793 protein-coding genes, 10 tRNA genes, 2 pseudogenes and 3 riboswitches (2 of these 808 only partly in view) are annotated in these 922746 nt (G+C 58.8%); of the genes and pseudogenes, 352 read left to right on the forward strand and 453 right to left on the reverse strand.

The features are described 5' to 3' along the window. From HSW_RS16245 to HSW_RS16290, 10 genes are all read left to right on the forward strand, one after another. Positions 1 to 3502, forward strand: the 3' portion of a protein-coding gene (locus HSW_RS16245) for a translocation/assembly module TamB domain-containing protein (RefSeq protein WP_044002793.1). It extends 1070 nt beyond the left edge of the window; 3502 of the gene's 4572 nt are visible here — the last part of the coding sequence; its start codon lies beyond the left edge, outside the window; the stop codon is at positions 3500 to 3502. A gap of 86 nt (positions 3503 to 3588) precedes the next feature. Further along, positions 3589 to 4476 carry a cell division protein FtsX gene (locus HSW_RS16250; protein WP_044002794.1) on the forward strand — a complete coding sequence of 296 codons (888 nt, stop codon included), beginning with the start codon at positions 3589 to 3591 and terminating at the stop codon, positions 4474 to 4476. Positions 4477 to 4539: 63 nt separating this feature from the next. Continuing rightward, complete coding sequence (locus HSW_RS16255) at positions 4540 to 4848, forward strand: DUF3098 domain-containing protein (protein ID WP_071883130.1); 309 nt, start codon at positions 4540 to 4542, stop codon at positions 4846 to 4848. A 121-nt stretch (positions 4849 to 4969) separates the two neighbouring features. Beyond that, positions 4970 to 5758 (forward strand): undecaprenyl-diphosphate phosphatase, encoded by a 789-nt coding sequence (locus HSW_RS16260; protein WP_044002795.1) that lies wholly within the window; start codon positions 4970 to 4972, stop codon positions 5756 to 5758. A gap of 144 nt (positions 5759 to 5902) precedes the next feature. Next, positions 5903 to 6727 (forward strand): tRNA pseudouridine(55) synthase TruB, encoded by an 825-nt coding sequence (gene truB, locus HSW_RS16265; protein ID WP_052346530.1) that lies wholly within the window; start codon positions 5903 to 5905, stop codon positions 6725 to 6727. A gap of 50 nt (positions 6728 to 6777) precedes the next feature. Further along, positions 6778 to 7725, forward strand: coding sequence for a bifunctional riboflavin kinase/FAD synthetase (locus tag HSW_RS16270; protein ID WP_052346531.1), 948 nt, complete (start codon positions 6778 to 6780; stop codon positions 7723 to 7725). Positions 7726 to 7841: 116 nt separating this feature from the next. Beyond that, complete coding sequence (locus HSW_RS16275) at positions 7842 to 9275, forward strand: T9SS type A sorting domain-containing protein (RefSeq protein ID WP_081768454.1); 1434 nt, start codon at positions 7842 to 7844, stop codon at positions 9273 to 9275. A 285-nt stretch (positions 9276 to 9560) separates the two neighbouring features. After that, a complete protein-coding gene (locus HSW_RS16280) occupies positions 9561 to 10982 on the forward strand; it encodes a T9SS type A sorting domain-containing protein (protein ID WP_044002797.1) in 1422 nt (473 codons plus the stop codon). Positions 10983 to 11049: 67 nt separating this feature from the next. Next, positions 11050 to 11745: a CoA transferase subunit A gene (locus tag HSW_RS16285; protein ID WP_044002798.1), complete on the forward strand. Its 696-nt coding sequence runs from the start codon at positions 11050 to 11052 to the stop codon at positions 11743 to 11745. Positions 11746 to 11866: 121 nt separating this feature from the next. Beyond that, entirely contained in the window at positions 11867 to 12526 is a 660-nt protein-coding gene (locus HSW_RS16290; RefSeq protein WP_044002799.1) for a CoA transferase subunit B, read from the forward strand. A 96-nt stretch (positions 12527 to 12622) separates the two neighbouring features. Here the strand turns inward: HSW_RS16290 and HSW_RS16295 are convergent, their stop codons facing one another. Then, positions 12623 to 13075 carry a hypothetical protein gene (locus HSW_RS16295; protein ID WP_044002800.1) on the reverse strand — a complete coding sequence of 151 codons (453 nt, stop codon included), beginning with the start codon at positions 13073 to 13075 and terminating at the stop codon, positions 12623 to 12625. A gap of 117 nt (positions 13076 to 13192) precedes the next feature. On the opposite strand from HSW_RS16295, the gene HSW_RS16300 reads away from it, so the two are divergent. From HSW_RS16300 to HSW_RS16310, 3 genes are all read left to right on the forward strand, one after another. Next, positions 13193 to 14323: a T9SS type A sorting domain-containing protein gene (locus tag HSW_RS16300; protein ID WP_155833011.1), complete on the forward strand. Its 1131-nt coding sequence runs from the start codon at positions 13193 to 13195 to the stop codon at positions 14321 to 14323. Between the two features lie 217 nt (positions 14324 to 14540). Further along, positions 14541 to 16163 (forward strand): bifunctional GNAT family N-acetyltransferase/carbon-nitrogen hydrolase family protein, encoded by a 1623-nt coding sequence (locus HSW_RS16305; protein ID WP_081768605.1) that lies wholly within the window; start codon positions 14541 to 14543, stop codon positions 16161 to 16163. Between the two features lie 222 nt (positions 16164 to 16385). Beyond that, positions 16386 to 18359 carry a DUF4394 domain-containing protein gene (locus HSW_RS16310; RefSeq protein ID WP_155833012.1) on the forward strand — a complete coding sequence of 658 codons (1974 nt, stop codon included), beginning with the start codon at positions 16386 to 16388 and terminating at the stop codon, positions 18357 to 18359. A 91-nt stretch (positions 18360 to 18450) separates the two neighbouring features. Here HSW_RS16310 and HSW_RS16315 read toward each other — a convergent pair whose 3' ends face one another. Beyond that, positions 18451 to 19188 (reverse strand): RDD family protein, encoded by a 738-nt coding sequence (locus tag HSW_RS16315; protein WP_044002803.1) that lies wholly within the window; start codon positions 19186 to 19188, stop codon positions 18451 to 18453. Positions 19189 to 19296: 108 nt separating this feature from the next. Here HSW_RS16315 and HSW_RS16320 point away from each other — a divergent pair, with 108 nt between their 5' ends. From HSW_RS16320 to HSW_RS16355, 8 genes are all read left to right on the forward strand, one after another. After that, positions 19297 to 20253, forward strand: a complete 957-nt coding sequence (locus HSW_RS16320) for a stage II sporulation protein M (protein WP_044002804.1) — start codon at positions 19297 to 19299, stop codon at positions 20251 to 20253. A 60-nt stretch (positions 20254 to 20313) separates the two neighbouring features. Then, complete coding sequence (locus tag HSW_RS16325; protein WP_044002805.1) at positions 20314 to 21345, forward strand: hypothetical protein; 1032 nt, start codon at positions 20314 to 20316, stop codon at positions 21343 to 21345. Positions 21346 to 21361: 16 nt separating this feature from the next. Continuing rightward, positions 21362 to 22141, forward strand: a complete 780-nt coding sequence (locus HSW_RS16330; protein ID WP_052346534.1) for a DUF4129 domain-containing protein — start codon at positions 21362 to 21364, stop codon at positions 22139 to 22141. A gap of 16 nt (positions 22142 to 22157) precedes the next feature. Beyond that, positions 22158 to 23441, forward strand: a complete 1284-nt coding sequence (locus HSW_RS16335; protein WP_044002806.1) for a DUF4350 domain-containing protein — start codon at positions 22158 to 22160, stop codon at positions 23439 to 23441. A gap of 331 nt (positions 23442 to 23772) precedes the next feature. Next, positions 23773 to 24666, forward strand: a complete 894-nt coding sequence (locus tag HSW_RS16340; RefSeq protein ID WP_044004924.1) for an AAA family ATPase — start codon at positions 23773 to 23775, stop codon at positions 24664 to 24666. Between the two features lie 157 nt (positions 24667 to 24823). Further along, positions 24824 to 26167, forward strand: coding sequence for a DUF58 domain-containing protein (locus HSW_RS16345; protein WP_044002808.1), 1344 nt, complete (start codon positions 24824 to 24826; stop codon positions 26165 to 26167). A gap of 209 nt (positions 26168 to 26376) precedes the next feature. Beyond that, a complete protein-coding gene (locus HSW_RS16350) occupies positions 26377 to 28476 on the forward strand; it encodes a beta-N-acetylhexosaminidase (RefSeq protein WP_044002809.1) in 2100 nt (699 codons plus the stop codon). 9 nt (positions 28477 to 28485) lie between these two features. Further along, positions 28486 to 28857, forward strand: coding sequence for a hypothetical protein (locus tag HSW_RS16355; protein WP_044002810.1), 372 nt, complete (start codon positions 28486 to 28488; stop codon positions 28855 to 28857). Here HSW_RS16355 and HSW_RS16360 read toward each other — a convergent pair. From HSW_RS16360 to HSW_RS16450, 19 genes are all read right to left on the reverse strand, one after another. Continuing rightward, entirely contained in the window at positions 28854 to 32675 is a 3822-nt protein-coding gene (locus tag HSW_RS16360) for a hypothetical protein (RefSeq protein ID WP_044002811.1), read from the reverse strand. The two genes, HSW_RS16355 and HSW_RS16360, sit on opposite strands and share 4 nt — an antisense overlap. 142 nt (positions 32676 to 32817) lie before the next feature. Further along, positions 32818 to 36555 carry a sensor histidine kinase gene (locus HSW_RS16365; RefSeq protein WP_052346535.1) on the reverse strand — a complete coding sequence of 1246 codons (3738 nt, stop codon included), beginning with the start codon at positions 36553 to 36555 and terminating at the stop codon, positions 32818 to 32820. A 101-nt stretch (positions 36556 to 36656) separates the two neighbouring features. Then, entirely contained in the window at positions 36657 to 37040 is a 384-nt protein-coding gene (locus tag HSW_RS16370) for a DUF983 domain-containing protein (protein WP_071883131.1), read from the reverse strand. A 1-nt stretch (position 37041) separates the two neighbouring features. After that, positions 37042 to 37308: a hypothetical protein gene (locus tag HSW_RS24345; protein WP_044002814.1), complete on the reverse strand. Its 267-nt coding sequence runs from the start codon at positions 37306 to 37308 to the stop codon at positions 37042 to 37044. 86 nt (positions 37309 to 37394) lie between these two features. Beyond that, the gene (locus HSW_RS16380; RefSeq protein ID WP_044002815.1) at positions 37395 to 37949 is read right to left on the reverse strand and encodes a DUF420 domain-containing protein; all 555 of its coding nucleotides are present in this window, start codon (positions 37947 to 37949) and stop codon (positions 37395 to 37397) included. Next, positions 37936 to 38601, reverse strand: a complete 666-nt coding sequence (locus tag HSW_RS16385; RefSeq protein WP_044002816.1) for an SCO family protein — start codon at positions 38599 to 38601, stop codon at positions 37936 to 37938. Before HSW_RS16385 ends, HSW_RS16380 begins: the two co-directional genes overlap by 14 nt. A 3-nt stretch (positions 38602 to 38604) precedes the next feature. Further along, positions 38605 to 38934 (reverse strand): cytochrome C oxidase subunit IV family protein, encoded by a 330-nt coding sequence (locus HSW_RS16390; RefSeq protein WP_044004928.1) that lies wholly within the window; start codon positions 38932 to 38934, stop codon positions 38605 to 38607. 99 nt (positions 38935 to 39033) lie between these two features. After that, the gene (locus HSW_RS16395) at positions 39034 to 39804 is read right to left on the reverse strand and encodes a cytochrome c oxidase subunit 3 (RefSeq protein ID WP_044002817.1); all 771 of its coding nucleotides are present in this window, start codon (positions 39802 to 39804) and stop codon (positions 39034 to 39036) included. Positions 39805 to 39827: 23 nt separating this feature from the next. Continuing rightward, the gene (locus HSW_RS16400) at positions 39828 to 40415 is read right to left on the reverse strand and encodes a cytochrome c oxidase subunit 3 (protein ID WP_044002819.1); all 588 of its coding nucleotides are present in this window, start codon (positions 40413 to 40415) and stop codon (positions 39828 to 39830) included. Between the two features lie 111 nt (positions 40416 to 40526). Further along, positions 40527 to 41378, reverse strand: coding sequence for a heme o synthase (cyoE, locus tag HSW_RS16405; protein ID WP_052346536.1), 852 nt, complete (start codon positions 41376 to 41378; stop codon positions 40527 to 40529). Between the two features lie 55 nt (positions 41379 to 41433). After that, on the reverse strand, positions 41434 to 42516 hold the full coding sequence (locus tag HSW_RS16410) for a COX15/CtaA family protein (protein WP_044002821.1): 1083 nt from the start codon (positions 42514 to 42516) through the stop codon (positions 41434 to 41436). Positions 42517 to 42693: 177 nt separating this feature from the next. Next, positions 42694 to 44553, reverse strand: a complete 1860-nt coding sequence (locus tag HSW_RS16415) for a cytochrome c oxidase subunit I (protein ID WP_231501309.1) — start codon at positions 44551 to 44553, stop codon at positions 42694 to 42696. Positions 44554 to 44578: 25 nt separating this feature from the next. After that, positions 44579 to 45652 carry a cytochrome c oxidase subunit II gene (locus HSW_RS16420; RefSeq protein ID WP_044002823.1) on the reverse strand — a complete coding sequence of 358 codons (1074 nt, stop codon included), beginning with the start codon at positions 45650 to 45652 and terminating at the stop codon, positions 44579 to 44581. A 95-nt stretch (positions 45653 to 45747) separates the two neighbouring features. Next, positions 45748 to 47061, reverse strand: coding sequence for a hypothetical protein (locus tag HSW_RS16425; RefSeq protein ID WP_044002824.1), 1314 nt, complete (start codon positions 47059 to 47061; stop codon positions 45748 to 45750). Positions 47062 to 47070: 9 nt separating this feature from the next. Then, complete coding sequence (locus HSW_RS16430) at positions 47071 to 47814, reverse strand: c-type cytochrome (protein WP_044002826.1); 744 nt, start codon at positions 47812 to 47814, stop codon at positions 47071 to 47073. Continuing rightward, positions 47814 to 48338, reverse strand: coding sequence for a DUF3341 domain-containing protein (locus HSW_RS16435; protein ID WP_044002828.1), 525 nt, complete (start codon positions 48336 to 48338; stop codon positions 47814 to 47816). Before HSW_RS16435 ends, HSW_RS16430 begins: the two co-directional genes overlap by 1 nt. Further along, positions 48331 to 49788, reverse strand: a complete 1458-nt coding sequence (gene nrfD / locus HSW_RS16440) for an NrfD/PsrC family molybdoenzyme membrane anchor subunit (RefSeq protein ID WP_081768456.1) — start codon at positions 49786 to 49788, stop codon at positions 48331 to 48333. Before nrfD ends, HSW_RS16435 begins: the two co-directional genes overlap by 8 nt. Positions 49789 to 49863: 75 nt before the next feature. Beyond that, positions 49864 to 52905 (reverse strand): TAT-variant-translocated molybdopterin oxidoreductase, encoded by a 3042-nt coding sequence (locus HSW_RS16445; RefSeq protein ID WP_044002829.1) that lies wholly within the window; start codon positions 52903 to 52905, stop codon positions 49864 to 49866. Positions 52906 to 53061: 156 nt separating this feature from the next. Continuing rightward, positions 53062 to 54393, reverse strand: coding sequence for a cytochrome c3 family protein (locus HSW_RS16450; RefSeq protein WP_044002830.1), 1332 nt, complete (start codon positions 54391 to 54393; stop codon positions 53062 to 53064). A gap of 402 nt (positions 54394 to 54795) precedes the next feature. Between HSW_RS16450 and rpsF the strand changes: the two genes are divergently transcribed. The 5 genes from rpsF to priA all read left to right on the forward strand — a co-directional run bounded on the left by rpsF (position 54796) and on the right by priA (position 61495). Continuing rightward, on the forward strand, positions 54796 to 55170 hold the full coding sequence (rpsF, locus tag HSW_RS16455; RefSeq protein ID WP_044002831.1) for a 30S ribosomal protein S6: 375 nt from the start codon (positions 54796 to 54798) through the stop codon (positions 55168 to 55170). 4 nt (positions 55171 to 55174) lie between these two features. Continuing rightward, positions 55175 to 55426, forward strand: coding sequence for a 30S ribosomal protein S18 (rpsR, locus tag HSW_RS16460; RefSeq protein ID WP_044002832.1), 252 nt, complete (start codon positions 55175 to 55177; stop codon positions 55424 to 55426). Positions 55427 to 55541: 115 nt separating this feature from the next. After that, positions 55542 to 55985, forward strand: coding sequence for a 50S ribosomal protein L9 (rplI, locus tag HSW_RS16465; protein ID WP_044002833.1), 444 nt, complete (start codon positions 55542 to 55544; stop codon positions 55983 to 55985). Between the two features lie 289 nt (positions 55986 to 56274). Continuing rightward, positions 56275 to 58665 (forward strand): GSCFA domain-containing protein, encoded by a 2391-nt coding sequence (locus HSW_RS23000; RefSeq protein WP_052346537.1) that lies wholly within the window; start codon positions 56275 to 56277, stop codon positions 58663 to 58665. A 283-nt stretch (positions 58666 to 58948) separates the two neighbouring features. After that, positions 58949 to 61495, forward strand: a complete 2547-nt coding sequence (gene priA / locus HSW_RS16475) for a replication restart helicase PriA (protein WP_044002834.1) — start codon at positions 58949 to 58951, stop codon at positions 61493 to 61495. Between the two features lie 17 nt (positions 61496 to 61512). Here priA and HSW_RS16480 read toward each other — a convergent pair whose 3' ends face one another. Further along, complete coding sequence (locus tag HSW_RS16480) at positions 61513 to 61821, reverse strand: hypothetical protein (RefSeq protein ID WP_044002835.1); 309 nt, start codon at positions 61819 to 61821, stop codon at positions 61513 to 61515. Between the two features lie 626 nt (positions 61822 to 62447). Continuing rightward, positions 62448 to 63008: a hypothetical protein gene (locus HSW_RS24590; RefSeq protein ID WP_044002836.1), complete on the reverse strand. Its 561-nt coding sequence runs from the start codon at positions 63006 to 63008 to the stop codon at positions 62448 to 62450. A 222-nt stretch (positions 63009 to 63230) separates the two neighbouring features. Here HSW_RS24590 and HSW_RS16490 point away from each other — a divergent pair, with 222 nt between their 5' ends. The 3 genes from HSW_RS16490 (at position 63231) to HSW_RS16500 (ending at position 65805) form a co-directional block, all read left to right on the forward strand. Continuing rightward, positions 63231 to 64004: a class I SAM-dependent methyltransferase gene (locus HSW_RS16490; RefSeq protein WP_052346847.1), complete on the forward strand. Its 774-nt coding sequence runs from the start codon at positions 63231 to 63233 to the stop codon at positions 64002 to 64004. 55 nt (positions 64005 to 64059) lie between these two features. Beyond that, complete coding sequence (locus tag HSW_RS16495) at positions 64060 to 65292, forward strand: S-adenosylmethionine:tRNA ribosyltransferase-isomerase (protein ID WP_044004938.1); 1233 nt, start codon at positions 64060 to 64062, stop codon at positions 65290 to 65292. A 195-nt stretch (positions 65293 to 65487) separates the two neighbouring features. Then, positions 65488 to 65805, forward strand: a complete 318-nt coding sequence (locus HSW_RS16500) for a hypothetical protein (protein ID WP_044002837.1) — start codon at positions 65488 to 65490, stop codon at positions 65803 to 65805. A 74-nt stretch (positions 65806 to 65879) separates the two neighbouring features. On the opposite strand, the gene HSW_RS16505 is transcribed toward HSW_RS16500, so the two are convergent. Together HSW_RS16505 and HSW_RS16510 are read right to left on the reverse strand one after the other, a co-directional pair. After that, positions 65880 to 68450 carry a M14 family metallopeptidase gene (locus HSW_RS16505; RefSeq protein WP_044002838.1) on the reverse strand — a complete coding sequence of 857 codons (2571 nt, stop codon included), beginning with the start codon at positions 68448 to 68450 and terminating at the stop codon, positions 65880 to 65882. A 375-nt stretch (positions 68451 to 68825) separates the two neighbouring features. Continuing rightward, a complete protein-coding gene (locus HSW_RS16510; RefSeq protein ID WP_052346538.1) occupies positions 68826 to 69086 on the reverse strand; it encodes a hypothetical protein in 261 nt (86 codons plus the stop codon). A 164-nt stretch (positions 69087 to 69250) separates the two neighbouring features. On the opposite strand from HSW_RS16510, the gene HSW_RS16515 reads away from it, so the two are divergent. Continuing rightward, on the forward strand, positions 69251 to 69730 hold the full coding sequence (locus HSW_RS16515; protein ID WP_052346539.1) for a hypothetical protein: 480 nt from the start codon (positions 69251 to 69253) through the stop codon (positions 69728 to 69730). A gap of 88 nt (positions 69731 to 69818) precedes the next feature. Here the strand turns inward: HSW_RS16515 and HSW_RS16520 are convergent, their stop codons facing one another. Together HSW_RS16520 and HSW_RS16525 are read right to left on the reverse strand one after the other, a co-directional pair. After that, positions 69819 to 71144, reverse strand: coding sequence for a RagB/SusD family nutrient uptake outer membrane protein (locus HSW_RS16520; protein WP_044002840.1), 1326 nt, complete (start codon positions 71142 to 71144; stop codon positions 69819 to 69821). Positions 71145 to 71187: 43 nt separating this feature from the next. Further along, positions 71188 to 74280, reverse strand: coding sequence for a SusC/RagA family TonB-linked outer membrane protein (locus HSW_RS16525; protein ID WP_044002841.1), 3093 nt, complete (start codon positions 74278 to 74280; stop codon positions 71188 to 71190). Positions 74281 to 74586: 306 nt separating this feature from the next. Between HSW_RS16525 and HSW_RS16530 the strand changes: the two genes are divergently transcribed. After that, positions 74587 to 75762: a ribonuclease D gene (locus tag HSW_RS16530; protein WP_044002842.1), complete on the forward strand. Its 1176-nt coding sequence runs from the start codon at positions 74587 to 74589 to the stop codon at positions 75760 to 75762. A gap of 73 nt (positions 75763 to 75835) precedes the next feature. Here HSW_RS16530 and HSW_RS16535 read toward each other — a convergent pair whose 3' ends face one another. Together HSW_RS16535 and dtd are read right to left on the reverse strand one after the other, a co-directional pair. Continuing rightward, on the reverse strand, positions 75836 to 76162 hold the full coding sequence (locus HSW_RS16535) for a nucleotide pyrophosphohydrolase (RefSeq protein ID WP_044002843.1): 327 nt from the start codon (positions 76160 to 76162) through the stop codon (positions 75836 to 75838). 54 nt (positions 76163 to 76216) lie between these two features. Beyond that, the gene (dtd, locus tag HSW_RS16540) at positions 76217 to 76669 is read right to left on the reverse strand and encodes a D-aminoacyl-tRNA deacylase (protein WP_044002844.1); all 453 of its coding nucleotides are present in this window, start codon (positions 76667 to 76669) and stop codon (positions 76217 to 76219) included. A 140-nt stretch (positions 76670 to 76809) separates the two neighbouring features. On the opposite strand from dtd, the gene HSW_RS16545 reads away from it, so the two are divergent. Continuing rightward, positions 76810 to 78297, forward strand: coding sequence for a hypothetical protein (locus HSW_RS16545; protein WP_044002845.1), 1488 nt, complete (start codon positions 76810 to 76812; stop codon positions 78295 to 78297). A gap of 75 nt (positions 78298 to 78372) precedes the next feature. On the opposite strand, the gene HSW_RS16550 is transcribed toward HSW_RS16545, so the two are convergent. From HSW_RS16550 to HSW_RS16565, 4 genes are all read right to left on the reverse strand, one after another. Continuing rightward, positions 78373 to 79779 carry a hypothetical protein gene (locus HSW_RS16550; RefSeq protein ID WP_155833014.1) on the reverse strand — a complete coding sequence of 469 codons (1407 nt, stop codon included), beginning with the start codon at positions 79777 to 79779 and terminating at the stop codon, positions 78373 to 78375. 18 nt (positions 79780 to 79797) lie between these two features. Further along, complete coding sequence (locus HSW_RS16555; protein ID WP_052346540.1) at positions 79798 to 81003, reverse strand: OmpP1/FadL family transporter; 1206 nt, start codon at positions 81001 to 81003, stop codon at positions 79798 to 79800. 170 nt (positions 81004 to 81173) lie between these two features. Next, complete coding sequence (gene mltG, locus HSW_RS16560; RefSeq protein WP_197031892.1) at positions 81174 to 82208, reverse strand: endolytic transglycosylase MltG; 1035 nt, start codon at positions 82206 to 82208, stop codon at positions 81174 to 81176. A gap of 147 nt (positions 82209 to 82355) precedes the next feature. Further along, on the reverse strand, positions 82356 to 83843 hold the full coding sequence (locus HSW_RS16565) for a helix-turn-helix domain-containing protein (protein WP_044002849.1): 1488 nt from the start codon (positions 83841 to 83843) through the stop codon (positions 82356 to 82358). A gap of 234 nt (positions 83844 to 84077) precedes the next feature. Here HSW_RS16565 and aceB point away from each other — a divergent pair, with 234 nt between their 5' ends. Next, on the forward strand, positions 84078 to 85709 hold the full coding sequence (gene aceB / locus HSW_RS16570; protein ID WP_081768459.1) for a malate synthase A: 1632 nt from the start codon (positions 84078 to 84080) through the stop codon (positions 85707 to 85709). 251 nt (positions 85710 to 85960) lie between these two features. Then, positions 85961 to 87247: an isocitrate lyase gene (gene aceA / locus HSW_RS16575; protein ID WP_044002851.1), complete on the forward strand. Its 1287-nt coding sequence runs from the start codon at positions 85961 to 85963 to the stop codon at positions 87245 to 87247. A 201-nt stretch (positions 87248 to 87448) separates the two neighbouring features. On the opposite strand, the gene HSW_RS16580 is transcribed toward aceA, so the two are convergent. Beyond that, positions 87449 to 88183, reverse strand: a complete 735-nt coding sequence (locus HSW_RS16580) for a 2-phosphosulfolactate phosphatase (protein ID WP_044002852.1) — start codon at positions 88181 to 88183, stop codon at positions 87449 to 87451. A gap of 143 nt (positions 88184 to 88326) precedes the next feature. Further along, positions 88327 to 89433, reverse strand: a complete 1107-nt coding sequence (gene gcvT, locus HSW_RS16585; RefSeq protein WP_044002854.1) for a glycine cleavage system aminomethyltransferase GcvT — start codon at positions 89431 to 89433, stop codon at positions 88327 to 88329. A gap of 197 nt (positions 89434 to 89630) precedes the next feature. On the opposite strand from gcvT, the gene HSW_RS16590 reads away from it, so the two are divergent. From HSW_RS16590 to HSW_RS16600, 3 genes are read left to right on the forward strand one after another with little or no spacing between them, the layout of a single operon-like run. Then, positions 89631 to 89996 carry a CZB domain-containing protein gene (locus HSW_RS16590; protein WP_044002855.1) on the forward strand — a complete coding sequence of 122 codons (366 nt, stop codon included), beginning with the start codon at positions 89631 to 89633 and terminating at the stop codon, positions 89994 to 89996. A gap of 29 nt (positions 89997 to 90025) precedes the next feature. Then, positions 90026 to 91567: a sensor histidine kinase gene (locus HSW_RS16595; RefSeq protein ID WP_071883132.1), complete on the forward strand. Its 1542-nt coding sequence runs from the start codon at positions 90026 to 90028 to the stop codon at positions 91565 to 91567. Between the two features lie 50 nt (positions 91568 to 91617). Then, positions 91618 to 92061, forward strand: a complete 444-nt coding sequence (locus tag HSW_RS16600) for a response regulator (RefSeq protein ID WP_044002856.1) — start codon at positions 91618 to 91620, stop codon at positions 92059 to 92061. A gap of 87 nt (positions 92062 to 92148) precedes the next feature. On the opposite strand, the gene HSW_RS16605 is transcribed toward HSW_RS16600, so the two are convergent. Further along, complete coding sequence (locus tag HSW_RS16605) at positions 92149 to 92724, reverse strand: ribonuclease HII (protein WP_044002857.1); 576 nt, start codon at positions 92722 to 92724, stop codon at positions 92149 to 92151. A gap of 134 nt (positions 92725 to 92858) precedes the next feature. Then, positions 92859 to 93101 (reverse strand): hypothetical protein, encoded by a 243-nt coding sequence (locus HSW_RS16610; protein WP_044002858.1) that lies wholly within the window; start codon positions 93099 to 93101, stop codon positions 92859 to 92861. Between the two features lie 463 nt (positions 93102 to 93564). Between HSW_RS16610 and HSW_RS16615 the strand changes: the two genes are divergently transcribed. The 8 genes from HSW_RS16615 (at position 93565) to prfB (ending at position 102317) form a co-directional block, all read left to right on the forward strand. After that, positions 93565 to 94137: an NUDIX domain-containing protein gene (locus HSW_RS16615; RefSeq protein ID WP_052346542.1), complete on the forward strand. Its 573-nt coding sequence runs from the start codon at positions 93565 to 93567 to the stop codon at positions 94135 to 94137. Between the two features lie 125 nt (positions 94138 to 94262). After that, positions 94263 to 95066 carry a lysophospholipid acyltransferase family protein gene (locus HSW_RS16620; protein ID WP_081768460.1) on the forward strand — a complete coding sequence of 268 codons (804 nt, stop codon included), beginning with the start codon at positions 94263 to 94265 and terminating at the stop codon, positions 95064 to 95066. Between the two features lie 54 nt (positions 95067 to 95120). After that, entirely contained in the window at positions 95121 to 95408 is a 288-nt protein-coding gene (gatC, locus tag HSW_RS16625; RefSeq protein WP_044002860.1) for an Asp-tRNA(Asn)/Glu-tRNA(Gln) amidotransferase subunit GatC, read from the forward strand. Positions 95409 to 95414: 6 nt separating this feature from the next. Next, a complete protein-coding gene (locus HSW_RS16630; RefSeq protein ID WP_044002862.1) occupies positions 95415 to 98471 on the forward strand; it encodes a tetratricopeptide repeat protein in 3057 nt (1018 codons plus the stop codon). Positions 98472 to 98487: 16 nt separating this feature from the next. Next, a complete protein-coding gene (locus HSW_RS16635) occupies positions 98488 to 99207 on the forward strand; it encodes an ABC transporter ATP-binding protein (RefSeq protein WP_044002863.1) in 720 nt (239 codons plus the stop codon). A 71-nt stretch (positions 99208 to 99278) separates the two neighbouring features. Continuing rightward, positions 99279 to 99827 (forward strand): cob(I)yrinic acid a,c-diamide adenosyltransferase, encoded by a 549-nt coding sequence (locus HSW_RS16640; protein WP_044002864.1) that lies wholly within the window; start codon positions 99279 to 99281, stop codon positions 99825 to 99827. A 170-nt stretch (positions 99828 to 99997) separates the two neighbouring features. Next, a complete protein-coding gene (locus HSW_RS16645) occupies positions 99998 to 101068 on the forward strand; it encodes a branched-chain amino acid aminotransferase (protein ID WP_044002866.1) in 1071 nt (356 codons plus the stop codon). 171 nt (positions 101069 to 101239) lie between these two features. Next, positions 101240 to 102317 (forward strand): peptide chain release factor 2 gene (gene prfB, locus HSW_RS16650; RefSeq protein WP_197031893.1). Its coding sequence is split into 2 segments (ribosomal slippage): positions 101240 to 101299 and positions 101301 to 102317, totalling 1077 coding nucleotides; the frame shifts between segments, so codons are not numbered across the junction. 77 nt (positions 102318 to 102394) lie between these two features. Here prfB and HSW_RS16655 read toward each other — a convergent pair. Together HSW_RS16655 and HSW_RS16660 are read right to left on the reverse strand one after the other, a co-directional pair. After that, positions 102395 to 104011, reverse strand: a complete 1617-nt coding sequence (locus tag HSW_RS16655) for a SusD/RagB family nutrient-binding outer membrane lipoprotein (RefSeq protein ID WP_044002868.1) — start codon at positions 104009 to 104011, stop codon at positions 102395 to 102397. Positions 104012 to 104024: 13 nt separating this feature from the next. Next, entirely contained in the window at positions 104025 to 107294 is a 3270-nt protein-coding gene (locus HSW_RS16660; RefSeq protein WP_044002869.1) for a SusC/RagA family TonB-linked outer membrane protein, read from the reverse strand. A gap of 765 nt (positions 107295 to 108059) precedes the next feature. Between HSW_RS16660 and HSW_RS16670 the strand changes: the two genes are divergently transcribed. Both HSW_RS16670 and HSW_RS16675 read left to right on the forward strand, forming a co-directional pair. Continuing rightward, complete coding sequence (locus tag HSW_RS16670; protein WP_081768461.1) at positions 108060 to 111251, forward strand: SusC/RagA family TonB-linked outer membrane protein; 3192 nt, start codon at positions 108060 to 108062, stop codon at positions 111249 to 111251. Positions 111252 to 111271: 20 nt separating this feature from the next. Then, positions 111272 to 112714, forward strand: a complete 1443-nt coding sequence (locus HSW_RS16675; RefSeq protein ID WP_044002873.1) for a RagB/SusD family nutrient uptake outer membrane protein — start codon at positions 111272 to 111274, stop codon at positions 112712 to 112714. A gap of 53 nt (positions 112715 to 112767) precedes the next feature. Here the strand turns inward: HSW_RS16675 and HSW_RS16680 are convergent, their stop codons facing one another. From HSW_RS16680 to lon, 4 genes are all read right to left on the reverse strand, one after another. Then, positions 112768 to 113562, reverse strand: a complete 795-nt coding sequence (locus HSW_RS16680) for an SDR family NAD(P)-dependent oxidoreductase (RefSeq protein WP_231501310.1) — start codon at positions 113560 to 113562, stop codon at positions 112768 to 112770. Positions 113563 to 113619: 57 nt separating this feature from the next. After that, positions 113620 to 115035, reverse strand: a complete 1416-nt coding sequence (gene hslU, locus HSW_RS16685) for an ATP-dependent protease ATPase subunit HslU (protein WP_044002876.1) — start codon at positions 115033 to 115035, stop codon at positions 113620 to 113622. Between the two features lie 92 nt (positions 115036 to 115127). Then, the gene (gene porQ, locus HSW_RS16690) at positions 115128 to 116183 is read right to left on the reverse strand and encodes a type IX secretion system protein PorQ (RefSeq protein ID WP_044002877.1); all 1056 of its coding nucleotides are present in this window, start codon (positions 116181 to 116183) and stop codon (positions 115128 to 115130) included. A 155-nt stretch (positions 116184 to 116338) separates the two neighbouring features. Further along, on the reverse strand, positions 116339 to 118795 hold the full coding sequence (gene lon, locus HSW_RS16695) for an endopeptidase La (protein ID WP_081768607.1): 2457 nt from the start codon (positions 118793 to 118795) through the stop codon (positions 116339 to 116341). 374 nt (positions 118796 to 119169) lie between these two features. On the opposite strand from lon, the gene HSW_RS16700 reads away from it, so the two are divergent. Next, entirely contained in the window at positions 119170 to 121239 is a 2070-nt protein-coding gene (locus HSW_RS16700) for an OmpA family protein (RefSeq protein WP_081768462.1), read from the forward strand. Positions 121240 to 121474: 235 nt separating this feature from the next. On the opposite strand, the gene HSW_RS16710 is transcribed toward HSW_RS16700, so the two are convergent. The 3 genes from HSW_RS16710 to HSW_RS16720 all read right to left on the reverse strand — a co-directional run bounded on the left by HSW_RS16710 (position 121475) and on the right by HSW_RS16720 (position 124744). After that, positions 121475 to 121978, reverse strand: coding sequence for a DUF6702 family protein (locus HSW_RS16710; RefSeq protein ID WP_044002882.1), 504 nt, complete (start codon positions 121976 to 121978; stop codon positions 121475 to 121477). Positions 121979 to 122131: 153 nt separating this feature from the next. Continuing rightward, a complete protein-coding gene (gene rseP, locus HSW_RS16715; RefSeq protein WP_155833016.1) occupies positions 122132 to 123475 on the reverse strand; it encodes an RIP metalloprotease RseP in 1344 nt (447 codons plus the stop codon). A gap of 93 nt (positions 123476 to 123568) precedes the next feature. Continuing rightward, the gene (locus HSW_RS16720; protein ID WP_044002884.1) at positions 123569 to 124744 is read right to left on the reverse strand and encodes a 1-deoxy-D-xylulose-5-phosphate reductoisomerase; all 1176 of its coding nucleotides are present in this window, start codon (positions 124742 to 124744) and stop codon (positions 123569 to 123571) included. Between the two features lie 159 nt (positions 124745 to 124903). Here HSW_RS16720 and HSW_RS16725 point away from each other — a divergent pair, with 159 nt between their 5' ends. Then, positions 124904 to 125383, forward strand: coding sequence for a hypothetical protein (locus HSW_RS16725; protein ID WP_044002885.1), 480 nt, complete (start codon positions 124904 to 124906; stop codon positions 125381 to 125383). On the opposite strand, the gene HSW_RS16730 is transcribed toward HSW_RS16725, so the two are convergent. The 6 genes from HSW_RS16730 to HSW_RS16755 all read right to left on the reverse strand — a co-directional run bounded on the left by HSW_RS16730 (position 125384) and on the right by HSW_RS16755 (position 129669). Next, complete coding sequence (locus HSW_RS16730; protein ID WP_044002886.1) at positions 125384 to 125830, reverse strand: hypothetical protein; 447 nt, start codon at positions 125828 to 125830, stop codon at positions 125384 to 125386. After that, a complete protein-coding gene (locus HSW_RS24595) occupies positions 125830 to 126207 on the reverse strand; it encodes a hypothetical protein (protein ID WP_197031894.1) in 378 nt (125 codons plus the stop codon). Before HSW_RS24595 ends, HSW_RS16730 begins: the two co-directional genes overlap by 1 nt. Positions 126208 to 126281: 74 nt before the next feature. After that, positions 126282 to 127127 (reverse strand): endonuclease/exonuclease/phosphatase family protein, encoded by an 846-nt coding sequence (locus tag HSW_RS16740; RefSeq protein WP_044002888.1) that lies wholly within the window; start codon positions 127125 to 127127, stop codon positions 126282 to 126284. Between the two features lie 31 nt (positions 127128 to 127158). Beyond that, complete coding sequence (locus HSW_RS16745; RefSeq protein WP_052346544.1) at positions 127159 to 127635, reverse strand: hypothetical protein; 477 nt, start codon at positions 127633 to 127635, stop codon at positions 127159 to 127161. Between the two features lie 14 nt (positions 127636 to 127649). Next, a complete protein-coding gene (locus HSW_RS16750) occupies positions 127650 to 128084 on the reverse strand; it encodes a hypothetical protein (protein WP_155833017.1) in 435 nt (144 codons plus the stop codon). 91 nt (positions 128085 to 128175) lie between these two features. After that, on the reverse strand, positions 128176 to 129669 hold the full coding sequence (locus HSW_RS16755; protein ID WP_044002892.1) for a GH3 family domain-containing protein: 1494 nt from the start codon (positions 129667 to 129669) through the stop codon (positions 128176 to 128178). A gap of 168 nt (positions 129670 to 129837) precedes the next feature. Between HSW_RS16755 and HSW_RS16760 the strand changes: the two genes are divergently transcribed. Together HSW_RS16760 and HSW_RS16765 are read left to right on the forward strand one after the other, a co-directional pair. After that, positions 129838 to 130266, forward strand: a complete 429-nt coding sequence (locus tag HSW_RS16760) for an OsmC family peroxiredoxin (protein WP_052346545.1) — start codon at positions 129838 to 129840, stop codon at positions 130264 to 130266. Positions 130267 to 130457: 191 nt separating this feature from the next. Continuing rightward, positions 130458 to 130937 carry a hypothetical protein gene (locus HSW_RS16765; RefSeq protein WP_044002893.1) on the forward strand — a complete coding sequence of 160 codons (480 nt, stop codon included), beginning with the start codon at positions 130458 to 130460 and terminating at the stop codon, positions 130935 to 130937. Positions 130938 to 131120: 183 nt separating this feature from the next. Here HSW_RS16765 and dnaA read toward each other — a convergent pair whose 3' ends face one another. The 4 genes from dnaA to HSW_RS16785 form a co-directional block, all read right to left on the reverse strand. Next, a complete protein-coding gene (dnaA, locus tag HSW_RS16770) occupies positions 131121 to 132620 on the reverse strand; it encodes a chromosomal replication initiator protein DnaA (protein WP_044002894.1) in 1500 nt (499 codons plus the stop codon). 211 nt (positions 132621 to 132831) lie between these two features. Continuing rightward, entirely contained in the window at positions 132832 to 133758 is a 927-nt protein-coding gene (locus HSW_RS16775) for a bifunctional metallophosphatase/5'-nucleotidase (protein ID WP_044002896.1), read from the reverse strand. 126 nt (positions 133759 to 133884) lie between these two features. After that, positions 133885 to 134643 carry a 5'-nucleotidase C-terminal domain-containing protein gene (locus HSW_RS16780; protein WP_052346546.1) on the reverse strand — a complete coding sequence of 253 codons (759 nt, stop codon included), beginning with the start codon at positions 134641 to 134643 and terminating at the stop codon, positions 133885 to 133887. Positions 134644 to 134786: 143 nt separating this feature from the next. Then, a complete protein-coding gene (locus HSW_RS16785; RefSeq protein ID WP_044002898.1) occupies positions 134787 to 136058 on the reverse strand; it encodes an outer membrane beta-barrel protein in 1272 nt (423 codons plus the stop codon). A 176-nt stretch (positions 136059 to 136234) separates the two neighbouring features. On the opposite strand from HSW_RS16785, the gene HSW_RS16790 reads away from it, so the two are divergent. From HSW_RS16790 to HSW_RS16800, 3 genes are all read left to right on the forward strand, one after another. After that, entirely contained in the window at positions 136235 to 138010 is a 1776-nt protein-coding gene (locus tag HSW_RS16790; protein ID WP_044002899.1) for a methylmalonyl-CoA mutase family protein, read from the forward strand. Between the two features lie 126 nt (positions 138011 to 138136). Continuing rightward, entirely contained in the window at positions 138137 to 140260 is a 2124-nt protein-coding gene (scpA, locus tag HSW_RS16795; RefSeq protein ID WP_044002901.1) for a methylmalonyl-CoA mutase, read from the forward strand. 869 nt (positions 140261 to 141129) lie between these two features. Next, positions 141130 to 141567, forward strand: coding sequence for a hypothetical protein (locus tag HSW_RS16800; RefSeq protein WP_044002903.1), 438 nt, complete (start codon positions 141130 to 141132; stop codon positions 141565 to 141567). Between the two features lie 189 nt (positions 141568 to 141756). Here the strand turns inward: HSW_RS16800 and HSW_RS16805 are convergent, their stop codons facing one another. Next, the gene (locus tag HSW_RS16805) at positions 141757 to 142878 is read right to left on the reverse strand and encodes an MBL fold metallo-hydrolase (protein WP_044002904.1); all 1122 of its coding nucleotides are present in this window, start codon (positions 142876 to 142878) and stop codon (positions 141757 to 141759) included. A 270-nt stretch (positions 142879 to 143148) separates the two neighbouring features. After that, positions 143149 to 143622, reverse strand: coding sequence for a hypothetical protein (locus tag HSW_RS16810; RefSeq protein ID WP_044002906.1), 474 nt, complete (start codon positions 143620 to 143622; stop codon positions 143149 to 143151). A gap of 237 nt (positions 143623 to 143859) precedes the next feature. Between HSW_RS16810 and HSW_RS16815 the strand changes: the two genes are divergently transcribed. Further along, a complete protein-coding gene (locus tag HSW_RS16815; RefSeq protein WP_044002908.1) occupies positions 143860 to 144591 on the forward strand; it encodes a metal-dependent hydrolase in 732 nt (243 codons plus the stop codon). 154 nt (positions 144592 to 144745) lie between these two features. Here the strand turns inward: HSW_RS16815 and HSW_RS16820 are convergent, their stop codons facing one another. Further along, complete coding sequence (locus HSW_RS16820) at positions 144746 to 146422, reverse strand: SBBP repeat-containing protein (protein ID WP_044002910.1); 1677 nt, start codon at positions 146420 to 146422, stop codon at positions 144746 to 144748. Between the two features lie 228 nt (positions 146423 to 146650). Further along, positions 146651 to 147136: an ankyrin repeat domain-containing protein gene (locus HSW_RS16825; protein WP_044002911.1), complete on the reverse strand. Its 486-nt coding sequence runs from the start codon at positions 147134 to 147136 to the stop codon at positions 146651 to 146653. 171 nt (positions 147137 to 147307) lie between these two features. Between HSW_RS16825 and HSW_RS16830 the strand changes: the two genes are divergently transcribed. Continuing rightward, positions 147308 to 148099, forward strand: a complete 792-nt coding sequence (locus tag HSW_RS16830) for an SDR family NAD(P)-dependent oxidoreductase (RefSeq protein ID WP_044002912.1) — start codon at positions 147308 to 147310, stop codon at positions 148097 to 148099. Positions 148100 to 148171: 72 nt separating this feature from the next. On the opposite strand, the gene HSW_RS16835 is transcribed toward HSW_RS16830, so the two are convergent. The 3 genes from HSW_RS16835 to HSW_RS16845 are packed head-to-tail and all read right to left on the reverse strand — an operon-like array spanning position 148172 to position 150816. Beyond that, the gene (locus tag HSW_RS16835) at positions 148172 to 149329 is read right to left on the reverse strand and encodes an NAD(P)/FAD-dependent oxidoreductase (protein WP_052346547.1); all 1158 of its coding nucleotides are present in this window, start codon (positions 149327 to 149329) and stop codon (positions 148172 to 148174) included. A gap of 42 nt (positions 149330 to 149371) precedes the next feature. Next, positions 149372 to 149806 (reverse strand): DUF4174 domain-containing protein, encoded by a 435-nt coding sequence (locus tag HSW_RS16840; RefSeq protein ID WP_197031895.1) that lies wholly within the window; start codon positions 149804 to 149806, stop codon positions 149372 to 149374. A 32-nt stretch (positions 149807 to 149838) separates the two neighbouring features. Further along, the gene (locus tag HSW_RS16845; RefSeq protein WP_044002913.1) at positions 149839 to 150816 is read right to left on the reverse strand and encodes an alpha/beta hydrolase; all 978 of its coding nucleotides are present in this window, start codon (positions 150814 to 150816) and stop codon (positions 149839 to 149841) included. Between the two features lie 133 nt (positions 150817 to 150949). On the opposite strand from HSW_RS16845, the gene HSW_RS16850 reads away from it, so the two are divergent. The 5 genes from HSW_RS16850 (at position 150950) to HSW_RS16870 (ending at position 157852) form a co-directional block, all read left to right on the forward strand. Beyond that, positions 150950 to 151705 carry a L,D-transpeptidase family protein gene (locus HSW_RS16850; protein ID WP_052346549.1) on the forward strand — a complete coding sequence of 252 codons (756 nt, stop codon included), beginning with the start codon at positions 150950 to 150952 and terminating at the stop codon, positions 151703 to 151705. Between the two features lie 93 nt (positions 151706 to 151798). Continuing rightward, positions 151799 to 152596, forward strand: coding sequence for a M57 family metalloprotease (locus HSW_RS16855; protein ID WP_044002916.1), 798 nt, complete (start codon positions 151799 to 151801; stop codon positions 152594 to 152596). Between the two features lie 94 nt (positions 152597 to 152690). Further along, positions 152691 to 153233, forward strand: coding sequence for an NUDIX hydrolase (locus HSW_RS16860; protein ID WP_052346550.1), 543 nt, complete (start codon positions 152691 to 152693; stop codon positions 153231 to 153233). Positions 153234 to 153377: 144 nt separating this feature from the next. Further along, complete coding sequence (locus HSW_RS16865; protein ID WP_044002918.1) at positions 153378 to 156638, forward strand: M12 family metallo-peptidase; 3261 nt, start codon at positions 153378 to 153380, stop codon at positions 156636 to 156638. A 113-nt stretch (positions 156639 to 156751) separates the two neighbouring features. Continuing rightward, positions 156752 to 157852: a YncE family protein gene (locus HSW_RS16870; protein ID WP_044002919.1), complete on the forward strand. Its 1101-nt coding sequence runs from the start codon at positions 156752 to 156754 to the stop codon at positions 157850 to 157852. 155 nt (positions 157853 to 158007) lie between these two features. Here the strand turns inward: HSW_RS16870 and HSW_RS16875 are convergent, their stop codons facing one another. Beyond that, positions 158008 to 159405, reverse strand: a complete 1398-nt coding sequence (locus HSW_RS16875; RefSeq protein ID WP_044002920.1) for a DUF5723 family protein — start codon at positions 159403 to 159405, stop codon at positions 158008 to 158010. Between the two features lie 129 nt (positions 159406 to 159534). On the opposite strand from HSW_RS16875, the gene meaB reads away from it, so the two are divergent. Next, positions 159535 to 160512: a methylmalonyl Co-A mutase-associated GTPase MeaB gene (gene meaB, locus HSW_RS16880; RefSeq protein ID WP_044004966.1), complete on the forward strand. Its 978-nt coding sequence runs from the start codon at positions 159535 to 159537 to the stop codon at positions 160510 to 160512. A gap of 21 nt (positions 160513 to 160533) precedes the next feature. On the opposite strand, the gene HSW_RS16885 is transcribed toward meaB, so the two are convergent. The 11 genes from HSW_RS16885 to HSW_RS16935 all read right to left on the reverse strand — a co-directional run bounded on the left by HSW_RS16885 (position 160534) and on the right by HSW_RS16935 (position 173160). Then, on the reverse strand, positions 160534 to 161232 hold the full coding sequence (locus tag HSW_RS16885) for a pirin family protein (protein ID WP_044002922.1): 699 nt from the start codon (positions 161230 to 161232) through the stop codon (positions 160534 to 160536). Beyond that, on the reverse strand, positions 161229 to 161738 hold the full coding sequence (locus HSW_RS16890) for a hypothetical protein (protein ID WP_044002924.1): 510 nt from the start codon (positions 161736 to 161738) through the stop codon (positions 161229 to 161231). Before HSW_RS16890 ends, HSW_RS16885 begins: the two co-directional genes overlap by 4 nt. A gap of 105 nt (positions 161739 to 161843) precedes the next feature. Next, on the reverse strand, positions 161844 to 162572 hold the full coding sequence (locus HSW_RS16895) for a dioxygenase family protein (protein WP_044002925.1): 729 nt from the start codon (positions 162570 to 162572) through the stop codon (positions 161844 to 161846). Between the two features lie 173 nt (positions 162573 to 162745). Continuing rightward, positions 162746 to 163252 carry a hypothetical protein gene (locus tag HSW_RS16900; RefSeq protein WP_155833018.1) on the reverse strand — a complete coding sequence of 169 codons (507 nt, stop codon included), beginning with the start codon at positions 163250 to 163252 and terminating at the stop codon, positions 162746 to 162748. Next, positions 163231 to 164214 (reverse strand): alpha/beta hydrolase-fold protein, encoded by a 984-nt coding sequence (locus HSW_RS16905; RefSeq protein ID WP_044002928.1) that lies wholly within the window; start codon positions 164212 to 164214, stop codon positions 163231 to 163233. The genes HSW_RS16900 and HSW_RS16905 overlap by 22 nt, the downstream gene beginning before the upstream one ends. A 174-nt stretch (positions 164215 to 164388) precedes the next feature. Continuing rightward, a complete protein-coding gene (locus HSW_RS16910; RefSeq protein WP_197031896.1) occupies positions 164389 to 167058 on the reverse strand; it encodes a DUF5916 domain-containing protein in 2670 nt (889 codons plus the stop codon). A gap of 181 nt (positions 167059 to 167239) precedes the next feature. Further along, positions 167240 to 169867, reverse strand: a complete 2628-nt coding sequence (locus tag HSW_RS23005; protein ID WP_052346551.1) for a M56 family metallopeptidase — start codon at positions 169865 to 169867, stop codon at positions 167240 to 167242. Then, positions 169864 to 170283 carry a BlaI/MecI/CopY family transcriptional regulator gene (locus HSW_RS16920; RefSeq protein WP_044002930.1) on the reverse strand — a complete coding sequence of 140 codons (420 nt, stop codon included), beginning with the start codon at positions 170281 to 170283 and terminating at the stop codon, positions 169864 to 169866. Before HSW_RS16920 ends, HSW_RS23005 begins: the two co-directional genes overlap by 4 nt. Before the next feature lie 282 nt (positions 170284 to 170565). Further along, the gene (gene folB, locus HSW_RS16925; protein ID WP_044002931.1) at positions 170566 to 170922 is read right to left on the reverse strand and encodes a dihydroneopterin aldolase; all 357 of its coding nucleotides are present in this window, start codon (positions 170920 to 170922) and stop codon (positions 170566 to 170568) included. A 161-nt stretch (positions 170923 to 171083) separates the two neighbouring features. After that, a complete protein-coding gene (locus HSW_RS16930) occupies positions 171084 to 172121 on the reverse strand; it encodes a DivIVA domain-containing protein (protein ID WP_044002933.1) in 1038 nt (345 codons plus the stop codon). A 112-nt stretch (positions 172122 to 172233) separates the two neighbouring features. Then, positions 172234 to 173160 carry a WD40 repeat domain-containing protein gene (locus HSW_RS16935; protein ID WP_044002935.1) on the reverse strand — a complete coding sequence of 309 codons (927 nt, stop codon included), beginning with the start codon at positions 173158 to 173160 and terminating at the stop codon, positions 172234 to 172236. Between the two features lie 135 nt (positions 173161 to 173295). Here HSW_RS16935 and HSW_RS16940 point away from each other — a divergent pair, with 135 nt between their 5' ends. Together HSW_RS16940 and HSW_RS16945 are read left to right on the forward strand one after the other, a co-directional pair. Further along, positions 173296 to 173952: a 4'-phosphopantetheinyl transferase family protein gene (locus HSW_RS16940; RefSeq protein WP_071883135.1), complete on the forward strand. Its 657-nt coding sequence runs from the start codon at positions 173296 to 173298 to the stop codon at positions 173950 to 173952. A 98-nt stretch (positions 173953 to 174050) separates the two neighbouring features. Further along, positions 174051 to 174659: a redoxin domain-containing protein gene (locus HSW_RS16945; protein WP_052346553.1), complete on the forward strand. Its 609-nt coding sequence runs from the start codon at positions 174051 to 174053 to the stop codon at positions 174657 to 174659. A 67-nt stretch (positions 174660 to 174726) separates the two neighbouring features. Here HSW_RS16945 and HSW_RS16950 read toward each other — a convergent pair whose 3' ends face one another. From HSW_RS16950 to HSW_RS16985, 8 genes are all read right to left on the reverse strand, one after another. Next, a complete protein-coding gene (locus tag HSW_RS16950; RefSeq protein ID WP_044002936.1) occupies positions 174727 to 175602 on the reverse strand; it encodes a transglutaminase-like domain-containing protein in 876 nt (291 codons plus the stop codon). Between the two features lie 189 nt (positions 175603 to 175791). Continuing rightward, a complete protein-coding gene (poxB, locus tag HSW_RS16955; RefSeq protein WP_044002938.1) occupies positions 175792 to 177519 on the reverse strand; it encodes a ubiquinone-dependent pyruvate dehydrogenase in 1728 nt (575 codons plus the stop codon). Between the two features lie 88 nt (positions 177520 to 177607). Beyond that, a complete protein-coding gene (locus tag HSW_RS16960; protein WP_044002940.1) occupies positions 177608 to 178180 on the reverse strand; it encodes a DUF1572 domain-containing protein in 573 nt (190 codons plus the stop codon). 302 nt (positions 178181 to 178482) lie between these two features. Then, positions 178483 to 179379 (reverse strand): DUF5694 domain-containing protein, encoded by an 897-nt coding sequence (locus HSW_RS16965; RefSeq protein WP_155833019.1) that lies wholly within the window; start codon positions 179377 to 179379, stop codon positions 178483 to 178485. Between the two features lie 287 nt (positions 179380 to 179666). Then, positions 179667 to 180188 carry a hypothetical protein gene (locus HSW_RS16970; RefSeq protein ID WP_044002943.1) on the reverse strand — a complete coding sequence of 174 codons (522 nt, stop codon included), beginning with the start codon at positions 180186 to 180188 and terminating at the stop codon, positions 179667 to 179669. Beyond that, positions 180188 to 181816: an acyl-CoA carboxylase subunit beta gene (locus HSW_RS16975; protein WP_044002944.1), complete on the reverse strand. Its 1629-nt coding sequence runs from the start codon at positions 181814 to 181816 to the stop codon at positions 180188 to 180190. Before HSW_RS16975 ends, HSW_RS16970 begins: the two co-directional genes overlap by 1 nt. 223 nt (positions 181817 to 182039) lie before the next feature. After that, positions 182040 to 183044 (reverse strand): MlaD family protein, encoded by a 1005-nt coding sequence (locus tag HSW_RS16980; RefSeq protein WP_052346554.1) that lies wholly within the window; start codon positions 183042 to 183044, stop codon positions 182040 to 182042. 66 nt (positions 183045 to 183110) lie between these two features. Further along, positions 183111 to 183917 carry an N-acetylmuramoyl-L-alanine amidase family protein gene (locus HSW_RS16985; RefSeq protein WP_071883136.1) on the reverse strand — a complete coding sequence of 269 codons (807 nt, stop codon included), beginning with the start codon at positions 183915 to 183917 and terminating at the stop codon, positions 183111 to 183113. An 87-nt stretch (positions 183918 to 184004) separates the two neighbouring features. On the opposite strand from HSW_RS16985, the gene HSW_RS16990 reads away from it, so the two are divergent. The 8 genes from HSW_RS16990 (at position 184005) to rplS (ending at position 192409) form a co-directional block, all read left to right on the forward strand. Continuing rightward, complete coding sequence (locus HSW_RS16990) at positions 184005 to 186866, forward strand: putative LPS assembly protein LptD (RefSeq protein WP_155833020.1); 2862 nt, start codon at positions 184005 to 184007, stop codon at positions 186864 to 186866. A gap of 153 nt (positions 186867 to 187019) precedes the next feature. Continuing rightward, positions 187020 to 187835 (forward strand): 3-methyl-2-oxobutanoate hydroxymethyltransferase, encoded by an 816-nt coding sequence (gene panB / locus HSW_RS16995; protein WP_044002947.1) that lies wholly within the window; start codon positions 187020 to 187022, stop codon positions 187833 to 187835. A 117-nt stretch (positions 187836 to 187952) separates the two neighbouring features. After that, entirely contained in the window at positions 187953 to 188660 is a 708-nt protein-coding gene (locus HSW_RS17000) for an RluA family pseudouridine synthase (protein WP_044002949.1), read from the forward strand. Between the two features lie 238 nt (positions 188661 to 188898). Then, entirely contained in the window at positions 188899 to 189654 is a 756-nt protein-coding gene (locus HSW_RS17005) for an acyl-CoA desaturase (protein WP_044002950.1), read from the forward strand. Between the two features lie 255 nt (positions 189655 to 189909). Continuing rightward, the gene (locus tag HSW_RS17010) at positions 189910 to 190467 is read left to right on the forward strand and encodes a 30S ribosomal protein S16 (RefSeq protein ID WP_044002952.1); all 558 of its coding nucleotides are present in this window, start codon (positions 189910 to 189912) and stop codon (positions 190465 to 190467) included. A gap of 95 nt (positions 190468 to 190562) precedes the next feature. After that, positions 190563 to 191165, forward strand: coding sequence for a ribosome maturation factor RimM (gene rimM / locus HSW_RS17015; protein ID WP_231501311.1), 603 nt, complete (start codon positions 190563 to 190565; stop codon positions 191163 to 191165). A gap of 9 nt (positions 191166 to 191174) precedes the next feature. Further along, the gene (gene trmD / locus HSW_RS17020) at positions 191175 to 191852 is read left to right on the forward strand and encodes a tRNA (guanosine(37)-N1)-methyltransferase TrmD (protein ID WP_044002954.1); all 678 of its coding nucleotides are present in this window, start codon (positions 191175 to 191177) and stop codon (positions 191850 to 191852) included. A gap of 182 nt (positions 191853 to 192034) precedes the next feature. After that, positions 192035 to 192409, forward strand: coding sequence for a 50S ribosomal protein L19 (gene rplS / locus HSW_RS17025; protein WP_044002956.1), 375 nt, complete (start codon positions 192035 to 192037; stop codon positions 192407 to 192409). A gap of 179 nt (positions 192410 to 192588) precedes the next feature. Here rplS and HSW_RS17030 read toward each other — a convergent pair whose 3' ends face one another. Next, the gene (locus tag HSW_RS17030; RefSeq protein WP_044002957.1) at positions 192589 to 192957 is read right to left on the reverse strand and encodes a hypothetical protein; all 369 of its coding nucleotides are present in this window, start codon (positions 192955 to 192957) and stop codon (positions 192589 to 192591) included. A 151-nt stretch (positions 192958 to 193108) separates the two neighbouring features. Between HSW_RS17030 and HSW_RS23010 the strand changes: the two genes are divergently transcribed. Together HSW_RS23010 and HSW_RS17040 are read left to right on the forward strand one after the other, a co-directional pair. Further along, entirely contained in the window at positions 193109 to 196060 is a 2952-nt protein-coding gene (locus HSW_RS23010; RefSeq protein WP_052346555.1) for a M1 family metallopeptidase, read from the forward strand. A gap of 109 nt (positions 196061 to 196169) precedes the next feature. After that, entirely contained in the window at positions 196170 to 196763 is a 594-nt protein-coding gene (locus HSW_RS17040; RefSeq protein ID WP_044002959.1) for an inorganic diphosphatase, read from the forward strand. Positions 196764 to 196824: 61 nt separating this feature from the next. On the opposite strand, the gene HSW_RS17045 is transcribed toward HSW_RS17040, so the two are convergent. Next, on the reverse strand, positions 196825 to 197535 hold the full coding sequence (locus tag HSW_RS17045) for a hypothetical protein (protein WP_052346557.1): 711 nt from the start codon (positions 197533 to 197535) through the stop codon (positions 196825 to 196827). 272 nt (positions 197536 to 197807) lie between these two features. Between HSW_RS17045 and HSW_RS17050 the strand changes: the two genes are divergently transcribed. The 3 genes from HSW_RS17050 to HSW_RS17060 all read left to right on the forward strand — a co-directional run bounded on the left by HSW_RS17050 (position 197808) and on the right by HSW_RS17060 (position 199890). Beyond that, entirely contained in the window at positions 197808 to 198215 is a 408-nt protein-coding gene (locus tag HSW_RS17050) for a 6-pyruvoyl trahydropterin synthase family protein (protein WP_044002961.1), read from the forward strand. Positions 198216 to 198237: 22 nt separating this feature from the next. Next, positions 198238 to 198894 carry a GTP cyclohydrolase I FolE gene (gene folE, locus HSW_RS17055; RefSeq protein ID WP_044004982.1) on the forward strand — a complete coding sequence of 219 codons (657 nt, stop codon included), beginning with the start codon at positions 198238 to 198240 and terminating at the stop codon, positions 198892 to 198894. 81 nt (positions 198895 to 198975) lie between these two features. Continuing rightward, positions 198976 to 199890 carry a TIGR01777 family oxidoreductase gene (locus HSW_RS17060; protein WP_044002962.1) on the forward strand — a complete coding sequence of 305 codons (915 nt, stop codon included), beginning with the start codon at positions 198976 to 198978 and terminating at the stop codon, positions 199888 to 199890. Between the two features lie 77 nt (positions 199891 to 199967). Here HSW_RS17060 and HSW_RS17065 read toward each other — a convergent pair whose 3' ends face one another. From HSW_RS17065 to HSW_RS17095, 7 genes are all read right to left on the reverse strand, one after another. Then, entirely contained in the window at positions 199968 to 202355 is a 2388-nt protein-coding gene (locus HSW_RS17065) for a transglycosylase domain-containing protein (protein WP_081768468.1), read from the reverse strand. A 276-nt stretch (positions 202356 to 202631) separates the two neighbouring features. After that, positions 202632 to 203012 (reverse strand): hypothetical protein, encoded by a 381-nt coding sequence (locus HSW_RS17070; protein WP_044002964.1) that lies wholly within the window; start codon positions 203010 to 203012, stop codon positions 202632 to 202634. Continuing rightward, a complete protein-coding gene (locus HSW_RS17075; RefSeq protein WP_155833021.1) occupies positions 203000 to 203383 on the reverse strand; it encodes a hypothetical protein in 384 nt (127 codons plus the stop codon). The genes HSW_RS17070 and HSW_RS17075 overlap by 13 nt, the downstream gene beginning before the upstream one ends. Positions 203384 to 203395: 12 nt before the next feature. Next, on the reverse strand, positions 203396 to 203602 hold the full coding sequence (locus HSW_RS17080) for a hypothetical protein (protein WP_044002966.1): 207 nt from the start codon (positions 203600 to 203602) through the stop codon (positions 203396 to 203398). Positions 203603 to 203685: 83 nt separating this feature from the next. Continuing rightward, positions 203686 to 205299, reverse strand: a complete 1614-nt coding sequence (locus HSW_RS17085) for a DUF4153 domain-containing protein (RefSeq protein WP_044002967.1) — start codon at positions 205297 to 205299, stop codon at positions 203686 to 203688. Positions 205300 to 205357: 58 nt separating this feature from the next. After that, positions 205358 to 205651: a winged helix-turn-helix domain-containing protein gene (locus HSW_RS17090; RefSeq protein WP_044002968.1), complete on the reverse strand. Its 294-nt coding sequence runs from the start codon at positions 205649 to 205651 to the stop codon at positions 205358 to 205360. Between the two features lie 77 nt (positions 205652 to 205728). Next, the gene (locus HSW_RS17095) at positions 205729 to 206400 is read right to left on the reverse strand and encodes a hypothetical protein (RefSeq protein ID WP_044002969.1); all 672 of its coding nucleotides are present in this window, start codon (positions 206398 to 206400) and stop codon (positions 205729 to 205731) included. Positions 206401 to 206750: 350 nt separating this feature from the next. Here HSW_RS17095 and HSW_RS17100 point away from each other — a divergent pair, with 350 nt between their 5' ends. The 4 genes from HSW_RS17100 (at position 206751) to HSW_RS17115 (ending at position 209674) form a co-directional block, all read left to right on the forward strand. Further along, entirely contained in the window at positions 206751 to 207173 is a 423-nt protein-coding gene (locus HSW_RS17100) for a hypothetical protein (RefSeq protein WP_044002970.1), read from the forward strand. Positions 207174 to 207239: 66 nt separating this feature from the next. Continuing rightward, complete coding sequence (locus HSW_RS17105; protein WP_044002971.1) at positions 207240 to 208034, forward strand: hypothetical protein; 795 nt, start codon at positions 207240 to 207242, stop codon at positions 208032 to 208034. A gap of 65 nt (positions 208035 to 208099) precedes the next feature. Beyond that, positions 208100 to 208972 carry a UbiA family prenyltransferase gene (locus tag HSW_RS17110; protein ID WP_044002972.1) on the forward strand — a complete coding sequence of 291 codons (873 nt, stop codon included), beginning with the start codon at positions 208100 to 208102 and terminating at the stop codon, positions 208970 to 208972. 72 nt (positions 208973 to 209044) lie between these two features. Next, positions 209045 to 209674, forward strand: a complete 630-nt coding sequence (locus tag HSW_RS17115; RefSeq protein WP_044002973.1) for a hypothetical protein — start codon at positions 209045 to 209047, stop codon at positions 209672 to 209674. A gap of 80 nt (positions 209675 to 209754) precedes the next feature. Here the strand turns inward: HSW_RS17115 and HSW_RS17120 are convergent, their stop codons facing one another. After that, positions 209755 to 210411: a DsbA family protein gene (locus HSW_RS17120; protein ID WP_081768469.1), complete on the reverse strand. Its 657-nt coding sequence runs from the start codon at positions 210409 to 210411 to the stop codon at positions 209755 to 209757. 249 nt (positions 210412 to 210660) lie between these two features. Between HSW_RS17120 and HSW_RS23015 the strand changes: the two genes are divergently transcribed. After that, positions 210661 to 212934, forward strand: a complete 2274-nt coding sequence (locus tag HSW_RS23015; protein ID WP_197031897.1) for a T9SS type A sorting domain-containing protein — start codon at positions 210661 to 210663, stop codon at positions 212932 to 212934. Positions 212935 to 213010: 76 nt separating this feature from the next. Here HSW_RS23015 and rho read toward each other — a convergent pair whose 3' ends face one another. Continuing rightward, positions 213011 to 215239 carry a transcription termination factor Rho gene (gene rho / locus HSW_RS17130; protein ID WP_044002975.1) on the reverse strand — a complete coding sequence of 743 codons (2229 nt, stop codon included), beginning with the start codon at positions 215237 to 215239 and terminating at the stop codon, positions 213011 to 213013. A 521-nt stretch (positions 215240 to 215760) separates the two neighbouring features. Here rho and serS point away from each other — a divergent pair. Further along, positions 215761 to 217035, forward strand: a complete 1275-nt coding sequence (gene serS, locus HSW_RS17135) for a serine--tRNA ligase (protein WP_044002976.1) — start codon at positions 215761 to 215763, stop codon at positions 217033 to 217035. A gap of 73 nt (positions 217036 to 217108) precedes the next feature. Here the strand turns inward: serS and HSW_RS23020 are convergent, their stop codons facing one another. The 6 genes from HSW_RS23020 to HSW_RS17165 form a co-directional block, all read right to left on the reverse strand. After that, positions 217109 to 218320, reverse strand: a complete 1212-nt coding sequence (locus HSW_RS23020) for a sensor histidine kinase (RefSeq protein ID WP_052346559.1) — start codon at positions 218318 to 218320, stop codon at positions 217109 to 217111. Positions 218321 to 218330: 10 nt separating this feature from the next. After that, a complete protein-coding gene (locus tag HSW_RS17145; RefSeq protein WP_044002977.1) occupies positions 218331 to 218774 on the reverse strand; it encodes a response regulator in 444 nt (147 codons plus the stop codon). Beyond that, positions 218771 to 221089 (reverse strand): ATP-binding protein, encoded by a 2319-nt coding sequence (locus HSW_RS17150; RefSeq protein ID WP_052346560.1) that lies wholly within the window; start codon positions 221087 to 221089, stop codon positions 218771 to 218773. Before HSW_RS17150 ends, HSW_RS17145 begins: the two co-directional genes overlap by 4 nt. Next, entirely contained in the window at positions 221071 to 221640 is a 570-nt protein-coding gene (locus HSW_RS23025; protein ID WP_052346561.1) for a biliverdin-producing heme oxygenase, read from the reverse strand. The genes HSW_RS17150 and HSW_RS23025 overlap by 19 nt, the downstream gene beginning before the upstream one ends. Before the next feature lie 132 nt (positions 221641 to 221772). Continuing rightward, positions 221773 to 222039 (reverse strand): UBP-type zinc finger domain-containing protein, encoded by a 267-nt coding sequence (locus HSW_RS23585; protein WP_071883137.1) that lies wholly within the window; start codon positions 222037 to 222039, stop codon positions 221773 to 221775. Positions 222040 to 222070: 31 nt separating this feature from the next. Continuing rightward, a complete protein-coding gene (locus tag HSW_RS17165) occupies positions 222071 to 222517 on the reverse strand; it encodes an OsmC family protein (RefSeq protein ID WP_044002979.1) in 447 nt (148 codons plus the stop codon). Between the two features lie 174 nt (positions 222518 to 222691). Between HSW_RS17165 and HSW_RS17170 the strand changes: the two genes are divergently transcribed. After that, complete coding sequence (locus tag HSW_RS17170; RefSeq protein WP_155833022.1) at positions 222692 to 224437, forward strand: hypothetical protein; 1746 nt, start codon at positions 222692 to 222694, stop codon at positions 224435 to 224437. 114 nt (positions 224438 to 224551) lie between these two features. On the opposite strand, the gene HSW_RS17175 is transcribed toward HSW_RS17170, so the two are convergent. The 3 genes from HSW_RS17175 to HSW_RS17185 all read right to left on the reverse strand — a co-directional run bounded on the left by HSW_RS17175 (position 224552) and on the right by HSW_RS17185 (position 228256). After that, entirely contained in the window at positions 224552 to 225205 is a 654-nt protein-coding gene (locus tag HSW_RS17175) for a hypothetical protein (RefSeq protein ID WP_044002981.1), read from the reverse strand. A gap of 115 nt (positions 225206 to 225320) precedes the next feature. Beyond that, complete coding sequence (locus HSW_RS17180; RefSeq protein ID WP_044002982.1) at positions 225321 to 226385, reverse strand: glycosyltransferase family 9 protein; 1065 nt, start codon at positions 226383 to 226385, stop codon at positions 225321 to 225323. 116 nt (positions 226386 to 226501) lie between these two features. Next, positions 226502 to 228256, reverse strand: coding sequence for a helix-hairpin-helix domain-containing protein (locus HSW_RS17185; protein ID WP_044002983.1), 1755 nt, complete (start codon positions 228254 to 228256; stop codon positions 226502 to 226504). 212 nt (positions 228257 to 228468) lie between these two features. Here HSW_RS17185 and HSW_RS17190 point away from each other — a divergent pair, with 212 nt between their 5' ends. From HSW_RS17190 to HSW_RS17205, 4 genes are all read left to right on the forward strand, one after another. After that, the gene (locus HSW_RS17190) at positions 228469 to 228864 is read left to right on the forward strand and encodes a hypothetical protein (protein ID WP_044002984.1); all 396 of its coding nucleotides are present in this window, start codon (positions 228469 to 228471) and stop codon (positions 228862 to 228864) included. A gap of 96 nt (positions 228865 to 228960) precedes the next feature. After that, positions 228961 to 229332, forward strand: a complete 372-nt coding sequence (locus tag HSW_RS17195; protein ID WP_044002985.1) for a hypothetical protein — start codon at positions 228961 to 228963, stop codon at positions 229330 to 229332. Between the two features lie 115 nt (positions 229333 to 229447). Then, a complete protein-coding gene (locus tag HSW_RS17200; RefSeq protein ID WP_044002986.1) occupies positions 229448 to 229855 on the forward strand; it encodes an EVE domain-containing protein in 408 nt (135 codons plus the stop codon). 167 nt (positions 229856 to 230022) lie between these two features. Next, entirely contained in the window at positions 230023 to 231597 is a 1575-nt protein-coding gene (locus tag HSW_RS17205) for a hypothetical protein (RefSeq protein WP_044002987.1), read from the forward strand. A gap of 205 nt (positions 231598 to 231802) precedes the next feature. Here the strand turns inward: HSW_RS17205 and HSW_RS17210 are convergent, their stop codons facing one another. The 3 genes from HSW_RS17210 to HSW_RS17220 form a co-directional block, all read right to left on the reverse strand. After that, positions 231803 to 232357, reverse strand: coding sequence for a DUF4252 domain-containing protein (locus HSW_RS17210; RefSeq protein ID WP_044002988.1), 555 nt, complete (start codon positions 232355 to 232357; stop codon positions 231803 to 231805). Between the two features lie 144 nt (positions 232358 to 232501). Then, a complete protein-coding gene (locus tag HSW_RS25105) occupies positions 232502 to 233968 on the reverse strand; it encodes an OmpA family protein (protein WP_052346562.1) in 1467 nt (488 codons plus the stop codon). Between the two features lie 326 nt (positions 233969 to 234294). Further along, positions 234295 to 235584, reverse strand: coding sequence for an aminopeptidase P N-terminal domain-containing protein (locus HSW_RS17220; protein WP_044002989.1), 1290 nt, complete (start codon positions 235582 to 235584; stop codon positions 234295 to 234297). A 194-nt stretch (positions 235585 to 235778) separates the two neighbouring features. On the opposite strand from HSW_RS17220, the gene HSW_RS17225 reads away from it, so the two are divergent. The 6 genes from HSW_RS17225 (at position 235779) to HSW_RS17250 (ending at position 243469) form a co-directional block, all read left to right on the forward strand. Further along, positions 235779 to 236825 (forward strand): glycosyltransferase family 9 protein, encoded by a 1047-nt coding sequence (locus HSW_RS17225; protein ID WP_052346563.1) that lies wholly within the window; start codon positions 235779 to 235781, stop codon positions 236823 to 236825. Between the two features lie 244 nt (positions 236826 to 237069). Next, a complete protein-coding gene (locus HSW_RS17230) occupies positions 237070 to 238323 on the forward strand; it encodes a M16 family metallopeptidase (RefSeq protein ID WP_044002990.1) in 1254 nt (417 codons plus the stop codon). A 62-nt stretch (positions 238324 to 238385) separates the two neighbouring features. Further along, positions 238386 to 238850, forward strand: coding sequence for a YDG/SRA domain-containing protein (locus HSW_RS17235; protein WP_231501312.1), 465 nt, complete (start codon positions 238386 to 238388; stop codon positions 238848 to 238850). Next, positions 238847 to 239731 carry a YDG/SRA domain-containing protein gene (locus HSW_RS17240; RefSeq protein WP_044002991.1) on the forward strand — a complete coding sequence of 295 codons (885 nt, stop codon included), beginning with the start codon at positions 238847 to 238849 and terminating at the stop codon, positions 239729 to 239731. Before HSW_RS17235 ends, HSW_RS17240 begins: the two co-directional genes overlap by 4 nt. A gap of 7 nt (positions 239732 to 239738) precedes the next feature. After that, positions 239739 to 240383: an O-methyltransferase gene (locus HSW_RS17245; RefSeq protein ID WP_044002992.1), complete on the forward strand. Its 645-nt coding sequence runs from the start codon at positions 239739 to 239741 to the stop codon at positions 240381 to 240383. 125 nt (positions 240384 to 240508) lie between these two features. Next, positions 240509 to 243469 (forward strand): TonB-dependent receptor, encoded by a 2961-nt coding sequence (locus tag HSW_RS17250; protein WP_052346565.1) that lies wholly within the window; start codon positions 240509 to 240511, stop codon positions 243467 to 243469. Between the two features lie 225 nt (positions 243470 to 243694). Here the strand turns inward: HSW_RS17250 and HSW_RS24830 are convergent, their stop codons facing one another. Together HSW_RS24830 and HSW_RS17265 are read right to left on the reverse strand one after the other, a co-directional pair. Then, positions 243695 to 245542, reverse strand: a complete 1848-nt coding sequence (locus HSW_RS24830; protein WP_081768473.1) for an alpha/beta fold hydrolase — start codon at positions 245540 to 245542, stop codon at positions 243695 to 243697. A gap of 132 nt (positions 245543 to 245674) precedes the next feature. Next, positions 245675 to 246529 carry a helix-turn-helix transcriptional regulator gene (locus HSW_RS17265; RefSeq protein ID WP_044002993.1) on the reverse strand — a complete coding sequence of 285 codons (855 nt, stop codon included), beginning with the start codon at positions 246527 to 246529 and terminating at the stop codon, positions 245675 to 245677. A gap of 445 nt (positions 246530 to 246974) precedes the next feature. On the opposite strand from HSW_RS17265, the gene HSW_RS17270 reads away from it, so the two are divergent. Both HSW_RS17270 and HSW_RS17275 read left to right on the forward strand, forming a co-directional pair. Beyond that, complete coding sequence (locus HSW_RS17270) at positions 246975 to 249113, forward strand: lytic transglycosylase domain-containing protein (RefSeq protein ID WP_044002994.1); 2139 nt, start codon at positions 246975 to 246977, stop codon at positions 249111 to 249113. A 45-nt stretch (positions 249114 to 249158) separates the two neighbouring features. Then, positions 249159 to 249932: a LysM peptidoglycan-binding domain-containing protein gene (locus HSW_RS17275; protein ID WP_044002995.1), complete on the forward strand. Its 774-nt coding sequence runs from the start codon at positions 249159 to 249161 to the stop codon at positions 249930 to 249932. Positions 249933 to 250039: 107 nt separating this feature from the next. On the opposite strand, the gene HSW_RS17280 is transcribed toward HSW_RS17275, so the two are convergent. From HSW_RS17280 to HSW_RS17290, 3 genes are all read right to left on the reverse strand, one after another. After that, positions 250040 to 251212 (reverse strand): DUF4249 domain-containing protein, encoded by a 1173-nt coding sequence (locus HSW_RS17280; protein WP_044002996.1) that lies wholly within the window; start codon positions 251210 to 251212, stop codon positions 250040 to 250042. 68 nt (positions 251213 to 251280) lie between these two features. Next, positions 251281 to 252423 carry a DUF4249 domain-containing protein gene (locus tag HSW_RS17285; RefSeq protein ID WP_052346566.1) on the reverse strand — a complete coding sequence of 381 codons (1143 nt, stop codon included), beginning with the start codon at positions 252421 to 252423 and terminating at the stop codon, positions 251281 to 251283. A 123-nt stretch (positions 252424 to 252546) separates the two neighbouring features. After that, the gene (locus HSW_RS17290; RefSeq protein ID WP_052346567.1) at positions 252547 to 253683 is read right to left on the reverse strand and encodes a DUF4249 domain-containing protein; all 1137 of its coding nucleotides are present in this window, start codon (positions 253681 to 253683) and stop codon (positions 252547 to 252549) included. 293 nt (positions 253684 to 253976) lie between these two features. Between HSW_RS17290 and dnaE the strand changes: the two genes are divergently transcribed. From dnaE to HSW_RS17335, 9 genes are all read left to right on the forward strand, one after another. Continuing rightward, positions 253977 to 257660 (forward strand): DNA polymerase III subunit alpha, encoded by a 3684-nt coding sequence (dnaE, locus tag HSW_RS17295; RefSeq protein WP_044002998.1) that lies wholly within the window; start codon positions 253977 to 253979, stop codon positions 257658 to 257660. A 143-nt stretch (positions 257661 to 257803) separates the two neighbouring features. Then, the gene (locus HSW_RS17300; protein WP_155833024.1) at positions 257804 to 259234 is read left to right on the forward strand and encodes a hypothetical protein; all 1431 of its coding nucleotides are present in this window, start codon (positions 257804 to 257806) and stop codon (positions 259232 to 259234) included. A gap of 34 nt (positions 259235 to 259268) precedes the next feature. After that, complete coding sequence (locus tag HSW_RS17305) at positions 259269 to 259454, forward strand: hypothetical protein (RefSeq protein WP_044003000.1); 186 nt, start codon at positions 259269 to 259271, stop codon at positions 259452 to 259454. A 121-nt stretch (positions 259455 to 259575) separates the two neighbouring features. Next, entirely contained in the window at positions 259576 to 260094 is a 519-nt protein-coding gene (locus HSW_RS17310) for a hypothetical protein (protein WP_044003001.1), read from the forward strand. 125 nt (positions 260095 to 260219) lie between these two features. Next, complete coding sequence (locus HSW_RS17315) at positions 260220 to 260741, forward strand: GbsR/MarR family transcriptional regulator (RefSeq protein ID WP_044003002.1); 522 nt, start codon at positions 260220 to 260222, stop codon at positions 260739 to 260741. Between the two features lie 116 nt (positions 260742 to 260857). After that, complete coding sequence (locus HSW_RS17320; protein WP_044003003.1) at positions 260858 to 261778, forward strand: TIGR01777 family oxidoreductase; 921 nt, start codon at positions 260858 to 260860, stop codon at positions 261776 to 261778. Between the two features lie 65 nt (positions 261779 to 261843). Next, positions 261844 to 262212, forward strand: coding sequence for a hypothetical protein (locus HSW_RS17325; protein WP_044003004.1), 369 nt, complete (start codon positions 261844 to 261846; stop codon positions 262210 to 262212). Positions 262213 to 262427: 215 nt separating this feature from the next. Then, the gene (gene trxA / locus HSW_RS17330) at positions 262428 to 262757 is read left to right on the forward strand and encodes a thioredoxin (protein WP_044003005.1); all 330 of its coding nucleotides are present in this window, start codon (positions 262428 to 262430) and stop codon (positions 262755 to 262757) included. Positions 262758 to 262848: 91 nt separating this feature from the next. Next, positions 262849 to 263154 (forward strand): hypothetical protein, encoded by a 306-nt coding sequence (locus HSW_RS17335; RefSeq protein WP_155833026.1) that lies wholly within the window; start codon positions 262849 to 262851, stop codon positions 263152 to 263154. Positions 263155 to 263293: 139 nt separating this feature from the next. Here HSW_RS17335 and HSW_RS23035 read toward each other — a convergent pair whose 3' ends face one another. The 4 genes from HSW_RS23035 to HSW_RS17355 form a co-directional block, all read right to left on the reverse strand. Further along, positions 263294 to 264259, reverse strand: a complete 966-nt coding sequence (locus HSW_RS23035) for an energy transducer TonB (RefSeq protein WP_052346568.1) — start codon at positions 264257 to 264259, stop codon at positions 263294 to 263296. A gap of 228 nt (positions 264260 to 264487) precedes the next feature. Beyond that, on the reverse strand, positions 264488 to 264973 hold the full coding sequence (locus tag HSW_RS17345; RefSeq protein WP_044003007.1) for an AsnC family transcriptional regulator: 486 nt from the start codon (positions 264971 to 264973) through the stop codon (positions 264488 to 264490). A 546-nt stretch (positions 264974 to 265519) separates the two neighbouring features. Further along, positions 265520 to 266644, reverse strand: coding sequence for an isoaspartyl peptidase/L-asparaginase family protein (locus HSW_RS17350; RefSeq protein WP_052346569.1), 1125 nt, complete (start codon positions 266642 to 266644; stop codon positions 265520 to 265522). 91 nt (positions 266645 to 266735) lie between these two features. After that, complete coding sequence (locus HSW_RS17355) at positions 266736 to 268937, reverse strand: protein-disulfide reductase DsbD family protein (protein WP_044003008.1); 2202 nt, start codon at positions 268935 to 268937, stop codon at positions 266736 to 266738. 201 nt (positions 268938 to 269138) lie between these two features. Between HSW_RS17355 and HSW_RS17360 the strand changes: the two genes are divergently transcribed. Continuing rightward, positions 269139 to 270443: a hemolysin family protein gene (locus tag HSW_RS17360; protein WP_052346570.1), complete on the forward strand. Its 1305-nt coding sequence runs from the start codon at positions 269139 to 269141 to the stop codon at positions 270441 to 270443. 173 nt (positions 270444 to 270616) lie between these two features. Here the strand turns inward: HSW_RS17360 and HSW_RS17365 are convergent, their stop codons facing one another. The 6 genes from HSW_RS17365 to accD form a co-directional block, all read right to left on the reverse strand. After that, positions 270617 to 271069, reverse strand: a complete 453-nt coding sequence (locus tag HSW_RS17365) for a gamma carbonic anhydrase family protein (protein WP_052346571.1) — start codon at positions 271067 to 271069, stop codon at positions 270617 to 270619. A 101-nt stretch (positions 271070 to 271170) separates the two neighbouring features. Continuing rightward, complete coding sequence (locus HSW_RS17370) at positions 271171 to 272154, reverse strand: radical SAM protein (protein WP_044003009.1); 984 nt, start codon at positions 272152 to 272154, stop codon at positions 271171 to 271173. Between the two features lie 98 nt (positions 272155 to 272252). After that, entirely contained in the window at positions 272253 to 273014 is a 762-nt protein-coding gene (locus tag HSW_RS17375; protein ID WP_044003010.1) for an endonuclease III domain-containing protein, read from the reverse strand. A 90-nt stretch (positions 273015 to 273104) separates the two neighbouring features. After that, a complete protein-coding gene (locus HSW_RS17380; RefSeq protein WP_044003011.1) occupies positions 273105 to 273809 on the reverse strand; it encodes an OmpA family protein in 705 nt (234 codons plus the stop codon). 363 nt (positions 273810 to 274172) lie between these two features. After that, positions 274173 to 274877 carry an OmpA family protein gene (locus HSW_RS17385; RefSeq protein ID WP_044005008.1) on the reverse strand — a complete coding sequence of 235 codons (705 nt, stop codon included), beginning with the start codon at positions 274875 to 274877 and terminating at the stop codon, positions 274173 to 274175. Positions 274878 to 275141: 264 nt separating this feature from the next. Further along, the gene (gene accD, locus HSW_RS17390) at positions 275142 to 276029 is read right to left on the reverse strand and encodes an acetyl-CoA carboxylase, carboxyltransferase subunit beta (protein ID WP_044003012.1); all 888 of its coding nucleotides are present in this window, start codon (positions 276027 to 276029) and stop codon (positions 275142 to 275144) included. Positions 276030 to 276290: 261 nt separating this feature from the next. Here accD and HSW_RS17395 point away from each other — a divergent pair, with 261 nt between their 5' ends. Then, positions 276291 to 277298 carry an OmpA/MotB family protein gene (locus HSW_RS17395; protein ID WP_052346572.1) on the forward strand — a complete coding sequence of 336 codons (1008 nt, stop codon included), beginning with the start codon at positions 276291 to 276293 and terminating at the stop codon, positions 277296 to 277298. A 40-nt stretch (positions 277299 to 277338) separates the two neighbouring features. Continuing rightward, positions 277339 to 278802: a hypothetical protein gene (locus HSW_RS17400; protein WP_155833027.1), complete on the forward strand. Its 1464-nt coding sequence runs from the start codon at positions 277339 to 277341 to the stop codon at positions 278800 to 278802. An 81-nt stretch (positions 278803 to 278883) separates the two neighbouring features. Here the strand turns inward: HSW_RS17400 and HSW_RS17405 are convergent, their stop codons facing one another. Both HSW_RS17405 and HSW_RS17410 read right to left on the reverse strand, forming a co-directional pair. Next, positions 278884 to 279591, reverse strand: coding sequence for an SGNH/GDSL hydrolase family protein (locus tag HSW_RS17405; RefSeq protein WP_081768475.1), 708 nt, complete (start codon positions 279589 to 279591; stop codon positions 278884 to 278886). Positions 279592 to 279726: 135 nt separating this feature from the next. Beyond that, the gene (locus HSW_RS17410; RefSeq protein WP_044003014.1) at positions 279727 to 280866 is read right to left on the reverse strand and encodes a cystathionine gamma-synthase; all 1140 of its coding nucleotides are present in this window, start codon (positions 280864 to 280866) and stop codon (positions 279727 to 279729) included. Positions 280867 to 281076: 210 nt separating this feature from the next. Here HSW_RS17410 and HSW_RS17415 point away from each other — a divergent pair, with 210 nt between their 5' ends. The 4 genes from HSW_RS17415 to HSW_RS17430 all read left to right on the forward strand — a co-directional run bounded on the left by HSW_RS17415 (position 281077) and on the right by HSW_RS17430 (position 283847). Further along, positions 281077 to 282012 (forward strand): DUF2167 domain-containing protein, encoded by a 936-nt coding sequence (locus tag HSW_RS17415; protein ID WP_231501313.1) that lies wholly within the window; start codon positions 281077 to 281079, stop codon positions 282010 to 282012. 71 nt (positions 282013 to 282083) lie between these two features. Beyond that, positions 282084 to 282809 carry a TVP38/TMEM64 family protein gene (locus tag HSW_RS17420; RefSeq protein ID WP_044003015.1) on the forward strand — a complete coding sequence of 242 codons (726 nt, stop codon included), beginning with the start codon at positions 282084 to 282086 and terminating at the stop codon, positions 282807 to 282809. A 131-nt stretch (positions 282810 to 282940) separates the two neighbouring features. Further along, positions 282941 to 283014 (forward strand) — tRNA-Arg (locus HSW_RS17425). 266 nt (positions 283015 to 283280) lie between these two features. Further along, positions 283281 to 283847 carry a hypothetical protein gene (locus tag HSW_RS17430; protein WP_044003017.1) on the forward strand — a complete coding sequence of 189 codons (567 nt, stop codon included), beginning with the start codon at positions 283281 to 283283 and terminating at the stop codon, positions 283845 to 283847. A 24-nt stretch (positions 283848 to 283871) separates the two neighbouring features. Here HSW_RS17430 and HSW_RS17435 read toward each other — a convergent pair whose 3' ends face one another. Both HSW_RS17435 and HSW_RS24360 read right to left on the reverse strand, forming a co-directional pair. Beyond that, a complete protein-coding gene (locus HSW_RS17435; protein WP_044003018.1) occupies positions 283872 to 284126 on the reverse strand; it encodes a hypothetical protein in 255 nt (84 codons plus the stop codon). 1 nt (position 284127) lies between these two features. Continuing rightward, positions 284128 to 284280, reverse strand: a complete 153-nt coding sequence (locus HSW_RS24360; RefSeq protein WP_155833028.1) for a hypothetical protein — start codon at positions 284278 to 284280, stop codon at positions 284128 to 284130. A 190-nt stretch (positions 284281 to 284470) separates the two neighbouring features. On the opposite strand from HSW_RS24360, the gene HSW_RS24365 reads away from it, so the two are divergent. Next, positions 284471 to 285568 carry a hypothetical protein gene (locus HSW_RS24365; RefSeq protein ID WP_155833029.1) on the forward strand — a complete coding sequence of 366 codons (1098 nt, stop codon included), beginning with the start codon at positions 284471 to 284473 and terminating at the stop codon, positions 285566 to 285568. 33 nt (positions 285569 to 285601) lie between these two features. Here HSW_RS24365 and HSW_RS17440 read toward each other — a convergent pair whose 3' ends face one another. Genes HSW_RS17440 through HSW_RS17450 form a run of 3 tightly spaced genes read right to left on the reverse strand, consistent with a single transcriptional unit; the run spans position 285602 to position 287801 of the window. Then, the gene (locus tag HSW_RS17440) at positions 285602 to 286480 is read right to left on the reverse strand and encodes a hypothetical protein (protein ID WP_044003019.1); all 879 of its coding nucleotides are present in this window, start codon (positions 286478 to 286480) and stop codon (positions 285602 to 285604) included. Beyond that, positions 286481 to 286990, reverse strand: a complete 510-nt coding sequence (locus tag HSW_RS23040; protein WP_052346574.1) for a hypothetical protein — start codon at positions 286988 to 286990, stop codon at positions 286481 to 286483. Next, positions 286977 to 287801, reverse strand: a complete 825-nt coding sequence (locus HSW_RS17450) for a baseplate J/gp47 family protein (protein WP_044003020.1) — start codon at positions 287799 to 287801, stop codon at positions 286977 to 286979. Before HSW_RS17450 ends, HSW_RS23040 begins: the two co-directional genes overlap by 14 nt. Positions 287802 to 287907: 106 nt before the next feature. Here HSW_RS17450 and HSW_RS17455 point away from each other — a divergent pair, with 106 nt between their 5' ends. Continuing rightward, complete coding sequence (locus tag HSW_RS17455; protein WP_071883139.1) at positions 287908 to 289029, forward strand: acyltransferase family protein; 1122 nt, start codon at positions 287908 to 287910, stop codon at positions 289027 to 289029. 250 nt (positions 289030 to 289279) lie between these two features. On the opposite strand, the gene HSW_RS17460 is transcribed toward HSW_RS17455, so the two are convergent. The 8 genes from HSW_RS17460 to HSW_RS17495 are packed head-to-tail and all read right to left on the reverse strand — an operon-like array spanning position 289280 to position 296990. Further along, complete coding sequence (locus HSW_RS17460) at positions 289280 to 292453, reverse strand: sialate O-acetylesterase (RefSeq protein WP_044003022.1); 3174 nt, start codon at positions 292451 to 292453, stop codon at positions 289280 to 289282. Then, a complete protein-coding gene (locus HSW_RS23045) occupies positions 292446 to 292739 on the reverse strand; it encodes a hypothetical protein (protein WP_052346575.1) in 294 nt (97 codons plus the stop codon). Before HSW_RS23045 ends, HSW_RS17460 begins: the two co-directional genes overlap by 8 nt. Continuing rightward, the gene (locus tag HSW_RS17470; protein ID WP_044003023.1) at positions 292736 to 293041 is read right to left on the reverse strand and encodes a hypothetical protein; all 306 of its coding nucleotides are present in this window, start codon (positions 293039 to 293041) and stop codon (positions 292736 to 292738) included. Before HSW_RS17470 ends, HSW_RS23045 begins: the two co-directional genes overlap by 4 nt. After that, positions 293038 to 293232, reverse strand: a complete 195-nt coding sequence (locus HSW_RS17475; protein ID WP_044003025.1) for a hypothetical protein — start codon at positions 293230 to 293232, stop codon at positions 293038 to 293040. Before HSW_RS17475 ends, HSW_RS17470 begins: the two co-directional genes overlap by 4 nt. A gap of 2 nt (positions 293233 to 293234) precedes the next feature. Further along, on the reverse strand, positions 293235 to 293657 hold the full coding sequence (locus HSW_RS17480; RefSeq protein ID WP_044003026.1) for a hypothetical protein: 423 nt from the start codon (positions 293655 to 293657) through the stop codon (positions 293235 to 293237). Next, positions 293654 to 294622, reverse strand: a complete 969-nt coding sequence (locus HSW_RS17485) for a hypothetical protein (protein ID WP_044003029.1) — start codon at positions 294620 to 294622, stop codon at positions 293654 to 293656. Before HSW_RS17485 ends, HSW_RS17480 begins: the two co-directional genes overlap by 4 nt. Beyond that, positions 294622 to 295209 carry a DUF6046 domain-containing protein gene (locus tag HSW_RS23050; protein WP_052346576.1) on the reverse strand — a complete coding sequence of 196 codons (588 nt, stop codon included), beginning with the start codon at positions 295207 to 295209 and terminating at the stop codon, positions 294622 to 294624. Before HSW_RS23050 ends, HSW_RS17485 begins: the two co-directional genes overlap by 1 nt. Further along, positions 295209 to 296990 carry a tape measure protein gene (locus HSW_RS17495; protein WP_044003031.1) on the reverse strand — a complete coding sequence of 594 codons (1782 nt, stop codon included), beginning with the start codon at positions 296988 to 296990 and terminating at the stop codon, positions 295209 to 295211. Before HSW_RS17495 ends, HSW_RS23050 begins: the two co-directional genes overlap by 1 nt. 70 nt (positions 296991 to 297060) lie before the next feature. Between HSW_RS17495 and HSW_RS24370 the strand changes: the two genes are divergently transcribed. Then, on the forward strand, positions 297061 to 297210 hold the full coding sequence (locus tag HSW_RS24370; protein WP_155833030.1) for a hypothetical protein: 150 nt from the start codon (positions 297061 to 297063) through the stop codon (positions 297208 to 297210). On the opposite strand, the gene HSW_RS17500 is transcribed toward HSW_RS24370, so the two are convergent. The 11 genes from HSW_RS17500 to HSW_RS17545 form a co-directional block, all read right to left on the reverse strand. Then, entirely contained in the window at positions 297207 to 297509 is a 303-nt protein-coding gene (locus HSW_RS17500; RefSeq protein WP_044003033.1) for a DNA binding protein, read from the reverse strand. The genes HSW_RS24370 and HSW_RS17500 overlap by 4 nt on opposite strands. Then, complete coding sequence (locus tag HSW_RS17505) at positions 297500 to 297934, reverse strand: hypothetical protein (protein WP_044003034.1); 435 nt, start codon at positions 297932 to 297934, stop codon at positions 297500 to 297502. The genes HSW_RS17500 and HSW_RS17505 overlap by 10 nt, the downstream gene beginning before the upstream one ends. 2 nt (positions 297935 to 297936) lie before the next feature. Next, positions 297937 to 299133, reverse strand: coding sequence for a DUF2586 family protein (locus HSW_RS17510; protein WP_044003035.1), 1197 nt, complete (start codon positions 299131 to 299133; stop codon positions 297937 to 297939). Continuing rightward, entirely contained in the window at positions 299134 to 299259 is a 126-nt protein-coding gene (locus HSW_RS24985) for a hypothetical protein (RefSeq protein ID WP_262489387.1), read from the reverse strand. 28 nt (positions 299260 to 299287) lie between these two features. Continuing rightward, on the reverse strand, positions 299288 to 299518 hold the full coding sequence (locus HSW_RS17515) for a hypothetical protein (protein WP_044003036.1): 231 nt from the start codon (positions 299516 to 299518) through the stop codon (positions 299288 to 299290). Continuing rightward, on the reverse strand, positions 299475 to 299687 hold the full coding sequence (locus HSW_RS17520; RefSeq protein WP_197031899.1) for a hypothetical protein: 213 nt from the start codon (positions 299685 to 299687) through the stop codon (positions 299475 to 299477). Before HSW_RS17520 ends, HSW_RS17515 begins: the two co-directional genes overlap by 44 nt. A 29-nt stretch (positions 299688 to 299716) precedes the next feature. Continuing rightward, the gene (locus HSW_RS17525; RefSeq protein ID WP_044003038.1) at positions 299717 to 300316 is read right to left on the reverse strand and encodes a hypothetical protein; all 600 of its coding nucleotides are present in this window, start codon (positions 300314 to 300316) and stop codon (positions 299717 to 299719) included. Next, a complete protein-coding gene (locus HSW_RS17530; RefSeq protein WP_155833031.1) occupies positions 300313 to 300627 on the reverse strand; it encodes a hypothetical protein in 315 nt (104 codons plus the stop codon). Before HSW_RS17530 ends, HSW_RS17525 begins: the two co-directional genes overlap by 4 nt. Then, on the reverse strand, positions 300624 to 301028 hold the full coding sequence (locus HSW_RS17535; RefSeq protein WP_044003040.1) for a DUF5675 family protein: 405 nt from the start codon (positions 301026 to 301028) through the stop codon (positions 300624 to 300626). Before HSW_RS17535 ends, HSW_RS17530 begins: the two co-directional genes overlap by 4 nt. A 78-nt stretch (positions 301029 to 301106) precedes the next feature. Beyond that, positions 301107 to 302192, reverse strand: a complete 1086-nt coding sequence (locus tag HSW_RS17540; RefSeq protein ID WP_044003041.1) for a hypothetical protein — start codon at positions 302190 to 302192, stop codon at positions 301107 to 301109. A gap of 34 nt (positions 302193 to 302226) precedes the next feature. Beyond that, positions 302227 to 303336, reverse strand: a complete 1110-nt coding sequence (locus HSW_RS17545; RefSeq protein ID WP_044003042.1) for a Clp protease ClpP — start codon at positions 303334 to 303336, stop codon at positions 302227 to 302229. Positions 303337 to 303487: 151 nt separating this feature from the next. Between HSW_RS17545 and HSW_RS17550 the strand changes: the two genes are divergently transcribed. The 8 genes from HSW_RS17550 to HSW_RS17585 all read left to right on the forward strand — a co-directional run bounded on the left by HSW_RS17550 (position 303488) and on the right by HSW_RS17585 (position 309949). Continuing rightward, a complete protein-coding gene (locus HSW_RS17550; RefSeq protein ID WP_044003043.1) occupies positions 303488 to 303973 on the forward strand; it encodes a winged helix-turn-helix domain-containing protein in 486 nt (161 codons plus the stop codon). Beyond that, positions 303963 to 305453 carry a hypothetical protein gene (locus tag HSW_RS23055; RefSeq protein WP_052346577.1) on the forward strand — a complete coding sequence of 497 codons (1491 nt, stop codon included), beginning with the start codon at positions 303963 to 303965 and terminating at the stop codon, positions 305451 to 305453. The genes HSW_RS17550 and HSW_RS23055 overlap by 11 nt, the downstream gene beginning before the upstream one ends. Before the next feature lie 3 nt (positions 305454 to 305456). Next, positions 305457 to 305870: a phage protein Gp36 family protein gene (locus HSW_RS17560; RefSeq protein WP_044003044.1), complete on the forward strand. Its 414-nt coding sequence runs from the start codon at positions 305457 to 305459 to the stop codon at positions 305868 to 305870. A gap of 2 nt (positions 305871 to 305872) precedes the next feature. After that, positions 305873 to 307126 (forward strand): phage portal protein family protein, encoded by a 1254-nt coding sequence (locus HSW_RS17565; protein ID WP_044003045.1) that lies wholly within the window; start codon positions 305873 to 305875, stop codon positions 307124 to 307126. Positions 307127 to 307263: 137 nt separating this feature from the next. Beyond that, positions 307264 to 307944, forward strand: a complete 681-nt coding sequence (locus tag HSW_RS23060) for a phage head morphogenesis protein (protein WP_052346578.1) — start codon at positions 307264 to 307266, stop codon at positions 307942 to 307944. Between the two features lie 169 nt (positions 307945 to 308113). Further along, positions 308114 to 308917 carry a hypothetical protein gene (locus tag HSW_RS17575; RefSeq protein WP_044003046.1) on the forward strand — a complete coding sequence of 268 codons (804 nt, stop codon included), beginning with the start codon at positions 308114 to 308116 and terminating at the stop codon, positions 308915 to 308917. Positions 308918 to 308936: 19 nt separating this feature from the next. After that, positions 308937 to 309413, forward strand: coding sequence for a phage virion morphogenesis protein (locus HSW_RS17580; RefSeq protein WP_044003047.1), 477 nt, complete (start codon positions 308937 to 308939; stop codon positions 309411 to 309413). Further along, positions 309413 to 309949, forward strand: coding sequence for a hypothetical protein (locus HSW_RS17585; RefSeq protein WP_044003048.1), 537 nt, complete (start codon positions 309413 to 309415; stop codon positions 309947 to 309949). Before HSW_RS17580 ends, HSW_RS17585 begins: the two co-directional genes overlap by 1 nt. 207 nt (positions 309950 to 310156) lie before the next feature. Here HSW_RS17585 and HSW_RS25220 read toward each other — a convergent pair whose 3' ends face one another. The 16 genes from HSW_RS25220 to HSW_RS17660 all read right to left on the reverse strand — a co-directional run bounded on the left by HSW_RS25220 (position 310157) and on the right by HSW_RS17660 (position 318699). Beyond that, positions 310157 to 310381 carry a DUF551 domain-containing protein gene (locus HSW_RS25220; RefSeq protein ID WP_071883140.1) on the reverse strand — a complete coding sequence of 75 codons (225 nt, stop codon included), beginning with the start codon at positions 310379 to 310381 and terminating at the stop codon, positions 310157 to 310159. Between the two features lie 381 nt (positions 310382 to 310762). Next, positions 310763 to 310969, reverse strand: coding sequence for a hypothetical protein (locus HSW_RS17590; protein ID WP_044003050.1), 207 nt, complete (start codon positions 310967 to 310969; stop codon positions 310763 to 310765). Beyond that, positions 310966 to 311442 (reverse strand): hypothetical protein, encoded by a 477-nt coding sequence (locus HSW_RS17595; RefSeq protein WP_044003051.1) that lies wholly within the window; start codon positions 311440 to 311442, stop codon positions 310966 to 310968. Before HSW_RS17595 ends, HSW_RS17590 begins: the two co-directional genes overlap by 4 nt. Then, the gene (locus HSW_RS17600; RefSeq protein ID WP_044003054.1) at positions 311439 to 311663 is read right to left on the reverse strand and encodes a hypothetical protein; all 225 of its coding nucleotides are present in this window, start codon (positions 311661 to 311663) and stop codon (positions 311439 to 311441) included. The genes HSW_RS17595 and HSW_RS17600 overlap by 4 nt, the downstream gene beginning before the upstream one ends. A gap of 136 nt (positions 311664 to 311799) precedes the next feature. Next, positions 311800 to 312060 carry a hypothetical protein gene (locus HSW_RS17605; RefSeq protein ID WP_044003056.1) on the reverse strand — a complete coding sequence of 87 codons (261 nt, stop codon included), beginning with the start codon at positions 312058 to 312060 and terminating at the stop codon, positions 311800 to 311802. Positions 312061 to 312354: 294 nt separating this feature from the next. After that, a complete protein-coding gene (locus tag HSW_RS17610) occupies positions 312355 to 312645 on the reverse strand; it encodes a hypothetical protein (RefSeq protein ID WP_044003058.1) in 291 nt (96 codons plus the stop codon). Next, positions 312645 to 312914 (reverse strand): hypothetical protein, encoded by a 270-nt coding sequence (locus tag HSW_RS17615; protein ID WP_044003059.1) that lies wholly within the window; start codon positions 312912 to 312914, stop codon positions 312645 to 312647. Before HSW_RS17615 ends, HSW_RS17610 begins: the two co-directional genes overlap by 1 nt. A gap of 148 nt (positions 312915 to 313062) precedes the next feature. After that, positions 313063 to 313866: a hypothetical protein gene (locus HSW_RS17620; RefSeq protein WP_155833032.1), complete on the reverse strand. Its 804-nt coding sequence runs from the start codon at positions 313864 to 313866 to the stop codon at positions 313063 to 313065. Then, a complete protein-coding gene (locus HSW_RS17625) occupies positions 313790 to 314992 on the reverse strand; it encodes a helix-turn-helix domain-containing protein (RefSeq protein WP_155833033.1) in 1203 nt (400 codons plus the stop codon). The genes HSW_RS17620 and HSW_RS17625 overlap by 77 nt, the downstream gene beginning before the upstream one ends. A 24-nt stretch (positions 314993 to 315016) precedes the next feature. After that, on the reverse strand, positions 315017 to 315700 hold the full coding sequence (locus HSW_RS17630) for a hypothetical protein (protein ID WP_044003062.1): 684 nt from the start codon (positions 315698 to 315700) through the stop codon (positions 315017 to 315019). Positions 315701 to 315702: 2 nt separating this feature from the next. Beyond that, positions 315703 to 316665 (reverse strand): hypothetical protein, encoded by a 963-nt coding sequence (locus tag HSW_RS17635; protein WP_044003063.1) that lies wholly within the window; start codon positions 316663 to 316665, stop codon positions 315703 to 315705. Beyond that, positions 316655 to 317365 carry a hypothetical protein gene (locus tag HSW_RS17640; RefSeq protein ID WP_044003065.1) on the reverse strand — a complete coding sequence of 237 codons (711 nt, stop codon included), beginning with the start codon at positions 317363 to 317365 and terminating at the stop codon, positions 316655 to 316657. Before HSW_RS17640 ends, HSW_RS17635 begins: the two co-directional genes overlap by 11 nt. Positions 317366 to 317431: 66 nt before the next feature. Continuing rightward, the gene (locus HSW_RS17645; protein WP_044003067.1) at positions 317432 to 317662 is read right to left on the reverse strand and encodes a hypothetical protein; all 231 of its coding nucleotides are present in this window, start codon (positions 317660 to 317662) and stop codon (positions 317432 to 317434) included. A gap of 32 nt (positions 317663 to 317694) precedes the next feature. Beyond that, on the reverse strand, positions 317695 to 318102 hold the full coding sequence (locus tag HSW_RS17650) for a hypothetical protein (RefSeq protein ID WP_044003068.1): 408 nt from the start codon (positions 318100 to 318102) through the stop codon (positions 317695 to 317697). Between the two features lie 2 nt (positions 318103 to 318104). Next, complete coding sequence (locus tag HSW_RS17655; RefSeq protein WP_044003070.1) at positions 318105 to 318449, reverse strand: hypothetical protein; 345 nt, start codon at positions 318447 to 318449, stop codon at positions 318105 to 318107. Between the two features lie 70 nt (positions 318450 to 318519). Continuing rightward, positions 318520 to 318699, reverse strand: a complete 180-nt coding sequence (locus HSW_RS17660; protein WP_044003072.1) for a hypothetical protein — start codon at positions 318697 to 318699, stop codon at positions 318520 to 318522. 134 nt (positions 318700 to 318833) lie between these two features. Here HSW_RS17660 and HSW_RS17665 point away from each other — a divergent pair, with 134 nt between their 5' ends. From HSW_RS17665 to HSW_RS17680, 4 genes are read left to right on the forward strand one after another with little or no spacing between them, the layout of a single operon-like run. After that, complete coding sequence (locus tag HSW_RS17665; RefSeq protein ID WP_071883141.1) at positions 318834 to 319586, forward strand: XRE family transcriptional regulator; 753 nt, start codon at positions 318834 to 318836, stop codon at positions 319584 to 319586. Positions 319587 to 319638: 52 nt separating this feature from the next. Continuing rightward, positions 319639 to 320511, forward strand: coding sequence for a hypothetical protein (locus tag HSW_RS17670; protein ID WP_044003074.1), 873 nt, complete (start codon positions 319639 to 319641; stop codon positions 320509 to 320511). Then, positions 320504 to 321001, forward strand: a complete 498-nt coding sequence (locus HSW_RS17675; protein ID WP_044003076.1) for a hypothetical protein — start codon at positions 320504 to 320506, stop codon at positions 320999 to 321001. Before HSW_RS17670 ends, HSW_RS17675 begins: the two co-directional genes overlap by 8 nt. Before the next feature lie 50 nt (positions 321002 to 321051). Further along, positions 321052 to 322380 (forward strand): site-specific integrase, encoded by a 1329-nt coding sequence (locus HSW_RS17680; protein ID WP_044003078.1) that lies wholly within the window; start codon positions 321052 to 321054, stop codon positions 322378 to 322380. A 278-nt stretch (positions 322381 to 322658) separates the two neighbouring features. On the opposite strand, the gene HSW_RS17685 is transcribed toward HSW_RS17680, so the two are convergent. From HSW_RS17685 to HSW_RS24835, 4 genes and pseudogenes are all read right to left on the reverse strand, one after another. Further along, positions 322659 to 322919, reverse strand: a complete 261-nt coding sequence (locus tag HSW_RS17685) for a hypothetical protein (protein WP_044003080.1) — start codon at positions 322917 to 322919, stop codon at positions 322659 to 322661. Between the two features lie 81 nt (positions 322920 to 323000). Then, on the reverse strand, positions 323001 to 323126 hold the full coding sequence (locus HSW_RS24990; protein ID WP_262489388.1) for a hypothetical protein: 126 nt from the start codon (positions 323124 to 323126) through the stop codon (positions 323001 to 323003). Between the two features lie 192 nt (positions 323127 to 323318). Further along, complete coding sequence (locus HSW_RS24995) at positions 323319 to 323447, reverse strand: hypothetical protein (RefSeq protein WP_262489389.1); 129 nt, start codon at positions 323445 to 323447, stop codon at positions 323319 to 323321. A gap of 926 nt (positions 323448 to 324373) precedes the next feature. After that, positions 324374 to 325484 (reverse strand): annotated as a pseudogene (locus HSW_RS24835) (IS3 family transposase). Between HSW_RS24835 and HSW_RS24385 the strand changes: the two are divergent. The 10 genes from HSW_RS24385 (at position 325483) to HSW_RS17755 (ending at position 333069) form a co-directional block, all read left to right on the forward strand. After that, positions 325483 to 325731, forward strand: coding sequence for an efflux RND transporter permease subunit (locus HSW_RS24385; protein WP_197031902.1), 249 nt, complete (start codon positions 325483 to 325485; stop codon positions 325729 to 325731). The pseudogene HSW_RS24835 and the gene HSW_RS24385 sit on opposite strands and share 2 nt — an antisense overlap. Positions 325732 to 325863: 132 nt before the next feature. Next, positions 325864 to 326133 carry a hypothetical protein gene (locus HSW_RS17715; protein WP_155833036.1) on the forward strand — a complete coding sequence of 90 codons (270 nt, stop codon included), beginning with the start codon at positions 325864 to 325866 and terminating at the stop codon, positions 326131 to 326133. Then, on the forward strand, positions 326120 to 326470 hold the full coding sequence (locus HSW_RS17720) for an ArsR/SmtB family transcription factor (RefSeq protein ID WP_044003088.1): 351 nt from the start codon (positions 326120 to 326122) through the stop codon (positions 326468 to 326470). Before HSW_RS17715 ends, HSW_RS17720 begins: the two co-directional genes overlap by 14 nt. Before the next feature lie 50 nt (positions 326471 to 326520). Then, on the forward strand, positions 326521 to 326982 hold the full coding sequence (locus HSW_RS17725; RefSeq protein ID WP_044003089.1) for a DUF6428 family protein: 462 nt from the start codon (positions 326521 to 326523) through the stop codon (positions 326980 to 326982). Positions 326983 to 327061: 79 nt separating this feature from the next. After that, positions 327062 to 327835 (forward strand): metallophosphoesterase family protein, encoded by a 774-nt coding sequence (locus tag HSW_RS17730; protein WP_044003090.1) that lies wholly within the window; start codon positions 327062 to 327064, stop codon positions 327833 to 327835. A 154-nt stretch (positions 327836 to 327989) separates the two neighbouring features. After that, positions 327990 to 329120 carry an ACR3 family arsenite efflux transporter gene (arsB, locus tag HSW_RS17735; RefSeq protein ID WP_081768477.1) on the forward strand — a complete coding sequence of 377 codons (1131 nt, stop codon included), beginning with the start codon at positions 327990 to 327992 and terminating at the stop codon, positions 329118 to 329120. A 142-nt stretch (positions 329121 to 329262) separates the two neighbouring features. Further along, positions 329263 to 330345 (forward strand): ArsO family NAD(P)H-dependent flavin-containing monooxygenase, encoded by a 1083-nt coding sequence (locus HSW_RS17740; RefSeq protein ID WP_044003091.1) that lies wholly within the window; start codon positions 329263 to 329265, stop codon positions 330343 to 330345. A gap of 292 nt (positions 330346 to 330637) precedes the next feature. Continuing rightward, a complete protein-coding gene (locus tag HSW_RS17745) occupies positions 330638 to 331654 on the forward strand; it encodes an NAD(P)/FAD-dependent oxidoreductase (RefSeq protein WP_044003092.1) in 1017 nt (338 codons plus the stop codon). 104 nt (positions 331655 to 331758) lie between these two features. Further along, entirely contained in the window at positions 331759 to 332085 is a 327-nt protein-coding gene (locus HSW_RS17750) for a 2Fe-2S iron-sulfur cluster-binding protein (protein WP_044003093.1), read from the forward strand. A 144-nt stretch (positions 332086 to 332229) separates the two neighbouring features. Next, positions 332230 to 333069, forward strand: coding sequence for a hypothetical protein (locus HSW_RS17755; protein WP_044003094.1), 840 nt, complete (start codon positions 332230 to 332232; stop codon positions 333067 to 333069). A 104-nt stretch (positions 333070 to 333173) separates the two neighbouring features. On the opposite strand, the gene HSW_RS17760 is transcribed toward HSW_RS17755, so the two are convergent. From HSW_RS17760 to HSW_RS17770, 3 genes are all read right to left on the reverse strand, one after another. Next, positions 333174 to 333614 (reverse strand): hypothetical protein, encoded by a 441-nt coding sequence (locus HSW_RS17760; RefSeq protein WP_044003095.1) that lies wholly within the window; start codon positions 333612 to 333614, stop codon positions 333174 to 333176. A 190-nt stretch (positions 333615 to 333804) separates the two neighbouring features. Then, entirely contained in the window at positions 333805 to 340086 is a 6282-nt protein-coding gene (locus HSW_RS17765; RefSeq protein WP_044003096.1) for an alpha-2-macroglobulin family protein, read from the reverse strand. A gap of 172 nt (positions 340087 to 340258) precedes the next feature. Continuing rightward, complete coding sequence (locus HSW_RS17770; RefSeq protein ID WP_044003097.1) at positions 340259 to 340834, reverse strand: DinB family protein; 576 nt, start codon at positions 340832 to 340834, stop codon at positions 340259 to 340261. A 128-nt stretch (positions 340835 to 340962) separates the two neighbouring features. Between HSW_RS17770 and HSW_RS17775 the strand changes: the two genes are divergently transcribed. The 4 genes from HSW_RS17775 to HSW_RS17785 all read left to right on the forward strand — a co-directional run bounded on the left by HSW_RS17775 (position 340963) and on the right by HSW_RS17785 (position 344348). Beyond that, positions 340963 to 341940 (forward strand): hypothetical protein, encoded by a 978-nt coding sequence (locus tag HSW_RS17775; protein WP_044005023.1) that lies wholly within the window; start codon positions 340963 to 340965, stop codon positions 341938 to 341940. A gap of 116 nt (positions 341941 to 342056) precedes the next feature. Continuing rightward, positions 342057 to 342707 carry a ComEA family DNA-binding protein gene (locus HSW_RS23065; RefSeq protein WP_052346579.1) on the forward strand — a complete coding sequence of 217 codons (651 nt, stop codon included), beginning with the start codon at positions 342057 to 342059 and terminating at the stop codon, positions 342705 to 342707. A gap of 23 nt (positions 342708 to 342730) precedes the next feature. Then, positions 342731 to 343099: a ComEA family DNA-binding protein gene (locus tag HSW_RS23840; RefSeq protein ID WP_155833125.1), complete on the forward strand. Its 369-nt coding sequence runs from the start codon at positions 342731 to 342733 to the stop codon at positions 343097 to 343099. A 391-nt stretch (positions 343100 to 343490) separates the two neighbouring features. Next, positions 343491 to 344348 carry a hypothetical protein gene (locus tag HSW_RS17785; RefSeq protein ID WP_044003098.1) on the forward strand — a complete coding sequence of 286 codons (858 nt, stop codon included), beginning with the start codon at positions 343491 to 343493 and terminating at the stop codon, positions 344346 to 344348. A 74-nt stretch (positions 344349 to 344422) separates the two neighbouring features. On the opposite strand, the gene HSW_RS17790 is transcribed toward HSW_RS17785, so the two are convergent. Further along, on the reverse strand, positions 344423 to 345331 hold the full coding sequence (locus tag HSW_RS17790) for a hypothetical protein (RefSeq protein ID WP_044003099.1): 909 nt from the start codon (positions 345329 to 345331) through the stop codon (positions 344423 to 344425). A 138-nt stretch (positions 345332 to 345469) separates the two neighbouring features. Here HSW_RS17790 and HSW_RS17795 point away from each other — a divergent pair, with 138 nt between their 5' ends. After that, on the forward strand, positions 345470 to 345661 hold the full coding sequence (locus tag HSW_RS17795; protein ID WP_044003100.1) for a cold-shock protein: 192 nt from the start codon (positions 345470 to 345472) through the stop codon (positions 345659 to 345661). 69 nt (positions 345662 to 345730) lie between these two features. Here HSW_RS17795 and HSW_RS17800 read toward each other — a convergent pair whose 3' ends face one another. Continuing rightward, complete coding sequence (locus tag HSW_RS17800; protein ID WP_044003101.1) at positions 345731 to 346234, reverse strand: gliding motility lipoprotein GldH; 504 nt, start codon at positions 346232 to 346234, stop codon at positions 345731 to 345733. Positions 346235 to 346243: 9 nt separating this feature from the next. Then, positions 346244 to 347824: a PSP1 domain-containing protein gene (ricT, locus tag HSW_RS17805; RefSeq protein WP_316931391.1), complete on the reverse strand. Its 1581-nt coding sequence runs from the start codon at positions 347822 to 347824 to the stop codon at positions 346244 to 346246. A gap of 408 nt (positions 347825 to 348232) precedes the next feature. Here ricT and HSW_RS17810 point away from each other — a divergent pair, with 408 nt between their 5' ends. After that, the gene (locus HSW_RS17810) at positions 348233 to 349036 is read left to right on the forward strand and encodes a M57 family metalloprotease (protein ID WP_044003102.1); all 804 of its coding nucleotides are present in this window, start codon (positions 348233 to 348235) and stop codon (positions 349034 to 349036) included. Positions 349037 to 349360: 324 nt separating this feature from the next. Here HSW_RS17810 and HSW_RS17815 read toward each other — a convergent pair whose 3' ends face one another. The 5 genes from HSW_RS17815 to HSW_RS17835 all read right to left on the reverse strand — a co-directional run bounded on the left by HSW_RS17815 (position 349361) and on the right by HSW_RS17835 (position 355917). Beyond that, the gene (locus HSW_RS17815) at positions 349361 to 351985 is read right to left on the reverse strand and encodes a S8 family serine peptidase (RefSeq protein WP_044003103.1); all 2625 of its coding nucleotides are present in this window, start codon (positions 351983 to 351985) and stop codon (positions 349361 to 349363) included. A gap of 214 nt (positions 351986 to 352199) precedes the next feature. Next, positions 352200 to 353363 carry a zinc-dependent alcohol dehydrogenase gene (locus tag HSW_RS17820; RefSeq protein ID WP_044003104.1) on the reverse strand — a complete coding sequence of 388 codons (1164 nt, stop codon included), beginning with the start codon at positions 353361 to 353363 and terminating at the stop codon, positions 352200 to 352202. Positions 353364 to 353557: 194 nt separating this feature from the next. After that, positions 353558 to 354418 carry a hypothetical protein gene (locus HSW_RS17825; protein ID WP_052346582.1) on the reverse strand — a complete coding sequence of 287 codons (861 nt, stop codon included), beginning with the start codon at positions 354416 to 354418 and terminating at the stop codon, positions 353558 to 353560. 79 nt (positions 354419 to 354497) lie between these two features. Continuing rightward, positions 354498 to 355280, reverse strand: coding sequence for a UDP-2,3-diacylglucosamine diphosphatase (locus HSW_RS17830; protein WP_044003105.1), 783 nt, complete (start codon positions 355278 to 355280; stop codon positions 354498 to 354500). Further along, positions 355255 to 355917 (reverse strand): LutC/YkgG family protein, encoded by a 663-nt coding sequence (locus HSW_RS17835; protein ID WP_044003106.1) that lies wholly within the window; start codon positions 355915 to 355917, stop codon positions 355255 to 355257. The genes HSW_RS17830 and HSW_RS17835 overlap by 26 nt, the downstream gene beginning before the upstream one ends. Before the next feature lie 118 nt (positions 355918 to 356035). On the opposite strand from HSW_RS17835, the gene HSW_RS17840 reads away from it, so the two are divergent. Continuing rightward, positions 356036 to 356485, forward strand: a complete 450-nt coding sequence (locus HSW_RS17840) for a hypothetical protein (RefSeq protein ID WP_155833037.1) — start codon at positions 356036 to 356038, stop codon at positions 356483 to 356485. Between the two features lie 82 nt (positions 356486 to 356567). Here the strand turns inward: HSW_RS17840 and ftsH are convergent, their stop codons facing one another. Further along, complete coding sequence (gene ftsH / locus HSW_RS17845) at positions 356568 to 358685, reverse strand: ATP-dependent zinc metalloprotease FtsH (protein ID WP_044003108.1); 2118 nt, start codon at positions 358683 to 358685, stop codon at positions 356568 to 356570. 99 nt (positions 358686 to 358784) lie between these two features. Beyond that, entirely contained in the window at positions 358785 to 359180 is a 396-nt protein-coding gene (rsfS, locus tag HSW_RS17850; protein ID WP_044003109.1) for a ribosome silencing factor, read from the reverse strand. 42 nt (positions 359181 to 359222) lie between these two features. On the opposite strand from rsfS, the gene HSW_RS17855 reads away from it, so the two are divergent. The 6 genes from HSW_RS17855 (at position 359223) to HSW_RS24600 (ending at position 366679) form a co-directional block, all read left to right on the forward strand. After that, positions 359223 to 359987, forward strand: coding sequence for a biotin--[acetyl-CoA-carboxylase] ligase (locus HSW_RS17855; RefSeq protein ID WP_044005027.1), 765 nt, complete (start codon positions 359223 to 359225; stop codon positions 359985 to 359987). 209 nt (positions 359988 to 360196) lie between these two features. Continuing rightward, positions 360197 to 360649: a T9SS type A sorting domain-containing protein gene (locus tag HSW_RS23070; protein ID WP_052346584.1), complete on the forward strand. Its 453-nt coding sequence runs from the start codon at positions 360197 to 360199 to the stop codon at positions 360647 to 360649. Positions 360650 to 360905: 256 nt separating this feature from the next. Continuing rightward, on the forward strand, positions 360906 to 363899 hold the full coding sequence (locus tag HSW_RS17865) for a glycosyltransferase family 117 protein (protein WP_044003110.1): 2994 nt from the start codon (positions 360906 to 360908) through the stop codon (positions 363897 to 363899). Between the two features lie 227 nt (positions 363900 to 364126). Next, a complete protein-coding gene (locus HSW_RS23075) occupies positions 364127 to 365341 on the forward strand; it encodes a GWxTD domain-containing protein (protein ID WP_052346585.1) in 1215 nt (404 codons plus the stop codon). A 38-nt stretch (positions 365342 to 365379) separates the two neighbouring features. After that, positions 365380 to 366324 (forward strand): 23S rRNA (guanosine(2251)-2'-O)-methyltransferase RlmB, encoded by a 945-nt coding sequence (gene rlmB / locus HSW_RS17875; protein ID WP_044005030.1) that lies wholly within the window; start codon positions 365380 to 365382, stop codon positions 366322 to 366324. Between the two features lie 4 nt (positions 366325 to 366328). Then, positions 366329 to 366679, forward strand: coding sequence for a hypothetical protein (locus tag HSW_RS24600; protein ID WP_197031903.1), 351 nt, complete (start codon positions 366329 to 366331; stop codon positions 366677 to 366679). Between the two features lie 61 nt (positions 366680 to 366740). Here the strand turns inward: HSW_RS24600 and HSW_RS17885 are convergent, their stop codons facing one another. Together HSW_RS17885 and HSW_RS17890 are read right to left on the reverse strand one after the other, a co-directional pair. Next, positions 366741 to 367868, reverse strand: a complete 1128-nt coding sequence (locus HSW_RS17885; protein ID WP_044003112.1) for a mannose-1-phosphate guanylyltransferase — start codon at positions 367866 to 367868, stop codon at positions 366741 to 366743. Between the two features lie 194 nt (positions 367869 to 368062). Further along, a complete protein-coding gene (locus HSW_RS17890) occupies positions 368063 to 369040 on the reverse strand; it encodes a KpsF/GutQ family sugar-phosphate isomerase (RefSeq protein WP_044003113.1) in 978 nt (325 codons plus the stop codon). Positions 369041 to 369216: 176 nt separating this feature from the next. Between HSW_RS17890 and recQ the strand changes: the two genes are divergently transcribed. Next, positions 369217 to 371415 carry a DNA helicase RecQ gene (gene recQ / locus HSW_RS17895; protein WP_044005032.1) on the forward strand — a complete coding sequence of 733 codons (2199 nt, stop codon included), beginning with the start codon at positions 369217 to 369219 and terminating at the stop codon, positions 371413 to 371415. A 106-nt stretch (positions 371416 to 371521) separates the two neighbouring features. Here recQ and HSW_RS17900 read toward each other — a convergent pair whose 3' ends face one another. Together HSW_RS17900 and HSW_RS17905 are read right to left on the reverse strand one after the other, a co-directional pair. Beyond that, the gene (locus tag HSW_RS17900; protein WP_044003114.1) at positions 371522 to 372250 is read right to left on the reverse strand and encodes a GNAT family N-acetyltransferase; all 729 of its coding nucleotides are present in this window, start codon (positions 372248 to 372250) and stop codon (positions 371522 to 371524) included. A 98-nt stretch (positions 372251 to 372348) separates the two neighbouring features. After that, the gene (locus HSW_RS17905; protein ID WP_044003115.1) at positions 372349 to 372771 is read right to left on the reverse strand and encodes a BrxA/BrxB family bacilliredoxin; all 423 of its coding nucleotides are present in this window, start codon (positions 372769 to 372771) and stop codon (positions 372349 to 372351) included. 174 nt (positions 372772 to 372945) lie between these two features. Here HSW_RS17905 and HSW_RS17910 point away from each other — a divergent pair, with 174 nt between their 5' ends. The 8 genes from HSW_RS17910 to HSW_RS17945 all read left to right on the forward strand — a co-directional run bounded on the left by HSW_RS17910 (position 372946) and on the right by HSW_RS17945 (position 383471). Further along, a complete protein-coding gene (locus tag HSW_RS17910) occupies positions 372946 to 373239 on the forward strand; it encodes a hypothetical protein (protein WP_044003116.1) in 294 nt (97 codons plus the stop codon). Between the two features lie 135 nt (positions 373240 to 373374). Next, a complete protein-coding gene (locus HSW_RS17915; protein ID WP_052346586.1) occupies positions 373375 to 374448 on the forward strand; it encodes a tetratricopeptide repeat protein in 1074 nt (357 codons plus the stop codon). 144 nt (positions 374449 to 374592) lie between these two features. Beyond that, entirely contained in the window at positions 374593 to 376635 is a 2043-nt protein-coding gene (locus HSW_RS17920) for an OmpA family protein (protein ID WP_197031904.1), read from the forward strand. A gap of 67 nt (positions 376636 to 376702) precedes the next feature. Next, positions 376703 to 377776 (forward strand): NHL repeat-containing protein, encoded by a 1074-nt coding sequence (locus HSW_RS17925; protein WP_081768482.1) that lies wholly within the window; start codon positions 376703 to 376705, stop codon positions 377774 to 377776. Between the two features lie 140 nt (positions 377777 to 377916). After that, positions 377917 to 381567, forward strand: a complete 3651-nt coding sequence (locus HSW_RS23080) for a hybrid sensor histidine kinase/response regulator (RefSeq protein WP_052346588.1) — start codon at positions 377917 to 377919, stop codon at positions 381565 to 381567. A 36-nt stretch (positions 381568 to 381603) separates the two neighbouring features. Beyond that, a complete protein-coding gene (locus HSW_RS17935) occupies positions 381604 to 382332 on the forward strand; it encodes a LytR/AlgR family response regulator transcription factor (protein ID WP_044003119.1) in 729 nt (242 codons plus the stop codon). Positions 382333 to 382379: 47 nt separating this feature from the next. After that, on the forward strand, positions 382380 to 382970 hold the full coding sequence (locus HSW_RS17940) for a PKD domain-containing protein (protein ID WP_155833038.1): 591 nt from the start codon (positions 382380 to 382382) through the stop codon (positions 382968 to 382970). 144 nt (positions 382971 to 383114) lie between these two features. Then, positions 383115 to 383471 carry a hypothetical protein gene (locus HSW_RS17945; RefSeq protein WP_044003121.1) on the forward strand — a complete coding sequence of 119 codons (357 nt, stop codon included), beginning with the start codon at positions 383115 to 383117 and terminating at the stop codon, positions 383469 to 383471. Between the two features lie 260 nt (positions 383472 to 383731). Here HSW_RS17945 and HSW_RS24390 read toward each other — a convergent pair whose 3' ends face one another. Continuing rightward, on the reverse strand, positions 383732 to 385270 hold the full coding sequence (locus tag HSW_RS24390) for a hypothetical protein (RefSeq protein WP_155833039.1): 1539 nt from the start codon (positions 385268 to 385270) through the stop codon (positions 383732 to 383734). A 360-nt stretch (positions 385271 to 385630) separates the two neighbouring features. Between HSW_RS24390 and HSW_RS17955 the strand changes: the two genes are divergently transcribed. From HSW_RS17955 to HSW_RS17975, 5 genes are all read left to right on the forward strand, one after another. Beyond that, complete coding sequence (locus HSW_RS17955) at positions 385631 to 385789, forward strand: hypothetical protein (protein ID WP_155833040.1); 159 nt, start codon at positions 385631 to 385633, stop codon at positions 385787 to 385789. 216 nt (positions 385790 to 386005) lie between these two features. After that, positions 386006 to 387595 (forward strand): ABC transporter substrate-binding protein, encoded by a 1590-nt coding sequence (locus HSW_RS17960; RefSeq protein ID WP_197031905.1) that lies wholly within the window; start codon positions 386006 to 386008, stop codon positions 387593 to 387595. A 72-nt stretch (positions 387596 to 387667) separates the two neighbouring features. Beyond that, positions 387668 to 388642, forward strand: coding sequence for an ABC transporter permease (locus tag HSW_RS17965; RefSeq protein ID WP_052346589.1), 975 nt, complete (start codon positions 387668 to 387670; stop codon positions 388640 to 388642). Then, positions 388639 to 389604: an ABC transporter permease gene (locus HSW_RS23085; protein WP_052346590.1), complete on the forward strand. Its 966-nt coding sequence runs from the start codon at positions 388639 to 388641 to the stop codon at positions 389602 to 389604. Before HSW_RS17965 ends, HSW_RS23085 begins: the two co-directional genes overlap by 4 nt. 275 nt (positions 389605 to 389879) lie before the next feature. Next, positions 389880 to 390092 (forward strand): hypothetical protein, encoded by a 213-nt coding sequence (locus HSW_RS17975; protein ID WP_155833041.1) that lies wholly within the window; start codon positions 389880 to 389882, stop codon positions 390090 to 390092. Positions 390093 to 390235: 143 nt separating this feature from the next. Here the strand turns inward: HSW_RS17975 and HSW_RS17980 are convergent, their stop codons facing one another. Together HSW_RS17980 and HSW_RS17985 are read right to left on the reverse strand one after the other, a co-directional pair. After that, a complete protein-coding gene (locus tag HSW_RS17980; RefSeq protein ID WP_044003126.1) occupies positions 390236 to 391144 on the reverse strand; it encodes an SDR family oxidoreductase in 909 nt (302 codons plus the stop codon). Between the two features lie 2 nt (positions 391145 to 391146). Then, a complete protein-coding gene (locus HSW_RS17985) occupies positions 391147 to 391788 on the reverse strand; it encodes a peptidylprolyl isomerase (RefSeq protein WP_044003127.1) in 642 nt (213 codons plus the stop codon). Between the two features lie 282 nt (positions 391789 to 392070). On the opposite strand from HSW_RS17985, the gene HSW_RS17990 reads away from it, so the two are divergent. Then, the gene (locus HSW_RS17990) at positions 392071 to 392688 is read left to right on the forward strand and encodes a DUF2238 domain-containing protein (protein WP_044003128.1); all 618 of its coding nucleotides are present in this window, start codon (positions 392071 to 392073) and stop codon (positions 392686 to 392688) included. Here HSW_RS17990 and HSW_RS24395 read toward each other — a convergent pair. The 6 genes from HSW_RS24395 to HSW_RS18020 all read right to left on the reverse strand — a co-directional run bounded on the left by HSW_RS24395 (position 392685) and on the right by HSW_RS18020 (position 397547). After that, positions 392685 to 393170 (reverse strand): tetratricopeptide repeat protein, encoded by a 486-nt coding sequence (locus HSW_RS24395; protein WP_044003129.1) that lies wholly within the window; start codon positions 393168 to 393170, stop codon positions 392685 to 392687. The genes HSW_RS17990 and HSW_RS24395 overlap by 4 nt on opposite strands. Positions 393171 to 393314: 144 nt before the next feature. Further along, the gene (gene hemC, locus HSW_RS18000; RefSeq protein WP_044005043.1) at positions 393315 to 394250 is read right to left on the reverse strand and encodes a hydroxymethylbilane synthase; all 936 of its coding nucleotides are present in this window, start codon (positions 394248 to 394250) and stop codon (positions 393315 to 393317) included. Positions 394251 to 394428: 178 nt separating this feature from the next. Then, positions 394429 to 395565 carry a DNA polymerase III subunit gene (locus HSW_RS18005; protein ID WP_044003130.1) on the reverse strand — a complete coding sequence of 379 codons (1137 nt, stop codon included), beginning with the start codon at positions 395563 to 395565 and terminating at the stop codon, positions 394429 to 394431. Continuing rightward, positions 395566 to 395847 (reverse strand): hypothetical protein, encoded by a 282-nt coding sequence (locus HSW_RS18010; protein ID WP_044003131.1) that lies wholly within the window; start codon positions 395845 to 395847, stop codon positions 395566 to 395568. It lies immediately after the preceding gene. Between the two features lie 41 nt (positions 395848 to 395888). After that, positions 395889 to 397127 carry a GlmU family protein gene (locus HSW_RS18015; RefSeq protein ID WP_197031906.1) on the reverse strand — a complete coding sequence of 413 codons (1239 nt, stop codon included), beginning with the start codon at positions 397125 to 397127 and terminating at the stop codon, positions 395889 to 395891. A 174-nt stretch (positions 397128 to 397301) separates the two neighbouring features. Then, entirely contained in the window at positions 397302 to 397547 is a 246-nt protein-coding gene (locus HSW_RS18020) for a type B 50S ribosomal protein L31 (RefSeq protein WP_044005045.1), read from the reverse strand. A gap of 198 nt (positions 397548 to 397745) precedes the next feature. On the opposite strand from HSW_RS18020, the gene HSW_RS18025 reads away from it, so the two are divergent. The 11 genes from HSW_RS18025 to HSW_RS18075 all read left to right on the forward strand — a co-directional run bounded on the left by HSW_RS18025 (position 397746) and on the right by HSW_RS18075 (position 408387). After that, the gene (locus HSW_RS18025) at positions 397746 to 398138 is read left to right on the forward strand and encodes a hypothetical protein (RefSeq protein ID WP_155833042.1); all 393 of its coding nucleotides are present in this window, start codon (positions 397746 to 397748) and stop codon (positions 398136 to 398138) included. A 143-nt stretch (positions 398139 to 398281) separates the two neighbouring features. Further along, the gene (gene rdgB, locus HSW_RS18030) at positions 398282 to 398872 is read left to right on the forward strand and encodes an RdgB/HAM1 family non-canonical purine NTP pyrophosphatase (protein ID WP_044003134.1); all 591 of its coding nucleotides are present in this window, start codon (positions 398282 to 398284) and stop codon (positions 398870 to 398872) included. A 152-nt stretch (positions 398873 to 399024) separates the two neighbouring features. Next, complete coding sequence (locus tag HSW_RS18035) at positions 399025 to 399651, forward strand: uridine kinase family protein (RefSeq protein WP_044005047.1); 627 nt, start codon at positions 399025 to 399027, stop codon at positions 399649 to 399651. A gap of 169 nt (positions 399652 to 399820) precedes the next feature. Continuing rightward, positions 399821 to 400168 (forward strand): hypothetical protein, encoded by a 348-nt coding sequence (locus HSW_RS18040; protein ID WP_155833043.1) that lies wholly within the window; start codon positions 399821 to 399823, stop codon positions 400166 to 400168. Positions 400169 to 400332: 164 nt separating this feature from the next. Then, positions 400333 to 403305 (forward strand): protein translocase subunit SecDF, encoded by a 2973-nt coding sequence (gene secDF / locus HSW_RS18045; protein ID WP_044003136.1) that lies wholly within the window; start codon positions 400333 to 400335, stop codon positions 403303 to 403305. A gap of 165 nt (positions 403306 to 403470) precedes the next feature. Further along, positions 403471 to 404073, forward strand: a complete 603-nt coding sequence (locus HSW_RS18050; RefSeq protein ID WP_231501316.1) for an RNA polymerase sigma factor — start codon at positions 403471 to 403473, stop codon at positions 404071 to 404073. Beyond that, positions 404048 to 405460 (forward strand): porin family protein, encoded by a 1413-nt coding sequence (locus HSW_RS18055; RefSeq protein WP_155833044.1) that lies wholly within the window; start codon positions 404048 to 404050, stop codon positions 405458 to 405460. The genes HSW_RS18050 and HSW_RS18055 overlap by 26 nt, the downstream gene beginning before the upstream one ends. A 98-nt stretch (positions 405461 to 405558) precedes the next feature. Next, positions 405559 to 406440, forward strand: coding sequence for a COG4315 family predicted lipoprotein (locus tag HSW_RS18060; RefSeq protein ID WP_052346592.1), 882 nt, complete (start codon positions 405559 to 405561; stop codon positions 406438 to 406440). After that, positions 406419 to 406892, forward strand: coding sequence for a hypothetical protein (locus HSW_RS18065; protein ID WP_197031907.1), 474 nt, complete (start codon positions 406419 to 406421; stop codon positions 406890 to 406892). Before HSW_RS18060 ends, HSW_RS18065 begins: the two co-directional genes overlap by 22 nt. A 3-nt stretch (positions 406893 to 406895) precedes the next feature. Next, on the forward strand, positions 406896 to 407480 hold the full coding sequence (locus HSW_RS18070) for a YceI family protein (RefSeq protein ID WP_044003139.1): 585 nt from the start codon (positions 406896 to 406898) through the stop codon (positions 407478 to 407480). Between the two features lie 7 nt (positions 407481 to 407487). After that, positions 407488 to 408387 (forward strand): DUF5777 family beta-barrel protein, encoded by a 900-nt coding sequence (locus tag HSW_RS18075; protein ID WP_044003140.1) that lies wholly within the window; start codon positions 407488 to 407490, stop codon positions 408385 to 408387. A gap of 161 nt (positions 408388 to 408548) precedes the next feature. Here the strand turns inward: HSW_RS18075 and HSW_RS18080 are convergent, their stop codons facing one another. The 4 genes from HSW_RS18080 to HSW_RS18095 form a co-directional block, all read right to left on the reverse strand. Further along, positions 408549 to 409187: a NifU family protein gene (locus HSW_RS18080; protein ID WP_044003141.1), complete on the reverse strand. Its 639-nt coding sequence runs from the start codon at positions 409185 to 409187 to the stop codon at positions 408549 to 408551. A 130-nt stretch (positions 409188 to 409317) separates the two neighbouring features. Beyond that, complete coding sequence (gene nhaA / locus HSW_RS18085; RefSeq protein ID WP_044003142.1) at positions 409318 to 410637, reverse strand: Na+/H+ antiporter NhaA; 1320 nt, start codon at positions 410635 to 410637, stop codon at positions 409318 to 409320. 129 nt (positions 410638 to 410766) lie between these two features. Beyond that, positions 410767 to 411843 carry a chorismate synthase gene (aroC, locus tag HSW_RS18090; protein WP_044003143.1) on the reverse strand — a complete coding sequence of 359 codons (1077 nt, stop codon included), beginning with the start codon at positions 411841 to 411843 and terminating at the stop codon, positions 410767 to 410769. Between the two features lie 102 nt (positions 411844 to 411945). Beyond that, positions 411946 to 413433, reverse strand: coding sequence for a BatD family protein (locus tag HSW_RS18095; protein ID WP_044003144.1), 1488 nt, complete (start codon positions 413431 to 413433; stop codon positions 411946 to 411948). Positions 413434 to 413694: 261 nt separating this feature from the next. On the opposite strand from HSW_RS18095, the gene HSW_RS18100 reads away from it, so the two are divergent. The 5 genes from HSW_RS18100 (at position 413695) to HSW_RS18120 (ending at position 417716) form a co-directional block, all read left to right on the forward strand. Next, positions 413695 to 414438, forward strand: a complete 744-nt coding sequence (locus HSW_RS18100; protein WP_044003145.1) for a ferritin-like domain-containing protein — start codon at positions 413695 to 413697, stop codon at positions 414436 to 414438. A gap of 45 nt (positions 414439 to 414483) precedes the next feature. After that, complete coding sequence (locus HSW_RS18105; RefSeq protein ID WP_044003146.1) at positions 414484 to 415401, forward strand: ferritin-like domain-containing protein; 918 nt, start codon at positions 414484 to 414486, stop codon at positions 415399 to 415401. A 191-nt stretch (positions 415402 to 415592) separates the two neighbouring features. After that, on the forward strand, positions 415593 to 416312 hold the full coding sequence (locus HSW_RS18110; RefSeq protein WP_044003147.1) for a ferritin-like domain-containing protein: 720 nt from the start codon (positions 415593 to 415595) through the stop codon (positions 416310 to 416312). Positions 416313 to 416334: 22 nt separating this feature from the next. Then, on the forward strand, positions 416335 to 417249 hold the full coding sequence (locus HSW_RS23095) for a ferritin-like domain-containing protein (protein WP_052346594.1): 915 nt from the start codon (positions 416335 to 416337) through the stop codon (positions 417247 to 417249). Between the two features lie 269 nt (positions 417250 to 417518). After that, complete coding sequence (locus tag HSW_RS18120; protein WP_044003148.1) at positions 417519 to 417716, forward strand: hypothetical protein; 198 nt, start codon at positions 417519 to 417521, stop codon at positions 417714 to 417716. A gap of 88 nt (positions 417717 to 417804) precedes the next feature. Here HSW_RS18120 and queG read toward each other — a convergent pair whose 3' ends face one another. After that, a complete protein-coding gene (queG, locus tag HSW_RS18125) occupies positions 417805 to 418785 on the reverse strand; it encodes a tRNA epoxyqueuosine(34) reductase QueG (RefSeq protein WP_052346595.1) in 981 nt (326 codons plus the stop codon). Between the two features lie 130 nt (positions 418786 to 418915). Then, on the reverse strand, positions 418916 to 419959 hold the full coding sequence (gene ruvB / locus HSW_RS18130) for a Holliday junction branch migration DNA helicase RuvB (RefSeq protein WP_044003149.1): 1044 nt from the start codon (positions 419957 to 419959) through the stop codon (positions 418916 to 418918). A 211-nt stretch (positions 419960 to 420170) separates the two neighbouring features. On the opposite strand from ruvB, the gene HSW_RS18135 reads away from it, so the two are divergent. Beyond that, positions 420171 to 421145, forward strand: a complete 975-nt coding sequence (locus tag HSW_RS18135; protein WP_044003150.1) for a hypothetical protein — start codon at positions 420171 to 420173, stop codon at positions 421143 to 421145. Positions 421146 to 421261: 116 nt separating this feature from the next. Here the strand turns inward: HSW_RS18135 and HSW_RS18140 are convergent, their stop codons facing one another. Continuing rightward, positions 421262 to 421594, reverse strand: a complete 333-nt coding sequence (locus HSW_RS18140) for an HIRAN domain-containing protein (protein ID WP_081768485.1) — start codon at positions 421592 to 421594, stop codon at positions 421262 to 421264. A 116-nt stretch (positions 421595 to 421710) separates the two neighbouring features. On the opposite strand from HSW_RS18140, the gene HSW_RS18145 reads away from it, so the two are divergent. Further along, positions 421711 to 422172, forward strand: coding sequence for a DUF4268 domain-containing protein (locus tag HSW_RS18145; RefSeq protein WP_044003151.1), 462 nt, complete (start codon positions 421711 to 421713; stop codon positions 422170 to 422172). A gap of 99 nt (positions 422173 to 422271) precedes the next feature. Next, complete coding sequence (locus HSW_RS18150) at positions 422272 to 422667, forward strand: hypothetical protein (protein WP_044003152.1); 396 nt, start codon at positions 422272 to 422274, stop codon at positions 422665 to 422667. A gap of 64 nt (positions 422668 to 422731) precedes the next feature. Here HSW_RS18150 and HSW_RS25000 read toward each other — a convergent pair whose 3' ends face one another. The 4 genes from HSW_RS25000 to HSW_RS18165 form a co-directional block, all read right to left on the reverse strand. After that, positions 422732 to 423331, reverse strand: coding sequence for an acyl carrier protein (locus HSW_RS25000; RefSeq protein WP_044003153.1), 600 nt, complete (start codon positions 423329 to 423331; stop codon positions 422732 to 422734). 405 nt (positions 423332 to 423736) lie between these two features. Further along, a complete protein-coding gene (locus HSW_RS24400; RefSeq protein WP_155833046.1) occupies positions 423737 to 424105 on the reverse strand; it encodes a hypothetical protein in 369 nt (122 codons plus the stop codon). Positions 424106 to 424177: 72 nt separating this feature from the next. Then, a complete protein-coding gene (locus HSW_RS18160) occupies positions 424178 to 425410 on the reverse strand; it encodes an acyl-CoA dehydrogenase family protein (protein WP_044003154.1) in 1233 nt (410 codons plus the stop codon). Between the two features lie 332 nt (positions 425411 to 425742). Further along, a complete protein-coding gene (locus tag HSW_RS18165) occupies positions 425743 to 428220 on the reverse strand; it encodes a TonB-dependent receptor (protein WP_052346597.1) in 2478 nt (825 codons plus the stop codon). A 62-nt stretch (positions 428221 to 428282) separates the two neighbouring features. Beyond that, positions 428283 to 428381: riboswitch (TPP riboswitch) on the reverse strand. Positions 428382 to 428729: 348 nt separating this feature from the next. Here HSW_RS18165 and HSW_RS18175 point away from each other — a divergent pair. Then, complete coding sequence (locus tag HSW_RS18175; protein ID WP_052346598.1) at positions 428730 to 428960, forward strand: hypothetical protein; 231 nt, start codon at positions 428730 to 428732, stop codon at positions 428958 to 428960. 191 nt (positions 428961 to 429151) lie between these two features. On the opposite strand, the gene HSW_RS18180 is transcribed toward HSW_RS18175, so the two are convergent. The 4 genes from HSW_RS18180 to pnuC form a co-directional block, all read right to left on the reverse strand. Beyond that, entirely contained in the window at positions 429152 to 429568 is a 417-nt protein-coding gene (locus HSW_RS18180; RefSeq protein ID WP_044003156.1) for a GNAT family N-acetyltransferase, read from the reverse strand. Positions 429569 to 429575: 7 nt separating this feature from the next. Next, a complete protein-coding gene (locus tag HSW_RS18185) occupies positions 429576 to 430451 on the reverse strand; it encodes an aldose 1-epimerase family protein (protein ID WP_044003157.1) in 876 nt (291 codons plus the stop codon). Positions 430452 to 430520: 69 nt separating this feature from the next. Beyond that, positions 430521 to 431078, reverse strand: coding sequence for an AAA family ATPase (locus HSW_RS18190; protein ID WP_044003158.1), 558 nt, complete (start codon positions 431076 to 431078; stop codon positions 430521 to 430523). 2 nt (positions 431079 to 431080) lie between these two features. Further along, entirely contained in the window at positions 431081 to 431713 is a 633-nt protein-coding gene (gene pnuC / locus HSW_RS18195) for a nicotinamide riboside transporter PnuC (protein WP_197031908.1), read from the reverse strand. Positions 431714 to 431838: 125 nt separating this feature from the next. On the opposite strand from pnuC, the gene HSW_RS18200 reads away from it, so the two are divergent. Further along, entirely contained in the window at positions 431839 to 432162 is a 324-nt protein-coding gene (locus tag HSW_RS18200; protein WP_044003159.1) for a rhodanese-like domain-containing protein, read from the forward strand. Between the two features lie 126 nt (positions 432163 to 432288). Here the strand turns inward: HSW_RS18200 and HSW_RS18205 are convergent, their stop codons facing one another. Beyond that, positions 432289 to 433560 carry a DUF6799 domain-containing protein gene (locus HSW_RS18205; RefSeq protein WP_155833047.1) on the reverse strand — a complete coding sequence of 424 codons (1272 nt, stop codon included), beginning with the start codon at positions 433558 to 433560 and terminating at the stop codon, positions 432289 to 432291. A gap of 250 nt (positions 433561 to 433810) precedes the next feature. Here HSW_RS18205 and hrpB point away from each other — a divergent pair, with 250 nt between their 5' ends. The 3 genes from hrpB to HSW_RS18220 all read left to right on the forward strand — a co-directional run bounded on the left by hrpB (position 433811) and on the right by HSW_RS18220 (position 438151). Then, positions 433811 to 436369 carry an ATP-dependent helicase HrpB gene (gene hrpB / locus HSW_RS18210; RefSeq protein ID WP_052346601.1) on the forward strand — a complete coding sequence of 853 codons (2559 nt, stop codon included), beginning with the start codon at positions 433811 to 433813 and terminating at the stop codon, positions 436367 to 436369. 181 nt (positions 436370 to 436550) lie between these two features. Further along, positions 436551 to 437327, forward strand: coding sequence for a DUF2490 domain-containing protein (locus tag HSW_RS18215; protein WP_081768488.1), 777 nt, complete (start codon positions 436551 to 436553; stop codon positions 437325 to 437327). 128 nt (positions 437328 to 437455) lie between these two features. Then, a complete protein-coding gene (locus tag HSW_RS18220; RefSeq protein WP_044003161.1) occupies positions 437456 to 438151 on the forward strand; it encodes a hypothetical protein in 696 nt (231 codons plus the stop codon). Positions 438152 to 438237: 86 nt separating this feature from the next. Here the strand turns inward: HSW_RS18220 and HSW_RS18225 are convergent, their stop codons facing one another. Continuing rightward, a complete protein-coding gene (locus HSW_RS18225) occupies positions 438238 to 439083 on the reverse strand; it encodes an oxidoreductase (protein WP_044003162.1) in 846 nt (281 codons plus the stop codon). 239 nt (positions 439084 to 439322) lie between these two features. Between HSW_RS18225 and guaB the strand changes: the two genes are divergently transcribed. From guaB to HSW_RS18265, 8 genes are all read left to right on the forward strand, one after another. Continuing rightward, positions 439323 to 440795: an IMP dehydrogenase gene (guaB, locus tag HSW_RS18230; RefSeq protein WP_044003163.1), complete on the forward strand. Its 1473-nt coding sequence runs from the start codon at positions 439323 to 439325 to the stop codon at positions 440793 to 440795. Between the two features lie 204 nt (positions 440796 to 440999). Then, positions 441000 to 443096, forward strand: coding sequence for a PP2C family protein-serine/threonine phosphatase (locus HSW_RS18235; protein ID WP_052346602.1), 2097 nt, complete (start codon positions 441000 to 441002; stop codon positions 443094 to 443096). Between the two features lie 14 nt (positions 443097 to 443110). Then, positions 443111 to 443440, forward strand: coding sequence for an STAS domain-containing protein (locus HSW_RS18240; protein ID WP_044003164.1), 330 nt, complete (start codon positions 443111 to 443113; stop codon positions 443438 to 443440). Positions 443441 to 443464: 24 nt separating this feature from the next. Continuing rightward, the gene (locus HSW_RS18245) at positions 443465 to 443878 is read left to right on the forward strand and encodes an ATP-binding protein (protein WP_044003165.1); all 414 of its coding nucleotides are present in this window, start codon (positions 443465 to 443467) and stop codon (positions 443876 to 443878) included. A gap of 188 nt (positions 443879 to 444066) precedes the next feature. Continuing rightward, a complete protein-coding gene (locus HSW_RS18250) occupies positions 444067 to 446439 on the forward strand; it encodes a peptidylprolyl isomerase (protein WP_044003166.1) in 2373 nt (790 codons plus the stop codon). Between the two features lie 273 nt (positions 446440 to 446712). Then, complete coding sequence (locus tag HSW_RS18255) at positions 446713 to 448101, forward strand: peptidylprolyl isomerase (protein WP_071883142.1); 1389 nt, start codon at positions 446713 to 446715, stop codon at positions 448099 to 448101. 90 nt (positions 448102 to 448191) lie between these two features. Further along, complete coding sequence (locus tag HSW_RS18260) at positions 448192 to 449154, forward strand: AAA family ATPase (RefSeq protein WP_044003167.1); 963 nt, start codon at positions 448192 to 448194, stop codon at positions 449152 to 449154. 118 nt (positions 449155 to 449272) lie between these two features. Then, positions 449273 to 449716 (forward strand): hypothetical protein, encoded by a 444-nt coding sequence (locus HSW_RS18265; protein ID WP_052346603.1) that lies wholly within the window; start codon positions 449273 to 449275, stop codon positions 449714 to 449716. A gap of 205 nt (positions 449717 to 449921) precedes the next feature. Here HSW_RS18265 and HSW_RS18270 read toward each other — a convergent pair whose 3' ends face one another. Then, positions 449922 to 450806 (reverse strand): SDR family NAD(P)-dependent oxidoreductase, encoded by an 885-nt coding sequence (locus HSW_RS18270; RefSeq protein ID WP_044005083.1) that lies wholly within the window; start codon positions 450804 to 450806, stop codon positions 449922 to 449924. A gap of 197 nt (positions 450807 to 451003) precedes the next feature. Here HSW_RS18270 and HSW_RS18275 point away from each other — a divergent pair, with 197 nt between their 5' ends. Next, the gene (locus tag HSW_RS18275; protein ID WP_044003168.1) at positions 451004 to 451579 is read left to right on the forward strand and encodes a GNAT family N-acetyltransferase; all 576 of its coding nucleotides are present in this window, start codon (positions 451004 to 451006) and stop codon (positions 451577 to 451579) included. Positions 451580 to 451599: 20 nt separating this feature from the next. Here the strand turns inward: HSW_RS18275 and HSW_RS18280 are convergent, their stop codons facing one another. Next, positions 451600 to 452763: a hypothetical protein gene (locus tag HSW_RS18280; protein ID WP_197031909.1), complete on the reverse strand. Its 1164-nt coding sequence runs from the start codon at positions 452761 to 452763 to the stop codon at positions 451600 to 451602. 194 nt (positions 452764 to 452957) lie between these two features. On the opposite strand from HSW_RS18280, the gene recA reads away from it, so the two are divergent. From recA to HSW_RS18305, 5 genes are all read left to right on the forward strand, one after another. Next, entirely contained in the window at positions 452958 to 454067 is a 1110-nt protein-coding gene (gene recA / locus HSW_RS18285) for a recombinase RecA (protein ID WP_044003169.1), read from the forward strand. A gap of 242 nt (positions 454068 to 454309) precedes the next feature. Continuing rightward, positions 454310 to 455140, forward strand: coding sequence for a DUF3108 domain-containing protein (locus HSW_RS18290; RefSeq protein ID WP_044003170.1), 831 nt, complete (start codon positions 454310 to 454312; stop codon positions 455138 to 455140). A gap of 330 nt (positions 455141 to 455470) precedes the next feature. Further along, a complete protein-coding gene (locus HSW_RS18295) occupies positions 455471 to 456172 on the forward strand; it encodes a response regulator transcription factor (RefSeq protein WP_044005087.1) in 702 nt (233 codons plus the stop codon). A 108-nt stretch (positions 456173 to 456280) separates the two neighbouring features. Beyond that, entirely contained in the window at positions 456281 to 457360 is a 1080-nt protein-coding gene (locus HSW_RS18300) for a sensor histidine kinase (RefSeq protein WP_044003171.1), read from the forward strand. Positions 457361 to 457447: 87 nt separating this feature from the next. Then, positions 457448 to 458161: an RluA family pseudouridine synthase gene (locus HSW_RS18305; protein WP_044003172.1), complete on the forward strand. Its 714-nt coding sequence runs from the start codon at positions 457448 to 457450 to the stop codon at positions 458159 to 458161. A 62-nt stretch (positions 458162 to 458223) separates the two neighbouring features. On the opposite strand, the gene HSW_RS18310 is transcribed toward HSW_RS18305, so the two are convergent. Then, positions 458224 to 459681, reverse strand: a complete 1458-nt coding sequence (locus tag HSW_RS18310) for a hypothetical protein (RefSeq protein ID WP_044003173.1) — start codon at positions 459679 to 459681, stop codon at positions 458224 to 458226. Between the two features lie 169 nt (positions 459682 to 459850). Between HSW_RS18310 and rplM the strand changes: the two genes are divergently transcribed. The 5 genes from rplM to HSW_RS24405 all read left to right on the forward strand — a co-directional run bounded on the left by rplM (position 459851) and on the right by HSW_RS24405 (position 462906). After that, on the forward strand, positions 459851 to 460303 hold the full coding sequence (rplM, locus tag HSW_RS18315; protein ID WP_044003174.1) for a 50S ribosomal protein L13: 453 nt from the start codon (positions 459851 to 459853) through the stop codon (positions 460301 to 460303). A gap of 34 nt (positions 460304 to 460337) precedes the next feature. Continuing rightward, on the forward strand, positions 460338 to 460724 hold the full coding sequence (rpsI, locus tag HSW_RS18320; RefSeq protein WP_044003175.1) for a 30S ribosomal protein S9: 387 nt from the start codon (positions 460338 to 460340) through the stop codon (positions 460722 to 460724). 20 nt (positions 460725 to 460744) lie between these two features. After that, a complete protein-coding gene (gene rpsB / locus HSW_RS18325) occupies positions 460745 to 461512 on the forward strand; it encodes a 30S ribosomal protein S2 (protein WP_044003176.1) in 768 nt (255 codons plus the stop codon). Positions 461513 to 461671: 159 nt separating this feature from the next. Continuing rightward, on the forward strand, positions 461672 to 462511 hold the full coding sequence (gene tsf / locus HSW_RS18330; protein ID WP_044003177.1) for a translation elongation factor Ts: 840 nt from the start codon (positions 461672 to 461674) through the stop codon (positions 462509 to 462511). 74 nt (positions 462512 to 462585) lie between these two features. Continuing rightward, positions 462586 to 462906, forward strand: coding sequence for a hypothetical protein (locus tag HSW_RS24405; protein ID WP_155833048.1), 321 nt, complete (start codon positions 462586 to 462588; stop codon positions 462904 to 462906). Positions 462907 to 462935: 29 nt separating this feature from the next. Here HSW_RS24405 and HSW_RS18335 read toward each other — a convergent pair whose 3' ends face one another. The 4 genes from HSW_RS18335 to HSW_RS18350 form a co-directional block, all read right to left on the reverse strand. Then, the gene (locus HSW_RS18335; RefSeq protein ID WP_044003178.1) at positions 462936 to 463982 is read right to left on the reverse strand and encodes a DUF3089 domain-containing protein; all 1047 of its coding nucleotides are present in this window, start codon (positions 463980 to 463982) and stop codon (positions 462936 to 462938) included. Between the two features lie 92 nt (positions 463983 to 464074). Further along, the gene (locus HSW_RS18340; protein WP_044003179.1) at positions 464075 to 465253 is read right to left on the reverse strand and encodes an SHOCT domain-containing protein; all 1179 of its coding nucleotides are present in this window, start codon (positions 465251 to 465253) and stop codon (positions 464075 to 464077) included. A 37-nt stretch (positions 465254 to 465290) separates the two neighbouring features. Continuing rightward, positions 465291 to 466019 carry a hypothetical protein gene (locus HSW_RS18345; RefSeq protein WP_044003180.1) on the reverse strand — a complete coding sequence of 243 codons (729 nt, stop codon included), beginning with the start codon at positions 466017 to 466019 and terminating at the stop codon, positions 465291 to 465293. Between the two features lie 58 nt (positions 466020 to 466077). Beyond that, positions 466078 to 466323: a hypothetical protein gene (locus tag HSW_RS18350; RefSeq protein ID WP_044003181.1), complete on the reverse strand. Its 246-nt coding sequence runs from the start codon at positions 466321 to 466323 to the stop codon at positions 466078 to 466080. A 141-nt stretch (positions 466324 to 466464) separates the two neighbouring features. Here HSW_RS18350 and HSW_RS24605 point away from each other — a divergent pair, with 141 nt between their 5' ends. Then, complete coding sequence (locus HSW_RS24605) at positions 466465 to 466641, forward strand: hypothetical protein (protein ID WP_044003182.1); 177 nt, start codon at positions 466465 to 466467, stop codon at positions 466639 to 466641. Positions 466642 to 466725: 84 nt separating this feature from the next. Here HSW_RS24605 and HSW_RS18360 read toward each other — a convergent pair whose 3' ends face one another. Then, complete coding sequence (locus HSW_RS18360; RefSeq protein ID WP_231501317.1) at positions 466726 to 467730, reverse strand: YeiH family protein; 1005 nt, start codon at positions 467728 to 467730, stop codon at positions 466726 to 466728. Positions 467731 to 467802: 72 nt separating this feature from the next. Continuing rightward, positions 467803 to 468714, reverse strand: a complete 912-nt coding sequence (locus HSW_RS18365) for a LysR substrate-binding domain-containing protein (RefSeq protein WP_052346605.1) — start codon at positions 468712 to 468714, stop codon at positions 467803 to 467805. Positions 468715 to 468857: 143 nt separating this feature from the next. On the opposite strand from HSW_RS18365, the gene HSW_RS18370 reads away from it, so the two are divergent. The 3 genes from HSW_RS18370 to HSW_RS18380 all read left to right on the forward strand — a co-directional run bounded on the left by HSW_RS18370 (position 468858) and on the right by HSW_RS18380 (position 475381). Further along, entirely contained in the window at positions 468858 to 470912 is a 2055-nt protein-coding gene (locus HSW_RS18370; protein WP_044005093.1) for a S9 family peptidase, read from the forward strand. Positions 470913 to 471075: 163 nt separating this feature from the next. After that, on the forward strand, positions 471076 to 472545 hold the full coding sequence (locus tag HSW_RS18375) for a M28 family metallopeptidase (protein WP_231501318.1): 1470 nt from the start codon (positions 471076 to 471078) through the stop codon (positions 472543 to 472545). Positions 472546 to 472888: 343 nt separating this feature from the next. Beyond that, complete coding sequence (locus HSW_RS18380; RefSeq protein WP_044003184.1) at positions 472889 to 475381, forward strand: TonB-dependent receptor domain-containing protein; 2493 nt, start codon at positions 472889 to 472891, stop codon at positions 475379 to 475381. 108 nt (positions 475382 to 475489) lie between these two features. On the opposite strand, the gene HSW_RS18385 is transcribed toward HSW_RS18380, so the two are convergent. The 6 genes from HSW_RS18385 to HSW_RS18410 all read right to left on the reverse strand — a co-directional run bounded on the left by HSW_RS18385 (position 475490) and on the right by HSW_RS18410 (position 483685). Next, entirely contained in the window at positions 475490 to 477616 is a 2127-nt protein-coding gene (locus HSW_RS18385) for an FUSC family protein (RefSeq protein ID WP_044003185.1), read from the reverse strand. 281 nt (positions 477617 to 477897) lie between these two features. After that, the gene (locus HSW_RS18390) at positions 477898 to 478866 is read right to left on the reverse strand and encodes a bestrophin family protein (RefSeq protein ID WP_044003186.1); all 969 of its coding nucleotides are present in this window, start codon (positions 478864 to 478866) and stop codon (positions 477898 to 477900) included. A 158-nt stretch (positions 478867 to 479024) separates the two neighbouring features. Further along, the gene (locus HSW_RS18395) at positions 479025 to 480881 is read right to left on the reverse strand and encodes a MutS-related protein (RefSeq protein ID WP_052346606.1); all 1857 of its coding nucleotides are present in this window, start codon (positions 480879 to 480881) and stop codon (positions 479025 to 479027) included. An 84-nt stretch (positions 480882 to 480965) separates the two neighbouring features. Further along, entirely contained in the window at positions 480966 to 482114 is a 1149-nt protein-coding gene (locus tag HSW_RS18400; protein WP_155833050.1) for a hypothetical protein, read from the reverse strand. Positions 482115 to 482127: 13 nt separating this feature from the next. Further along, positions 482128 to 483225 (reverse strand): hypothetical protein, encoded by a 1098-nt coding sequence (locus HSW_RS18405; RefSeq protein ID WP_044003188.1) that lies wholly within the window; start codon positions 483223 to 483225, stop codon positions 482128 to 482130. A 25-nt stretch (positions 483226 to 483250) separates the two neighbouring features. Continuing rightward, positions 483251 to 483685 carry a RidA family protein gene (locus HSW_RS18410; RefSeq protein WP_044003189.1) on the reverse strand — a complete coding sequence of 145 codons (435 nt, stop codon included), beginning with the start codon at positions 483683 to 483685 and terminating at the stop codon, positions 483251 to 483253. Between the two features lie 113 nt (positions 483686 to 483798). On the opposite strand from HSW_RS18410, the gene HSW_RS18415 reads away from it, so the two are divergent. Then, on the forward strand, positions 483799 to 484590 hold the full coding sequence (locus HSW_RS18415; RefSeq protein WP_044003190.1) for an energy transducer TonB: 792 nt from the start codon (positions 483799 to 483801) through the stop codon (positions 484588 to 484590). A gap of 97 nt (positions 484591 to 484687) precedes the next feature. Then, positions 484688 to 486265, forward strand: coding sequence for a diadenylate cyclase (locus HSW_RS18425; protein WP_052346607.1), 1578 nt, complete (start codon positions 484688 to 484690; stop codon positions 486263 to 486265). 7 nt (positions 486266 to 486272) lie between these two features. Here the strand turns inward: HSW_RS18425 and HSW_RS18430 are convergent, their stop codons facing one another. The 9 genes from HSW_RS18430 to HSW_RS18470 all read right to left on the reverse strand — a co-directional run bounded on the left by HSW_RS18430 (position 486273) and on the right by HSW_RS18470 (position 498438). Further along, positions 486273 to 486800: a hypothetical protein gene (locus HSW_RS18430; RefSeq protein ID WP_155833051.1), complete on the reverse strand. Its 528-nt coding sequence runs from the start codon at positions 486798 to 486800 to the stop codon at positions 486273 to 486275. A 165-nt stretch (positions 486801 to 486965) separates the two neighbouring features. After that, positions 486966 to 487463 (reverse strand): PaaI family thioesterase, encoded by a 498-nt coding sequence (locus HSW_RS18435; protein WP_052346608.1) that lies wholly within the window; start codon positions 487461 to 487463, stop codon positions 486966 to 486968. A 144-nt stretch (positions 487464 to 487607) separates the two neighbouring features. Then, positions 487608 to 489587 (reverse strand): DUF3857 domain-containing protein, encoded by a 1980-nt coding sequence (locus HSW_RS18440; RefSeq protein WP_044003193.1) that lies wholly within the window; start codon positions 489585 to 489587, stop codon positions 487608 to 487610. A gap of 97 nt (positions 489588 to 489684) precedes the next feature. Further along, positions 489685 to 491649, reverse strand: a complete 1965-nt coding sequence (locus tag HSW_RS18445; RefSeq protein ID WP_044003194.1) for a DUF3857 domain-containing protein — start codon at positions 491647 to 491649, stop codon at positions 489685 to 489687. Beyond that, complete coding sequence (locus HSW_RS18450; protein WP_044003195.1) at positions 491630 to 494938, reverse strand: toxin-antitoxin system YwqK family antitoxin; 3309 nt, start codon at positions 494936 to 494938, stop codon at positions 491630 to 491632. The genes HSW_RS18445 and HSW_RS18450 overlap by 20 nt, the downstream gene beginning before the upstream one ends. A 120-nt stretch (positions 494939 to 495058) precedes the next feature. Further along, positions 495059 to 495547, reverse strand: a complete 489-nt coding sequence (locus HSW_RS18455) for a PPC domain-containing DNA-binding protein (protein WP_231501319.1) — start codon at positions 495545 to 495547, stop codon at positions 495059 to 495061. Positions 495548 to 495730: 183 nt separating this feature from the next. Beyond that, on the reverse strand, positions 495731 to 496987 hold the full coding sequence (locus tag HSW_RS18460; protein WP_155833052.1) for a DUF4097 family beta strand repeat-containing protein: 1257 nt from the start codon (positions 496985 to 496987) through the stop codon (positions 495731 to 495733). A gap of 3 nt (positions 496988 to 496990) precedes the next feature. Further along, positions 496991 to 497743, reverse strand: a complete 753-nt coding sequence (locus tag HSW_RS18465; RefSeq protein WP_044003198.1) for a hypothetical protein — start codon at positions 497741 to 497743, stop codon at positions 496991 to 496993. Between the two features lie 125 nt (positions 497744 to 497868). Beyond that, positions 497869 to 498438, reverse strand: coding sequence for an RNA polymerase sigma factor (locus HSW_RS18470; protein WP_044003199.1), 570 nt, complete (start codon positions 498436 to 498438; stop codon positions 497869 to 497871). Between the two features lie 290 nt (positions 498439 to 498728). On the opposite strand from HSW_RS18470, the gene HSW_RS18475 reads away from it, so the two are divergent. Next, positions 498729 to 499262, forward strand: coding sequence for a membrane lipoprotein lipid attachment site-containing protein (locus tag HSW_RS18475; protein ID WP_044003200.1), 534 nt, complete (start codon positions 498729 to 498731; stop codon positions 499260 to 499262). Positions 499263 to 499349: 87 nt separating this feature from the next. On the opposite strand, the gene amaB is transcribed toward HSW_RS18475, so the two are convergent. After that, positions 499350 to 500948, reverse strand: a complete 1599-nt coding sequence (gene amaB, locus HSW_RS18480; protein ID WP_081768491.1) for an L-piperidine-6-carboxylate dehydrogenase — start codon at positions 500946 to 500948, stop codon at positions 499350 to 499352. A 317-nt stretch (positions 500949 to 501265) separates the two neighbouring features. On the opposite strand from amaB, the gene HSW_RS18485 reads away from it, so the two are divergent. Continuing rightward, positions 501266 to 501673: a hypothetical protein gene (locus HSW_RS18485; protein ID WP_044003201.1), complete on the forward strand. Its 408-nt coding sequence runs from the start codon at positions 501266 to 501268 to the stop codon at positions 501671 to 501673. Between the two features lie 76 nt (positions 501674 to 501749). Here HSW_RS18485 and HSW_RS18490 read toward each other — a convergent pair whose 3' ends face one another. The 15 genes from HSW_RS18490 to dapF form a co-directional block, all read right to left on the reverse strand. Beyond that, positions 501750 to 503258 (reverse strand): Do family serine endopeptidase, encoded by a 1509-nt coding sequence (locus HSW_RS18490; RefSeq protein WP_044003202.1) that lies wholly within the window; start codon positions 503256 to 503258, stop codon positions 501750 to 501752. A 274-nt stretch (positions 503259 to 503532) separates the two neighbouring features. Further along, the gene (locus HSW_RS23100) at positions 503533 to 503967 is read right to left on the reverse strand and encodes an Hsp20/alpha crystallin family protein (RefSeq protein ID WP_155833053.1); all 435 of its coding nucleotides are present in this window, start codon (positions 503965 to 503967) and stop codon (positions 503533 to 503535) included. Positions 503968 to 504176: 209 nt separating this feature from the next. Further along, complete coding sequence (locus tag HSW_RS24410; RefSeq protein ID WP_155833054.1) at positions 504177 to 504959, reverse strand: hypothetical protein; 783 nt, start codon at positions 504957 to 504959, stop codon at positions 504177 to 504179. Positions 504960 to 505040: 81 nt separating this feature from the next. Beyond that, complete coding sequence (locus HSW_RS18505) at positions 505041 to 506240, reverse strand: M20 metallopeptidase family protein (protein WP_044003204.1); 1200 nt, start codon at positions 506238 to 506240, stop codon at positions 505041 to 505043. A 20-nt stretch (positions 506241 to 506260) separates the two neighbouring features. Further along, entirely contained in the window at positions 506261 to 506650 is a 390-nt protein-coding gene (locus HSW_RS18510) for a hypothetical protein (RefSeq protein ID WP_044003205.1), read from the reverse strand. 70 nt (positions 506651 to 506720) lie between these two features. Next, positions 506721 to 507266, reverse strand: a complete 546-nt coding sequence (locus HSW_RS18515; RefSeq protein ID WP_044003206.1) for a hypothetical protein — start codon at positions 507264 to 507266, stop codon at positions 506721 to 506723. Beyond that, positions 507247 to 507918 (reverse strand): deoxyribose-phosphate aldolase, encoded by a 672-nt coding sequence (gene deoC, locus HSW_RS18520; protein ID WP_044003207.1) that lies wholly within the window; start codon positions 507916 to 507918, stop codon positions 507247 to 507249. Before deoC ends, HSW_RS18515 begins: the two co-directional genes overlap by 20 nt. Before the next feature lie 72 nt (positions 507919 to 507990). Further along, positions 507991 to 508311: a hypothetical protein gene (locus HSW_RS18525; RefSeq protein WP_044003208.1), complete on the reverse strand. Its 321-nt coding sequence runs from the start codon at positions 508309 to 508311 to the stop codon at positions 507991 to 507993. Between the two features lie 76 nt (positions 508312 to 508387). Further along, complete coding sequence (gene secA, locus HSW_RS18530; protein ID WP_044003209.1) at positions 508388 to 511798, reverse strand: preprotein translocase subunit SecA; 3411 nt, start codon at positions 511796 to 511798, stop codon at positions 508388 to 508390. Positions 511799 to 511990: 192 nt separating this feature from the next. Next, complete coding sequence (locus tag HSW_RS18535; protein ID WP_044003210.1) at positions 511991 to 512635, reverse strand: hypothetical protein; 645 nt, start codon at positions 512633 to 512635, stop codon at positions 511991 to 511993. Positions 512636 to 512921: 286 nt separating this feature from the next. Next, entirely contained in the window at positions 512922 to 514100 is a 1179-nt protein-coding gene (glf, locus tag HSW_RS18540) for a UDP-galactopyranose mutase (RefSeq protein WP_044003211.1), read from the reverse strand. 74 nt (positions 514101 to 514174) lie between these two features. Beyond that, positions 514175 to 515380 (reverse strand): glycosyltransferase family 1 protein, encoded by a 1206-nt coding sequence (locus tag HSW_RS18545; RefSeq protein WP_231501320.1) that lies wholly within the window; start codon positions 515378 to 515380, stop codon positions 514175 to 514177. A gap of 226 nt (positions 515381 to 515606) precedes the next feature. Then, complete coding sequence (locus tag HSW_RS18550) at positions 515607 to 516125, reverse strand: GNAT family N-acetyltransferase (protein ID WP_044003212.1); 519 nt, start codon at positions 516123 to 516125, stop codon at positions 515607 to 515609. 117 nt (positions 516126 to 516242) lie between these two features. Beyond that, on the reverse strand, positions 516243 to 517250 hold the full coding sequence (locus HSW_RS18555; RefSeq protein ID WP_044003213.1) for an ABC transporter ATP-binding protein: 1008 nt from the start codon (positions 517248 to 517250) through the stop codon (positions 516243 to 516245). 152 nt (positions 517251 to 517402) lie between these two features. Then, positions 517403 to 518203: a diaminopimelate epimerase gene (gene dapF / locus HSW_RS18560; RefSeq protein WP_044005107.1), complete on the reverse strand. Its 801-nt coding sequence runs from the start codon at positions 518201 to 518203 to the stop codon at positions 517403 to 517405. A 269-nt stretch (positions 518204 to 518472) separates the two neighbouring features. Between dapF and HSW_RS18565 the strand changes: the two genes are divergently transcribed. The 3 genes from HSW_RS18565 to HSW_RS18575 all read left to right on the forward strand — a co-directional run bounded on the left by HSW_RS18565 (position 518473) and on the right by HSW_RS18575 (position 521633). Beyond that, positions 518473 to 519357, forward strand: a complete 885-nt coding sequence (locus HSW_RS18565) for a class I SAM-dependent methyltransferase (RefSeq protein ID WP_044003214.1) — start codon at positions 518473 to 518475, stop codon at positions 519355 to 519357. Positions 519358 to 519454: 97 nt separating this feature from the next. After that, positions 519455 to 520405 (forward strand): Ppx/GppA phosphatase family protein, encoded by a 951-nt coding sequence (locus HSW_RS18570; RefSeq protein WP_231501321.1) that lies wholly within the window; start codon positions 519455 to 519457, stop codon positions 520403 to 520405. Between the two features lie 157 nt (positions 520406 to 520562). Further along, positions 520563 to 521633 (forward strand): Ldh family oxidoreductase, encoded by a 1071-nt coding sequence (locus HSW_RS18575; RefSeq protein ID WP_044003216.1) that lies wholly within the window; start codon positions 520563 to 520565, stop codon positions 521631 to 521633. Positions 521634 to 521718: 85 nt separating this feature from the next. Here HSW_RS18575 and HSW_RS18580 read toward each other — a convergent pair whose 3' ends face one another. Further along, a complete protein-coding gene (locus HSW_RS18580) occupies positions 521719 to 522552 on the reverse strand; it encodes a murein L,D-transpeptidase catalytic domain family protein (protein ID WP_044003217.1) in 834 nt (277 codons plus the stop codon). Between the two features lie 306 nt (positions 522553 to 522858). Between HSW_RS18580 and HSW_RS18585 the strand changes: the two genes are divergently transcribed. Next, positions 522859 to 525225: an alpha-amylase family glycosyl hydrolase gene (locus HSW_RS18585; RefSeq protein ID WP_044003218.1), complete on the forward strand. Its 2367-nt coding sequence runs from the start codon at positions 522859 to 522861 to the stop codon at positions 525223 to 525225. Between the two features lie 442 nt (positions 525226 to 525667). Here HSW_RS18585 and HSW_RS23105 read toward each other — a convergent pair whose 3' ends face one another. The 7 genes from HSW_RS23105 to HSW_RS18615 all read right to left on the reverse strand — a co-directional run bounded on the left by HSW_RS23105 (position 525668) and on the right by HSW_RS18615 (position 534383). Then, entirely contained in the window at positions 525668 to 526525 is an 858-nt protein-coding gene (locus tag HSW_RS23105) for a murein L,D-transpeptidase catalytic domain family protein (RefSeq protein ID WP_197031910.1), read from the reverse strand. A gap of 134 nt (positions 526526 to 526659) precedes the next feature. Continuing rightward, on the reverse strand, positions 526660 to 526854 hold the full coding sequence (locus HSW_RS24415) for a hypothetical protein (RefSeq protein WP_155833055.1): 195 nt from the start codon (positions 526852 to 526854) through the stop codon (positions 526660 to 526662). A 180-nt stretch (positions 526855 to 527034) separates the two neighbouring features. Then, the gene (locus HSW_RS18595) at positions 527035 to 529323 is read right to left on the reverse strand and encodes a TonB-dependent receptor (protein WP_052346611.1); all 2289 of its coding nucleotides are present in this window, start codon (positions 529321 to 529323) and stop codon (positions 527035 to 527037) included. A 137-nt stretch (positions 529324 to 529460) separates the two neighbouring features. After that, positions 529461 to 529847: a hypothetical protein gene (locus HSW_RS18600; RefSeq protein ID WP_044003219.1), complete on the reverse strand. Its 387-nt coding sequence runs from the start codon at positions 529845 to 529847 to the stop codon at positions 529461 to 529463. Positions 529848 to 530021: 174 nt separating this feature from the next. Then, positions 530022 to 530684, reverse strand: a complete 663-nt coding sequence (locus HSW_RS18605; RefSeq protein WP_231501322.1) for a HupE/UreJ family protein — start codon at positions 530682 to 530684, stop codon at positions 530022 to 530024. A gap of 31 nt (positions 530685 to 530715) precedes the next feature. Continuing rightward, the gene (locus HSW_RS18610) at positions 530716 to 532041 is read right to left on the reverse strand and encodes a tetratricopeptide repeat protein (RefSeq protein ID WP_081768493.1); all 1326 of its coding nucleotides are present in this window, start codon (positions 532039 to 532041) and stop codon (positions 530716 to 530718) included. A gap of 260 nt (positions 532042 to 532301) precedes the next feature. Beyond that, entirely contained in the window at positions 532302 to 534383 is a 2082-nt protein-coding gene (locus HSW_RS18615) for a DUF4331 family protein (RefSeq protein ID WP_071883143.1), read from the reverse strand. A 475-nt stretch (positions 534384 to 534858) separates the two neighbouring features. Here HSW_RS18615 and hscA point away from each other — a divergent pair, with 475 nt between their 5' ends. Both hscA and HSW_RS18625 read left to right on the forward strand, forming a co-directional pair. Beyond that, positions 534859 to 536721 (forward strand): Fe-S protein assembly chaperone HscA, encoded by a 1863-nt coding sequence (gene hscA, locus HSW_RS18620; protein WP_044003220.1) that lies wholly within the window; start codon positions 534859 to 534861, stop codon positions 536719 to 536721. A gap of 203 nt (positions 536722 to 536924) precedes the next feature. Continuing rightward, positions 536925 to 538136, forward strand: coding sequence for an anhydro-N-acetylmuramic acid kinase (locus HSW_RS18625; protein WP_044003221.1), 1212 nt, complete (start codon positions 536925 to 536927; stop codon positions 538134 to 538136). Between the two features lie 7 nt (positions 538137 to 538143). Here the strand turns inward: HSW_RS18625 and HSW_RS18630 are convergent, their stop codons facing one another. From HSW_RS18630 to HSW_RS18905, 56 genes and pseudogenes are all read right to left on the reverse strand, one after another. Further along, a complete protein-coding gene (locus tag HSW_RS18630) occupies positions 538144 to 538584 on the reverse strand; it encodes a hypothetical protein (protein WP_155833056.1) in 441 nt (146 codons plus the stop codon). A 72-nt stretch (positions 538585 to 538656) separates the two neighbouring features. After that, positions 538657 to 539724 carry a CARDB domain-containing protein gene (locus HSW_RS18635; protein WP_197031911.1) on the reverse strand — a complete coding sequence of 356 codons (1068 nt, stop codon included), beginning with the start codon at positions 539722 to 539724 and terminating at the stop codon, positions 538657 to 538659. Positions 539725 to 539793: 69 nt separating this feature from the next. After that, positions 539794 to 540099, reverse strand: coding sequence for an FtsB family cell division protein (locus HSW_RS18640; RefSeq protein ID WP_394332376.1), 306 nt, complete (start codon positions 540097 to 540099; stop codon positions 539794 to 539796). Between the two features lie 211 nt (positions 540100 to 540310). Then, positions 540311 to 541582, reverse strand: coding sequence for a phosphopyruvate hydratase (gene eno, locus HSW_RS18645; RefSeq protein ID WP_044003225.1), 1272 nt, complete (start codon positions 541580 to 541582; stop codon positions 540311 to 540313). Positions 541583 to 541747: 165 nt separating this feature from the next. Next, positions 541748 to 542542, reverse strand: coding sequence for a LytR/AlgR family response regulator transcription factor (locus tag HSW_RS18650; RefSeq protein WP_044003226.1), 795 nt, complete (start codon positions 542540 to 542542; stop codon positions 541748 to 541750). 11 nt (positions 542543 to 542553) lie between these two features. Next, positions 542554 to 543585: a sensor histidine kinase gene (locus HSW_RS23110; protein WP_155833057.1), complete on the reverse strand. Its 1032-nt coding sequence runs from the start codon at positions 543583 to 543585 to the stop codon at positions 542554 to 542556. A 50-nt stretch (positions 543586 to 543635) separates the two neighbouring features. Beyond that, a complete protein-coding gene (locus tag HSW_RS18660; RefSeq protein WP_044003227.1) occupies positions 543636 to 544835 on the reverse strand; it encodes an erythromycin esterase family protein in 1200 nt (399 codons plus the stop codon). 276 nt (positions 544836 to 545111) lie between these two features. Continuing rightward, complete coding sequence (gene rplQ / locus HSW_RS18665; RefSeq protein WP_044003228.1) at positions 545112 to 545699, reverse strand: 50S ribosomal protein L17; 588 nt, start codon at positions 545697 to 545699, stop codon at positions 545112 to 545114. Between the two features lie 223 nt (positions 545700 to 545922). Further along, entirely contained in the window at positions 545923 to 546912 is a 990-nt protein-coding gene (locus HSW_RS18670) for a DNA-directed RNA polymerase subunit alpha (RefSeq protein ID WP_044003229.1), read from the reverse strand. A 140-nt stretch (positions 546913 to 547052) separates the two neighbouring features. Further along, positions 547053 to 547658 carry a 30S ribosomal protein S4 gene (rpsD, locus tag HSW_RS18675; protein WP_044003230.1) on the reverse strand — a complete coding sequence of 202 codons (606 nt, stop codon included), beginning with the start codon at positions 547656 to 547658 and terminating at the stop codon, positions 547053 to 547055. A 116-nt stretch (positions 547659 to 547774) separates the two neighbouring features. Next, complete coding sequence (gene rpsK / locus HSW_RS18680) at positions 547775 to 548167, reverse strand: 30S ribosomal protein S11 (RefSeq protein ID WP_044003231.1); 393 nt, start codon at positions 548165 to 548167, stop codon at positions 547775 to 547777. Between the two features lie 80 nt (positions 548168 to 548247). Continuing rightward, the gene (rpsM, locus tag HSW_RS18685) at positions 548248 to 548625 is read right to left on the reverse strand and encodes a 30S ribosomal protein S13 (RefSeq protein WP_044003232.1); all 378 of its coding nucleotides are present in this window, start codon (positions 548623 to 548625) and stop codon (positions 548248 to 548250) included. 113 nt (positions 548626 to 548738) lie between these two features. Beyond that, entirely contained in the window at positions 548739 to 548855 is a 117-nt protein-coding gene (gene rpmJ / locus HSW_RS18690; protein ID WP_044003233.1) for a 50S ribosomal protein L36, read from the reverse strand. 9 nt (positions 548856 to 548864) lie between these two features. Then, a complete protein-coding gene (infA, locus tag HSW_RS18695; protein ID WP_022822146.1) occupies positions 548865 to 549083 on the reverse strand; it encodes a translation initiation factor IF-1 in 219 nt (72 codons plus the stop codon). Between the two features lie 4 nt (positions 549084 to 549087). After that, positions 549088 to 549858, reverse strand: coding sequence for a type I methionyl aminopeptidase (gene map, locus HSW_RS18700; protein ID WP_044003234.1), 771 nt, complete (start codon positions 549856 to 549858; stop codon positions 549088 to 549090). A gap of 5 nt (positions 549859 to 549863) precedes the next feature. Beyond that, positions 549864 to 551180 (reverse strand): preprotein translocase subunit SecY, encoded by a 1317-nt coding sequence (gene secY, locus HSW_RS18705; protein ID WP_044003235.1) that lies wholly within the window; start codon positions 551178 to 551180, stop codon positions 549864 to 549866. A gap of 12 nt (positions 551181 to 551192) precedes the next feature. Further along, positions 551193 to 551636, reverse strand: a complete 444-nt coding sequence (gene rplO, locus HSW_RS18710) for a 50S ribosomal protein L15 (RefSeq protein ID WP_044003236.1) — start codon at positions 551634 to 551636, stop codon at positions 551193 to 551195. A gap of 13 nt (positions 551637 to 551649) precedes the next feature. Beyond that, complete coding sequence (rpmD, locus tag HSW_RS18715) at positions 551650 to 551829, reverse strand: 50S ribosomal protein L30 (protein ID WP_044003237.1); 180 nt, start codon at positions 551827 to 551829, stop codon at positions 551650 to 551652. 6 nt (positions 551830 to 551835) lie between these two features. Beyond that, positions 551836 to 552441, reverse strand: a complete 606-nt coding sequence (gene rpsE / locus HSW_RS18720; protein ID WP_044003238.1) for a 30S ribosomal protein S5 — start codon at positions 552439 to 552441, stop codon at positions 551836 to 551838. 6 nt (positions 552442 to 552447) lie between these two features. Next, a complete protein-coding gene (gene rplR / locus HSW_RS23850; protein ID WP_044003239.1) occupies positions 552448 to 552798 on the reverse strand; it encodes a 50S ribosomal protein L18 in 351 nt (116 codons plus the stop codon). Positions 552799 to 552807: 9 nt separating this feature from the next. Then, entirely contained in the window at positions 552808 to 553362 is a 555-nt protein-coding gene (gene rplF / locus HSW_RS23855; RefSeq protein ID WP_044003240.1) for a 50S ribosomal protein L6, read from the reverse strand. 20 nt (positions 553363 to 553382) lie between these two features. After that, complete coding sequence (rpsH, locus tag HSW_RS18735) at positions 553383 to 553781, reverse strand: 30S ribosomal protein S8 (RefSeq protein WP_044003241.1); 399 nt, start codon at positions 553779 to 553781, stop codon at positions 553383 to 553385. A 199-nt stretch (positions 553782 to 553980) separates the two neighbouring features. Then, on the reverse strand, positions 553981 to 554250 hold the full coding sequence (gene rpsN, locus HSW_RS18740; RefSeq protein ID WP_044003242.1) for a 30S ribosomal protein S14: 270 nt from the start codon (positions 554248 to 554250) through the stop codon (positions 553981 to 553983). After that, a complete protein-coding gene (rplE, locus tag HSW_RS18745) occupies positions 554243 to 554803 on the reverse strand; it encodes a 50S ribosomal protein L5 (protein ID WP_044003243.1) in 561 nt (186 codons plus the stop codon). The genes rpsN and rplE overlap by 8 nt, the downstream gene beginning before the upstream one ends. A gap of 29 nt (positions 554804 to 554832) precedes the next feature. Further along, a pseudogene (gene rplX / locus HSW_RS18750) lies at positions 554833 to 555081 on the reverse strand (50S ribosomal protein L24); the annotation flags it as partial. Positions 555082 to 555084: 3 nt separating this feature from the next. Then, a complete protein-coding gene (rplN, locus tag HSW_RS18755) occupies positions 555085 to 555453 on the reverse strand; it encodes a 50S ribosomal protein L14 (protein ID WP_044003245.1) in 369 nt (122 codons plus the stop codon). Position 555454: 1 nt separating this feature from the next. Continuing rightward, positions 555455 to 555745, reverse strand: coding sequence for a 30S ribosomal protein S17 (rpsQ, locus tag HSW_RS18760; RefSeq protein WP_052346614.1), 291 nt, complete (start codon positions 555743 to 555745; stop codon positions 555455 to 555457). A 2-nt stretch (positions 555746 to 555747) separates the two neighbouring features. After that, on the reverse strand, positions 555748 to 555960 hold the full coding sequence (gene rpmC, locus HSW_RS18765; protein ID WP_044003246.1) for a 50S ribosomal protein L29: 213 nt from the start codon (positions 555958 to 555960) through the stop codon (positions 555748 to 555750). A gap of 1 nt (position 555961) precedes the next feature. Beyond that, positions 555962 to 556387, reverse strand: a complete 426-nt coding sequence (gene rplP / locus HSW_RS18770; protein WP_044003247.1) for a 50S ribosomal protein L16 — start codon at positions 556385 to 556387, stop codon at positions 555962 to 555964. Between the two features lie 38 nt (positions 556388 to 556425). Then, a complete protein-coding gene (rpsC, locus tag HSW_RS18775; protein WP_044003248.1) occupies positions 556426 to 557310 on the reverse strand; it encodes a 30S ribosomal protein S3 in 885 nt (294 codons plus the stop codon). A gap of 5 nt (positions 557311 to 557315) precedes the next feature. Then, the gene (gene rplV / locus HSW_RS18780) at positions 557316 to 557795 is read right to left on the reverse strand and encodes a 50S ribosomal protein L22 (protein WP_044003250.1); all 480 of its coding nucleotides are present in this window, start codon (positions 557793 to 557795) and stop codon (positions 557316 to 557318) included. Between the two features lie 2 nt (positions 557796 to 557797). Next, on the reverse strand, positions 557798 to 558076 hold the full coding sequence (rpsS, locus tag HSW_RS18785; RefSeq protein WP_044003251.1) for a 30S ribosomal protein S19: 279 nt from the start codon (positions 558074 to 558076) through the stop codon (positions 557798 to 557800). 3 nt (positions 558077 to 558079) lie between these two features. Then, positions 558080 to 558907 carry a 50S ribosomal protein L2 gene (gene rplB / locus HSW_RS18790; RefSeq protein WP_044003252.1) on the reverse strand — a complete coding sequence of 276 codons (828 nt, stop codon included), beginning with the start codon at positions 558905 to 558907 and terminating at the stop codon, positions 558080 to 558082. Between the two features lie 40 nt (positions 558908 to 558947). Continuing rightward, positions 558948 to 559235: a 50S ribosomal protein L23 gene (rplW, locus tag HSW_RS18795; RefSeq protein WP_044003253.1), complete on the reverse strand. Its 288-nt coding sequence runs from the start codon at positions 559233 to 559235 to the stop codon at positions 558948 to 558950. Beyond that, entirely contained in the window at positions 559235 to 559873 is a 639-nt protein-coding gene (gene rplD, locus HSW_RS18800) for a 50S ribosomal protein L4 (RefSeq protein WP_044003254.1), read from the reverse strand. Before rplD ends, rplW begins: the two co-directional genes overlap by 1 nt. Positions 559874 to 559882: 9 nt before the next feature. Next, on the reverse strand, positions 559883 to 560503 hold the full coding sequence (gene rplC / locus HSW_RS18805; RefSeq protein ID WP_044003255.1) for a 50S ribosomal protein L3: 621 nt from the start codon (positions 560501 to 560503) through the stop codon (positions 559883 to 559885). Positions 560504 to 560772: 269 nt separating this feature from the next. Then, positions 560773 to 562053 carry an O-antigen ligase family protein gene (locus HSW_RS18810; protein WP_081768496.1) on the reverse strand — a complete coding sequence of 427 codons (1281 nt, stop codon included), beginning with the start codon at positions 562051 to 562053 and terminating at the stop codon, positions 560773 to 560775. A gap of 172 nt (positions 562054 to 562225) precedes the next feature. After that, entirely contained in the window at positions 562226 to 562531 is a 306-nt protein-coding gene (gene rpsJ, locus HSW_RS18815) for a 30S ribosomal protein S10 (protein WP_022822123.1), read from the reverse strand. Between the two features lie 21 nt (positions 562532 to 562552). Then, entirely contained in the window at positions 562553 to 564697 is a 2145-nt protein-coding gene (gene fusA / locus HSW_RS18820; RefSeq protein ID WP_044003257.1) for an elongation factor G, read from the reverse strand. A gap of 105 nt (positions 564698 to 564802) precedes the next feature. After that, the gene (gene rpsG / locus HSW_RS18825) at positions 564803 to 565270 is read right to left on the reverse strand and encodes a 30S ribosomal protein S7 (protein WP_044003258.1); all 468 of its coding nucleotides are present in this window, start codon (positions 565268 to 565270) and stop codon (positions 564803 to 564805) included. An 86-nt stretch (positions 565271 to 565356) separates the two neighbouring features. Then, positions 565357 to 565779: a 30S ribosomal protein S12 gene (gene rpsL / locus HSW_RS18830; protein ID WP_044003259.1), complete on the reverse strand. Its 423-nt coding sequence runs from the start codon at positions 565777 to 565779 to the stop codon at positions 565357 to 565359. Positions 565780 to 566057: 278 nt separating this feature from the next. Then, positions 566058 to 566405, reverse strand: coding sequence for a DUF3467 domain-containing protein (locus tag HSW_RS18835; protein ID WP_044003260.1), 348 nt, complete (start codon positions 566403 to 566405; stop codon positions 566058 to 566060). A gap of 121 nt (positions 566406 to 566526) precedes the next feature. Next, positions 566527 to 570879: a DNA-directed RNA polymerase subunit beta' gene (gene rpoC / locus HSW_RS18840; RefSeq protein WP_044003261.1), complete on the reverse strand. Its 4353-nt coding sequence runs from the start codon at positions 570877 to 570879 to the stop codon at positions 566527 to 566529. Positions 570880 to 571223: 344 nt separating this feature from the next. Then, on the reverse strand, positions 571224 to 575099 hold the full coding sequence (gene rpoB / locus HSW_RS18845; protein ID WP_197032010.1) for a DNA-directed RNA polymerase subunit beta: 3876 nt from the start codon (positions 575097 to 575099) through the stop codon (positions 571224 to 571226). Positions 575100 to 575390: 291 nt separating this feature from the next. Then, the gene (rplL, locus tag HSW_RS18850) at positions 575391 to 575768 is read right to left on the reverse strand and encodes a 50S ribosomal protein L7/L12 (protein ID WP_044003262.1); all 378 of its coding nucleotides are present in this window, start codon (positions 575766 to 575768) and stop codon (positions 575391 to 575393) included. 63 nt (positions 575769 to 575831) lie between these two features. Continuing rightward, complete coding sequence (gene rplJ, locus HSW_RS18855; protein WP_044003264.1) at positions 575832 to 576386, reverse strand: 50S ribosomal protein L10; 555 nt, start codon at positions 576384 to 576386, stop codon at positions 575832 to 575834. A gap of 19 nt (positions 576387 to 576405) precedes the next feature. Continuing rightward, positions 576406 to 577098, reverse strand: coding sequence for a 50S ribosomal protein L1 (rplA, locus tag HSW_RS18860; RefSeq protein ID WP_044003265.1), 693 nt, complete (start codon positions 577096 to 577098; stop codon positions 576406 to 576408). 18 nt (positions 577099 to 577116) lie between these two features. Beyond that, positions 577117 to 577560, reverse strand: coding sequence for a 50S ribosomal protein L11 (gene rplK / locus HSW_RS18865; RefSeq protein WP_044003266.1), 444 nt, complete (start codon positions 577558 to 577560; stop codon positions 577117 to 577119). Between the two features lie 177 nt (positions 577561 to 577737). Continuing rightward, a complete protein-coding gene (nusG, locus tag HSW_RS18870; RefSeq protein ID WP_044003267.1) occupies positions 577738 to 578304 on the reverse strand; it encodes a transcription termination/antitermination protein NusG in 567 nt (188 codons plus the stop codon). Positions 578305 to 578325: 21 nt separating this feature from the next. Next, the gene (gene secE / locus HSW_RS18875) at positions 578326 to 578520 is read right to left on the reverse strand and encodes a preprotein translocase subunit SecE (RefSeq protein ID WP_044003268.1); all 195 of its coding nucleotides are present in this window, start codon (positions 578518 to 578520) and stop codon (positions 578326 to 578328) included. 62 nt (positions 578521 to 578582) lie between these two features. After that, a tRNA-Trp gene (locus HSW_RS18880) sits at positions 578583 to 578653 on the reverse strand. Positions 578654 to 578781: 128 nt separating this feature from the next. Next, positions 578782 to 579969: an elongation factor Tu gene (gene tuf / locus HSW_RS18885; RefSeq protein WP_044003269.1), complete on the reverse strand. Its 1188-nt coding sequence runs from the start codon at positions 579967 to 579969 to the stop codon at positions 578782 to 578784. 166 nt (positions 579970 to 580135) lie between these two features. Further along, a tRNA-Thr gene (locus HSW_RS18890) sits at positions 580136 to 580207 on the reverse strand. Between the two features lie 87 nt (positions 580208 to 580294). Then, positions 580295 to 580367: transfer RNA gene (locus tag HSW_RS18895), tRNA-Gly, on the reverse strand. Positions 580368 to 580431: 64 nt separating this feature from the next. Next, positions 580432 to 580514 (reverse strand) — tRNA-Tyr (locus tag HSW_RS18900). A 255-nt stretch (positions 580515 to 580769) separates the two neighbouring features. Continuing rightward, positions 580770 to 583367: a M1 family metallopeptidase gene (locus HSW_RS18905; RefSeq protein ID WP_044003270.1), complete on the reverse strand. Its 2598-nt coding sequence runs from the start codon at positions 583365 to 583367 to the stop codon at positions 580770 to 580772. Positions 583368 to 583466: 99 nt separating this feature from the next. Here HSW_RS18905 and HSW_RS18910 point away from each other — a divergent pair, with 99 nt between their 5' ends. The 3 genes from HSW_RS18910 to frr all read left to right on the forward strand — a co-directional run bounded on the left by HSW_RS18910 (position 583467) and on the right by frr (position 585527). Continuing rightward, entirely contained in the window at positions 583467 to 583976 is a 510-nt protein-coding gene (locus HSW_RS18910; protein ID WP_044003271.1) for a biotin/lipoyl-containing protein, read from the forward strand. Between the two features lie 115 nt (positions 583977 to 584091). Continuing rightward, positions 584092 to 584877, forward strand: coding sequence for a UMP kinase (gene pyrH / locus HSW_RS18915; protein WP_044003272.1), 786 nt, complete (start codon positions 584092 to 584094; stop codon positions 584875 to 584877). 86 nt (positions 584878 to 584963) lie between these two features. Further along, a complete protein-coding gene (frr, locus tag HSW_RS18920; RefSeq protein ID WP_044003273.1) occupies positions 584964 to 585527 on the forward strand; it encodes a ribosome recycling factor in 564 nt (187 codons plus the stop codon). Positions 585528 to 585632: 105 nt separating this feature from the next. Here frr and nadD read toward each other — a convergent pair whose 3' ends face one another. From nadD to HSW_RS18950, 6 genes are all read right to left on the reverse strand, one after another. After that, complete coding sequence (gene nadD, locus HSW_RS18925; RefSeq protein WP_052346615.1) at positions 585633 to 586238, reverse strand: nicotinate (nicotinamide) nucleotide adenylyltransferase; 606 nt, start codon at positions 586236 to 586238, stop codon at positions 585633 to 585635. After that, the gene (gene gmk, locus HSW_RS18930) at positions 586235 to 586819 is read right to left on the reverse strand and encodes a guanylate kinase (protein ID WP_044003274.1); all 585 of its coding nucleotides are present in this window, start codon (positions 586817 to 586819) and stop codon (positions 586235 to 586237) included. Before gmk ends, nadD begins: the two co-directional genes overlap by 4 nt. 9 nt (positions 586820 to 586828) lie before the next feature. Further along, positions 586829 to 587119 carry a hypothetical protein gene (locus HSW_RS18935; protein ID WP_044003275.1) on the reverse strand — a complete coding sequence of 97 codons (291 nt, stop codon included), beginning with the start codon at positions 587117 to 587119 and terminating at the stop codon, positions 586829 to 586831. A 24-nt stretch (positions 587120 to 587143) separates the two neighbouring features. Then, positions 587144 to 587797: a sigma-70 family RNA polymerase sigma factor gene (locus tag HSW_RS18940; RefSeq protein ID WP_044003276.1), complete on the reverse strand. Its 654-nt coding sequence runs from the start codon at positions 587795 to 587797 to the stop codon at positions 587144 to 587146. Between the two features lie 337 nt (positions 587798 to 588134). After that, on the reverse strand, positions 588135 to 589178 hold the full coding sequence (locus tag HSW_RS18945; RefSeq protein ID WP_052346616.1) for a glycosyltransferase family 9 protein: 1044 nt from the start codon (positions 589176 to 589178) through the stop codon (positions 588135 to 588137). Then, positions 589175 to 589939: a glycosyltransferase family 2 protein gene (locus HSW_RS18950; RefSeq protein ID WP_044003277.1), complete on the reverse strand. Its 765-nt coding sequence runs from the start codon at positions 589937 to 589939 to the stop codon at positions 589175 to 589177. The genes HSW_RS18945 and HSW_RS18950 overlap by 4 nt, the downstream gene beginning before the upstream one ends. Before the next feature lie 204 nt (positions 589940 to 590143). Between HSW_RS18950 and HSW_RS18955 the strand changes: the two genes are divergently transcribed. Both HSW_RS18955 and HSW_RS18960 read left to right on the forward strand, forming a co-directional pair. After that, positions 590144 to 590848 carry a T9SS type A sorting domain-containing protein gene (locus HSW_RS18955; RefSeq protein WP_197031912.1) on the forward strand — a complete coding sequence of 235 codons (705 nt, stop codon included), beginning with the start codon at positions 590144 to 590146 and terminating at the stop codon, positions 590846 to 590848. Between the two features lie 65 nt (positions 590849 to 590913). After that, positions 590914 to 591789, forward strand: coding sequence for an SDR family oxidoreductase (locus HSW_RS18960; protein ID WP_044003279.1), 876 nt, complete (start codon positions 590914 to 590916; stop codon positions 591787 to 591789). Between the two features lie 100 nt (positions 591790 to 591889). On the opposite strand, the gene ahcY is transcribed toward HSW_RS18960, so the two are convergent. Together ahcY and HSW_RS18970 are read right to left on the reverse strand one after the other, a co-directional pair. After that, positions 591890 to 593209: an adenosylhomocysteinase gene (ahcY, locus tag HSW_RS18965; protein WP_044003281.1), complete on the reverse strand. Its 1320-nt coding sequence runs from the start codon at positions 593207 to 593209 to the stop codon at positions 591890 to 591892. A gap of 155 nt (positions 593210 to 593364) precedes the next feature. Then, positions 593365 to 594087: a DUF4397 domain-containing protein gene (locus tag HSW_RS18970; protein WP_044003282.1), complete on the reverse strand. Its 723-nt coding sequence runs from the start codon at positions 594085 to 594087 to the stop codon at positions 593365 to 593367. A 182-nt stretch (positions 594088 to 594269) separates the two neighbouring features. Between HSW_RS18970 and HSW_RS18975 the strand changes: the two genes are divergently transcribed. Beyond that, positions 594270 to 594857, forward strand: a complete 588-nt coding sequence (locus tag HSW_RS18975) for a hypothetical protein (protein ID WP_155833058.1) — start codon at positions 594270 to 594272, stop codon at positions 594855 to 594857. Between the two features lie 230 nt (positions 594858 to 595087). After that, entirely contained in the window at positions 595088 to 596275 is a 1188-nt protein-coding gene (locus tag HSW_RS18980; RefSeq protein ID WP_044003284.1) for a THUMP-like domain-containing protein, read from the forward strand. A 79-nt stretch (positions 596276 to 596354) separates the two neighbouring features. On the opposite strand, the gene HSW_RS18985 is transcribed toward HSW_RS18980, so the two are convergent. Continuing rightward, positions 596355 to 596963 carry a DNA-3-methyladenine glycosylase gene (locus tag HSW_RS18985; protein ID WP_044003285.1) on the reverse strand — a complete coding sequence of 203 codons (609 nt, stop codon included), beginning with the start codon at positions 596961 to 596963 and terminating at the stop codon, positions 596355 to 596357. Between the two features lie 81 nt (positions 596964 to 597044). Next, a riboswitch (cobalamin riboswitch) is annotated at positions 597045 to 597260 on the forward strand. A 164-nt stretch (positions 597261 to 597424) separates the two neighbouring features. Here HSW_RS18985 and HSW_RS18990 point away from each other — a divergent pair. Together HSW_RS18990 and HSW_RS18995 are read left to right on the forward strand one after the other, a co-directional pair. Continuing rightward, the gene (locus HSW_RS18990) at positions 597425 to 599371 is read left to right on the forward strand and encodes a TonB-dependent receptor plug domain-containing protein (RefSeq protein WP_044003286.1); all 1947 of its coding nucleotides are present in this window, start codon (positions 597425 to 597427) and stop codon (positions 599369 to 599371) included. A gap of 34 nt (positions 599372 to 599405) precedes the next feature. Continuing rightward, positions 599406 to 600497 (forward strand): DUF5074 domain-containing protein, encoded by a 1092-nt coding sequence (locus HSW_RS18995; protein ID WP_044003288.1) that lies wholly within the window; start codon positions 599406 to 599408, stop codon positions 600495 to 600497. A 179-nt stretch (positions 600498 to 600676) separates the two neighbouring features. Here the strand turns inward: HSW_RS18995 and HSW_RS19000 are convergent, their stop codons facing one another. Beyond that, positions 600677 to 600952 (reverse strand): hypothetical protein, encoded by a 276-nt coding sequence (locus tag HSW_RS19000; protein ID WP_155833059.1) that lies wholly within the window; start codon positions 600950 to 600952, stop codon positions 600677 to 600679. A 227-nt stretch (positions 600953 to 601179) separates the two neighbouring features. Between HSW_RS19000 and HSW_RS19005 the strand changes: the two genes are divergently transcribed. After that, entirely contained in the window at positions 601180 to 601533 is a 354-nt protein-coding gene (locus tag HSW_RS19005) for a hypothetical protein (RefSeq protein ID WP_044003291.1), read from the forward strand. Beyond that, on the forward strand, positions 601530 to 602102 hold the full coding sequence (locus HSW_RS19010) for a helix-turn-helix domain-containing protein (RefSeq protein WP_052346617.1): 573 nt from the start codon (positions 601530 to 601532) through the stop codon (positions 602100 to 602102). The genes HSW_RS19005 and HSW_RS19010 overlap by 4 nt, the downstream gene beginning before the upstream one ends. A gap of 69 nt (positions 602103 to 602171) precedes the next feature. Here the strand turns inward: HSW_RS19010 and HSW_RS19015 are convergent, their stop codons facing one another. After that, complete coding sequence (locus HSW_RS19015) at positions 602172 to 602708, reverse strand: hypothetical protein (protein WP_155833060.1); 537 nt, start codon at positions 602706 to 602708, stop codon at positions 602172 to 602174. A gap of 83 nt (positions 602709 to 602791) precedes the next feature. On the opposite strand from HSW_RS19015, the gene HSW_RS19020 reads away from it, so the two are divergent. After that, positions 602792 to 605104, forward strand: a complete 2313-nt coding sequence (locus HSW_RS19020; protein WP_044003293.1) for a B12-binding domain-containing radical SAM protein — start codon at positions 602792 to 602794, stop codon at positions 605102 to 605104. 7 nt (positions 605105 to 605111) lie between these two features. Here the strand turns inward: HSW_RS19020 and HSW_RS19025 are convergent, their stop codons facing one another. The 3 genes from HSW_RS19025 to HSW_RS19035 form a co-directional block, all read right to left on the reverse strand. Next, positions 605112 to 606197: a dienelactone hydrolase family protein gene (locus HSW_RS19025; protein WP_197031913.1), complete on the reverse strand. Its 1086-nt coding sequence runs from the start codon at positions 606195 to 606197 to the stop codon at positions 605112 to 605114. Between the two features lie 67 nt (positions 606198 to 606264). Beyond that, a complete protein-coding gene (locus HSW_RS19030) occupies positions 606265 to 606801 on the reverse strand; it encodes a GNAT family N-acetyltransferase (RefSeq protein ID WP_052346618.1) in 537 nt (178 codons plus the stop codon). A gap of 45 nt (positions 606802 to 606846) precedes the next feature. After that, entirely contained in the window at positions 606847 to 607089 is a 243-nt protein-coding gene (locus HSW_RS19035; RefSeq protein ID WP_044003295.1) for a hypothetical protein, read from the reverse strand. A gap of 180 nt (positions 607090 to 607269) precedes the next feature. On the opposite strand from HSW_RS19035, the gene HSW_RS19040 reads away from it, so the two are divergent. After that, a tRNA-Gly gene (locus HSW_RS19040) sits at positions 607270 to 607342 on the forward strand. 58 nt (positions 607343 to 607400) lie between these two features. Here the strand turns inward: HSW_RS19040 and HSW_RS19045 are convergent. Then, positions 607401 to 608045, reverse strand: a complete 645-nt coding sequence (locus HSW_RS19045) for a chloramphenicol acetyltransferase (protein ID WP_044003297.1) — start codon at positions 608043 to 608045, stop codon at positions 607401 to 607403. 20 nt (positions 608046 to 608065) lie between these two features. Here HSW_RS19045 and HSW_RS19050 point away from each other — a divergent pair, with 20 nt between their 5' ends. Further along, positions 608066 to 608791 carry an HAD family hydrolase gene (locus HSW_RS19050; RefSeq protein ID WP_316931393.1) on the forward strand — a complete coding sequence of 242 codons (726 nt, stop codon included), beginning with the start codon at positions 608066 to 608068 and terminating at the stop codon, positions 608789 to 608791. Between the two features lie 153 nt (positions 608792 to 608944). Here the strand turns inward: HSW_RS19050 and uvrB are convergent, their stop codons facing one another. Continuing rightward, the gene (gene uvrB, locus HSW_RS19055) at positions 608945 to 610981 is read right to left on the reverse strand and encodes an excinuclease ABC subunit UvrB (protein ID WP_044003299.1); all 2037 of its coding nucleotides are present in this window, start codon (positions 610979 to 610981) and stop codon (positions 608945 to 608947) included. Between the two features lie 188 nt (positions 610982 to 611169). Here uvrB and HSW_RS23115 point away from each other — a divergent pair, with 188 nt between their 5' ends. Further along, positions 611170 to 614649 carry an RCC1 domain-containing protein gene (locus HSW_RS23115; RefSeq protein WP_081768497.1) on the forward strand — a complete coding sequence of 1160 codons (3480 nt, stop codon included), beginning with the start codon at positions 611170 to 611172 and terminating at the stop codon, positions 614647 to 614649. Between the two features lie 95 nt (positions 614650 to 614744). On the opposite strand, the gene HSW_RS19065 is transcribed toward HSW_RS23115, so the two are convergent. Genes HSW_RS19065 through HSW_RS19075 form a run of 3 tightly spaced genes read right to left on the reverse strand, consistent with a single transcriptional unit; the run spans position 614745 to position 617416 of the window. Then, entirely contained in the window at positions 614745 to 615110 is a 366-nt protein-coding gene (locus HSW_RS19065) for a DUF6970 domain-containing protein (RefSeq protein ID WP_155833061.1), read from the reverse strand. A 25-nt stretch (positions 615111 to 615135) separates the two neighbouring features. Next, positions 615136 to 616746, reverse strand: a complete 1611-nt coding sequence (locus tag HSW_RS19070; RefSeq protein WP_044003300.1) for an outer membrane beta-barrel protein — start codon at positions 616744 to 616746, stop codon at positions 615136 to 615138. Continuing rightward, positions 616727 to 617416: an RNA polymerase sigma factor gene (locus HSW_RS19075; RefSeq protein WP_052346621.1), complete on the reverse strand. Its 690-nt coding sequence runs from the start codon at positions 617414 to 617416 to the stop codon at positions 616727 to 616729. Before HSW_RS19075 ends, HSW_RS19070 begins: the two co-directional genes overlap by 20 nt. Before the next feature lie 335 nt (positions 617417 to 617751). On the opposite strand from HSW_RS19075, the gene wrbA reads away from it, so the two are divergent. Continuing rightward, positions 617752 to 618366: an NAD(P)H:quinone oxidoreductase gene (gene wrbA, locus HSW_RS19080; protein WP_044003303.1), complete on the forward strand. Its 615-nt coding sequence runs from the start codon at positions 617752 to 617754 to the stop codon at positions 618364 to 618366. Positions 618367 to 618450: 84 nt separating this feature from the next. On the opposite strand, the gene HSW_RS19085 is transcribed toward wrbA, so the two are convergent. Together HSW_RS19085 and HSW_RS23120 are read right to left on the reverse strand one after the other, a co-directional pair. Beyond that, complete coding sequence (locus tag HSW_RS19085; protein WP_044003304.1) at positions 618451 to 619185, reverse strand: LytR/AlgR family response regulator transcription factor; 735 nt, start codon at positions 619183 to 619185, stop codon at positions 618451 to 618453. A gap of 140 nt (positions 619186 to 619325) precedes the next feature. Beyond that, the gene (locus tag HSW_RS23120) at positions 619326 to 620594 is read right to left on the reverse strand and encodes a sensor histidine kinase (protein WP_052346622.1); all 1269 of its coding nucleotides are present in this window, start codon (positions 620592 to 620594) and stop codon (positions 619326 to 619328) included. A gap of 240 nt (positions 620595 to 620834) precedes the next feature. Here HSW_RS23120 and HSW_RS19095 point away from each other — a divergent pair, with 240 nt between their 5' ends. The 3 genes from HSW_RS19095 (at position 620835) to HSW_RS19105 (ending at position 625386) form a co-directional block, all read left to right on the forward strand. Further along, entirely contained in the window at positions 620835 to 621767 is a 933-nt protein-coding gene (locus HSW_RS19095; protein ID WP_044003305.1) for an ABC transporter ATP-binding protein, read from the forward strand. Positions 621768 to 621818: 51 nt separating this feature from the next. Beyond that, positions 621819 to 622661, forward strand: a complete 843-nt coding sequence (locus tag HSW_RS19100; protein WP_044003306.1) for an ABC transporter permease — start codon at positions 621819 to 621821, stop codon at positions 622659 to 622661. Between the two features lie 127 nt (positions 622662 to 622788). Next, positions 622789 to 625386, forward strand: coding sequence for a TonB-dependent receptor domain-containing protein (locus tag HSW_RS19105; RefSeq protein ID WP_044003307.1), 2598 nt, complete (start codon positions 622789 to 622791; stop codon positions 625384 to 625386). Between the two features lie 101 nt (positions 625387 to 625487). Here HSW_RS19105 and HSW_RS19110 read toward each other — a convergent pair whose 3' ends face one another. Together HSW_RS19110 and HSW_RS19115 are read right to left on the reverse strand one after the other, a co-directional pair. Next, entirely contained in the window at positions 625488 to 626243 is a 756-nt protein-coding gene (locus HSW_RS19110; RefSeq protein WP_044003308.1) for a LytR/AlgR family response regulator transcription factor, read from the reverse strand. Positions 626244 to 626396: 153 nt separating this feature from the next. Then, positions 626397 to 627503, reverse strand: a complete 1107-nt coding sequence (locus HSW_RS19115; RefSeq protein ID WP_081768499.1) for a sensor histidine kinase — start codon at positions 627501 to 627503, stop codon at positions 626397 to 626399. Positions 627504 to 627824: 321 nt separating this feature from the next. Between HSW_RS19115 and HSW_RS19120 the strand changes: the two genes are divergently transcribed. After that, on the forward strand, positions 627825 to 630314 hold the full coding sequence (locus HSW_RS19120; RefSeq protein ID WP_044003310.1) for a TonB-dependent receptor domain-containing protein: 2490 nt from the start codon (positions 627825 to 627827) through the stop codon (positions 630312 to 630314). Positions 630315 to 630393: 79 nt separating this feature from the next. Here the strand turns inward: HSW_RS19120 and HSW_RS19125 are convergent, their stop codons facing one another. From HSW_RS19125 to HSW_RS19170, 10 genes are all read right to left on the reverse strand, one after another. Continuing rightward, complete coding sequence (locus tag HSW_RS19125) at positions 630394 to 631137, reverse strand: shikimate dehydrogenase family protein (RefSeq protein ID WP_044003311.1); 744 nt, start codon at positions 631135 to 631137, stop codon at positions 630394 to 630396. 95 nt (positions 631138 to 631232) lie between these two features. After that, complete coding sequence (locus tag HSW_RS19130) at positions 631233 to 631889, reverse strand: DedA family protein (RefSeq protein WP_044003313.1); 657 nt, start codon at positions 631887 to 631889, stop codon at positions 631233 to 631235. Positions 631890 to 631948: 59 nt separating this feature from the next. Continuing rightward, positions 631949 to 632620, reverse strand: coding sequence for a spermidine synthase (locus HSW_RS19135; RefSeq protein WP_052346624.1), 672 nt, complete (start codon positions 632618 to 632620; stop codon positions 631949 to 631951). Positions 632621 to 632732: 112 nt separating this feature from the next. Continuing rightward, a complete protein-coding gene (locus HSW_RS19140; protein ID WP_044003314.1) occupies positions 632733 to 634070 on the reverse strand; it encodes a PQQ-dependent sugar dehydrogenase in 1338 nt (445 codons plus the stop codon). A 114-nt stretch (positions 634071 to 634184) separates the two neighbouring features. After that, a complete protein-coding gene (locus HSW_RS19145) occupies positions 634185 to 635018 on the reverse strand; it encodes a phosphosulfolactate synthase (protein ID WP_044005142.1) in 834 nt (277 codons plus the stop codon). 214 nt (positions 635019 to 635232) lie between these two features. Beyond that, on the reverse strand, positions 635233 to 636630 hold the full coding sequence (locus tag HSW_RS19150) for a tetratricopeptide repeat protein (protein WP_044003316.1): 1398 nt from the start codon (positions 636628 to 636630) through the stop codon (positions 635233 to 635235). 208 nt (positions 636631 to 636838) lie between these two features. Further along, on the reverse strand, positions 636839 to 637831 hold the full coding sequence (locus HSW_RS19155) for an NAD-dependent epimerase/dehydratase family protein (RefSeq protein ID WP_044003318.1): 993 nt from the start codon (positions 637829 to 637831) through the stop codon (positions 636839 to 636841). Between the two features lie 31 nt (positions 637832 to 637862). Continuing rightward, positions 637863 to 638621, reverse strand: a complete 759-nt coding sequence (locus HSW_RS19160; protein ID WP_044003320.1) for a tyrosine-protein phosphatase — start codon at positions 638619 to 638621, stop codon at positions 637863 to 637865. 18 nt (positions 638622 to 638639) lie between these two features. Beyond that, entirely contained in the window at positions 638640 to 641090 is a 2451-nt protein-coding gene (locus HSW_RS19165; RefSeq protein WP_044003321.1) for a polysaccharide biosynthesis tyrosine autokinase, read from the reverse strand. Between the two features lie 51 nt (positions 641091 to 641141). Further along, the gene (locus HSW_RS19170; protein ID WP_071883144.1) at positions 641142 to 642080 is read right to left on the reverse strand and encodes a polysaccharide biosynthesis/export family protein; all 939 of its coding nucleotides are present in this window, start codon (positions 642078 to 642080) and stop codon (positions 641142 to 641144) included. A 252-nt stretch (positions 642081 to 642332) separates the two neighbouring features. Between HSW_RS19170 and HSW_RS19175 the strand changes: the two genes are divergently transcribed. The 4 genes from HSW_RS19175 to hpf all read left to right on the forward strand — a co-directional run bounded on the left by HSW_RS19175 (position 642333) and on the right by hpf (position 645209). After that, complete coding sequence (locus tag HSW_RS19175; RefSeq protein WP_044003322.1) at positions 642333 to 643472, forward strand: acyl-CoA dehydrogenase; 1140 nt, start codon at positions 642333 to 642335, stop codon at positions 643470 to 643472. A 158-nt stretch (positions 643473 to 643630) separates the two neighbouring features. Further along, a complete protein-coding gene (gene rpsU / locus HSW_RS19180) occupies positions 643631 to 643831 on the forward strand; it encodes a 30S ribosomal protein S21 (protein WP_044003323.1) in 201 nt (66 codons plus the stop codon). Between the two features lie 155 nt (positions 643832 to 643986). Continuing rightward, positions 643987 to 644874 carry a tyrosine-type recombinase/integrase gene (locus tag HSW_RS19185; RefSeq protein ID WP_044003324.1) on the forward strand — a complete coding sequence of 296 codons (888 nt, stop codon included), beginning with the start codon at positions 643987 to 643989 and terminating at the stop codon, positions 644872 to 644874. 35 nt (positions 644875 to 644909) lie between these two features. Next, a complete protein-coding gene (gene hpf, locus HSW_RS19190; protein ID WP_044003325.1) occupies positions 644910 to 645209 on the forward strand; it encodes a ribosome hibernation-promoting factor, HPF/YfiA family in 300 nt (99 codons plus the stop codon). 72 nt (positions 645210 to 645281) lie between these two features. Here the strand turns inward: hpf and metK are convergent, their stop codons facing one another. Continuing rightward, complete coding sequence (metK, locus tag HSW_RS19195; RefSeq protein ID WP_044003327.1) at positions 645282 to 646544, reverse strand: methionine adenosyltransferase; 1263 nt, start codon at positions 646542 to 646544, stop codon at positions 645282 to 645284. Positions 646545 to 646758: 214 nt separating this feature from the next. Here metK and HSW_RS19200 point away from each other — a divergent pair, with 214 nt between their 5' ends. After that, the gene (locus HSW_RS19200; RefSeq protein WP_044003328.1) at positions 646759 to 647577 is read left to right on the forward strand and encodes a phosphatase PAP2 family protein; all 819 of its coding nucleotides are present in this window, start codon (positions 646759 to 646761) and stop codon (positions 647575 to 647577) included. 111 nt (positions 647578 to 647688) lie between these two features. Here HSW_RS19200 and HSW_RS19205 read toward each other — a convergent pair whose 3' ends face one another. The 5 genes from HSW_RS19205 to HSW_RS19230 all read right to left on the reverse strand — a co-directional run bounded on the left by HSW_RS19205 (position 647689) and on the right by HSW_RS19230 (position 654271). Beyond that, complete coding sequence (locus HSW_RS19205) at positions 647689 to 648606, reverse strand: hypothetical protein (RefSeq protein ID WP_044003330.1); 918 nt, start codon at positions 648604 to 648606, stop codon at positions 647689 to 647691. An 80-nt stretch (positions 648607 to 648686) separates the two neighbouring features. Next, the gene (locus HSW_RS19210; RefSeq protein ID WP_044003332.1) at positions 648687 to 649967 is read right to left on the reverse strand and encodes a hypothetical protein; all 1281 of its coding nucleotides are present in this window, start codon (positions 649965 to 649967) and stop codon (positions 648687 to 648689) included. Continuing rightward, on the reverse strand, positions 649957 to 652413 hold the full coding sequence (locus HSW_RS19215) for a S9 family peptidase (RefSeq protein WP_044003333.1): 2457 nt from the start codon (positions 652411 to 652413) through the stop codon (positions 649957 to 649959). The genes HSW_RS19210 and HSW_RS19215 overlap by 11 nt, the downstream gene beginning before the upstream one ends. A gap of 628 nt (positions 652414 to 653041) precedes the next feature. Further along, positions 653042 to 653692, reverse strand: a complete 651-nt coding sequence (locus tag HSW_RS19225; RefSeq protein ID WP_155833062.1) for an HD domain-containing protein — start codon at positions 653690 to 653692, stop codon at positions 653042 to 653044. A 144-nt stretch (positions 653693 to 653836) separates the two neighbouring features. Then, the gene (locus HSW_RS19230; RefSeq protein WP_044003336.1) at positions 653837 to 654271 is read right to left on the reverse strand and encodes a GNAT family N-acetyltransferase; all 435 of its coding nucleotides are present in this window, start codon (positions 654269 to 654271) and stop codon (positions 653837 to 653839) included. Between the two features lie 123 nt (positions 654272 to 654394). On the opposite strand from HSW_RS19230, the gene HSW_RS19235 reads away from it, so the two are divergent. Further along, positions 654395 to 655792: a PQQ-dependent sugar dehydrogenase gene (locus tag HSW_RS19235; RefSeq protein ID WP_052346627.1), complete on the forward strand. Its 1398-nt coding sequence runs from the start codon at positions 654395 to 654397 to the stop codon at positions 655790 to 655792. A 231-nt stretch (positions 655793 to 656023) separates the two neighbouring features. On the opposite strand, the gene HSW_RS19240 is transcribed toward HSW_RS19235, so the two are convergent. Continuing rightward, complete coding sequence (locus HSW_RS19240; protein WP_044003337.1) at positions 656024 to 657019, reverse strand: cation diffusion facilitator family transporter; 996 nt, start codon at positions 657017 to 657019, stop codon at positions 656024 to 656026. 188 nt (positions 657020 to 657207) lie between these two features. Between HSW_RS19240 and HSW_RS19245 the strand changes: the two genes are divergently transcribed. The 3 genes from HSW_RS19245 (at position 657208) to HSW_RS19255 (ending at position 662122) form a co-directional block, all read left to right on the forward strand. Next, positions 657208 to 658575, forward strand: coding sequence for an Nramp family divalent metal transporter (locus HSW_RS19245; RefSeq protein ID WP_052346628.1), 1368 nt, complete (start codon positions 657208 to 657210; stop codon positions 658573 to 658575). A gap of 175 nt (positions 658576 to 658750) precedes the next feature. Then, positions 658751 to 661219, forward strand: a complete 2469-nt coding sequence (locus HSW_RS19250; RefSeq protein ID WP_044003338.1) for a TonB-dependent receptor — start codon at positions 658751 to 658753, stop codon at positions 661217 to 661219. A gap of 60 nt (positions 661220 to 661279) precedes the next feature. Continuing rightward, positions 661280 to 662122, forward strand: a complete 843-nt coding sequence (locus tag HSW_RS19255) for a transporter (RefSeq protein WP_044003339.1) — start codon at positions 661280 to 661282, stop codon at positions 662120 to 662122. Positions 662123 to 662200: 78 nt separating this feature from the next. Here the strand turns inward: HSW_RS19255 and HSW_RS19260 are convergent, their stop codons facing one another. From HSW_RS19260 to HSW_RS19270, 3 genes are all read right to left on the reverse strand, one after another. Beyond that, the gene (locus HSW_RS19260) at positions 662201 to 663409 is read right to left on the reverse strand and encodes a DUF1501 domain-containing protein (protein ID WP_044003341.1); all 1209 of its coding nucleotides are present in this window, start codon (positions 663407 to 663409) and stop codon (positions 662201 to 662203) included. Between the two features lie 151 nt (positions 663410 to 663560). Further along, positions 663561 to 665123, reverse strand: a complete 1563-nt coding sequence (locus HSW_RS19265; protein ID WP_044003342.1) for a DUF1800 domain-containing protein — start codon at positions 665121 to 665123, stop codon at positions 663561 to 663563. Between the two features lie 87 nt (positions 665124 to 665210). Continuing rightward, positions 665211 to 667820 (reverse strand): lamin tail domain-containing protein, encoded by a 2610-nt coding sequence (locus HSW_RS19270; protein ID WP_052346630.1) that lies wholly within the window; start codon positions 667818 to 667820, stop codon positions 665211 to 665213. A gap of 118 nt (positions 667821 to 667938) precedes the next feature. Here HSW_RS19270 and HSW_RS19275 point away from each other — a divergent pair, with 118 nt between their 5' ends. Beyond that, positions 667939 to 668934: an aspartate-semialdehyde dehydrogenase gene (locus HSW_RS19275; protein ID WP_044005152.1), complete on the forward strand. Its 996-nt coding sequence runs from the start codon at positions 667939 to 667941 to the stop codon at positions 668932 to 668934. Positions 668935 to 669011: 77 nt separating this feature from the next. On the opposite strand, the gene HSW_RS19280 is transcribed toward HSW_RS19275, so the two are convergent. After that, positions 669012 to 669767: an alpha/beta fold hydrolase gene (locus HSW_RS19280; RefSeq protein ID WP_044003345.1), complete on the reverse strand. Its 756-nt coding sequence runs from the start codon at positions 669765 to 669767 to the stop codon at positions 669012 to 669014. A 101-nt stretch (positions 669768 to 669868) separates the two neighbouring features. On the opposite strand from HSW_RS19280, the gene HSW_RS19285 reads away from it, so the two are divergent. Beyond that, positions 669869 to 670879 carry an SRPBCC family protein gene (locus HSW_RS19285; protein ID WP_052346631.1) on the forward strand — a complete coding sequence of 337 codons (1011 nt, stop codon included), beginning with the start codon at positions 669869 to 669871 and terminating at the stop codon, positions 670877 to 670879. A 94-nt stretch (positions 670880 to 670973) separates the two neighbouring features. Here HSW_RS19285 and HSW_RS19290 read toward each other — a convergent pair whose 3' ends face one another. Beyond that, entirely contained in the window at positions 670974 to 671507 is a 534-nt protein-coding gene (locus tag HSW_RS19290; RefSeq protein ID WP_044003346.1) for a YceI family protein, read from the reverse strand. A gap of 221 nt (positions 671508 to 671728) precedes the next feature. Next, positions 671729 to 673672 (reverse strand): 1-deoxy-D-xylulose-5-phosphate synthase, encoded by a 1944-nt coding sequence (gene dxs, locus HSW_RS19295; RefSeq protein ID WP_044003347.1) that lies wholly within the window; start codon positions 673670 to 673672, stop codon positions 671729 to 671731. Positions 673673 to 673964: 292 nt separating this feature from the next. On the opposite strand from dxs, the gene HSW_RS19300 reads away from it, so the two are divergent. Then, complete coding sequence (locus HSW_RS19300) at positions 673965 to 675050, forward strand: lysylphosphatidylglycerol synthase transmembrane domain-containing protein (protein ID WP_044003350.1); 1086 nt, start codon at positions 673965 to 673967, stop codon at positions 675048 to 675050. Between the two features lie 86 nt (positions 675051 to 675136). Here HSW_RS19300 and HSW_RS19305 read toward each other — a convergent pair whose 3' ends face one another. Continuing rightward, entirely contained in the window at positions 675137 to 677728 is a 2592-nt protein-coding gene (locus HSW_RS19305; RefSeq protein ID WP_044003353.1) for an erythromycin esterase family protein, read from the reverse strand. A gap of 178 nt (positions 677729 to 677906) precedes the next feature. Beyond that, the gene (locus HSW_RS19310) at positions 677907 to 678326 is read right to left on the reverse strand and encodes a lipocalin family protein (RefSeq protein WP_044003354.1); all 420 of its coding nucleotides are present in this window, start codon (positions 678324 to 678326) and stop codon (positions 677907 to 677909) included. Positions 678327 to 678567: 241 nt separating this feature from the next. On the opposite strand from HSW_RS19310, the gene HSW_RS19315 reads away from it, so the two are divergent. From HSW_RS19315 to HSW_RS19330, 4 genes are all read left to right on the forward strand, one after another. Further along, positions 678568 to 678861 carry a LysM peptidoglycan-binding domain-containing protein gene (locus HSW_RS19315; RefSeq protein ID WP_044003355.1) on the forward strand — a complete coding sequence of 98 codons (294 nt, stop codon included), beginning with the start codon at positions 678568 to 678570 and terminating at the stop codon, positions 678859 to 678861. Between the two features lie 344 nt (positions 678862 to 679205). After that, positions 679206 to 679319, forward strand: a riboswitch (SAM riboswitch). Positions 679320 to 679710: 391 nt separating this feature from the next. Beyond that, complete coding sequence (locus tag HSW_RS19320; RefSeq protein WP_044003356.1) at positions 679711 to 681093, forward strand: O-acetylhomoserine aminocarboxypropyltransferase/cysteine synthase family protein; 1383 nt, start codon at positions 679711 to 679713, stop codon at positions 681091 to 681093. 253 nt (positions 681094 to 681346) lie between these two features. Continuing rightward, positions 681347 to 682384, forward strand: a complete 1038-nt coding sequence (gene metX / locus HSW_RS19325; protein ID WP_052346632.1) for a homoserine O-acetyltransferase MetX — start codon at positions 681347 to 681349, stop codon at positions 682382 to 682384. Further along, entirely contained in the window at positions 682374 to 683642 is a 1269-nt protein-coding gene (locus tag HSW_RS19330) for a homoserine dehydrogenase (RefSeq protein ID WP_052346633.1), read from the forward strand. Before metX ends, HSW_RS19330 begins: the two co-directional genes overlap by 11 nt. A 197-nt stretch (positions 683643 to 683839) precedes the next feature. Here HSW_RS19330 and HSW_RS23125 read toward each other — a convergent pair whose 3' ends face one another. Beyond that, complete coding sequence (locus HSW_RS23125) at positions 683840 to 685000, reverse strand: alpha/beta hydrolase (protein ID WP_052346634.1); 1161 nt, start codon at positions 684998 to 685000, stop codon at positions 683840 to 683842. A gap of 77 nt (positions 685001 to 685077) precedes the next feature. After that, positions 685078 to 686304, reverse strand: a complete 1227-nt coding sequence (locus HSW_RS23130) for an alpha/beta hydrolase (RefSeq protein ID WP_052346635.1) — start codon at positions 686302 to 686304, stop codon at positions 685078 to 685080. Positions 686305 to 686442: 138 nt separating this feature from the next. Between HSW_RS23130 and HSW_RS19345 the strand changes: the two genes are divergently transcribed. Both HSW_RS19345 and HSW_RS19350 read left to right on the forward strand, forming a co-directional pair. Continuing rightward, positions 686443 to 687345, forward strand: coding sequence for a S66 peptidase family protein (locus tag HSW_RS19345; protein ID WP_044003359.1), 903 nt, complete (start codon positions 686443 to 686445; stop codon positions 687343 to 687345). A gap of 13 nt (positions 687346 to 687358) precedes the next feature. Then, positions 687359 to 687880 carry a GNAT family N-acetyltransferase gene (locus tag HSW_RS19350; protein ID WP_052346636.1) on the forward strand — a complete coding sequence of 174 codons (522 nt, stop codon included), beginning with the start codon at positions 687359 to 687361 and terminating at the stop codon, positions 687878 to 687880. 143 nt (positions 687881 to 688023) lie between these two features. Here the strand turns inward: HSW_RS19350 and HSW_RS19355 are convergent, their stop codons facing one another. The 3 genes from HSW_RS19355 to HSW_RS19365 form a co-directional block, all read right to left on the reverse strand. Continuing rightward, positions 688024 to 689031, reverse strand: coding sequence for a M28 family peptidase (locus HSW_RS19355; protein WP_044003360.1), 1008 nt, complete (start codon positions 689029 to 689031; stop codon positions 688024 to 688026). Positions 689032 to 689171: 140 nt separating this feature from the next. Continuing rightward, positions 689172 to 690719 carry a cysteine--tRNA ligase gene (cysS, locus tag HSW_RS19360; RefSeq protein ID WP_044003361.1) on the reverse strand — a complete coding sequence of 516 codons (1548 nt, stop codon included), beginning with the start codon at positions 690717 to 690719 and terminating at the stop codon, positions 689172 to 689174. Between the two features lie 248 nt (positions 690720 to 690967). Continuing rightward, complete coding sequence (locus HSW_RS19365; RefSeq protein ID WP_044005162.1) at positions 690968 to 692101, reverse strand: endonuclease/exonuclease/phosphatase family protein; 1134 nt, start codon at positions 692099 to 692101, stop codon at positions 690968 to 690970. A 133-nt stretch (positions 692102 to 692234) separates the two neighbouring features. Between HSW_RS19365 and HSW_RS23135 the strand changes: the two genes are divergently transcribed. From HSW_RS23135 to HSW_RS25005, 6 genes are all read left to right on the forward strand, one after another. After that, positions 692235 to 695717 (forward strand): DUF7948 domain-containing protein, encoded by a 3483-nt coding sequence (locus HSW_RS23135; protein ID WP_052346638.1) that lies wholly within the window; start codon positions 692235 to 692237, stop codon positions 695715 to 695717. A gap of 88 nt (positions 695718 to 695805) precedes the next feature. Next, positions 695806 to 699693: a DUF7948 domain-containing protein gene (locus HSW_RS23140; protein WP_052346639.1), complete on the forward strand. Its 3888-nt coding sequence runs from the start codon at positions 695806 to 695808 to the stop codon at positions 699691 to 699693. 114 nt (positions 699694 to 699807) lie between these two features. Continuing rightward, entirely contained in the window at positions 699808 to 700281 is a 474-nt protein-coding gene (locus tag HSW_RS19380) for a ribosome maturation factor RimP (protein WP_052346640.1), read from the forward strand. Between the two features lie 143 nt (positions 700282 to 700424). After that, entirely contained in the window at positions 700425 to 701717 is a 1293-nt protein-coding gene (nusA, locus tag HSW_RS19385; protein ID WP_052346641.1) for a transcription termination factor NusA, read from the forward strand. 124 nt (positions 701718 to 701841) lie between these two features. Next, positions 701842 to 704946 carry a translation initiation factor IF-2 gene (gene infB, locus HSW_RS19390; RefSeq protein WP_044003363.1) on the forward strand — a complete coding sequence of 1035 codons (3105 nt, stop codon included), beginning with the start codon at positions 701842 to 701844 and terminating at the stop codon, positions 704944 to 704946. Between the two features lie 213 nt (positions 704947 to 705159). After that, positions 705160 to 705930 carry a hypothetical protein gene (locus HSW_RS25005; RefSeq protein WP_155833063.1) on the forward strand — a complete coding sequence of 257 codons (771 nt, stop codon included), beginning with the start codon at positions 705160 to 705162 and terminating at the stop codon, positions 705928 to 705930. Positions 705931 to 706360: 430 nt separating this feature from the next. Here the strand turns inward: HSW_RS25005 and HSW_RS19400 are convergent, their stop codons facing one another. The 3 genes from HSW_RS19400 to mscL form a co-directional block, all read right to left on the reverse strand. Then, entirely contained in the window at positions 706361 to 706822 is a 462-nt protein-coding gene (locus HSW_RS19400; RefSeq protein WP_044003366.1) for a hypothetical protein, read from the reverse strand. 108 nt (positions 706823 to 706930) lie between these two features. Then, complete coding sequence (locus tag HSW_RS19405) at positions 706931 to 707926, reverse strand: DUF3078 domain-containing protein (RefSeq protein WP_081768501.1); 996 nt, start codon at positions 707924 to 707926, stop codon at positions 706931 to 706933. Between the two features lie 81 nt (positions 707927 to 708007). Further along, complete coding sequence (gene mscL, locus HSW_RS19410; RefSeq protein WP_044005174.1) at positions 708008 to 708430, reverse strand: large conductance mechanosensitive channel protein MscL; 423 nt, start codon at positions 708428 to 708430, stop codon at positions 708008 to 708010. Between the two features lie 252 nt (positions 708431 to 708682). Here mscL and HSW_RS19415 point away from each other — a divergent pair, with 252 nt between their 5' ends. From HSW_RS19415 to HSW_RS19445, 7 genes are all read left to right on the forward strand, one after another. Next, on the forward strand, positions 708683 to 709471 hold the full coding sequence (locus tag HSW_RS19415) for an enoyl-CoA hydratase/isomerase family protein (RefSeq protein ID WP_044003368.1): 789 nt from the start codon (positions 708683 to 708685) through the stop codon (positions 709469 to 709471). Positions 709472 to 709599: 128 nt separating this feature from the next. Next, a complete protein-coding gene (locus HSW_RS19420; protein ID WP_044003370.1) occupies positions 709600 to 711099 on the forward strand; it encodes a polysaccharide biosynthesis C-terminal domain-containing protein in 1500 nt (499 codons plus the stop codon). Positions 711100 to 711270: 171 nt separating this feature from the next. Further along, positions 711271 to 711705 (forward strand): dUTP diphosphatase, encoded by a 435-nt coding sequence (dut, locus tag HSW_RS19425; protein WP_044003371.1) that lies wholly within the window; start codon positions 711271 to 711273, stop codon positions 711703 to 711705. 124 nt (positions 711706 to 711829) lie between these two features. Then, complete coding sequence (locus tag HSW_RS19430) at positions 711830 to 712840, forward strand: sugar phosphate nucleotidyltransferase (protein WP_044003373.1); 1011 nt, start codon at positions 711830 to 711832, stop codon at positions 712838 to 712840. Positions 712841 to 712956: 116 nt separating this feature from the next. Beyond that, positions 712957 to 714780, forward strand: a complete 1824-nt coding sequence (locus HSW_RS19435; RefSeq protein ID WP_081768502.1) for a tetratricopeptide repeat protein — start codon at positions 712957 to 712959, stop codon at positions 714778 to 714780. Continuing rightward, the gene (locus HSW_RS19440; protein WP_044003374.1) at positions 714773 to 715531 is read left to right on the forward strand and encodes a DUF4292 domain-containing protein; all 759 of its coding nucleotides are present in this window, start codon (positions 714773 to 714775) and stop codon (positions 715529 to 715531) included. Before HSW_RS19435 ends, HSW_RS19440 begins: the two co-directional genes overlap by 8 nt. Continuing rightward, complete coding sequence (locus HSW_RS19445; RefSeq protein WP_044003376.1) at positions 715515 to 716873, forward strand: murein hydrolase activator EnvC family protein; 1359 nt, start codon at positions 715515 to 715517, stop codon at positions 716871 to 716873. Before HSW_RS19440 ends, HSW_RS19445 begins: the two co-directional genes overlap by 17 nt. Positions 716874 to 717148: 275 nt before the next feature. On the opposite strand, the gene HSW_RS23145 is transcribed toward HSW_RS19445, so the two are convergent. Beyond that, complete coding sequence (locus HSW_RS23145) at positions 717149 to 718033, reverse strand: GAF domain-containing DNA-binding protein (RefSeq protein WP_052346642.1); 885 nt, start codon at positions 718031 to 718033, stop codon at positions 717149 to 717151. A 395-nt stretch (positions 718034 to 718428) separates the two neighbouring features. Between HSW_RS23145 and HSW_RS19455 the strand changes: the two genes are divergently transcribed. From HSW_RS19455 to HSW_RS19505, 11 genes are all read left to right on the forward strand, one after another. Next, a complete protein-coding gene (locus tag HSW_RS19455; RefSeq protein ID WP_155833065.1) occupies positions 718429 to 718653 on the forward strand; it encodes a Sec-independent protein translocase subunit TatA/TatB in 225 nt (74 codons plus the stop codon). Positions 718654 to 718665: 12 nt separating this feature from the next. Beyond that, a complete protein-coding gene (locus HSW_RS25110; RefSeq protein ID WP_081768504.1) occupies positions 718666 to 719046 on the forward strand; it encodes a Sec-independent protein translocase subunit TatA/TatB in 381 nt (126 codons plus the stop codon). Positions 719047 to 719058: 12 nt separating this feature from the next. Beyond that, a complete protein-coding gene (gene gatA, locus HSW_RS19465; protein WP_044003378.1) occupies positions 719059 to 720498 on the forward strand; it encodes an Asp-tRNA(Asn)/Glu-tRNA(Gln) amidotransferase subunit GatA in 1440 nt (479 codons plus the stop codon). A gap of 203 nt (positions 720499 to 720701) precedes the next feature. Continuing rightward, positions 720702 to 722663, forward strand: a complete 1962-nt coding sequence (locus HSW_RS23150; RefSeq protein ID WP_081768505.1) for a LysM peptidoglycan-binding domain-containing protein — start codon at positions 720702 to 720704, stop codon at positions 722661 to 722663. A gap of 153 nt (positions 722664 to 722816) precedes the next feature. Further along, entirely contained in the window at positions 722817 to 723410 is a 594-nt protein-coding gene (locus tag HSW_RS19475) for an outer membrane protein assembly factor BamD (protein WP_044003379.1), read from the forward strand. A 154-nt stretch (positions 723411 to 723564) separates the two neighbouring features. Continuing rightward, a complete protein-coding gene (locus tag HSW_RS19480) occupies positions 723565 to 725841 on the forward strand; it encodes an NADP-dependent malic enzyme (protein WP_197031914.1) in 2277 nt (758 codons plus the stop codon). Positions 725842 to 726076: 235 nt separating this feature from the next. Then, on the forward strand, positions 726077 to 726682 hold the full coding sequence (gene ruvA / locus HSW_RS19485) for a Holliday junction branch migration protein RuvA (protein ID WP_044003381.1): 606 nt from the start codon (positions 726077 to 726079) through the stop codon (positions 726680 to 726682). Between the two features lie 245 nt (positions 726683 to 726927). After that, positions 726928 to 734319: a T9SS outer membrane translocon Sov/SprA gene (gene sov / locus HSW_RS19490; RefSeq protein WP_231501323.1), complete on the forward strand. Its 7392-nt coding sequence runs from the start codon at positions 726928 to 726930 to the stop codon at positions 734317 to 734319. A 205-nt stretch (positions 734320 to 734524) separates the two neighbouring features. Continuing rightward, a complete protein-coding gene (gene gcvH / locus HSW_RS19495) occupies positions 734525 to 734905 on the forward strand; it encodes a glycine cleavage system protein GcvH (RefSeq protein ID WP_044003382.1) in 381 nt (126 codons plus the stop codon). A gap of 30 nt (positions 734906 to 734935) precedes the next feature. Then, positions 734936 to 735343, forward strand: a complete 408-nt coding sequence (locus tag HSW_RS23155) for a VanZ family protein (RefSeq protein WP_052346644.1) — start codon at positions 734936 to 734938, stop codon at positions 735341 to 735343. Next, on the forward strand, positions 735340 to 736638 hold the full coding sequence (locus tag HSW_RS19505; protein WP_081768506.1) for a M28 family metallopeptidase: 1299 nt from the start codon (positions 735340 to 735342) through the stop codon (positions 736636 to 736638). The genes HSW_RS23155 and HSW_RS19505 overlap by 4 nt, the downstream gene beginning before the upstream one ends. A 128-nt stretch (positions 736639 to 736766) precedes the next feature. Here the strand turns inward: HSW_RS19505 and HSW_RS19510 are convergent, their stop codons facing one another. After that, entirely contained in the window at positions 736767 to 737312 is a 546-nt protein-coding gene (locus HSW_RS19510) for a hypothetical protein (RefSeq protein ID WP_052346646.1), read from the reverse strand. 335 nt (positions 737313 to 737647) lie between these two features. Continuing rightward, positions 737648 to 738544, reverse strand: a complete 897-nt coding sequence (locus HSW_RS19515) for a YicC/YloC family endoribonuclease (RefSeq protein ID WP_044003383.1) — start codon at positions 738542 to 738544, stop codon at positions 737648 to 737650. A gap of 148 nt (positions 738545 to 738692) precedes the next feature. On the opposite strand from HSW_RS19515, the gene HSW_RS19520 reads away from it, so the two are divergent. Then, entirely contained in the window at positions 738693 to 741518 is a 2826-nt protein-coding gene (locus HSW_RS19520; protein ID WP_044003386.1) for a TonB-dependent receptor, read from the forward strand. A gap of 116 nt (positions 741519 to 741634) precedes the next feature. Further along, positions 741635 to 743284 (forward strand): T9SS type A sorting domain-containing protein, encoded by a 1650-nt coding sequence (locus HSW_RS19525; protein WP_044005196.1) that lies wholly within the window; start codon positions 741635 to 741637, stop codon positions 743282 to 743284. Between the two features lie 66 nt (positions 743285 to 743350). On the opposite strand, the gene HSW_RS19530 is transcribed toward HSW_RS19525, so the two are convergent. From HSW_RS19530 to HSW_RS19540, 3 genes are all read right to left on the reverse strand, one after another. Further along, the gene (locus tag HSW_RS19530) at positions 743351 to 744778 is read right to left on the reverse strand and encodes a polysaccharide biosynthesis protein (RefSeq protein ID WP_155833066.1); all 1428 of its coding nucleotides are present in this window, start codon (positions 744776 to 744778) and stop codon (positions 743351 to 743353) included. Continuing rightward, complete coding sequence (locus HSW_RS23160; protein ID WP_155833067.1) at positions 744714 to 745217, reverse strand: acyltransferase; 504 nt, start codon at positions 745215 to 745217, stop codon at positions 744714 to 744716. The genes HSW_RS19530 and HSW_RS23160 overlap by 65 nt, the downstream gene beginning before the upstream one ends. A 172-nt stretch (positions 745218 to 745389) precedes the next feature. Continuing rightward, positions 745390 to 746373 carry an AAA family ATPase gene (locus HSW_RS19540; protein WP_052346648.1) on the reverse strand — a complete coding sequence of 328 codons (984 nt, stop codon included), beginning with the start codon at positions 746371 to 746373 and terminating at the stop codon, positions 745390 to 745392. Between the two features lie 347 nt (positions 746374 to 746720). Here HSW_RS19540 and HSW_RS19545 point away from each other — a divergent pair, with 347 nt between their 5' ends. Continuing rightward, complete coding sequence (locus tag HSW_RS19545; RefSeq protein ID WP_044003390.1) at positions 746721 to 748397, forward strand: SBBP repeat-containing protein; 1677 nt, start codon at positions 746721 to 746723, stop codon at positions 748395 to 748397. 55 nt (positions 748398 to 748452) lie between these two features. Here the strand turns inward: HSW_RS19545 and HSW_RS19550 are convergent. From HSW_RS19550 to mutS, 3 genes are all read right to left on the reverse strand, one after another. Next, positions 748453 to 748535: transfer RNA gene (locus tag HSW_RS19550), tRNA-Leu, on the reverse strand. A 199-nt stretch (positions 748536 to 748734) separates the two neighbouring features. After that, positions 748735 to 748807, reverse strand: a tRNA-Gly gene (locus tag HSW_RS19555). Between the two features lie 277 nt (positions 748808 to 749084). Beyond that, a complete protein-coding gene (mutS, locus tag HSW_RS19560; protein WP_044005202.1) occupies positions 749085 to 751802 on the reverse strand; it encodes a DNA mismatch repair protein MutS in 2718 nt (905 codons plus the stop codon). Positions 751803 to 752132: 330 nt separating this feature from the next. On the opposite strand from mutS, the gene HSW_RS19565 reads away from it, so the two are divergent. The 3 genes from HSW_RS19565 to HSW_RS19575 all read left to right on the forward strand — a co-directional run bounded on the left by HSW_RS19565 (position 752133) and on the right by HSW_RS19575 (position 756058). Beyond that, complete coding sequence (locus tag HSW_RS19565) at positions 752133 to 752675, forward strand: RNA methyltransferase (RefSeq protein ID WP_044003392.1); 543 nt, start codon at positions 752133 to 752135, stop codon at positions 752673 to 752675. A gap of 182 nt (positions 752676 to 752857) precedes the next feature. Next, positions 752858 to 755545 carry a T9SS-dependent M36 family metallopeptidase gene (locus HSW_RS19570; RefSeq protein WP_052346649.1) on the forward strand — a complete coding sequence of 896 codons (2688 nt, stop codon included), beginning with the start codon at positions 752858 to 752860 and terminating at the stop codon, positions 755543 to 755545. Between the two features lie 93 nt (positions 755546 to 755638). Continuing rightward, positions 755639 to 756058 (forward strand): hypothetical protein, encoded by a 420-nt coding sequence (locus HSW_RS19575; protein WP_044003393.1) that lies wholly within the window; start codon positions 755639 to 755641, stop codon positions 756056 to 756058. Between the two features lie 79 nt (positions 756059 to 756137). Here HSW_RS19575 and HSW_RS19580 read toward each other — a convergent pair whose 3' ends face one another. Together HSW_RS19580 and HSW_RS19585 are read right to left on the reverse strand one after the other, a co-directional pair. Continuing rightward, a complete protein-coding gene (locus HSW_RS19580; RefSeq protein WP_044003395.1) occupies positions 756138 to 756908 on the reverse strand; it encodes a TerC family protein in 771 nt (256 codons plus the stop codon). 136 nt (positions 756909 to 757044) lie between these two features. Continuing rightward, a complete protein-coding gene (locus tag HSW_RS19585; RefSeq protein WP_044003396.1) occupies positions 757045 to 757536 on the reverse strand; it encodes a YajQ family cyclic di-GMP-binding protein in 492 nt (163 codons plus the stop codon). Positions 757537 to 757670: 134 nt separating this feature from the next. On the opposite strand from HSW_RS19585, the gene HSW_RS19590 reads away from it, so the two are divergent. Both HSW_RS19590 and HSW_RS19595 read left to right on the forward strand, forming a co-directional pair. Beyond that, positions 757671 to 758132, forward strand: a complete 462-nt coding sequence (locus HSW_RS19590; protein WP_044003397.1) for a GNAT family N-acetyltransferase — start codon at positions 757671 to 757673, stop codon at positions 758130 to 758132. A 48-nt stretch (positions 758133 to 758180) separates the two neighbouring features. Next, a complete protein-coding gene (locus HSW_RS19595) occupies positions 758181 to 758654 on the forward strand; it encodes a PaaI family thioesterase (RefSeq protein WP_044003398.1) in 474 nt (157 codons plus the stop codon). A gap of 82 nt (positions 758655 to 758736) precedes the next feature. On the opposite strand, the gene HSW_RS19600 is transcribed toward HSW_RS19595, so the two are convergent. The 3 genes from HSW_RS19600 to HSW_RS19610 all read right to left on the reverse strand — a co-directional run bounded on the left by HSW_RS19600 (position 758737) and on the right by HSW_RS19610 (position 761412). Beyond that, on the reverse strand, positions 758737 to 759744 hold the full coding sequence (locus tag HSW_RS19600) for an NYN domain-containing protein (RefSeq protein ID WP_044003399.1): 1008 nt from the start codon (positions 759742 to 759744) through the stop codon (positions 758737 to 758739). Between the two features lie 631 nt (positions 759745 to 760375). Next, positions 760376 to 761116 carry a metal-dependent hydrolase gene (locus tag HSW_RS19605; protein ID WP_044003401.1) on the reverse strand — a complete coding sequence of 247 codons (741 nt, stop codon included), beginning with the start codon at positions 761114 to 761116 and terminating at the stop codon, positions 760376 to 760378. A gap of 83 nt (positions 761117 to 761199) precedes the next feature. After that, on the reverse strand, positions 761200 to 761412 hold the full coding sequence (locus HSW_RS19610) for a hypothetical protein (RefSeq protein ID WP_044003403.1): 213 nt from the start codon (positions 761410 to 761412) through the stop codon (positions 761200 to 761202). Between the two features lie 298 nt (positions 761413 to 761710). On the opposite strand from HSW_RS19610, the gene mfd reads away from it, so the two are divergent. Then, positions 761711 to 765205 carry a transcription-repair coupling factor gene (mfd, locus tag HSW_RS19615; RefSeq protein ID WP_316931395.1) on the forward strand — a complete coding sequence of 1165 codons (3495 nt, stop codon included), beginning with the start codon at positions 761711 to 761713 and terminating at the stop codon, positions 765203 to 765205. Between the two features lie 103 nt (positions 765206 to 765308). On the opposite strand, the gene HSW_RS24425 is transcribed toward mfd, so the two are convergent. Beyond that, positions 765309 to 768278 carry an NACHT domain-containing protein gene (locus HSW_RS24425; RefSeq protein ID WP_071883145.1) on the reverse strand — a complete coding sequence of 990 codons (2970 nt, stop codon included), beginning with the start codon at positions 768276 to 768278 and terminating at the stop codon, positions 765309 to 765311. 593 nt (positions 768279 to 768871) lie between these two features. On the opposite strand from HSW_RS24425, the gene HSW_RS19625 reads away from it, so the two are divergent. The 4 genes from HSW_RS19625 (at position 768872) to HSW_RS19640 (ending at position 774109) form a co-directional block, all read left to right on the forward strand. Next, on the forward strand, positions 768872 to 769576 hold the full coding sequence (locus HSW_RS19625) for a hypothetical protein (protein WP_044003407.1): 705 nt from the start codon (positions 768872 to 768874) through the stop codon (positions 769574 to 769576). A 458-nt stretch (positions 769577 to 770034) separates the two neighbouring features. After that, entirely contained in the window at positions 770035 to 771534 is a 1500-nt protein-coding gene (locus tag HSW_RS19630) for a tail fiber domain-containing protein (protein WP_044003408.1), read from the forward strand. Between the two features lie 418 nt (positions 771535 to 771952). Beyond that, positions 771953 to 773539 (forward strand): DUF6377 domain-containing protein, encoded by a 1587-nt coding sequence (locus HSW_RS19635; RefSeq protein ID WP_052346650.1) that lies wholly within the window; start codon positions 771953 to 771955, stop codon positions 773537 to 773539. A 126-nt stretch (positions 773540 to 773665) separates the two neighbouring features. Further along, on the forward strand, positions 773666 to 774109 hold the full coding sequence (locus HSW_RS19640; protein ID WP_081768509.1) for an META domain-containing protein: 444 nt from the start codon (positions 773666 to 773668) through the stop codon (positions 774107 to 774109). Between the two features lie 78 nt (positions 774110 to 774187). On the opposite strand, the gene HSW_RS19645 is transcribed toward HSW_RS19640, so the two are convergent. Beyond that, complete coding sequence (locus HSW_RS19645) at positions 774188 to 774889, reverse strand: DsbA family oxidoreductase (protein WP_044003411.1); 702 nt, start codon at positions 774887 to 774889, stop codon at positions 774188 to 774190. Between the two features lie 110 nt (positions 774890 to 774999). Between HSW_RS19645 and HSW_RS19650 the strand changes: the two genes are divergently transcribed. Then, positions 775000 to 775482 (forward strand): YdeI/OmpD-associated family protein, encoded by a 483-nt coding sequence (locus HSW_RS19650; RefSeq protein ID WP_044003413.1) that lies wholly within the window; start codon positions 775000 to 775002, stop codon positions 775480 to 775482. A gap of 5 nt (positions 775483 to 775487) precedes the next feature. On the opposite strand, the gene HSW_RS23165 is transcribed toward HSW_RS19650, so the two are convergent. The 3 genes from HSW_RS23165 to HSW_RS19665 all read right to left on the reverse strand — a co-directional run bounded on the left by HSW_RS23165 (position 775488) and on the right by HSW_RS19665 (position 777021). Beyond that, complete coding sequence (locus HSW_RS23165) at positions 775488 to 775934, reverse strand: DUF2141 domain-containing protein (protein ID WP_081768510.1); 447 nt, start codon at positions 775932 to 775934, stop codon at positions 775488 to 775490. Between the two features lie 90 nt (positions 775935 to 776024). After that, positions 776025 to 776438, reverse strand: a complete 414-nt coding sequence (locus HSW_RS19660) for a hypothetical protein (RefSeq protein WP_155833069.1) — start codon at positions 776436 to 776438, stop codon at positions 776025 to 776027. 151 nt (positions 776439 to 776589) lie between these two features. Continuing rightward, positions 776590 to 777021: a hypothetical protein gene (locus HSW_RS19665; protein ID WP_155833070.1), complete on the reverse strand. Its 432-nt coding sequence runs from the start codon at positions 777019 to 777021 to the stop codon at positions 776590 to 776592. Positions 777022 to 777333: 312 nt separating this feature from the next. On the opposite strand from HSW_RS19665, the gene HSW_RS19670 reads away from it, so the two are divergent. Then, positions 777334 to 777768, forward strand: coding sequence for an META domain-containing protein (locus tag HSW_RS19670; protein WP_044003416.1), 435 nt, complete (start codon positions 777334 to 777336; stop codon positions 777766 to 777768). A gap of 211 nt (positions 777769 to 777979) precedes the next feature. On the opposite strand, the gene HSW_RS19675 is transcribed toward HSW_RS19670, so the two are convergent. Then, the gene (locus HSW_RS19675) at positions 777980 to 780871 is read right to left on the reverse strand and encodes a TolB-like translocation protein (protein WP_044003417.1); all 2892 of its coding nucleotides are present in this window, start codon (positions 780869 to 780871) and stop codon (positions 777980 to 777982) included. Between the two features lie 122 nt (positions 780872 to 780993). Here HSW_RS19675 and msrA point away from each other — a divergent pair, with 122 nt between their 5' ends. The 4 genes from msrA to HSW_RS19695 all read left to right on the forward strand — a co-directional run bounded on the left by msrA (position 780994) and on the right by HSW_RS19695 (position 784881). Further along, positions 780994 to 781677: a peptide-methionine (S)-S-oxide reductase MsrA gene (msrA, locus tag HSW_RS19680; RefSeq protein WP_044003419.1), complete on the forward strand. Its 684-nt coding sequence runs from the start codon at positions 780994 to 780996 to the stop codon at positions 781675 to 781677. A 351-nt stretch (positions 781678 to 782028) separates the two neighbouring features. Beyond that, positions 782029 to 782685, forward strand: a complete 657-nt coding sequence (locus tag HSW_RS19685) for a hypothetical protein (RefSeq protein ID WP_044003420.1) — start codon at positions 782029 to 782031, stop codon at positions 782683 to 782685. Between the two features lie 143 nt (positions 782686 to 782828). After that, entirely contained in the window at positions 782829 to 784013 is a 1185-nt protein-coding gene (locus HSW_RS19690) for a methionine aminotransferase (protein WP_044003422.1), read from the forward strand. 73 nt (positions 784014 to 784086) lie between these two features. Further along, complete coding sequence (locus tag HSW_RS19695) at positions 784087 to 784881, forward strand: amidohydrolase (protein ID WP_044003424.1); 795 nt, start codon at positions 784087 to 784089, stop codon at positions 784879 to 784881. A gap of 75 nt (positions 784882 to 784956) precedes the next feature. Here the strand turns inward: HSW_RS19695 and HSW_RS19700 are convergent, their stop codons facing one another. Continuing rightward, the gene (locus tag HSW_RS19700; RefSeq protein ID WP_081768512.1) at positions 784957 to 787257 is read right to left on the reverse strand and encodes an FG-GAP-like repeat-containing protein; all 2301 of its coding nucleotides are present in this window, start codon (positions 787255 to 787257) and stop codon (positions 784957 to 784959) included. Positions 787258 to 787320: 63 nt separating this feature from the next. Here HSW_RS19700 and HSW_RS19705 point away from each other — a divergent pair, with 63 nt between their 5' ends. Beyond that, the gene (locus tag HSW_RS19705; protein WP_044003427.1) at positions 787321 to 788622 is read left to right on the forward strand and encodes a UDP-N-acetylmuramoyl-tripeptide--D-alanyl-D-alanine ligase; all 1302 of its coding nucleotides are present in this window, start codon (positions 787321 to 787323) and stop codon (positions 788620 to 788622) included. A gap of 84 nt (positions 788623 to 788706) precedes the next feature. Here the strand turns inward: HSW_RS19705 and rfbC are convergent, their stop codons facing one another. Both rfbC and HSW_RS19715 read right to left on the reverse strand, forming a co-directional pair. Continuing rightward, a complete protein-coding gene (gene rfbC / locus HSW_RS19710; protein ID WP_044003428.1) occupies positions 788707 to 789249 on the reverse strand; it encodes a dTDP-4-dehydrorhamnose 3,5-epimerase in 543 nt (180 codons plus the stop codon). 50 nt (positions 789250 to 789299) lie between these two features. Further along, positions 789300 to 790430, reverse strand: a complete 1131-nt coding sequence (locus HSW_RS19715; protein ID WP_044003430.1) for a glycosyltransferase family 4 protein — start codon at positions 790428 to 790430, stop codon at positions 789300 to 789302. Positions 790431 to 790593: 163 nt separating this feature from the next. Here HSW_RS19715 and HSW_RS23870 point away from each other — a divergent pair, with 163 nt between their 5' ends. The 6 genes from HSW_RS23870 to ppk1 all read left to right on the forward strand — a co-directional run bounded on the left by HSW_RS23870 (position 790594) and on the right by ppk1 (position 799316). Next, complete coding sequence (locus tag HSW_RS23870; RefSeq protein ID WP_052346653.1) at positions 790594 to 791352, forward strand: c-type cytochrome; 759 nt, start codon at positions 790594 to 790596, stop codon at positions 791350 to 791352. Positions 791353 to 791621: 269 nt separating this feature from the next. Further along, entirely contained in the window at positions 791622 to 792878 is a 1257-nt protein-coding gene (gene hflX, locus HSW_RS19725; RefSeq protein WP_044005212.1) for a GTPase HflX, read from the forward strand. Between the two features lie 200 nt (positions 792879 to 793078). Further along, positions 793079 to 794362 carry a M43 family zinc metalloprotease gene (locus HSW_RS19730; RefSeq protein ID WP_197031915.1) on the forward strand — a complete coding sequence of 428 codons (1284 nt, stop codon included), beginning with the start codon at positions 793079 to 793081 and terminating at the stop codon, positions 794360 to 794362. A gap of 253 nt (positions 794363 to 794615) precedes the next feature. Further along, the gene (locus HSW_RS24610; protein WP_071883146.1) at positions 794616 to 796319 is read left to right on the forward strand and encodes a GEVED domain-containing protein; all 1704 of its coding nucleotides are present in this window, start codon (positions 794616 to 794618) and stop codon (positions 796317 to 796319) included. 262 nt (positions 796320 to 796581) lie between these two features. Then, positions 796582 to 797073, forward strand: coding sequence for a SixA phosphatase family protein (locus tag HSW_RS19740; RefSeq protein WP_044003432.1), 492 nt, complete (start codon positions 796582 to 796584; stop codon positions 797071 to 797073). A 128-nt stretch (positions 797074 to 797201) separates the two neighbouring features. Then, on the forward strand, positions 797202 to 799316 hold the full coding sequence (gene ppk1, locus HSW_RS19745) for a polyphosphate kinase 1 (protein WP_044003434.1): 2115 nt from the start codon (positions 797202 to 797204) through the stop codon (positions 799314 to 799316). A 95-nt stretch (positions 799317 to 799411) separates the two neighbouring features. On the opposite strand, the gene HSW_RS19750 is transcribed toward ppk1, so the two are convergent. Together HSW_RS19750 and HSW_RS19755 are read right to left on the reverse strand one after the other, a co-directional pair. Beyond that, positions 799412 to 799762, reverse strand: a complete 351-nt coding sequence (locus HSW_RS19750) for a carboxypeptidase regulatory-like domain-containing protein (protein ID WP_044003435.1) — start codon at positions 799760 to 799762, stop codon at positions 799412 to 799414. 7 nt (positions 799763 to 799769) lie between these two features. After that, on the reverse strand, positions 799770 to 800189 hold the full coding sequence (locus tag HSW_RS19755) for a hypothetical protein (protein ID WP_044003437.1): 420 nt from the start codon (positions 800187 to 800189) through the stop codon (positions 799770 to 799772). Positions 800190 to 800507: 318 nt separating this feature from the next. Between HSW_RS19755 and HSW_RS19760 the strand changes: the two genes are divergently transcribed. Next, positions 800508 to 800846, forward strand: coding sequence for an ASCH/PUA domain-containing protein (locus HSW_RS19760; RefSeq protein ID WP_052346655.1), 339 nt, complete (start codon positions 800508 to 800510; stop codon positions 800844 to 800846). Positions 800847 to 801044: 198 nt separating this feature from the next. After that, positions 801045 to 801479 (forward strand): hypothetical protein, encoded by a 435-nt coding sequence (locus HSW_RS19765; RefSeq protein ID WP_044003438.1) that lies wholly within the window; start codon positions 801045 to 801047, stop codon positions 801477 to 801479. A gap of 136 nt (positions 801480 to 801615) precedes the next feature. On the opposite strand, the gene HSW_RS19770 is transcribed toward HSW_RS19765, so the two are convergent. Together HSW_RS19770 and HSW_RS19775 are read right to left on the reverse strand one after the other, a co-directional pair. Continuing rightward, positions 801616 to 802743 (reverse strand): DUF6268 family outer membrane beta-barrel protein, encoded by a 1128-nt coding sequence (locus tag HSW_RS19770; RefSeq protein ID WP_044003440.1) that lies wholly within the window; start codon positions 802741 to 802743, stop codon positions 801616 to 801618. Positions 802744 to 802926: 183 nt separating this feature from the next. After that, complete coding sequence (locus HSW_RS19775) at positions 802927 to 806829, reverse strand: BamA/TamA family outer membrane protein (protein WP_231501324.1); 3903 nt, start codon at positions 806827 to 806829, stop codon at positions 802927 to 802929. A 327-nt stretch (positions 806830 to 807156) separates the two neighbouring features. Here HSW_RS19775 and HSW_RS19780 point away from each other — a divergent pair, with 327 nt between their 5' ends. After that, entirely contained in the window at positions 807157 to 808398 is a 1242-nt protein-coding gene (locus HSW_RS19780; protein ID WP_044003441.1) for a Pycsar system effector family protein, read from the forward strand. Between the two features lie 202 nt (positions 808399 to 808600). On the opposite strand, the gene HSW_RS23175 is transcribed toward HSW_RS19780, so the two are convergent. After that, positions 808601 to 809752: a DUF2652 domain-containing protein gene (locus tag HSW_RS23175; protein ID WP_052346656.1), complete on the reverse strand. Its 1152-nt coding sequence runs from the start codon at positions 809750 to 809752 to the stop codon at positions 808601 to 808603. 320 nt (positions 809753 to 810072) lie between these two features. Here HSW_RS23175 and HSW_RS19790 point away from each other — a divergent pair. Then, positions 810073 to 810144: transfer RNA gene (locus HSW_RS19790), tRNA-Arg, on the forward strand. A gap of 305 nt (positions 810145 to 810449) precedes the next feature. On the opposite strand, the gene HSW_RS19795 is transcribed toward HSW_RS19790, so the two are convergent. Next, entirely contained in the window at positions 810450 to 813893 is a 3444-nt protein-coding gene (locus HSW_RS19795) for a class I SAM-dependent DNA methyltransferase (RefSeq protein WP_044003443.1), read from the reverse strand. A gap of 279 nt (positions 813894 to 814172) precedes the next feature. Beyond that, positions 814173 to 814847, reverse strand: coding sequence for a response regulator (locus tag HSW_RS19800; RefSeq protein WP_044003445.1), 675 nt, complete (start codon positions 814845 to 814847; stop codon positions 814173 to 814175). A 141-nt stretch (positions 814848 to 814988) separates the two neighbouring features. Here HSW_RS19800 and HSW_RS19805 point away from each other — a divergent pair, with 141 nt between their 5' ends. Together HSW_RS19805 and HSW_RS19810 are read left to right on the forward strand one after the other, a co-directional pair. Beyond that, entirely contained in the window at positions 814989 to 817208 is a 2220-nt protein-coding gene (locus HSW_RS19805) for a sensor histidine kinase (RefSeq protein ID WP_044003447.1), read from the forward strand. Between the two features lie 143 nt (positions 817209 to 817351). Continuing rightward, complete coding sequence (locus tag HSW_RS19810; protein WP_044003448.1) at positions 817352 to 817726, forward strand: STAS domain-containing protein; 375 nt, start codon at positions 817352 to 817354, stop codon at positions 817724 to 817726. Here HSW_RS19810 and HSW_RS19815 read toward each other — a convergent pair. Continuing rightward, the gene (locus HSW_RS19815; protein ID WP_052346657.1) at positions 817721 to 818410 is read right to left on the reverse strand and encodes a DUF1345 domain-containing protein; all 690 of its coding nucleotides are present in this window, start codon (positions 818408 to 818410) and stop codon (positions 817721 to 817723) included. The genes HSW_RS19810 and HSW_RS19815 overlap by 6 nt on opposite strands. A 57-nt stretch (positions 818411 to 818467) precedes the next feature. Between HSW_RS19815 and HSW_RS19820 the strand changes: the two genes are divergently transcribed. After that, entirely contained in the window at positions 818468 to 819955 is a 1488-nt protein-coding gene (locus tag HSW_RS19820; protein ID WP_044003449.1) for a nicotinate phosphoribosyltransferase, read from the forward strand. A gap of 117 nt (positions 819956 to 820072) precedes the next feature. On the opposite strand, the gene HSW_RS19825 is transcribed toward HSW_RS19820, so the two are convergent. Then, complete coding sequence (locus HSW_RS19825; protein ID WP_052346658.1) at positions 820073 to 820606, reverse strand: DUF4240 domain-containing protein; 534 nt, start codon at positions 820604 to 820606, stop codon at positions 820073 to 820075. Between the two features lie 72 nt (positions 820607 to 820678). Further along, a complete protein-coding gene (locus HSW_RS23880) occupies positions 820679 to 821380 on the reverse strand; it encodes a DUF4240 domain-containing protein (protein ID WP_052346659.1) in 702 nt (233 codons plus the stop codon). 172 nt (positions 821381 to 821552) lie between these two features. Between HSW_RS23880 and HSW_RS19835 the strand changes: the two genes are divergently transcribed. Both HSW_RS19835 and HSW_RS19840 read left to right on the forward strand, forming a co-directional pair. Next, positions 821553 to 821765 carry a heavy-metal-associated domain-containing protein gene (locus HSW_RS19835; protein WP_044003450.1) on the forward strand — a complete coding sequence of 71 codons (213 nt, stop codon included), beginning with the start codon at positions 821553 to 821555 and terminating at the stop codon, positions 821763 to 821765. A gap of 183 nt (positions 821766 to 821948) precedes the next feature. Next, entirely contained in the window at positions 821949 to 822494 is a 546-nt protein-coding gene (locus HSW_RS19840) for a hypothetical protein (RefSeq protein ID WP_044003451.1), read from the forward strand. Between the two features lie 113 nt (positions 822495 to 822607). On the opposite strand, the gene HSW_RS19845 is transcribed toward HSW_RS19840, so the two are convergent. From HSW_RS19845 to HSW_RS24430, 14 genes are all read right to left on the reverse strand, one after another. Beyond that, positions 822608 to 823990, reverse strand: coding sequence for an ammonium transporter (locus HSW_RS19845; protein WP_071883147.1), 1383 nt, complete (start codon positions 823988 to 823990; stop codon positions 822608 to 822610). A gap of 69 nt (positions 823991 to 824059) precedes the next feature. Continuing rightward, entirely contained in the window at positions 824060 to 825112 is a 1053-nt protein-coding gene (locus HSW_RS19850; RefSeq protein ID WP_044003454.1) for an outer membrane beta-barrel protein, read from the reverse strand. 620 nt (positions 825113 to 825732) lie between these two features. Then, the gene (locus tag HSW_RS19855; RefSeq protein WP_052346660.1) at positions 825733 to 826878 is read right to left on the reverse strand and encodes an AIR synthase-related protein; all 1146 of its coding nucleotides are present in this window, start codon (positions 826876 to 826878) and stop codon (positions 825733 to 825735) included. Between the two features lie 193 nt (positions 826879 to 827071). Further along, on the reverse strand, positions 827072 to 828577 hold the full coding sequence (purF, locus tag HSW_RS19860) for an amidophosphoribosyltransferase (protein WP_044003455.1): 1506 nt from the start codon (positions 828575 to 828577) through the stop codon (positions 827072 to 827074). A gap of 67 nt (positions 828578 to 828644) precedes the next feature. Continuing rightward, positions 828645 to 829358 (reverse strand): phosphoribosylglycinamide formyltransferase, encoded by a 714-nt coding sequence (gene purN, locus HSW_RS19865; protein ID WP_231501325.1) that lies wholly within the window; start codon positions 829356 to 829358, stop codon positions 828645 to 828647. Next, positions 829342 to 830625 carry a phosphoribosylamine--glycine ligase gene (purD, locus tag HSW_RS19870; RefSeq protein WP_197031916.1) on the reverse strand — a complete coding sequence of 428 codons (1284 nt, stop codon included), beginning with the start codon at positions 830623 to 830625 and terminating at the stop codon, positions 829342 to 829344. The genes purN and purD overlap by 17 nt, the downstream gene beginning before the upstream one ends. A 44-nt stretch (positions 830626 to 830669) precedes the next feature. After that, complete coding sequence (locus tag HSW_RS19875; RefSeq protein WP_044003456.1) at positions 830670 to 831053, reverse strand: nuclear transport factor 2 family protein; 384 nt, start codon at positions 831051 to 831053, stop codon at positions 830670 to 830672. Position 831054: 1 nt separating this feature from the next. Then, positions 831055 to 831990 (reverse strand): phosphoribosylaminoimidazolesuccinocarboxamide synthase, encoded by a 936-nt coding sequence (locus tag HSW_RS19880; protein ID WP_044003458.1) that lies wholly within the window; start codon positions 831988 to 831990, stop codon positions 831055 to 831057. A 39-nt stretch (positions 831991 to 832029) separates the two neighbouring features. Then, positions 832030 to 833091, reverse strand: coding sequence for a phosphoribosylformylglycinamidine synthase subunit PurQ (locus HSW_RS19885; RefSeq protein ID WP_081768514.1), 1062 nt, complete (start codon positions 833089 to 833091; stop codon positions 832030 to 832032). A gap of 2 nt (positions 833092 to 833093) precedes the next feature. After that, on the reverse strand, positions 833094 to 836120 hold the full coding sequence (locus HSW_RS19890; RefSeq protein WP_044003459.1) for a phosphoribosylformylglycinamidine synthase subunit PurL: 3027 nt from the start codon (positions 836118 to 836120) through the stop codon (positions 833094 to 833096). Positions 836121 to 836246: 126 nt separating this feature from the next. After that, positions 836247 to 836861 carry an orotate phosphoribosyltransferase gene (pyrE, locus tag HSW_RS19895; RefSeq protein WP_081768515.1) on the reverse strand — a complete coding sequence of 205 codons (615 nt, stop codon included), beginning with the start codon at positions 836859 to 836861 and terminating at the stop codon, positions 836247 to 836249. A gap of 194 nt (positions 836862 to 837055) precedes the next feature. Further along, positions 837056 to 837817 (reverse strand): orotidine-5'-phosphate decarboxylase, encoded by a 762-nt coding sequence (gene pyrF / locus HSW_RS19900; protein WP_044003460.1) that lies wholly within the window; start codon positions 837815 to 837817, stop codon positions 837056 to 837058. Positions 837818 to 837944: 127 nt separating this feature from the next. Continuing rightward, a complete protein-coding gene (locus HSW_RS19905; RefSeq protein ID WP_044003462.1) occupies positions 837945 to 838790 on the reverse strand; it encodes a dihydroorotate dehydrogenase in 846 nt (281 codons plus the stop codon). Positions 838791 to 839068: 278 nt separating this feature from the next. Further along, complete coding sequence (locus HSW_RS24430) at positions 839069 to 839392, reverse strand: hypothetical protein (RefSeq protein ID WP_155833074.1); 324 nt, start codon at positions 839390 to 839392, stop codon at positions 839069 to 839071. A 551-nt stretch (positions 839393 to 839943) separates the two neighbouring features. Here HSW_RS24430 and HSW_RS19910 point away from each other — a divergent pair. Next, positions 839944 to 840453 (forward strand): DUF4468 domain-containing protein, encoded by a 510-nt coding sequence (locus tag HSW_RS19910; RefSeq protein ID WP_044003463.1) that lies wholly within the window; start codon positions 839944 to 839946, stop codon positions 840451 to 840453. A gap of 65 nt (positions 840454 to 840518) precedes the next feature. Here the strand turns inward: HSW_RS19910 and HSW_RS19915 are convergent, their stop codons facing one another. From HSW_RS19915 to HSW_RS19925, 3 genes are all read right to left on the reverse strand, one after another. Beyond that, entirely contained in the window at positions 840519 to 842279 is a 1761-nt protein-coding gene (locus HSW_RS19915; RefSeq protein WP_197031917.1) for a lysophospholipid acyltransferase family protein, read from the reverse strand. Positions 842280 to 842652: 373 nt separating this feature from the next. Beyond that, positions 842653 to 843540: a DNA/RNA non-specific endonuclease gene (locus HSW_RS19920; RefSeq protein WP_044003464.1), complete on the reverse strand. Its 888-nt coding sequence runs from the start codon at positions 843538 to 843540 to the stop codon at positions 842653 to 842655. A gap of 452 nt (positions 843541 to 843992) precedes the next feature. Next, entirely contained in the window at positions 843993 to 846221 is a 2229-nt protein-coding gene (locus tag HSW_RS19925) for a T9SS type A sorting domain-containing protein (protein WP_044003465.1), read from the reverse strand. A 318-nt stretch (positions 846222 to 846539) separates the two neighbouring features. On the opposite strand from HSW_RS19925, the gene HSW_RS19930 reads away from it, so the two are divergent. The 3 genes from HSW_RS19930 to HSW_RS19940 are packed head-to-tail and all read left to right on the forward strand — an operon-like array spanning position 846540 to position 852622. Next, positions 846540 to 847907, forward strand: coding sequence for a sigma-54-dependent transcriptional regulator (locus HSW_RS19930; protein WP_044003466.1), 1368 nt, complete (start codon positions 846540 to 846542; stop codon positions 847905 to 847907). A 22-nt stretch (positions 847908 to 847929) separates the two neighbouring features. Next, a complete protein-coding gene (locus HSW_RS19935; protein WP_044003468.1) occupies positions 847930 to 851508 on the forward strand; it encodes a PAS domain S-box protein in 3579 nt (1192 codons plus the stop codon). A 28-nt stretch (positions 851509 to 851536) separates the two neighbouring features. Next, positions 851537 to 852622 carry a flavin-containing monooxygenase gene (locus HSW_RS19940; RefSeq protein WP_052346663.1) on the forward strand — a complete coding sequence of 362 codons (1086 nt, stop codon included), beginning with the start codon at positions 851537 to 851539 and terminating at the stop codon, positions 852620 to 852622. Positions 852623 to 853051: 429 nt separating this feature from the next. Here the strand turns inward: HSW_RS19940 and HSW_RS19945 are convergent, their stop codons facing one another. After that, complete coding sequence (locus HSW_RS19945) at positions 853052 to 853432, reverse strand: T9SS type A sorting domain-containing protein (RefSeq protein WP_081768518.1); 381 nt, start codon at positions 853430 to 853432, stop codon at positions 853052 to 853054. Positions 853433 to 853604: 172 nt separating this feature from the next. Here HSW_RS19945 and HSW_RS19950 point away from each other — a divergent pair, with 172 nt between their 5' ends. The 3 genes from HSW_RS19950 (at position 853605) to HSW_RS19960 (ending at position 856679) form a co-directional block, all read left to right on the forward strand. Then, positions 853605 to 854723, forward strand: coding sequence for an NAD(P)/FAD-dependent oxidoreductase (locus HSW_RS19950; RefSeq protein ID WP_044003469.1), 1119 nt, complete (start codon positions 853605 to 853607; stop codon positions 854721 to 854723). 89 nt (positions 854724 to 854812) lie between these two features. Beyond that, a complete protein-coding gene (locus HSW_RS19955; RefSeq protein ID WP_044003471.1) occupies positions 854813 to 855979 on the forward strand; it encodes a type III polyketide synthase in 1167 nt (388 codons plus the stop codon). Beyond that, positions 855972 to 856679: a methyltransferase domain-containing protein gene (locus HSW_RS19960; RefSeq protein WP_044005239.1), complete on the forward strand. Its 708-nt coding sequence runs from the start codon at positions 855972 to 855974 to the stop codon at positions 856677 to 856679. Before HSW_RS19955 ends, HSW_RS19960 begins: the two co-directional genes overlap by 8 nt. A 96-nt stretch (positions 856680 to 856775) precedes the next feature. Here HSW_RS19960 and HSW_RS19965 read toward each other — a convergent pair whose 3' ends face one another. Next, a complete protein-coding gene (locus HSW_RS19965) occupies positions 856776 to 857681 on the reverse strand; it encodes a histone deacetylase family protein (protein WP_044005240.1) in 906 nt (301 codons plus the stop codon). 97 nt (positions 857682 to 857778) lie between these two features. Continuing rightward, positions 857779 to 857856: transfer RNA gene (locus tag HSW_RS19970), tRNA-Val, on the reverse strand. Positions 857857 to 858061: 205 nt separating this feature from the next. Here HSW_RS19970 and HSW_RS19975 point away from each other — a divergent pair. Beyond that, a complete protein-coding gene (locus HSW_RS19975) occupies positions 858062 to 858751 on the forward strand; it encodes a porin family protein (RefSeq protein WP_052346665.1) in 690 nt (229 codons plus the stop codon). 75 nt (positions 858752 to 858826) lie between these two features. Next, on the forward strand, positions 858827 to 859324 hold the full coding sequence (locus tag HSW_RS19980; protein WP_052346666.1) for a DUF6992 family protein: 498 nt from the start codon (positions 858827 to 858829) through the stop codon (positions 859322 to 859324). 187 nt (positions 859325 to 859511) lie between these two features. Here the strand turns inward: HSW_RS19980 and HSW_RS19985 are convergent, their stop codons facing one another. From HSW_RS19985 to HSW_RS20010, 6 genes are all read right to left on the reverse strand, one after another. Further along, entirely contained in the window at positions 859512 to 860069 is a 558-nt protein-coding gene (locus tag HSW_RS19985) for a type 1 glutamine amidotransferase domain-containing protein (protein ID WP_044003473.1), read from the reverse strand. A 125-nt stretch (positions 860070 to 860194) separates the two neighbouring features. Continuing rightward, the gene (locus tag HSW_RS19990; RefSeq protein WP_044003475.1) at positions 860195 to 860713 is read right to left on the reverse strand and encodes an acyl-CoA thioesterase; all 519 of its coding nucleotides are present in this window, start codon (positions 860711 to 860713) and stop codon (positions 860195 to 860197) included. A 45-nt stretch (positions 860714 to 860758) separates the two neighbouring features. Further along, positions 860759 to 861886, reverse strand: a complete 1128-nt coding sequence (locus tag HSW_RS19995; protein ID WP_044003476.1) for a DUF3616 domain-containing protein — start codon at positions 861884 to 861886, stop codon at positions 860759 to 860761. Positions 861887 to 861957: 71 nt separating this feature from the next. Then, on the reverse strand, positions 861958 to 862374 hold the full coding sequence (locus HSW_RS20000; RefSeq protein WP_044003477.1) for a hypothetical protein: 417 nt from the start codon (positions 862372 to 862374) through the stop codon (positions 861958 to 861960). 65 nt (positions 862375 to 862439) lie between these two features. Then, complete coding sequence (locus HSW_RS20005; RefSeq protein WP_231501326.1) at positions 862440 to 864482, reverse strand: FAD-dependent oxidoreductase; 2043 nt, start codon at positions 864480 to 864482, stop codon at positions 862440 to 862442. A gap of 173 nt (positions 864483 to 864655) precedes the next feature. Continuing rightward, positions 864656 to 866104 (reverse strand): aldehyde dehydrogenase family protein, encoded by a 1449-nt coding sequence (locus HSW_RS20010; RefSeq protein ID WP_044003478.1) that lies wholly within the window; start codon positions 866102 to 866104, stop codon positions 864656 to 864658. Positions 866105 to 866262: 158 nt separating this feature from the next. Here HSW_RS20010 and HSW_RS20015 point away from each other — a divergent pair, with 158 nt between their 5' ends. The 3 genes from HSW_RS20015 to HSW_RS20025 all read left to right on the forward strand — a co-directional run bounded on the left by HSW_RS20015 (position 866263) and on the right by HSW_RS20025 (position 868267). Continuing rightward, positions 866263 to 866718, forward strand: coding sequence for a DinB family protein (locus HSW_RS20015; RefSeq protein ID WP_044003480.1), 456 nt, complete (start codon positions 866263 to 866265; stop codon positions 866716 to 866718). A 57-nt stretch (positions 866719 to 866775) separates the two neighbouring features. Next, positions 866776 to 867588, forward strand: a complete 813-nt coding sequence (locus tag HSW_RS20020) for an MBL fold metallo-hydrolase (RefSeq protein WP_052346669.1) — start codon at positions 866776 to 866778, stop codon at positions 867586 to 867588. A 91-nt stretch (positions 867589 to 867679) separates the two neighbouring features. Next, the gene (locus HSW_RS20025) at positions 867680 to 868267 is read left to right on the forward strand and encodes a phospholipid scramblase-related protein (protein WP_044003481.1); all 588 of its coding nucleotides are present in this window, start codon (positions 867680 to 867682) and stop codon (positions 868265 to 868267) included. Between the two features lie 83 nt (positions 868268 to 868350). Here the strand turns inward: HSW_RS20025 and HSW_RS20030 are convergent, their stop codons facing one another. The 3 genes from HSW_RS20030 to HSW_RS20040 all read right to left on the reverse strand — a co-directional run bounded on the left by HSW_RS20030 (position 868351) and on the right by HSW_RS20040 (position 870866). Beyond that, positions 868351 to 868887, reverse strand: a complete 537-nt coding sequence (locus HSW_RS20030; protein WP_155833076.1) for a hypothetical protein — start codon at positions 868885 to 868887, stop codon at positions 868351 to 868353. Between the two features lie 143 nt (positions 868888 to 869030). After that, positions 869031 to 870263 carry a tetratricopeptide repeat protein gene (locus HSW_RS20035; RefSeq protein ID WP_044003484.1) on the reverse strand — a complete coding sequence of 411 codons (1233 nt, stop codon included), beginning with the start codon at positions 870261 to 870263 and terminating at the stop codon, positions 869031 to 869033. 201 nt (positions 870264 to 870464) lie between these two features. Next, on the reverse strand, positions 870465 to 870866 hold the full coding sequence (locus HSW_RS20040; protein ID WP_044003486.1) for a hypothetical protein: 402 nt from the start codon (positions 870864 to 870866) through the stop codon (positions 870465 to 870467). Between the two features lie 139 nt (positions 870867 to 871005). On the opposite strand from HSW_RS20040, the gene HSW_RS20045 reads away from it, so the two are divergent. Then, positions 871006 to 871875 (forward strand): AraC family transcriptional regulator, encoded by an 870-nt coding sequence (locus tag HSW_RS20045; RefSeq protein ID WP_044005248.1) that lies wholly within the window; start codon positions 871006 to 871008, stop codon positions 871873 to 871875. Positions 871876 to 871968: 93 nt separating this feature from the next. Further along, a complete protein-coding gene (locus HSW_RS20050) occupies positions 871969 to 873087 on the forward strand; it encodes a hypothetical protein (protein ID WP_071883148.1) in 1119 nt (372 codons plus the stop codon). A gap of 104 nt (positions 873088 to 873191) precedes the next feature. Here HSW_RS20050 and HSW_RS20055 read toward each other — a convergent pair whose 3' ends face one another. Beyond that, entirely contained in the window at positions 873192 to 874514 is a 1323-nt protein-coding gene (locus HSW_RS20055) for an erythromycin esterase family protein (RefSeq protein WP_044003490.1), read from the reverse strand. Between the two features lie 228 nt (positions 874515 to 874742). Between HSW_RS20055 and HSW_RS23185 the strand changes: the two genes are divergently transcribed. Genes HSW_RS23185 through HSW_RS20070 form a run of 3 tightly spaced genes read left to right on the forward strand, consistent with a single transcriptional unit; the run spans position 874743 to position 877988 of the window. After that, positions 874743 to 875852, forward strand: a complete 1110-nt coding sequence (locus HSW_RS23185) for a sensor histidine kinase (RefSeq protein ID WP_081768520.1) — start codon at positions 874743 to 874745, stop codon at positions 875850 to 875852. Between the two features lie 44 nt (positions 875853 to 875896). Then, positions 875897 to 876601 carry a LytR/AlgR family response regulator transcription factor gene (locus HSW_RS20065; protein ID WP_044003492.1) on the forward strand — a complete coding sequence of 235 codons (705 nt, stop codon included), beginning with the start codon at positions 875897 to 875899 and terminating at the stop codon, positions 876599 to 876601. Positions 876602 to 876650: 49 nt separating this feature from the next. Further along, positions 876651 to 877988: a serine hydrolase domain-containing protein gene (locus HSW_RS20070; protein WP_044003494.1), complete on the forward strand. Its 1338-nt coding sequence runs from the start codon at positions 876651 to 876653 to the stop codon at positions 877986 to 877988. Between the two features lie 84 nt (positions 877989 to 878072). On the opposite strand, the gene HSW_RS20075 is transcribed toward HSW_RS20070, so the two are convergent. Further along, the gene (locus HSW_RS20075) at positions 878073 to 878726 is read right to left on the reverse strand and encodes a T-complex 10 C-terminal domain-containing protein (protein ID WP_044003496.1); all 654 of its coding nucleotides are present in this window, start codon (positions 878724 to 878726) and stop codon (positions 878073 to 878075) included. Positions 878727 to 878921: 195 nt separating this feature from the next. Between HSW_RS20075 and HSW_RS20080 the strand changes: the two genes are divergently transcribed. Then, positions 878922 to 879587: a head GIN domain-containing protein gene (locus HSW_RS20080; RefSeq protein WP_052346671.1), complete on the forward strand. Its 666-nt coding sequence runs from the start codon at positions 878922 to 878924 to the stop codon at positions 879585 to 879587. An 87-nt stretch (positions 879588 to 879674) separates the two neighbouring features. On the opposite strand, the gene HSW_RS23190 is transcribed toward HSW_RS20080, so the two are convergent. Together HSW_RS23190 and HSW_RS20090 are read right to left on the reverse strand one after the other, a co-directional pair. Then, on the reverse strand, positions 879675 to 882275 hold the full coding sequence (locus HSW_RS23190; protein ID WP_052346672.1) for a pectinesterase family protein: 2601 nt from the start codon (positions 882273 to 882275) through the stop codon (positions 879675 to 879677). Between the two features lie 49 nt (positions 882276 to 882324). After that, the gene (locus HSW_RS20090; RefSeq protein WP_155833077.1) at positions 882325 to 884073 is read right to left on the reverse strand and encodes a T9SS type A sorting domain-containing protein; all 1749 of its coding nucleotides are present in this window, start codon (positions 884071 to 884073) and stop codon (positions 882325 to 882327) included. Positions 884074 to 884346: 273 nt separating this feature from the next. Here HSW_RS20090 and HSW_RS20095 point away from each other — a divergent pair, with 273 nt between their 5' ends. The 4 genes from HSW_RS20095 to HSW_RS23195 all read left to right on the forward strand — a co-directional run bounded on the left by HSW_RS20095 (position 884347) and on the right by HSW_RS23195 (position 890753). After that, complete coding sequence (locus HSW_RS20095; protein ID WP_044003498.1) at positions 884347 to 885786, forward strand: WGR domain-containing protein; 1440 nt, start codon at positions 884347 to 884349, stop codon at positions 885784 to 885786. A 111-nt stretch (positions 885787 to 885897) separates the two neighbouring features. Further along, a complete protein-coding gene (locus tag HSW_RS20100; protein WP_052346673.1) occupies positions 885898 to 886512 on the forward strand; it encodes a pseudouridine synthase in 615 nt (204 codons plus the stop codon). Positions 886513 to 886587: 75 nt separating this feature from the next. Further along, positions 886588 to 889206 carry a T9SS type B sorting domain-containing protein gene (locus tag HSW_RS20105; protein WP_044003501.1) on the forward strand — a complete coding sequence of 873 codons (2619 nt, stop codon included), beginning with the start codon at positions 886588 to 886590 and terminating at the stop codon, positions 889204 to 889206. 53 nt (positions 889207 to 889259) lie between these two features. Next, the gene (locus HSW_RS23195; protein WP_052346674.1) at positions 889260 to 890753 is read left to right on the forward strand and encodes a TPM domain-containing protein; all 1494 of its coding nucleotides are present in this window, start codon (positions 889260 to 889262) and stop codon (positions 890751 to 890753) included. 119 nt (positions 890754 to 890872) lie between these two features. On the opposite strand, the gene HSW_RS20115 is transcribed toward HSW_RS23195, so the two are convergent. Next, a complete protein-coding gene (locus HSW_RS20115; protein ID WP_044003503.1) occupies positions 890873 to 892009 on the reverse strand; it encodes a putative sensor domain DACNV-containing protein in 1137 nt (378 codons plus the stop codon). Between the two features lie 470 nt (positions 892010 to 892479). Between HSW_RS20115 and HSW_RS20120 the strand changes: the two genes are divergently transcribed. Next, positions 892480 to 892947: a cold-shock protein gene (locus HSW_RS20120; RefSeq protein ID WP_044003505.1), complete on the forward strand. Its 468-nt coding sequence runs from the start codon at positions 892480 to 892482 to the stop codon at positions 892945 to 892947. 128 nt (positions 892948 to 893075) lie between these two features. On the opposite strand, the gene HSW_RS20125 is transcribed toward HSW_RS20120, so the two are convergent. Further along, positions 893076 to 893537 carry a hypothetical protein gene (locus HSW_RS20125; protein WP_155833078.1) on the reverse strand — a complete coding sequence of 154 codons (462 nt, stop codon included), beginning with the start codon at positions 893535 to 893537 and terminating at the stop codon, positions 893076 to 893078. A gap of 278 nt (positions 893538 to 893815) precedes the next feature. Here HSW_RS20125 and HSW_RS20130 point away from each other — a divergent pair, with 278 nt between their 5' ends. Together HSW_RS20130 and HSW_RS20135 are read left to right on the forward strand one after the other, a co-directional pair. Continuing rightward, positions 893816 to 895486: a hypothetical protein gene (locus tag HSW_RS20130; RefSeq protein ID WP_044003510.1), complete on the forward strand. Its 1671-nt coding sequence runs from the start codon at positions 893816 to 893818 to the stop codon at positions 895484 to 895486. A 100-nt stretch (positions 895487 to 895586) separates the two neighbouring features. Next, positions 895587 to 896345: a suppressor of fused domain protein gene (locus tag HSW_RS20135; protein WP_044003513.1), complete on the forward strand. Its 759-nt coding sequence runs from the start codon at positions 895587 to 895589 to the stop codon at positions 896343 to 896345. A gap of 561 nt (positions 896346 to 896906) precedes the next feature. Here the strand turns inward: HSW_RS20135 and lpdA are convergent. The 7 genes from lpdA to HSW_RS20175 form a co-directional block, all read right to left on the reverse strand. Then, entirely contained in the window at positions 896907 to 898313 is a 1407-nt protein-coding gene (gene lpdA / locus HSW_RS20145; protein WP_044003517.1) for a dihydrolipoyl dehydrogenase, read from the reverse strand. 516 nt (positions 898314 to 898829) lie between these two features. Further along, positions 898830 to 899288, reverse strand: coding sequence for a hypothetical protein (locus tag HSW_RS20150; RefSeq protein ID WP_052346675.1), 459 nt, complete (start codon positions 899286 to 899288; stop codon positions 898830 to 898832). A 94-nt stretch (positions 899289 to 899382) separates the two neighbouring features. Then, entirely contained in the window at positions 899383 to 900093 is a 711-nt protein-coding gene (locus HSW_RS20155) for a carboxypeptidase-like regulatory domain-containing protein (protein ID WP_044003519.1), read from the reverse strand. Between the two features lie 78 nt (positions 900094 to 900171). Then, positions 900172 to 900618 (reverse strand): hypothetical protein, encoded by a 447-nt coding sequence (locus HSW_RS20160; RefSeq protein ID WP_052346676.1) that lies wholly within the window; start codon positions 900616 to 900618, stop codon positions 900172 to 900174. Between the two features lie 164 nt (positions 900619 to 900782). Further along, positions 900783 to 901160: a hypothetical protein gene (locus HSW_RS20165; RefSeq protein WP_044003522.1), complete on the reverse strand. Its 378-nt coding sequence runs from the start codon at positions 901158 to 901160 to the stop codon at positions 900783 to 900785. 420 nt (positions 901161 to 901580) lie between these two features. Next, positions 901581 to 902204, reverse strand: a complete 624-nt coding sequence (locus HSW_RS20170) for a Crp/Fnr family transcriptional regulator (RefSeq protein ID WP_044005262.1) — start codon at positions 902202 to 902204, stop codon at positions 901581 to 901583. Between the two features lie 376 nt (positions 902205 to 902580). Further along, the gene (locus tag HSW_RS20175; RefSeq protein WP_231501327.1) at positions 902581 to 904245 is read right to left on the reverse strand and encodes a M1 family metallopeptidase; all 1665 of its coding nucleotides are present in this window, start codon (positions 904243 to 904245) and stop codon (positions 902581 to 902583) included. Positions 904246 to 904373: 128 nt separating this feature from the next. Here HSW_RS20175 and HSW_RS20180 point away from each other — a divergent pair, with 128 nt between their 5' ends. The 5 genes from HSW_RS20180 (at position 904374) to HSW_RS20200 (ending at position 909913) form a co-directional block, all read left to right on the forward strand. Beyond that, positions 904374 to 905291 (forward strand): EamA family transporter, encoded by a 918-nt coding sequence (locus HSW_RS20180; protein WP_052346678.1) that lies wholly within the window; start codon positions 904374 to 904376, stop codon positions 905289 to 905291. Between the two features lie 209 nt (positions 905292 to 905500). Beyond that, positions 905501 to 906409 carry an alpha/beta hydrolase gene (locus HSW_RS20185; protein ID WP_044003524.1) on the forward strand — a complete coding sequence of 303 codons (909 nt, stop codon included), beginning with the start codon at positions 905501 to 905503 and terminating at the stop codon, positions 906407 to 906409. Positions 906410 to 906440: 31 nt separating this feature from the next. Beyond that, the gene (locus HSW_RS23200; protein ID WP_052346679.1) at positions 906441 to 908765 is read left to right on the forward strand and encodes an amylo-alpha-1,6-glucosidase; all 2325 of its coding nucleotides are present in this window, start codon (positions 906441 to 906443) and stop codon (positions 908763 to 908765) included. A 206-nt stretch (positions 908766 to 908971) separates the two neighbouring features. Then, positions 908972 to 909379, forward strand: a complete 408-nt coding sequence (locus tag HSW_RS20195) for a group III truncated hemoglobin (protein ID WP_052346862.1) — start codon at positions 908972 to 908974, stop codon at positions 909377 to 909379. 165 nt (positions 909380 to 909544) lie between these two features. After that, positions 909545 to 909913, forward strand: a complete 369-nt coding sequence (locus HSW_RS20200) for a group III truncated hemoglobin (protein ID WP_044003525.1) — start codon at positions 909545 to 909547, stop codon at positions 909911 to 909913. A 123-nt stretch (positions 909914 to 910036) separates the two neighbouring features. On the opposite strand, the gene HSW_RS20205 is transcribed toward HSW_RS20200, so the two are convergent. The 4 genes from HSW_RS20205 to HSW_RS20220 all read right to left on the reverse strand — a co-directional run bounded on the left by HSW_RS20205 (position 910037) and on the right by HSW_RS20220 (position 916716). Next, the gene (locus HSW_RS20205; RefSeq protein WP_044003527.1) at positions 910037 to 910507 is read right to left on the reverse strand and encodes a hypothetical protein; all 471 of its coding nucleotides are present in this window, start codon (positions 910505 to 910507) and stop codon (positions 910037 to 910039) included. A 66-nt stretch (positions 910508 to 910573) separates the two neighbouring features. Beyond that, a complete protein-coding gene (odhB, locus tag HSW_RS20210; RefSeq protein ID WP_044003530.1) occupies positions 910574 to 912247 on the reverse strand; it encodes a 2-oxoglutarate dehydrogenase complex dihydrolipoyllysine-residue succinyltransferase in 1674 nt (557 codons plus the stop codon). A 128-nt stretch (positions 912248 to 912375) separates the two neighbouring features. Next, a complete protein-coding gene (locus HSW_RS20215; protein WP_044003533.1) occupies positions 912376 to 915225 on the reverse strand; it encodes a 2-oxoglutarate dehydrogenase E1 component in 2850 nt (949 codons plus the stop codon). Positions 915226 to 915516: 291 nt separating this feature from the next. Next, positions 915517 to 916716 carry an SMP-30/gluconolactonase/LRE family protein gene (locus HSW_RS20220; protein ID WP_081768522.1) on the reverse strand — a complete coding sequence of 400 codons (1200 nt, stop codon included), beginning with the start codon at positions 916714 to 916716 and terminating at the stop codon, positions 915517 to 915519. Between the two features lie 460 nt (positions 916717 to 917176). On the opposite strand from HSW_RS20220, the gene HSW_RS20225 reads away from it, so the two are divergent. Continuing rightward, on the forward strand, positions 917177 to 917698 hold the full coding sequence (locus HSW_RS20225) for an RlpA-like double-psi beta-barrel domain-containing protein (protein WP_052346681.1): 522 nt from the start codon (positions 917177 to 917179) through the stop codon (positions 917696 to 917698). A 44-nt stretch (positions 917699 to 917742) separates the two neighbouring features. Here the strand turns inward: HSW_RS20225 and HSW_RS20230 are convergent, their stop codons facing one another. Beyond that, a complete protein-coding gene (locus HSW_RS20230) occupies positions 917743 to 918756 on the reverse strand; it encodes a hypothetical protein (RefSeq protein WP_044003535.1) in 1014 nt (337 codons plus the stop codon). A 174-nt stretch (positions 918757 to 918930) separates the two neighbouring features. Further along, complete coding sequence (locus HSW_RS23885) at positions 918931 to 919332, reverse strand: hypothetical protein (RefSeq protein ID WP_044003537.1); 402 nt, start codon at positions 919330 to 919332, stop codon at positions 918931 to 918933. Positions 919333 to 919491: 159 nt separating this feature from the next. On the opposite strand from HSW_RS23885, the gene HSW_RS20240 reads away from it, so the two are divergent. Then, entirely contained in the window at positions 919492 to 921549 is a 2058-nt protein-coding gene (locus HSW_RS20240; RefSeq protein ID WP_044003539.1) for a WG repeat-containing protein, read from the forward strand. A gap of 17 nt (positions 921550 to 921566) precedes the next feature. Here HSW_RS20240 and HSW_RS20245 read toward each other — a convergent pair whose 3' ends face one another. Continuing rightward, positions 921567 to 921989: a DUF6799 domain-containing protein gene (locus tag HSW_RS20245; RefSeq protein WP_044003542.1), complete on the reverse strand. Its 423-nt coding sequence runs from the start codon at positions 921987 to 921989 to the stop codon at positions 921567 to 921569. 191 nt (positions 921990 to 922180) lie between these two features. Between HSW_RS20245 and HSW_RS23205 the strand changes: the two genes are divergently transcribed. Next, a complete protein-coding gene (locus tag HSW_RS23205; RefSeq protein WP_052346682.1) occupies positions 922181 to 922528 on the forward strand; it encodes a hypothetical protein in 348 nt (115 codons plus the stop codon). 69 nt (positions 922529 to 922597) lie between these two features. On the opposite strand, the gene HSW_RS20255 is transcribed toward HSW_RS23205, so the two are convergent. Beyond that, positions 922598 to 922746, reverse strand: the final stretch of a protein-coding gene (locus tag HSW_RS20255) for a hypothetical protein (protein WP_052346683.1). The gene runs 1408 nt beyond the window's last position; only the last 149 of its 1557 coding nucleotides appear in the window; its start codon lies beyond the right edge, outside the window; its stop codon occupies positions 922598 to 922600.

Raw genomic sequence — 922746 nt, forward strand, 5'->3', positions numbered from 1 at the left:
ACCGTCCGTGGTGGATGGGCGCGACATCCGGCGCTACATTCCGGCTTCGGGCTGGCCCTACGTGCAGCGGCTGGGCACGGTGCGGCTGAAAGGCCAGTTCTTAGGCTTCTACAACGACTTTGTGGCCAACGGCTCGTTCCAGACGGCGCTGGGCTCGGTGGTGAGTGACGTAAACCTCAAGTTCAAGACCGACCCGCGCTACAGCAGCTACGAGGGCCAGGTGCGCACCACCGGCTTTCAGTTGGGCAAGCTGCTGGGCGATGAGCGCACCGTGCGCGACGTGACGATGAACGGCAAGGTGCAGGGCGTGGGCTTCGATTTGCGCACGGCCCGCCTCACGGCCAACGCCACCGTGCAAAGCATCTGGCTCAATGGCTACCGCTACCGCAACATCACCACCAACGGCCGTTTCAGCCGCGAATCCTTCACCGGCAAACTGGCCGCCAACGACCCCAGCCTGCAGTTTGATGCCGACGGCACCATCGACCTGAATAAGGCGCGCCAAGCCTTCGACCTGCGGGCCCGCGTGCGCAAGGCCGATTTGCGGGCCCTGGGCCTCACCAACCAGAGCGTCACCATTGCCACCACCGCCGACGTGAAGTTCAAGGGCCTGCAGCTGGATAAGTTGCTGGGCTATGCCCGCCTGCGTAACTCCCGTATCTCCTATGCCGGCCGCACCGTGCCCGTCGATACGCTGGACGTGGTGAGCCAGTACAGTGAGGGCCAGCGCCAACTCACGGTCCGCTCAGAAGTGCTGAACTTAGCCCTAGCCGGCAACTTCACGCCCAGCACCGCCATCCGCGACGTGACGACGCTGGTAGAGGAATACCGCCTCAACTTCGCCAGCAACGATGCCGCCACAGCCGACTACTACCGCCGCAAACGGCAACGGCCGCTGCCCAACTACCAGATTGGCCTGAGCATGCTGCTGAAGAAGCCCAACCCGGTGCTGCACCTGTTCATGCCCCAACTCACGGTATCCGATTCGACTTTCATTGAGGGCTCTTTCCGCAACGGGCAGACCTCCATTTTCCAGTTGGGCGGGTTGGTAGCCGACTTGCGCTACGACAGCCTGCGCCTGCAAAGCAGCGAGTTCGACTTCATTACTTCCAAGCTGCCGTACCAACCCGAAGTGCTGGCGCAGGCCAGCGTAACCTCGGAGCGGCAGCGGGTACCGGGGCTGGGTGCCACCGAGAAATTCTACGTGGAAGGCGTGTGGGACCAGGAGCGCATTAACTTCTCCACCTCTCTGGCCCAGACCGGCACGACCAACAAGGCCCAGATTAATGGGGCCCTGGCGTTTCTGGAAGATGCAGTGCAGGTGACCTTCCGACAGTCGGGCGTGAACCTGCTGGGCAAGGACTGGACCATTGCGCCTGACAACTCCCTGGTTATATCGGGCGGCGGCCGGGAGTTCGATTTTCAGAACGTAACGCTCAGCAATGGCGGCCAGAGCATCAGCGCGCAGGGTTTTCTGTCGGAGAATCCCAACAAGCCGCTAGCCCTGACGGTAAAGGATTTTGAGCTGGCCACGCTGAATGGCCTGACCGGCAGTCAGAAGTTTGCGGGCCGGGTAAATGCCCTGGGTACCATCAGCGGCGTGTATGGTCCGCTGGTTATTAACTCTACCCTGCAGGTCGATTCGCTGCAGATGGGGAATGTACTCATCGGCAACGTGGAAGGTCGAGGCGACTGGGACAATGCCGCCAAGCGCCTGGCCGTGAACCTGGATGTGGCCCGGGACCAGCAGCGCGTGCTGGCCGTTACAGGCTACTACGCCCCCGGCGAGGAACGCCAGCAGCTCAACCTCACCGGTGTACTTGACAAAGCCCCCATCAAACTGGCGGAGCCCTTCCTCAACACGCTGTTTCGGGACCTGAATGGCACCGGCGTGGGGACGCTGCGCGTCACCGGCCCGCTTTCGGCCCCGGTCCTGACGGGCAATATTGATGTAACCGACGGGCAACTCACCTTTATCTACCTGGGCACCACCTACACCTTTTCCGACCGTATCCGGTTTCTGGAAGACCGGATTGCGCTGCAGAACATCACGGTGCGCGACCCTCAGGGCAATACCGGGACCATCAACGGCAATATTTATGAGCAGGGCTTCCAGAACATGCGCCTGGACCTGAACGCCTCCTTCCGGAAGCTGCAGGTGCTGAACACCACCCGCAAAGACAACGAGCTGTACTTCGGGCAGGCCTATGCCACCGGAACGGCAGTGGTGCGCGGCCCTTCCGATAACCTGTTTATGAACGTAACGGCGCGCTCCGAGCCGGGTACCCGCGTGTCGTTGCCCTTCGATAATGCGGCCAAGGCCGAGCAGGCCAAGTACATCAAGTTCGTAAACCGGAACCTGCCCGATACCGCCCGCACAAAAGCCGTGCAGGTGGCCGGTACCACCGACCTTTCGGGCATCCGCCTGAACATGAACCTCGACATCACGCCGGATGCCTACGTGGAGCTGCTGCTGGATGAAAGCACCGGTGACATTATCCGGGGCACGGCCACCGGGCAGTTGCGCCTCAATATTGATACGCGCGGTGACTTTAATATGTACGGGCAGGTGGAAATTGTGCGTGGGGCCTACAATTTTACGCTTCAGGGACTCGTGAACAAGGAATTTGTGGTGCGGCCCGGCGGCGTTATTTCCTGGAACGGCGACCCGCTAGCCGGTGAGATGAACGTGACGGCCACCTACACCCAGCGCACCTCCCTGGCTCCCATTCTGGCCACCAACACGGCCGTGGTACCCGTGACGGCCGTTATGAACCTGACGGGCCCGCTACTGCAGCCCATCATCCGCCTGAACCTGGAGTTCAACGATATTCCATCCTCGCTGGAAGGTGACTTGGCGCCGTTCCTCTCGTCGTTGCGTAATGATGAGCAGGAACTGAACCGTCAGGTTTTCAGCCTGGTAGTATTCCGGCAGCTGACGCCCATTGGTTCACTGGCCGTTACGCGCCTGCAGGGGGAGAATAACGCCATCGGCAATAGCCTGGGCCAGATTATTTCAACCCAGCTGGGTCTGCTTACCTCCCAGATTGACCCCAATCTGGAAATCAGCTTCAACCTGAATGGGCTGACGTCCGAGGATTTGCAGGCCTTGCAGCTGCGCCTCAGCTACTCTTTTCTGAATGGTCGCCTGCGCATCACCCGCGAAGGCAGCATCGGGGGCAATGCCGTAGGTAGTTCAGTTGCGGGGCCCCAACCCATTGCCACTGCGCAAAGCTCTGTAATCGGTGATTTGAGCCTGGAATACTACCTACGCCCCGATGGAAAGTTCCGGGCCAAGCTGCGCTACGAAACTACCCCGCGCGACTTAACCGGCCTGAGCCAGAACGTAAACCAGGCCCGCGCCGGCGTTTCGCTGCTGCACACGGAGCAGTTTGATACGTTCCGGGAGCTGTTCTCGCGCAAACGCCTGCGCCGCCGCGACCAGAACGCCCGCAAGGCCCGCGAACTACAAATCGACGACGACCCCCGCACCGTGATGTAAAGGTGAAATGGTGAAGGGTGAAGTTGTGAATAAGCAGCTTGGGCCTTCGCGCTATTTCACAACTTCACCCTTCACCATTTCGCCTCATGAACCAACCGACCCGCAAGAAGAAGCTAGGCAGCTACCCACACCTAATGGTAGTATTCAGCATTACGCTGGCACTGCTGATAATCGGGCTGTTCGGGCTGCTGCTGATTCATGCCCAGAAAGTGTCGACGCTGGTGAAGGAGAACCTGGAAATGCAGGTGTATCTGGAGCGGGGCCTGCCCGAAACCCAGCTGCTGCGGCTGCAGCAGGATTTCGCCCGCAAGCCCTACGTGGCCGTGAAGAACGGGCAGGGCCAGGTTCGATTCCTCTCCAAGGAAGAAGGTGCCAAGCAGCTCATCGACCAGACCGGGGAGGATTTTCAGCAGTTTCTGGGCGACAACCCGTTGCGCGACGCCTATCTCATCAAAATCAACGCTGACTTTGCCGACGCCAAAAACCTGGTCCGCATCAAACAGGAGCTGGCGCAGGAAGAAGGCGTGTTTGAGGTGGAGTACGTGGAAAGCCTGATTACCTCCGTGAATGAGAACCTGCGCAATGTGAGCCTGGTACTGCTGGGCTTTGCGGCGGTGCTCACGTTTGTGGTGGTGGTCCTCATCAACAATACCATTAAGCTGGCCTTGTTCTCGCAGCGGTTTCTCATCCGGAGCATGCAGCTGGTGGGTGCCACGCCGTCGTTTATTCAGTGGCCGTTTCTGCGGCGGGCGGTGTGGCAGGGGCTGGTAAGCGGCCTGCTGGCCGGGCTGCTGCTGCTGGCGCTGCTGCAATACGCGTATCTGCAGCTGGCTGAGCTGCGCCTGCTGCAGGATGTTCGCCTGTTCGGGGCCCTGGCCGTGGCGCTGGTACTACTGGGCATGGGCATCGGGTTTCTCAGCTCCTGGCGCGCCGTACGCAAGTACCTGAGCATGTCGCTGGACGAATTGTATTGAGCCCAAGCCCCCGTTGGTTGAATTTACGCGGTGCGTTGCCGCATCCCTCCTACCTTTGCCTGTATGGAACCGAACACTCCCCGCTTCGCCTTCGGGCCGCGTAACTACCGCCTGATGTTCATCGGGCTGGCCGTGCTGGCTGCCGGCTTCATCACCATGACGCTTGACTCCGAAGATTACGGCGAAGGGTTTCTGGGCATTACGCTCGGCCCGATTCTGCTGGCCGTAGGCTTTGTAATTGAGTTCTGGGCCATCATGACGCGCTCCGGCGCGGCGGCTCCCATTGCCCGTGACGCGGCTACCGTAACCACGGTTCCTTCGCAGCCCGCTCCGGCTACGCCCGTCATCACCACGCCTACTTACAAGCGGTAGGCATTTCTGATTTCTGTTTTTTCGCGGCCATCCTGAGCGGAACGAGGTTTCAGCCACTTACGGCCGATACTCCGTTCTGCTCAGGATGCTGGCTGTTTTTTAGTACCCTACTTCCCTGCTTATGTCGTACTGGCACGCCTTTTTACTGGCTATTGTCGAAGGTCTGACCGAATTTCTACCGGTTTCCAGCACCGGCCACATGATTATCGTGGCCAACCTGCTGGGCATTGGGCAATTGCCGTTTACTGACACGTTTATCACCTCCATTCAGTTCGGGGCCATTCTATCAGTGGTGGTACTTTATTGGCGGCGGTTCCTGCAGAGCTTCGATTTTTACCTGAAGCTGGCGGCGGCCTTTATTCCGTTCGGGATTCTGGGTTTCCTGCTCAAGGATGTGATTGAAGCCCTGCTCAAAAACGTGGCCGTAGTAGCCTGGTCGCTTATGCTGGGCGGGGTGGTACTGGTGTTTATTGACAAGCTTTTTACCTCGGAACGCAAGCAGGTGACCACGCCTAGTTTCGCGCAGGCTGTCAAAATCGGACTGTTTCAATGCGTGGCCCTCATTCCGGGCGTATCCCGCTCGGCGGCTACCATCGTGGGCGGTTTGGCGCAGGGTTTTGACCGTCGCTCGGCCGCCGACTTCTCCTTCTTGCTGGCCGTGCCCACCATGGCCGTCATTACGGCCTATCAGCTCTACAAAACGTTCAAGGTAGCCGCTCCCGGCACCGACGACATTAAGATTCTGCTGTTTGGTAACGTGGTGGCCTTCATTGTGGCCTTGCTGGCCGTGAAGTCGTTCGTGGATTTTGTGTCCCGTTTTGGCTTCCGCGCCTTCGGGCTGTACCGCATTGCGGTGGGCATGATCATCCTGATAATGCTGGCCCTGGGCATTCCACTGCAGATTATTTAGGCCAGCCTGCCGGTTTGTTTTGCCAACTAAAAGAACGCGCCTCGGTGCGTTCTTTTGGTTATATGCCGGCGTGAGACCCCACAACCACGTACTTTTGCTAAACTATGCCGCCCGCCATGCAGGCGTGGCGGCGGGCATTGCCTTATGGAACACGCTGATTTGACTCCGGCTCCGGCCCCCGCCTTCGATTTTGAAGCCGGTGAAGTATTATTGGTAGATAAACCGCTCACCTGGTCGTCGTTTGACGTGGTGCGCAAGGTAAAGAACACCTTACGTATCAAAAAAATCGGCCATGCCGGTACCCTTGATCCGCTGGCGACCGGCCTACTCATTCTCTGTACCGGCAAGAAAACCAAGGAAATCGACCAGATCCAAGCCCAGGAAAAGGAATACACCGGCACCTTCCGCCTCGGCCAGACGACGGCCAGTTTCGACCTGGAAACGCCTGTGGATGCGGAGCTACCGTACGCGCATCTTACCGAAGAAGAAATTCGGGCGGCTACGGCGCAGTTTCTGGGTTTGATTACACAGACGCCCCCGCTGTTTTCGGCGGTGAAGGTGAACGGCGAGCGGGCCTACGAAGTGGCCCGCCGTGGGGGTGAAGCCGAAATCAAGAGCAAGCAGATTACTATCCGGGAGTTCGAGCTGACCCGTATTGCCCTACCGGAAGTAGATTTCCGCGTGAGTTGCACCAAGGGCACTTACATCCGTAGTCTGGCCCGCGACTTTGGCGCGGCCCTGGGCTGCGGGGCGCACCTCACCAAACTAGTGCGCACCCGCATTGGTGAATACCAACTGGCCGATGCGCTGACGATGCAGGCAGTGGAAGCGCTACGCCCGCCCCGCCCTGAGGGGGAAGCCGAGCAACCCCGCCGTCAGCGCCGGGAACGGCTGCCTGAGCGCCGCGCCGGCCTGGAGTATTTCAACGCCACGCACGCTACCTCTGAGTCACCCGCTTCCGAAGCCTAGCCGGCTTTTCGGTTCGCCTCCTCCTTTCGTTGTTTCGTTTCCCTTTTCCTATGCACGTCATCCACGACCCGGCGCAGTTTCCTCACCTTGGTAATGCAGTGGTAACCAGTGGCACGTTTGATGGCGTACATATCGGCCACCAGCAGATTCTGCGGCGGCTGCGGGAAGCCGCCCGTCAGAGCCACGGCCCGGCCGTCGTCATTACCTACTGGCCCCATCCGCGCCTGGTGCTGGCCCCTCCTCCTACCCACCCCGAGCCCCAGGACCTTTACCTGCTCAATACGCTGGAAGAACGTGCCGCCAAGCTGGCCGAATTTGGGGTGGATTACTTACTGATTGTGCCCTTCACCCGCGAGTTTGCGGCGTGGTCGTCGGAGGAATTTATCCAGCAGATTCTGCTGCAGACGGTGGGCACCAGCAAGCTGGTAATTGGCTATGACCACCGTTTTGGCCGCAACCGGGAAGGCGGTTTCGAGTACCTGAGCCAGCATTCGGGCCGCTACGGTATGACCGTAGAGGAAATTCCGCGCGAAGATGTGGACGCCGTGGGCGTGAGCAGCACCCGCATCCGCCGGGCCCTCGATGCTGGTGACGTAGCCACCGCCAACCGCTACTTGGGCTATGCCTACCCCCTCACCGGCACTGTGGTAAAGGGCCAGCAGCTGGGCCGCACCATTGGGTGGCCAACGGCCAATGTGGTATGTTCGGAGCCGTTGAAGCTGGTGCCGGCCCGGGGCGTGTACGCCGTACGGGCTACCACTGCTACCGGCGAAACCTGGCCAGCCATGCTCAACATTGGAGTGCGCCCCACCGTGGGCGGCAGTCTGGCCCAGACGACGGAAGCGCACCTGTTGGGCTTTGAAGGCGACCTGTACGACCAGAATCTGACCATCGAATTCGTGGCCCGACTGCGCGATGAGCAGAAGTTTGCCGGCCTGGATGAGCTAAAAGCCCAGTTGACCCTGGATGCCCAGGACGCGGGCAATGCGTTGCGGTAAACTTTTTCCAAGTCCGGAAAACGCCCACACTATCTACGGCTTATCTATCGGCTTGTGTTATATATCTTTAGCATAACTGACTGATTTCTGCTGGTTACCCTATTCCCTCCTACCCTATGAAAAGAACGTGTACTATCTTTTTCGTCCTGCTTTGCGTGGCGTTTTTTCCTTCTGCGGTGCTCAGCCAGGTAATCTGGACGCACCAGTATGAATTACCCACCAATGATAGGTTCGGGGCTTCGGCTCAGCTGCGTGATGGTGGATTTTTGCTGAGCGGCACCAACTTTCCGGTTCTGGGCGGGCAGTATCCGCGCACGCCTACTATCCTGCTGGTACGCACCGATACGCAGGGCGACACGCTCTGGACCCGGAAGCAGCGCATCCGCAAGTATGCCGATGTGCGCTCCACTTTCTTATGTGAGAATACCACGGGCCATGTGCTGATGGGCGGCTATACGGTTGCTACCACGACTTACCCCAACCTGGATTACAATTCTTTCCTGACCCTGTTCACCCCAACCGGTGACACGCTCTGGACCAAGGAGCTACCACTTTCCTACACCAACACTTACAAAGGCATCACCCTCGGTCCCGACGGCAATTTTGTAATTGCAGCCAATGTGCAGGGACATCCGCAGCTTCAGAGCCTGGGTGTGAACGGGCAGGTTGTGTGGCAGACGACGCTGGACTTCAGCGCGACGGAAGCCGGCAGGCTAACGGCCATGACGCCCGTTCCGAATGGCTACCTGGTGGTACTGCAGGCGGCCGATAACAGCAAGAAGTTTGTGTACGTGAGCCACAGTGGCGTACGCGGAGCGGAATATCTCAACGCGAACAGCCTCGATGAGCTGGCTCCCAACCGGCTGGTTGCGGTGGAGGACGGCAACATTGCAGTTGTACAGGGTACTACCGTACGGAAGTTTTCGCCGGACTTTACGCTGCTGTGGTCAGCCACTACGCCTTCCAATCAGCTTTCTACTATAGGAATGGCTATTGTGCGTAATACCAGCGGGCAGTACGTAGTAACGGGCAATGCGTCTTCTTCCTCCCACAATGTTTCCCTGGTGGCGTCTACGTACTCCGCTCAGGGGCAGTATCTGAGCACCAGAACCTTTTATTCGACCCTGAATCTGGGCACTAACAACCTGTTGGGAAACCTGCACATTGACCGGGCCACGGGCGAATACGTGGTAGCTGGCAGCGGCAACATATCGAACGGCACGTCATCTTCTATCGACTACTTCCTGACCAAAGTAACCGGCGCGCCGGTTCTAGCTTCATTAGCTGCCGCCCGCCGCCCTGTGGCCGACGCCTATCCGAACCCGGTGACCAGTACCCGACAGCTGACGGTAGTTGCACCCGGCCCGCTTAGCGGGCAGTTGTTGCTCATCAATCCGCAGGGCCAAGTGGTACGGCAATGGCCGATTGGAGCAGCCAGCCCCGGAAACCGCTATACTCTTTCACTGGCCGGATTGCCAGCCGGGTTGTACTTCCTACGGCTGACAGACGCTTCGCAGCAAAGCAGCACGGTGAAGATTGTGGTACCCTAGCCACCCGGACTGACTGTTACGCACCAGGGAGGTCTATCAGCTACTTAAAGACTGGTTTTCTGGCTTGACGGAACCGGTTAGTTCTGCACATACGCCAGGCCGGAAAGTACGGCAATGGCCCTATTCGGTCGGTCATGGCCCTTATACGTTGTCTGATTTACCGGCCAAGCGTGCAGATTCCATGGCAAAACCAGCGTACCAGCCGCGTTGGATTAGTTGCCGCAGCAGTCAGACGAGGACCTACATCAGAGAAAACCACACAATAGTAACCGGATCCATTTGCCGATGAAACAGCTATATGCTTCCATTTTTGCTGTTTTTCTGCTTCTGAGCGGAGCTTTATCAGCTGCTGCACAGGCTATCTGGAGCAACCGGTATGGTACCAGTTCGGTTGATGTACTGAAGACAATGCAACCGATGCGGGCCGGCGGTTACCTCCTCAGCGGAATTCAGGGCAACTCGTTCGGAGGGCCAGCCTTCTTTTTAGTGCGTACTACGGCCACGGGGGATACTATCTGGACGAGAAAGCAGCGTATCCGGCAGTTCACCCGCGTGGCAGCTACTGATTTGCTCTGTGAAGACAATACCGGACATGTACTGCTCATCGGGAGCGGGCAAGCGCCGGCCCCCGGTGGCACAGTGTTGCTGCTGCTTAACCAGGCCACCGGCGACACGCTCTGGACCAAAACCATAACCGGTCCTGCGGCGCCTGATTTCGTAGACCTAGTGTGGAGCCCCGCCCAGGATTTTGTGCTGACTGCCAATGTGCAGGGACACCCCTATCTGCTGCGCATTTCATCCAGTGGGCAGATTACGCAACAAGTCCTGCTCGATTACAGCCCTACTCAGACTGGGGGCATTAGTAGGCTGGCACGCGGCACCAACGGCTACTGGGTGATGCTAAGCCCTACGATAACCAACAGTTCTACCACTCCGAAAGCAGTGTTCGTGAGTGACACTGGCGTGCGCGGCGCTGAACATGCTACGGCCCTCACCCTGTATTACAACGCGTTATCACCGGGCAGAGGCATCTATAGCTTTGTACCGGTAGAGGGCGGCAATTTTTTGGTGGTAACATCCGGTTCTGTCACCAAACTCTCCCCTACGTTCACCACGCTCTGGTCGCAGGGCAGCAGTACCTACAGTATATCGGGGGCACTGGGGTTCCTGCAGGCACAGCGCAGCACGAGCGGCAATTACGTAGTGGCCGGAATTAGCCGGGCGTCGCACACCATGAGCGTTGCCACCTTTAGCTTCGATCCGCAGGGCGCGTACATAGGTTCCAAAGCTTGTTTCGGCGGCCTGGACTATGGCAGCGACCAGAACGCCTGTTTGCAGATTGACCCTGTTACCGGCCATTTCGTAGTAGGGGCCAGCTTAGGAGCAGACTATCACCTTATGGCCCTGGCCGGCGACCCGGTACTAGCGGCCACTCCACCAGCCAGATCAGCCGAGGGGCATCTATACCCAAATCCCTTGAGCGAGCAGGAACTGTTGACGGTAGCCGTGCCGGTGCCTCTGGCTGGGCTGATTACCCTCACCGATGCCCAGGGCCGGGTACTGCGCACTTGGAACGCTACGCTGGTTGCTAAACCCACCAACTCCTCATTCCAGGTATCGTTGCAGGGGTTGGCGGCAGGTATGTACTATCTCTGCTTGGAGGATGCCATAAAAAGCCAGCAGATACTGTGCGTGGAGAAGCGGTAGACCCGCGTATAGGGCCGTTTCAGCAGCCAATTGATAACTTGCCGGCCCAAATACCCACCCATTCCCCATGATCAACAAAGTAGTAAGTGGCCCTCAGGAAGCCCTGCTGGGCCTCACCGACGGCATGACGCTCATGCTGGGCGGCTTCGGCCTGTGCGGCATCCCGGAAAACTCCATTGAGGAGATTTTGCGCCTGGGCGTGAAGAATCTCACCTGCATCAGCAACAACGCTGGCGTCGATGACTTCGGCATCGGGCGGTTGCTGCAGACTAAGCAGGTGAGCAAGATGATTTCCAGCTACGTGGGCGAAAACGCCGAGTTTGAGCGGCAGTTGCTGTCGGGTGAGCTGGAAGTGGAGCTGATTCCGCAGGGCACGCTGGCCGAGCGGTGCCGGGCCGGTGGCGCGGGCATTCCGGCCTTCTACACGCCGGCCGGCTACGGTACGGAGGTAGGTGAAGGCAAGGAAAGCCGGGAGTTCAATGGCAAGATGTACCTGCTGGAAACCGCTCTGCACGCCGATTTTGCCTTCGTGAAAGCCTGGAAGGGCGACACGGCCGGCAACCTCATCTTCAAGGGCACTGCCCGTAACTTCAACCCGATGATGGCCACGGCCGGCAAAATCACAGTAGCGGAAGTGGAGGAGCTGGTACCGGCCGGCGAGCTGGACCCCAACCAGATCCACACGCCTGGCATCTTCGTGCAGCGCATTTTCGAGGGTAAAAACTACGAGAAGCGCATTGAGCAACGGACGGTGCGCTCCTAAAATCAGCACGTCATTCCGAGCTTGCCGAGGAATCTCGCGTGCTGATGTTGCGATACTATTCATCCGGCAGCACGCGTCATTCCTCGGCGAGCTAGGAATGACGCCCCCCTAAAAACCCACTATGGCACTCGACAAACACGGCATTGCGAAACGCATTGCGCAGGAAGTACAGAACAACTCCTACGTTAACCTCGGTATTGGCATCCCGACGCTGGTGGCCAACTACATTCCTGAAGGTATCAACGTGGAGCTGCAGAGCGAAAACGGCCTGCTGGGCATGGGCCCCTTCCCCACCGAAGACCAGGTAGACCCTGACCTCATCAACGCCGGCAAGCAGACCGTCACGACCTTGCCCGGCTCCAGCATTTTCAGCTCTGCCGACTCGTTTGGCATGATCCGGGGCGAACATGTGGACCTGACAATTCTGGGGGCCATGGAGGTTTCCGAAAACGGGGACATTGCCAACTGGAAGATTCCGGGCAAGATGGTAAAGGGTATGGGCGGCGCCATGGACCTAGTGGCTTCGGCCAAGAACATCATCGTGGCTATGCAGCACGTTGCCCGTGACGGTAGCAGCAAGCTGCTGCCAGCCTGCACGCTGCCCATTACCGGCCTGCGCTGCGTGAAGAAAATCGTGACCGAGCTGGCTGTGCTGGAGGTAACGCCCGATGGCTTCGTTTTGCGTGAGCGGGCTCCCGGCGTAACGGTAGAGCAAATAAAAGCCGCTACGGCGGGCAAGCTGGTTATTCCGGCCGAGGTACCGGAAATGACGGGCGTTTAGTTTGCGCAATAGCGTAACGTGTCATTCGGAGTGGGGCGAAGAATCTGAGGTGAGTTAATAACCCGGATTCTTCGCCCCACTCTGAATGACACGTTTTTATTTTAGTCGCCGGAAGGCCTGGGCCATGATTCGCTCGGCGGCTTCCGGAGTGAAGTGGGAGAAATAGCGCAGCAGCTGGGCTACGGCTCCCGGCAGACTCAGCCCGCCGGCCTGCACTGCTTCAGCCAAGTACTCGGCCAGCGTGTCGGGGTGGCCGGTGAGGGCCGGGAACTCGTGGTGGGTTTTGTAGCGGACCAGAATATTAACGCGCAGCCAGGCCGGGGCGCCGGGTACCTGGGCCAGCAGGCGCTCCATCACCAGCTGCACTTCATCCATAAACAACGTGCGCACCAGGCCGTGGGGCGTGGGCACGGGCTGTCCGGCAGCGGCCACCAGCAGCACGGCGGCTGGCATATCGGGCTGCCAGCCGCGCACGTCGGGCGGGGCGCACAGCCAGGCTGTGGGCGGAAACTGCTCCGGTACCTGGAGTACGGCTGCCAGGGTTTGCATACGTCGTTCTTCCGGCGGTAGCATACGGCAAGGTACAACCATACGGGCGGATGCGGACGGTTTTACCCGTCCGGCATGTATCTTGGGACCTTCGTCAACTCTTACGCCTTGGTTCTCATGCAACACCGCTACGCCCTGTTACTTTCCGGTCTGTTTGCCGGCCTGAGCTTCCCGAGTCAGGCGCAAACCTCCCCCACCATCACCCGGGCCGATATGCCGGTGCCCACTGATACGTTGCGCCAGAGCACTGCCCTCCCCGCCCTACCCGCCAGCGCGCCGCCCCTCAGCCGCAACGGGGCCAACCAGACGTGGAATTACGCGGCCCTGACAGCCACGGCCCAGAACGTAGCCCGTTTCACCACAGTGCCTGCCGAACCGCTGTACACGTTCACGTTCAACTCGGCGCTGAGTGGCAGCAACCGGGCCACCGTGGCCTCGCCCCATGCCGTGCCGCTGCCGCCCGGGCTGGCCCTGCCCATCACCGAGCCGTACCAGTTCTTCAATGCTTCCAACGCTGATTTTCGCTCCGTAGGCTACGGCGGGAAGCTGGGCACCACGGCCGTACCGGCTACCTATGCTTCGGCTGCTGAGCAGGACGTCATCTACCGCTTTCCACTGAGCTACGCCAGCGCCCCCGATTCGAGCCGCTCGTTTTTCAGCCTCACCGTTCCCGGCACCGGCTACCTCAGTCAACGACGCAAGCGCGTAAACCGCCCCGATGCCTGGGGCAGCCTCACTACTCCCTTCGGGACGTTCCAGACGGTGCGTGTAGTGACCCGCATTGAAGACCACGACAGCATTGCGGCCGGCGGCATCAATCAAGGGTTTGATCTGCCGGTTACCCGGGAATACAAATGGCTGGCCCCGGGGCAGCATGTGCCCTTGCTTACCATCACCACCACCCAGATAGCCGGTCAGGAAACCGTTTCCCGCGTGGAATACCGCGACGTATACCGGCGGATTACGGGCCCGCTAAGCACCGCTACTGCCCTTCCGGCTGCTGCGGTAGCGGTATACCCAAATCCAGTTGCCGGCACCCAGCCGCTCCGGTTGCGCTTAGTCACCACCGGCCCCGTCACGCTTACGGGCACTGATCTGGCCGGCCGGCAGCTGTTTGAGCAGGTAACCGTCCTGGAAAATGGTGAAGCCGAAGTACCAGCCGAAGCATTCGGCCGCTTCCAGGGCGTGCTGCTGCTGCGAGTGCAAACGGCCGCCGGTGTGGCCGTGCGGCGGGTAGTGCGGGAATAATCCGCTATGCTTCCGGGGGCACTACTGAGCCTTTTTGCTACCGAAGTTGTTGTGCAGCCGTACTAGCAGCTACCGGCCCGCCGGAGCTGGTACCTTTGCTCCATTCTTCCGAATTTCATTTTTCCGCATCGATATGCCCACGAGTTCCAATGGGAAAGCTGGCGGTGGTTCCGCCAAAAAACAGACGCTGCCCGGCATGCCGGCCGCTCCTGAGCTGATGACGCCCACGGCTGTACCGGCCCACAAGCTGGTACTGCGCGCCCTTAAACGTACTGACTTTAAAGCCGTGAAGGAAATCATGGACAAGGTGTACTCCAATATGGAGGGTGCCTGGGCCCAGGATGAGTACAACGCGCTGCTGAAGAAGTTTCCTGAGGGCCAGATCTGCATCGAGGACAACGGCCAGGTGGTGGCCGCCGCACTGGCCATCATTGTGCAGTACTCCGACTTCGGTGACCGGCACACCTATTCCAAAATCACCGGCCACGGCAAGTTCGACACTCACAATGCCGACGGCGACACGCTCTACGGCGTAGACGTATTTGTAGACCCGGAATACCGCAGCCTGCGCCTGGGTCGCCGCCTGTATGATGCCCGCAAGGAGTTGTGTGAGAACCTGAACCTGCGCGCCATGGTGGCCGGGGGCCGTATCCCCGGCTACGCGGCTTACGCCAACGAAATGACGCCGGCCAAATACGTGGAAATGGTGCGCAACAAGGAACTCACCGACCCCATCCTCACCTTTCAGCTTTCCAACGACTTCTACGTCCGTAAGCTCATCCGGGGGTATTTGCCCTACGATTCCGAAAGCAAGGCCTACGCCACGTTGCTGGAGTGGATTAACGTGTACTACGACGAGGAATTCGACAAGCTGATCGGTAACCAGAAGTCGAACGTACGCATTGGCATTGTGCAGTGGCAGATGCGCGCCACCAAAAACCTGGAGGACTTTTTCCAGCAGATGGAGTTCTTCGTGGATACTGTGTCGGGCTACAAGGCCGACTGCGTGCTGTTCCCCGAGTTCTTCAACGCGCCCATGATGGCCCTCACCAACGAAGAGTCGCCTTCCGTGGCCATTCGCTCAATGGCGGCCTTCACTGAGCCCATCAAGACCAAGATGATGGAGCTGGCCGTGAGCTACAACATCAATGTCATTGCCGGTTCCATGCCGCTCTACGACGACGGCAAGCTCTACAATGTAAGCTACCTCTGCCGCCGCGACGGCACCGTGGACGAGCAGTACAAGCTGCACGTGACGCCCGACGAGGCCAGCTACTGGGGCATGCGCGGCGGTGACAAGCTGCGCTGCTTCGACACGGATTTTGGCAAAATCGGCATCCTGATCTGCTACGATGTGGAGTTCCCCGAACTCTCGCGCATCCTGTCGGAGGAAGGCATGAAAATCCTGTTCGTACCCTTCTGGACCGATACCAAGAACGCCTACCAGCGCGTGCGCCTCTGTGCCCAGGCCCGAGCCATCGAAAACGAGTGCTACGTGGCCATTACCGGCTCGGTGGGCAACCTGCCACGCGTGGAAAACATGGATATTCAGTACTCGCAGTCAGCCGTGTTCAGCCCTTCCGACTTCGCCTTTCCTCACGATGCCATCGTGGCGGAGGCCACGCCGAACACGGAAATGACCCTCATTGCTGACCTCGACCTGGATTTGCTCAAAGACCTGAACACCGGCGGCGCCGTACGCAACCTGCGCGACCGGCGCAAGGACCTGTACTCTTTGAGCTGGTCGAAGAAAACCGAGCGCGACGACGAATTGCTGGCTCAGGGCGAGGAGCGCGCCCCTAAAACCGCCAGTCGCCGCAAGGCCGTATCAGCGGGGTAAATCCGGTCCCCACGTAACCGATAGTAACAACGACCTGCCAGCCTTCTGGCAGGTCGTTTTGTGTGATGAAGTGTGCAGTTTTTTGGCTTTCCGGCCTCAAAAAGGCCTTACAAGATTAAAATAGTATTAACCGCCGACTATTTGCCAAAAGGTCCCGTAGATACGGCCAGCATTTCGCTACTCATCAACTTTTTCTTCATTCACCAACTACTACTTTTTTTCATGTTTACACTATCTACTCGCCGTGGCGGTCTGCTGCTGGGTGCATTGGGTTTGCTGGGTTTGTCTTCCGCTTCGGCCCAGACGGTTTATGGGCTATCCAGCACCAACTCACCAGCCGTAGTTAATCTGGTTTCGTTTAACGCTGCTGCCCCGAGCAACCTTGCCTCGTCGGTGGCTATTACTGGCTTCACGGCAGGTCAGGCTATTGTTGGTATTGACTTCCGGCCAAATACGGGTGAGTTGTTTGCTTTAGGCTACAACCCCACTGGCACACAAGCCCAGCTATACACCATCAACCGTACCACCGGCGCAGTTACAGCAGTGGGCAACGCGCTGACCCTAGATTTGGGTACTAATATTCTGCGTATTGGGTTTGACTTTAACCCCACCGTAGACCGCATTCGGGTGACTGGGGGAAACCGGGCTAATTTCCGCCTAAACCCCAACAATGGAGCTCTGGCTGCTACCGATGGCACCCTGACTTACGCCACCACCGACGCAAACGCGGCCCAGACGCCGGGTGTGGGCGCCTCGGCTTATACCAACAGCTATATCGGAGCTACAGGCACCACGCTTTACAACCTGGACGAAGCCAACAACCGCCTTGTAAGTCAAATCCCTCCGAATGATGGGACGCTGAACACCCTTGGTACGCTAAGCATACCCATCAACAGCCAGAGCCAGCTTCAGGCTACTGATCTGGACATCTACTTCAATGCCACCACCGGCACGAATACGGCTTATTTGTCAGTAGCTACTGCATCTAGCCTTACTACGCTCTACACCATCAACCTCGCAAACGGTGCTACGACTCAAGTAGGCGACATCGGTGTAGGCTCTTTTGTGGCCATAACGGATATTGCATTTGCCATTGACCGCCCGGCTACGCTGCCGGCTATTACGGGTCAGTTGGCTTACGCGCTGGCCGGCACCAACCTGCTCACGTTTGACACCAACGCCCCCGGCACCATCCGTACCTCGGTGGGCCTGACGGGCGTGGCAGCTACGCAAACTGTGGTGGGCATGGATGTACGGCCGCTGAACGGCGCGCTGTACGCGCTGGGCTACAATGCCACGGCTCAGACTGGGCAGCTCTACACTATCAACGCCACCACTGGGGCCGCCACGGCCATCAGCAACTCGCTGAGTTTGCCGCTGGGTACGGGCAGCATCGGGTTTGACTTCAACCCGACGGTGGACCGCATCCGGATAGTGGGCGTAAACCGCGCCAACTTCCGCATCAACCCCAACGACGGCACCGCGGCTCCTCTCGTGGATGGCACCATTACCTACGCCACCACCGATGCCAACGCCGCCGCTACGCCGGCCCTGGGCTCAGTAGCCTACACCAATAGCTTTCCCGGCGCCGCCGATGCAGCCCGTACCACTACGCTGTTTGGCTACGATGAAGCCCTGAACGTCCTGGTGCGCCAAGACCCGCCTAATGCGGGTACGCTCAACACCATCGGCGCTTCGGGTGTGACGGCAACGGCCGGCCCGAATGTGGACATTGATATTTTCAGTCCCGCCGCCGGCACCAACACGGCGTATCTGGTAGCTGCTTCGGGTACTTCGGCCAGCTCCAGCCTGTACTCTCTGAACCTGACTACCGGCGCCGCTACCGCGCCAGTCCTGATTGGCAACGGCATTGCCGTGCGCGACATTGCCGTGGCACCGGCTTCCGGCGTTACCACCGGCGTCCGTCAGCCCGACGTGGCCACCGGCTTCAGCCTCTACCCGAACCCCGTAACCGACGCTGCCCGAGTAACTTTCCGCTTGCCCCGCGCCGGACGCACCGAACTCACCCTGACTGATGCGCTGGGCCGGATCGTGGAGCAGAAAGCCCCCGGCAGCCTCTCTGCTGGTTCGCATACGCTCGACTGGCAGCCTGCCAACCGCCGGGCCGGCGTGTACTTCCTGCGCCTGACGGTAGATGGGGAGTCGGCTGGTACGCAGCGCGTGCTGGTGCAATAGTCCTCACCTTACCACCGACGGGCAATAGAAAAGGCCGCGCTGCTCCATGCAGCGCGGCCTTTTCTATTGCCTGAGAGTATGGACTGACGACTTAGGCGTAGGCACTGTCCTGCAGAGCAAAGTATGCCTGGTCGCGCAGAATGGTGCGCAGAAAGGGTTCATCCGGCAGCTCGGTCTGGATACCGGTGAGGCCTTTTATTTTACCGGCTACCTCATTAAGCAGCACAAAATCGTGACGCCGCTGTGCCCGGTGCAGCAGTTGCCGCACAATGTTTACGTCGTGGTCGGTGAGCAGGGCGGCCTGGGCAAATACCGGTTGGTAGCCTTCGGGGACGCGGGTTTGCGAGGCCACGGCCTGTACCTCGGGCGCGGGCGGGCGCAGGCTTACCACGGTAGTACCGGCAGCCATGTCGCCGAGGCGCTGGCCCCGGCCGTTGAGCAACGTCGCCACCAGGGCCAGGGAACCTACGGTCAGCCCGATTTCCACCAGCCCGATCAGCCAGCGCAGCAGATAATCCCCCAGGCCGGGACGGGTGCCATCGAGGCGCGTGACCTTGATGCGGCGCACCTGCTTACCCAGGCTCTGGCCGTTGAAGAAGATTTCGCAAAGCGGGTGGTAGACCAGCAGCGGAGCCGTAATGAGCGCATACTGCAGAATCCGTTGCTCATTGTAGGAGCCGGCGAGCCGCTCAATGAGGAAGCTCAGCCCTACCGACCACAGCACCATGACCAGCGCATCCAACAACTGCGCCAGCATCCGGTCGCCCACACTGGCGGCCTCATATTCCAGTACCACGTTCTGAGTGGTGTGAATGCGAATTGTACTCATAAAAAAACCTGGTAAAACTGCCCGAAGCGGGCCAATGGAAACCTGTATATTTAGCCCGGCGGGCCGGAGTCAGCCGCCAAACTATCTGGCCTTCGGCTTTTGTTAACGATGCGCGAAACTATCTTTTTACAGCTTAATCAGGCTAGGTGGCAGCAGTACGAGGCGCAGCCCGCCACCGGCCCCGACGAGCTGGCCCAGCGCTACATTGCCCTCACCGATGATTTGGCCTACGCCCAGACGTTTTATCCGGGCTCGACCACGACGGCATACCTCAATAACCTGACGGGCAAGCTACACCAGGCCCTCTATAAAAACAAAAAGCAGGAATCCGGGCGTTTTCTGCGGTTCTGGCAGCTGGAGCTACCGATGCTGCTCATCCGGCACCGCCGGGTGCTGCTGGGGGCGCTGGCGTTTTTCCTGCTCACGGCCTTCATCGGGGCCCTGTCGGCCGCCTACGACGACTCGTTTGTGCGGGTAGTCATGGGCGACACCTATGTGAACCAGACGCTGGCCAACATCGAGAAGGGCGACCCGATGGCCGTGTACAAGGGCGAAGAAGAAACCCTCATGTTCCTGCACATCACGCTCAACAACATCCGGGTGTCGTTGTACGCCTTTGCGGGCGGCATTACGGGTGGGGTCCTGACGCTGTTCATGCTATTCCGCAACGGGGTGATGCTGGGCGCGTTCCAGTATTTCTTTCATCAGAAAGGCTTGCTGCTGCCGTCCGTACTTACCATCTGGATTCACGGTACGCTGGAAATATCGGCCATTGTGCTGGCCGGCGGCGCGGGCTGGGTGATGGCCAAAAGCCTGCTGTTTCCCGGCACCTATTCGCGGCGCGACTCGCTGCGCCAGGGGGCCCGTGACGGCATGAAGCTGGTTATGGCCCTGGTACCCATTTTCGTGGTGGCTGGTTTTCTGGAAGGCTTCGTAACGCGCCACACCGACATGCCACTGGCCGCCAGCCTGGGCATCATTGGTACATCGGCCGCCCTCATTGGCGGCTATTTCGTGGTCTATCCGTGGTGGCTGGTACGCAGCGGCCGCGTGGCAGCCGAGTAGCCGAACCGGACTTCTAGCCACATTTCCCCTGCATATCGACTTTTGCTTTACTTATAGCTCATGCGTCACCTTTCCTTCACTCAGCCCGGCGATTTTCTACGCGAGCGGAGTTTCAGTCAGAAAATAGAGGCTTCCTTTGATTTTATCCGGGCCCACGCCACCCCATTGGCCCGGGTGCTGGTTACGCTGGTGCTGCCGCTGGCTCTGCTCACGGGCATCGGGCTGGGCCTGATGCAGGGCGAAATTCTTTCCAGCGTCGGCAGCATGGCCCGCCGCAGCCGCCTGGGCCGCTACTCCGATTCGCTGCCGGAAGTTTTCACCTCCCCCAGCCTGTGGCTCACTTTGCTGGGCGGCGCGCTGCTGTTTGCGGTGCTGCACCTAGTGGTGTACGGCTACGTTGTGTTGCAGGCCGACCGCACCCGCCCCGAGCCGGTGACGCCCGCCGAAGTCTGGCAGCTGGTCAAGGCCCGTATCCTGGGCCTGATCGGCTCTTACCTGGGCCTGGTGGCGTTGTTCGTACTCAGCATGGTCGTCATTGGCATGACCATGGGGCTAATTTCCGCGTTTTTCGGTGCCGTGCTGGGAGCCGCCTGGGCCGGTATTATCATGATTCTGGGGCTATATGCGGTAATGGGTTACGTGATGGTGGCCCTGAGCCTCTATTTTGTGGTATGGCTGCGGGAGCGACGGGGGTTCTTCGGCAGTATCAAACGGTGCTTTGAGCTGATCTGGGGCAAATGGTGGTCTACCTTCGGGCTGCTGATGGTCATGTTCGTGATGATGTGGCTGATTCTGCTGCTGATGATGGGGGCACTTTCTCTGCTGGGCCTGCCCTTTGCGGAGCTGATGAGCGGGCGGGTAACCGAAATTTCACCGCTCACTCGGGTGCTGTTTATTGTGTATTCGGGCCTGCAAACGCTGCTTTCGCTAGCCTTTTATCCCCTGCTGATGATTGCTATCAGCTTCCAGTACTTCAACTTGGTAGAGCGCCGCGACGGTGAGGGAACCCGCCTGCTCCTCGATTCGCTGGGCCAGGCAGCCCCCGCCGCTGCGCCAATGTCCTTGCGCCCTGATGATGAGGGAGAATACTAATCCTCGGCGTGCAGCTATGTTGGCCGGAGCAACGGTGCTGCTGTGGCTGGCAGCCCCGGCGCTGGCTCAGCAGCCCGTTCCGCCCCTGCTACCCGTGCCTGATTCGGCCGCGTCGGCCGACGCGCCGCAGTACGTACGCCTCCGCCCCGAGGCTGCAGCTCCCCCTGCACTACGGCCACCAGCTGCCAAGCGGCTGCGGGAGCTCCGCGGGCAGCGGGAGTTTCAGTATGTGGAGCCAGAGGTAGCTCCCAGCAGCGGCAGCAGTGCCTGGACGCGTTTCTGGTGGCAGCTGATGCGGTGGCTGGAACAGTTGTTTTCAGGGCCCGGCTACGAAAACCGGGGCCGTTACCTGGTTTATGCGTTGTTTGGAGCGGCCTTCGTATATGTAGTGCTGCGGCTGTTGAAACTGGACCTCACTAGCCTGTTCGGCCGCCGTGGCCGGACGCTACCATTGCCCTACGAAAGCGCCCCGGAAGACATTCACGGCATTGATTTCGATGCGGCCCTCGCGCAGGCGGAGGAAGCCGGCAACCATCGGCTGGCCGTCCGGTTGGGCTACCTGCTGACCTTGCGGCACCTGACGGAGCAAGGCCTCATCCGCTGGCAACCCGACAAAACCAACCAACACTACGTGCAGGAACTGGCGGGTACGAGCTGGGTCGCCAGCTTCCGCGACCTGACCCGGCAGTTTGAGTACGTGTGGTACGGCGAGGTGCCGCTCACCGCCGCCGATTATCCCGCACTGCGGGCAGCCCGTCAGGAATTTATTCGCACCTTAACCCGTCGCGCCGCCTGAGGCTGCCTCTGTTGCTATGTCCCGTTTTCGTGCTTTTCTAGGGGTTCTGGTAGTGCTGTTTGCCGCGTTTGTGGCCGTGGAGTATTTCCGTCCGCAGCCTACCAACTGGCGGCCGACGTTCATCAACCGGGACAAAATCCCGTACGGCACCTACGTGCTGTTCGACCAGCTGCCGCAGCTATTTCCGGGCCAGCCCATCAGTACGGTACGCGTGCCCATTGCCAGCCAGCTGCTGCCGGGGCTGGGAGCCGATGTCAACCAGGACTCCGCCCTGAGCCGGACCGGACCGGCCCTGCGAGCTGGCAAAGGCACGTATCTGTTTGTGAACGACGCCTTTTCCTGCTCCCGCCTTGACCGGGACGCGCTGCTGCGCTACCTGAGCAAGGGCAATACGGCCCTCATAGCCGCCGAGCAGATAGACCAGGAACTATTGAACTCCCTGAAGCTGGATGTGCAGCCGCTGCTGGATATGCAGGATCTGCTGGCACAGCGCCGCACTCGTGGCACCAACCGTCGCCAGCAAGCGCAGGCGCAGCTCCTCACGCTGGTAAATCAGCCGTTGGGCAGCCAGCGCACCGTGCGCCTCACCGAGGACGAGGTGCCAGCGTATTTCCGGGCCCGGGCCGGCAGTCGGGCCCGCGTGCTGGCGTATGAGAGACGCCGCCGGCCGGTGCTGGTGCGCGTGCCGGTGGGTCGGGGCTTTCTGCTGCTAAGCACTACGCCCGGCACCTTCAGCAATCTGCTGCTGCTGCGCCCGGCTACGGCCGGTTTTGCGTTTGCCGCTCTCTCCTGGCTGCCCGCCAACCAGCCGGTTTTCTGGGATGAGTATCAGAAGCAGGGCCCCCTAGGCGAGCAGTCGTTACTGCGGGTACTGACGGGCCACACGGCGCTTCGTTGGGCTCTGGTAACGGGCCTGCTGACGGGGCTGCTATTCGTGGTGGTGGAAGCGCGGCGGCGGCAGCGTATTATTCCGGTGCTTAAATCGTTGCCCAACACGACCCTGCTTTTCACACGTACCGTGGCCAGCCTGTACCAGCAGGGTAGCAACCACAGCCTCATTGCCGAAAAGAAAATCGGGCTCTTCCTAGAACACCTGCGCACCCGCTACCACGAGCCCACGCTGGACCTCGGCGACGCCGCCAACCGGGAGCGGCTGGCGCAGAAATCCGGCATTTCCCGCCCGGAAGTCGACGCGCTAGCCAAACGCATCAACCTGGTTCTGACGGCCCCGCAGGTTTCTGATGCGGAGCTACTGGTACTCAACAGAGCCATTACCGCATTCCGGCGGACTGCCGCATAAAATTGCATTCATCCTTAAAATTGACTTTAAACAATATATAACTATTCCTACAAATGCACTTGCAGACCATAGCCAGCATTTAGCATCAAACATAGATAATACACAATTAAATTATTCTCTTCTTTCACCGACCTCATTCCCCTATTTCTTGATGGATTCCAATTTCCCCCAATCATCGGAGTTACCGGAGAACCAACATCAGTCCGTTACCTCTCCTCCAACTGCTACCGCCCCCGCTGCCGCATCAAGTCCCACTGCCGCCTTTACGCCGCGCACCGATCTTAGCCACCTGAGCCGCCACGCTGAGGCCATACGTCAAGAGTTGGGCAAGGTGATTGTGGGCCAGCAGGCGCTGGCCGAGTTGCTGCTGGTAGCCTTGCTGGCTGATGGCCATGTGTTGCTCGAAGGCGTGCCCGGTGTGGCCAAAACCCTTACGGCCAAACTTCTTGCCCGCACCCTGAGCGTTCCGTTCAGCCGCCTGCAGTTCACCCCCGACCTGATGCCTTCCGACGTGCTGGGCACTTCGGTGTTCCGGCCCCAGCGCGGCGAGTTTGAGTTTCGGCCCGGTCCTATCTTCGCCAGCGTAGTGCTGATTGACGAAATAAACCGGGCGCCGGCCAAAACGCAGTCGGCCCTGTTTGAGGTGATGGAGGAGCGGCAGATTACCCAGGATGGCACCCGCTACCCTATGCCCGCGCCGTTCGTGGTACTGGCCACCCAGAACCCGATTGAGCAGGAAGGCACCTACCGTCTGCCCGAAGCTCAGCTCGACCGATTCCTGTTCAAGCTCAGCGTCGGTTACCCCAGCGTGGAGGAAGAAGTGGGTATCCTGCAGGGCCACCACGCCGGTTTTGGCGGCGCACCTCTGGATGCGGTGCAAGCCGTGGTATCAGCCGAGGATTTGCGGCAACTGCGGGAACAGGTACAACGGCAGCATGTGGAGCCCAAACTGCTGGAATATATTGCCCAGCTGGTGGGCCAGACGCGCGCCCATAAAGGGCTGTACCTAGGCGCCTCGCCCCGCGCCTCTCTAGCGTTGCTCAACGGTGCCAAAGCCCTGGCCGCCCTACGTGGCCGCGACTTCGTGACGCCCGAGGATATCCAGTATCTGTGCCCGATGGTATTGCGCCACCGCATCCAGCTCACCCCGGAGCGCGAAATGGAAGGCGGCACCCCCGACGACGTAGTGAAGCAGATTCTGCAACAGATTGAAGTGCCGCGGTAAGCCAGCTGTCATTGCGAGGAGGTACGACGAAGCAATCCGTCCTTTTCAAGGCAGAAACCTTCTTTAATTCAATACCCTTCTTTTTGCCTGTGGAGAAGGTGACGCTTTTAATCTTGGAAAGGAAGGATTGCTTCGCTCCGCTCGCAATAACAGATTTATGAAATCCTTCTTCCTCACCCGTCGCTTTTTCCTGCTGATGACTGCCCTGATTGCCGGGCTGGTGGTGGCGTTTTTTCTGCCGGGCTGGCTGGTTCCGTTGCAGCTGGCTCTGGGCCTGACGGTGGCGCTGACGGTGGTGGATGTCGTGTTGCTGTACGCGGGTGGTGGGGGCGTATTCGGGCGGCGGGTGCTGGGCGACAAGCTCGCTAACGGCTCCGACAACGATATTGCTATCTACCTCGAAAATCAGTACCGCTTTCCCATCCGCACCGAAACCATTGACGAGATTCCGCACCAGTTTCAGCGGCGCAACGTGCTGTTCCGGAGCAGCATCAAGCCCGGCGAAACCAGTATCATCCGCTACCAGCTGCGACCCACCAGGCGCGGCGAGTACGAGTTTGGGGCCGTAAACGTGTACGCAGCCTCGCCCTTGGGCTTGGTGCGGCGGCGGTTCCGGTTCGATGACAGCCGGGTGGTGCCGGTATATCCGTCGTTTCTGCAGATGCGACAATATGAGCTACTGGCCATTCATAACCGCCTCACCGAAGTAGGTGTGAAGCGTATCCGGCGGGTGGGCCAGAGCCTGGAATTTGAGCAGATTCGGCCCTACGTAGCCGGCGACGACCCGCGCAACATCAACTGGAAAGCCACCGCCCGCCGCGCCACCACGCCGGAGGCCGCCGATTCGCTGGTGGTAAACCATTACCAGGACGAGCGGGCCCAGCAGGTGTACTGCCTCATTGATAAGGGCCGGGTGATGCGCATGCCCTTCGAGGGCCTGAGTCTGCTCGATTACGCCATCAACGCCACGCTGGTCGTCAGCAATATTGCCCTCCTCAAACATGATAAGGCCGGGCTGCTCACCTTCTCGCACCAGCCCGGGGCCATGGTGGCCGCCGACCGGCGCAGCGGCCACCTGCGCAAGCTGCTGGAGGTGCTCTACCGCCAGAAAACCAAGTACCTCGAAACCGACTACGAGCGGCTCTATGTGTCGGTGCGCAGCCATATCCGGCAGCGCAGCCTGCTCATCCTGTTCACCAACTTCGAGACACTCTACGGCATGCAGCGCCAGCTGCCCTACCTGCGCCGCATGGCCAAAGACCACCTGCTGCTGGTGGTGTTCTTTGAAAACACCGAGCTCCGCTCCTACCTCGACGGCCCTACCGAAACCACGCAGGATGTGTATAACCAAACGGTAGCCGAGAAATTCGCCCAGGAAAAGCGGCAGATTGTACGGGAGTTGAACCGCTACGGCATCCACGCGTTGCTTACAGCTCCGCAAAATCTGACGGCTAACACCATCAACAAGTACCTGGAGTTCAAAGCCCGCGGGCTGATCTGAGGAGAGAAATCAAGCTGGCCTAAAAGCCGCGTCGGCTTGAGTCTGCGCCGGAGCTTACCATGGGTGCACGAGTCGTTGGTACGATTATCGTTCACTCGCTGATAGATCCGGCGTTTTGCTCCGGCTGACGCGGCTTCTGCTTGTTTGCTCCTCTGGGTCTTTCCAACCGGCTACCTTCGTAGTTCCGCCCTGCTTGCCTTTCTGTGCCTATGCGTTTCTTCCTGTTGCTGCTGGCGTGCCTGCTCACGCGCCCGGTTTTCGCTCTGCCCACCGTTCCGCCAGATACCCGCATGCTGCTGCCGGTACCCACCCGCGCCAATTGGGGCCAGGGCCGCTTCTTGGTGAAGACTGACTTTACCTGGCAGGTGTTTACGCCCCAGCAGACGCCCGCCACCCTGGCCGCCGACTCGGCCGTGGCGGAGGCAGTTGAGCGGCTGGTGCTGCCCGTACTGCTGCCGGGCAAAGTTGGCTCGGCCTCCAGGCGGCGCACCTCGCCGCTGCCCACGGCTGCCCTGGTGCTGCAGTACGGCCGCCCTGGCAACCTGCTGACGGTGGGCGAGGATGAGTCCTACACGCTGCGCGTGACGCCGATGGGCGTGGCCCTGAACGCGCCGACGCACTTGGGCCTGCTGCGCGGCCTGGCCACCCTACGCCAGCTACCCGATACCGAGCGGCTGCGCCAGAAGCGCGCGGCTCTGCTGCCGGAAGTAGACGTGGCCGACGCCCCGCGCTTTCCCTGGCGCGGCCTGCTCATTGACGCGGCCCGCCATTTTATGCCCGTGGGCGTCGTCAAGCGTAACCTCGACGGTATGTGGGCTACCAAGCTCAACGTGTTGCACTGGCACCTCAGTGACGACCAGGGCTTTCGGGTGGAAAGCCGCACGCTGCCGCGCCTCTCGCAGGTAAGCGGCCAGTTTTATTCGCAGCGGCAGGTACGCGACGTTATCCGTTACGCCGCCCGCCGCGGCATCCGGGTGGTACCGGAGTTCGATGTGCCGGGTCATACCATTGCCTGGCAGGCGGCTTATCCCGAGCTATCATCCAACGACTCCACGTACACCGTGTACCAGAGCTGGCGGCTGGCCAACGTGGCCTTCGACCCCACCAAGGAAACCACCTACACCCTACTTGACACGCTATTCGGGGAGATGACGCGGCTTTTTCCCGACCCCTACTTCCACATTGGGGGCGACGAAAACGACGGGCGGCAGTGGCGGCGCAGTGCGCGCATTATGGCCTTCGCCCGCACCAACGGCATGCTCAAGGCCGATGGCAAAACCCTCGACAAGCATGCGCTACAGACCTATTTCAACCGCCGCGTGCTGGGCATCGTGACCAAATACGGCAAGACGATAGTAGGCTGGGACGAGATTCTGGGGCCGGGCCTGCCCACCAACGCCGTCATTCAGAGCTGGCGGGGCAAGAAGGGTGTGCTCGATGCCGTGAAGGCCGGCAACCCGGCCCTGCTCTCCAGCGGCTACTACATCGACCTGAACCAGTCGGCCGCCTTTCACTACGCTACCGACCCGCTGCCCGACGCCACTGGCCTTACCCTGGCCCAGCAACAGTTGGTGCTGGGTGGCGAAGCCACCATGTGGGCTGAATTCGCCGATTCCGTCATTGTCGATTCGCGCATCTGGCCCCGGACGGCTGCGGTGGCGGAGCGCCTCTGGAGTGCCGCCACCGTCCGCGACGCGCCCGATATGTACCGGCGGCTGGCCTTACTGAGTCCACAGCTGGAAACGCTGGGGCTGCAGCACCGCCGGGCCCCGGAGCAGTTGTTGCGGCAGCTGGCCGGCTCGGCGGCGGCCATGCTCCCGCTGCGCACCCTGGCCCAGGTACTGGAGCCAGTGAAGGAATACAAGCGCCACTTCCAGGGCTTCACCTACACCACCCAAACTCCGCTTAACCGCCTCGTGGACGCCGCCCCCGCCGAATCGGACGTGGCGCGGACGTTCGGGCAGTTGGTGGATAGTCTGCTGGCGGCCCGCACCGCCGCGCCGGCTACCCTGCGCCGCTACCTGCCACAGCTCCGCACTCAGCTGCAGCTTTGGCAAAATAACGATGCGCTGGTGCAGCCCACGCTGCAGCAAAATCCGCTGCTAAAGGAGTACGCCCCGCTTTCCACCCACCTGAAAACCGCCGCCACTCTGGCTCTGGACCGCCTCGCCCTCTTAGAGAAAAACCAGCCGCTCACGCCTGCCGCGCAAGCCGCTGCACTCAAACAGCTTGATGCGTTGAAAGTGCCCGTTGGTCAGACGGAACTGGCCGTGCTGCCACATCTGCGTCGTTTGGTGGAGGCCAAATAGATATTGCCGATGAATATCAATTTAGTGCTGGACCTTGCCTTTGGGGACAAGTTATTGTTGCTGCATCCTGCAGAGCCTGCCTGGGTTGTGGCCAGTGTACTAAACGAGCCGTTAGTACGGCAACAATGGCAAGCATCAGCACCGCAGCCTAGAGACATTACCCTTTTCCAACCTAGTACAGGGCTTGATTTCGAATCATTACTGGATACAGTGAATCAGCACCATGGAGAAGACAGTCATGGGCCGGCGTATACCAGTCTGACTGTTTTTGGGCTTGATGCAACAGATCCTATTGTAGAAATACTCGCCGGGTTTGCCTTCCATGTTGCGCAAACCACACGCTTCGGGTTTATTGCTCACCGGATACCGCATGGCCACTAAAACAGCACCGCCACCTGCATGCGGCCGGTGTGGATGGCGTTGAGGCCGTTGGCTTTGCGGCCGTCGTAGGCCAGCGTGACGTTGAGGCCGTTGCTGAGGCGCTGCTCCAGGTTCAGATTCCAGGTGAAGTTGCTGCCGGGGCGCAGGGCGTTCAGGATTTCTAGGCCCACGAGGCTGGCCTGGTTGCCCTCGAAGCCGACGCGCACATAGCGCGTGGTGAGGGCCAAGGTGCGCTTGCCTACCTGACTGACGCGCGTTTCCAGGCCCAGGTCGTCGAAGGTGCCACGGGTGTCTTCATCGGGGCCGTTGGTGTTGTTTTTGGTGGTGCGCAGGTAGCTGGTGGTCAGGCGCAGCACTTGGTTGGGCTGGTAGCTGATTTCAGGGGCCAGCTCGTACTGCAACACCCGGAAGTTGCGGTTGCTGTTGACGATGGTGGAGAGGTTTTCGCGGATGCTGCGGGTGGTGGTGAACCGGCCCGTGAACGACTGCGCCAGCGTGCGGCGTAGTAGCAGGCTCTGGCTGGCCAGGTTGCGCGTATCGGAGCCCTGCGTGAGCAGCACTTTCTGCTGGGTTTGCTGCACCGTGAATTCAGCCCCGAAAATGGGATTCGAGCGGTTGAAGTACACGGTGTTGCGCAGCAGCTTATTTAGGCTCAGCAGCAGGGTATCGGCCGTTTGAAACGCAAACGGGTTGAGCCGAGAAGACAGCGTGTTTTCCGTGGTGCGGCGGTCCAGCGTCACGGTGCTCAGCACCGAGAAGCGGCCCACGAACCCGCGCCAGCCCGGCAGCTCCCGCCAGCCCCGGGGCGCGTTGGTGGTGAGGCGGTAGCTGAACCGGTTCGAAAACGCGGAGATATATACGTCCGAAGGCAGAAACAGCTTGATGTAGGTGCGGTACTGGGCATCGGGCGTCTGGGCCTCAAAAAACTCGTTACGCTCCTGCTGCCCGTCGTTGTCCAGGTCGTCCCAGTAGTGGGTGCCCTGGCCGGCATTCACGGCCAGGAAGGTGTAGTCGCGGCGGGGCTCCCGGCCGGTACCCACGGCGTAGCTCAGCTCCGAGCGCAGCACATTCTGCAGAAACGTGGCGTTCCAGTCAAGCTTGCCCAGCACGGTGCGCTGCCGCGCCGAGTCGCGCACGGCCAGGTCGCGGTAGGTGGCCAGGATGGCCAAGTCCTGGTTGGGGCTAAAGCGGGAGGCGAAGGTGCCCTGCCAGGTCTGGGCGCGGCCCCGCTCGCGCAGCGTGGTCTGGTCGGGGCTGGGCGTCTGGTCGCGGCGGTAGCTGTAATCGAGGCGGAAGCGGGTGCGGGCCGAGTCGCGGCTCTGCACGAACACGGCGTGCTCGTCGTAGTAATTGGCCGAGCTGATGGAGTCGCCGGCGGGACGGGCCACCCGGTTCTTATCGAAGCGGTACACGTAGCCGGGCACCACCGGGCCGGCCACGTAGCGCGCCGCCGCCTCACCCCGCGCCCACCGCGACTCCCGCCGGCCGGCCTCGGAGTTCAGCAGAAACAGGTTGCCGCGCAGCTGCACCTGCCCCAGCTGCCGGGCCGCCTCCAGCCAGTGCTGGGTGCCGTTCACCTCGCCCGCCCGGTAACGACGGCTGAGGCGGTAGCCCAAGGCGTTGTCGGCGTCCTTCACCAGGCCCACGGCCGCGTTCAGAATGTTTTCCTCGCGCGGGCGCTGATTGTTGGTGATGAGCGTATTATCGGTGCTCCAGTTGCGGTCGAACTCGATGTCCCGGTACCGGTCGATGGGCGCGAAGCGGCGGCTGGTGTATTCGTAATCGAGGGCGCTGCGCAGCTTGTAGCCCGCCAGCCCCGGAATCCGCACCGGGCGGTCCTGCACGGCGTAGCCCACCCGCATGGCCCGGCCCTGGGCCGACTCAGGCGAAAAGCGGTTCAAATCGAGGTCGGAGGCCGCCAGATCCACGAATACGGTGGCCGTGGAATCGAGGCGGTAGCTGGTGCCTACCGTGAGGAGCTGTTTTTGCAGAGGCGTGGGCAGCAGCCGGATGGGCGCGTAGTCGCCCTGACCCTGGCCCGCAAACTCGTACACCCGGCCGTTGGCGTTGCCGTACTGCGTACTGATGCGGTAACTGCCCTGGCCGGCGCCCACATTGGTAAAGCGCACCGTGTAGGCTCCCTGCAGCGTGTCGCGCAACGGAAACACGAATACCGGCACGGGCTGGCCCGTTACGGGGTCGGGCAGCACCACGCGGCTGTACTGCAGCTGGTCACGTTTGTACTCCACGGAATCGGCCCCGGGCAGCAGGGCCAGGCTCTCGTTGCCGCGCAGGCGGCGCAGGCGTAACTGGGTGGAGTCGTCGAGAGTGAGGTTAGGCGAGTTGTCGGGGTTGTCGGCTTCGCGGTAGAAGTTGGCGTGCATCTGCAGGCGGCCCAGCTGCTGGTAGTGGCTGGCCTGCACCAGCGAACGGGCGTAGTTGAAGTCGGAATACTCGAAATCGACCTTGATGCGGGTGTTGCTGGTGATGAGGTGGCGGGGCGAGAACGTCAGCTCGGCCTGGTTGTAGTCGATAACGTAGTCGAAATCGAAGCCCCGCGTCAGCAGCCGGCCATCTAGGTACACCCGCTCGGAGTTGGCCAGAATGATGATGAACTGCTCGCCGTTGGGCCCGCGCAGCCGGTACGGGCCCTGCACGTTCTCAATGGGCGCAATATCCACGCTGGCAAATTTGCCCTTGGCTACGCCTGCTGCCACCGAGGTAGTAGCAAAGGCCTCGCCGCGTTTAAGGGACAAGAGTGGCCCGTTGCGCCGTCCGGTGGTCGTTACGGTCTGGCTCACCCCATTGGGCCCGGTGCTGTTGGGGCTGAGGCCAGGGCGAGTAGGGTCAGCGGGTGGCCCGTTCTGGGGCTGGCCGGGCGGTGTGGGTACCGTGGGCGGGGCCGTCACGAAGGTACCTGTACTGGTGCCGGCCGCATTTGGGTATTGAATCAGCTGCGGGTTACTTACACCCGGCCCGCTACCGCCGCCAAAACCACCCACCGGCAGCTGCCCGAAGTTTACCTCCCCCGCCCCGCCCTGAATGTTCTTGTAGAAGCGCAGAAAGTAATCGGGCTTGTTGCGCAGCACCACGTCGCCCGCCGTCAGGTTCCAGCGCGGGTGGGTGAGGGTGATGTAAATCCGGTCAAATTCCTGGAGCTGCTGGGTATTGCCCTCGGGCTGAAACGGCACGTTCTGGTCGCTGATGGCGGCCGTCAGGTTGATCTGGTCTGTGAGTTTGCCTTCCAGCTGCAGGTTAAGCGAGGAATTGACAAATACGTTCTGGGAGTTGCCGAACGAGACACCCCGCGACAGGTTGCCGCTTTTGTTGATGCCCGGCGTGCTCAGAATCTGCTCCTTCACCGCAAAGTCCTCCATCCCGAACGAAGGCCGCCGCCAGAATTCCAGACTATCCATCAGTCGGCGCGGCCGCAGGTAGCGCGCCGCCGAGAGCTGCAGCGGCAGCACCCGGTAGCACACCTGCACCGAATCGGGGCCGCCGGGCAGCACGAGGTCGGGCTGGCCTGGCTCCGGGCTGGGCACCCGCCGCCCCGGCAGCACCAGCCGGTACCGGTCGAGGCGCGCATCATACCCTACCGAGCGGCCAGCCACGCTCACCGAAGCCGGTACAATGGTCAGAGTATCGCGCAGGGCAAACTCCGTGGTATCCCGGTCCGGCGCAAGGCGCACCCAAGCGCACCGGCGAGTACTGGGCGGGGCGTCGGGGCGTTGTTGGGCCCGGGCTGTTCCCACAACCAGCATTAGCCACCCCAGCAGTACGCACAAGCGCAGGAAGGAAGGCGTAGAGTTGCTGGTCATTCAGTAAAAATACGGAGCAGAAAAGCCGGGGCCGCTATAACGCCGAAAGGCCAAGAAAAGTCAGCCGCGGCGGAGATAAAAGTGAAGGTGTGCCGCCACTGGCTTTTCCCGGCTTTTCGCCCTGTCAGCGACTTCCTCACTCCTACCCGGCTAGCGGCAACTCAATGAAGAACTGCGTGCCTTGGCTTTCCTCGGTTTCAAACCAGATGTGGCCGCCAGCGCTTTCGATGCCGCGCCGGGCCACGGCCAGCCCAATGCCGGAGCCGGTTTCCTTGGTGGTAAAGTTGGGTACAAACACCTTGCTCTGCACGTCCTCCGGAATGCCGGTGCCATTGTCCTGAATGCCGATCCGCACCCGGTCGTGGCCTATGGCTTCCAGCGTAGCCACAATTTCAGGTGTGCGGCCCACGGGCATAGCCTGTAGAGCATTAATGAGTAGGTTGTTGAAGGTGCGTACTAACAGGCTTTCATCAGCAAATACCACGTAGCGGCCGGCATCGGCATCGGTGGGCAGCTCCAGCCTGATGTTATGGCCCTGACTACCCTGGTGCAGGCCTACGCAGCGCCGCAGAATAGGGGCCACATCAAGCCGCTCGGGGCGCATGGCGGGCAGGTTGGTGAAGTTGCTGAATGAGGTGGCAATGTCCGTGAGCACATCAATCTGGGTGATGAGTGTCTGGGATACCTTATTGATCAGCTCATCCAGGTTGGGGCGCTGGTCCTGCATGGCACGCTGCAGAAACTGTAGGCTCAGCTTCATGGGCGTGAGCGGGTTCTTGATTTCGTGGGCTACCTGCCGGGCCATTTCGCGCCAGGCGGCCTCTTTCTCCTGAGTGGCCAGCTCCAGCTTGCTCTCTTCCAGCTTCAGCAGCATCTGGTTGTACTCGCGCACCAGCAGCCCGATTTCGTCCTCCGATTCGTAGGCCAGCATCTCGTTCTGACCCGTTAGGGTGGTTTGCCGGAGCTTTTCGGTGATGAGCTTGAGCGGCTCCGTCAGAACCCGGGAGGCCACGAAGGCCAGCAGCAGAAACAGGATGAACATCAGGGTGAAGATGTTCAGGATAGTGGAAATCAGCTCCGTGAGCTTGTTATCCAGGTCTTTCTCGGAATCGAAGAACGGGATACCCACGTAGCCCACCACGGCCCCAGGCCGGCCCTGCCGTACGGTGCCGGCCCGCAACGGCAGATACAGCGCATTAAACGGCAACGTACCAGCCCGCTCCGTCAGCAGCACGCGCGGCTGCCCCTCTTCCGCCAGCGCCGACACAGCCTGCGGGTTCATGAGTGTACTAAGCAGACTGGCTTCGAAGATGAGCGGCTGGCTGCTTACCAGCAGTTCGCCGTGAGCATCGTAGAGGTTGAGGTCGGTTTCGGTGAGGGCGGCCACGTTTTCGGCCAGATCTACTAGGTCGGCCCGGTTGGCGTCATCGGTGAGCAGGGCCCGGTTTTTCAGCAGATTCTCCTGCACGGCCTGGCCCCGGCGCTGGTAGGAACGCAGCAGGTCACGCTTGTAGGAATTGGTGACCTGGCTGGCAATGGCCACGCTCACCACAATGAGGGGTACCAAAACGCCGAAGTTGAGGAACAGCTGAATTTTGGTACTGAAGTTGGTGCGCAATACCTCCCGGTAGTGCCCCCGTACCAGCAGCACAACCCCCATCAGCAGTAGCCAGCAGAAGCTGTAGAGCAAAAACAGGAACGAGAAATTGGCCAGCCAGTCAGAGAAAGAGTACATGGCCGTCGTCACGACTACCAGCCGGCCCGACCGGTCTGTACTGCGGACGGCCAGATGATGGTAGCCGTTCAGGGCCAGCCCCGTGGTGTAAAAACGCGCATCCCGGAACAGGGAGGGTGGCAACCGGTTCACGTAGTCGAAGTCTCCTTCGCTGTACACCATTCGGCCGTTTTCGTAGCCGGCGTAGCTCAGCTCAGTACCCAGCCGGGGCTGAAAGAACGCCTGGTCGATCAGCAACTCGGGCACTACACTATTGGCCGTGAGCTTTTTGAGCGTCAGCTCCAGCACAATGGTACTCGGGCGGGCAGTTTCGTCGGGGGCGGGCACGGTGATGAAGGCCACGTACCGCCGCGAGCTGAACGAGCGGCCCCCATCGCGCACCAAGTAGATGTTAGGATGGTCGGTAGGACGGGCGTTGCGCAGCAAATACTCGCGGGTAAGCGGCAGCGTTCCGCCAATAGCCACGCCCCGGCCCTCCGGGTTGAACAGCATCACCCGCACCTCGTACTTATCAAAATAGTCGCGCAGATAATACTTACCTACTTTCTGGCGAATCAGGTCGAGGTTGACGAACGGACTGGCCAGCATAGTGCGCAACACCGGGTCCCGGGCCATTTCCTGGCTGCGTTCCACCAGCAGATACTCCCCCTGCAGGTCGTTATCAGTGAGCAGGTTTCCGGCCAGGTTCTGCTTGTTGAGTTGCAGCTGTCGGTTAAAGTGCTCGTATTGTGCCAGAGCCCCTACTGCTGAGCTCACGCCCAGCATCAGGAAGATGAACAAGTATACCTGGTACGGCAGCACTGCTCCCGCCGATTTCAGGCCCGTTAGCCGCAATACCAGAAAAAACACCAGCGCAATGCCCAGCAACGTCAAGTGCACCTGCTCCAACCCCAACCCAACACTCAGAAAACACACCGTGCTGAGCAGCAGCAGCAGAATGCCTACCCGCCGCGTAGAGGGCCGCACAATGCCCGTAAACAGCTGTGACAACAGATAAAACCCGACCAAGTAGCTGCCGACGTGCAGGATAATAGCTACCCCGAGCAGCAGTTTGAAGCCGTTTACCTGGATATCCTGGGTGATATCGAGAATCAGCTGGGAATTGCTAAAGCTGCTGGTATAAAAGTCGAAAAGCAGCTCCAGCAGCCCGTAAAACGTCAGCACCGTTATGGCTCCTACCAGCACGCGCTGCCGCCAGCCACTCACCCGCTGCACCAGACGCAGCACACCATACCGCCGAAACAGTAGCAGCCCGTACCAGGCCAGCACCGCAAATAGCAGGGCATTCAGGAGCAGGTCGCCAAGTGAAGGCGAAAGCCAGGAGGCCGCATATACCCGCGGGTCGAACAGCTTCACTTCCAGAAAGGAAAAGGGCAGCCCCAGGTAGAGCATGGCTCCCCGGAAGAACAGCAGCGGCAATATCACCAGCGCCACTCCCTGCAGCACTAGGCCCTGGCCAAAACGATGGCCGGCCAGCAGCAGCCACCCTGCCACATATAGGCCAAAACCTAGTAGCAACAGGGCCAACGGCAGGTATTTGCCGGTAATGGGATCGGCCTGCAGACTCTCGATGGAGAACAGGTAGTTGCCTTCATTCGATACCAGTCGGGGCAGATTGGTGGGTTTCGCCAACTTCTCCACTACCAGCCGCACGTTCTGCCCCTGAAAGATACCCTGCCCGTTACCGTCGCGCAGGTACCGGTTGCTGATGCCGTAGCTGATTTCCAGCGGAATATAGGTCAGTACCGTATACGGGCCTTCTACGTGGCGCAACGCCAGAAACTTCCCGAACCGGGTTTCCAGCAGCCGCTCGTGGAAGCGTTGCAAGGCTTGCTCCGCGTCAGGGCGGATAGTGTGGTCGGACCAGTACACCACTTCCTCACCCCGGAAAATAAACGTGGGATACGTAGTATGGCTGGTGAGGCTGCGGAAGCTCACGCGGCCCGTGGCCAGCCGTTGCAGCAAATCCGTTGATTCCCGCTCGCCCGTCAGCTCTGCCTCCATCAGCACCTCCTGCAGCCGGGTAGCCGACGCCTGCAACACTACTTCCGGGTTCTGACTGTACCGGTTGCTGAAATATGCGCCGGCAAAGCACAACATGGCCAGCAGCAACAGCAGAACCGGAGTCAGGCGAAGGAATTTCAAATGAATAGACGACTGATGAACCCGGGACACTACAACCTTAGTACCAAACAAAAATGCCGCCCTGCGGCGGCATTTCCTAACCAATTAGTAAGCAGGCCCCGTCAGGTCCTATTGGCGTACCGTTTATCGTAGCGCACACCGCCAAACAGATACAGCATCAAAGTACGGGAATAGCGCAAACTGAGCGGGGTAAACAACAGGGCCACAACGGCTACTGCTGTAGTATATACCCATGTATCCGGGTCGCCGAGCAGGTAGTATACCGCCAGTCCCACCACCAGCATAATTCCGGTGGAGAAGGCAAAGCTGATGTACATGGCTCCCCAATAAAATCCGGGTTCCGGCTCGTACGCCTGGCCGCATATGGGGCAGGCCGGCGGCATTTCCGTGAAATGAGCCAGGTTAAGTGCCGAATGCGTGAATAGCTGCCCTTGGCGGCAACGCGGGCACCGTTGGTTGAGAATACCCGTCAGCGTAGAATCCATATCAGGCCTGAACCGTGGCTTTTTTCTTCTGTTGCTGGCTGTGCCGGTACCAGAAGAAGCCCACTGTCCCGATCAGTACGTAAGGAATTGTCATCAGGTACAGAATACCTTTGTTAAGGCCCGTGGTATCATAGCCGTCCTTTTCCTGACGCGAGGCTTCCACCTGCGTTTTGCACATCGTGCACTGAGCCCGAGACGTGAGCGGAAGAGCGCTGAGCAGCAGCGCAATTATCAACGTCAGAAACCCTCCAAATGCTGCCTTTTTCATGGTACTCGGCTGAATGTGATATATATGTAACCCTAAACCGACAGCCAGGGTTCGACCCATGACAGTAGGTTTATGAGAGAAACTGATCAGTTGTAATAGGGCGAAATCATGAAATACACGATAACGCCCGTTACCGACACATATAGCCACACCGGATACGTCCAGCGGGCAATGCGGCGGTGCTTCTGAAACTGCTCGGTAAGTGCGAAATACAGTGTGAACAACACAAGGCCTACTGTTATAGCCGCCAGTAGAATGTGCGTCAGCAGGATGAAGTAGTAGATACCTTTTATCAGGCCTTCTCCTCCAAACTTAGTGCTAGCCACCTGCGAATGATAGGCTACATACGACACCAAGAACAACGAGCCCAGCAGAAACGCCAGTCCCATCATGGCCCGATGCTTCGCTACGTCTTTGCGGCGTATGAAGTAGTACCCGATGACCAGGAATACCGCCGTCAGCGAGTTCAGTACCGCGTTGACAGCAGGCAGAGCCTTCACATTCAGGCCCGGAATCACAAACACGCCCGGCAAAAAATACAGGATAGCCACCGCCACCGGAATGATGGCGGCTAGGGCCCCCATCAGGATTTTGTACTTGGTAAACCCGGCAGGGTTAGTGGTTGGCTCAGGGGTGCTCATAGGTGTAAAGCAAAACTTCGATTTCGGTGATAAGACGGTTCACATCCCGCTCCTTGATGCCATCATAGCGGCCCCGTACGTTGCCGTTGCGGTCTACCAGAAAGAGCGTCTGGCTGTGAACAAGCGAAGAGCCGCTATCCTCCGAGGACGGCAATCGAAACTCCTCCGTAGCTAACCGGGAAAGGGCCGTTTTGTCACCGGTTAGGAAAAACCACTTGCCGGCTATGGCTCCGTACTGCTCTGCGTACCGGGCCAGTACTGCGGCCGAGTCGCGGGCGGGGTCTACTGTGAAAGAAGCCAGCCGTACCCGTGGATCCTGCCGAAACTTCTCCTGTACCCGTACCAGTTGGCTATTCAGGCGCGGGCAGGCTCCGGGGCAGCTGGTAAAAAAGAAGCTGGCCACGTACAGGCCCTCACTGCGTAGCTCCGCCCCCGTTACCTGCCGTCCCGACTGGGACACAAACTGGAAATCACCAATTCGGTGAAAAACAGTATCGCGCTGCCACTTCCCGTCAACCTGCATGGAGTCCACACGGTCGGGCAGGTAAGTTGGCAGCGCGTAACGGTTGGTACCAAAGCTTTTCAGGAACAGAAAAGCCAGAACCGGAACTAGCAGGATAAGGCCCAACAGCAAAATTTGTTGGGGCCGCATCCGTTAGAATATGGCGTTGTGGATGGCGTTGCCTTCCGTGATAAGGGCAACCAGCAGCCAGATTAGCAACGACATTGGAATCAGAATTGTCCAGATCAACCCTTTGGTTTCATGCTTCAGGTGCATGAATTCGGCCACGATGAAGAAGGCCTTGCAAATGGTGAGGATGATAAAGATGGAGTTGCGCAGCGTGCTGGCAGGCATCACAAAGGCAATAACAAATTCCAAAGCCGTAATGGCCGTGATAACCCAGAAGGTTTTCCAGATCCAGGCCGTATTAGGCTTGGCAATTTCGCCGGTATGGGCGGGATGTTCAGGCGCGTGGTGAGCCATGATGGTAGAGAGTAGCTGAATGAAGGAGTAACCGGGCCGAAAAAGCCGGTAGCTGAACACCCTCGGCGGGCACTCAGCTACTGTAGTTACGCCGAAAAGTTAAACGAGGTAGAAGAAGGTGAAAACAAACACCCACACCAAATCCACAAAGTGCCAGTACAGGCCAATTTTCTCTACCATCTCGTAGTGACCACGCTTCTCGAACGTGCCATTGGTGGTAGCAATGAAGCAGTAAATCAACAGGCAGATGCCGGAGAATACGTGGGTACCATGGAAACCGGTAATGAAAAAGAACAGGTCGGCGAATAGCACCGGGCCGTACTGATTCACGGCTAGGTTGGCGCCGAAGAACCGCGTACCGTCGTTCATCAGGGTGCCTTCATCGGTGCCACCAATAAAGTGGCTCCACTCCCAAGCCTGGCAGCTTACGAAAATAGTACCGAACAGAATCGTCCACAGCAGCCATTTCTGCACGTCTTTCTTGTCGAAACGGTGACCAGCTTCTACGGCCAGTACCATCGTTACCGACGAGAAAATCAAGATCATCGTCATCAAGGCCACAAACGCCAGTGGCAGATCTACGCCATGCAGGCCTGGGAAGGAGTTAAATACCTTCTCCGGTATGGGCCAGTAATTTGACGAGAACTTGAATGCCTCGGCAGTGCCTTCATAGGCCAGATGGCGGTGACGGATCAGGCCGTAGGTGGTCAGGAAGGCGGCGAATGTAAAGGCATCCGACAGCAGGAAGAACCACATCATCAGCTTGCCGTAGCTGGCGTTGAAAGGCTCGTTCCCGCCGTCCCAGGTGCCGGTACGCGGCTTATCCAGGGCGGAGTCAGAAATTACCTGCGTCGTGGAAATGGTGGACATAGCGTGCGGGGGGTTGACAAAAATCAATGATTCAAAAGTAGGAACAAATACAGGTACAACCAAAGCACGCCCAAGAAGTGCCAGTAGATGGTCACGTTGCCGATGGAGAGCATCTGGCGAGAATGCACCTGATAATGAAAGCTTTTACGCAATACGATGGCCAAAAAGATAAGCCCCGTAATCAAGTGAAAACCGTGGACACCAGTCAATACATACAGAAATGAGCCGGAAGGGTTGGCATCGGTGCCTGCAAAAAAGATCCGCTGGCTTACTAGCTGGTTCCACATGAGCCATTGACCGGCTAAAAAAGCCAGCCCCAATCCCAGCGTGGCAACCAACGCTATACGCACCTGGGCCAAGTTGTCTTTGCGGGCAGCCAGCCATGCCCACTGCACCGTGACGGAGCTGAGCGCAATAACAAGAGTAGTATACAGGAAGCCGGCCGGCAAGGTGAATTCCAGCCAGTTGCCCTCATTGCGGCGCACAATGTAAGCACTAGTGTAAGCTGCGAAAATCATGAAGACGCTGACCATCATCAGCATCAGCAGGAAACGAGCCGGATGAATTCCGGTAGCGGGCTGCTTGGTATTTAAAGCTTCTGAAGGATGCATATTTTTCTAAAGAAGTGAGAAGGGAAACAGGAGAAGTGAGTTGAATTCTAACAGACCGAAGGAGGCTTTTGTCTCGCCTTCTGATGCTTATTTCTCACTTCTGGCAAAACGCTACATTTTATCCAGCACCAGAGCAATCTGCACGATGGGCAGATACAGGAAAGAGCCGAACATAATACTCATGGCCGCTTTCTTACTCACCGTGCGCATGAGGTAAAATGTCTGCATCAGGAACAAAACGCCGCAGATGGCGGCCACCATTGGGTACACCGTGCCCGTCATACCAAAATAAAACGGTAGCAGGCTCAGCGGAATCAGGACCAGCGTATAGGTCATAATCTGGAAAGCTGTACGCAGGTCTTTTTTACCGGGGGTAGGTAGCATTTTGAAGCCGGCCTTCTTGTAGTCATCGTCAAGCACCCAGGCAATTGCCCAGAAATGGGGGAATTGCCACATAAACTGAATACCGAACAGAATCCAGCCCTGCGGTCCTAACAGCCCCGTGGCGGCCACCCAACCGATAAGCGGTGGTAACCCACCCGGAATGGCTCCTACAGCCACACAAATCGGGGAAATAGTTTTAAGCGGCGTGTACACAAACCCATATAGGATCAGGGAAACCAACGCTAGGGCTGCCGCCAGCGGATTAAAGAAATAGGTTAGAATCCCCAACCCTGCAACACCAAGCACCACCACAAATACCCAAGCATCCGAAGGTGTGATGATTCCCAGCGGCAAGGGCCGCTGGGCCGTCCGTTTCATCTGCCGGTCTAAGTCAATTTCGAAAATCTGGTTGATGGTATTGGCTGAACCGGTAACGGCCAGGCCGCCCAGCATCACCAACAAGGCCCGGCCCCAATCCAGTTCGTGCGCGCCCAACAGGTACCCAATGGCACTGGAAAAGGCTACTGTGAGAGCCAGCCTGAACTTGAGTAACTGAAAAAAAGCCTTGGCCTTGCTCATCAACTGTTGAAAACAGATTGCGCGGCGAAAAAGTCCGCCAAACGGGGCCGCAAAGTTACGCAACAACGGCCGGAGTAGCCGCCTGCCGCTGCAACTTAGTGGCCTGATTGTAGGCTACCACCGTTAGTACTTGTGCACCGAACAACAGCGTAGCTAATGTCAGGTGGATTGGTTGCACAGCTGCCGGGAAAGCCAGATAAGCTAGAATGATGCCGGCCAATATTTCCCCTCCTATCAGTCCCAGAATAGCCGTAGCAAGCCTGTGCAAGCGCCGGGAAGGCATTCGGTATAGTTGATAGGCGACATACAGGTTCACGAGTAACAACACCGCCGAGAACGTCCGATGGAAGCGGAACACGCCGCCTACCTGTTCTACCCAATCTGCTCGGTTCAGATAGTTGGCGGCGGAGGCCACTAGGTCTATCTGCTCACGGACCTGAGTACCCAGTACAATCTGTCCAAAGGTAAGCAGCACCGCTACCCATAGCCATGCTACCAACCCAGGTACCGAACTCAATGGTTGTGGCTCCACCTCGGTACCACGCTGTGAGCGGTCCACGGCGTACAGCAGCATGGCCACAATTACCAAAGCCAGCCCCATATGGATAGTCACCATAATGGGCAGCAGATTGGTGGAAACCACTAGAGAGCCTAACCAGCCCTGCACCCCAGTTAACAGGAAAGCCCCGAAAGCCAGCCAGAATACCGGCCTGTCACGCTGCCAATACGGCAGCGCGAATACTACCGTCCCGAACACAAACAAGCCAATCAGTGCGCCTATCAGTCTGTTGATGTACTCAATCCACGTCTTTACCGGATTGAAATCAGTCTCGATGTACTGCGTGGGATGAGCAAAAATCTCCCCCGCTACCTGCTGAAAACCCATACGCTCCAGCTTAGCTGCCAACTTCTTGTTCTTCTCAACCCGCTGGGCAGTATAGATTTCCTTGTAATTAGGGGGCAGCTGATTGATGTTCGTGGGAGGAATCCAAGTACCGAAACACTTGGGCCAATCGGGACAGCCCATGCCGGAACCGGTACTCCTTACTACACCTCCCACCAAGATCAGAACATACACCGCCGCTACCGTCAGGAAGCCCACGAATCGAAAGCGGCGCACGAATGCAGGAATTACCATGCTGTTTGTCTATGCAAATGAATTCATCATACAGACCACTGAATCGGCAGACTGTTTAAAAAATAAGGGAAATTCAAAGCCGGCACGGCCGGTCCGAATTTCCCTCTGAGAACTAATAAAGACGGGCCGCCGTGAATACAGCGGCCCGTTTTCAGGTAGGCTAATGTGCAGTGCACATTATTCCATTTCTTTCTCGTACGGCAGGTTTGATGACTGCGTCTGCGAGTACGGAATATTTTGCGGGATGAAATCTTCGGCAGCACCAGGCTTGCTGTAGTCGTACGGCCAGCGGTGAACGGCCGGAATAGCACCGGGCCAGTTGCCGTGTACGGGCTCTACAGGCGTAGTCCACTCCAAAGTCGTCGAGTTCCAGGGGTTCTCAGTAGCGCGACGGCCACGGAAGATGCTGTAGAAGAAGTTGAAGATGAAGATGAACTGACCAACAAAGGCAATAATAGCCGCTATCGAAATGAACTTATTTAGGTCAGCAAACTGGCTGAACGTATCGAAACCAGTCCAAGCATAATAACGACGGGGGAAACCGGCAATACCAACATAGTGCATCGGCAGGAATACTAGGTACACGCCGATGAAAGTTAACCAGAAGTGGATGTATCCCAGTTTCTCGTCCATCATCCGACCAAACATCTTGGGGAACCAGTGGTAAACACCAGCCCACAAACCGAAGAAAGCCGAGGAACCCATTACCAAGTGGAAGTGAGCTACCACAAAGTATGTATTGTGCATCTGGATGTCCAACGCGGCGTTACCTAGAACGATACCCGTCAGACCACCAGCAATGAACAACGACACGAAGCCGATGGAAAACAACATGGCCGTAGTGAAGCGGATGTTACCGCGCCACAAAGTAGCCAGCCAGTTGAAGGTTTTCACTGCTGAAGGAACAGCAATGATTAGCGTCAGGAACATGAACACTGAGCCCAAAAATGGGTTCATGCCGGTTACGAACATGTGGTGAGCCCACACGATGAAAGACAGCAGAGAAATACCAAGCAGTGAGCCAATCATAGCACGATAACCAAAGATCGGCTTACGGGCATTGGTAGCCAGGATTTCCGATACCATACCCATAGCGGGCATGATTACGATATATACCTCAGGGTGACCCAGGAACCAGAACAAGTGCTGGAACAAAATGGGCGAACCACCCGTGTTAGGCAGAGCCTGACCAGCGATGTAGATATCGGAGAGGAAGAACGAGGTACCGAAAGAACGATCGAAAATCAGCAGCAAGGCTGCCGAGAACAATACCGGAAACGAGAGCAGACCCAAGATAGCCGTCAAAAAGAACGACCAAATAGTTAGGGGTAGCTTGCTCATGCTCATACCCTGGGTACGCAGGTTGATCACCGTAGTTATGTAGTTAACACCACCTAGTAATTGAGATACGATGAACAAAGCCATCGATACCAACCACAAGGTCTGCCCGGCACCTGAACCCGAAATTGCCTGAGGCAACGCCGAAAGCGGTGGGTAAATTGTCCAGCCAGCCGCCGCCGGACCGGTTTCAATAAACAGTGAACTGAACATCACTACGCTGGAAGCAAAGAAGAACCAGTACGAAAGCATGTTCATGAAGCCCGAAGCCATATCACGGGCACCAATCTGCAACGGAATCAAGAAGTTTGAGAACGTGCCAGACAGACCAGCTGTCAGCACGAAGAACACCATAATGGTACCGTGCATCGTCACCAAAGCAAGGTAGAACTCGGGGTTCAGCTTGCCAGCTTCAATCCATTTACCCAAGAAAGGCTTAAGCCATTCCATGGTAGCATCGGGCCAGCCGAGCTGCAAACGGAAGAGGCTTGAGAGCGTACCACCAATAATTGCCCAAAAAATGCCTGTAATCAGGAATTGTTTCGCAATGTATTTATGGTCGGTACTGAAAACGTATTTCGACAAAAAGCCCTGCTCGTGGTGCTCGTGCTCGTCGTGGTGCGCATGCTCATCGTGCTGAACACCGGGCTGAATAGCGCCAATGCCGCCTTGCACTTGAGTTGGTAGGTTAGCAGCCATAAAGGAAGCGTGCAGTTTAGTTAGATTAGAGCGAAGCCTTGGCAGCAACAGGTACTACAGTAGCAGCGGCTGGAGTTGCTGATACCTTCTCAACCATTTTATCCGACTTCTGTTTGAAGCTGGCCAATACATCAGGGTTTTGCTCCGAGAATGATTTTTGCTGGGCAAACCAAGCAACGTAATCATCCGGCTCATCCACCACGATGTTTAGCTTCATAGCGAAGTGTCCACGGCCACAGATTTGATTGCAAGCCAATTCGTAATTGAATTTTGGGTTGCCCGTCTGCGCACGCATCTCGTCGGTAGTTTTGATCGGCGTAAACCAGAATTTGGTTGGCATGCCAGGTACCGCATACATCTGCACGCGGAAATGTGGCATGTACACGGCGTGCAGTACGTCACGTGAACGAATCTTCAATAGTACCGGGTGGCCTTTAGGCACATGTATCTCAGGTGCTACAAAATCATCAACGCCATTCTGGTCACTTAGATCGAAACCGAATTCGTTAGTAGCATCAATCAGGCGGTAATTGACAACGCCTAATTTCAGGTCGCGGCCAGGGTAACGTACCAGCCAGTTAAACTGCTTGCCCATTACTTCCAGTACCACAGCGTCTTTGGGGGCAGGCCCTGTGATACGGGTCCATTCCTTCCAACCGGCGAATACTAAGCCAGCCATTACAATGGCCGGAATCAGCGTCCAGATAACCTCTATTTTGTTGTTGTGCGGGAAGAAGAAAGCCCGACGACCTTCCTTATGCTGATACTTATATGAATACACGAACAGCAGGACTTGTGTCAGGGTAAACACAATACCCAGAATGATCATCGTGGTCCAGAACATGCGCTCAGTGGCAATACCATGTACCGAGGCAATCGGGGGGTTCATCTTGTCATAGTTATCGATGAACGACCACGCGAAGGCCGCACCACCAACTACCAAGAAAACGATACACAGGATGGCGTTTACACGGTTGCTCACCCCTACTTCACGGGTTGAACTGCCCGAAAAAATGGAGGTCAGAATCTGGAGACGGAACAGCAGGCCGAATACGACCAACAGCAACGCCAACACCAGAACAATACCAAGAGTAGTCATTAGCGGAATGTAGAAGTGAGAGTTGAGAGGTTAGAAGTGAGAGTCTGTTATCCTATCCAGTCTAACTTCTCACTCCTCACTACTCATGTCTGAAATTAAGTGGTGTGGTGAATGCTTTCATCCAAGAACGGATGATGAATCGGCACCAGGGAAGCCTGCGACAGGCGTTTGGTCATCAAAGTCAGGAAGGCACCCAGAAAAATAAGGGCTACGCCAATCTCAATTACAAACCCGTTTTCGGCCTTCATTGTTCCGGGCATAATGGCCAGGTAGAAATCAGACCAGTGACCAATCAGGATGGCAATACTCACAATTTTGAGCATGATCATCTGACGCTTGGCATCCCGGGTCATCAGCACTAAGAAAGGGAATACAAAGTTGATGGCCAAGTTGCCGAAGAACATCCACGTGTACTGGCCGTTGAAGCCACCCAAGCGCTGATTGAAGTACACAGATTCTTCAGGAATGTTAGCGTACCAAATCAGCATGAACTGGGAGAACCACACGTAGGTCCAGAAGATGCTGAAGCCGAACATGAACTTGCCCAGATCATGCAGGTGACCTTCTTTCACCCACCGCAGGTAGCCGGCCTGCTTGAGCAGAATTGTGCACAGCGTAATAGCCGCCAGACCCGATACCCACCAAGAGGCGAAGATGTACCAGCCGAACATGGTCGAGAACCAATGCGTGTCAACCGACATCACCCAGTCCCAAGCTGCAATGGGCGAAGAAACTGCGTAGATTACCAAGAACAAAGCGGCTACGTTGATGCTTTTGTGAAAGTACTCAGTGCCGCCGTTCAGATCTTCGGCCAATGACAGGTCGCGCAGCTTCTTGGTGAAGAAAGCCCACAGACCAAGGAACAGAACCATGCGAATCAGATAGAATGGCATGTTCAGGAAACCCGATTTGCCGGCAATGATTTCGTCGTAGTTCTCGTTGCCTTTTTCCATGATGCCCGGGAGCGTCCAATGGAAGATATCATGGTTGATCAGGCTAACGCCGAATACCACAATCATGATAACTAAGCCGGGCAGCAGCCAAGCGCTGAGAGCCTCAGCCACCCGCTTCACCAACACCGACCAACCAGCGTAGGCAACGTACTGGATGGCAACGAACACCGTACCAATGGAAGCTACCCCAGTGAAGAATACATTGTTGTGCCACAGGCTCACGATAAGCCGTTTGAGCCAAGGTGCACTGCCATGATGTTCGGCTCCCCCATGAGCAGCACCATGGGCAGCAGCTCCAGCTTCGTGGTGCGCGCCAATGCCCATCATGGACATGATGATACCAACCACGAGCAGAACAACGCCTGCTACTATGATCAGCATGAAGTTTTTACGGGTACCCGGCGTAACCTCCAGATATTCAGCCGTAACGCTTTCTTGATGCGTCAGAGTTGCCATAGAAGTAGATTAAATCGCCGTTCCGTTGTTTGCTTTATCACCCTGCCCGGGGGTCTCCGATGCTTTATCGGAACCAGCCTGAGTAGGGTTTTCTTTCATCTGCCCCGATGTTGTAGTGGAGTCAGCCGTAGGCACGTTAGCTTGTGCACCGCCGGTTTTCACCATATCAGCCAGACCATCGGCCCCTTTACCGAGCTGAAGGGCCCGTACATACATGGCAATCTTCCACCGCTCTTCTGGGTTCACCTGTGAGCCGTGTGGCATCATGCGGTTACGGCCCCACTGAATTACGTGATAGATGTGGCCATCGTTCATGGTCTTGTACGCTCCGGCCGAATAGTTTGGAACGCCTTTGAACTTAGCACCTACTGGTCCATCACCGGCCCCACCTTCGCCGTGACAATGCTGGCAATTACGCGAATACAGCACTTTGCCTTCCTCTAGGTTCGCCTTGGTGTATGGGAACGGGTTGCGTAGTGTGGTTTCAGCTGTAGCCACATCGTCTTTCGCAATGTGGGTGTAGTATGTGGCTTTACCCCTGGCTACCGTGCCTACTGCCGGGGTACGCTCGTTAATACCCATCGGGTTGATGGTATTAGCTCCTACCTGGCGCAGGGGATCGTACGGGATACCTTCGTACATCTCTGGAGCGTACTCCAGACCGGGGTCATCGGCGCGGTTGCAGGCGGTGGTGAACACCGATGCCAGCAGAACCGCCGACGCTTGCAGAGTTAGTTTCAGCGAATGCGTCATTAGAACTTGGACATTTCTTTTTGGTTCACCTCCGAAGCCCCGTTGTCGCGCAGGAGCTGAGTCAGCTTGGTCATATCAGTGTTTTCGTTCACTTCAATGGCCACTACAAACTTGTCGTCAGTAGAGCGGACATCCAGTACCGGCGTTTTCCAGCGCGGATAGAGTTTGCTAATGGTATAGAAGGTAATGACCATACCATGACAGCAGAAAAGTACCGTTAGCTCGAACGATACCGGAATAAACGCTGGCAACGCAATGTGCGGCTTACCACCGATGATCATCGGCCAGTCGAAGCCCAGCGTATAGATCTGGAGCCACAAAGCAAAGCACAGACCCGTCAGACCAAAGAAGAAAGCCGCAATTGGCAGACGGGAACGTTCTATACCAAGAGCATCATCCATTCCGTGAATTGGGAACGGGGTGAATACTTCGTAGATCTTAACGCCCGCTTCGCGGACGTTTTCAACGGCGTGCAGCAGCACGTCTTCGTCGTCGAAGATGCCGAGGGCGAAGCGCTTAGTCATGCTTATCGTAGTTTACAGAGGCCGAGGCGGGTACTCCGTGGGTGGTAGCAGGCTGATGAGCGTGGTGGGCAGCGTCATGACCGGTATAGGTCGGGCCGTTATCCACCGTGTACTTCAGTACCGACTTCACTTCTGCCATATTGATTACCGGGAAGAACTTGGCAAACAACAGGAACAAGGTGAAGAATAGGCCGATAGTACCAACATAGATGCCGATGTCGATAATGGTGGGCGAGAACATAGCCCAGCTCGACGGCAGGTAGTCGCGGTGCAGCGAGGTTACGATGATTACGAAACGCTCGAACCACATCCCGATGTTCACGATGATCGACAGGATGAAAGTCAGCGGAATGCTATAGCGCACCCGACGGAACCACACCAGCTGTGGGGTAATTACGTTGCAGGTCATCATCGACCAGTAAGCCCACCAGTAAGGACCAGTAGCACGGTTGATGAAGGCATACTGTTCGAATTCTACACCGGAATACCAGGCAATGAAGAATTCCGTGATGTAAGCCACACCTACAATCGAGCCCGTAATCATCATGATTTTATTCATGAGGGCAATGTGCTCGATGGTGATGTAATCTTCTAGCTTAAATACAACGCGGGTAATAAGCATCAGCGTCAGTACCATGGCGAAGCCCGAGAAGATAGCACCTGCCACAAAGTAAGGAGGGAAGATGGTAGTGTGCCAGCCCGGTACTACCGAGGTAGCAAAGTCCATCGATACAATGGTGTGTACCGAGAGTACCAGCGGCGTCGAAACACCGGCCAGAATCAGCGAAACCGTTTCGTAACGGCTCCAGTGCTTAGCCGAGCCTTTCCAGCCGAAGCTCAGCAGCGAGTAAGCTACTTTGGCAATAGGGCCTTTGGCACGGTCACGAATGGTAGCGAAGTCAGGCACCAGACCAGTGTACCAGAACACCAGCGACACCGAGAAGTAAGTCGAAATAGCAAATACGTCCCACAACAGCGGCGAATTGAAGTTTACCCACAGCGACCCGAAAGTGTTTTGCAGCGGGAAAACCCAGAAAGCCAGCCACGGACGGCCCATGTGCAGAACCGGAAACATGGCGGCGCAGATTACAGCGAAAATCGTCATAGCTTCTGCGGCGCGGTTGATGGAGGTCCGCCACTTCTGACGGAACAGCAGCAGAACTGCTGAAATCAGCGTGCCGGCGTGACCGATACCTACCCACCACACGAAGTTGGTAATGTCCCAGGCCCAGCCAACGGTTTTGTTCAGACCCCACTCTCCGATACCGTACCATAAGGTGCGGTATACCGAGTAGAAGAAGACGCCGAGGAGCAGAAGGGCGACGCTCAGGGCCGCCATCCACCGAACATTCGGGGCGGCTTCTACCTGGCGGCACACGTCCTGGGTGACGTCGTGGTACGTTTTCCCCCCGGTAACGAGCGGCTCCCGTACAGGCGATACGTGCTGCATAGTTTTTGGACTTAAAGGAGTAAAGGGAGAAGGTAGTAGTGCTTTGGGCGCTCCTGCCCTCTCCCGGCTCGGTTTCTAGGCGTTGAATTCTGACTTATCCGTATTGCGGATTTTAGTCAGGTAGGCGATGTTCGGCTGCACGTTGATTTCGTCGAGTACGTGGAAAGCACGCTCCCCATCTTCGCGACGCAGCAGTTGCGAAATACGCGACTCGGGGTCACGCATATCACCAAATACGATGGCCTGCGTGGGGCAGGACTGAGCGCAAGCCGAAACAATCTCGCCATCCTTCGGACGACGCTTCTGCTTCTTGGCTTCGAGCTTACCGAGCTGGATACGCTGCACGCAGAGCGAGCACTTCTCCATCACACCGCGAGCCCGAACTGTTACGTCGGGATTCAGCACCATGCGGCCTAGGTCGGTGAACATGTGGCCGTTTACAGTTTCGAATTTCTCATTAGTGTAGTATGAGAACCAGTTAAAGCGACGAACCTTGTACGGACAGTTGTTGGCGCAGTAGCGAGTACCTACACAACGGTTGTACGTCATCTGGTTCAAGCCTTCCGAGCTGTGTGTGGTAGCCAGTACCGGGCACACTGTTTCGCAGGGAGCATGGTTGCAGTGCTGGCACATCATTGGCTGGAAAATTACCGAGGGATTCTCGGAGGGGTCTTCCATAGCAGCATAAGTGCTCAGTTTGCCTTTGGTTTCGAAGTCAGACTTGTGGGCATCGGAGCTGTAGTACCGGTCGATCCGCATCCAATGCATTTCCCGACGGTTAATTACTTCCTGCTTGCCTACTACCGCCACGTTGTTTTCTGCCTGACACCCAACTACGCACGAGCCGCAGCCGATGCAGGAATTGAGGTCAATGGCCATACCCCAGTGGTGGTTCTTGTACTCGTAATCCTGCCACAACGAAACCTTGCTGGGTTTCTGCAAACCATCAGGAGTTGAGATCTTAGCGTATTCCGTTACCTCTTTGGGGTCTTTAATGTACTGAGCTAACGTAGCTTCCTGCACCACCGGCTTGCGGTCCATGATGGTGTGGTGGGTCTGCGTCTGAGCAATCGGCTCCTGCGTACCAGTAGGAGTCAGCGTAGCCGCGGCTGTGTAGCTGATAGCGTCGTTGCGCATGGCCAGCAGAGGCAGTACGTTTGCGCCAAGGCCGTTGCCAACCTTACCGGCCTTCACCCGACCGTAGCCCAAGGCAATACCGATGGTACCGGCTGCCTGACCCGGCTGGATCAGGATGGGTAATTCAACTGATTTGCCATTCACCGTTACTTTTACCACGTCCCCCTGCTCCCACTTCTGAGCCACAGCATAAGCGCGGGGTACGGTTACGTAGTTGCCCCATGTAGCCTTGGTAATCGGATCAGGCAACTCCTGGAGCCAGGGGTTGTTGGCGTCAGCACCGCTACCGATGCCCACTTTCTCGTACACGGCCAGTTCCAAGCCCGAAGGCTTGGGAGCCGATTTGATGGCGGCAATAGCCGCGTTTACATCGAGGGCGGGAGCAGCTTGTACGGGAGCAGCCGGAGCGGCCGAACCCATGGCTACGCCATCATGCACGGCTTTATCCCAAGCTTTGTTGAAGTCGCCACCCAGAACACCTTTCCACTGAGTGCGGAGGTAGTTGTAGTAAGTAGTTGGGTTGCCGGCCCAGGTCAGGAGCGAATCCTGTGCCTGACGGGTAGCAAACAAAGGCGTGATAACCGGCTGCGCCAGGCTCAGGTAGCCACGCTTAGGCTCGTAGTCATTCCACGACTCCAGGAAATGGTGGTCGGGAGCAGCGTAAGTGCACAGTTCGCCGGTTTCGTCCAGACGGTCGTTCAGCGAAATAGTGGTGCGAACTTTTCCGGCTTTCAGCGCGGCTGCCAATTCGGCACCCATCGGGTGGTCGAACACGGGGTTGGCGTTGTAGAAGATAACTGCACCAACCTGTCCGGCGCTGATGGCTTTGAGCAGGTTGCTCATCTTGGCGTCGTCGCCCTGACGGATCAGTGAGGGATTGGCTACGTCAACGGCAACCGAACCCAAACTCTGGTTAATAGCAGCAACCAGTGCCTGCACAGCCGGATCATTCGAGCCCGATACCACGAGGCCGCGCGAACCAGCTTTCTGCAGAGCAGCTGCAGCCGCAGCTACTTTTTTCGATTTATCAGCGTAAGCCGAAGCACTACCACCGCCAACTACCACGTTGTACACGGTTAGCACGGCTTCGCCCAGTTCCGAGGGTTTCAACGGCTCGCGTACATCGGCGTTGGAGCCAGTCAGCGACATGTTGGTTTCGAACTGATAATGGCGCGACATGCTGCGCTTCTCGCTCGAAACCTTGCGGTTGGTTACGTATTGACGGGCAAACTCAACGGGCGACAACCAGGTACCTAGGAAGTCGGCGTCGAAGCTGACAATCGTATCGGCTTTGCTGAAGTCGTACGCGGGCAGCACACCACCATTGGCACGCAGCAGGCCCGAAGCCGAATTCACATCATACATCACGTGTTCGGTACCCGCGAAGCGGCCAGCGAATTCCGCCACCACTTTTTTGGTGGAAGGGCTGATGATGGTATGGGAAACAATGGCGATACGACCGGCGCCAGCCAGTGCGTTGCGCACTTCCTGGTCAAGCTGGTCCTTATCAACCTTGGCACCCTTCTTGGCGAAGTGCTGCAGACGAGCGCCATCGTACAGGCCCAGAACGGCCGCCTGAGCGCGGGCTGACAAACCACCACGGGTGATGGGCGACTCGGGGTTACCTTCCAGCTTGATCGGACGGCCCTCGCGGGTTTTCACCAGTATACTGTTGTAATCCTGGCCGTTGAAGAAAGTGGAAGCGTAGAAGTTGGCAATACCCGGATCTACCTCTTCGGGCTTGTTGAGGTAGGGAATAGCCTTTTTGATCGGGGTTTCGCAGCTGGCGAGGGTAGCGGCAGCTAAGCCGAAACCCATGAGCTTAAGGAAGTCGCGGCGAGGAGCTACCGTGGCATCCGAGGTGCCATGGGTTTCCTTCACCGGCAGGAAGTCTGCAAACTCTGTGAGTGCGTTCTTCACGAACTCCGGTGAGTTCTCCAGTTCCTCAATTCCCTTCCAGTACTTAGGCGACTCTTGCATCGTGTTTTTGGAACTTAGGGTCTTAGGGACTTAGCGACTTGGATTCTGAGGCCCGGTAAGTCTCTAAGCAGGCTATTTGTAAAGGTAGGTGGAGCCTTGGGGGCCTCTGCTACCGAAAACCAGTTTCGGAGCGGAAGCCCCCAAGGCCCTAGCTTACTAGTAGTGGCACTTCGAGCACTCCGTGCCGCCGTTCGACGATACCGTAAAGGGCACTGCACCGTTCTCGGTGTCATGCAGTTTCACGAGGTTGTCGTAGTATCCGTTGCCCTTGGTGTTAAGCGGAGTTTCGCGGTGGCAGTTGATGCACCAACCCATCGTGAGGGGCGAGTACTGATATACCACTTCCATATTCTGGATAGGACCGTGGCAGGTCTGGCACTCTATGCCGCCCACCTGCGTGTGCTGCGAGTGGTTGAAGTAGGCCAGATCGGGCAGGTTGTGAATACGCACCCACTGGATCGGCTGCTTCCGCTCAATAGCACGGTAGATTTTCTTGATTTCCGGCGACTCCGTCTTGATCTGCGAGTGGCAGTTCATGCAGATGTTCGGGGAAGGGATGTTGGCTGACTTACTCTTGTACACCGAGGTGTGGCAATAGGCGCAGTTGATCTGGTTTTCACCGGCGTGCAGCTTGTGCGAGAAGGCAATCGGCTGAGTGGGCTGGTAGCCCTGCTGCAGGCCCACGCCCATAGCACCCTGAATGGTCTCGTACAATACAGCCAGCACGAATACGACACCTACAATAGCCCGAACAGCCGTCGATTTGTAGATTTTCGAGAAATCGAAGCGTTGCTCCATCACCTCCCGGTCACGGCCGTCGAGGTCCTTGCGGCCACGCAGCACATCCTTCATGATGTTGGCAATGATAACCAGTGTTACCACCAGTACAATCAGTACTACCACCAACACAATGAGCAAAATATTCATGGCTTTGCCACCATCTACTTCATCACCTGCACTAGCAGTTGCACCGTCAGCAGTTGCTGCACCATCTGTTTTTGCACCATCAGCTACTTTCACACCAACACCTTCCTGCGAAGTAGTGTAGGCAATAATCGAGGTGATTTCAGCGTCCGACAGCTGAAAGCTGGGCATCTGCTGCTTCTGGTATTGGTTGAAGATCTTCACTGCGTACTCGTCGCCACTGGCTACCAGTTTGCTGGAGTTCTTGATCCATGGAATAATCCAGGACATCGGGCGGCGCTTGGTGATACCGGCCAGAGCCGGACCCACTACCACCTCGTTCACGGCGTGGCATTGGGCGCAATTGCCTTTGAAAAGGGCGTCGCCGGCAGCAATTGCGGCGGGGTCACCGGTGGTAGCGCCAGCAGCAGCGGCGGGGGCAGCGGCCGCCGTAGCGCCGGGTGCCACGCCAGCTTTGCTCGGATCAGCAGCCGTGCCTTGAGCGAAGGACGAGCCTACGCTGACAAAGAACAGAAACAGAGCGAGAAAGAGGCGGGAAAAGGGACGTAGTCGGATGCTATCCATAGCACAAGTTGACTGAAAAAAAGAAACGCGGGGGTGCTTCAAGGCCACAAATGTAGGTTGGGAAACCCAGAGAACAAACCAGCCCGGGCTAATTTTCGCCCTTTGCCGGAAGCTTAGAATCATTCTAAAAACTGTAAAATCCGTATTTTTCATGGTTCCCTTTCGTGCATTTCTCGGCGGGCTACCATCGGTTAGTCTCTAATTTATTAAGTATTCCGAATGGCTTACCGTTTGCCTTCCAGATGAATACCACCTAACGCCCAATAGGTTTGCCAACTGACTACCAAATGCTTACAATCTGGGTATTTATAGATAAAGTATGGTGAGTCGGTAGCAGGTGGAGTAATTCCTGTTATCTTTGCCCCTCATTTAGTTTTTCACGTCAAATTTCACCCCGTCGTAATGGCAGTAAGAAATTACGAGACGGTCTTCATTCTGACTCCCGTATTGAACGAGAGCCAAGTGCAAGAGACGGTCGAGAAGTTCTCGCAGGTGCTTAAGGAAAATAGCGCCGACATCATCAACACTGAAGCTTGGGGCCTCAAAAAGCTGGCGTACCCAATTCAGAAAAAGAACACCGGTTATTACTTCCTCGTGGAGTTCACTGGTGAAGGTAACGTCGTAGACACGCTGGAACTCGCGTTCCGTCGTGACGAGCGGGTTATCCGTTTCCTCACTACTGTTCTGGACAAGCACGCCGTGGCTTACGGTACGCGTCGCCGTAAAGGCGAAATGAACCAGCAGAAAGTTAAACAATCGGAAGCCGTAGCCCAATAATACGATGAGCCTCGCCAACGAAAAGATCCACAAGCAGGATACCCGCAAGAAGTATTGCCGCTTCCAGAAGAACGGCATTAAGTACGTTGATTACAAGGACCCGAACTTCCTGCTGAAGTTTGTGAACGAGCAGGGCCGTATTCTGCCCCGCCGCATCACCGGCACCAGCCTCAAGTTCCAGCGCAAAGTAGCTCAGGCCGTGGCTAAAGCCCGTCACCTGGCCCTGATGCCCTACGTAACCGACTCGTTGAAATAGATTGTAGACCTGAGACAGTTAGAAGTGAGAAGTGAGACTGTATTCTATTCAGCCTTAAGGCAGTCAGAACATAGTCTCACTTCTTATCTCTCTCAGTCTCACTTCTCATAAAGACATGGAAGTAATTCTGAAAGACGACGTTAAAGGTCTGGGTTACAAGAACGACATCGTTGCTGTAAAGCCCGGCTACGGCCGTAACTATCTGCTCCCGCAGGGTCTGGCCGTTCTGGCTGACAAGACCAACAAGAAAATCGTAGCCGAAAACGTACGCCAGGCAGCCCACAAGGCTGACAAGGTGAAAGGTGACGCCCAGGGCGTAGCTGATCAGATCGGTGACATGGTGCTGGACATTCCGGCTAAAGTGGGTGAAAGCGGCCGTATTTTCGGTCGGGTAACCACGCTGCAGCTGGCGGACGCTCTGAAAGCCAAAGGCATCGACGTAGACCGTAAGCGTCTGTCGTTCGACTCGGAGCCCAGCGCTGTTGGCGAGTACACTGCTACTGCTGATTTGCACCGTGAGGTGAAGCACAAAGTTCGCTTCAACGTAGTAGCCGAATAAGCTGCTGCCTGCGAACAGGTTATTTTTCAAAACGCCCGGTTGCTTTGGCAACCGGGCGTTTTGTTTGGCCGTCCTTCGTTGCGAAGCCGTACTATTGCGACCTTTACACGTAGAACCTATGGCTACCGCCGACAACTGGTCTGGCCAGCTCACACTCCGTCATTTTATTCCGGTGGTAACCTCATTCGCGTCTGGTAGGCGCGCGCTTGCAGAGGAAGTCGTTTGGCTGAACGCAAGATGTTAAGTAGGTTGCCCGTCCGTTGGCCCGCCGAGGGCCGTATTACATCCAATGTTTCGAACTGAACTACCGCTTACGCCTCATCCCCAACAGCTGCCGCATTCGGCCCGGGTGCTGACGATAGGCTCCTGCTTTTCGGATTCCATCGGCTCGCGCCTGACCGAGTTCAAAGTCGCGACGATGGCCAATCCGTTTGGCAACGTTTTCAACCCCATTTCGGCTTGTAAGCTATTGCGCGCCGCCGCCGGTGAAGACATGGACTGGCAGCAGCACCTGGTCGAAGCCAGGGGCCGCTGGCAGAGCCACGACCTGCACGCCGAGCTGGGGGCCGACTCCCCGGTGGAGTTGCTCCAGCGCATCCAGACGCTGACGCGGGAAGCCGGCGTGTTTCTAGCTACCGCCGACGCCGTGGTGCTCACGCTGGGCTCGGCGTTTGCGTATCGCCTGCGCGAAACCGATGAGCTAATCAACAACTGTCATAAGCTGCCCGCTGACAAGTTCGATAAGGAGCTTTTGACGGCCGATGACATTATTGCGGCCGTGGCGGAAACCCACGCGTATCTGCGCCGCATAAATCCGCGCCTACGCTTTATTCTGACGGTGAGTCCGGTTCGGCACCTGAAGGATACCCTGGTGCTGAATTCGGCCAGCAAGTCGATGCTGCGCGTAGCCTGTCATTACCTGAGCGAGCTGCTGCCCGATGTGACGTACTTCCCGGCCTACGAGTTGTTGATGGACGATTTGCGGGATTACCGCTTCTATGCCTCCGACATGCTGCACCCCTCAGAAGTGGCGGAAAACTACATCTGGGAGCGATTTACCCGTACGTATTTCGACGCAGCTTTCGGGCGCTTCAAGAAGGAATGGGAGAGCCTGCGCCAGGCGCTGGGCCACCGGCCACTATATGCCGGCGCACCGGAACACCGGCAGTTTTTGGAAGCTACGCTGGAGCGGTTACGCAAGATCGGCTCCCAAACTGATGTGCGCATGGAAACGCTGCATGTGGAGCGGGAATTGGCTGCGTTACCCCTTCCAGTTATCCCCTCGGTACAAGAGCCCGAGTACGAAGACGACGGAGAGGAGCGCATTGATATTGGCACATACGCCGAAGAAACACCCGTTACTCCGACAGCGGAGGTTACCACTGCTGCACCGATAACCACTATTCATTCGATAGAAGCTCGCTCTTACTCACGGGCTACGCTGCTGGGCAAAGGTGCTGGCGTGCTGCTGGAAACAGACGAGCCGGACGTTGATGACGAGTCTGAGGAAGAGGGAAATATTCTTCCCGCACCCATTGCTACTGTACCGGCATCGGCTGAGGTGGCGTACGAACACGCATACGCCGCCGGCATGGCTGACGAGCAGGAAGCAGACGAAGAGGAGGACGAGGCCGAAGCAGGACTGGAAGAAGCCGGACGGCGCAAGAAGCGTCGTTCCCGTGGCGGAGCCAAGCGGACCAAGCGTAAGCACGCGCGTTTGGCGGCGGAAGCAGCCGCCAACGGTATTGCCACCACGCAGGACGAGCCAGCAGTTTCTGTTTCATTAGAGCCGGTAGCCCTGCCAGCGGCCGAAACCTCAGTAACGGAGCCAGCTTCGGAAGTGGTGTACATCACCGAAGAGCAGTTACGGCAGCCGACAGCGACGGTTTCCGAAGAAGCTCCCGAAGCGTCCTCAACGGAAGAAACACCAGTGGAGGAACCCACCCGTCGTGCCCGTAACAACCGCCGCGACAAGCGGGAAAGGCCATCGCGCGACAACGCACGGTCGGGCCGCCAGCCCTTGTACGCGGAATCTGATGCAGATACAACACCAGTAGCGGCCGAGTTTGAAGTTTCCGCTTCCGTTATCGACTTGCCGGAAGCCCCTGCTTTACAGCCGGTAGCTGCTACGTTGCCCGAAGCCGTGGAAATTCAGGCTATTGAGCCGCAGACAGCGGAGGTGGTTGCTTCAGTGAGGCTCAAAGCTCCCGCGAAACCGCGCGTCCGGAAAGCTCCGGTTCGGCAAAAGCCCGTTGCAACAACGCCGGAGGAAACACCGGTTGTGGAAACGCCCGTAGCAGCTATTATAGAAGCTGCGCCCAAGGTAACTCCGGAAGCTCCCGCTGCACCCAAGCCGCGCCGCCGGGCCGCGCCAAAGAAACCGGTGGTTGCCCCCGAAGCAGTTACGGAAACACCAGCGGTTATACAAACAGTTGAGCCACTGGCCCCGGCTGTTGCGGAGCCAGTACCCTCTAAGCCGGCTGCTCCGGCGCCTACCGCACGGAAACGGGCGCCCCGTAAGACTAAGGCCGCTGCCAATGCGGCCGTTCCGGTTGTGGAGCCAGCACCGGCACCGCAGCCTGCAACTCCGGAACCAGATACCGAGGCCAGACCCGCCGCGAAGCGCAAGCCGCGTCCACCTCGCCGTAAGCCCTCGGCTGATGCGCCTGAAACTACCTGAGGTAAAACCCGGCCCCTATCGGCCGGGTTTTATTTTTAACGGGTAACGGCAGAGCCGAACTGAATTTTCTGTTTCGGGAGAATTATGGCCTAGCCGATACAGGTTGTAAGCGGCCCCGTGCGGCGGCCGGTTTCTAATTTTCCGGTGGGCTTCTCTCACGGCCCCGGGCGGCGTATCTTTACTAATTGTTGCCGACGCTGCTGCCAACGGTTGGGCCGGTTTTGCGCGGGTCTTTTGGCATCCTCTGTCTGGCCGTGCGTCCACCTCTTGCTTTTGCTTTCCTTTGAGTCTTACGTTTGATTTTGTTCAGCCCCAACCGGAACCCGCTGCCGACCGCCTTACGCTGTTTGCGGACGTAATTCTGCCGTTGCCGCTACCCAAGCTGTACACCTACCGCGTGCCCTTCGAGCTGAACGACCAAGTGGTGGTAGGCGGCCGCGTAATTGTACAGTTCGGGGCCAAACGGACACTCAGCTGCATTGTGGCGGCCGTGCATGAGCACCCACCCAAGGAGTATCAGGCCAAGTACATCCTGGAATTCATTGATGATGCGCCGGTCGTGACGCAGCCCCAGCTCAAGCTATTCCGCTGGATAGCGGAGTACTACCTCTGCACGCTGGGTGAGGTAATCAACGCCGCCTTACCGGCCGCCCTTAAGCTCAGCTCCGAGAGTCGCGTGCAGCTTCATCCGGCTTTCGAGGCAGAAACCAACCCGTATCCGCTCAGCGAGCAGGAGCAGAAGGTAGTGGATGCCCTCAGCACCGGCGAGGAGGGCAAATCCATGACGTTTACAGAGGTGGGCGAGCTGCTGGGCATTGCTTCCTTCCACAAGTACATCAAGTCCCTGATGCAGAAGGACGTGGTGTTTCTGTTCGAGCATCTCCAGGATAAGTACTCGCCCAAGGTGCTGAAGAAGGTTCGGCTGGCGCACCAGTACATTTCGGAGGCAGCCATTGAGCAGCTGTTTGCCCAATTGGCCAGCAAGAGCAAGCAGCTGGACGTGGTGATGCGCTACCTCCAGCGGGTGCCCGTGTACCAGAACGAGCACGCCAACCACAAAGGCCTGGAAAAGGCGGCCCTTACCTCAGCGCCCCACCTCTCCCCTTCCGCCGTGAATACGCTCATCAAAAACGGCGTATTAGAACAGTTCGACCAGATTGTGTCACGCTTCCCGCTGGATGAGGACGATGCCGAAGCCAAAATCCACTTTACCCTGAGCGAGGCCCAGCAGACGGCCCGCCAGGACATCATGCGCCAGTTCCAAGACAAGGACATTGTGCTGTTGCACGGCGTGACGGGCGCCGGCAAAACGGAAATCTACATCGACCTGATCAAGCAGGCCCTCGACGGCGGCGGGCAGGTGCTGTACCTGCTGCCCGAAATTGCCCTTACCGCCCAGATTGTCACCCGGCTGATGCGCGTGTTTGGCTCGCGGCTGGGCGTGTACCACTCTAAGTTCTCGGATAATGAGCGGGTGGAAGTCTGGAACGGGGTGCTGTCGGGCCGCTTTCAAGTGGTGGTAGGCGTGCGGTCGGCCATTTTCCTGCCCTTCGATAACCTGGCGCTTACCATTGTGGACGAGGAGCACGAATCGAGCTATAAACAGTATGACCCGGCCCCGCGCTACAACGCCCGCGAGGTGGCGCTGATGATGGCCAACTTCCAGGGCTCCAAGACCCTGCTGGGTTCGGCTACACCGGCGGTAGAAACCTATTACCAGACGCGCACCGGCCGCTACGGGCTGGTGGAGCTGACCAAGCGGTTCGGCGAAGCCGGCCTGCCCGAAATCGAGCTGGTAGACACGCGTAAAAGCCGGGAGCAGAAAACCATGCTTAACCACTTCACGCCCGAGTTAATGGCGGAAATGGAGCGTAAGTTGGCCCTGCAGGAGCAGATTATCCTCTTCCAGAACCGGCGGGGCTACGCGCCATTCATCAACTGCCTGGATTGCGGCTGGATTCCGAAGTGCCAGAGCTGCGCCGTAAGCCTGAGCTACCACAAGCACAGTCACGAACTGCGCTGCCACTACTGCGGCTACCACGAGCGGATGGTAGCCCAGTGTCCGGCCTGCGGCTCACGCAACGTAAAAACCGTGGGTTTCGGCACCGAGAAGTTGGAAGACGACCTCAAAGTGATGCTGCCGGCCGCCAACGTGCAGCGCATGGACCTGGATACCACGCGGGCCAAAAATGCCTACCAGCAGATTATTTCGGAGTTCGAAAAGCAGAACACCAATATTCTGGTAGGTACGCAGATGGTAACTAAGGGCTTGGACTTCGCCAACGTGAGCCTGGTGGGTATCATCAACGCCGACAGTATTATTCACTACCCCGATTTCCGGGCCCACGAGCGGGCATTTCAGATGTTCGTGCAGGTGAGCGGGCGAGCGGGCCGCAAGGGTAAGAAAGGCAAAGTCATCATCCAGACTGGCGACCCGGAACAGGTGATTTTCGACAAGGTGATTCGCAACGATTACCTGGAGTTCTACGAGTATGAGATTCTGCAGCGACGCGAGCATGGTTATCCGCCGTTTATGCGCATCATTCGCCTCACGGTAAAGCACATGGACGTGAGCGTGGGCGAACGGGCGGCCCTGCAGCTTACTCAGGAACTGGTGGACCGGCTGGGCCGCGAGGCTGTGCTGGGGCCGGAAGCGCCGTACATCTTCCGTATCCGCAACTTCTACCTGCAGGAAATCACCATCAAGCTGAGCCGGGAACACACCGTACTGCGTGCTGCCAAAGCAGATGTACTGGCCGCCATCGATCTGCTCCGCGACCAGAAAGAGTTCAAGCAGGTGCGCTTTGCCGTGGACGTGGACCCGATGTAACTATAGCTGTTGAGCCACTATATCGCGCTAACGCTTACAATCAGGCCGGCAATGAGGAGTATCAGGCCGGGCAGCCCGAAGAACAGGAGCCCATACGGTGACAGTAGCGCCCCAACGGCCAGTAATACAGCCCCGCCCAGCAGCAGACCGATACCAATTCTCCGCAAGGGCCGGTCACTAGGGCCAGATTCAGAAGAGGCCGGGGCGGCGGTAGCGTCCGGAACAGTGCCTTTGCGCGCCTGCCGCCGAGCTTCCCGCTTCAGCCGCTGCCGGCCGTTTTTACCCTGATAAAGCAACAGTGCTACCCCAATAGGAATGGCGGACAAGGCAATGAGACCCAAAAACAGACGTCCCCAGTCAGTGCCCGAGCCAGAATCCGAATCTGCATTGACTACAAGTGTTACGAGCCCGGCAGCCACCAGCGTCCCGCCAATTACGTTTACGGTGGTAGTAGCAGGATCAGGAACTGACGAGTCGGTTTTGGGAAATACATCCGGGGTTGAAGCAGCTTGCGGCCACCCTCGCCCTACCGGCCGGCCATACAGCGTATCGGGGGCAGTAACTGCTGCCGATTTTTGCTCTGCGGGTAAAGCTGCGGTTGTCCGCTTACGGAGTGAAACCGATGGAGGCATTTCCGCCATGAAAGTCCCACTATTGGTAGTGGCTTCAAGCACCGCCGGCTCGGCAGCTACTACCGGAGCAGGTTGGGATGACGTAGGCACATGATAGGTCGGCGCATCGGGCCGAAAAGCGGCAAATCGGCTACTTTGGCAACCACTCACCAGCACAGTGAGCAATAGAATACTCCACGAAACAAAGCGCATGAGTAGAATTACGACGAAGTGAATAAAAACAAGTGGCTAACGAGCGGCAAACAACGCATAAGTAGGGAATAAAAAAAACGCCCCGGTTTTCACCGAGGCGTTTTGTATTGCTAGCGGTAAGATTCAGCTTACACTTCGTCAAGCAGACCAAGTACGATGAACACGATACCGATAATGGCAATAACGGTACCCAGAATGCCACTAATCAGACCTACCAGAATACCAATCAGCAGCAGGATGATGCCGAGCTTGATGTTACGGCTGATGGCGTTGGCATCTTCCTTGGCAGCAACTTCCGACTTCTTGTTCACCTGTGCTTTAGCCGACAGCTTGTTAGCCTGTTTTGTCAGTTTGGCAACCAAGGCCTTCTGAGCGAAGTTCAGCTTGGGAGCAGGAGCAGCAGCTTTGGCCGGAGCGGCAGCTACAGCAGACTTTTCAGCAGCTACTGGGGCAGCCTGGGCAGCAGCAGCGGGTACAGGAACGGCCGGAGTGCTTACTTCCGTAGTTACCGGAGTAACAGTAGTTTCAGTGATTGGAGCGGGCGTTACGGCCACGGCGCGCTGAGTGCCATGATAAGCCGATGACGTTTTGGGCAGCATGGCGTACTCGGCGCGGTTGCAGCTGCTGAGGGCTACGGCTACGGCGGCAACGGCCGTAAGCTTGTGGAGGAGACCGGACAGGTGCTTCATAGGGAAAGGAGGGTTAGTGAATGGTATGCAAACGGGACTTGTACGGGCCAAATTAGGAAAAGGCGGCAAAAAAACAGGATTTATTCTTTTTACAGTCCAGCTTTTTCCAGCGGCCAGAATGGGTACGTTGCTGTATATGCCTGGGTTACTATGCTCAACGTTTGCTCCGCCCGAACCCTTATCGGCAGGTAAATGTTGAGCCTGCACCGTTACTTTGTGCCTATGCCGTTCCATCCCAAGTCCCTGTTACTGGTAAGCGCCGCTGGTCTGCTGCTCGGGCCCCTGGCCTGTACCCAGCCGCTCACTGAAAGTACCGCCGCCCAGCTTACTGAGGCGCGCCGCCAGATCGTACCCGATACCAGCGGCTATGAGCGGCGCCCTCCGCAGGACCTCAATGGCATTGGCAAATACTACCTGGGCCGCCAGATTGCGCACGTAATGGGCCACGAAGGAGCCTCCTGGCTGGAACGCGCCGACCGGCAACAGGAAGAAGGCACTGATATTCTACTGCGCGAGCTGAAGCTGAAGCCCACCGATGTAGTAGCGGATATTGGAGCCGGTACTGGCTTTTTCACCTTCCGGATAAGTCCGCTGGTGCCCCGGGGTCGGGTGCTGGCCGTGGATATTCAGCCGGAGATGCTGACGGCTTTGCGCGAAACCAAGGACCGGATCCGCGCCAACAATGTGGTACCGGTACGCGGCACTACCGATAACCCCAATCTGCCTGCCAAAGGTGTGGATGTGGTGCTCATTGTGGATGCGTATCACGAGTTTGACCATCCCCGGGAAATGATGCGTGCCATTCGTAACTCCCTTGCCCCGGCTGGGCGGGTAGCACTGGTGGAATACCGGGCGGAAGACGCTGAGGTACCCATCAAGCGTATTCACAAGATGAGCATCGCCCAGGCCCGACGCGAAATGGCGGCTCTGGGGTTACGCCTCACGGATTCCATTGAATCGTTACCGCAGCAGCATCTGCTGATTTTCCAGCGCTGATCTTGGCCTGGTTGGTCAGGTGGCCGGGTGGTACGGGGGCATTACCTTTGTGGCCATGTCAGTTTTGCCCCCCGACCCCCGTCAGCTTTCCATTCATGACTTCACCTACCAGCTGCCCCCCGAGCGAATTGCGCCGGAGCCGCTGCCCAACCGCGACCAGTCGAAGTTATTGCTGTACAAGCAGGGCAGTATAACTGACCAGCAGTTTCAGGAACTGCCCGCGCTGCTGCCAACCGGTAGCCTCCTGGTTTTCAACGACACCAAAGTGGTGCGGGCCCGCCTGTTCGTGCGGCGGCCAACAGGTGGTATGGTGGAGCTGTTTTGCCTGGAGCCGGTAGCGCCCCACCAAGCCATCGAGCCCGCTATGCAGCAAACGGGCAGCTGCGTGTGGAAATGCCTGGTGGGCAATGGGCGGCGATGGAAAAAAGGCCCTGTAACGCTGGAGTTTGAAGCCCTCGGCCAGCCGGCGGTGTTGACTGCCGAACGGATTGAACAACACGACGGTTATGCTCTGATTCGATTCAGTTGGGAGCCGGCAACCCTGCCATTTGCCGAAGTACTGCATGGAGCGGGCCACTTGCCGCTTCCCCCCTACCTCAACCGCGCCGATACTGACGTGGATGCCGTGCGGTACCAAACGGTATACGCGGCCCACGAGGGAGCTGTGGCCGCTCCTACGGCCGGCCTGCACTTCTCCGAGGCGGTATTGGCGGAGCTGAAGGAGCGGCAAATTTCAGCTGCCCGCGTAACGCTACACGTTGGCGCAGGTACTTTTCAGCCCGTTAAGGCGGAGCATATGGCCGCCCATGCCATGCACGGGGAGCCCATCAGTGTAACCGCGGCTACGTTGCGGCAGCTTCAGGCCCATTTGCCCCAGCCAATTATTCCGGTGGGTACCACCAGCCTGCGCACGTTGGAAAGCCTGTACTGGCTGGGCGCACGTCTGGTGCAACATCCGGAAGCGGTGCCCATCTGGCACGTCAGTCAATGGCAGCCGTATGAAGAACAGCGGGAAGTAACGCTGGAGGATGCCCTGGCCGCGCTGCTTCGCCAGTTGGAAATAACAGGCTCCGATACGCTTCATGCCACTACCCAGCTATTGATTGCGCCCGGTTACCGGTTCCGGATGGTGCGCGGCCTGATTACTAATTTTCATCAGCCGGAAAGTACCCTGTTACTGCTGGTAGCGGCTTTGCTCGGCCCTGCCTGGCGGCAGGTATACCAGCATGCACTGGCAAACAACTACCGCTTTCTGAGCTACGGCGACTCTTCTCTGCTGCTTCCGTAATTTGGTTGTCGGCAGCATAGTGGTTTCAACCGAAGGCTCAAATAGAATACAAGAAGCAGTAAATCAACTGGGTATTTTTATTTCTGGCATTGAGGAAGCACTGGTAATCGTTTGGTATCATGAGGGTAAGTAAAACTATTTTTTGTAGGACCGTATAAGGACACAAATCCTAGTTTCTCCAATCAGACTCTCCTCATGAAAAAGATAATGCTCCTGGCCGCCGCCGTAGTTTTCTCGACGGCCGCCTTCGCCCAGGGTGATAAAACAACCGTACGTGACGAAACTACCGGTGCCAAAACCACCGTTTCGGAGCGCGACAACGGTACGGTAAAAGTAGAGTCCCGCACGGGCCGCACGAAAGCCGGTCAGAAAGCCTACAATACCAAAGAAGACGTAAAGTACGCCGGCAAGAAAACGGGTAACGCCGTAGAGCGGGGCGCCAAGAAAACCGGTAGTGCCGTGAAAAAAGGTGCTAAAGCCGTTAAGAACAAAACGGAAGACGTAGTAGACTAATCTATTTCGTGACCAAGCAAAAAGCCCCGCCAACTGAGTTGGCGGGGCTTTTTGCCTGGTCACAGTTGTCGATTCTATTGCCCGACGATAAACACGGCGTTACCGAATAGCAACTTACCGCCCTGCCAGAACGCCCGGAACAGCGGATTGTCGCCGAGGTAAACGACCTGGCCCCGACCCATATCCTGGGTACCGAGTACGAAGCTGTCGGTGAGGGCGCGCTGGGCGCGGCGGCCGGCGAAACCGGATGCGTAGCTGTCCTTTTTCAGTACGCCCACGTTCCAGCCGCCTTTGGGCAGAAAACGGTAGTTGGGAATATCCCGCAGCAAGGCATAATAGGTTTCGCCGTAGCCAAACGCCAGGGGGTGCGAGTTATCGAGCTGGACGCGGTAAACACTGCCCTGCACCCGCTCCCCGATTTCCTCCCGCTCGGCATCGGCGTAGCGGCGCAGGGCGGTGTATGGGTTGGCTTTTTTGCCGGTGGCCGCCGTATCGGCCGGCTTGGTTTTGAGCAGGAAGTCCTTGTTGCCAGCCAGGAAACGGGATGCTCCTTCGAGGGCAATAAGACGACCACCGCCGCGCACCCATGTTTTCACGTTTTCGAGGCCGCGCTCTGTTAGTATATCATCGTAGCGGCCATCAGGCAGCACTAGCACATCAAACTTGCTTAGCGGAACACTGTTGAAATAGTCCGTTCCCAGCACCGTTACGGGGTAGCCCACCTGCTGCTCAAAGAAGTGCCAGACTTCTCCGAAAGCAGTAGCATCAATGCCGGGGCCAGCCAGAATAGCTACACTAGGCATCTTAAGGGGCCGTACGGAGCGGGAGCCCAGGTCGCCGCCGGTGGTAGACAAACCCGATTGTACGGCCTGTACCATCACACCTGCCGAGTCGGCCTGGGCGTGTACCAGTTGGTCGAAGCGCGTGCCCAGCCGCTCGTTGCCGGTGCGCGGAATAATCAGGGTGCCACGCTGGTACTTCTGCCCTTCCGTTTCAAAAGGCTCATCGGCTACTCTCATTTTCACGCCCTGCTGCATCAGCCGGCTCAGGAACCGGACATCCTGGAGGTTGTTCCAACGCGCCAGATACGCATAGGGCCGGTCGGCGGCGGGTTGGGCCTCGGTTGGGGTTGGAGCGGCCTTCCCGCCTTTCTCCACCACTGTAGCCACCGTAGGCGGCGTGCTGGCCGTAGCCACCTGGCCTTTCAGGGCATAGCCTTTCAGCCCGAAAGCATAGGGCAATGACCAGGCTGTGAGGTCGTAGGTAAGCGAATCTTCCAACTGAGCCTGAGGCTCGAACAGCACCTTTACCAATGTCGATTTGGGCTGGTACATGCTGATGACCACGTCGCGGGGCTCAAGCTGCACGGCTTCGGTTTTGCCGGTGGTATAGTTGTAGCCACTCTGGCGGCTGCGTTTGGCGGCAAAGCCGTAGCTGATCTGCTGCCGGTCGAGGTACTGAGTCAGGGCACGCACCTGGCCGGGGTCGGAGGAACCCGCCAGCACGTAGGATTTGTACTCGCCCTTCGGCTTGGTGCGGGCGTCGGTATAGAACTTCCGGAATTGCTGAATCAACTCCTGATGGCGGTCGGAGGCGGCCTGCATGGTGGCCAGACTGGTGGCGTGGTGGTGCTCAATGCGTTGCGTCAGCGTTAGGGTGTCGCCATCGGCTTTGGCGTAGCTCACGCCAGCGGGGCCGCCGCCGCCCTGTTCGTAGGTCATGCCAATGGCCCCGTTGAAGCTGGGCCAAGTGTCGCCGTAGAAGGGGGCGAACAGGTCGTAGGTTTCGCGGGTGAAATAGAGCCAGTTGTTCTTATCGAAGACTTTGCGGTTGTAGTCGCCGATGATGTTCTGGAATTTGCGCTGCCACTCCGTGAGGTCGGCGTGAAAGGGCTTAGCCGCCGGCGAGAAGTAATAAGGCGCCGAAGGGCCCATTTCGTGGTAATCGGCGTGTACCTGCGGCAGCCATTGGTTATACACGGCAATCCGCTGGCGGCTTTCCTGCTGGGTTTGCCAGGCCCAGTCGCGGTTCAGGTCGAAATAGTAGTGGTTGTAGCGACCACCGGGCCAGGGCTCATGGTGCTCCCAGCTCAGGGGCGAGGAGTTGGGCCGCTGGTTGGCTACTCGGTTGTACCACTGTGCATACCGGTCACGGCCATCGGGGTTCACGCAGGGGTCCACAATGACCACTAGGTTTTGCAGCCATTGCTGTACCTGCTGGTTCTCGGGGTTGGCCAAATCATAGAGCACCTGCATCACCGCCTCGGAAGACACTGCCTCGTTGCCATGCACGTTGTAGCTGAGCCACACTACGGCTGGCTGCTTAGTGGCAGCCGTACCCGTTTCCAACCCCGCCAGCCGCAGGTTATTGCGCCGGATGTCCTCCAGGTTGGTCATGTTCTCGGCTGAAGCCACGTACACCAGCTCCAGCGGACGGTTTTCATAGGTCCGGCCGTAACGCTGCTGTTTCATGCGGCCGGGGCTATGCTGCACCACATGGTCGACGTAGCGCAACAGTTCGGCGTGGGGCGTGAAGCGCGTACCCAACTCATAGCCCAGAAACTGCCGGGGCGTAAGCAGCGGCCCATCGGCTAGAACGGCCTGAGCAAATGCGCCCGGGGCCAGCAGCAACCCAAACAGGAACATACAGATAATCCGGGAGTAGTTTTTTCTCACAGAGCAGACGATAGGGCCACCAGAACCGGCGACGTGAAACAGAAGGTCAGCCCCAAAGAAAACGGAACTGACGGAGCAAAAGACGCAATTCTACGCTTTCGAATGCATCTTTCTTTTTGTCAATCGACATTCTGTTTCCTCCACTCCCACTTTCCGTCTGCTTGTCTGCTTTGATCCACGACTTATCTGTACTTCGCCGTGCTCATGGCCGGGCTACCTACTTACACCGGCTGCACCTATTTCAGTCAGCAGTGCAGGTACTGAGAACGAGCGTGCGAAGTGTAGCATTCAATGCGAGTTATCAGCCCGAATGAACGCTCCACCTCGCACATTGCTGCCTTCAGCTTATAACCGGGCTACGTTGGCGTAGTCCAGCTCGAATGGTTTGATTTCTATTTCGTGCCGCATTTTCTCTACCACTCCCCGCCCGAACAGGCTGATACCAGCATTAAATACCACTAGTGCCACGGTGCCAGCAGCTACCCACTCAGAAGTAGGATGACCGTTGCGTTTCTTATCGGCGGCCCATTGTACTAGGCAACTGCCCAGGCCAATCGTCATCAGGCCGGCCGGGGCGAAAGTCAACCATTTTTCCTTGTGCGTCATCGGGAATTCGGGAGAGTAAGTAGAAGAGAATGGGAGGTTGGGAGTCCGGGACCTATTGCGGCGGCCGCTTCACCTTATACAATCGTACCTTTGCGCCGTGGGGTTACGTCAGATCTCAACTATATTTTGCCAGACCACCCTGGGCTGGCCTATTTGGCCTTTTCATGCTTGTTCCTCCTTACCAGCGGCTGCTTCAACTGGCTTTCCCGCAGGAAGCCGATGCTACCCGTTACCTCCATCCAACCACCACGGCCGCCTATCGCACCTTCGAGCAGGCCAGCCCCACCGATATTGCCTACCGCTTCGAGCGGGTGCGCCTGGGAGTAGCCATGTCTCTAATGAAGCTGCTCTCCGACCTGGGCGACCTGCAGGAAGCCCGCGCGGTACTGGATGTGCTGTACAAGGCTCTAAAGGCTCCCTCCGTAGCCGCCATCGATGCCAGCATTCATAAAGAAGCTACTACCTTCGAGAAGCTCTACACCAATCTGTACGTGAATGAGGACGGCGAGCAGCTCCTGAACCTCTTCGAGCGCACCCTCGATGCTGATTCTCAGCCTTTGATGGATGATGTAATCCGGGAGGCCCTACGCTTGGCTCCCCAACTCGATTTCACGCATCTGACCGAAGAAGACGAGGACGAATAAGTTGCCCAGAGTCATACAGCAAAAAGGCCGCTCCGGAATCCGAAGCGGCCTTTTTGTTTAGTTCAGGAGGGCTATAGTCAGCTAGCGTTTAGTTGTAGCCAGGGTTCTGCACTAGCGTCGGATTCACATCCCGCTCACGTTGCGGAATGGGTAACACCAGTCGGTCATCGGTGGCGGCCAGTGTCCCAACGGTTTCGTTGTTGCGTTTGGCATCCCACAACCGGAAACCTTCGAATGCCAGTTCCAGCCGCCGCTCCTTCAGAATATCAACCAGGGTTACGGATGTGAGGGCCGATAAACCAGCCCGCGCCCGAATACGGTTGACGTCGGCCAGAGGCGTAGCACCTAGTGTGGTACCGGCGCGCAGGTTGGCTTCGGCGCGGGTCAGGTACAGTTCGGCCAGCCGCATGACCTTCACATTGCCGTACTGGTTGTCGAATTTGAGCGTGTACACATCATCGAAAAATGCTCCCCGCTCGTCATCGGCCTCGTACAGGTTGAGATGGTCTTCCTGTACTTCAATATCGCCGCGCTGGGCGGGCGAGAAGTAGGTATTCAGGTCGTTGATGCCGTCCTGCGAGGTAATCTGGATGGCAAATATATCCTCCGACGTGTTGGTCGTCGTCGTAAACTCTTCGGCGTAGGTGCCCGTCAGAGAGTAGCGGTTGGAGGTAATAACACGGTTGGCTGCCTGGGCTGCCTCCGCGTAGCGGCGCTGCTGCAGATACACTCGGGAAAGCATGCCGGCCGCTGCCCCCCGGGTGGCGAAGAAGCCGTTGGTTACAGGTAGTTTGGCTTCGGCAGTGGTCAGGTCACTTAGTACTTGGGTGTACACTTCGGCCACTGTGTTGCGGGCCACCTGGTTGGTTGCACCCAATGTCAGTGTCGGGCTCAGAACCAGGGGCACTCCGGGGTTAGCCTGCGGGCTGCCGTTGCTCCAGTCTTTGGCGTAGAGCCGCACCAACTCAAAGTACAGAGCCGCCCGGATGAAACGCGCTTCGCCCTCTACCCGGTCGCGCCGCGCCGTCGACACTTTGTCGATGTTGGCCAGCACGTTGTTAGCAATATTAATGGTCTGGTAGGCATCCAGCCAGGTACCCGCCGCAAAGGTGTTGTTGGTAATGACGGTTTTCTGAATGTACTCGCGGGGCTGGGTAAATGTACCGACGAAGCTGATTTCGCCCGCGTCGCCCAGTAGCTCAGAGGTGAACTGAATATAGCCCGCGTAGAGGCGGTTGCTGCTGAGTGCACTGTAAGCGCCCACCAGCGCGGCCTCCACATCGGCGGAGGTATTGAGTGCTTTGGCAGAATCAATACGGTCAACGGGCTCAATATCGAGCTTATCGTTACAACCGGTCAGCGTGGCGGTTGCCAGCAGGGCCGTCAGCGTCAGGAAGCGGAAAGTATTTTTCATGATTTTTCTTCAGGAAGGCAAAAAGTAGATAACCCGGCAGGTGTTAGAAGCCGATGTTTACACCAAACGTGAGCGTTTTCGCCTGGGGGGCCGAGTAGAAATCGTTGCCCTGGGAAATGTTGCCCGTGTTTGCATCCGACGACAGGTAATCGGCATTTACCTCCGGGTCCCAGCCTTTATAATCTGTGAACGTGAGCAGATTTACGCCGCTCACGTACAGGCGGGCCGTACTGAGGTGCGCCAGCTTGAGTACCGAGGCGGGCAGCGTGTAGCCCAGCGTTACGGTTTTCAGTCGCACATACGAGCCGTCGGACAGGAAGCGGGACGATTCACCGGCCCCACCAGTGGAAAAGTCGTTGCCGGTCCGGGGAATGTCGAACAGTACGGCACGGGGCACGTTGGTAATGTCGCCGGGGTTCTGCCAGCGGTCCAGTTGGTCGGTGGTCAGGTTATCGAAGCCGCCGGTAGCATTGGCCGACTGGAATTTGCCGCCGCCGTCGTAAATCTGGTTGCCAAATACGCCCTGAAACGTCACGCCCAGGTCAATGCCTTTAAATGTAAATGTGTTCGTGACGCCGCCCGTCCAGTCGGGGTTAGGGTTGCCGATGTACACGCGCACGGCATCGTCGTACACATTGGTGGTGTTGCGGTTGGTGCTACCGTCGGTATTGGTGGTGTTCAGGTAGTACAGCGCGTCACCATTGGCGGGGTCCACGCCGGCGTATTCTACCCCGAAGAAGGCCCCGATGGGCCGGCCTTCGATGGCCCGGTTCAGGAAGCCACCATCAATTACTTGGCCCTGCAGGTCAGTAAGCTTATTGCGGTTGATGGAAAAGTTCAGGCTGGTGTTCCAGGTGAAGGCTCCTTCCAGATTCCGCGTGTTGAGGGCAACCTCCAGCCCTTTGTTTTCCAGCTTGCCCACGTTGCGGAACTGTCGGGCAAAGCCGGAAGTGCCGGGCACGTTTACGTTAAGAGCGAGGTCATCCGTCTTTTTCTGGTACACATCCACTTCCCCACTGATTTTCCCTTCTAGGAAGCCGAACTCCAGGCCCAGGTCGGCCTGCCGAGTTGATTCCCACTTAAAATCGGGATTCTCAATCTGGAAAGGCCGCTGTCCGGGCACTCCGGCGTAGCCGGCATCCCCGGCCCAGAGGCCACGCGGCCCGAAATCGGGGAAGTCCTGGTTACCGGTCAGACCGTAGCTGAAGCGCGGCTTCAGGAAGCTCAGCACCTTCTGGTCGCTCAGGAAGGATTCCTCCGTGAGTACCCAACCGACGGACGCGGCCGGGAAGTAGCCAAAGCGGTTGTTGGCCCCGAAGCGCGACGAGCCATCGGCGCGCAGGCTGGCACTCACCAAGTACTTGTTGGCAAAGGAGTAGTTGGCCCGGCCGAAGTAGGATACCAGGGAGCTGCCCGTTTCACGCGAGGAGCCTGCCGTAATCAGCGCCGAGTTGAAAATCGTGCGGTACGAGTCGCTGGGAAACTGCTGCCCCGAGACGCTGTTGGACTTGATTTTGCGCTCCTCATAAGCCGTACCTGCTACTACTTCCAGTGTGTGGTTTTCGTTGAAGGTGTTGCGGTACGTGAGGAAGTTGTTGGTAGTGAAGCGGGCATTGGTCACGCGCCGGTTAAACCCGTCGCCGTTGTTGGGGCCGCTGTTGCGGGCCGTTACGCGGCCGGCAAACTGGTCTTCTTCCTGATTGAGAATGTCCACCCCAATTTCGGTCCGGAAGGTCAGGCCCTTGATGAATTCATACTGCGCGTATACGTTGCCCAAATTGCGGTACACCAATGCCACGTACGACGACCCGATTTTGCTCAGAACGGGATTGTAATACGTGGGGTAGTTGGTGTTCGGATTGCCCGTAGCGGGGTCCAGCTGCCCGCTGACGAGGTTGGTACGCGGATCAATGAGTGGCGTGATGGGTGCCAGCGCCACAATCTGCATGGGGTTGCTGAAGGCGTTATCGTTGGCAATCCGGTTGTTGCGCGTGCGCGTCAGGTTGAAGTTCAGGCCCAGCGAGAACTTATCCGATACCTTATGGTCGAGGTTGGTGCGAGCACTGATTTTCTCAAACTTGTTCCCAATCAGAATCCCCGACTGGTCGCTGTACAGGCCCGAAACAAAGAAGCGCGTCTTCTCCGAGCCCCCGCTCACGCTCAGATCATACTGACTGAAGGGCGCGTCTTGGAACGCTTCTTCCTGCCAGTCGGTATTTACTGCGGCGGTCTGGTAATCGTTGTTGCCGGCTGAGTAGCGCTGCAGTCGGCTTTCCGTGAAGTCCACCAGATCGGCATTCACCCCCGCCTCCCGGAAGTAATCCACGTATTGCTGCGCGTTAAGGAAGTCCTTTTTGTTGGTGGGCGTACTACGGCCGGTCTGGTAGCCGAGCGTGAAGCGAGTGTCGCCGCTTTTACCGCGTTTGGTGGTGATGAGCACGACGCCGTTGGATGCCCGTGAGCCATAAATAGCCGACGCCGACGCATCTTTCAGAATGCTGATGCTCTCAATGTCGTTGGGATTGAGGTCGGCAATGGGGTTGGTGGCAGCGGCAGTAGCCGACTGGTCCTCCGAAATAATGGGAATACCATCAATTACGTATAGCGGCTGGGTACCGCCGCTCACGGAGCTGGTCCCGCGCACACGCACCTTAATGCCTTGCCCCAGCTTACCGCTGGAATTTTCAATGAACACCCCGGCCGCTTTACCCTGAATGGCCTGCTCAAAGCTGGGTACCGGTGCATTCTGCACTTCCCGGCCGCCCAGTTGCGTAATAGCCCCCGTCAGATCCTGCTTCGACTGCGTGCCGTACCCCACTACCACGGCCTCCCCGAGTTCGTTAGCTGCGGTTTTCAGGGTAGCCGTCACGCTGGTCCGGTCCCCAACCACTAGGTTCTGGGTATCAAACCCGATGGAGCTCAGTACCAGCGTGGCACCGGGTTGTACGCTCAATGTAAAGCTTCCGTCGGTTCCAGTGCTGGTGCCGTTGGAAGTACCCCGCTCCAGTACCGTGACACCGGGCAGGCCCGTGCCCGCCGCATCCGTCACCCGGCCGCTTACAGTGCGCGTTTGAGCCGAGGCAGTGGTAGCCAAAATCAGTCCACAGCCAAGTGGAATCAAGTATTTGTGTTTCATACAACCAAGCCCTCCTTGAGGCCGATTAGAGTGAAAAAAAATCCGGGGCAGCCCCCCGGTAAAAGAAATCTAAGTCCGTAAGGTAATATAGTTTCATTGTCTTCCCTGAATATTCCCTCCGACAATGTATTCGAATAAACGCATTTTATAGGCAATTAGGGTCTTTTAGGTGGGCTTTTCCCATCTTCCCAACCAGCTCGCCACCATGCTCAGGGCGGTCAGGTGGTTTCAGACTTGCTCACTCCCTACCTTTACTCCAACCTGCCGGGCAGTTTCCGGCACTTCACATTCCGACCTGTACTATTAATGCCTGATATCCAGTATATCACCGAAGCCGCCGCGGTTGCCCAGGCAGCTGAGGCCCTGCAGCAAAAGCCCCGCGTGGGCATCGACCTGGAGTTTGACGACATGCGCCACCGCTACGGCCGCAACCTCGCTCTGATTCAGATTTTTGACGGCGAAATCGTTTACCTGATTGATCCGCTGCCCCTCACCAACCCGGCGCACGACCTAGAGCCGCTGTGGGCTATTCTGCGTGACCCGGCCGTGGAAAAGGTCTTCCATAGCTGCAAATCCGATATTCTACTCCTCGATGAGCTGTACGATGTGCATGTGCGCAACATCATCGACACGAGCGTACAGTACACGCTGCTGGCCGAAGCCGATAACAACATTTCCCTGGGCCGCCTGATTCAGCAGGAGCTGGGCTTGGAGGTGGACAAAGGCGAGCAGAAATCGAACTGGCTGAAACGGCCCCTTACGGAAGGCCAGAAGCACTATGCCGCCAACGACGTGCTGTACCTGTTCGAGTTGACGGACCGGCTGCAGGCCAAACTGGCCGCGCTGGGCCGCACGACGTGGTCGGAGCAGGAAAACCAGGCGCTGGAGGAAGTGCGCTACAGCCGCGACGAGCGGCCTTATCTGCGTCTGGCAGGCAAGTACCGGATTCAGCCCCAGGAGCTGCCTATGTTCCGCGACCTGTTTCTGCTGCGCGACGAGGTAGCTCGCCACATTGACCGGCCCTCATACATGGTAGCTAGCAACGACCGGCTGGCTGAACTGACCCGGCTGCCCGTAACCAGCTCCGGCCACTTACGCAACGCCCCCGGCCTGCACCCCGAGCTTAAGCGCAGCCCCTTTGCCGAGCGGCTGGTAGAGCTGGCCAACGAAGACCGCCCCGCCGAGCCAGTCCTCCCGGCCGAGCAGCGCCGCTTCCCGTTCCGCCGTCGGCTTACCGGGGCCAAAGCCGCCCAGGCCGATGCCCGCGAGGCTCTGCTACTGGCCCTGAAAAACCACCTGGCCGAAGACCAAAGCCCTATTATGGCGAATCTGGTCCTCAGCAACCGCCTCATTGCCGATATAATTGAGCAGGGGGCCGACCAAACGCTGCGGCCCTGGCAGCATGCCTTGCTGCAGGAAACGGCCCAAAAGCACGAGCTGGACTTTCAGCAGATTGCCCGCCCCTTCGACCTGCAGGGGTAACGGCAGCAGAACAACCAGAAACGGCCGCCCGATACAGTATCGGGCGGCCGTTTTGCTGCATGGCATGTCGTGCTTACTTCAGCTTTTCGTTCTGCTGATGGCGGGTAGCGTCGCGCTGGGTTTTCTTGAGGAGGTTGCTTTCCAGGGCTTCGGTCAGGTTAACGCCGGTTTGATTGGCTAGGCAGATGACCACGAATAATACGTCGGCCAGCTCATCGGCCAGCACTTTGTCTTTATCTGATTCTTTGAACGACTGCTCCCCGTACTGCCGGGCAATAATGCGAGCCACTTCTCCCACTTCCTCGGTCAGCATGGCCATATTGGTCAGCTCGTTGAAATATCGGACCCCGGTAGTCTGAATCCAGTGGTCGACGGTTTGCTGGGCTTCTTCGATAGTCATAAGGAGCAGAGATGATGCGAAACGAAGACGAAAGGTACGGGCAGAACGGTTTGCTCATTGCTTCTCCGAAGAGTCCAGCACAATCGTCACGGGGCCGTCGTTGAGCAACTCCACCTGCATATCGGCCCCAAACTCGCCGGTGGCTACGGCGCGCCCCAGCAGGTCACTGACCAGCTGCACAAACTGCTCATACAGCGGAATGGCAACAGGCGGCGGGGCGGCTCCGGTGTAGCTGGGCCGGTTACCCTTGCGGGCATCGGCGAGCAGGGTAAACTGGCTCACCACCAGAACTTCTCCACCAACATCCTGCACCGAGCGGTTCATCTTCCCTTCCTCATCGGAGAAGATGCGCATCTGTACCAGTTTGCGGGCCATCCAGTCCAGGCGGGCGGCATCGTCATCAGGAGCGAAGCCGGCCAGCACCAGCAGCCCGGGGCCAATCTGGCCGGTAATCCGGCCTTCCACGGTCACGCTGGCCTGCCGGACACGTTGGAGCACAATGCGCATACGTAAATCTGGGTAATTTGCGGGAGAATAAGAAAGCTGCAAGTACGGTGGTATCAGCCATAATCAGCACTGATCCGGTCCGACAACCTTTCCCGGTCAACAGTTTTGGCCTGTCTTTTCCTATCCTCTCTACCTCGTACGTGCTGTCCCGGCCTTCCCGTTTCCTTACTCAGCATCAGCTGCTCTGGCTAGTAGCGGCGCTATTGCTCCTGCTGCCCATCCGGCTGCACGGGCTGGCAGCGGCAGCCCTGCCCGACTATGACTCGGTGCGCAACTGGCAGATTGTGCAGGAAATAGCCCGGGGCCAGTTGCAGCACCTGTTTCACCACGGCAGCCCCGCTTTTGCATTAGTGTATGCGCCCGTGGCGTGGCTTACCACCGATTACCGTGTTTTCCAGCATCTGAACGCCGTGGTGGCCGTGGCAGCGGTGGGGCTGCTGGCCCGGTATATAGCCCGGAATGCCCAGTTAAGCGGCTGGCAAACCGGCCTGCTGGTGTTACTGATGGGAACCAGTGTGTTTCTCACCTTTTCCGGCCGCGACTTCACCATGAGTTCCTGGAGCCTGCTGTGTTTCGCCGGGTTGCTGGGGGCCTATTACCAACGGCTGCACTTTCCGGCGGCTGGCACGCTTTACCGCGCCGGTATCTGGCTGATGCTGGGCCTGTGCTTCAACTACAAATTTCTGTTAACGTTACCCATTCTGGCCGTGCTGGAATGGTGGCGGGCTGATGGCTTATTGTGGCGGAACGGGCACTGGTGGCGTATAGCGGCGTTGTTAGCACTGCCTTATCTGGTGCTGGGCGCGGTGGGCGTAGCGGCCGGCTTACCCTGGTATCTGTGGCCGGCTATTTACTACAAAGTGGCCTTTCCGGATGCCGCCAACGCCGCCGGACGCGCCGCTACTCTCCACCCCGATTTTTTGTATTATCTGCGTTACCTCCGGGACTTTGAGTCGGGGCTGGTCTGGATAGGGCTGCTGGGGCCGGTACTGCTGCTGCGCCAGCTGCGGCGGGGCACGCCGCCGGGTCTGGAACTGTATCTGGCGGTGTGGGGATGGTGCCTGCTGGCGGGTATGTCGTTACTGGTAAAGGCCCCCCGGGGCTTGCTGTGGGCTTATGGGTTGTGGTACGCCCTTGGTCTACTGCAGCTGCGGCGGTTACCGGTCCTGGCCCTGGCCGGCGTATTACTGGCTGCCATCAGCCTCAACCTCTTCCGGATTCAGCAAGAAGTCTACGCCTATTCGCCTACCAGTTACCCGGCCGTAGCCGCTTGGCTCAGGACCCATGCGGCCGGTCCGGTGGCCAGCTCTGTGGGCCTGGGCCTGGCTCCCTTTCGCACCCCTAACGATACGGTGCGGGTGCTGATGCAGGAACAGGACCTGTCCGCATTACGCCGGCAGGGGTACCACTATGTGCTGCTTGATGCGTACTGGCGCGTCACCAACGTGCAGCAGTTCCAGCAATTGCAGCAGCAGCCGGCCGTGGCGGCGTGGCCGGAGCCGCTGCTGACGTCGCCCTTGCTGTTTCTGGAACACTCCGAGTTTACTGGCTTAGGCTACGAGGAAACCTTACGCCTGCAACGGGCTGCCCAACAGGACACCGTACAGCTACGCCTGCTCAAACTCTGAAACGGGATAGGTATAAACGCAAACCGGCTCCGCTGAGCGGAGCCGGTTTCTACATGTAGTTATCTGACAGACCAGCTACTGCGGCCGCGCGGTAGTAGGCAGACTATTCGGATCAACGAACGGAATATTCGCTTGGTAGCTGCTGTTGATGGTTTTGATGAACGCGTTAGCCAGCAGGGCGTTACCCCGGGGCGTGAGGGAATACAGGTCGAGCGAGAAGAAATTACCCCGTACCGGCTCCGAGGAATACTCCACCCCGTTCACTGAAATACGCTTGTTTACCTGGAAGAACAGCTCGTTTTCCAGATCCACGGTGGGCAGCAGGTACACCTTATCGGCTAAACGTTTCAGCTCCGTATTGAGGGCCAGTAGTGGCGAGTTTACCCGGCTGAATTCGGTATAGTCGAGCACGTCGCGGCGCACGATGGGGTTACGTTTGCTCAGGCCGTAGCGGGCCGTAACAACAGTGCCGTTGGGCAGCGTTACTTGCTCCGCCGTGCCCAACCGGCTAAGACCTGTGGGCAGAATAAAGTCACCGGCATCAATCGGCCGTACAATGTTGGCAATAGAGGACCGCACATAAATGGAGTCGGGGCTGTTGCCTTGGGTCAAAGTTCCCCGGATACCGTCTTTGCCGCCCAGCCGTAGTACGGGCAGGTTCTGAATAGTTGGTAGCAGGGCAATTACGCCCTTTCGGCCATTGGCCGTGAGGCGGTCCAGCACCTTTTTGGCATTGGCATTCAGCAATGAGCTGCTGGGAGCCGTGCCACACTCGCCACCATTCAGGATGTAAGGCAGCGCATCACCTAACCCCATAAAGAAGGTAAAGAACGTGGCATTAGCCGAAGCATCCGTCACCGTTTGCAGGTAAGTGCGGTTGTCATTGGTAGGCAGCAGGCGCTCAAAATACGGATTGAAAGTACCCGTGCGCGACTGATTAGCCGTGTTGCCCAATCCCACCACTTCCACCTGTGTCAGGCCCAGGCCCGGTACTCCCAGGTTCTGGCTGAGCGCCGAAGCGGGAGCCTGCGCGTACAGAAACGTCGTATCGGCACCGCCGCAGGCAGCTGGGTTGGCAATGTAGTTACCCCGCACGGCCCGGCCTTTCGTTACGCGGGCGGTCTGGGGCAGGCCCAGGGCATCAATCCCGCGCAGGGTGAGGTAGCCCGTGCCGGTACCAATCGGCAGCAACCCTTGGGTGAAAGTAGCTGGGGGATTAATACGGATGAATTGCTGCGCCAGCAGCGCCGGATACGCATACTGCTGACTAGTGGCCGTCAGACCACCGTCGCTGATACCGGCCGTGTAGCCGTCGCCGACAGCCAGATACTTCGCCACGTCCAAGGTGCCGGCAGTTGGCGTGGGCTCTGCTTGATCGGGCGTGCAGCCGGCCAGCAGGCCACCGAAAGCCAACGGCAGAACAGCATACCGCATCGACTGGCGAAACGTCAGCCCCGAAAAGTGAAGATGAAAGCGTTGCATGAGGAAGGTCGGTAGCAGTTATTTCTTGGAGCCGAACGAATACGATACCCCGGCGGCCAGGGTGTGCACCATGGTACGGTAGGTACCGGCAATATTGGGCGACTGGTACTGGGTGCGGTTCACGCGTGCGGTACGGTTGCCGGCCATATCCAGACTGTAGCCCAGGTCCAGCATCACTTTGCTCAGACGCAGACTCACGCCCAGTGCGCCCCCGAGGCGGTTGCCGTCGGGCAACTCCGGCGAAATGTACTCGTCGCGCACCGGTGACTCGTCGTAGCTCACGCCGGCCCGCAGCAGCAGGTCTTTCGAGACTTCGTACTCCCCCCCTACCCGGAAGGCCATGGCATCTTCGTAGCGGCGGCCGTTGCGCACGCGCGGGCCGGTCTGGGCTTCGAAGTTAAGCGAGTCGTAGCTGCTCCAGCCGGTTAGGGCAAAATCGAACGTAACCAGCAGCTTGTCGGTCATCTGGTCGGCCAGACCTACCGCCAACGACGACGGTAGCTTTACTTCCGTATTGAAGCCAGAGCTGGCCGGATACCGGTCGGCATCCAGGGCCGGCACGTTCCGGTAGTCGGCGGTGCCGTTGTTCACTTTCAACGTTACCGGTCCCCGGAAGCTGATACCAAACGACAAATCGTCGCCGGTACGGCCGTACATGCCCAGGTTGTAGCCCAGGCCGCTGCCGCTGCCTTCGTAACGGGCCGTGGCCTCCAGGTCGTCATACTGACCCAGGCTCCGCTCCCGCTTGAGGCGGCCGTGGGCGTAAATGACGCCGGCCCCCAGGCTGAAGTTGTCATTCACCTTGAAAGCGGCCGTGGGCTGCACAAACACCGTCTGCATGCTGGCCGAGCGCACTATGCTGCTGCCTTCCCAGAAGGACGGCCACTTGGTATCGTAGCCGAAGGGCGTGTTAATACTCAGGCCCACTTTCACCCGGTCGTTAATGGGGTGCGTGGCGTAGAAATACCCGCCGGGCATAACCACAAAATCCTGCTTGGTCTGGAGCCGGGAATCGGTACCCAGAAACGACGTGGTGCGGGCCGTGCCCATACCACCGAAGCTTAGGTGCGTGAGCGAATCCAAGTGGCCCAGGATACCGGGGTTGTAGAAAATACCCGACGCGTCGCGGGAGTAGGCCGTGGCGGCCCCGCCCAAACCCAATAGACGGGCATTCTGGGGGCCATTCTGAAAGCCACCAGCCGAAGCCGCGTACGAAAGAAACAAGAAACCAACAGGGAGGAAACGTCGCGTCATGCAGGCAGTTTTTCGGATAATAGGCTGCAAAGGTAGCTGGAATTCAGCTGAGTTGAGAGCCGAATATTGCACGCGGAAGATTGACCACGGAGCGTTTTTTTGCTTTCTGTCGCCGAATTATCACACCAGTATTTTGCCTCCTACCGCTTGATGCCCAAGCTGTCGAGGCGCTGCTGGTAGCGGCGGGCATTCTGCCTGTGCTCGGCGTACGTGGCCGCAAAATCGGAAAAGCCGCTGCCGTCGGGGCGGGCACAGAAGAATACGTAATCGTGTCGTGCAGGCTTGAGCACCGCGTCCAGGGTCTGGCGGTTGGCGGAGGTGATAGGACCGGGCGGCAGGCCCTTGTGCTTGTAGGTATTGTAGGGTGAATCCACCAGCTTATCCTTATTCAGCACCCGCTTTACGCCAAAGTTGCCGATGGCCCAGAGCAGCGTAGGGTCGGCCTGCAGGCGCATCCCTCGGCGGAGTCGGTTGAGGTAGGCCCCGGCAATGAGGGGCTTATCGGTTTTCTGGGCGGTTTCGCGCTGCACGATGCTGGCCAGCACGTGTACTTCAGTAGGGCTGAGCTGCAGGGAATCGGCACGGCGGCGGCGCTCGGGCGTCCAGAAGCGGCGGTGTGTGGCGGCGGCCGAGTCGAGAAACTGCCGGGCCGTGGTGTTCCAGAGCAGGCGGTAGGGTCCGGGCAGAAATATGGTCAGCACGGTAGTAGTATCAAGCTGATACCGCCGCTGCAAGTCAGCATTATCCTGCAACAGGCGGCGCAGGCTCATGGAGTCGGTTTCGAGCTGCCGCGCCACCTGCCGGGCCAGTTGGGGCTTGTACTTAAAAGCATCAAGGGTGAAGGCCACCGTATCCTGCTCGCCCCGGCTCAGCATTTCCACCAAGGCGCGGTTGCCCAGCCCCGGCCGCAGCAGGTAGCGGCCCGGCTGCACCCGGGCCGGGTAGTTCTGCCAGCGCGCCACCCTATCGAAGTTCACCTCGTCGTGCAACAGCTCGTATTTGCGCAAGGAATCCAGCACCGACCCGTAGTCGGCCCCAGTGCGGATGTACAGGTAGGCCGGCCCAAACGCTGAGTACCGCACGTTGGGCTTCCAGAGCACGTACCACGCGCCGCCCAGCCCCGCTAGCACGGCCACGCTTAACGTCAGCAGGAAAATCAGCCAGAATCTACGCAAGATGATAAGTATTTAAAACTGTAATCCTGAGCTTACGAAGGACCTTACAGCACTTGAACAAGTCATTCAACAGGCTTCAGGCGTGTATAAGGTCGTTCGCAAGCTCAGGATGACCGTGGTTTTCTTTTCAGCTTAACCCCAAGCCACCTACCGCTCGTTCACCAGCGCCGCTACGGCAGCTTCCAGTTCCTGCTGGCGCTGGCGGCGCTCCACTTCTACCGGGGCGGCGGCACGAACTTCGCAGTCGGGGATGGTACACCGCTCGCAGGTCTCGTTTACTTGCTTCTGCACGATGGCCGCGTCGTCGAGAAAGCGGATTTTCTGGCGCAGGTTGTCGTCGCAGAGCAGGCCCACAGTCACGCTTACGGCAGGCTCGGTGGCCGAGCCAGCGCGGGCCAGCGTCAGGCACAGGTACTCGTCGCCGTTGGGGTAGTGGGAGCGTTGGGCACCCAGCGTATAGTTGGGCGCGTCGGGGGTGGCGGGCTGCTGGCGCAGTTCGGCTATCAGGCGCAGTGAAATCCAGCGGCGGCAATAATGCTCGTGCAGCTCATTGCCGTGCGGGTTGTGCAGGCGCGAGAGGTGCAGCTCCTTGGTGAGCTTAAAGGCGGCCGAGGAGTTGGCTTGGTCAAAGCGCAGGAAAAACAGGCTCTGGATGCCGAAATGGCGCGGCAGCAGGTTGGTGATGCGCTGCATGAACATCTCTGGCGACACATCGTACTTGGCCAGCAACTCCAGTAGCAGGGCCGGCTCCCACTTCTTGGCGTTGAAAAAGCGTGTCAGGTCGCGCACCAGCGTTTCTTCCTCCATCAGCAAGGCTCCGGCGAAGTAGCTGGCCTTGAAATTATTGAGCACCTCCTCGAAGGAACGCACTGGGAAGGAGGCATTTACATAAGGCCGCTCTTTAAGGCCTACGTAGTTGAAGGCCACTTCCCGGCCCAGCACGAAGCCTTCCTGCGCCCCGCTCAGCCCCTGCCGCAACAGCAGCCGCCGCGACTTGGGCTGAAACACCGACCGCAGCCGCCCCAGGTGCACATACTCATCCAGCCCGGCGCGGTCGATGGTGTAGCCGTATTTCTCCATCAGCACGCGCTCCAGCTGGGCACGGTCCAAGGGCGCGGCGGCCGGCAGCTTGTGCTCCACCGCAAACGTGCGTACGTCCTGCTCCAGCTCCTCGAAGTAGTTGTCGTGCATCTCCTGGAAGGAGCGCAGCGCGGCCAGAAAAAAGTGTTCCTGGCGCATCTCGTAGTTGCGGGCAATTTCGAAGAGCGTGCTGATGAAGGCGTTCATCTTGGCCGGGGCGTCGGCAATCAGCTCCACGATGCGCAACGGGTCCAGCCCGAACATATCCAGCGGAAACTCCTTCAGCAAATCCGACTGCAGCAGCTCGGAAATGGGCTCCAGGCGGCGGCTCAAGGTCAGCGACGTGAGCTGGTCGTAGGTCACGCCCAGCACCTTGCTCAGGCTCAGAATCTTATCGGCCTTGGGGTACTTCTTGCCCTTCTCAATCTCATTGAGGTACGACACCGATACGTCGCAGGCGCGGGCCAGCTCGGCGGGCGTGAAGCCGCGCTCCTGGCGCAACTCGCGCAGTTTCAGGCCGAAAATTAACCGGACAACTTGGCCGTGACTCAGCATATGAATAGGGTGGTGAAGTACAAAGGGGAGCAGAATAGCACAACTGAGGAGCCGAAAGCATGCTGTATTTGCACGTCAGTCAAATTTTCCAGCACTACTCCGCAAATCTACGCCTTTGCACTTGTTCTGAAAAATTAGCGAATATTCGCTTGTTTAATAAAATTCGCTTTTGTACGTTTGACATGTTCATTCGGAACCTCTTTTCTATCTGCCACTTACCTAACCGCCTAGCCTATGTCGCCCTTCGCCGAACCGCAGACGCTAGTACCGCCGCTCACCTTCCTCACTCCCGAGCGGGTGAAGGTGCTGGGCGCCTACTCGCCCGAATACGCCGAAATTCTGACGCCCTCAGCCCTAGCCTTCGTGGCCGAACTGCACCGCCGCTTCGATCACACCCGGCAAGCGCTGCTGAAGCGGCGTGAAGAGCGGCAGCAGGAGTTTGCGGCCGGCAAGCTGCCCGACTTTCTGCCCGAAACCCGCCTCATCCGGGAAAAGCCTTGGACGGTGGCTCCCCTACCGGCTGACCTGCTGGACCGCCGGGTGGAAATTACCGGGCCGGTGGAGCGCAAAATGATCCTCAACGCCCTGAACTCGGGGGCCAAGGTGTTTATGGCCGACCTAGAGGACTCCAACTCGCCCACCTGGGCCAACGTGGTGGAGGGCCAGCGCAACCTGCGCGACGCCGTGCGCCGCACCATCTCGCTGAGTACACCCACCAAAGAGTACCACCTGAACGAGCAGACCGCCGTGCTGATGGTGCGCCCCCGGGGCTGGCATTTGCTGGAAAAGCACATGCTGGTAGACGGGGAGCCAGTCAGCGCCTCATTATTCGACTTCGGGCTTTACTACTTCCACAACGCCCACGAGCTGTGCGCCCGGGGCACGGCCCCCTACTTCTACCTGCCCAAGATTGAAAGCCACCTCGAAGCCCGCCTCTGGAACGACGTGTTTGGGTTTGCGCAATGGTCGTTGAAGCAGCCCAAGTGCACCATCAAGGCTACCGTGCTGATTGAAACGCTGCCGGCCGCCTTCGAGCTGCACGAGATTCTGTGGGAGCTGCGGGAGCACTCGGCGGGCCTGAACTGCGGACGGTGGGATTACATCTTCAGCTACATTAAGCGGCTGGGGCTGAACCCCGAGTTCCGGCTGCCCAACCGCGCCGAAGTCACCATGACAGTACCCTTCATGGCGGCTTACTCGCAGCTGGTTATCCAGACCTGCCACCGCCGGGGCGTGCACGCCATGGGCGGGATGGCCGCCCAGATTCCCATCAAAAACGACCCCGAAGCCAATGAAACCGCTTTGGAGAAAGTGCGCCAGGACAAAATCCGGGAGGCCCGTAACGGCCACGATGGTACCTGGGTGGCCCACCCCGGCCTGGTGCCGGTGGCCTTGGACGTATTCAACGAGTTGATGCCCCAGCCCAACCAGATTGACAACAAGCGCGACGACGTGCACGTGACGGCCCAGGATTTGGTACAGGCACCGGAAGGCCATATAACCGAAGCCGGCCTGCGCCTCAATATTGATGTAGCCGTGCAGTACCTGGAATCGTGGCTGCGGGGCAACGGCTGCGTGCCGATTTACAACCTGATGGAGGACGCCGCCACCGCCGAAATCAGCCGGGCCCAGGTGTGGCAGTGGCTACACACGCCCGGCACCACCCTCGACGACGGCCGTCCCGTTACGCTGGAGCTGTACCGCCAGCTGCTGCCCGACCAGTTGGAGCGCATAAAGGCAGCGCTGGGTCCCGAGCAGTACACGGCCGGCCGCTACCTGGAAGCCGCCCGCCTCTTCGACCGCCTCGTAACCAGTGAGAAATTCATCGAATTCCTCACCGTGCCGGCCTACGAGCAGCTGGCCTAGAACGAGCAACTCCCCTCCTCAGCTGAGGAGGGGACGCTGTGCCGAAGGCGCGGCTGGGGTGGTTGACCCACGTGCTGATGTTGTTTAGTTGAACGACCCAAGCGGCACCGTTCAACGAATCAACCACCCCTGCCCCCTCCTTTTTTAAGGAGGGGCACTAAACCCTAATCCTAGCCTAAAAAAGCCGCTTTGCCAGCCGGCCGGGCCACGCTTTTGCCTTCACTTTCCCTACCTACTAACCATTTACTGCCATGAACAACCAAGACCGCATTGCCGCCTTACAACAGGATTGGGCCACAAATCCGCGCTGGCGGGGTATTGAGCGGCCGTATTCGGCCGAGGACGTGCTGAAGCTGCGCGGCTCGGTACAGATTGAGTACTCGCTGGCCCGCCAGGGTGCCGAGCGGTTGTGGCAGCAGTTGCACTCCGAGGAGTACGTGGCCGGGTTGGGCGCCCTTACTGGCAACCAGGCCGTGCAGGAAGTGCAGGCCGGCCTCAAGGCCATTTACCTCAGTGGCTGGCAGGTGGCCGCTGATGCCAACGGCGCCGGCCAGATGTACCCCGACCAGAGCCTCTACCCCGCCGACTCGGTGCCAAACGTGGTGCGCCGCATCAACAACGCCCTGCTCCGTGCCGACCAGATTCAGAGCGTATCAGGTGAGGGCGCGGTGCATTGGCTGGTGCCTATTGTGGCCGATGCGGAGGCCGGGTTCGGGGGCAACCTCAACGCGTTTGAGCTGATGAAGATGATGATTGAGGCCGGGGCCGCCGGCGTGCATTTCGAGGACCAGCTGTCATCGGCCAAGAAGTGTGGTCATTTGGGCGGCAAGGTGCTGGTGCCCACGCAGGAGGCCATCAACAAGCTGGTGGCCGCCCGCCTGGCCGCCGATGTGCAGGGCGTGCCCACCCTGGTAGTAGCCCGCACCGACGCCGACGCCGCCGACCTCATCACCTCCGACGTGGACCCGCGCGACCAGCCGTTCATTCTGCAGGAAGCTGAGCGCACGTCCGAAGGCTTCTACCGGGTACGCTGCGGCGTGGAGGCCGGCATTGCCCGCGGCCTGGCCTACGCCCCCTACGCCGACCTCATCTGGATGGAAACCTCCCACCCCGATCTGGAGCAGGCTCGCCAGTTTGCCGAGGGCATTCACGCGCAGTTCCCCGGCAAGCTGCTGGCCTACAACTGCTCGCCCTCGTTCAACTGGGCGGCCAAGCTGAGCCAGCAGGAGATGAGCACCTTCCGGGAGGAGCTGGCCGCCATGGGCTACAAGTTCCAGTTCATCACCCTAGCCGGCTTCCACGCCCTCAACACCAGCATGTTCGAGCTGGCCGTGGCCTACCGCGACCGGGGCATGGCCGGCTACTCGGAGCTGCAGCAGCGCGAGTTTGCCCTCCAGCCTCACGGTTTCAAGGCCGTGAAGCACCAGGCTTTTGTGGGCACAGGCTATTTCGATGCCGTGCAGAATGTGGTAACCAGCGGCCTCAGCAGCACCGGCGCCCTGGTCGGCAGCACCGAGGAAGCCCAGTTCAACCACTAATCACGGATTTAGACGGGTTTTTGAAATTGCGCGGATGCAGACGTCCTCTGACGGATGTATAGTGGCAGAAAAAATAATCGAGCACTATACAGCGGTTGTATAGTGCCCGATTATTTTTTCTGCCACTATACCGTTTCGTTACGGCGCGCAAGCGCCGTCGGCTTGGATTCGCATAGAGCGGGTTGCAAAACGAATCCGTAGTTATCCAACTGCGGCCGTAATGCGGCCGTTTTGGAACACGGGCACCAGGTCGTATTCGTCCTGGCGAATGCAGAATTCCATGTCTTTGTGGGCCTCGAGGTGGTTGAGGCGGCGTACGTGGGCCGACTGCAACAGGTAGCTGGCCAGATCCGGGGCGGCGGCGCGCCACAGGTCGAGGGCGGCCAGGGTAGCGTCGGAGCTGGTGGTGTCGAAATCGGTTTGGAGGCGGGCGGCCAGCGCCCCGCCGAACAGGGTATCTTCGAGGCAAAACAGGCCTTTCCAGCCGGCGCACACTACCACCACGTCCTTCTGCAGGCGGCGCAGGTGCTCCGCCACGGCTCCCAGATTCAGGAACGCACCCACCACTATCTCATCGGCGGCGGCGGAAAGGTGTAGCGCGCGGGTGCCGTTGGTGGTGGTAATGGCCACCGCTCGGCCCCGCACCGGCACCACGCCATCCAAGTAACCAAAGGGCGAGTTGCCCAGGTCCACACCCTCCGCTTGGCGGCCGTCCCGCTCGGCGGCGGTGAGGTAGCCAGCCGCTGCCTGCGCCCGGCAGTCGGCCAGCTCACTGAACGGTACTAGGTGCGTGACGCCCTGCGCCAGGGCCGTGACGATGCTACTGGTGGCCCGCAGTACGTCCACCACCACGGCTACTTTGCCGCGCAGGTCATACAGCGGCAGCAGTTCGGGCGAAAAACAGATATCAAGAGTGGGGAGTTGGGAAGATGACATGACAGACAGTAAGGAAACAGAACGTCATTCCGAGCGGAGCGAGGAATCTCGCGTGCTGACGTCAGAAAGGTACTTCTGCAACGTCAGCACGCGAGATTCCTCGCTCCGCTCGGAATGACGTTCTACTGTGCTTTAGTTTGTAATTAGACCTCCTCGGTGCCGGGCACGAAGGGGAGCTTGGTGACGGTGGCGGGCAGATTCTTGCCGCGCACCTGCACGAAAATCTGGCTACCGGGCTTGCTCAGCTCGGTTTGCACGTAGCCCAGCCCCACGCCCTTACCCAGGCTCGGCGACTGAGTACCGCTGGTTACTTCGCCAATCGACTCGCCGGCCTCGTTCACCAGCGGGTAGTGGCCGCGCGGGATGCCGGGGCCGTCCATCAGAAAGCCCACCAGCTTGCGCTCCACGCCGGCTTCCTTCTGGGCCTTCAGGCTCTCGGAGTTAGTGAAGTCCTTGGTGAACTTGGTAATCCAGCCCAGACCGGCTTCCAGGGGCGAGGTGGTGTCGGTGATGTCGTTGCCGTAGAGGCAGTAGCCCATTTCCAGGCGCAGCGTGTCGCGGGCCCCCAGGCCGATGGGCTTGAGGCCGTAGGGCTGGCCGGCCGTCATCACGGCGTCCCATACCTGCTTGGCATGCGCGTTGGGCACGTACAGCTCGAAGCCGCCCGCGCCAGTGTAGCCAGTGGCCGAAATAATCACGTTGGGTGCGCCGGCAAAGGTGCCTTGCACGAAGGAGTAGTACGGGATGGCCGAGAGGTCGGCGTCGGTGAGGCTCTGCAGAGCGGCCGTGGCCTTGGGCCCCTGCACCGCGAACAGGCTCATCTGCTCCGAAATGTTTTCCATCTCGGCCCCGGCGGTATTGAACTGCTGAATCCAGGCCCAGTCCTTGTCGATGTTGGAGGCGTTTACGACCAATAGATAGTCTTCCTCGGCCAGCATGTACACCAGTAAGTCATCCACGATGCCGCCCTGTTGGTTGGGCAGGCAGCTGTACTGGGCCTTGCCGGGCGCGAGCTTGCTGGCGTCGTTGGTGGTCACGCGCTGAATCAAGTCGAGGGCCTGGGGGCCTCGCACCCGGAACTCGCCCATGTGCGACACGTCGAATATACCCACGGCCCGGCGCACGGTGTGGTGCTCATCCAAGTCGGAGGAATAGCGCACGGGCATGTTGTAGCCCGCGAAGGGCACCATTTTGGCACCCAGCTGCTGGTGCACATCATTGAGTGGAACGGTTTTGAGCGTGTCGGACATGGGGTGGAGTGGAAGGTAAAAACTGAGGATACCAAGCAAGCCACCAGCGCCCGACGCGCCGGCCGGCCCGTGGTGGTGGCGCGAAAGTAGCCAATTATGGCCGGGCGGACGCGCCCGGGTTTCGTTATCTTTGTCCGCATACGACGCCCGGACCAGCCCGCAACCAGCCGAACCGGCGCTTTCCGCTCCCTCCCCTCATGTCCGACGACCTCAAGCAGGAATTTGATGCTGCCCGCATCAAGCACATGCTGTTCAAATCCAAGCTCCGCTCCGCCCTGTTCGGCAGCCAGACCGCCGAAGGTCCCATCCGCGACCCGCAGCAGTGCGCCTTTGGCCATTGGCTAACCCAGCGCGTGCTCCCCGATTTTGGCCACCTGTCCGAAAGCCGGGAGCTGGACCGCCTCCACACCCAGATTCACCGCGAAGCCAGCCGCCTGCTCGATATGCACCACGCCGGCCAGCAGGACGCGGCCATCGCCGAACTGACAGAAATCAACCGGCTGGCTGACCAAATTACCAGGCTGTTGCGTACGATGGAAGATTCTGTCCGCAGCGGCCGTTAACTAGCCGCGCCCGTCGCATTTCCTGCTGCATGAAGCTGAAACTCTCTACCAAACTATTCGCGGGCTTTCTGGTCATTTCGGCGCTGTTTGCGGCAGTAGTGGTCATCAACTACCAACTCTCGCGGGCGGTATTGCGCAACTCCCAGCGCGTGGAACGCTCCCAGCGGATTACCGGCGAGGCCACTACGCTGCTGCGCAATATTATTGATATGGAAACCGGTTTCCGGGGCTATCTGCTCATCGGCAACGAAACCGTCCTGTCGCCTTACTACGAAGGGGAACGGAACCTATTGGGCCGCTTTGCCGAGCTGCGTAATGAACTCACGCTTGGCACCCCACAGTATGAGCGCCTGGTTCGGGCCCAATACCTGTTTCAGCAGTGGGCCGCGTATTCGCACCTGCTCATTGGCGAAAAGCGAGAAGCACTGCGGCGCAACCCCAACCAAACCGGCCTCGATGGCCTGGAGCACCGCAACCTTACCACCGACCTCACCGGCAAAATCCTGATGGATCAGATTCGGGTGCTGTTCGGGGTGTTCGATAAGGAAGAAACCGAAATCCGGGTGAAGCAGCGCGTGAAACTGCAGGACAGCATCCGCGAAACCCGGATTCTGTCGGTGAGCATTACGCTGGTGACTATTTTTCTGGGGCTGCTGTATGCTTCGTACCTAGTGCGGCAGTTTTCGCGGCGCATCAGCGGTATGGTGGTGCAGGCGCAGCGCATTGCTGGCGGCGACTACTCGACCCAGATGCAGGATACGGCCGATGATGAGCTGACGGAGCTGACGGCTTCGCTCAACACCATGACCGATACCATCAACACCAACATCCGGCAGCTGGAGCGGCGCAATCAGGAGCTGGATCAGTTTGCCTACGTGGTGTCGCACGATTTAAAAGCGCCGCTGCGGGGCATCGAAACGGCTTCGCGCTGGATTGAGGAAGACCTGGGCCAGGGCCTGCCGGAGCACATCAAGGAGTTTTTGGTGCTGATGCGAACCCGTGTGCGGCGCATGGAAAACCTCATCACCGGCATTCTGGACCTAGCCCGCATCGGCCGCACACCGCAGGCCGACGAGGCTGTATTCGTGCGCCAACTGCTGCGTGAAATCGTCGATTCGCTGGAGTTGCCGGCCGGCTTTGAGGTGGAGCTGCCGTTTTATCTTCCCACCATTCAGACCAACCGCGTGCAGTTGCAGCAGGTGTTCACCAACCTCATCAGCAACGCCGTTAAGTACCACCATCGGCTCGAAAACGCGCTGGTCCGCATCGGCTGCGTGGAAGGGCCTAAGTTTTATACCTTTTCCGTAGCCGACAACGGCCCCGGCATTGCGGCGGAATACCACGAGCGGATTTTCATCATTTTTCAGACGCTTACGGAGCGGGATACGCTGGAAAGCACCGGTGTAGGCCTAGCTATCGTGAAGAAGATTGTGGAGCGCCAGGGCGGCTCCATCCACGTTGAATCAATTGAAGGACAGGGGGCCACCTTCATTTTTACCTGGCCGAAGGAGCCACCCCGCCGTCGGGTAGAGCCAACCATTTCCACAACAAATTCCACCCTTGCGCGGTAACTGCCGTATAAATGCCCACCCTAGGTGGCCTTTACTACGCGTTTTCACTTATGAACCTTGAAGCGGAACAACCGAGCATCCTGCTGGTAGAAGATGACCAGATGGATATCATGAATGTCCAGCGTGAGTTGCGCAAGCACAACGTAAACGTACCCCTGCACATTGCTCGCAACGGTCGCGAAGCCCTGAATATGTTGCGCGGCGAAGGCGGCCAGGACCAGATTCCGAAGCCCAGCGTGGTAATGCTCGATCTGAATATGCCCCGTATGAACGGCCTGGAGTTGCTCGAAATTCTGCGCTCCGACCACGATTTTGTGGGCCTGAACGTGTTCATCACTACCACCTCCGACCTGGAAACCGACCGCCTGAAAGCCCAGGACTTAGCCGTGAGTGGATACATCATTAAGCCCCTTAGCTTCGATAGTTTTGGGGAAGGTGGTACCACTGTTGACGGTTTCAGCCTATTTCTGGATCTGTTGCGGCTGAAGGACTAGGGCTGGCAACAACCTTTTTTTCGTAGTCTGCACCGGCCCGGCAACCAGCAGTTGCCGGGCCGGTGTGCGTTTGAGGGAGTTTTAAGTTTACAACAACCGGAAACCCATACGGTGGTGTTTGGTAGGGCCAAAAGCACGAATTGCGGCGCGGTGCAGGGCCGTTGGGTACCCGGCGTTCTGCTGCCAGCCGTATTCCGGATACTGCACGGCTAATTCGCTCATCCGCTCATCACGAAACGTTTTGGCCAGCACTGAGGCCGCCGCAATACTGCGGTAGAGGCCGTCGCCCCCGATGATGCAGGTGTGTGGCAGCGTAGCGTGCGCTTTGAACCGGTTACCATCCACGAGCAGATGCGTGGGCGTTACATCCAGTTGGGCTACTGCCCGGTGCATGGCCAAGTAGCTAGCCTGCGCAATATTGATGCTGGCAATTTCTTCCGGTGAGGCTTCGGCAACGGCCCAGGCTATGGCCTCCCGGCAGATTTCAGTCCGAACTAATTCTCGCCGTTTGGCGGTCATCTGCTTGGAGTCGTTGAGAAATTGAGGCGCAAAATTAGCGGGCAGAATAACGGCGGCGGCGAATACCGGGCCGGCCAGGCAGCCCCGGCCGGCTTCGTCAAGGCCAGCTTCCAGCGGCTCGCCGGTATGGGAAATAAGTAGCATAGGCCGCAAAAATACGCGCCCAATTCCTGGGCCGGGCTATTGAGGCAGCAAAAAGCCTCCGCAGTGGCCGGAGCACCTGCGGAGGCTTTTCTTTGGGATAATGATACAACTATGCGTTGCGCGCGGGGCGAGAGCTAGTGGCTGCCAGCCGTGGAGCCGGCTTCTGGAGCTGCCGATTCGCCACGGCGGAAGCCTTGCTTGTCGCGGGGACCTTCGTCCAGGTCCTCTTCTTCGTCGGTGGTTGTGTAGACGTTGGTGGTGGGGCCAAGGCCGCCGGTATTCTGAACTAATGCCGATTCGGCTTCGGCGTGTTTCAGGTTGAATAGCGGGTCGCCGGGTTGGGGTTGAGCTGCCTGGTTTTTCGATTGGTTCGCCATAGTAAAACAAGACACCGGCCGGAAAGTGAACGGTCGGTAAAGGCTAGTTACGCGGCCGTTTCGTGCGGGGTTGGCTTTCGGAGCTTACAGGATTTGGGCCGACTCACGGGGCAGCTAGGCTAAATCCTATTCCGGCGGTGGCAAAAAAATAAAAAAGCCGCTGCCCGAGGCAGCGGCCTTTTCCGTCGCATTGGCCGGCAAAATGTCATTCATCCACCCTACTCCTTTTGCCAGGCACCAACACTACGCGGTCAGAGTCTTCCTTTCCATGAACCCTACGCGCGCTGAATAATTAGTAAGTCAAATGTAGTGGATGAAGGGGCGGACGTCCAGCCTTATTTGATCAACAGGGCACGCTACCCGGCCAACGGCGGCTTCCGCCCGGCGAGAGAAAATCTTCCCTGAGCCAAGCTGCCTGGCCTCCTATCTTTACGGCCGTTCCGCACTGTTTATCCTACCGCATATGTCCACTTTTCCCGGCCCTGATTTCGACGAAAACCATAACCCCTGGCAAGTGCAGGGCACCGACTTAAAGTACCAGAATCTCTGGATTCGGGTGCGCGAGGACCGCATCATCAACCCGGCCGGCAACCCGGGTATTTATGGGGTTGTATCCATGAAAAACAAGGCCCTGGGCATTATTCCGGTAGATGCCGACGGCAATACGTGGCTGGTAGGCCAGTACCGCTATACCCTGAATGAGTACAGCTGGGAAATTCCGATGGGCGGCGGCCCCGTGGAGCTGGATATTCTGGAGTCGGCCCAGCGGGAGCTGCGCGAGGAAACCGGGCTGCTGGCTGGCCGTTGGACCAACATCATGCGCCTGCACACTTCCAACTCGGTGACGGATGAGGAAGGCTTCGTCTTTCTGGCCCAGGACCTGACCCAGGGCGAAACCGAGCCGGAAGAAACCGAGGACCTGCGCTTGTGGAAGCTTCCCCTAAGCGAGGCCGTGCAGTTGGTAATGGATAACCGCATTACCGATGCCATCAGCGTGGCCGGACTGCTGAAAGCAGCGCGGCTGCTGGGTAGCTGAAGTGGTTTCAGCGCAGCATCGCCCGGCCGACCAAAGTGGCCGGGTAGTTCATCGGTTGTTCACGCGGACGGGCGGTTCTTGCCGGCTTCGCCACATTCCTCGCTTAACACCGTACTTTTGTGCTTATGTCGCGCCTGTTTCGTTATATCGGTCATCGGTTGTACACCACCTGGGCTACGTTCTGGTTCGTGCTGCCTTTTGTGCTGACGTACCCGCTGCAACTAGTACTGAGCCGCCGGCCGCAATGGCACCGGCATCTGCATACGCTTAACCGGACCTGGAGCCGGCTGTCTATTTTCATGTGGGGTGTACCGGTTAAAACAGTGCGTGCTTCCCCGCTGCCGGTGCAGCAGCCGTATGTGTACGTAGCCAATCATAGCTCCTACATTGATATTCTGCTGCTATTCCGTACTATTCCGGGCTGGCTCAATATTATGGGTAAAAGCTCCCTGGCCAAAGTGCCCGCTTGGGGGCCTATTTTCGGCAGTGCGTATATCACCGTCGACCGGGACAGTGCCGTGAGTCGGGGCAGGGCCATGGTGCAGGCCCGCCGCACGCTGGAAGCGGGCCGCTCGGTGGTTATTTTTCCCGAAGGCCGCATTGGCAAGCAGCCAGGGCAGTTGCTGGACGAGTTCAAGGACGGCGCGTTTCAGCTGGCTATTGCGGCGGGCGTACCGGTTGTACCCATTACCATGCCGCTGAACCACCGCTTCATGCCCGATGTTCCTGGAGGGCTGCGGGTGCGCTACTCGCCTTTGGCCATCATCGTGCACGAGCCGATTGCCACCACCGGCCTCACAGCCGCCGATGCGCCACGTATCAAGCAACGTGCTTACGACGTTATTGCCAGTGCCCTTCAACCGGAAGCTGGCGGCGTGCCGGAACCCAGCATTTGGCGCCAGCCGGCCCGCCAACGCATGCCGGCCTAGCTTTGTCGGCCGCCTTTTACTTTTGACTTTTCCTCTTTTACTTTTCTTCTCCCTGTGAGTACCGACCTTGCCACCCTCCGCGGCCTGGCCCATCTGGCCCGCCTCGAATTCGACGATACCAAAGAGCAGCAGATGCTCGGCGACCTGAACAAGATTCTGGATTGGGTAGACCAGCTCCGCCAACTCAATACCGATGACGTGGAGCCTCTCGTGCACCTCTCCCAGGAAATCAATGTGCTGCGCCCCGATGAGGCGTATAATTCGGTAAGCCACCAGGACGGCCTGCGCAACGCCCCGCGCAAGGATTCCGATTATTTCCGCGTACCCAAAGTGCTGGAATAGCTGCCGGTGCCTGCTCCTGCCCTGCTCCCCGCCCCCGGCCGTCCCAACTTTTGGCGCGGCCCGCTCCTGGTTCTGGCTTTGTGCGCGGCGGTGGCCGTAGTGCTGGCAGGCTGGCATTATTTCACCGCCGAAGACACGGTGCTGCCCGTGCAGGCAGTGGCACAATTGACGCCGGTACCAGCTACCGTAGCGCAAGTAACCATCGGGACCGAAAATCTGCCCGTACAGGCCAACGGCTACCTCATTACCCAGACCTACGACGTAGCCGGTCCCTTCCTGCGGCCCGATGCGGCCTTTGCCTTGGTTGCCTTGCTGGGAGTGGCCCTGGTGTATTTTCTGGCTACGGCCAGCAGTCTGGCGCGGCCGGCTTTTATTGCCGGTATGGCGCTGGTCATTTTCCTGCTGATGTCGCTCAACGCGGATTTGCTGGGCATTTTCGATGGGCAGAAACAGTATTTTTTGCTGCTGGCGCTGGCAGGTCTGGGTCTTCCAGCCTACTACTTCCACGCCTTCCGCCCCGATACTTCGTTCGGACTACGCCTGGGGGTGTTTGCCGCGCTGGTGGCCGGGCTTGGGGCCCTGCTGTTCCTGCATAGCCCCGGTCCGGCGGAAGTTACGGCCTTGCATCTGAGTGCCTTTTTCACGGCCAGCGGAGCCGTTGCTTTCGCCTTGTTGGTAGTATGGGTAGCGTTTGAGAACCTTCACGGGCTGCTCTGGCTCAATACCCAGGCCGAAACGCCGGCCGGCCGCTACGGGCTGCTGCCTTTTCTGCTGGCAAGCGGATTGTACCTGGGCATGCTGCTGCTGTATTACCTGAACCAAAGCGAGCTACTGGTACTGCCCGGCCTGCACCTCGACCCTTTCGTGCTGCTGATTCCGGCCGTTTTGATTGGCTGGCTGGGCCTGCGCCGCCGGGCCGTTACGTTCGCCGATTGGGTGCCTGCTCAGCTGGCCACACCTACAGTATACCTCGTGCTGGTATTGCTGGCGGCAGCGGTGCTGGGCTATGCCCTGGCCACCGCCAATGACCCCATGCTACAGGCCGGCCGCGACTTCACGGCCCTGGCATTTTTGTGCGTAGGTGGATCCTTCTTCCTGTACGTGCTGCTGAATTTTGCTCCCTTACTGCGCAAAAAGCTGCCCGTGCACCGGGTGGTCTTCGAGCCGCGCCGCTTTCCGTTCTATGCCATGTACATCCTAGGCTTGGCAGTGCTGGCAGCGGTGGAAATGCGCAATAACTTCTTTGTGCTGGATCAGGTACAGGCAGCATCCTTCAATAATCTGGGCGACCTGTCGCGCCTGGAAAGCGAGTACGCACCCGATGATATGGCACAGGCCTTGCTGGCTGAGCGGTACTATGCAGAGAGTGACGTGCTCGATCAGCACAACCACAAAGCCAGCTTGGGGCGGGCGGCCCTTTACCGGTTCCGTTTGCAACGCCAGAACGAAATCAACATTCTGCGCCGCGCCTTGTCCCGCCGCCCTTCCGAAAAGATTTCCCTGCGGCTGGCAGCTCTCTACAATGAGCCGAGCGACTTTTTCGACCGCTTGGCCGTATTGCGCCAGGCCCTGAAAAGCACTCCCAATAGCGCCGTCCTCAACAGCGACCTGGCCCAACTCTACTCCCGCTCCAGCCTAACCGATTCGGTAGCGTTCTATCAGGACCGCGCTGAGGCAGCCTCTCCTGACAACCCCACGTTCCGGGCCAATCAGCTGGCCTACCTCATTAGCAAACAGCAGTGGCCCGAGGCCACCAAACTGGCACAAGCGTCTGCCACCAGCCCTGATGATGCCGTGCAAAGCAATGTCTTGCTGTTGGCCCAACTCACGGGTCAGCCGGCTACCCTTACTGCTTCGCCCGACACTGCGACTGTACTTTTCCCCGCCCGTTTCGCCCGGCTATACCATGAGGGCCTGTCCCGCGCGTTACGTCACGACACTACGCTGCTGCCCTTGCTGCCCCGTCTGGCGGCTCGTCCGGTTAATGAGGGCTACCTCGACCAGCTGACGTTCCTGCGGGCTTTTACCCAGCACTACGGCGGCCGCCCCGTGGCAGCTCAGACGACTATTGTGCCGCTGGCCACCGGCTCCAGTCCGGCTACGGCATATTACCAGCAACTGCAGGGCTTGTGGCTGCTTGACCAGGGCCTTACAGTACCGGCCGCTGCCCGCCTTAACGAGGCCCGGCAAAACGGCTCCGCACTGGCGGCCTTACCGGAAGCCTATGCGCTGGCACTCATCAACCAGCCCGACTCTGCCCGCCGAGTTGCCGCCAGGGCCCTCACGGGTGCCACGCCCGCTGAGGCAGTTTCCATCCAGCGGTTGCTTACCATTCTGGAACCGGATTTCCGTTCCCGTTACCTCCAGGCCCCGGACTCGTTACGGGCGCAATACCTAGTAGTGCGTGGCGACGAGCTACCGGCGGCCCAGCAGGTGCCAGTTGCTTTGTCTATTACGAATGAGGCGTTGCGCACTACTGCGTTGCTGGCCCAGCTGCCCCGGGCTTTGCAGACGGGGCAGCTGCCCGCTGTACAACAGGCGGTGAAGCAGTACGCGCCGGCCATAACTGCTACCGGTGCATCGCCTTGGAATGTGCTCCGCGGGGAATTATATGTGCGCGGCCGACAAGTACCAGAGTTGCGTCAATTGGTACAGAAGGGCCGTTTCATAGGCTTCGACCAGTTTCAGCGCCTGTACTTCCAGGCGATTCTCGCCGAAGCTGCCAAGCAGCCTCAGGAGTCAGCCCGCCTGTATGCGCAGCTGGTTCAGGAAGCTCCCTTTGCCGAAAATGCGCTGGTAGCGGCGGCGGCTTTCCATACCGCCCGGCGCGACTATAATGCAGCCTACAACACGTTGCTCCGTGGCATCGAGGTAAACCCCGTCTCCATTCCGCTATTGAAAGCCTACGTGCTGGCCTCAGTACCGGTAGGCCTCACGGAGTACGCCCAGTCACCGCTCTACCGGCTGGGCACATTGCTTTCCCCCGCAGATTACGCTACCTTTCGTACAGAGTATGAGGCGCGCCGCACGGTTAAGGCGGCCGCCACCGCCCCCTGGAACTAACCCCGGCCCTTTGGTTATGCTGCCTCCCGTCATCGAAACCACTGATATTTCCAAGGTCTACCGGATGGGGACGGAGGAAATTCACGCCCTGCAATCGGTATCCATTACCATTCAGCGCGGCGAGTATGTTGCTTTTATGGGCCCCTCGGGCTCAGGCAAATCCACCCTCATGAACATCGTAGGCTGCCTCGATACGCCTTCGGGCGGCAGCTACATCCTCAACGGCAAAGACGTCAGCAACATGACGGACAACCAGTTGGCCGATGTTCGTAACCGGGAAATCGGCTTCGTGTTTCAGTCCTTCAACCTGCTGCCCCGCGCTACGGCCCTCGACAACGTAGCCCTACCACTTATCTACGCCGGCTATGGCAAGAGCGAGCGGCAGGAAATGGCTCGGGAGGCGTTACGTAGCGTTGGACTGGCAGAGCGTGCTCTGCACAAGCCCAATGAGCTTTCGGGTGGGCAGCGACAGCGCGTCGCCATTGCGCGGGCCCTCGTCAACAACCCCAGCATTATCCTGGCCGACGAACCAACCGGTGCCCTCGACACCCGTACCAGCCATGAAATCATGGAGCTGTTTGAGGCGTTGTACGTGCGTGGCAACACCATTATTATGGTCACCCACGAAGAGGATATTGCCCGGCACGCGCACCGTATCGTGCGCCTGCGTGACGGTCTCGTGGAATCTGATGTGTTCAACCAGGACATGGCTGCGCATCAGCTGGCCAGCCATTAGCCAGTCCTCCAGAACCTTTTGGGGCGTTGCGGGTAGTAGGATTTATCCTTCACCTTTTTTCTGCTTCTCGTTTGAAAATCTATACCAAAACCGGCGACAAGGGCCTGACTTCCCTCATCGGCGGCACGCGTGTGCCCAAGTCCAGCCTGCGTATTGAGTGCTATGGGACGGTGGATGAGCTGAATTCCTATATCGGCCTAGTGCGCGACCAAGAGGTAAATGCCGCCCGTCGCCCGTTGCTCAAAGAAATTCAGGATCGGCTATTCACCATCGGTGCATCGCTAGCTTCCGACCCCGAGAAGTCGAAAATGAAGATTCCTGACCTGCACGCGGAGGACATTGCGTTGCTGGAACAGGAAATGGACCGTATGAATGATGGCTTGCCGGAGTTGCGCGTGTTCATTCTGCCCGGCGGGCACCAGTCTGTATCATTCGCTCATCTTGCCAGGTGCGTCTGCCGACGTACCGAACGGCTGGCCATTCAGCTCCAGGAAGACTCTTTCGTGGCTGAGTTAGTTATCATGTACCTCAACCGCCTCTCTGATTTTCTCTTCGTCCTCAGCCGCCAGATGGCCCATGAGTTAAATGCCGAAGAAGTAAAATGGGAACCTCGCATGTGAGGTCCGGCACTATGCCAGACTAACAAGTGTTCGGAAGAAATTCTGCACCTTTACTCTCCGCTCTGTCCCCTCTTTTTGCCCCACCCGCCCCGCACAATGGGTGCTCCTCGCCTGTTTTCACAGGTTGATCAGCCGTTGTGTTTCCTTCATTTTCTCCCACCCCACTCCTCATGATTGACACCCTCACGATTCCAACGCAGCGCACCACTGCCTCCCGCCTGCCCGAAGTAGATTTCGACCAGCTCGAGTTCGGCAAAACTTTTGCTGACCATATGCTGGTAGTAGATTACCAGAATGGCGAGTGGCAGGAGCCTCAGATTGTTCCTTACGGCGACATGACTGTAAGCCCTGCCAACTCAGCGCTGCATTATGGCCAGGCTATCTTCGAAGGCATGAAAGCCTACAAGAATCAGGACGGCGAAATCTTTATTTTCCGCCCCCAGGATAATCTTAGCCGCCTCAATGCCTCCGCTGAACGCATGTGCATGCCAGCGGTTCCGGAGGAAATTTTTATGCAGGGCCTGAGCCAGCTGATTCGGCTGGACGCGGAGTGGGTACCCAACTTTACGGGTAGCGCCCTCTACATTCGACCTTTCATGTTTGCCACCGATGGAATGCTGGGCGTGCGTCCCTCAGATTCCTACCGCTTCATGATTATTACCTGCCCGGTAGGCCTGTACTATAACAAACCGTTGCGGGTGCGCTTCGAGGAGAAATACGTGCGCTCGGCCGAAGGTGGCGCAGGCTTCGCCAAAAATGCCGGCAATTACGGTGCCGCCATGTACCCCACCAAGCTGGCCCAAGAGGAAGGCTACAACCAGCTCATCTGGACCGACGCCTCGGAGCACAAATACGTGGAAGAGTCCGGCACGATGAACGCCATGTTCGTTATCGACGGCCGCTTGATAACGCCTGCGCTTAGCACCTCCATTCTGGATGGGATTACTCGCCGCAGTGTGCTACAACTGGCTCACGACTGGGGCATGCCGGTTGAGGAGCGCAAAGTATCCGCACTGGAAATTCTGGCGGCTCACGCTGCGGGCACATTGCAGGAAGCATTCGGTGTTGGTACCGCCGCTACCATCGCGCCTATTTCCGTTATCGGTTACCAAGGCGAGGACTTCACATTGCCAACTGCCCCGGCCGACGCCTTCTCGCACCGCGTAACGGCCGCGCTGGCCGCCATTCGCAGCGGTGAGGCTACCGATACCCATGGTTGGATGGTACGTGTGCAGAGTTAGCCTGCCTTATTAAAACACTAGGACCGGGTGCTACCTGTGGCTGACCAGCCATAAGTAGCACCCGGCCCTAGTTACCGGCTATTTTCTTCCGACCTTTACCCAGGCTGCACTTTTCTATTTGCAGATAATCTGTAGCCTATTCTCATTTTATCCATCCACGCATTTTTTTCCATGACCCAAGATCAGGTGAAGGAGTTGAAGGGCCGCGCTGAGGCCCTGAGGAGGTATCTTTGACTACGATAGTCGCAAAGCTCAGGTCTTAGAAACCGAGCAACAGACCACAGCTCCGGGCTTCTGGGATGATTCCAAGAAAGCAGAGGCCGTGATGAAGGAAATCAAGGCTATTAAAGTCTGGACTGACGACTACGAAGCCGTTGAGAAGCTGGTCGGTGACGTCGAAGTTCTCTACGATTTCTACCGTGAAGGTGACGTGGAAGAAGCCGAAATTCAGCAGGAGTTCAACGTAGCCCAATTGGCGGTAGAACGGCTGGAGTTCAAACGGATGCTCTCCAATGAGGAAGATCAGCTTTCCGCTATCATCGACATCAACCCCGGGGCCGGTGGCACTGAAAGCCAGGACTGGGCCGAGATGCTGATGCGCATGTACATCATGTGGGGCGAAAAGCAGGGTTTTACCGTGCGCCAGGTTAGCTACCAGCCTGGCGAAGGAGCCGGTATCAAGTCCGCTTCCCTGGAAATAGATGGCCCGTTTGCCTACGGCTACCTCAAGAGTGAAATAGGGGTTCACCGCCTCGTACGCATGTCGCCCTTCGACAGCAGTGGTCGACGCCATACTTCCTTCGCGTCGGTTTTCGCCTATCCGGTTATTGATGATACCATCAAAATTGAGATAAACCCCTCCGACATCAGTTGGGATACTTTCCGGGCGGGCGGTGCTGGTGGCCAGAATGTAAACAAAGTGGAAACGGCTGTACGCCTTACGCACGCCCCCTCAGGTATCATCATTGCCGTGCAGATTGAGCGCAGCCAGCTCATGAACAAGGAGCATGCCCTCCGCATGCTCAAGTCGCGGCTGCACCAGATTGAAATGGACAAGCGCAACGCTGCCCGCGACGCTGTAGAAGCCGGCAAGCGTCGCATCGACTTCGGCTCCCAGATCCGTAACTACGTTCTCCATCCCTATAAACTCATTAAAGATCTCCGTACTGGTATTGAGCGCACAGATGTGCAGAACGTACTGGATGGAGATTTGGAGGAGTACATCAAGGGGTATCTGATGCAGAACTGATAAGCTTCCTGTAAAAATTTGACAAAAAAAGGGCTGCCCGATTGGGCAGCCCTTTTTTAATAGATCTACTGGGCTGACTAGTCCACAACATCCCAGAAGATGGGCGTGAACTGAGTGATGCCGGTAGGAATGTTCGACTGGTTCGTGCTAACCTCAGTCTGCGGATACAGCAGGCGGGTAGGCAACTTGTCAGCGCGAGGCGAAGCCGACTGCAGCGACACTTTGAACTTAGGCTGTGCGCTACGGCGATAATCAGCCCAGGCTTCAGTGCTGGCAACCGTATTCTCTGCAATGTATTTCTGGTAGAGAATAACCGCTTGCTTACCCAACGAACCTGCCGAAGGAGCAAGATCGAAGTTCACATTGGGGTTAGCAGCGTTGGCAGCAATGTACGTGTTGTACTGCGCGACACCAGGAGTAGCAGGAGAAGAAGTGGCCAATGACGCGCCAACAATTACGGCGAGGCTGGTTTCTGTGCGGTACGTGTGGATAAACGAAGCCTTGATACCATCCAGGAAGTCGGTTTTGGCAGCGGCATTACCACCGGTGAACAGACCACGGGTTTCAGCTTCAGCTTTCGAGAACAAGTGTTCTGACAGCAGCATCAGTACCGTTGGCGCATTGGCACCACGCAGGAAAGTACCACCCTGCAGGAAACGCGAAGCAATGGTAGCACCTGAGAAGCCGGGAGGGTTAGCCTCACCCAAATCGGTACCAACGTAGCCAGCCACTTCAACATTGTTGATAGTGCGCTTACCTACCCGGTACAGCTGCGTAACACGCGGGTCATTGTTGTCCACGTACTGCGCAATGATGTAGTTCGTAGGCAGTACAAAGCTGTATTCCGACGTGGCATTAACAGCACCAGCGGCGAAACCGTAGCGGTTATAGAACGGGTTCTGCTGGTTGGAGTTGGCAGCATAGCCGGGCTGTACTACCACATCGTTCGTGATAAAACCATCAGTTGCGGTCTGCAGAGTAGCCATCTCCGACTGCACGTAAGTGTTCAGCGCAGCATCGTTGGTCTGCGATTCACGCAACAGGATACGCAGACGCAGACTGTTGGCGAACTGCTTCCACTTGGTCATGTTGCCCCGGAAGACAATATCTTCCGAAGCGCTAACCGCTGTGCCGGCAGTTGCCGCGTCGATATCAGCAACGGCACCCTTCAGCTGCACGATGAAATCTTTGTAGATATCAGCGGCATTGTCGTAAGCAGGAGCAGTATTGGTGGCCGCCTGCAGTGCCTGCGAATAAGGGATATTTCCGTACTGGTCAACCAGCAGCAGGAAGTTATACACCTTCATGATCCGGGCAATGGCGGCGTGGTTAGGATACACGGCGCTTTGCTTCTGAATGAGGTTATAGTCATTCAGGTTATCATAGGTGTTATTCCACAGGTTTTGCTGCGTGTTGGTGGAATAGTTGTAGGTACGCTCCTCAGAGAAGCCACTAACAGTACCCGATTTGCCCCAGTAGCCGGTAGCAAAGCTCGTGTAGCTGTTATAGTTGGTGCCGGCGGCAATACCACCCGTGTAATTGGCAGCGGTGGTAGCCAAAGCGGAGGCTAACAAAGCGTTACCGTTTACCCGGGTCAGCTGGTTGGGGTTATCGTTAATGTCCAGAAACGAGTCGCAACCAGTTGTAGCTGTAGCCAGTGCTGCGGCTACAAAAACTTTGAAAAGTGGTTTCATATAATAAGTCAGCTTAGAGGGTTACGTTGAGAGTAGCCCCGTAGAACTTCGTAGGAGGAGTCTGCAGTACGCTGTTGATACCGATAGCATTGCTGCCGATAGCAGTACCGCTGAATTCCGGGTCGGTATAGATGTTCTCTTTGGGCACCCACGTAAAAATGTTACGACCGAAAAAGTTCACCGAAGCGCCTTTTACCAGACCAATTTTGGATACTAGAGCAGCAGGAATTGCATAGCTCAGCGACACCTCACGAATCTTGAAGAATTTACCCGAAGTAACGTAGTTCTCAGCTACCCCTGTATTCCAGGTGGGAGTGTTTGCCCAGAACTCCGAGCCACCCGGCGTCAGACCACCCGTGTTAGCAACGTAAGTAACGTTACCGGCACCATCAACCTGCGGAATAGCAGAGTTAGGATATACGAAATCCTGACGACCGTACTTTACGCTACGCTCACCGCTACCCGTGAAGTCAAGGTTTTCACCGATGGTGTTGTACACTACATATCCCGTGCGGTATTCACCCTGGCCAGCCAGAGTCAGACCTTTGAAGGAAATGCTAGTGTTGAAACCGTACTTGTATTTAGGTTGCGTGTTACCAAAAATCTTGGTGTCGCTGGCAATGAGTGGGGCGTAACGAACCAGCGTAGGATCGTTCGGGTCAGCCACCTGCTGCATTTTCACCTTGCCATCTTCCGTGCGCTGGTAGTACGTACCCTGCAGCACTGGGAAAGGCTGTCCTTTAATAGCGAACAGATCAGCGTTGGTGCTCTGACGGCCACTACCGGTCAGGTTCAGCTGAGTCAGACCGGGAGGCAGCGAAATTACTTCGTTGTTGTTGTAGTTGAAGTTACCACCAATCGTAACGCTCAGGCTGTTATCCAGACGTACGGGAGTGATGTTCAGATCGACTTCAACACCATTATTCTCTACTTCGCCAGCATTCAGCAACAGGGTCTGGGAACCAGTAGCACCGGAGATGCTGGTGGTAACTGTCTGGTTATTGCTTCGCTGAGCGTAATAGGTAACAGCACCAGCAACCCGACGCTTCAGGAAGCTGAGTTCGATACCGGTTTCAATGGAGCGGGTATCTTCCGGCTTCAGCCCTTCCTGCACCAAGCCACCATTGGCCGTGAAGGAAGCAATGTTACCGAAGGGGAAACCAGTGCCGAGGCCGTAGGTAGACTCCAGACGGTAAGCACCACCATTGTTGTACACCCCGTTAGCCGTCGCGCCACCCAGGTTTACTTGGCTTACCTTGGTGATACCACCCCGGATTTTACCGTAGTCCAGGAACGAGAGGTCTTTCAGAGCCGGAACAGCATTCGTGAACACGAACGATGCATCAACGCCGGGATAATAGAAGCTACGGTTGTCCGCATCAAGGATGGAGATGTTATCGTTCCGCAGCGAGCCGTGCAGATAGAAGAAATCCTTGTAACCCAAAGTCAGGTCACCGTAGAAAGCATACACACGAGTCTGCGCACGTGCATCAGCACCGTCGAGGTTACCGATGCGGTTTGACAGGTTGAAGTTGTCGCCTTCAACAGGAACTGCCAGTGCAGTAGACGCTACGTAGTTGAAGCGGCTATCCAATTGCTGGATGTTGTTACCTAGAATGGCTTGTACGCTGATGTCACCAAACGTTTTATCCATGCTTGCGAACAGGTCGGAATTGATCCGCGTCTGGTTGCTGCTCAGATCCTGCACGAAGCCCGTGTAGCTGGCAATCGACTTAGGCGAGTTAGCGTCCAGCGAGAACTTGTTCTGCGTCGTCAGGTTGGACTGGCCGATGCTGGTAGTACCCAAACGGTAATTCAGACGCAGCCAGTCGAACACCTTATAGCCCAGGTCAATGTTGCCCTGAACAGTGTTACGACGGTCCTTCGTGCGGTTAGCGTCGAGGATGAAGTACGGGTTGTAGTAGTAGGCGTTGTAGTAACCGTAGTTAGGCTCCGCGAACTTATCGTTCTGGTAGTCCTTGTAGGCCGTAAGCGGAGCCATTACCGTGGTGTTGAACACGTTCCAGTACACCGAAGTGTTACGGTCCAGGTTCGAGGTTACGTCGGCTATCTGCTGCGAGTACGAAACGTTGAAACCAACGTTCAAACGACCCATTTCCCGCGAAGCATTGAAACGGAACGAGTTCCGGTCAAACTTATCTTTAGGGATGATACCGTTGTTGTGAACGTTCTGGTACGAGGTGAAGAACTTGGTCTTCTCGTCACCGCCCGAGAACGAAACGCCGTTCTGCATCTGGTAACCCGTATCGAAGAATTTCTTCTTCTCATCCGGACGAGCCTCATAGCTCAGCTGCTGCACGCTGCCATCAGCCAGCGTCTGGCCAAAGGGGCGGATGGAGCCGTCGAAGCGAGGGCCGTACTGCTGGTTTTCAAAACCCTGGTACTGATAGTGGTACGACTCGTCAGGCTCGTTGGTCGGATCAAAGAAGATACCGGCTTTAGCCTGGTCTGAGTTGTTATACCAGTCGGGCGAGCCTGGACCGAACTGCTCCTGGAACTTGGGCAGGAAGGAAATAGACTCGAACTGCGAGGTATGCGAGAAGGTAACCTGCGAAACCCCACCTTTCTTGGTGGTGATGATCAGAGCGCCGTTGGAAGCCTGCGAACCGTACAGAGCGGCAGCGTTGGCACCCTTCAGTACGTCAATGGAAGCTACGTCATCCGGGTTAAGAGAGCCGAGCACATCGTTGGTGGAGATAACACCATCAATTACGATCAGAGCTTCGTTGTTACCCGTCAAAGAGCGGCTACCGCGCAGCGTTACGCGAGGCGTGGGGTTTACCCCGTTGTTGAGGGTCTGGATTTGCAGACCGGATACTTTACCAGTTAGACCGTTTGCTACGTTAGTAACGCGGGCCTGGGTCAGTTCCTTGGTGTCGAGGGAAGCCGTGGCATAACCCACCTGCTGCTGCTGGCGCTGGATACCCAGAGCACCCGTTACAACTACTTCTCCCAACTGCTTGGAATCAGCACCCAGTCCGATGTCAATAGTAGATGCGTCGCCGATGGCACGCTCAACTGCCACAAACCCAATAGAGGAGAAGGACAGCGTGGTTGCAGTAGCAGGGGCACTGATGGTATAGGTACCATCGGAGTTAGTGGATACACCAATAGTTGTACCCTTCACAAGTACCGTAACTCCTGGCAGACCCTGACCGGAAGCGCGGTCAGTGACCCGCCCAGAGATTTGTCGGTTCTGTGCGGCCGCCTGCTGCAACAGTACGGGCGCGACCAGAGCCGCCGTCAATAAAATTTTCCGCATGTGAGTGAAAAAGGTTTGGTGAGTTAAACTGAGCTCCAAGGTAGGATTTGATGATCAAAACTGAAAAATTTCAACCATTGCTCTTTATTCTTCGCTAAAAGTAATCAACTACATGAACATTTATTGAAACTCTAATCTGCGTGGCTGTATAATGTAAGCATATCTGCATCAATTATTGATTTAATCCTATAAAAAATACATAAAACAATAATTTATCATTGTATCGTACATGCCCTTCCTACTCTGCAGTGTATGGATAGCCTACCTTATGCTTGAGGCATATCAGCGCATTATGGCAGCCCGGCACGCATATATCTCTCTTTAACCACTGATGTTCAGCGGCGGACTTTAGCTGGTAAGATCGGAAGCAGTCGTATTGCTCGCATCACCTATCTCGAAGTAATCAGCGACGCGGGGCGATGTGAGCTCAATTGTATACGAGCCACTATAGCTACACTTGTGCAAAGGACCTATAAATGAATAGTCATATAAAAAAATTATTTTATACATTTTATTAGAGCATATGAATATTATACTACGTCCGACATCTCTTTTTATGAATGCAAAAGCCTCATTGCTTAAACCATTGTTCTTGCTTTTACAGCGGGCAAACGGGCACATTCACAGTGTAAAAGTATGCGTTCAGCCAGAACAGCACATATTGAGAGCTAAATAGCAATTCTATTAAATATCCGGGTAGTATTTTAGCAGTATTTCAACTAAAGAAGCAATACACACACACCTTCCTAAATTTTCTCGCTCTTCATGAAAAAACTTCTGCTCACAACATTGCCTTTAGTTGCATTGGTAGCGACTCAGGCAACTGCACAGACCCGGTCCATCTCCGGCCGGGTTACAGACCGCACCACTGGTGACGGTCTGCCGGGTGTGACGGTACTGGTTAAGGGTACAACCAACGGGGTATCCACTAATTCGGATGGTACATTCACTTTAACTGTACCTACGTCGGCTACTACTATTTCCATTAGTTCAGTTGGCTACACTTCTATTGATCTACCTATAGCTGACGGTCCGATTAACATAGGCTTAGCACCTGATACTAAGTCTTTGAGTGAAGTAGTAGTTACTGGTTACGGTGGATCGCAAGATGTGAAAGACATCACCGGTTCTGTAGCGCAGGTGAAAGAAGAAAAGCTGTTGCTCCAACCAGTACAAAGTGTTGACCAAGCACTTCAAGGCCGTATGGCCGGTGTAAATGCCAACATTACTGGTGGTACTTTGGGTGATCGGGTTGCCGTGCGCGTTCGTGGAGCCAACTCCATCAGTGGTAGTTCGGAGCCCCTTTATGTTTTGGACGGTGTCCCCCTTAACACTGCACCCCAAGGTAACGTCCTTTCCACGCGCTACAACCCTTTAGCAGACATTAACCCTAACGATATCCAATCGGTAGATGTGCTGAAAGATGCCTCTGCTGCGGCTATTTATGGCTCGCGTGCTGCTAACGGGGTCATTATCATTACTACCAAACGTGGCAAATCTGGTCAAAACCGCGTTTCAATCAATTCTTTCTACGGATTTCAGCAAGCTATTCGTACGCCTGATTTGCTGAATGCCGCTGACTTTCAGACGATAAGCAACGAGAAAGCTAACAACAGCCGCTTCGGCAGCTCGAATGGTGTAGTTAATACCACGTTTCCCATCAATATAGCACAGCCTGTTGATGTAAACGGTGATGGTATCAATGATGAAACCGACTGGATCAAGGAAATTTTCCAAGATGGTACGCAACAGAATTACCAAGTAGCCCTATCGGGCGGCAATGAGTTTGCAAGCTATTATGGCTCCGGCGACTGGAATGATCAAAAGGGTATCATTATGAACAACCGCTTGCGGCGGGGTTCGGGACGATTAAATCTAGATTTGACGCCTAAAAAATGGCTTAAATCAGGTGTCAGCCTTAGTTACTCAAAAGCATTCAACCAAGGTATTAACGGTGAAAACGCACTTGCGGGTGCAACTGTATCGGGCTACACGGCCCCACCTAACGTGCCAGCGTACAACCCAGATGGTTCCTACTATCTGAATAGCGTATTCAACATTGGCAATGGTAACAACCTACTGCCAAATGCTTCTTACGCTCCCAATGCTTTCAACCATATTCCGGCAGTACTCAATCTCAACAAAAATGAGAATACGTCGCAACGGATTTTGGGCAACGGTTATTTAACTGTAGAGCCTATCAAAGGACTGCAGCTAACCACCCGATATGGTGTCGATTACACGACTAACTTCGAAGAACAGTATAGCGACCCACGCATTTCTGGTCTAGGCCGGTTCGCCTTAGGCCCAGGACAGCTAGGCTTGGTACAGGATTACAATACGGACCGCACCCAATTCAACTGGCAGAACTACGCTAACTACAGCCATATTTTCGCTGAAAATCACGCAGTTGATGTTACTGCTGGTGTAGAATATCAGGAAACTAAAGTGCGGCAGATATATACTGTTGCGGGTGGCTTCTCTGACACTAAATTTCAGTCAATCATTGATAACGTTTTCACGTCGCAGGCACCTGGTGGAGGTGGTTTAGCAGCCAATGGCTTCCAATCTTACTTCGGGCGGGCTAATTACACCTTCTCGAACAAGTATTACGCTTCGTTCTCGCTGCGCAGAGATGCTTCTTCTGTATTCGGATCGAATAACCAAAGCGGTATTTTCCCTGGTGGTGGTATCGGCTGGCGTATTTCCGAGGAAGGATTCATGGATGGCATTTCGGTCATCAATGACCTGAAACTCCGCGCCAGCTACGGATCGGTAGGTAACTCCAATGGTATCGGCAACTACGCCTCCCGTACCCTTGTTGGGGGTGGTCTCTACGCCGATCTGAACGGCTTTACAATCACTCAGGTAGGCAACCCTTCGTTACAGTGGGAAAAGTCAACGAAACTGGATATTGGTTTTGATGCTTCCTTGCTGAACAACCGGGTGAACGTTGTATTTGACTTCTTCAACAACGACATCAGTGACCTATTGCTGCTGGCGCCTACGTTGCGGACTACTGGTGTGCCCAATACCTCCATCAGCCGCAACATCGGCTCAATGTATAACCGGGGTGTAGAATTGACGTTGAACACGACGAACGTGCAGTTAGAGAATGGCTTCTCTTGGACTTCCTCTATCAACGGTTCCATCATCAAAAACAGGGTAACCAGTCTATCGACTCCTAACGACATCATTCAGGCCAACCAGCGCGCCAGCGTAGGCAGAAGCCTAGGTGTTTATTTCCTGCCAGTATGGGCCGGAGTAAATCCGGATAATGGTAACGCTCAGTTCTATGATAAGGACGGTAACATCAAGCAGTATGATGCTGCCTGGGCAACTCCAGCTGGCAACGGCTTCTCTATCGGCCGCTGGTTGGATGCTAACGGAGAACCCACTACAGCTATCAACGCGGGTGATTTCAAATACACGAAAGAAAGCGGGTATCCAACTTTCTTCGGTGGATTTGATAACACCTTTGCCTTCAAAGGTATTGAATTAGGCGTTTTCCTGCAGTACAGCGGTGGCAACAAGGTTTACAATGGCTACCGTCAGGCGTTGCTCAGCAGCAATTTCCAGAACAACACCAACGAAATCAAAGACCGCTGGACCGCTCCTGGTCAAAACACGGACATTCCGAAACAAGTGTTGCGTGATGCGCAATCCAACATAGCCTCCACCCGCTGGCTAGAAAACGGTGATTTCCTGCGCTTGCGTCAGTTAAGCCTAGGATATAACCTGCCATCGGACATAGCTAAGCGTATTGGTTTGAACAATGTGCGCGTGTACACCTTGGTGCAGAATGTATACACCTTCACCAAATACAAAGGCCTTGATCCAGAAGTAAACTCCAACGTTAATGCGGCAAACACCGGTGCTAACGTAGCTTATGGAGTAGATGGTCGCTCAGTTCCTCCAACACGTAGCTTCACTTTCGGCGTCAACCTGGGTATTTAATCTTGCTTTCTCTTCCTGATATGTTCCGTACTTCCACTCTGCGCCAATTTGTACTGTGCGCACTACTGATGGCCACAGCAACCAGCTGTGATGACGTCCTAGACCAAGATCCACCCGCAGCTTTGACCCAAGAAGATGCGTTTGCTAATGCTGACCGCATCCAAAAGACGGCCATTGGCATGTATGACCAGCTTCAAAATCCGGAGTTCTTGGGTGGCCGTGCGCTGATCTATAGCGACGTTCGCAGTGATGACACCAACCCTGCTTCCTTTTTCGGGGGTATTGGCACGTTCACGGCATTGGCCAATGATCCAACCGTAACCGCCGCTTGGACGGGCGGCTACCGCTCTTTGTACGGTGCCAATTTCTTCCTGCAGGAAATGCCTAAGAACACGGGCAAAGTATCTGCCGAGTTGGAGGCACAATATACTGGTGAGGCAAAATTCATCCGGGCTTTGCTTTATTTCCACTTGGTAAACCTGTTCGCTCAACCGTACAACTTCACGGCCGATGCCTCGCACCCAGGCGTGGTATTGCAGTTGACCGCACCTGATGCCAGCAATGCGTTCGACGCAACTCAGGCTAAGCCTCGTTCTACGGTTCGGGAAGTATACACTCAGATTGAGACTGATCTGAACGACGCTATTGCTAGTTTGCCTGAAACGTATCCTACTCCTTTCGAAAAAACGGCACGGGCTACCAAAGATGCAGCACGTACTCTGTTATCCCGCGTATATCTATACGAGGGTAAGTATAGTGAGGCAGCTGCCCTGGCAGGGACGGTAATCACTGGCGGACGCCATTCATTAGCAGCAACGCCGGCCGTACCATTTACACTTGCTACGTTCCAGAACCCCGAGTCGATTTTCTCGGTAGCCAATAACGTGAGTGACAACCCTAACACCAACAACGCACTTGGCCAGCACTATCGCAGCCGGGCCGGTAGCGGAGACATCAGCGTAAATCCTTACGCGCTGATTCCAGTTGCGCAGTTTCCGGCAGATGACCGTCGCCGTCTGTTGCTGCTCTCGCCAACTGCCATTCCTGGCGCAGCTAACAGCCCGTTAGTGCTGACGCAGAAGTACAAAGAGGCTTCTGCTGACTATGCGCCAATTGCTCGTTACGCAGAAACCTTACTGAACCGTGCCGAAGGTTTGGCGCAGGTGGCAACCGGGATAAGCAGCGAAGCCGTTACGTTGCTCAATCAAGTGCGTGACCGGTCTAAGCCAGCAGCAACTGCTTCCTACACTGTAGCTAGCTTTGCTACGAAACAAGCGCTTATTGATGCTATTCTCCTAGAGCGTCGTCTGGAATTGGCCTTCGAAGGACACCGTTACTACGACCTAATGCGCTACAAGCGTAACTCCAGCCGAGTCACCTACGGTGCCGACAGAGCTATTCTGCCAATTCCATTGGTTGACATCCAGCAGAACCCTAATTTGGTTCAGAACCCCGGTTATTAATCGGAGATCTTCACTAACTAAAAAAGGCCGACTGTTCAGTCGGCCTTTTTTAGTTAGTGAAGATCTATTACACGCAACACTACCGGTTCGTCAGAAGTTATGGGCCGCTGAAGCCACTGAATAATTTGGCTGGCAGCTTTATCAGGTACCACCAAGTTTCTACTTTGCTTTAAGTCTGTAAACTGTTCGGCTTCGCTGAAATTCGCTGTATCCGCCGAGCGGATATGCTCCTGCATGGCCGTATCGAGCACTCCGGGGGAAAGGCTGCGGATGCGGACGTCGGTGCCGCGCAGGTCCTGCTCCTTTTGAGCCGTGCGGGAAATAGCATCGAGAGCGGCTTTGGATGCTGAGTAAGCGGCCCAGCCATCTACGGCACGCTGGGCGGCTCCGCTGCTGATATTAAGGATAGTCCGGGGAACGGTAAAGCTGGCGTATGTGCTCAAGAAAGTGTTCATAAGCATAGCTGGCGCAATCAAGTTCACATCGAACACGAACTCAAAATGCTCGTTGGACAGCTCCCCGATATACCCGATATCCCCCAGCACGCCAGCGTTGTTGATCAGGGTGATACTGACGGCGTCTGGTAACGGAGGAAACACTTTGTGCAGGTTGTTCTGTACGGCCAGCATATCGGAAAGGTCGAGCGGCTGGTGACGGTAACAAGCGTGCTCGATGGTGGCGTGGCGTGATACGCCGATGACTTGGGTATCAGGTTGCTGCAGGAGCGTTTCGGCCAAGGCTTTACCTAAGCCACGGCTGGCTCCGGTAATGATGTAATAATGCATTGCATTTCGGGTAAGATGAGGTAATCTGGAATACGGGATAAAACAAAAAGAGGCAGTATACACTGCCTCTTTTTGTTGCTGATATAGCCCAAAGTGCGCGACAACAGAGTGTGTGACAACTCAGAGAATATACTGACTCAGGTCCCGGTTACGCACCATGTCCCGCAGCCGCTCTTCTACCAGCTCCAGCGTGATGAGAATGTGCGCATTAGGGCCAATGCGGTCCGGTACGTCGAATAGGATGTCGTTCAGCAGGCGGCTCATGACCGTATGCAGCCGGCGCGCCCCGATGTTTTCGACCTCACTGTTGACCTCAAAGGCTATTTCGGCCAGCCGTTCCAACGCGGCATCGTCGAAGGTCAGCACAACGCCTTCCGCCTGCAACAGGGCTTCATACTGTTTGGTGAGGGCGTTTTTGGGGTCTTTCAGGATGCGGAAGAAATCCTCCTTGGTCAGACTCTGCAGTTCCACCCGGATGGGGAAGCGGCCCTGCAGCTCCGGAATCAGATCAGAGGGTTTGGCAACGTGAAAGGCTCCGGCGGCAATAAATAGGATGTGGTCGGTCTGGATGATGCCGTACTTGGTATTCACAGCTGAGCCTTCCACAATGGGCAGCAGGTCACGCTGCACGCCTTCCCGGCTTACGTCGGGGCCACTGCCGCCTTTGCCGCTACGGCTGGCTACCTTATCTATTTCGTCAATGAAGATGATACCGGCGTTTTCGGCCTGCCGGATGGCTTCGTCCTTCACCTCATCCATATCAATGAGCTTGGCGGCTTCCTCGTCGAGCAGGATTTTGCGGGCCTCCGCCACGGTGACTTTGCGCTTGCGGGTCTTCTTGGGCAGCATAGAGCCCAACATATCTTGGATACCGGCCATACTGGCTTCATCCATTCCGCCGGGGCCGCCCATTACGCTGATGCCGGGGCCGCTGGTATGCTGCACCCGGATTTCAATTTTGCGCTCATCCAGCTCCCCGTTGCGGATTTTCTCCCGAAACCGCTCCCGGGTCCGCTCGTTCAACTCGTGGTCAGAGTCGGGCATTTCGCACGGGGCAGCTACCGGAAAGCCCAAGGTCGGCTTGGCAGCCGGCTGGGCCGCGTTGGTTACGGGCGGAATCAGAATATCCAGAATAAGGTCTTCCACGGCCTGGGCGGCCTGCGCTTTCACCTCTTCTTTGCGGCGCAGCTTTACCATATTTACCGACTGCTCCACCAGGTCGCGCACCATGCTTTCCACGTCGCGGCCCACGTAGCCTACTTCGGTGAACTTGGAGGCTTCCACTTTGGTGAATGGGGCCCCGGAAATGCTGGCCAGACGGCGGGCAATTTCGGTTTTACCCACGCCCGTGGAGCCAATCATGAGGATGTTGTTGGGCACAATTTCACGCTGCATGTCGGGAGCAGCATGTAAGCGGCGCCACCGGTTGCGCAGGGCAATAGCCACGTAGCGCTTGGCCTCGTGCTGGCCAATGATATACTTATCGAGCTCGGCCACAATTTGGGCCGGCGTCAGAAACTCAGCGGAATCGAGCATAAGGCAATAGGAAGAAGCAGGCTGTCTGGTATACCGAAGGAATACTACTACGGCCGGATGCTAAAAGTTTGTGTTTCGCCCGCACTGGTGTGCTAAAGCTGTTTTTTGAACAACGAATCGATGTTCCGGGCAATGGTGAAGTAGTTGGCCCCACCCGACGCGTGGTAGCCCGCGTGAGTGTAATCAAGCTGGAACTGACTTACGCGCAGCATCACCCCAAAGGAGAAACCGGCCCCGCCCGCAGTGTTCTCCAGGCGCAGCTCCCGGCGCTGCAAATGGTTGTAGCCCACCCGCACGTTCAGGTTCTTGCTCAGCAGCAGCTCCCCTCCTACCACAAAATGCCGGGCAATTTTATCACCGAGGCTCTTTTTAGGTTTCACCTCTTCTCCATTCTCGTCCAGCTGACCGCGCTGATTCGGGTCGAGGTACACGATATCAAGCTGCTGGAGGTGGTGAGCCGTGAAGGAGAAGCGCAACGGCAGGTGCTCGGGTTTGAAGGACGTACCCAGCTGCACATCCAGCGGCATTGGCTCCCGGTCGGCCCCGTCGTAAGGCTTGAGCTGAATACCAGCGTTGCGGACTACTAATCCTACTGTAAAATCCTGGTCGGGGTGCTTAAAAAGCCCGCCTACATCGGCTAAAGCGGCAAAAGAGTGGTTACCAGCAATACCTGAACCCGCCAGCTTCAGCGTGCCCCCGATGGTAAAGACACCGGTAGTATAGGAGTCGGCAACGCTCAGCGCGTACTCATTCACCGAAAACTGCCCCAGCGAGTTGCCGGCCACGTCAAACTGCTCAAAGTTACCGTAGCTCAAATAGGTCAGGCCCACGCCGAAACGGCCCGCTTTCTGGGTATTGAACACGTATGCGGCCGTGCTTTGCTTGATATCGGCCAGGTAATCAACGTAGCCCAACGCCAGGCGGCCATCCATTTCACTGTTGAGCAGGGCCGGGTTGCCGTAGAGCATAGTGGCATCCGCGTCGCGGGCTGATACGTTGGCCCCACCCAGGCCAGCCAGCTTGGCACTGGTAGGCAGGTTCAGAAAAGAAAAGGCCTGCTGTCCGCCAATCTGGGCCTGCACGGCGGGAACGAGGCCCAACAGGAGCAGACCGGAAACAGCAACGGCGCGGCGTAAGGGTAGATTCATCAGCAACTAAGATAATGCAGGTTACCCGTTAGGACGCTGCAAGCCGCTGTTTTATTGCGCGGCAACAGTTTGTCACTCCAAGGGCAGTAAAGAATCTAAGCAGACATTACACAATGCCTCCGGATTCTTCATGGCCCTTGAAATGACAGCTTTTTTCAGCTTACCTCCACGCTGGGCGAGGCCGGGACCGGGTTTTCGTCGCGCACCACCAGCTTCATGGGGTGCGCTACCTTTTCCTCCAGCAACGCCACGCGCAACACATCGTCCACCCGGTCGGCGTAGTGAATGGTAAGATCCTTGAGGTACTCAGCCGAAATTTCGTCGATATCCTTCTTGTTCTTAGGGCAGAGGATGATATCACGCACGCCGGCCCGCTTGGCAGCCAGAATTTTTTCCTTGATACCGCCTACTGGCAGCACCTTACCGCGCAGCGTGATTTCGCCCGTCATGGCCAGATGGCTGCGAATTTTGCGCTGCGTAAATACCGAGGCAATACTGGTGAAAATGGCAATACCTGCGCTGGGCCCGTCTTTGGGCACAGCACCTTCGGGGAAGTGAATGTGCAGGTCGTACTGGTCGAAGAGGCGGTAGTCGATGTCCAACTCCTCGGCCCGGCTGCGCAGGTAGCTCAAGGCCGTCACGGCCGACTCCTTCATCACGTCGCCGAGTTGGCCGGAAAGGGTGAGTTTGCCCCGACCCCGGCTCAGCAGGCTTTCGATGAACAGGATATCCCCGCCCACGCTGGTCCAGGCTAGGCCCGTTACCACACCGGCAGTTTCGTTGTCCTGGTACTGGTCCCGGTCGAAGATGGGTGCGCCCAGAATCCGGCGCACGTCCTTTGGCTCCAGCGTGGCCGGAAAATCCTCCTTGAGGGCCTTGCTTTTGGCTAGGTTGCGGGTTACCGCCCCCAGCTTCCGCTCTAGGCTACGCACACCACTCTCGCGGGTGTAGTCGTCAATCACGCGCTGCAAAGCGGCGTTGGTGATGCCCGCGTCTTTTATTGTCAGGCCGTGATCGTGGAGCATTTTGGGCCAGAGGTGCTTTTTGGCAATTTGGGTTTTCTCCTCCAGCGTGTAGCCCGTCAGGTCAATGATTTCCATCCGGTCGCGCAGAGCGGGCTGAATTGTTTCCAGCGAGTTGGCCGTGGCAATGAACAGCACCTTCGACAAGTCGTACTCCACCTCTAGGTAGTTGTCGGTGAAGGTAGAGTTCTGCTCAGGGTCGAGCACCTCCAGCAGTGCCGACGACGGGTCACCCCGGAAGTCGGAGGCCAGCTTATCGATTTCGTCGAGCACGATGACCGGGTTGGAGGCCCCGGACTTCTTTATCTGGGAGATGATGCGGCCGGGCATGGCCCCCACGTAGGTTTTGCGGTGCCCCCGGATTTCGGCCTCGTCGCGCACACCACCCAAGCTCATGCGCACATACTGGCGGCCCAGGGCCTTAGCAATGGAACGGCCCAGGCTGGTTTTACCCACGCCGGGCGGGCCGTATAGGCACAGAATCGGAGCTTTCAGGTCGTTCTTGAGCTTGAGCACGGCCAAGTACTCAATGATGCGCGCCTTCACCTTTTCCATGCCGTAGTGGTCCTGGTCGAGGATTTTCTGGGTGCGCTTCAGGTTGAAGTTGTCCTTGGTGTACTCCGCCCAGGGCAGATCCAGCAGAAACTCCACATAGTTCAGGCTCACCGGATACTCGGCAGCCTGTGGGTTAATGCGCGTGAGCTTGTCCAGCTCTTTCAGAAAGTGCTTGCCCACGCTTTCGGGCCACTTTTTGGTTTTGGCACGCTGGCGCAGCTTGTCCACTTCCTGATCGGGGCCATCGAAGCCCAGCTCGTCCTGCAGCACCTTGATCTGCTGACGCAGGAAGTAGTCGCGCTGCTGCTGGTCGATGTCGGTATGGACTTTGGTCTGGATTTCGCGCTTGATTTCCAACAGCTGAATCTCCTTCATCATCAGCTCCAGCAGGTGCGTACCGCGCTCCACGCCGTCGTTGATTTCCAAGAGCTTCTGCTTGATGCTGACCTCTACGTTGATGTTGGAGGAGAGGAAATGCGTCAGGAAGGAAGGCGACTCGATATTATCCAGCGCCACCTGAGCCTCCTGCGGAATTTCGGGGTTGAGCTTGAGCATCTTGGCCGCCGCTTCTTTCAGTGACGACACCAGCGCCTTTACTTCCTTGGACGTTTTGCCGGGGAAGGTTTCGGGGGCGTAGCTCACGCGGGCCGTGAGGTAGGGCGTACTCTGAATTTCCTCCTCAATTTTGAAGCGCGACTGGCCCTGAATAATGATGGTAGTATTGCCGTCGGGCAGCACCAGCAGCTTCAGGATTTTGGCCATCGTCCCCACCGGGTACAGGTCGGCCAGGGTAGGGTCGTCGCTCTGACCATTTTTCTGCGCTACTACGCCCACAATTTTGTTGCCCCGGTAGGCTTTGCGTACCAGCCGGATGCTCTTTTTGCGCGTGACCGTAACGGGCAGCACCACGCCGGGAAACAGTACCGTATTGCGCACGGGCAGCAGCGGCAGCACTTCCGGCGACTCATCGGGGCCCAAGGGCTGATCGGGGTCGGTGGCCACAATGGATACCATTTCGGCGGGATCTTCAGTCATCAGCAGCAAGGAAGAATAAGGCGACTTGGGCGGAGTATAACGGCTCATGCGAGGAAAGGCAGGCAAAACGAAACCGGATGCCACAATGACAGGCAATCGGTTCAGCTTCGGCCCCTAAGCGGCGGGGCATTTTCGAAGGTACGGATTCGGCAAGCGCCGTGCCACCGCCGCAAGCCGCCACATCGGCAGGTGAATGGGTGAAGTGTTGAATAGTTAAACTGGTGAAGTGATGATCATCCTGAGCATTCCGCGCATCAAGCAATTCACCTATCCATCGGTTCAACAATTCACCGGTTCACTTATCAACTTCACATCCAAATTTTCCTATTTTTGATGCTTGCCGGTTCCCACCGCCTTTGTGCTTTATAATTGCTATGTTTTCCATTGCCCGTCTGCTGACTTTGTGTGCGTTGCTGCTTGCCCTGGGCCAGCCCATTACGCTTCGTGCTCAACAAAAAAGCGGCCTCCCCACTGCCCAACGGAAGCTCTCCGCCAAGGTTATCCGCCAGGCCCGGGCTCGTACCGACGATACCCCGGACTTCCCGAACATCAACCGCGTAGCCTATTTTCAGGACAAGAAGCTGCTGCGCGAGATTCAAAAGGCCGAAAAGCGCAAAAACTGGGCGGCTTCCCGTAATCTGCTGGATGCCTATGTAAGCCAGTTTGGCATCGAGAACTTTTACAAGGACACCAATATGCTCTGGCGTCTGGGCCAGCTCTGGGAAAAGGCCGGCAACGAAGGCCGCGCCAAGGCATACTACCGCCTCGCCCTCAAGCACCGCCGCCAGAGCCTGACGAAGGTGCAGATGTATTATGACTCGCTGGAGCAGAAGGATACCGACCTGTACGTACCGCTGCGCACGTACTACGACATTGTGGAGTACCGGAAAAACATTGCCACGTTCCGCCCTCCCAAAGGCGTGTACACCAGCATGGGCGACGCCATCAACTCGCCGCGCGAGGATTACGGCCCCACACTGAATGCCGATGCCGACCTGCTGATCTTCTCCTCTAAGCGCAAAATGCGCGGCCTGCACAGCGTTATTGATGAGGATTTGTACACGGCCCGCCGTGAAAACGGCGTCTGGACGGAGGCTGAACCACTACCCAAGCCCATCAACTCCGCGTATAACGAGGGCTCAGCCTGCATCAGCAAAGACGGCAAAACGCTGTTCTTTGCCCGCTGTGAGTGTCCCACCTGCCACGGCAACTGCGACCTGTATACGGCTTCCTTCCAGGATGGCAAATGGACCATGCCCAAAAGCCTGGGCACTGGCGTCAACTCCACGGCCTGGGACTCGCAGCCCACCCTTTCGCCCGGCGAGGATACGCTGTATTTTGCCTCTGACCGGTTGGGTGGCTTCGGGCTGTCGGACATCTGGTACACGGTGAAGGGCAAGAATGGCCAGTGGGGCCGCGCCCAGAACATGGGGCCGGTGGTGAATACCCGCGAGAGTGAAGTCAGCCCTTTTTATCACCCCCTCTACCACGTGCTGTATTTCAGCTCCCGGGGGCAGCTGCTCAACTTCGGCGACTTCGATATCTACAAAACCTACCGGGTGCGCAGCCGCTGGCAGGAGCCCATCAACATCGGCCCACTGGTGAACGGCAAGGGCTCGGAGTACTACTTTACCATCGACGCCGATTCCAAGAGCCTGTATTATGCCCGCTCGGAGGAAAAGGAGATGAAGAACCTCGACCTGTTCTCGTTCCCGTTACCGATGGAAGCCCAGCCCCTGGCCACCACGCACGTAGAAGGCTCGCTGGTCGATTCCGTGAGCCAGAAACCACTCAATGGCATCGTGAGCATCATTGATACCGACAACGGCATTGAGGTAGCCAGCAAATACCTGCGCGACGACGGCTCGTTTGATTTCGACCTGATTGAGGGTTCGCACTACGTGATGCTGATTCAGAGCCCCGACTTTTTCAGTGTGGAGAAGAAGTTTGCTTTGGCCGGCGACACGGTGATGAAACTCATGACCAACTCCATCGACTACAAGCTGCCGCTGGTGTTCAAAAACATTGAGTTCGACCAGGACAAGGCCCACATCCGGCCCAGCATGCACGCCGTGCTCGACCGCATTGCCGTGTTCATGGTCGACCATCCGGAGTTTCGGCTGAGCGTGAGCGGCCACACCGACGGCAAGGGCGACCCGGATTTTAACGAGCAGCTCTCGCAGGAGCGGGCCGAATCCATCCGGCGCTACATTGAGCAGAAAGGCAAGCTCAAGCCCAACCGCATTGATAGTTTCGGCTACGGCTCCACGCGCCCGCTCAAGGATGAGGTAACGCCGGAAGACGCCAAGACCAACCGCCGCGTGGAGTTCCGCCTCATTAAGCCCGAGAAAGACGACGAACCCTTTAAAGCCGACCCACTACCCGGCAAGAAGCCCGAACCCAAGCCAGCTACCGGTGAAAAAGATGGCAAGCTGGAGTGGTAAATAGCAATGGAGCGTTCATTTCACCGATTACTGTGGGCAGAAATAGGCTTGCTCCTGCTGTCAACCATTCCGTGGGGTTTCGTCTTTACACTTCCGGTTTATACGATTATAGCTACCCAATTCTTTTTTCTTCGCAAACCTTTGTGGCTGAAGACAGCTGCCAGCATTGGGCCTATTATAGTATGGATCATAAGCATAACGCTTTATAAGCAGTATAAACACCCCTTCTAACACTTTACCACTTCAGTTGCTGCTGCTCCTCCCCTTCCCGGAACAGCAGGCTTTGCTTGCGGCCCCGGGCCTCCAGATTCACGATATTCATCTGGTCGGGGAAGATGTCGAGCAGGAGCTGGTGGCGCAGCGTGATGCCGGTGGCTGTGGCCGGGAGCGGGGCTGTAAAGTACACCCAGTAGGCGTCGGTTTCCTTCTGCAGGCCCACCAGCATGAGCGGCAGCGGCTTGCCGGCCGTGCGGCTGAGCTGCACCGAGCGACGCAGTAGATCCTGGAGCAGCGGATTAAGCTGGGCCCGGCTGAGCTGGTCGGTGCGGACGGGGGTGGTCTTGCCTTTGGAAAGGTCTTTTTCCAGGTCGTCGATGAAGATTTTCAGGGCCATTTCCAGCCGCTGCTTTTCCGGGTTGAAGCGCAGCTCCAGGATGCTGGCGTGGTAGGTATGGGCCCAGGCCGCCACGCTCAGCGTAAGCAGTAACAGCGGAAGCAGGAAGAAACGGGCAGTTCTCATGAGGCAAAAGGTGTAATTCGGCCGCTATGGTTGCAGCCGCTGACATGGCGGGCAGGCGGCACCACGGGCCGGAGCCGGGAAAGACAGGGAGTATAAAAGCCGTGCCACCCTTACAGGCAACACGGCTTTCACGAGGCGGATAAGCGCTAACGCTTACAAACCGAATTTCTTCAGGAGCGGATTTAGGAACACGAATACCATCAGGCCCAGAATCAGGACCATACCTACTTTCTGAGCGTTTTCCAGGAATTTATCGGAGGGCTTGCGGCCGGCAATCATCTCGTAGAGCAGGAATACTACGTGGCCGCCGTCGAGGGCCGGGATAGGCAGCAGGTTCATAAAGGCCAGCACCATAGAAAGCATGCCCGTAAGCGTCCAGAACCGGAACCAGTCCCACTTACCGCCGTACTGCTGGGCAATTTCGATGGGGCCGCCAATGGATTTGCGGAAAGAGGCTTCGCCGCTGAAAATCTTACCGAAGGCTTTGATCTGGGTGGTAATCACCCCGAAGGCCTGCTTGGTGCCCACCGGAATGGCTTCGAGCAAGCCGTATTCGCGGGTACCGAATTTCAGCAGCGACTTGGGCTTGAAGCCGATTTTTCCATCGGTATCAACGGCTACCTTGAGCGTAACGGGCTGGCTAGCGCGCTCCACCTGCACGGCAGTGGGTTTGCCGGCGTTGTCCTTCAGCGCCTTCTGCAGCTCAGGGAAGAACTGAATAGGCGTACCGGCTACCTGCATAATCCGGTCGTTGGCTTGCAGGCCAGCCTTGTCGGCGGGGCTACCGGGGGTTACTTCCTCCACCACGAAGGGGTCGAGGGGCTGCACGAAGCGCTGCTCGCCCTCATCGGCGAGGCGGTCCATGAAGTTGTTGGGGACGGGCACGTCAATCAACTGCCCGGCGCGGTCCACAGTGTAGTAGGCATCGTTGCCCAGAATCACGTCGGGGCTGTACACGTCGCTGAAATCATCGAACGGCCGGCCGTTGATCTTCACAATTTTATCGCCCTGGCGGAAGCCCATCTCCTTGCCCAGCGCGTTCGGAATCACGCCAAAACGGGCTTCCGAGGCCGGCAGGTAGCTTTCACCGTAGCTGAAGGTCATCAGCGAGAAGATGACGATGCCGGTAATCACGTTCATGATGATGCCGCCCAGCATTACAATCAGGCGCTGCCAGGCCGGCTTGGCCCGGAACTCGTTGGGCTGGGGCTCGGCGGCGAGGCTGTCGGCGTCCTGGGTTTCGTCGATCATGCCGTGGATGGCCACATAGCCGCCCAGCGGGAACCAGCCCAGGCCGTACTCCGTCTCCCCAATTTTCTTTTTGAACAGAGCGAAGTTCATCACCCCGGGCAGGGGAAACAGGAAGTCGAAGAAGATGTAAAACTTATCGACCCGTATTTTGAAGTATTTGGCGGTAGCAAAGTGCCCGAATTCGTGCAAGCCAACCAGTATGGAGAGGCCCAGCAGCATTTGCCCGGCCATGATAAGTCCTGTCAAGAGAAGTAAGTAATGAGGTGATGAACGGTACGGGTTCCACCGCCGCAAACAACGCACCGAAGCCGAAAGTTGCTACCGGGGTCCGTCAAGGTGTCAGGCGCGGAGGCCGGCCACCTCCCGGGCCACCCGGCGCGTTTCCTGGTCGGTGAGCACGTAATCCTGCAGCGAGGGAGCGGCAAGGTACGAAACCCGGGCGAGGCTGGACTCCACCACATCAGACATTTCAAGGAAGCCTATTTCGTCGCGCAGGAAGGCGGCCACGGCAATTTCGTTGGCTGCGTTGAGGATGCAGGGTGCGTTACCACTGCGCTGCATAGCCTCAAACGCCAGGGCTAGGTTGCGGAAGGCCGCTGTATCAGCCTCCTCAAACGTGAGCTGGGGGTAATCGAGGAAACGGAAGCGCGGGAAGTCGTTAGCCAGCCGCTGCGGGTAGCCCAGCGCGTACTGGATGGGCAGCTTCATATCGGGCAGCCCGAGCTGGGCCTTCAGGGAGCCGTCCTCGAACTGCACCAAGGAGTGAATGATGCTCTGCGGATGCACCACCACCTCAATCTGCTCGTTACGCAGTCTGAAAAGCCACTTGGCCTCAATTACCTCCAGCCCTTTGTTCATGAGTGAGGCCGAGTCGATGGTGATTTTAGCACCCATGTCCCAGTTGGGATGCTTGAGGGCCTGGGCCTTGGTTACCTGGGCCAGCTGCTCGCGGGTACGCCCCCGGAACGGCCCGCCCGAGGCCGTGAGAATGATTTTCTCGATGGGGTTCTGCTCCTCCCCTACCAGGCACTGAAAGATGGCGGAGTGCTCGGAATCAACGGGCAGCAGGCGCACGCCGTATTCCTGCACCAGCCCGGTAATGAGCTGGCCGGCCACTACCAGGGTTTCCTTGTTGGCCAGGGCAATGTCTTTGCCGGCCCGGATGGCGGCCACCGTAGGCAGCAAACCGGCGTAGCCCACCATGGCCGTCAGTACCACGTCGGTATCGGGGCGGGCGGCTACCTCGGCAAGAGCGGCGGCCCCGGCCAGCACCTCGGTTTCGGGCTGAGAGGCTAGGGCTTCGCGCACCTGCTGGTACTTGGCTTCGTCGCCGATAACCACGGCGGCGGGCCGGAACTCGCGGGCCTGCTGCACCAGCAGCTCGGCGTTGGACTGCGCCGACAGGGCCGCGACGATAAACCGCCCGGGCTGGGCGCGCACCACCTCGAGGGCCTGGGTGCCGATGGAACCGGTGGAGCCCAGCAGGCTGACACGTTTGGGGAATTCAGTGGGCATCAAGAACGGAAGGTCAGGAGCGGGAATACTTGCGGATAGTTACGCGGCAAAAGTACGGTGAAGTTTGGCTTGCTGCGGCGGGCCCCGGATTTCACGGGAGTTGGCCTTACGGCTTGAAAACCGCGTACTTTGGCTTTTCCGCCCTTTCTTACTGCTCCCATGACCGATCCTGCCGCCGCTTCCGCCGCCTTCGATAAAGCCCGCAATGGTCTGTGGGCCAGCCTGCAGAAGCATCTGAGCACCGTGTACGCCGCCGAAAAGGACTTCCGGGCCGCCACGCGCTTCACCGATACCTTTCCCTTTTCCGCTGCCAGCCTGGAGCCCCAGCAGTTGCTCGATTATCAGCACCAGCGGGCAGTACTGCGCGACCTGTACGTGGACGAAACCTCCCAGCTCGACAGTTTGGTGAAAGCCGTGCGCCTGAAAAGCTACCAGGAAGACGACAAGAAGCTGCTGTTTCTGATGATTCTGGGCTACATGGACCTGGCCGAAACCGTCTTCGCCCTGCTCGATACCCACCGCCCCACCAAACTGGAGCCCGACGAGGAGCTGGAAGAAGCCGCCGCCCGCTTCGAGCGGGTACGCAACTTCACGCGCCTCAACATCCGGGGCTTGGGCAGCCTGTTGCCGCGCCTGTAACTACTCGATACCCATAATCTGGACCGACTTGCCGTTGAACACGGCTGACTCCCCGGCCCGCTTGCCGGCCAGCGCCGCCGCCACCGGCGCGGCTGCCGATACAGCGAAGTAGTCCTTCCCACCCAAGGTAAGCTTGCCGGCGCTGATACCGAGGTAAAACGTGCCCATGCTGGTGTGCACCAGCGCCCCGGGCCGCACCGTGTCGCAGGGCAGCTCGGGGCTGATGCGCTGCAGCTCGCCCTGAAGCTGTTGGGCCTGCCGCAGCTGCACGGTGTTTCGGTCCCGCTCGTTCTGGGCCATGGCGCGGCCGGTTTCGTACTTGTCGCCGGCGCTGCTCTTGGTTTCGGAGTTGGCCGATTCCTGGGCGGTGCGGATGGCGGCTTGGCAGGCATCAATGCGTTCCTGTACGTAGGCCAGGCAGAGGGTGTGGAGTTGGGATTTGAGCATTAGCTGGTTTGAGCTTGCCAGTGAATTTCGGAGTCGTTCGTTACTTCCCAAGTGGCTAATAATCGACCAAGCTGGTTAAGGGAGGCTACCTCGGTGGGAATAGAGAAATGAATACGAAAATCGTTGGGTGGCTCTTTCTGGTGGTCAATGTTCACGGTTAGAGCAGCATGTCCGAAACTGTCATAGCAGTATGACTTTAGTAGCAGCTTCTCTTCTGCATAGCTGCCAATACCCGATTGGAAGAATAGGTAATCGGTCGTTTTTGTCGGAAAAGCAATTAGCGCATTCCCGAATCCCTTCCAGTTGTTAGCATCTCCGTAAAAGTGCGTTTGTACCTCAAGCGCACCTTTTTGCACAGTTACGAAAAACGTACACATACCGTAAACGTCATACTCATCAGCGCTGGCCCTGATCCGAATACTTCCTTGTATCATATAGATCTATTCCTTACCTATCGCTGCACCACATTCACCAGCACCGGAAAATGGTCGGAGGGGTACAGGCCGCGCATGGAATCGGTGAGGACGGCGTAGTCGAGGACGGAGAACTGCCGGCTCACGAAGATGTAGTCGATACGGTCAGTCAACGGAGCGTCGAGCTTGAAGCCGTTAAACGTGCCCACGGGGCCGTAGGGCGGCTGCCGGGTGACGCGGAAAGCATCCTGCAGCAACGCTTGCATCGTCTGGATTTGCTCGGTCTCGGGGGTGGAGTTGAAGTCGCCAACGCAGATAACGGGAGCATCTTTGGCAATTTCCTTAATCTTCTTCACCATCAGCAGCCCCGATTGGCGGCGGGCCTCCACGCCCTCGTGGTCGAAGTGGACGCTGAAGAAGAACAGCTCTTTTTTGGTGGCAAGGTCGCGGAACCGGGCCCAGCTACAGATGCGGTTGCAGCATTTGGCGTCCCAGCCTCTCGAGGGCTGATCGGGCGTCTGGCTCAACCAGAAGTCGCCGGACTGCAGCAGCTGCAGGCGGCTTTTCCGGTAGAAGATGGCCGAGTGCTCCCCAGCCTCCTTGCCGTCGTCGCGGCCGTGGCCCACGAAGCTGTAGTCCGTTAGCTCGGCCACGTCGGTGAGCTGGCCACGGAAACCTTCCTGGGTGCCAAATACGTCGAAGCCGTGGTAGCGCACCAGGTTTTTAACCAGCTCCTTGCGGTTGGGCCAGGCATTTACCCCGTCGCTGGCCACGTTGAGGCGCAGGTTGTAGGTAGCTACCCGCAGGGGTTGGGCGGGCTTCTGGGCGACGATGGGGCGGCTCCCGAGCAGGCAGCTCAGCAACATCAAAACAAGCAGGCGCATGTAGGAAGCAGTAAGTGGAAGACGGAGCAAATTACGGGTTCTGGCTTACCCCGAAGCTTTCTACCGAGCCAGGCCGTACGGCAGCCCGCACGGCGGCCACCCAATCCAAGTAGCCAGGCGATATTACCACTACCCGAAAGCCATGCCGTTCGCCTTCCAGCCGCACGCCTTCGGAGTCATCTACCAGCAAGTCGATCCTAAACGTGGGCGGGTGCTTGGTGCAGCGGGCCTGCACCTCCCGATTGTGCCGTTGCTGGTTAACAACGCCATCCAGCCAGATGCCATGCAACCAAAACAGCCGCCGGATGTGCCACGTGCTGCGGTACGAGGTGGTGTACACCCACACTTCCCAGTCCTGTGCCCGACAAAAGCTGGCCGCTTGTACTATCCCCTGCCGTAGTCCTTCGCCCCCGAGTACCCGAGCCAGCAGCGGCCAGCGGGGCTGTTCCAATGGAAACGGGTAGTTATTGCGGATGAGCGTGTTGTCGAGGTCGAAGGCGATTCGCATGACGTTTTGGTAAACTAGGTGCTGTGTTCGTCACCTACGAGTTCATCGTAAAGTTGATGTAGCTGCGCCGGCGTGAAACCGTCGGTGGTGCTCAACAGAAAGCGGGCCGTGCCGCACGTCAGATAGAGGTGGTGTATTCCGAATAGCTCCAACATATATGTTGGCTCCCGGGGGTCGGTGACGTGTGTGTCAGCAATAGGCAACGTAGCCTTCTGGCGGTGGAACCGCTTGTAGTAATGCACGGTAATATCGTCAGCGGTAAGCTTTACCTGCGTCACAAAGCATTCCCGCGCCATGCGCCACGCATACAGGAGCAAGGTTACCAGCATCAGCCCGCCTGCCACCGGCTGCCCGAGCTGAATATAACCGCCGACCCCTACCCCCACTATCAGCAGAACAGGCCACCGCCGCAGCCAGGACTGCCGGTAAGTGCGCGCATTTCGGAACATAGATACTCCGGAGTGCTCGTATGCCGGAATTAGTATCGTGTTGTTTGGAACTGTTTCCATTAGAAATATGCAGGGATGCGGCTAATCACAGTTAACTATCCAACAGCCCCTCAGCCAGCGTCCGGTCGTTGCTGAGGCGGGGCACTTTGTTCTGGCCGCCGAGTTTGCCCTGGCTTTTCATGTAGCGCTGAAACGCGCCGGCCGGTAGCGGCGTGAGGAGCAGCGGCGCCAGAATATGGCCGCGCAGCAAATCGTCGTAGTACACATTGCGCTGGCGAAGGCCGGCGTCGAGGGCGGTGGCGAAGGCGGCAGTGTCGTGGGGCGGGCGGGCGAATTCGATGAGCCACTCGTGCCGGGACGGCACGGTGGGGTCGTCGCTCACGCGGGGCGCGACGGTGAATTCCACCACGTCCACCTCGGGGTGCTGGCGCATGGCTTCGCGCAGGGTCTGCTCCACTTCCTCGCCGATAACATGCTCGCCAAAGGCCGACAGAAAGTGCTTGATGCGGCCCGACACTACCACCCGGAAGGGGTAGCGGCTCACGAAGCGCACCGTATCGCCTAGGCTGTAGCCCCACAGGCCGGCGTTGCTGTTCAGGACCACCGCGTACTGGCGGCCCAACTCCACGTCGGCCAGGGTGCAACGGGGCGGGTTTTTCTCGAAAAACCGCTCGGCCGGCACGAACTCGTAGAAGATACCGGCGTCCAGCAGCAACAACAAGCCCGGGTTGCCGGGCTCGTCCTGGAAGGCCAGAAAGCCCTCGGAAGCCGGGAATAGCTCCACACTGTCCACGGGCCGGCCAATTGTATCGAACAGCTTCTTGCGGTATGGCTCGAAGTTGACGCCGCCGTACACGAACAGGTCGAACTCCGGGAACACCTCCCCCACCGGCCGGCCCGTGCGCTGCACAATCCGGTCAAAATACATCTGTACCCAGGGCGGAATCCCCGAAATCAGGGTCATGGGGGCCTGAATGGTTTCGTCTACAATCCGGTCGAGCTTGGTTTCCCAGTCCTCGATGACATTGGTGGCGTAACTGGGCAGTTGGTTGCGACGCAGGTAGGCGGGCACGTGGTGGTTCACGATGCCCGAGAGCCGGCCGGTATGGATGCCGCCCACCGTTTCCAACTCCGGTGAGCCCGACAAAAACATCAGCTTACCATCCAGAAACCGCCTTTTACCCGTTTTATGCACATAATGAAGCAGCGCGTCACGTGCGCCGTTGATGTGGTTCGGGATGCTCTCACGGGTAAGCGGAATATACTTGGCCCCGGAGGTAGTGCCCGAGGTTTTGGCCAGGTACAGCGGCTTGCCGGGCCAGAGCACATCGGCCTCCCCAGCCTTCACCCGCTCGAAGTAGGGCTTCAGGGCCTCGTAGTCGCGCACGGGCACCTGCCAGGCCAGATCCTGGGCCGTGCGGGCGTTGTGAAGGCAATGGTCGCGCCCGAAGGCCGTGCGGGCACCCTGCGCCAGCAACACGCGCAACACCCGCTGCTGGGTCCCGATAGGGTCCTGCTGCCACTGGGCGTACTGGCGGGCAACGTAGGCGGCCAGCGGCCGGCTCAGGGTAGATTTCAGGCCCATGGGTGGTAAAATTGTGAAAGGTGAAGTTGTGCAGAGAATAGCGTACTATTCCAACTTCATCTTTCAAAGGTACACCGCCGGATATTTCTCCGGAGTACGGCGGTGCTACCTTTTCTGTCCAGCTTCCGTACCCCTCTTTTCACAACTTCACATTTCACAACTTTACTCATGATCAACCAACGTGGCACGGCCGTCTGGAACGGCGACATTAAAGGCAGCGGCGAAATTTCCACCCAAAGCGGTACTGTACAGGCCCCTTACTCGGTAGGCGCGCGCTTCGAAGGGCAGAAAGGCACCAACCCCGAAGAGCTCATCGGCGCGGCCCACGCTGGCTGCTACACGATGTTCCTGACCAGCATTTTAACTAAAGACGGCAAACAGGTAAAGCAGATTCGTACTGAATCGAAAGTAACGCTGAATACTTCCGGCGAGGTACCGAAAATCGTAAAAATCAGCCTGAAAACCGAGGGTGAAGTAGAAGGTCTGTCACAGGAAGAGTTTCAGACGTACGCGGAAACCGCCAAGAAGAACTGCCCCATTTCGCAGGTTCTGAGTGCCGTTCCCGAAATGGAACTGGCCTCAGCGGAGCTGAAGTAGTCAATCGTAAGTTACGAGGTGAACGTCATTCCAAGCCTGCGAGGAATCTCGCAGGCTGGCGTTGCAATGGTACTCCTGACATCAGCACACGAGATTCCTCGCAAGCCCAGACTGACGTTCCGTCGGCCACCCGCAACTTATAACCGGTAACTGCTTACTTTTGCGGGTCAAAGCGACTCTCCTTGTCTTCTATGCATCCTGACTCTACCCGCATTCGTCTGCAACCCGCCAACACGCAGCGCATCCCGTTCTGGGGCCAACTATTCCTGGGCTTCCTCTGGATAGGCTACACGGTGGCACTCATTGTAACGGGTGCGGGGGCCAGCGACTTTCACTTTCTGCACTACCTGTTCCTGCTGTTCAGCTTGGTGTACGTAGGCTACGTGCTGGTGCATAATGCACCCATTTTTGGTACCCAGAGCTATTTGGAGTTCACGCCCGCCTACATTGTGCACAAGGACGGCCTGTTCCGCCCCAAGCAGGCCCTGGCCGCCGAGGAAATCAGCGGTCTGGAACTGGCTCCTCAGCAACTTCGGGTACAGCTAAAGGAAGGAAATACCCTGAACCTGAGCCTACGCCAGGTAAAAGGAACCAAGCGCAAGCGGCTCCTCCGCGAGCAGGTGCGCGCCTTTGCTGCCAAGCACAGTATAGCCCTCCGCGACGCGCAGTAAGTAGTATTGAGTACTGAGTCTTTGGTATTGAGTACTCAGTACTCAAATTCGTATTCAAAAGAGGAGAGCTGGGATTTTCGTTCTGCACGCACTGTGCCTGAACGGAAATCCCAGCTTTCCTTTTCTACCCCTATAAGTATCTGCTACTCAGCATTCACTACCTACTACTTAACTCACTCCCCGCTACCGTCCCGCGAACTTCTTGCGCAGTTCTATAATGGTGCTGCGGAAGCTTTTGTCGGAGTCAATCAGGTCCGAAACGGTCTGGACGGAGTGGATGACGGTGCTATGGTCGCGGCCGCCGAAGTGGTGGCCGATGCTTTTGAGTGAGTGGCTGGTGTGCTCCTTGGCGAAGTACATGGCCACCTGCCGGGCCGTCACCACCTCTTTCTTGCGGGTTTTGGCTTTCAGCAAATCCAGCGGCACGCTGAAATATTCGGCGCAGGTTTTCTGAATGAAGTCGATGTTGACCTCGGCCTCCACTTCCTCAATGATGTGGCGCAGGGCCTGCTTGGCCATTTCCAGATCAATCTCGCGGCGGTTGAGGCTACTCTGGGCCACCAGCGAAATCAGCACGCCTTCCAACTCCCGCACGTTGGTATTCACCGAGTGGGCCAGGTACTCCACCACCTGCGGCGGAATATCAATGCCATCCTGCTGCATCTTGTTCTGGATGATGGCCATGCGCGTCTCGAAGTCGGGACTCTGCAAATCGGCCGTCAGGCCCCACTTGAAGCGCGAGAGCAGGCGGTCTTCCAGCCCCACCAGGTCACGCGGCGGACGGTCGGAAGTCATCACAATCTGCTTACCGGCCTGGTGCAGGTGGTTGAAGATGTGGAAGAACATTTCCTGGGTCTTGTCCTTGCCCGATAGGAACTGCACGTCGTCCAGAATCAGGATGTCCACCAGCAGGTAGAAGTTGGCAAAATCCTGCACCTGGTTGGAGCGCAGGCTTTCGATAAACTGGTTCGTGAACTTCTCAGCCGACACGTAGAGCACGAACTTATCGGTGTTCGTGGCTTTGATGTGGTTGCCGATGGCCTGCACCAAATGGGTTTTGCCCAGTCCCACGCCGCCGTAAATCATGAGCGGGTTGAAGCTGGTAGTGCCCGGCTTGTTGGCCACGGCCAGCCCGGCTGAGCGTGAAAGCCGGTTACAGTCGCCCTCGATGTAGTTCTCGAAGGTATATGTGGTATTCAGCTGCGACTTAAGGTAGTCCCGCTCAATGGTTTTGCTGGCCTCGAACGGGTTACGCAAGGTGGCCGGCGTAGGGGCCGGGGCCACCGAGGCCGCCGCCACGTTGCGGGCCGAGGCCGTCATGGCACTGTTGGCCATGGCCGTGGCCGCCGGCGTAGCGGAAGCAGCCGGCCCCGCCGATTTGCGGGCCGTGGGCAGGTTCAGAGTGCGGGGCTTCTGCTGGGCGTTGCCCTGGTCCACCACGATACTATACTCCAAACGGCCATCGGGGCCCAACTCCTGGTGGATGGCGCGTTTGAGCTCCTCCACATAGTGTTCCTCCAGGAACTCGTAGAAGTAGGTACTCGGTACCTGAATCAATAAAATATTATTGTGGAGCTGTACCGGCACGATGGGTTGGAACCACGTTCGGAAACTCTGCTCACCAATCGTTGCCTTGATGACGCGAAGACAGTTGGCCCATACGGTTCGACAATCCTTCAGCATCAATCAGATAGGGCAAAAGCAACGGGGGTGCAAGTGAGGGAGAGGACAGGTCGGCGCAGGCCTTCAGGAGGCCCGTTTTTTCCAGGGGGAGACAAAAATGTGGAAAACTCAGGAGACAAAAAAACCGGTAGTTTCTTGCATTTTCCACCCTTTTACCAAGGGAGTTGGGAATATTGAATTCGGAATGATGAGTGATGAATTCATCATTCCCCTACACTACCGTGATGGGCACTACGGCGGTGGCAGCTACCGTGGGGCGGCTGCCACGCTCGAAGGTATAATCGAGGCGGCCGAGGTTGATGCCCGACCAACCTACTTGGTTTACCAGCGTGGGGTGGCCGTTGGGGCTGGCAATGGGCTCGGGCTGTTCCAGGAACGTGTGGGTGTGTCCGCCTAGTATCAAATCAATACCGCTAACCTGGGCCGCCAGCTTCCGGTCATCGATTTTGGCCGACTCGTATTTGTAGCCCAGGTGCGAGAGGCAGATAACCAGGTCGCACTTCTCGGCTCCGCGCAGCTTCGTTACCATGTCTTTAGCCACGGCTACGGGGTCGAGGTACTTGGTGGCTCCAAAGTTCTTATCGGCGACCAATCCGGCCATTTCAATGCCCAGCCCGAATACCCCGATGCGGATACCCTGCTTCTCGAATACCTTATAAGGCTGAAACTTGCCGGCCAGCATGGTGCCCGTGAAGTCGTAGTTGGCAATCAGGAAGGGGAAGGTGGCGTTGGGCAACTGCTTGTGCAGGCCCTCCAGGCCGTTATCGAAGTCGTGGTTGCCGAGGGTGCTGGCGTCGTAGGCCATCTGGCTCATGAGCTTATACTCCAGCTCGCCCTGAAAGAAGTTGAAGTAGGGCGTCCCCTGCCAGATGTCGCCGGAATCCAGCAGCAGCACGTTGGGTTCCTGCTTCCGGACCTGCTCAATCAGCGTGGCGCGCCGGGCCATACCTCCCATGCCGGCCCACTGGGCAGCATTATCGGGGAAGGGCTCGATGCGGGAGTGCATATCGTTGGTATGCAGAATGGTGAGGCGCACGGCCTTTTTATCGGCAGCAGCGGCGGGCAGCGCAGCCGCGCCCATCAGGCCTAGGGAAGCGGCCCCGAGGCCGGAATATTTCAGAAATTCGCGACGGTCCACGGTTGGAATGTGCTGAATGTGATGGAATGTGAGAAATGCGAAAATGGCGTGGGGTGAGGATAAAAGGACAGGAGCAGCGGAGCATGTATGCCGCCCATTTCTCTCATTCCACTCACATTTCTCACCTTAAAATTTCACCCGGCCTTCTACTTTAGCCTCGATAGGTTTGCCTTGCTTGGTTTGCTCCTGAATATACTCAGCAATGGCGGAGCGCAGCAGTACGCCGGTCCCGCGCGGCTTAATGGGCTTAAAGAACACCATATTGTCGCCGCCGCCGGCCAGATAGTCGGAAATGGCAATGGTGTAAGTACGGCCGGCATCGAATGGCTGGCCGTTGAGGAGGATGTTCTGCGGCTTGCCATCGGCCCCTATCGTGTAGGTAGCACCCGAAACGGCCATTTTGATACGGGCCGCGTAGTCGAACAGTTGCTGCACCACGGCTCCGGAAGCATCCAGTACTACTAGCTCATTCTCAAAGGGCATCAGCTCAAACACCGAGCCCATGGTCACGGTACCGGCCGGAATAGGAGCCCGCAAGCCGCCGTTCGACATCACGCCCAAGTCTACGGGCTGGCCTAGCTCCCGGCTGGCGCGCACTCGCTGAATATCGCCCACGAAGTTGGCTAAGGGCGACTCGCCGCTGTTTTTGGTGATGGCCACCGGCGCCTGGCCTATTACAGCCGTCATCTGGTCGGTTACGCGCTGGCGGTAGGGCGCGATGGTAGCGGCGGCTTGGGCGTTATCGGTCAGGGCTTTGCCTACGGGCTGGGCCGTTACGGGGGCCAGCTGGGCCTTGGGCAGGTAGCCGCCACGCTGACAGGCAGGTGCCAAAGCCACAGCAGCCAGCAGGCCAAAAGCCGCTACGCGGGAACGAAGAAACTGCATCGGTTCAGGAAAAGAAGAAAAGCAAGGCGGCAAAGGTACGGCAGCGCGGCCGGAGTTGGAGCAGTAACCCTAGCCAAAGCCAACGCCGGCCGCTGAAGTTCAGGAACTCCCACAGCCGGCGTTAGTTGATAAGCCTTCTTCTCTTATTTCGTCAGATCATAGCTCAGCAGCAGGTACAGGCGGTTGATGCGGCTACCAACGCCTATACTCTCACTGAATCCATCGGAACGCTCGTAGCGGGCTTCCAGGGCCAGATTACGCTTGTCTTCCCAGGCCGTAGTCAAGCCCAGGCCACCAAGTACTCCCTGCTCCAGCTTGCGCGGCGCAATGAAGGGCCGCCAGGCAGCATAGTCGTAGCCGCCCGTTGTGTTACGGTATACTTCCCGCACTTCATTGTCGGCCCGTGATAAATGAGAGAAGCTGTAGCCAACCTGCGCAAAAGGCCGAATATTGCCTTTAGGATACGTGTAGCGAACCAGCAACGGCAGCCGGATACTGGTCAGAGCAATTCGGAACTCCCGGCCCTGCGTGATATTGGCCGGGATGACAGGTCCTGACTCGTAGCGCTGCTTTTCATACAGGGCTTCAAGCCGGGCCGATATATTCTTGTTTAGTCCGGTAAGACGGATATTAAACGTCAATCCCACTACCGGCTGGGCATCCCCCTGCATATTGATGGTCATCGGCAAGCCCAGGTAGTTGTAGTTGAGCTCCATCCGGCTACTTTCGGCGCCGGCCACTACTCCCAGCCGTATGTGGTTTTTGCGCGAAGCACTGGCCGGCAGTGCGGAAACCCCACCCACGCATTCATTGTAATGACGCACCACGCGCATCAGCCCGGCCTGGTCGTAGCGCACGGTGGTAATAACCGGCTGCACCGCCATACACTGTTGCATGGAAGCCGCCAGCGTCCGTCGGAACTCATCCGACTTGCGCTGGTATGTAACGCCGGCGTCCACTACCTGGCGGGTGGTCTGTACCAACTCCTGCACGGGCTGGCCCTGCATTTTCAGGTAGTAGTGGTCGTTGTTACGCTCATCGCGCAAATAAAGCAGACTGGCGGGCCCCTGCACCAGCACTTCCAGGAAGGAGGGCCGACGGAGCGTATCCGCCGTCACGTTGAGCAGCGTCTGACGCTGCAGGGAATCGGTCAGGACAACTGTTTCCGTCTGGTACAGCCGGTCGCCGGTCAAGCCGTACCCGCGCAGCTGGCGGGGGCTGTACTCCGTAACCGCCGCTCCGGGGGCGGGCCGGAAGCGGGCCAGCCGGGCGTTGCGCTGGGCCCCGCGCGAGTCTACTTCACCGCGCAGTGTATCGCCGACAAGCGGCAGCACATATCCGGGGCGGAAATTAGTCTGGGCAACAACTGGGGCCGCTGCCAGCAGCAGCGGCAGAAATAGTACATGTTTATTCACTCAACAGGCAAAATAAAAGGACGTAAATAGTCGGGCTGACGTGCTATACCCGGGAAACAAGCCTGCAAAGGTACCGAGTTGGCTCAAGCGAGCCTAAAACAACATTCCAATCCTGAACCGGTATCTTTAGCCCGCCCCCTAGGGTCTCCGTTCACCCCATCCCACCCCGCCGCCTTATGGCCGATTCGCCGCGCCCCGCGCCTGTTTCGTTTTCTGAATTTGACGCCCTTTCCACCACCCAGTGGCAGGAGCGCATCACCCGCGACCTGAAAGGCAAAGACCCCGCCTCCCTTACCTGGCCCACGCCGGACGGGTTCGTGGTGCAGCCGTTTTACCACCAGGAAGCCCTAGACGCATTGGGCGGCAGCCCGGCTCCGCAGGTGCGGCCGGCCCGCTGGCGCAACGTGCCCACCTACCAGGTGCCGGCCCTGGAGCGCGGCCACGCCACCATCAACCGGGCCGCCGACGCCCTCACCCGTGGAGCCGATGGCGCGCATTTCGTACTGGGCCACGCCGAAGGCTTCGATGTGGAGTATCTGCAGCAGCACCTGACGCTGGCCGACACCTACGTGGGCTACACAGTGCGCGGGGGTAGCAGCGCGCTGCTGGCGCGCTTGGCCGCTCTGGACACGGCTCCACGCGGCTTCCTGGTTACTGACCCCATCACCCGCCACTCGCCCAACCTGCCGGCCCAGCTGGAGGAAGTGCGGACAGCCGTGCGGCTGGCCCGCTCCTGGCCCGGGTTCAAGGCGTTGGGCCTGGATGTGGCGTTTTACAGCAACCGGGGCGCTACCGTCAGCCAGCAGCTGGCCTTCGCGCTGAGCACGGCCGCCGCCTACCTGACCCAGCTGCCCGATGCTGACCTGTCGGTGGCCGACGTGGCCGCCGCCATGCAGGTGCAGATTGCCGTAGGGCCCAACTACTTCTTCGAAATTGCCAAGCTGCGGGCGTTGCGCCGGTTGTGGGCCACGCTGCTACACGCCTACGGCCTGCCCGCCGAGCTGGCCGCCGAGCTGCCCATCTTCGCCAGCACGGCCACCTGGAGCCAGACCACCCTCGACCCGCACACCAACCTGCTGCGCACCACCACCGAGGCCATGAGCGCCGTGCTGGCCGGGGCCGATGCCATCAGCGTGGGCGCGTACGATTGCCTGTTTCACGCCCCCAACGAGTTTGCTGAGCGCCTGGCCCGCAACCTGCCGGTGCTGCTGCGCGAAGAAGCCGGCCTCGACAACGTGCAGGACCCGGCCGCCGGCTCCTACTACCTCGAAACCCTTACTGACCAGCTGGCCCGCGAAGGCTGGGCCTTGTTCCAGAAAGTGCAGGCCCAGGGCGGACTGCCGGCCGCTACCGGGATGGTGATGCAGGAGCTGCACGCCTCGGCCCAGGTGCAGTTCCGGCGCATTGCCACCGGCGAGCAGGTGGTGGTGGGCACCAACAAGTTTCAGAACCCCAACGAAACCTTCGACTACAACCCCAAACGCCTGCTGCGCAGCCGGGACTTCGACAGCACCCGCGCCACCTACCCGGCCGAAGTGCTGCGCCTGGCCACGGCCCTGCACTTTGAGCGCCGCGAGAAGAAGAAGAAACGGGCGGCGCTGGTGTTGCTGGGGGCCCACACCAACCAGATTATTCTGGAATCCTTCCTGCTCACGCTGCCGGAAATAGAGCGCCCCGAGCTGCGCGAGTCGCACCCGGAGGGTACGTTGTCGGTGCTGTTTTCCTCGGCTGAGGAAGCCACGCTGATGTACGCCACCCCCGAGCAGTTCGGCCGCCTGGCCCGGGCCATCAGCCGCGTCCCCATCGACGAGCCGAACTTCACCCCGCAGCCCCTGCTCACCGCCGACCTGGCCACCATGCAGGAAGCCGTGCAGCTGTTCGGCTTCAAGGAATTCTCGGTGGAAGGCTACACCACCGAAGCCGTCCTGGCCCGTTTGCAGGGGAAAAAGTGATTTAGTGAAATGGTGAATTAGTGAGTTTGATGTGCTTCTGCCCTGGCCAATACTATCGGTACCAGCAAAGCTTTCAACTTCCTGTTTTCTCCACTCGCTAAATCGCTAAATCACTAAATCACACCCATGAAGCCCGACTTCTCTACCATATCCTACGACGCGGCCCAGTTGCCCGCGCCGGCCCCGGCCGCCGAGGCCACTACCGCTACGCCCGAGGGCATTGCGCTCAAGCCCTTCTATACCGCCCACGACGTGCAGCACCTCACCCACCTCGGGTTTGGGGCAGGCCAGGCGCCCTACCTGCGTGGGCCCTACAGCACCATGTACGTGCAGAACCCCTGGACCATCCGCCAGTACGCGGGCTTCAGCACGGCCGAGGAAAGCAACGCCTTCTACCGCCGCAACCTGGCCGGCGGCCAGAAGGGCCTGTCGGTAGCCTTTGACCTGGCCACGCACCGGGGCTACGACTCCGACCACCCGCGCGTGGTGGGCGACGTGGGCAAGGCCGGCGTGGCCATTGATTCGGTGGAGGATATGAAGGTGCTGTTCGACCAGATTCCGCTGGACCAGATGTCGGTGTCGATGACCATGAACGGGGCCGTACTGCCCATTATGGCCTTCTACATTGTGGCGGCCGAGGAGCAGGGCGTGAGCCCCGAAAAGCTCACGGGCACCATTCAGAACGATATTCTGAAGGAGTTCATGGTGCGCAACACCTACATCTACCCGCCCGAGCCGAGCATGCGCATCATTGCCGACATCTTCGCCTACACGGCGCGGTACATGCCCAAGTTCAACAGCATCAGCATCTCGGGCTACCACATGCAGGAGGCCGGGGCCACCGCCGATATCGAGCTGGCCTACACCCTGGCCGACGGCGTGGAATACGTGCGCGCCGGCCTGCAGGCGGGCATGACCATCGACCAGTTTGCGCCCCGACTGTCGTTTTTCTGGGCCATTGGCATGAACCACTTCATGGAAATTGCCAAGCTGCGCGCCGGCCGGCTGCTGTGGGCCAAGCTCATCAAGCAGTTCGGGGCCGAAAACCCCAAGAGCCTGGCCCTGCGTACCCATTGCCAAACCTCGGGCTACTCGCTCACCGAGCAGGATCCGTTCAACAACGTGGCCCGCACCGCCATTGAGGCCCTGGCCGCGGCCCTGGGCGGCACCCAGAGCCTGCACACCAACGCCCTCGACGAGGCCATTGCCCTGCCCACCGACTTCTCGGCCCGCATTGCCCGCAACACCCAGCTCTACCTCCAGCACGAGACGGACATTACCCGCGTGGTGGACCCCTGGGGCGGCTCCTACTACGTGGAAACCCTCACCCACGAGCTGGCCGACAAAGCCTGGGCCCTGATTCAGGAAGTGGAGGAGTTGGGCGGCATGGCCAAGGCCATTGAAACCGGCCTGCCCAAAATGCGCATCGAGGAAGCCGCCGCCCGCAAGCAGGCCCGCATCGACTCGGGCAAGGAAACGGTGGTGGGCGTGAACAAGTACCGCGTGGACGAGGTGAGCAACATCGAGGTGCTCGACATCGACAACGACGCCGTGCGCGAGTCGCAAATCACCCGCCTCAACCACATCAAAGCCACCCGCGACAACGACGCCGTGCAAGCCGCCCTGGCGGCCCTGACCGAAGCCGCCCGCTCCGGCGCCGATAACCTACTGGCTCTGGCCATACACGCGGCGCGGCTACGGGCTACGTTGGGCGAAATTTCGGACGCGCTGGAGGCCGTGTACGGCCGCCACCAGGCTACTATCCGCGCCATTTCGGGCGTGTACTCGCAGGAAATGAACTACGACGAGGAATTTGCCAAGGCCCGCCAGGCCGCCGACGACTTTGCCGCCCAGGAAGGCCGCCGCCCCCGCATGATGGTAGCCAAAATGGGCCAGGACGGCCACGACCGGGGCTCCAAAATCATTGCCACCAGCTTCGCCGACGTGGGCTTCGACGTGGATATTGCACCCCTGTTCCAGACGCCCGCCGAGGTAGCCCGCCAGGCGGCCGAGAACGACGTGCACGTAGTGGGCGTGAGCAGCCTCGCCGCCGGCCACAAAACCCTGATTCCGCAGTTGATTGGGGAGCTGCAGCAGCTCGGCCGCGAGGATATCCTCGTCATTGCCGGCGGCGTCATCCCCGCCCAGGACTACGACTTCCTCTACAACGCCGGCGTGGCCGGCGTGTACGGCCCCGGGACGGTTATTGCCGTAGCCGCGCAGGAGATTTTGGGGAAGTTGGGGGAGTAAGTACGGGCACCTAATAAGTGGTCATCCACATCTGTCAGCTACAGATATATGCAATACAGAAATCCTGATGACAGACGCAAAGACCAACGCTTCGTGCTCATCTGCAAAATCTTGTTCTTCGGGCTCATTAGCGGTGTTGTAGGCGTACTGTGTTTTGCATTGGCTGACTCAATGTGGCTACACTTCGATTTATATGGTTCAATTCTATATGCTATGATTGTGGGAGGTATTGCAGTAACTTTCACAATAACTTCCATTTTAAGAAATAGACATAAGGAGTCCATTGATTAGACACCTTACCATTTCCCACAATGTGTATTCACGACATCGACCAGAAAGCCGCCAGTATATGACTGAGAGCTATTATATACATATCGATATAAAAATGGAGCTATATATCAATGATATTCAATCCATGATATTCAACACCATACGACTTTCGATGACCAAATCGTCGACATGTATTTGGGCATATGAAGAAGCGTTAAATAGCACAAGCGACAATATTAAGGATGATTTTTATTCATATTACAATAAAATCAATTTTGATTACACAGGAAATGAACACAGTATACCAGCCAGTGTATTTGTGAATTTTTATAGCAATTCACTCAATAATAAGTCAAGGCAATTCTGTATATCTGGTTTTAATAAACCTGGATCAGATTTTATCAACGCCAAGTACAAGGTCATATCTAACCATTTATTTAAAATATTTACCGAAGAAAATCTTTTACCAAAAATCATTCACACATTCGATAGTGCATACCAAACACCAGAACTATTTAGAATATATAATCATATAAAATCTAAAACAGGGATACGAGATATTGTCACATAGTTGATTTCAAAACCAATTCTCGCTCCTAATGCGCATTCACGACATCGACCAGGAAGACGCTGATATTGATTACTTCGCCACCGATGCGGCCGGGCACATTGTGCACGTTGCGTCCGGGGGCGGGGTACTGCCGGAATCGGTGGCGGCGGATGAGGTGGCGCTGCTGGAGCTGCACCAGTATTTCCTGACGCGGCCGGAAACCGATTCGCCGGTGGCGGCCGCGCCGGCTCTGGCCCAGGACGGGGCCTACCCGGGTGCCGCTCGCTACGCCCGGCGCGGGCTGTTTTCCTTCGCCAAAACCCGCCTGCACGAGCGCGCCGATACCCGCTACTACGCGGTGGCCCGCCCCCTGCAGCCCCTCACCCTGGCCGAGCTGCCGCCGCCGCTGGCGGAGCTGCTGCGCCGCACCCAGCTGCCCGGCTCTGTAGCCGAGCTGGAAACGCTGGACATAGCCAGCATTGCCTGAAACGAAAACCGGCCCGCTGCAGCAGCGGGCCGGTTTTCGTTTCAGATGATACTAGCACGGTCATGCTGAGCTTGTCGAAGCATCTCGCGTGCTAACGTTGTCAGAGTAATCCAACGTCAGCACGCGAGATGCTTCGACAAGCTCAGCATGACGTTCTAGTGGTTGCCGTTTGTCAATTGTTCTGGCTTTCTACTCCCACCACCGCAGCTGCGGCAGGGGCTGGCCGAGGGTGATGGGCTGGCCCAGCTCGGGGGTGGTGATGGGGAGCTGGTGGAGGGCGGCAGCGGCGGTGGCGCGGCGCACCGGCTCGTTCCAGGCGTGGTGAGCCTCGGTGAAAGCGCCCCAATGCACCGGCAGCATGGTCCGGGCCCGCACGTCGAGGGCGGCCTGCACGCTTTGCTCGGGCAGCATGTGAATCTGGGCCCAGTTGGCGTCGTACTGCCCGCATTCCAGCAGGGCCAGGTCGAAGGGGCCGTGCTGCTGGCCGATGGCGCGGAAGTGCTGGCCGTAGCCCCCGTCGCCGCTGTAGAACACGCGGTGGGTGGGCGTTTTCAGCACCCAGGAGCTCCAGGAGGTAGAGTTGCGGTTGGTGAGGCCCCGCCCCGAGAAGTGCCGGGCCGGCGTGCTCACGATGGTCAGGCTCGGCAGCTGCACCGAGTCCTGCCAGTTGAGCTCCTGCACACGGGAGGCCTCTACGCCCCAGGCCCGCAGGTGCGCACCCACACCCAGCGGCACGTAAAAGTGCGCCACCTTATCCTTGAGCCGCAGAATAGTCTGGTAGTCGAGGTGGTCGTAGTGGTCGTGGGAGATGAGCACCGCGTCAATAGCCGGCAGCTGCTCGGCCGTAATGGCGAGGCTGGGATTGTACCGCTTAGGCGTCACCCACGACAGCGGCCCCATCTTCACGCTCAGCATAGGGTCGAACAGGATGTTTTTGCCCCCGATTTCCACCAGTGACGCCGAGTGCCCAAACCACGTCACGCGCACCAGATCGGGCGTTTTGCGGGTGATACTGAGCGAATCGAGCGGTTGGGTGGGCAGGGGCGCGGCCGGGGCGGCGTTGGGTACTTTGGTGAACAAAAAGCTCCACAGCACCGAAAACGTGCTGCCGCCGGTCATCACCTCGGTGGGCTCCAGGTTGCGGAACTCACCATCCACGTAACGGCCGGTGCGGGCGTAGGCGGCCCGCTCGGCCTTGGTGGGCTTGCCGCCCAGCTCGGGGCTGAGGTTGGCGAAGGCCACGCCCGCCACCACCAGCACGGCCAGCAGCACCAGGGCCAGCCGGCCGGTTAGTTTTACTAATCTGCGCATTCGTTTTGAGTAAAGTCAGCCGAAAACAGCCGTCGGCAAGGTAGTCGGATTGGGGCGGAAAATATTGCAGCGGCGCTCTGCCCAAACAGAATACGACCGTCATGCTGAGCTTGTCGAAGCATCTCTACCGCTTCGTTGCGGTGGTAATTCAATAAAGCGGTAGAGATGCTTCGACAAGCTCAGCATGACCGTTCAATACTTACCCAAAACGAAATTACCCCGCCTGGTTGCCCGGGCGGGGTAAAGTCGCGAACGAAGTACGAGCCGAAATTAGCCGCGGCTGCCGGCGTCGCGCCGCTCGGGGCCGCCGCGTTGCTTGCCGCCCTGACGGTTGCCCATCTGGCGCATCCGCTCCTGGCGCTTGGCCTCAAACTGGGCGTACTGCTTTTTCGACAGCACGTCTTTCAGCTTCTTGTCGGTGCTTTGACGGATGCTCTGGGCCTGGGCTTTGTGCTGGCTACGGTCTGGGCCCGACTGGCCGCGCAACGCCTGTATCTGCTGCTGCTGCTCCTGGAAAATCCGGGCGACTTTGTCTTTCTGCTTGCTGCTCAGATCCAGTTCTTTGGCCATGGCATCCAGGCGTTTCTGCGGATCGTGGGCGGCGCGTTGGCCTTTGCGATGGTCTTTATCGTGGTCATCCTGGCGCTGCTCTTGGCCACTAATGGCACGGGCGGCGAGAGAAGGCTCGGCGGCGGCAGCAACCAAACCGAGGAAAAGGGCGAAACTCAACAAGTGCTTTTTCATGGGAAAAGGAAATTGGAAGGTGAAACTCAGTGGAAGTTGAAACGGGGTGTGCTGCCTCCCTCCTTTCAAACCAAGTGCCGCGTCCGGCCCCAACGAAGCCGGAATCCAGCAAGCCCGCAGAAACACCGACCAACCGGCTGATTTATTCGCCCACGCGCTGCTGTCCCGTTGGGTCGGCAAGGGGAGAGCAGCCGGCCGCTTACCTTTCGACTTCCTATTCTCCAACTCCACCCTGCCATGTCCACCACGCAGCTACAGCTACTCGGCCACGCCAGTTTCCGCATCACCACGCCCGAAGGCCACAGTATCCTCCTGGATCCGTGGCTGACGAACAACCCGTTCGTGCCGGACAACCTGCGCAACCCCGAGCGCGTCGACCTCGTCCTGCTCACCCACGGCCACGACGACCACCTCGACGCCGAGCTGCCCCCCCTGCTGACCCGCACCGGAGCCAAAGTAGCGGCCCCCGCCCCCGTCCGGTTTTATCTGCAGGAACAGGGCGTGCCGGCCGCGCAGTGCGAGGCCATGAACGTGGGCGGCAGCATTGAGGTGCTGAACCTGCGCTTGACCATGACCATCGCCCACCATGCAGCTCACGTTGATTTGCCGGGCGGCGGCACCAGCCACCAGCACGAGGGCGTGGGCTTTATCCTATGCTTCTCCGACGATACGGTGCTCTATGCCGCCGGCGACACGGCCCTGTTCGGGGATATGCGCCTGCTGGCCGACATTTACGCCCCCACCGTGGCCCTGCTGCCCATCGGCGACCGGTACACGATGGGGCCACGCGAAGCCGCCCATGCGGCCCGGCTGTTGCGGGTGCCGCACGTAGTACCGTTTCACTACGGCACGTTTCCCTCACTGGTGGGCACACCGGACCAGCTGCGCAGCCACCTCTCCCCCGCCGATGCGGTGATGGTGCACGAGTTGCAGGCGGGCGAAACACTGGCCGTAGGAGAACTGCGGTAACCCTTTAACGCCTATGAGGCCAGGGAGACAGAACCGTGTGTTCTGCCTCCCTGGCCCCACAGTATCAGTGAAGTCTCTGGCAATACTCCTGTCTAAAAGCCAAGGAAACTTATCAGTCGCCGTTTTTTGCGGCTTCTGACTTCAACTGCCCGCGTTAGCGCACTTCCAAGCGCGTGATGGCCACTTGCCCGTTACCCAACGTGGCGTGCAGATGGTACATGCCGGGTGTGAGGCCTGCCACAGAAACGCTGTAAGAGCCTGCTGAGGCCGGCAACGCCTGCCGGCGTACCTGACGGCCCAGCGCATCAAGGAGCGTGAGCTGACCACCACCGACTGGCAGCACCAGCGTAGTGTGTTCCGACGCCGGGTTGGGATAGGCAGCTAGGGCCAGGGCTGCCGGAGCACGGTTCGCCGTTACCACACCGCCCGCGTTCAGCTTGGCAATAAACGCATCGGCTCCGGAACCGGTAGTGGCAATAGAGCCGAATGACACGTTACCCAGCACGCCACCGACTATGTAGGCATTGCCGCTGGCATCAGTAGTAACATCAAAGAAAATGGACGCATCATTGGAGGTTGGGTGCGTAGCTGCATCTGCCCACAGTGGAGTACCCTGCCCATCAAAACGGGCCACGAAAGAGGTTTCCTCGTTGGTGGTGAGCGTGGAAGGACCCAGCGTAAGCGTGCCATCGTAGGAGCTGACCGCGTAGATGCCGCCCCGGCCGTCGTACGCAACACTGCCGATGCCATATTCGCTGGGGGTGCTGGCCGTAATCTGCCGCGACCAAAGCAGCGGCCCCGGCGCACTGAAACGGGCCAGATACCCGGCGCTTTCATAGGAAGTGCCCACTTGCCTCCCGTTGGCGTAACCACCCACTACTACCTGACCAGCCGCATCCACCGCAATATCCAGACCCTGGTCTTCATTGGCAGTAGCCTCCCGTTGCGCCCACAGGGCAGTACCCTGCGCATCGTATTTCACTACGTACAGGTCTTCGTCAGTGGTGGTTGAGGCCAGCGTTATCGAGCCGAAGGTGGCCGAGCCGCTGATGCTGCCGGTGAGGTACGCGTTGCCGGTGGCATCCACGGCCAGGCCGTAGTTGTAGTCGCCGTTGGTGCCACCGGCCTGCCGCGTCCAGAGGGGCACGCCGGCCGCCGAGAACTTGTAGAGAAAGATATCCTCCGAGGCAGCGGTAAGCTGGTTGGCACTACTCCCGCCGAAATCCACTGTGCCGGTAAAATCACCGGCCACGTACACATTGCCGGCCGCATCGGTGCCAATACCGTCTAAGTACACATTGTCGGTGGTAGCTCCGCCGGTTTTCGACCACAGCGGCTGGCCCTGCGCGTCAAACTTTACGATGAAGGCATCCACTACATCACGGTTCGAGGTAGTGAGCGTAACAGCACCGAAGGAAAAGCTACCGGTAAAATAGCCCGCCATGTACACGTTACCGGCCGCATCAACGGCCAGAGAGGCTGCATATTCCTCCTCGGTTCCCTCAATTTGGCGCACCCATGCCATGGAGCCATCGGCATTTAGCTTGGCCAGAAACAGGTGTGCATCACCAGTACCGGCGGTCAGCGTAGTTCCCGCAAACGTAATAGTACCCTCATAGATACCGTAGATGATCTGGCTGCCATCGGCGGCTACCAGAATTTTCTGGGCATTGCTGCCGTTGCTGGTAATAGGCCCTGAACTGGTGGCCCGGCGCACAGACGCCCAGGTAGGTGTTGGAGTTTGGGCCTGCACCGCAACGGTGGTTAGTGCCAACGCGGCCGTCAGTCCCAGGCGTGGGAAAAGGGATTGGAACGAAGTAGTAATACGCATACGCAGCGAAAAAATGGGTTAATAATGTGCCGTGAAAATAGAGAGGCTATCTATTGCAAAGGCTGTTTTTAGGTAACAGATAGCGTGGTCCTTTCTCCGCCTACAAGGTAAGAGCCAGGCATCAATGTCACCCTAAAAAAGTAGGGCCCCGGCGGGCACTGGCAAGTGGTAGACCTGCCAGTGCCCGCCGGGGCTCCACTACATACTGTTCAGCGCAACCGATTCCGATTATTCCGGCAGCACCTTGAGGGCTTCCTCATTGCCCTGCTGCATGGCCAGGTCGCGGGCGGAAAGGCCCCGGGTGTCGCGCAGGGTAGTATCGGCCCCGGCTTGGAGCAGAATGGGCACGATGTTGTGGCGGCCGAACAAGGTGGCGAACATCAGGGCAGTGCCGGCGTTGCCGTTGCGGGCGTTGAGGTCGGCCCCGTTATCAATAAGGAGCTGGGCAATTTCGGGGTACCCTTTGAAGGAAACGCCCATCAGGGCCGTGTTACCGCTGGCGTCGTGCAGGTTGGGGTTGGCGCCGGCCGCGAGCAGGGCCCGGGTGGCTTCCGGATGGTTATCATAGGCGGCCAGAATGAGGGCCGTAAAGCCCCGGCCATCCTGGGCATTAACGTCAACACCTTCCTGCAGCAGGCGCTGGATGGTGGCGACATCACCCTGACGGGCAGCATTAAACAGCAAATCTTCGGGACGGGAGGAAGTAAAATCCATGAAAAGCGTGGTTGGGTAGAGGTGATTTTGGGGAGGCCGGACCAGGACAGAGTGTTGCCGCTACCTAAGCTGGCCGCCCGGCTTGTCAGTACGGCGGCGGCCTGAAATGGATAACCCGGCAGACAAAATAGCGCTGGCCGGGTTATGGAGGTTCACTTTCTGGCTTTGCTCATGGATTTGCAACTCACTGATAAACTTGCCCTCGTAACGGGCTCCACGGCCGGCATCGGACTGGCCATTGCCCGCCGGCTGGCGGCGGAAGGAGCCGAGGTTATCCTGACGGGCCGTACCGAAGCCCGCCTTAACGAAGCCCGCACTACCATTCTGCAGGAAACTCCCACTGCCCGGCTACGCGGCGTAGCTGTAGATTTTGGTCGGGCCGAGCAGGTGCAGCGGCTGCTGGACGAGGTTCCCGCCGTGGATATTCTGGTAAACAATGTGGGCATCTTCGAGCCCAAGCCTTTTACGGAAATTTCGGATGCGGACTGGCTGCGTTTCTTTGAGGTGAACGTGCTGAGCGGCGTGCGCCTCTCACGTCAGTATTTCCCCCTGATGCTGGAAAAAAAATGGGGCCGCATCCTGTTCATCTCCAGCGAATCGGGCCTGCAGATTCCGCAGGAAATGATTCATTACGGCACCACCAAAACGGCCCAGCTGGCCGTGGCCCGTGGCCTAGCCGAACTGACTACCGGCACGGAAGTAACTGTCAACTCCGTGCTGCCCGGCCCCACTGCTTCCGAGGGAGTGGAAGAATTCCTGAAGCAGCTGGCCGGTGACGGTAAAACCCGGGCGGAAGCCGAGCACGATTTTTTCCGCGACGCCAGGCCCTCGTCCCTGCTCAAGCGCTTCATTACGCCGGAGGAAATTGCCAACATGGTAGCCTACCTCGCCAGTCCGCTGGCCGTGGCCACCAACGGGGCCTCGGTGCGGGTAGATGGCGGCGTTATTCGCAGCATTGGATAAACCAGCATGGGTGCGTTTGCTACTTATGTGACCCCAATAAGGTCGCCTGAGCGGCAAACGCACCTTTTGCTATTACCCCACCGCCCGGATTAGCCACCGCCGTAGCCACGGCCACTGGCCCAGCCTGAAAGCGGCTTCAACCAGCCCCGGAGCCCGGGCCAGCAGCCGCATAAGGCGGTAGCGGCGGCGCAGGTCCCGGCCCAGCCGTTGCTGCACGGCCTGCTCATATTGCTGCAGGGAAGCCCGGCTGAAATTCTGGGTTTCGCAACAGCGGCGGGCGTGCTCAGCCGCCAGAATGCCGCTGATAACTGCTTTATCAATGCCGTGGCCCTGGAGCGGGTCGATGAGGGCGGCCGCGTCGCCGCACAGCAGGGCGCGCAGCCCCGCCAGCGGCCGTCCGGAGCCGCCCAACGGCAAGCCGAAACCCTGTACCGGCCCCAGCTGCTGGGCTTCCCGGAAGCGTGGGGCCAGCGCTGGATGTGTAGCCAGCAGCTCCGCCAGTACCTGTTTCAGGTCTATCTTTTCGCGGGCAATATCCTCTGAGAGCATGCCGAAGCCGACGTTATACGAGCCATTGCCCACCGGAAACACCCAGCAATACCCGGCCCGGTGCCGCCGCAGAAACAGAAAGTCACTGGTGGTGGCCGGAGCATCCGTTACGCCCCGGTAGTACGCCCGCACGGCAGCGCAGTGCCGGGCCCGATCAAGCGGCCGGGGGAGCAGGCAGCGCCCCACCACCGAGTTGGCCCCGTCGCACCCGATGACCAAATGCGCCGTGAGTTCCCGGCCGCCGGCCAACGTGGCCGTTACGCCGGCAGCAGTGGCCGCCACCGTTTTCACCGGGCTGTCTTCCAGAATTTCAGTGGCGGTATGGCGGCGCACCAGCGTGAGCAGCACTTCATCGAAGTGCAGCCGGGGCGAGTTGAAAGCCGGCGCCTGCCACTCCACGCTCAGCTCCCGCCCGCCCGGTGACACCAGCCGGCTACGGCGTACATCGGTGCGGTGGGGCTCGGTAAGCTGGCGTAATTCTGCCGCATATGCGGGGCGCAGGCGGGCCAGGGCTTTCAACGTCGGGCCCGGAATAGCGTCGCCGCACACTTTATCCCGCGGGAAACGGGCCTTATCCAGCAGCCCGACGCGTAGCCCGCTCCCAGCCAGTGCCAGCGCACAGGCAGCTCCGGCCGGACCGGCTCCCACAATCAGTACATCATACTCCGGAGCTACAGCCACGCCCGAAAGTACGCACCCGGCTTCAGTTACACGGCCGGCTGCTTAGTTGGGCCGCCGCATTTCCTGTTGCCGCATGGGCATGGCATCAATAGTGGAAAAGAGTTGCGCGGGCGGCAGCGGAGAGGTTTCGCGCCGCTTTACCCCACCATCTTTCCCTATCAGAATCACAACAAAGCCGTTGGCGGGGACTTTCAACTGTTCGCGCGCGTAGCGTTGGTCGGCGGGTGGGAGCTGGCTGGTAAACACTTCGCGCACCAGCAAGTCGCGGGTATTCAGTTCTGCCCGGACCGGCGCCAGCAGCTGTTGCTGACGGCGCAAATCGGCATTATCGGCGTTGGGTGCGCACAGCAGCAGGACGCGCTTTTGCCATTTGCTGGCTTTGAGCGTAGCTGCCAGGGAAGCAGCAGGGGCCGTTTGGGCCAGCGCTGCACAGTGCAGCAGCAAAGTCAGCAACAGCAGAGAAACGGTGATTTTCATAGTCATGGCAGCAGCACTGGTGAGCTTTTCCTTCAACGGCCAACGCTACCTTCCAGCCACTCGAACACGTAGTCATAAGCAGCAGCCCGCACGACCGGCTCCGAGAGGAATACGTCGTGAATGGCCCCGGGCACGGCCTGCGTGGTCACATTGGAGCCCAGCCGGGGGGCCAGCTGCTGAATGTGCGTGACGTTGAGCACGATGTCGGTACGCTGAAAATCGTCCTGCCACTGCCGCCCACCCAGGGTGCGGTCGGAGTGCAGCACCAGTACAGGTTGGCGCAATCCGAGACCCTGGCGCACCCGCCGCTGGCCGCGCCGGATAGCCCGCAGCCACCCGGCATTCACGGTAAATACGTGGTTGGGTTTCCAGGCCAGATTATACTCCCACTGGCCTCGGTACGCGCGGTGCAGACTTTGCCCGTACGTATCGGGCAGGCCGGCGGGCAGCGGCAGATTAGGCCACCGCGCCCCCACCGCCGCCGCTACCGGCACGGCCACCTGCCGCCGCAGCCACGACTGGTGCAGCTCCAGAAACGGACTATTCAGCACCAGCGCCATTACCAGCGGCGGCTGACGCTGGGCCAGATACACCGCCGTGATTAGCCCACCCGTGGAGTGCCCGCTCAGCACTATTTCCTGGTAGCCTTCCACCTGCACCTGCGCCAAGGCTGCGTCCAGGTCAGCGAAATATTCGGCCAGGTCCCGCATGTTGTTGGGCCGTTGCTGCGGCAGTAGTGCCCGGCCGTATTTGCGCAGGTCGAGGGCGTAGAAACGGTAGCCGTGCGCCGTGTATTCGGCAGCCATTTCGCGCTGGAAGAAATAGTCGTTGAAGCCGTGCACGTACAGCACGGCCCGCCGGACGGGCCCAGCCGGGGCCGCCCGGCAGCGCACCAGCACCGCCCGGACGGGGCCTTCGTAATCGGCCGGCTGGGCTAGGATGAGCTGTTCGAAATCAGGACCCAACGGGTCGGGCTGGTAGGAAACGGGAACGGAGGAAGCAGGAGGCATAACGGCTCTACGCAAAAGCCGATGGAATGATAAACGGCAGCAGGTAGCTATATAGTAACCGACCGATACGAAAGCCCAGGCAGCTTCCGTTATTTGGCAGCGGGCCCGGGTTGGGGCCGCCTTCCCTCCTCCTATGCGCCTGTTTCTCCTGCTCGCCGCCGCGCTGCTGGCGGCTCTGTACGCCCGCTCTTCTGCCCGCACTCCCGAGCCCAATCCGTCCTTTAGGGCCAATCAGCTACTATTCCCGAAAGTACGGACGGCTTACGCGGCCCACGAAACAACGGTGCAGACTCTGCTCCGTAGCAACGGCCTAGCTCCTGAAAAGCTGGAGCTGTTTCTGCGGGCGTTTAAGGTAGGTCGGCGGCTGGAAGCCTGGGGCCGCAACCAGGGCACCGGGCAGTTCGTGCTGCTACGCACGTTTCGGCTGGCCGGTACCTCGGGCACTTTGGGGCCCAAGCGGCGGGCCGGCGACGGCCAGATTCCGGAGGGCTTCTACACCATCAACCGCTTCAACCCCGACAGCAAATACTACCTCTCCCTGGGCCTGGACTACCCCAACACGGCCGATACATTTCGCGCCGGTACGCTAGACCCTGGCAACGACATTTTTATTCACGGCTCCCACGAAACCATCGGCTGCCTGCCCATTACCGACGAGGGCGTCCGGGAGTTGTACGTGCTGGCTGTGGAAGCCCGGGCAGCCGGCCAGACCAGTATTCCGGTGCATATTTTCCCGTTTGAACTGACGGCCGATAACTTGGCGCGACGCATGGCCAGCCCGCATCTGGCGTTCTGGCAACAGCTGGCTCCGGGTTACCAGGTGTTTGAGGACTCCCACGAGTTGCCAACAGTAACGGTGACTGGCGCCGGAACCTACGCAGTACGGTGAACCTATAATCGGAATTAAAATTTGATTAAAATAACCATACTATTACTTTAATAAGTACATTAACTTCATCTACTCACCACAACCAAACACCTTATGAACTTCACCTCTTACTTGTGCACTGCCAGCTTGATAGCCCTGACTGTTTTGGGCGGCTGCTCAGAAAAGGAAGCTGTGGTAAACACCAAACAGGATATCAGTGCCGACGCGCTGAGCCAGATCCGACAGTTGGGCTTCAGTGCCGCCGATGTGCAGCGCGATGAAGATGGCAACTACGTAGTAGAAGGCGACATTGTGCTTTCGGCCAGCGACTTGAGCAAGCGCGACGCTGTGCAGCTGCTGCGCGTCGGCCAGGATGAGCAGTACCGCACAACTAACCTGGTAACGGGCCTGCCCCGGGTAATTACCGTGAGCATTTCCAGCCAGTTACCCAGCTCTTACGTGGCCGGGCTGGATGAAGCCATTGCCCGCTACAACGCCCAGAATCTGCAGCTCACCTTTGCGCGGGTTTCGTCGGGGGCTACCATCAGCATTGTACGCGCCAACGGCAGCTACCTGGCCTCGGCCGGCTTTCCCAGCGGTGGTGCTCCGTATAACCAGGTGAAGGTAAACTCCCGCGCCATTGGCACTAACCCGGTTACTGGTTACCTCGCCACCATTCTGGCCCACGAAATCGGGCACTGCATTGGCTTCCGACACACCGACTATATGGACCGGAGCTATAGCTGCGGTGGCTCCACCACTAACGAAGGGGCCAGTACGGTAGGTGCTATTCTGATTCCGGGTACTCCTTCCGCTGCCGACCCCAATTCCTGGATGCTGGCCTGCATTGGCTCAGGCCAGAGCCGCCCCTTCAACGCCAATGACCGCACGGCCCTCGGCTACCTCTACTAGCTTTTACGGCTCCGGCAGGCAGCCACATGCAGCCTGATTCCGTACTTTACCAGCGCCGACGCGGACTTACCCGCGTCGGCGCTGTTGCGTTATTATGCTTGATTTCCCGATTCCCCAAAACCTGCGCGCCTCGGCTGTACTGGTACCCGTATTTCGGGACGCAGCCGGTGAACTGCAGGTAGTGATGGTACGCCGGGCCGCGTTTGGCGTGCACGGCGGGCAGTTGGCCTTCCCCGGCGGCAAGCCTGAACCTACCGATGTCGATTTGCAAGCCACTGCCCTGCGGGAGGCCCACGAGGAAGTATTTCTGCCGCCCTCGGAGGTAGCAATACTGGCCGCGCTGCCCACCGTGCCGGTGCTCACGGGTTTCCGCATCAGTCCGTTTCTAGGCCGCATCCGGCGGCCGGCCGCGTGGCAGTGGCAAACGCAAGAGGTAGCGGAGGTACTGGAAATTCCGCTCCGTTTTCTGGCCGACGCCGCCAACCACACCGAGGAAAGCTGGGAGCTGCCTGGCTGGCCCGGTCCGCGCCGCATCCCGTTTTACCGGCTGGCCGGCGGCCACCCGCTGTGGGGAGCCAGCTATCAGATCATCAGGCCCCTGATTCCGCGCCTGCTGGCTGGGGAGTGGCTGGTATAAGCATGATATCTACTTATATATACACCTTTGATAATAATTGCATAATACAAATAAAAAGCACTAATTAACCTATTAAAATAAGAATAATTATACTTATAGCGGGTAGCTTGGCGTTTCTTCCTTTCGCGCCCTGCTTACCTGACTATGCCACAACCATTCCTTTCCATCCTGCGCGGCCTGCTTTTGGGCTGCGTCGTAGTACTATTGCCGGGTCACCCGACCCTCGCCCAGAAAAACCCAACGGCCCAGGTTGTCAGCCTCGATGTGCCGCTGCTACGGCGGCAGCTGACGCCCCCAGCCGCCCGGGGCTCTCAGCCCACTTACCGCCTGCAGCTGCCCACTTTGCGTGGCTCCCGGCCCTTCGTGCTCACCGAATCGTTTGTGCTGCCCGCCACTGATACGGTGGCCCAGCAGCGGCTACGCACGTTTGTGGGCTACGAGGACGGTGCCCCCGACCACCGCGCTTCAGTAGTACTCACGCCCCGGGCACTGACGCTGGATGTGCTGGCCGGCGCGGAGTCGGCGAGCCTGCGGCCGGCCGGGGCGGGCCGCTACGAGCTGCGCCCCGAGCGCGCCACTCAGGGCCCCTGCGCCACGCTGGCCCCGGCCGGCGAGCTGCTGCGGCCGGGCAGCTTTAGCACCCTGCCTGCCCCGTTCAGCTTCGGAACTCAGTTGCACCGACTGCGCTACGCCATTTTGGTGACGCAGGAATTCTACACCAGTAACGGCAACACCGACGTGGCCGTGGAGCAGGCCGTGGTGACGGCCATGAATCAGATGTCGGCGCTGTACCTGCAGGAGGTGGCCCTGAGCTACGAGTTGACCCGGCCCACCAGCGGCAGCTACTACTTCTCGGCCATGACTTCCGCCACCCTGCCCAACACTGACCCGGCCACGCTCGGCCGCCTGCGCGACCAGAACCTGGGCGAAGTGGGCAGCTTTATCAACAGCCGCTTTGCCAGCTCCAACTTCGACCTGGGCCACTGTTTCCACAACACTGGTGGCGGGGTGGCTTACGTGGGCGTCGTCTGTGATGCTATCTACAAGGCCCAGGCCTGGTCGGGGGTGGGCAACCGGGGCGGCTTTCAGGGCATTCTGGCCCACGAAATGGGGCATCAGCACGGGGCCGCCCACACCTTCGCCGGCCTATGCGGCTCCCGCTCGTTGGGTAGCAACCTGGAGCCCGGCGGCGGGGCCACCATCATGGCCTACACCGACGTGTGCGGCAGCCAAACTCTGCAGAGCGTGACGGGCACCGAGGCCGACCACTTCAGTACCCGCTCCCTGGCCCAGATGCGCGCCGAGCTGCTGAGCGTGAACTGCCCCACCATCACCGCCAACACCAACCGCCCGCCCACCGTGAATGCCGGCCCCGACTACGTGATTCCGCGCAACACGCCCTTCATCCTCACCGCCAGCGGCACTGACCCCGACGGCCACCCGCTGGCTTACACCTGGACGCAATTCGATTACACGGCCACCAACCACGGAGCGCTGGGCAGCATTGCCGGCGAGGCCGGTCTGGCTGCCATCGACGACCCCGAGGCCCCGTTGTTCCGGCCCCGTCCGCCCCGTACCACGCTCAGCCGCACCTTCCCCGACCTGCGCTACGTGCTGGCCAACGCCAACCGTCCGCCCGACCTGATTGGCGAAGCCCTGCCCAATGTGGGCCGCGATCTGCATTTCACCGTAACGGCCCGCGACCAGCAGGCCGCCGGCGGCACCTTCACCACCGACAATGTGACACTGACCGTGGCCCCCGGCACCGGCCCCTTCGCCGTGACTACCCAGAACGAGCCGGCTTTGTGGATTGGCGGCCAGCAGGCTACCGTAACGTGGTCGGTGAATGGCACTGATCAGGCCCCCATCGGGGTGCAGCAGGTGCGCATCAGCCTTTCTGCCGACGGCGGGCAGACCTTCCCAACGGTGCTGGCGGCCAGCGTGCCCAACACCGGCTCGGTCACCGTAACGGTGCCCAACCTCACCACCCAGCAGGCCCGGGTGCGGGTAGAAGCCGTGGGCAACGTGTTCTTCGACATCAACGACGCCAACTTCCCGATTGCGCCCTGCTCGCCGGTAGCTTCGCAGACACTGCCCGCCACCGACCTCACCGCCACCCCTGGCGACGCCGCGCTGAACCTGGACCAGCAGGGCTACAGCCTCACGGAGTACACCGGGGCCAGTCAGCTCAGCGGTACCATTGCCGCCTCCGACCCCACCACCAACCTTACCAACTACGAAGGCCCCAACAACTGCACGCGCTACGGCAACGTGACGTATTACGATGCTCACGTGTTCGTGCCCTCGGCCACAGCCACTTACCGTATCAGCACACCCACTGGCTTCAGCAACATGGTGCTGCGCCTGTACAACAGCGCGGGCTTCGACCCAGCCAACCCCTGCCAGAACGTGGTGGTAGACAACATGCAGTCGGGCTTTCTGCCCCGCGACGTGACGGCCTCGCTCACGGCCGGCCAGCCTTACACGCTGGTGGTATCGAACTTCAACGGCACACCCTCGGGCAATACCAGTTATACCATCAGCTTCAGCACCACGCCTGTGGGCGGCACGGCCTACGCCTCCCTGGCGGCCCTGGGCTACGACTACCAGTACGCGGTGGTGAACACGACCAACGACCAAGTGGTGCGCCTGGCTCCCACCGCCGACCTGCGCACCCTGCCCGCCGGCATCTACGACGTGTACGGCCTGCTGTTCCAGCGCGGCTACCCCACTACCAACCTGCAGCGCGGCACCCTGAGCCAGTTGCAGACGGCCTTGAGCAGCGTGGCGCCCTGCGGCCAGCTTAGCCGCAACGCCCGCCGGATAACCATCACGGGGAGCTCGGCCCCGCTGCCGGTGGTGGTCACGCGCTTCAGCGGCCGCCGCGAAGCCACCGGCAACCAGCTGCAGTGGGTAACGGCCTCCGAAAACCAAGTGGCGCACTTTGCGGTACAGTACAGCCCCGACGGGCAGCAGTTCACGGTCCTGGGCCAGGTCCCGGCCACGAATGCCCCGCACGCTTACGCCTTTACGGATGCGCGGGCCACTACCGGTCCGGCCTACTACCGCTTGGCCGTGCAGAACCTGGATGGCACGGTGGCTTACTCGGGCGTAGTAGCCTTGCTGGCCACTGCCGAGCCCTGGCCGCTACGCGTGGCGGTGGCTCCCAACCCCGTGCCGGGCGGCCAGCCGCTGCGTCTGGAGTTGGAAGCCGACGCGGCCCAGCCCGCCGAGCTGCGCCTCACCGACCTGACCGGGCGCGTGCTGCTGCGCCTGACGGTGGCGCTGCCGATGGGCCACACTACCCTCAGCCTGCCCGAAACCCGGGCCTGGCACGGCCTGTACCTACTCACGGTGCAGCCCATCACCGGCCCCGCCCGGCAGCAGCGGGTGGTGCTGGAGTAGGCCGTAAGGGCCGGTAGCCGCACCGTTTTGGCGGGTGTTGCGTAATCTGGCACGAAATTGCATCCGGACGTATGGTCTGCTTTTTCGGCTTCCTCTTTCATTCCTACTCTCTGATGAAACGACTTTCTCTTCTGCCTTTGCTATTGGCGCTGCTACTGCCCGGCGTGGCCCTGGCCCAGCGCGAGCAGTCCGTGTGGCTATTCGGGCAGCAGGCCGGGCTGCAGTTCCCGGAAGGCGGCGGCACGCCTACGCCGCTGCTCACCAGCAAAATGACCACCTACGAGGGCTCGGCCGTGGCTACCAACCAGCAGGGCCAGCTACTCTTCTACACCAACGGGGAGTTCGTTTTTAACCGCCAGCACCAAGTAATGCCCAACGGCAAAAAGCTGATGGGTTCCAACTCCAGCACCCAGAGCGCCCTTATCGTGCCCGACCCGGGCTCCGGCAACGTGTTCTACGTGTTTACGGTGGGGGCCCAGGGAGGCCCCAACGGGCTGCGCTACTCCATCGTGGATATGACCCGCGACAATGGCCTCGGCGACGTGCCCCGCTCTAATGCGCTGCTTATTTCACCCGTGGCAGAGAAACTGGCCGCCGTGCGCCACCAGAACGGCCGCGACGTCTGGATTGTGGCGCACCGCTGGAATTCCAACGCCTTTGTGAGCTTCCTGGTAACGGCCGACGGGGTGCAGAGTAAGCCCATCATGAGCAACGTGGGCAGCATGCACGCCGGCCCCGGCCGCAACGCCATCGGTGCCATGAAGTTCTCACCCGATGGCCGTAAGCTGGCCGTGGCGCTGTGGCGGGAGGCGAATAAATATGAGGTATTCGACTTTGACCGAACTACCGGCCAAGTGCGGAACGCCAAAACCTTTGCCCCCTACCCCGAGGCTTACGGTGTAGAATTTTCCCCCGATGGCAGCAAACTCTACGGCTCCAGCAACGGCGAGGGCGGCGGCCAGGCTCAGGTGTTTCAGTTTGATCTGAAAACCGGTAAAGCCACCGTCATCGGCAAATCCGCCAACCGCAAAGTCGGCTCCCTGCAGCGCGCCCCCGATGGCAACATCTACGTGGCCCGCGAAGACAACCTGTACCTCGGCCTCATCCAGAACCCCAACTCCGACGCCGCCAAATATGTGGACGACGGCCTCAAGCTCGGTGGCCGCCGCAGCAAGCTCGGCCTTCCCAACTTCATCACGGAGCCAGGAAAGTAGGCGGTGTTATTGCGAAGGGGAGCCGAAGCAATCTGTCCTTCGCGGAGCCCAAAATCTGGAGTAACACAAAGCCCCCGACGCCAGCACGGACGTCAGGGGCTTTCTGCTTGTCAAGACCTACAAGGAATGACACCTCACCATCACAAATTCGCCGTTTATTGCGTTTTACCGCCCAGCTTAAAGCGCAGGAAGCCACCCGCAACGGAGAGGTAAGGGTTTTCGGAGGTGAGCAGGCCGGCTACGTCGCGGGTGCTGAGGCCGGCTTCGTAGATGGAGGTGACCAGGGTAAAGCCCAGCGGTACGCTCACGCCGTAGCCCGCGCCGCCGGTAAGGCCGCTGCTCAGGCGCAGCCACTTCACGGGCTTATAGTCGAGGCCGGCCCCGATGAAAGGTGAGGGCAGGTTGCCGGCCACGCTGTTGAGCGGCAAGGTCACGTCGAGGCCAGCCTCAAAATACTCGCTGATGCGCAGGCCAGCCCCGGCCCGCAACTTGGTAGGTAGGTCGGCGCGGCGTTCCTGACCGGTCTGATACTGAAACAGGCTGTCGGAGCCGGAAGCAAAAATTTCGGCGGCTTCCTTAATGAAATTATAGCTCCCCACGCCTTCCGACTTGAGCCGTTTCAGCTTCTGGTCGTTAGCCGTGAGCAGGTTGCCTTCCCAGGTCATGCGGCCGATATCCGTCACGGCCAGACCCAGGCGCACGGCCTTGCCCACTTCAGCGGCCAGCCCCACATCAAAGCCGTGCCCTTTGCCTACCGGGCTCAAGCCACTGCCCGTTTTCAGGTTGAAGCTGGGGTTGTTCACCAAGTCGCCGTAATCGACATTGAACACCGGCGACATGGAGCTATACGCCTGCAGGTTGCCGGGCTGCACCTTGATATCCACGATGCCGATGCCCTGAATGTAGCGGTAGCCCGCGCCGGCCGAGAGTTGGAACAGCGGCAGGTCGACTATCTGCGTCCCCCAGGCCAGGTTAAACTCGTTCATCACCGCAAACTGCATATCCGTCCCGGCCAACGCCTCCGATACCAGCGGAACATTGCCGGCGGCGGTACTGGTGTAAATGGGCGCGTCGCGGCCCAGAAACAGGATGTCAGCGGCATTTTTGTTCAGCCCGACGTGGCCGGCCGTGCGTACCCGGTTGCTCACCGCAATACCGCCTACTACCGGCAGCTGCACGGCCAGCGCGAACGTGGTAGCATCGGCGTTGAAGTTGGCCGCGTTATCGGAATTGAAGGCCGTAGCCAGCGCCTGCTTTTCGGCCAGGGTAAGGTTCTGGTTGGTATCGTAGATAAACCGGCGCAGCTGCTGCCGCGTGAGCGACTGGGAGCTGACGCCCGCTCCTACCTCGCCAATGGTGAAGGCTACCCGAGCCGTGCCCACCCGGCCCAGGTTAGCCGGATTGATGCCGATGGACTGGTAATCGGTGGCGAAGGTGGTGGCCACGCCGCCCCGGCCGGTGGCCGTGAAATTGCTCAGCTCATTCTGGGCGTGCAGGGCGGTGGGCAGCGCCAGCACGAGGCCCAGCACGGAAGCAAGTCGGGAGAAGTTCATGGCGAAAATGTAGCGTAAGCTTTAGCTTGCGGCGATAGTCGCCGGCAGTCCTGTTGCCGGTTGATGAAGTTACTTCTTTTCCCGGCGCACGGCGCAAGCTAAAACTTGCGCCACATTTTCCTACGCCTCGTGCCCAAACGCTTTTCCGCTTCCGAATACATCGACGGCATTCTGGCCGGCAACCGCGTGCTGCTCAGCCGGGCCATCACCTTGGTAGAAAGCACGCTACCCTCCGATCAGGCCCTGGCCCAGCAGGTGCTCGACGCGGTACTGCCCCACGCCGGCCGCTCGGTGCGGGTGGGCATTACAGGCGTACCGGGCGTGGGCAAAAGCACGTTTATTGAAGCCCTAGGACTGCATTTGGTGCGCGAGCAGGACAAGCGGCTGGCGGTGCTGGCCGTAGACCCCAGCAGCCAGCGTAGCGGCGGCAGTATCCTCGGCGACAAAACCCGCATGAACGAGCTGGCTGCCCACCCGCAGGCGTTTATCCGGCCCTCGCCGGCCGGCCGCAGCCTGGGCGGCGTTACGCGCAGCACCCGCGAGGCCCTGGTACTCTGCGAAGCAGCCGGCCACGATGTTATTTTTGTGGAAACCGTGGGCGTGGGCCAGAGCGAAACGGCCGTGCATGGCATGGTCGACTTCTTCCTGCTACTGATGCTGGCCGGGGCCGGCGACGAGCTGCAGGGCATTAAGAAGGGCATCATGGAAATGGCCGATGCCGTGACCATCACCAAGGCCGATGGCGGCAATGAGCTGGCTGCTCGCCGCGCCCGGGCCGAGTACCAGAACGCGCTACATCTGTTCCCTTTGGCTCCTTCGCAGTGGAATCCGGTGGTGACGACCAGCTCGGCGGTTACCGGAGCGGGCGTGCCGGCGGTGTGGGAGATAATTGGGCAGTACGTGCAGCAAACGCAGGAAAGCGGCTATTTCCAGCGCCGCCGCCAGGAGCAGAACCTGCACTGGCTCCACGAAACCATTCGGGAGGCGCTGGAAACCCGCTTCTACCAGCGCCCCGCCGTAGCCCAGCGCCTGCCCGACATTCGCCAACAGGTAATGGATGGCCGCAAGTCGGCGTTTGGGGCAGCCGAGGAGTTGCTGGGGCTGTAACGCAACAGGACCGGTTTCGCGCTACGGTGCTACTTCCAGCACCACCACCAGCGCATTATTGCTGAGTGCTTCCAGTTCGGTTTCGGCTACTTGCCAGAGGGCTAGGCCATCTTTGGCGTGCAGCAGGCGGCCTTCAATTTCAAAGGCTCCGGCCAGTACGTAAGCAAAGAAAAGCGAATCAGGCCGGCGCGGCTGGTAGATGGCCTCTTGGCGGCCTGTGAACCGGCCGAGGCTGAGGGCAAACGGCAGCTGCACGCTACCGCCTGTTACTTCCAGTAAGCCGCTTTCCAACTGCTGAAACGTGTACTGAAACAACTCGGCGCGGGCGGCGACAGGAGCGGCAGCGTCTGCCAGCCAAATGTGCAGAAAGCTCACGGCCGCGTCCGGATACGGGTTGGTGAGCACCACTGCCCGACCGGCCGGCACCCGCGCCACCCATACTTCCTCCACCTGCACCACCTCCTGACTAAGCGCGTCGCCGCAGCCAATTCCGCCGGTAAGCGGCACTACCACGCAGTACGCGGCCAGGGAGTTGGGCAATGTCAGCTGCTGGCCGCCACTCAGCGTTTCTTCGTTAAACGCCAGCAGCCGCCCTTCCGCCGGGCGCTGCACATCGGCAAACGCGCCGAAGGAAAACACGCTGCTCCGGCTCGATTGAGCCGTGGTAAGCGTGCCGTGCTGCTCCGCAAGGTAGAGGCGGCCGGGCGTTTGCTTAATCATAGCGCAGAAGGCTTGTGGAGGGAATACACACTCAGAAAAGGCTGCAACTGCACCAGATGCGTCAGCACCTCCTCTCCTTCCGCTGCCGCCTCAGAAACCAGCAACAGGTTTTCGATGGTGGTGTGCCAGGTCAGCGGGTCAGAGTAGAAGTTGATGGCCACTTGGTGCCGGCTTTTGTCCAGCAGGTCGGAGTTGATGATTTCAAACTGAAACCGACTAAACTTCAGAAAGTGTCGACCCAGATTATCCACCACGTCCGGCACCAAGCCCTGCAGCTGCGGCAGATATCCCCGGGCCACTCCGCTCACCAGAAACGGCAGCTGGCCGGCCCCGGACGCATGGTGCAGCAACTCTGCATACGTACGAAAGCGCCGCTCCGGATTGTATAGCTGGGCCTGCAGACGTAATTCGGCGTACGTGTCCTCAAACACCAGCTTATCCCAGGGCCGGGTGGAGGTGGCATCAATAATTTTCCGGTAGCATAGCGTAATGATGCGCTCAGTCATGACAGATGGGCTTCTTTCTCTTGCTGGATACGCCGTAACCACTACCGCGCCAGAACCCGAAGCTCTGACGCGGCAGTGGTTACAAAAAGGCAGCTGGCCCCATTTTTAGGCGGGTACGGCCAGGTTGATGCTCAGCTCGAAGCCGGCTGAAGTGCTGCCCGTAACGGTAGCCAACTCCAGGGAAACCCCGTCGCTGAACACATTGTCGCTGGCGTTGATGGTATAGCCGCTCAGGCCTTTGGTGTAGCCATTCACGGCGGCTACCGCTGAGCCGGTGCCTTCGGGAAAGGCAATCTGGGTGACTTTGAGCGAGGTGCCGTTGGCCGAATAGACGTGGACGTGAATGTGGGTGGCGCGGCCCGAGTACCAGCCGGGAAAGATGGATGTGAACGTCACCAGCCCGTTGGCATCGGTGGTCTGGCGGCCCCGCAGAAAATGAACGGCCTGGTAGTTGGTGCTTTGCATGCCCGTGCCACCATACTCTGAGTAGTTACCTGCCGCGTCGCAGTGCCAGATATCTACCAACGCGCCGGCCAGCGCGGCGCAGCTGTTGTTGCTGTTGAGAATGGTGATTCTGGCCGTTAGCTTGTGGCCCGTGCGGCCATCGGTGATGTCGGAGCGCACGTACGAGGACGGCACTTTGGTGGGGAACGGGCCCTCGGTTTCGGTGGGGGCTACTGAGCAGTTGCCGGAGGTAGTACCGCCGGTGGTGCCGGTGGTGCCGGTAGTGTCGGGGGTTACGGCGTCGGCGTCGTCCGTGCTGCAGGCGGCCAGCACCACCGGGGCCGAAAGAGCACCCACAAACAGGCTTTTCAGAAAATTCTTGCGTTCCATAAGGCAATCCGGATTAGAGCGTTGGCTGATTTCTATTCCGAATTTCCTCCATCCTGACGCAGGCGCCAATTTCAATCTACCAGCAGCCGTTAGTTATCGACAAGTTCGATAAATACCCAGACCATAGCACAAGACTCAGGTAATCCGCCGGCGGCTTCTGCCGGAACTTCGTGCTACAGGAGGCTTGCCGGCTGCTGGTTGAGCCAACGCAGATAAGTAGTTTTCAGCCATTGGGTTTCGGCCTGTTTATACGCCGGCGTCATCACGCTGAAATGGTCACCAGGATAGTAGGCGAAGGGCATACTGGCTCCCAGCTTCTTCATTTGCTGCTCCATCAGCATCACGGAAAAGTTGAGAAAATAGGTATCCTCGTTACCGGTAGCAATGCGCAGCTTCCCGTCCAGATCCGGCCTGAGGTGGCCCCAGTGGTGGCTGACATACCGCGTCAGATCGTATTGCTGCCAGCAGCGGACCACTTTTCGGTCCAGTTTGCCGGTGGCGGAGTTAAACAACGGCCGGGGCTGACCATCCTTCTCGCGCGGGCTGAATACGGCATTGAACGATACTTCCTGCTCGCCCCGATAGATGATGTCTTCCAGCCGGTGCATGATGGCAGGCCGGTCGTAGGCTGCTGCTACCGGTAACAGTTCCCCATAGGTCAGCGAGTCCGGAAAATCCACCCACCGGGCATCCCGGTACAAATTGGTTTTCTCGAAGCGTGAAAGTCCACCGGATCGGGGGAACTGGCGTTGGCACCGGCAAACAGCTTCGGGTAGTGCGTCATCAGGTACACCACCGTGTAGCCGCCGCTGCTGTGCCCACGCAGCACACGCCCGCCGTTGGTACGGTACTGCTGGTCGAGTAGCGGCAGAAACTCCGTAGTAAAAGCGTCGCCGACGGGGCCGTTGTTGGCGCTGTTGGCGTACACGGTGTGCCCCAACGAGCTGGCTCCATCCAGATACACCCGAATGCAGGCAATGGTATCAATAGGCGTGGCTGGCAGCGTGTCGGTGCTTTCGGAACGCGAGTAGTGGTGATAGTCGCCGCCGAAGCCGCCCACCGTAAACAGCACTGGGTAGCGGCGTTGCGGGTGCCGGTAGTAATCGGCGGGCAAAATAACGGCGGCATCCAACGACGTGGGCTTGCGGTGAAACCGGCTGAGCAGCGCTGAGGGGGCCTTTATTTCCTTGCAGAACGTGGTGGCGACGAACACCGGCGCGGGTACCACTTGGCTGCATACCAGCGTAAACGTTTCGTCGGGAGCCTGGAGTGACACCCTGCGCGCCACACTATACGGGTTGCCGGTGCTCTGCCCGATTATCCGCCCTCCGAGGTTCAAATCCCACACGGCCTGCACGTAGTAGTCGCCGCGCCCGATGCGCGAGAGTAACGTGGGAAACGACAGCGCCGAATCGGAAAAGACGATGATTTCGCCGGGCTGCACGTTGCGCACGGCCAGCCGGTAGCACGGCCAGCCGGGCTGGTTTTTGGGCTGTGCATTCTTCTGCGACAAATACAGCAGCACGTTACCGGTGAACGGACCCGCGTAGGCGGCGGCCGTGTAGGAAACCCGGAACTGCTGGGCTTGCGCTGAAAGCAACGACAACATCCACAGCAGCAGAACAGTGACGTATTTCTTCATTGCGCTATACCTGGTTAGTCCCTGATATAGACGACACTCGCTGCTGCCTGGACGCGCCGCGCCCGGGCAGCAGCGAGTGTCGTTGCCAGAGGTGTTTATCGAAAGAATAAGGGAAGACAGCCAGACTCCCGTTCGCCGGCTAGGCTCAAAGCTCCGGCCAGTTGGCAGCCGCTGCTACGCCCGCCGACGCTTCAGCATCAGGTAATCCAGGTAGTACAGAATTTTGATGCTCACGTTGTTGTTGTGGGGCGTGTTGATGGTGGTGCTCAGGTTGTCGAAATACAGCGGCGTGGCCTCGTTGGCTTCCAGAAAGGAGGAGCTGGCGTTTTTCCAGACGATGCTCACCTGCGAGCCGGGCGCAAACCACCAGGAGTACACCGCATCCACGTTGAAGGCATTGAACGTGTTGTCGCGGTTACGGCGGTAGTCCACCAGCTGCTCCTCGCCGCCCTTGCCCAGGCGGGCAAAGTCGCGGTAATTCACGGTGCTGGTGTAGTGACGCGTGCGGATCGTAAGCGACATGCGGTTGTTGAACGTGTACGCCCCCGACACGGTATTGGTCACCGTCAGCACCCGGCGGCGGCCCAGCAGCACGTCATCGGGGTGGTTGTCGCGGAACCGGGCATCATCGGGCAGGCTGGTATCGAGGCCGCCGTTTACGTAGCCAATCTGGTTTTCGCGCAGGTTCCAGTCGAGGCTATAGCGGAAATTGAGCTGGTTGCTCACGCGGTAGCGCGGCGAAACGCCCCAGCCGTAGCCCATGCGGCGGGCGCGGGGCAGCCGGTCGTCCTGGGCGTACCAGCGCACCCCGGCGTTCAGGTCCCAGGCCAGCTTTTTGCGGTAATCGGTGGAAAGAAAGCCGCCCACGTTGGCATTCACCGGCACCCGCACGTAGTAGTCGCCCAACGGGTACTGCCGGGGCTCGAAGTAGTCGTGCGTTACGGGGTTGGCATCGACGTTCATGCCCGTGGTCAGGAAGCTCTTGGTAAAGGTGGTGTTGAAGCCCCCGTACACGTTCACGCCCTGGTAGCGCGTGGGTTTGTACAGTAGCGTATGATCGAGACCCCAGAACGAATACAGGTTATTGACTTTCCAGAAAGGCTTGTACTTGTTGTAGCTGAAGTTGACGCTCTGGTTGATGTTGTTGTTGCCGAACAGAATACCCAAATCGTTGGGGTTGTATGTATTGGACTCGATACCCTGGCTCAGGCTCCAGGTAAAGTTGCCGCTGATTTTGCTCAGCCCCACCCGGTACTTGTAGCCATTCTGGTCGTCGATGCGCTCCTCCGAGCCAAACGCGTTGCCCCGGCGGCGCGAGTACACCACGCGGCCATCAATGGCATAGGAGTTCTTCTTGTTGGCGAAGCGGAACAGGCCGCCCGTCACGTTGGCATCGTACGTACTGCCCCAGCGCGTCACGTTGGTGTTGATGAGCGAGACGTAGCTGTTGTTTTTGAGGCTCTGGTCCAGCACCATAATGCTGTAGTTGCTGAACGGCTGCGTCAGCACGTCCCGCTGCCGGCCGTCCAACGAGTCGCGCACGGTGGCGTATACGTCGTTGCTGAGGGCGTTGAATATGCCCACGCCCAGCCCCTTGCTGGTGCGCCCCGATACCTTGGTGGCGTTGAGCAGGCGCGTCACGCCAGGGTTGCTGACCACGGCCTCGCCCGGCCGCCGCTGGCCGTCGGGGCCCATTTCGCCGGCCCGCAGCTGGTCGCTCACGTTACCAAAGCCGATGGGCGTGGCCCCCACCCGCCGCGAGTAGAACAGGTTGCCCTTGTTGAACAGCTCGGTGCCCTCAGTAAAGAACTGGCGGTTTTCCTGAAACTGCACCTCGAAGGGCGAGAGGTTGAGCACCTGGTTGTCGCTCTGCACCTGCCCGAAATCGGGCACCAGCGTAGCATCCAGCGTGAAGCTCTCGTTGATGCCCCACTTCACATCGGCCCCGCCGTTGAAGCTGGTGCTGGAGTTGCGGGTGCCCTGCTCGTTATACGGGAAGTGATTCACGTAGCCCGATACGTAGGGCGTGAGCGAGAGGCGCAGTGGCGGCTGAATGTTCTTCAGGCCCTGCAGCTCGCCCCACTGGTTCACGAAACCATCCACGGCGGGCTTCACCTCGTTCCAGAAAAAGCCCTGGTTGTCGCGCTTGCGCTGGCGCATGAAGTTCACGCCCCACAGCTGCTCGGCCGCTTTGCTGAAACGGATGGCCGAGTACGGAATTCGCACTTCGGCCACCCAATCGGTGCCGCGCAGCGCCGTGCGCGAGTCCCACACGGCGTTCCAGTTGAAATCCTCGCCCCCGGCCGGCGAGTAGCGGGCATCGGCCTGCACGCCACCGGTGGTGATGAAGAAGCCGTAGCCGTTGATTTTATCGTGGTAGGTATCGAGAAAAATGCCGAAAAAATCGGTGTTACCCATGTTGTCGCGCTCCGACAGCTCCCGCATAATCGAGTCCTGCGACACATCGTGCATCACGGCTCCAATGTAGAGGTTGGCGTCGTCGTACAGAATGCGGACTTCGGTGGGGTGCTTTTCGCGGGGTCCGGGGTTGGGCCGGTTCTGAATAAATTCGGTGGCAATGGGGGCCTGCTGCCAGATGGCTTCGTTCAGGTCGCCATCCAGCTTAATGGCATCGGTAATACGCAGGGCCTGGAGCTGGCGCTTGGGGGCCGGTACGGCGGCAGCGGCCGTAACCGCCGCCTCGGAGGCGGGTTGAGACTGAGCCTGCCCGGCTACGGTGGTCAGCAACACGCTCACCAGCAGTAGGAACACACGGATATACTTCACGGCGCAAAGACGAGAGGAGAGGTAGAACAAGCGGTAGGTGGTAGAGAGGTGAAACACCCGACAACCAGAGCAGTAAAGACCAGGCGGCGTCGGGACAACGGGCGGGATAATTGCCGCCAGCGGGGCGGAACGCTGCAATAGATGCAGGCCTCCGGGCAACCGTTGCCTCACTTCACAAATACTTCATAAGATAACCGGCCGCCGTTGCAGCGGCGGCCGGTTGAGGCCCCGCAGGACCTTACTCACTCACAGAAATCTGGATGGTTTGGTTGGTATTGCGCCCGTTAGTATCGGGTGCATCCAGCAGTTTGCGGTATTTCTCGGTCAGCGCGGCCGACTGCTTTTTGCCATTCACGGTCAGGCCGTCTTTGGTGAGCTGCAGCTGGAAGGCTTTCTCGTTGGCTCCCAGCAGGCCGTCGCGGCGCAGTTCGGCGCGCACCTCGTCCGAATCGACGCGTGGCGCGGCCGGCGGAGCGGGCGGCAGTGGTACGCGCGGGGCGCGGGGCAACCGGGGCGCTACTGGAGCAGCCGGCGGCGCGGGCGGCGTGGGCATATTCGCGTCGGTGATGGTAGTGGTACCGTTTGTCTGGCGGTTCATCACGAAGGAGCCTTTGGTGAGCTTGCGCCCATCCCGCTGCTCCACCATTTTCAGGTATTTGGCGTGCACGGCGGCCGACTGCTTTTTGCCGTTGACGGTAAGCGCCGTGGGCGTAAGCGTAAGCTGCACGTTACCGGTGCTCTTGACAAGACCATCTTTGCGCAGTTCCCGCAGCAGGGCTTCATCGGCCACACGGTGGCGCTCCGCACGGCGCATGTCCTCTTCGTGGCGGCGCATACTCATGTCATGGCGGCGCATTTCTTCCTCGTGGCGGCGCATGTCCATGTCCACGTCCACGTCTACTTTAATTTCCTGCTGTTCCCGCTGTGCCTCTGCCTCGTCGCGGCGGGCCTCGGCTTCATCCTGGCGGTCCTGGGCTTCTTCGCGGGCGTCCTGCTGCTGGTCCCGAATGTCGCTGAGGCGGTCCTGAATTTCCTCGCGCTGCTCCTCGGTCAGCTTCTCATCCTGCAGGGTGTTGCGCAAAGAGCGTTCGGCACTTTGCAGGGCCTGCAACCGAATGGATAGGGATTTGTCGGCCGAAAAGGTGTTCCGACCCATTTCGGCGCGCCACTGCGGGTTGTCGCTGAATTGGCGGCGGGCTTCGGCGGCGGCGCGCTGGGCCTCAGCCCGGATGCGGGCGGCCTCGGCTTTGCTCAGGCCCGGGCCTTGGAAGCGGAAGTTCTGGTTGAAATTCTTATCGAAGGCCTTGTCGAAGGTCTGGTCGAAATTGAAGCTGAAGTTATCGGAACCGTTCCACGGCCCCCGACGGCCGGGCAGCTGCACTACTTCCACCTGCGGATCACCGCTCTTACTTTTTTTCTTGCCGGTGGTGGCGGCTTCCACCCGCTGGCCATCCACGGTGAAGTTGGTTACGCGGCCCTTTTTGTCCTTCTCCAGGACAATAGTTCCGGGCCGGTTCCGACCGGGCTGGGGCACTACCACAATCTGCTGGCGGGTTCGCTTGCGGCGCTTTTCTTCCTCGTCGCCGCCAGCGGCAGCACTTGCCGACGCGGGCTCCAATGCTTCGGGCGTTTCGGTTACCTCAGCTATGTTGGCAGGTGCGGCGGGTGCTTCAACCGGGGCTTCAGCGGGCTTGCGGGTAGTGTCCGTTTCTTCACTTAGGAAAGGTAGCCGCGAGAGGGCACCCCGGCCGGCCGTTGGGCTGGGGTCGGCAATGGCCACGGCCGAAGTCAGCAGCACCAGGCCGCCCAGTACTACGCAGGCTGCCATGAAGCCCTCCGTAAAAGTAGGGGCCGTACGGCCCTGCACCAGCCGCCGGATGCGGCCCAGTACCGAGCCATCGGGCCCCAGGGCCGACAATGCCAGGCGGCCGTTGGCAGTTTCAGGTTGGGCGGTTAGCTCCGTGAGGGCGGCCAAAGCGCGGGCCACCGTGAGGGGGTTGCCACCCACCAGAGCCGTAGCCACGTCGTCGCAGCAGTTTTCGCGCTCGGTGCGCAGGCAGGCCGTGATAAACCACACGGCCGGATGGTAGAAGAACACGGTTTCGGCCACCGACTGCAGCAGGTTCATCAGGTAGTCGCGGCGCTGTACGTGGGCCAACTCGTGGGCCAGAATAGCCTCCAGATACGTCAGGCTCAGGCCCGTGACGGTACCCAGCGGCAGCAGCACCACCGGCCGCAGATGCCCCACCACCACCGGCGTCCGCACCAGGGCCGACTCCAGCAGCTGAATGGGCTGTTTCAGGCCGGCTTTATCGGCCAGGGCCAACAGGCGGGCCTGCCACTCCTCGGCCAGGGGCTGCACCCGGTAGCGACGCAGGCGCTGCACATAGGCCAGCCCCCCCAGCAGGCGGAGCGTCATGGCCAGCAACCCCAGCAACCAGGCAGCCACCAGCACCGGAATGTTCTCATCGAAATACACCACCCAGGCAGCCATGCCAGTAGGCGCGGCCGGAGCCAGGGCCGCCTCTGTGGCGGGCGTAACCTGCACCGGCTCGGTGGCGGCCAGGGTACTGCCAGCGGCAGCCCCAACGGCGCTGTTTTCCGAACGGAACCCAGCCGTAGCGGCCGTAGAAGCGGAAGGCGCAGCCGTGTAGTAGCGCCCAAACGTAATGACCGACAGCGTCAGGAGCAGCAGCAGGCCCACGGCCGCCGTGCGGTAGCGCACCTCTGCGCTGTGCTGGCGCAGCAGCAGCAGCAGGCCGGCCAAAGCCAGCGCTACTACCGCGCCCTGCCACAGGGAATGCACCAGAGTCCAGCCCAGGGCCCGCACCAGGGCGGAGGGCAGCAGTTGTTCAAGCCAGTTCATCGGGCGTCGTCGGTTGAGGGTGAGGTGGTGTCGTTCTGAATCTCAATGTCGTTGAGCAGGCGGCGGATCTGGGCCAGCTCCTCGCGGGAGGTGCGGCGGTTACCAAGGGCCTGCATCACCAGCTTCATGGCCGATCCTCCGAAGGCCGCGTCCACAAACCGGTCGAGCAGCAGGCCCTGGGTTTCCTCCTCCCGCACGGCGGCGCGGTACACGTGAGTCTTGCTGTCGTCGTCGCGCAGCACTAGCCCTTTGTCGAGCATGAGCTGCAGCAGCTTCAGGGCGGTGGTGTAGCCCACTTCACGGCGGCGGTTCAGCTCGTCGTTCACGAAGCGGACGGTGCTGGGGCCGTGCTGCCAGAGCACCTGCAGAATCTCCAGCTCCGCCTCGGTGGGCTTGGGAAGGGGTTGTTTACTCATCAGAAAAGCGGCTATAAAGTACCCGGAATGATTTCGAACCCAGTGGGGCAGACAAGCCGGCCGCCGCCGCTCCGGGCCCGGAACGCAACGACCATCCGAACTACGAACTGGTTCGTACATCAAACATATACGAAACATGTCGTACGTCCAAGATATATCTACGATTTATTTCGTACAATATTTTATCTACCTGATTTCAAGGCCACAAGATAACAAAAAGCCCCTGACCGCAGGACATCTGCAGTCAGGGGCCTGGGCCGCGGCGTTGGCGCGGAGCGGCCGTTACCGCCGCCGCTCCAGCGTGATGCGGGCGCGGTGGCAAATGCCGCCCAGCGGCGGGTTGAACTTCGAAACGCTTACCCGCACGCCGGCTACGTAGGGGAATTCCTCCAGCACCCGGTCGAGTACGCGGTGGCCCAGGTGTTCGAGCAAGCGGGCAGGAGCCTGCATCTCCTCGCGCACCACCCGGTACAGTACCTCGTAGTTCACGGTTTCGCGCAGCTGGTCGGAAGTCCCAGCCGCGTGCAGGTCGGTGTCGATGTACAGATCCACGCCGTACTTATTGCCGATCTTCTGTTCCTCGTCGTAGTATCCGTGGAAGGCAAAAAACTCCATGCCTTCGAGTGCAATCTGGCCCATGTGGTGAGTAGTGAGTGGTGAGTGGTGAGCTAAAAGAACGTCATTCCAAGCTTGCGAGGAATGACGTTCTCCTGAAATCAACGCTCTGGTGGTTGAGAGCAAACAAAAAAAGCCTGCCCCGGGAGGCAGGCTTTCTGGAACCGCGAAACTACGCGCTCCGCTTAGATTTCATCGAAGAAGGATTTCTCCCCGAGAGCCGCGGCGGCCATGCCCGGCTGGCCGGGGTGCATGGGCGGAACCGGCTGGTTGATTTCGGGATGGTTGGGGACGATGGGCTGGATGTCCGGGGCCGGGGGCTCTACGCGGGGCGGGGTCGGGTCGGGCACCTGCGATGGGGCGGGCGGGTCGATGTGCGGGGCGGGCGAGATGCCGGGGTTTTCAGCCGGGGCACCAGGGCGCTCAATCTCGGGGCCGGGCTGCTGGGCCGGGGCACCGGGGTCGGGCTGCTGGCCGGGCTTGGGGTTGTAGCCGGTGGTAGTGGCCGGGCGGGCCTGGGGTTCAAGCACCACGGAAGAACCGCCGTGGTAAGCCGGAGCCGTTGTGCCACCTATGGCAGCGGCCGAAGAGGTAGAGGCAGTATGTACGTGCATGGCAGCGTCGGATTTAGGTGAATCATCCGCAGAGCGCGGGCGGTTCACTTTTACGCTTGCTGCCCGAGAAAGGATGGCCGCCGTGCCGGCTTTTGGCCGGGCACGCGCTTTTTCCACCTTATCCAGCGCATCGGAGGCCAAGTGGTGCAGGTCGCGGGTAAGCCCGTCGAGCAGGCTTTCCAGACGCTGGCACTCCTGTCCTAGGCCGCTTACCTCCTTCTGCATTTCGGCTACGGTGCGCTCGGCCTGCTGGTAGGCGTCGTCCACCACGGCGCGGGCTTTCTGGCGGGCATCGTTGAGCAGCTGCTCGGCCTGCAGCTGGGCTTCCCGGATGCGCAGCTGGGCGTCGCGCTGGGCCTGCTCCGTGATGCTATTGCCAGTATCCTCGGCCGTTTTGAGGGTGCGGTAGAGGCTGGTTTCCACCTCGCGCATCTTGCTCACGTCCTGGTTGGCGTGGTCGAGCTTGAGGCGCAGTTCCCGGTTTTCGTCGCCCATCCGCTCCCATTGCTGGGAAAGAGTCTGCAAAAAGGCCTGAACTTCATCCTTATCCAGTCCCCGGAAGGCTTTTTCAAAGGTTTTCTGCCGGATATCGAGGGCGGTAATTTTCATAGGGAGTACTGAGAATGTAGTAGCGGGTACGTGGCTGATAAGGATGGGAATGCCTATGCGCAGTGGCTGAACCAGTCGGCTGCCTATTTTACTTCCTGCTGCTTACTGCCACCTATTCGCTACTGAGTTGCCAAACGGCCAGGCTACGGTCGTCGCTACACGAAACTAGCCGATTCCCGCTGCCCGGCCAAATTACCTTGTTCACGGAAGTACCGTGGCCGGCGTGGCGGGCTCGGTCTACCACGCGCAGCAGCTGCCAAGTCTGGGTATCCCAGAGCTTGATGCTTTTATCCATGCTGCAGGTAGCCAGCAAGCGGGCATCGGGCGAGAAAGCCAGATGGTTGATGGTAAACATGTGGGCCACGATGCTCTGTTGCACCTGGTAGCCGGCTTTTACGTCCCAGATGCGCAGGTGGGCGTCGCGGCCGGCCGTGAGCAGGTGGCGGCCATCGGGCGAGTAGGCGCAGGTGAACACCGAGTTGGTAGCGCCCGTGAGCGTGTGTTTGAGGTCGAGCGAATCGGCAGCCAGCACCCGCACCAAGTGGTCGGAGCTACCTACGGCCAGTTCCCCCCGCTCCTCGTGCAGGGCCAGGCAGCGGAGGCTCTTATCCGAAATGCGCACCAGAGTCTCCAGCCGAAAATCAGAGGCGCGCAGTACAGCCAGCGTGCCATCGGCCAAGGCCACATATAAGCGCTGCCGCTGCTCGGAGTAAGCCAGGTCGAAAATGGCTACTGGCGGCAGGGCTGTGGCGTGGAGCAGGGTTTTACTGCGGAGGTCAATCACCTGCACACCCTGGAAATTATGGCCCAGTACCAGCAGGTTACGCGCCGGCAGGTGCAGCAGCGCGTACACCGAGTTTTCCACCTTCGCAATCAACTCGCCGTCCTGCTCCGGCGCATCGGCCTGCCAGGCCACCACCAGCCCATCGGCCCCCGCCGAGTACACGGTTTCCTGCCCGGCCGTGCCGGCCAAAGCGTACACACAGTCGCGGTGACCAGTGAGAGAAGCAAGCTTATAAACCTGAGGGCGGGAGGTCAAGGGTGAAACGGTGAAGGGTGAACTTGTAAAATGGAGGGCGAAGATACCGCCCCGCTGCTACTAAGCCCACCGTCAGGCTATTTAGCCGCTGGTTTCCCTCGTACCTTTCATCTTTCACCTTTCACCTTTCACCGCTTGCCCCTCCATTCCCTCTCCCCCGTTTCGCAAACTGCTGTGCTGGGCCTGTGGCAGCTTACCGAGCCAGCCGAAGAGCTATGGCGCCTGCTGCCGGCCCAGGCGCATTACCTGAGCCGTTTCCCTGATGGCCGCGACGAGCTGCGGGCGCGACAATGGCTGGCGGGTCGGGTACTGGCCCACCAATTGCTGCGGGAGCTGAACGATACGCCCGCCACACTGCACAACGACGCTAACGGCCGCCCGTTTTTCCTGGAGTTACCAGCCTACGGCGTGTCGTTGTCCCATTCCGGTGAGTGGGTAGCAGCTTTACTTTCTACCACTGAGCCCGTTGGCACAGATATTGAACTGATCCGTCCCAAAGCCAAACAGTTGGCCCGCCGGGTTCTATCGGAAACCGAGCTGGCCGACGCCGGCGACGATGCTGTGAAGTATTGTTTCTATTGGAGTGCCAAGGAAACGCTTTACAAGTTGCACAGCCGCCGGGGCCTGGTGTTTAAAGAGCAGTTACTGCTCAGTCCGTTTGTGCTGCGGGAGGCAGGTGTTTTGACGGGACACCTGCTCCTCGAAAACTCCCGCAGCCAACACCAGATTCATTACCTGCACCCAAGTCCGGGTTACGTTCTAACTTACACCATCGGTGAGATGATGAGTTAGTGAAATGGTGCGTTTGGCGTTCTGCCTGCGCGGATTGAACAGTAAACTCACTAAATCACCACCTCACTAACTCACCGCTTCACCATTTCACCTCTGCCATGTCTTTCCGCCGAATTTCCATTGTTGCCGCTGTGGCGCTGCTGTTATGTACGGTAGCGGTGGGCACAGCCCGCGCCCAAGGCGGCCGCTCCGTGGCGGATTTCAGCCTCAAAAATGCCTCCAATGCCGAGGTGGCCCTAAAAAGCTATGCCGGCAGCAAAGCTGTGGTGGTAGTATTCATTAACCCCACCTGCGCCTTCTCCAAGCTCTACCAGAACCGGCTTTCAGCCCTGAGCGCGGAATACGGGGCCAAAGGCGTGCAGTTTTTGTTCGTGAATGCGCCCATCAATCTGGAAGCCAGCGCCGACACCGGTGACGCCGAGAAGCTGAAGGTAAAAGCCACCGGTGCCGACCTGCCTCTGCTCACCGATGAAGGCCAGAAAGTCAGCAACCTGCTGGGCGCCACCAAAACGCCCGAGGCAGTGGTATTGCAGCCCGCAGGCGACGGTTTTGCCGTTCGCTACAAGGGAGCCATCGATGATAACCCGCAAGTAGAGGCCTACGTGAAGGAAAAATACCTGGAGCAGGCCCTTAACAATCTACTTGCCGGTCGCCCCGTTGGTGTAGCCGATAAACGTGCTGCCGGCTGTCTGATCAAAAAGTTTTAGGCAGCCTGACAGATACAGAAAAGGCCCCGACGCATATGCGTCGGGGCCTTTTCTGTTATCCGGTTGTTTATTCTTCGTCCGAGGCGGAATCAGCCGAATCAGTTTGCATTTCCTCGGTCAGGATAGCCAGCAGTTGGGCTACTTCGGTAGCCTTGGCTGGTTCCTGCATCTTCTCGAAGCTGAACTGCAGGTTGCGCAAGGCCCGCCGTACAATATCTAGGTGCGAGCAAGGCTCGAAGAAAATTTCGTTGGGTGTAAGGTTGAGCTGCCCGATATAGTGCTCAATATCGGTACGGGAAAGCACCAGACCACGGTTGTAGCAGTTAATGTAGAACGGCTCCAGCGGCGGCTCCATACGGTAAGTAAGCACGAACAGGTTGGGCAGATTTACGCCGAAGACCGGCAGTTTGAGCCGTTGTGCCACCAGCAGATAAATCACGCATAACGTGAGCGGGTTGCCGCGCCGAGTTTCCAGTACCAGGTGCAGCATGGAGTTGGCCGGCGAGTGGAAGTTTTGGGTGTTGGCCGCGAATTTGTGCGCCCGGAATAGCACATGGTTGAGCGTCTGCACTTGGTCGGCGGGGTGCATTTCGGGCTGCAGCAGCGTCCAGACTTCAAACCGCAGCTGCTCAATGGCCCGGTTCAGCACCTGGAAATCTGCATCGGGATATTGGTAGCTATTGAGCAGCCACATACCTTCCAGCAGATTTTCGCCGCCCGAGTCGCGCCACACGCGTAGCCGTTGTTTCAGGCCCTCAAACTGCAGATGGTGAATAAGGTCTTCCAGCCGCTGCTGCTGCAGAGAGTCCAGGGTTTCTTCCCAGCTTTCTTCCAGAAACGGAATGATAGTTTCGCCCAGCGTCTGGATTTTCTCCTGAATCTGCGGGGCAATTTCCGGATCGTCGAGCAGGGAGATGAGGGCTTTGATTTCGCGGTTAGTCATGGAGCAGCGGGGCTGCGGCCGGAGCCGCAGGAGTCAGAAAGGGCAAATAAACACATCCGGCGCGGGAGTGCCGCAGCCGGCCAGTGAGATTTAACAGGTAGACGGGGCTGATTTGTTCAGTCGTAGTCGTTTTACACCGTCACCTCAGCCGAGTATACTGCGTGCCCCAAGCACAGATAGCGCCTGGCTTTACCGCAGCAGATTGGTTTTGGCCAGCTCCAGGATTTCGTCGCCGCGCCCGCTCATGATGGCCTTGAGGGTATAGAGGCTGAAGCCTTTCACCTGGGCCGCTTCGATGGTGGGCGGCATGGAAAGCTCAGCCCGCTTCACCACGGCATCCAGAACCACGGGGCCGGGGTGGGCCAGCATGGCGGCAATGGCGGCGGGCAGTTCTGCGGGGTCCGAAACGCGGATACCGCGCACGCCGGCAGCTTCGGCCAGGGCCGCGAAGTTGGGGTTTTCCAGCTCGGTGCCATATTCCAGAATGCCGGCCGCCTTCATTTCCAGCTCCACAAAGCCCAAACTGTTGTTGTTGAAGATGACGATTTTAACCGGCGTTTTCAGCTGTTTGAGCGTCAGCAGCTCTCCCATCAGCATGGCGAAGCCCCCGTCGCCGGCCAGCGCAATTACCTGCCGACCGGGGTACGTAAGCTGGGCACCCAGTGCCTGCGGCATGGCGTTAGCCATACTGCCGTGGTTGAAGGAGCCAATCAACCGCCGCCGGCCGTTGAAGCGCAGGTAGCGCGCCGCCCAGATGGTAGGCGTGCCCACGTCGCAGGTGAAAATGGCGTCTTCGGCGGCCTGCTCGTTCAGTAGCCGCGCCACGTACTGCGGGTGCAGACTGGTGTCGCCGGCCTCGCCGGTGGCCAAGTCGTCGAGGTCTTGGCGGGCTTCGCGGTAGTTTTGCTGGGCTTTCTCTAAATGCGCCCGGTCGCGCTTGTGGTTGAGCAGTGGCAGCAGAGCTTGCAACGTAGCCGCCACATCGCCCACCAGCCCCACCTCCACCCGTGCCCGCCGCCCGATATGCTCGCCGCGCAGATCAATCTGCACGGTGCGGGCCTCCTGGGGCAGAAACTGCTGGTACGGGAAGTCGGTGCCGAGCATGAGCAGCGCGTCGGCGTCCATGAGGGCGTGGTAACCGGAAGTAAAACCCAGCAGGCCGCTCATGCCCACGTCGTAGGGGTTGTTGGGCTCCACATATTCCTTGCCGCGTAGCGCGTGTACCACCGGCGCGCCTAGGGCTTCGGCAGTTTGCAGCAGCTCGGCGTGGGCCTCGGCGCACCCGGCCCCGGCCATAATCGTCACGCGGCTGCAGGTGTTAAGCAAATCGGCGGCGGCGCGCAGTTCCTCCAGATCAGGCACCAGCCGGGCTCGGTTGCGCAACACTGGCAGGCGCGGCTCCGGGGCTTCGGTTTTTTCGTGGCTGATATCGCCGGGAATCACCAGCACGGCCACGCCGCGCTGCGTGAGGGCCGTCTGAATGCCGATTTCGATGCAGCGCACGGCCTGGTCGGGGTGGGCAATCAGCTCACAATAGGCGCTGCACTCCTTGAACGTATTTTCGGGGTGAGTTTCCTGAAAATACTGGCTGCCGATTTCCGCACTCGGAATCTGGGCGGCCAGGGCCAGCACCGGCACGCGGCTGCGGTGGCAGTCGTAGAGGCCGTTGAGCAGGTGGGTGTTGCCGGGGCCGCAGCTGCCAGCGCATACGGCCAGCGCGCCCGTGAGGTGGGCCTCGGCGCCGGCCGCAAACGCACCGGCTTCCTCGTTGCGAACGTGTATCCATTCGATACCTTCCCGCTTGCGAATTTCTTCGGTGATGCCGTTGAGCGAGTCGCCCACTACGCCGTACACGCGGGTCACGCCGGCGGCTAGCAGGGTATCTACCAGTATTTCAGAGACGGTTTTCTTCGCCATAGTCTTCAGAATTGGGTCCGAAGGCTATACGGCAGATTCCGTGAACGGGCCGGGCCACCGAACGCAAGTTGCCGATTATAGGACTGGCTTATTCAGGTTTGCGGCCCAGATACTCGTCGGTGAAATGCGCCCGGTGCGGCTCCTGCGCAAACTTCTCGGCGTTGTAGGTAGCCGAGGTGCCGCGCGGAATCGACAATGACTGCCACTGCCCCGCCCGCACCAGCTTCCCGATAAACACGATTTGCCCCACGTGGTACGGGTAGTGCGCCAGCTGCCGGTTGATGGCCTCCGTGACGGTGTGCCCCTGGTTACGGATGTATACCGGCTGGTCCCAGTTCTCGGGCGTGAGCGAGTTGAGGGCGGCCAGCAAACAGCTCCACCCCGCTTCCCAGTGCGCCAACACCTCGGCCCGCGTACTCAGGTCGTTGTCGAACTCGGCTTCGCGCTGCCGCCAGGGCTTCTCGCCGTCGGTGGTCAGGAAATCGGTCCAGCGGGAAAGCATATTGCCCCACAGATGCTTTACGATGGTAGCTACACTGTTGCTTTCGGCATTGGGCTGCCAGAACAGGGCTTCGTCGGGCAGCTGGGCAAACGTCTGGTCGCCGAGCAGCTTGTAGTATTCAAACTGCTTGCGGGCGCTGGTGAGGTAGTCGGTATCCATACGGGGAGTTCACTGATTAGCACTTAACACCATGTAGAAACGCCTGCTTGCATCTGACTTACCGTTCGCACAGCCTGCATTGTCTACCCGATAGAAAGAACGTCATTTCAAGCATGTGGCGCATCAGGCCAGTGCCGAGGAATTTCGCGGGCTAAGGCTGTCGTCGTGGTGCCCTTTACTACTCAATAGAACGGTATCACGCTTTCGCCCGGCTCCTGAATACGGCCTTCGGCTTAGGGGCGCACCTTGGCATCCGTTCTACCCACTGCGGGCTGCTTTCCGCGGTGGGCTGTATGAACCGGCTACTTCAGGTATTTGCTCAGGGGCACCACTTTGTAGAGTGGATCATTAGCAAAAATTTTGGGCAGTATGGCCGCGTGGCGCTGGCCCATAATTACCAGCACCCGTTGGCCCTGCTCGCGGGCCTGGATGGTTACAATGTTCGAATATACCTTCAGGTCGCGCTCCAGAAACAGCGAAATGTACTCGGCCCCGATGTATCGTTTGCTGACGTAAGCGGTGTCGACGTACTCCGCGGGCGGGTTGGTAAACCGACCGTTTTGTACCCGGGCGGGGTTCACAAACATCACGCGGTAGGTGAAGTCGAGCACGGCGGGGTCGTTGAGGAATACCAGGAAGTCTTTCAACGGCAGGTTACGCTCCCGAAAGCTTGCCTGGGGCTCCCGTCCCAACTCCGAGAAGTCATTTGTGGCCTTCAGAAAGCCATCGATGTTGTCGCCGTGCGTGAGGATGCGGTTGGATACGCTCTCGTAGCAGTCGACGCCGAAAATGCGCGGGTGGCCGAGGGCCTTGGCCAACTGGTGGCCGAACTGATACCGCTCGGACCGGCCGGATGGCACATCCTTGAGCTGCACCGCACCAGATTTATACAGCGCGTACAGACTATCGACACTGGCCTGGTCCTCGGGCGCGGTTTCGATCATGATCAGGTCGGGCTTGAACCTGAGCAACTGCCGGTTGATATCGGCTATTTCACGCTGCCGCGACTCGCTCAGCAAATCTCCGGTCGGCGCACTCGTGAAGTTCGACTGCCCAAAGTGCGCGCTGCCCAGCACCATAATTTCTACCTGCGGTTTGGGCTTGGCCGCAGCTACCTCTTTGGCAGCTTTTTTCAGATCCTGGGCGTGGCTGGAAACGGCCAACAGGCTCAGAACGGATAATAATAGGATTGCTTTCATCCGGGCTAAGGTAGGAGACGCAGCGGATTTCGGGCTTGCAGTGGTCTGAAGCGGAACCGGTCCGAAGCGGAAGTGTATCAGTCGAGATAAACATCGACTGATACAAGATGACACCGCCGCAAGCAACCCTTCACGCTCACTGTTTCAGGCTGAAACGGCGAGAGGCCCCGCACAATTTCATCGGCATTCATGAACTCCCGGCATCCTGACAGCAGCGGCAGCAGCGCGTACGCAGTGATGGTTTTGCCTGCGCCGTTGCAGCCGCCTAGGGGCAGAGGTTTTCATAGTTACTGTTGATAGGGTTGAGAGGATTTTAACATATCATCAGGGCTCTGCACGATTCTGCCGCTAGGGAATGCCTCCAAGAATTGACGGCTTAAGCTTTCATCCCGAAACCTCACCAGTGTAAAACTGCTATCAAAGGCTACTATTTCGATTTCAGAAGCTGCCAATTGAAACGACTCTGGCTCAGTCCATAGCTCTCTATTTCCGTCAGCGTAGGGCACTTCATCTTTTGATAGATCTGGCACACTGCCCGCTACACCGCAGAAAACACCCCACACCGCCTGCATATCTGTGTCAGCCATGGCGTCATAAAGCGTTTTACCAGATACTACCGTGTAAGAGTAATAGTGCTCCATCTGCTCTTCCCAGGCAGCAACTTTCGGGATTAAGCCCCCAAAGTGCAAGCATTGCAGATTCGAAATAACCCAAGTCAATTCCTCAACCTGCTGACGAATTGCCGGTAGCAATCGGCCCAAATCTGTTTGCCAGCGAAACTGTGGCACATCCTCCAGCAGAATCGTCATTACACCTGAATCACGCCCACGTTGTACGCCTTTTCAATGGGCGCATGGTTGGCCATGCTGATGCCTTGGGAAATGACTTTGCGGGTTTCCAGCGGGTCGATGATGGCATCCACCCAAAGGCGGGCGGCGGCGTAGTAGGGCGAGAGCTGCTCGTCGTAGCGGGCTTTGATGCGGTCCAGCAGCTCCTTCTCGGCTTCGGGCGTGATGACTTCGCCTTTGGCTTTGAGCGAGGCTACCTGAATCTGGAGGAGCGTGTTGGCGGCGGCGGCTCCGCTCATCACGGCCAGCTGGGCCGTGGGCCAGGCCACAATGAGGCGCGGGTCGTAGGCCTTGCCGCACATGGCGTAGTTGCCGGCCCCGTAGCTGTTGCCAATGACCACCGAAAACTTGGGCACCACGGAGTTGGCCATGGCATTCACCATCTTGGCGCCGTCCTTGATGATGCCGCCGTGCTCACTCTGCGAGCCTACCATGAAGCCCGACACGTCGTGCAGGAACACTAGCGGAATGCGCTTCTGGTTGCAGTTCATGATGAAGCGCGCCGCCTTGTCGGCCGAATCGGAGTAGATGACGCCGCCCATCTGCATGGCGCCCTTCTTGGTCTTCACGATTTTGCGCTGGTTGGCCACGATGCCCACGGCCCAGCCATCGATGCGGGCGAGGCCGCAGAGTAGCGTCTGACCGTAGAGGTCCTTGTAGGGCTCGAACTCCGAGTTATCGACCAGCCGGTTGATGATGTCCATCATGTCGTAGGGCTTGGCGCGGTCGGCGGGCAACAGGCCCAGGATTTCGGCCGGGTTTTCCTTGGGCGCGGTGGGCGTTTTGCGCGAGAAGCCGGCCGTGGCCTGGCCGCCCAGCTTATCGAAGATGTTGCGGATGTGCTCCAGGCACTCCTCGTCGGTGGCAAACTTGTAGTCCGTGACGCCCGAAATTTCGGAGTGCGTGGTAGCGCCGCCCAGCGTCTCGTTGTCGATGGATTCGCCGATGGCTGACTTCACCAGGTAGGAGCCCGCCAGGAACACCGAGCCGGTGCCGTCCACAATCATGGCCTCGTCGCTCATAATCGGCAGGTAGGCCCCGCCGGCCACGCACGGGCCCATGATGGCGGCCAGCTGCACAATGCCCATGCTGCTCATCACGGCATTGTTGCGGAAGATTCGGCCGAAGTGCTCCTTATCGGGGAAAATTTCGTCCTGCATCGGCAGGTACACGCCCGCCGAATCCACCAGATAAATGATGGGCAGCTTGTTTTCGATGCTGATTTCCTGGGCCCGCAGGTTTTTTTTGGCCGTAATTGGGAACCAGGCGCCGGCCTTCACGGTGGCGTCGTTGGCTACTACCACGCACTGCCGGCCCTGCACCCAGCCAATGACTACTACTACGCCGCCACCGGGGCAGCCGCCTTCCTCCTGGTACATACCCTCCCCCGCAAACGCCCCGATTTCCACGGTTTCCGAGTCCTTGTCGAGCAGGTACTCGATTCGCTCCCGGGCCGTGAGCTTGCCTTTGGCCTTGTGCGCGGCAATGCGCTTCTCGCCGCCGCCGAGGGCCACTTTCTCCAGCCGCTTTTTCAGCTGAAAGTTGAGTTGCTTGATGCTGTCTTCGTTTTTGTTGAATTCGAGGTTCATTGGGGGTGGGTGGGAATGGGTGGGAGCGGTGAAATAGTGAGATGGTGAAATGGTGAGTTTGCCGTTTCGGCAGCGTATGCCGGGCCATTCGCGCCGCGTAAGCCATCAGGACGCCAAACTCACCATTTCACACCTTCACAAATTCACCATTGGGTAGAAGCAAAAAATCCGCCCCTCACGGGGCGGATTCAAAGGTAAGAGGATTGCCGTTTGTGGCCGATACCTACTTGATGGTCGTTTTGGTTTCGGTTTCCGTTGTGGTGCCGTTGGGCTTCACGGTCGTGGTTTCTACCTCTTTCTTGGCTTTGTCCTTGCCGCCACCGAATACCGAGAAGTGCACGTAGCGCTTGGGGTTGGCCTGGAAGTCGGTGAGCAGCGTGTTAGTGCTGGCAGCCGTGGCGTTGAGGTTGTTATAGAGCGTAGTGTCGTTCATCAGCTTGCCCAACGAGCCTTTTTGGTCCGACAGGGAGCGGTTGAGCGTGGTCATGGTGCCTTGTGCCTCCGTCATGGTAGCGTTGAGCTTACGCATGGCTGGGCCGACGGGGGCATTCTTCAACGAGTCGCTGAGGGTGGAAAAGTTGGTGGCAATCCGGTCGAACTTGGCGCTGGTTTTATTCAGCTCCGAAGTCAGGCGGGCCATGTTGGTGGTAATCTGGTTGATGTTGCGCTGGTTCATCAGCAGCAGGTTTTTCAGGGCCTCGGTGCTGCCCTGGGCGTTGAGCAGCGTGGCCTGAAGGCTCACGCGGGCGTCCTTGTTCAGAAAACCATTCACCTTAATCAGCGTGGAGTCCACGGTACCGAGCACCGGCAGGGCCTTGGCCTGGAAGGCATCGGTGATGCTGGCCACAGTGTAGGATTTCAGCTCCTGGCCGCCGTCGTACACCTTGCTGTCCTTACCCAGAAACAGGGTAATGGTTTTGGAGCCAAGCAGCGAGCCGCTGAGCGAGGCCACCGTGGAGTCGCCTACGGTTACGCCCTTCTGCAGCTCCACGGCCACTTTTACTCGGTTGCCTTCTTCGGGCACCAGCGTCATTTCCTTTACCTGGCCTACTTTAATTCCGTTCAGAATGACGGGATTGCCTACGTTCAGGCCGTCCACATTATCGTACTTGGCATAGTACGTGCGGTCCGACGACAGGATATTGCTCCCCTTCAGGAACTGAAAACCTACAATAAGCAGGGCAACAGCGACGATGCCCAGCAGGGCCACTTTAATTTCTTTCGACACGGGGGTCAGTGGTTGGTTGGAGGGAGAGTCAGGAAGACAGAAGACCGGATTGCGCCTCTGACGAGATTATTCACCCGAGGTTGCTTCCAGCTCATTCTTGTAGTCGCGGAACGCTCGGTAAATACCTGAGGCCATATACGACTGATTAGCCTTATCGTTCAGATACAGTTCCTCCTGCCGGTTGGTCAGGAAGCCCGACTCGATGAGCACGGCCGGCATCGTGGATTTCCAGAGCACCAGAAAACCCGCCTGCTTTACCCCGCGCGAGGGGCGGTTAACAGTGGTACGCAGCTGCCGATCCACCTTCTGGGCAAATCGGATGCTGTTCACCATGTGGGCACTTTGGTAGAGCGAAAACAGGATATGGCTCTGGGGAGAAGTGGGGTCGAAGCCGTTGTAGCGCTCCTGATAGTTGTCTTCCTGCAGAATTACGGCGTTTTCACGCTTGGCCACCGAGAGGTTGGCGTCGGTTTTGTGCGGCCCCATCGTCCAGACTTCGGTGCCGTTGGCAGCCGGCGCACTGGCGTTGCAATGCACCGAGATGAATAGGTCGGCGTTGTTTTTATTGGCGATGCCCGCCCGGTCGGCCAGCTCCACAAACACGTCGGTTTTGCGGGTGTATACAACCTTTACGTCGGGCATGGACTCCTCAATCTGATGCCCCAGCGCCAGAATAATTTTCAGGGCCACATCGGCCTCGCGGGCCTTCACGCCCGCGCACCCACGGTCCTTGCCGCCGTGGCCCGCATCGAGCACAACCGTACGCAGCCGATACCGCGCAGGCGGCTGGGCTGTAGGGGCCGAAGCCCGGGGAACTGAAAAGCCGGCGAACAGTAACAGGGCCGCCGTGCCCAGAGCGACAATATTCCGCACGGTGTTCGTTAGTTGGGGCAGCGACCCGCTACCTTTGCAAACCGCCACAAAATAAACGATAAAAACTACGTGGCCTCATCCGCGCCTGTGTTCCATCCTGTATTGCGTGCGTTCCGGCCGCTGCGGCGGCTTTCCGGCCTGCTCATTTTATTTTTGAGCCTAGGTCAGCTCATGCCCGCCCACGCCCAGCAGCGCCCCCGCACCACCAACGCACCGGCCGATGTGCGGCCCGCGCCTAAGGTGCTCAACCCACCCGCTCCCGTCGCGCCGGTGCGCGACACAACGGGCTTGGTTTCCGGCTCGCCCGACTCGCTGCGCGTGGCAGCCGGGGGCCGCAAAGGCGCGGTGGAAACCACCGTAAAGTACAAGGCCCAGGATTCCATCCGCTTCGAGGTGCAGAACAAGCGCGCCATTCTCTACGACAAGGCCGACGTGGAGTACGGCGAAATGAACCTGAAAGCCGCCCTCATCACGGTGGACTACAGCAAAAACCTGGTAACGGCCGAAGGAGCCGCCGACTCAACCGGCCGCATGCGCGACCGGCCGGTGTTCAAGCAGGGAGCCGAAAACTACCAGGCCGGCCGCATCGACTATAACCTCAAGAGCAAGCGGGGCCGCATTACCGATGTGGTGACCCAGCAAGGCGAAGGCTACATCCACGCCGAAACCATCAAGAAGAACAGCTATAACGAGCTATTCGGGGTGCACGGCCGCTACACCACCTGCAACCTGGAGCACCCGCACTTCTTCATCAACGCCTCCAAGATGAAGGTGATACCGGGCCAGAGCGTGGTAACCGGCCCGTTTAATTTGGTTATCGGGGATATTCCTACGCCGCTGGGCTTTCTGTTCGGGTATTTTCCGAGTCCCAAATCCAACAAGCGGGCCTCGGGCCTGATTATTCCCACCTTCGGGCAGGCCGCCGACCGGGGGTTTTTCCTGCGTAACGGCGGCTACTACTGGGCCGCAAACGACCACATTGGGGTGCGCCTCACGGGTGATATTTACAGCGGCAACGCCGAAGATTTTGGGGGCTGGCGGGGCACGGCAGAAATGCAGTACATCACCCGCTACCGCTATCAGGGCCTGTTCACGTTCAACTACAGCTCCCAGCCCACCGAGCGGCTGCTGGGTACCACCGACGCCAATACCAACCCCGCTTTCAATATTCCGCGCTCCTCCCAAACGTTTGCGCTCATGTGGACGCACACGCCGGTGCCGCGCCCTAACGGCGGCCGGTTCTCGGCCAATGTGAACGTGAGCAGCAACAACTACTTCCGGCAGAACTCCTACAACGTCCGCAACTACCTTACGTCGGCGTTCCAGTCAAACATCAGCTACTCCAAGCAGCTGCGCAACGCGCCCATCAACTACAGCGTGAACCTGAGCCAGAGCCAGAACACGCAGACCGGCACGATGGACTTCACCCTGCCCGACGTGACGGCCCAGTTGGCCCGTCAGTACGTGTATGATATTCTGGGGCTGCAGCCACGCAAGTTCTACGAGCAGCTGGCCTTCTCCTACGACCTGACTTTCCAGAACAAGCTCTCCAACTCCATTCCGGCCCGGCAAATCAACGGCGGCGCTATTCCATTGATTGGAGGAGCCAACACGGCCTTCGTTATGCCCGTGAAGCTGGATAACATCGATAAGCTGCTGCGCAACTCCCAGACCGGGATGCGCCACAACTTCGGCATTACGCTGGGCAGCTACAACTTCGCCCACATTAACATCAGCCCCAGCGTTTCCTACAACGAAATCTGGTATTTCAAGCGGTTGGACTATACCTTTAGTGAAACTGCCAAGGCTGTTCGCGTGGACACTACGGCCAGTTTCAACCGATTGTACACCGTATCGGGCGGCGTGAGCCTTAGCACCAACTTCTACGGTACCATCGTGCGGAAAGGCACCCACAAGATTCAGGCTTTGCGCCATAAGGTGACGCCCAATCTGAACTTCAATTATGCGCCCGGCACCAGCAAAAACGACCCCGCCTTCCAGTTGGTTAAGGTAGCTGGCCTGCGCGACCCTACCACTGGCCGCCTCTATGAGGAGGGCCAGACATATAGAACCAACGAAGGCTTCCTATTTCCCCGCTACAACGGCTTCCTGTTCGGGGCACCTACTACCACCGAAGTACGACAGCTCAGCTTCTCGCTGCAGAACGCCGTGGAAATGAAGGTGCGTAACTCCAACGACACCACTGGTGCTACCCCATTCAACAAAGTGAGCCTGATTGACGGGTTGGATTTCAGCACCGGCTACAGCTTCGAGAAGAATGATAGTTTTCGGCTGGCCCCATTGTCGGCCACGTTCCGGACGCAAGTTGCGCGCAAGCTCCAGATTACGATTAACGGCAACTTCGACTTCTACCAGCGCGACTCTACCGGCCTCGCCATTGATAGATTTCTCTGGCAGCAGGATAAAATTAAACTGGCCCGCCTGAGCACGGCCAACGCTTCACTGTCCTACCAGTTCAATCCCAGTCAAGGCCAGAAAAAATCCACCATCCGCCGTGACGCGGCCCCGGTGAACGACCCACAGCTGGGCTCCCCCCGCCAGCTGAACCCATATGAGGATTACGTGGATTTCAGCATTCCGTGGGAGTTGAGCACCAGCTTCACGGCCTCCTACGCCAACCAGGGCCCGCTGCCGGAACTGCCCAGCCGCCCGCGCAAATCGGCGTATACGGCCGCCACACTCAACCTCAATGGCTCGGTAAAGCTCACCGAAACGCTGCGTTTCGGGTTCAGCACCAACTACGACTTCATCAACAAGACCCCCGCCTTTACCACCCTCGATTTTACCAAAGACCTGCACTGCTGGCAGATCAACGGCAACTGGCGGCCTTTTGGCCCCACCCGCGGCTATTTTGTGACCATTGCCGCCAAATCGGCCCTGCTTCAGGACCTAAAGCTGAGCCGCAACCGCACCTTCCTGAACTACTAACGGCTGCTCCTGTGAAGCGCAGGCAAACAGTAGTCAGGAACAGCGTTACCCAGGACATTAGCGACAGGCAGGACGGATTGGAAGAAATTAGGCACTTTTGCCCCACTTCCGGCTTCTGGTGCCGGACTCTGTCTTACTTCACTTTCCTTTCCCATGTCCCAGCATAAAGAAGTCAAGCTCGTGACCACGCATCAACTGCTGGCAATGAAGCAACGCGGCGAGAAAATTTCCATGCTCACCGCCTACGACTTCTCGATGGCGCAGATCCTGGACGGCGCTGGCATCGACGTGTTGCTCGTCGGCGACTCAGCCTCCAACGTTATGGCCGGCCACGAAACCACCCTGCCCATTACCCTCGACCAGATGATTTACCATGCCCAGAGCGTGGTGCGGGCCGTGAAACGGGCCTTCGTGGTAGTGGATATGCCCTTCGGCTCCTACCAAGGAAATTCGTCGGAGGCGTTGCGTTCAGCCATCCGCATTATGAAAGAGTCGGGCGGGCACGGCATCAAGCTGGAAGGCGGTGCCGAAATCAAGGACAGTATCACCCGAATTCTGACCGCTGGTATTCCCGTGATGGGCCACTTGGGACTTACTCCCCAAAGTATTTATAAATTTGGCACCTACACCGTGCGGGCCAAGGAAGAAGCCGAGGCGCAAAAGCTAATTGAAGACGCACTGCTGCTCCAGGAAATCGGGTGTTTTGCGCTGGTGCTGGAGAAAATTCCGTCAAGCTTGGCCAAGCAGGTGGCCGAGAAGCTGGATATTCCGGTTATCGGTATCGGAGCCGGCCCCGATGTGGACGGACAGGTGCTGGTCGTGCACGATATGCTGGGTATCACAAAGGAGTTCAAACCCCGCTTCCTGCGCCGCTACGCCGAGCTGGGCGACCTAATGCATGACGCCGTGCAACGCTACATCCAGGATGTAAAAGCCAACGACTTCCCCACCCCGGACGAAGCGTACTGAGTTGAATTATGAATACTGAATTATGAATGCTGAATTAATCGGATGGACTGCTCCAGGAAATTGGATTGTGCAGTATCAACTCAACATTCAGCATTTATAATTCATAATTAACCCAAAGTGAATCGTCCGAATCTGTGGTCGGAGCGGAAGGAAATTCTGTTCGAAGACAATCATCTGCTCATCATCAACAAGCCCGCCGGCCTGCTCGTGCAGGGCGATGCCACCGGGGATGAGCCGCTTTCGGCCAAGGCCGAGGAATACCTGCGCTTCAAGTACAAGAAGCCTGGCGCGGCGTTCGTGGGCGTGGCCCACCGCCTCGACCGGCCCGTGAGCGGCGTGGTGGCTTTGGCCAAAACCAGCAAAGCCCTGAGCCGCCTCAACGAGCTGTTCCGCGACAACAAAGTGCACAAAACCTACTGGGCCCTCACCGGCAAGTGTCCCGAGCCCACCCAAGGACACCTCACGCACTGGCTGGTAAAGGACCCCATCCGTAACACCACCAAAGCCTATACCGAGCGCCACGGCCAGGGTCTGAAAGCCGACCTAGACTACCAGGTGCTGGGGCAGGCCGGCAACCGCTGGCTGGTGCAGGTGAACCCCATCACGGGCCGCCCCCACCAGATTCGGGTGCAGCTTAGCTCCGGCCTCGGCACGCCCATCGTCGGCGACGTGAAGTACGGCTTCCTGGCCCCGTTGCCCGACGTGAGTATTGCCTTGCACGCACGTCAGCTGGAGTTTCAACATCCCGTCACCAAAGAAGCCATGTGCTTCAAGGCTCCCCTGCCCGATATTGCTCACTGGGAAGCTGCGGAGGCGTACTATTAATTGAGTGAAATAAAGCAAGAGCGGTGAGCCGGAGGCATCGTCTAACGAGGTCGTCCGGCTCACCGCTCCTGTTTTACCTTGCCTGGCGAATAACATTTTGGCCTTTTGGGGAGGAAATTGCACTTGGCGCAGGCCCGGCAGTAGTTTTGTAAAACGGCTCTTGAACTTTAGTCACAGGTTTAGGCTTGTGCCCTCAAATGGGCCGTCCCCGGTTTCGACCTCTAATCATTTCTGCCCCATGGCAATACTCGTTTTCTTCGTAGCGCACTACTACCTGTCGCTCTTTACCCAGACGTTTTACCTGCACCGGTACGCGGCCCACAAGATGTTTACGATGAACAAGTTTTGGGAGAAGTTCTTCTTCCTGTTCACGTACATCTGCCAGGGTTCTTCGTTCCTGTCGCCGCGGGCGTACGCGCTGCTGCACCGCATGCACCACGCCTACTCCGATACGGAACTGGACCCCCACTCGCCCCACTTCTCTTCTAATGCCTTCAGCATGATGTGGAAAACCAAGGTGATTTATGGCGAGGTAGTAGAAAACCGTTACGAGGAAGCCAAGCGTTTTGAAGGCGACACTCCGGAATGGAAGTCGCTGGAGGCTTTCGGCGGCACGGCTTACTCCCGCATTGGCTGGGGCGCGCTGTATGTGCTGTTCTACGTGCAGTTTGCCACGGCCTGGTGGCAGTTCCTGCTGCTGCCCATCCACTTCCTGATGGGCCCCATCCACGGCGCCATTGTGAACTGGGGCGGCCACAAGTACGGCTACCAGAACTTCGATAACCACGACAAATCCAAGAACACGCTGCCCTTCGACTTTCTGGCGTTTGGTGAGCTGTTCCAGAACAACCACCATAAGCTGCCCATGCGCGTCAACTTCGGCGTAAAGAAATGGGAACTGGACCCCACCTACGCGTTCATCTGGGTGTTGGATAAAGTGGGCATCGTGAAAGTAAAACGTAAGTGGCAGGAAGCCGTCCAGATGGCCGCTTAGCCGATTTGTGAAATTGTGAAAGGTGAAGTTGTGAAATTAGGCTTCACTATTCCGCCAAAGTATAAAGCCTTTCTGCTTCGGCAGGAGGGCTTTTTCTTTGGCTGATTTTCAGGCTGCAACAGCGGCGGCCTTCTATTTCTGGAAAGCTTACTTCTCGATTCACAAATTCACCTTTCACAACTTCACCATTTCTCGTACCTTTGCACCTCATTTTCAACCAGACGCACGGGATGCGTCGCTTAACCAAACCGGTTTATGGCAGTTAAAATCCGCCTCGCCCGTCGTGGCCGCAAGAAGGCCGCACAGTTCGACATCGTTGTTGCTGACTCCCGCTCGCCCCGCGACGGCCGCTTCATCGAGAAAATCGGTACCTACAACCCCCAGACCAACCCCGCTACCATCAACTTCGATGGTGACAAGGCGTTCGACTGGATCATGAAAGGTGCCCAGCCCACCGATACCGTTCGGGCTATGCTCTCTTACCGTGGCGTGCTGTACCGCAAGCACCTGCAACTTGGCGTAATCAAAGGCGCTATTTCGCAGGATGTGGCTGATCAGCGCTTTACCGACTGGAAAGAGCAGAAAGACGCTAAAATCGAAGGCAAGCGCACTTCGCTTGGCACTGCCAAGGATGAAGCTCGTCAGCAGCGTCTGGCCGCCGAAACCAAAGTAAAAGAGGCCCGTGCTGAAGCTCAGCGCGCTAAGCAAGCTGCTCTGGAGGCTGCCAATGCTCCGGCTCCGGCCGCTGCTGCTGAAGGCGAAACCACCGAGGCAGAAGCTTCGGCCGACACCACTGAGGAAGCCGGCGCTTAATTTCAGGTCCTGAGTTGAGGAGTTCAAAAGGAAAAAGTTGCCGGCCGGCAGTATCCTGCTGCGGCCCCCAGCGTTTCGCCTTTTGAACTCCTCACTTGCATACCCACCTCCTGCTCATGACCCTCGACGACTGCTACCAACTGGGCTCCCTCGGGAAGCCGCACGGCCTCAAAGGCTTCGTGGTGGCTTTTTTCGATGTGGACGACCTCAACGACTACCGTCAGCTCAAATCGGTGCTGCTGGAAATGCCTACGGCCCCGGGTAAGCTGGTACCGTACGGCGTGGAAAAGTTTCAGCCCCAGGCCGAAAGCCGGGTGCTGCTGAAACTGCAGGGCATTGACCGGATTGAGGAGGCGGAGCCGTTGCGTAATGCCAAGCTGTGGCGTCCCCTGGCCGAGTTGCCGGCCCTGCAGGACGACCAGTTCTACTTCCATGATGTAGTAGGCTACACGGTGGTCGATCAGCAAATGGGCCCGCTGGGCCTCGTGGAAACCTTCTACGAACTGCCCCAGCAGGATGTGCTAGCCATGCGCTACCAGGGCCAGGAGGTGTTGATTCCGGTAGTAGATGAGCTGATTCTGAACGCCGACCAGGCTGCCCGGAAACTGTTCGTGAATCTGCCGGAAGGTCTGCTCGACGTGTATCTTTCGCCTTCCTCCCCAAAGCCGGAAGACGCCGACGAGGAAACCGCCGCTTAGGCTTTACCCATGCGGATCGACATCGTGACGTGTCAGCCGGAGTTACTGACCAGCCCTTTCGCCGTTTCCATTGTGAAGCGGGCGCAAGAGAAAGGACTGGCCGAAATTCATCTGCACGACCTTCGCCGGTACGCCATCAACAAGCACGGTCAGATTGATGACTACGTGTTTGGTGGGGGTGCCGGCATGGTGTTGCGCGTGGAGCCGATTGCCGCCTGCTTCGACGAGCTGCTAGCCCAGCGCGCCTACGATGCGGTCATTTATATGACGCCCGACGGCGAAACGCTACGCCAGCCTTTGGTTAACCGGTTGTCGTTGGCGGGTAATCTGCTTATCCTCTGCGGCCACTACAAGGGCGTGGATGAGCGCATCCGGCAAGCCTACATCACTCACGAAATCAGCGTAGGCGACTACGTACTGAGTGGAGGTGAGTTGGGCGCGGCCATTCTGGTGGATGCCGTAGTTCGGCTGTTACCCGGCGTGCTGGGTAACGAGGAATCAGCCCTGAGCGACTCGTTTCAGGACAACCTGCTGGCTCCGCCCGTGTACACCCGCCCGGCCGAGTGGCGGGGCCTTGCGGTACCGGACATTCTGCTTTCGGGCAACACCCCGAAAATTGACGTCTGGCGCCACGAACAAGCCCTGGCCCGCACCGAACAGCGCCGGCCGGACTTATTACAAGAGTGAAATGGCAAAGTTGTGCAAGGTGAATTTGCTGCTCTGAATACGCTAACAAGCGCAGTAAGAACACGAAACTCACAATTTCACAAACCCACAATTTCACAATTCAAAAACAGAGGGCTATATTTGCGCCTCTTTACCTGAAACCCTTCAGGGCGGCGCGGCCGTCCTTCACAGTTTTTCCAGCCATGAGCGTACTACTCGATTTTATCCAGCAGGAATCCCAGGAGCGCCGCGCCAGCTTCCCCCAGTTTGCCGCCGGTGATACCGTCATCGTCCACGTGAAAATTCGCGAGGGCAACAAGGAGCGCGTTCAGCAGTTCCAGGGCGTCGTTATCCAGCGCAAAAACACGAACTCGAACGGCGAAACCTTTACCGTTCGTAAGATTTCGAACCAGATCGGTACCGAGCGTATCTTCCCCCTCCTGTCGCCCAACATCGACAAGATCGAAGTAATCCGTCGCGGTAAAGTACGTCGTGCTCGTCTGTTCTATCTGCGTGGTCTGTCGGGCAAAGCGGCTCGTATCAAAGAAAAGCGTCGCGTAATCGTTGCTGCTGCTTAAGCACGCACCGTACCCGCCCTTTCAATACAACGGCCGGCTTCCTTCACAGGGAGCCGGCCGTTGGCGTTTACAGCCGCCGGTCCTGAGCAGCTACCAATCAGAACGCCCCGGCTCCTGCGAAAGGAACCGGGGCGTTTCGGCAGACAGGCAAAACAGAACCTGCCGTATTTATCGTGAGCTTACTTTACCTGAGCAGCGGCGGCGGTCAGGGCAGCGCCCAGTTTCTCCACGCGCTCAGCCGTGTTCGGGTTTTCGGCGAATACGGCAGCCTTGGTGGTGTTTTCGCCGAGGCGCCCCAGTAGCTGGGCTACTTTATCCTTGTCGATACTGCCGCCGTTGAAGTGGGCTTTCAGGTCCTGCAGGTCGGTTACCAACTGGTGCAGCTCGGGGTTATTGACGTCTTTCAGATCCTCAATCCAGCGCTGGAAGTGGTTATCGAGGCCGGAACGCTCGGCTTCTTCCTGCAGGTCGAGGCCCAGCAGCTTGGCCGTGCCGTCTAGGTGGTTCTGGTGTTGGGTATCGTCTTTTGGTTGCTTGTGGAAGGACATCGGTAGCAAAGATTAATCCGCCGGGTACAGCGGAGGTTGGGAATAGGCTTCCAAACGCAGGCAACGGGTAAAGGTTGTGGCGCATCTTCCCGGCCGAAGGGCTACTTTCGTGGCCGTTACCGTCGTTTTTTCTCTCCCCTATTCTTTCCGCATGAAGAAATTTCTAGTCCTGGGCCCGCTACTGGCCGGACCGCTGCTGGGCCTAGCCCAGTCAGCTACCTGGCAGCAGCAGGTCAACTATTCTATCGACGTGACGCTGGATGACCGCCAGCATACGCTCAGCGGCCGCGAGGAGCTTATCTATACCAACAACTCCCCCGATGTGCTGCCTTACCTCTGGTTTCACCTCTGGCCCAACGCATACCGCGACAACAACACGGCCTTTGCCCGGCAGCAACTGCGCAACGGCAGCCGCAAGTTTCAATTTGCCCGGCCCGAGCAGCGCGGCTTCATCGACGGACTTGATTTCCAGGTAAACGGCCAGCCGGCCCGCCTGGAGTACGACGCCAGCAGCCCCGACATGGCCAAGCTCATCCTGACCCAGCCGCTGGCTCCGGGGGCCAGCGTGACCATTACCACGCCGTTCAAGGTCAAAATCCCAGATTCGTTCTCGCGTTTCGGCCACGTCGGGCAGGGCTACCAGATTACCCAGTGGTACCCCAAGCCCGCCGTGTACGACCAGAAGGGCTGGCACCAGATGCCTTATCTGGACCAAGGTGAGTTTTACTCTGAGTTCGGAGCGTTTGACGTGCGCATTACGCTGCCCGCCAACTACGTGGTAGGTGCTACCGGCGTACTGCAAAACCCCGACGAACAGCAGCGCCTTGATCAGTTGGCCGCCACGGCCGCCATCAAAAAAACGGCCAAGGACTTCGGCAACGACTTGAGCTTTCCGGCCTCGGCCACCGAAACCAAAACCCTGCGCTACGTGCAGGACAAAGTGCACGACTTTGCCTGGTTTGCCGACAAACGCTTCAACGTGCTGAAAAGTGGCGTGACGCTGCCTTCGGGCCGGCAGGTGACCTCCTGGGTTATGTTCACCAACAAGGATGCGCAGAGGTGGATTAAAGGTCTGCAGGACGTGAATACGGCGCTTACCTACTACTCGCAATGGGTGGGCGAATACCCGTACGCCTCCGCTACGGCCGTTGATGGGGCCCTAAGTGCTGGTTCCGGCATGGAATACCCGATGGTGACCGTCACCCAGCCGTCGGCCATTGTCCACGAAGTGGGTCACAACTGGTTTTACGGCATTCTGGGTTCCAACGAGCGGGATTTTCCGTGGCTGGATGAAGGGGTGAACTCCTACGTGGAAAACCGCATTGCCGCGCAGGACAGCAGTAAAGGCCCCAGCGGCTTCTTGTTAAAGATGCCCAAACTGGCCGCGGCCGTTGGCCTCGACAACCTGCCCGCCGCCGCCCTCGACCAAGTGCAGTACGCCGCCGTTGCCTCCCGGGGCCTCGACCAGCCAGTGAGCGGACCCAACTCGGCCGAATACGGCAAGCTGAACTACGGCCTCATCGTGTACGGCAAAACGGCTGCGGCCCTGAAATACCTGGCCGGCTATCTGGGGCAGGAGAAGTTTGACGCAGCCATGCAGACCTATTACCAGCGCTGGCAGTTCCGTCACCCCTACCCGGCCGATATGGAGGCCGTATTTGAGGAAGTGAGCGGCCAGAACCTCGACTGGTTTTTCCGGGATATGCTCACGACCCAGAACCACTACGAAGCCGCCGCTTCCGATATGCTGGTGCAGGGCGACGCCGTGAAAGTGCTGGTGCGCAACGATTCGCCGGCCCCGTTTGCTGTGCCCGTCGCCACCGTTGATGCCCAGGGCCGGGTGCTGGAAACCAAGTGGACGCCCGTGTTCGGCGGTACCGAGGACGATGAGCAGGACGAAACCCAGCTCAACTTCCGGCGGCAGAACGTGGCGGCCGTGGTAGTAGACCCCGGCTACCTCACGCCCCAACTAAACCGCCACGACGACCGGCTGAAAACCACCGGCTCGTTCCGCAGTTGGGAGCCGCTGCAACTGAAGCCCCTGGCCAGTCTGGAGCGCTGGGACCGGCACTTCATCAACTGGGTTCCCGTAGTGGGCGCGAATACCTCCGATAAGTTCATGCTGGGGGCCGCGTTCTACAACAACCTGCTGGCACCGAAGCGGCTGAACTTTCTGGCCATGCCCATGTACAGCTTCAACCGCAACGAGCTGAATGGCATCGGGAGCCTGACGCTGAACGTGCTGCCCCGCACCCGCGCCCGGCAGCTGCTCACCAGCATCCAGTTCACCCGCTTCGAGCGGTTCCGCAAAACTGAGCCGAGCCTCACATTGCTCCTGCCTCACTCGGCCTTCAACCAAGCCCAGCATTTGGTGCGCGTGGCTAACACCACCGTGCGCAACCAAGATCTGGACCGCACCAGCAGCTTTCAGACGCTGGAATATGTGGTGCGCGACGGTAACGCGCTGCAAAACTGGTCGGCCAACGTGGAGTTGAACTACCTCACGGCTGATGCCGACGTGGATAATTCCAGCCGGGAAGCTGCCCTGCTGCGCGCCACGGCCACCTACGGCCGCTACTACAGCGCCAAAAAGCAGATTCGCGCCCGACTGTTCGGGGGCACGTTCCTGAAATCGAGCCCCGATTTCCAGATGGGCCTGAGCGGCAGCTTCGACTACCGCCGCCAGACCGCGTTCCTGGACCGCCAGCAGATTTCCGACACCTTCACGGCCCAGCAGCACCAGACCGATGACCGGGACGGCGCGTTCAAATCGTATCAGCCCGTGGCCAGCAACCACTGGCTAACCACCCTGGGCCTGGAAGCCGACCTGCCGGTAACGCCTCTGGCCGTCTTTGCCGACCTGGGTGCCACCCGGGAGTTTTACCAAACGGAAGGCCGGGGTCCGCACCGCTTCTACTACGATGCCGGCCTGGTACTGCCGGTAGCCAAGAATATCCTGCGTCTCTACGTGCCCCTTGCCGGTACGCAGTACGCCAACGGCCTGCCCAGCAGCCGCAAGAATTTCACCGACCAGATTCGCTTCGTGCTGCACCTGGAGGAGCTGAACCCGTTCCGAATTCTGAATCAGCAGCTGGCGCAGTAGTTCGTTCTGCTATTTGCAGGAAGCCCGGCTGGCATTTCAGATGCTGGCCGGGCTTCTTACCTTTCCGGGGATTTCACGCAGTTGTTCGTTCCCTCTTTTCCCGGCTTGTATGCGCGTATCTGTTTCTCTTTCGGCAGTTCTGCTGGGGGCTGGTTTGGTAAGCTGTGGGACGGATTACGCCGATTTGCCCACCTTTTCGACGGAGCGGAAGCTACTGCAGGTGGTGGTGGAAATGCCCGCCGGCACCAACTATGTGCAGCACGTCAACCCCGCTACCAACAAGCTGGAGCGCAGCCAGCAGGCCGGCTCCGATGAGCTTATTGAGTTTTTGCCTGTGCCCGGCAACCTAGGCTTTGTGCCCGGCACCCGGTCGCCGGACCGTAGCCCAAACCCGGCGGGGCCACTGCCTACTCTGGTACTGGCCGAAAGTCAGCCGGCGGGCACCGTGCTGGAAGTGTTGCCGGTGGCCTTGCTCACGCTGGATGTAAACGGCACGCTCCAGAACGTGCTGCTCAGCGTGCCCGCTCGCCCGGCCCGGCGTATCCTGCCCGACGCCACCGACTGGACCACGCTCAACCGCCGCTACCCGGGTGTGCGAGCTTCCCTAAGCCTGTGGTTTCAGCACCGCACCCGTGAAACGCGTATTGTGGGCTGGAAGGATGAGAAAGCCGCCGAAAAGGAAGTGCGCAACTGGATGAAATAAAAAGCAAAAGCCCCGCCGACAGTTGTCAGCGGGGCTTTTGCGAAGCAGCAGGCGAGCCTGACTACTCAATTTTGTTCATACGCTCCTTTACGGCTTCCAACGCAACACGCATGTTCACAATGTCGGCGCGGGCAGCTTCCTGCTCCTTCAGGTTCAGATCAACCTGGTTGTTGAACTGCTGCAGTTCAGCGGCGTTCTGGGCCAGCTGCTGCTGAATTTCAACTTTACGTACCTTATTCTTTTCGATGTCCTTCTTGATGGCATCGGCTTTGGCAATTACGGCCATGTGGTTATCCTGCGACTTCACCAGCGCGTTTTCGGCGGAGGAAACCTGCAAAGCCAAGTCTTCACGGTAGAGTTTGCGAGCGAAGTCCTTCAGGTAGCCTTCGGCAGCCTTCCACTGCACGGGGGTAGCATCTTTGCTCAGGTAGGCGTTACCCAGGTCAATTGACCACCACACGGTAGTACCCGTTGGCACGGCATCCACTTTGCTGATAACGCGCACCGGCGTTTTAGCAACGGCTTCAATTACAACGCCGTCCATGGTGTAAACACCCTTATCGGCCTTTACTTTGCTGCCGAACTGCTCGTCCAACTGCTTTTTCCAAGAATCTTCTACGCGTTTGCTGTCAAGCTGCATAGAAACACGCTGCCCCTTACGCGGAATGCCTTTGATGGCCATATCCGTTTCGTCAACGGGCGACTTTTGCGCGAAGCTAGTCACCGTCGTTGCCAACATCAGCAGCAGAGAGAAGAGTACGCCTCGTTTCATAGGGGAATGAAATAGAGTGAGAAGAAATGATTTGCAGGAAGTAGATGCCGGCTTACTGTATCCGGCTCATCAAATTTAACCAGACTGCCCGCATCTTTCTATGCCCCCGATTGTTTTTTTTGAAGAAACCTGCCTTTTGTCAGAAAATTACCATCCAACATTACTTAGGTACCATAAAAACATCGTCATATAGGTATACTGGCCCATTGTAGTTAGTTGATAATCTTTATATACCCTGAACAAAAGCAACTCATCCGGGTTCAATGCCGACTATGACTGTTACCATCTGCCGCAAAGAGCACTTCAACGCTGCCCACCGCCTCCATAACTCAGCTTGGAGCGACGCGCAGAACCAGGACACGTTTGGCAAGTGCAACAACCCTCATTATCACGGCCATAACTACGAGCTTATCGTGCGTCTGACCGGAAGCATTGACCCGGAAACGGGCTATGTGTATGATATGAAACTGCTGAGCGACCTGATCAAACGCGAGATTCTGGATACCTTTGACCACCGGAATCTAAATCTGGACACGGTGGAGTTTCGCCACCTCAACCCCACGGCCGAAAATATTGCCGTGGTTATCTGGAACCGCCTGCGCCCTCACTTGGAGGAACGTCTGGCCTTGTCGGTCACGCTGTACGAGACTGAACGCAATTTTGTAGAATACCATGGATAACTCCGTGCCTGCGGCGTCCGCCATGGACGGTGCCGCCGCCCGCCCTGCCATTGATACCCACCTCCCGGCGGACCTGCGCACCCCCCTTCGCCCCGATGCCTTTGCCCTCAGCGACGACGAGAAGATTGCGGCTATTGCGGCTCACTTCCGCGAAATCATGCAGGTGCTGGGCCTCGACCTCACCGACGACAGCCTGAGCGGCACGCCCAAGCGGGTGGCCAAAATGTATGTGCAGGAGTGGTTTAAAGGCCTGGACCCGAAACACCGCCCCGACGTCCGCTTGTTTGAGAACCGCTACCAGTACCACAACATGCTGGTGGAGCGGGACATCACGCTTTTTTCATGCTGTGAGCACCATTTTGTACCCATCATCGGGAAGGCACACGTTGCGTATCTACCGGGGGAACATGTGGTAGGCCTGAGCAAGCTGAACCGCGTGGTACAGTATTTCGCCCGCCGCCCCCAGGTACAGGAGCGCCTCACCCGCCAGATTGCCGAGGAACTCAAGAACGCGCTACATACAGAAGACGTAGCCGTGCTGATTGAAGCTGACCACCTCTGCGTGATGAGTCGGGGCGTCAATGATACGAATAGCAGCACCATCACGGCCGAGTACGGCGGCGCTTTTGGCCGCGACGAAGCCCTACGGCGCGAGTTCCTGCGGTTAATTGGAAAATAAACCGGCAAGCTGCTAGCTTTCCGATCCGGTTTCTTCGTATTCTGCCCGGCAACTCGTTTCCCGACTACAGTTCTCCTTAGAATGTCCCGTAAAGTTCTGATTACCGGCGGTACCGGCATGATCGGCACCCGCCTCGCCGAAATGCTGATTGATGCGGGTTACGAAGTGGCGCTACTCAGCCGTACGCCCGGCAGTGGCCGCTACCGCAGCTTCCGCTGGGACCCGCTGGCCGGTACCATTGATGAAGCGGCCGTGCCCTACGCTGATTACATCATCAACCTAGCCGGCAGCAGTGTATCGGACGGCAAATGGACGCAGGAGCGCAAGCGTGAAATTCTGTCGAGCCGCCTGGCCGGGACGCAACTGGTGGCGAAACAGCTGGCAAAGAATAACCACCACGTCCGGGCGTTTCTTTCGGCTTCGGCCATCGGTATCTACGGCGACCGGGACGACCAGATAGTGCATGAGGAAACACTGCCTGCCGCCGATGATTTCCTGGCGGAGGTATGCCGGCAATGGGAAGCCGCCGCGCAGAGCGTAGCGACTCAGGGTACCATCCGGACGGCTATTATCCGCATCGGCATTGTGCTGAGCCCCGAGGGTGGCGCATTGGTGCCCCTGGCCCGCACCGTGAAGCTGATGGCCGGTGCGCCATTGGGCTCGGGCAAGCAGTACATGTCCTGGATCCACCTCGACGACCTGTGCCGCCTGTTCATTCAGGCCCTGGAGGATGCCAAGTGGGAAGGCACCTACAACGCTGTGGCCCCCAATCCCGTCACCAACCAACAGTTCACCAAAATTCTGGCCGATGTACTGCACCGCCCACTGGTGCTGCCCAAAGTGCCTGAGTTTGGCCTCAAGCTGATGATGGGCGAGATGAGCGAGATTGTGCTGGCCTCGCAGCGCGTGAGTGCCGAGAAAGTTCTGCGCAACGGCTTCACCTTCGAGCATCCGCAGTTGCGCGGGGCGCTGGAGTCGTTCTACGGCGAGGAGTAGGACCATTACCGCTAACAAACGAGAAAGGGCCAACCGCACTTGCGGTTGGCCCTTTCTCGTTTGTTTGGTCTGTCGGATTACTGCTGGCCACCCAGGCTATCGGGCAGGGGCACGGTGCCGTTGTTGAGGTTTTCCAGCAGGTTATCGACCACAATAGTGTCCACTACCTCCTCGCGTCGGCGGCGGGGTTCGGCCGTTACGCAGGTATACTTCTTGTTAATTTTGACAGTAGGCTGCGGAAATGGCCCCATTCGGATGTCGAGGTCGGGGTCCTGGTAAAGCTTCTCCATGTAGGTTCCAAAGATGGGCAGTGCCATGCGGCCGCCTTCGCCCTGCTGGGAGTTTAGGAAGTGGATGCTCCGGTCTTCGCCGCCCACCCACACGCCGGTTACCAGGTCTTTAGTGATGCCCATGTACCAGCCGTCGGAGTAGTTGCTGGTGGTGCCGGTTTTGCCGCCAATCTGGTTGTTCTTTTTCCACAGCTCATAGTCCCAAAGTGCCTGCGAGGTACCGCCGGGCTCCTCCATGCCGCCACGCAGCATGTATGTCATCAGCCAGGCAGTTTCGGCCGGAATTACGCGCTTCTGCTGCGGGTCGAACTGGGCCAGCACGTTGCCGTTGGCATCTTCAATGCGAGTAATCAGCATGGGTTCGGTCCGGAAGCCCTGGTTGACGAAGGTGCTGTAGGCATTCACCATCTCAAACACGCTCACATCACCACCCGAGCCTAGGCCGATACTGGGCACCGGCAGCAGCTTGCTCCGGATGCCCACTTTGTTGGCGTATTTGGCCACGTTTTCCCAGCCTACTTTCTCGGTGAGCTGGGCCGTGACGGAGTTAACAGAACGGGCCATAGCGTAGCGTAGCGTCATGTTCATGCCGGTGTACTCGCGCGTTACGTTATCGGGCTGCCACTCCATGGGCTTGCCGTCTTCCACATACTTGATGGTTACCCGCTCATCCCGGATCCGGTCGCAGGGTGAGTAGCCATTGTCGAGGGCGGTGAGGTACACGAAGGGCTTAAAGGTAGAGCCGGCCTGGCGCTTGCCCTGCTTTACATGGTCGTACTGGAAGAAGCGGTAGTTGAGGCCGCCCACCCAGGCCTTGATCTGGCCAGTGAAGGGATCCATCGTCATCATGCCCGCGTGCAGAAAGTGCTTGTAGTAGGCCAGCGAATCGAGCGGGGACAACATGAGAGTCGTGTCGCCGTCGCCTTTCCAAGTAAATACCTTGGTGGGATGCTTGCGGTGCAGGGCCGAATCGAGCAGATCGGGACGGCCTTTGTACTGGGCAGCCAAGGCCTTGTACTGCTCGGTACGCTTCATCTGGGTTTCGATGAAGTTGGGAATCTCCTTGCCATCCTCGTCTACCCAGGGGTTGGAGTCACGGTTGCGCCAGAAGTTATCGAAGGAGCGTTGCAGGGTCTTCATTTTCTTCTGCACAGCTTCCTCGGCGTATTCCTGCATCCGCGAGTCGATGGTAGTGTACACCCGCAGCCCGTCGCGGTACAAATCGTAGCCATTCTGCTTGCACCACGCGTTGGCAGCCTGGCTAATAGCGCCCCGGAAGTAGGTTTCGGGGCCATCGACGTGCTTTTCTACCTGATACCGGAGCACGATAGGCGTAGCCTGCTCGGCCTGCACTTGGGCAGCCGACAGCACGCCCGCCTGGCCCATGCGCGTGAGCACCAAGTCGCGGCGGGTTTTGGCCCGTTCGGGGTGAAATTTGGGGTTGAAGGCAGTAGGGTTGTTGAGCATGCCCACCAGCATGGCAGCCTGCTCCACCGTCAGGCTATCGGGCGAGGTGCTGTAGAAGGTTTTAGCGGCTACTTTCACCCCGTAGGCCTGCGAGCCGTACTCCACGGTGTTGAAGTACAGGGCCAGAATCTCATCCTTGGTGTAGCGGCGCTCCAGTTCCACGGCCGTCAGCCACTCCTTGGTTTTGCTGATGAGCGTACCCACCAGCGGCACGTGGCCCAGCAGGCCGGTATTTTCCTGCCGACGGGTTTTATAGAGGTTTTTGGCCAACTGCTGGGTGATGGTGGAGCCGCCGCCCCCGCTGCCGCCGGTAGCGGCCCCGGCCACGGCCCGGGCAATGGCAATGGGGTCGATGCCCGCGTGGTCCTGGTAGCGCACGTCTTCGGTGGAAATCAGGGCCTTAATTAGCCAAGGCGACATTTTGCTGAGCGGTACCGGAGAGCGGTTTTCGCGGAAGTAGCGACCCAGCAGTACGCCATCGGCCGTAAAAACCTGGGAAGGCTGTTCTACGCGCGGATTTTCCAGTTCCTCCAGGCTCGGCGACTTCCCAAACAGGAACAGGAAGTTCATGCTTACCAGAATCGGGTAGAGCAGAAATGTGCCAACGCCCACGGTAAATAGCGCCCACAAGGCCCGCGAAACACGATTGGGCCACCGGCGGGCGGGCACGGCGGAAGCAGGAATATTCGGCGACTTGGGAGCGGGCATGCAGAGCGCAGTGAGGCGAAGTAAACCAGCCGGGCCGGTTTCGGAGCCGCAAATATACCAGTTGCGGGCGGGCCGAAAGCTACGGTTGGGCCTAAGCTCCGATTAGCAGTCGGCGGGCGGCGTATCGAATGCTTATTAATTGCATCTAACCAGGAATAATTTACCAGCTCCCTCCACCCGGATACGGCAGCAATCCGGCGGTGCCGCCAGTAGCCGCGCCGCCGGATTGCCGGGGATAGTACACTTTATGTAGGCACTAACAATCACCTCGGCTTTTCACCGAAATACCTTCATCAGACATAGAATAAAACCGATAAGCGCCGGAATAGAAACCAGCACAGCAGCGGCGTAGCTCATCCAGGCCAACAACTGCCACAGCAGCTGCCAGCTGCCGACCACAACCTGCGAAACTCGCCGGGCCGTAGCGGCCGATTGCCAGGGCAGCATCAGCCCACAGCTGCACAATAACAGCCCGAACCATATGTCCGCCTGCGGGTGGTGCGGCCAGATTTCCCGCTCGAACCCTAGGTTTAGCAGCCCGAAGCCAAACAGGCCCACCACCAGCCAGCCGCTGCGAGGCACGGCCGGTAGTACCGTATGGCAGCCAAAGCGCCAGAGGCGGGCAACCTGTGCATCCAGCCAGCTTACCGCGGCCATAACGGTTGCAGCGTAAGCCAGCCCGTAGCCAGCAGCACTAGCCCCGCGAGGCTGAGCAGGTGAAACCCCACGCACAGCCAGAACACAAGCCCGGGCAGCAACCGCCCCGTATCCAGCAGGCTGCCCGGCGACGAGGGCAGCGCCAGTGGCAGCGTGGCCCGGTACAGGACCACGGCGTTGGCTCCCGTTACCCACAGGGCCAGCAGCCACGGCTGCTGCCACAGTTGTACTAAGGCCGTGAGTTGCCGGGCATCAACAGCACCCAGCCGGTACCAGTTCGGAATCTGCCACCACGTCCAGAGCAGGGCGCCGGCAGCCAGCAGCACCGCCAGGCTGCGGCCGGCGGAATGCGTGGAAGAAGATGCGGACATCGGACACATACTTTACCGGAGTGCCACGGCTGCCGGCGCGTTCTGGCCCCACAGCAGCATTACATGGAGCAGCACCCACAGCACCGAACCCAGCAGCACCGTGGCACAGGGCAATACTACCATCACCAGCCGCTGGCTGCGGGCTATGAAGGTGGCGGCCCGCTCGCGCCAGGTGAGCAGGGCGGCCAGCGCGGCTACGCTACCGGCGCACCACAGCATTCCTAAAAACGAAAGTGCTATTGATAGAACAGGCATGGTCGATTTAGCTTGAAAATGAGTTTTCGGTTTGGGTTTACTGTCTATTAATCACGCAGAGTCTCGTACGCCGCCGATTCGGCGTGCGTCCAGCTTTGCCAGTGGTGGTACTGCGGGTAGTTCTGCTGCCACTGCTGAATGCGCAGGCGGATAGCCGCACGGGCCTCGGTGGGCGTGGCGGTGGTTTCGGTGTAGGCCCCGGGCGGACTGATGATGATGCGCGTCATGCCATCGAGCACCGTTTGGCGGGCGGCCAGTTCGGGCAGCACCCGCTCGGGCATAGCCAGCAGGAAGCCCAGGTTCAGCGTCTGGAAGCGTGGGCTGAGGTTGTAGCGGGCAATCCAGATTTCCCAGTTGCCCAACGCCAGCAGCAGCAGCAGCCCGTACGCGGCCAGCCCGTTGAGGCGCACCAACGAGTAAGCGGAGCGGCGCTGCCAGATTTTGAGCAGCACCGTGAGCAGGCCAAACAAAGTCAGCAACAGAAATCCGTACACCCCGATGCGCTTGTAGGCTAGCTCGGTATGCAGGATATAGTAGTAGTTGCGCAGCCCCACCGATACCGCCAGCACCGCGTTCTGCAGTACCCACACCGTAGCCCCCCAGCGCAGGGCTGGAAGCCCCTGCTGGTAGAAGTTGAGGTTACGCCGGAAAAACCACAGCACAATTCCCATGGCTACCAGAATACTCAGGATCAGCACATAAGTACCCTCGTGCACAAACTGTGTGAGGTCGAAGCCGGGCTCGGGCCGGAAGCCAAACCAGATCCAGCGAATATCAATCACATTCACTACCAGCAGCAGCACGTTCACTAACCCAAACACGGCCAGCGCCGCCAGATACTCCTTGCGCAAATCGAGCGTCCGCCGGTCACGGGACCGAAAATCCGGCCGACGTACCCCGAAGGACGCCACCTGGTCACGCTGCCGCCGCACAAACTCCCCAAAGCGCGACTCATGGTCGAGTAAGAAGTGAAACGGCACCACCACCAGCGCCCCGGCCGTGAGGGCCAGTCCCAGTAGAAAAAACAGCAGATGCGGCACCGAAATAGCCGGCAGCAGCGCCGCCAGCCACTCGCCCAGATGTAGCAGCACAGTATCGGTCAGGCGGGCATACACCGGGTTGGCCAGCACGAACAGCACATGAAATACGCCCAGCACCACCAGCGGCAGCACCAGCAGCCGGCCGTAGAAACGGGTGCGCCCCCAGCCAGCGCTTTTGGGCATACTCAGATAAGGCACCAACCCTGGCAGCACCCGCGCCGCCCCGGCTACCGCTGTCAGCAGGGCATATACCACCAGCTTCAGGTGTGGCTGGTTCAGGTAGCCCAGCAGCATTGCCAGGGAAGCTACGCAGGCCAAGCAGGCTGCCCCGGAACCGTACCATACCACACAGCCCGCGCTCAGCAGCGTGCCGGCCAGCATCAGGCGGAAATAGCCGGAGCGCCACGCCGCCGCGTGCCGGGGCAGGCCCGCCAGCGTGGCTCCTACCACAAATACCGTGTACAAAGCCAGATTCAGCCCGGTTTCCTGGTTCCAGAACAGGAGGTCGAACAGGACTGCGCCCATTGGAATCAGCAGCTTTTGCAGGGCCGTGAGCGGCAGCGGAACCCGGCGTACTACCGGGCCGGAACTGGCGGCTAAGGAGGCAGAAATAGTGTTCATGATTTATTATTTAAAAGAACTTTGTATTTCAAAGTATTTGGGCAAAAAAAGGGCTCGACTATCCGCGCAATAACTTTTCCAATGCTGTCAGATGCTCCTGAAAAGCTATTTTCCCTTCTTTTGAAGCGGCGTACGTTGTGTTGGGCTTCTTACCGATGAACTGCTTGGTAACGGCCACATACCCGGCCTTTTCCAGCGCGGCAACGTGACTGGCCAGGTTGCCGTCGGTCAGGTCCAGGGCTTCCTTCAACTCGTTAAAGCTCACCGATTCATTGGCCATGAGCACGGCCATCACGCCCAACCGTACGCGGTTGTCGAAAGCTTTATTGAGCGTGTGAATAAGGTGTTTCAAAGGAGAAGGCAGGAGGTAAAAATCAGAATGGACAGCCGGCCGGAGGCGGAAGCGAACAGGCTTTCCCGCCCAGCTTTTCACTTTTGGCTTCCGGTTCCCCTTTCGTAGCGGTTGTACATAAGCAGGCCGTAACCAATGTGGCCCAGGCCGAAGCCGAGTGCAAAGAACGCCAGCCCAAACCCGGGGAACAACACGGCCACCAGTCCCAGCCCAATTTCCGTGAGCCCCAGCCACCGGATTTCATCGAGGGTGTATTTGCTGCCGTTGAGCAAAGCCAAGCCGTAGAATAACAGCATCCCCGGCACCACCAGCCCCACGGCTCCCTGCACAAACAACGCAAGGCAAAACAGGCCGCCCGCTACCAGCGGAATAGCCAGACTAATGGCCAGCCGCCGCCCCAGCGCACTCCACACCGGCTGCCCGTCTCGCCGCGCCCGGCGCACCGTGAAGAACGTGGCTACGGCCAACGCCGCGCCCACAATACCGGCCGCCAGCACCAGCAGAAACGGCAGCACCAGCAGCCGCTCTTCGGCGGTGCTTTGCAGCAGGCGCATGAAGCCCCCGTACGAATAGCCCTCCTGCGCGTAGCGCTGCTGCAGATACCAGTGCCCGATGCCGGCTCCTACTAACGCCACCACCCCGGCCCCTACCCCAGAGAGGCCACTAAGCGAAATAAAGCGCGACGACCGTTCCATGATGGAGCGAATCTCGGTGAGTTGGGCTAATGGGTCGATAATAGGCTTGGCCATGTTTTAAAGCACTTTGCGTTACAAAGCAAGCATAAATTGGACGCCTTTACAACTCCCGGGCGCAATTTAATTTGAGCCGACAACTCGTAGGCCCTGCTTTACCGTCCGTTGCGGCAGGCCTACTGCCACTGTCATTACGGGACAGGTTGCTTACCGAGAAAGTATGCCAGCCTGTTGTGTTGCGGGTTTCCTTAACGCTGCACACGCCTTCATCACGCCCCATTTTGAAACCAGTGTTTCCCAACAAAAACATACTATACATCAAACTAGTACTGTTTTATAGCTCGTAAATCACCTCAGCACTACCTAGGTGCAAGGCCATTTTCCTTTCACTTCTTTAGCCTCACGATATGCTTCATTACTACGCCGCCACCAGCCAATCTACTATTACCCGTACGCTTATTCTGTGGCTGCTCAGCAATGTGGGCGGTACGCTGTGGCTGGCCTTCGATTTCGCCTCCGACCGCCTGGAGGACTATTCCATTGCCCTGATGTCGGGGTTGGTAGCGGCGCTGGTTTCGTTGGCTATGGTGCCGTTGGTCGTGCCTTTCTTCACGCTGATGAGCGGCTTGCGGGCCAACTGGTCGCGCCGTACGCTGGCCCTGAGTGGTGTCACGCTTTTTTTCCTCCTGGCCAACCAGTTGCTGCTGTTACTGCTGCCCATCAACTCACTCTGGGGCCTGCTGCCCATGTCACTGCCGTACTGGGTAGCGGCGGTGCTAGCCGTATTGTGGCTGTATGGGCCGGCACGGCGGGTGGTGGCAGTTGGTTAACGTCATCTCCCGGCTATCCTCTCAGATCAGGCAGCTTATACGCCTGCTGTTGCGTAAGAGGCTGGTATGAAGCTTCGCCTCCAGCTGTTTGAGTTTGAAGACCTGCCATGGTTTCCGGGCATGATTCGGGCGGGCATGATGGATTATCTGCGGTTCATGATTTCAACGCTGGGCACGTACCAGCCCATTGTGCCGCTGCTGCGTGCGGCCCTGCTCCAAACCGGCCAGACTCAACTGCTGGAGCTGTGCGCGGGCGCAGGTGGGGGCACGGCCGGCATCCTGCACCGCCTGCATACCACCGGCCTGCCCGCAGCGCAGGTCTGCCTCACCGATCTGTATCCGCAGCCGTCCGCCTGGCGGCTTTTGCAGCAAACCACTTCGGGGCTGACGTTCGCAGAAGCCCCGGTAGATGCTACGGCCGTGCCGACTAACATGCCAGGCCTGCGCACCGTCTTCTCGGCGTTTCACCACTTCCCGCCCGCTGCGGCCGAGGCATTACTGGCCGATGCGGTGCGCCAGAAAACCGGCATTGGCGTATTTGAGGGCGCAGGGAAACACTGGTTGGAGCTGCTGCTGGCCTGCACCGTGCTGCCGGTGGTACAACTGCTCATTACACCCTTTATCCGGCCGTTCAGCCTCAGCCGGCTGGTTTTCACCTACCTCATCCCCCTGATTCCGGTATTCACTATCTGGGATGGGTGCGTGAGTATCCTGCGCATGTACCCGCCGCCGCAGCTGCTGGCTCTAGCCCACTGTGCCGATCCGGAGGGTACTTTTCACTGGCAGGCGGGAGTAGTGCGGCATTGGTGGGGGCCGCAGGTCACGTATCTGATAGGAACTCCGGCGGAAACCGGGGCGTAAGCTTTAGCTTGCGACACGCACCGGTTTCCGGTGGGTCGTCGTCCTTTTTCTGCCCTGCTTCCCTCATGCCGCTCACCGCCTACCGTCGGGCCCTGCCCCTGCTGCGCATTCCGTTTTCCGTGTATCTCATGCCGGTGTTCTGGTTTGGGCTGAGCGCGCTCCGGGAGCCATTCAGCCCGTGGCGGGCAGCCGGCGTGTTTGTGGTGCTGCATCTGCTGGCATACCCGGCGTCCAATGGCTACAACAGTTACTACGACCGGGACGAGGGCAGTATTGGTGGGCTGCGCCGGCCGCCGAAAGTATCCCGCGAACTGCTGCATCTGGTATGGCTGTTCGATGTGCTGGCCGTGGTGGGCGCGGGGCTGCTGAGCCTGTGGTTTGCGGCGCTGGTAGCCGTGTACCTGCTGGTATCCAAGGCATATAGCTACGAAGGAATTCGCCTGAAAAAGTATCCGCTGCTGAGTACAGTCGTGGTGGTGGTATTTCAGGGGGCTTACACGTTTTTGATGACGCAGGTGGGCGTGGCAGCCGGTAGTGCCCAGTTATCAGCCCCCGATAATTTGGTGCTGGCGCTGGTGAGCAGCCTGTTTCTGTGCGGTTCCTATCCGCTTACGCAGGTGTATCAGCACGAGGAAGATGCGCGGTGCGGCGACCGGACGCTGAGCATGCGGCTGGGCATTCGGGGCACGTTTGTGTTTGCGGGCCTGGCCCTGGCGGCCGGGGCGGCTCTGCTGGCGGCCACCTACCTATACCGGCAGGAGGAGCGGCATCTGCTGCTGTTTCTGGTGGCTACCGGGCCGGTCGTGTTCCTGTTTGGGCAATGGGCACGGGCCGTGTGGCAGCAGGAAGCCGCCGCCGACTTCGACCACACGATGCGCATGAATCAGGTTTCTTCGCTGTGTATGAGCGTAGCATTTGCCCTAATGCTGCTCTGGTAGCCAAGCCAACGGCCGGGGCGTCACCTGCGTATCAGGAAATTCTTACCTCTCCCACGTACTCCCAACTGCCGTATGCGTCTGTCTCTGTTGCTTTCCCTGCTGGCTTTGGCGGTGGCCTGTTCGTCACCTGAGCAAACGGCTACCTCCACCACTTCCGCACCCCTCCCCGACTCGGCAACCACCCGGCTCGAGCCGATGGATACCACCCGCCCGGCCACGGTAGACGCGCAGGCCGATACTCTACTCACCGCCCGCAGCCGTCACCTGTTCTCCTCCGCCGCTTCGCCCGATGTGTTTTCACTGGTGTTGCGCGGTTCTTCTGTGTTGAGCGGTGAGGCAACCCTGACCGTTACCAACGCTTCGGGAGAGGTAATCTTCCGCGAAGTCCTGTCGTCCCCTGATCTGGAAGCAGCTATGGTATATGAGATGAAAGGCCCCACGGCTACCCAGGCGGAGCGCGAAGCCTACGTGCGCCAACGCATCAGAGAGTTCTTCGCCGAAAGGAACTTCCACCGCCCGGCAGTGCCCAAAGCAGCTACCTACCCGGCCGCAGCCGAAGCGCCTGCCGGCCTCGACCAAGCTGCCTGGCAAGACCTCCAGCGGCGCCCCGACGCTGTCAGCTTTCATTATCTGGTGGGTAAGGAAGACCGCCGTGCCATTGCCTGGTCGCCACTCCGCAAGCAGGTGGTGCATCTGCCGTAACCGGCGTTTGCGTCCATATATGATAACAAAAAAGCCGAAGCACAGGATGCTTCGGCTTTTTTGCTGCTATTTTCTGGCATTTACACTTTGTCAGGCTGAGTAAGGGCTTCTTCCAGACGAGCGGCAAAGGCATCGTAGGGCTGATAGCCCCGGGCCAGTACGTAGCCCTGCGAGCCAAGCCGCAAAATAGTAGTCGGGAACCCCTGCACGCCGATTTTACCCACGGCGGCAAACTCCAGGATGGTCCCCCGGATAACCTCCCGGCTCGTCAGGCGGCCCCGGAAGTCGGCCGCATCAAGGCCATAGGGGGCTACCAGCGCGTCGTATGTGGCGGGGTCATTGAGGTCGGCTCCGTGCTGAAAGTGAGCTTGCTGCACCTCGTGGGCGAACTGAGCGGCTTCGTCCTGGCGCAACTGGCGGAAAGCGTGAATGGCCCGGCTGGGTGGCTCTGAATCCTGGAGGCGGCTGCCCTCCTGCCCTACCGCCTGGAAAGCGGTACCGAATTCCACGCCGGCGACGCGGGCCACCTGCGTCAGTGCGCCGGTCAAGTCGTGCCAGTTCTCCCCGATGGGCCCCACCTGCTCGCCGGTTATCATACCACCGCACAGCACCGATACGACTACCCGCCCGGCAAACTCCCGCTGCACCCGCTGGATGATGGGGCTCATGCCGTAGCACCAACCACACAATGGGTCAGAGAGATAAAGCAGTTCGGGCAGGTCGGGTTGTTGTTCCATTTTGGCAAAAGTAACGGATGAGAATAATACAATGAAGCCCAATAGAGCTGTTGCCTTGCTTTTCTGAACTAAATCAAGCAGTATTTGCAAGTATTTAATTTGCAATTGTATGATACTATCTTTTATACCTATTTTACCTGTCAAATCCTTTTGCCCGTCCACTTCACAGCCTTTGCAACAATGTTAGAAACATACTCTTGGTCTTCCCTTGTCAGGAAGAGTGCTGCCATTTTTCCCGTTTTGGTGTCAGTGTCTACCTCCTTCTCGTTCGGTGAAACACTTAAGTGGATTGGAGCAACTAATGCCACCATCACTGCCAGCACAAACTGGGTAATCGTAGATCCGGTTACTTATCAGCCCACCGGAGCTGGGAACAAGGCCCCTGCCGCCGCCGATGCCCTCGTATTCGATGGCGCCCAGACGCCGACGGTGAGCGTGCAAACAGTAGCTGCTGATTTCAACATCAGCCAGCTGTTGCTTGTCAACAATGTCAACGTTTCCTTCATTGCTCCCTCCACAGGCAATGCAGATGGCCCTATTATCCTAACAAACAACTTGGCCGGGGATGATTTTGTCGTGACAGCCGGCTCCAGCCTAACGCTTCTAACTACTGCTGCCACCACTAACCGCTATACTACACTCCGCCTGAATGCCGGAGCTACCGCAGCCGTAGCAGGTACTATTACACTGACGGGTAACGGAAACGGCACTCCCTTACCACAACGCCTGATTGCAGCCAGCGCCGGAGCTATTCAGGTACAGAGCGGCGGCTCCATTGTAGCCCAAAATGTTGTGGGCTATCCGTTCGGCACCACTGGTACCGTGGCTGGTGGAAGTCAGGATGTAGCCTCCACTGCTGGTTCCGTAGTATTCAATGCTGGGGCTACTTTCCAGCAGTTTTCCGGTGGAGAACCCTTCAGCAACGGGACCAATGGTATTACTGTCTTCAATAGTGGCAGCACCTACATTTATTCAGGCGGCACCTTTTCGTCGGTGGGCCGCCAGTATGGCAATCTGCAGCTGCTAAGCGGTGCAACTGTTGCGGGAACCAACAATATGGTGATTCTTAATAACCTCACCGTTACGGGAGCAGTAGCGAATCTTAACTCAGTGGGCAACGGCACTTCAGCGGGTACCAGTATCGGGGGCAGCATTTTCATCAACAGCAACTCCACACCTACGGCTGGCAGCCTGAGTTTCACTCCGGCCACTGCCAGTAATGTTATCCTCAATGGAAGCGGGGCACAGTCAGTAGGAGGTATTGGCACGGGCACAGGGTCCGGAACTCTCGCGTTCGGAACTGCGGCGCGTCTGGTCATCAATAATTCTTCGGCGGCGGGTGTAACGATGCTCAAGCCAGTTACGGTGCAGGGCCTCACTCTTACCAACGGCGTACTAACGACCCTGGCCACAGCTACTGGCAGCAATGCCATTACCGTTCCGTTTGACGTAACCGCTGGCTCGGACACACGCCTAACTGGTGGCAGCAGCAACAGCTTTGTAAATGGCCCGCTCACGCGCTCTACCAGCGTTACGGCTAGCGGCCGGCCAAACATAGTGTACCCGATTGGCTCTTTCCGCGGTACCACCCCGGTATATCGGCCAGTTACTTTTTCTCCAAATCAACCGTCAGCCAACACTTATACAGCCCAACTATTTGAAGGTGGCCCCACGGCCCGCACCTTTCCAACTGAATCCCCCAATAGCATCAAGCGGGTATCCCGCATCCGATATGCCAATCTTTCAGCCGGGGCTGGGGCTACTTTTAACAACGGCGCCGTAACGCTTAGCTTTGGCCCCGATGACCAGGTAGATAATGGCAACACGTTGCGCATTGCCCAGAGTGTTGGCGCTACCTGGGCCGATGTGGGTGGCAACGCTAGTTTCACGTCTACTGCTCCTCCCTATTTCACTGGCACTATTACTTCGAGCGTACCATTCAGCACATTGGGTGACTTCGTATTGGCCAGCACTCAACTCAGCCAGGCCTCCGGTAATAATCCGCTACCCGTTACGCTCACCCGCTTTGCGGCAAGCCGCCAGGAGCAAAACGTAACCGTCACCTGGGCTACCGCCGCCGAAATCCAGAACGCCTATTTTGAGGTTCAGCGCAGCACGGATGGAATTCACTTCGACGCCCTGGGTCAGGTAGCCGGCAACGGCACGACCACCACGGGAGCTGCCTATTCTTTCCTCGACCAACACCCCCTGAGCACAGTAGCATATTACCGTCTTAAGCAGGTGGATGTTGATGGGACCAGTGTCTTCTCCTCAGTTGTCACCGTTGCGGGCCGTAAGCTCAATGCCTCTTTCTATCCGAACCCCAGCAGTCAATACATCAGTCTGCCGGTTACCAGTAGCTTGGTTCAGTACCGGGTCTACTCATCTACTGGCAAGACCGTAGCCACCGGGGAGGCGCAGGGCGGTGCAACCGTAGATTTGCAGCGTGTACCCACCGGCATCTACTTCTTGGAGTTGATAACGGAGGGGCAGCGAAACGTGCAACGCTTCGTACGACAGTAAGCAAGTGGTTTTTCAGCCAAAAAAGGGGGCTACCGCATTTGCGGTAGCCCCCTTTTTTGGCTGAAAAACCACTTACCTAGCCGTTCATGGCCAGCAGGAACTCGTTGTTGTCACGGGTGCCTTTCATGCGGTCCTTAAGGAACTCCATAGCTTCGGCAGCCGTCATGTCCGACATGAACTTGCGCAGTACCCAGATGCGGTTCAGTTCGTCCTTGCTCATGAGCAGATCTTCGCGGCGGGTACCGGAAGCCGGCACGTCGATGGCCGGGAAGATGCGCTTGTTGGCCAGCTTGCGGTCCAGCTGCAGTTCCATGTTACCGGTGCCTTTGAATTCCTCAAAGATAACCTCGTCCATTTTGGAGCCGGTTTCGATGAGGGCCGTAGCCACGATGGTCAGGGAGCCACCGTTTTCCACGTTACGGGCGGCCCCGAAGAAGCGCTTGGGTTTGTGCAGTGCGTTGGCATCTACACCACCCGAGAGAATTTTGCCCGAAGCCGGCTGCACCGTGTTGTAGGCACGGGCCAGGCGGGTAATCGAGTCGAGCAGAATCACCACGTCGTGGCCACACTCCACGAGGCGCTTGGCCTTCTCCATGGCAATGGTGGCAATTTTTACGTGGCGGTCAGCTGTTTCATCGAAGGTAGAGCTCAGCACTTCAGCTTTCACCGAGCGGGCCATGTCCGTTACCTCTTCCGGGCGTTCATCAATGAGCAGAATCATCAGGTACACCTCCGGATGGTTCTCGCTGATGGCGTTGGCAATTTCCTGGAGCAGCACGGTTTTACCCGTTTTGGGCTGCGCCACAATCAGACCGCGCTGGCCTTTGCCAATGGGCGCAAACAGATCCATGATCCGGGTGCTGTACTGGGCCGATTTGGTGGTGAGCTTCAGACGTTCCTCAGCAAACAGCGGCGTGAGGTTGCTGAACGGAATCCGGTCCCGGGCGTCTTCCACCGAGCGACCATTGATGCCATCCACGCCTACCAGCGCAAAGTATTTCTCCCCGTCGCGCGGGGGCCGGATGGTGCATTTCACCGTGTCGCCGGCTTTCAGGCCGAATTGCTTCACCTGCTGTGGCGCCACATAAATATCGTCGGGGGAAGCGAGGTAGTTATAGAAAGGGCTGCGCAGGAAACCATAGCCGCCGTCGGGCATCATTTCCAGCGTTCCGTCCCCGGGAATGGTAATATCGAAATCCTGACGTGCCGGCCGCTGCTCCGCCCGCTCGACACGGGTCGGCTGCTCGGCAGTACCGTTCTGGCGCTCGGTGAGGCGTTGCTCCTGGCGCTGCTGGCGTTGCAGCTCCCGGGCCGCATACCGTTCCTCGCGGCGCTGCTCCCGCTGGTCGCGGGCATCGGGGCGGCCTCCCTCGCGCAGGTTGCGGGGCTGCTCGGGGCGGCTGCCGTCGCGCAGGGCACCCTCCTGACGGCCATCAGTGCGGGGCTGATCATTGCGCAGGTCCCGGGGCTGCTCAGAGCGGCTGCTACTGTCGGGCCGGATTTCGGCGCGGGCAGCGTCCGTACGCGCTTCCCGGGGAATGTACTCCCGGCCGTCGCGGAAAATACGCGGCTGCTCGGGGCGGCCTTCACGCAGGGGGGCAGGCGCAGTGGGGTCGATGGGACGGGGGTCACGCATCGGAGCTACGGGAGTTTCCACGACCGTTTCAGCAGCCGGAGCAGCTTCCTCTTCTGTTGCTGTGGCCTCAGCACCTGCTACAATAGGCCGACCGGCCCGGTCAGTGCGCGTACGGCGCTCCGGCCGCTGATACAGCTTCACGGGACGCTCGATGCTGGCTGTATCCTCAGCCGGAGCTGCTTCGGCGGGAGCCGTACCAGTTGGTTCAGCCACCACAACTTCGGCGGCAACCGGAGTTGGTTCAGTGGCCACCACCGGAGCGTCCGGGGCAACGGGCCCAGCAATGGCTACGGGGGCAGCTTCGGTTTCACTGGTGGTTACTTCGGCGGGGGCGGCGGCGGCTTTGCCGCGAGCCGGGCGAGCCGCCGCCGGGCGGGCAGCGCGCGTACCGGTGGTTTTGGCAGCAGGAGCCGCTTTGACAGCAGGCGTTTTAGCAGCAGCGGCTTCCACCGGTTCCGTATAGGGCGCGGCGGACACAGCGGGCGCGGCAACTTCGCCGGATTTCACTTTTTGGGGAAGCTTATCAGTGGGCGTAATAGCCTGCTGGTCGAGAATCTTATAGATAAGATCCTGTTTGCTGAGTTTTTTGAAATTACCAACCTTTAGGGTCTCAGCAACTTCTTTTAGTTCGGACAGCAAACGGTCCTTTAACTCGTCAATAGTGTACATAGGTAGCGGTGAAGCAAAAAAGGGGCGGGGCGGCGAAAAGCCTAAAATGGGGCAGCACAGGCCAGTCTGGGCACAAAAGACAGCCGCAACGCGGCGCCCAACGCAGAAAGAAGCGAGAAGTAAAAACCGTGGGTGGAGCCAACTGGCGCGAAAAGCGGAGTGCAGGCCAGGCGCGGTAAAAATGCCATCGGGCCCGCCAACCAGGGTCGGCTTGTATGTGCAATGTTAGCGGAATGCGGGGGAACTGCCAAATCGGATGGTGGATTTTGCAGTTTGGGTAGCGTACGCAGGTTTTGCCCCAAAGGATACAGCCGCCCAACTACTTAAATGGTGGCCCGGATCGGTAACGACGCAGGCCGGCAGAACAGTTCCCAGCGGCCCGGGGTGGGAGCCACAGGCCATATTCTGGCCTGTTCAACAGCACGGCAAGGACTTCACCGGCCGGGGTGGCCGATGGAATTCTGCTTCATCGGCCGCAAACTTCTACTTTTGTTTAATTCCAATCCGCGTTTTCTGCCGTTATGCTGCAAGTTTCCGTCCTGAAAGAACATACCGCCGCCGTGCTGGCCGGCCTGGCCAAACGAAACTATAAAACTGCCGAAGCCGACGTGCAGGCCATTCTGGCGCTGGATCAGCGACGGAAGGATCTGCAAACTGCCCACGACCAGGCGCAGGCTGAGGCGAATGAGCTGGCCCGCCAGATTGGGGGACTGATGAAAGCCGGTAATAAGGCCGAAGCCGACACGCTGAAAGCCCGTACCGCTGAGCTCAAGCAGCAGAACAAGGCCCACGCCGAAGAGCTGACGGAGGTAGAAAAAGAGCTGCAGCAAACCCTCTACAAGCTGCCCAACGTGCCCCACAGCAGCGTGCCGGCTGGCCGCTCGGCTGACGACAACGAGGTGGTGCGCGAAGTAGGCACCAAGCCTGAGCTACCCGCCGATGCCAAACCCCACTGGGACCTGATTGAGCAGTACGACATCATTGACTTCGCGCTGGGCAACAAGATTACGGGAGCCGGTTTTCCGGTGTATAAGGGTCAGGGTGCGCGGTTGCAGCGGGCCCTCATCAACTTTTTCCTGGATGAGGCCCGAGCCGCCGGCTACACGGAAATTCAGCCCCCGATTCTGGTGAACGAGGCCAGCGGCTACGGTACCGGCCAGCTCCCCGACAAGGAAGGCCAGATGTACCATTCCACCGCCGACGACCTGTACCTGATTCCGACGGCCGAGGTGCCCATCACTAACCTCTACCGCGACGAGATTATTGCGCCCGAGCAACTGCCCATCCGGAATGCCGGCTATACGCCCTGCTTCCGCCGCGAGGCCGGTAGCTGGGGAGCCCACGTCCGGGGCCTCAACCGCCTGCACCAGTTTGATAAAGTTGAGATTGTACAAATTACCCAGCCTGAGCAGAGCTACGCGGCTTTAGAAGGGATGGTAGCGCACATTGAGGGCCTACTGCAGAAGCTGGAACTGCCGTACCGGGTGTTGCGCCTCTGCGGCGGAGATATGGGCTTTACATCGGCTCTTACCTTCGACCTGGAAGTGTGGAGCGCGGCCCAGCAACGCTGGCTGGAAGTAAGCTCGGCCTCCAACTTTGAAACCTATCAGGCCAACCGCCTGAAACTGCGCTACCGCACCGAAAACAATAAAACCCAGCTACTGCACACGCTCAACGGGTCAGCGCTGGCGCTGCCCCGCATTGTGGCGGCCCTGCTGGAAAACAACCAGACGCCCGAGGGTATCCGCCTGCCGGCAGTACTGCACTCCTACTGCGGCTTCAGCCAGATAGGCTAAATCTACCCGTCACCAAAAAAGTCTGTTTCCACGCCGGAGACAGACTTTTTTTTGTGTAAACACTACCTAAAAATCAGCTGCGCAGATACACCCGAAACGTGGTACCCTGCCCTTCCTCGCTTTCCACTTCTACCCGGCCGCCCGCCGTCTGGGCCAGTCGATTCACCAGAAACAGTCCTACGCCGGTACCATCCTCCACGCCGGGGTGGAAACGCCGAAAGAGCTGGAACAAATCAGCGCCGTGGCGGGCCATATCGAGTCCCAGACCATTGTCCTGTACTTCCAGGATAGGTTGGTCGTTGCGCCAGCCCGTGCGTACTACTACCTCAGGGCGGCGCGCAGGATGCCGGTATTTAAGCGCGTTGGACAGCAGATTCAGCAGAATCGTGCGCAGATTGGACCGGATATACAGGACTTCCGGCAGCTGCTTGAAATCAGTAGTAATGCGGGCAGCGGTGGCCTCCACCTGGGGTCGAAGCGAATGACATACTTCCTTTGCTACTTCTCGCACTTGCACCGGTTCGGTTGCCTGTTCGCCGGTCTGGCGCTGCTCCTGCACTACCGTAGCCAGGTCGGTAATAGTGGTTACCAAGGCCCGCAGAGAGGAATCAACCAGACTCAAAACATGGGCTTCTTCGGGGTCGTGGAAGGTGGCGGAGCGGCGTAGCTCCTCAAACAGGCCCTGCAGATTGTGAACAGGCTGCCGCAGATCATGCGAGGCGGCATACACGAAGTTGTCCAGATCGGCGTTCGTGCGGCCCAACTCCTGGTTGATGGCTGCCAGTTCCTGGTTGCGGGACTGGAGCTGCTGGCGGGTCTCGGTGAGCTCCGACAATGACTCGCGCAGCTGCTGGTTCATCACCTGCAACTCCTGATGGTAACGGGTCTGGTACTGCTGCCACTCGTTTTTCTCGATGGCGTGCGTTACGGTCCGCGCCAGCAGTTCCCGGTCGAACTGTCCTTTCACGAGGTAGTCGGACGCCCCGCTGTTGAGGGCACGCACGGCCAGGGTCTCGTTGCCGCTGCCAGTTATCATTATCACGCACAGGGTCTCTGAGTGCGCCAGCTGCTTCAGCTGCTCCAGTACCAACAGCCCATCCATGTCCTGCAGGTTATGATCGAGCAGCACACAGTCCGGCAGGATCTGGGCGAAGAGCCGCACGGCTTCCGCGCCGGAGGTAGCTTCGTAGAATTCCACGCTCTCGTGCCCCAGCTGCTTTCCCAGAAAGCGGCGATATAGCACCCGGTCGGTTACGTTGTCATCAGCCAGCAGAATTTTTTTCACGGGCGGCGACTTAGTTACTGGGCAGTTCTACTGCGCTCAGCCAATACTGCACAATCAGACGCACTTTTTCTTCCATGGCCGCATAGTCAATGGGCTTGGTGAGGTAGCTATTTGCTCCCAGTCGGTAGCACTCTTCAATATCCTTACTGTTAGAAGAAGTACTGAAAATGATAATCGGGATGGTGTTGAGAGCATCATCGTGTTTCACCACATCCAACACAGCCCGGCCATCGGTACCGGGCATGTTCAGGTCGAGCAGGATAATGGCCGGCAGCACGGCCGGCCACTTAATATTGCGGCCGTAGCCCTGCAGATATTCCAGCGCCTGGTCGCCATCGGTGCAGCGCAACACCGGATTTTGCAGCGCATGCTTACGGAATGCCCGGCCCAGGGCCGTGAAGTCCTCGGTACTATCTTCGACTACTAAAATGGGTTTCAGGGAGGCAGAACTCATGAGGTGTATTTCGGAAGCGAAAAGAAGAAGGTAGCCCCCTGTGCGGGCTGAGACTCCACCCAGAGCTGGCCGCCACTCTTCTCTATCATCTTTTTCACAATGGCTAAGCCTGCCCCAGTACCACCACCATACTTATCCTGGCTGTGCAGACGCTTAAAGATTTTGAAAATACTCTCGTGGTGCCGGGAGTCAATGCCGATGCCGTTGTCACGCACAAAGAGTACATGGAATGCTGCCGGGCTAATGCTCCCACGCGGGCTAATAACGCCTGCGGGAGCAACGCCTATTTCTACGGTCTTTACGGCACTATCGTTGTAGCGCATGGCATTGGTCAGCAGATTATTGAATACCTCGCGCAACCGCACTGGGTCGGCCTGTACGGTGGGCAGGGGGTGGGCCACCGTAACACGGGTACCAGTTTGCTCTAGGCGGGGCTGCAGTATCTCCATGGCTTCAGCCAATATCGTGTTCAAATCTACTTCCTGCACATCCGGCTCCAGGCGCCCCACGCGGGAGAGCTGCAGCAACGACTCAATCAGGGACTCCATGCGCTGGCTCAGACGCACCAAGGTCTGCAGCTTATCCACGCCGTCGGAATCCAGCTTATCAGCGTAGTCTTCCAGCAGGAAGATGGAGTAGTTATGGATGCCGCGCAGGGGCTCTTTCAGGTCGTGGGAGGCCACGTAGGCAAAGGAATCCAGCTCGTCGTTGCTGCGTTCCAGCTCGGCATTAAGGCGGCTGAGCTGCAGGGCCCGGGCCTGAATTTCATTGAACAGCTTGAGGCGGATATCGGCAATACGCAGCCGGATTTCCTCGGCAGCTTCAACTTCTATGGGTTTCCAGGCCTCCGCCGTATTCTCCACCGATTCACTCCAGGCTGCAAAGGAATGCCGGGGCGAAAGATGGAGCTGGCCGTCTTTCATCACTTCGGCTTTCTGCTGCTGGCCGGCCCAGGTAACGGTCTGCAACACCTCCGGCCGCAACCAGATGATAAAGTCGCCGGCCGCCCTATCGAGCCGGATGGCCAGAATACCACTGGCTACGGAGCGCACAGCCACGCCGGCCGGATTATGCCGGGCGTAAGAGTTGGTATGAAACAGCTCCCCGGTGGCGTGCTTGCTCAGCCACTCCACTATCTCCCGCATCTGGGGGGCAGTAGGGGTACTGCCGTAGGCAGCCAGTTCCCCATCGAAACTCACTAGTACGCCGCCGCAGTCAAATACGTCTTTTACGACAGGTAAATGGTCGTAGAGGGCCTTGCGAAAATCCGGAAACTCGGCCAGCAGCCCAAAGAGCCGGGCCTGATGTTCGCGCAGACGCAGCTGATAAGCAAAATCATCGGCCTGCTCCTTGCTTTTAAGCAGGGCAGAGAAGGTTTTGCCAATGAACTGACACAGGTCGCGCAGTTCGTAGCTCACCAGGCGCGGCGCGTAATGATGACAGACCAGCAGCCCCCACAGCTGCCCGTCCCGGATCAGGGAGATGGTCATGGTAGCTCCCACGCCCATATTCTTCAGGTACTCCACATGAATAGGCGACACGCTCCGCAGCACGGAGTAGGTCATATCAGGGGGGCGCTGGCTGGCTGGGTTGCGCACCGGCACCAGCGGCACGGGCACGTAGTCTACGTCAGGAATGAAGCGGAGCCAGTTTTTGAGGTACATGGCCCGGGCCTGCTTCGGAATATCGGTGGCCGGGTAGTGCAGCCCCAGGAACGGCTCCAGATCGGGGTGGCGGGCTTCGGCTACGACTTCGCCGCTTTCATCCTCCGCAAACCGGTAGGCCATTACCCTATCGAAGCCGGTAATTTCGCGCACCTGCTGCACGGCATACGCGCAGAACTCTACCACAGAGGCGGCAGCCAGCATCTGGCCCAGCGCATCGTTAAGAGAAGGCAGGTTAAGCGGCCCGTCCGTGGTTTCGGCTACTGGTTCAAATTCCAGCCACAGCAGGTCATCAAAGCGGTGCAGAATCAGCTTGTAGAACGGCTGGCCGGTTACCTTATCGAGCCGAACACCTACCAAGCGGTGTCCTTCCGCCAGCGTGGTAAGCTGCGCTTCTATGTCAACCAGGCGGGCCGGCTCGAACAGGCAGTCCAGCCCCTGCCCTATCAGGTTTTCGGCTGCAATACCCAGCAGCTCCTGCGTATTGGCACTAGCCTGCACCACACGGCGCGTTTGCTCGTGCAGGCACAGCAGAAAACCGTAGGGCTGAATCAGCCCAGGAATGTGAATGGGTTCCCGGTCGCAGTTGGTCAGCGTGATTTCCGCGCCTACCAGGCTTTCGTCGGTGTAGATTACGCCTGTTCTATCCATGCGTGTAAGCGTTGGAACGTGAGAATGGCCGAGGCCACAATCTCGTCGGTGGTGGCGGGCGTTGCGGCCTCGGCCAGCAACCCCACAAAAGATTTCCAGAGCGGCCCTGTCTGCTCGGCGTGGCCGCTGAAATACGCCCGGGCCGCAATACCGGCCTTCGCCAGCTGCCGGGAAATTACCTGACCGCCCAGTGTAGAGCCTTCCAGCACGTACATAGCGCCCAGCAACTGGGCGCGGGTGTGCAGAGGCGGCAGGTTGGGGGCCAAAGGCAGCGTAGCCGCAGCAGGCAGATCCTGATGCAGCAACGAGGCCCGGTAGCGGCGGGTCAACTCCCATTCCGGGCCAAACTCCTCAGCGTGGGCGCGCAATTGCGCCTCAAAAGGCACTACAAACCCATATAGCTTCGCCAGGAAGCGGGCCGCTGCGGCTTCGGTTGGCGTGCCAGCTTTTAATTGCTGGTTGAACTCGTTGGCCTCCAGCGCATCATGGTACGGGCGGGTCTCCTGGCGCAGGCGGGTCAGAACATCGGCAGAGCCGGCAGATACGGTCATAGGCAACTACTGACCGCCGCAAAAAGTAGGCAGGTCGTCATCTGGTACTACAAGCAAATGTAGCGGAGAATTCATTTACCCATTTCCGCAGCCGACACCCCACTGATTCGGTGGGCCTTGTTGCAGCACTGGCTAATACTCTGCTATTTGCTCGTGCACGTAGCACCAGGCCCACTGCTCGCCTGGCTCGGCGGAGGTTACTACCGGGTGGCTGCTGGTCTGAAAATGCCGGGTGGCATGTTTGTTTGTGGAAGAGTCGCAGCACCCAACGTGGCCACACGCCTGGCACACGCGCAGATGCACCCAGGCGTCGCCCAAAGCCACGCATTCAGGACAGACCGGTTCGGCGGGTGGCGGCAGCAGGGTTTCAAGCGCCTGCAGATGGAAACAGAGAGCCATGGTTTCGCGGAGTTTACGTGACCGTAGCAAGTTACTCAGCCAGCACCGTTATGACGCGCAGTACTCCGCTGGTGAGTATTTTCTGGACGGGGCACTTCTCCGAGACAACCTGCAACCGCTGCCGCTGATCCGCCGATAACGGCCCCAACAGCCGCAGCTCCTTATGTATCTCTTCCAGCGTGGTGCCCGGCTGCTCACACTGGTCGCAATCTTCTCGATGTACGCGCTGGTGGCTTAACCGCACTTCAATACCCTCCAGGGGCCATTGTTTTCGGGTGGCGTACAGGCGCAGCGTGATGGCCGTGCAGGCTCCCAGCGCCGAGAGTAGCATGTCATACGGGGTAGGCCCCCGGTCCTCTCCGCCCACCGTTACCGGCTCATCAACTAGCCACGTATGGCGGCCAGCCTGGATATCGGCTGTCAGAGCGGCAGGACCTACTTTTACCAGGATTGCTGGAACAATTATTACCGGGTCCATACGAAAGCGTAACGGGAGAAAGTTCAGTAAACGCAGCCCGACGGTAGTGGTTGTGGCATCGAGCCGGCCTTACTGGCAATTGCCATCCTGCCTATCTTGCCGACTTATTTGCTGTGCTGCCTCGTCCCAGCGCCAGTATATCGAGCCGATTTTCAGTTGTTCCCTATCGTTTCAATGCCTCGTATTCTACGCTTTATAGTTGTCCTGCTATTGTATGCGGGCATATTCCTTGTCTTTACTTGGCCTCTGGCGGGCAATTTTTCTACAGCCTTTCCGGCGGTTCCCGGCCACGATTCCTACCAGTTTTACTGGAACGTCTGGCACTTCCGGGAAGCCGTAACCACCGGGCACAATCCGTTTTTCACCGATTGGCTATTTTACCCTGTCGGCTCGGGACTTATCATGCACGCCTACATTCCCATCATCGGGTTGCTGGCGGTTCTGGTCGGGAACGAGATGCTGGCTATTAACCTGGGGCTGCTGGCCAGCTACGCGCTGTCGGGCACGGGGGCCTACTACCTGGCCCGACGCTGGGTAAAAAACCCAGTGCTGGGTTTGCTGGCCGGTTTCATCTTCGCCTATTCCCCCTACAAGCTCCAGCGGCTGCCCGAGCACTTCAATCTGGTGCTGACCGCCACCGTACCCTTTTACGTGCTGGCGTTTCTGCGCGCGTTTGAGTTTCAGGAAGGCCGGTTTCTGCCGGTAGTACGAAGTTGGGCGGCGGTGCTGGCGTGCGGCCTGCTGGGCATCATCACGTTATTCAGCGATTATTACGTTCTGTTCGGCCTCATTTATTTCTCGCTTCTGTATGCCAGCTGGTACTGGTTGCGCATTGGCCGGCTCAACTGGCGCAACTGGCGCAATTGGCGGACTTGGGCCGTACTGGCGGGCATACTCCTCGTGAGCCACATTGGTATCCGGCTGCTACGCCTGGCCGGCGTGCCCGATACGGGTAAATGGTGGGGAGGCGACGTGGTGGCGTTCCTGCTGCCGCCGGCTACCAGCCGCTGGCTGGATTTTGCCTGGGCTGAGCGCCTGTACAACTCTTCTTTGTTCAACATGCCCGGCTCGATAGAAAATACCCTGTTCATTGGGTATGCGCTGCCGTTGCTAGCTCTTGGCCTCTGGTTGTGGAGGCGCAGGCCCCGCTCGCTCCGCTCCCAGGATGCCCAGGGGAGGCCGTTGATCTGGGTACTTGTCGTGTTTCTGCTCTTCACGGTGCCTACGCTTCGGGTGTATGGCCATGAGCGGCTGAACCTACCCACTTCCCTGCTGCATTTTATTCCCTTCTTCAACAACATCCGGTGCCCTACGCGCTGGATTATGCTGGTGGGCTTACTCCTGCCCATCATCTCCTTTAGTGCTCTGGAAGCGGCCTGGCAAGGCCTGAAACCTGCTTCACGTTATCTGCTCAGCGCGGGGTTGTTTGCCGTGGTAGCCCTGGAGTTCTGGCCGAAACCCTACTACCAGGCAACGGCCGCGTCGGTTCCGGCTTTTTACCGGCAGCTGGCGGCCCGGCCCGGCACCACGTTGGTTCCCATTCCGCTGGGCGTTACGGATGGCAACCGGCAGGCGGGCCACCTGCCCACCGAGCAACTGTTCTATCAGGCATTCCACCGGAAGAAGCTGCCCGGCGGCTACCTCTCACGCGTGAAGCCGGAGCTGTTTCTGGCCCTCCGGCAACAACCCGTCTTGCGGGCCTTACTGCAGGTACAAACGCACCCCGACTCGCTGGGGACGTCGCCAACTCCCGAGCAGATGCGGGCCTTTCTGCAACAGTACAAGCCGGCCGCTTTTGTCATTGATTCTAGCTACCAACACCACCCTGTACGGCCATACCTGCGGCAGTTGCTGCAGCCGTTTGGCTACACAGAGCAGCTGGTAGAGCAGCGGGTGCTTTTTGTGCCATCTCCCAGGTAGTTCAGCGCAGATTACATTATGTGGCCATAGAAAAGGGCCGCCCTTGCTGCAAGCAAGGGCGGCCCTTTTGTTGGGTTGAGTTACCCACAGGCCGTTGGTCAGGCAACCGCCGCGTTACGATTTGGGGGTGTAAGGAAATTTCTTGGAAGCGTTGCGCATCAGGATATTCACCATGCCTTCGGTGGAGCTGCCCACCGAGCCGTTGGCCACGTAGTCGTACTTCCACAGCAGTTTGCCGGCATCCGATTCGTGGATGTTCACGGTGATATTGGCCTGGTTGGTGGCGCCCCAGGCACCTACCAATACGCCCAGCGCCACGGCGGCCCCGTCGCTCATGGGTTTGCTGGTCCGCACGCTGGTGGTCAGCACGGCATCTACACCCAGAATTTTGGCCAGCTCCTGCGGCGAGTGGTTACGCAGCTCCGAAAACGGAATGCCGCTTTCCCGCAGCCGGGAGTTGGTTTGCATAATATCCTGAAACTGGACGGTATAAGCACGCTGGCCGGCGCGGCGCAATAGCCACGAATAGATTTTCTCCTGAAAATCGGAACCGCTTTGCTGCTCTAGGTTACGCAGCTGCTCGGCCGAGGTGTTGCGGGCTTGGTTGGGGCGCAACTGCATGGTAACTGTAGCCGGCAGAATAGCTACCGTTTTGTGCTTGGGAACATAGGCACGGAAATCCTGAGCCATGTAAATGCTCGGGCCGCAGGCCGTCAGCCATACTGCCAGAACGGCAAACGTTAAAAGACGCAGAGTAGAAACTCGCATAAAGAGAAAGTAGGAAGATGAAGAAAATAGGATTCTGCCTGACCGAACCACGGCAATATTACAAATCAGGCAGGATATTTATACTTCCAGACACCTCAACCGCAACCTTTTTCTGCTACAATCCGTAGAGGCCCGGCAAGTCCAGATCAAAGCGGATATCACGCATGCACCGGAAGTGACCCTTGGGGCACTTTTCGTAGCCAATTTTAGAGCACGGCCGGCACGGGAGGTCCGGGACTTCCAGCACCCGGAATTCGGTGCGGTATGGGTACATACCGAACTCCGGCACCGTATTGCCCCACACGCTGATGATTTCCTTCCGGAAGGCGGCGGCTACGTGCATCAGGCCGGTATCGTGGCTCACGACCAGGCCAGCCTGCCGCACCAGGGAGGCTGACTGGTTGAGGTTGAATTTGCCGCAGGCATTGTAAATACTGGTAGCCGGTAGCTTGCTATCGGGAGCCGTTGCAGGAAAGTAATACGGGCTATCCGGAATACGGCCGGGGGCTGGCGGCGAACTGGCAGTACCCTGTTCGAAGGCCAGCTCTACAATGTGGCCGGTACTTTCATCGGTGGGGCCGCCCAATAGCACGATGGGGCGCCGAAGCTGCCCGCACAGTTCAATAATACGCTCCACCGGCAGCCGCTTGGTGGCATGCTGCGCGCCGATGGCAAAGGCCACGTAGCCCCGCTGAAACGCAGGTGGTAGCGTGGCCGAAATATCTACCTCGTCCTGGTCCGGAATAAAGTAGTCAAGTCCCTGATTATCATTTTCCACCCCCAGCGGCGCTGCCGCCGCCAGGTACCGCTCCACAATATGCACAGCGGGCAGCGTATTGATTTTCAGGTTTACCAGCAGCCATTTACGCCAGTTCAGCTTATCGAAGCTGGCTGATTTTACGCCCAGTTGTGCCTTGATAAGTGCCGTACGCAGGTTGTGGTGCAGATCCACCACAAAATCGAACTGCTCCGCCTTCAGTTCCGCCACCAGTTCCGGCAGCGAGCCGGTCAGGCAATGAACTTTATCTACGTACGGGTTCGGTTCCAGCAGGCCCCGGAAGGCCGGTTTGGTGGCAAAATGCACCGCTGCTCCTGGTACCTGCTGCTTTATCCCGCGCACCACGGGCGTCGTCAGCACAATGTCACCGATAGAAGAAAAGCGCAGAACGAGAATTTTCATTGCTGAACATATGGTTTGATGAACTGAAGAATGGATAGACTGATGGATTATTCGTTGCGTCTCAGTTTGCTCATTCAGCAGGCCAACAATTCATCAATTCACTCTTTCAATATTCTCTAGCCAAACAGCGAATCCTTAAACTCCAGCGGGGCCTTGATACTGGCTTTACGCTCGGCAAAGTAGGCGGCTATTTCGTCTACGGATTTCGCGTTAAACGTCATGTCCTTTGTGAGGCCGCCTTTACGTCCCATAAACACCCCGTAGCGCATATCGGCGTAGCCATTGGTGTGGTGTGCATCAGGGTTGATGCTAAGTTGCACGCCCTGGTCGAGGGCGTAGCGCACCCAGCGCCAGTCCAGGTCAAGGCGCCAGGGGTTGGCATTTATTTCGATGATAACCTTATGCTGGGCACAGGCATCAATCACGGCCTTGTGGTTGAGCGGATACCCTTCCCGACGCAGCAGCAAGCGGCCTGTAGGATGGCCCAACATGGTGGTATAGGGATTTTCGATGGCGCGCAACACCCGCGCGGTGGCTTTACGCTCATCCATTTTGAGGTTGGAATGCACTGAGGCCACAATAAAATCGAAGGTTTTGAGCACGGCCGGCGGGTAGTCTAGGGAGCCATCCGACAGAATATCCGACTCGATACCCTTGAAGATGCGGAACGGGGCCAGTTCCTGGTTCAACTCATCAATTTCGCGCTGCTGCTGCCGTACCCGCTCCGGAGGCAGTCCATTGGCATAATGCGCCGCCTGCGAATGGTCACAGATACCGAGGTACTCGTAGCCCTGGTCGCGCAGGAAAGTGGCCATTTCGCGCAGAGTGTGGCTGCCGTCGGAGTAGGTGCTGTGGTTGTGCAGGGAACCGCGCAGGTCGGCGTCTTCCAGCAGGGGCAGCAGCTTGTTCTCCCGGGCCAGGGCCAGCTCGCCCAACCCTTCGCGCAGTTCCGGCTCCACGTACTGCAGGCCGGCCCGCTGGTACAGTGCGGGTTCGGTGGCAAACCGCTCCCGCTTCAGCCACTGGCGCAAAGTGGCAGGCTGGCCGGGTTGCAGCTCCTGCGTCAGAGCCTCGGATAGGTGCGCCTCGGCGGCGGTACTGAGCAGGAACTGATTGGTGAAATCGGGGGCAGCTACCAGTATAATTTCCACCTTCACGCCCGAAGCCGTAGCGGTGCCACGCCACGCAAAGGGGCCGCTACGGCTCGGGTCGGCGGTGAGGCCATCCAGGGTATTGAGCAGCTGATGCACGGCGGCGGGCTGGGTGGCGGCGGCTACCAGCGTTACGGTTTCCACCGTTTCGAGGCGGCGGCGCACTTCCCCCGCTACGGCGGCCTGTTCTACTCCGGGAGTGGCTTCCAGCCGGCTGAGCAGGTCATGCGCCAGTTCTTCGGCCTGCGGGTACAGTAGTTTACCCCGGCTCTGGTCAGTAAAGTCTAGGGCCTCCAGAATAGCCTGCTGAGTTTTCTGGCCGAAGCCCTTGAGTTTACTCACCTCATCATTCTGGGCAGCCTCGCGCAACTGCTCGGGACCTTCAATACCCAACTCCTTCCACAGACTACGGATTTTCTTGGGGCCGATGCCTTTAATGCCCAGCAACTCTATTACCCCGGGCGGCGTGGCCGCCAGTAGGCGCGTCAGCTCCTCAAACGAGCCGGTATCCAGCATTTCGGCCACCTTTGCGGCAGCGGTTTTGCTCAGACCGGTGCGGTCGGGCAGGCCGGTACGGTCCAGGTCGGCCACGGGCACGGAGAGCTGCTCTAGTGCATTGGCTGTGCCTTCGTAGGCCCGGATTTTAAACGGATTCTCCTCGTGCAGCTCCATGAGCTGGGCAGTGAGGCGGAAGGCTCGGATGAGGGCGCGGTTATCCATAAGACAGGCAAAGGTAGGCGGTGCGGCCAACGTGGCCTAAGCTTTCGGGCCGTGGGGCCGTATACAGCCGAAGAGCCGGCTGCTTTTCCGGCTACGCGGTCAATTTGTTTACTTTTAGGTGGCCTGACCAGCCTGGTAATTGACCAGGCGGCGGGTCGCCGGTTTTCCTTCCTACGGCCTGGGCGCAGCGCAGGCTATCATTTCTCTACCCTATGCGTTTGTTCACTTTGTTGTCCTGCCTGAGCGTGCTGCTGCTGGCCGCCACCTGCAACCCCGACCCGAAAGCCACCGCCCAGCTGAAACAGCTGGAACGCACCTGGTTGCACGCCCACGAAGAAGACCAGGGCGACGTGCGTGTGTACCGGCCCAACACGTACGCCTTCCCACCCTCCCGGGGCCGCACCGGCTTCGCCTTCGAGCACAACGGTCTGTTTACCCAGCTCGACATTGCCCCAACCGATGGCATTGAGGGCCGTAAGGGCCGCTGGACCGCCGAAAACGACCATACCCTGCGCATCAGCCTCGACGACAAGAAAGACCCCGATTACAAGCTGGAAGTAGTGTCGCTGGAAAATGAAGTGCTGAAAGTGCGGCGGGTGGAGCTGTAGCGGCTGCGTGCAACGCATTGGCTGGTTGTGGGCTCCTGGCAGTGTAGTCTTCTCCATTCTTTATTCACGTCCATGCGCTACTTCCTATCATCCCTTTTGACATTTCTCTTTCTGCTGACGCTAAATGGCTGCAAGCAGGACGCCGATGTTGTGGCGCCGGAAGCACTGTTCGGCAAAGACTGGTACAATACCCGTCAGCAACCCGACGGCGCCGGTTTCTTCATCTATAAGGTACAGGGCACCTACACGCCGCAGGGTGGCTGGGGTATTGATGGGTTTCGACTGGAGAAAGACGGCGCATTCGTGCTCCACACGCAGGGCCCGGCCGATGGCCCACTAGACATTACCGGCTCTTGGAAGCCGGAAGGGGCCAGCAACTACCGCATCAGTCTCACCAATGGTCAGCCATCTTACCTACTCACCATCGAACTGGTAAACGATACTACCCTGCGCGCTCGGCAAAACTAGCTTTCCGGATTCTTCGCCCGGGAAAATTGCCCGAATAAAAAATGGTGGGTTTCCTGTTGCGGCTGCCCAACTTGCAGTCCGAAACAGCAACCTCACCATTTTTCTTTTCTGCGTTTTGAACTACTGGCTCGTTAAATCAGAACCGGCGGCATACTCCTGGGACACGTTTGTGCGCGACAATGGTACCGACTGGACCGGCGTGCGCAACTTTCAGGCCCGCAACTTTCTGCAGCAGATGCAGCCCGGCGACTTAGTTCTCTATTACCACAGCGTAACCGACAAACAGGTAGTAGGCATTGCCGAAGTAGCTGCCCCCGCCGCGCCCGATGCTACTGCCGAAGCGGGCAGCACCTGGGTAGCCGTTCACCTCAAACCGCAGCAGCCGCTGGCCCGGCCCGTTTCCCTCGCCCAGATTAAGCAGGACGTCCGCCTCAGCCAGATTGGCCTGCTGCGGCAGTCCCGCTTGTCGGTGATGGCCCTGAAGCCGGAGGAGTTCGATGTCTTGCTGGAGTTAGGCAGCTAAGCCCTGCTCCACCCTTTTCTGCGCGGCCTACCCTATTATTTTAGGGTGGGCCGTGTGCATTTCAGGCCCGGCTGGCATCTTATTTCCGGCGGACCTTGTTAGGTGATGCGCGCCTTTCGCCGTATCTTCCTAATGCACAGCGTGGCCTGGCATTTTTGGCTTGTGTTATGAAACAACTATACCTGTTTTTGGGCTTTCTGCTGAGTATTTCGATGGGTTGGGCCCAAAAAGCCACCTCGCCCAAATTTCCCGTTGAGCCCCGGCAGCCGGCCCGCGCCGAGCTGCTGCTGGAAGCGTACAGCAGTGACGTGCAGGTGCAGCCCCTGCTCGAAGACAGCAGTCTGGTATTGCTGGTGGAGCGTGACCCTATTCTGAGTGGCAAATCGGAATATTATTTCCAGAAGTTTAACCATGACCTGCAGCCTATCCGCCGGGCCGATATTCCGGTGCCGCGCGGATATGATTTTCAGAGTCTCTGCTCTGAGGGCACCGATGTTTATGCCATTTTCAGTGGCGTTGATCCGGGCACCCTTTGGGTTGCTGCCTTCGATTCACGGACGGGTGAGTTGGGTACCGGCGAGTTTAAAACCAAGCGCACCCGGGGAATTCATGAGTTGAAGGCCTTGGATGGTAAGCTGTTTGTAACGGTGGAAGTGGACCAGCACCTGACGATTCTGCTGCTGGATCTGCACACGGCCAAATTCCAGTTTCTGCCTTCCGTTTACGAGCCGCTGCCTACCCGTTTCACCTTCCTGGCCGATTCCGTTACCAAACGCGCCGAGCTGATCCTGAGCGAAACCAACGGCTTTAAGTCACGGCTGCAACTTAAGCAGCTCTCCGATGACGGCCGCCTCATACGCTCCGAATTTGTACAGGCCAGCAGTGAGCGGGGCCTGCTGGACGCGCAACTCAGCCCCGGCGACAGCGCCGCCCGCCTGCTGGCCGGCACCTACACCCTGCGTGACTCCCGCTATTCCCAGGGCCTTTTTGCTTCTGATCTTACCGCTGGCGTAACCTCCACCGGCCAGCGCCGCTCCTTACGGTACTACGACTTTCTGAACCTGAAGCACTTTTTTGATTTCATGAAGCCGGCCAAAGTAGCGCGCATGCGGCAGCGCAGTGAGCGGCTACGGGCTTCCGACCGGCAGTTCCGCCACCGCTACCAGCTGCTCATGCACGATATGGTGGCGACTTCCGAGGGCTTCGTGCTGGTATCGGAGGTGTACTATCCGCGCTACAATAATTCCAACCTCAACTATGGGAACCTGGGCAGCCTGGCCAATTACGGCTATGGGGGCTTCGGCTATCCTTCGCGCTACAACAACTTTTACAACAACCGTCGGGCTTCCGAGGGCTTCCGCACCACGCATGCGCTTATCTGTGGGTTTGACCGGCAAGGAAATCTACTCTGGGACAATTCTTTTCTATTGAAGGAAATTGAGCACTTACAGTTGCAGGAAACCGTGCGGATGCGTCCTCTTTCCGATGGCCGCCGCATGGCTATGGCCTATCTGAAAGACGATGAATTTCACTACAAAGTGGTAGATCAGGCCGCTTCTGCCCCCAACGACTGGCAGGTCACGCTCCGGCCCGCTGACCCTACGGCGAAAACCAACGACACCTCACAGGAGCATTTGCTCACGTGGTACGGCGGGCGGTTCCTGGCCTGCGGCTACCAGCACGTACGCCCCGAGAAAGGCCCCGGCCGCGACGTCTTCTTTCTGAATGTGCTGGAGTTCTGAGGTGAGGAACTGATATCATTGCGAGGCATGAGGCGCATCAAGCCAGTATCCGAACCAATCCTTCCTTCATGAAATGCATAGCGGTGATAAGTAGAAAGCCCCTGACGACCATGCTGGTGTCAGGAGCTTTCTGCTTGTCAAGGTATTTTACCCTGAAAAGAAAGGATTGCTTCGGCTCTGCCTCGCAATAACCTTCGCACCACTTTTAATTCGTGCCGCTGATAACGCTGGGCAGCACTTTGCTGAGCTGAGCTACCTGCTCGCGGGTAAAGTTACCGGCCACTGAAACCAATACAAACGAATCGGTGGAGCCCTGGGTACCTACCGCTACAAACTCCGAGACTTTGCCGCCCTGTTCCCGCACTGAGTAGCGCATCTGGTTGGGGCCTTCGGCCGTGGTAACGGCAAGCGGCGTGTACCGCTCATTGGCCAGCAGCCCATCCACTTCCTTGTTCAGCCCTTCCGCTACTAGGTCGCGGGCGTTGCCGGTGGTGGGCGTAAAGGTGAGGATGCGGGCCGTCCGGATGGAGGTCAGAGCCTCGCTGATGTCGCTGCCGCCGCCCAGTTTGGCAATGCGGCCCAGTACGAAGCGAGTACCCAGGCCGGCATTCCAGTCGGTAGCCTTGAAGCCTGAGCGGTTCTCGTACTTGTTGAAGAACTCGGCAACGGTGCGGGCGGGGTTGCCCGGACCACCGGCGCGGCAGCCAGCCAGCAACAGTAAACCGAAAGCCAGCAGGAAAGAAAAGTGACGTAGTTTCATATGGAACAGAAAAAAGGAGTGAGTAAAAGCCTGTACGCAACCCCGCCGCAACCGTTCTGCTAAAGCGGGCGGGCAATGCCGGACGGCGTAAAAAAAGCGGCGCACCAATTGGCGCGCCGCTTTTCTGGTGATTACTTCCCGGCCTTAAGGCTGGGGAGCGTTGGGAATGAAGAACTCAAACTTGAATTCTACCCGACGGTTCTGCGACATCCCGGCGGCCGAAGTGTTCGGAGCAGAAGGCTCCGATTCGCCACGACCTTCCGTTACGATGCGGGCAGGGTCAACCTGCTTGCCGGTGAAGTAACGCTTCACCGAGCCGGCGCGGCGCTCCGACAGAGCTTGGTTGTACTCATCAGTACCGCGCGAATCCGCGTGGCCAATAATGCGCAGGCTGTATTCGGGGTGGTCTTTCAGCGCCTTGGTCATTTTATCGAGCGTGCCATACGAGGTGCGTTTAATAACGGTACTGTTGGTTTCGAAGCGGATGGGCTGCTCGAGTTTCCGTACGCCCGGATCAATTTCCATGGGGCAGCCGTTAGCGTCTACCTTGGCACCTTTGGGGGTATCGGGGCACTTATCGGCCGCGTCCGGAATACCGTCACCATCGGCGTCAACTACCAGCGGGCAACCGTTGGCATCAACCTGCGTGCCGGCAGGCGTTGCGGGGCACTTGTCGTTTTTGTCTGCTACGCCGTCACCATCGGCGTCGGGGCAGCCGCGCAGGGCGGGCAGGCCGGCTTCGTCGGGGCAGTCGTCGTTTTTGTCGGCTACGCCGTCATTGTCTTTATCAGGGCAACCCTGCATGGCGGCGGTACCGGCTTCAGTGGGGCACTGATCCTGGTAATCCGGCACGCCGTCTTTGTCGCCATCGAGGGGGCAGCCGTTTTCATCCACAGCCACGCCGCTGGGCGTATCGGGGCATTTGTCTTTGCGGTCGGGTACGCCGTCACCATCGGTGTCCTTGGCTTTGCCCAGGGCAATATTCAGGCCCACAGTGTGCTGCAGGAACCGGTCATCGAACTTGTTATCGTCCCGCGCCGGGTCGCCATCAATGTTGGCGTTCAGCGGGATGTGCTGGCCGGTCTGCACGAACAGGGTTACAGCATCTCCCAGACGGAAGTCAATGCCAGCGGCCCCGAACAGGTCGAAATGGTTTTTGTCCTCATCCTGGTTGGTGGAGGTTCCATTGCGGTTGATGGTGGCTTCGCGGCTCATGTAGGTGAGGCCGGGAGCAGCCAGCAAGTAGGGGCGGATCCGCGACTCCTCTTTGAACGCCTTGAATTTCAGACCTAGGTTCACGTTCACCACGTTGGTAGCGAAGTTGCTGCCGAAATACGGGGCACTGTTCGGGGCCGTCTGCTTGAACTCTACGTAGTTGCCGCTCAGCTGCACGTCCAAGCCCTTCGAAATGTAGCGGCTGAAGGTGATGCCGGGGGCATACTTGTTCTCGCCGAACTTCCAGTAGTCGGAGCCGAAGTTGCCCTTGTACTGCATGGCGCTTACGTTGAGGCCAATGGCCGTCTTCCGGTCGGCCGTCTGGGCCTGAGCCCGCGGAGCTGCCGCCAGAAGCGTCAGACCCAGGGCCGTTGAGGTTGCTAAAAGGTGTCTCATAGAGCGAAAGTAGGTGGAACAGATGGCACAAAAAGCACTGCGGCAGCAGCGTAGCACTACCGGTCAGGTTACCGGCCTATACCGCTCCAGCCAAAATAAAGTTGTGACAGCTCTACTTTACGGAACTTTTTTCGCACTGGTTCATACTGGTAAAATCTACATATTCAATAATTTATATACAGCCGCAAGCTTCGGCACTTCGGGTGTGTAAGCCTGCCCGATTGACCTCAGTCAGCCGTTGTCGGCTCAGACAAAAAAAATGGCAAAAGCCCGTTGTTCCGGTCGGAAAAACGGGCTTTTACAGCTCAGTTTATTTTGGTATAGCCTTACCGCTTCATCAGTCGCTCGATGTCGGCGGCTTCCAGCGGGATATTCTTCATTAGGTCGTCGTTGCCGGTTTTGGTGATGAGGATGTCGTTTTCCAGCCGGATGCCCAATCCTTCCTCCCGGATATAGATACCCGGCTCGCAGGTGTACACCATGCCTGGCTCAAAGGTGCGGTACTTGTAGCCCACATCGTGCACATCAAGGCCCAGGTAATGGCTGGTGCCGTGCATGAAGTACTTTTTGTAGAGCGGCGCGGCGGGGTCCTGGTTTTTCACGTCCTGCGCATTCAGCAAATCCAGCTTAATGAGTTCTTGCTCCATCTGGCGGCCCACGGCGGCGTGGTACTCCTCAATGTTGCCGCCGGGCACCAGGCGGGCGGTGGCAAACTTCATTACGCTGAGCACGGCTTCGTACACGGCGCGTTGGCGCTTGGTGAAGGTGCCATTCACGGGGATGGAGCGCGACAGGTCGGCGGCGTAGTTGGCGTACTCCGCGCCGAAGTCCATCAGCAGCACGTCGCCGTCCCGGCACTCCCGGTCGTTGCTGACGTAGTGCAGAATACACGCGTTAGCCCCGCTGGCAATGATGCTGCCATAGGCCGGCCCCCGGGAGGCGTTGCGCAGAAACTCGTGGAAGATTTCGGCCTCGATTTCGTACTCCATTACGCCCGGCTTCACGAAGCCCAGCAGGCGGCGGAAGGCCTTTTCAGTGATGTCAGCAGCCTTCTGCATCAACCGAATTTCCTCGGGGCTCTTGACGGCGCGCAACTGGTGCATGATACGGGCCACGCGGCGGTACTGATGCAACGGGTAGGCCTCTTTAATCCATTTGATAAAGCGGGCGTCGCGGGTTTCTACCTCCACCGTGGAGCGGATGTGCTCGTTGGAGTTGAGGTACACGTTTTCGGCCTCATTCATCAGGGCCGGCAGCACGCTCTTGAACGATTCCAGCCACATAATGGTGGGAATACCCGACTGCTCGCGGGCCTGCTCCTTGGTGAGCTTGTAGCCTTCCCACACCAGAATGTGCTCGGAGGTTTCCTTCAAAAACAGAATTTCTCGGTACTGAGGCAGTACGGCATCCGGAAAAATCACCAGAATGCTTTCTTCCTGGTCGGCGCCGGAGAGGTAGAACAAGTCGTTGTTCTGGCGGAACGCCATGGTACCGTCGGCGTTGGTCGGCATCACGTCGTTGGAGTGGAAGATGGCCAACGAGGCGGGCGGCAGCTGCTCGCGGAAGCGGCGGCGGTTTTCGGTAAACAGGTCGGGCGAAATAGAGCCGTAGCGCATGGGCGGAAAGAAAGGTGAAGTGGCACAAACGGAAGCTGCCGGAGCGGCTGGGCCAAGTTAGGCAGAAGCGCGCGGCTTCCGGGTACCGGCTTTGTCCCATCACTGCGCCACCGCCGCCGTTTCCGGACGAGTAATTAGACGAAAAAATGGTAGGGGTGCGCTGAACAGGTATCTTTGCAACCTGATATTGCACTATGCCAGAACCAGCTGCCCCACCCGCCATCCTGCTCATTCAGACTGCTTTCATTGGCGACGTGATTCTGGCCACGGCGCTACTGGAGTTTCTGCACCGCACGGAGCCCGATACGCCGGTAGATTTTCTGGTACGCAAAGGCAACGAAGGCCTAGTGCAGGGCCATCCGCATGTACGCCGGGTGCTGGTATGGGATAAGAAAACTAACAAATACGGCGGCCTCTGGCAGCTGCTCCAGCAAATCAGGCATACGAACTACGGCCGGGTGGTGACGCTGCAACGGTTTGCCTCTACTGGCCTACTCACGGCTTTTTCGGGTGCGCCCGAGCGGATTGGGTTTGACAAAAACCCGCTTTCGTTCCGGTTTACGCGGGCCATTCCGCACGTTATCGGGGCGGGGGTACACGAGGTGTCGCGCAACCTGCATCTGCTCGACCCGGCGTACGAGGGGCCGGTGGTGCCGCCCCGCCTCTACCCCACTCCCGCCGATGAAGCCACCGCCGCGCCCTACGCCACCGTGGGTCCCTATATCTGTATTGCGCCTACCTCGGTATGGTTTACCAAGCAGTTTCCGGAAGAAGAATGGCTGAAGCTGCTGACTGCACTGCCCCCCCAGTACACCGTGTACCTACTGGGCGGCCCGCCCGATACGGCCGCCTGCCAGCAGTTGTTGGAGCGTACCCCACGGCCGGGCGTGGTGAACCTGTCGGGCACACTCTCGCTGCTGGCTTCGGCGGCCCTTATGCGCGGGGCGGTGCTCAACTACGTCAACGACTCCGCTCCGATGCACCTGTGTTCGGCTGTGGGCGCGCCGGTGTGCGCGGTGTATTGCTCCACGGTACCGTTTTTCGGGTTTGGGCCGCTGAGTCCGTTTTCGCGCATTGTGGAAATCGAGGAGGACTTGGAATGTCGGCCCTGCGGCTTGCACGGCTACAAAGCCTGCCCCCTGGGTCACTTCCGCTGTGCCCATGGCATCCGCACCCAGCAATTGCTGGCCGTGCTGGCCGAGGCAGAGGTAGGGTATGAGGGGTTGAGAGTAGGCGGGTAGGAATTGCTCCTGATGTGAGGAAGGGTTAGATGAGGATGGCGACTTTTCATCTGATGCAGATAAAAAATTCATTCTGCCAGGCGGAGAAAAGCAACTCTTACCCGCCTACCCTCCTACCTTCATCCCCTGCCCACCGCGTACCTTTGCAACTACATGCCACCCTGCGTGGTTATATCGGGCCGGGGCCGGGACTGGCCGTTGCAAGCAGGTTCCTGAAGCCCCCACGACCCCAAGACCCTACCAAATGTCTGATTACGACCTGTACGAGTTGCCCAACGGCATCCGGGTTCTGCATAAACAAGTTCTGCACACCAAAATTGCGCATTGCGGCTTCCTGCTGGATATCGGTTCCCGCGACGAGAAACCGCACCAGCAGGGTCTGGCGCACTTCTGGGAGCATATGGCCTTCAAGGGCACCGAGAAGCGTAAGAGCTTCCACATCCTCAACCGCCTCGAAACCGTGGGCGGCGAGCTTAACGCCTATACCACCAAGGAAAAAATCTGCTTTTACGCCTCCCTGCTCAGCACCCATTTCGAGCGGGCCTTTGAGCTGCTGACGGACCTAACCTTCAACTCCACCTTCCCCGAGAAGGAGATTGAGAAGGAGCGCGGCGTGATTTTGGAGGAAATGGCCATGTACCACGATGCCCCCGAGGACGCCATCATCGACGACTTCGACGACGTGGTATTTGCCCGCCACTCCCTGGGTCACAACATCCTAGGCACCCGCGAGAGTGTATCGGGCTTCCAGCAGGCCGATTTCTACCAGTTCCTGCAGGAAAACGTGCGTACCGACCGGCTGGTGTTCAGCTCGGTGAGCAACCTGCCATTCAAAGAGGTGAAGCGGCTGGCCGATAAGTTTCTGGCCCCGCTACCGGCCCGGCTGGGCGCGCGGCCCCGGCTCTCGTTCAGCGGCTACCAGCGGCTAGAGCGGCTGGAGCACAAACCCATTACCCAGGCACATTGCCTGATTGGCGGCCCGGCCTACGCGCTGCACGATGAGCGGCGGATTCCGTTTTTCCTGCTGAGCAACCTGCTGGGCGGCCCCGGCATGAACTCCCGCCTCAACTTGGCCGTGCGCGAGAAATACGGACTGGTGTACACCATCGACGCCACCTACTCGCCCTACACCGATACGGGGCTATTCGGCATCTACTTCGGCACCGAGAAGAAGCAGGTAAACCGCACCGTTTCCTTGGTACAGAAGGAACTGAAGAAGCTGCGCGAGCAGACCCTGGGCACTTCTCAACTGCACACTTCCAAGGAGCAGCTGATGGGCCAGCTGGCTATGGCCGAGGAAAGCAACGGCGGCCTGATGCAGCTACTGGCCAAAAGCACCCTCGACATTGGCCGGGTGGAAAGCATCAACGAAATCTTCGAGCAGGTGCGCCGCATCACCGCCCCCCAACTGCTGGAGCTGGCCAACGAAATCCTGACCGACGAAAACCTAAGCGTACTGCAGTACGTGCCGGAGGATAAGGTAAAAAAGGTAAAATAGCGCCTGTCATTGCTTCGTCGTGCCTCCTCGCAATGACAGGCGCTATTTTACCAACTCACCGCTTGCCCATCTTCGGCCACATCAGCTACTACCGGCCCGGCGACATGCTGGAGAACCGGCTGGCGCTGAGCCGAGCAGGACTACACCGGCCGCCGCGTACAGGCGTGAGCGGCTCGGAAGCCGAAGGGGCCGATTCCATTATCCTGGCGGACCAGTACGAGGACGACGATTTTCAGGAAGCCGTCATCACCTACTCCGGCAGCGGGGGCCGCAACCCGCGCACCGGCAAGCAGACTACCCACCAGCAGATGACCGGTCGCAACGTGATGCTGCGCCGCAGCCTGGAAACCGGCCGGCCGGTACGCGTCTTCCGCAAAATCAACGATGAAACGGGTAGCGGCTACCGCTACGAGGGGTTGTACCGAGTGGTAGATGCCATGTATGAAACTGGTAAGGCCGGTTTTCTAGTGTGGAAGTTTCGGCTGGTGCCGGAGTCTTTTAAGCTTCAACCACGTCTATTACTATGAGGCATCAACCTGCCCCTGTTCGCCTCGGTGCTATACCCGATATTCTACCTGGCCATGAGTTTTTGAATAGACCAGATGTGAAAAACGCCGGTCTTCATCGAGACTTGTATAAGGGAATATCCAGCCTGAAAGGCCACCCCGCAGAGGCTATTGTGCTTTCTGGAGGCTACGAAGACGATATGGACCTAGGCAGCTGCATCCTGTACACTGGGGAAGGCGGCAACCAGGATGGCCGGCAGGTAGCCGACCAACAACTGAGCGGCGGCAACTTGGCCTTAAGTGTAAGTTTTGCCCAACAAACGCCGGTGCGCGTTATCCGCAAAGTGCAGGAAGGAAGTCTGTCGTTTTACCAGTACGCCGGGTTGTACTACGTGACGCAGTTCAGCCAGGAGGTGGGAAAATCCGGTCACCGCATCTGGCGGTTCAGGCTGGAGCAGCTCTCCACTCCTGCTGATGCGGCTCCCGAAACTCCAACAGTGCAGGAACCAGAACCAACCTATACCGCCGCCCCGCGCCGACTGAGGCTGGCACAGCAGATTATACGCGACACAACCGTGATGCACGCAGTGAAGCAACTGTACGACTTCCGGTGCCAGGTGTGCCGCGCCCGGCTTGCGGTGCCGGGCGGGGCCTACGCCGAAGCCGCCCACATTCGGCCGCTGGGAGGCGCGCATCATGGCCCCGACAAAATCAGCAACCTGCTTTGCCTGTGCCCCAATCACCACGCTACCTTCGACCGTGGGGCCTGGGCCATTCAGGACGATTGGCGCCTGGTGGGTGAGCCGGGACGCCTAACCGTGGCCCCCACGCATCAGCCTCACCCGGCTCACTTGCTCTATCACCGGCGGCGAATCTATCAGCCCGCTACCCTGTTTACCTGATTTTCTCATGTACTCCCCCGACGACGCTCAGCGCTACGCCGACCATCACACCACGCCCGAAAGCCCGCTACTGGCCCGCCTTAACCGCGAAACGCATGTGCAGTTGCTGCATGCCCGCATGCTCAGCGGCCATGCCCAGGGCCGCCTGCTGAGCATGATCAGCCATATGATCCGGCCGCGCCGGGTACTGGAACTGGGCACGTTTACAGGCTACTCAGCGCTGTGCTTGGCCGAGGGGCTGGCGGAAGACGGCCGGCTGCATACCATCGAGCAGAACCCCGAGCTGGAAACCCGCATCCGGCGCTACGTGCGCGAAGCCGGCGAGGAGGCGCGTCTTCAGCTGCACATCGGTAACGCCCGGGATATTCTGCCCACGCTGGCCGAAATCTGGGATTTGGTGTTCATCGACGCCGATAAAATCAACAACGACACCTATTATGAGCTGGTGCTGCCCCAGGTCCGGCCCGGCGGGTTTCTGCTGATTGATAACGTACTGTGGGGCGGTAAGGTACTCGATGAGTACCCGGTGAAGCTCTCCGACAAGGACACCCACGCTGTGCGGGCTTTTAACGACAAGGTACAGGCCGACGAGCGGGTAGAAAATGTGTTTTTGCCTCTGCGTGACGGATTATTTCTGGTGCGCAAAAGATAGAATCCGCCGCTTCAGCGGATGATTCACGACAGTTCATCGGTTTTTCCGGGTGTGGCGGGCGGCAAAAGCTAAACGCCGCGCCCGGTTTTGCGTCTATTGCCCCTGTAGTATATCCATTCCGACTAATGCTGAGAAATTTCCTCCTGATTCTGCTGCTGCTGACTGGGCTAACCGGTGCGGCGCAAGCCCAGACCACCGTCAGCGGCCGGGTGCTGGACGGCAAAGACCAGTCGCCGCTGATTGGCGCCAACGTGCTGCTGACCCAGATACCCGATTCCATTAAGCGCGGCGCGGCCGTGGAGCTGGACGGGTCCTTTACCGTGCCGGGCGTACCGGCCGGGCGTTATGTGCTGACAGTATCATTTCTGGGCTACCAGAACCTGCGCCGCACGGTGGAAGTGAGTGGCTCGCCGCTAAACTTGGGCAGCCTTACGCTGCAGGCCGGGGGCGGCATTGCCCTGAGAGGTGTAGAAGTGGTGGGCCAGGCCGCTGCCGCCGTGCAGAAGGGCGACACGGCCCAGTTCAACGCCGGCTCCTACAAAACCAACCCCGACGCCAACGCCCAGGACCTCATCACCAAGATGCCCGGCGTGACCGTGGACCCCGGCACCGGCAAGGTGCAGGCCCAGGGCGAGCAGGTGCAGCGCGTGCTGGTAGATGGCAAGGAGTTTTTTGGCAACGACCCCGACGCCGTGCTCAAGAACATTCCGGCCGAAGTCATCGATAAGATTCAGGTGTACGACCGGTCGTCGGACCAAAGCCAGTTCACCGGCTTCGACGACGGCAACCAGCAGAAAACCATCAACATCATCACCAAGCCCAGCTTCCGCAACGGCAAGTTCGGGCGGGTGCTGGCCGGCTACGGCCCCCAGGACGACCGGTACCGCCTGAGCGGCAACCTGAACGTGTTTAAGGGCAAGCAGCGGTTTTCCATTGTGGCCCAGAGCAACAACGTGAACGAGCAGAACTTTGGCACCGAGGATCTGCTGGGCGTGGTGGGAGCTTCGCGCCAGGGCGGCGGGGGTGGCCAGGGCCAGCGGGGCCAGGGCGGCGGCCGGGTAGGCGGCGGCGGCCAGGGCGGCGGTGGAGGTGGCAATAACTCCGGCGACTTCCTGGTGAGCCAGCAGGGCGGCATCAGCAAAACCCACGCGCTGGGCCTGAACTACTCCGATACCTGGGGCACCAAAACCGAGGTGCAGGGCAGCTACTTCTTCAACCTAAGCGACAACACCAGCCGCACCAACCTGCTGCGCCGCTACGTGGCCCCCGAGGGCCAGACGCAGGATTTGCGCTACAATGAACTCTCGCTGAATACCAGCCGCAACATCAATAACCGCTTTAACTTCCGGCTGGAGCACAAGTTCGACTCCCTGAACTCCTTGCTGTGGCGGCCCAGCCTCTCGGTGCAGCGCAACACCGGCAACAGCCTGCTCGACGGTAATACGTTTCAGGTGCAGCCCGATGCCGGCAGCCTCAACCAAGGCACCAACAACAGCTCCTACCGCTCGGCCCTCACCGGCCTCACGGCCACCAACCAACTGCTGTACCGTCATCGGTTTCAGCGCCGGGGCCGCACGTTCTCGTTGGGCGTGAATACGAGCTACAACGACAAAAACGGCGACAATAACCTGCTCTCCAGCACCACGTTCTTCCAGAATAATCAGCCCCAGACGACGCTGCTCAACCAGTTTTCGGAGCTGAACCAAACGGGCTGGGCCTGGACCGGCAACCTGAACTACACCGAGCCGCTGGGCCTGAAAAGCATTCTGCAGCTGGCCTACTCCCTCAGCTACACGCCCAACGATTCGGACAAGAAAACCTACAACTTCTCGCCCGGCGAGCAGCAGTACAGCATCCTGAACGATACGCTCAGCAGCGTATTCCAGAGCCAGTACCTCACCAACTCGGGTGAGGTGACGTACCGCTTTCAGGACAAAGCGTTCCAGTGGTCGGTAGGCGCGGCGGTGCAGAGCGCCCAGCTGCGCTCTGACCAGGAATTTCCGCGCCCCGGCAGTACCCGCCGCACGTTCCTGAACGTGCTGCCCAATGCCCAGGTGCGCTACAACTTCTCGCGCCAGCAGAACCTGCGCCTGAACTACCGGGCCAACACCAACCCGCCCGGCATCAGCCAGCTGCAGGAGGTGGTAAACAACGCCAATCCGCTGCAGCTCACCACCGGCAACCCCAACCTGCGCCAGGAAACCCGCCACAACGTGTTTCTGCGCTACTCAGCGGCCGTGCCCGAGAAGTCGCGCTCCTTCTTTGCACTGCTGGGCGGCTCCTACGTGAACAACTACATTACCAACAATACCATTTATGCCGGCACCGCGCCCATCACGGTGGATGGCGTGGTCATTCCGGCCGGTGGCCAGCTCACCCGCCCCGTCAACCTGAACCAGCAGTACACGCTCCGCTCCTTCGTAAACTACAGCTTGCCGCTGGCCTTCATCAAGTCGAACCTAAACGTGAATGCCACCGGCACCTATTCCCAGACGCCGGGCCTGGTATTCAGCGAGCTGAACTATAGCCGCACGCCTACGGCCGGCCTGGGCGTGGCCCTAAGCAGCAACATCAGCCCCCAGCTCGATTTCACGCTCAGCAGCAACTCCAGCCAGAGCTACGTGCGCAACACCCTGCGCCAGCAGCTCAACAGCCAGTTTTTTCGCCAGAACACGGCCCTGCGCTTCAGCTGGATTGTGACCAAGGGCATCACGGTGCAGTCGGATGTAAATCACCAGCTGTACTCGGGCCTTTCGGCGGGCTACAACCAGAACTTCGTGCTCTGGAATGCCTCCCTGGGCAAGAAGCTGGGGCCGAAGCAGCAGGCCGAACTCAAGCTCTACGCCTTCGATTTACTGGGTCAGAACAACAGCATCCAGCGCAACATCACGGCCGCCTACACTGAAGACGTGCAAACCAATATTCTGCAGCGCTACTTCATGCTGATGTTCACCTACAACATCCGCAGCTTTGCCGGCAGCAGCCCCACGGACGCCTTGCCCGGCGACGCGCCCACGGAGCGCCGGCGAGGCCCGGGCGGCTTCGGCCAGCCTGGCAGTGGGCCGCCTCCCGGGGGCGGTATGTAAATTTCCCCGGCCCTGCATTCTGCCAAGAGCACACCCCGGGCGGCGGTCAGATATCTACCATAGATTCGGCAGTATAGCTTCACGGAAGCACGAGCTGTTGCTGCCGTATAGCAATTGAAGGCCTGAGAGAAACCATCCAGCAACGGATGGCTTCTCTCAGGCCTTCAACCATTTGACAGGTTCTCATTGCGGCGGCCGCCGGGCAGGAACACTGGTTATTTCCCGTCAGGCAACAACCGGTGCAGCGGGCGGCTGATGCTCCTGTAAAAAGGCCAGCACCTCCTCCAGTACCTGCGCCGGCTTTTCCTCGAATAGGTAGTGGCCGCTGTCAGCCAGGGTGATGACCCGGCCGTTAGTGGTCATGGCGGGTACGCTTTGCTGCAGCGTACCGTGCGCCACGTAGCTGGCGATGCCCAGCACGGGCAAACTCAGTTGGGCATAGGACTGATGGTCGGCCATATCCTGCCCCAGGGCTTGGTACCAGGCATTGGCAGCCCGAATATTTTCCGGCTGGTTATATACCGCCGCGTACACCGCCCGGTCGAACGCAGTCATGCGGCTTTCGTCCAGCATCACGTAGGCAAAGAGGTAGTCGAGCAGCACGTGGAAGCGGCCGGCCAGCAGCTTCTCGGGCAGCTCCTTGATCTGGTTAAAGGCCATCCACCAGATGTAAGGTTGCTGCCCATCCATTTTGCCGGCGAGTGCGCCCGGCGCGGGCAGCATGGGCATGTAGCGCATCCCCTCGGTGGGGTGGGTGCCATCCAGCACAATCAGCCGGTCGGTGGCGGCGGGGTAGTTGTAGGCGAAGCTGCTGGCCACCATGCCTCCGATATCGTGCCCCAGTAACGACACCGGGCCCAGTTCCAGCTGCTGCACCAGCTCGTAAATATCCCGGGCCATGGTTTTTTTATCGTAGCCGGTAGTGGGCTTGTCGGAGCTGCCCATGCCGCGAATATCAACGAGGATGACGTGGTAGTGCCGGGCCAGCTCCTGCGCCACAGGATGAAACGAGTACCAGGTCTGGGGCCAGCCGGGCAGACACACGAGCGGCCGGCCGCGGCCGCCGGCCACGTAGTGCAGGCGCACTCCATTTACGGTGGCGTAGTGGTTGGCAAAACCCGGCAGCCGCTTCACCAGCTCCTCATCCGAATAGGGCCCCAACAGCCCCGGCTGCTCGGCCGCCGGCTGATTCTGCCGTAGCAAGTCCTCAGCGCTGGTCCAGGTCAGCTCGGGGTACCGGTGGTTATCGAGCGAGGTATTTTGCACGGCGAACATGCTGCGCATATACTGTAGCTGCTGCCAGTCGGCATAAAGTTGATGCTCGCCGGCCGGGTTGGCGGCGCGCACCTGCGCAATGCGGGCACTTAGGTCGGCACAGGAGCCCAGCGGCACCAGCGCGAAGGCCCCGTGGCCGGCCGCTTCGGCTACCGCCACTAACTCGCGCGGGCTGTGCTGAAAGCTGGCAATGCGCAGAAAGCGGGGCGTGGTAGCGTCTAGGGCGGCGGCGGCGGTATAGGCGGCCGTGTCGTCCATGGTAGTGAAGTCGATTTTCCAGTCGGCATCTTCCCAGTAGCCCACCTGCTGCTGTTTGAAGTCGAGCAGCGGAATACCGTAGGTCAGAATTTCGCCAAAAGCCCCGTTGAGGATGGAAGTAGCCGCAATAGGGGCCTTGTCCAGCAGCAGCTGAAACTCGCGGCGTAGGTCGAAGTTGCGGTTTTCGCCGGGCTGCTGCTGGGTGTAGTCGCTGGCGAAATCGGAGGGGATGAAGCGGGGCACGCCGGCCGCCACGGCCGCTGCCAGCAGGTGGGCCTGGGCGTCCACGATGACCTCACGCAAACCAGCCAGCACCGATACTACACAGGCCACACCCGCACAGGCACGGGTGAGGCCTGCCACGTCGGTTAGGTCTACGCGGCGCACATCTACGCCGCGACGGGTTAGCGCATCTACTTTGGCCGCGTCGGTGGTTACGCGCACAACGGCACGCACTGAGGCACCACGCCGCAGCAGTGCCGTCACAATGCGGCTGCCAAGGTCGCCGGTTGCACCGACGACCAGAATGGGGGTATGCATAAGAGAAAAGGGTTAGGTGAGGGCAGCGAACTACTGCTCCTGGAACTGGCCCAAAGGTCCCCCAGTTGGCCCCGACACCCCACCCGATTCCTGCCGGTTTCTATCAGATTCCTGCGGATTTTGCGGCCGGAACTAACGCTGCTGAAAGTCGCGAGGCGAGCGGCCGGTGGCGCGCTTAAACGCCGCCGAAAAATGAGCGGGCGAGGCAAAGCCCAGCACCTCGCCAACGGCGGCTACCGGCAGCTCACCAATGCGCAACAGGTGCTGGGCCCGCCGAATTTTCCAGCCCAGCACATACTGGTAGGGCGACTGGCCGGTGGTATGCCGGAAGCACCGCATGAAATGAAATACGCTCAGGTTGGCCAGGCCAGCCAGGGCCTCTACCGTCACAACCTGCTCCATATTGCCCTCCAGATAGGCCTCAATACGGGTCAGCACCGAACCGGACAAAGTGCGGCCCGGCGCGGGGCGCTGTTCCTGGATGGCGTGGTGCTCCAGCAAATGGTAGCACAGCGCGTTGGTCAGCGACTCCACGTAGAGCAGACCCAGCGTGTGCCGGGTGCCGGCTGTCGTCAGCAATTGCCGGCCCAACTGGGTAAGCAAGCCGTCCTCAAACCGAAACCGGTCGCGCAAGGTGAACTTGCTTGCCTGCAAGCTGGCCCGGTTTTCCAGCGCCTGGGTATCTATCTGCAGCTGAATAATATCCGCAGGCCCATACCAAGCGGTGGGACCGTACTCCCCGGCGGGATACAGACCGGCGTCGCCCGGCCGAAACAGGTCTTCTTCCGTACCGCTCCCATTCCGGCGGCTTGAGCGCACGGGTTGAACTCCCTGATGCAGGATGAGCATGTGCTGGTCGTGGGCGTGGGCCGGCATGGCCATGGCCTCCAACTGGTAACGCTCTACCCGCAGCCCCGGCCACGCCTGTTCCGCACTGGACGCCAGCGCCGGGCGGTCATATACCAAAAAGCTGTTGGCGTCATTCATGGGAGGCTGCTGCTGCTATCCTGTTACAACATGGGGTGCGGGGCATGAATTGAGGCCGGTCCACCTTTCCTGCTCCTGCTGGCGTAATCCGTTCAGCCCTGCGAAGCGTAGCTTCAGCTGTCAAACTTACGGCGCTTTCGCCACAGGTTGCCGCCACAACGTTCAGTGCACCCCAACAGCTTAGCAGTTAACATCCTTTGATACAATAGCCTCACAAACTGTGGGACGATAGAAGCTAGCCAGTCCCTGCACACAGCAGTACCAGGAAAGGACCACAAAGAGCAGTCAACGACCCATTGCGAATAAAATGATTTGACCATTCTGTTGGATTTGCCGCAGACAGACCCAACCGCAGGCTTTTTTTGCGCTATTTTGTAGGCTAACAGGACCGGTATCAGCGTGCAAACGCTCATCCGTGGCCCTGCCCGGATGCTTTTCCCCGCTTATGAAACGAGTTTTACTGCTGGTGTTTCTGTGGCTGCCGCTCTTGGTAGCTGCCCAAACCGTACCAGTCCCGGCCCAGCTGAGCATGGCCGGCCTGCGCCTGCGCCTCACTGACGGGGGACGTGCTGCCCTCCAGCAGAAAGTGGACGCCCTGCGCCGCCACCCGGCCTCCTTCCAGGCCCGTGTAGTACTAGCCGACGCCTATTTCCCCATCATCGACCGGATATTTCAGCAGGAAGGCCTGCCCCTGGATTTCCACTTCCTGGCCCTGCAGGAAAGCGGCCTGCAGGGTGACGCCCAGAGCATTCATGATGCCGTGGGCTACTGGCAGTTCAAGCGCGAGTCGGCCGCTGATTTTGGGCTGCTGATGAACGATGCCATTGATGAGCGCAAGCACATTGCGGCTTCCTCGAAGGCTGCTGCCCAGTACCTGCTGCGCAATAACAAAACGTTCCGCAACTGGACCAACTCGCTGCTCAGCTACAACCTGGGCCTCACTGGCACCAAGCCCTACACCCTGCCCACCGACGCCGACGCCAGCGAGGCGGAAATTACGGAGAAGACCCACCCGTACATTCTCACGTTTCTGGCCCACAAAATTGCCTTCGAGCCTGCCATCGGCCTCAATACCAAGCCGCCGCTGCTGTTTCAGGAATTTCCGGCCCCGGCTGGCCAGGCCCTGAGCGTTATGGCCCAGGCCATGCAGCAAAACCCTGATGACTTGGTGAAATACAACCGCTGGCTGCTGGCGCCCACCGTGCCCACCGACCGGGTGTACACCATGCTGGTGCCCATCACCGACCCCGTACAGCTCACCGCTTTAGCCGCACAGCAAAAAAACGCCACCGCCGGCCAGCTCCTCAACCAGCCCACCCCCGACCCCGAAAACGCTGACTTTGTGCGCGTAAACGGGCTGAAGGCGGTGGTAGCGCTGCCCGGCGACACTAAGGAAAGCATAGCGAAGCGTGCCAATCTGAAGATGCGCAAGTTCATGCAGTTCAACGACCTGTTCCCCTTCGACAACATCGTGGCCGGCCAGCCCTACTTTGTGCAGAAAAAGCGCGACAAAGCGGCCGTGGAATACCACGTCACGCGTCCAGGGGAAAGTGTAGTTACCGTGTCGCAGAAGTACGGCATACGGGCCAAGGCCATCTGGAGCAAGAACCGCATGGCCCGCAACGAGGAGTTGCGCCCCGGCCGCGTACTGTGGCTGCAGCACACCCGCCCCAAAAACGTGCCTGTAGAATACGCTGACGGCAACAACGCCACCGCGCTGGCGGCTTTCGAGAAGCCGGTAACGCCAACCGCTGCTGCTCCAGCCCCGGCCGCTCCCACGGCCCCTACGCCGCAACCGGAGAAAAAGAAGAAGCAGGAGGAGGCCGAACCCTATATGGGCGGCACGGCCAATTCAAGCCGTATGCTGGAGGATGCCACCGAAGACGAAGGCATGGTAGTGCAACCCGACAGCGCCACAGATGAGCACACCGAAAATCTGAATAACCTGCCGCCGGCTCCGGTAACGCCCGTAGCTCAGCCTACCGCGCCAGCTCCCAAAAAAGCCCTACCTGCCGCCGCCCCCATTGCCGACGAGCCCAGCGAAGCTGAACCTATTACCGAGCCGCTACCCCGCCCGGTCCCGGCCACGCCAGCACCAACGCCCCGCCCCGCAGCCCCCGTAGCCGCCCCGGCTTCAGTGCCCGCTGCACCAACCAAGCCGGTTGCAGCCCCGGCTCCGCGCCCTACCCCACCCAGCTACCCAACGCCGCTGGCCGCACCGGCAGTTGAGCCCGTTCCGGTTAGTGGTTTGCATACGGTGCAGCCCAAGGAAAACTTGTATTCAGTCGCCCGCCGCTTTGGGCTGCGTCCTTCGGATATTATTCTATGGAATAATCTACCCCAAAACCCGTCCCTCCGCATTGGGCAGACACTGCGCGTTACGGCATCTGTTTCAGCTGTGGCTTCGCCAGTCCCGGCAGCGGCTACGCCCGAAACTATTCGTCACACCGTGCAGCCCGGCGAAACGATGTACAGCGTATCGCGCAAGTACGGCGTCACCATCAAGCAGATCATGGAGTGGAACAGCAAACCCGATTTTGCCGTGAAGCCGGGCGAGGTGCTGATCATTACGCCCGCTAAGTAGCCTCTTTCTTATCCTTTCCCGCGTTTACTTCCCTGCCGCTTTCCGATGCGTTTCTTTTCCGTTTCCCTGGTGCTGGCAGTTGCCGGTACGGTGGGCTCTTTCCGCGCCCAGGCGCAGCAAACGACTTCAATTCCCGCTGTTACGCTCTCCAACGACTCCGTGCAGGTGATGTCGGGTCTGGTGGCCAGCAGCGTGCGGCAGCTGCGGGCCATCTACTTTGAGCCCAACGATGCCAAAACAGCGCAACTTATTGATGAGGCCCTGGTGCAGATTCCGGCCCTCAACCAGCGCCTGAGCCGCTATACCGCCAGCCTCCCCCGCGAGCAGCAGCAGCAGCTGGCCCAACGGCTCCGGCAGCAACCCTGGCAGGTGGAGCTGAACACGCTGCTGCGCAGCCCCCAGTACAAGGGCTTTGATGCCCGGGCCGCCAAAACCCCGGAGCTTAAGGCCGCCGCTGACCGGCTGCACGCTTCCGGCTTTATGGGCACAGCTAGGCCGGTAGCCGCCAAAGCCCCGGCTCCCGCCCCGATGGGCACCATTGCTACCCCGTCGGCTTCCAAGCCCCTGCCAGTTGCCCCTTCGCCAAAGCTGCCGGTCGGTACTGCCGCGCTGGCTCCCGCAGCCCGCTCGCAGCCGGCAACCGTACCTGCCAAGCCTGCTACAGATGCGGCCCGAAGCCATACCGTGCAGAAAGGCGAGACCCTGTTCAGCATCTCGCGCCAGTACAACGTGAAGGCGGCCCAGCTACTGGAATGGAATAGTAAAGCCGATGGCAAGGTCAAAATCGGGGAAGTACTGGTAGTGGAGCCGGGCAAATAGACCGACCTCCTCTGCGCTAAAAAAGGCAGCCCTAAGCGGACTGCCTTTTTTTGTTTGGTCAATAGAAACCCGACGCTCTCCATCCTGCTTCACCGCCAGACTGGCGGTTACTGCCAGAAGCTGGGTTTCACGTTAGTGCCCCGGCGGCGGCAATCCACGCAGTCGGCAGAAGAGTAGAGAATGTATTCCTTGGAGCTGCCCGGTAGATAGAAGTAGCCTACAGGCAGGTACTCGTTTGACCGGAAGAATTCTTGAGGCTTGATTTCAAGTTTAGGGCCGCCTTTGGTCCGAGGCAGCGTATCGAGCACGCACTTATCATAGTCTGTTGGCTGCCGCCAGTCGCGCGGTAGCTCACCGGAGTCGATGAACAGCCGGCGTTGCGTCATCGTCTGGGCCCCAACGAAGCCAATGACTACCTCTTTGGCATCGGCCACATTATGAATATTCCCGCTCAGCTGGCTGGGTAAGGGGTCAAAAAGCGTTCCGAGGGTTTCTGTATTCTTGCGCAGTAGTTCCCAGTAATCGTATTCTGCCTGGCTCAGCGCGTACTGTTTCACGAGCACACTGTACTTGATACCCAGCTTGGGCGAAGTGCTGAGCACCAAGGCCAGGGGAGCCGCAGAAACCTTGTCTTCCGACAGCCGGGAGGTGTTTCCCAACGCAATGGAAGTCGGCTTCTCGTTGCCCCAGCAGTGGTAAATGTCCTCCTGCCGAATACCTATTACTCCGTTTTTCAGCTCAATTAATGAATAGAAGGCCGAAATAAAGGCCCAGGTTTCTTCGTATTCCCAGCGGTAGTACCGGGCAGCAGCAGTTTCATCATGGGTGCTTACGTAGAGTTGCACGCCCTGCCGGTTGGCCCGCCAGGTAACGGAATCAAGAGCCGGCGTGAGCTTGGCCGCCGTAAACTCAGAGGTATACTGCTGCTGACTGGCCGTTTTGAAAGCCAGGCGCACCCGCTGCCCGATGGGCAGTTGCAAGGCCGCAGAAGTGTATGTTCCCGGCGTCGTTTCCGTTAGCGGATACCGGGCTCCGGTTTCGGTTTCCACCGCCACCGAAGCCCGACTTTCCACGGGCACTTTGCTCTTGCTGTTCACGGGCGTCGTCCGGGAGAGCCGCACGGTAGTAACTCCCTGAGCATTGATGGCCCCGTCTACGACCAGATAGCCTGCGGCAGAAGAGGCCACTTTAGGCTCAAACGACTCGATACAGCTGGTCAGCCCCAGCAGAATACCCAACAGGCTGCCAGAACAGATATTGCGGCGGAATACGTTTTTCATAAGCACTACCCAAACAAGTCTTCGGCGAAAAATCAACAACTGCCTTTTTATCCTCTGCGTCTCTCGGTTTACGGCCAGAAACTGGGCTTCACATTGGTTCCCCGCTTACGACAGTCCACGCAGTCGGCACTGGCGAACAGGAAAAAACGGGTTGGGTTTAGCGGATCCTGTTGCAGGTCTTCGAGGGGGATGAACAAACCGTTACGAAAGAAATCCACCACCTCCGCCGGCGAGGGCGGCGGCGTTGCGTACTCGCCCTTCGGGCGGAGCAGCGTATCAGTGTGGCAGGTTTCGTAACCGGTTTCGGCCACCCAGGTCCGGGGCAATTCGCCGTAGTCGATAAAAATCCGTTTTTCCGTTACCGACTGTGCCCCCACAAACCCCAGCACTACCTCAGACGCATCGGTCAGGCTACGCACGTTACCTACCGATTGGGACGGCAACGGGTCAAACAGCGTGCCCAGGGTTTCGGTGTTCTTGCGCAGAATATCCCAGTACGTGTACTCCTCTTTGGTAAGGGCGTACTGCTTTACCAGAATGCTGTACCTGCGTTGCAGCTTTTTTGAAGTAGGTGGCAACAGCGTCAAAGGAAAATCGGCCACTACTGCCTGCGCCAACTTTTCGGTGGTACCTAGCCGGATATCCGATGAGCTTTCTGAGGCCCAGCAGTGATGGATATCCTCATTGGCGCGTTCCACAATTTTTGCCCTTTCGTATTTCAATGTTGAAACGAAAGCCGACGTAAATTCCCACGTCTCGTCATACGCCCAGCGGTAATAGCGTGCCTGGTTGCTGGCATCGTGGGTATTTACATAGAGTTGCATACCCTTGGTACTTGTGCGCCAGGACACAGAGTCGATGGCCGGAGTATGTTGGATCAGCGTAAATTCTGAAACGTACTCCTTCTGGCCGGCAGTGGTAAAATGCAGCCGCGCGCGACGGCTCGGCGTCAGCTTCAGCGAGGCAGAAGTGTAGGTCCCAGACACGGCTTCTAGCAAGGGGTAACGAGTCCCGCTTTCTTCCTCAATAAACATCTTCGCCCTTGTCTCGACCGGTATGTTCTTCGGGTCCCGCAGATTAACCGACCGGGTAAGATGAATAACCGTCACTCCCTGGCTATTGATGTTGCCATCCACCACCAGAAAATGGGCATTGTCGGCATCAACTTTCGGCTCGAACGGCTCAACGCAGGCCGTAAGCCCCAGCGCCATAACTCCAAGACCCACATATGCCCAAAATTGTCTTGCGTATCGCATCACCTTACTGAACTATAGAGAAACCCCACGGGCCGGGGATTCAAAATATATATCAATTCGATTATTAGATTCTTTGCACTACCAGAAGCTGGGCTTCACGTTGGTACCCCGGCGGCGGCAGTCCACACAGTCGGCGGTGGAATACAGATAGAAATTGCGCGGGCTGGTTGCAAAATGTAGAACATCAATAGGAAAAGGCAACCCACTATCAAAATAATCTAGCGCCTGGGCCTCGGTTGGAGGAGGAGGGGGCGGAGGTAATGGCGGGTTGGGCCGGGGAATAGTATCGGTCATACAGGTTTCGTAGCCCGTATCAAACACCCACGTCTGGGGTAGCTGCCGAGTACCTATGAAAATACGTTTCTCCGTTACCGACTGTGCCCCTATAAACCCAATTACCTGCTCGCCGGCATCGACTACAGCGTGTACGTTGCCGGTAAGCTGCGTAGGCAGCGGGTCGAATAAGTTGCCCTGCGTTTCCGTGTTCTTGCGTAGCGCCTCCCAGTAGCTGTACTCTGAGCTGCTGAGCGCATACTGCCGCACCAGAATACTGTACCTGTAGCGCAGCTTCACCGAAGTGGGAGGCAGTAGCGTGAGCGGTTGCTCCGATACTACGTCCTGCCCCAGCTTGCTGGTTGTTCCGAGCTTGATTGCCGTAGCCTCCTCCGTTCCCCAGCAGTTATAGATATTTTCAGCCCTTGGGTAAAAGGCTCGGTTACGGTACTCTACAACCGATTTATAGGCGGAAGTAAATTCCCAGGTTTCCGTATAATCCCAGCGGTAGAAACGGCTCTGCTGCGTGTCATCGTGCGCGTTTACGGCAATCTGTACCCCCCGGCTCCCCGCTTTCCAGGTCACCGAATCAATGGGTGGTGTAGCTTTTAGCTCCGTGTAATCCGATACGTATTCCCGCTGTCCGGCAGTAGTAAAGTGCAGGCGTACGCGCGTGCCAGGCGGCAATGCTACAGCCGCCGACACATAGGTTCCGGCTACTGTTTCCGGCAGCAAATACTGCTGGCCGCCTTCTTCCTCCATATACACGCGGGCCTTGCTCTCCACCTGCGCTTTTGCGCTGCTGCGCAAGGCCGTCGTGCGCGAAAGGCGAATAGTACTGCGTCCTGCGCCGTTGAGGCTGCCATCTACCACCAGAAAGCCTGCTTTACTCACTTCCACTTCTGGCTCAAACGGCTCAATACAGCCGCTTAATACTAACAAAGCACCGAATACAAGCTTTAGTAATACTCCTTTTCTCAGCATAAAGAACTCCTTCAAACCAGCTTAGAAGATGGGAAGATAAGACCGCAGAAACAGAATTCCGTGAAAACCGCCGCCTTTGTTCAATGGGCTCTACACTGGCCTCTTATAGCTGCTACTTGCGGCCTGGCGTCTTGGGCCCCATGTAAGAAACTAGTACGCCAAAATCCGTTGCCGCGCAACCTTTCCCGGCCGCTGATTCGTGGGTAACTTTACTGTACGCTTCGCGCCCTAACGGCCGGAGTTGCTTGCCCATGCCCGTTTTCTCGCACCTTCACTCGCACACCCAATATTCCCTGCTCGATGGTCAGGCCAGCATTTCGGCCCTGATGAAGAAAGCCCAGGCCGACGGTATGCCGGCCGTGGCCCTCACCGACCACGGCAACATGTTCGGGGCTTTCAACTTCGTGGCCGAGGCCAACAAGTACAACGTGAAGCCAATTGTGGGCTGCGAGTTCTACATGGTGGAGGACCGCCACAAGAAGGCCTTCAGCCGCGAAAAGGGCGAGCGGGACAAGCGCTACCACCAGCTGCTGCTGGCCAAAGACCAGGCCGGCTACCACAACTTGAGCAAGCTCTGCTCCATGAGCTTCATCGAAGGCGTGTACAGCAAGTTTCCGCGCATCGACAAGGAGCTGCTGCTCAAGTACCACGAGGGCCTGATTGCTACCAGTTGCTGCATCGGCGCGGAGATTCCGCAGGCCATTCTGTTCCAGAGCGAGGCCAAAGCTGAGGAGCTGCTCAAGTGGTGGCTCGACGTGTTCGAGGACGACTATTACATCGAGATTCAGCGCCACGGCCTGATGAACTTCGACGGCACCGGCAAAAGCCAGGAAGACGTGAACCAGGTGCTGTTGGGCCTGGCGAAGAAGTACAACGTCAAGGTTATCTGCACCAACGACTCGCACTATGTGGAGCAGACCGACTTTGCGCCCCACGATATTCTGCTGTGCGTGAATACCGGCGAGGAGCACAGCATCCCCGTTGGCGACTTCCAGACCCAGTATTTCCGCCTGATTTCCCAGGACAACAAAGTTCACTACGACCACCTCGACAACTTGCGCCACCTTTCCGGGCAAGATGCCACCATACGCCGCCAGCTCCAGCGGATTGATGAGGAAGCACAGAGCCCCAAGCCCCGGGCGCGGTTCGGTTTCGCCAACGACCAGTTCTATTTCAAGAACCAGGCGGAGATGAACGCGCTGTTCAGTGACGTGCCGGAAAGTGTGGATAACACCAACGAAATCGTGGATAAAATCACGCCGCCCGTGCTGCAGCGTGACATTCTGCTCCCCAATTTCCCGCTGCCCCCCGAGCACCCCACCGCCGACGCCTTCCTGCGTCACCTCACCTACAAAGGCGCGTTCGAAGGCCCCAAACGCCGCTACTCTGAGCGCACCCCCGAGATTGAGGAGCGCCTCGACTACGAGCTGCGCGTGATTGAGACGATGGGCTTTGCCGGCTACTTCCTCATCACCCAGGACTTCATCAACCACGGCCGCAACAATGGCGTGGCCATTGGGCCGGGCCGGGGCTCGGCGGCGGGCTCGGCGGTGGCCTACTGCGTCGGCATCACCAACATCGACCCAATCAAGTACTCGCTGCTGTTCGAGCGGTTCCTGAACCCGGAGCGCGTGTCCATGCCCGATATTGACATCGACTTCGACGACGTGAACCGCCAGCGCGTGATTGACTACGTGGTGGACAAGTACGGCAAAACCCAGGTGGCCCAGATCATTACCTTCGGTACGATGGCCGCTAAATCGTCGATTAAGGACGTTTCGCGGGCTATGGAGCTGCCGCTGCCGGTGGCTAATGACTTAGTGAAGATGGTGCCCGACCAAGTGGGCACCACGCTGGCCAAGGCCTTTGCCGAAAATCCTGAGCTGGACTACATCCTACGCGACGAGGCGCCTGACAACTTGCGCGGCCAGATTCTGCGCCTGGCCCACAAGCTGGAAGGCTCGGTGCGCAACACCGGCATCCACGCCGCCGGCGTCATCATTGCCCCCGACGACATCACAAAGTACATTCCCGTCTCCACGTCCAAGGACTCGGACCTGCTCATCACGCAGTTCGACGGCAAGGTGATTGAGAGTGCCGGGATGCTGAAGATGGACTTTCTGGGCCTCAAAACCCTGACCATCATCGTCGATGCCATCAACCTGATTGAGCGCAACCACGGCGTCAAAATCGACATCGACGAAATCCCGATTGACGACCAGAAGACCTACGAGCTCTACCAGCGCGGCGACACCATCGGCACGTTCCAGTTCGAGTCCGAAGGCATGCGCATGTACCTCAAGGACCTCAAGCCCACCAACATCGAGGACCTGATTGCCATGAATGCCCTGTACCGGCCCGGCCCGATGCAGTTCATCCCGAACTTCATCAACCGCAAGCACGGCCGCGAGACGGTGGACTACCCGCACGAGTTGCTGGAGCCCATTCTAAACTACTCCCAGGGCATTATGGTGTACCAGGAGCAAATCATGCAGACGGCCCAGATTCTGGCCGGCTACTCCCTCGGCGGCGCCGACTTGCTGCGCCGCGCCATGGGTAAGAAGGACATGAAGAAGATGGCCCTGGAGCGGGAAAAGTTCTGCGCGGGCGCCGAGAAGCTGCACGGCATCAAGGCCAAGAAGGCCAACGAGGTGTTTGACGTGATGGAGAAGTTTGCGGCCTACGGCTTCAACCGCTCCCACTCCGCGGCCTACTCGGTGGTGGCCTACCAGACCGGCTACCTCAAGGCCCACTACCCCGCCGAGTACATGGCCGCCGTGCTCACCAACAACATGGGCGACATCAAGAAGGTGACCTTCTTCATCGAGGAAGCCCGCAAGCAGGGCGTGGCCGTGCTCGGCCCCGACGTGAACGAATCCATCCTGAAGTTCAACGTAAACGCCCAGGGCCAGATCCGCTTCGGCATGGCCGCCATGAAGGGCTCGGGCGAGGCCGCCGTGGAGGAAATCGTGCAGGAGCGCGACAAAAACGGCCATTATGCCGACATCTTCGACTTTGCGCGCCGCGTAAACCTGCGGGCCGTGAACAAGAAAACCTTCGAGAGCATGGCCCAGGCCGGCGCCTTCGACTCGTTTGACCGCTACCACCGCCGTCAGTTCCTAGAAGCCCCCACCGGCGACCAGAACCTCATCGAGAAGGCCATGAAAGTCGGTCAGCAGCACCAGGCGGCCAAGGAATCAGCCCAGCAAAGCCTGTTTGGCGGCGGGGGCGGCGAAATGGCCATCCCGATGCCCAAAATCCAGGACCTGGAGCCCTGGAGTCCCACCGAGAAGCTGCGCCGCGAAAAGGAAATCGTGGGCTTCTACCTCTCGGGTCACCCCTTGGACGACTTCAAGCTCGAAATCGACTCCTACTGCACCTGCGGCCTCGACAAGATTGAGAGCTACAAAAACCGCGACGTGACGGTGGCTGGCCTGATTTCCAACGTGCAGTTCAAGACCACCAAAACCGGCCAGCCTTTCGTGAGCTTCAACGTGGAGGACTACGAAAGCAGCCTCAACCTAGCCCTGTTCCGCGACGACTACTCCAAGTTCTCGGCCCTTATCAACCCGCGCAACTACGACAAGGAGCAGGTGCCGCCCATGTTCATCCGCGGCAAATACGCCCAGCGCTTCCGCGACTCCGACCAGTTCGAGTTCAAGATCATGACCATGGAGCCGCTGTTCAACGTGGCTGAGAAGCTCGCCAACGGCGTGCGCGTGCAGTTGGATCTGCGCACCATCACCGAGCCCTTCATGGACCGCTTCATGGAAGCCGTGGAAGGCTGTTCAGGTTCCAAAAAGCTCGAAATCAAGTTCGCCGAGCCCCACGAGCACCTGGCCGTCGACACCTATTCCCGCCGCTACCGCATCGAGCCCAAAGAGTTCATCCGCAAAATGCGCGAAATGGAAATCGACGCCTGCCAGCTGATTTAGGCTGCTTCTTCGCTGATTAATTCGACTTTTACCGCCGCCGCGCCTTTCCCGGGTCGCGGCGGTTTTATGAACTCTCTAGTAGGTGTGTTGAAATGTTGTTATCCGTGAGCCGTAGCCTTATTCTACTAAGTCTCCTGTTAGGCTTGCTGTCCTTGTCCCGGGTCCAAGCACAGCAGTACTACCTCGACCTGAGCCACCAGTCGCTCAGCCTGCCTTCCCGAACTGTATCCGTGACGCAGGTGGTAGATGGGCGGCCGGGTAAACCCGTCATTGGGCTGGTGTATCGGGGCCTCGCTAACCAGCAGGCAGCCGTGCTTTTCCGACGGGGCCTGGAAGCGGAGCTAACTGATTTTCTGCGCCAGCAACTGCCCGCCCGGCCCGAAGACCATACCGTGGTACTGTGCCTGCGCCAGCTCCGGGTGGGCGAGCAGATGGCCGGCATCACGGAAAAAGCCAGCGCCGACCTGGCCGCCGACGTGTACGAACAACTACCCGACGGCTACCACTTCGTGCGCAGCGTGGCCGCCCATACCTCGACCCGCGCCCTCGAAACCACCTACCTGCACGCTGAGCACGTGGCCCAACTGCTGCAAAAGTGCCTAGAGCAACTCACTACTTATCACTGGCCCACTACGCCCGCCAGCCCCGCCCGTACCCTGGCCCAGATGCTCACCGATTCCCCCATGGCCATTCCTGCCGCCAACGCCGCCGCCGGGGTTACCCAAGCGGCCCGGCCGGCCATTCTGCAGGAAGCACCCCGGCCGGGCGTGTACTACTCGTTCGGGCAGTTTCTGGCCAACACTCCCGCGTCCGGTCTGCGGGCCATGGCCGACACCGTTTCCTTCGGCTTCGGAGCCCCGCTGGCCCGGCGGCTCTGGCGCGGGGTGCCTCGGCTGCGGGTGCGTATCCTAAATGAAAAAAACCAGTTCCAATCGGCCAAGGAAGTCTGGGGTTTCTCGAATGGTCGCCAGCTATTCGTGCAGCACGAGAAAGAGTTTTTTCTCCTGCACCGCTACCACGACTTTTTCACCTTCGTGGGTGAAACTCCGCCCGATGTTGCCTACATGCAGTCCCGGGCCCAGAGCAGCGCGGCTGTGATGGGTGGCGTAATGGGCGCCATGATTGCCAACAACGCCAATAATGCCAACGACCATACGGCCGAGCCGATGGGCTACTCCGTTGATATGCACACGGGCCAGGCTGGGCAGTTCCCAAACCCACTGCTACTGCCCCCGATCCGCAACGACACCGCTTACATCTACCTTTACCGTTACGCCGATACCGCTGCTACCCCCGTCTCGTTCTCCCTCGATGACCAACCTGCCGGCCAGCTAAAGCTTCGGGAGTACCTGGAAATTCCCTGGCCTTATCCCGGCCGGATGCTGCGCCTGTGCCTGGATCTGCCTGGACTGCCCTGCCAGCTCATCATTCCCAATCCCGCTGGCCTCAACTACCTGCGTGTAACTACCCCCAGTTCCCCAACCGCACGGCCCATCTGCGAGTGGGTAAGCACTGCCCAGGGTGAGGCCGACCTCGATGAAATTGACCGCCAACGCGCCCAGGCGCCGCGCTAGACTATTCGTTTCGTTTCTGACCGGATTGTGATTTATGAGCAACTCCAGCAGCTCTGCTTGGCCTACGCATCAGAAACTGCCGTTCGACCCGTTATGTGGCTTCCCTCGCGCCCACGAGCACCTGGCCGTGGACACCTACTCGCGCCGCTACCGCATCCAACCCCAGAAGTTCATCCGCAAGATGCGCGAAATGGAAATCGACGCCTGCCAGCTAATTTGATTGATCCATACCACCAGCACGTCATTCTGAGCAGAGCGAGAAATCTCGCGTGCTGACGTTGTGATGGTAAGATTTGCTCTTGAGTCTTCGGATCAAGATCTGAGTAACATGCCCTATTATTATGGATATCTTAAATATGAAGAGGATTTTTGCTCTACTGTTTTGCTGTGCGTTGACAAGTCACCTTTACGCACAGACATATCTAGCGAAAAACGCTATGCGTGCTCGAGAGATACCTGTGCCGAAGAATGTGGTCAAGAAATTCAAACGAACGTATCCGAACGCTCACATTGATTCGTGTTATGTCTATGGCAATGTAGAAGCAAAAGAAGAAGATTACATGTTCTATTCTAGGCAACAGAACCGGGTACTTAATGTGGCTTTTGACAGGCATTGCGCATTTACTGAATCTAAAACCGAAATCTCTATAGAAGAGCTTCCCATAGCATTGCAAAAAACAATTAGCCAAAACTCTTTCCACGCGGAAAGCATAGGTAAGGTCTTTAAGCTGGTTGGGAGCCGAAGAAAAAATGAAGTTGAATATTTGGTAGAATGCTTTACCAACTATCAGGGCAGTCAACTGAAGATACTTATGTATTTCAATGCAGCAGGTTTCGGAGCCAATCCAGGTTTCAGGTAGGCACTTGTGCGGTAGAGCTGCTTCGGCAAGCTCAGCATGACGTTCTTTTTTAGGGCGAATCAGTACCTCAAAAATAAACTTTCAATTTTTATTGAAAGTTTAAAATACTCCGTTACATTTGAACCATGCAACTCGACGAAGCCAAGCGCAGATTCATTGAAGGCTGGGGCACCCTGGGCTCGGCCTGGGGCGTGAGCCGCACAATGGCGCAGGTGCACGCGCTGCTGCTGGTGTCGCCGGGGGCGCTGAGCACCGAGGACATCATGGAGCAACTGCAGATTTCGCGGGGCAACGTGAACCTGAACGTGCGCGCCCTCATGGACTGGGGCATCGTGCGCAAGGAGCTGCGGCCCGGCGAGCGGCGCGAGTTCTTCTCGGGCGAAAAGGACATTCACCGTGTGGCTACCCTGATTCTGCAGGAGCGCCGCAAACGCGAGTTGCAGCCCATCATGCGTGTATTAGGCGAAATCAGCGAAGTAGAGCCATCCCCCACTGCCACGCCCGAAGAAACCGCCGCCTTCACCCAGATGATTGGCAGCATCCAGAGCTTCGCTTCCTTTGCTGACCGCGCCGCCTCCACGCTCATCAAAGCCGATGAGAACTGGTTTCTGAGCACGTTTATGAAGCTGATGCGGCCTGGGCCTTAGCACCTCGACAGGCCTTTTTTTGCCTTGCATATTTCAATAATTACTGAAAGTTTAGAATACACAATTTCTTATTCACAGGCGAAGTCCCTCTCTTCTTCCCTCTTTCACCATATTGTATGGAACCCCCACTTCTAATTCTGGCCGGCGGCACGGGCTTTCTGGGCCAGCACCTGCGGCGCTACTTCGCGCGGGCCGGCTACCGGGTCCGGACGCTTAGCCGTCGCGCCTCCGGCCCCGATGAGCTGGCCTGGGACGGCCGTACCCTCGGGCCGTGGGTTGCTGCTCTGGAAGGTGCTGCCGTGCTGCTCAACCTAGCCGGCCGCTCCGTCGACTGCCGCTACCACGCCGTCAACCGCTACGCCATCGTGCGCAGCCGCACCGACAGCACCCGGGTGCTGGGCGACGCCATAGCGTCTTGTCGCAACCCACCGGCTCTGTGGCTGAACTCCTCTACGGCTACCATTTATGAGGATACGGCTGGCCGGGCTCCGGCCAATACGGAAGCCGCCGGCCGGATCGGGCGCGGGTTCTCGGAGATGGTGGCCCAGCAGTGGGAAGCCGAGTTCAACCTGGCTGCCCTGCCCCATACCCGCCGCGTGGCCCTGCGCACGGCCATTGTGCTGGGAGCCGATGGGGGCGCGCTGCCCACGCTGGCCCGGCTGGCGCGCCGGGGCCTCAGCACACCCCACGGCCACGGCCGGCAGTGGGTCAGCTGGCTGCACATCGAGGATTTCTGCCGGGCCGTGGAATTTCTGGTGGCGCATCCGGTGCTGGAAGGTTCGCTCAACCTATGCGCTCCGGAGCCGCTGCCCAACGCCGCCCTGATGCAGTTGCTTGATACCTACTACCGCCCGCGCTGGCATCTGCCACAACCGCGCTGGCTGCTCGAAATTGGAGCGTTTCTGCTGCGCACCGAAACCGAGCTGATTCTGAAAAGCCGTAAGGTGGCGCCGCAGCGGCTACTGGAAGCCGGCTTTCACTTTCAGTTTCCCTCCTGCCGAGCGGCTCTCGCCGACTTATTACCTCAGCTATCCTAGCCTGCTTCCTTATCCTATTCCGGTTCCGCGCTCTTTTCTTCTTTTCACCCCCAATTTTCTCTGCCATGAACTTTCACCTCCTGGTGTACGGCGTTTACCTGCCCGTTACGGTACTACTGACAGTGTGGGTTGCCCGCACGCTTTTCAACAACGGTCGCCTGTTTCTCGTCGATATTTTTCACGGGAATGAGCAACTGGCCGACTCCGTGAACAAGCTTTTGCTCATGGGATTTTACCTTATCAACATCGGCTACGCCATGCTCACGCTGCAGAGCGGCGACCCAATTATCAGCTACCAGCAGAGTGTGGAAACGCTCAGCATTAAGATCGGGACGATTATTCTGATTCTGGGTGGCATGCACTTCTTCAATCTGTACGTGTTTTATAAGCTTCGGCACAAGGCGCAGGAATATGCCCGCGCGTATCATTCGTAGTCGATTAGGTTAGCCCTATGCTATATCCGGCTCCGGAGGCCTTGGCTAAGCGCGGCCGGGTCGCCGGGGCCTTGGGCTGGTTGAGCGGCAGAACCCCTACGCTGACCGAGTGAACTTTCCCGGCGGCTGCTTGTTGAATCGCAATCTGCTACCTTGCGGCCCGCTTGACCGTACACTAGCACTGAAAACCCTTTCAACAAAAAAAAACGACTGTTATGGGACATAAAGCCATCGAGATTACCGATGCTAACTTCGACCAGATCATCAACTCCGACAAGCCTGTGCTTGTGGACTTCTGGGCCGAGTGGTGTGGCCCCTGCCGTATGGTAGGCCCGGTAGTGGAAGAACTGGCCGGCGAATACGAAGGCAAAGCCGTTATCGGCAAGGTTGACGTCGACTCGAATCCCCAGACCTCTGCCAAGTTCGGTATCCGCAGCATTCCTACGCTGCTGGTATTTAAGAACGGCCAGGTAGTTGACAAACAAGTTGGTGCCGTTCCGAAGCACGTACTGGCTCAAAAGCTGGACGCTCAGGTAACTGCCTAGTTTTAGAAGCCCAAAAAGCCCCGCTCTTCATAAAGAGCGGGGCTTTTTGGGCTTCTGGGGGTACCGGGGGCCGTTAGCGTACAACGCGGGTTTGGCCATCGTGCTTCTGCCGGTAGAGCACCCGGTCGGCCTGACGTTCTTCATGGCGCACCGTTTGCCGTTCAGCGGGCGTCACTACCCCATCGGCACGGGCCGCCTGGCGAGCCTGGCGGGTATCTGCCTGCTGACCTTGCGCGCGGGCAGCCTCAACCCGGGTCAGCTGGCCCGATCGTACTCCCTGACGGATACGGGCTTGGTCATTGGCGCGGGGTGCTACCTGCGCGGAGGCGGTTGCAACGGCAAAAAGGCAAAGGGCGGCGGCAGCAAAAAAGGAACGTCTCATATGCGTAGCAAGTAGGAGGTGGTATGTGTAGCTAAGATGGCTAGCCAGCACGCAGGTTTAATTCACCTGTCTGATTTCTGACGGTTCATACTACTACCACGCAAAAAAGCCTTGCCTATACACATATAGACAAGGCTTTTCGTTTGCTGCTGTTTTATTCCTCACCATCGGGGGCGGCGGCACGGGCTTCCGAAGGCGGCACCTGCGGAGGTCGCAGCCCGGAGGCCAGTGAGAAGTTGGGCGCGAAATAGATGGGAATGGTGAACGTCATGGCGGTGGGTAGATTATACTCCCGACCCGGCTCGAACGGTGGCAGATTGGCCACTACCCGCCGCGCCTCCAGATCAGCCTCGGGAGCCAGGCCCTGCACTACCCGCACCTGTCCCACACGGCCGTCCTCACCCACCGTATAGCTCACGTACACATTGCCGGTAATACCCTTGCGTCGGATGTTGCGCGGGTAGTTGGTTGTGCGGGCCACGTAGCTCAAGAGCGCCCCTTCGCCGCCCGGGAATCGGGGCATTTCGCGGGTGCGCACCCGGCCCATATACGGTGAGCCATCTTTGTTGAAAAAGGCCAAAGCCAATGGTTTACCCTGGCGGTCGGGCATTTCAATGGCGCTCAATTCCCCGGAATCATAGTAGTAACGCCACTCGCCCACGGCGCGGCCGTTGTTATAGCGGCCTTCGGAGCGTTTCTGGCCATTGCGGTGCACTGAAATCCAGCGCCCTACCCGCTGCCCGTCGGAGTAGTCGCCGCGCAGGTTCACCCGGCCATCTTCGTACCAGCCCAGATACAGGCCATCCGCTTCGTCGTTACGGTAATGCACCTGAGCGGCCTTGCTGCCATCGGGATGGTACCAGGTAAGCAGGCCGTTACGCACCGGCGGATCAATGGAGGATAGCGTGCCTTTCAGCAGCAGCGTACCTGACAGGGCGTACTCCCGCATGGCATAAGTACCCAGCAACTCATTTTTGCGGTCCACGATGCGGTAGTGCGTGGCACTGTCGGGGATAGTGGCCTCATCCCGGTTGTTGAGATACACGGCAGGTAAACTCTGGCCGTGGCCCGCCTGGGTCAGGAACGCGAAAGACAGGAGAAAAACGTAGTGAATCCTCATGAGCAACCTGATTAAGACGCCAGCATGGTTTTACGAAATATAACCAACAGAACATCAGGGCCCAAGCGCCCATTGAACTTCACTCAAAAAGTACCATTTCAGCTGGCTGCCAGCCAATTCAGGGCCACCGGTTTACTGCAGGCTTTTTCTTTAAACACAATAGCCGCTACTCCACCTATAGGGAGTAGCGGCATCATATAGGAACTCTTATGCAGGACTACGGCCGCCTTAGCCTACGTCCTCGCTTACTTCCTGCAACTGAATGGGGCGGTTAAAAGCTTCTTCGAGCGAAATCAGCGTTTCAGTTCGCTCAATGCCTTCGATTAGCTGAATCTGCTCGTGCAGCACTTCGCGCAGGTGGTTCGTGTCACGGCAGATGAGGCGAGCAAAGATACCGTACGCGCCGGTTGTGAAGTCGATGCTTACTACTTCCGGAATCTGGCGCAGGGCGGCTACTACGCTTTCGTACACGGAGCTTTTCTGCAGATAGATTCCCAGAAAAGCCCGCACGCCGTAGCCGAGCTTTTGATAATCAATCTTGAGGGTAGCTCCCTGGACAATGCCCAGTTCTTCCAAACGAGCCATTCGGACGTGTACCGTACCACCCGAAACATGCACCTTTCGGGCAATTTCGGTGTAAGGCATCTTCGCATCATCAATCAACAGGGCCAGAATTCTCCGGTCGGTGTCGTCAAGTTCGTAATTACGCGCCATTTTTCAGGGTGTTGATTATCTATATTCCAATGAAAGAACCTCTTTTTTAAAAAGTATGTAATTTTTTTTACAAATGTCTGAAATTATTTTATAACATCAACCAACCTAGTACATTTGTCATAATCCAACGCAAGCGGTAGCGGATTGTTTTACACTGTAGAATGATGAAACTGGCAGACATGCCCTCCTCTCTCGGGGGTGGAGATTCGGGAAAAACTGGTCCGGCGGCCGGCTAACCACTCCGTGGAGGTTCGAATCCTTCTTCTACAGCAGCAAAAAAATTGGGTGGATAATGTGAGGAGGGAAAACGGGACGTATCTGGGTGGGTACGTTCTGAATCGAGAGGCGGCATCTGGGTGGGTGCCGCCTTTTCTTTTTCTATCCGGTCCACCATCATTTTTGCAGCTTTCACACCGGCATTTTGCAATCAGGCCGCAAAGTTCACCTTTTCCCGTCGGAAAAACACTGATAAAGACAAAAAAGGCTCCGGGCAGTTGCCCGGAGCCTTTTCTTTTTTGCAGAACCTGACACTGGAGTTACCAGAGCCTATTTATAAATCTGCACCTGCCGCTCACCGTTGGCCTTTACATAAGCCCGGTACATGCCGGCTGAGTTGAAGGGCAGCGCAATATTGCCCTGCCGGTCCAGGGCAATCAGCCCGCCATCACCACCCATTTTTCCCACTTTATCCATGGTAGCCTGGGCGGCCTCTGCTACCGGCTGGTGCAGCAACTCCACCCGGGCCGCCACATCCCGGGCCACAGTAGCCCGAATAAAGTATTCACCCCAGCCGGTACACGATACGGCACAGGACTGGTTATCGGCGTAGGTACCGCAGCCGATGATGGGCGCGTCGCCGACGCGGCCGTAGCGCTTATTGGTCATCCCCCCGGTGCTGGTGGCGGCAGCTAGATTCCCGAACTGGTCGAGGGCGACAGCGCCAACGGTGCCGTACTTCTTTCCTTCGGTGAAGATCTGGCTTTCGGGCAGGGCTGTGCTCTGGGGCTTGCCGCCTTTCAGCTTCACTTTACTCTTTTCAGACGGGGAAGTAGGTGCGTTCAGCTGATCGGGGCTACCGGGCTTGCGCTCCTCTGCCAAGGCTTGCTGGAGCTGCTGATACCGAGCTTCTGTGTAAAAATAGCTGGGTGGCACTATGGCTAGGCCTTTTTCGCGGGCAAACTGCTCGGCTCCGGAACCGGTCAGCAACACATGCTCTGACTTCTCCATGACAGCCCGGGCCGCCCGGATAGGGTTGCGCACCACCGTAACGCCGGCCACGGAGCCGGCGGCCAGGTTACGGCCGTCCATAATGGCAGCATCCATTTCGTTGCGGCCATCGTGGGTGAATACGGCTCCTTTGCCAGCATTGAACAGGGGCGAATCTTCCATGAACCGCACGGAGGCCTCCACGGCGTCGAGGGCAGTACCACCTTTCTTGAGCACGGCATACCCGGCGTCCAATGCCTGATTCAGCGCGTCCTGGTAGGCTTTTTCCTTCTCAGGCGTCATCAGAGCCCGGGTGATGGTACCGGCGCCACCGTGAATCACCAACGTGATACGGGACGCATCGGGGGCGGCAGTAGACGGGGTAGCCGACTGCGCCTGCAGCAGCGCGGGGGAGGTAAGCAGAGCAGCCAGAAGGGTGGCACGAAAGAAACGACTGAACAACATGGCAGTGTGCGTAAAAAACGGATGGTCCGGAAAGATAAAAACCCCGCTCCGGACTATGCTCGGAAGCGGGGTTTTTATTAGCCGTTTGGCTTTAGCGGGTGGCTACCTGCTGGCGGTAACGGGCCAGCCCGGCGTCTAAAAACTTGACGAACCCCGCTACATCGGGTTCGTAGGCAATGGGTGGCGTGAGCGTATGAGCTAAATCGGCGGGGGCGTTGGGGTCAAGCAGTACGTAATAAGGCTGGGCATTCACGTTGAAGCCGGTCAGCTGTAAATCGGCGTTTTTCTTACCGAGCGTGGTTTTTTCCTTTTGGTCGTGGGCGGAGGTGTACCACTCGTTGCGGGGCAGAGGGGCTTTGTCATCCACATACAGGGCTACCACCACAAAGTCGTTGCGCAGGCGGCGTAATACTTCCGGATCCTTCCAGACGGTAGCTTCCATCTTGCGGCAATTGACGCAGGCATGGCCGGTGAAATCGATAAAAATAGGTTTGTTGCGGGCCTTGGCGCAGCGCTTGGCCTGTTCCAGATCGAAGAAGCCCTGCAACCCGTGCGGCAATTCCAGAAACTCGGCATAGCGCGGCGCTTCGCACTGCGCGTCGGGCGTGGTGCCGGTGGATACGGCCGGAGCTTCAGAAGAAGCGGCCAGGGAGAAGTCGTTACGGCTCTGGGGGGGCAGATAGCCGGCCAGCAGCGGCAGCGGGGCCCCAAATAGGCCCGGCACCAGATACGTCATGAAGCTGAACGCCAGCACGGCCATCAGCAGGCGACCCACGCTCAAGTGTGAGAGGTCGGAGTCATGGGATAGTTTGAAACGCCCCAACAAATACAGCCCCAGCAAACCTGATAGCGCAATCCAGAGGACCAGATAAATGTCGCGTGGAAGCAGATTCCAGTGATAAGCCAGGTCGGCCATGCTCAGGAATTTGAGGGCCAGCATCAGCTCCACGAATCCCAGCGTGACTTTTACGGTGTTGAGCCAGCCGCCGGAGCTGGGCAGACTTTTCAGCCAGGTGGGAAACAACGCGAATAACATGAAAGGCAAGGCAAAGGCCAGCGAAAAGCCCAGCATCCCAACAACCGGCTGGATTCTTTCGCCCTGCGCGGCCATCGTCAGAATAGATGCCACGATGGGGCCGGTGCAGCTAAAGGAAACGACCACCAGCGTGAGGGCCATAAAAAATACCCCCGCCCAGCCGCCTTTATCGGCCTGCTCGTCAATCTTATTGACCATGCCATGTGGCAGCGTGATTTCAAACAGACCCAAAAAGGAGAGGCCGAACACCACAAAAACTGCGAAGAAAATCAGATTAGGCAGCCAGTGGGTGCTGATGAGGTTGAGGCCGTCGGCCCCGAGCAGTATGGTAGTCAGCAACCCAACCACCACATAAATAAAGATGATAGACAACCCGTACACCAACGCCTTCAAAATACCTTGCCGGCGGTTGGCGGAGCCTTTCGTAAAAATAGAAACCGTCATGGGAATGAGCGGAAACACACACGGCGTGAGCAGTGCCCCCAGCCCCGACAGAAACGCCAGCAGCGCGAACCCCCACAAACTGTTTTCACTTAGGGCGGCAGTGGCCCCTGAAGCAGCTCCCATCGCACCAGCAACTTCGGCAACAGCGGGCGCGGCGGTAACGACTGGGGTAGTATCGGCGGTGGCCTGGGCTGCTGGTGCTACCGCCACGGCAGTAGCAGCCGTGTCAGCTGAAGCGGTAGTCACACTAGCGGCGGGCGTGGCAACCGGCGCAACGGCACCGGTAGTGCCTTTGGTGGCAGCCGGGGTAGCCGGCGCAACAGCGGAGCCAGTTACCTCAATTAGGCCGAAGTTCAGGCTTTCCTCGCCGGGAATGCAACGGCCATCTACATCAGTACAGCTCTGAAACTCGGTTTCGGCCTTGATGGTGAGCGGGCCGGGCTGCAACAGCCGGATGCGCTGGGTAATGCGGCCGGTTTTTTCGAAATACGTGACGTTGCCCTTGAACACGTCATCATAATGCTTGGTGGCCCCGATGGATTTGGGCGCGCCCACTAGCTCGTAGGCCGGGCTTTTGGCGAAGGTGAAGGTAAACACCGTCGGACCAAGATCGGGGTCGAAGTCGGTAGCGTAGAGGTGCCACTTGTCGTCGATGCGGGCCGTCACGATGAGGTCCAGTTCCTCGCCTACCCTAGCGGTGGGCTTGCTGAGAGCCGTGGAAAGCTTGGTGGGCTGCAGAATTTGGCCGGCAGCACTGCCGGCCATGCTCAACACGAGCAGCAGCGGCAGCAGAAAATAATATCGGAAGAACATCAGCAAAATGAAAAACAGCGGAAATGCAGACCGGCAAAGGTCGGTAGAAACCCTAACAGCCGGACGAGTTTATCGGTTTTTTAGTGCACCGCTACCACCGAATTCGGGTAAAGCCTGATGGCGCGCCAACTGCTTGCCCGGAATCACGTACTTTTGTTTCATAAAGGCAACTGGGCCGCGTGAGCCCGAGTTGCCGTACCTATGATCTTAAATATCGTTTTCACTGTTCTGCTGGTACTGCTGAACGGTTTTTTTGTGGCAGCAGAGTTTGCTTTCGTTAAAGTTCGCCCGTCGCAGATAGACATCAAGGCGCAGAGCGGAAACCGGCTGGCCAAACTCGTGCAGAGTATGCTGCACGACCTCAACTACTACCTATCGGCTACGCAGCTGGGCATTACGGTGGCGTCGTTGGCACTGGGTTGGGTGGGTGAAAGCGTGGTGGCAGCCGTGGTGCTGGCCATCATTGACCGGCTGGGTCTGACGCTCACGCCTACTGTGGTTCACCAGATTGCCATTGCCACGTCGTTTACGCTCATCACCATTATGCACATCGTGCTGGGGGAGCAGGCCCCCAAGGTGCTGGCCATTCAGAAGCCCGAAACTACTTCCATGGCTATTGCCATTCCACTACGGGCCTTTGCTTTCATTACGTTTCCGCTGATTTGGGTGCTCGACCGGCTGTCGAATATGGTGGCCGGCCTGTTTGGCGGCAATGCTACTCACGGCTCCGAAGTACACACGTCGGAAGAGCTACGCCTGCTGCTGGATCAGAGCAAGCAGAGCGGTGAAATTCAGGAGTCGGAGCACGAGCTGCTGGAAAACGTGTTTGAGTTCAACGACCGGATGGTGAAGCAGATTATGGTGCCCCGCACTAAGCTGGCCGCCATTGATGTGAACACGCCCCAGGATGGCATCCTGGAAATGGTGTATAACGAGGGCTACTCGCGCATTCCGGTGTTCGAGGGCAACATCGACAACATCGTGGGGGTGCTCTACGTGAAGGATCTGCTCCAGATTATCCGGCGCAACGAAGCTATTGAGCTGCCCAAAATCATGCGGCCGGCTTACTTCGTACCCGAAACCAAAAAGATTAACCGCCTGCTACGCCAGTTTCAGCGCAAGCACATGCACATGGCCATCGTCAGCGACGAATTCGGCGGCGTCTCGGGTATCGTAACCATTGAGGACATCATGGAGGAACTGGTAGGGGAAATTCAGGATGAGTACGACAACGAGGTGCCGGTAGTAGAAAAGGTGTCGGAAACCGATTACCGCGTGAATACGGCCACCCCCATTTCCGACGCCAACGAGTACCTGCCGCATCCGTTGCCCGAGGGCGACGACTATGAAACGGTAGGTGGCCTGCTCAATGTGCTTTACGGCAACATTCCGGAAGTAGGCGACGTGGCCGTGCTTGACAACTACGAGTTCCGGGTACTGAAACGCTCCCGCCGCTCCGTAGCTATCTGTACGCCGGGGTGCCGGCCCGCAAAATCAAGCCCGTAAGTGAAGTTCAGCGCGCTGGCATGCAGCAAACGGCCGCCAATTATATCATGTACGCCGGCTGGTTTCGGTCGGAGTCTCAATAGTCCTGCCGCTACCATTACACACAAAAAAGCCTCCGTACGGAGGCTTTTTTGTGTGTAATGGTAGCGGGCCGGCATTAGAGTACCAGCGTTTCACCATTGTCTTCTAGGCGCTCCTCCGCTGTTGTTACGCGTAGCTGCACGAGCTCCCGGTTCGCACTGCGTGTTTTCCAGCACCACGGCCCCGGCCGCAATAATGCACCCCGCTCCCACTACGGCCTGGTCCATCACAACGGCCCCCATCCCGATAAGAACGTCGTCTTCCACGGTGCAGCCGTGCACAATGGCTTTGTGGCCGATGCTGACGCGGGAACCGATGACGGTAGCAGCCTTCTGGTAGGTGCAGTGAATCACAGCACCGTCCTGAATATTGGTCTGGTCGCCGACGCGGATGCTGTTCACATCACCGCGCACCACGGCATTGAACCACACGGTACAGTCGCGCCCCAGCGTCACGTCGCCCACGATAGTGGCATTTTCGGCCAGGTAGCAGTCAGGGCCAATTTCGGGGTATTTCCCTTGAACGGGTAGGATGAGAGCAGGCATTCAGATGGAGTTGGGGAGTTATGAGACTCTGGAAGTGAGCAGTTATGAGAGCTAGCCTGGGCTGCTTGCGCGGACGAAATGGCAGGTTCGCCATTGCCCCGCTACCGCGTCAGCATGCGTTTCCAGGTGCTTTTTTCCCAGTTGTACTTGAGGGTACTGGGCAGGGCTTGCCAGAAATACTTACTGGTTTCAACGGCAAAGCTGGGCTGCATGTAGCAGTTGATGGTGCAGCCTTCGCACTGCGGCAGCCGGCCTTCCAGCGCGGCCAGCCGCTGCACTTCAGCCGAATTATATAGCGTGTGCAGGCCACCTTCGATAGGGAATTTCTGCTCCCCCAGGTGGTAGCAGGGCAGAACCAGTTCGTTGCTGGGGGAGATGACCAGCGTGGTGCTGGCGGCCCGGCACACCGGTGCCGCTACGTGGTTGCCTCCGTCGCGGCGAAGCTGAATAAATGCTTCGTTGAGGTACACCCCGGGCCGCTTGCCGAAGGCCGAGAGGTAATCCAACTCCTCAGCGGTCAGTTGCTCCCCAGCGGCCACGGCATTGTACTCAAAAGCCGGGTTGAGGATCAGGACCAGCTTGTTGGGTCGGGTGATTTCGTCGTATACCCGCTCCAGATCCTTAAGATTCTCGCGGAATACCGTGAACAGCACATCGGGCCGCTCACCCAGCTCCCGTGCCACCCGAATGCTTTCCAATACGAAATCAAAGCACGCTACGCCCCGCCCCTTGTCGTGCACTTCTTTCTCCGAGGAATCGAGCGAGAAGTGTAGCATATCCACCTTACCACGCAGCCGCTCGGCGTACTTCGGGTATAGCAGGCAGTTGGTGGTAAGCGTCGTGATAAAGCCCATATCATGCGCCAACCCTACAAACTCATGAATCTGGCGGTGCAGCAGTGGCTCGCCGCCCGTAAAGTCCACTACCGATACGCCCAGCCGCTTCAGGTCCCGCAGGTTCTGCTCCACATCGGCCAGGGTGATATACGGCGAGGGTTTCTCCCAGATGTCACAGAAGGAGCACTTGGCATTACACCGGTAGGTAACGTAGTAATTGCACAGAACCGGATGACGAACAAGACGCATAGTTTTTGACTGTTGGCGGATAGCAGCTGCACGCCGCGCCAAAGCTAATAGCTAAAACGCCAGAGCCGGCCGCTTGTTCAGGCTGCGCGACAGAAAGCCTAGTGCGGCAACGTCCCCCAAGCGGTATCCCAGTGCGCAGGCGTAGCCGCCAGGGCCTCCGGAGTAGCCGGGCCATAGTGCTCCAAGTAGTAATTGCAGAAGCCTTTGAGCGGACATCGGGCACAGTCGGGCTTGGCAAAAAAGCAGATTTTCTGGCCGTGCCAATAGTTGTGTTTATGGAAGTTGAGCAGCACCAGAGGGTCTTTAGGTAGCTGTTCCAGCAGCACTTGGTGGGCTTTATCGGCAGAGGCTTTGGGGCCAATCATGCCTACGCGCTGGGCAATCCGGTGAACATGCGTATCCACCGGCAGCACTGGCTTTTGAAAGTTGAACAGCAGCACCAGAGAAGCCGTTTTCAGCCCGATGCCCGGCATATCATTCAGCCATGCCATACCTTTTTCGGTAGGCCAGTCGGCCAGAAAATCCAGCGCAAACTCTCCCCGCTCTGCCTGAATACGGCGCAGTATCTCCTGAATGCGCGGGGCCTGTGTATCGGGCCAGCGGGTGGTCCGGATGGCATGGGCCAGCGCAGCAGTAGGCGCGGCCAGCACTCGGGCCCAGTCGCCGAAAGCCTCCAGCATTCGGTCGTAGGCCAGTTCCTCATCGGCATGCGTAGTGCGGTGCGAGAGAACCGTGGAAATCAGTTCCCGCATAGGCGACCTACGCGGGTTATCCAGGGTGAGCGGTGGGTAAAACTGGTTCAGCAGAACATGATCCTGCCAGGTTTTCTCGGCGGCTGGTGAGTTGTAGGTAATGGACATAGAGGTTATGCAACGGAAGGCACTGGAAACAGTACGGCCCCGCCACCAGACTGGTGACGGGGCCGTCCAAAAATCCTTACTTCCGAAAGATTAGATGGTGCCTTTTTCAGCGGCTTTCTTCAGTTTTTCGTTGGCGAAGATGGCAATTTCTACCCGGCGGTTGGCAACGCGGCCAGCTTCCGTGGAGTTGTCAGCTACGGGCTGCTTCGAGCCGTAGCCGGTTACCGTGAAGCGCGAAGCATCTACGCCCTGCTGCTGGGTATAATTGGCAACTGCCTGCGCCCGACGCTGCGAAAGCGGGTCATTGATAGCATCGGAACCGCTGGTGTCGGTGTGGCCTTCTACGATGACGTTCGTGTCGCCGTATTTGATGAGGGTTTTAGCCAGATCCTGGATGTTTGCTTGAGCAGAAGACGTGAGCGACGAAGAGTTTTTAGCAAACAGCAGGCCCGAGTCGAAAGTAATTTTGATGCCTTCTCCCACGCGCTCTACTTTGGCGCCCGACATTTCTTTCTGCAACTCAGCAGCCTGCTTATCCATGCGGCGGCCGATCAGCGCGCCACCGGCACCACCCACGGCAGCCCCGATAATGGCCCCCTTAGCCGTACCGGATTTGCCCCCTATTACGCGGCCTAGGACTGCGCCACCGGCTGCCCCGCCCAGACCACCTATAACAGCACCTTTAGCGGTTTTGCTCCAGGGTTTCTTGGTAGTAGTCGTTTGGGCTTCAGCATAGTTACTGCCCAGCAGCAGCACCGCCAGCAGCAATGCATACAACGAACGAAGATTTTTCATGGGTTTGGGGAGGGTTAGAGTGTGTTGGTGTGAAGTAAGCAGAAAATGAGGAGTTCAACGGCTCCGGTACAAAACAAGCCTGAAAGATTCGGCTCCGAGCAGCAATTTGCAACCACCTTGCCAAAAACGAAAAAGCAGCCATAAATATTATTAAAAACCTCTTCCCTCTATTTAGAGCAGCATTTTCAGCCTTCCGAAAAGCAGAACAAAATATGTATAAACCAGGCATTTTCTATTGCACCACAGAATAACCGGCGCGTAAAAATCCTGTTTCCGGTGTTGAGTTTGGTTGGCTCGGTCAAGTACCGAAACAAAAAAAGCCACCCCGTTTGGGGTGGCTTTCTTGTAGCGCAGCCAGTTGGCTTACAGCGTGCCTTTTTCGGCAGCCTTCTTCATCTTCTCGTTGGCGAAAATGGCAACTTCTACCCGGCGGTTAGCCTGCTTGCCTTCCACCGTGGTGTTGTCGCCGATGGGCTGGCTGGAGCCGTAGCCCTGCGTCGATACGCGGGCAGCGTCAACCCCTTGCGAGGTGGTGTAGTTAGCCACGGCCTGGGCCCGCCGCTCCGATAGGGGCTGGTTGATGGCGTCCGAGCCGCTGGCATCAGTGTGGCCTTCAATCAGTACGTTGGTATCGGGGTATTTCTTCAGGACTTCGGCCATTTTCTGGATTTCCGTCATGGAAGCAGCCCGCAGGTCGCTTTTGTTGGTATCGAAGAGGATACCCGAGTCGAAGGTGATTTTAATGCCCTCTCCTACGCGCTCCACTTTGGCGTTCTGCATATCACGCTGCAGTTCTTCGGCCTGCTTGTCCATTTTGCGGCCGATGAGTGCCCCACCGGTACCACCCACGGCAGCACCGATGATAGCGCCGGCAGCCGTGCCGTTTTTGCCGCCGATTACGCGTCCTAGTACGCCACCAACTACGGCTCCGCCACCAGCACCGAGCAGACCGCCTTTAGCCGTTTTGCTCATGCCGGTTTTGCGAGGACCCGTACCGTTGGTATCGGCTTCCGGAATGTTGGGGTTGCGGGTGGTGGCGCAGGAGCTCACGAAGAGCACGAAGGCCATGAGCAAGGTCAGAAGCGAATTGCGAGATGTCATGGTAGTAAAGCTTGGGTGAGAGAGAAGAACCGGATTGATCGGTTTCCGGGGTACTTACTGTGGTTTGGTTAAAAATGTTCGGCAAATATAAGCTCAACGCTATACCAGCCGATATTCAGGCAGCAGCCTTTCGGTAGGCCATACCGAAAAGCCCGTTAAACTCGCCAAATGCGCGTTTAACGGGCTTTGCCAAAAAGCTTGCCGAAAATTACGAACGTATTCGCCGGCACTCTACCGAACAGAGGTAGCAGCCTCAGGAACAGCAACTTCGACGGGTTTCAGCATAGTCAGCAATTCCGTAAGTTTCTGCTTCAACTCCTTGCGGTCCACAATGAAATCGAGGAAGCCGTGTTCCAACACAAATTCGGCACTCTGGAAGCCCTTGGGTAAATCTTTGCCGATGGTTTCTTTGATAACGCGCGGCCCAGCAAAGCCGATAAGTGCGCCGGGCTCAGCAATGTTGAAGTCGCCGAGCATGGCAAAGGAAGCCGTTACGCCGCCCGTGGTGGGGTCCGTCAGCAGAGAAATATAGGGTAAGCCGGCTTCGGACAGCAGCGCCAGCTTGGCCGAGGTTTTGGCCATCTGCATAAGGGAGAAGCCAGCTTCCATCATGCGGGCCCCACCGGAGCGGGAAATCATGAGAAAGGGCAGGCGGTTCTGCCGGGCATAGTCGATGGCGCGGGCAATCTTCTCCCCCACCACCGAGCCCATCGAGCCCCCGATAAACTTGAAATCCATGGCTGCTACCACCAAGCCCAGGCCATTCAGCTGGCCGTGGGCCGAGCGCACCGCATCTTTCAGGCCGGTACTTTTTTCAGTAGCGGCTACGCGCTGCGGGTAGGCCTTGGTATCCACAAAGCCCAATGGGTCGGCCGAATGCATATCGGCATCCAGTTCCTGGTACTGGTGATTATCGAAGAGAAAATCGAAGTAGTCGGCGGCATCAATCCGGTCGTGGTGGCCGCAGTTGCCACAGGTAGCTAGCAGGCGCTTATGCTCAGCCATCGTGGCCACGGTTTTGCACTCGGGGCACTTGTACCACAGGCCGTCGGGCGTCTCTTTTTTCTGCTCCGTCGGCGTGACGATACCTTTTTCTTTACGCTTGAACCAGGATGACATATTTCAGATGGGATGCTTAGGTCAGTGAGAGAGGAAAAGGCCGGCGACGGTTGCCCCTGCGGCCCCGGCTGCCAAGGTGCAAGTTACGGCAGAATCCAAAAGCACGAAACGAGAATCAAGGTAAGACAAAGATTGAGGATGTGGTAGCCCAACCAGAGCAGCGGCCGGTAGTACATCCGGCAGGCACGGCTTACCTTGCCGTTCAATACATCTGCGCCTGATGCCGCAGTCCTGAAGTTGTACGCTCAATCTTTTCTCTCCGTGAAAAACCTGCCTGCTTTTGTTTTCGGTGCGCTGCTGGCGGCTACGGCTCTGCCGGGCTGCGTGGCCTCCAAAAAATATGACGACCTAAAAGCCCGTCAGACGGCTACTGAACAAGCCAAAACCGACCTGGAACGCCAGCAGCGCCAAGCCGTGACGGAGCTTAAAAAGGCCTCCGATGAGCTGGCGCAGCTGCGGGTGGAAACCCGCCGTTTGGTAGATGACTCCACCGAAACCGGCCGTAACCTGCGCCGTACCCGCCAGCTCAACACCCAGCTCACCGACAGCTACGACAAGCTGCTGAAGAACTCCGACCGGGCCATGGCCGATAAATCGGCGGATTACAACAAGGTAGCCAAGGACTTGGCCCGCCGCGAAGCCGAGCTGGGCGAGTTGGATACCAACCTGCGCAAGAGCCGCGCCGATATCGACAAGCTCACGGCTGACCTCACGGCCCGCGAGGCGCGCCTGGCCGAACTGCAGAAAGCCCTGGCCGAGAAGGACAAGGCCGTGGACGCCCTCAAAGCCAGCGTGAGCAACGCCTTGCGCGGCTTCCAGGGCACTGATCTGCAGGTGAAGATGAAAGACGGCAAGGTATACGTTTCGCTTTCTGAGCAGCTCCTGTTCAAATCGGGCTCCACTAAAGTAGACCCCAAAGGCCAAGAGGCATTGAAGCAACTGGCCACGGTGCTCCAGCAGCAGCCCGACGTGAACGTAGTGGTGGAAGGCCACACCGATAACGTACCCTTCAGCCGCCCGGCCGGTGCGATGCAGGACAACTGGGACCTGAGCGTGCTGCGCGCCACCGAAATTGCGCGGCTGCTTACCGCCGGCGGCGTGCAGCCGGACCGCGTAACGGCCTCGGGCCGCAGCCAGTACGTGCCCGTAGCTGCCAACGACTCGCCCCAGAACAAGGCGCTCAACCGCCGCACCGAAATTATCCTGACGCCTAAGCTCAACGAGCTGCTCAAGATTCTGGACAGCAACTCCACGGCGGGGGGGAAATAGGATTTTGGTATCTTACTTATTCTTCCCGGATTACCTCTAAATGACTTATTCGATGAAAACTACTTACCCCATGTTTCGGCTGCTCGTTGTTGCCGGGCTGCTGTGTGCCAGCTTTGCTGCGCATGCTACCCACTACTTGGCTGGCAACATTACGTACCGTCGTTACCTGCAGACCAATCAGTATGAAGTCCAGGTTATTCTGTATACAGATGCCGGTCCTAATGCCGTTGATGAACCTGCAACAGAGCTGCATTGCTTGCCCAATCTGGAAGCCGGGTGCGCTGCCGCTTTACAGAATGATATCAGTATGCAGCTACTGCGGCAACGTTTCGAACTGATCAACCCAGCCCAGTGTGGCGCCTCCAACGTCAAGAAAAATTTCTACACCGGTTTGGTTACCCTCCCGCCGAACCGCTGGACGCTCCTGGTTGATAACGTCAATCGAAGGGCAGGAATTATCAACATCAACAATTCGGTAAATACCAGCGGCACCATTTCCGCAACTTTGGATAACTCAACCGGGCTGTTCAATAACTCTCCAGAATTCGTTTCCACCGAAATACTGAGCCTGAACGGCAACCAATACCATCGGTTTACGGCAAAGGCTGCTGAGGTTGATGGCGACTCAGTAGCATACGAATTTGTTGCTCCCCAGCAAGGCTTCAAGGCTCAAGGCTGCCCTCAACCTGCAGGTGGCTTCTACCAGCCGCCCCATTTCCGGCTTGATGCCGTTACGGGCGTATTGGAAACGGTACCCTTCACACTCGTTCAGGGCGACTATGTTATTGCCATCCAGGCAAATGAATTCCGTCGACTGAACGGTAGGTGGACCAAAATCGGCAGCGTGCAGCGCGACATGCTGTATACGGTGCGGGCTGCTTCTGCAACCAATACCAATCCTCGTTTCAGTGTGCTACAGCGCGGTAGCGCAACCTTAGATTTCATGCAAGCTATTCCCGTAAATCCTGGGCAAACGGTTGACCTGACGTTAACTGCCGCCGACCCTGATGCCGGCCAGCAGCTTGCTTTTAGCAGCTTCACGCCCACGATATACAGTGCGCTGTACCCATTCGCCAGCTTTCCGGCCGTACAGAAACTATCGGCCACCCAGGGCCGCCTGACCTGGCAGGTACCCGCTTCCCTGCCTTTGGGCCTTTACCAGTTCGGCCTGACAGTTACGGACGACTTTTGCCCGCAGAGTGGTCGGGAAATCCGGTCTATTGCCTTTGAGGTAACAAACCGGGTTCTTACAGCCTCGACAAAAGCAATAGGCAACGTTATAACAGCGTATCCCATGCCTTTTCATGACCAAGTTCAGTTTCAGTTGCCCCGCAGCCGGAGCCAGCAGATACTTATCACAGATGAAGTAGGACGCACTGTAGCCCAGCTCACCAGCCGGGCCGATGGTACGGTGGTATGGCAGCCAGCCGGTTCCGTCAAGCCAGGAACCTATCTGGCCCGAACTACAGAAGGCTCTTATTCGGTGCGCCTAGTTCATTACTAGTAGTGCTTCCCTGAGTTTACAGTGCAATGGTCAGCTTCCGACGGGAGCTGACCATTCTTATATCCACCCGAAGCAATGGCCCTACTGCACTAAAGCGCGCACAACCGGCAATGCCCGGCCGGCCCACTGGCGCATGTGCAGGCCAGAGTAGTGCAGGCCATCGGGCGCAAACTGGGCCGCCTCATAGTTGGTGGCACGGGTCAGGTCAGTGATGTTGATAAACTCAACCGTCACGGTTGCGCACTCCTCGCGGGCCACGGCGTTAAACTGGTCGATTTCCTGACTGATGCGGGCCTGCGGATACCCCCGGCCAGCGGGAGTTTGACCCCAGTCCGGGATGGATAGCACGAACACGCGGCGGGGGCGTCCTCCGGCGAATCGGATGGCCATTTGCAGCAGCTGGCGAAATTCTACGCGGTAGGTATCCAGCGGCAGCCCCCGAAACTGGTTGTTCACCCCAATCATCAACGACACCAGCTCGTAGGTTTTGGAGTTATTGGCCGTTGCAATGCCCTGCTGCAGCTCACTGGTGGTCCAGCCGGTCCGGGCAATAATATCGGGCGACTGTATGCCCTCGGCCTGAGCCAGACCGGCCAGCTGCACGCCCCACCGGTCCTCAGCCGGTACGCTCTGCCCAATGGTGTACGAGTCACCAAGTGCCAGAAAGCTAACGGCCTGAACGGGAGCCTCGGGTGGCGTAACAGGAGGCGCGGGCACTGGGTCGTTTTTCTGTGAACTACAGCCTAATACCCACACCCAAACCAGGAAAGCAAGCAGAATACGCACCATACAAAACACTATTGAGTGCAGACGTACGAACCCCCAGTCCCCGCCAGATTGCCCCCTTTCGCCGCTAACCAGAAACGCCGCCCGACTACCTGTCGGGCGGCGCTTTTAGTTATAGATGATACCCTCGGTGGAAGCTTAGCCGATGGCCTGCTGCAAATCGTCAATCAGGTCCTCTACATCCTCAATGCCCACGCTCAGACGGATCAGCGAGTCGGATAAACCGGCTTTGCGGCGCTCCTCGGCCGGGATGCTGGCGTGCGTCATGGTGGCGGGGTGGCCCGAGAGGCTTTCCACGCCGCCCAGGCTTTCAGCCAGGGAGAACAGCTGGAATTTCTCGAGGCAGGCAATGGCATCCTTCTTCCGGTCACCTTTCAACACGAAGGAAATCATGCCGCCGAAGTCGCGCATCTGCTGAGCGGCCACGGCGTGGTTGGGGTGGTCCTCGAAACCGGGCCAATACACTTTCTCCACTTTGGGATGCGCCTTGAGGTACTCGGCCACTTTGCGGCCGTTTTCGCAGTGGCGCTGCATACGCACGTGCAGTGTTTTAAGGCCACGCAGCACCAGAAAGCAGTCCTGGGGGCCAGGGGTGCCACCGCAGGCGTTCTGGTAGAAGCTCAGACGCTGGTGCAATTCGTCGTCATTCACCACCACGGCACCCATTACCGTATCGGAGTGGCCAGCCATGTATTTGGTCAGCGAGTACATCACCATATCGGCGCCCAGCTCCAATGGAGTTTGCAGGTAGGGCGTGCTGAACGTGTTATCCACCACCAGTAGGGCCCCGGCCTTCTTGGCCACGGCCGAGGCGGCGGCAATGTCAATGATGTTGAGCAGCGGGTTGGTGGGCGTTTCCACCCAAATCAGCTTGGTACGCTCGGTCACGGCCGCTTCCACCGCCGTCATGTCGTGCATGGGCACGAAGTGGAATTTGATGCCGTAGGTGGCGTACACCTTGGTAAAGAGCCGGTAAGAGCCGCCGTACAGGTCGTTAGTGCTGATAACCTCGTCGCCGGGCTGCAGCAACTTCACGATGCAGTCGATGGCCGCCATGCCCGAGGCAAATGCCAGGCCGTGCTTGCCTCCGTCGAGAGCTGCCAACGCATCCTGCAGCTGGGTGCGGGTGGGGTTGTGTGTGCGCGAGTACTCGAAGCCTTTATGGTCGCCGGGGGAGCGTTGCACATAGGTTGAGGTCTGGTAGATGGGCGTCATGATGGCCCCGGTTTCGGGGTCGGGATGCACACCGGCGTGGATGGCTTTGGTTCCGAATTTCATATCGTAGAACGTTGAGAACAGGCAGGATGGGAGCCCGGCCGACAAAGGTAGGGTGCTTTCCCGAGAGCCGCACGCCCGAACCTACATCTGGTATCCACAAAGGAAGTAACTATATTTTTCCACTAAATACACGCACCGGATTAGGAGGAGTGAAAGCCCGGCAAGTATCTTTCGCTGTACCATTTATCCACCTTTTTTATCCGTAGCAGCTTGAAAAAACTACTACTCTTAGCCGCCTTGCTGGTGGCCCACCTCGGCTCCAATGCCGCCCCTACCCTGCCCACCGCCGCCGACTCGGCCGCTCGGCAGAAAGTCGTTCTGGATTCCATCAATGGCACTTTCCATTACCAGACCGGTTTGGTAAAACTACCCGAAAGCCTGGGCGACCTGACCGTGCCCAAAGGCTTCCGTTACCTCGATGCTGACCAGAGCAAGCGCCTGCTGACCCAAATCTGGGGCAACCCCGGCGGCGAGTCGCTGGGCATGCTGTTCCCGGCCGACCGGGGTCCCGTGAGCGAGAACAACTGGGCTTTCGTTTTGCAGTATGAGGGGATGGGCTATGTGAAAGACGATGACGCGGCCGATATCAACTACGACGACCTGCTGAAGGACATGCAGGAAGATACGGAGGAAGGCAATAAGGAGCGGGTGGAAGCCGGCTACGAGCCCGTGACACTGGTCGGCTGGGCTGCCAAACCCTACTACGATAAGGGGCTGAACGTGCTGCACTGGGCCAAAGAGCTGCGGTTCGGCCGGGAAGAGGCCAATACCCTTAACTACAACGTACGGCTGCTGGGCCGCAAGGGGGTGCTCAACCTCAACGCGGTGGGCACCCCGGGTCAGCTGCCGGAAATCAAGGGGGCCATTCCGGCCGTGATTCAGAGTGTGGCCTTTGCTAAAGGTCTGCGGTACGCCGATTTTAATCCCGACCTCGACGAAGTGGCCGCCTACGGTATCGGCGGCTTGATAGCAGGCAAGGTACTGGCGAAAGTGGGCTTCTTTGCCCTCATCCTGAAATTCTGGAAAGTGGCGCTGGCCTTGGTAGCTGGTGCCTGGACGGCCATCAGGCGCTTTTTTGGTGGCCGCACACAGGACGAAGAACCCCAGCCAGCACTGGAAGGCCCCGCCTCCGAGCCGGAAGCGTAGCCTTCCGCACCGTTCTTACGTTGTTACCTTCGGGCCGGCCTTCCAACGCCGGCCCGTTTGCATAGTTACCTATGGCATTTTTCAAAGAGCTGTTTCAGCAGAATACCTCCACCCTTGTTTCTCTGGTGCTGCTTACGCTACTCCCTCTGGCCGGCGACAGTGTGCTGGCCTGGAGTCTGCACGAAAATCAAACCTGGCTGGCCCAGCCCACGGCTTGGCAAATGTTGCTGTACTTTATAGTAGTAGCGGCTACCATGACGCTTTCCCTCACGCATACCACGGTAGTTGTGCTGGTAACGGCCTTCTTCTTCGGGTGGCAGGGATTTGCTGGTATGTTGCTCACATACATGCTGGCCGCTTATGGCGGCTACCTCATTGCCCACTCCCTCGACCAGGGCAAACTTATTCAGCTGCTCGAAAGATTTCCCAAAGCCCACGCTGTGATGCATGAACTGCGCCGCGACAGTTGGCGGCTGGTGTTGCTGACGCGCCTCTCGCCGGTGCTGCCATTTGCCCTTATCACATTTATTCTGGCCGTAGTAGGCGTGCCCCGGCGGCAGTTCCTCACGGCCTCCGTAATTGGAATGCTGCCCCGTACGCTGTTCTTCTACTGGCTCGGCACCAAAGCGCAGGATGTACTGCTGCTCATCCAAGACCCCGACACGGGTACTGCGGGCAAGGTGCTGGTGGTAGTGCTGATGGCGGTGTCACTGTTTGGGCTGTATTTTCTCTTCACCCGGGCTTTGAAGCGTGTGTTGGCACAAAGCGCAGAAAAAGATCAAAGAAATTCTGACTGAAATTCAGCACATTGCAGTCTTCGCCCTACTTTTCCGGTGGTTTTTTTGGCTGTTAGCTTGCACACCCCGCTTTTTCCCTGCTATCTTTGCACAACCAAAACGGAGAAACGCTCCTGCAATGGTAACAAATTGGTTGTGTAGCTCAATTGGATAGAGCATCTGACTACGAATCAGAAGGTTTAAGGTTCGACTCCTTACACGACCACTTGCACACCTAGAAACCCCGATTCTGCCTCAGAATCGGGGTTTTGTGTTTTTGGTGTGCGACGCAGTGTGCGACCTTCTTCGGTATAGCGTCCCTCCTATCCCTTGCAGAGGCCCACAGGTGAGCCATCGGCAGCCTTCTAGGCTGATCATTTCCTTCATCGCTTGCTGCTCCTGAAGACAACAGAGAAACATGCATGCCGTAGGGGAAATACGTCACCTACGTAGGTACAGCCCTGCTTATTCCTCCTTACTTAGTAGCTCGCTATGGCCAAACAAGCCCCCGCCACAAAAGCCGACAAGCTCAACAGCCTCTACAAAGAGTGCGGCCTTATTAAGGAAGATGTATTTCAGCACCAACACTACACTATCCTGACCCGCTCGGGCATTGAGAAGGTACAGGCCCACTACGGCATTCAGGTGAGCTACAAAGCCCTCAAGCTCGAACCCAAATACGCCGTCATTAAGGCGGTGGCGAAGATGGACGAGGCCACGGTAGAGACGTACGGTAGCGCCGTTCCGGAGAACTGCAAGAACAGCTACTTTGCGGAAACGGCCGAGAAGCGGGCCCTGAGCCGGGCGGTGCTCAAGCTGACGGGCCTCTATCAGCACGGGTTCTTTGGTGAGGAGGAATCAGAACAATTGACAGCAGACGCGAAGGCCACTCCGCAGAAGCCGACGGAAGCCACGCTGCTCACCGACGCGCTCAACCGGTTGCGCAATGGGGATGCCCCAGGCACTGTCTGGAAAGCCAGCCCGGAACTTCACGGCAACGAGGAATTCAAAGCAGCTGTTAAAGCAGAATCCGAGCGCCGCAAAGCAGCGGCGGCTTAGGGAGAGCGAAAGTGAACGTGCGTTCTATAACTCGGGCAACTTAATTGCATCGGCGTAGGCCTCCAGCTGCGAGGCGCTGACGAAGGAGCGGCAGTTGTGGAGCACGTTCATCTCGGCATCGTAGTGCAGCTCTGCAAAGAAGCTGCCCATGTGATAGAGGTTGATGTAGTCTCCCTCCTCCCCTAGCCGGTTGGCCAGAAACGTACCCTCGAATACAACTAGCCCGATCTGGGCATTTAGGGGCAGCAGGCCGAAGTTGTAGAAGTTTGGAATAGGCATACTACGGATGCGTTTCCAGCCACCGGCCGGCGGCCCACTCGGCTATTGGGTAGATAATAGCGGCCAGGATGCAGAAGATAGCCAGTACGCGTAAGCCCTGGCTCATGCCGTCCTCAGCTTCCTCTTCGTCGGATTCGTAGTCGTCGAACATCATGCGGTGAAGAAACAAAAAAGCCCCGACTGCTGCCGAGGATTTTAATTGAAAGTGTACTCCTCACATCATTGCCCATGTCCCTTCACCCACCACGGCTTGGGGCCTGGGTCATCGTAGTTATTGTAGATGGAGTAGCGTGACATTAGAGTTTAATTTGCTTCTTCGAAAGAGCACTACACTAATACTATAAATGAAGAGTCCTCAAGAAGTGCTATTAAAGCAAATAAGTATAAGTTCTATAGGGTTTGAGTATGTCTTTGAGCCAGATGAATACTCAAAGGGAAATGCAACACGTGAACCTGCCGATTTAGTCTGGGCATGTAATAATTGTGTTATTTTAATGTATATGGCTCAGCGCAAGCATAAAAAGCGAAAGCCAGAAGCCCATGCTAAAATTAGAGAGGAGATGATCAAGCATAACCTCTCCCAGGCCAAGGGATGGTTAGGCGAATGGCGTGATAATGGCAGACATTTAACCGGTCGTAATGCGTACCAATCTTTTGACCTTGCATATGGTGACTATAAGAATACAATAGTCTTATCTCTTTTAGATTGCGGAGATGAGGAAGCCAACTTCCATGCTGATTTCTGTACACGTACAGGTGTCACTTTGTGTGCAACTTTACCGCACAGTGCGCTAGTGGAGACTGCTCGAGCTGGAGGTGGTATTATAGAAGTACTGAAAATACTTGGGACTGTAGCAAGTCTTCAAAAAAACAATCTTTTAAAAGGTTACAACATACTAGAATTAGTAGAAGACTTTCGCCTAGATGCCTTACGAAGAGCTGACCCTGAGAAGAAATGGCTTTACAGTGACACCGACAATATGATGTCGCGGATCAGGAATCTCCTAAAGAACGTAAAGGCACCGTCATTAGACCTTTTAACGTCAACTCTAGACAGTGATAATAAAAAGTGGGAGATAGGTGCGATTTTGAACGATCTTGATTTGCACAGTCTATATACTATCTTATATATACTACGCGAGGCAATTCATAGTGCAGGAGCAGAGCATACGTATACTTGGCACCTTGGCAGTATTTTGCAGGAGTCGTATTATGTCATTGTATCAGCGACTACTGTCACTGCGAATAACTTCTTAGAACTTAATCGACCGAGCATTGATTTTCTTGCCAGTGCACCTGATACTGCAAAAGGAAGTTTATCAATTACGTGGGATACATATTTTGACCAACCACTTTTCTTTACCACAGTTTTAAACCCTGTTCCTAGTTTGACAGAAGAATTCATTGAGCGGGTTCTGTCATTGATGAACGAAGAGATTTAAGAGCACAGAGTGTTTTGCAGCTCAGATAGTTTACTATAACCCAATCCACTGCCGGGCAGCCAGCACATAAAACGGCGGCCGGTTTTCATGCGGTGCTCCACCGCCTGACTCGGCAATGTACAGCCGGCCGCCGCCCCAACTACCTAACCCACCCGGCATGGGATTATTACTACGGTTGCCTTGATTGAACATGAGTACGCTGTTCTGCAGAGGCGTGAACGGAGCCACGTTGATGTCGTGGCTGTGAGGGGCATTCTGGTCAGCGGTGAGAGAAACCTTATCAGCACCGCCGGTTTTTCCGGGGGCAGCATAGTCGGTCTGGGCCGGGTCGAAGCCAGCCACGAAACGGCCCCGCAAGTCGGCCGTGCCGTTCTGTCCGTTGCACAGAGCCCACCCGCGCGTTGTCAGGTCAGCGTAGCCCTTGCCAGTGCTGTCGTACTGGCTGGTACTGATATTGGCCAGCCACTGCACCTCGCCCATTGTGCGGGTGCGCGACTCCAGCCACTTGGTATACGTCAGCTCCGGGCCAGAAACGAAAACGATTTTCGGCACTTGGTTGGCCGCGTCGTAAGCCTGCGTTTCGACCAGGCGCGCTACCATGCAGTTCTTGGTGCCGCCGGTCTGGTACGTCCGTGGGTCAGATTCCTCCAGTGTCCCGGCCACCAGCTCAGCCGGCAGTGCCACGTCGGCCACGCCAGCGTAATCGATGATTTCCCCGGCCAGCCAGATATAGCCCGGGCCAATGCTGCCCCGGCCGCCACCGGGCTGCACACTCACCTGGCACCCGCTGAGCACCAAGGGCGGCGCGTCCTGCAAATGGGCGTAGGCGGCGGCGAAGGTTTCGCGCTGGAGGGTTTCCAGGTCGTCGTTGGCCAGGGGCCGGCCGTCGATGTCAAAAAGGAGGCGTTGCATTTATTGGGGAGCTGAAATGTAGAGGATCTGGTAATTCGTCATGGCCCGCTTGAGCCGGCGGATCATGGTGTGCAGAGCCACCGCCCGCCCGGCTAGGCCTGGCGCGTACACGATGAAATCTATCTGGGTATTGAATTCGATTTGGCGGTACACGTAGAGCGGCACGTAGTCGGGCTCCTGGGTGAAATAGGCCGTGGGCATGGGCTGCTGCTCCCGTACAAAATTGAGGTAGAGCGGGGTGATTTCGCCCACGGCATTCACAATCCGGATGCGGCGGAATGCCGGGTCAAACGTGTCGTTCAACGCCTTTTCGAGCAAAATGGTCTGCCCGTTGTAGTTGAGCTGGCGCAGCACGTCGGCCCGGTAGGTCAGCAACTGCTCGTAGAGTGACGCCACCGGATTGGTGAGGGCCTCCAACCAAGCCAGCTGCCGGGGCCGGCGCAGCAGGGCCGGTACCAGGTCACGCACCAGCGCCGGCCACTCAATGCGAAAGCGGTTATCCGTTGGCATACGGCAGGAAAGTAAGCGTGTCCGTAAAGCTCTGGCCGGGCAAATCCTCCTCGACGATATAGCCGGCGGCCGTCTCGTACACCCGGGCAAACACGACCGGGGCCACCTGGCCCACGCGGGCCGCCACCCGGCTCAGCAGCACGTCGCGTACCCCCGGTACGGCTTGGATAGCATCCTGCAGCTTGGCCACGAATACCTGGCCGTCGAACTCCAGCTGGCCCAGGTAGCCGAGCAGCGCCGTGCGCACGGCAGTCTGCACGCTGGCCACGTCGAGCAGGGCGTCGTAGTACACCTCCCCCATGAGCTGGAGCCGGTCGGCTTCGCGGCTCACTACTTCCAGGCGGGTGCCGGCGAAGCGGATCCGGTCGAAGTAGCCGCGCAGCTGCACCAGCTCGGCGTTGCTGAGCGCAGCCAGCGTGCCGGCGGTGGCCCCGTCCTTGGCGACTTTGATAAAGAGCCGGCCAGTCTGGGCGTTTTCCTTGGCCGTGGCACGGGTGACCAGCTTCGCGCCGGTAGCGGTGGCCGGGTAGCTTACCACGTTGTCAATCACCTGCAGGGTGTCGCCAGCCTGCCAGAGCAGGGCCTTGTCGGCGTACCAGTTGGGCGTGCCCACCGGGGCCCGGGCGACAAGGGTATCGACATCGAGGCGGAACCGGTCCCAGAAGGTTTCGAGCGTCCAGCCAGCGGTGGCTGCTACGTAGGCCCACAGCCGGCTCAGGCCGGTGCTGCTGTTGCTCAGGCCGGCCAGCTCGGCACGGGTGGCGGCATCGGCCTGAATAGCCTGGAAAATTTCTTCGATTGTACGGGCCATAGCGAGAGGTTTATCGAAAATTCCGACCTCTCCCGCGCGTACCCTAGGGATGGATACTTAAAAAAAGCCCCACCGGGTAGGGCGGGGCCGATATATTTGTCTGCCCATGATTCTACCCTCCATACTTCGCCTGCCCGAAAGCGGTAACCGTGTCTTCGGCTTGGATGCGTTGCGCGCATTTGCTATTTGCTCAGTTGTCCTAGCCCACGGCGCAAGCTGGGTTTCGCCTAACTTTACTTTCTTCCACCGATACATTACGCGTTTCGATGGCGTTACCATTTTTTTCGTTTTATCAGGCTTCCTGATCGGAGGAATCCTGATAAAAACGATGGAGAGCAAAGCAGCCAGTTTCCGCACCCTGTGGGACTTCTGGCTACGCCGCTGGATCAGGACGGTACCGCCCTACTACCTGGCACTGCTTATTGCCATTCCGCTGGAAATCCGCTTTGATATTTTCCCGATTCAGAACTACCCAGCCTATTTCGTTTTTCTGCAGAATTTCAATTGGGTACACCCGCTTAATTATCGGGAAGCCTGGTCACTGGCCGTGGAGGAGTGGTTTTACCTGTTGTCGGCCCCGGCCGTTATTGGTCTCTGTGCGGTGCGGCTTTCGCCCAAATCGGCCGTTGTCGTTACGGCTATTACGATGCTGGTAGCCACTACGCTGTATCGGTACAACTACTACGCGCATTTCCACCCCGACACTATGCTAGAGTGGGAGGAACATTTTCGTAAAATCGTTTTGCTACGGTTGGATTCGCTGATGTACGGCGTGCTGGCTGCGTGGTGGGCCTATTATTACCCAGTAAGCTGGCCGAAGGCGCGGATAGCAAAATTCGTGTTAGGCGTCGTAGTAGTGTATCTACTTAGCGGGCCGGCTTCCACTGCAGATCTTAACCTGTTTTACTGTGTCTTCTACTTCGGTTGCTACCCGCTGGCCGTCGCCCTGGTGCTTCCCCTGCTCAGCACATGGAAAAGCTACACAGGGGTGGTAGCGAATGTCACGACGCACATCAGTTTGATTTCCTACTCGATGTACTTGCTGCATAGTTCGCTGATCCATAATCAGCTGGTTATTCCATTTGTGCAATCTTTGTCGCTGCCCGGCTCTGTGAAGGCCATTTTAGGCATGGGCCTGCTTTGGAGCCTGACGCTGTTGCTGGCCACGCTGATGTACAAATACTTCGAAGTGCCCGTGATGAACTTGCGCAAACGGCTGAATTCGTAACTGTTGCCTATTTTCCCGCTGGTAAATCTCGACACATTATGCCCATACGCTCCAGAATTATCTTCCTGCTGGCTGTTCTCGGCTTGATTGCTGCCCTCACGTATTTCGTGAAGACGGCTCCACAGACAACGAATCCGCAGACGCGTTCTACTTTTCCGCCTGAGTCGCTGAGCCAGCCAAAGGCAGTACCTGGTAACGAAAAAGCCCCGACGTAAGCCGGGGCTTTATTGTTGTTGTGTAGTAGGCCAGACTAATCTGCAATAGCAGCCGCAAACTCTGCATCCGTAAGCCCCTTGTTGTAAAACGCCAGACGCTTTAAGGTGCCGGCCATTGGTACGCTGAAATCGGTGCTTGCGAATACCGAAAGCGGTAAATCACCAAACGTTACAGGCGCGCCTGTCCACGGTATTTTTGTGGCGTTGGTACCATTTATATGCATTCTTGCAGCACCTACATTATCCAAATCCAACTCGAAGCGACCTTTCAGCACTCCACCAGTAAAGGCTCCCGAGAATCCGAAATGCGTAGATACCATATCCGCGCCAGCTACCGTACGCATGAAAATAAAAATCTGGTTGCTCGGCTTTTCCCAATACATGGTGAAGGCTCCAAGTGCTCCAGCATCCTGATCAAACACACGCTGGTAGTCGCTACCGTTGTCGGTAAGGCTGCCATTGAATACAATGGTCAGCTTACGCAACGTGGCCAGCGCCAGCGCGGCGCTGGTGGTGTAAGCCGACGCACTGTTGACCGTGGCCACGCCTCCAGTGAAGGTGGCACGCTTGGCAACATCAGCCTGCACCAGCGAGGCACTGCTCACAGTTGAGGTCCAAGAAGAGGCATCTTCCGCCACGTTTACCGCCGACCGGAAATCGTGTACCCGGCCTGTATCGGTCCCTGGGTCAGTAGTGCCGCTGGTAGGCACAAAGCCGGAGGTGTACACACGGAAGGACTTACCGTCCACCGCATCTACGCCCGGCCACAAAGCGCCAGAGAAAGTACCTGGGTAGGTGGCAACGGGGTGCCAGGTTGCCTCTCCGTCTTGGCTTTCTTCGACTAGTACCACCATGCCCGGGGTGCGGCGGAAGCGGTAGACCCAGCCGATTTCGATAGAGTAGTTGGTGCCGCCGGTATCAGAGCCACCATAAGCCCTGAGAGAGCCGATGTCGATGTTGTTAACCTGCATAGCATACTTCGACACGTCCCACGGTGTTACCGCGTTGGTCGTGTTAAGCAGCAGCATACAGCCCGCCGAGGCTTTACCAGTGTATTTAAAGCTGATCCAACCGGCAGTGTTGGCTGGCAGATACTTGTTGCCCGTGCCGACGTTGACTGTGTAGCCGCCGCCGCCGCCTGTGGCCGTGATGTACTCGCCGTTCATCGCGAGCCCGCCGGTTACAGTGGCCAAGCCCATAGTGCCACCGGGCGCAGCAGGCAGTGCGTTGGTGGTTTTCTGCAGGGCCAGCCAGAAGTCTACGCCGTGCTGCACCTGGCCTCTACCATCCATGTGCACCTTTTCGCCTGGGTCGAGGCCTGTCGTGTAGGAGTTTGGGTAGTAGGTGTAGTCCGCTGTATCCACGTAGCGGGCATTCGTATTGGCGGTGATGTACTGCTCTTGCCCGGGGCGTACACTGGTCGCGTAATTGCTGCCGGTATTCTGCTTCAGGTTCAGGAGCGTAATTACGTTCTTAGTGGTGGAAAGCATCTTGCCTTCGCTCACGTAACCCGTGAATAATTGGGTGAGGAAACCCGCGTATTCGTTGGCGGAAACGGAGTCAAAATTTCCTTCTCCCTGCACGAATGAATTTCCGAGTCTGGTAATAGTACGCCCGGAAAGAGCAGCCATTGCAGCATTCCAGCGCGTATTTAGCTGAGGGCGGTGTATACCGTCTGTCTGCCATTCCTGAATGCGCGTGCCCCCGATAGCGTATTTGAAGAAGTGGAACACCTGCCCCGGATATACCCGGTCTAGGTAGTTGGCCAAGCCGGCTTCCATACCGAACCCGATGTTCGCCTCATCATCAATGGTAGCCGTGTCGCCGTTGTTATTGCCACCAACTGACGCACCGCCGATTTTCAGCGGCTGCCAGGCCCCGGCCGAATGATTCCAGATTAGGAAGTTAGTGAAGGTCCGGCGCAAGTTCAGCGAGGCCAAGTACGGGTCGTTGGTCAGCTCAATCACCCGCGCCGCGCCGCTGCCGTTGCTCTGGCTGCCGAGCATGGTGATAAGATTCACCGGGGCCGGTGCGCTACTAGCCACAATAGCAGGGCTGCCAGCGGGCGTGCCTGCCTGATTGGTGCTGCTGGCCTTCACGCGGCCCTGCCACTCGCCTGCGTTGTGAGCGGCGTTGTCAGTGAGCAGGCCGGCTGTGTAGTCCTGGTAAACACCACTGCCCTGCTTATACTCCAGCGTAGCCGATTCGTAGCCCGTCGGCGCTGCCAGCGACAGGACGCGGGTCTGGCTGTTGAAGCTCCAAGTGGGTGCGGTCGGAGTGGGCAATGTGGCGGCCGTCACCGCCACTTGACGCGAAGGTGAAATCTTCACTGCCCCGGCCGCGTCGGTCACGGTAGTGGTAATGTCGAATGTGCCGGCGGCCTGCGGTGTCCAGCTACCTGAAGCAGAGCTACCCAGGTTGATGACGCCACCCGTGGCCGTATTGGTGGCCTGGGTCAAATAGGTATAGGGAGCCGTGCCACCGGAAGCGGTGGCCGTGAACGTCACGGCCGTGCCCGTCGTAACCGAAGACGTCGAGAGGGTGAGGCCGGCCGTCAGGGTCGAGGGCACCGGTGTCACGGTAGCCGTACCCGACGAGAATTGCAGCCGCCACGCCCCACCAATGAAGGCATACCGGTCGTAGGAAGAGGCGCTTTTGGTATGGTACCACTGGTCGCCTTCCTGGTAGCCAGTATTATCCGACGTGCCCGGCGCGTAGGTCTTATCCCGGATGATGTTGCCGTCGGCCCCGTCGGTACCATCTTCTCCATCGGCTCCTCTCTGAGCAACCAGAAACGTGGCCACTGTGCCGACGTTCCCAGCCTCCAGCCACTGCTGATAGGTAGACTTGCCGGGTGGACCGGGCACCGTACTGGCGGCCCCTGGTAGTCCGCGCGGGCCTGCCACTGTGCTGGCGGCCCCCTTGATATTCCCACGCGGCTCCCACACCCCGGCCACCTTCTTATACAGGTCACCGGTGGTGCCGTTTAGCCAGGCGTCCTCATCCTCCCCATCGGCCGGCCCGGGGGCCCGCGTCTCCAGGCGGAACGAAGCCCCGCCCACTACGCTCTGGAACGCCCGCAGCCCATCTGCCACGATGCCGAACAAGGCCAGCAGCTCGGGCCCGTCGAGGCGGGCCGCACCGGTAGTAGGGGCGGTCGGGATGACAGCAGCGGCCTGCTGTTCTAATAAACCGGCGTAATCAGGCATGATACTGGGCGTTCAGATAGGTAGGATTGAAAAAAGAGGGTTCTGGCTCAGGCTCTGGAGCCCGCGTGGCCACTGTGCCGCCGGTGTTGATGCGCCGGCCAGCCAGGTAGCTTACCACCTCGGGCCGGCCCAGCACCGAGGCGGGTACCACCAGCTGCTGGCCCGGGGCCAGGGCGTCGGTCACGGCCAGGCCGTTGGCGTCGGCCAGCTCGAACAGGGCCGCCGTGCTACCCAGCTCCTGCAGGCAGACATCGAGCAGGCTTTGGCCGGAGGAGACGAGAATCATAAGCGTTCGGCGTTAATGACGGCGGCACTCAGGTCCGCCAGGTCAAGTTCTATAATGGCGTAGCCGTCGCGCTGCAATTGGATACTTAGATTCCGCGTCAGCTCAGCGGCTTGCCCCGGGCCGTAGGGGCTCGACAGGTAGCGGGCCAGGCCTACGCCGACGAGCGGATCCTGGCGCCATTCGCCCTGGGTGGTTTGCAGCAGCAGCCCGATGTGCTGCTGGTCGCTCTCGCCCATCACCAGGTCGCCGTTCTCGATGGCCAGGTCGTAGGCGTCGTCGAGCAGGAAGTCGGTGGCCGTCATGCAATGGTGCCGGTTTGAGTGGCCGCGGTGCCCGTGGTGGTCACGGTACCGGTGCGGATGTGGGCACTAATGGCCGTGGCCAGGTCCCGGGCGAAGTCGCGGCGGGCCTGGGCGGGGTTTTCGGTGCGCTCCGACTGCTCTGTGAGTAGGTCGAAAATGTCATCTTCGAGTTTGGGCGTATTCAGGGGCATGGCTAAGGCAGTAGCAGGTTATCGAATCGGGCTTTGAGAGCCAGCAGGGCCGGCGCGTTGATGGGCGGGCCGCTGGGACCGGCCGGCGTGGTGACGGTGAGCTTCACCAGCTCGTCGAGTAAGTCGCGCTGCAGCGTGAGCAGGCTCTCCTGCTCGGTGGTGAAGCGGAAGTGCGTCACCTTATCGGCCGAAATCAGGAACGTATCGACGAGCCGGTTTTCCACCAGCCCAATGAGCACCTGGGCTCCCACGGCCGGGTAAATGCCGTTGAGCAGGGCCACGTCGAATACCTCCGCGTCGTCGCTGTCGGGCTGCACGTCGCACGTGTCCTCATCGGGCCGCACGGCCGTTACCACGCCACCGATGACCGATACCGGAATCTGGCCATTCATCAGCCGCTCCAGGGATTCTTTGATACCGCTCATGCTTTCGGGCCTAAGGTGATGACGCGCCGGCTGCCGCCGGTGCCGAATGACTTGCTGACTTTATCCACTGAGAAAGCCCCTTCCCGCTCCGGGTAGTCCGGATCCTGCACCACCACCACGTCGCCGTGTTCGACGAGCGGCAGCCCGAACGTGGTGAGGCTGCCCCGGTACCCATCGAAGCGCAGGCGGGCCAATTCCTCCCGCGCCCGGGCTTCCAGCTGGGCCGCCGGCACCCCGGAGAAATTCAGGGTGCGCAGCTCGCCGTCCGGGTCGCCGAACTCCTTCACCACCCGTTTCTGGCCCTTGCGCGGGCCGGCCACGTGGCTGATGGCCCGCACCTTGATGCGGAAGTCCTGGGCGCGGGCGTAGGTCAAATCGTTGCTGATGACGTTGCGGCGGAAGGCCAGCACGTGGCGCGGGGCTTTCGCGCGGGCCTTGTAGGGGTCGCCGGCGACGAGCGTGCCCTCCCGGAAAAAGCAGCGGATGCCGTAGTCCTTGCGCAGGGCCTCCAGCACCTGGGCTCCGGTGGCCTGGTTGATGGTGAACTTGCCCAGTTCGGCCGCGCCCAGCGTCTGGATCGGAAAGCTCTGCCCGCTCTGGGCCCGCACGTACTCCAGCAAGGTTTGCAGCGACACCGACCGCCAGCTCTTGGTCATGGGCTTGCGCTTGAGCAGCCACATATCATCCTCGCAGGTGATTTCGGCCGGTGGCCCGGTTTTCACGCCCACCACGTAGCCGCTGAACTCCGTGCGCAGCGCCCCGTCGTAGCCGTAGCGTACCACCACCCGGTCGCCCACTTTCACCACGTCGGGCAGAAACCCGTCCCGGCCCAGCAGGGCAATGCGACGGGGCAGGCGGATGGCGCACGTGTCCGTGAGCTGCTGCCAGCTGCTCTCGATGCTGACCTCCGTTACGAAGTCGAGCTTGAGCGGCCCGATCTGAATGGCACATTCCAGCTTCAGCATCAGACCAGCAGTTCAATGGGGTCATCACTGAGGCACCGCAGCTCAAAGGCCTGCAGGTTGGTGAAGCCAGGCAGCGAGGGCCAGCTCACGCCCTTTATCACCAGGTTCTGAATGCCCAGCAGCCGGAACAGCCGCCCGGCTACCGGCAGCGCCTCCGGCACGTCCACTACCTTTTTCAGGGCCAGCACCTGGGCCTCGGGGTAGCGGCGCGACACGCGGCCGTCCATCGGGTCCGAGGCCAGGATGCCCTTAATGGTCACGGCGTAGTCGCCGTTGCTGATGTACTCCTTCACCGAGCCGTCGCGGCCCTGCACGTCGGTGGTGACAATGAGCTTATCCCGGCTCACCTCCACCAGCGGGTCGTTGAGGACGATACCTGGAAAGCCGGGCATGGGCAGAAACTCCACCCGGGCAAACACGGGCAGGCCCAGCAGGCCGGTACCCTCCGCGTTGGGAGCCAGGGGCGTACCGTAGCGGTCGGCCTCCCGCTCCTCGGGCGTGGGCTCCTCGGGCAGCGAGTAGCGCACCAGGGGGGCGTAGCCGAAGGCCTCGGCCGCTAGGGCGCGTAAGTTGAGGTTGTACTGCATTAGGTCGTCATGGCGTTGGCGTCGTTGAGCACGCTGAGCAGGGCCGTACGCACGGCTTCCTTCTGCTCCTGCACGCCTTCGCGCACCGAACTGGTGTGAATGGTGGTCTGGCCCAGCTGCTGAATGTTGATGGTGATGTTGGTCACGCCCCGGCCGGCCCCGGTGGCCCCGCTACCCTTGCCCTTGGCTTTGCTCAGGCCCACGTCGGCCGCCCCGCCCTTCGTGCCGCCGCCGGCCAGCGCCTGGTCAGGTGTCGGGCCGCCGAAGAATTCGCCCATACTGCCGGCCAGCTTGGTGCCCACGCCCCGGTCGTAGCCCTGGCGGTACTTCTGGTTGATGCTCATGAGCTGATTCACCCCGCGCGCCAGCTGGGCCGGGTTGAGGGTGAAAGCGCCGGCAATCACGTTGCCCAGCCCCTTGAACAGCTCCATGGCTCCAAAGGCAAAGCCGTAGATAAAGCCCCGGAAGCCTTCAAACCTGTTCCAGCAGTACATCACGGCCGCACCCAGCGCCACGATGCCGGCCACGATGAGGCCGATGGGGTTGAGAATCATAGCCCCGTTGAGCAGCAGCTGGGCCGTAGTCCAGAGGCCGGTGACGATGGCCGCCGTGCGCACGTAGGCCGTGTAGGCCAGCACCGAGGCCACGATGGGCAGCAGCACCGCCCCGATGGTTTTGAAGGCCGTGGCGTGCTCCTGCACGAAGCGGGTGCCGGCGCGCACCACTTCCATCAGGCCGCGTAGGGTCACCATGATTTCGGTGACGGCCGGCAGGGCGGCCTCGACGAGCACGGTTTTGGTTTTGAGCCACTCGTTATCGAAGCGGGCAATCTGGGCCGGCAGCGCGTTCATGGCCTGCGCCAGGCCGGGGCCAAATACCTTGCGCAGCTGGGCCGAGAACTTGGGCAGAAAGTCCTCGGACATCAGCTTGCCGTCGTCCATCGTTTTGTTGAGCTGGGCCTGGGTCATGCCCATGGCGTCGGCCGCAATCTTGAAGGCGCCGGGAATCCGCTCCCCGATCTGGCCCCTCAATTCCTCCGCCTGCACCTTGCCTTTGCTCATGATCTGGCCCAGGGCCAGGTACACGCCCTTGGAATTTTCGCCGTCGAGGCCCATCACGTTGGTGGCCACGGCCACGTCTTCGAAGATGGTGCGGGTGCCTTCGCCCTGCAGCTTGGTACCCATCATCGAGCCCGTGAGCGTGCGGAAGCCCTCCTTCGAGGCCAGCAGGCTCACGCCCAGCCGGTCGCTGGTTTGCTCCAGAAACCGCAGGTTCTTGGCTCCCTCGGCCGCCGAGCCGCTGGCAAACTTGATGGCGTTATCCATGCCCGTGAGTTGGGCCGTGTCGCGCACCATGTCCATGCCCCCGAAGGCCACCGCCCCGGCCAGCGCCACGCCGCCCAGCAGGCCCATCCCCATACCACCGCCACCACCGCCCCGGCGGCCGTGGTTCTCCAGCCGCTCCAGCTTGCGCTCCGTCTCCTCGATGGCGCGGTTGGCCCGGGCAATGTCGCCCAGGTTCATGGAGATGTTGCGCTGCTGCTTGAGGCTGTTGAGCTTGATTTCGAGGCTGGTGACGGCCGTTACTGCCTGGCTGCTGCTACGAGCAATCTTGCCGTTCGCGGCGGCCACGGCGCTGCCCATGCCGCCAGCCTTGCTCTGCACGTTCTGCACGGCCCGGCTCACCCGGTTGATGGCCGACTCGCCCACCGCCCCGGCTTTGCGCAGCGGCGAGGTGAACAGGTCCTTGAGCTGAAGGGTGTAGGAGAGTAAGTTGGCCATGAGCAAGAAAAGCGAAGGGGAGCCGCCGTGGCGGCCGCTCCCCTTACTGCTAGTGTTCTGAGAAAATCCGGTGCAGCCACTGGGCTTGGCCGGCTTTATCCTGCCACACGATTTCCGGAAGGTCCTCTGGGTGCGGAATGTGCAGGTAGTAGCTGATCATGGCGTCGGCTTTGCGCAGGCCGTCGTAGCCGGCGCGCTCATCGACGCCGAGCGCCGTTAGTTTTTTTTAAGCTCGCCGTCGAGCAGCTCCACCAGCTGCACGGCCTGCATCGAGGCCGACATCTTGAACTTCTCGTTTTCGAGGATGGTCTGGTCACCGCCCACAAAGCAGTTTTCGAGGATGAACTCACCCGCCTCCAGCGGCTTGCTCTGGGCAATGAGCGACATAGCGCGGGCCACCACTACCCGACCGGGCTCCTTCAGGTAGGCCGTGGCCACCGTTTTGCCGGCCTTGTCCTTCAGCGTCAACGTCTGAATGTCGCCGTGCTCTTTCTTGAGGTTTTCGATGTTTACTTCCACTGGATGTGCGAAATGATAAGTTCGTGTTCGACTTCGATTTTGGTATCACCTGACTTCACGTCGCGTTTGTTGCCCTTGAACTGGCAGTTCATGAGCTTGTGCGAGACGGTGCGGTTGGCCGGGTTCACGTAGGCCACCGTGATGGGGAACGGGGGAATGTCCTGCAGCCGGCCGCTGGGCACGGCCTCCACCAGGCGCTCGGACTCCTTGGCCTCGATGGTGATGCTGGCTTTGGCTTCGTACTTGCCGTAGCCGCGGCTGGTGGGCATCATACCGGCGCCATAGTTGTCCTCCATGTTCTGCGTATCCTCGTAGGAAATCGCAGAAATGCCGTAGATAGTCTTGCCCAGAATCTGGGCCTGAATGTCAGCCCAGCTGTAGGAAACGCCGTTGATGAGCGGCTGAATGTCGTTGAGTAAAGGCATGATTAAACGCTCTTAGCAAAGCCGACCGTGGCCCGGATTTCGCGGGCCGTGCCGATGGGCACAATGGAAAAATCCGCTGTCACGATGCTGGTGGCCAGCACGTCCTGGGCGGGGTCGATGTACACATCGGAGGCCGAGATTTCGCCCGCCCGGCCCATGCTGTTGTCAAGGGCCGACTTGCCTTTGGCCTCCAGCTCACCCACGGCCGACGCGCGCAGTGTGCCGTCGGCGTTGAGCGGTAACGGGCCCTTCAGGCTCGGCAGCAGCGCCTGGCGCACCACGCGGGCGGCTTTGTTGCTGGTGCGCACGTTCTCGATGTAGGCGTAGTCGCTGGCCAAATCCGTGCAGGTGTGCGAGTCGTTCCAGAAAAAGCCGTCGAAGCCCACGTGCTGCATGGCAAACAGGTAGCCTTTGGCGTGCAGGCCTTCCAGGTCGCCGGCCACCAGCTCACCCAGGCTCTTGCCGTTGGAGAGGCCGGCGCTCAGGAAGCGGCCGTTGCCGGCGAGAGTGAACTTGTCGAGCCAGCCGATATTCTCGTGCACCTGGGCCAGGCTCACCGTACCCAGCGCGGTACCGATGGCCGGCACGCCGGGGCGGCTCAGGTGGTCGGTACCGATAACCAGGGCCACGTACTCGGCATTCTGCTCACGCAGATCCAGCAGGCCCGCCAGCGACACGGACAGGCCGTGGCCGGCCAGCAGCACGAGCACCGGGCGGTGCTGGGCAAACTCCTCGGCCGCCAGCGCCTGGGCTTTGGGCAGGGCCGCCACCACGTCGCCGTCGAGGCCGTCCACGACCGTAGCAGCGTAGCTGGCGGCCGAATCGAGGCAGAGGGCCAGCTGCTTGATCTTGCCGTTGGCCTCCGTGAGCAGACGCTTGGCGTAGGGCTCGGCCTTATCGGCCATTTGCGCCATGGTCACGGTGCGGGCCACTACCAGCAGGTAGAGCACGCCACCCTGGCTCAGGCGGAAGAACTCTGACACGTGGTAGTGCAGGTCGGCACTGTTGGCCGTGTCGTAGTCGGCATCGACGCCCAAGGCCTCCAGCTGGCGCAGGCTGCGCAGCTCGTACACGGTGCCCAGCTGCAGGCCGCCCACGACGGCCACGCCCTGGGTGAGCAGGCCGGAAATACCGTCTTCGGTGGGGCGCTGCCGGCCCAGGCCACCGCGGCCTTTGATGATGGAAACGTCGGGCAACATTTACGTAAGCGGGTAAGTGAGGAGAGTGGAAGATTCGCCGCCGTTGTAGGCCAGCGCGGCGGCCTGGGTGCGGAAGTAGGCCCCGTCACCGTTGCCGTAGAGCACCGCCACACCGAGGGCCCGCATGGTCGCGCGGGCCCTGGTGAGGTCGGCCTTACTCGGCCGGGGCGTTGTCGGCTTCCGTGGCATCGGCGTCGCGCTCAACGGTGGTGAGGGCCTTGTCGTCGAGAAACTTGGCGTGCGACTTGGCGAAATCTTCGCGCAGAAACACCTGCTCGTCGCTGGTCACAAACACCTTATCGGCTTTAGGATTGGCTTCGAACACGCCGGCCGTGTTGGCCTTAGCGGGCGTCTTGGGGTCGGGCTTCTTGGCTGCTGGAGGCATCGTTACAGGTGAATTGCGCCGTGGCGGCGATGGTGGTGAAAAAGACAAAGGCGTATTTGAGGTAGTCCTGCAGGCCGTCCGGAATGAGTTCCGGCTCCAGCTTGAGGGCCGCAATCAGCGCCAGCCCGAACAGGGCCAGCTTCTGGGCGCGGCGCCAGAACGTGGGCATTTCAGCCCGAAAGCGGAGTAGCAGCGTTTTCATCGAGCAGTAGTAAGGGCGGCGCGAAACAGGCCGTAGCTCAGGCTCACGCCACCGGCAAAGCCGACCGCCACCAGCAGCCACCAGGCCCAACCACGCGGATCGTACAAAGGATAAAAGGGAGCCGGCGGGCAGGGCGTGAGCTTGGTGACCACGATTTCCACCGGCTTGGAGGCCGTCATCTGCTTGCGCTGCACCCAGAGCCGGTAGGCCTGGCCGTCGCGCCACACCCGGCCCTGCACGCCCAGCGTGTCGAAACACAGCGTGTCGTAGAGCACGGGCCGCTCCTGAGCCCACTGGTAGATGCCGTCCCGGGTGGCCACGTACTGGGCACTGTCGAGAGTAGCCTCCACCCGGGCCAGCAGCGAGTCGATACTGGCGCGGTCGGCCTGCAGGCGGGCCGTATCGGACACCGGTACGAATACCTTGCGGAACTCGATGCTTGGAATTTCCACTACTACCGTGTCGCGCACGGTGTCCGCTACAACTAGCTGCGGGTACCGCTCGACGAGCGTGGCCAGCTTCTGCTCGGGCGTGGGCCGGAGGGCGGCGCAGCTGCTCAGCAGCAGAGCACAGGAGGCGAGTAACAGCGTTTTCATCGACGAGCAGCTTTAGGAATGTTGAGGGCCCCACGAATGGCGGCCACGTCTTCTTTGACTTCGCCCAGCTTCTCCAGCACCTGCTGGTTGCCGGCCTCTACCGTCTTCAGACGGCCGTACACGTCGGCTTTCACCTCCTTGGAGTCCACGATGTGCTTATCCAGGTCGATGCGCACGGCGGAGGCGTCCTTTTCTACCGTGGTCATGCGGTTTTCCTGCCGCAGGCTGGAGCCAAAGGCACCGCCACCGAGAACTATGGCGATGCCCACGCCCCACTTTACCCACTCACTGGTAGTTGATTGTGCACTCACGATATGGTGATAGTGACCCCGTCGCCAGCGTCGATAGATGTTTTCAGTTTGTTGTACAGCACCGCGTAGGCGGCTCGGCTGTTGCCCACAAAGTCTTTTGCCTGGCTGGTACCGACGAGCAGGCAACCTTCGGTGTCGGCTGCGGTATTGCCACTGTGGATCCGGATACCTTCGAAGCCTTTCACGCCGCTGAGCAGTGGCATCAACCGGCGGAAGCGGTTGGAGTAGGTGATAGTTACCGGGTAAGTGCCAGCCGGAATAGCGGTCTTGCCCCACACTTTGCCAGCTCCTGGCTTGCGTACCACATCCTCCAGGACGTAGCACTCAAACTTGCCTTCTATCGACAGCTTGCCGATAGTGCTTTCGGTCGTGAACGTGGTGCGTTTAAGCGTGAGGTGCATAGAAAAGGCTTTTGCCACCACAAGCGGCCACCCCGAAGAGTGGCCGCTGGTAGCGGTTAGGCAGATAGGCAGGGAAGCTTAGCCGGCAGCCTGGCGGATGGCCACCACGCCGGCTTTGTCAGTGCGCATGAGCTTCATGCCGAAGCGCACGGCGTTGTTCATCAGCGCGCCCAGGTACTGAGCCTGGCCCTCGTTGATGTACACTTTCGGCGCACCTTCCACGCGGCCGATGGCATCCTCCACCCACAGCAGCATGGCCTCATTATCATCAGCGGCGGCGGCAGCCTGCACAGCCTTAGGAGCGCCGGCACCGGTGAATAGGGCGGCCGTGCTGCGCTTGTACCACACCACGCCCATCAGTTCACCAATGGCACCCGTGAGCAACGCCGACTTGTTGCCGGTTTTGTTATAGTCCACGAAGTGCTCGATGCCGAGCAGCTCGGCGTACTGGGTGGCACCTACTAGGCCGTAGCGTTGGCCGGGAATGTTCATCCGGTCCAGAATGGTGGAGCCCTTGATGATGTCGTCTTTGGTGATGGCCTTGCGGGTACCGGTGAGGCCGGGCAGTGCAGCAGCAACGGCGGCACCGCTGGTGGTGATGATGGCGCTGCTGGACACCTGCGACATGCGGTTGAGCGAGACATCAGCAGCCATCTGATCCAGCACGCTGCTGTGCAGGGCCAGCGTCGAGGCGCGCTTGTCATAGCTCACTTCTAACAGCTCCTTATCACCGAGGCGGGTAGGATTCGTGGCCAGCAGGCTGAGCGTCACGATTTCGTTACCACCCTCGATTTCTTCTACCGGCAACGGGAAGACAGCGGGGTCGATGATACCGGTGGGCTGCTGCATTTCCTGCGGAATCTGGTAGGAAGCGGCAGCAAAACCGGGCGCGTCGGCGGCGGTGTTGAGCTTCTTGGTGCGCTTGTAGAAGCTGTTATCCGGGAACAGAATCTTCTGCAGGTCCCGGGTAAAGAGCGACGTCAGCACGTCGTCGAACGCCAGGCCGGGCATGGCCACGGGGCGCACGCAGGCGCGGGCCACTTGGGCGGCGAACAGAATGCCGCCGATGATGGGGGCCGGCGCGCCCAATACGGGGCCCAGGATGGCCCCTACGAACTGAGCCAGTAGGAAACCGACGGCGAGCTTGAGAAACAGCGTTTTCATGAAATGAGGAAAAAGGTAGTCTGAGGGGAAAGGCTTACAGGATGCCGTCGAGCAGGTTCTGGTACTTGTCGGGGTCGTTGCGCTTGATGTCGAGCAGGCCGCGCTCGTCTTCCTTGCTCCACTTCTCGAAATCCCAGTCGTTGCGGGAATCGGCACCGGAGGCCTTGCCGCCGGCACTGGCTGCCAGGTTGGTGCGGCTGGCCACCGACACGCGGGCCGGCAACTCCCCCAGCAGCTTGGCCGTGTTGGTGTAATCGGACTTAGCCAGCGAAGTGTAGAGGTCTTTCTGGGCGGCCGTGATGCGGCCCGAGCTGATAGCCGAGTTCACCACGTCCTCAATGCGCTGGGTCTGGCCCGTCACCTTATCGTCTTCCAGCTGCTTGATGCGCTTGAGGGCCTTCTCCAGTTCCGTTTCACCTTGCTCCGCTTTGGGCGTCACCTCGGGGGCAACTACCTGGTTCTGGAGTTTGGCAATGGCAGCCAGGGCGTCGGCCTCGGTGGCATTTTCGGGGAGCGTCACGCCGGCGGTACGCAGGGCGTTTTTTACTTCGTCGAGCTTCATCTCGGGTGCTGAATTAGGAATAAGTGACATGTAGTAAGTGTGCAGCTCGGCCACCTGCATGGTGGCGTCGGGAGCTACCATACCGGCCCGGGCGGGTAGGCATTGCGTGCAGAAGCCGATGGTTTTGGCTTGCTCAGCGGTGAGCCAGGTTTCCTCCTCCATCATCCTCTCCCACTCATCAGCGGACTTGCTGGAAACGGCTTCGTACATCTCGGCCGTGGAGCGGTTAAGGGCTTCCTGGCCGGCAATGGCTTTTTTGAGCTCCTTCACTTGGCCTTCCACCGCGCTGCTCACCTGGTGCATCATGAACTTGGCGTGGGGCTGGCACTGGCGCACCTTGCCGGCCGAGTAGGGCAGCGTGGCAGCCGAGCCCACCAGGCCCTCGTTGATGCAGGTAATGGTGAGTTTCGAGTTGAGCAGGCGGGTGCGCATCTTCTGGCCGGCCAGCCAGGAGCCGCCGGGCGTGTTGATGCGGATAGTGGCCGTGCGCACCCCTGCCGCCTCCAGTTCGGAGAGGAAGGTGTCGAGGTGGGCGGCGTGCCACATCTCGATTTGCTCAAACAGTCGGTATTCGCGCTCCATTGTGCCCCAAAACTTGCCCCCTGCCACGCAGGGGGCAAATTGGCGGCGGCAGTCACGGCAGCGGTTTGCCGTAAGTCACGGTAAGATTGTGCCGTGAGTGCGAAGGCCGAATAGCGCAATAGGGCCCTCAGGGGCCACATTTGGGGCACTTATGCCCTCCAACCCAAACGAAGAACGTCAAGACAGCCAGCGCAACCGGGCCAAGATCCAGAAGGAGATTCTGCGCATCGTGAAACGGGAGCTACGCAAACCCACCGTGCAGGAGCTGGTGGAGGCTACTGGCCTGTCCGACAAAACGGTAAAGGCCCACCTCAAGCACGTGAAGCTGGGCGACGGCAAGCCCAACCCCTTCCAGGTGCTGACGCCTAACGTCATCCTGAGCCTCTACAAAAAGGCCGTGGGGTACTCGCAGCCCGCCGTCAAGATTCTCACTGTGTCGAATGGTGCGGGGGCGGGCTCCAGTGTCGAGGAGGTGGACTACACCGAAATCTTCGGCCCTGACGTGGCCGCCGCCAAGCTGTGGATGCAGCTGGTGGAAGGCTTCACGGAGAAGTCAGAAACCGAGCACAAGGTGCCGCCGGGTGGCTTTACCTTCAACTATGTAGTACCCAAAGACCCGGAAGCCGATGGCCAATAAAGCGAAGGTTGCCGCGAAGCAGAAGGCGAAAGCCGATGCGGAATTTTTCGAGGCCGCCGGCATCAGCTTTCGGCCCAGCTGGAAACAGCATTTAGCCTGGCAGGCCCTCGAAGACGACACCACCGAGGAGGTGATGTACGGCGGGGCCGCCGGCGGCGGAAAGTCGTTTCTGGGTTGCTCGTGGAAAGTGTACCGGCGGCTGCGCTACCCCGACAGCCGCGGCGTTACCGCGCGTACCCGCCTCATCGACATCAAGGAGTCCACTGTTATCACCTATTTCAAGGTGCTGGCTGCCTGGGGCCTGGTCATGGGCAAGGACTACCGGTACGTGACCCGCTCCGGAGCGCCCGAGGCCCTGGTGTTCAACAACGGCAGCCGGGAGATTTTCAAGGAGCTGTCCTACTCGCCGGCCGATGAGGACTACCAGCGCCTGGGCTCCCTGGAAATCACGGATTGCTGGATTGAGGAGGCCAACGACGGCGTGCCGGAGAAAGGGGCCGACATCATCAAAAGCCGCATCCGGTGGAAGCTGGCCGAGTTCGGGTTGATTCCCAAAATCCTCATCACCTGCAACCCCGGCTACACCTGGGTGCGGCTGAAGTACGTGTACGACGTGGAAAACAACCCCGTCCTGCTCAAGCCCTACCAGAAAGTAATTCAGGCCCTGGTGACCGATAATCCGGACCGGGAATTTGTGCGCATCTACAAAAAGAGCCTGGAGCAGCTGCGTGACTACGACCGACAACGCCTGCTGGAGGGCGACTGGAACGCCGTGGAGAAGACCGGTGGCGAGATGTATCCCAGCTTCGATACGCAACTGCACGTGGGCGACTATGCCGGCACCTACGACCCGGAATTACCGCTGCACATTACTCTGGACTTTAACCTGACGCCAGGCGTGACGCTGAACGTGTGGCAGGTCCGGGGTAAGGAGGCGACGCAGCTTGACGAGTTCACCCAGGACAGCAAAACGAAACTGGCCTGCCAGCGCTTCATGCGCAAGTATGGCCAGCACCGGGCGGAAGTATTCGTGTACGGCGACCCGGCCGGTAAGCACGGCGACACCCGCACGGAGCAGGGTAGCAACGATTTTACCATCGTGATAAAGGAGTTGCGCGGGCTGCCCAAAGTAACCCAGCGTATCGAAGCCTCGGCCCCATCGGTGAGCATGCGCGCACTGTGGATTGATGAGATACTGGAGCATGAGCAGGACGGCATCCGGATCCGGCTTGACCGCAAGTGCAATACCACCAGCACCGACTACCAGAAGGTGAAGAAGGCCAGCGACGGTACCAAGGAAAAGAAGAAGGTCACCGACCCCAAAACCAAGGTCAGCTACGAGCCCTACGGTCACGCGACCGACGCTAACGACTACTTCCTGTGCCGGTGCTTTCAAAGTGAATGGAGAGCCTACCAACGCCAGGGCAACAATAAACCCGCCGTGGGCAACCGCTCCGACGTTCACCAACGCGCTTTTTAACTTATGCCTTTTCTCACTCCCGACGATTACGGCGCCCAGATTCGCCAAGACCAGCTCGACGTGGTGCTGCAGGGCAACGCCACGGCTCTCTCCAGCGCCGAGCTGTTTGCCCAGCAGTTTATCGAGAGCTACCTGCGCAGCCGCTACGATGTGGCCACCATCTTCGGCGCTACTGGGGCGGCCCGCTCGCAGCTCATCATCACTTACCAGGTAGATATTGCCCTGTACACCGTGCACAGTCGCCACGGCCGCGTGCAGATGCCCGAGAAGCGCATCGACCGCTACGACCAGGCCGTGGAGTGGCTGAAGATGGTGGCCGCCGGCAAGATTTCCGCCGACCTGCCCTTGCTGCCCGTCGATGAGCGCACCGGCGGCTTTAAATGGGGCTCCGCTCCGCAACAAACCCTCAGCTGGTAACTATGAACCTGCACGAACGACTCCGCGCCCAAGTAACTGGCACACCCACCACGACGGTACACGCCAAAGCTGGCCGCCGCTCCGTGAGCAGCCGGATCCAGGAACACCAGACCGCCCGCCTCCGGGCCGACCTGGGCCACTGGCGCATGGCCCTGTCCAATGCCGAGAACAAAGCCTACCCGGACCGCACCGAGCTGTATCGTCTCTACCGGGAGGCCATCATCGACGCGCACCTGACCAGCGTGCTGGAGACGCGCACGCTCAACATTCTGTGTCAGCCCTTCAAGGTGGTGAGCATCAAAGGCCAGGTAGAAGACGAGAAACTGACGCGCCAGTTGATGACGCCGTGGTTCTTCGCCATCCTGAAAGAAGCCATGGAGGCCATCTACTGGGGCGCGAAAGTCGTCGAGCTGGGCGTGCCCGTGGATGGAGAATTTTCCAGCGTGGAGGCCATCCAACCCGAAATGGTCGTGCCCGAGTGGGGCCTGATCCGCAGCGCCCCCGGCAGCACCGGCGGCATCCTGTACCGCGAAGGAGCCGAGGCCCAGTGGTTGGTGCAGCTGGGCGACCCGAAGGAGCTGGGCCTGCTGCACAAGGCCATTCCCCACGTCATCTGGAAGAAGAACAGCATGCAGGCCTGGGCCGAGTATTGCGACCGGTTTGCCTTGCCCGTGCGCACGGTGGAAATGGATCTGGGCGACGAGGACCGCGTGGAGGTGGAAAACATGCTCCGCAACATGGGCCGGGCCGCCTACGCCATCCTGCCCCCGGGCGCCAGCAACTTCACCTACCACACACCGCAGAACTTTCAGCAGGGCGTGTTTTCAGGCATGATTGACTACCCCAACGCCGAGCTGAGTAAGCTGGTGCTGGGCCAGACCATGACCACCGACAACGGCAGCAGCCGCAGCCAGGCCGAGGTACACGAGCGGGTGAGCGAGAAGTACACCAAGGCCGACAAGATGTACCTGCGCAACCTGGTGATGTGGGAGCTCTGGGACCGGCTGCTGCTGCACGGCTACCCCGTGGCGGGCTTCGAGTTCAAGTGGGACGAGAGCGAGAACCTGGGCAAGAAAGAGCAGTGGGACATCGTGCAGGGTATCATGCAGCACTCGGGCTACCGGGTGCCAGCTAAGTACATCCTTGACACGTTCGGCGTGGAGGTGGAAGAAAAGCCCGAGCCGGAAGTGGTACCAACTCCGGGGGCCATCGGTACCAACCCAGCTGCGAAGCCAGCCCCCGCGCCGGGAAAGTAATCGGCGCGGGCGTCTCTGCGCTGTACGCCCGCGCCTGCTGTGCTGAGCACGGCCCCGTTACCGATGCGCGCAACGCCACCCCCGACGAGGAGGCCACCCGCCGGCTACTTGCCGAGTTCCTGACCCTGGCCCGCCAGGTGCATCAGGCCCAGGCCGCCGGCGGCGTGCAGCTGGGCCTGTTCACGGCTACCAGCAACCGCCTGCTACGCGCCGTGGAGGTAGGCTACGGGCGAAGCGACGAGAAGCTGCTGCGCTACATGCGCGAAAACATCAGCTTCTTTTCCGCTGCCAAAACCCAGCACCAGGCCGTGGAGCTGAGCGGGCTGCTGCTCGATGAGCAGGGCCAGCGAAAGCCCTGGCGGGCGTTCCGTAACGACGCCCTGCAGGTGCATGAGCTCTACAATGTGCGCTGGCTCAAAACCGAGTACGAGCACGCCGTGGCCAGCGCCCAGATGGCGGCCAAGTGGGAAGAGTTCGAGGAGTCGCCTTTCCTGCTCCAGTACGAGACGGTAGGCGACAGCCGGGTGCGGCCGGAGCACCGCGCCTGGGACGGTATCACGTTGCCAGCCGACCATCCGTGGTGGCAGACGCACTACCCGCCCAACGACTGGTTATGCCGATGCACTGCCATCGGGGCAGCGCCAGACGCCCGGCCCACACCTGCTAGCATCCTGCCGGCGCTGCCGGAGCCCGATGCCGGCTTCAGCGGCAACGTGGGCCAAACCGGTGTCATTTTCCCCTTAGCACACCCCTACTTTCTTAGTCTTACTGCCAGTGAGCAAAATGCACTGCAAACGCTTGCTAATACGACTTCATAATAGAAATAAGAAAGTAAGTACCTGTACGGAGGAAGCATCAGTGTTAGTACGCATAGATAACATTCACTATATTTTATATAATTGCCCTGAAACAAACATCCAGCCGTGAGGCCTTTTGGGAAACTGCATAATACAAAGTCCCTTCTTTTATACAAATAACCCAACGTTCATGAAAAAGCTCTTACTAACTGGCTTCTTAATCTGCATTGCCTACGCGCATGCCTCTGCTCAAACTATTCACCAGTTGAATAACAGATTTGACAACACAGTATTTGACAAATTGCATAAAAAAGGCAGTGATGGTAAATACCCTAGCTCCTATAAAACCATTGCCACCTCTTTAAAAGGGTATGTGACAAAATTATCAGATGATAAGGACACCCTATTCATCAAGTTGTGGAATATAACATCCCCTGAGCACAAAGGAAGTGATGCTATAATTAATCAGGATGACAACGGGGCCACATTTGCGTACAAGATCAAGTGGCAGCAAGGAACCTACTTGGATATCCCTTTCTCTGCCAAAGCATTTGTAGCTACAAGCATTCCGTTTAGATACCGTCTCAAGAAAAACTCGGATTTAGAGGCCGATTTTCTCAATGTAGGGGTTAGCTATTTCAACTTAGCCGGAAAAACCAGATTCTATAAGCACGAGCAGATTGATACTCGGCAACGTTATGTAGGATGGGGACCTTTCGTTGCTTTTGGTCAGCAGAAAATTGATAGTACCAATACCGATGGCCGAGTAAAGAGCGAGAAGCAAGTAGCCGTATTGAGTTACGGAATCAATGGTGTGGCATCAATAAATAACTTTAGCCTCATCCTTGCTTTAGGCTTCGACAACGCAATAGGAAGCAACGCCAAATATTGGGAAGAGAATAATTTCAGAGGTGGCATTAAGCCTTGGATAGGCTTTGGTTTTGGGCTCAAACTTGTTGACTTAGAGATTAAGGATACGAATGATGGCAAATAAGTCGTCTTAATTCTAGCAAATGAAACTGGACAAACTGCGCCAGGATGCGGCTCGCATTGAAGCCTTCCTGCGCAAAGCCCCACGGGCCGTGGGTCAGCTGGCCGTGCGCGAATTTGTGGGCAACTTCAAACGGCAGTCGTTCCAGGATGAGGCCGGCCTAGAGCACGCTTGGCCCAGCCGCAAGGTGCGGCGGTACCGGCGCAAGTCGGGCAAGAGCAAGAGCAGCCGCCTGGTGCTCACCAAGGCCGGCAAGGGCGACCGGGGCCGGGCGCTGCTGGTGAGCACAGGCCAGCTGCGCCGCTCCATCACGGTGGGCAGCCTCGATTCGGATAGCGTGACCATTAGCACCGACAGCGCGTACGCGCAGGCCCACAACGAAGGGGCCCCGGGCCGGACGCTGCCGCAGCGCCAGTTTATGGGCGCCAGTCGTCGATTGAATACCGAAGTGATTACCTACCTCAAATCCGGCGTTGACGCCATCCTGGGCCAGAAATAATGCTGCACACCCTCTTTCCTCAACTCGCCGACCACCTGCGCCAGGCCGTGCCAACATTGGGCACCATCGACCTCGATATGGGCCAGCTCGACTACCAGAGCCAGGAGCCCATTGCCTACCCGGCCGTGTACCTGGATCTGGAGGATATTCCGTGGCGCGACCTGGGCGGCGGTATTCAGACCGGTAAGGCTCTGCTGCGCTTCACGGTGGCCGTGGAGGTGAGCGAGGAAACCTACCAGGGCAGTGGCCAGCGCAACCCGGCGATGGAGCGACTGCTCGTGGTACAGCAGGTGCATGAGACCCTGCAGCACCACCAGGGCAACGGCTTCGGGCCGATGGTGCGGGTGAGCTATCGGCGGGATCGACCGCAGCACCCAGAGGCTTGGTGCTTGGCCATGGGTTATGTAACCGAGGTGACAGATGCTGATGGGCAAGATAAGACCGAAGAGGTGAATGGGGTGGCCTTCAATTCAGCGCCTGGGTGCCGGCCGGTACCGGTGATAGATGAGGGCGGGTATGTATTGCCTACTGAATAAGTCAGACAAATCCATACAGAACATGTTGGTACTTGCCAATATGTTCATCGATCAACTTTCCAACGATCTGAACTCTATTGCTTCGATAGTGAATGCCATAGAGTTCCTGGGTAAAACTCTTTACGCAATTATAGAGATGATCAAAAAGCGCAAGGGCGATTAAATAAGGAAGGCCCCACATTAACCTGTAGGGCCTTTCTTAACCTGCTAAGGTAATTTAGGAAGGGGCATCCAGTGGGTTGTAGTGGACCCATTAGAATTAATCCACTGCCTACCTTCTCCTGCTTGATACCGAATATAGTAGAAAGTGGTTTGTTCAAGTTCCCCAATGTAGATGCGGCGGTGCCCTTCAAACTCTACACAAAGAAGTACTTCTTGTCCGAATGGTGGCTCTTGCACACTGCAGGGAGTCCAAAAGAGAGATGTTTCCATACCGAAACATAACGAAAAGCCCCAGGAGCTCTACGCTCCTGGGGCTTTTTCTTAACCGCAATATTCTCTAGTTCCTAGTGCTACCCATCGGCCGTCACGGCATCTATGGTCCCTGTCATTGATACAGGTTGTTTCTCCATCATTAAATGTGCTGCCGCTGTACGTACACTGGGCGCCTGCCTCAGTACTTGCCTCCGCCTGCTGGCCATACTCTTCCTCTGTGATAATTGGGCTGTTTTCCATTGTGTGTTAATTAGGTTAATTGTCCGTCTAATGTATTGATAGTAAAATCATATAAAAAAATTTATATATAAAATTCTTTCAGTTTTTTCCAGTGTAAAACACACAGATCATTCTACCTCTGTCCTTGTGAGCCTTAGGCTACTCTGAAGCGTTTCTGCTTTTGTAGATGATGTCCTCGACGGTGTGCATCGAGAGGCAGAATTCCTCCGCCAGCTGCGAGATGACATACTCGCGGGAATACATGCGCGGCCTTGGCTGGTCGGTGTACCGCTTTCGGAATTGTGCCCGGATTCGGTTGTCGCGCTTCTCTTTGTTAGTTTGGCGGGTCTTCGCGCGGGGACTCATAGGATCAGGTATAGGACGAGTAGGAGTAGCACCCCCACCACCGCCAGCCACGTGCGCTGAGTGCCATTGAAGTCGTTGCGGGCGGTGGTAGTGGGCGACTGGTAGCCGTAGCGGTACTGGATCCAGGCGGCCCGCCACGCGGCCCGGTCGGGACACAGAGAGCCGGGAATGGTGGCCATGCTCACATACCGCTCAGCGTGGGTGAGCCAGAGCCGGGTGTAGTTGTAGGCCTCGTCGTGAAACAGCGGAAACACCAGCGCCGCCGGCACCAGCTCCGCCACCACCAGCCACAGGGAGTGCTGCCAGATGTAGAGCACCGCCCCGGCCGGGGCCAGCAGCGCGGCGGCAATGCGCTGCAACGTCATGTCGATATGCTCGTTACGCTGGAAGGCCTCGGCTCCGCGTCGGGCGTAGAGCACCGCCTCGATGACGCCGCACAGGATGGCAAACAGAGAGTAGAGCAGCGTAATCATGCCTTCTCTTCCAGCTGCTTGCCGAGTACCAGCACCAGCAAGGCGCCCACCACTAGGCCAACGGCCGCACCAATGGCCACTTTGCCGAAGCTGTACGATGCGGGAGCACCATAGAGCAGCCACCACCAGAGCGTTGCGCCCACCAGGGCGTGGTAGCCGGCAGCGAAAGGATACGGGACGGGATAAACGGCGAGAGCGAGGTAACGAAAGAGGCGTTTCATAATTCCGATGTGATGGGAGAATGAGAAGGCCGAAGCTCCTCAACATCAGGCACCGGGGCTAGGATTGGATAGTTAAAGTAAAAAGCCCCGTTACTATGACGGGGCTTTTTACGCTATTGACTTGAGTACTTATGCCTTACACCTGCTTAAGAACTTTGATTTCGTCCCAGTCTCCTAGAAAATCAGTTATGTTTTCGTACTCTTTAGCGCCTTGATTCGATCTTTGAATTCTGTTCTCCAGCTTTGCAAAATCATCGGCTGTAGCCTTATCATCCATTTCCACAGTTGATATTTTGATCATACTGCTCCTTCCCTCAAGTCGGAGAGTATACACTGTTCCAGGTGTGTATATTCCTGATTGCTTGCCTGTATAAGTGGCTTTGACAAGTGTATTCATAGTCGAAAATTATAATTGTACGAGTCATACCCTTCCACGTTTTCGTAACTCCGGATTCGCCCGAATAAACCCTTTTAGGCTTCCCAGCGTCCGCCCCAGTTGCCGGGCCAGCTGTGGGCCGGTGCCATCGGTATAGTGCTGGACCAGGTAGCGGTAATCGGCCCGGGTATAGGCTCGACGAGTGCGCCGGGGCGACTCGCCAGAGGGGGAAGTTTCTCGGAGTTTCTGGGCCGTCGAGGTGGCCGTGGTAAAGAGGCAGAGTTGGAGCGCGGTGGTCGTCGTGGTGGGCATAAATCAGGGAGTGGTAACGATTCGGATAGCGTCGTCGGGGGTGAGCACCACGTGGTAAGGGGAACCGCGCCAGGTGCACCGAAATTCCTCCTCCCCCGGTGTGAGCTGGCGTTTGCTCAGGGGCTGGGCCGGGTCCTTTATTTCCATCAGGAAGGTGCGCCCCCGGTAGCCGACGAGGATATCAAAGCAGTTTTTGAGCTGATGGGTATAAAGGACAGAGCAGCCAATAGCCCGCAGGGCGCTAACCACTGCGGGCTGGTTGCCGTCCACGCGGGAGGCAGTGCGAAGGGGCATTAGTTTGACTCAGGAGAGAAGAAAGCCAGTGTAAGCGCCTGCTTTAGCTGAGTCGCTTTCTCGTTATCACATTCAAAGCAGTAGGTGGTACTACCGTCATCGTGGCTAAACCAGAAGCCTCGCAGTATTTCGACTTCGAAGGCGGCCCGGAACACCTCACCGAAAGCACCCGGCTGATTGGCCACCGCCGTCAACGTCATTTCCACCGCCGTCAACCCATCCGGCTGGAGTTGCTTATCGAGAGGAGTGGTAATGCAAAACTTATTCATTTGGCATCCCCTCCTTTCTGACGCTTATTTTGACAATCCGGGCAGCCCTGGCAGTCCCGAAAGCCGGCCTGTACATTGCCCCATTGATCCGCATACCAGTACGTCTGGCGCATGGTGCCGTAGCACCCGTAGGGTTCCTTCTGCTTGCTCATGAGGCAAAACCGTTATCCGCCGCCGCCTCATTCTGGCCGAGGGCGTTGGGTTGACCGTAGGGCACTTCCTGCTCCGCCCGCTCCCTCTCCCGCTGGGCCACCCATCCGGCCCGGAAGCGCTTGTACTCTTCCTCACTGGCCTCCACGGCACCGGTACCGGATTCATTCACCACCAGTACCCGGCGCAGCAGCTCCAGCTTGGCCCGGTTCACCAGCACCGATGTGGCCAGCTCAATGCGCAGGGCAGCGTGGGGCTCCATCGGCCGGGCCTCGTACCAGGCAATGCCCGCCTGCAGCTGCGCATCGGTGAGCGTTTCCAAGTGCCGGATGTACGCCTGCTCATCGGCCGCCCGGGCCGGGCCCTGGGCCTGCTCAGCCAGCCGGCGGGCTTTGTGCTCCTCTGCCGCTACCTGCTCCACCACGGCGTCGCGCACCTCGGCGTAGGCCCGGCACCAAGTGTGCACGGTGTTGGCGTCGATAGTCGAGTAGTTACACCCCCACCGGCCGGCAATGGCTTCGCGGCACAGGTACACGAACTCATCAAAGCGCCAGTGCCAGTACCGCTCCAACAGGTCCTCAGATAGCAAGGCCACCTGCACGTCGGTGATGTTGCGGGGCACGTTGAACTGGTGGGCGGCGAAGATGAGCAGGTTGCCCAAGGCCTCGGCCGTGTCGCCGGGAGCCAGGCGGTTGAGTACCGAGAGTTGGGGCGAGGCCAGGGCCTTAGCCGGCGTCAGGCCCCGTTGCCGGTCCGTGATGGCCAGCGCCAACTCCGTGCTGCCCCGCTCGGCGCTCAGCAAGGGCGCGAGCGAGTTGGCTGCCAGAGCTGGTAGGTTTGGCGCCACTGACAGGGCGCTGTGGGAACGTTGAACGCTGAGCTGCATGAGCGGAATCGTTGGGAGGAGTGGTGATGAGGCCCCGGTCGGGGTCGTTGGCATCGATGGAGAGGAAGCGCTGCACGAAGTTTTGCCAGCCCTTCTCGTCGCGGGTTTCAGTGCCAGCCTTGACGCCGATGTGGGCCAGGTAGTGCGGGGCGTAGGCCACCGCGTAGCCGAGGGCCGTGGCCAGCTTGGCGAAACCTTCCGGCGTGGCGTACTGGCTCTGAGCGAAGGAAATCTTGGGGCCGACCGCCGCGCCCCCCCTGGTGTGCGAAGCCGACGCGCCAGAACTGGCAGGGCGAACAGCAGCCAGCGAGTTGCGTAGCTGGTTTCGCTGGTAGGTCATGTCCTCCAGCTTGGCAGCCAGCTGCTGGTTTTCAGTTTCCAGCTCCCCTATTTTTTTTTGGTCGGCGGCGGCGGCGGAGCGCAGCGCCTCCACCTCCACCATTAACTGTTCATATTGGTCGTCTCTATATACGCGCGACCCATTCTGTCTAGGTTGGTGACCGAAAGTGTCTAGGTTGGGGTACCCATTCTGTCTAGGTTGGTCGGGGGCAACCTCGCCATTTTGTCTAGGTTGAGAGCGCGTTTTGTCTAGGTTGATGTCTAGGTTGGGGGCCGTTTTGTCTAGGTTCCTGTCTAGGTTGGCGACGGCAGCCAGCGCCCGGATGGCCTGCTCCTGCTGGCCTTCGTCGGCCGTCAGGTAGCAGGCCCGTAGCGCCTCCACCGGCCACATGCGGCGGGCTTTGCCCTGACCCTCGATGCGCAGCAGGCCGCGGGCTTCCAAGTCGGTGAGGGTGCGCGAAATGGTACGCTCCGACGCCGGGCGCAATCGGGCGGCCAGGTACGGGTTGGTGGCGTCACACTGTTTGCGCTGGCCGTTCTCTGCCAGCCCGCACACCTGGTTGAGTACCGCCTTTTGGGTGCGGGACAGGCCGGGCATACGGTCGAGAACTTGGGCAATGGGCAACATACGGCGGGAAGGAGCGGAAGCGGAAAGAGCAAGGGAGTCGCCGGCGTGGGCGACCATCATGGGGGCGGCACTCATAGCAGCAGGCTTGTTTGGATGGGCTTAGGCATCCTCGTCGAGCAGCTGGCCGTTGATGGAGCGCGGGGCAAGCGTGACGCTACGGCCACCGCCCGAAATCGTGAGGCTGCTCAGCCCGCTGCTCTGGTGCATCTCGTCCACGATATCCTGCAGGCCGCCGCCGAAGCTGAGGGCCAGCTGCTCTACCTTCGGCGGCTCGTCAGCAAACTTGCCATTCAGGTACAGGCTCGTTTCCTTCGACAACGTGCGGATAGCTTCGCGCAGCAATCCCAAAAACTCGTAGTCGTCGTTCTCCTCGTCGATGAAGGGCGTGTTGAAGTTCACGGCCTTGCCGGAACGCAGCCAGCGCCGGCCCGACAGGGTGAAGCCGTTGCCCTTTGCCCCCCACGAGAGGCCCCGGCAGGCAAAGCCCGCCAGGCCCGCGCACTCCAGCGCCTCGTCGTCGCGTATCAGCTCCTCCAGCGCCTCATCGGTTTCCACGCCGAAATCGGCATGGTTCAGCGACTCGGTCACTAGGCAGAAATGCACGGTGAGCCGATGAAAGGCCCGCAGCAAATCCTCGTGGGGGAGTTTGTCCACGTGGGTGCTGGTGATTTCGTGTACCTCCGCCTCCCCCCGGCGCACCCGGGCGGAGGCTTCGTACTCGACGAAATCATGCTTGGCCAGCTTGATCTTGGTAAAGAAAAACGTGTTGGTGGGCGTCTCCATAGTTAGGCAGCTTTGCGCCACACGATTGCCGTGCGGCCGTTTTCATCGAGTATGGTAGTAGCTTTCTTACCGGCGGTGGTAGAGGCCAGCCAGGCGTTGTACTCGGGGCTGTGCATGGGATACTGCCAGCCCTTTTTTGGCGGCTCCGGCTTGGCCTTCTTCTCCTTTTTAGCCTGAGCCTTTTGCCGTACCAGCTTTTTCAGGGCCTTCTCCTCCTCACTCAGCACCGGCTTTTTGGGTGCTGGCGCGGGCTTCGCTTTGGCTACTGGAGCCGGCTTGGGGGCCGGGACGGGCTCGGGCACCTTTACTTTGGGCGGCTTGGGAACCACCACTCGGGGCGGGCGCTTCAGGCCCAGCGTTCTGGCCATGGCATGAATAGTATCCGCCTTGCGGCCGAGTAGCTCTACCAGTTGCGCCGTAGGGAGGCCAGCCGGGTAGTGCTCCATGAGCAGGCCCAAGTGCTCCGTACTCCAGCGGGGCCGACCAGCGGGCCGGCGGCGGCACCGGATGCCGAGCCGCTTGGCCATTGTCACAACGGAAGGCTGGTTACGGCCTACCTGCTGGGCTACATGCTCCGGGCCGTGAATAGGATACTCCTCCCGCAGAATGGTGAGATGCTGTTCACTCCAGTTCGTTTTGCGGGGCTGCTTGCCAAACTCCTCGATGCGCAGGCCGAGTTTGGCGGCCTTCTTCAGCACGGCCGTGTGGGTGCGGCCCAGCAGCGAGGCCAGGTAGTGCCCGCCCCGGGTGGCATAGTGCGCCCGCACCTGCTGCTCATCTTCCGGGCTCCAGTGGCTTTCGCCGGAGCGGCGGCGCAGACCCAGGTTTTGCGCCTTATTGCGAATACAGTCCCAATTGCGGCCGGGCAGCAGGCCCAGCAGCTCCGCCTTAGTACCAAGTACGTACCGGTTCTTGAGCACGGCAACCTCGGCGGTGCTCCAGATGGTGTTGAGTTTAGCGGGCATTGGAAAGGGATTGATTGGCTTGCAGATGGGCCTTGCGGCTTTCTTTGGCGGCGAATACATCCGCGTCGAGGTGCCAGCCTTTGGCCTCCCCTACCCACGCGGCCTGCAATTCCTCCAGCGTTTCGGCCTCGTTGAGGAAGCTCAGCACGACAAGCTTATCCATCGGCAACCCGTCCTCCTCCTCGGCGCTGCTTGGGGCGGCAGCGGCGGAGACTACCATCTGTGGTGAAGCCGGCGGCGTGGGCGCGGGCGCGGCCGGCTGGGTGGGGCGGGTGGCTTCCGCCGCTGGCTCCGGATTGCGGGCGCGGCTGAAATCATCCGACTCATCTTCCCCGTAGGCCCCGGCCGCATACAGGTCGGAGAGCTTGAGCACGGCCCGGCTCAGAGCGCGCTTCTCCGCCATTTCCAGGTAGTATTTATTCTGGCTGGTGTCCTTGCAGGCCGAGCCGAAGGTTTCAATGCTGGTAAACTTGCTGCCCACCGGCTTTTTGGCTGTGGCCTTCACGGCCGCGTAATCGGCCTGCGCGGCGCACACCTCAAACGTGATGCGAATGCCCACGGCGGCGGCAATCTTCTCGATGCCCGTGCGGCGAATTATGGTATAGTGCTGGTGCTTATGCACGTCCTCGTTCAGCAAGCCGTACTCTTTGAATAAGCGGTTGAGCTTGTCCCGCTGCGACTCCGTTTTCAGGGATTCCATTAGCTTTGCAGTGTTCTGAATTTTGATTGATAGGGCCGCCCCGGGCAATGGGGCGGCCCTCTCGTTTTAGAGGCGGGCGGCGAGGTGGCGGGCCTCGGTGGCCGATGTGGCGGCGGCAATGTTTTCGCGGCGCTGCAACTGCTCAGCCGAGCGGCGCACCTGCTGCTCCAGGGCCGAGGCGACCCGTTTGCCGGTGCCGACCCACGTTTCGTGCGTGAGGTAATTGCCTTTGGTATCGGTAGCTGTTACCGTCGTTTCGCGGCGGGCGGCGTTGGTGGTGGTGTTCGTTTTAATCACAGGGCAATTGTGGTTGGAGGTAAGAGGAAGGACTAAGCGGCCTGATCTTCGTGGGCAGCGTGCAGCTGCGCATCGTAGCGGGCCTGGCACACGGCCCGCAGGCGCTCTTTGTGCCACTCGAATTCGCGGAGGGTAGCCTGGTAGAGGCGGCGGCGAATCCGCAATACCTCCTCCACCTCCACCTGCCCGGTTTGCCGCAGCTCCAGGCAGAAGGCCGTGATGTCGGCCGTGGTCGGCTTGGGGGCATCCACGCGGGCGCGGCCCAGAAACAGGGTCAGGTTCAGCCAGCACTGGCGCAGGCGGTTGCCCAGCATTTGGGGCAGCGCGGCCTCGGTGGCTTCGCGTTTGGCGGCGGGCACTTCCGGCGACTCCAGCCAGAAGCGGATTTGGGCCTCGGCGCTGAGCACATCGGGCCAGAGTTGACAGGCGGTGTAATGCATGACTAGGCCGCGCGGGAGCTACTGGTTTGCAGACTGCTGTCGCCGAAATACTCGCGCACCGCCTGCTCCGTCACGATGTACTTTTTGCCGATGCGCTGGTGGCGCAGGCCTCCCTCCTTTCCCTCCTCAAAACGCTTGAGCAGTTCGTAGGCCTTGGTCTTGCCGCAGCCCAGGCGGATGTGCAGGCGGTCGTCGTACTTCTTATCGGCGCTCTGCTTGGGGCTCTGCACGTAGGTGCGCGTGGGCACCTCGGCTTCTGCCTGGGCCCGGAACTGGATTTCGAGCATGGTTACCCAATCCTGAGTTGGGGCGCCACCGGATGAGGCGGTAAGTGAAGTGGTATGCATAGTTGTCTTTAGTTGAAACATTGAATTTGATTGAAAAACTCAGCAAAACTTAGCATGATGGGCAAAAAAATTAGGCAGCACTTAGCACCGTCTTAGCCTTCTCCTCCAGCCACTCAGCATGAATGTCTTTAAGGGTGATTTCTTCGCCGGCAAGCACTCTTTTGGCTTGCTCAATGCGCAGGGCTTTAGCGACATCCTCGGATACCTTAGTTCCTAGGCTGTGCTTTTTAGGTTGGGGATTCGAGGACATGGCGGTAAAGTATGGTTTGGTATGACAAGTATACGAAGCATTTATTTGAATAACTACGCATATCTTAAAAATACTTTACGTTACGCTTAATAACGCTTTGTTTTGCTTAACACTCTCGCATCCCTCAAACCCCAATGGCCACACCCGCACATACACAAGCAACTCGCCTACTAGACCTAAGACGCAACGCTGGGCTTTCTCAGCGTGACGTAGCGGCTCTGATCAAAAAGGGTGGGCTCAGCTTAACCGATGCGCGTATTTCTGCCTATGAGAAAGATGATACCATTCGCATTAAGATGCCCATTCTGCGACGGCTCGCAGATATATACAAAACGACTACCGAGTACATAGAAACGGGCAAGCAACCCGTTTCTATGAGCGTGGTGCCTGATGAACATCCGCTGGGCCCGCTCATGTCCGACAAAAGCAACGCACGCTTCGCCGCGCACTTCGACAAAAAGGAGATGGTGTACTACCGTCGTCTGGAAGCCGGAGCGCGGGCCACTTTCGCCGAATCCTTTATGAATGATTTCGATTACAAAGACCTGCCCCTGTTCCCTGTCATTCGCATGATAGGCGACCCCGACGAGGGGCTGGTCGTGGACATCGACGGTGACTCGATGGAGCCCCAGCTGCGCTCCGGCATGAAGGTGCTGGTAGAGGAGCTACCCAACGTGGACTACTGGCGTGAAGCCCGCCCAGGTATCTACGTCATCATCTTCAAGCACCACTTCGTCATCAAGCGCATCAAGCACAACACGCTCCGCGACACCGGCAAGGTGCTGCTGGAATCCGACAACCCCGAGGGCGGCGTGGAAGAAATCATCCTTGACGACATTCATGGCATGTGGCGCGTGATTCGCGGCGTGGACGTGCCGATCCGGTAGTTAAATTTCATAACAGCATAAATATTTCATAAAAGTCAAAACCTCCTATACCATGGACAAGATCTTAATTCTAAGATATCAAAATATTATAACCGGAAATCTATTCTCAGAATCCATTTCGAAAGACATTAATTTATCAGAATCAAATGCATTAATTAATGCAATAAAAAGACAAGATGAATTTCGACACTACAAAAGTGAATATAAATTCATCTTCTCAAAAGAGGACAATGATGGTTGTTTCGGAATTTTATTAAAAAAAGGAACAGCTAACGTCGGAACAAGCTACAATAGCAAAGGTGTCGTAAAAGAAAAAATTAACGATTGGCATGGACTTCCATTTTACATATACTACAAGACTCAACTCATATTCATACAAGAAATAAAAAAGTTAATCAAAGTAGATACTTTATGCAGATTATTATCTAACATTGATTTAAAAGAACAGAGCACAAATAACTACAAAACTGTCGTCGAGCCAATAATCGAACCAGGAAACTTTTGGCCTATAGTAAACAATGCAGATGGAATTTGTGAGCTAAAAGTAGAATTAGCAGGCCCCAATTTATTTGGAGCCACAAAAAAAGCAAATGTATTGCTTAAAGAATTAAAAGAAGTTTACAATCAAGAAAAATTCACCTTCAAGCTTGAAAATGAAAATGCAAAACTCAATATACCTAACAATGAGTTTATAAACAGCTGCCTTGATCAAGCTGAAAGCGGAGGTGGTAGCTGGGAACTACTAGCATTATTCAGGAAAAAAAAGACACGAGTTAAAAGCTACGACAAAGCTGCAACTATGTCGGTCGAAACGATAGAAAATATAGAAACTTTACAAAGTCTTAAATCACGGCTTATAGAAAAAGTTAAGCAAATAGACGACCTACTATTGAAGAATTTGAACAAAACCCAAAATCGTGATTAAAAAATCACTTCTTCTGCTAAGTTCAGGCATTTTTCTTAGCGCTATTACAGCTAAGAGCCTTGACTATGCCTTCATCAAAGATTTGTACTTCAACTTTGTTTCCATAGTAGCTGGCCTAATATTAGGCGCAGTTGGCGTGTTCACAAGTTCAATAACAATAATATATACATATATTAATAAAAAGCACCAGAACGGCGACATTCCCCTTGAAAAGAAATTACACTTAAATCAAATAGCAAAAGATATTTCGTTTGAAATAAAAGAGAATACATTATATACAATTTATTTTTATTGTACAGGATTATTATTTGTCGTATTGCAAAATACCGACATTCCCATTATTGAATGGCCATTCAAACCAGAATACACATATTTATCAAAGAAACTAATATATGGTATAATAATATTCACATGCATTCCATCGATGATCTTAACAACGGTAGACACCATCAACGCTATGTTTAAGCTTCAGGAGGTTGGTGACTTATAGTAGGCTCATCATTCTTTCGTAGGCCCACTTTACTATTTCGTGCTGTCGACATGACCATCCGGTTCTACCTTCACAATAAAGCCACGGAGGGCCGGCACCCTATTTACATGGAGGTGCGCTGGGCCCGGCATGCGGCAGCCGAGCCGGGCACCAGCCCGGTGGTGCGCCTGGGCGTGCGCGAAACCGTGGTCAAGAAATTCTGGACTAAAAAGCAGCGCGTCAGCACCCAGGACGAGGGCCGCTGCACGCGCATCAACCGCAAGCTGGGCAAGCTCCAGAAGGTGGCCGAGCAGCTGCTGGAAAATGCCGAGCGAGACAGCCAGCGCATCAGCCCCGAGCAGCTACGCACGGCCCTGCTCACCGAGCTGAACCTGGTGGAGCCCGTAGCCGCCCCGGTGGTGCAGGTGCCAGCCGCCCCTACCCTGCCTACCATCGGGCAGGTAGCAGCCGAGTGGAAAAGCTTCTACAAAGCCAAGTACTCGGCCAACTACCTGCGCAAGGTAGACCCCATCGTGACCCATTGGGAAGCGTTCCGGCCCGGCACCACGCTGGAGGATCTGCTACCCGATAAGAAAACCCGCCGCTCTCCCTTCGTGGAAGAGTGGTGCGAGTACCTGATTGAAGAGGCACCGCGCCGGGACGGGGGCATCGGGCTGGAGAGCAATACCGTGGGCCGCTACATTCAGGCCCTACGCCAGCTGCTTAAGTTCTCGGGCCTGCCTTTCGCCTGGCTAACCGACGAGTACACCTACGAGGTGGAAATCGAGCCGCTGCACTTCGAGGAGGTGATGCAGCTCTACGAGGCCCCCATGCCCACCGAGCACCTGGGCCACATCCGGGATATCTTCGTCTTTGCCTGCTTCACGGGCCCGCGCTACGGCAACCTGCGCTCCATGCAGCCCACCGACGTGGTGCGGGAGAACGGTGAGCATATCCTGGAGTACGTGCAGCATAAAGGCCGGCGCAAGAAAACCAAGGTGCGCGTAATGCTCGACGAGGTAGCCCTCGACATCTGGCAGCGGTACGGTGGGGACTTGCGCGTACCGGCCAACACCGAAATCAACACCTCCATCAAACTCGCCGCCAAAGCTGCCGGCCTGAACCGCCCCATCCTGCAGGTGCGCCAGCGCGGGCCGCACCGCATCGAGCGGCGCGGGCCCTACTGGGAGTTCATCACCTGCCACGTGGCCCGGCACACGTTCGGCACGCTGCTGCTCGACGGCGACGCGGACCTGGGCCAGGTGCAGAACAGCATGGGCCACTCCGCCATTCAGACCACCCGCCGCTATGCCAAGAGCCGGGAGGCCAAGCGCCACTCGGCCACAAAGACGGCGTTTCAGAATTTGCGCGCGTCGCACACTGAGGCTTCCAGTGTGTGACGAACCCCGATAAAGGGTGATACATAGCGGTAAAACGTGGCAACAGCCAGCCAGCCCCAACCGCCGCTATTTGGTATGCTGTGCTGTTTTATACCATAGCGTGCCACGCTTTACCACAAGGCCCGGCTTCTTACACGACCACGTAGAAGGCCCTCAGCTAGCAGCTGAGGGCCTTTTTCTTTTCTGAGGGACAGTTTCTACGAAAACCCGCCGCGGTACCGACCTAAATCCGGCAGCTAAATCGTGGCTCGTTTACTTACTCGATAGGTGAAATAATATCAGCGCCCATGCACCCGGAGCCACCTGGTGTAGAATATAGGACGCGCCACCTCAACTCCCAACGTAGGTGTGGCCATGTGGCTGATGCGGACTTGCCCCAGGGTCGGAACACTAGCGGCGTCCTCCACTGATGTGCACCGGCGCTGCTGGTGGCAGTACTCGACCGGCGCAGGCTGCAGCGTGGGCGGAGCCAACCTACTGCACGCAGTGGCCAGCAACAGGATGAAGCTGCCAAGCAGCAGTACAAGGTAATGTCTCATAGGCTGAGGGGGTGATTGGGGTAGGTGTGAAATGAACCCCAATCAACCCCTCAGCCCGGCCGGCAAAAAGGACAGAAAACCCTACGCTACTATTACCTCCGTCTTGAGCATATACTTGTACACTGTGCCCACCGATACCAGAGTGGCCGCGCTGATCTTGCGCATGTTCAGGCCCTCGGCCTGCAGCTGCTGGATCTGCTCTATCAACTCAGGTGCTAGTGCTCAGCGGCCGTGCACGTACACCTCCCCTTTTTCCTAAGCCTTTTGCTTCTTCCTGGCTAGGCCCGCGCTTACGTTCTCGCTCAGGCGTTGCGAGTAGTAACCGGCCGCCCAGGATATCATGGCCTTCATCAAATCTTTCATTGAGCCAGTGGTATTGAGCAGTGGCTCCGAGTAGCTTCAGAAACTGACGTCGCATTGCGTCAGTAAGGACGTGTGCTCAAACACCTTCTCGATACCCTCGCGGCTGAAGCGGCTCAGGTCCCACACGCGTACCAAGTCGAAGCAGCGCCTTTGTGCGTCGCGCATCATTTCCTAAAAAGCACGGCGGGTACTCTTGCGACCGGGCTCCTCATCGACGTACTCCTTACACTGCGTCACCGGCGCGCTCAACTTCGCGCCGCATTACGAACAACTGGTTCTCCGGGTCCTGGTCCTTATCGGCTGTCAACACCCGGGCATATAGGGCTACTTTCATAGCCTAAAAGTAGTGTTCGAATTACCTACCCAAAAACGCCCCCAAGAAACCGCGTTTTCGAGAGCGTTAGAACGGAGTGAAAAAGTATTCGGAAAAGAGTCCTAATCCGAACGTGGTGAGGCCTAGCCCACGGATCTGCTTCACGCATAAGGAAGTAGATTGCAGAGGCTAGCATAAGCGTATACTGATCAGAGTATCAGGCAAACAGAAAAAGCTCAAATTTATGTATATAAATTACTGAAAATCAATTTTTTAAATATTTATTCTAAATACAGCTAAGCCCGTACAGCTTTGCATGCTACATATCCTAAGTGATACTATAGTTTTCGTACTAAGCCACGACACCCATAATAACTGGCTGTACGCCAAATTGGTAGGTCCCCAAGACGCAGACTCTTCCCTGGCCAGTTGCAACACCATCAAGCTCTTCGTCACAGAAATCAAGTCTACCAAAATTCTATGTGATAGTAGTGAGGCAATTGATGGCTGGTCTGACATAGAATACTGGGTAAGTCAGCAGTTCTTACCTATTCTGTTTGACCAAGGCATTATCGCGTTGGCTTGGGTGAATGCGAAGGATTGGCCAACTAGGTACGTAGTCCAGCATTCAACGCATCCCCGCGTAGCCATTTTTGATGATGTAGAATTTGCTTATGCTTGGCTAAAAACCGTTAACTCACGCATTGTACCGTCCCCTCCCAAGTAGTGTTACTATAATGACCTCCTCCCAATTGCTGGACTGGCCGGAAATAGAGTATCAGGCGATCTGAAGCTCGACAGTACTGGCGGCTGCCATGACCTGATCGGGCGTTAAATTCTGCAAGGAGCTGTGCGGGCGGAAGCCGTTATACTTCTACCGTCACTGCTCGATTTTTTCCTGCGCATCGACCAACGACAGGAACCAATGCACGTTCAGACACTCGCCTCGGAAGCTGCCGTTGAATGACTCAATATACGGGTTGTCCGTCGGTTTGCCCGGGCGCGAGAAGTCCAGCGTGACCCGCTGTTCATACACCCATTTGTCCAGCGCCTTGCTGATAAACTCGCTGCCATTATCGACTTGGATGCGCTCGGGCACGACACCTAGCGTTTGCTGCAGGCGGCTCATCACAGCCACCACGTCTTCGCCTTTCAGCGACTGTCTGACCTGAATGGCCAAGCACTGGCGACTACAACTTATCGACTATCGTTAAGGCCCGAAGTTTCCGCCCGTCGAAGAGCTGATCAGCTACGAAATCCATGCTCTAGCTCTGGTACGGCCGCTGCAATTTGACCCGCTCCAGCCGGTGCGCCGCGGCCCGGCTGCGCTTGGGCCGTTTGCTGGGTAAATGCAGCCCTTCCAGGAAGTAGAGGCGGTGGGCGCGCTTGTGATTGTCGGGCCAGCCTTCCCGACGCAGCAGCGTAAACAGGCGCTGGCAGCCGTAGCGCATTTGGGATCTGGGCCAGTTCCCGTAACTGCCGGCGCAACACCGTATCGTCCCGCCCGTGCGGTCGACAGTACCAACTGGAGCGCTACAGCGACACAATCTGGCAGGCGCGGCGGGTCGAGATGCAGTGGGCGTCAATCAGATGGTGAGCCGCGTGTCGACGCTGCACGGGCTTCAGAACTTTTTTTTCAGCACGTCCTGCAGCATCTGCTTGTCCAAGCTCAGATCGGTCACCAGCTGCTTGAGGTGCAACTTCTCCTCTTACAACTGCTTCAACCGGCGCAACTCAGGCACCCCTAGCCCGCCGTATTTCTTCTTCCAGTTGTAGTACGTGGCCTCGCTGATGCTCATCTTCCGGCAGACCTCCGCCACGGCTACCCCTGTATCCGCCTGGCGCAGGGCAAACACGATCTGGGCCTCGGTAAACTTCGTCTTTTTCATGGCACATGTCTATGATTTTAAGGTACGACAAGTGCCTGATTTCTCTACTTTACAGCGGTCCAGTTTAGCGGGAGGAGGTCAGCTGCCCATCCTCCTGGCCGACAACGAGCCGGGCTCAGAAATTGAGCACCCCATGTCGGTGGTAATTCTGGGCGGCGTAATCACCTCCACGGCGCTCAACCTGCTGGGTATACCGGCGCTGTACTGGGCCTTCGAGCGCAAAGCCGGGATCGAGTTGATTCCATGAATCTGCCGACAGTCAGTATAACCCACTAAAACAGCCACTGGACGCGTTTTGTATAAGTTTTTTCTATACCGCAAACCTGCACCATGTTTACGACGTATATTTGCGACATACTTCATAAAACTTCCAGTTCAGATGCCTACTTCTGCAGAAACTCCGGCTGTCGTTTTGCTCCATACCGTGCTGGAACGGGTGCTGCGGACTGAGTGCCTCGTGCTGGAAAGCCTGCGGCTGCAAACCCAGGGCGGTTACAACGGCTTGCCGGGTGGGGACGGTGAGGAAAAGCTGCAGGCCGCCGAGCAGCGCGCCTACCGCCGGGCCGAATCCCTGCTCACCCAGCTGCTGCGTCGGCTGCTCCACTACCACTCACCGAATCTAACCTCTCCGCCTGATGACCTACGCTAAAACCGCCGCCTTCACTGAGGAGCAACAGCAGCTGGCCCGCGTGGCCAAGGCCCTTTCGCACCCGGCCCGCGTGGCCATCGTGCAGCTGCTGGCCAGCAAGCAGACGTGCATTTCCGGCGACATTGCCGCCGAGGTGCCCCTCTCGCGCACCACCGTCTCGCAACACCTGCAGGAGCTGAAGGCGCTGGATTTGATCCGGGGCGAAATTGACGGACTGACCGTGTGCTACTGCCTCAATACCGAGCTATTGCGGCAGGTACACCAGCAGTTCACCGCCTTTTTCCTGGAGGCCACCAACAGCCTCGCCTGCGGCCCGGCTGATGCCTGTGGCTGCTAGAAGCCACCCTTTCTGAACCCGTTTTTTCACCTTCCTACTCTTTAGAAGCCATGAAAATCTCTGAAATGAAGCACGCTTTGGCGGGCATTGAAGCCGTTACCTTCCGGCTGCCCACGGGCGAGTATCTGCCCGCGCACTTCCACGTCACGGAAGTCGGGCTGGTCAGCAAGCACTTCATCGACTGCGGCGGGGTGGAGCGGCGCGAAACCGTGGTCAACTTCCAGCTCTGGGAAGCCGGCGACTACGACCACCGCCTGGCCCCGCAGAAATTCCTGCACATCCTGAATCTATCGGAGAAAATCCTAGGCTCCGAGGACCTCGACATTGAGGTGGAGTACCAGCAGGCCACCATCGGCAAGTTTGGCCTCACCCGCGAAGGCAACGACTTCGTGCTGACGCCCAAGCAGACAGCCTGCCTGGCCCAGGACGCCTGTGGCGTTCCGGCCGCCCAGCAGTTTGCGTTGCCGCAGCTGCAAGTGGCAGCCTGCACGCCGGGCGGCGGGTGCTGCTAATCTAACGGCCCAACCGGCGCGGCTTCCCAAGGCAGCGCCGGTTGCTTTTCTGACCTGTGCACTTGCTGATTTTTTTCCGATGACAATTGCCTTTTTCTCCGACGTGCACGGCAACCTGCCGGCCCTGGAGGCAGTGCTGGCCGACATGGAGCAGCGCCGGCCCGACATGATTTTCTGCCTCGGTGACCTGGTAGGCTACGCCCCCTGGCCCAACGAAGTGGTCAACGAGGTGCGCCGCCGCGGCATCTCTACGCTGGCCGGCAACTACGACCAGGGCATCGGGCTGGCCAGCAGCAACTGCGGCTGCGCCTACAAAACCGACACCGAGAAGGACCTGGGCGCGCAAAGCATTGCCTACACCAACCACGTGGTGGGCGACGACGAGCGGCGCTACCTGCGTCTGCTGCCCAAGCACATGCGTCTGGAGTTTCAGGAGGAGCCCTGCACACTGAACCTGCTGATGGTGCACGGCTCACCCCGCAAAATCAACGAGTACCTGTTTGAGGACCGGCCCGAGGCCAGCTTCCTGCGCGTATTGGAGGATGCTAACGCCGATATTCTGCTCTTCGGCCACACCCACAAGCCCTACCACCGCACCTTCGCCTACGAAGTGGAGGGTGAAACCCGCTACCGCCACGCCCTAAACATCGGCTCCGTTGGCAAACCCAAGGACGGCGACCCGCGCGCCGCCTACCAGCTACTGCACCTCAACGAGAACACCACGCTCACCGACCCCAGCAGCGTGCGTTCCGAGCTGATTCGGGTGGAGTACGACGTGGAAAAAGCCGCCCAGGCCGTGGAAGCCTCGCCGCTGCCCAACGAGTACGCCGACATGCTGCGCAAAGCCTATTAGCGCGAGTTACTCCCCCAGAACGTCATTCCGAGCCTGCGGGGAATCTCGCGTGCTGACGTCTGATTTACAGTTACAACGTCAGCACGCGAGATTCCCCGCAGGCTCGGAATGACGTTCTGCTTCCTGCCTCTCCGCTCCCGCTAGAAATGGTGGGATGGCACTGTACGGCCTTTTTTTCCTGATTTCTATACAGCGTACTCCCGTTCCTGCCACCACCCCGGCTCCGGAGGCGCTGGCCGAAAAGAAACTCTCCGGCCTCGACCGGGGCCTCACGCTCTGGATATTTCTGGCCATGGCTTTGGGCGTGGGGCTGGGCTACTTCGTGCCCGGCATCAACGACGCGGTCAACTACTTTTCGGTGGACACTGTGAACGTGCCGCTGGCTTTGGGCCTGATTCTGATGATGTACCCGCCGCTGGCCAAGGTGAAGTACGAGGAGCTGCCCACCGTATTCCGCAACACACGCATCATCGGCCTCTCGCTGGTGCTGAACTGGCTAGTCGGGCCGCTGCTCATGTTTCTGCTGGCCATCTGGCTGCTGCCCGACAAGCCCGAGTACATGATGGGGCTGATTCTCATTGGCATTGCCCGCTGCATTGCCATGGTGCTGGTCTGGAACGATTTGGCCGACGGCTCCCGCGAGTACGCGGCCGGCCTCGTGGCCCTGAATTCTATCTTTCAAGTGCTGTTTTACTCGGTGCTGGCCTGGCTGTTCATCACGGTGCTGCCGCCCTACTTCGGGCTGAAAGGCTACGCCGTGAACATCGGCATCTGGAACATTGCCCAGAGCGTGCTCATCTACCTGGGCATTCCCTTCGCCGCCGGTTTCCTCTCGCGCACCATACTACGCCGGCTGAAGGGCAACGCTTGGTATGAGGCGGTGTTCATTCCGGCCATCAGCCCCATTACGCTCATTGCCCTGCTGCTCACCATTGTGGTGATGTTCAGCCTCAAGGGCGAAACTATTGTGCAGGTGCCGCTGGACGTGCTGCGCATTGCGTTGCCGCTGGCCATCTACTTCGGGGTGATGTTTGTGCTCAGCTTTGCCGTTGGCAAGTGGCTGGGGGCTGATTATGCCGAGAATGCCAGCATTGCCTTCACCGCCACCGGCAACAACTTCGAGCTGGCCATTGCCGTGGCCATCGGGGTGTTCGGCCTGAACTCGGGCCAGGCTTTCGCCGGCGTCATCGGCCCGCTGATTGAGGTGCCGGCTCTAATTGCGCTGGTCAACCTGGCGTTCTGGTTCCGTCGCCGCTGGTACGGTGGGGAGGGGCGGGCCGCTTAGGCTCTCTGCGGCAGCCCGCGCCAAAACATCGGCTTGGCGGTTACTATCGTAAGGCACTGCGGCGGCAGCGGTCAGCCGGCAAGTCAAATCGGGTTTCTCTCTCCAAAAATCGGCTGAAGGCCAAAGTTTGAATCGTTTTCCCATGGATTCTTTAGCGTCTACAGCTGTTGATGTGCTGGTAATCGGGGCGGGGCAGAGCGGACTGGCGGTGGGCTATTACCTGCGCCGCGCCGGCCTCTCCTTCACGCTGCTGGACGAACAGCCCCGGCCCGGCGGCGCGTGGCAGCACGGCTGGAACTCGCTGCAGTTGTTTTCGCCGGCCGATGCCAGCTCCCTGCCCGGCTGGCTCATGCCCCGCCCGCCCGACAACCACTTCCCCACCCGCGACGCCGTCATCGACTACCTCACGCAGTACGAAGCGCGCTACGCCCTGCCGGTGCAACGGCCCGTGCGCGTGCAGGACGTACGCAGGTCGGGGCCGGGCTTTGCCGTGCAGACCGATGCCGGCACGTGGCAGGCCCAAGCCGTGGTGTGCGCCACCGGCAGCTGGAGCCAGCCCTACATTCCGCCGTATCCCGGCCGCGAGCTATTTGCCGGCGCGCAGCTGCATTCGGCTCATTACCGGGAAGCGGCGCCCTTTGCCGGGCAGCGGGTACTGGTGGTGGGCGGCGGCAATTCCGGCGCGCAGCTGCTGGCCGAAGTATCCCAGGTCGCCCACACCACCTGGGTGACGGAGCAGGAACCCCGCTTTCTGCCCGACGACGTGGACGGCCGGGTGCTGTTCACGCAGGCCACCCAGCACTACCACGCCCAAACCGGGGCCGCCCCCGCCCCGCCCCCCACCCTCGGCGACGTGGTAATGGTAGACTCCGTAAAAGAAGCCCGCCAGCGGGGTGCGCTAAGCAGCGTGCGGCCATTTGCGCGGTTCACGGACACGGGCGTCGTCTGGGCCGATGGCCGGGAAGAAGCCGTGGACGCCGTGCTTTGGTGCACGGGTTTCCGGCCGGCCCTGCCGTTTCTGGCCGGCCTGGGCGTGCTGCAGCCCGATGGCCGCGTGGCCACCACCGGCACCCACGCCACCGCCGCGCCCGGCCTGTGGCTGGTGGGCTACGGTCAATGGACGGGTTTTGCCTCGGCCACGCTCATCGGCGTGGGCCGCTCGGCACGGGCTACCGTGGACGAAATCCGGAAGTTCCTGGCGGCTTCAGTGGAGGCAGCGGGCTGACGGAAATACTGGTTTTGCAGATAAGAAGTGGAGGCTTCACGCTACTGCCTGCTAACCGGGGCACTGCGCGTGGCTGATAGCGGCCGCACCCACCCGGGTGAGTGCGGCGCGGCTTCTTCCCGATACCGATATAGTTTGGCCTTCCTGTCAGGGGCTGCGGGCTGGCTGTTATCTTTGCCCCCGCGTAGCGCGCCACTGCTGCCAAATCGGGGGTTACGCCAACGATTTGGGGCATTGGGCTGTTATGCCTGGGACTTCAGAGCCCGTTTGTTTCGTTTTTCGCTGTTGCTGCATGACCAATTCCATTTCCACCGATATCTGCATTATCGGGGCCGGCCCGGTGGGGCTGTTTGCTGTGTTTGAAGCCGGACTGTTAAAGCTGCGCTGCCACGTAGTAGACGCGCTGCCCCAGGTGGGCGGTCAGCTTTCCGAAATCTACCCCAAGAAGCCGATTTACGACATTCCGGGTTTCCCGGAAGTACTGGCCGGCGACCTGGTCACCAACCTGATGCGCCAGATTGAGCCCTTCCACCCCACTTTCACGCTGGGTGAGCGGGTAGAAGGCTACCGCAAGCTGGAGGATGGCTCGTTCGTAGTCACTACCATCGATGGCACCGAAATCAACTGCAAAGCCATTGCTATTGCCGGCGGATTGGGTTCCTTCGAGCCGCGCAAGCCGGCCATTGAGAGCCTCACCGATTTTGAGGGCGGCAAGGGCGTGTACTACATGGTGCGCGACCCGGAAACCTTCCGCGACCAGCGTTTGGTTATTGCCGGTGGCGGCGACTCAGCCCTCGACTGGACGATATTTCTGGCCGATGTAGCTAAAGAAGTGACGCTGGTGCACCGGGGTACAACCTTCCGCGGGGCCGCCGATTCGGCCGAGAAGGTGCAGCATCTGCACGAGGCCGGCAAGGTGAAGCTAGTGCTGAGCAGCAACGTGACCCACGTGCACGGCAACGGCCGCCTCAATGCCGTGACCATCACGGCCAACTCGGGCGATGCCGAGCAGCTGGACGTGGATTCGTTTATCCCGCTGTTCGGCCTCACGCCCAAGCTCGGCCCAATCGGCGAGTGGGGCCTGGAAATTGAGAACGATGCCGTGAAGGTGAACACGCTAGACTACTCCACCTCGGAGCCCGGCATCTTCGCCATCGGCGATATTAATACCTACCCTGGCAAGCTCAAGCTCATTCTCTGCGGCTTCCACGAGGCGGCCCTCATGTGCCAGGGAGCGTTCAAGCACATCTTCCCCGACAAGAAGTACACCCTCAAGTACACCACCGTAAACGGGGTACCTACTTTGTAAAGACCTGAGACTTTTAGAAGTGAGAAGTGAGACGATGTTCTGGTGCCTGCGCCGCTGAACATCGTCTCAGCTCTCACTTTTAAAAGCCTTACTCCTAAAATAATATGACTGAAGACGTACGCGTATATGTAGAGGAGGCGCCCGGCCAGCGGCGCGAAATTCAGGCCCCAACGGATATGGGACTGAGCCTGATGGAGGTGATGAAGGCCGACGGCTATGATATTCAGGCCACCTGCGGCGGGATGGCCCTGTGCGGCACCTGCCACGTAGAGGTCTTGGCTGGCCCCGAGCTGCCCGAGCCTTCCGATGACGAGCTGGCTATGCTGGAAAGCCTGCCCGTGATGACGCAGGGCAGCCGCCTCTCCTGCCAGATCCGCCTGCACCCGCGCATGGATGGACTGGTGGTACGCCTCATGCCCCAGGACGCGTAACGGCTCCAGTCTGCCCGGTATAGGAAACGCCGGCTATTTAACAGATCAACCCCACACGGGGCGACTGTTGAATAGCCGGCGTTTCCTATACCAGGCTCCAGCATTTGAGCGTTGCGTAACCAGTTACGGCTATTCTCTACTCTGATGCGTTCCATCCACCCAATCATCGGCCTTACTCTACTGTCCGGACTATCTACCCTTGCTTACGGCCAGCACTATCCGGAGCTGGCGCTGGGCGGCGGCCTCACGCGGGCTCACCTATCGATGCAGCGGGAACAGCTATCAAACCGTTTTCGCACCGTATCCGATTTGGCCGTGGGTGGCACCATACGGGTACTACTACCCCTGCAACCCCGATGGATGGTAGAATCGCAGCTGCAAATAAGTAACCTGCCGGTCGGGTTAGGCTACCGGGAAAAGGGCGCCACCTATTACAGCAACAGCAGCAGTGGTTTGCCGCTCACCGGAATGATCCAGGCGGGCGTAGGATTGCGCCGCCTGGAGCTGCTGCAACTAGGGCTGCAATGGACGCTGGAAGCCGCGTTGCATGCATCGTACGCCTGGGCAGCGCCAGCCGTTGTTCACCAGACCGGCCAATGGGGAAGCCCCGGCAACGGACAGATAGGGGCATCCTGGGAGCAGCAACCCAAACGCCAGGGGACGCCCGTAACAGGAGCTGAAGTGGCGTTCCGTTATGAATTTGCGGAACGCCAGTATGTGTTATTCTCTCTTAACTACCACTACGGCCTGTTACCGCTGGCCGAGATACACTCTACCCAGATCAGCTACTTCGATGCCAATAACCAGCTTCGTACCGATGGCCGCTTTACGGTGCCACTGCGCATTTCGTATGCAACGCTGCAGGTTTGCTACGGCTGGCGGTTGAAATCCGCTCAGGAACGCCCTACCCGCTGGCGCACACCGCGCTACCACATAGCCCCACCCGACCCGACGGAGGAGGACAACACGGACGTGAATCCATGACGTTCCCATCGGCAACAGCCACTTCGGGGCTGATCAATTCATCTTTCACAAAAAAGCCCCACTGATATCCTATCGGCGGGGCTTTTTCTATGGGCAGACGGCCGTTAGCGGCGGCGGGTCGGTTTCTTTTTGGCGGTTGATTTCTTCACCGTGGTCTTCTTGCTGGACGAGGTACGGCTGCTACTGTGGTGCGTGGAGGAGTTGCGGTGGCGGGTGCTGGTGGTGCGGTGAGGCGCGGCAGCCGGTGCAGCTTTGGCTTCGGGAATGGCTACCGGGGCCAGCTTCTCTTCTTCGGGCACGGCTTCCAGGTTCTGAATGGTGGCCTCCAAAGCGGGCTGGTGGACGCCGGCTTCCTCGGCGGCGGCGCGCAGCTTGGCGGCCTGCTTGCGGCGCACGGGCATCAGAAAATCCCGCTCGGCCCGCTCCTGGGCCGATAGTTTTTCCTCGCCAGGCAGGTTAGTAGGAGTAGTGGTGGCCTCGTCCTGAGCCCAGGCCGGAGCACTGCCGAATAGCAGCAGAGTGAGGAGAATTACCAGTTTACGCATCTACTTTTCTTCTTGCTTAAAACCAAACGGACTGCAAATGTACAATCCATTGCCGGCCGGGCCAACTCTAATGCGTTGAGCATCGTGGGTTTCCCGCCTTGGCTTGCCGTGGAAGGCTCGGAGTGGTACTGGAAAAAGCCCCGCACCACCCCGCCGCTACCGTTACGCGCCCCAACAAAAAACCTGCCGCCTACTGCCCCGCAATGCTCACGCGCGTACCGGCCGAGTGGGCCGTAAACTCGGGGGCGTACAGGCACTGCAGCTGCGAGAGGCCACCGGAGAAGTTGCCGGCCTGGGCCGCCCTCAGGCGGTACTCGAAAGTGTGCGTGCCTTTGGGGAAGTAGCTGATGAAGAAGTTAGTGGCCGCGTCGCGGGGGCTCTCGTAGTAGCCCAGGCCGCTCTGGTAGCGGTAGCCCGAGGTTTGGCCGATAAGCTCCAGACCGGCGGCGCGCTGGTCTTTGAGGTGCACGTACTCCAGGTCCCGGTCGGCGCGGAGCACCAGGCGCACCACCAGCACGTCGCCCACCCGCAGGGGCGTGGCGGCGCTGAGGGGCTCCAGCACGGGGCCGGCGGCGGTGCGCTGCTCCCGGTACAGGCGGCGCTCCAGCTGCAGCCCACCCACAGCGGCCGTCAGCTTGTCGGGCTGCTCGAAGTACTGCCAATACAAACCGCCCCAGGCCACGCCAGCGTCGGGCTTCTGCACCGTCACGCGGCCCTGGGCAGGCTTGATGTCGGCGGCGGGCCAGGTTACTTTGTAGTAGCCGGTGCCGGCCTGCTGGGTGGTGGGCTGCACGGGCTTCCCTCCTACTGCTACCTGTAGGGGCTGGGTGGGCTGCAGCCAGTTGGAGCCGCGCAGCAGCAAAGCGTAACAGGCATCGGCGGTGGCGCGGGTACTTTCCCAGCTCTGCACGCGCTTCTGGCTGAGCAGCCACAGCTTCATCTCATCCACCGATTTCTGGTCGCTGAGCACTTCATCGAAGGCCTCGATGAGCGTGGCCTGGGTTTCGGTGGGGGCTTCGCGCCAGTAGTAGCCGCCGCGCACCTCCTTCCAGTACATGCCCAGCTCCGGGGAGTGCAGGGCGTTTTCCTGCAGCGCCGTGAGGATGGCCTTCACGGCGGCCGGCTGTGCTTTGGCGCGGTGCAAAGCCAGGGCTATTTCGGCCTGCAGGTAGCGGGTGCGGCCCGGCCAGTACGTGGCGGCCTGCTGCTGATAATACACCTGGGCCGGCTGGGCCTCCTTGCGCACGGCCAGCGCGGGCCAGAAGCTGCGGGCGTACAGAGCCTGCACCTGCAGATCGGAGAGGTGGTCCTGCTTCAAATCTACCTTGGGCTGCTTGCGGAGCTGGGTGTAGTCGCGCTGCAGCTCCCCATCCAGATACGCCACGGCGTTTTGCAGGAGTTGGCGGGCGGTGGGGTCCTGCTGGGCATCGAAGGCACCCAGTTTCTGCAGCTTGCCGAAGCCGGCCACGATGAGCTGGGTGATGTAACGGTCGGCGGGCATGCGCTCAAACCAGGGGAAGGAGCCGTCGGGCAGCTGCATCTGGCGGAGCTTGGTGAGGGCGCGGGCGGTTTCGGCTTTCAGACGGGGCTCGTCGAACAACTCGGCGAGGCGGCGCATCCGCTCGGTTTCGTTCTGGGCGTCGCGCACCCAGGGCGTTTCCTGCAGCAGCAGGGCCTTCAGTTCCTGGTTTTGCTCTAGCTTGCTGGTGAGGGCAGCCTTGTCGCCAGCCTGGGCAGCGCGCTGCCACTCGGCCAGCGTGGTGCGCAGCTGGGGGTTGCTCTGCAGAATTTTAGCAGCCAGCAGGTTGGCGTAGAGGCGGCTGAAGGTCTGCTCGGAGCACTCGTAGGGGTACTCCATCAGGTAGGGCAGCGCCTGCACGGCGTACCAGGCCGGGTTGGGCGTCATTTCCAGCGTGAGCGAGTAGTTGCGGCGGGTATTGGAGGTGGTGCTGGTGAGCTTTTTCAGCTCAAACTCCCGGGTAGCCGGCCCCACCACCGCCATCGGCAGCGTTTCAGTAATCAGCACCCGGTTCGGCAGTACCGGCAAGGTGTTTTCCTCGCCATCTTCTACGGTTGTTAGTTGTTGGTTGTCAGTTGTCCGGTTGTTCTGGCGGCGCTGTTTGCGCTGCTCTTTCTTGTCTTTGCCTGACAACTGCCCGCGCGCCACTACCCGGTAGGTAATGGCTTCGAGGGGGAGCTGGCCTTCGGCGGTTTCGGGGATGGTCAGGTTCCAGATTACAGCCTGGCTCTGGTTGCCATTGAGGCTGAACTTCACCTGGGCGGAGCTTTTCAATATTTGGCTTTCCAGCGGCTGCTGGGTGCGGGCGTCGAGCAGGAGGAGTTGGGCGGTGCCGCTGAGGGCCTGGGCGGTGAGGTTGCTGAGCTTGGCCGCGAAGGTCAGCTGGTCGCCTTCCCGGAAGAAACGGGGGGCGTTGGGCGTTACCTGGAGGCTCTTTTGCGTGACCAGCTCCCGGCGCAGCAGGCCGGTGCGCAGCTGCTGGTCGTGGGCCAGAGCCAGCAGCTGCCAGCGCGTCACGGCTTCGGGCAGTTGGAATTCCAGCACGGTTTCGCCCTGGGCGTTGGTACGCACGGCGGGCATCCACAGGGCCGTTTCCCGGAAATCCTTGCGGGCCTGCACGGTGCTGAGGTCGGGTTGCGGGGCCTCGGGCGGGGAAACGGGAGAAGGTGCACCGAACTTGGCTGAGCGGGCCATTTTAGCATTCTGGGCCATTGGAGCCGCAGCCGCCATCGGGGCCATTTCCCGGTCAGCCGCAACCATAGTGCCCGAGCCGGGCTCTAAGCCAGCTAAGTCGGCCGGAATATCCGTGTTGCCCTTTACGGTTTCAGAGGCTACTACCTTATCCCGCAACTCTTCCTGGTCCGGAATTTCATCATTGCCCCACAAGCCCCACATATTCAGATGCGGGTAGCGAATAGCGTCGGGATAATACTCGGCGACGTACCGATGGAACAGCTCCTGGCCATCCTCCGTGCCGAAGCGACCCTGCCAGGCCAGCGTGGGCGGGAAGTAGGGACGATAAGAGAAATCCGGGTCGGCGAAATCGTGGGGGCGGAATACGTCCAGCGACTTATCGTAGAGCGTGGCCAACAGCTCGGCGTCGGCGGGTTGGCCGTTGGTCTGGTGGATGGTGACGCGCCAGGTTTCCTGCTGGCCGGGCTGCAGCTTGTCGCGGAAGGTGGCAATGCTGAGCACCAGCGGGGCGGGCGGCGTGGCCACCTGCACCGGGGCCGTGTGGGTGTAGAGGCGGTTGTCGCGCACCTGGGTGAGGTGCACGTAGAGTTGGGTTTCGCCGAGGGCGGCGGGGACGGGTACTTCCACCATGCGCTGCTGACCGGCTTGCAGCGTCAGCCACTCGTGGCGCAGGGTTTCGCCCTTGGCCTCGGCTTCCAGCAGCACGCGGGCCCCGTCCAGGGAGCTGCCCACCAGGAAGCGGGCGGTCTGGCCGGGCGCTACGCTGTCCTGTAAGGGCACAAACCAGTCGGCGGTAGGCACGGGCAACGTGGTGGCAGCGGGGTCGAACAGGGTGAACCGCTGCTCGGCGCGGGCCTCGGGCTGACCAGCGGCGGCCGGGGCGGCGGTGGCTTCCAGCAGGTAGCGGCCGGGCTGCTGGGCGACCAAGGCCGTTTGCAGGGCGGGCAGCAGCGGGGTTTTATCGGTATCGAAGTCCTGGGTAAGCACCAGCGTGCGGGCCCAGGTGCTGTCGTTATCTTCCCGGCCGTAGGCATCCAGCGGGAAGCGGCGGCGAAATTCTTCCGGGCTCAGAGCCTCGCGTTCGGGCTGCTCCCAGAGGCGGGGGCGCAGCGGCCGGGCGGGCGGCGTGAGACGGTAGAGACGCAGTTGGCCCCGGGCGGGTTGGGCCTCACCGGCGGCATTGGTGCTGAGCAGGCGAGGCGTGGGCAGCTCGGCGCGGTTGAGTAGCTCGGGCAGCTCCAGGCGCAGCGTCAGGGCCTCGGTGCCCAGGCTTACGCGCTGAGTGCCGGTGCGGGTTTCGCCGGCGGCGTCCGTCACATCAGCCGTTACCTCGAAGGCGTAGCCGGGGCGCCAGCCGCCGCGCTTATTGGCCGCTGCGGCGTCGCCTTTGGCCTCGAAGATGATGGCAAAGCCCCCGGCCGAATCGGTACGGGCCGTGCCGCTCAGGATTTCCTGCTCGGGCCGTCCGCCACCGTAGAAGCCCCGGCCGAAGAAGGGCCAGAACGTGCGCCGCACCACCCGGTAACTCACCGTGGCCCCGTCGATGGGCTGACCGGCGTAGGCGGTGGCCTTGCCGCGCACCGTTACGGGCTGGCCCAGCACCGGTGTGCCCTGCACCGGCTCAAACGTCACCTGGAACGTAGGCCGCTTGTAGTCCTCCACCGCGAAGCTCTGACTGCCGTACTGCGTCTGCAACGACATTTCGCCGTTCAGCAAACCCGTCGGGAGCACAAAGGAGCCGTGAAAAGAGCCAAACTCGGAAGTGACGAAATCGAGCGACTTGACCATCTGCCCGTTCACATCCACCAGCCGCAAACTCACGGCCCGCTTGGTCAGCAGCTTCGATTTGCCGGCCAGCATTTCCGTCAGAATTCCTTTGAAGTACACTGTCTGCCCGGGCCGGTAGATGGCGCGGTCAGTGTACAGGAAAGTGTGCGGTTGAGCTTCTTCCGGCCTAGTATGCTCATTATATCGAGAGTAGAAATGACCGAGGTCTTCCGTCCAGAGCGAGTCGGCACCCTGGCTCAACAGGGCCGGATTGAACTGCGTGTAATCTGACGAGGTGCTTACCGGAATTCTCACCTGCCCTTCGGCACTGGTTTGCGTAGACTGCCCGCGCCGCACTTGATGACGACGAGCCTCCTGATTGTAGGTAGTCAGGAACGGCAGCACCCGCACACCAGCCTGGGGCGCGCCGCTTTGGCGGTGCAGCACCAACAGCTCGGGGCCTTCGGTGCGGTCGGCGCTGCGGCGCACGTAGCTCAGCTCGCTCACCTGTACTTGGCTGTAAGCCGTTACCGCCCCGGTTTTCTCTTTGGTGGGGTTGCTGGCGGCGGTGCTCAGCACAATGATATACTGCCCCAGCGGCAAAGCCGGGCCGGCGTGCTGCACGGTATGGCTGCGGAAATCTCGGGGGCCGGGCACGTCCAGCGTCCAGGTGGCCACGGGTGCGGCAGCCAGGGCGCGGGCGTAGCGCTGCTGCCAGGTTTTGTTCTGGTATAACTCCGGCCGCTCCAGCTGCCGCAGCAGCTGGGCGCTGCTCACGCGGTAGGCCGTGGCGTAGAGGCGCGGGGCGTTGCGCGCCGTCAGGCGCAACAGCCAGGGCTGGCCCGGCAGCAGCACGTCCTCGGTGGTGAAGGCCAGCTCCATTTGCTCCAGCCGCTGGCGCAGGGCGGCGGCCATCCGTCCCCCTCTGGATTTGGGGAATTGTTTCTCGGCGGCTACGGCCAGCGCGTGGGCTTTAGCGGGGTCGGTTTCTTCCCAGGTGCCGGCTTCCAGCACCCGCAGCTCCGCGCTGATGGGTAACGCTTTGTACGTTTCGGCAGCACGGGCCAGGGCGACGCGGTACAGCTCAGTTTTGGTGGGCAATTCCGCATGCTGGTACACGAACTCCAGCCGCAGCCGGTCGGCATCGGCCAGGGCGGCAGGGGTGCCGGCATCCGTGAGGCGGAATGCCAGCAGCTGCTGCAACACCTGTAGCGCGTGGAACTGGCCGTTCAATGAATCAGCGGGCGGGGCCGTCAGCTTCAGGCCAGCAAACTCCGGGGCGGGGCCGAACAGGGCGGCATCCGTCAGCTCGAACTGTTGGGCGGGCTTAGTGAGGTACAGCTCGTCGTTGCCGAGACCCTCCACGGCGCGGTGGGCCAGCAAATCGTAGAGGGTGGGGCGCAAAGTGCGGCCCTCGGTGCTGCCGCCCCGACTGAGGTAGCCCAGCGTGGCCAGTTTCAACTGCTGCTGGCGGCGCGGCTCGTCCTGCACCGAGGCGCGATAGTGCTGCACCACGGCCGCCCCCAGGCGGGCGGCATCCCAGGTGCGCAGGTCCTGGCGGCTTTGGTCGGCGGTGTCGGTTGTAGTCTGGGTCCGGTCGTAGAGCTGGTAGCGGTGGGCGTCGTAGTAGCGGGCGTAGAGCTGGGCCAGCAGGCTGTGCAGCACCGGCCGAGCCGGGAATTGGGCCGTTTTCAGGTCCTGTTCCACCAGCTGAATGGCCTGCACATCGGCTTCCTCCTCCCGGGCTTCCAGCAGGCGCAGCTTGTACAGCAACGCCCGCAGGTGCTCGGGCGTGTTCTGCTGGCGGCGGGCCTGCTGGTACAGGGGCTCCAGCAGCTTCGCGGCCGAGGCGGTTTGCTCTTTGGCCAGCAGCTGGTCAATCTTTTTCCAGGTGGCAGGGTTGGGGCCGCCGGGGCTGGGCGGGGTGGTCTGGGAGGAACCGGAGGCGAAGAACATCAGCAGAACAAGCAGGCTTAGCAGGAAAGGACGCATAGGGGCAGAACGAAGTAGCGGGGCAAGTTGGTAAAAACCCAGATGCCGGCCGGCAGCAGATTCCATAGCCAGCCCGGCAGTTTTTTGCCACCCCAATAAAAAAGCCCTGTCGGCACGCGGCCGACAGGGCTTTCAACCTGTGTTTTACTTGAGGAGAAGCGTGCTTGCCGCGCTACAGCTCCCGGCTGTCCAGCACCCGCTCAGCCTGGCCAATGTGGCGTTTCATGTGCTCCACCAGCAGCTCCAGCGCATCGGTCAGGCGGGGCAGCAGCAGCGGAATAATCGGGTTGGGAATCCGGATGGCGTTGGCATTCACGCGGCGGGCCTGCTCAATCAGGTTGCTGAGCTCATCCAGCTGACGGCTGAATACTTCCACCACGGTACGCGGCAACCGTGAGCCACTGGGCGCGTACTGCTGGGGCGTTTTCATGGGTTTCTCGCTGGCTGGCACGCGCATGGCGTCGGTCATTTTGCGGCCGAAATAGCCGTGCGCCACCGTATCGGCAGGCGAAGATCCCCGCTCCCGGGCCGCCTTTATCTTGCGACTGATAACCGGCAGATACAGGCCGCCCACAATGTTGAGGTGCTCTAGGCACTGGCCTACGCTCCATTTTCCGGGTCCGGGTCCCCGGTTCAGCTGGTCGTCGGTGAGGGAACGGAAGCGGCGGTTGGCCACTTCCCTTGCCTGCTCCACATCAGCAGCCAGGGCATCCAGAAAATCGGTAGTACGGAGGGCGGTAGCGGCCATAGGTATAACGGGGCGGGTTCAGGAGGAATCTACTGTAATGATACGCGGCCGGAGCCGTTTCGACAATGAACGGCCGGAATTGCCGCCCGGATTCACCAAAATTCCTGTCCGAGCGGTACTTTCGGGATATGGTATTGCCTTTTCTTCGTCTGGCGGGCTGCGGGCTGCTATTTCTGTTGCTGCTCTCTGCTACGCCGGCCCGGGCGCAGGCCGTACCAAGCCCGGGCGAAAACATTGCCTTTCTGGTGACGTTCGGCAGTCAGGCCGATAAAAGCTGGGGCGACGACGACTTTACCCAGACGTTTTTCTTCCTCATCCCGAAGGAAAACCGCCAGCCTGTGTACATCCGCGTGTTTGACCCTGACTGCGGCGGCCTCTACGACGAGACCAAATTTAGCTGGAATACTACCACCGAGTTCAGTCTGTACGGCGGCCCAGGCACCTACTCTACCCCCGATGCCCGCGCCACCGAGCCTAAAGGCCAGTTCCGGGCCGGCACGCTACTGAAACAGTTGAAATTCGGCAGTGAGAAAACCTACGACAACAAGTGGTACTCGTTCGGGCCGCTGAACCCGCTGGAAGGCGAATTTGTGCAGGAGTTTGACGGCTACGTATTCAAGCTGGTGGTGCAGGGTAAAGCCGGCGACGACGGCAACCTGTACCGTTACTTCCTTAGCACCTCGCCTAGCCAGAATATACCCGTGGAAGGCGGCAACGCGTTTACCTACGAGTATTCCTTCCGCCTCTCGCCCCAGAAACGGGCCAAAACTCACCTCTACCCCTTCGTAAACGACCGGGTCATCAGCATTAAGCAAAGCAATTTCGATGTGGACGGCGACGTGGGCCTGAAAATCTTCAGCGTGGCCAAAAACGGCCATCCGGCCAAGGTGAGTGAGGATAATGTATGGGCCAGCAGCACCCACCTCATTGATGAGAAGGAGCACGGCCTCTCACTTGACCTGCAGCTCACTTCCCTCACCAAAGCCACCAATGACCTGGTGTTTTACCTGACTGACCAGTACGGCGTGGCCCTGCCCTTCTTTGCTATTCCGCTCGGTGGCCCGCCCCGCTACCGCTACGAGGTAGACGTCAAGATTCGAAAGTAACCGTCCGGCAGCCTGAGGTGGCGGCAGCTGGCCTAGCAATAGTTTTTCATCGGATTGATTTTCTGCCGATTTACGCCTAACATGAAGGCCGTATTCGCTAGTAAAGTTTATCCGTTATGTCTGACCAGCGCCCGGCTCCGGCTAAGCCCGCTCTTTCCCGCCGCCCGGCGCTTTACCCCCTGCAACGGGCTGTTCGGCGCTATTTTGGCTTTTCCCGCCGTGAAACCTCCGGCTTTGTGGTGCTGGTGCTGCTGATGGTGCTCTGGCTCTGGCTGCCGGCCCTGCTCCGGCCCGTGCTGCCAGCCTACAACCCATCCGCCGACCAACGGCTGCTTAATACGCTGGCGGCTGAACTGGCAGCCCGTCGTACGGCCCGGCCGCAGTTTGCCAGCCGTTACCCCAGGCGCACGTACCCCGCGCGGCCCCGGGTGCCGCAGGTGGCCCTGGCACCTTTCAATCCCAACGCTCTTTCTGCGCTTGACTGGCAAGCTCGGGGGTTACCCGCGTGGCTGGCGGAGCGGCTGGTAAAGTACCGCGACGCGGTGGGCGGCTTCCGGGCCAAGGAGCAACTCCGCAAAGCCTACGGGCTGTCGGATACTACCTACGCCCGGCTGGCTCCCTACCTGCAACTACCCGATCAGCTTCCCCCCGGGAGGCCCGCTCGTATGCCCGCAGTCAGCCCGGCCAGTATCCGGACCGCAAGCCGTTCGAAGTCACGCCCGGCCGCTTCCCGCGCAAACCGACCCGCCTTGCGGCCTTCGACCTGAACACGGCTGATACGACCCAATTGATGCAGATTCGGGGAATTGGGCGCGGGTACGCTCGCCGAATCGTGGAGTTTCGCCAGCGGCTGGGCGGGTTTCTGCGCAAAGAGCAGGTAGCCGAAATTTACGTGCTGCACGATGCCCCGGACTTGGTGGACAGTCTGCGCAAATACACCTTTGTGGGCGCTGGCTTCACGCCTGTCCAAGTAGATGTCAATAATGCTTCCTTTGAGGTGCTACAGGCGCACCCGTACGTGGGTAAACGGCTGGCGCGGGTGCTGGTGGCGTTCCGGCAGCAGCACGGCCCGTTTCGCCAACCTACCGACCTGCGGCAGATCCGCGTGCTGGACGAGGCTACGTTTGAAAAGCTGCAACCATACTTGGTGGTGCGATAGGGGCATATTTGGGCGAGAAGGTGGTGAACTACAAAGCTGCCATTGCCGCAGTAACGAAAGCACCCATAAGCTACCGTTACGCGGTGACGCAGCAGATGGCGTAAGCCGTTTCGCCCGGTCTGACAGGCTTCCAGTGCCGGTTATGGGACACCCACGGAGCTTTTATATTCTACATCAGTCTTGGCCAAACAACTCGTGTAGCAAGGCAGACTTCCTGAGTGGTTCCGCCGGATAACCCCGGGGAATGTGCTGGAATTATTAACAAGGTACTACCTAGTCAGCTGCCGCCCTACCGGAAGTCAGCGGCAAAATTCTCATTTTCGGCGGTTGAAACCTGTTGCTCGGCGTAAGCTGGCAGAAACCCGGCTGAACTTTGCCGGCCCCGCTCTCTATGCTCCTTTCTTTCCGCTCCGTCTCGGTTTTGTCTTTCACCTGCCTCCTCGCAAATGCTGGCTGTACTTCCGACCAGGGCCGGGGCTCCTTCGCGGAGGTCACGCAGGAGTATGAGGTCACGCAAACTGGCCGCATAACGCACCGGGCCCAGGAAAGCTCCGGCTTGGAAACAGCCGGGCCCGAGGGTGACTTATGGACTCACGCCGATGGTGGCAACACCGCCCGCCTTTACCGCATTACCCGCCAAGGCGACCTACTGCAGGCGCTGGACCTGGAGCCACTGCAGAATATTGATTGGGAGGATCTGGCCCAAGACGAAGAGCACCGGCTCTACCTCGGCGACTTCGGCAACAACCAGAACAAGCGCCGCAATCTGGCCATTTACCGGCTTAGCGGCCCTAGTCTGCAACAACTGGATACAATTCAGTTTACCTATCCCGACCAACACGACTTTCCGCCCCGCAAGCCGCGCCGCAATTTCGACTGTGAGGCATTTTATTATTACCAGGACAGCCTGTACCTGTTCACTAAAAACCGGGGCGAAGGGGGCTTTGTGAAGCAGTACGTGGTGCCCGCCCGCCCGGGCCGCCATACTGCCCGCCTCGCCGATAGCCTGCAATTGCCCACCTGGGTTACCGCCGCCGATATCAGCCCCGATGGGCACCGGGTGGCCCTGCTGGGGTACGGCTACGTGTATCAGTTTGAGCGGTTAGCCGGCCGTCGGCTGTTTGATGGCCAGAAAACCCGCCTTGCGCTGCCTAAATCCGGGCAGGCAGAGGCTCTGGTATTTATCAACAATAAGGACTTTATCATCAGCAATGAGAAGGGCAAGCTGTTACTGGCAGCTCACAAATAACGTAGCCCGCCAGTGTCACCTCAAGGGCTGACCTGACGGGCTACGCTACTTAGAGGAAAACCTGTATCCTGACGTTAATCCGGTGAGCCGCTACGGCCGGGAGTCGCCCCGTAATCCGGGGACTGCTCAGGATTGGTACGATCATCCGACGCTCCTCCGTAATTCCGGGCACCATCTTCTTTTTCGAAGTCGCCACGGGCCGGGGAGCCAGCCTGCTGGTTAGGGCTAGCCGCATCGTATTCATCATTGTACGAGCCGCCTTTCGACCCAAAGCCTTTGCCTGAACTGCCCTGCGCATCGGTGGAGCCCGCTGCCTGATAGCCACTACCGGGGCCGTTGGTGGGAGTTGCCTCGGCCTCATCAGTGCCTTGGCTGGCATTGGAAGGTGCGGCTCCGGTGTGTAGCCCCTGCGGCCCACCCTCCGGATGATTGGGCGTATAATCTTCGCGCTGATTGCGCTGGCTGGCGACCGGGGCAGTGTTGGCGGGGTGGCCGCCTAACGAAGTGGTTCCGTAATTTTCTGCAAAACCCGAGTCTGGGCCTTTTGGTGCGGCATTATCATTAGCGAAGGCAGACCCGACAGCCGAGCCGGCCGGATTACCAGCTCCTACCGCCTGCGTTCCGAAGCTGCCGTTTTCAGCGGATGGCTTGCCTTCCGCGTGCTGTTCCCGCTCCCCTACATAACCGGTAGTGGCGGCCGGCGCGTCAAGGGTGCCGGCGTAGGTATCGTCTCCCCGGCTCAGCTCGTTGCCATAGCCGCCCTGCGTGGTTCCTTGGTCCGATTGGCGCCCGAATTCCCCCCGGCTTGCGCCGGCTACTTCGTTTTGCTCGTGGTTTCGGTCGTGGGCGAAAGGCTGTTCGGCGGGGGTATTGGCCGGCGTCTGAAGTTCTGGCGGCACCGCGCCCTGGCTGTTATCGGCGGGGCTGGCCGGCGTGTGGGGCTGGTTGTCACTTGGGGTGTGGGAGGTGGTTGCGTCCGTCATGGCGTAGAGTAGCTGGGTTGGGTCCTTCTGTCATACGCAGCCAGCGCGGCCACGTTCCAAACCGGGCTATTTTTACCAATCTGGAAAACCATGTAGATTTACCGCCATTCTTTCACCCCACAACCGCTTACACCCGCTATGAAAACCGGCAAAGTGAAGTTTTTTAATGAGTCCAAAGGCTATGGTTTCATCGTTCAGGATGAAAACGGCCAGGAAATTTTTGTACACCAGACGGGTCTCGTTCACGAAATCCGTGAGAATGACCGGGTTTCGTTTGACATCATTGATGGCAAAAAAGGCCAGAACGCCGTGAAGGTAGAGCGCATCTAACCAGCCCGCCACCTACCAAAAAAGGCCCGCCGGATGTACCGGTGGGCCTTTTTTATGTAGTGAAGTACCTTATTTACCTGCTGGCGCGTGCGTCACTACCCGCACGCCCACGGCCATGATGCCACGGAGCTGATCCTGGCGCATGTACTGCTCCAGCGTGATTTTGTACGGTCCCGTCTGGGAAAACTTCTGGTTTGGCAGAGCCAGGAAACGGTGGTCGAAAATATCCCCGGACCCGTTGCCGCGCGGCTCCCCGGTTTGCGGATCCATCAGCAGCATCTGGTGCAGCCGCCTTGACAGAGGCTTACCATTGGGGCCACTGAGCGTGTGCTTTACATAGAGATTATAATACTCGTAATCAGCCGCGTTCCGCACGTTGAAATACACATCGTAGTGCTGAGCAGTGTCGGGTATTTCAAACTCAAAGGAAGGCTTGTCCTGCACAGCCCATACATAGGGCTCACCCAGTGGGGATTTGAGGTCGGTATTCTTCTCATACACCTCATTGGCGTCACAGGAAGCCAGTAGCAGACTCACCCCCAGAGCCGGGAGCAAACGGAGCAGAAAATGCATAACGAAGAGTTAGGAAGCTGATGGAGCCGTATCCTCGGCACTGCCGCCCCGGCCCGGGCGGTTACCCCGGCGGCCCGAGCGACCCCGCCGGCTTTCTCCCGCGTCCGCTCCTGAACGGCGGCCGCCCTCGGGGGTTTCACCGGTCGGGCGGGCGGAGCGGTTACCGTCACGCGGCGGGCGAGGCGTATCGGCTGCCGGAGTGCCCCCTTCTGCAGAGCGGGGCGCATCGGTACGTTTGCTCTCACCACGGCCCCGGCCCCGGCGGTTGAGCGGCCGAGCAGCGGCCCCACGCGGCCGGGCACGCTCTTCCGGCGTGGCGACAGGCTGTTCACCCTCTTCGGCTGGAGTGGCAGGCGGAGCGGATCGGGTTTCTGAGGCGGCGTTGCTTCGGGTACCGGTGCCCCGGGCGGCGCGGGGAGCCCCAGAGGCAACTGCCGGTGTAGGAGCATCGTCGCCCTTCTTTTTCTTGCCCCGCTTGCTGCGCTTGGAGGCCTTAATCTTGTCATCAAGGCGCTCCAGAGAGCCTTCTACAATGGCGGTTACTTCTGGCTCTTTCTCTTCTTCGCGCATGGGGAGCAGCAAGCTTTCGGGCTTTTCGCCGCGCTTGTTCATCTCCAGCACTTCCCGTACGCGCTCAGCGGGTACTACCACCCAGTTGTTGTCGCCGCGCACGGCAAACCACATTTTGCGCTTGAAGATATCGGTCTTCTGCAGCACGTACTCGCCCTTTTCGGTGAGCAAAGGGCGCTGCACCTGCGGGATGTCCTTGAGGGCATCGAGGTAGGTATCCAACTCATAGTTGAGGCAGCACTTGAGGCGGCCACACTGCCCCGAAAGCTTGGCCGGGTTGAGGCTCAGGTTCTGGTAGCGGGCCGCAGTAGTGCTCACGCTTTTAAAATCCGAAAGCCAGGTAGAACAGCACAGCTCCCGACCGCAGCTCCCGATGCCGCCGAGGCGGCCGGCTTCGTGGCGCAGGGAAATCTGGCGCATTTCTACCCGCACCCGAAACTCGTCGGCAAGGCGCTTAATGAGGTCCCGGAAGTCGACCCGATCATCGGCGGAATAGAAGAATGTGGCGCGGGTACGGTCGGCTTGGTACTCCACATCGGAGAGCTTCATTTTCAGGCGTAGTTCATCTACCACGGCCCGGGCCCGGAACATGGTGCCGGTTTCCAAGTCGCGCACGGCCTGCCAGCGTTCCGCATCCTGCTCAGTAGCCACGCGCAGAATGGGCCGGATTTCCTTGGAATCAAGAGGTACCTTTTTCTTTTTCATCTGCAGGCGCACCAGCTCGCCTTTCAGCGAAACGTGGCCTAAATGCCAGCCATTGCCGGCTGCTTCTACCACAATAGCGTCGCCGGTGATGAGGGGCAGGCGGCTCTTGTTCCGAAAAAAATCCTTGCGGCCGCCTTTAAAGCGTACTTCTACAAGGTCAAACTCTTTAAAGTCGCTGGGCATATCCAGGTCCTGGAGCCAGTCGAATACATTGAGGCGGGTACAGCCGCTACTGCAACTACCCTTCGAGCCGCAGCCCTGAGCAGATGTAGTGGAGCAGCCCCCGCCGGAGGAGGAGCAGGATGAGCAAGCCACAGCTTGAGGAATCTATATGGTAAGGCAGCCGACAAAGGCCGGCCGCACGAAATCGGTTGTTTACAAAGATAGAGAAATAGCCGGGGCAGCGGTTGGCAGCTTGATCAGGCCTGCTAAGCCAGAAAAAAATGCCGTCTGCCGAATTTTTTTTTGACAGTGGCGGACTTTGCTGTACAGCACAGGCTTGCTACTCAAAAATTGTGGCTCTATGCCCCAGAAACACATTTTTCATCGAAAATTCACAAAGTACTATAATCCTATTACCGGACTACAAAAGCTCAAAAAACATAGGCAAAACACAGACTATCAGCGTATATAATTTTGACAATCATTTGCTGCTAATTTTGAAATATCCTCAATAACAACCTATGTTTGATGCGTTCTTCAACCAATCCACAACCAAAACACATGAAAAAACTAAAAGTACTCGCACCGCTGGCGTTGCTGGCTGCCACTAGCTTGTCCTTGTCGTCTTGTCAGGAAAAAGCCAATGTTGAAGTAAAAAACGAGGTATCAGAATCTACCATTAGCCAGATCAAAGCCCTGGGCTTTACGGCCGATGGCGCTCAGAAAGTGGATGGTGGCGTACTCGTGGAAGGCGACATCCTGCTCACCAATGAAATGCTGGCCAGCAAGCCTGACTACAGCATGGTTCGGGTAGGTCAGGACGAGCAGTACCGTACCAACAATCTGGTAACCGGCCTGCCCCGCACCCTCACTATTCGTGTGGCCAGCAGCTTGCCTTCAGCCTATATCACGGCTACTGACGAGCTGATTCGCCGCTACAACGCTGAAAACCTGCGCGTACGATTCTCCCGGGTAACTTCGGGTGGCAACATCGTACTGAGCGCGGCTCCTTCGGGTTCCGGCTACCTGGCTTCGGCTGGTTTCCCGTCCGGTGGCAATCCTTACGGCTCGGTATCAGTGAACGTAGGTGCTATCGGCACGGCTAATGCCTCTACCTACATTGCTACCATCTTGGCACACGAAGTTGGTCACTGCATCGGCTTCCGTCACACTGACTACATGAGCCGTCAGTATAGCTGCGGTGGCTCGGCGGTGAACGAAGGTGCCAGCACGGTTGGTGCCGTGTATATCCCCGGTACGCCTTCGGGTCCTGATCCGAACTCGTGGATGCTGGCTTGCATCGGCTCGGGTGCTAACCGTCCGTTCAACACGAACGACCGCACAGCGCTGAACTACGTGTACTAGGCTTCGGCTTAACACAGACATAAAACGGCCCCCGACTCAGCAGAGTCGGGGGCCGTTTGTGTTTGGACTGGCTAGTACTGTATTACGGCTCTGCTGATGGCGCGCAACAGGCATTCGATTTATTGCAGCCAGATAGTTACTGACTGCAGAGCAGTCTGACTCAAGCGGAGTTCCGGTGAAATATCCTTCTGCTCACCTAGCTGCCCATTTTATCAGCCGCCGCTTTATTCAAGCGGGAGTTACGCCTAACCGCACCATTGAGTGCCGGCCCAACAGGACGTTGCTGTCGGGCCGGCACTCAATGGCGCAAGCCAGATCAGAACGTTACAGCACCATCACGCGGCGCGTAACTTCCCGGCCGCCGGGAGTGCTGATGCGGAGCAAATACACACCCGGGTTCAGGCTGTGCGTATCGAGGGTTTTGATAGTTCCCGTATCGGAAACCACGTTCAGGCGCAAACGCCCCGCCAAGTCAAATACCCGTACGCGCAGCACCTGATCAGGCGGGCCAACCACAGTTAATGGCTCCCCAGCTGCTACAGGCACCGGAAATACCAGTACTTCGGCTGCTGATGGTACTAAGTACACTTCTTCTAGAGAGCTATACACAAGGCGGCCGGTTGTTAGTTGCAGGCGGACGCGGTATTCAGAGCGGCCCGGTTCAGCAGTCGGGTCCACTAGGCGTATTATGGTGCGGCTGCCGGGCGTGAGAGTCTGCACGGCCACAAAACTGCCATCGGCCGCGCGGCGCTCCAACATCACCGCCTGCAGCCGGAAGGTAGTACCCAGCATTAGGTCGAACTCTACGGTATCGGTAACCAGCTGCCGGGGCAGGAAAGAACGGATGTAGCACCCATAGCTTTCCTGCTGCACATTTACCGTTCCGCTTCGCTCCCCCACCCGCTGCTGGATAACCGGCGCGACGGCGAAGTATTGGGCGGCGGTTTCGGCGGCCGTGAGGACCAACGCGGTATCCGGCAGCAAACGATATGGCTCCAGGTGCGTGGCTCCCAGCGCGTACACCTGATACTGCGTAGCCCCGGGCACGCGCGGCCAGGTCAGCAGGGTTTCATCGGGGCAGGTGTAGCCCACTGTCAGCATCAGTGGCCGGGCTACGAAAAACGTGTCAGACAAAACCACGCTGGTTCCGGTGGTGAGGCGCAGCTGTGCCGCTTCGGTTACGTCGGGAGCGGTCCAGCGAAACGCTTGCTGAGCAAGGTTAAGGGCCGGGTTGATGGTATTCCAGGTAGCCTGCCCAACGGGCCGGTATTCCAGCAGCGCCGATGCACCTGGCCCCGCCCACTGCCAGCGCAACAGGGCTGACTCGGCTGCCCGCAGATTACGCGCTTCCGACGGATGCACCCACGTCAGATCTGATTCAAACTCATAGGCAATACTATAAGCCTGCGGGCCTTGGGTAACCTGGAAACCGCGCACCTGCACAGTATATACTCCGGTAGCCGGGGCATCCACCGTAATCTGCTCTACATTGTCGCGGTGGTTAGGGCGGCGGCGGGCCGGCAATGCCAGTGAATCGAGGTGCGGATAGGCGCTGAGGGTCCAGGGGTACCACGTTTGCGTACCGTTTATATCAAACAGCCGCATATCCAGGTCATTCACGAGGGTAGCTGGGGCATTTTCCACGGCGGCGGGGTCGGTCCAGGCCAGCGTGATTTTCAGCCGGTGCGTACCAGCGGGTACCGGAATCGAAATACTCTGCCTTTCACCCTGCATGATGGTGCCTTCCTGAAAACGGCCTTCCAGCATGGTCTGCACCGCCCCTAGCGCATCTACCTGCCCATAGCCCGCCGCAAAATCGACGTTGGGACGGCCCGTATCATCGGCGGTGTTCAGCAGTACAGCTTTCACCAACGCCCCCGAGGGCAACGTACTATATCGGTCCTTATAGGCATGCTGGGCCAGCAGGCTGACACCCGATACTAGGGCTGCCGCGTCGGAAGCTCCCCCATCACCGAAAGCTACCAACTCGGGCTTCACGCGGCCATCGGCGGCGGGGCCCCGGGAGCTGAGCGGAGCCACCTGTCCCAGCGCATCGGTGTTACCTACACTCAGGCTGTTTTTGGAATTTTTGAACTCGCCGGTGAGGTTGCCGGTATTCGCCAAGCCAGCATACGTCCCGGCGGCTCCCATCTGATTGCCGGAATTGCCCGCCGAAAAAACGTGCAGCAACGCCGGGTATTGCCGCACCTGCTGATCATACGCCCGGGCTTCCTGCCCGTAGAAATTCTCCACCGCCACCCCGTACGAGTGGTTTTGGACCGATACGCCCTGCGCCGCCAGCCCCGGCCCGTTATCAGGGAACAGGTTATCATAGCTCGATTGCGCAATGCGCGCTTTCCAGGCGGCACCTTTGCCGTTGGGCGACGAGTTGCCGCCGCCCGCAATGAGCGTTGTCATAATGGTGGAGTGCGAGTTCACCAATTGAGCCTGCGGATCGGGGTTCAGCAGCCGGCCTTTAAAGTCGATGTCCAGAATGTCCAGCGGGCTTTCCTTCACAGACACCGTAAGGCCCTGCCCCGTAATGCGCGGGTAGCGGGCATGCACTGTGGTGACCTTGTTGAGCGTGAAGTCGGCCCCGTTGAGTTGCCGCTCGGGCCGGGCCTGTCGGTCGGCGGCCTGCACGAAGCTCACGCACGGGCAGGCCGCCAAGGCCGCCGCCGTTACTCCTCGCACCCGCAGCAACCGGGCCTGCTGCGCTTCAGGCTGCACGAGGGCGCTCGGGTAGTGCTGCGTGAGCCACTGCCGACACGCGGTTACGTCGGTTACGCTCACCCGCAACCACCGCTGGCTTTTGTCTTTCTCCAGCCCCGGGGCCAAGCGGCCGGGTGAGCGGGTTACCTGCGCCTGTCCGTTGCTTTGCCCCGGTTCGCCCCATAGCAACAGCAACAGAACGGGTAAGCCGATACGGCGAAAAAGCACAGCAGACATGGCGGAAAAGTGGTTGTGGCAGAAGGAACAGGGCGGCGGAAAACGGACAAAGCCGTTCTTTCAAATGTAGGCAGAAATCCGGCAGGCAGAACGCACCGGAATACGCTTCGGTACCGCTAAATTCTGGCATTCGGGCATGTTTTCGTAGCCTGCCGAACATGTAAAAAGGCCAGCTGGTGGCTGGCCTTTTGTGCTACTACCTAAAAGCCCCGTGCTAGGGCTTCAGCACCACTTTTACGCAGTTATCCTTCTTATTGCGGAAAATATCGTAGCCGTGCGCCGCTTCCATGAGCGGCAGGCGGTGGGTAATGATATCGTCGAGGACAACCTTGCCTTCAACGACGTATTGCAGAAGCTTATCGATATGTTTCTGGGCCGGAGCCTGACCGCCCCGGAGCGTGATGCCTTTATCGAAGAACTGGTGCACAGGGAAGTTATCGAACGGGGCAGTGTACACGCCCAGCACCGTTACCACACCGCCCCGGCGCACGGCGCTCATACAGGTGGTCAGGACTTTGTCGGAGCCTTTTTCGAGGTTAATGATGGCTTTGGCGCGGTCGAGCAGGTCGCGGTCCGGCTCGAAGCCAACGCACTCCACGCATACATCCGCCCCACGTCCTTCGCTCATAGCCCGGATTTCCTCTACTACCTGCTTGTGGTTTTCCCACCGGATGGTTTCCACGTTGGCCGAGGCTTTGGCTTTATCAAGACGATACTGCAGCGTATCCACAATAACTACGCGGGCCGCCCCGCGCAGCCACGCCGATTTAGCCGCCATAATGCCCACCGGTCCCGAGCCAAAAATGGCGACAAACTCACCGCCTTTCACGTCGGCCCAGTCGATACCAGAGTAGCCCGTCGGGAAAATATCAGTGAGGAACAGGGCCTGCTCGTCCGTCAGGGAATCGGGAATTACGCGAGGGCCGAAGTCGGCGTAGGGCACGCGCACATACTCCGCCTGGCCTCCATTATAGCCGCCGTACAGATCAGTATAGCCGAACAGGGCCCCACCTTTTTCCGTCATCAGGCCACCTTCGGGGCCGTAGTGGTCGGGGTTGGAGTTCTCACAGTGGCCGGGCAGCTCGTGGTTACAGAAGTAGCAGGTGCCGCAGGCAATGGGGAAGGGCACTACGACCCGGTCACCTACTTTCAGCTTGCTGCCCACGCCTTTACCTACTTCCTCCACGATGCCCATAAACTCATGGCCTAGCACCATCGGACGGGGTTGGGGGATACTGCCGTTGTAAATGTGCAGATCAGAGCCACAGATGGCCGTGCTGGTAACGCGGATAATGGCGTCGCGCGCGTCTTCGATTTTGGGGTCGTCCACGGTGTCAACGCGAACATCTTTCATCCCGTGATACACGAGTGCTTTCATAACAGAACAGGGTTGTGGAGTGGAAGAAACAGTATACCGGCGTACCGATACTGTTTCTTCCAACGCACGCCACACGGAGGAGTTATAGCTCAGCTTTTACCCCACCGTTCTGGTTTATAACACATAAACCAACTCTGGCACGCCGAAAAGGGGGATTTTTCCCGCTCGAAGGGTTTGCAAAGAATGCTAACAGCCTATATTCTATACACCTGTATTCCTGTTGCCAACAGCACGTACGCGTACTGTTCGCTCACCAGCACCTGCTGTATGGGCTCTGTAATCGGCAAAGGCATCGTGCGGTCAGTCAGGGTATACAGCTGGAAGAAGTGCAGGCCATCGGCCGCCAGGTAATACAGTTCATCACCCCGAAAGCCCACGTAGGACAGCCCCGCAAACGGCAGCTTCTTGCGGTAATTCCCCAGGTTATCGAACACATACACGCCGCCAACCCGGTCTACCAGATACAGATTATTCTGGTACTCGCGCAGGAATCGGAAATCGGGCCGGGAGCGGCCGATAAGCAAATCCAGCGGTGTGGTGATGGTAAACCGTTTCTGCTGCCCATCAAACTGCCGCAGGGTCAGGTCCGATTCGTTCAACAGCCAGTACCGGTCATCGGGGGCCAGCGTTACCACGCGGGCCTGCCCATCGAGGTGATCGGTCAGGGCCAGTTCTGAAATGGGAGCCAGAAACCGGTCCAGCAACATCACTTGCTGGCGGTCATCATAAAACACCAGCACCTTAGCCGTATTCCACGCCTCCACCTGCATGGTGTGGCCCGGCAGGGCCGGCGAGTACGTGTTCAACGGCTGGCCATCGGGCCCGTACTGATGCACGTTGTTCTGCCCATCGGTAACGTACAGATTGCCGCGCCGGTCCAGGGAAGCCGCACCGGGTTGGGGAAGTTTGATGGTGCGTACCAATTGCCAGGTACCGGCCGGCGCTTTGGTATCGGCGGGCACGGTGAGCACCGGAGCCGCCTGGCCGGCCGGTGCTACAGAACCAGCCGCCGGTGTGGTAGTCTGGGCCGGCACCTGCGCCGCGCAGCACGTCATAAACAGTACCAAGCAGCCAGTCCGGCAGCGACCCGGAAGGTCGCCCCCCCGCTTTGTAGGTGGTTGTGCGTTTACCGTCCTATTGCTCATAGTGCTGCAATGCGAGCTGGTTCCCGTCATACACGCCATAGGAGCAATAATTGACCCACTCGCCAAGGTTCACGTAGCGGCTGCCGGGAACTACTTCCACATCGAGCGGCAAATGCCGGTGTCCGAACACGTAGTACTCGTGCGGAAACTGCTGCTCCACCTCCCGGCAATACGTCAGCAGCCATTCATCTTCGCCGAAATACTGCTCATCGGCTGCGCCGTTCTGCAGGCGGCTGCGCCGACTCCAGCGGTTGGCAATGCCAATTCCCAAGTTCGGATGCAAGCGTGCGAACAGCCATTGCGCTACCGGCGAGGCAAACACCCGCTTCAGCACTTTGTAGGTATGGTCGCCGGGGCCCAGGCCGTCGCCGTGGCCGATGTGGAACTGATGGCCACCGATACGCTGGCTCACCGGGTGCCGCAGGATGGGAATGTTCAGCTCCTTGGTGAAGTAGTCGAACATCCACATATCGTGGTTGCCAGTGAAGAAAACAACAGGAATGCCCGCATCGGTTAGCTCCGCCAGCTTGCCTTGCAGCCGAATAAACCCGCGCGGAATGGCATGGCGATACTCAAACCAGAAATCAAAAATATCACCGAGCAGGTAAATGGCAGCAGCATCCCGGGCCGCCTCGGTCAGCCAGCGCACAATGCGCCGTTCCCGTTCCAGCGAACTGGCGGCATTGGGAGTTCCGAGGTGAAAATCGGAAGCGAAATACACCCGGCGGCCGGGTGGCAGAACGAGGTCAGGTAGTTGCGGCGGGCGCGTCATCCAGCAAAAACAACACGATGCTGCGCGGGCCATGCGCACCGAGCACCAACGTTTTTTCAATATCAGCCGTGCGGCTGGGCCCCGTGGTCAGGGACACCATAGAAGGCAATTTGTCAGCTCCGTATTTCTCCTGCAACAGCTTCAGGCCCTCCCCGATGTCGGTAACTACCTGCGAAGTGCGGGCCAGAATCAGGTGCTGATCAGGATAGATGCTAAGGCGGCGGCCACTACCCGTAGCGGCTCCCACCAATACGCTGCCAGTGCGCGCCACGAGTGATTCGCAGGTAGTCAGGCTGGCATCGGCGTGTTCCAAGAAGTTTGTTTCATCACTCTGGAACCCGATGTTACCATCATGCAGCAGCTTTTTCAGTTCCGGCTCCCACACGTATAGATTCTCCAGACCCTTTTCCTGCTTATAGGCAAACAGCTGGTCGTAAAAGTGTTCTACCGTTTCGCAGAAGAAGAAAACTCCTCCTACCCGCACGAAGCTCTGAGCAAAAGCTACTGCCAGATCATCGGTAGCGGCCGGCCGGGGGTGCAGCGGGGCCGAAAAATCGGGCCGGGCCGGCAGTGGCGACGGTTGCCGCAACGACTCCCGAATGCGGCGCAGAACAATATCACGCGAGGTATCCGACATGGCAGCAAAGGTAGCGGGTTTCGGGCGGGGTTTTGTGTACAGAATCAACCAGGCAGGCAACTGGTTTGTAGTGTATGTTGTTTCTTATCTTTGAACACGCAGTATTCTACCCATTCGTATGAAATCTACTCAATTCACTTCTTTTTTCCTGATGACAGCCGCCGCTACTGTGTTGTCAGGCTGTGGCAATGATGCTGAGAATGATCCGCAGCCACTGGCTAAGCAGACCGCAGATGTAGTGTTCCAACTGGGAATGAAAGGTTACGCCGATATGCCTAGTGCAGTAGCCCGCCTCGGCGTGGCCTCCTCTTTCGCTGATGCCCAAATTGGCAAAGGCACAGAGCTGACTGGCACACTGATATGGAACGAAACGAAGGGCGGCAAAGAGACAAAGTCGTTTACGCTGCCAGCCAAACCCGTTGGCACCAAGTACTGGGTCTTTCTTTCTACCCATCAGAAACCTGCAACCAGCCAATCTATTACTGTTTCTTGGCCAGTTACCGGAATGGCAACGTTGAGCGCTGCGGCTTCTGACACTCTCATAGTGCAGGAAATGACGGTGCAATAACCTCATTTACCCAGCCCGATACATACAAAAGGCCCACCTGTACAGGTGGGCCTTTTGTATGTATCGGGCTGGGTAAATGAGGTTAAACTGGCGTCACGGCTGAGCCGCCAGTCTCAGTTGGGCCGCCCGCAGGGGCACTGCCGTCATCTACGCCGGGAAGGTTCAGGCTGGGCAGGTCGTTGCCCAGAGGCACCCCGGGGTGCTCCTGCTTCCGCTCGCTCAGGGTTTCTGAGCGGTCAGTGCCCGCCATGTGGGCCTGATAGGTAGTCTGGCTGTCGAAGGGCCGCTTACCTACCAGTCGCACCAGATCTTCCTGTTGCAGAATTTCCTTTTCCAGCAGCTCTTTGGCCACTACTTCCAACTCGTGCCGACGCTCGGTCAGCAGTTCTTTGGTGCGGATATAGGCCTGCTCAATGATGGTGCGTACTTCCTCGTCAATCATCTGCGAAGTGGCTTCCGAATACGGCTTGGTAAAACCGTACTCGTTCTGCCCTTTCGAGTCATAGAACGACACGTTGCCGAGCTTGGCATTCATCCCGTACATCGTCACGATGCTGTAAGCCACTTTCGTGATGCGCTCCAGATCAGACAAGGCACCGGTTGAAACCTTGCCGAATACAATGTCTTCAGCAGCCCGGCCACCCAGCGTCATGCACATTTCGTCCATCAACTGCTCGGTGTTGTAGAGGAACTGCTCCCGGGGCAGGTACTGCGCATAGCCCAATGCGGCTACTCCCCGGGGTACAATGCTCACCTTCACCAACGGGTCGGCGTGTTCGAGGAACCAGCCGGCAATGGCGTGGCCCGCCTCGTGGTAAGCCACAATGCGCTTCTCACCAGGGCTGATGATCTTATTCTTTTTCTCCAGACCACCGATTACCCGGTCCACCGCATCGGTGAAGTCCTGCATGGTCACCATCTTCTTGTCGCGGCGGGCGGCAATCAGGGCCGCCTCGTTGCAGACGTTGGCAATTTCGGCACCAGCGAAACCAGGCGTCTGGGCTGCCAGCTTTTTGGCTTCCACGTCGGGTCCCAGCGTCAGCGGCTTCAAGTGCACGTTGAAAATCTGGGTTCGGCCGTTGATGTCCGGCTTATCGATGCTGACCTGCCGGTCGAAACGGCCAGGACGCAGCAGAGCCGAATCAAGCGTATCGGGACGGTTGGTAGCAGCCAGGATAATAACCCCGGAATCGGTACCAAAACCGTCCATTTCTACCAGCAGCGAGTTCAGGGTGTTCTCCCGCTCATCGTTGCCGCCGGGCATGTTGCCTTTGCTGCGGCTCCGGCCAATGGCATCAATTTCATCAATGAAGATGATGCAGGGTGCCTTGGCTTTGGCCTGTTTGAACAGGTCACGTACCCGGGCTGCGCCTACGCCCACAAACATTTCCACGAAATCGGAACCCGACAGCGAGAAAAACGGCACGTCAGCTTCGCCGGCTACAGCTTTGGCCAGCAGGGTTTTACCCGTACCGGGAGGACCTACCAGGAGGGCACCTTTCGGGATTTTACCGCCGAGAACCGTGAATTTTGAGGGATTCTTGAGGAACTCCACAATCTCCTGTACTTCTTCCTTGGCTTCTTCCAGACCAGCTACGTCTTTGAAGGTAATCTTCACTTTATCACCGCCCTCAAACAGCGCGGCGCGCGACTTGCCGATGTTGAAAATCTGGCCTCCGGGACCACCCGCTCCGCCCATGCGGCGCATAAGCAGCCAGAAACCAGCAAACAGCAGAATCATCAGGCCCAGCGTAGGGATATAGTCGCCGTAACCGGTGCGGTCAGTTACTTTCAGGCCCACCCGCTGGTCGGCAGGTTGGGTTGCCTGCACCTTGTCGAGGTCTTCCTTGAAGGTTTTGCCATCCACCACCCGGAAGCCATACTGGGCACCCTGCTCAGTAGCCAGGGGCCCACGACGGCTCAACTCAGCGTTGTAAGGCGCTTTTTTAGTGGCTTCGGGCTTCAGGGTCACTTCTACCTGCCGCTCATTCGCCAGTAGGGTCACGTCCCGGACATCACCGTTTACAAGCATCTGCTCGAAACGCTGCTGCGTAATATCAATCAGCGGGTTGCCACGCGAGAGGTACACCATCCCGAGGATGAGTACCACCAGTCCCGTGAGCACCCAAAGCTGCATACCTGGCCGGGGAGCAGGGCTCGGCAGCGTAGGTTTCTTCTTTTTGGGCGTCGTATCAGACATGTATCGAGGTTACTAGAACAAAAAACAAAGGCGGAACACGCCAACCGCGCGTTTGTTGGCGTGCCCACCTGCCTTCAGGAAGACGCTAACGGCTGCAGTTTACTTTACGGCTGCCGGAGTTTCTTCCTCCGCCACGTGCGTAATTTCGGCATCACCCCACAACTCCTCCAGCGCGTAGAACTGCCGACGGTCACGCAGGAATACGTGCACTACTACGTCCACGTAATCAAGCAGCACCCACTCGCGGTTCATGCGGCCTTCAGTTTGCCAGGGGTTCTGGCCGGTAAGCTTTTCTACTTCTTCTTCAACGGAGCGCGCAATGGCTTCAATTTGAGTATCGGAAGAAGCCGAGCAGATGATGAAATAATCCGCAACGGCATTTTTAAGTTCTTTGAGGTTGAGCACCACGATGTCAGCGGCCTTCTTCTCCTGCATGCCGCGCACTACTACATCTGCCAACTTGTCCGAATCCTGCCGGACCAGGGTACTTTTCATAGGGTATTGTTAGGTTTGAACGTCACAAAGTACGAAAAACACGTGGAGGCACTCTCCCCCCAAACGCTCTTCACGGGCCAACAGCTTGTCTGGCTGCCCGAATGCGCTTCTACTAACACAGAAGCGCAGCAACTGGCTGTCCAAAACCGGGCCACGGATGGCTGCTGCGTTATTACCGACAAACAGACCGCCGGACGCGGCCAACGTGGCAACCAGTGGGAAGCCGCACCCGGCGAAAACCTGACGCTGTCGGTGGTATGGCGGCCTTCCTTTTTGGCCGCTGCCGACCAGTTTCTGCTCAGCCAAGCCGTAGCACTGGCCGTACACGACTGGCTGACGGTGTTGCTGAGTCCCGACCCCGGCCTGCGAGTGAAATGGCCGAACGATATTTTTTTCGGTCATCGGAAACTAGGCGGGATTCTGATTGAGAACACACTCAATGGCGCAAAAATTCAGCATAGCATTGTCGGAATTGGGCTAAATATCAATCAGCAGGAATTTGGCGTCCCCACCGCCACTTCCCTGTTTCAGCTAACAGGCCGCGCATACAGTTTACCGGCCTTGGTGACCCACTTGCTCGAAAGCCTGGAACGGCGCTACCTGCAGCTACGAGCGGGCCGAGTGGGGGCTCTGCGTACGGAGTATCTGCGGGTACTCTACCGGTTTCAGGAAGAACATACCTACGAAGCTGAGGGCCGTACGTTCCGAGGACAAATTGTAGGCGTAGATGAAGCGGGTCGGCTGGCCCTCGCTGTTGGGGGGCAGCTTCGTTACTTTGATCTGAAACAAATCAGGTATTTGGCCTGAGTGTACGGAGGCAGGCCTCATTTAAACCTTGATGCAACGGAAACGTCTGAATCTGCATCTGTCCGGTAACCGCTTCCCGAACGGGCACGATGATTGTCTCTTTGTTGTCTTGTCTCCTTCAGGCAGAATGCCGAGCCTAACTTGTCTATCTTGGCAATGAGGCTGGCCTTACCTTTCTCCCTCCCCCGCTTTTGCTTTCCTCTTCCCGCATGAAACTCTCTACTCGCTTTGTTCTAGTGCTGGCGCTGTTATCAGTACAGCTTTCGGCGCTGGCCGCTACCCTCACGCTACGTGGGCAGGGCCGCACCCGCGCTACGGCTACTGTGAGCCGCCCGGTGCAGGATACGCCCCGCCAGCACATCGGGCTGGGCACCACCCCTACCCTCACGGCCCGCACGCTGGCTCCTTCTTTCGCCGTTTTCCCTAATCCTTCGAAGGGTCTGGTTACGGTTTCGGTAAGTCAGCTCCTGACGAATACTGATTACAAACTGCGCCTGAGCAACATTATCGGGCGGGAAGTGCGTACGGTGGCGGTGCGCCCTGAAGCAGCCGACGGCGGCATGAATCTGAACCTCTCCGATTTGCCCGCCGGCATGTATTTCTACAGCTTGGTACAGAACGATAAAGTTCTTGCTACCAAACGCCTACTGCTACAGAACTAACTCCGCGAAGTAGTTTTTGCGCCTGAAAGCTCCTGCCAATTCGGCGGGAGCTTTTTTTATAGCTGCCAGAACCGGTGAACCACTAAAACGCCGCTTAACCCGATGGTTGGTTGAAGCCAGCACGGGTGTTGGTTGATTTAGTGGCCCACGTCTCAGTACTTATTCTCTATTTTTGACCTTTCACTGATTTCCTTCTCGGATTTTACCCCGTCGTTCAGCAGCGGGCCGGCTGTGGTCGGCCTCACTTACCCAACCTATGCGGAGTTACAAAAGCCTGAATAATCTGGTCGGCTGGCTGGTATTTGCCATTGCCACCGCCACCTACCTGCTCACGCTGGAGCCCACGGCCTCGTTCTGGGACTGCGGCGAGTTCATTGCCTGCTCCTACAAACTGCTGGTGCCGCACCCCCCGGGCGCGCCCACCTTTCTGCTGCTGGGCCGCTTGTTTTCCCTGCTGAGCTTTGGCGACGTAACGAAGGTTTCGGTGCTGGTCAATACGCTGTCGGCTTTGAGTTCGTCATTCACGGTGCTGTTCCTGTTCTGGATCATCACCATGCTGGCCAAGAAGCTGGTGCTGAACCGCCCTGGCCTGCACGACGACCGGGGCCTGGAGCCCACCTTCGGCCAGAGCCTGCTGATTCTGGGTGCCGGCACGGTGGGGGCTCTGGCCTACGCCTTTTCCGATTCGTTCTGGTTTAACGCTGTGGAGGCCGAGGTATACGCCATGTCGTCGTTGTGTACGGCCGTGGTGGTGTGGCTGATGCTGAAGTGGGAAAACCGGGCCGACGAAGCCGATTCTGACCGGTGGCTGGTGCTCATTGCCTACGTTATCGGCCTCAGCATTGGGGTCCATTTACTGAACCTGCTGGCCATTCCGGCTCTGGGCTTTATTTACTACTACCGCCGCACCCAGAACCCCACAACAGTGGGCGGCATCATTACGCTGGTGGTGAGCAGCATCATCGTGGGCCTGATTCTGGCTGGTATTATTCCCGGTCTGCCCACGCTGGCGGGTGCCTTCGAGGTGTTCTTCATCAATACGTTCGGGCTGCCTTTCAGCTCGGGGCTGATTATCTTCCTGGTGCTGTTTGTGGGCCTGATCTGGCTGGGCTTCCGGCAGTCGTTCAAGCGCCGCAGCCGGTTGCTGAACACGGCCATGTTGAGCTTCGTGTTTATCCTAATTGGATATTCGAGCTACCTCATCGTGCCCATCCGCAGCAGCTACCACCCCACCATCAACGAAAACGACCCGGAGGATGTCCTGTCCTTCGTGAGCTATCTGAAGCGCGAACAGTACGGCGACCGGCCGCTGCTCTATGGCCCCCAGTTCAACGCCCAGCCCATTGCCCAGGAAGACGGAGCTCCGCGCTACGTACGCCAAGGCGACAAATACGTGGTAGCCGAGTACCGCCCGGTGTTGCAGTATGCCGCCGAGGACAAGATGCTGCTGCCCCGCCTCTACAGCAACGACCCGTTGCACCTGTATAATTACAAGAAGTGGGTAGATATTCAGGAGGGCGTGAAGCCCACCATGGGCCAGAACCTGGCGTTCCTGACCAAGTACCAGATGGGCCACATGTTCTGGCGCTACTTCATGTGGAACTACGTGGGTCGCGAGGGGGATATTCAGCAGTCGGGTATTCTATGGGGCAGCGGCAACGGCGCGGGCCTGCCCGAGCGGGTAGCCGACAGCCCGGCCCGCAACGCCTTTTTCGCCCTGCCGCTGCTGCTGGGCGTACTGGGTCTGTTCTTCCACATCCGTCGCGACGGCCGCAACGCCTTCATTGTAGGTTTGCTGTTCCTGTTCACGGGTCTGGCCATTGTGCTGTACCTCAACCAGCCGCCCATCGAGCCCCGCGAGCGGGACTACACCTTCGCGGGGGCTACCTTCGCCTTCGCCATCTGGATTGGCCTGGGCGTGCTGGCGTTGGCGGAGTTGTTGGAGAAAGTGGTGAAATCGGACACGGCGCGGGCCGGCGTGGTATCGGCCCTGGGCCTGGTGGTACCGGGCCTGATGGTGACGCAGGGCTGGGACGACCACAACCGCTCGGACCGCTACAACTCTATCGACTCGGCTAAGAACCTGCTCAACAGCTGCGCCCCGAACGCCATTCTGTTCACCAACGGCGACAACGACACCTTCCCGCTCTGGTACGCCCAGGAAGTGGAAGGCATCCGCACCGACGTGCGCGTGGCCGTGCTCAGCTACCTGAACACCGACTGGTACATCGACCAGATGAAGCGCCGCGCCTACAAGTCGCAGCCGCTGCCGATTTCCATGCAGAACGGCAACTACAAGCAAGGCACCAACGACTACCTGCCCTACGCCGAGAACCCCTCAGTGAAGGAAGTGAACGTGAAGGAGTTCATGCAGCTGGTGAACCAGAACAGCCCCCTGCTGCAGGTGAGCTACGGCGACGGCTCGAAGTCTTTGCTCTCCTTCCCGACCCGCAACTTCTTCCTGCCCATTGACACGGCCGCCGTGGCCAAATCGGGTATTCTGCCGGCCGACCGCCGTAAGCAACTGGTGCCGCGCATGGAGTGGCAGGTGGGCAAAAGCGCCATCGAGAAGAAGAGCCTGGTGATTCTGGACATTCTGGCCACCAACAACTGGCAGCGCCCGGTGTACTTCAGCAGCACCGTGGACTCGCGCGACTTCATGGGCCTGCAGCCGTACTTCCAGCTCGAAGGCATGGCCTACCGCATCCTGCCCGCCAAGGACCCGAATTTTGACCCCAAGGGCGGCTCCGAGGAAGGCTACATTGCCCAGAATCTGATGTACGACAACCTGATGCAGAAATTCGCGTTCCGCGGCCTTGATAATCCCAACATCTTCTACGACGAAAACAACCTGCGCTTCCCAGCCAACTACCGCGACAAATTCGCACGGCTGGCCGATGCCCTGCTGGCCTCTGGCGACAAGGTGCGCGCCAAGCAGGTAATTGACAAGTGCTTCACGGTAATGCCCGACAAAGCCGTACCCTACGATTACTACGTGCCCCAGTTTATTCCGGCCCTGATTGCTGTAGGTGAGCGGGAGCGGGCCAATGAAATCATGGATACCATGACCGGCCGCGCCGAGCGGGCTCTGGCCTACTACAGCACCCACAACCAGGCCCTGTTCGACCAAGAGTTCCAGACCTACCTGCTGGGCCTCAACAGCATCGGCCGCGCCGCCGAGGCCATCGGCGACCAGAAACGTGCCGGCCGGGCCATTACGTTGCTGCAACAGTATTATCAGCAACGCTAGTAAGCCGCACGGTTTTTGCCGACCAAGAAGCCGGCTCCGGAAACGGAGTCGGCTTCTTTCGTAAGTACGTATACTCTCCTAATCATCCTGAGTATTCCGCGCATCAAGCGGCTTCGAAGGACCTTACAACCGTAGAACGATACCCATATCAGCGGCTCGTAGCAACGTGATAAGGTCCTTCGCAGGCTCAGGATGACAGTTTATTACCAGCTGAACCCACCGCGCCCGTGAAAAACTATCTATTCCTGCTACTACTCTTGCTGCTTTCCGGCCTGAGCAGCCCGCTTTCCGCCGATCCGCGCCGCGACTTTGCCACGCAGTACCGGCCCGGCCGGCGCATTCTGGTGGATACGCGCCGGGAGGGTGACAGCATACGGGTATATCTGCGGTTTCCTGACCGCAACCTGCTCCGCCGGGGCTTTCCGCTGCACGTGGTGGGCTGGGCCGGGTACGATGCCCGCCGGCCGCTGTGGCAGGATACCGTGCGCCAGCTCCGCCGTCGGCTGCAACCCGAGGGGCCCGGGGCCCGCGTTGATTTCTGCCTGCCCATCAGCCGCCTCCGGGCCGGGTTAGTGTTGAGCCTGGCCATAGGGCCAGCCGAGGAGGCCGTGAGCGGCGACGCGGCCTGGCTGCCCCTGACAGCTGAGCACCTGAGCCGCTCGTTCATTCTCACCGATTCCCTGAGTCAGCCGCTAATGCGCCGTTACGTACACGCCCGGGAAGTATTCGGCGTGAATGCCTACGGCCCTGATCAGCGACTGACAGCCTACCGCTACCCATTGAGCTCGGTGCCGGCCGCGCCGCCCATGGCTGCCGCCGGGGCCCTGGGCCCCCAGCCCCGCCGCCTCAGTGCCCAGGATTCCGCGCAGTTCCGGGCCGATGAACTGCTCCGGCTGCCGGCTGGGCTTTACTTGTTGCGGGTGGGTGGCAGCCCAGTGCGCGCGGGCTTGCTGGTGGAGGAAAACCGCTTTCCGGAGCTAATTACGGCCGATGAGCTGATTGCCCCGCTTACCTACCTGACCACGTCCCAGGAACGCAAACAGCTGTTCGACGCCCTTGAGCCTAAAAAGGCTGTGGACCAGTTCTGGCTGAAGGTAGCGGGCAATAACCAGCCCATTGCCCGCCAGCTTATCCGCACCTACTACGGGCGGGTGGCCGAGGCCAGCCAACTTTTTTCAGCCCATAAGGCCGGCTGGCTGACCGACCGAGGCCTGCTGTATCTGGTGCTGGGGCCACCGGAAAGCGTATATCGGGCCAATGAGGAGGAACGGTGGGTGTACCGCTCCTATACTGAGCGCAGCGGCACCTTCCTCTTCCGCCCCAAACCCAGTACCTTTACCCCCGACAACTATGAACTGGTGCGCCGCCCCGAGTACGAACAACTTTGGTATGCCGCCGTGGAGCAATGGAGAAAAGGACGAACCGCCCAGCCCGGCCGCTAACTGAGCGCCGCCAATTTTTTGATTCCGAAAACCGCCCCGTGCCCAACCGCCGTCCCGCTCCCCGCGACGGGGAAGGCCGCGCCGAAGGCGGACGTTTCGAGGGAAGCCGGGCCGAAGGAGGCCGCTTAGAAGGCAACCGGCCGGAAGGCAACCGCTTCGAGGGCAGCCGTTCGGAAGGAAACCGCCCGGAAGGGAACCGCACCGATAAAAGCCAGTACCACCGCCCGCCCCAGGACCGCAGCATCGACATGATTTTCGGGCTGCGCCCTATTCTGGAGGCCCTGAACGCGGGCCGTACACTGGACAAAATTTTCCTACTGCGCGGCACCAAAAACTCCATGACCCAGGACATTACCGCCCTGGCCAAAGCCGCCGACGTGCCCGTGTCGATGGTGCCCGTGGAGAAGCTCGACAACATCACCCGCAAAAACCACCAGGGGGCCGTGGCCTTCGTGTCGCCCATCGACTACATGCCGCTGGACAGCATTCTGGCCGGGCTGTACGAGGAAGGGAAAACCCCGCTCCTGCTGGTGCTGGACCGCGTGACGGACGTGCGCAACTTCGGCTCCATTGCCCGTAACGCAGAGTGCCTGGGCGTGCACGCCATTGTGGTGCCCAGCCGCGGGGCCGCCCAAATCAATGGTGACGCGCTGAAAACCTCCGCCGGAGCCCTTAACCTGATTCCGGTGTGCCGCGAGGCTAACCTGAAGGAAACTCTCACGTTCCTGCGCGAGTCGGGCGTGCAGATTGTGGCCTGTACCGAAAAATCGGACGCCAGCCTGGAAGCCGAAGCGGTAGACCTTACCGGTCCGCTGGCTATCCTTATGGGCTCCGAGGAAGACGGCATCAGCCCCGAGTACCTGCGCCTCGCCAACCACAAGCTCCGCATCCCGATGGCCGGCCAGATTAGCTCCCTCAACGTGAGCGTGGCCAGCGGCATTATGCTCTATGAAGTGCTGCGCCAGCGCCTCGTGAAAAAGTAGGGCTGTGGAGACGAAGGCACAAGACTGGAACGGAATTGTTGCCTACTATCAACGCCATGCTGCAAATGGCATGGGTGACGAAATGTTGCTTCTAGTGCAGCATATTATTTCTTCGGGCGCTTCCTACCGTTTATTCGCTTTTACCTCAATTGCTGTTTTGAAGGTTAGCATCTACGAAATGATGCACAACAACCACGAAACCTTACACATTCACTTTGACCGCGAGAAGATAGTCTTTCAGTTCAGGTATTACGCCACAGGGAATTCATATGATCAACCTGAATTTTGTCGTCAATACTCTGCCGACTTAGGGATGGAAAAATTTGATCAATTTATCCACTGGATACGATGGTAGACTCAGAAAAAAAGCGCCTGCATGCCAGCAGGCGCTTTTTTTTGGTCTGTCACAGTAAAGGCTAATTATACCCCACGCCTTTCTTCGATCTTACGTCGGCCACAAATTCTTTCACGCGCTGTTCTTCGGTGCGCTTGCAGATGAGCAGCACGTTGTCGTATTCGGCCACGATGTAACCCTCCAGGCCCTGTACTACCACGAGGCGCTCAGAGGGCGTTTTGATGACGCACTCCTTGGTATCATAGAGCAGGGCGTTGCCGTCCACCACGTTTTCGTCGGCGTCGTGCTGGCCCATGCGGTGTAGGGAGTCCCAAGTGCCCAGGTCGCTCCACCCGAAATCGGCAGGCAGCACGTATACATTATCGGCCTTTTCCATCACTCCGTAGTCGATGCTAATGTTGCGGCACTGGCTGTAGGCGCGGGTGATGAACGTGGTTTCCTGATCCGTGCCCAGCTGATCGGCTCCCTCATCGAATACCTCTGCAATGTCGCTCAGGTAATGGTGGAAGGCCTTGATGATGGCATCAGCGCGCCATACAAACAGGCCGGAATTCCAGAGGAAGTCGCCGCTGGAGAGGAACATGCGAGCTAGCTCCAGATTAGGCTTTTCGGTAAAGGTTTTGACTTTGCGCAGCCCAGTTGGGAACGTTCCATCTTCATGGCCCGGCATCGTCTGTACGTCTTGGGGCTTCACGGCATCATCCAGAAACTGAATGTAGCCGTAGCCAGTATCGGGGCGGGAGGGCTGAATACCGAGCGTGATGAGCACATCGTGGGTGCGGGCCCCGTCCAGGGCCGTGCGGATGGCGGCGCGGAAGTTCTCCTCGTGCATCACGGCGTGGTCGGCAGGCGTCACCACAATTACGGCTTCCGGGTCGCGCTGAGCAATGCGGTAGCTGGCGTAAGCAATGCACGGCGCGGTGTTGCGCCCAATGGGTTCCCCCAGAATCTGGTTGGCAGGCAGCTCGGGCAGGTGCTGGTGCACCAGTTCCACGTAGTCGCGGTTGGTGACGACAAACACGTTTTCGGTGGGGCAGATACCCCGGAAACGGTCCACCGTCAGCTGGAGCATCGAACGGCCCAGACCCAGGACATCATGAAACTGCTTGGGATGATGCGTGCGACTAAAAGGCCAGAACCGGCTGCCAATGCCGCCAGCCATTACAACGAGGTACGTATGTTGTTCCATCGGAGCCGAACCAGAAGTTCGTTGTTGGGAGAGAAGAAAGGAATGAATAAGCCTGCCTCACTGGCAAAAAAGCCTACCACCGAGCTACCAGTCCAAACAAGGTACGGAAGTAGAATTTGCCAATGAATGGACAGAGCAATAATAAGCAAATTCCTAATTATATAATAATTCTTGTAAATTATTTAACTTATCAACTACACCAGTCCCTCCCGCAGCAAGTCGTGCAGATGGATAAAGCCGTTGAACCGGCCCTGCTCCGTCACCACGAGCTGGGTGATGTTGCGGGCCTGCATCCGGGCTAGGGCTTCCACGGCGAAATCTTCCACGTCAATGGTAACCGGGGAAGGCGTAAGAATGTCGCGGGCGCGCACGGTTTCCAGCCGGCCTTCGTAGGTAGTCAGCATCCGGCGCAGGTCTCCATCGGTAATAATGCCAATCAGCTCACCACCTTCTTCCAACACGGCCGTAGCCCCGAGTCGCTTTCCTGAAATTTCGAGGATGATTTCGCGGAGCAGTGCCGTATCTGAAACCTGTGGCTGCTGGTTTTGCCGGCTGAGGTCGCCCACTTTTAAGTACAATTCCTTTCCTAGGGTACCACCCGGGTGCAGATGCGCAAAATCCTGCCGTGAAAACGCTCGGCTTTCCAACAGGCATACGGCCAGCGCATCGCCCAGGGCCAGTGCAGCCGTGGTGCTGGTGGTAGGAGCCAGGTTATGCGGGCAGGCTTCGCGCTCCACGGGAGCATGGAGCACGTAATCGGCCTGCACGGCCAGGTAGGACTCAGCATTACTGACCAGAGCGGCCAACGGCACACCTTTTCGTTTGAGCAACGGCACCAGCACCTTTATTTCGGGCGTATCGCCGGATTTGCTGATGGCAATAACAAAGTCGCCGGCCTGGATCATGCCCAGGTCACCGTGGATGGCATCGGCGGCGTGCATGAACAGGGCGGGCGTACCCGTAGAGTTCAGCGTAGCTACCATCTTGCCCGCAATGTGGGCACTCTTTCCGATGCCCGTAACTACCACCCGGCCCCGTAAAGAGAGGATGGCTTCTACGCATTGTGCAAAATCGGGGGTGCGGTCAATGGCCGCTGCCACGCCCTGAATTGCTTCAGCTTCCTGCTGAAGCACTTTTTTTGCAAGATTGTTGAGTTCGTTCTGCGGTTTCAATCTAAATTTGGTATTGTATTCAGGAAGCTCGACAGCAGGGACGGAATAGGAACAGGCCCGAATTCTTTCCACTAACTCGCTAGCAGCGAATACCATAAAATCCTTAGATTGAGTTTAGCAACACTGCTGTGCTGCTACTCCAATCTACCACCCCAATTGAGTAAGTGAGGATGTCCATGCCAGCCGTGAAACAACAAGTGCAGCAAGAGGCTGATTTGAAAGGCAAGTTAAAGGAAGTTTTTGGGTACGGTCAGTTCCGCGGCGTGCAGGAAGACATCATCCAGAACGTTATTACCGGCAACAACACCTTTGTAATTATGCCTACCGGCGCGGGTAAAAGCCTGTGCTATCAGTTGCCCGCGCTGGTGCTACCCGGAACGGCCATTGTCATTTCGCCCCTTATTGCCCTGATGAAAAATCAGGTAGATCAACTCAATGCCTTCGGGGTAAATGCCCAGTTTCTGAACTCGACGCTGTCGAAATCGGAGATGAACCGGGTGAAGAAGGACGTGATTAGCGGCGAGGTGAAGCTGCTGTACGTAGCCCCCGAGAGTCTGACAAAGGACGAAACCATTGAGTTTCTCAACAAGGCGACCATCAGCTTTGTGGCCATTGATGAAGCTCACTGCATCTCGGAGTGGGGCCACGATTTTCGGCCGGAGTATCGCAAAATCCGCAGTATTATCGACGGACTGGGTGCGCAGGTACCCATCATTGCCCTCACGGCCACGGCCACACCCAAGGTGCAGCTCGATATCCAGAAAAACCTGCAGATGGATGAGGCATCGGTATTCAAGACCAGCTTCAACCGCACCAACCTCTACTACGAAGTCCGGCCCAAGCACAACACCAAAAAGCAGCTGATTCAGTACGTGAAGCAGCGCAAGGGCCTGGCTGGTATTGTGTATTGCCTGAGCCGCAAGAAGGTGGAGGAAATTGCCGAGCTGCTGAAGGTAAACGACGTGCGGGCACTGCCTTACCACGCCGGTCTGGACCCACACGTACGGATGGCCAACCAAGATGCCTTCCTGAACGAAGACTGCGACGTCATTGTGGCCACCATTGCCTTCGGAATGGGCATCGACAAGCCCGATGTGCGCTTTGTCATTCACTTCGATACGCCCAAGAGCATTGAGGGCTATTACCAGGAAACCGGCCGGGGTGGCCGCGACGGCCTAGAGGGTGACTGCCTGATGTTCTACAGCTACGATGATATTGTGAAGCTGGAGAAATTCAACAAGGACAAACCCGTGACGGAGCGCGACAACTCTAAGCTGCTGCTCCAGGAAATGGCGAATTACGCCGATTCGGCGGTGTGCAGGCGCAAGCAGCTGCTCCATTACTTCGGAGAGCAGTATCCCAAGGACTGCGGGTTCTGCGACAACTGCCGCCATCCTAAGGAGCGGTTTGAGGCCAAAGATGAAGTCCTGATTGCGCTGAAGGCCGTGGTGCAAACCGACGAGCGGTTCGGCCTAGACCACATTGGGGTGGTGCTTATGGGCATGAACAACCCGCATGTGGAAAGCTATGGCCACAACCGCCTGCCGGTGTACGGCCAGGGCAGCAACCACGACGCACAGTTCTGGCATTCTCTATTGCGCCAGACGCTATTGGGCGGCTACCTGGAAAAAGACATTGAAAACTTCGGCGTGGTGAAAATCAGCCAGAAGGGAATTGACTTCATTGAAAACCCGCATTCCATCAAGCTCACCAAGGACCATAACTACGAGGAAGAGGTGAAAGAAGAACAGGAACAGGAAGAAGTTCAGCAGGCGGCCGGCCACGATGAGGCCCTGTTTGACATGCTCAAAGCCCTGCGGAAAAAGGTGGCTCAGCAGAAGAATCTGCCCCCCTACGTGCTGTTTCAGGACCCCAGCCTGAAAGAAATGGCTACCACCTTCCCCACCAAGATGGAGGACCTGGCCCACGTATCTGGCGTGGGGCAGGGAAAGGCGCAGAAATTCGGTCAGCCCTTCCTCGACCTCGTGAAGAAGTACGTGGAGGACAACGATATCATGACGGCAGCCGACGTGGTGGTGAAATCGGCTGTTAATAAGTCGAAAATCAAGATTTACATCATCCAGCAGATCGACAAGAAAATGGACCTGGAGGAAATTGCTTCCTCCAAGGGCATTGATATGCGGGAGCTGATGGAGGAAATTGAGCATATCTGCTACTCCGGCACTAAGCTCAACCTCGATTACTACATCAACGGAGTGCTGGACGGGGAGCGGCAGGACGAAATCTACGACTACTTCATGACGGCCCAGACCGACAACATTGCGGTGGCTCTCAAGGAACTCGGTACCGATGACTACACTGAGGAAGACCTGCGCCTGATGCGCATCAAGTTCCTGAGTGAAGTAGCGAATTAAGTAGTAGAAGTGAGACTGTAAGGAGTGAGAGGTGAGACGATGTTCAACGGCTTGAATGCCAGAACATCGTCTCACCTCTCACTCCTTACAGTCTCACTTCTACACATTACAGCCACAGGTGATACACATGTTCCTCGTGTATCCGCTCGAAGCCTTCCCGCTCGTAGAAGCGGCAGGCTCCGTGGTTATCGAGTTGGGTAGTCACCTGAATTTCGGGGAGTTGCCAGGCATGGGCGTAGTGCATCGCCGCGTTGAGCAGGTGTTTGCCGATGCCCTGGCTACGGTGGCCCTGCTGCACGGCCAGCAGCCCTATACTAGCGTGCGTGGTCTGATAGCCCAGCGTAATCAGTCCCAACGCATTGGGCTGCGTTACGGGCTGGTAGATGAGCACCTGCCGGGCCGTCTGGCCAGTTACGCTGCTCCGTATCCAGTGTTCATAAAGCCGCTCATACACCCCGGCCTGAAACACCGGATCGACCCGAAACCGGGAATGGTGGCCGCTTTGTCGGGCCAGTTCCAGCAGCCGGGGCGTCAGTTCATCGGTGGGTAGTACATGCGACGATACGGCCGGTGGCGTTTCCGGTGTCGGGCGGGCAAAGCGCGCCTTCCGGTCGGTGAGGTGCAAGCGCAACGCCCGGGCACTGGCCGCCGACACGGTATCGGTGGGCTCCACAAACCAGTATACCAGCCGCCAGCCCTCTTCGCGCGCCAGCCGGATAACTTCCCGCAACTGTGCTTCGGTAAACCGCTTGCCTTTCAGACGGCCCACTGGGAAACCAAAAAACTGACTGTCCCAGGGCAATGACTGCACCCCATACTCCGTCAACATCGACATAGCGGCTGATTATAATTCTTCCCTGGTCCAAACGAAAAACCGTCCGTAGCTACTGCTACGGACGGTTCAACGAAGAAATTAAAGAAAAAGCCAATTAATTAGCAATATTCTTCAAAAGCCCCCTGTAGATTGTTTACAATACGCATCAGGTCATTGCCTTCGATGTGGTAGCGCTCAATCATGTGCACCAGCTCACCGTCTTTGAACAAGGCAATGCAGGGGCTGCTGGGTGGGTAGGGCAACATGTGTTCCCGGGCCTTAGCTACGGCTTCGGTTTCCATGCCGGCAAACACCGTTACCAGCTTGAGGGGCTTCTTATCGGAACTGGAAACGGCCATTTTCAGGGCCGGGCGGGCTTTAGCGGCCGCACAGCCGCACACCGAGTTAACGGCCACCAGCACGGTACCGCTCTGGTCGTTGAGGGCGCTGTCTACTTCTTCGGGGGTCATGAGCTGCTCGAAACCGGCCTCTACGAGGTCCTGGCGAATCGGGGCTACCATGTATTCAGGATACGTGGCCATAGGTGAAAGCTAGGCTTTAGGATGAACTATTCCGGCGGCACCATGCCGGGCGGCGGCGTAAAATTACGCAACTACTACCGCACTGCCGCAGTTGGCGTATAGAACCCTGGCTGACCCTCGGAAGTTTACCACGTACCAGCTTTTTCTTCTTCTATCTTCTTTCGCTACCTATGTATGAAGTACGCTGATTTTCTGGCTTCCCAGACCCAATCCGAGCCACCAACCGGCCTCTCGCCCGTACTGGAAGCGTTGTGGTACGCCGGCCGCGACGAGTGGCACCGCGCCCACAACATTGCACAGGATAATGAGCACGACCCGATGCAGAACTGGCTGCACGCCTTCCTGCACCGCCAGGAAGGCGACGCGGGTAATGCGGCATATTGGTACCGCCGGGCCGGACGAGCCGTTTTTACCGGGTCATTGCGCCGGGAGTGGGAGGAAATGGTGCGCACTCAGCTATCCGAATAACTACCGGAGGAGCAGGCAGGTGCTGCTATTTCATCTTGCCAAAATTCAATATAAATACATTTAACCAGTTCATTTGCCGCACATTCCGTAATTAAAATTACATTTATCCCGCGCCTTTTAAACTGGCCGGACACCATGACCAAGACGTATATACTCTTCATTGGCCTGCTGCTGACCTCGGCCGCCGCTCAGGCCCAGGTGGATACAGTACGGGCCTCCACCCTGCCCCCAGCCCAGCAGGCCGAAAAGCTCTACAACAGCGGCGTGGCCAAATTCAACCAGAAAAGCTATCGGGCCGCCCTGCAGGATTTTGATAAAGCCCTAGCCGCCAAACCTGATTTCGCCAAGGCCTACTACAACCGCGCCGCCGTCCGCTACGAGCTGAAAGAGTACCCCACGGCCGTGCAGGACTACGATCAGGCCATCAAGTTTGACCCCAACACGTTTACCTCCTACTTCGGGCGGGCCCAGGCTCGGGAGGCCCTGAAGCAGCCCACCGAAGCAGAGCAGGACTACGGCAAAGCCGCCGAACTGAAGGCTGATTACGCCCCGGCTTGGTACTACCGTGGGGCGCTGCGCTTCGAAAAAGCCGATTACCAAGCGGCCAAGTCTGATTTTGATGCCGCCATTAAGGCCGACCCTGCCTATGCCTACGCTTGGCACGACCGGGGCAGCGCCCAACGCCAGCTGGGTAACCTGCCGGCCGCCATTCAGGACTACACCCAGGCCCTGAAGCTGCAACCCGAGCTGCTGCCGGCGTTGCTGAATCGCGCCGCCACCCGCCGCCGCGCCGGCGACCTGAAAGGTGCCCTCCAAGACTACAACGACTACCTACGCCAGAAGCAGGACAATGCGTTGGCCTACACCAACCGGGGAGCAGCCCGCTACGAGCAGGCCGATTACAAAGGCGCCGTGGACGACCTCACTAAAGCCATTGAGCTGGACGGACAGTACGCCTTTGCTTGGAACAACCGCGCCGCCGCCTACCTCAAGCTGGAAGACTATAAAAAAGCCGAATCCGACGCCAGCAAGGCCATCAGCCTGAACGCGCAGTACGCCGAGGCCTACCTCAACCGGGGCCACGCCCGCGAAATGCTGCGCAACCCTGATGCCGCCTGCCAGGACTGGCGCAAAGCCGCCGAGCTGGGCCTGGAAGCCGGCAACACCCATGCCGCCAACTCCGGCTGCGGCGCGGCAGAAAAGGAGTAATCTACCTCCTGTTGAAATCAGAACGTTATGCAGAGGCGCCGCCGAAGCATCTCGCTCGTGAGTAATCAGATTACGAACACACCCTCAGCACGCGATATGCTTCGGCGGCGCCTCTGCATGACGACCTACTACGACTTCCTTTCTATGTACAAATACCTACTTGCCCTGTTGCTCCTGAGTGCTCCGGCTACCCTGCTGGCCCAGGACGTAGAGTTCAGCAAAGACCGGTTCGGTAACGATAAGGACGGGCTAAAAGCGGCCCTCAAGGAAATCAAGCTCGGCGACGAATCCTACGACCTGGACCCGCCCCGCTACGAACAGGCGCTGCCCCACTACCTGGCGGCCCAGAAGTTCAACCCCAATAACGCCCAGCTCAACTTCAAAATCGGGGAGAGCTATCTGCATTCCGGCTTCAAGCCCCGGGCCCTGGAGTACCTGCAGAAAGCCTACCAGCTCAACCCCGACGTGGACCCGCGCATTCATTACGCACTGGGCCGGGGCCTGCACCTGAACGGGAAGTGGGATGAGGCCATTGCCGAGTACAAGCGCGCCACGCCCGCTACCGGCACCAAAAATACGGCCGCCTTCACCCAGGACATCCAGAAGAAGATTCGGGAGTGTGAGAACGGCCGCAAGCTGGCCGCCAAACCTAACCGCGTGTTCATCGACAACGCCGGTCCCGGTGTGAATTCGCCCTACCCTGAGTATGGCCCGGTGATTACCGCTGACGAATCGGTTATCCTGTTTACCTCGCGCCGGCCGGGCTCTACGGGCGACCAGAAAGACCCCGAAACCGGGGGCTTCATGGAGGATATTTACACCAGCACCCGCACGACCAAGGGCAGCTGGGTGGACGCCCGCAACCTGGGCGAAGGCGTGAATACCGAAGGCCACGACGCCACCGTGGGCCTCTCCCCCGACGGCCAGCGCCTGCTGGTGTACATGGAAGACAATGGCGGCGACCTGCACGAGGCCAACCTGCGCGGAGCAGAATGGCGCAAGCCCCAGAAACTAGGCTCCCGCATCAACACTAGGTCCCACGAGTCGTCGGCGGCCTACACACCGGATGGACGCAGCCTGTACTTTGTGACTGATAAAGAAGGCGGCCTGGGCCAGCGCGACATCTATAAAGTGGAGATGGAAGGCCGCGGGCCGGCTCAGAACCTGGGCTCCGTTATCAATACACAGTACGGCGAAGAAGGCGTATTTCTGCATCCCGACGGTAAGACGATGTACTTCTCCTCGGAGGGTCATAACTCCATGGGCGGGTACGACATCTTCAAATCGGTGTACGAGAACGGCAAGTGGAGTCAGCCCGAAAACCTGGGCTGGCCCATCAATACTCCCGACGACGACGTGTTCTTCGTGATATCCGCCTCGGGCCGGCACGGCTACTATTCCTCGTTCCGCGACGACGGGCTCGGCTCCAAGGACATCTACCAAATTACCTTCCTGGGCCCCGAAAAGCCGCCCGTACTCAGCCAGGAAGACCAGCTGCTGGCCTCCCGCGTGCAGCCGGTAAAGGAAACCCTGCTGGCCCCGCCGGTAGCCATTGTGGCTGCCCAGGTGACCATTCTGAAGGGTATCGTGACGGATGAGGCCAGCAAGCAGCCCATTGAGGCCACCATTGATGTGGTAGACAACTCGCTCAACCAGACCATTGCCTCCTTCCAGAGCAATGAGCAGTCGGGCCGCTATTTGGTGTCGTTGCCCTCGGGCGTGAACTACGGTATTGTGGTGCGCAAGGACGGCTACCTGTTCCACTCCGAAAACTTCGATTTGCCAGCCAAAGCAGCCTATTCGGAAGTGGTGAAGGACATTGCCCTCAAGAAGCTGGACGTGGGCGTGAAGGTGGTGCTCAACAACATCTTCTTCGACTTCGATAAGGCCACACTGCGCAAGGAAAGCACCAACGAGCTGGAGCGCCTGCAGAAGCTGCTGGTAGAAACGCCCGCGCTGCGCCTCGAAATTTCGGGCCACACCGATAACGTGGGCAAGGCCGAATACAACAAGGACCTCTCGCAGCGCCGCGCCAAAGCCGTGGTGGATTACCTCGTGGCCAAAGGCATCGACAAGAGCCGCCTGACCTTCGCCGGCTACGGCGACACCCAGCCAGTGGCCTCCAACGCCTCCAAAACCGGCCGGCAACTGAACCGGCGGACGGAGTTTAAGGTAACGGGTAAGTAGATTTATTCTCACAATCAGCCTGTTAACCTACTTAAAAACAGCATATCACTTTGCTTACACCTTTTTCATGCTCCCTGCTTCGTTAGTTAGATTTTCACTTGGGATATGTGTTACCGGGCTCTTTAGCGCCTGTGGAAAAGACCAGGAGCCCGAAAAGCCATTAGTGTATACTACCGTAAAAACCTTGGCCGGTAACGGTATCGACGGGTTTGCGAATGGCCTTGGCACAATAGCCCAGTTTAACGGACCAGAAGGGGCGGCGGTAGATAACCAGGGCAACGTGTATGTGGCTGATACCGGCAATAACTGTATCCGAAAAATCACTCCGACTGGAGAAGTAACTACGCTGGCAGGTGGCAGTGCTGAAGGGTTTGTAAACGGCCCGGCGGCTTCGGCCCGGTTCTATGGCCCCATTGATGTGGCCCTTGATGGCGGCGGCAATCTGCTTGTGGCCGATTACGCTAACCATTGCATCCGAAAGATTACGCCAGCAGGCGTAGTAAGCACGTTTGCTGGTACTGGGGTAGCAGGCTATACCGATGGCAACGCCAGCAAAGCTCAATTCAACGGGCCAAGTGGTCTAACCGTGGATGAGCAGGGTACTGTGTACGTAGCCGACGGCGAAAATTACTGCATCCGGAAGATTACGGCTGCGGGTATAGTTAGCACGTTGGCTGGCAATGGCACACGTGGGTTTGCAGATGGTCCGGGTAGTACGGCTCAGTTCAGAGGACCAGAAGGGTTGGTACTAGACCGTAAAGGCACTCTCTATGTAGCTGACTTTGCAGGCTACCGTATTCGCAAAGTTACTACCAATGGAACCGTTAGCACGGTAGCGGGCACCGGCATCCGTGGTTACGCCGATGGAGCCGGCAACACCGCACAATTTGCCGCGCCTACCGGCGTGACTTTCGATTCTCAGGGCAACTTGTATGTAGCTGATACAGGCAATAATTGCGTGCGCAAAATCACGCCCGCCGGCGAAGTTTCCACGGTGGCCGGCACTCGAACCATGGGCTTTGCTGATGGGACGGTAGATAAGGCTCAATTTATCAATCCATCCGGGCTGACCATTGATACTAAAGGGACCTTATATTTAACAGAATACGGTCACCGGATTCGCACTATTACGCCGGAGTAAGCAGCGCGTTTGGCGGTTATGCTAACAGGAATGCCTACGCATTCTTCTCGTCATGCCTTCGTATTCACTTTAGCGAGGAAGTAACGGGATTGGGCGTAAGCCGAAGCGGCTTCTTTATATCAGCCCGTATCTTGTCCGCTGTGATACGCTGCCTGCTACTTTTCCTGTGTCTGCTTGCGCACCTCAGCCCCGCCCAGCCCCTGCCCCAGCGGCAGTTTCTAAAGCAGTTCGGAGCCGCCGAGGGCCTACCGCAGCCGTTTATCTACGCTCTGGCCCAGGATAAAGCCGGCTACCTCTGGATTGGCACCGCCGAGGGCTTAGTGCGGTTTGACGGGACGGAGTTCGTCACGTTTACTACCAAAGACGGGCTTGCCGAGGACTTCGTGACTCAGCTATCCGTGCATCCGCGCACCGGCCAGTTGTGGGTGGGGCATTATCAGGGCGGCATATCCCGGTTAAATGGGCAACGGTTCTGGCAAGTAACGGCAGCAGCTAAAGCCGTTCCATTGCGCCCACACAACGGCATCATGCCGCCCGACACTGCATTCCGAGAATACGGGAAGCCGCCTTACTCGCTAGCTGAGCCGCCCGGGTTTGAACCGTCTTTTGGCTTGCATCACCTGCTACCGCCGGGCACTGTGCCGCAATGTGTACTGCTGGATCAGGAGCATAACCTCTGGATTGGCACCGCCGGTCAGGGCCTGTGGCGCTGGTCGGACCGTCATGTGACTTTCTACCCCATTTCTGCGGCGGGCAACATCACAGCGTTGGCTAGTGGAGGCTGGACAATTGCCAGCAATACCAAGGCCCAGCTCTTCGGGCTAAGGCTTCGCTTAGGTAAATCGTCGCCAGTTACCTGGACCGAAAACCGTTTGCAGTATGCTCCCAGCGTAATCTTAAACACACCCGACGACCGTTCTTTACCCATATTCACAAAGCGTTACCCGAAGACGCCAGCTCGTGCTATCTGGGTGGGCACAGCCGGCCACGGCCTCTGGCAGATTCCGATACCAGCCCCGAAGGCAGCAAAGGCTAACCCAACCCGCCGACTGCCTCCTGATCTGAGTGTTACGGCGCTTGCCCAGCACCCCAACGGCGACTTGTGGATAGGTACCGCTTTGGATGGTGCGTACCGTCTGCCCGCCGACACTGCCCGGCCGGCTCAGCACTTCACCACGGCTAACGGACTGCTGCACAACACCATCTATGCACTCACGGCTGACCCCAATGGCGGTATTTGGATTGGCACCCATGATACTGGTTTAGCGGTGTGGCACAATGGCCGGTTCCAGTATCACCGTTTCCCTAAAGGCGGCATTGATGTATCGGCGCTGGTTACCGATGACGCAGGCCGGGTCTGGATTGGCACGGAAGGCGCGGGCGTATTCTGCTACTTTAACGGCAAATTTCAGCAGTACAGCACCCCACAGGGTCTGGCTTCACCGTATTGCTACACCCTGTTGCCAGTACGCTGGGACACGAGCTACCACGGCGGCTACCGGTATGATGCCCGGCGGGAGCAACTGGTAGCTGTGCACCGCAATGCCATCAGCTTTGCCGATTCCAGCCAACACTTTGCGGCGGCTACGCTGCCTGACAACCCGCTGGTGCGCGACCTGCTACCCCAGGCAGCCGTGGCCTGGGGCGACTATTGCATCTGGGTGTTGACCCGGACCGGCTTGCTGCGCCTGCGCACCGATGAACCGGATCTGTTGCCCAGTGCTTCGGCACCTCAGCCAGCTTTGCTGGCTAGTGAGGTAGATGGAGCCACCCGCCCGCCCCGGCAACTCGGCGAGTTGTCGGCCACTCAGCATCGGGTGTCGTTCCGGTTTCGGGGCATCAGCTTATTGCCGGGACGGGCGGGCATGCAGTACCAGTACCGCCTGCGAGGCTACCAGGAAGAATGGAGCAGCCCCGCAACCGTAGGGGAAGCACAGTTTCCGCGTTTAGATGCCGGCCAATACGTATTTGAGGTGCGTGCCCGGCTTGGGGAGCAGGGCCACTGGTCGAAGCCAGTTACCACCTGCTTCAGCATTGCCACGCCGTTCTGGCGTACCGGATGGTTTGTAGCCCTAGCTGCGGCAACGGGTATCGGGCTGGCGTACGCCGTCGTGCGAGCCCGCACCGCCACCCTGCGCCGCCAGAAACTACAACTGGAAACCACCGTGCAGGAGCGTACCGCTGAGCTGCGTCAGCAAAAGGCTGCTACCGAGCAGATCAACGCCGACTTGGTAGTGGCCCGGGATGCAGCCGAAGCTTCCCGCCGGGCCAAAGCGCAGTTTCTGGCCAACATGAGCCACGAGATTCGCACGCCCATGAACGCCGTCATTGGCCTGACCCATTTGCTGCGCAACACCCCCGTCAACACCGAGCAAATCGAGTTTCTGGAGGCCATTCAGTCGTCGTCGAACAACCTGCTGGTTATCATCAATGACATTCTGGATTCCTCCAAAATGGAGGCCGGCAAGCTTACCCTGGAGCAGGCCCCGCTGCGGCTGCCCGAACTGGTGGAGCGCGTGGCCCGCATGTTCCGGTTTGCCACTGAAGCCAAAGGGCTCTACTTCCGCACCGAAATTGCCCCGGCTGTGCCCGCCGCTATTCTCGGTGACACCGTTCGGCTCAATCAAGTGCTCGTGAATCTGGTGGGCAACGCCGTAAAGTTTACCACCCGGGGCGGTATTACGTTGCGGCTGGCCGTGGCACCAACAGTTGAAACAGGCGTTGAAATACTCCGCTTTGGTGTGCAGGATACCGGAATTGGCATCCCCGCCGATAAGCTGGACGCCATTTTTGAAGACTTCTCCCAGGCCAACGCCAGCACTACCCGACAGTATGGCGGCACCGGCCTGGGCCTGAGCATTGCCCGTAATCTGGTGCAACTGCACGGTGGCCGGCTCTGGGTAGAAAGCCGGGAAGGCCAAGGCTCCACCTTCTGGTTCAATATTCCCAGCCTGCCAACTGATGCCGCTGCCGTACGGGCCGAAGCCACTGGCCCACTGGTGCCCTTCGAGCCGGCCCTGCGCGTACTGGTCGCCGAAGATAATGACCTGAATCAGCTGGTAGTCCGCAAAACCCTGGAAGCCTGGAATGTGCAGGTAATCTTGGCCGCCAACGGCCGTTTGGCCGTGGAAGCCGCACAGCGCCAAGCCTTCGACGCCGTATTGCTTGATGTACAGATGCCGGAAATGGATGGCTACGAAGCCGCCCGGCATCTCCGCGCCCTGTTTCCCGATGCCGCCCGGCTGCCGCTTATCGGCCTCACGGCCTCAGCCCTACCCGAAGACCGAATCCTGGCCCTGGAAGCCGGTATGAACGATACGCTGGCCAAACCTTTCGATCCGACAGTCCTCTATGCCCGCCTGGCGCATTTTACCGGCCGTGCCGTGATGCATGCTCTACCGGCTACTGCGCCGGAAGCTCCTGCCCAAGAGCTCCCGATTTCCTTCTCCGGCCGCCCCGACTGGCGTCTGCTGGAGGAGTTGGCCGGCGGCAACGAAGGGTTTGTGCAGCAGATTATTCGTACGTTTCTGGCGCAGGCTCCCGAGCTGGCATTGCAGCTGCAGCAACTGCCTCCCGGCCCGGAGCTGGCCCAGACGGCCCACAAGCTCAAAGGGCAGGTAGGCTATTTTGGCATGGATAACCTCACAGAACAACTCGACTTTGTGGAACAGCAGGCCCGGCAGCCGGCCACCGATAGTGGCCTTGCGGAAGCCTGTTCTAGTATTCAGCAGCAGTTGCTTGAGCTGTATCCGCTGCTGCAGGAGCGGCTGCCGGAAGCTCAACAGAAATAGCTGTGTTTTTTCAAGTCAGCCTGTACCTTTGCCGATATGGCCGAACCCACTGCCCCCCTGCGTTGCCTGGTTGTTGATGATGACTCCCTGGCCTTGCAAATCGTTGAAAACTGCGTTGCCAACACGCCCTTTCTGGCGCATGTTGCCAGCTGCGACAATGCCATTGCCGCCGCCGAAGTACTTCGCCAGCAACCCATCGACCTCCTGTTCCTGGATGTGGAAATGCCGTTGATGTCGGGGCTGGACTTACTACGCACGTTGCAGGACCCGCCCCTCGTGATTCTCATCACCAGCAGCAAGAACTACGCGGTGGAAGCGTTTGAGCATGAGGTGCTGGATTACGTGGTAAAGCCAATCAGCTACGCCCGTTTTCTGCAGGCAGCCCAAAAGGCTCTGGCGGCCGTGGAAGCCCATAATAATCCGGCTACTCACGCCATCGAATCATCGCCAAATACCGATTTCACTTTTGTAAAGGTGGATAGCCGGCTGGTAAAGGTACTGTTTGATGAGGTGCGCTACGTAGAGGCCCTGGGCGACTACGTGCATATCGTGACCGGCCAGAGCAAGCTGATTGTGTACAGCACGATGCGGGCCGTGGAAGAGAAGTTTCCGGCTTCCCTGTTCGTGCGGGTGCACCGCTCCTTCATTGTCAACCTCAAGCGCGTGCAAACCATCGAAGACAACACCATCATCCTCGATAACAAGCACATTCCCATCGGCCAGACGTACCTACGCGAGGTATTTCAGCGACTCAACAAGTTCTAAGTCCCCGTTTTATCTACCGGTTACTGCGCCGGTTTTCCAGCTGCTACTTGCGTTTTTTCCTCTGCCTTTTCCTGTTACTACCCGCCCTGTTCGCTCAGGCACAGACCGCCGGCGACACGCTAAGCGTGGCCTGCCCTTTGCCCCGGGTGATGGAAATGTGTGTGGAGCTGGATGCCAGCCGTGCCGTTGATGCTGCCGCCGGCCCACTCACCTTCCGCTGGAATATGGGCGACGGCATTCTGCTAACCGGTCCCTCGGTGCAACACTGCTACCAGGCACGCCGCAAATACACCGTACAGCTGGATGTGGTGGAAGATGCTACCGGCGAAGTGCGTACCGCCGAAAAGCTAATTCCGGTGGATTTTACGCAGGAAATCGTCCTTAATTTCCGTGCCGTAGATACTGTGCGCGTAGGCCAGCCTGTCACCTTCGATGCGCTCGATTCGCAGCTACCTCTCTGCCGGAACGTAGTAGTGTTATGGGATTTTCGGGATGGGTACGTGAGCAACGGTCCGCAGGTGCAACACGCTTTCCGCCGGCCCGGCCAGTATCCGGTGCGCATGAGCCTGCGCGGCAACGGCCCCGATTCCTGCCCGTCCAGCCATTGCGTGAGCCGCACGGTAGTTGTTCTCCCCTAAAGCTGCTCAAAGGTCCAGCTTCACTTTTGGTCGACTTTTCCTCCTGATTCGGCTTATATAGCTCCTGAGCTATAAAACGACTACCTATCTTCGAAGGTAGTACGCCCTTTCTCTTTTCGCTGCTCTTGTCATCTGCTCTGCCGTATGAAACTCCTTTGCACCTTATTGCTGGGTACCTTTTGCCTATTTGTCTTCTCTGCCACAGCCCAAGCCCAGGAGGCATCGCCTGCTTTTAAAGCCGAGGCCTTGACAGCCACCCGGCAACTGGCTGCGTTTATCGCTCTCGATGATGCCCGCCAACTGCCTGTACGCCGCCTCACCCAGCTACGCCTGACGCAGGAAGCCGAGGCCCGCCAACTCTACGCCAACGACCCCGACATGCTCCAAAAAAAGTTGACGGCCATCGGGCAGGACTACACTCAGCAACTAGGCACCGTGCTTACGGCGGCTCAATATCAACGGTATGAGGGGCTGCTTCCGGCTCGCTGCCCAATGCAGTAGCGGCTATACCGGCCCCTGCTCCGGCTATTTCAACTGCGGTAGCCACCGTTGCTACTCCGGCAGTACCTGCTCAGGCGGCCAAGCCGGCCAAAGCTACGTCGGCCAAAACAGCGGTGCTGCGCACTGCTGTGCCTGCTGTTGCTCATCCCCGCGCAACTCTTATTAAAGCGGCGGTGCGCCGCTAAAGCCAACTGCTGTTTCCTAACACCCGAAGGTCCGACAGTACAACCTACTGTCGGGCCTTCGGGTGTTAGTCACTGTTATACTCTGTTGCGCTCTGCCTGATCCAGTGCCACTTGCTCCACGTTGAGCTGTCGCAGAATTCCCAGCGTTAGGTCCCACAGGTCTTCGTACGGAATAATCTCAATTTCACCGTATGCCTGCCCGGGTTGCGGAGCAGCTTTCAGTTTTTCCAGAATAGGTGCTCCCTTCTTCTCGCATACCTCCAACACGAAATTTTCTTTCACTGTCATCAGCAACAACCTGAAAAACAACTGACTACGCAAGGTAGCAGGATCACGCAGGTGGCGCTGCTCGTACTTGCGCAGTCCTTCCAGCCGTGCCAGCAGCCCCTCAATGTCGCGGCGCCGCAGGAAGTACAGAAACTGCAGAATCAGAATGGCTACGTTATACCCTTGTTTGTCGCGGCTGTAATCCGGCACTTTTTGCACAAACTGGTTGAAATAGCGCATTTTGAGCGGCGACTGTTCTGGCCGGACAAATTGGATATACGCCTCATATAGCTCCCAACGCTGCTGGGCAGCGGCCCGTTGCTTGCCATAATACGGGTTTTTACGGGCCTGCAATAGCAAATCAAACGCTTGGCCGTACTGCTGGGCGTGAACGGCCAGCAGCAAGTACGTTTCCAGAAAGTAAAACCAGTTACCGGAGGAATGATGGAAATCCTTGAAGTACTCCTCCGCTAATGCCAGACCCTGCTTGGCTTTTCGACACTGCAGGTGCGCATACACACTCATGTAGTTGTTGAAGCGCTTGTCAAACCGCTTTTCGTTGATTTTCCCTTGCTTGCGGGCCTTTTCTGTGCTTGAGGTTATTTTGATAATCTCCTGATAATTCCCCACCAACTCTTCTTTGAACAGCTTGGCCGAATACAGAAAGTGGAATGTGCTGTAGCTCTTGACTTCTTTGTGAATTTGCTCCAGCCGGTGCTCATATTCCGGCAGTTGAGTCAGCATAAACTTCCTTGATCTGACCTTCTGATTCAAAACCAGTTTCATGGATGAGTACAATTGCTCCGCCTCATCTTCCAGCTGCATGCGGGTTTGCATTTTACCTAATTCCCCCGATATCCATTTATATCTAGCCGGCCGACCCATCTCCATATACAAAGTCCGTAAAGACTTGGCACCTAGTATACTGTAAGCCGTGAACTCTGCCTCGGCCGATACCTTATAAAACTTACGAAACAGCTTCTCAGCCAGCGGATATTCCCCTTCGCCCAGTAGTATTTTCGCTTGGTGCAGAAGCCCCAGACAGTATAGATCATACCGCCTGGATACAATATGCCGGGGGTCCGATTGGTCTAGGAAATAGAGGTGATTCAGGAGTTTTTGCTGGACTCTGGACTTGAGCTTACGGAAAGTAGTTTGCGTCTTAGCATCTGTTTTGCCATATAGACTTTTGATTAGCTGATTTTGGGTAACTACCTGATCCTGTTCCAGTAATTTGACCAGCTGTAGGTCTTTATTCTGGGAACGTTTATCTGAAAAATCCAGAAACGGTAGCACTGCTAATCGTCTATCTGTCACAATTCTCACTAAGGTTGCCAGTTCATTCATGATATAAGTACCTTTATTCTACTCAAATGCGGCAATATAGTGGGTATTACCCTATGATTTTCAATGTCACAAAGCGAAGCATCTATGCCTTTTATATCTGCTATCCATCGTCCCAATTTTGTATTTGTAAAAATGGGCCATTTTACCAAGCTATATGTCACAATTTGCTTTAAAATGTCGCGCTTTGTTTCTGGCCTCCACGCTATAGAAGCCCCATAACCCCCTTATTGCTTATCCCTTTGGTCCCGTAATCTGTACCAATATGTAGTCACGTTTAGTGGCGTTATTTCCTTTACCCGGGCTGGTTTGGAGCCCACCTTTGTGCTGTTCAATAACCTGAAACACACATACTTCCAAGCCATGTTAGAGCTCATCACCATCGTCCTTGTTCAACTCAGCAGCCTCACTTTTACTGCTTCTGAGCCCACTTCCAACAGCACCACCACCGCTACCCCCACTCCTCCTACCAGCACTACCACCACTATCCACGGTGCCGGCGGTTGGGGCGATAATCATTAGTCATTCCTGATACGGCCTTTGCCGACTTATAAAACGTGGTAACTTGCCCAGGCTTTCGCCCTTCGCAACTACCCGTTCATGAAGCACCTCTTCTCTGGTCTGATCGTGCTGCTATGGGGGAGCTTGTTTTACTCCTGCTCCCCCCGCGCTGCAAATACAGATACTGGTACGGTACGCATCCATTGGGTCAGGGACCCGGAGAATCTGGATCCGCTTGTGGTTGATAACTCGAGCGCCTACGAAGTAGCCAACCTGACGAATTGCAGCCTGCTTTGCGGCGACGATTCCACGCAGGATTTTATTCCCTGGCTGGCGGAGTCATTTCCGGCAGTTGAGCAGCACGGCGATACGCTGCTAGTAAGCTACCGGCTGCGGCCAGAAGCTGCCTGGGATAATGGCACGCCCATACTGGCTCGGGATGTAGCCTTTACCCTGAAGGTGATGAACTGCCCGGGGCTACCCATTGAGATGGACCAGGCCATGTTTGGCTTTGTCCGAGATATTAAGCTGCATCCTACTGACTCCCGGCGGTTTACGCTCGTGTGCCTCGGTGCTTCTCCTGACCACATTCGGACCTCTGGGGATTACTCTATTCTACCGGAACACATTCTGGACCCCGAGGGGAAACTACGTACGGTGCCGCTGCCTCAGATGACACGGGCCGCAGCCACTCCCGTGGTTCAGGCTTTTGTTAAGCGGTATCAGACGTTGCGGTTGGCCAAGCACCCAGAGCGGTTATCCGGCTGCGGCCCATACCGTGTCAGCAACTGGCAGAATGGCCGTTTTCTTGTGCTTACCCGCAAGGCCAAGTGGTGGGCTGATGCCCTCCCGGCACCGCCACGCCAGCTTCAGGCCTTTCCAACCCGGCTGATTTACCAGATAATTCCGGATGCAACGACGGCAACACTGGCTTTACGCCGGGGTGAACTGGACGTGTACCCGATGATGCCGGCGGGCGAATTTGCCCGCTTGCAGAAATCGGCAGCGGCACAACAGAGTCTGACGTTTTCTTCCACGGATTCTTATGATTGCTTGGCCGTCAATTTTAATGTGCGCCAAGCCGTGCTGCGGGATGCATCTACCCGCCAGGCCCTGAGTTACCTGTTTGATGCGCCGACGTTGAACAGGGCCACGCAACAGGGAACCGCCCGGCTGAGTGCCGGCCTCATCAGTCCCCGCATCCGGCAGTACTACTATGATAGTCTGCCGTTGCCCCAGTTCGATTCCCGGCGGGCCGCGGCTCTCTTCCGAAAGGCGGGTTGGCAGCAGCAAAAAGCCGGCGGCTGGTTCCGGACCACCCGTCAGAACACCCCTGAGGCATTACAGGTGCGGCTGCACTACCGCGCCGGAGAGCCAGCTTTTGAAACCATTGGGCTGCAATTTCGGGCGGCGGCGGCAACGCTGGGCATCCCCGTGGAGCTTCACCCCACTGAACAGTCGTTGCTGACTCGTCAGGTCCGCGCTGGTGCCACCGATATAACGCTGCGCACTATCACCGGCAACCCCTTTTCGTACGATTTTACGCCCCTGCTGCACTCCCGCGGTATTGGGGCCAGCAATACGTCCGGTTTCTCTACTCCGTTGAGCGACCAGCTTATCGAGCAGATTGCCACTACCGAAGATCCGGCCCGCAAAAGAAAGCTGCTGCGGAAATTTCAGCAGCTCCTGCAGCAGGAGCGGCCGTTCACGGTTTTGTACTTCCTGCCTTACCGCATTGCCGCCGCTAAGCGGCTGGGCAAACTGCCGGTTACCGGTATTCGGCCCGGCTATGCGGCAGCGCGTATTCGGCCGGTTACCGCACGCTAAGCAGCTATGGTTAGGCGCATGCTACGTTATGGGTTGCGGGGTCTTCTACTAACCTGGCTTACCCTATCAACCTTGTTTCTGGCCACCCGGGCGGCTACCGATAAAGCCACCCTGATTCAGAGCACGCTGGAGGGCAATACCCGGCTGAGCGGCTTGCCGGAGCAGCTGGCGCTTACGCAGCAGCTACTACACCGTTATAATCTGGATAGGCCACTATTCTATTTTTCTTGGCAGTCTGCCTCTGGCTGGCAGTGGCATGGCAGCCACAACCAGTATCACCAATGGTTACTGCATCTGGCGCATGGTAGCCTGGGATATTCTTATCAGGAAGACGCGCCCGTAACGGACCTTATAAGCCGGGCTTTGCGCTATACTTTGCCGCTCACGTTGCTGGCCGCCGGCCTCAGCATACTGCTGGCCGTGCAGCTGGCCTTGTGGATTAGTTGCCGGCCAGCTGTCCGTAGCGCAGTGCTTGCTCTGCTGCACGCGCTGCAGAGCATCCCCTTGTTTCTGCTTGCAGTCTGCCTGTTACTGCTCCTGGCCAACCCGGATGCAGTAGCCTGGTTCCCGGCTTTCGGGCTGGGCGATGCAGAAACAGAAATTACGTGGCTACAGCAGCCCGGCTATTTGCTGTACCACCTCACGCTCCCGGTGCTCAGCCTGGTACTGGTGAGTTTGCCGGCCTTGACTATCCAGCTGGATGGGGCGTTGCAGCAGGAACTGAGCCAAGCTTATATCATAACCGCCCGCGCAAAAGGAGCTTCCCTTTTGCGGGCGGTCCGTCGGCATGCGCTGCGCAATGCGCTGCTGCCGTCCATTACCCTGCTTACCGAGCTGCTACCCAGCCTCGTAGCAGGCTCGGTTGTGGTAGAAGTGCTGTTTGCCTTGCCTGGTATGGGCCGGTTGCTGGCGGAGGCCGCCGCTACCCAGGACTACCCTGTGCTTGTAGGCGCCGCCGGCCTGACGGCGTTGGTACGCCTGCTGGCCCAGGCCCTTGCCGATGTGCTGTACCAAGCGGCAGACCCTCGTATCCGGCTCTCGCAATGAAAGCTGCCGCATTCTATACTCGGCAGCCCAGGCATTGGTGGCTGGCGGTGGGCTGGCTGACGGTAGTGGGCTTGGCGGCTCTGCTGGCTCCGGTAACGTCTTCTCCACCCGATTTCGCCCAGCTTAGCCAACCGCCGTTCCTGAACACACGCCACTGGCTGGGCACTAACGCGCAGGGCCTGGATGTAGGACAAGCTCTGTTACAGGGTGCCCGTACAGTAGTGGGGGTAAGTGTGCCCGCCACGCTGCTTACTTTTTTGCTGGGAGCTGTGCTGGGCAGCCTGGCGGGGTTTCTGCAAAATACCCGCTGGCGGGCTTCCCCTGAACTGTTGCTCAGCATCCTGCTCCCGGTAGCCTTGAGTGTAACTATTGGGCCACGCTGGCTGGGTGCACAACTTCTGCTGCTTCCGGGGCTGGCCGTGCTGCTCTGGCTGGGAGGCCGTCGGGCCTTCCGGGGCTGGCGTGGCGTGCCTGTTCCCGTTGACACGCTGGTGATGGGAATGATTTCGCTGCTTGATTCGCTGCCCTTACTGGTACTGGTACTGATTGCGGCCGCAGTGCAGCGGCCTTCCCTGAGTGGCTTGCTGATACTGCTTAGCCTCACCTGCTGGACCACGCCCGCGCGCCTGATGCGAGCGGCCACTTTGCAGGTAAAAGCCCTGCCGTACGCCGAAGCCGCGGAAGCGGCTGGTTTGCCAGCTGCTCAGATTATCCGACGTCACATCTGGCCCAATACCTGGCAGGTTCTGCTCACCCGGTTTCCTCTCACAGTAGCCATGCTCATTGGGTTTGAGACGACACTTTCTTTCTTGGGCGTGGGCCTTCCGCCTGAAGTACCCAGTTGGGGGCGGTTGCTGGCCGGTATCCGTCAGTCTCCTACCGACTGGTGGCTGCTGGCCTGGCCCGGCCTGGCTTTGGTGCTCACTATTTTGAGTTTACAGCTGCTGACACAGCGGAAATAATTATTACCTGATGTCACAAATCACTGTTTTATTGCCATGTATTTTCAACTACCTAACAAGCTACACAATCAATAACGCTCTCTATTTCAATACAAAGCAAACAAAATTCAGTAAAACAAATAGAAATAATACTGTTTTATAACGCAATAAATCTAGTCACACTAACACAAGAAGTGTCCTTTACATGGGCTCTTGTACGCTATAATATTGTCATATGGAACGGCAAGCGTAACAGGGCTGAGGGTTTCAGTCAGCTCGCTTTGTCACCTATACTCATGAGAACCTATCTCGCCAAGCGTCGTCAGGAAATTGCGCTGCGCCTGCAGTTGGAATTTGCCCGTCAGGCGGCGGGTAAAGCTCCGGGGTATCTGACGATAGATGGAGAATCGGTGCCATACGACTTAGGCCTGGCTGCTCTCAACAGTGGCAGTGCCTTTTTGATTGGCGGTTTGCTTGTCGGACTGGTAACGCCATCCGACGATTTTTAAGAAAAATAATTTCAGTACGAAGATCCTGCGGCTGCTCGCAGCATGCTTCGCTACTGTAAGGTTGTTGCAATAGGTGTGTGAAAATCCCGTAGGCGTTGTCTACGGGTTTTTTGCGTTATACCCGTTCCTGATTCAGACTTCGGCTAGAGCATTTTCATAGCCTGAGTCGCCACCAGAGCAATTCCTTCCGCAAAGGACCTCGGGCAGTAGCCCAAGTCACTCTCAGCCTTGCTGATAACAAAGCCGGTACGCAACGGACGCTTTGCAGGCTGCGAGAAAACACTGGCATCAACAGATGTAATCAGGGCCGCATCAAGGCCGAAAAAAGCAGCTACCTGCATGGCCATTTGGTACGGCGTGTACAGCTCCCGACCACTGAGATGGTATATTCCGGTAGCGTTATGACGGGCGGCCAGCCAGCAGCCCTGCGCTAAGTCTTCGGCCAGCGTAGGTGTCCGGAACTGGTCGTTTACTACGTTGATGGGCTTGCCGGCCCGCAGGGAGTCGCGCACCCAAAGCACAATGTTGGTGCGACCGTACTCGTGGGCGACGCCGTACACCAGCACCGTGCGCAGAATTGCCCAAGGAGTCCGGCAGTTTTGAACCAGTTCCTCGGCCGCCAGCTTGCTTTGCCCGTAAAAATTCACCGGTGCGGGCTCCGCATCCTCCCGAAGTGGCCCTTCAGTACCACTGAATACGAAATCAGTGCTCAAGTGCAGCAAGTGGATGTGCTGTCGCTCACAGGATTCCACCAAGTATCGAACGGCCGTCACGTTCTGCTGCCAGCATTCCACCTGCTGAAGCTCACATTCATCCACGTTGGTCATAGCGGCCGTGTGCAGCAGGTGCGTGGGCTTTTCCTGCTGCAGCACTTGCTGCACCTGCTTTTGATTGGCAACATCCAACGTCACAAACCGCACGTTCGGGTACAGCGCGGCCAGTTTATTGGCTCCGCGAGAAGTGGCGACTACTTCCACCCCAGCCTGCTGCTGCAGCAATGCAACAAGCTTCTGGCCCAGCAGGCCATTAGAACCGGTTATCAGAATTTTCATACCTAATACTGATAACCGTACAGCTCCGTGATTTTCTTTTTCCTGAGCTTTTCCACCTTCACGGTCATTTTGATATCCGTTACGGGCCGGTTACGCTCTGCTACGGGCTGCTGGGCAATCTGGTCTACCACCTCCTGCCCGCTGATTACCTGCCCGAAAATGGTGTACTGCCCGTTGAGTTGAGGCGTCCCCTGCGGGTTCTGCACAATGTAGAACTGTGAGGGGCTGCTTTGCCGGTCCGGGTTCACGAAATCGGGGGTCCGGGCGGCGGCCACCGCGCCGCGCTTGTGCATAAGCTCCGAGCGAATTTCGGCCGGAATCAGCTTAATCTCCGGATTACCAGTCCCGTCGTTAGTGGGGTCGTCGTCCTTGGAATTGGAGTCGCCACCCTGAATCATGAACCCCGGAATAACACGATGAAACGTGGTACCGTTGTAGAATCCGCTTTGAGCGAGTTTCAGGAAATTGGCCTTATGCAGAGGCGTTACATCAAACAGCACCAGCCGGATTACTCCCTGGGGCGTGCTAATAGTTACCACCTCGTCCTTTTTGCTTTTGCGGGGGACCTTATTGGCTTGCGCCACTGACACCACTGCACTCAGCAACAAGCCTATCCACAGGGTACGACGAAAGAGAGTTTTCATAAACAGCACAGAAAAAGGCAGGATTTGGAGTGGTGAAATTACACCGTTTTTGAGGTTGGAGAGGCTCTATCTGCCCGAATCAAACTGCTCAGTGCGAAATCCGACAGCTGACCAGTATTACAGCTGTTCTTTGTGAAACGGCTCCTTCTACTGCGCCGACAGGGGGCGAGGCCAGGGGCAAGCTGACAGAAAGGATACGTCAAACCGACAATTTTAAGTATACCCACGGCTAGGCGGCAGCATTTACGTATGCTGGCTCAACCTTAGCCCTATTGTAATTACATGACTTCTCCCCTGCCTACTGCTCGCTCCCATTGGTTTCCCAAACTGCTGCTGGGGCTTTATCTCATCGAGTTCATTGCCTTGGGTATCAGCCCCAGTGACCGGGGGACCTGGTGGGCCGAGAACGTGCCGATTTTCCTGATTGTAGTGGCACTCATAGTCCTGTATCGGCGCGGAGTTCGGTTCTCTAACTTGGCGTATGCCCTGATGAGTGTGCTCATTTTTATGCACACCGTGGGTGGCCACTATACTTTCGAAAAAGTCCCGTTCGACTGGTTCAACAACCTGTTCGGGTTCAAACGCAATATGTATGACCGGGTGGCACACTTCTCGGTGGGGTTTTATGCCTATGCGCTCATCGAATACCTTGACCAGCGTGACCTTATTCGCACCCGTTTCCTTAGCTATCTGCTGCCTCTGTGCGTTATTGGCACGGTAGCCATGAGCTATGAACTGATTGAATGGGTGTATGCTGAGCTGGCGGGTGGCGACGCCGGGGCGGCTTTCCTAGGCAGCCAGGGCGACATCTGGGACGCGCAGAAAGACATGCTGGCCGATACCAGCGGCGCCATTTTCGCGCTGGTTCTGTATGCGCTGTTTGGCCGGGGCAAGCGTTAGCCTCGGCTGGCGTCCAGCATTCTTAGTGCAGCTTGGGCTAAGCCGTTATCGGAATATTCAGCTAATACCTGATGATAGTAGCCACGAGCCTGCTCTCCTTGACCAAGTTGCGAATAGCAAAACGCAATGTTGTTTAATGCTATTTCCCGGTATCCCATTTGGCTGGTGCTGAGCATAAAAATAAAACGCCACTTATCCAGCCATGCTTTCTCGCAGAAGTAGGTATAGCTTTGCTCAAAATGCGGAATAGCATTTAGAAAGTCTCCCTTTCTGATTAACTGCATTCCCCGCTGCTGATGTTTTCCTAGTGTACTGCGAAGAGTCCAGCTAAGCAAATAAGCCGTTAGTATAGCAGGCAATAGACACTGGATAAAGTTAAGGGAGGAAATATACGTACCCAGCCATGCTAAGAGTACAATTAATCCATAGAATACAACATAGGCAATCCAGGATATATTTCTGACTGTTGGCGTCTTGGACATCGTATTCTGTATAGCCGTTTAAATAGTCTATTTCTCTGCGCAGCTGTCATCCTGAGTACAGCACAGGATCTTACCATGTCAGAATAATCCGTTCCAGTGTAGTAAAGTCCTTCGCTGTGCTCAGCACGACAGACGGTACTATTGCTACTCCCGCTCCCGCCGGATATCGTTCAGGATTTGCTGGCCGCCGCGGACCAGTACGCTTTCGGCTACCCGAATGCCCAGCTGTTCGGCATCTGTTGGAGGAGCCGATTGGGTTTCCTCAATGAACTGTTGCCCGTCGAGACTGATGAGGCCGCCGTGGAGCTGTATCGTCTGGCCATTGGCCGTGAGGGTAGCCAGTGCAAAGCTGGGAATACTGCAGCCACCTTCCATTGTGCGCAGAAACGCGCGCTCGGCCGCTAGGCACACATGGGTAGCGGCATGGTCGAGGATGCGGTGCAACTCGGTTTTCAGGGCCGGCTCCAGGTTACGGGCGCACTCAATGGCTACGCTGCCCTGGCCGGTGGCCGGCACGTACTGCGTTTCGGGCAGAATGTGGCGGATGAAGCCATCATATTCCATCCGGTGGACACCGGCGTAGGCTAGTACCAGGGCATGGTACTGGCCTTCTTCCAGCTTGCGCAAGCGAGTCTGCAGGTTACCGCGGGCTTCAGCCGTAGTAGCATGCGGCAGAAAACGGCGCAGCATTGCCTTGCGGCGGGTGCTGCTGGTACCCAGTACCAGATCAGCACGCCCTAAGTCCAGGTTCGGGTCGAAGCTGACCACCACATCGTTCACCCGCTCCCGCTCCATGAAGGCCAGTAGTTCCAGATCGGCCGGAATGCTGCTCTGCACATCCTTGGCACTGTGCACGGCAATATCAATGTGGCCGGTACGCAGGCTTTCCTCTAATTCCTCGGTGAAAACCCCTTTGGAGCCAATCTTATCCAGAGAACGGTCCAGCACCACGTCACCTTTAGTGGTGATGATGACGATTTCCGGGGTGAGGCCAGCGGCCGTCAGCTGGTCGGCTACATGGTGCGCCTGCCACAAAGCCAGCTTGCTGCCGCGTGTGCCAATACGAATGGAAGTTTTCACTTGGAAATGGAAACGTAAAATGGGAAACTTGAAGCGGCGCTGCCCCTGCGGCTCATGCCACCGCAAAGATACGCCACCCTCTTTAGCCGACTGGCTATAGCAGCTTTAACACTGACTATACCATTTGACCAAAGTGTATTTTATGCTTTTCTGAGGCCACGAAGCACTTTCTGACAGTTCAAGCCTGCCGTAGCAGCTCGGCTACCCTCAGGGAAATGTCCAGAAAAATCATGCGCGGGTTGGCATTGCGCTCCACATGGTAATGCGCGTCGTTGAGTTCCTGGGCCAGTGGGCTGGCGTTGCGGGGCGTCACGAAGCGGCTGAAGTTTTGTACAAACGCCTGCTCCTGCGTGGGTAAGTGCGGCACCAGTTGCGCATCAAGGCCAAACAGCAACACCTTGCGCACCAGTGTGAGGGCGTACTGCAGAAACTCCTTCTGGTTTTCGCGGCCCAGCTTCTGAAATTCGTCACTTTTCTCCAGCATCTCGGCCACTTTATTGCCGTAGCAGGTCCTCATCCAGTCGGTGAAGAGCCGGAAGTAGTCGTGCTCGGCGGCCGTTGCGGCCTGTGCCGCCAGCGCCTCTCCAATGTTGCCCTGCGTAAGCTGGGCCAGCTGGTGCGCCTTCACTTCGGGCACCTGCCGGGTATCACGCAGCCAGGTCGCCAGTTCCGGCTCGGCCACAGCCCGCACCATCACCGCCTGCACCCGGCTGGTGATGGTGGGCAGCAGTTGCTCGGGGGCATAGCTTACCAACAGAAACACGGTGGCGGGTGGCGGCTCTTCCAGCAGCTTGAGCACGGCGTTGGCAGCGGCCGGGTGCATCAGCTCGGGCAGCCAGATAATGACCAGCTTGAACCGCGCCTCGAAGGCCTTCAGGCTTACCAGCCGCAGCAGCTGCACGCTTTCCTCCTTGGAGATGCTACCCTGCTTGTTCTCGGCCCCAATGTGCTGCATCCAGTCGTTGAGGCCCTGGTAGGGGTTTTCCAACACGAAGCTGCGCCACTCCGCCCCGAACTTGCTGCTCACCGCATCCTTCGCCACGGCTTTGGTCGTCGTCACGGGCACGATGAAGTTGAGGTCGGGGTGAATGAGCTTGTCGATTTTCTGACAGCTCGGGCAGTGGCCGCAGGAATCCTCGGCCTCCGACATGCGGGCCTCACAGTTCAGAAACGCCGCGTACGCCAACGCAAGAGCCAGGGCCGCCGAGCCCTCGGCCCCGCGAAACAGTTGGGCGTGGGCCACATGGTTGCGCCGCACGCCGCCCAACAGCAGCTGCTTCACCTGTTGCTGACCGGGGATATCAGAGAAACGCATTTAGCGAGACACAAACTGAATAATGAAACTCATCAGGAAATTGAATCCTACCTGTGTAAACACAAGCAGAAAGAGCTGCCCTACACTTCCTAAGACCCTGGTGGCAGAGGTCATTTCTTTCTGCAGAAACCTGTTTAACAAGACGATACCCATCACACCAAAAATCACAGCAGCAACTCCACTCCCCGTGTCAGCGGCAAAGCTGCACAGAGCAAGCACCAATTCTAAAAGGACTGCAAAAGCCAGGAAAAGCTGGTTGCACCATTGCAGAGCTCGAGTCATTGCCACAAGCAATTAGTTGTTTTGAGTCTCGGCTAACCCGTTTACAACTCCGTGCCAGCAGCCGGGGCGACTGACGTAGCCTTCTCCCACACCCGGTCCTTGGCAGTAGCGTCGTAGACGTGCTGCATGATACCTTGCTCCACAGCGTCGTAAGCCAGTTGGCGGCGGGCCATCACGCGCTCCGCTACTTCGGTTACTTTAGGCAGCTTGAAGGTTTCGAAGCCGGCGGCCCCGCCCCAGCTGAAGCTCGGAATAAAGGTGCGCGGGAAGCCGGCTCCGAAGATGTTGGCCCCCACGCCCACCACTGTTCCGGTGTTGAACATGGTGTTGATGCCGCACTTGCTATGGTCGCCCATCATCAGGCCACAGAACTGCTGGCCGGTGTTTACGAAGCGGCCCGCCGAGTGGCTCCAGATCTTGACGGGCGCGTAGTTGTTTTTGAGGTTGCTGGTGTTGGTATCGGCTCCCAGGTTGCACCACTCGCCAATCACGGAGTTGCCCAGGTAGCCGTCGTGGCCCTTGTTGGAGTAGCCCAGCAGGATGCTGTTGCCCACTTCGCCGCCCACTTTCGAGTACGGCCCCACGGTATTGTCGCCGCGCATTTTGGCCCCGGCGTTGATGTGGCTACCCTCACAGAGCGCCAGCGGACCGCTGATGATGGCCCCCTCGTGCACCTGCGAGTTGCGGCCCAGGTAAATCGGACCGTTTTCGGCGTTGAGAATAGCCGCCCGGATTTTCACGCCCGGCTCGATGAAGATGTTTTCCGGCGCGTACACGATGGTGTGCGCGTCGCCGATAGGGGCCGAGGTACGGCCGGCCGTCAGCAGCGCAAAGTCGCGGCGGATTTCGGCCCCGTTGCGCAGGAACAGGTGCCACACCTCCCGGATGACGGTCACGGGCTCGGCCACGTCGCGGGTTTTCTGGAAGCCTTCCTGAATCAGCTCGGCCACTTGGGTAGCATCGGATAAATGGGCTGCCACTAGCAGCTCGCCATCAAACAAGGCCTCGCCGGGCACCAGGGCCTGCACCTGGCGGGTGAGCAGGTCATCGGGGCATACGGCCCCGTTGATAACCAGCGCCGGCCCCTGGGTGTTGCCAGCCGGAAATTTTGCCTGTAGATAGTCCTGGGTCAGATACCCGATTTGCTTAACAGCCAGCCGGTGCTGCCATTTTTCAGCCAGCGTGAGAATGCCGCAGCGCAGCGCTGCCACGGGCCGGGTGAAGGTGAAAGGCAGCAGGTGAGGCCGAATGGCGGGGTCGTCGAAAAGCAGAACGTGCATGATGAATGGAGCGGTTAGCTACGGGCGGTTAGCTGATAGTTTTAGCGGCCGGGTTCAGCCACTGGAGGCATGAGAGCACAAAAATGGCAAATAAAAAACTCCCCCCGGATTCCGGAGGGAGTTCCCTAAGAAAAGCTAACAGCCAGCAGCTACCAGCTGATAGCTTATGAAAAGCTATTTCTTCTTGTAACGGGTCATGAACTTCTCTACGCGGCCAGCCGTGTCGAGGAGCACGTTTTTACCGGTGTAGAACGGGTGCGACTCCGAGCTAACTTCCACCTTAATAACGGGGTAAGTCTTGCCATCCTCCATCGTGATGTTCTCGGTCGAGTTCATCGTGGAGCGGGTTACAAATTTGAAGCCGCTGGAGGTGTCCTGAAACACGACTTCGCGATACTCGGGGTGAATGTCTTTTTTCATGGTCGTAGTGCCGTTTGTACCTTGGTCCCGGCCGATTTTGCGGAAGGGACTGCAAAAGTACATGTTACGCCCGAATTTCAAAAGCACTTTCCTCCTTTTCCGCGCGCCCGGTCAGACTTAACACTAGCATCACGTACTTTTCGTCCGGATACCTGTATACTTACTTCGTAGTTGTTACGCTGCTATTCCGCTGTTTCTATGCCCCGAACTGTTACTGCTCTGCTTGTCTTGCTGCTACTTTCCGTGTTGGCGTACGGAGCCGGCGTTACGCTGTTCCGAGCCCAGACCCAGGGCGACAGTGTACATCTGGAGTGGAATGCGGCCAGTGAGCCGGGGGTCAGCGGCTATGATGTGTACCGCCAAGACTACCCCTCCGACGACTTTGACCGACTCGCCCGCCTGAGTCCTACCGCGCAGCCCCATTACCTCGACCAGGACGTGTACCGCACCACGGCCGGGCGCGGCCCCGTCATCTACCGCCTCGATATACATACGGCTACCGGTTTGCGCACCTTTCATACTACGCCCGCACCGGCCGAGGAAAACATGATGGCCCGCTCCTGGGACACCATCAAACTCATGTTCCGCTAGGGAACACCTGAGCAAGCGGAGTAACTGCATAATTTTGAGACGCAATACATTTGTTTTGTCTATTTGCGCAGTTTTGCTGCGCTTTTGATGGAGCAAATTCCCAAACCTGCCCGCGTCTTACTCCGCCACTTCACTACTCTCCCATGCGCCTTTGCTTTGCTTCCAACAATGCCCACAAGCTGGATGAAATCCGGCCACTGCTGCCCGCTTCTATGGAGCTACTGAGTCTGGCTGATATTGGCTGTACTGAGGAACTCCCCGAAACCCAGGATACGCTGGAAGGCAACGCCCTGCAGAAGGCCAGGTACGTGTGGGACCATTTTGGCGTGGCCTGCTTCGCCGATGATACCGGCCTAGAGGTGACGGCCCTGCACGGCGAGCCGGGCGTATACTCGGCGCGGTATGCCGGCCCCCAGCGCCGTGCCGAAGACAACGTGCAGAAGCTGCTGCGAGAGTTGCAAGGGGCTTCTGACCGCAGCGCGCAGTTCCGGACGGTAGTGGCTTTGGTGCTTTCCGCCACTGAGGTACACACCTTTGATGGGGCGGTGGCCGGGTACATCACCGAGCAGGTGCAGGGAACCGACGGCTTCGGCTACGACCCCGTATTTCAGCCGGCTGAGGGGGACGGCCGCACCTTTGCCCAGATGACGCTGGCCGAGAAGAATGCCATCAGCCACCGCAGCCGTGCCGTGGCCGGGCTGGTGGCTTTCCTCAGCAATAGCACGGGGCTTTAAGCGCGGCTCCGGCCGTTGTACCGACGAGCTGACTCAGGCCGGGGCCACGAGCCGTGCGCGGCGGCACAATTTCAGGAAAACGCCGCACCCCTCCGCTAGATTTCTTACTTTTGCAGGGTTGGCCCTTCCGGTACGGGCCTATTCCCCCCATCATGCAACACCCCTTCATCGTCGGTATCACGGGCGGCAGCGCCTCCGGCAAAACCACCTTTCTGCGCCGGCTGCTGGCTTCGTTTCCCGAAGAAGAAATCTGCCTGATTTCGCAGGACAACTACTACCACCCCCGGGAAAACCAGTCGGTAGATGCCCAGGGCGTCACCAATTTCGACTTACCCAGCAGCATCGACTCGGCGGCCTACGCGGCCGATGTACTACGCATCAGTCAGGGTTTGGAAGTGCGCCGTCAGGAGTACACCTTTAACAACCCCAACGTGGTGCCTGCCGAGCTGGTTTTCCGGCCAGCTCCTATTGTAGTGGTAGAAGGAATTTTCGTGTTCTACTTCGAGGAAGTGGCCAAACTGCTTGATCTGAAAGTGTACATCGATGCGCAGGAGCACGTGAAGCTGCAGCGCCGCATTGTGCGCGACCGGGACGAGCGGGGCTACGACCTGGCCGACGTGTTGTACCGCTACACCAACCACGTAGCCCCCACCTACGAGAAGTACATCCAGCCGTTCAAGCAGGATGCCGACATCGTAATTCCCAACAACCGGCACTTCGAGAAAGGGCTGGATGTACTGGTTTCCTTTCTGCGCAGTAAAGTAGCCGCCGCAAGTTAGTCGCGCTGACTTGTAGCCTGCAGCCCTGAAAAAAAGAGTCTCCGACAACTTCGGAGACTCTTTTTTTTACCCGGTTTTTAGGCTGCGCAAACAGCTTTTGCAGCCCCGGACGCAAAAACCTATATTTGTAGCTCTTACCCCCACCACGTTGCTTTTCCTCACCGCGTTTTTGCCTCGCCTGCGTTTTGCCCTCATCACAGCCACGTTGCTGATGGTGCTGGGGCTGAACCACCAGGCCGTGGCTACGCTGCGGGTATTGCCGGCTGGCCACCAGGCCCGCGTGGATGCCGCACCGCGCACGGCCGTGATAAAGCAGCGCGTGAACCTCGAAGCTACTTCGCCGCTGAGTTGGGTGGTAGCTCCGGCGGCCGATGCCTGGCTGCCGCTTCCGGTACTGCTGCCCATTACGCGGTGGCTGCCGGCCTGCCCTGCAGGTCCCCGCTCCCGCCCCAGTGCCATTCCGGACGCTTTCCGGACGCGTTTATTGCAGGCTGCACTGTCGCCCCAGGCTCCTTAACGAGCGGGGCCGGTTTCCTTTTTCTGCGCTATTGCTCCAGCCTCACCGCCTGCTGACGCGGGTGGCTGTCTGCCAGTTGCGGCACGATACGGCTTAAACAGTCATTGGCTACGCTTATACATACGTCAGCTTCCCTCCTTTCCGGATTATCAACCCACTTTTTCATGCGTAATAAAGGACTCATCATTACGCTGACGCTGCTTGTGTCGGCGTTGTGCATTTACTTCCTCTCACTGACTCTCGTCTCGCGCGGGGTGCAGCGGGATGCGGCGCGCTATGCTTCGCGCGGCGGCCAGACCAACGAAAAGCAGCGTCAGCACTACCTCGATTCGGTGTGGCGCGCGCCCGTATTCGGCCCGCTTACTTATAAAGATGTTCGGCAGTCGGAGCTGGGCTTGGGCCTGGACCTGAACGGCGGTATGCACCTGACACTGGAGGTTTCGCCGGTGGAAATTGTGCGCGCCATGAGCGGCAACTCCAAAGACCCGGTATTTAACAAGGCCATGACGCAGGCGCAGGAACTGCGCAAAACCAACCCGTCTACGCCTTTCACTACCCTGTTTGCCCAGTCGTTCCAGCAGGTTGCGCCGTCTGACAAGATGGCCCGCATTTTTGCTAACACCACCAACAAAGGAGCCATTGATATCAATGCTTCCAACGAGAAGGTAGTAAGCGAAATTAACAAGCAGATTGAAGAAGCCATTGACCGCTCTTTCAACATTCTGCGCACTCGTATTGACAAGTTCGGCACCAGCCAGCCCAGCATTCAGCGGGTGAAAGGCACCGGCCGTATTCAGATTGAGCTTCCCGGCGTAGACAACCCCGACCGGGTACGGAAGCTGGTACAAGGCCAGGCCAAGCTGGAGTTTTGGGAAGTATGGCGGCAGGATGAGTTTGCCCCCTACCTGAACCAACTGAACCAGGTGCTGAGCGCCAAGGAGCAGGCCACTGCTACGCCCGCCGTAGCCCAGGCCGCTACCGATACCGCCGCCGCTGCTACCACTGCCGGCGACTCGACCTCCCTGGCCAGCCAACTGGCCAAAAAAGACCCGAAGACCACAGCCAAAGCTGACTCGGCCGCACCGCAGAAAAACGTGCTGGCCAGCCTGTTCACCATGCCCGGCACGCTGGGCTCGAACATCCGGGATACGGCACGCGTGAATGCCATGCTGCGCAGCCCCGATACCCGCGCGGTATTGCCCACTAACCTCACTTTCATGTGGGGGGTGAAGCCCGATGTAATTGACGGCCAGGAATACCTGCAGCTCTACGCCATCCGGAAGTCGCGCGACGTGGAAGCCCCGATTGGCGGCGAAGTAATCAGCGAGGCCCGTGGCGACTTTGACCAGCTCAGCGGCCGCGCCGAAGTGAGCATGCAGATGAATCCCAATGGTGCGCGCAAATGGGAGCGGCTTACCGGCGCCAATATCGGCCGTCAGGTAGCCATTGTGCTTGATGACAACGTGTACTCAGCACCGGTAGTGCAGGCCGAAATTGCCGGCGGTAGCTCCAGCATTTCGGGCAACTTCACCATTGAAGAAGCCCAGGATCTGGCCAACATTCTGAAAGCCGGTAAGCTGCCCGCTCCTACCCGCATTGTGGAAGAAGCGGTAGTAGGCCCTTCGCTGGGCAAGGAAGCCACCAACCAGGGGCTGTACTCCACGCTGGGCGGTCTGGCCATCATTATGGTATTTATGGCTGCTTATTACGGCCGTGCCGGTCTGGTAGCCAACGCCGCCCTGCTGTTCAACCTGTTCCTGATTATGGGCGTGCTGGCCCAGCTGTCATTTGCTCTTACGCTGCCCGGCATTGCGGGTCTGCTGCTGGTAATTGCGGCTTCAGTAGATGCTAACGTACTGATATTTGAGCGTATCCGGGAGGAGCTTGACCATGGGCTGCAGCCGACTGATGCCATCAACAAAGGGTATTCCCGCGCAATTTCGGCCATTTTCGACTCTAACGTAACGCAGCTGATTATTGCCCTGATTCTGGGCTTCTTCGGCACAGGTCCGGTACAGAACTTTGCCATTACCCTGGGTATCGGTGTGTTCACCTCGTTCCTGTCGGCCGTGTACGTGTCGCGTCTCATCATTGAGCGGATGGTGAAGAACAACAACGCCAACCTCAGCTTCAGCACCTCTATCTCGCGCAACCTGTTTAAGGGGCTCAACCTGGATATTGTGGGCAAGCGCAAGATTGCCTACACCTTGTCTACGGTGTTTATTCTCATCGGCTTCGGGCTGATGTACCTGCAGGGCGGGCCCAACCTGGGCGTTGACTTCCGGGGAGGCCGCGAGTACATCGTGAATTTCAGCAAGCCGGTAGTGGCTTCTGATGTGCGCGACCTGCTGACTGATGACTACTTTGGCGGTGCAGGCACGGAGGTAAAAACCTTCGGTGCCGAGAACCGGCTGCGTATCACCACCGGCTATCTGGCGACTGATGAGAGCGTGGATGCTGATAAGAAGGTGGAAGCCGCCATGTTCAAAGGACTGAACACGAAGTATGCGGCTCTGTCGCCGAAGAAAGCAAGCTCCTCGAAAGTGGGGGCAACTATTGCCGACGACATTAAGCGCACTTCCGTGTTGAGCCTGGGGCTCACGCTGCTGGCTATTTTCGTGTACGTACTGTTCCGATTCGAGAAGTGGCAGTATTCGATGGCCGCCGTTGTGGCCCTGTTCCACGATGCGCTGCTGGTTATTGCTTGCTTCCCCATTGCGCGGGCGTTTGGCCTGAACTATGAAATGGACCAGGTGTTCGTGGCGGCTATCCTGACGACCATCGGTTTCTCGATGAATGATACCATCGTTATCTACGACCGAATCCGGGAATATCTGCGGGAGAATAAGCACTTGACTTTTGCGCAGGTAGTAAACCCGGCCCTGAACAGTACGTTCTCCCGCACCATGATTACGTTTACGACGGTATTCCTGGTGATGGTGGTACTGTACATCTTCGGGGGTGAAACGCTCCGTTCGTTCTCCTTCGCCATGATTCTGGGTATCATCTTCGGCACGTACTCCTCGCTGTACATTGCCGCTCCGCTGATTCTGGATACGTATGGCCGCAAGGAAAAAGACCGCCTCAACACGGCCGAAGCCGACGCGCCCAAGCTGAACACCGCTGCCCAGGCGTAACGGCCGGATAAACGTACGGGGCAAACCCGAAGTAACTCTCAACCCAGAATTCCCAAAGAGCCCGACCAGCAGGTCGGGCTCTTTTTTTATTAACTTATCTGAATACTTCAGGCAACCTTTCTGAAGCCACCACCGAGTTGTGAAGTAACCAGACGCTCTGCTCCCGTGGCTGCCCCCGCTCCTGATCCTGCGCTGTTGCTCAATCTTCTGGCCGGGTGCCGGCAGTTGGAGCGTGCCAGTCAGCGGCAGTTCTACCGACAGTTCTTTGCCTATGGCCTCAGCATCTGCCGCCGCTACCTGCACGACCCCGATGTGGCGCAGGAGGCCGTAAACGACGGTTTTGTTAAAGTATTCCAAGAGTTGCCTGACTTCGACCCGAACCGTTTTCCGCATGACCTAGTCAGCTCGTTGCGGGGGTGGCTGCGGCGCATCATGGTTCGCACCGCCATCGACCACTTCCGCACTCACCACCGCCACCACTTGCAGACAGACCTGGAAGCAGCCGGTCACTACCCCGCCGACACTAGCCCCACGCCTCTGGATGCGCTTTCGTTTGAGGAGTTGCTGCAACTCATTGCGCAGCTGCCACCAGCCTACCGCGCAGTTTTCAACCTGTTCGCCATCGACGGCTACTCCCACGAAGAAATTGCCGAAAGCCTGGGTATTTCTATTGGGACGTCGAAATCAAACCTCTTCAAAGCGCGGACCCACCTCAAAACACTGCTTAAACATCACCACCATCATGCGTACGCCGGATATGTCAGATGAGGAGCTGGACCGGTTATTCCGGCACGGGGCCGAGGCATACCCTGACGAGGTATCCCTGGCGGGCTGGCTGAAACTAGAAGAACAGCTGGATACCGCAGCGCGGCAGCAGCAACTGCAACAGCTGGTGCGCCGCCGGGTGGTGCGGCTGTTTGTTGCTGAGGTAGCGCTGGTGCTGCTACTGGTGGGGCTGTGGCAAGCCACCGGCGGACGCACCTTCTGGGCTGATATGTCCACGGCTACCGCGGAAACCTCTTCTGACCTCGTACCTAGCCGCAGCCCGACCGTTACCTCCCGCTCCCAGCCAGCCAGCCAACCGCCAAGGGCCGCGAGCAGCACCAGTTCGTTACTGGCGCCACCGTTCGGTGTTGGCCGGGAGCAGCAGACGGCGGCTTCAAGTCAGCGGGCGGCTTCCCATACTACAGCCGTGGCCGACAAAGTACTAGCAGCTGGCCACCGGCAGGCTTTACTGCTGGCGATAGTCCACCACCACCGACCACGCGTAAGGCAGGTAACCCGACATCCTAAGAAAACAAGTTCCGTACTGCAGCCCGCAGCCGCAGCAACAGTGGCCACCGAGGTGAACTATGAGGTGGCTGCGGCCGGGCCAGCAACGCCCGAAACCAGCATTCGGCCCGGCCCGGAAACCTCGGCGGTGGCGGCTACACTGGAAGCAAACCCAGATTCCCTACTCGTTCCGCAAGTGCTGGCCGCGGCTCTTGGCTCGCCCGTCGCGCTAACCGATACAACCCAGCACCGGCCTTTGCGCCTGAAGCCCAACTCTCGGCTATTACTGGGCCTGATGGCGGGGCCGGAGGCCACGGCTATTTTGCCCGGGCCGGCCCCACGCGTGGGCGGCACGGTGGGCGTGTTGCTGGAGTACCGGGTGCTGCCCCGGTGGCGGGTACGCACGGGCTTGGTGCGCAACATCAAGCGGTACGCTGCCCACGGAGCCGACTATAATCCACCACCGGATTACTGGACGCACCGGATTCCCATCGACCAGGTAGAAGCCAACTGCCGCATTCTGGAAATACCCCTGGATGTGCGCTACGACGCCATTTTGCGGCCCACCCATACGTTTTACGCCACTGCTGGCCTTACCTCCCTGCTCATGCGAAACGAACGGTACACCTACCTATACGAGTTGAACGGCCGCTACGTAAGCCGGAGTTGGAGCCTGGCACGGGGCAGTAATGCACCTTTCCGCCTGGTGCAGTTGAGTGTGGGCATGGAACACGTCGCCGGCAGCCGCTGGACGATGCAGGCTGAGCCTTTTGTAAAAATGCCACTAGGCGGCGTAGGGTTTGGTCAGATTAAATTGAGTAGCGCCGGCCTGTTGCTGGGCGTGAAGTACGGCCTGTTTCGGCCGCGTCCGACGGCTCCATAGCGAGTATTCTCCTTGCAGGCGTGCGTATTCGAGTGGCCCGTTCCGGAGCGGGCCCGGGAGCGCACGGCCTTTTTCTCCCACTTATTTTCCTTTCCATTATGGCACTTTCTCTGTTTCGCCGCTCCCGGTTGGGCGCGGGGGTTGGCCTTGCCTTGCTGCTGGGGTGGCTGCTCACGGCCTGCAATAACTCCGACGACAAGCCCGCTCAACCCACCCCCGACCCCACCATCAAGTTGGTCACTTCGGCCACACTGGGTACTTTCCTGACGGATAAGGAGGGAAACACGCTGTACTACTTCACCCGCGACGTGGACGGCCAGAACGTCTGCACCGGAGGCTGCGCCGCCGTGTGGCCCATTTTCTATGAAGCCGATATTCAGGTGGGCGGCGGATTGCAGGCCGCTGACTTCAAAACCCAGATGACCGCCAGTGGCCAGCCGCAAACCACCTATAAAGGCTGGCCCCTGTACTACTACGCGCCGGCCGCGAATGGCCAGAACGTGCGCGAAGCTGCCGGCCAGACCACCGGCAACGGCGTGGGCAACATCTGGTACGTGGTGAACCCCACGTACTCCGTGATGGTGGCCACCAAGGCCGTGACCGACAAAACCACCAACCAGACGGCCAACCGCAGCTTCCTAATTGATGGCAAGGGCCGCACGCTGTATTTCTTCCACAAAGACGACCTGAACCCCAACACGCTGCCTACCAACTGCACCGGCTCCTGCGAGGCGCTATGGCCCCCATTTACCGCTGCGGGGCGGGTATTCCCCTCCCTGCTGAAAGCCGCCGACTTCGGGACCATTACCCGCACTACGGCCGGCGGCGGGCCCTACGGCGACGGCACGGCCTCCACGGCCCAGCTGACCTACAAAGGCAAACCGCTCTATTACTACACGGCCGATAACCTGACCCGCGGCCGGGTAGAAGGACACGGACTCGTGAGTGAGGGTGACCAATGGCTGGTGGCAACGCCATGAGCCGGCTGGTACCTCCGGGTGGCCGGGCTGTACGCGGGGGCGCGCGCCCGGCCACTTTGCTCACCGCTGGCCGGCGGCCGGCCTGGGGCTTGCTGCTGCTGCTGGCAGGCCTGCTGACCACCTCCGCCTGCACCTACGACAGTGTGGAAGACCTGCTGGGCAGCGCCCCACTCGCCCCGGCCTGCGACTCTACGGCTGTTTCGTTCACGGGCACCATCGCACCGCTGTTGCAGCAGCAGTGTGTGAGTTGCCACAACAACGCCCTGCGCAATGGCAACGTGAGCCTCGAAACCTACGCCCAGGTGCAGCAGGTAGCGGCCGACGGGCGGCTGCTGGGGGTGGTAACGCACGCTCCCGGCTACCCGGCCATGCCCCAGAATCAACCCCAACTGGCCACGTGCGACGTTGCCCGCCTGCGGCAGTGGGTGCGCGCCGGAATGCCCAACAACTGAGCTATGCGTTACTTCACCGGCTTTCTGCTGCTGGCCTTGCTGCTGGGCTACCGGCCCGGCACCGCCCAGCCCACCCGCTACCAGACGCGCGCGGGCACCGTTTCCTTTTTTTCGGCCAGCCCCCTTGAGGATATTGAAGCCCGCAGCCAGCAGCTGGCCGCCGTGCTGGACACCCGCACCGGGCAGCTGGCCTTCAGCGTGCCCATCCGCTCGTTCCAGTTCAAGCGCAGCCTCATGCAGGAACACTTCAATGAGAACTATCTGGAGTCGGAGAAGTACCCCAAGGCCACATTCAGCGGCCGGCTGGTGGACTGGAAGCCCGAAATGCTGGCGGCCGCCGGCGCAGTACCGGTAGTGGCCGAGGGCGACCTGACCATACACGGCGTGACGCGCCACCTGAAGGTACCGGGCACCCTCACGCCCCTCACCGGCCAACTGCTGCTGAACGCCAGCTTTTCCGTGGCCCCGGCCGAGTACAACATCGACATTCCAGCCCTGGTGCGCGACCATATTGCCAAGAGCGTCCTCGTGACGGTGCGGCTGCCGTGCGCTCCGGTTGCCGTTGCCACTTCCGCCTCCCAACCCTGACTTGTCTATGCGTCTGCTTTCTACTGTGGGCCTGGGGCTGCTGCTGGCCCTGCTGCTGCGCGTGCCGGCCCGCGCCCAGGACAGCCTGCTGGCCGAATTAAGCCGCCAGCTACCCGATAGTGCCAGCCGGGCCCCGGTGCTGGCCACCTTCAAAGGCACGCGCATCATCAACGGCCACTCGGTGGAAACGCCGGGCAACGGCACGCTGGTGTTCCTAATTTCGCACCGCTTCGGCCGGCTCAACAGCGGGGCCTACAACCTGTTTGGGCTGGACCAGGCCACCATCAGGCTGGGGCTGGAGTATGGCCTCACCGAACGGCTGGCCGTGGGCGTGGGACGCAGCTCGGTGGAAAAAGCCTACGACGGTTTCGTGCAGTACCGTGCTCTGCGGCAGCGGCCGGGCAGTTTGCCCGTGAGCGTGACGCTGCTGGCCGGAGCAGCCATCAACACGCTGCGCTATTCTCCCACCGATGATGGGTTTGAGCACACGTTTCCGCGGCGGCTCACGTACACCTGGCAGGCGCTGGTGGCCCGTAAGTTCAGTCCTTCGCTCTCGGTGCAGTTGGCTCCTACGGTGGTGCACCGCAACCTGGTGCAGGAAAACACCGATCCGCAGGATGTGTACGCCCTGGGCTTTGCGGGCCGGCAGAAGTTCACCAAGCGCATGGCCTTCACCTGGGAGTACTTTTACCGTCTGCCCGGCTCCCGCACCGCCGGCCTGCGCGACGCGCTGGGCGCGGGCATCGACATCGAAACCGGCGGCCACGTGTTCCAGCTGCACGTCACCAACGCCAATACCATGATTGCGCAGCAGTTCATCCCGACTACCAGCGGCCGGTTCTTCAAAGGCGACCTGTACTTCGGCTTCAACGTAGCCCGCAACTTCACCCTGAAACCGGGAATATAACCGCCGGCGCCTGCCCGACATTCCTCGGCTATGCTCGGTATAACGAGCTGACATACTGCACCTGCAAACAGAACGGGCCCCGCCGATTGGCGGGGCCCGTTCTGTTTGCAGGTGCAGTATGTCAGCCACGAAATCTGTGAAATCCGGCTAAATCCATGATATTAGAAGCTGGCCGTAATGCCTTCAGCTACCACTTCCTTCACCTCGGGCACCATGCGCTTGAGCAGGTTTTCGATGCCTGATTTCAGCGTAACCGTGGCCGAAGGGCAGCCCGAGCACGAACCCTGCAGATTCACCGTCACGATGCCTTCGTGGTAGCTTTTGAAGGTGATGTTGCCACCATCCTGCTCCACGGCGGGGCGCACGTAGTTATCGAGCAGGTCGATGATTTTCTGGCTGGTCTGCTGGTCGGCTTCCGACGAGTTGGCCGAGCCGCTGGCGGCAGCCTGCTGCGCGGCTTTCTGCTCGGCGGCGGGGTCCACGGTGAAAATCGGGCCGCTGGCCTCCACGTACGACTTCAGGAAGGTGCGCAACTCGGGAATGAGCTGGGCCCACTGGTGGTCGGTGGTTTTGGTGACGGTCACGAAGTTCTGGGCGATGAACACGCGGCCCACGTAATCGAAGTTGAAAAGCTCCTGGGCCAGCGGCGAGTTGGCCGCGGCTTCCAGGTTGGGATAGTCCACGCTTACGCCATCAGCCAGCAGCTGGGCGTTGAGCACGAACTTCATAGATTCGGGGTTGGGCGAGGCTTCGGCGTAGATAGAAACCGGGCCAGCGGGGGCAGTGAGTTGTTCAGCCATGTTTGAAAGACTTGGAGACAAGCGGGAGAAAGTCGGCCGGATTCGTTCGGCCTGACACGTAAAACCGCGCGGGGCGGCAATAGTTGCAAAGGTAACCAGGAAATAGAGGATGGTGGCAGTCGGGCCCCGGTCAGGTAGCCTCGGGCGCGGCCGGAGCGGTGCGCAGCAGTAAAAAGCCCATGGTGCCCGACAGGAAGGAGGCGCTCAGAATAGCCACCTTGGCCACCGGCTCGCCCACGGAATGCTCGCCCAACGCCAGCAGCGTGATAAACAACGACATGGTGAAGCCAATACCGCCCAACAAGCCGGCGCCCCACAGATGCCGCCACGTAACGCCCGCCGGCAGCGAGGCCCAGCCCAGCCGCACACTCAGCCACGACAGCGCCCCGATGCCCAGCGGCTTGCCCACCACTAGCCCCAGCAAAATGCCCAGCCCCAGCGGCGACAAGAGTTGCCCGAATACGCCGGCATCAATCACCAAACTGGTATTGGCAAAGGCAAACAGCGGGATGATACCAAACGCCACCACCGAGTGCAGGCGCTGCTCCAGCTTCTGAGCCGGCGAGCTGATGGCATCCGACAGGTATTCCAGTTCCTCACTGATGATGCGCGGATTAGCCTCAGCTCCGTGTACCTCGTGCTGCAGCATACTCAACCGGTCATTCAGCATCCGCAGGATATCGGGGCGGGCCTGCCCAATGCGGGCCGGAATGGCCAGGGCCAGCAGCACACCCGCCAGCGTGGCATGAATGCCCGATTGGTGCATGAAGAACCACAACAGCACGCCCAGCGGCAGGTAAAAGGCCAGGCCGCGCGCACCCAGAAAATTCAGGTTCAGCAGCAAGGCCCAGGTGCCCAGCGCCAGCAGCAAGAAGGTCAGGTCGAGGTGGGTGGTGTAGAAGCCGGCAATAACCAGCACCGCCCCCAAGTCATCGACGATGGCTAGGGCCGTGAGGAACACTTTCAGGCCCAACGGCACGCGCGAACCCAGCAGCTGCAGCACGGCCAGCGCAAAGGCAATGTCGGTGGCCATGGGAATGCCCCAGCCGTTTTGGGTAGGCAGGCCGCGGTTCACCAGAAAATACAGCAGCGCCGGCAGCAGCATACCGCCCAGAGCGCCCGCAATCGGCAGGGCCGCCTGCCGCCACTCCGACAACTCGCCCTCTATCACCTCGCGCTTGATTTCCAGCCCCACAATCAGGAAGAATACGCTCATCAGCCCGTCGTTGATCCAGTGCACGAGGCTCATATCGAGCACCACGCCATTGAGTGACAGGCGCAGATGCTTCTCCCAGATGGCGGGAAAGTAAGCCGCCGGCCCCCAGCTGGTGTTGGCCATCAGCAGAGCCAGCGCAGCACTAACCATCAGCATAATGCCCCCAGCAGCTTCGCGGCGGAAGAATTCGGTAAAAGGCCGCACCAGCGGACGCACGAGTTGAGGAACAGCCATAGGCAGGAGCAAAGCGAAAAAGCTTCCGGGGCACCCGAGGGGCCGCCCCGGAAGCGCAGGAAAAAACGGAACCAGCGGCAACTTCGCAGCGGAAGTGGCCGCCGGCCCCTCAAGTATAACAACCGTTGCTTACACCCGGTTGGCGCGGGCGCGCAGCAGCATGTCGGCCAGCACCAAGGCCGTCATGGCATCGACGATGGGTACGGCGCGGGGCAGCACGCAGGGGTCGTGGCGGCCGCGACCGGCCAGGCTGATGGCCTCGCCCTGGTCGTTGATAGTTTGCTGGCTTTGCAGGATGGTGGCTACGGGCTTAAAAGCGACGCGGAAGTAAATATCCTGGCCATTGCTGATGCCACCCTGAATGCCGCCCGAGTGGTTGGTGCGGGTGCGTACCTGCCCGGCCTCATCGGTATAGAAGGCATCATTGTGCTCCGAGCCAAATAACAACACTCCCGAAAAGCCCGAGCCATATTCAAAGCCCTTCACGGCGTTGATGCCCAGCATGGCCCGGCCCAGCTCGGAATGCAGCTTATCGAACACTGGCTCGCCCAGCCCTGCCGGCACCCCGCGTACCACTCCGGTTACGTAGCCGCCCACGGTATCGTGCCGGTCGCGCACTTGTCGGATGAGGTTGGCCATGCGCTCGGCCGTTTCAGGGTGCGGGCAGCGCACCGGGTTGGAATCGATAAGACCCAGATCCAGTTGCTCGTAGCCCACCGGCACGGCCACCGCCCCCACCTGCGACACGTAGCTGCTCACGCGGATGCCGTGCTGGTCGAGCAGCTTCTGGGCCACGGCGCCGGCGGCCACGCGGGCGGCCGTTTCGCGGGCCGAGCTGCGGCCCCCGCCCCGGAAGTCGCGCCGGCCGTACTTCTGGTCGTAGGTGAAGTCGGCGTGCGAGGGGCGGTAGGCGTGCTCGATGTGGGAGTAATCGTGGCTGTGCTGGTCTTGGTTGCGGATGTAGAGGCTGATGGGTGTACCGGTGGTTTCTCCCCGGAAAATACCCGACTGTACCTCTACCTGATCTGCTTCGGAGCGGGGCGTAGTCAGGTCGCTCTGGCCCGGCCGGCGCCGGTCTAGGGCCACCTGAATTTCCTCCGCCGTAATAGCCAATCCCGCCGGGCAACCATCAATAATCACCCCGATACCCGGCCCGTGCGACTCTCCGAAAGTGGTTATGCGAAACAGGGTACCGAAGGTATTCATGCGGAAAACGGATAAATGAGCGAAAACAAGGGAGATGACTGTTCAACCCGCCTTAGCGGCGCAAGTTGGACAGGAAACTCCCCATTTCACAATTTCCCCAGCTTACCTTCTGGCCTGCCACCAGCCTCCGGCCGCTACCAGCAGAAGCACCACTACCACCAGATTCGCGTAGCGGCGAACGTTGCGGTAAGCGTCGCGGGGCCGGAGAGTGGAGTCGGCTTCGGCCAGGGCTTCTTGGTAATAGGGGTCGTCGATCCGGGCCCGAAAGGTGGTGGCCATCTGTTCTTCGCCGCGCACTACCGGCTGCAAACCGGCCCTGAGCGTATCGTAACGACTTGTAGCGGGATTGAAGACCACCAGGCGAAACAGCGTATCCAGAGCTACTGGGCCGGGGCGGCGGGCCACCAGTCGGAACCGGAAGCTTTTGCGCCCGCCCACTCGTCCGTTCTGGCGGGTCAGAGTTTGCTGCACTTCCGGACCGTATACTTCCAGCTCAGGCGTAGTGGGCGGCGCGGTCAGGTTCACCGTGGCCAGGTTCCCTTCGCCTTCGACAGTAAAGGTGTACGCAAACGTGCGACCGGTCCGAAAGGTAGTACGGTCAATGGCCTCCTTTACTTCATAAGCCCCCACGGGCACTTGGTCCTGCTTAGGATGCGCGGGCAGCGACACTACAGGCACCACGCGCGCCGCTGAGCGGTAGGTTTTGTAGCCTTCCAGCCGGTTATCGAGGCCAGAGGCGGGCTTTTTAGCCACTTTGTACTTGAGCATCTGCAGCTCTACCGCCGGAAATGTAAGGGGCTGTGCGTTTAAGGGGTACAGTTCCGCTTCCCAGAGGCGGTAGCGGAGAAACGGTTTGCCGCCCACCGTTACGTTTTCGGGCAGCACTTCCTGCTCATTAAAGCTTTCCTCCCACACGGTACGCTGCCGCAGCTGGCGGATAATGCCGGGCAGTTGCCCGGCAAAGTTGTAAAAGTTGAGAACGGCCTGGTCCTGAGGCGTGAGGTAGAAATACAGGCCAACGTGCAGCCCTTCCCCCACAAATACCCGTTGCTTATCGGGCACGATGGCCAGAAACGCCTGATCCTGCGGCTCTACGTATTCCTGCGGCTTGGGCTTTCCAAACAGCTGATCCAGCAGTCCAATGCCCTGCAACGCCCCGCCGGGTGGCACTACCGCCACCTGTTGCGGCCCTACCTTCAGCACTGCGCCTTCCGACGCTGCCGTAAAGCCGTTAATTTTCATGCTGAATGGCTTTAGCACGTAGCTCCCTTCCGTAAAGGCCGCGTACCGCTGCGTGATGGTCAGCTCCGCGGAAGTCTGCCCGTTTACGATGCGCGTGGTAGTGGTGCTGGATTTTCCGCTCTTCTTAAACCCTTCTATATCAGGAAAAGCCGAATAACGTTCCAAAGGTGCGCCCCGCAGCCGAAAGCTGATAGTGTAGTACTCATTCAGAGGAAATGCCGTTGGCCCCAGCACCAGATCGGCACTGGGCGCAGGTGCCTGAGCGGCAGCGGTGTGCACCTGCGCGAATAGCATCAGGGAAAAGAAAAGCAGAAACAGGCGCATGGCCATAGGCAGCAGTGAGTGCATCAAAGCTATGCAAAAAGCCCTACCAGCCTATACTACGGCAGCTTTGCCATTTGGCCTAAGCAATAAGCTTCAACTATTTACGAAGTTACACTTACAAGATTATGGCTTTCCCAAATCCATAGCTGATAGGCCCGCGTAATTCTCTTCAAAACCACCTGACCCTTTAAGTTTCCCGGCATTTATGGGATTTTTTAAATAACTGCTTTACGGCGGGTGGCTTTGTATTGCCTTCACTTTTCTTCACCCAACCCACTTCCTGCCATGTCCAACATTCAGCACAACGGTAGCGACGAAGCGGAATTCGCTAAGCCGCTGTATACGCCCATCAAACGGCGCTCTTTCTTTATGTACGCCGGCGCCACGGCTGGTGCAACAGCTCTGCTGCTCTCCAGCTGCGACGATGACGACGATGATAACAACACCGTAGGCATGGTAGATGTGGGTTCCGGCGACCCCGGCGTTTTGAACTACGCCTATGCTCTGGAGCAACTGGAAGCTGCTTTTTACACTACCCTGCGTACTGGCACTTATTACACTGGTTTGGCTGCTGGCAGTGCTGAAAAATCAGCCCTCGATGATCTGTACTACCACGAGGTAATTCACCGGGAGCTGTTTAAGACTGCTCTGGGTTCGGGTGCCATCAAAGGTCTGGAGGTAGATTTCTCCAATATTGACTTTAATGCCCGTACATCGGCTTCAGGCTCCAGCAAGCTGGGCGTGCTGGACGCCGCTAAAGCATTCGAGGACTTGGGAGTAGCCGCTTACAACGGTGCCGGTAAATATATTACCAGCGCCGATTACCTGACGCTGGCCGGCAAAATTGTTTCGGTAGAAGCTCGCCATGCTGCGCTTATCCGCGACCTTATTTCGAACGGTACGTTCGTGGGCAGCGACGTAATTGATGGCAGTGCCCTGGAAAGATCCAAGGAGCCGTCGGTAGTAGTTGCTACGGCCAACACTTTCCTGAAGGATGGCTCGAAACTCAACGTTTCGAACATCAAGTAGTCAGCCGTCCTGGCTTCACCCAACCTCTAATTTCCGACAGTTCTCATGGATATTCTCAAACTCATTTCCGACATCTCGAAGGTAGATCCGGAAGTTTATGACCGCCTCGATTCCCGCCGCCGCGTATTCAAGAGCCTTGGTGGTGTGGGCAAAACAGTTGCCGCTGCTGCTGTGCCCGGCTTCCTCAGCTCAATGTTCTCTAAGGCTTACGGCCAGACCGGTGCTTTACCCCAGGGCATTGCCGATATTCTGAACTTCGCCCTGAAACTGGAGTATCTGGAGTATTATTTCTACAGAAAAGCGGTGGCAACCAGCGGGCTTATTCCTGCCGGCCCAGGTCTCACGGCGCTTACCCAGATCCGCGATGATGAGCAGAAGCACGTAGCCGCTCTGCGCGGTGTACTGGGCAGCCAGGCCATTGCTGAAATTCCGGAGTCGGCATTCGACTTCACCGGTTCGAAAGGCGGAACGCGGGCTCCTTTGTTTGCCGACGTATACTCGAACTACCAGACCCTGCTGGCCGTAGCCCAGTCGCTGGAAGACACCGGTGTACGTGCCTACAAAGGTGGTGCCGCCGGCCTGATGGCCAATGACACCATCCTGACTGCAGCCCTCAACATTCACTCCGTGGAAGCCCGTCATGCCTCGCACCTGCGCACTATGCGCCGCGGCGGCCCAACGGTAGCCGGTGCCGGCACCGGTGCTTCGCCCAAGAGCTGGATTTCGGGTACCGATGGCGGTGGTGCTGCTCCGGCAGCAACTGCTCCTATCTATGGTGCCGGTAACCCGGCTGCCAGCTTCCCGGCTGAAAGCAACGTTACGCAGGGCGGTGTAAACCTCCAGACTGCTCTGGCTTCGTTCAACTTCCCGGCGGCAGCTTTCTCCGAAGCTTTCGACGAGCCGCTGGATTCTGCTACCGTAACAGCTATTGCGTTGAACTTCGTAGTAGGCAACACGCTGTAAGAAAACAGTTCACTGCACAAAAAAGGCACGACCCACTATGGGTTGTGCCTTTTTTTGTGCCGCCACCGGGCACGCAACCATTCGCAGCCGGCGTTACTCCTGTCATTGGTGCATCCCGGTTCTTCGGAGTACCTTTGTTATTCGGGAATTGCGGCCTGCGGTAGGCTGCCCCCCACTGAGTTTCCCTACGCATGTCCGACTCTGTATCGACTTCTTTTCTGGGGCGCACTCTACGCCGCCGTTCTTTCCTTCGCGTAGCCGGTGCTACTGCCGCCTCCTCAGCCTTAGTACTGGCCGGCTGCGGCGACGATACGCCCACGCCTGTCACCAACGTGGTAAGCATCACGTTTGCCAACAACGACATCGGCCTGTTGAATTACGCCTATCTGCTGGAGCAGATTGAAGCCGCCTTTTACCAGAAAGTGGTTGACAGCTTTCCTTCCGACTTTACGGCCGAGGACAAAGCAGCTTTCATTGATCTACGCGACCATGAGGTGATTCACCGGGAGTTTTTGCGCTATGCGCTGAACAGCAATCCGTATGATATCAACTACTCCACGCCGCTGGTTTTCAACTTTTCCTCCTTCACGCTTACTACCCGAGCAGGTGTATATGCTGCTGCCCGGACGCTGGAAGACGTGGGAGTAGCTGCCTACAACGGTGCCGGCAAGCTCCTGACTGACCCGGCTTACCTGAAATTGCTGGCCAAGCTGGCTTCGGTAGAAGCGCGGCACGCGGCTTTCGTACGGGAGCAGGCGCAGCCCGGTTCCTTCGCCGCTTCCGATGTCATTACAGCTACTGGTCCTCTAGCTGGCCTTGACACAGTAAAAACGCCGGCCGAAGTAGCCGTTCTTATTGCTCCCTTCGTACCGCTGCCGCTGGTTACGGACGGACTCATGCTCCTCTCCTAAGCCGCGCTCTGTCCTTTTTCCTATGGATTTCCTGAACCTACTGGCCCGGCTGGCCACCCTCGATACTGAAGCTCCCGCTACGGCTGCGCCGCGCCGTGCCGCCTTGTCCCGCCTCGGGCAAGCGGGCACAGCCCTGCTCCCGGCCCTGCTGGCCGCCCTTCCGGCTCCGGCCCTGGCTGGTACCCAAGAAACGCGCACCCGCCTAGACGTTCTGAAGCTGGCGCTGAAGCTGGAGCTGCTCGAAAACGAATTTTACTCCCGCGCCCTGGGTCTTACTCCCGGTGGCCCGGCTAATCCGGCAGCTTTCTTTGCCACCACTGCCAACCAGGCAGCCATCCAGACCATCCAGAGCCACGAGGCCCAACATGTTGCGCTGTTTACACGGCTGATTACGGACGCGGGCAGCCCTCTGGATGCCGTGCCGAATTTTGACTTCACCGGCAGCAAAAACGGCACTCAGGCCGCTCTGTACCCCGATGTGTACACCAATCTTGACACATTTCTGAAAGTGGCTCAGCTGCTGGAGGATGCGGGCGTACGGGCCTACAAAGGCCAGGCAGAGTTTACCCAGACCGATAATTACACGCTGGAAGCTGCCCTCCGTACCCATTCCACCGAAGCCCGGCATGCGGCCCACATCCGGACGATGCGACGGCAACGTGGGGCCAACGTGAAAAGTTGGGTTAGCCCTTCCGATACTCCTATCACCACTGCCGGCACTGTGCCCGATGCTGTGTACAGCAGCGAGTCGAACACAACGCAGTACATCGTACGGAACAGCGTCATCACCAAGGTGCCCTTCGATTCTACCTTGCCTATTAACGTTGGTACGCCGCCGCTGAGTGCCGCTGCCATACTGACCAAAGTGGCCGAAGCTTTTGATGAGCCCGTGGAAGCTGCCACTGCCGAAACCCTGCTACAATTGTTCACGTATTAGTAACCTCTATAAAACGCCTAGGAAACACTTCCTGACGAGCTTTGCAATGAAAAAAGGAGCGCACCTCACGCTCCTTTTTTCGTGACTACCTGCATAAAATAGCGGCATTCAGACCGTCATATCTTGTATTTGACACATGTTTTTTTGTATCTTTCAACAAAGAGGCGCTAAAATCTCTAGTGCGCACTAGCCTTTTTTCACTGCTCTCGTACAAGTGCCTGCCCACCTTTCCTGCTCTGTTTAACCCACAATGAAAACCAACTTCACCCATGCTTGAGTATGCAAAAACCATCCTGCTTAAAGTAAGCTTCGACCGTATCCTCTTCGAGAAGGAACTCCGCAAAGCTCTGCGTACCCTAGTACCCGCCGAGCTAAGCGAGTTGAAAGCTTGGTGCTACCAGCAGTTTTCTAAGCTATACCGCCGCATTCTAAACCGCGTGTTTACCCAGTCCACAGTAGTAGCGTAACCTTTCTTTCCCCCCCACCGGAGCCGTGCGCCGCTCGCCAACTTGGCGGGCCTGCGCACGGCTCCGGTGTTTTTGGCCGACCCGGCATTTACATGCGGGGTTCATTGGAGGAAGGTAGCACCGGACCGGTAGGTGCCTCTTCGCCCAGCACAAACCGGATGTTGCGCTGCAGGCCCGCGTAGCCCGTGCGCTTCACCGCCGACTGCCGGAACAGCTCCGAAAACAGCTCGTGGGTGATTTCCCGCCAGTCGCCGCGCGTGAGATCCTTCAGGGCCGGGTGGGCCGTGAACTGCGGCTCCTGGTGAGGCTTCGAGAAGCGGTTCCAGGGGCACACATCTTGGCAGATGTCGCAGCCGAACACCCAGTTACCGAATTTACCATCCACTTCGCGCGGAATCTGGTCTTTCAACTCGATAGTGAAGTAGCTGATGCACCTGCTGCCGTCCACCACGTAGGGCTCGGTGATGGCCTGGGTGGGGCAGGCGTCCACGCACTTGGTGCAGGTGCCGCAGTAGTCTTTAATGGGGCCGTCGTAATCCAGTTCCACGTCCACAATCAGCTCGGCAATGAAGAAGAAGCTGCCGGTGCCAGGCCGGATCAGGTTGGTATTCTTGCCCATCCAGCCCAGGCCGCTCTTCTGGGCCCAGGCCTTGTCCATCACCGGGGCCGAATCCACGAAGCAGCGGCCACCCACCTCCCCTATCTCCTGCTGCATATCGTGCAGGAGGGTTTTGAGCTTATCCTTGATGACGAAATGGTAGTCGCGGCCGTAGGCATACTTGCTGACTTTGAGCGTATCCTCGGGCTGCTGCTGCTCCTCAGGCGGGTAATAGTTCAGCAGCAGCGAAATGACTGACTTGGCCCCGTCCACCAGCAGGCGCGGGTCGAGGCGCTTATCAAAGTGGTTGGCCATGTAGGCCATCTGCCCGTGCATGTTGCGGTTCAGCCAGTTTTCCAGCCGCGGCGCTTCCTCCTCCAGAAACCCGGCCTTGCTAATACCGCAGTACATAAACCCCAACTCCGCCGCCCGGCGTTTGATAAAAGCGGTGTAATGGGCAGTGGGAAGCATGGTAGTTGAATAGACGAACGACAAAAATACGTCATCCTGAGCACAGCGAAGGACCTTAGCCACGTTGAACGAAATCGTGCAAACGGGCAAGGTCCTTCGCTGTGCTCAGGATGACAATCGAAATCTTTACCTAAAACAACTCTCCTGTGGCCGTGTTCCCGCGCAGGTGCTGGGGCATGGGGCGACCGAGGTGCTGGTAGGCAAGTTCGGTGGCTTCGCGGCCGCGGCTGGTGCGCTTGATGAAGCCTTCCTGGATGAGGAAGGGCTCGTACACCTCCTCAATGGTTTCGGCCTCGTCGCCGCAGGCGGTGGCAATGGTGCTCAGGCCCACGGGTCCGCCCTTGAACTTGTCGATGATGGTGCTCAGGATGCGGATGTCCATCTCATCGAGGCCGTTCTGGTCCACGTCGAGGGCGTTGAGGGCAAACTCGGCAATTTCGCGGGTGATGGTGCCGGTGCCTTTGATCTGGGCGAAGTCGCGGGTGCGGCGCAGCAGGTTGTTAGCAATGCGCGGGGTACCACGCGAGCGGCGCGCAATTTCAAAGGCCGCGTCTTCGTAAATCGGCGTGCCCAGAATATCGGCCGAGCGCTGCACGATGCTGGTGAGCAGCTTGGAATCGTAGTACTCCAGGCGGGAACTGATGCCGAAGCGGGCCCGCAACGGCGAGGTAAGCATGCCCGAGCGGGTGGTGGCCCCGATGAGCGTGAACGGCGACAAGGAAATCTGCACCGACCGCGCATTCGGACCCGAATCGAGCATAATGTCGATGCGGTAGTCCTCCATGGCCGAGTACAGATACTCCTCCACCACCGGATTGAGGCGGTGAATCTCGTCGATGAAGAGCACGTCGTTGGGCTCCAGGTTGGTGAGCAGGCCAGCTAGGTCGGAAGGCTTATCGAGCACCGGGCCGCTGGTCATCTTGATACCCGATTCCAGCTCGTTGGCAATGATGTGCGAGAGAGTGGTTTTGCCCAGGCCGGGAGGCCCGTGCAGCAGCACGTGGTCGAGGGCTTCGCCGCGGTGCTTAGCGGCGGCCACGAATACCTTCAGGTTTTCCACCACCTTGCCCTGGCCAGCAAAATCATCAAAGGAAAGCGGCCGCAGGGCCTTGTCAATGTCCTTTTCGGAGGCGTCCATATGGTCGTTTCCCCCGGTCATATACGGTTCGCGCATCAGCGTAAAAGTAGGTCAGCGTGTCGAAAGATAACACTTCCGGCCGGGGCTTGGTGCCTTCATTAGCAAAAATACTAGCCAGAATACATATTACTAATTATTTTAGTATACAAGATTATGGTATTCCCATCTGGCTACTCTGAACGGGCGGCTATCGGGCCCACTGATTTCAGACGGAGCCGTACCTTGTCGCTTTACTCTTTCTTTGCGTATGCCTTCTGCTGCTTCCTGGCTCGATGCTTTGCCCACCGATTTTTATGACCAGCTGGCTCACAGCCTGAGCCTGCACGGCATGGCCGCCGCTGAGTTGATAAGCCGGCCCGAAACGCCGGTTTTAGCCCGTTTACGCAGCCTGAGCGGCTTGGATACCATCACGGTACAACGCCTCAATGCCATCGGGAGTCACGCGCAGCTGCTGGCCGTGCTGCAACACGAGCCGCTGCCGCTGTACCATGTGCTGCTGCTGGGCCGTCTCACGCTGGAAACTACGCTGGCGGAGCCGGTGCTGGCGTATGTACAGCGCAGCATGAGCATTTCGGTGGAACAGTTGCAGCAGCTGCTCACGTATTGCCTGGATTTGAGCGGGGCCTTTTTGCAGCAACTGGAAGAGCACCTATCTGCACCGGCCGGCACGATTTCGCTGGGCCTTCACCGCATGCAGGTGGAAGAAGTATTTGCGGAGCTACTGACGCAACTGCCCGCTGCCGCCGCGCCGGCTGCCAACCTGCGACTGTCCGAGCCTCAACTCCAGATGCTGCGACTGGCTCTGCTGCTGGTCCACAGCCTCCCGCCAGATACCGACCACGCGTTTCTGCGGGCCGTGCACGCGCTGCCCAACCTGCGGGCCGCTGCGCTGGAGCCACTCATCGAGCATCTGGGCCGCGTGCGGGTGCAGGAACCACTCACCCTCACTATGCCCGAACTCGTGCAGCTCTACCAGGGTATGCAGGTATGCGGTATGGTGTTCGTGTCAGATGTGATGAGCCGGATCGGGCTGGAAGACGCGTTTCCGGTCCTCACGGAAACCGAAGCTGCCACCACGGAGGCCGCGCCCGTGAGCAACCGCCAGGCCGTGGGCGAGATGGTGAGCGGTTTCACCCACTGGGTGCAGCACACCTTCCCCGATTCGTCCGAAATTCAGCAGGCCCGCCAGGAAATCATGGCCCTGGCCGACACGCTGGGGTAAGTGGTGAAATAGTGAAAGGTGAAGTTGTGAGATGGTGAAGTCGTGGGAAGGCCGCAGCACGCCCCAGCCGGCATAACCTTACAATTTCACCATTCACTACTCCACCTTTCACCACTTCACCGCGCCATCAGCACTTCAATTTCCAGGTGCAGCCATTCCTCTTCCCATGCTTTGTGGGTGAGGCGGGCGGAGATAGGGTAACCGGCGTCGAGCATGCGGGCGACGGTTTCGTTGTGGCCTTCGGGTAGGTAGCCGAGCCAGAAGGCATCGGGGCCGGTAGTGAGCACACGCACGGCCCAGTCGTCGTAGGAGCTGTCGGCTTCACGTTGAAGGGCCAGAGCCGTACCGGGCTGCAGCTGGGGCTCGAAAGCACGTAAGCCCTGGCGGTGGGAGGTGCCGGCCACGAGGCATTCCAGCAGAATCAACGGTTCGGAAGAGGGAGCAGACATAGGAAAGCAGTTGGGTTTCGACCGTAAATTACACGTTGCGGCGGGTTTACACCTACCCTTAGTACCGACCAGCCACAGAAACCGCCGTACCGGGCAAGCCGTAACTTTGCCCCACGATGTACAGCAAAACCGAAATAACCCAGCTCCGCCAGGCTTTCTGGACTACGTTTGGCCAGTATATGCAGCCCGTACCCTCAGCCGATGGTGGCCCGATCAACTGGATTAACTACAAAACCGGCCTTAAGCACGTGTATTTCCGCCTGCAGGCCGACAACCGCCACGCCACCATCGGCATCGAGCTGACCCACCCCGACGCCGGGCTGCGGGAGCTGTTCTTCGAGCAGTTCCGGGAGGTGCGCCCGCTGCTGGAAGAAGCCACCGAGGAAACCTGGACCTGGGAGGCCTATGCCCTCGATGCCAACGGCCAGCCCCTAAGCCGCATTTATCAGGAACTCCGCCCCATCAACCTGTTCGACCGAGAGCAGTGGCCCCAGCTGATTTCCTTCTTCAAGCCCCGCCTAATGGCCTTGGATGCGTTCTGGAGTACCGGCCAGTACGCGTTTGACGAGTTGCGGTAGTGCTGCCGGCCAGCAGCAAGCCACAGGATATAAATCCGGCGCGGCATTTGCGGATGCAGCAGCTCACGTTTTCTCTTCCTTATTTCCTAACTCTATTCCATGAAAACCCGGACGTTTTTACTTGCCCTGTTGCTGAGCGCCACCAGCTTCGCTCGGGCCGCTACCGAAGCCCCCGTTACTGCTGCCCCGACTACCTCGATAGCGGCTGGCGGTTACATGATGATTATTTCCCGCGTGTCGATGGGCTTCAATGCTCAGGCTAGCATCGTGACCGTGTCGCCGGATGGCAAGGAGCAGGTGAAGGAAATTGACTTCAGCCGCTTCAGCGCCAAGCAAATGGCCGCCAACATGACGGAAGTCCACAAAGCCGCCATGGCCGCCGTGAACCAATACACCGCCGATGGCTGGCACCTGGTCAGCGTGGCACCCAGTGACGTAGCCAGCGGCGGTAACACTGTATTCAGCCAGACGATTTACTATCTGGAGAAGAAGTAAGCTGCTGCTTACTGCCGCAAAATAAACCACCCCGCTGCACAGGCAGCGGGGTGGTTTATTTTGCTCAATCCATGCCCAGGTCACCCGTGAAACTGTCCATCAGTCGGATTTCCGGGACTGTTACCCCACTCTGGTAACAGGTAATGCCGATTACAGCGCATTGTACTTCGTAGAGCGTGGTAGGCTGCGGCAACAACTGGGCGTAATTCTGGGCCAGCAGCCACTCTGCTAAGTCGGAAACAGTGGTATGAGCCCAGTTGGGGGCAGGCTGGGGTGGCGGGGGCACCGCTGCTGCAGCCGTACTTCCAAACAGGCGTTGCCACCAAGCAGGGATACCGTCTTGCCATGATGCCTGTGGTAACTTGGGCATGCGCAGGTTCAGGCAGACGGCCAGCGCATCAGCCTTTGCCTGACTGTCCCCTAGCAGTTCCAACTCGATCAGCCGCGTGGTTTCGGTAGCTGCCTGGGGCAGGCAGTCCAGCAGCCGGACTACCATCTGATAATAGGCGGCGGTGCGGTCCGGATCAGCCGACAGACCTTTTATTGCGACTATTGCAGCGGCAGCATCGGCTACGGTATAGATTGTTTCGGCGGTCCGATTGGGAATAGCAATCTGAAAATGCTGCTCGAATGCCACTATCAACTCAACGGTGTCAAGGCCCATAGGTAATCTGGAGTTCGTAATTCACTTGATGCCAAGTGAAAAAGATCAACTTACCCACTTTTCCACTATCAGTAGCTTGTACCATTTCCCTTTTCGACGCTGCAAGACGTAGGTGGCCCCTCCTCCGCAGAGCGCACCACAAAGCTGATTAACAGAAACAACTACGATGCGCTTATCCACAGAAAATATCGGGCAGCTGAAATACGTGTAAGCAGCCGTGTCGTAGCGTTTCTCAAGCAGGCTATCAACTCGGTAAGAATAGCGCAGTCTATCGAAAAACCGTCGTATGCTATCAGCTGGCAGCACGATATAGCGTGATGGTACGTGGCGCTGCTCCAAGCCGAATCCGCGGGAGTACTCCACCTGCAACTGCATGTGCAGGGTATCGAGCGTAGTTACGAGTTTCTACTGGTGCATCTGTCGCAGCAATCCGGTGGGCAGCCTACCGTAAGAAAAGCCTATATCAGAGTCCAGTGCAGTTTTAGGATACACCGGGAACAGCGGAACGACATGGTGCTCAACTAATAGTGGACTGATCGAGAAATGTACAGGTTCCTTATCATCTGCCCGGGTTTCATTCGGGTCAGACTGCGCCAGCATTTCCCGAATAAAACCAAACACCACGCTATCCGGCAGCAACATATGCGGCGTTCCTCGATGTCGTACCACCACCGGCTTCGGAGCGGGCGGATATGCCAGCCGCAGATGTACTGCACTGAACACAGCCGCCAGCAGCAACGCGGTACTCAGAAAACGACGGGTAGCAGTTTGCATAGACTATTATAAGACGCGAAAACGGCCGCTCTGCTAGGCAGAACGGCCGTTTGAAGATACACGGGCGGCAGTTTATTTGAACGCCTGAATACCGGTAATGTCGGCGCCGGTGATGAGCAGGTGAATGTCGTGGGTGCCTTCGTAGGTCACTACCGATTCCAGATTCATCATATGGCGCATGATGGGATACTCGCCGGTGATGCCCATGCCGCCGTGGATCTGGCGGGCTTCGCGGGCGACGTGCAGAGCAATTTCCACCGAGTTCCGCTTGGCCATCGAAATCTGGGCTGAGGTAGCCTTGCCTTCGTTTTTGAGCATACCCAAACGCCACACCATTAGCTGGGCTTTGGTGATTTCGGTAATCATTTCGGCCAGCTTCTTCTGCTGGAGCTGGAAGCCGGCAATAGGCTTACCGAACTGCTCCCGCTGCAAAGAATACTTCAGGGCCGACTCGTAGCAGTCGATGGCCGCGCCTACCGCGCCCCAGGCAATGCCGTAGCGGGCCGAGTCGAGGCAGCTCAAAGGGCCTTTGAGGCCGTCGATGTTGGGCAGGATATTTTCCTTAGGAATCTTCACGTTATCGAACACCAGCTCGCCGGTGATACTGGCGCGCAGGCTCCACTTGTTATGGATTTCGGGGGCCGTGAAGCCTTCCATGCCTTTCTCCACGATAACGCCCCGGATGCGACCGGTTTCGTCCTTGGCCCACACCACGGCCACCTGGCTCTGGGGCGAGTTGCTGATCCAGAGCTTGGCCCCGTTCAGCAGGTAGTAGTCGCCCATGTCCTTGATGTTGGTCATCATGCCGCCGGGGTTCGAGCCGTGGTCAGGCTCGGTGAGGCCGAAGCAGCCCAGCCACTCGCCCGAGGCCAGCTTGGGCAGGTACTTGCGGCGCTGCTCCTCCGAGCCGTACTGGTAGATGGGGAACATAACCAAGGAGCCCTGCACCGAGGCCGTGGAGCGCATGCCCGAGTCGCCGCGCTCAATTTCCTGCATGATCAGGCCGTAGCTGATGTAGTCGAGGCCGCCGCCGCCGTACTCGGTAGGCACGGTGGGCCCGAACGCACCCACGTCGCCGAACTTGCGCACGATGTCAGAGGGGAAATAGGCGTCCTGCGCCCATTTCTCCACGTTGGGCGAAATTTCCTTCTTCACGAAGTCTCGGATGCTCTGGCGGATAAGCTTGTGCTCCTCGGTCAGCAAATCGTCGATATCGTAGTAATCGGTGAAACCGGCGGCGTTCAGGGAGCCTTTGTTGCGCTGGACCTGGGCCTTGGTGGAAAGAACATCAGCTTGCGAAGACATAGGAGAAAATTGGGTGGGAATGATGGGCAAAGATAGGAATTCCACTACGTACAACCGGCTGCGGGGCCGTTGAGTTCGGCAGCCTGATTAACCGAAAAAACCCTGACCGGCAAGGGAAGCCAGTCAGGGTTTTCGGAAGGCGTGGCAGGTGGCGGGAGAATGCCATAAGCCGGCCAATCCCGGCACGCCCACAAAACGACCGAAAGGCAGATTTCCGGCCGGGAAAAGTCACTGGCACGCTTCAGGCAAAGCATGTGCCGAAAAATAGCTTTTTACTAATTTATTCGCAAAAAATCCTGAAAATGAAGTTGTTTCCCCGGCTTCTACGGCCGTTAAAACTTCACGCCCACCGAGGCCAAGAAGTTGCGGGTGGCCTGGGGATAATAGTAGTTGAAGGTAAGCGGCTGGCCGCTGGCATCAGGGTAGCCGTACGTGTAGCCGTTGGCCACGTACTCCCGGTTGAGCAGGTTATTTACCAGCAGACCTAACTCCAGCTCCCGCATAAAAGAAGGCTGCACGGTGTAGCGCAAACGCAGATCAAGCACCTGATAAGAGGCAACAGCTTTGTTGGCCGACTCCGTGTTATCGAGGTACTGGCGGCCGACGGTTTTGTAGAGCAGCGCGGCCCGCAGGCCCTTCACTGGCATCACCTCCACCGTGTGCGCCGACACCACGCTGGGCGAATAGGAAATGGTGGTCGTGCGGCCTTCGGCGGCTACTACGGGGTTATAGTCCTTGTCGTAGGTCACGGCACGGTAGTCCAGGATGCGGTTGCGGCTCAGGGTGAGGGTGCTGTTGAGTGTAAGCCACCCGAGCGGCTGGTAGGCGCCAGTCAGCTCCACGCCGGCCCGGTAGCTGCGCGGGGCGTTGGTCCGAAGGGCTGTGCCCACATCATTGAGCTGGCCGGTATTCACCAGTTGGTTGCGGTAGCGCATGTAGAAGCCGTTTACCTCGACGCGCAGCATTTGTCCGTTCACGGTACGGTTGAGGCGGTAGCCGCCTTCCAGGTCGTGGAGTTCCTCGGCTTTGGGGCCGGCGTCGTTCAGGGGGCGGTCGGTAAAGTCGGAGCGTACGGGTTCCCGGTGGGCCACGGCGTAGCTGGCGTACAGCGTCTGGTTGTCGGTAAACTGCCAGGTGAGGCCGGCTTTGGGGTTGAAGAAGGTGTAGTCGGCCTTGGCCGAAACGGGCACCTGCTTGTCTTCGATGCCGTCGAGCTGATAGGTAATGCGGCGTACCTGCACATCGGCATACACGCTCAGCTTCTCCAGGGCCTGCCAGATGGCGCGGGCGTAAGCGTTGTAGTCGGTTTTGGTGGCGTCGTTAAAGTAGGAACGGTGACGGATGCTGCCCGTGGAGGCGTAGCGCGCCCAGATGACTTCGCCGTAATGGTCGTTGAGGAAGCGGTTCCAGCCCCCGCCCAGCGTGGCCTGCACCTTGCCGTCGGCGGGCTGGTAGTTGAGGGCGAAGACGCCGCCGAAGAAGTAGTTATCCAGCCACTTGCGGTCCACCAGATCGGTGCGCTTGATAGTAGTGTCGTTGGGCGCGGTGCCGATAACGACGTCGGGCAGATTGTAATCGGCCAGCTTGCGGTCCAGGCGCAGGCTCTCGTAGTAGCCGAAGCCCCGGGTGAGGTGGGCAGCAGCGGCCAGGTTCCAGTTGGTGCCCAGGCCCTGGGTGAGGTGTAGCTGGTAGTGGTTCTGCTGGTAGTTGTCGGTCTGGTTGTCGTAAGTGTAGTAGGCGTAGCGGCGGCCTTCGCGCAGAGCGCGTTCGGCATCCTCGGGGCTCAGCTCATAGTTATCCACGTACTGCTGCAGGCCGGCGGCGTTGCGCGTCAGGGCCGGCTCGGGCACCCCGTTCCAGGCCTGGTAGGTTTTCTCCCGGCCCGAGAAGGTGATGAACTTGAGCAGGGTGTTCTTCTGCTGATACCCGGCAGCCAGATAATACGATTTCAGGTCGGAAGCCCCGCGCACCATGTAGCCGTCGGAGGAGATGCGCGAAAGGCGACCATCCACCGTGAAGCGGCCGTTGATGAGGCCCGTACCGAATTGCACGTTGTTTTTCCAGGTGTTGAAGGAGCCGTAGCTGTTCTGGCTTTCGGCATAGGCCTGGGGGCGGCTTTCCAGCGTACTCACATTGATGCTGGCCCCGAAGGCGGCGCTGCCGTTCTGGCTGGTGCCCACCCCGCGCTGCACCTGCAGGCTGCTGGTGCTGGAAGCCAGATCGGGCAGGTTCACGAAGAACGCGCCGTGGCTTTCCGCGTCGTTCAGCGGCACCCCGTTCACCGTTACGTTGATGCCCTCAATGCCCGTACCCCGCACCCGGATGCCGGTGTAGCCCACCCCGTTGCCGGCATCGGAGTTTACCACCACGGAGGGCGTCTGGTCGAGCAGGTAAGGAATGTCCTGGCCGAAATTGCGCTTCTCCAGGTCTTCCTTGCTGAGGTTGGTGTAGGCAGTGGCTGTGCGCTCGTTGGCGCGGCTGGCCGTTACCAGCGCCTCGCCGGTGAGCACGCTGCCGGGTTGCAGCGCGAGACGCAACTGTTGCGGACTGCTTTGGCCTTCTAGCCGCTGCACCAGCGGCGCGTAGCCCACAAACGTGATGCGCAGCTCGTGCGCGCCGGGGGCCACGGCCGACAGGGTGAACGTGCCATCAGCGGCAGCTGCCACGGGTGTGCCATCAAGTAGAATGGTGGCACCGGGCAAAGCGGTGCCCGTGCGGACGTCCAGCACAGTACCCGACACGGGCCCTTGAGCCCATGCAGGACCGGACAGCGCTAGTAGCGCCACGCCGGTAAACAGTAGATTTTTCAACGAGGTGAAAAAGGCAAAAAGTGGAACGGACCCGGTGCCAGGGGTCGGCACCCTTAGGTTTTTCGTTCGCGGATCGTTTGTTCCCTTCGCCGGCATTACCCGGGCAGGTTCAATGGGTATGATCTCAGCCTCGCATAAGCGAGGCACCCCTAAACTTTGGTTGTTGGGTCAAAGGTACGCCGCCGCTTCGGGTTTCAAGCTGCTGCAGGCAGATTTTGCGCTGATGGCTTTCACCTTCCCAATCCAGTGAAGCGCTTTCAGAGGTTGCTTTTCCGGCCTGACTACTACCGCTGCCAGCACCACCGCCAGCATTTCCGCAAACCAACTGAAGTTCAAAAAAACCACTCCCTGGGCGTGGCTTTATTTGTTGACAATCAAGTAAATTAGCTAACCTCCCTAATGGTACGCAGAAAAACCGGCGCATCGAAAACAACCCAGCCTGCACCTCCGTTTCTTCTGCTACTGCCGGTTGGCTTTCCGCTTATTGTTGGACCTCAGCTTTTCCCGCCATGCCCCTCACCAGCCTACTCTATCTGTTCGTTGTTTTGGTATTCACCGGGCTTTTGCTGGCTCTTCCGCGCCGCCGTACCCGCCAGCCGCCAGCGCCGGATAATGACGATGATGGCGGCGAACCACTCGACGACGGCCTCCCCGATTTCGACCTGCCACCCGGTATTTCCCGCCCTATCAACGACTGGGAACCTGACTACAACCGCCCCCGCGTACCGGTGGAGTTATAAAGTATTCCTCCCCTCATGGCAGGAAAGCACAAGCCAGAAATTCTTCGTGCCATTAAGAATCCTGAATAACCTGAATAAGTAAACAGCCCCCGATGCCAGTACCGGCGTTGGGGGCTGTTCGTTACAACCAGAGGTAGGTGCCTGATAGAGCACAGTTCTTGCGGCGGCCGCATCCTGGCGCGGGCTTGTTTCTACAAATCCTTGGCCATGCGCACATAGGGGATGGTGCCGCGGTAGAAGCGGTTACCTTCCGGCTCCAGACCGAAGGCGCGGTAAAACGCCTCATTTACGGCGCGGGCGTCGCACCAGATGCGCTGAGCACCCTGCTCACGGGCATCTTCCAGCACATGGCGCAGCAGCTGCGACCCAATGCCCTGGCCCTGGCAATCGGGGCGGGTGGCAAACTTGCGGAAGCGGGCTACGCGGCCGTCGATGAACAGGGAAATAACCGACACGAGCTTACCGTTGCGGAAGGCTCCGAAGTGGCGGCCCGAGTCGTCGTTGTTCAGCTTTACGTACTCGATGGACTCCTGGGGCCAGAGGACCTGGTGGCGGAGCGAATGGGTTTCGGCCGCCTGGATGGGGCGGATGGTGATTTCGGCGGTCATGTATGCGTCAGGCAACGGTGATGCTATGAGAAGTGAGAAACTGCTGGCCGGGTTGCAGGCTCAGAATGCCTTCTTTATCGGTCAGCTCCGGGGAGCTGGTAGTAGAGCTGGCAATTCCCTGCCAGGGCTCAATGCACACAAACGGCGCACCGGGTCCTTTCGTCCAGAGGCCCAGGTAGGGAAACCCATCGAAGCGCACCCGCACCGAGCGGCCCGAACGACGGCTGCGCAAGGTGAGGTGGGTGAAGTCGAAGTGCTTAAACACCAGGGCATCTTCGGCAAACAGCGCGTAGCTGAGCGGCAGCGTATCCTGCTGTTCCAGCACGGGAGCCGTCTGGCCGTTGAGCAGGCCGCCTTCCAGCAAATGGCGCTGCAAAGTTACGGGGTGGTCGAACACAAACTCGTACTCCTCTAAGGATTCCTCGGGCAGGAGCGGGCACCGAAAGGCCGGATGGGCTCCAATGCTAAAAAGCAGCTCCTTTGTTCCCGGGTTTTCCACTTCCCAGCCAATCGTAAGCGTGGCCCCCGCCAGCCGGTACGAAATGCGCAAAGCAAACTCAAACGGATACTGCCGGCGACTTTGCTTATCGGCCCGCAGTTCCAGGGTAAGCTCCGTCGGTGTTTGGTGCAGGAGCGTGAACTCCCGGTCACGGGCGAAACCGTGCTGGCCCAGCGTATAGGGCTGGGCCTGGTGCTGGTACGCATCGGAGGGCAGGCGGCCCACAATGGGGAAAAGCACGGGCGCGTGGCGGTTCCAGTAGGCCGCGTCGGCGGGCCAGATATATTCCAGGTTGCCCAGATCCTTGCGGATGAAGCTATGCAGCTCGGCTCCATGCGCGGCTACGGCCACGCGGCACAGCTCATTTTCGAGAGTGTAGGTCATTCAACAGATAATGCGGCTAACGACAGAAACAAACGACTGCCGTTCCGGAAAGTTGGGTTACGCCGGCAGCTAGCTCAGGCGGGCCACCGGCCACGCCGTGGTTTTGCCCAGCAGCGCATCTACGTGAAAACAGGCCTGCTCAAATCGCTCAGGCGGGGTTCCGCTGATTTCGGCAAAGTTGGACAGCTGTTCCCGCAGTTCCCGCTGGTAGAGGTCGTAGAAATACTGGCGGTGGTTGGGATGTTCGCGCAGGGGGTCCGGTTCCCAGGGCAGGTCCACGCTCAGCAGCAGCACCAAATCGTACTGCTGCTGCGCAATGCGGCGCAGAATCCAGTCGGGGCAGAAGCCGAAAGAGTGCTCTGCCCAGATTTTTATTACCAACAGGTCCGTATCACAGAACATGACGGGGCGGCCCTGCAACTGGGCAGCCTGCAGGGCATTCTGCTCGGCCCGCAACTGTCCTCTGGCCATCCGCTCCAAGTCGGCCAGCACGTAGTTAGGGCCGTGGTGCTCCAGGTAATGCCGGGCGTACTCGGGGGCCCAGGCGGTGTGGTAGTGCTCGGCCAACAGGCGGCTTAAGGTGGTTTTTCCCGTCGATTCGGGGCCGGTGAGGGCAACTCGGAGCATACTCAGGCGGCTTGAATATCGGTGGATAAAGCGGGCTGCCGGTGCAGAGCGCGCCGCCACTCCCAGTAGCCATACACGGCCAGCCCGAGGTACAGCGCATACAGCACGCTGGTCGGATACAGCTGCTTTGCCCACAGAATAGGCACATAAATGCTATCCACCACAATCCAGAGCAACCAGTTCTCCACCCGTTTGCGCATCAACAGGTACTGCGCGGCTAGGCTACCGGCCGTGGTAAAGCTGTCCCAGTGCGGTAGGGCTGCATCGGTATGGTGCTGCAGATAATACCCAAAGCCCAGCGTGAAAGCAGGTACGAACACGGCGCACGCCACCCACTCGCGCGCCCGGGTCCGCGACACGGGCAGCTCGGTCCGGTTACGGCCGCCGTGCAGCCACTGGTACCAGCCGTACCCGCTCAGCGAGATGAACATGGTCTGCAGAAAGCAGTCGGAGTACAGTTTGGCCTCGAAATATACCAGCACGTAGAGCCCACAGCTGACGATGGCCACCGGGAAGTTCCAGAGCGACTCGCGGGCGGCCAGCCAGACGCAGGCAAAGCCTGTGAGCACCGCCACCCACTCCAGCGGACTCCCCCCGGCGGCGGCCGTCCAGAACTCGTACAATGACTGCACCACAGAAAACAACTGAGAAACGAAGTATCGCCCGGGCCACCGTAGCAGATGCCGGGCGTGGTCAAAGCTAACGAGCATTAGGGTAATTTTGCGGCTGTTCCTGCATTTTCCGTTTTGCCCCGCCTCTTATGCTTCCCGAACTCACCGCCTCCGAACTGCACGCCCGCCTCCAAAATGGCGACGACCTTCAACTCATCGATGTACGTCAGCCCGAGGAATATGCCTTCTGTCGCATCGAGGGCAGCGTGCTGATTCCACTGGGCGAGCTGGCACAACGGGCCGAGGAAATTGACCCCGACCGGCCCACCGTGCTTATCTGCCACCACGGTGTACGCTCCATGCAGGCCCTGGCCTACCTCCAGCACCGCCATGAGCTGACCAACCTGCTGAACCTGCGCGGCGGCATTCACGCCTGGAGCACGCAGGTAGACCCAAGCGTGGCCGTGTATTAAGCGGGCAGCTATTTCCTTTTCTGCTTAGCAAGTAATTACTGGTATGGCATTCCGTTAGCACAGAGATGTCGGCTCGGATCTTACCCAAGCCGGCATCTGTGCGCTAACGGAATGCCGTGCCGCAGCCTATGGCATGGTCAGCAGGTAACCGATGGTGAAATTCGCGTCCCAGTCGAAGACAAACTGCTGGCAGCCGGTAGCGTCCGACAAGGCTTTGTAAATAGTAACGCCGGCTTTGGTTTTGGCGTTGGGCAGCTCAGTGTATGCGGCCGGAGCACTGAGCACCGTGAAACGTTCCTTATTCTGGCGATTGATTTTAGCCAGCTCGTAGGGTACGCCTCCAATGATAAAGCACGTCTGACGCAGGGCTTCTGGCACCTGGCGGGCGTTATCCGCCACGTCGCGCGCTACCGCCTCATCGGCAATTCCCTTCTGGTAATATTTGGCACCGTACGTATCCAGGGCTTTGGGCAGCGCATTCTGCATCCAGGAAATCTTCGTGTTACCCGAGCCAATATCGGCCACGAAAGCTTTGCCCGTGAAAGCAGGAGGAAGGGCGGCCTTGAGGGCCAGCGCGCCTTCCTGTTCGGGCGTTACGGTATTTACCACGTAGCCCAGCTCTTTCAGAGTGCCGATGATGCGCCGGGTAACGTCGGCCATAATCGCGCCGGAGCTTACCACGAAGTGAATATCCCGTCCACCTACCCCGTAGTCCAGCATCTGCCCGATGTAACTTTTCAGGCCCTTGCGCACATCGTCGTCGGTAGCCAAGTTCTCCATGATCAGGCTATTGCCAAACTCCGACTTCTCAAGCTTCCAGTTCAGCTGCTTGTCTACCCGGATGATGAAGGAGTTGAAACCGCTGGCGCCCAGCTCTACTACTCCTTTGAGCTTTCCGTTTACCGGCGCGGGGGGCTGATACGTGAAAGAGGGCACCGGTGCGGCAGCCGGCGCGACTATGGCGGATGGTGCCCCGGCCGCCACCGGAGCCGGCGCTACTGGCACCGGCACTACGGTCAGTACCGCCGGGGCTCCCGGTCGCACCGTTATTACGGCCGGCGTCAGCCCCATCTGAGCAGCGCGCTGGCTGCCAACCAGCTCCCCATTTTGACTCATGGCCTCCCCTTCCTGCAGCGGCATGCTGCCACCGGTCAGCAGCTCTACTTTACCATCAAGATGGCTGATGCGCGCGCCGTTGGCCAGCGTCACATCCCGGTCCATAGACATTACGGCAGGTCCGCGCCGCACTACCATGTGCTGACCTTGCTTGATAAACCAAGTAAATGGCTGAACTGGCGGTTTTTCCATCACCGCTGGCCCCTGGGCCAGCCCAAGTTGCGGCCCACTAAGGCTAAACAGCAAAAGGCAGAGAAACTGACGAAGTAGCAGTTTGAACATGGGTGTAACGAAAGTAAATAGTGGGAGAGACGTGGTAAAGCAGGTAGTCCACGATGCACAAAAGTGTTATTTTTTTTATCAAAAATTATACTCGGTTTTGCCGAAAAGCAATTTATACCTGTCGAACTGCTATTCAGACTATCATAGTCCGTCTGACGCCTCACTTGGTTGCGGTATCCGGTGCGCTCATGCAGCGGTTTTGCCCAACTTTGCAGCGTCAATTCTGCCCGCTCCCACAAGCTTATCCGGTATGCTGCCTGCTTCTGCCCTCTTCAACCGCCTGCACGCCCTGGCTCTGCCGATTCTGGATGCCCTGCCCACGCTGCTGACCACGCTGGAAACACACTCCGTAGCTATACTCCAGGCCCCTCCCGGGGCCGGCAAAACCACAGTGGTCCCGCTTGCCCTGCTGGAAGCCGCCTGGCGCGCCGACGGCAAGATTCTGGTGCTGGAGCCCCGCCGTTTGGCCGCCCGCGCTGCCGCCACCCGCATGGCCCAGCTGCTGGGCGAACCGGTAGGCCAGACGGTAGGCTACCGCATGCGGCTGGAAAGCAAGGTATCGGCCAAAACCCGCATTGAGGTAGTTACAGAGGTGATTCTAACCCGCCAGTTGCAGGACGACCCGGCCTTGGAAGGCGTGGCAGCCGTGCTGTTCGACGAGTTTCACGAGCGGAGTCTGCAAGCTGATCTGGGGCTGGCCTTGGCCCTGGATGCCCAGCAGGTACTGCGCCCTGATCTGCGGTTACTCATCATGTCAGCCACGCTGGATGCCGGGCGACTGGGCCAGTGGCTGAGCGCGCCGGTGGTTAGCAGCCTGGGCCGGATGTTCCCCGTCGAAACCCACTACCTGAGTCCCCAGCGCGCCGCCACTGCCTCCCGCCGACCTCACGAGAAACTGCAGGATCTGGTGCCCGTCATCGTGCGCGAAGCCCTGGCCGCCCACGCCACCGGCGACGTGCTGGTGTTTCTGCCCGGCCTGGCTGACCAGCGCCGCGTGGCCGACAAGCTGGCTACGCTGCCGGCGCATATTGCTATTCATGTGTTGCACGGGGAACTGCCCGTCGAGCAACAGGATGCCGCCCTGCGGCCCGCCCCGACCGGCCGCCGCAAGGTGGTGTTGGCCACCAGCATTGCCGAAACCAGCCTGACCATTGAGGGCGTGACGATGGTGGTGGATGGCGGCTACGCCCGGGTGCCTCGCTTCGAGCCGCGTACCGGCCTTACCACGCTGGGCACCGAACCGGTGAGCCAGGCCGCCGCCGACCAGCGTCGGGGGCGGGCCGGCCGCCTCGGTCCCGGCACCTGCTACCGCCTCTGGACGGAAGCGGAGTTTCGGGAGCTACCCCATCACTTGGCGCCTGAAATCCTTACCGCCGACCTCAGCCCGCTGGCCCTGGAACTGGCGCTGTGGGGTGCGCATGATGCCTCGGCTTTGCGCTGGCTGGATGCGCCGCCCGCACCAGCCTTGGCCCAGGCCCGGGAGCTGCTGGTGCGGCTGCAGGCCCTCACGCCGGCCGGCCACCCTACTTCCCACGGCCGGGCACTATCGGGTCTCGGGCTGGCTCCGCGGTTAGCGCATTTGGTGGTGCGCGGTCAGGAAATCGGGTATGGAGCCACGGCCTGCGCCCTGGCAGCCCTCCTCACGGAACGCGACATTCTACGGCCGGCTGATGGCTCGTTTGGGCCGCCCGACTTACGCCTGCGGCTGGAGGCACTGCAAACCGGTCGCGCCCCGTTACCCGGCCTGCTGCCCGATAGTGCCGGAATGCGCCGGGTACGTGAAGCCGCCACCGTACTCCGTCACCGGGCCGGAGCCAAGGGCGACATTGTTCCCGACGTGGCGGGTTTGCTGGCGGCCCTAGCCTACCCCGACCGCCTGGCCCAGCGCGAAACGCCCGAGCGGGTGCGGCTGGTCAACGGCCAGCGGGCCACGCTGCCAGCCGAGTTCTTCGGTCAGCAGGACGTATTTTTTGCCGTGGCGACGCTGGATGGAGTAGCCGCCCAGCCCCGGGCCAGCCTGGCCGCGCCTTTGAGTCGGGCAGAGCTGGAAGAATACTTCGCGGAGCAGCTGGAAACCCGCGACGAGGTACGTTGGGATGAGGCAACGGGCCGCGTTACGGCGCGGCGGCTGCAGCGGCTGGGGGCCCTGGTGCTGGCAGATACCAATCTAACTAACCCCGACCCCGCAGCTATTACGCAGGCCTTACTGGGCGCATTGCGTACTCAGGGCATTGCCCGCCTGCCCTGGAGCGAGGCCGCGCAGCAGCTGCGGGAACGGCTGGCCTTCGCGCACTACCACTTTCCGGAAAGCTGGCCCGCTGTGTCCGATGAGGTGTTGCTGGCGCAACTGGAAGACTGGCTGGGGCCTTACCTGACGGGCGTAAAGTCGATGGTGGAGCTGGGTCGGGTGGATTTCCAGGAGGCTCTGTTAGGGCGGCTGCCGAATGGCTGGAGCCAGCGGCAAGAACTGGACCACCTTGCCCCGGCCCACTTGGAGGTACCTACCGGCTCCCATATCCGGCTGGATTACGCCGAGCCAAACGCGCCGGTGCTGGCTGTGCGCCTGCAGGAAGTATTCGGCCTGCTGGACACCCCCACGGTAGCAGCCGGGCGCGTGCCGCTCACGCTGCATCTGCTTAGCCCCGGCTACCGCCCCGCCCAGGTAACCCGCGACCTGCGCAGCTTCTGGACCAGCAGCTACTTTGAGGTACGTAAGGAGCTACGTGGCCGGTATCCAAAGCATTACTGGCCCGAAAACCCACTGGAAGCGAAGGCCATCAGAGGCACGAAAAAGCAAAATGGCCTGTAATGTATGGAATTAGTTTGCACAGAAAGTTAAAGCTGGAGTATCCCCGGATGCTGCTCTTGATCTACCCGAAACGACAGGTCGGCGTTTGTTTATCTGGTGAGTTTAGCCATTCATCGAGAGCTACTTAAAACTTAACATTAACAATAGGGTAACACAGGCAACAATTCGGTAACATTACTCTATGCAGAAATCTACCCCCTTTTTATGGCGGGGCACGATGCTGCTGGCGAGCCTGATGTTGCGGATGCTGCACCCGGCTTCGGCCCAGCAGACGCCCCGGCCAGCCATGCGCTCCAACGTGAGCAACGCTTGGCTGATATTCCTGAGTGATACCCGCCTGAGCAAGCGGTGGGGCATCCACGCCGAGGCTCAGGTGCTGCGCAGCCGCAGCTCCGCGTTGGGTTGCCAGAACGTTTTTCGGGCCGGGGCCAACTATTACGTGGTAGATAACCTGCTGCTGACCGGCGGGTACGCGTACTCGCAGTCGGCGCTGGATGGTGGGCTGCCGGGCGCGCCGGAGCACCGGCTGTACCAACAGGTGCAATTGTGCGATACCAAGAGCCGGGTACAGCTGCAGCACCGCTACCGCCTAGAGGAACGCTGGGTGCAGGTACAGCCCGGTCAACAATTCATTTACCTCAACCGCATGCGTTACCAGTTACGGCTGACGCTGCCCCTCATCGGCAAAAAGCTCACTGAAGGAGTGCCGTTTCTGGTGGGTTCCAACGAGGTATTTCTGGGTTTTGGACGCAACGAGAATAAGCGCCTGCTGCAGCAGAACCGGGCGTATCTGGGACTGGGCTATCAGATTACTAAAGCCGCCGCCGTGGAAATCGGGTACCTCAATCAACTCGTCTTGCCCCGACAGGAGAGTCGGTTTGAGGTCAACGAAAACGTGCAGTTCAGCCTGTGTTTCAACCCCGATCTGCGCCCAACTGCATCACCCGCAACGCATTGAGGTTCACATGCTGGCAGAAAAAATCTTCCAGCATGTGAACTTTTTTCTCACTAAGCTATCCAAGCCGAATTCTGGCATTATCCTTGGCTTGCACCCGGCAGACATCCACCTTTTCTACCGGGTTATTTATGAAACCATCCTTTACCCTTGCCGCCTTAATAAGCACTACGCTGGGCCTCTCGCAGGCAGCCACCGCTCAGGACACCGCCAAGTGGAGCTTCTATTTCGAAGCGGGCCCCAAAATCAGCCAGTTTCGCGCGCAGTCGTACGGCGGACACTATTTTCCGCAATCTGGCCAGCAGCTGTTCCCGGAAACCGACCGGCGAGTAACGGTGCGCAATACCTTTTCCGGTTTCATGAACATGAAGGGGTTCCGGCCGCTGTCAGAACATCTGGTACTATCGGGTACCGTGGGGCTGGATATGCAGCACCTGAACTACCGCACCGGCACCACCAAAGTTGGCAGTAACAATTCTGTTACTGCCTATGGCAGCCAGCACATCAGCCAATTGCTCAGCCGGGCCCGCGCCGATTTTGGCCTGCACTATGCCGTGAAGCTGGGTGAATCGGGCCGCCTGATGCCCGGTATTTCGATAGGCCAGATGGTGAACCTAAGCAAGAATGGCTACAGCTACACCTTCATCCAGCCCGGCGTGTATTATACTACCGACCGTCTGCTGCTAGGTTTTACTGCCTCCGACACGCCTTATAACGTCCTGATTCCGGGGGCTTCTTATTTTGAAGGCGACCTGAACGGTTTCTATACCTATGAGGCCGAATACCGCATCCGGGAGTTTCAGCTAAGCGTGGGTGCCAAGTTTTAGCCCCCACGGTTTACCAGTACCAAACAATGCAAAAGCCCCGGCTTCAGCCGGGGCTTTTGCATTGTTTTCGAATAGCGTCCGGAGCGTTACTCGCCAGCCGGGAAGTCGGCTGAGTCGCCAAGGTCAGCTACGGTTTCCAGCTCCTGCACTAGGCTCGTAAACTTGTCACGGGCACCTTTCACGGCCGCTTTACCGAGCGGCAGGTGCAGTGGCGGATTCTCCTGGCGTACTACCTCAAACATAATTTTGGCGGCGCGCTGCGGGTCGCCGGGCTGCTTGCCGCTGTAGCTCTGAATTCCTTTCAGATTCTCACCTACGGTAGCGCGGTAGTCCTCAATGCTGGTATCTACATACGTGGCCGAACTGCCGGCCCACTCCGTGCGGAAGCCGCTGGGCTCGATGTTGGTCACGTAAATGCCCAGCGGCTTTACCTGCTGGCTAAGGCTTTCCCCGATGGCCTCCAGGGCAAATTTGCTGGCGTTGTACACGCCCACCCCGGGAAACGTTTTGAGCCCACCGATGCTGGTGATGTTGAGGATGTGGCCGCTTTTCCGCTCGCGCAGATGGGGCAGCACGGCCCGCAGCACATGCAGCGGCCCGAACACATTCACCTCAAACTGACGCTGCACTTCGGCGGCATCGATTTCCTCAATGCTGCCCAAGGAGCCGTAGCCCGCGTTATTTACTACTACATCCAAGTGGCCAAAATGCTGAATAGCGTCGGCAATGCCCTGCTTTACCTGCGCCTCATCGGTTACTTCTACCACGAAGCCCCGGCCGTTTGCGCCAGCCTTCTTCGTAAACTCATCGGCCTGCTCCTGCTTGCGGAAGGTGGCGGCCACGTTGTCGCCTTGGCTCAGACAGTAGTCGGCCAGTTCTTTACCGAAACCGGTGCTGACGCCGGTAATAAACCAGTTTTTGGTGGTTGTCATGAAACGCGGAGGGGAATAATGGAAGGATACGCGCTTCGGATTCAGGAAGCGCTGAGCGGTATAACTCCGGAACGTGCGCGCAGGTTTTAACCTTTGCTAGGCCCGCAGGTACTGGCATAGGCAGCGGCTACGACGAACATAACACAAGCACAACCCAAAATCTGACTATCACCACAGAAAACCCGATTTTCCGCCGTAGCTTTGTCCGGCAACAAGCCTCACCTAATCTTCTTGTTGCCATGGCCGACTACGCTGCCAAAATTGCCTTTGAGGCGCTGACCTACGACGACGTCCTGCTGCTGCCCGGTTATTCGGAAGTACTGCCCCGCGACGCCGACCCCAGCACCCAGCTAACCCGCAACATCCGGCTCCAACTCCCCTTCGTCTCGGCGGCTATGGACACGGTGACCGAGGCTGAAATGGCCATTGCTTTGGCCCAGGAAGGGGGCATCGGCATCGTGCACAAGAATATGAGCATCAAGGCCCAGGCCGAGCTGGTGCGCCGCGTGAAACGCTCCGAGAGCGGCATGATTCTCGACCCCTTCACGCTGGAGGAAACCGCTACCCTGGCCGACGCCAAGAAGCTGATGCGCAACAATAATATTGGGGGCATTCCGATTATCGATGACCAGCGCCGCCTGAAAGGCATCCTCACCAACCGCGACCTGCGCTTCGAGAAGGACATGAGCCGCCCGGTTACGGCCGTCATGACGCCGCTGCCGCTGGTCACGGCTAAAGCCGGCACTGAGCTGGCCGCTGCCGAGGATATTCTGCAGGACTCGAAAGTGGAAAAGCTACCGGTTATTGATACCGATGGCCGGCTGGTGGGCCTCATCACCTACAAAGACATCCGGAAGCGCCGCCGTACGCCCAACGCCTGTAAGGACGAGTTGGGCCGTTTGCGCGTGGGTGCCGCCGTGGGTGTTACGGCTGACCTGATGGACCGCGTGGCGGCCCTGGTGGAAGCCGGCGTAGACGTGGTGAGCGTAGATACGGCGCATGGCCATAGCAAAGGCGTGCTGGATGCTGTGCGCAACCTCAAGCAACAGTTTCCCAACCTGGAAGTCATTGCCGGCAACGTAGCCACCGCCGAAGGTGCCCGCGCCTTGGCCGACGCCGGAGCCGATGCCGTAAAAGTAGGTGTAGGGCCCGGCTCCATTTGTACTACCCGCATCATTGCCGGTATTGGCGTTCCGCAGCTTTCGGCCGTGATGGAAGCGGCTCGGGGCCTGGCAGGCACCGGTGTTCCGCTCATTGCCGACGGCGGCATCAAGTATTCCGGTGACGTGGTAAAAGCACTGGCGGCCGGAGCTAGTACGATTATGATTGGCTCTTTGCTGGCCGGCACCGAAGAAGCACCCGGCGAAGTCACGCTGTTCGAAGGCCGCAAATACAAGAGCTACCGCGGTATGGGCTCGGTAGAAGCCATGGAGGAAGGCTCGAAGGACCGGTACTTCCAGGATGCTGAGGACGACGTAAAAAAGCTGGTACCCGAAGGCATTGTGGGCCGTGTGCCCTACAAAGGGCTGGCGGCCGAAGTGCTGTACCAGCTTTCAGGTGGCCTGCGGGCCGGTATGGGTTACTGCGGCGCGGCTACCATCGAGGCACTCCAGACGGCCCGGTTCGTGCGCATCACCGGAGCCGGCCTGCGTGAATCGCACCCCCACGATGTCCAGATTACCCGCGAGGCGCCGAACTACAGCAGCCGCTAAGCCAGCTTCGGAAGCACTGCTTGTTTTCTTTCGGGGTATATCGAAAAAGCCGACGGCCTTTACCGGCCGTTGGCTTTTTTCTGTCGATTACGTAGGTAGTCCGGACTACGTGCCCGATAGATATGTGCAGCTTTTTCCGCCCACTCCCCTATCTTGCTTTCCCATTTCGGCCCGCCTCCCGGCCCTTTCCAGTAGGATTACCGCATGTCATTTTTTCGGAAGCTCCATTCCTTCCTGGTTCCTTTCTCCCTGCTGAGCTGGCTGGGCCTGCTGGCCTGTACGCTGTTATACGCACATCCTTCCCTGGCGCCGTCCATCGGCACCCCGCCCGGTTGGCTCCTTTTAGTGCTACAGGCAGTCTTCACGGCCTGTATATTCATTCAGGAGCGAGGCACTGAGGAACGGCTGCGGGGCCTTGATTTTGTAGGCCTGATCCGGCGACTGGTGCTGGGACCGGGGTTGCTGGCTACCGTTTGTGTGGGCTTGCACCTAGTACAGCAACTCGTTCAAACCAAGCTACCCGAAACCGGCTCGGTCCTTTTCACCTGCATTTATACCATAAATGTTGGCCTCTTCGTGGTACTATTGGCCCGCACGAACTATGCTTGGCGGTCTTTAGTGCTATTTCGCTCCTCTGCCCGGTTGCGGCGGCTGTGGCTGTGGTTTGAAGTTCTGCTGGGCATTACTCTGCTTTTTCGTCTGTTTACCTGGACGCCCCCCTTTGGTCTGAGCACTGCTTTGTTAGGTGCTTTGGCTGCGTTTGGTGCTTATATCAGTGGACAGCAGAAGTGGGTCGCTTACCTCAACCGCCGACAGAAAATAGAAGTTATTCTGTTGCAGCTGGCCATCATTCTGGCCATGGCTGTATTTGTGGCGTACTTCCTGCAAACCAAATCCGACCCGCAGCTGATTGCGCCCGCTACGCAGCACGCCTTTCTGCTTTTAAATGCTTTTTTCGCGGGTTTTTATGCGGTGATAGGTCTGTTGGTCACTTTCTTCAACCTGCCTACAGCAGGTGTATTTGAGCAGAAGCGCGAAGAAATTCTGAGTCTGCAGCGGCTGACGCAGCTTATCCAGCGCGGCCAGAACACGGAGGAAGTGTACCGTATGTTCTTTGACTCAGCTATTCAGACTGTGGAGGCCGATGCGGCCTGGCTGGATGTGGAGGAAGCCGGGGAAAGCCACCCGGGGCAATACTACACGTTGCAGCCCGAGCAGGCCAAGACCATGCGCAATCTGCTGATTGACTACAACCTCAACCATATCGAGTACCTCAACAACGACCTATTCAACAGCAGTGGTTTTCGGGCCCTAAATTTACCGTTCGGCTCCTTGATTGTCATGCCATTGCGCTCCAGCAAACGGCAGTATGGTAACCTCTACATGCTGAAGGAGATACCACAAGGCTTTGACCGGGAGAGCCTGAGCATTCTGCAGACCTTCGCCAGCCAAGCCGTGCTTAGCATCGAGAATCTGCAGCTGATTCAGGCTTCCCTGCACACGCAGCGCGTACAGGACGAGTTAAAAATTGCCTCGGCGGTACAGGACAGCCTTATTCCGAAGAATCTACCTATTGATAACTGGTTTGAAATCAGTTCCCACGCCTTGGCGGCCACGGAAGTGGGCGGCGACTTTTACGACTTTCTGCACTTGCCCGGCCGTCGGCTGGCAGTGCTCATCGGCGACGTATCGGGCAAGGGCGTGACTGCCGCATTTCATGTGGCGCAGATGAAAGGGATTTTTCACGCGTTGATGCAGGAAAATCCGCTGGCCCGCAACGAGCGGGAGAAGTTTCCGGTGCCCAGCAAATTCATGGCGCAGGCCAATACTGCGTTGGCTCGCTGCCTAGAAAAAGCGGCCTTCATCACCGCTTCGCTCTATATCATTGATTATGAGCATGGTGGTTTTGTATTTGCCCGAGCCGGGCATTGTCACACGTTGTACTACCATTCCATCAAGGAGGAAGTATCCTATTTCCGTACCGCCGGATTGGGACTGGGCATTATCCGCCACGATGGCTACGAAAAGCACATCAAGAATCAGTTCTACGACTACAATCCCGGCGACGTGATGGTAATTTACACCGACGGCATTGTGGAGGCCCGCAACGGCGCGCAGGATGAATATGGTGAAGAACGCCTTCAGCAGATGCTGGAACGCACCTATTATCTTGATGCCGAACAGATTAAAGAGCAAATTCTGGCCGACCTCAATGAGTTCAGCAAAGGCCAGCCCATACACGATGACCAGACGCTGCTGGTAATTAAATTCAAAGCTTCCCAACCTGAAGGCAGCCTTTAACGTAGCACGGAGCTATGAAAATAACGCAACAATCAACTGAAAGTACCCTTACCCTCAGCCTGGACGGTGAACTGGATGCCAGCTCTTCAGTACTACTTGATACGGAGCTTAGCAAGCCGGAAATACTGAACAACCAGAAAGTATTGATTGATTGCCGCCAGCTGAATTATATTTCTTCGGCCGGTTTGGGCGTTTTTATCTCGCATCTGCAAACGTTTCAGGATGCAGGAGTGAAGCTGGTGTTCTTTAACATGCAGGATAAAGTGCATAACGTATTTGAGATTTTGGGCCTTGATTCGCTGATGACGATTGTTCCGTCGGAGGTTGAAGCGGTGGCCGTATAGTAGTGCTGCACGGAAGCCGAGGGGATGAAACACGCAATCAGAATTAGCTGCACACGCCGCAACCTAAAGGTGGTGCGTGACTTTGTAAGCGAGTTTCTGCTAAGCTACCATCTTGCTGAGCTGGTGATTAACCAGATTGTGCTGGCCGTGGATGAGGTGGTGGCCAACCTTATTATTCATGGCAACGGCGAAGATGAGTCGCAGTTTCTGGATATGCGGGTGAGCCTGCAGAACCAGGAATTCAGCATCGAAATTGAGGACACTAACCTTACCTCTTACTCCCCCACCAGCTACGTGGAGCCCGATTTGCAGGAATATGTGCGCATCGGCAAGAAGGGGGGCGTAGGCATGATGCTTGTCAACCGCATTATGGATCGGGTGGAGTTTACCACCGATGGAACGCGCAACCTTTGTCGGTTGTATAAGAAACTGAGCTAAACCACCGTTAGGGCGGTGGCTCGCCGGAAAGCACTCCGCCTGCGGAGTGCTTTTTTTTGTGGCCGCCCGCCCGCTGCAGTTCTCGTCGGGCTCCCGGAAAAAATCCGTAAAATTGCGTCAGTCAGCCATCCGTACCCGGAACATTTCCCGACCGGATTTCCTTGCTTCGCCGATTCCTTATTTACTGTATGCACAAACGCATTTTGTTTGCCGGCACCGCCGCGGCTGCTCTTCTGGCCGGGTGCCAAGCCACCAAACCCACCACCAAAGCCCCGGTAACGCCGGTTGAAACGCTGGGCACCACGGCAGTTCCCGCTTCCGAGTTTGCCTACGTCTACCGTAAAAACAACAGCTCGGCCCCGGAGTATGGTACCAAAGCCAGCGTACAGGAATACCTCGACCTTTACACCAACTTCAAGCTGAAGGTGCTCGAAGCTGAGCAGCGTGGCCTCGATACCACGCAGGCGTTTAAGCGCGAGTTGGACGGCTACCGGCAGCAATTGGCCCAGCCGTATCTCACGGAGAAAAGCGTGACCGATAAACTGGTACGCGAGGCGTATGACCGCATGAGCAAGGAGGTAAACGCCTCCCACATTCTCGTGCGACTCATGCCTGATGCCACCCCCAAGGATACGCTGGCCGCCTACCAGAAAGCCATGGCGCTGCGTCAGCGCGTAACCAGTGGTGAGGACTTTGCTACAGTAGCGCGGGCAACTTCCGAAGACCCTTCAGCCCGCGAGAACGGCGGCAAGCTGGGCTACTTCACGGCCATGCAGATGGTGTATCCTTTTGAGTCGGTGGCGTACGTTACGCCTGTAGGGCAGGTGTCGCAGCCGGTACGCACCCGCTTTGGCTACCACATTATCAAAGTGAACGACGTACGCCAAGCGCAGGGCGAAATCAAGGTGGCCCACCTCATGATCCGGGCCACGCCCGGCATGCCGGCCGCCGACTCCGTGACGGTGCGCAAGAAGGTGGATGAGCTATATAACCGCCTCGCCCGACGCAATGAGAACTGGGAGAAGTTGGTGGGCCAGTTTTCCGAAGACGCCGGCTCAGCAGCCAACGGTGGCGAGTTACCGCCCTTCGGTACCGGCCGCATGATTCCCAGCTTCGAGGAAGCTGCCTTTAAGCTCCAGAAGTCCGGCGACATCTCCCAACCCGTCCAGACGCCTTATGGTTGGCACATCATCAAGCTGATTGAGAAACAGCCGGTGCCGTCGTTTGAAGCTATGGAGCCCACGCTTAAGAGCAAGGTCGCGAAGGATTCCCGCTCGGAACTCAATAAAACCGCTTTCCTTAAGCGCGTACGCACCGAAAACAACTTCACCGAAAACCAGGCCGGCAAGGAGTACCTGTTTGCTAAGGTGGACACCTCGCTGGTAACCGGGCGCTTTGCATACACGGCCACGGCCACTCCCACCAAGCCGGGCAAAACGATTACCGATAACTCTACCTTGTTCACTATTGCCGGGAAGCCCTACTTGGTGAAGGACTTCCTAACCTTCGCACAGCAGAACCAGAAGCCGCGCCCTGGCGCCGAGCCCCGCTTCGCCGCGCAGCAGCTCTATGACCAGTACGTGGAGCAAACCCTGACCGACTACGAGAAGGCCAACCTTGAAAACAAGTACGAAGACTACCGCATGCTCGTGAAAGAGTACCGCGACGGGATTCTCTTGTTCCAACTCATGGATGAGAAGGTATGGAGCAAGGCCATTGAGGACACCGTAGGGCTGCAGAAATACTTTGCTGAAAACCAGGCGAAATACCAGTGGGAACCCCGCGTGCAGGCCACCGTTATCAGTGCCGCTTCGCCGGAGCTTCGCTCCCAGGCAGCCCAGTATTTTGTAAAGCCGACTACGCCAACACGCATTCCGGGCACGTCTACTCAAACCAGCATTGCCAAAACAACAATGCCTACTACGCAGGGCATTCCTGCCACTATTGACTTTCAGGCCAATGCGGCTACTCCATTACCTGCAAGCTTATCGGCGCTTGAGAGCCTGTCGGCACAAATGGATGCAGATACTACCCTGGAAATTCTGGTTAGCGGCCATGCGAAGGCACAAGCAAATGTTAAACTGGCCCAGCAACGCACGGCCCGGGTAAAGGCGTATCTGCAGGAACGGGGAATTCGGGGCGGACGGATTATGAACAGCGTAACAATAGGCGGGAAAGAGTCCCGTCTGAAGGCGGCGACGAATGGCGTTTTTGTTCGGGGCTACACGCGCAACCCCGTTGCCATCGAACAGCGTTTGAACGCTCAGAATCCGCTAGCCGTACAAATTCAGCAGCGCAGCTTCCAGAAAGGCGACAACAAAGCCGTAGACCAGTTTCTAAACAGTGCCCCCGGCACGTATACTTCTCAGCAGGATGGCCGTTACTACACGGTCATCGTTGACAAGCAGCTGCCAGCCGGCCCCAAAACCCTGGCCGAAGCCCGGGGCCAAGCCACTTCTGACTACCAGAATTATCTGGAAAAGCTGTGGATCAGCCAACTGCGCGAAAAATATCCGGTTAAGATCAACCAACCCGAGGTTGATAAGCTGGTAACGAAATAGAGGCAGCAACCGCACGTACAAGCAGCAAGTCAGGAGTTGGAATGAAATGCCCATATCATTCCGGCTCCTGACTTTTCACTTCTCTTGGCGGCGGCTCTGCAACCCATTGCGGCCGGCCTGACTCTCTGCTGCGAAGCGGGCACTTCCCGGAGTAATCTGTGGTTTTGCCGGAGAAAGGATTTATGATGAAATTTACGGGCAGCTTTTGGCGTTTTGCCGGCTGTCTGGCTTCAGCAACGCCCTTGGCTTGTTGCAGCATTACGGAAAGATTCCATGATTCAAGTATTGCGAGTACCGGCCCGTAAGCTACTGCTGAGCGCGGTGCTGCTGGCTGCTTCGGCCACTGCCAGCTACGCCCAGCTGGGCGTTGGCCGCCCGGTGGGGCAGAAAATAGTAGACGGCATTATCGCTAAGGTGGATAACCAGATTGTGCTGCGCTCCGACCTGGAAACCATTTATGCCCAGGAAGTAGCCCGCGCCGAAGGCAAGCCGCTGCCGCCCGATACGCAGTGCCGCATTCTGCAGAGCCTAGCTCTTAACAAGCTGCTATTGGCCAAAGCCGAAACTGACTCCGTGGTGGTAGAGGACTCCCAGGTGAAAAGTGAGCTGGACCGCCGCATGGCCTATTTCGTGCAGCAGATTGGCTCCGAGAAAAAGCTGGAGGAATACTACAACAAGCCGCTGAAGCAACTGAAGGAAGAGTTGCGCATTCAGGTGAAAGAGCAGCTGGTGCAGCAGAAAATGCAGGACCAGATTGCCGGCAAAGTGTCCGTTACGCCCCGGGAAGTCCGCCAGTTTTTCAACCGGATGCCCAAAGACAGCCTGCCCTATTACTCCACCGAAGTGGAAGTAGGCCAGATTGTGAAGGTGGCCAAAACCAACAACAAGGCCAAGCAGGAGTCCCAGGCCAAACTCAACGATATCCGGGCCCGCATTGTGGCCGGCGAGGATTTTGCCACGCTGGCCAAGCAGTATTCCCAGGACCCCGGCTCGGCCGTGGAAGGGGGTTACCTGGGCTTTTTCAAGCGCCGCGAACTGGTACCGGAGTATGAAGCCGCCGCGCTGCGGTTGGAGCCGGGCGGATTATCTCCCATCGTGGAGTCGCAGTTTGGCTTTCACCTGATTCAACTGATTGAGCGCAAAGGCGACTCCTACAGCACCCGGCACATTCTGCTCAAGCCCGAAACCGGCACAGCCGATACCAACGAGGCCTCTCAGGAACTCGCCAAATTGCGTCGTCGCATTCTATCTGATAGCGTAAGCTTTGCTAAAGCCGCCAAGGACAACTCCGACGACAAGCTTTCGGGCGGCAACGGGGGCCTGATGCAAAACCGTCGCGACGGTAGCACCTACCTCTCCCTTGACCAGCTCGACCCCGCCATCTTCTTTACCATTGACACCATGAAGGTGGGGAGCGTAACGCCGCCCCTGCCCTACCGGACCGACGATGGCAAAGATGCCGTACGCATTCTGTACCTGAAGTCGAACACCCCGCCTCACCAGGCCAACATCGACGACGATTACCAGAAAATTGCAGCAGCGGCCCTCAACGAGAAGAAAAACAAAGCACTCGACACTTGGTTTGCCCAGAACCGCGGCACCGTTTATCTGGAGGTTGACCCCGAGTACTCCGGCTGTCAGCTGCTGAACGCCGTGAATTAATGTAGTTGTTTTTAGTAGTTGGTTGGTGGTTTTTGGCCTGTTCAGTTGCCAAGTACTAACAACCAATTACTAAAAGCCAAAACCCAACTTATGCCTTTCGCCTCCGATAAAGAAGCCGCCGACGCGCTGGCCCGGTCCTACCAAAAGCTCCGCCAGGAAATCGGCAAAGTCATTATCGGGCAGGACGACGTGGTAGAGTTGGTGCTGACGGCCGTGTTTTCGCAGGGCCATTGCCTGTTGGTGGGCGTGCCAGGGCTAGCCAAAACCCTGCTCATTCAGACTATTGCCGACTCGCTGGACCTTTCGTTCAACCGGGTGCAGTTCACGCCGGATCTGATGCCGTCGGACATTGTCGGCTCGGAAACGCTAAACCAGCAGCGGGATTTTCACTTTGTACCAGGGCCGATTTTTGCCAACATTGTGCTGGCCGACGAAATCAACCGGACTCCTCCCAAAACCCAGGCGGCCCTACTCGAAAGCATGCAGGAATACGCCGTGACGGTGGCGGGTAAGCGGTATCCGTTGCAACGCCCGTTCTTCGTGCTGGCTACCCAGAACCCGATTGAGCAGGAAGGCACCTATCCGCTGCCCGAAGCTCAGCTGGACCGCTTCATGTTTAATATTGAGCTGGGCTACCCAAGCTACGAGGCGGAGCTGCAAATCGTGAAAAACACCACGTCCGACCACAAGCCTACGGTTAGCAAAATCCTCCACGCCGACGACATTCAGGCGTTTCAGCAGCTGGTGCGCCGCGTGCCCGTAGCCGATAACGTGGTAGAATATGCCGTTGGTCTGGTACACAAAACCCGCCCCAATACCGACCGCGCCGCTGCCCGCGCCTCGCAGCTGCTGGAATGGGGAGCAGGGCCCCGCGCTTCGCAGCACCTCATTGTAGGGGCCAAATGCCACGCTCTCATTCACGGCAAATACTCGCCCGATATTGAGGATGTGAAAGCAGTAGCTCTGCCCATTCTGCGCCACCGTCTGGTGCGCAACTTCAAGGCCGAAGCCGAGGGCATCACCGTGGACCAGATTGTAAAAGAACTCCTTTAGATAATGATGAATCCGGAATGATAAATCAGGAATTGGTAGACCGCCAACAAGCTGCTCTTAACCATATCTCCTTTTTGACTCATCATTCTTAATTCATAACTCATAATTCCCTTCAAGCATGGAAGCAGCCGGTTACTACCAGCAATTTGAGCGCAACCTGGAAATTATTATCAGTGGTCTGGAAGCTGGGCTCGATGTGCGCACTACCGCCCTCACTACCTCTTTGCCGCTTGAGGTGTATGTGCTGAGTGAAGTACTGAACCAGGGTGGCGGCCAGTTCCGCCTTACCACAGAAACACCTCTGGAGCGGCTGCGCGAGTTTCATGCCCAGTTTCGCCAGAACGAAGCCGGCAACGAAGCCCTGATGCAACGCATCCTGGACGACAAAAAGGCACTGATGCGCACACCCGAAGGCCGCGTGCTTACCAAGGAAATGTTGATTCGCCGCCTGGAATACTTTAATGAGGCCGCCCGCCAGGTAAACGTAATGCGCAACCAGCATGCTCTCGGCAGTCCACCGCAGGCCCGTTCCGGCATCGGGGCAGAACTGCAGAAAGGCTAAGCCCGGGTTGGGCCGGATTCATCGGATTTCGTGGATGATTTGCTGTTAGATAAACTCCATATAAGTCCTCCGGATTTAGAAAACAGAAAGGCTTGCCACATTGGCAAGCCTTTCTGTTTGGGTTTATCGGATTGTAAACCGGTTCGTTGTAGTCATCCATAATATCCGACGACTCCGGCCCAACCAAGGCTTAGCCTTTCTACGGCTACGACATAGAAGCTGCAGCTTCTTCGCGCACTTTGGTATTGCCTTCCTTGCTGTGTTGCAGGTTGAGGCTGCCGGTGGGCTCCTGCTTCAGATGACTGGGAACCTCGTCACCGGCTGCGCTCTTGGAGATAGTGACGCCACCATCTACAAAGTATGTGGCCCCGGTAACGTAGCTGGCTTCCTCGGAGGCCAGGAACAGGTACACGTTGGCTACTTCTTCAGGCGTACCCCGGCGACCCAGCGGTACACCGGCCACCGTATTCTTTTCCATTTTCTGGTTCATCGGTCCGGTTTCCTTGTGCGTCCAGGCCGTATCAATAGGCCCTGGGCCGACGCAATTCACCCGGACACCGTGCTTGGCTTGCTCCACCGCTAAGCCCTTGCTGAAGGTCATCACCCAGGCTTTGGTGCCGCCGTAGGGCGTAATCATGGGGGAACCCATCTGCCCGGCTTCCGAACCCGCCGATACTATGTTGCCCTTTGTCTTTTGTAGCTCTGGCAACGCTGCTCGGCTCATCATGAACACCGAGTAGATGTTGTTTTTGATCATGTACTCAAAAGCATCCACCGGATACTGGTCCAGTTCGGCGGTGGCCGGGAATACACCCGCATTGTTAACGAGGATATCGAGTTTGCCGAATTCCTGCACGGCTGCTTTTACGCAGGCTTCCGCTACCTCCTGGGCCGAAATGTCGCCGAGGTAACCGATGGCGCGGCCCCCTTCGGCCAGAATTTCATCCACGACTTCCCGCACCGGGTCCGATTCGAGCCCGACAACGACGACTGCAGCCCCTTCACGGGCAAACTTCTTGCTGATTGCTTCGCCGATACCCGAGCCACCGCCCGTTACTATTACTACTTTATTGGTGAGTCTGCCTGACATGTTGAAAGGATTAAAAAGGAACAATACGCCTCCGGACGGGAGTAGCTCCCGAAAATTCATCCGGTAATGAGGCGTGCGTATACCCTTCTGAACGACTGCCATGTGCCGAAGTTTCTACCGCCGAGCTTTAGCTTGCCGTCGTGTAGGCCGGTTTTGCGTCTTTCTCTGTAGTATCACCCGGTTACCTACCCCAAATCATGTACGCCGTTCCGCCCCTGCCAGCTCCTGCCGGCACGCCTATTCGGGCGGCTAGGCTTACGCTGCGCCCCTACCTGCCTTCCGACACGACCGATTTCTTCCGGCTTATCGATGAAAACCGAACCCGGCTACGGCCGTCGTTTCCGGCCCGCGAAGCGGCCGTGCAAAGCCCTGCTGCCGCTTCGCAAACCCTCACCCGGTTCCGGCACGACTGGACTACCGGCCGGCTGTACGTCTTCGGTATCTGGCATCAGGAAACCCAGCAGTACCTTGGCGACATCAGTCTAAAGCCTAACTGGACTCCGCCCATCACCCTTGAAATCGGCTATTACCTCGCAGCCGATGCGGAAGGGAAAGGATACGCGCGCGAGGCATTAGCGGCCATTGCCACTTTTGGCTTTGAGGTACTGCACGCTGAACGGCTCCTGATTCGTTGCAAAGCAACGAATCCCCGTAGCTGCGCCGTAGCCGAAGCCGTGGGCTTCCGGCCCCTGCCACCCCGGCCGCGCCCCTGGCCTCTGCGCGTCTTCGGTAGCTCCGATATTCTCTATTATTGCCTGCGACGGCCGGCCTGAAACACCCTGAAAAGCGCCTCCTAATTGCCTTTTATGGTCCCCAGCAGGAAGCTCTGGTTGAAATTCAGATACAACGCGAAGGAGAAATCGAACAGACCATTATTGAGGTCGTAGAGCGGCTCGAAGCGCGTAGTAAGGATAAGATTGCCGGGTAGCCGGTAGTCCTTAATGGCCCGCAGAATTAGCAGCTGCCGCTGCTTTTCGGTGTAGCCCGGGTCGGCCACCGAAACGGAAACCGACTGGTACAGCCGCCCCCCGATGGGCGAGATATACCCGCTGCCCTGCCAATACGCCAGCTGCAGATTAGACAGGCGGGTATCGAGGCCGACGTTGAGGTAGAGCCCGGTCCCGCGCTTGTAGGGCAACGCGTAGGTGAAGGAGTAGTCGTGGAAGTAAGTTACGTAGCCATCAAAATGCGCCGCCTGCACGAAACGTGAGGCCAGTGCCTTACGCATCCGCAGGCCGGTAGCCACGTTGAACAACGTCTGCAGCGGTTTATCAATAGTATCCAGCTGCCCACCAACGTGGGTAGCCGTGAACTGAAACGGCAGCTTCAGTAGCCAGCCCGTGGAGTCGCCCAAAAGGCGGCGCTCCACGCTCAGGCCGCCGGCCACTTCCTCCTGGTAGTTGCTGAAGCGGTACTGCTGCCGCCGCCAGTTCACCCAGGCATCCAGAAACGTATTATCTGTCAGGTATTGATACTGCACGCCTTCTTCCAGTCGGTCGTATAGTACCCGCTCAAAGTCATACATCGGCTCGATGTAGCCGTGCTGCAGGTTACCTTCAATGTTGCCGAACAGCAGCCGGTGTGGCCCCTGCGCGTACTTGAGTGTGAACAAGGGCCGCACCTGCCGCAGCCGCTGCGTGCCGTAGTCCTTCTGCAGAAAAATGCCGGCCTCCAGCCGCAGGTTAGCTGCCGGGAAATACACCAGCCGCGGGGCCAGCTGCGCCCCAAAGTAGGTCAGGCCGGGGTCAATTTTGTTGAAATACTCGTTGTCTTTATTGTAGAGCAGCCCCTGCACTTCCAGCCGCACCTGCCGCTCATAGCTCGGGCCCAGCGGCAGGCGGTTAAAGAAAGCCCGGTTATCCAGTTGCGCCTGCGCGGCTCCCGTCAGGGCCAGCCACGCTACCAGCGTCAGTATCAGAACCCTAGAAGCCCGGTTTGATTCCAAAAAATTTAGCACAGAAAAAACATCCTGAATTCAACGAATTTTTTTAGCATTGCGGGCACAAAATATAGTCCGGCGGCGTTACCATGAGCCGCCCCTGACCGGCCCCGTTTCTACTGCTTCCTGCGCTCGGGCAAGTGGTTGTTCCGGCCGGCTAAAAGGCCTACATTCACCAAACCTAAGCATTTCCAAACAACCCCTTTATACTAATGGCAGCAACCACTGAAAAGGCTGAGAAAGCGGAAAAAACCGCCTCTAACCCCCAGGCCGAGAAACTCAAAGCCCTTCAGCTTACCCTCGATAAGCTAGATAAGAGCTACGGCAAAGGTACCGTGATGAAGCTCAGCGACAACAAGGTGATGGACATTGAAGTCATCAGCACCGGCTCGTTAGGGCTGGATATTGCGCTGGGTGTGGGTGGTCTGCCTAAGGGCCGCGTAGTGGAAATCTACGGCCCGGAATCGTCGGGTAAAACGACCCTCACGATGCACTGCATTGCTGAGGCGCAGAAAAAGGGGGGTATTGCCGCCTTCATTGATGCCGAGCACGCCTTCGATCCGCTGTACGCCAAGAAACTCGGTATCGACACAGCCAACCTGCTCATCGCCCAGCCCGACAATGGCGAGCAGGCGCTGGAAATTGCCGACCAGCTGATTTCCTCCGGCGCCATCGACATCATTGTGATTGACTCCGTAGCCGCTCTGGTACCGAAAGGCGAGTTGGAAGGCGACATGGGCGACTCGAAAGTGGGTCTGCATGCCCGCCTCATGAGCCAGGCCCTGCGGAAGCTCACCGGCACCATCAATAAAACCGGCTGCTGCTGCATCTTTATCAACCAGCTGCGCGAGAAAATCGGGGTGATGTTCGGTTCACCCGAAACCACTACCGGTGGTAACGCCCTGAAATTCTACGCTTCGGTTCGCCTGGATATCCGCCGCATTGGCCAGATCAAGGAGGACAAAGACAATATCACCGGTAACCGCACTAAGGTGAAGGTGGTGAAGAACAAGGTAGCACCGCCTTTCAAAGTCATTGAATTCGACATCCTGTATGGCGAAGGCATTTCCAAAGTGGGTGAAATTCTGGACTTGGGCGTGGACATGGGCATCATTGCCAAATCGGGCTCCTGGTTCTCTTACGAAGGCAACCGCCTGGGTCAGGGCCGCGAAGGCGTGAAAACCGTCCTGCTCGACAACCCGGAGCTGGCTGATAAAATCGAAGCCCAGATTCGGGCTAAGGTGAAAGGTGCCCCCGAGGAAGCCTTGGCTGCTATTCCCGAGGACCACACCACCGACGAAGACGAGGACGACGACCTGTAAGCTTTGCACAAGCTCTTGGAGTGAAAAAAGCCCTGCCGGACAACCGGCAGGGTTTTCTTTTGCGTATGGCTCACGCTCGATGCCTTCCGGTTTTTCACACGATGCGTAACTGGTCGATACCGGTTTTAGTATCGGATTCTACCGCGTTTGACAGCTGCTTTTTGGCTCTGTCAGAATCCGAGTATCTTTGCTGGCACCGCATTTGAGAAGGTCCCGGCTACACTCTACTTTGCCGCTTGTCCATGAACCGCCGCTGGCTTCTGTTTTCTGTGCTGACCCTGCCGCTGGCTGCGGCACTCACAGCGTTTGGCCCGGCCTCCGAGGCCACCCGCACCGTCTCCAATCAAAGTTTTGACCGAGGCGAAACCTTGCAATATAAGGTGCATTATGGCCTCATCAACGCGGCAGAGGCCACTATTGAGGTCGACGATGCCGTGCATCGAGTGAATGAGCGGCCCTGCTACAAGGCCACCGTTACGGGCCGTACCACGGGCTCCTTCGACTTCTTCCTGCGCATCCGCGACACCTGGCGCTCTTACATCGATACCACCAGCATTCTACCGCAACGGTTCTTCCGCAACATTGAGGAGAACAACTACCGCAAGCGCGAAACTGTGGACTTTGATCATGCTCGCGACGTAGCCGATGTGGAAAGCCACAAGCGCGATAAAAACAACGTCAAGAAGGGCACGTTCAAAATCCCGAATAACGTGCAGGACATTGTCAGCGGCTTTTATTTCCTGCGCACCCTGAATTATGACCAGCGCAAGGTGGGGGAAGTAATCAAGGTGCAGGGTTTCTTCGACGAAGACGTGTTTAACATGGATGTGGTGTATAAGGGCCGCGAAGTGGTGGAAACTAAGGCCGGCACCATTCGCACCATCCGGCTGGTGCCTAAAATGCCCAGCAACAAGATCTTTAAGGGAGAAAATGCCGTTTCGGTGTATCTCTCCGACGACCGGAATAAGGTTCCGGTCCTGATTCAGGCCGAAATGTTTGTAGGGGCCGTGAAGGTCGACCTCTACAAATACAAAGGCCTCCGAAACCGGCTAAATCTGGTGGCGCAAAAATGATTCTGTGTGAAGCGGCTTCCGTTGGGGGCCGCTTTTCTTTTTTTCCATACCTGTTCATCCCCCGCTCCTTGTCTGATGCCGACTACCCTCGCCACCCGCCGCCGCATGGTTCTGCAACCCAGCCGTGTGGCAGTGCAGGCCCCAGTGAAAGCCCCACCGGCCGTAGCTGATTTTGTGTGGCCCATTCCCAACCCCGCTCCCCGGAAGGAGTCGGCTCCCGGCCGAATCCGGCTACCGGCAGCGGGTAACGAAAACGTAACACGCCGCGCGCGCCGGCCGGCGGTACTTTTGTCCTCGCGCATTCTCTTTTACCCTAAACCTCCCCGTTCCGTGCAACCAACCGCCAACCCCAACGCCTACAAGATTCTGGTAGTGGACGACGACCCCGACATCGTGGAGCTGCTGGAGTACAACCTGCGCAAGGAAGGCTACGAGGTAGCCAGCGCCCCCGACGGCCGTAAAGCCCTCGAAGTTGCGCCTCTGTTCGGGCCGGATATTATCCTGCTCGACGTGATGATGCCCAACCTTGATGGGATTGCCGCCTGCCGCCAGCTGCGTGAGCAACCCAAGTTCAAGGATACATACATCATCTTCCTGACGGCACGGGCTGAGGAATTCTCGGAAGTAGCCGCCTTCGACGCCGGGGCCGACGACTTCATTGCCAAGCCCATCAAGCCCCGGGCCTTGCTCAGCCGCTTGGCTGCCTTCGTGCGCCGCGACAAAGACCCGCAACAGGTGTCGGATACCATTGAAATCAACGGCCTCAAGATTGACCGTACCGGCTTTGCCGTGTATCAGGAGGGCCGCAAAATCTCGCTGCCCAAAAAAGAGTTTGAGCTGCTGGCCTTCCTGGCCGCCTCGCCCCATAAAGTATTCGGCCGCGACGAGTTACTGCAGAACATCTGGGGCAACGACGTATTTGTGCTGGCCCGCACCGTAGACGTACACATCCGCAAAGTGCGCGAAAAAGTAGGTGACCACCACATCCAGACCATTAAAGGCGTCGGCTACAAGTTCAATACCGACAACTAAGTGAAGTGGTGAGATGGTGAAATGGTGAGTTGCTGTTCTATCCGCACAAGTGGTGCTTGCAGAACAGCAACTCACCATTTCACCATCTCACCACTTCTTCATTTCCTTATGCGCTTCTCTGTTTCTTCCCGGACCATTGCCATCATCCTGTCGTTACTGGTGGCGGCGGTACTGACGACGCTGGCGTGGCTGGGGCCGACCCTGCCGTTTGAGCAGGGCGTACTGGCGGCTGGTATTACCGTGGCGGCCTGCTTTCTGCTGCTGTATCTGATGTTTGAGGCCCTCATTTTTCGGGAAATCAACAACATCTACGAGGGGCTGGAGCACATCAAGCGCAAGGAGTTCCGGCGCATGTCGAGCAAGTTTCTGTTCCGCCCCGAGCCGCTCAAGCGCATGCGCGACGAAATCCTGGACATGGCCCAGCGCAAGCAGCAGGAAATTGATGAGCTGAAGCGTCTGCAGGCCCTGCGGCGCGAGTTTCTGGCTGACGTGTCGCACGAGCTGAAAACGCCCATTTTCGCCGCCCAGGGCTTCGTGCACACCATCCTGGACGATGACGACGTGGACGAATTCACGCGCAAAAAATTCCTCCAGAAAGCCGCCACCAGTCTCGATGCGTTGGATGCCCTGGTGCAGGACCTCGTCACGATTTCTCAATTGGAAAAAGGCGTGGTACGCATGCGTCGGCAGAGTTTCGAGCTGCCCCAGCTGGTGCTGGATATCTTTGAGCAGCTGGAGCTGAAAGCTGCCCGCCGGAGTGTCACCCTGGAATTGTCGTTGCCCCCGGCCCTGGTGCCCGAGCAGGTCCGGGTACTGGCCGACCGTAACCGCATTCGACAGGTCCTCATCAACCTGATTGACAACGCCATCAAATACGGCCGCGAGAACGGCCACGTCCGGGTAAGCCTGCAGGAAAGCGGGAAAGGCATCCGCATCAGCGTGCAGGACGACGGCGAAGGCATCCCGAAACAGCATCAGAACCGCATTTTCGAGCGTTTTTACCGCATTGATAAAAGCCGCACCCGGGAGTCGCGCGACGCGGGCGGCTCGGGGCTGGGCCTCGCCATCAGCAAGCATATTGTGGAAGCGCACCGTTCCACTATCCGGGTACGTAGTGAGATAGGCCAGGGCACTACGCTGGAATTCAAGCTCCCCCGCCCCCGCCGCGCACCCGAGGAAACGGTGTGAAGTGGAAAGTCAAAGCTGGCTGCTGTGCTTTGACTTTTTACTTTTTCCCTTTGACTTCGCCATAGCCCCGTACCTTTGCAGCTTCCTATGAAGCTGCCTGATTTCAACGACCTGATTTTGTTTGAAGACGACGATTTCGTCATCATCAACAAGCCCCCATTCCTGGCCACGCTCGATGAGCGGTTTGGCGGAGCGCCCAACATCCTGCGCCTGGCCCGCGAGAAATACGAAGACATCCAAGCCTGCCACCGCCTCGACAAGGAAACCAGTGGGGCGCTAGCGCTGGCTAAAAACCCGGCCGCCTACCGCCACCTGGCCATGCAGTTTGAGGACCGGCAGGTGAAAAAGGTGTACCACGCTGTGGCATGGGGCGTACATCACTACGACGGCCTCCGTGTGGACCGTAGCATCGAAACCACCACCAAAGGCAAGGCCCGCCTGGCGTACAAGGGCAAACCCGCCGTAACGCTGGTACGCACGCTGGAGGCCTATGCCCGGCACACGCTGCTGGAATGCCAGCCCGTTACCGGTCGCATGCACCAGATCCGCCTGCACCTAGCCTATCTGCAAGCCCCCATCGTGGGCGACGGTATGTACGGCGGCGACGATTTCTTCTTGTCGTCGCTCAAAAAGAAGTTCAATGTGAAGCAGGGCGAGGAGGAACAACCCTTCATCAAGCGGTTTGCTTTGCATGCCCGTCAGCTCACCTTTGCTAAACTAAATGGCGAGCTGGTAACCATTGAAGCCCCCTACCCCAAGGATTTCCGGGTGCTGGTGGAGAATCTGCAGCAGTACCAGTAATTATTTAGGTAAGTCCCAACGGAAAGGGCGACGCCATATGGCGTCGCCCTTTCCGTTGGGACTTACCTTTTTTCAAATACGGCAATCCGCACAGAGTCAACAGTATTTTTTTGACGGTTACGGGGCATAGCTCCCAGCCACCGTAACCGCAGGGATGCGTCAGCTCGCAGCTTTTCGAATGGCGTACCGCCCTCGACAACGGCGTACCATTCGTCCCAGAACACTAGGCTGCCTGTCGGCAATGGCCATTCCTTATCCTGTAGCACCAAGGCCGGCCGGTGGCGCGAACCAAACGGATCCAGCTGCGTGGCCATAGCTACATACGGATGCCAGTATACTATCTGAGCTCCATTGTATTTACGAGCAGCCCAGCGGCCGGCAGCATCCAACAGTAATTGATCAGAGGCCCGCCCGAAGTCCCGCTGCCATCGAAAGGCAATACGCGAACCGGAGAACAGAAACCCGATAACGGCCACCATCAGCACCACCCGAATTACCTTTCGGGTTCCGGAGGTGCGCCCCGCCATGCTCAGCAGCCACACGCCCCGCAATACAACTAGGCTCAACAGCGGCACTATGCTACAAATCACCCGTATCAGCCCCAATGAGCCGAATATACCCAACACCCAGAATACTGTATGAGCCGCCAGAAATACACTAATGCAGCCGTATACCAACAGTAATTCGGTGGTGAACACCATTTTACGGAGCCTCATGCCGGGTTGCAGCCATGCCCAAATCATACCTGCCCCTCCAAGCCAGAACAGCCCATACTGCACCCACCCGATGGTATCAGCCACTCCCATAATAAAGTGCCCTGCATGACCTGTAGCAAAAGAGTAGCTGGTATTATGCACTGGGTACGCATTGCGGGTGAAAGCCCACATAAAATCCTGATATACAAATAGCCCTGCCACCCCATACACTACAAACCCGAGGCCCAGCCACGGCAATGCTCTCCACTGGCGTGTCACCAGCAGATAAAAACCATACACAGCAATCAGCAGAAAGCCTTCTGAGCGAGCAAATGGCAGAAATGAGATAACCACTGCCCCCCAACTAACCTGGCGGCGCAAGGCTAAGGCTACGGCGGCTACCAATACCACACTAAAAGTAGGTTCGGTAAGACCGGAGAACTGAATCCGGAAATAGTCGGCGGAAGAGTAGCAGCAAATAATGGCCAACCAAGGCCAGGGCAACCGCAGTTGCCGGGCTGCGTCATATGCCAGACCCGCAGCGCAAGCTACCAGCAGGCACTGCAGCACCATCACCCCACGCAAACCTAGTTGTGCCGGCCCGGCCATAAGCTGTACCACCAGCGGCTTTGACCATGATTCCAGGAAATTTATGGGATGTTCGAAAGCATAGCGTGCGAACAGATAGTGCATGATACTGTCGCTGGAATCGTATGTACCCTGAGTCAGCACGGCAGTAAGCAAGGAGATACCTAGTAGCAATAGCAGCAAAGCATACGTACGGCGGTCAGCAGAGGCAGGAAGATTGGATTCGGGAGAAAGCATAGTGGCGGTAAAAATACATAGTAGCCGCAGAGAGTCTATCACTCAGTGTTTCAGAGACAATTATTAGCCACCAACTTGCATTTTGGCGGAAAGGCGGTAACTTTGTGTCCGTTTTCCCCGAACCGTGTTCGGCTTCTTCTTCATTTTCAAACGCTTATCCTCCTCCCCAATGGATCATCTGAGCTTCAAGACGGTATCCGTCAACAAAGCCAACGCCAACAAGGGCTGGGTTGTGGTTGACGCCGCCGACGCTACCCTAGGTCGTCTGGCCAGCCAAATTGCCAACATGTTGCGTGGCAAGCACAAGCCCTCCTTTACGCCCAACTCGGATTGTGGCGACAACGTCATCGTCATCAACGCCGACAACCTCCGCGTGACTGGCAAAAAGATGACCGACAAAATCTACATCACCCACTCGGGCTACCCTGGCGGACAGAAGCGCATCAACCTGCGCGACAAGAAAGCCAAGGACTCGACGCGCGTGATTGAGCACGCCGTACGGGGCATGCTGCAAGGCAACAAGCTGGGCGCGGAGCAGTTCCGCAACCTGTATGTGTATGCCGGCGTTGCGCACCCGCACGAAGCTCAGCAGCCCAAGGCTGTTTCTTTCACGAATCTCTAAGCCGAATTCGGCCTCTCTTTAACCTCTTCACTTAATGGAAATCTCCAATACCTCTGGTAGAAGAAAAACCTCGGTGGCCCGCATCTACATGCAGGCCGGGCAAGGGAATATCACTATCAACGGCCGGGACATCAAGGCTTACTTCAGCAATGAGCTCCTGGAAAACATCGTGAACCAGCCTTTGGCGACGGTCGAGCAAGTCGGCCAGTACGACATCAAGGTAAACGTGCGCGGTGGTGGCATCTCGGCTCAGGCTGAGGCTATCCGTCTGGCCATCTCGAAAGCCCTTGTAGGCGACAACGAAGAAGTTCGTCCCGCCCTGAAAAAAGAAGGCTTCCTGACCCGTGACCCGCGCATGGTGGAACGTAAGAAATTCGGTAAGCGCAAAGCTCGTCGTTCGTTCCAGTTCTCGAAACGCTAATCTTCCAGAGGAACTCTATCATGGCTCAGACCACCACGTATAAAGAACTGCTTGATGCCGGTGCCCACTTTGGTCACCTCACGCGCAAGTGGGACCCCAAAATGGCGCCGTACATCTTCATGGAGAAGAACGGCATCCATATTATTGACCTGAACAAAACCCTCGTTTCGCTCGACCACGCTGCTGCGGCTATCCGCAACATCGCCAAGAGCGGCCGCAAGGTGCTGTTCGTAGCTACCAAGAAGCAAGCGCAGGAAATCGTAACGGAAGAAGCTAAGCGCCTGAAAATGCCTTTCGTAACGGACCGCTGGTTGGGTGGCATGCTCACCAACTTCGCTACCGTACGCAAGTCGCTGAAGAAAATGAGCACCATCGACAAGATGGTGAAGGAAAACACGGCCTACGCCGCCCTCGCCAAGCGCGAGAAACTGATGATGTCGCGCGAGCGGGAGAAGCTGGAGCGCGTATTGGGTGGCATTGCCGACCTGAGCCGCCTGCCCGCTGCCCTGTTCGTAATTGACGTGAAGCGTGAGCACATTGCCGTGAAAGAAGCCCAGAAATTGGGTATTCCGGTATTCGCTATGTGCGACACGAACTCGAACCCCGAGTTGGTGCAATTCCCGATTCCCGCCAACGACGATGCTTCCAAGTCCATCCAGCTCATCGTGAGTGTGATTGGCAAGGCTATGGAAGATGGTCTGTCGGAGCGCAAAGTCGACAAAGAAGACGCCGACAAGAAGCAAGCCGAAGAAGAAGGCATTCAGGAGAAGCAGAACGCTGACGAATAGTCTTGAAGCAGCTGGAAGCTAGGAGCTAGGAGTTAGAATCTGTGATGTCGGCCACTCGCCCATTCAGTTCTGACTTTTAGCTCCTAGCTTCTTTCTGTACTGCTTCCCTCCTCTCATTTCATTCTAACTACTAGCTTTTCGCTACTAACTCCCAAAGAAATGGCAGCAATTACAGCCGCAGACGTGAACAAACTGCGCACCATGACGGGTGCGGGCATGATGGATTGCAAGAAAGCCCTGGTGGAAGCCGATGGCGACTTCGAAGCAGCCCGCGACTTGCTCCGCAAGCAGGGTCAGAAAATTGCCGACAAGCGTTCGGACAACGAAACGTCGGAAGGCGTGGTGCTGGCCGCCGTCAGCGAGGATGGCACCAACGGCAAGCTGGTGTCGCTGGCCTGCGAAACCGAGCCCGTTTCAAAGGTCCCCGATTTCAAGGAACTGGCCCAACGCGTGCTGAACACGGCTGTGAAAACCAACGCCGCTACCAAGGAAGAGCTGCTGGCTACTTCGCAGGAAGACGGCCGCTCCCTGCAGGAGCACATCACCGACCTGATGGGCAAAATTGGTGAGAAGCTGGTCGTAACGGCCTACGAAAACATCACGGCTGAGAAAGTAGCTTCCTACATTCACTCCGATAACAAGAAGGGTGTACTCGTGGCTATGAAGAACGTAGGCGGTGCCGACGTAACGACCGTTGGCCGCGACGTAGCGATGCAAATCGTAGCCATGAAGCCGGTTGCCCTCGATAAAGACGGCGTTGACTCGGCTACCGTGGAGCGCGAAATCGAAATTGGTAAAGAGCAGGCCCGCTCCGAAGGCAAGCCCGAGGCGATGCTGGAGAAGATTGCCCAAGGCAAGCTGAACAAGTTCTATAAAGAGAACACCCTGCTCAACCAGGAGTTCGTGAAGGACAACTCGGTGACCATCGCCCAGCTGCTCGACAAGACGCAGAAAGGCCTGACCATCTCGGACTTCAAACGCGTAGCCATCGTAGGCTAAGCTTCCTCGGAAGTTCATGCATAGAAAAGCCCTGCTGGTACCTGCCGGCAGGGCTTTTTTGTTATATTCCAAGCATGAAAGATGCCTGGTCAGCTACATCTGAGCCCTCCGGAGGAAGTTCATCTAATAAACATTTCCATTGGGGAAAATTCTTCTTGTGGATGGCAGCATCCTTTATTGTGGATGCAGTACTAGCTATAGTAATTCCTCTAATAACGTTTGCTGCATCCGGTTTCAATATACATGGTAGTACTTCAGGAAGTGAGTTATCCATGTACTACCTATTGAATATTATCCTCTTGGGCTATGCAGCATATAAAGGACGCGACGCAGCTTTAGGTTGTTTTTGTGGAGCGTTGTTACCTGTAATAACAATGCAGGGATGGTTTGGCTGATTTTCAATACATCAGCGGAAAATTTTGCACTACTGCCCGTTCAGCAGCATGCGGTAGGCACGCACGCGGGCGGCGGCATTCTGGCGGATGTTGCCGTAGAACAACGCGTAATCGGCGATGTGGAAGGAGTTGCGCAGTTCGGGATGGCCGGGTAGCAGGAAGCGGGGGTAGCCTTTGGGCTGCGGCGGGTGCACCCACACGAGGCCATTTGTTACCTTGGCATCCACTATGCGCTTATCCAGCCGATTAAAATCGTGCGGGACACCGCCCAGGTTCAGGCGGGCCGGAGCCGTAACAGTGTCGCGCGTCCAGGTAAGCGGATTGACGGCGACACCCTTTTCAAACGCCTTGGCGGCAGTTCCCCAGGCTACCGTGTTCCAGGCCATGTAGCAGCCCGTTTGGGTAGAATCCTCACATGGACGAAGGTGCTGAAAGTCGTCGGACTTTACATTGAAGCCAATGAGATACGCGGCCACCAGTTGTCGGCGCAGACTGGGGCTGGTTTCAAAGAAATCCTGCAGGAGCTGGGTGGCATGCACGGTTCCCTGGCTGTGGCTGGCAATGATGATTGGGCGGCCGTGGTTATAATTATCGAGATAGTACTGGAAAGCGGCCTTCACATCCATATATGCCAAGTCCAGGGCTGCTTTGCCACTGGTATCTTCCTCATCAAAAAACGAGTATAGTGTGGCCTGCCGGTATCGGGGTGCATACACCCGCGCCGTATTGTTGAAAGCTGTGGCCTGCCCCCGAATCACCGATTCATCGGTGAAGCGGTTGAGCCGCTCATCGGTAAGGCTGGCATTCCACTGCTTGCGCCAGTAGTAAGTAGTGGGGTGAATAAAGAAAACATCGGCCGGGGCGTTGCGCTGGTTGTCATGCAGCAGCGTGTTGCGGGGCACCACATCGGCAGAGTCGCGCCGGTCGGGCAGAGCGGCCCAGTTGTCCTCCATGCGGTAGTCAGGGGCCTCGGGAACCGGGGAAACGGCAAAGTCCTGCGCTGGTTTGAGTACTTTCAGGCAGGCACTCAGCGGCAAAACTCCCAGGATAAGCAGATAGAAAAAACGGAGGCGCATTAGAGAAGGTAAAAATCGGCGGGCTATAAAAACGCCAACGCACGCCGCCGGTTGCAGGCAGCGTGCGTCGGGGCCACCAAAAAGCTGGCCAGTTAGTCGCTAAAGTTATTTTCGAGCAGTTTTTCCTGGCGCAGATACACGATTTTAAAATTCTTGTCGAAGCGCACTCGTACCTGGGCAGCGGTCTGCTGATGCTTCTGCAATGACTGCCGTAACGCGCTGCTTTTCTCCACGAAGGTGACTACCCGGGAGCCGTCGGCCACGGGCGGGCTTACCTTCAGCGTTCCAGGCTCGATAGTACTCTGCGCCTCCAGAAATTCGGGAAAATGCGACCTGTCAAGCTCGGCGGTAATAGCGGCCGGCGTGGTATTCTGCTGCAGATAGAAACGCTCTACTCTGGGAGCAAAGTACGCCGAGGCCGAAAAAGGTGCGGCCTGCAGATCGGCATAATAGTTCTGCAAAACCCCTTCAATTCGGGCCTGGGCCGCGCTTTCATCGGCTACTACAGGTGTGGCCGACGCATCCTCAGCCGGAGTCGTTACGGGCGCAGCTACGGAATCGGGGGCGGGCGTAAAGGGCACGACCGGAGCAACACGAATGGTTTCGGGGGCGGCTGCCGGCGGCAGATCAATCTGCTCCGACTGCGGGCCTTCTTCGGGACGCGTTGCCAGGGAATCGGCAGCGGTGAGGTTGGTGCTGGACAGGCGCTCGGAGTCACGGTTGCCCATCATCAGGTATGCTACCAGGCCCAACAGCAGCAGTATTCCGCCGATTATGAGAATAGTACCGAGGGGGCTTTTAGCTGGCGCGGTGTAGGGAGCTTCTTCCACATACTCTTCTCCTGCCGCCGCGGCCGGGGTTATAAAGGCATCCTCCTGGCTGGGCGAAGCCCCGGGCCGGCCGGCTTCCAGTGGGTGCGAGAAACCCGGGGTGGCAGCAGGTGGGGTCGGCGGCACGGCCATTGCCGGTCCCCCGCCAGTAGATGCGGTGGTTACGGGCGGCAGCAGCGGGTCTTCAATAGGCGCAATGGTGGCCGTGGGGTCGGGCGTAATCGGAAACGCGGGCGGTATTGCGCCAATGGGCTGACCCAGCGAAACCGACAGATCGGGCTGCGGGGCCGTGGGCGGAGCAGAGGCGGGCGAAGCAGGCGCAGCAGTGGGGAATAGCAGCTTCTGCTTCAGCACATCGAACTCCTGCTGCGTAATGGTGCCGGCGTCGAGCCATTCCTTGAGCTGGCGCAGGGTATCGAGGGGAGAAGAGTCTTTTTCCATGAATCGGGAGAAACGCCTGGAGAGGCGTGGGAGGGCGTTATTTTCGGTCGAGGTTGGTAAGGCGGGCGCGACGGCGCTCTAGCTGCTGTTTACGCAACTCCATGAGACGCACATTGTCGAGCAGCTTCACGGAATCCTCGGCCGATTTGAGCTTGTTGTCGATGTTCTGCTTCTTGAGCTGCTCGATTTTTTCGAGGTTCGATTTGGTGTTGCCAGCTAGGCTGACGCGCTCCTTTTCGAGTTTTTCCTTCTCCTTCTCAGCGGCAGCTACTTGCTTCTCAGCTTCCGAAATTTGCTCCCGATAGGCTTTCAGACGGGCAGCGGCAGCAAAGCTCTGCACGATGTTACGCAGGGAGCTGAATTCCGAAGGAGTACCGGTAGCCGACAGAAACGACTCGGGGCCGGTGGCGGCCCACACCGACAGTTCCGCCACCGAATCGGAGGGCGCGGTGACGGTGGAGTACAGGTCGATGAGCTTGCCCGTGACGCTGGACATGGGCACCTGTTTAGCCGCCAGAATGTCCTTTTTGCCCACCCCGAATACTCCGTCGCCTTTCAGCCTGATGTTGTAGGTATCCTTAAGCCAGCTTTGCCAGAAGTCGCGCGTCCACTGGGCGCTGCCGTCAATCTGCACTTTGAAGGCTTCCCGCTCCCGTTTTTCAAAGTTTACGGTACTGGTGCGGGTATCGTACAGCTGGGCCTGGGCGGTAGCGGCGGTGGTAAGCAACAAAGTTGCACTCAGCAGCAGATGAGAAACGCGTAGCATGGTTGAAGGGAGGAACAGGGAGTGAAACAGAAAAACGCAGTTAACTGCCGGACGGTTATCAGATACCGTGCCGGTCGAAGGCAGCCTGCAGGTCCTGCTGCATCAACCGGAACCGCTGCACGGCCGACCCGATAAATTCCTCGTCCAACAGGGTATGGACGTCGTCCTCACTCGTGAGGTCCAGTTCACTCACCTTGTACGTTTGCTCAAAAGGACCTTTTTCCAGCTTGATCAGGTATTTACCGTTCCAGCTGAACAGAGTAATCTTGGCATCAGGATGCGGAATGACGGCGAGCTGGCGCATAACAAAGAACGGGAGCAGTTGAACGGGGCGAAGATACGCAGTGACCCGCAACCCCAACCGGTAGCTCGACATAACACCTACTTACTTCGCTCGTACAGCCTGGTATAATTCGGATTGTTTCACCTTCACCCCATTTGCATCATGCCACAGGGAGATAAATCGGCTTACACCGACAAGCAGAAGCGGCAGGCTGAGCACATTGAAGAGAGCTATGAAAAGCGCGGCGTTTCGGAAGAAGAAGCTGAAAAGCGCGCCTGGGCTACCGTCAACAAGCAGGACGGCGGCGGCAAGAAGAGCGGCTCCGGCCGTGGGAAATAAAGAGCCCTCTGATAAGGAAAACACTACAAAAAAGCCCTCAGCCGAGTAGCTGAGGGCTTTTTTTATCGCTTATTTTTAGTGAAGCTATACGTGTATAATCACATAAAGTGAGGCCGTGGAAACCACTACCCACAGCAGCACGCCCAGCGCAAACGGCTTCGGCCCCACTGAGCGGATGGCTTTCAGAGACAGGCCGGCCCCGATGAAGAACAGTGTAACCGTGAGCCCCAGACGGGCTGCCTGCACCAGCCAGGGGCCTACGATGTGGGTAGCGGGCACGTAGGTGTTCAGCAGCATAGCTCCGATAAAGCCCAGAATAAACCAGGGCAGCTTCACTTTCACGTCCTGCTGCTTGAACACCATAGCAGTGCTCAATGCCACCGGAATAATCCAGAGGGCGCGGGCCAGCTTGACGGTAGTGGCGACTTCCAGCGCCTCTTTACCATAGGCAGCGGCCGCTCCTACTACAGAGGAAGTATCGTGAATGGCAATGGCGCACCAGAGGCCAAACTGCTGCTGCGTGAGACTAAGCGCGTGCCCGATGGGCGGAAACGCAAACAGGGCAATGGCATTGAGCACGAATACCGTAGCCAGCGCCACCGACATTTCCTCATCCCTAGCGCGCAGAACCGGGCCTACCGCCGCAATAGCTGAGCCCCCGCAGATGGCAGTACCGCAGGAAATCAGGTGCGTTACGTGGCGACCCAGCTTCAGCCAGCGACCGACCACGTATCCCAGCAGCAACGTACCAAAAATGGAACAAACGGTAAAGAGAATGCCTTCGCGCCCGGCCTCTACGGCCGCGTGGGCATTCATCCCAAAGCCTAGCCCGATGACGGAGAACTGGAGCAGTTTGGCCGTGTACTGTTTGGTAAACGCGGGAAAAGGGTTGCCGAGCGTCTGGGCCAGCCACAGCCCCAGGGCCAGAGCCAGCGGCGGCGAGGCCCAGGGCGTAAGGCAGAATACCAGTATCAATACAAATCCTATCCGGGACAGGAGTAGCTGGTGGAAGGCCTTAGCAGCGGGGAGGTGGTGTTGCCGTAGGGACGCTGCCGCATGGTGGGTGGGAGGTGGAAGGGTGGCTTTCACGGAGGGGAAACGGAAGTGGGTGCTTCAACGCAAAAGTACGACCTCTCCTACCCTCTTAATAATCCCGAATAGTTATACGCTATTACCTGAAGTTATAACGCCCTGCACATGTCGCAGGAAACGCTCGGCGGGCCGGGTCAGGGGCTGGCCCTGCACCCATAGGGCCTCAAACTGCCGGGGCAGCCGCAACCCCCGAATGGGTACCTCCTCCAGCAGCCCCGCCGCCAGTTCCCGCGTGAGGGCCCGCCTAGATACAAAACCCAAGGCTTCGGGTGCGGCTTCGAGGTAGGTTTTAATGGCCTCGGTGTTGTCGAAGTAAAAGGCGACGTGCAGGCTGGCGAGCTTGATTTTCTGCTCCCGCAAGGCAAATTCCAGGACTTCCAACGTACCCGAGCCTCGCTCCCGCAGCACCAGCGGGCAAGCCAGGGCCTCTGACAGCGGCACGGGCAAGGCAGGTGGGCCGGCAGCAGTGGCACGGCGCACGGCTACCAGCTCATCATCCAGTAGCGGTTCATAATGCAGATCCTGGCTTTTAGAGCGGCCTTCCACAAACCCCAGATCCAGCTGACCGGCAAGGATGGCCTCGGCAATCTGCTCGGAGTTGCCGTTGAGCAGCGTCAGCTCCACTTGGGGGTAACGGTGCCGGAAGCCGGGCAGCACGGCGGGCAGCACGTACTGGCTGAGGGTAGTGCTGGCCCCCAGGCGCAGGCGGCCGGCCGCTTCGCCGTGCAGTTGGTGCAGCTTTTCGGTAAGCATCTGGTGGAGCAGTTCCACCTCATCGGCGTGGGAGAGCAGCAACGTGCCGGCTTCGGTGAGACTGATGCGGTTGCCACGCCGCTCGAACAGCCGCTGCCCGTAGGTGCGCTCCAGCTCCCGGATGTGCTTGGTAATGGCCGGCTGGGTGATGTACAGCTCCTGGGCCGCCCGGGTAAAGCTCAAATGCCGGGCCACCGCCTGAAACACACGTAATCGAAAATCAGGCATAGTAGCGCATGCTTTAGCTTGCGAAAAACAGAACGGCCCGGCTGAAGTATCAGCCAGCGGGTAGCAGTCAGGCGCGGGGAAAGTACCTTTGCCCTTCTCCCACCCTCATTGCCCTTGCTTCCGCAAGCTACAGCATGCGCTATATGAAACGAAACCTATTGACCGCGCTGGCGCTGCTGCCGCTGGCCGCCGCTGCCCAAACCGGCAGCACCTACACCCCCGAGCTACTTTGGAAGCTGGGTCGCCTGGGCGAAATGCAGGTGTCGCCGGACAAGAAAACCGTGGCCTATACCGTCACGCGCTACAACCTGGCCGATAACAAGGGCCAGTCCGACATCTGGCTGGTGCCCGTGGCCGGCGGACCGGCCCGGCAGCTCACCAACACGCCCGCTGTATCAGAAAACACCCTGAACTGGCGGCCCGACGGCAAGCTAACCTTCCTGAGCGGGGAAAGCGGCACCGACCAGCTCTACGTGATGAGCCCCGACGGCTCGGGCAAGCAGCTGCTGAGCCAGTTTTCCGACGAGGGCCTGAGCAACCTGAAGCTGGCCCCCAAAGCCAACTTCCTACTCTACACCCAAGACGTGAAAACCGGCAAATCGGTGCAGGACTGGTACCCCGACCTGCCCAAGGCCGATGCCAAGATCATCGACGACCTGAACTACCGCCACTGGAACGTGTGGGACGACTACAAAGCCTCGCACGTGTTCTTCCAGCCCCTGGGCCCCGATGGCAAGCCCACCGGCTACGGCAAGGACGTGATGGCCGGCGAGAAGTTCGACTCGCCGCTGCAGCCACTGGGCGGCTCCGAGCAGATCAACTTCGCGCCCGACGGATACCGGCTAGCTTACACCTCGCGCAAGCTCACGGGCAAGGCCGAGGCCGAAAGCACCAACTCCGACATCTTCCTCTACGACGTACGCTCGGGCCAGACCCAAAACCTGAGCGAGGGCCTGGGCGGCTACGACACGGAGCCGACTTTCTCGCCCGATGGCTCGAAAGTAGCCTGGCTGAGCATGGCCACGCCGGGTTTTGAGTCGGACCGCAACGGCGTGGTGGTGTATGATTTCAAGACGAAGGAGCGTGAGGACGTAACGAAGGGCTCGGAGCAGAGCGCCGCCAACCTGCGCTGGAGCCTCGATGGCAAGACACTGTACTTCGTGAGCCCGCTGGAAGGCACCGAGCAGCTGTTCAGCGTACCGACCAAGGGCGGCAAGGTGCAGCAGCTCAGCAAGGGCGCATTCAACTACAACAGCTTCGAGCTGGCCGGCCCCGGCGTGGCCATCGTCAGCAAAACTACCCAGGCCAGCCCCGCCGACTTGGTGCGCGTGGACCTGAAAACCGGCCGCGAAACGGCCCTTACCACCATCAACGCGCAGGAGTTGGCCGGCGTGAAAACCGGCAAGACCGAGGCCCGCATGGTACGCACCACCGACGGCAAGCAGATGCAGGTGTACGTCATCTACCCACCCGATTTCGACCCCGCCAAGAAATACCCGGCGTTGCTGTACTGCCAGGGCGGCCCGCAGAGCCCGATTACGCAAAGCTTCTCATACCGCTGGAACTTCCAGCTGCTGGCGGCCCAGGGCTACATTGTGGTGGCGCCCAACCGCCGCGGCCTGCCCGGCTTCGGCACCGAGTGGAACAACAGCATCTCGGGCGACTGGGGCGGTCAGCCCATACAGGACTACCTCTCGGCCATTGATAACGTGAGTGCCGAGCCCTACGTGGACAAGGCCCGCCTGGGCTGCGTGGGTGCCAGCTACGGCGGCTACTCGGTGTACCTGCTGGCCGGCAAGCACGAGGGCCGCTTCAAGACGTTTATTGCCCACTGCGGCCTCTACAACCTCACCAGCTGGTACCCCAGCACCGAGGAAATGTTCTTCGCCAAGCACGACATCGGGGCCGCGCCCTGGGAAACCCCGCTGCACAAGAGCTACACCGATTTCAACCCGCAGCAGTTTGCCAAGAACTGGGATACGCCCCTGCTGGTAATTCACGGCGGCAAGGATTTCCGGGTGCCCGAGGGCCAGGGCATGGAAGCTTTTGGCACGGCGCAGCTGCGCGGTATCCCGAGCCGCTTCCTGTACTTCCCCAACGAGGGCCACTGGATTGGCAAGCCGCAGAACTCGGTGCTCTGGAACCGGGTATTCTTCGACTGGCTGGGCCGCACGCTCAAGCCGGAAACCACGAAATAATCTTTGCCCCGCTCCACCATTGGTGAGCGGGGCTTTTCGTGTAGCTTTCCTTTTTCACGCAGTGGCGCGCGGTGGTTGGCGCAGTGGTTTGCAGTGAACGACCACCCCGAACCACTGCGTATCCCACTGCGAACCACTGCGAGAAATCAACTATATGACCAACATGTCCATTCGTCGGCTGCTGCTGGCTGGGTTGCTGGCGGCGACTCCGCTGCTGGCGCCGGCCCAGAAAAAGCCCGCCAACGCCCTCGGTGCCATCAAGGAAGCCGACATCAAAGCCGACCTGTTTGCCCTGGCCGACGACAAGTACCGGGGCCGGGAAGGCGGCACCCTCGATGAGCTGCGGGCCAGCGTGTGGCTGGCCGAGAAGATGCGCGCCCTGGGCCTGCAGCCCGCCGGCGACGACGGCACCTTCTTCCAGTTCTTCAACCTGCAGCGCACCCGCCTCACCAAAGCCAGCCGCCTGAGCATCGGCGCGCACCCGCTGCGGCCCAACCACGATGCCCTAGTGTTTGCGCCCACCACCTACGCCGTGCAGGCCCCGCTGGTGTACGTGGGCACCGGCACGGCCGCCGAGCTGGCCAAAACCGACATCAAAGGCAAGGCCGTGGCCCTGCTGTTCTCGGGTCAGCCCCCGGCCGACATGAGCTTCCGGCGCTACCTGAGCCAGGTGCTGCGCGATAAGTCGGCCGAGCTGCTGAAGGCCGGGGCGGTGGCCGTGGTGTTTGTGGCCGACGACCGGGCCCAAAACATTTACGAGCACTGGGACCATACCTACGAGCGGGGCCGCTATGGTTTGCCCGGCGACGCCAACGTGGCCGCCGTCACCACCGCCCCCACCCTACTACTGCCCGCCAGCGCCCTGAGCTGGGTGCAGCAGGCCGGCCAGCAGTTCACGGCCGATTTGCGCACCGAGTCGTTCCAGTACCCTTCGGTGAATATCGTGGCTACCGTACCGGGCACCGATGCCCAGCTCAAAAACGAGTACGTGCTGTTCAGCACCCACCAGGACCACGACGGGGTGCGCGAGGCTGTGCAGGGCGACTCCATCTGGAACGGGGCCGACGACAACGCCACCGGCTGCGCCGCCCTGCTGGCCATCATGAGGGCCTATAAGCAGCAGCCCGCTCGCCGCTCGGCACTGTTCGTGTTTCACGGGGCCGAGGAACGGGGCCTGCTGGGCTCCCGCTACTACTCGGCCAAACCCACCGTGCCGCAGAAGAGCATTGTGGCCGTACTGAACGCCGAAATGATGGGCCGTAACACCCCCGATTCGGCCGCGCTACTGGGCTCCATCCCGCCCCACCTGAACTCCTCCGACTTGGTGAAAACCGCTTTGGAAGCCAACCAGCAGGGCCCGAAGTTCAAGCTGGATACCAAGTGGGACCAAGCCAGTCACCCCGAGGGCTGGTACTTCCGCTCCGACCACCTGCCCTACGCCCGCTTGGGCATTCCGGCCGTGATGTACACCTCCTGGCTCCACCCCGATTATCACACGCCCAAGGACGAAGCCAGCCGCATCGACTACGGCAAGCTCCTGCGCATGACGCAGTGGATGTACCTCACCGGCTGGGCCGTGGCCAACCGCCCCACCTCACCCGCCCGGGAACCCGGCTTCAAGCTGGAACGATAAGCACCAAATCATTAAAAGTGAGGCGCTGGCTGATGTGAAAGCATCGGCCAACGCCTCGTTTCTTTGTACTATAACCCCAACTGCTACGGCTGCTGTAGAGACGTGACACTTCGCGTCTTCTCATTGAACGACGCCGTCAGGTTTGGGGCAGCATAAACCTCCTCAGCAACAAGGGGTGCGAAGTATTGCATCTTTACAGGCAAATACTTGAGGGAAAGAGAACGGAAATCAACACGCTACCCAAATTGTTTTATTTAGATTTTTTCTAATCACTTATTTAAAATCAATCTGAACAGTAGTACTTTTGCAGCCGAAAACGGGACCTTCTGTCCCGGCCTGGTTTATGCGAACTACGTCTCTGCTGCTCACTTCTTTGCTGACGGCCACCGTGCCGGCTCTACACACCACTGCCGCTACTCCCAGCGTTACGAACGGTCCGGACGAAACCGGCCGTGGGGCCACGCTCACCGGTACCGTGCTCGACCGCACCGGCCAGCCCGTGGAGGGCGTGCTGGTAACGGTAGCCGACCGCTCGGCCACCACCGACGCCCGCGGCAGCTTCCGCCTCTACGGCCTGCCGGCCGGCGAAGCCACCGTGGCGGTAACCGGCCTCAGCACCAAACCCCAGACGCAAACGCTCACGCTCCAGAGCGGGCAGTCCTACACCCTGCGCTTCACGCTGGAAGAAGCCCTGCGCGAGCTGGCGGGCATAACCGTTGCGGCCAAGGCCACCCGCTACGCCCCGGAAGTAGACGGCACGACGGTGACGGCCGGCAAGAAAAACGAAATCATTCAGCTGGATAAGCTCGATGCCAACCTGGTGGTGAACTCGGCCCGGCAGGTGTTTGCCAAGGTGCCCGGCATTACGGTGTGGGAGAGCGACGGCTCGGGCCAGCAGATCAACGTGGCCAGCCGTGGCCTCTCGCCCAACCGCAGCTGGGAGTTCAACACCCGCCAGAACGGGATGGACATCAGCTCCGACCCCTTCGGCTACCCCGAGGCCTACTACAACCCGCCGCTGGAGGCTGTAGACCGCATCCAGATTATCCGGGGGGGCGGCTCCTTGCAGTACGGGCCCCAGTTCGGTGGTATGCTCAACTACGAGCTCAAGCACGGACCGCGCGACAAGAAAATCGAGTTTGAAACCAGCAACTCGGTGGGCAACAACGGGCTGGTGGGCACTTACAACTCGCTGGGCGGCACGGTAGGCAAAGTGAGCTACTTTGGCTACTACCAGCAGCGCCTGGGCGGCGGCTGGCGCGACAACTCGGAGTTCAACATCCGCAACGCGCATGTGAACGTGCAGTTCCAGGCCACCAGCAAGCTGCGCCTCGGGGCCGAAATCAGCCACCTGGGCTACGAGATTCAGCAGCCCGGCGGCCTCACCGATGCCCAGTTCTACAACGGCAACGTGCGCAACAGCTCACGCGGCCGCAACTGGTTCAGCACCCCCTGGACGATTCCGGCCTTCACAGCCGACTACCAGTTCTCGGAGCGCACCCGCCTGAGCCTGAAAACCTTTGGCTTGCTAGGCGAGCGAAACTCCATTGGCCTGGCCAGCAGCGTGGGCGTGGACAAGCCCGACGCGGTGAACCCCGCCACCGGCCAGCCCGCCAACCGCCAGCTCGACCGGGACCGGTACCGCAACCTGGGCTCGGAGCTGCGCCTGCTCACCGATTACGGCCTGCTGGGCCAGCAGCACACGCTGGCCGCTGGCGTGCGCGTGGCCGCCGCCAACCTGGGCCGCCGCCAGCAGGGCAAGGGCGACACCGGCTCCGACTTCAACCTGGACCTGCAAGCCGCACGCTACGGCCGCGACCTGAGCTTCCGGACCCGCAACTACGCCGCCTTCGTGGAAAACATTTTCCGCCTGGGCTCCCGCTTCACTTTCACGCCGGGCGTGCGCTATGAGGTGATTGACAACGAAGGCCGCGGCTACCTGAGCCTGAACGCCGACGGCTCGGAAAACCAGATCAAGCAGGACTCGCGCCGCCGCGTGTTTCTGTACGGGGCCGGGGCCGAACTGCGCGTGACCGACCAGACCAACCTGTACGCCAACTATTCGCGGGCCTTCCGCCCGGTGACCTTCGGCGACCTGACCCCGCCGGCCACGTCCGACGTCATCGACCCCAACCTGAAGGATGCCCGCGGCTATAACGCCGAGGTGGGTTACCGGGGCACCTGGGGCAAGGTGCTCACCTTCGACGTGGACGCCTTCTGGCTGAACTACGACAACCGCATCGGGACCATCCGGCGGCTGGTACCGGGCAGCACTACCCAAACCCAGCAGCTGCGCACCAACATTGGCACCAGCGTACATAAGGGCGTGGAAGCCTACGTGGAGCTGGACGTACTGCACGCCCTCACCCAGAACTTTGAGCTGCCCCACCTGGACGTATTCGTTTCCTCAGCCCTGGTGGATGCCCGCTACACCCGCCTGCTGACTACTACGCTGGCTAATGGCGGTATTCAGGAAGGTGATCTGAAAGATAACCGCGTGGAGTACGCGCCCAAATACACGCACCGCGTGGGCGCTACCTTCGCTCACAAGGGCCTTTCGGCTACGGCCCAGCTCACGCGGGTTTCCAGCGTGTTTGCCGATGCCAACAACACTGTGGCCGCCAATGCTGCCGCCACCACCGGCCGCGTGCCCGGCTACTCGGTTACCGATCTGTCGGCCACCTACCGCTTCGCCAAACGCTTTACGGTGCGCGGTGGCCTCAACAACGTGTTCGACAAAAACTACTTCACCCGCCGCTCGGGTGGCTACCCCGGCCCCGGCCTGCTGCCCGCCGACGGCCGCACCTGGTTTGCCTCGGTGGGCGTGAAGCTCTAGGTTTTATAGAAGCTGCAGGCAGTAAGCGGCAAGTCAAAAGCTCCGGACGGCAAGGAATCAACCCCTGCTATCCGGAGCTTTTGACTTGCCGCCTGAAGCTTGCAGCTTCTATTTTAGCACGGCTTCCGTGACTTTGTTGATGTCGCTGCTTACTTTTTGGATGAACTCCAGCTGCTCCCCCAGCTGCGCGTCGGGCAGATGCGTGGGAGCGGGCACGGGAAGGTCAGTAGGCATGCTTTCGGGCTCCTGCGGATCAAGGCGGTGCAAGCTGCGGTGTAGCGACTGTTGCGCGTGGCGCAGGCTCTTGAGGCCGGCAGCGGGCAGGGCCGGCCGGGTTTCGCCATTGAGCAAAGAGGTAGTAATGGAGGCCACGTTGGACGACAGGATGTGGTTGAGCACCACAAATTCGTGTACCTCCGTGGGCCGGTGCTGCTTGCCCCGGGGCTCCGACATCATACGCTGAAAGGCCGCGCCCAGGTTAGCCGACGATACGTACACTTCCTTGCGGGCCAGCTTATAATCAACCAGGGCCACCGGGGAGCCAATCAGGACCTCCTGCAAGGTGCGCAGGTATTGTAGATTGGCCCGCAGCACAGCCTTCAGATAATCCTGCAACTGGTCGGATTCCCACCTTGGAAACAGCACATAGCCCACGGTGAAGGCAATGAAGCACCCCAATACGGTATCAAACACCCGCTCCTCCACCACCTGTACATAACCCAGCCCCAGAAAGCTAAACAGGATGAGAATAAAGGGCGTCATGAACGTGACGGTGACCAGATAATTGATGCGCACAAAGCTGTACGACACCACCATAAACACCACCATCAGGGCCAGCAGCACCATTCGGTCGGGAATGATCCATAGGATGCAGGCCCCCAGCACGCCGCCTGCTAGCGTGCCCAGTACGCGCTGTACGTTGCGCTGTTTGGTGAGGCTGAAGGCCGGTTTGAGCATGTAGGTAATCGTCATGAGCACCCAGTAGCTGTGGTGGCCGGGCAGCACTTTGGTAATCAGAAACCCGATCAGACAGGCTACCAGCATGCGTACGGAATGACGGAAAACGCCTGAGTGCAGCGTCAGATGGTCGCGCAGCTGCTTAAAGTCGAAGCTCTGGTGGGCCACGAACCGGCCAAACTCCAGCTCCCGCCCCGAGGCAGCCGGCGCGTTGGCGTCGAAATAAGCCAGAATATCCTGGAGGCGCAGCACGAGGTTGCGCAGGTTCACCAGAATCTTCTTGAGCATGAGCGTATGGCCGGGCCGCGTAGGGTCTTCCAGCGCATCAATGCGGGTTTTTATGCGGTCCAGACCGGCCAGCAGGTCGCGGCGGGCGGTGTAGCCGTGGTTGGCCTGAATGGCGAAGCCGATGCTTTCCAGCTCAGCCGCCAGCTCTTCTATTTCACTCGCCACGGCATCGAGAATCCCGGTAGGCTCGAAGCGGCGGTGCAGATCGGCGTAGTCGTAGTAGGTGATGGTAATCTGCTCGTAGAGGTCTACCAGATCCACGAACGTGAGTACCAGCCGTCGCCCCGTACCGGTGGATTCCTTGATGAGCTGGCGGGTTTTGAACAGAATTTCGCGCACGGCATCCTGCTTCTCACTCACGGTTACCTGCTGGGCCACCAAGCGGCGGTAATCGGCCTCCAGGTTGGTGCCGGTGCGGTAGAACTCGGCCTTGAGGCGCAGAAAATCCGCCACGGATCGGATGGCGTCGCCAAGGGCCTGCTGGGCCACGCGATAGGGCCGCAGTTGGTTGAGCAGCCCCGCAATACCGGCATACCAGAGGCCACCCATCACCACCAAGCCGGCGTGAGGCAGCACTTCAGCCGGGGCCAGTGGTCGGTCCAGCATCAAAATCATGATCAGCAAACCGGCGGTACCCACCGCGCCGGCCCGGTTACCATAGGCCAGCAGCAAGGTAAAAATGAAGCTCACACTCACCACCATCAGCCCCAGCAGCCACGGATACGGCCCCAGAAAGCCGGTCAGTAGGGCCATTAGGCCCGTCAGGACGGTAGCGGCCAGCATGCCGTTGCGCTTGTGCGCGGGCGGTCCGGGTATATCGGTCAGGCTCACGCACACCGCCCCGAGCGACATGGTGAGGCCGGTGTTCAGGTCGCCGTGCCAGCCCAAAACCAGCCCCGGCAACAAAATGGACAGCGTGGTGCGCACGCCATCAGAGAATTCCTGGCCGGAGAAGAAGTAGCGAAGGGAGCGGAAATTGAAACCAGACATGAAGGGCGCAACAGACGACGAGGCAAAAGCAGCAGAACCGCAGGCCTAACTAGCCGATTATTTTCGGCATTCTAACGCAGAACGGCGCGGCAGGATATGCCGCGCCGTTCCGGATGACGACTTTCAATACAAAGAACTCCAATGAACTGACCGTCATGCTTCGGTAAGCTAGGAATGGCCTCCTGCTTCGGTAAAGTACCATCCTAACCTCAGCACGCAAGAGTCCTCGGAAAGCTCGGGATGACGTGCTGCTTAGCTTCCAGCGGTTGCCGGCCTACATGTTAATACAGGATATCCTCTACCGGGTCCAGCTTGGGCGGCACTTCGGTTTCGCCCAGCATCTGGCGCAGGTCGATTTCGATGCTGCGGCAGATGGCCGTCATCGACACGTCGTTCATATTGTTTTCAAACGGATTCTCGCTGCTGTGACCCACCGTTTCGATGGTGGCAAACACCCAGGATACCACCACCGAAAACGGTACCGTCAGCCAGATGTGGCTCGTGCCCATCTTGGCGAATTCCGTCACGAGACCCAGCGGCATCATAGCTGTAAACAGGTACACGAATACCATGCTAAAAAAAGCGTATTGACGTGGAAAAGGCGTGTTCTTTATTCTTTCGCAACCGCCCTGCAGGTTATACAGCACCTCCAGCGTATTCATCATGGTTACGTGCTGGAAGTCGTTGAGCAGGCCCCGCTCCTCGCGTAGCTTGCGCAAAGCCGCTGCCTGCTGCCGGATAATCTGCGCGGGCGGATTAGCCATCTGGCGGAGCTTTTCCGACTCTTCTTCTTCCAGGAAAGGGGCTACGGCCGCGTCCCACTGCTCGGGCTGACGGCGCAGATGAATACGCAAAGCGTTGCACCAGGCAATCTGGCGATACACCATGCGCCGGTGCCGCTGGGTCAGTTCCTCGGCCGAGGCAGCCGGGGCGTCTACCCCAGGAGCATCCACCACGGAGGTAACAAATTCCAGAATCTGGACGGCCGTGGTGCGGCTGCTGTTCACGATGCCGCCCCAAAGCTGCCGACCTTCCCAGAAACGGTCGTAGGAGCCGTTGTTTTTAAAGCCAATGTAGAAGGCCACGGCAGTACCCAGCGTAGCCACCGGTTGCCACGGAATAGCCACCGCGTGAATATTCAGTGGCCCGTACACCAGGCAAACCAACGCGCTGTACACCGTAAAGATGACAATGGATTTCCAGCCGAGTTTCCAGATTATATGCCAACGGAGGTTTTCGCGGATGTACACAGAGCAAAGTGGAATAGAAGCGTGGAGTCAGAAAGAGTGGCCGGCAAGGTAGAAGCCCAACATTAACCTCCTATTAAACCGGCCGGCTCTCCCTGCCTCCTACGGCTAAGCGCCCACCTATAGTTGCCTCAGGCCTCCATCCGGCCGCATACTATTGGTTATTCCACCACAATCCCCATCAGGCGCATCAGTTGGCTGGCATTGAAAGAGCGACACATGCCCGGCGTGAGCTGGTAGTCGAAGCGCAACGTCCCGTCGGGGTTCAGGTAGCTGTTGAAGCTCACGTTGCGCACGTTCTCAGGCAGGTCGGTTTCCAGCGCGGCCAGCTCTAGGTCGTGGGTACTGATGAGGCCGCTGGCGGGCCGCTGCCGCAGCTGGTACACCAGGGCCCGCGCGCCCCGGTGCCGGTCTTCGGAGTTGGTTCCCTTCAGAATCTCATCGAGCAGGTAGAAAACCGGGTATTGGCTGGTGGCTGCTGGTTTTTCGGGGTTGCTTTCCGTCAGGTCCAGCAGCAGGCGCAGGCGCTTCAGCTCGGCATAGAAGGAGGAAGTGCTTTCGGCCAGATTATCGTTGGTACGCATAGCCGTGAACACCTGGGCCGGGCCGCAGCGCAGCGCGGCAGCCGGAACCACTGCTCCAGCCTGAGCCAGCACCAAATTCAGCCCTACCGTGCGCAGAAACGTGCTTTTACCGGCCATGTTGGAGCCCGTCACGACCACCGTCTGACCGGCTCCGGCCGTTTGAAAGTCGTTGCGGACACCCTCACCCCCGAACAGCAACGGATGGCCCAGCTGGGTAGCTTCCAGCGTCAGGGCCGGGGCGGTTACGTCGGGCTCGGCGAAGGTCGGGTTAGCAGCCCGGAACGCGGCCAGACTCACCAGCGCGTCTAGCTCGGCGGCGGCTTCCAGCAGCGGCTCCAGGCCGCCCTGCAACCGGCGTTTCCAGCGTTCCAGCTGCCATATGCCCCACAGGTCCCATAGCAGCAGCGTGTTCAGTACGCCCGCTACGGCCGGGTTCTGGCGGGCCGAGAACCACCCCGCCACGGCAGCCAGCTGCTTCAGTAACCGGGCGGCAGCCGTGCCACCGGTATCATGTAGTACCCGGTGCAGGCGACGCAGCGCAGGGCTTTGCCACTCACCGGCTTCAAACAGTGCCAGTTGGTCGTGAGCGGCGCGCAAAGCGTCGCGCATGGTGGTGGCCTGCTGGTAATAGTCGGCCCGAATAGCGGCGAAGCGAGCATTTAAGGCAGCGGGCAGAGCCAATAGTACCAGCCAGAGGTTGCTATAGCCGTTGAAAGCCGCCAGCACCGCCCCTACCGCCAGTACGGGCAATACTACCAGTAATGGCAGCAACCACGCACGGGAAGCAAAGAAATCAGGAGTGCGCAGCCAGCCGGCAAACTCGCGCGGGTCCCGCTCCTGGCGGGGATAATGGCGGGCTCGGGCCTGCCATTCCTGCTGCCAGACTACATCAAGGGCCAGCTCAGCGGCAGCCTGCTGCCGCTCGCGCACGGCCGCCGGCGCGGCCGGGGCCAGCAACCAGCCGGCCAGCCAGTCTTGGCCCAGCCGCGAGGTACTACGGTTCAGCAGCTGAAATACCGAATGCGTCCCGAATACGTCCAGGTCGGCGGCGTAAGGGTGCTGGGCATCCAGATAGCGCAGGCCGGGGTCGAAGCCGCTAAGTTTGCCTTCCAACCGGGCCAGCTCGTCGCGGTTGAGTTGAGCCAGAAGCCGGTGATGCTCCCGCTGATAGCCCACTTTGCGGTGCCACTGCACCAACCCCAGAAACGCCAGGTATGCGGCTAATATTACCCCGAAGCCGGCCAGGGTTGCGCCGGCACTGAACAGTACCCAGGCCCCCACAACCGCCCCACCAAATACCAGCAGCCGCACCAACGCCACCAGCCGGTGCCGACCGGCAAAGTAGGTTTCCCGCTCGGTGTGGTGGGTCAGGTTTTCCCGGAACAGCTCGGCGGGAGCAACGGTAAGCTTGCGGAATTCGGCAGAAACGGGCACGGCAGCAGGTACGGATGAAGCTGCGAAGGTACGGCTACCGGATGCTTCTGTGCATAGCAAGATCTGGCCCGGCCAAGCTACCGGTTACAGTAGGCGCCGTAGTGGGCTTTGGGGTTTCAGTAAGCGGCCCATTTCGGCAAAGGTGAACGATAACCGGAACTGCTGGGCGTAGATTTTGCGCGTGAAATTCGACATGTTCTCGTATTCCACAGAGTGGTCAAAGGAAATCTGGCCGTCCTCTAGCAGCATGTCCCCCGGTGGGTTGTCGGGCCCGATGCGCTGGCTCCGCAGCCCGGCAACATCCGTTGAATCCTGTTCCTCACTGTCCTCCGCCGATGGGTCGAGGTAGGTGGCTATCTGTTGTTGCAGCTTCGCGTTGCAGGCTGCCAGGAAGGCGGCTTTCCGGGCCGGGTCAATTTCATCTACCCCCAGCGTTTCGCCGGTGCGCAGGTCTACTATCACCGACCAGAAGCGGCTGTTCACGTTGGCGGCCGTGTACTCGTCGCGCAGGGCCACGCTCAACAGCCCCCGGTCGTTGTAGGTCACCCGCGAGTCGATGCCACCGTAGCCCTGGTAGCTGCCGCTTTCGTGGTTTCTGTGTTCCTCGCGCAGTTCCTCCAGCTTCTGCTCCGACAAGGCTTCGATGTCAAACACCCAGTACAGGTCCTGCGTCACCTTCATATCCGCTACAGTGAACTGCGGAGCGGTAAACTCGCCAAAATACGTTTGCTCGCTTACGTGCGCCTTCTGCACCGGTGCGCTGGCTGCGTACGGTTTCAGTTGAGCTGGCAGCTGCCGACCCGATTTTGCTGCCTGCCAAGTACCAACGAGGCCGCTTTGTGGTGTGAGGCGCAGCCGAAAATAGGCGAATGGCTGAATGGTTTTTCCTGCTTGCCCCCAGCCGGCGGCTACCGTATCGGGGCGCTCCGGGTTCATCTCCCGCAGCCATATTTCTCCATCGGAGGCCCGGAATCCCCAGAGCCGGATGGGTTTCTGCTGGCTCAGGTAGTAGTAAATACCCGTCAGTTCGGCCCTGTCATTCTGAAAGTTGATGGCCAGCAGGAATGGGTACTTACCGCCCAGGGAGCCTTCATAGTCGCCCAGTGCCGTGGTTGTCGGCAGGCTGCTGACGGTGGGAACCGTAGTGGTGGCTACGGGCTTCTTCGTGGCATTCTTCGGGTCACAGCCCCAGAGCAAAGTCAGGCCCAGCACGGCACTCAGTAGTATTCGCACAAATAATCAGGGGTTAGAGTAAGCGGCGCAGCGGGCTGTTGGGCTTCAGAAACGGCTTGAGTTCGGCGTAGGTGAGCGTTATCTGAAAATTACCCGTCAGTACTTTCCACACAAAGTTCGACAGGCCATCATACGAAACCGGGTGGTCGAACACGAGGCCGTTGGTACTGATGGTGTACTCATCGGTGCTGCCCAGGGAGAACTCCTGGCCCAGCACCCCGGCCTTGTCCTCTGCCGACAGAAAATCATCCTGCTCATATTCTTTGGTTTTTACCGCCAGTTTCCGCTGCCCCAGGGCCAGAAACTGCGGTAGCAACTCCGGCTTCAACTCATCGGCCAGCACGATAGGAAAGCCGGTTACCAGATCCAGGTTATACGTTTTACTGTCATACCATACGCTGGCACCTACGCCTTCGGTTAAGGCAGTCAGGCTCAGCAGGCCCCGGGCGTTGTAGTTGACCGAGTAATCTGATGACTGAGTGCCGCTGTGTTCTTGCAGTTGCTCCCGGAGGCCGGCTACATCGTCGTTGGTCAGGTTTTGCAGGGAAAGCCAGTGCGTCAGCAACCGACTCACGCCCGCGTCTGGCACCGTTACCACCGGCACCCGGAACGAGTTGAGGTAGGTTTTGGGCGTTATATGCGCCACCAGGCCCGACGGGCGGGTAGCGCCTCCAATGCGCCAGAGCTTCACGGGCAGCAACGTGGTACCAGAGGCGTTGTACCACTGCCCCAACAGATGCGGCTCATTGGCGTTGCTCAGGCCAATGGTAAACCAGCCGGTAGCCGCCGCATCTGCCGCCGTATTTTCGCGCAGCTCCAGCTCCTGCGTAGGAATGCTGGCGCGGGTGAAGCCGCTTAGCACCAGGGGCTGCCCTTTAGAAAGATAATAATACGTGCCCGTTACCACCGTGTCGGCCGGGCCAGGGTTGAGCTGCAGCCGAATGGCATATTTACCACCTATCTGCCCCTCGTAGGTGCCCGTTATGGCTTGCAACTTTGCTACCTGCTCGGTCCGAAGTTGGCTCCAGGTATCCGTGTTCTGCGCCTGAGCGGCCGGATAACAGCTCAGCACCGTCAGCAGCGTGGTAGCCGCTCTTGCATAGCTACTCATAGAACTGATCGACTCCTGTAACTGGCTAAGCCGGCAGTGCCGCCATACACTTCAGCTCAATGGCAATGGGCGTGGGCAGGCAGTTGACCTCCACTGTCGTGCGGCAGGGCTGGTTGGTCTGGAAATACTCGGCGTAGAGGCGGTTGTAGGTGGCAAAATCGTCCCGCATGTTGGTCAGGAACACCGTCACGTCCACCAGGTCTTCCCAGCGGGCCCCGGCATCCTCCAGTATGTAGCGCACATTCTGGAACACGGCGTGGCATTGGCTTTCGAAGTCGTAGTGCAGAATACGGCCCTGTTCGTCCAGCTCCACGCCGGGCACCTGCTGCTGCCCCCGCTGGCGCGGCCCCACGCCCGAGAGGAACAGCAGGTTGCCCACGCGGCGTGCGTGCGGATACAGGCCTACCGGCTCGGGGGCGCGGCCGGAGTGGTGGGTAGCGGAAGTTACGTCAGGTTGCATAGCGTCAAATCTACCGAAAAGCCGTTCTTTTCGTATCATCCGGAAACCGTGGCATGGGCTGGTGCGGTTGTTGTCCCAGCTGGTCAGTCCGGTCCTCTCTGCTCCCGTCCGTTATGAAACACGCTTTCCGTCTGCTGCCGCTGGCTGCGCTGCTGAATATGGCCGCACTGGCCCCCACCGTGGCCCAAAAGCTCAAATACCCCAAAGCTCCGGCGGCGTCCGAAATCTACGACGCGGTGGAAAAGCCGGCTGTGCCGGTGGGTGGCGTAGAGGCTTACGCGCAGTATCTGGCCGATAAACAGCAATACCCCACGGCCGCCTTACAGGCCGGCGCGCAGGGCACCGTGACGGTGACGTTTGTGGTGGAGAAAACCGGAGCCATTTCCAACGTGACCGTGTCCCAGCCCGTAAATCCGGCCCTGGATGCCGAGGCCATCCGGCTCATCAAAGGCGGACCGCGCTGGACGCCTGCCCAGCACCGAGGCGGCGTGGTACGGCAGCGGGCCACGGTACCCATCAGCTTTGAAATTCCTACTGAAAACGGCGCGGCAGCTACGGCCGGCACTCCGGCTCCGGCAGCGGGTGCCGCTACCACTCAGGTAGTGAAGCCCGACCAACCCGCCCGGCCCGTGGGCGGCACCGACGCGTTTTTTGAGTGGATTCAGAAAAACCAGAAGTATCCGGCGCTGGCCCTCCAGCGCAAGGTGCAGGGCAAAGTGCTGATGGAATTCGTGGTGCAGAAAGATGGCACCCTGACTGAAATAAAGCCCGTTCAACGCCTTGGCTCCGGCCTCGATGAGGAAGCCATCCGGCTGATTAAGGCCGCGCCGAAGTGGCAGCCCGCTACCTACCAAGGGCAACCCATGAAGCAAAAAATGGTATTGCCGGTTCTCTTCACGCTGTAGCACCAGTAAAATATTCTTCTGCTTTTTCCGTCAGCCTGACTAACTGGGCTGAGTCTACCGGGCCTGGCTGCTTGCTGAACCCGTTTTCCTTCCCGCTATGTTGTCGCCTCTGCCCCTGATTGCCGCTCCCCCGGTTGCTTTCGGAACTCCCCTACCCCTGCCCGCCAGCTTCTCCATCTGGCCCTACCAGACCCGCTTCCGGCAGGCCGCGCAGGCCATTGCCACCGGCATTTTCGACAGCCTCGACGAAGACCTGGACCCGTACGTGCTGCTGCTGGCCCTGCCCGCCGATGAGGAGGACCAGCCCGATTTCGACACGGCACCGGCTGCCATTTGCCTGGAGCCCATAGACTGTGGCCTTGAGGGTCTGGCTTTCGGGGAGGCCCGTTCTCGTGGCCGCTACTACCAATATCTGCATCCCTGGAACGCTCCGGAAGGAGAGCTGATACCGGAAGAAATAGTACAGCGCAAACGGGTAGCAATAGGTTTGCGCCAGGCAGTGCAGGAAATACTGGAAGATCTGACCAGCAGCGGCAAATTTCAGTATTACGCCGGCGCACCAGTCCGGATTCAGTCGCACTTTGTGGTACCGGTGCTGCGGCTCAACCGCAAAGTAGTGCAGGCGTATCCCACGCTCCAGAAAAACCGCTACTACACCGACGGCCGCCTGCTTTCCCACTCCCTGCTGATGTCGGCCGTACTTCGGTTTCATGAGGAGTGCTTCAAGTCGCTCACGGAGCCTGAGCCGGGTTCCGGGCTGCTGGTGCGCCCCCGTGAAACCGACGAAATCGTGCGCTCGGCCGGTAAGCTGTTCATGGATACGCCGGCCCAGGACCTGGGCATGAACCCGTCGGCGACCAAGCTGTTTGCCACCTGCAATACTATTTCCTCGCTGCGCTATGAGGGTGAGGAAGGCGTGGGCAAGCTGCTGCTGGCCCGGCGCGGCCACCCCAACCTCTCGGAGGTATTCGCCCTTACCTGCCCCACCCCCCTCACCGATTACCGGGCGGTGCGCAAACTGCTGGAAATGACGACGCAGGATGTGAGCCTGTTGGCCGACGGCGAGAATGTGTACGCCTTGGGTCGGCAGGTGGGCCAATACGATGCCACGCGGGAGGATTTGTTTGTCATCAACTTCGTGACGCACTATGCCTGGGAATTTCAGCACGGCGGGCAGGTGCTTATGCGCGCCCACTATGGCCTGCCCAGCCTGCCGCGTACCCGCCTCAACCGCGCCCGTTTCCGCCGCGACCTAAAACGCACGTTCCAGCTCACTGACAGTGCCAAGGTAGAGCGCCTTTGGGATGTGGTAGTAGAAGCCAGCCGCCAGAAGCACGGCACCCTGCTGGTCATCACCACCGAAGCCCTGGCCGAAGCCGACCGCCTCAAGCTGCAATGCACGCTTATTGAGCCGGTACCCCTCACCCCGCTCATCACTCGTCTCGTCACTGCCATCGACGGCGCCGTGCTACTCGACCCGGAAAGCTACTGCTACTCTATTGGCGTCATTCTGGACGGGAAGGCCTCCGGCCACGGTACCAGCACCCGCGGGGCCCGCTATAACTCCGCCATCCGCTACGTGGATAGCTCACCTTATCCTTGTCTGGCCATCGTGGTCAGTGAAGACGGACTGGTGGACGTCATCACCAAGGAAAGCCTGCGGGAGGAGAACTAGGCGGCAGCTACCCCGCCTGGGCCAGCTTTTTCAACTGCTTCAGCTCCGCTCGTTTCACGTCCTTAAGCTCCTGGCCCCGGTTGCAGAGGCTAGTGGCAAAATACGGGGGGATGGGCGTGGCCGGACCACCATACGGGGAGGCCTTCTCGCTGATCTGAAAACCATACAAAAGGTACTCAGCCCCTGCCTTGAACTCCCGGCCGCACGAGGCACTCTGCGTTGCCGACGACACCAGCACAGTGTCCTCGGTAGTTAGGCCCTTATACTTCCGTGACACGGTAAACGTATAACGAAACGATTCCTTTCGCACCATTTGGGTACGCTGCTCCAGGGGCCCCGTATCCGAAACCTGTAGGGTATCAGTAGTTACCACGGTTTCTACGGCAACCACCCGTCCCACAAACACCAGCGCGTCGCGCTGATAAGCAGTTGCAATCTGTTGTTTCTCGGAGCCGCTGCCACCAACGCAGGAACACGCTAGTGCTACGGATGAGTGGAGAAACAGGAACATGGCAATAAGAAGGGCAGGTCTCATACAGATTAGGAAGCTGGTTCTTACTAGCAGATGCCAGGCCCATTCATATTCCATATGAATGGGCCTTATTTTTTCCTGTCAAACAGAAGTATCTTGGGTCAGCTCCCGATTCTACTAAGGCACCGGTTAGTGGGCATCCCCTTGTAGTGTCCTCCCAACTACCCTTTACTTCTTCGCCCGGAACGACCACGTAATCCGGAACACGGCCACCACGTCGCCGGCGGCATCAGTACCGGTGCTGGTGCAGACGACGGTGCGGCCTTCCCCGGTGGTGCGGCTTTCGGCAATGGCTTGGCCAATAGCAGCTCCATCAGTGCTGGTGAAGCGGATAAGGCCCACGGCTTTCTTCGAGAAATCAGCCTCCAGCCCTACCACCAGCATAGATACCGGCGAACCGGCCTGCACATGCATCATGCTCAGCAGGCCGCTGGCCATTTCGGCCGCCATACTCAGGCAGGCAAAGTAGATGCTACGGAACGGGTTCTGGGTAAGGTATTTGTACGGCACCGTCACGGTGGCCCGTTCGGCTGTCAGCTCCGCAATGCGCAGCCCGGCCAGGTAGGCCATCGGCAGCCGCCGGAGCATGAACAGTTTTAGTTTAAGCGGATTGCTGATGTCGCGGCGGAATTTCTCCAGGCGGACGGTATCGGAGGTACTAGTCATGGCAACGTGGGTTGGGCGGTTGCAATGAACGAAAAATACTCGGCATGCTGAGTATCTCCTTTTGGTTTGGGCTGCTTTATAGAAACCCCAAAGGCCCCATCCTGTGCCAGGAATGGGGCCTCTTATTCCGTTCAGGGTATACGATTACCCTTTCTTTTCCAGCACCAGTACCACTTTATTGAAGTTGGCGGCGGCGTTTACTACTCCCCGAAAAGCCTCAAAATCGGCTTTGGGCCAGCGGATCTGGCGGTAATACTCCCGGATGGTAACCGTGACTTTCTGGCCCTGCTGCTCGTAGCTGGATTTGAACAGGTACTCCGGGCCGGCGGCCGTGGGGCCGGCCTGCACATCGAAGTTCAGATCCTGCAGATTGCGCACCTGGTAGCCAGCCGGCACCTCGAAGGTGATGGTGCGGTTGTAGCGGCGGTTGAAGTCATTCTCCACGTCAAACTGCCGTTCATCAGCCTGGTACAGCTCCGATTGTGGCCCCAGCAGCGTACCGACCTTGAATAGGTACTTCGGTCCTGCCCGGTCCAGTAGCGCCACCGACTCGACGGTGGCATCAATCAGGAAGGGCTTTTCTAACGGGTTCAGGCCGGTTTCGCCGTTGGTAGATTCCAGCTTCTGAAAAGCAGCATCGGGCACGTTGCTCTTGATGACGCCCTGCAATACTTCGGGCCGCTTATCTTCCGGAATCTGCGCGAAGAAGGGCTGAATCTGTTGGGCATGGTAGCCCCCCAGCGTTTCCCGGATGGTCACGGTGCTTTTATCGAGGTTGGGGGCAAACTGCACAGCTATGTTCAGGTCGCTGGGGCTTTGGTCGGCGGTGAGAGTCGGGATTTCGCCGATTTTGCCCACGGCCGTTTCCGTGCTGCCCAGCTGCACGCGGCGCACAAACAGGCCTTTGTTCGCCGTCCATTCAGCCGGAATCAGAGGCAGGCGGTAGTCGGGGCGGCCGGGAGCCAGCCACTGCTTGGTGCTCGGGAAATAGAAAACCGGGTGGTCGAGGTAGTTCCAGGTGTCGAAGGTATCGTCGAAGGGGGCCTCGCTCCGGTCGTTGGTCAGTACCAGCTCGTGGGCAATGTTGAGCCGGTTCATGAGGGCGGCAAACAAACGGGCAAACCCCGTTTCGGAGGCGGAACGGTCGGTCACCACGCGCGTGAGGTTTGCCTCGCTGCCGTCTTCGATCAGCCGGAAATTGGTTTTGAGGTAGTTTTCCAGTACCGGCAACGGCTGGGTGGCGGGCAGGTTCATCTGCTTGAGCAGCTTGTCCACTGCTTTCAGCTCGTCCTTATTCCAGTTATACACGCGGTTATAGAGGAACTGGCTGGCATCGGCCCAGGTAAAAAGCCGGGTGCGGCCCCGGGCGGAGCTGTAGGCAAATTTGTATTCCAGCCGCTGGCGTTGGGCCTGGGCATTGGCAAAACCTTCTTCCCGCAGGGCCGGCACATCGCGCAGCGTAAGGCGGCTGACGCGCTTCTCGTTCAGCACCGTGTCGCGCAGCAGGCCGCCGGGGTAGCGGCGCACTTCAAACGTGAGGGCCTCGGGCGTAATCAGCTCCACCTGAATTTCGCGGGTGAGTACTTCGCTTTGTAGGTAGATGCGGCCGAAGTAGCTGGGAGCCCTCTCCCGTGTGAAGAGGTATTCAATTTCACTGCCTTTCTCCACGCCTTCTACGGCAAACACCTTGTAGCCCCGGCTGCCGTCCTCGTCTTTCAGCTCCTTCATGTTGCCTTCCGCCACATCCACAATTTCCCCCCGAGGGCTGATGGTGCGGGCTTTCAACGACAGGATGCGGCCGCCATCCTGCACGGGCAGGTAGATTTTGTTGAAACGCTCAATGCCATCAGACGTGTTTACGCGCACGATGCGGTGGTCTACTGAGTACAGCTTGAGTTCCCGACGCGCATCCACGGCAAATTCCTCTGCCCGGAAATCATGCAGTACCACGGCGGGTTGTTTGCTCTCGGCGGCGGTAATGGTGAGGGGTTTGCGTTTCGCCTCCCAGGTGTAGGCGGCGTAGGTAATGGCCGCCGGGGCAGTTTGGGCCTGCACAGTGGCGGGCAGCCACAGCAGCAACCCGGCCAGTAGCAACGGGGTGTAGCGTTTGAATAGCGTTATCACGGAGAAAGAAGGAAATACAAGCCAGAAGAAAACCGGGCGGAGCTAAACCGCAAACGACCTGAAAGCGCAGGACCGCCCCGGCGTGAAATACGCGGCGCTACGCTTTTTTGCGCTTGAGAATAATGGCGTCACGGTACGCCGCATTGAGCTTATCTACCACGGTGTTCCATTGGCCGAACTGGGCGGGTTCCAGCATCAGGTAGTTCACGAACACCTCCTTCTCTTGGATGATTTTAGTGCCTTTCCGCTCGTAACGAATGGAAAAGCCCAGCATCTGGTCCTGGCCGGTGGTGTTGGCAGGCAGGTAGGTTACCTCGTACCCGGCCGGCACCTCAAACTCGGTGCGGGTGCGGGTGGTATGGAAGTAGTCGTTGGTGCGGGCCAGGGTACGCTTGGCGGGGTCGAGACGGTCGGCGGCGTACCGCTGGTCGAGGTTGAGGTTTACGTACACTTCGTCATCGAGACGCTGCACATAATCCTGCAAGCGGTACTCGTAGTCCACTACCAGCGGCTGGTCGCGGGTGTCGAGGTCGTGGACCGCGTACTTGTCCACAAAGAACTTGTTGTTGCCACGCTCCACCAGGCTTTTCACCAGTTTGGCTTCATCGGTAGGGTTGAGGCCGTCGAGGGCGTAGGAGTGGCGCACTTTGGCGTAACCATTGAGGGCCAAGCGGCCCGTGCCGCGCAACCCGGTAGTACCATCAAGCACCACGACCGAGCTGTCAACGGTGCGGCTGCGCTGGCGCTCCATCACGGGCACGCTCACCACCTTGCAGTTCTTGCCATCCAGCGCCAACAGCGCATCCTTGCCCTGAATCATCCAGGAAGGCATGCCATAGGGCGTGTATTTGCTGGTGGCATCCAGAAACACGTACTCGCCGGGGCGGGGCTCATAGGTGGTAATCATGTGGTTATCCACACCGGGCGTGGCCAGGTCAGCGTAATGGTAGGGCAGGTCACGGGTGCCAATCCAGGTGCGGTACGATTTTACGCCGGCCATGCGCAGCATTTCGTGCAGCAGATTGGCCATGTCCTTACAGTCGCCGTAGCGGCTGGCGTACACGCGGCCGGCGTCGTGCGGGATAAAGCCGCGCAGGCCGTTTTCAAAGGCAATGTAGCGGACGTGGTCCTGCACCCAGTAGTAGATGCGGGCTACCTTCTCGGGCTCAGTGCGGGCACTTACCGTCAGCGAATCCACCACCCGGCGCAACGCGGGACTTTCCTGCTTATCGAGGCCGGTCACAAAGCCCGAATACAGGCTGTAGAGTTCGGGTACTCCCCCCAACAGCTTCCGCGTTTGACCGTTCACCTGGGCTTCTTCCACGAAGAACACTAGGTGCGGCACGTAGTAGCTTGACTCCGGGCCATCGGCTTCCCGTTTGGCGGCGGGCAGGTTATCAGCCACCCAGCGGTAGATGACGTTGCTTCCCTTTTCCTGGCGGGTGTACGTGACTTTCCCAGTCGGAATATTGAACTGCTTGGTATTGAGGCGCACGGTACGCGGGGCCGTTATGACCAACTCAGCATGTTGCACGGGTACGTAGCTGGCGAAGTAGAACGGGTTCAAAAAGCGGGCATCGGGGTGGCGCACCGTATAGTCGCACACGGTGCGTACGCCGGGCGCCACGGCCGGATAGGAAAAGCTCACCACCCGGGCATCATCGAAGAAAATACCCGGCCGGATTTCAAATTTATCCTTGAATTCCGTCACCTTCAGCGCCTTATAGTCGTTGGTGGCAGGCAACAGGGTGCGGGCCTCAATTTTCTGAAGGCGGTTGAAGTGGGAGCTGTACACCTGGTCCGGAGCGTACATATCCGACTGCCCGGCCAGGTGCAGCATATCGTAGTGGTGCCGGGCCACTACCTGCACCGAGTCGCCTTTCAACTCTACCGTCAGTTCCTGGCGGTAATCGAGGTACACGGCCTTCTCGGCGGGATATTGCTGCTTGAGCTGCATGAACTGCTGCACCGGCTGCTGCGCCCGGGCCTGCTGGCTTATTCCTAATAGCAGTAACCACAGCCCCAGAGCCCACTGCCCCGAGTTAACGCGTTTCGTAGACATGGGTATTCCAGTAAAAATCAGTTCGTAAGGGTTTGCCCTGCGCGTCATAGTATACCGTAGGGCCGGCTTTTTCACCGCAACGGAAGGTTTCTTCGCGCTCCAGCGTGCCATCGGGGCGGTAGTAACGGCTGCGGCCGTGCAGCTCGTCAAACGCGTAGGCTTCCTCTTCCTGCACCTTGCCGTTGGGGTAATAGGTAGTGAGCGTGCCCGTCAGCTGCCCATCGGGCGAGTTCTGGGCCCGCCGATACACTTGGCCGGTGCTGTAATAATAGGTACGGGAGCCGCTGAGGGTACCTTTCTGGTATGTTTCGGTAGCGGCAGGTTTGCCGTTGGTGAAAGTAGTGCTGATGGTGCCGACGGGTTTCAGGTCGCCGGTGGCTTTACCATCGGGGCCGGGGCTACGGAAGCCCAGCAGTTCCCCATCGGCGTACAGCTTTTCCAGCAGCAGTTCGCCTTGCATATTGTAAATGCGCAGAGGTCCGTTCAGGTCATCGGCGGCGTAGGTGGAAACCTTTTCCAACTGTCCGTTCTCGAAGTAGCTGCTCCACTCCCCTTCCGACTCACCGCGCTGATAAGTGCCTCTGCTGCGCAAGGTGCCCGAAGCATAGTAGTACTTCCACTCGCCTTCCCGCTTACCGTCACGGTAGGTACCTTCCTCCACCAGCTTGCCCGTGAACGGGTGGTAGGAGCGGTAAGCCCCTTGCCGGTTGCCCTGGTCCATTTCGCTGGTAACTTCGGTTTTGCCGTTGGGGAACAGCCATTTTTCACTCCCTTGATAATCATAGCACAACCAGCCGCTTTCAACGCGGGGCTTACCATTGGGGTAGTGCATAGTGAAGGCTTTGGTGGTCGGCTGCACCACTAGGCGGTCTACTACTGCCCCAACGGAATCGAAGGAAGTGATAGTGAGGGGCCGGTCATACTCCAGCCACCGCTCCTGAGTGAGCTTGCCGCCGGGTGTATAGCTGCGCGTCTGGCCATGCATGGTGCCGCTTTGCAGGTTATACTCCTCACTAAGCTGACCGGTAGGGTAATACTGCTTCCAGGTACCCTGCTGCTCCCCGGCGGTGTAGTAACCCGCCCGTTGCAGCTGGCCGTGCGGGTAGTAGGTCTGCGAGAAACCATCCAGCTGGTCGTCCTGGTACTGGTTGCGCTGACTGACCCGGCCGTTGCTGGCGTAGAATTCCTCTGCGCCCTGCTGCTTGCCATTGAGGTAGTTGCGTACTGTAGCCAGGCTGCCGTTGCGCCGAAACCAGCGCCATTCGCCGCTCATGCGGCCATCGGTGTACGCACCCGTGAAGCGGGTAACGCCATCGGGACGCACGCCTTTCACTTCGGTACGCCCCTTTTTGGCAATAGCCGTCTGACTTATTGGCTTGCCGGCCGCGTCGAAATACGTGAGCTTGGTTACGCGCCCCTGGACGTACTCCAGCTCACTAAGCAGCCGGCCATCCTTGTCGTAATCTTTCAGTGTTCCGTGCAGCTCGCCGGTAGCCGGGTCAAACGTCTTCTCGTCGCTGGGCTTGCCGGAGGCGTAGAACGTCTGCCAGCGGCCGACCTGCTTGCCGTGGTCGTATCGGCCGGCACTGGCCAGCTGCCCGTTCGGGAAATAGTCTTTGTAGTCGCCGTGCAGCTCACCCTGTTCGTACGCGCCTTTGCGTTCCAGCTGCTTGTCGGGGTAGAAGACCTCAAAGGCTCCCTGCCGCTTATCGGCCACGTAAGTGTACGTGGCTTCGGGGGTTCCATCGGGGTAGAAATGAGCGGAAGGCCCTTCCAGCTTATCAGCGCGGTAATTGGCCCGGCGCTGCAGCTTACCGGTGGGATAGTAGAACAGGGCCTCGCCGGTGGCGTCACCATTCTCGTACTTACGCGCCTCCCTTGCCTCGCCGCAATAGTGGTACAGCTTGGCCGTACCCACAAGTTTACCGGCCTGGTAAGTACCGTCCACCGACAGCGCGCCGTTATCATGATACTCCGCGTAGCGGCCTTCCAGCAGCCCCTGCGCATCGTAGTTCATGTCCTTGGCTAGCTGCCCGTTGTCGTGGTATTCGCGCCAGCGGCCGGTACGCTTGCTATCCGCCGTGAAGGAGCCTTCCTTGCTGACGGCTCCGGCTTTATCCAGGAACAGCCAAGGGCCGCGCAGGCTTTCCAGGTCGCCATCTTTGGTGGTGCCTTCGCCGATACCCTGGATCTTTTTCTCGTGAAACCAGGCCGTACGGCGAGTCCCTTCAGGCTGGCCAGACACGGGCTGTTGCACCCGCAGGCTCAGTAGCGCCTGGGAAACGGCCTGGCTCATGCGCTCCACTTTGCTTTTGTTGGATTTCACCCACTGGCTGGCCCGCTTATCATCGGCGGAGTACAGAATGAGGTAGGTGAAGGCCGTCAGGTTGTCGTCGCGGCGCAGGGCTTCCACCATGGGGCCGTACGCCCGGAGCCAGAGGTCGGTTTCAGAGGAGCCACCAGCCGGAAATTTCTCTATCAGCAGCTGCGCCTGCTTTACAATGTTGGCATCGAACTTCACCTTGGTGGTGTAGTCTTTGCGCAGGGCCACTTTGGAGGTCAGCAGCAGATCCAGGTCCTGAAAGGCGTCGTTGGGCACGAAGGGCTTTTCCCGTTCCTTTTCTTCTACTTCCTGCGTGTTAGCGGCAATATTCTCGGCCAGAATCAGGGCTTGCTGACTGTTTTCCGAATCGGGCTGAATGGCCAGAAACGTAAGCAGGCTGATAAGGGCCCGGGCCGTCTGGCCCTGCTCCAGTGCCAGCCACGCCAGTTGGTAATGCGTGCCCGGGTGCATGGGCGCCAGCTCCAAGCTCCGCTGCCAGCTGGCCAGCGCGGCCGGCCGCTTTTTAAGCGCATCGTAGCTCACGCCCTGGTTGAACCACAGCAGCTGGTTGTAGGGCATGAGCTTCAGCCCATCGGTGTAGGCCCGAAAGGCTTCGGACTCATGCTTCAGGTTCTCTTCGGCTTCGGCCAGCACGTAGTATGGCTGGGCATCGTGCATGTGCAACGCAATGGCCCGGCGGCTGGCTTCGGCGGCTTCTTTGTACTGCTTGTTCTGCAGATAAGAAAGGGCCAGCTCGCCCTGAATCCCTACGTAGCCGGAATCGGAGGAAGGTACCAGCAGATACTGCCGGATGGCCCCGGCAAAGTCGCCTTTATCATGCAGTGCAATGCCCTCCTGCAAAGCCCGGGAGGCGGTGGGTACGGTAGCCGGCTGCTGTTGGCCGTACGCCGTGGCGGCAGCTCCGGCCCACAGGCTCAGGAGCGTACCGTACGTAAAAACTCGCATTAACGTAAACTATATAAAACACCTCATCGGCCCTGCCGCCCTTGCGGTGGCCCGCTGATAGTTCCACAAGTATACCTGTTTTGCGTGGCTTGAAAAAGGCCCGCCAGCGTTTCGGCCGGCCTATTTTTTCGGTTTCGACCGGGGTTCTTTCCGGGTAGGGGCGGGAGCAGTTGCACCGGGCGCGGCCGGGTACACGGCCAGCTCCTTGTACCCGAACGTGGTATCTGTTTCCCGCCGAAAGTCCAACTCCGGCAGTTCACCAATTACCAGCTCGGCGGTGGTGTAAATCAGATTCCCATCCAGCAGATGCCCGCCGATGGTGCGCCCCGTGGAGTCAGCTACCGACAGGTGCAGGTGACTCCCTTCCACCGACAGTGTTCCTACCAGCGACACGATTTCGAAGTGGCCGTGGTATACCGTGGGGCCCTCCTGATTGGCCAGCCGTAGCGTAGTGGTGGTCAGGCTGCCTACGCCCGTCAGCACGCAGGCCGCCCGCAGTTGATGTCGGGTTACAAACGCCAGCAGTTTCTGCCGCAAATCCTGACCGGGCCGGAGGCGCAGGGCGTACGTACGGAGCGACGAAGAGGCAACGGCAGAGGCAGCAGACATAGCAACAGGAGCAGTTTGGGCAACGGCAGCCGGGGAAACACCCAGGCCCAGTAGCCCGATCAGTAGAAAACCACGCATAGAGAAAGGCAAAAGCAGAAGGTCAAAAGTAAGCGCGGCACCACGTTTTACCGGAGCAGCCGCGCTTTTACTTTTGACCTTCTGCTTCTGACGTTTTATCCGTTCCTATCGGTTGAAGCTCACGTTGCCGTAGCGCACTTTGATGTTTACGTTACCGGCATTACGCGCCTGAACCGCCCCGAAACTGCCCTGCGTATCACTGGAGGAGGCGCTGCTTTCCTCCGATTCTACCTTCACCAGCCGCTTATCCACCAGCAGTCGGCCGTGGTCAGTATTCACATCGAAATCAAAAGCCGCCCCATCGGGGAAGTTCAACAGAATGGTGCTGTAGCCCCCATCCACGTTGATCTGCCGGAAATTTTTACCCGTACTGCGCACTTCAAAGTTGGGGCAATACTGCAGTTTCATGTCCAGCTGATTACTGATTTTGTCAATGCTGAATTTGGAGTAGCCGGAGGAGCCACGCAGGTTCCGGACCGTGCCTAACGCCACGTCGCCGTACTTGCTATGCACCGTCAGGTCCTGCACCGTGCTGATATCGATATCTGAACTGTTGTTGCGCAGTTCCACAATACCGCCCTCAGTAAGGCGCAGCTTGGAATACGAGGCCTCAATGGTAGCCCGTCGAGCGTAGGGTATGGCGCACTGCGCGTTACCCACACGCACGGTATTGCGCGGGCCATCCAGCCGGGCAGTGCGCAGGCTGCCATACTCAATAGCCAACTCGGTGGCTCCGGTCAGGTCGCCGGTTACACTGATTTCACCGAAGGTATTATGCACGGCCAGCGGCGTGTTTTTAGGGACCCACACCGTATAATTCACCTCGTAGAGCTTGGTACGGCTCCAGCATTCCCGGGGCATGGCCCCAAAGCGCGAGCGGGCTACAATACCGCCGGTGGCAGGGTCCTTGTCCTGCAGTTGCACCTGAATCATTTCCTGGAGCTGCTGGGCTTTTTCCTCCGTTTCAGCGCGGGTAATGATATCCACGTCGGTCCGGATTTCGGGGCGGTTCCACACGTTCACCTGCACCCGGCCGTAGCGGGTATCCAGGGTGTAGAGCTTGGTGGCGCTGGCCGGAAACGTACGGCTGAGCTTCCGGACTTTCTCGACGGCTGGCGTGGGCTGCGCTTCTTCCTGTGGCCCTTGGGCAGCACCTTGGCCTGGGCTGCCCTGCCGGGCATCGGGCGTACCCTGCTCAGTAAACTGCGCTAGCAATGCATCCGGCTCCCGATAATAGGCAGTGGCTACTTCCGGCTGCACTATAGCCATCTGGGCATGCCCCGTCTGGCCGGCCACACTCAGCAAGCCAGCCAGGAATACCAACCGCCCGGCCCGACGAAAAAACAACGAAGTGGGGCGCATGATTTATGGAATCCGGCGGCTATCGGCCACCATGTAAGGTTGGCTATGATAATCCCGGATTCGCTCCCGGGTGCGCAGCTGCTGCGTCAGCAGGTCCAGCCGGATCTGCATGTTGCGGTTCATGGCTTCCAGCACCACATCGGGCTCGGGGTTGCGGTACAGCTCTGTTTTCAACTGCTGATACGTAGAATCCAGGGTGGTAAGCTCCCGCTGCCAGTCGGCCCGGGGCATGGCGGCAGCGCCCTCCTCGTCTACCTCACGCAGTTCCCGCTGGCGTTCCGTAATCTGGGCGGCGTAGTAAGACTCCATGCGCTGCACAGCGGCGGCCAGGCGTTGCTCAGGACCATCAGAAGTAGCCGTAGCCAAAAGGTCAGGGCTGGAATACAGGGAAGGCTCGCCGGGGGTAGCAAGGGCTACGGCCGGCTGCCCGGTGCGCGTCCAGATGGTCGCTTCGGTGCGGTGCTGCCAAAACCAAGTCCCTACCATCAAGAGAGCCGCTACTGCAGCAGCTACCCCATAAGGACGGGCCGAGCGTACAGCAGCCGTATCGGGAGCGGCAGCAGGAAGCAAAGGAGTAGTCTCAGCTGTTGGGAAAAGTGGCAATACGCGCAACGGTTCGGCAGCAGTATCTTCTTCGGGAGCCATTTCCAGCTCCAAAGCAATATCGTCCCAGAGGTTCGGCCGGGGCTCGAACACATCGAAGTCGGCGCGGTGGTGTTCCACGAAGGCTTCCAGTCCGGTTTTCTTCTCGTTCATGGCAGGTGGTAATGGGGGCGTGGCGGGCCGGGGCAAGCTGGTCGGAAAGGTTGGGTGGGCCAGCAGAAGAACTACCGATCCGGCACGCTACGGGTGAGGTCAGAAGGTAAAATCAGGTAGCAGAATTACAGGCCGTGCTGGCGGGCCAGCTCCAGAAGCTTTTTCCGGGCCCGGCTGTACTGCGACTTCGAAGTGGACTCGGTGATGTTGAGGATACCGGCAATTTCGGCGTGGTCGTAGCCTTCCAACAAATACAGCGTGAGCACCACGCGGTAGCCATCGGGCAACTCCTGTACGCAGCGGCGCACCACGTCGGCTCGCCAGCCCAGCTCCTCCGAGTTCAGCCCACCGAGGCCGTCGTCGTAGTCGGCGGCGGCCCCGTCGTGCTGTTCGGCCAGGGGCACCAGCTGCAGACGCCGGTTGCGCAGGCAGTTGATGCTTTTGTTGATGACGATGCGCTTAAGCCAGGAACCGAACGAGGAGTCACCTTTGTAGCTGTGCAACTCGCGGAAAGCACTCAGGAACGACTCCTGCAGCACGTCCTCCGCCTCGGCGTAGTCGCCGGTGATGCGCAACGACGCGTTGAACATGGCCTTGGAATAGCGCTTGTAGATTTCGGCCTGGGCGCGTCGGTCACCTAAGCGGCACCGCTCGACCAGCGGCGCGTTGATGTCGGTATACGAAAATGCCTCCATAGGTTGCTCAGTGGGCGGATGGTCGGAAACGGGTGAATCGTAAATATCCAACTTTCCGGGCTAAAACGGCTCGTGCTATCAGGTAAGCAGGTGAAAGACAGTGGGCCGGCGGCGGGGTTGCACTGCGGGGCAAAGACAGCAGCGCATTCAGAATTGTTCAATAGCTTTATTTGTCTGCTTACGGCTATGTCCTAACGTTATTCCTACCGGTTGCCGGGTATACTGCCCACAGCCATATCCCGCAACGTAGCGTATGTTGCGCTGCCGATTTCATCTACCTGTACCTATCCATGAGAAAAATTCTGTTCGGCATTGGACTTCTGGCCGCTCTCACGGCGTGTTCTAAAAAGGAAACGCCGCCTACTATCGACTTTGGGCCGGAAAGAGGCATTACGGAGCGCGACGCCAGCAACCGCTCCATCGGTCCTACTGACCCCACCGACTGGGCCCGCGACGAAACCTGGAACGAGCAGGAGCTCGGGCTATTCAAGCTGCCATTGTATCTGAACGTCACTTCGGCCGTGACTGTGCAGCCGCGCACCTTCTATCCTAACCCAGCAACTATTCAGGGTGGTGGAAACTTTGGTTTTTACGGCATTCCAAACGGAGCCATGTTGAAGCTGGTCTTCGTTGACAGGAACTATCAGGTGGCTAATGAGCTGGAATATGGCCCCTTCAGCGTTTCAGATATTCTGTTTCACTTTGAGTTTCCTGCCGACAAGTTCAAACCCAATACAACGTATCGTGTGTACTACGTCATTTACAGTCCCACGCAGGCGACCTTATACCTGAAAGGTCACGGTGACATTACATTTGGCGGCTAAGCGGGTGTGAATGCTCACGCACATAAAACGGCCCGCCCGGTAAAACCGAGCGGGCCGTTTTATGTAATACCCATAAGGTAACAGACCTTACACGTCGAACTTGATGCCCTGGGCCAGCGGGAGCTGGGTGCTGTAGTTGATGGTGTTGGTCTGGCGGCGCATATACACGCGCCAAGCATCAGAGCCGGATTCGCGGCCGCCGCCGGTTTCCTTCTCGCCGCCAAACGCACCACCGATTTCAGCCCCGCTGGTGCCGATGTTCACGTTGGCAATGCCACAGTCGGAGCCGGCGTGGCTGAGGAAGGCTTCGGCCTCGCGCATGTTTACCGTAAAGATGCTCGACGACAAACCCTGACGCACACCGTTCTGCGTGTCAATGGCATTTTCCACGCCGCCGCTGTACTTGATCAGGTACAGGATGGGCGCGAAGGTTTCTTCCTGCACCGTGTGGTATTCGTTGCGGGCTTCCACTAAGGCGGGCTTCACGTAGGTGCCGGTTTCGTAGCCAGCGCCGCTGAGGATTTCCCCACCGATGAGCAGCTGCCCACCTTCGGCCTGCACGGCGGCCAGGGCTTTGGTGAAGCTCTGCACGGCGTCCTGGTCGATGAGCGGGCCTACCAGCGTGCCTTCCTGCAGCGGGTGGCCGATGGGCAGGTTGGGGTAGATTTTGAGCAGACGAGCCTTCACATCCTCGAAAATCGATTCATGGATGATGAGGCGGCGCGTGGTGGTGCAGCGCTGCCCGGCCGTGCCCACGGCCCCGAACACGATGCCCGGAATGGCAATGCCCAAATCGGCGTGCTCGGTGAGGATGATGGCGTTGTTGCCGCCCAGCTCCAGCAGCGCGCGGCCCAGACGGGCACCCACAACTTCGCCTACCTTCTTACCCATGCGGGTGCTACCCGTGGCCGACACCAGCGGCACGCGCGTATCAGCCGCCATCTTGGCCCCAATTTCCGCGTCACCGATAATCAGGTTGAAGATACCTTCAGGCAACTCGTTTTCGCGCAGCACGTCCCGGATGATGTGCTGCACGGCTACGGCCGTAAGGGGTGTTTTTTCGGAGGGCTTCCAAATGCAGGTATCACCGCAGACGGCGGCCAGCATGGCGTTCCAACTCCACACGGCTACCGGGAAGTTGAAGGCCGAAATGATGCCCACCACGCCCAGTGGGTGATACTGCTCGTACATGCGGTGCGCGGGGCGCTCCGAGTGCATGGTGAAGCCGTGCAGCTGCCGCGAGAGGCCCACCGCAAAGTCGCAGATGTCAATCATTTCCTGCACTTCGCCGAGGCCTTCCTGCAGGATTTTGCCCATCTCGTAGCTCACCAGCTTGCCCAGCGAGTCCTTGTATTCACGCAGCTTGTTGCCGATCTGACGCACGATTTCGCCGCGTTTAGGAGCCGGCATCAGCCGCCAGGTTTTGAAGGCTTCCTGGGCTTTCTGTACCACCTGTTCGTAGTCCTCGGCAGTAGCCAGAGCCACGGTCCCGATGGTGCGGCCATCGGTGGTGGAGGTGATGGTGCGGGTGTTGCCGTTCTGCGCGCCGCCCCAGGTCAGGCCGGTGCTCCAGGCAGCGTTATGGGCCTCAATACCCAGGTCATGCAACACCTGCTTAATACCGTGGTGGTCGTGGTCCTGCACATCGGTGCCAGTAGCGGCAGCTTCTTCGAGAGCTTGTTTCATTAGGAAGTAGACTGTATGAGTTGGGTGGGAATTTTGGGGCTGACTGCCGGCATACCGCAACGGTACCGAAGCTGGCTACAAAACAAACCATAAAAACTAACACCGGCCGGTTTCAAGCCAAGACCCCACTTTAAACTGACCGGAAAAACCATCTACGTCGTCGCCAACCCATTGCGCTTTCCCCGTTTTTGCTATTGATATTGCCGATTCGGCGGGTGAAGTGGGCATTTTCAGGATGCCCGGGGTCCCTTATGCCAACCAGGGTGGAGGCCGCCCAGCTGGTAGTTTCCCGGTTGTAATCTGCTACCTTGGAGTCTATGCCCAGCTCTCTGCTCACCCTCACTCCCCGCCCCGATTTAGGTATTCTGGTGGCCCGCTGGGCCGATGACGCCCCCACGTCTTTGCTCCAAGCAGACTACACTGAACTACTTGCCACGGCCCGGCGGCATGGCCTCAGCCGCTGGCTTCTTGATGTGCGCCGCCGCGACCAGCTAAACCCCGAACTGGGCCAGTGGACCACCCATGTATTCTTCCCGATGGCCACCGCGCAACTGCTGCCGCAGCTGCTGCGCGTTGCGGTACATTGCTCCCCAGGCCGGCTAATAGTGTATGAGAATGATCCGACCCAACAGCAGTACTTATCATACGGCCTGTCGGATGACCGGGAATATGAGTTGCGCCTGTTCATCGAAGAAGGTCCCGCCATGGAGTGGCTGCTTGCGTGAAAAGCTACGCGGAAACCAACAAAAAACCCCTCCGTTTTGCAGCGGAGGGGTTTAATTTTATTGCGCCGGCACCAAATTACTGGGCCTGCCCGATGGGGTAGTAGGCTTTGCGGCCATCGGGGTACACGCCTTCTACCAGCGCGCCTTCGGTTTCCTTGGCGGCTTCGAGGTAGCGCTGTACATCCTGGGGCTTCTCTACCCGGTTCTTGTCGATGCGGGTGATGATGAAGCCGTCGGCAATGCCGGTTTCGCGGAAGTTGGAGTTACGGATGCCGGTGATTTTCGCGCCGCCTTCAATATCCAGCTTGCTCTGCTCCTGCTTACTCACCGGGGCCAGCGAAGCACCTTCGTACTTCACCACGGAAGCCACTTCCTCCCGAATAATATCGGTGGTGCCGGTGGAGTTGCGCAGGGTGGCCGTGGCGGTGCGCTCTTTCTCGTCGCGCAGGTAGGTCACCTTGATTTTGTCGCCGGGCCGGAAGCGGGCCACCTGCTCCTGCAGCTGCGAGGAGGTGTTCACCTTCACGCCGTTGATTTCAGTAATGATGTCACCTTCCTCAATACCTGCCTGGGCCGCCGAGCTCGTTTTGCCCGCGCCCATTACGTACACGCCGTTCAGGCTCTTGAGCTTCTTCTCAGAAGCCAGTTGGGCATCCACTTCCCGGATCTGCACGCCCAGCAGAGCGCGTTGCACCACTTTGTACTTCAGTAGGTCGTCTATCACCTTACTCACAATGGAACTGGGCACGGCAAAAGAGTACCCCACAAACGAGCCCGTCTGCGAGGCAATAGCCGAGTTGATGCCGATCAAATCCCCGTTCAGGTTCACCAGCGCCCCGCCCGAGTTACCGGGATTCACCACGGCATCGGTTTGCAGGAACGACTCTACGCCCATGCCATCCTCGCGGCGCAGGATGTTGATGTTGCGCCCTTTGGCCGAAATGATGCCGGCCGTAACGGTGGAGTTCAGGTTGAAGGGGTTGCCCACAGCCAGTACCCACTCTCCTACTTTTACATTATCAGAGTTGCCGTAGCGGATGAAGGGCAGGTTATCGGCCTCCACTTTCAGCAGGGCCAGATCGGTGTTGGGGTCGGTGCCGACGAGCGTGGCCTTATACTTGCGTTTGTCGTCCATCACCACCTCAATCTTATCGGCCTTCTCGATGACGTGGTTGTTGGTCACGATATAGCCGTTGGCAGCAATGATAACACCCGAGCCGGAGCCCTGCTGGGGCCCTTGCTGCCGGCCTCGGCCGTGGTACTGTTCCAGCTCATCCCCGAAGAACTGGCGCAGAAACGGATCCATCCGGGCCGCGTCGTTCTGGCTGGCTTTGGGGGCATATTCCGTCATAACGTGCACGACGGCCGGCGTCACGGATGCCGCAGCGGCCGTAAAGTTGAGGCCTTCGGGCACGGTGTAGGTGCTGTTGCGCAGCTCACTGGTGTACCGAACGTTGGGGTCAGCGGCAATAGCCTGGGGCGACAGGGCGCGCTCGGGCTCCAGCAGCTTGTACCCACCTACCGCCACGCCACCACCGAGAATGGCGGAACCGAACAGGCCGAGCATCATTTGTTTTGCTTGCATGGGTAAGAAGAAGGTGAAGATGAAAAGATGTCGAGTTGAAAATACAACGGAAACGTGAATGAACAAGGAGTCACAATTGCCCTAATGTGTTCGAAACAGCTGTTTCACGTTCTCCTAACGCCAGATACCAAGTGATTGGTGTCCGGTTGCATAGCCGTTGAGGGAGGAAAACGACCGGTTGGTAGATTATTCCCGGGCTTCGCGGCTCAGGCCTCCCGTAAACAACAGGCAAACCACGAAAAAGGGCACCCGGTAGAGCGCCCTTTTTCGTGGTTTAGCGCACCTCAATCTGATGCTTCGTGACCTTCTTGCTGTCGAAAGGCAGCTGCAGCTGCAGGATGCCGTTGGTCAGCTCGGCCTGAATGGCCGTGACGTCCACCGTATCGGGGAGGCGGAAGGTGCGGGAAAAACTGCCGTAGCCCGACTCGACGCGGCGGAATTTCGGGGCCTGCTCGTCGGCGCTTTCAGGAGCTTTCCGCTCGCCGCTGATGGTAAGCTGACCGTCCTGAAAGTCAATTTTCACGTCTTCCTTCGCAACGCCGGGCAGCAACAGGTGCAGCTCGAAACCAGCGGGGCCTTCCAGCACATCGGCCTGGGGCACGAAGGTTTTTACGGGTTCGTTGAGGGTCGGGAGCGTATCGCGCAGCATCTCGCTGAGTACGGAATTGAAAGCGCGCGCAGGACGGTTGTTATACAGCAAAGTTGCCATGGTAGTAAGAGGAATGTAGTAGTTGGGAATCAGCACCAGCCGTGTGGTGACATCCTTCTTCCATAAACTCCGTACCAATCAGCCAACAATGCCGTATTGACATTTTAAAGTCAACTTTGACTGTAAATTTTACAGTCAAAACTTTATAATCATTATTTATTCATCTTAAAGGCAGTTTTAGATGAATAGTCAGCCGCGACAATATGGCATTAGTATTGAGTGGGCAACTGCCGCCGTTCGGCTGCCCCGGCTTGGTTGCCCAGCGTTAGACGTAAATCCAGACCCAGGGTTGGCTGCACGAAGCGGGTGTTACCGCCCGGTATTTTTACCGTGCCATCGGCATTGTACTGGGGCAGGGCAATGCTATAGGTATTCTGCCAGGAAAACCAAGGAGTAAAATCGAACCGAGGCGAAAGCCGCACCCCTACTTCCCCCCGTAGCTCCGAGAAATCCAGAAACGGCTCCTTGGCTTCAAAGTCTTCGCGCTGGAAGCGCAGGTACGCCACCGGCTCAAACGCCACCCGGGGCCGCAGGGCTACGCTGCTGCTGCCCAGCGGAAAAATCCGGTCGACATCGAGGCGGAGGCTGGCTAGGGCCCGCTCTGTGGGGCTATTAAATGGAATGTTATAGCGCAGCCCCAGTCGTTGCCGGAAGTTAACCTGACCTATTGTATTCCAGTGCCTGGCGAAAACTTCCGGTTCCAGCACTGCATCATCATATCGGGTCACAAAAATACGCCCACCACCACTCCATTGGGTGTTCCAGAAATGCTCGTATCCGGCACGCAGCTGACCTCCTGCAAAGGTGCCCGAGGAGTAATTTGTACGAACCAGATTGAACGCCACGTATACGTAGTCGTCACCCTTCAGCGCAACTTCTGCCTGAACCTGCGGTTGGAAAGCCAGATCAGCAGCCGTACGACGCTGGGCGTGGGTTGAAGTCGCTAAGGTTAACACAACCGCCGCCGTCAGGAGAAAAACAGGTAAGCGCATGGGATACTTTTTCAATTTAAAAGACGAAGCCGGCTGCTGCCTACCTCTACGTTGCTGATTCTGCTAACCGTCCGGCTCTTGCTATTCCTCCCCTAACTCGCGCAACGTCAGCCAGGCCATCAGGCCGGGGCCGGTTTCCAGGGCTTGGGCATCGATATCAAAGGTGGGCGTGTGAACCGAGGAAGTGAACCGGCCGCTGCCATCGGCGGCGGCGGTGCCCAGGCGATAGAAGCAGGCGCTGGCGGCCTGGCTGAAGTAGGCGAAATCCTCGGCGGCCATCCACTGGTCCAGCTCCACCACGTTTTCGCGGCCCAGGTATTCCACGGCGGCCTGCTCGGTGCGGGCGGTAAGGGCGGGCTCGTTTTCCAGGTACGGGTAGCCGCGCCGGATTTCTAGCTCGCAGGTAGCACCCATGCTTTCGGCCAGACCTTCGCAGAGGCGGCGCAGGTGCTCGTGGGCCTCGTTACGCCACTCCTCATTCAAAGTTCGGAAGGTGCCTTCCAGCAGCACCTCGTTCGGAATGACATTGGTAGCGCCCTGGGCAATGACTTTCCCGAACGACAGCACCGACGGCAGCTTGGGGTTGGCACGCCGGCTCACAATCTGCTGGGCCGCCACAATGATATGCGCGGCCACCAGTACAGGGTCGACGTTCTGCTCGGGCATGGCGCCGTGGCCGCCTTTGCCACGCACGGTCAGGTACAGCTCGTCGGTGCTGGCCATATAGCGGCCGGCGCGCAGGCCCACCTTGCCGGCCGGCAGACGCGGGAATACGTGCTGGCCCAGCACGCTGGCCGGCCTGGGGTTTTCCAGTACGCCTTCGGCAATCATCAGGGAAGCTCCACCGGGCAGCAGTTCTTCGCCAGGTTGGAACATGAGCTTCACTGAGCCGTCAAACTCCTCCTTCAAGGCTACCAGAATGCGGGCCACGCCCAACAGGCTGGCCGTGTGCACGTCGTGGCCGCAGGCGTGCATCACGCCGGGGTTCGTGGATTTGTAGGCTACCTCGTTCTGCTCCGTGATGGGCAGCGCGTCCATATCGGCGCGCAAAGCCACAGTACGCCGGCCGGGGTTGCGGCCTTCGATGAGGGCCACTACGCCGGTGCCGGCAATAGGCTGGGGCGTGAGGCCCAGCTGACGCAGCTGCTCCGTCACGAAAGCGGCCGTGTCGTGCTCCTGAAACGACAGCTCAGGGTGGGCGTGCAGGTGCTGGCGCAGGGCCACGGTATCGGCGGCGGCCTCGGCGGCCAGAGTCTTGATGCGCGGTATCAGATGCAGCATACGCGGAAAGGCAAACGGGTTTACTCAAATAACACGCTCAGGTGCGGGCGAACCGCTACGAGCAGGGGTCGGCCAAAGGTATTGGGGTTGAAGGCCGCTTCATCCTGTTCCCGGGAAAAAGATATGCGGCTGACCAGCACGCAGTCGGGAAACTCCAGGTACTGGCCGCGCTGGTCGTTGTTGTAGCGGATGCGGCCCCGCACGGCCACCGTGAAATCGAGAAGTACGGCCCGGGTTTTGCGCTGGTACAGCGTCACATCCACCACGCTGTCTTCAGGCCACAGCGTCAGCAGCAGACATAAACCATCCTGCTCCACCTCAAACTGCTGCCCACCGTTACCAATTTCCCCCGGAACTACTTCCAGTCCCTGCACCAGATCCAGCTCCTCCCACTGCAATTGCCGCATCATAGGCTTGGAAGTTATACGATAGTAGCTGGTTTAGAAAGCCATTTCAGAGGCGGCGTGCCGGAGCGTGAACTTAGTAAGCGGCTTTATTGATAACTACCTGGGCCGATTCCAACTCGGCCTTGGGGGCTAGGGCTCGAATCCGGAGCAAAGCCTGTTCGGCGTCGAGGCGGGTGAGGTAGTCGCCCACCCAGAGGCGGAAGATGGGCTGCTTGAAGGTGAGGTAGTCGGTTTCCTCGGGGTAGCGGCTGATAACAGAACGGCGAATAGCCATGGCCTGCTCCTTCTCCAGCCCCACGTAGGCCAGAATTCGGTAGCCCTGGGCATACTTCACGTTCTGATTGGTGAAGGCTTGGTCGCGCAGGCGCTGCTCTACCTGGGCGTTTACGTGGTTGGTGGGCGGCACCACCCGGGCGGGCACTCCCGAAGCCGCGGCCGGCGCTTTAGGAGCCGTAAATACCGGCCGGTAGCGGCTCAGGTCCTCGGCGGGCACCGTCACGGCCGCTTTGCGGGTAGTATCGGGGGTGGTGGCGGCCGGCGCGGCCGGGCCCGATGCGGCGCAGGCACCGAGCGAAAACAGGGCAGACAGCAGCAGCACGTTACGTAGCAGATGTTTCATGGGTAGATTCTTCCAGCAAAGCCAGACTGTCAGAGGAGCCCAGCCGGTCGGCTCCGGCCTGCACCAGTGCCAGCGCAAACGCCCGCTCCCGGATACCGCCCGAGGCCTTGATACGAATAGCCGCCGGCAACGACCGGCGCATCAGCGCAATATCGGCTACCGACGCGCCCCGGCTGGCAAACCCGGTGGATGTTTTCACAAAGTCGGCCCCGGCTTCCTCACACAGCCGGCAGGCCGTCACGATTTCGATTTCCGTCAGCAGCGCGGTTTCGATGATAACCTTGAGCAAGGCCCCGCGCAGGTGGCACAGTTCGGCCAGCTGCCCGATTTCCTCCTCTACTTCCTCTAGGCGGCCCGCTTTCAGGGCTCCCACGTTGATGACCATGTCCAGTTCCGTCGCGCCATCGGCCAGGGCTTGGTGGGCTTCAAAGAACTTCACTTTGGCCAGCGCGTAGCCCAGCGGGAACCCAATGACGGTGCACACCGGTACGCCGGTACCGTGCAGCTCGTTGGTGGCCTGGCGCACGTAGCAGGGCGGCACGCACACGCTGGCAAAGCGGTATTGGGCCGCTTCTGCGCAAAGCCGGGTAATCTGCTCCGGCGTGGCGTCCGGCTTCAGCAGAGTATGGTCGATGTAGGAGGCGAGGTTCACAAGGGCAAAGGTACGAGGGGAACTAGTGTATTGAGATTGAAGTCGTCCCCACAGGGCCGTAACATAATTTACTTACCATGCATACTCGACACAGGCCTTATCGTCAACGACTATTCTGCCGTTAGGCTTATCTTTTTCAAAACGAATGGTAACACTATCTCCAATGCTATGCTCTCTTGATGTGTTACTCTCCCGATTGTAGAGCTGCGACTTATACTCATATAGCATCTGTAGTCGCCAGCTGTTTTTTATAAAATCAACGTTGACAACTTTAGCCCTTACAGCTGTCCCATTCTGCAAAATCCCCTTTACCTGTCGGGCATTATAATCTGCACCGAACATAACGACAATAATGAGTGCCGGCAGTAGCAGCTTAATAAAAGTCTTCTTCATGCTGCATCATGAAGAAAACAAAAATGCTGCTCATCTCAGATGAGCAGCATTTTTGTCTCCACTTATTTCAAACACCTTAGTCGATGAGCACGGCCCGGTCGTTGAGCAGGTCGTCTTCTACCGATTTGAACTTCACGTCGCGCACGATACGGCCGTCCATGTACTGCACGCTTACCTTATCGTTACGGTTGGCTACTTTCTGCGACCTGGCGGGCTGCTGCTTTTCCAGCACGTCCGTCATGGCGCCGTCCTGCTCCAGGTCCTCGGGACCGGCGCCCAGCGAAGCGGAGGAAACCTCCTTCTCGGCTTTCAGGCGGGGCTGAGGCGGGGCTACGGGCAGTTCGTCTTCGGTGAAGTATTCGGGTTCATCGTAGCTGCCGTCCTGGCTGGCCTGCATGGGTACGTCGGCGCGGAACAGGAACTGGATGGTATCCTCGTTTACCTTGCTGATCATCTGCTTGAACAGCTCAAACGACTCGAACTTGTACACCAGCAGCGGGTCTTTCTGCTCGTACACGGCGTTCTGCACCACCTGCTTCAGGTCGTCCATGGCGCGCAGGTGCTTGGTCCAGGCTTCGTCGATAACTGACAGCACCACCACTTTCTCCATGCCCCGGATGATTTCCTGGCCCTGCGTGGCCTGCGAGCGGCGCAGGTTGGCCACCGCCTGAATCTGCTTGCGGCCGTCGGTGAACGGAATGGCAATGTTCTCGTAGGGCGCGTTCTGGCTGAGCAGGTCCGTAATGAGCGGCATGGCGTTGCTGCCGATGAACTCGTTCTTGCTCTGGTAGTAGCCCAGCGTCTCGTCGTAGAGCTTCTGGGTGAGCGGACCGGGCTGCATGCCGACCAGATCCTGGGCCGTCAGGTGCGTATCATAGCCGAACACGCGGATGATAGCCAGCTTGAAGTCTTCGAAGTCGTTGTTGCCTTTGTGGCCCACCACGATGTCCTCGCAGACGTCATAAATCATGTTCCAGATGTCCAGCTCCAGACGCTCGCCGTGTAGAGCATTGCGGCGGCGCTTGTACACCACTTCGCGCTGGGCGTTCATCACGTCATCGTACTCCAGCAGGCGCTTGCGGATGCCGAAGTTATTTTCCTCCACTTTCTTCTGAGCGCGCTCAATCGAGGACGTAATCATGGAGTGCTGAATCACCTCGCCTTCTTCCAGACCCATGCGGTCCATGAGTTTGGCAATGCGGTCGGAGCCAAACAGACGCATCAGGTTGTCTTCCAAGCTCACGAAGAACTGCGAGGAGCCCGGGTCGCCCTGGCGGCCGGCGCGGCCCCGCAGCTGGCGGTCAACCCGGCGCGACTCGTGCCGCTCGGTGCCGATGATGGCCAGCCCGCCCGATTCCTTGGAGGTTTCCTTCAGCTTGATGTCGGTACCGCGGCCGGCCATGTTGGTGGCAATGGTCACGGTGCCAGGGTAGCCGGCGGCAGCCACAATTTCGGCTTCGCGCTGGTTCTGCTTGGCGTTGAGCACCTGGTGCGGAATGCCCTTGAACTTGAGCATCCGGCTTACCAGCTCCGAAATTTCTACCGACGTGGTACCCACCAGCACGGGGCGGCCGGCCTGCACCAAGGTCTGAATTTCGTCGGCTACGGCGTTGTACTTCTCGCGTACCGTTTTGTAGACTTTGTCGTGCTCGTCTTTGCGGGAAATGCCGCGGTTGGTGGGAATTACCACCACGTCGAGCTTGTAGATTTCCCAGAACTCGCCGGCTTCGGTTTCGGCCGTACCCGTCATACCGCCCAGCTTGTGGTACATGCGGAAGTAGTTCTGCAGCGTTACGGTAGCGTAGGTCTGGGTGGCGTCTTCCACGCGCACGTTTTCCTTAGCCTCAATGGCCTGGTGCAGACCATCGGAGTAGCGGCGGCCTTCCATTACGCGGCCGGTCTGCTCATCCACAATCTTCACCTTGCCGTCGTCGGTGAGGATGTACTGGTCATCCTTCTCGAACAGGGTATAGGCTTTCAGCAGCTGGTTGATGGTGTGGATGCGCTCCGACTTCACCTGAAAGTCGTCCATCACCTTCTCTTTGGTGTGCAGCTTTTCCTCGCCGGTCAGGCTCTCATTCTTCTCGATGTTGGCCAATTCCGAGCCGATATCGGGCATGATGAAGAAGCTGTGGTCTTCACCCTCGCCGGTAATCAGGTCAACGCCTTTCTCAGTCAGCTCAATCTGGTTATTTTTCTCGTCGATGGTGAAGAACAGCGGCTCATCGGCCTTGGGCATCTGGCGCTGGTTATCCTGCAGATAGTAGTTCTCTGTTTTCTGCAGCACGGCACGCATGCCGGTTTCCGAGAGGAACTTGATGAGGGGCTTGCTCTTGGGCAGGCCACGGTGGGCACGGAACAGCATCAGGCCACCTTCGCCTTCCTTGGGGCCGTCATTGCCTTCCTTGATGAGCTTGCGGGCTTCTACCAGGTAGTTCTGCACCTGCTTCTTCTGGGCTTCCACCAGCTTCTGAATGCGGGGCTTGAGCTGGTAGAACTCGTGCACATCACCGCGGGGCACGGGGCCCGAAATGATGAGCGGGGTCCGGGCATCGTCAATCAGTACGGAGTCCACTTCGTCGACCATAGCGTAGTGGTGCTTGCGCTGCACCAGTTCCTCGGGGTCGCGCGCCATGTTGTCGCGCAGGTAATCGAAGCCGAATTCGTTGTTGGTACCGTAGGTGATGTCAGCTAGGTAAGCCTTGCGGCGGGCATCGGTGTTGGGCTGGTGCTTATCGATGCAGTCCACGGTAATGCCGTGGAATTCGAACAGCGGCGCATTCCACTCCGAGTCACGCTTGGCCAGGTAGTCGTTCACCGTTACCAGGTGCACGCCGCGCTTGGCCAGCGAGTTCAGGAAGGCCGGCAGGGTCGAAACCAGGGTTTTACCCTCGCCTGTGGCCATTTCCGAAATCTTGCCCTGGTGCAGCACCACGCCGCCGATGATCTGCACGTCGTAGTGAATCATGTCCCAGGTCACCTCGGCACCAGCGGCCAGCCACTTATTGCTCCAGATGGCTTTGTCGCCCTCGATGCGCACGTTGGGCTTGCGACTGGCGTATTCCCGGTCGTAGTCGGTGGCGGCAACTACCAATTGACCGTTCTGGGTGTAGCGGCGGGCGGTTTCCTTGCAGATGGCAAATGCTACGGGCAGCACTTCCATCAGCACTACTTCCAGCTCCTTGTTGCGCTGCTTTTCCAGCACGTCAATCTGGTCGAACAGCTCCTCCTTCTGCACGGCATCCAGCGAAGCGTCGTCGTTTACGCGGGCGTGCAGGTTGGCAATCTGGTCGTCGATGGCTTTCAGGTGAGCATTGATGCGGGCCCGTACTTCGTCAGTGCGGGCGCGCAGCTCGTCGTCGCTGAGTTGTGCCAGTTTGGCATATTCGGCGTTTACAAGCGCCACATACGGTACAATCTCCTTTAAATCCCGGTCCGATTTGGAGCCGAAAATTTTGGCGACGGTTTTCCCTAGAAAATCAAACATGCTGGTTTACCTTAATTGAAACGCCGGGGCGCAACTCAAATTTACGGCGTTTTTCGGGAATGTCCCGGGGCTTTTGCCGCAAATACGTCGCCCCGGCCCCCGAAACGACAAACCCCGCACCTCAAAGAGTGTGCGGGGTTTGTCGTTTCGGCTTTCTTGTCAGGTGAGCGGCTGGGCTTTACGTGGCAGCGGTTAGTAACGCACTACCACCTCCGTGGTATCAAAGGGGTGCAACGTGAAGGGCTGATGGTAGCGGGTGAATTTGCCACCGAAATTCACTTCCCAGTTCACGGTAGTTGTACTGGGCAACGTGGAATCCACAACGTGGTAACTTACAGCACCATAGTCTTTAGGGCGCAGGTCGATAGTTGAGATATAGCCCAGATCATACCAGGGCCCCCATACCGAAATCTGGTCGGGGACGGGACCAACCTTCTGCTCCACGCGAATATTCAGCCAAGCCGGCGCGGCTACCGGAATTACCAGATTACGATTTTTCCGGCCTTTTTCCACATTTGGCTCCTCGCCCCAGTGTGAGCCATGCCCGGCCTCGGAGTACGCTTTCAGCACGTAGGACGTACCCGCCGCCGCATCGAACTGGAAACTGAAACGGCCATTGGCATCGGCCTGCTGCAGGCCGGCGGCGGGTTTGTAGCCCGAGTGCAGGCCGCTGCCGCCCTGGCCATTTACCTCTATCTGGGCGTAGGGCACCGGTTTGTTGGTCATCATTTCAATAACTTGGCCTTCCACCAGCGTCAGGCCTTCTTCGGGTTTTTGACAAGCACCTACTATGCCGCTGAGGGCCGCTACGATGCAGAGAGTACGGAAATTCTTCATAGGAATCGGGAGGTTGAATACGGTAGTAAATCACGCTTTTCCCTCACTTCTCTCCCAACCACAAGCTAGTGTCATCCGACTTTATAACAACCCAATCTTATAATCTAACAGTTTATATAACAAACTCTTACGTGCATTATCTTTCTACTTTGCCGAGCCGGTAAAAAACAGAGCCCGTTCCCCTAACAAGGGAACGAGCTCGGAATGTGCAAGAAAGAAACGGAGCCGCTGTGTAGTTGCCGGTTGTGTACCGCAAGCACCATTACTCAGCTACTCCGCTGCTCTGTTACTCTTTGGCCGGGTCGCGGGAAACCAGCTTTTCCATGATGGAAGTAGAGCCGATAATGGCGGGCTTTTTAGGCTTTAGGTTTTCTTCCTTCTCGGTGAGCTTCTTGTAGAGCGTGAGGGCCTGGGCCACTACCTGGTCCATGTTGTAGTACTTATAAGTAGCCAACCGGCCTACAAAGTGCACGTTCGGCGTTTCGTCGGCCAGCTTCTTGTACTTGTTGTACAACTCAGCGTTTTCCAACCGGGGCACAGGGTAATATGGGTCGCCCTCGGCTTTCGGGTACTCGTACACCAGCGCCGTTTTGGGATGTTTCTGACCGGTGAGGGCCTTAAACTCGGTGATGCGGGTGTAGAGGTTGTCGTTGGGGTAATTTACCACCGGAGCAGCCAAGTGCTGCTCCACGTTCAGGGTTTCGTGCTTGAACTCCAGGGAGCGGTAAGGCAGTTTGCCGTACTGAAAATCGAAATACTCATCTACCGGACCCGTGAAAATCATTTCCTTAAAGGGAATGAAGTCGATGATGTCATGGTAATCGGTGTTGAGCATCACCTTAATATTGGGATGGTCCAGCAGCCGCTCAAACATGCGGGTGTAGCCGTGCAGCGGCATGGCCTGATAGGTATCAGTAAAGTACCGGTCGTCGCGGTTAGTGCGGGTAGGCACCCGGCTGGTCACCGACTTATCCAACTCCGAGGGGTCCATACCCCACTGCTTACGGGTATAGTTCTTGAAGAACTTCTCATACAGTTCCCGGCCTACCTTACTCACCACTACGTCTTCGGAAGTGCGGATAACGGGCACCTGCTCCGCCACCGATTCGAAGAACTGTTCCACCTCAAAGCTGTTGAGTGAAAGGCCGTAGAGTTTGTTGATGGTATCGAGGTTAATGGGCATGGGCACCATCTGGCCATCAACCGAGGCCAGCACACGGTGCTCGTAAGGGCGCCAGTCGGTGAAGTTAGAAAGGTACTCGAAGACGTCCTTGGAGTTGGTGTGGAAGATGTGCGGCCCGTATTTGTGGACCAGAATGCCATCCTCATTGTAATGGTCGAAGGCGTTGCCGGCAATGTGGCTGCGCTTATCTACGATGAGCACTTTTTTGTTGGAACGCGTGGCTAGCCGCTCGGCCAGCACGCTACCGGCGAAACCGGCCCCTACGATGAGATAATCGAACATAGCTAGCGGTGTTTGGGGGAGATGAAAGAAAGGAGGATGCGGGAGGCGTGGATTATCAGGGCGGGGTAGCGGGCTTAGCGGCCGACAACGGGGGCGGGCGTGAGTTTATGAGTCATCAGGGCTACCATCTGGTCCCAAGTCTGGTCCCAACTGATGGTGGCGAGATACGCATCGGTGCGCTGGCGCCAGTCGGCATCCTGGGTTTGAGTCAGGGCCTTTTCGATGGCGCGGCCAAACTCGTCGGCGGTGCTGGCAATCTGCACGAGGTTCAGGTCGCCGTAGGGCCGCACCACGTCGCGGATAGGCGTGCTGACCACGGGACGACCAGCGGCCAAGTACTCAGGCGTTTTGGTGGGTGAGATAAACCGCGTACTCTCGTTATCGGCAAATAGCAACGTGGCTACATCCCAACCCCGCAGGTAAGCGGGTAGTTCCTGGTAGTCTTTGCCCCCCAGGTAATGGATGTTCTGCTGGCGGGGCAGCGTGGCGGGGTCAATTTTGACCACCGGCCCGATAATGACGAACTGCCAAGCCGGATATGCATCGGCCAATTGGCGGAGTAGCTCGATATCCAGCCGCTCATCTACTACTCCAAAAAAACCGACGCGCGGGTGCGCAATACCGGCCTGATCCTGGGGCTCGGGTATTTCCTGGCGGGCCTGCCCGAAGTGGGCCTTGTCGATGCTGCTGGGAAACGGGTGGGCGTCGGAGTGCTGCTGGCGCTTGGCTTCGTAGAGCGTGTGGCCACCGGTGAATACCAAATCAGCCTTTTCGAACAGTTCCTGCTCCCGTTCGCGCAATGTGGGCGGCGCAAACTTGAACGCGGCCAGCTCATCCATGCAGTCGTACACGGTGAGGGCGGGCCGGAAGAAGCGCGACTTACCCAAGGCCATTGGGGTATAGTACCAGCAGATATACTGTGTCAGGCCCTGCCCGGCGAAATAATGGCTTAATATTTCAAACTGAGCTTGGTCGGCGACTTCGTCTTGGCCGCGCAAACGGTGGGGCAGATGCACTACCAACACTTTCAGACCATGCTGCCGCTCTTTCACCTCCAGATGCGGCTCAATCAGGTCATCGGCATGATAGAAGGCATCTTCTACGTAAAACACCCGGCCGTGCTGCGCAAAGCGCGACATTAGGTGTTGCGGGCGTTGCCACACAAAATCCCAATGCAGATGGGCAAAGCAGACCAGATCGGGCAACGAATAGGCAACGGATTCAGATTGCGGGTCGGCGGAGGCACGCATAGGTGGCTCCACTGGCGAAGGCAGCGGCATAGAGGGGAAGGAATACGATGTACAAGTACAGCTCGGCTGCTACACAGGCCTTATTTACCGAGTTGCTCCATCCTATACGCCCCTCACAGAATAAGGATATTGTCGAGGTTCGCTAATCGTCTTGGCACCGATAATCCAATCATTTTAGCTTCTATTTCCCCTGCCTTTTCTGCAATTCTCCAGCCTCAGGTCGGAGGTTTGGCACATGGGTGGCTGCGTTGCCTAGTTACAGCAGTAGCAATTGCATTTCCACGGCATCCTGCCACCCGGCGGCCATGCGCAGCCACTCCCGGCGCACGCCTACTTCCTGGAAACCAGCCGCCGTAAAGAGCCGCTGGCTCCCCGCGTTATCGGCGGCAATGGTGCAGTGCAGCTGGTGCAGCCGCAGCACCTGCTGGGCGTAGGGCAGCAGCAGAGCCAGCGCGGCCCGGGCGTAGCCGCGCTGCCGGTGCGCCGCCAGAATGGTAATGCCCACGCCAGCGCGCTGGTGCAGCGGCTCGAAGCCGAATACATCCAGCGTACCCACGGCCTCGCCGGTTGCAGCGGCGGCAATAACTAGCCGCAGCTGCCGCACCTCAAAGAAATCGGCCGCCGCGCTGTCTAAGTACTGCCGCAGCACGTGCCGCGACACAGGCGCCAGCGTGTCCGACACGCCCCACACCGCCGGGTCGTTTTCCAGCGCGTACAGGAACTCCAAGTCGTCAGCTTCCAAGGGGCGCAGAAAAATCAGGTCGGAGCGGAGCATGGCTCAGGAAATGTGGTTGTAATGTGAGAAGGATGTGAGGCATGTGGTGATGCACTCCATCGTACCTCTTTTCACTGACATGGTTCAGGGCTCTTCCGGCTCATTCGGCTTTCTTCCCTACTCCTGCACAAACGCCAGCGCGGCATCGGGGGCGGGGGCTACGGCTACGGCGGTGCCCACGGCGGGTGGGTTGGCCGTGACGCGGGTGCGCAAGTGGGTGCCCGCGGGTAGCGCCACTTCTACCTCGTAATAGCTTCCCAGAAACCGTACGGCCCGGACGTGGGCCCGCACACCGGCGGCCTCAGCGGCATGCAGCACGAGGCTTTCGGGACGCAGCAGCAGCACCGGGCCGGGCAGGCGGCGGCGCGGGGTGGCCAGCAACGCGCGCAGATCGGGGCCGTGGAGGCGGTTGTAGTCGCCGAACAGGGCGGCGGTGTACTCATTTATAGGCTGGCGGTACACCTGCTCGGGAGGCCCTTGCTGCACCAGCCGGCCCTGTTGTAGTACTAGCATTTCCTCGGCCCAAGGCAGCGTGTCGGTGGGGTCGTGCGAGACGAGCAAGCAGGTAATGTTCAGCTCCTCCCCCACTTCCCGCAGAATGGTTTGCAGCTGCTGCTTGTGCACCCGGTCGAGGTTGGAGAAGGGCTCATCCAGCAGCAGCAGGCGCGGCCCCGAGAGCAGCAGCCGCGCCAGCGCCACTCGCTGCTGCTCGCCGCCCGACAGCTGATCGGTGCGGCGGGGCAGCAGATGCGTGATACGGCAGACCTCGTACACGGCGGCAGCTTCGGCGGCGGGGCGCTTGTTGGCGTAGCGCAGCACCTGCTCCACCCGCAGCGAGTGGGGCAGGTCGGACTTCTGCGAGAGGTACACGATGCCCTCGTGGCCCGGCACCAGCACTTCCTGCGGACCTTTCACACGCCGGCCCGCAAACCGGATTTCGCCGCCCGTGGGCTGCACCAATCCCGCAATACACTGCAGCAGCGTGCTTTTCCCCGCCCCCGATTCTCCCGCCAGCGCCAGCCGCCGCCTGGCCGGTAGTCGGAAGCTCACCTGCTGCAGAGCCGTGGCCCCGCGCTCCGCCAGGCTCAGGTCGGTAACGGTTAAAAAATCTGCGGTTTCTGACATGGGCTGACAAGGAAAAGGGATACAGCCGCGCCGTAGCGCGAAGCCTTTGCTTCGCGTGTCATTGAGCAGCTACGGCCTCGCCTGCAACATTCAACGATACGCGAAGCAAAGGCTTCGCGCTACAGATTTCGCGCTACTTGCGCGGAGCTACGCTACACCGTGATGGTACCGCTAAAAACATGAGTTGCGGGGCCGCTGAGAAAGATATTGGTGAAAGAACCGTCGGGTTTCGCCTCGAAAGCTACGCGTAGGTCGCCGCCGGGAGTACGCAGGTGCACGGGGCTGCTGGCTCCGCGCTTGGAGGCTGCCAGGGCCACGGCCGTTACGCCCGTGCCGCAGCTCAGGGTTTCGTCTTCCACGCCCCGCTCATAGGTGCGCACCTGCCAGGGCTGTTCGGGCGAGGCAGGACCTTCCACAAAGTTCACGTTGGTGCCCTTCTCGCGGAACCGCTCGTTGTAGCGGATGGCGCGGCCCTCGGCAAACACGTTCAATTCGGCCAGGGTGCTGGCGGGCTGGAAACGAACCAAGTGGGGCGAGCCGGTATCGAGAAACACACCGTACTCCTCCACTTCCTGTTGGCCCAGCACGTCCTGCATACGCAGATGCACGGTGCCATCGGCCTCTACGCGCGCCTCGTGCAGACCGTCGGCGGCCATGAACCGGGTGCTGTTGTCAATGACACCCAGCTGCCGGGCAAACGCTACCGTACACCGCCCCCCATTGCCGCACATGGAGCCCACGTAGCCATCGGCATTGAAGTATACCATCTCGAAATCCAGCTGCGCGTGCTGCCGTAGCAGTACCAACCCATCGGCCCCGATGCCCCGGCGCCGGTCGCACAGGAAGCGCACCAGCTGATGGTTGCCCTCGTTGAACAGATGGTCCCGGTCGTCCATCATCACGAAGTCGTTGCCGGTGCCCTGGTATTTGTGGAAGTGCAGCGTGGTGCTCATGGGTGCAAAGGTAATAATGGGCGGATGGTTGAATTGGTGAACTGTCATTGCGAGGCGAAGCCGAAGCAATAACAGTTCACAAGGTCTGGCCCGCAGACCTGTTCGAAAGCCCTTCCGTTCGTGCTGACGTACGGGGCTTTAACGAAATACAGGGTTGGGAGCTGCGAAAAGGAAGGATTGCTTCGGCTCTGCCTCGCAATAACAGTTCCCCCATGCAACTATCCACCTATTCAACAATTCCCCCATCCAACCATCATTACCTTTGCGGCATGTACACGTTTCTGACCACCAGCCCCTGGGCCGATTACGAACTGCTAGACGCCGGTAACTTTGAGAAGCTGGAGCGCTTCGGTAAGCATATTCTGGCCCGGCCTGAGCCCCAGGCTATCTGGGACCCGCACCTGCCCGCCTCGGAGTGGCAGCGCGCCAACGCCATTTTCACCCGCGAAAAAGGCAGCCAGGAACGCGGACAGTGGAAAATAAAGGCCGGCACGCCCGAACAGTGGCTCATCGGCTACGAGCGGCCCGATGGCCTGAAGCTACGGTTCCGGCTGGGCATGTCGTCGTTTAAACATGTGGGATTGTTCCCGGAGCAAGACCCCAATTGGCAGTTCATCTTCAACCAGACGCGCAAGCGCCGGGCCGCCACGCCGCGTGTGCTCAACCTGTTTGCCTACACCGGGGCCGCTACCCTGGCCGCCCGCGCCGCCGGCGCCGACGTCACCCACCTCGATTCGGTGAAGCAAGTAAACTTCTGGGCCCGCGACAACATGGAGGCCTCCAACCTCGACGGGGTACGCTGGCTGGTGGAGGATGCTATGAAGTACGTGAAACGCGAGGTGAAGCGCGGTAGCAAGTACCAGGGCCTTATCCTCGACCCGCCCGCCTATGGCCGCGGCCCCAACGGCGAGAAGTGGCATCTGGAAGACGAGCTCAACGAAATGCTTAAGCTCTGCAAGGAGCTGCTCGACCCCGAAGACCACTTCTTTCTGGTGAACCTCTACTCGCTGGGCTTCTCGGCCCTGATTTTGGAAAACCTGGTGCACGAAATCTTCCCCCAGGCCCGCCAGACGCGCGAAATCGGGGAAATCTACCTGCACGATGCCGCAGACCGCAAGCTACCCCTAGGCACGTTCTGCCGGTTCGGAAATTAGGGTGTGTGGGTATGTGAGTGAGAGTGGAGCAACAAAAATGCCCTGTCATCTTATCCCCCATACCCTCTTACCCCTTCACCTTCATACCCTCTCCTACGTGCATCATCCGCTCCACCGTCGCCTGGCCCTTATCGATATGGGCACTAATACGTTTCATTTGCTGATTGTGGAGCTGCCGGAGCCGCGCCATGCCCAGCCCATCACGCTGCTACGCACCAAAGTGGGCGTGCGCCTGGGCGAAGGCGGCATCAGCAAGGGCCACATTGCGCCCGAGGCCTACGCCCGGGCGCTGCACACGCTGGCCGGCTTCAAGGAGGAAATAGAGCTGCACCAGGTAACCGACGTGCGCGCCACCGCCACCAGCGCCATGCGCGTCACCAGCAACGGCCCCGAGCTGGTCAAGGACATCTTCGCGCAGACCGGCATCCGGGTGGAAGTCATTGCCGGCGACCGGGAAGCCGAGCTGATTTGCGCCGGGGTGCGCCGGGCCGTGGCATTGGGGCCGGAAAAGCACCTGATTATCGACATCGGCGGCGGCTCGGTGGAGTTCATCATCGCCAACGAACAGACCATTTTTTGGAAGCAGAGCTTCGAGATTGGGGCGCAGCGGCTGCTGGATATGTTCTTCCCCGACTCCAGCGGCGTGTTTCCAGAGGCGGCCGTGGCGGCCGAGCAGGCCTACCTGCAGCAGGTGCTGGCCCCGCTGGCCGCGGCCGTGCAGGAGCACCGGCCGGTGGGGTTGGTGGGCGCGTCGGGCTCGTTTGATAGTCTGGCCGATATGCAGCTGGGCCGGCTGCGCACTGAGGCCGAGCTGCCGCCCAGCACCGAGTTAGCCCTGGAAAGCTTCCGGCGCAGCTACGCGCAGTTGCTCACGCTACCTCACGATGAGCGGGCCGCCTTGCCCGGCATCCTGCCCATGCGCGCCGACATGCTGGTGGTGGCCGGCGTACTCATCGACTACGTGTTGATGCTGACTGGCATCACCCATCTGCGCACGTCGGCTTATGCCCTCAAAGAAGGGCTGCTCGCCGAAATGCTGACGTCGTAGCTCCTGCCGTTCCAGACGCTCCGTGCATCTCAGGGATTCAGCCCTGGGACTAGTGAGGCTGAATCCGCGCTTCTTCCTTCCGTCCACCTTCTTTCTGTTTCGCTCCGTAGCCCAGGGCTTCAGCCCTGGGGCGGGGGCGGCGGACTGCTTCCCGAATATGACTCCGACCCTTTTTTCTTACAACCAGCTTTTCACCTTCACCGAAGCCGTTTTCAGCGGGATGGGCTGCTCCGATGAGGATGCTACCTTGGCTACCGAAACCTTGCTTTCTGCTGATTTGCGCGGAGTGGATTCGCACGGCGTGGCCCGGCTCATTGGCTACGTTCGCCTCTGGGAAGCCGACCGCATCAACGCCACGCCCCGCGTAGGCGTCACCTACGAAACGCCTAGCACTGCCGTGGTAGACGGCGATGGCGGCCTGGGGCTGGTAGTCGGCCCGAAAGCTATGCGGGTAGCGCTGGAAAAGGCGCGGCAGGTGGGCACCGGCTGGGTGTCGGTGAAGAACTCCAACCACTTCGGCATTGCCGGCTACCACGCCATGCAGGCCCTGGCCCACGATATGATCGGTATTGCCATGACTAATGCCTCGCCGCTGGTAGCCCCTACCTACTCGCTGGAGCGGCTGCTGGGCACCAACCCCATTGCCGTGGCCGTGCCCGCCGGCGAGCAGCCAGATTTCGTACTGGATATGGCCACCACTACCGCCGCCAATGGCAAGCTCGAAATTGCCCAGCGTAAGAACCTCCCTATCCCCGAAGGCTGGGCCCAGGATGCCGCCGGCACCAGTTCCACCGACGCCAATGCCGTGAAGAACGGGGGCGCGCTGCTGCCGCTGGGCGGGGCTACCGGTTCACACAAGGGCTACGGTCTGGGCGCGGTAGTCGATATTTTTTCAGCCGTGCTGAGCGGAGCCAACTATGGCCCTTGGGTGCCGCCCTTTGTGGCGTTTCTGCAGCCCTCGGCCAACCCCGTAGGCCTGGGCCTTGGCCACTTCTTCGGGGCCATGCGCGTGGATGCCTTCCGCCCCGCCGACGAGTTTAAGGCCCACATGGACAACTGGATTACCACCTTCCGCCAAGCCCAGGCCGTGGAAGGCCAACACGTCCTCATCCCCGGCGACCCGGAGCGCCAAACCTCCGCCGTGCGGCTCATCGAAGGCATTTCCCTGCTGGAACCAGTGTTGAAAGATCTGGAAACCGTAGGTGCCAAATTCGGCGTAAAGTTGTAGGGCAATATTCTTCCCTAGGTTCAGAAAGACAAACGGCCCGCCTGATAAATCAGGCGGGCCGTTGTTGTATAGACGACTTTACGCACTAAATCATCTGATTGTCGCGGTCCAGGAGGGTGCTCATGGCTACGTCCTGGTTCAGATACTTCGAGGAGTAGGACTCGTCAGGGCCGTTCAGGAACAGACAAGTCTGGCCACCGACGGCTTCAATGATGGCGTCTTTCTGGTCCATGGGCAATGCGGGGCAGCCCAAGCTACGGCCCAACCGGCCGTTCTGACGAATGAAATCCTCACTCACATACTCAGCCCCGTGCATTACTACGGAACGGAGCAACGCGTTGGTGTTGTAGCCTTCGTCCAGGCCCTGTAGCTTAAGGGAGCGGCCGTGCTTGCCGATGTACTCACCTTCGGTTACGTAAAACCCCAAGCTGCTCATGTTCGACTCATTCTCGTTGGAGAAGTTCGTCGCCATGTTCTCGCCGGAATTATGGCCGTGGGCTACCAGCGTATGGAATTTTACCTGCTTGGCCTCCAGGTCCAGCACCCACAGGCGCTTTTCAGTGGAAGGCAAACCGAAATCAACCACCGTCAGCAATTGTTTTTCGCCTAGCTTACCGGATTTCTCAAGGTTCAGGTAACCAGTCATGGCCTTTTCGAATACCTCGAAACGCAGACCCTGTGCCTCTACCTGCAGGTCGCGGTACAGATCGTGCAGACGTTGGTCGAACAACACGGTTTTTGTGACGGCAGCAGTGGGCAGGCGCAACTCGGCCCCCATGGTAGGCGCAGCTTTGGTGCGCATAGGCGCAGCCAGTGGGGTAGCCAAGAACAGCGAAGCCACAAACGGCAATACCCGACGCGCCATCCGACGGGCCCGACGCTTCAAACGCTGACGACGCACTACACTCTGATTTTCCATCGACACGGTTCAGTTTCGGTTTCAGATACAATAGCTGCTCGGGTGAGCGGCCGTTCACGCAGGGTTTTACGAGAACTTCCTCATTCCGGATGTCTGCACGGCGGCCAGCATCTGGAAAGAGTATAATGCGGATTCCGATATATTAATTCCCAGCCGCAAATCAAACTGGCAAAAAGAGTATCACTATACGGCAACAGAACACCGGTATTTTACTATTTATTTCCTGACTTTAGAAGCCCCAAATCCGCTCTTTTCGGCGTGACCCGCGCCGTTTCTTTTTCCAACCAATTCCCACAATTCCCACGTATGTACAACGGTACAAACTCTTGGTGGCGCAAGCTCACCCTGGCTGCGGCTGCCCTTCTAGTTCTGGGCGGCCAACCCGCCAAAGCCCAAAAAGTAGTCCTGCAGGGCTACTGGTGGGACTACTGGAACACCAACTACCCCAACGGCTGGGCCAACTACATTGCCCTGTTGGCTCCGCGCCTGAAAGCCATGGGCATCGACGCCGTATGGCTCCCGCCCAGCATTAAGAACGGCAACCAGGGCAACGGCTACTCGCCCTTCGACAACTACGATCTGGGGGATAAGTACCAAAAAGGCTTCACTGCTACCCGCCTCGGCAATAAGGACGAATTGCTGCGCGCCGTGGCCGTGCTGCACGCCAACGGCATTGAGGTGGTGCAGGACATCGTGCTGAACCACAACGACGGCGCCGGCTCCCAGACCGGCGGCGGCGGCCAGGACCCGGCCGCCTGGGAAGATGGCTCGACCAGCAAGTACAAGAACTTCCGGTACGTGAGCTACGCCAAGCCCGCCACCGACGAAACGGCCGCCAACTACCTGGCCCGCAACGGCCGCTTCCCCAAAAACTGGCAGAACTTCAACCCCAACCCCGGTAACAACTCCACCTCCGGCGACCAGAACCAGATTCTGTTCGGACCCGATATCAGCTACTATAACGGCTCCTACGGCCAGAGCTCCAACGCCACGTTCAACCCGGTGCAGGGCGCCGACTACATGCGCAACAACCAGCGCAACTGGCTGGTGTGGTACAAGAAGCAGGAAGGCTTTGATGGCGTGCGTCTGGATGCCGTGAAGCACTTTCCGGAATTTGCCATGGAGGATTTCCTCTACAACATGCAAAGCAACGCCGGCTGGGCCAACGGCGGTGCCACCATGTACGCCGTGGGCGAATGGGTAGGCGGCAGCGGCCAGATGGACAGCTGGGTGGCCAGCGTGCAGAACCGCGCCGGCACCTTCGATTTCTCGCTGCGCAACGCCCTATACAGCATCGTGAGCGGCGGCGGCAACTTTGACATCGGCTCATTGCCGACTTACCAGCAGGGCACGCGGGTGGTGCAGATCAATGGACAATTCGTACACCGCACGGTACCGTTCGTGAACAACCACGACACGTTCCGGCCCCAAGTGGGAAGCACCGGTAACTATACCGGCTGGAACACCGGTTCGGAACTGGCTCCCCACATCGACCCGTTCGACCCGCGCCTCTCGGCCGCGTATGCTGCCGCACTGGCCGTGGATGGCTCGCCGCAGATTTTCTTCGAGGACCTGTTCAACATCGGCAACACGGGTAAGCGCTACTCGCACCAGCCCACCAGCACCGTGGACCTGCCTCAGCGTTCCGACATCGAGAACCTGATCTGGTGCCACCAGAACCTGCGCTTCAAGGACGGCGCCTACAAAGTGCGCTGGCAAGCCCAGGACCACCTCGTAATTGAGCGGAGCACCAAGGCTATCATCGGTGTCAACGACAACTTCTCGACCTGGCAGAACAGCACGATTTCCTGTGATTTCGCGCCCGGCACCGTACTCAAGGACTACTCTGGGGCCAACGGCACGGCTACCGTGACGGTGAGCGGTTCGCAGACGGTGAGCATCAACACGCCGCCTTGCAACGGCACGGCCACCGGCGGCCGGCGTGGCTACTCGGTGTGGGCACCGGTGGGCATCGGCACCAACTACGTGCGCGCCGCTATGGCCACCACCCAGGAATGGGAACTGGCCGACGACCTGGGCGACTCGCACGCCTCCTCGCTGAAGCAGGGCGGGCAGCTGCCGGCTTCGTCCACTGCCTACCGCACGGCGGGCCGCATCTACGTGGAATCGGGTAAGGCCGTCTCGTATAACCTGTTCCCGACGGATGCTACCCGCAGCCTCACCGTGGAGCTGGTGAGCGGCACGAGCACCATTGTGAGCAGCAAAACCGGCACCGGCAACCTCACGGGCACTTACACGCCCACCGCCACCGGCTGGCTGACGCTGCGCGCCAAAAACGCCGTGGCCACCAACCCGGCCCAGCGTGCCTTCATCAAGGCTACCTACACCGCCCCGGCCGTACTGACGAGCACCGCCCTGCGCGAAGCCACCATCACGGCCTCCAAGGAAGCCACCGTCAGCGGGGCCGACCTAGCCGTGTACCCCAACCCCACCGCTTCTGACCGTATCGACGTGGTGGTGCAGTCGCCGAAGGAGCTGACGGCCACGCTGCGGCTGACGGACCTGCTGGGCCGCCCGGTACACGAGCAGGCCGTGCGCCTGTACCCCGGCTCCACCGAGCAGCGCCTGCGCGTAACGCGCAGCCTGCCCGCCGGCGTGTACCTGCTGAGCGTACCCGAGCTGAACCTGAGCCGGAAAGTGGTAGTGAAGTAACTGCTGACTCTATTTCATAAAAAAGCCCCGCCGGACTGTTCCGGCGGGGCTTTTTTCGTGTATTACCAATCATGTCCTACCTACAGATAACATCCTTTTTATCCGATATCAGCATTAATCCTTTTGGGTCATTTGGCAGAATTTTTACTTGGATAGAATCTCCGATGTTATGCTCCTGCGAGGTGACTCAATCATTCTCATACATACGCCCTCCGTACAGAAACTGTACTTCCGTTTGCCATGTGCTTTTCAGATAGTATGACCTCTTGACAATACCGCTAACGCACACTCCATTATTCAACAGATCAACTCTTTGCCTACCCGTGAAGGTGTACAGAACAAAAAAACCTGTCACCAGCACTAACCCAACTGCGACTTGAACTTTACCACGCATATTCTATCCAGGTCGTCTATATATGCAGCTATTGAATCATTCTCTCCTCTACTGCCACCCCCGCGCCGCCAGTTGCCGGGCGGCTGCTTCGGGATTCAGCCACTTTGATTCCAGGCCGGGGCCGCTGAGGTAGAGGCAGCCGCCCTCCCCCACCGTGCGGATGATGGCGCGGTACTGATCCGGGGGCAAGGCGGGGCAGCCGCGGCTGTTGCCGGCTTGGCCGTGGCGCTGCAGATGCTGCTGGCTCACGTAGTCGGCGGCGTGGAGGACCACGTAGCGGCGCAGGGCGTTGTCGTTCTGGCCCGCATCGAGGCCGCGCAGGCGGCGCGAGAGGCCGTGCTTGCCGCCGTAGGTATCCTGGGTGCGGTAGAAACCCAGGGCGGTGCAGGCTGATTTCATGACGTTGGAGAAGCGCCGGGCGCGCAGGTGGCCCGAACCCCGGCCGTGGGCGACGTGGCTGCGGTGCAGCACCTGGGCCTTGCCCAAATCCAGCACCCACAAACGCTTTTCGGAGGAAGGCAGATCCATATCGGCCACGGCTAGTATACCCGGCTGGCTGATTTTGCCCGCTTGGCGCAGCATGAGGTAGCCCACGCAGGCCCGTTCCAGTACTTCCGGGCGCGGCATTTCCGCTTCGGGGCCGAGCTTGGCCCGCAGCTGCCGCACAGCCTGGCGCAGCGAATCGGGCACGGCAGCTAGCGGCTCCAATGGCGTCAGGCGCAAGGAATCGGGCAAGGCAGGTGCGGCGGAGGAATCGGGAGCTGGAGCAACGGCTACGGCGGCGCGGGCCGCTACCGCCTCACCCGCCCAGGATTGGCAACCGGCCAGCACTACTCCCGTCAGCAGCAGCCCTACTGCTGACTGCCAGCGGCCAAAAAACGAACAAAAAGTAGCAGTAGAACGCATAGGAACGGGGTAAATACCGCCCGAAAATCCGTATTCGGCGCGCTGCATCCAAGCCAACAGGTCCGGCATAACGGTCGGCGTACTACTTAACTAAGCGAAAAGCCTCTTTCCCGCTACGGAAAGAGGCTTTTGCCTTACCAACGCTTGCCGGAATAATACGGCGCGGAGCGGGCGTGATTCCGGCAGCGCGCCGCCGCCTGCTGCTCCGTCAGTCGCCGCCGCGTAGGCAGCGGCACCGGCGGCGGCCCAACAGGCACCGATATGGTTGATAGGTTCAGCGGCGAGGAAATCAGACCAATGGAAAGAGCGGAATTCGAGAAAATTGACATGGGGAAGAATCTTAGGAAGTGAAGAAAATGGGGCTGATTTTCGGTCCGGCAACTCGTTTAGCCGTCGGGCCGGCCCTGGGGCGAACGGGGCAGCGGAACGATGTCGGAACAACATCAGCTTCCGACAACCGGCCCGACGGCTAGAAAAGCCGTCGGACCGGGGCTGCCGGGCCGGAGCCGCTAAAACAGCACGCTGGCGTTGAGCTTGGCGTAGAAGGGCGTACCGGGCGTGAAATGCAACTCCGAAACTGGCGCGGCCTCATTGCGGAGGCGGGTGGTGGTATCAAACTGGGCCTGGTTCCATTCCACGTTCAGCAGGTTTTCCACGGTGGCGCCCACCTGAAAACGGCGTTTGGTGTAGGTGGCCACGGCATCGAACAGGAAGTAGCCCTTGGCCCGCACCGAGTTGTCCTCGTTGGCGGGGCGGGAATCGATGTGGCGGTAGCGCAGGCTGGCGCTGAAGCCACCGGGCCGCCGCAGCGTGAGGCCGCCCACGCTGGTAAACGTAGGGGCCAGCGGAATGCGGTTGGCCGAGCTGGGCTCGCCCACCAGGCGGCCCCGGTTGAAGTTCAGATCCACATCGGCAAACAGGCTGCGGGTGAGCTGGTAGCGGGCGGCTACATCGAGGCCGTAGCGGCGGGTGCGGCCGGCGCTTTCCACCACGCCTTCGTCGCCCACGTACACCAGCTCATCCTGCAGGTGCAGGGCCCACAAGGCCGTATTCACCACCAGCGCGGGCACCGGCTTGAACGTGCTGCCGGCCTCGTAGCCGAGGGCGCGGGGCAGCACGTTACCGGTCGGGTTGATAACCACGGCCCGGGCGTCGTTGGAGTGGAACCCGAACCCCGAGCGCACGAACAGCTGCACGGCCGGCGTCACATCATAATACAGATTCAGCTTGGGGCTCACCCGCGCCTTCCCGGCCCGACCCGACAGCGAATCCACCCGGTCTTCGCGGAACCGGAAGCGGAAGTAATCGGCGCGCAACGCGGCGTTGAGCGTGAGCCGATCGGTGAGGCTGAGCGTGGCGTCGAGGTAGCCGTTCAGGTTCTGCTCGTACACCCGGCCGGTTACGATGGTATCCGTCACGGTGCGCCGCACCGAGTTCAGCAGCGCCACATCAATGTCGTCGAGGCGGGTACCCAGGCCGGCGGTAGTGCGCAGACTGCGGCTGCCGAGCTGGAAATTCCGCTCGTAGGTCCCGGTGTAGCCGTAGATGTTGCGGCCGTCGGTCTGCCGGATCTGGTCCCCATCCACCGGGTTGTTCAGGAAGAAGGTGAAGTTGGAGTACAGGTTGAAATCGTAGCGGGAGTAGTACACCTGCTGGCGCAGCACGGCCTCGTGGGGCAGTTCGGTAGTAAGTACCGCCGAGGCATTGGTGCGGCTGGTGGAGCCGCCTTCGGTAGGATCAATACTGCCGAAGCGCGAAATCACGCCCTCCCGAATGCCCCGCTCCGGTATCTGGCCTGAGGCGTCCCAGCGGGAGCTGAACCGGGAAGCCAGCAGCATCAGGGAGGTGCGGTCGGAAAGCTGGCCGGTGTACTTGGCCAGCCCGTTGAACCGGTTGAAGTGCTGTTTGGCGTCGAAATAGGAGTTGGTAAAGTTGTACTCGGCGGCGACGTAGGCATTTTCGGGGCCCTTACCCAGCAGGTGGCCGTTCAGGGGCAGCAGGTTCACCAGGGCCACGGCCCGGCGGGTGTCAAACTGGCCCAACTCCACTTTTACCTGGCTTTGGTCGAGGCGGGTTTTGGTGGTAAACTCCCCGGCTCCGGCCGTGGCGAAATCCCCGAACCGGGCCGTATACGGGCCTTTGTACACCCGCAGCTGGTCCACGGTTTCGGGAATCACGAAGTGAAAATCGGCGTAGCCCTGGCCGTGGGCGTGGCTGACCATGTTCACCGGCAGCCCGTCGATGCTCACGTTGAAATCGGTACCGTGGTCCACATCGAAGCCCCGGATGAAAATCTGCTCGGCCTTGCCCCCGCCCGCGTGCTGGGCAATGACGAGGCCCGGCACCAGCGGCAGTAGATCCTGGGCCGAATTGACGGGCCGCAGCAGCTTATCGATGTTGGAAATGGCGGCCAGACTCTGGTTCGGGTCGCGGGGCTGGGCCACCGTTACCTCGGCCAGCGTAAGTGAGGTGGCGGGCAGCCGCAGGGCCACGGTGCCGGTTTCGCCGGCCGCCAGTGTCAGGGTGTGGGTGCGGGGCGCGAAGCCCAGCCCGCTGGCTTGCACGGTGTAGGTGCCAGCCGGCAGCCCGCCCAGTCGGAACGTGCCCAGCGCATCGGCTGTGGTACCCCCGGGCCGGCGCAATACCTGCACGCTCACGCCGTGCAGCGGCCGGCCGGAAGCCGAATCAGCCACGGTACCGCGCACAGTGGCCGTAGTTTGCGCCCGGGCATCAACCGCACACAACGAAGCCGTCAACCCCAGGCCGACGGGTAAAATTCCATACAAGTAGAGGCGCATACAGCCGAAATACGACGCGCTAGTCAACGACTCAGAAGCCGGATGCAGCAGCGCGTCGGGTCAGAAGATAAGAGGAGGCCGGAGGGCGCACAGTCCCGAACCGGTCGGCGGCCCGTTCTTACGAGCAGCGGTTCACCTTATCCCTGCCGGGGCGGCTGGCCAATATATTCCAGGATGCCGGGCTGCACCCGGGGCTCCGCCGGCCGCTGGTAGGCTACGTACGGCTTCAGCCGCACCAAGCTAATACGCGGCGTTTCCGCCAGGCAATGCAGGTCGATGCTCTTGCCAGCCGCCAGTAGTTGGGGCGATTTTTCGGCCTTATGCTGCGCCTGCACGGCCTGCTGGTCGCCGTTGCAGGTATCGAAGCAGTCAAGGCGCAGGTAATTGCGGTGCTGGCACTCGGCACTATGCACGTACGGATGCGCGGCCGTTGGCCCCACCGGCTCCGGCCGTCCCACCAAGCCCGCGCCCAGGCCTGCCAGGTAGGGCAGCAACAGCAGCAGGATGAGGCAGTGGCGGAGCATGGGGTTGGACTAGTGAACTGGTAGTAAGATGAACGTCATTCCGAGCATGTGGCGCATCAAGCCAGTGTGCGGAGCCGAAGTCGAGAAATCTCGCGTGCTGACATTGCCAGCGTAATCAGATTACGAACGAGCGAGATTCCTCGGCTGCGCTCGGAATGACGTTCTGACAACTCATCAACTCAGCCGCTCAATCGTCCAGTAGGCGGCCATCAGGCCGATGGCGACGGAGGCGGGCACCAGCACGCGGCGCTTGTACCAGGGCTTATCGGCGGCCCAGCGGCCAATCAGCAGCCAGGCCAGCAGAATCACCGATACCTGCCCTAGCTCCACGCCCACATTGAAGGCTACCAACGACTCCACAAACATCGTCTGCGGTAAACCCAGCGTCGTTAAAGCCCCCGCGAAACCAAGGCCGTGCAGCAGTCCGAACCCGAACACCACCACAATCCGCCACGGGTTCAGACGCTCCACCACGATGTTCTCGATGGCCACGAACAGAATGGACAGCGCAATGAGTGGCTCCACCAAACTAGCCGGCGGCGACACTACACCGTACATGGCCAGCCCCAGTGTGATGGAATGCGCCACCGTGAAAGCCGTAGCCTGCCACAGCACCGGCTTCAGGCGCGGCTCCAGCAGGTACAAACTCAGCACAAATAGTACGTGGTCGATGCCCAGCGGCAGAATGTGGGTGTAGCCGAGTTGGAGGTAGGTAAAGAAGACATCGGTGCGGGAGAGTTTGCTCAGGTCAGCATCCAGCACGTGCGCGGCGGCCAGCCCCGGCAGCAACAGCAGGGCGGCGAGCAGTACGTACCGGATGAGGCGCACGGAAGACATTAGGAAAGCAGGCAGTTGAGCTACTTAGAAATTACCGCACGGCCAGCAGCTTGCGGCCCTCGTCGGCGAGGTCGAGCGTGAGGTAGGGGTTGGTGGTCAGGGCCTGCTTGATCAGGGCCTGTCCTTCGGCGGCGCGGCCGTTCTTGGTGGCTATCAGGCCGGCGCGACACAGCAGCGTGGGGTTACGGGAGTTGGTGCGGCGGGCCGTTTTCATGTACTGCTCCGCGTCCTTATACTCACCGCGCTTGTAGTGCACCCAGGCCATGGTTTCGCACACGTCGATGTTATCAGGCCGCCGGTCATACTCAATTTTGGCGTGCTTCAGGGCTTTGTCCAATTCACCGGTTTTCACGTAGGCGTAGGCCAGCTCCCGGTCGGCATAGTGACCCATGGCCTCGTTTTCGTCGGCTTCGTTGGCGGCATCGGCCAGCATAGCAATGGCTTCCTGCGCCATCTTGCGGGCTTCGGCAGGCTGGTTGTTTTGCTGATATAACTCGGCCAGTTCCTCGGTAAAGGCGTAGTCCTTCACAATGCTACGGGCTTCCTCCAAGTGCGCAATGGCCGCCGGATACTGCTGGCGGGCCTGCGCCACCCGGCCCAGTCCCGCCAGCGCATACGCGTAGTGCGGACGGGCTGCTAGGGCCAGCTGATACTGCTGCTCGGCCTGAGTCAGGTCGCCGGTAGTTTCAAAGAGGTGGCCCAGCGTCACGCGGGCCCATTCGGTCTGCTCCAGGCCGGCGTAGCCCGCCTGCACGGCCATCTTCATAGCTTCAATGGCACCCGGCAAATCCCCGTGAATTTCGCGCAGATACGATACGCGGGAGTAGGAGCGCAGATCAGGGCGCACCTGGTTCATTTTGTCGGCCATGCGCACAGCCTCGGGGTAGCGGCCCAGCTCCACGTTAGCGTCGCAGAGCAAACCATACACAAAAGCGTTGTTGGGATTGATGGCCACGGCTTTCTCCGCTACGGCCAGCCCTTCCGAAAAATGGTGCTGGGTCAGGCTTAACGACGCTTTACAGCACAAGGCCTCGAAGTTTTCGGGTTCCTGGCGCAGAGCTTCGTCCAGTAGTTTCATGGCGGCCGTATCGTAGTACGGATGGTCGCCCGTTACGCGGGCTTCCTGCATATAGGCTTCGGCCAGCAACACGCGGGCCTGGTTATCGTCGGGTTTGGAGCGCAGCCGGGCCAGTAGCCCGCTGATAGCCGCTTTGGTATTGAGCCATTCGCCACCCGCCGCCAGGTCGCCGTGGCGTTCCTTAAGCGTGGGTACGAGGTCGGGTTTCTGCGTCAGAAAAATAAGCGCCCCAGCCGCTAGAAACACCGTAATCAAGACAGGGTAAAGGTATTTTCGCATAGGTTCTGACTAGTTAATGATGGTGAAATGCGGTGGTTGATTCGGTTTTCAGGAGGCCAGTTGCTGCGCAACCGCGGCAGGAAAGTACCAGCCGGCCTTATAAAGGCCCAAACCAATCACCAAGGAAGGGAACCAGCCTGACGACCGGTTCCCTTCGGGGTGGTGAAAAGATAGCCGAACTCACCCAGGGTTCGGCTATCCACCCGTAGCAACCGGCCGTCCCGCCATGGGCGAACGGGCCGGTCAGTATTCCACGGGCTTTAGCGGGTGTGCACCAGCTTGATGGACTGCAACACCGTGCGACCGGAAGCAATAGTCAGCACGTACGTGCCGTCAGCCAGTTCAGGCCCCGCTTTCCACGACAGGTCGTAAGTACCTGGCTTGTGGTTTTTGCTGTTCATCAGGGTAGCTACCCGCCGGCCGGTCAGGTCGCTCACGTACATCGTCAGCATGCTCTTCTCGGCCACTTCGTAGTGCAGGTTGGTGCTTTCAGCGAAGGGGTTCGGATAGTTTTGCGCTACCGCTACAATAGAGGGCTTCAGACCCAGGCCGAAGGCTCCGCGCTGCGAGGTGATAGTGCTCTGCGCCTTCGTGCCGCTCCAGGGCGTCTGAGCGTATGGGAACGTAGAGCGGAACGTGGTATCGTTGGCTTCGATGCCCGTGCGGAAGGCCAGCACGTTAGTCAGGCCGTTAGTGGTTTCGTAGGGCAGACCAATGGCGGCCAGCACTACCCCACCCACGGCTTGCAGCTCAATGCGGGTCACGTCATCCTCCAGGCGCCGCCCGTTCGGGAAGCCGTCCATGTTCGGAATGGCCTGCAGCGTGGTGGTGGTATTGAAGCGGGCATCGGTGAGGCCCAGCACGGCAGCGTACAGCAGGCCTTCGGAGCTAAAATCGGCTGAGTTACGGGGCGTGGCAGGCACGGCCATGTTCAGGCGCAGCATGTCGCCACCCACGCCGGCCGCAGCGGCCGGGTTGTCGATGAGCGGCAGGAAGTTGTTGATAAATGGCTTGCCAGCGGCCAGCGGGTTGCCGGCGGGTTTGCCGGTAGCCAGCTGATATGGCCGCACATTAGGCACCCCGGTATGGAAAATCGGCAGAATATCCACCGAACGGGGTTTGGCGGGGCGCAGCAGGTATTCGGCGTAGCCACCAGCAGCAATTTTGGCGAAGGCCGTACCGGCTACATCAGCGGCCGGCGCGTTCAGCAGGGCCGAAACGCCGTCTTTGCCGTTGGCGAAGTCAAATGCGCCCAGCGAATTGCGCTGAATCCGCAACTGCCCCAGGCCGGGTACCGCCGTCCCGAAGTACCCCGCGCCCTCGGCCATGTACAGGCCCAACTCAGGGTTCGACATGTAGTCCTCGGTTGTGGCAGCTTCGGTGTAGGGCGTAGCGGCGTTCCAGGCGTCTTTGGCCCCGATGGGCTGGATAACCTCGTTGGTGAGCGGCATGCCGATGCGCGATACCTGCACCCAGTTACCGCTGTGCGTCTGGGTCCCGTCGGTATTCAGGGTGCGCATGGCGGGTCGGCTGGCGGAAGCCCAGACCCCGATTACGTAGTCCGAATCCAGGATATTGGCGGCCTGCGCACCGGTTTTACCGTCTTTCTGCAACTCCGAAATGGGAATCTGCAGCGCAATAGTGTGGGTGTTTTTCTTGGCCAGACCGTCGCGGGCCGCAGCCGTCCGAATGCCGCCCAGATCGAAAATACCGCCCAGATCCGTGAAGAACGGATCATCTACCGGTCCGCAGAATACTTTAACATTACCGACCGTCTGAATGGCACCGGTCATCAGGCTTTCATAGCTCGGTGCACCCAGGCCGGCGGCTCCCTGAATGGAGCGCGGCCCAATGTTGGGTGGTGGCACAATACCCCCGTTCACAATAGCCGTGAAAGCACCGCCGTTGCGGCTTACTTCCAGTGTGTAGGTGGCCTTCAGGTTTTGCTTGCCCAGCCGGATATTGAAGAACGTGGTGGCGTCTTCATTCACCCGCCGGAACGTGAAGCGGTAGGTAATATCGTCCTGGTTGGCGTTGGCACCGCTGTTCTTGACGTGAATCTCGTAGCGCACATTCTCGCCGAACGTATTGTAGTTCGGGCCACCCTGGGGCAGCTCCAGCGGAATGTAGTTGGCAATGATGTTGATCATCTCCGCGTTGTTGGGGTCGCGGAATGCGTACAAATCGGTGTTGTCGGCCAACGGGTCGTCGGCAATGAGGGGGGCTTCGCGGTGGCTGGAAGCTTCCAGGGGGCTGTGTTGTCCACTCCAGGCCAGCAGGCCGGCTACCGCAGTAGCTGCCAGAGACAGGTGGAGAATCGGACGCGTAAGCGTTTTCTTCATAATTAAGGATAGGTTGGGAATGGGTGAGAAATACTGCCTGAAACCAGACAGCTGCACGAGCGGTCATCAACATGATGACCGGGAAAAGCCGGAAGAAAAACGGTGTGCAAAGCGGCTCGCCTAAACAGGTAGCAAACCGGCAGAACTGCCAGCTCCGCGAAAAGCGCGAAGCAGCAGGATGAATAGCGCGGATAAGTAGTGGTGATACGGTGGCGGAGAACCTGTCGGATTTGAATAGCCGAAATCTTATACGTCTAATTTCACCGGTTACGGAACTATCCCCGTGGCAGTGCAGCACCGCAGGTTTTCCAAGTCTTTATAGGTAGTTTTCTTTGCTATTCGGCCCACTTAGTCGGGCCATCAGTTACCGCGCTTTTGTTGCGTATTTTTGCGCCATTCGGGCCGGCAACCGGTTATAGCGGTTGTTACCTTCTCGCTTTTTTCTCCGGTGCGCCCTGGCGTGCCTTCTGTCTATATGGCCAAAGTCGCAATCAACCTCTCTACCGGGAGTATTCAACAGGAAGAAATTATTGTCGGCATCGACCTGGGCACGACCAATTCTCTGGTTGCCTACATTCACCCTGACGGCCGTCAGCCGCTAGCCATCAACGACCAGGGCCGGGGTACCATCGTGCCATCGGTGGTGCATTTTCCGGCCGGTGGCGAAACTCCGATAGTGGGCACTGAAGCCAAGGATTTTCTGCTTACCGACCCGCAGAATACCATTTACTCGGTGAAGCGGCTGCTGGGCAAAAGCTATAAAGACCTGGGCCAGCACGCCCGGGACCTGGGCTATAAGGTGATTGACGACAACTCGGAAGGGCTGGTCAAGATTCGGGTAGGCGACCGGTTTTTCTCACCCATTGAGTTGTCGGCCGAGATTCTGAAGGAGCTGCGGGCCCGGGCCGAGCACGCGCTAAAGACACCTGTGAACAAGGCCGTCATTACGGTGCCCGCTTACTTCAACGACTCCCAGCGCCAAGCCACCCGCGACGCGGGCCGGCTGGCGGGCCTGGAGGTGCTGCGCATCGTGAACGAGCCCACGGCGGCGGCGCTGGCTTACGGCATCGGCCTGAACCCCGATGAGGAAAAGACCGTGGCTGTGTACGATTTGGGCGGCGGCACCTTCGACGTGAGCCTGCTACACCTGCACCAGGGCATTTTTGAAGTCTTGAGCACCAACGGCGACACGTACCTAGGCGGCGACGACCTGGACCGCGCCATTTCCGACCACTGGACCGCGCACTACAGCTTGGCTGACCATCTGCAGGACAACGGACCGCTGCAACAGGAGTTGCGGCTGCTGGCCGAATCGGCCAAGCGGTACCTGAGCCAGCACGACGACTTCGCTGGCAACCTCGGCGACGACGTGGTGGTACGACTCAGCAAAACCGAGTTCAATGCGCTGGTACAGCCCCTGGTGGACCGCACCATCACCTCCTGCCAACAGGCCCTCACCGATGCCGGCCTGACGCCCAGCCAGCTCGATGCCGTGCTGCTGGTGGGCGGCTCCACCCGCGTACCGCTGGTGTACGACGCAGTTTCGGAGTTCTTCGGACAGTCGGCCAATAAATCGCTCAACCCCGACGAAGTAGTGGCTCTGGGCGCGGCTATTCAGGCCGACATTCTGGCTGGCAACCGCCGCGACGTGCTGCTGCTGGACGTGACACCCCTCACGCTGGGCATCGAAACCCTGGGCGGGCTTATGGATCCTATTATTCCGCGCAACTCCAAAATCCCGACCAAGGCCGGCCGCCAATATACCACCTCCGTGGACGGACAGGTAAACCTGAAGATTTCGGTGTATCAAGGCGAGCGGGATTTAGTGCAGGAAAACCGCAAGCTGGCTGAGTTCGACCTGCGCGGCATTCCGGCCATGCCCGCCGGCCTGCCCAAAGTAGACGTGAATTTCCTGCTCAACGCCGACGGCATCCTGCAGGTAGAAGCCATTGAATTGCGCTCCAACACGCGCCAAGCCGTGGAAATTAAGCCCCAGTACGGCCTCACCGATGACCAGGTGGAGCAGATGCTGATGGACTCGCTCACCCACGCCCGCGAGGATGTAGCTGCCCGCATGGTGATTGAGGCCCGCACCGTGGCCGAGCAGATGCTGTATCAGGTAGAGCGGTTCGTGGCCAAGAACGGTCAGCACCTCACTCCCGAGGAAATTACCCAGACCCAGGCCGGCGTAACTACGCTGCGTGCTGCCCTCGAAACCAAGGAGAAAGACACCATCCTCAAAGCTGTGGATGAGCTGGAAGAACTCACGCGCCCCTTCGCGGAGCGCGTGATGAACATCAGCATCAGCCAGGCTATGGCCGGCAAAAAAATTGGCTGATAGTATCATTGGCTGATAGTATCACTTGACACACTAAAAAGCATAGAAAAGCCCCGCTGTCAGTACTGATGGTGGGGCTTTTCATTTTCTGTCTGCAGCTTTACACCCCGTGCTTATCCGCCAACAAGCACTAAAGAGTACAAAGGCTGTCTATAGGCCAGATTTAGTTCCATCAGCAGCCATAAACAGTATAAAAAGTTCCTATGAACCTGCACCTTGCCCGCCTCTGCGACATAGCCCAACAACATAGCCGCCGCATTATCGGGCTGATGTCGGGAACGTCCTTAGATGGGCTGGATGTAGCGCTGTGTCGCCTGCATGGGCACGGTACCACCACGCGGTTGGAGCTGGAGCAGTTTGCCACGGTGCCGTACACGGAGGAAGTACGCCGCCGCGTCCGGCAGGTATTCGCGCGGGAACAGGTCAGTCTGGAATACTTAACGCTGCTACACGCTTGGCTGGGCCGGCTGCATGCGGATATGATACTCACCTGCCTGCAGCAATGGCAGGTAGCTGCCGCCGAAATCGACCTCATTGCCAGCCACGGTCAGACGGTGTACCATGCCCCCGCTCACCAGCACCAGCAGCCCGATTTTACGGGTATTCATGCTACACTGCAACTCGGCGACGCCGACCATCTGGCCGTGGCAACCAGTATCATTACGCTCAGCGACTTCCGGCAGAAGCATGTAGCCGCCGGCGGTGAAGGGGCGCCTCTGGCCGCGTACGGTGACTATTTGCTATTAAGTAGTGCTACGGAAGAACGGCTGCTACTTAATCTGGGCGGTATTGCCAACTTCACGTATCTGCCCCAGGCCGGGGCCGATAGCACCCGCGCCTTCAGTACCGATACCGGCCCTGGCAATACCCTCCTCGATGCTGCGGTACGGGCGCATCATCCTACCCTCAGCTATGATGTCGATGGCCTCTTAGCTGCTGCCGGGCAAGTTCACCACGATTTGCTTGATGAGTTGCTACGCACTTCCTTTTTTGAAGCACCGCTGCCTAAAACAACTGGTCCCGAGTTGTTCGGTCCGGCTTACGTGCAGGCAGCCCGGCACCGTACGGGTACGCTAAATCTGCGGCTGGAAGATTTACTGGCTACTCTGGTTGAACTTAGTGCTATTGGCGTAGCGCAGGCAGCCCGGCTGGCATTCGGCCCGCAACCTGCTTTGGCGGTGTATGCCAGCGGCGGTGGGGCGCACAACCCTGCCCTTATGGCGGCCCTGCAACGGCAGCTGCCAGCCTGTTCTTTTGCCACTACCGACGCGTTGGGCATAGCACCGGATGCAAAGGAGGCTATTCTGTTTGCCGTGCTGGCTAATGAGGCCGTAGCCGGACAACCGGTCAGCATCGGGGCCGGGCGGCAACGGGTACCGGCCGTAAGTATGGGCAAAATTTCCTTGCCCGGATAACCAGCGGTTATGGCCGCAGCCTGATCAACCCAAATCCCTGAATCTGGCGGGCAGCAGAATCCTGAAACGTCACGTCAAGCTGGAAACGAGGGCCGGGACGCAAACTATCGGCCCGGTAGCTGAACGCTACGAAAGGTTGAACGTGTTCTTCTTCCCGCAACCGGTACCCAAGTTTGTACAAATCGATAACCGGCCCGTACGTGCGGGCCTGCTCAATGATGGGCAGCGCAGCCGTCCGAAAAGCCGCTAGAGGCAGTTGCCTTTGTGCTTCGGGGCTGAGATGCTCATAGGCCGTATTCCAGTTGCCCGCCAGCAGTGCCAGCAGAAACTGCCGCGCTACCTGCACCTGCGACGACTGGGTCTGCTGCGCCTGCAAGGGCACTACACACGTCAGCAGAACAGCTAGTACACCGATGTAAAAGCTCCGAACTGAATAGCTGCGTTTCATATTCCGAAGGCCAAGGTGAGCTAGTTAAGCACGGTAAGTTGTAGTGTAGTCAGGCGCAGCTGAACTACCCGGTTACTGCACTACTATCCGCCGGACCATCTGCTGGCCTGCTCCTCCTACGTGCAGCAGGTATAGTCCGGACGGCATCTGCGTTGTTTCAATTCGAGCCCACGTTCCGCCCATCACTATCGAGGTACCGGTTACCGGCCTTCCCAACGCGTCCGTCAGCATGGCGGTCAGTGGTTGGGTTGCCCTAGGGTTGCTCAGTTTCACCAGTATAGGGGCTCCCCTCTCCACAGGATTCGGCTGTACCTCAATCCCGGTTGCGGAAGCGGCCAAACCAGTGGCGGTTACACTGCCCGTAACGCGTAGGGCTAATGCCCGAGAGTTGTTGTTCTCATTCGACTCAATAACCATATTCCGAGGGTCAATCATGACCACCAGATAGTAATTACCGGGGGCGGTAGTAAGTGGCACAGTAAGCACAGGAGCCGAAAAAATACTCCCCACGCCTGTTCCCCCACCAGTTACCCCTCCCAGACTACTGTTAGTCACGGTGCCCAGTAACACGTCACTGGCCGCCGAAAAAACGGTATCAACCGACAGATAAAAGCCGATTTCATGGGCAGCAGCGCCCACAGGTCCCCGGTTGTAGATAAAGGAAAACACCCCGGTGCTGCCACCGGCCGGCAGTGCACTGAACGACAGCGAAGGCCGCCATAACTCCAGATCCGGTAATGCCACCGTTCCGGTGGTAATAGTGAGCGGGAAGCTTACTACGTTGTTTGTCTCATCGGATTCCCGCTCGGCATTCAACGGATCAGCCACCAGCACCAACCGGTAAGAGCCGTCTGGTACCAGCGGGAAGCGGGCCGTAACCGCGCAGGTACCCGACTGCCCCGGAAACAACAGCGACTGGCACGTTGTCCCCAGAAAGGTATCGGTAGCATCCCACGTAGCATCTCCCGACAAATAGTAGCCAATGCAGTTGAACTGGGAGCCGTTTGTGCCCTGGTTTTTTATGTTGGCCGCCATGTAGGCAGTTCCTCCGGCCAGCACGGAGGTAGGAGTATCAAACGGGGCCACAACAACCAAATCGGGTTGGTTCTGGCCTTGCGCGGATACGGAAAGACAGCTCAAAATTGCCCAAAGAGTTAATAGCAGTATAGTTTTCATCATACGTTGCGTCAATGACCGTCTTGGATAGAACTACTTCTTTTCCGCTGGCACCAGCAGGAACACGTCTTCGCCGGGCCGCTTCATAATGTATTTCTCGCGGGCAAATTTCTCCAGCAACTCCGGACTGCTGAGCAGCTCGGCTCGGTCACTTTTCACCTTGTCAATTTCGCGCAGGTAGTACTGCTTATCGGTTTGCAGCTCCTGCCACTTGGCGTACATATCGTATTGCTTCACGAAGTCGTTGGCATCAAACAGGAACATCCACACCAGAAACGCTACTCCGGCTAGGAAGTAGAAGCTGCGCAGAAAGCGCGGAACCCGTTCAAATATTTCCAAAGCACTCATCACGATACAAGTAAGGCGGATGTTTTATGAGCCACATGCTGGTATTCAGAGTTGGGCTAAACAAATATCCGGCATTTTCCCCATTCCGGCTTCATCTGATTCCGGGCCCCTTCTACCACGAAAAACGGCACCGCCGCCCATAGGCAACGGTGCCGCTCAACAGAAATCCGGTCATTCCGGGAAATCCGTCTGAATCCGCGAATTACATTTTGCGGCCGGGGAAGTAGGCCACTTCGCCCAGTTCCTCCTCAATGCGGAGCAGTTGGTTGTACTTGGCCATCCGGTCGGAGCGCGAGGCCGAGCCGGTTTTGATCTGACCGGTGTTCAGGGCCACGGCCAGGTCGGCAATGGTGTTGTCCTCCGTCTCGCCCGAGCGGTGGCTCATGATGCTCTTGTAGCCATTGCGGCGGCCCAAGTTGATGGCATCAATCGTCTCCGACAGCGTACCAATCTGGTTAACCTTGATGAGGATGGCGTTGGCAATCTGCTCGTCAATGCCGCGCTGCAAGCGGTTTACGTTGGTCACGAACAGGTCGTCACCCACCAGCTGGGTGGTTGAGCCGATGCTGTCGGTGAGGGCCTTCCAGCCGCTCCAGTCGTCCTCATCCATACCATCCTCAATGCTGATGATGGGGTATTTCTTGGTCCAGTCGGTCCAGTACGATACCATTTCCGACGAGGTCAGCTTGTCGCCGGTGCTCTTCTTGAAGTGGTAATGACCATCGGAGTAGAACTCGGAAGCTGCCGCATCCATGGCAATCATTACGTCGTCGCCGGGCTTGTAGCCAGCCGTTTCAATGGCCTGCAGTACAATCTTGATAGCATCTTCGTTGCTCTTGATGTTGGGTGCAAAACCACCCTCGTCGCCCACGTTCGTGCTGAAGCCCTGCTTCTTGAGCACGTTTTTGAGGTGGTGGAAGATTTCCGTACCCCAGCGCAACGCCTCCGAGAACGAAGGAGCGCCCACTGGCATAATCATGAATTCCTGGAAGTCGATACTGTTATCGGCGTGTGAGCCACCGTTCAGGATGTTCATCATGGGCACGGGCAGCGTGGTGGCGTTTACGCCGCCCACGTAGCGGTACAACGGCATGCCGGCCTCGGCAGCAGCGGCGCGGGCAATGGCCAGCGAAGCCCCCAGGATGGCGTTGGCACCCAAGTTGGCCTTGTTAGGCGTACCGTCCAGCTCCAGCATGATCTTATCGAGCAGGCCCTGCTCGAACACCGAGAAGCCCACCAGCTCCTCGGCAATTTTGGTGTTCACGTTTTCCACCGCCTTCAGCACGCCTTTGCCCATGTACTTGGCTTTGTCGTCGTCGCGTAGCTCCACGGCTTCGTGTTTGCCGGTGCTGGCGCCCGAAGGCACAGCCGCGCGGCCCACGGTGCCGCTCTCGGTGGTCACGTCCACCTCAATGGTTGGGTTACCGCGCGAATCGAAAATTTGACGAGCGTGAATTTCGGTGATAATGCTCATGAGAGAAAAGTTGGTTGAGTAAGGAATACAACGCCGTGCGCCGCAGCGCCTGCGCCCACCGGGCCGAGTTACCGCGTTGCGGGAGCAAGGTACTCAATTGGTCGTTTTTGCCCAGTGCGAAATCCGGCAGTTGCCAAGCCAGCACCGAAAAAAGCGCATAGCGCACTATCCTTCCAGCCAGCGGCGGAATTCCGGGGTCTGGGCGGTACTGGTCAGCAGCGGCTTGCCAGGCAACCCGCGCAGCGTTACGGCCAGCCGGTTGTTGAAGTAGGCTTCGCTTTTCTCCACAAAAGCAATGTTTACCAGCTCCGAGCGGTTCAGCCGCCCAAAGCGGGTGGGGTCGAGCTGCCGCTCCAGCTCCGTGAGCGTGCCCTGCAACGGATAGCGCGCCCCGGCGCGGTCCACCGCGAATACCACACCTTCATCGGCCTGCATGTAGGCCACTTCCTCCACCGGCAGCACGTACAGGCCGTTGCGCATCCGCACCGAAAACCGCTGCTTGTACTGGGGCTGACTGTTTTGCCGTAGCGCCTGGCTTAGCTCGCGCAACACATCCGGTGTTAAAACCCGCGCGGGTTCTGGTACGGGGCGGCCCAGACTGGTTTTCAGACCGTGGTATTTAGCCAAAGCTTCCTGAAACTGCTCGTAGGTAAAGGGCTTGAGCAGGTAGGCAATGCCGTTACCGCGAAAGGCCGGTAGCAAAAACTGGTCGTAGGCGGTGGTGAAGATGATGGGACAGGTTACTTGAAACCGCTCGTACAACAGGAATACGTTGCCATCCAGCAATTCAATATCGGAGAAAATCAGGTCCGGCATGGAGTTGGTTTGCAGCCACGCCAGGGCTTTTTCCACGCTCCGCAGCACGGGCGGGGCAGCCCCGGTTGCCCCGCCGGCCTGCCGCAGAAACTCCACCGTCTGGCGCGCGGCCAGTTCCTCGTCTTCCAGAATCAGAATATTCATGCGTGTTTCCGTTAAACTGCCGGCCCAGTCTGCCCCAGCGGCACGACCGGAACCGTCACGGCAAAAAAGACGGGGCTCTGCGCTACCTCAATGCCGCAGCTAAACAGCAGGCGGTACCGCTCCCGCAGGTTATCCAGCCCCGTCCCCATCGACTCAACAGCCGTGAGCTTTGGCCGGCGGGGATGCGAAACCGTCAGGGCCACCGCTGTTACCGCAATGGTAATAACCAGCGGGTTTTCCTCGTCGCCGGCGTTGTGCTTGATGGCATTTTCCACCAGTAGCTGCAACGTACCCGGCACTACCAACAGCTGCCGCAAGCGGGCTGTGGGAGTTATTTCCTCCCGAAAGTCATACGCTGCCCCAAAGCGGTGCCGCAGCAGGTAGATGTACTCCTGCACAAACTGCAGCTCTTCACTCAGCGGCACCACGTCCTCCTCCTTATAGCGGATAAGAAAGCGGTAGAGCGAAGCGAAGCGGTTCAGAAACTCATGCGCCTCCGCCGGGTCGTGCTGAATCAGGCCGCGCAGCACATTGAGATTATTGAATAAAAAGTGCGGGTCGAGTTGCGCTTTCAGGTTACGCAGCTCACTTTCCGTCTGGGCTTGGCGGGTGCGCAGCAAGGTATGCTGCAGGTTCACATACCGTTTGCCGGTGAGCAGCACGGCCAATAGACCGTAGCTTTTGGCGTGGGCCACCGCCCCCAACACAATGCGCCCACCCGACAAGTCGATGCGGTGCCCCAGCAGACTCCCGTATAACAACAGATACAGTCCGCCACTCAGTAGCAACAGCACCGGCAGCTGCGCCAGCCCGCGCCACCAATTGCGGCTCAGAAACAGCGGCAGAAACCGCTCCACCAGCACGGCCACCATAGCGGTGTCCAGCAGTACTGTCACGGCCACTACCGGCAGCACCCGCCACCAGTCCCAGCCCGTATCCGCCACGTATTGCAGCAGCAACACCGGTGCTACCACGGCCCAGTAGCCGCCTACCAGCTTCTTATCGGAGCCGGTGGCCCACCGGCGCACCCCGGAAAGTCTCATAGTCACGTAGTCAATAGCGCATAAGATACCGGTTCCCGGGATGCCGCCCACTACGGTACCAGCGGCGTAAGAGCCGGCGAGTTACGCACCAGCACCAGATACTGCACGTACGCCGTGGCCGGCAAGTCGGCCCGGAACCGGATTTGCTGGCCCGCCGGTATGCCCGGCGCGTACGTCACCCGTATGGGTTGCCGGTTGGTAGTTGCCGTTGGCGCGTTCAGCCGGAAGATGGTGGTGCTGCCCGGCTGCGTGCGGCGTTTCAGCTCTTCCAGGCCCGCAATCCGCGTCAAGGGGCCATCATGGTTGAATTTGTCGCTCGGTGTAAACCGCTGGCCGGGAGCCTGCCAGGCAACGGGCAGAAAGCTGGTCGGCATCAGCAGCTGGCACTCCGAAAATACGCACAGCAACGAAACCACCTTATCCCGCACCGGCAGGTCACTCTGGCGTACCAAACCGGCAAACAGTGTCGTTCCGCTTTGCATCGGGCTTTGCAGCACGTGCGCCAGCCCCCACATACCATATAGCTTCTCTCCCTCCAGGTGTAGCCCCAAATACAGCTCCCGGAAATTGGCGAAGATATTCCGCTCCCGCACCACCATGTTCCGGCGGTCATAGGCCACGTTACGCAGCAAATGCGTCAGGTCGAACAACGCTTTATCAGGCTTGCTCCCGGCCAGCACCCGCATAGCCCGCGTAGCTCCGCCAGCAGCCTGCTCACCATTCTCACGTTGCAGCCAGGTAGCTACCGAATCGAGTTGCCCCCGCACTGCCGGCGGCAACATCAGCCCGCGCGTCAGCACCCGCAGATACTCGGCTGCCAACGGCAAATCCTGCAACTGGTCAATGCCCAGCACCTTGATGCGGCGCTGGGCTGGTAACGTCTGATTCCAGCTGCGCAACTTTTGAAACTTAGCGCGCATGGCCGTATTAGCCCACTGCGACCCATCGGCCTGCCAGCTGCGGAATGCCAGGTCCAAGGTCGTCTCTTTGCCAGTGCGCAGGTACTCATTCAGAAAATAGGCATTGGCACAGTCCAGTTCCCCCACGTACGTGCGTACTCCCGCCCGCTGGTTCAAGTGCTGCAGTAAGGCCAGATCAATTTCCTGGGGCCGCTCCGTTCCGTGTGCTTCTCCCAACAGGAATAACTGGTTGTCATAAAAACTAGCCTCAAACTTTGGAAACGCCATTGGCTGCCCAAGCGGCACCGTGGCCTGCGGGACGCCCGCGAATACCGCCGTATCTGGCGTCATGCTCTGTGCCCGGCCTGAATGCATGAAGCAGCAATAAATCAAAAGAGCTAATGCGGCAAGTCGGAGTCTGAACTGGAAGTACAGCATGGTCTGTAAGAATGAGTGGTTGACTGCCTCAAATCACCTATTTCTGCTTCTGTTCCTCTACTCCGTTTCCTTCAGTTCACTTATAAACCTCCTGAACTGTGTAAAACAAGGGGTGAAGTAAAACAGCAAGGGGCTGCACCTCACGGTACAGCCCCTTGCTGTTTGTAAGCTTGGCGCTTACTGAACTAACTACTCAGCAGCCTTCTCCTCGCGAGTTTCGCCGTCTTTCAGCGTTTCGGTAGCCGTGTCCTCAGGAGCCGAAACTTCCGTGGCAGCAGCTTTGGCCTTCTTAGCGGGCTTGTCTTCAGCTACTACTTCAGCCGACGATTCGCCTTCAGCCGTAGCCTTTTTCTTGCCGCGCGAACGACGGGTAGTGGCTTTGGCTTCAGCCGCGTTGTTGGCCTCCAGCAGGGTTTCGTTGAAGTCAACCAGCTCGATGATGCACATCTCAGCGTTGTCACCCAGACGGGTAGCGCTCAGCTTAATGATGCGGGTGTAACCGCCGGGACGGGTAGCAATTTTAGCCGATACCGTACCGAACAGCTCCTTCAGGGTCTCCTTGTTGTTGAGAACCGAGAAAACCAGACGACGCGAGTGCGTGGTGTCGCTCTTAGATTTGGTGAGCAGGGGCTCTACGAATTTACGCAGGGCTTTGGCTTTCGCTACCGTGGTGGTGATCCGCTTGTGCTGAATCAGCGACGAAGCCATGTTCGAGAGCATGGCATTGCGGTGCGAAGCCGTCCGGCCGAGGTGGTTGATGGTTTTACCGTGACGCATAAAAAAGAAAAAGCGTGAGCTTGCGGGCAACGACCACGGCGGAAAACAACCCGCTACTGCCGGCTATTCTCACATTAGAACCGTTGCCCCTCGGGGCTCACTAGGTTAAAAGTGTGAAGGGGGTGCAAAGGTAGGAAATACCTAGGCAAAAAAAATGTGCTGCCATGAAAATGTGCACATTGCACCATCCTCACAGTCAGCACACTTTTCGCTTACGAAAAGCTTATTCTTCGTCGAGCTTGTATTTACCCAGGTCCATCCCGAAGGTCAGACCTTTTTCCTCTACGAGGTTCTCCAGCTCAGTCAGCGACTTCTTACCGAAGTTGCGGAACTTCATCATGTCAGCCATGTCGAGCTGCACCAAGTCGCCGAGGGTTTTGATGTCGGCAGCCTTGAGGCAGTTGTAGGCGCGCACGCTCAGATCCATATCCGCCAGCGGCGTCTTCAGAACTTTGCGCATGTGCAGCGTCTCCTCGTCCACCGTTTCCTCCTCTTCGGCTTTCACCGTTTCGAAAGTCATGGTGCTGTCGGAGAACAGCATGAAGTGTTGGATCAAAATGTTGGCCGCACCTTTCAGCGCGTCCTCCGGGTGAATCGAACCGTCGGTGTGAATCTCGATAACGAGCTTCTCATAGTCGGTTTTCTGCTCTACCCGGGTGTTTTCGATGCTGTACTTCACGTTCTTGATAGGCGTGAAGATGGCATCGATGGCAATCTGACCGAAAACCTGGTCGGCAGGCTTGTTTTCCTCAGCGGGAACGTAGCCACGGCCTTTCTGAATCGTGAACTCAAACTCCAACTCGGTGTTTGGGTCAACGTTGCAGATAACCAGATCCGGGTTCAATACCTGGAAACCGTTGGTGAACTTGTTGATGTCACCGGCCGAGAACGTGTCCTGACCTTTTACGCGCACCGTGATTTTGTCCTCGATGGCGTCGCTCACTTTCTTGAAGCGAACCTGTTTCAGGTTCAGGATGATTTCGGACATGTCCTCAATCACCCCTTCAATGGTCATGAACTCGTGCAGTACGCTGTTGGTGCGAACCGACGTGATGGCATAGCCCTCCAGCGACGACAGCAGGATGCGGCGCAGAGCGTTGCCGATCGTGACGCCGTAGCCTTTCTCCAGCGGTTTGAATTCAAACGTTCCGTAGAAGTCGTCGGATTTCTCCATCACAACCTTCTCCGGCATTTGAAAAGCTAAGATTGACATAAGTGGGGCGGTTTGTTAGTATTGAGTAAAAGGTATTAGGTAGTTAGACAAAATGTCCCGATACCCAATACCCAATACCTGAATCCATGTAAAAAAGTCGAAGCAGAGAAACGGCCCGGACTGCCGGGCCGTTCCAAAAATTACTTCGAGTACAGCTCGACGATCAGCTGCTCCGTGATTTTCTCCGGAATCAACTCACGCGAGGGGGCACTAATGAACTTGCCCACCATGTCCTTGCCGTCCCACTCCAGCCACGAGAAAGCACGCGCGTTGCGGGCGCTCAGGCTCGTGGTGATGGCTTCCAGCGACTTCGACTTCTCACGTACGGCAACAACGTCACCGGCGCGGAGTTTGTACGAAGCAATGTTTACAATCTCACCGTTCACGGTGATGTGCTTGTGCAGAACGAGCTGACGAGCGGCCCGACGCGTAGGCGCAATGCCCAGACGGTAAACCGTGTTGTCCAAACGCGACTCCAGCAAAGCCAGCAGATTATCACCGGTGATACCGGGCAACGCAGCCGCTTTGTGGAATAGGTTTTCAAACTGCTTTTCCAGTACGCCGTACATGTACTTCACTTTCTGCTTTTCCATCAGCTGGACAGCGTACTCGCTCTGCTTCTTACGACGGCCACGACCGTGCTGGCCGGGGGGGTATGCTTTCTTGGTGAGTGCCTTGCTCGGGCCGAAGATCGGCTCATTGAAGCGACGGGCAATCTTGGTTTTGGGACCAGTATAACGTGCCATTTCGGAGTTGTTGAGTGTTGAGGGGGTTGAACCGTTCGGCGTAAGATCAGAATCCGGTGCAGCCACCTAAAGGCAGCAATAACCGGCGTTCCGGGCCGATAGTTCGGGTCACGTAACTAAACGCGACGACGTTTGGGAGGACGGCAGCCATTGTGGGGCAGCGGCGTCACGTCCTTAATGGTCGTTACCTCAATACCCACGTTACCCAGTGTACGGATGGCCGACTCACGGCCAGCGCCCGGACCCTTCACGAATACTTCGGCTTTACGCATGCCCAGGTCATGAGCAACTTTACCGCAATCCGTCATCGCCATTTGAGCGGCGTAGGGCGTGTTCTTCTTCGAGCCACGGAATCCCATCTTACCAGCCGACGCCCACGAAATTACTTGGCCGTTGTTGTTGGTGATGGAGATGATGATGTTGTTGAAGGAGGCTTTGATGTGTACCTGACCTACTGGTTCAACAACGACAACGCGCTTCTTGGCTTTGTCTTTTCTTTTTTGTGCCATTTGGTTATCGCAAAAAACTGCGGAAGGTGTTGAAGCCCGCCCCTGCTAGTGAGAGGTCGGGCTTCGATTCCCGCTACAGATTATTTAGTAGCCTTTTTCTTGCCAGCAACGGTCTTGCGCTTGCCCTTGCGGGTACGCGAGTTGTTTTTGGTACGCTGACCACGAACCGGCAGCCCTTTGCGGTGACGCAGGCCACGGTAGCAGCCAATGTCCATCAGGCGCTTGATGTTCAGCTGCACTTCCGAGCGCAGAACACCTTCGGTCTTGTATTCGGCAGCAATTACGCCGCGGATTTCGCCAGCTTCGGCTTCCGTCCAGTCTTTCACCTTCTTATTCAGGTCAACGCCTGCTTTAGTAAGGATTTGCTGGGCCGAAGCACGACCGATGCCGAAAATGTAGGTCAGCGCGATTTCACCGCGCTTGTTGTCTGGGATATCTACCCCTGCAATACGAGCCATGTGTTGAGTTTGGGTTTTTGGCGAGTTAGGGTCTTGGGGACCTGGTTTCGGTTAGGACAGTTTTCCTTCAAAAACCAAGTCCTCAGGACCCGAAGTCCCCAACTTCCAGTTGACTACCCTTGACGCTGCTTATAGCGCGGGTTCTTTTTGTTGATAACGTAGAGCTTGCCCTTGCGGCGGATGATTTTGCAATCAACGCTACGCTTCTTTACGGAGGTTTTGACTTTCATGTCGTCGGGTTATTTGTAACGGTACACAATGCGTCCCTTCGACAAATCGTAGGGCGACATTTCGAGTTTTACCTTATCTCCCGGCAGAATCTTGATGTAGTGCATCCGCATTTTGCCCGAGATGTGGGCAATCAGCTGGTGACCATTCTCCAGCTCCACGCGGAACATGGCATTGGATAGGGCTTCCAGGATAACACCGTCCTGCTCAATGGAAGTTTGTTTGGCCATAAGGCTACTGTAAGGCTTTTTCTATGTATTCGAAGGAGGTGAGTATTTCCGCCTTGTCTTTACGAACAACTACCGTGTGCTCAAAGTGTGCCGAAGGCTTCAGATCCTTGGTCCGGATGGTCCAGCCATCCTTTTCTTGAATCACACTCTTCGTGCCGAGGTTTACCATGGGTTCAATGGCGAGGGTCAAGCCAGTCTGCAACTTGAGCCCCGATCCACGTTTGCCGTAGTTCGGGACATCAGGTCGCTCATGCAGCTTCTTGCCAATGCCGTGACCGACCAGCTCCCGCACTACTCCGTATCCTTGTTTCTCAACATGGTTCTGGATAGCAAAGCTGACATCGCCCATCCGGTTACCCGCCACTGCCTGCTCAATACCGAGATACAATGACTTTTTGGTCTGCTCTAGCAACTTGGTCACCTCGGGAGCCACCTCTCCTACCGGATAGGTATAGGCACTGTCCGCGTGGTATCCATTAAGTAAAACCCCGCAGTCGATCGAAACAACATCCCCGCTCTTCAGCGTGTAGTCGCCCGGAAAACCGTGCACCACCACCGAGTTTGGCGAGATGCAGAGGCTGTACTCAAATCCATTGTAGCCTTTGAACGAAGGCTGACCGCCGTTATCTCGAATGAATTCCTCTGCGCGCTGATCCAGCTCCCGCGTAGTAATTCCTTCCCGAATCAGCTTGGCTACTTCGCCGTGGGCCTGAGCCAGTACCTTCGCACTGGCCCGCATGAACTCAATTTCTTCCTCGGTTTTGTAAACAATCATCTTATTTACGAAGCGAGTGCAATGTTACGCGAGCGGCCACGCTCCTTGCCGGTTTTCATCATGCCATCATAATGACGCATGAGCAAATAGCTTTTCACTTGGTTCATGGTATCCAGTACCACACCTACCATGATGATAAGTGACGTACCACCAAAGAACTGCGCGAAGGGGCGGGTTACGCCGGCCACAGTAGCCAAGGAGGGCAGAATGGCAATAACAGCCAAGGCTACTGCTCCGGGCAACGTAATTCGGGTCAGCACCTCATCAATGTATTCTGAGGTGTCACGGCCGGGCTTTACGCCCGGAATGAAACCACCACTACGCTTCAGGTCGTCCGCAATTTGGTTGGGGTTGACGCTAATAGCAGTGTAGAAATATGTAAAGATGATGATGAGCAAACCGAACACAACGTTGTATACCCAGTGATTAGGCTGAAACCACGTACCAATAAGGCCAGCGGTTTCGCTATCCTTATTCCAAGCGGAAGCAGCAATAGCAGGTACAAACATTAATGATTGAGCGAAGATGATTGGCATAACGCCAGCCGCATTCACTTTCATCGGGATATACTGGCGTTGCGAGCTAAGCGAAGCTGCACCACCAATCTGCTTGGCATACTGTACCGGAATCTGGCGAACGGCTTGCGTGAGGATAATCACCGCCATTACTACCAAGAACAGCACAACCAGTTCAATCAGAAAAACCAGCGAGCCACGCATGGTGCGGGCCTGGGCTTCCCCAATCAAGGCACCAGGCAGACGGGATACAATTCCGATCATAATAATCATCGAAATACCGTTGCCAATACCTTTGTCCGTAATCTTCTCACCCAACCACATGCAGAACAGCGTACCAGCTGTTACAATCATGGCAGTAGATATGGTGAAGAAGACGCCCGGATTTAGAATTGCATCCGCGTTAATTGTTGCAATGAAGCCGACTGACTGCAACGCAACAATTGGGATGGTCAGAACACGCGTGTACTGGTTGATCTTCTTACGCCCCGACTCGCCTTCCTTCTGGAGTTTCTGGAAGTAAGGCACGGCAATCGTGAGCAGTTGCAACACGATAGACGCCGAGATGTAAGGCATGATGCCTAACGCAAAAATCGAAGCATGGCTGAAGGCCCCGCCGAGGAGAGTATCCAAAATACCCAATACCCCAGTGGCGCCTCCTTGTTTTAGCCGTGTCGGATCGACGCCAGGCAGCACCACGTAAGAACCCAGCCGGTAAATGGCAATGAAAAAAAGCGTATTGAAGATCCGCATACGCAGATCTTCAATCGCAAAAATGTTCTTAATCGTGGTGATGAACTTGTTCATTGCCAAGTAAGCTTACAGCGTCACAGCTTTGCCACCAGCCTTCTCGATAGCCTCAACAGCCGATTTGGAGAAAGCATGAGCATGTACTTCCAGAGCCTTGGTTACTTCCCCACGACCCAGTACTTTGATTTTGGCATTCTTCGAAGCCAAACCAGCCGTTACAAAGAAAGCAGCATCCAGCGTAGCGGTGCCGCTCTCGGTCAGAGCAGCCAGCACATCCAGATTGATGGCTTTGTACTCTACACGGTTGATATTCTTGAAGCCAAACTTAGGTACCCGACGCTGCAGGGGCATCTGGCCACCTTCGAAGCCCGATTTCTTGGAGTAACCCGAACGGGACTTGGCACCTTTGTGACCGCGCGTCGATGTGCCGCCACGGCCGGAACCCGTACCACGGCCAATACGCTTTTCATTGCGCGTAGCACCGGTGGCGGGTTGGAGATTGCTGAGATTCATTTTCGGGAGATTCCTAGAGTTCGGTTACTTCCAACAGGTGCTTTACGGCATTGATCATGCCAGCAACCTGAGGCGTATTTTCTACGCTTTTGGTGCTACCCATTTTGCCGAGGCCGAGGGCCTGCACAGTACGCTTCTGACGCTCGGGGCGGTCAATAACGCTTTTTACGAGTTTGATTTGGATCTGCGCCATCTGCTCTTAACCGTTAAAAACTTGGGAGAGAGTAATGCCGCGAGCCTGTGCGATTTGCATGGGGTCACGCATTTTCAGCAGAGCGTCGAAGGTAGCTTTTACCACGTTGTGAGGGTTCGAAGAACCTTTCGACTTGGCAAGTACGTCTTTGATACCAGCGCTTTCGAAAACAGCACGCATAGCACCACCAGCAATTACACCGGTACCAGCAGCAGCTGGCTGAACCAGCACGAAGCCGCCCGAGTATTTGCCTTCCATGATGTGGGGAACCGTGTGCTTGTACAGCGGAACCTTCACCAGGTTTTTCTTTGCGTCGTCAATGCCTTTAGCAATGGCGTCGGTTACTTCGTTGGCTTTGCCTAGACCGTAACCTACGGTGCCGTTGCCGTCACCTACTACCACGATGGCCGAGAAGCTAAAGCGACGACCGCCTTTTACTACTTTGGCTACGCGGTTGATAGCAACCACTTTCTCTTTCAGATCGGAGTCACCGGTACGTGACTCTTCCTTCCGGTCATTGCCGCGACGGTCATTGCCACCACCACGACGGTCATTACCACCGCCACGGTTGTCGCCGCTACCACCACGAGGGCCGTTGTTAAATTCTGCCATGATGATTTAGAAATTGAGGCCGCCTTCGCGGGCTCCTTCTGCCAATGATTTTACGCGGCCGTGGTAGAGGTAACCGGAGCGGTCAAATACCACTTTCGAAATTCCTTTTCCAGTAGCACGGGCGGCAAGTTCTTTGCCGACTGCGGCGGCGAGGGCGACTCCGTTGCCCCCTTCCACCGAAACGTGCTTCGAGGAAGCAGACGCCAACGTGTGACCGGTCGTGTCATCAATAATTTGAGCATAAATGCCCGTATTGCTGCGGAACACCGACAAACGCGGACGCTCGGACGTGCCAGCCACCTTAGTGCGGATGATGCGCTGGATCCGTTTTCTTCTAGTTGCTTTATCGAAAGCCATGGTGTGATATTATTTCGAAGCTGTTTTACCAGCCTTACGACGAATTTGCTCACCCACGAAGCGCACGCCTTTGCCTTTGTAGGGCTCAACTTTGCGCAACGAGCGAATTTTAGCGGCCACTTGGCCCAGCAACTGCTTATCAATGCTGGTCAGGGTAACGATAGGGTTTTTACCCTTTTCCGTTACAGCCGTAGCAGTCACCTCTTTCGGCAGTGCCAGGAAGATGTTGTGCGAGTAGCCCAGCGAAAGCTCCAAGGTAGTACCAGCCATAGCGGCTTTGTAACCTACACCTACCAGCTCCAGCTTCTCTTCCAATCCGTTGCTCACACCGCTAACAGCGTTGTTCAGCAATGAACGATAGAGGCCGTGCATAGCTTTATGACGCTTCTGCTCGGTGGGGCGAGTTACTACTAGCTGGCCGTCTTCGGTAGCTACGGTAATGTCGCGGTCAACTGGAACCACCAAAGTGCCTTTAGGGCCTTTCACGGTTACCGTGTTTTCGTTGCTCACTTCAATCTGCACGTTATCGGGCAGGCTGATGGGCAGTTTACCAATGCGTGACATAGTCTCTGTTTCCTTTCAGATTAGTAGACGTAGCACAGCACTTCGCCGCCCACGTTCTCGGCTTTCGCCTCTTTCTCCGTCATTACGCCCTTCGACGTCGACAGAATTGCAATACCCAGACCGCTCAATACGCGGGGCAGGTTCTCCACGTGAGCATACGTGCGCAGACCAGGCGAGCTGATGCGCTCCAGCTTGGTGATAGCGGGTTTTTTGGTAGCCGGATTGTACTTAAGAGCGATTTTAATCGTGCCTTGTACAGCAGCATCATCAAACCGGTAGCTCTGAATGTAGCCCTTCTTGTAAAGCACCTTCGTAATCTCCTTTTTGATGTTGCTGGCCGGGATTTCTACTACCCGGTGGTTTGCCTTAATGGCATTGCGTACCCGGGTCAGGTAGTCGGCAATTGGATCTGTGTTCATTCGATTGTAAAAATGAAGCGCCCGTTTTTTAGGGAGCCGCAAAGATATGAAAATTTCGCCGCCACGGAAAGAGGCGACGAAATTTTCGATTAAGACTACTCAACTCGGCTGGTTAAAGCTCGGCTGATGGTTTCTTTCGGCAACCTGCCAAATATCATTGCTTTACACAGCAGAGCTGCTGGAGCAACAACCAGTGGTTCTACCAGCTGGACTTGGTTACACCGGGGATTTTGCCGGCGAGAGCCATTTCGCGGAAACGCACGCGGCTAATGCCGAATTTGCGCATATAACCACGGGGACGGCCGTCGATTTTGTCGCGGTTGTGCAGACGCACGGGCGACGCATTGCGCGGCAGTTTGTCCAGGCCTTCGAAATCACCAGCTTCTTTCAGAGCCTTGCGCTTCTCGGCGTAACGGGCTACGGTAGCGATACGCTTCCGCTCCCGTGCTTTCATTGATTCCTTAGCCATTGTTCTGTTTCTTGGCGTTAGCGAACGGCATTCCGAAGGCTTTGAGCAGCTCATAGCTTTGCTCATCGTTTTCGGCCGTCGTTACGAAGGTAATATCCATACCGGAAATCGATTTGATTTTGTCAATCGAAATTTCCGGGAAGATGATTTGCTCTTTCACGCCCAGGGTATAGTTGCCCCGGCCGTCAAAGCCTTTGTCGTTGATACCTTTGAAGTCACGAACACGGGGCAGAGCCACGGTCAGCAGACGGTCCAGGAATTCGTACATCTGCTCACCGCGCAGGGTAACGCGAGCACCGATGGGCATTCCTTCGCGCAGCTTGAAGTTCGAAACCGAACGCTTGGCAATGGTCGGAACAGCTTTCTGGCCGGTGATGATGGTCAATTCATCAACACCATTATCTACCAGCTTCTTGTCAGCTACGGCAGCACCAATACCGCGGTTAATGCAGATTTTGGTGATGCGCGGTACCTGCATGATGCTCTTGAACTGGAATTTCTCCTGGAGCGCTGGTACTACTTCTTTCTGATACTTTTCTTTCAGTCGTGCCATGGTCGTAGAGCGGATTAGGCGTTGGCCGAGTCTACGCGCTTCACGTTGCTCACGTGAATCGGTGCCTCGATCTTGGTGATGCCGCCCTGGGGGTTCTTCGCACTGGGTTTGTTGTGCTTGGTTGCCAGGTTCAGGCCTTCCACGATAACACGCTGCGTCGAACGGTTAACCGACTTAATGGTGCCGGTTTTACCTTTCTCATCACCAGAAATCACCAGTACGGTGTCGCCGGTTTTTACGTGCAGCTTCGCGGGTGCAGCTTTCAGTTTCGTTGCCATTGCTTAGAGAACTTCAGGAGCCAGCGAAACGATCTTCATGAATTGCTTTTCACGCAGTTCACGGGCAACTGGGCCGAAGATGCGGGTACCGCGGGGCTCGTCGTTATTGTTGAGCAGTACGGCGGCGTTATCGTCGAAACGAATGTACGAACCGTCTTTGCGGCGTACTTCTTTCTTCGTGCGAACCACTACTGCTTTTGAAACAGTGCCTTTTTTGGCATTGCCGGAGGGAATAGCCGACTTGATTGCAACTACAATCTTGTCGCCTACGCTGGCGTATTTCTTGCCCGTGCCACCGAGGACACGAATGCAAAGAACTTCTTTGGCGCCGCTGTTATCAGCGACGGTCAGACGGGATTCTTGCTGTATCATCTTACTTGGCGCGTTCTACGATTTCTACCAGTCTCCAGCGTTTGTTCTTGCTCAGTGGGCGCGTACCCATGATGCGAACCGTATCACCTTCGCCACACTCGTTATTCTCGTCGTGAGCCATGAATTTGGTCGACTTGGTAACGAATTTGCCGTAGATGGGGTGCTTCATCTTGCTTTCCACAATCACCGTGATGGACTTGTCCATTTTGGCAGAGGAAACGCGGCCAATGATTTCTTTGCGCAGGTTCCGCTCAGTGGCGGCAGCAGCCTGCTGTTCTTCGTTGATTGCCATCGTTAGTTAGCAGAGTTAGTAGCCTGCTCGTTCTCGCGACGCTTCAACTCGGTCAGCAGACGGGCGACATTTTTGCGGGCTTGCTTCAGACGAATCGGGTTTTCCAAGGGCGAGATGGCGTGCGCGAAGCGCATGGTCTGACCGCTGGTCTGCTCGGTTTTGATCTGGGTTTTGAGGTCCTCAATGGAGAGGGCACGGATATCGGCGTTCTTCATCTTACTTGCTTTCTACGTAGTCGCGACGAACAACAAAAGTGGTCCGAACCGGCAGTTTTTGCGCGGCTAGACGCAGCGACTCCTGCGCTACTTCCAGCGTAACCCCGTCGGATTCGAACATAATGGTGCCAGGCTTCACGCAGGCTACCCAATACTCGGGCGAACCTTTACCCTTACCCATCCGCACTTCAGCGGGCTTCTTCGTAATCGGCTTGTCGGGGAAGATGCGGATCCACACCTGACCTTCGCGTTTCATGGCGCGGGTCATGGCGATACGGGCTGCCTCAATCTGGCGAGCCGTAATCCAAGCCTGTTCCAGCGACTTGATGGCGAACGAACCGAAGTCAATGGAGCTGCCGCGATGCGCTAAACCGTGCACGCGACCCTTTTGCATCTTGCGATACTTGGTCCTTTTCGGTTGTAACATGAGTTATCTTGAATTAAAATTCGAGAGAAAGAAATGGGTTAGCGACGCGGAGCGCCACCACCCTGACCACCGCGGTTCTGACCACCTGGGCCACCACCACGGCGCTGGCCACCAGCACCCTGACCGCCGCCGGCACCCTGACCACCACGGTTATCACCGCCGCGGCCTTCGCCACCACGGTCACGACGTGGGCCACGGTCACCACCACGGTCATTCCGGTCGCCACGTGGGCCACGGTCGTTGCGGCTGTCGCCACCCTGACCACCAGCAGGCTGCTGGTTAGGCGAGAGGTCGGGCTTACCGAACACTTCACCGCGCATTACCCACACTTTGATACCGATTTTGCCATACACGGTCTGAGCTTCCGACAGCGCATAGTCGATGTCAGCGCGCAGCGTGTGCAGCGGAGTGCGGCCTTCTTTGTATTGCTCGGAACGAGCAATTTCAGCACCACCCAAACGGCCACCGCACTGGATTTTGATGCCTTCGGCACCAACGCGAATAGCAGCCTGAATAGCCATTTTCATGGCGCGACGGAACGAGATACGAGCCTGGAGCTGCTGAGCGATGCTCTCACCTACCAGCTTAGCGTCGAGTTCCGGACGCTTGATCTCGAAAATGTTGATCTGAACGTCTTTGCCGGTAATCTGCTTCAGCTCGTCTTTGATCTTATCCACTTCGGCGCCGCCTTTACCGATTACCACACCCGGACGAGCCGTGTTGATGGTAATGGTAACGCGCTTCAGCGTACGCTCAATCACGATGCGGCTAATGCCACCTTTCGGGATACGAGCCATGATGTATTTGCGGATTTTCTCGTCCTCTACCAGTTTGTCGGCAAAGTCCTTGCCGCCGTACCAGTTCGAGTCCCATCCTTTAATGACGCCCAGACGGAAGCCAACCGGATTTACTTTCTGTCCCATAGTGCTTATGCGGTGGCTTCTGCCTTGGTTTCAGTGGATTTCTTAGCCGAGCTACGACGAGTCTTGGGCTTGGCTTCGGCCGAGCCCTCAGTGCCTTTCGTCTCAGCAGCCTGCTTGGTGGCGGCTTTGCTGCCCAGCGGTTCTACTTTAGAGTCGATGATCAGCGTCACGTGGTTGCTACGCTTGCGGATGCGGTGACCGCGACCCTGGGGGGCGGGGCGCAAACGCTTCAGCATGCGGCCTTCGTCCACGAAAATCTCTTTGATGTAGAGGTTTGCGTCTTCGATGCGCTCATCTTCGTTTTTCTGCTGCCAGTTGGCCAGAGCCGACAGGAGCAGTTTCTCGATTTTAGGAGCACCCGAGTTGGCCTCAAATTTCAGCAGGCCCAGAGCACGAGTCACTTTCTGACCGCGTACCAGGTTGGCCACCAAGCGCATCTTGCGCGGCGAGGTGGGCACGTTCCGGAGTTTAGCTACTGCTTCCATGATTAGCGCTTGCCTTTATCTTTCTTGGCGATATGGCCGCGGAAGTTACGGGTCGGGGCAAACTCACCGAGTTTGTGTCCTACCATGTTCTCCGTTACATACACCGGGATGAACTTATTGCCGTTGTGAACGGCGAAGGTGTGGCCAACGAAATCAGGCGAAATCATCGAGCGGCGCGACCAAGTCTTCACCACCGACTTTTTGCCGGACTCATCCATTGCCGTTACTTTCTTCTCGAGCCGGAAGTCAATGTACGGCCCTTTTTTTAGTGAACGTGCCATTGCTTACTTCTTGCCTTTGCGGTTAACGATGAGCTGCTCGGAGTACTTGTTCTTGTTCCGGGTCTTCTGACCTTTCGAGAAGATACCGTTACGGCTGCGTGGGTGACCACCCGACGACTTACCTTCACCACCACCCATGGGGTGATCGACAGGGTTCATAGCAACACCACGAACGCGCGGACGACGACCCAACCAGCGGTTGCGGCCGGCTTTGCCCAGACGAACGTTCATGTGGTCGCCATTGGAAACAGTACCAACCGTGGCCATGCAGGTAACGAGTACCATGCGCATTTCGCCGGAGGGCAGTTTTAGGGTGGCGTACTTGTCTTCGCGGGCTACCAATTGAGCGTAGGTACCGGCCGAGCGGGCCATTGCAGCACCATTACCGGGCATCAGCTCGATATTGTGTACAATGGTACCCAGCGGAATCTCGCGCAGGGGCAGAGCATTACCAACTTCCGGAGCAGCGCCCGAACCCGACACAACACTGGCACCTACGGTAACACCGGCAGGAGCAATGATGTAGCGTTTCTCACCATCAGCGTATTGCAGCAAGGCAATACGGGCGGTGCGGTTAGGGTCGTACTCAATCGTCTTCACCGTGGCCGGAACGCCGGCTTTGTCACGCTTGAAGTCGATGATACGGTATTTGGCTTTATGACCACCGCCGATGTAGCGGTTGGACATTTTGCCCGAATTGTTACGGCCACCGGAGTTTTTCAGGGGTGCCAACAGCGACTTCTCCGGCGTCGACGCAGTAATCTCGTCGAAGGCCGGGGCGATGCGGAAGCGCTGACCCGGTGATGTTGGTCTTAGTTTTTTGAGTGCCATTACTCTTGCTTAGGAAAAATCTCTTGGCGGGAAAGTAGGCTTACAGGCCGTTGTAGAAGTCGATGATATCGCCCTCTTTTACGGTCACGATGGCTTTCTTGCCATGCGGACGACGGCCGGAAACGGCACCGCCTTTCGTGAACTTCGATTTCACTTTGCCGATGGTGCGGATGGTGCTGATGCCCAAAACCGTCACGCCATACAGCTGCTCAATCTCTTTCTTGATCTGAACTTTGTTGGCGTCGATAGCCACTTCAAAAGCGTACTGGCTTTTCTCGTTCAGACCCGTAGCCTTTTCAGTTACGATGGGTTTCTTCAGGATGCTCATTACTCAGCAGTGGTATAGAGTTGTTCCAGTGCGCTCAACCCATCTTCTGACAACAGCAGGGTATCGGTGTTCAGTAGGTCGTGAGTGTTCAGAGCTACGGGGGTAGCTACGCTCACGCGCTGAATGTTACGGGCCGACAGAACAACGTTCTTATCAACCGAGCCGGTTACCAGTAGAGTCTTGCGGCCGTTGTTCAGCTTCAGACCAGCCAGGATGGCGGCAAACTCCTTGGTTTTGGGGGTCGACAGGGAAATATTTTCCACTACCGATACCTTACCGTCTTTAGCTAGTGCCGACAGAGCCGACAGACGAGCCAGACGCTTGGTTTTCTTGTTCAGTTTGAAGCCGTAGTCGCGGGGCTGAGGACCGAAAATCCGGCCACCACCTACGAATACACCCGACTTCATGCTACCTGCGCGGGCGCCGCCAGTACCTTTCTGCTTCTTCAGCTTCTTGGTAGTGCCGTGTACTTCGTTACGCTGCTTCGACTTGTGCGTGCCCTGGCGCTGATTGGCCAAGTACTGCTTTACGTCGAGGTACATCACGTGCTCATTCGGCTCCAGGCCGAAGATGGCGTCGGACAGGGTAACCTTGCGGCCGGTGTCCTCACCTTTGATGTTGATTACTGACAGTTCCATCTTACTAGCTTATTTTTCCAGGACCACGAAAGAGTTCTTGGCACCGGGAATCGAGCCGCTAACCACGATGAGGTTTTTGTCGGCTACAATGCGCATTACCTTCAGGTTCTGCACTTTCACACGGTCATTTCCCATGCGGCCACCCATGCGCATTCCTTTGAATACGCGCGAAGGCCAAGAGCAGGCACCAATAGAACCGGGGTGACGGCCACGGTTATGCTGACCGTGCGTCTGTCCGCCTACACCGGCGAAGTTGTAGCGTTTTACAACGCCCTGGAAGCCTTTACCTTTAGAGGTACCTACTACGTCAACGAACTCACCTTCTTCAAAGAGGGTAGCGTCGATGGTAGAACCTGCGGCATAGTTGCCAGCCTCGTCAGTGCGGAACTCAACGAGTTTGCGTTTGGGGGTGGTTCCGGCTTTTGCGAAGTGACCAGCCAGTGCTTTGGTGGTATTCTTCGCTTTTTTCTCGCCGTAGCCGAGCTGGATGGCTGTGTAGCCGTCCGTTTCGATGGTCTTAACCTGCGTCACTACGCACGGACCCGCCTCAATGAGCGTGCAGGGAATGTTCTTCCCGTCCGGAGTGAAGAGGCTTGTCATACCGATTTTTTTACCGATGATGCCAGGCATTCGATTGGGGTTTTAGAAAAAGACACACTTGAAAACGCCCGAGTGGCGTTTTCGGAAATGGAGTGCAAAGCTAGGAAATTGTTATGTGATTATCTAACTGCCTTCTGAAATATTTTAACGTTAGGCAGTTAGCTGCGCAACACCTCCTTCTCCATTAGCCTCAGACTCTTATAACAGTGCTTAGGTGCAATGTATAATCGACCCATACGCCGATGGGCGACCTGACATACACTGTGGGTCGCCCATTAGGAATGACAACTTATGTTCGGTTACACTGGGCGCCAGGTTGTTTCTGGTTTGGCAGTTACCTTCTGACCTTCCAGCGCCAGCAACAAAAAAAACAGCGCGAAACCTAAGCCAATCTGAGTTTCTAGGGTGTACTCCACCAGAAAGGATAGCGTCAGGATAACGTACTGGGTTAGTAGCAAAGGAGCATATCGGGGCCATACACTGATACCTGCATAATAAAAGCCCACGATAAACACGATTAACCCTACCAACCCGAAGGCTACTGCAGAAAACAAGAATTGGTTATGCGGTTGGATATAAGCGGATGGGCGGATATTGGGATACCGCTTCTGATAATATGCTGCCATTTCCGATTCTATGTCAGCCCTGCCTACTCCAAACCACGGATTGTTTTGCAGGATTTCCAGGGCTATCTTATAGGAATACACCCGACCGACTAAAGAGTAATTATTAGCAGAAGCGGTGTGTGTCACCCGACCTACATCTTCCCGGGTATTCGCTGATTTATTTTGCAGCGTTGGAAACACCGAGTAACTGATGGTAGGTACTAACACCAAGCAGCCCGCCAGCAACAATGCCTGCAGATACTGCCGGCGGCGAAATACCAGCCAGAGTAGAGCCAGACCGCCAGCGGCGTACAACGTCACCAGTCCGCTACGCACGGCCAGTAGGTGCTGATAGAAAACCAGAAAGCCAACCGACATCCAGATCAGCCTGTTCCCCCACCCCAGCACATTACGGTGCGCCAGCAAGCAAACGCCAGTCACCACCGCCAGCGTAATAAGCAGACTAAACCGAATATGATCTGGTTCAGTGGGCATTACCTTAGAGTGCAGGTACATTTCGTTTATCTGGTCGAAATGCTGCAAGTAGTTGCCGGTGCTCAGTAAAGCAGCCAGTACAGTTGTACCCAATAATGTTAGCCACAACCTCTTTAGGTAGCGCGTTGGAAACGGTGGCAATAACCAGAAACCTATTGGCAAAGCCAGGTATGGCAGTTGTAGCAAAACGTCTCGGGTATATTCCTTCATGTGCCCATCTATGGTAATCAGACCGCCTCCGATGTGAAGGAGAAATATTAACATAAAAGGCCAATAGTAACTTCGGTCAGCACGGTTGTAGTGCTGACCATGCATAGCAAAGCAACTCACTCCCGTCACTAATAGCCCTATCATTCCTATGCTGGGCAGAATCCGAAAAAAGCTGCTGGTGAACAGGCCAACGATAATGCAGACACAGAAAAAGCCAGCTGCTACTAACAGCCGGGGAATGGTTAAAGTAGATCCTAAGGAAAATGCCATGAAGCGGATTAAGGAGCCGGAACAACCAAACAAGTGGTAAACGCCAAACGAAGCTCCACTATACAACGAGCCTTTACTTTAAGGTCAAGTTGCACCAATAAAAAAGAAAACGCCCTACCATCTCCACAGAGACAGTAGGGCGTTCATCCTAATTAGTCGGGGAAATCAGTCCTCAGACTTTGATTTCAACGTCAACGCCGCTGGGCAACTCAAGCTTCATCAGGGCATCTACCGTCTTCGACGAAGTCGAATAGATGTCAACGAGACGCTTGTAGGTGCAGAGCTGGAATTGCTCGCGCGACTTCTTGTTTACGTGGGGGGAGCGAAGTACGGTGAACTTCTCCTTGTCGGTCGGCAACGGAATGGGGCCGCTTACGATAGCGCCCGTAGCCTTCACCGCCTTCACAATCTTCTCCGACGATTTGTCCACCAAGTTGTGGTCGTAGGATTTGAGTTTGATGCGAATCTTCTGGTTCATGTCTGTTGAATGAAAGCGGTATTAGCGGATGGCGTTACCCTTTTGCTTGGCGATGATGGCCTCAGCAAGGTTGTTGGGCACCTGGTCGTAGTGCGAGAACGTCAGCGAAGCCGAAGCCCGTCCCGACGAGATGGTACGCAGCGTAGTTACGTAACCGAACAGCTCCGACAGCGGAACGTCAGCCTTAATCACGTTGGCACCGCCTTTGGTGTCCATGCCTTTCATGATGCCCCGGCGACGGTTCAGGTCACCGGTTACCGAACCCGTGTACTCATCGGGCGAAACAACCTCTACCGCCATAATTGGCTCGAGCAGTTTCGGACCAGCTTGCTTGCCGGCTTCACGGAAACCACCACGGGCAGCGAGTTCGAACGACAGGGCGTCCGAGTCAACATCGTGGTAGGAACCGTAGTACAAACGAACTCGCATGCCTTCGATGGGGAAGCCGGCCAGCGGACCGTTCTTCATAGCTTCTTCGAAGCCTTTCTGAACCGGCGCGATGAATTCGCGGGGGATAACACCACCGGTGATATCGTTCACGAACTCCAGACCTGGTTTCTCCGGATCGGTCAGTTTCGGACCGAGTTCGAATACGATGTCGCCGAATTTACCACGACCACCTGTCTGCTTCTTGTATGTTTCGCGGTGCTCTACCGACTTCGTCAGAATCTCTTTGTACGCTACCATCGGAGCGCCCTGGTTGATTTCGACCTTGAACTCCCGACGCATACGGTCGATGATGATTTCCAGGTGAAGCTCGCCCATGCCTTTCAGTACGGTCTGGCCCGTCTCGGGGTCAGTTTGTACCACCAGCGTGGGGTCTTCCTCCACCAGTTTGGCAATAGCCATACCCATTTTATCAACGTCAGCCTGAGTTTTGGGCTCAATGGCGTAGCCGATTACGGGCTCAGGGAACGACATCGACTCCAGTACGATGCGCGACTTTTCGTCGGTCAGCGTGTCACCGGTTTTGATGTCTTTGAAACCCACGCCGGCAGCAATGTCACCAGCCTGGATTTTATCGATGGGGTTCTGCTTGTTGGAGTGCATCTGCATCAGACGCGAGATACGCTCCTTCTTGTTCGTGCGGTTGTTGTGCACATACGAACCAGCATCCAGCACGCCGCTGTAGCAGCGGAAGAAGCACAGACGACCTACAAAGGGGTCAGTGGCAATCTTGAATGCCAAAGCGGTGAAGGGCTCCGAATTGTCGGGGTGACGCTCGATTTCCTCGCCGGTGTCGGGGTTGGTACCGACAATAGCGGGCATATCAAGGGGCGACGGCAGGTAGGCCATTACGCCATCCAGCATCGACTGCACACCTTTGTTCTTGAACGCCGAACCGCACATTACGGGCGAGAACTTCATGTCGATAACCGCCTGGCGGATAACAACCATCATTTCGTCGCGGGTGATGCTTTCCGGATCTTCGAAGAATTTCTCCAACAGACGGTCATCATACTCGGCTACGCTCTCGATGAGCTTCTGACGCCACTCGGCTACCGTTTCCACCAGATCCTCCGGAACCGGGATTTCGTGGTACGATTTGCCTTGGGTAGCGTCATCCCATACGATGGCTTTGCCGGTCAGCAGGTCAACTACGCCTTTGAAGGTATCTTCAGCGCCAATCGGGATTTGCAGGGGCACGGGGTTAGCACCCAGCTTGTCCTTAATCTCGTTAACGGCCTTGAAGAAGTCAGCACCGGCACGGTCCATTTTGTTAACGAAGCAGATGCGGGGCACCTTGTACTTGTCAGCCTGACGCCATACGGTTTCCGACTGCGGCTCTACGCCCGATACGGCGCAGAACAGGGCCACAGCACCGTCAAGTACCCGCAGTGAGCGTTCAACTTCAACCGTGAAGTCAACGTGGCCGGGAGTATCAATCAGGTTGATTTTGTACTGCTTGGTATCCGCAGTCGGGTCGCCCTGGGCGTCGGTCGGATAATTCCAGAAGGTGGTAGTAGCAGCCGACGTGATGGTGATACCACGCTCCTGCTCCTGCTCCATCCAGTCCATCGTGGCGGCACCTTCGTGCACTTCCCCGATTTTGTGGGTCTTACCGGTGTAGTAGAGAATGCGCTCCGACGTGGTGGTCTTACCGGCGTCGATGTGCGCCATAATCCCGATGTTCCGGAGGTATTGCAGATCTTTATTAACAGCCATGTCTCTTTGAGAATGAGTGAATGGGTGAGTCAGTGAATGAGGACTTGTTGAGCGTATGGCATTAACCATTTCACCCGGTCACGCATTCCTTCCTTCACTCATTTTTTAGAAGCGGAAGTGCGAGAAGGCCTTGTTGGCTTCTGCCATCCGGTGCGTGTCGTCCTTTTTCTTCACGGCAGCACCTTCACCCTTGGCGGCGGCAATGATTTCGCCGGCCAGCTTGTCCTTCATGGTTTTCTCACCACGACGACGAGCATACTGAATCAACCACTTCGAACCTACGGCAATGCGACGGTCAGGACGAACTTCAGTAGGTACCTGGAAGGTAGCACCACCTACGCGGCGGCTTTTTACTTCTACGGTCGGCATTACGTTGTTGAGGGCTTTGCGCCACATCTCAACGCCGCTTTCCTTGGTGCGCTGCTCAACAAGCTCGCAGGCATCATAAAAAATGGTGTAGGCCAGGTTTTTCTTCCCGTCGTACATCATGTAGTTTACGAAACGGGTAACCAGCGTCTCCTTGAACTTGGGGTCGGGCAGGAGGATGCGCTTCTTCGGTTTTGACTTTCTCATGGGTATAGAAATGAGTGTGGGCAACGGGCAAGTGGGATAAGAACCATGTGCTATCCAGCACTGCGCGCTACCTCACTCGGTTTCAATTACTTTTTCTTCTTAGCGGGAGCACCTTTGCCGGCTGGAGCAGCCTGGCCGGGTTTCGGACGCTTGGCACCGTACTTCGAGCGACGCTGGGTACGGCCGTTTACACCGGCAGTATCCAGGGCCCCACGGATGATGTGGTAACGTACGCCGGGAAGGTCTTTCACACGACCACCACGAATCAGCACGATGCTGTGCTCCTGCAGGTTGTGGCCTTCACCCGGGATGTAGGCGTTAACTTCTTTGCCATTGGTCAGACGCACACGGGCTACTTTACGCATAGCCGAGTTCGGCTTCTTGGGCGTAGTGGTGTACACACGGGTGCAAACGCCACGGCGTTGCGGGCACGAGTCAAGGGCGGGCGACTTCGACTTCGTCGTCAGCTTCTCGCGGCCTTTTCGTACTAACTGGTTGATGGTAGGCATCTACGGTAGGTTTTGTCAAGGAGGGTTCTCTCCCAAAAATTAGGCTTGCAAAGGTAGAAAAGTTGCCGGCAAATAGCAAACGGGTTGAACTAGTTAATTTTAGCGTAACCAATCTTCTTATTTCAACCCATTGCTTATGCTTTGACAGCTTCTTGAGCGAGTGTAGGCGGCTGGTTTCTGCATTTTAAATGTACTGCGGCCCACACTTGTACTAAAACAAGGAAGCGGCCTTCATCTTTCGATATAAGCCGCTTCACGCGTTGAATTATTCCGGGCTGCTAAGCTTCTCCCATCTTGCCTCCGAAACCCATCGGGTACCTCGGCGAATCATTGGGTTGTTCCTTGATGGGGCCGTTGGCCTGCTCGTACCGCTCAATGTTCTCCGTCAGGGCCGCTACCAGCCGCTTGGCGTGCTCGGGCGTAAGGATGATGCGTGACTTCACTTTAGCTTTAGGCAGCCCCGGCATCAGCCGGATGAAGTCGATAACGAACTCGCTACTGCTGTGCGCAATCATGGCCAGATTGGCGTACTCGCCTTCGGCTATTTCTTCCGACAGCTCGATGTTGATGGCATTCGGGTCCTGGGGTTGAGGCGCGTCGGCTTCGGGTTGGTTGGGTTGGCTCATACTGAAAAGAGAACGGGGAAAAGAACGAGAAGTTAACCTCGCTGGTAAGTTACGGCTATCTGTAAAAGAAAAAGCCGGTCAGATTGCTCTGACCGGCTTCTCCTATACGCTTACTACTAGCTTACTCCGAAACAGACTCGCGGCGCGAGGCGCGGGCGGGACGTTTGGCCGGAGTGGCGGCTTCCTCAGTCTTGGCGGCCTGAGCGGCTTCCATTTCCTCTTTCGAGCCGACAATCTGACGCGTGTATTCGCGCAGACCGGTACCGGCCGGAATGAGGTGACCTACGATTACGTTCTCCTTCAGGCCCAGCAGTTCGTCGGCCTTGCCACGGATGGCAGCTTCCGACAGCACCTTGGTCGTCTCCTGGAAGGAGGCGGCCGAGATGAACGACTGAGTACCCAACGATGCCTGAGTAATACCCTGCAGCGTAGGACGGGATACGGAAGGTTGCGCGTCGCGTACTTCCACCAGTTGCAGATCGCGGCGGCGCAGGCTGCTGTTCTCGTCGCGCAGGCGACGAGCCGTGACAATCTGACCGGGCTTCAGGTTCGACGAGTCGCCGGCATTCGTTACCACCTTCATGTCGATGATGGTATCGTTTTCCTCCATGAAGATAATCTTGTCGATTACCTGGTGCTCCAAGAAGGTCGTGTCGCCGGCGTCCAGAATCACAACTTTCTGCATCATCTGGCGAACAACCACCTCAATGTGCTTATCGTTGATTTTCACACCCTGCAAGCGGTATACTTCCTGAATCTCGTTCACGAGGTATTCCTGCACGGCACCTGGGCCTTGAATGCTCAGAATATCCGAAGGCGTAATGGCACCATCGGAAAGCGGAGCACCCGCACGGATGAAGTCGTTGTCCTGCACCAGAATGTGCTTGGATAGCGGCACCATGTACTTCTTCTTGACGCCGTCTTTCGACTCCACGAAGATTTCACGGTTACCACGCTTCACCGTACCATAGGTTACCACGCCGTCGATTTCGGCCACAACGGCCGGGTTCGACGGGTTACGGGCTTCGAAGAGCTCCGTAACACGGGGCAGACCACCGGTAATGTCGCGGGTTTTGCCCACGGCACGCGGAATCTTGGCCAGAATCTGACCAGCCTTGATTTTCTCGCCGTTCTCCACGTTCAAGTGGGATCCTACCGGAATGGAGTAGCCTTTCGAACCTTCCATGTCACCCTTTTTGCCGGGGCGCACGATGATGGCGGGGTTTTGGTCCTTCGCCTTCGATTCGATGATTACTTTCTCTCGGTGACCCGTCTGCTCATCCGACTCCTCGCGGTAAGTAATACCTTCCGTGATGGCGTCGTACTGCACAGTACCGTCGAATTCGGCCAGAATAACGGCGTTGTAGGGGTCCCAGTTGTTGAGCTCAGCGCCCTTCTCTACCTCTTGGCCTTCTTCCACCAGCAGGAACGAGCCGTACGGCACGTGGTTCGAGATGAACACTTTGCCAGTGCCTTTCTCCACGATGCGAATTTCGCCCGAGCGCCCCATAACCACTTTCACCGGCTCCCCGTCGGGGTTAGCGGTTTCGACGGTACGGATATCTTCGAACTCCACCACACCGGCGAACTTGGCCTTCAGGCTGGCTTCTACGGCAATGTTGGAAGCCGTACCACCTACGTGGAAGGTACGCAGCGTGAGCTGGGTACCAGGCTCCCCGATGGATTGGGCAGCAATTACGCCAACAGCCTCACCTTTCTGGACCATGCGGCCCGACGACAGGTTACGGCCGTAGCATTTGCCACAGATACCGCGCTTCGATTCGCAGGTCAGTACCGAACGGATTTCCACCGATTCGATGCTGGTCTGATCGATACGGCGGGTAACTTCCTCAGTAATTTCCAGACCAGCCGGTAGAATTACTTCGTCCGTCAGCGGATCAATGATATCGTGTACTGCTACACGGCCCAGGATACGCTCCGACAGGGGTTCTACGATATCCTCGTTGTCTTTCAACGCGAAGGTTTCGATGCCCCGCAGGGTACCGCAGTCTACCTCGTTCACGATAACGTCCTGCGATACGTCTACCAGACGGCGCGTCAAGTAGCCGGCGTCGGCCGTTTTCAGCGCGGTGTCAGCCAGACCTTTCCGGGCACCGTGGGTCGAGATGAAATACTCAATTACATCGAGGCCTTCTTTGAAGTTCGACAGAATCGGGTTTTCGATAATCTCCCCGATTGAACCCTGGAGCGACTTCTGCGGCTTGGCCATCAGCCCCCGCATACCGCCGAGCTGACGAATCTGCTCGCGCGAACCACGGGCACCGGAGTGCATCATCATATAAATCGAGTTGAAGCCCTGGTTCTCCTTTTCGAGGCGACCCATGAGGGTTTCAGTGATTTGGTTGTTGATACGCGTCCAGATGTCGATAACCTGGTTGTAACGCTCGTTGTCCGTAATCAGACCCATCTGGTAATTCTGGGTTACGGCTTTCACATCGGCCTGAGCCTGCGCTACGAGAGCATCTTTCTCTTTCGGAATCTGGATGTCGCCCAAACCCATCGACAGACCACCTTTGTAAGCCGACTGGAAGCCCAGCGTCTTGATGTCGTCGAGGAACTGTGCAGTGCGGGCCATGCCGGTCCGCTTGAACACCATCGAAATGATCTGCTGGAGCTTTTTCTTGGTCAGCAGCTCATCCACGAAGCCCACTTCCGTCGGCACCATCTGGTTGAACAGCACACGACCAGCTACCGTCTCGATGATTTTGGTCACCAAGTCGTCGTTTTCATCGCGCACCAGGGTACGAACCTTGATGTAGGCGTGCTTCGACAGAATGCCTTCGTTGATGGCAATAACTACTTCCTCATCGGAGTAGAACATCATGCCTTCGCCGTCGATTTTCTCCTCGGGCGTGGTACGCTTGCCTTTGGTTACGTAATACAAGCCCAGAACCATGTCCTGCGACGGTACCGCAATCGGGGCGCCGTTGGCGGGGTTCAGGATGTTGTGCGACGCCAGCATGAGCATGGAGGCTTCCAGGATAGCGGCCGGTCCCAGGGGAACGTGCACAGCCATCTGGTCACCGTCAAAGTCAGCGTTGAAGGCCGTACAAACGAGCGGGTGCAGCTGGATAGCCTTGCCCTCGATGAGGCGCGGCTGGAACGCCTGGATACCCAGACGGTGAAGCGTAGGAGCCCGGTTCAGGAGCACTGGGTGGCCTTTCAGCACATTCTCCAGGATGTCCCATACCACAGCGTCCTTGCGGTCCACAATCTTCTTAGCCGACTTCACCGTTTTCACGATACCGCGCTCGATGAGCTTGCGAATGATGAACGGCTTGAACAGCTCGGCCGCCATGTTCTTGGGCAGACCGCACTCGTGCAGTTTCAGCTCAGGACCTACCACGATTACCGAACGACCGGAGTAGTCGACACGCTTACCGAGCAGGTTCTGACGGAAGCGGCCCTGCTTGCCTTTCAGCATATCGGACAGCGACTTCAGGGCGCGGTTGCCTTCGGCGCGCACAGCATTCACCTTACGCGAGTTGTCGAACAGCGAATCCACCGCTTCCTGCAGCATGCGCTTCTCGTTCCGCAGAATCACCTCCGGAGCCTTGATTTCGATCAGGCGCTTGAGGCGGTTGTTGCGGATGATAACGCGACGGTACAGGTCGTTCAGGTCGGAAGTGGCGAAACGGCCACCGTCGAGCGGAACGAGTGGGCGCAGTTCCGGCGGAATCACGGGCACCATGCGGATTACCATCCACTCGGGCTTGTTTTCTACGCGGGTCGAGGCGTCACGGAACGCTTCTACTACACGCAGACGCTTCAACGCCTCAGCCTTACGCTGCTGCGAAGTTTCGTGGGCGGCAGAGTCACGCAGCGAGTAGCTCAGCTCGTCCAGATTGATGCGCTCCAACAGGAGTTGCAGAGCATCAGCACCCATGCGGGCAATGAACTTGTTGGGGTCCTCGTTCGGCAGCATCTGGTTCTCCCGGGGGAGCTTGTCGATGATGTCGAGGTATTCGTCTTCGGTGAGGAAGTCGAGCTGCTGCACGCCTTCGTCGCCCAATACGCCGGGCTGTACAACTACGTACCGCTCGTAATAGATAATCTGATCGAGCTTCTTGGTGGGCAGGCCCAGCAAGTAGCCGATTTTATTGGGCAGGGACTTGAAGTACCAGATGTGCGCAACAGGCACCACCAGTTCGATGTGGCCCATCCGCTCCCGACGTACTTTCTTCTCGGTCACCTCCACGCCGCAACGGTCGCAGATGATGCCTTTGTAGCGAATCCGCTTGTATTTGCCGCAGTGGCATTCCCAGTCCTTCACGGGACCAAAAATCCGCTCGCAAAACAGGCCGCCCATCTCGGGCTTGTACGTCCGGTAGTTGATCGTCTCGGGCTTCACAACTTCGCCGTTCGACCGCTCCAGGATGGATTCGGGCGAGGCCAGCGAAATGGTGACTTTCGAGAAGTCCTGTACCAGTTTCTTGTTTTTTGCAAACGCCATGTAGGGTAGCTGTTGTTAGCTGGTGGCTTTTTTCTGTCCGTTGGTTCCGCCCATCTTAAGAGGGGTCGGAAAGAACGTAACAGTTCGACTCTGCGAAAAGTGCTCTGCGGGTCGGATAGGTACGCCGCGCAGTAGTTCTTCGCCAGGTCTGGTAATTGGGCGACTCAGCAAGCTGAATCAGGGTGCGGCCAGTTGCCGCCGGAGGTTGATGCCGTTCTGACCATATCTCGGAACGACGCCGGCAGCGGCTGTTATCGGTTGCCCGAACCGCGGGTATTCTCTATAAGCAAGACTTGAAAAGTGGCTACCGATACTTGCGCATCAGCAGCCACTACTTTCAAACCTTAGTCAAGCGTGATTTCTAGGGCCAGACCACGCAGCTCATGGATGAGTACGTTGAACGACTCGGGGATATTCGGCTTGGGCAGTACGTCGCCTTTCACAATGGCTTCGTACGCTTTGGCGCGGCCTACCACGTCATCCGACTTCACGGTCAGGATTTCCTGCAGCACGTTGGAAGCACCGAAGGCCTCCAATGCCCACACTTCCATCTCGCCGAAGCGCTGACCACCGAACTGTGCCTTACCACCCAGCGGCTGCTGCGTGATGAGCGAGTACGGTCCAATCGAACGGGCGTGCATCTTGTCATCCACCAAGTGACCCAGTTTCAGCATGTAGATAACACCCACCGTTACCGGCTGGTCGAAACGCTGGCCGGTGAGGCCGTCGTGCAGGTACGCACGGCCGAAGGTCGGCAGCCCGGCTTCCGTCAGTTCGGCTGATACTTCCGCTTCGGTAGCACCATCGAAAATCGGGGTAGCGTAGGTGCGGCCCAGCTTGAGGCCGGCCCAGCCCAGTACCGTCTCGTAAATCTGACCGATGTTCATCCGGCTAGGTACACCCAGCGGGTTGAGCACGATGTCCATTGGCGTGCCGTCGGGCAGGAAAGGCATGTCCTCATCACGCACGATGCGGGCCACTACCCCTTTGTTACCGTGACGACCAGCCATTTTATCACCCACCTTCAGCTTACGCTTCTTGGCGATGTAAACTTTGGCCAGCTGTACAATACCGGCGGGCAGCTCGTCGCCAACCTCCAGCGTAAACCGGTCGCGCTTGAAGCGAGCCGTGATGGTGTTGCGGCGCTTGGCGTAGTTTTTCACCAGTTGCAGCACCATACCGTTCACTCGGGCGTCGGCGGTCCAGCCTTCCAGTACTAGGTCCTTGAAGATATTCACCTCCTCGGGCACGGCGTAGTTGCTCTCGTCCTTGTAGGGGTTCTTCTCGGGGAACAACGCTTCCGTGATGTTCTTCTTCCCGAATTTCACGCCCTTGGTCAGGATTTCGTCGCCGAACTTATGCTTGATACCCTGGGAGGTTTTGCCTTCCAGGAGCTGAATCAGCTTCTCAACCATAATGGACTTGATGCCGCGGAGTTCCTTGGCGTACGAGTCTTTCAGCTCTTCCACTTCCTTCTTCGACTTGGCCCGCAGGTTTTTGTCTTTCTTCGGACGCGAGAACAGCTTGGTGCCGATAACTACACCTTGCAGGGACGGTGGCGCCTTAAGCGAGGCATCCTTCACGTCGCCGGCTTTGTCACCGAAAATGGCGCGGAGCAGCTTCTCTTCCGGAGTCGGGTCGGTTTCGCCCTTCGGCGTAATCTTACCGATCAGAATGTCGCCTTCCTTCACCTCGGCGCCCAGACGGATGATACCGTTGTCGTCGAGGTTACGCACAGCTTCTTCGCTCACGTTCGGAATTTCCGAGGTCAGTTCTTCTTCGCCGCGCTTAGTTTCGCGCACTTCCAACTCAAACTCTTCGATGTGAATCGAAGTGAAGATGTCGTCGCGCACTACTTTCTCCGAGATGACAATGGCATCCTCGAAGTTGTAGCCCTGCCACGGCATGAACGCCACCTGCATGTTCCGGCCCAGAGCCAGCTCACCTTTGTTGGTGCCGTAGCCTTCGCACAAAACCTGGCCTTTCACCACCCGCTCGCCGTTCTTCACGAGCGGCGTCAGGTTGATGCAGGTGTCCTGGTTGGTACGACGGAACTTGATCAGGTCGTAGGAAATCTTCTCAGCATCGAAGCTAACGAGGATGTCGTCTTCCGTCAGGTCGTATTTCACGACGATGCGGTTGGCGTCCACGTAGTCGATTACGCCGTTGCCTTCAGCTACTACCAGCGTGCGCGAGTCGGTAGCTACGCGGCCTTCCAGACCGGTGCCCACAATCGGAGCCTCGGCTTTCAGCAGCGGAACTGCTTGGCGCTGCATGTTCGAGCCCATAAGTGCCCGGTTAGCATCGTCGTGCTCCAGGAACGGAATCAGCGAGGCAGCCACCGATACAATCTGGTTCGGGGCTACGTCCATGTAGCTGTACTCGTCCGGACCAACCACGGGGAAGTCACCCTCGAAACGGCCTTTTACCAAATCGTTGATGAAGTTGCCTTCGTCGTCGATCCGGGCGTTAGCCTGTGCGATGTGGTGGGTGTCTTCTTCCTCAGCGGTCAGGTACTTCACGTGCTCGGTGGTATCCACCTTGCCGTTCTCTACCGTGCGGTAAGGCGTCTCGATGAAGCCCATCGAGTTAACCCGGGCGTGCACGCAAAGCGACGAAATCAGACCGATGTTCGGTCCTTCCGGCGTTTCGATGGTGCAGAGGCGGCCGTAGTGCGTGTAGTGAACGTCACGTACTTCGAAACCAGCCCGCTCGCGCGACAGACCTCCCGGCCCCAGTGCCGATACGCGACGCTTGTGCGTCACCTCGGCCAGTGGGTTGGTCTGGTCCATGAACTGCGACAGCTGGTTGGTGCCGAAGAACGAGTTGATAACCGACGACAGCGTCCGGGCGTTGATCAGATCAACCGGCTTGAAGTCCTCGTTGTCCCGCACGTTCATGCGCTCCTTAATGGTACGCGCCATACGGGCCAGGCCCACGCCGAACTGGGCGTAGAGCTGCTCGCCCACGGTGCGCACGCGGCGGTTACTCAAGTGGTCAATGTCATCGACAATGGCCTTCGAGTTGATCAGACCGATCAGGTATTTCACGATGAGAACAATGTCCTCGTTGGTCAGTACGCGGGCGTCCCAACCGGTGTCAATACCCAGTTTCTTATTGATACGGTAGCGGCCTACGTCCCCGAGGTCGTAGCGCTTATCCGAGAAGAATAGCTTTTGGATGATGTCGCGGGCCGTCTCTTCGTCGGGGGCCTCCGTGTTCCGGAGCTGACGATAGATTTGCTCCACGGCTTCTTTCTCCGAGTTGGAGTTGTCCTTCTGCAGCGTGTTGTAAATGATTGCGTAGTCGGCAATGTTTACATTCTCGCGGTGCAGAATCACCGACTTGGCCCCGGCGTTCAGGATCGTGTCGATGTCGTCCTCCTCGATGGTGGAGTCGCGCTCCAGCAATACCTCGTTCCGGTCGATGGAAACCACTTCCCCGGTGTCCTCGTCCACGAAGTCTTCCGTCCAGGTGCGCAGCACCCGGGCGGCCAGCTTGCGGCCGACGGCTTTCTTGAGGTTCTTTTTATCGGCCTTCACTTCCTCCGACAGCCCGAACAGGTCGAGGATGTCTTTGTCGGTGCCGTAGCCGATGGCGCGCAACAGCGTCGTAACCGGGAATTTCTTCTTCCGGTCGATATACGCGTACATCACGTTGTTCACGTCCGTGGCAAACTCAATCCACGAGCCTTTGAACGGGATGATCCGGGCCGAGTACAGCTTGGTACCGTTCGTGTGCTTGCTCTGGGCGAAGAATACGCCCGGCGAGCGGTGCAGCTGCGATACGATAACGCGCTCAGCACCGTTGATAACGAACGAGCCCTTTTCGGTCATGTAGGGAATGTTCCCGAGGAACACTTCCTGCTCAATTGTTTCGAAATCCTCGTTGTCCGAGTCATTGCAGACTAGGCGCAACTTGGCTTTCAGCGGAACCGAATACGTGAGGCCGCGGTCGATGCACTCGTCAACCGAGTACTTGGGCGGGTCAACGTGGTAATCGAGGAAGGTCAGCACGAAGTTTTCGCGCGAGTCCGAAATCGGAAAGTTCTCGGCGAATACTTTGAACAGGCCCTCATCGGTACGGTTCTCGGCAGCCGTTTCCAACTGGAAGAAATCCATGAACGAGCGAACCTGCACGTCCAGGAAATCCGGATACTCAATAACCTTTTTAATCTTGGCGAAGTTGATCCGCTCGTCAGCAGCTTGCAGCTTTTGCAGACCTGACTGTGCTTTCGGTGTAGCCAATGTATGTGGGGTTAGGAAATGGACACTGGGAGAATCCAGAACAGGATAGCCGCAGAACGGCTACCTTGAGAGATGTGGCGGAAGTAGCGGGCGCACGAAAGCGCAAAGCAGAACCTTGCGCTTCTGGCATCCGTAGGCACAAAAAGCCGCAAAGCGGCGTGCAAACGAACTTCCGGGTAGTTTGTTGCCTACAAACAGGAAAAGACCTGGCTTAGTTGCCAGGCCTCTCCCTTATTTGCTGGTTTTAAGAGCAGCCAGCAGAAATTACTTAACTTCTACTTCAGCGCCGGCTTCTTCCAGTTGCTTCTTCAGGCCTTCAGCCTCGTCTTTAGAAACACCTTCTTTCAGGGCCTTAGGAGCACCGTCAACCAGTTCTTTGGCCTCTTTCAGGCCCAGACCGGTCAGATCTTTCACCAGTTTCACAACGGCCAGTTTAGCCGAACCAGCCGACTTCAGGATCACGTCGAACGTGGTTTTCTCCTCAGGAGCGTCAGCAGCAGCGCCACCACCGCCCTGCATCATTACGGGAGCAGCAGCAGCGGGCTCAATGCCGTACTCGTCTTTCAGGATGGTAGCCAGTTCGTTTACTTCTTTTACCGTCAGGCTAACGAGCTGCTCGGCGAATGCTTTCAAATCTGCCATTTCTGTAGATTGTTAAAAAGGGGGTTGTTGAAGGAAATTGAGGGTGAAAAAGATGAGCAGCGGTTAGCCTGCAACCTCTTCTTTTTCGGCAAGCGTTTTGAGGATACCAGCCAGCTTGTTGCCACCGCTCGTAAGAGCCGAGATAACATTTTTGGCGGGCGACTGAAGCAGACCGATAACATCACCGATCAACTCGTTTTTACCTTTCAAGGTGCTGAGGGTGCTCAACTGATCGGCTCCCACGTACACGCCGGAGTCAACGTAAGCGCCTTTGAATGCAGGGCGAATTACAGCCGTTTTGCTGTAGTTCTGCGACTTGTAGAAGTCCTGCAACAGCTTGGCTGGAGCATTGCCCGACTCTTTCGAGAACAGGATGCCCGACTGGCCTACCAGTGCCGCGTCCATCTCCGAGGTATCGCCACCGAGGGTGTCGAGAGCCTTACGGATGAACGTGTTCTTGTAGACTTTGAACTCCATGCCGCGGTTGAAGCACAGGCGACGGAATTCGTTGATTTTCGCCACCGACATTCCCGAAGCATCGGCAATGTAGAACGCGTTGTGCGATTGAAACTTCTCGCTCAACTCGTCGACGAGGGCTTGTTTGTCTTCCCGGATCATATCGTCGTGTTGATTTAAATTATGCGGAAGTTACCGAGGTGTCAACCGGAACAGCAGGCGACATCGTGCTCGAGAGCGTGATGCTCTTGATGTACGTGCCTTTTGCCGAAGAAGGCTTCAAACGCAGCAGCGTCTGAATTACTTCAATGGCGTTTTCAGCCAGCTTCTGGTCATCGAACGACACTTTACCAACCGAGCAGTGGATGATACCGGTTTTGTCAACTTTGAAGTCGATTTTACCAGCTTTCACTTCCTGCACCGCTTTGGCTACGTCCGTCGTTACCGTGCCCGACTTGGGGTTTGGCATCAGGCCACGAGGACCCAGTACGCGGCCCAGACGACCAACCTTAGCCATTACCGACGGCATCGTGATGATTACGTCGATGTCGGTCCAGCCTTTCTCGATTTTGGCGATGTAGTCATCCAGACCAACGAAGTCGGCACCAGCTGCAGTAGCTTCGGCTTCTTTGTCGGCGGTAACCAGGGCCAGAACACGAACGGTTTTACCGGTACCGTGGGGCAGCGTAGCTACGCCACGTACCATTTGGTCGGCTTTGCGGGGGTCTACGCCCAGACGCACGTCGATGTCAACTGAGGCGTCAAACTTGGTATAGGTGATATCCTTTACCACTTTGGCAGCTTCAACCAGGCTCCGAACTTCGGTCAGGTCATGCTTGGCAAGGGCTTCCTTGCGCTTTTTGCTAATTGCCATGTCTACTCCGTCGTTAAATTATTCAGCGAAAGGAGAAGTACCCGACACGGTGATGCCCATGCTACGAGCCGTACCAGCTACCTGCTTCATTGCCGACTCTACCTTGAAGGCATTGAGGTCGGGCATTTTCGTCTCGGCGATGGTGCGTACTTGGTCCCACGATACCGACCCTACCTTGTTACGGTTCGGCTCTTTCGAACCGCTCTGGAGCTTGGCTGCTTCCATGAGCAGAACCGGCACCGGAGGCGTTTTCACCACGAAGTCGAACGACTTATCGGTGTACATGGTGATGAGTACAGGACAAACTTGGCCGGCCTTATCCTGGGTGCGAGCATTGAATTGCTTGCAGAACTCCATGATGTTAAGGCCTTTGCTACCAAGTGCAGGTCCAACCGGCGGCGCGGGGTTCGCGGCGCCTCCCTTTATCTGAAGCTTCAGATAACCTCTAATTTCCTTGGCCATTTGGTTTGTAAGGCTTCGGATGCAGCATCGTAACACGCAGCATCCTCAGTTTTTTGATTGCTCCTGAGTGGAAGCACCACCGGTCCGGAGCGGATAACCGATGACGTTTTATCTATCTGAAACTACTAAGTGAGAAGATGGCAAGCCATTCTCGCACCAGCTAGTTTCATTGCTAAATCAAACTTCCTTTTCAACCTGCGTGTAGCTCAACTCCATGGGCTGGCTACGGCCGAATATTTTTACAATGACGTTCAGACGCTTACGCTCCTCGAACACCTCGGATACGTTGCCTGACATACCGGCAAAGCCACCGTCCACAATCTTCACCAGTTCGCCTACTACAAAAGGCGTTTCCAGGGAAGCAGCTTGTTCTTCCACTTCATCCACAATCCCGAGGATGCGGTTTACTTCGGAAATATGCAGCGGAACGGGCTTGGTATTTTGGTTAGCGGCCTTACCCTCTTTATCGCTCAGAAAACCAATGACGCCAGGTGTGCTGGTAATGATATGGTCTACTTCACCGTGGGTCAGGTCGGCGTGAATGATGATATAACCGGGATACAGGTTCCGCTCACGGACGCGCTTCTTACCGTTGCGCATCTCGAACACCTTCTCCACCGGAATCAATACCTGGGGCACCAAATCGGAAAGACCATGACGGCCAATCTCGGTTTCCAGATAAGTTTTGGCTTTTTTCTCCTGCCCGCTAACCGAGCGGACTACGTACCATTTCAACTCGCCCATTGTCGTCGTATGTTCTACCGATTAACGGACTGAGTTATAAAATGCCTCCAGGCTTTCCTTGAAGGCCACATCCAGCAAACCAACTACCACTGCAAAAAGCAACGAGCCAATCAAAACTAAGCCGGCACTTTTCTGCAATTCTTCCAGTGAAGGCCACGTCACTTTGTAGCGCATCTCTTCGGAAGTTTCCCGGAAGTAGTTCGTTAGCTTGCTCATGGTAGTGGCACCGATTGGTGTTTTAAAACTACGGCTGCCGAAGCAGCCGTAGTTCTGTGTTGCACGGGCGGAGAGATTCGAACTCCCATCAAAGGTTTTGGAGACCTCTATTCTACCCTTGAACTACGCCCGTGTGTACGTCCCTTCCCGTCAAGGTACTGGATTGGGACTGCAAATGTATGGAACTCTTTAAACAAAACAAATCCGCTCCCGAAAATTTCGAGAGCGGATCTGTATTATTTCACGCGCAGTTGGTTAAAACTACTCGGTGATTTCGGTTACCTGACCGGCACCTACCGTACGGCCACCCTCACGGATAGCGAAACGCAGGCCTTTCTCCATAGCTACCGAGTTGATTAGCTCAACCGAGATAGTTACGTTGTCGCCGGGCATTACCATTTCTACACCCTCGGCCAGCGTGATGATGCCGGTTACGTCAGTGGTGCGGAAATAGAACTGGGGACGGTAGTTGTTGAAGAATGGCGTATGACGGCCACCTTCTTCTTTCGACAGCACGTACACCTCAGCTTTGAACTTGGTGTGGGGCTTAACCGAACCGGGCTTGCAGATAACCATACCACGACGGATGGCTTCTTTTTCAATACCACGGAGCAGCAGACCTACGTTGTCACCAGCTTCACCACGGTCCAGGATTTTGCGGAACATCTCAACGCCCGTTACGGTCGACTTGAGGTTCTCAGCACCCATACCGAGGATTTCAACTTGCTCACCCGAGTTGATGATACCACGCTCGATACGGCCGGTAGCAACCGTTCCACGGCCAGTGATAGAGAACACGTCCTCTACGGGCATCAGGAAGGGCAGGTCGGTCAGACGAGCAGGAATCGGAATGTAGCTATCAACAGCAGCCATCAGCTCTTCGATCTTGGGAACCCAAGCAGCGTCACCGTTCAGGCCACCCAGAGCCGAGCCCTGAATTACCGGAATGTTGTCGCCATCGAAGTCATAGAACGACAGCAGTTCACGGATTTCCATTTCCACCAGCTCGAGGAGCTCGGGGTCATCCACCATGTCCACTTTGTTCATGAATACAACCAGCTGAGGAACACCTACCTGGCGAGCGAGCAGGATGTGCTCACGCGTCTGGGGCATCGGACCGTCGGTAGCAGCCACTACGAGGATAGCGCCGTCCATCTGGGCAGCACCCGTTACCATGTTCTTCACATAGTCAGCGTGACCGGGGCAGTCAACGTGAGCATAGTGACGATTTTCGGTAGCGTATTCTACGTGCGAAGTGTTGATCGTGATACCACGCTCTTTTTCTTCGGGAGCATTGTCGATCGAAGAGAAGTCGCGCTTGGCAGCCAGACCCTTGTTAGCCAGAACCATGGTAATGGCGGCGGTGAGGGTAGTCTTGCCGTGGTCCACGTGACCAATCGTGCCGATGTTTACGTGCGGCTTGGACCGGTCAAAATTTTCTTTAGCCATTGTAAAGAGATTAAGAGGAATTTTGAGGTGATGAGAGGGAAACGCGACTAGCCTATACAGTAAGAAAGCGAAACACAGCTCCGCTTAGTCGGGACTGCACGTCGCTTTACTTGCTGACAGTTCCAAACGGTGCAGTCACGCTACTCCGTTGGTACTCGTAATTCTGAGCCATTTATGGGATTTGAACCCATGACCTCTTCCTTACCAAGGAAGTGCTCTACCACTGAGCTAAAACGGCTGATTTTTTTTGCGAAGATACAACGGGACAAGAACAATTGCCAATATTAATGACTGATGTACTCTATCCTGTTTATTCCGAACAATGAGCGGGAGACGAGGTTCGAACCCGCGACCTGCAGCTTGGAAGGCTGCCGCTCTACCAGCTGAGCTACTCCCGCGTGTGAAGAAGTTACAAACAGCGAACTGCAAGAATTTCACAGTTCGCCGCTTGTAGCTTAACCGTGGGGGGAGAAGGATTCGAACCTTCGAAAGCTTACGCTAACAGAGTTACAGTCTGTCCCATTTGGCCGCTCTGGAACCCCCCCGGTTTGTTTTCTTCCGCCGAATGCGGATGTCTTTCCCTTTTCAACAGACGCCGCCGATGCGGTTACTGTGTCGATTGGAGTTGCAAAATTAGTGGCTTTCCGATGCAAGTCAAGGGCTACGGGAAAAAGGTTTTTATTTTCTCACTCGTCGAGTTTAAAAACGCCACCTTCCTGTGATTATAATCCACTGATTACCTAGTATAAACAGTGCAATTTCGCTTTGACTACTTCTTCGAAAAAAAGTTGATTATTTTTTTATTGTATCAGGCTGTACATGGATTTTAAACTCTCATCCTTCTCTTTACTGCGGATATCCTGCAGCACAGGTTTCAGTGCAGGCATGCTTGCCACGAGTTCGTGTAGACCTTTGTAAGCTCCCAGTCGGACGTACACCTGCGGATGGGTGCGGGCCATAGTTTCAAGACGCTGAATCCCTTTTTCCCGTTCAATGGGCGGAATTCGCTGCATCAGCGTCCCGAAGTTTTCGAGCATTACGTACAGGACTTCTGCTGGGGCATCCTGGCTGCGTTGCAGAAACCAAGGATAATCATCAATGGTACCGTTGCGCCCGTAGTAGCTGGAGAGGGCTGTCAGCAGTGCAGGGTTACGTGTATTCTGTAATGCGGCCACCTGGCTGCGTGTAGTAGACACGGGGGCCTTGGACAAGGCCTCAATAGCGGCTCCGGCAACTAGGTAGGAGCTGTCCTTCAGAGCCGTATTATAAACTTCGCTGAAGTCTTCATTAACGAAGGACGACAGCACACTGATAGCATTGGCCCGTACGGCACCATTCTTTTCGTTGAGCGCAACCCGCTGTAAGTCCTTTCGAACAGCGTTGCCTTCGGCCCCACGGTATCGGCGCAAGCCATCCAGGGCCGCTACTCTGGTCGCCCAGAACGGATCATTCAGGGCAGTACGGAAGGCAGAACTGACCAATAAATCTGCTGACTTGCTACGCAACCCCTGAATGGCCTGATACTTCTGCAAGTAGCCTCGCGCGTGGTTCAGCTGAAACAATAGTTCTTCCTGACTTTGGGTTTCATCGATATCCGCCAGCAAGGTTCCGTCGTCATCAAATTTCACCAGATTAGGACGCTGGTTTACTTGGAGCCGGAACGTTTGATTGGCTTTTGTAATGAGAATACGGTGCTCCGTCGCCTGATTATTATTCCAAGTGGCAACTGTAACCGGCAGACGATACACAGGCTGGTAGAGCGTGTCCTGCACCTGCTGCACCCGTAGCACGACCTGGCTGTTTTCATAAGTGTGCGTAACGCGCAGCTCCGGGTGTCCGCGCTGCAGGAACCACTGGTCGAAAAACCACATCAGATCCTCCCCAGTGGTTTCCTCGAAAGCAATGCGCAGCTTGGCTATTTCGGAGGCTGAGAGCTTATTGGTAGTAAGGTAGCGGTTAAGGGAGGTGAAGAAGGCTTCTTCGCCTACGTATTTGCGCAGCATATGTAGTACACGGCCACCCTTGTCATAAGAATGGCGGTCAAACATATCCTCCTGGCTGGCATAGTGGTAACGGATAAGTGGTTCCCGCTTGGTTTGCGCTTCTTCGAGGTAGTTGCGCAGTTTGGTTTGCTGCACGTAGGCCGCGGCATCAGCACCATACTTGTGTTCAGCCCACAACAATTCCGAATAATCGGCGAAGGACTCGTTGAGCGGCAGGTTGCTCCAGGATTCAGTGGTTACGTAGTCGCCAAACCACTGGTGGAACAGCTCATGCGCAATGACTGACTCGGAAGATGCGTACGACACATCGGGTAACTCACGGGGCGTAAATTGCACCAGTTGCTGCTGGAACGTAGAAGCCGTGGTGTTTTCCATTGCACCTGAAACGAAGTCGTGTACGGCGACCTGCGCGTACTTGTCCCATGGGTAATCAACCCCCAACTTTTTGGAGAAGAACTCCAGCATGGCCGGCGTGTTGCCAAACACCTGTTTAGCCGTGTACTGATATGCGGGGTCCACATAGTAATCCACGGGCTTACCGCGCCACGTATCCGATACCACGGCAAAGTCGCCGACGGCTAGCATGGCGAGGTAAGGGGCGTGAGGCTGACTAAGTTTCCACGTATCAGTGCGGGTGCCATCGGGGTTGCGGCGCGAGGCGGTGAGCAGCCCGTTGGAAAGGGTTTTCTGGCCGCTTTCTACCGTCAGGCTGATTTCCTGCGTCATCCGCTGGTTGGGCCTATCGATGGTAGGGAACCAGCAGGAGCTACCTTCCGTCTCGCCCTGGGTCCAGACTTGGCGGGGTTTGACTTTATCGGTACCTAGTGGGTTGATAAAATAGAGCCCTTTGTCGTCAGTAATGGCCTCACTGCCGCCTTTGGGCAGCTCATTGGGCTTGGCCACATATTGGATCCGGAGCTGGTACTGCTCAGTGCGCTGGTAGAGCCGGTCAAGACTGATAGTGAGCTTCTTCTTATCGTAGCTGTATTTAAGGTCTTTACCCTTGCGGGAGCTGTTCATCAACTCCACGCTTTTCACATCAAAACCCTTAGCATCCAGCACCAACTGGCTTTGGGGATAAAAGTGCGGCCGAAGTGTAAGAACGGCAGTACCTATCAGCCATTGCTTAGCCCAATCGAACCGGATGTCCAGCTTGGTGTCCGTCAGATCGTGCACGATGGTGACCGCGGGCTGCTGAGGATTGGTAGCGGGCAGCCAGTTAGGAATGGGCATGACGGAATTTGTCACCGTCGGCTGGGCCGGTGTTTCAGGGGCTTTTTTGCGCACGGGGTGGCTCACCGAAGAGGCCGGACGACTGGATTTAACTACCTGAGCAGAAGCCGTAAACTGACACATCAGCACCAGCGTAAGGGCACCGAGGACCGGGTATTTCATGCGGAAAGGCACTAGGATATTGGGGGGGTCAAGTTCCGAATTTATTTCAGAATTGGCCTATCTTTAAGCCCTTTTCCGCCCCACTCCTGCCCTCTTCGCATGTTACAGGTACGTACTGATGCCGCCCCCCAACAAAACTGGGAGGTTGACTACCGCCCCGGCGGCCCCATCACCGTCAACGGTGAACCTTTCGCGTGGGATATTGCTCCGTTGGGCAACGGCCGCTACCATGTAGTCCACGAAGGCCGTTCCTATACTGCTGAGCTGGTATCGGCAGACTATGCAGCCAAAACTTTTGTACTGAAGCTCAACGGTCAGCAGATTACACTGCAGGCCAAGGACCGTTTCGACCTGCTACTGGATAAGCTGGGCATGAGCAACGCCGCTGCCAGTAAAGTAAATGAGTTGAAAGCCCCTATGCCTGGTCTGATTGTGGACATTCGGGTGGCAGCGGGACAGACGGTGCAGAAAGGCGACCCGCTATTGGTACTGGAAGCCATGAAGATGGAAAACATCCTCAAAGCTCCCGGTGAAGGTACCGTGGCGGCCATCAAAGTAACTTTACGCGACAACGTTACCAAAGGCCAGGTGCTGATTCAGTTTAGCTAGGCTCTTATCCTGTTTTCGCTTCGGGCCGTAAGCGGATACCACGTGGCCTCTCCCGCTGGTACCCGCTTACGGCCTACTCACGTACACTCGCGTTCCACGCTTAACCTCTCTCGTTTTGAAGTACAACCGAATCCTGCTGAAACTAAGCGGTGAGGCCCTGATGGGCCAGCAGCAATACGGAATTGATGCCGTACGGCTCATGCAGTACGCTGAAGAAATCAAGGCGGCCGCCGCTACGGGCACCCAGGTGGCCGTAGTTATCGGGGGCGGCAATATTTTCCGGGGCGTACAGGCGGAAGCCTTTGGCCTCGACCGGGTACAGGGCGACTACATGGGCATGCTGGCCACCGTTATCAACTCGATGGCCCTGCAGAGTGCGCTAGAAAAGCTGGGGGTAAATACCAGACTCCTCTCGGGGGTTACCATACAACGGGTATGTGAGCCGTACATCCGTCGGCGGGCCATGCGCCACCTGGAGAAAGGCCGCGTGGTGATTTTCGGGGCCGGCATCGGTTCGCCCTACTTCACAACCGATTCGGCGGCCTCGCTACGGGCTATTGAAATTGAGGCTGACGTAGTACTGAAAGGTACCCGCGTGGACGGCATCTACACGGCCGATCCGGAGAAAGACCCTTCTGCGGTCCGGTTCCCCGAAATTACCTTCGATGAGGTAATGGAAAAGAACCTCAACGTGATGGACATGACAGCCTTCACGCTGTGCAAAGAGAATAACCTGCCTATCATTGTGTTCGACATGAACAAAGGGGGGAATCTCCAGCGACTACTCGATGGCGAGAGTGTGGGTACGCTCGTGAGTATGCACGGCAGCCAGAAAGCCCCGCTCGACCCGAACCATAGTAGCCTGCAACCCGCCCTCAATGAAGGCGAAGAACAAGCCTAAAGCAGCAACGGACGGTTTGCTCCGCCCGGTAAAAGCCAACCGACTACCTATTCAACACCCAACTTTCAACACTTAACTTTTCAGAAGTGGACGAAGAAATTAAATTTTACCTGGACGAGGCCGAAGAATCGATGGGCAAGGCTCTGCAGCATACGCAAGTGGAGTTTGCCCGCATCCGGGCCGGCAAAGCCTCTCCTGCCATGCTCGATTCTATTCGGGTAGATTACTACGGCACCCCGACGCCCATTGCCAATGTGGCTAACGTAGCGGCTCCTGATGCCCGCACGCTGTTCATCAAGCCTTGGGAGAAAAACATGATCAGTGAAATTGCCAAGGCCATCAAAAATAGCGACTTGGGCCTCAACCCCCAGTCGGATGCCGAAGGCGTGCGCCTCAACATCCCGCCCATGACGGAGGAACGTCGCCGAGACTTGGTAAAACAGGCCAAGAATGAGTCAGAAAGCGGCAAAGTACGTATTCGGGCCATTCGCAAGGACGTGAATGAGGCCCTGCGCAAGCTGCAGAAAGACGGCGCTTCGGAAGATTCCGTGAAGGATGCCGAAGCCAAAGTGCAAAAGTTCACCGACACCTACATCAGCAAAGTAGATGAATTTCTCGGCAAGAAGGAGTCGGAAATCATGACCATCTGAGTAGAGAAGTGAGCCATAAGAAGTGAGAGGTGAGACTCCCGTTCTAAAACCCAAACGGGCCGATAGAACGGGAGTCTCACCTCTCACTTCTTATGGCTCACTTCTCTATTTCCAGTAGCCGGCAGTCAGAATCTGTTGTTCCACGGCTTCTGGCACGAGGTAGCGGATGGATTTACCTGTACGCACACACTCACGCACGAAAGTAGCCGAGATATCCAGCAACGGGGCTTCTACAACCCGTACGCCGGACCGCGCATTAACCTCCGTAGCATCTACGCCGGGACGAGGATATACGTAAATTTCATTCTCCGTCAGGATGCGTTCAGCCTCTTTCCAGCGGGGCAGACCCGGCAGGTTATCTTCACCCATCAGCAGCACGAAGCGGTGGTTGGGATACTGGTGGCGCAGTTCATCCAGCGTATCAATAGTGTAGCTGGGCATGGGCATGATAAACTCCACATCTAGTACCCGCAACCGGTCGTTGTTGGCAATAGCCCTCTGTACCAGATCAAGTCGCTCGTTTTCGCCCAGCATTTCCTGTCCTACCTTGAACGGACTCTGCGGCGACACGATCAGCCACACTTCTTCCAGATCGGTATGGGTGGCCATGAAGTGGGCCAGGATGAGGTGCCCGGTGTGGATGGGGTTGAACGAACCAAAAAGCAGCCCTACTTTCCGGCCCGTGGGGGCGGCGGAAGCAGGGCTGCTCACAGAATGGCTGATTCAGCGGTAATAAACGAACGGACCAACTTTTCAGCTTCGTCAAGAGCGCGCTCCAAGTCGTCGTTCACAATAACCACATCGAAGCGGTCCTCAAATGTCAGTTCGAAATTGGCCTTATAGATACGGGCCGAAATGCTGGCTTCTGAGTCGGTGGCGCGGTTACGCAAGCGTTGCTCCAACACCTCCAGCGACGGGGGCTTCACAAATACGGCCAAGGCACGGTCTTTGTAAAACTCCTTGATGCTGAGGCCGCCTTTCACGTCCACATCCAGCACGGCATGGTGGCCATTGTCCCAGATACGTTCCACTTCCGATTTTAGCGTGCCATAGAAAGCACCTTCGTACACTTCTTCCCATTCCACAAAGTCATCTTGCCGGATTTTTTCCTGAAACTCCTGCACGGAGATAAAGTAGTAATCCTTGCCATTGGCTTCGGTACGGCCGCGCTTGTCACGCGTACACGCTGAAATCGAGAAACTTAGCTCCGGAATACGCTCCAGCAGCCGATGTACAATAGTGGTCTTGCCGGCACCGGAAGGGGCCGAAAAGGCGATGATTTTACCCTGCATCGGGCAAAATTAGGCCATTTCTACCTGAATTTTCGCAAGAATTGAATTGGAAAGGGTGGCCGGAGCATTTCGGCGCCCTACATGCTGCCCTAGGAAGTCGATGAAAATCTGCTGCTTTTCGATACTATCGAAGCAGGGAGAGCAGTCTTCGGCGTTGTGGATAAAGTATTCCGTATCCTCCGCCGTGGGCTCTTGGCCCACAATGATTTGATCAAGGATTGTATTCACTCGTTCACAGTCGGCACCGCCGGTAACGGGGGCAACGCTCTGGTTGGTTTGTTTAGTAGAAGTCGTTTCCATAGCGGGAGCTTGGCATGAGGGGATTTATTCCGAATCGGTAGAGGAAGTGTAATCGTCGTCGTCGTTGCTATCAGCATCAGAGCCGTAACCCATCGACTTGGCGTACTTTTCGAGTTTTTCTTTGAGGAAGTTACGAGCCCGGTGCAAGCGGGAGCGCACCGTACCGATAGGGATATCCAGCACTTTTGCCATTTCCTCGTACGTGAACCCTTCCAGGTCGCAGAGGATGATGACCGTGCGGAAATCCACGGGCAGCGAGTTCAGAGCGCGGGCCACCTCATCACCGATGAGGTCGCGCACGGCCTGCTGCCGCATGTCGGTTGAAGCAGTGCCGGCGTCGCTGTCGGCCTCCACATCTTCCGAGTTGTAATACCCTTCAATTTCGCTGTAGTCAACCTTAGCCGGCTGCTTACTCTTCTTGCGGAAATCGTTGATGAACGAATTTTTCAGGATGCGAAACAGCCACGCTTTGGCGTTTGTTCCCGGTTCGAAGTACTCAAAGAAGCGATATGCTTTCAGATAAGTTTCCTGTACCAAGTCATTTGCATCATCTTCATCCAGCGTAAGGCGGAAGGCAAAGTTGTACAGGGGGTCGAGCACAGGCATTAGCTCGGCCTGAAAACGCCGGTCTTTTTCCTCTTTGCTCAGTTTGGGAACCCGTTCGGGAGAATCGCTCATGAACGCTAAAAATTGCGGCTGAATATTAAAAAAATACCGCTGTTTGACAAATGTACTGCTTATACCGTTGGGTAAGCAGAAGGTTTTTAGGAAAGAATCCGGTACCAGTGCCTCTGCGGAGGAGCTACCTATTCATTATAGGCGTTCCTGCTTCCTGCCTCGCAGCAGGCAACGCACACGGCAGCATTGGTAAAACCCTATACACCTACGCACTTTCCGGCTCCCCAGGTTGCATCGGCTGGTCAGCTCCTGCGCGTTGGTGGGGCAAGCAGCTTTAAATCAACGCCGTAACAATCCAGGCATATACATGTCAGCTATTACCTGGGTATCAGGGCCACTATGTGCCATCGGTTACCGCTGGATGCCATTGTCCGATGCTGGCCAGCACCTGCAAGGGCTCCAGCGCCTTGATGCAGGTACAGGCCGCTGGCTGTGCCCGGCAGTCCTGACAGTCGGGCCGGTCAAATACTAGGTATTCGGCATGTGGCCCCAGCGGTGCCCAGCGGCCGGGGTGCATGGGGCGGATGGGCGGATACAGCCCCAACGCATGTCGGCCCAAAGCAGCAGCCAAGTGCAGAGGTCCGGTACTGCCGGCCACCAACCCATCGGCAGCGCCGATGAAGGCAATCAACTGCGGCAGGCTTAATCGTCCGGTCAGGTTGGCGGTCAGATAGGGCTGGTATTCGACAAGCCACTCCTGCAGCTCTTCCGCCTCGGCAGCCGTGCCCGTAATGAACACCCGGTGGCCGGCCTGGTGCAGTAGTTGGGCCAGTGTGCCAAAGTGAACCAGCCCCCACTCGCGGGCACTACCGCGGCTACGCGGATGCAGAATAACGTTGAGCTGGTCGGGTTGCCGTTGGTTAAGCAGTTCTTGCAGATCCGACTGTACACTCTCAACCGGCTGGAGCTGTACTAACCGGGCAACTTCCGCCTGTAGCAGCACGGATGTTTCTGCGGTTAGTGGCCGGAGTAGCTCCAGGTTCAGTTGGGCTTCATGCAACGGAGAATGGCGGCGGCTCAGGGCTACCAAGTGGTTGCAGGTAACCCAGTGAAACCACCGGCTGCGCGTACCTATACGCACCTTGATACCGGCCTGGCGGGCCAGCCGAGCCAGCACTTTATTCGGGAATATGTGCAGGATGGTAGTGGCTTCGGTGTTTCGGAGAGCGGCTATTTGCGCTGCCTGAGGCAGCTGTTGCAGCTCATCAACATTCAGGAAGTCGTCTATCCACGGGCAGGCGGCGGCAACGGCCTGGGTATAGGTGCGCCCCAGCAGGATGACCCGGCAGCCGGGAAACAGCTGCTTTAGCCGGCCGGCTACCGGCAGGGTCAGCACTACGTCGCCAATAGCATCGGTACGGCTAATGAGAAAGGTACTCATGCGGTAGATTTTGTCTTCAGCTTGGCAAACTTCAGGAATACGCCCCAGGCCGAAATGACGGCAATGCTCAGCCCCGCGAAGCCATCCAGAAAGCCAAGCCGCAAAAAATACCCGTGTACAAACTTCCACCACGGTTTCAGCAGTAGGTGAAACAGGGAAACGTGGCGCTTACCCCGCAGCCACAGTTCTTGGGCAGCAATGCTGGTGAAGCGGTTGAGTTGCTGTACGTGCTGCTCCACGGAATCGTAGGAGTAATGCAGCACGTCGCCGAACAGCGGCAGCGGGGTGGGCTGACCCGCGGCAAGCTCGTACCGCTCGTGCAGCAGCAGGCCTTCCCAGCGGCCCAGGCGCCGGTCGTAGAGGCGCAGCTTACGGTCAGGATACCAGCCGCCATGACGCACCCAGCTACCGCAGTAATTAGTGAGGCGGGCCAATGTGTAGCCTGCACCCTGCCAGTTGGTTTTGGTCTGCCCGATGCTCTGGCGCAGCTCTTCCGTCAGAACCTCATCGGCATCCAGCTGCAAAACATGGTGGTGGTGGGCCTGCTGCGTGGCATAGTTCTTCTGCTCCACATAGCCCTCGAAAGTGTGCTGAACGACGCGCGCGCCCAACTCCTGGCAGATAGCCACTGTGCGGTCCGTTGAGAAACTATCCACTACCAGCAGCTCATCAGCAATGGAACGGGCGGCTTCGAGGCAGCGGGCAATGTTGGCTTCTTCGTTGAAGGTAATAATGACGACGGACAGCGGAACAGCGGGCATAGTGGTGGCAAATATCGGGGTTTTGCCGGGTAGGCCGCTGCGACGGGTTACCCGGCGTCCGGCAACGGTATTGAACCTATCCTCTTACTCGTCCTGCAACATGTTATGCGTATCGTTTTACTGCTGCTAGTGCTACAACTGCTGACCGGCTGTGCGGAGCCCCCCGCAGATTTTGAGGCCTTCAAACTACCTCGCCCAATAAATATGGCTCAGGTACTGGGAAACGCGCCGCTCCTGCTGGGCCCGCAGGATACGTTAATGTTACGCCTGCGCTTCGATGCCGCTACTGGCTACACCGAATTTAGTCTGCAAGAAGATTCCACAACGCACAGCTGGTTTATAGCCCGCGCATTCCGGTTTCGGAAGCTGTACTACTTGGTGGAAGAACGGCAAAACGCCCGGTATTGGGTGCATGCCGTGCGCATCCGGCGCGGTCAGGTACAGGGACTGGGCACCGGTTACCGCCAGATGCTGGACCTGAGCCAAGCAGCCTGGCAAGGACACTGGCCCCAGTTGCTTGCTTCCAATGGCGACAGTATGCAGCTACGCTTCAACCGGCAGCAACTTCGTAAATTCTATACTGAAGAAGTTGACCGCTTCACCACCTACCGGCTGGCAACCACATCGGCAGGCCAAGCAGCAACTCCTAGCGCGGACCTCACTCCTACCCAATCGATGAGCCTTTACCCCAACCCGGCCAGTACTTCCGCTACGGTAGTTTTCAAGGATACTGCCGCTCACTTGGTGCAGCTGTATGACGAGCGGGGCCGACTGCTGCAGTCGTACGCAACGACTGAAAACCAACTGTCTTTCCCCGTAGCTAACCTACCTGCGGGTACTTACCTAGTGCGCACCCGACTGGCCGCCAATGGCGCAACACTGACGCTACGCCTAGCAGTGACACACTGAGCGGACGGTTTCAACTTCGAGGCTACCCTTTCGTATAGCCGCTCAGCCATTCAACCTCCTGATTTATGAGCACAGCCATACAGCCCATTGCCCTCGTCACCGGCGCTACTTCCGGCATTGGCAAAGTAACTGCGCGGGAACTAGCGCGCCAAGGCTACCATGTGGTGCTACTGGCCCGCAACGCCGATAAAGCCGCCCATACCCGTCAGGAGCTCCAGGCGGCTGTGGGCCTCGGCCACCGTGTGGATGTATTGCTCTGCGACTTATCGGACCTGAGCCAGGTAGGACGAGCGGCCCAGGAGTTCAACCAACGATATGCCCGGCTGGATGTGTTGGTGAATAACGCGGGACTTGTCTTCGGGGCCGAGCGGGAAACCTCCGTGAACGGCCACGAAATGACCTTCGCCACCAACCACCTCGGGCCTTTTCTACTCACTAGCCTGCTGCTGGAAAAGCTGCAGCAAAGTCCGGCAGCCCGTATTGTGAACGTGGCCTCCATGGCCTACCAGTTCGCCAAGCCCGATTTTACGGACCTGGATGCCACCCGGCGCTATTCTCCCATGCGGGCGTATGCCAACTCCAAGCTGTTCAATATCATGTTTACCCAAGAGTTGGCCCGGCAATTACGCGAGCGGGGTATTCTCCGTATTACCACTAACAGCCTGCACCCGGGCGTGGTGGCCAGCAACTTCGGCAGCAACTCTACCTGGTTTACGCGGGCTTTCTATAAAATGGCCGCGCCGTTCATGACATCCTCCGAAGACGGGGCCCAGACCAGCATCTACCTGGCTTCGGCCCCGGAGGTAGCCCAGACCAGTGGTGGCTACTTTGTGAAGAAGCGTCCTGAAGCTGTAAAATCGGCCTTTACTACTTCTGAGAATGCCCAGCGGCTCTGGCAAGAATCAGAGCGGATGGCAGGACAGCCGTTTTTTGCGGCCTGATTTCCGCCTCTTCCCTTACTTTGCTTGTCAACTAAACGTAAAACCCCGCCCGGCGCAGTGCCGAGCGGGGTTTCTTACGTAAGCCAGAAGCCGTATTCGGCTAGTAGCGGTACAGGTCTGATTTGAACGGGCCTTCTACAGGCACCTTGATGTAGTCAGCCTGCTTGGGCGTCAACTCGTCCAACTCCACGCCAATTTTGGCGAGGTGCAGGCGGGCCACCTTCTCATCGAGGTGCTTGGGCAGAGTGTATACCTGGTTTTCGTACTGATCAGCGTTCTGCCACAACTCCAGCTGGGCCAGCGTCTGATTCGTGAACGAGTTCGACATTACGAACGAGGGGTGGCCAGTGGCGCAGCCCAGGTTTACGAGGCGGCCTTCGGCGAGGATGATGACCTCTTTGCCTTCGATGTTGTAGATGTCAACCTGTGGCTTCACCGTGTCTTTGGTGTGGCCGTAGTTTTTGTTCAGCCACGCCATGTCAATTTCATCATCGAAGTGACCGATGTTGCAGACAATGGCTTTGTCCTTAAGGCTGCGGAAATGCTCCTCCGTGAGGATGTCGCAGTTGCCAGTGGCAGTTACCACAATGTCGGCTTCCTTCACGGCGTTGGCCAGCTTCTTCACGGCAAAGCCGTCCATAGCAGCCTGCAGGGCGCAGATGGGGTCGATTTCGGTAACGATAACGCGGGCACCGGCACCGAGCAGCGAAGCGGCAGTTCCTTTTCCTACGTCGCCGTAGCCAGCTACTACGGCTACTTTACCGGCCATCATCACGTCGGTAGCCCGGCGGATGGCATCTACGGCCGATTCTTTGCAACCGTATTTGTTGTCGAATTTCGACTTCGTTACCGAGTCGTTCACGTTGAAAGCGGGCAGTGGCAGCGTGCCAGCTTTTACGCGCTCCAGCAAGCGCAGTACGCCGGTGGTGGTTTCTTCCGAAATGCCTTTGATGCCGGCGGCCAGTTCGGGGTACTGGTTCAGCACCATGTTGGTCAGGTCGCCACCGTCGTCGAGGATCATGTTCAGCGGCTCACGCTTCTCACCGAAGAACAGCGTCTGCTCAATGCACCAGTTGAAATCCTCTTCGTTGAGGCCTTTCCAAGCATATACCGGCGTGCCGGCAGCAGCAATGGCGGCAGCGGCGTGGTCCTGGGTAGAGAAGATATTGCACGAAGACCACGTCACCTCAGCGCCCAGTGCCTGCAGCGTCTCGATGAGTACGGCAGTCTGGATGGTCATATGCAGGCAGCCAGCAATGCGTGCGCCTTTCAGCGGCTGACTGGAGCCATACTCTTCGCGCAGAGCCATCAGACCCGGCATTTCAGCCTCGGCCAGACGGATTTCCTTGCGGCCCCACTCGGCGAGGCTCATGTCTTTTACTTTGTACGGAACGTAGGCCGTGGTCTTGGTGTCAACCATAGTGTTGGTAGCTGGAATGCGTGTTGCGTTTCAACCGCAAAGATATTCAATTTGTTACGCTTTTTCAGCCCATACTGATTTCCAACGCTTTACATCAAACAGCCCGCCTGACAATGTCAGGCGGGCTGTTTGATGTAAAGCGTCAGCTAGCGCAGTTAGTTGTTTTCAATAAACTCTGTCTTAACCTGCAAATCAGTTGTCAAGCCGGTAGAGGAGCCACGCACTAACAGGGTGTATATTTTGCCTGCGGCAATAGATTTGCTGTTGATAAGCAGCACCGGTACATTGCTGGAATTAGCAAGGTAAAAATTGCTCGTAGCCGCATCTATTTCCGTGAAAGCTGAAGCGTTACCAAACGACACGTTCGGAATTAGCAAGGAAGCTGTGCCGCTGGTTTCGGTACGGTACAGGCTCACGGGCGAAGCAGCACCAAGACCAATGTGCACTACCCGGATTTTTGCTTTCCCAGCCGCCGGAGCGGTCAGGTCATCCTCTACCCACAAAGGTCCGATGGAATTGGCCTGGTTAGAAGGGCTGTAAGCAAATAGCGTGTAGCTTTTGTCTTTCGCCACATTCTGGGTGCTGTTGACAACCGTAGTGGTGGTGCCGGCTACATTGACTTTGAAAACACGACTACCAGCAGTCAGCGTCTGATAGCCGGTATTTTCTCCATAGACAAGGTCTTTAACGGCCTTATCGTCAGCTAGCACGGATACCTTCACGTTAGCATTGGGTGCAGCATGTACTACAAGCACCTTGCCCTGGTCGGGGGTAGGCGTGGTGTTATCGTCGTCGTTGGAGCAGGCCGAGAAAGCCAGAACAGCGGGCAGAGCAGCCAACAGAACGGCCGGGCGGAAAAGCGAAGTCAGGGTTTTCATAAGCAGGAGAATGGATGAACTGACTGCCTCAACGAAGGCAGTTCCTGTTTTGTTGGATGAGCACTAAAACTTTTCCTCGATGAATTGCACTTTTTTCTCGTCCAAACACTTAGCTAGCTGAATATTTGTGCAGTAGATTTGTACTTATGCCCCAACTACTTTTGAACCACACTTCCAGCATTTTGCGTCGTTCTTTCGTTGCTGCCGCCTGTGCCCTTGGCCTCTCTCTTTCGGCTCAGGCACAGCAGGCCACTACCGTTATCCGGCTGGCTCCAGAGGATAAAGAGCGGGGACTAAACGGCGTCCAGAAGAACTTTTACTTTACTACCGGCGCGGGCACCACAGAGGCTGAATACCAAAGCGCAGGTTTTTTCGGACAACGATTGCGCCCCTATCTGGCCGGTAACCAGGAGGCCCTGGATAACCTGAACAGCTACCGGCGGCAGAAATGGCTGTTCGTGGCCGAGCGGCTCACCTTTGTAGGTGCCGTGGGCGTGTACGGGCAGCAGGTACTGGCCCTCAACGAAAAAGAGCAATATTTTAATAATACCCAGCAGGTTGCCATCGGTGTGGCAGCGGTTAGCCTGCTGAGTAACATTTTCATTTCCCGCAATACGAATTCGCATTTTCAGCGGGCAGTAGAGGCCAATAACGCCGGGCTGCCGGCCGCCCGCACGAGTGCCTTATACCAGTTGCGCCCCAGCGCGGTAGGCGTTGCCGCCAGCCGTACCGGTCAGCCAATGCTGGCCCTGCGCTGGAACCTACGCTAGCACCTTTCCTGTTTTCGGGTCATTCCGGGCGGACTTGGGAGTTGAACATCTGTAACAGGATGACGACTTCGGAGCCTTCGCCCGGAATGTTCTTTTTAACCTGTTCAGGCCGCATCGTACTGCCGGGAAGCTGACAATTGTCGGATTCCTGCTTACGTTTGATGACGTCTTTCGCCCTGGCCAGCTTCGGATTTACGTTCGGAGCCGACCTGTTTTCGTAGGAAACCTACATGGAATACCCGCTGCCGACGGCGGCCCGGCAATACGTTGCCGAGCACCTGCACGACGACCCTGCCACCCTGGCTCTGCAAGCGCGCCGCCACCCCCACCTCCCCGTCCCCGAGCTTATCCGCCAGATTCAGGCACGTCAGAAGGCCCGCGCCAAGATTCCGGCCTGGGCAGAAAACCCCGACCTAGTATTTCCACCGGCTCTGTCGGTCGAACAGGCATCTTCGGCCCGCACGGCCGCTTTCAAAGCCTCTCTGGTACAGGGCCAGCGCCTGGCCGACCTCACGGGTGGCTTCGGGGTAGATGTTGCGCATTTTGCCGCCGCCGTGGCCGAAGTCCACTACGTGGAGCGTAACGCGGCCCTGGCCGAGGTGGTCCGCTACAACCTGACTCAACTCAACATCCGGAACGTGCAGTGCCACACCGGCGACGCTGTGCAGTTCCTGCGCAGCACTCCCGATACGTTCGACTGGCTGTACCTGGACCCGGCCCGGCGCGATACGGCGGCCAAAAAGATATTCCGGCTGCAGGACTGTGAGCCCGACGTGCTGCGCCTGTTGCCGCTGCTATTGCATAAAAGCCGCAGTGTGCTGCTCAAAACCTCCCCCATGCTCGATATTGAGCAGGCCATTCAGGAGCTTCGCCAGGTACGCCGTCTGTGGGTGATAGCGGTGGATAATGAGTGCAAAGAAGTGCTGTATGAGTTGGGGCCCGAGCCGGCCATAGACCCCGAGCGATACACCGTAAATCTGCTCCGAACCGGGCAGCAGCAGGAATTCCGACTGAACCGGGCGCGGGAGTCCCGCGCCGTGGCCCGCTACGCCGAGCCGCAGCAATACCTGTACGAACCCAATGTGGCCGTGCTCAAGGCCGGGGCGTTCAAAAGCATCGGCACGGCGTTCGAGTTGTTGAAGCTACACCAGCACAGTCACCTTTATACATCTGATACGTTGCGTCCCGACTTTCCTGGTAGGACTTTCCGGATTCGGGCAGTGGAGAAGTACGACGGTCAGGCCCTGCGCCCTCACCTCGGCCCCGACGTACGCGCCCACGTCACCACCCGCAACTTTCCGGATACCGTGGCTGAATTCCGGCACCGAACCGGCATCCGGGAAGGCGGCGACCTGTACCTTTTCGCCACCACCAATCTGGAAGGCCGACTGATGGTGTTGGTTTGTGAGAAGCTGTGAAATAGTGCGTTTGAATACTCTGTCGGCGCTACTTACGCGGATTGTAAGGTCAAACGGACCATTCCACTACTTCACCATTTCACTTCGCGGGGCTAGTCCAGCGGTTGTTTTTGAGGCGGAAGCGCCAGGGCAACGTGGCGGCGGTTTCGCCGGCATAGGTCAGGCCTACACGGGAACTGGCCAGAACGTCTGATTCCGCAATGGTTTCGCCCGCGTCTTCCAGCCAGAGTAAAGAGTCCTGCAGATCCGTACCAGTAAGGGCCGGGGTGATGCCCAATGCCTGGGTCAGCAGGCCAGGGCCGGCCGTCAGGCGGGACGAATCGGAAGGAATGCCACCGCGCCGCGCCGTCATTATCTCCAAGCCGACCAATGGCTCTATGGCCCGGATAAGCACCGTATCGGGTTTATCAGCAGCATTGGTGCTGATGTTGAACAGCGTGTGGCGGTTGTATACTTGGTAGAGGTAGGCCCGGCCGCCGGGCTCGTGCAGGGCAAGGCCGTGGGTGCCGCGCCGCTTCAGATGCAGTTGCATGGAATCGTCGCCCTCATGCGAGTACGCCTCCGTCTCTACAACGCGCCCCCCTGTCAGTTGCCCATCAAGGCAGGAATAAACGTGTTTCCCCAGCAGGTCACGGGCAACCTGAACGGGGTCGGGGCGGCGGTAGAAGGACAGCGGCAGCTTGGACATAAAAGGCAGAGCGGAAGAAGAGCGTAGCAGCGGACACCCGTTGTTTGCGAACAATACAGCCACAGTATACGCGTCATTGCCTATCTTTGCCACTGTAAAGGTGTCCGGACCCCAATTGTGGGGCGAGGCTGAAAAGGGAATCCGGTTTAACGCCGGAGCTGTCCCCGCAACTGTACGCTTCATGAGTCGGCGCGTCATCACCGGCCACTGTTTCAGCTTCTTTACCGGAGGCTCACGAAATGGGAAGGCGACGCGCCCGGAGCAAGCCAGGAGACCTGCCTTTGCATTCCCCTATGTTCAGCGTCCTCGGAGGAAGGGCGGAGAATGAATGCAGTAGCGCCGCTTCGGCAGCGCGAGATACCCTTCTGTTTTCGGCCTCGGCTTCAGGGTTCAGCGAGTTTACCGGCTGATTTCTGAGGCTTTGAACTGAATTTTTCGATTGCGAAAATTTGGTTCGGAAGATGCGCTTACCTGAATTTTATCCTGCCGGGCTGTTGGGCCTGCTGGTGAGTTGTGCCTTATTGGTGCCGCAGGTTCTGGTGGCGCAAACCAGCAGCACACTAGATACGCTACGGCTGTCCGGGGTACGCGTGACGGGCCTGGGCGCGGAGCGGTTTGCCGTGGGCAGCCGGCGGTTTTCCTTGGATTCCCTGGCCCTGACCAACTACCGCACCGGTACGCTCACCGACGCGCTGAGTGCCCGCACGGCCATTTACCTGAAGAACTATGGCCCAGGCCAGCTGGCCTCCATCACGCTGCGGGGTACCTCGGCCCGCCATACGGCCGTCCTCTGGAATGGCTTCAACATCAACCTGCCGTCGTTGGGCGAGGCTGACTTCTCTTTGCTGCCCGTAAGCGGAGCCACGCAGGTAGATATTCAGCCGGGGCCAGCCGGGGCCATCTACGGCAATGGGGCTATTGGTGGCACGGTGTTGTTATCGTCGGGGGTGAAGTGGGGAACGGGCTGGCGCGGGGCCGCCCAGGCCGATTATGGCAGCTTTGGACTGGGAGCCGGCAACCTGGAAGCCGCCTTCAGCAACGAGAAAATAGCCCTCCGCACCAGCATACTATACCGGCAGGCCGATAACGACTTTGCCTACTACACCCGCGAAGCCCAGGGCCGGGTGCGGGTACGCCAGGAAAACGCCGCGTTGCAGCAAGCCAGCCTCACGCAGGATCTTACGCTACGCATGGGTCAGCGCAGTGAAATTTCGGCGGCTGTCTGGCTGACGGATGCTGACCGACAGATTCAGCCCGGCATTGGCACCAACAATACCAACGCCCAGGAGCGGGACCAGAGCCGCCGCTTCACGGCGGGCTACCGCTACGTGAGCACCCAACATGAATGGGCGGCCCGCGCGGCGTGGTTTGAAGATGTTCTGAACTACCGTGACGACGTGAGTGGTCTGAGCGAATCACGGGTGCGCACCAGCCAGGTCCAGGCAGAGCATACCTGGCGGTTTGCGCCTAACGCCTCGGTGCGCCTGGGAGGAGAGGCCCAGCGCTTCGCGGCGCAGGTAGATGGCTACGGCAGTGCGCCGCGCACCGAAAACCGGTATTCTGGCTTTGCCTTGTTTCGCTACGACCCGAGCCCGCGCCTGCAGTTGTCCCTGAACCTGCGGCAGGCAATCCTGCCGGGTCGGCGGCCGCCCCTCACGCCTACCGTGGGGGCCGAATGGCTGGCGTTTCAGGCCGGAGCCCATAGCATCAGCCTGAAAGGCAGCGCCTCGCGCAGCTACCGCGCCCCTACCCTCAACGAGCGGTACTGGCGGCCCGGCGGCAACCCCAATCTGCTGCCGGAGGAAAGCTTCGGATACGAAGGCGGCGTGGTGCATCTGTTGGAGCTCACACCTACCCGCCTGCGCCTGCAAACGGAATTAACGGCTTACCATCAGTTGGTAGATAACTGGGTGCAATGGACGCCGGGGGCTTCTTATTGGTCGCCGCGCAACTTGCGGCAGGTGCGGGCGCAGGGATTGGAAGCCAGCAGCCAGCTGACGTGGCGCCCCAGCACTTACCAGCTCACGGTGCGCGGCAGCTATGCCTTTACCCAATCCCGCAAAACCCAGGGCGCAGCCGATGATGCTGACCCAGTAGGCCGGCAATTGCCCTTCGTGCCGTTGCATACTGCCGCTTTCAGCACCGACCATACCTGGCGCGGCTGGCAATTGAGCACAGCTTTCACCTACACCGGCTACCGCTACACCGATGCCTCGGCCACGGAGTTCCTGCCTTCCTTTCCGCTCCTGAATGCCTCCATGGGCCGCACGCTGGCTGTACGGCCCGCCTGGAAGCTGCTGCTGCTGGCCCAGTGCTACAACCTACTAAACCTCGATTACCAGAGCTACCAGAACCGCGCCATGCCGCTCCGCCACGGCAGTTTGAGCCTACGCGTATTCTGGCGCTGAGTCACGCCTTCTTTTCCTTAACCTAATTACCTGCATGAAACCATTTTCCGCCTTTACCGGCCTTCCCGGCCGCTTGCTTCTGGGCAGTGCCGCCGCCCTAAGCCTGCTGGCCTGTGACCCAGACAACGAGCCGGAGCCTACCGAGCAACCCATCGTCACCAGCACAGTATTCGTGGTGAACGAGGGTAATTTCCTACGTTCCAATGCCGATATCAGCCTGTTCAGCAAAGCCAGCAGTTCGGTAACCAACAAAGCCCTGTTCAACTCCGCCAATGGCCGGACGCTAGGTGACGTGGCCCAAAGCATGGCCGTACAGGACAGCCTGGGTTACATCGTGGTCAACAACAGTAATAAGCTGGAAGTGGTGTCTTTGGCCAAATTCCGCTCCAAGGCCACTATTACTGGCCTGAAGCTGCCCCGCTACTTTGCCGCCGCTTCTTCGGCCAAAGGCTACGTAACCGAAACTGTGTCGTACAACGGCGGCAATGGCCGGGTATCGGTACTGGATCTGAAGACGAATACCATCAGCAAGTCTGTTGAAGTAGGCGTGCAGCCCGAGAAGTTATTGGTGGCCGGCTCACGGCTGTACGTGACCAACAGCGGCGGTAACACCGTAACGGTCATCAATACCGCTACTGATGCCGTGGAAGGCACCATCACCGTGGGCGACTCGCCTAACAGCCTGGCCCTGGACCGTGACGGCAAGGTATGGGTGCTGAGCGGCGGCAAAGTGGCCTACAACCCCGATTACTCCGTGGACTACTCCCGCACCACCAAAGGTAGCCTGGCGGTTATCACGCCCGGTCAGCTGACGGCCACGCAGCGCGAAGTTGACTCCAACACCAGCTCTCCCAGTAAACTCACCATCAACGGCGCCAAAAACCAGCTCTACTACACGTACCGTCGGGGCGTATACACGCTGGGCATCGGGGATGCCGCACTGCCCACCACGCCCCTCATTCGGCGTAGCTTCTACGGGCTGGGCATTGATCCACAGGACAACACCATTTACGGCGGCATCGGCTCCTTTACGGCCGCCGACAAGGTTATCCGCTACCGCAGCACCGGCGTGGCCATCGACTCGTTCACGGTCGGCATCGGCCCGAACGGCTTCGTATTCTATTAATCTTCTATTAATCGTTTCTCGCCCGGCAGCCTTGGTGGCAGTCGGGCGGCCTCTCCCCTCTTTCGGAAACAACTTAGCTCCTGACCAGCGCTGGCCCCAAACCACCGTGCCCCGGTTGACAACCAACGAGCCCACAACTTCGGTTGCGGGCTCGTTGCATTTCAGGCCGTTGATAATAGCTAATCGGCAAGGCCGTCGTGGTTCCGGTCGGTGGTTTCGCCGGCTTGCTCGTACTGCTGGCGACCGGTAGGACCATTCGTGGTGTCCCGGCTCAGACCGGAAGTAGCGGAATCGGCGGCCAGGGTGGCGTTCTGGCGGCTGGCCGGGTCGAGGCTTTTCTCAGCCCCGCGCTCCACGTTGGTGGCCCCGGTATCGGTGCCGGTATTGCAGGCGGACACTAGACCAGTGAGCAACACGGCGGCGGCCATCGGCCGAAGCGAAAGAGAGAATTTCATAGTAGCTGGATTTAGGAAGACCAATGAGAACAAGTATTTTCAGCTGTACGGCTGACCATGCCGCTGGTTTTTGCGTACACTAGTATGCATTCTTTTATCCTAACCATTTCACTGCTGTTCCGCTTTTCTCCGTATATGCCACCCCTGCGCTTCTGTATCCGTAGCTAACCCATAGTATAGGCGCATATGAGGCAGACGTTTATATTTGCCGGCCCGTATTTGCTGCTATGAACCGATCTTCTGCCCGCCCGTTACCTTTCCGGCCGCTGTTGCAGCGCGCGGGGGTTCTGGCCGGAATCAGCCTTTTTCTGGCCCTGGCTTTGGTGACATATCTGTACGGTGTGCAGGACCATTTCTTCGGCCGGATTTCTGGGGCTTTTTTCGTATTTTTCTGGCTACTGGCCGTAACTTTTCTGGCGGTAGTACCCTTTGTAAACTGGGCGGCGGCCAACTGGTTTGGAAAGATGTGGGCCGAGCCCGCACCGGAACCGGTCCGCCGGACCAAAGCCAACCCTACCACTCCCACTATCCGTAAACCCACGCGTACCGCAACGCGGCTGAACCCAACTCAACATCCGTGAAAACTACGCTCCTCCACATTAAAAACATGGTTTGCCCACGCTGCATTGATGCCGTGCGCAGCCTCCTTGAGCAAGCAGGTTACCGCCCCACCGATGTGCAGCTGGGCCAGGCCCAACTAGACCAAAGCACTCCCGCCGACCCCGCATCCGTTGCTCCCATGCTCCGCGAAGCCGGTTTTGACGTAATTATGGGCCGGGCCGACCAGCTTACTGAACAGATCAAAACGGCACTGGTCGAGTACCTGGAGCACCTGCGCACGGCGCGGATGCCCCTGACTACTTCGGCCTTCCTGACGGACCGCTTTGCGGCCACGTACTCGCACCTGAGCAAAGTATTTTCGCGCACGGCCAACCTCACCATCGAGAAATACCTGATCCGCCTCAAAATTGAGCGCGTGAAGGAGATGCTGAGCTACAATGATATGACGCTGAGTGAAATTGCCGAGCACATGCGCTACAGCTCCGGACAGCACCTGAGCAACCAGTTCCGGCAGGTAACCGGCCGCTCGGTAAGCGAATTCCGCCGCGACCTGATGCCGCGTCGCCTCTCGCTGGATCAGCTGGCGTAAGCCCAAGCTAGGCAAATCAAAGAGCATAAAAACGTCCCGAATATGGGTCTGCCAGGAGCTTCGACGTTTTTATGCTATGCCTTCATCAGTGCGGTGTAATTCGCCGGTATTGTGCTGAATGTGCGGCACTACATCGAACGCCATGTAGTTGGCGGAGAAACTGAGCAGATTTGTTTGCCCTAAAAAATCATTGTGTTCTATCTGTACTGCTGCTCTGTACCAACAATCAAAGAAGTTCACGAACCCATGAAACGTGTTGCGCAACAAGTGGAGCAGGAAACCCGGCTGGTTATGTCCACCAGATTGAAAATTCAGGTAGTTCTCGAATGCGCAATTCTCAATAGTTAGCCCCTGCAAAAAGTACGCAAACGAAAAGTCACGACGTACAAAATGGCAGTTGGCAAGCCGAACAGGGCTTTTGAAGCTTAAATGAACAGCTTTCAGATTCTCATCCCAGCACTGCTCAAGTAGTACCGGATGTGCAGGGTCGTCTTCGTGAAAGTTCAGGGAGCCTACCACACGGTAGCCGCGCACCGCCTTCCCGGCTTGCAACAGGCACAACGCCTCTGCACCGGAAATTTTCGGTAGTACCGCAGGGGAAGTCACTCGTATGATACGGGGAATATACGGCAACCTATCGGGCCGTACCTTTGCCGACACCTTTTCCGCCGGTTGGCGGTTGTTGTCCCGTGTCGTCTACTGCCCAACCCCGCATCCTGCTTATTACGCCGCCGCTCACGCAGCTCAACACGCCGTATCCGGCCACGGCCTACCTCAAGGGGTTTCTGGGCGGGCGCGGCTACGCGGTAACCCAGGCCGACCTGGGGCTGGAGCTGGTGTTGCAGCTGTTTTCGCGGGCGGGCCTGCAGCGAGTGTTTGCCGAAATTGAAGCCGGCAGCTTTGCCCTGAGCGACAACGCGCGCCGGATGCTGCGCCTCAAAAATAGCTATCTGAGCACGGTGGAGCCGGTCGTCCGGTTTTTGCAGAACAAGGATAACACGCTGGCCCCGCGCATCTGCCACAGCCGGTTTCTACCCGAAGCCAGCCGCTTCGATAACGTGGCCGACCTGGAAACGGCCTTTGGCACGATGGGCCTCACTGATCAGGCGCGCCACCTAGCCACGCTCTACCTCGAAGACCTAGGCGACCTGATCAAGGAAACCGTGGGGCCGCAGTTCGGCTTTTCGCGCTACGCCGAGAAGCTGGGTATGTCGGCCACCACCTTCGATGCGCTGCACGAGGCGCTGCAGACCCCGCCGAACCTGCTCGACCGGATGCTGCTGGAGCTGCTGGATACGCTGCTGGAACGCGCCCAACCTGATATAGTGGGCTTTACGGTGCCGTTTCCCGGTAACCTGTACGGCGCGCTGAGACTAGCGGCCCGCGTGAAGCAGACGCGTCCCGGCACCTACACCAGCATGGGCGGTGGTTACCCCAACACGGAGCTGCGCACCATCCGGGAACCCCGCTTCTTCGATTACATCGATTTTCTGACCCTGGACGACGGCGAAGGCCCGTGGCTGCGGCTGTTGGAAGCTATCAGCGGCCATACAGAACGTCAGGCTGAGCTTGCCGAAGCATCTCTACCGCTGACTTATCAATTCCAAGGCAACGAAGCGGTAGAGATGCTTCGACAGGCTCAGCCTGACATTCCTCTCCAACCGATACCTACTCACCAACTTCAGCGCACCTTTCTGCGCAATGCGGCCGGCGAGGTGGAGTACATCAACCATCCGGCGCCGGATATTCCGCATCCCGAGGTCGGCACGCCCGACTATTCCGACTTGCCGCTGACGGAATATTTATCGGTGATTGAGGTGCTGAACCCCATGCACCGGCTCTGGAGCGACGGGCGCTGGAACAAGCTCACCATTGCCCACGGCTGCTACTGGAAACGCTGCTCCTTCTGCGACGTGACGCTGGACTACATTTCGCGCTACGAAACCGCACCGGCCGCCCTGCTAGTGGATCGGATTGAGCAGATCATTGCCCAGACCGGCCAGACCGGCTTTCACTTTGTGGACGAAGCCGCCCCGCCCCTGGCCCTGCGTGATTTGGCCGTGGAGCTGCTGAAGCGGCGGGTAAGCATTACGTGGTGGGGCAATATCCGCTTCGAGAAAACCTTCACGCCTGACCTGTGCCGGCTGCTGGCGGCCTCAGGCTGCATTGCCGTGAGTGGCGGGCTGGAAGTAGCTTCCGACCGCCTCTTGGCCCTTATGGAAAAAGGCGTGACCATTGCCCAGGTCGCCCGCGTGACGGATGGCTTTACCCAGGCCGGCATTATGGTCCACGCCTACCTGATGTACGGTTTCCCCACCGAAACCGCCCAGGAAACCGTGGATTCGCTGGAAGTGGTGCGGCAGCTGTTCCAGGCCGGCATTGTGCAGAGCGGCTACTGGCATCGATTCTCGATGACGGCCCACTCGCCGGTGGGTAAGAACCCAGCGAAGTATCAGGTAGTCCCGACCGGCCCTGAGCCCGGCCCTTTCGCCTGGAACGACCTGTGGCACGACGACCCCACCGGCACCGACCACGAACAGTTCGGCCCTGGTCTGGCCAAGGCTCTTTACAACTACCTGCACGGCGTGGCGTTGCAGGAGCCGTTGGGTTTCTGGTTTGACTTCCGGGTGCCTAAGCCCAACGTACCGCGCCATCTCATTAGCCAGGCGTTGCAGGAATCTGCCAAACCCGATGCCAGCCGGCTCAACAACCGCCTGTTCTGGCTGGGCAATGCGCCCGAGTTGCGTCTGGAATCCGGCAAAAAAGGCGGGCGGGCTGTGCTCACATTTTACGAGCAGGCTGAGGATTTTGAGGTAAGCGTACCGACCGTGCTCGGCCCCTGGCTGCATGCGCTACTCACTAACCTGACGGCCGACTACGATACCAAAGTGCTGCTGAAAGATGCGGCGGCTGTTTATCCTACCACTGGGCAACCTTGGGAGCAGTTTCTGCTGAGCCCAGCCTGGCAGCTGCTGCGGGAAAAAGGACTCCTGATTTTATAACCCCGGCTTACCGTTGCCCAAGCCATTCGGTAAGGCCAGGCCAGTAGCCGGCCGCTGGTTGGGGCCATTGCCATTGACCATCGGAACGCGTGCGGCCGGGTTGCAGAAAATCGGCAGTAGCCTGCGGAATGATGCGTACCTGCGTGCCTTTCCGGTAACCCAGTGCCGTGCGCAGCCGACGCGCGCTGGCCTGCACCTGCACCGTCGTATCGAGGCTAGCGTACAGGCTCAGCGTAGGAATGCGCTGCTGGCTCAGCACTTGATACAACTGTGCCTCGGCCCGCGTGGCTGCTGAGGCGCCTTCTAACACCACAAAACCGGGCTGCGGCAACTGCCCAGCCGCCGCCGCAACTAGCACGGTAGCCGGGCCGCGGCCCCAATAGCCTACCCGACTGGAATCAACGCCGACCTGCCGGCGCACAGTAGCCAACACGGCCGCTGTTGTCTGGGCGGTTGCTGAATCGGATGCTGCCGCTACGGGCACCACCACTGTAACAAAGCCCCGACGGGCCAGATATACTGCCCGGCTACCGGCCGCAGCAACAGTAGGCGGCGGAGCGAGCAGCACCAGAGCTGGGTGCTGAGGCAGCGTATCATCGGGGAGTAGCAGGCGCAGCCGGCGGAAGCCGGTGCCGGGAACGGCAAAGACCTGCTCCCGAAAACCCCGCGCGGCGGCTTCACCCCGACGCACCCACACGAAATCGGCCTGCAGACTATCCCAGCGCAATACTCCCCGCAGAAAGTCTCCTTCCCGGACCGCCTGCACCGTAATACCTCCTTGCTGAGCCGCCAGCTGCTCCAGCCGCAGCTGCGGGGCCTGATAACTGGTACGGGCGGCTTCAAACTCAAGCCCGGGCAGTTGAGGAAAGCTCACTTCCGCCTGCAGTTTTCCCGGACTGATTTCGCGCAATTCCAGTGCTACCCGCAGCTCTGCGCCCTGGTAGCTGATGGGTCCTTCGTAGTGGCCCGTGGGCGGTGGCACCGTGGCAGCAGCTTCTGAGTCCGTATTGCCGGAGCAGCCAGCCAGCAGGACCAGGGCTGCTGCTCCTATTGGGCAGCAAACCGCAAAGCACACAGACCGAAGAGTATTCAAAGGCGGCAGGTGGTTAGAAAAAAATCAAAGGTAAATCCTTGGTACGTGCTTAGTAATCAGTCCTGCCTTACAGCCCCTTCCGCAGAATCAGGTCGTTCTGCACGTCGGAGCCAATGGTGAAGGTATGTTCACCAATGCGCTTGAAGCCAAACCGTTGGTAGAACTCCCGGGCCCGTTCATTCTTTTCCCATACTCCCAGTACAACGGCCCGGCAGCCCTGCTCGCGTGCTTCCTCAATGGCCCGACGCATGAGCGAAGCTCCCAGGCCGGTGCCAATCCAATCCTCGGCCACGTACAGCCGCTCAATTTCCAACCGGTCTTCGGGCATTTTCTCCGGGTCGAGGCCCAAAGTAGAATGGAGCCTGAGTTTGGCGTAGCCCACTACTTCCTGCACCATCTGGGCCAGCAAAAACACGGTATCGGGCTCCTGCAGCTCAGCCAGCTGCTTGTCGGGGCCGAAAGTAGCCTCTTCGTAAGCCGCCATATCTTCGGGCCGGTTCTGAGCAGCATACGTGTCGTGAAACATGCGGCGGCCCATTTCGGCGAGTTGGGTAGCGGTGGCAGGGTTGCGTTTGGCAACAAAGATGCGAAGCGGAGTAGTCATGGCAGAAGAAGCCCGGGTGGGCAATAGGCCACAAAGGTAAGGGGCTTAGTCTACCGTGTCATTACCGCGCCGCTCACGCCAGCCGTAGCGCAGCATCATCAGGGCCGCTACCAGCATTATCATGTATAATACTAGTTGCTGCGTGGCCAGCGCGTCAGTTCCCAGACGCTGGTACGCATCATACACGACATAAAGGCGTAGGCCCACGCCCACCAGCAGCATAAAACCGGCAGTCAGAAACAGTAACCCTACCAGGCGGCGGGTAGCGGGAGGCAAAGGCCAAGCCATAGAACAAGCATTGAAACTGAAAACAGATACTCAACCAGCTACTGCCATACACTGGCATGGTTTCTTGCACTTGTGCAGCCTATCAACACCGATGGCCGGGCAAATAAGCATACTATCCGATACGTAACGGGTTGTAAATTGATTTCTGCCGCGTACTTTTGCCTTACCAATCTTCATCAAGCGAGAGTAGCTCAGTTGGTAGAGCATCAGCTTCCCAAGCTGAGGGTCGCGAGTTCGAACCTCGTTTCTCGCTCACTTTTAATCAGCCACTTAGATAGCAATCTAGGTGGCTGATTTCATTTTGGGGTATACTACGGGGCATACTGCCCGCCGTTCAACTCCCGCTGAAAAGCTTGCAGAAACAACCCTACGTGGTAGCCATCGGCTAAGCCATGATGCACGTTGACGGCTACGGGCATCAACTGGCGGCTGCCATCGGGCCGGAGCCGACCTACGGAAATCTTCGGTATACTGTCGGGGTGGGAGAACGAACGGGCGTGGGTGAGGCTGGTGAAGTTCACCCAGGGCAGGGCTGAAAAGTGGATGACATCGGGGCGGGCTGTTTCAGGGCTGAGACGCAGGCCGCTGCTCTGGCGCACGGCGTCGGCTTCGGCCGACAGGCTTTCCCCAAACGTCCGCAAATCGGGGTGGTATGGCACGAAGCTGAAGCCGAAGGTGTGGTCGGGGCGGCCTAAAGTGGGGGAAACATTGATCTGTTCGTAGCAATACACCTGGCCGTCTTCTACCCGGTAGCGCAGGTTTTCCACTTGGTTTACGGCCGTAAGCGCTGCGTGCAGGTATACCTGAAAAAACGATAGGCCTAAGGCCTTGGCGCGGGCCAGAGCCGGAGCAGCATCCACCTCGGCCACTACGCCAAAAAACGGCTCCTCGAAGGCAGAAAAGAAGGAAAAATGCTCCCGCCGATTCCAGGAAGCTTGGTCAATGAGCTGTTTCATGGGCCGCAAGTTCGGTAACTTTGCCCGTCTCTTTCGCCTTCGCCATGCCCGCGCCCCGACTCATTGCTTTCGACGCCGACGATACTCTCTGGCCCAATCAGCCACACTTTGATGAGGCAGAGGCCCGCCTTTACGACCTCTTGACGCATTACGGTACCCCGGCGGCGCTAAGTAGCCGGTTCTTCGAGGTGCAGCGCCAGAACATGGACTTGTTTGGGTACGGCGCGAAGTCATTTATGCTGTCCATGATTGAAACCGTTATTCAACTGACGGACGGACAGGTAACCGGCACCGAGATTCAGCACGTCCTCGACTACGGCAAGCGGCTGCTGGATTTTCCTATCGAGCTGCTGCCGCACGTACCGGAAGTGCTGGCCCATGTGAAGCAGGGCGGCCTGCCGCTGATGTTGCTCACTAAAGGCGACCTGTTCGACCAGGAAAGCAAGCTGGCCCGCTCCGGTCTGGGCGACTTATTCGACCATGTAGAAATTGTGAGCGAGAAAAACGAAGCTACCTATCAGCGCCTGCTCAGCCGCTACGGCGTGCAACCGGAGGAATTCGTCATGATTGGCAATTCCCTGAAGTCCGATGTGCTGCCGGTGGCGCGCCTGGGTGGCCGGGCGGCTTACGTGCCTTACCATACCACCTGGGTAATGGAACGCGTAGCCGAAGACGACTTGGCAGGACTGACCTTCTACAAAGCCGCTTCCCTAGCCGAAATTCCGGCTTGGCTGGAGCAGTTATAGCAAGCCGGCTAACCTGCTTATCCCAGGCAACTGAGCTATTAGCAAAGCACCTTCTTAACCCCAGAGCCGGCTACAATCCAACGCAATACTAAAGGGGCACAAACAGCTTAAAACCGCTGCCTCTGCCCCCTTTGCTACGGGTTTTCCGGGTCATTAATCCCGCTTGGTTTTGAGCACCTGTTTCAACGCAGCCAGCTCGTCGCGGAGTTTGGCGGCGGTGAGGAAATCAAGGTCCTTGGCAGCGGCTTCCATTTGCTTTTCGGTTTGCTTGATGAGCTTTTCCAGATCCACCTTATTCATCATCGATACCACCGGCTCGGCCGCAATGGCTAGAGCCGAGTCGGTATCGGGACCGGTGTACACTGTGCTGTCCTGGATGCGGTAATCCGATAAGGAGGTCTGGCCCATGATTTCGGCGTGACTCTTACGCACCGTGCGCGGCGTGATGCCGTGCTCCTGGTTGTAAGCCAGCTGGGTGGCGCGGCGGCGGTTGGTCTCGTCGATGGCGCGCTGCATGGAGCCGGTCATCCGGTCGGCGTACATAATCACCTTGCCCCGGTCGTTTCGGGCGGCGCGGCCCATCGTCTGAATCAGGCTGCGCTGGTCGCGCAGGAAGCCTTCCTTATCGGCATCGAGAATGGCTACAAGGCTCACTTCCGGTAAGTCAAGGCCTTCCCGGAGTAGGTTTACGCCGATGAGCACGTCGATTTCGCCGAGGCGTAGCTGGCGCAGAATTTCCACCCGGTCCAGGGTTTTCACATCGGAGTGCACGTAGCTGGATTTGATACCCAGGCGCTCCATGTACTTCTGCAGCTCCTCGGCCATGCGCTTGGTGAGCGTGGTCACCAGCACCCGGTCGCCCATTTTCACGCGGTTGTCCACCTCGTCCAGCAGGTCGTCAATCTGGTTAGTGCTGGGGCGCAGGTCGATTTCCGGATCGAGCAGCCCGGTGGGCCGGATGATCTGCTCCACGATGATACCGTTGGCCTGAGTAAGCTCGTAATCAGCCGGCGTGGCACTCACAAACACCGCCTGCCGGTACATGCTCTCGAACTCGTTGAACGTAAGCGGACGGTTATCGAAGGCGGAAGGCAAACGGAAGCCGTACTCGATGAGGGCCGTTTTGCGGCTCCGGTCGCCGCCCCACATGGCCCGGATCTGGGGCATGGTGGCGTGGCTTTCGTCCACTACCAGCAGGTAGTCGTTGGGGAAATAATCGAGCAGGCAGAAGGGCCGGCTGCCCGGTTCCCGGCCGTCGAAATAGCGCGAGTAGTTCTCAATGCCCGAACAGTAGCCCAGTTCCCGAATCATCTCCAGGTCGAACTCGGTGCGCTCCATGATGCGCTTGGCCTCCGAATCACGGCCCTCCTTCTCGAAGTAGGCGTGCTGCTGCACCAGATCAAACTGGATTTCCTTGATGGCCTGGTTAAGCGTGTCCTTGCCGGTCACGAACAAGTTGGCCGGGTACAGCGTCACCGATTTCTCATCGGCCAGCTTCTTGCCGCTCTGCGGGTCGATGCGGTGAATGGCCTCGATTTCGTCGCCGAAAAAGAACAGCCGGTAGGCGTAGTCGGCGTAGGCCGGGAAGATGTCCACCGTGTCGCCCTTCACTCGGAAGCTGCCCCGCGTGAACTCCACCTCAGTGCGCGAATACAGAATCTGCACGAACTGATAGAGCAGATTATTGCGCGAGTACCGCAGCCCGGGAGCCATGTAAATCACGTTTTTGCTGAACTCCTCGGGGTTGCCGATGCCGTAGATGCACGACACCGACGCAATAACAATGACGTCGCGGCGGCCCGAGAGCAGCGTGGAGGTGCAGTGCAGCCGCAGCTTCTCGATTTCCTGGTTGATGGCCAGATCCTTCTCGATGAATACGTCGGAACTGGCAATGTAGGCCTCGGGCTGGTAATAGTCGTAGTAGCTGATGTAGTACTCGACGGCATTATTGGGGAAGAACTGCTTGAACTCGCCGTAGAGCTGGGCGGCCAGGGTTTTATTGTGGCAGAGCACCAAGGCAGGCTTGCCGGTTTCGGCAATAACGTTGGCCATGGTGAAGGTTTTGCCGGTGCCAGTGGCCCCCAGCAGCACCTGGGCCGGCTCGCCGTTGTTCACACCCTCCACCAGTTGCCGAATGGCCTTCGGCTGGTCGCCGGTGGGTTGGAATTCCGAGGTCAGTTGATACTTCATGCAGCGGCAAGATAGGACTTGAAAAGGGTAGCCTATGATAACTGCAATCCGGGGCAGATGGTTCGGGGCGTTGCGGATAGAGCCTGCCTGATGAAGCAGTTCTTTCGTAGTCTTTTCTGCTGCCTATCCTGGGGCACCGCTTCCTCCAGTATCTTGCCGCGTCTTTTTATAACAGGATAGCAATTTGTATGATTCGACTTTTACGGGGCTTCTGGCTGGGATTATTGGTGTGGTTGAGCAGCGCGTGGTGTATGCCCGCTACGGCACAATCCCACACCCTATTTGTTCAGCCCGACGGCAGCCTCTGGGCTTGGGGCGACAACCAATTCGGACAGCTGGGTGATGGGACCACCCGCAACCGCCAGTTTCCGGTTCCCATACTCACCGGAGTTCAATGGCAGTCCATCAGCGTCGGCTACCGGCACTCGGCAGGTATCCGGCAGGATGGCACGCTGTGGATCTGGGGTAATAACGAGTATGGGCAGTTAGGCAACGGCACGGTAGTCGCCAAGTCAGCCCCCACCGAAATTATCCCGGGCTCCAGGTGGCAAAGTGTTGCCGCTTCCGCCACCGCCACCGTGGCCGTGCGCCAGGATGGTACCCTATGGGTGTGGGGAGACCAACAGCCCACGCCCAAACAATTTGGCACGCTGAGCACGTGGCAAACTGTAAGCGCCGGGGAAAGGCACTACTTGGCGCTCCAGCAGAACGGTACGCTCTGGACTTGGGGCAGCAACAGTAGCCGTCAGCTCGGCCACGAAACCTTGGCCAGCTCGGCGGTGCCGATACAGGTGAAGCCTGGCACTCTGTGGAAAAGCATAGATGCCGGAGGCAACCAATCGATAGGTATTCAGCAGAACGGCAGCCTCTGGCACTGGGGCAGCTTCGCACCGGGCGGTTACTCGGGCAATGCTACTCCCTACGAAATACAGCCTACTAAAAAATGGCTGCAGGCCAGCGCGGGAGAGTTCCACGTAGCCGCCGTGCAGGATAATGGGGCGTTATGGACCTGGGGCAACAATGAATTTGGGCAGCTTGGCAACGGCACCACGTTCATGCTCAGGTCCTACGACAATTATATATGGGAGAATAGCCACCAGGTGCATCCTGGCTCTATTTGGCAGTATGCCGTGGCCACAGGCCGGCATACTTTGGCTGTGCGCCAGGATGGCTCACTCTGGAGCTGGGGAACCAATACTGCCGGGCAGGTAGGTAGTGCAACGCTGTTTCCCGTTGCCCTCAGCACTGCTGGCCAAGTGCTTAATGCTACCTGGCGCAGCGTTAGCACCAGCAGCACCCACACAGTAGCCGTGCGACAGGACGGAACACTGTGGACCTGGGGCAACAACCAGCGCGGACAGCTTGGGGATGGCATCACCACTTCCCGGAGTGTACCTGTACAACTTGGTAACCTCACCAGTTGGCTCAGCGCCAGCGCGGGCCCCGGTTATACCGTGGCCATTCGCCAGGATGGCACGTTGTGGAGTTGGGGCAGTAATGAATTTGGCCAGCTCGGGAATGGCACCACTAAGGACCACCACCGGCCCCGGCAGATTGATTCTCTGACCCAGTGGCGCAGGTGGTGGAGCGTAAGCGCCGGCCCCGGCCACGTGGTGGCTCTTGAGGAAAAAGGCAGATTGTGGAGCTGGGGCAATAACGACCAGGGCCAATTGGGTACCGGCGACAAAATCCGTCGACTATTGCCTGTTTACCTGAGCAATGGCATTCTGCAGGCTTCTCCCGGACAAGGCTACACGGTGGCACTGGCGGAAGACGGTACCTTGCTCGGGTGTGGCCTAAACTCTTCCGGCCAGCTCGGCAATAATTCCACCACCTCGTTGCTAACGTTCAACCGCATCTACCTCCCCCAAGGCACGCCAGGTATCTGGAAAGAAGTGAAAGCGGGCAACCAGCACACCGTCGGCATCAGCAAAGATGGTAGCCTCTGGACCTGGGGTAACAACGCAACCGGGCAGCTAGGTACGGGGACCACCGCCAATTCCCTTATTCCCGCCCGTATTGGCACGGCTACCACCTGGCAAACCCTGGCGGCCGGCCCTACTCACTCGGCGGCGCTGCAGCAGGATGGCAGCCTCTGGGCCTGGGGTGATAACACCAACGGCCAGCTCGGCATGGGCAACACAGACCCGCTGTTGCAGCCCACGCGGGTACCTGGGGCTGGCCGATGGCAAACCCTGACCACTAACGCTTCCTCGGTCGGTATCCAGCAGAATGGTAGCCTCTGGACCTGGGGGAGCAACACACATGGGCAGTTGGGCAACGGCAGTACGACCAACCAGCTTGCTCCCCGCGCCATTGTCCAGCCTACCTGGCAACAGGTCAGCGCCGGCTACTCTTTCTCGGCCGGCCTACAGTCCGATGGCAGCCTCTGGACCTGGGGGAGCAACGACAATGGACAACTTGGCAACAGCACAACCATTGGCCACTCCTCTCCCACCCAGGTAGCGCCGGGCAGCAAATGGAAAACTATGGGCTGCGGCTGGGACCACATAGCTGCCATCCGCCAGGATGGTACCCTGTGGGGTTGGGGGCTGGCCTATATCGACTTCAACCATCAGCCCCGCGTGGTTCCCGCACTCGTCAGTGCCGACACCACTTGGCGAAGCGTAAGCACCGGCTATAGATATACGATGGCCATCCGGCGCGACGGCTCCCTGTGGGGTTGGGGCTACAATTCCTTTAGTGGCAATGTTCTACCAGGAGCCGCCTGGGCGCTGTTCTCCCCGGTTCCCGTAATGCCGGGCAGCAAGTGGAAAAGTGTGAGTGCCGGCCATGAGCATACGGCCGCCATTCGGGAAGATGGTACACTCTGGACCTGGGGCGAAAACCAGCATGGCCTGCTGGGCAATGGTGTTCTTGACCTATCCCAGTATGGACCCGTGCAGGTAGCGCCGGGCTCAAAGTGGAAAAGTGTGAGTGCTGGCACAGTGCATACAACGGCCATTCGGGAAGATGGCACGCTCTGGGCCTGGGGCAGCGTCTATTTCGACCTGCTGGGCACTGGTGCTCAGAAATACTCTATCGTACCCGTACAAATTGCGCCGGGCACTACCTGGCAAAGCGTGGTGACCGGCCGCGGGTACACCCTAGCAGTACGCCAGGATGGTACAAGCTGGGCCTGGGGGCTCAATGGGATTCACCAATTGGGGGATGGCACCGCTACTGACCGGCCGGCACCAGTGCAACTTTCCTCCCCAACCAACTGGGTCAGCTACGCGGCCGGCGGCAGCCATGCCCTGGTCATCCGTGCAGACGGTACGCTCTGGGCCTGGGGCAACAACCAGGTTGGCCAGCTTGGCCAGAGCCCGCTAGGCACAGTCCCCCTAATGCTCACACTGGGCAACCAAGTGCTAACCGCCACCCCGTCGGCAGTTGCTGCCGCCCCGGCCCTCGAAGCCCCACTCACCGCGTGGCCGGTACCGTTTGGCAGCACCGGTGTGCAGGTACAACTTCGTCCTTTGCAGCGTGGCCCGGCTATCATCAGCCTGCTGAATGCTACCGGCCGCGTGCTGTGGCAGCAGACATTATATATATCTGCTGCCACGACCCTGACGATACCTCAAACTGGCTCTTTGCCTTCTGGATTGTATCTACTCCGTTTGCAGCAAGGCACCCAACAATCGGTGCTGCGGATAGTTCGTGAATAAAATAAGCCTGCCACTTATCACAGTAGTTTCAGCAGTTATATGAAAGCCCGCCTCTAGTCACTGGAGGCGGGCTTTTTTGGTGGGCTTGGTCACTGCTACCGGGGGTCGCGCCAGATAAGAACCGGGTTGGTGGCTGTGGCGGTAAAGTCGGAGCAGCGGCCGTCACCATTGTTGGCGGGGCCGCCAGCGGCCGCGCAAATTACATTGCCACAGGTATCAAACAGGTAGCTGTAGTTGGTAGCGGGGCCGCCGGTAACCAGGTACACCGTCCGGTTTTGGTAAGTATACTGGGTTATTTCAGCGGCCGGTGTTTGCTTGGGCTTCTGCCGGAGCTGCTCCGTGAGAGTGGCTGAAAAGTCGCCGGGGCAAGTTGGGGCAGCATCTTCCAGGTAACTGGAACAGGAAGTAGCTCCCCCCAACAGGAGGAGCCACGACAACAGATGGATAGAAACGCGGTTCATGGGACTGGCGGCAAGTGAGCCACGACTATTGTACACCCGGCATAGGTTTGGGAGTTCCAAACTCTACACTGGCTTCTACGCCCAGGCTGTACGGGCGGCTTTGGTTAGCCACGCGCTGGCTGGGGTTGGCGTTGAGGGTTGTCAGATACGTTTCGGCGGCGGGGCCTACGGCCAAGCTCCAGCTGGCTGTTGCTGGCTGGTAGCGCACGCCTGCTCCCCCGCGCAGGGAAGTCAGCACCTGCCGGTACGGGGAGTCTGTTGATTTTGCGCTGTATGCCCGGGTAGCTTCCGGTGAGCCATCCAGCTCCGAGCGGCTGCTTAGCAGTACGCTCACTGCCGCGCCCACTTTGGCATAGAGCGAGAGACCGGCTTTATTGGAGCCGTAGCGCACCCCTACCGGTACGGCTGCTGTGCGGTAGTGGTAGGAGGTAGTGCGGGGCTGGGCCGGGGCGGCGTTGTAGGCAGCGGGCCGGCTGAAAATATCGGCGGCCTCCCGGCCTACCTGCTTGCCGTCAATAAAGCCATAGGTAGTAGCTGAGGTAGCCCGCTGTTCCGCCACTTCAGCCCCACCGGTCAGCGTCCAGTGCTTGTTGAGGGCGTAGGAAGCCGTGAGGGCGACGCATTGGCTGAGGCCGGCCCGCAGGTTGCGGCGGTATTCATCCTCGGCTTCATCCTGATAATAACTGCGCAGAGCCGTCGTAACGGGGTCGGCCTTCACGCGGCCGTCTGTGTGCGAGAAGTTGATGTTAGGGCTGAAGGAACCGGCAGCCAGGCTACCTCCCAGGCGCAGGCGCTTCCATAGCTTGGGAGTTTCTTTCTGCTCAGGCTCCACAGCAGCCAGCTCTTGCATTTGGGCCGGGGCCTGCGGTACAGCCAACAGAGCCGGCTTCAGCGTATCGGGGCGGCGCAGTCCCAAGTTGTTGCGCAGGTAGGCCGCCCGGGGCTCCATCAAGCTGAAGCCTGCGAAAAAGGCATTTTCTGCGGCGGGCGAATGACTGGCAAACAGGGTGGCGGCTCCGGCAGCATATTGCCGACTGCCCCTCCCCTCGTCAGATAGTTGCCCGGCATCATAGCCGCTACGCCCACCGGTTACCGATTCGTAAAGCCCAGCCAGCATCTGCCCAAGGCCGGAACGCTGGCCAGCCGGTGCGGTAGCACCTTCCGGCACCTGCTGGCTGCCCATGCCGTTTTCGGTAACAGAAGCTAAGCCGCCGGCCGCCGCAGCACCGCCCGAAGATGCCCCGGAAGCTACCGTTGCGCCAATGGCTGCGCCCTCGCCCAGACGGAAACCGGCACCATTTTCAGCCGAAGCGTTGGAGCCGGGCAGTGCAGCCGCCAGCTCCGGAGAAGAGTTCAGGCCACTATTGCCTAGGAAAGCCCAGCTACCGAAGCCCAGGGCCAGCAGCAGACATGCGGCAGCCACCCAGCGGTGCACTACCAGGCGGCGACGGTACGTAGTATTTTCCTGTACTACCTGCTCATGCTGCTGAATTACCAGCTCATGGTCGAGCTGGTCCCAGAGGCTGGCGCGCGGCGTCACCTCGGCTTCAGCGAATTTCTGCTGAAACAGGTGCTCCAGGTCGCCGGTAGGGCGCGGGGTGGGAGAATCAGGTGTATTAGGAGCGGAAGCTGCCATGGGAGCGGTGAGCGTCGAGACGTTCGATTTTACTTTTCAAAATGGCCCGGGCGCGGGAGTACTGCGACTTGCTAGTGCCTTCGGAGATGCCCAGCATGTCGCCAATTTCTTTGTGGCCATACCCTTCAATGGCAAACAGGTTGAACACCATGCGGTAGCGCGGAGCCAGTTCCTGAATCAGGTTCAGCAACTCCTCGAAGTTGTAATTCGAGAGCGTAAACTCTTCGCCCATCAGGTCCTCCGGGTATTCGCCCCCGTCGCTTACGGCTACCAGCGGGGCGTTGCGGCGGTGCTGGCGCAGGGCAGCATTTACCATGATACGGCGAATCCAGAATTCCAGCGGGCACTCCCGCCGGAAGCTGCCCAGGTTCTTAAATACCGTCAGAAAACCTTCCTGCAGCACATCCTCCGCCTCAAAAGTGGTTTGAGCGTAGCGCAGGCACACGGCCATCATGCGGCCGGCAAATCGTTCATAGAGGTATTTCTGCATCAGGCGGCTACCGGCGAGGCAACCGTCAATCAGCTCCAGGTCGGAAAGCTGGGAAGGCGGGGTGAGGGTACGCACAGGAGCGGATAACGACGAGGATAAGGACTCCGGGCGCGCAGCCGCGCCGTTGGGCAGCAGGCTACGCAGCCCACCTCCGCCCAACGTAGCCGAAAGGGCGCTCATCGGGCATTCCGGCCCTGGCGGGGTCCGGCTGTAAGACGCTCACCAGCGGTTTCCTCTGGCAGGAGGAGGCTTCCGCGCAAGTAAGAATGCTGCATATGCTGCGAAGTCAATAACTGAGGTATGTGCGCCCCAGCAGGAATAAAGGAGGGCAACGCCGATAAGAGTGCCGCCGGGTTGGCGGAGGTTGCATAGGCCCAGGCGTTTTTCATGAGCAGCAAGTTAATCCTTTCAGCAACAGTTTCTTCGGGTTATAATATTCCGGCTTTCGCAACCCGCACTGCATCCGGCATGTAGATACATGAGTCAACTATCTTCCTACCTAACCCCGCGTCCCGATGAAAACTCTTGTGCTGTTTTACTCCACCTATGGTCATGCCTACAAGCTGGCGGAAGCCGTAGCCGAAGGTGCCCGCCAGGTAGCCGATAATGAGGTGCTTGTGAAGCGCGTGCCCGAAACGCTGCCCAAAGAGCTGCTCGACCAGATAGGGGCCACGGAAGCGCAGAAGGCATTCGGCCACGTTCCGGTGGTAACGGTGGATGAGCTGAAGGAATATGATGCTATTGTGGTGGGGGTACCCACGCGCTACGGTAACATGTGCGGCCAGATGCAGGCTTTCTGGGACAGCACAGGTGGCCTGTGGGCGCAGGGGGCGCTGGTAGGCAAGGTCGGCGGCGCGTTCGTCAGCACGGCCACCCAGCACGGCGGTCAGGAAACCACCATCCGGGCGGTGCATACTATGCTGCTGCACCATGGTTTTGTGCTGGTAGGCCTGCCCTATGCCTGGCAGGGCCAGATGGGTCACCACGAAGTAACCGGCGGCACGCCCTACGGTGCCAGCACCGTGGCCGGTGGCCAGGGCGAGCGGCAGCCCAGTGCCAATGAATTGGAAGGAGCCGTGTTCCAGGGCCGCCACACTGCCGAAATTGCCAAGAAACTGGCGGTGAAATAAGCAAGACAAAGCGAAAAAGTAAAAGCGCTTACGTAGCCTATGTTGGGCCTCGTAAGCGCTTTTACTTTTTCGCTTTGTCTTGCCTTAAAGCAGATTATACGCCTTGATGAGGGCATTGAACGAGTCACGGTAGGTGTCGCCGATGGGCAGGAGGCGCCCAGCGACCTGCACTTTGCCCCGCTCTACGTGCTCAATACGGCTCAGGGCCACCAGAAAGGACTTGTGAATGCGGGCAAACCGGTCTGGCGGCAGCACTTCCTCCACCCGCCGGAATGACTGTAGCGTGAGCACTTTGCCGGTAGCAGTGTAAATCATCAGGTACTCCTTCATGCCCTCGATGTAGAGGATATCATCGAACGCCACGCGCTGGAGGCGGTGGTCGTTCTTCACGAACATGGCGTCCGGGGCCGTGGGCGTGACATCTGCGGGGGCTACTACTGCCGGCGGTGTCGGCGTGGTAGCGGGCTGGAGTTGCTGGCGAACTTTCTGCACGGCCTGCACAAACCGCTCGAAAGCAATGGGTTTGAGTAGATAGTCGGAAGCGTTGAGTTCGTAGCTGCGCACGGCATACTGGTCGTAGGCAGTAGTGAAGATGATGCGTGGGCCGGGCTGGGGCAGCAGCTGGGCCAACTGCACGCCCGTGAGCCGGGGCATATGAATATCCAGAAACACCACGTCCACGGGATTATCCTGCAGAAAGGCCAGGCCCGCCAACGCGTCATCAAACTGCCCTTTCAGCTCCAGGCCGGGCACCTGAGCGCAGTAATCGGCCAGCAGGTCGAGGGCCAGGGGTTCGTCGTCGAGGATAGCACAGGTCATCGGTGAAATAGTGAGGTAGTGAGTTGACGAGGCAGGGGTGGGAAACGAAGGCGGGCAAATATAAAGGAGGGCAAATATAGAAGGTCATTCCTCGCGTTGCCTGGCATGACCTTTCGCCTCTAAATCCGCCTACCCTCAAGCTACTGCAGCAGCACTAGTGTAACCAGGTGCTGGCCAGGGGGCGTTTGCACGTCGAGGGCATAGCGGCCGGGGTAGAGCAGCTCCAAGCGGCGGTGCAGGTTCACGAGGCCCACGCCGCCAGGCTGTTTGGGCAGCTCCCGCTCGGCATCGGCGGGGGCTACGTGGTTGAGCACTGAGAAGCGCAACAGCCCATCGGAAGCCAGCAGCAGGGAAATGTGCACGGCCACGGGCCGGGCCGTGAGGTCGCCGTGCTTGAAAGCATTTTCCACCAGTGGCAGCAGCAGCAGCGGCGCAATGGGGTGGGCGCAGTCGGGTGAGGTCCCTTCCACCTCAAACCGGATGGCCTCCTGCGCGGAAGCCGACAGCCGCAGCCGCTGCAGGTCCAGGAAACTACTCAAATGGGCCACTTCCCGGCTCAGCGGTACAGTGTCGGTGCTGCTTTCGTAGAGCAGGTAGCGCATGATTTCGGCCAGGCGCAGCACGGCCTCCGGGGCCTTATCCGACTTGCGACTGGTGAGGGAGTAGATGTTGTTGAGGGTGTTGAACAGGAAGTGCGGGTTGATCTGGGTTTTGAGCATGGCCAGCTCCGTCAGCAGCTGCTGGCGCTCCATTTCGCGTCGGTTCCGCTGACCCCGGATATAGTCGCCGGTGACGCGCAGGGCCGAGCTGCTGCCGATGATGAACACGCCCACAATCCCCGAGCTGAGGATGCGCATCCAGACTTCCGGCGCATCGGGGCCTGCCTTCCGGCCGCTTACCACCGTAGTAACCGACTTTTTGCCCGGCCGGGAAGTGGTGACGCGGTAGGCCGAAATCTGCACGCCTTTGCGAGTGGTTTGCGTGGTTACCCAGCCGATGAGGGCGGCGTAAGGCAGCACCAACAGGGCCGCCAGCAGCACGTACTGCACCACCCGCGCCCGGCCCAGGGTGCGCGGAATCAGCCAGCTCCAGGTGAGGTAGAACAAGGCGGCGGCGCAGGCATCTTCCAGCAGCAGGCGGCCCAGCATCGGCAGCAGCGGCTGCCACTCGGCCGGGGTGGCCGGGAAGCGGGGCAGCAGGGAAATGACGTTACCCAGCTTCAGCGCGTCCAGCACCAGCAGCCACAGCCCCAGCAGCACGTGCACCCAGCGCGGCACCGGCGTCACTTCGGCCGCCGCCGACCAGGTAGCGGGCCGCAGCAACGGCCGCAGGCGGGCCCGCCACCCCCGCCGGGAAGCAGCAGAATCTTTCAGGGCGGGCGCAACCAGGGGCTCGGACAAAACTTCCATCTTCGAAAATACCATGAATCAGGCCCAAAATCGGACTTTTTTCAATGAACACCACCGCCCGCGCCGCCAACGCCCCGGCGCGTCGGGTAAACGCTGAGGAGGCGGATAAAGGCCCCCAAAAACGGGTTTGCGCGGGGAAAACCGTCGTTTCGGGGCGGGGCTGGTGGGTTGGTTGAATTGGGCAGCCCGCCGGAAAGCGGGTCGCTACGTTTGCTCCCGTCCTCACTGTCTTTCTGCGCTATGAACTCAGCATCCCTCCCCCTCCTGGAAACCCGGAACCTCAGTTTCCGCTTCGGCTCCCGCCCCATTCTGCACGAGGTGAACCTACGGGTGGAGCCGGGCAGCATCTACGGCTTTCTGGGGCCGAACGGGGCCGGCAAAAGCACCACCATGCGGCTGCTGCTGGGCCTGCTGCGGTCGGCCGCCGGCTCCATCCATCTGTTCGGGCATGATCTGGCGCAGCACCGGGTGGCCTTGCTGAACCGGGTGGGCGCGCTCATCGAAAACCCTTCGCTCTACGACCACCTCAGCGGCCGGGAAAACGTGGAAGCCACCCGCCGGCTGCGGGGCGTACCGGCTCACCGCACCGCCGAGGTACTGGCCCTGGTTGGCCTTACCGACAATGCTCACCGCGCGGCCCGCGAGTATTCCCTGGGCATGCGGCAGCGGCTGGGCCTGGCCATTGCCTTGCTCTCCGACCCCGACCTGCTGCTGCTGGATGAGCCCACCAACGGCCTCGACCCGAGTGGTATTATGGAGATGCGCGAGTTGCTGACGCGCCTGCGCCAGGAGCACGGCAAAACCATCGTGGTCAGCAGCCACCTCATCAATGAAATTGAGAAAGTAGCCACCCACGTCGGCGTGATTCAGCAGGGGCGGCTGGTGTTCCAGGGCAGCCTGCCCGATTTGCAGCGGCTGCAAACCGGCCGCGCCCGGCTGGTACTGGAAACCGAGGATGCCGACCGGTGCCGCAACCTGCTGCCACGTCTGCTGGCCGGGGCTACCGTACCTGCGGCCGGTACGCTCTGGCTGCCCTGGCTGAATAAAGAGCATTCGGCGGAGGTAGCGGCCGCGCTGGTAGCCGCCGGGCAGCCGCTCTTCGGCCTGCGCCTAGAGCAGCCCAGCCTGGAAGATACCTTCCTCCACCTCACCGAGGTAAAAGAACTGGTGTAAGCATCCCTGCTGCCTCCTTTTCGACCGTCAATTCTCCTCTTGTTCTCTGTTATGGAAGCTGTCCTTACGCCCGATTTCCTGACGCTGCCCGCCGCGCCCGCGCCGCTCACCCAGTTCCGCCGCACCCTTTCGGCCGATGTGCTGAAGCTACGCCGCACCGCTGCCCTACGCCTGACGCTGCTCAGCGGCCTGTTCCCCGTACTCATTGCCTTCCTAATTTTCTTTTTCAAGGGCGACATTATCATGAAGGCCGGCGGCAGCCCGTGGCCCCGCTTCATTATGGCGGCCTGGCAAACGGCCGGCACACTGCTGCTGCCGCTGTTTGTGGTGCTGCTCACGAGCCTAGTGGTAAATGTGGAAACCAAGGCCACCGCCTGGAAGCATCTGTATGCGCAGCCGGTAGGCCGGGGGGCGGTATTCGGCTCCAAGCTGCTGCTGCTACTGGCCCTGAACGCCGTGGCTTTGCTGCTGTTTGTGGCCCTGCTACTGGGCGCCGGATTCCTGCTGGGCATAGTGCGGCCTAAGCTGGGGTTTCAGCTGCACGCGGTGCCGCTTACCCCGGTGCTCTGGATGCTGGGCCGCACCTACGTGGCCACGCTGGGGCTGCTGGCGGTGCAGTACATCGTGAGTTTGCTGTGGCGCTCCTTTGTGGTGCCGGTGGGCGTGGGCATGGGCGCGGTAGTGGCCACCATTGCCCTGCTAAGCTGGGAGCATGTGGACAAGATTCCGTACGCTGCGCCGCTGGGCACGTCGGCTTCACTGAAAATGACCAAGGCCGGCGTGCTGGAAACCGCGCACGAGCTGGCAAAGCACGAGTGGTATTCGCTGGGCTGGTTTGCCGGCGCGCTGCTGCTGGGCTACTTGGTGCTATACCGCCGCAACGTCACCAACTGATTCGCGCCCTTTACTACTCCGCCACCCGGAGACACACTTCGAGACTGGTTTTCAACTGCTCGGTCAATTTTCCTTTCTGCCCTGCTCCCATTTCCCTCTCTTTGCAACTCCTCTCCTATCATATCCGATGAAACACGTTACCCTTCCCCTGCTGCTGACGGGCCTGCTCACGGCTCCGGTTCTGGCTCAAACCACGCCGCCCGCCGGGGCTCCGGCAGCAGGGCAGCGCCCGGCCGGCATGCCGGCTCAGCCGGCCGCAACGGCCAAACCGGTACTGTCTAACACCGCTAAAGGCTCCGGCCGTCTCGAAGGCACCGTGCTCGACGCGGCCACCAAAAAACCGGTGGAGTTTGCCACTATCACGCTGCTGCCCCTGAGTGGCAACACCCCGCTGGATGGCGGCGTGTGCGACGAGCGGGGCCGCTTTAAGCTGCAGGGGCTGGCCGCCGGCGAGTTCCGGCTGCAGATCAGCTTTATCGGGTACGCCACCCAGACGCGCAACGTGACCATTGGCGCGGGCCTGACTACCGTGCCCACCGTAAGCCTGGAATCGTCGGCCCAGAAGCTGGGGGAAGTGACGGTAACCGGCGAGCGGGACGTCATCGAAACCAAGCCGGACCGCATTGTGTACAACGCCGAGAAGGACATTACCAACAGCGGCGGCACGGCGGCCGATGTGCTGCGCAAAGTGCCCCTGGTGAACGTGGACCCCGAAGGCAACGTGGAGCTGCGCGGGACCAGCAACGTGCGGGTGCTCATCAACAACAAGCCCTCGGGCGTGGTGGCCTCCTCGGTGGCCGATGCCATGAAACAGATTCCCGCCGACCAGATCAAGAGCGTGGAGGTAATTACCACGCCCTCGGCCAAGTACGATGGCGAAGGCACGGGCGGCATTATCAACATCATTCTGAAGAAGAACAACCTGGAGGGTCTCAATGGCTCGGTAGGACTGGCAGCCGGTACGCGTAGCTCCAACGGCAACGCCTCGCTCAATTACCGCAAGGGAAAGGTAGGCCTGAGCAGCTCTATGAGCGGCTTTGCTTTCTACAGCCCCAACCGCAACGACCTTACGCGCTACCTTAAAGACGGCAGCGGCAACGAGCGGCTGGCCCTGGAGCAACAGGGCGACGGCAATACGCTGGGCGGCGGCGGCTTCGGCCGGCTAGGGCTGGATTACGACCCGGCCCAGTACCACAACCTCACCCTGAACGTGCAGGGCAATCTGTTCCGCAACAGCGGCAACTACGGGCAGTTTAACAACCTGCTGCTGCCCGTGGCCGATGAGTTTACCCGTGATACAGACCGGCGCTTCCGCACCCAGAGCTATGACGTGAACGGCTCCTACACCCGCACGTTTGAGCAGAAGCGCCGCGAGTGGAGCGTGCTGGCCCAGCATACCCGCAACCGTAACGTGCAGGCTTACTACCTCGACCAGTTTGCGGGCCGCACCACCGAAAACTTCGCCAAAGATTACCGCGAAGAAAGCGACAACCTCTCCCGCAACCTCGAAACCACCCTCCAGACCGATTACGCCCATCCGTTTTCAGAAACCGCGTTGCTCGAAACCGGGGCCAAGGCCATCCTGCGCCGCGTGAGCAGTGACTACGACGTATTCACGAGCCCTAGTACCGGCAGCAACATCGACCCGGTATTCAACCCGGACCGCTCCAACCTGTTCGACTACAACCAGGATGTGCTGGCGGCGTATGGCACCTACGGCTTCTCGGCCTCGAAAAAGGTGAGCTTCAAGCTGGGCGCCCGAGCGGAAAATACGCGCATCACCGGCAGCTTCCAGCAGCAACAGAGCGACAACTCCAGCGTGAAGCAGAACTACCTGAGCGTACTGCCGAACCTGAGCCTGAGCTACCAGCCCCAGAACCCCAAAAAGCCGGGCCAGACGCTGCGCATAGCCTATTCGAAACGCATCCAACGGCCCCAGATTTTCTACCTGAACCCCTTCCGCAACTCCTCCGATTCGCTGAACGTGAGCTTTGGTAATCCGGAGCTGGAACCAGAGCTGACCGACAGCTACGAAATCAACTACACCACCTTCATCAAAGGTTCGGTGCTGAACCTGAGCGCCTACGCCCGCCGCACCGGCAACGCCATTGAGGCCGTGCGCTATATTGACCGCAACGGCGTAAACGTGCAGACGTTCAGCAACATCGGCCGCAACGCCACGTTTGGCACGAGCCTGTTCACCTCGGTAAAACCCATTCCGAAGTGGGACGTGAGCGGTAACCTGAACGTGTACTATGTGTCGCTGAAAAGCCCGGCCCTGAGCTTCGAAGACGGGTCCATCAACACGGCCGCATATTCCAACAGCGGGGTGATGTACAACCTGAACCTGAACTCCAGCTACAAATTCGAGAAGGGCCTGAGCCTGCAGTTCTTCGGGGGCCTCAACTCACCGCGCGTGCAGCTGCAGGGCAAGCAGGCAGCCTGGACGTTTTACTCGCTGGGTCTGCGCAAAAACCTGCTCAAGGATAAAGCCGACCTGACGCTGAACGCCGACAACTTCCTCTCGGCCACCCGCAACCTGCGCTCCACCCTCGACACTGACCAGTTCCGGCAGGAAAGCAACAACTATATCTACCTGCGCGGGGTGCGCTTGGCCTTCAACTACCGCTTCGGCAAAGTAACCCAGCAAGCCCCCAAACGCCGCCGTAGCATCCAGAACGACGACGTGAAGCAAGGCAGCGACGGCCAGCAGCAGGGGAATTAAAAATTGAGAATTAAGAAGTAAAAATGAGCCGTTGGACGGTCCGGTAACGGATTCATCCAACGGCTCATTTTTACTTCTTAATTCTCAATTTTTAATTGATTTCAGAGCTTTCCATGGTACCGCAGCAGCTCCAGAAACGCCTCCCGGTAGGTTTCCCCGATGGGCAGACTGGCGCCGTGCACCTGCACGCGGTGGCGCTCCACAAACTCCAGGTGGCGCAGGTTGATGAGGTAGGATTTGTGGATGCGCACGAAGCGGCCGGTAGGCAGCAGCTCCTCCAGCCGCCGAAACGACTGCAGCGTCAGGATTTTGCCGGTGGCGGTGTAATACATCAGGTATTCCTTCTGGCCTTCCACGTAATACATATCATCCACCAATACCCGGCGCAGGCGGTTATCATGGCGTACAAACAGGGCTTCATCGGCAGTAGCGGCCGGGTCCGGCGCTTCGGTGGGCGCATTGGCCGTAACGGGCTGATGTAGCGCGGCCCGGGCGCGGTGCGCTGCCTGCACAAACCGCTCGAAGGAAATGGGTTTGAGCAGATAATCGAGAGCCGGCAGTTCGTAGCTCTGCACGGCGTAATCGGGGTGGGCGGTGGTGAAGATGATGCGGGGCCCCGGGGCCGGCAGCAGCTGCGCCAGCTGTAGGCCGGTGAGCCGCGGCATCTGAATATCCAGAAATACCACGTCTACAGGGGTATCCTGCAGGAAAGCCACGGCCGTCAGAGCATCATGAAACTGCCCCAGCAGCTCCAGAAACGGCACCTGGGCGCAGTAATCGGCCAGCACTTTCAGCGCCAGCGGCTCATCATCCACCACCACGCAGCTTAGCGGACGACGCGTAACGGATGGTTCCATCAAGCAAAGGGATTTAGATAAAACAGGAGAAAAGGTGGCGACCCGGCTGTATGAACGGTACACCAGACCTGCCAGAGCCGCTTGCCCGCAACAAAGTTCGATACGCAGTCAATACGCAAATCTGCCGAGCTAACTATTATCGGCGGTACTACTTTACCCACCCGATATCTGCAAAGAAAGCCGGGCAGCATATTCTTCGGCGTTGGCGGTGATGGCCAGCGTATGGCGGCCAGGGTACAGCAGGGCCAACCGGCGGCGCAAGTTGACCAGCCCTACGCCGCCGGGGTCGGCTGCTTCCGGCGCCACCCGGTTGCGCACCAGAAAATGTAGTTGCCCGTCCTCGGTAAGGCGTAGGGAGAGGCGCACTACGTGGGGCCGGGCCGTGAGGTCGCCGTGCTTGAAGGCATTTTCCACCAGCGGCAGCAGCAGCATGGGCGGCAGGCGGCACACATGCTCGGCCCCGGGCGGCAGCAGCACCGTGAACTGAATAGCTTCATCGGCATCATCGGTGGGCAGGCGCAGGTGTTGCAGCGTCAGGAAGCTCTGCAAATGCCCGATTTCCCGAGATAGTGGTACCAGGTCGTCGGCACTGTCATACAACTGGTAGCGCATTAGCTCGGCCAGACGGAGTACCGCTTCCGGAGCCTGCGGAGAGCCATTGAGCGTGAGGGAGTAGATGTTGTTGAGTGTATTAAACAGAAAGTGCGGATGCAGCTGGGTTTTGAGCAGCTCCAGTTCCGTCCGCAGATGCTGTTTTTCCAGCTCCTGCCGGTTGTCGCGCTCCTGCAGGTAGTCACCGGCCAGCCGCACAAAAAAGCTCAGCAGCAAAATCAGCCCGCCCAGCAGAAAGTAGTAGGACTGCAGCACCTGCACGTAATAGGCCAACGGCTGCGATACGCCCTGCACCTTCACCTCGTCAAAATAGTAGCTGACCCCGATGCGCAGGCCACAGAAGGCGGCCAGCCCGGCTACCAATACCAGCAGGTACAGGCCCAGCTGCCGCCGGGCAAATAGCCGGGGCATGAGCAGCCAGTTCAGATAAAACAGGCCCGAATCGAGAATATCGGTGGTTATGGCCAGCGGCCAGAAATTATCCTTGAGCGGTGGTATCAGTACGCCTTGGCGCAGCAGCCACCCCTGCACATCGAAATACAGCAGCAGCCCTACCCAGGCCATATGCGACCAGGGCAGACGCCTGAGAAAGGAAGGAAGCTGAAAAGCCGGCCGGGGGCGGCGCGGCACGAAAGAAGGCGCGGGCATACAGAGCAAAACGACCGGCAACTACTATCCGGCAGCTCAAAGTACCAAATAGCCGCGCCTTGACGGGCAGCTTTTCAACAACTTTCGGCGCCTTCTTCAACCAACCCGGCAGTAAGACCCTACAAGCCGCCCTGCTTGTGCGCGGAACTTCTCCTGCCGCTGGTTAGATGGAGAAAAACCCGATTTGGTTGAGAGTACACGCAACGTTGGTTGAATTACTTGACTCTACGCCTGAAATACCCGCTACGTTTACATCGTTTCGTTGCTGATTCTTTTCGCTCCGATGCTGTCGGGCTTCGCTATTCTCTTGTATCATTCTCTATGAAGCAGCTATTCTCCCTGCTCCTGCTGGCCGCCGTGGCCTCCTCCACCGTGCACGCCCAGACCTCTCTCTCAGTAGTTGCTGCTCCGGCCGCCAAAGGCCCCGGCCGCCTTAGTGGCCGCGTGGTGGATGCCGCCACCCAGAAACCCGTGGAATATGCCACCGTGGCTTTATTGCCCGCTACCGGCACCACGCCGCTACTGGGCGGCACCTGCGACGCCGACGGCAAGTTTGAGCTGCGCGACCTGCCTACCGGCTCTTTTCGGCTGCAGATTAGCTTTGTGGGCTACGGCAGCCGCCTGGAAAACGTAACCATCACCGCCGAGCCCCAGACACTGGGCACGCTGGCCCTGACGGCTTCGGCCCAGAACCTGGGCGGCGTGACGGTAACCGGGGAGCGGCCGGTGGTAGAAACCAAGCCCGACCGCCTTGTGTACAATGCCGACCAGGACGCCAGCAACACCGGCGGCACTGTGGCCGACATCCTGCGCAAAACTCCGCTGGTGAACCTCGATGGGGAGGGTAACGTGCAGTTGCGGGGCACAGGCAACGTGCGGATTCTCATCAACAATAAGCCTTCCGCTTTACTGGCGGGCAACCTGGCGGAAGCGTTGAAGCAGATTCCAGCCGACCAGGTGAAGGCCATTGAAGTCATCACGTCACCCTCGGCAAAGTACGATGCGGAGGGCTCAGGCGGAGTCATCAACATTGTGCTTAAGAAGAATACGCTGCAGGGCACCAGTGGCAGCGTGGGCGCCAGCGGCGGCAACCGCAACCAAGGCCTCAATGGCAGTCTGAACGCCAAACGGGGCGTATTTGGGGTGAATACCAAGCTCAGCGGCTTCCGCAACCTGTACCCGTTCAGGAGCAGTACCGCCCGCACCAGCTTCCTACCCGACGGCACCACCGGCCAGCTGACCGAGCGCACTACGTCGCGCAACCAGGGCCAGGGCGGCTACGGCCAGGTAGAGCTGACGTATGATCCGTCGCCACTGCACAGCTTTACCCTCAGCGGCAACGGCAACCTTTACGCCAATGATGCGCCGCAGCAGCTGTTCAACCAGTACCAGGGCCAGCCCGCGCTGGATACGCTTTATACCCGCGACATCAACCGCCAGGACCAGAACCGCAGCTTCGACCTGAATGCGGGCTACACCCGCACCTTTGGAGATAAGCAGCCCCGCCGCGAGTGGAGCGTGCTGGCCCAGCACACCAACAACCGGAACCGCGAGCAGTACCGTCTTGACCAGTACGGTGCCCCGGAGGTACGCACCGGGCCGCTGGAGTACCAGGAAGCCAGCCGCAACCTGGCCCGCAACCTCGAAACCACCTTCCAGACCGATTACACGCAGCCTTTCGGGGAGAAGAATACGCTGGAACTTGGGGCCAAGCATATCCGCCGACAGGTCAGCAGCGACTACACACTGGATACCTTGCTCACCGGCCAGCAGCCCGGTTTTGTGCGTAGTGCGCTCCGCTCCAACCGGTTCGATTACGACCAGAACGTACTGGCCGCCTACGGTACCTACAATTTCTCGCTGGGCAAAAAATATGCGTTCAGCCTGGGCACGCGACTGGAGCGCACCGGCATTGCGGGCGAGTTTCAGAACGAGGCCGGCCGCTTCCGGAATGACTACCTGAACGTGCTGCCGAACCTGAACGCCACCCGTACCCTCCGGAAAGATGGCGAAACGCTGCGCCTGAGCTATTCGCGGCGCATTCAGCGGCCCCACATCTACTACCTGAACCCCTACGTGAACCAGGTGACGCCCAACTCGGTGAACTTCGGCAACCCCGAGCTGCGCCCCGAGCTGGCCCAGTTGCTGGAACTGACGTACGGCACGTTTGGGGAGAAATTCTCGCTGAACGCCTCGGGTTTCGTGCGGCGCGTGGGCAATTCAATTGAGCGTGTGAGCATCTATAATCAGGAACGCGCCCGCAACGAAACCACCTACGGCAACCTGGCCACCAACACCAACTACGGTCTGAACCTGTACGGCTCCTGGAAACCACTCACGGGTTGGGACCTGAGCAGCAACATCAGCGGTGACTATACCAACTTGCGCAGCCGCCAGCTGAACCGCGTCAGTCGCCGCGCTTCCGCGTACATGAACCTCAACTCCTCCCTGAAGCTGGGTAAAACCTACGTGGTGCAGGGCTACGGCGGCTTCTGGACGGGCGGCGTGGAATTGCAGACGCGCTACTCCGGCGGGGTGTACTACGGCCTAAGTCTAAAGAAAACGCTGCTTAAGGAAAAGGCCGACCTCACGCTGGGTGCCAACAACTTCTTGGCCTCCGGCCGCGAGTTCCGCAGCACCACTACCACCCCCGATTTCATCAATCAGGGCGTTTTCTACTCCTACCAGCGCAACGTGCGCCTCTCCTTCAACTACCGCTTCGGCAAGCTGGAGGGCGGCCAGCGCCAACGCAAAAGCATCCGCAACGACGACTCCAAAGGCGGCAGCGGCGGCGGTCAGCAGGGCGGGTAAGGTTGAACTATTGAGCGTAGAAGGCAATAGAGAACGTCATTCCGAGCAGAGTCGAGGAATGACGTTCTGCTTTATCTATTCACCCATTCCAGATTTCCCAGGCGGCTTCGGCCTGGAGGCAAAGCATTTCGAACCCGTTTTTGGTGTGGGCACCCCGGGCCTGGCCACGCTGCATAAACTCGGTTTCGCGCGGGTTGTAGATAAGGTCGTAGAGGTAGTGCTGACTGGTGAGGGCCTCGTACGGAATGGGCGGGCACTCTTCTACGGCCGGGAAGGTGCCCAGCGGCGTGGTATTGATAATCAGGCGGTGCTCCTGCAGCAGATGCGGCGTCAACTCGTCATAGGTAAGGCCCGCGCCCAGTGGGTTGCGCGACACCACCCAGTAGCCGATACCCAGTTCTTTCAGCGCCACTTCCACTGCCTTCGAGGCCCCGCCACTGCCCAGCACCAACGCCCGAACCTCAGCAAGTGGCCCCTTGGGCAGGAAACTGCGCACGGAGTCACGGAAGCCGATGTAATCCGTATTGTGCCCAATCAACTGGCCGTCGGCTCGGAACTCAATGACATTGACGGCCCCTACCCGCGCCGCCGACGGCGCTACTTCATTTAGGAACGGCCACACCTGCTCCTTGTACGGAATGGTTACGTTGAGCCCCTGCAGATCTGGATGCCGGGCCAGTAGTGCGGGCAACTCATTCATCGTAGCCAGTTCAAACAACTCATAGCGGTAATCGGGCAGCTCAAGGTTATGGAATTTCTGGGTGAAGTAAGTCTGGGAGAAGGAATGCTTCAAAGAGCGGCCTAGCAATCCAAATTCGGGCATAATGCGGGGTAGCTGATGGGGCGGTAAGCAACAAAAAAAACCGCCCCGGCCAAAGCGGCCGAGTCGGTTTCTCCTTTAAATCCAATGGTTTCCGATTACGCTACCGGCCGGCTTTTGGTACGCCGCTCCTTGATGAACTCATATACCGCTGGCAGTACCGACAGCACAATGATAGCCACTACCACCAACGAGAAGTTTTTCTGCACCATCGGAATCTGCCCAAACAGGTAACCGGCTCCGGTAAGCAGCAACACCCACAGCACCGCTCCCACCACGTTATAGGAGAGAAACTTACTGTAGCTCATGGTACCTACGCCCGCCACAAACGGCGCGAACGTGCGAATAATGGGAATAAAACGGGCCATGATAATGGTTTTGGCTCCGTGCTTCTGGTAGAAAGCCTGGGTGCGCTCCAGATGCTCACGCTTTAGAAAGCGAGAATTCTCGCGGAATACGCGTGGCCCCAGATAGTCGCCGATGTGGTAGTTGAGCGTATCGCCGAGCACGGCGGCCACAATCAGCAGGCCCATCATCACCCAGATATTCAGTGGTGAACCGGGCAGGTGCGCCAACGCCCCGGCCGCGAATAGCAACGAGTCGCCGGGCAGGAAGGGCAGTACTACTACCCCGGTTTCCACGAAGATGATCAGGAAAAGAATGGCGTACGTCCAGGTGCCGTAGTCCTGAATAATCTCAGCCAAGTGCTTATCGAGGTGGAGAATAAAGTCGAGCAGATGCTTCAGAATTTCCATAGGTTGGGGTTGAGCCTGCAAAGAAAGCACATGCCCGGCAAACCACCTGCGGGCAAGGACTAAGCGGCAGGTTTATGCAGTACCAGCAGGCGGTTGTAGCGCTCTACTTCCAGGTCGCGCACTACAAATCCTAAGTCGCTTAGGAACTCCGGTAGTTCCTGCCCGTCGGGCCACAGCTCGGTTGTCGTCAGCAGGTTGAACAGTACATATCCGCCCGGCAGGACTAGGCGGTATAGCTGCCGCCAGAAACCGGCATCATGCAAGCCGGCCGGTAAGTCAAGGTCCAGAAACAGATCCACCACCACTAAGGCAAAGTTGGCTTCAGGAGCTGTTTTCACCCACTCAAACGCATCGGCGCACACAACCTGCAACTGGGCATCGGCCCGAATACCAAACTCCGCCGCCGCCAGCCGGATAATGGCGGCATCCAGTTCCACGGCGGTAACCGGCGCGATAAGGCCCCGTTCCTGCCGCAGCAGCTTCACTACTGAGCCGCCGCCCAGCCCCAATACTAGGGCCGGTTCGGTGGGCTTGGTGGGAGCAAACAGCAGGCCGTAGCGCAATACCCGCTCCAGGGAGCCGTAGCTATAATTCGCATGGACCGTGTTCAGCTCTTTGTGTCCCCGGTGCAGCGTAATCTCTAGTTGGCCGCTGTACTCCGAGGAAACCCGGCGCGTAAGTGGCATGAGGTAACTCAGGCCCTGACGCAGCAGTTGGAGCAGCTTGTTCATAAGCCGTAAAGGTAGGGCGCTATGTCTCGTCAACCGGACCGGCAGTACGCACAAAATCCCCCGCTACTAGAGGGCAGCGGGGGATTTTTGAGAAGGTCATATGTGGAGAAGCCTACCGGGCAGCCACGCGCCAGAGTGTATCGGCTGCATCGTCGGCTACCAGCAAGGAGCCATCGGGCAGGGCCGTAATGCCTACGGGCCGTCCGTACACTTCTTTATCCGCCGCGTTGGCGACGAAGCCCGTCAGAAAATCTTCCATCGGGCCGCTGGGCTTGCCATTCTGGAAGGGCACAAACACCACTTTGTAACCTGAGAACTCGGAACGGTTCCAAGAGCCATGCTGCCCGATAAACGCGCCGTTGCGGTACTTGGCCGGAAACTTATCGGCCTTATAGAAAGCCAAGCCCAAGGAGGCCGTGTGCGGCCCCAGAGCCACCTCGGGAACTACTGTCTGCTGAACCAGATCAGGCCGCTCCCCTTTCCGGCGGGGGTCTTCGTGCTGACCAAAGTAGGCGTAAGGCCAGCCGTAGAACTTGCCGGGCTGCACGCTCGTCAGGTAATCAGGCACCAGCTCGTCGCCCAACTCGTCCCGCTCATTCACAGCCGACCACAGTGTTTGCGTGCCGGGAGCCCAGTCCAGCCCCACGGGGTTGCGCAGGCCGGCGGCATACACCCGTTCCCCGCTCCCATCGGGGTTGATTTCGAGCACATTGGCCCGGCGCTCCTCTTCCTTGATACCATGTTCCGCCACGTTGGAGGCTGAGCCTACCGATATGTATATCTTTTTGCCTTCGGGCCCGGCCAACAGGTTGCGCGTCCAGTGGTTGTTGTAGCCCCCAGCCGGCAGATCCATGATTTTCGTGCCTTTGCCACTGATTTTAGTTTGACCAGCTTGGTAAGGATAGCGCCACACGCCATCCGTATTGGCCACGTAGAAATAACTATCCAGCACCAACATACCAAACGGCTGATTCAACCCCGTCAGAAAGGTTTCCCGGGTCTCCGGCTGGCCGTCCTTGTTGGCATCCCGGAGCAGCGTAATGCGGTTGGCACTACTGGCCCGCATCGATTTGGAAGGATCCAGCTTCAGTTGGGCCACCACTTTCTCTTTGGTATCCGTGGGCACGGTATTGGCCTCGGCAACCAGCACGTCGCCGTTGGGCAGCACGTAGGTATTGCGGGGGCTTACCAGGTCGCCGGCGTATTTGGTTACTACAAAACCGGCCGGGGCTACGGGCATTTTGCCTGCTGGCCAGCCAATTACTTTGCTGCGCTTGGTGGTTGATTTGGTGGCGTAAGGCTGCGGCAGATCCACCGGGCTGGTAGCAGTGGCTACCGTATCGGCGGGGGTAGTGGCAGCCGCTTCTGCCTTTTCCTGTTTGCTGGGTCCACTGCAGGCACTCAGCAGAGCCAGGCCGGCTAAAGCCGGCACAAAAGTAGTTCGGTTCATTGAGCAAGAGACGGTATCAGACAAAAGAAGCCCGAACCACACGTTGGTCCGGGCTTCTCTCTTACTGATTTCTGGCTGTTGGGGTTAGCGGCTCAATGCTCTTGCTGCAAACTACTACCCGCGCGGCATGGAGGTACCGGGGCGGCCGGCTGCTTTAGGCTCGGGCTTGAACATCTCGTCCACGTTGTCAAGGTCGAGGAAGTCCAGGAACGTGTCGCCGCGCAGGCCCAGGCGGATAGTTTCGAGGCTGATGATTTCGTTGGGCGCAATGTTGCCCAAGTTCACGTTCGGCCCCAGCAGCTTGATGAACCACACCTGCTGCGCCTTCTGCGGAGCTTCCCAGATGATTTTCTCGAACGGAATCTGGGTCAGAATTTCCTCTACCAACCCCGAGCGCACCTCCCCGGTGCTCCGGAACAGGCCCACATTGCCGGCCTCCCGGGCTTCGCCAATCACCTTCACGGCACCGGCTTCCAGCTCCGTTTTCATCTGCGAAATCCACTTGTAGGGCGGAATGATCTTCTCCGCGTCCTTGGAGCCCACTTCGCTCAGCACCTTCACATCTTTCGATAAAGTGCGGATGAATTCCAGCTTTTTATCGTGGTTCAGGTCCAAGGAGCCATCCGAAACTTCCACGTACTCCATCCCGAACTGGTCGAGCAGCCGACGGTAATCGTCGAACTGGTTGCGGATGATGAAGGCCTCAAACAACGTACCGCCGAAGTACACCGGAATACCCGCCTCCTTATACACGGCCAGCTTGCGTTTCAGGTTTGGGTTCACGTACGACGTGGCCCACCCGAGCTTCACAATGTCAGTATACTCGGCGCCGACCTCCAGGAAGTCTTCCACTTCGCGGACGCTCAGGCCTTTATCCATGACCATGGTAAAGCCTTGCTCACGCGGTTTGAGGGTGCGCTCGGGCAGTTGGTTGAGGGTGTAATTCATATACAGGAAAGGCTTGGAATTTGCAGGACCCGACCACGCAGAGGCTGCCGGAAACTTCATCGAAAAAACAACGGCCGTAAAAGTACGCCCGAATTCTGTAAGTGGGTCTTTGGGAAGTGTAAGAGGAAAAAGGAAAAGTCAACGTGCACACGTCAGCTCGAAGTATCGGGCTTGATGTGCACGTTGACTTTTTCCTTTTCCTCTTACACTTTCTCTACTTCCGGTACTGGTCAATCAGGCGGGCCAGGGCCTTCTGCGACTCCAGCTCCGGGAAGTAGTCGAACAGCAGCCGATGCTTATCGAAATCCAGCACCAAGGCGTTTTCCAGGCACTGATACGCTTCCCTGTAACGGCCGGCAGCCAACAGGTACGCGCATAATCTGTAGTGCAGTTCGGCTTCCATCGGCTGGATTTCCACGGCATTGCGCATTAAATCAATGGCCCCATCGAAGTTTCCCTGCTCATACAGCAGGATACTCCAGTTCAGCCACACGTCCTTATTCTCAGGGCCGACCTCGGAAGCTTTTTCGTAGGCCTCAATGGCCGATACCACGTTGCCAATCTGGAATTCGGCGGCGGCCAGGGCCAGCCAGTATTCCACGCTTTCTGCGTACAGGCCCACAGCCTTCCGAAAGAAATGAATGGCTTCAAAGTACTTTTCCTGCGCGTTCATCACGATGCCGATACCGAACCATGCTTCATCCATTTCCGGATTCAGGTCAATAGCCCGCTGGTAGAACCGACGGGCCAGATCCCACTCCGCCAGTTTTTCATGACACTCTCCAATGTTGCACAGGGCCTCGGCAGAAGGCTCGCCTTCCGGATAGCTCAACTCAAACTCGCTAATGGCCGCGCGGTACCGCTCCATGCTTACGTAGGTGCTGGCCAGGTAGCCGTGAGCCTCGTAGAGCTTGCTGTCAATCAGCAGGGCGTAATCAAAAGCACTAACGGCGTCATCGAGCTGGTTGGCGCGTAGGTAGGCCTGTCCCAGGTTGTACCACGCAATAGCCGAGTACGGATCCTCATCGGTGAAGCGGCGGAAGAACTCCAGGTTCTTTTCCAGCCGCTCGCTCACTTCCAGACAATAGAGCAGTTCCTGCACCGCAATATCGTTGTCGGGGTTCAGGCGCAGGCTTTGCTTGTAATACTTGGCAGCGCTTTTGAACTTCTGCCAGCTCTGGTAGGCTAGGCCAAGGTTGAAAAAGATATCATCCCGGTCCTCGGTGCGCTCAGCAGCCTGCTGGAAATACGCCACCGCCTCGGCAAACTCGCCCTTCTGGGTGGCAATGATGCCGCGCGTTACGGCCACATCGGGGTTGTCGGGGTCGAGGTGCGCCACGTCCTCAATCTGGGTGCTGGCGGCAGCGTATTCGCCCTTCATGGCCAGTACCTGCGAGCGGTCAATAAGTAGTTCGGTACTGAAAGGATATTGCGCAATGGCGGCCTCACAGGCTTGTAAGGCTTTTTCGTACTGCGTGTTGGACGTATAATGGTCGATGATATTTTCAAAATCGGCCAAATCAAAAAACACCGGCTCGTTGTGGGCTACCATGTCCTCAAACCGGCGCACGGTTGCCAGCACTTCGTCCCGGTCGTCAAAATTCTCGTTCATTCTCATGCGGCTACAATCAGCACGAGGCCGCCAAAACGGCAGCCTCCTGGGTGAGCAGGCAGATCTTCTCCTCAGAAAACAGCCCTGCCCTTAATATACAACAACCACACCGGACGCGGAAGCAGTGAGATGGTGAAATAGTGAGTGGAGAAAATAGCGAGTTTGCTGTTCTGTCGACGTACCAGATGCAAGCAGAACAGTACACGCACTATTTCACCAACTCCTGACAACACCACCGGATAGTTTCCGGCAAAGGTCGGAACTCCCAGCCCAACTCCCGCCGAATTTTATCGGCCTGGTACTCGGTAGGCCGACGGCCGGCGCGGGCAGTGTCTTTGGTGATGAGCGGGCGGGCTCCTGTCAGCAAAGAGCGAACATGCTCCAGACGCCAGATAGTTTCGGCGGCCCAGTCGGGCACGGCCGTGGTGGGCGGGCGCTTGCCGAAACAGGTGGCCGCCTGCGCCAGAAACTCCCGCAGCGGCAGGCTGCCCGCGCTCAGCACATACCGCTCACCTGTGCGGCTGGTATCCAAGGTAAGCCGAATGAGCGTTGTCACCACATCCCGCACATCCACCACGTTAACGCGCCCCGGCGTGTAAAACCAGTGCTCATCGTACGCGTATCGAAACAGGCGCGTGCTGCTCCGGTCCCAGTTGGCTGGCCCCAGGATAACGGAGGGGTTGACCATCACGGCCTGCAGGCCTTCCGAAACGCCCCGCCATACTTCCAGCTCGCCCAGGTATTTGGAGGTAGCATAGGCATTGTGGGCAGCCCCCAGGTCCCATTTGGCCTGCTCATCTACCAGTAGCGGGCCAGTAGTTGGCAATTCCGTTTCAGCGGGAGCCGGCCCGCTACCCAAGGCGGCCACCGAGGACACGAAGCCCAGCCGAATACCCGGCCGTTCCAGGCACGCATCCACCAGGTTAGCGACGCCTTCCATATTCACCCGCAACAGTTCTTCTTCGTCCTGGGGGGCATAGGAAACCAGTCCGGCGCAATGAAATACGTGCGTTACGCCCTCCAGCGCGTCCCGCAGGCCTAGTACATCCCGAATATCTCCCTGTATCCACTCTACCGCTTCGGCCGCCGAAATTTGGGGAATCTGCTGCCGGTACAACGCCCGGACCGGCAGCCCCCGGGCCACCAGCGCAGCTACCATGAAGCTCCCCACCAAACCGCTGCCGCCGGTAACAAAAATCATACGGGTAAGGAGTTGCGGCTTTTGGCCGGCGTTACAGACTAGTATTCAGAAGAGGCAGAGCCAAGGCTTTGGATAGGTAGCTGCTCGCCAGCACTTTCGTCCGGATATTTTCCAGATGCTTAAGATTGTGGGCATCGGTACCCAGCAGATCAACCAGGCCGGCGTCAATCAGCTTTTCCGCTACCCGCTTGGCTCCGGCCGAATAATAGCCAATCAGGGAGTTCAGATTTACCTGCAGCAGCACGCCCTCTTCCCGAATTCGTACCAGATCCTCGAAGCGGCCGTAGAGGTAGGTATACCGTTCCGGATGGGCCAGCACTGGCTGGTAACCGGCCGCTTTCAGCTTGAACACGGTTTCGGTGAGGTTGAAAGGCTCGTTGATATAAGACGTTTCTATCAGTACCAACCGTTGTGTTCCGCCAAAACTCAGTAGCTCCTCATTGCGCTCCAAGCGGGCGGCAAAACTTTCATCCAGATAGTACTCGGCGGCACATTCCAGCTGCACGTCGCCGAGGCCAGCCTGGGCAGCGGCCTGACGTAACGCCGCCAGCGCATTCCGGATACCTTCGGGCGTGTTGCGGTAAAAGTCGCCCATTACATGGGGGGTCATTACCAGCTTATGGTAGCCCAGTTCCCGCAGCCCGCGCAGCAGCTCCAGCGACTGTTCCAGCGTTTCGGCCCCATCATCCAAGCCTGGCAGCAAGTGGGAGTGCATATCAACGCCCAACACCGCCAACGATGGTGTTTCCGGAGCCGCAGCCCGACCAAACAGTTTCTGAAGAAAGGACATACGTGCCGTTGCCGCTGCTTAGGAAAACCGCTTACGCAGTCGGCTCAACAAGCCTTTAGGGGCAACTCCCGGGTCTTCGTAGTAGCCTTGGCCGTAGCCGTAGCCGTAGCCATACCCATAGCCGTAGCCATATCCACCTGTAGTCTGGGCGTCGTTCAGAATGGTGGTCAGCTTGGTGAAGCCGTTGGCCCGGATCAGCTTGTTAATATTTTTCAGGAACGACTTTTTGGAATAGTTGGCCCGCACAATGTAAATCGGCACATCGGCTTTACGCATAATCAGGATGCCATCCGTCACCAGACCCACCGGTGGCGTGTCAATTATGACTACATCGTACTGCTCATGCAGGCTTTTAATCAGCTCATCAAATCGGGCGCTCAGGATAAGTTCGGAGGGATTGGGAGGCGTAGGGCCGGCCGAGATGAAGTCGAGCGTTGGAATGCTAGTGTGCTGAATGCACTCCTGCCAAGTATGCTTCTCAATCAGAATAGTGCTTACGCCCTGCACGTTCTCTGCATCAAAGGCCAAATTCACTTTGGGCTTACGCATATCCAGATCCAGAATCACCACCCGTTGATCTGACGCCGCAATAATGCCAGCCAGGTTTACGGTAACAAAGGTTTTTCCCTCACCACTGATAGTGGAAGTAATGGAAATCAACCGTTTCTTTTTGGAAGTGGAAATGAACTCCAGGTTTGTGCGGATAGAGCGGATGGACTCCGAAATGGCTGATTTGGGGTTACGGTCCACCACCAGCTTCGACACCGCCATCTTCTCCTTATCGTAGGTCGGAATCACGCCCAGCACGGAGGCACTGGTATTGCGCTCCAGTTCCCGGATGTTGGTCACGGTATTATGCATCAGGTACCGCACCGCAATCAGGCCCAGACCCAGCACAATACCAGCGGCCAGACCAATGGCATATACCATTAGCTTCACGGGCGAAATGGGCACGGACGGCACCGTAGCCGGCGAAAGAATCTGGAAATCGGCCGTTATGCCGGCCATCGAAATACCATATTCAATCTTCTTATCCATCATCAGCATATTGTACTTTTCGTACAATCCCAGGGGTCGGGCCAAGCGAGCTTGCTCGGTCTGCTTCTCTGGTAAACCGCCCAGCTTGGCTTCCAGGTCGGCTTTTTTCTCCGCCATTTTAGCCAACTGCCGCCGTACCAACTGCTGGTTTTTGCGCAATAACTCCCGGATAATAGACTTGACGTTGGCAATTTCCGAACGGCGCAGCTTTACTGCGGTGGTCGTTTCCTGGTAGGATTTCAGCAACTGGCTCAAGTCCAGTTGCAAATCACTCAACTCGATAATTCGTTGTGTCAGCTGTCCGTCCTTTATGGTGCTTAGTGCCGGAATGGTTTGAAATACGTCACCATCCTCACGGTCTGTCAGCCGCTCCTGTTCTATCAGGCGCGCCAGTTCAGCCAGCATATCCGCCTGTTCCTGTAGCTGTTCCTGCTCTAACTCCTGCGCGGTAAGTTGATTGGTAACCAAACTGGCTTCTGACTTCACATCAAATACCCGGCTACGCCTCACAAAATCCTGCATATTGGATTCTGCCTGACCCAGTTTGTTGTCGTTGATATCAATCTGCTTGTCAATGTAGTTGGTAGCGCGTGCCATCGTTTCCTGCTTACGCAACAGCTTTTCCACTAGGTACACGGAGTCAATCTTATTGACAATATCCCGTGCCTTCACCGGGTTATGGTCGGTGAAGGCGATGCTGATAGTGCTGGCATCCGGATTCACGATTTCTACCGCTAGGTTCTGATTCAGATAGCCATTTACTGTACCATCGTCATTAATGACGAATGAATAGTTGGCCTCCGGATCAGCATTGGCATGCTGTGGCGTTTTATATACTTGCAGCGTAAACCCAGCTGCTTCTATGGGCTGGCCATAGCTCAACTCGCCGGTTTCCGTGCCACCATTGGGCAACTGCAGCCGAAAACGGTCGTTTTCCAACAACTGAAACCCTATTTTCTGGTTGAACAGGGCACCTTTTCCAGCCTTATACTCTACCCGAATCGGCGAAAGATTGTACAGTTCCGATTCCAACACGGTACCCTGCACGTAATAGTTCACATCCAGTGCCAGCGAGTCCTTCAGGCGCCGGTAGATGATGTCAGACTTGATCAGTTCAATCTCACCGGACAACTTGTTTAGGGTCTGCTTCTGTTCAGCGGCCTGCCCGATGTCGCCCAACAGGACGCCGGCTTCCGACTTTTCATCAATTTTCAGAGTAGAAGCTGCCTTGTACAGCGGGGGCGTATAGCGCAGAAACAGCCACGATGCCGTCACGCCCAGTACAATCAGCAGCAGCATCCAAGGCAGGCTCTTGCGAGCTACCATGAGCAGCGTGGTCAGATCAAGACTACCGCCTTCTTCCTCTTCTTCCGGTTCAGCCCCTGCGTTACGGATGAGCTCTTCTAGTTCAGCGTCTTCTTTCGCCGCCATGTAGCGCTGGTTAATGTCTGAAATGTAATAAGGAAAGGCAACCCACGCGGCTTACCTGATCTGGGAGATGATAAACACCGTGCTAGCCAGAGCCGACAGCGTACCAATCAGGGTGAACAGCGGTGTAATTTCCTGCAGACTCTCGTAGAAAGGCCGTCGGATGGGCTCAACATAAACGATATCATTAGGTTCCACCTGCAGGTTGGCCCGACGCATACCGTCAATAGTTGTCAGGTCGATAATCTGCACCTGCGGATTCTTGAGGCTCCCCCGAATCAGGCGGATGTTATCGGCGCGACCTACGCGGCTTTGTCCACTGGTACCTGCGGCGGCACCGTCAATGCCCCCAGCCGCCGCCAGCACTTCCAACAGGTTCATGTTATCGTTGGTCATCGGAATGACCTGCCCGGCCCCGCCAGCCGTAGCTCCCATCACAATGATGCGATTGTTGGAAATGCGGGTAGTCACGAATACATCCTTATAAAACTCGGTGTATTTCACCTGCAGCAGGCTGTCGGCTTGCAGCAAAGTCAGGCCGGCTACACGCTGGTAATTGACCAGCGGCAGTTTCACCACTCCGTCGTGCTGCACCAGAAACTCAGAACTTTGTCCGCTACCACCCCGAGCCCCGGAACCCACGGCACTACTACGGCCCGTAGTACCCGTTGTCTGGCGGTTAATTCCGCTGGCCCCACCCGTTGTGCCACTAGGGCTGCCAAACTGCAGTTCCCCATTGGGGTCCAGAATTCGCTCCCCGTTGTTGGTATAGACGTGCACTTCTAAGTAGTCGTTGGGCTGAATCAGGTAGTTGCGCTCCGCCCGGTTCACTACGTCACGCAGCCGGGCCGTATCAATGCGGCCGGCCCCGTCGGTTCGGAACAGAATGTTCTGTTGTTGAATCCGGCTCGCGCTGCAGGAGCCCAGGAACAAAGCAAGTGGTGCGCATAGCAGCCACAGACTCAGAAAACGGTGAAGAAGTAATTTTTGCATGCAAACCGGCTTGTACCGGGGTCAGATTCAGAAGCAACGGCAAAATTCTTCTCTTTGGTGAGCAGTTTTTGCCTAAAAACCATCAAAGAAACCGAATTAGCCGGCCCTATCAAAATCGGCAGTCCGTAAGCCCTAATCCTGTACTGGCTTGTGCAACCGTAAAATCGTACTTTCGCGGACCCAAATCTGACCTCGGCAGGTATAGTGTATACCTGTTTGATGTTCACTTCCCACCTTCCCACCCCACCCGTTATGGAACTGGTAGCCACTGAAAACCAGACAATGATTGCCCAGATGGTGCGCGACTTCGGTGCGCAACACATCAAACCCCACATGATGGAGTGGGATGAAACCCAGGAGTTTCCCAAGGACGTATTTCATAAACTCGGCGAGTTGGGCCTGATGGGCGTGCTGGTGCCCCAAGAATACGGCGGCGCAGGTTTCGGTTACGTGGAGTATGTGACAGCCATTGCTGAACTAGCCAAAATCGACGGCAGCATTGGCCTGAGCATGGCCGCCCACAACTCACTTTGCACCGGTCATATTCTGCAGCACGCCTCCGAGGAACAGAAGCACAAGTACCTGCCGAAGCTGGCTTCCGGCGAGTGGATCGGGGCTTGGGGCCTGACGGAGCCCAACACGGGTTCCGACGCTGGCAACATGCGCACTGTAGCAGTGCTCGACGGGGACCATTACGTACTCAATGGCGCTAAGAACTTTATCACCCACGGCAAAACCGGCAACGTAGCGGTAGTTATTGCCCGTACCGGCGAAGTTGGCGACTCCCACGGCATGACGGCTTTCATCGTGGAGCGCGGCACGCCTGGTTTTGAAGCCGGCCGCAAAGAAAACAAGTTGGGCATGCGCGCCTCCGAGACAACCGAATTGATTTTCACGGACTGCCGCATTCCCAAGGAAAACGTAATTGGCAAGGTCGGTGACGGCTTTGTACAGTCGTTGAAGGTGCTCGACGGTGGCCGCATCAGCATTGCAGCCCTGAGCCTCGGTATTGCGCAGGGCGCGTACGAAGCAGCCCTACAATACTCCAAGGAGCGGTACCAGTTCAACCAGCCCATCAGCAACTTCCAAGGCATCAGCTTCAAGCTGGCCGATATGGCCACGGAAATTGAAGCGGCCTCGCTGCTCACTTATCGTGCCGCCGATATGAAAGACCGGGGCCTGAATGTGAACCGCGAGTCGGCCATGGCGAAGCTGTACGCCTCGGAAGTATCGGTGCGGGTGGCCAATGAAGGCGTGCAGATCTTTGGGGGCTACGGTTACACGAAGGACTATCCGGCTGAGAAATTCTACCGTGATGCCAAGCTGTGCACCATCGGGGAAGGCACTTCCGAAATTCAGAAGCTGGTTATTGCACGTACCATTCTCAAATAAGAATCACGGATTACGCAGTTTTGAGGCCGATTCGCCTGAGTAGTTGCTGTCTATCGGCCTGCCGATGATGGAAAAACACGGGAATCATTTTCAAATCTTCCAAATCAATGGTTATCTTTGCGGCCCATCCAGATTGGGGTTCCTAGTTCACTGAAGATATGATCATCGTCCAAATCAAAGAAAACGAGTCGGTTGACCGTGCGCTGAAGCGCTTCAAAAAGAAATTTGAGCGCACGGGCGTTCTGAAGGAGCTGCGTCGCCGCACGTTCTTCCAGAAGCCTTCCATTACCAACCGCAAGCAGAAGCAGAAAGCTATCTACAAGCTGGCGACGTATGGCCCTGATGCCGTTGAGGCGTAACCTACTCGCTTAACTGCCGGTAAGGACGAAAAAACCGGTCAATTTGCCGCTCTGGCGCGAATCGACCGGTTTTTTCGCGTTCTTATTGTTCTGTTTTTTTCCTGCGTTGAATTCCATACATTGGGTTTTCGGCCCGCAGAAGCTGGCCCTTTCGTATGGAATTGTTTTTTGACTACCTGCGGTTTGAACGGCGCTACAGCCCGCACACCGTGGTTTCTTACCAGACTGATTTACGGCAGTTTTCAGACTACCTGAAAACTACTTATGAACTGACTGAACCCGCCCGGGCCGACCATTTGCTTATCCGCTCCTGGGTGGTGGAGTTGATGCAGCAGCACCGCGACCCGCGCACGGTAAACCGCAAAATTGCCTGCCTGCGCTCTTACTACAAGTACTTGCTCAGCACCGGCGCTATTGCCAAAAACCCGATGCTGCGCATTACCTCGCCCAAAGTAGCCAAGAAGCTACCCGACTTTGTTCCAGAGGACTCGCTGAACGGCCTGCTCAACTCCTTCGATTTTCCGGACACCTTTCCGGGCGTGCGCGACCAGTTGATCCTGGAACTGCTGTATGGAACCGGCATACGCTTGTCGGAACTCATTGGTATCGGGCACGACGACCTGAGCTTACCGGGCCGCACGGTGCGCGTGACCGGCAAAGGCAACAAGCAGCGCGTGGTTCCCCTGAACCCTACCCTGCTAATAGTACTGGAACGCTATATAGCTCATCAGCAACGGGAATTTGTTGCCGGAAGCAACGCCCAACAGGTGCTCCTCGTTACGGATAAAGGAGAGCCGCTCTATGAAAAGTTCGTGTACCGCACCGTAAAGCACTATCTGAGCCAGATAACTACTGCCTCAGGACAGCAGCACCCGCACGTACTGCGACACTCGTTTGCCACGCACTTACTGAGTAAAGGTGCTGACTTGAACGCTATTAAAGAGCTGCTCGGGCACGCCAACCTAGCGGCCACGCAGGTGTACACGCACCTGAGTATTGACAAGTTGAAATCCGTATTTGAAAAGGCCCATCCGAAGGCCTGATTTGTTCCTTCTCTTACCCTTAACCCCACGACCCGATGAAAGTACAGATGCAATCGGTGCATTTTGACGCCGACCAGAAACTGCTCGACTTCATCCAGAAGCGCCTCGATAAACTCGAAACCTTCTATGACCGCGTGACTGAAGGCGAAGTAATTATGCGCCTCAATAACAAGGACGGTGTAGCCAATAAGACGGTGGAAATTAAGGTGCACGTCCCCGGCACCACACTATTTGCCCAAGAAGATGCGGCTTCTTTTGAAGCTGCTGCTGATGAAGCTGTTGACAGTCTGCGCCGCCAGATCAGCAAGCACAAAGAAAAGCTGGTGAGCCACTGAGTTCGTGACACCCTATAAAAAAAGCCCCGCCTGACAAAATCAGGCGGGGCTTTTTTTATAGTTGCCTATAGTTTATAGACCGAACTCGGCTTTGATTTTATCAACGTAGTCGAGCTTTTCCCAGGTGAAGGTTTCTACCGTGCGAGTGTTGCCCTGCGCGTCCTGCACCTGCTTGGTACCAGCCTCGCGGCCCATGTGGCCATACGCGGCTGACTCGGCGAAGATGGGGTTCTGCAGGCCCAAGCGCTGCACAATAGCATACGGACGCAGATCGAAGAGGTGCTGCACTTTTTCGGCAATCTGGCCGTCGGTGAGCTTTTCGCCGGTGCTGCCCACAGCTTTAGTAGTACCGTAGGTGGTTACAAACACACCCACAGGCTGCGCTACCCCAATAGCGTAGGCTACCTGCACCAGCACTTGGTCGGCGACGCCGGCGGCCACTAGGTTTTTGGCGATGTGGCGGGCGGCGTAAGCGGCCGAGCGGTCAACCTTGGAAGAATCCTTGCCGGAGAAGGCGCCGCCACCGTGGGCACCTTTGCCGCCATAGGTATCCACGATGATTTTGCGGCCGGTGAGGCCGGAGTCGCCGTGAGGGCCACCGATGACGAACTTGCCGGTGGGGTTGATGTGGTGCTTGATATCGGTGGTGAAGAGTTGCTGCACCTCCGGGCCGAGTTGGGCCTTTACGCGTGGAATCAGGATGTTGATGATGTCCTCCTTAATCTGGGCCAGCATCGTCTCCTCGCTGGCATCAAACTCATCGTGCTGGGTGCTGACCACGATGGTTTCGATAGCCTCAGGCGTGTTGTCATCGGCGTAGCGAATGGTTACCTGGCTTTTGGCATCGGGGCGCAGGTAGGTCATTTCCTGACCGGCCTTGCGGATGGCCGACAACTCGCGCAGCAACCGGTGCGAGAGGTCGAGGGCCAGGGGCATATAGTTATCGGTTTCCTTGGTGGCGTACCCGAACATCATACCCTGGTCACCGGCACCCTGGTCCTCCGCCACGGCACGCTCCACGCCCTGGTTGATATCGGCCGACTGCTCGTGCAGGCGATTCATCACCTCGCAGGTATCGGCGTTGAACAGGTACTCCGGCTTGTTGTAGCCGATGCGGCGAATTACCTCCCGGATGATGGGCTCGGCATCTACGTGCGCCGTCGATTTGATTTCCCCGGCTACCAGAGCGAAGTCGGTGGTGACCAACGTTTCGCAAGCCACCTTAGCGGTGGGGTCCTGACGCAGATATTCGTCGAGGATGGCGTCGGAAATCTGGTCGGCTACTTTATCAGGGTGGCCTTCCGAAACAGATTCGGAGGTGAACAGGTAGGGCATCAGCTTGAAAATGTAGGAGTACGCAAGGGGCCGGCAGCCCCTGCCCTGCCCCAACAGCTAGCGTGGGCAGGGCCGCAAAGCTACAAGTTTTCCGGCGGTTACTACGATGCTGATTGCCACTTGCCGGCGGGGAAATTCATAGCTGATTTCAACCCCCACCGGTGGCCTGCGTTTAGGGCAGCATCCTTTGACCTACGCTTTTCTCAGACCCAGCATGAAAAAACCGCTCCTCTTTAGCCTCGGACTTTGCCTTACCGCCAGCCTGCCCGGGCAGGCGCAAAAGGCTCCTTCCCCCTACAAAACGCGCTTTGCCATTGATGCTCCGGTTACGGCCGGTCTGGGGGCGCTCAGTGTCACAGGGCTATTGCTGGTACAGCAGAAAGAGGGGCTGACCGATGCCCAACTGGCGGCCCTCAACAAAAACGACATTCCCAAGTTCGACCGGTTCTCGGCGGGTTATTACAGCGACAAGGCCCAGACGGCCGGGGACTTGATTGTGTATCCGTCGTTGGTGGTTGCGCCGGCCCTGCTGGCCCTGGATGCTGACGTACGCGGGCGTTACGGGCAGGTACTGGGGCTGTATCTGCAAACAATGCTGGCCGCCGACGCCACCTTCACGATGAGCGTGGGGACCATTACCCGCTACCGGCCCTTCCTGTACGGGACGCAGGGCGGCGGTGACCGGAACAGTAAGATTTCCACCAACTCGTTTTTCGCCGGACACACGGCGCATACGGCTGCGGCTACGTTTTTCGCGGCCAAGGTATACCACGATTTCCATCCTGATTCCAAGCTGCAGCCTTTCGTCTGGACGGCGGCGGCGGTAGTACCGGCGGTGGAGGGCTATACCCGTCTCAAGGCTGGTAAGCACTTCCTTTCCGATAACATTGTGGGCTATGTGGTGGGTGCTACGGCCGGCATTGTGGTGCCCCAGCTGCACAAGAAGTCCAACGGCCTGAGCGTGCTGCCGGTGCAGGGCGTGAACATGAACGGACACGCGTACAGTGGCCTCTCGCTAACAAAGCAGCTGTAGCGCCTCACCTTTTTTTTAAATACCCCTAAACGATACGCAAACTGCCCGCTTACGCTACCTCAACAGTAACGTAAGCGGGCAGTTCGTGTATAGCAGAGCAATAGCTCGTTTTTAGGCTTGCACTTTTATCTCAGTTCCAAAGCGGGTGTGAAGCTCTGTACAGACACGAGGCGGCACGCGCAGGTATTCCACCACATCAGCAGTTTTTTCGGAGGACTTGCCGTTTTTATCCAGCTCAATCGTCACGTTTTCGAGGGAGAGGTAGCAGCATTCGGGGTCGGAGGGAGCCCGGTAGAAATGTAGGCGGCTAAACGGGGCCAGAGCCGTATCTTCATCCTGAAGGCGCACTTGAAGATGGTTCCAGTCGGCAGCTTCAAGGGCGGCTTTGGTAGCGGCGGCATCGATGAAGTGGATGGCACGCTGGGGCAGCGTGGTTTTCTCAGCCCACTCATCGGCCAGTTCCGAAAAAGGTACTCCGGCCTCACTGTGGGGCAGCATCCAAGCCAGGAATACGATAATCAGAAACTCAATCAGCCAAATCAGGTAGAGGAAAAATCCGCTAACGGTAACGCTGAAAATACTCCAGGTACCGTCTTCAGCCAGGCCGGGTAACACGCTGAATACAGCACCCGGGTTTAGCAGAGAGCCCAGAAATACGTCTTCCTGAAAGGTAGTGTGGGTAAAGGAAGCCCGACTGCCCAGACTTTCGGTTTCGCCGGCTCCGGCCAGCAGGGCGATGTACACGCACCACTGCACGTACCAGGCCCACACCCCAATAGCTACGCTCAGCCAGCCTACCAGCCTGGGGTTGCGCAGCTTACCGGCCCGCACCATCTTTTTCAGCGTCCACCCCAGGCCAAAGCCGAAACCCAGCGTAACGGCGAAATTGACGTAGATGAACGGAATATACCACACGGCATATACATACAGCAAGGCTAAAGGCACGGCAACCAATGCCCCCACTCCCAGCAGGCCCAGAATTCCGCTTACCGTGAAACGTCCGGAGGGTTGATAGTACAAGTCAGTCATAGAAAATCAGGAAAAGGATATAAACGCTCAAACCTAGACGTTTGGCGCATACTACACAACGCCACACGGCTATATTTCACTCAGGAGAACGGGCCGTATCGCAGCACCTGCCATAGGTGCCACCCCAGCGCCGCCATGCCCACAGCCCACCCGGTAGACCGTTGGGCCGGCAACCGCGCCAGCACTATGGCCAGTACCAGCAGGAGCAACGGCACCAGCGTGAAGGTGAGTCGCTCTTTGTAATACCCCAGCAACGCCAGAAACACCAACTGTAGCAGGAGTAAGGCTCCCAGTTGGGGCAGCGGATGCCCTGACTGCGTCGGGCGCTGCACCCGTAACCAGCCTGTCAGTCCCAGCGCGACCACCAGAAACGGACCGACAGCCGGGAGGGTCTGGAGAAAGCGCCGGAGATTGTGGGTAGCCAATTTCAGAAACGCAGGCAAGGGCTGCTGCCAGCTGGCCCGGAGCCACACCAGCTGACCGTAGGCTTCAGCTTCGTGGTTGTAGTACGCAACGCCGCGCAGTTTTAACAGGCCGATCCAGAGGATTGTGGGCAAGGCGAACAGACCGATTAGCAGCGCAAGGCGCACAGCCAGGACCGCACCTGATTTCGCTTTTTGCTGCCGCCACGCTTCGTATAACAGCACCGGCAGCCCCAGCACGAAGCTGCCGTATACCAGGGCCAGCAGCCCCCCCAGCACGGCCAGGCCCGGCAGCCGCGCCCGCCACTGCGGTGATTCACGCAACTGCAGTAGAACGTACAGCAGCAACAGCGGCACCAGAAAGGTGAACATTTGTTGATGCACCGTCCAGAAAAAGGCTTTGGTAATCTGATTCGACACCAGAAAAACCAACAGGGCCGCCAGCACCCAACGCCTCCCCTGCCCAGACGTGAGCCGGTAGTACAGGTGCCGGAACAGCAACAGCGCTGCCAGCAGCACCGCGTAGTTCAGCAGCACGTAGCCGATGTAGAAGCCCAGCAACGGCTGATATTTCCCAGGAAGCTTCTGCATCACCTGCTCCGGCAGCAGCCCGGCACGTTGCAGCCCCTGCACTGCCCAGGTAGCCGGGTAGCCCACCACCGTGCCCAGCAGAATAAACAACGGCCGCGACTGGCGCACCTCGCCCGGCTCCAGCAGATGGGCCGGGTGGCGGGCGTCTTCCATGTACACAAACCCGTCGCAGTTGGCCGTGAAGCCGGCGTGCGGGCCCAGGTGCAGGTAAGTGCCGCAGTATTCGTCGTCGGTGAGTGGGGCGGGCGAAAACCAGAACGAGCCCGTAGCCACCAGAATAAGCAGCGTGCAGGCCGCTATCCGGCGCAGCCAGCCCGACCAGTTTCCGCCCTCAGCCTTAGTTGCCACTGCTACCAGCGGCGCGGCCAGCGGGCGGCACGTTGCGCAGGTTAGTCTCGAACAGCTTAAGAATGCGCCGGTACTCGTCGGTCCAGGAGGACGGCTCCACAAAGCCGTGGTCCTCTACCGGATACACGGCCAACTCCCAGTTCTCCTTTTTCAGCTCGATGAGCCGCTGCGACAGGCGCACAATGTCCTGGAAGTGCACGTTGGTATCCACCATGCCGTGGCACATGAGCAGGGCCCCTTTCAGGCCGTTGGCGTAGTTGATGGGCGAGGAGCGGGCGTAAGCCAGGCTGTCGTTGTAGGGCTCGTTGAGGATGTTGTCGGTGTAGCCGTGGTTGTAGTGGGCCCAGTCGGTCACGGAGCGCAAAGCGGCCCCGGCCCTGAATGTTTCGGGCTGGGTGAACATGGCCATCAGGGTGATAAAGCCGCCGTAGCTGCCGCCGTAAATCCCAATGCGCTGGGGGCTCACGTCGTACTTCTCAGCCAGCAGTTTGGCCCCGTCTACCTGGTCCTGCAGGTCCTTGCCACCCATGTAGCGGTAAATGCCGGTGCGCACGTCGCGGCCGTAGCCGCTGGAGCCGCGGTAGTCGATATCCAGCACCGTGTAGCCCTTATCAGCCAGCAGGTTATGAAACATGTACTCGCGGAAGTAGGTGCTCCACCACTTGTGCGCATTCTGCAGGTAGCCGGCCCCGTGTACGAATATCACGGCCGGGCCCTGGGGCTGCCCGATGGCCGGGCGGTAGAGGCGGGCGTACACGTCGGCCCCATCCTGGGCCTTGTAGCTGATAACTTCGGGGGCGCGCCAGGGGTAGCTTTCGAACTCCGGGGTGGTGCTGTGGGTGAGGCGGCGCATCTTGGCCCCGGGCTTATTGTCCATCACGTACAGCTCCCAGGGCTGGTTGCTAGTGCTGTAACGCACGGCCAGGGTCTTTTCATCGGGCGAGACGCTGACCTCGTAGCCGCCGGGCTGGGTGGTAATCTGGGTGAGGGGGCCGCCCTCGGCGGGCATACGGTAGAAATGCTGCTCGCCGGGGTGGGTTTTGTTGGCCGTAAGGTACCACGTCTTCCGGTCCCGGCTCAGCTGGGCCCGCTGCACCTCGAACTTCCCGCTGGTCAGGGCCTTTTTCTGACCCGAGGTAACATCGACAGTGTACAGATGGGAATAGCCGCTTTCCTCACTCTGGAACCAGATGCGGCGCGAGTCGGGCAGCCAGCCCACGTTGCCCTCGTCGTAGCCGATGCCGGGGCCATTGATCCAGGCGTCGTCGTGCTGGCGGTCTAGGAGCCTAATTTGCTGGGTAGCGGGGTCCAGCGCCACAATCCACCGGTCCTTGTTGTCGGCACTGCGGATGACGAGGAACGCCTGCTGGCCGTTATCGGACCAGAACGGGCCGTAGGGCACCACGCGGCGCAGCTCGGTGGCGGGCTTCTCCTTTCTGGCGGCTTTGCTGGTATCGGCCGGCACGGGGGACTTGGCCTGCAGCTGGTACTCCTTGCGGTAGGCGGGCTGCTCGTCGAGGCCCTTCAGATCTTTGTAGCCCAGCACGAAGGTGGTGTCGCGGCCCACGTCGTAGAGACCCAGCTGGTAGGCGGTTTGGGCGGCCCCTACTTTGGTGCGGGTGTTGATGTCCTCAGTGAAGCCGGAGGCCGTCACGAAGTTGGGCACCAGGGCTACCTTTTCGCTGGAGGGCTCCTGGGTGAGCGTGTAGGTTATGTAGTGGCCATCGGGCGAAAGGCGCAGGTTGCGCACGGTTTGCGTCCCTAAATAGATGGCCTTGGGGCGCAGCCGGGCCAGGGCTTTCTGCTGGCGCTGCCGGGCTTTGGTGTCCTGCTCCTTGCCGCGCAGTACTTCAAACAAGGCCAGCTGCTGAGCTTTCAGATACTTTTCGCCTTTGTCGGTGGGTTCAGCCGAAGCCGGACGTGGACCACGGCGAAAATCGGTGCGCTGCACGGTTTCGCCGGTGACGGGGTCCCAGGTGAACAGGTTGCCGCCGCGCGTGTAGCTCACGGCGCGTTCCTGCAAGGCAAAACCGGGGTCGGTTTCCCGCTCGGCGGTATTCGTGACGCGGCGCACGCGCTGGGTTTTGAGGTCGAGCAGGTAAATGTCGCCGTCCTTCTCGTACACTTTGCGGGTGTAGCGCTGGTCGTACTCGCCGCTGCTGGCGGGCAAGGTCTGCTGCTCCCGCAGGCTTACTTTGCGCGGGGTGCCGCCCTGGGGCGCGAGGCGATACAGCGAGTCGCGGCGGGCTTTTTCGGGGTTCCAGTTGAAGTAGATAGTCTTGCCATCTTCGGTCCACTGCACATTGCCGGGCGAGCTGCCCAGCCACTGGGCCGGGTCGCGCATTATTTTCTCGACGGTAAGCGGGCCGAGTTGCTGGGCGTTGGTGGTAGAAAGGCCCAGCAGGAAGGCTCCTACGGGCAGCAACAGGTGTATGGGTTTGGGCATAGCGGCAGGGTGGTTGCAGTACCGCAACTTACGCGTTGCCGGGCAATGAATCATCGTAAGCAAGGGAGGGTTCACACTGATGCATTACCTTCCTCTCTACCTTCACGTTAAAATATACTTGGTTCTGTCTGGTCGTTTATTTTTAAATCTGTGGCTTTCAAGTTTGCTCCTATCACGTTTCACAATGGCCAGCCAAAGATCAATTTACTGGTCCTAGCAAGTTGGACGGTGCTGATCAACTCACTGATAATGGCCGTCTTATACTATCCTAAATTCTTTCCGCCGGACTCAAGCAAAATACACAATTTTGCCACCGTGCGCCGGGAAGGCACTGACTTACTTTCTTTCCCAGGTAGGCAGCATCCCTCCCAAATTATTCAGCACTTATCCGGAGGTGACACCGTACGAATCCGGTATGAGGTGACGAACGGCTGGTATCAAGTAGAGCTCCACCGTGTATCCTCCCTCAAAAACCAGCAGGTCAGTGGTTACGTGCAACTCCAATCCCTGATAGTCTCCGACTCCACACAACACTATCTACGTTCCTTCCATTAATCCAAATCGCTCTTGACACGCCCGCTAGCGAGGAACGCTGATTACATAAAAGCCTTGTATAACAGCAAAACAATCACACGCCCCCATTGGCCCACGCCTTCAGTTCGGCTTGGAGGTTGCGGCGGGGGGGGGCGGCGAGCCGGTCACGGAAGGCGGCGGTGTGGTAGAGTAGCGGTGTATTAAGCAGCTTTTCGAGTACTTGGCGGCGGCCCCGGCGGTAGAGGAAGTCGGGGATGAGGCGGTACTCCTGGCGCACTTGCCGGGCATACTGCCAGTAATCCGACTCGGTAGCACCCAGAATCTGCAGGTCGGCATCGAGGAAGAAGTGCAGGTCCGGGTCGGCGGGCTGGGGCTGGGTGTGGTCCTGAGTGCGCTCGATGAGGAAGGCCACGCGCTGCTGCCGCGCCACCGAGAGGTTGGTGTACTGCAGAAACTCCAGAGCCTGGGCCGCGCTGCGGGTTTCGTTATCGGAGCGGCGAGGGCTGTACACCACATCATGAAACCAGATGGCCAGTTCCACCACCTCCCGGTCCTGCACCAGTACGCCGTGGTGCTCCACCGCATCCAGCAGCGCCCGGATGTGAGGCAGAGCGTGGTAGTGTCGGTCGGAGCCGCCGTAGGCCGCTTCCAGCTGCTTGTAGGTAGCCGACTGCAACGCTTTATCGGAAAGTATAGGCGTCGTGAGACGCTGCCAGCGGGCAGCTAAGGTAGTAGTCGTAACCATCGGGCGGAAAACAGATCGGGGCAAATACGCTCAACCAGCGGAGGCCGGCAAACTGGCAGAATTAGACTGACAGATGTCATTTGGTAAGGCCGTAAACCGGCAAAAGGTTGCAGTCACAGCCGGTATTTGTGGTACGGCAGCGGCTTAATTGGCCGTGGGCGCGCCGTAGGGGTTGGGGCGGCGCACTTCCAGGTACCGTTCCGGTGCGGCCAGCTCCTGAAAGCCGAACGGCCGGTACAGGCCATGGGCATCGAGGGTAGCCAGCAGATGGCGGCGCAGGCCCTGTAACTCAGGATGACTCCACACTTCCTGCATCAGCTGCTTGCTCAGGCCCCGGCCCCGGAACTCGGGCAGCACGAATACGTCGCAGAGCCAGGCAAAGGTAGCCTTATCCGTGACCACGCGGGCAAAACCGGCCTGGCGGCCATCAGGGGCGTAGAGGCCGAAGTTGAGCGAGTGGGCAATGGCGCGCTGCACGGTTTCGAGCGGAATATTCAGTGCCCAGTAGGAGTCGTGCGCCAGGTAGTGGTGAATCAGCGCAATATCGAGGCGGGCGGGGTCGGTGCTGACGGTGAACATGAGCGAAAAGACGGGTGGCGACGAACAAGAACGAAAAGCCGCCGCAAACCCGCATGGTTTCTAATCCAAAATTGGCGTAACTACGTTAGCCTTGTACGCTTCCATTCTATCAACCCACTGACTATGAAACACCTTCACTCCCTGCTGGCCGGCACTTTTTTTCTGGCGGCTCCTTTCCTCGTACGGGCCCAGACGGCCCCGGTTCTTACCACCTTTCCGGTGGGCGGCACTACCGTCACCGTTTCAGCCCTGACTACCGGCCTGCAGGTGCCGTGGGAGCTGGTATGGGGTCCGGATAATGTCATCTGGATGACGGAACGCGGCGGCCGGATCAGTCGGGTTGATCCTGCTACCGGGCAGGTAACGCCCCTCGTCACGCTTACCGATGTGGTTACGTCCTCGGAAGGCGGCCTGCTGGGCATGGCCCTGCACCCTGATCTGCTTACGACTTCGCCCTACGTGTACGTGGTGTATAACTACAACAACGCGGCCGGCCAGTACCGAGAAAAGCTTGTGCGCCTCACCTACGCCAACGGCGCGCTCGGTAGCCCGCTGGTACTGCTGGGCGATATTGACGCGGTGAGCACCCACAGCGGCTCCCGCCTCACTATTCTGCCCGACCGCACACTGCTCATGACCACCGGCGACGCCCAGAACCGGCCCGCGGCCCAGGACCGCGCCTCACTCAACGGCAAAATCCTGCGTCTGAACCTCGACGGCACGATTCCGGCCGACAACCCGGTGGCGGGCAGCCCGGTGTATAGCTTCGGGCACCGCAACCCACAGGGGCTGGTGCGTGCCGGCAACGGCCGCCTCTACAGCTCGGAGCACGGTGAAAACGCGGAGGACGAAGTGAACATCATCGAGCCGAACCGCAATTACGGCTGGCCCACCGTGGAGGGCCTCTGCAACTTGGCGGCCGAGCAGGCGTTCTGCACGTCCAACAACGTGCGGGAGCCGATTTTCACCTGGGCCCCCACCGTAGGCGTGGCCGGCCTCACCTACTACGACCACCCCGCCATTCCGGGCTGGCGCAACAGCCTGCTGGCGGCCGTGCTGCGCGGCAACCGCATCACCCAGATTCCGCTGGACGCGGCCGGCACTACCGCCAGCACCAGCACTACGGTGCTGACTACCTTCGGGCGGCTGCGCTCCATCTGCGTGTCACCGCAGGGCAAGGTGTATGTGGGCACCAGCAACCGCGACGGCCGCGCCACCCCCGGCACCAACGACGACCAGATTCTGGTACTCGAAAACCGGCTGTTCACCAGCACCGCCAAGGCCCGGACCGGCCAACTCAGCCTATGGCCCAACCCGGCCCGCACGTCGCTCACCCTGCAGCTGGCCACTGCCGTCAGCCAGAGCACACCCGCCGAAGTGCACGATGCCCTGGGCCGGGTGGTGCGTACGGCCCACTTCAGTGTCGGTCAGCGCACCGTGCAGGTGCCGCTAGAAGGGCTGAAACCTGGCCTCTACTCCATCAGCAGCCAGAATAACGTGCAGCGGTTTGTGGTGGAGTAGTTGATAGGATAAGAGGGTAGGAGTTGGGAAAAGCAGAACGTCATTCCGGGCCTGCGAGGAATCTCGCGTGCTGACGTTGCCCAAGTGAGTGTCGCGCTTTGTCCGGCGTCCGCCTATCGAAGCATCTTTCCTGCTTCAATTTGATTACCACCACAACGTCAGCACGCGAGATTCCTCGCAGGCTCGGAATGACGTTTTATTGTATTCCCTTACGCCCTCCTACCTCCTTAGTCACTCAACTTCCACCAACTGGTGCCGCTCGTTTTTCACCACGTTGGCTAGCGTCCAGGGGATTTCCTGGCTGAAGGCATGCTGGCGCACGGGACAATCGGGCATGTGGCAGTGGGAGCAGGCGGAGAAGTTGCAGGGGTCGGCGTGCACGAACATTTCTACCTGCACGTCGAATTCCTGATCTACCAGCTCCTCAATGCGGTGTACCTGGTCGTGGGTTTGTTCCAGACTGAAATAATAGGGCATGGTTACGTGGCAGTCAATATGCATGTTGGCCCCGTAACGCACCACGCGCAGGTTATGCACGTCAATCCAGGCCGGCTCACGGTGCTCCTGCAGCTCAGCTACTACGTGCTGCACAGTGGCGGTGTCGGCCTCATCCATCAGCCCCGAAACGGAGCGGCGCACCATGCGGTAGCCATTCACCACGATGAAGACGCCCAGCACCAGCGCGGCCAGGGAGTCATAGAGCACGTTGCCGGTAAATACCACCAGCAGCAGGGCCACGCACGAAACCAGCGTGCTCACCGCATCCAGGTACAGGTGCTGCCCATCACCAACCAGCGTAGGAGAATGATGCTCCCGCCCGGCCCGAACCAGTAGAAAACCGGTTCCTAAGTTCACCAATGCGGTAGCGAAGAGCAGGGCCATCCCCCAGTCGGGCCGCTCAATGGCGTGCGGGTGCAGCAACGACTGCAGCGCCGAATAGAAGATGTACACGCCCGCCATTAGAATTAGCCCGCCTTCAAACCCAACCGACAAGTACTCGATTTTGCCGTGGCCATACGGGTGGTTTTCGTCCCTGGGCAGGCTGGCCAAGTAGATGCTGTAGAGCGCAAAGGCGCTGGCTACCACGTTGATGATGGACTCCAGCGCATCAGTCAACACTGCCTGGGAGCGGGTAAGTAGCCACGCGTAGAACTTGATGCCAATGAGCAGCACGCTCACCACCAGAGACAACAGGGCAAAACGGGTTTTGAGGGGGAGCGAGAACATGAGCGGCTAACGGCAGAAAGGGGCGCAAAATTCCGGGGAAAAATCGGGCTTTGGGAGGTATACGCAACTTTTCAGAACAAATACAGTATGCAGACTGTCTTAAATTTAAATTTAGACAAGCCTAAAAATTTCGTTTCTTTGTGATTATCAACCCTTCTGCTTCCGGATCTGCGCCTGTGCCTGACGATATGCCTGCTACTTTACCCGCTCAACCTGTTACCCCGCCGCCTACTGCCGAAACCGGTTGGCGGCAGGCCCGCACGGCTCCTTCCCTGCAGGAAGTGTACGCCTCGGTGCGGGTACCGGCCCACGATGCCTCCTTCTGGCGCAAACTGCTGGCGTTCTGGGGGCCGGGCCTGATGGTGGCCGTGGGCTATATGGACCCCGGCAACTGGGCCACCGACCTGGAGGGCGGCTCTCGCTTCGGCTACACGCTGCTGTCGGTGATTCTTATTTCCAACCTGTTTGCCATGCTGCTGCAGCACCTGGCCGCCAAGCTGGGCATCGTGACGGGCCGCGACTTGGCCCAGGCCTGCCGCGACCATTACAGCAAGCCTGTGGCGCGGGTGCTGTGGGTGCTCTGTGAAGTAGCCATTGCCGCCTGCGACCTAGCCGAAGTTATCGGCTCGGCTATTGCGCTCAACCTGCTGTTCGGGCTGCCGCTGACCTGGGGCGTGGTGCTCACCATTCTCGATGTGCTGGTGGTGCTCATGTTCCAGAACAAGGGCTTCCGGGTGCTGGAAAGTATTGTGGCGGGCCTGATTGTGGTGATTTTCGGCTGCTTCCTGTACGAAATCATCGTGTCGCAGCCCGATTGGTTCGGGATTCTGGGCGGGCTGGTGCCGCAGCCGGAAGTCGTGACCACGCCGCGCATGCTCTACATTGCCATCGGGATTCTGGGCGCTACCGTCATGCCCCACAACTTGTACCTGCACTCCAGCATCGTGCAAACCCGCGCATTCGACCAAGATGAGCCCGGCAAGCGCATGGCCATCAAGTTTGCCACCATCGACAGCACGCTGGCGTTGTTCCTGGCCTTCTTCGTGAATGCGGCCATCCTGATTACCGCCGCCGCCGCCTTCCACAAAAACGGCCTCCAGGACGTGGCCGACATCCACGACGCGCACAAGCTGCTCGCTCCGGTGCTGGGCGCGGGCGCGGCCTCGGTGGTGTTTGCTGTGGCCCTGCTGGCTTCGGGCCAGAACTCCACCCTCACCGGCACCCTGGCCGGCCAGATTGTGATGGAAGGCTTCCTGAACCTGCGGCTGAAACCCTGGCTGCGCCGCCTCATCACGCGCGGCATTGCGGTGGTACCGGCCTTCATCGTGGCGCTGCTGTACGGCGAGAAAGGCACCGGCGAACTGCTGGTATTTAGTCAGGTGGTGCTGTCGTTACAGCTCAGCTTTGCGGTGGTGCCGTTGGTGGTATTCACGGGCAGCAAGGCCAAAATGGGCGTTTTCGTAAACAAGCCTTGGCTGCAGACGGTGGCCTGGGCGGTGTCCGGCATCATCATCATCCTGAACCTATACCTGCTTTATCAGACGTTTTTCGGGTAGCACTGCCGTTTCAAAACAACTGTCCTTCCGACGAAGGAAGATTCTGGGTTAAGAAACATCACCACTTGTCCCAGAATCTTCCTTCGTCGGAAGGGCAGAAGGCGCGGATGCACCGCGCCTTTTCTCGGCCTACAGATTTAGACTTGTCTAAATAAATTTAACTGCTCTTTCTAAAATGAAACCACTTCTTCTGTTCTTCTTTTCCCTGCTAACGCTGTCCGGCCGGGCGCAAACTACCGGAGCTGTTCAGGGCACAGTGCAGGCGGGCAGCCAGCCGGTGCCGTTTGCCAGCGTGGGGCTGAAAGGCAGCGGCCAGGGCGTAACGGTCGACGAAGCCGGCCGCTTTACGCTGCCAAACCTGCCGACCGGGCCGTACCGGCTGGTGGTGAGTGCCGTCGGGTTTCAGCCACTAGAACGCCCGCTCACCATCATGGCCGGCCAGACGACCACCATTAACCTGCGGCTGAGCGCGGTGCCGGCCGCTTTGGCTGAGGTGGTGGTAACGGGCGTGAGCCGGGCCACGGAGCTGCGTAAAAGTCCGGTGCCGGTGGCGGTGCTGAGCAAGCGGGAAGTGAACCTGAACAGCAACGGCAACCTCATTGACGCGGCCGTGAAGGGCGTGCCGGGCCTAAGTGCCGTGACCACCGGCCCTAACATCAGCAAACCGTTTATCCGGGGGCTGGGCTACAACCGCGTACTCACCCTCTATAACGGCCTGCGCCAGGAAGGCCAGCAGTGGGGCGACGAGCACGGCATCGAAATCGACCAGTACGACATCGACCGGATTGAGGTGGTGAAGGGGCCGGCCAGTCTGATTTACGGCTCCGATGCCGTGGCCGGTGTTATCAACATGCTGCCGAAACTGCCCAATGGGTTGGCCGGACGGCTGCACGGCGAGGCCCTTTCGGAGTACCAGACCAACAATAACCTCATCGGCACTTCCCTGGGGCTGAACTACAACCAGCGTGGCTGGCAGTACGCGGCGCGGGGCTCCTACCGGCTGGCCCAGGCCTACCGCAACGCTCTGGAAGGCCGCGTGTACGGCACCGCGTTCCGGGAGCTGAACCTGACCGGGCTGGCGGGCGTGGAGAAAACCTGGGGCAGCACCCACCTCACGGCCACACTCTACGACAACTTCCAGGAAATTCCGGACGGCAGCCGCGACTCCCTGAGCCGGCGCTTTACCCGGCAGATATTCGAGGGCGAGCAGGACGACATCAAAAACCGACCGCTGGTGCCGGCGGCCGAGCTGGGTACCTACCGTATCAACCCGCTTCACCAGCGCATTCAGCACTACCGCCTGCTGAGCCGCACCCAGCTGCGGCTTGGTACCGGGGAGCTGCACGCGCTGCTGGGAGCCCAGCAAAACGTGCGCCGCGAGTACAATCACCCCACCGCGCCCAACCAGGCCGGCCTGGCCGTGGCCCTGAACACCTACAACTACGACCTGCGCTACGCCGCCCCCGCCTGGCACGGCCTGGAGGCCACCGTGGGCCTGAACGGTATGCACCAGCGCAACCACAACCAGGACGCCACCGATTTTCCCATCCCGGATTATCAGCTGACCGACGTGGGCGGCTTCGGCTACCTGAAAAAAACCTTCGGCCCGCTCGACCTTTCCGGGGGGCTGCGCTACGATACCCGTTTGCTGCGCTGGGCCGATTTTTACGTGGGTCCCAACCCCGCCACCGGCTTCGATGGGCAGCTGACGGCCGCTGAGGCCGGCGGTCAGGCCCCGCAGTTTGCAGCGTTCCGCACGCGGTACGGGGGACTTTCGGCGAGTCTGGGGGCCACGTACAGCTTCTCCGAGCGGCTGGTGCTGCGGGCCAACGTGGCGCGGGGCTACCGGGCGCCCAACATCACGGAGGTCGGCTCCAACGGCCTCGACCCCGGCGCACACATCGTGTACCTGGGCAACCGCAGCTTCGGGCCGGAGTTCAGCCTGCAGCAGGATATCGGCCTGAGCGCCTACTTGCCCGATGCCGAGCTGAGCGCCAGCGTGTTCAACAACCACATCAACAACTACATCTACCAGGCCCGCCTCACCGATGCGGCCGGGCAGCCGGTGGTCATCGTGCCGGGCAACGCCACCTACCAGTACCAGCAGGGCCGGGCGCAGCTCTACGGGGGCGAGCTGACGGTAAACCTGCACCCGCAGGCCGCACCGGCCTGGGCGCTCAGCAACAGTCTGGCGTACGTGACGGGCCTAAACCGGGCCGCCGACCAGGTGGAAACCCACGGCGCGGCGGCCCGCTACTTGCCCCTGATTCCGCCGCTGCGCACCCGCACCGAGTTGCGCCTGACCCAGCAGCGGGCCCGGGGCCGGTTCACTAACGCCTACCTTCGGGCCGTGCTGGACTACAACGCGCCGCAAAACCGCTTCTACGCCCTCGACGACACCGAAACCCGCACGGCTGGCTACGCGCTGCTGGGCCTGGGGGCCGGTACGGGGTTGCTGGGCGGAGCTGATAAGCGCGAGGTGCTCCAGCTATTTTTGCAGCTGGATAACGCCTTCAACACGGTGTACCAGTCGCACCTCAACCGGCTGAAGTACTTCGAGTACTACGCCACCACGCCCAACGGCCGGCGGGGCATCTACAACCAGGGCCGCAACTTCAGCCTGAAAGTGGTAGTGCCGTTCTAGTCGTTTTCGGGGATACCGCGTACAAGCCGCACTTTTCCACTCTCCTTCCCCTCCTGCGCTATGATGCTACCTTTCCTCCTCGCGGCGGCCACGCTGACTACCTCACCCGACACGCTAAAGCGGCCGGAGCAGCCCTACTCGCTGCTGAAACGTTCGCCCAACCGCCTGCTGCGTCCCCTCAGCGCCGACCGGCCTGGCGTAACGGAAAGTCCCATCACCATCGACCCCGGCCACTGGCAGCTGGAAACCGACCTGGCCCGGCTCATCAATAGCAAAAGCGGCTCCCTGCCGCGCACCCGGGCGTTGCGCCTGAACGCCTTCGCCCTCAAAACCGGCATCACCGACCGCACCGACGTGCAGGTGTTCGTGGACCCGTTTGTGGTGGAAAAGCAGTGGGCTACCCAGGATGAGCCGGCTGCCCGCAGCCGGGGGTTCGGGGATATTACGTTGCGGGTGAAGCACAATTTTCTCGGCAACGACTCGTGCAGCGCAGGGCGGTGGGCGGCGGGCGTTATCGGGTACACGCGCCTGCCAGTGGGCGGGCAGCAGGGCGCGGGCGGGTTTGAATACGGCGTGCTGCTGCCCGTTACGTACAGCTTCAGCCCGGATGCGCACCTGAGCGCCCAGTGGGAAACCTCCCTGAGCTACGACCGGGACGCCGAGCAGCACTTCCTCGATCTGGCTCCGTCCCTCACCTTCGATTACGGCTTCACGCCCTGGCTGGCCGCCTTCATTGAGGGCACCAGTCGCCACGACGTGCGCACCAGCCGCTGGGAGTCAGCCCTGAACCTAGGGCCGGTGTTCCATGTGAGCCGTAACGTGCAGCTCGATTTCGGCCGCCACCTAGCCCTGAGCCGCAATGCCGACCGGGAGTATTTTGCCGGGCTGGTGCTGCGGCGGTAGTTTTTTTAGTTGTCAGTTGGTAGTTGTCGGTTGTCAGTTAATAATCGCACTCAAGCCTGACAGCTACTAACTGACAAACTACACCAACCCTTTCAGCCGCTCGAACTGACTGCCCAGGATAGCCGAGTCGTCGGCTTCGAGCCAGTCGTGAAGGATGGTGGCGTAGAGGCTGCGGAAGTCGAGCTGGTGGCACAGGTCACCGTCGAGGAGGTTTTGCAGGTCGGGGGCGGCGTTGAGAATGCCTTTTTGTTTGAGGCCGCCGCCCAGCAGCAGCACGTTGTTGGCCGTGCCGTGGTCGGTGCCGTTGCTGGCGTTCTGGGTTACGCGGCGGCCGAACTCGGAAAACACCAGCACCAGCGTATCATCAAAATTACCGGCTTTCTGCAGGTCTTCGGCAAACGAGCCCAGGCCCTCCGACAAGTCGCCGAGGAGCTTGCCTTGCTGTTCCTGCTGGCGCACGTGGGTGTCGAAGCCAGTGAGCGAAACGTAAAACACCCGGGAGCCCACGCCGGAATTGATCAGCTCGGCGGTGGTTTTGAGGTTGCGGCCGAACTCGGTAGTCGGATACGCCACCGCCGACTTATACACCTTGCTGGTCTGGTACAGGTAATCCGAAGACGAGGCAGTTTCGGCCAGCGTCTTGTACAGGTAATCCAGCTCCGACAGCGCGCCCAAAGGCTTTTCGCTGCTTACCTGGGCAATAAAACGGTTCTGGGTTATCTGGTGAAACTTCTCGGGATTCTTCAGGGCCAGGCCTTTGCGCAGGTCGCCCTTCATGGCCAGGCTCAGCGTGTCGTCTACCTCCAGCCCGTTGTAGGGCACCTGGCAGCTGGGGCAGTCGGAGTCGAGGTAGCGGCCAAGCCAGCCGGTACTCAGGTACTGATCCGAAGCCGAGCCGCTCTGCCAGATATCCATCGAGCGGAAGTGCGAGCGGTCGGGGTTCGGGTAGCCCACGGAGTTGAGCACGGCCACCTGTCCCTGGTCGTAGAGGCCCTTGAGGCGCGTCATGGCCGGGTTGAAGCCGAGGCCCTGATCAAGGGTCAGAATCCCGCTCTGGGGCCGGATACCGAGCGTGGGGCGGGCCTTATAGTACAGGTCGTTTTCGTAGGGAATGACGGTATTGAGGCCGTCGTTGCCGCCGCCCAGCTGCACCACCACCAGCCGGCGGCCCCGCGCATCACGCAGGTCGCGCAGGCCCTGCCGGTCCAGCGCGTGCAGAAACGAGGGCACAAACAGCAGGCTGCTGGCCAGAACGGAAGATTTCAGAAAGTCGCGGCGGGAGGTCATGGCAAATTATGTTGGGTCATGCTGAGCGCAGCCGGAGGCGAAGTCGAAGCATCTCTACCTCTGGCTAATTTCAGTTGTGCAACGAAGCGGTAGAGATGCTTCGGCAAGCTCAGCATGACGTTTCTTTATTATTTCTTCTCAGCAACCACCCTCACATCAACTGGTACTCCGGCAGGCTTAGCAGGCTCGTCACCATGGTGCGGAGGCGGCCTTCGGCGGGGGCTTTGTCGGCGGCTTGCTGGATGAGAGCTAGGTTATCGGGGCGGAGCGGGGCCTGGAGCAGGAACTGGCCGAGTTGAGCGGCCTGCTGGGCGGGCGGCGTTTTGGCCAGCAGGGCCTGCACCGGGGCAAGGCGCACGGTGGTTTTCACCTGCTGCTGGAAGGTGCGGTCGGCCTTGCTGAGATTGGGAGCAATGTCGTTTTCGTCCTGCTTGAGGGCCACGTTGAACTCGGCGTTTCTGAGCAGCACCGAGGGTAATTGCAACCGGTAGAGCAAACTGGAAGAGTCAATCCAGTTGCGGCCGCCGGGCCAGCCGGCCACGTTTGGCGGCTCGAACAGCGTCTGGCCCAAAGCCTTCTGAAACACGATGAGCGGCTTGTCATCCACCAGCTGCAACCCCAACGTGCGCTTGATGCCCGCCAGCAGCTCCACCGGCGACTTGATGCGGGTGCCCACGTTAGCCGGCGCGTAAAACCACTCGGCCGAAAACAGCTCCTCCAGCAGCGTGCTGATGTTATAGCCGCTCCGAAAAAACGACTGCGCCAGTGGCTTGATGTGCGCCGGGTTGGGCACGTCGTTCACGAAGAAGCGGTAGAGCTTGGTGGTAATGAACTCGGCGCAGGCGGGCTGCTCCAGAATGACATTCAGTACGTCCTCGCCCCCGAAGTTGCCAGTGCGGCCCAGGAAGGTTTTGGGGCCGTCGTCGTGCTGGTTGGCCCGGAACACGAACGCGCCCTGATTGTCGTAGCCCCAGCCGGTGAAGGCGCGGGCAGCCTCTTTCACGTCGGCTTCCGAGTAGTGGCCGCGGCCCAGCGTGAACAGCTCCATCACCTCCCGGGCGAAGTTCTCGTTGGGACGCTGTTTGCGGTTTTGCTGGTTGTTGAGGAACTGCAGCATGGCCGGCTCCTTGCTCACGGCCAGCAGCAAATCTCCGAACTTGCCCAGGGCCAGCTGCCGGATGGTGTTGTTGAGGTGCAAAGCCGCATCGGGGCGGCGCACGCGGCAGGCAAAGTGCCCGTGCCAGAACAGCGTGAGCTTCTCGCGCAGCTGGGCCGGCGAGGTAGCCATCCGCTGCAGCCAGCCGGTGTTCATGGCGTAAAACGCGTCGCGGATACTCTGATTCTGCATTTTGCGCTCTTGGGGCGTCATTTCCTTGCGGCGCAGCAAAGGCGGCTGGGTGCGGCCGTTGGGCAGCGCGGAACGCGCCGGCACGGCGGCCACCGGAGCGGGCGTGCCGCCGGCGCTCATCGTCTGGTCGGGCGTAGTGACCATGCTGTTCTGGGGCGTACCATTGCCCGGCGTTACGGGCCGGAACTGGGCCAGCGGCTCGGTGTAGCGCATCTGCGGGCTATCCAGCAGCTCCACCCGGGCCGAAGCCTGGAGCAGCTGCCGCAACGCCTTGCGGGGCGGAAGGCCGGCGGCCACGTCCTCGGGCCGCGGCCCGAAACCCGCCCGCCAGTACAGGTGCTGCAATTGCTGTTGCGTCGTCATCATGCTACTTGGACGCAGAAACGACGGGTGGGTTTAACCAAGGCTGCTACGCGCTTGTCATTGCGATCGAAGCGAAGCAATGACAGCTTTTTATTGCCGCGCTCCTACTACCACTGTTTTGCGGTACTCCCGCTTTTGGCCGCTGCTGGGCCGGAACAGTTCGATGTGCAGCACGTAGTAGCCCACACTGGCTTTCTGGCCTCGGTCAGTGAGTCCGTCCCATTGCCAGAAGCCTTTGGCAGCCAACGTTTCGTTGCGTACCAGCCGCCGGGCGAGGCGGCCCTGGGCGTCATAGATCGTCACGGAACCGGCGTAGCCGGGACCGTCGAGCTGGTAATCAAGCGTCGTGAAGTCCTGCTGGCCGTCGTCGTCGGGGGTGAAGATTTCCGGTTCCAGCATGAGTACGCCGGTGCCCGTCACATCGGGTTGCTGCTGGGAGTTAGGGCGGCCGGGCGTGGCGTACCCCACACTGCTCGCCGCCGAGTGGAAGTTGCCGGCCTCACTCGGCCCGGTGGCCCGAATCCGCTCCAACGACACACCCTCCACGTTATCTAGCAGTTTCAGGTGCTGCTTATCAGAGTAGACGAAGCGGTCCAGTCGGCGGCCCTGGGCATCAAACAGCACCACGCTTCCGGCATCATCGGGGAAAGTAGGCAGGGCCGGCAGTTGCAGTAGGTGGGCGGACTCAGTGCTGGTAGGGTACTGCTGCTGCACAATATCGGGGCGAGTGGTGAGGGCCAGCAGGCCACCGGGTGGCAGCAGCACCGGGCCGCTGCTTACCGGCTCGGTATCCACGCTACTGTCCGGCTTCTCATTTCCCAGCTGCCAGCCCTGCACATCCAAAAACTTGCCCGAACGGTTTAGTATTTCCACGAAATCCACGCCACCCATCCGGGGATTGAACAGGATTTCGTTGATAACCACGTCGCCGACGGCAACAGGGGCGGGCAGCGCGAAAGTAGCCGAGGTGGCCGGGCCACTGGCGTTGCCCACACAGTCGAGGGCGCGCTGGGCTGTGAGGGTAAACGGCTGGTTCTGCACTAACGGCGCGGCCAGCGTCAGGTCAACCAACCGAAAATCGGGTCCAACGGGCACGGCCCGCAGGATAGTAGCGGCCGGCGCCAGGGTATATAGGGCCGCGTTGGCGACGGCCACACTATCCAGCTTTTCGCCAAAATACAACCGCACGGTAGTAGCATTCAGCGCTAGCGCCCGGAGCAGCGCCGGAGCCGTGCGGTCGGGGTTAGTGGCGCGCACCGAGTTGCTGCGGTCGGGAGTCCCGCCGCTGGCATCCGTGCTGGCCGTCCAGTTTTCAATACCGGCGCAGGGGTTGGCGGTGTCCAGCATTTCCAGCGTCCAGCCACCTTCCTTTTTGCGGTTATCCTTGTACCAGGTATCGGCGTAGCTCACTTCGAACAGCACCCGACCATCTTTGCCACGCAGCACCAGTTGGTCGGCGGCATTGCTGAGGCTGGGGAAGTTGGTCAACCCAAACACCTTTCCGAAAGCCGCAAATTGTGCCGTGCGCGTGCTGCCACACACTACCGCATACTCGCCCGGCAGCAGCACCGCTCCGCTCGGAAACACAGCCGGATTGCCAGTATTGCCTGGTTTCAGCAGCCGTACCCCACCCAAATCTATTACCGCCGTAGCAGAGGGATTATGAATCTCTACGAACTCCGAGGTCGGCAGCCCCATTACCGGCGTCTCATCAGCCATGATTTCGGTGATGAGCAGTTGGTTCAGTCCCGGCGGCACCGCAAACCCGTTGTTCTGCAGCGTAGCCGTGAGCGTCCCGGCTGCTACATTACCAAATGCATCGGTTACGTTACGAACCTCCACCGTCAGGCTGCCCAACGGCAAATCGGCAGCCAGCGTCAGGTGCACCAGCGTAAAATCGGCCGCGTCTCGTGCGGCAGCAGTTACGGCGGGGTTGCCGGTACTCAGCCGGTAACTGGCGGCCGACTGCGTGGCGGCTACGGCTTCGTTGAACGTGAGGGTGAGCTGACGCGGAGCCGTTGCCACGGCCTGCATCAGCAGCGGCGCGGTGGCGTCCGTCACCCTGAAATCATCGAAGTAGAAGGCCCTATTATTAGCCGCCGAGTATGTAGCATACACCCCAACATACCCGCTGCGCTGGTGCGTGGCATCCGTTGCACTGCCTTCGCTCACGTAGGTAGCGTTGCCGGTCAAATCCCGCTCCAGCGTCCACACGTTCTGTACGGAGCGCGTCACGCGCACCCGTACCAGGTTGTTGTTCGTGGAGCTGAGCGTAGCATCCTGCCCGTTCACCACGTACACCGGGCTGCCGGTGGCATCCTTGCGGAACAGGGCCACCTCGTCGGGGGTACCGCCGAGGCGCACGAAGTAACCTTTTGTACCGCTGGCTTTCAAGTCGGGCTGGTCGGCCATCAGCCATACGTCGGCGTAGTTGCCGCTGCTGGTAGCCAGTTTCAGGTTGGCCCAGAACTCCCAAGTAGTGCCCGTGGCGGCGGCACAGGGCGTGATCAGCTGCAGCTCGGTGCCGGTGGTGGCCGCGCCGTTGGTTTGCAGCTGCAGGGCTGCGTTTACCTGAAACGCGGCCGCGTCGCCAGTCCAGGCGGGGTTCTGGGTGAAGTTACCATCGGCGAAGGTATCGTTGAGCTGGGCTGTGGCGGATAAAGTACCCAGCAGCAACAGAAGCAGCAGTAGTTTTTTCACATCGAATAAGAATAAAGTGTTTCGAGTGGCGGCCCAAGGCCAGTCACTGCGGGAAATATACCCAGAAATCAATGCCCGCGCCACCGTACATTTACGCCTTCTTCAAACCCGTAGCTTCATGAAAGTAGCCGTAGTAGGTGCCACCGGGCTGGTAGGCACCGAGATGCTGAAAGTGCTGGCCGAGCGCAACTTCCCGGTCACGGAACTGCTGCCCGTAGCCTCCGCCCGGTCGGTGGGCCAGGAAATCGAATTCCAGGGCCAGAAATACAAGGTAGTGAGCATGGACGATGCTATTGCGGCGCGCCCGGCCGTGGCCATTTTCTCGGCTGGCGGCTCCATTTCCAAAGAGGAGGCCCCGCGCTTCGCCGCCGTAGGCACCGTGGTAATCGATAACTCATCGGCCTGGCGCATGGACCCCACCAAAAAGCTGGTGGTGCCTGAAATCAATGCCCGGGAGCTGACCGCCACCGATAAAATCATTGCCAACCCCAACTGCTCTACCATTCAGATGGTAGTGGCCCTCAATGAACTGCACCGAAAATTCAAAGTGCAGCGCATTGTGGTAAGCACCTATCAGAGCGTAACCGGCACCGGCAAAAAAGCCGTGGACCAGCTGCTGGAAGAGCGCGCCGGCCAGGAGCCCACCAACCCCGCCTACCCCCACCGCATCGACTTGAACGTGCTGCCCCACATTGATGTGTTCGAGGACAATGGCTATACCAAGGAGGAAATGAAGATGGTAAATGAAACGAAGAAAATCTTCGGCGACGACCAGATTCGGGTGACGGCCACCACCGTGCGTATCCCTGTAATGGGCGGCCACTCCGAAGCCGTAAACGTGGAGTTTGCCGAAGAATTTGACCTTGATGAGGTACGCGAAATCCTGCGCCGGACCGAAGGCGTGGAGTTGGTAGACGACGTGAAAAACAACGTGTACCCCATGCCCAAAGACGCTCACGGCAAGGATGCCGTACTCGTCGGCCGTCTCCGCCGCGACGAAACCCAGCCGCGCACCCTCAATATGTGGGTGGTAGCCGACAACCTGCGGAAAGGTGCCGCCACCAACGCTGTACAGATTGCCGAGGCCATGCTGAAGATGGGGCTGCTGGAGTAGTAGTGTGCTTATTTCCCAAAAGCAAAGCCCCGCCGATATTACCGACGGGGCTTTGCTTTTTTCACGTTGTACACAACTTACGCAAATACCACCCCCGCAAAATCCACCACGGCGCGGCGCGTTAGCTCAGGCTCCTCGAAGTAGCCCAAGTGGCCGACGTCGCTCAGGAGCAGGGCGTGGCTTTGGACCGGCAGCGCCAGCTGAGGCAGCAGGCTTTCGGTGGGCACGGCTACGTCGTCTTTGCCGGCAATGAACAGCACCGGGAAGCGGGCCTCCTTGAGGATTCTGGTGCGGTCGGGACGGTTTTTCATGGCTTCCAGCGCGCCCAGCACGGTAGCTTCAGGAGTGGCGCGGCCAATATCTTCCAGAAACTCCCGCTGCTCCAGCATACACTCCCGGTTGGCCGGCGCAAACAGCGGCCGGATAAACGACTCCATGAACTTATCGACGCCGTGACGGCGCACAAAGTCCATGTTTTTGTCTCGGTTGGCCTTTTTCTCGGCTGTATCAGGCAGGGCGGTGCTGTGGAAAAGCACGAGGCCAGCTACCATTTCCGGGTACCGCTCGGCGAAGGCCAGGGCCACGTAGCCGCCCATGCTGTGGCACACCAATAAGGCGTTTTCCACATTTTTCTGCCGCAGCTGCTCGGCCACGTAACGGGCCTGTGCTTCCATGGAATAGTCCCGAATATCGTGTACGTTGGTGCCGTGGCCGGGCAAATTGATCGTCAGCAGCCGGTACTCGGCGGGAAACTCGCGGGTGAACTCCGTCCACACTTCGCGGGACTCGGCAAAGCCGTGGAGGAACAGGATGGTGGGTTGGGTGATGGTCATATACAGCAATTACCGCCTTACGAAGCAGACAGGCAGATGGAATGATGCCCACAAGTACGCACATTTGTAGAGGTTGATTTTCCCTGCTGCTCTCCCCTGCTATGTTCCCCGTTAAGCGTCAGTATCGCCATTATGCCATTGCGGCCGGAGCCGGCCTCACCCTGGCCCTGCTGGGCCGGTTCGTATTCGCCAGCAACCTGCTGAATGATGCCGGTGGTCTACTCATGCTCTGCTTTCTGTTGCTGGTACCCATGGCTCTGGGAGCTGTTACGGCCCATTTTACGCCGCCCAGCACCTCTAAACTGTGGCGCACGGTGCTGGGACCAGTCGTAACGGTCATGCTGTTTTTGTTCACGGCCCTGCTCTTTCACCTGGAAGGTATGATCTGCGTGCTCATCATTTCTCCACTCTTCTTACTGACCTCGTGGATTGGGGCATATGCGTACGATATCATCACTCGCAACAAATCCGACAACAACCGCACTTACGTGGTGGCCGCCTTTGCGCTGCTGCCGTTTGTGCTGGCCCCGCTGGAAGCCCAGCTAAACACGCCCACGGATAGCCGCCGCGTCGAAAACACGGTACTCATTCAGGCACCGGCGGCCGTGGTATGGCAGCATATTATTCGGGTGCCGGCCATTCAGGCCCACGATTTAGGGGCCAGTCTAGTGGACGACATCGGGTTTCCGAGGCCAGTGGAAGCGACGCTCAGCCACGAAGGTGTGGGCGGCGTGCGCCGGGCCACTTTTGAACGGGGCGTGGAGTTCATTGAAACGGTGGACCTGTGGGAGCCCCGGCGGCGCCTCTCGTTCAGCATAGTACCCAACACGGCCACTATTCCACCCACCACCTTTGACGAGCACGTAACCGTAGGCGGCCGGTTTTTTGATGTGCTACGCGGTACTTACGAACTGCAACCGGCAGGCCCCGGCCGCACCCGCTTGATTCTCTACAGCCAGCAACGCCTCAGCACCCGTCTCAACCCCTACGCCGGCCTCTGGACCGACTGGGTAATGTCGGAAATTCAGCGGCGCATTCTGTCAGTTATTAAGCGGCGGTGCGAAACGGCGCTGCCCGCTACGGCCTATACACGCAAAACGCCCGTTTCCTGAGCGGGAAACGGGCGTTGCGCAAGAAACCCCGTCGCGGCGGGCGGCTCGATTGAACGGGCCCCAGGTGTGCGGCCCGACGCGCGAGGTACGGGGGTTACTCGGCTTGCTTGGCGAACTGCACGCTGGCCAGCAGCTTCACGTCTTCGCCCACCACGATGGAGCCGGCCTCGGTGATGCCTTCCCAGGTCAGGCCGAAGTCTTTGCGGTTGATTTTGCCGCTCACTTCAAAGCCGGCCTTGGTGTTGCCGTAGAAATCGGTAGCCGTACCGCCGTACTCCACATCCAGCGTAACTGGCTTGGTTACGTCCTTAATGGTGAGGTTGCCGGTGAGCTTATAGTCGGAGCCGGATTTGGTCAGGCCGGTCGATTCGAAGGTAATGTTGGGGTATGTAGCAACGGCAAAGAAGTCGTCGGCCTTCAGGTGCTGGTCGCGCTGCTCCTGGTTCGTGTCGATGCTGTCCACATCGAGGCTCATGCGTACCTGGGCGTTGTCGAACGAGTCGCCCTCGGTTTCGGCCGAGCCATCGAACTTCTTGAACGCGCCGGTTACCGTCGAAATAACGAGATGCTTGATCTTGAACTGTACTTCGGAGTGCATCGGGTCCAGAACCCACTTGGTAGCTGCCATATTAGTACGCGCTTGAAGGATGAGGTGAAATAAGAAACGAGTCCGACCCCGGAATCCGGCCGCCGTCATCAGGACAAATGTACATACTTCTTTCATAAATGATGTATGTACATATATTTATTTTTCTGTTACGCTTTTATCCATCTGTTTGCCGGGCTCAGGCCACGAAAAAGCCCCGCCGGGTTTGTCCGGCGGGGCTTTCTGTATTTGCTTCAATCTGCCTACAGCAGCACCGTTTCCACGAATGATGTAGCAGCTACCTTTCCGCTCATCTCGCGCAGGGCGGCGGCAATGCCGGTGGCGTCGAAGCCGCACTCTTTGTAGAGTTCATCTTGGGTGCCGTGCTCCACAATGCGGTCCGGAATGCCGAGGCGCTTCACGGGCAGTGAGTAGCCGTGGTCGGCCAGGAATTCCAGCACCGCCGCGCCGAAGCCGCCGGGCAGGCAGCCATCCTCTACCGTTACAATGGCTCTGTATTGACGAGCAATATGGTGCAGCATTTCCTCATCGAGGGGCTTGCAGAAGCGCATATCGTAGTGACCGGGGTTGAGGCCTTCGGCAGCGAGTTGTTGGGTGGCCTTCACGGCATAGTTGCCGATGTGGCCGATACTGAGCACCGCCACGCCTTCGCCCTCGCGCACCACGCGGCCCGTGCCCACCGTAATTTTCTTCAGCGGCTTGCGCCACTCCGGCATCACGCCCTCACCGCGGGGGTAGCGGATGCTGAACGGGCCAGCGTTTTCGGGCAGGGTGGCCGTGTACATGAGGTTGCGCAGCTCCTCCTCGTTCATGGGGGCCGAAACCACCATGTTCGGAATGCAGCGCATGTAGGCCAAGTCGTAGCAGCCGTGGTGCGTGGGGCCATCGGCACCGGCGAAACCGGCGCGGTCGAGGCAGAACACTACGTGCAGCTTCTGCAGGGCTACGTCGTGCAGCACCTGGTCGTAGGCGCGCTGCATGAATGAGGAGTAGATGTTGCAGAACGGCACCAGCCCTTGCGTGGCGAGGCCGGCCGAGAAGGTCACAGCGTGCTGCTCGGCAATGCCCACGTCGAAGGCGCGGTCGGGCATGGCCTTCATCATGATGTTGAGCGAGCAGCCCGAAGGCATGGCCGGCGTCACGCCCATGATTTTGTCGTTCTGCTCTGCCAGCTCCACGATGGTGTGCCCAAACACATCTTGGTACTTGGGAGGCTGGGGCTTCTCGTATGTTTTGGTGTGGATTTCGCCGGTCACCTTATCGAACAAACCAGGCGCGTGCCATAAGGTCTGGTCTTTTTCGGCCAACGCGTAACCTTTACCCTTCACCGTTACGCAGTGCAGGATTTTGGGGCCCGGAATGCTCTTGAGGTCAGTGAGGATGGTAGTCAGGTGCTGCACGTCGTGGCCATCCACGGGGCCGAAGTAGCGGAAATTCAGGGCCTCGAACAGGTTGCTTTGCTTGAGCAGGGTGGCCTTCATGGCGGCCTCTACTTTGCGGGCAATCTGCTGGGGGTTGGGGCCGAACTTGCTGAGCTTGCCGAGCACGTTCCACAGTTCGTCGCGCACCTTATTGTAGGTGCGGGAGGTAGTGATATCGGCAAGGTATTCCTTGAGCGCGCCCACGTTGGGGTCGATGCTCATGCAGTTGTCGTTGAGGATAACCAGCAGGTTGGAATTGGCCACGCCGGCATGGTTGAGGGCCTCGAAAGCCATACCAGCCGTCATGGCGCCATCACCGATTACGGCAATGTGCTGGCGGTCGAACTCCTTCTTGTAGTCGGAAGCCACGGCCATGCCCAGCGCTGCCCCGATGCTGGTGCTGCTGTGGCCCACCCCAAAGGAATCGTACTCACTTTCGCTGCGCTTGGGGAAGCCCGACATGCCGTGGTAGCGGCGGTTGGTCGGAAACCGGTCGCGGCGGCCGGTGAGGATTTTATGGCCGTAGGCCTGGTGTCCCACGTCCCACACCAGCTGGTCGTAGGGCGTGTTGAACACGTAATGCAGCGCCACCGACAGCTCCACCACTCCGAGTGAAGCGCCGAAGTGGCCGCCGTAAATCGAGACGGTATCCACAATAAATTGCCTCAGTTCCTGGCTCACCTGCACCAATTGGTCGGGGCTGAGCTTTTTCAGGTCGTCGGGCGAATTGATTTCCGCCAGCAGGGCACCAGGTTCGACAATCATGCTTCGGGGGTAGGAAAGGGGATATTAGTAGCGTGGCAACAGGTAACTGAAGCAGAAGGTTATGCTTTCCATCCACCTCGTAGTAGTGCCGCAGACAAAGTTACGGGTTTTCCGTTCCGGCGGATGATGCAGGAAGAAGGCGGGGTGATGCTACAGCCAGCGGCGGCTCTCCGGCACGTCATTCTGAGCTTGCCGAGGAATGACGTTTTTTATGCAGCACCCTATTTGTACAGCTTCACCTCTCCCCTACCCAAATCCGTACCTTTACCCGACCACCTGTTTTCCGTTTCCGATGCCCCAGCTAACCGAAACCTCAACCGAAGACCAACAGCTGCTCGACAAGCTCCGCCCCTCGCGGATTGTGCTGCCGGTGCTCATCGGCCTGAGCGTGGTAGGCTTTATGTTCTGGCGCAGCTACAAGCCCGGCGACCTAGCCCCGCTGGCCAACGCCAAGCCGCTTTGGCTGCTGCTGATGCTGGTGGTGCTGGTGGCCCGCGACGCCGGCTACGTGTACCGCATCCGCTACCTCACTCAGAAAGTGTTGAGCTGGCGCGCCGCCCTCGACGTGATTATGCTCTGGGAATTTTCGTCATGCGTGCTGCCCTCGGCGGTAGGCGGCACGGCGGTGGCCCCGGTGCTGCTGCATAAGGAGGGCATTCCGCTGGGCAAATCGGTGGCTTACATCATGGCCACGGCCATGCTCGACAACCTGTACTATGTGCTGGCCGTGCCACTGGTAGTGCTCATCGGGGGCGATGCGCTGTACCCGCACGAGGCCTTGCAGGGCGGACTGGTGGCCACGCTGCGTATTGGGTTTATTTTAAGCTACGTGTTCGTGACGGTGTACGCGCTGCTGATGCTGTACGCCATTTTCATCAATCCGCAGTCGGTGAAGCGGCTGCTGGTGCGGCTGTTTACGCTGCGCGGCCTGCGCCGCTGGCGTAACAAGGCCTACAAGATGGGCAACGAAATGGTGCTGGCCTCAGCCGAACTGCGCAACAACGGCCGCGCCTATTGGCTGCGCGCGGCCCTGAGCACTGCCTTTGTCTGGACGGCCCGCTACCTAGTCATCGGCTGCCTGATTGCGGCGTTTATCGACGTGAGCTGGCCGGAGTTCTGGCTGATTTTCGGCCGCAACCTCACCTACAAAGTCATCCTGCTGATTGCCATTACCCCCGGCGGCGCGGGCATTGCCGAGGGTGCGTTTCCCACGTTCTTCGGCAAGTTCATCGGCACTGCCACCATGACCAATTTCATGGTGCTCATTTACCGCGTCGTCACGTATTACCTATACCTAGTGCTGGGCGCAGTATTCCTGCCCCGCTGGGTGGCCCGCATCTACGGCAAGCCCAAAGTAGCACAGATCATGCATTCCTGATTATCATGCCGTGCGGAGCGAGGAATCTGGGTTAAGCCATTGATACGGTAACTCCAGATTCCTCGCTCCGCACGGCATGACCCGTTTTAGTTACCGGCTTCCAGCGTTGGGGCCGGCGCGGCGGGCGCGGGACGTTGGTAGGTTTGCCAGAACTCGGGGTGGTAGGTGGCTTTGGAGAGCTGCCAGATACCGGTACTGCCCCCACTCAGTTCCGGGCGCGCTTTTACGTCGGGTACCTCAGCCGCCGGCACCACTATCGGCGGCGTATAGTATACGTCGCAGGTTTTCTGGTTGTAGAACGGCTGTCGGCCCAGTACATGCCCCGTCTCCACCGATTGGGCTATGCTAGTGGCAGCGTAGTAGCGGCCAGCGCTGCTGCGCTGATATGTGACTACGTGGGTGGTTCGGTGGTCCTCAAATACGGCAGAAAAGTAATTGCGCAGGCTGCTTTTGGTGCCATAGTATTTGTGCGCTATGGCGTTTACTTCCACCGTATCGTGCTGCCAAAGGCTTTCATAGCGCGTTATTGCGTAATCCTGCTGCCGCACGTACAGCTTACCGGAATAGCCTTTTACAAACCCCATTCCGGTGGCACGGTGGCTGGCGCGTTTGGCCGCAAAGCTGAGGACGTAGTAGGTTTCTCCACCGCGTTGCTCAATGCTATCCAGCTGCAACCGAAATTTACTTACAGTAGCGGCTTTGAACAGCGGAGAAACCCGCACCGGATCGAAGCCTCCGGAAAAACCATGGCCTGGCTCACTGTACACGCGGCCATCTACTCCCCCGGTTATTGTCCGTTTTTCCTGTACCCGCTTTATGGGCCGTTTTTCCAGCATCAGGAAGCCGCCCGCCCAGTGGTGGTACTCAGCAGGTGTCCATTCCTGACCCGTATATTCTACCTCGTGACGTAACGTGTCAAACCCCATGATACGGCGGTGCGTGTAGGTTTGCTGCACATAGTCCTGCTGCTCGTAGTTCTTTTCGATGGCCCTAATCACCTTTTTCATGATGCGTTTCGGATCCTGCGACTGAGCAATCACATGTACATCGGCCAGCGCAAAAGCAGCAGGCACGAGTTGTACACTCAGGGCAGTGGCGCTCTGCACCGGCAGCATAGCGGGCTCGTAGCCAATGCTGCTTACCTGCACCAGTTCGCCCCGGCCCACTGCCAGCCGGAACCGGCCCTGGGCATCTGTTACAGTGCCGGCGCTGCGGGCGGGTACAGCCACCGTGGCGAAGGGTACCGGTTTCCCCGTTTTGCGGTCGAGCACCGTACCGCTGAGGGCAAGAGCTGTCCCGGTTTTGACAGGCGGGCGAAGGGCCGCGTTCTGCTGCCCCAGCTTAGCCGACGGCATATCTGCGAAGGAAACTGGAGTTGCTGGCTGCAGTACAGCCACTGTTGACGTGGCCGCATGAGGCGGCTGGATGGATTTCAAATATAAAAGTCCATCAATGGCCTCACTCCAGAGGCCGGAAATTGGCAGAAATTCGAAAGCGTATGTGGTCAGGCGGCGGCCCGGCGCATCGTGCTTCAGGCTGACGAAACTGTACTCTTGCCCCTGGGCCAGCAGATTGGCTTCCAACGTGCCCGGGGCAGGCAGCGGGACAGTCTGGTGCCTGCCCCAGTAACCGAAGCCATGGGCGCCGCTACCGGCCAGTGTACTGAGTACGTATACCGCGTCCTCACCCAAAGCCGCTTTCACGATCTGGCCCATCGGTTTGAACTGCTTCAGTTCAGCGTTTTCCAGACTACTCACCTTGCCCGACAAATGCCCGATGGCACCCCAACACAGTACCTTTTCCTGAGGGTGCTGGCGCAGATACCACAGCAGGTTGTCGGCCATCTGCGCGTCGCGGGCATTGCTGTCAGCAGCTTTAAAGTCGGCGGAATCCTTAGCGGCGGGGTCGTTGGTAGTGTAATCGTGCGCCAGCGCCTGTACGCTGCGTATATGCTGTAGCCAGAACGCGGCCCGCTCCCGCCGTTTGGCATCGGGGCCAGCCCCTATCCTTTCCAGTATCTTACGGACTTTACCCAGCTGCATGTTAAACAGCACAATCTGATGAGAAGGCGGAAATATGTTTTGTTCCCCCATCATACTCAGGCATTCGTCCAGATAATCGTAGGCAATGCCATCTGCTCCTTTTTCAGGCTTCAGGAAGTTTTCCAGCTCCTCCAGCATCTCATCATTACCCCACCCAATCTGCGAGTCAAAACCGGCTACACGCAGCCCATTCTTTCCCAGCAGCGGCAGCAGGGCCTGAAACTCCTCCGTTTCCGTCCAGACCGGATATACCGAAGCCATAGTAGCAGTCGAGGCCGGCGCGCCCGTCTGAACTTCGCGCTCGGCGCGGTCCAGTGCGTAGAAGCCGCTTTCAAACGCCACAGTAGTAAAACCCATCCGCTCCTGCAGAAATCGTATCAGCCTGATTTTCGCCTGCGTAACCGTCCCGACGCCATGCGTCGGCTCGCCGAGCATTACCACCCGCGCACCGCCAATTTCCTGGCGGAGGAAGTCCAAATCTGAGAAATTGGTATCAGCCGGATCAATCGTACGCACTGCATGCACAGGCAGAGCTTGGGTAGTAGTAGCCGGGGCAGACTGAGCCAGCGTGCGGACGGAGCTGCTGAGCAAAAGCAGTATGCTGAGCAGCGCCAATTGGCGGATAGGCACGAACATGCGAATAAGATAAAGAGAAGAGATAGACCGGCTGGCAAGCTATAACCTTTTGCGGCATTCTGGCCCTGTCACAGGAGTAGCCCCCACTTCTTTCCACCAGGATTTATGGTACAAAAAATCGCCCTGCCGCAAATGCAACAGGGCGATTCTTGTGAAAGATCGGGCAGCTTGACGCCGCTTATTCTTTTTCCAGGCGCAGTTCAGCACCAGCGTCGCTCTTTAGCGTGAGCTTATCATCAGTGAGCGTTACTACAGTAAACGTGTTGCTTTGGGCAGCACCGTCGGGCGTCATCGTAATGGTTTTGCCGGCCTGGTTGAAGTCGTATTTACCATTTACCGCGCCAGCGGGCGAAGTCATGTTGTACTGGCCGTTGGCAAAGAAGGTAATCCGCTCGTCTTCCTGAGCATCGGTTTGCTTTACTTTGTCGCCGGTGGCACTTAGCTCTTTATCGGTTTTCCACACTTTGCTGGTAGCACCATACAGCATATTTACACCTTCTACTTTGCCTTCTTTGCTACCGCAGGAAGCAGCAGTGAAGAGCACCAATAAGACAAGCAGGCTGGCCAGAAGGCGGAAAGGGGAGGTCAGGGTTTTCATGGGGGAGAAAGAAGTAAGGTGAAGAAAGTAGCAGGGTAAGGCACAACCCATTTTCAGGGCCATTACAGCGCCTCTTACGGGGTCAGCCAATAAGATGTTCGCTGCTTTCAAACCTCAACCGTACAGAATCGATGGGTTGTACAACCAATTGCTTACCACGGCGTAAGACACCCTGACGCCCCCGCCCTGCTGCAGTCCGTCACTTCTTTCCCCTCTTTTCCTCTTAACGCATCTACATCTTATGGGACTGTTCGATTTTCTCTCCAACGAAGGCGAAAAAAAACCGGTTGAACCCGCCGCAAAACCGGCTGCCGGTGGTGCCACGGATTTCTTCGGCAACGCTGATAAAACAGCCGCCGCCGGTGAAACCTACACGGTAGTAAGCGGTGATTCCCTTTCCAAAATTGCTCGCAACCATTACGGCGACGGCTCCAAATGGCACCAGATTTACGAAGCCAACAAAGCCATTATCGGCTCTGACCCCGACAAAATTGAGGTAGGCCAGGTACTTACGCTACCCAAAGCTGTAAGCTAGATCAACTTCTTGGTAATATTCAAAAAGGCAGCCTTACAAAGGCGGCCTTTTTGCTGTTTATATAAGGTTGAAGACAGTAGTTTTTAGTCGCCTGATACACGAGTAAGTAAGGGCTGATAACCCGCCTGTTTACTTTCTACTTCGCAGCAAACGGGCCACTACAAGTACAACGCACCTGACAATTGTTTCTCTATCAATCCTATACAATCAACAGTTCGCCCGGCTAACAAAGGGCCAGCCGGGAATAAATATTTTTCATGCAGCTTGCATATCTCAAAAATACGCTGCTACCTTTGCAACACCAACCCGGTACTCCTTCGTTAGCGACGAGGAAGTTTTCATAGGATTTATACAGAAGTGGCGAGAGAATAGGCTCCCTGACCCACTGGCAACCTTCGACCGCGCGAAAGGTGCCAATTCCTACCCGACCAGCCATTTGGCGGCGGGGCATATAACCCAGGAGTACCATGCACAACGCCCCCACTTTCGCCCAGTTCGTCCCCACCGCTCCGGCTACCTTCGGGTCTGCCGCTTCGCCGTGGGGTTTCCGCGTTTCCCCAGTTGCCGCTCTGGCCACCTACCGAATGCGAATGCGTGGCTGTTGCAGCGCGTGTTGTTGCTGTTGCTAGCCTGAGTCCGGCTACGCAGCCTCCCCTCCTCCTTTTTTTATCCCGGCTCTGACCGGTGGTGCCGACTTCCGGCACCCGGCAGCCCCACCGCATTCTAACCGCCTTGCATCCAGCATTTTTCGGTGGTTTTGATGTGATTCCTGCCTCACTCAGGCAGGCTTTTTCCAGCGGTTTGCGCTCCTTCTTCCGATATCCCAACGCCTTCTAAATCAGCCTCATCATGTCCACGCAGAACTTCCACTTCGAGACGCTCCAACTCCACGCCGGCCAGCAGCCTGACCCCATAACCGGCTCCCGCGCCGTGCCGATTCATCAGACCACCAGCTACGTGTTCAAGAACGCCGAGCACGGCGCTAACCTGTTTGCCCTGAAGGAGTTCGGCAATATCTACACCCGCCTAATGAACCCTACCACCGACGTATTTGAGCAGCGCGTGGCGGCCCTGGAAGGCGGCGTAGCGGCTTTAGCGGTATCGTCGGGGCAGGCGGCCCAGTTCATTGCCCTCAACAACATCCTGCAGGCCGGCGACAACTTCGTGAGCACCACGCACCTGTACGGCGGCACCTATAACCAGTTCAAGGTGGCCTTCAAGCGCCTGGGCATTGAGGTGCGCTTTGCCGACGGGGACCAGCCCTCCAAGTTTGAAGCCCTGATCGACGAGAAGACTAAGGCCATCTACCTAGAAACCATTGGTAATCCCAGCTTCAGCATTCCGGATTTCGAGGCCATTGCCGCCATTGCCAACAAGCACGACTTGCCGCTTATCGTGGATAATACCTTCGGGGCGGGTGGCTACCTGTTCCGGCCCCTGGAGCACGGCGCCAGCATCGTGGTGGAATCGGCTACGAAGTGGATTGGAGGCCACGGCACCAGCGTGGGCGGCGTGATTGTGGACGGCGGCACCTACGACTTCGGCAACGGCAAGTTCCCGCAGTTCACGGAGCCATCCGACGGCTACCATGGGCTGATTTTCAACGATGTGTTCGGCAAGAACGGCCCGTTCGGCAACATTGCCTTCATCATCCGGGCCCGGGTAGAAGGCTTGCGGGACTTCGGTCCTTCGCAGAGCCCGTTCAACTCCTTCCTGCTGCTGCAGGGCCTCGAAACACTGAGCCTGCGGGTAGAGCGTACCGTGGAAAATGCGTTGCGGGTGGCTACCTGGCTGGAGCAGCATCCGCAGGTGGAAGCTGTCAACTACCCCGGCCTGCCCAGCAGCCCCTACCACAAGCTGGCCCAGAAATATCTGAAGCGCGGCTACGGCGGCGTGCTCACCTTCGCCATCAAAGGCAGCAAGGAAACCGCCACCCAATTCATCGACAACCTGAAACTCGTGAGCCACTTGGCCAACGTGGGCGACGCCAAGACGCTCATTATCCAGCCCTCGGCTACTACCCACCAGCAGCTTTCCGATGAAGAGCAGCGCGCGGCCGGCGTACTGCCCACGCTGCTGCGTCTGTCGGTAGGTATTGAGCACTTTGACGATATCCGCGCCGATTTGCAGCAGGCTTTCGATGCGGTGCGCAACGCCGCCACGCCCAATACTGCCGAAGGCACCCTACTGCCCGAACCCGAAACTGAACACGCTGCACCGCTGGAAGTGTAAAACTTGAGAGGGGTTATCGTCCGGCCGCAGGTGAGAGAGCGGCCAGGCTAGCACCTTCCAGCATGTGGCGGCGGGCGTACGCCGGAGCTTTTCGTGAGAGAGGAAGCCCCGGAATCAAGTCGCCCGCACCTTTTTCTGAGAGTTGAATTATGAGTGATGAATGATGAATTGGCAGCCCAACCCATCCACGCAAAGCCCCATTTCATCATTCATCACTCAACTCTCCTAATTCATCACTCATAATTCTCCCCCAATGCCTTCCGCAGAATCCCATGTGTTTCGTTTGCCCCGGCCGCTGCGGCTGGAAAACGGAGCCGTGTTGCCTCGGGTAGAGGTGACGTACCACACTTACGGCCGCCTCAACTCCTCCCGCGACAATGTGGTGTGGGTGTGCCATGCCCTCACTGCCAACTCCGACGTGCTAGACTGGTGGCCCGGGCTGGTAGGGTCAGGCTGTCACTTCGATCCACAGGACTGGTTTATTGTATGTGCCAATGTGCTTGGCTCCTGCTACGGCACTACCGGCCCGCTTACGCCTGATCCGGCAACGGGTGAGGCCACTTTTCAGCATTTCCCGTTGGTAACCATCCGGGATATGGTGGCGGTGCATGAGGCCCTACGGGAACATCTGGCTCTGGGCCGGGTGCATACGCTGCTCGGCGGGTCCCTGGGCGGACAGCAGGCCGTGGAATGGGCTGTGCAGCGGCCGGAACTATTTGACAATCTGGTACTGCTAGCTACCAGCGCCCGGCACTCGGCGTGGGGCATTGCCTTCAATGAAGCGCAGCGGCTGGCCATCTTCGCCGATGCTACTTACCACGAAGCCACGCCGGCTGGCGGGGCGGCCGGCTTACGGGCGGCCCGGGCGGTGGCTTTGCTCAGCTACCGCAGCCACGATGCCTACGGCCAGACCCAAACCGATGTCGACGACGAAAAGCTCGACGATTTCCTGGCCAGCTCCTACCAGCGGTATCAAGGTGATAAGCTGGTAGCCCGCTTCAATGCCTATAGCTACGTAACTCTGTCGCGGGCTATGGATACGCACCACGTTGGTCGGGGGCGGGGCGGCGTGCAGGCGGCCCTGGGCCGCATTCGGGCCCGCACGCTGGTGCTCGGCATTACCTCTGACGTGCTGTTTCCGCCTTCGGAGCAACAGTTGCTGGCCCGCTACATCCGGGGGGCTATGTACGCCGAAATGGATTCCCGGTACGGCCACGATGGGTTTCTGATTGAAACCGCCCAAATCACCCACTTCCTCGAACGATTCTACGTCCAGACGTATGTCCACTAACACTGCCACTGCTCCTGTATCTACCGTTTCCGTTTCGGCGGCCCAGCCGTGGCGCGTGGGCCTGATCGGCTTCGGCTGCGTGGGTCAGGGCTTGTACGATATTCTGCAACAACGCCCCGAGGCAGGTTTCACCATCGGCCGCATTGTCGTAAAAACGCCGGGCAAAGTGCGAAGCCTGCCCGCAGAGCGGTTTGAGTTCGATGCCGATTCGTTGCTAGCCGACGACTCGCTGGATGTGCTGGTAGAGGTAATTGACGACGCGGATACTGCTTTCCGGCTGGTAAGCGAGGCTCTGCGCCGGGGCCGCCGGGTTGTCACGGCCAACAAAGCCATGCTGGCTCGCCATCTGCCCGCGTTGGTACAGCTCCAGCGTGAAGGCCGGGGCACATTGCTGTACGAAGCGGCCGTGTGCGGCAGCATTCCAGTTATCCGCACCCTTGATGCCTATTTCGGGGCCGAGCCACTACGCCGCCTCACGGGCATCCTGAACGGCTCCTCCAACTACGTGCTGACCCGGATGGGCGAAGAAGGCTCCGACTATGCGCCGGCTCTGGTGGAAGCCCAGCAGCAGGGCTTCGCCGAAACCGACCCGTCACTGGATATGGGTGCCTTTGACCCGCGCTCCAAAGCTGTGCTGCTGGCCGCTCACGCCTATGGCGCTTTCCTCGACCCCGAGCAGGTGCTGAACCTGGGCATTGAGGGCATCAGCGCGGTGGATATTGCTTTTGCTGCCAGTCAGGGCCAGAAAATTAAGGTGGTGGCCGGCCTCCAGCGCCTGCCCGACGGCCGCGTGACGGTGCTGGTGACCCCACAGCTGGTGGGCCCCGAGTCGCCGCTGTACACCGTGGACCACGAGTTCAACGGCGTGGTGATTGAGGCCGATTTCGCCGGCGAGCAGTTTTTGCGGGGCCGCGGGGCCGGCGGGCACCCTACCGGCTCGGCCGTACTGGCCGATCTGGCCGCGCTGCGTCAGGGTTTCGCCTACCAGTATCCTAAAGTTGCCGAAGCGCCGGAATACGCCTCCGACCTGGAAGTGGAAATTTACCTGCGCACCGATGAGGACCGCATCATTGATCTACTCGATTTCAGTGAGATTTCCGAGGAAGCCGATGAAGATGAGTACGTAGTGGGCTACGTGGCCTTGGCCAACCTCATTCGGCACCGTGACACGCTGCGTAAATACGGCGCGTTTATCGTGCGCACCGGCCGCCTTCGCCCCGTCAGCACCGACGAGCTGGTGGCCGAGGTTTCGGCTTAGCGCCTGAAGGGCTGCGCCGCTAACCTACCCTGCCCGCAACTCTTGCCCCTAACCTATGCAAAAGCCCTTGATGTCGCTCCGACGTCAGGGGCTTTTGCATGGGTCAACCAGTCTGTAGTGTAAAGAATTTACTTCGCGTAGCGCCAAACGATGTCAGCTCAATAACACCAAACAATACGCGAAGCAAAGACTCCCCACTACTCTGGCGGCGCGGCGGCACCTGTAGCCTCCGGAGCAACCGGGGCCGGCTGCCGCACCGAATCAGGGGCAGCTTTCAGCAGATTAGGTTGCCAGACCAGAGCCGGCGCAGGCGGAAGCTGTACCATAGGGCGACGGGGCAGTAGTAAAGCCGTAGTCTGCGCTTCGCGGCGGGGATTGAGGGCTGCCGCCAGCAGAGGTCCGGGCGCGCCAGTCCCTAGCAACGGCCGTAGGAAGTCGCGCACGGCGAAGAAAGCGGAGTCGATGTACGTGGGCTCGAAGGAGTACGGGACGTGGCCCGCTCCACGCAACCGGCGCAGTACATTAGGCACGCCCACGGCATTAGCGCGCACGCGCAATGCTCCGCTGCCGTACACCAGCTGGGCCGGCAATTGCGCCCCAATGGTACCTTTGGCGTAGGGTACCAGTCCGTCGCGGGTGCCGTGCACGCTGCACAGGGGCGGGTCGCCGGCTTCCAGCCAGTTGGCCCGGGCCAGGGCACCGCACAAGTTTACCACTCCACGCGGGCGGCTGCTGTAGCCCGCGTTGCCGCCGTTACCTTCCAGACCGCCCAGCGCGGCAATATCAAGGTAGGCGGGTACTTCCGAGGGTTTATTGAGGTAGCCGGTTTGCAAAGCCATGAATCCACCGGCCGACGAGCCGCCCACAAATACGTACTGCGGATGTACCCGAAACCGCTTGGCCGTAGCAGCATCGTGACGGAAAAAGCGCACAGCCGCCCGCATATCCTGGGTGGCCCGAATAGCCGCCCGCCCAATGCCCACGGTATCAAACGGAAAGAAGTAGAGGCGGTAATCGATAGTGGCCGTGACGTAGCCGAGGCGGGCCAGGCGGGTGCAGAGAGCTGTCATGACAGCATCGTCGCGGGTGCCGGTGAGGAAGCCGCCTTCGTGGGCCAGCACCACCAGCGGCCGGCGACGTACCGTGTCGCCCACCGGTTCGTACACATCCATGTACAGCGTCTGGGGCAGGCCTAGCATGGTCGTGACGTGGGCAAATTCCACGTCGTGGCGTACCTGCACCTGCCGGAAAACCGGCCGGTGGTAGCGGCCCCGGGTAGTATCAACCGGGGCTTTCTGCGCCCAGGTGGTCAGGGGCAGTAGACAAAGCGCCAGCAGTACCAGCAGGTAATATTTCATCCGTAACAGCCCCTCCAGATCAGGCCGGTACAAAGATACTGCGTTGCTACCCAGCGGCGGAAACTTTGTCGCCGACTCTAGTCAAATACCACCCGGCGCGAAGCCAGCCCTTCGGTGCGCAACAGATAGGTACCAGCAGGCAGGTTTTCGCGTAGCACCAGCAGTTCCGGCTGCTCCCACCGGAGGCGGCGCACTATGCGGCCGGTAACATCCAGCAGCTCGGCCGGCTGCCGCCGAAACAGCTGCGCGGCGGGCCACTGCACCCGGATGGCGTCGGTAGCCGGCACCGGGAATACCTGCGGAGCCGTGGCAGCACTGGCTTTTACCGCCGTAACCGTCGCCGGCTGCCGCAGCAACGGCCGCAGAAAGTCGCGCACGAAACGCGTGGTAGTATCCAGATACGCCGCGGCCGTGGCACTGCTGCCGTTGTAGGGCACATGGCCGGCCCCTTTAAAGGTGTACAACGGATTGACTACTCCTACTGCCGTGGCCCGTACTTTCAGCACAGCGCTGCCGTACACCTTCTGGGGAGGAAGGCCGCTTCCCACGGTACCAGCACCGTAGGGTACCACCGCATCGGCAGTACCATGCAGGCTCACGAAGGGCACATTACCGGCCTCAATCCACCACGGACGGCCCAAAGCCCCGCACAGATTGATAACGCCCTGCACGTTGCTGGCGTAGCCGGGGTTGCCGCTGCTACCTTCCAGTCCACCCAGGGCGGCCAGCCCGAGGTAGGCGGGCACTTCCGAATCCTTGTCCAGATATCCGGTTTGCAGAGCCATGAAGGCCCCCGCCGACGAGCCGCCAGCGTAAATAAAGCCCGGATGAATACGGTACGCTCTAGTGGTAGCCGCGTCCCGACGAAAGAAGCGCACGGCCGCGCGCATATCCTGCGTAGCCCGGATAGCAGCCCGGCCGATATTCACAGTATCGAAAGGCAGAAACAGCAAGCGGTAGTCGATGCTGGCCGTGACGTAGCCCATGCGCGCAAAGCGGGTACAGAGCTCCACTATTTCGGCGTCACTCCTGTTCCCCGACACAAATCCGCCGCCGTGCGCAAACACCAGCAGCGGCCGACGACGTACCGTATCACCAACGGGCTGGTACACATCCAGCCGCAGATTCTGATTGTTGCCCAGGAAGTCGGTAGCCGCGCCGTACGTTACATCCTGCGTGCGGGTAACCGTGGCGAAGATGGGGCGGTAGTAACGGCCGCCGGTGGTATCAATCCGGGTTTGAGCGGCTCCCGTTCCCGGGTTCCATAGCCAGAGGAGTACGAGGGCAAGGAGAAGTTTTTTCATCTGACGGGACAATTTGACTTAGACAATATTAAATATAATTCTTTCAGAAAATAATTTACTTTTTCTGCTCTTGCAGTCAAGTCAGGAAGCAATACGCGACGCGGTTGAGTAGGTTTACGCACTAAGCTGCTACGTTTTATGCCTACCACTCCTCCTCCACTCCAACCCGGCGACCAGGTTGCCATTGTGTGTCCTGCCCGCAAAGCCTCGCACGAGGAACTCGCGGCGGCCGTAGCCACCCTCGAAAGCTGGAACCTGCGCGTGGTGCTGGGCACCAGTACTAACGTAGCGCATCATCAGTTCGGGGGAGACGACGAAGTGCGCCGCCAGGACTTCCAGCAACAGCTTGACAACCCCGAAATACGCGCCATTCTGTGCGCCCGGGGCGGCTACGGTACCACCCGCATCATCGACGGTATCGACTTCAGCCGGTTTGCTCAGGAGCCGAAATGGATTGCCGGCTTCTCCGATATTACCACCCTCAACTGCCACTTGCTGCGGCGCGGCCACCAAAGCATCCACGGCGTAATGCCGCTGCTGTTTCACCTAGAGGGCGGCTCCGATTCGCTGGAAAGTCTGCGCCGGGCCTTGTTTGGGGAGGAAATCAGCTACGCGGCCCCGGCGCACCCGCTCAACCAGTTCGGTACGGCTACCGGTGAGCTGGTGGGCGGCAACCTGAGCATTCTGCAAACCCTCACCGGCACGCAGTCGGATGTGCCCACGGCCGGCCGCATCCTGTTTCTGGAGGATATTGATGAGTACCTGTATGCCATTGACCGGATGCTGGTACACTTGGACCGTACGGGCAAACTGGCCGGACTGGCTGGGCTGGTCGTCGGCCACTTTACCAACCCTCAGGACAATACCGTGCCTTACGGTCAGAGTCCAGGTGAAATCATCAACCACTACGCCACGCACTATAATTTCCCGGTAGCTCACGGCTTTCCGGTAGGACATGAGCCCACCAACCAAGCCCTGATTGTGGGCCGGCCAGCCCGTCTGGTAGTTGATGCCCAAGGCACTCAGCTCAGCTACGTATAATCCTGTTTCGCCCATGACTACTGACATCCGGCTTCTCCCTGCTCAAGAGTTTTCCCTGCACCTCGCCAGCCTGGTTGAGTTGTTGCAGGACGCCGTAGACGCGGAAGCTTCCGTTGGTTTTCTGCCGCCCCTGGCTACTGACGAGGCCCTGGAGTACTGGAACGGCATCGGGGCGGCGCTGCCTGCGGGCCAGGTTCTGCTGCTGGTGGCGGAGGAAAATGGGGCGGTGCTGGGTACCGTGCAGCTGCATCTCGCAACCAAAGCCAACGGCCTGCACCGCGCCGAAGTATCCAAGCTGCTGGTTCACCGCAAGGCTCAGCGCCAGGGTATTGGCCGCCGCCTGATGCAGGCTGTGGAGCAGCTGGCCCGGGAACACAAGCGCTCCACGCTGGTGCTGGACACGTTGCAGGGTGCCGGTTCCGAGTTACTCTATCAGGGCCTGGGTTATACGGCCGCCGGGGCTATTCCAGCGTTTGCCCGCGTGCCCAGCGGGGCTCTGCAGCCCACCGTGGTCTATTATAAGCTACTGGCATAGCCACCTTTTCGAGCAGGAAAAAGCGCTGGATATTTGACTTCTGCTACAGAAGTCAGTGGCTTCACTTCCTCTGCTAGTGGCAACAAAAAAGGCCCTGCTCACGTCGGTCAGCAGGGCCTTTTTGGGCTTATGGCCTTGATTCATTATTCACTGTACAGCACCGTGAGTAGCGTCTGGCCCACGGCTTTGAGGGTGCGCCGGTCGATGATGCTCATGTTGTCCTGGGTGGTGTGGTGGTAGGGCTGAAACTCGCCGTTGGGCAGAAAGTCGATGATGTCGATGGTGCGGATACCGGCCTGGTTGGTGAAAACGTGGTCATCGGTGATGCCGTAGCCATCGGCAAACAGGAAATTGTCGGAAAAGCCCAGCTCAGCCGCTGTATTCCACACTTTATCCACCACGTCGCGAGCCTTCTGGCGGGACAGCTCTTCCCGGCTGAACTTGCCGCCCTTGGCTCCTACCATATCCAGCAGGATGCCGTAATTGGGCTTGTAGTTGGCCGGTAGCAGGTTTTTGGCCCAGTACTGGGAGCCCAGGCACCAAGTCTCCTGGCTGCCGAGCAGGTTCTTCTTCTCGCCCTGCGTGCTGCCGTCGTAGCCGTAGTCCTCCGAGTCGAACAAAATAAAATCGACCCCGACGCCGGGAGCCAGACTGTCCTGCTGCGCGCCCAGCACCCGGGCCATTTCCAGGGCTACCGCCACGCCGCTGGCCCCGTCAGACGCCCCATCGAGGGGCGCATTCTTCTTGTCCTTATCCTTGTCGGCAAAAGGCCGGGTATCCCAGTGGGCAAAAATGGCCACCCGGCGCGGAGCCTGAGGCATGTACTGCGCAATGATGTTGCGCGACTTGAGCATTTTGCCATCAAAAGCCATAGCCTCGAACGGCTGTTCCTTCACCGTCAGGCCAGCTTCCTTGAATTTCCGGATGATCCAGTCGCCGGTTTGGACGTGGGCCAAAGTGTTGGGCACGCGCGGCCCGAAGGCTACCTGCCGGGCCGTAAACGCGTAGGCCGAGTCGGCATTGAAATCCGGCGTCTTGGGCCCGGCAGCAGTGGCGGCATCGGTAGTTTCGGCGGTGTCTTTCTTGGCGGGACACGCCGTGAGCAGTAACAGACTGGCCAGGGCAGCCGGGGCAAGGCGGAAGAGATTCATATCAGGTGAAGGAAAGAATGTCATGCAGCAGCGTCGCCGAAGCATAGTGCGTGCTGCTGTTGCAATGGCAATTATAGAAACTATTACGCCCGGGCGAGATACTTCGGCGGTGCCGCTGCATGACGTTCAGACGCACCTTTTTACTCCTCGCTGTACGCCCAGTCGACGCCGGCTTTGGTATCCTTCACCACAATACCCTGCTGCTTGAGCGCGGCCCGGATCTGGTCTACCTTGTCGTAGGCTTTGGTGGCTTTGGCTTCCTGGTAGAACTCCAGGGTGAGGCGCAGCAGGTCTTCGGCACTGGCGCGGGGCTCATCCACTAGGCCCAGCACGTCCTGCACCAGGGTCTGGTAGGCATTGGTGGCCTCCTGCACGGCGGCGGCACTCACCGTAGCCAGCGTAGCCGGGTTGGCGGCAAAGCCATTAAGCTTGCGCAACAGATTGAACAGGCTGGCAATGGCGCGGGCGGTGTTCAGATCGTCGTTGAGGCCAGTGTAGCAGTCCTGCACCAGCTTCTGCAACTCTGCGTCGGCAGCGGCAGTATCGGGGGCTTTGCCTTCGGCCACCGGAGCCACCGTGCGGGCCCTGATAACGTCCGGTGACAGGCTGAATTCACGCAGTTTTTCCAGCAGACGCAGGCCGTTCATGAGCTTGCGGTAGCCTTTGCGGGCCGCTTGTAAGCCCTCGTCGGTAATGTCTACGGTGCTGCGGTAGTGAGCCTGCAGCAGGAAGAACCGGGCCGTCATGGGGGAGTAGGCCTGGGCCAGCGTGGCGTTGCTGCCGTCGAAGAGCTGGCTGATGGTGATGAAGTTGCCGAGGCTCTTGCTCATCTTGGCCCCGTTCACCGTAATCATGTTGTTGTGCATCCACACCCGGGCCTCGTCGGTGGGGTGGTTGCAGGCCTGGCTCTGGGCAATTTCGCACTCGTGGTGGGGAAACATGAGGTCCAGCCCGCCGCCGTGAATGTCGAACTCGGCCCCGAGGTACTTGCGGCTCATGGCCGAGCACTCCAGGTGCCAGCCGGGAAATCCGTCGCTCCAGGGCGAGGACCACCGCATGAGGTGGCGCTCATCGGCCTTTTTCCAAAGGGCAAAATCCAAGGGGCTGCGCTTTTCCTCCTGACCGGCCAGGTTATCGCGGGAGCCGGCCAGCAGCTCTTCCACCACGCGGTTGGAGAGCTTGCCGTAGCCCCGGCCGGCCGCGTTGTACGCCGGCACATCGAAGTACACTGAGCCGTTGGACTCGTAGGCAAATCCGTTCTTGATGATTTCCTCCACCATCTGAATCTGCTCGATGATGTGGCCACTGGCCCGGGGCGTGATATCGGGAGGCAGGCAGCCCAGTACCTCCATATGGTTCTGGTAGAGGTTAGTATAGCCCTCGGCTACCTGCATTGGCTCTACCTGTTGGGCCCGGGCAATTTTCCCGATTTTGTCTTCGCCTTCGTCAGCGTCGCCTTCCAGGTGGCCGACATCGGTGATGTTGCGCACGTAGCGCACCGTGTAGCCCAGGTGGCGGAGGTAGCGCGTCAGCACATCAAACACCACTGGTCCGCGGGCGTTGCCAACGTGGGCCTCGTTATACACCGTAGGGCCGCACAGATACACCCCTACGAAGGGCGCATTGAGGGGTTCGAACGGGGCTTTCCGGCGGGTAAGGGTGTTGTAGAGCGAAAGTGGGTGCTGCATGGGTGCAAAAGTAACCGCAGTTTTTGCAGAATGGGTGGAGGGCACAGATTTTATAACCCGAACCGGCAGCCAGCGCGGCATCGGCCTTGCATAACCGCGTTGCGGGCAGAACGGCGGCAGAATGCGCTAAAAAACAGGTAACAAAGTTTTAAACCCAGCACAAGTAGTACAAAACTTCCGGTGTGCAGTCTATAAAGTTCAGCATTCAGTATGTAGGCTCAACCAAACAGTATATAACAACAGAATATTTAGCGCTTGGCTGCCGCCTTTTGCAGTTGATAAGTGGCTGTGGTAGGAAAGTGGTCAGAATACGGTATTTCGTAGTGGACCCAGAAGTCGTTGACAGTAAAGCGGGGGCTGGCAAACTGGTTGTCGATGCGCACGAAGGGCAGGCGGCCGTTGTAGGTACTACCCACGCCGTTGCCCACGGTGGCCCAGGCGTTCTGGAAGTGGTCAGCCAGCTGGTCGTAGCTGTAGCTGTAGGGCACGTCGTTGAGGTCGGCGCAGAGCAGAATGGGGTAGCGGCACCGCTCGAAGCGGCGCACCAGCGTATCCACCTGCCAGTGTCGGGCAATGGCTCCACGCTTAAATCGGCGCAGCAGCCCTACGCCTTTCTGCTTGAGGCCAGCCTTGCTGGAGTAGCTGTCCACAATGTCCTTCTCATCCATGCTCATACTCTGCAGATGGAAGCTGTACACCCGAATGGTGTCGCGGGAAGGCAGCTGCACATCGGCCCACATGGCGTGGTTCTGCGTTAGCTTACCGAAGTGGATGGTGCCTTTATTAACGATGGGGAAACGCGAGAACATAGCCATGCCAAACTCGGCCCCGGCACTGTTGGTAAGCGTTTTGGACAGAAACGCCTCCCGCCCGGCGTCGCGCCCGATTTTCTCGATACTGCGGAACACCTGCCCGTCGCGGCTACGGGTCCCGGCGGGCTCGTTGTAGAACTCCTGCAGGCACAGAATATCGGCCGGGTTTTCCTGTAGCCACTGAATCATAGCCCGCGACGACTGCAGCCCCTCATTACGCAGCTGCGGGTACACATTAAAGATGCGCACATTCGCCGACAGCACCTTCACAATGGGGCCACTTGCCCCGCCCGCAGCCTGCGGAGCTACCCGCAACGGGTGCAGCGCCAGCCCCCGCTGAAAATGCGGCCAGGTAAGTACCGCCAGAGCCAGTGGCAGGAGGGCTACTGGCCAGCGGCGCAACAGCCAGTAGCCTATCAGCAGCAGATTCAGGGCCAGGGCTACCGGCAGCGTGAGGGCCCCGAAAATAGCAGGCCAGAAGGTGTAGGCCGGAATCTGGGCGCAGGCAATAGCCGCCAGCACCCATCCCATTACCAACACGGTACTTTTAAAGGCAAACGAACGACGCACAGGCAACCTTTCAGAGGCAGAGTTGATCAGGCTGGCAAAGGTAGCCGTTCCGCAGCAGCCCGCCGCCCCGGTAAGTGGCCTGAGTTTTGCGCGCTGCGTTGCGTACCTTTATTTTCCTTTATTCATTGCGTGTATGCCCCGACTTTCTACCCTGATTTTATTGCTCTTATACCCGGCTTTTCTGCAGGCCGCGCCGCGCCCGGCAAAGGCTCCGGAGCCGGATAAAAGCCTGGAATTTGTGGAGAACAAAGGCCAGTGGCCCGCGCCGGTGCGCTACCAGGCCGAGCTGCCCGGGGGGCGGCTCTACCTCACGCCGGGCGGCTTCACCTATTCCTTTCTGGACCCGGCGGCCCTGGCGGCCAACTCCCATCAGCACGAGGCCGGCCCGGCGGCTCCGCGCCAGCCGGAACCGGCCGCACCGTTGCGCGGCCACGCCTACAAGGTTACGTTTGAGGGCGGCAACGCGCAGGCGGTGGTGCAGGCGCAGCAGCCTACGGCCGGCACCCGCAACTACTTCCAGGGCAGCAACCCGCAGCAGTGGGCCAGCGAAGTACACGGCTTCCGGCAGGTGCACTACACCAAAGTGTACCCTGGTATTGATGTGCAGGTATACGAAAATCAGGAGCAGCACCTGGAATACGACTTCCTGCTGGCCCCCGGCGCCCGCCCCGACAATATCCGGCTGCGCTACACCGGCCCCGAAGCCGTACGCCTCACCCCGGAAGGCCACCTGCTGATTCAGACCTCCGTGGGCAACGTAACGGAACAGGCCCCCAGAGCCTGGCAAACGCTGCCGTCCGGCGAGCGAAAGGCCGTGAACTGCCGATTCGAACTGCGTAACCAGACGGTGCGGTTCGTGTTGGGCAGCTACAACTCCAAGCTCCCGCTTACCATCGACCCTACTGTGCTGTTTTCTTCGTTTACCGGCTCTACGGCCGATAATTGGGGCTTCACGGCGACATACGACGCGCAGGGCAACATGTACTCAGGCGGCGTGGCGTTTGGGGTGGGCTACCCAACCTCATCGGGGGCTTTTCAGACTTCCTTTGCCGGGGCCGGTGACGTGGCCATTATAAAGTACCGCATGACCACCTCGGGGCCGGCCGCGCGCATCTACGCTACTTACCTGGGCGGCAGCAATACCGATGCGCCACATAGCTTGGTAGTAAACGGCCTAGGAGAATTAGTTATTCTGGGCACCACCGGCTCGGGAAATTTCCCGGTGTCGGCCGGGGCCGCGCAACGCACCTTCCAGGGCGGTTCCGGCGTCAATCCGCTGGGAGGCGGGCTCACGACTCCGATGGGCTACAGCAACGGCTCCGACCTATTTGTGACCACCCTCAGTGCCGATGGCTCCCGCATGGTGGCATCCACGTACCTGGGCGGCACCAGCAACGACGGGCTGAACCTCAACCTGGTCAATAACTACGGTGACCCATTCCGGGGAGATATTCTCACCGATGGCGACAATAACGTGTACCTAGCTTCTGTCACGCAGAGCAACAACTTCCCAACGGCGCAGCCCGTGCAGGCCACCCGCCAAGGCACTTCCGATGCGGTAGTGTGCAAACTGCCGCGTTTGCTCAACCAGTTACTCTGGAGCACTTATCTGGGTGGCAGCGGGGCCGATGCGGCCTTCTCGGTCCAGCTCACGGCCGACCGGCACCTCTACGTGGCCGGTACCACCGACAGCCCCAACTTCCCTACCGTGACGGGGGCGTTGCAGCCGCAGGCATCGGGTGGACGGGACGGTTTTGTGGTCTGCCTGACTCCGGCCGGCACCGCGTTGCGCTATGCTACGTACCTGGGCACCGCCGCCGCCGACCTGGCCTTTTTTCTGCAGCTGGACGCCAGCGGCGACGTGTACGTGCTGGGCCAGACCAGTTCCAATGCGTACCCCATTACCCTGGGCCGGTATGGTATCCGAGGAGCGCACCAGTTTATTCATAAGATCAACGCAACCCTCAGTACCACTGAGTACAGCACCACTTTCGGCTCTGCGCTGTCGGGATACGACATTTCGCCCACGGCTTTTCTGGTCGATGATTGTGAGCGGGTATACGTGTGCGGCTGGGGCGGCATCAACAACGCCGGCTTCGGCGGCGGCTCCACCCGCAACCTGCCAGTCACGTCCGATGCCGTGCAGGCTGCTACCGATGGCAGTGACTTCTACCTGGCTCAGTTTCGGGCGGGCATGACGGGGCTGGAGTATGCTACCTTCTTCGGGGAAAACGGCGGGCGAGGCGAGCATGTGGACGGCGGCACTTCGCGCTTCGATAAGAAAGGCGTTGTGTACCAGGCCGTGTGCGGCGGGTGCACTGGTACCCAGGGTTTCCCGCGCCCACCCGGCGCCAACTATTACACCACCACCAACGCCAGCACCAACTGCAACAATGCCGCCTTCGCCATAAGCTTCGGGCTGGTGGTTGCCGACCCAGGGCCTACCCGCTACGTGTGCGTGGGCAGTGCGCCGGTGGTGTTAGGCGGGCAGCCCAGCGGTGGTACCTGGACCGGCCCCGGCGTTACCCAACTCAGCAACGGCACCTTCCAGTTTCAGCCCACTGCGGCCCTGGTGGGGCGTAATATTCTCCAATATTCCGTGCAGACAACCGGCATCTGCCGGAGCACCCGGCCCCTGCGCATGATTGTGACGCCAGAGCTGACCATGAACATCAGTCCGGTACCGCCGCAATGCGCCAATGGAGCGCCCGTAACCCTGCAGGCCACGCCTGCCGGTGGCACCTGGAGTACCACCAAAGGATTGACCGGCAACGTGTTCAACCCGCAACAGGCCGGGGCGGGCACCCACACCCTCACCTACTCCTACTCCGATACGCTGGGGTGCGGCACCGCCACTCGTACCGTAGTGGTCAATCCACTTCCTCAGCCCGAGGCTGGCCCCAACCTTACCTTCTGCGCGTATGAGACCCAGCCGGTGCAGTTTACCGGAGCCACCCCGGCCGGGGGTACCTGGAGCGGCACCGGCGTCACGCCGGGCGGGTTATTCACCCCACCCAATACCAACCTGCGCGGCGGCATTTTCACACTTTCTTACTCCGTCACGGAAAACGGCTGCACCGCTACCGACACCCGGCAGGTACTGCTGGCCCCTTCCCCCGCCGTCAACTTCCCGCTTAGTGTGCCGGAGTGTACCAGCTTTCCGCAGTATACCGGCTTGGCTCCCTTCAACTGTCCCTTTGAGCCCGTGCTGACGGGCGGCACCTACGTGTGGGATTTTGGTGACGGCAGTCCCACATCAACGGAGGAGAAGCCGGTGCATCTGTTCGAAAACCCCGGTACCTATTCCGTGAAGCTCACGGCCCGCTACGCCAACTGCACCGTAGAAACCAGCTTTGTGCCGGTGGTGGTAGGCGAGGTGTTCGTGCCCAACATCATTACGCCCAACCACGACGACAAAAACGAAACCTTCATTCCGCGCTTTAGCTGCCGACCCGCTACGTTGCGGGTATTCTCGCGGTGGGGGAATAAAGTGTACGAAACCGATAACTACCGTAACGACTGGCGGGCCGATGCGCTGGCCGATGGCCTCTACTATTATCACCTTAAAGATGCCGAGGGCCGCACCGTGAAAGGCTGGGTAACAGTGCAACGATAAATACCAGTTTAATGCCTTGGAACAGGCAAACGCAAGCCGGATAACGTGTAGCTTTGCTGCTATTACTGTTATCCGGCTTGCTGCGTATATGAAGCAATTGTATCTGTTTGTTTGCCTGTTATGGCTGCCTAATCTGCTGGCCCGGGCCAGTGCCCCTACCCCCGACCGGCACCTGGAGTTTATCGAGAACAAAGGCCAGTGGCCGGCGCCCGTCCTGTACGCGGCGGATGTGCCTGGTGGACGGCTTTTCCTGGAGCCTGGCGGCCTTACTTATGCCCTCACTACCGGCTTTCCGCACCCGCATACGGCTACACCCCGCGCGGGAAGTACTCCTGAAGCCTTCCGAGTCCATGCCTTGCGGGTGGAGTTTGTGCAGGCCGCGCAGCCCGTGGTGCTGCCGTCGGCAGCTACCGGGGAAATACGCAACTACCTGCGCGGCTCCGACCCTTCCCAGTGGGCCACGCACGTAGCAGGGTTCCGGCAGCTGCAGTACCGCAACGTGTGGCCCGGGGTTGAGGTAAAGTTCTATGAAAACCAGCAGCAACAGCTGGAATACGATTTCGAGCTGGCCCCCCAGGCCCGGCCGGCTACCATCCGGCTGCGCTACCACGGAGCCGATGCGCTACGCCTGACGCCCGAAGGCCACCTGGAAATCCAGACCTCGGTAGGAACCTTACGGGAATTAGCGCCCAAAGCGTGGCAGCTGAATGCCAATGGCCAGCGCCAAGCCGTGCCCTGCGCCTACGTGCTACACAACCAGGAAGTAAGCTTCCATCTGGGCAAGTACGACTCAAGCCGGCCGCTGATTATCGACCCGACGGTGGTATTTTCCACGTTTACCGGCTCTGCCACCGATAACTGGGGCTTCACGGCCACCTACGACCAGCAGGGCAACCTCTACTCCGGCGGCATCGTCTTTGCGCTGGGCTACCCTACCAGTCCGGGCGCGTACAGCACGCAGTTTGCCGGTGCCACCGATATTGCCCTCATCAAGTACAACACAACGGCCCGCGGCCCGGCCGCCCGGGTGTGGGCCACCTATCTGGGCGGCAGCGGGGCCGATTTTCCGCAGAGTCTGGTTGTAAACAGTCTGGGCGAATTGCTGATCCTGGCGGCTACCGGTTCCAACAACTTCCCTGTCACGGCCAGCGCGCTGGACCGCACCTTCAACGGGGGCTCGGCCATCAATCCGTTTTTCGGCTACGCTCCCTCCAATATGCCCGAGGGGTCCGATCTGGCGGTGGTACGGCTCAGTGCCGATGGCTCCCGGCTGGTGGCGTCTACGTACCTGGGCGGGGCCGGCAACGAAGGCGTGCTACCTAATACCAGCTTCGGCTTCAACCTGCTGCGCAACTACGGCGACCAGTTTCGGGGGGATATTCTGGTGGATGCGCAGAACAACGTGTACCTGGCCTCAAATACCTCTTCCTCAGATTTCCCGGCGCGCAATAACTTCCAACCCTACACCCCCGGCCTCAACGCGGTAGTTTCCAAGCTCACGCCCAGCCTCGACCAAGTAGTATGGAGCAGTCAGCTGGGCGGCAACCAACCAGATGCCGCTTACTCCTTGCAACTCGATGCGGCCGGTCGGCTGTACGTAGCCGGAGGTACCACCAGCCCCAACTTCCCGGTAACGCCCGGCACCGTGCAGCCCGCCCAGCGGGGCGACGCCGATGGGTTTGTCGCCCGCATCAGCAGTTCCGGCTCGGTACTAGAAAAAGCAACGGTGGTGGGCACGTCGGCTTATGATCAGGCCTATTTTGTGCAGCTTGACCAAAGCGGCGGCGTATACCTGCTGGGCCAGACGATGGGTGCTTACCCTACCGTGGGCAACCGCTACGGCGTGGCCAACAGCCGCCAGTTCATTCACAAGTTCAACGCCGACCTGACCACTACCGAGTTTGCTACCACTTTCGGCAGCGGCCGGGCAACCATCGACCTCTCGCCCACGGCGTTTCTGGTAGACCAGTGTGAGCGAATTTACGTGAGCGGCTGGGGCGGGGGCAACAACGTCGGCTACGGCAACGGCAACGTACTGGGCATGCCTACCACTACTAACGCCACGCAGCGCACCACTGATGGCAGCGACTTTTACCTGCTGCAACTCTCCGCCGGGGCCCGTAACCTCGATTACGCTACCTTTTTCGGGGGTACCAGCCAGGACCACGTAGATGGCGGCACTTCCCGTTTCGATCCGCGCGGAGTAGTGTACCAGGCCGTATGCGGGGGCTGCGGCGGCTCCAGCAGCTGGCCTATTCCGCCGGGAGCCGGCTATTATTCGACCTTTAATGCCAGCGTTAACTGCAACAATGCCGCTTTCAAATTCAATTTTGAAACCGTTGATGTAGTAGCCGGCACCGACCAGACCGTGTGCGTGGCCTCCGCCCCGGTCCCGCTGCAAGGCAGCCCGGCCGGCGGCATCTGGACCGGGCCGGGCGTGTCGGGGTCCGTGGCGGCGGGCTTCGTGTTTACGCCTACCCAGGCATTGCTGGGCACCCAAACGCTTACCTACACCGTTACCGGCGTGGGGCCGTGCGGCGGGGTTTCGTCGCTTCGCCTCACAGTGGTTCCGTCGCCCCCCATTACCTTTACCGCTCCGGCCCAGACCAGCTTCTGCTTGGGTCCGACCAACCCGGCTCCGGTGACGCTGAGTGCCACCCCAGCGGGCGGCACCTTTTCCGGGCCGGGCGTAAGCGGCAACCTATTCATTGCCTCGTTGGCTGGCCCCGGAACGCACACACTGGTGTACACCGTCAATGCCAGTGGCTGCCGTCTGCAAACCACTCGAACCGTCACGGTAACCCAAGCCTTTGCCGGGGCCAGCCTTAACGTCTGCGCCGGAGCCGGGCCGCAGGCGCTTACGGGTACTCCCGCAGGTGGTGTCTGGACGGGGCCTGGTGTTGCCACGTCAGTGACCGGGGGATTCACCTTCACCCCAACAGTCAGCTTACTGGGTATCCAGACGCTTACATACACGGTTACCGCACCCGGGGGCTGCACCAGCAGCAGCACGATGCAGGCCTACGTGCTGCCGGTGCCCACCTTCACTCCCCCGGTACTGCCCGCTTACTGTACCACCAACACAACGCCAATACTCCTGCCGAGCGTGGCTTACTGGGGCGGCCCCGGCGTACAGGGACCGAGCAGTATGGGCTTCACCTTCCGCCCTTCGTTGGCCGGAGTTGGCACGCACACGCTCCTGTACCGTACCGGCGGCGGCCTCTGTGACTACACCGGAACCATCACCGTTACCGTCAGCGCCCCCATCAGCGTAAACGCCGGCCCCGACACTCTGCTCTGCCCCGGCACTACCCGCCCGTTCCGCCTGCGTGGCACTCCGGCCGGCGGAACCTGGAGCGGCTCCGGCATTACGCCTGATGGCGTTTTCACACCCTCAGTGAGCTTCAGCGGAAGCAGCACGCTGACCTACACCGTTCCTGGCGTATGTCTGAATACCGGCTCCCGGCGCGTGAGCATAGCAGCCCCCCCGGCCACTGCCCCCGTATGGACGCCCGCTGGCTGCCCCGAAAACCGCTTGAGCCCGCTTACACTCACCTTCAGTGGCGGTGCCCCAACCTCCAGCTGGGAGTTTGGCGACGGTACCCCCGCCATTACCGGCAACACCGTCACGCACACGTACACCCAGGCCGGCACCTATCAGCCACGAGTCACTACATCCTTCAATGCCGGCCGATGCACTGAAACCGCTAGTCTGCCCACCGTGGAGGTAATTGCCACTGAGCTGCCGCCTAACATCATCACTCCCAACCACGATGATAAGAACCAGTTTTTCGTTGTTCGCACAGCTTGCCCGGGGCAGCTGCAGGTATTTTCGCGGTGGGGCAACAAGGTTTTTGAAGCGGCCCATTACCTCAATAACTGGGATGGAGCCGGCCTGCCCGATGGCGTGTATTACTACCTGCTGCGCACTCCCGACGGCCATGCCGTTAAAGGATGGGTTACCATCCAGCGCTGAGGGTTTGAGGCTTGCTTTTGGCGGTTTCTTATCGTATATTTGCACCAGTAAGCTACAACACGAACTGAGGGGACGGATAGTCCCCTCTTTCTTTTATCACCCGTTGCCTCGCCTATGAAACTTGACCGCGCCCGCCTTTCCGAATTCCTTGAGAGCAGCCTGCCCATCAACGGCAACCTGTTTGTCGTGGATTTGGCCGTGTCGGATGCCATTCGCCCCAAAGTCACCGTCACACTCGATGGGGAACAGGGTCTGGGTATCGACGAGTGCGCGCAGGTAAGCCGTCGTTTGGCCCGCCGCATCGAGGAGGAATACGGTGAGGAGCTTAGCTACACGCTGGAAGTCACGTCGCCCGGAGCCGATCTGCCGCTACGTGACCCGCGCCAGTATACTCGCCACATCGGCCGTACACTGGCCCTTAAACTCCAGGATGGCACCGAGAAGACCGGTACCCTGGAAGCGACTGAAGCCACGGGCATTCAGTTGGCTGAAGTAGTAAAAGAAAAAAGCAAGAAGAAGATCCTGCCTCCCGTGCTGGTTCCCTTCACCGATATCAACGAGGCCAAAGTGGTCATTTCGTTTAAATAAGTATCACCAACGTGCATTGATTTCTCAGATTTGTTGTTCTCCTGATCCGGCTACTCCAGCTACTGGGAACCTGACAACAACTCCTTGAAAATCATCTGCAGGAAGCTGTGAAACCAAAAAAATCAGTCTAAATCAGCGTTTATATGAACAGCAACGTCCTGATTGAATCGTTTGCCGAATTCGCCCGGTCGAAAAACATCGACCGGCCCACGATGATGAGCATTCTGGAGGAAGTGTTCCGCACGATGATCCGTAAGAAGTATGACGACGACTCTAACTTCGACGTGATTCTGAACGTGGACAAGGGCGACCTGGAAATCTGGCGTAACCGCGAAATCGTGGACGATAACTCAGAGGATATCTGGGACTTCGACAAGATTCCGCTGGCTGAAGCCCAGAAGATTGAGCCCGACTTCGAGATTGGCGAGCAGGTAGCCGAAGAGGTGAAGCTGGAAGATTTCGGCCGCCGTGCCGTGCTTATGGCCCGCCAGACGCTGATTCAGCGCGTAAAAGACCTGGAGCGCGACAACCTCTATCAGGCCTACAAAGACCAGGTCGGTGAAGTAGTGGTAGGCGAGGTCTATCAGGTATGGGGCCGCGAAGCCCTCATCCTTGATAAGGACGAGAACGAACTGGTGTTGCCCAAAGGCGAGCAAATCCCGAAGGACCGCTACCGCAAAGGCGACAGCATCCGGGCGGTGGTACACCGTGTGGACGTACTAAACGGCACGCCCAAAATCATCCTCTCCCGCGCTGCTCCCGCTTTCCTGGAGCGCCTCATGGAGCAGGAAGTACCCGAAATATTCGACGGCCTCATCAGCATCAAAAACATCGTGCGTGAGCCCGGCGAGCGGGCCAAAGTGGCCGTGGAAAGCTTCGATGAGCGTATTGACCCCGTTGGTGCCTGCGTAGGTATGAAAGGCTCCCGTATCCACGCCGTGGTGCGTGAGTTGGAGAATGAAAACATCGACATCATCAACTACACCGATAACCTGGAGCTGTACATCGCCCGGGCTTTGTCGCCGGCCAAGCTCACGTCGATGAAAATCAACGAACAAACCGGTCGTGTTTCGGTGTTCTTGAAGCCCGATCAGGTGTCGCTGGCCATTGGCCGGGGCGGCGCCAACATCAAGCTGGCTTCGCGGTTGGTAGGCATGGAAATCGACGTCTTCCGCGACGCCGGTGATTTTGAGGAAGATATTGCCTTGGACGAGTTCCAGGACGAAATTGAAGGCTGGATTTTGGAGGAGCTGAAGAAAATCGGCCTCGACACCGGCCGGTCCGTATTAGCCGTGAGCAAAGAAGACATCGTGCGCCGCACCGAGCTGGAGGAGGAAACCGTAGAAGAACTCTTCCGCGTAATCCGCCAGGAATTTGAGGACAGCGCCGACGAAGAACAGCAAGAAGAAGCACCAAATTCCGGCGCCGCGCAATGAGTGCGCGGCGGCCGGTACGGCAAGGGCGTTGAGATTGAGCCGGGTGGCCTGATTTCAACGTCGCCCGGCAAGATTTAAGTTAGTACCTTTGCACCAAGATAAGAGTATCGTTCGCGAGCATAGAATGGCGGAAGCAGCAACCAAACGGCTGAATCAGGCGGCCAAAGACCTGAACGTTGGATTATCCACCATCGTGGATTTTCTGGCGGGAAAAGGGCATTCCATCGAAAACAAACCCACGACAAAGCTGTCGTCCGAGCAGGTTTCCCTGCTGGAGAAGGCTTTTGCGTCGTCGGCGCAGGATAAAATGGAGGCTGCCAAAGTAAGTCAGGCCAAGCGCCAGAGCGAGCTGGAAGCGGCAGCGTCTCAGGCCGCCCATGCCCGCGCGGCTGAACCCGCCAAACCGGCCCCGGCACCAGTTGCTCCGGCCGTTAAACCGGTTGCCCCGGTTTCTGCCCCCACGGCCCAGCCGGCTCCGGTAGCCGAGGTGCCCAAGCCAACTCCCGCTCCCATTCCCGCACCGGTCCCCACGCCAGTTGAGGAACCGGCACGGGTACCGGGCCTGAAAGTGCTCGGCAAAATTGAGCTGGATGCCAAAGGCCGCCCAGTGCGTCCGGCCGCTCCTCAGCCTGCAGCCGAGGCCCCTAAGCCTGCACCGGCAGCAGAAGCTCCCAAAGCTCCCGAGCCCGTTAAAGTGCCGGAAGCTCCCAAGTCGGCTCCCGCGCCGGTAGCTGAAGCCTCCAAGATGCCTGAGCTAGCCAAAGCAGCGGAAGCTCCCAAGGCTCCCGCTGCTCCGGTTACTGACGCTCCTGAAACGCCCAAGGCCCCGGAAGCACCCAAGCCTGCGCCGGTAGCTGAAGCTCCGAAAGTAGCAGCCGTGACGGCCGCCGCGCCGGAAGCTGTTCCAGCGGCTCCCGAGGCCACGGAAGAAGGCACCATTGTAGCTAAAGCCGATCAGTTGAAAGGTCTGACGGTGCTCGGCAAGATTGAGCTTCCCCTTGATTCGTCGCGGCGTGGTGGTGGTGGTGGCCGCGGGGCTCGTCCCGTTGCCTCATCTGATGTGCGCAAGAGCGGCCTGGGTGCCGGTGCCGATAAAAAGAAGCGTCAGCGCATTCCCATGTCAGGCCCCGGCCAACAGGGTGGTGCCACTAACGGGCCTGGCCAGCAGGGCGGCGGCAACCGCCCCACCGGCACTGGTCCGATGGGCGGCAACCGTCCCGGCGGCCCCGGTGGAAACCGTCCGGGTGGTCCCGGCGGAAACCGCCCCGGTCAGCAGGGCGGTGGCAACCGTCAGCCGGCTCCGGCCCTTACGCCTGAGCAGAACGACAAACAGATTCAGGAGCAGATCAAGGCCACGCTGGCGAAGCTCAGTGGTGGCCGTGGTGGCCAGCAGCAAAACCGCGCCAAATACCGCCGCGATAAGCGCAACATGGCCGCGGAGGACCGCGAGGCTCTGCGGGCTCAAAACGAGCTAGATGCCAAAACGCTGAAAGTAACCGAGTTTATTTCGGCCAACGACCTAGCGTCGTTCATGGATGTATCGGTGAATGATGTGATTAAGGTATGCCTGAACATGGGCATGTTCGTATCCATCAACCAGCGCCTCGATGCCGAAGCCATTACGGTTATTGCCGACGAGTTTGGCTACGATGTGGAGTTCCTGTCCGCTGAGGAAGAGGATACCACCATCGAAATTGAAGACAACGAAGAGGATCTGCAGCCGCGGGCTCCCATCGTGACCATTATGGGTCACGTCGACCATGGTAAGACCTCCTTGCTTGACTACATCCGAAGTGCGAGCGTGGCAAAAGGCGAAGCCGGCGGTATCACCCAGCATATCGGGGCCTACGACGTAATGACCAAATCGGGTAAGCGCGTCACTTTCCTTGATACGCCGGGTCACGAAGCATTTACCGCTATGCGTGCCCGTGGTGCCAAGGTGACGGACATTGCCATCATCGTGGTAGCAGCCGACGACTCAGTAATGCCGCAGACGAAGGAAGCCATCAACCATGCTCAGGCTGCTGGGGTGCCTATCATCATTGCACTTAACAAGATTGACAAGCCTGGCGCTAACCCCGATAAGGTCCGCGAAGAACTGTCGGTTGTGAACGTGCTGGTGGAAGAATGGGGGGGTAAGTACCAGAGCCAGGAAGTATCGGCCAAAACCGGTATTGGTATCGACGACCTGCTGGAGAAAGTCCTGCTGGAAGCCGAGATTCTGGAGCTGAAAGCCAACCCGGACCGCAACGCGGTAGGTACGGTTATCGAAGCCTCGCTTGATAAAGGCCGGGGCTACGTGACCACCATTCTGGTGCAGACCGGCACCATGAAAGTGGGCGATATGGTACTGGCGGGGCCGCACTTCGGCCGCGTGAAGGCCATGACCGACCACCGGGGCAAGAAGATGAAACAGGCCGGCCCGGCAACTCCGGTGCAGGTATTGGGTCTGACAGGTGCGCCCCAGGCCGGTGACAAGATTCAGGTGATGGAAACGGAGCGCGAAGCCCGCGAACTGGCCACCCAGCGTCAGCAGCTGGCCCGTGAGCAGAGCATGCGCACCAAAAAGCACATCACCTTGGACGAAATTGGTCGCCGTCTGGCTATCGGTTCGTTCAAGGAACTCAACGTCATTGTGAAAGGCGACGTGGATGGCTCGGTGGAAGCACTGGCCGACTCCCTGCTGAAACTGAGCACGCCGGAAGTAGCCGTGAACATCCTCAGCAAAGGCGTGGGGGCCATTTCGGAAACCGACGTGTTGCTGGCCTCGGCCTCCGACGCCATCATCATCGGCTTCCAGGTACGTCCCTCGCAGAGTGCCCGCAAGCTGGCCGAGCAGGAGCAGATCGACATCCGCCTCTACTCGATTATCTACAACGCCATCAACGAGGTGAAGGATGCTATGGAAGGCATGCTGGCCCCGACGGTGAAGGAAGTTGTGGTAGCTAACGCTGAGATTCGTCAGGTGTTCAACATTACCAAAGTGGGCACCATTGCCGGCTGTATGGTAACGGACGGCACGTTCACCCGCAAAACCAAGGTTCGCCTCGTGCGCAATGGCATTGTGGTGTACTCGGGCGAAATCCAGGACCTCAAGCGCTACAAAGACGATGTGTCGGAAGTACGCCAAGGCTACGAATGCGGTATCTCGCTGAAAGGCTTCAATGACCTCCAGGAGAATGATAATATTGAAGGTTTCGAAGAGCAGGAAGTAAAACGGACGCTGTAAGCACCGTCTGTTCTTTCACTTTTCCTACCAACGCAAATCGGCCCCTACCTCCACAGGTAGGGGCCGATTTGCGTTGTGCAGCGTAGGACTGTCCATTCACATCATTATGCTATTGACGGCAGCAGGCAGAAGTGGTAGTTTTGAATCGGTTGTATAAATTATTGCATTTGGCAGTAACTCAACCGTAATATCCGGCCCTTTTACCCTACTACTGTGAAAACAACTACTGCGCTGCTTGCTCTAGCTACCCTGGCAACTCCAGCGGCTTGGGCTCAAACCAAACCTAAACCCACCAGTAAGCCCGTCACCGCTACCGCCAGACCCGCCGGTTCAGGTGCTCCTAAGCCGGTGGTCAAACCTGTCGGATCGGTTAGACCTTCTCCGGCGGCTAAGCCTGCAGCCAAGCCGGTTCCAGCAGCCCCGGTAGCACAACCGGCTCCTACCTCCTCTGTGCAGACACAGAATGCAGTTGGTCTTTTCCGGAAGGGCACTACCATGGTGAATCTGGGCATTGGTTTGGGCTTAGGGTATGGATATGGCTTTGGCGGCTCGTTGAAATCGACACCAGCGGCGAGTCTGTCACTCGAGAAAGGGATACTTGACGGGATAGGTCCCGGCGTAATTGGCATAGGTGGACTAATTGGGTACAAGGGGTACCATTACGACTATCCCGGCACCGACTACAAGGCCCAATGGAACAACGTAATTATGCTGGTGCGCGGCACCTATCACTATGATCTGCTCCAGAACAACAAGCTGGATACCTACGCTGGGGTAAGCCTGGGGGTGCGTATTGAACGTTACAAAGACACGTATTATTCGGACGCCCTGGGTGGCCGCTATGACAACTCTTACGGCGGAGCCAATGCAGAAGCAGGAATTTTTATAGGTGCCCGTTATTTTCTGACGGACAACATTGGTGGGTTTGCAGAAGCCGGTTACGATATGAGCTACCTGAAACTAGGGCTGACAGCCCGGTTCTAAGCTCGCCAAGCTGGCTGCTGCCTTTCATTTTCACATGCTGAGCCCGGGGCCATGAAGATGCGCATTTACCTGTTATGCTCACTTTTGACGACGGCGCCAGGCTGCACTCATCTGCCGGACTCTGGCAGTGCGCAGCTGGAACTGGCAGCGGTACCCATCCGTAGCACAGATTCCCGTTCAGCTGCGCTACTGCACAAGGCCTGCCGACTTATGAAAGCTGATACCTTCCGCATAGTGACGGCGGCGAATCGGCCTGCCCGCCGGGAAATCTGGCCCAGCATGCCCCGCCCCCGCCACTGATCTATACGCTTGTTACCGATACTTTCTTTCTTCGGCCAAGCCGGGGGCGAACGGTGGCCCTGGTACTGCCGAAGAAACAAAAAGCCCCGGAGCGTTGCGCCGGGGCTTTTTTCTTTTGCTTACTCTGTGCTTAGAAAAACAGAAAGTGCTTTTTCTTTTTGTGGCTTAGCGGCTTGCCTTTGGGGTCCACAAAGCCGGCGGCCCGCGTCTGGCCGCGCTTCTGCCGGGCTGTGCCGATGCGGTTGTCTTTGAACTTACGCACCGCAAACCCACCCACGCCTTTTTCGAACTGCCGGGCCGGGCCAGCCGAGCGGCCAAAGCTGGTGTTGGCCGTACCCATTCCGGAGCGAGCTTCAAGCACTTCCATCTGCTGGTCGCGCTTTACTTCGTCGGGGTTCATGCTCATACGGCGCTGCATGCGGGTAATATCCGTAGCCGAGGCTTTTCGGTTTTTGCGCAGACCTCCCTCATTTGCCCGTTGCAGCTGGCTTGGGTTATCGGCCCGGGCCGTGGCTGTGCTCTGGGCAGAGGCAACAGAGGCAGTCAGCAGGCCGGCAGCGGCAATGACCAAAGCAGAAAGCAACTTCTTCATAGGAGGAAAAAAAGCAAGATTCCAGAGGCAAGCACTCGTTGTGCGTAGTCCGTAAAGGGGTTGATTTGTGCGCTCAACGGATAGCAGATAAAGGTAGTTCAAATTAAGCTAAAACTTGTAAGTCAAGCCGATACCCAAGGTTTCCTTAAACTGAATCCGACGGCCCCGGTCATCGGGAATACCATCCTCATTACGGTCCAGCGGCACCAGAATATCGTCGTCGTACACCAGCAGCGTGGTGACGCTGGCACTGACGAACCTATTGACTTTGAAGTCAATCAGATTCTCCCAGTTCACATCGATATTCTGCGGATTGTGGAAGTAGTTGCTGAACAGTTCGAGCTTGGTATTATAGGTGATGTTAGGCCCCAGTACGTGGCGGTAGCGGGCATTGAGGTAGGCCCCCAACTCCTCACGCAGCCGTTCCCCGGTACCCGGTATCGGCATGCCGTCGGCATTAAGCCGGGCCCCGCGTACGCCAAAAGAACCCGCATCAGCCAAGCCCTGATCAGCAACTACGGTAAACTTACCTGTGGCAGGTGAGAGTAGGAGCGAAAAATCGGTATTGGGGCGGTATTCAATGCCCAATGATGCCAGAATGTAGGCGGGCGCAAAAAACGTCGACAGTAGAGAGTCGGGCTTGTCGAAGGCTTTGGTAGGCGTGAGTTGGGTTTTAAGGTTCACCTGGGCCGCATACGACAACGTTTCGGTGAACTGCCGGGCATAGCGGCCGTTGAGTTCCAAACGGTCGTCGTTTTTGCGCAGGCGGCTTTTTCCGGCCTTCAGTAACCCATACACGAAGTTGCCGGCTAGGTCGAAGGTATGCTCCGGGCCCCGGTAGTGCAGAAACACATTGCCGGATGCCAGCAACGACAACGAGCTTTGGCCGCCAGGAGCCCAGTTGCGCAAACTTACCTGGCTGAAATTGAGTGTCCCGGCGCCGCCGCGTCGCCAGCCGCGCACGGTATCTACCTCGGCGGATATTTTGTAAGTCGGCAAAGGGGTGGGAACTCGGTTGGGCGCATCATTCTGGGCATGGGCGCGCACCAAGGGCAGGGCCAGTAGCACCAGCGTGCTTAGGCGGAATAAATAGGAAGGAGGCATGGGCAGTGAAGGTGACATAAGAAAGCCGGCTCCCATTCAGCGCACTGAACAGAAGCCGGCCAAAACTACGCGTGGCGGCTACTACGCGCGGCTGCGCAAGGCGTCCCGGATTTCTATCAGCAGGGCTTGGTCCTTGGTCGGGCCAGGCTCGGTTACCACCACTTCCTGGGGCTTTTTGAAGCGGTTAGCCAGTTTCACAATCCAGAAAATAGCAAAGGCCATCAGCAGGAAGGTGATTACGGCATTAAGGAACAGGCCGTAGTTAATAGTAGCGGCTTTGGCGTCCTGGGCAGCTTTTAGGGAGTTATAGGTATTCCCATCGAGGGCCAAATACCATTCCTTAAAATCCAGGCCACCTGTCATGAGCGTCAATACAGGCATCAGGATGTCATCCGTGAGCGACGTGACAATTTTGCCGAAAGCTCCGCCGATGATAACGCCTACTGCCAGATCGAGCACGTTACCCTTGGAGATAAACTCTTTGAATTCGGAGACAAAACCCATGTTTTGGAAGTGTTTGAAAATGAGAGAGAAAAGGTACAGACGGGTAAATATAGAAATTTCCGCATCTGATGCCAGCATTTCGCTAACGGCAGCAAAAGTGCTGCTCCTGGCCAGTAACTATTCTCGGTTTTCGCTTAACCTGCTCCATTGCCTGTTGAGTTGCGGCCGAAACACGCCGACCCGTATTAGCCAGTCGTACGCGCCAATTCATTCTATATTTGCCGCCACTACCATCCCACGCCACTACCATCCATGACCACGTTCACCAATCTTCTTTACCAGCCGGAACCGGAAACCGGTTTGCTCACCATCACCATCAACCGTCCCGACAAGCTGAATGCCCTTAATGCGGCTACGATTGAGGAAATCCGGGCGGCCGTACAGCTGGGCCTCGATGATGCCACGGTGCGCGGTATTATCCTGACGGGCAGCGGCGAAAAGTCGTTTGTGGCCGGGGCCGATATTGCCGAGCTGACGAAACTGGACGACGTATCGGGCCGCCGGGCTGCCTTGCAGGGCCAGGAGGCCTTCAGCCTGATTGAGCGCAGTCCTAAGCCGGTTATTGCCGCCGTTAATGGCTTTGCGTTGGGCGGCGGCTGCGAGTTGGCCATGGCCTGCCACATGCGCATTGCCGCCGAAAATGCCCGCTTCGGCCAGCCCGAGGTGAACCTGGGCCTGGTGCCCGGCTATGGCGGCACTCAGCGGCTCACCCAGCTTATCGGCAAAGGCAAAGCCATTGAGCTGCTGCTAACGGCCGACATGATTAAGGCTGATGAAGCCTTGCGTCTGGGTTTGGTGAACCACATGGTTCCTCAGGCCGAGCTGCTCACTTTCACGCGCCAGTTGCTGCTGCGCATCCTCACCAAAGCCCCTATTGCCGTGGGGCTGTGCCTAGACGCGGTGAATGCCTACTTCGACAAAAGCCGGGACGGTTACCAGGCCGAGGCCGACGCTTTTGCCCGCTGCTTCGCCTCCGCCGACTTTAAAGAGGGCACTACGGCCTTCCTGGAGAAGCGTCCGGCAACGTTTCGGGGGAATTAGAAATTGAGAAGTAAGAATGAAAACTCACTACGTGCCGCGTCTTATCCGCTGATGCTTCCGGCTTGGTTATTTCATTTCTTAACCTTCCAGTTTTCAATTCTTACTTCCCAATTCTTATAGTAACCTGCATGAGTATTGCCAAACGGCTGGCTTCGCAAACGGCCATTTATGGCGTGAGCAGCATTGTGGGTCGCGTGCTGAACACGCTGCTGGTACCGGTGTACACGGGGCGGTTTGCGGCGGCGCAGTATGGTATCGTCACGGGGCTGTACGCCTACGTGTCGTTTCTGAACGTGCTGTTCACCTACGGCATGGAAACCACCTATTTCCGCTTTGCCAACCGTCCCGGCACTGATCGGCAGGACCTGTACAACCGGGTAATGACGCTGCTGCTCATTTCCAGTGCGGTGCTTACGCTGGGGCTGGCTCTACTGGCCCGGCCCCTGATGAGTCTGCTGGCCCTGCCCCCCGGCCACGAGCGGTACGCCGTCTGGATTGCGGCCATTCTGGGGCTGGATGCGCTGGCGGCCATTCCGTTTGCCCGGCTGCGGCTGGAGAACAAGGCCCGTAAGTTTGCCGCCATTCGGTTGGCTAATATCCTGCTGAACGTAGGACTGAACCTGTTTTTCATCGTCCTCTGCCCCGATGTGCTGGCCGGTAAATACCTAAGCGGGCTACGGCCCTTGGTGGAAATGGTGTATGACCCCACAGTGGGTGTGGGCTACGTGTTTCTATCGAATCTGGCGGCCTCGGGCTTTACGCTGCTGCTGCTGGGCCGGGAACTGCTGGACATCCGCCTCCGCCTGCGCTTGGAGCCGTTGCGGCCCTTGTTGAAATACGCCTACCCTATTATGCTCATGGGCTTGGCCGGCATGGTAAACGAAACGCTGGACAGAATTCTGCTGCCCCGCTGGCTGCCCCAAGGATTCTACCCCGGCCAAAGTAACCTGGCGGCGGTGGGCGTGTACGGCGCCTGCTATAAAATCAGCATTCTGATGAGCCTCGTGATTCAAGCCTTCCGGTATGCTGCCGAACCGTTCTTTTTCGCTCAGAGCACCGATAAAAACTCGCCCCGCACCTTTGCCCTGGTGCTCAAGTGGTTTACGCTGTGCTGCGCCATGCTGTTTGTGGGCGTGAGCGTGAACGTAGATCTGGTAGCGAAAGTATTCCTGCAACGACCCGAATACCTGCAGGGGCTACGCGTGGTGCCGGTGCTGCTGCTGGCCAACCTGTTTTTGGGCGTGTATTGGAACCTCTCGGTGTGGTTTAAGCTCACCGACAAAACCTATTACGGCACCTACCTGGGCTTTGCCGGCGCGGTCCTCACCGTGGCCCTCAACTTCCTGCTGATTCCGGTGCTGGGCTACATGGGCTCGGCCCTGGCTACGCTGGCCTGCTACTTCATGATGGCAGCTTTGTGCTGGTGGCTGGGTGAGCGGCACTTTCCGGTACCCTACCCCGTGACCCGTTTGCTGCTGTGGCTGGCCGTGGCCGTGGGGGTAGTGGCCCTGAGCTGGCTGGTGCCGGTAGCCGAAGGCTGGCCGCGCTACGGCTTTCACGCGCTGCTTACACTGGGCTTTGTGGGCTTGGTAGCCGCCGTGGAAGGCCGCCGCCTGCGCACCATCTGATTTGCGTATTTCACCAAACGAAGCCGTAAAATTCCGCTAGATTGGCTCACTTTTCAAGATAACTCCCAGCGGAATCATCCATATTTTCCTCGCCAAACGGCAAATTTCCTCGTCGCCGGAAGCACATCTTTTTACCTTTGCCAGCGGCAACTGCCTGTGGCCCTTTCTCTCATGCTGATTCCCGTCATTAACCAATCCAGGCACCCGCTACCGGAATACCAGACGGCCCACGCGGCCGGAATGGATGTGCGCGCCAACCTCCCCGAGTCGGTTACGTTGAAGCCCCTGCAACGTGCCCTTATTCCGACGGGCCTGTTTCTGGAAATTCCAGTCGGGTACGAAATGCAGGTGCGGCCTCGTAGTGGGCTGGCCTTCAAGCACGGGATTGGCCTAGTCAACAGTCCTGGTACCATCGACGCCGATTACCGCGGGGAGCTGAAAGTGCTTCTGGTGAATCTGTCGGATCAGGAGTTCGTAGTACAGGATGGAGAGCGTATTGCGCAACTGGTAGTAGCGCGCCACGAAACCGTAACCTGGCAACCCGCTGCCGTCCTTTCCGACACCCAGCGCGGTAGTGGCGGCTATGGTAGCACCGGCGTACAATGAAAAGCTGGGTGTATCGGCTGAACGTTGAATCGTATTCGTCTTCTCTTTTCCGGCCTCAATTTTCAGCTGTTCTTTCTCCACTCTGCCTTTCCACTCAACAGTCAACTCTCAACCTTCCCATTTTATGAAAATTATCGTCCCGATGGCTGGCATGGGTAAGCGCATGCGCCCCCACACGCTTACCGTTCCCAAGCCCCTCATTCCCATTGCCGGTAAGCCCATTGTGCGGCGTTTGGTAGAAGATATTGCCAAGGTATGCGGTGAGCCGGTGGAGGAAGTGGCCTTTATCATCGGGCGTTTCGGTAGCGAAGTAGAGCAAAGCCTGATCAAAATTGCCGAGTCGGTGGGCGCGAAAGGCACCATTCATTACCAGGATGAGCCGCTGGGTACGGCCCACGCCATCTTGTGCGCACAGTCGGCCCTGGATGGCCCAGTGGTTGTTGCCTTTGCCGACACCCTGTTCAAAGCCGATTTCATCCTCGACTCCTCGGCTGAGGGCACCATCTGGGTGCAGCGCGTGGATGACCCCAAGCCCTTCGGTGTAGTGAAGCTCAACGAGCAGGGCCAGATTACCGACTTCGTTGAGAAGCCACAGGAGTTTGTATCGGATCTGGCCATCATCGGCATCTACTACTTCAAAGACGGTGAGTATTTGCGTAGTGAGTTGCAGTACCTGCTCGATAACGACATCAAAGACAAAGGCGAGTACCAACTCACCAATGCCCTTGAAAACATGAAGAACAAGGGTACCAGCTTCGTACCCGGCCGGGTAACCGAGTGGCTCGACTGCGGCAATAAGGATGCTACCGTCTTCACCAACCAACGCTACCTGGAATACCTGCAGGAGCGCGGTGAGAAGCTGGTGGCCGAATCCGCCAAAGTCACCAATTCCGTACTTATTCCGCCGGTATATATCGGGGAGGGCGTTATCATTACCGACTCGGTGGTGGGGCCGCACGTTTCCTTGGGCGACCATACCAACGTGCGCCATTCCGTCGTTTCCAACTCCATTGTGCAGCAGTCGGCCTCGGTATTGCACGCCAACATCAGCAATTCGATGATTGGCAGCCATGCCACCGTGGCCAGTCAGCCTAACGATTTGAGCGTGGGCGACTACAACACGCTGCGCGTGTGATATTTTTGCGTCGCCTGACGTTTCAGTAGCGCGGACCTTTGTCGGGTTCCGGCGTGTTGGGGTTAGGTTTCCTGGTTTCCAACTCGCGGGCCGCAGGGTCCGCGCTAGTATTTTCAATGAGTCGACTTCGTGCGTTTTCCCTGCTGTTGCTGGGCCTGCTGCTGGCCGGGCCCGGGTATGCCCAGCAAGCGGCCCCACCCCCTACGCCGGCTAAGGAAATAACCAAGCCGGCCAAACCGCGCAAGCTTACCCGCAAGGAGCGCAAAGAACTGGCCCGCCGCGCCGCCGTGGACGCTGCCGCCCGTCAGCGGCCTAACCTCTCGGAGAAAGACCGGGAAATGAGCGAGGCGTACTTCGTGGACGGCGTGCGGTTTCTGCTGCTGGAAGATTACAACAAGGCCCTGGAGCGGTTGCTGAAAGCCTATGCCCTTAACCCCACCAACGCGGCCGTCAACTACAAGATTGCCGAAACCAACCTGTTGAGCGGCAACCTCAAGGATGCCACCAATTTCGCGCAGGTAGCCGTGAAGCTTGATCCGCAAAACGCCTACTACTATCTGTTGCTGGCCCAGATTTATGCCTCGCAGAAGCAGTACGACGAAGCGGCCCAGGTGTACACCACCCTCATCAAGGCCGTCCCGAATTCCAATTACTACCTCTTCAATCTGGCCGATCTGTATATGGCCCAGGGCAAGCTCAACGAAGCGTTGGCGGCGTTTGAGCAGGCGGAGCAGAAATTCGGGCCGCTGGATGAGGTGTCGTTCAAGAAGCAGCAGATTTACCTTAAGCAGAACAACCTCGATAAGGCGTTGCAGGAGGGGGAAGCCTTAATAACTGCCAACCCGGATGAAGTGCGCTACGTGCTGGCACAGGCGCAGCTGTATGCCACCAACAACCGGCTTCCTGATGCTATTCGGGTGGCGGAAAAAGCCCTCAAGCAGGACCCCGACAACCCGCGTGCGCGCATGATTCTGGCCGACGTGTACCGGCAGCAAAGCAACGCGCCGGAATCGGAGCGGCAGCTGAAGCTGGCGTTTGAAAGCACCACGCTGGATATTGATAACAAAGTCCGCATTCTGGTAGACTACATCAAGCAGCTGCCCAACCCGGCCCTCAACCAAACGGCCCAGGACCTGGCCGCCATTACCACCCGCGTGCACCCCAAAGAAGCCAAGGCTTTTTCCATTGCCGGCGACATCCAGACAGTGACGGGCAACCGCGCGGCGGCGCGCGCCAACTACCTGCAGGCTATCCGGCTCGATAATTCGCGCTACCAGATCTGGCAGCAGGTAGTGCTCATTGATGCCGAGCTGAACCAAGTAGACTCTTTGCTCACGCACACGGGGCAGGCCTTGGAGCTTTTCCCGAATCAAGCCCCCCTGTGGTTTTACAACGGGGTAGGCTACCAGTTGAAGAAGCAGCCCGGCAAGGCCATAAAATCGTTGGAATACGGCCGCAAGCTCGCCACCGATAATCCGGAATTACTGGCCCAATTTGACACCCAGTTAGGTGACACTTACCACGAGCTAAAGGACTTTGCCAAGTCGGATGCGGCATATGAGGCGGCCCTGACGTTTGATGCCAACAACGCCCAGGCCCTCAACAACTACAGCTATTACCTTTCTTTGCGCGGCGAAAAGCTCGATAAGGCTAAAGAAATGGCGGGTAAGCTGGTAAAGCAGAACCCGGATAACGACACCTACCTCGACACGTATGGCTGGGTACTGTACCGGCTCAAGGATTACGCCGGAGCCCGTCAGCAGTTCGAAAAGGCCCTGAAAACCACTACTGATGCCACTGTGGTGGAACACTACGGCGACGTGCTGTTTCAACTGGGCGAAGCGGATAAAGCCCTAGCCGAATGGCAGCGCGCCAAAAAGCTGGGCGGAGCTTCTTCGCTCATTGACCGCAAGATCAAAGACAAAAAACTATATGAGTAACCGCCTTGTGCTGGTGCTGCTGAGCGCCGTAATGCTGCTGGGCAGCTGTACCCGCCAACTGCTCCCCGGCCGTAAGCCCGCCGCTTCCGTGCCCATGCCCGAAGCCGTGCGCGCTGCCAACGTGGACTTCCGCTTTCTGGCCGCGAAAGGCAAAGCCCAGTTCGGCGACCAGAGCGGCAATATCAACGTACGCATCCGCAAGGACAGCGTCATCTGGATTTCGGCTTCTCTTATCGGGATTGAAGGTGGGCGGATTTATATCACCCGCGACTCGGTACAGGTGCTGGATAAGCTGCACCGGGAGTATTACGCCGGCGACTTCGCCTACCTGAGCCAGCGGCTGAACGTGCCTGTTAACTTCGATATGCTGCAGGCGCTGCTGCTGGGCAACTACCTGCCGCCGCTGAGTGCCGCCACCCAGCCGACCGTAACTACTGAAGGCCCTACCCAGCGCGTGAATTATGAACAGGCCGGCCTGTTGGTGCAGCAGTTCGTGAACCTGGAAGGCGGCCGTATTCAGCAGCTGCAGGTGCAGGCCCCAACCAACCAGAACCAGCTGACGGTGGACTATTCCGATTTCCGGACGCTGGAGCGCAACCCGCAGCAATTCGCCTATACCACCCAAGTGCAGGTAAAAGAAGGCACTACACCGCCAACCACCGTTACACTCACCTACCGGTCAGTAGATGTAGACAAAGAGCGGCTCCAATTTCCCTTCTCGGTTCCGAAAGGCTATGCGCGCAAAAAGTAAAAGCTGGCTACTGGGCCTGCTGGGGTTGCTGCTACTCTGCGCGGCAGCCAACCCGGCATGGGCACAGCGTAGCGGCACGCGCAAAACCAAAGCCCAGCTGGAACGGGAGCGGCAGACCACACTGCGTCGCATCAGGGAAACCAGCCGTATTCTGGCCCAGACGCAGCAGCAGAAACAGGCCTCCGTAGGACAACTCAACGCCCTCAAGGAAAAGCTGACGGTGCAGCAAAGCGTTATCAAGGATATCAGCAGTGAGCTGCGCTATATCGAAACCGATGTGCGGCAAACCGAGACGCAGGTCCAGAAAACGCGCCAGAACCTGGAGCAACTGAAAGCCGAATATGCCCGCCTGATTTATGCCGGCTCCAAAACAGCCAACGGCTACAACCGGCTCATGTTTCTGTTTGCGTCCGAATCCTTCAACCAGTTCATGCTGCGCCTGCGCTACATCCGCCAATACACGGAAGTACGCCAGGCCCAGGCTGCCCAGATTACCCACACCCAGCAACGTCTGAGTACGCAATTGGTCGGCCTGAAAGAGAAGCAGGAGGAAAAAGGCAGCTTGCTCAACAACCAGATTTCAGAGAAGAAAACCCTGCTCACGCTCAAAACCCAGCAGGATCAGGTAGTCACCAAGCTTACCCAGCAGGAAGAAAGCCTGCGCAAAGAACTGGCAGCCAAGCAGCAGGCTATCGGCCGCCTCGACAACCTGATTGCTCTGCGCGTCCGCGAGGAAATTGCCCGGGCCGCCCGGGCGGCGGCCCGCCGGGCAGCGGCCAATGCAGCGCGCTCCACCGCTGCCGCTACACCCGGCCGGAGCCCGGCCGCCACCTCGCGCACACCCGGCACCGCAGCGGCGGAAGCCGCCGCCGAAGCGGCTGCCGAGCGGGTAGACCGGGTAACCCTGACGCCTGAAACGGCCGAACTGGCGGCTTCCTTCCATGAGAACCGGGGCCAGTTACCCTGGCCGGTAGGCAAAGGCTTTATCAGCCAACGTTTCGGAAGGCACAACCACCCAGTATTGAAGAATGTGGTGGTGGAAAACCGGGGCGTGGATATTCAGACGAGTGCCGGCGAGCCGGTGCGGGCCGTATTTAGTGGCAAGGTCCTCACGGTGGCCAGCGTGCCCGGCATGAACACCATCGTGATGGTGCAGCACGGCGACTATTTCACGGTGTATGCCAAGCTGCGTAGCGTAAGCGTAAGTGAAGGCCAGACCATCCAGGCACGCCAGACCATCGGTACGGTTTCCACAGATGCGGAGGGTACTTCAGAGGTGCAGTTTCAGGTGTGGCATAACAGTTCCAACCTGAATCCTGAGAACTGGCTCGGCCGCAAGTAATGGCGTGAGGCCCGTGCGGGCGGGCTGGCTTCGGGGCAAAAAAAAACACCGCACAGTGCACGGTGTCTTTCTGAGCTATGAAAACAAACTTAGCTACCAGAATCCCTCCCCCAAAGCAGCAGACTACCTAAGGCAGATGCCAACAGTGGAGTCAATCCCCGATAACCATTCGAAATATACGGGAGGCCCTAGTATTTAGGCCGGCAAATTCGCCGAATAGCTTTTTTCCCTCGGTGAAGCACAAAAATTCGGACGCGGCCTTTTCCTACGATCTTTTAGATAAGATTCAGACGGCTCAGCAAAGCCGACTTGTAAGAGTTACCGATGGGAACTGGGAGCAGGCTGGTGGCCAACTCTGCACTACGTCCCGCCTCCACAATTACCGCGTCGCTTTCGATGGCAATAATCCGGTCGAGGCGCACAATGTATTTGCGGTGTACCCGGGCAAACTCCCGGGCCGGCAGCTTGGCCTCCAACTCTTTCATAGTGCTATACACCGTGTATCGCTCCCGGCCTGAGTAAATATTCACATAGTCACCCAAGGCTTCCACGTAACGGATATCCGTCGTTTTTACCCGTACCAGCTTGTGGTCCTGCTTGATGAAAATTTCATTCTGGCCACCATTTAAATACAGCGACTCGGCAGCATCGTTAGTCATGCGTAATAGTCCTTCCAACTTCGTTTTTTCTTCTTCCAGCTGAATACGCGCCCGGCGCAGCTCTAAATGGGCTACCACTTCCCGGCCCAGAATGCGCAATGCTTCCCGTTGCGCCGCGCTTAGCTGGCGGGGAACCACATCAATGGCGCAGATGGTACCCACGGCCTGGCCTTCAGCAGTAATGAGCGGGTAACCAGCATAGAAACGAATCTTAGGGTCGCCCGTTACCATGGCATGCTCCCGAAACAACGGATCAATGGAGGCGTCTTCTACCTCATATAGCTCGTTTGACTGGATAGTGTACTGACAGAAGGTAAGGTCGCGGGGGGCACTGTAGACGCCCGGCAAGCCCACTTTAGCCTTCAGCCACTGTCGTTGCTCATCGATAAGGGAAACAAACGAAATAGGCGTATCACAGATAAACGCCGCCAGCCGGACTAGGTCATCAAACACCGATTCGGGTGGTGTATCCAGAATTTGATAGGCATGTAATACTTCCAAGCGTTTTGCCTCATCCGCACGCGCAGAGGAGGCTTTGGTCTTTCGCACGGGAGCAGACTGTTTGGTGGCCATTGGGTACAAACAAAGAAGGTGGTGGCACCTGATAGGTATAAGCAGTAAATTTTCCCAAAATAGCTTACAAACCCGCACACTCAGGCGGCCAAAACGTTGAATACGGGCAATTACCCGCTTAATGAAATCCTTTTCTGGCTAGTGTTGACCGCAGTGGGCACGCCCCGGCTACCGGACCGCAAACCGGGTGGCTCAGCCGACAGCAACCGCACAACGGGAACTGATTTTGAAATTATGCGGTACCTTTATCAATCCTGAAGCGTACAAGGCTGCGTATACGTAGCTTTGCCACCCCAATAACCTGACCTGTTGGTCTTCCCCACATGAACTTTGCCACACTCCTGCTAGGAATCGGTAGCTTCGGAGGCACCGAGCTTCTACTTATCGGTCTTGCGATTATCCTGTTGTTTGGTGCCAAGCGCATTCCGGAGCTGTTCCGGGGTATGGGCCAGGGCATCCGGGAATTCAAGGATGCTTCCAAGGAAGAGAAGCCGGAATTCCGGGACCGTCCTGTAAACCCGAACGACCCGACTGCTCCCCGCCTGTAACGCTCTGTAGTCATGAACACTCCTTTTTTCCTCTTTTTAGGCGATTTGGGCGGTGGTGAGATAATGCTCATCATGGTCGTAATTCTGATATTTTTCGGTGCCAATAAGATTCCGGAGTTGGCACGCGGCCTGGGCAAAGGCATTCGGGAGTTCAAGGATGCTTCGCGCGAGATTCGTAGCGAAATTGAGAATACCGGCCAGCCACAACAGCCGTATCAGCAGCAGTTCAACCAGCAGCCGTATCAGCAACCCGCTTACCAGGCCCCGATGGCTGATGTTCCGGTAACCGATGTTCCGGTTACCGCGCCGATAGCTCCGCCCATGGATGGGGGCATCACGCCTCCCGTAAAGCCTGCTGCTGAAGAGCGCCCCCGCCTTGACCAACTGACCTAACCCCTTTTCGTCTTGAGACGCTTCAACTCCCTCACGGAAGTTCGCCACGAGCTGACGGCAGGCACTACGTCCTGTCGTCAGCTCGTGGAGTATTATCTGGATAACATCCGCCGCAAAGAACACCTGAACGCCTTTCTGGAAGTCTGGCCCGAGGAGGCCCAGGCCCAGGCTGAGGCCGTAGACGCCAAGCTGGCGGCCGGTACCGCCGGCAAGCTGGCGGGTATGGTCATCGGCCTCAAGGATGTGCTGGCGTACGAAGGCCACGCCCTGCAAAGCAGCAGCCACATTCTGGATGGCTTCAAGTCTCTGTTCACTGGCACTGCCGTGCAGCGTTTGCTGGACGAGGATGCCATTGTTATCGGGCGCCAGAACTGCGACGAGTTTGCCATGGGCGCTTCCAACGAAACGTCCTACTTCGGCCCGGCCCGCAACGAAATTGATCCTGACCGTGTGCCCGGCGGCTCCTCAGGTGGCTCGGCAGTAGCCGTGCAGGCCGATATGTGTCTGGCGTCTATTGGCTCCGATACAGGTGGCTCAGTGCGGCAGCCAGCGGCTTTCTGCGGTATCGTGGGCTTCAAGCCTACGTATTCGCGCATTTCCCGCTACGGCCTGATTGCCTATGCGTCGTCCTTCGACCAAATCGGGACGCTGACTCGCTCGGTAGAGGACGCCGCGTTGCTGTTGGAAGTAATGGCCGGAGCTGACTCGTTCGACAGCACCGTGAGCCAGCGTGAAGTACCGGCGTACAGCCAGCAGCTGACCCCTGCCCCGCACTACCGCGTTGGGTACATCAAGGACTGCCTGGAGCGGCCGGGGCTGAATCCGGAAATTAAGGCCGCCACGGAGCAGGCCCTGGAGCAGCTGCGTGGCCAGGGTCATGTGGTGGAAGCCGTGGATTTCCCGTACCTCGACTTCATTGTGCCGACGTATTACATCCTGACTACCGCCGAAGCCAGCTCCAACCTGAGCCGCTACGACGGCGTGAAGTTCGGCTACCGCGCTCCGGATGCAACCGACCTGGAGTCGCTTTATAAGAAGACGCGCGCGCAGGGCTTCGGTCCGGAGGTACAGCGCCGGATTCTGCTGGGCACCTTCGTGTTAAGTGCCAGCTACTACGACGCGTACTATACCAAAGCCCAGCGCGTACGTCGCCTCATTAAGGAGAAGACCGACGAGCTGCTGCGCGAGTATGATTTCCTGGTGCTGCCCACCACGCCCACCACGGCCTTCCGTATAGGCGACGTGAATAAGGACACGCTGGCTATGTACCTAGCCGATATTTTCACGGTGCAGGCGTCGCTGGCCGGTGTACCCGCCATTTCGGTACCCAACGGGACCGACTCACAGGGGCTACCCATTGGGTTGCAGATTCTGAGCGGCGCGTTCCGCGAAGAGCATCTGTTGGCGTTTGCCAACGCTGTTACAACAACGCTGACGCCGGAGCTGGCTTAGGCGCATCAGCCGCAGAACAAGTATTCTGAAGCCGGGCTTCAGTCACTGGAACGATTTTTACACGTACCATTCCAGCGGCTGACACCCGGCTTCAGAATAACTCGTTCTGGCTTTTTCCGGAATCTGCGTTATTTTTGAAAACATGCTGGGTTGAGGCTCAGCATTTTGTATCTCCGGCTGCTCTGCCCAGTTCCTTATGTAACATGATAAAGAAGTCGTTGCTGCGCGCTGCTGTTCCCGTTTTGCTGGCTTCGGCCCTTGCCCGTCCGATGGCGGCCCAGGTGCGGCCCGAGTTGCCGGCTACGCTTCAGCCTGGTGCTACCAATGACTCCCTGCATGTCAACTTAGAGCTGTTGCCTGACTCACTAGCTGCAGCTCCCATCGATTCTTCCAGGTTGGTATGGCAGCGGACGCCGCCCGAGTTGCGGGACTTGGTTGGGGACCGAATCGGCTGTCTGGAAACCGATGCTCCACACGCCTTCAACCCATCCGTTATGGCCTTTGTGCGGCTGTTCACGGAGCGGCAGCGCGGGTATACGCAGCGTGTGCTGGAGCGGGAAAATCTGTACTTCCCGCTGTTCGAAAAGTACTTGGCCAAATACAATCTACCGGTTGATTTAAAGTACCTGGCCGTGGTGGAATCAGCCCTGATTCCGACGGCTAAGTCGCGGGTGGGAGCTACCGGCCTCTGGCAGTTCATGGGCCCCACGGCCAACGACCTGCGCTTACGCCGCGACGAATGGGTGGATGAGCGCATGAACCCCGAAAAGGCTACGGAAGCAGCCTGCAAGCATTTACGCTACCTCTACGGGGTATTTCACGACTGGGAAATGGTGCTGGCTGCCTACAATTGGGGCGCGGGCAACATGCAAAAGGTAGTGCGGCGCACCGGCAAGAAAACCTACTGGGAAGTACACCCCAATCTGCCAGCCGAAACCCGCAACTACGTGCCTACATTCACGGCCATCATGTACGCCATGAAGTATGCCAAAGAGCATCAGCTGCACGATCCTGCTCTGCGCTACCAGTACACCGAACCGATGGATACGCTCCAACTCGGGGGTCGTGCCTTCGACTTCAAACGGCTGGCCCGCGCCTGTGGCTACTCTGATTCGTTGGCTCTGCTGCGGATGAATCCGGAGCTACGCAAGCCCTGGCTGCCAACGGGATACCGCTCGTACACCGTTCAGTTTCCGGCAGCAGCCCGGCCGGCGTTGTCCGTAGTTGACCGTGAAACGCTATTCGATTACTGCCAGCCGTCAACCGAGCTACCGGCTCCACTCCCGTTGCGCTCAGTACTGCTGGCCGGCGTGGAGCCTTTTCCAACCAGCCGTCTGGCAGAAGGCACTGCCCATTCGGCTACCCGTGAATCCCCGCGCTTCCGCCGGGTGCGCCACACGGTAAAGCGCGGCGAAACGGTGGCTTCTGTGGCAGAACGGTACGACGTAAGTCCCGCCCAGGTACGGCGCTGGAATGAGTTGGGCAAGAGTTCGTCCTTGGGCTCCCGCCGTCAGCTTATCGTCTTTCTGCCTTTATCTCCTACAACCACGCCATCTGCCAGTACCCAACTCATGGTAGCCCCCCCTGCCCGGCGAATAGCACCCGCTGCTGTGCGCCCGACAGCAGTCAAGCCGGCCTCTGAAGCCGAGGATGGTATCGACGCAACGCGTGCTGTTACTGTTGCACCGGTCCAGCGCCCGGTCCGCACCCGCACGGCTGCCCAGCAAACTCCATCGGTAGCAGAGGCCGATGACAGCGTACCCGCTACGTATGTGGTCCGGCAAGGTGATTTTCTGGAGAAAGTGGCCCGCACTCACGGCCTGACTATTGCCCAGCTGAGAGCCTGGAACCGTCTGAAAAGCGAAACCCTAACGCCCGGCCAAAAGCTCAGCCTCAAGCCCACCGCCGAAGCCATTGCCGACCTGACTGCCGCCACCCACGAAGTGGCCGCCGCCGTGCAGGCGCCGGTCCGGCGCTCAGCCCGCACAGCACCATCGTCCCCCACCACGCCGCTTATCCCGGAAGTGCACTTGGTACAGCCCGGTGATACGCTCTATAACATCTCCCGCCGCTACCAGGGCCTTACCGTAGAGAAGCTGCGCGAGCTGAATCACTTGCAGTCAGACGACGTAAAGCCCGGCCAGAAGCTGATTGTGAGGAGCTGATTTCCGCTTTAACAGCGATAGAAGGCAATTATTTTTTATCGCCTATAAATCAGTGTATTATATAACATTTCAGGAGTAGTCTGAACTATTTTTCTGCGAGTTGGCACGGTTGTAGATTTCGGCTGATCATCTTTCCATCAGTCGTTTATTCCTATGAAATCGTTCCTCTACCTATTCCTCCTGATTACTGGTCTGCTGAGTGCTGCCGGATGTTCTTCGAAGCAAGACGACCCGACCCCACGCGACCCCGAAGCTGTTGTTTCGCTGCAACGCACTATTAGCTACCCCTCCGGCAGCCTGGCCAACCAAGTGCAAGAGTACTCGCAGCTTACCCTTCAGACGAAGCTGGCAGCCCAGACCGATGGAAGCGCCCAACTCAGCTTTGTGGCCCTAGGAGGCAAAGACAAAGTAATCCTGACTATTGCCCAGTCGCTGTTCAGCACCGGCCAGACGGGCTCCTACGCGTTGAAAAACCAGTTTGATCCACAAGGTTCTTTCTCGGCCGCTTATACGTATTACGTCGTCAACCGGCCCGGAGAATTACAATCCCACAGCTACTCGGCCAATCATATGCAGGGCAAGCTCACTGTTACCAGCTACGATACGCAGCGGCGTCTACTCAGCGGCACTTACCACTTGGTTTTGGCGGACGTAGCAGACCCCAACGACGAGACATTGGGCAACTCCAGCGGCTTGCGCAGCCGGGTAGAGCTGGTAGGCTCGTTCGAAAACCTGAAAATGGAGTAGCCCTACCCTACCGCCATCCGGCAAGCCCCGGACCGTACGCCGGTTCGGGGCTCTTTTTCTATCCGGGCGGCGGGGCGTACCTTTGACGCGGGTTGCTTTTGCCCCATCTTGCTTCCTTGTGCTTTCTTTGGAAGTCTACCCACCGCTACTTCGTATGCTGAAAATCAATAAACAGGATGCCCTCAATTACCACGCCCAGAGCCCGGCTGGTAAGATTGAGGTAATTCCCACCAAGCCTATGAGCACGCAACTCGACCTCGCGTTGGCGTACTCGCCCGGCGTGGCTGAGCCCTGCAAAGCCATTGCCGCCAACAAAGATGACGTGTACAAGTACACCGCCAAGGGCAATCTGGTGGGCGTTATCAGCAACGGGACGGCCGTGCTGGGGCTGGGCAACATCGGTCCTGATGCCAGCAAGCCGGTGATGGAAGGCAAAGGTGTCCTGTTCAAGAAATTTGCCGGCATTGACTGCTTCGATATTGAAATTGACGCCACCGACCCCGATGAGTTCATTCGCATTGTAAAGTCGCTGGAGCCTACGTTCGGAGGCATCAACCTGGAAGACATTAAGGCCCCCGAGTGCTTTCGCATTGAAACGGCCCTGCGCGAGCAGATGAACATTCCGTTGATGCACGACGATCAGCACGGTACGGCCATCATCTCATCGGCGGCGCTGCTCAACGGGCTGGAAGTGGTAGGCAAGAAGATTGGCGAAATCAAGCTGGTCGTAAGTGGGGCCGGCGCGGCAGCTATCAGTTGCTTGCGGCTGTACCTGGAGCTGGGGCTGAAGCGCGAAAACGTAGTGGTGTTCGACAAGGATGGCCTCATCACGCCGCAGCGAACCGACCTAGCCGACATGCAGCTGTTCTTCGCCACCGAGCGTTCCATCAGCACCCTAGCAGAAGCTATGGATGGGGCCGACGTGTTCCTGGGCCTCTCGGCGGCTAATGTGCTGCCGGCCGAGTTGCTGCTGAAGATGGCCGCCAACCCCATCGTGTTTGCCCTGGCTAACCCCGACCCGGAAATTGCCTACGAAGTGGCTATGGCTACCCGGCCGGACATCATCATGGCTACCGGCCGCTCCGACCATCCTAACCAAGTGAATAACGTGCTGGGCTTCCCCTACATTTTCCGCGGCGCGCTGGATGTACGGGCCACGGAAATCAACGAGGCTATGAAGCTGGCCGCCGTAAAGGCGCTGTCGGACTTGGCCAAGGAACCCGTACCGGAGATGGTAAACAAGGCTTACGGCGACAATACGTTGTCGTTTGGTCGCACGTACCTCATCCCCAAACCGCTGGATCCGCGCCTGATTACGGCCGTGAGTCCGGCCGTGGCCAAAGCGGCCATTGACAGCGGCGTGGCCCGGGTACACATCGACAACTGGTTTGCCTACGAGGACGAGCTACGCGCCCGCCTGGGGGTAAACCAGAAGCTGATGAACCGCATTACGCAGGCCGCCCGCAGCAACCCCAAGCGCGTGGTATTTGCCGAAGGCGACACCTATAAAATCCTCAAGGCCGCCCAGATTCTGCACGACGAGGGCATTGCCAAGCCCATCCTGCTGGGTAACCGCGAGAAGATTGCCCGCATTGCGCAGGAAAACTCCCTGGACCTGGAAGGCTGCCAGATCATCGATATTTTGCACGAGGAAGCCAAGCGCGAAGAGTATGCCGAGCTGTTCTATCAGAAGCGGCAGCGCCGGGGTATTACGCTTTACGAAGGCCGCCGCCTGTTGCGCGAGCGGAACTACTTCGGCTCGATGATGCTGGAAACCGGCGAGGCTGACGCTTTTATCACCGGCCTCAGTAAGGATTACGGCAAGAGCATTGTACCCTCCCTGCAGGTGATTGGGGTGGCCGAGGGCGTGAAGCGCGTGGCGTCCATGTACATCATTCAGCACAAAAAAGGCCCATTCTTCTTCGCCGATACCACCGTGAACATCGACCCGACGGCCGAGGAAATGGTGGGCATCATTGGCCTCTCGGCGCAGGCTGTGAAGTTCTTCGATACGGAGCCGCGTGTAGCTGTCATCAGCTATTCCAACTTCGGCTCCAACCCCGGCGAGCTGCCCGACAAGGCCCGCCGCGCCACCGAGCTGGCCAAAGCCCGCTACCCCGAGTTGATTCTGGACGGCGAAATGCAGGCTAACACGGCCCTCAACCCCGAACTGCTGCGCGAGCAATATCCTTTCTCACCGCTGGCCGATAAGGGCGGCGCGAATACGCTCATCTTCCCGAACGTCATCAGTGGCAACATTGCCTACAAAGTGCTGCAGGAAATTGGCGGTGCCGAAGTAATCGGGCCGGTACTGATGGGCATGCGCAAGCCGGTGCACATTCTGCAGCTGGGAGCCTCGGTGCGCGAAATCGTGAACATGGCCGCCATTGCGGTGGTAGATGCCCAGCATCCCGAAGGCAAAGGACTCTAACCGTTTGTTGCTTTCCTGCTTTTCAAAGCCTCGCTCTGCCCCGGAGCGAGGCTTTATGCTTTCATGGCCTTTGGTTTCTCTGCTTTGATTCCGGCCAAATTCGCCCCAACTTGCCCGACTACCTGTTCGGTTCACCCCACCGACTACCCTCGCCAGAACTTCTGACGCAACTGGCACAAATACCACCGCCAGCGTGTTCCGGTAGCACCGATACTCTCCAACACAACCACCCCGCATGATTGCTTACGTTGACGGCAAACTAGTCCATAAAGACCCCACCCAGGCCATTCTCGACGTGAATGGAATTGGCTATGAAATCCGGATTTCCCTGGCTACCTATTCCAAGCTGCCGGGCGAAGGGGAAAAGACCAAGCTCTATACCTACCAGCACATCAAGGAAGACGGGCAGGCGCTGTACGGCTTCCTCGACCCGAACGAGAAAGCCTTGTTCATGCAGCTCATTTCCGTATCGGGTATTGGGCCGGGTACAGGTATCGTAATGGTTTCATCGATGTCAGTTGGCGAGATTCGGCACGCCATTGTCAGCGAAGACGTACGCGCTATTCAGAGTATTAAAGGTGTAGGCCCCAAAACAGCCCAGCGCGTGGTGCTGGAGTTGAAAGACAAGCTCCGTAAAGATGAGCTGATGGCCAAAGCCGGCATTGATACGGTGCCCCTGGCTAAAGCACACAATACCAGTCGCACCGAAGCGTTAGCGGCTTTGGTAACGCTGGGCTTTGTACGGACTGCCGCCGAGAAAACCCTCGACCAGATCCAGCGCAAGCACGGCAACGACCTGAGCGTAGAGGAATTGATTAAATTCGCTCTTAAGTCCCACTAAGTCTGATTGGGGTGTTGGTTGTCGGTTGCTACTTATCAGTTGTCAGACGTGGGTATCTGCCTGGTCGTTTGCTCACAGCTGATGCGTGCCTGACCGGCAACTGCCGCCTCGTTACCTGCTCTCTTTCCCTCCTTTCGCCCGACGGTTATTGACGCTTGAATACCGGTAAGAAGTCTCTGGCTGCCTCTATGGTGGCAGTTGTGTCGTTGGTGGCCTGGTGGTCGCAGGCGAAGCCTTTAAGTGGTATGGCCGCGCCTTTCGCCATGCGCCAGCTCTGGTCAGACTGGTTACCGGGAGTAGCCCGTACGCCCCGGCTGGCCGCCGGGTTTTCGCCCGATACGCCCCGCACCGATACAACGCGCTACCGCCCCGGCACGCGCCCCCGCGTGGCTCCGGCCGACCGGATAGGCACGCCGTTTTCGCCCCAGCGCCGCCGTTCCCCGCTGGTGCTGCCGTTGCCTTCTAACGTACAACTCGATGTTCAGGCCGACGACAGCCTGCAGAATTTTGACATCCAGGAAAAAGTAGGCCCGGAATTCAACTTCCGGGACCCCAGCCGGATGACGTTTGAGGAGTATTCGCGCTGGCAGCAGCAGCAGGCCGTGCGCAACTACTTCCGCCAACGCTCCAACGGCGGCGTGGCCGGCGACCAGAACCAGGCCGATAACCGTCGGCTGATTCCCAAGATCTACCTGGGCCCGATGGCCGACCGGATTTTCGGGGGCAGCTACGTGGATATCCGGCCGCAGGGCGCCGTGACACTGCGCATGGGCTACCGGGGCAACCGCAACGAAAACCCAACCCTTACCCTGCGCCAGCAGCGGGTAGGTGACTTTCAGTACGACCAGAACCTGAACCTGAACCTGAGCGGCCAGATTGGCGAAAAGCTCAAGCTCACCTTCAACTACGACACCCGCGCGGCCTTCGATTTCGAGAACAACATGAAGCTCGATTACACGGGCTACGAAACCGATATCATCCGCAAGATTGAGCTGGGCAACGTGAGTCTGCCCCTCAACAACTCACTTATTACGGGAGGCCAGAACCTGTTCGGGGTGAAGGCGCAGTTCCAGTTCGGCCGTCTGGGCGTAACCACGCTGGCCAGCACCCTGCGCGGCCAGGCCGATGAGGTGCGCATCCAGAATGGGGGCCAGAGCCGGGCTTTCGAAATCAAAGCCAGCCAGTACGAGCGGGACCGGCACTTCTTCCTGAGCCAGGCTTTCCGGGACCGGTACGATGCCAGCCTGCGCAACCTGCCCACCGTGCAGAGCGGGGTGGAAATCACCTACCTGGAAGTATGGGTAACTAACGACAACCGCCAGAGCGACAACCTGCGCAACGTGGTGACGCTCATGGACGTGGCCGAACCCAGACGCCTCTACCGCGACGACTTCCTGAAGCCCGCCGGTCCTAATGCCTTGGCCGAGAACAACGCCAACACGCTGCTCAGCCAGATCCAGAACAGTGCCGGCTACCGGGGCAACCTCACGGTGGACAATATTCTGGCCGGCGCGGGCCTGGGACTGGAGAAGAATAAGGATTTCGAGCATGTGCGGGCCCGCAAGCTCGACCCGCGCGAGTATACCTACAACGCGCAGCTGGGCTACCTTTCCCTGAACACCCAGCTGCTGCCCGAGCAGGTGCTGGGCGTGTCGTACCAGTACATCTACAACGGCAAGACCTACACCGTTGGGGAAGTGCAGAGCAATTACACGCAGGTGGGGCAGGATGAAGTCATCTTCCTGAAGATGCTGAAGGCCACCAACCCCGGCGTGGGTCTGGCCGACCCCACGCAAAACTCGCAGAACCCGAACCTGCTGACCCGCAACCTGCCGACCTGGGATTTGATGATGAAAAACATCTATCCCCTGAACGCCAACCAGCTCAACCGCGACAATTTCCAGCTCCAGCTCGTCTACAAGGATGATGTAACGGGCGTGGATCTGATTTCATTGAAGGAAGGCCAGCGCATTGCCAACAAGCCGCTGATTGAGGTGCTTAACCTCGATAACGTCAACCCCAACAACGACCGAAACCCCGACGGCAACTTCGACTTCTTCCCCGGCATCACCATTGATACCGAGCTGGGGCGCATTATTTTCCCGGAGGTGCAGCCATTTGGCAGCTACCTGGCGGCGCAGTTTGATACCACGGCTTCCACTTCCGAGCTGGAACTGGCCCGCAAGTACGTGTACCGCGAGTTGTACAACCAGGTCCAGAGCGACGCCCAGCAGCGCCAGGAAAAGGACAAGTTCTTCCTGCGTGGCCGTTACCAAGCCACTTCCACCGACGAAATCAACCTGCCGGGCATTGGTATTGCCGAGGGCTCGGTGCGGGTGTTTGCCGGCAGCACCCTGCTGCAGGAAGGCACCGACTACCAGGTATTCTATGACCAGGCCAAAGTCAAAATCCTGAACCCGAGCTACCTCAACTCGGCCAACGAGCTGCGGGTGGAGTTCGAGAAAAACGCGTTGGTGCAGGTGCAGCCGCGCAAGCTGCTCGGGGCGCGTTTCGATTACCGCGTGTCGCCCGACATGAACTTCGGGGCCACGATTCTGCACCTGCGCGAAAACCAGGCCCCCGGCATCAACCGGGTGAACATCGGCGACGAGCCGGGCAACAACACCATCTACGGCTTCGACGTGAACATGCGGCGCGAGTCGCGGGCCCTCACTAAGTACCTGGATGCGCTGCCGTTCCTCTCGACTAAGGAAATTTCGACGGTTTCGTTCAGCGGTGAGTTTGCGCAGCTGCTGCCGGGCCAGAGCAAGCTGGGCTCCGGCGACAGTGGCGGCGAAAACGGGGTATCCTACCTCGACGACTTCGAAAACGCCCGTACGCCCTACACGCTGGGCGGCGTCAACTCGGCTACTACCTGGCGGCTGGCCTCTACGCCGCAGCCGCTGATTGGCTCGGCTCAGGGGCTGGAAGTGGCCTACAACCGCGCCAAGCTGGCTTGGTACACCATCGACCAGACCTACTACACCAACGGCCAGAGCAAGCCCAACAACATCGGCGTCGGCGACCTGAAGAACCACTACGTGCGCGGTATCAAGCGCACGGAGGTATTCCCGAACCGCGACGTAGGCACCACCGGCAACTCCTTCGAAACGACGCTGGACCTGGCTTACTTCCCCGACCAGCGCGGCCAGTACAACTACACGCCCCAGTTCGATCCGGCCCGGCCGACGTTCTTCTCGGCTACCACGCCAGCGGCTAACCTGGCCCGTTACGGTGGTATTTCCCGCGAAATTACCTTCGATACGGACTTCGACAACGCCAACGTGGAGTTTCTGGAGTTTTGGATGATGGACCCGTTCCTGACCGGTGACAACGGCAAGGTGACGGACTCCGACGGCCACGACAGCAACAACAACACCGGCGGCGACGTGTACATCAACCTGGGTTCGGTATCGGAGGACGTGCTGGCGGACCAGAATCAGTACGAGTTTGAGAACGGTATTCCGGCCGACCCCGCCAACCTAGGCGTCGAAACCGTGGAAACCATCTGGGGGCGGGTGTCCCGGCAGCCGTTCCTGACGGATGCGTTCAGTGCCTCGCCCGATGCCCGCGCCCGCCAGGACGTTGGCCTGGATGGCGTAAACGACGGTGACGAGCAGGCCAAAGTCCCCGCTTACCAGGGTGTTGCTGACCCTGCGGCCGACAACTTCCGCCACCACCTTGATGCCAGCTACGACCAGGCCAACGCCAAAGTACTGGCCCGCTACAAGGATTTCAACGGCATGGAGGGCAACTCGCCCGAGGGCAGCCAGCTCAGCTCCACCGCCTTCCCCGATAAGGAAGACCTGAACCGCGACAATGTGCTGTCGGATACGGAGCGGTACTACGAGTACCGCCTGCAGCTGCGGCCGGGCCAGCTGGAAGTGGGGCAGAACTTCATCGTGGATAAAATCACGAACAACAACACCGATACTAACGGTGAGCCGGTAACGTGGTACCAGTTCCGGATTCCGGTGCGCCAGCCCGACCGGGCCGTGGGCGTGCCAGCTGGCCAGGATTTCGGTTTCAAATCCATCCGGTTCCTGCGCATGTATCTCACCCGCTGGCAGCAGCCCGTGGTGCTGCGCATGGTGCAGCCGCAGTTTGTGGCCAACCAGTGGCGCCGCTACCTCAACAAGCTGGCAGAACCCGGTCAGACCATCGTCAACCCCGATACGGACGCGGATGCATTCAGCATTTCGACGGTAAGCATTGAGGAAAACGGCATTTCGACTACGGCGGCCGATGCTATTCCGTACGTGCTGCCCCCCAACATTCGCCGCGACCGGGAATACGGTTCCAGCACCGTCAACCGCCAGCAGAACGAGCAGAGCCTGCGCCTGGTAGTAGACGGCCTGCGGGACGGGTTTGCCAAGGCGGCCTACAAAAACATCAGCCTGAACATGCTGCGCTACAAGCGCCTGCGGATGTTCCTGCACGCCGAGAGCGAGCAAAACAACATGGATGGCAAGGTGCGCGGCTTCGTGCGCCTGGGCACCGATTACATTCAGAATTACTACGAGTACTCCCGCCCGCTGGTGATGACCCGGCCCGGCCAGAAGCTGGTGGATGAGGTATGGCCCCTGGAAAACCGCATCGACCTGCCTTTCCAGGCGTTCATTGATGCCAAATCGGCCCGTAACAAGCAGGCTTCTTCTGGCGTGGACTACACCAAGCCCTTCGTGGTTACCCTGCCCGATGGCTCTACCATTACGGTAGTCGGCAACCCCGATCTGTCGGCGGTGCAGGGCGCCATGATTGGCATTCTGAACCCCAAGGATGACGGCATTAACCGCTCGGTAACGCTGTGGGCCAATGAGCTTCGGGTACTGGATTTCGATAATGAAAGCGGCTGGGCCGCTACTGCCCGCTTCAATACCAAGCTGGCCGATGTGGCCAACATCACGGCCACGGGTAGCTTCATCAGCACCGGCTTCGGCGGGCTGCAGGACAAAGCCCAGCAGCGCTCCATCGACAACATCACGCGGGGCGACGTGAATGCCACCGTGGCGGTGGAGAAATTCTTCCCGGAGAAGCTGGGTCTGCGGGTGCCGGTACTGGTGCAGGCCGGCATCGAAACCCGCTCCCCCAAGTACGACCCCCTCGACCCCGATACTAAGCTGGAACAGTCGTTGGAGAAGTTTAAAACCTCGGAGGAGAAGGCCGCCTACCGCAAGGAGGTTATCGACCAGACCAGCCAGCGCAGCATTTCCCTGCTGAACGTGCGCAAGGAGCGCACCAACGTGGAGCGCAAGGTGCAGCCCTACGATATTGAGAACTTCGCCGTGAGCTACTCCCTGACGGAGCGGCTGCACACCGACATCCGCACCGACCGGGACTACACGCGCACCTACACCGGGGCCTTGGCCTACGTGTACCAGGCTACGCCCAAGAACTACACGCCGCTGGCCAAGCTCAAGGCCCTGGACTCACCGTACCTAGCTTTCCTCAAGGAAGTCAACTTCACGCCTTTGCCCTCGCGCTTCTCCTTCCGCGCCGACCTGGACCGCCGCTACAACGAACGGTTCCTGCAACGTACGCTGGAACCCGGTCAGGTACCCGTAACGGATGGTATTCCGGGCGTGTTCCAGAAGTCGTTTTACTTTAACCGCATCTATGATCTGCGCTGGGACCTGACCAAGGCCCTGGCCCTGGACTATACCGCCAACAACCGGGCAATTGTGGACGAAGGCGTAGGCCGCACCATCGGCAGCTCCGACGAGGCCCAGCGCAACCGGGACCAGATCCGGCGAAACCTGTTCCGCAATGGCGGCCGCACCACCAACTTTAACCAGACCGTCGCCCTCACCTACCGCCTGCCTCTCGACAAGTTTCCGTTGACGGACTGGCTCTCGGCTGATGCCCGCTACGCGGCCAACTACACCTGGCAGGCTGCTTCCACGGCACTTACCGCCCCGGTGTACCCCGCCTTCCCCGACAGTACCCAAACGCGCGAGCTGAACCTGGGTAACACCATTCAGAACAACGGGGAACTAAGCACCAACGGCAAGATTGACTTGGTGAAGCTCTACAACAAAGTGCGCTTCCTCAACATCATCAACAACGCCCCGCCGCCCGCGCCCCGCCCCCGTGACAAGGACGCCGCCAAGCTGGACCCACGCGCCGCTTTAGCCCGGAAAGGCCAGCCCACGGATAGCCAGGACCAGACTGCCGCCGCTGATTCCAGCAAAGGCCCGGAACTGCGCTTCCTCAAAGCTGTCCTTCGCTCCCTAATGACGGCCCGGTCCCTGAACTTCACGTACTCTCGCTCCAACGGCACTCTGCTGCCCGGCTACCTGCCCCGCACCCGCTTCTTCGGGCTGGATAACGGTTTCGATGCGCCGGGCGTGCCCTTCCTGCTGGGCCGGCAAGAAGACCTGGATGGCCTGTTCCGACGTGCCTACAACAACGGGTGGTATACTTCCGAAAGCCAGTACCTGAACACCCCGCTCAGCTCCCTGCTGACGGAGGCTCTCACGCTACGCACTACCCTGGAGCCCTTCCGCGACTTCAATATTCAGCTGGATGCCCGCCGCAACCTGGTGCGTAACCGGGAAGTATTCTACCGCACCTCAGTCGATACGACTACCCTTGAGCCGATTGGCCCACTTCCTACGGCCAGCAATGCCCTGGGCTCGGGCACCTTCACTACCTCCTTCATCTCCATTCAAACGCTGTTTGGTGACCTGAGCAGCGGGGGCGAAAAATCGGAAGCTTTCCAGCGCTTCGTAGATAACCGGGTAGCAGTGCAACAGCGGCTGCAGCAGGACCGGCTTAACCAGGCAGGCAACTACGGTTTCAACTCACAGGACGTGTTGCTCCCGGCTTTCCTGGATGCGTACCGGGGCAAGTCGTCGGATAGCTACAAGTCCAAGAAGTTCAATCCCTTCTCCCTGCTGCCCGTGCCTAACTGGACAATCCAGTATAACGGGCTGGCGGAATTGCCCTTCATTCAGCGCTACTTCCGCTCGTTCACCCTGAATCACGCGTATTCTTCGGCCTACAACATTGCCAACTACACCACCTCGGCCAACTACCAGCGCGAGCCGGAAGGCTTGTCGGAAGTGCTCAACTCGGCCAATCAGTTTGTGCCGTATTACATTCTGGGGCAGGTGAGCATTGCCGAGCGGCTGGCTCCACTGTTGGGCGTGAACTTCCAGACCACCGGCAAACTCACCGGACGTCTGGAGTACCGCATCGACCGCACCATCGGCCTAAACACGACCAATGCCCAGGTAACCGAGCTGCACCGCACCGATATGGTTATTGGCGTGGGCTTCGTGACCAACCGCCTCAAGCTGCCCTTCCGGGTAGGTGGCGAGCAGCGGATTCTGCGCAACGAAATCAACGTCCGCCTCGACATGAGCATCAGTGACAACTACGCCGTGCAGCGGGCTATTCTGGACGTGGTAGACCCACTAAACGGGGCCACCGGCAGCAAAGGCCGCGCCTCCAGCATCGTTACCAGCGGCACCCGCCAGATTCAGCTGCGGCCCACCGTTGACTACGTGCTCAACCAGCGTCTGAACCTGCAGTTTTTCTTCACCCAGAACATCACGGAACCCCGGGTGGAAAACGCCTTCCGCAATACAGCCACCGAAGGCGGTATTCAGCTCCGCTACAGCTTGTCACAGTAGCCTTAGTCAGTACCCCATTGATGGGCCGGTTATGTTCTGCGTAGAACATAACCGGCCCATCTACTTTTAGCGCCCTCCTGCCATCTGCACCAACTCCCCGAATCTTCATGCGGAAGCGCGCTCGTAAACTGCCCTTCAACTCGTACTTTTGAGCCGGTACGCCACCGCGTCCCATCCTTTTTCACCTCACTCTCAAGTACGCCCCATGAATTTGCCCGCCAGCCTGAAGTACACGAAAGAGCACGAATGGATTCGTGTGGAAGGTGATGTTGCCTTCATCGGCATCACCGACCACGCCCAGAAAGAACTCGGCGACATCGTATATGTGGACATTGATACGCTCGACAAAGAAGTAGCGCAAAACGACGTCTTCGGCACAGTTGAGGCTGTAAAAACGGTTTCTGACCTGTTCAGCCCTATCACCGGTACCGTGCTCGAAATCAACGAGAAGCTGGATGGCAGCCCCGAGCTGGTGAACTCCGACCCCTACGGCGACGGCTGGATGGTGAAGATGTCGATCAGCAACCCCGCTGAACTCGAAGGCCTCCTGGCTTCTGAAGCCTACGGTGAGTTGGTAGGCGCCTAGTTCCTGCTGCTCCTGTTCCCATAGCTGGCCATGTTAGCTCCTGCGCCGCCCCTGCCACGCCGCCGGGCCCTTGTGGTCCTGCCGCTGGCGTGGGCGGCGTTTGTGCTGATCAGCACCCTCACACCGGCCCGCGCCATGCCCGAAACCCCGCACTGGCAGCTGCTTTCCTTTGATACCGCAGCGCATGCGTTTGTGTTCTGGGTGCAGGCAGTACTGGCCATCTTCTCGGCGGGTCGGCAGCGGTGGTTTCCTTGGCTCCGGGCACAGGCCTTCCGCACCGTGTTCTTCGGCACGGTTGGCATGGGTGCCCTCATCGAAGTCCTGCAGATGAGCATGGACCTGGGCCGCAACGGCGAATGGTCTGATATGCTGAGTGACGCCTTGGGCGTGTTGGTTGGCTTGGGCATGATGTGGGCTACCCGCCGGTTCTGGCAATGATGCGCCGTCATACACTTCTGCCGCTGATGGTGTGCAGCCTGGGTTGTGGCATCCTGCCTCCGGCTCCCCTGCAGGGGCAGGATATGCCCCGGGTGCACCAAACCATTGCCACCCTGGCTTCGCCCGCCTTCCACGGCCGGGGCTACGTGAGTGGGGGCGAGCAGAAAGCAGCGCAGTATCTGCAGCGGCGTTTCCGGCAGCTAGGACTGCAGCCGCTAAGCCCCGTTTTTCGCCAGCCGTTCACGCTTCCCATCAACACCTTTCCGGGCCGGGCTTCTTTGCAGGTTGATAGAAAAGCATTACGCCCCGGCTTCGATTTCATTGCCGAGGCCGCTTCCGGTTCCGGCAATTTGTGCGGCTCTGTGTACGAGCTGGACACGTTGACTTTCTCTCAACCAGTTGCTCAGGCTGCCCTTCTGACCACCGACCTCCGGCAGACAGTGTTGGTACTGCACCAGCGTGCTAGTCGTAAGCTTTCGGACCTTCCGGAGCCGGTCCAAAACCACTTAGCCACCGCAGCGGCCCGCATTACCCTTGTTCCCAAACTCACCGCTACGCTGGCGGGCCAGCAACTACCGCAGCCTCGGCTGGAAGTATTGGCTACTGCCTGGCCCCGGCCTGTTCAGACCGTCCGGCTACAGCTTGATGCGCGCCTGCAACCGGCCTATCAAACCCAGAACATCATCGGCTACCTGCCTGGCTTGGCGCAGCCAGACTCCTTCCTGGTAGTAACGGCTCATTATGACCATTTGGGCCGGCTAGGAAAGCACACCTACTTTCCGGGAGCCAATGACAATGCCAGCGGCACTGCCATGTTGCTAGAGCTGGCAGCGCATTACGCCCGCCCCGAAAACCGCCTTGCGTATTCCCTTGTCTTCATCAGCTTTGGGGCGGAGGAAGCCGGGCTGTTAGGTTCCCGATACTTCACGGAGCACCCGCTGGTACCGTTGGCCCAGATTCGGTTTCTCCTGAACCTCGACCTGCTGGGGACCGGTAGTGAGGGTGCTACAGTGGTGAATGGTCGCGTATTCGAGCGTCAGTTCCAGCTATTACAGGAAATTAACGCAAAAAACCAGTATCTCCCTTCCCTAGTGGCCCGGGCCCGCGCTGCCAACTCCGACCATTATTATTTTTCTGAACGTGGAGTGCCAGCTTTCTTCCTCTACACCCGGGGTGGCATAGCGGCCTACCACGACGTACAGGACCGCGCTGCTACATTGCCTCTGACGGCATTCGCTAACACTTTCCGTCTGCTGTGCGACTTCCTGAATGTGCAGGGTAGTGCAACCAAATAGTTAACAACAGCCGCATTACTGGATGTTGAAGGCAGTGCTTGCAGATGTTAGTGGAAAGCAATAAAACGAAAAGCCCCAACCTGTACAGGACAGGCTGGGGCTCCTTGAAATTATGTTGTTGGAACGTTCTAGCTGTTAGCCTTGAACGAGCCCATGATCTGCTTGGCTACGTTCTCCCACTCCGGCTTCTGACGGTCGGCGCAGGTGAAGGTGCACATCAGCAGTTTACCTTCCACATCCGTGAAGAAAATCAACTGGTACACTTCATGGCCCAGTTCCGGCTTCATGAGTTCCATGTAGCCTACTTTGCGGCCGTTCACTTCTTTCACACCGTGGTTGAACCACTTCGCTTCCTTGAACTGCTTCGCGTAGATCTTGTAGAAGTTGTCCGAATACATGTCGATCATGTCCTGATCGGCCGTGTTGTCGGTATACGAGAAAGCAATGCTGGCCTCCTTGCTGTTGGTGTAGATAACGCTGGGACGGCTCTGGGCTTTAGCGTAGTTAAAGTCCATTTGCTGCTCGCTCATCACCTCGAATCCCTTGGGGATAAGGATTTCTACCCGCTCGCTCAGCACACGCTTTTTGATCAGCTCTACTTCGGCGAAAGGACGGGCGGCCATCAGCAAGAGCATCAGGCAGAAAACTTGGGCAGAGAGTAAGACTTTTTTCATAGTCGTAGGCTGAAAAAAGATGAGATTCAAAAGCTGATTGCTACCCACAAAGTAAAAAGCTACTCTGTTTGGATAACACAATTTACGTACAAAAACTTAAGCTGCAAGTATTTCACAAAAAAATAACTTGAATGCCTACTCCTTTTCTTAGTAAAAACCTGCATAAAAGCTCGATTATGACCTTTAAAGCAGGTTTATCCTATTTCGGGAACCAAATCCCGATAATGGCTCACCCCCGAAAAATCCCAATACTATATTGAGAATAGCCTATACGATCCTGTAACCGTAAAGTTCTATTCTCTACATAATGTCTTGCCCTGAGCAGGTTCTGACGATTAGAGAATGTTGTTGATCTGCTCCTTAATTTTTTCGAGTTCTTCCTTCATGCTCACCACCAAATGTTGAATGGTGGAGTCGTTGGCTTTGGACCCAATGGTATTGATTTCCCGACCAATTTCCTGCGAAATAAACGCTAATTTTTTACCGGTAGGCTCAGGCAAACCAGCCGTTTCGGTGAAGTAGTGTAAATGGTTGACTAACCGCACCTTTTCCTCGGCGATGTCCAGCTTCTCAATGTAGTGCAGAACCTCCTGTTCGAAGCGGATTGGATTGAAATGCTCATTGCCGGAAATATCGGCCAGATGGGTGTTCAGCCGCTGCCGTACCTGCTCAATGCGGGTAGGGTCGTGCTTCTCCACTTCAGCCAGCAGAATACGAATCCGGTCCACGTACCCCAGAATTTCGGAGGTCAGGGCCTGGCCCTCGTCGCGCCGAAACTGGTTGAGCCGGTCCAGGGCCTGCTGCAACAGAGGCAGCAGTTCTTCCCAGGGAGTTTCCTCTTCTGTTTCAGTGGCGGCCGTAGTATCGGCCGGGATACGCAGAGCCCCGGGCAGGGCGTGGGCCACGGCCGTTACCTGCTCCATAGATAGTCCCGTTATCAGGCTCAGTTCCTGCAACTCCTGACAGGCAATGGTGACGGCCTCCTTGTTCACTATAGAGCCCTGCGTGCCCGTAGCACGCGGGCGCGTGAAGTCAATATTCAGGTTGACCTTGCCCCGGATCAGGCTCTTGGCGACCAGGTTGCGAATTTCCAGCTCCCGATCCAGCAGGAAGCGCGGCAGGCGCAGTGTGAGGTCGAGGCTTTTAGAATTGAGCGACTTGATTTCGACGGTGGCGGCGTAGTGGTCGGTTTCGCGGGTGGCGATTCCGTAGCCGGTCATGGACTGGAGCATGGGCAGAAATGGGCAAAGTGGGCGCAAAAGTAATGGTTTCACGCAGAAGGTGAGCTGGTTAGCAAGGCGGTAACACAAGCATAACGTGGCCGCAATATTAGCATAACAGGGCCGGTCTAGCTTTGTGAAACCTTTTTAAGACCCACGTATGCGGCGTTCTTTTCTTCTGCTTTTTTTCCTGACAATCAGCCATTTACTTGTAGCGCAACAGGGTACGCTGACGGGCAAAATCACTGATAAAAAAACTAGTGAAGGGGCTATTGGGGCCACAGTGCTGGTAACCGGCACCGTTCAGGCCGCACCAGTGGAAATTGACGGTACCTACGTGTTAAAGCTGGCGGCGGGCACCTATACTATTACGGTGCAGTCCGTTGGCTACAAACCGCTCACCTTCCCGGGCATTACTATCCGGGCCGACCAGAGTACTACCCTCAACGGCGCGCTGGAAGAAAACGCGCAGGCCCTGAATGAAGTGGTGGTAACCGGCCAGAAGCAGACCGGCACCGAGGTAGCCATGATTCAGGACCTGAAAAAGGCCGAGGTGGTAGTGAGCGGCATGAGCAACGACCAGATCGTAAAAACCCTTGACCGGGACGCGGCCGAAGTGGTAAAGCGCATTCCGGGCGTAACGGTGCAGAGCAACAACTTTATCGTGATTCGGGGCTTGGCCGAGCGGTATAACACCGTGATGCTCAACGATGCACTCACGCCCTCGGCCGAGGTGGATACTCGCTCATTCTCCTTTGACATTCTGCCCAGCTCGGTGATTGACCGGGTGCTGATCTTCAAATCCGGCTCGCCGGAACTGCCCGGGGAAATGGGTGGCGGCGTGGTGAAGGTGTTCACCAAGAACTCGGTGCTGGAAAATGCGACCAGCCTGAGCGTTTCGGGCTGGGCCCGTAGCAGCACCACCTTTCAGAACAACTATCAGGTAAGCCCCGGCCGCGGCTCCGACTGGCTGGGCTACGATGGCGGTACCCGCCAGCTGCCCGAGGGCACGCCCGCACAGGTCAGTACAGCTGACCAGCCCACCTTCCGCAACGAGTGGCTACCACAGCGCATTACGGCCCGGCCCGATTTGCGCGTGTCGCTGGGCCTGAGCCGCAAGTTTGAAATCGGGAAGGTATACCTGAGCAATGTTACCTCCGTTTCCTATTCCAACACCCACGAGCAGAACAACATCACCCGCAACCGCTACCTGATTGAGCGGGACCCAGCTACCAACCTGCCCGTGCAACAGTATGCCTACAACGATGAACGCTCGTTGACCGGCACCCGCCTGGGCATCATTCATAACTGGCAGGCCCGTCTCAATGACCGGAACCGCCTGGAATTCCGCAACTTTTTGAATCAGTACGGTACCGACGAGGTGACGCACCGCACTGGCCAGACGCTGGATCAGGGGTTTGACCGGGACGACTACGCGCTGCATTACCAGAGCCGTACCATCTACTCGGGGCAGTTGCAGGGTTCCCACGATCTGGGGGCCGGGGAGCATACCAACGTGACCTGGGCCGCCGGCTATAACTACGTGTACAAGGACGAGCCCGACTACAGCCGCTACCGCAGCCAGCGCATCACGGCCCTGCCCGGCGAAACGACCCGCCCTTTTCTGGTGGTAGTGCCCCCGGATGGCAACCCCTACGACGCCAGCCGCTTCTTCTCCAACCTCAAGGAAAATACCTACATGGCCAGCGGCCAGTGGGAACGACGCTTCGCCGGCCGCGACACGACCAAGGAAAACGCTTTTAAGCTGCGGGCCGGCTTCTATACCGAGCAGAAGGAGCGTGATTTCCAGAACCGCTACTTCTCCTACGTAATTGGCAACCCCAGCACGTTCTACCGCGACCAGGCCCGTGCCAACCGCCTGCTGACGCTGCCCATCAACCAGATCTTCGCTCCCGAGAACCTCGACCCCCGAACCGGATTTGTACTGGACGAAGGTACTTCGCCCAAGGACCGGTACTCGGCTGAAAACACGTTGGTGGCCGGCTACCTGGGCGGCGTGGCACCTCTTTCGGACCGTCTTAGCCTGTCGGGTGGGGTGCGTGTGGAGTACAATCGCAAGTACCTGCAGAACGGCGACCCACAGGACACGGCCTACCTGGAGCGGCGCGTGATTCCGATGCCCTCCCTGAATGCCACGTTCAACTTCAACCAACGCTCCTTGCTGCGCCTGGGCAGCAGCGTGACGGTGAACCGCCCCGAGTTCCGGGAAGTAGCCAACTATCCGTACTTCGATTACAACAGCAACGCCATCATCACGGGCAATAAAAACCTGAAGACGGCTACCATCTACAACGCCGACCTGCGCTACGAATTCTACCCAACCCGCTCCGAAATGCTGTCGGTGGGTGTGTTTTACAAATACTTTAAGGATGCCATCGAGCAGACTACGCAGTCGGTTTCGACGGAGCAGATGTACCTGACCTACCAGAACGCCGACCATGCCTACGACGTGGGAGTGGAGCTGGAAGCCCGCAAATCGTTGCTGGAGCTGACGCAGAATCCGGTACTGCAGCGCTTCTCGCTGGTGCTGAATGCCTCGCTCATCAAGAGCCGGGTGAAGCTGGCCGACAACGCCACCAACAACAATTTTGCTCTTACCGACCGGGCACTGCAGGGCCAGTCGCCTTACGTGGTGAATGCGGGGCTGTTTTACCAGGATGAGGAGCGCAAGTGGCAGGTATCAGCCCAGTACAACGTGGTGGGCCAGCGCATCCAGTTTGTGGGCGACAAGCAGTTCAACTACTCGGTAATTGAGATGCCTCGCAACGTAATTGACCTGGCCGTGACCAAGGGAATTGGTAAGCATTTGCAGGTGAAAGCTGGCATCCAGGACCTGCTCAACCAGAAGGTGCGGCAGCTCTACGACTTTGACCGCAACGGCAAGATCGGGCGCAACGAGCGGGGCGCGTTTGGCGAGTACCGCCGCGGCAACTACTCCACCCTGGGCCTGACCTACAACTTCTAAACAATACGATAACATACACGCAACGAAAGCATAACGCCCATCGGTACCGGTGGGCGTTATGCTTTAGGACCTTTGCCTCACCCTTGTATCCTTCCTTTAAGTACACCCGCACTACCATGAAAAAGATTCTACTTCCTGCATTGCTGGCCTGCGCAGTAGCCACCACCGCCCCGGTGTCTCAGGCACGGGCCCAAACGGTTTGCCCGGCGGCCCCCACGGCTACGGTGGTTTCCGGCAACATTACCCAGAACACTACTTGGTCCAGCGCAAACGTGTATTTGCTTTCGGGCTTTGTGTACGTGAAAGCCGGGGCGACGCTGACTATTCCGGCCGGCACCATTATTAAGGGCGACAAGGCCACTAAAGGCTCCTTGATTGTGGAGCAGGGAGCCCGCCTGATTGCCGAGGGCACGGCCAGCCAGCCCATCGTATTCACCTCCAATGAGCCAGCCGGCTCACGTGCTCGCGGCGACTGGGGTGGCATCATCATCTGTGGCCGGGCGCCCGTGAACCTGGCCGGCACTCCAGTAGTGGAAGGCGGCGTGGGCTCGACCTACGGCGGTACTGATGCCAATGACAACTCGGGCAGCCTGAAATACGTGCGTATCGAATTTCCTGGTATTGCCTTTCAGCCAAACTCCGAAATCAACGGCCTGACGCTGGCCGGCGTAGGTGCTGGCACTCAGATTGATTACGTGCAGGTATATGGTTCCGGCGACGACTCGTTTGAGTGGTTTGGGGGCACCGTGAATGCCAAACACCTGGTGGCCGTGGCCGCCACCGACGACGACTTCGACACCGACAACGGCTTCCAGGGCAAGGTGCAGTACGGCCTGATTGTGCGCGAGCAGAATACGGCCGACGTATCGGGCTCTACGGCGTTTGAATCGGATAATGACGCGGGCGGCTCGGCCAACACGCCCCAGACGGCCCCGATTTTCTCGAACGTGACGGCGCTGCTGCGCACGCCTATTGGAGCAGCGGCCAACTTCACCCGCGCCATGCACCTGCGCCGCAACACCTCCATTTCCATCTTTAACACGGTGCTGAGCGGCTGGCCGACCGGCCTCACGCTGGACGGCGCGGCAGCGCAGGCCAACGCCACCAACGGCGGCCTGGTACTGAAGAACAACGTACTGGCTAACATGACCACCCGCAACTTTGAGGCTGCCGGAGTCACCACATACGATGTAGCCGGCTTCTGGAATGCGGCCGCTAACAGCAATACCGTCTACTCCACCGCAACGGACCTGGGCCTGAACGCCGGTAATTTCACGCCTGATGCCGACGTTATTCAGGATTTTCTGCCTACGTCCACCTCGCCCCTGCGCACCGGCGCGGCTTTCACCGACGCCAAGCTGGCCGACAGCTTCTTTGAAAAGACCGGCACGTTCCGTGGCGCTTTCGGCACGGTGAACTGGGTAGCCGGCTGGACCAACTTCAACCCCCAGACCACCTGCTATAACCGTCCGGGCATTACGCTGGCCGCCAAAGCCGCTTCCGACCAGCTGCAGCAGCTGACGGTGTCGCCGAACCCCTCGGCTGGCCAGGCTTCGCTGAACTTTGAGCTGAAGCGCAGCGGTACCGCTTCGGTGCGCGTGCTGGATGTAACCGGCCGCACCGTAGCCACCGTGCTGACGGACGGCAAACTAGCAGCCGGCACGCAGCAGGTAGCCCTGCCCACCACCCTGCAAGCCGGTGTATACATGGCCCAGATAATCACTAACGAAACTAGCCAGTCAGTACGCTTCGTGGTAGCGAAGTAGTAGCTAAGAGGCCTGTCTAAAAAAGAAGAAGCCCGGGACTAGTCCCGGGCTTCTTCTTTTTGCGGGCTATTCATCGGCGCGACGGGCCTGCCATAACTGCGCAGCCAGCAATGCCAGCACCACGCCGGTGCCGGTCCAGAGTACACCTGCTTCGGATAGGTAACGGGCCAACAGTTCGTGCAGCAGCAAGAGTCCGCCCCCGAAGCTCAAAAGCTGCAGCACCCAGGTTCGCAGGGGCAGCATGGCAGCCCACCGCACCTCCATGAGTCGGGCCGTGTGCCAGAGGTAAAACCCAGCCTGCCACCAGGTACTGATGACAAACGCCAGGGCTACCCCGCCCAAACCCAGCCAGCGGTATAGCGGGTACATGAGCAGCAGGGCCAACAGCAAATCGAGGACGGCCCCGGTGGTAATAATGCGCCCCTTACCTTTATGCTGCAGCAGCGCCGTGAAGTTGTAGGCCCGTAGCGGAATGACCAGCGAGGAGAGCAGAAACAGCGGCACGGCCGCATCGTAGCGGTGCGCAAACACGACGCCGAACAGCTCACGCCGAAACAGCACCAGAAAGAAGAACAGCGGAAACACCAGCCGCCCCAGCAGCGTGGCCGTTGATTTCAGCAGCTGCACCCGTTGCGTATCAGACACTTCCGACTCATGGAAGTGCAACAGCAACGCACTGCCGGCTGCGCCCAGCAGTAGCGGCAAAAACGGCACGTCAATAGTGCCATTGAAGTACAAGGCAAACAGCGCGGCGGGCAGCAGGAAGCTTAGGACTAGCTTATCCACCCATCGGAACAAAATCTGAACAACCTCATTGAGGGCGGTATGGAGCCATAAGTGCCGGATACCAGCCGGTACGGCGGCGGTAAGCGGGACGGCCCGCCACTGTTGCCACGCCAGGCCACCCAATAGCAGCAGCCGTAAACCGCTGCCCAGCAGTAGCAGGTTCATTAGGTTCGAGAAGCCAATCAGGGGTATCGTCCGTAAGCCGTGACTAAGCACAAACAAGCCCGCGTACAGTCCGCTTACCAGCGCCACAGCCCGAAACTGGCGTCCCAGCAGTGCGTAGGCCTCCAGCACCGCCACCGGTACGTTCAGAACCAAAAACAGCGCCGACTGCCAGCCAGGAAACAATGCCATATCGTCGTGCTGCGCCAGCATGAGCCCTACCGCGCACAAGCATATCCAGGCAACTGCTCCCAGCCAATGTAGCATGGTCAGCCGTCGGAGAAACGCGTGTACTTGGCCCCTTGAATACGTCAGCATCAAGGTAGGCAGGCCCAGGCAGGCCACTACGTGGGCTACCTGCCACTGCACCCAGAAGCCCTGGTAACTGCCGTACCAGATCGGATCTATGCTTCTCGAAAGCCACACCAGCGCCACTACGCTGGCCAGCGTCGGAAAAAATCGGATAAGAAATATAGAGGCGCTAGTGCCCAGCAGCGTGCTGCGCGTAGGTGCTCCGGGCTTGGGCATCACAGGCGGCGAGGTCAAGGTGGCGGATAAGTCGGGCGGGGTTACCGGCCAATACACAGTGGCCTTCAGGAAAGCTGCGCGTTACTACGGCTCCGGCTCCCACAACGGTAAAATCGCCCAGCTGTACACCCGGCAACACCACCGCCCCCATACCCAGCCAGCAGAAACTACCAATGCGCAGCGGGACTGCAGGAACTCGCTCGGTATTAGCCACAGGGTCGTGGTTGGCTGAAATCAGACCTACTTGCGGGCCCAGGTTGGTGAAGTCGCCCACCAGCACACCGTTATCGGCGTTGATGTACACGCCGGGCGAGTCGCCGGGGAAAGAGCCGCGGCCGGCCTGGAGTTTCTCCGGGCTGCGGATAGTGCTGGTATGATGCACCGCCCACCGCGTGCCCGCGTTCTGCCGCAGCACCCGCCGAAACAGCACATCCAGCACATAAAAGCTCAGCGGCATTTCCGGCCGAAATCCCAGCACACGGCACAAGAACTGCTTCACTGTTTTGAATGGTGAATGTTGAGTTATGAAATAGACGTTTTTTTTACCGTTTTGAGCGAATGATGAATTCTCAGCAACAGACTATCGGCCCCTAAACCCAGTTCATCATTCCTAACCCAACTCTCATAACTCAACTGATGGGCACTTTGCGCAGGATAGCTTCAATCATATCCTGGGTGCGGATGCCGTCGGCTTCGGCTTCGTAGTTGAGCAGGATGCGGTGGTTGAGCACATCAGTAGCCACTTCCTTGATGTCTTCGGGCAGCACGTAGTCCCGCTCATCCAGGTAAGCCACGGCTTTGGCGGCGCGGTGCAGCGCAATGCTGGCCCTCGGGCTCACCCCAAACTGCACGTACTGCTGAAACTCGGGCAAATCGTACTCGGCGGGCTTGCGGGTGGCAAATACCAGCTCGATGATGTACTTCTCCAGCGTTTCTGAAATCTGCACCTGATTGATCTGCTGGCGGATTCCAAAGATATCCTCTTTGGTCAGGACCGGGTTCACCTCGCCCACGTAGCTCATGTTGGCCATGCGGCGCATCACCTCCAGTTCGTCCGCTTTCTTGAGGTAGTCCACGTACACCTTCATCATGAAGCGGTCCACCTGGGCCTCGGGCAGCGGGTAGGTGCCCTCCTGCTCCACTGGGTTCTGGGTAGCCAGCACCAGAAACGGCAGATCCAGCGGATACGTGGTTTCCCCGATGGTCACCTGCTTTTCCTGCATGGCCTCCAGCAGCGCGCTTTGCACCTTGGCCGGGGAGCGGTTGATTTCGTCGGCCAATACCAGGTTGGAGAAGATCGGACCCTTCTTTACCTCGAATACCGACTGGCCCTGATTGTAAATCATGGTACCTACCAGGTCGGACGGCAACAAGTCGGGGGTGAACTGCACGCGCTGAAAATGCAAGTGCAGCACTTTCGACAGCGTGCTCACCGTGAGAGTTTTAGCCAGCCCCGGCACGCCTTCCAGCAGAATATGCCCGCCCGTGAACAACCCGATCAGCAACCGATTGATCATATAGTGTTGCCCTACTACCACTTTGCCCACTTCGGCAAACACTTGCTTGATTTTCTGCTGGTAGTCGGGAGCCGACCCAAACTGTGGAGGCATCATACGGAAGCAAAACAGGTCTAATACGCTTAAAGGTAGAGAAACAAGGCCAGTACCCTGCCACTCTGCTTTTATACCTGGATACCATTCTACCGCTACAATACCCATGCTCAGCATAATCAATTCATCTGTTTTATAAAAAATTTATTATTATTTATAACATAATCAATAATGCTTTTCTATCTTCGGATCACTGTTGCTGCTGATATTCCTGTGCTGCTAGCCTTTCCGGCTATTCTACCCGCTGCCTGAGCAGCCCTGCTCCTACTGCCAGTGCTGAGCCTCGGTTCCGGTTACCGGATGATTGTGCCTTTTACCGCCCCACTCACTTTCCATTCCCATTTCTACCCATGAAAGCACTCTGTCTATTTCTGTTGTTACTCAGCAGCTACTTCGCTTCTGCCCAGGCCAATTGGCAGTGGGTAAACCAACTCACCAGCTCCGGATCTGCTGTATCGGCGCGGAGTATTACCACTGATGCGGCTGGCAATAGCTACGTTACGGGCTCCTTTGCCGGCAGTGCCGTCTTTGGCAGTACCACGCTCATCAGTCGGGGCCAGACTGATGTATTTCTGGTGAAATACAACCCGGGCGGCCGGGCTATGTGGGCAGTGCAGATTGGGGGCGACCCTGCCGTGGGTAATGTGTATTACCCTCCTTCGGCCATTGGCAATGATGTAGCACTGGATGGAGCCGGCAACGTGTACTTAGTCGGTAATTTTACCGGTAACCTGGCGTATGGCAACGGCCGCACGCTGCCCAGCTTCAGTGAGGGTTTCCAGACGGCCTTCATTGCAAAAGTGAATGCCCGGGGCCAGGTGCAATGGGCCAAACGGTTCGGTATTAATCAATATAGCTGCCACGCTTACGCTCTGGCCACTGATGCGGCTGGCAACAGTTACGTTACAGGCCAATCTGATTACGGCCAGATTCAGTTTGATAATATTGTAACAATGGGCAGCCGGCGCGTCATGTTTCTGGCCCGCTACACCACCTCCGGTGCCGTTGCGTGGGCAAAATCCTCTACTAATTTTTCCACCTATGGAGCAAGCGGCAGTGATGTGGTGCTCGACGGACGCGGCAACTGTTACGTGGGGGGCTTTTTCAACAACGACATGACGCTCGATGGCACCGCCCTTACTACCATTGGGGCCGACTCCTACCTGGCCCGGTTTGCAGCTGCCTCCGGCAGCTTACAATGGCTGAAGCAAGGTGGAAGCACCGGCACGCCAAATGCCAACAACAACGTCCACATCAACACCCTGGGCACCGACCGGCAGGGCAACGTATACGCAGCCGGCGACTTTTCCGGGACTACTTCCGTGGGCGGGCAGATGTTGGTAGGTAACGATGCTTGGCAGCCGGATATCTTTCTGGCCCGCTATACGCCGGCCGGCGCAGTACAATGGGTTAAAACCACTGGTACCGCCGCCTCAGAATACAGCGTGCAGCTGGCTACTGATGCCGATGGCTACTGCACCTTGGTCGGCCGCCGCCTGAACACCAGCTATGAGTCGAAGCTGCTGCTGCACAGCTTTCAGCCCAACGGCGACCTATACTACTCTGATGTTATTGGAATCAGTGGCAGTTGTACGGGTAATAGCATTACGCAGGACGCAAATGGTTTACTGTATGTGACCGGAAATCTGAGCGGTACGGCCTCTTTTGGATCCACTGCGCTGCAAACCGCCACCCGGACTGATGGGTTTGTCGGGCGGCTCCGTATCCGGGCTCCACAATCGGGCAATGCTGGCGGGGGCAGACCAACGGTAGAAGCCTTTCCCAATCCTACACGCGGCCGCTTAGTGGCCAGTCTTACCTGGAACAAAGCCAGCCTGCTGTTAACCGGCAAAGCCCTACTTACCACCGCAATGGGCGGCTACGTAGCGGCCCAGCCGCTACTAGCTACCAGCACTACCCAGTCACAAGCCGTTTTCGACTGCTCTACCCTACCAGTTGGGCTGTACGTGCTCTGTTTCGTCACCTCCGACGGAGCTTCCTATACGCAGGGCGTAGAGGTGCGTTAAGTCTTTTTAACTGCAAAACCCGCCCCTGCCTAATGCAGAAGCGGGTTTTGCGCTGTACCAGAGACGGGACTCGAACCCGTACGTCCGTGAAGACAAGGGATTTTAAGTCCCTCGTGGCTACCATTACACCACTCTGGCTGAGCGCCTTAAACCATTTCAAACCCGGTAGATATCTACCTAGGCAAGATAGTCAGGGCAAAGTAACTGCAAATTTTCCAATCAATGCTCATTGTTTCCGCCATTGATGTGATGCACTTATCCTGAAATAAGCTCCGCGGGCGGCAACCGCACTGGCATAAAACAAAAAAAGGATGCTTCCGAAGAAACATCCTTTTTGAGCGGGAGACGAGGTTCGAACTCGCGACCTCGACCTTGGCAAGGTCGCGCTCTACCAACTGAGCTACTCTCGCTTTTGATCTTGGCGCCGTAGTGGCGTTTTGATGTGACAAAGGTAGAAGAAGAATCCCTGAAGTCAAGCGCACGCTCTAAAAAAAGTGGCTACTCGCATCGGAAAAAGGCTTTGTCAGCTGATTTTCAGGGAGAAAAATTTCAATAAGAATCCACCCGTTCTCTTGCCACTGCCGCGGCCAGACGCATTTCGCCCCGCCCGATGCCGGTGTATTTCCCTGCGGACAGAGAAAAACCGGAGCGGGCGGGGCGAAAAAAGTGGGTAGGGCGCCGCAAAATTTACTTCCCGCCGACGGCCAGCTTCAGCTCGTTCAGCTTCAGTAGGGCTTCGATGGGCGTGAGCGTGTTCACGTCGAGGCGCTCCAGCAGCTCGCGGACTTTCTCCAGGGCCGGGTCGGCGGGCTCGAACATGCTGAGTTGGAGGCTGGGGCGCGGAGCGTTGTGCACAGCCGCGGCGGGCTGGGCTTTGGGGCCCCGGCGGGCCGGTTCGGGCGCGGCGGCAGCAGGGTGGCCGTTCAGGGGCACTACCTTGCCGCCGGTCGGCTCCGCATCAAGATCGGCCAGCACTTCGTCGAATTCGGTGGGCTGGTCGGCCTCGGCGGTGGTGGAAGTGCGCTCCTGTTCTAGGTGGTGCATGATTTCGTTGGCGCGCAGCACCACCGAGGTGGGCATGCCGGCCATGCGGGCCACGTGGATGCCGAAGCTGTGCTCGGAGCCACCCTCACGCAGCTTGCGCAGGAACAGGATGCGGCCGTCGGCTTCCTTCACGGCCACGTTGTAGTTGCGGACGCGCGGGCAGTCGTCGGCGAGCTGGTTGAGCTCGTGGTAGTGGGTGGCGAATAGGGTTTTGGCCGTGAAGCGCGGGTTGTTGTGCAGGTGCTCCACAATGGCCCAGGCAATGCTGATGCCATCGTAGGTGCTGGTACCGCGCCCGATTTCGTCCATCAGCACCAGGCTGCGGTCGGAGAGGTTGTTGAGGATGCTGGCGGTTTCGGTCATCTCCACCATGAAGGTACTTTCGCCCTTACTCAGGTTGTCGGAGGCCCCTACGCGGGTGAAGATTTTGTCGATGACGCCCACGTGGGCCGCGTCGGCGGGCACGAAGGAGCCGATCTGGGCCAGCAGCACAATCAGGGCCGTCTGGCGCAGCAGAGCCGATTTGCCGGCCATGTTGGGCCCCGTTATCACCACAATCTGCTGGTCGTCCTGGTTGAGGCAGATGTCGTTGGGGATGTACTGCTCGCCGGGCGGCAGCTGGCGCTCAATGACGGGGTGGCGGCCGGCCTTGATGTCGAGCAAAGTGCTGTCGTCCACCACCGGCTTCACGTAGCGGTGCTGTCGGGCCGTGGCGGCAAAGGAAGCCAGGCAGTCGGCTACGCCGATGGCGCGGGCGTTCTGCTGCACCTGGGCCACGTACTCGGCGGCCGTGAGCACCAGCTCGTTGTAGATGCGCTGCTCAATCACGAACAGTCGTTCCTCGGCGTGCAGAATCTTCTCCTCGTAGGTTTTCAGCTCCTCCGTAATGTAGCGCTCGGCATTTACCAGCGTCTGCTTCCGAATCCAGGTCGTCGGCACTTTGTCTTTGTGCGAGTTCGTGACTTCGAGGTAGTAGCCGAATACCTTATTATACGCCACTTTCAGCGACGAAATACCGGTTTCCTGAATGGCGCGCTGCTGGAGCTGGAACAGGTAGTCCTTGCCCGAGAAGGCCATGGCCCGCAGCTCGTCCAGCTCGGCATCCACCTTATCATTCAGCACGCCGCCCTGGTTGGTGAGAATGGGCGCGTCTTCCTTGATTTTGGCCCGAATTTCCTCGCGCAGGGCGGTGCAGGGGTTGAGCTGGTCGGCCAGCTTCTGCAAAGCCCGGATGCCGGAGGCAGCCAGCTGCTCCCGGATGGGGCTGATGGCTTCCAAAGCGCGGGCTAGCTGCAGCAGCTCGCGGGGGTTGATGCGGCGCACCGCCACCTTGGAAATCAGCCGCTCCAGGTCGTTGATCTGGCGCAGGTGCAGCAGCAGGTTTTCCAGCAGCTCGGGCGTCTGGAGCAGGGCCTCCACTGTATCGAGGCGGCGCTGAATCTGGGCGGGCTCCTTGAGGGGCAGCACCACCCACTTACGCAGTAGGCGCGCGCCCATGGGCGTCACGGTCTGGTCGAGGATGTCGATGAGGGGCACGCCGCCGGGGTGCTGGGCCTGCACCAGCTCCAGGTTGCGCACCGTAAACCGGTCGAGCCACACGTATTTATCCTCCTCCAAACGCCCGATGCTGCCAATGTGGCCCACGTCGGTGTGCTTGGTTTCGGCCAGGTAGTGCAGGATGCAGCCGGCCGCCGTGATGCCCTCGCGCAGCCCGTCAATGCCGAAGCCTTTGAGCGAGGTGGTGTTGAAGTGACGGGTGAGCAGGTCGTGGCCGTAGTCGTGGCCGAATACCCATTCTTCCAGCGCAAAGTGGCAGTAGTCGGGGCCAAAATGGTCCTCGAACTCGCGGCGGCTTTTCTTGCAGAACAGCACCTCGGCGGGCTGGAAGTTCTGCAGTAGCTTACCCAGATAGTCGATGGTGCCCTGGGCCACCAGAAACTCGCCGGTGCTGATGTCGAGGAAGCTCACGCCGGCTTCGTGCTTGCCGAAGTGCACGGCGCAGAGGTAGTTGTTGGAGCGGCGCTCCAGCACGTTGTCGTGTAGACTCACGCCAGGCGTGACGAGCTCCGTGATGCCGCGCTTGACGAGGCCCTTGGCCAGCTTGGGGTCTTCGAGCTGGTCGCAGATGGCCACGCGCTGGCCGGCGCGCACCAGCTTGGGTAGGTAGGTATCGAGGGAATGATGAGGGAAGCCGGCCAGCGGGGTTTCGGAGGCCGTACCCGCGCCGCGCTTGGTGAGCGTGATATCCAGAATGCGCGAAGCCGTGACAGCATCCTCACCAAAGGTTTCGTAGAAGTCGCCCACCCGGAACAGCAGCACGGCGCCGGGGTGGGCCTGCTTGAGCTCGTAATACTGGCGCATCAGCGGCGTATCCACCACGGGGGCGGGCCCCAGCGTGCCGTGCGTGCGGATGGGCTTTTTGTTAGGGTCGGCGGCTTTGGTTCTCACGGAAAAACGGAAATTCGGGAATATGGGAGCGTGCCGGGGGCGGCCGTTCGGGGTGCCAGCACGTCATGCTGAGCGCAGACGAAGCATCTCTAATGCTTCGTTTGAATGGCCTTGCAACGAAGCGGTAGAGCTGCTTCGACTGCGGCTGCGCCTTCTCTCAGCATGACGTTCTTTTCGACAGCAAGACCGAGCGGCACTAGCCTAACAGCCGCCACCCGGCCGGGCGTTCCTACCTTTGCGGGCATGCGCAAACTCTCGATGGAAGAGCTGAACCGGCTAACGGTGGCAGACTTCAAAAATACGCGAAAATTCCCCCTCACCCTAGTGCTCGACAACGTGCGCAGCCTCCACAACGTGGGCGCGGCCTTCCGCACAGCCGATGCCTTTGCGGTGGAAAAAATCTGGCTGTGCGGCATTACGGGCCGTCCGCCCCAGCGCGAAATCACCAAAACGGCCCTGGGCTCCACCGAGTCGGTGGCCTGGGAATACGCGCCTACCACGCTGGAGGCGCTGCAGCAGCTGAAGGCCGCCGGCTACCAGCTGATTGCCGTGGAGCAGACCACCGGCAGCGTGCCTCTGCCCGAGTTCCGGGTAGAAGCCGGCCAGCCCTACGCCCTGATTATGGGCAACGAGGTGTTCGGGGTGGAGGATGAGGTGCTGGCCCTGTGCGACGCCGCCGTGGAAATCCCGCAGTTCGGCACCAAGCACAGCCTGAACGTGAGCGTGGCGGCCGGGGTGGTACTGTGGGAGTTTATCAGCCGGATGCATGCAGGAGCGAAGCCATAAACTTGTCACTTCTGGAAAGCTGACAATTATTTCACCTGTTCAGCCGTATACTTCGCAAAAAATCTAGCTTTTGTTGCGTAAATTTGAAACGGGCCGCCCCATTAGGCGGCCCGTTTTGGCTTTAGAATACCTCCGTTTCACACCTCTACCCGCAGTTAATGAAATCAACCTTTACTACTCCGATGGCCCGTACTTTAGCCGTGGCAGCCCTGCTGGCCGTACCGGGTCTGGCAGCCGCTCAAAATGCTCCGCTGGAGCAGGCACTTGGTGCCCTGAAAGCCCGCCAATCCAGCTTGGGGCTACTTTCGGTGGATATAGCCGATGCCGCCGTAACCAGCCAGTATACCGATAAGAGTAACGGTATCAGCCATGTGTACCTGCGCCAGCGTGTGCAGGGCGTGGAAGTGTACGGGGCCGTAGCCGACGTACACCTCACCCAGGCTGGCAAAATAGCCGGGTTGCACAGCAGCTTCCTGACCAACGCCGCTGCTCAGGCCCGAAACGCTACTCCTTCGCTCACGGCAGGGCAGGCAGTAGCCGCCGCCGCCAAAGCCCTGGGGATGCCCGCTCCGCGCAATCTGGATATCCGGAAGGCTGGTTCGGCCACGGAAGGCATGGAATTCAATGACGGCGGTATTTCGCTGGATAAGATTCCGGTAAAGCTGATGTACCTGCCGCTGGCTGACGGCTCCCTGCGCCTGGTGTGGGACGTTACGCTGGCTCCCCTCAACGGTGAGCATTACTGGAATGCCCGCGTAGACGCCGCTACCGGCGAGCTGCTCGACAAAACCGACTACACCATTTCTGAGAGCTTCAGTGTCTCCTCCCTCATCCGCCCGATAGCCCAGGCGGCTTCCGCAGCAGCTCAGCCGGCGTCCGCTCCGGGCACCGCTACAGCGGGCAAGCCCACGGCAGCTAACACGTATAACGTGTGGCCCCTCACGGTGGAAAGTCCCTCGCACGGTACCCGCCAGCTGGTAGCCAACCCGGCTGATGCCACCTTCTCCCCCTTCGGCTGGCACGATGTGGATGGCGTGGCCGGTGCCGAGTACACTATCACGCGCGGCAACAACGTGCACGCCTATGATGACCGCTCGAACCGGAACGTGTACACGGCCGGCACCACCCTTAGCCCCGATGGCGGCGCAAACCTGGAGTTTGACTTTCCCTTCAATGACGCCCTGACTGCCCCGGCTGTTTCCAACCTGAACGCGGCCGTGGTCAACCTGTTCTACTGGAACAACCTGATGCACGACGTGATGGCCTATAAGGGCTTCGACGAAGTGAGTGGCAACTTCCAGGCAAAGAACTACGGCGGCACCGGCCTCGGCAACGACGACGTGCGGGCCGAAGCGCAGGATGCCTCCACGGCAACTACTGTCAGCCTGAACAACGCTAACTTCTCGACTCCGGTAGATGGCTCCCGACCCCGCATGCAGATGTATCTGTGGGATAAATCGGAGCTGGCTATCAACATCACGGCTCCTAGCACGCTGGCTGGCTCGCTAGTGGCTACGGAAGGCTCTATTGGCCGTAAACTCAACCGCGTAGGACCTGTTACCGGCAACCTGGTGCTGGTGAACGACGGCACTACCACGCCCAGCCTTGGCTGCAACACCACGTACGCCAACGCGGCCGACGTAAGCGGCAACATTGCCCTCGTTGACCGGGGCACCTGCAACTTTGGTCTTAAAGTGAAAAACGCCCAGCTGGCTGGTGCCCGCATGGTGGTAGTTATTGACAACGCCGTGGGTGGTACCGTTCCCGTTTCTATGGGCGGCTCCGCCGATACAGTCGGGGTGCGGATTCCTTCGATTGCCATCCTGAAAGTTGATGGTGACCGGATCAAAGCGGCCTTGCAGGCCGGTCAGACGGTTTCCATCACCGCCTCGGGCAATTACTACATGCGCGACGGGGACTTCGACAACGGCATCGTTGCCCACGAGTATGGCCACGGCATCTCTACCCGCCTCACCGGCGGCCCCGGTAACTCCAGCTGCCTGAGCAGCGCCGAGCAGATGGGAGAAGGCTGGAGTGACTTCTTTGCCCTCTGGATGACCACCAAACCCGGCGACGTGAGCACCACGGGCCGCGGTATCGGCACATATGCTTCCTTCGAGCCCGTAACGGGCGGCGGCATCCGCCCCACCCGCTACAGCACCGATATGAAGCTCAACCCCGCTACCTATGCACTGGTGGGTACCGGCATCTACAATACGTATGTTGACGCCGCTGGTCAGACCCGCAACCAAGTCCACAACATCGGCTACATCTGGGCTACCACGCTATGGGATTTGAACTGGGCCCTGATTGACAAATACGGCTACAACGCCGACCTAAAAGCTAACACCGGCGGCAACAACGTAGCCCTGCGCCTCGTGCTAGACGGCTGCAAGCTGCAGCCCTGCAACCCTGGTTTCCTCGATGGCCGCAATGCCATCCTGAAGGCCGATTCCATCAACAACAAAGGCGCTAACTCCGGCCTGATCTGGCGTGTGTTTGCCCGTCGGGGCATGGGCTTCAGCGCCGTACAGGGTAGCAGCAGCGTCCTCACCGACCAAACCGCCGCCTACGACCTGCCGGCCATCCTGAGCAGCAGCAAGCAGCTCAACGAGAAGCTGCTGGAAGTGTACCCCAACCCCGCCAACGGCCAGGTGCTGGTACGCACGCAAGTGAGCAGTACGGCCCCGGTACAGGTAGAAATGGTGTCGTTGCTGGGCCAGCGCGTGAGCGTGCAAACGGCTTCGGCCGCCCGGCTGCAGCAGGAAGGCGTAACGCTGAACACCGCTAAGCTCGCCGCCGGCGTATATATGGTGCGCCTGACCACGTCGGAGGGTATCATCACCAAAAAAGTAGTGGTTCAGCACTAAGCGGCCGACTTTTACGTCCCTTACATTGTTAACAACCGCCCGGCCCTGCGCCGGGCGGTTGTTTTGCTATACCCCCTTTCCCCTCCTCTGCTGATGTCTGCTTCCCGCCCCGACAATATGCTGCTGGCCCTACGGCCGGTTATTGCCACCGACGCCTCGGTGGCCGATGCACCGGACACGCCCGGCTATTTTCTGCACCACACGCTCCGGCCTGTGCTCAAGCTGCAGAACGAACTGCTTCTGGCTGTTGTAGCCGATTTTGTGCGTGACCACCGTGTGCCCCTGGCTACTGCGGCAACCACTGACCAGCAGCGCTTACTGACCGACCTGCTCACTCGCAATACTAAGCTGCGTTACACTGTGGTAGGGTTGGTGACGGGCTTGTTCATCACTGAAGAGCTGGGTATCTACCGTCGGCACCGTGCTGAACTCAACCGCCGCCTGCTGGAACTGGCCACCCGGCGCGTGCAGGATCAGGCCGCGGCGGTAGCAGAGCTGAGCATCACTGATTGACCCTTGTGCTGCCTGCTGCTCAACAAAAAGAGCCCGTAGCATACACTACGGGCTCTTTCGTTATCTAACAATTTGAAGCTTAGTCGTACTGCGAGTCGCGCAGATGTACGGGCGTAGCCTTCTTGCGCAAACGCATGTTCAGCACTTCCACAATCAGGGAGAAGAACATGGCAAAGTAGATGTAGCCTTTCTCGATTTCTTTGTGGAAAGCCTCCATCACCAGCATTACCCCAATCATAATCAGAAAGGACAAGGCCAGCATTTTGATAGTGGGGTTCTTGTTCACGAAGTCGGCCACGACGCCCGAGAAGGCCAGCATCACGCCCATAGAAAGCACCACGGCCAGAATCATAATCAGCACGTTATCCACTAGGCCCACGGCCGTCAGGATGGAGTCGAAGCTGAATACGATGTCGATAAGGATAATCTGGAAGATGATGCCGCCAAACGAAGCGCCGCCTTTGCCCCCTTCTTCGTGTTCTTCCTCGCCCTGCAGCTTGGTGTGAATTTCAGTGGTGCTCTTACCAATTAGGAACAAGCCGCCGGCCAGCAGAATAAGGTCGCGGCCCGTTACCCCGAAAGGCTCCGTCATCCAGGGCAGGTTCACCGTGAACAATGCCGCCTTCAGCCCCACAATCCAGCTGATACTCAGCAGCAGCCCAATGCGGCATAGCAGCGCCAGCACCAACCCGATGCTACGGCCCCGCTTCTGCAGCTCCCGGGGCAGGCGGTTGACAATGATGGAGATGAAGATGATGTTGTCAATACCCAATACAATTTCCATGAACGTAAGCGTCAGCAGGCTTACCCAGGTTTGTGGGTTGGAGAAAACGGAAAAGTCGAAGTGCATTCGGAAAGAATGTGAGAAATGGGGAGAATGAGAGGAATATGAAAAATAGGCGGGATGTAGTGGAGGCAGAACGACAAAGTGAGCCAGTAGTACCGGGGCACATCTTTCATATTCTGCACATTTCCCACATCAGCCGTTAGCTTTTCATATTCACGAACTGCAACGGCTGCCCGATGGCGGCCTGCCGTACGGCCGCAATGGCAGCCTGCAGCTCATCGAGCTTCTTGCCGGTCACGCGTATCTGGTCGTCCTGCATCTGGGCTTCCACCTTTACCTTAGCATCCTTGATGGCTTTGATGACTTTGCGGCCGACTTCCTTATCTACCCCGGCGCGCACTTTCACCACCTTTTTCACCATGGCCCCGGTGGGCTGCTCCTCCTCCGAGAAGTCGAGGGCCGTTCCGTCGATACCTTGTTTTACGATGCGCGTGAGCAGGATATTTTCCAGTGCCTGCACCCGCATCGAGTTTTCGGAGGTGAGCGTAATGGTGTTGTTCTTCTTATCCAGCTCGATGCCGCCCTTCGTGTCGCGCAGGTCGTAGCGTGTCTGAAGCTCTTTTTTGGCCGTATTCACCGCGTTTTCGAGGGTTTGCGGATCTACTTTGCTGACAATATCGAAGGATGCCATAGGATGGGAAGAAAGAAAAGAGAAACCTACCGGAACCGGTCGGGCTGCCAAAGATAGTGAGGGGCGGAAATGCGGCCGCCCAACCAAACGAAATAGTCCGTTACTTCGGCTTTCCGCCTGCTGCCCGTGCCCCTATGTCCGTTATTCCTCCCGACTCTCCCGCCCAGTGGGCCGCCTATTACCGCCTGCGCTACGAGGTACTGCGCCAGCCCTGGCATCAGCCCGAAGGCTCAGAGCGCGCCGACGATGATGCCGCGGCTACGACCACGCACGCGCTGCTGCTGACTCCGGAAGGCTACGCCGCCGCCGTGGGCCGCCTGAGCCCAGCCGAGCCGGGTCAGGGGCAGGTGCGCTTCATGGCCGTTCACCCGGTCTGGCAGGGCCGGGGAGCAGGCCGGCAGATTTTGGAGTATCTGGAGGAAGCGGCCTGCCGCCAGGGTTTCACGGAACTGGTGCTGCATGCCCGGCAACTGGCCGTTCCGTTTTATGAGCGACTTGGCTACACAGTGGTTGCGCCGTCGCACACTCTGTTTGGTAGTATTCCCCATTTCCTGATGCGGCGGCAGCTGGTAGGCGAACGGGTAGATACAGCCTAAATTAGCTGCTTTTCCAGCCTCTCCTGCTTCTCCTAGTCCCCCATCCCAATGGAACAATTGCCCGATGTAGCGACGCTCGTTGCTATCTACAATCAAATCAATACTTACGGTCGGGTAAATGGAATGGAATTGCTGGTCAATGAGCCCGGCAACGTACACTACACCATGACTATCCGTGACGAGCATCTGTCCTCGCCCGGCACCTGTCACGGGGGCGTACTGGCCGGCCTGATGGATGCTACCTTAGGCGCGGCGGCACTTTCGCTGGCTTTCACGGCCGGGGAGTTGGTATCCACCGTGGAGTTTAAAATCAACTACCTGCACCCTGTGCGGCTGCACGACCACCTGCTGGCGCACGGCGTAGTAGAACACAGTGGCAAAACTCTGGTAGTCAGTAGTGCCCTGATCACCTGCCCTACCCGCGACAACCTGGTGGTAGCGCGCGGCCTGGGTACCTTCAACCGCTACCCCGCCACCAAGCGCGACTTTCATGAGCTGCTGTTCCCGCCTGATACCAATTAGGCCCAAGGCATAAAAAGACGCCGGCCCCCATGTGACATGGGGGCCGGCGTCTTTTCAAACTACCGAACCGAAAAGAGGCGGGTTACAGGCGCTCAGGCGAGTCAGCCGACTCATGTTCGTGCTCATCCTGAGGGTCGTACTCGTCATTTTCGTCCATTTCCGGGGCTTCCACTTTGCGTACGTTGCGGGCACAGTCTTCGTCGCGGTGGTTGCGGCCCACGGTGAACTCCACCCAGTCGCCTTCGCGCAGTTCGTTAAAGTCGCCTTCCGCCATATCGGCGTAGCTGAAGAACAGGTTATTCGGCGGCATTACCACGAAGCCAAACCCATTTTTCAGGTTCTTGATGGTGCTGATGCCTACCGTGCCAACGGGACCGGCAGCCGTAGGGCCGGTAGGCCGCACGGGCTTCACGGTGGGGTAAGCCACAGGCTCGGGCGTATTCACAAACATCGACTCAACCAGCTCGTCGCCGGTGCTCAGGCCCTGGTCGATGATTTCGTGCATCTGTACCGGGTAGGTAGCCTGATCCAATAACTGCTGCGAAGCGCGGGTAACGCGGTTTTCGCCCTTGAAATCGGTGTATTTGAAGTCCCAGTTCAGCAGCATCACGCGGGTGCCTACCGTATTGAGTTTCTTGATGAGGGGAGCGTAGTCGGAGTCGCCGGCAATGAGGACCACTACATCGAAGCTCTTATGGATAGCCAGTTCCAGGGCTTCCAGCGACAGCCACACATCAATGCCCTTCTCCTGCAAACGACCATCGCGCGTTTTCAGGGGCATGTAGTGGGTGCTGATGCCCATGTTCATCAGGATATCGTCGAGCAAACGGTCATGAAACAGACGGTCCTTGTCGCGGGCTTCGGTGGCCGAAAGGCGGCCGCGGAAGAAGTGGGCGTCAATAATCTGACTTAGACGCACGTCTACATCCTCTTCCTCAGCTACCTGATGACGGATAAATTCATGGAGACCTTCCAGGCTAATACGGGCCTTACGGTCATGCTGGAAGTAGTAGTAATCACTGATTTTCAGGAAATAATTGCCGTCGTAGAAGACGCCGATCCTAATCAGGGGGCTATTCATCTGGTTCATACAAGAAACGGTTTGAGCGCAAAAAGGTGTGTGTGAGTAAGAGCGGGTAGTTTGGTTCGGTGCGGGCTGGTATACACGTAGGCCCGGTCAAAGATACATATTGGCAAACTTACGGTATTGTAATAATCCATAGGCGGGGGCATTTTACCACATAATCATGTGAGCATGATTGGAAATAGGAACGGCTGAAAGAGGTTTGCTACCGACAAGCCCCCCGATGAGATGAAAGGAAAATGAACGAGCATGGCTTGCGGCTCAAAATGAGCACTCTGCCTTCTTTTCCCGCGCAGCACCAGAGTCACAATTACCTTACAATATTAAATCATATATATGTTTTATACGAATTTAAAGAGTACAAATGCCATGAGATTAATCTAACCGACGCGTGCCTTACGCGTCAGAGCATTGGGCGGCCAGCTGCACGCTGCTTCACTCTTAAATCCAACATTTGATGGAACGAGGTGCATACTATTACAGTGAAAGTACATGTCAGCCGTAAGCCTAGTGCAGGAATTCGGCCGATATAGCTAATTAGTAGTCCAACCTGGCACAATCACAGATCAATAGACGAAAAAACGTCTGTCGGATTGCAGGACAAAGCTACAGTTTATCAACTTATTTTAGAATGTTTCTAAAATCTCATCCGTCCAATAATCAATCCCAGAACCAACAGGGCATATCCCGCGCAGATGGCCACCTCTAGAAAGTTGCCACTTTTGGAACCCGTCCGGATGAGCGGAATCTTCAGGCACAGGTCCGTAATCGGCATAAACCACTTGATACCGGCTTTGGTGAGCGTATCGGCCAGCAGGTGTGATACGTAGCCACCACCCGCGAATAAGGCTACGCCATGCCAGCCCAGACTTTGGTTAGCTAAGTGTCCGATGTAGGTCCAGAGGCCGGCAGCCCAGAGAGTATGTGTCCAGGAACGGTGGGAGGTAAACGGAGCTACCGATACAAAACACCCCAGCATACTCAGCCACACAAACCCCGTGTAGAGGCCCGCCACCACTGTACAGAGCCCCGTGAAGAGCAACGCCAGCTTGCGGGTAGAATCGCCCTGCATAGCCGCGCCGATGAGGCCAAACGCCAGGGCTGCCGTGAAACCCATGCGCCGGTCGGGACCCAGGGGCAGGACAAAATGGGAGTATAGAGCTAAAGCCGCCGCCGCCGCCACAAAGGCCCAGCGCACGTAATTCTGGGCGAAGCCCAGCCGCTTACTGAGCCGGGAGCCAGGATGGTCGAGGTCGGGAGCCAGGGAGGAGAAGCCGGCCAGCGCAATGCCGGCCGGCGAAAACGGAATACCGGGCACCAGCGCGGCCACGGCGACGCCGGTAATAAGGCCAATGGCCAGGTGAGAAGAACCGCGCACGCAGAATCGGGATACAAAATAAAACGGGTGGCAAAGATACCACGCGGCTCGTGCCCCCGCCCGAATTTAGCGGCCCCGCCCTGCTACCACTTGCCGGAACTGCCCTTGAGCGTGGTGCGGATGCCCTGCACTTCGTTTTCCAGGTGCGCCAGACCCTGCCGGAAAGCATCCTCTACTTCGGCCCGTTCCTGCTCGGGCAATGGGCCGTTTTGCTGCACCTGCTCCCGGATCTGGCGCAGGTGGTTCAGAATAGAATCCCACTCGTCGGCGGGCTGGTTGGTCGCGGGGGTAGTCATGAGATAGGCGAAAGGCCGGAGAAAACAAAGACTAGCGCGGGTGGGGGTTGGGAAGGTACAACCAATAGCCCACACTGGTTCGGAAACTTTCGGGGCGCGGCCGTGGTATTGAGAAGCGCGGTTGGCTCCGCGCCAACCGTCATTCCAAGCGAAGCGAGGAATCTGGGCTTATCCTTGTAATAAGTACCCCGGGGTAATTCGCTTCGTTCGGAACAACACCTAGCCGCAACCCCTGCCCGACCGGATTTTCATTCGGCCGGGCTTCTACCTTTGCCTCCTCTCCTAGCCGAATTCCGTTTTGAAGGTCACCGATTTACTGAAGCTCTACGCCCTCGACCCCACCGGCATGACGCTGGGCGCGCGCCTGAACCCGGCCACCCGCCACTCGCTGCGGCCCGCCGACAAAGCCGAAACGCCCGTGCGCCTGCATTTGCGCGGCCTGGTGGGTTCCCAGGATGCCGTGCTGGCCGCCGCCGTCCACCAGGAGTACCCCGACCAGCACCACCTGTTCATCCTGCACGACCGGGACGAGGCCGCCTACTTCCTGGCCGACCTCCAGCACCTGCTGCCCGAGGAGGAGCCGCTCCTGTTCCCCACGTCCTACAAGCGCCCCTACAGCTTCGACGAGACGGAAAACGCCAACGTGCTGATGCGGGCCGAGGTGCTGAACAAGCTCAACTCGCACCGCGGGCCGAAAACCACCGCTGAGCAGGAAGCCGACGACGCAGCCGACGACGCCGAAACTGAGGGCCAGCCCAAAAGCAAAAAACGCGGCAAGGCCAGCGCCAAAGAAACGGCCGGCGCGCTCATCGTCACCTATCCGGAGGCCCTGTTTGAGAAGGTTATCAACAAAAAGAGCCTCGTGGCCAACACCTTTCTGGTGAAGGTGGGTGACAAGCTGGACGTGAACTTCGTGAGCGACATGCTGGCGGAGTACGACTTCGAGCGGAGCGACTTTGTGTACGAGGCTGGCCAGTTTGCCGTGCGCGGCGGTATCGTGGACATCTTCAGCTACGCCAACGAGCTGCCGTACCGCATCGAGCTGTTCGGGGATGAGGTGGAGACGATTCGCACGTTTGACCCCGAAACGCAGCTGTCGGTGGAGAAACGGCAGCAGGTGAGCATCATTCCGAACGTGCAAACCAAGCTGCTGCAGGAGACGCGGGAGGCGTTTCTGGAGTTTATTCCGAAGAACACCGCCGTGTGGGCCAAGGACGTGCGCCAGACCCTGGATGTCGTGGACGAGTACTTCGACAAGGCCGAAGCGGGCTTCCAGGAGCTGCTGGCCGTGGCGGGCGGCACCCAGGTGGTGAGCAAGCCGGCCGAGTTGTTTGAGTCGGCCAAGACGCTGCGCAAGCTGCTGGAGGGGTTTGCGGTGGTGGAGTTCGGCAAACGGTTTCACTTCAAGACCGGGGCCGAGGAGCTGCAGTTCAGCGCCAAGCCCCAGCCCAGTTTCGGCAAGGACTTCAACCGCATCGTGAAGAACCTGCACGACAACCAGGCCAAGGGCTACACCAACATCATTGCCGCCGAGCAAGTGCGCCAGGCCGACCGCCTGCGCACCATCTTCGACGAGCTGGACAACAACGTGCAGTTTCAGCACCTGCTGCTGGGGCTGCGCGAGGGGTTCATCGACGAGACGCTGCGCCTGGTCGTCTACACCGACCACCAGCTGTTCGAGCGGTTCTATAGGGCCCAGGAAACCCGGAAGTTCTCCAAGAAAAAGGCCCTCACGCTGAAGGAATTGAGGACGCTTGTTCCAGGCGACTACGTGGTGCACCAGGACTACGGCATTGCCCGCTTCGCCGGCCTCACGCAGGTGGAAATCAACGACCGGCTGCAGGAGGCCATCCGGCTGGTGTACCGCGACGACGACGTGCTGACGGTGAGCATCCACGCCCTGCACAAGATTGCCAAGTACAGCGGGGCCGAGGGCACGCCGCCCACCATGAGCAAGCTGGGCTCGCCGGAGTGGGAAAACAAGAAGAAGTCCGTCAAGAAAAAGGTCAAGGACATTGCGGCCGAGCTGATCCGGCTGTACGCCAAGCGCAAAACCGCGCCCGGCCACGCCTTCGCCCACGACTCCTTCATGCAGGCCGAGCTGGAATCGAGCTTTATCTACGAGGACACGCCCGACCAGGCCAAGGCCACCGAGGACGTGAAGCGCGACATGGAGGTGCCCCACCCCATGGACCGCCTCGTGTGCGGCGACGTGGGCTTCGGCAAGACGGAAGTGGCCATCCGGGCCGCCTTCAAGGCCGTGGCCGATGGCAAGCAGGTGGCCGTGCTGGTGCCCACCACCATCCTGGCCATGCAGCACTACAAAACGTTTCGGGAGCGGCTCGGCAACCTGCCCGTGACGGTGGAGTACGTCAACCGCTTCAAGAGCACCAAGCAGATCAAGGAAACGCTGGGCCGCGTGGCCGAGGGCAAAACCGACATCCTCATCGGCACCCACCGCCTCACCAACAAGGACGTGCAGTTCAAGGACCTGGGCCTGTTGGTGATTGACGAGGAGCAGAAGTTCGGGGTGAAAACCAAGGACAAGCTCAAGGAAATCAAGGTGAACGTGGACACGCTCACGCTGTCGGCCACGCCCATTCCGCGCACCCTGCACTTCTCGCTCATGGGCGCCCGCGACCTGAGCGTGATTGCCACGCCCCCGCCCAACCGCCAGCCCGTGCAGACGGAGCTGCACGTATTCGATGAGCTGCTGATCCGCGACGCCGTGTCGCGGGAGCTGAAGCGGGGCGGGCAGGTGTTTTTCGTGCACAACCGCGTGAAGGACATCGAGGAGCAGGCCAGCATGATTCTGCGCCTCGTGCCCGATGCCCGCGTGACCTACGTGCACGGCCAGATGGACGGCGACCTGCTGGAAAAGCGCATGATGAAGTTCGTGGACGGCGACTACGACGTGCTGGTGGCCACCACCCTCATCGAGTCGGGCCTGGACATTGCCAACGCCAACACCATCCTCATCAACCGGGCCCACATGCACGGCCTCAGTGACCTGCACCAGATGCGGGGCCGCGTGGGCCGCTCCAACAAAAAGGCCTACTGCTACCTGCTCACGCCTCCGGTGGCCGGCTTGCCCTCCGACGCCCGCAAGCGCCTGAGCACCCTGGAGGAGTTCTCGGACCTGGGCGCGGGCTTCAACGTGGCCATGCGCGACCTGGACATCCGGGGCGCGGGCAACCTGCTGGGCGGCGAGCAGTCGGGCTTCATCAACGACCTGGGCTTCGAAACCTACCACCAGATTCTCGACGAAGCCGTGCAGGAGCTCAAGGAAACCGAGTTCCGCGACCTGTTCCTCGGCGACCCCACCCAGCGCCTGCAGCAGGCCGCCGGCACCAGCGGCCCCAAGGAGTGCAACATCGAAACCGATTTGCAGGTGCTCATTCCGGACCGCTACGTGAGCAGCGTGTCGGAGCGCCTGCAGCTCTACAGTAAGCTGGACCGGGCCAAAAACGCCGAGGAGCTGCGCAAGCTGCTCACCGGCATCGTGGACCGCTTCGGGCCGCTGCCCCAGGAGGTGGAGCAGCTCGCCGACATCGTGCGCCTGCGCTGGCTGGCCTGCCAGACCGGGTTCGAGAAACTCACGCTCAAGAAGAACCTGCTCAAAGGCTTCATCCCGGCCACCAACAACGAGCCCTACTTCCGGGGCGCCACCTTCGGCAACATCCTCAGCTACGTGCAGACCCACCCGCGCTCCGCCTCCATGAAGGAGCGCAAAGAACAGCTCATCATCTCCTTCGAGGACGTGAAAGCGTCCAGGCCGCCAAGCGCATTCTGAGCGAGCTGGTGAGTGAGGAAACGGTGGGGGTGTAAAAGATAGAAGTTGAGTACGAGTAACATAAAAGGCCTAATTATCAAATTTGATAATTAGGCCTTTTATGTTACTCGTACTCAACTTCTATCTGAGCTGCTATTTCATCAATTTGCTTAAAAAGATAAACAAATGAATGAAATAAGCTTCGATCCTGTTCCTTCACTATTTTTTTTGCAAATTCAGTTTTTTTACTATCTTTTATTTTATAAACCATTGGAATCGGTGAATTTTCAACTACACCAGCTTCGACTAAATAATCATCTGAAAAATAATGCTCTATCGCAAACGTATTATAACGCTGATCATCTATTAAGTAGTACTCTTTTTCTGGAGGAACTGGCAACTTAATAGCATATACATTAGCAGCTATATGCTTTTTTACCCGTTTTGACTCTTTCCAAGGTTGAAACAAAGCAGAGTTCAAACCACCGAATTCTTGCCGGCCCTTATCATCGTTATCGAATATACCAATTACTATTTCATCATCTGAATCAATTATATTATCAACAGATATCAAAAAATTAGCCAGAGCACGTGCTCCACTATTCATCTCACCTCCCACTTGCCTTATATTCCAATACGGAACTTGTTTGGTCAAAATGTGGTAAGCATGTTCAATTATTTGAGCATCTGTCTTTCCTTCAGTATACAACCTAACCTTTTTAATTGGTCTTATTCTATCATATTCCGTTAATCTTAAAAAACCCGCAGGCGTTTTAGAAAAAATATCAGTTACTTTATTAGGGATATACATAGTCCTAGTGTCATTTTTAGAATATTTGGACTTTAAAATCGAATCCTTCAACTTATCCAGATCCTTATTTCCCGCTAATTCTACTCCGAATCCAAGTAAATTTTTATAAATAGGATCATCCAATAGAGAAGTATCATAAAGTAATCTCTCCATCTTAGAACTATCATTAAGTCTCTTATTAGACACAGTTAAAGCCAGCGTAAATAACTTAAAGGCAATATTGTTCTTTAAATCTACATTTAAAGAAATATCTTTTGTAAACTTAATAAATAACTCTTCAAAAGCTGCAGCAAGTGGCGCCCTAACAGTTATTGAGTTAAAACTATCCATAAACCACATTGTACTAATTATTGTCACTAATGGTAGCGTTAACTTTTTAAAGAATGCTACTTCGTCAGCACCCATTTTTTTCATTCCATCCAAGAGCATTATTGTTAAATCCAATGATGCATACACAGCTTTCTTCCTAACATCATCATCTGTCAGATAAAGAGCTTGAGAGATATACCCCAAACCAGAAACTCCTTTCCAAGCCTCTGCTATTGTAGTAGCATGTGACGCTCTGTCGATAATCTTGTTCATAAAGCTTGACATATCCTTCGATCTACCAGCATAAAATATTGCTGTATACTGCCAACTTATATCTAGAAAGTTTTCAACTAATTTATTTTCGTAATCATCTCTTCTGTAATAGAATATTTCTCTTGATGCGTAATATTCTAAATAAGACTCGTGCCTAAACCTTACATACTTATCTTCTTCTAGTATTAAAATACCTGTATTTTGAATAATATGATCTAATAACACCGGCAGCAACTCAACTTTTACCGTGCCAGATATAGGACTAAAAAACTTCTTGAAAAATTCAGTAAACTCTTCTTTACTCATTGCTTTATCATTTTCTCTTTCGAGTAATTCTAAAGCATATTTTGACAATATCCTCTCACGTATATTGATGTCAAAAAACTTAATTCTAGAGTCAATTGTCGACCTACCCAAAAGAAGATTGTTAAAATTATCATATATATCAGTTATAGTAGCTGGTATTTCGAAATTATTTTCTTCGTAAAGAATTGAAATTAAAGATAAATTCAATGGCGTTATTGGCAATCTTTCAAGAATTTTATTTTCTTGAATTGATTGAATTAAATCATCAGCATGACTAGAACTAGAAAAGTATTTATTAATAAATTGCTTTACTTGTTTATTGTTAAATTTATCTATTACAACCTCATCATATTTACCAATAGAATCCATTCCTTTTATTTCTGATGGCAAATTTGAATGAGTACCCATCAAAAATTTTGCTCCATTCTTAATCAATCCAGAAGATTCATTAAGAATATTTACTTTATCGCCTTCATTAAATTCATCAATAGTATCTAATAGAATAACTAATTCATACTTTTCAACAATCTCTTCTATAGTATAAAGCGGAAACGAAGTTGTCAACTTATTAAACAAAGCAATTCCTAAACTAATATTTCCGCTATCATCCTTCGATTCAATTAATCTAGTTGCATTTAAAAATACAGGAAGATACTTTTTGCCTTTTTTATTTGAATTATCTTTTATAAATGAATGGCCTAATTCTCTAAGCAACCTAGTTTTGCCGCTACCAGAATTTCCTTCAACTATAATAGGAACAAAACTTTCCTTTATCTTTTCAACATTTACAGTCACTAAAGCATGATTAGGAGATTCATTATCTCTGACTTTCAAAGACATTCTTGGCTCAATAAAAATACTGTATAGTTTCTCATAACTTGATTTCAACTGTTTTATTCTACCAAAAGACCATTCATCTTGAAGTTCATCACAATACACTTTTTCGTAAGCAATTAAATCTTGATCAGCATGACGCCAGTATTCAGGATACAACGCATCTATTCGATTAACTAATTCATCTCTATCCCAAAAATCAAATAAAATATTTTTAAAATCTTGCTTTATCTTAGACTCTATACCTTTAGAAATATATTTACTTGACACTATAAAAATATTAGAATAAACATTGCTATTTGTAACTTTATTTAATCTTTCCTTAAACTCATTATAATGTTGATTACTTTTATTTATTTGCTCAATAATAATAAAAAATCCATATTGCTGAATCCCTAAGTTATTTATCGTAAATTTAGCTTCAATAAAATCAGAAGCAGTCCGATTAATTTCATTCATGGACAAGCCTTCTAGTAGCACTGTAACTATTTTTACAATTTCATCGATGCTACTTATCTCATCAATGGTATTGAGTTTGATGCTATGCTGGCGTGCAGTCATTGTATTAATTGTAAGTCGTTGTAGATGATATCAAAGATAGACGATTGAGCAATACTTGGGTGTAAATCCCTCTTTCTTGCGCGAGCTTGTAGCTCGTGCCTATGTTTGATGATGATGTTGCACCTCATCTGCCGCAACGCGGCAAACCGGGGTTGTGCCATCTTGGCCTATCGGGTGAGGCACAGCCTCACGTCAAGGGCAGGCACAAGTTACAAGCTCGCGCCAGAAAGGTGCTGAAGTTTCGGCGGGCTGAGGGCGTTGCGCCCCCTTTACCAGCGGATGCTACCCGGTTAGCACGCCCGTCACAGCTAGTCGCGCCGCTGCCAAAGTATCTCGCACGGCTGTCAAAGGGCATCACGCGGTTGTCATTGCCTTTCGCACGACTGTCATTGCTTATCGCACACTTGACATTGCCTTTCGCACGGCTGACATCGGCCTTCGCACGACTGACATTGCCTATCACACTGCCGACACTGCCTTTCGCATAGCTGACATCGGCCTTCGCACGGCCGACACCAACTATTTCGTGCGCGACATATTCAACAAACCCGCTATTCTTCTATCTTCCGCTCCCACTTTAACCCCTTATAGGTATGAATGATAAGCAACGGGCGAAGCTCTCCATGCTGCAAGCCACCCTCGGCGTCCTAACCGACCACGCCGACGTCTACACCACCAACAAGTCGCTCACCGCCGCCCGCCTCCAGCTGGCCGACCTCGTGGACGAGCTGGCCCCCACGGCCGCCGCTCAGCAGGCCGCCGGCCGCGCCCAGAAGCCGGGGGCCATCAAGCAGGCCACCCGCTTGCTGCTCGCCCAACGCGCCGCCGAAGTAGCCGCCGCCCTGCTCGCCTACGCCGACGAAACCGACAACATCCGCCTCCACACCGACGCCGACTATACCGAAAAGAGCCTCCTGCGCGCCACCGACAACGACCTAGCCCGCATCAGCAAAAACATCCACGACCAGGCCACCACTCACCTCACCGCCCTCCAGGACCAAGGCGTCACCCAGCAGGAGCTCACCGAACTGGAAGCCGCCCTCACCAACTTCCAGCAGCAGCAGGCCTCACCCCGCATCGTCGTTGCCGATACCAAGGCCGAAAACAAGGCCCTAGCCACCAACCTGCGCGCCGCCGTAGCCCTGCTCCGTAACCGCATCGACAAGTACCTCGTGCGCTACCAGCGCCCCGAGCCCCGCTTCTACACCGCCTACCAGTCGGCCCGCAACGTCATCAACACCGCCGCCCGCCCCGAAAAGCCGGCCCCGTTGCCCCTGCCCATACCCACGCCCAGCTAAAGGCTAGAAAGCTAGTTCCCCTCCTTGGAAAGGAGGGGTTAGGGGTGGTTGACCTCGCGTTAGAACAAATTTCAGAAATAGATTCTAGTAATCGTTCTGACGTCTATCAACCACCCCTAACCCCTCCTTTCCAAGGAGGGGAACTAGTTTTCTAGTCTTTAGCTGGGCGTGCGCTACTCTTTAGGTAACCATGCCACGGCCGCTCCTACCAAGGGGCGGCCGTGGTTTTTTTTGCGGGTAGCCCGTCCCTTGTCGGGTGGCTGAGGCATACGCCGTGCATGGTATCAGGCGGGTTCCTCACCCTGCGCACAACCACTACCCGACAGCGTACCCGCAGCAGACATTCTCCTAGTTCCCTGACTGTTGCGCTTGGCAAGCCAGCTTCCATTTGCTTTTTTCTGCGTGCAGATTACGGTAGAAGGTGGTAGTTTTGTCTTATCTGTTCCGGCTTCCTTCCTATGAAAACACGCTACTCACTGCTTGCCATCTGCTGCGTAGTCACCACTACCGCCCTGGCCCAAACCACCCCCGGCGGCGTCCGCATCGGTACGGCCGGCACGCCCGACAGCAAAGCCATCCTCGATATTGATGCCCAGGGCAAAGGCCTGCTCATCCCGCGCATGGACTCCATCACCCGCGTTGGCATCAGCTCCCCGCCCACTGGCCTCATGGTTTTCCAGACCAACGGCCGCACCGGCTTCTGGTACGCCACCGGCGGCATCTGGGTCTTTATTCCCGACAAAGCCCGCTCCGGCGACAACCTCGGCAACCACACGGCCACCCGCACGCTCGATCTGAACGACGAGCGGCTAACGGCCTCCGCCACCGCTCCCCTCGGCGACTCCACGGCCCAGGTCCAGATCCAGTCAACCGTGCCCAGCAAGAGCGTGGCCTTCATCACGCGCAGCTACTACGGCCGCAACTACACCCGCACCATGCTCTCGGGCTACGGCACCGGCCCCTACGGCCAGGATATCGACTACGCCGTGTGGGGCAACGCCTACCGCTCCGACGGCTGGGCCGGCATCTTCACGGCCGGCCGCCCCGGCCAGCCCCTGCGCTGGGTGGGCCTGGCCGGCCACCCCGGCTACGTGAATGCCAACGCCGCCATCCGCATCGTCGATGGCACCCAGGCGGCCGGCCGCGTGCTCACCTCCGACGCGGTGGGCAACGGCAGGTGGATGGCCGTCACCGCCGCCGGGGGCAATTTCAACCTGGGCCCCTACAAGCTCACCGCTGATGGCGGAGAAGTGGAAATAGGCGACGCGAACACGCCCACCCTGCTGCTGCACTCCAACACCAACGACCTCGTGACCGGGGCGACCCTGCGCTTTCGCGAAAACGACCTCAACTACGGCTGGAACCTGCGCCACAACACCGGCGGCGCCGAAGCCGGCCAAGCCACCGACCGCCTGATTCTGGAGCGGCTGAACGGGGCGGGAGCCGTGAGTGTGATGAGCTGGAACCAGGCCACCGGCAACGTGGGCATCAACACCCTCAACGCGGGCTACACCCTCGACGTGGCCGGTACCATCCGCGGCAATAACGTATCGGCCTCCGATGTGCGCTTCAAGCAGCACATCCGCCCGCTCACCGGCGCCTTAGCCGCCGTGCTGGCCCTGCGCGGGGTGCGCTACCAGTGGAACGCGCTGGGCGTGCAGCACGGCGGCACGGCCGGAGCCGAGCAGATAGGCGTACTGGCCCAGGAAATCGAGCAGCGCTACCCCGAGCTGGTCAGCACCGATGCCCAGGGCTACAAGGCTGTGAATTACGCCCAGCTCACGCCCGTGCTGCTGGAGGCCCTCAAAGAGCTGCACGCTCAGCTCGCCACCCAGACCCAGCGCGCCGACCAGGCCCAGGCCGCCCAGCAAGCCGACCACGCCGCACTGCAAACGCTACAGCAACAAGTAGCCCGGTTGCAGGCCGCCGTAACGCCCACCGCTCAACTCAACCGCTAACCCCTGCCGTGCCCATAGTTGGGCTCTTGTTAAGTATCCTCCACCTCACCGGCCGCTACCGATCCGACGGGGCCTGGCCATTGCCGACTGGCTCACCCAGTACCCGGCCGGCACCGCCGGCCAGCTGCAGGTACAGGGCCTCAGCGAAACCACCCCCGTGGCCCCAACACCAAATCCAACGGCTCCGACAACCCCGAAGGCCACCAGCAGAACCGCCGCGTGGAGGTTATCATTTCCTGATTCCGGCCATGCCACCCCGATTTAGTGGGGGCATGGCCGGTTTCGGCGGCCCCGGCTGCCCAGGGCCGGACCGGAGTCTTGCCCCAACTATTTCCTACTTTTGGCAGTCACCTCTTCAGGTGATTAGCAATCCTGCCTAGTGAAGCGTGTACTCCTGTTTTGTGGCCTGCTGGTTTGTTTGTTGCCCTGCTTCGCCAAAGCGGATGCTGCCAGCGGGCTGCTGGCCGAACTCAACGGAACTCTGGCGCGCAAGCAGGAATACGATGCGCAGCGGTGGCACCGAATTGCTATCCTGACGGCTGCCTTTGCCTCCAACAAGCGCAACGACGACGCTAAATTCGACCTGGGTCTGCGTATCTACGAGGAGTATAAGGCCTTCAAATACGACTCGGCTTTTGTGTACTCGCAGAAGATTATCCGCATAGCCGAGCAGCTCAACAGCCCCCAAAAAACAGAAGTAGCTAAGCTGAAGCTGGCCTTTATCCTGCTTTCCTCGGGCATGTTCAAGGAAACGTTCGAAACGCTCGACAGCGTCCGCCCCGACCTGTTGACGGAAACGGACAAGCTGGATTTCTACTTTCTGAAGGCCCGCGCTTACAACGACCTGGGCGACTACAACCAGGACCAAGTGTACCGGCCCGCCTATTATGCTAAAGCCCTGGCCTACGCCGATACCGCGCTGCGTTTCACCCGGCCCGGTTCCTACGATTACCTGTCCATTCAAGAGTTCCGGGCCATTAAAACCGGTAATCTGCGGGGCGGGGTTGCTATCTACAACCAGATTCGTCGGCTGCCCCACATTACGCTGCATCAGTTGGCGGTAAGTGCCAGTGCCACGGCCTACATCTATGGGCTGCTGGGCCAGGAAGACAAGGCTTTCGAGCTGTTGCTGGTGTCCGCCACGGCCGATGTAAAGACGGCAACCAAGGAAACCGTGGCCATTTTCCGGCTATCCGACTACTGCTACCGGCGCGGCGACCTGGAAAACGCCTATACCTTTATCAAGGAAGCCCGGGAGGAAGCGGCTTTTTACAAGGCCCGCCAGCGCCAGATTGAAATCAGCCACGTTTTCTCCCTCATCGAAGGGCAGAAAATCAACATTATTGAGAGCCAGCGCAAGTCGCTGAAAACGTACTCCATCATCATCACGCTGCTGGCGCTTTTTGTGGCGGGGTTTGTATTCATCATTCTCAAGCAGCTCCGCAAGCTGCAGAAGGCGGGCAAGCTCATCGACGTGACCAACCGGGAGCTACGGGAACGAAACCGCGACCTGCGCCAGCTGAACGTTGGGCTGAACGAGGCCAACAAGATCAAGGAGGAATACATTGGGTACTACTTCCACAACAACTCGCAGTACATTGATAAGATAGAGGCCCTGAAAAAGTCGCTCGATACGCTGCTGGGCAATAAACAATACGCTACGGTGCAGAAGCTGGCCGATGGCATTAACATCAAGAAGGAGCGCAACGAGCTGTTCAAAGGCTTCGACACGGTATTTCTGCGGCTGTTCCCCCACTTTATCGACCAGTTCAACGCTCTGTTCAAGGAGGAAGACCAGATTCATCCGCCCGAAGACCAGCTCATGACGACGGAGCTGCGGATTTTCGCCCTCATCCGGCTGGGCATTGCGGATAGCGAGCAAATCAGCCGCATGTTGGGCTATTCCATCAACACTATTTATACGTACAAAACCCGGGTAAAAAACCGCTCCATTCTGCCCAACGAGGAGTTCGAAGCCCGCATTCAGGCTATTGAGGCTGTTTAGGCCGCACGGTCCGCGCTTTCGGCCTTTATCAGCTTCGTATGTCCCTGCCCGGCTGATGAGTATCTGTGCAACCTTTGGCTAATTGCCGGAATCCCGGTAGTATCCGTTCATTTTACCGTGTGCATTATGCGTATCCTTACTTTTTGCGTGAGTATCATGGGAGCATGTCTGGTGAGCAGTTGCCAGCAGGATACTGCCAAACCGGCTTCTTCGGAGCTATCCGGTACCCGCTGGATGCTGACGGAAGTAGAAGGAGTACCCATCAGCTTGTCAAGCTACTCGGACACCTACCGCTCCTACATTCAGTTCGACGCCGGTAGCAGCGCTACTGCCGGCCTGGCCCCGTGCAATTCCTTCAGCGGCAACTTTCGGCTGGGCGCTGCTGCCGGCCAGCTGACCATCAGCCAACAGGGCTCCACCCGAACCACCTGCCCGGCACAAACCATTGAGAACAACTACCTCATGGCCTTGCCCAGAACGGTAAGCTATGAAATCAGCGGCCGGGAGCTACGCCTCTATGACGCGACCAACTCCACGAAACCACTCCTGCTTTTCACGGCTGCTGAGTAGCTTTTGGGTATGCCACATGGAAAAGGCCACCTCTGTTGAGGTGGCCTTTTCCATGTGGGGCGTAATGGTACCGTGCTACTAGCAAGCACTCCCATCAAGGCCGCAGGTGGCTCCGTCAGGACCGGCCAGCTGCACGGGCTGGGGGCGGGCTTCATCCCACACTTTGGCCAGCACTTCCTGGAACAGCTCGGTTGGCTGGGCACCCGATACGGCGTATTTATCCTCAAACACGAAATACGGCACGCCCCGAATATTGAGTTGCTGGGCCTGGTATTCGTCGTAGCGAACCTGCTGCTCAAACTTACTGGAGGTCAGCAGTTCGTTCACTTCCTCGGCGGGCAGTTGCAGCTCGGCGGCTAGGCGCGTGAGCGTGGGTACATCGTTGATATCGAGTCCTTCTTCCAGATAGGCTTTGAACAGCCGCTCCTTGGCCGCGTCCTGCCGGCCGTGGTGAGCGGCCAAATGCACCAGCCGGTGGGCACGCAGGGAGTTAGCCGGTACCACCCGGTCGAAGTCAAAGGCCAGCCCTTCCTCGGCGGCCGATTGGGCCATGTTGGCACTCATCTGGCGGGCCCAGGCTTCGGTATTGCCGTATTTCCGGGCAAGAAGGGCATATTGGCTTTCGCCGGGCGTGGGGTTGGCATTGGGGTCCAGCTCGAAACTGCGCCACTGGATGTCCACTTCGGCGGCGTGCTCAAAGGTGGCCAGGGCTTTTTCGAGGCGCCGCTTCCCGATGTAGCAGAAGGGGCAGAGGATGTCGGACCAGATTTCTATTTTCATGGCGAATATGAATCAATTTGAAGCGAGTATAAGCCCGAGAGCCCCCAAAAGGTTTCCAGCCTTCCCGGCTTCCCGTTAAGCAGGCTCGCAGCCCTATTCCATCTACTACGTTGCTCCCAACTGCTACTTTCGAGACTACCCTGGAGCGCGGCGGCCCCAGCTTTATGCCCACTCAGATAGTGGTGGTGCCGCCGCTGGCCCTGCTGGCCCTGGGCAAGAGCACCCGCCGGGTTTCAGGCACGCTCAATGGCCACCCGGTGCGCCTGGGGCTGCTGCCCTTGCCCGGCGGCGGCCGCTACCTGATGGTTAATAAGGACCTGTGCCGCCTCATTGGTATCCAGCTAGGCCAGCGCGTGCACCTAGTACTGGCCCCCGACCCCGAGCCCGACCAAGTGGATTTACCACCCGAGCTGACGGAAGCCTTCGGGGCCTGGCCCGAAGCAGCGGAACAGTTCGCGCAGCTTTCGGGCAGCATGCGGCGGGCAGTGGCCCAGCACGTCAACTCGGCGAAACAGGCCGAAACCCGCGCCCGGCGGACGGTGGAAATAACCGAACGGCTGGCGCGGGGAGCTAACCCATTCCGGAAGGAATAAGCAAACTACTTGGTCAGGACGATGCTGACTACTTTGGTTGGCCCGCCCACCGTGAACTTGCAGTCATCGAAGGCGGGGGGCGAGAAGCGGGGGCGCACGTTATTGGAGAAGGCGAAGGGCTCGGTAGGAATACCCATCATATTTTTATCCAGCTTGTCGTTATTATTCACATCCTGGGTAATGGCCACGGCCCAGTCGCCGGGCGGCAACTCTACGGGCAGGCTTACCTGATGCTGGCCCCCGGGCTTCACCACGCGCATAAACGCATAGCCGCCTTTGGTCAGAAACCGCTCCCGCACATTATAGAAATACAGTTTAACCGATGAGGTAGTGGAAGCCAGCGACGAAATAACGACGGTAACGGAGGTGGAACCGGCTGCCGGTGCGCTGGTCGGAATCAATAGTCCCAGGGCGCAGCCGGACGTCAGGCAGAGGTGTTGGAGTACTCGCATGGCAGAAGATAGGCAATGGGACAATGCCAGGCCAACACGCACCTCTAAAAAAACATTCGCCCGCCGCAATGCCCGGCTCCGGCGCTACGCTTAACCAGCCAGTTCCCGGGCTGCCGCCTCCACCGATGAAACGTACGTAACGCGTAGCCCCGTGGCATGGGCCGTATTCTGAGCGTACTGCTGAATGGCAATCTGGCCAAAAATATTCTCTGGATTCAGGAACACCAACCGACGAATCCCGGCCGCGTAGGCGCGGTGGTTCCAGTCGGCAACGGCCCACTGCTGGTCAGCGGGCAGCATGGCCCCGAAGCGGCGGGCATCTGTTACCCAACCCAGGCTAGGATATTGCCGGGCGTAGTGCTGATACAGCTCCAGGCCTTTATTAAGCAGAAAACGAAGATTCTGGCTATTGACAAAGCCATTCCACCGCACCATCAGGCACGGGACGTGGGGCAATAAAAGCAGCTCACCGTAGGGTTCGGTATGGAGCCGTAGTTCAGACATGGATCAGTGGCCCTTGGGCATTGTTCGTAACCGGCCGGCTCCAGTAGCCAACCCAAACAATTTTACGGGTGCCGCCGGCACGCGGTCCGCCGGCTTCGGCCAACATAGCGGAGCTACCGGCCAACCCCATTGCTTCCTCGCCCAGGCGTTTTCAGGGGGCGTGCCGGAGCCACTCGGCGGCGGGCCCGTACTCTTCAAACGTCAGAATCAATGGCCAGCCAGCCACGGCCACGGAGTTTTCGGCGTAGGAGCGGCCCTGGGGAACCGGCGCATAAATCCAGGCCAGATAGTGCAGGCCGGCCTCAAAGAGCAGGTGCATAATCTGATAGCCGGCCTGCTCCTCCTCGCTGAGGCCCAGTTCCGTTACGCGGGTATTATCGTTGAGAAGCCGCTGGTAGCCTTTGGTGCGCACCAGCGCCAGGACCTCCTCCGAGCCTTCCCGTACCGCATCCAACGTTAGGTACCCACGCCACTGCGCGTGTAGCCATCGGTTCTCCTCATCGTATGTCAGGGTCAGACAAGGCCGCTCAAACAAGATGGTCCGAGCAGAGGCAGAACGGTCATTCGCTGGAGTGCTGGTCACGAGAACTAGTATTACAGGGGTCGTTCTACCAACCGATGGCAAATACCTTTTTATTGCCCTACGGAGAAAGGATAGTCACCAAATTCTAAGGCACCTATCAACCTGATTCAGGGCGAAATATACAAATGCATATTTTTATTTTTATCTCAAATCGAGAAAATTCAGCACCTTTTCACCTCCTTGCAGGAGGTGGTAAGCAACATTCCTACTGAGGCAATGCGTGCAGAATCGACCCGGCACAGCGGGTGCAACCATCGAGCCGGCCGGGTACTCTTTTCGTTGCCTTATCACGCTTTTGTATTCCTTTCGCTAATGTCCGTTCTACGCTGCCTCCTGTTCCTGCCGACCCTTCTGTTCCTTGGCAGTTGTGCCAAAGATGATGAGCCAGTACCGGCCCCCGTATACTTGCTCGACCAGCGCTGGGTGCTGACGGAGCTGGAGGGACAGTCGCCTACATCTCAGTCCAGCAGCGCTATTCCCGACCTTGTGCTGAACTCGGTGGGCAGTACCAACAACGGCCGCGCGTTCTGCAACCAGTACGGCGGCAAGTACACCCTCGCGCCCGGTTCACCTCAACTGGGCTTCTCCATCCAGGCCAGCACATACGCCACCTGCGCTGGCCAAGACGCAGAAACCCGCTACCTCACGCTGCTGCCTACCGTGGCCCGTTACGTTATCAGCAACCGCCACCTCTCCCTCTACGATGCACAGCACGCCGAGCCTTTGCTGGTGTTTAAGGCCGAATGAGTTACAAGGTGAAATTGTGAAGTGGCAAAAGGTGAAGTGACCATTAAGCATACACCCAAACAACCAACAGCCCCGGCGGCGCGACAAGATTATGTCGCGCCGCCGGGGCTGTTTTGGCGTAAACCGGACTTTTGGGCAGCTTATTCAGCGTCTCATCTGTCCGGCACCCTCACTGTCACAATTTTACCTTTCACTACTTCACCCTTACAACTCAAAATCCCACGTTCAGGACCAAGGGCTGGAGTTGCCAGCGTTGGTAGTAAGAGTCATACACCGTACGCAGCCCCACTTCCAGCGGAGTCCGCAGCCGTAGCGGGTTGAACACGGCCGAAACGTCGAAGCCGGCGGAGTAATAGGTGTTGCGGAAGTTGTCCGACACGACCCGTACGCCGTCGGTAAACACGTTAGCCTTGAGCCGCTGGATATACAGCACCCGCCCCCACTCCCAATGCACATCGGCCAGGGGCAGGCGGTACTCGCCGCTGAAGGAGGTGAGGTGGTTGCCACTGAGGTAGGGCAGGTTGCGCGGGTAGAAAATGGCCGATCCGAACCGGTACTCGTTCTGCTGCTGGTGTTGGTAGCCCGCCCGCAGGCGCACGGCGTGGTGCCACCCCAAACCCGGCAGGAACAGGCTACCCTGGGCGGCCAGCTGCCGGGCCGCCAGCCCCGCCCCGAATGGGGTGCCCCGGGCCGTGAGGCTCAGGCTCTGCCCCCAGCGCGGGCCTACGTCGCGGTAGCTCTGGCGCAGGGTGCGGGCAAAGCTGACGCTGCCCAGCAGCGCGTGTAGCGGCCGGCTGCCCACTTCATCAATAAACCGCTGGGTGAAATCGTAGCCCTGGTTTTTTTCCAGCTGATAATAGGCGCCCACGGTGAGCGAAGTGAGCATGCGCGACTGGGTGAATACCAGCGGCAGACGGCTGCCTAGGCTCAGGCGGGTGTACTGCCACTGGTCCTCGCGCACGCCGCCCGGCACCGGCCCAATGGCCCGACGGCCACCGTACTCCACACCCGCATCCAGCACCGGCCACAGGCCCTGGTAGCTCACGTCGGCAAACACGCGACCGGTGCGCTCCACGCCATCGAAGCCCACGCCCGCCACGGCCTGGGTAGTGCTGAGCACGTCCTGGGCGCGCAGGCCCAGGTTGAGGCCGTTGCCCGAGGGACTTTGCACCAGACCCCAGCCGTAGAGGTTAGGGGCGTGGGGCAGGCGGCGGTAGCGGCGGCCCACCAGCGCCGCTACCGCCGCCGAATCGGTGGGGAGCAGGGGGCCGATGGTACGGGTGCCGGGCTCCCGGGCCGTCAGCTCATCGGCGTAGCGGTTGGGGGCCGGAGCGGCGGGCGGGGCCGGGAGCCAGGCGGCCGGATTCAGCGGCATTTCCACCACCCGACTACCCTGGGCCCGGATTTCGTGGAAAGCCAGCCGCTGCCCGTCGGGGCTGACGGTGGGGTGGTAGCTGCCCACAGGCCGGCTGGTTACCTGGCGCACCTCGCCGGTGGTGGTGTGTACGGCATAGATTTCCTCCTGGCCCGAACGGGGCGAGCTGAACAGCACGTACTCTTGCCAGGGCTGGGGCTGAGCAATGTTGTCGTTGGCGGCGGGCAGTAGCACCCGGGCCTGGCCGGTGGTCAGGTCCAGCAGCTCCAGCCGCTTGCCGGCCGCCTCCAGCCGCACCACGGCCGCCGTGCGCCCATCGGCCCCGAAGCGCGGGTGCAGATAGGGCTGATTCGCGGGGTTCTCGAAGGTGCGCAGCACCGCGCCGGAGCCAGCATCCAGCAGGTGCAGCCGGTGCTGGTAGCTGGAATCGGTGCTGACGGCCAGCAGCTGCTGCCCATCGGGGGAGAGGACGGCGGCGGTGTAGCGGGTGCGGCGGCCGGGGCGGCTCACTTGGCCGGTGGCCAGGTCCAGCACCCGCAGCTCGGAGTACACCTGCTGCTGCCAGCGCGGGTCGTAGCGGAATTCTAGCCAGGCTGCCCGGGTCCTGCCCACCGAAAGCTGTTCGGCGTTGTGGTGCAGGCCCAGCACCCACAGCTCCCGCTCGGGGCGGCCGGCTTGCAGCCCTACCAGCCGGGGCGTGTGGCCCAGGCCGCTTTTCAGGGCCAGCACTGTGCCGCCGGTGGAGTACTGCGGATACTGATATTCGGTGAACACCTTTTCGGTGGCGGCCACGGGCAGGTCGGTGGCGGGGGTGAGGGGGCGAGTGGCGGCCTCGGCACGCCAGAGGCTGTCCAGCTCCCGCACGGTGGTGGCGTACAGGTCGTCGGTGCGCAGGCCGGTGGCACGGCGCAGCTTATCCGAGAAAGACAGCGGGTACACCGGGAAGCGGTAGTAGCGGTTCAGCACCGTGCCCCAGATGCCCGCGTCAGGGGCAGTGCGCTTGAGGCGGGTGGTGAGGAAGTAGCCCAGCACGTAGTGGTTGGGCACATTGTCGCGGAAGGAGCCGGCTACGGCCTTGGCGTAGGAGTAGCGCCGGCCGGCCAGCAGGTTAGCCCGGAAGTAAGCGTCGAAGTTGGGGATGCGGCCCCGGCCGCTGCGGGTGAGGGCCGTTTCGGTGCCCACCGCGTCACCCTCGGCAAACCAATCAGGCACGCCCAGGGTGGTGAGGCCCAGGCCACCGTAGCCGCCCAGCAGGTAACCCAGCTGCCCCAGGCCCTGGTGGGCCTTATCAAACTGCACTACGTGGCGATATTCGTGCACTGTCAGCTCATCCAGCCAGTCGAGGGTGCCGCTCAGGAACGGGTCCTGGGGGAAGGTGGTGTAGAACTCGGAGCGGCGGGGAAGCAGCGACACGAAGCCGTTGCCGATGGTGGTGCGGGTCTGCAGCACGACTGAAACCGGCCGCCCGCTCAGGCCCAGCGAGACCCCACCGGGCTCGTGCACCTGCTCCAGGCGGTGGGCGGTGCGGCGGGCGCGCTCCTCGAAGCCGGCCGGGTACAGCACCCGGAAGTGGGGCGTGCGCACCTCGTACCAGCGCACCGAGGCGGGTGCCTGCTGCTCGATGGGCAGCAGTGTTTGGGCCGAAGCCAGCCACGGAAATACCGCCAAGCCCAGGGCCGGCCACAGCGCACGCACAGGAACTTTCCCGCCGAAAAACAAGGTTAGCATCCCCGAAGAAACCACCCTGCCGCCCCGAAAGCAAACGGCCGCTCGCCGGCCCCACGTCCGGGCCGGCAACAGTTGCGTAGATACGCTGTTGCTGTTTCGAACTCCACCTATTTCTCCCGCTGATGACTTTGCTTAAAAACGGCCTCGCGGCCCTGCTGATCCTGCTACTGGCCTCCTGCTCGGAGCGCCGCCCGGCTGAAGCCCAGACTAAAACCGGCCCGCTTACGCGCTCCACTACCGGCCCGGCTCCCACCAACCTGGCGGGCCTGGCTACGGCTACTTTTGCCGGCGGCTGTTTCTGGTGTACCGAGGAAATATTCGAGGAGCTGAAAGGCGTACAGGCCGTGGTATCGGGTTACAGCGGCGGCAAGGAAAACAACCCCACGTATGAGGAAGTAGGCAGCGGCCAGACCAGCCATGCCGAGTCTATTGAAATCTACTACGACCCGAAGCAAATCAGCTACGCCACGCTGGTAGACGTGTTTTTCCGGGCGGCCCACGACCCCACCACCCTGAACCGCCAGGGTCCCGACGCCGGTCGGCAGTACCGTTCGGTGGCCTTCTACCGCACGCCTGCCGAGAAGAAAATCATTGACGACGCCATTGCCCGGGTGAATGCCAGCAAGCAGTACGGCAGTCCCATCGTGACGCAGGTAGTGCCGTTCCAGAAGTTCTGGCCGGCTGAGGGTTACCACCAGGGCTACTACCGCTTGCACCCCGGCGAAGGCTACGTGCAGAACGTCTCGACGCCCAAAGTGGAGAAGTTTCGCCACAAGTTTCCGCAGCTGCTGAAAAGTCCGTTGTAGCCGCCTGCCGGGGCTCGATATATAAACTGTAGCCGCACTCACTACTACCCTAATAGCTCAAGGAGCCCCTACCATCTGTCATTGATGGTGGGGGCTCCTTGTTTATAAAAACTTTGGCTAGGCCACAGAGGATGCTGACGCCCTATATAAGCCGATTTTGCCGCTTCTACAGCGAAGCGTACCATTCCTGAAGATACTTTTTCACCTTTTGGAACTATTTATTGAAAAGTTGGCACCCGGTTTGTAAAAGCCTGTTCGTACTTCTGGCCAGAAGCTGAATGTTGCTGTTTTCGCCACCCGCTATAGGGGCCGGGCAGCGTGTATCCTCTTTATTCTCACCTTCTGCGCCCTATGAAAAAGCTCCTGCCCTTCCTGTTGCTCCTGTGTCTGGCAGCCTGTGCACCACGGGTTTACACGGCCCGTGACTTCCGCCAGCAGGTACAACCCCACCACAAAACGGTGGCTATTCTGCCCTTTAACGTGCATATCCGGCCGGCTCCGCCGCTGCTGGGTCGAGGAGCCCGGCCTTCCCAGCGGGAACTGGCCGAACAGGAATACCAAACGGGACTGGCCGTGCAGAATAACGTATTCAGCTGGCTACTGCACCGCGCGGCCAAAGATGAGTATACCGTGGAGTTTCAGGATGTAGCCCGCACCAACGTTCTGCTCCAACAGGCCGGCCTCAGCTACGAGGATATGCAGACCCGCCCCCGCGAAGAACTGGCCAAACTCCTTGGCGTAGATGCCGTCGTTACCGGTCAGTTGCTACTCAATAAGCCACTGCCGCTGGCCGCCGCGCTAGCCATCAATGTGTTCACGCCCTTCTATGCCGTGTCGGATGAGGTGACGGCTTCTCTGAGCCTGCACGACCAGCAGGCGGGCCGCCTGCTCTGGCGCTACGACTGTCAGCTTCAGGGTGGCGGAGGCTTCACCGATAACGCCCAGAACCTTACTAATTCCCTTATGCGCAATGTAGCCAAGCGGTTTCCGTATCAGCGCAAAAGCTAATTACGGCTTCCGTAGCGCATAGTAGCGCATAGTAGCGCATAGTAGCGCAGTATTCGCCAACTACGTGTCAGAACCAGGTGAAATATTGTTAAAAGGCGCTGACTATCTTCAGCGCCTTCTTTATATGTACTCCGCTGCTTTTTATGGCTCAACCTGCCCTGCTCTCCAAATTGCCCGATGTGGGTACCAGTATTTTTTCGGTGATGACCCAGCTGGCCCAGGAAAACGGGGCCATCAATCTGGCCCAGGGCTTCCCCGATTATGACCCGCCCCGCCCGCTGCTGGAGGCGCTGGCCCGCCAGGTGCTCATGCCCGGACACCAGCAGTACGCGCCCATGCCCGGCCTACCAAGCCTGCGCGAAGCCATTGCGGCCAAAACCGCCCGCCTCTACGGCCACCAGCCCGATCCCGCCACCGACATCACCGTGACCAGCGGCGCAACGGAAGCCCTATACTCCGTGCTAGCCGCCGTGGTACGCCCGGGTGATGAGGTACTGATTCTGGAGCCGGCCTACGACCTGTACGGGCCGGCCGTGCGGCTCCAGGGCGGCATACCGGTGTACGTACCACTCCAGTTTCCCGACTTCCGCCCCAATTGGGACCAGGTGGCGGCGGCCCTTACCCCGCGTACGCGCTTGGTAATGATTAATACACCCCACAACCCTACCGGGGCCATCCTCACTACCGACGACCTTGATACCCTGGCGGCCTTGCTGCGCAACACCGATACCCTGCTGCTCAGCGACGAAGTGTATGAGCACATGGTGTTCGATGGGGCTACCCACACCAGCGTCACGGGCCATCCGGAACTGCGGGAACGGGCCTTTGTGCTGTCATCGTTCGGGAAAACCTACCATGCTACTGGCTGGAAGGTGGGCTACTGCGTGGCCCCGGCCCGGCTTTCGGCCGAGCTGCGCCGCGTCCACCAGTTTGTGACATTCAGCGTGAGTACGCCCACCCAACACGCCCTGGCCGAGGTGTTACCCGATACCACTCTTTACGATACGCTGCCCGCTTTCTATCAGCAAAAGCGCGACCTGTTCCGGGAGCTGCTGGTGCCGGCCGGATTCCGGCTGCTGCCGGTGCGGGGCGGATATTTCCAGGTGGCCGATTTCAGCGCGCTGGCCCCGGGTGTATCGGATGAGGACTTTGCCCGCCGGCTCACCACTGAAACCGGCGTGGCCGTGGTGCCGCTTTCAGCCTTTTACCACAACCGCCACGACCAGAGTCTGATCCGGTTCTGCTTCGCCAAACAGGACACTACCCTGCACGCCGCCGCTGAGCGGCTACGGCAGCGGCAGCCGGGCGGCACCACGCCGCAACAATAGAAATATTTCTTTGTGGCGTAGCATCTTTTTTTGTAAACTTCAAGACTGATCTGTACGCTAAACACCTGTTGCCGTGTCTGACCTCACTGTTTCCTTCGTGCAGGCCGCCCTGCATTGGCATGATCCTGCTGCCAATCACCAGGAGATGAGCCGCCACATTGATGAGATATCCATTGCCACGGACCTCATTGTTCTCCCGGAAATGTTCACCACCGGCTTCAGCATGGAAGCCGCCGCGCTGGCCGAGCCGATGGAGGGCCCCACTCTGGAGTGGATGCGCCTGGTAGCTGACGCCCGCGACGCCGTGGTGACGGGGACCATCATTGTGCAGGAGGAAGGCCGCTACTACAACCGCCTGCTCTGGGTACGGCCCGATGGCTCGGTGAGCTACTATAATAAGCGCCACCTGTTTACCATGGCCAACGAGCACCATGTGTACACGCCTGGCGCGGAGCGGCTGATTGAGGAATGGCGGGGCTGGCGCATCTGCCCGCTGATATGCTACGACCTACGCTTTCCCGTGTGGAGCCGCAACCCGCTCGATACCCCTTACGACCTGCTGCTGTACGTGGCCAACTGGCCTGCCATCCGCCGAACTGCCTGGATGACGTTGCTGCGCGCCCGGGCCATTGAAAACCTGGCGTATACGATGGGCGTGAACTGCGTGGGCATGGATGGCAACAGCCTCGCCTACACCGGTGATTCGGCCCTGCTGGACATGCGGGGCGAGTATCTGGTAGAAGTGGGCAATCAGGAAACCAGCATTACCCGCACCCTGCGCCGGGCCGAGCTGACAGCCTTCCGGGAACGGTTTCCCGCCCTCAATGATGGCGACGAGTTCGAACTCCGGAGTCTAGTCCTGAAATAATTTCGGCCTGGTTCCTTAAAAAAAACCGGCCTGCCACTCAGGTAGCAGGCCGGTTTTTTTATACGAGACAGATTCTTAGTGGCCCCGTACTTCCAGCCGCCGCACGGTAGTTTCGCCGGTCAGGGCCTGGCAGCGCACGAGGTAAATACCAGCCGGCAACTGCGTCACATCCAGCTGCTGGGTACGGGCCGCCGTGGTTGCCGGCCGAAGGACGCGCCCTGTCAGATCGAGCAGCGTGAGGCGCATGGGCCGGGCCGCCTCTACTGTAACCGTACTGCTGGCCGGATTGGGATAGAGCTGCAACAACAACGTCGCCGCCGCTGGCTGAGCAGCTGTAACAACGCGGTTGCGCGGGATAAAGCTGGTAATTCCACCGCCCTCCAGGCCCAGGAACAGCTCCGGGGCACCATCGGCATTTACATCGGCAGCGGCCGGAGCATACCGAAACTTGTTGGCCCGCCCCCACTGCCCGGCCTGAAACTGGGTGGTAAGCGGGTTATAAAACAAGTCACTACGGCCCAGGAAAGCCCCAGTCTGCGCCCGAAGATCGGGGAAGAAGCGAATGTCGCCGCTGGTATCGGCCGTTAGCAGATCAGGACGACCGTCCCCGTCGAAATCGGCCACTACGGGACTGAGGTAGCTGGGGCGCCCCCCGCTGCTGGTCCGGACGCGGCCAAAGTCGCCATCCTGGGGCGTAAACGTCTGGCTCAGGTTGACCGCGCCGGTGTTGCGGTAGTAACGCAAGGCCTGTCCGGGGTAGCTTGCGGAACTGGAGTTAGTACCCAGCAGCATATCTACCCGACCGTCGCCGTCTACATCCGCAAAGCAGGGCATATCAAACACCTGCTGCGGCATGTTGGCGAAGTAGCTTACAGCGCTGGGGTTGAACACTGCTGCCCGCCCGGCTCCGGCAGCATTCAGCAGGAAGGCAATAGGGTTGTCACTGGCGCCTTTTACGTGGGCTGAATACACCAGATCCAAGGCACCGTCCTGATTTAGATCTACCAATACCGGCTTGATAAACGCCAGCTTACGGCCGGTCAGGCCCAGATAATCGGAAGTAACAAGCTGGAAAGCGGGGGCCGTACGCGTCCCCACGTTGCGGTAGAAGCTCAGACTGGCTCGGTAGAAACGCCCGGGCGTATTACGGCTCACACCGCCCACCAGCATATCCAACAACCCGTCGCCATCCAGGTCCCCGAAGGTGGGCGCGGCCAGCTCGCTCACCTCCAGCATATCGTGCTGCAGAAAATCGGGCTGCTCCCGCACCAGAGTGGGTACCGCACCCGTACCGGTATTGCGGTACAGGAGAGCCGTTTGTCGCAGGTCTACGGTATCGATGTTATCATAGAGGTTGGCGGCTACTACCACGTCCGGGCGGCCATCGAACGTCACATCCACCGGGTAAGCGGCCGGGAAATTGGGTACCAGCGCGGCCGTGGTGCTGAACGGTGAATTGGCGTTCAGGCCGTCACTGGTGAAACGGGCTACTACTGCCGTCCCATCGTTGCGGATGGCGGTCAGCTCCGGGCAGTTATCGCGCCCGGTCAGCAGCTCCTTATCCCCGTCGCCATCCAAATCAAACAGGCCGATGTTGTAGCCGCCGGTATGAGTAGGCCGAGGGAGGGGCCGGCAGAAATCCGGCGCAAACGAAAACCCGTTGCAGCCTGACAGACAAGCGGTAAGTCCGCCCCAGTAGTTGGAAGCCTCCCGTAGCGTGAGGCCGCCACAGCCGGCCGTGGTAGTATTGCGGTAGTAGTAAATAGCGGGCGAAGTGGCCGAAAAATCAAACGTCAGCACATCCAGCCGGCCGTCGTTATCCACATCTTCAATAGCGGGCATGTTGTAGCCGCCGGTGGCAATGTTGATGTCCAGGTTCAGGTTGGTATCGAAGTACGTGAGCCGGGAGGTAATCAGCTGGAAGCCGGGGCGGCCCTGGGCATCAGGCACCTGCCGGAACACCCGAATGCTGCTGCCAGAGGCATCGGCCGTGAACAGGTCGGGGCGGCCGTCGCAGTCGTAGTCCCGCAACAGTGCCCAGCCCGTCAGGTCCTGCGGAAACAGGGCGGCGTATTCGGGGGCAAACTGCCAGGCCCGGCCCGTGCCGGCCGCTACACTCAGGAACGGGAAGACCCGGTTGGCAGCCCTGTCGAACACAAACAAATCGGGCTGCTGGTCGGCATTCAGGTCGATGTTGGAAAACTGGGGCGAATTCAGCCCCCCGGCCCAGGCATTGCGCAGCGTATCGGTACCTTGCACTACTTTTGCCAGGGCCTTGTATTCAAAGCCGAACGAGGCTCCGCTCTGGGCCTGCGCCGAAAAAAAGACTCCGCCGGCCAAGGCGCTCAGTACTCCCCGAATCATGTAGTGACGCATCGACAACGGCGTTGGTAGCAACTGGTTATTTTCTCTCGCTTCTAAAGTTACGCACAAAACCGTATGGCAGACCTCACGGCGCTTTACGCCCGTTTCCGGGAATCTTCGGCCGTCAGCACCGACTCGCGCCAACCCCAGGAGGGCACCCTTTTTTTTGCCCTGAACGGCCCCACCTTCCGGGGCCGCGACTTTGCCCCACAGGCCTTAGCTCAAGGGGCCCGCTACGCCGTGGTAGACGACGAAGCCCTGGCCAATACTAACCCGGAACGCTACACCTATGTTCCCGACCCACTGGTGGCCCTGCAAGAACTGGCCCACTACCACCGTCGGCAGCTGATTATGCCGGTGTTGGCCATTACGGGCTCTAACGGCAAAACCACTACCAAGGAGCTAGTGCACGCGGTATTGAGCCGCCGCTACCAGGTGCAGTACACGCGGGGCAACCTTAATAACCACATTGGCGTGCCACTGACCCTGCTCAGCATCCGTCCCGGCGAGCATGAGCTGGCTATTGTGGAGATGGGGGCCAACCACCAGGGCGAAATCGAGCTGCTGTGCCGGCTGGCGGAGCCCACCCACGGCCTCATTACCAACATCGGAAAAGCTCACCTGGAAGGTTTTGGCGGCGTAGAGGGCATTGTAAAAGGCAAGGGAGAGCTGTTCCGGTTTCTGGAGCAGGTAGGCGGCACCGCCTTCGTGAATACGCTGGATGCCCGCCTACCGGGCATGGCGGCTGCCCTACCGGAGCAGATTACCTATCCGGGCCCGACTGATACGTATCCGGCAGAACTCGTCAGTGCCGCGCCTCAGGTTGTGTTGCGGCTGTTCAATGGGGATACGGTGGAAGCTCAGATTACGGGCGGCTACAACTTCCCTAACCTGGCCGCCGCCGCTGCTGTGGGGGCATATTTTGAGGTTCCGGCCACCGATATCGGGGAGGCCCTGGCCGGCTATGCCCCTACCAATAACCGCTCCCAGCTGGTCCGCACGGCTCACAACGAGGTGCTGCTGGATGCCTACAACGCCAACCCCAGCAGCATGGCGGCAGCCTTGCACAGCTTTGCCACCCGCCCCGGCCGCCCCGAGGACAAAGTGGTCATCCTCGGCGACATGTTTGAGCTGGGCACCGAAAGCCAACGGGAGCACGCGGCACTGGGGCATCTGCTGGCCGATCTGCTTCTGGGTACCGTGGTAGTCATTGGTGAGGAGATGCGGCAGGCTGCCGCAACCAACAGGGCCGCGCAGTATTTTCCCACTAAGCCGGCAGCCGTAGCCTGGCTCCAAAGCCATCCGCTCCGGAGCCGCCAGATCCTAATCAAGGGCTCCCGGGGCATGGGTCTGGAAACGTTGCTGGAGCTGCTCTAGAGCACAAAAGAGAAGCCGCCGCGCTTCCGTCGTCCTGGTGGACGACGGAAGCGCGGCGGCTTCTCTTTTGTGCATTGATCTGCCTTAAAATGGACTTTCCAGCTCAGCCAGCGTGGGCAGGATCTGGTCTTTGGCAGAAATGGTAGGCGTTTGCACTCCCCAGTCGATGGCCAGGGCGGAGTCGTTCCAAAGCAGCCCACCTTCCGCTTGCGGGGCGTAGTAGTTTGTGCACTTGTAGAGGAAGAGGGTGTTGTCTTCCAGCGCCGTAAAGCCGTGGGCAAATCCCTCTGGCACGTACAGCATATTGAACCGCTCCGAATCCAGCACTACCGATACGTGTTGGCCATAGGTGGGCGAGTCGCGGCGGATATCCACAATTACATCCAGAGCACGGCCGGCGGCTACGCGCACCAGCTTGGCCTGGGCATAAGGAGGCTTCTGAAAGTGCAGCCCCCGCACCACGCCCCGATCGGAGCGTGACTGGTTGTCCTGCACCCAGTTACCTGTAATACCGGCCGCCTCCATTTTCTGGGTGCTAAACGACTCGAAAAAAGCTCCCCGGGCGTCGCCAAACACGCGTGGCAGGATTTCTACCACTCCTGGGATGTCGAAGTATTTAAATTCCATGTAGCAACTACTGATGACTGGGCGGCTAACAGGCCGCAAGTTAGGCAGATTTACCGGCGGCCGGAATGCCCGGCGGTTACTTCGCGCACCACCTCCAGATATTTGTTGAGGACCAGCCGCTCATCGAACTTGGTTTCGGCCAGCTGACGTCCGGCCCGCCCCATCTGCGCCAGGCCGGAGACAGGCAGGCGGAGAACCTGCAGCATTTTGGCGGCCAGGTCCGAAGCATTGCGCACTTCGCAGAGCAGCCCGTTCTGGCCGTCGACCACGGTTTCGCGGCAGCCGGGCACATTGGTCGTCACGATGGGTTTGCCCATTGCCGCCGCTTCCAGCAGGGTTTTGGGCGTACCCTCACGGTAAGACGGCAGCACCACGCAGTCGGCCTGCCGGATCAGGTCGGCCACGTTATCGGAGGTACCCAGGTACTCCACGTTGCCGGCCTGCAGCCACTCCTCGAAGATGGCCCGCTTCACGCCCACGCCGCCGCTTTCATCAATGCCGCCCAGCAGCTGCACCCGTGTGCCGGGCACAGCCTCGCGCACCAGCTGGGCCGCCTCGAAGTACTCTTCCACCCCTTTCTCGTAAAGCACGCGCCCGATCATCAGGAACACGAACGGCTCCTGGCGCTGGTAAGCCGGGTCGGGCCGGAACCGGTCGGTATCCACGCCGGAGCCGGGCAACAGGTCGGTGATGCGCTGGTCTACTAGGCCGTTTTCGAGAAACAGCTGCCGGTCGTCGCCATTCTGAAAGAACACCCGTTTCGGAAACTGAAAGGCGAAGCGGTAGAGGCCTAACGCCACCTTGCTCACCAGGTTTTTCACAATGAACACCGTGCCCAGGCCCGACACGTTGTTCACGCTCGGGATGCCGGCCAGGCGGGCGGCCAGGGTGCCGTAAATGTTGGGCTTGATGGTGTAGTGCAGCACCACATCCGGCCGTTCCCGGCGGTAAATCCGGTAGAAACGGCGGGTAAGCGCGGCATCCTTCACCGGATTGGTCCCCTTGTTCTCCATTGGAATGGGCACGAAACGGCAACCCAGCTCGGTTTCCAGTCGCTCAGAATACGCGTCGGGCGGAGCAATGGCCAGCACCTCGTGGCCAGCCGCCTGTAGCGCCTTTACTAGGCTCCGACGAAAATTCCAGATGTTCCAGCTGGTGTTAATGACAATGGCAACGCGCATTCGGAAGGGGTAGCAGGGAAGTAAGGCAGGAAAACGGGCGGGCGGGGCGGCAAAGATACGGGCCTTCCGGCGGCCCCGTACCTAGCGCCTTGTTTTTCGGCGGGCGGGTAACAACCATGCAGTACTTTTGCGCCTTCCCGCTTCACCTTAACCTTCGGCTCGTTTGTCTGCTCCCGTTCTGCTGCTAAGCCTGCATACGCTACTTGTGTGTGTGGCGTTCCTGTTCTTTGGCTATAAGCTTATGTTGCTGCTGACGGGCCGCCAGGAGCCGCTCCGCCAACTACGCGCCCGTACCCGCTGGGCCGACAGCGTGCTGCTGGGAACTAGCCTGCTCAGTGGCCTGAGCGTGTGGGCCACTGCCCCTGCTATTGGACTGGGGTTCCTAGTCTTGCTGCTGGGCGCGGTGGCGCTTTTGCTGGCTTGTGTCTGGATGCTACGCCGTGAAAGTGCTTATCTGGCTGTCGGCAACCTGCTGGGTGCCGTAGTACTGTACAGTTCCACACTTTACCTGACGCTTCCCAAGGTACTGCCTAACCAACTCCGGCAGCCAGAAACGGCGGCGCCTTCAGCCTCCGGTCGGGCCGAAGCTACTGCCACACCCGATGCGGCTGCCCCCATCGACACGGCCACTGGCAACCCGGTGCAACTGGCCGAAGACGCTGGCTCGGCTCCTGCGGCTGCCCCGCCCGTACTGGCGGCGGGGAATGCTTTGTACACGCAGAACTGCGCCGTCTGCCACGGCTCTGATGGCCGGCTGGGCCTCAACGGTGCCCGCGACCTGACCAAGAGCAACCTCAACGCCGCTGGCCGCACGTATCAGGTGGCCAATGGCAGCATCAGCAAGAAGATGCCGGCTTTCCAAGGTAAGCTCACTGAGGAGGAAATACAGCAGGTAGTAGAGTACTCTCTGACGCTACGGTAACGACTTACCAGCAATTGCAGTAGCGGCACACCGGCCGGAAGCCGGCGACTTTACTCGTTCCGCCAAGGCGAAATAGTCCGTCAATGCGAGGCGAAGCCGAAGCACCCCAACTCCTACCTTTGCCGTAGAACCGTACGGGAGCCTGCCACCTGGTGAGCTTTCGTTTTCCTTTCCGAACTTCCGATATGGCCAAAGAATCTAAACGCCGCGAGAACAGCACCCGCCACCCCGGCGCCACCGACAACGTGAAGGGCCGCGCCGGCCGTATCTTGGCCAAAGCCTCCAAACACGACACCTACGAAACCGCCCCGGAAGCCGAAACCGCCATTCTGGTGGCCGTACCCGACAAGCGCCAGGCTGATGCCCGCACCCAGGAATACCTCGACGAGCTGGCCTTTCTGGCCGAAACGGCTGGGGCCATAGTCACCAAACGTTTTGTACAGCGCCTCGAAAAGCCCGATATCCGCACCTTCGTGGGTGAAGGAAAGCTGGCCGAAATCAAGGCCTACGTCGACCATAGCGGGGCCAGCATGGTTATCTTCGATGATGACCTATCGCCTTCCCAACTGCGCAACCTGGAGGCTGAGCTGCAGGTAAAAATTGTGGACCGTTCCCTGCTTATCATCGATATTTTCGCCAGCCGGGCCAAGTCGGCTACAGCTCGCACACAGGTGGAGCTGGCCCAGTACCAATACTTGCTGCCCCGCCTAACCGGCCTCTGGACTCACCTGGACAAGCAGCGCGGCGGCGGCGTAAGCCAGCGCGGACCGGGAGAAACGGAAATCGAGACGGACCGCCGCGTGGTGCGGGAGCGAATCGACTTCCTGAAGGAGCGCCTTAAGGAGTTGGACAAGCAGAGCCAGACCCAGCGCAAGTCGCGTACGGGTATGGTGCGGGTAGCCCTGGTGGGTTATACCAACGTGGGCAAAAGCACCATTATGAACCTGCTGAGCCGGGCCGACGTGTTTGCCGAAAACAAGCTCTTTGCCACCGTCGACTCCACGGTGCGCAAGGTAGTGCTCGAAACTGTGCCCTTTCTGCTGTCCGACACAGTAGGCTTTATTCGCAAGCTGCCCACCCGCCTCATCGAAAGCTTTAAAAGCACGCTCGATGAAATCCGGGAAGCTGACTTGCTGCTTCATGTGGTCGACATTTCGCACCCTTCCTTCGAGGAGCACATTGCGGTGGTGAACGATACGCTCAAGGACATCAACGCGGCCGACAAGCCCATGCTACTCATCTTCAACAAGATTGACCTCTACAACCCCGAAGTGACGGCAGAGCACCACGGCGGTTTTGAAGGCATGAATGAGGAAGAAGAGGAAACGCCCCGTCCCACGCTGGAGCAGCTCAAGGCTACCTACATGGCCAAACTTCACGACCCGGTTATCTTCATCTCGGCTCAGGAACGGGAGAATGTGGACGAGCTGCGCGCTATGCTCACGCGCCGCGTGGCGGCCATTCACGCCGAGCGGTACCCATCGGTGCAACCCATCAGCCCCGATAACGAGGAGTGGCAGAGCTAACTATCTGATTATCCCGACTAACTACTTCTTCTGAAGAATAAGCCCGGCCGTACGCCGGGCTTTTTTTTATGCATTTATACAGCCTGAATCCAACCACATGCTGAACATTCCGTATCAACGCACCAATTCCATTGCGGATTTATCAAAAAAACGTACATTTAAATCAAAACCCATCAATTCCTCTCACCACTAACACGCGCATGAACAAAACCTTTTACTCTCTCTCGCTCGGTCTGGCATGTCTTACGTCGTTTTCGGCACTGGCCCAGCACAGCGTACGCGCTAACATCCTCGCCTTCGGTCAGCAGACAACTCAATCGGCAGGTCGCCAGTGCGCTACCATGGAAGTACTGAACGCTCAGCTCGCTGCCGATCCGCAGATGGCCCAGCGTATGGCCGCCGTTGAGGCACAAACCAACCGCTTCGCCGCCAACCCCGACGTGCGTCGTACCGCCGCCGCCGTTACCATTCCGGTGGTTGTGCACGTACTTTATAACACTGCGGTTCAGGACGTGTCGGATGCTCAGGTGCAGGCGCAGATTGATGTTCTCAACCAGGACTTCGCCAAGACTAACGCCGATGCTTCCCTGATTCCGACCGCTTTTGCCGGCCTAGCCGCCAACACGAACGTGCAGTTCACCCTGGCCAAGCGGACGCCCACCGGCACTGCTACCAATGGTATCATTCACAAATACACCAAAACCACTTCCTGGAGCTCTAACGACGCGGTAAAAAATCCCAAGCGCGGCGGCGATGCGCCGTGGGACGCTACCAAATACCTCAACATCTGGGTGTGCAACCTGGGCCAGGGCCTGTTGGGCTACGCGCAGTTTCCCGGCGGCTCAACCAGCACCGATGGCGTGGTAGTACTGTATTCCTCACTGCCTGGCGGCTCGGCGGCTCCGTACAACAAAGGCCGCACGGCTACTCACGAAGTGGGCCATTATCTGAATCTGCGCCACATCTGGGGTGATGCCAGCTGCGGCAATGACCTAGTGAGCGACACGCCCACTCAGCAGACCAGTAACTATGGCTGCCCTTCCTTCCCGAAAGTAACTTGCTCCAACGGGCCGAACGGCGACATGTTCATGAACTATATGGACTACACCGACGACGCCTGCATGTACATGTTCTCCAACGGTCAGTCGACGCGCATGAACGCGCTGTTTGCTTCCGGGGGAGCCCGTATAGGTCTTGCCACTTCCAATGGTGGCACCGCGCCGCTGGTAGCTACCTCCGCTCCTGTTGAGCAGCTGCAGGTATTCCCAAACCCTGCCACCGACCAGCTCTCCATCCGGACGGCGCTGAACACGCCCGCCAGCAACTGGCAGGCGAAAGTGTACGACCTGAGCGGTTTCGAAATGAAGCAGACGCATACCTCTACCGAAGGTACGCTGGACGTATCGGCTCTGCCGGCTGGGTTCTACCACCTTGTTCTGACGGATGGTATCAACACGCAGCACCAGCGTTTCCGCAAAGAATAGAGCCGTACCTATACGCCTGATACTGCATGCCTGCCCGGAAGTAACTCCGGGCAGGCATTGTACTTATTGCAGATAGCCAGAATTACCAGAAACAAGGCAAAGACCACTATAATTTGCAATTACAAGCATCATAAACATGATTTATTTAAATATTTTCAATAATTTGCCCTTCTGTTCCCTTTTCTCACAACCACCACACCTAGTTGCGTAGTACCTGTTCTCATTTCTTACCACAACCATTTACACGTTCCGTATGAAGAAAACCATTTACTCACTCGCTCTGGCTTTCCTGGGTCTGGGGGCTTCTCTCTCGGCTGAGGCCCAGACGCGCCAGTGCTCCACCATGGAAAATCTGGCCGCCCAGCTGGCCGCCGACCCGGCCATGGCTCAACGCATGGCCGCCATTGAGAACCAGACAAGCTCCTTTGTCGATAACCCGCTGGCTCTGCGTACTTCGGCCGTGGTGACTATTCCGGTTGTGGTGCATGTGCTGTATAATACTACCGCTCAGAACGTTTCGGATGCCCAAATTCAGTCGCAGATTGCCGTGCTGAACGAGGACTTCAATAAGCTGAACGCCGACGTAAGCAAAACGCCTTCTGCTTTTGCCGGCTTAGCCGCCAACGTAGGCATCCAGTTCGTACTGGCTAAGCAAACCCCAACCGGAGCCGCTACCACCGGCATCGAGCGGAAATCGACGACCCGCACCAGCTGGGGCACCGATGACGCCATGAAGAAGGTAAGCACCGGCGGCCTCGACGCCTGGAACTCGGCCAAGTACCTTAACCTGTGGGTATGTAACCTCTCGGGCGGCGTATTGGGCTATGCCCAGTTCCCCGGCGGCGCGGCTGCTACCGACGGTGTAGTTATCCTGAGCTCAGGCTTTGGCCGGAATGGCTCGGCAGCGGCTCCGTTCAACCTGGGCCGCACCGCCACCCACGAGGTAGGACACTGGCTGAACCTGCGCCACATCTGGGGCGACGCCAGCTGCGGCAACGACCTGGTGAGCGACACGCCCACTCAGCAGACCAGCAACGGCGGCTGCCCCTCCTTCCCGAAAGTAACCTGCTCCAACGGGCCGAACGGCGACATGTTCATGAACTACATGGACTACACCGACGACGCCTGCATGTACATGTTCTCCAACGGTCAGTCGTCGCGCATGAATGCGCTGTTCGCTACGGGTGGAGCCCGTGCCGGACTGCTCACTTCTACCGGTGGGACGGCTCCCGGCGGTGGCGGCACACCTACCACGCCCACGTATTGCGCCAGCAAAGGCACCAACGTATCCTACGAGTGGGTTGATTTTGTACAGCTCGGTTCCATCAGCCGTACTTCGGGTGCCAATGCCGGCTACTACGACGGTACGGCTTTGGGCACCACGGTAACGGCCGGTTCCTCGCAGACCATCAGCTACTCGGCCGGTTACGCTTCCACGGCGTACACCGAATACTGGAAAATCTACATCGACTACAACCAGGACGGTGACTTCATCGATTCGGGCGAGCTGGTAGCCAGCCGCAGCAGTGCATCGGCCAGCACCCTCACCAGCACCTTCACGGTGCCTGCCACGGCCAAAAACGGCAAAACCCGCCTGCGCGTAGTTATGAGCGACGCTTCTGCCACTACCAGCTGCAACAGCTACAGCTACGGCGAAACCGAAGATTACAGCATCACCATTTCGGGCGGCACGGCGCGTCAGAGCGTAGCTTCGGCCGAATCGGTGGGTTACCGCATCTTCCCGAACCCGGCTACCGATGTGCTCAACATTGAAGTACCAGCTTCCATCGACAACAAAGCCGTAACAGTGACGGTGTACGATGTGCGCGGTGCCCAGATGAAGCAGGTAAGCTTCGATGGCAACCTACTCAACGTAGGCACGCTGGCGAAGGGCGTATACACCCTGCGGATTGCCGATGGGCAGCAGGTAACGCACCAGCGGTTCATCAAGGAATAACAGCGTACCTTTTACAGGCCAGAAAGCCCTTTCTCCGGCGCGGAGAAAGGGCTTTCTATTTACCCCCGGCTCCCCCAGCACGAGTTGCGGTCCGCCTGTTTCCCAAAGTGCCGACCCAAGCGGCTGCAAGCAACTGGCATACCTTTGGCTGCGGTTGAGCCTGGACGCCCTGAAGCCCCCGGCTCAACCGATTTATAGTCCAACAAAACCTTTTCCCAACGCCTCAGTAAAGAGGCCTGCTTACTGCTTTATCTGTTCTGTTATGAAAACGCTGTACCTGATGCGCCACGCCAAATCGAGCTGGAGCTTTGATGATTTGAGCGACAAGCAACGCCCCCTTAACGACCGGGGCCGCGACGATGCGCCGCTGATGGGCCAGGCCCTTGCCAAACGCGACATTACGCTCGATTTGCTGGTGTCCTCCCCGGCGGTGCGCGCCCTGAGTACGGCCGCCCTGGTAGCGCACGAGCTGGAATATCCGGCCGATAAAATAGCGGTGCTGGAGGCTATATACGAGGCCACGGTGCCGGACCTGCTGGCTGTTGTGCGCCAGTTTCCTGATACCGCCGACTCTGTGCTGCTGGTAGGCCACAACAATACGCTGACGGACTTTGCGAACCTGCTTTCCCCCAGTGAAATCCCGGAAATGCCTACCGCTGCCATTGTGTGCCTGAAATTCAGCACCGACCAGTGGGCACGCACTGACCGTGCTAACGCGGAGTTCTACTTCTTCGACAAACCGAAAAACCAATAAGCAGTTGCTGGTTGTCAGTTGTTGGGGGTAGTAGTTCGGTAAGGTTGCGCTAGCCCCCAGTCCTGTCAACTAGCAGCTGACACCTAACAACCGGGAACTGACAACCGGCAACTGGCAACTCATTACCCATGTCCGAAACCAAACAGGCGCAGCCCCGGCTGCTGAACCGCGAATTAAGCTGGCTGACGTTTAACCGTCGTGTGCTGCAGGAGGCTCAGAACCCCGAAGTACCGCTGCTGGAGCGCATTAAGTTTCTGGCCATCTTCAGCAGCAACCTCGATGAGTATTTCAAGGTGCGCGTGGCCACCCTGCGCCGCCTGGTGAAGCTCAAAAAGAAAACCCGCGCCAAACTGGGCGAAGACCCCGCCGAGCAGCTCCATGACCTGCTGCAGGAGGTGGGCCGCCAGCAGCAGGAATTCGGCGACACGTTCCGCAACCAGATTCTGCCGGGCCTGCGCGAGGAGCATATTCACCTTATTTCGGAGCATGACCTGAGCGACGAGCAGCATGCCTGGGTGCAGCAATATTTCCGGACCAATGTGCAGGACTTACTTTCGCCCATTATTCTGGATGAAAACCTGCACCACCTGTTTCTGCGCGACCAGAGCGTATACCTGACCTTTTTCCTGACCCAGCCCGAGAACCGCAAAAAGCACGACGGCGAGCGGGTGGTGGCTATGGAGCTACCCGCTAAGCGCCACGGCAGCCGCTTTGTGCGCCTGCCCGACGTGGGTGCCGAGCGGTACGTGATGTTCCTCGACGACGTGATTCGCTGCTGTGCCCAGGAGCTGTTTCCGAAGTACCAGAAGGTGCAGGTGCACGCTATCAAACTCTCCCGCGACGCCGAGCTGGATATTCAGGAGGAAGTATCGGGCAACCTGCTGGCCAAAATCAAAAGCAGCCTGCAGAAGCGTGAAACCGGCTTCCCCGCCCGCCTCCTCTATGACCCCGCCATGCCGAAGGAGGTGTTGCGGGCCATTATGCAGAAAACCGGCATTGGCAAGGAGGAGTTGGTGGAAGGCAGCCGCTACCACAACTTCCGCGACTTTTTTGGCTTCCCCGATTTTGGGCTGGCCCATTTGCAGTACGCCCCGATGCCGCCGCTGCCCCACCCCACGCTGCCCCGTACGGGAGCCATGCTGCCGGCTATTGCCCAGCGCGACCACCTGCTACACCCCCCCTACCAGTCCTTTGATTACGTAACGCGCCTGCTCACCGAGGCCGCCAAAGACCCGCAGGTAAGTGGTATCAGTATGACATTGTACCGGGTGGCGGGCAAGAGTGAAGTGGCCAAAGCCCTGCTGAAAGCCGTGAAAAACGGTAAGCAGGTAACGGTAGTGGTGGAGCTGAAAGCCCGCTTCGATGAGGAAAGCAATATGTTCTGGGCCGAGAAGCTCCAGAAAGCCGGGGCCAACGTCATCTTCGGGATTCCCGACCTTAAAGTACACAGCAAGCTGCTGCTCATCACGCGGGCCGAGGAAGGCCACAACCGGCTGTATGCGTACCTGAGCACGGGTAATTTCAACGAGAAAACCAGTGAGCTGTACGCCGACCATGGCGTGTTTACCAGCAACCCGGAAATTACGCGGGAAGTAGCCGAAGTATTCCGCTATTTCCATGACCGACAGGATAAAGCCGGCGCGTTCCAGCATCTGCTGGTAGCCCCGTTTGAGCTGCGCGAAAAACTGGTGGCACTGATAGACGCCGAGATTGAGCGCGCCCGGCGCGGGGAAGATGCCTACATTATTCTGAAGCTGAATGCGCTGCAGGATGACCGCATGATTCTCAAGCTGTACGAAGCCAGTGAGGCGGGTGTGCGGGTGGAATTGCTCATCCGGGGTATTTCCTGCCTGATTCCGGACCTGGACGGGCAGAGCCGCAACATCTCGCAGCGCGGCATGGTCGACCGGTTCCTGGAACACGCCCGGGTGTACGTGTTCGGTAATGGCGGCGACGAGAAAGTATACGTAGCTTCTTCTGACTGGATGGCCCGCAACCTGGACCGCCGGGTAGAAGTGGCCTTCCCGATTCTGCAGCCCGATCTGCGCGCCGAAGTCCGGCACCTGCTTGACCTGCAGCGCCAAGACAACGTGAAGGCCCGCGACTGGCAGAACAATTTCCTGGGCCGGGAGCAGGCTGCCGCAGAAGGCCGGGTCCGCTCCCAGTTCGACACCTATGCCTACCTCAAAAGCCTGAACAAAAAACCAGCTGCCCGCCCCCGCAAGCCGGCGGCCAAAAGCTGATTTCACCTATACCCAAACGTGTCACGCCGGCTGGTGGCCGGCTTACTCTCTCTGCGGAGTAGGCCGGCCACCAGCCGGCGTGATGCGTTTAGGCTTTATTCCTGCTTTTTGCGGCGGCTGGGCGCGGTTACGCGGGGCCGGATGGAATGCAGCACAATAACCACCGCCGAGTCGGGGGCGGCTATGGAGTGATGCACAGTAAGGTGTTGCGGATAGCTTACCACCACCACCTGCGGCCCGGCCGGGCCCGCAAAGCGGAACATCCCTTCCGCGTTAGTGCTGGTGGCCATGACGGTACCCTTCAGCAACACCGACGCCCCTGCCAGCGGCACTGCCGCCGGGTTTACCACCCGACCCGTGTACACCACCGAATCGGCCCGCGTCTGGGCCGAAGCCACCGCCGCCGCCAGCAGAAGGACAGTCAGCAGAATATAGCAGGCGCGCATGGCAGCGTCAGGCCTGGGTGTTGGTGGCCGTACGCGCGGTCCGAGGGCGGCGGACTTTGGTTTCGGTGAGAGCTTCCACCTCAGTTGGGGCCGGCAGCTTGCGCAGCTTGGTCAGCTTATCAGCCAGCTGCCCGGCCGTTTTGCTGATGACACGGGTGACCGGCTCCTCCCGCTCCTGCTCCGGCGAGTCGTGCAGGTGCGCATCGAGCAGGCCGGCCAGTTGCTCGGTGAGAAGCTGCCGGTCCACTTTGGTTGGTACTACGGTGCGCTGCTTTTCCTGCTTGACCCGCAGGCGCAGAATCTGGTCGGTGAGGTGCTGTACGGTTTTGGCAATGCCTTTCGGCAGCTTTGTGCCTGGGGCCAGCCCAACGTGCGGCGTAAGGGTAGCAGTAAGCTCTTCCAGCAGGAGTTTTTTGGCAGGTTTCATAGGCAGCAATGGCGGGAGCCGGAAATACTGGCTTGCCGCTACAAAAGTAACGGCCTCTCTGCCCGGGCTCGGGTTATCAAATCATGATGAAATGATTATCGGCAGTACCCATTTGTTGTACTAAGCCCGCGCAGGTAGTTCAGGGGGTCATCTTCGGCTAACGGGGCCTTAACAGGGGAGCGGTACCTTTGCCTCGGATGCCACAACGGCCGAACGATCCGCCTGTATTGCCTGTTATGAAGTTTATCCTCGTACATTCAGGATAATACGGCATGATTTTCTCTGCTATCTTCTTTTCACCCCCTTGATTACAACTCCATGCAACATAGCTCTTTCAGCACGCTTGGCCTGCCGTATACCCCCACTCTCCCTGATTATCACGAGCTGAAAGTCTGGCCCGGCTGCTTTGCGGCCGTCGAAGCCGGCACCAAGCCATTCGATGTGCGGCTGAACGACCGGAACTTCCGGGTGGGCGACGCCGTGCTGCTGTGCGAGTACGAGCCCGAGAGTGAGCAGTTCACCGGCCGCACCACCGAGCGGTGGGTAAGCTACCTGCTGCCGGGCGGCTCCTTTGGGATTGAGGCCGGCTGGTGCGTGCTGGGTTTCTCCGAGCATCCGCCCCTGCCGGCCGGTGTACACGATACCCGCCTCTGGTAACATAACAGCCCCCACCAGCACTCACCGGTCCGGTAGGCGCAAGCCTATCGGGCCGGTTGTCGTTCGGGCCGGCCGCGTCGCGTGGGGGCGTTCAGGCAGATGCGGACGTCAGCTAACGACAACCGACGCAGGGCGTTGGACAGCAGCACACGCCCCAACGCCCGCCGAACAAAACGACAGGTTGCGCGTTTGCCTTCCATGCTCCCGTTTCCGACCACCGTCACAGAGGCGTATCTGACTCAGTACCGGCCTGATCTGCACATTCTTATTCTGCGCTGGCTGCGGCCCCAAACGATGCCCGAAATTCAGGCCTCGTACGCCCAGTTGCTGGTGCTGTCCCAGGAGTACGGGTGTGCCCGTTGGCTGCTGGACGGCCGCCGCGAAGGTCCGCTGGACTTGGCCGTTACGCATTGGCTGAGCGACTTTTTCTTTCCGGAGGCCGTACGGGCACTGGCCCCGCAGCGGGTGTATATGGCGGCCCTCAGCTCGCCGGCTCGCCTTCAGCAATTCCACTCCGATGCTACCGTGGCCCCGGCCGTAACTAGGGCACTGGCCCCCGAGCAGCCCTACCACACGGCCGTGTTCCTGACCGAAGCCGAGGCCCTCATCTGGCTCGACGCCCAGCCTCGGTAGCTGCATAAGTAGCTACTAGTGCGAAGCAAATGCTTCGCACTACTGCCAAAAAAAGCCCGATTTCCAGGACTACACCTTGGGAATCGGGCTTTTTTAGGTGATGACACGAATCCTTTGGTTCGCGTCCTCGCGCCATTTACTTGTTCAGCGTCTTCTTCAGAAACTTGCGCGGCGGCACGATGAATAGCTCCACCGAGGCATAGGGCGCACCGGCCAGCTTGGAGTCGACGATTTTTACCCGGTCATTGTTAGTGCGGTCAAAGGCGTCGAAGGCGTAGTTATAGCGGTAGCCGCCTTCCAGCCCGAACCAGAGGAAATCATAGATTTCCCGCTCCCAGCGGCCCCGGAATTTCACTTCGGTTTCGCGCAGTTCCAGTGTGCGCAGTACGATGTTGTCGTCGCGGCGTAGCGGCTGCCGCAGCTTGATGATGTAGTTGAAACCGTCTACGGAGTAGCCCGCAAAGAACAACGACTTGGGCGAAGCATTGTAGCGGGCCGTCACGCGGGCCGGGAAAATGGCCTCCACGCCCCACCGGTCGTTAAAGGTGCGGTTGTAGAGTACGGCCGGGTAGATACTCTGCCGACCAAAGGTGTAGCCCAGCTGCAGGCCCACCCCCCAGGAAAAGGTAGGGCTGCGCTTCCAGCCGTACAGAAACTCCGACGACACCCGCAGGTAGTCGCTCACGTTCACGCCCTGGGAAGTGTAGTCCCCGCTCAACTCGCCTTTCAGGCGAAAGATATACCAGTTCACGGCATTCACCGGCCGGATGATGGCCAGCTGCGCGCCCAGGGTTTTGAGGCCCTTGTCTTCAATGTTGTCGTAGAGCTCGTAACCGGTAGGCTTCTGTCGGAATTTGAACTCCTCCCGCTCGTAGTTGATGCCCAGCAGCATTTTCAGGTGGGGCTTATTCCAGAACGGGATGTAGCCCTTAATCACCAGCCGGGCGTTTTTCTCGGCCTGCGACTTATAATCCTGCAAGCCCACGGCCTGCCCGTCGGAGGCCACGTTGAAGCGTGGCATCCGCTCGTAGTGAAAGATCAGGCCCTTGCTGGGACCCATGCCTACCACGGAAGGCGTGGCAAACTCCTGGTCCTGGCCCACCTGGTCGGCGGCGGTGGTGTCGGAAGCAGGCGGGGCGGGCGGCGGGTACACGGGTGGGGTAGCAGGCGTCACCTGCGCCTCGGCCACGGTAACCGTCAGCAGGCATACGGCAGCAGCCAGCGGCCGGGCAACACGCCCAATCAGCGTCGAAAATAAGGGCATACGGAAGGATGAGAGGAGCGGAAAAACGACGAAAAGACGTCAGGCTAGCCTTAACGTCTTTTCGGAAAAAAGGATAGGCGGGGTGATGGTGAAATTGTGAAGTGGTGAGTTTGATGCTCAATCAGCGCAAGTGGCGCAAGCGAAACAATAAACTCACCATTTCACCACTTCACAATTTCACCGCTAAAAGAGGAAATCGAAGCCCACGAAGACTAGTTTCTCCTCGCCTACCGAGTAGGTGGCGTTGATAACGGCCTGCTTCAGCACATCTACCCACACGCCCCCGCCCACGGCTGTGTGCAAGGACTTGAGGCCGGTTTCGGTGTCGCGGGAGGTATACACGCGGGCGGCATCGGCCAGACCCAGGATACCGAACTTGCCGGGCACCACATACGCGTTGAAGGAAAACAGCTGAATGCGCACCTCCGCGTTGCCGTACACCGACGAGCGGCCGGCGTAGCGGGTGCGGCGGTAGCCGCGCAGGTTGGTGGTGCCGCCCAGCGTGTTGGCCTGGTAGAAGCGGTAGTCGCCCAGGTTACGGTTGGCTCCGATACGGCCGGCCCATGTGAGCTGGAAGGGAAAGTTAGGCGAGAGGTAGGCCCGGAACTCGGTAGCCAGGCGGCCATACTTCAGCTGCTCCCCGTTCAGTTGGTGGTTGTACTCCACCGAGTTGTACCAACGCAGGCCAATGCGCGGATTCTTGGGCGAGCTGGCGGCATCCAGATTCAGATAGGCCTTACCACCCAGGTAGCGGTTCATCCCAAAGTCGGAAGCCCGGATGCCGGCGGCGGCAGTACCGTCCTGGCCGTTGCCGGCGGCGTCTAGGCCCAGCGCAATTTCACTACCGATCTGGCCCCGCTCAATGTGGAATTGGTCGTACTGCGGGCCAAAACCGAATTTGAGGAAGCTGAACAGGTCTTTCTCCAGCATCGGCGCCACGTACAGCCGCGAGAAGCGGATGCGGTAGGTATCGTTGATGTCCCGGTTACGGGCCTGCTCATCCCCATCCGCCAGCGTGTTGCGCGTGTCGTTGCCGAGGCCGAAGAAGTTGTAGAGCAACTGCGGGCCGTAAAGCTGGGCCGTGAGGCGCAGGTCGGTCTTGCCCAGCACGTCCACAAAGTGGCCCAGGTACCGCACGTTGTAGGCACTCTGGGAAGGCGAATAGTTGGCTGCCAGGCTTTGCTCGGTAGCGTACGGCGACTTGCGGAAACCATAAGTGCGGTACACCGCGCCACCGCCCAGGAACAGGCGGTCATCAATGTTGTACCCAAAGTAGGCCGTAGGACCGAAGTAGTTCAGGGTGTAATCCTTGCGGTCGGTGCGGGTGTGCACGTCGTAGCGGCTCACATCAATGCCGGGCTCCAGGCGCAGGCGGGTGTCCTTGCCGGGCACGATGACGTTACCCGAGTCGGCATCATACACATGCAGGCGGTGACGGAAACCGGCTACATTCGAGCGGTCCACGATGGAGTCCCGGTCGAGGCCCCCGATGATACGTACCAACGGGCCGTCCTTCACGTCGCCTTTCACCTCGTACAAGTCCCGGTCGGCAAAGCCGTAGAGGCGCAGCTCCTTGGTCACCTTGTTATCGAAGGTGCGGTCGAAAAGCATCTTGGTCAGCTCGCCTTCCTTGTTGATTTTCTGCACCGTTACGTGCGTCTTATTATCAGCCAGGCGCTCCACCACAAACTTCTCACGCTTTTTGGAGCCCTTCACCTCCGCCACCTTGCTGAGCATGGTGTAGTAGTCGGCGGCTACCTGGGGCAGCAGCTCACGACGGCTTTTCAGCTTGGCAATGATTTCGGGGCCGTGCAGGGCGTAAATCTGCTGGGGCCACCGCTCCTTGAAGGCCTTCTCGATTACCTCGTCGGTGAGGCCGGCTTTCATTTCCTCGGCCTGCTTCACCCACTCCTCTTTGCTCACGGAAGCCAGGTACACCCGGTCATTGCTGAGGGCGGTCAGGTTCAGGCCCTTCCAGTCGGCGTAATCTGGGCCGAAGTTCTGGAAGTTGCGGATAGCCCACTTGCGCGAGGCCAGATAGGGGAACACACCATCGCCCTTGAAGAAGGCAATGTCGCGGTCCTCGGGCACAGCCGTGAATTTCCGGTCGCCGTCCTTATCCTTTTTCTCGGCCCAACGCCACTGGTCCTCGTGCCGGTCCCAGTCGCCAATCCACATATCGAAGAGGCGGGAGCGGGCAAAGGCTTTTTCGTTGACGCGGTTGTCGTTGTCGTCGGTGATGCGCTCAAACACCTTGTCGGTGCCCACCAGGTTTTTGGCGTTGCCCAGGCTTTCCACGTTGCTTTGGTCATCCTTGGCGTCTTCCTCAATGGCGCCCGGCGTATTGCCAAACCGCTCCAGGTACTGGCCCAGCAGAGGGTCCTGCGGAATGTAGCGCAGTTCGGGGTTGGTGTGCAGAATCCCGGCGGCATCGGCCAGGGGCGGAATTACGATGGAGTTGAAGGGATGCTGGGCCGAAATCTGGTCCTGCAGAATATCGGCCGCCGCGCCGGTGCGCAGGGCTTCGGGCAGCACCGCCGAGGGGTCTTTGTTGAGGCTGCGGATAGTAAAGTTGCGACCTTCCTCATTGCGCACTTTCAGCGAGGCCGTTTGCTTGCCCCCCCCGATTTTGTAGGGCGTGAGGCCGCCTTTCTCGGTAGCCATATCCAGCACCGGAAACTTCACCGGCGTGGCCCACTCCTTGCGGTAATGCTCCCCGAACAGGAACTTGTGGAACTTACCCCGGTCGGCGTAGTCCTTGTTTACGGCTACGGTCACGGTGCTGTCAGCAAAGTTCGGGCGCGGGCCGGCGTTTTGCCCGGGAGCCTCCGCTACCATGGCCTCCTGGGCATACATGGGCGTACGGAATACCAGACGGCCGTTTTCACCCAGCCCTTCGGGTACGTAGAACTCCGTCCATACCTCCCCGTTGTCGTAGTAGTTCACCCGCGAGAACCCCTTTTCCTTGTCGGAAAACAAGGCTTCACCACCAGAGCCGGGCTTTACGTGCTGGGTTTTGCAGCCCGAGCCGCTGACGATGTGGTTGAGGTTGCCTTCTTTGAAAAACTGCAGGTTGTGCTCGTGGCCGGCGGCATATACCACATTGGGGTACTTCTGGAAAATCTCCAGCAGGCCCTTCTTATAGGCCTGATACAGTGGGTGCGCAATGTCCTGGCTAACCCCGCCGTATTTACGGGCAAACGGGTAAATGGAGCCAATGACCGGCAGCGGCACGAAGGCGTACTTGTACACGATGCTGAGCGGGAAGAAATGGTCGCCCAGGGTGAAGTAGCCGCCGTGAATACCGTCGGAAAACAGCGGGTGGTGGGCCACCACCATAATATTCTTGCCCGCGTTGCGCTGAATAATGTCTTCCACCTGGGTGAAGAAGTCAGTTTCGTTGGCTACGCCACAGCCGCTGTTGGCACCGTAAGGCCGCTCACCGGAGGTCTGCAGAAACCACTGCGAGTTGATGGCAATCAGCACTACATCATCCTGCAAGCGGATTTCCACCGGCCCGGGACAGGCGTCGCGGGGCAGGAAAAAGTCGCCGGTATAGGGGAAGGCGGCCGAGTCGCTCTGCAGGTAGTTCTCCACGAAGAACTGCTCCCGGTTCACCTGGTCCACGGCCCCACGCTGGCCTTGTTTCCAGTCGTGGTTGCCCGGAATCATGTATTTCTCGCCCTGGTAGTCGCGCAGAATCTTGAGCTGGCCCACCATGCGCCGCTCCGATTCCTTCCGGTCGTAGGAGCCCTGCTCAGGCATACCGTACTCGTAGATGTTGTCGCCGAGGTAGATGGTGGTGCTTTTGGAGCCAGCCGCCAGAATCTGCTTGCGCAGGTAGTTCAGGGACGGTTCCCCGCCTTCGGCCTCAGGTGCAGGCTTGCCCACGTCGCCAATCAGAAACACCGAATAGCGAATATGGGAGCTATCCGGCGGGGTTTTCGACTCCCAGTTGACACCGCCTTTGCGGTAGTTGGGCCGCGTGGGGTGCGCCGTCTGGGTTTTCTGTTGGGCCAGGGCGGCGGGGGCCGCCGCTCCGGCCAGTGCCAGCAGCAGGCAACAGGACAGGAAATGTCTGCTCATATAAAGAAAGAAGTAGCGCGAAAGCAAGAACCCGGCGGCGCGCCGGGGCAACGAGGCGAATGATCAGGAAATACGGTAAACTTACCGGTAACGGCTGAAGTACGCGTTACGAGGTACGCATGGTGCGCTGCCCTACGCAATTCATCCGGCTACGGTTGGGTTTGCGGGAAGTTGCCAGTTGCCAGAAGAACGTCATTTCAAGCTTGCTGAGGAATCTCGCGTGCTGACGTTGTGGAAGCAACCAGCCACTCACAAAACCCGGAGCCCCGAAACCCGTTGTAAGCCGAACAGCCCGGGCTGTCGTTCTTTTGTAGTTCCCTTTCCCTGATGGAGCCTATTCTTACCCAGAAACCGGCCAAGGCCGAAATTGTCAAAAACGCGAAGGCCTACGTGCTGGCTTTGCTGGAAGAAAAGCTTCCGGCGCAACTCGTGTACCACTCGCCCAAGCATACTACGGCGGTAGTAAAGGAAGCCCGCGCCCTGAGCGAAGCGGCCGGCCTCAGCGAAGCCGACCAGGAAGCCGTGGTGCTGGCCGCCTGGTTTCATGACACGGGTTACCTTGATACTTACGACGGCCACGAGTTCCGGAGTGCCGAGCTGGCCGGCGAATGGCTCACCCAGCAGGGCTATCCGGCTGAGCGCACCGAGCTGGTACAAACCCTGATCAAAGCTACCCACCGCGACGCTACCCGGGAAACCGAGCTGGAGCAACTGCTGGTGGATGCCGACATGAGCGGAATGGGCCGGGACGATTTTTTTGCCAACGCCGAGCTGCTGCGCGCCGAGTGGGAAACCAGCCTGGGTAAAACCTACTCCAACACCGAGTGGGCCGAAAATCAGCTGGCGTTTCTGCTGGCCGGCAAGTACTACACCAAAGCCGCCAAAGACCGGTACCAGGACCAGCACAAGGACAACATAAAGGAGCAGCGCAAACTGCTGAAGAAGACCGAGAAAAAGAAAAAGAAAAAGACGGAGGAAGAGGAAGGCACGTTTGCCGAGCCCAAGCGGGGCATCGAAACCATGTTCCGGACCATGTACAGCAACCACATGAAGCTCTCGGATATGGCCGATAAGAAGGCCAACATGATGATTTCGCTGAACGCGGTGCTCATGTCGCTTATCATTACCTACTTCGGGGCAAAGCTGGGCAGCAAAACGGCGGCTCTGAGCAACGTGGGCGTTATCCGGAACCCGATTATTGCCGTGCCGATGGGCATCCTGCTGGCCACGGCGCTGGCCTCGGTCATCACGGCCATTCTGTGCGCCCAGCCCGACGTGACGAGCTTTAAGTGGCTCAAGCGCAGCCCCCAGATTGCCACCAACCGCCGCGTGAACCTGCTGTTCTTCGGTAACTTCAGCAAGCTCAGCCTCGATGACTTCCAGAGCGGTATGACCCAGCTTATGCAGCAGAAAGACGCGCTGTACACCAACATGGTGACGGACATCTACTACCTCGGCGACGTGCTAACCAAGAAGTACCGGCTGCTGCGTCTGAGCTACACCATTTTCATGGTCGGCCTGATCCTTACCGCGCTGTCGTTTGGCATTGCGCTGCTGTATAAGATGTAAGGGGTGGATTGCTGAACCGTTCTGTCATTGCGAGCAGCGCGAAGCAATCCGTCCTTTTCTTAGCTCCTAGCTTCGACCTACGCAGAAGCCCCTGACGCCAGTACGAACGTCAGGGGCTTTCCTTATTTCAGGGTTTTGAACCGTGTGAAGGACGGATTGCTACGACCTTCTCCCCCATCTGACCATCCAACAATCCACCACCTCACCGTTCCACCAGCTGCGCGAATTGCGCCAGGGAGCGGCCGAGGAAACGGTAGAGGCGGCGCAGCTGGCCGAAACGGATGAGGCGGTGGCTACTGGCCACGTGGCCGTAGCGCAGCTCCAGCGTCAGCAGGCAGCTGTCGAAATCCACGGCTTCCACGCAGCAGAACAGCAGGGCGTTGGGAAACAGGCGGAAGTGCGAAATCTTCTCCACGTAGGTCAGGCGGCCGTCCTCGTCCTCCAGGCACTGTACCGTCTGGAAGTCAATCTGGCCGCTGAACACGTCTACTTTGTAGCTGGTGCCGAGGCGGCCGGCCTTGGTCACGTCGTAATGTACGGCGGTGGCCCCTTCCATCCAGCGCGGGCGCAGACGGAAGTTGCTAAGCACCCGCAAAGCGTAGGGCGCGGGCACCCGCAGCGCGCGGCGCACCTTCAGCACGCAGCCCTGGCCGGTGGGTACGTCGTCGTCTACGCCGGGAGCGTTGAGGAGCAGGCGCAGGGGCGAGAGGTGGGCGTAGTGGTAGGGCGTTTCGCCGAGGTACTCGTAGTAGGTGGAGCCGGGCAGCAGGCGCGTCCAGGCGAATACGCGGGCCAGCTCAGCCGGAGGCTGGGTACGCAGGTAACCGTCCGAGAGCAGAATGTACTCGGAGCCGGCCACGTTGTTCTTGAGCAGCCGGTGCACCACAATTACGTCGCGGCCCATGAGCTTGGTGTGCTCCCGGATGCGGGCCACGCTCACGCGGCCGTAGTGCACCACTATTTTAAGGGTGAGGGCCAGCTCGTGCAGGGAAGCGGCCAGGGCCGAGCCGGTGTCGCGCTCCACCAGGCGCAGGTAGTTCTGGAAGTCGAGGTAGATGCGGCGGCACTGGCGCACCAGCTCCTCGGCCGTGGGGGGCGGGCCCAGCCGGTAAAACAGCACCGCGTCGCCCTGAATTTCATTGACTTCCAGGTCCAGGGTGTTGGCCTCAATGAGGATTTCCAGCAGATCGGCTACCAGAAACGGAGCCTGCGGGTTGCCCGATTCCTCAATGAAGCGGGTGAAGCCGCTGATATCGGGAATAAGCAGCAGGGCCGGCTGCTGCCCGTCGGCGGCCGACCCGGACGCGGTACCGGCCGCGCGGCGCTGGGCCCGCAATTCATCCAAAACACCCATACAGCCGGAACACAAAAGGAAAAACGGTGGAAACCAGTGCCCGAAGATACCAGCGGCGGCCCGGCTTTCTAGGGTCCGTGGACAGTCGCATAGAAAGAAAGAACGTCATCCCGAGCATGTGGCGCATTAAGCCAATGTCCGAGGAATCCCGCGTGCTGACGTGTGAGCACCATGGCAACCTCAGCACGCGAGATTCCTCGCGGGGCTCGGAATGACGTTCTTGCTAGGCGACTGTTCACACAGACTGGTACGCTTTACTCGCCCCGGCTGGTTTGGGCGGGCCGGGCTTTCGGCGTAGCTTTGCGGTAGGGTAACCAGCCGGCTGCGTAGTTCAACGGATAGAATGAGGGTTTCCTAAACTTTAGATGTGGGTTCGATTCCCGCCGCGGCCACAATAAAGCCCGTTTCTGACTCAGAAACGGGCTTTTGTATTTTCGAGGTGCTCGTGTTGTTCTCCTCCAGCATTGGCGGAGCAATGCCACGTGACAAGCTGGTGGGAGAAGGCTAGTGCTAGAGAAGGCTAGTGCTAGTTCCCCTCCTTGGAAAGGAGGGGCTAGGGGTGGTTGACAATCGTTGAACATCATCTAGCTCTAGAACTTGTTCTGGCGTCATCAACCACCCCTAACCCCTCCTTTCCAAGGAGGGAAACTAGCACTAGCCTTCTACTACTCACCTGCCAGGTGGCGGTACGCCCCTCTTACGCCGCGTAGGCCCCTTCCTCCGTCTGGCGGAGCAGGCTGAGGGCGGTGAGCGTATCCAGCAGGGGCTGCACGCGCTCCGGCTTGGTGCGCTTGAAGCGGGCAGCTACCTGGGCGGCCGTAACCGACTGGCCGGCCTGCTGCACGGCATCCCGAACGGCCTGCATCTGCTGGGCCAACTCCGTAGGCCACGGCTGGGGGCCGGTGGCTTCCGCGGCAGGAGCAACCTTGGCAGCGGCGGCGGGTAGGGTCAGCGCCGACTGCTGCAACTCCGGGGCCTGGTAGGCGGGGCGGAGGTAGCGCACGTGGCCCGCCTGTTCCTCCTGGGCGCGCTCGTGGTTGAGGCGCACCAGGCGGGTCAGTATTTCCGCGTCGGGAAGGTCGGCGGGCCAGCCGTAGGCGGCGGCTACGGCTGTATCGAGCTGCTGGTGCAGGCTCAGGACGACGGAGGCCAGGCCCTGCTGGTTGATGGTTTGCTCTTTGGCCGTGGTGAGGGGCTGGCCGGCGCGCAGCTTCTCCACCACGTTGTAGAGGTCGGTGAGGGTGAGGGCGGGGTGCTGCGTTTGCTGGCGCTTGCGGTGGGCGTCGAGCTGTTCGGCTAGCTCCCTGATGCGCGCCTGCTGCTCCGCCGTGGTTGCTGGGAAGGGGAACGGGTCGAAGCAACGAGTTTTGTTGTAGCGGGGGGTGGCTCCAACTCCTAAAATCCCTCCTGCTGCAATAGCCCAAACAATATGTGCTTTAGACGATAATACACCCAAATTATAAGCATCATCTGTCGCAACTACTATACCCGTGCCTTCTGATATCCAATTACCAGGGACAAATTGGAATAGCCTATGCTTTGCGGTTTCTGCAGTTGCTATATACCTGGATAGTCCAATAATAGCCTTACGCATACTTGGTTGATTTTCACCGAATAACCACCAACGTATCCGTCTACTCTCACGCGGATTATGGTCACGTTCAGGCTTGACGTTTAACCATAGATGCTGATAAGCATCGGGGTATTTTGAGATTAATTCATCAGAGGTCAATCCAGTTGCGTCTATGACTGATAATTCCCTAGGGCGTTGGGTCAAGTCTTGTCCGCCAACGAAGTTCTTAATCAATGGCTGGCTTGAAGTTGCAGCCAGCCTTTCAGCATCTGTATTATTGAGTACAAATCCTTGCCCGTAGAACTTCACCCCTAACAATGACATGCTTTCATTAGCCTGCAAAGCAGCAACCGAGGTAACATCTGCTCCTATTGAGAGGTCAGAATTGATAACTCCTTCCGTTTCTGTAACCTCGACATCTATATCCCCATCAGAACTTTGCCACTCACGTTTTAAAGAAGCTAGTGTACCAGCTTGAGCGCCAAGTTGTGCAACAGTCATAGCAATGCGGACAGCTGCACCATCACTGTTATCTACCCAAGGATGATCAGGAATGGCAAAGCTTATAGAAAGAGGATTTAGCTTATCTATCAGGCAAGCTTCAACCACACGTCGATTATAAATTTGCGTTATAGAATTAGTAGTTATAAACCCAAATCTTTCGGCTTTCCCTGCAGTTAAAATTTGTCCTGCTTTATACCACCAATACATTACAAAATCAGCAGCATCAGGAACAACATTGCTGTATGCTTTACGCAATGCTTCTACATAGCCATCCCCCAACGCTTCGCGCATTTTAAGTTTTCCTATGAATGGCGGATTTCCAATAATAAAATCTGCTTTTGGCCATTCAGCAGGCTTAGGGTTTGGATAATCAAAAACCAACACCTGTGCCTTTTCATCAGGTATCTTAAGACCAGTAACAGGATGCATAGTAGTAGTTAACCCGTCCCAGCGCGTTACGGGTTGGCCGTAGGCATCGAGGCGGGGCACGGGCGGGCCGTGCTGCAGGGCCGCATCCTGTTGGCGGATGTTCTGGTACTCATCCAGCAGCGGCTCGCGCAGCTCGGAGGGGCCGTAGGTGCGCAGGTGCCATTGCAGGTAGCCAATGCGCAACACCACGTCGGCAATGGCGGCCGCGCGCGGGTTCAGCTCCAGGCCCAACAGCTGGTGCGGGCTCACGGTGGTGCCGCCGCCCAATTCCAGCAGGCCCGTCTGGCCGTAGCTGTTGATGGCGGCCAGCACTTCGCCTTCCAGCCGCTTGAGGTGTTCCAGCGTCACGTACAGGAAGTTGCCGGAGCCGCAGGCGGGGTCCAGTATTTTGAGGCTGGTGAGGCGGGCAAGGAAGCGCACCAGTTCGGCGCGGGCGTCTTTGGGCTGGCCTTCCTCGAGGCGGCGGGCGGCGGCGGCCTGGGCGGCGGCCCACTCCCGGCGCAGCGGTTCCAGCACAGTGGGCAGCACCAGGCGCTCCACGTAGCGGCGCGGGGTGTAGTGGGCGCCCAGGCTGTGCCGCTCTTTGGGGTCGAGGGCGCGCTCCAGCAGCGTCCCGAAAATGGCCGGCTCCACCTCCGTCCAATCCGCCCGCGCCGACTGCAGCAGCAGCTCCGCCTGGCCGGCGTTCAGGGGCAGGGCGGTGGCATCGTGAAACAGCTTGCCGTTGAAGCGCCGCAGCCGGGCTTTCAGGTCGGAGCTAAAGCCGCCGGTGTCCATCGTGCGCCACAGGTTGGTCAGCGCGTCGGGCAGATATTCCAGCAGCTCCGGCGTGCCGTACTGGCTCAGCATCCCGGTAAAGCTCTGCTTCGGAATCAGGCCCACATCTTCCGAAAACATGGTAAACAGGCAGCGCATCAGGAACTGCGCCACCACGTCGGGCGCGTGCCCGGCCCGTTCCAGCTGCTCCGATAGTTTGGCCAGGCGGGCGGCCAGCTCCCGCGTCACGCGGGCGGCGCGGCGGCTGGGGTCCAGCTCTTTCGGGTCGAGGAAGATCTGGCGGAGCATGGCCCGCGTCTTTTCATCGGCCAGCGCGGCCAGCGGCAGCCGGAACCGGGTCTGGTCGGGGAAGGGCACGAACGAATCACCCACCCCGGCGAAGTTGCTGTACACGTCGAGGCAGAAGCCCACATCGGCCACCAGCACAAACAGCGGGCGGGGTTCCTCGGGCGGCAGGGCGCGCACGTAGCCTAGGGCCTGTTGGCGGGCGGCCTGCATCATTTCGGCCCACTTGGCGGAGCCGCGCACGGCGTGGCCCTTGCGGCGCTTGCTTGGCTCTAATCCCAGCTCGGTGCGTTCCTGCTTTTTCTGTTGGTCGGCGGTGTCGGTGCCCTGCTTGGTTTCCAGCACGAAGCAGCCGCGCTTGTAGAGGTCGATGCGGCCGGTGCTTTTCTTGGGCCCGTCGTTGAACTGCACGGCGCGTTCCAGTACGTATTGATCTTGGGTAGGGTCGTCGGTGGTAGGGTCGGGGCGAGGTACTTCCAGCAGGTCGCAGAGGTCTTGCAGGAACAGGCCGTAGTTGGCCCGCTCCGCGCCGCCGGAGTTCTTCCAGCGGGCTTCAAAGTCGGGGTAAGTCAAAGCGGATAAGGCTAGAGTAGCGAAAGGGAGGGGAAGATAGGCAGGCGAAGGGAATCCGCCCCGCCTATCGTCCCCCAAAGGCCCGGAAAAACCAGCAGACACAGGGTGCCCTCAGGCAGTACGGCAGATTCAGGCGCGATGTAGCGGCGCGACACCTCACGTCTCGTCGTTGAACGGCTGACGTACCGACACCCCGAACGACGAGACGCACAATTCTATCTGGTTTTTGAACGCTTGTCGTCCAGGCCGCTACAACTCACTCATTCACCACCTCATCCGCTACGCAATCAGGCCCTGGCTCATGGCGTAGCGGATGAGGGCGGCCGTGTTTTTGGCCTGGGTTTTCTCGATGATGTTCTGGCGGTGGGTTTCGATGGTGCGCTTGCTGGTGAAAAGCGTATCCGCAATTTCCTGGTTAGTGAGGCCCTCCGCAATCAGCCGGAGCACCTCCAGCTCCCGCCCCGACAGCTCCGCCGCGCCGGCCGGCCGGGTGGCGGCAACGGGGGCCGGAATGTCCGGTACGGGGGGCGTGGGCACCCCAATAGTGCGGTGCAGCAGAGCCAGCCCAATTTCGGTACACAGAAACTGCCGGCCGGCGGCCACCGTCCGGATGGCGTGGGTTATTTCGGTGATGTCGGCGTTTTTGAGCACGTAGCCCAGCGCCCCGGCCTGCAGCATGCGGTACACGTAGTTTTCGTGGTCGAGCATGGACAGCACCAGCACCCGCACCTCGGGGTGGCTTTCGCGCAGGAAGGGCATCACGGCAAACCCGTCCAGCCCGGGCATATTCACATCCATCAGCACCACATCGGCGGCGGTGTGGGCCAGCAGGTCCAGCAGGGCCCGGCCGTCGGCGGCCTCCCCCACCACCCGCATGTCGGGCTCCCGCGCCAGCAGGGCCCGAATTCCGTCGCGCAGAATGGCGTGGTCATCGGTGAGTATAATACGAATCATGGTGGCGGCCAGGTGTCCGCTTCTCCCGGGCCGAATTACTCCGCCGGTGGCTTCCACCTGGTGCGTTAGTACGTAAGAAGCACACCGCAGGCTGCGCACTTACTGGACCCGGGCCTATATTTCGCCGTAAGCTCTTCTGTAATGCCCAACCCCACGCCCACCGCCGATACGCCCACTGCCGAGCTGGTCCGCCTGCGGGCGGAACTGGCCCTGGCCCGCGCCGCCCAGGCCCAGGCCGAAGCCCGCGCCACCTACTACCAGCAACTGTTCGAGCAGCCCCGCAAGGCCGTGGTCATCGTCCGGGAAGGCCGGTATACCGATTGTAACCCCATGGCCCTGCACCTGCTGGGGCTGAGCCGCCGCGACGAGCTGCTGGGGCGGCCCATCGGCTCCTTCTCGGCTCCCACCCAACCCGATGGCCGCGCCACCGCCGTCCGCCTGGCCGATATGCTGGAGCAGGCCCACCGCCTGGGCTGGGCCCGCTTTTCCTGGCTGGGGAAGCGGCCCAACGGCGAGGAGTTCTGGGAGGAGATGCTGATTACGGCCATCTGGCTGGAAGGCGAGCTGCTGTACCACATTACCTGGGAAGACACCTCCGGCCGGCAGCCCCGGCCCGGCAGCAGCCACGAAAGCGAAAACCGTTTGCAACTGGCCCTGGCGGCCACCGCTTCGGGCGTATGGATCAGCCACCTGCCCACCCATAAACTCTACTGCGACCAGCGGACCCGGCAGATTCTGGGCATTACCGAGGCCATCAGCTCCTGGGAAGAGCTGCAGCCCCTGGTACACCCCGAGGACATGGCCCTGCTGCACACCGCGTTCCAGCGCTCCGTACACCAGCAGCAACCCTTCGATATCGAGTTTCGGCTGCTGCACCCCACTGAGGGGACGCGCCACCTGATGGCCATGGGACAGGTGCAGCTTGATGGCCAGCACCAGCCGCTACGCATAACCGGCCTGCTGCGCGACGTGACAGACCGCCACCGCACCCGCCACGAGCTGACGCTGAAAAACCAGCTGCTGGAGCGCATGCTGCAGAACCTGCCGCTCACTCTGGGCCGCTTTGACCGGCAGGGCCGCCTGCTGGAGCTGACGGGCGCCGGGCTGCGCTACCTCCATGTGGCCGATAATGAGGGCGTGGGGCAGCTAGCGGGCTACCTGATACCCGATATGCAGGAGCACATTGCCCAGGTGTTGGCCGGCCACACGGTGCGCTTTGTGGCGCGGGGTGAAGCGCAGGGGGAGCCGGTGTACCTGCAGTGCTTCGGCTTCTTCGATGAAAGCCAGCAGTGCGGCGTGATATTCTCCATCAACGCCACCGAGTCGGAGCTGAGCAAGGAGCGGCTGCGGACGGAGAAGGAGTTTACGGAGCGCCTGCTCAACCACAGTGTGGATGCCATTGTAGCCTGCGACGCGCAGGGCCGCATTACGGCCTGGAACCGCGTGATGGAACGGCTTTCGGGGTGTGCAGCAGCTACCATGCTGGGCCAGCTGCTGCCTGAGTTTCCGGTATTCACGCCCGATACCGCTCAGGGCGCCGCCCTGCACAGGCTACTGGCCGGTCAGCTTACGCCCCATTACAACGTGCCCTTTCACTGCCACGACCAAGACTGCGAGGCCAATCTGCTGCCGCTGCAACTATCCGACGGTGCAGCGCACGGCGTGCTGGTAGTTATCCGCGACGTGACGCAGCGCAACTTCCTGGCCGCCCAGGCAACTCAGTTGCAACTGCGGCGGCAGCACGAAATTCTGGCCGCCGTGCTGGAAGCCCAGGAAACGGAGCGCCGCCGCATTGCCGAGAGCCTGCACAACGGTGTGGGGCAGCTGCTGTACGCGGCCAAGCTCAGCCTGCCGCCCACCGGGGAGGTGCACGGAACCCGCAGCCTGCTGGAAGAGGCCATCCGGGCTACCCGCACCATTTCCTTTGAGCTGACGCCCGGCGTACTGGCCGATTTTGGTTTGAAAACCGCCCTCGAAGAACTGCTCAAGCGCATTCCGCACCATCACCTGCGCGTGCAGTTGCGTATGCAGCACCTGCCGGAGCGCCTGCCGGCTGCCGTGGAAATGGCCGCCTACCGCACCATGCAGGAATTGCTGAACAACATTCTCAAACATTCCCGCGCCTCCGAGGCCACCCTGCTTGTCAGCTACCAGCAGAGCACCCTGCATCTTTCCGCCGAGGATAACGGCATTGGATTCGAGGCGGCCCCACCGACCCCCGAGCCGCCCCGGGGCTTGGGCCTGACCAGCATCCGGCACCGCGTGGAGCTGCTGCTGGGTACCCTCACGGTTGACTCCGGTCCCGGCCGGGGCACCCTGGTTTGTATTTCCCTGCCCTGTAGTCCGGAGGGCCGCCCGTAAAATTACCTACCTACAAATCAGTATTTTATACACTATCCAAATTTCATCTGCGCCGTATAGTCAGGTGTCGGCAGCTGGCGGATGCGGGGCTGCGGCCGGCAGCGTAACGCGGCCCCGTTTCATTTCTTTTATCTACCACCCCAATGGAAGTATATCGTGAAATTCTGCCCAATAGCTACCTGCTGATTCTGGCCGACGACGATGCTCCGACGGCGGAGGCGCAGCTTTCCTCGGCTCTGCGCCTTGCCAGCCGGAGCGGCAAGCCCAGCATCTGGGTCGACTGCAGCCACCTGCACCATCTGCCGCTTTCCTCGCTGCGGGTGTTGTTACGCTACTACCGCCGGCTTCGGGCGCGGCAGGTGCCGCTGGTGCTCTGCCACCTCGGCGACGCCGCCCATCAGCTCCTAGCCAAGCTGCCTACGGCCTCTTGCCCGCCCGTGGTGCCCTCTCTGCTGGATGCCGAGCGGTATTGCCAGTACCGGCATCCGCTCGCCGCTCACCACCGGGTAGCTTCATAGCAGCCCCGCCAACCCATTGATGGCCAAGGCTACCACGGCCGTATTGAACCCAAACGAGAGCAGCCCGTGTAGCAGCGCCAGCCGCCGCATTGTGCGGTCGGCAATGGCCACGTCGGCGGTTTGGGCCGTCATACCTATCACGAAGGCGAAGTAGGCGAAGTCCAGGTAATCGGGCTCCTGTTCATCCCCCGGAAATGCCAGCCCGCCCTCTGCCCGGCCCCCGGTGCTGTCGTAATACAGATGCGCGTAGCGCAGGGTAAACAGGGTATGCACCAGCAGCCACGCCGTGAGCACACCCACTGTAGCTATGGCCACATGGGCCGGCAGCAGCGGATCGGGAGCCGCACGAACGGAGGACAGCAGCAGCAGCACCCCCAGCAGGCTTGCCAGCGCGGCCAGCAGCACCACCCCAAACGACAGTACCCGGCCCGGATCCTCACGGGTGGCAATCCGCCGGATATGGCCCACATCGGCCACCAGAATAATCAGCCAGGTAACCAGCAGGGTGGTGAAGGTAAACCCTGCCCAGGCCGTGAGCAGGCGCATAGGCAGGGGCCAGCCGGCCGGAGTACACGCAAGCAGCAGCCCGGCCGGTAACACCCCGATAGTCAGGCGCTTCCAGGCCGGCAACCCGGCAACCCGGCGAAACAACCAGCCCCCGGACGAAGGCACGGAATGAGCCATAACATGGTCTGAATGAAATATTCTGCGTAAGCTACGGCATCTCAACTGTTGCCTCGCATGAATTCTGCCCCGCTTTCCGGCCTCTACGCCCCCTCCCTCAGCCTGCTCACCGACCTCTACCAGGTTACCATGGCCTACGGCTACTGGCAGCAGGGTTTGCAGGACCGCGAGGCCGTGTTTCACTTGTATTTCCGGAAAGCCCCGTTTCAGGGCGGTTACGCCGTGGTGGCCGGCCTGGCCTACGCCGTCGATTATTTGCAGAACCTGCGCTTCTCCGAGGACGACCTTACGTACCTCGGTAGCCTGAAAAGCAGCAAGGGCGCAGCCATGTTCCCGGCGGAGTTTCTGCAGTATCTGCGTGAACTGAAGTTTACCTGCGACGTGGACGCCATTGCTGAGGGCACGGTGGTGTTCGGCAACGAGCCGCTGATTCGGGTGCAGGGGCCGCTGCTGCAGGCCCAGCTGGTGGAAACGGCCCTGCTCACGCTGGTAAATTTTCAGACGCTGATTGCCACCAAAGCGTCCCGCATCCGGGAAGCCGCCGGCTCCGATACCGTGCTGGAATTCGGCCTGCGCCGTGCTCAGGGGCCCGATGGTGGCCTTTCGGCCAGCCGTGCCGCCTACCTGGGTGGGGTAGATGCCACCAGTAACGTGCTGGCCGGACAGCGGTTTGGTATTCCAGTAAAGGGCACCCACGCCCACAGTTGGGTAATGGCCTTCGGGGATGAGGAAACCGCCTTCACCGCCTACGCTAAGGCGTTTCCGGATGACTCGGTATTTCTGGTGGATACCTACGACACGCTGGAAGGCGTGCGCCACGCCATTAAAGTAGCCCGCGAGATGCGCGCCAACGGCCACGAACTGGGCGGCATCCGCCTGGATTCCGGCGACTTGGCTTACCTCAGCCGCGAGGCCCGCGCGTTGCTCAACGAGGCCGGGTTCAACAACGTGCGCATCGTGGCCAGCAACGACCTAGAGGAAAACCTCATCACCAGCCTCAAGCAGCAGGGCGCTAAAATCGACACCTGGGGCATCGGCACGCAGCTCGTCACGGCCTACGACCAGCCGGCGCTGGGAGGCGTGTACAAGCTGGCCGCCCTGCGCAAACCCGACGACTCGGGCTGGGACTTCACCATCAAGCTCTCGGAGCAGCTGGCCAAAACCAGCATCCCCGGCATCCTGCAGGTGCGCCGTTACGAAACCGACAAAGGCCAGCCCCGCGCCGACATGCTCTACAACGTGGCCGAGCCGTTGCCCGAGCAGCTCACCTTGGTAGACCCGCTGGACGCCACCCGCCGACGCGCCGTGCGCCCCGACGCCCCCTACCGGGAGCTGCTGGAGCCCATTTTCCGCAATGGCGAGCTGGTACACACGCTGCCCACCCTGCAGGAAAGCCGGGCCCGCGCCCACCGCGAAATCCTGAGCCTCGACCCCAGCATCCGCCGCTTCCTTAACCCCCACACCTACCCCGTGGGCCTGGAAGAGTCGCTGAACACGTTCCGCACGAAGCTGATTCTGGAGAAGCGCCCCGTACGGCCGGCGTAAGCGGGCCTTGGAGGCAGAGAACAGTATCCTCCTGTCATCCTGAGCTTGCGAAGGACCTTCGCAAGCTCAGGATGACAGGCAGGTGTTATATTTTCCGAACCGGCTTCATCTCAGCCGTTACGCCACGCCGAACTTCCTCCACAGCTTCGGCAGCAGCTTGGGCAGTTGGCTTTCGGTCCAGTCTTCGCCTTTGGTTTCGGCACCGAAGTCGTAGTTCAGCCCCCGCGCACTGGCCACGTTGCGCGGGAAGGTGTCGTCTTCCTCAGTTTTGCCGGTGCGCTGCTCGAAGGCTTTGGTAGCCACGTACAGCAGCTCCTCGAAAGCCTGATAGCCTTCGTCCATGACGTTGGTCAGGGAATCGGCATTCTGCAGCGCGTTGGTGAACACGGCTTCGCCCTGCCCGATCAGCCAGCAGCGGAAGTACAAGTAGGGGTCGTCGGAGACGTAGCCGTCGATGATTTTCTGGGCGGCCATGATGTGGAAGTGGTCGGCTTCCAACAGGTATTCGCGCAGGCGGCATTCAAACCCGATAATCTGCTCCGGCTCCAGCTGCGCCAGCTGGCTGATGAGAGTGGCTTCCTGCTGCTGCTGGTCGCCGTGGGCGGCCGTTTTGGCGTCTTCGATGAGTTGCCAGAATTCTTTCTTATCCATAGTACCAACGTATAGCGCCTGCGCCCCGAAATACGACAAAATGTGGCACACTGGCGGCTATATGGTCATTTCTTACTCCATAGGCAGCCACCCGGCTGTATTGCTACCGGTTTCGTAGGAGACGCGCGGGGTGTGCGGAAAATCGTCCTGCCCAGTTTTGCGGGTGTACGCGTTGCCCGCCAGATACAGCAGGCTTTCAAACTCCAACCCCACCGGCCACTGCGCTGGGTCCTGCACTACCGTTTCGTAGAAGACTGGGCCGTTGCAGAGTACGCTGCACCGGTCGTACAGAAAAGCATCGGCGGAAATAGAGCCCGCATGTTGACCGGGGTAGCAGGCGGCGGCATACTTCTCACCATCCAGCCGATACAGCTTTTCCGCCAATATGTCCTCGAAGGCGAAGATGTCGGCCAACGGCAAAGCGGCCAGCCGTTTTTCAGCCGGCAGCAACACGGCGTCGTCGTTACCCGTCTTTTTCCAATTGAGCAGACTCAGAATTTCCCAAAATAATTCTTCATCCATTGGCCGGTACGCAGGCGCGAGCTTCTCCGGGATGGATGCCCCTTCGGCTACTTCGTAATAGCCTTTCCGCTGCTTTTCCTGAATCAGCTTCGCCACTTCAGCCGCGCAGGCAGCCGCATCGGCCGCTACTTTCTGATTCTTCCGGCCCAGGGTCCCGATTTTGCCGAAGTCTACCGTGTAGGCGGAATCGTGGATTTCAATGTTCCAGAACTTGTTGGCCTCGCCTTCCTGATTGATAAAATAGCGTTTCATAGAATAATGCTGCGCCCCGAAATACGGCAAAATGTGGCACACTGACGGCTAAAGTATGTACCGCGGACAGCGGGCGGGGTGGCTACTTTTGCCCTGGGTTCGTTGTTACCCGTATCATTCCCAGCAGCTGGCGGCCTTCCGCCGTAAGCTGCTACCTAAATCTGCCGCTTTTATGCCTACTCTGCACTTCAAAACCAGCATCAACTGCGCCAATTGCGTGCGCGCCGTCACGCCTTTCCTCGACGCCGAGCCCACCGTGGAAACCTGGCGGGTGGATACCGACAACCCCGCCAAAATCCTGACCGTGGAGGGCCCGAACGTGATACCCGAGCAGGTGCTGAAAGCCGTGGCCCAGGCCGGGTTCGATATTGAGCCCGTAGCTTAGCCGCCCCCGTCACGCCCAAAGGCCCGCCCGGTTCGGAGGAACCAGGCGGACCTTTTCTTTTTTCGACATCAACTGCCTACTGATCAACAGTTTTCACAGGCGTGGTAGTGTCACCCGGGGCACGAGCGGCGCGTATACAGTTTCTTTGCGGCTGTATTGGCCTCCACCCAGGTTCCCACCCGTATGAAACGCTTGCTTTTGGCCGCCGGACTGCTGCTGAGCCGGTTGGCCCCGGCCCAGGAAACGCCGTATCAGTTTTCACCGCTCCCGCTCGATGCCCACTCGCACCGGGTGGTGTACGCGGGCACCCAGACCGCCCCCGACGCCTCGGCCGATGCGCTACTGGCCCGGGCGGCGGCCTGGCCCACGGCCGGCCCGTACCAGGCCAGCAACCGCCGCACCAACGCAGCCGCCGGCACCACCAGCACCCACGTGCTGCTGCGCCGGGGTCAGGAGCATTACGCCGGCCGCCTGACGGTGCAGGTGCGCGAGGGCGGCTATTCCTACCGCCTCACCGACCTCACCTACACCCGCCCCGACTACGCCCGCGCCGGCAAACACAGCCCCGGGCTCGTCACTACCCAGCTGGAAACCCTGGTGTACACCCGCCCCAGCCGGCAGCGCACCCGGCGGCTGGCCGAGATAAGTACGCTGCTGCAACAGCTGCTCACCCATTTCCACCAGGCCATGCTGCCCGAAGGCCAGCCCACCGTCAGCACCGGGCAATAGTTCGTTTATCGTTGTTCGTTGTTTGTTTATCGCTGCAGCTGGTTGTCGTCCGGAATTTTGAATGACAATGACCAGCTGCAACGAAAAACGAACAATGGTAAACGAAAACTGAGCTATTCCACCCCGGCCAGCTCTTTGCGGTAGGTGCGCTCGAATTCTTCGTCGACGTGGTAGGTGGATTCTTCGTGCTGGCTCAGGTCGAGGCCCAACTCTTCTTCCGACGACTTCACGCGCAGCCCGAACAAGGCATCCGTCAGCTTCAGCAGGCCCCACGATACCACGAAGGTGTAGCCGATGACAATGGCCAGCCCCAACAGGTGGTAGTTAAAGACAGTGGCCGTGCCGTTGACCAGCCCAACTTTGCTGGCAAAAACGCCCGTCAGCAGCATACCCACGATGCCGCCCAGGCCGTGGCACGGGAACACGTCGAGTGTATCATCGATGCCGGTGCGGCTGTTTTTCCAGTGCACACCCAGAAAGCTCACTCCCGAGCCAATCACCCCAATCAGGATGCTCTGGCCGTAATCGACGTAGCCGGCGGCGGGTGTAATGGCCACCAGGCCCACTACCGCGCCAATGCAGGCCCCCATGGCCGTGGGCTTGCCGCCCCGGCTGATTTCCAGCAGCATCCACACCACCAGAGCCGCAGCCGAGGCCAGGTTGGTGTTCACGAATGACAGGGCCGCCATTTCATTGGCCCCCAGCGCCGAGCCGGCGTTGAAGCCAAACCACCCGAACCACAGTAGCCCGGTTCCCAGCAGCACGAACGGCACGTTGGGCGTGGAGAAGGCCGATTCGCGGTTGTTGCGGCGGGGCCCCAGCACCAGCGCCCCGGCCAGCGCCGCCACCCCCGCCGAAATGTGTACTACCGTACCGCCGGCAAAATCGAGCACGCCCCACTTGCGCAGGAAGCCCTCGGGGTGCCAGGTCCAATGAGCCAGCGGGCAGTAGATGCACAAACAGAACAGAATGATAAACGCCAAGTAGCCCTTGAAGCGCACCCGCTCGGCAAACGAACCGGTAATCAGGGCCGGGGTGATGATGGCGAACTTGAGCTGGAAGGCGAAGAACAAGATAAACGGAATGGTGGGCGACAACAGCGGGTGCGGGGCCGTGCCCACGTCGCGCAGCAGCGCGAAGGTGAGCGGGTTGCCAATCAGCCCGTGCCAGGAGGTGCCGTAAGCCAGCGAGAAGCCCACAAAGTACCACACCAGCGAAATCACGCCCAGGGCCACAAAGCTTTGCAGCATGGTGGAAATCAGGTTTTTGGGGCGCACCATGCCGCCGTAGAAGAACGACAGACCCGGCGTCATCAGCAGCACGAAGGCCGAGGCCGTGAGCATCCAGGCCACGTCGGCCCCGTTGAGGGCGCTGGCCGATTCGGCCGCCGGGTGCGGCACCGGCACAAAGGCCGCCACGCCGCTCAGCACCAGCAGCACCAGCAGCGCCACCGTACCATAGTTCAGCCTCGATTTAGGAGCAAGAGCAGTTTCCATTGTTCGATTGGGAGTGAAAAGAAGGTGAAGGGAAGCAGCAGGTCCGGCGCAGGCCAGCCCGCCGAAGTCTTAGAACTTGTACACGGCGGCCAGCAGCGCGCCCACGGTGGTTTTGCGGGCAGTGCCGGCTTTATCGGCAAACAGGGGCGCGCCCTGGGTACTGCGGTCCAGGCGCAGCTCCGGAATCAGCGTGAAGCCGTTCTTGCGCAGGTTGGCGGCCAGGGTGGTTGCCAGCACTTCGCCGTCGAAGCCCAGCACGTTGCGGCGGTCGGAGAAGTACTCGGAGCGCAGCGTGAAGCCCAGCCAGGACCGCGGGTCGAGGTTGGCGTAGAAAGCCGAGCCCCACCAGGCCCGGCCGCTCTGCCAGCCGGTTTCGGTGCGCTGCTGGCGATACTGCATGCTGCCGTTGCCGGAAAAGCTCAGCTGCTCCGACAGCGCGTAGGTCAGTACCACATCGGCCTGCTGCAGGCGCAGCGAGTCCTGCTGCCGCCCGCCCTGGTAGTTGAAGTAGGCCTTGATTTTATCGTCGGCGGTGCTAATGGCTACCTGGGCAATAACCGTTTTGGGCAGGTTGCTGGCGCTTTTCAGGTCGGTGGGGTTGGCCACGCCCAGCATCAGCAGGGTTTTGGGCGCCACCTGGTACTCGGCCTTGATGCCCGTGTGGAAGAAAGGCCCGTACGAGAACAGGTAACTCATGCTGTAAGTCCGGTTCAGGTAGGGGTCTACCGATTCATACCCCACGTGGGTGGCCCAACTGCCGCCCGTGAGCTTAAGCTTCTCGGTGAGGGCGTAGGTCAGGAACAGCTGCTTGATGATGAAGCGGGTGTTGGCGTCGGTATAGGAGAATTCCTCGGCCCGCCGCCCGAAGCCCAGGTCGGCCACCAAGCCCACCTTACCCACCGTGTGCTCGCCTTTCAGCGAAATCATGCCCAGCTCAAACGAATTGTGGCTGTTGGTGAAGCTGGTGAGGTTGTTATAAGGCGCCTCGCGCGGATTCTGAAAATTGTACCGGTAATATCCGTCGGCATAACCCGACAGCTTGTAGGGACGAGCCGCGGCAGAATCGGCCGGCGAGGCCGACACAGGCGCGCACAGCACCGCCAATGCAGTAAAAAGCAACATAGAGTCCGGGTTAAGAGTGGCACACTGAAGTGCAGAAACCCGCCCGCCGCAATTGGGCACAGGGTTTCTGATACGCTTACTCTCACTGCCAGCGGCCATCGGACGAACAAGTGCCGGCGCACCCACTCCTCGCCCCGCCACGGGCAGCGTACTCGGGTATTAGGGGAATTATGCTAACTGGTCCTGCAGTACCAGTAAGGGCCTGTGCGTAACGGGCCTCACCTCACGAGCCAGGGTGGGATGGTACCTGGGGAGGGTGTTCAGAGCAGTATCGACAGCAACCAGACGCTTGCGCGCAGAACAGGCTATGTCTTGATTATAAAGCCAATATATATAAAACTATATTATAAATACAACAATACCCCCTCTAAAACATAGGCATATTTTAATTATTAGCTACAATTACCATCTTACCCTCCCCTCTTTTTGAAGGCTATTTTTCAAAAAAATAAATCTTTGACATCACTACTCTACCCCAGCTGGATAAACCATTGAGCCCTATAATTGCCCGGTCACAACATCAGGCGGCACGCAAAAGCCCCCAGCATCGGTACGGACGCTGGGGGCTTGGTATTCATCAGGAAAAAATGGGGCGGCGGGCCAGACCGGCTCCGCAGCCGCTATGCTTCGTAGCGTAGCTCGCCGGCACCTACGCGCAATACCACGTCGGTTTCCGGGGTGATGCGGCCGGCTACCTGGGCCTGGTAGCCCTGGACGCGCAGGGTTTCGGCTACGGCTTCGGCCTGCTCGGGCTCCGTTACGAGCAGCATGCCGTTGCCCATATTCCAGTAGAGATAGGCTTCCGTGGGCGTAATGCCAGCCAGCTCGGCCAGCTGCTGCATAGCGGGCAGGGGGGCGAACAGGTTGTCGAGCTCCGCTCCTACCCCGCTTTTGAGCACGCGCCGGAAGTTATCGGCAATACCGCCGCCGGTGATGTGCGCCGCCGCATGCAGGGGCAGGCCCGCATCGAGCACCGCCGCCACGCCCGGCGCGAAAATGAGCGAGGGAGCCAGCATTACCTCGCCCCAGGTGTTGGCGTTGGCGGTGGTCAGTTGCTGGTTGCTGGCCTCATCCGCTTCCCCATGCGTACCCGCTGCCTGGCTATACGGCGCTTCGTGCCACTTCTCCCCGAAGGCTTTGGTGAGGGCGCGGCGGGCCAGGGAGTAGCCGTTGGAGCGGAACGAGGGCGAGTAAAGCGCCACCACGGCCTGTCCGGCCCGCACGTTGGCCCCGCTCAAGGGGCGCTCCAAACTAGGGTGCAGCACCCCTACGGCCGTGGAGCACCAGTTAAAGTTCATTTTGGCGCCGGGGTAGCCGCCGATGCGGTTGCCCAGCTCGGCAATTTCCCCGCCTGTTACGGCAATCTGGCTGAACTGCGCGGCGTCGTGCAGGCCGCGCATCAGCTCGTCCACCACCTCGTAATTGAGGGTATTCACGTCGATGATGTTCGAGAGGTTGGTGGGCACGAAACCGGCCACTATCAGGTCGTCGGCCACCATGGCAATCAGGTCGTAGCCCAGCGTATCGTAGCGGTCCAGGCGCTCGGCCACCTCAATCTTAGTCCCGATACCGTCGGAGCCGATACCCAGCCGCTCCGCGCCAAAGCGGATTTCGTTGGAGAAGCCGCCCGCCAGGTCTTGGGCCGGCTCGCCGGGCTTACCAGCGCGGGTGCTGAAGGTTTTCTGGGCCCAGTGGTAGGCGTTCTTGGAAGCGGCGTTGCCTTCTTCGATGGAGTAGCCGGCGGTGGCTTTGAAGTCAGATGACATGCGGGGGGCTAGGTTAAAGCTAGAGGCTAGTTCCCCTCCTTGGAAAGGAGGGGCTAGGGGTGGTTGACGAACGTCAGAACGAGTATTAGAACTAGAGCTAGATGATGTTCAACGATTGTCAACCACCCCTAACCCCTCCTTTCCAAGGAGGGGAACTAGTTTTTAGCTTCTAGTTCTCGTATCATTCAGCATACTAATGCTCAGTCGGCTCGGGGGCTTTTGCACTCACGGACGGAATGACGTCGGGGCCTTTTTTGTCGGTGCGGTGGCTTTGGCGTTCTTCCTGGATGTGGCGCAGGTACTTGGTCACGTCGCCTGTCGGGTACTGGCCGGTGAAGCAGGCGAAGCAGCTGCCGCCGTGGCCTTTCTCTTCGGAAAACAGCGCCTGCAAGTCCTCCACCGACTGGTAAATCACCTTGTCGGCCTCAATGTAACGGCAGATTTCCTCCTCCGTGTAGTTGGCCGCAATCAGCTCGGTGCTCATGGCCATGTCGATGCCATAGATGCAGGGCGCAATGATGGGCGGGGCGCTGCTGATGAAGTACACCTCGGCGGCCCCGGCTTCGCGCAGAATGCGCACGATGCGCCGCGACGTGGTGCCGCGCACGATGCTGTCATCGACCACGGCCACTTTTTTGCCTTCCACAAACTCGCGGATGGGGTTGAGCTTTTTCTTGACGATGTCCTCGCGGCCAGCTTGGCTGCTCACAATGAAAGAGCGGCCCATGTGGTTGTTCTTCACCAGCGCCCGGCGGTAGGGCACGCCAATGGCCTCGGCCAGCCCCGACGCCGAGAAGTAGCCCGACGACGGCACGTCAATCACCATATCCGGCTGAATACCCGACTCGATAACCTTCTTGGCCAGCATCTTGCCCAGCCGCACCCGCTCACGGGCCACCAGCCGGCCATGAATGGTGGAATCCTCGCGGGCGAAGTAGATGTGCTCGAACACGCAGAAGTTCTTCGGCTGCTCCTGCGGGTTTTTGTGGTGCACCTTGAAATCCTTGTCGATGAACACCGCCTGACCCGGGCCTACGTTTTCCACGAACTCAAAGCCTAAGTAATCAAAGCAGGTGCTTTCGGAGGCGAAGGCGAAGACGGGGCCGCGCTCGGTTTCGCGGCGGCCCAGCACCAGCGGCCGGATGCCCAGCGGATCGTTGAAGGCCAGCAGGCCGTGGCCGGCAATGATGGTGATAGTCGCGTAGGCCCCCTTCACCAGCTCCTGCGTCGTCTCCACGGCGTCGAAAATGTCGATAACCGAGAGGTTGTCGAGGTTTTTCAGGCGCAGCTCCGAGGCGAAGGTGTACATGATCAGCTCCAGGTCGTTGCTGGTTTTGGGCAGCACGTGGTACTTCTCATGCAGGCGCTTGGCGGCCGAGCGGAAGTTGATGACGTTGCCGTTGTGCACCATCGACAGCCCAAACGGGTAGCTGGTGGTAAACGGCTGCGCCAGCTCGGCATCACCGGAGCCCTGGGTGGTGTAGCGGGCGTGCCCGATGCCGATGTTGCCCTTCAGCTTCTTGAGCTGCTTGGGGCGGAACACATCGGAGATGAGCCCGTTGCCCTTGCAGAGGTGGAAGTTGTCGTCGAAGGTGGCAATGCCGGCGGCATCCTGGCCGCGGTGCTGGAGCGCGGTGAGGCCGAACACGATATCGTGCGCAACATCATCAGGACCGTAAAAACCTACTATTCCGCACATGTTGAGTTGTCAGTTGTCAGTTGCCCGTTGCCGGGCCGCTGGGGGTGGTGGGTGGGGTGGTGATGTTCTAACGATTCGCCTCACCCCCCGGCCCCCTCTCCTGCAGAGAGGGGGAGCCAGACGACAATGGCGTTGAATGAACGGTGGCCGCAGCCGCTGCAGAAACTGTTGTTGGGGCCAGTTGCTGCTTGATGAGCTGCGCCAGGGTTTCGGCGTACACGCGGTGCTCCACGGCCAGGCCGCGGCGCTCCACTTCAGCCAGGGTGTCGGCTCCGCGCAGGTTCACCGGGTGCTGGGCCAGGATGGGGCCGGTATCGAGGCCTTCGTCCACCAAATGCACCGTGATTTTGGTTTCGGGCAGGCGGTTGTCGAAGGCCCACTCGTAGGCGTGCAGGCCCTGGTGCTGGTGCGTGTCGGCGGGGTGAATGTTGAGGATGCGGCCCGCAAACGCCCGGATAAACGTGGGCGACAGAATGCGCATGTAGCCGGCCAGCACCACGTAATCGGGCTGATATTGGCGCAGCACGTCCACCACCTCGGCGTCGAACTCGGCCCGCTTGCGGCCCTGGCTGCTGCGGCTGGCGGTGGGGCAGCCCAGCGCGGCGGCCGTGGCCAGCCCGGGCGCGTCGGGCACGTTGCTGAATACCACGGCTACTTCGGCCAGCTCCTGCAGCACGCCGTGTTGCACGGCGTTTACCAGGGCCACCATGTTGGAGCCCCGGCCCGACAGCAGAATGGCCAGGCGCGCTTTGCGGGTGCTATGGTTACCAGTTGCCTGCAAGGGTCGGTTCCGGCCGCTGGCCGATGTCGGTGCGGATGTACACATCCTGGAAGTTCACTTTTTCTGCCTCGCGGTACACGTGCTGTACGGCGTCCTCCAGCTCCTCGCCGTGGCCCACCAGCACCAGCACCCGGCCGCCGTTGGTTACCAGCTCGCCGGTTTCGGTGCGCTTGGTGGCGCCGTGGAAAGCCAGGATGCTGGGGTGCAGCTGGTCGAGGCCGGTGATGGGGAAGCCGGTTGGGAAGCTGGCGGCGGGGTAACCGCCCGAAGCCAGCACCACGCCCACGTAGTGGCCGCGCCGCTGGCGCACTACCGTTTGCTGCAGCGTGCCATCGAGGGTGGCCTCAATCAGCTCCAGCAGGCTGCTCTCCAGGGCGGGCAGTAGCACTTCGGCTTCGGGGTCGCCGAGGCGGGTGTTGTATTCCAGCAGTTTCGGGCCCTGGGGCGTGAGCATGATGCCAAAGTACAGGAAGCCGTTGAAATCGAACTGCTCGTTTTGCAGCCCGCGCAGCGTGGGGTCCACAATATCGGTGCGGATGGCGGCCAGCACGTTGTCGTCGGCGAACGGGACGGGGCAGTAGGCACCCATGCCGCCGGTGTTGGGGCCCTGGTCGCCGGCCAGCAGCTGCTTGTGGTCCTGGGAGGGGCTGAGCAGCCGGATGCGGTTGCCGTCGGTGATGCCAATGATGCTGATTTCGGGGCCGGTGAGCTTTTCTTCAAGCAAGAAGCTAAACCAGCCGCTGTGCAGGCGGGCCAAATCATCGAGGGCGGCGTGGGCTTCTTCTACCGAGGAGCACACGTACACGCCTTTGCCGGCGGCCAGCCCGTCAAACTTCACCACCACGTCGCCGTTCAGCTCGGCGGCTTTGGCGCGGGCGGCTTCCATCTTGTCGCTGCGGAACTGCCACGACAGGGCCGTCGCCACGCCGTGGCGACGCATGAAATCCTTGCTCCACACCTTGGAGCTTTCCAACGTAGCCCCCGCCCGACCCGGCCCAAACACCCGGATATCGGAGCCCTGGAAGAAGTCGGTTACGCCCGCCGCCAGCGGGGCCTCTGGGCCTACCACCACCAGCTTCACGCCATTTTCTTCGCAAAAGGTTTTGATGGCCGGGAAGTCAGTGGCGCTGATTTCGGGGTGGCTGTTGGGGATGCCGGCGTTGCCGGGCAGCACGTGCACGGTGGCGCCGTCGCGGGCCAGCTTCCACGCCATGGCGTGTTCACGGCCCCCGCCGCCGAGGAGTACTATGGGTTTTGAATTTGTCACGGTGTCGTTCTAGTGTTGGTTCCCGCAGAGGTCCGCAGGGTTTTCTAACTAATATCGTCAATGGCAATAATCTTCCCATCGGCAAACTGAAACACCGACTTACCCTGCAGCTGCAGCGTGTCGCCAGTCTTCAGGCCATTGGGAAAGTCCATAGCCGCCACGGCTGAGTAGTCAATGAGCACTTCCACGCGGTTGTCGGCTATTTGCCAGTCGGTAACGCGCTGTTCCCGTTGGGAGAAATATTGCTTGGCTTGCTCGGCCTGAGCTTGGAACTCTGCCTTACCGTGGGTGGTCAGGCTGACTTCTCCGCCAGCTACGTTCCGAAATGTTACCTCGTCATGCAGCGGCGCCATCATACCGGCCACATCAAAGCGGTTGTACGCTTCGATGTAGTCGGTTACCAGCTTTTTTGCCTGATAGGAATCCATTTCAGATAACTTCTTTCATGATGCCAGCACGCACTAAGTTGCCCACGAGTCGGGCCTGTACGTCCCCGCCGGGAGTAATTCCGTTGCCGGTGGGCAGCGGAGCGCCTGTGATACGCTCGTAGATATCGAGGTAGCGGCGGGTGGCTTCGGCGGATACTTCGGGCGTGAGGGCGCGGGGATACTGGCCGTCCTGCTTGTTGGCAATAAGCCACTGGCGCACGTACTCCTTATCCATCTGCTCGGCTGTTTCCGGATTCCCAGCGTAATCCTCGGCGCTCCAGAAGCGCGACGAATCCGGCGTGTGGATTTCGTCAATCAGGATCAGCTCCCCGTTCCGCAGCCCGAACTCATACTTGGTGTCCACCAGAATGATGCCGCGCTCGGCCATCCACTGCGAGGCAAAGTTGAACAGTTCCAGGGCCTTCGCCCGCATCTGCTCATAAAGCTCCGCTGATACCCAGCCTTCCGCCACCAGGTTCTCGGGCGTAATCTCGCGGTCCGATTCTTCCTTGGTGGTGGGCGTTACGATGGGCTCGGGGAATTGCTGGTGCTTGGTCAGGCCATCGGGCACCGATACGCCCGAGAAGCTGCGCTGGCCCTGCTGGTAGCCGCGCCACATGGAGCCCGTGAGGTAGTGGCGCACCACCATCTCCACCCGAATCGGCTCGGCTTCCTGAGCCAGCGTCACGTTCGGGTCGGGCAGGCTGATAACGTGGTTCGGGATGATGTGCCGGGTTTTGTCGAACCAGAAAGCGGCCAGCCCATTCAGCACCGCGCCTTTGTGGGCCACGGGCGTTTCCAGCACCGAGTCAAACGCCGACAACCGGTCGGTTACCACGATAAGCCGCTCGCCGGAAGGGGCGCGGTACGAGTCACGGACTTTCCCCCGGTGCAGGAGTTCGAGTTGGGGGGTATCGAAGTGGTTGAGCGTGTTCATATAAATAGGTGTCGACCGGCGAGGCTGGCAGGCGGCTCGTTAGGATGAAAACTGGTGGGCTGCTGGATGCGCTACGGGGGCTGGGCGTTGGCTTTGCACATGCTCCACAATATTCCGGAACAGCCACACCCCGTCGCCTTCCTCAATCAGGCCGGGAGTAGCGCGCTTGCGGCGGGCCCAGTCGGGGTGGTTGTAGAGCGAGAGGAAAGCCTCGGGATGCGGCATCAGGCCGAACACACGGCCGGTGGTGTCGGTGAGTCCCGCGCAGTTCAGGTCGGCGCCGTTGGGGTTGAAGGGGTACACGTTGGTGGGAGCCCCGTCGAAGTCGGCGTAGGTGAGGCAGTTCAGGCCGCGGGCCTCAATGGCGGCGCGGGTGGCTTCGTCCTGGATGATGAGGCGGCCTTCGCCGTGACGCACGGGCACTTCCAGCGTCGTCAGGCCCTTCAGGAACGGCGTGGTGGCGCGGGGGTTAACGGTGAGCTTCACCCAGCGGTCCTCGTAGCGGCCTGAGGCATTGTGCGTCAGGGTTACTTCGGGCGTGACGGTGCCGCTCAGGTCGGGCAGCAGGCCTAGCTTCACCAGCACTTGGAAGCCGTTGCAGATGCCCAGCACGTGCTTGCCGCCGGCCACAAACTCCTTGATATCGTCGAGCAGGGTGCGGCCCTCGGCGTTGCGGCGGTAGCGCAGCTTGTTGGCCAGCACCACGCCCGAGCCCAGGTCGTCGCCGAAGGAGAAGCCGCCGGGGAAGTTCAGGATGTCGAAGTCGTGGATGCTCACGTGGCTGTGCAGCACCTGGTTCAGGTGCACGATGGTAGCCTCGGCCCCTACCAGCCGGTAGGCGGCGGCAAACTCCTCCTCGCAGTTGATACCAAAACCGGTCAGGATGAGCGCCTGCACTTTTTGATGCTTAGTGCCTGGTGCCTGGTGCTTAGGTTGTTCGGGTTTGCTTTTCAGCGGCTCGGCGGATTCGTGGCCGGGGTCCACGCTTTTGTAGCCGGGCAGCACAATTTGGCCTTCGCGGTTCACGATTTCGTGGCCGGGGTCGTCGTGCTGGGGGCGCGGGGGCGTGTGCTGGTCCGGCAGTTGGGGGGTCTGTTCCATGATTAATGCGCGGTTTCGGGGTGGCCGAAGCCGATAATGCGGTTTACCGGACCGTTGGTCCACTCATGGCGCAGGGCTGCCGTACTGGCCGAAATAACCGGCTGGCCGCCGTAGCGCATGGTCAACTGTCCGTCTTGGGTTACCCGGCCTAGGCGTGTGGCGCGCGCGCCGAAGTGCTGCTCGAAGGCCACCACATCCTCGGGAGCCACCGTAACCACAAACCGGGAGTGCGACTCCGAAAACAGCTGCACGTGCACCGGCAACTCTTCCGGCAGCTCCACCTCGGCCCCGAAGCCGTAGCCGAACGTGGCCTCCGCCAGCGCCACCGCCAGCCCGCCATCCGACAGGTCGTGGCAGCTCTGAATCAGGTTCTGGTCGTTGGCCTCGCCCACCAGGACATAGAGGGCTTTGGCCTGCTCGAAGCGCACCTGGGGCACGTTCGCGCCCAGCTCGCCGAAGAGCTGGTAGAACTCCGAGCCGCCTAGTTCGTCGTAGGTTTCGCCCAGCAGGTACACCACGTCGTCGGCCTGCTTGAAGTCGGAGGTGATGGTGCGGCGCACATCCTCCAGCTTGGCCGTCATGGAGTACAGCACCGTGGGCGGCACCGAAATCTTCACACCGTCGGCTTTGAAGTCGTTTTTCATCGAGTCCTTGCCCGAAGTAAGCGGGATGCAGTAGGCCGCCGTGGCGTCGCGCAGGGCCTGGCACATGCGCACCAGCTTGGCCAGCTTCTGCTTGCCGTCGGGGTTGCCCACGGCGTCGTACACCGAATCGGGCACGCAGAAGTTGTCGTTTACGGACCAGAAGTTGCCGTCGCCGTAGCGCAGGTTGGGCAGCTTGCCGCCCACGGCCACAATCTGGCGCACGGCCTCGTCAAACGCGCCGGCCGACATGTGGTAGGCGTCCAAATCACCGAAGCGGGGCAGAATGCCGTTGCTCACGGCCACGCCTTCCCAGCTCTCGAAGTTGAAGCGCACCACGGCCGCATCCTGCGGGGCCTGGCCGGTAGCGCCCATGAGGGGCTTAATGATGGTACGGCCCTTCACCTCGTGGTCGTACTGCCGAATCACCGACTCGCGGGAGCAAATGTTGAGGCTGCCGAGCAGGCGGGTCAGGACGTCGGTGTAGTCGGTGGCAGGAGCCAGCGCGGGCTCCTGCGCCATGGGCTTGCTCCACTCGGCTTCAAGCACTTTGCGCGGCACACCGTCGTGCAGGAAGTGCATATCCAGGTGGGCTACCGGCTCACCGGCGAAGCGCACGTCGAGGTAGCCGTCGGCGGTGAAGTAGCCGATATCGGTCAGCTCCACTTCCATTTCCCGGCCCAGGGCCAGCAGCTCGTCCAGCTTGGCGGGTTCTACGGCCAGCGAAAACCGCTCCTGCGACTCCGACACAAAGATTTCCCAGGGCCGCAGGCCGGGGTACTTCAGCGGCACGCGCTCCAGATCCACCACGGCCCCGCCGCTGATGGTAGCCAGCTCGCCGATGCTCGACGACAAGCCGCCCGCGCCGTTGTCGGTGCTGCACTTGATGAGGCCGCGGCGCGTGGCCAGCAGCAGGAAATCCATGGCCAGCTTCTGGGTGATGGGCGAGCCAATCTGCACGGCCGTGGCGGGCGAGGTTTCGTCCAGCTCGATGCTGCTAAAGGTAGCGCCGTGGATACCGTCTTTGCCCACCCGGCCGCCGGCCATGATGATGCGGTCCTGCGGGTCGATGTTCTTCTCCCACGAATCGAGGCCGGCCAGCTGCATGGGCATCACGGCCCCGGTGCCGCAGTACACCAGCGGCTTGCCGGCGTACCGGTCATCAAACACGATGCTGCCGTTCACAGTGGGCACGCCTGACTTATTGCCACCATCCTCGATGCCCTTGCGCACGCCTTCAAAAATGCGACGCGGGTGCAGCTGGTTGCTCAGCAGCGTGCCGCTGAACTCGGGGTTGCCGAAGCACAGCACGTTGGTGTTGAACAAGAGCCGCGCGCCCCCGATGCCGGTGGCCAGCGGGTCGCGGTTGTTACCCAGAATGCCCGTAATGGCCCCGCCGTAGGGGTCGATGGCCGAGGGCGAGTTGTGGGTTTCCACCTTCCACACAAACAACGACTCGGGGTTGATGCGCACGGCCCCGGCATTGTCCGAGAACACCTTAATCAGCCAGTCGTTGCCGTTGGCGCGCAGCTGGCGGTCCACCTCGGCGGTGGCGTCTTTGATGTAGGTTTTGAACAAGGAATCTACCTCGAATTCCTCGCCCGTATCGGCGTCCCGGTACTTAATCAGGGCCGAAAACTCCTTGTGCTTACAGTGCTCCGACCACGTCTGGGCAATGATTTCCAGCTCGCAGTCCGTCGGGTCCTGGGGTAGGCCGGCAGCCTGGCGCTCTTCCCGGATGCTGGTGTAATGGTCGCGCACGGCGCGCATTTCCTCCAGGTTCAGGGCGTAGAGATTGTCTTTCGACAGCTTCAGCAGCTCCTCATCCGAGAGGCCCACCAGCCCCACCGTCTCCGTAACCGATTCGGCCCCACCGCCCGGCCGCGGCGTGTAGTCGCGGATCTGGGCAATGGGGCCGACTTCGAAGCGGTTGATGAGCTTGTTGCCCAGCAGTTCCTGCGCAAGTTGGCGCAGACTACTTTCGGGCAGGGCTTCTTCGAGGAAGTAAAGCCGTTTCGAGAAGATGTGCTGGGTATGGGTGTCGAGCGGCTCGTTGAGGAAGTCGCCGAGGGCGTTCTGGGCCGAAATACCTTCATCGTCGGTCACGCCGGGCAGCTTGGCAACGAGGATGTAGCTCTGGTAGTGGGCGCCGTGGCGGAACTCGTCGAGGGCTACCTCGTGCAGCACCGGGTCCTGGAGGCAGTGGGTAGCGAAGTCGCGCAGCTGCTGGTCGGTGAGGGGGTAGCGCACCGTGTAGAGGGCGGTGCTTTGCACGCGGCCGGTGTGCAGGCCGAGGTGGCGGTGGGCCGCTTCGGCTACGCGCTGGCCCTCGCCGTCGTGTTGGCCGGGCTTAAGCAGCAGCTGTATGGTTCTTTGGGGAGATTCCAAAAGAGGGAGGTTTGTCTATTTTTCGGGTTTCCCACGCCTGGCGAAATTGCCATCGTGAGGAAGCATACCCGCCCGGGGTACGCCGAAAATGCCTTGCCGCGGGGCCGGTTGCCGCCGTCGGTAGGTTTAAGAAAACGCTTTATCGGGCCGACTGCCCGGTTTCACCACCGGAATGTTTGCCCGGCACAGCGGGCACTCATCGGGTGCGTAGGTAGCCGCCGTGACCGGCAGCAGGGCAAAGTTCGGAAAAGAAAGGTCAGCTTTCCCACTGGTGCGGTCAATTAAACTGGCCACAGCCAAAACTTTTGCCCCCAGGCTCGTCAGTACCCGCGCTACCTCGTTGGTGCTCTTGCCGGTAGTCACCACATCCTCGGCAATGATAATTTTCTGGCCGGGCTCGATGGTAAAGCCGCGCCGCAGCGTCATCTGGCCCGCATCGTCGCGCTCCGTGAAAATGCCGGGTACGCCCAGCTGCCGGGCCAGCTCGTAACCAATCACCACGCCGCCCATGGCCGGGCCTACCACCACATCGGGCTGCAAGCCGGCCTCCTGAATCCGGCGGGCCAACTCGGCCGCGGCCGGGGCGGCCAAATCGGGGCGGCGCAGGAACCGGGCGCACTGCACGTAAGTATCAGAGTGCAGGCCCGACGACAGCCGGAAGTGCCCGCGCAGCAGCGCATCTTCCTGCAACAGCTGCTGCTCCAGGGTTTCGGGGGTGAAGGTAATTTGGGGGGAAGTCAAGGGAGGCACTCTATTGTGATATGGAGAAAAGGACAATCTAGAACGTCATGCTGAGCTTGCCGAAGCATCTCTACCGCTTCGTTGCAATGCCAGCCAAACGAAGCGGTAGAGATGCTTCGGCAAGCTCAGCATGACAATTACTGTGGCAACGTCAGCACGCGAGATTCCTCGCAAGCTCGGAATGACGTTCAGGGTTACACCGTCATCGGCCGCAGCTGATTCATTTGCTCCACCAGTTCCCGGGCGGCAGCGGCGGCGTTTTCGGCCTGCCAGAGGGCGCGGGAGGTGTTGATGAGCAGGCCGGTGCCATCGGGGCGCAGGCCGGCGCGTAGCGTGGCGGCCAGGTCGCCGCCCTGGGCACCTACGCCGGGCACCAGGAACCACTGGTCGGGGCAGAGGGCGCGCAGGCGGGCCACGGCTTCGGGGTTGGTAGCGCCTACCACCAGCCCAATGCCGCCGTGCTGCTCATCGAGCTGCCGGGCCACGCGGGCGGCGCAGTCGGCCAGGGAGCCGCCGCGGGTGAGGGCCACATCCTGCAGGGAGTGAGTGGGCTTGTTGGAGGTTTTGGCCAGCGCAAACACCAGCTTGCCGGGCCGAGCGAAGGGCACAATGGCGTCGTCGCCCATGTAGGGGTTCACCGTCACGCCGTCGGCCCCAATCACGTCGTAGGCGAAACGGGCATAGTGGTCGGCGGTGTTGGCAATGTCGCCGAACTTCCCATCCAGAATCACCGGAATACCCTCCGGTACGCGCTGCACGGTTTCGCGCAGCAGCTGCACCCCGTTTTCGCGGCTCAGGAAGAAGGCCAGGTTGGGTTTGAAGGCGGCGGCGTACTCGCTGGCCTGGTCAATCACCTCGGCCAGGCGGCGGGCTACCTGGGCATCGTCGCCCACGGGGTCGAGCCCCACGCAGAGCAGCGTGTGGGCGGCTTGTACTCGGTTCAGGAGGGTTTGCATGGGGTGGGTGGGATGTAGCGCGAAGCCTTTGCTTCGCGTAAGGTGGCTGATGCTGAACAATTACTGCCAAACAGCTCCATCTATTGCTGTTCAACTACAAGCGAAGCAAAGGCTTCGCGCTACTGCGCTACAGGCTGGCCGGAACCAAATGGCCGCACTCGGTAGCTAGGCGGGCCGTGAGGCCGGGTTCCAGCCACTCCCCACTTGCAATCTGCACGGCAGACGCGCCGCAGCGCAGGTAATCCGTCACGTGGCTGGCCGTGAATACTCCGCCCGTCCCGAAGATAGGCAGGGTAATCCGCTCATCGTGGGCCAGTTCCCAGACGCAGCGCAGGGCCACCGGCCGCAGTGCTTCGCCGGAAAGGCCACCGGCCAACGGAGCAGCTGTAGCATCGTCGGGCAGGTGGAGGGCTTTAAGCAGGTTGGTAGCGGCTAGGGCGGTGGCTCCGCCTTCCTGTGCCCCCAGCGCCAAGCCCCGGATATGTTCGGGCCACGGCGGCAGCTTCACAATGACGGCGGCCTCGGGGCTCAGCTCATTGCGCACGGCCTGGGTGGCTTCGCGGACAAATCGGGCGCTGAGTTCTTCCCCCTTTCCGGTATCAGGCTGGGCAATGTAGACTTCTACGCCGGCAATCAGGCTGCCAGCTTCGCGGGCCAGGAAGCGCGCAATCTTGCGGAAGCCGGGAATACCAGGGGCCGTGATGCTCACGAATACCGGCACGCCGTAGCGCCGCAGATTGGGCAAGTGCTCCTGCACCAGAATTTCGGCGCTTTCGGTGCGCATGTTGGTGGCATTGAGCAGGGTTTGCTCGTTCACCTGCCAGATGCCTTCTTCGTAGAGTCCGGGCTTGGGCTCCATCGTGACGGTGCGGGTGAAAATAGCCCCCAGACGCTCGTAGCCCGTTCCATCCAGCTGCCATGAGGCCGCCGCGAGGCACACCGGATTCTGTAGCGTGAGTTTGCCGAGTTGCATAGGTCTTAAAAGGCTGTGATTTTGCCGGCAGCCAGCCCTTTTACCGAAGCTGACTGCCAACAAAATCAGATGAGTACGCTACCAGCGGCTAAAGCCGGGGCAACTAATTACTAGTTATCAAAACACCCGAAACGCGGGGTGGCCAATTTGCGGACCGACATATATGTCAGAATCCCCCCTGATTTCTATCACCCCGCTCTTTGTACCACCCCGCCCCGTTTCCGCCGTTGGGTGGAAAACGGGTTTTCGGAATTTTGTTTCTCGTTGTCAGCTTTTCGTTAGAAACCTTCCGACTCCACGTACTTGCGGGTGGCGGCCGAAGCGGCGGCTACCATCTGATGGGACAGGATGGTGTTGTCGTTCATAGTGGATACCAGTGTGGGGAAAGGATCAGAAAATGTGAAAGAGAGAGAGGCTGCTTCAACTGCACCAACCGAAACGACTGGACACAAAAAAACCGCTTCAAAAACCGAAGCGGCAAAAAGGGCAAAACCAATAAAAACGAAAGAGTCAGCGGGCGAAACAACCTTCCGGTCATTTCGCAGGACGCTCTCATGGAAGGTCCCGCGCTCCATCAGCTTGTGTTGAATGAGGTGAAGCACGTCGCAAAAGTACTACTTCTATTTGCTTCACCAAGACAATTCAACTTAATCTAATATTACTAAAATGTTACGCTACTCTATGGTACCTCTTAGAACAACCCAAAGAACCTTGCATCTATATAACTGTCTTTCAGATATTTTCAACTCCATAATTCTATTTGGCATGTTACTGAATTGCTACCTATCTTTGCTTTTTACTCCTGTTAACTACTGGACTCAGCCACCTTACAATAGGTGACTAGTCAGGAATAATACAATATTAAATCGCCGCGTATGCTATAGTAAGTAGAGTAGGACGGACGGAGGAGAGAAAATTCATGATTTCGCAACATAGACTACCGCCACTCACTGCTATCCGTTGCGGATACTCTGGCTTTTACTTATCTTAACATATTCATAATACCCCCCCTTTTATCCAAGCTCATTCAAGTCGCTTACTTTTGTTGTTCAATAGTTTTGCCGCTGGCTTTTCTTCTTTTTTGCATAACACCATGAAAAAAGTGCTACTAGGTTTGTTGTTAGGAGGGATGCTGGCACTTGCGCCAAATACCATGGCTCAAACGAATACGCCCGCTCCGGTAGAATACAGTGAGCGGGTGCCGGCAGAAGGCTCCGGGAAGCTGGCCCTCTACAATCGGGCACTGGACTGGGCGCAAAACAAGTTCTCTTACGCGCCCAAATCTGGTTTGAAAGCGGTAGAATCCGCCGGCTCTATCCGTATTACGGGCACCGGCACGCTGAAGCAGCTTGATGCAAAAGGCAAAGACCAGCCGGTGACCGTACGTTTTGATTTCGTGTTCCAGGCCAACGACAATGGCTACAACTACACGGTAGGCTCATTCCAAGTGGCTCCCGATCCTAAGCAACCCGACCAGTTGGTAGCTTTTGACGAGTACCGCCTGCAGCTTCAGACGGAGCGGAACAATGAAAAAACCCGTAATGACCGCCGGGTTACGGCCCAGGCCAACTCCATGGCCAGCGAGGCCGCTATGTCGTTTCGCTCTTACATGAACAGCCAGCCAGCTGAGGGCAACGTTGGTATAGCCGGCGGGGAGAACTAGCCTTAATCCCCTGACCCTGCTTTTCGTCCCGGCCGGCCACATGTGTGCGCCAGCCGGGACGTTTTTTATGTCGTTGGTAGCGGTGCATCTGGGTAGCGGCTTAGCAGGTGATGCGTACGTGCCGGCAATTCGCGCGCGTCCAGTACCATAAAGCCATCGAGGCAGTTGCTGAACCGTGGGTCGAGGTTGAACCCGATAATGCGGGCATTCTGCTTCAGATACTGCCGCAGCAGCACGGGCACCCCGCTCCCACCCGGCTCCAGACCGGCAATCAGCTTTTGTAAATCCTGTAGGTCGTGGAGGCCGGCCTGGAGTACGTCGGCTTGGGCCGAATGATCAAGCGGGCGGTAGCGAAACTGCTTACGAGGACTTATCAGGGGTGCCAGCGCGGCATCGGAAAAATGAGCCTGCAGGTAGGCCACCATTACGGCTTTCGAAGCGGATGAAAACCGGTTGCTGATGCTTACCGGACCGATGAGGTAACGGTACTCGGGGTGGCGGGCAATGTACTCAGCAATGCCCTTCCAGAGTAGGGCCAGGGGCTGCGGTTGCTTCTGGTACTCGGCCCGGATAAAGGAACGCCCCAGCTCCAGCGACTCACGCAGCAGCGGAGCCAGTTCTTTTCTGAGGCGGAATAACGAGTGCAGATAGAAGCCCCGCTTGCCGAATTCGCGCAGAATGCTGCGACCCCGCCCCACCCGGTATGCTCCCACCAGCTGCCTGGTGGCCCGATCATACAGGAACAGATGGCGGTAGTATTCATCGTACTGATCCAGGTCGGACGCCTGCCCGGTCCCTTCTCCTTCGCGCCGGAACGTGAGCTCCCGGAGCCGACCAATCTCCTGCATTACATGCGGTATTTCCGCTTTTTTCGCCACGTACACCTCCCAGTTGCGGCACCGCAGCAGGCAGCGGCTGGGGCGTAGCGTGTTGATATCGGCTTCTAACAGTCCCGCCGATAGCGCAGGCACTACAGCGGCAGGTGGCAAGGCAGGGAACAGCGTACTGGCCGCCACTTCCCACGGAGAGCCCAGCGCGTATACCCGAGCCCGCAGATAAGCCAAACGGTCAGGAGCCGGCAGGCGGCCCAGCTCGGCAGCAGCCACAGGCTTCCCAATCCGGACGCGCACCGTGTGGCCGCGCTTGTTAAGGAGTTCGGCCGGCAGGCGTGCCGTTCGCAACAGCGGGTGAACCAGCCCCAGCAGGTTAAATGAAGTGCTATTCTGCCCACTCAACCAGACCGGTAGAGCCGGTACCCGGGCCACTTCCAGCAGGCGACCAGCCGTAGGATTCCAGTGAGGATCCAGCGCGGGCCGGAAAGGAGCCGACCGGTGCGCTACTTCTCCCGCCGGAAACAGGCCCAGCGGCACGTCGTTGTGCAGGTAGCGCAGCAACCGGCGCACTCTAGGCACGTTCCGACGGGCCTGATTTTTTTCGGGGCTAACGAGGGTCAACTGGTTGGGTAGGTTAGCCAGCAGCGGGGCCAGTACGTCGTTGGCTACCGCCACAAAATCGGGCCGCACTCCCCCCAGCACGTACAGTAGCACAAGGCCATCCAGCATGCCACAGGGGTGGTTAGCTAGGGCCACGAAGGCTCCCTGAACCGGAACCCGACGCAGTTCAGCGGGGTCGTATTCTATCGTAATGTTCAGGTCGTGCAGCAACTGCCCGATAAACTCGCGGCCCGTGAGGTGCCGGCTTCGCTCATATAGGTGCTGCAACTCCCGCAACTGGGCCAGCCGCTGCCACAACGGCCGCAGCAAATCGGCGGAACGGCGCCCGAAGTCACCAGCAAATACCGAATGTGAATCAGATAGCAAATCCATAGACATCAGCCACGGCTGGCCCAACAGGGGCCGCCTCTCCGATACCAAATTCCTAAATCCAGATTAGCACCGGGTTATGGACCGATTATGAAACTATTATCAATGAGCAGTAAAGCAAGAAGCCGCGTTGCAGCGCGGCTTCTCTGGTTCCTCAGCACATAGCTTCCTTTTTCACTTCACTCACTGCAAAACTACGGGGTTTTATCGGGCAGGGCTACCGCTATTAGACTAAGTAACAGAAAAATAAAGATGAGTGATGCATTTATATCGGCGAAAGGAAATATCAGCCCTGCGGAGAGAAGTATCACTCCGCAGTAACGTAACGAGCCCGGCCGTATACGGCCGGGCTCGTTGAGAACAAAAGCAGGACAACTCAGCTAGTCGGGCCGTTATCAACCCGCGCTTCCACGGTAGTCTGCACCGTTGAAGATACCGCTGACAACAGGTCGTAGCCCGTGGCAGCCTCAATGGCATTTACCGTAGTCCGGTACGTACCCCAAGTGGTGCTTAGCGAGTTATCATTGGGCGTATCAATGGCAATAACACGGGTGCTAGTGGTTACCCGGGCAGCGTCGCCGGTACCCACGGGCAACACCACAATTACCTTCCAGCAACGGGCGGGCACTGTGATGCGGCCAGCATCAATGGTGGCAGCGTAACCGTTGGATCCGGTGCCTCCTTTGCCATAGCTTCCGCAGATAACATACAGCTCATTGCCCGCATTCACGAGCGTACGGCAGTAGTTCTCCAGGTTAGCCCAGGTGCGCTGGTTGTTGTTCGGAGCCTGGGGCATCATATTGGTCATCAGAAAGGTAGCGGAGTTATCAGCTACCGAGCCCGTACGGTCGGCGGAAGGGCAGTTATGGCCCCGGTCGAAGCCGGAACCGCTGTAGCTGCTGCTACCCGCACGGTACCATCCTGATGGCAACGTGGCATCGGCCGCAAAATTATCCTGACGGGCAGTGCTGCCCAGCCAGGCACTGCTCAGGTGCCAGCTAACCCAGTTCGGAATGCCTCGGTCGCGGTGGTACGACATGGCGAACTGCGTTTTGCTCATCAGATAGTTGGTGTAGTTGCTGGTGCTGGTGGTGGCCCCGCTGGGGTTGCCCATGGCTAGGTTACTGTCGCGCGTGGCAGTAGCATCGGCACTTTGCGAGGAAGCGCTGGGGCTACCGGCGGGTACCACGGCATCTTTGGAGCAGGAAACGGCCACGCTGGTAAGCAGGGCTAGGCTGAGGAAACGGGTAATGGTACGCTGCATGTAGAGAAAGGTGTGGTTGGTTGGAGAGGTGAAAGAGATAGGAGGAAGCCGCTTTCCAACCGCAAAAATGGAGCTTCAATCCCGGCTGTACGTTACCGGAAGATTATCATTTTCCGAAGTGGGAAAGCCCTGACAAAATGCGAGTTTCCTGAAAGTATTGTACTACCTTCTTCCAAAAATGCCATAATTATATAGCCGCCCTGCAAAGTCCGCTACCAATTCCTTTACCCTTGCTTTCTTCGACTCCCATATAGAACCCTCTGCTCGTGTTTCAGGGCACGTTTATCTCCCTATCCGTGCCCGATAGCAGGCTCAAGCGCAGACTTTGTCTGCGCTGCTTTTCGCGTACCCATTAAACATGAAAATCCCCGCTGACCTGCAACAGCGGGGATTTTCGTACAACGAACGATAGGGATAGTAGGGTGGATATGTATAGATAAAGGACTTAACGGTTATTGCTGGACAACCAGACGCTGCGTGCCGATGCGCTGACCAGCTTTGTCCAACAGCGTTACCTGATACAAACCGGGCGTGAGGCTGCCGGCCGACATGGAAGCCCGGGCACCGCTTACCGTTTGCCGGCTTACTTCTTTGCCCAATTGATTGTACACGGCAACCTGATATTTAGCCCCCACCTGACCGGGCACTTTCATGCGTACCTGCTCCGTGCTGGAAGCGGGGTTCGGGTACAGTTCAAACACAATTACCGGGGGCCGCAACGACACTGAAATAACGTTCGAGTAGGTTTCTTGACCATTTAAATCAACCTGCCGCAGACGGTAGTACAGATTTGGTGCGTTTAGCGAAACGCCATCATAGTCGCGGAACAGGTACTGACGGGTGGTTGTGGAGTTACCGGCAGCGTTTACCCGGCCCAGGTCCTGAAAATTTCCGTTTGCCGACAAAGAGCGCTCCACAATAAAGTGGCTGCTGTTGGCTTCTGCGCTGGTCTGCCAGCTTACGTCAATGGCGCCGTCGCTGCTTACCGCTTTAAAGGAGGTGAGGGTAACCGGGGAATTTACCGGCGGCGTGATAGAAGAAGGGAAGCCCGAAGGAGTGTCCTCGGCAAAGGCGTAATAGATGCGCGTATCGGCCAGTGCAGCAATACCGTTAGTCAGCACCACTTCCACCCAATCGAAGTCACGCGTCGTGCGGAACGACAGTTCCTGCTTGCCATTTGCCAGCAACTCCAGCGTAACCAACGACGGATCGGCAATGGTTTCTACCAGTTGCGAGCCATCGGTACCGGTGCCTTTGGCAACCCCCGTGTAGGTGCTCACCTGAATGCGGGACAATAGCTGCGCGTCAATCAGGCCGGTTCCCAGGCCCAGTACCACTCCGGCGCGGTTGCCGGCTTTGGCCGGGCCGTTCAGCTGCAATTTCAGCCGCGTACTTCCTCCCACGGCCAGCGTGGCATTGTAGGACGCATAGTTAGTGGTGAGGTCCTCGTCGGCAGCAAGCTCTGGATTGGAAATACCGCAGTTGGCACACAGCAGGCTGCCATTTACCTGGTGGCGGCTCGTAGGAGCAGCAAAGCTGGAAATACGGGCAGCCTGGTCGCGGAATACGCGGGGCTCCAGCCCGAAGCCATAGTATACCCGCAGGTTATCCAAGGCCCCCAGCAGGCTCACACGCCGGATTTCAACCCGGTCGAACGGCTTGGTTGCCGCCATCCGGATGTGGTATTTGCCCCCGGGTAATACACTCAGGCTCAGGAGGCCGGCACCCGTACCGGTTTCCTGCACGGTATTGCCCAAATAGGTAGTCAGGCGCAGGCCCGACAGCACGCTGGCATCAAGCAGGCCGCCGCTGCCCAGCACGAAACCGGCGTAGTAGCCGGCAGGGGCTGTGCCTTCCAGCTGCGTTTGCAGCGTGGTAGGGCAGCTCAGATCCAACAGCGCACCCATGGTGGCGTAATTGGTCAGGTCCGTGTCCACGGCGTTAACCGGGTTGCTTACGTTGGAATTCACGCAGACGGTAATCCCGTTATCTACTGCTTGGGTGCTGTAGTTAGCAACCGAAGGCGTTGCAAAACGCGACACATAACCTTTGGCCGTGGTAATCTGGTTGGTACCGATACCGTAGGCGTAATACACCTTCAGCTTGTAGCCCAACGATACCAATGAAGCCGCTTCAATTTCAATCTGATCGAAGGGCAGCTCAGCAGTAAACTCCAGTGGAGTAGGCCCAGTGGATGAACCCAACAGCACCGCCGCCAGATTCGCATCCACAATTTTAGTTTCCTGGAGCTGGGAGCTGCCGCCGTTGCCGCTCAGGTATGTGCGGATTTTAATAAGGGAAGCAGCATTAACGCCCACCAGATTCAACACTCCGCCGTCGCGCTCTACCATGATACCGGCCCGGTGCCCGGCTGGCACCAAACCATCCATGTCCATGCGCAGCTTCAGCGTTTTGGTCACCAGCACACTCAGCGGCACATTCATGGTGGCAGCCGTCGTAAAATCGGCATCGGTGGCGTACCCCGGGTTGCTTACCGACCCAAAGCAGGTGGTAATGTTCAGGACCGTGTTGCAGTCGATGATAGGAGTAGCTCCTGAATTCCCGGAATTAGAATAAATAGGTGGAGTAGTCCCCTGCCCGGATGCCTGACTTAGGGCAAACAAGCTTGCGCAAAAGGTGGAAATCCAGCGCCGGGTGGCGGTTGTGTAGAACTGAACCATGTACAAGTGAAAATTAGGGGAAGAATTGGCGTCAAACACCTGACAACCAGCAGAGTAGTTGGCAAGAAGGTTACCAATTCTTATTTTTCACTTCAAGTAATTGATTATCAATGTTTTGAGTAATATTAAGTTTCCGTATATAGTTTCAAATCGGAACAATTATTCCTAAATAGAGAAACGTTAGTATCCCAGAAAAAACCCTCCTATACTCGCAGATTCGCCCACTTTCCCAAAAACAAAAACCACCAGACTGTTTTACCGTCAAATGGTAACTCGTTGTGCTGTGTACCCGTCCTTTCCTTTTCTCTTTGCTGAGCTATGAGCATTGCATTACCCATTACCATCTTCATTGTGGAAGATAACGCCTGGTATGGCGAACTACTGGAATATAAACTTGCCCAGAACCCCGATTATACCATCCGGCGCTTCACTACCGCCCAATCCTGCCTGCAGCACCTGCACGAGAAACCCGACATTATCACTCTGGACTACTCCCTTCCCGATGGCAAAGGCGACCAGGTGCTCCTCCAGATTCAGGAGCGTTTGCCGGAAGTAGCCGTTATTGTCATTTCGGGACAGGAGGATGTGCGCACGGCTATCGGCCTGCTCCGCCAAGGGGCTTTCGACTATCTGGTGAAGGATGAAGAAACAGCTGACCGCCTTTGGAATACGGTTGGCAACATCCGCAAGCAATTGGCTCTGCGCCAGGAGAACACCCGGCTGAAAGAGCAGATCGGGCATAAATATGACCCCCAACGTGCCATTCTGGGCAATAGCACCCAGATTCAGCAACTCTACACCCTCATTGATAAAGCCGCCCGCACCAACATAACCGTTTCCATCAGTGGCGAAACGGGAACGGGTAAGGAATTGGTAGCTAAAGCCATTCACTTCCGCTCAGAGCGTCGTGAAGCTGCCTTTGTAGCCGTAAATGTGGCGGCTATTCCGCGGGAGCTGATTGAAAGCGAATTGTTCGGCCACGAGAAAGGGGCCTTCACGGGGGCCGTGGGCCGCCGGATCGGCCGGTTTGAGGAAGCACACAAAGGCACCCTGTTTCTGGATGAAATTTCGGAGCTGGACCTGGCGTTGCAGGCCAAACTGCTGCGGGTGCTGCAGGAACGGGAAGTAACCCGCGTAGGCGGCAACACCCGCATTCCGTTTGATGCCCGCCTGATGGTAGCCACGCACCGCGACCTGGGCCAGGAAGTAAAAGAAGGGCGGTTCCGGGAGGATTTGTACTACCGCCTGCTGGGGCTGCCCATCCTGCTGCCACCCTTGCGTGAGCGGGGCCAGGACGTGCTGCTGCTGGCCGATGCATTTCTGCAGGAGTTCTGCACCCAGAACAACATGGTAACGTGTGTTCTCTCCGACGCGGCCCGGCAGAAGCTGCTGCACTACGCCTTTCCGGGCAACGTGCGCGAGCTGAAAGCCGTGGTGGAGCTGGCCGCCGTACTGGCCGAAAACGACCAGATTCAGCCTCAGGATCTGCCGTTGCGCCACCCACAAGGCACGCAGCCGGATACTGCCGTGGTCGGCAATGAGTCGCTGCGCACCCAGATGTCTACCATTGTGCAGCGGTATCTGGATGCCCACAACGGAAATATTTTGCAGGTAGCCGCCAAGCTGCAAATCGGAAAGTCAACTATTTACCGTATGGTTCAGAACAACGAAGTCCGGATTCGTTGATTCAGGTTCTTTTCCATATGCTATGAGTTCAACCAGTCATCGGCACTGGGGCAGGCAGCTACGCCATGCCCAGCGCACCGCGCTTGCCGCCCGTACGGCCTGTACCGAAGCTAACCAGCAACTGACGGAGCTGCGGGCCCGCTCCCAAGCCTCGGCGGCACAGGCTGCCGCCCTGCTCCAGACGATGACCACGGCTATTCTGGCGGAAAACCAGGACCACCTCGTCACGCTCATCAACCAGCGGATGTGCGACCTGTTTCATTTGCCACACGAAGCTACTTACTATACCGGCCAGCCCGCCGGGCGGCTCGTGCGCGAATGTGGGCAGTTAGTTGATCCGGAGGCCATTCTGGCGCAAAACCAGCAGTTGGTAGCGGCCCAGGAGCGCAGCAGCGGCGTGCTGGTGAAGCTGCGCGACGGCCGGATCATGCAGCAGGACTATCTGCCGGTAGTGCAGAACGGCGTGACGGTGCTCCATATCTGGAGCTACGAGGATGTAACCCAGCAGCAGCTGGCCCAGCGGCGGGTGCAGGAACTGAGCCAACTGGCGGAGCAAAGCCCCCAGCCTATCATTCGCTTCAGTCAGTGCGGCCGAGCTCTGTATTCCAACCCGGCGGCGGCTCCTGTGCTGGCGGCCCTGGCGCAACCCACGGAGGCCGCCTGTCGGCACTGGCTGCAGCAGGAAATCAGCCAGACCCTGGCAGCGGGTCAGCCTCGTACAGTAGAGCACCCGCTGGCCGAGGAGTTCTACCTCTGGACTATTGCGCCGCTGCCCGAAGAGCAGGAAGTAAACCTGTACCTGACTACTATTACCGAGCGCCGCCGGGCAACAGCCGATTTGCTACGCAACCAACTGTTTACGGCCCGCATCAACGATACGGTACCCAATATCGTTTTCATCTACGATCTGCCAACTCACAGTATTCAGTACTGTAATAAGCAGGTAGAAGTCATTTTGGGGTATAGTGCTGAGGAGATTCTGGCCATGGGCTCTGCCATGGGGGAGTTGCTGGTCCACCCCGATGATGTATTGATTTCGCAATCAAAAGGTCGCCGACGCCACTTGATGCAGGATGGGGAGGTGATGAGTTCGGAGTACCGCTTCCGGCACCGCAACGGCTCATGGCGGTGGCTGAACCTAAAAAGCACCTGCTTCACCCGTCACCCTAACGGATTTGTGTGGCAGCTGGTTGGCTCGGCAGCTGATGTAACGGAACGGCGGGAAACGGAAGAACAGCTCCGGCAGAGCAGGCTGTTTGTGGAACGCGTCACCAACACCACCCCCAATCTGATTTACATCTACGATGTTCTTACCGAGTCGAACATCTACTGTAACCGCTTTGTAGAAACCACTTTAGGTTACACGGAGGAGGAACTAAAGGCTATGGGCAACCGCATGATTCCCAGCCTTATGCCAGAATCCGAGGCCCAACGGCTGCAGCAGCACTTTGCAGAAGTAGCGAACTGCCCGGATGGCGAGATTCTGCATCTGGAGTATTTCCTGCACCACCGCAACGGCTCCATCCGCTGGCTGCGCATCAGCAATACGGCCTTTGCCCGCGACGAGCAGGGCCGCGTAACGCAGATTGTGGGCTCGGCGGAAGATATTACCCGCTGGAAGATTGCCGATGAGCAGCGCCGCTCGGCCAACCGCCGCCTAGCCGAGCAGAACCGCCTGTTCCGTCAGGTAATCGATACGGTTCCCAACCTGATTTACCTCAAGGACAGCAGCGGCAACTATATTCTGGCCAACCAGGCTACGGCCCAGCTGTACAGCCTCTCCAACGAAGCCCTGCTCCAAACATCGGCCGTTGATCTGCTCAAGAGCTTCCCGGACCTGCAGCGCCACCAAGTGCAGGATGAGGAAGTGCTCCGTACCCGGCAGGAGCTGGATATGGAAGATACCTTCGCCGATGCACAGGGCCGGCTGCGGTGGTTCCGAACAGTGAAGCGCCCTTTTGTGCTGGCCGATGGCACCGTGCAGGTGCTGGGCGTGGATAATGATATTACAGAGCTGAAGCAGACGGAACAGGCATTGCAACAGGCTAAAGAGGTAGCCGAACAGAATGCCCAAGCCCGCCAGACGTTTCTCACCAACATGAGCCACGAAATCCGGACGCCCATGAATGGCATTATGGGCTTGGCGGAGTTGCTTTCGAAAACGGACCTGACCACCGACCAGCGGCACTATCTGCACCACATCCGTCATTCAGCTGAGAACCTGTTGGTTGTTATCAACGATATTCTGGACATGGCGCAACTGGGTGCCGGGCGGGTAAAGCTGGAAACGGTGCCGTTTGAGCTGCAGGAAGTTCTTAAGGCCAGCTGCCAGGCCCTCATGCCCCGGGCTACCGAAAAAGGCATTGGCCTGCGCCTGCAGCTGCCCCCGGAGCCCGGCCCCATCTGGGTATTGGGCGACCCGTACCGCCTCCGGCAGATTCTGCTTAACTTACTCAGCAACGCCATCAAATTCACCGAAAAGGGCCAGGTGTTACTGGTGTGCAAGCAGCTCAGTGCCCCCCATGAGTCGCCCCAATTCCTCTTTTCCGTACTGGATACGGGCATTGGCATATCGTCTGGGCAGTTGCAGCAGTTGTTTGAACCCTTCACCCAGGCCTCGGCCAGCACTGCCCGCGAGTATGGCGGCTCGGGGCTAGGGCTAAGTATTTCCCGCGGGCTGGTAGAATTGCTGGGCGGTGAGCTGACGGCCGAAAGTCGCCTGCACCACGGCAGCACCTTCCGCTTCGCACTACACTTCACTGCGGTGCAGCCACCCACACTGGTAGCGCCCAGTCCGGCTCCCAACTACCAAGGGCTGAGTGGCCGCCGCGTGCTGCTCACCGAGGATAACGCCGTAAATCAGCTGCTGGTACAGGTAATGCTGAAAGGCTGGGGCCTGGAGGTAGACACGGCATCGTCCGGGCCAGAAGCTCTGGCGCTGTTCCGCCAGCACCGCTACGATGTGGTATTGATGGACATTCAGATGCCCGGCATGGATGGCGTGGCCACTACCCACCTGCTACGGGAACACCCCAACGCGGACCGGGCCGCCACGCCCGTGGTAGCCCTCACAGCCCACGCCATGCAGGGCGAAGCCGAGCGGTATCGGGCGGCCGGCTTGGATGCCTACCTTTCCAAACCGTTTCGGGAAGAAGCGCTGTTTCGGGTGATTACCGACCTGCTGCACCCAGAGGCCGCTACCACCACTCTGCCGTCTACTCCCCCACCATCTATGCCTGCTGTTACCACCCAGGAGCCGCTTTACGACCTAAGCGGTCTGCGGCAGCTCACGAATAACGACGAAACATTCATTCGCCGCCTCACCAACTTGTTCATTGACACCACCCCGCCCGTGGTAGCCGAACTGGAGCAGCACCTGGCAAACCAGCAGCTGGAGCAGTTGGGGGCAGCTGCGCATCATTTGAAAAGCTCCATTGATGGCCTTCAGGTAAAACAGCTGCGCACCGTACTGCGCGACCTGGAAGCTGCCGCCTATGCTCCCGAAACAGCTGATTGGAGCAGCCTCGGCCAGCAGGTTCGGCAGGTTCGCCTGACTGTGGAGGAAGTAATCCGGCAGCTACGAGTAGAATTTCCCACCTGATTTGTGAAGCGGCGCGTACCTGTGCATCATGTTTGCTACCAACTTCCCTGCTTCTGCCAGCTCCCCGCTGGCCGTTGATACGCTGATCATCGGAGCCGGGCAGGCTGGGTTGGCGGCGGCCTATTACCTCCGGCAACGCGGGGCCTCCTTTGTAGTGTTGGAGGCCCAGCCGACCGTGGGGCACATTTGGGCCGCGCGCTACGATTCGTTGCGACTGTTTTCGCCGACCTGGGCCAGCGCCCTGCCGGGGCTGCCCTGGCCCGGGTCGGCCAACCGCTACCCAACCAAAGACGAAGCGGCAGCCTACCTGCAGCACTACGCTGGCCACTTTGCCCTACCCGTTGAAACCGGCCAGCGCGTAACACTGGTGCAGCCCGCCCCCACCGGTTACCTGGTTTGCACGGCAGCGGGCCGGCAGTACATGGCCCGCCGGGTTATTGTCTGCACCGGGCCCTACACTGCCCCGCGCGTTCCGGCTTTTGCAACGCAGCTGCCGGAAGCGGTTATGCAGCTGCACAGCAGCCAGTACCAGCGCCCGACGCAATTACCCGGGACCGGGCCGGTAGCTGTGGCAGGCAGCGGCAACTCGGCTCTGCAAATTGCCGCCGACCTTGCCGCTACCGGCCGGCCAGTGCTGGTGGCTTTTGATGACAAAACGCCGGCGGCCCCCAATAACGCGGCCATGTGGCTTTTTCTACTGGCTACCGGTATACTGGAAGCAGGCCGCAACACTTGGCTGGGACGCTACATGCGCCGACAGTCCGAGCCCGTGGTAAGCGGCGACCTGCACCGGCTGCGGCAGTTTCCGAACGTGCAGTTTATTGGGCGGGCGCTGGCCGTAACGGCGCTGGCGGGCCTGCAGGGCCGGCGGGCAGCTACGCCCCCGCTGGAGGCCGTGGTGTGGGCCACGGGTTTCGGGCCGGCGTATGCGTGGCTGCAGGTACCCGGGGTACTTTCCGCTACCGGTGAGCCAGTACATGAGCGAGGTCTCAGCCCGGTTGCCGGCCTGGCGTTCTTGGGATTACCGTGGCTGCATAACCGCCGCTCAGCACTTATGGGCGGAGCAGCGGCCGATGCGGCCTACGTGGTAGATAACTTGTGTAAAAGCACATAATTATGCTGCAACTTCGGCGGGGTTCTTGCGGTTATAGAAAAGTACAGCTGCCCGGGCAGATACTACCTTGACGGATGGTGTCGTTGTGAGGCAGCTTCTCTTTTTAATTGTTTTTGTATGACCCTGCTGATTTTCTTCGGAATTGCCCTGGCTACTGCTCTGCTGGCTCTCGATACGGTAAGCAACCTGAAATCTGCCCTCCAGCCGATTCCGGTACGTGCCCGCAACAACCGCTAATATTCTTTCTGCTCCACGTACAAAAAGTGCTTTTGCCCTGGCAAAAGCACTTTTTGTATTTCTGCCGGAAAGCATCGGGACCATGGTATAGTATGCACAATGCTACTGGCGGCTTCTGCGCGGTTTTATTAAAGCATAAAAAAGAGCCGCTTGCGGGCGGCTCTTTTTCTATCGGAAGTGCAGAAGCTACGGTTACCGAATAACCAGTTTGCGCATCTCACTTGAAGTATCTGATTCCAGTTTGATATAATAGAGCCCGTTGGCAAATTTGCTCAGATCCAAGGTGCGGGTGTACCGGTCGTTGAGTTCCGTCAGCGTTTCGCGGTACATAACCGTCCCAATGACGTTCAGCACCCGCAGTTCTAGCTTGCGTCCCTCAAACCCGTTAATGGCAATATGCACGATGCCGGTGCTGGGATTGGGATACACTAACAGGGCTTTTTCCTCCCCGGCAGGGCGAGGCGCAGTAACCGGCCGGACAGCCATCGGCTGCGCCTCAGCCGGCGACATGCTGCTACGCAGCCCGGCCGCCAGCAGTACCAATAAAGAGAAAATGCGTAGGCGTTGCATCATAGTATAAATTGAGTGGGAGCAAATGTGTCCGGGCGGAATATCAGTAACGTCGGACAGTCATTTAGGTTTGCAAAAATACTATTGCTTTTGGCTTGACCACCAGAATATAACAGAACTTCGATAAAAGAACTTACTTTCTCTTCTTACTCACCTTTTTAGCCGTTAAAATAAGTTGGACGTTGTCATTATTGGCGGAGGGTTAGGAGGGTTGTGTGCAGCGCTGGATTTGCGCCAGCGCGGCCACGCCGTTACGCTGGTGGAGCGGCAGTGCTACCCGTTCCATCGGGTGTGCGGCGAATATGTTTCCAACGAGGTGCTGCCCTACCTGCACCGCTTGGGGGCCGATCCGGCCGCGCTGCAGCCTGCTCGTATTACGGAATTCCAAGTCAGTTCCCCGGCTGGTCGGCTGCTCACTGCACCGCTCGACCTGGGTGGTTTTGGCGTGAGCCGGTACCGGCTTGATGCGTTTCTGTGTCGGCTGGCCCAGCAAGCGGGCGTAACGGTACTGCAACAGGCTACTGCTACGGATGTGCAATTCGAAATGGCTACCAACCAGCACCAAGTAGTACTGGCCGACGGCCGTGCCTTGCCGGCCCGCGTGGTGCTGGGCACCTACGGTAAGCGCAGCTCCCTGGACCGGCAGCTGAAACGGCCGTTTTTTACCCGAAGGTCGCCTTACATCGGAGTGAAGTACCATGTGCGCTACCCCAGCATGCCGCGCAACCTCATTGCGTTGCACAACTTTGCCGATGGCTACGCGGGAATTTCGGCTATTGAGGAGGACAAGTACTGCTTTTGCTACCTCACTACCCGCCAGAACCTGAAGTCCCACGGCACCATTCCGCAGCTGGAAGCAACAGTGCTGGCCCGCAACCCCCGGTTGCACCACCTCCTGACCACGGCCGAAGTGCTGTACCCGCAGCCAGAAGTCATCAACGAAATTTCCTTTGCGCCCAAATCCTGCGTGGAGCAGCACATGCTGCTGGGTGGGGATGCCGCCGGCCTTATCACGCCGTTGTGTGGCAATGGTATGGCCATGGCTATACATGCGGCCAGTCTGGCAGCCGCCCGCATCCACCAGTTTTTGCAGGGCAACATAACCCGCCCGGCCCTTGAAGCGACGTATACTGCCGACTGGCACCAGCACTTTGGCCGACGTTTGCAGGTGGGGCGGGCAGTGCAGCAGCTGTTCGGGCAGCCGCTGCTGAGCGAGCTGGCCGTTAACGGTTTGCGCCTGTGGCCGGCGGCCGTACGCAGCCTCATGCGGCAGACACATGGCACAGAATTCTAGCTGCCAGCACCGGAAGGCCCGAATCTTTACCCCGAACACGCCCGAAAACCTGTAACCCCTCCCCTCCCTTTTTTACGTAAACTGCGCTGATGAGTAGTTACCTGTGTGCCATTGGCACGGCCAACCCGCCCCACCGTATTCCGCAGCTGCAGATTGCCGATTTCATGGCCAATGCCTTGGAACTGGATGAGGGTGGCACCCGCAAGCTCCGCGCTTTGTACCGGGTGTCGGGTATTGCGCATCGCCACACCGTCCTCCCCGATTATGCCCGCGCCAACGGCGAGTTTGAGTTTTTCCCGAATACTCCGGGCCTGGAGCCGTTCCCATCAGTGGGGCAGCGCATGGCCGAGTACCGCCGGCACGCGTTGCCCTTGTCGGTGCAGGCTGTACGCGCCTGTCTGGAGCAGCTGCCCGAGGTAGAAGTACGTTCCATCACTCACCTGATTACCGTCAGCTGCACTGGTATGTATGCTCCGGGTCTGGATCTTGAGCTGGTAGCGGCCCTGGGGCTGCCGAGCCATGTGCAGCGCACCTGCGTGAACTTCATGGGCTGCTATGCTGCGCTCAATGGCCTGAAGCTGGCGGATGCTTTTTGCCGGGCAACCCCCGGGGCCCGGGTGCTGGTGGTGTGTACTGAGCTGTGTACGCTGCATTTCCAGAAAAGCCCCGAAGACGACCATCTGATTTCCAACGCCTTGTTCGGTGATGGCTCGGCGGCGGTGCTGGTACAGGACCGGCCGGCGGTTACTGGTCCCAGTCTGGCCCTCACGGCTTTCCACTGCGACCTGGAGCCCGATGGGCATGCCGATATGGCCTGGCACATCAATGATTTTGGGTTTGAGATGACGCTTTCCTCCTACGTGCCGCGCATGATTCAGCAGGGCATCGGGCAGCTTACCCAACGCCTGTTGGCCGATTTGCCGGTTCAGCTGGCGGATATCCATGCGTTTGCCATTCATCCCGGGGGCCGGAAAATTCTGGAATCCATTGAGCAAGCCTTGGGGCTGACCGCCTACGACAACCGCTTTGCCTACCAGGTACTGCGCGACTACGGCAATATGTCGTCGGCTACGGTGCTGTTTGTGCTGCGGGAGCTGCTGCGCACCCTCACCCCAGCCGATGCGGGTGCACCCGTGCTCAGCTTCGCATTCGGCCCCGGCCTCACGCTGGAGTCCATGCTCTTGACGGTGGCGTATGAGGATGCGGAAAATGAGCAGAATGAGGTGAAGGTAGAAAATGTGGCCGCGCATGCCTGACTTTCGCATCCGTTCTACGCAGGAGGAGTTGATGGATGACCTGACACTGGCTTCGGAAGAGCTTCGGCAGAATCTGGATGAGCTGGAAACCATCAACACCTGGCTGGGCGGCTATGCCCCGGTGTTGAATGCCCTGGCCCGGCTCCGGCCGCAGTTCCCGCCCGGCCGCCCGCTTCGGCTCGCCGACGTAGGCAGCGGCGGTGGCGACACCCTGCGCCAGATTGCGCGCTGGGCCCGGCGGCACGGGGTAGCGGTGGAACTGGTGGGAGTTGATGCCAATGCGTTCATGCTGGAGTATGCCCGGACGAAATGCCGGGACTATCCCGAAATCAGCTTTCAGCAGGCTGATATCTTTTCCCCGGAGTTTCAGCGGCAGTCGTTCGACATTCTGACGGCCAGCCTGTTCTGCCATCACTTCCCCGATGCACAGCTGGCCCCCATGCTGGCTCAGTGGCACCGGCAGGCCGGCCTGGCTGTCATCGTGAATGATTTGCACCGCCACCCGCTCGCCTACCACAGCATCCGGTGGCTGACTTGGCTGCTGAACGGCTCCCGCCTCGTGCGTCACGATGCGCCCCTCTCGGTAGCCCGCGCCTTCACCCGCCCCGACTGGCAGCAGCTACTGCACCACGCCGGTATCCGGAGGTACAGCCTGCGCTGGCGCTGGGCCTTCAGGTGGCAGCTGGTTACGGTGAAATAGTGAAGTGGTCAGATGGTGAGTTTGATGTGCAATCTGCGTAAATGGTGCAAACAGAACGTCAAACTCACCATCTCACCACTTCACTGTTTCACCGTCTTACCACAAATCGGCCGCAATGCGAAAGGTATTGGCGTGGGCATCCACGATGTCGGCGATGCGCGGAGAGTAGCCGCCGCCCATGCACACCACCACTGGCAGACGGTGCTGATGGCAGAGGCCCAGCACGTAGGCGTCGCGCTGGCGGCAGCCCTCCCGGCTGAGGCTAAGGTGACCCAGCTTGTCGGTAGCCAGTACATCCACCCCGCTCAGATAAAACACAAAGTCGGGCTGGTGCTCGTCCAGCAGGCGGGGCAGCGTGTTGCGCAGCAGCGTTAGGTAAGTCGTATCATCGGTGCCGTCGGGCAGGGCTAGGTCGAGGTCCGATTTCTCCTTGCGGTGCGGATAGTTGCGCGCCCCGTGCATGCTGAAAGTGAACACGCGCGGCTCGTGCCCGAAAATAGCGGCCGTGCCGTTGCCTTGGTGCACATCCAGATCTACGATGAGCACCCGGCGTACTCCCAGGTCGGGGCGGGCCAGCAGGTAGGCAGCAGCGGCGGCTTGGTCATTGAGCAGGCAGAATCCTTCGCCCCGGTCCCGGAAGGCGTGGTGCGTACCGCCCGCAATATTCAGGGCCACACCGTCCGTGAGGGCCCGACGGGCGCACTCCAGCGTGCCGCCCAGAATAGCAGTTTCACGGGCCATCAACTCAGGGCTCCACGGAAAACCGGTAGCCCGTTCCTCGTGGCGGGTCAGCTGGCCGGTTTGCAGGCGGTGGTAGTACTCAGGGCAATGCACGCGCAAAATATCCGCTGTTGGGGGTGATTCGGGCCGGAAGAAGGCGCTTTCGGGTACCACACCTTCGCGCAGCAGCTGCTCAGGCAGCAGCTCGTACTTAAGCATGGGAAACCGGTGGTTGGCGGGCAGTGAGTGGGCATAGAGCGGAGCCCAGGCAATAGAGAGCATAGGCTCCAAACCTACGCAGCCTGCTTTTGTGCGGCTGGCTTACACAAAAATAACCGCCGGAATACGGGCGGTTATCTTCGGATTCGGGTGGTTTTGCTGGTGGGGCGTATCGGGCTCGAACCGATGACCCCTACCTTGTCGAGGTAGTGCTCTGAACCAACTGAGCTAACACCCCTGCACAAAACCGGCTGGCGGCGGCCGTAAAGGGCCAAAGGTAAGTTTCCGGGATTGATTATCCTTTTACCCTACGTATAAAATTTCTGCCTTTCCCTAAAGCCCCCTGTAACCTTCTGAGCGCGGGCAAGTATAGCCGCTTACACTGACCGCTCCACGCACGCTGTGAGCGGCTTTTCCTCCCCGATTTCACCGTTACCACCCTTATGAAACACCTTGCACTCCTATTGGCCGGTTGCGCCCTGAGCACCACGGCAATGGCCCAGACCGATGGCCCCAGCGGCGTCCGCTCCTCTGCTGACTACTCCCCCGGCACGTCCGATTCCCGTAATAACGGCTTCGGTGTAAAGGGCGGCTTCACGGCCTCCAACTTCCGGGGCGACGACAAGAAGAACTTCGGCAACGAAGGCATTTACAATACCTTCCACGCCGGGGTGTACGCCCAGTTCGGCTTCAATGACAAGTTCTCACTTCAGCCCGAAGTACTGTACAGCCGTCAGGGGTTCAAGGGTAGCAACACGGTAAACCCGGCTCAGGGCACTTACACCACCCGCCTCGATTACGTGCAGGTACCGGTGCTGCTGGTCTACAACTTCCTGGATAACGTGAGCCTGCATGTAGGCCCGCAGGTTTCTTTGCTCACGAAAGTAAAAGAAGGAGACCGGGAGCGAAAAATTGCTGATGAAAACAACATCCACGGCTACAGCTACAATAGCCTCGACTACGGCTTGGCGGCTGGCCTGGAGGCTCGCGTAGGCCCGGCCCGCGTGGGTGGCCGTTACACGGCCGGCTTCGCCGATATCATCAAGGACCCTTCCACCACGGCAGCGCAGTCTATCAATAACATCAAAAATGGCATGTTCCAGGTGTATGTAGGATTGGGAATTTCCAACTAACCTCACGGCCACTTGGTTTGAAAAAGGAAGTCCTGCGGGACTTCCTTTTTTTGTGCTTTCTCCACTCGCTACGTTATGCCTGCCACGCCTGCCCTCAACCTTATCAATCACGCCCGCGAACTGCTAGCGGAGCGCGGTATGGCCGTATTGGGCGCTTGGGCTCTGCTGAATCTGGTAGTCAGCGGCTACCACGTAGCCCGCACCGATGCGCGCACGGCGCCGCACCATTTCCACCTGATGAACGTGGCCTGGAATGTAGTGAATACGCTTATAGCCGTGTGGGGGCTGCTACAGGCACACCCGCAACAAGTGGTGGGCCTCACGCTCCCGGAAAGCCTGGCGGCTCAGTCGCACTTTGAAAACGTCCTGCTGCTCAATGCCGGACTCGATGTGGGCTACTTGGCCATTGGGCGGTGGCTGCAGAGCCGGGCCGCTACCGCCGAGCGGCCCGAGCGCATGGTCGGCTACGGCCACTCAGTGTTGCTGCAGGGCGGATTTCTGCTGCTGTTTGACCTGAGCTTTTACCTTGTGTATCACCGTTACGCGGCCCAGCTGCTGGCCCTGGGCATCTAGATGGTGAAACACGGGTATTGAGTAGTGAGACGAAATTTGATAGTCAGACGCTCGGCAGAAATCCAACTACTCAGTACGCACTTCTTACTACTTAACCCGCTGGGCCGCCCATAAAAAAACGCCCCGCCGACAACTAAGGTCGGTGGGGCGTTTCTGCCAGTGGCACCGGAGGATGGCCGCCGAGGACTTATTTTTTACCTATCAGGACTTCCTTGATCTTTTCGTTGAAGTTGGGAATATCCTGAGGGTTGCGGCTGGTGATGAGGTTACCATCAACAACCACCGTTTCATCAACCCAGTGGCCACCAGCGTTTTTCACGTCAGTTTTCAGGCTGGGCCAGCTGGTGATTTGCTTGCCGCGCACGGCATCGGCTTCCACCAATACCCAAGGGCCGTGGCAGATGGCGGCTACGGGTTTGCCGGAGCGCACAAACTCGCTTACGAAGCTCACTACCGCAGGTTCGGTGCGCAGTACGTCGGGATTCATCTGACCGCCGGGCAGCACCAGAGCATCATAGTCAGCTACTTTCACGTCGCCGATTACTTTATCTACATCTACTTTGTCACCCCAGTCCTTTTCGTCCCAGCCCTTGATGGAGCCACTTTTCAGGGAAATGACGTGGGTTTCGGCGCCTTCGCCTTCCAGGTATTTCTTGGGTTTTTCGAGTTCCGACTGTTCGAAGCCGTCGGTGGCTACAATGGCTATTTTTTTGCCTTTCAGGGCGTCGCTGCCAAAAATGCTCATGGGTTCGGGTGTTTGGATTGGAAAGGAACAGGTGCTAAAAAGCCGACCACGCAGGACGCGGCCGGCTTTGCTTTAACGGTTGCGGCATCGAACAGTTGACGCAGGATTTTGGCTTTCCGGCCGGATTAGTCCTGCTCGTGCCGCTCGCGCTTGAGTGTTTTGCGCAGGCTGCGCACCCGCTCATCGAAGCCGTCGGCATCGTAGCTGATATCCTCCACGTCCAGTTCTTCCAGCATATCCATCAGCTCATCGGAGTGCTCGGTGCGGGTACCGGCGGGCACCTTCACGAAGGCCATTTCCGACCACAGCACGGCTTTCAGGCGCAGGCCGTCCTCACTCAGCATCTGCATCTCCACCACTAAGTTGGAGTTGTCGAAGTGAATGAGCTGCGTACGAATCCGGACCTGCTCGGCGTGGTTGGCGGGCCGCAGATAGGCCAACTGGTGCTTGGTAATCACCCAGGCTGCTTTCGACTCGCGGGCTAGCTCGCCGAGGTTGAGGGCATAGTGCTGGATGGTATGCTCCTCGCGGGCGTTCAGAAAGTAGTCGAGGTAGCGGGCGTTGTTGAGGTGACCCAGCATGTCGCAGTCCTGAAAACGGACGCGGTGCAGGGTTTCGGGAGTTTTTACGAGGGGAGCGGCCATAAGTAGAAAAGCAGGCAAATACTTGAAACAGGCCGCAAGGTAGGCCTACCGGTCCGAAGCGGCAGCCGGGGCTGGTAGCCGTACGGCATCGGCAGTTACTTGGTGCGGGGCTGGTTTACGGGCATCAGTCGGGCTGTCGAACACCAGCAATACGTGGGTTTCATCGAGCAGGGCCATGCCTTCGGCTTTGTCCTGGCCGGCGGTAGGGCCGCTACCGTGGGGCACATCAAACAGCCGCTGAAGCTTATCGGGGCCGATGAGGCTGTCCTGGGGGCAGCTCAGGGCCTCGGGCCAGCGGTACACGGCAATGGTGCCGTCGAGGTCCATGGTGGGGCCGGCCAGCAGCAGCAGGTCGGAGCCCTGCTGGCGTAGCTCCCGTAGTCCCATACCGCCCAGATCGAGGAAATGCTTTTTGTAAAACTTCTCGGTGGCCCCGGGCACTTCATCCAGGCGCAGGCGACCGTGCTTGTCTTCGCGGGGCAGCACTTCCAGCACCACGGCCCAGCCGCGCAACACCGGTCCGCGCAGCCCGATGAACAGCCGGCCATCGGGTGCTACGGCCAAGCCCTCAATATCGAACCCGTTGTCCTTGCCCGGAATCTGCATGAATGGTTTCAGGTGCGGGTCTTGGGCCAGCAGATCGAGCAGATCGTTGGACGTATTGGTGCTCCGCAGTTGGGCGGCCCGGAGCGTCTGGTCTGCATGGATAGGGTGCGGGGCTTCCTTGTGCAGCTCGTAGTCGCCGGTTTTGGCGTTTAGCAGCAAGGGCACACGGGCCAGCAGGTAGCGGCTGGGTTCCTCTTCTACCTTAGCCAGCTTCGCAATCTGCTTCGCCACGTCCTCATCGTCGGGTTTGGGCTGCTTGCGTTTGAGGCTGTGTGAGCCGATAATCCAGAGGTAATGGTCACACTCCCCCAAGCCTTCAATATCTATTTCCACGTCCTCGGCCTCGTTGGTGAGGTCAAGCAGGTCGGCCAGTTGGTAGCGGCAATGCTCCCCGAACTCGTGGGGGCCAGTGAGGCGCAGCCGCTCAATGGACGTGCGCTCGTCGCAACTCACCCACAGGTTGTCGCCGGTGCGCAGCACCGTGGAAAGCCCGTCGCGGACGTGTTTGCCGGCTTCGTTGAGGCTGAGTTTGGGGTTGAAGTGGAGCGTGTAGGCCTGGTGGCGCATGGAGGGGAGGAAGGAGGAAAGAAAGGGAATCAAAGCGGATACATCAGGAACGGAGCCGCGCTCCGCAGATGCTACTTTTCGCCGCCGGCCTTACGGGCCTGCATTTGGGCCTGTACCTGGCGCTGCTTGGTTTTGAGCTGCTGGTACTGGGCCGGCGTCAGAATGCCTTTCAACTCCTGCTCCGAGGACGCATTGATGCGTTTGAGCTCCGCCAGCAAAGCCGGCCGGTTGGTACCCAAACGCTGTTTGGCGCTGTTGGCCTGCTCGGTGGTGCTGGTGAACACGGCTCGCACTTTGGTCCGCTGCTCGGTGGTGAGGTTGAGTTCTTCAGTCAGCACGTCGGTCAGGTCACGGGCGGCGGTGGGAGCTACCACAGGAGCCGGTGTGGCGGTGGAAGCTACCGGAATATTAGCCTTGTTGCGGCGGGCGCAACCGGCCAGCAGACTGGCCGCCAGCAGCACGGCCAGGGGTAAGCGGGAGGTAAGCATAGGGGAAGAAAAAGGAGTGTGCTTCTCCCTACGCGAAAACCCGGCCAACGGGTACACGGCCCAGCTTAGTTTACCGCCGCTCTCATACCTGTTCCGGCCGGCACGCTATTTTTCAGGTGCTGGGCCGTATGATGCGCCAGGGCCATGATGGTGAGCATAGGATTCACGCCACTGCACGCCGGAAACGCCGAGGCATCGGCCACGAACAGGTTTTTGACTTCGTATAACTCACCGGTGGGGCTGGTGGGATGCGTGGCCGCGTCGCCGCCCATGCGGCAGGAACTCATCTGGTGGGCGCTGTAGAGCCCGAACTCGTTGGCTTTCCAGCTCAACTGCGGCAGGCCGCTCAGCACTTCCGGATTGAGGAGCATACCGTTTTCAGCGCGCAGCATGGGCAGGGTACCGTGGGGCAGCAGCACAGTGTGGGCCCCGGCTGCCGCATGAATGGTTGCCGCCGCCCGCACGCCTTCCAGCAGGTGGGCGCGGTCGAAGTCGCTCAGCGCGTAGTCGATCAGGGCCGTACCGTGCTTGTCCACCGTCACGCGGCCCCCGTCCCGGTCCCGGGTCAGGACAATGAAGGAGCCCAAGTGGGCCGCCTGGGCCATTAGCTCCTTGTGCTGGCGGCCCGAGCACCAGGGCAGTACCATGCTCATCAGGCCGGGGTGAGCGGGTGGGGTTTCAATCTTGGCTCCGAAGTTCGTACCGTCGAGCATCGTACACCCATCATTCACCACCGACATCATAGGGCCGTGCCAGGGGTCCATGCGCTGCTGATACAGGCCCGAAACCACCACTGTAGGGTGCAGATGCAGGTGGCGACCTAGGTGCGGATGCCGCAAACCGCTGCGCAGCAGCAGAGCCGGCGTCTGCACCGAGCCCCCGGCCACCACCACCCGGCGCGCCCGCACCGTCACGCGCAGCCGGCGGCCATCGGGTGCGGTATACACGGCCTCGGCCCCGGTGGCATGGCCCTGGGAAATGGTCACGCGTTCCACCCGGGTATCGCAAAGCAGGCGCGCGCCGTGGTCGAAGGCCGTTTGCAGATACGTGTTGAGCGTGCCCTGCTTCACCCCGTACCGGTCCCCGAAGCAGCTGTAACCCAGTCCCTGAAACTGCTGCTCCGACTCGGTGTGGTGTCGCTCGTTGCGCGGAATCAGCTTTACCTCCTGGCCCAGCCGTCGTGAGCCATCCAGCAGCGCCTGGTTCTGGCCGTTGTGACGCACATAGTCGATGTTCACACTCAGCACCCGGCTCACCGCGTCCAGACTTTCGCGGAAGGCAGCCGAAGTGAAGTGCGGCACCTGGTGCTCCTGGGCCCACTCGCGCAGCACGTAATCGGGGGTGCGGAAGGCCCCGGCCCAGTTGACGGTGGTGCCGCCGCCTAAGCAAGAGCCGGCCAGCAGGGCCACGCCGCCATCCTGGGTGCTGAGCGTGCCCCGGGCATCGTACAGCGCGCCCAGCATATCCACTTCCCGCTGCGAGAAATCGGAGCCGTGGAAATACGGGCCTTTTTCCAGCACCAGCACCTCGTGTCCGGCAGCGGCCAGCTCCCCAGCTACCACCCCGCCACCCGCGCCGCTGCCAACTACCAGCACGTCGCAGTCGTATTGCACATCCTGCGTCGGGCGGAGTACGTGCAGCGGCTTTTCTGCTGCTACCGGCTCATCCGTAGCCTGTGGGCCAGGGTAGCCGATGTACTCCCACACAAACTGCCCCTGCTCGGGGGTGGAGCCGCCGTAGTAGAGAAACACACACAGCTTGCGCAGGGCCTGAAATCCTTTCCGGAACTGCGGAACCGCCGACACCGCCCAGCTTTGCAGCAGCTTTTCCCGCTGCTCCGGCTCCAGGCGGGCAAACGGCCGCAGTGCCCCAAACCACGTCAGGCCCAGGGCGGGCGAATCGAGCAGTTTCAGCAGTTGCAGGAACTCCTGTTGCGCCCCGGCCGGCTGCTCCGATAATGCGGCGGCCATTTTGCCCAGATCAACTCCTTCCGAACCCCGACGACCCCAGTACACCGGATCAGCGGCCGGAGCAGGCGGAGGCAACATAGGAATAAATGTATCGGCGAGGGCGCGCAGGGTAACGCGCTGGGCTTCGGTGAACTGCATAACCGGGCGGGAATCAGGAACGAAACCGGCGGTGGGGAAAGCCGGCCCTAAAAGTTCGGTATTTTCCCCGACATACTCGGCATGCATACGAAAAGGCGAGATAGTGAAATGGTGAGTTTGACGGTCTGTTTGCGCCATCCGCGCCACTTGACCGTCAAACTCACTATCTCACCTCACATCCACTTCACCAGCCAGTTCACCATCTTTTTCACCTGCGGGGTGTAGGGTGGGTAGATGGGCTTGAGGGCGGTGCGGCCGACGCGCTGCCGGAGCACAGATTTTTCATTGCTGAAGGCCAAGAAGCCGGCGTGGCCGTGGGCCCGGCCCAGGCCGCTGTTGCCGAAGCCGCCGAAGGGTAGGTCGGGGTGGCCCAGGTGCAGGATGGTTTCGTTGACGCAGGCGCCACCGGCCGGAATGTTCTGGAGCAAGTACCGCTGGTTTTCCGCGCTTTGGCTAAACACGTACAGGGCCAGCGGCCGGGGGCGGGAGTTCACCTCATCAGTAGCTTCCATGAGGTTACGGAAGGTGCGGATAGGCAGCAGCGGCCCAAAGATTTCCTCCTGCATCACCCGGCTTTCCAGGGGCGCGTTGAGCAGTACAGTAGGCTCCAGGAAACGCTGGGCCGCATCGGTAATGCCACCTACGGCCACGGTAGCGCCGCTTTGCTGCGCATCGGCCAGCAGGCTTTCCAGCCGCTGAAAGTGGTAGTCGTTCACGATGCGGGCAAAGGAGGCGGAGGCGGCCACGGGCTCCCCACCGGGGGCATAAAACCGGCCGATAACCTGCCGGATTTCCTCCACCAGCTCGTCGCACACCCGCTCGTGTACCAGCACGTAATCGGGGGCCACGCAGGTCTGGCCGGCGTTAATGCCCTTGCCCCACACGATTTTCTCGGCCGCGTCGCGCAGGTCGGCAGTGTCATCTACTACGGCGGGGCTTTTGCCCCCCAACTCCAGCGTGACGCTGGTCAGGTGCTCGGCGGCGGCGCGCATCACCACCTTACCCACCTGCGGACTGCCGGTGAAAAAGATATGGTCGAAGGGCAACGCCAGCAGCTCGGTGGCCACGGCTTTGTCTCCTTCCACCACCGTTACTTCGGCCGGGTCGAAGAGTTCCTGACACATGCGGCTGAGCAGAGCGGCCACAGTAGGAGTCATTTCTGAGGGCTTGATGATGACGCAATTACCGGCGGCCAGGGCCGAAATCAGTGGGTCAACGGCCAGATAAAACGGATAATTCCAGGGCGCGATGATCAGGCAGACGCCTTTTGGCTCGGTTTGCACCCAACCGCGCGTGCCCACCAGAGCCAGCGGAGTACCCACTTTGCGGGGGGCGGCCCACTCCTTCAGGTGGCGCAACGTATGCTTCAACTCGGTTTGGGAGGACCAGATTTCGGTGACGTCGGTTTCGGCGGCGGGCTTACGGAAATCGGCATACAACGCCTGCTGGATGGCGGCGCGGTTATCGGTAATCCAGGCACTGAGCTTGCGCAGGCGGGCCGCCCGCGAGTCCACGGCTTCGCGGCGCAACGCTTCGGCACGAGCCTGCTGACGAGCAAACAGCTCAGCTACGTTTGCCGGGCGGGCGGGAGCGGGAGCACTAGTAGTATCGGGAGAAACCATGAGAGCAGCGGCCGGAGCCAGAACGAGAAAAGTGAATAAAAGTCAATGAACTCCCGCAGAGTTCCAATCACATACCCGCATCTTTACGCAATTGTTCGGTTCAGCAACTGCGCCGCACGCGCCGGACCCACTACTCGCCGCCTACTCATCTATCTGCTATGCAACAGGTTTGCCGTCGTTTGTATGAGTTGCTGGAACTGCTGAATCATGAGCTGCCCACGTTTTCGGCGGCAGAACTGAGCGTGCCGCCCGCGCCGGGAAAATGGTCACGCAAGGAAATTCTGGGGCACCTGATCGACTCGGCCGCCAATAACCACCGGCGCTTCGTGCTAGCTCTCACCCGGCCCGAGCCCCTGCTCATTATCCCGTACGACCAAGACGACTGGGTCCGATGCAGCGGCTATCAATTCTCCCCCCCGGTGGATCTGCTGAACCTCTGGACCACTTACAACCGCCAGCTTATCCGCCTGATCGGGCAGGTACCAGCTACCGCCCACACATACCGTTGCGAGTTCGAAAACGGCTATTCCGTTACGTTGGGCTGGCTAATTGAGGATTACGCCATGCACCTGGAGCATCATGTACAACAGATTCTGGATCGGACGCCGCGCTGAGCGGGGCACTTTTTGAGACAAGCCCAACGTTAGGGGAGCTTGTCTTTGTCTTTTTCGATGTTCCGAGTACCCTTTACTGCCTTGCGGCCCCATCTGGCCGTTTTCCTTTTCCTGTTCGCAGGTAACCTGCTGGCTCCTCTTGCCGGTTCCGCTGCTTCTTCCTCGCCGCCTCTGCTGCGCGTCCGGCCCGTAGCCCCCGATATCTTCGTGCCCACCCTGTACTCCCGCCCAAATGGGGCGGCGCTGCCGGTGGCAACCAACGGCCTCATCATTCGCACCACAAAGGGCATTTTGCTGATTGACACGGCCTGGCCCACCGAGCAAACCCGGCTGCTGCTGCGCTGGGTGGCCGACAGCTTGCACCAGCGGGTGCGGCTAGCCATTGTTACACATGCCGGAGCCGCTACACCCGGCGGACTCGTGGTGTTGCGCGAAAATCATGTGCGGGTGTACAGCAGCCCGCTCACGGCCCGGCGGTGGCGGAGCCGGAATCCGGCGGCAGAGGGCCCAACGGCTGCGCTGAAACCCTATACCGTCGTTCGGGCGGGCCGGACACGGGTAGAGCTGTTTTTTCCGGGAGCCGGCTTTGCGCCCGATAACCTGGTTGTCTGGCTGCCGCGCCGCAAGGTGCTGTTTGGGGGCGAGCTGGTCCGGGAGCAGGCTACCGCTTCGCTCGGCTCCTCACCAGAGCCAAACCTGAAGCAATGGTCCATTGTGCTACGCACTCTGGCGGCTCGTTACCGCAACGCCCGGGTGGTAGTGCCTGCCCACGGTCCTGCTGGCAGCCTCACGCTGCTGGCCCATACCCAAACGTTGCTGCGCGAAGCAACCCGCCGCAAGCCTCAGACCGCCCTGAACGGCCGGCCGTAACTATATCCAGGAAGATAGGTGGGTGCAGTGTTCAGCTTGCGGGTAAAACAGTAGCTTGCCGGCTCCTTCTTCACTCCTTTCCTTCCAAACGATGCTTAACCGGCGCGCTTACTTTATCCGGGAACACGCGGGCGTGTTCAAACTCAAGGACACGTACGACATTCTCGACCCCGAAACGCAGACCCAGATTGGATACGCCACCGAGGTAACGCCCTCCTGGGCCGTGTGGTTACGCCTGCTGGTCAAAAAGCGGAATCTGCCTGTGACCATTGCCGTCCGGGAACAGCCCGAATCGGCCCCGTTGTTCCGGATTGAGCGGGGCTGGACGTTCCTGCGCGCCACCGTGCATGTGGTAGATGCTCAGGAGCAGCGCATTGGCTACTTTAAAAGCAAGCTCTTCACCCTTAATGGTGGCTTCTACGTGTTCAATATGCAGGATGAGCAGATTGCCGAAGTGAAAGGCAGCTGGAAAAGCTGGGACTTTTCCTTTGTCAGTGCCTCGGGGCAGGAACTTGGCGTGGTAACTAAAAAATGGGCGGGCCTGGGGCGGGAGCTCTTTACCACCGCCGACAACTACCTGATTTCCATCCACGACATGGGTGAACAGCAGCCGGCTTCCAGCGCGCTGCTCCTCGCGGCCGGCCTGGCCATTGACACCGTATTCAACGAGCAGCAGTAGTGGCTTCCGTTATGAAGGTTACGTTAGGGCCCACTGAAACATGTATTCAGCGGGCCCTAACGTAACCTTCACGGCTTTTTTGATCAGGATACCACGGAGCTTGGGCGCTGGGAAAGCGGCCGTTTCCGGCGGGCCCGTAGTAGCCGGGGTGCCCGGCCGCACTGCATCCAGTCCTGCTCCGAGGACGGCAGTTCAGCATCGGACAGCCAGTCCAGCGCGGCGGCCGTTTCCGTGAAATACTGCACCTCATAAGGCAGCGCGCGACGGGTGGAAGTCCACAACAGGCCTTCTACCACCATCATATTGTACACGTCGGCGGGCAGCAGCACCGCCAGCCGCTGGATGCCCGACAGACGCAGCCGGGGCAGCCAGTTGGTTTGCAGCCATTCTTGCAGCACCAGGCTAAGGGGCGGTAGCTTTTGCAGATTCAATATCAACTGACGAGCCTTGTAGCGGACAATGGCCGCCAGCATTACCTCCAGTACGTCAGGGAGTTGGAGCGCGTCCTGCAGTTCGCGCCGCCACAGGCGTAGTAGGCCCAGGCGGTAATTATAGCGGATGATAAGCCGAGGGGTAGCAGTTTTGTCCATGGCCGTAGGTGCGTGAAAATCGGAGGGCAAGTTGTACCTTAAGATACGAGATTATCAGCCGCCGCCGATTCCCTGTACACAGCCTTTCTGGCCTATCTCCGACGAAACCAGATCTTCTCTCCTACCAATCCACCAGTTTTCCCTGCCAATTTTCGGGCAGTCTAAATTCGGGACTACTTTCTCTGCTTTTTCAGATACGCCCGCGCCTCGTTGTACGCTTCCGATTTGCGCTCGGCCTTCTCCTGTACCTCTTTATAATAACGCACGGCATCGGCCGGCCGCTTCTGCTTATCGGCAATGCGCGCCATATTCAGCAGAGCATAGAGGTAGAAACCCTGCTTGGTATCGTTGGTGGTTTCAGCAAATACCACGCACCGCTGGTAGTATTCCTGGGCTTTGTCGAGGTCCTTGTACTGGTTCTGCATCAGGCTGCCCAGAAAGAACGTGGCGTACCGGCCACTGATGGCCTCGTAGCCTGGCAGGCCCCGGTTAATCTTATCCAGAATATCCCGGCTCACCCGCTCACACTCGCGCAGGTCGCCTACCTGGTAGCTCATCAGGGCGTAGAAGCGCTGGAAATAGCCGTTATCGGGGTAGGTAGTGGCCATGGCCTGGGCTAGCGGCAGGGCTTCGGTGGGTTTGTTTTCCTGGTTCTGCAGAATTTTCATCAGGAACACCTTCGCCTCCGTGCCGGTATAAAAACCGTTGGCCGATACGCCCCGCAACTGGTTTAACCCCAGCTGCTTATTACCGCGCGGAAAGAACAGCAGCACTGGTTTCAGCAGCGGGTAGTTCTCCGAAATCCAGGGCGAGTAGTAGTTGATCAGGGCCTGTCCGAACAGGAACTCCGGGCTGAGGCCGTTGGCTTCCTTACTCTTTTCCAGGTACTCCAGCGCGTTTTTGCTGGCGAAGGTGGCCTTACGCCAGTTGTGCCGCTCGGCATTCAGGCGGGCCGAAAACCCGTACGCTGCCGACAGGAAAAAACAGGCCTCGTAATTCCTGTTGTCCGCCTTATACAGCCTTTCTCCCTTGGTGATGGCCGTATCCATGTAGGCCAGGAACACCTTGTCGTACTGCTCGTTGGTGATATTGCTGGGCATGATTTTCCACCACGTCGTCAGGCCCAGCAGAAAGTAGGGCATCGGGTGGCTGGGGTAGCGGCGGCGCAGGCTGCGAAACTGCCGCTCGGCCTTATCATGCTTGAAGTTGTAGATGTTGTTCACCGCCCCTTCCAACTCTGTCTGGATGTCCTTATCCAGCAGCAGCCAGCCCGATATATCCACGGCGGCCGGGGCTACATCTACATTGGAAAGGTCAATCTGGCGGGCCGCACGGGCCGTGTCGGGTTGCTGAGCCTGCGCCCCAAGGGCGAACAGCAGCAAGCAACCAAGCAGAAAAAGGCGCATAAAGTACAACTTGGAACCCCTAGTATAGAGGAAATGGGCGGGAGACGCGCCCTATCATACGTACCGGAACAAAAAAAAGAGGCTGAAGCTCCCACAGCCTCAACCTCTTTTGCGTTTACCGAGTGCTAAAAGCGCCCGGGAAACGGCCAGCGGCTAAAATTCCCACCCAAAGCCGCTGGATGTCTGTTCCGAAAAACAGGCCTAACGGCCGGTTCCGGGCTGGCGGATAAGCCAGCTATATGCGTTATACTGACCCGGCGTAAAAATGCGGGCCAACTCCTGCTCGTACGTATCAGCAGCTTTTAGGGCTGCCGGGCTTGGCAGCAGGCGGGCCTCTGTGGCAGAGGCTACCATACCGGGGCGCTCCGTGGTTTCTCCCAACGTGGCCAGCTGCTGAAAATACTGCCGGGTGCTGCGTGAAACAGCCTTTTGCTGCTTACGGGAAAGCTCCAGCGAAGCCGCCAAGTAGCGGGCTACCCGGGTGCTGCGCACGTCTACCGCTTCGGGCTCAGCCACGGCCGGACGGGCCTGCGCGAAGTGTGAGCCAACCACCAGCAGCACTAATAAAGTCAGGGCCAGCAGGTAAGGATAGAGCGTTTTCATTGGGGCAGCACGTTTAGTATATCAAAGGTCCGCATGGAATACGCAGATTACTACCGCTCGGTTCGCCATTTTTGGTGCCTTATTGATCAAATGCATTAACTTCACGTTCCCACCCAAGCCACTGAGGCATTACCGCGCCGTGAAATTACAATTTGAGCCCATTCATCCCACTGTTGACAGCTCGTTTACGCTCCTGCACTACACCGAAGTCAGCAAAGCCGAGCTGCTCTGGCACTATCATCCTGAGTACGAGCTGGTGTACATTCCGCAGGGCCACGGCCGCCGCCACATCGGCCAGCACATTTCCCGCTTTGAGGAAGGAGAGCTGGTCCTTATCGGCCCCGACCTGCCCCACCTGACCTTTAGCTATGGTCAGCCGGTGGGCACTCCGTTTGAGGAAATTGTGGTGCAGCTGCGCGGCGACTTTTTGGGCACCGACTTCTGGGACCGGCCTGAAATGGCGGCCATCCGGCAGTTGTTGGCCCGCTCCCACGAGGGCCTGTCCTTCGGGGGCACCACGCGTACGGCCGTAGGGCCGGCGTTGCGGCAGCTGCTGTCGGCACCGCCGTTCATGCGCCTGCTGCTGCTGCTGCAGGTATTGCAGGAGCTGGCGCAGGCCCCCACCACCGATATTCAGCCCCTGCACGCGGGCACCGGCGGACAGGGCCTGAGCGGGAAGGAGCAGCAGCGGCTGAGCCGGGTGTACCAGTTTGTGGAGCAGAACTACCAGCGCGCCACCCTCTCGGTGCAGGAAGTAGCCGATGTGGCCTACCTCTCGGTGCCGGCGTTCTGCCGCTACTTCAAGAAGATGACCCGCCACACCCTCACCGATTTCCTGCAGGAATACCGCGTGGGCCAAGCCTGCCGCCTGCTGCTGGATGACGACTTGGCCGTGACCGAAGTGTGCTATGCCTGCGGCTTCAACAACCTCTCGCACTTCAACAAAACCTTCCGCAAATTCACCGGCCAGAGTCCCACCGAATACCGCCGACAGCGCATGGGCAAGTAGATTTCTCCCTTCCCAGAAGTTGGGCAGCGGGTATTTCCCCCGGCTTTTGGGCACTCCGGAACGAGCAGCGCAGAGCAAGTGTCTACCTGTTAGATGCTTGCTCTTCTTTTTTCCCTTCTTTTCCACTGGAATCAGCTCCGGTTGCTGCTGGTTGACGCAAACCCGGTTTTCGGGCCGCCGCCCACTGAGAAGCCACTGGTGCTGCAACCAGGCGCGCTGACCTTTTCCCCGGTTCTTTTCACCGTGACCAGCCTGCGTGATGCGCGACCGGGCCGGCCGGCAGTAGCATGGCTGCTGCCTGCAACCGCCACGGCTGGCGCAACACCTCAACCGCTGGAGCTGCAGGGTGGCACCGAAGCGGCCCTACGGCAGTTTGTGGCGCGTAGTTTGCCCCGGCAGGCAGCCCGCTACGCCGTGACGGTGCGGGTGCTGGAATGCAGGGTGCAGGAAATGCCAGGGGCCAGCCGGCAGGTAGCCGGGCAGGTGACGGTACGGCTGGCCTTCGACTGGCGTAACTCGGAAGGTCAGACAATTACGCTGACTGAATACCGGGGTGGGGCGCGGTACCTGCGGCCCCTCACCAACCGGGCAGTGGTGGAGCCGACGTTGCGGCAGGCGTTGCTGAGCGGCTTTACGTATTTCAACCAATGGCTCACGCAGGCCCTGCCGCACGATGTACGTCTGGCCTCGGCTGTGCAACCGGTTTTTCGGTATGAAACCCGCCAAACGGAGCCCGATACACTGTTCTACGACCCGGCCCGGCCGCTCACCTGGAATGATTTTACGGGTCAGCCGCGCCCGAAAGGCCGGTACGCGGCGGCCGTGTTTCCGGGGTTTGCCTACCAGGGCCGCCCGCAGGTAGTAAACGGCGTGGTAGCGTTGGATGTCCGCCTGAAAATATTCGTGGTACGCAGCTCTTCCTGGGTAGCGCCCGGGCAGCAGAACCCCATCAACCTCAACCACGAGCAGCGCCACTTCGATATCGTGCGGCTGGTGGCCGAGCGGTTCCGGCGCAAGGCCACGCCCGACAGCCTCACGGTGCGGGATTACCAGAGCATTCTGGGCTGGCAGTACCTGAAATCCTTCACCGAAATGAACCACCTGCAGGACCAATACGACCAGGAAACGCAGGGTGGCCTCAACCTGACGGCCCAGGACCGTTGGAACCGCCGCATCGATGCGGAACTGCGGGGCTATGGCATCATGCCGTGATGCGGGGCTGGTCTGCAAGGCAAAAAGCCTCCGGTGTATAATACACCGGAGGCTTTTCAGATACATGTAGGGTAGACGGATAGGAACACCTTAATAGTATAGCATTACAGTGGCGTAGCAGCCGTAGTGGTGCGCACAAACAGCATGGCGTCGTAGGCTTCGGAGAGCTTGAAGGGAAAGTAAGCATCCTTGCCGCTGTCGGGACTGTACCCTACCAGGCGGTGGCCCCGGCGCACATCCTGCGCCTGCAGCTGGCTGGTGTTCAAATAAAATACCGGGGGCGTGAGAGCCTGCAGGCTGGCCTCCCAGGAACCCGCCACGGGCGCTTCGAGGGGATAAGAAGCCATGGGGCTGACGGAGGAGATAAAGCGGTGCTTGGTAGCAGCTACTGTACCCGTGGCCGTGGTGGTGCCCAGCACAAAGTACTGGCCGGGAAACATTCGCTCCAGAAACTTGCCGGTGCCGCCGCCGTTGTTGTCGCCGGGTACGGCCAGGCGGCGCGATACGTGCGCATCATGCGCCCACACAATGACTTTGCTGCCTTTATCCCGCACCAGAAACCGGGTCATTTCGGCCATCAGACTGTCGCGCGAAGACTCCTGCTTGTTTACCTTAGGCTGGTAGAACGTATCGAAGTAGTGGTGCAGGTTCTTGAGGGCGCCGGCCACTACCGGGCGCTGCCGCTGCGTCAGCTTCAGGTTGGCCAGGGCCTTTTCCAGCTTCTCGGTGGCTTCGTAGCCGGCCCAGCCGTTGGCTAGCATCTCGGGGCGCTTGAACGGGATGCTCCGGTCGTTGAGGTCAACCCACACCTTATCCTGGTACTGGGTACGCTGCACCAGCTGCTCAGTAAGGGCCTTTACCTCGGGCGTAGCGGTGGTCAGCTGTTCGCGCAGCACCTCGGCGGCCGTGGTGCCAAACATGCCGTCGATACCGGTCAGCTCCAGTTTGCGCAGGTGGGACGTATTGTAGGTGTGCATCCAGTTCAGCATTTCCTCCGTTTCACGGTTTTGCCAGATGCTGAGCAGGTGCTTTTTCATCAGCGGCTTCAGGTCGTCGATGGTGGCGGAGTGCATGGCTTGGTTGAGGCGGTAACAGTCGGCGTACGTGTTTTCAAGCGCCACCTGGTTGAACCCCTCATCTTCCATCAGGATGCGCGTGAGCCAGAAGCGCAGCTTGTAAAACTCGGCCGAGCCGTGGGTGCCTTCGCCCAGGGCTACTACTTTTTTGCCGCGCATTTGCTTGATGAGCGGCTGCACCGCCTGACGGAACAGGAAGTAGCTCTGGGTATTCACGGCATTCACTACTGAGGCGTCGAGGGTGATGCGGGCAGTGTCGGAAGCGGCGGCCGGAGCAGTCTGGGCCGAGGCAGCGGCAACAGGAGCAGTGAGCAGCGTGGCGGCTAGCAGGGAGCGGAAGAGGGTTTTCATAACGAGGAACAGGAAAGGTGTCGGGGGAGAAAGGCCAGCCGTTCAGCGACTGGCAACGACACAAAGGAATAGCCCCCGGCAGGCGAAAAGAAGCTTTATTAGACCAGAGCGGGCCGCGAGGCGACGAAGCAAGGCGGCCGGATTTTTGGTCGAAAAAAACACCCCCATTAGTCGAAAACCGGGGGCCGGCATGCGGCAGGCGGCAGGAAAAACCACCAACTTGGCCCCATGCAAACGCCCTCCCCCACTCTGCTCCCCGACCGGCCCAGCCGTTTCCCGCTCGTGTTTGAGGGGCTGGCGTGGGTACTGTACGTGGGCATGTACAAGTACAATGGGTTCATGGAGGCCGTTGCCCAACGGCCTACTGACCGCGCCAACTTTCCTTATCCGCAGCTCATGCTGTTTGCCGTGGCGGCCACGCTCTACATCTTTCCCTACTACCGGGGGCTGGTGCCGGCCCTGCTGCGCCGGCGGCGCTACCTGCTGCTGGGTGTGGGGTCGGTGGGGTACCTGTGGTGGGGCATCAAGCTGAACATGCTGCTGGCTCACGGCGCCTTTCAGCACGTAGCCAGCCCGCCGCTGCTGGCGGAGTACTACCACGCGGGCTACGCAACGGCCGTTGGTCAGCTGCTTACCCGGACTCAACCGTACCTCAGCCTGCTGTTCACCGATTTGCTCACGTTCAGCTGCGTGGCTTTTATGCGCGTGGCCTTCGAGCACGAATACCGCCGCCGCCACCTGGAAAAAGACCACCTGGCCCTGCAAATGGAGCAGTTGAAAGCCCAGTTGCAGCCGCACTTTCTCTTCAACACGCTCAACAGCATTTACGGCCTGAGTCTGACCGGCTCCCCCGAGACGCCGCGCTTTATTCTGCTGCTCTCGGAACTGATGCGCTACGTGCTGTATGACAGCGGCAAGGCCCGGATTGCGTTGCCCGAGGAGGTGTCGTTTCTGGAGAATTACTTCGAGCTGGAGCAGCGAAAATATGCCGGAGCGCGGGTGGAGTTTCGGGCAGTGGGTGCCCCGGAGGCTGCCGCTATGCAGGTACCACCGCTGCTGCTACTGCCGCTGGTAGAAAACAGCTTCAAGCACGGCCGCCACCATTTCTCCGATGATGCTACCGTGGAGGCAACGCTGACGACTACGCCCGGCCGTCTGCACTTTCTCATCGAAAATGATATGCTGCCTGAAGCTCCGGCCGCCTCGCCCAAACGCAGCGGCGGCATTGGCCTCCGGAACATCCGCCAGCGCCTCAACCTCTACTACCCGAATGCCCACGAGCTACACCTGACCGAACAGAACGGCCGCTACCGCGCCGAGCTGACGCTGCGGGTGTAGTCATCAATGCTTGCCTCCTTATTCATTACCCACTGTTCATTGCTATGACCACTACCTCTGCCCCCGTTCGTTGCCTTATTGTGGATGATGAGCCGCTTGCTCATCAGGTGCTCACGCAGTTCATCGGCCAGACGCCGGGCCTCACGCTCACGGGCAAGTGCCGCAACGCCATGGAGGCCTACGAGCACCTGGCACAGCACCCCGTAGACCTGCTGTTTCTGGATATTGAGATGCCGCTGGTGACGGGCCTGAACTTCCTCAAGAGTCTCACGCATCCGCCCAAAACCGTGCTGACCACCGCCTACCGCGAGTATGCCTACGAGGGCTACGAGCTGGACGTGCTGGACTATCTGCTCAAGCCTTTCAGCTACGAGCGGTTTATGAAAGCCGTGGCCCGCCTGCCCGCCACCCAGCCCGTGCCGCCTGCCGATGCTACTACCGAGAAATACCTGCTGGTAAAAGAGCGCCAAGGCTTGCTGAAAGTCCCGCACCGCGACATAGTGTACGTGGAGGGCTGCAAGGACTACGTGAAAATCACAACGGCTACCAAAACCTATCTGCTGCACCAGACCATGAAGGATATGGTGGAAGTGCTGGGCGCGGCTTTTCTGCGGGTACACCGCTCGTTTATCGTGGCGGCGGCCCACATCCGGATGCTGCAGCCCGATAACGTGCTGCTGCTGGATAACACGCTCATTCCCATCGGCAACTCCTACCGCAGTGAGCTGCTGGCCTATTTCCGGAAATAACTTCTTTTGCTGCTGCTATTTTTCTCTGTCCTCCTTATTCCCTCGCTGTATGTTCCGCAAATCCCTTTCCCTGCTTGTGCTGCCGCTGCTATGGGCCGGCACTTCCCTGGCCCAAACGGCCCCCACTGCCTTCAATCAGCCCCGGCTCGACAGCCTGCTCACGGCCCTGGATGCCAACCACAAGCTGGCCGGCACCTTTCAGCTCACCCAGAATGGCAAGGTAGTGTACCGCCGCGCTATCGGGCAGGAGCAGCCGGGCGTACCGGCTACCACGGCCACGCGCTACCGCATTGGCAGCGTGACCAAGCTGTTCACGGCTACCCTAATCATGCAACTGGTGGAAGAAGGCAAGCTGAAGCTGGACGCGCCCATTGCTACCTGGTTTCCGACGCTACCCAACGCCGGCAAAATCACCGTGGATCAGCTGCTGCACCACCGCAGCGGTCTGGGCGATTTTACGCGGGACCCGGCTTACGGGCAGTTCATGAGCCAGACCAAAACCCAGGCAGAGCTGCTGGCCATCATCCAAGCGCGGCCCGTGGATTTCGAGCCGGGCGCGAAGTATGATTACAACAATTCCAACTATCTGGTGCTGGGCTATCTGGTAGAAAAGCTCACGAAACAACCTTACGCCCAGGCGCTGCAAAAGCGCATTACGGGTAAGCTAGGCCTGAAAGAAACGTACTACGGCGGCCGCCTCGACGCCCGGAAGCACGAAGCGGCTTCGTTCAACTGGGATGGCAAAACCTGGAGCATCCAGCCGGAAACCGACATGAGTGTGCCCGGTGGCGCGGGTGCCATCACCTCCACTCCGACCGACCTGACGCGCTTCATAGAGGGCCTGTTTGCGGGCAAGCTGGTGAAGCCGGCTACCCTGCTACAGATGCAGACCATGCAGGACAACTACGGCGCGGGCCTCATGCCCATTCCGTTCAGCGACAAACAGGGCTATGGCCATTTCGGCGTCATTGATGGGTACCGCTCGGCCCTCACGTACTTCCCTACCGATAAGCTGACCGTGGCGTATTGCGGCAACGGCATCAGCAGCGGCTATACGGTCAATGACCTGATGCTTGGCGCTCTGGCCATCTACTTCAATAAACCCTACCGGCTGCCCAACTTCAATGCGCCCACGCTTACGGAAGCCGAGCTGAGCACCTACTTTGGCACGTACGCCAGTACCCAGATGCCGCTCAAAATCACCGTTACGGCTTCGGGTACCACGCTTATGGCGCAGGCCACGGGCCAGAGTGCTTTCCCGCTCACGCCGGTTTCCAAAACGCAGTTCACCTACGCCGCCGCCGGCCTCACCATGGATTTCGACCCGACGGCGCACACCTTCACGCTACACCAGGGAGCCAACAATATCCTGTTCACCCGCGAGTAACGCCTGACTACATCGTACGCCAAACGGCCCCCGCCCGGAAAATTCCGAACGGGGGCCGTTTTGTGCGGGGCGGGTGCCGGCAGGTTAGTTCTTCACTTTCACCTGTCCGTCGTCGGCGTCGCGCTTTACTTTGGTGCCGTTTCTATACTCCACTTTCGTGTCGCCATCCTTGTCGACTTTCACGGTTTTGCCGTTGGAATACACGATTTTGGTTTCGCCATTGGCCTTTTTATCGTACTTCACGATGCTGGGGCCGCTACGACGGGCGGGCGTGGTGGTTTCGCGGGTCGTAACTACTGTGGTGGTGTACGGCGTGCCCTCGTAGTAGCTGCCCCGGTTGGAGGCGTAGGTGTTGTACTGCGGCTCCGTTACGTAGGTTTTTACCTGCTGATCGGTTTCATCGTTCACCTGGCGTAGGGCGGCGTAGCGGCCGGTGGTATCGGTAGTGTAGCGGGTATTTACCTCATTGAGGCGGCGGCCCCGGGTGTAGTAGGTGTTGGTCACCTGCGTTACTACCACGGTATCCGTCAGCTTCAGGTCGTCGGCAATGCGGGAGGCCAGGCGGTCGGCTTCGGTGCGGTAAGCCGCCGTATCGGTGGTCATGGCCCCGTCATTCACTACCACGGCCGTGTCGGCCGAGGGCGTAGTGGCCGCGTCCACGGCGGCGGGTTTGTCCTGGTTGCAGGAAGCTACCGCCAGCGTGGCGGCAGCCGAAAGGAAAAGCAGAGACTTATTCATGTAAGGGGAAGTAAATGACAAGCAGCCGCCCAGATATAGAGCCGCCGCTATAGTTGGGGCTGATACGGTGGGGCTTGAACACGGGTTGCGGCCCGTCTGCAGAAAAAGCCACCCCGCCGGGCAACGGTTCGGGCCGGTTGGCCATCTACCTCACTATCAGCCGATGCTCCATCTTCCACGCTTTTCCCTGATCAGATGAAAACGAACTTTTTCCTCGCCTCTCTCGCCGCCACAGCTTTGCTCAGCGGCGCTACCACCCTGACCGCCGCCGCCCAGCAAACCCGCTCCGTGAGCGGCTTCGAGCAGGTGAAAGCCAGCGGCGCCATTGATGTGGTGCTCACCCAGGGCAGCGCCACCAGCGTGAAGGTGGATGCCGATTCCGACGTATTGGCCAGCGTGAAAACCGAGGTGCAGGGCAATACCCTGGTGCTATTCCGCGAGCAGGGCCTGCTGTCGATGCTGTCCAACAAGAAAGTCACCGTGTACATCACCTGCCCCCGACTCACGGCCATCACGGTCAGCGGGGCGTCCGACGTTAAAAGCACCACGCCCTTTATCGCCGACAGTTTCACCATTCAGGCCAGCGGGGCTTCCGACGTGACGCTGAACCTGAACGTAAAAATCCTCACCGCCTCAGCCTCCGGGGCCAGCGACCTGCGCCTGACCGGCCGCGCCGACCGCCAGAAAATCCACCTCAGCGGCAGCAGCGACTACAAAGGCTACGACCTGCAAAGCCGTTCCGCCGACGTACACGCCAGCGGCGCTTCCGATGCCTACGTAGCCGTAGCGGAGGAGCTGCAAAGCCACACCTCCGGCTCCAGCGACGTGCATTATCGGGGCAAGCCCCGCGTAAACCGCTAAAACCGGCCACTCAATCAACCCCACCCTACCAAAACGGCCCCGCAACACAGGTTGCGGGGCCGTTTTGGTAGGGTGGGGTTGATAATATTACTCCTTCACGATAACCGCCGTACGGTGCCCGGTGCCGGAGGCATAGCGCACCAGGTAGTGGCCCGCTGCCAGCTCGGCCACATTCAGCGGAGTAGCCGTAGTGCCGGGCCTGCTCTGGAACCGGGCTACCAGGCGGCCATCGAAGGCGAATACGGAAACCGTGGCCCCGGTCGGAGCGGCCGGGTGGCTGAGCGTGAGCTGGCCGGTAGTGGGGTTAGGAAAGGCGGCCAGCGCCAGCTGCCGGGCCGCCAGGGTGCCGGTAGTGGTGGTGCGGTTGCCTTTCACAACTACGTTCTGGAGCAGCGCGTAGCGGCCGGGGCTGGAGCTGCCGCAGCTGAAGTACAGGCGCACCGTGAGCGTCTGGCCGGCCGTGAGGTTGATACCGGTGCCGCCGTTCAGAGCCAGCCGGTAGCGGTTGGTGAGGCCGTTGATCTGGTTAGCCAACGCAATGGGCGTGGCGAAGGCACCGTTGGCGGAAGCCGCCAGCGCGCCGCCCGGTCCGGTGCCGCCGGTTACGTCGGTGGAATCGGCGGTGAAGTTGCTGCGCGAGTACACCACGGCCAGTTTGGTGTTGCTGGAGGTGTTGTAGAAGCCCGCCGTGAGCAGCAGCGAATCGAGGCGCACGGCCTGGCCAGCGGCGGCCGTCACGGTAAACTGCTCGTAGAAGCGGCGGCTGGGCGTGCCGCCCGGTCCGCCCGAAGCCGTGCCCCAGGAACCGTCGCCGTTGCTTGTGACGCCCAGCGCCTGCCCAAAGGCTGCCGAGTACGCCGGCACCGTGGCCACGGTGGTACCGTTGGACACGAACAGCCGCTTGAGCGTGGGCGTGCTGGCCGTAACGGCCGCGCTACGCACGGCGGCGTCATCGGCTGCTGAAACCGTGAGGGGCCACTGCTGCAGCACTACCGATACTACCTGCTGCTGGTTGGTGGCGGTGCCGGTAACGGCCGCCGTAACGGCCACCGCCCCGGTGCTGGTGTGGCTGATGCTGCCCGCGTAGCTGCCCACCGCCGCCGCGTTCAGCCGCACGCTGACCGTCGTGGCGGCCAGTACGCCCGCCGTGGGGGCCAGGCTCAGGGAGTTGGCGCTGGTGCTCCAGGTGGTGCCGTTGGCCGATACCTCGTAGCCGGCCGGGGGCGTGATAAGCACCGGCGCGGTCAGGTTCTCGCCCGCCACCGTGTACGACTGCGCCGCCGAGGGCCCGCCCGCGTACTGCGTAAACGCACCCAGGCTGCCCGTTACAGTCAGCGCAGGCACGCTCGATACTAGCACCGAATCGGTAACGTGCGGGGTCTGGCCGGTTTTGGCAGCCCGCACAAAGTAGTAATACGCGCTGCCCGAGGGCGGCACGGCATCCGTAAGCTGGAAGTTCACGGTAGTGTCGGTGGCGGCCGTCAGCTCGCCCACTTTGGTGGCGGCGGCGCGGTTCACCGAGCGGAACAGTTCGTAGGTAATCTGGGCCTGGGGCCAGCTGGTGTTCCAGCTGATAGTGGACGTGGTGGCTCCCTTCTCGGCTTTCAGATTGGCCACGGCAATATCGGGCGGGGCGGTAGCCGTGCCGAAGCCGGCAATGGCAGCCGGGTTCCAAGTGCCGAACAGGGTGCTGGTGAGGTAGGCCGCGGTATCGGCCACGGCCAGCTGCTTCGACCAGGCCACGCGCTGGGCCACGGGCACCAGCTGCCCCCCGAAGTAGCGGCTGCGGAACTCGCCATAGGTAATCAGGCTCACATCGGTGCCCGCATCCCAGGTTACCCAGCCCTCGGGCCGGATGCTGGCGCTGAGGCGGCTGTTGATGAGCACCGTTTTGTTGTTGGCCAGGGGGCTGCTGCCGGTGGAGTTTTGCCAGGGCCGGCCCAGGGCATACTGCGTGGCCCCGGTGTTGGCCGGGAAGCGGGTTTTGCGGAACACATAGCCCGCCGCCTGCCCCGCCGGGGTGTTGGCGGCCGTGATAAACGAGCTGCCCGCCGTGGTGCGCGACTTGGCGTACACCACGCAGTTTTCAAATACGCCAATGGAGCTGCCGAAGATGAAATCCACGTTGCCATCCACGTAACAGTCGCGGAAGTAGTGGCGGGGTGTGCCGTTGCCTTTGGTGTAGAGTGTATCCTGGTTACCCAGGAAGCGGCAGTTGCGGAAGGCGGCGCGGTCGGCATTCACCAGCACGGCCACGGCCTGGGTCCCGTCGCCGTAGGAATTCTCAAACGTGAGGTTGAGGGCGCTGAAGTCGTTGGCATTCACCGTGAAGCTGGCCGAGTTCTGGGTGCCAATGGTGCCGCCCCCGGGCAGCGGCGTGCTGGCCCCGTCGTTGTAGGTCAGCACGGTGTTGGCCACATTTTCGCCCACCAGCTGCAGAAACGGCTTGGTGGCGGGCACCGTAATTTTCTCTCGGTAGCGGCCCTTCTTGATGAAGATGGTGTAGAGCGTGGTGCCGTTATCCGGGGCGGCGTTGATGGCGGCCTGCACCGTGCGGAAGTTGCCGCTGCCATCCTGGGCCACCACGGCATTGTAGGTGGTGGTCTGGGCGCGGGCGCTGAACAGCGTGGTCAGCAGCAAAAGCCAGCTGGTGACCAGCCAGTACCGATAGGTAGAGGTGTTGGGCATACGGAATGGGGGAATTTGGTTGGTGGAAAGCAGAGCGGAAAGCGGGCAGCTACTCCTGCGCGAAGCGGGTGAGCAGCTGCCGGGAGCCGTCGAGGAAGCGGAGCAGGTAAGTGCCGGATTCCAGGGGCGGCAGCGGCAGGCGAGTTTCGCGGGCGTTAGGCGCTACCGCGGCGGCAGCCACCTGCTGGCCCAACGCGTTGTACACCACCACCCGGGCACCGGGGCCGGCGGCGGGGTGCGCCACCTGCAGCCGCCCGTCCTGCACCGGGTTGGGGTACAGCTGCAGGCCGGTGCCCGACGGCCGGGCGGCCGGCGCGGTCAGTACCACGCTGGTGAGGCCGTTGAGGTAGTTCTCGAGCTGGGTATAGCCATTGGCAGTGCGGACGTTGCGGTCGGCGGGGTTGGCGGGGTTCAGTCCCCGGGCCGTTTCCCAGGCATCGGGCATACCGTCGTGGTCGGCGTCGGGCGGGGCGGGCTGGGAGCTGAGCACGGGCCAGGCTCCGGTGGTCTGGGTGTAGGGCGTGCCGTGGGGGAAGCCGCCCTGCACGTCAATGAGGCTGCCGGTGCGGTTGCGCACATCCTGCACAATGCGCTGGTCGTGGGCGTCGCGGGCGGGCAGCACGGCTCCGGCTCCGGTCAGCACCGCCTCATAAGCCTGCTGGGCGGACTGGGCCGTGACTAAACCGGCAAACGGTCCGGCCGCCTGCGCCTGCGCGGTATCGGACTGGGTGCCGCCGTTCATGGAGGCCCCGCGCCAGTTGCGGGCCGTGATGCTGGCCGAGCCCTCCACGTAATTTCCGCTCAGGTAATAGCGGCCGTAGGGCAGGCTGCTGCTCTTGTAGGGGTTGATGATCTGGTAGCGCACGGGCACGCCCACCGAGGAGCCCGTGGCTGTGGAGGGCCCGGCTTTGTAGTAGTTGCCGATGATGTTGTAGTTGCCGCCCTCGCCCCCGTTGGTGGTGTAGCTGGCCCAGTTGTAGAGCACGTTGTTCACGAACTCGGCGTTTTCCTGGCCGGGCGTGTTGGGCGAGAGGTTGCGGCTGCCATCAAACCGCGGCAGACGGCCCCGGCAATGGGCCAGCAGGTTATGGTGAAACGAGGCGTGCCGCCCGCCCCAGATGCCCCCATAGGCGTGGCGCTCGAAGTCGGTGTCGCCGGTTTCGAAGTGGTAGGAATAGTCCAGCGGCTCGCTGATGAGGTTCCACTGCAGCGTGATACTGTCGCCGGCGTACAGGGAGCAGGCCTCATCCGCCGACCAGCTCATGGAGCAGTGGTCAATCATCAGCTTGCGGCGGCCCACCCCGTTGAAGGCGTCCCCGTCGCCGCTGCCGTTCACCATGCCCAGGTTCTGGAACTTGTCGCCCAGCCGGAAGCGCAGAAAGCGAACCACCACGTTATCAGCGGCCACCGAAAACGGCTGGTCGGCCAGGCAGATACCGTCGCCGGGGGCCGTCTGGCCCGCCAGGGTGGTGTTGGGCTGCTGCACCTTCAAAGGCGTGAGCAGATGAATGGTGCCCGATACCCGAAACACCACCGTGCGGTAGGTGGCGGGCTGGGTGAGGGCATAGCGCAGGCTGCCGGGGTTGAGGTCGTCGTTGAGGTTGGTGACTTCGAACACCGTGGTGGCCGTGGTGGCCGTGCCCCGGCCGCCGCTGGTGAAGCGGCCGGCCCCTTCGGCTCCCGGAAACGTGGGCAGCTGGGCCAGGGCTGGCCCGGCGGCCGTCAGCAGCAGGCCGCCGGCCAGCAGGGCCCGCAACGCGGAACGCCCCGGCCGACGCTGGGGTAGAGGTAGTAGCATACAGGAAGGGTGGGAATTGGGTAGAAACCGGTCCCGGCCCGCGGGCCGATACGCCGGCAAAAGCGCGTTCAGAGCAGTATTCTACTGATTTACAGGGGCTATTCAGGGTCGCGCTGAACAGTTTATTTGCGCAAACGTTGCCGGCAACGTTGCCGGCCCGCGCCCGGCCCGACGGCTGGTCGACAAATTCCGCCGGATTTCTATATTCGCACGATCTGGCCGGCTTCGGCCGGCAGCTCCGCTCCTGTTCTATCCTTCCTTTCCTTCCGCTGAATGCAAACGTATTACCTCGAATTCTCCGAAGAAGAAGCCTCCGGCAGCTCCCACAAGTTCTACGAAGCCGTGGTGGATGGCACCCTGCTCACGCTCAGCTACGGGCGCATCGGTACGGTCGGCACCAGCACCAGCCAGGTGTGCGCCTCCGAGGAAGCCGCCACCAAGCTCGCCCTCAAAAAAGTGGGTGAGAAGAAGCGCAAGGGCTACGAAGACGCCGTAAAGGGCGTGCGCCAGAAGCGCACCATTACCCGCCGCGTCATCGAAAGCCGGCCGTCTACGTCCAAGAACACGGCCCCGGTGCTGTGGCGCTTCCGTACCAACTCCATTGCTTTCGGGATTTTTGTGGATGAGAAGGGCTGCTGGATTGGCAACCAGGAGGGCCGCGTGTTCAAGCTCAATCATGAGGCCGAAGTGCAGTTGCAGTACCAGCTCAGCGAAGGCGTGAAGTGCATCGTGTCGGACGGCTCCTGGGTGTACGTGGGCTGCGACGACGGCAACGTGTACGACCTAGCCGGCAAAACCCCGCGCCTGGCCTACGAAATCAACCCCGCCATCGACATCTACTGGCTCGACATCCGCAACGGCCTGCTGGCCGTGTCCGACGCGGGCGGCAACCTCACCACCGTCAACTACGAGGACGAGGAGCAGTGGGCCGTGAAAACCGCCGGCAGCCAGGCCTGGATGGCCCGCTGCGACGCCGCCGGCCGCATCTTCTATGGCGACAGTGCCGGCGTGAGCTGCTACTACGGCTGGGACCAGGGCACGCGCGTGTGGCAGCAGCCCACCGGCGGCGTGCTGTTCGGCTGGCTTGATGCCGACCACGTGTACGCCGGCACGGCCCAGGGCAAAGTGCACAAGTTCACCCGCGAAGGCCAGCCGGTGCAAACCTTTCAGGCCGACAGCGCCGTGTTTTCCTGCGCCACCTCGCCCGGCGGCCGCCACGTGTTTGCCGGCGACAACAGTTCCTCGGTGTACTGCTTCGACGAGAACGGGCAGCGCCTCTGGAAGCTGGCCACCGGCTGCGGCTCGGCCTGCTCTATGCAGTACTTCCAGGAGCGCCTCTACCTCGTCACCACCGACGGCTCCCTGGCCTGCCTCGACGTGAGCGAAGCCGCCATTGCCCAGGCACAGCAGGGCGTGGTGCAGGCCGCCCGCAGCATAAAGGCCCCCGCCGAAGCCGTGGCCGTGGTGCAGAGCGACGTGCTGGAAGCCGCCCCCGCCGCAGCCCAGGGCGTGGTGCTGCGCTGCGTGAAGGAAAGCGGCAAGCTGCGCGTGAAGGTGGAAACCACCGGCTACCACGCCGACTGGAACGTGCAGTTTCCTAAGAACCTGCGCCGGGAAGGCCAGCGCTACCTCGCCGACCAACTGGAGCCTGCCGCCCACGGCCACTTCTACCGGGTACTGGGCAACATCTACGCCCTCAACGCCGGGCGGTAAGTACATGGGTTGCTGTGAGCCAGCTACAAGCTATCAGCTACAAGCCGCAAGCTTGCGGCTTGTAGCTGATAGCCTGTAGCTGATAGCTTACCGCCGTACCTTTGCGGGCCTATGACCGAGCACCGCCACTTTCTGCTGTACAAACCCTTCGGCTACCTCAGCCAGTTCATGAGCAACAACGCCCGGGAGGCCCGAAAAAAGAAGTTCCTGGGTGATTTGCACGATTTTCCGGCCGAAACCATGGCCGTGGGCCGCCTCGATGAGCACAGTGAGGGCCTGCTGCTACTCACCACCGACGGCCGGGTAAGTGAGCGAATCCGCCGCAAGGACGTGGAAAAGGAATACTACGCCCAGGTTGACGGCGTACCCACCGACGAGGCCATCCGACAGCTGCAGGAGGGCCTCGAAATTGCGCACCGCAGCGTGCTGTACCAGACGCTGCCGGCCCGGGTGCGCCGCCTGGAGCAGGCCCCCGACTTCCCGGCCCGGGGCCGAAAAATCCGCGACGAGCGGCACGGTCCTACCAGCTGGGTGAGCATCATCGTGACGGAGGGCAAATTCCGGCAGGTGCGCAAGATGACGGCCGCTGCCGGCTACCCCACCCTGCGCCTGGTGCGGGTGCGCGTGGGCTCCATCTGGCTCACGGATATGCAGCCCGGCGAGGTGCGCGAAATGCCCGAGCTGATGCCCCCGGACGCCGCCAACGAGGACAATGAACCAGAATAGTCTGTGTAGTGCTTAGAGTGTAGTTTATTCAACTTCCTTTCCTTCTTTATCTGCTGACACCTTTACCTTTTTATCGTGTTTACAACCCTATCCCGTATCCGGCAGGCTGGCCTGCTGCTGGCCGGCTGGCTATGGTGCCAGTGGGCAGCGGCCCAAGCCCCTGCTATTCTGTGGGACCGTTCCTTCGGCGGTTCCGATTTTGAACACCTGACCGGTGCCCTGCGTACGCCCGACGGCGGTTACCTGCTCAGCGGGCCATCGGCATCGGGGGCTTCCGGCAATAAAACATTGGTGCAACCGGGCTTCTGGGTGGTAAAGCTGACTGCTGACGGCAACAAAGCGTGGGAACGAATCCACAATTTCGGAACCGGTAATCAGCCCACCCTCCTGCGCCTCACTGCCGATGGTGGCTACGTACTGGGCGGTATCAGCGGCAGCACTGCCCTGCCTAATTATTGGATTGCCAAGCTGGATGCGGCCGGCAACCAGCAATGGACCCGCTCATTGGGGGGCAACAGTACCGATGATCTGTCGGAAGTACAGCAAACCGCTGACGGCGGCTTCCTGCTGGGCGGCTTCTCCAATTCCGGTATCTCGGGCGACAAAACCAGCGCCTGCCGGGGAGAATATGATTACTGGGTGGTGCGCCTGAACGCCAACGGTACTACCCTCTGGGACCGGACGCTGGGCGGCACCGGATACGATGAGAGCACCTGCCTGAGCCCCACCCCCGATGGTGGCTGCGTGGTGGGCGGTTTTTCGGTGTCGGGCATTTCCGGCGACAAGTCCGAAGCCATCCGGGGCTCAGTGGATTACTGGGTGGTGAAACTGGATGCCACCGGCCGCCCGCAATGGGACCGGACGTACGGCGGCGACATCACCGACATCATGACCAATGTACTGCCTACCCCCGACGGCGGCTACGTGCTGGGCGGCTTTTCCGGCTCCAACCGCAGCGGCGACCGGTCCCAGCCCTGCCGGGGAGGCGATGATTACTGGGTGGTGAAACTGAACTCGCTGGGCCAGAAAGAGTGGGACAGCAGCTTCGGCAGCAACGGCCAGGACGACCTGCGCACCATGTCCCTCACGCCCGATGGCGGCTATCTGCTGTCCGGTGAATCGTCGAGCTCCGCCTCGTTTGAGAAGTCGCAGCCCAGCCGCGGGTTCTTTGATTATTGGGTAGTGAAAACCGACGGCCGGGGCCGCCTACAGTGGGAGCGTACTCTGGGCACTCCGGAGGGTGACCAGGCCTCGGGGGTACTGCAGGCGCCCGATGGCACGTACTTCGTAGCGGGCACATCCAACGGCAGTCCTTCCGGGGAACGCACCGCTCCCCTCTGGGGCAGTAGCGACTTTTGGGCCCTGAAGCTGGCGGCCTCGCCTCCTACCCGTTCCCGCGTCGAAATCCGGGGCGACTCGCTGCTGTGCAGCTCGCAGCCGCTGCTGCTGACGGCCACCACCAGCGTGCCTGCCGCCTCTTACCGCTGGAGCACCGGTGCCACTACGCCATCCATCACGGTAACGCAGCTTGGCACCTACACCGTCACGGCCACGTTTCCGGACGGTCAGACTAGTACCGACCAGCAGGTGGTGGCACCCTTCGTACCGGACCTGCGCATTGACGGCGACACGCTGTTGTGCGCCGGCTCCACCGCCCGACTCACTGCCGTTTCCCCTAGTGCCACGAGCTACCTGTGGAGCACCGGCGACAGCGCCAGCGCTATCACCATCCGACAGCCGGGCACTTACCATGTAACGGCTTTTTACGGTGTGGCCTGCTCCGTAACCCAACGTTTAATTGTTCGCACACCCACAGTTACTATTGACGGTGGGCCGCAGGTATGCTCCGGCGCATCGACGGACCTGACGGCCAACGCGCCGGGGGCTACGCAACTGCGCTGGAATACCGGTGCTACCACGGCCACGTTGCGCGTCACGCAGCCCGGCACCTACAGCATAGTAGCCAGCTTCGCGGGGGGGTGCACGGCTACGGCCACCATCACTATTACCACGCCGGCAGGCAGCCTCCGGATTACCGGCGACTCGGTACTGTGCGCGGGACGACCGGTGCGTCTCACGGCACAAACACCCGGGGCTACCGCTTACCGCTGGAGCACGGGCGCCACCACCGCCAGTATTGAGGTAGCGCAGACGGGCACCTACTCGGTAGTAGCTACCTACGCCGGAGGCTGTACCGATCAGGCCCGGCAAGTAGTGCGCCCGGCTCCGGACTTTACAGGTTTCAGCCTGGGACCCGATACTACACTGTGCGAGAATCAGGTGCTGCAGCTGCGGGCTCCCGCCAACCTACCCGCGGGAAGTCAGTACCAGTGGTCGGATGGTTCGCGCAACCCTACCCTGGAAGTACGGCTACCGGGCTTGTACTCCCTCCGGCTCAGTACTCCCTGCGGCCCCCTCACTGTCAGCCGCCGGATTGCTGTGACGGCATGTGCCCCGCCCGCCAACATCATCACCCCCAACGGCGACCTGTTCAATGAACGGTGGGTTCTGCAGGGGCTGCCGGCCGGCCCGTACTCACTGGAGCTTTATAACCGTTGGGGCCGCAAAGTGTACGAGGCAGCCGAATACCGTAACGACTGGGGAAACGGGGCCGAGCCTGGAACCTACTACTACCGGCTTCGGCACCACAGTAACGGACAGTTGTACACAGGCTGGCTTACCGTCAGACAGTAGCGCATTGACTACTGATGGCCTACATTCGGCAGACCGAATAGTTGTCTACGCCTATGCCCCTCCGCTTCCTGCTCCTTTGGCTGACGTGCGGCCTGCTGCTGCTGGCCGCCTGCTCAGCCCCCGAGGCCCCGCCCGCCGCCGACTACCTCACCCGCATCCCCGACCCCAAGACGCTGGGTGAAGCCTACGTCAGCAACCCCGACAGCCTGCTGGCCCCCACCACGGTGCAGGAGCTGAACGCCACCCTGCAGGCCCTCGACCAGAGCGGCCGGGCGCATATTGACGTAGTGGCCGTGCGCAGCATTGGCGAGGAAGTCCCCAAAACGGCCGTCACGGCCCTGTTCAACCGCTGGAAAATCGGCGACAAAGACCGGAACAACGGCCTGCTGCTGCTACTGGTGCTCGACCAGCGGCGGGTGGAAATGGAAACCGGCTACGGCCTCGAAGCCGACCTGCCCGACGTGATCTGCTTCCGCATTCAGCAGCAGTACATGGTGCCCCTGCTGCGCGAAGAGCGGTATGACGAAGCCGTGCGCCAGGGCGTGGCCGCCCTCATCCGCCAGCTCAGCACCGGCTCAGCGGCCCTAACCGCTTCCGACTCCGCCACGGCAGTACCCGAGACGTTGCAGGCGGTGCCCGAAACCGCCCTGGCCCCGGCGGTGGTGGAGGAATTTGTGGATAACAGCTGGAGCGGGCTGACGGTGGTGGCCGCCTGGGTACTGGGGGTGCTGTGGGTGATAGTAACAATTGCCCTGAGCGTGCAGAAGCCTACCGTAACGGCCCCACGCTGGGTGTTGTGGCTGAGCTTGATAGTAGTGCCGCTGTACACGGCCTGTGCGGTGTTCACCAACTGGCCGCTGCCGGGGCTAGGGCTGCTGACGTTATGCTACGGCTTCCCGCTGCTGTACACTTGGCTGTATCTGCGACGCGTCAACCAGCAGTTGCGGACTGAATACGCCACCAAAACCCGGCACGAGCAGTACGTTTTTCTGGATAAGGCCCACCACAACCTGGGCTTCACGGCCTGGGTGCTGCCGCTGGGGCTGGCGTTCTACTGGCCCCGCTACCGCCAACGCCTCCGCGAGCTGCGCGAAGCCCCGTACGCCTGCCCCACCTGCGCCGCCCCCATGCACCGCCTCGATGAGCAGGCCGACGACGAAAAGCTGGCCCTGCATCAGGTGGCCGAGGAGCACGTGCAATCCGTGGACTACGACGTGTGGCAGTGCCCCCAATGTGAGCATAGCTTCACGCTCGACTACCAAAACCTCAGCACCGATGTGCTGCCCTGCCCCGAGTGCCGCCACCGCACCCTGCAACCCCAGCCCGACCAGGTTATGCACTCCGCCACCACCTCGTCGGAAGGCTGGGGCTGGCACATTCACCGCTGCTACTTCTGCAACCACGAGGAAAAGCAGAAATACACTATTGCCCGCATCTCCACCTCCTCCGGCAGCTCGTCCAGCAGTTCCGGCTCGTCATCCGGCAGCTCCAGTTCCAGCAGCAGTGGCGGCTCCTCCGGTGGCGGCGGGGCCGGCAGCAGCTGGTGAGTGAATGGTTTAAATGGTTAAATGGATGGACGGGTGGATTGCTGGATTGTTGAATTGTTAAATAGGTGGACAGTCCCATCCAACCGTCCACCTATTTAACAATCCACCCATTCAACCACTCACAGCAACAGCACATCAATACGGTGGGCGTGAACCATCTGGAGAGTTTCCGACCAGGCGAAGACGGTGAAAAAGCCATCCTGGGAAGCTACCAGGGCCAGGGAGTCGCGTTGGTCGTGCACGAACTGGGCGGCGGCTAGGTGGCGCGTGCCGCCGTTCTGAGCCGGATGTAAGTAGCGGGCCGTGCTGTCTACTACCGGCTCGGTTACCACCATCCGGTCTACAGGCACACTGGTTTCGGCCCGGGCTACTTTGGCCCCGAAGGCCAGCAGGTGATAGTCGCGGTTGATGATGGTGGCCCCATCCACGGCCGTAAAGCCGCCCACCAGCCCAATGGCCCGCTGGATTTCCTCCTGCCACTGCCACCTGGCCTGGGCGTGCTGCCGCACCTCGGCAATGCCGGTGTAAGCGGGCTGCACGGGGTAGGTCATGGGCTGCACAATAGAGGCCTGCCAGCCAGCTGAGTCAGGTGGCACCACCAGCACCAGCCCGCCCCGGCCGTGGGCCCGCATGGCAGCAGCCAGCTCCACCAGCACGTTGTCGGTTTCGCCGGTGGTGGCAGCGGGCAGCCCCCGGCCCGGCAGAAACGCCTGCAGTGCTGAGCAGTCGGAAACAGCCAGGTTTTCGGCATCCACCAGCTGCAGCTGGTCGCCCCGCAGAATAGCCACGTTCACAAATTTGCCAAACCCATCGGCCCGGCGGTGTTTGGCTACCAGCAGGCCGGGCTCCACCACTTCCAGCACAAAGCACAGCGGCGGAATACCGGTGGCCGTGCCCCACACGTACAGCCCCTGCTCATCAAACCACACCCCCAGATGAATACCCGGCTGCTCCACGGCCGGCGCCAGCTTCAGCAGGTTATAGGGCATCAGGCGGCGGCGCTGCCCGAATACTACCGGCTGCTCAGCCTGCCCGGGTTCCAGCAGGGCCAGCGAAATGCGGGGCGGGTGGCCTTCCTCCCGGCGCAGACTGGCCCAGAAGGCAGCATCGATAATAACTTCAACCAAACTGGCGGCCGGGGCCGGGGCCAGTTGGCTAACGTGTTCGGGCAGCGCGGCGGCACGGTGCCGGGCAAAGTGCGCTTCAATCATGGGCGCTACCATGCGCGCGGCCAGGTAGGTGGGTTCAGAAAGCATACGGGCAAGTACGGGCCTTTTAGGCAGCAGATAATGACAAAGCATCTTCCTGGGTATTGCCGACAGGAAGCCACCTATAACCCGCTCGTCGGCAAAATGGCCCGCGCCAGCTGGTAAATACCGTTGTCCGCACCAACCTGGGCGAGTTGCCGGGAGTTTATGCTGAATTGCAGGAATTAAAGGGTAACTTTACCTCGCAGCTACACCATGCGCCCGCAGCCCCCGTTTTCCGTCGGCGGCAGCAGCGGTGCCCATGTTTCCAACCGGCTTCTCAAGCGTTTCCTGCCAGGCTCACCGTCTTTCCATCCCGGAACGGCGGGGCATTGCGGGCCGCTTGTTGGGCCGTTACCTCCGGAGTCCCTTATATAGGAACTTTACTAGGTTCTGGATTGTACTGCATTGATACGTTGCTTTACACTTTGAGGCCTCGCTTGGCAAAGCGGCCGATACCATAAGACTTAACACTACGCATGGGTAGATCACAAGCCACCTTCGGCAAGAGGGAAAATGAAAAGAAGCGGCTGAAAAAACGCCAGGATAAGGAAGAGAAGAAGGAAGAGCGCCAGGCCAACGCCAAGAAAGGCCAGGGCCTCGACGAGATGCTCGCCTATGTAGATGAGAATGGCAACATCTCCTCTACGCCGCCCGATCCGAAGAAGAAGAAAGACATTGCGGTGGAGGACATCCGCATCGGTGCCATCCGTCAGGAGGACATGGAGCAGGAAGACCCCATCCGCAAAGGCACCGTTACGTTCTTCAACGAATCGAAGGGCTACGGCTTTATCAAGGACCAGGTAACCGGGGAAAGCGTGTTCGTCCACGTCAACCAGGTGCAGACTTCGGCCCCGCTCAAGGAAAACGACAAAGTGACCTTTGAGGTGGAAATGGGCCAGAAGGGCCCCAGTGCCGTGGGCGTGAAGCTGGCCGTGGCCGTATAGCTGCACCCCAGCAGTTCGCAATTCCGAAAGCGCCAGCTACTCCCGCAGTAGCTGGCGCTTTTTTGTGCGCGCCGGGGCTAGTGCGGGAAACGTTTCGGCCGTAGGCATAATGAGTGGTCTGGCGTCGCTCAGCGGGTATACACCCACTTGTAATAGTGCGTCATGCCCGTGAATACATTCCTCTGCCGGATTACTACCCGGTGCGCATTCAGGTCCGATATGGTATAGGTTTCGGTGAGGGGGAAGTTGAAGCCGGAAGGGCGGTTCAGCGTCACCACAATGGTGGTATCCTTCTGCCGGTATACGCCGTCTTTGGCGGCACTATAGATATAGTCGGGCTGCAACACCCACGTCGAATCCCCGATTTCCAGGGCCTCCCCCGTTTCGCCGGGCCGCGTGTAGTCGTTGCGGCTGGTCAGGGCGCCGGCCGCATCGAAATACAGGATTCCCCGGTATTCCTGCTCCAGTTTCCACTTGCCGGGCAGCTGTACGTCCGGCTCTGGCTCCTCCGCTTCGTGGCAGGCCGCCAGCCCCGCACAAGCCACCAGTAGGCTCCAGGTACAGGCTGTCTGTGGGGTAAAATTTCTCATAGGGCACGTAGCTTTGTTGGAATATAGCGGCCTGCAGCTTTTGGCTGCGACCTGGAATGGCCCAATTTACGTGTGCTTCCGCGTGCGAACAACAACGCCGTTCAGGCAGTGCGCACAAGCCCTGAACGCAACCTCGTGTTTGAATTGGCCCTAAAAATACCACTGCCGACGCAGATCCTGCCGCTACTGTATCCTGGCGGCGCCTGCTTCAACAATACGGCTGCTGCTTTCCGGCAAACCCGTATTTTGCGCGCCATTGCGCCTATCTATTTTACCGTATGCTGTTCGTATCATTTCGGGCTTTCCTCTGCGGCTTGCTGCTGCTGTTATTTGGCACTACCCACGCCCAGACCACGCCACCCGAGCCCGACCTTACCGCTTTCTATGATCAGCTGAACGCCTACCGCACGGCCCGCTACCAGCCGCTGCCGGATCTGGAAGCGTTGCAATTGCCCTCCACGTTTTCGGGAGCTGAACTGAATGCCCTGCGCCTGCAGGACCGCCACATTGTGCGCATTGATCTGGTGTATACAGCCTTTAAGCTTAACCCTACGTTCAATCAGCGCCAGCTCAACCTCAGCCGCATCCGCAATCTGGCCGCTGCCGTGCCGGGGTTGCTGCAGGATGAATCAGTGACGTGGACGCTGGTGGAGCAGACCGGCTGCACCAGCCCCAGTGAGTGTCAGCCGTTTTTCCACGGCTTTATGGTGTACGTGGCCCGGCACGCCACCGCCGCCACCAGCCGCGCCGACCTCGACAGCCTCACACGCAAGCTGCGCCTCCTGGAAAAGAAGCGCCCCAAAGCCAGTAAGAAGGTTCAGGGCAAGAAAGTGGCCTGCAACCTGCCCGGCTCCCGCTTCAGCAACCGCCAGATGGCCCGCAGTCTGCGCCGCCTCTACACCTGCCCGCAGCGCGAGGCGCAGCTGGTGAAATTTCAGCTGACTGTGGATGCCCGGGGCACCATCCGGACGGTGAAGGTGCTGCCCACCGCCCGGCCCGTGTGTGTACCGGAGCTGGAAGACGCCATCCGCAAAAGCGTGGCCTTCGCCTCCGGCTTCCCCATCGACCGGAAGATGTTTGCCTTCACCGCCAAGGGAGCCATTCGGCTGCCGCTGGGGCCGCTGCAGCTGCTGGGCCCGCCCGATATGGGCTTTACCAGCTTCGCCCTGCCCGATTCGGCGGCCCGGCTCTACCGGGTGTTTCTGAAGAAGAAGAACAAGCAGCACAAGAACGACTACTGCGAGGCGCGCATCACCAAGAAAGGCGAGCTGCTGGCCGCCGCCGATACGGCCGCCGAGGAACCGGCCCTGCCGCCCGATGCCAACGTGGTCAGCCGCGTGATGCAGCGCCACCCCGAGTGGAGCAAGGAAGTGGTGGTGACGGACGTAACCGGCAGCATGTTCCCCTACACCTACGATTTGCTGGCCTGGCTGCAGCTCAGCGCCCTTGAAGACGAGAAAACCTTCGTGTTCTTCAACGACGGCAACGACCAGCCCGACAAAGACAAGCGCTTGGGCAAAACCGGCGGCCTCTACCACGTGAAAACGGATAGCTATGAGGCTATCAAAAACAAGCTCATCGAAACCATGAAGGCCGGCGGCGGCGGCGACGCACCCGAAAACGACGCCGAAGCCCTGCTCTACGCCCAGCATCTGGCCGCTGCCCCCGACTCGGCCGAGCTGATCCTGCTGGCCGACAACTACACCTTCCCCCGCGACGCCCGGCTGCTCAAAAACACTACCGCCCACGTCCGCATCATCCTCTGCGGCGTGCGCGACTACATCAACCCCAAGTACCTCGCCCTGGCCCGCAAGCACGGCTTCAGCCTCCACACCATCGAGGGTGACATCATGGACCTGAGCAAGCTGCTGGAAGGCGAAACCATCACCATCCAGGGCCAGCAGTACCAAGTGACGAAGGACGGGTTTAAGTTGGTGCAGAAGACCTGATTAACCGCCCTCCTTCTTTACAATTACCCTTCCCGGGGAGTCTGTCAGCAACCGGGCAACGTGCTTTCCTTTTTTCTCTTTTCACTTTACGCTACCCATTATGTCAGAGCAGGAAATCGAACCAGAGAATTCGTCTTCCGGGGCACCCATTTACCGCTATGAAAATGTAGAACCCGAACCGTTCAGCCTGGCATCCGGCGACGAGGAATCCATTGAGGCTATTTCGAGGCACATCGAACAGCACGTGGGCCCTGTTACCGGGGTTTTTCACGAGCTTATCTCGGACAAAGTGCACTTGGACGTGCATATCGTGGCTCCCACCAAGGATTTTCCCTTTTACACGCTGGTCACGTCCGGCATGAGTGACTTGCCCATGACTGTGCCCGCTGATGCAGAAAGCTCAGCGTACGCGGAGCTGTGCATTCTGTTGCCCAGTACCTGGCCTCTGTCAGACGTTGGGCAGGCAGCCTCTACCCCAACGGACGAAGCATATTGGCCCATTGGCTGGATGAAGTTTATTGCTCGTTTTCCGCACGAATATCACACGTGGCTGGGGTCCGGCCACACCATCCCGAACGGGGAACAAGCCGAGCCTTACGCCGCTGACACGAAGCTAGGCTGCATGCTACTATTGCCTTCTATCAGCTTACCGGAGGAGTTCCGGGAACTGCGCGTGACAGACGAAAAAACCATCCACTTCTACTGCTTGTACCCCATTTACAAGGAAGAGATGGAGCTAAAAATGAAGAAGGGCGTTGATGCGTTGCTCGACAAGTTTGATGAAATCGGTATTTCCGACGTGATAGACGTAGCCCGTCCCAACGTAGCCAAGAAAAAGGGCTTCTTGGGTTTATGGTAGCTGGCTACATCATCCACTAACGAAAAAGCGGCGGTAGCTCTTAGAGGCTACCGCCGCTTTATTTTCCGCCAAAACTGTGGCATTAACCCAAATTCCAGGTTTTCCGGACATTCGCCCAGCGCAAGCCAGCCCACTCAGGCATTTCCTCTTCGCAAAAGCCGCCCTTTCTGGAGAACACCCACTGGAGTGTGCCGGCTAGATAGGGAGTCCGCTTGCTGGAAGAATCATACCCGATAATGTAAGCCGGCACGCCTTTGCCTGTGGATACAATTACCAACTTCATTGGTACAGACAGCGCCCTAATATGCCACATAGTAGAGTCCTCGCTGCCTCCAGGATGGGTATCGAATTCAATGAGCAGCCCTGATATTGTTATTAGGTCGTTGACTACTTCATCTATAGCAGGTGCTTGATGCGCAAACGTGAATTCCTGTACTATCGGGGCTGCCATAACTGCTGAAAGAGTTAAGCCGAATCAACCTTAGGTTCGAGCAAATAAAAATGGCTGTTAATCCGGGAAGGACCAACAGCCATTTTCAAGTTACATCGTTATACGCCCTTTTACATGTGAATCGCGCGGTTCTCGGTGGCGGCGAGGCAGGCTTCCTTCATGGCTTCGGCATAGGTGGGGTGGGCGTGGCTCATGCGGGCTACGTCCTCGGCGGAGGCGCGGAACTCCATGGCCGTTACGGCTTCGGCAATGAGGTCGGCAATGCGGGGGCCAATCATGTGCACGCCCAGGATTTCGTCGGTTTCCTTGTCGGCCAGCACTTTCACGAAGCCGTCGAGGTCCATGGAGGCGCGGGCGCGGCCCGAGGCGCGGAACGGGAAGGAGCCGGTTTTGTAGGCTTTGCCCTGCTCCTTCAGTTGCTCCTCAGTGTAGCCCACTCCCGCCACTTCGGGCCAGGTGTACACCACACCGGGAATGAGCAGGTAGTTGATGTGCGGCTTCTGGCCGGCAATGGTTTCGGCCACAAACACGCCTTCTTCCTCGGCCTTGTGGGCTAGCATGGCGCCGCGCACCACGTCGCCGATGGCGTAGATGCCGGGCACGTTGGTTTGCAGATGCTCATCAACCTTGACGCGGCCCCGCTCCTCCATCTGTACGCCGGCGGCTTCCAGGTTCAGGCCGGCAGTATAGGGCACCCGGCCCACGGCTACCAAGCAGTAGTCGCCTTCAAACTTCACTTCCTCGCCTTTCGGGTTGGTAGCGGTTACGGTTACGGCGTCGCCCTCACGGGTAGCGCCGGTTACTTTGTGGCTCAGGAAAAACTCGATGCCGATTTTGCCCAGGATGCGCTTCAGCTCCTTGCCGAGGCCGCGGTCCATGGTCGGAATCAAGGAATCCATGAACTCCACCACCGACACTTTCGCGCCGAGGCGGGCATACACCGACGCCATTTCCAGCCCGATTACGCCGCCGCCAATCACAATCATGTGCTTGGGCACTTCGCGGATGTTCAGGGCCTCGGTGCTGGTGATGATGCGCTCCTTGTCCTGGGCAATGAACGGCAGCACGGTGGGCTTGGAGCCGGTAGCAATGATGACGTTTTTCGTCTCAATCTGCTGGGCCTCGCCACCGGCCGTGGGCGCAATGCTGATGTGGTTCTTATCGACAAACGAACCAACGCCGTGGATGACGTCGATTTTGTTTTTTTTCATCAGGAACTGAATCCCGTCGGTATTGGCCTTCACCACCCCGTTTTTGCGGTCGATGAGCTGGTTCATGTTAATCTGCAGGTCGCTCAGCTCAATGCCGTGCTCCTTAAAGGTGTGCGCGGCGTTGTGGTAGTGCTCGGTGGAGTCGAGCAGGGCCTTGCTAGGAATGCAGCCCACGTTGAGGCAGGTGCCGCCCAAGGTGTCGTACTTCTCAATGAGGGCGGTTTTGAGGCCCAACTGGGAGCAGCGGATGGCCGCCACATAGCCGCCGGGCCCGGAGCCGATGACGGTAACGTCGTATTGGTTCATGCTACGATGAATTCGGTGAGAATCAACTGGGGCGAAGGTACGGACGGTGAAGTTGTGAAGTGGTGAAATTGTAAAGTAGTTCCGGGCTGGCGGGTGTAGCCCGTCGGACCGATGGCCGCGTGATGTGTCAGCACGACGATGTAACAACGTCAGCGTCCGGCAACCGGCCCGACGGGCTGCGCCCTCCCGACCGGAACCGTTCTTCAGTTCTGCGCCCGCCCGCCAAAACGCAACACGGCTCCCCTGCCGGCCGGAGCCAGCGGAGGAGCCGCTAAACGACAGGATGGAAACTGAACCCGGTGGCTTTCCTTTCGGGCGGAAAGGCCGGTAATTCGGTGCCACAATGCCGGCCGCCGGATAAAGCGCCGGCTGACTGAAAACTCCTGGGAGGTTTCTCCGTCAGTATTTCCGGTGGGCCGGGGCCCCTGGAAAAAAGAGCGAAGCGCCGCCTCACTTCCGGGCCGCCCGAACGGCTCCCCTGCAGCTACCCAGGCGGCGTTGCAGCAGCACTTCGCGTTACGCCGCCCGCAGGGCCGAAGCTGCGTCCAGCTGTTCGGCCCGCGTGCGAAGAATGTCCCGGGCTAGGGCCAGGTTGGTGGTCTGAGCATCCACCACCAGCGAAATCAGCCGCTCGCCTGTGCTGCTAAGCCGGAGCAAGTGGAGTTGGCTGGACAGGGTTATCATAATGTCCTCCAGCTGCTCATCGGGCAGGTTCAGGGCGGCCAGGGCCTCGTGTTTGCGCTGCACCAGACCAGCCTGAAACTTCGCAGCCGTCAGCAAATCCAGGGTGGGCGAAGACGTATGCGCGGCCAGACTAGTGCCCGAAGCTACATCCACCACGGCCACGGCCAGTAGCTGAGGCAGCTCGTTGCGGAGTTGCTCCACCACCTCGTTGGCCCGGCTTAGCAACTCCAGCTGCCGTTTGCGCACGGCAGGCTGGCGGGTAGCTTTCTTTCGATACGACTTCGGTTTCACGCAACTTGAGGACTAAATAATCAGATAAAGCAGCCAGGCCGGCCGGTACGTTTCAGCAATGCAGCAAGCTCGTACCGACCAGCTATCCGGTGCGCTAAAACTGCCACCAGTGGCGTTTACCGGCTTTTGCGCGGGGCTGCAGCGTTACGTCGGCCGAGCCAGTGGTTTGCACGCTCATCTGGGCATCCTGGTAGCCGCCGTAACCATAGTGCAGCGCCGTGGTGCCAGCCGGTACCTGCAGCACGTACTCGCCCTGGGCGTTGGTAGAAGTGCCCCGGTAGCTACCTGGCTGCAACACGGTAGCGCCAATCAGCGGCGCGCCGTTTTCATCCAGAATACGGCCCCGGACCGTGAGCATGGCGCGGGAGCTGCTGGCCTCAGCACTGGCCATCGTACCAGCTTCGGCAATGGTACCGGCGTCGGCTACCAGCGGCGTCAGCTCGGTGGGCGTGCTGTCGCTCACGGGCGTGCGCTCGGAAGGCAGGCGGGTACCGGCAAATACCATGGTGCCCACCAGCACAGCGGAGGCTACTAAGCCCGTAGTCCGGCGGCGGAACCGAATCGGCTCGGTGCGGATGTAGAGTAGCTGCTTCTGTACCCAGGTGGGGGTTGCTTCGGCTTCGTCGGCGTCGCGCAGATGTTGCCAGCGGCTGAGGGTTTCGTGGGCCTTGTCGGCGTCGCGGTGGAGGTAGGCTTCTACGGCCTGGGCCGAGGCTTTGCTCAAGTCACCGCGCAGGTAAGCGTCGCGGTACACCGGCAGCAGTTCGCCGGTGGTGGGGTTGAAGGGAGAAGCAGTAAGTTTCATGCAAGCAGTGGGGCTAAAAGGGTGAGAAAAAGAATGAACTACCCGAGCACTGGTGTCACCGCTACCCCCTCAGATCCTTCAGGTTTCGCAGGTGCGCATCACCTCCCGGGCAATGCCTAAGTTGGTATCACGACAATCCACGGCCACGTACAGAAACCGCTGCCCATCGGGCAACAGCCGCAGCAGGTGCAGCTGGGTGCGCAGGGTAATCAGCAACTCCGTCAACTGTTCATCGGGGGGCAGTTGCAATGCCTGCATGGACTGCCGCTGCTGCCGGATCACCTCGGCGTTGAACCCGATAATTTTGGCGGGATTGAAGTCGCGCGACGTGGTGTAAGAGGCCAGTAGCTGGCCGGAGGCAATCTGCCCCACGGCGGCGGCCAGCAGTTCGGGCAAGCCGCGCAGTACGTGCTGCAGAATCTGCTCGGCGGCGAGGCGTACCGGCCCGGCCGGGGCCACACCCACAATTTTATTGACGGGCGGCCCGGTAAGGGTCTGAAGTTGACTCAGAAAGGGTATTTGCATAGCAGAGGCCACCAAAAGCGTTGCGTACCAGCCGCTCGCCCCCGGCTGAGCCGGTTGGTGTAGCCGGGTTACCGGCTGCCCAGGCCAGGGAGCCCGGGCCCGACTCAGCCGGGACAGCCACCAGGGGTGGGGCTGTCCCGGCAAAGGGAGCCGCAGCTGCTGGCTTAGTTCAGGGCCGCTGCGTGGTTGCGCAGTACTTCCCGGGCAATGGCCAGGTTGGTATCCCGCGAGTTCACCACTAGGTAAATGAACTTATTATTCTCGGCCAGCTTGAGAAGGTGAATCTGGTTAGAAAGCGTAATGAGGATATCCTCAATGGTTTCGCCGGTCAGCTTGAGGGCAGCCATAGCCTTCTGCTTCTGCTTTACGACCTCCGTATTGTAAGCCGCAGCGGTGTCGGGGTTAATGCTGGGCGAGTTCGTGTGCGAAGCGAGGCTCATGCCGGAGTTCGTGTCAACAACGGCCACGGCTACCAGTTGGGGCAAATCGTTGAGGATTTCTTGGATGACTTTGCCGGCAGCGTTGTTCGTAGAGTAAGCCATAATTACAGGGGGGGGAAGTGAAAATGTGTGGAAGTGAAGAGTCAGCCACCTACGTTTCTGATTATTACCTGAGTTCCACTGATCCACGCGTTGACTCGCAAAACCCGTTTTGGCAATTTACTCAGAATCACAAAGAACAGCTACTTAATACAACTGCCGGATAACAGCCGGTAGCTTGCTGACTTGCTCTACAAAACTCCCGCATTTACCCCCTAAATGAAATGATCCGCATCAATCATACAAATGATTCTAATTAAACTTTTCCCGTTCCATTCACTTTGGGAACCCACAATGGGATAACTATAATACTATTTCAACAATCTTACGCACAATCCTTGAAAAAGCAAAATCCCCGGTCAGCAGAAGCTGGCCGAGGAGATACGCGGCAGGCAGTGCCTACGGATATTCAATTGTATTATTTCAATCATACAGGCTAGCTAGATGACTCAACCTCTCGTGTTCCAATACGGTGATGCGGCTACCCTGCGTGAGCACCAGACCTTCGTTGCGGAACTCGGAAAGCAGACGACTAGCCGTTTCCTTAGTGGTACCGGTGAGGGCGGCCAGATCCTCCCTGGAAACGGGAATGCTGAACGGCTCGTTGGTGGCGGGCTGGAAGGCTTGGTGCAGCAGCAGCAGGGCCTCGGCCAGCCGCTCACGCACGGGTTTGTAGGCCGTATGCAACAGCCGTTCCTCTGCCTCGCCCAGGTTGCGGGCCATCAGGCGGAGCAGGGAATGGGAAAATTGCGGATTCTGCTCCAGCAGACTAAAGAAATCGGGGCGCGGAATGAGGCACACCACGCAGTCGGTGAGGGCGGTGGCGGCGGTGGTGCAGAACTGGCCCATCATCAGGGAGCGATAGCACAGCACGTCGCCCTCCCGGGCTAGGCGGATGATCTGCTCCTTGCCATCGGCGCTGAGCTTGGAAATCTTCACCTTGCCCTGGTACACACAGTACAGGCCGGCGGCCCGGCTGCCCTGCTGGAAAATCACCTGGCCCTTGCCGTACGACTGGTGCAGTTTGCCCCCAGCTATCAAGGCCATTTCGGCGTGCTGGCAGTTACCCAACAAAGAGCGTTCAACGTGGGGGCAGGCCTGACAAGTGAGGGGAACAGAAGGAGCTACCATACGCTTTGCGCTCAGCGAAAAACCAGCCCGGCGTACTATGCCAAAAACTACTTTTTCTTATATAAAATACCATTGAGGCGCTTACACGCTTATTATTCTATGCTTCTGGAAACCAGAGGCAGAAAAGGCAAAACAAAAGCCTTCAACCTCATTGAAAGCTGTAAGCAGCCGAATTTACACGTTTCGCAAGGAAAAGATTCCAACATGCTGCTTTATATATATAAAAGAGTAGCGCAGTATATTTCCCAATTATAGATTGACATATAGAAGAATAAGACAATTTACCTTCGCGCTATTCAAATAACGTTCCTACGTAGTAGTTTTCGGTATCTACCTCCATATTATCTCGTTTCAAATTGGGAACAGCTAACGACTGAAAAGTAGTGGTGACAGGTACCGTCTGGTAGCTGCCGCCGCGTTGGCGCAGGCGCACCGGTAGGGCAAAGCCGGCTTCATCGGCAATCCAACGGGCCTGGGGCGGGCCATTGGTAGGAAAGCGCACCTCCAGCACCGGCAGGCCTGGATGGCGCAGGTACTGGTTGAATACGGGCGTGAGGTCCTGGCCCAGTTGCTGGTTGAAGTAACCGACGACCTGCTCGGTAGTAATGGTCTGGTGGAAAAAGCGTTGGTTGAGGCCGCGCAGCAGCTCCCGCCACCGGGCATCATCGGGCACGTAGGCAGTACGGAGCATGTTCAGCAGGTTGCTGCCTTTGTCGTACATGTCGGAGGATCCTTCCCGGTTTACGCCGTAGGGCCCGATGATAGGCGCATCGTTCTGGATGTTGCGCCGCTGGCCATGGATATACTGCTGGGCGGCTTCCTTGCCGAACTGGCTTTCCACGAACAAGGCCTCGGAGTACGTGGTAAACGACTCGTGAATCCACATATCGGCAATATCTTGGCTGGTGAGGCTGTTGCCGAACCACTCGTGGCCGCTTTCATGGATAATGATGAAGTCCCACTGCAGGCCCCAGCCCGTGTCCGATCGGTCGCGGCCGAGGTAGCCGTTCAGGTACTTGTTGCCATACGCCACGGCACTCTGGTGCTCCATACCCAGGTGCGGAGTTTCGATTAGCTTATAGCCATCCTCATAGAACGGGTAGGGCCCAAACCACGACTCCAGCGACTTGAGCATGGGTTTTACGTTGGCGGCGAACTGCGTTTTGGCTTTGTTCAGGTTTTCGGGCAAAACCCAGTAGTCAAGCGTCAGGCGGCCTTTCTCGCCGGCGTACTCGTCGCTGAAGTGGGTGTAATCGGCCACGTTCAGGGCCACGTCGTAATTATTTATGGGGTTGCTCACAAACCAGTCGAAGCGGGTGGCACCGCCTTTCAGGGGCACGGTGCGGCGCAGGCGGCCGTTGGATACATCCTTGAGGCCTTTCGGTACGGTCACGCTGATGAGCATGCTGTCCACCTCATCGGCCTGCTGATCTTTGGTGGGCCACCAGATGCTGGCTCCCACTCCCTGACAGGCCGTGGCCACCCACGGCTTGCCTTTGGCATCCTGCGTGAATACAAAGCCACCATCCCAGGGCGCATTTTTGGCCTCAATAGGCTGGCCGCCATAGAATACTGTGAAGCTGGTTTGAGTGCCCTTACGAATGGGTTCAGGAAAGGTGACAAATACCGCGTTGGCCTCTCGGGTAAATGGTACGGCCTTACCCTGGTACTCTACCTTCTCCACGGCCAGGTTGGCAAACAGATCGAATTGCAGACGGGTGAAGTCGCGGGTAGCGTTGAAGTGAAATTCGTTGGAGCCGCTGATGGCCTTGCGGGCTACGTTCAGCCGCACATCAAGGTGGTAGTAAGTGATGTCGTAGCAGGTGCGCAGCGGTGAGAGGTAGCCCCGCAAAGAATCGGCGCGGGTGAAGGCCGGCTTAGGCTGCAGCAGCTGCCCCGCCACGGGACGCACGAAACCGCACAGCGCGGCCAGGAACAGGAAGGAGAAAAAGCGCACGGCGGCAGAAATTAAGCAGGGTTCAGGTTAAAGAACGGGAAAGGAGGCCAAACGCTGCGTACAGTGTCACTTTCACCAATGGGCCGGCAAACTCCCGTAGGTTTGTGCTTCTTCAGTTCGCTTTTCACATGACGCAACCACCTGCCCCCACCCGCGCCGCCCTACTGCTGGCCTTCGCGGCCGTGTATATCATCTGGGGCTCCACGTACCTGGGCATCCGCTTCGCCATCGACTCCATCCCGCCGCTGCTGATGGCCGGCTCCCGCTACACGCTGGCCGGGGCACTGCTGTACGGCTTTATGCGGTGGCGGGGCGAGCCGACTCCTACCCGCAAAGGCTGGCTGACGGCCGCTGTAATCGGGGTGTGCCTGCTGGGCTTCGGCAACGGGGGCGTAACGCTGGGCGAACAGTACATCCCCACGGGCCTGACGGCACTGTTGGTAGCCACAGTGCCCATGTTTCTGGCGCTACTAGGCTGGTGGAGCGGCGTGGCCGCCCGCCCCCGGCCGGTGGTAGCCGCCGGCCTGGCAGCTGGCTTGGCGGGGGTGTACCTGTTGGCCCGCACGCCGGGAGCCAGTCATGTTGCCAAACCGGGGCACGAGGAACTAGGCATCGGACTGGTGCTGGTGGCGGCCCTGGTGTGGGCCATTGGCTCCCTGTATTCCAAAAACCACCAGCCTACTCCCTCGCCGTTTCTTTCAGGCGGCATGCAGATGCTGTGCGGGGGCGTGGCTATGCTGCTGGTAGGGTTGCTGCGCGGCGAAGCGGCCGGTTTCAGTCTGGCGCAGGTTACGGCTACTTCCTGGCTGGCCTATGCCTACCTGGTCACGTTCGGCAGCATTGTGGGCTTCACGGCCTACATCTGGCTGCTGCGGGTGGTGGAGCCAGCGCTGGCGGGCACGTATGCCTTCGTGAACCCCGTGGTGGCGGTATTGCTGGGCTGGCTGTTTCTGCACGAAGTGCCCGACCCGCAAATGCTCGGGGGCGCGGCCCTTATTGTGCTGGCCGTAGCATTGGTAGTGCTGGGCGGGCGCGGTAAAAAGTAACCAGCCGGCCTAGCTGCGGAGCAGCAGGATTTCCATCGGACAGCGGCGCATGGCCCAACTCGGCTTGGTTAATTTTGCAACCGGCTTTTCTACCTGACTTCTATCCCATGGCTGTTCCTTTCCGACCGTTATCTGCCGGCTCTGTTTTCTGTCGACCACGGATATTTGCTTGCTGCAAGACGGCGACGGACTGGAGCTGGCGAGTATGGATGGTGCTGTGGTTGCTGACCTGCTCTTTCAGCAGCGTTGGCCAGCTGCCCACGCTGCACGGCGGCACGCTGCAGCGGCTGCCTGACTTCCCTTCCCGCTACGTGCAGCCCCGTGCCGTAGATGTCTGGCTACCTGAAGGGTACGTACCGACCAAAAAATACGCGACGCTATACATGCACGATGGGCAGATGCTCTTCGATAACACCACCACTTGGAACCTGCAGGAATGGCACGTGGAGGAAACCATGAGCCGGCTGTTGCGCGAGCAGAAAATCCGGGACTGTATTGTGGTGGCCGTCTGGAATAATGGCGCGGCCCGGTTCGCCGAGTATTTCCCTCAGAAAGCCCTGACCTACCTTCCGGCTGCGCTGCGTGACACGCTGGTCCTGCGGGAGCTGGGCGGCCGGCCGCAGGCCGATAATTACCTATGTTTTCTGGTTCGGGAGCTGAAACCGTATATCGATGCCCATTTTGCCACCCGCCCTGAAGCCGCCAGCACCTTTGTGGCGGGCTCCAGCATGGGCGGCCTGATTTCCCTGTACGCCGTGTGCGAGTATCCGCGCGTATTTGGCGGCGCCGCCTGCCTTTCCACGCACTGGACCGGCAGCCTGCGGGGCACCAACGACGCCATTCCGCAGGCCTTACGGGCCTACCTGCTGAAATCCCGGCCCAGCCCGGCCACGCACCGACTGTATTTTGACTACGGCACCGCGGGCCTGGACGCAGCGTACAAGGCGCCGCAGCTCCTGGCCGATGCCTTGCTGCGGCAGGCTGGCTATACTACCCGCAACCTTCTGAGCCGGGAGTTTGCCGGCGCCGACCACTCGGAAAAGGCATGGAGTCAGCGGTTGGCGCTTCCCCTGGAATTCCTGCTGGCACCGGTCTCCGGAATTGGCTCCGTGCGCTAGCAATCCGCTTCACTTGTCTGCTACATTAAGTATGCTCCGCTCCTTTCTCTGCCTGCTGTTACCCGCCGTTCTGCTGGTCGCCGGCTGCACCCAAACCCGCCCTGCGCGTACTACGGCGATGACAAACTCCGTGACCGGGCAGCCAGATGTGCTGGAAACGATGAAAATTACCGTGCCTCAGTCGGCCAACCGGGTGGCTTCTTTTACCAACAAAGCCGCTGCTTACTACTGCGCTCAGACCCACGAGGTCAACCACCCCGAGTACAGCTGGTTTGAGGGACTTAACGTGGCCAAGAACCGGGTATTTGGGGGCTATGAGTTTTTTGTGGCCGGTCAGCCGCTTGATAACCGCGTGGCCGAGGTAACAGTGTATCCGCACAAGCTGGTGCGCCGCCACGGCCCGACAGTACAGGAAGAGCTGTGGCTGTTTGATGAGAAGAACCTACTGGAAATCGACCTGACCGGCACTGCGCAGCCCATCGGCATTGAGCTGAAGGGTGAAAAGGTGCGCCTGCTCCGGCAGCAGGATGACGTAGCTTTTTTCTCGGCGCGGGAAGGCCGCTTCGTGCTGGCCGTGGCGGCCTCCCGTCCTCAGCCCATTACCGTGGCCGGCCAGCGCGTGGTAGCGGCCGGTGCCAAGGGCTTTTTGATTGCCTGCGGGGCTGAGGAGGCCGATGCAACCGCTTTGCTTCGGGAAGGCCAACGCAACGGGCCGGCCCTGAAGCTGGCCCGGGAGCAGCGCATCCGTCAGCCGCTGCAAACCAGTGCCTACGTGGCCGCCGATAACGACTCGCTGACCCTGGCCCTGCGCTGGCTAACTACCACTACCGACCAACTAGTGAGCCGCCAGCAGGGCGACGGGATTTACGCCGGCCTGCCGTGGTTCAACGAATACTGGGGCCGCGACGAGTTCATTTCCTTCTCCGGCACGATGCTGGTCAGCGGCCAGTTTGCCGCCGCCCGCCGGATTCTGCTCTCATTTGCCCGCTATCAGCAGCTCGACCCCACTTCCAGATTCTTCGGCCGGGTGCCCAATATCGTTAACCCGAGCAACATCGATTACCATACCACCGACGGCACGCCCCGCTTCGTTAGTGCGCTGCAGGACTACGTGCGCTACTCCGGCGACACCTCGCTGGTGCGGCAGCTTTATCCCAATGTGCAGGCCAGCATTGCGGGTGCCCTCACGTACTGGGTCGATAAAAAAGGCTACCTACTGCATGCCGACAACGAAACCTGGATGGATGCCCGCGACGCGCAGCTGGTGGCCTTCACGCCCCGTGGCAGCCGCGCCAACGACATTCAGGCCCTGTGGTACCAGCAGCTGAAGGCCGGAGCCTACTTTGCGGCTTTCGTTCAGGATACGGCCAGCCAGAAGCGGTGGGAGCAGCTGGCAGAGCAAGTGAAAAGCCACTTTGCCCAAGACTTCCGCCGCCCCGGATACGACTACCTCGCCGACCGGCTTGACCAGCAGGATCGGCCTGATTTCAGTCTGCGTCCCAACCAGCTATTCGCGCTGGATATGGTACCCGACGCGGACTTCGCCCGCCAGGCGTTACGCAAAACCTGGACGGAATTGGTATATCCGTGGGGCGTAGCTACCCTTGACCGGCACAATCCGCAATTTCATCCGTATCATTTGGCTCCCGAGATGTATCACAAGGATGCGGCTTATCACCGGGGCACTATTTGGCCCTGGCTCAACGGCATTGCCATGCAACGGATGCTGGAAGCCGGCCAGCCGGAAACCGCCTGGCTGCTGTTCGCCAGCTCCAACCGCCAGACCCTGACCAGGGGCGTGGTAGGCGGCCTGAGCGAAAATCTTGATGCCTATCCCCAGCCCGGCCAACAGTTGCCAAAGCTTACGGGGGCCTATTTACAGGCGTGGTCAAACGCCGAGCAGCTGCGGGTGTGGCACCAGTATTTCCTCGGTATTCGCCCCGACGCGGCCCACCATCAGCTTATTCTCGCTCCTCGGCTACCGATGGCCGTGCGGCAGCTCAGCTACAGTTTCACGGTGGGGCAAAGCCTGATTACTGCCGAATACCAAGCTACCCCACACCCTTCCCACACCTACCATCTGGGCCCTGAGTCCACCACCGTTACAGTGGATATTACTCCCTTCGAACCCATCCGACTGGACGCGCCAGCCAACGCGACGTTGAAAGTTTTCGTGACGCCGCCGCAGCTCACGGTAGTCTTGCTGGATGCAAAGGGCAAAGAGCTTACACGCCAGACCGCCACGCCCTCGGCCGCCCGACTGGCCCGGCAGCAACAGAATGACCAGACGTTGGCGAACCTGCCCTTCGCGCAGCCACTGCCGCTCAGCCAGCATCCGGTTACCCGGCAGAAATAGGTATAGGGCGTTTAGGAGCTGAGCCCTGGCCCGTGGATTTAGCTAGTTGTCGCTCCAACTGCCGGTAGTGCGCATGCTCAGGACGTGCAGGGTGGCGTTTCGGGGTGTCTGGCGCAACGGTTTGCGCCCTTCCCGGTGTAGCTTCTGCTGCTGCGGCCGTCACGCCCACCGTATCTTTGGAGCGTTACTTTCATATCGGTTACCGCATGGCAACTACTGCTTCTCCCGCTCCCCTGCCCGATATCCGGACGGAAACTGATGTACGCCGGCTGGTTGATGCCTTCTACCAGCGTGTGCAGGCCGATGACCTCATCGGCCCCATTTTCGAAGCAGTAGTGCAGGGCCAGTGGCCCCGTCACTTGGCCACGATGTATGATTTCTGGAGTGGCTTGCTGCTGGGTAGCAGCCGCTACCGGGGCCGCCCGTTTCCCAAACACCTGGCCCTGCCTATTGACAGCCGCCACTTCCGCCGCTGGCTCACGCTGTTTGTGGAAACGGTGGAAGCGCACTTCCAGGGAACGGTTGCCGATGAGGCTATATATCGGGCAGGCACTATTGCTGCCGTGTTCGAGCACCGCATTGCGCAGGCCCGCAACTCCTTGCATATTCTGTAATAAATCGGCCTTAATTGGTATCCTTTCCGGTTTTTTAGTCGTACTAAGGCCCACCTCCGACAACTATTTGCGGGATAAAGACAAAAAAGATTTTTCGCTAATGCGCGAAAATTCCAAAACCTGCGTAAATTCGCTGCGTATCCACTCGTAACTACTCCTCTTCGTATGGTTACCCTGACTACTCTTCCTGATCTGCGTACCGAGGGCGACATCAAGACGCTGGTGGACACTGCCTTTAGTAAAGCCAACGACGACGAGTTACTGGCCCCGCTCTGCCACGCGGTAGCCCGGGTACACTGGCCCCGCCACCTTACCTCCCTCTATGATTACTGGAGCAATGCCTTGCTTGGCACCACCCGGTATCAGGAAGGGCAGTTGGTACCGTTGCATTCCGCCCTGCCCATGAAGGGCCCGCACTTCCAACGGTGGGCCGAAATGCTGCAGCGCACTGTCGAAGAAAAATTTGCCGGCTCCAAAGCCGAAGAAGCTATTCATAAAGTAGCAACGCTGGCCTCCAACTCCCGCGCTGCCTGACTTCTTACCGGTTCACCCACCCCCAATTCCCACCCGTTCTCCTCACACATTCACCCATCCACCCATACAAAAAGCCCCCCGGACTTGAATCCGAGGGGCTTTTTATTTGCGCGCCAAATTAGGTTATGAGAAATCATGCCGCTTCTTGTGAGCAAAATGAACTTCCAGGTAACGCTCTACGGCTGCGAACTGACTGTATTCATAGCTGAGTAAACAGATGTGCCCGCTGTCTTTAAAATCAAAATGTAGCCCTCTGCCTGCACTCTTTCTTCTTGGGTCCTCTCCAATCCACCAGCCAACCAGGGTTTTCATGGACAGATGATGCAGCACTTTGTCAGGTTTCTGCTTCATGTGGAACACCTGCTGGCTAATTGTAAGCGTAGAGCGTTTTACAGTGGATTGATAATACCACGGCAGGAGTACTCCTACGAGTACCACTAACAGCAAACGACCTCCCAGCGAATCATATACGTGCTGCCGGTTAGCGTCCATTATGATGGCGAGACAGATAGCGCAGCTGACAGCAATGACAGCGTAGCATGCCGCCTTAGTAGTGAAGTGATTTGATTCAACCTCGATAGTGTCTTCCTGCATAGCCGATAAACGAAAAGCCGTGCCCCACATTAGAGGCACGGCTTTCAAAAGTATGATTCCTGACGGTTACACGCCCAGCAACAGGCGGGTCGGGTCCTCGAGCAGCTCTTTCACGCGCACCAGGAACGACACCGACTCGCGGCCGTCGATGATGCGGTGGTCGTAGCTCAAAGCCAGGTACATCATGGGGCGGATTACCACCTGGCCGTTTTCGGCAATCGGGCGCTGCACGATGTTGTGCATGCCGAGGATAGCCGACTGCGGGGCGTTGATAATCGGGGTGCTCATCATGGAGCCGAACACGCCGCCGTTGGTGATGGTGAACGTGCCGCCGGTCATCTGCTCGATGGTGAGCTTGTTGTCGCGGGCCAGGCCAGCAAGGCGCTGGATTTCCTTCTCGATGCCGTCAAACGACAGCTCCTCGGCGTTGCGGATTACCGGTACCACAAGCCCTTTGGGGGCCGATACGGCAATGCTGATGTCGCAGAAGTCGTTGTACAGGATGTCGGTGCCGTCGATCTGGGCATTTACGGCGGGCCACTCTTTCAGGGCCACGCACACGGCCTTGGTGAAGAACGACATGAAGCCGAGGCCCACGCTGTGCTTCTCCTTGAACTTGTCCTTGAACTTGTTGCGCAGGTCCATAATGGGCTGCATGTTCACCTCGTTGAAGGTGGTGAGCATGGCCGTCTCGTTCTTCACCGACACCAGACGGCGGGCGACAGTCTTGCGCAGATTGCTCATCCGCTCACGGCGCACGTTGCGGTTACCGCTGGCAGCCGGAGCCGCCTGGGATGCCGCAGCCGGCTTGGCAGCGGGAGCAGCGGGAGCAGCGGCGGCCGGAGCCGGCGCGGCAGGCTTGGCCTGGGCGTTCTGGGCATCTTCTTTCGTGATGCGGCCGTCGCGGCCCGAGCCCTGCACGTCGGCGGGGCTAATGCCTTTCTCACCGAGGATTTTGCCGGCTGCCGGCGAAGGCGTGCCCGTGGCGTAGCTGGTGGTTGCCGAAGCCGCCGGAGCAGCAGCGGCCGGAGCAGCCTGGCCAGCAGCTGGTGCAGCGGCGGGAGCCGGAGCGGCGGCACCGTTGCCGCCTTCGATGCGGGCAATGGTAGCACCGATACCGATGGTTTCGCCTTCCTTGGCGGCGTGGCGCAGGATGCCGGTGCCTTCGGCGGGCAACTCAAACGTAGCTTTATCCGATTCTAGTTCGGCAATGATTTCGTCGCGCTGTACCTGGGCGCCATCTTCCTTCAGCCACTTGGCCACCGTCACTTCCGTGATGGATTCGCCCACGGCCGGAATCGTCATTTCCACGGTAGCATCGCCGCCGTTGCTGGCGGGAGCCGCAGCCGGAGCGGCGGCACCACCGGCGGGCTGACCGCCGTAGCCGGCCTGGTCGCTGGCGGTGGGGTTCTGCTCGCCCTGGCTTACCGGGTCGGCAGCGGGAGCGGCGGGGGCACTGGCTGCCGGAGCAGCCGCGGCCGGCGCGGCCGGCGCGGCAGCCGCACCAGCACCGTCGATTTCGGCGATGGTAGTGCCGATGCCGATGGTTTCGCCCTCGGCAACGCGGATTTTCAGCACGCCGTCGGCCTCGGCGGGCAGTTCGAACGTGGCTTTGTCGGATTCCAGCTCGGCCAGAATCTCGTCGCGCTTCACGGTGTCACCGTCGGCTTTCAGCCACTTGGCAATGGTTACTTCGGTGATGGACTCGCCGACGGCGGGGATTTTAATTTCCAGACCCATAAGTGGGAGTTTTGAAGGGTTTCGGTGGGGAATGTCGGGGAAGTTGTCATTCCGACGCGAGAGGAATCTGGGTGAAGCCGTTGTCCGTTTTCACTCAGATTCCTCGCGCTGCTCGGAATGACCCAGGACTAGTCCTGCTTCTTGGCTACTTCGGCGGTGGCTTTGATGTTATCGTCGGCCACGGCTTCCTTGGGCTTGTCGAAGGCGCGGGCCACGAGGTCCTTCTGCTCCTTCACGTGCACCTTGTTGTAGCCGGTAGCCGGCGAGGCCGAGGGCTTGCGCGAAATCACGTCTTCCAGCTCGCGGCGCATGAAGCGCAGCAGGTAGTTCCAGTAGCCCATGTTCTCGGGCTCTTCCTGCACCCAGTACACCTTAGCTTTAGGGTACTTGGCCAGCTCGGCGTCGAGCTGCTTTTTGGGGAAGGGATGCAGCTGCTCCAGGCGCACAATGGCCACGTCGGTGCGGCCCGACTGCTGCTGCTCGTCCAGCAAATCAAAGTACACTTTACCCGAGCACAGCAGCACGCGCTTCACCTTCTTGGCGTCGGCGTACACGTCGCCGAGCACCTCGCGGAAGTGGCCGGAGGTGAACTCCTCCACCGGCGACACGCACAGCGGGTGGCGCAGCATCGACTTCGGCGACATCACTACCAGCGGCTTGCGGAACTCCCAGGTCAGCTGGCGGCGCAGCGCATGGAAGAAGTTAGCCGGCGTGGTCATGTTGGCCACGATGATGTTGTTTTCGGCGGCCAGCTGCAGGAACCGCTCGGGGCGGGCGTTGGAGTGCTCCGGGCCCTGGCCTTCGTAGCCGTGGGGCAGCTGCAGCACCACACCGTTCATGCGCTGCCACTTGCTTTCACTGCTCACAATGAACTGGTCAATCATGGTCTGGGCGCCGTTGGCGAAGTCGCCGAACTGGGCTTCCCAGATTACCAGGGCCGTGGGGTTGGCCATGGCGTAGCCGAATTCAAAGCCCAGCACCGCGTATTCGCTCAGCAGCGAGTTGTAGATGCTCAGCTTCTCCTGGCCTTCGCCGATGTAGTTCAGCGAGTTATACGGGGCCGAGGTTTCGGCGTCGTGCAACACGGCGTGGCGGTGCGAGAACGTGCCGCGCTGCACGTCCTGGCCGCTTACGCGCACAATGTGCTTCTCATCGAGCAGGGAGCCGTAGGCCAGCAGCTCGCCGGCGGCCCAGTTCAGCATGCGCGTCTCGAAGAACATCTTCTTGCGCTCCTCCATCAGCTTTTCAATCTGCTTCAGGGGGCGGAAGCCTTCGGGCAGCGTGGTCAGAGCCTTGCCTACTTTGGCCACCACTTCCTCGCTGATACCGGTTTCCGGCGACTTCTCGAAGTCCTCGGGCTTGCTGCGGCGCAGGCTGCGCCACTCGTTTTCGAGGGCCTGGTAGTTGTAGGGCAGCGGCTTCTGCTTCACCATATCCAGGCGGGCCTGCAGGGTGTCGCGGAACTCCTTGTCCATCTGCTGGGCCAACTGCGCGTCCACGTCGCCGCGCTGTACCAGCATGGCGTTGTACACCTCGCGGGGGTTCTGGTGCTTGCTGATGAGGTTGTAGAGCGTGGGCTGGGTGAACTTGGGCTCGTCCGACTCGTTGTGGCCATGGCGGCGGTAGCACACCATATCAATGAAGATATCGGCGTGGAACTGCTGACGGTACTCGGTGGCGAGACGCACGGCAAATACCACGGCCTCGGGGTCGTCGCCGTTCACGTGCAGCACCGGCGCGTCGATGATCTTTGCGAGGTCGGTGCTGTAAATTGAAGAGCGGGCGTCCTCGAAATCGGTGGTGAAGCCCACCTGGTTGTTAATCACGAAGTGCAGCGTGCCGCCGGTGCGGTAGCCTTCCAGCAGTGACATCTGGGTCAGCTCGTAGCCGATGCCCTGGCCAGCCAGCGCCGCGTCGCCGTGAATTAGGATGGGCAGAATCTGGTGGTAGTCGCCACCGTACTGGTGCTCAATCTTGGCGCGCACGAAGCCTTCCACCACCGGGTTCACCGCCTCCAGGTGGGAGGGGTTGGGGGCCAGCTTCAGGTTCACTTTCTTACCACCTTCCGTTTCCACCTCCGACGAATAGCCCATGTGGTACTTCACGTCGCCGTCGCCCATGGTTAGGTCCGGTACGGCCGTTCCCTCGAATTCTGAGAAAATCTGCTCGTAGGTTTTGCCCATGATGTTGGCCAGCACGTTCAGGCGGCCGCGGTGGGCCATGCCAATCATCACCTCCTGCACGCCCAGCTCCGAGGCCTTGTTAATAATAGCATCGAGGGCCGGGATGGTGGTTTCGCCGCCTTCCAGCGAGAAGCGCTTCTGGCCCAGGAACTTCGTGTGCAGGAAGTTCTCGAACACCACGGCCTCGTTTAGCTTCTTGAGGATGCGCTTCTTGTACTCCACGCCAGGGTTGAAGCTCAGCGAGTCCTTCTCCACCTTCTCGCGGAACCAATCGAGTACCTGCGGGTCGCGGATGTACATGTACTCGAAGCCGATGGTGCGGGTGTACACCTTCTGCAAAGCGGCCACAATCTCGCGCAGCGTGGCTTCCGAGCCCAAGCCCAGCACTTCGCCGTTCTTGAATTTGGTATCGAGGTCGGCGTCGCTCAGGCCGAAGTCGGCAATGTTGAGGCGGGCCTTACGGTCCTTCCGCTCGCGCACCGGGTTGGTTTTGGCCACCAAATGGCCGCGGCTGCGGTAGGCGTGAATGAGGTTGCGTACCTGCGTTTCCTTGTCGGCCGCCACCGTATCCACAGCCCGGACGGCGCCGGCCTGGTTGGTGCTGGCCGAGGTGGTCAGTACGCCTTCGCCATCGGCCTGCGGCATCCCGTCTTCGGGGTACTGCTGGGCGAAGTCGAAGCCTTCAAAGAATTTCTGCCAGCTCGCATCCACCGACTGCGGGTCGGCCTTATAAGACTGGTACAGGTTGTCGAGGTAGTCGCCGTGGGCGTTGGCGATATAAGAGTTGGCGTCCATGCGGTGGGAGCTGGTGGTGTCAGGGGGTAAAGGTAAATAGCCTGATCAGGAAGTAAAAACTGATATGCGCATGTACAAATAAACCTGTTAGTCAATTAGATAATTCTCCCTGCGTTTCTTACACAGGTACCGATGTCCAATCTATCAAATAAATACAAAAGCCGCTCCCGTTGAATTGGAACGGCTTTCGCTGAAGTAGTAGCGCGAACTTTGCAGTTCGCGCCCCCGAACGACTACCGTTGCTACGGCGCGGGGACGCGAACTACAAAGTTCGCGCTACTGCTTGCGGTGCTACTTCAATGCCATCTTGAAGATGTAGTAGGGTTGGTCCTGTTGGCCGATACCCTTGTTCCAGGTGGCGGTTTTGTGGATGGCCGAGGTGGTCACGTACAGCATTTTGCCGTCGCCGGAGAAGGCAAACGTATCAGGCCACTCCAGGCGCGGGTCCTGCACCACCGTCTCGATTTTGCCGGCCGGCGTGCGGCGCTTAATCGAATGATCCTCGAAGGCACTCAGGTACAGATTGTTCTGAGCATCGATTTCCATGCCGTCGGAGGCGGGCACTTTGCCCAGATCCTCAATTTGGGCGGCCAGCTGGGCATCGGTGAGGGCGGGGTTGCGCAGGGCTTCCGTTTTAATGCGGAACAGGGTGTAGCTGGTCAGGGGCTTCCAGTACAGGTACTGCATATCCTGGCTCAAGGCAATGCCGTCGGCGTTGAACTGGGCGCGCTTGCCGGTGGCATCAATGAGTTCCTTACCGTCGGCCTTGATGTTGAGCGTGGTGTCGCCCATCATGGACGAGTGGCCCGCCAGCAGTTTGCGCGCCTTGCCCGACTTCAGGTCCACCACCACCAGACTGCCCACACCCGACTCGGTGATGTAAGCATATTGGTTCTGGGTGTCGATGCGGACATCGTTGAGGTAGGATTTACGCGAAGCCACGCTTTCCGGGATGCTGATATTCTGCACCACCTTGTCGGTTTTGGGGTCAATCTTGACCAGCTTAGGGCCGCCGGGCACGGTGCCTTTGATGCCGGGCGAGGCCGGATCGAGTACCCATAGCATGCCGGTTTTATCGGCATGCACGCTCTGGGGGCAGATCCAGTGTTTCTGGGGCTCGTTTTTCACGGTTTCGTTCCAGGCGCACCAGTCGGCGTCGGGGTAGCCTTTCACCGAGCCATCGGGCATCACCTCCGCAATGGGGTTCACGGGGTTGTTGTCCCAGCGGGGGAAGTCGGCAAACACGCGGCCGTCGGGCAGCACGGCCACGCCCACCATCTGCGGCTCCCGGAACTGGGCCACCACCTGCAAAGGCGAGTTGGCCGGCGCTACGGGCGCGGTAGCCTGCGTGGAGTCAGTGGCAGCGGTGGTACCGCTGGCATCGGTAGCGGGCGTGGAGGGCGAGGAGCAGGCCTGCGCAAACAGGGCGGCCGCCAGCAAACCGGTAGCGCGCAAAGGCGCGGAGGCGAAGGGCCGGGAACTAGTTGACATGCGGGTGTTGGTTGAGAAGGAACAGAATATGCAGAGCGCGGCAAACCGATGCCGGACATATAGGCCATACGGCTACTCAAACACATAGTTTTTGCCCGCAGGGCCGCTGGCACAACCTCCCGGTTCCGGCTTACGTATGGGGCCAGACTATAGCCAAGGCACGCCTATTTTCGACTAACTACATTAGCAAGCATTCGAAAAGTCGATTTAAAAAAAAGCTGTACCTTTGAGCCCTCGAAAATGACATCATTTTATAAGTGCAATTAATTATATAATTTATCTATATTTACCTGTTATTTATTGGTTTCCACGCTTGTTTCGGCCTTTCTGGCCGCTGACTATACCACAAAGGAGCCTCATAAAGTCTGCTAACGCAGATGGCGCTCTGTCCCACTAGCCGAGTCGGGCCGGCTGTCCATTCTCTCCGGACAACGAGCGAGAGTCCACGAACCCAAACGTCATGTCCATTGCGTTATTCCTACTAACCTTCCTCTTTCCCCCCCGCACTATTTCTGTCCCGGCTCTGGCCCTGCCTTCCACCGTTGCCAGCCTGAGCCCCCGCCAGGTATCCGTCGCCATACCGGTAATTGCCTTGAAAAAGGCGCCCAAAACGTTGTCGTACCGCGTGACGGCAACCACTTACTGGCCCGAAGTGGGCCAGACCGACGCCGCCCCGATGGAAACTGCTGACGGCTCCATCATTCCGGCCCGTCATTCCAGCAAAACCCGCTGGCTCGCCGTTTCCCGCGACATGCTCGATAAATGGGGTGGACCCTTCCACTTCGGCGAAAAAGTACGCGTGAGCGGTATTTCCGACGCCCTCGATGGCGTCTACATCATTCATGATACCATGAACCGCCGCCACCGCCACTGCGTGGATGTGCTGGTGAATGAGCGGGAGTGCAAAAACGGCCTCGAAGGCCTCTGGCCCGATATCCGGCTCAGCAAACTTGCCCCCGAACCCGTTTGGGAAGCCAGCTAAACCCGCTGACTCCCGCTTAATCAAGCATTTACTTCCGGCTTCTTTCAGGCCTCCGGATACTGCGACAGGTATCGGGGTTGGCCGTCCGCATCATACAGGAAGGTGAGCGGGTGAGCCGGGTCGCGCAGAATTTCCGTGAGCGGAATCTGCCACCGTTTCCACATTTCCAACAATGACTGCCCGTAGGCGCTGTTATCCCAGGGATTGAAAATATCCCCAGTTATATCGTCGATGAGCGTATCCATGACCACTTCCGCGTCGCCGGGCTTTACGGAGCGGGGGTAGTAGTCGGGCACTACGTTGAGCAGGTAGGCGGCGTAGTACACCCGGGCCTTGAACTCGGCTACCTGCACCGGGTGCAGGGGCCGGTAGGCATCCTGGTACACGCGGCTCATGGCCTGCCGGATAATGCCGTTATCGACCAGACAGGCCACCAACACGGTTTCATCGAGCTTGATGCTGAAAGCAATGGTGCTCAGGTCGTCGTCGTACTCGAAAGGCATATCGTCCTGGGCGGGGTCAGTTTCCAGCACGAATACGGAGCCGGGCACGAAATCCTCAAACTCCATGGGCACCCGCAGGGCCTGAAACGGCTGGTAAAACGCCTGAAACCGCCGGAGCAGCTGGGCATTTTCGGCCAGTGGATACTGGGGTTTGGCCAGCGGGTCCAATTCGTTGAGCAGTTCCGTCACCAGCACACCATAGAACATCTTTCCCAGCCACAGAAACAGTGTTTGCTCATCCAGGTCGCGGAAGCCACGCGTGCCTTCGCGGGAAGCCAGCTCCACCCGGGCCTCCAAGGGCTCAACGTGGTGGGTACGGCAGGTGGGGCAGCAGGCAATACGCAGGTCCTGGTAGGCGGCAATGCTCATATCCAGCAGCTTGATTTGCCGCTCGTGCAGGCGGTAGCGCGTCATCAGCCACTCAGCAAACACCGGCACCGTATCCTGCGGGGGCGTGGTGGGCGCACCGCATAGAAAACAGTTGCGCATGCTGAAACGCATGTTTTCGAATGGGTCGTACAGAGCGAGGGGGGCGAGCGGCTGGAATTCAGACATAGGAAGCAAACTTACAAGGGCAAAAGTACAGGACACACGAGGTGAGTTGCTGCACCGGCCCAAAAACAGACAGCTGACTACTACGCCGCCGCCCGATTGTTTTGCCCGGAATGCACTGCGCCCTGACCATTTCTTTGGTCAGGGCGCAGTGCATTTGGCATAAATGGCCGCTGGTTAGCGCGACAGAGAGGAACCCAGCTTCACTAGCAGCTTGCCCAGCTGGGCTAAGGGCGCGCTGTAGTCACCAGTAGTTTCTTCGGCTACTTTGGAGGTTTCATTACCTAGGGAAGCCAGGGTTTCGGCCAAGTCATGCGACTGGGTATCAGTGGCCGACAGCTGCTGGTGCAGCGTTTTCAGTTCCTGAATAATTTTAGCTAGGCCCGGCCGCTCGGAGGCGCGCAAAACTTCCGTCCACCGCTCAATTTCGGTAAGGCCATGCTGGCTGTTGTGGCCGGGCGCACCAGCATTGAGCAGGGTGAGGGTGTCTTCCAACAGGGCCGAATTTTGCTGATCGGTCACTTCCAGCGGAACGGTAGGCAGAATCTGATTTTGGGGTGTGGGGGCGGTAGAATCCATGAGCAAGTTCAGAAGGAGGATGCGAAAAGAGGTTACGCAAACGCGCAAAAGGCTATACTTACCACAACCCGGAAAAGTTGGCACATCCTGCTATCCACTTCTGCGTACACCCCCGGCGGCCCCAATTGGCCGGAAAGTTGCGGTTCGCGCCGCCCGCTTATGTTGCACACCTACCTTGCCGCTCCCTTTGCCTCTCCCACCCGCCAGCAGCAGTTTGAAGCTGTTGCGACGGCCCTCGCCGCCGAACCCGGCACTCCGTTCACGCTGCTGCTTGGCAACCTGAGCCTAGCCAGCGCACCCGCTATTGATGCGGTACTGCTACGGCCGCGCAGCCTTACCATTGTGCAGTTGGTACCTGGCGGCGGCGTACTGCACATTCCGGACCTGCGGCAGGCGCCCTGGCATCTGGATGGGGCCGTACTGGAGCTACCTGATGAAGCGCTTAACCCGTTCGTGCGGTTTGAGCAGCAAAGAACCTTATTGGCGCGCTGGCTGGAAGAACAGCTGCCCCCGGAAGCAGCTAATCTACAGTTTATTACCGGGCTGGTATTGTTTGGAGCACCGGTGCAATTTGGGCCGGGGGTAGAGGCCCGCATGGCGGCCGTACCATCCGCCTCTACGTTTCACTTGTTGCCCGACCCGGCCCGCTTTACCCGCCGCCTGGCTCAGCTGGCTACTCCGGAAATTGACCTGACACCCGAAGACCTGGAGCAGCTTCCTCAGCAGCTCGGCTTGTTGGCCGGGTCAGCTGCGCCCGCGTCTACCACCAGTTTCCCCACGGCCAATAACCTGCTGCGGCAAAAAGCCGGGCAGCTCTGGCGGTGGTTGGGGGCAGAGGATATGGCGGACCTTGATCGGACTTCAACAGGCTATGAAATTGATCTGGACGCCCGCAACCGGGAAAAGGAGGAGCTGGAAAACCTGCGGGCTCAGCTACAGCAGGATATGCAACAGCAGCTCCGGGCCCTCGAAGACCGGGAAAATGAGCGGGAGCAGCGCATTGCCCAGCTGCAGCAGCAGCTTACGGTAGCGCCGGTAGCGCCGGAGGCCCCCGACCTGCAAGCGCAGCTAGCTGCTGAAAAGCGCGAAAAGCAGGTGCTGGAAGCCTCGGTCCAGACGTACCGTACGGACCTGGAGACGCGAAATCAGGAGTTGGGAGCCAAAATTCAGCAACTCGAAAACCTGATTGAGCGGCTGGCTAACTCCCCGGTTACCCCAAGCCCACCGACTACTGCGGCAGCTTCCTCCCCGCCGCCAGCTGCGCCGCTTCCACCAACCGGTTTGCCGGTTGCTACCCCTACCACGTTCCCGGCTCCTGACGAAGTGCCCGCTTCTGCGCCCCCGGTTGCTGCCCATCAAGCACTACCTTCTTCCGCCAACGAGCCTGTTCAACGGGCCCAGTTCGGGCGGCCGGCCAGTGCCCGGCAGTCCCTGGGCGGAGCCTGGGCGCGGTGGTGGCCCGTGGCGCAACGGTGGCTGGCGCAGCAACAAGCCCGGCTTCAGCGGAGCCCGCAGCTAAGAAGACTACCCGCTCTGCCCAAATGGGCCGGATACGCGGCGGGCGGCACGGCCGCGTTGGTACTGGCGGTGGGCGTCACGCGCTGCAACAAACAGGATACTCCCACCACATTTGAGCAACAGGGCCGGGTTGGGCTACTGGCGGCCAACGGTGATACGCTGGTGCCCGCCCGCTATACCAGCATCGGGGAGTTTCGGGAAGGCCGCAGCGTGGTGGAGCAGGATGGCGTATTCGGATTTGTGCAGATTGATGGTCAGGAAGTAGTCAAGCCCGCCTACGATGCGCTGTATCCGTACGCCGACGGCTACGCCCGGGCCCGCGTGGGTGGTCTCTATACCTTTCTCACGGAGCAGGGAGAGGAGTTCAGCACATACTATTTCGCGGCCCGCAACTTCACGGAAGGCTGGGCTGCCGTGCTCGATTATCAGGGCTGGCATTACATCAGCGGGCCGGAAGAACCTGCTGCACCAGTAATTTTCCAGGAGGCTTACTCGTTTGAGCAGGAAGTAGCGCGGGTAAAAACCGGCGGCAAATTCACCTTCATCAGCCCCGATTACTTAGCTGATACCACAGCAGGCGTGGCCCCGTTCGGGCGCTACACCAGCGCCACCGACTTTGATGCGCAGGGTCGGGCCCGGGTAGTGCAGAACGGCCGCACGTTTTTTATTGACCGGAACGGGGCTGAAATCAAGGAGTAAGCGGCCAACTCCCGGGGCTAGTCGTCGTGCTTTTTGCCTTTGTGCTTGAACTTGCCTTTGCCCCGGCCACGCAGCCACCCCTGCCACCCCCGAGGCACCGCCGCTTGATAGCGCGCAGCAGCCGGTACTGGTGCTACCGCGCTGGCCAGTTGCAAATGCCCATCGGGGCGGCGGCTGATAGTGGTTTCCTCGCCGAGCAGCGTGCAACCTTGGCCGTCGCGCAGCTCGATGCGGCGGCCGTCGCGCTGCACCACAAATCCGTCGCGGGTGATGAGGCGACCGTTGGGCAGGTGAACATCATGCGGCATAGGTCGGATTTCACCGTTGCGCACCACGTACATCGTACCGTCGCGCCGCTGAAACCCATCGTTGGCCTGCGCCTGAGTTCGGTAGCCAAGGGCAAGCAAGAAAATAAACAGCAGGCTGGTAAATACGCGCATCGGAAGAAAACTAACCGGTTGTAAGGCGAGGGAAGCAAATGCCATACGGGAAGTAGCCGGTGAAGTTCAGCAACAAAACCGGGTCGAAATTCTGTAATCAATGGCGGGTTACCTTCCTGTGGCACGGCCTATTAAGCACTGACCGGCCGGTTAGCGTCGGCTTTCATTTCACCTTTGCCTTCCCAATTTCCATGAAAACCATCTTCAAATCCCTGTTCATTGCTGCCGCCGTTGCTTTCTCCGCTACTTCCTGCACCCAGGAGGGCAAAGAAAACGCCGACGCCGCTGCTGCCAATACCGAAGCTGCCGCCGAAAACGCCGGTGATGCTGCCGCTGCCGAAGCCACCAACGCCGCCAATGCTACCGAAGCCGCCGCTGAAAACGCTGGCCAGGCCATCGAAAACACGGCTGAAAATGCTGCCGCCAAAACCGAAGTTGCTGCCGACAAAGCTGCTGCCGAAACCAAAGAAGCTGCTGCCAACGCCGCCGCCGCTACCGAAAAAGCTGCCGGCGACGCCAAAGCTGAACTGAAGAACTAAGCCGTTGCCGGTTATAAGCCGGTACGCTGTTCCTGAAAAGCCTGAACCAGTTGCTGGTTCGGGCTTTTTCTATGCCGATACTTTTACCGGAATTTTCGCCGACTCCGGTTCCGAAACGCCCGCTAACTCCAGCAATACGCTGTAGTAAGGCCGGCCCTGCACGCGGGCATACAGCCAGCTGTAGAAGCTCAGCGCCTGCAAGTCTTCCTGTTCCAGCG

It is taken from the genome of Hymenobacter swuensis DY53, from assembly GCF_000576555.1.
Taxonomy (GTDB): Bacteria; Bacteroidota; Bacteroidia; order Cytophagales; family Hymenobacteraceae; genus Hymenobacter; species Hymenobacter swuensis.

Bases quoted from the DNA above. Each gene is read 5' to 3' on its own strand.
- HSW_RS16250 (WP_044002794.1), top strand. From the start codon at position 3,589: ATGAACCAACCGACCCGCAAGAAGAAGCTAGGCAGCTACCCACACCTA.
- HSW_RS16255 (WP_071883130.1), top strand. From the start codon at position 4,540: ATGGAACCGAACACTCCCCGCTTCGCCTTCGGGCCGCGTAACTACCGC.
- HSW_RS16260 (WP_044002795.1), top strand. From the start codon at position 4,970: ATGTCGTACTGGCACGCCTTTTTACTGGCTATTGTCGAAGGTCTGACC.
- truB (WP_052346530.1), top strand. From the start codon at position 5,903: ATGGAACACGCTGATTTGACTCCGGCTCCGGCCCCCGCCTTCGATTTT.
- HSW_RS16270 (WP_052346531.1), top strand. From the start codon at position 6,778: ATGCACGTCATCCACGACCCGGCGCAGTTTCCTCACCTTGGTAATGCA.
- HSW_RS16275 (WP_081768454.1), top strand. From the start codon at position 7,842: ATGAAAAGAACGTGTACTATCTTTTTCGTCCTGCTTTGCGTGGCGTTT.
- HSW_RS16280 (WP_044002797.1), top strand. From the start codon at position 9,561: ATGAAACAGCTATATGCTTCCATTTTTGCTGTTTTTCTGCTTCTGAGC.
- HSW_RS16285 (WP_044002798.1), top strand. From the start codon at position 11,050: ATGATCAACAAAGTAGTAAGTGGCCCTCAGGAAGCCCTGCTGGGCCTC.
- HSW_RS16290 (WP_044002799.1), top strand. From the start codon at position 11,867: ATGGCACTCGACAAACACGGCATTGCGAAACGCATTGCGCAGGAAGTA.
- HSW_RS16295 (WP_044002800.1), bottom strand. From the start codon at position 13,075: ATGCAAACCCTGGCAGCCGTACTCCAGGTACCGGAGCAGTTTCCGCCC.
- HSW_RS16300 (WP_155833011.1), top strand. From the start codon at position 13,193: ATGCAACACCGCTACGCCCTGTTACTTTCCGGTCTGTTTGCCGGCCTG.
- HSW_RS16305 (WP_081768605.1), top strand. From the start codon at position 14,541: ATGACGCCCACGGCTGTACCGGCCCACAAGCTGGTACTGCGCGCCCTT.
- HSW_RS16310 (WP_155833012.1), top strand. From the start codon at position 16,386: ATGTTTACACTATCTACTCGCCGTGGCGGTCTGCTGCTGGGTGCATTG.
- HSW_RS16315 (WP_044002803.1), bottom strand. From the start codon at position 19,188: ATGAGTACAATTCGCATTCACACCACTCAGAACGTGGTACTGGAATAT.
- HSW_RS16320 (WP_044002804.1), top strand. From the start codon at position 19,297: ATGCGCGAAACTATCTTTTTACAGCTTAATCAGGCTAGGTGGCAGCAG.
- HSW_RS16325 (WP_044002805.1), top strand. From the start codon at position 20,314: ATGCGTCACCTTTCCTTCACTCAGCCCGGCGATTTTCTACGCGAGCGG.
- HSW_RS16330 (WP_052346534.1), top strand. From the start codon at position 21,362: ATGTTGGCCGGAGCAACGGTGCTGCTGTGGCTGGCAGCCCCGGCGCTG.
- HSW_RS16335 (WP_044002806.1), top strand. From the start codon at position 22,158: ATGTCCCGTTTTCGTGCTTTTCTAGGGGTTCTGGTAGTGCTGTTTGCC.
- HSW_RS16345 (WP_044002808.1), top strand. From the start codon at position 24,824: ATGAAATCCTTCTTCCTCACCCGTCGCTTTTTCCTGCTGATGACTGCC.
- HSW_RS16350 (WP_044002809.1), top strand. From the start codon at position 26,377: ATGCGTTTCTTCCTGTTGCTGCTGGCGTGCCTGCTCACGCGCCCGGTT.
- HSW_RS16355 (WP_044002810.1), top strand. From the start codon at position 28,486: ATGAATATCAATTTAGTGCTGGACCTTGCCTTTGGGGACAAGTTATTG.
- HSW_RS16360 (WP_044002811.1), bottom strand. From the start codon at position 32,675: ATGACCAGCAACTCTACGCCTTCCTTCCTGCGCTTGTGCGTACTGCTG.
- HSW_RS16370 (WP_071883131.1), bottom strand. From the start codon at position 37,040: ATGGATTCTACGCTGACGGGTATTCTCAACCAACGGTGCCCGCGTTGC.
- HSW_RS24345 (WP_044002814.1), bottom strand. From the start codon at position 37,308: ATGAAAAAGGCAGCATTTGGAGGGTTTCTGACGTTGATAATTGCGCTG.
- HSW_RS16380 (WP_044002815.1), bottom strand. From the start codon at position 37,949: ATGAGCACCCCTGAGCCAACCACTAACCCTGCCGGGTTTACCAAGTAC.
- HSW_RS16385 (WP_044002816.1), bottom strand. From the start codon at position 38,601: ATGCGGCCCCAACAAATTTTGCTGTTGGGCCTTATCCTGCTAGTTCCG.
- HSW_RS16390 (WP_044004928.1), bottom strand. From the start codon at position 38,934: ATGGCTCACCACGCGCCTGAACATCCCGCCCATACCGGCGAAATTGCC.
- HSW_RS16395 (WP_044002817.1), bottom strand. From the start codon at position 39,804: ATGTCCACCATTTCCACGACGCAGGTAATTTCTGACTCCGCCCTGGAT.
- HSW_RS16400 (WP_044002819.1), bottom strand. From the start codon at position 40,415: ATGCATCCTTCAGAAGCTTTAAATACCAAGCAGCCCGCTACCGGAATT.
- cyoE (WP_052346536.1), bottom strand. From the start codon at position 41,378: ATGAGCAAGGCCAAGGCTTTTTTTCAGTTACTCAAGTTCAGGCTGGCT.
- HSW_RS16410 (WP_044002821.1), bottom strand. From the start codon at position 42,516: ATGGTAATTCCTGCATTCGTGCGCCGCTTTCGATTCGTGGGCTTCCTG.
- HSW_RS16415 (WP_231501309.1), bottom strand. From the start codon at position 44,553: ATGGCTGCTAACCTACCAACTCAAGTGCAAGGCGGCATTGGCGCTATT.
- HSW_RS16420 (WP_044002823.1), bottom strand. From the start codon at position 45,652: ATGACTACTCTTGGTATTGTTCTGGTGTTGGCGTTGCTGTTGGTCGTA.
- HSW_RS16425 (WP_044002824.1), bottom strand. From the start codon at position 47,061: ATGGCAACTCTGACGCATCAAGAAAGCGTTACGGCTGAATATCTGGAG.
- HSW_RS16430 (WP_044002826.1), bottom strand. From the start codon at position 47,814: ATGACGCATTCGCTGAAACTAACTCTGCAAGCGTCGGCGGTTCTGCTG.
- HSW_RS16435 (WP_044002828.1), bottom strand. From the start codon at position 48,338: ATGACTAAGCGCTTCGCCCTCGGCATCTTCGACGACGAAGACGTGCTG.
- nrfD (WP_081768456.1), bottom strand. From the start codon at position 49,788: ATGCAGCACGTATCGCCTGTACGGGAGCCGCTCGTTACCGGGGGGAAA.
- HSW_RS16445 (WP_044002829.1), bottom strand. From the start codon at position 52,905: ATGCAAGAGTCGCCTAAGTACTGGAAGGGAATTGAGGAACTGGAGAAC.
- HSW_RS16450 (WP_044002830.1), bottom strand. From the start codon at position 54,393: ATGGATAGCATCCGACTACGTCCCTTTTCCCGCCTCTTTCTCGCTCTG.
- rpsF (WP_044002831.1), top strand. From the start codon at position 54,796: ATGGCAGTAAGAAATTACGAGACGGTCTTCATTCTGACTCCCGTATTG.
- rpsR (WP_044002832.1), top strand. From the start codon at position 55,175: ATGAGCCTCGCCAACGAAAAGATCCACAAGCAGGATACCCGCAAGAAG.
- rplI (WP_044002833.1), top strand. From the start codon at position 55,542: ATGGAAGTAATTCTGAAAGACGACGTTAAAGGTCTGGGTTACAAGAAC.
- HSW_RS23000 (WP_052346537.1), top strand. From the start codon at position 56,275: ATGTTTCGAACTGAACTACCGCTTACGCCTCATCCCCAACAGCTGCCG.
- HSW_RS24590 (WP_044002836.1), bottom strand. From the start codon at position 63,008: ATGAAGCACCTGTCCGGTCTCCTCCACAAGCTTACGGCCGTTGCCGCC.
- HSW_RS16490 (WP_052346847.1), top strand. From the start codon at position 63,231: ATGCCGTTCCATCCCAAGTCCCTGTTACTGGTAAGCGCCGCTGGTCTG.
- HSW_RS16495 (WP_044004938.1), top strand. From the start codon at position 64,060: ATGTCAGTTTTGCCCCCCGACCCCCGTCAGCTTTCCATTCATGACTTC.
- HSW_RS16500 (WP_044002837.1), top strand. From the start codon at position 65,488: ATGAAAAAGATAATGCTCCTGGCCGCCGCCGTAGTTTTCTCGACGGCC.
- HSW_RS16505 (WP_044002838.1), bottom strand. From the start codon at position 68,450: ATGTTCCTGTTTGGGTTGCTGCTGGCCCCGGGCGCATTTGCTCAGGCC.
- HSW_RS16510 (WP_052346538.1), bottom strand. From the start codon at position 69,086: ATGACGCACAAGGAAAAATGGTTGACTTTCGCCCCGGCCGGCCTGATG.
- HSW_RS16515 (WP_052346539.1), top strand. From the start codon at position 69,251: ATGCTTGTTCCTCCTTACCAGCGGCTGCTTCAACTGGCTTTCCCGCAG.
- HSW_RS16520 (WP_044002840.1), bottom strand. From the start codon at position 71,144: ATGAAAAATACTTTCCGCTTCCTGACGCTGACGGCCCTGCTGGCAACC.
- HSW_RS16525 (WP_044002841.1), bottom strand. From the start codon at position 74,280: ATGAAACACAAATACTTGATTCCACTTGGCTGTGGACTGATTTTGGCT.
- HSW_RS16530 (WP_044002842.1), top strand. From the start codon at position 74,587: ATGCCTGATATCCAGTATATCACCGAAGCCGCCGCGGTTGCCCAGGCA.
- HSW_RS16535 (WP_044002843.1), bottom strand. From the start codon at position 76,162: ATGACTATCGAAGAAGCCCAGCAAACCGTCGACCACTGGATTCAGACT.
- dtd (WP_044002844.1), bottom strand. From the start codon at position 76,669: ATGCGCATTGTGCTCCAACGTGTCCGGCAGGCCAGCGTGACCGTGGAA.
- HSW_RS16550 (WP_155833014.1), bottom strand. From the start codon at position 79,779: ATGCAACGCTTTCATCTTCACTTTTCGGGGCTGACGTTTCGCCAGTCG.
- HSW_RS16565 (WP_044002849.1), bottom strand. From the start codon at position 83,843: ATGCTGAGTCACGGCCAAGTTGTCCGGTTAATTTTCGGCCTGAAACTG.
- aceB (WP_081768459.1), top strand. From the start codon at position 84,078: ATGTCGCCCTTCGCCGAACCGCAGACGCTAGTACCGCCGCTCACCTTC.
- aceA (WP_044002851.1), top strand. From the start codon at position 85,961: ATGAACAACCAAGACCGCATTGCCGCCTTACAACAGGATTGGGCCACA.
- HSW_RS16580 (WP_044002852.1), bottom strand. From the start codon at position 88,183: ATGTCATCTTCCCAACTCCCCACTCTTGATATCTGTTTTTCGCCCGAA.
- gcvT (WP_044002854.1), bottom strand. From the start codon at position 89,433: ATGTCCGACACGCTCAAAACCGTTCCACTCAATGATGTGCACCAGCAG.
- HSW_RS16590 (WP_044002855.1), top strand. From the start codon at position 89,631: ATGTCCGACGACCTCAAGCAGGAATTTGATGCTGCCCGCATCAAGCAC.
- HSW_RS16595 (WP_071883132.1), top strand. From the start codon at position 90,026: ATGAAGCTGAAACTCTCTACCAAACTATTCGCGGGCTTTCTGGTCATT.
- HSW_RS16600 (WP_044002856.1), top strand. From the start codon at position 91,618: ATGAACCTTGAAGCGGAACAACCGAGCATCCTGCTGGTAGAAGATGAC.
- HSW_RS16605 (WP_044002857.1), bottom strand. From the start codon at position 92,724: ATGCTACTTATTTCCCATACCGGCGAGCCGCTGGAAGCTGGCCTTGAC.
- HSW_RS16610 (WP_044002858.1), bottom strand. From the start codon at position 93,101: ATGGCGAACCAATCGAAAAACCAGGCAGCTCAACCCCAACCCGGCGAC.
- HSW_RS16615 (WP_052346542.1), top strand. From the start codon at position 93,565: ATGTCCACTTTTCCCGGCCCTGATTTCGACGAAAACCATAACCCCTGG.
- HSW_RS16620 (WP_081768460.1), top strand. From the start codon at position 94,263: ATGTCGCGCCTGTTTCGTTATATCGGTCATCGGTTGTACACCACCTGG.
- HSW_RS16635 (WP_044002863.1), top strand. From the start codon at position 98,488: ATGCTGCCTCCCGTCATCGAAACCACTGATATTTCCAAGGTCTACCGG.
- HSW_RS16645 (WP_044002866.1), top strand. From the start codon at position 99,998: ATGATTGACACCCTCACGATTCCAACGCAGCGCACCACTGCCTCCCGC.
- HSW_RS16655 (WP_044002868.1), bottom strand. From the start codon at position 104,011: ATGAAACCACTTTTCAAAGTTTTTGTAGCCGCAGCACTGGCTACAGCT.
- HSW_RS16660 (WP_044002869.1), bottom strand. From the start codon at position 107,294: ATGCGGAAAATTTTATTGACGGCGGCTCTGGTCGCGCCCGTACTGTTG.
- HSW_RS16670 (WP_081768461.1), top strand. From the start codon at position 108,060: ATGAAAAAACTTCTGCTCACAACATTGCCTTTAGTTGCATTGGTAGCG.
- HSW_RS16675 (WP_044002873.1), top strand. From the start codon at position 111,272: ATGTTCCGTACTTCCACTCTGCGCCAATTTGTACTGTGCGCACTACTG.
- hslU (WP_044002876.1), bottom strand. From the start codon at position 115,035: ATGCTCGATTCCGCTGAGTTTCTGACGCCGGCCCAAATTGTGGCCGAG.
- porQ (WP_044002877.1), bottom strand. From the start codon at position 116,183: ATGAATCTACCCTTACGCCGCGCCGTTGCTGTTTCCGGTCTGCTCCTG.
- lon (WP_081768607.1), bottom strand. From the start codon at position 118,795: ATGACTGAAGATCCCGCCGAAATGGTATCCATTGTGGCCACCGACCCC.
- HSW_RS16700 (WP_081768462.1), top strand. From the start codon at position 119,170: ATGTTTTCCATTGCCCGTCTGCTGACTTTGTGTGCGTTGCTGCTTGCC.
- HSW_RS16710 (WP_044002882.1), bottom strand. From the start codon at position 121,978: ATGAGAACTGCCCGTTTCTTCCTGCTTCCGCTGTTACTGCTTACGCTG.
- HSW_RS16720 (WP_044002884.1), bottom strand. From the start codon at position 124,744: ATGCCCACTGAATTCCCCAAACGTGTCAGCCTGCTGGGCTCCACCGGT.
- HSW_RS16725 (WP_044002885.1), top strand. From the start codon at position 124,904: ATGACCGATCCTGCCGCCGCTTCCGCCGCCTTCGATAAAGCCCGCAAT.
- HSW_RS16730 (WP_044002886.1), bottom strand. From the start codon at position 125,830: ATGCTCAAATCCCAACTCCACACCCTCTGCCTGGCCTACGTACAGGAA.
- HSW_RS24595 (WP_197031894.1), bottom strand. From the start codon at position 126,207: ATGTGTACGTTTTTCGTAACTGTGCAAAAAGGTGCGCTTGAGGTACAA.
- HSW_RS16740 (WP_044002888.1), bottom strand. From the start codon at position 127,127: ATGCGCCTGCTTGTTTTGATGTTGCTGAGCTGCCTGCTCGGGAGCCGC.
- HSW_RS16745 (WP_052346544.1), bottom strand. From the start codon at position 127,635: ATGCGAATCGCCTTCGACCTCGACAACACGCTCATCCGCAATAACTAC.
- HSW_RS16750 (WP_155833017.1), bottom strand. From the start codon at position 128,084: ATGTTCCGAAATGCGCGCACTTACCGGCAGTCCTGGCTGCGGCGGTGG.
- HSW_RS16755 (WP_044002892.1), bottom strand. From the start codon at position 129,669: ATGGGCCTGAAATCTACCCTGAGCCGGCCGCTGGCCGCCTACGTTGCC.
- HSW_RS16760 (WP_052346545.1), top strand. From the start codon at position 129,838: ATGATCAACCAACGTGGCACGGCCGTCTGGAACGGCGACATTAAAGGC.
- HSW_RS16765 (WP_044002893.1), top strand. From the start codon at position 130,458: ATGCATCCTGACTCTACCCGCATTCGTCTGCAACCCGCCAACACGCAG.
- dnaA (WP_044002894.1), bottom strand. From the start codon at position 132,620: ATGCTGAAGGATTGTCGAACCGTATGGGCCAACTGTCTTCGCGTCATC.
- HSW_RS16780 (WP_052346546.1), bottom strand. From the start codon at position 134,643: ATGCAGTTTCTTCGTTCCCGCGTAGCGGCTTTTGGCCTGCTGGCTGCT.
- HSW_RS16790 (WP_044002899.1), top strand. From the start codon at position 136,235: ATGGCCGATTCGCCGCGCCCCGCGCCTGTTTCGTTTTCTGAATTTGAC.
- scpA (WP_044002901.1), top strand. From the start codon at position 138,137: ATGAAGCCCGACTTCTCTACCATATCCTACGACGCGGCCCAGTTGCCC.
- HSW_RS16800 (WP_044002903.1), top strand. From the start codon at position 141,130: ATGCGCATTCACGACATCGACCAGGAAGACGCTGATATTGATTACTTC.
- HSW_RS16805 (WP_044002904.1), bottom strand. From the start codon at position 142,878: ATGCGCAGATTAGTAAAACTAACCGGCCGGCTGGCCCTGGTGCTGCTG.
- HSW_RS16810 (WP_044002906.1), bottom strand. From the start codon at position 143,622: ATGAAAAAGCACTTGTTGAGTTTCGCCCTTTTCCTCGGTTTGGTTGCT.
- HSW_RS16815 (WP_044002908.1), top strand. From the start codon at position 143,860: ATGTCCACCACGCAGCTACAGCTACTCGGCCACGCCAGTTTCCGCATC.
- HSW_RS16820 (WP_044002910.1), bottom strand. From the start codon at position 146,422: ATGCGTATTACTACTTCGTTCCAATCCCTTTTCCCACGCCTGGGACTG.
- HSW_RS16825 (WP_044002911.1), bottom strand. From the start codon at position 147,136: ATGGATTTTACTTCCTCCCGTCCCGAAGATTTGCTGTTTAATGCTGCC.
- HSW_RS16830 (WP_044002912.1), top strand. From the start codon at position 147,308: ATGGATTTGCAACTCACTGATAAACTTGCCCTCGTAACGGGCTCCACG.
- HSW_RS16840 (WP_197031895.1), bottom strand. From the start codon at position 149,806: ATGAAAATCACCGTTTCTCTGCTGTTGCTGACTTTGCTGCTGCACTGT.
- HSW_RS16845 (WP_044002913.1), bottom strand. From the start codon at position 150,816: ATGCCTCCTGCTTCCTCCGTTCCCGTTTCCTACCAGCCCGACCCGTTG.
- HSW_RS16850 (WP_052346549.1), top strand. From the start codon at position 150,950: ATGCGCCTGTTTCTCCTGCTCGCCGCCGCGCTGCTGGCGGCTCTGTAC.
- HSW_RS16855 (WP_044002916.1), top strand. From the start codon at position 151,799: ATGAACTTCACCTCTTACTTGTGCACTGCCAGCTTGATAGCCCTGACT.
- HSW_RS16860 (WP_052346550.1), top strand. From the start codon at position 152,691: ATGCTTGATTTCCCGATTCCCCAAAACCTGCGCGCCTCGGCTGTACTG.
- HSW_RS16865 (WP_044002918.1), top strand. From the start codon at position 153,378: ATGCCACAACCATTCCTTTCCATCCTGCGCGGCCTGCTTTTGGGCTGC.
- HSW_RS16870 (WP_044002919.1), top strand. From the start codon at position 156,752: ATGAAACGACTTTCTCTTCTGCCTTTGCTATTGGCGCTGCTACTGCCC.
- HSW_RS16875 (WP_044002920.1), bottom strand. From the start codon at position 159,405: ATGAACTTCTCCCGACTTGCTTCCGTGCTGGGCCTCGTGCTGGCGCTG.
- HSW_RS16885 (WP_044002922.1), bottom strand. From the start codon at position 161,232: ATGATTAAGCAAACGCCCGGCCGCCTCTACCTTGCGGAGCAGCACGGC.
- HSW_RS16890 (WP_044002924.1), bottom strand. From the start codon at position 161,738: ATGACTGAGCGCATCATTACGCTATGCTACCGGAAAATTATTGATGCC.
- HSW_RS16895 (WP_044002925.1), bottom strand. From the start codon at position 162,572: ATGGAACGCAAGAATTTTCTGAAAAGCCTGTTTGTGGGTGCTCTTTCG.
- HSW_RS16905 (WP_044002928.1), bottom strand. From the start codon at position 164,214: ATGAAGAAATACGTCACTGTTCTGCTGCTGTGGATGTTGTCGTTGCTT.
- HSW_RS23005 (WP_052346551.1), bottom strand. From the start codon at position 169,867: ATGAACTGGCTTGAACAACTGCTGCCCTCCGCCCTGGTGCGGGCCCTG.
- HSW_RS16920 (WP_044002930.1), bottom strand. From the start codon at position 170,283: ATGAGTAAACAACCCCTTCCCAAGCCCACCGAGGCGGAGCTGGAGATT.
- folB (WP_044002931.1), bottom strand. From the start codon at position 170,922: ATGGGCCAGATTGCACTCGAAGGCATGGAGTTTTTTGCCTTCCACGGA.
- HSW_RS16930 (WP_044002933.1), bottom strand. From the start codon at position 172,121: ATGAAAATTACCGCCCTCGATATCCGGCAGAAAACCTTTGAAAAAGCC.
- HSW_RS16945 (WP_052346553.1), top strand. From the start codon at position 174,051: ATGTCTTTCCGCCGAATTTCCATTGTTGCCGCTGTGGCGCTGCTGTTA.
- HSW_RS16950 (WP_044002936.1), bottom strand. From the start codon at position 175,602: ATGACTAACCGCGAAATCAAAGCCCTCATCTCCCTGCTCGACGATCCG.
- poxB (WP_044002938.1), bottom strand. From the start codon at position 177,519: ATGGCGAAGAAAACCGTCTCTGAAATACTGGTAGATACCCTGCTAGCC.
- HSW_RS16960 (WP_044002940.1), bottom strand. From the start codon at position 178,180: ATGGATACCGACTACCTCACCAGCGCCCGCAAGCAGTTTGAATACTAC.
- HSW_RS16965 (WP_155833019.1), bottom strand. From the start codon at position 179,379: ATGAAAGCAATCCTATTATTATCCGTTCTGAGCCTGTTGGCCGTTTCC.
- HSW_RS16970 (WP_044002943.1), bottom strand. From the start codon at position 180,188: ATGACGATTCTGCTGGAGGATGTGCCACAGTTTCGCTGGCAAACAGAT.
- HSW_RS16975 (WP_044002944.1), bottom strand. From the start codon at position 181,816: ATGAACCTCGAATTCAACAAAAACGAAGACAGCATCAAGCAACTCAAC.
- panB (WP_044002947.1), top strand. From the start codon at position 187,020: ATGTCCCAGCATAAAGAAGTCAAGCTCGTGACCACGCATCAACTGCTG.
- HSW_RS17005 (WP_044002950.1), top strand. From the start codon at position 188,899: ATGGCAATACTCGTTTTCTTCGTAGCGCACTACTACCTGTCGCTCTTT.
- HSW_RS17010 (WP_044002952.1), top strand. From the start codon at position 189,910: ATGGCAGTTAAAATCCGCCTCGCCCGTCGTGGCCGCAAGAAGGCCGCA.
- trmD (WP_044002954.1), top strand. From the start codon at position 191,175: ATGCGGATCGACATCGTGACGTGTCAGCCGGAGTTACTGACCAGCCCT.
- rplS (WP_044002956.1), top strand. From the start codon at position 192,035: ATGAGCGTACTACTCGATTTTATCCAGCAGGAATCCCAGGAGCGCCGC.
- HSW_RS17030 (WP_044002957.1), bottom strand. From the start codon at position 192,957: ATGTCCTTCCACAAGCAACCAAAAGACGATACCCAACACCAGAACCAC.
- HSW_RS23010 (WP_052346555.1), top strand. From the start codon at position 193,109: ATGAAGAAATTTCTAGTCCTGGGCCCGCTACTGGCCGGACCGCTGCTG.
- HSW_RS17040 (WP_044002959.1), top strand. From the start codon at position 196,170: ATGCGCGTATCTGTTTCTCTTTCGGCAGTTCTGCTGGGGGCTGGTTTG.
- HSW_RS17045 (WP_052346557.1), bottom strand. From the start codon at position 197,535: ATGAAACGAGGCGTACTCTTCTCTCTGCTGCTGATGTTGGCAACGACG.
- HSW_RS17050 (WP_044002961.1), top strand. From the start codon at position 197,808: ATGACTGTTACCATCTGCCGCAAAGAGCACTTCAACGCTGCCCACCGC.
- folE (WP_044004982.1), top strand. From the start codon at position 198,238: ATGGACGGTGCCGCCGCCCGCCCTGCCATTGATACCCACCTCCCGGCG.
- HSW_RS17060 (WP_044002962.1), top strand. From the start codon at position 198,976: ATGTCCCGTAAAGTTCTGATTACCGGCGGTACCGGCATGATCGGCACC.
- HSW_RS17065 (WP_081768468.1), bottom strand. From the start codon at position 202,355: ATGCCCGCTCCCAAGTCGCCGAATATTCCTGCTTCCGCCGTGCCCGCC.
- HSW_RS17070 (WP_044002964.1), bottom strand. From the start codon at position 203,012: ATGGCCGCGGTAAGCTGGCTGGATGCACAGGTTGCCCGCCTCTGGCGC.
- HSW_RS17075 (WP_155833021.1), bottom strand. From the start codon at position 203,383: ATGTCCGCATCTTCTTCCACGCATTCCGCCGGCCGCAGCCTGGCGGTG.
- HSW_RS17080 (WP_044002966.1), bottom strand. From the start codon at position 203,602: ATGCTGTGGTGCGCCGGTAGCGTAGCCGCGCTGGCCGCCCTGCTCACC.
- HSW_RS17085 (WP_044002967.1), bottom strand. From the start codon at position 205,299: ATGAACACTATTTCTGCCTCCTTAGCCGCCAGTTCCGGCCCGGTAGTA.
- HSW_RS17095 (WP_044002969.1), bottom strand. From the start codon at position 206,400: ATGGCCAAGCCTATTATCGACCCATTAGCCCAACTCACCGAGATTCGC.
- HSW_RS17100 (WP_044002970.1), top strand. From the start codon at position 206,751: ATGCTTCATTACTACGCCGCCACCAGCCAATCTACTATTACCCGTACG.
- HSW_RS17105 (WP_044002971.1), top strand. From the start codon at position 207,240: ATGAAGCTTCGCCTCCAGCTGTTTGAGTTTGAAGACCTGCCATGGTTT.
- HSW_RS17110 (WP_044002972.1), top strand. From the start codon at position 208,100: ATGCCGCTCACCGCCTACCGTCGGGCCCTGCCCCTGCTGCGCATTCCG.
- HSW_RS17115 (WP_044002973.1), top strand. From the start codon at position 209,045: ATGCGTCTGTCTCTGTTGCTTTCCCTGCTGGCTTTGGCGGTGGCCTGT.
- HSW_RS17120 (WP_081768469.1), bottom strand. From the start codon at position 210,411: ATGGAACAACAACCCGACCTGCCCGAACTGCTTTATCTCTCTGACCCA.
- rho (WP_044002975.1), bottom strand. From the start codon at position 215,239: ATGTACACTATTGACGAGTTAAAGGACCGTTTGCTGTCCGAACTAAAA.
- serS (WP_044002976.1), top strand. From the start codon at position 215,761: ATGCTGCAAGTTTCCGTCCTGAAAGAACATACCGCCGCCGTGCTGGCC.
- HSW_RS17145 (WP_044002977.1), bottom strand. From the start codon at position 218,774: ATGAGTTCTGCCTCCCTGAAACCCATTTTAGTAGTCGAAGATAGTACC.
- HSW_RS17150 (WP_052346560.1), bottom strand. From the start codon at position 221,089: ATGGATAGAACAGGCGTAATCTACACCGACGAAAGCCTGGTAGGCGCG.
- HSW_RS23025 (WP_052346561.1), bottom strand. From the start codon at position 221,640: ATGACCGTATCTGCCGGCTCTGCCGATGTTCTGACCCGCCTGCGCCAG.
- HSW_RS23585 (WP_071883137.1), bottom strand. From the start codon at position 222,039: ATGGCTCTCTGTTTCCATCTGCAGGCGCTTGAAACCCTGCTGCCGCCA.
- HSW_RS17165 (WP_044002979.1), bottom strand. From the start codon at position 222,517: ATGGACCCGGTAATAATTGTTCCAGCAATCCTGGTAAAAGTAGGTCCT.
- HSW_RS17170 (WP_155833022.1), top strand. From the start codon at position 222,692: ATGCCTCGTATTCTACGCTTTATAGTTGTCCTGCTATTGTATGCGGGC.
- HSW_RS17175 (WP_044002981.1), bottom strand. From the start codon at position 225,205: ATGCGAGTTTCTACTCTGCGTCTTTTAACGTTTGCCGTTCTGGCAGTA.
- HSW_RS17180 (WP_044002982.1), bottom strand. From the start codon at position 226,385: ATGAAAATTCTCGTTCTGCGCTTTTCTTCTATCGGTGACATTGTGCTG.
- HSW_RS17185 (WP_044002983.1), bottom strand. From the start codon at position 228,256: ATGGATAACCGCGCCCTCATCCGAGCCTTCCGCCTCACTGCCCAGCTC.
- HSW_RS17190 (WP_044002984.1), top strand. From the start codon at position 228,469: ATGCGTTTGTTCACTTTGTTGTCCTGCCTGAGCGTGCTGCTGCTGGCC.
- HSW_RS17205 (WP_044002987.1), top strand. From the start codon at position 230,023: ATGAAACAACTATACCTGTTTTTGGGCTTTCTGCTGAGTATTTCGATG.
- HSW_RS17210 (WP_044002988.1), bottom strand. From the start codon at position 232,357: ATGAAACTACGTCACTTTTCTTTCCTGCTGGCTTTCGGTTTACTGTTG.
- HSW_RS25105 (WP_052346562.1), bottom strand. From the start codon at position 233,968: ATGAGACACCTTTTAGCAACCTCAACGGCCCTGGGTCTGACGCTTCTG.
- HSW_RS17220 (WP_044002989.1), bottom strand. From the start codon at position 235,584: ATGCGCTACGGCTCTATTTCGCCCGACCTGTTTACCGAAAACCGCCGC.
- HSW_RS17225 (WP_052346563.1), top strand. From the start codon at position 235,779: ATGCCAGAACCAGCTGCCCCACCCGCCATCCTGCTCATTCAGACTGCT.
- HSW_RS17230 (WP_044002990.1), top strand. From the start codon at position 237,070: ATGTCTGATTACGACCTGTACGAGTTGCCCAACGGCATCCGGGTTCTG.
- HSW_RS17240 (WP_044002991.1), top strand. From the start codon at position 238,847: ATGAGGCATCAACCTGCCCCTGTTCGCCTCGGTGCTATACCCGATATT.
- HSW_RS17245 (WP_044002992.1), top strand. From the start codon at position 239,739: ATGTACTCCCCCGACGACGCTCAGCGCTACGCCGACCATCACACCACG.
- HSW_RS17250 (WP_052346565.1), top strand. From the start codon at position 240,509: ATGCTGAGAAATTTCCTCCTGATTCTGCTGCTGCTGACTGGGCTAACC.
- HSW_RS24830 (WP_081768473.1), bottom strand. From the start codon at position 245,542: ATGCATACCCCCATTCTGGTCGTCGGTGCAACCGGCGACCTTGGCAGC.
- HSW_RS17265 (WP_044002993.1), bottom strand. From the start codon at position 246,529: ATGAATGACGCCAACAGCTTTTTGGTATATGACCGCCCGGCGCTGGCG.
- HSW_RS17270 (WP_044002994.1), top strand. From the start codon at position 246,975: ATGAAACGAGTTTTACTGCTGGTGTTTCTGTGGCTGCCGCTCTTGGTA.
- HSW_RS17275 (WP_044002995.1), top strand. From the start codon at position 249,159: ATGCGTTTCTTTTCCGTTTCCCTGGTGCTGGCAGTTGCCGGTACGGTG.
- HSW_RS17280 (WP_044002996.1), bottom strand. From the start codon at position 251,212: ATGAAAAACGTATTCCGCCGCAATATCTGTTCTGGCAGCCTGTTGGGT.
- HSW_RS17285 (WP_052346566.1), bottom strand. From the start codon at position 252,423: ATGGCGCTGGGGCTTACGGCCTGCGTTGAGCCGTTCGAGCCGAAAGTT.
- dnaE (WP_044002998.1), top strand. From the start codon at position 253,977: ATGCCCGTTTTCTCGCACCTTCACTCGCACACCCAATATTCCCTGCTC.
- HSW_RS17305 (WP_044003000.1), top strand. From the start codon at position 259,269: ATGAGCAACTCCAGCAGCTCTGCTTGGCCTACGCATCAGAAACTGCCG.
- HSW_RS17310 (WP_044003001.1), top strand. From the start codon at position 259,576: ATGGATATCTTAAATATGAAGAGGATTTTTGCTCTACTGTTTTGCTGT.
- HSW_RS17315 (WP_044003002.1), top strand. From the start codon at position 260,220: ATGCAACTCGACGAAGCCAAGCGCAGATTCATTGAAGGCTGGGGCACC.
- HSW_RS17320 (WP_044003003.1), top strand. From the start codon at position 260,858: ATGGAACCCCCACTTCTAATTCTGGCCGGCGGCACGGGCTTTCTGGGC.
- HSW_RS17325 (WP_044003004.1), top strand. From the start codon at position 261,844: ATGAACTTTCACCTCCTGGTGTACGGCGTTTACCTGCCCGTTACGGTA.
- trxA (WP_044003005.1), top strand. From the start codon at position 262,428: ATGGGACATAAAGCCATCGAGATTACCGATGCTAACTTCGACCAGATC.
- HSW_RS23035 (WP_052346568.1), bottom strand. From the start codon at position 264,259: ATGAGGATTCACTACGTTTTTCTCCTGTCTTTCGCGTTCCTGACCCAG.
- HSW_RS17345 (WP_044003007.1), bottom strand. From the start codon at position 264,973: ATGGCGCGTAATTACGAACTTGACGACACCGACCGGAGAATTCTGGCC.
- HSW_RS17350 (WP_052346569.1), bottom strand. From the start codon at position 266,644: ATGTTGTTCAGTCGTTTCTTTCGTGCCACCCTTCTGGCTGCTCTGCTT.
- HSW_RS17355 (WP_044003008.1), bottom strand. From the start codon at position 268,937: ATGTTCTTCCGATATTATTTTCTGCTGCCGCTGCTGCTCGTGTTGAGC.
- HSW_RS17360 (WP_052346570.1), top strand. From the start codon at position 269,139: ATGATCTTAAATATCGTTTTCACTGTTCTGCTGGTACTGCTGAACGGT.
- HSW_RS17365 (WP_052346571.1), bottom strand. From the start codon at position 271,069: ATGCCTGCTCTCATCCTACCCGTTCAAGGGAAATACCCCGAAATTGGC.
- HSW_RS17370 (WP_044003009.1), bottom strand. From the start codon at position 272,154: ATGCGTCTTGTTCGTCATCCGGTTCTGTGCAATTACTACGTTACCTAC.
- HSW_RS17375 (WP_044003010.1), bottom strand. From the start codon at position 273,014: ATGTCCATTACCTACAACTCACCAGCCGCCGAGAAAACCTGGCAGGAT.
- HSW_RS17380 (WP_044003011.1), bottom strand. From the start codon at position 273,809: ATGAAAAATCTTCGTTCGTTGTATGCATTGCTGCTGGCGGTGCTGCTG.
- HSW_RS17385 (WP_044005008.1), bottom strand. From the start codon at position 274,877: ATGGCCTTCGTGCTCTTCGTGAGCTCCTGCGCCACCACCCGCAACCCC.
- accD (WP_044003012.1), bottom strand. From the start codon at position 276,029: ATGTCATCCTGGTTCAAGCGTAAAGAAAAAGGTATCGTCACGCCGACG.
- HSW_RS17400 (WP_155833027.1), top strand. From the start codon at position 277,339: ATGACTTATTCGATGAAAACTACTTACCCCATGTTTCGGCTGCTCGTT.
- HSW_RS17405 (WP_081768475.1), bottom strand. From the start codon at position 279,591: ATGGTGCGTATTCTGCTTGCTTTCCTGGTTTGGGTGTGGGTATTAGGC.
- HSW_RS17410 (WP_044003014.1), bottom strand. From the start codon at position 280,866: ATGAAATTCGGAACCAAAGCCATCCACGCCGGTGTGCATCCCGACCCC.
- HSW_RS17420 (WP_044003015.1), top strand. From the start codon at position 282,084: ATGGCATTTTTCAAAGAGCTGTTTCAGCAGAATACCTCCACCCTTGTT.
- HSW_RS17430 (WP_044003017.1), top strand. From the start codon at position 283,281: ATGGCCAAACAAGCCCCCGCCACAAAAGCCGACAAGCTCAACAGCCTC.
- HSW_RS17435 (WP_044003018.1), bottom strand. From the start codon at position 284,126: ATGCCTATTCCAAACTTCTACAACTTCGGCCTGCTGCCCCTAAATGCC.
- HSW_RS24360 (WP_155833028.1), bottom strand. From the start codon at position 284,280: ATGATGTTCGACGACTACGAATCCGACGAAGAGGAAGCTGAGGACGGC.
- HSW_RS24365 (WP_155833029.1), top strand. From the start codon at position 284,471: ATGAAGAGTCCTCAAGAAGTGCTATTAAAGCAAATAAGTATAAGTTCT.
- HSW_RS17440 (WP_044003019.1), bottom strand. From the start codon at position 286,480: ATGCAACGCCTCCTTTTTGACATCGACGGCCGGCCCCTGGCCAACGAC.
- HSW_RS23040 (WP_052346574.1), bottom strand. From the start codon at position 286,990: ATGCCAACGGATAACCGCTTTCGCATTGAGTGGCCGGCGCTGGTGCGT.
- HSW_RS17450 (WP_044003020.1), bottom strand. From the start codon at position 287,801: ATGGCCCGTACAATCGAAGAAATTTTCCAGGCTATTCAGGCCGATGCC.
- HSW_RS17455 (WP_071883139.1), top strand. From the start codon at position 287,908: ATGATTCTACCCTCCATACTTCGCCTGCCCGAAAGCGGTAACCGTGTC.
- HSW_RS17460 (WP_044003022.1), bottom strand. From the start codon at position 292,453: ATGCCTGATTACGCCGGTTTATTAGAACAGCAGGCCGCTGCTGTCATC.
- HSW_RS23045 (WP_052346575.1), bottom strand. From the start codon at position 292,739: ATGATTCTCGTCTCCTCCGGCCAAAGCCTGCTCGATGTCTGCCTGCAG.
- HSW_RS17470 (WP_044003023.1), bottom strand. From the start codon at position 293,041: ATGACGGCCACCGACTTCCTGCTCGACGACGCCTACGACCTGGCCATC.
- HSW_RS17475 (WP_044003025.1), bottom strand. From the start codon at position 293,232: ATGCCCCTGAATACGCCCAAACTCGAAGATGACATTTTCGACCTACTC.
- HSW_RS17480 (WP_044003026.1), bottom strand. From the start codon at position 293,657: ATGAGCGGTATCAAAGAATCCCTGGAGCGGCTGATGAATGGCCAGATT.
- HSW_RS17485 (WP_044003029.1), bottom strand. From the start codon at position 294,622: ATGCTGAAGCTGGAATGTGCCATTCAGATCGGGCCGCTCAAGCTCGAC.
- HSW_RS23050 (WP_052346576.1), bottom strand. From the start codon at position 295,209: ATGCAGTACAACCTCAACTTACGCGCCCTAGCGGCCGAGGCCTTCGGC.
- HSW_RS17495 (WP_044003031.1), bottom strand. From the start codon at position 296,990: ATGGCCAACTTACTCTCCTACACCCTTCAGCTCAAGGACCTGTTCACC.
- HSW_RS17505 (WP_044003034.1), bottom strand. From the start codon at position 297,934: ATGCCTTTACTCAACGACATTCAGCCGCTCATCAACGGCGTTTCCTAC.
- HSW_RS17510 (WP_044003035.1), bottom strand. From the start codon at position 299,133: ATGTTGCCCGACGTTTCCATCATCAAAGGCCGCGGTGGCCTGGGCCGG.
- HSW_RS24985 (WP_262489387.1), bottom strand. From the start codon at position 299,259: ATGCGGGCCCTCGGTGTGGCGGTGCTCTACGGCAACGGTGACGGGGCC.
- HSW_RS17515 (WP_044003036.1), bottom strand. From the start codon at position 299,518: ATGCCTCCAGCAGCCAAGAAGCCCGACCCCAAGACGCCCGCTAAGGCC.
- HSW_RS17520 (WP_197031899.1), bottom strand. From the start codon at position 299,687: ATGCCCACGTTCTGGCGCCGCGCCCAGAAGCTGGCCCTGTTCGGGCTG.
- HSW_RS17525 (WP_044003038.1), bottom strand. From the start codon at position 300,316: ATGAAAACGCTGTTACTCGCCTCCTGTGCTCTGCTGCTGAGCAGCTGC.
- HSW_RS17535 (WP_044003040.1), bottom strand. From the start codon at position 301,028: ATGCACCTCACGCTTAAACGCACCACGTTCACGACCGAAAGCACTATC.
- HSW_RS17540 (WP_044003041.1), bottom strand. From the start codon at position 302,192: ATGAAAACGCTGTTTCTCAAGCTCGCCGTCGGTTTCCTACTGGCTCAG.
- HSW_RS17545 (WP_044003042.1), bottom strand. From the start codon at position 303,336: ATGGAGCGCGAATACCGACTGTTTGAGCAAATCGAGATGTGGCACGCC.
- HSW_RS17550 (WP_044003043.1), top strand. From the start codon at position 303,488: ATGCCCTCCAACCCAAACGAAGAACGTCAAGACAGCCAGCGCAACCGG.
- HSW_RS23055 (WP_052346577.1), top strand. From the start codon at position 303,963: ATGGCCAATAAAGCGAAGGTTGCCGCGAAGCAGAAGGCGAAAGCCGAT.
- HSW_RS17560 (WP_044003044.1), top strand. From the start codon at position 305,457: ATGCCTTTTCTCACTCCCGACGATTACGGCGCCCAGATTCGCCAAGAC.
- HSW_RS17565 (WP_044003045.1), top strand. From the start codon at position 305,873: ATGAACCTGCACGAACGACTCCGCGCCCAAGTAACTGGCACACCCACC.
- HSW_RS17575 (WP_044003046.1), top strand. From the start codon at position 308,114: ATGAAAAAGCTCTTACTAACTGGCTTCTTAATCTGCATTGCCTACGCG.
- HSW_RS17580 (WP_044003047.1), top strand. From the start codon at position 308,937: ATGAAACTGGACAAACTGCGCCAGGATGCGGCTCGCATTGAAGCCTTC.
- HSW_RS17585 (WP_044003048.1), top strand. From the start codon at position 309,413: ATGCTGCACACCCTCTTTCCTCAACTCGCCGACCACCTGCGCCAGGCC.
- HSW_RS25220 (WP_071883140.1), bottom strand. From the start codon at position 310,381: ATGGAAACATCTCTCTTTTGGACTCCCTGCAGTGTGCAAGAGCCACCA.
- HSW_RS17590 (WP_044003050.1), bottom strand. From the start codon at position 310,969: ATGAGTCCCCGCGCGAAGACCCGCCAAACTAACAAAGAGAAGCGCGAC.
- HSW_RS17595 (WP_044003051.1), bottom strand. From the start codon at position 311,442: ATGATTACGCTGCTCTACTCTCTGTTTGCCATCCTGTGCGGCGTCATC.
- HSW_RS17600 (WP_044003054.1), bottom strand. From the start codon at position 311,663: ATGAAACGCCTCTTTCGTTACCTCGCTCTCGCCGTTTATCCCGTCCCG.
- HSW_RS17605 (WP_044003056.1), bottom strand. From the start codon at position 312,060: ATGAATACACTTGTCAAAGCCACTTATACAGGCAAGCAATCAGGAATA.
- HSW_RS17610 (WP_044003058.1), bottom strand. From the start codon at position 312,645: ATGCCCCTTCGCACTGCCTCCCGCGTGGACGGCAACCAGCCCGCAGTG.
- HSW_RS17615 (WP_044003059.1), bottom strand. From the start codon at position 312,914: ATGAATAAGTTTTGCATTACCACTCCTCTCGATAAGCAACTCCAGCCG.
- HSW_RS17625 (WP_155833033.1), bottom strand. From the start codon at position 314,992: ATGAGTGCCGCCCCCATGATGGTCGCCCACGCCGGCGACTCCCTTGCT.
- HSW_RS17630 (WP_044003062.1), bottom strand. From the start codon at position 315,700: ATGGAGACGCCCACCAACACGTTTTTCTTTACCAAGATCAAGCTGGCC.
- HSW_RS17635 (WP_044003063.1), bottom strand. From the start codon at position 316,665: ATGCCCGCTAAACTCAACACCATCTGGAGCACCGCCGAGGTTGCCGTG.
- HSW_RS17640 (WP_044003065.1), bottom strand. From the start codon at position 317,365: ATGGAATCCCTGAAAACGGAGTCGCAGCGGGACAAGCTCAACCGCTTA.
- HSW_RS17650 (WP_044003068.1), bottom strand. From the start codon at position 318,102: ATGCATTACACCGCCTGTCAACTCTGGCCCGATGTGCTCAGCGCCGAG.
- HSW_RS17655 (WP_044003070.1), bottom strand. From the start codon at position 318,449: ATGCATACCACTTCACTTACCGCCTCATCCGGTGGCGCCCCAACTCAG.
- HSW_RS17660 (WP_044003072.1), bottom strand. From the start codon at position 318,699: ATGTCCTCGAATCCCCAACCTAAAAAGCACAGCCTAGGAACTAAGGTA.
- HSW_RS17665 (WP_071883141.1), top strand. From the start codon at position 318,834: ATGGCCACACCCGCACATACACAAGCAACTCGCCTACTAGACCTAAGA.
- HSW_RS17670 (WP_044003074.1), top strand. From the start codon at position 319,639: ATGGACAAGATCTTAATTCTAAGATATCAAAATATTATAACCGGAAAT.
- HSW_RS17680 (WP_044003078.1), top strand. From the start codon at position 321,052: ATGACCATCCGGTTCTACCTTCACAATAAAGCCACGGAGGGCCGGCAC.
- HSW_RS17685 (WP_044003080.1), bottom strand. From the start codon at position 322,919: ATGAGACATTACCTTGTACTGCTGCTTGGCAGCTTCATCCTGTTGCTG.
- HSW_RS24995 (WP_262489389.1), bottom strand. From the start codon at position 323,447: ATGCGCGACGCACAAAGGCGCTGCTTCGACTTGGTACGCGTGTGGGAC.
- HSW_RS24385 (WP_197031902.1), top strand. From the start codon at position 325,483: ATGGCACATGTCTATGATTTTAAGGTACGACAAGTGCCTGATTTCTCT.
- HSW_RS17715 (WP_155833036.1), top strand. From the start codon at position 325,864: ATGCCTACTTCTGCAGAAACTCCGGCTGTCGTTTTGCTCCATACCGTG.
- HSW_RS17720 (WP_044003088.1), top strand. From the start codon at position 326,120: ATGACCTACGCTAAAACCGCCGCCTTCACTGAGGAGCAACAGCAGCTG.
- HSW_RS17725 (WP_044003089.1), top strand. From the start codon at position 326,521: ATGAAAATCTCTGAAATGAAGCACGCTTTGGCGGGCATTGAAGCCGTT.
- HSW_RS17730 (WP_044003090.1), top strand. From the start codon at position 327,062: ATGACAATTGCCTTTTTCTCCGACGTGCACGGCAACCTGCCGGCCCTG.
- arsB (WP_081768477.1), top strand. From the start codon at position 327,990: ATGGCACTGTACGGCCTTTTTTTCCTGATTTCTATACAGCGTACTCCC.
- HSW_RS17740 (WP_044003091.1), top strand. From the start codon at position 329,263: ATGGATTCTTTAGCGTCTACAGCTGTTGATGTGCTGGTAATCGGGGCG.
- HSW_RS17745 (WP_044003092.1), top strand. From the start codon at position 330,638: ATGACCAATTCCATTTCCACCGATATCTGCATTATCGGGGCCGGCCCG.
- HSW_RS17750 (WP_044003093.1), top strand. From the start codon at position 331,759: ATGACTGAAGACGTACGCGTATATGTAGAGGAGGCGCCCGGCCAGCGG.
- HSW_RS17755 (WP_044003094.1), top strand. From the start codon at position 332,230: ATGCGTTCCATCCACCCAATCATCGGCCTTACTCTACTGTCCGGACTA.
- HSW_RS17760 (WP_044003095.1), bottom strand. From the start codon at position 333,614: ATGCGTAAACTGGTAATTCTCCTCACTCTGCTGCTATTCGGCAGTGCT.
- HSW_RS17765 (WP_044003096.1), bottom strand. From the start codon at position 340,086: ATGCGTCCTTTCCTGCTAAGCCTGCTTGTTCTGCTGATGTTCTTCGCC.
- HSW_RS17770 (WP_044003097.1), bottom strand. From the start codon at position 340,834: ATGGCCGCTACCGCCCTCCGTACTACCGATTTTCTGGATGCCCTGGCT.
- HSW_RS17775 (WP_044005023.1), top strand. From the start codon at position 340,963: ATGGTATTGCCTTTTCTTCGTCTGGCGGGCTGCGGGCTGCTATTTCTG.
- HSW_RS23065 (WP_052346579.1), top strand. From the start codon at position 342,057: ATGTCTGACCAGCGCCCGGCTCCGGCTAAGCCCGCTCTTTCCCGCCGC.
- HSW_RS23840 (WP_155833125.1), top strand. From the start codon at position 342,731: ATGCAGATTCGGGGAATTGGGCGCGGGTACGCTCGCCGAATCGTGGAG.
- HSW_RS17785 (WP_044003098.1), top strand. From the start codon at position 343,491: ATGCTCCTTTCTTTCCGCTCCGTCTCGGTTTTGTCTTTCACCTGCCTC.
- HSW_RS17790 (WP_044003099.1), bottom strand. From the start codon at position 345,331: ATGACGGACGCAACCACCTCCCACACCCCAAGTGACAACCAGCCCCAC.
- HSW_RS17795 (WP_044003100.1), top strand. From the start codon at position 345,470: ATGAAAACCGGCAAAGTGAAGTTTTTTAATGAGTCCAAAGGCTATGGT.
- HSW_RS17800 (WP_044003101.1), bottom strand. From the start codon at position 346,234: ATGCATTTTCTGCTCCGTTTGCTCCCGGCTCTGGGGGTGAGTCTGCTA.
- HSW_RS17810 (WP_044003102.1), top strand. From the start codon at position 348,233: ATGAAAAAACTAAAAGTACTCGCACCGCTGGCGTTGCTGGCTGCCACT.
- HSW_RS17815 (WP_044003103.1), bottom strand. From the start codon at position 351,985: ATGTCTGCTGTGCTTTTTCGCCGTATCGGCTTACCCGTTCTGTTGCTG.
- HSW_RS17820 (WP_044003104.1), bottom strand. From the start codon at position 353,363: ATGAAAGCACTCGTGTATCACGGGATGAAAGATGTTCGCGTTGACACC.
- HSW_RS17825 (WP_052346582.1), bottom strand. From the start codon at position 354,418: ATGACGTGCTGCGCGGCGCAGGTGCCGGCCCAGACTACCACACCGGCG.
- HSW_RS17830 (WP_044003105.1), bottom strand. From the start codon at position 355,280: ATGACGCGCCCGCCGCAACTACCTGACCTCGTTCTGCCACCCGGCCGC.
- HSW_RS17835 (WP_044003106.1), bottom strand. From the start codon at position 355,917: ATGTCGGATACCTCGCGTGATATTGTTCTGCGCCGCATTCGGGAGTCG.
- HSW_RS17840 (WP_155833037.1), top strand. From the start codon at position 356,036: ATGAAATCTACTCAATTCACTTCTTTTTTCCTGATGACAGCCGCCGCT.
- ftsH (WP_044003108.1), bottom strand. From the start codon at position 358,685: ATGTCTGATACGACGCCCAAAAAGAAGAAACCTACGCTGCCGAGCCCT.
- rsfS (WP_044003109.1), bottom strand. From the start codon at position 359,180: ATGAAAAGTACCCTGGTCCGGCAGGATTCGGACAAGTTGGCAGATGTA.
- HSW_RS23070 (WP_052346584.1), top strand. From the start codon at position 360,197: ATGAAACTCTCTACTCGCTTTGTTCTAGTGCTGGCGCTGTTATCAGTA.
- HSW_RS17865 (WP_044003110.1), top strand. From the start codon at position 360,906: ATGCGGAGTTACAAAAGCCTGAATAATCTGGTCGGCTGGCTGGTATTT.
- HSW_RS17885 (WP_044003112.1), bottom strand. From the start codon at position 367,868: ATGGAACAACATACGTACCTCGTTGTAATGGCTGGCGGCATTGGCAGC.
- recQ (WP_044005032.1), top strand. From the start codon at position 369,217: ATGCCAGCCGTGAAACAACAAGTGCAGCAAGAGGCTGATTTGAAAGGC.
- HSW_RS17900 (WP_044003114.1), bottom strand. From the start codon at position 372,250: ATGTCGATGTTGACGGAGTATGGGGTGCAGTCATTGCCCTGGGACAGT.
- HSW_RS17905 (WP_044003115.1), bottom strand. From the start codon at position 372,771: ATGGCCACGTATCCTGAATACATGGTAGCCCCGATTCGCCAGGACCTC.
- HSW_RS17910 (WP_044003116.1), top strand. From the start codon at position 372,946: ATGAAGTACGCTGATTTTCTGGCTTCCCAGACCCAATCCGAGCCACCA.
- HSW_RS17915 (WP_052346586.1), top strand. From the start codon at position 373,375: ATGACCAAGACGTATATACTCTTCATTGGCCTGCTGCTGACCTCGGCC.
- HSW_RS17920 (WP_197031904.1), top strand. From the start codon at position 374,593: ATGTACAAATACCTACTTGCCCTGTTGCTCCTGAGTGCTCCGGCTACC.
- HSW_RS17925 (WP_081768482.1), top strand. From the start codon at position 376,703: ATGCTCCCTGCTTCGTTAGTTAGATTTTCACTTGGGATATGTGTTACC.
- HSW_RS17935 (WP_044003119.1), top strand. From the start codon at position 381,604: ATGGCCGAACCCACTGCCCCCCTGCGTTGCCTGGTTGTTGATGATGAC.
- HSW_RS17945 (WP_044003121.1), top strand. From the start codon at position 383,115: ATGAAACTCCTTTGCACCTTATTGCTGGGTACCTTTTGCCTATTTGTC.
- HSW_RS24390 (WP_155833039.1), bottom strand. From the start codon at position 385,270: ATGAATGAACTGGCAACCTTAGTGAGAATTGTGACAGATAGACGATTA.
- HSW_RS17955 (WP_155833040.1), top strand. From the start codon at position 385,631: ATGTTAGAGCTCATCACCATCGTCCTTGTTCAACTCAGCAGCCTCACT.
- HSW_RS23085 (WP_052346590.1), top strand. From the start codon at position 388,639: ATGAAAGCTGCCGCATTCTATACTCGGCAGCCCAGGCATTGGTGGCTG.
- HSW_RS17975 (WP_155833041.1), top strand. From the start codon at position 389,880: ATGAGAACCTATCTCGCCAAGCGTCGTCAGGAAATTGCGCTGCGCCTG.
- HSW_RS17980 (WP_044003126.1), bottom strand. From the start codon at position 391,144: ATGAAAATTCTGATAACCGGTTCTAATGGCCTGCTGGGCCAGAAGCTT.
- HSW_RS17985 (WP_044003127.1), bottom strand. From the start codon at position 391,788: ATGAAAACTCTCTTTCGTCGTACCCTGTGGATAGGCTTGTTGCTGAGT.
- HSW_RS17990 (WP_044003128.1), top strand. From the start codon at position 392,071: ATGACTTCTCCCCTGCCTACTGCTCGCTCCCATTGGTTTCCCAAACTG.
- HSW_RS24395 (WP_044003129.1), bottom strand. From the start codon at position 393,170: ATGTCCAAGACGCCAACAGTCAGAAATATATCCTGGATTGCCTATGTT.
- HSW_RS18005 (WP_044003130.1), bottom strand. From the start codon at position 395,565: ATGCGTTTCTCTGATATCCCCGGTCAGCAACAGGTGAAGCAGCTGCTG.
- HSW_RS18010 (WP_044003131.1), bottom strand. From the start codon at position 395,847: ATGACTCGAGCTCTGCAATGGTGCAACCAGCTTTTCCTGGCTTTTGCA.
- HSW_RS18015 (WP_197031906.1), bottom strand. From the start codon at position 397,127: ATGCACGTTCTGCTTTTCGACGACCCCGCCATTCGGCCTCACCTGCTG.
- HSW_RS18020 (WP_044005045.1), bottom strand. From the start codon at position 397,547: ATGAAAAAAGACATTCACCCCGAGTATCGCGAAGTCGTGTTTCAGGAC.
- HSW_RS18025 (WP_155833042.1), top strand. From the start codon at position 397,746: ATGCCCCGAACTGTTACTGCTCTGCTTGTCTTGCTGCTACTTTCCGTG.
- rdgB (WP_044003134.1), top strand. From the start codon at position 398,282: ATGCGCCTTTGCTTTGCTTCCAACAATGCCCACAAGCTGGATGAAATC.
- HSW_RS18035 (WP_044005047.1), top strand. From the start codon at position 399,025: ATGCAACACCCCTTCATCGTCGGTATCACGGGCGGCAGCGCCTCCGGC.
- secDF (WP_044003136.1), top strand. From the start codon at position 400,333: ATGCGTAATAAAGGACTCATCATTACGCTGACGCTGCTTGTGTCGGCG.
- HSW_RS18055 (WP_155833044.1), top strand. From the start codon at position 404,048: ATGCGTACGCCGGATATGTCAGATGAGGAGCTGGACCGGTTATTCCGG.
- HSW_RS18060 (WP_052346592.1), top strand. From the start codon at position 405,559: ATGGCACTTTCTCTGTTTCGCCGCTCCCGGTTGGGCGCGGGGGTTGGC.
- HSW_RS18065 (WP_197031907.1), top strand. From the start codon at position 406,419: ATGGCTGGTGGCAACGCCATGAGCCGGCTGGTACCTCCGGGTGGCCGG.
- HSW_RS18070 (WP_044003139.1), top strand. From the start codon at position 406,896: ATGCGTTACTTCACCGGCTTTCTGCTGCTGGCCTTGCTGCTGGGCTAC.
- HSW_RS18075 (WP_044003140.1), top strand. From the start codon at position 407,488: ATGCGTCTGCTTTCTACTGTGGGCCTGGGGCTGCTGCTGGCCCTGCTG.
- HSW_RS18080 (WP_044003141.1), bottom strand. From the start codon at position 409,187: ATGGCTGAACAACTCACTGCCCCCGCTGGCCCGGTTTCTATCTACGCC.
- nhaA (WP_044003142.1), bottom strand. From the start codon at position 410,637: ATGGCTGTTCCTCAACTCGTGCGTCCGCTGGTGCGGCCTTTTACCGAA.
- aroC (WP_044003143.1), bottom strand. From the start codon at position 411,843: ATGAATACCTTCGGTACCCTGTTTCGCATAACCACTTTCGGAGAGTCG.
- HSW_RS18095 (WP_044003144.1), bottom strand. From the start codon at position 413,433: ATGCACTCACTGCTGCCTATGGCCATGCGCCTGTTTCTGCTTTTCTTT.
- HSW_RS18100 (WP_044003145.1), top strand. From the start codon at position 413,695: ATGTCCAACATTCAGCACAACGGTAGCGACGAAGCGGAATTCGCTAAG.
- HSW_RS18105 (WP_044003146.1), top strand. From the start codon at position 414,484: ATGGATATTCTCAAACTCATTTCCGACATCTCGAAGGTAGATCCGGAA.
- HSW_RS18110 (WP_044003147.1), top strand. From the start codon at position 415,593: ATGTCCGACTCTGTATCGACTTCTTTTCTGGGGCGCACTCTACGCCGC.
- HSW_RS23095 (WP_052346594.1), top strand. From the start codon at position 416,335: ATGGATTTCCTGAACCTACTGGCCCGGCTGGCCACCCTCGATACTGAA.
- HSW_RS18120 (WP_044003148.1), top strand. From the start codon at position 417,519: ATGCTTGAGTATGCAAAAACCATCCTGCTTAAAGTAAGCTTCGACCGT.
- queG (WP_052346595.1), bottom strand. From the start codon at position 418,785: ATGCTTCCCACTGCCCATTACACCGCTTTTATCAAACGCCGGGCGGCG.
- ruvB (WP_044003149.1), bottom strand. From the start codon at position 419,959: ATGCGCGAACCGTATATGACCGGGGGAAACGACCATATGGACGCCTCC.
- HSW_RS18135 (WP_044003150.1), top strand. From the start codon at position 420,171: ATGCCTTCTGCTGCTTCCTGGCTCGATGCTTTGCCCACCGATTTTTAT.
- HSW_RS18140 (WP_081768485.1), bottom strand. From the start codon at position 421,594: ATGTCTGCTCCCTCTTCCGAACCGTTGATTCTGCTGGAATGCCTCGTG.
- HSW_RS18145 (WP_044003151.1), top strand. From the start codon at position 421,711: ATGTACAGCAAAACCGAAATAACCCAGCTCCGCCAGGCTTTCTGGACT.
- HSW_RS18150 (WP_044003152.1), top strand. From the start codon at position 422,272: ATGAAAACCCGGACGTTTTTACTTGCCCTGTTGCTGAGCGCCACCAGC.
- HSW_RS25000 (WP_044003153.1), bottom strand. From the start codon at position 423,331: ATGGGCCTTGACACCGTTGAGTTGATAGTGGCATTCGAGCAGCATTTT.
- HSW_RS24400 (WP_155833046.1), bottom strand. From the start codon at position 424,105: ATGCAAACTGCTACCCGTCGTTTTCTGAGTACCGCGTTGCTGCTGGCG.
- HSW_RS18160 (WP_044003154.1), bottom strand. From the start codon at position 425,410: ATGTCTTCGCAAGCTGATGTTCTTTCCACCAAGGCCCAGGTCCAGCGC.
- HSW_RS18175 (WP_052346598.1), top strand. From the start codon at position 428,730: ATGCCCCTCACCAGCCTACTCTATCTGTTCGTTGTTTTGGTATTCACC.
- HSW_RS18180 (WP_044003156.1), bottom strand. From the start codon at position 429,568: ATGACCGCCGAAATCACCATCCGCCCCATCCAGGCGGCCGAAACCCAT.
- HSW_RS18185 (WP_044003157.1), bottom strand. From the start codon at position 430,451: ATGACCTACACTCTCGAAAATGAGCTGTGCCGCGTGGCCGTAGCCGCG.
- HSW_RS18190 (WP_044003158.1), bottom strand. From the start codon at position 431,078: ATGCTCCGAGTTGCCCTCACCGGCCCCGAATCGACGGGAAAAACCACC.
- HSW_RS18200 (WP_044003159.1), top strand. From the start codon at position 431,839: ATGCTTCCCGAACTCACCGCCTCCGAACTGCACGCCCGCCTCCAAAAT.
- HSW_RS18205 (WP_155833047.1), bottom strand. From the start codon at position 433,560: ATGTTCAAACTGCTACTTCGTCAGTTTCTCTGCCTTTTGCTGTTTAGC.
- hrpB (WP_052346601.1), top strand. From the start codon at position 433,811: ATGCTGCCTGCTTCTGCCCTCTTCAACCGCCTGCACGCCCTGGCTCTG.
- HSW_RS18215 (WP_081768488.1), top strand. From the start codon at position 436,551: ATGCAGAAATCTACCCCCTTTTTATGGCGGGGCACGATGCTGCTGGCG.
- HSW_RS18220 (WP_044003161.1), top strand. From the start codon at position 437,456: ATGAAACCATCCTTTACCCTTGCCGCCTTAATAAGCACTACGCTGGGC.
- HSW_RS18225 (WP_044003162.1), bottom strand. From the start codon at position 439,083: ATGACAACCACCAAAAACTGGTTTATTACCGGCGTCAGCACCGGTTTC.
- guaB (WP_044003163.1), top strand. From the start codon at position 439,323: ATGGCCGACTACGCTGCCAAAATTGCCTTTGAGGCGCTGACCTACGAC.
- HSW_RS18235 (WP_052346602.1), top strand. From the start codon at position 441,000: ATGTCATTTTTTCGGAAGCTCCATTCCTTCCTGGTTCCTTTCTCCCTG.
- HSW_RS18240 (WP_044003164.1), top strand. From the start codon at position 443,111: ATGAAAATAACGCAACAATCAACTGAAAGTACCCTTACCCTCAGCCTG.
- HSW_RS18245 (WP_044003165.1), top strand. From the start codon at position 443,465: ATGAAACACGCAATCAGAATTAGCTGCACACGCCGCAACCTAAAGGTG.
- HSW_RS18250 (WP_044003166.1), top strand. From the start codon at position 444,067: ATGCACAAACGCATTTTGTTTGCCGGCACCGCCGCGGCTGCTCTTCTG.
- HSW_RS18255 (WP_071883142.1), top strand. From the start codon at position 446,713: ATGATTCAAGTATTGCGAGTACCGGCCCGTAAGCTACTGCTGAGCGCG.
- HSW_RS18260 (WP_044003167.1), top strand. From the start codon at position 448,192: ATGCCTTTCGCCTCCGATAAAGAAGCCGCCGACGCGCTGGCCCGGTCC.
- HSW_RS18265 (WP_052346603.1), top strand. From the start codon at position 449,273: ATGGAAGCAGCCGGTTACTACCAGCAATTTGAGCGCAACCTGGAAATT.
- HSW_RS18270 (WP_044005083.1), bottom strand. From the start codon at position 450,806: ATGTCAGGCAGACTCACCAATAAAGTAGTAATAGTAACGGGCGGTGGC.
- HSW_RS18275 (WP_044003168.1), top strand. From the start codon at position 451,004: ATGTACGCCGTTCCGCCCCTGCCAGCTCCTGCCGGCACGCCTATTCGG.
- recA (WP_044003169.1), top strand. From the start codon at position 452,958: ATGGCAGCAACCACTGAAAAGGCTGAGAAAGCGGAAAAAACCGCCTCT.
- HSW_RS18290 (WP_044003170.1), top strand. From the start codon at position 454,310: ATGAACCGCCGCTGGCTTCTGTTTTCTGTGCTGACCCTGCCGCTGGCT.
- HSW_RS18300 (WP_044003171.1), top strand. From the start codon at position 456,281: ATGCGCTTCTCTGTTTCTTCCCGGACCATTGCCATCATCCTGTCGTTA.
- HSW_RS18305 (WP_044003172.1), top strand. From the start codon at position 457,448: ATGAAGCTGCCTGATTTCAACGACCTGATTTTGTTTGAAGACGACGAT.
- HSW_RS18310 (WP_044003173.1), bottom strand. From the start codon at position 459,681: ATGCTTTCTCCCGAATCCAATCTTCCTGCCTCTGCTGACCGCCGTACG.
- rplM (WP_044003174.1), top strand. From the start codon at position 459,851: ATGGATCATCTGAGCTTCAAGACGGTATCCGTCAACAAAGCCAACGCC.
- rpsI (WP_044003175.1), top strand. From the start codon at position 460,338: ATGGAAATCTCCAATACCTCTGGTAGAAGAAAAACCTCGGTGGCCCGC.
- rpsB (WP_044003176.1), top strand. From the start codon at position 460,745: ATGGCTCAGACCACCACGTATAAAGAACTGCTTGATGCCGGTGCCCAC.
- tsf (WP_044003177.1), top strand. From the start codon at position 461,672: ATGGCAGCAATTACAGCCGCAGACGTGAACAAACTGCGCACCATGACG.
- HSW_RS24405 (WP_155833048.1), top strand. From the start codon at position 462,586: ATGAAAGATGCCTGGTCAGCTACATCTGAGCCCTCCGGAGGAAGTTCA.
- HSW_RS18335 (WP_044003178.1), bottom strand. From the start codon at position 463,982: ATGCGCCTCCGTTTTTTCTATCTGCTTATCCTGGGAGTTTTGCCGCTG.
- HSW_RS18340 (WP_044003179.1), bottom strand. From the start codon at position 465,253: ATGGAAAAAGACTCTTCTCCCCTCGATACCCTGCGCCAGCTCAAGGAA.
- HSW_RS18345 (WP_044003180.1), bottom strand. From the start codon at position 466,019: ATGCTACGCGTTTCTCATCTGCTGCTGAGTGCAACTTTGTTGCTTACC.
- HSW_RS18350 (WP_044003181.1), bottom strand. From the start codon at position 466,323: ATGCGCCAGCTCGCCGTCATTCCGCATCCTGATGCCAAGATTACTCTG.
- HSW_RS24605 (WP_044003182.1), top strand. From the start codon at position 466,465: ATGCCACAGGGAGATAAATCGGCTTACACCGACAAGCAGAAGCGGCAG.
- HSW_RS18365 (WP_052346605.1), bottom strand. From the start codon at position 468,714: ATGCCTGATTTTCGATTACGTGTGTTTCAGGCGGTGGCCCGGCATTTG.
- HSW_RS18370 (WP_044005093.1), top strand. From the start codon at position 468,858: ATGAAACGAAACCTATTGACCGCGCTGGCGCTGCTGCCGCTGGCCGCC.
- HSW_RS18375 (WP_231501318.1), top strand. From the start codon at position 471,076: ATGTCCATTCGTCGGCTGCTGCTGGCTGGGTTGCTGGCGGCGACTCCG.
- HSW_RS18380 (WP_044003184.1), top strand. From the start codon at position 472,889: ATGCGAACTACGTCTCTGCTGCTCACTTCTTTGCTGACGGCCACCGTG.
- HSW_RS18385 (WP_044003185.1), bottom strand. From the start codon at position 477,616: ATGTCTGGTTTCAATTTCCGCTCCCTTCGCTACTTCTTCTCCGGCCAG.
- HSW_RS18405 (WP_044003188.1), bottom strand. From the start codon at position 483,225: ATGAGTAGCTATGCAAGAGCGGCTACCACGCTGCTGACGGTGCTGAGC.
- HSW_RS18410 (WP_044003189.1), bottom strand. From the start codon at position 483,685: ATGCAACCTGACGTAACTTCCGCTACCCACCACTCCGGCCGCGCCCCC.
- HSW_RS18415 (WP_044003190.1), top strand. From the start codon at position 483,799: ATGAAACACGCTTTCCGTCTGCTGCCGCTGGCTGCGCTGCTGAATATG.
- HSW_RS18425 (WP_052346607.1), top strand. From the start codon at position 484,688: ATGTTGTCGCCTCTGCCCCTGATTGCCGCTCCCCCGGTTGCTTTCGGA.
- HSW_RS18430 (WP_155833051.1), bottom strand. From the start codon at position 486,800: ATGAGACCTGCCCTTCTTATTGCCATGTTCCTGTTTCTCCACTCATCC.
- HSW_RS18435 (WP_052346608.1), bottom strand. From the start codon at position 487,463: ATGACTAGTACCTCCGATACCGTCCGCCTGGAGAAATTCCGCCGCGAC.
- HSW_RS18445 (WP_044003194.1), bottom strand. From the start codon at position 491,649: ATGTCTACGAAACGCGTTAACTCGGGGCAGTGGGCTCTGGGGCTGTGG.
- HSW_RS18450 (WP_044003195.1), bottom strand. From the start codon at position 494,938: ATGCGAGTTTTTACGTACGGTACGCTCCTGAGCCTGTGGGCCGGAGCT.
- HSW_RS18455 (WP_231501319.1), bottom strand. From the start codon at position 495,547: ATGTCTGCTGCCTCTGCCGTTGCCTCTTCGTCGCTCCGTACGTACGCC.
- HSW_RS18460 (WP_155833052.1), bottom strand. From the start codon at position 496,987: ATGCGCCCCACTTCGTTGTTTTTTCGTCGGGCCGGGCGGTTGGTATTC.
- HSW_RS18465 (WP_044003198.1), bottom strand. From the start codon at position 497,743: ATGAACGAGAAGAAAACCGGACTGGAAGCCTTCGTGGAACACCACCGC.
- HSW_RS18470 (WP_044003199.1), bottom strand. From the start codon at position 498,438: ATGGAGGCATTTTCGTATACCGACATCAACGCGCCGCTGGTCGAGCGG.
- HSW_RS18475 (WP_044003200.1), top strand. From the start codon at position 498,729: ATGAGAAAAATTCTGTTCGGCATTGGACTTCTGGCCGCTCTCACGGCG.
- amaB (WP_081768491.1), bottom strand. From the start codon at position 500,948: ATGAAACAAGCTCTCGAAGAAGCTGCCGCTACTGGCACCGATGTGCAG.
- HSW_RS18485 (WP_044003201.1), top strand. From the start codon at position 501,266: ATGCCCAGCTCTCTGCTCACCCTCACTCCCCGCCCCGATTTAGGTATT.
- HSW_RS18490 (WP_044003202.1), bottom strand. From the start codon at position 503,258: ATGCAAGCAAAACAAATGATGCTCGGCCTGTTCGGTTCCGCCATTCTC.
- HSW_RS23100 (WP_155833053.1), bottom strand. From the start codon at position 503,967: ATGGCAACTTTGCTGTATAACAACCGTCCTGCGCGCGCTTTCAATTCC.
- HSW_RS24410 (WP_155833054.1), bottom strand. From the start codon at position 504,959: ATGCGCTTACCTGTTTTTCTCCTGACGGCGGCGGTTGTGTTAACCTTA.
- HSW_RS18505 (WP_044003204.1), bottom strand. From the start codon at position 506,240: ATGCTGCATCTGATACCGCGCATCAAGACTCTGGCCGCCGAGGCCGCC.
- HSW_RS18510 (WP_044003205.1), bottom strand. From the start codon at position 506,650: ATGATGCGGCAATTGCAGTGGGAGGAGCTGGATCTGGTGCAGGGACTG.
- HSW_RS18515 (WP_044003206.1), bottom strand. From the start codon at position 507,266: ATGAAACATCTGCTACGTAACGTGCTGCTGCTGTCTGCCCTGTTTTCG.
- HSW_RS18525 (WP_044003208.1), bottom strand. From the start codon at position 508,311: ATGAAGAAGACTTTTATTAAGCTGCTACTGCCGGCACTCATTATTGTC.
- secA (WP_044003209.1), bottom strand. From the start codon at position 511,798: ATGTTTGATTTTCTAGGGAAAACCGTCGCCAAAATTTTCGGCTCCAAA.
- HSW_RS18535 (WP_044003210.1), bottom strand. From the start codon at position 512,635: ATGAAGAATTTCCGTACTCTCTGCATCGTAGCGGCCCTCAGCGGCATA.
- glf (WP_044003211.1), bottom strand. From the start codon at position 514,100: ATGTTCGATTATCTCATCGTAGGGGCCGGTTTCGCCGGTAGCGTGCTG.
- HSW_RS18545 (WP_231501320.1), bottom strand. From the start codon at position 515,380: ATGCCGCTGCCTTCGCCAGTGGAGCCACCTATGCGTGCCTCCGCCGAC.
- HSW_RS18550 (WP_044003212.1), bottom strand. From the start codon at position 516,125: ATGCTCCGCTCCGACCTGATTTTTCTGCGCCCCTTGGAAGCTGACGAC.
- HSW_RS18555 (WP_044003213.1), bottom strand. From the start codon at position 517,250: ATGTCAGAAACCGCAGATTTTTTAACCGTTACCGACCTGAGCCTGGCG.
- dapF (WP_044005107.1), bottom strand. From the start codon at position 518,203: ATGAGCACCACGCTGCACTTCCACAAATACCAGGGCACCGGCAACGAC.
- HSW_RS18565 (WP_044003214.1), top strand. From the start codon at position 518,473: ATGTACACGTTTCTGACCACCAGCCCCTGGGCCGATTACGAACTGCTA.
- HSW_RS18575 (WP_044003216.1), top strand. From the start codon at position 520,563: ATGACTCCGACCCTTTTTTCTTACAACCAGCTTTTCACCTTCACCGAA.
- HSW_RS18580 (WP_044003217.1), bottom strand. From the start codon at position 522,552: ATGGAAAATCAGAGTGTAGTGCGTCGTCAGCGTTTGAAGCGTCGGGCC.
- HSW_RS18585 (WP_044003218.1), top strand. From the start codon at position 522,859: ATGTACAACGGTACAAACTCTTGGTGGCGCAAGCTCACCCTGGCTGCG.
- HSW_RS23105 (WP_197031910.1), bottom strand. From the start codon at position 526,525: ATGCGTTCTACTGCTACTTTTTGTTCGTTTTTTGGCCGCTGGCAGTCA.
- HSW_RS24415 (WP_155833055.1), bottom strand. From the start codon at position 526,854: ATGTCAATTTTCTCGAATTCCGCTCTTTCCATTGGTCTGATTTCCTCG.
- HSW_RS18595 (WP_052346611.1), bottom strand. From the start codon at position 529,323: ATGCGCCTCTACTTGTATGGAATTTTACCCGTCGGCCTGGGGTTGACG.
- HSW_RS18600 (WP_044003219.1), bottom strand. From the start codon at position 529,847: ATGCTCCGCCACTGCCTCATCCTGCTGCTGTTGCTGCCCTACCTGGCA.
- HSW_RS18605 (WP_231501322.1), bottom strand. From the start codon at position 530,684: ATGTCTTCCGTGCGCCTCATCCGGTACGTACTGCTCGCCGCCCTGCTG.
- HSW_RS18610 (WP_081768493.1), bottom strand. From the start codon at position 532,041: ATGCGAAAATACCTTTACCCTGTCTTGATTACGGTGTTTCTAGCGGCT.
- HSW_RS18615 (WP_071883143.1), bottom strand. From the start codon at position 534,383: ATGAAGAAAACGCTTACGCGTCCGATTCTCCACCTGTCTCTGGCAGCT.
- hscA (WP_044003220.1), top strand. From the start codon at position 534,859: ATGGCCAAAGTCGCAATCAACCTCTCTACCGGGAGTATTCAACAGGAA.
- HSW_RS18625 (WP_044003221.1), top strand. From the start codon at position 536,925: ATGAACCTGCACCTTGCCCGCCTCTGCGACATAGCCCAACAACATAGC.
- HSW_RS18630 (WP_155833056.1), bottom strand. From the start codon at position 538,584: ATGAAACGCAGCTATTCAGTTCGGAGCTTTTACATCGGTGTACTAGCT.
- eno (WP_044003225.1), bottom strand. From the start codon at position 541,582: ATGAGCATTATCACCGAAATTCACGCTCGTCAAATTTTCGATTCGCGC.
- HSW_RS18650 (WP_044003226.1), bottom strand. From the start codon at position 542,542: ATGAATATTCTGATTCTGGAAGACGAGGAACTGGCCGCGCGCCAGACG.
- HSW_RS23110 (WP_155833057.1), bottom strand. From the start codon at position 543,585: ATGAGACTTTCCGGGGTGCGCCGGTGGGCCACCGGCTCCGATAAGAAG.
- HSW_RS18660 (WP_044003227.1), bottom strand. From the start codon at position 544,835: ATGACGCCAGATACGGCGGTATTCGCGGGCGTCCCGCAGGCCACGGTG.
- rplQ (WP_044003228.1), bottom strand. From the start codon at position 545,699: ATGCGTCACGGTAAAACCATCAACCACCTCGGCCGGACGGCTTCGCAC.
- HSW_RS18670 (WP_044003229.1), bottom strand. From the start codon at position 546,912: ATGTCAATCTTAGCTTTTCAAATGCCGGAGAAGGTTGTGATGGAGAAA.
- rpsD (WP_044003230.1), bottom strand. From the start codon at position 547,658: ATGGCACGTTATACTGGTCCCAAAACCAAGATTGCCCGTCGCTTCAAT.
- rpsK (WP_044003231.1), bottom strand. From the start codon at position 548,167: ATGGCACAAAAAAGAAAAGACAAAGCCAAGAAGCGCGTTGTCGTTGTT.
- rpsM (WP_044003232.1), bottom strand. From the start codon at position 548,625: ATGGCTCGTATTGCAGGGGTAGATATCCCAGACAACAAGCGCGGTGAA.
- rpmJ (WP_044003233.1), bottom strand. From the start codon at position 548,855: ATGAAAGTCAAAACCTCCGTAAAGAAGCGTAGCGTTGATTGCAAAATC.
- infA (WP_022822146.1), bottom strand. From the start codon at position 549,083: ATGGCCAAACAAACTTCCATTGAGCAGGACGGTGTTATCCTGGAAGCC.
- map (WP_044003234.1), bottom strand. From the start codon at position 549,858: ATGATTGTTTACAAAACCGAGGAAGAAATTGAGTTCATGCGGGCCAGT.
- secY (WP_044003235.1), bottom strand. From the start codon at position 551,180: ATGAACAAGTTCATCACCACGATTAAGAACATTTTTGCGATTGAAGAT.
- rplO (WP_044003236.1), bottom strand. From the start codon at position 551,636: ATGAATCTCAGCAATCTCCAACCCGCCACCGGTGCTACGCGCAATGAA.
- rpmD (WP_044003237.1), bottom strand. From the start codon at position 551,829: ATGGCGCAGATCCAAATCAAACTCGTAAAAAGCGTTATTGACCGCCCC.
- rpsE (WP_044003238.1), bottom strand. From the start codon at position 552,441: ATGGCAGAATTTAACAACGGCCCTCGTGGTGGTAGCGGCGACAACCGT.
- rplR (WP_044003239.1), bottom strand. From the start codon at position 552,798: ATGGCTTTCGATAAAGCAACTAGAAGAAAACGGATCCAGCGCATCATC.
- rplF (WP_044003240.1), bottom strand. From the start codon at position 553,362: ATGTCACGCATTGGTAAACTGCCCATCAGCCTGCCCGATAACGTGCAG.
- rpsH (WP_044003241.1), bottom strand. From the start codon at position 553,781: ATGAACACAGATCCAATTGCCGACTACCTGACCCGGGTACGCAATGCC.
- rpsN (WP_044003242.1), bottom strand. From the start codon at position 554,250: ATGGCTAAGGAATCAATGAAAGCACGGGAGCGGAAGCGTATCGCTACC.
- rplE (WP_044003243.1), bottom strand. From the start codon at position 554,803: ATGGCACGACTGAAAGAAAAGTATCAGAAAGAAGTAGTACCAGCGCTC.
- rplN (WP_044003245.1), bottom strand. From the start codon at position 555,453: ATGATACAGCAAGAATCCCGTCTGACCGTCGCTGATAACAGCGGCGCC.
- rpsQ (WP_052346614.1), bottom strand. From the start codon at position 555,745: ATGGCAATCAACGAAGAACAGCAGGCTGCTGCCGCCACTGAGCGGAAC.
- rpmC (WP_044003246.1), bottom strand. From the start codon at position 555,960: ATGAAGAACGCCGATATCCGTGCCCTCTCCATTGAGGACCTCAAAACC.
- rplP (WP_044003247.1), bottom strand. From the start codon at position 556,387: ATGTTACAACCGAAAAGGACCAAGTATCGCAAGATGCAAAAGGGTCGC.
- rpsC (WP_044003248.1), bottom strand. From the start codon at position 557,310: ATGGGACAGAAAGTAAATCCGGTTGGCTTCCGTCTGGGCGTCATTAAA.
- rplV (WP_044003250.1), bottom strand. From the start codon at position 557,795: ATGGAAGCAGTAGCTAAACTCCGGAACGTGCCCACCTCGCCGCGCAAG.
- rpsS (WP_044003251.1), bottom strand. From the start codon at position 558,076: ATGGCACGTTCACTAAAAAAAGGGCCGTACATTGACTTCCGGCTCGAG.
- rplB (WP_044003252.1), bottom strand. From the start codon at position 558,907: ATGGCACTCAAAAAACTAAGACCAACATCACCGGGTCAGCGCTTCCGC.
- rplW (WP_044003253.1), bottom strand. From the start codon at position 559,235: ATGAGCATCCTGAAGAAACCCATCGTAACTGAAAAGGCTACGGGTCTG.
- rplD (WP_044003254.1), bottom strand. From the start codon at position 559,873: ATGGAACTGTCAGTAATCAACATCAAAGGTGAGGACACCGGCCGCAAG.
- rplC (WP_044003255.1), bottom strand. From the start codon at position 560,503: ATGCCTGGCATCATCGGTAAAAAAATCGGTATGACAAGCCTCTTCACT.
- HSW_RS18810 (WP_081768496.1), bottom strand. From the start codon at position 562,053: ATGGCATTTTCCTTAGGATCTACTTTAACCATTCCCCGGCTGTTAGTA.
- rpsJ (WP_022822123.1), bottom strand. From the start codon at position 562,531: ATGAACCAGAAGATTCGCATCAAACTCAAATCCTACGACCACAACTTG.
- fusA (WP_044003257.1), bottom strand. From the start codon at position 564,697: ATGGCTGTTAATAAAGATCTGCAATACCTCCGGAACATCGGGATTATG.
- rpsG (WP_044003258.1), bottom strand. From the start codon at position 565,270: ATGAGAAAGTCAAAACCGAAGAAGCGCATCCTCCTGCCCGACCCCAAG.
- rpsL (WP_044003259.1), bottom strand. From the start codon at position 565,779: ATGCCTACCATCAACCAGTTAGTACGAAAAGGCCGCGAGAAGCTGACG.
- HSW_RS18835 (WP_044003260.1), bottom strand. From the start codon at position 566,405: ATGAGCCAACCCAACCAACCCGAAGCCGACGCGCCTCAACCCCAGGAC.
- rpoC (WP_044003261.1), bottom strand. From the start codon at position 570,879: ATGGCGTTTGCAAAAAACAAGAAACTGGTACAGGACTTCTCGAAAGTC.
- rplL (WP_044003262.1), bottom strand. From the start codon at position 575,768: ATGGCAGATTTGAAAGCATTCGCCGAGCAGCTCGTTAGCCTGACGGTA.
- rplJ (WP_044003264.1), bottom strand. From the start codon at position 576,386: ATGATCCGGGAAGACAAACAAGCCCTCGTCGACGAGTTGAGCGAGAAG.
- rplA (WP_044003265.1), bottom strand. From the start codon at position 577,098: ATGGCAATTAGCAAAAAGCGCAAGGAAGCCCTTGCCAAGCATGACCTG.
- rplK (WP_044003266.1), bottom strand. From the start codon at position 577,560: ATGGCCAAGGAAATTAGAGGTTATCTGAAGCTTCAGATAAAGGGAGGC.
- nusG (WP_044003267.1), bottom strand. From the start codon at position 578,304: ATGGGCGAGTTGAAATGGTACGTAGTCCGCTCGGTTAGCGGGCAGGAG.
- secE (WP_044003268.1), bottom strand. From the start codon at position 578,520: ATGAGCAAGCTAACGAACTACTTCCGGGAAACTTCCGAAGAGATGCGC.
- tuf (WP_044003269.1), bottom strand. From the start codon at position 579,969: ATGGCTAAAGAAAATTTTGACCGGTCCAAGCCGCACGTAAACATCGGC.
- HSW_RS18905 (WP_044003270.1), bottom strand. From the start codon at position 583,367: ATGAAATACCCGGTCCTCGGTGCCCTTACGCTGGTGCTGATGTGTCAG.
- HSW_RS18910 (WP_044003271.1), top strand. From the start codon at position 583,467: ATGTTACAGGTACGTACTGATGCCGCCCCCCAACAAAACTGGGAGGTT.
- gmk (WP_044003274.1), bottom strand. From the start codon at position 586,819: ATGCAGGGTAAAATCATCGCCTTTTCGGCCCCTTCCGGTGCCGGCAAG.
- HSW_RS18935 (WP_044003275.1), bottom strand. From the start codon at position 587,119: ATGGAAACGACTTCTACTAAACAAACCAACCAGAGCGTTGCCCCCGTT.
- HSW_RS18940 (WP_044003276.1), bottom strand. From the start codon at position 587,797: ATGAGCGATTCTCCCGAACGGGTTCCCAAACTGAGCAAAGAGGAAAAA.
- HSW_RS18945 (WP_052346616.1), bottom strand. From the start codon at position 589,178: ATGAGTACCTTTCTCATTAGCCGTACCGATGCTATTGGCGACGTAGTG.
- HSW_RS18950 (WP_044003277.1), bottom strand. From the start codon at position 589,939: ATGCCCGCTGTTCCGCTGTCCGTCGTCATTATTACCTTCAACGAAGAA.
- HSW_RS18955 (WP_197031912.1), top strand. From the start codon at position 590,144: ATGGCTCAGGTACTGGGAAACGCGCCGCTCCTGCTGGGCCCGCAGGAT.
- HSW_RS18960 (WP_044003279.1), top strand. From the start codon at position 590,914: ATGAGCACAGCCATACAGCCCATTGCCCTCGTCACCGGCGCTACTTCC.
- ahcY (WP_044003281.1), bottom strand. From the start codon at position 593,209: ATGGTTGACACCAAGACCACGGCCTACGTTCCGTACAAAGTAAAAGAC.
- HSW_RS18970 (WP_044003282.1), bottom strand. From the start codon at position 594,087: ATGAAAACCCTGACTTCGCTTTTCCGCCCGGCCGTTCTGTTGGCTGCT.
- HSW_RS18980 (WP_044003284.1), top strand. From the start codon at position 595,088: ATGGAATACCCGCTGCCGACGGCGGCCCGGCAATACGTTGCCGAGCAC.
- HSW_RS18985 (WP_044003285.1), bottom strand. From the start codon at position 596,963: ATGTCCAAGCTGCCGCTGTCCTTCTACCGCCGCCCCGACCCCGTTCAG.
- HSW_RS18990 (WP_044003286.1), top strand. From the start codon at position 597,425: ATGCGCTTACCTGAATTTTATCCTGCCGGGCTGTTGGGCCTGCTGGTG.
- HSW_RS18995 (WP_044003288.1), top strand. From the start codon at position 599,406: ATGAAACCATTTTCCGCCTTTACCGGCCTTCCCGGCCGCTTGCTTCTG.
- HSW_RS19000 (WP_155833059.1), bottom strand. From the start codon at position 600,952: ATGAAATTCTCTCTTTCGCTTCGGCCGATGGCCGCCGCCGTGTTGCTC.
- HSW_RS19005 (WP_044003291.1), top strand. From the start codon at position 601,180: ATGAACCGATCTTCTGCCCGCCCGTTACCTTTCCGGCCGCTGTTGCAG.
- HSW_RS19030 (WP_052346618.1), bottom strand. From the start codon at position 606,801: ATGACTACTCCGCTTCGCATCTTTGTTGCCAAACGCAACCCTGCCACC.
- HSW_RS19035 (WP_044003295.1), bottom strand. From the start codon at position 607,089: ATGGCTTGGCCTTTGCCTCCCGCTACCCGCCGCCTGGTAGGGTTACTG.
- HSW_RS19045 (WP_044003297.1), bottom strand. From the start codon at position 608,045: ATGAAACAGCTCATTGACCAAGCTTCCTGGAATCGGCGGGAGCATTTT.
- uvrB (WP_044003299.1), bottom strand. From the start codon at position 610,981: ATGAAGTATCAACTGACCTCGGAATTCCAACCCACCGGCGACCAGCCG.
- HSW_RS23115 (WP_081768497.1), top strand. From the start codon at position 611,170: ATGATTCGACTTTTACGGGGCTTCTGGCTGGGATTATTGGTGTGGTTG.
- HSW_RS19065 (WP_155833061.1), bottom strand. From the start codon at position 615,110: ATGAACCGCGTTTCTATCCATCTGTTGTCGTGGCTCCTCCTGTTGGGG.
- HSW_RS19070 (WP_044003300.1), bottom strand. From the start codon at position 616,746: ATGGCAGCTTCCGCTCCTAATACACCTGATTCTCCCACCCCGCGCCCT.
- HSW_RS19075 (WP_052346621.1), bottom strand. From the start codon at position 617,416: ATGAGCGCCCTTTCGGCTACGTTGGGCGGAGGTGGGCTGCGTAGCCTG.
- wrbA (WP_044003303.1), top strand. From the start codon at position 617,752: ATGAAAACTCTTGTGCTGTTTTACTCCACCTATGGTCATGCCTACAAG.
- HSW_RS19085 (WP_044003304.1), bottom strand. From the start codon at position 619,185: ATGACCTGTGCTATCCTCGACGACGAACCCCTGGCCCTCGACCTGCTG.
- HSW_RS23120 (WP_052346622.1), bottom strand. From the start codon at position 620,594: ATGGAAGTTTTGTCCGAGCCCCTGGTTGCGCCCGCCCTGAAAGATTCT.
- HSW_RS19095 (WP_044003305.1), top strand. From the start codon at position 620,835: ATGAACTCAGCATCCCTCCCCCTCCTGGAAACCCGGAACCTCAGTTTC.
- HSW_RS19100 (WP_044003306.1), top strand. From the start codon at position 621,819: ATGGAAGCTGTCCTTACGCCCGATTTCCTGACGCTGCCCGCCGCGCCC.
- HSW_RS19105 (WP_044003307.1), top strand. From the start codon at position 622,789: ATGAAACACGTTACCCTTCCCCTGCTGCTGACGGGCCTGCTCACGGCT.
- HSW_RS19110 (WP_044003308.1), bottom strand. From the start codon at position 626,243: ATGGAACCATCCGTTACGCGTCGTCCGCTAAGCTGCGTGGTGGTGGAT.
- HSW_RS19115 (WP_081768499.1), bottom strand. From the start codon at position 627,503: ATGCCCGCGCCTTCTTTCGTGCCGCGCCGCCCCCGGCCGGCTTTTCAG.
- HSW_RS19120 (WP_044003310.1), top strand. From the start codon at position 627,825: ATGAAGCAGCTATTCTCCCTGCTCCTGCTGGCCGCCGTGGCCTCCTCC.
- HSW_RS19125 (WP_044003311.1), bottom strand. From the start codon at position 631,137: ATGCCCGAATTTGGATTGCTAGGCCGCTCTTTGAAGCATTCCTTCTCC.
- HSW_RS19130 (WP_044003313.1), bottom strand. From the start codon at position 631,889: ATGGAAATTCTGAAGCATCTGCTCGACTTTATTCTCCACCTCGATAAG.
- HSW_RS19135 (WP_052346624.1), bottom strand. From the start codon at position 632,620: ATGAACAAGCTGCTCCAACTGCTGCGTCAGGGCCTGAGTTACCTCATG.
- HSW_RS19140 (WP_044003314.1), bottom strand. From the start codon at position 634,070: ATGAACCGAACTACTTTTGTGCCGGCTTTAGCCGGCCTGGCTCTGCTG.
- HSW_RS19145 (WP_044005142.1), bottom strand. From the start codon at position 635,018: ATGAATTACACCCTCAACCAACTGCCCGAGCGCACCCTCAAACCGCGT.
- HSW_RS19150 (WP_044003316.1), bottom strand. From the start codon at position 636,630: ATGAACGAGAATTTTGACGACCGGGACGAAGTGCTGGCAACCGTGCGC.
- HSW_RS19155 (WP_044003318.1), bottom strand. From the start codon at position 637,831: ATGATTTTTGTTACCGGCGGCAGCGGTTTGGTGGGGAGCTTCATGGTA.
- HSW_RS19160 (WP_044003320.1), bottom strand. From the start codon at position 638,621: ATGTCCTTTCTTCAGAAACTGTTTGGTCGGGCTGCGGCTCCGGAAACA.
- HSW_RS19165 (WP_044003321.1), bottom strand. From the start codon at position 641,090: ATGGCGGCGAAAGAAGACGCTGAACTAGAAGAGCTCATCCGTAACGCA.
- HSW_RS19170 (WP_071883144.1), bottom strand. From the start codon at position 642,080: ATGCAAAAATTACTTCTTCACCGTTTTCTGAGTCTGTGGCTGCTATGC.
- HSW_RS19175 (WP_044003322.1), top strand. From the start codon at position 642,333: ATGGAACTGGTAGCCACTGAAAACCAGACAATGATTGCCCAGATGGTG.
- rpsU (WP_044003323.1), top strand. From the start codon at position 643,631: ATGATCATCGTCCAAATCAAAGAAAACGAGTCGGTTGACCGTGCGCTG.
- HSW_RS19185 (WP_044003324.1), top strand. From the start codon at position 643,987: ATGGAATTGTTTTTTGACTACCTGCGGTTTGAACGGCGCTACAGCCCG.
- hpf (WP_044003325.1), top strand. From the start codon at position 644,910: ATGAAAGTACAGATGCAATCGGTGCATTTTGACGCCGACCAGAAACTG.
- metK (WP_044003327.1), bottom strand. From the start codon at position 646,544: ATGCCCTACCTGTTCACCTCCGAATCTGTTTCGGAAGGCCACCCTGAT.
- HSW_RS19200 (WP_044003328.1), top strand. From the start codon at position 646,759: ATGAAAAAACCGCTCCTCTTTAGCCTCGGACTTTGCCTTACCGCCAGC.
- HSW_RS19205 (WP_044003330.1), bottom strand. From the start codon at position 648,606: ATGACTGACTTGTACTATCAACCCTCCGGACGTTTCACGGTAAGCGGA.
- HSW_RS19215 (WP_044003333.1), bottom strand. From the start codon at position 652,413: ATGCCCAAACCCATACACCTGTTGCTGCCCGTAGGAGCCTTCCTGCTG.
- HSW_RS19225 (WP_155833062.1), bottom strand. From the start codon at position 653,692: ATGGTTACGACTACTACCTTAGCTGCCCGCTGGCAGCGTCTCACGACG.
- HSW_RS19230 (WP_044003336.1), bottom strand. From the start codon at position 654,271: ATGTTCACCGTCAGCACCGACCCCGCCCGCCTCGATATTGCGCTGATT.
- HSW_RS19235 (WP_052346627.1), top strand. From the start codon at position 654,395: ATGAAACACCTTCACTCCCTGCTGGCCGGCACTTTTTTTCTGGCGGCT.
- HSW_RS19240 (WP_044003337.1), bottom strand. From the start codon at position 657,019: ATGTTCTCGCTCCCCCTCAAAACCCGTTTTGCCCTGTTGTCTCTGGTG.
- HSW_RS19245 (WP_052346628.1), top strand. From the start codon at position 657,208: ATGCCTGCTACTTTACCCGCTCAACCTGTTACCCCGCCGCCTACTGCC.
- HSW_RS19250 (WP_044003338.1), top strand. From the start codon at position 658,751: ATGAAACCACTTCTTCTGTTCTTCTTTTCCCTGCTAACGCTGTCCGGC.
- HSW_RS19255 (WP_044003339.1), top strand. From the start codon at position 661,280: ATGATGCTACCTTTCCTCCTCGCGGCGGCCACGCTGACTACCTCACCC.
- HSW_RS19260 (WP_044003341.1), bottom strand. From the start codon at position 663,409: ATGACCTCCCGCCGCGACTTTCTGAAATCTTCCGTTCTGGCCAGCAGC.
- HSW_RS19265 (WP_044003342.1), bottom strand. From the start codon at position 665,123: ATGATGACGACGCAACAGCAATTGCAGCACCTGTACTGGCGGGCGGGT.
- HSW_RS19275 (WP_044005152.1), top strand. From the start codon at position 667,939: ATGAAAGTAGCCGTAGTAGGTGCCACCGGGCTGGTAGGCACCGAGATG.
- HSW_RS19280 (WP_044003345.1), bottom strand. From the start codon at position 669,767: ATGACCATCACCCAACCCACCATCCTGTTCCTCCACGGCTTTGCCGAG.
- HSW_RS19285 (WP_052346631.1), top strand. From the start codon at position 669,869: ATGTTCCCCGTTAAGCGTCAGTATCGCCATTATGCCATTGCGGCCGGA.
- HSW_RS19290 (WP_044003346.1), bottom strand. From the start codon at position 671,507: ATGGCAGCTACCAAGTGGGTTCTGGACCCGATGCACTCCGAAGTACAG.
- dxs (WP_044003347.1), bottom strand. From the start codon at position 673,672: ATGATTGTCGAACCTGGTGCCCTGCTGGCGGAAATCAATTCGCCCGAC.
- HSW_RS19300 (WP_044003350.1), top strand. From the start codon at position 673,965: ATGCCCCAGCTAACCGAAACCTCAACCGAAGACCAACAGCTGCTCGAC.
- HSW_RS19305 (WP_044003353.1), bottom strand. From the start codon at position 677,728: ATGTTCGTGCCTATCCGCCAATTGGCGCTGCTCAGCATACTGCTTTTG.
- HSW_RS19310 (WP_044003354.1), bottom strand. From the start codon at position 678,326: ATGAAAACCCTGACCTCCCCTTTCCGCCTTCTGGCCAGCCTGCTTGTC.
- HSW_RS19315 (WP_044003355.1), top strand. From the start codon at position 678,568: ATGGGACTGTTCGATTTTCTCTCCAACGAAGGCGAAAAAAAACCGGTT.
- HSW_RS19320 (WP_044003356.1), top strand. From the start codon at position 679,711: ATGTCCACGCAGAACTTCCACTTCGAGACGCTCCAACTCCACGCCGGC.
- metX (WP_052346632.1), top strand. From the start codon at position 681,347: ATGCCTTCCGCAGAATCCCATGTGTTTCGTTTGCCCCGGCCGCTGCGG.
- HSW_RS19330 (WP_052346633.1), top strand. From the start codon at position 682,374: ATGTCCACTAACACTGCCACTGCTCCTGTATCTACCGTTTCCGTTTCG.
- HSW_RS23125 (WP_052346634.1), bottom strand. From the start codon at position 685,000: ATGAAATATTACCTGCTGGTACTGCTGGCGCTTTGTCTACTGCCCCTG.
- HSW_RS23130 (WP_052346635.1), bottom strand. From the start codon at position 686,304: ATGAAAAAACTTCTCCTTGCCCTCGTACTCCTCTGGCTATGGAACCCG.
- HSW_RS19345 (WP_044003359.1), top strand. From the start codon at position 686,443: ATGCCTACCACTCCTCCTCCACTCCAACCCGGCGACCAGGTTGCCATT.
- HSW_RS19350 (WP_052346636.1), top strand. From the start codon at position 687,359: ATGACTACTGACATCCGGCTTCTCCCTGCTCAAGAGTTTTCCCTGCAC.
- HSW_RS19355 (WP_044003360.1), bottom strand. From the start codon at position 689,031: ATGAATCTCTTCCGCCTTGCCCCGGCTGCCCTGGCCAGTCTGTTACTG.
- cysS (WP_044003361.1), bottom strand. From the start codon at position 690,719: ATGCAGCACCCACTTTCGCTCTACAACACCCTTACCCGCCGGAAAGCC.
- HSW_RS23135 (WP_052346638.1), top strand. From the start codon at position 692,235: ATGCCCCGACTTTCTACCCTGATTTTATTGCTCTTATACCCGGCTTTT.
- HSW_RS23140 (WP_052346639.1), top strand. From the start codon at position 695,806: ATGAAGCAATTGTATCTGTTTGTTTGCCTGTTATGGCTGCCTAATCTG.
- HSW_RS19380 (WP_052346640.1), top strand. From the start codon at position 699,808: ATGAAACTTGACCGCGCCCGCCTTTCCGAATTCCTTGAGAGCAGCCTG.
- nusA (WP_052346641.1), top strand. From the start codon at position 700,425: ATGAACAGCAACGTCCTGATTGAATCGTTTGCCGAATTCGCCCGGTCG.
- infB (WP_044003363.1), top strand. From the start codon at position 701,842: ATGGCGGAAGCAGCAACCAAACGGCTGAATCAGGCGGCCAAAGACCTG.
- HSW_RS19400 (WP_044003366.1), bottom strand. From the start codon at position 706,822: ATGAAGAAGTTGCTTTCTGCTTTGGTCATTGCCGCTGCCGGCCTGCTG.
- HSW_RS19405 (WP_081768501.1), bottom strand. From the start codon at position 707,926: ATGCCTCCTTCCTATTTATTCCGCCTAAGCACGCTGGTGCTACTGGCC.
- mscL (WP_044005174.1), bottom strand. From the start codon at position 708,430: ATGGGTTTTGTCTCCGAATTCAAAGAGTTTATCTCCAAGGGTAACGTG.
- HSW_RS19415 (WP_044003368.1), top strand. From the start codon at position 708,683: ATGACCACGTTCACCAATCTTCTTTACCAGCCGGAACCGGAAACCGGT.
- HSW_RS19420 (WP_044003370.1), top strand. From the start codon at position 709,600: ATGAGTATTGCCAAACGGCTGGCTTCGCAAACGGCCATTTATGGCGTG.
- dut (WP_044003371.1), top strand. From the start codon at position 711,271: ATGCTGATTCCCGTCATTAACCAATCCAGGCACCCGCTACCGGAATAC.
- HSW_RS19430 (WP_044003373.1), top strand. From the start codon at position 711,830: ATGAAAATTATCGTCCCGATGGCTGGCATGGGTAAGCGCATGCGCCCC.
- HSW_RS19435 (WP_081768502.1), top strand. From the start codon at position 712,957: ATGAGTCGACTTCGTGCGTTTTCCCTGCTGTTGCTGGGCCTGCTGCTG.
- HSW_RS19440 (WP_044003374.1), top strand. From the start codon at position 714,773: ATGAGTAACCGCCTTGTGCTGGTGCTGCTGAGCGCCGTAATGCTGCTG.
- HSW_RS19445 (WP_044003376.1), top strand. From the start codon at position 715,515: ATGCGCGCAAAAAGTAAAAGCTGGCTACTGGGCCTGCTGGGGTTGCTG.
- HSW_RS19455 (WP_155833065.1), top strand. From the start codon at position 718,429: ATGAACTTTGCCACACTCCTGCTAGGAATCGGTAGCTTCGGAGGCACC.
- HSW_RS25110 (WP_081768504.1), top strand. From the start codon at position 718,666: ATGAACACTCCTTTTTTCCTCTTTTTAGGCGATTTGGGCGGTGGTGAG.
- HSW_RS23150 (WP_081768505.1), top strand. From the start codon at position 720,702: ATGATAAAGAAGTCGTTGCTGCGCGCTGCTGTTCCCGTTTTGCTGGCT.
- HSW_RS19475 (WP_044003379.1), top strand. From the start codon at position 722,817: ATGAAATCGTTCCTCTACCTATTCCTCCTGATTACTGGTCTGCTGAGT.
- HSW_RS19480 (WP_197031914.1), top strand. From the start codon at position 723,565: ATGCTGAAAATCAATAAACAGGATGCCCTCAATTACCACGCCCAGAGC.
- ruvA (WP_044003381.1), top strand. From the start codon at position 726,077: ATGATTGCTTACGTTGACGGCAAACTAGTCCATAAAGACCCCACCCAG.
- sov (WP_231501323.1), top strand. From the start codon at position 726,928: ATGGCCGCGCCTTTCGCCATGCGCCAGCTCTGGTCAGACTGGTTACCG.
- gcvH (WP_044003382.1), top strand. From the start codon at position 734,525: ATGAATTTGCCCGCCAGCCTGAAGTACACGAAAGAGCACGAATGGATT.
- HSW_RS23155 (WP_052346644.1), top strand. From the start codon at position 734,936: ATGTTAGCTCCTGCGCCGCCCCTGCCACGCCGCCGGGCCCTTGTGGTC.
- HSW_RS19505 (WP_081768506.1), top strand. From the start codon at position 735,340: ATGATGCGCCGTCATACACTTCTGCCGCTGATGGTGTGCAGCCTGGGT.
- HSW_RS19510 (WP_052346646.1), bottom strand. From the start codon at position 737,312: ATGAAAAAAGTCTTACTCTCTGCCCAAGTTTTCTGCCTGATGCTCTTG.
- HSW_RS19515 (WP_044003383.1), bottom strand. From the start codon at position 738,544: ATGCTCCAGTCCATGACCGGCTACGGAATCGCCACCCGCGAAACCGAC.
- HSW_RS19520 (WP_044003386.1), top strand. From the start codon at position 738,693: ATGCGGCGTTCTTTTCTTCTGCTTTTTTTCCTGACAATCAGCCATTTA.
- HSW_RS19525 (WP_044005196.1), top strand. From the start codon at position 741,635: ATGAAAAAGATTCTACTTCCTGCATTGCTGGCCTGCGCAGTAGCCACC.
- HSW_RS23160 (WP_155833067.1), bottom strand. From the start codon at position 745,217: ATGCCGCTGAGCTTTTATGTGCTGGATGTGCTGTTTCGGCGGGTGCTG.
- HSW_RS19540 (WP_052346648.1), bottom strand. From the start codon at position 746,373: ATGATGCCTCCACAGTTTGGGTCGGCTCCCGACTACCAGCAGAAAATC.
- HSW_RS19545 (WP_044003390.1), top strand. From the start codon at position 746,721: ATGAAAGCACTCTGTCTATTTCTGTTGTTACTCAGCAGCTACTTCGCT.
- mutS (WP_044005202.1), bottom strand. From the start codon at position 751,802: ATGCGCCAGTATTACGAGCTCAAGCAGGCCCACCCCGGCGCCGTGCTG.
- HSW_RS19565 (WP_044003392.1), top strand. From the start codon at position 752,133: ATGCGCAAACTCTCGATGGAAGAGCTGAACCGGCTAACGGTGGCAGAC.
- HSW_RS19570 (WP_052346649.1), top strand. From the start codon at position 752,858: ATGGCCCGTACTTTAGCCGTGGCAGCCCTGCTGGCCGTACCGGGTCTG.
- HSW_RS19575 (WP_044003393.1), top strand. From the start codon at position 755,639: ATGTCTGCTTCCCGCCCCGACAATATGCTGCTGGCCCTACGGCCGGTT.
- HSW_RS19580 (WP_044003395.1), bottom strand. From the start codon at position 756,908: ATGCACTTCGACTTTTCCGTTTTCTCCAACCCACAAACCTGGGTAAGC.
- HSW_RS19585 (WP_044003396.1), bottom strand. From the start codon at position 757,536: ATGGCATCCTTCGATATTGTCAGCAAAGTAGATCCGCAAACCCTCGAA.
- HSW_RS19590 (WP_044003397.1), top strand. From the start codon at position 757,671: ATGTCCGTTATTCCTCCCGACTCTCCCGCCCAGTGGGCCGCCTATTAC.
- HSW_RS19595 (WP_044003398.1), top strand. From the start codon at position 758,181: ATGGAACAATTGCCCGATGTAGCGACGCTCGTTGCTATCTACAATCAA.
- HSW_RS19600 (WP_044003399.1), bottom strand. From the start codon at position 759,744: ATGAACCAGATGAATAGCCCCCTGATTAGGATCGGCGTCTTCTACGAC.
- HSW_RS19610 (WP_044003403.1), bottom strand. From the start codon at position 761,412: ATGACTACCCCCGCGACCAACCAGCCCGCCGACGAGTGGGATTCTATT.
- HSW_RS24425 (WP_071883145.1), bottom strand. From the start codon at position 768,278: ATGACTGCACGCCAGCATAGCATCAAACTCAATACCATTGATGAGATA.
- HSW_RS19625 (WP_044003407.1), top strand. From the start codon at position 768,872: ATGAATGATAAGCAACGGGCGAAGCTCTCCATGCTGCAAGCCACCCTC.
- HSW_RS19630 (WP_044003408.1), top strand. From the start codon at position 770,035: ATGAAAACACGCTACTCACTGCTTGCCATCTGCTGCGTAGTCACCACT.
- HSW_RS19640 (WP_081768509.1), top strand. From the start codon at position 773,666: ATGCGTATCCTTACTTTTTGCGTGAGTATCATGGGAGCATGTCTGGTG.
- HSW_RS19645 (WP_044003411.1), bottom strand. From the start codon at position 774,889: ATGAAAATAGAAATCTGGTCCGACATCCTCTGCCCCTTCTGCTACATC.
- HSW_RS23165 (WP_081768510.1), bottom strand. From the start codon at position 775,934: ATGCGAGTACTCCAACACCTCTGCCTGACGTCCGGCTGCGCCCTGGGA.
- HSW_RS19660 (WP_155833069.1), bottom strand. From the start codon at position 776,438: ATGTCTGAACTACGGCTCCATACCGAACCCTACGGTGAGCTGCTTTTA.
- HSW_RS19670 (WP_044003416.1), top strand. From the start codon at position 777,334: ATGTCCGTTCTACGCTGCCTCCTGTTCCTGCCGACCCTTCTGTTCCTT.
- HSW_RS19675 (WP_044003417.1), bottom strand. From the start codon at position 780,871: ATGCTAACCTTGTTTTTCGGCGGGAAAGTTCCTGTGCGTGCGCTGTGG.
- msrA (WP_044003419.1), top strand. From the start codon at position 780,994: ATGACTTTGCTTAAAAACGGCCTCGCGGCCCTGCTGATCCTGCTACTG.
- HSW_RS19685 (WP_044003420.1), top strand. From the start codon at position 782,029: ATGAAAAAGCTCCTGCCCTTCCTGTTGCTCCTGTGTCTGGCAGCCTGT.
- HSW_RS19690 (WP_044003422.1), top strand. From the start codon at position 782,829: ATGGCTCAACCTGCCCTGCTCTCCAAATTGCCCGATGTGGGTACCAGT.
- HSW_RS19700 (WP_081768512.1), bottom strand. From the start codon at position 787,257: ATGCGTCACTACATGATTCGGGGAGTACTGAGCGCCTTGGCCGGCGGA.
- HSW_RS19705 (WP_044003427.1), top strand. From the start codon at position 787,321: ATGGCAGACCTCACGGCGCTTTACGCCCGTTTCCGGGAATCTTCGGCC.
- rfbC (WP_044003428.1), bottom strand. From the start codon at position 789,249: ATGGAATTTAAATACTTCGACATCCCAGGAGTGGTAGAAATCCTGCCA.
- HSW_RS19715 (WP_044003430.1), bottom strand. From the start codon at position 790,430: ATGCGCGTTGCCATTGTCATTAACACCAGCTGGAACATCTGGAATTTT.
- HSW_RS19730 (WP_197031915.1), top strand. From the start codon at position 793,079: ATGAACAAAACCTTTTACTCTCTCTCGCTCGGTCTGGCATGTCTTACG.
- HSW_RS24610 (WP_071883146.1), top strand. From the start codon at position 794,616: ATGAAGAAAACCATTTACTCACTCGCTCTGGCTTTCCTGGGTCTGGGG.
- HSW_RS19740 (WP_044003432.1), top strand. From the start codon at position 796,582: ATGAAAACGCTGTACCTGATGCGCCACGCCAAATCGAGCTGGAGCTTT.
- ppk1 (WP_044003434.1), top strand. From the start codon at position 797,202: ATGTCCGAAACCAAACAGGCGCAGCCCCGGCTGCTGAACCGCGAATTA.
- HSW_RS19750 (WP_044003435.1), bottom strand. From the start codon at position 799,762: ATGCGCGCCTGCTATATTCTGCTGACTGTCCTTCTGCTGGCGGCGGCG.
- HSW_RS19755 (WP_044003437.1), bottom strand. From the start codon at position 800,189: ATGAAACCTGCCAAAAAACTCCTGCTGGAAGAGCTTACTGCTACCCTT.
- HSW_RS19760 (WP_052346655.1), top strand. From the start codon at position 800,508: ATGCAACATAGCTCTTTCAGCACGCTTGGCCTGCCGTATACCCCCACT.
- HSW_RS19765 (WP_044003438.1), top strand. From the start codon at position 801,045: ATGCTCCCGTTTCCGACCACCGTCACAGAGGCGTATCTGACTCAGTAC.
- HSW_RS19770 (WP_044003440.1), bottom strand. From the start codon at position 802,743: ATGCCCTTATTTTCGACGCTGATTGGGCGTGTTGCCCGGCCGCTGGCT.
- HSW_RS19775 (WP_231501324.1), bottom strand. From the start codon at position 806,829: ATGAGCAGACATTTCCTGTCCTGTTGCCTGCTGCTGGCACTGGCCGGA.
- HSW_RS19780 (WP_044003441.1), top strand. From the start codon at position 807,157: ATGGAGCCTATTCTTACCCAGAAACCGGCCAAGGCCGAAATTGTCAAA.
- HSW_RS23175 (WP_052346656.1), bottom strand. From the start codon at position 809,752: ATGGGTGTTTTGGATGAATTGCGGGCCCAGCGCCGCGCGGCCGGTACC.
- HSW_RS19800 (WP_044003445.1), bottom strand. From the start codon at position 814,847: ATGATTCGTATTATACTCACCGATGACCACGCCATTCTGCGCGACGGA.
- HSW_RS19805 (WP_044003447.1), top strand. From the start codon at position 814,989: ATGCCCAACCCCACGCCCACCGCCGATACGCCCACTGCCGAGCTGGTC.
- HSW_RS19810 (WP_044003448.1), top strand. From the start codon at position 817,352: ATGGAAGTATATCGTGAAATTCTGCCCAATAGCTACCTGCTGATTCTG.
- HSW_RS19815 (WP_052346657.1), bottom strand. From the start codon at position 818,410: ATGGCTCATTCCGTGCCTTCGTCCGGGGGCTGGTTGTTTCGCCGGGTT.
- HSW_RS19820 (WP_044003449.1), top strand. From the start codon at position 818,468: ATGAATTCTGCCCCGCTTTCCGGCCTCTACGCCCCCTCCCTCAGCCTG.
- HSW_RS19825 (WP_052346658.1), bottom strand. From the start codon at position 820,606: ATGGATAAGAAAGAATTCTGGCAACTCATCGAAGACGCCAAAACGGCC.
- HSW_RS23880 (WP_052346659.1), bottom strand. From the start codon at position 821,380: ATGAAACGCTATTTTATCAATCAGGAAGGCGAGGCCAACAAGTTCTGG.
- HSW_RS19835 (WP_044003450.1), top strand. From the start codon at position 821,553: ATGCCTACTCTGCACTTCAAAACCAGCATCAACTGCGCCAATTGCGTG.
- HSW_RS19840 (WP_044003451.1), top strand. From the start codon at position 821,949: ATGAAACGCTTGCTTTTGGCCGCCGGACTGCTGCTGAGCCGGTTGGCC.
- HSW_RS19845 (WP_071883147.1), bottom strand. From the start codon at position 823,990: ATGGAAACTGCTCTTGCTCCTAAATCGAGGCTGAACTATGGTACGGTG.
- HSW_RS19850 (WP_044003454.1), bottom strand. From the start codon at position 825,112: ATGTTGCTTTTTACTGCATTGGCGGTGCTGTGCGCGCCTGTGTCGGCC.
- HSW_RS19855 (WP_052346660.1), bottom strand. From the start codon at position 826,878: ATGTCATCTGACTTCAAAGCCACCGCCGGCTACTCCATCGAAGAAGGC.
- purF (WP_044003455.1), bottom strand. From the start codon at position 828,577: ATGTGCGGAATAGTAGGTTTTTACGGTCCTGATGATGTTGCGCACGAT.
- HSW_RS19875 (WP_044003456.1), bottom strand. From the start codon at position 831,053: ATGGATTCCTATCAGGCAAAAAAGCTGGTAACCGACTACATCGAAGCG.
- HSW_RS19880 (WP_044003458.1), bottom strand. From the start codon at position 831,990: ATGAACACGCTCAACCACTTCGATACCCCCCAACTCGAACTCCTGCAC.
- HSW_RS19885 (WP_081768514.1), bottom strand. From the start codon at position 833,091: ATGGAACAGACCCCCCAACTGCCGGACCAGCACACGCCCCCGCGCCCC.
- pyrF (WP_044003460.1), bottom strand. From the start codon at position 837,817: ATGCAAACCCTCCTGAACCGAGTACAAGCCGCCCACACGCTGCTCTGC.
- HSW_RS19905 (WP_044003462.1), bottom strand. From the start codon at position 838,790: ATGCAACTCGGCAAACTCACGCTACAGAATCCGGTGTGCCTCGCGGCG.
- HSW_RS19910 (WP_044003463.1), top strand. From the start codon at position 839,944: ATGGCTCAAACGAATACGCCCGCTCCGGTAGAATACAGTGAGCGGGTG.
- HSW_RS19915 (WP_197031917.1), bottom strand. From the start codon at position 842,279: ATGGATTTGCTATCTGATTCACATTCGGTATTTGCTGGTGACTTCGGG.
- HSW_RS19920 (WP_044003464.1), bottom strand. From the start codon at position 843,540: ATGCAGCGTACCATTACCCGTTTCCTCAGCCTAGCCCTGCTTACCAGC.
- HSW_RS19925 (WP_044003465.1), bottom strand. From the start codon at position 846,221: ATGGTTCAGTTCTACACAACCGCCACCCGGCGCTGGATTTCCACCTTT.
- HSW_RS19930 (WP_044003466.1), top strand. From the start codon at position 846,540: ATGAGCATTGCATTACCCATTACCATCTTCATTGTGGAAGATAACGCC.
- HSW_RS19935 (WP_044003468.1), top strand. From the start codon at position 847,930: ATGAGTTCAACCAGTCATCGGCACTGGGGCAGGCAGCTACGCCATGCC.
- HSW_RS19940 (WP_052346663.1), top strand. From the start codon at position 851,537: ATGTTTGCTACCAACTTCCCTGCTTCTGCCAGCTCCCCGCTGGCCGTT.
- HSW_RS19945 (WP_081768518.1), bottom strand. From the start codon at position 853,432: ATGATGCAACGCCTACGCATTTTCTCTTTATTGGTACTGCTGGCGGCC.
- HSW_RS19955 (WP_044003471.1), top strand. From the start codon at position 854,813: ATGAGTAGTTACCTGTGTGCCATTGGCACGGCCAACCCGCCCCACCGT.
- HSW_RS19960 (WP_044005239.1), top strand. From the start codon at position 855,972: ATGCCTGACTTTCGCATCCGTTCTACGCAGGAGGAGTTGATGGATGAC.
- HSW_RS19965 (WP_044005240.1), bottom strand. From the start codon at position 857,681: ATGCTCTCTATTGCCTGGGCTCCGCTCTATGCCCACTCACTGCCCGCC.
- HSW_RS19975 (WP_052346665.1), top strand. From the start codon at position 858,062: ATGAAACACCTTGCACTCCTATTGGCCGGTTGCGCCCTGAGCACCACG.
- HSW_RS19980 (WP_052346666.1), top strand. From the start codon at position 858,827: ATGCCTGCCACGCCTGCCCTCAACCTTATCAATCACGCCCGCGAACTG.
- HSW_RS19985 (WP_044003473.1), bottom strand. From the start codon at position 860,069: ATGAGCATTTTTGGCAGCGACGCCCTGAAAGGCAAAAAAATAGCCATT.
- HSW_RS19990 (WP_044003475.1), bottom strand. From the start codon at position 860,713: ATGGCCGCTCCCCTCGTAAAAACTCCCGAAACCCTGCACCGCGTCCGT.
- HSW_RS19995 (WP_044003476.1), bottom strand. From the start codon at position 861,886: ATGCGCCACCAGGCCTACACGCTCCACTTCAACCCCAAACTCAGCCTC.
- HSW_RS20000 (WP_044003477.1), bottom strand. From the start codon at position 862,374: ATGCTTACCTCCCGCTTACCCCTGGCCGTGCTGCTGGCGGCCAGTCTG.
- HSW_RS20005 (WP_231501326.1), bottom strand. From the start codon at position 864,482: ATGCAGTTCACCGAAGCCCAGCGCGTTACCCTGCGCGCCCTCGCCGAT.
- HSW_RS20010 (WP_044003478.1), bottom strand. From the start codon at position 866,104: ATGGTTTCTCCCGATACTACTAGTGCTCCCGCTCCCGCCCGCCCGGCA.
- HSW_RS20015 (WP_044003480.1), top strand. From the start codon at position 866,263: ATGCAACAGGTTTGCCGTCGTTTGTATGAGTTGCTGGAACTGCTGAAT.
- HSW_RS20020 (WP_052346669.1), top strand. From the start codon at position 866,776: ATGTTCCGAGTACCCTTTACTGCCTTGCGGCCCCATCTGGCCGTTTTC.
- HSW_RS20025 (WP_044003481.1), top strand. From the start codon at position 867,680: ATGCTTAACCGGCGCGCTTACTTTATCCGGGAACACGCGGGCGTGTTC.
- HSW_RS20035 (WP_044003484.1), bottom strand. From the start codon at position 870,263: ATGCGCCTTTTTCTGCTTGGTTGCTTGCTGCTGTTCGCCCTTGGGGCG.
- HSW_RS20040 (WP_044003486.1), bottom strand. From the start codon at position 870,866: ATGAAAACGCTCTATCCTTACCTGCTGGCCCTGACTTTATTAGTGCTG.
- HSW_RS20050 (WP_071883148.1), top strand. From the start codon at position 871,969: ATGCTTGCTCTTCTTTTTTCCCTTCTTTTCCACTGGAATCAGCTCCGG.
- HSW_RS20055 (WP_044003490.1), bottom strand. From the start codon at position 874,514: ATGAAAACCCTCTTCCGCTCCCTGCTAGCCGCCACGCTGCTCACTGCT.
- HSW_RS23185 (WP_081768520.1), top strand. From the start codon at position 874,743: ATGCAAACGCCCTCCCCCACTCTGCTCCCCGACCGGCCCAGCCGTTTC.
- HSW_RS20065 (WP_044003492.1), top strand. From the start codon at position 875,897: ATGACCACTACCTCTGCCCCCGTTCGTTGCCTTATTGTGGATGATGAG.
- HSW_RS20070 (WP_044003494.1), top strand. From the start codon at position 876,651: ATGTTCCGCAAATCCCTTTCCCTGCTTGTGCTGCCGCTGCTATGGGCC.
- HSW_RS20075 (WP_044003496.1), bottom strand. From the start codon at position 878,726: ATGAATAAGTCTCTGCTTTTCCTTTCGGCTGCCGCCACGCTGGCGGTA.
- HSW_RS20080 (WP_052346671.1), top strand. From the start codon at position 878,922: ATGAAAACGAACTTTTTCCTCGCCTCTCTCGCCGCCACAGCTTTGCTC.
- HSW_RS23190 (WP_052346672.1), bottom strand. From the start codon at position 882,275: ATGCCCAACACCTCTACCTATCGGTACTGGCTGGTCACCAGCTGGCTT.
- HSW_RS20090 (WP_155833077.1), bottom strand. From the start codon at position 884,073: ATGCTACTACCTCTACCCCAGCGTCGGCCGGGGCGTTCCGCGTTGCGG.
- HSW_RS20095 (WP_044003498.1), top strand. From the start codon at position 884,347: ATGCAAACGTATTACCTCGAATTCTCCGAAGAAGAAGCCTCCGGCAGC.
- HSW_RS20100 (WP_052346673.1), top strand. From the start codon at position 885,898: ATGACCGAGCACCGCCACTTTCTGCTGTACAAACCCTTCGGCTACCTC.
- HSW_RS23195 (WP_052346674.1), top strand. From the start codon at position 889,260: ATGCCCCTCCGCTTCCTGCTCCTTTGGCTGACGTGCGGCCTGCTGCTG.
- HSW_RS20115 (WP_044003503.1), bottom strand. From the start codon at position 892,009: ATGCTTTCTGAACCCACCTACCTGGCCGCGCGCATGGTAGCGCCCATG.
- HSW_RS20120 (WP_044003505.1), top strand. From the start codon at position 892,480: ATGGGTAGATCACAAGCCACCTTCGGCAAGAGGGAAAATGAAAAGAAG.
- HSW_RS20125 (WP_155833078.1), bottom strand. From the start codon at position 893,537: ATGAGAAATTTTACCCCACAGACAGCCTGTACCTGGAGCCTACTGGTG.
- HSW_RS20130 (WP_044003510.1), top strand. From the start codon at position 893,816: ATGCTGTTCGTATCATTTCGGGCTTTCCTCTGCGGCTTGCTGCTGCTG.
- HSW_RS20135 (WP_044003513.1), top strand. From the start codon at position 895,587: ATGTCAGAGCAGGAAATCGAACCAGAGAATTCGTCTTCCGGGGCACCC.
- lpdA (WP_044003517.1), bottom strand. From the start codon at position 898,313: ATGAACCAATACGACGTTACCGTCATCGGCTCCGGGCCCGGCGGCTAT.
- HSW_RS20155 (WP_044003519.1), bottom strand. From the start codon at position 900,093: ATGAAACTTACTGCTTCTCCCTTCAACCCCACCACCGGCGAACTGCTG.
- HSW_RS20160 (WP_052346676.1), bottom strand. From the start codon at position 900,618: ATGCAAATACCCTTTCTGAGTCAACTTCAGACCCTTACCGGGCCGCCC.
- HSW_RS20165 (WP_044003522.1), bottom strand. From the start codon at position 901,160: ATGGCTTACTCTACGAACAACGCTGCCGGCAAAGTCATCCAAGAAATC.
- HSW_RS20170 (WP_044005262.1), bottom strand. From the start codon at position 902,204: ATGGCCTTGATAGCTGGGGGCAAACTGCACCAGTCGTACGGCAAGGGC.
- HSW_RS20180 (WP_052346678.1), top strand. From the start codon at position 904,374: ATGACGCAACCACCTGCCCCCACCCGCGCCGCCCTACTGCTGGCCTTC.
- HSW_RS20185 (WP_044003524.1), top strand. From the start codon at position 905,501: ATGGTGCTGTGGTTGCTGACCTGCTCTTTCAGCAGCGTTGGCCAGCTG.
- HSW_RS23200 (WP_052346679.1), top strand. From the start codon at position 906,441: ATGCTCCGCTCCTTTCTCTGCCTGCTGTTACCCGCCGTTCTGCTGGTC.
- HSW_RS20195 (WP_052346862.1), top strand. From the start codon at position 908,972: ATGGCAACTACTGCTTCTCCCGCTCCCCTGCCCGATATCCGGACGGAA.
- HSW_RS20200 (WP_044003525.1), top strand. From the start codon at position 909,545: ATGGTTACCCTGACTACTCTTCCTGATCTGCGTACCGAGGGCGACATC.
- HSW_RS20205 (WP_044003527.1), bottom strand. From the start codon at position 910,507: ATGCAGGAAGACACTATCGAGGTTGAATCAAATCACTTCACTACTAAG.
- odhB (WP_044003530.1), bottom strand. From the start codon at position 912,247: ATGGGTCTGGAAATTAAAATCCCCGCCGTCGGCGAGTCCATCACCGAA.
- HSW_RS20215 (WP_044003533.1), bottom strand. From the start codon at position 915,225: ATGGACGCCAACTCTTATATCGCCAACGCCCACGGCGACTACCTCGAC.
- HSW_RS20220 (WP_081768522.1), bottom strand. From the start codon at position 916,716: ATGTCAACTAGTTCCCGGCCCTTCGCCTCCGCGCCTTTGCGCGCTACC.
- HSW_RS20225 (WP_052346681.1), top strand. From the start codon at position 917,177: ATGTCCATTGCGTTATTCCTACTAACCTTCCTCTTTCCCCCCCGCACT.
- HSW_RS20230 (WP_044003535.1), bottom strand. From the start codon at position 918,756: ATGTCTGAATTCCAGCCGCTCGCCCCCCTCGCTCTGTACGACCCATTC.
- HSW_RS23885 (WP_044003537.1), bottom strand. From the start codon at position 919,332: ATGGATTCTACCGCCCCCACACCCCAAAATCAGATTCTGCCTACCGTT.
- HSW_RS20240 (WP_044003539.1), top strand. From the start codon at position 919,492: ATGTTGCACACCTACCTTGCCGCTCCCTTTGCCTCTCCCACCCGCCAG.
- HSW_RS20245 (WP_044003542.1), bottom strand. From the start codon at position 921,989: ATGCGCGTATTTACCAGCCTGCTGTTTATTTTCTTGCTTGCCCTTGGC.
- HSW_RS23205 (WP_052346682.1), top strand. From the start codon at position 922,181: ATGAAAACCATCTTCAAATCCCTGTTCATTGCTGCCGCCGTTGCTTTC.